Annotated in this window: 712 protein-coding genes, 17 tRNA genes, 8 other RNA genes, 19 pseudogenes and 2 other annotated features (2 of these 758 only partly in view); of the genes and pseudogenes, 301 read left to right on the plus strand and 455 right to left on the minus strand. The window is 65.2% G+C overall.

Annotation, left to right across the window (positions count from 1 at the left end):
• The 10 genes from HG421_RS07115 to HG421_RS07160 form a co-directional block, all read left to right on the plus strand.
• Positions 1-860: the 3' end of a cellulase gene (locus HG421_RS07115; RefSeq protein WP_169705819.1), read on the plus strand. It extends 1,399 nt beyond the left edge of the window; the window shows 860 of its 2,259 coding nt (coding positions 1,400-2,259); its start codon lies beyond the left edge, outside the window; it ends in the stop codon at positions 858-860.
• Positions 861-966: 106 nt separating this feature from the next.
• A complete protein-coding gene (locus tag HG421_RS07120) occupies positions 967-2,883 on the plus strand; it encodes a sialate O-acetylesterase (protein ID WP_169705820.1) in 1,917 nt (638 codons plus the stop codon).
• Between the two features lie 83 nt (positions 2,884-2,966).
• Positions 2,967-4,637, plus strand: a complete 1,671-nt coding sequence (gene galD, locus HG421_RS07125) for a GH35 family beta-galactosidase GalD (protein WP_282434636.1) — start codon at positions 2,967-2,969, stop codon at positions 4,635-4,637.
• 59 nt (positions 4,638-4,696) lie between these two features.
• Positions 4,697-4,770, plus strand: a non-coding RNA gene (locus tag HG421_RS07130) — sX9 sRNA.
• 66 nt (positions 4,771-4,836) lie between these two features.
• Positions 4,837-7,740 (plus strand): TIM-barrel domain-containing protein, encoded by a 2,904-nt coding sequence (locus tag HG421_RS07135; protein WP_169705822.1) that lies wholly within the window; start codon positions 4,837-4,839, stop codon positions 7,738-7,740.
• 91 nt (positions 7,741-7,831) lie between these two features.
• A complete protein-coding gene (locus tag HG421_RS07140; protein WP_169708113.1) occupies positions 7,832-10,204 on the plus strand; it encodes a glycoside hydrolase family 95 protein in 2,373 nt (790 codons plus the stop codon).
• On the plus strand, positions 10,201-11,694 hold the full coding sequence (xylB, locus tag HG421_RS07145) for a xylulokinase (RefSeq protein WP_169705823.1): 1,494 nt from the start codon (positions 10,201-10,203) through the stop codon (positions 11,692-11,694). Before HG421_RS07140 ends, xylB begins: the two co-directional genes overlap by 4 nt.
• A 36-nt stretch (positions 11,695-11,730) precedes the next feature.
• Positions 11,731-13,068: a xylose isomerase gene (gene xylA / locus HG421_RS07150; protein ID WP_169705824.1), complete on the plus strand. Its 1,338-nt coding sequence runs from the start codon at positions 11,731-11,733 to the stop codon at positions 13,066-13,068.
• Positions 13,069-13,153: 85 nt separating this feature from the next.
• A complete protein-coding gene (locus tag HG421_RS07155) occupies positions 13,154-14,581 on the plus strand; it encodes a sugar porter family MFS transporter (RefSeq protein WP_169705825.1) in 1,428 nt (475 codons plus the stop codon).
• Between the two features lie 390 nt (positions 14,582-14,971).
• Positions 14,972-16,519, plus strand: a complete 1,548-nt coding sequence (locus tag HG421_RS07160) for an MASE1 domain-containing protein (protein ID WP_169705826.1) — start codon at positions 14,972-14,974, stop codon at positions 16,517-16,519.
• Here the strand turns inward: HG421_RS07160 and HG421_RS07165 are convergent.
• On the minus strand, positions 16,464-17,078 hold the full coding sequence (locus HG421_RS07165) for a hypothetical protein (protein WP_228331118.1): 615 nt from the start codon (positions 17,076-17,078) through the stop codon (positions 16,464-16,466). The two genes, HG421_RS07160 and HG421_RS07165, sit on opposite strands and share 56 nt — an antisense overlap.
• 373 nt (positions 17,079-17,451) lie before the next feature.
• Positions 17,452-17,661 carry a hypothetical protein gene (locus HG421_RS07170; protein ID WP_168968104.1) on the minus strand — a complete coding sequence of 70 codons (210 nt, stop codon included), beginning with the start codon at positions 17,659-17,661 and terminating at the stop codon, positions 17,452-17,454.
• A gap of 36 nt (positions 17,662-17,697) precedes the next feature.
• On the opposite strand from HG421_RS07170, the gene folE2 reads away from it, so the two are divergent.
• The gene (gene folE2 / locus HG421_RS07175) at positions 17,698-18,621 is read left to right on the plus strand and encodes a GTP cyclohydrolase FolE2 (protein ID WP_169705827.1); all 924 of its coding nucleotides are present in this window, start codon (positions 17,698-17,700) and stop codon (positions 18,619-18,621) included.
• A 424-nt stretch (positions 18,622-19,045) separates the two neighbouring features.
• Here folE2 and HG421_RS07180 read toward each other — a convergent pair.
• A tRNA-Glu gene (locus HG421_RS07180) sits at positions 19,046-19,120 on the minus strand.
• A gap of 49 nt (positions 19,121-19,169) precedes the next feature.
• On the opposite strand from HG421_RS07180, the gene pcnB reads away from it, so the two are divergent.
• The 8 genes from pcnB (at position 19,170) to HG421_RS07220 (ending at position 26,057) form a co-directional block, all read left to right on the plus strand.
• On the plus strand, positions 19,170-20,537 hold the full coding sequence (pcnB, locus tag HG421_RS07185) for a polynucleotide adenylyltransferase PcnB (protein WP_169705828.1): 1,368 nt from the start codon (positions 19,170-19,172) through the stop codon (positions 20,535-20,537).
• 3 nt (positions 20,538-20,540) lie between these two features.
• Positions 20,541-21,026 carry a 2-amino-4-hydroxy-6-hydroxymethyldihydropteridine diphosphokinase gene (folK, locus tag HG421_RS07190; RefSeq protein ID WP_169705829.1) on the plus strand — a complete coding sequence of 162 codons (486 nt, stop codon included), beginning with the start codon at positions 20,541-20,543 and terminating at the stop codon, positions 21,024-21,026.
• 35 nt (positions 21,027-21,061) lie between these two features.
• Positions 21,062-21,877, plus strand: coding sequence for a 3-methyl-2-oxobutanoate hydroxymethyltransferase (panB, locus tag HG421_RS07195; RefSeq protein ID WP_169705830.1), 816 nt, complete (start codon positions 21,062-21,064; stop codon positions 21,875-21,877).
• Entirely contained in the window at positions 21,874-22,716 is an 843-nt protein-coding gene (gene panC / locus HG421_RS07200; protein WP_169705831.1) for a pantoate--beta-alanine ligase, read from the plus strand. The genes panB and panC overlap by 4 nt, the downstream gene beginning before the upstream one ends.
• A 181-nt stretch (positions 22,717-22,897) precedes the next feature.
• Positions 22,898-23,278 carry an aspartate 1-decarboxylase gene (gene panD, locus HG421_RS07205; protein ID WP_022559012.1) on the plus strand — a complete coding sequence of 127 codons (381 nt, stop codon included), beginning with the start codon at positions 22,898-22,900 and terminating at the stop codon, positions 23,276-23,278.
• Complete coding sequence (gene pgi / locus HG421_RS07210; protein ID WP_169705832.1) at positions 23,275-24,789, plus strand: glucose-6-phosphate isomerase; 1,515 nt, start codon at positions 23,275-23,277, stop codon at positions 24,787-24,789. Before panD ends, pgi begins: the two co-directional genes overlap by 4 nt.
• A 293-nt stretch (positions 24,790-25,082) precedes the next feature.
• Positions 25,083-25,427 (plus strand): type II toxin-antitoxin system prevent-host-death family antitoxin, encoded by a 345-nt coding sequence (locus HG421_RS07215; RefSeq protein ID WP_169705833.1) that lies wholly within the window; start codon positions 25,083-25,085, stop codon positions 25,425-25,427.
• Positions 25,428-25,430: 3 nt separating this feature from the next.
• The gene (locus HG421_RS07220; RefSeq protein ID WP_169705834.1) at positions 25,431-26,057 is read left to right on the plus strand and encodes an AAA family ATPase; all 627 of its coding nucleotides are present in this window, start codon (positions 25,431-25,433) and stop codon (positions 26,055-26,057) included.
• Positions 26,058-26,974: 917 nt separating this feature from the next.
• Here the strand turns inward: HG421_RS07220 and HG421_RS07225 are convergent.
• Positions 26,975-28,930: a PhoX family protein gene (locus HG421_RS07225; protein WP_169705835.1), complete on the minus strand. Its 1,956-nt coding sequence runs from the start codon at positions 28,928-28,930 to the stop codon at positions 26,975-26,977.
• A gap of 431 nt (positions 28,931-29,361) precedes the next feature.
• Here HG421_RS07225 and HG421_RS07230 point away from each other — a divergent pair, with 431 nt between their 5' ends.
• The 6 genes from HG421_RS07230 (at position 29,362) to HG421_RS07260 (ending at position 39,370) form a co-directional block, all read left to right on the plus strand.
• A complete protein-coding gene (locus HG421_RS07230; RefSeq protein WP_169705836.1) occupies positions 29,362-31,977 on the plus strand; it encodes a glycoside hydrolase family 3 protein in 2,616 nt (871 codons plus the stop codon).
• Between the two features lie 260 nt (positions 31,978-32,237).
• Entirely contained in the window at positions 32,238-33,800 is a 1,563-nt protein-coding gene (locus tag HG421_RS07235; RefSeq protein WP_169705837.1) for a sodium/sugar symporter, read from the plus strand.
• A 690-nt stretch (positions 33,801-34,490) separates the two neighbouring features.
• Positions 34,491-35,234 (plus strand): hypothetical protein, encoded by a 744-nt coding sequence (locus HG421_RS07240; protein ID WP_248279474.1) that lies wholly within the window; start codon positions 34,491-34,493, stop codon positions 35,232-35,234.
• Between the two features lie 21 nt (positions 35,235-35,255).
• Positions 35,256-36,851, plus strand: a complete 1,596-nt coding sequence (locus tag HG421_RS21195) for a hypothetical protein (RefSeq protein ID WP_248279475.1) — start codon at positions 35,256-35,258, stop codon at positions 36,849-36,851.
• A 21-nt stretch (positions 36,852-36,872) separates the two neighbouring features.
• A complete protein-coding gene (locus HG421_RS21200) occupies positions 36,873-38,840 on the plus strand; it encodes an XVIPCD domain-containing protein (protein WP_248279476.1) in 1,968 nt (655 codons plus the stop codon).
• A complete protein-coding gene (locus HG421_RS07260) occupies positions 38,840-39,370 on the plus strand; it encodes a hypothetical protein (protein WP_169705838.1) in 531 nt (176 codons plus the stop codon). Before HG421_RS21200 ends, HG421_RS07260 begins: the two co-directional genes overlap by 1 nt.
• A gap of 244 nt (positions 39,371-39,614) precedes the next feature.
• Here the strand turns inward: HG421_RS07260 and HG421_RS07265 are convergent, their stop codons facing one another.
• Positions 39,615-41,468: a putative bifunctional diguanylate cyclase/phosphodiesterase gene (locus HG421_RS07265; protein ID WP_169705839.1), complete on the minus strand. Its 1,854-nt coding sequence runs from the start codon at positions 41,466-41,468 to the stop codon at positions 39,615-39,617.
• A 424-nt stretch (positions 41,469-41,892) separates the two neighbouring features.
• Here HG421_RS07265 and HG421_RS07270 point away from each other — a divergent pair, with 424 nt between their 5' ends.
• Positions 41,893-42,885 carry a glycoside hydrolase family 5 protein gene (locus HG421_RS07270; RefSeq protein WP_169705840.1) on the plus strand — a complete coding sequence of 331 codons (993 nt, stop codon included), beginning with the start codon at positions 41,893-41,895 and terminating at the stop codon, positions 42,883-42,885.
• A 114-nt stretch (positions 42,886-42,999) separates the two neighbouring features.
• Here HG421_RS07270 and HG421_RS07275 read toward each other — a convergent pair whose 3' ends face one another.
• The gene (locus HG421_RS07275) at positions 43,000-43,578 is read right to left on the minus strand and encodes a response regulator transcription factor (RefSeq protein ID WP_169705841.1); all 579 of its coding nucleotides are present in this window, start codon (positions 43,576-43,578) and stop codon (positions 43,000-43,002) included.
• Entirely contained in the window at positions 43,575-44,801 is a 1,227-nt protein-coding gene (locus HG421_RS07280) for an ATP-binding protein (RefSeq protein ID WP_169705842.1), read from the minus strand. The genes HG421_RS07275 and HG421_RS07280 overlap by 4 nt, the downstream gene beginning before the upstream one ends.
• A 120-nt stretch (positions 44,802-44,921) precedes the next feature.
• Here HG421_RS07280 and ispG point away from each other — a divergent pair, with 120 nt between their 5' ends.
• Together ispG and HG421_RS07290 are read left to right on the plus strand one after the other, a co-directional pair.
• Complete coding sequence (gene ispG, locus HG421_RS07285) at positions 44,922-46,187, plus strand: flavodoxin-dependent (E)-4-hydroxy-3-methylbut-2-enyl-diphosphate synthase (RefSeq protein WP_169705843.1); 1,266 nt, start codon at positions 44,922-44,924, stop codon at positions 46,185-46,187.
• Positions 46,168-46,866 carry a phosphatase PAP2 family protein gene (locus HG421_RS07290; RefSeq protein ID WP_169705844.1) on the plus strand — a complete coding sequence of 233 codons (699 nt, stop codon included), beginning with the start codon at positions 46,168-46,170 and terminating at the stop codon, positions 46,864-46,866. The genes ispG and HG421_RS07290 overlap by 20 nt, the downstream gene beginning before the upstream one ends.
• Before the next feature lie 78 nt (positions 46,867-46,944).
• Here HG421_RS07290 and HG421_RS07295 read toward each other — a convergent pair whose 3' ends face one another.
• The 8 genes from HG421_RS07295 to amaB form a co-directional block, all read right to left on the minus strand.
• Entirely contained in the window at positions 46,945-48,243 is a 1,299-nt protein-coding gene (locus HG421_RS07295; protein ID WP_169705845.1) for an MFS transporter, read from the minus strand.
• 165 nt (positions 48,244-48,408) lie between these two features.
• On the minus strand, positions 48,409-49,113 hold the full coding sequence (locus HG421_RS07300) for an aspartate/glutamate racemase family protein (protein ID WP_169705846.1): 705 nt from the start codon (positions 49,111-49,113) through the stop codon (positions 48,409-48,411).
• A gap of 159 nt (positions 49,114-49,272) precedes the next feature.
• Positions 49,273-50,184, minus strand: coding sequence for a DMT family transporter (locus HG421_RS07305; RefSeq protein ID WP_169705847.1), 912 nt, complete (start codon positions 50,182-50,184; stop codon positions 49,273-49,275).
• Positions 50,178-51,230, minus strand: coding sequence for a UDP-N-acetylmuramate dehydrogenase (gene murB / locus HG421_RS07310; RefSeq protein ID WP_169705848.1), 1,053 nt, complete (start codon positions 51,228-51,230; stop codon positions 50,178-50,180). Before murB ends, HG421_RS07305 begins: the two co-directional genes overlap by 7 nt.
• Positions 51,227-52,282 (minus strand): quinone-dependent dihydroorotate dehydrogenase, encoded by a 1,056-nt coding sequence (locus HG421_RS07315; RefSeq protein ID WP_169705849.1) that lies wholly within the window; start codon positions 52,280-52,282, stop codon positions 51,227-51,229. The genes murB and HG421_RS07315 overlap by 4 nt, the downstream gene beginning before the upstream one ends.
• 5 nt (positions 52,283-52,287) lie before the next feature.
• Positions 52,288-53,055, minus strand: a complete 768-nt coding sequence (locus HG421_RS07320) for a class I SAM-dependent methyltransferase (RefSeq protein WP_169705850.1) — start codon at positions 53,053-53,055, stop codon at positions 52,288-52,290.
• A 2-nt stretch (positions 53,056-53,057) separates the two neighbouring features.
• Complete coding sequence (locus HG421_RS07325) at positions 53,058-53,342, minus strand: DUF4190 domain-containing protein (RefSeq protein ID WP_169705851.1); 285 nt, start codon at positions 53,340-53,342, stop codon at positions 53,058-53,060.
• A gap of 351 nt (positions 53,343-53,693) precedes the next feature.
• Positions 53,694-55,226 (minus strand): L-piperidine-6-carboxylate dehydrogenase, encoded by a 1,533-nt coding sequence (gene amaB / locus HG421_RS07330; protein ID WP_169705852.1) that lies wholly within the window; start codon positions 55,224-55,226, stop codon positions 53,694-53,696.
• Between the two features lie 134 nt (positions 55,227-55,360).
• Between amaB and HG421_RS07335 the strand changes: the two genes are divergently transcribed.
• Positions 55,361-55,437 (plus strand) — tRNA-Arg (locus tag HG421_RS07335).
• Between the two features lie 142 nt (positions 55,438-55,579).
• On the opposite strand, the gene HG421_RS21205 is transcribed toward HG421_RS07335, so the two are convergent.
• Positions 55,580-55,672: a VOC family protein gene (locus HG421_RS21205; RefSeq protein ID WP_248279477.1), complete on the minus strand. Its 93-nt coding sequence runs from the start codon at positions 55,670-55,672 to the stop codon at positions 55,580-55,582.
• 406 nt (positions 55,673-56,078) lie between these two features.
• Here HG421_RS21205 and HG421_RS07345 point away from each other — a divergent pair, with 406 nt between their 5' ends.
• The 6 genes from HG421_RS07345 (at position 56,079) to HG421_RS07370 (ending at position 79,244) form a co-directional block, all read left to right on the plus strand.
• The gene (locus HG421_RS07345) at positions 56,079-57,032 is read left to right on the plus strand and encodes an AraC family transcriptional regulator (protein ID WP_169705853.1); all 954 of its coding nucleotides are present in this window, start codon (positions 56,079-56,081) and stop codon (positions 57,030-57,032) included.
• A gap of 522 nt (positions 57,033-57,554) precedes the next feature.
• Complete coding sequence (locus tag HG421_RS07350) at positions 57,555-59,255, plus strand: ShlB/FhaC/HecB family hemolysin secretion/activation protein (protein ID WP_169705854.1); 1,701 nt, start codon at positions 57,555-57,557, stop codon at positions 59,253-59,255.
• 70 nt (positions 59,256-59,325) lie between these two features.
• Positions 59,326-73,554: a hemagglutinin repeat-containing protein gene (locus HG421_RS07355; protein WP_169705855.1), complete on the plus strand. Its 14,229-nt coding sequence runs from the start codon at positions 59,326-59,328 to the stop codon at positions 73,552-73,554.
• Positions 73,555-73,556: 2 nt separating this feature from the next.
• A complete protein-coding gene (locus tag HG421_RS07360; protein ID WP_169705856.1) occupies positions 73,557-73,994 on the plus strand; it encodes a DUF6896 domain-containing protein in 438 nt (145 codons plus the stop codon).
• Between the two features lie 226 nt (positions 73,995-74,220).
• On the plus strand, positions 74,221-78,777 hold the full coding sequence (locus HG421_RS07365; RefSeq protein WP_248279501.1) for a hemagglutinin repeat-containing protein: 4,557 nt from the start codon (positions 74,221-74,223) through the stop codon (positions 78,775-78,777).
• A complete protein-coding gene (locus HG421_RS07370) occupies positions 78,774-79,244 on the plus strand; it encodes a hypothetical protein (protein ID WP_169705858.1) in 471 nt (156 codons plus the stop codon). Before HG421_RS07365 ends, HG421_RS07370 begins: the two co-directional genes overlap by 4 nt.
• Before the next feature lie 104 nt (positions 79,245-79,348).
• Here HG421_RS07370 and HG421_RS07375 read toward each other — a convergent pair whose 3' ends face one another.
• Entirely contained in the window at positions 79,349-79,732 is a 384-nt protein-coding gene (locus tag HG421_RS07375) for a SymE family type I addiction module toxin (protein ID WP_248279478.1), read from the minus strand.
• 324 nt (positions 79,733-80,056) lie between these two features.
• On the opposite strand from HG421_RS07375, the pseudogene HG421_RS21610 reads away from it, so the two are divergent.
• The 4 genes and pseudogenes from HG421_RS21610 to HG421_RS07390 form a co-directional block, all read left to right on the plus strand.
• Positions 80,057-80,263: pseudogene (locus HG421_RS21610) on the plus strand (hypothetical protein); the annotation flags it as partial.
• Positions 80,264-80,440: 177 nt separating this feature from the next.
• Positions 80,441-80,941 carry a TspO/MBR family protein gene (locus HG421_RS07380; RefSeq protein ID WP_169705859.1) on the plus strand — a complete coding sequence of 167 codons (501 nt, stop codon included), beginning with the start codon at positions 80,441-80,443 and terminating at the stop codon, positions 80,939-80,941.
• A 683-nt stretch (positions 80,942-81,624) separates the two neighbouring features.
• Positions 81,625-84,132 (plus strand): bifunctional aspartate kinase/homoserine dehydrogenase I, encoded by a 2,508-nt coding sequence (gene thrA, locus HG421_RS07385; protein WP_169705860.1) that lies wholly within the window; start codon positions 81,625-81,627, stop codon positions 84,130-84,132.
• 32 nt (positions 84,133-84,164) lie between these two features.
• On the plus strand, positions 84,165-85,124 hold the full coding sequence (locus HG421_RS07390) for a homoserine kinase (RefSeq protein WP_169708118.1): 960 nt from the start codon (positions 84,165-84,167) through the stop codon (positions 85,122-85,124).
• A gap of 62 nt (positions 85,125-85,186) precedes the next feature.
• Here HG421_RS07390 and HG421_RS07395 read toward each other — a convergent pair whose 3' ends face one another.
• Positions 85,187-85,501 (minus strand): EthD family reductase, encoded by a 315-nt coding sequence (locus HG421_RS07395; protein ID WP_169705861.1) that lies wholly within the window; start codon positions 85,499-85,501, stop codon positions 85,187-85,189.
• A gap of 158 nt (positions 85,502-85,659) precedes the next feature.
• Between HG421_RS07395 and thrC the strand changes: the two genes are divergently transcribed.
• Complete coding sequence (gene thrC / locus HG421_RS07400; protein ID WP_169705862.1) at positions 85,660-86,964, plus strand: threonine synthase; 1,305 nt, start codon at positions 85,660-85,662, stop codon at positions 86,962-86,964.
• A gap of 100 nt (positions 86,965-87,064) precedes the next feature.
• Positions 87,065-87,805: a murein L,D-transpeptidase catalytic domain family protein gene (locus HG421_RS07405; protein WP_169705863.1), complete on the plus strand. Its 741-nt coding sequence runs from the start codon at positions 87,065-87,067 to the stop codon at positions 87,803-87,805.
• 165 nt (positions 87,806-87,970) lie between these two features.
• Here HG421_RS07405 and HG421_RS07410 read toward each other — a convergent pair whose 3' ends face one another.
• The gene (locus tag HG421_RS07410) at positions 87,971-88,594 is read right to left on the minus strand and encodes a helix-turn-helix domain-containing protein (protein ID WP_211161831.1); all 624 of its coding nucleotides are present in this window, start codon (positions 88,592-88,594) and stop codon (positions 87,971-87,973) included.
• Positions 88,595-88,842: 248 nt separating this feature from the next.
• On the opposite strand from HG421_RS07410, the gene hisS reads away from it, so the two are divergent.
• The 11 genes from hisS (at position 88,843) to HG421_RS07465 (ending at position 100,329) form a co-directional block, all read left to right on the plus strand.
• Positions 88,843-90,252, plus strand: a complete 1,410-nt coding sequence (hisS, locus tag HG421_RS07415) for a histidine--tRNA ligase (protein ID WP_169705865.1) — start codon at positions 88,843-88,845, stop codon at positions 90,250-90,252.
• Positions 90,253-91,069: 817 nt separating this feature from the next.
• Positions 91,070-91,396, plus strand: a complete 327-nt coding sequence (locus HG421_RS07420; RefSeq protein WP_169705866.1) for a YerC/YecD family TrpR-related protein — start codon at positions 91,070-91,072, stop codon at positions 91,394-91,396.
• A 9-nt stretch (positions 91,397-91,405) separates the two neighbouring features.
• On the plus strand, positions 91,406-92,320 hold the full coding sequence (gene hisG / locus HG421_RS07425; RefSeq protein ID WP_064508804.1) for an ATP phosphoribosyltransferase: 915 nt from the start codon (positions 91,406-91,408) through the stop codon (positions 92,318-92,320).
• The gene (hisD, locus tag HG421_RS07430) at positions 92,317-93,612 is read left to right on the plus strand and encodes a histidinol dehydrogenase (RefSeq protein WP_169705867.1); all 1,296 of its coding nucleotides are present in this window, start codon (positions 92,317-92,319) and stop codon (positions 93,610-93,612) included. Before hisG ends, hisD begins: the two co-directional genes overlap by 4 nt.
• Positions 93,609-94,700 (plus strand): histidinol-phosphate transaminase, encoded by a 1,092-nt coding sequence (gene hisC, locus HG421_RS07435; RefSeq protein ID WP_169705868.1) that lies wholly within the window; start codon positions 93,609-93,611, stop codon positions 94,698-94,700. Before hisD ends, hisC begins: the two co-directional genes overlap by 4 nt.
• A complete protein-coding gene (gene hisB, locus HG421_RS07440; RefSeq protein ID WP_169705869.1) occupies positions 94,697-95,824 on the plus strand; it encodes a bifunctional histidinol-phosphatase/imidazoleglycerol-phosphate dehydratase HisB in 1,128 nt (375 codons plus the stop codon). The genes hisC and hisB overlap by 4 nt, the downstream gene beginning before the upstream one ends.
• Positions 95,821-96,423 carry an imidazole glycerol phosphate synthase subunit HisH gene (gene hisH / locus HG421_RS07445; RefSeq protein WP_169705870.1) on the plus strand — a complete coding sequence of 201 codons (603 nt, stop codon included), beginning with the start codon at positions 95,821-95,823 and terminating at the stop codon, positions 96,421-96,423. The genes hisB and hisH overlap by 4 nt, the downstream gene beginning before the upstream one ends.
• A complete protein-coding gene (gene hisA, locus HG421_RS07450; protein WP_169705871.1) occupies positions 96,420-97,154 on the plus strand; it encodes a 1-(5-phosphoribosyl)-5-[(5-phosphoribosylamino)methylideneamino]imidazole-4-carboxamide isomerase in 735 nt (244 codons plus the stop codon). The genes hisH and hisA overlap by 4 nt, the downstream gene beginning before the upstream one ends.
• The gene (hisF, locus tag HG421_RS07455) at positions 97,148-97,924 is read left to right on the plus strand and encodes an imidazole glycerol phosphate synthase subunit HisF (protein ID WP_169705872.1); all 777 of its coding nucleotides are present in this window, start codon (positions 97,148-97,150) and stop codon (positions 97,922-97,924) included. The genes hisA and hisF overlap by 7 nt, the downstream gene beginning before the upstream one ends.
• Positions 97,914-98,534, plus strand: a complete 621-nt coding sequence (gene hisIE, locus HG421_RS07460) for a bifunctional phosphoribosyl-AMP cyclohydrolase/phosphoribosyl-ATP diphosphatase HisIE (protein WP_169705873.1) — start codon at positions 97,914-97,916, stop codon at positions 98,532-98,534. Before hisF ends, hisIE begins: the two co-directional genes overlap by 11 nt.
• Positions 98,535-98,742: 208 nt before the next feature.
• Positions 98,743-100,329, plus strand: a complete 1,587-nt coding sequence (locus tag HG421_RS07465; RefSeq protein WP_169705874.1) for a calcineurin-like phosphoesterase C-terminal domain-containing protein — start codon at positions 98,743-98,745, stop codon at positions 100,327-100,329.
• 187 nt (positions 100,330-100,516) lie between these two features.
• Here the strand turns inward: HG421_RS07465 and HG421_RS07470 are convergent, their stop codons facing one another.
• From HG421_RS07470 to HG421_RS07495, 6 genes are all read right to left on the minus strand, one after another.
• Entirely contained in the window at positions 100,517-101,566 is a 1,050-nt protein-coding gene (locus tag HG421_RS07470; RefSeq protein ID WP_429001914.1) for a C13 family peptidase, read from the minus strand.
• A gap of 129 nt (positions 101,567-101,695) precedes the next feature.
• Positions 101,696-102,394 (minus strand): acireductone synthase, encoded by a 699-nt coding sequence (gene mtnC / locus HG421_RS07475; protein WP_169705875.1) that lies wholly within the window; start codon positions 102,392-102,394, stop codon positions 101,696-101,698.
• A 2-nt stretch (positions 102,395-102,396) separates the two neighbouring features.
• Positions 102,397-102,963: a 1,2-dihydroxy-3-keto-5-methylthiopentene dioxygenase gene (locus HG421_RS07480; RefSeq protein WP_169705876.1), complete on the minus strand. Its 567-nt coding sequence runs from the start codon at positions 102,961-102,963 to the stop codon at positions 102,397-102,399.
• Between the two features lie 34 nt (positions 102,964-102,997).
• Complete coding sequence (locus HG421_RS07485; protein ID WP_169705877.1) at positions 102,998-103,651, minus strand: methylthioribulose 1-phosphate dehydratase; 654 nt, start codon at positions 103,649-103,651, stop codon at positions 102,998-103,000.
• A 690-nt stretch (positions 103,652-104,341) separates the two neighbouring features.
• Complete coding sequence (locus HG421_RS07490) at positions 104,342-105,772, minus strand: amino acid permease (protein ID WP_169705878.1); 1,431 nt, start codon at positions 105,770-105,772, stop codon at positions 104,342-104,344.
• Positions 105,773-105,845: 73 nt separating this feature from the next.
• Positions 105,846-107,318 carry an amino acid permease gene (locus tag HG421_RS07495; protein WP_169705879.1) on the minus strand — a complete coding sequence of 491 codons (1,473 nt, stop codon included), beginning with the start codon at positions 107,316-107,318 and terminating at the stop codon, positions 105,846-105,848.
• 141 nt (positions 107,319-107,459) lie between these two features.
• Here HG421_RS07495 and HG421_RS07500 point away from each other — a divergent pair, with 141 nt between their 5' ends.
• Together HG421_RS07500 and HG421_RS07505 are read left to right on the plus strand one after the other, a co-directional pair.
• Positions 107,460-108,044: an NUDIX hydrolase gene (locus HG421_RS07500; protein WP_169705880.1), complete on the plus strand. Its 585-nt coding sequence runs from the start codon at positions 107,460-107,462 to the stop codon at positions 108,042-108,044.
• Positions 108,045-108,189: 145 nt separating this feature from the next.
• A pseudogene (locus tag HG421_RS07505) lies at positions 108,190-108,345 on the plus strand (NUDIX hydrolase); the annotation flags it as partial.
• Positions 108,346-108,506: 161 nt separating this feature from the next.
• On the opposite strand, the gene serA reads toward HG421_RS07505, so the two are convergent.
• A complete protein-coding gene (serA, locus tag HG421_RS07510) occupies positions 108,507-109,748 on the minus strand; it encodes a phosphoglycerate dehydrogenase (RefSeq protein WP_169705881.1) in 1,242 nt (413 codons plus the stop codon).
• A 209-nt stretch (positions 109,749-109,957) separates the two neighbouring features.
• Here serA and HG421_RS07515 point away from each other — a divergent pair, with 209 nt between their 5' ends.
• From HG421_RS07515 to HG421_RS07525, 3 genes are read left to right on the plus strand one after another with little or no spacing between them, the layout of a single operon-like run.
• A complete protein-coding gene (locus HG421_RS07515; RefSeq protein ID WP_169705882.1) occupies positions 109,958-111,376 on the plus strand; it encodes an FAD-binding oxidoreductase in 1,419 nt (472 codons plus the stop codon).
• 34 nt (positions 111,377-111,410) lie between these two features.
• Positions 111,411-111,704: a DUF2388 domain-containing protein gene (locus tag HG421_RS07520; RefSeq protein WP_169705883.1), complete on the plus strand. Its 294-nt coding sequence runs from the start codon at positions 111,411-111,413 to the stop codon at positions 111,702-111,704.
• The gene (locus HG421_RS07525) at positions 111,701-113,575 is read left to right on the plus strand and encodes a DUF4105 domain-containing protein (RefSeq protein ID WP_169705884.1); all 1,875 of its coding nucleotides are present in this window, start codon (positions 111,701-111,703) and stop codon (positions 113,573-113,575) included. The genes HG421_RS07520 and HG421_RS07525 overlap by 4 nt, the downstream gene beginning before the upstream one ends.
• Positions 113,576-114,204: 629 nt before the next feature.
• On the opposite strand, the gene yeiP is transcribed toward HG421_RS07525, so the two are convergent.
• From yeiP to HG421_RS07545, 4 genes are all read right to left on the minus strand, one after another.
• Positions 114,205-114,771, minus strand: coding sequence for an elongation factor P-like protein YeiP (gene yeiP, locus HG421_RS07530; protein ID WP_169705885.1), 567 nt, complete (start codon positions 114,769-114,771; stop codon positions 114,205-114,207).
• A gap of 107 nt (positions 114,772-114,878) precedes the next feature.
• Complete coding sequence (locus HG421_RS07535) at positions 114,879-115,649, minus strand: SDR family NAD(P)-dependent oxidoreductase (RefSeq protein ID WP_169705886.1); 771 nt, start codon at positions 115,647-115,649, stop codon at positions 114,879-114,881.
• Positions 115,650-115,774: 125 nt separating this feature from the next.
• On the minus strand, positions 115,775-116,671 hold the full coding sequence (locus tag HG421_RS07540) for a hydroxymethylglutaryl-CoA lyase (protein ID WP_169705887.1): 897 nt from the start codon (positions 116,669-116,671) through the stop codon (positions 115,775-115,777).
• 55 nt (positions 116,672-116,726) lie between these two features.
• Complete coding sequence (locus HG421_RS07545; protein WP_169705888.1) at positions 116,727-117,524, minus strand: enoyl-CoA hydratase-related protein; 798 nt, start codon at positions 117,522-117,524, stop codon at positions 116,727-116,729.
• A gap of 114 nt (positions 117,525-117,638) precedes the next feature.
• On the opposite strand from HG421_RS07545, the gene HG421_RS07550 reads away from it, so the two are divergent.
• The 20 genes from HG421_RS07550 (at position 117,639) to HG421_RS07645 (ending at position 143,124) form a co-directional block, all read left to right on the plus strand.
• Positions 117,639-117,887, plus strand: a complete 249-nt coding sequence (locus tag HG421_RS07550) for a FeoA family protein (RefSeq protein ID WP_169708120.1) — start codon at positions 117,639-117,641, stop codon at positions 117,885-117,887.
• Positions 117,884-119,743, plus strand: coding sequence for a ferrous iron transporter B (gene feoB / locus HG421_RS07555; protein WP_169705889.1), 1,860 nt, complete (start codon positions 117,884-117,886; stop codon positions 119,741-119,743). Before HG421_RS07550 ends, feoB begins: the two co-directional genes overlap by 4 nt.
• Position 119,744: 1 nt before the next feature.
• The gene (locus HG421_RS07560; RefSeq protein WP_169705890.1) at positions 119,745-119,999 is read left to right on the plus strand and encodes a DUF6587 family protein; all 255 of its coding nucleotides are present in this window, start codon (positions 119,745-119,747) and stop codon (positions 119,997-119,999) included.
• Between the two features lie 60 nt (positions 120,000-120,059).
• The gene (locus HG421_RS07565) at positions 120,060-120,560 is read left to right on the plus strand and encodes a nuclear transport factor 2 family protein (protein WP_169708121.1); all 501 of its coding nucleotides are present in this window, start codon (positions 120,060-120,062) and stop codon (positions 120,558-120,560) included.
• A gap of 78 nt (positions 120,561-120,638) precedes the next feature.
• Positions 120,639-121,841: a PLP-dependent aminotransferase family protein gene (locus HG421_RS07570; protein WP_169705891.1), complete on the plus strand. Its 1,203-nt coding sequence runs from the start codon at positions 120,639-120,641 to the stop codon at positions 121,839-121,841.
• Entirely contained in the window at positions 121,838-122,566 is a 729-nt protein-coding gene (locus HG421_RS07575; RefSeq protein WP_169705892.1) for an MOSC domain-containing protein, read from the plus strand. The genes HG421_RS07570 and HG421_RS07575 overlap by 4 nt, the downstream gene beginning before the upstream one ends.
• A 261-nt stretch (positions 122,567-122,827) precedes the next feature.
• Entirely contained in the window at positions 122,828-123,544 is a 717-nt protein-coding gene (dapB, locus tag HG421_RS07580; protein WP_169705893.1) for a 4-hydroxy-tetrahydrodipicolinate reductase, read from the plus strand.
• Between the two features lie 237 nt (positions 123,545-123,781).
• On the plus strand, positions 123,782-124,939 hold the full coding sequence (gene carA, locus HG421_RS07585) for a glutamine-hydrolyzing carbamoyl-phosphate synthase small subunit (RefSeq protein ID WP_169705894.1): 1,158 nt from the start codon (positions 123,782-123,784) through the stop codon (positions 124,937-124,939).
• A 69-nt stretch (positions 124,940-125,008) separates the two neighbouring features.
• Positions 125,009-126,157 (plus strand): AAA family ATPase, encoded by a 1,149-nt coding sequence (locus tag HG421_RS21210; protein WP_248279479.1) that lies wholly within the window; start codon positions 125,009-125,011, stop codon positions 126,155-126,157.
• Entirely contained in the window at positions 126,154-126,561 is a 408-nt protein-coding gene (locus HG421_RS07595) for a PIN domain-containing protein (RefSeq protein WP_169705895.1), read from the plus strand. The genes HG421_RS21210 and HG421_RS07595 overlap by 4 nt, the downstream gene beginning before the upstream one ends.
• A gap of 8 nt (positions 126,562-126,569) precedes the next feature.
• Positions 126,570-129,812 carry a carbamoyl-phosphate synthase large subunit gene (carB, locus tag HG421_RS07600; RefSeq protein WP_169705896.1) on the plus strand — a complete coding sequence of 1,081 codons (3,243 nt, stop codon included), beginning with the start codon at positions 126,570-126,572 and terminating at the stop codon, positions 129,810-129,812.
• Between the two features lie 8 nt (positions 129,813-129,820).
• Positions 129,821-130,285, plus strand: a complete 465-nt coding sequence (gene greA / locus HG421_RS07605) for a transcription elongation factor GreA (RefSeq protein WP_211161832.1) — start codon at positions 129,821-129,823, stop codon at positions 130,283-130,285.
• 19 nt (positions 130,286-130,304) lie between these two features.
• Entirely contained in the window at positions 130,305-131,225 is a 921-nt protein-coding gene (locus HG421_RS07610; protein ID WP_169705898.1) for a phosphoglycerate mutase, read from the plus strand.
• A complete protein-coding gene (gene recJ / locus HG421_RS07615) occupies positions 131,222-132,949 on the plus strand; it encodes a single-stranded-DNA-specific exonuclease RecJ (RefSeq protein WP_169705899.1) in 1,728 nt (575 codons plus the stop codon). The genes HG421_RS07610 and recJ overlap by 4 nt, the downstream gene beginning before the upstream one ends.
• Positions 132,950-133,040: 91 nt before the next feature.
• Positions 133,041-135,923 (plus strand): AAA family ATPase, encoded by a 2,883-nt coding sequence (locus HG421_RS07620; RefSeq protein ID WP_169705900.1) that lies wholly within the window; start codon positions 133,041-133,043, stop codon positions 135,921-135,923.
• A 259-nt stretch (positions 135,924-136,182) separates the two neighbouring features.
• Positions 136,183-137,308, plus strand: a protein-coding gene (prfB, locus tag HG421_RS07625; protein ID WP_169705901.1) for a peptide chain release factor 2 whose coding sequence is annotated in 2 segments (ribosomal slippage) — positions 136,183-136,257 and positions 136,259-137,308 — 1,125 coding nt in all. Because the reading frame shifts where the segments join, the coding sequence is not laid out codon by codon here.
• Positions 137,309-137,516: 208 nt separating this feature from the next.
• Positions 137,517-139,034: a lysine--tRNA ligase gene (gene lysS / locus HG421_RS07630; protein ID WP_169705902.1), complete on the plus strand. Its 1,518-nt coding sequence runs from the start codon at positions 137,517-137,519 to the stop codon at positions 139,032-139,034.
• Positions 139,035-139,174: 140 nt separating this feature from the next.
• Complete coding sequence (locus tag HG421_RS07635) at positions 139,175-140,311, plus strand: HD-GYP domain-containing protein (RefSeq protein WP_169705903.1); 1,137 nt, start codon at positions 139,175-139,177, stop codon at positions 140,309-140,311.
• Between the two features lies 1 nt (position 140,312).
• Positions 140,313-140,936 carry an RpfH protein gene (locus HG421_RS07640; RefSeq protein WP_169705904.1) on the plus strand — a complete coding sequence of 208 codons (624 nt, stop codon included), beginning with the start codon at positions 140,313-140,315 and terminating at the stop codon, positions 140,934-140,936.
• Between the two features lie 7 nt (positions 140,937-140,943).
• Positions 140,944-143,124, plus strand: coding sequence for an ATP-binding protein (locus HG421_RS07645; RefSeq protein ID WP_169705905.1), 2,181 nt, complete (start codon positions 140,944-140,946; stop codon positions 143,122-143,124).
• Between the two features lie 12 nt (positions 143,125-143,136).
• On the opposite strand, the gene HG421_RS07650 is transcribed toward HG421_RS07645, so the two are convergent.
• The 5 genes from HG421_RS07650 to acnA form a co-directional block, all read right to left on the minus strand.
• Positions 143,137-144,006, minus strand: coding sequence for a crotonase/enoyl-CoA hydratase family protein (locus HG421_RS07650; RefSeq protein ID WP_169705906.1), 870 nt, complete (start codon positions 144,004-144,006; stop codon positions 143,137-143,139).
• A 174-nt stretch (positions 144,007-144,180) separates the two neighbouring features.
• Positions 144,181-145,863, minus strand: a complete 1,683-nt coding sequence (locus HG421_RS07655) for a long-chain fatty acid--CoA ligase (RefSeq protein ID WP_169705907.1) — start codon at positions 145,861-145,863, stop codon at positions 144,181-144,183.
• A gap of 344 nt (positions 145,864-146,207) precedes the next feature.
• Entirely contained in the window at positions 146,208-147,020 is an 813-nt protein-coding gene (locus HG421_RS21525) for a peptidoglycan-binding domain-containing protein (protein ID WP_343204234.1), read from the minus strand.
• 551 nt (positions 147,021-147,571) lie between these two features.
• Positions 147,572-148,123, minus strand: coding sequence for a hypothetical protein (locus HG421_RS07665; protein ID WP_248279480.1), 552 nt, complete (start codon positions 148,121-148,123; stop codon positions 147,572-147,574).
• A 220-nt stretch (positions 148,124-148,343) separates the two neighbouring features.
• Positions 148,344-151,112, minus strand: coding sequence for an aconitate hydratase AcnA (acnA, locus tag HG421_RS07670; RefSeq protein WP_169705910.1), 2,769 nt, complete (start codon positions 151,110-151,112; stop codon positions 148,344-148,346).
• Positions 151,113-151,260: 148 nt separating this feature from the next.
• Between acnA and HG421_RS07675 the strand changes: the two genes are divergently transcribed.
• The 4 genes from HG421_RS07675 (at position 151,261) to HG421_RS07690 (ending at position 155,609) form a co-directional block, all read left to right on the plus strand.
• A complete protein-coding gene (locus HG421_RS07675; protein ID WP_169705911.1) occupies positions 151,261-151,518 on the plus strand; it encodes an AbrB/MazE/SpoVT family DNA-binding domain-containing protein in 258 nt (85 codons plus the stop codon).
• Positions 151,515-151,922 (plus strand): type II toxin-antitoxin system VapC family toxin, encoded by a 408-nt coding sequence (locus HG421_RS07680; RefSeq protein WP_169705912.1) that lies wholly within the window; start codon positions 151,515-151,517, stop codon positions 151,920-151,922. Before HG421_RS07675 ends, HG421_RS07680 begins: the two co-directional genes overlap by 4 nt.
• 52 nt (positions 151,923-151,974) lie before the next feature.
• Complete coding sequence (acnB, locus tag HG421_RS07685) at positions 151,975-154,566, plus strand: bifunctional aconitate hydratase 2/2-methylisocitrate dehydratase (protein WP_169705913.1); 2,592 nt, start codon at positions 151,975-151,977, stop codon at positions 154,564-154,566.
• 197 nt (positions 154,567-154,763) lie between these two features.
• Positions 154,764-155,609, plus strand: coding sequence for an alpha/beta fold hydrolase (locus HG421_RS07690; RefSeq protein ID WP_169705914.1), 846 nt, complete (start codon positions 154,764-154,766; stop codon positions 155,607-155,609).
• Between the two features lie 424 nt (positions 155,610-156,033).
• Here the strand turns inward: HG421_RS07690 and HG421_RS07695 are convergent, their stop codons facing one another.
• The 26 genes and pseudogenes from HG421_RS07695 to HG421_RS07820 form a co-directional block, all read right to left on the minus strand.
• Positions 156,034-158,361: a sensor domain-containing protein gene (locus tag HG421_RS07695; RefSeq protein ID WP_425533322.1), complete on the minus strand. Its 2,328-nt coding sequence runs from the start codon at positions 158,359-158,361 to the stop codon at positions 156,034-156,036.
• An 8-nt stretch (positions 158,362-158,369) separates the two neighbouring features.
• Positions 158,370-159,446 carry a protein-glutamate methylesterase/protein-glutamine glutaminase gene (locus HG421_RS07700; RefSeq protein WP_169705915.1) on the minus strand — a complete coding sequence of 359 codons (1,077 nt, stop codon included), beginning with the start codon at positions 159,444-159,446 and terminating at the stop codon, positions 158,370-158,372.
• On the minus strand, positions 159,443-160,039 hold the full coding sequence (gene cheD / locus HG421_RS07705) for a chemoreceptor glutamine deamidase CheD (protein WP_104588586.1): 597 nt from the start codon (positions 160,037-160,039) through the stop codon (positions 159,443-159,445). The genes HG421_RS07700 and cheD overlap by 4 nt, the downstream gene beginning before the upstream one ends.
• Before the next feature lie 2 nt (positions 160,040-160,041).
• A complete protein-coding gene (locus HG421_RS07710; protein WP_169705916.1) occupies positions 160,042-160,902 on the minus strand; it encodes a CheR family methyltransferase in 861 nt (286 codons plus the stop codon).
• 243 nt (positions 160,903-161,145) lie between these two features.
• Positions 161,146-163,527, minus strand: a complete 2,382-nt coding sequence (locus HG421_RS07715; RefSeq protein ID WP_169705917.1) for a methyl-accepting chemotaxis protein — start codon at positions 163,525-163,527, stop codon at positions 161,146-161,148.
• Between the two features lie 81 nt (positions 163,528-163,608).
• The gene (locus tag HG421_RS07720; RefSeq protein ID WP_104588588.1) at positions 163,609-163,992 is read right to left on the minus strand and encodes a hypothetical protein; all 384 of its coding nucleotides are present in this window, start codon (positions 163,990-163,992) and stop codon (positions 163,609-163,611) included.
• Positions 163,993-164,299: 307 nt separating this feature from the next.
• Positions 164,300-164,785: a chemotaxis protein CheW gene (locus HG421_RS07725; protein ID WP_029219732.1), complete on the minus strand. Its 486-nt coding sequence runs from the start codon at positions 164,783-164,785 to the stop codon at positions 164,300-164,302.
• A 120-nt stretch (positions 164,786-164,905) separates the two neighbouring features.
• The gene (locus HG421_RS07730; protein ID WP_169705918.1) at positions 164,906-165,694 is read right to left on the minus strand and encodes a flagellar brake protein; all 789 of its coding nucleotides are present in this window, start codon (positions 165,692-165,694) and stop codon (positions 164,906-164,908) included.
• Positions 165,695-166,024: 330 nt separating this feature from the next.
• Complete coding sequence (locus tag HG421_RS07735) at positions 166,025-168,697, minus strand: methyl-accepting chemotaxis protein (RefSeq protein ID WP_169705919.1); 2,673 nt, start codon at positions 168,695-168,697, stop codon at positions 166,025-166,027.
• A 468-nt stretch (positions 168,698-169,165) separates the two neighbouring features.
• Positions 169,166-171,406 carry a methyl-accepting chemotaxis protein gene (locus HG421_RS07740; RefSeq protein WP_169705920.1) on the minus strand — a complete coding sequence of 747 codons (2,241 nt, stop codon included), beginning with the start codon at positions 171,404-171,406 and terminating at the stop codon, positions 169,166-169,168.
• Positions 171,407-171,966: 560 nt separating this feature from the next.
• The gene (locus tag HG421_RS07745; RefSeq protein ID WP_169705921.1) at positions 171,967-174,225 is read right to left on the minus strand and encodes a methyl-accepting chemotaxis protein; all 2,259 of its coding nucleotides are present in this window, start codon (positions 174,223-174,225) and stop codon (positions 171,967-171,969) included.
• A gap of 615 nt (positions 174,226-174,840) precedes the next feature.
• Positions 174,841-177,312: a methyl-accepting chemotaxis protein gene (locus HG421_RS07750; protein ID WP_169705922.1), complete on the minus strand. Its 2,472-nt coding sequence runs from the start codon at positions 177,310-177,312 to the stop codon at positions 174,841-174,843.
• Positions 177,313-177,420: 108 nt separating this feature from the next.
• Entirely contained in the window at positions 177,421-179,670 is a 2,250-nt protein-coding gene (locus tag HG421_RS07755; protein ID WP_169705923.1) for a methyl-accepting chemotaxis protein, read from the minus strand.
• A 450-nt stretch (positions 179,671-180,120) separates the two neighbouring features.
• Positions 180,121-182,376, minus strand: a complete 2,256-nt coding sequence (locus HG421_RS07760) for a methyl-accepting chemotaxis protein (RefSeq protein ID WP_169705924.1) — start codon at positions 182,374-182,376, stop codon at positions 180,121-180,123.
• A gap of 319 nt (positions 182,377-182,695) precedes the next feature.
• On the minus strand, positions 182,696-185,485 hold the full coding sequence (locus HG421_RS07765; RefSeq protein ID WP_169705925.1) for a methyl-accepting chemotaxis protein: 2,790 nt from the start codon (positions 185,483-185,485) through the stop codon (positions 182,696-182,698).
• A gap of 192 nt (positions 185,486-185,677) precedes the next feature.
• Positions 185,678-187,852 (minus strand): methyl-accepting chemotaxis protein, encoded by a 2,175-nt coding sequence (locus tag HG421_RS07770; protein WP_169705926.1) that lies wholly within the window; start codon positions 187,850-187,852, stop codon positions 185,678-185,680.
• A gap of 295 nt (positions 187,853-188,147) precedes the next feature.
• Positions 188,148-188,681 (minus strand): hypothetical protein, encoded by a 534-nt coding sequence (locus tag HG421_RS07775; protein WP_169705927.1) that lies wholly within the window; start codon positions 188,679-188,681, stop codon positions 188,148-188,150.
• Between the two features lie 256 nt (positions 188,682-188,937).
• Positions 188,938-191,202, minus strand: coding sequence for a methyl-accepting chemotaxis protein (locus tag HG421_RS07780; protein WP_169705928.1), 2,265 nt, complete (start codon positions 191,200-191,202; stop codon positions 188,938-188,940).
• A gap of 558 nt (positions 191,203-191,760) precedes the next feature.
• Positions 191,761-192,099, minus strand: a pseudogene (locus tag HG421_RS07785) (HAMP domain-containing protein); the annotation flags it as partial.
• A gap of 224 nt (positions 192,100-192,323) precedes the next feature.
• Entirely contained in the window at positions 192,324-194,327 is a 2,004-nt protein-coding gene (locus tag HG421_RS07790; protein ID WP_169705929.1) for a chemotaxis protein CheA, read from the minus strand.
• A gap of 33 nt (positions 194,328-194,360) precedes the next feature.
• Positions 194,361-194,726: a response regulator gene (locus HG421_RS07795; protein WP_002806565.1), complete on the minus strand. Its 366-nt coding sequence runs from the start codon at positions 194,724-194,726 to the stop codon at positions 194,361-194,363.
• Positions 194,723-195,031, minus strand: coding sequence for an STAS domain-containing protein (locus HG421_RS07800; RefSeq protein ID WP_169705930.1), 309 nt, complete (start codon positions 195,029-195,031; stop codon positions 194,723-194,725). The genes HG421_RS07795 and HG421_RS07800 overlap by 4 nt, the downstream gene beginning before the upstream one ends.
• A 114-nt stretch (positions 195,032-195,145) precedes the next feature.
• The gene (locus HG421_RS07805; protein ID WP_429001915.1) at positions 195,146-196,225 is read right to left on the minus strand and encodes a chemotaxis protein CheW; all 1,080 of its coding nucleotides are present in this window, start codon (positions 196,223-196,225) and stop codon (positions 195,146-195,148) included.
• Between the two features lie 308 nt (positions 196,226-196,533).
• Entirely contained in the window at positions 196,534-197,316 is a 783-nt protein-coding gene (locus HG421_RS07810) for a ParA family protein (protein WP_169705932.1), read from the minus strand.
• Between the two features lies 1 nt (position 197,317).
• Positions 197,318-198,292 (minus strand): flagellar motor protein MotD, encoded by a 975-nt coding sequence (gene motD / locus HG421_RS07815; protein WP_169705933.1) that lies wholly within the window; start codon positions 198,290-198,292, stop codon positions 197,318-197,320.
• A gap of 8 nt (positions 198,293-198,300) precedes the next feature.
• Positions 198,301-199,041: a flagellar motor protein gene (locus tag HG421_RS07820; protein ID WP_169705934.1), complete on the minus strand. Its 741-nt coding sequence runs from the start codon at positions 199,039-199,041 to the stop codon at positions 198,301-198,303.
• A gap of 186 nt (positions 199,042-199,227) precedes the next feature.
• On the opposite strand from HG421_RS07820, the gene HG421_RS07825 reads away from it, so the two are divergent.
• Positions 199,228-199,303, plus strand: a non-coding RNA gene (locus HG421_RS07825) — sX9 sRNA.
• Between the two features lie 192 nt (positions 199,304-199,495).
• Positions 199,496-199,571, plus strand: a non-coding RNA gene (locus HG421_RS07830) — sX9 sRNA.
• 184 nt (positions 199,572-199,755) lie between these two features.
• Here the strand turns inward: HG421_RS07830 and HG421_RS07835 are convergent.
• Entirely contained in the window at positions 199,756-200,358 is a 603-nt protein-coding gene (locus HG421_RS07835) for a hypothetical protein (RefSeq protein ID WP_169705935.1), read from the minus strand.
• 114 nt (positions 200,359-200,472) lie between these two features.
• Here HG421_RS07835 and HG421_RS07840 point away from each other — a divergent pair.
• The 3 genes and pseudogenes from HG421_RS07840 to HG421_RS07850 all read left to right on the plus strand — a co-directional run.
• A non-coding RNA gene (locus HG421_RS07840) (sX9 sRNA) lies at positions 200,473-200,548 on the plus strand.
• Positions 200,549-200,945: 397 nt separating this feature from the next.
• A pseudogene (locus tag HG421_RS07845) lies at positions 200,946-204,031 on the plus strand (TonB-dependent receptor).
• Positions 204,032-204,270: 239 nt separating this feature from the next.
• Positions 204,271-204,963, plus strand: a pseudogene (locus tag HG421_RS07850) (IS4 family transposase); the annotation flags it as partial.
• On the opposite strand, the gene HG421_RS07855 reads toward HG421_RS07850, so the two are convergent.
• Positions 204,943-206,310, minus strand: coding sequence for an IS5 family transposase (locus HG421_RS07855; RefSeq protein WP_169705936.1), 1,368 nt, complete (start codon positions 206,308-206,310; stop codon positions 204,943-204,945). The pseudogene HG421_RS07850 and the gene HG421_RS07855 sit on opposite strands and share 21 nt — an antisense overlap.
• Before the next feature lie 116 nt (positions 206,311-206,426).
• On the opposite strand from HG421_RS07855, the pseudogene HG421_RS07860 reads away from it, so the two are divergent.
• A pseudogene (locus HG421_RS07860) lies at positions 206,427-207,000 on the plus strand (transposase); the annotation flags it as partial.
• Positions 207,001-207,179: 179 nt separating this feature from the next.
• Here the strand turns inward: HG421_RS07860 and HG421_RS07865 are convergent.
• The 3 genes and pseudogenes from HG421_RS07865 to HG421_RS07880 all read right to left on the minus strand — a co-directional run.
• Positions 207,180-208,414 (minus strand): IS3 family transposase gene (locus HG421_RS07865; protein ID WP_169705937.1). Its coding sequence is split into 2 segments (ribosomal slippage): positions 207,180-208,129 and positions 208,129-208,414, totalling 1,236 coding nucleotides; the frame shifts between segments, so codons are not numbered across the junction.
• Positions 208,020-208,136, minus strand: a sequence feature (AL1L pseudoknot). It overlaps the preceding gene by 117 nt.
• A gap of 251 nt (positions 208,415-208,665) precedes the next feature.
• On the minus strand, positions 208,666-210,969 hold the full coding sequence (gene xopD, locus HG421_RS21070) for a Ulp1 family type III secretion system effector isopeptidase XopD (protein ID WP_211161834.1): 2,304 nt from the start codon (positions 210,967-210,969) through the stop codon (positions 208,666-208,668).
• Between the two features lie 251 nt (positions 210,970-211,220).
• Positions 211,221-211,682 (minus strand): annotated as a pseudogene (locus tag HG421_RS07880) (DNA-binding protein); the annotation flags it as partial.
• A 375-nt stretch (positions 211,683-212,057) separates the two neighbouring features.
• On the opposite strand from HG421_RS07880, the gene HG421_RS07885 reads away from it, so the two are divergent.
• From HG421_RS07885 to HG421_RS07915, 7 genes are all read left to right on the plus strand, one after another.
• Positions 212,058-212,330, plus strand: a complete 273-nt coding sequence (locus HG421_RS07885) for a hypothetical protein (protein ID WP_169705938.1) — start codon at positions 212,058-212,060, stop codon at positions 212,328-212,330.
• Positions 212,327-212,743, plus strand: coding sequence for a SymE family type I addiction module toxin (locus HG421_RS07890; RefSeq protein WP_169705939.1), 417 nt, complete (start codon positions 212,327-212,329; stop codon positions 212,741-212,743). Before HG421_RS07885 ends, HG421_RS07890 begins: the two co-directional genes overlap by 4 nt.
• Before the next feature lie 86 nt (positions 212,744-212,829).
• On the plus strand, positions 212,830-213,459 hold the full coding sequence (locus HG421_RS21220) for a hypothetical protein (protein ID WP_248279481.1): 630 nt from the start codon (positions 212,830-212,832) through the stop codon (positions 213,457-213,459).
• Positions 213,432-213,728, plus strand: a complete 297-nt coding sequence (locus HG421_RS07900; RefSeq protein WP_429001910.1) for a SymE family type I addiction module toxin — start codon at positions 213,432-213,434, stop codon at positions 213,726-213,728. Before HG421_RS21220 ends, HG421_RS07900 begins: the two co-directional genes overlap by 28 nt.
• 86 nt (positions 213,729-213,814) lie before the next feature.
• On the plus strand, positions 213,815-214,432 hold the full coding sequence (locus HG421_RS07905; protein WP_169705940.1) for a hypothetical protein: 618 nt from the start codon (positions 213,815-213,817) through the stop codon (positions 214,430-214,432).
• 101 nt (positions 214,433-214,533) lie between these two features.
• A complete protein-coding gene (locus HG421_RS07910) occupies positions 214,534-215,235 on the plus strand; it encodes a hypothetical protein (protein ID WP_248279482.1) in 702 nt (233 codons plus the stop codon).
• 104 nt (positions 215,236-215,339) lie between these two features.
• Positions 215,340-216,242, plus strand: a complete 903-nt coding sequence (locus tag HG421_RS07915) for an XVIPCD domain-containing protein (protein ID WP_169708128.1) — start codon at positions 215,340-215,342, stop codon at positions 216,240-216,242.
• Between the two features lie 100 nt (positions 216,243-216,342).
• On the opposite strand, the gene HG421_RS07920 is transcribed toward HG421_RS07915, so the two are convergent.
• Entirely contained in the window at positions 216,343-217,557 is a 1,215-nt protein-coding gene (locus tag HG421_RS07920; RefSeq protein ID WP_169705941.1) for an IS4 family transposase, read from the minus strand.
• Between the two features lie 262 nt (positions 217,558-217,819).
• Here HG421_RS07920 and HG421_RS07925 point away from each other — a divergent pair, with 262 nt between their 5' ends.
• Positions 217,820-218,731 carry a CPBP family intramembrane glutamic endopeptidase gene (locus HG421_RS07925; RefSeq protein WP_169705942.1) on the plus strand — a complete coding sequence of 304 codons (912 nt, stop codon included), beginning with the start codon at positions 217,820-217,822 and terminating at the stop codon, positions 218,729-218,731.
• A gap of 428 nt (positions 218,732-219,159) precedes the next feature.
• Here the strand turns inward: HG421_RS07925 and HG421_RS07930 are convergent, their stop codons facing one another.
• Positions 219,160-220,191 carry a HEPN domain-containing protein gene (locus HG421_RS07930; protein WP_169705943.1) on the minus strand — a complete coding sequence of 344 codons (1,032 nt, stop codon included), beginning with the start codon at positions 220,189-220,191 and terminating at the stop codon, positions 219,160-219,162.
• Positions 220,192-220,786: 595 nt separating this feature from the next.
• Between HG421_RS07930 and HG421_RS07935 the strand changes: the two genes are divergently transcribed.
• The 4 genes from HG421_RS07935 to HG421_RS07950 all read left to right on the plus strand — a co-directional run bounded on the left by HG421_RS07935 (position 220,787) and on the right by HG421_RS07950 (position 222,686).
• Positions 220,787-221,056, plus strand: coding sequence for a hypothetical protein (locus tag HG421_RS07935; protein ID WP_248279483.1), 270 nt, complete (start codon positions 220,787-220,789; stop codon positions 221,054-221,056).
• Positions 221,037-221,468 (plus strand): SymE family type I addiction module toxin, encoded by a 432-nt coding sequence (locus tag HG421_RS07940; protein WP_169708129.1) that lies wholly within the window; start codon positions 221,037-221,039, stop codon positions 221,466-221,468. Before HG421_RS07935 ends, HG421_RS07940 begins: the two co-directional genes overlap by 20 nt.
• Before the next feature lie 395 nt (positions 221,469-221,863).
• Positions 221,864-222,193 (plus strand): DUF1778 domain-containing protein, encoded by a 330-nt coding sequence (locus HG421_RS07945; RefSeq protein ID WP_104581804.1) that lies wholly within the window; start codon positions 221,864-221,866, stop codon positions 222,191-222,193.
• A complete protein-coding gene (locus HG421_RS07950; RefSeq protein ID WP_169705945.1) occupies positions 222,141-222,686 on the plus strand; it encodes a GNAT family N-acetyltransferase in 546 nt (181 codons plus the stop codon). The genes HG421_RS07945 and HG421_RS07950 overlap by 53 nt, the downstream gene beginning before the upstream one ends.
• 453 nt (positions 222,687-223,139) lie before the next feature.
• Here the strand turns inward: HG421_RS07950 and HG421_RS07955 are convergent, their stop codons facing one another.
• The 61 genes from HG421_RS07955 to HG421_RS08260 all read right to left on the minus strand — a co-directional run bounded on the left by HG421_RS07955 (position 223,140) and on the right by HG421_RS08260 (position 293,722).
• A complete protein-coding gene (locus HG421_RS07955) occupies positions 223,140-224,798 on the minus strand; it encodes a chemotaxis protein CheA (RefSeq protein WP_169705946.1) in 1,659 nt (552 codons plus the stop codon).
• 2 nt (positions 224,799-224,800) lie between these two features.
• Positions 224,801-225,427 (minus strand): protein phosphatase CheZ, encoded by a 627-nt coding sequence (locus HG421_RS07960; protein WP_169705947.1) that lies wholly within the window; start codon positions 225,425-225,427, stop codon positions 224,801-224,803.
• A complete protein-coding gene (cheY, locus tag HG421_RS07965; RefSeq protein WP_002813536.1) occupies positions 225,427-225,819 on the minus strand; it encodes a chemotaxis response regulator CheY in 393 nt (130 codons plus the stop codon). The genes HG421_RS07960 and cheY overlap by 1 nt, the downstream gene beginning before the upstream one ends.
• 23 nt (positions 225,820-225,842) lie before the next feature.
• Positions 225,843-226,610: an RNA polymerase sigma factor FliA gene (locus tag HG421_RS07970; RefSeq protein ID WP_104605212.1), complete on the minus strand. Its 768-nt coding sequence runs from the start codon at positions 226,608-226,610 to the stop codon at positions 225,843-225,845.
• Positions 226,607-227,491 carry a MinD/ParA family protein gene (locus tag HG421_RS07975; RefSeq protein WP_005918202.1) on the minus strand — a complete coding sequence of 295 codons (885 nt, stop codon included), beginning with the start codon at positions 227,489-227,491 and terminating at the stop codon, positions 226,607-226,609. The genes HG421_RS07970 and HG421_RS07975 overlap by 4 nt, the downstream gene beginning before the upstream one ends.
• The gene (gene flhF, locus HG421_RS07980; RefSeq protein ID WP_169705948.1) at positions 227,478-229,166 is read right to left on the minus strand and encodes a flagellar biosynthesis protein FlhF; all 1,689 of its coding nucleotides are present in this window, start codon (positions 229,164-229,166) and stop codon (positions 227,478-227,480) included. Before flhF ends, HG421_RS07975 begins: the two co-directional genes overlap by 14 nt.
• A 941-nt stretch (positions 229,167-230,107) precedes the next feature.
• On the minus strand, positions 230,108-230,419 hold the full coding sequence (locus HG421_RS07985; protein WP_169705949.1) for a hypothetical protein: 312 nt from the start codon (positions 230,417-230,419) through the stop codon (positions 230,108-230,110).
• Between the two features lie 64 nt (positions 230,420-230,483).
• A protein-coding gene (locus tag HG421_RS07990) for an IS3 family transposase (protein WP_169705950.1) occupies positions 230,484-231,718 on the minus strand; the annotation gives its coding sequence in 2 pieces (ribosomal slippage) (positions 230,484-231,433 and positions 231,433-231,718; 1,236 coding nt in all).
• Positions 231,324-231,440 (minus strand) — a sequence feature (AL1L pseudoknot). It overlaps the preceding gene by 117 nt.
• Before the next feature lie 475 nt (positions 231,719-232,193).
• Positions 232,194-232,445, minus strand: coding sequence for a hypothetical protein (locus HG421_RS07995; protein ID WP_169705951.1), 252 nt, complete (start codon positions 232,443-232,445; stop codon positions 232,194-232,196).
• Positions 232,446-232,758: 313 nt separating this feature from the next.
• Positions 232,759-234,504 carry a type IV secretory system conjugative DNA transfer family protein gene (locus HG421_RS08000; protein WP_169705952.1) on the minus strand — a complete coding sequence of 582 codons (1,746 nt, stop codon included), beginning with the start codon at positions 234,502-234,504 and terminating at the stop codon, positions 232,759-232,761.
• 278 nt (positions 234,505-234,782) lie between these two features.
• Positions 234,783-236,855, minus strand: a complete 2,073-nt coding sequence (gene flhA, locus HG421_RS08005) for a flagellar biosynthesis protein FlhA (RefSeq protein WP_211161835.1) — start codon at positions 236,853-236,855, stop codon at positions 234,783-234,785.
• A 17-nt stretch (positions 236,856-236,872) separates the two neighbouring features.
• Positions 236,873-238,003 carry a flagellar biosynthesis protein FlhB gene (gene flhB, locus HG421_RS08010; protein WP_169705954.1) on the minus strand — a complete coding sequence of 377 codons (1,131 nt, stop codon included), beginning with the start codon at positions 238,001-238,003 and terminating at the stop codon, positions 236,873-236,875.
• 135 nt (positions 238,004-238,138) lie between these two features.
• Positions 238,139-240,226 carry a putative bifunctional diguanylate cyclase/phosphodiesterase gene (locus HG421_RS08015; protein ID WP_169708130.1) on the minus strand — a complete coding sequence of 696 codons (2,088 nt, stop codon included), beginning with the start codon at positions 240,224-240,226 and terminating at the stop codon, positions 238,139-238,141.
• 94 nt (positions 240,227-240,320) lie between these two features.
• The gene (locus HG421_RS08020; protein ID WP_169705955.1) at positions 240,321-243,242 is read right to left on the minus strand and encodes a ligand-binding sensor domain-containing diguanylate cyclase; all 2,922 of its coding nucleotides are present in this window, start codon (positions 243,240-243,242) and stop codon (positions 240,321-240,323) included.
• A 287-nt stretch (positions 243,243-243,529) separates the two neighbouring features.
• The gene (locus HG421_RS08025) at positions 243,530-246,493 is read right to left on the minus strand and encodes a ligand-binding sensor domain-containing diguanylate cyclase (RefSeq protein WP_169705956.1); all 2,964 of its coding nucleotides are present in this window, start codon (positions 246,491-246,493) and stop codon (positions 243,530-243,532) included.
• Positions 246,494-246,584: 91 nt separating this feature from the next.
• Positions 246,585-247,376 (minus strand): flagellar biosynthetic protein FliR, encoded by a 792-nt coding sequence (gene fliR, locus HG421_RS08030; RefSeq protein WP_169705957.1) that lies wholly within the window; start codon positions 247,374-247,376, stop codon positions 246,585-246,587.
• A gap of 13 nt (positions 247,377-247,389) precedes the next feature.
• A complete protein-coding gene (locus HG421_RS08035; protein WP_005917968.1) occupies positions 247,390-247,659 on the minus strand; it encodes a flagellar biosynthetic protein FliQ in 270 nt (89 codons plus the stop codon).
• A 972-nt stretch (positions 247,660-248,631) separates the two neighbouring features.
• A complete protein-coding gene (gene fliP, locus HG421_RS08040; RefSeq protein WP_169705958.1) occupies positions 248,632-249,489 on the minus strand; it encodes a flagellar type III secretion system pore protein FliP in 858 nt (285 codons plus the stop codon).
• Between the two features lies 1 nt (position 249,490).
• Entirely contained in the window at positions 249,491-249,898 is a 408-nt protein-coding gene (gene fliO / locus HG421_RS08045; protein ID WP_169705959.1) for a flagellar biosynthetic protein FliO, read from the minus strand.
• Complete coding sequence (fliN, locus tag HG421_RS08050) at positions 249,895-250,233, minus strand: flagellar motor switch protein FliN (protein WP_029219789.1); 339 nt, start codon at positions 250,231-250,233, stop codon at positions 249,895-249,897. Before fliN ends, fliO begins: the two co-directional genes overlap by 4 nt.
• Positions 250,230-251,243, minus strand: a complete 1,014-nt coding sequence (gene fliM / locus HG421_RS08055; RefSeq protein ID WP_169705960.1) for a flagellar motor switch protein FliM — start codon at positions 251,241-251,243, stop codon at positions 250,230-250,232. The genes fliN and fliM overlap by 4 nt, the downstream gene beginning before the upstream one ends.
• Before the next feature lie 9 nt (positions 251,244-251,252).
• Positions 251,253-251,795 carry a flagellar basal body-associated FliL family protein gene (locus HG421_RS08060; protein ID WP_211161793.1) on the minus strand — a complete coding sequence of 181 codons (543 nt, stop codon included), beginning with the start codon at positions 251,793-251,795 and terminating at the stop codon, positions 251,253-251,255.
• A gap of 167 nt (positions 251,796-251,962) precedes the next feature.
• Complete coding sequence (locus tag HG421_RS08065; RefSeq protein ID WP_169705961.1) at positions 251,963-253,240, minus strand: flagellar hook-length control protein FliK; 1,278 nt, start codon at positions 253,238-253,240, stop codon at positions 251,963-251,965.
• Positions 253,237-253,692 (minus strand): flagellar export protein FliJ, encoded by a 456-nt coding sequence (gene fliJ, locus HG421_RS08070; protein WP_169705962.1) that lies wholly within the window; start codon positions 253,690-253,692, stop codon positions 253,237-253,239. Before fliJ ends, HG421_RS08065 begins: the two co-directional genes overlap by 4 nt.
• A 3-nt stretch (positions 253,693-253,695) precedes the next feature.
• A complete protein-coding gene (locus tag HG421_RS08075) occupies positions 253,696-255,072 on the minus strand; it encodes a FliI/YscN family ATPase (RefSeq protein WP_104541078.1) in 1,377 nt (458 codons plus the stop codon).
• Positions 255,069-255,689, minus strand: a complete 621-nt coding sequence (locus HG421_RS08080; RefSeq protein WP_169705963.1) for a FliH/SctL family protein — start codon at positions 255,687-255,689, stop codon at positions 255,069-255,071. The genes HG421_RS08075 and HG421_RS08080 overlap by 4 nt, the downstream gene beginning before the upstream one ends.
• The gene (gene fliG, locus HG421_RS08085) at positions 255,686-256,675 is read right to left on the minus strand and encodes a flagellar motor switch protein FliG (protein WP_017158030.1); all 990 of its coding nucleotides are present in this window, start codon (positions 256,673-256,675) and stop codon (positions 255,686-255,688) included. Before fliG ends, HG421_RS08080 begins: the two co-directional genes overlap by 4 nt.
• Positions 256,676-256,685: 10 nt before the next feature.
• On the minus strand, positions 256,686-258,410 hold the full coding sequence (gene fliF / locus HG421_RS08090) for a flagellar basal-body MS-ring/collar protein FliF (RefSeq protein ID WP_169705964.1): 1,725 nt from the start codon (positions 258,408-258,410) through the stop codon (positions 256,686-256,688).
• 13 nt (positions 258,411-258,423) lie between these two features.
• On the minus strand, positions 258,424-258,795 hold the full coding sequence (gene fliE / locus HG421_RS08095) for a flagellar hook-basal body complex protein FliE (RefSeq protein ID WP_010373676.1): 372 nt from the start codon (positions 258,793-258,795) through the stop codon (positions 258,424-258,426).
• A 576-nt stretch (positions 258,796-259,371) separates the two neighbouring features.
• Positions 259,372-262,896 carry a glycosyltransferase gene (locus HG421_RS08100; protein ID WP_282434632.1) on the minus strand — a complete coding sequence of 1,175 codons (3,525 nt, stop codon included), beginning with the start codon at positions 262,894-262,896 and terminating at the stop codon, positions 259,372-259,374.
• 212 nt (positions 262,897-263,108) lie between these two features.
• Entirely contained in the window at positions 263,109-264,623 is a 1,515-nt protein-coding gene (locus tag HG421_RS08105) for an FkbM family methyltransferase (protein WP_169705965.1), read from the minus strand.
• 204 nt (positions 264,624-264,827) lie between these two features.
• Positions 264,828-265,769 carry a hypothetical protein gene (locus tag HG421_RS08110; RefSeq protein ID WP_228331473.1) on the minus strand — a complete coding sequence of 314 codons (942 nt, stop codon included), beginning with the start codon at positions 265,767-265,769 and terminating at the stop codon, positions 264,828-264,830.
• A 31-nt stretch (positions 265,770-265,800) separates the two neighbouring features.
• Positions 265,801-266,424 carry a UDP-3-O-(3-hydroxymyristoyl)glucosamine N-acyltransferase gene (locus tag HG421_RS08120; RefSeq protein WP_169705966.1) on the minus strand — a complete coding sequence of 208 codons (624 nt, stop codon included), beginning with the start codon at positions 266,422-266,424 and terminating at the stop codon, positions 265,801-265,803.
• Entirely contained in the window at positions 266,414-267,559 is a 1,146-nt protein-coding gene (locus HG421_RS08125; protein WP_169705967.1) for an aromatic ring-hydroxylating oxygenase subunit alpha, read from the minus strand. The genes HG421_RS08120 and HG421_RS08125 overlap by 11 nt, the downstream gene beginning before the upstream one ends.
• Before the next feature lie 14 nt (positions 267,560-267,573).
• Complete coding sequence (locus HG421_RS08130) at positions 267,574-268,239, minus strand: NeuD/PglB/VioB family sugar acetyltransferase (protein ID WP_169705968.1); 666 nt, start codon at positions 268,237-268,239, stop codon at positions 267,574-267,576.
• Positions 268,236-268,997, minus strand: a complete 762-nt coding sequence (locus HG421_RS08135; RefSeq protein WP_169705969.1) for an SDR family NAD(P)-dependent oxidoreductase — start codon at positions 268,995-268,997, stop codon at positions 268,236-268,238. Before HG421_RS08135 ends, HG421_RS08130 begins: the two co-directional genes overlap by 4 nt.
• A 14-nt stretch (positions 268,998-269,011) precedes the next feature.
• Positions 269,012-269,770, minus strand: coding sequence for an SDR family NAD(P)-dependent oxidoreductase (locus HG421_RS08140; RefSeq protein ID WP_169705970.1), 759 nt, complete (start codon positions 269,768-269,770; stop codon positions 269,012-269,014).
• A gap of 2 nt (positions 269,771-269,772) precedes the next feature.
• The gene (locus HG421_RS08145) at positions 269,773-270,813 is read right to left on the minus strand and encodes a ketoacyl-ACP synthase III (protein ID WP_169705971.1); all 1,041 of its coding nucleotides are present in this window, start codon (positions 270,811-270,813) and stop codon (positions 269,773-269,775) included.
• Between the two features lie 5 nt (positions 270,814-270,818).
• On the minus strand, positions 270,819-271,043 hold the full coding sequence (locus HG421_RS08150) for an acyl carrier protein (protein ID WP_169705972.1): 225 nt from the start codon (positions 271,041-271,043) through the stop codon (positions 270,819-270,821).
• Positions 271,044-271,107: 64 nt separating this feature from the next.
• Positions 271,108-272,217 (minus strand): DegT/DnrJ/EryC1/StrS family aminotransferase, encoded by a 1,110-nt coding sequence (locus HG421_RS08155; protein WP_169705973.1) that lies wholly within the window; start codon positions 272,215-272,217, stop codon positions 271,108-271,110.
• 119 nt (positions 272,218-272,336) lie between these two features.
• A complete protein-coding gene (locus tag HG421_RS08160) occupies positions 272,337-273,821 on the minus strand; it encodes a sigma-54 dependent transcriptional regulator (protein WP_169705974.1) in 1,485 nt (494 codons plus the stop codon).
• The gene (locus tag HG421_RS08165) at positions 273,814-274,197 is read right to left on the minus strand and encodes a response regulator (RefSeq protein ID WP_005997154.1); all 384 of its coding nucleotides are present in this window, start codon (positions 274,195-274,197) and stop codon (positions 273,814-273,816) included. Before HG421_RS08165 ends, HG421_RS08160 begins: the two co-directional genes overlap by 8 nt.
• A gap of 8 nt (positions 274,198-274,205) precedes the next feature.
• Positions 274,206-275,609 (minus strand): RNA polymerase factor sigma-54, encoded by a 1,404-nt coding sequence (gene rpoN, locus HG421_RS08170; protein WP_169705975.1) that lies wholly within the window; start codon positions 275,607-275,609, stop codon positions 274,206-274,208.
• Positions 275,610-275,857: 248 nt separating this feature from the next.
• Entirely contained in the window at positions 275,858-276,490 is a 633-nt protein-coding gene (locus tag HG421_RS08175) for a response regulator transcription factor (protein WP_003482986.1), read from the minus strand.
• A 69-nt stretch (positions 276,491-276,559) separates the two neighbouring features.
• Positions 276,560-277,126: a PilZ domain-containing protein gene (locus tag HG421_RS08180; RefSeq protein ID WP_169705976.1), complete on the minus strand. Its 567-nt coding sequence runs from the start codon at positions 277,124-277,126 to the stop codon at positions 276,560-276,562.
• On the minus strand, positions 277,126-277,419 hold the full coding sequence (locus HG421_RS08185; RefSeq protein ID WP_169705977.1) for a hypothetical protein: 294 nt from the start codon (positions 277,417-277,419) through the stop codon (positions 277,126-277,128). The genes HG421_RS08180 and HG421_RS08185 overlap by 1 nt, the downstream gene beginning before the upstream one ends.
• Before the next feature lie 8 nt (positions 277,420-277,427).
• Complete coding sequence (gene fliS / locus HG421_RS08190; RefSeq protein ID WP_029219813.1) at positions 277,428-277,841, minus strand: flagellar export chaperone FliS; 414 nt, start codon at positions 277,839-277,841, stop codon at positions 277,428-277,430.
• A 150-nt stretch (positions 277,842-277,991) separates the two neighbouring features.
• A complete protein-coding gene (gene fliD, locus HG421_RS08195) occupies positions 277,992-279,317 on the minus strand; it encodes a flagellar filament capping protein FliD (protein WP_169705978.1) in 1,326 nt (441 codons plus the stop codon).
• Between the two features lie 269 nt (positions 279,318-279,586).
• On the minus strand, positions 279,587-280,786 hold the full coding sequence (locus HG421_RS08200) for a flagellin (RefSeq protein WP_169705979.1): 1,200 nt from the start codon (positions 280,784-280,786) through the stop codon (positions 279,587-279,589).
• 318 nt (positions 280,787-281,104) lie between these two features.
• Positions 281,105-282,310 carry a flagellar hook-associated protein FlgL gene (flgL, locus tag HG421_RS08205; protein WP_169705980.1) on the minus strand — a complete coding sequence of 402 codons (1,206 nt, stop codon included), beginning with the start codon at positions 282,308-282,310 and terminating at the stop codon, positions 281,105-281,107.
• Positions 282,310-284,184 carry a flagellar hook-associated protein FlgK gene (flgK, locus tag HG421_RS08210; protein ID WP_169705981.1) on the minus strand — a complete coding sequence of 625 codons (1,875 nt, stop codon included), beginning with the start codon at positions 284,182-284,184 and terminating at the stop codon, positions 282,310-282,312. Before flgK ends, flgL begins: the two co-directional genes overlap by 1 nt.
• Positions 284,185-284,195: 11 nt before the next feature.
• Positions 284,196-285,374 (minus strand): flagellar assembly peptidoglycan hydrolase FlgJ, encoded by a 1,179-nt coding sequence (locus HG421_RS08215; RefSeq protein WP_169705982.1) that lies wholly within the window; start codon positions 285,372-285,374, stop codon positions 284,196-284,198.
• A gap of 1 nt (position 285,375) precedes the next feature.
• Positions 285,376-286,494 (minus strand): flagellar basal body P-ring protein FlgI, encoded by a 1,119-nt coding sequence (locus tag HG421_RS08220; RefSeq protein ID WP_169705983.1) that lies wholly within the window; start codon positions 286,492-286,494, stop codon positions 285,376-285,378.
• Between the two features lie 10 nt (positions 286,495-286,504).
• Entirely contained in the window at positions 286,505-287,197 is a 693-nt protein-coding gene (gene flgH / locus HG421_RS08225; protein WP_169705984.1) for a flagellar basal body L-ring protein FlgH, read from the minus strand.
• Positions 287,198-287,235: 38 nt separating this feature from the next.
• Positions 287,236-288,021: a flagellar basal-body rod protein FlgG gene (flgG, locus tag HG421_RS08230; protein ID WP_169705985.1), complete on the minus strand. Its 786-nt coding sequence runs from the start codon at positions 288,019-288,021 to the stop codon at positions 287,236-287,238.
• Positions 288,022-288,775: 754 nt separating this feature from the next.
• Complete coding sequence (flgF, locus tag HG421_RS08235; RefSeq protein ID WP_005921307.1) at positions 288,776-289,531, minus strand: flagellar basal-body rod protein FlgF; 756 nt, start codon at positions 289,529-289,531, stop codon at positions 288,776-288,778.
• Positions 289,532-289,671: 140 nt separating this feature from the next.
• Complete coding sequence (flgE, locus tag HG421_RS08240; RefSeq protein WP_169705986.1) at positions 289,672-290,895, minus strand: flagellar hook protein FlgE; 1,224 nt, start codon at positions 290,893-290,895, stop codon at positions 289,672-289,674.
• Between the two features lie 31 nt (positions 290,896-290,926).
• On the minus strand, positions 290,927-291,592 hold the full coding sequence (locus HG421_RS08245) for a flagellar hook capping FlgD N-terminal domain-containing protein (RefSeq protein ID WP_169705987.1): 666 nt from the start codon (positions 291,590-291,592) through the stop codon (positions 290,927-290,929).
• Positions 291,593-291,627: 35 nt separating this feature from the next.
• A complete protein-coding gene (gene flgC, locus HG421_RS08250) occupies positions 291,628-292,035 on the minus strand; it encodes a flagellar basal body rod protein FlgC (RefSeq protein WP_005914451.1) in 408 nt (135 codons plus the stop codon).
• A 3-nt stretch (positions 292,036-292,038) separates the two neighbouring features.
• The gene (gene flgB, locus HG421_RS08255) at positions 292,039-292,440 is read right to left on the minus strand and encodes a flagellar basal body rod protein FlgB (protein ID WP_169705988.1); all 402 of its coding nucleotides are present in this window, start codon (positions 292,438-292,440) and stop codon (positions 292,039-292,041) included.
• 337 nt (positions 292,441-292,777) lie between these two features.
• Complete coding sequence (locus HG421_RS08260) at positions 292,778-293,722, minus strand: chemotaxis protein CheV (RefSeq protein WP_169705989.1); 945 nt, start codon at positions 293,720-293,722, stop codon at positions 292,778-292,780.
• A 300-nt stretch (positions 293,723-294,022) separates the two neighbouring features.
• On the opposite strand from HG421_RS08260, the gene flgA reads away from it, so the two are divergent.
• From flgA to HG421_RS08280, 4 genes are all read left to right on the plus strand, one after another.
• On the plus strand, positions 294,023-294,667 hold the full coding sequence (flgA, locus tag HG421_RS08265; RefSeq protein WP_169705990.1) for a flagellar basal body P-ring formation chaperone FlgA: 645 nt from the start codon (positions 294,023-294,025) through the stop codon (positions 294,665-294,667).
• 66 nt (positions 294,668-294,733) lie between these two features.
• The gene (flgM, locus tag HG421_RS08270; protein WP_064510812.1) at positions 294,734-295,045 is read left to right on the plus strand and encodes a flagellar biosynthesis anti-sigma factor FlgM; all 312 of its coding nucleotides are present in this window, start codon (positions 294,734-294,736) and stop codon (positions 295,043-295,045) included.
• Between the two features lie 14 nt (positions 295,046-295,059).
• Entirely contained in the window at positions 295,060-295,392 is a 333-nt protein-coding gene (locus HG421_RS08275) for a flagella protein (RefSeq protein ID WP_029219828.1), read from the plus strand.
• Between the two features lie 165 nt (positions 295,393-295,557).
• Positions 295,558-296,784, plus strand: coding sequence for an ATP-binding protein (locus HG421_RS08280; protein ID WP_169705991.1), 1,227 nt, complete (start codon positions 295,558-295,560; stop codon positions 296,782-296,784).
• A gap of 137 nt (positions 296,785-296,921) precedes the next feature.
• Here the strand turns inward: HG421_RS08280 and HG421_RS08285 are convergent, their stop codons facing one another.
• The gene (locus HG421_RS08285) at positions 296,922-298,643 is read right to left on the minus strand and encodes an EAL domain-containing protein (protein ID WP_169705992.1); all 1,722 of its coding nucleotides are present in this window, start codon (positions 298,641-298,643) and stop codon (positions 296,922-296,924) included.
• Between the two features lie 3 nt (positions 298,644-298,646).
• Positions 298,647-300,779 (minus strand): PAS domain S-box protein, encoded by a 2,133-nt coding sequence (locus HG421_RS08290; protein WP_169705993.1) that lies wholly within the window; start codon positions 300,777-300,779, stop codon positions 298,647-298,649.
• Positions 300,780-300,898: 119 nt separating this feature from the next.
• Here HG421_RS08290 and HG421_RS08295 point away from each other — a divergent pair, with 119 nt between their 5' ends.
• Positions 300,899-303,685, plus strand: coding sequence for a bifunctional diguanylate cyclase/phosphodiesterase (locus HG421_RS08295; protein ID WP_211161795.1), 2,787 nt, complete (start codon positions 300,899-300,901; stop codon positions 303,683-303,685).
• 766 nt (positions 303,686-304,451) lie between these two features.
• On the opposite strand, the gene HG421_RS08300 is transcribed toward HG421_RS08295, so the two are convergent.
• From HG421_RS08300 to HG421_RS08320, 5 genes are all read right to left on the minus strand, one after another.
• Positions 304,452-304,739 carry a hypothetical protein gene (locus HG421_RS08300; RefSeq protein WP_169705995.1) on the minus strand — a complete coding sequence of 96 codons (288 nt, stop codon included), beginning with the start codon at positions 304,737-304,739 and terminating at the stop codon, positions 304,452-304,454.
• Between the two features lie 86 nt (positions 304,740-304,825).
• On the minus strand, positions 304,826-306,016 hold the full coding sequence (locus HG421_RS08305; RefSeq protein WP_169705996.1) for a methyl-accepting chemotaxis protein: 1,191 nt from the start codon (positions 306,014-306,016) through the stop codon (positions 304,826-304,828).
• Between the two features lie 147 nt (positions 306,017-306,163).
• Positions 306,164-306,778 (minus strand): high frequency lysogenization protein HflD, encoded by a 615-nt coding sequence (gene hflD, locus HG421_RS08310; RefSeq protein ID WP_169705997.1) that lies wholly within the window; start codon positions 306,776-306,778, stop codon positions 306,164-306,166.
• Positions 306,778-307,914, minus strand: coding sequence for a tRNA 2-thiouridine(34) synthase MnmA (gene mnmA, locus HG421_RS08315; RefSeq protein WP_169705998.1), 1,137 nt, complete (start codon positions 307,912-307,914; stop codon positions 306,778-306,780). The genes hflD and mnmA overlap by 1 nt, the downstream gene beginning before the upstream one ends.
• On the minus strand, positions 307,911-308,369 hold the full coding sequence (locus tag HG421_RS08320) for an NUDIX hydrolase (RefSeq protein WP_169705999.1): 459 nt from the start codon (positions 308,367-308,369) through the stop codon (positions 307,911-307,913). The genes mnmA and HG421_RS08320 overlap by 4 nt, the downstream gene beginning before the upstream one ends.
• A gap of 235 nt (positions 308,370-308,604) precedes the next feature.
• Between HG421_RS08320 and clpS the strand changes: the two genes are divergently transcribed.
• Positions 308,605-308,925 (plus strand): ATP-dependent Clp protease adapter ClpS, encoded by a 321-nt coding sequence (gene clpS / locus HG421_RS08325; RefSeq protein WP_029219836.1) that lies wholly within the window; start codon positions 308,605-308,607, stop codon positions 308,923-308,925.
• 142 nt (positions 308,926-309,067) lie between these two features.
• Entirely contained in the window at positions 309,068-311,350 is a 2,283-nt protein-coding gene (clpA, locus tag HG421_RS08330) for an ATP-dependent Clp protease ATP-binding subunit ClpA (RefSeq protein WP_169706000.1), read from the plus strand.
• Positions 311,351-311,536: 186 nt separating this feature from the next.
• Here clpA and infA read toward each other — a convergent pair whose 3' ends face one another.
• From infA to trxB, 4 genes are all read right to left on the minus strand, one after another.
• Complete coding sequence (gene infA / locus HG421_RS08335) at positions 311,537-311,755, minus strand: translation initiation factor IF-1 (protein WP_002813418.1); 219 nt, start codon at positions 311,753-311,755, stop codon at positions 311,537-311,539.
• An 80-nt stretch (positions 311,756-311,835) separates the two neighbouring features.
• Positions 311,836-312,585: a leucyl/phenylalanyl-tRNA--protein transferase gene (gene aat, locus HG421_RS08340; protein ID WP_169706001.1), complete on the minus strand. Its 750-nt coding sequence runs from the start codon at positions 312,583-312,585 to the stop codon at positions 311,836-311,838.
• A gap of 225 nt (positions 312,586-312,810) precedes the next feature.
• The gene (locus HG421_RS08345; protein ID WP_169706002.1) at positions 312,811-313,929 is read right to left on the minus strand and encodes a GNAT family N-acetyltransferase; all 1,119 of its coding nucleotides are present in this window, start codon (positions 313,927-313,929) and stop codon (positions 312,811-312,813) included.
• Positions 313,930-313,986: 57 nt separating this feature from the next.
• Positions 313,987-314,955: a thioredoxin-disulfide reductase gene (gene trxB / locus HG421_RS08350; RefSeq protein WP_169706003.1), complete on the minus strand. Its 969-nt coding sequence runs from the start codon at positions 314,953-314,955 to the stop codon at positions 313,987-313,989.
• A 284-nt stretch (positions 314,956-315,239) separates the two neighbouring features.
• Between trxB and HG421_RS08355 the strand changes: the two genes are divergently transcribed.
• The 3 genes from HG421_RS08355 (at position 315,240) to lolA (ending at position 320,382) form a co-directional block, all read left to right on the plus strand.
• On the plus strand, positions 315,240-317,597 hold the full coding sequence (locus HG421_RS08355) for a DNA translocase FtsK (RefSeq protein WP_169706004.1): 2,358 nt from the start codon (positions 315,240-315,242) through the stop codon (positions 317,595-317,597).
• A gap of 126 nt (positions 317,598-317,723) precedes the next feature.
• Positions 317,724-319,646: a DUF3857 domain-containing protein gene (locus tag HG421_RS08360; protein WP_169706005.1), complete on the plus strand. Its 1,923-nt coding sequence runs from the start codon at positions 317,724-317,726 to the stop codon at positions 319,644-319,646.
• Between the two features lie 106 nt (positions 319,647-319,752).
• Positions 319,753-320,382 (plus strand): outer membrane lipoprotein chaperone LolA, encoded by a 630-nt coding sequence (gene lolA, locus HG421_RS08365; RefSeq protein WP_169706006.1) that lies wholly within the window; start codon positions 319,753-319,755, stop codon positions 320,380-320,382.
• 115 nt (positions 320,383-320,497) lie between these two features.
• Here the strand turns inward: lolA and xopZ are convergent, their stop codons facing one another.
• Entirely contained in the window at positions 320,498-324,733 is a 4,236-nt protein-coding gene (xopZ, locus tag HG421_RS08370) for a XopZ family type III secretion system effector (RefSeq protein ID WP_169706007.1), read from the minus strand.
• 161 nt (positions 324,734-324,894) lie between these two features.
• On the opposite strand from xopZ, the gene HG421_RS08375 reads away from it, so the two are divergent.
• On the plus strand, positions 324,895-326,268 hold the full coding sequence (locus HG421_RS08375) for a replication-associated recombination protein A (protein WP_169706008.1): 1,374 nt from the start codon (positions 324,895-324,897) through the stop codon (positions 326,266-326,268).
• Between the two features lie 182 nt (positions 326,269-326,450).
• Positions 326,451-326,852: a fluoride efflux transporter CrcB gene (crcB, locus tag HG421_RS08380; protein ID WP_169706009.1), complete on the plus strand. Its 402-nt coding sequence runs from the start codon at positions 326,451-326,453 to the stop codon at positions 326,850-326,852.
• Between the two features lie 185 nt (positions 326,853-327,037).
• Here crcB and HG421_RS08385 read toward each other — a convergent pair whose 3' ends face one another.
• From HG421_RS08385 to HG421_RS08395, 3 genes are all read right to left on the minus strand, one after another.
• Positions 327,038-328,243, minus strand: coding sequence for an acetyl-CoA C-acyltransferase (locus HG421_RS08385; protein WP_169706010.1), 1,206 nt, complete (start codon positions 328,241-328,243; stop codon positions 327,038-327,040).
• Positions 328,244-328,399: 156 nt separating this feature from the next.
• Positions 328,400-330,772, minus strand: a complete 2,373-nt coding sequence (locus HG421_RS08390) for a 3-hydroxyacyl-CoA dehydrogenase/enoyl-CoA hydratase family protein (protein ID WP_169706011.1) — start codon at positions 330,770-330,772, stop codon at positions 328,400-328,402.
• A 23-nt stretch (positions 330,773-330,795) separates the two neighbouring features.
• The gene (locus tag HG421_RS08395; RefSeq protein WP_064510832.1) at positions 330,796-331,428 is read right to left on the minus strand and encodes a TetR/AcrR family transcriptional regulator; all 633 of its coding nucleotides are present in this window, start codon (positions 331,426-331,428) and stop codon (positions 330,796-330,798) included.
• A gap of 215 nt (positions 331,429-331,643) precedes the next feature.
• On the opposite strand from HG421_RS08395, the gene ndk reads away from it, so the two are divergent.
• From ndk to HG421_RS08435, 8 genes are all read left to right on the plus strand, one after another.
• Complete coding sequence (gene ndk / locus HG421_RS08400) at positions 331,644-332,069, plus strand: nucleoside-diphosphate kinase (RefSeq protein WP_002812972.1); 426 nt, start codon at positions 331,644-331,646, stop codon at positions 332,067-332,069.
• Between the two features lie 18 nt (positions 332,070-332,087).
• Positions 332,088-333,293 (plus strand): 23S rRNA (adenine(2503)-C(2))-methyltransferase RlmN, encoded by a 1,206-nt coding sequence (rlmN, locus tag HG421_RS08405; protein ID WP_169706012.1) that lies wholly within the window; start codon positions 332,088-332,090, stop codon positions 333,291-333,293.
• A gap of 10 nt (positions 333,294-333,303) precedes the next feature.
• Complete coding sequence (pilW, locus tag HG421_RS08410) at positions 333,304-334,092, plus strand: type IV pilus biogenesis/stability protein PilW (RefSeq protein WP_169706013.1); 789 nt, start codon at positions 333,304-333,306, stop codon at positions 334,090-334,092.
• Positions 334,089-334,943 (plus strand): helix-turn-helix domain-containing protein, encoded by an 855-nt coding sequence (locus HG421_RS08415; RefSeq protein ID WP_169706014.1) that lies wholly within the window; start codon positions 334,089-334,091, stop codon positions 334,941-334,943. The genes pilW and HG421_RS08415 overlap by 4 nt, the downstream gene beginning before the upstream one ends.
• A 70-nt stretch (positions 334,944-335,013) precedes the next feature.
• A complete protein-coding gene (locus tag HG421_RS08420; protein ID WP_169706015.1) occupies positions 335,014-335,652 on the plus strand; it encodes a YfgM family protein in 639 nt (212 codons plus the stop codon).
• Positions 335,652-336,869, plus strand: coding sequence for an outer membrane protein assembly factor BamB (bamB, locus tag HG421_RS08425; RefSeq protein ID WP_169706016.1), 1,218 nt, complete (start codon positions 335,652-335,654; stop codon positions 336,867-336,869). Before HG421_RS08420 ends, bamB begins: the two co-directional genes overlap by 1 nt.
• 10 nt (positions 336,870-336,879) lie before the next feature.
• Complete coding sequence (gene der / locus HG421_RS08430) at positions 336,880-338,277, plus strand: ribosome biogenesis GTPase Der (RefSeq protein ID WP_169706017.1); 1,398 nt, start codon at positions 336,880-336,882, stop codon at positions 338,275-338,277.
• 151 nt (positions 338,278-338,428) lie between these two features.
• Entirely contained in the window at positions 338,429-339,649 is a 1,221-nt protein-coding gene (locus tag HG421_RS08435; RefSeq protein WP_169706018.1) for a molybdopterin molybdotransferase MoeA, read from the plus strand.
• A 104-nt stretch (positions 339,650-339,753) separates the two neighbouring features.
• Here HG421_RS08435 and moeB read toward each other — a convergent pair whose 3' ends face one another.
• Positions 339,754-340,896: a molybdopterin-synthase adenylyltransferase MoeB gene (moeB, locus tag HG421_RS08440; protein WP_169706019.1), complete on the minus strand. Its 1,143-nt coding sequence runs from the start codon at positions 340,894-340,896 to the stop codon at positions 339,754-339,756.
• Between the two features lie 462 nt (positions 340,897-341,358).
• Here moeB and HG421_RS08445 point away from each other — a divergent pair, with 462 nt between their 5' ends.
• Positions 341,359-341,574 (plus strand): hypothetical protein, encoded by a 216-nt coding sequence (locus HG421_RS08445; RefSeq protein ID WP_169706020.1) that lies wholly within the window; start codon positions 341,359-341,361, stop codon positions 341,572-341,574.
• Positions 341,575-341,959: 385 nt separating this feature from the next.
• Positions 341,960-342,535 carry a DUF4142 domain-containing protein gene (locus tag HG421_RS08450; protein ID WP_169708134.1) on the plus strand — a complete coding sequence of 192 codons (576 nt, stop codon included), beginning with the start codon at positions 341,960-341,962 and terminating at the stop codon, positions 342,533-342,535.
• A 192-nt stretch (positions 342,536-342,727) separates the two neighbouring features.
• On the opposite strand, the gene HG421_RS08455 is transcribed toward HG421_RS08450, so the two are convergent.
• Positions 342,728-343,477 (minus strand): OBAP family protein, encoded by a 750-nt coding sequence (locus tag HG421_RS08455; protein ID WP_169706021.1) that lies wholly within the window; start codon positions 343,475-343,477, stop codon positions 342,728-342,730.
• Positions 343,478-343,642: 165 nt separating this feature from the next.
• Between HG421_RS08455 and xth the strand changes: the two genes are divergently transcribed.
• Entirely contained in the window at positions 343,643-344,707 is a 1,065-nt protein-coding gene (gene xth, locus HG421_RS08460) for an exodeoxyribonuclease III (protein ID WP_248279484.1), read from the plus strand.
• 233 nt (positions 344,708-344,940) lie between these two features.
• Here xth and HG421_RS08465 read toward each other — a convergent pair whose 3' ends face one another.
• Entirely contained in the window at positions 344,941-345,216 is a 276-nt protein-coding gene (locus tag HG421_RS08465; RefSeq protein WP_169708135.1) for a hypothetical protein, read from the minus strand.
• A gap of 193 nt (positions 345,217-345,409) precedes the next feature.
• Between HG421_RS08465 and HG421_RS08470 the strand changes: the two genes are divergently transcribed.
• The 3 genes from HG421_RS08470 to HG421_RS08480 are packed head-to-tail and all read left to right on the plus strand — an operon-like array spanning position 345,410 to position 347,616.
• The gene (locus tag HG421_RS08470) at positions 345,410-346,663 is read left to right on the plus strand and encodes a molybdopterin molybdotransferase MoeA (RefSeq protein ID WP_169706022.1); all 1,254 of its coding nucleotides are present in this window, start codon (positions 345,410-345,412) and stop codon (positions 346,661-346,663) included.
• Positions 346,664-346,700: 37 nt separating this feature from the next.
• Positions 346,701-347,270, plus strand: a complete 570-nt coding sequence (locus HG421_RS08475; protein WP_169706023.1) for a molybdenum cofactor guanylyltransferase — start codon at positions 346,701-346,703, stop codon at positions 347,268-347,270.
• Positions 347,254-347,616: a hypothetical protein gene (locus tag HG421_RS08480; protein ID WP_169706024.1), complete on the plus strand. Its 363-nt coding sequence runs from the start codon at positions 347,254-347,256 to the stop codon at positions 347,614-347,616. The genes HG421_RS08475 and HG421_RS08480 overlap by 17 nt, the downstream gene beginning before the upstream one ends.
• Positions 347,617-347,744: 128 nt before the next feature.
• Here the strand turns inward: HG421_RS08480 and HG421_RS08485 are convergent, their stop codons facing one another.
• Positions 347,745-348,749, minus strand: coding sequence for an NAD(P)-dependent oxidoreductase (locus HG421_RS08485; protein WP_169706025.1), 1,005 nt, complete (start codon positions 348,747-348,749; stop codon positions 347,745-347,747).
• Positions 348,750-348,833: 84 nt separating this feature from the next.
• On the opposite strand from HG421_RS08485, the gene HG421_RS08490 reads away from it, so the two are divergent.
• From HG421_RS08490 to HG421_RS08535, 10 genes are all read left to right on the plus strand, one after another.
• Positions 348,834-349,406, plus strand: a complete 573-nt coding sequence (locus tag HG421_RS08490) for an ANTAR domain-containing response regulator (RefSeq protein WP_169706026.1) — start codon at positions 348,834-348,836, stop codon at positions 349,404-349,406.
• A 4-nt stretch (positions 349,407-349,410) separates the two neighbouring features.
• Positions 349,411-350,475 carry a CmpA/NrtA family ABC transporter substrate-binding protein gene (locus HG421_RS08495; protein WP_169706027.1) on the plus strand — a complete coding sequence of 355 codons (1,065 nt, stop codon included), beginning with the start codon at positions 349,411-349,413 and terminating at the stop codon, positions 350,473-350,475.
• 829 nt (positions 350,476-351,304) lie between these two features.
• A complete protein-coding gene (locus HG421_RS08500; RefSeq protein WP_211161837.1) occupies positions 351,305-352,474 on the plus strand; it encodes a nitrate/nitrite transporter in 1,170 nt (389 codons plus the stop codon).
• Between the two features lie 58 nt (positions 352,475-352,532).
• Positions 352,533-354,950 (plus strand): nitrite reductase large subunit NirB, encoded by a 2,418-nt coding sequence (gene nirB / locus HG421_RS08505; RefSeq protein WP_248279503.1) that lies wholly within the window; start codon positions 352,533-352,535, stop codon positions 354,948-354,950.
• Positions 354,947-355,312 (plus strand): nitrite reductase small subunit NirD, encoded by a 366-nt coding sequence (gene nirD / locus HG421_RS08510; protein WP_169706030.1) that lies wholly within the window; start codon positions 354,947-354,949, stop codon positions 355,310-355,312. Before nirB ends, nirD begins: the two co-directional genes overlap by 4 nt.
• Complete coding sequence (locus HG421_RS08515; protein ID WP_169706031.1) at positions 355,309-358,107, plus strand: nitrate reductase; 2,799 nt, start codon at positions 355,309-355,311, stop codon at positions 358,105-358,107. The genes nirD and HG421_RS08515 overlap by 4 nt, the downstream gene beginning before the upstream one ends.
• 65 nt (positions 358,108-358,172) lie before the next feature.
• Positions 358,173-358,919: a uroporphyrinogen-III C-methyltransferase gene (gene cobA / locus HG421_RS08520; RefSeq protein ID WP_211161838.1), complete on the plus strand. Its 747-nt coding sequence runs from the start codon at positions 358,173-358,175 to the stop codon at positions 358,917-358,919.
• 387 nt (positions 358,920-359,306) lie between these two features.
• Complete coding sequence (locus HG421_RS08525) at positions 359,307-359,564, plus strand: KGG domain-containing protein (protein WP_005990975.1); 258 nt, start codon at positions 359,307-359,309, stop codon at positions 359,562-359,564.
• A 175-nt stretch (positions 359,565-359,739) separates the two neighbouring features.
• Complete coding sequence (locus HG421_RS08530; RefSeq protein WP_169706033.1) at positions 359,740-360,042, plus strand: hypothetical protein; 303 nt, start codon at positions 359,740-359,742, stop codon at positions 360,040-360,042.
• A 77-nt stretch (positions 360,043-360,119) separates the two neighbouring features.
• Entirely contained in the window at positions 360,120-361,040 is a 921-nt protein-coding gene (locus HG421_RS08535) for a M14 family metallopeptidase (protein WP_169706034.1), read from the plus strand.
• A gap of 93 nt (positions 361,041-361,133) precedes the next feature.
• Here HG421_RS08535 and HG421_RS08540 read toward each other — a convergent pair whose 3' ends face one another.
• Complete coding sequence (locus HG421_RS08540; protein ID WP_169706035.1) at positions 361,134-362,918, minus strand: EAL domain-containing protein; 1,785 nt, start codon at positions 362,916-362,918, stop codon at positions 361,134-361,136.
• 738 nt (positions 362,919-363,656) lie between these two features.
• Here HG421_RS08540 and HG421_RS08545 point away from each other — a divergent pair.
• Complete coding sequence (locus HG421_RS08545) at positions 363,657-373,853, plus strand: autotransporter-associated beta strand repeat-containing protein (protein ID WP_169706036.1); 10,197 nt, start codon at positions 363,657-363,659, stop codon at positions 373,851-373,853.
• A gap of 263 nt (positions 373,854-374,116) precedes the next feature.
• Here the strand turns inward: HG421_RS08545 and HG421_RS08550 are convergent, their stop codons facing one another.
• On the minus strand, positions 374,117-376,894 hold the full coding sequence (locus HG421_RS08550) for a S8 family serine peptidase (RefSeq protein WP_169706037.1): 2,778 nt from the start codon (positions 376,892-376,894) through the stop codon (positions 374,117-374,119).
• Between the two features lie 635 nt (positions 376,895-377,529).
• A complete protein-coding gene (locus tag HG421_RS08555; protein WP_248279485.1) occupies positions 377,530-377,841 on the minus strand; it encodes a hypothetical protein in 312 nt (103 codons plus the stop codon).
• A gap of 238 nt (positions 377,842-378,079) precedes the next feature.
• Between HG421_RS08555 and HG421_RS08560 the strand changes: the two genes are divergently transcribed.
• Together HG421_RS08560 and HG421_RS08565 are read left to right on the plus strand one after the other, a co-directional pair.
• Positions 378,080-378,496: a hypothetical protein gene (locus HG421_RS08560; protein ID WP_169706038.1), complete on the plus strand. Its 417-nt coding sequence runs from the start codon at positions 378,080-378,082 to the stop codon at positions 378,494-378,496.
• Entirely contained in the window at positions 378,493-379,815 is a 1,323-nt protein-coding gene (locus tag HG421_RS08565; RefSeq protein ID WP_169706039.1) for a PQQ-dependent sugar dehydrogenase, read from the plus strand. Before HG421_RS08560 ends, HG421_RS08565 begins: the two co-directional genes overlap by 4 nt.
• Positions 379,816-380,039: 224 nt before the next feature.
• On the opposite strand, the gene HG421_RS08570 is transcribed toward HG421_RS08565, so the two are convergent.
• Positions 380,040-380,315: a hypothetical protein gene (locus HG421_RS08570; protein WP_169706040.1), complete on the minus strand. Its 276-nt coding sequence runs from the start codon at positions 380,313-380,315 to the stop codon at positions 380,040-380,042.
• A 147-nt stretch (positions 380,316-380,462) separates the two neighbouring features.
• Positions 380,463-380,888: a YqaA family protein gene (locus tag HG421_RS08575; RefSeq protein ID WP_169706041.1), complete on the minus strand. Its 426-nt coding sequence runs from the start codon at positions 380,886-380,888 to the stop codon at positions 380,463-380,465.
• Between the two features lie 1,117 nt (positions 380,889-382,005).
• Here HG421_RS08575 and HG421_RS08580 point away from each other — a divergent pair.
• The 7 genes from HG421_RS08580 to HG421_RS08610 all read left to right on the plus strand — a co-directional run bounded on the left by HG421_RS08580 (position 382,006) and on the right by HG421_RS08610 (position 388,591).
• Positions 382,006-382,524, plus strand: a complete 519-nt coding sequence (locus HG421_RS08580) for an acyl-CoA dehydrogenase family protein (RefSeq protein ID WP_169708136.1) — start codon at positions 382,006-382,008, stop codon at positions 382,522-382,524.
• On the plus strand, positions 382,512-383,270 hold the full coding sequence (locus HG421_RS08585) for a PIG-L deacetylase family protein (RefSeq protein WP_169706042.1): 759 nt from the start codon (positions 382,512-382,514) through the stop codon (positions 383,268-383,270). The genes HG421_RS08580 and HG421_RS08585 overlap by 13 nt, the downstream gene beginning before the upstream one ends.
• The gene (locus HG421_RS08590; RefSeq protein WP_169706043.1) at positions 383,267-383,869 is read left to right on the plus strand and encodes a class I SAM-dependent DNA methyltransferase; all 603 of its coding nucleotides are present in this window, start codon (positions 383,267-383,269) and stop codon (positions 383,867-383,869) included. Before HG421_RS08585 ends, HG421_RS08590 begins: the two co-directional genes overlap by 4 nt.
• Complete coding sequence (locus HG421_RS08595) at positions 383,866-384,534, plus strand: glycosyltransferase (protein ID WP_169706044.1); 669 nt, start codon at positions 383,866-383,868, stop codon at positions 384,532-384,534. The genes HG421_RS08590 and HG421_RS08595 overlap by 4 nt, the downstream gene beginning before the upstream one ends.
• A gap of 295 nt (positions 384,535-384,829) precedes the next feature.
• Positions 384,830-386,191 (plus strand): alpha/beta hydrolase, encoded by a 1,362-nt coding sequence (locus HG421_RS08600; RefSeq protein ID WP_169706045.1) that lies wholly within the window; start codon positions 384,830-384,832, stop codon positions 386,189-386,191.
• Positions 386,188-387,744, plus strand: coding sequence for a GMC family oxidoreductase (locus tag HG421_RS08605; RefSeq protein WP_248279486.1), 1,557 nt, complete (start codon positions 386,188-386,190; stop codon positions 387,742-387,744). Before HG421_RS08600 ends, HG421_RS08605 begins: the two co-directional genes overlap by 4 nt.
• Before the next feature lie 43 nt (positions 387,745-387,787).
• A complete protein-coding gene (locus HG421_RS08610) occupies positions 387,788-388,591 on the plus strand; it encodes an SDR family NAD(P)-dependent oxidoreductase (protein WP_169706046.1) in 804 nt (267 codons plus the stop codon).
• 348 nt (positions 388,592-388,939) lie between these two features.
• On the opposite strand, the pseudogene HG421_RS08615 reads toward HG421_RS08610, so the two are convergent.
• The 7 genes and pseudogenes from HG421_RS08615 to HG421_RS08650 form a co-directional block, all read right to left on the minus strand.
• A pseudogene (locus HG421_RS08615) lies at positions 388,940-389,181 on the minus strand (alpha/beta hydrolase); the annotation flags it as partial.
• An 8-nt stretch (positions 389,182-389,189) separates the two neighbouring features.
• The gene (locus tag HG421_RS21075) at positions 389,190-390,458 is read right to left on the minus strand and encodes a phosphatidylserine decarboxylase family protein (protein ID WP_211161796.1); all 1,269 of its coding nucleotides are present in this window, start codon (positions 390,456-390,458) and stop codon (positions 389,190-389,192) included.
• A gap of 32 nt (positions 390,459-390,490) precedes the next feature.
• A complete protein-coding gene (locus tag HG421_RS08630) occupies positions 390,491-391,387 on the minus strand; it encodes a DNA-binding domain-containing protein (protein ID WP_248279487.1) in 897 nt (298 codons plus the stop codon).
• The gene (gene bufB / locus HG421_RS08635) at positions 391,380-392,348 is read right to left on the minus strand and encodes an MNIO family bufferin maturase (RefSeq protein WP_169706048.1); all 969 of its coding nucleotides are present in this window, start codon (positions 392,346-392,348) and stop codon (positions 391,380-391,382) included. The genes HG421_RS08630 and bufB overlap by 8 nt, the downstream gene beginning before the upstream one ends.
• Before the next feature lie 15 nt (positions 392,349-392,363).
• Positions 392,364-394,415 carry a ferritin-like domain-containing protein gene (locus HG421_RS08640; protein ID WP_169706049.1) on the minus strand — a complete coding sequence of 684 codons (2,052 nt, stop codon included), beginning with the start codon at positions 394,413-394,415 and terminating at the stop codon, positions 392,364-392,366.
• Positions 394,416-395,551: 1,136 nt separating this feature from the next.
• Complete coding sequence (locus HG421_RS08645; RefSeq protein WP_169706050.1) at positions 395,552-396,211, minus strand: SMI1/KNR4 family protein; 660 nt, start codon at positions 396,209-396,211, stop codon at positions 395,552-395,554.
• A gap of 237 nt (positions 396,212-396,448) precedes the next feature.
• Positions 396,449-397,324 (minus strand): LysR family transcriptional regulator, encoded by an 876-nt coding sequence (locus tag HG421_RS08650; RefSeq protein ID WP_169706051.1) that lies wholly within the window; start codon positions 397,322-397,324, stop codon positions 396,449-396,451.
• A 160-nt stretch (positions 397,325-397,484) separates the two neighbouring features.
• On the opposite strand from HG421_RS08650, the gene HG421_RS08655 reads away from it, so the two are divergent.
• Positions 397,485-398,354 carry an NmrA/HSCARG family protein gene (locus HG421_RS08655; protein ID WP_169706052.1) on the plus strand — a complete coding sequence of 290 codons (870 nt, stop codon included), beginning with the start codon at positions 397,485-397,487 and terminating at the stop codon, positions 398,352-398,354.
• 145 nt (positions 398,355-398,499) lie between these two features.
• On the opposite strand, the gene HG421_RS08660 is transcribed toward HG421_RS08655, so the two are convergent.
• The 3 genes from HG421_RS08660 to HG421_RS08670 form a co-directional block, all read right to left on the minus strand.
• Positions 398,500-399,150, minus strand: a complete 651-nt coding sequence (locus tag HG421_RS08660) for a TraX family protein (RefSeq protein WP_169706053.1) — start codon at positions 399,148-399,150, stop codon at positions 398,500-398,502.
• Positions 399,151-399,272: 122 nt separating this feature from the next.
• The gene (locus HG421_RS08665) at positions 399,273-401,066 is read right to left on the minus strand and encodes a transmembrane repetitive protein (RefSeq protein ID WP_169706054.1); all 1,794 of its coding nucleotides are present in this window, start codon (positions 401,064-401,066) and stop codon (positions 399,273-399,275) included.
• A 13-nt stretch (positions 401,067-401,079) separates the two neighbouring features.
• A complete protein-coding gene (locus HG421_RS08670) occupies positions 401,080-401,679 on the minus strand; it encodes an NfuA family Fe-S biogenesis protein (protein ID WP_169706055.1) in 600 nt (199 codons plus the stop codon).
• An 88-nt stretch (positions 401,680-401,767) separates the two neighbouring features.
• On the opposite strand from HG421_RS08670, the gene HG421_RS08675 reads away from it, so the two are divergent.
• From HG421_RS08675 to HG421_RS08690, 4 genes are all read left to right on the plus strand, one after another.
• A complete protein-coding gene (locus tag HG421_RS08675) occupies positions 401,768-402,124 on the plus strand; it encodes a 4a-hydroxytetrahydrobiopterin dehydratase (protein WP_104604852.1) in 357 nt (118 codons plus the stop codon).
• Positions 402,121-402,543: an energy transducer TonB gene (locus tag HG421_RS08680; RefSeq protein ID WP_169706056.1), complete on the plus strand. Its 423-nt coding sequence runs from the start codon at positions 402,121-402,123 to the stop codon at positions 402,541-402,543. The genes HG421_RS08675 and HG421_RS08680 overlap by 4 nt, the downstream gene beginning before the upstream one ends.
• Positions 402,544-402,779: 236 nt before the next feature.
• Positions 402,780-403,598, plus strand: a complete 819-nt coding sequence (zupT, locus tag HG421_RS08685) for a zinc transporter ZupT (RefSeq protein ID WP_169706057.1) — start codon at positions 402,780-402,782, stop codon at positions 403,596-403,598.
• 521 nt (positions 403,599-404,119) lie between these two features.
• Positions 404,120-405,937, plus strand: a complete 1,818-nt coding sequence (locus HG421_RS08690; protein ID WP_169706058.1) for a DUF3300 domain-containing protein — start codon at positions 404,120-404,122, stop codon at positions 405,935-405,937.
• A 246-nt stretch (positions 405,938-406,183) separates the two neighbouring features.
• Here HG421_RS08690 and HG421_RS08695 read toward each other — a convergent pair whose 3' ends face one another.
• Entirely contained in the window at positions 406,184-407,170 is a 987-nt protein-coding gene (locus HG421_RS08695; protein ID WP_169706059.1) for an RluA family pseudouridine synthase, read from the minus strand.
• 410 nt (positions 407,171-407,580) lie between these two features.
• Here HG421_RS08695 and HG421_RS08700 point away from each other — a divergent pair, with 410 nt between their 5' ends.
• On the plus strand, positions 407,581-411,276 hold the full coding sequence (locus tag HG421_RS08700) for an Rne/Rng family ribonuclease (protein ID WP_169708139.1): 3,696 nt from the start codon (positions 407,581-407,583) through the stop codon (positions 411,274-411,276).
• Between the two features lie 285 nt (positions 411,277-411,561).
• Positions 411,562-413,241, plus strand: coding sequence for a DUF1963 domain-containing protein (locus tag HG421_RS08705; protein ID WP_169706060.1), 1,680 nt, complete (start codon positions 411,562-411,564; stop codon positions 413,239-413,241).
• Between the two features lie 103 nt (positions 413,242-413,344).
• On the opposite strand, the gene HG421_RS08710 is transcribed toward HG421_RS08705, so the two are convergent.
• The 3 genes from HG421_RS08710 to HG421_RS08720 all read right to left on the minus strand — a co-directional run bounded on the left by HG421_RS08710 (position 413,345) and on the right by HG421_RS08720 (position 415,480).
• A complete protein-coding gene (locus HG421_RS08710; RefSeq protein ID WP_169706061.1) occupies positions 413,345-413,992 on the minus strand; it encodes a response regulator in 648 nt (215 codons plus the stop codon).
• A 208-nt stretch (positions 413,993-414,200) separates the two neighbouring features.
• Positions 414,201-414,962 carry a sulfurtransferase gene (locus tag HG421_RS08715; RefSeq protein ID WP_169706062.1) on the minus strand — a complete coding sequence of 254 codons (762 nt, stop codon included), beginning with the start codon at positions 414,960-414,962 and terminating at the stop codon, positions 414,201-414,203.
• 152 nt (positions 414,963-415,114) lie between these two features.
• A complete protein-coding gene (locus tag HG421_RS08720) occupies positions 415,115-415,480 on the minus strand; it encodes a DUF6164 family protein (protein WP_169706063.1) in 366 nt (121 codons plus the stop codon).
• A 59-nt stretch (positions 415,481-415,539) separates the two neighbouring features.
• Here HG421_RS08720 and HG421_RS08725 point away from each other — a divergent pair, with 59 nt between their 5' ends.
• Both HG421_RS08725 and HG421_RS08730 read left to right on the plus strand, forming a co-directional pair.
• Positions 415,540-415,971: an FKBP-type peptidyl-prolyl cis-trans isomerase gene (locus HG421_RS08725; protein WP_169706064.1), complete on the plus strand. Its 432-nt coding sequence runs from the start codon at positions 415,540-415,542 to the stop codon at positions 415,969-415,971.
• An 11-nt stretch (positions 415,972-415,982) separates the two neighbouring features.
• A complete protein-coding gene (locus HG421_RS08730) occupies positions 415,983-417,245 on the plus strand; it encodes a TIGR03862 family flavoprotein (protein WP_169708140.1) in 1,263 nt (420 codons plus the stop codon).
• Here the strand turns inward: HG421_RS08730 and HG421_RS08735 are convergent.
• The gene (locus tag HG421_RS08735; protein WP_169706065.1) at positions 417,229-418,521 is read right to left on the minus strand and encodes a nucleotide sugar dehydrogenase; all 1,293 of its coding nucleotides are present in this window, start codon (positions 418,519-418,521) and stop codon (positions 417,229-417,231) included. The two genes, HG421_RS08730 and HG421_RS08735, sit on opposite strands and share 17 nt — an antisense overlap.
• Before the next feature lie 140 nt (positions 418,522-418,661).
• Here HG421_RS08735 and HG421_RS08740 point away from each other — a divergent pair.
• Positions 418,662-418,745: transfer RNA gene (locus HG421_RS08740), tRNA-Leu, on the plus strand.
• 394 nt (positions 418,746-419,139) lie between these two features.
• On the opposite strand, the gene HG421_RS08745 is transcribed toward HG421_RS08740, so the two are convergent.
• From HG421_RS08745 to kdsB, 8 genes are all read right to left on the minus strand, one after another.
• Positions 419,140-419,215: transfer RNA gene (locus tag HG421_RS08745), tRNA-Gly, on the minus strand.
• Positions 419,216-419,296: 81 nt separating this feature from the next.
• Positions 419,297-419,370, minus strand: a tRNA-Cys gene (locus HG421_RS08750).
• A gap of 67 nt (positions 419,371-419,437) precedes the next feature.
• Positions 419,438-419,513 (minus strand) — tRNA-Gly (locus HG421_RS08755).
• A 36-nt stretch (positions 419,514-419,549) separates the two neighbouring features.
• On the minus strand, positions 419,550-420,182 hold the full coding sequence (gene pgsA, locus HG421_RS08760; protein WP_047694836.1) for a CDP-diacylglycerol--glycerol-3-phosphate 3-phosphatidyltransferase: 633 nt from the start codon (positions 420,180-420,182) through the stop codon (positions 419,550-419,552).
• Positions 420,182-422,038 (minus strand): excinuclease ABC subunit UvrC, encoded by a 1,857-nt coding sequence (uvrC, locus tag HG421_RS08765; RefSeq protein ID WP_169706066.1) that lies wholly within the window; start codon positions 422,036-422,038, stop codon positions 420,182-420,184. Before uvrC ends, pgsA begins: the two co-directional genes overlap by 1 nt.
• Positions 422,035-423,453 (minus strand): hypothetical protein, encoded by a 1,419-nt coding sequence (locus tag HG421_RS08770; protein WP_169706067.1) that lies wholly within the window; start codon positions 423,451-423,453, stop codon positions 422,035-422,037. The genes uvrC and HG421_RS08770 overlap by 4 nt, the downstream gene beginning before the upstream one ends.
• Positions 423,454-423,476: 23 nt before the next feature.
• Complete coding sequence (locus HG421_RS08775; RefSeq protein WP_169706068.1) at positions 423,477-423,941, minus strand: low molecular weight protein-tyrosine-phosphatase; 465 nt, start codon at positions 423,939-423,941, stop codon at positions 423,477-423,479.
• The gene (kdsB, locus tag HG421_RS08780) at positions 423,938-424,699 is read right to left on the minus strand and encodes a 3-deoxy-manno-octulosonate cytidylyltransferase (RefSeq protein ID WP_169708141.1); all 762 of its coding nucleotides are present in this window, start codon (positions 424,697-424,699) and stop codon (positions 423,938-423,940) included. The genes HG421_RS08775 and kdsB overlap by 4 nt, the downstream gene beginning before the upstream one ends.
• Before the next feature lie 211 nt (positions 424,700-424,910).
• On the opposite strand from kdsB, the gene HG421_RS08785 reads away from it, so the two are divergent.
• Complete coding sequence (locus tag HG421_RS08785; protein WP_248279504.1) at positions 424,911-426,983, plus strand: TonB-dependent siderophore receptor; 2,073 nt, start codon at positions 424,911-424,913, stop codon at positions 426,981-426,983.
• 163 nt (positions 426,984-427,146) lie between these two features.
• Here the strand turns inward: HG421_RS08785 and lpxK are convergent, their stop codons facing one another.
• The 5 genes from lpxK to HG421_RS08810 are packed head-to-tail and all read right to left on the minus strand — an operon-like array spanning position 427,147 to position 433,493.
• A complete protein-coding gene (gene lpxK, locus HG421_RS08790) occupies positions 427,147-428,184 on the minus strand; it encodes a tetraacyldisaccharide 4'-kinase (RefSeq protein ID WP_169706070.1) in 1,038 nt (345 codons plus the stop codon).
• The gene (gene msbA, locus HG421_RS08795) at positions 428,181-429,950 is read right to left on the minus strand and encodes a lipid A export permease/ATP-binding protein MsbA (RefSeq protein ID WP_169706071.1); all 1,770 of its coding nucleotides are present in this window, start codon (positions 429,948-429,950) and stop codon (positions 428,181-428,183) included. Before msbA ends, lpxK begins: the two co-directional genes overlap by 4 nt.
• Positions 429,947-430,402 (minus strand): ExbD/TolR family protein, encoded by a 456-nt coding sequence (locus HG421_RS08800; protein WP_169706072.1) that lies wholly within the window; start codon positions 430,400-430,402, stop codon positions 429,947-429,949. The genes msbA and HG421_RS08800 overlap by 4 nt, the downstream gene beginning before the upstream one ends.
• Before the next feature lie 3 nt (positions 430,403-430,405).
• Positions 430,406-431,068, minus strand: a complete 663-nt coding sequence (locus HG421_RS08805) for a MotA/TolQ/ExbB proton channel family protein (protein WP_169706073.1) — start codon at positions 431,066-431,068, stop codon at positions 430,406-430,408.
• A gap of 28 nt (positions 431,069-431,096) precedes the next feature.
• On the minus strand, positions 431,097-433,493 hold the full coding sequence (locus HG421_RS08810; protein WP_169706074.1) for a DNA internalization-related competence protein ComEC/Rec2: 2,397 nt from the start codon (positions 433,491-433,493) through the stop codon (positions 431,097-431,099).
• A gap of 415 nt (positions 433,494-433,908) precedes the next feature.
• On the opposite strand from HG421_RS08810, the gene HG421_RS08815 reads away from it, so the two are divergent.
• Positions 433,909-434,973, plus strand: coding sequence for an SDR family oxidoreductase (locus tag HG421_RS08815; protein ID WP_169706075.1), 1,065 nt, complete (start codon positions 433,909-433,911; stop codon positions 434,971-434,973).
• 86 nt (positions 434,974-435,059) lie between these two features.
• Here HG421_RS08815 and lolD read toward each other — a convergent pair whose 3' ends face one another.
• From lolD to HG421_RS21530, 10 genes are all read right to left on the minus strand, one after another.
• A complete protein-coding gene (gene lolD, locus HG421_RS08820) occupies positions 435,060-435,815 on the minus strand; it encodes a lipoprotein-releasing ABC transporter ATP-binding protein LolD (protein ID WP_425533303.1) in 756 nt (251 codons plus the stop codon).
• Positions 435,808-437,049 carry a lipoprotein-releasing ABC transporter permease subunit gene (locus tag HG421_RS08825; RefSeq protein WP_169706077.1) on the minus strand — a complete coding sequence of 414 codons (1,242 nt, stop codon included), beginning with the start codon at positions 437,047-437,049 and terminating at the stop codon, positions 435,808-435,810. Before HG421_RS08825 ends, lolD begins: the two co-directional genes overlap by 8 nt.
• 23 nt (positions 437,050-437,072) lie before the next feature.
• On the minus strand, positions 437,073-437,525 hold the full coding sequence (locus HG421_RS08830) for a protein YgfX (RefSeq protein WP_169706078.1): 453 nt from the start codon (positions 437,523-437,525) through the stop codon (positions 437,073-437,075).
• Positions 437,476-437,724: a succinate dehydrogenase assembly factor 2 gene (locus tag HG421_RS08835; RefSeq protein ID WP_014507842.1), complete on the minus strand. Its 249-nt coding sequence runs from the start codon at positions 437,722-437,724 to the stop codon at positions 437,476-437,478. Before HG421_RS08835 ends, HG421_RS08830 begins: the two co-directional genes overlap by 50 nt.
• A 111-nt stretch (positions 437,725-437,835) precedes the next feature.
• The gene (locus tag HG421_RS08840; protein WP_169706079.1) at positions 437,836-438,618 is read right to left on the minus strand and encodes a succinate dehydrogenase iron-sulfur subunit; all 783 of its coding nucleotides are present in this window, start codon (positions 438,616-438,618) and stop codon (positions 437,836-437,838) included.
• 16 nt (positions 438,619-438,634) lie between these two features.
• The gene (locus tag HG421_RS08845; protein ID WP_168968106.1) at positions 438,635-438,835 is read right to left on the minus strand and encodes a hypothetical protein; all 201 of its coding nucleotides are present in this window, start codon (positions 438,833-438,835) and stop codon (positions 438,635-438,637) included.
• Between the two features lie 12 nt (positions 438,836-438,847).
• Positions 438,848-440,638 (minus strand): succinate dehydrogenase flavoprotein subunit, encoded by a 1,791-nt coding sequence (gene sdhA, locus HG421_RS08850; RefSeq protein ID WP_169706080.1) that lies wholly within the window; start codon positions 440,636-440,638, stop codon positions 438,848-438,850.
• Between the two features lie 30 nt (positions 440,639-440,668).
• Positions 440,669-441,055, minus strand: coding sequence for a succinate dehydrogenase, hydrophobic membrane anchor protein (sdhD, locus tag HG421_RS08855; RefSeq protein WP_104587051.1), 387 nt, complete (start codon positions 441,053-441,055; stop codon positions 440,669-440,671).
• Positions 441,052-441,447 carry a succinate dehydrogenase, cytochrome b556 subunit gene (gene sdhC / locus HG421_RS08860; protein WP_169706081.1) on the minus strand — a complete coding sequence of 132 codons (396 nt, stop codon included), beginning with the start codon at positions 441,445-441,447 and terminating at the stop codon, positions 441,052-441,054. Before sdhC ends, sdhD begins: the two co-directional genes overlap by 4 nt.
• A gap of 56 nt (positions 441,448-441,503) precedes the next feature.
• Entirely contained in the window at positions 441,504-441,812 is a 309-nt protein-coding gene (locus HG421_RS21530; RefSeq protein ID WP_343204227.1) for a DUF1674 domain-containing protein, read from the minus strand.
• Here HG421_RS21530 and HG421_RS08870 point away from each other — a divergent pair.
• A complete protein-coding gene (locus HG421_RS08870; RefSeq protein WP_169706082.1) occupies positions 441,714-442,586 on the plus strand; it encodes a YgfZ/GcvT domain-containing protein in 873 nt (290 codons plus the stop codon). The genes HG421_RS21530 and HG421_RS08870 overlap by 99 nt on opposite strands.
• 165 nt (positions 442,587-442,751) lie before the next feature.
• Here HG421_RS08870 and HG421_RS08875 read toward each other — a convergent pair whose 3' ends face one another.
• Positions 442,752-443,846: an ABC transporter ATP-binding protein gene (locus HG421_RS08875; RefSeq protein ID WP_169706083.1), complete on the minus strand. Its 1,095-nt coding sequence runs from the start codon at positions 443,844-443,846 to the stop codon at positions 442,752-442,754.
• Between the two features lie 420 nt (positions 443,847-444,266).
• Between HG421_RS08875 and zwf the strand changes: the two genes are divergently transcribed.
• The 5 genes from zwf (at position 444,267) to HG421_RS08900 (ending at position 450,243) form a co-directional block, all read left to right on the plus strand.
• Positions 444,267-445,697, plus strand: a complete 1,431-nt coding sequence (gene zwf / locus HG421_RS08880) for a glucose-6-phosphate dehydrogenase (protein WP_169706084.1) — start codon at positions 444,267-444,269, stop codon at positions 445,695-445,697.
• Entirely contained in the window at positions 445,694-446,701 is a 1,008-nt protein-coding gene (glk, locus tag HG421_RS08885) for a glucokinase (RefSeq protein WP_169706085.1), read from the plus strand. The genes zwf and glk overlap by 4 nt, the downstream gene beginning before the upstream one ends.
• Positions 446,698-447,417: a 6-phosphogluconolactonase gene (gene pgl, locus HG421_RS08890; protein ID WP_169706086.1), complete on the plus strand. Its 720-nt coding sequence runs from the start codon at positions 446,698-446,700 to the stop codon at positions 447,415-447,417. The genes glk and pgl overlap by 4 nt, the downstream gene beginning before the upstream one ends.
• Before the next feature lie 198 nt (positions 447,418-447,615).
• Positions 447,616-449,532 carry a phosphogluconate dehydratase gene (edd, locus tag HG421_RS08895; RefSeq protein ID WP_169706087.1) on the plus strand — a complete coding sequence of 639 codons (1,917 nt, stop codon included), beginning with the start codon at positions 447,616-447,618 and terminating at the stop codon, positions 449,530-449,532.
• 51 nt (positions 449,533-449,583) lie between these two features.
• Positions 449,584-450,243 carry a bifunctional 4-hydroxy-2-oxoglutarate aldolase/2-dehydro-3-deoxy-phosphogluconate aldolase gene (locus HG421_RS08900; RefSeq protein ID WP_169706088.1) on the plus strand — a complete coding sequence of 220 codons (660 nt, stop codon included), beginning with the start codon at positions 449,584-449,586 and terminating at the stop codon, positions 450,241-450,243.
• 564 nt (positions 450,244-450,807) lie between these two features.
• Here the strand turns inward: HG421_RS08900 and HG421_RS08905 are convergent.
• The 3 genes from HG421_RS08905 to HG421_RS08915 are packed head-to-tail and all read right to left on the minus strand — an operon-like array spanning position 450,808 to position 458,524.
• Positions 450,808-453,894, minus strand: coding sequence for an efflux RND transporter permease subunit (locus HG421_RS08905; protein WP_169706089.1), 3,087 nt, complete (start codon positions 453,892-453,894; stop codon positions 450,808-450,810).
• On the minus strand, positions 453,891-457,397 hold the full coding sequence (locus HG421_RS08910) for an efflux RND transporter permease subunit (protein WP_169706090.1): 3,507 nt from the start codon (positions 457,395-457,397) through the stop codon (positions 453,891-453,893). The genes HG421_RS08905 and HG421_RS08910 overlap by 4 nt, the downstream gene beginning before the upstream one ends.
• Positions 457,394-458,524 carry an efflux RND transporter periplasmic adaptor subunit gene (locus HG421_RS08915; protein ID WP_169706091.1) on the minus strand — a complete coding sequence of 377 codons (1,131 nt, stop codon included), beginning with the start codon at positions 458,522-458,524 and terminating at the stop codon, positions 457,394-457,396. The genes HG421_RS08910 and HG421_RS08915 overlap by 4 nt, the downstream gene beginning before the upstream one ends.
• A gap of 204 nt (positions 458,525-458,728) precedes the next feature.
• Between HG421_RS08915 and HG421_RS08920 the strand changes: the two genes are divergently transcribed.
• The 6 genes from HG421_RS08920 to HG421_RS08945 all read left to right on the plus strand — a co-directional run bounded on the left by HG421_RS08920 (position 458,729) and on the right by HG421_RS08945 (position 460,646).
• Positions 458,729-459,139 carry a c-type cytochrome gene (locus tag HG421_RS08920; protein ID WP_169706092.1) on the plus strand — a complete coding sequence of 137 codons (411 nt, stop codon included), beginning with the start codon at positions 458,729-458,731 and terminating at the stop codon, positions 459,137-459,139.
• Between the two features lie 8 nt (positions 459,140-459,147).
• Positions 459,148-459,609: a c-type cytochrome gene (locus tag HG421_RS08925; RefSeq protein ID WP_029219968.1), complete on the plus strand. Its 462-nt coding sequence runs from the start codon at positions 459,148-459,150 to the stop codon at positions 459,607-459,609.
• Positions 459,610-459,708: 99 nt separating this feature from the next.
• Positions 459,709-459,784: transfer RNA gene (locus HG421_RS08930), tRNA-Ala, on the plus strand.
• A 46-nt stretch (positions 459,785-459,830) separates the two neighbouring features.
• Positions 459,831-459,906, plus strand: a tRNA-Glu gene (locus HG421_RS08935).
• Between the two features lie 541 nt (positions 459,907-460,447).
• Positions 460,448-460,523 (plus strand) — tRNA-Ala (locus HG421_RS08940).
• Between the two features lie 47 nt (positions 460,524-460,570).
• Positions 460,571-460,646, plus strand: a tRNA-Glu gene (locus tag HG421_RS08945).
• Between the two features lie 178 nt (positions 460,647-460,824).
• Here the strand turns inward: HG421_RS08945 and HG421_RS08950 are convergent.
• Both HG421_RS08950 and HG421_RS08955 read right to left on the minus strand, forming a co-directional pair.
• Positions 460,825-461,001, minus strand: a complete 177-nt coding sequence (locus HG421_RS08950) for a hypothetical protein (RefSeq protein ID WP_104542152.1) — start codon at positions 460,999-461,001, stop codon at positions 460,825-460,827.
• Positions 461,002-461,271: 270 nt separating this feature from the next.
• A tRNA-Leu gene (locus HG421_RS08955) sits at positions 461,272-461,358 on the minus strand.
• 138 nt (positions 461,359-461,496) lie between these two features.
• Here HG421_RS08955 and HG421_RS08960 point away from each other — a divergent pair.
• A complete protein-coding gene (locus HG421_RS08960) occupies positions 461,497-461,877 on the plus strand; it encodes a response regulator (RefSeq protein ID WP_169706093.1) in 381 nt (126 codons plus the stop codon).
• 109 nt (positions 461,878-461,986) lie between these two features.
• Positions 461,987-465,745 (plus strand): PAS domain S-box protein, encoded by a 3,759-nt coding sequence (locus HG421_RS08965; RefSeq protein ID WP_169706094.1) that lies wholly within the window; start codon positions 461,987-461,989, stop codon positions 465,743-465,745.
• A gap of 563 nt (positions 465,746-466,308) precedes the next feature.
• On the opposite strand, the gene HG421_RS08970 is transcribed toward HG421_RS08965, so the two are convergent.
• From HG421_RS08970 to HG421_RS09000, 7 genes are all read right to left on the minus strand, one after another.
• Positions 466,309-468,675 carry a Tex family protein gene (locus HG421_RS08970; RefSeq protein ID WP_169706095.1) on the minus strand — a complete coding sequence of 789 codons (2,367 nt, stop codon included), beginning with the start codon at positions 468,673-468,675 and terminating at the stop codon, positions 466,309-466,311.
• 103 nt (positions 468,676-468,778) lie between these two features.
• Positions 468,779-469,006: a hypothetical protein gene (locus HG421_RS08975; RefSeq protein ID WP_029219973.1), complete on the minus strand. Its 228-nt coding sequence runs from the start codon at positions 469,004-469,006 to the stop codon at positions 468,779-468,781.
• Positions 469,007-469,333: 327 nt separating this feature from the next.
• Complete coding sequence (locus tag HG421_RS08980) at positions 469,334-469,849, minus strand: hypothetical protein (protein ID WP_169706096.1); 516 nt, start codon at positions 469,847-469,849, stop codon at positions 469,334-469,336.
• Positions 469,819-470,016 (minus strand): PspC domain-containing protein, encoded by a 198-nt coding sequence (locus HG421_RS08985; RefSeq protein WP_029219975.1) that lies wholly within the window; start codon positions 470,014-470,016, stop codon positions 469,819-469,821. Before HG421_RS08985 ends, HG421_RS08980 begins: the two co-directional genes overlap by 31 nt.
• Positions 470,017-470,118: 102 nt before the next feature.
• Positions 470,119-471,195 (minus strand): class III poly(R)-hydroxyalkanoic acid synthase subunit PhaC, encoded by a 1,077-nt coding sequence (locus HG421_RS08990; RefSeq protein ID WP_029219976.1) that lies wholly within the window; start codon positions 471,193-471,195, stop codon positions 470,119-470,121.
• A complete protein-coding gene (gene phaE / locus HG421_RS08995) occupies positions 471,192-472,328 on the minus strand; it encodes a class III poly(R)-hydroxyalkanoic acid synthase subunit PhaE (RefSeq protein WP_169706097.1) in 1,137 nt (378 codons plus the stop codon). The genes HG421_RS08990 and phaE overlap by 4 nt, the downstream gene beginning before the upstream one ends.
• Before the next feature lie 55 nt (positions 472,329-472,383).
• Positions 472,384-472,998: a CDP-alcohol phosphatidyltransferase family protein gene (locus HG421_RS09000; protein WP_169706098.1), complete on the minus strand. Its 615-nt coding sequence runs from the start codon at positions 472,996-472,998 to the stop codon at positions 472,384-472,386.
• A 140-nt stretch (positions 472,999-473,138) separates the two neighbouring features.
• Between HG421_RS09000 and HG421_RS09005 the strand changes: the two genes are divergently transcribed.
• Positions 473,139-473,897: a 3-hydroxybutyrate dehydrogenase gene (locus HG421_RS09005; protein WP_169706099.1), complete on the plus strand. Its 759-nt coding sequence runs from the start codon at positions 473,139-473,141 to the stop codon at positions 473,895-473,897.
• Positions 473,898-474,110: 213 nt separating this feature from the next.
• On the opposite strand, the gene HG421_RS09010 is transcribed toward HG421_RS09005, so the two are convergent.
• The 3 genes from HG421_RS09010 to ppsR form a co-directional block, all read right to left on the minus strand.
• Positions 474,111-474,599: an NUDIX hydrolase gene (locus HG421_RS09010; protein WP_104542140.1), complete on the minus strand. Its 489-nt coding sequence runs from the start codon at positions 474,597-474,599 to the stop codon at positions 474,111-474,113.
• Between the two features lie 212 nt (positions 474,600-474,811).
• A complete protein-coding gene (locus HG421_RS09015) occupies positions 474,812-475,321 on the minus strand; it encodes a DUF1249 domain-containing protein (protein ID WP_169706100.1) in 510 nt (169 codons plus the stop codon).
• 199 nt (positions 475,322-475,520) lie between these two features.
• Positions 475,521-476,342 (minus strand): posphoenolpyruvate synthetase regulatory kinase/phosphorylase PpsR, encoded by an 822-nt coding sequence (gene ppsR / locus HG421_RS09020; protein WP_047694908.1) that lies wholly within the window; start codon positions 476,340-476,342, stop codon positions 475,521-475,523.
• A 142-nt stretch (positions 476,343-476,484) separates the two neighbouring features.
• Here ppsR and ppsA point away from each other — a divergent pair, with 142 nt between their 5' ends.
• Positions 476,485-478,878 (plus strand): phosphoenolpyruvate synthase, encoded by a 2,394-nt coding sequence (ppsA, locus tag HG421_RS09025; RefSeq protein ID WP_169706101.1) that lies wholly within the window; start codon positions 476,485-476,487, stop codon positions 478,876-478,878.
• Positions 478,878-479,870 (plus strand): mechanosensitive ion channel family protein, encoded by a 993-nt coding sequence (locus tag HG421_RS09030; RefSeq protein WP_169706102.1) that lies wholly within the window; start codon positions 478,878-478,880, stop codon positions 479,868-479,870. The genes ppsA and HG421_RS09030 overlap by 1 nt, the downstream gene beginning before the upstream one ends.
• A 172-nt stretch (positions 479,871-480,042) precedes the next feature.
• Here the strand turns inward: HG421_RS09030 and orn are convergent, their stop codons facing one another.
• The 3 genes from orn to mntR form a co-directional block, all read right to left on the minus strand.
• Positions 480,043-480,627: an oligoribonuclease gene (gene orn / locus HG421_RS09035; protein ID WP_169706103.1), complete on the minus strand. Its 585-nt coding sequence runs from the start codon at positions 480,625-480,627 to the stop codon at positions 480,043-480,045.
• A 72-nt stretch (positions 480,628-480,699) separates the two neighbouring features.
• The gene (gene tadA / locus HG421_RS09040) at positions 480,700-481,155 is read right to left on the minus strand and encodes a tRNA adenosine(34) deaminase TadA (RefSeq protein WP_167394658.1); all 456 of its coding nucleotides are present in this window, start codon (positions 481,153-481,155) and stop codon (positions 480,700-480,702) included.
• 59 nt (positions 481,156-481,214) lie between these two features.
• Positions 481,215-481,682 (minus strand): manganese-binding transcriptional regulator MntR, encoded by a 468-nt coding sequence (mntR, locus tag HG421_RS09045; protein WP_029219987.1) that lies wholly within the window; start codon positions 481,680-481,682, stop codon positions 481,215-481,217.
• A gap of 143 nt (positions 481,683-481,825) precedes the next feature.
• Between mntR and HG421_RS09050 the strand changes: the two genes are divergently transcribed.
• Positions 481,826-483,160, plus strand: coding sequence for an Nramp family divalent metal transporter (locus tag HG421_RS09050; RefSeq protein ID WP_169706105.1), 1,335 nt, complete (start codon positions 481,826-481,828; stop codon positions 483,158-483,160).
• A gap of 501 nt (positions 483,161-483,661) precedes the next feature.
• On the plus strand, positions 483,662-484,486 hold the full coding sequence (locus tag HG421_RS09055) for an alpha/beta fold hydrolase (RefSeq protein ID WP_169706106.1): 825 nt from the start codon (positions 483,662-483,664) through the stop codon (positions 484,484-484,486).
• Positions 484,487-484,695: 209 nt separating this feature from the next.
• Here HG421_RS09055 and HG421_RS09060 read toward each other — a convergent pair whose 3' ends face one another.
• From HG421_RS09060 to HG421_RS09080, 5 genes are all read right to left on the minus strand, one after another.
• A complete protein-coding gene (locus tag HG421_RS09060; RefSeq protein WP_169706107.1) occupies positions 484,696-486,324 on the minus strand; it encodes an MFS transporter in 1,629 nt (542 codons plus the stop codon).
• 85 nt (positions 486,325-486,409) lie between these two features.
• Complete coding sequence (locus HG421_RS09065; protein ID WP_211161797.1) at positions 486,410-488,251, minus strand: amidohydrolase; 1,842 nt, start codon at positions 488,249-488,251, stop codon at positions 486,410-486,412.
• A gap of 113 nt (positions 488,252-488,364) precedes the next feature.
• Complete coding sequence (locus tag HG421_RS09070) at positions 488,365-488,802, minus strand: DoxX family protein (protein WP_169706109.1); 438 nt, start codon at positions 488,800-488,802, stop codon at positions 488,365-488,367.
• Positions 488,799-489,455 carry a hydrolase gene (locus HG421_RS09075; protein WP_169706110.1) on the minus strand — a complete coding sequence of 219 codons (657 nt, stop codon included), beginning with the start codon at positions 489,453-489,455 and terminating at the stop codon, positions 488,799-488,801. Before HG421_RS09075 ends, HG421_RS09070 begins: the two co-directional genes overlap by 4 nt.
• Positions 489,452-489,925 carry a helix-turn-helix transcriptional regulator gene (locus HG421_RS09080; protein ID WP_169708142.1) on the minus strand — a complete coding sequence of 158 codons (474 nt, stop codon included), beginning with the start codon at positions 489,923-489,925 and terminating at the stop codon, positions 489,452-489,454. Before HG421_RS09080 ends, HG421_RS09075 begins: the two co-directional genes overlap by 4 nt.
• A 468-nt stretch (positions 489,926-490,393) precedes the next feature.
• Between HG421_RS09080 and HG421_RS09085 the strand changes: the two genes are divergently transcribed.
• The 4 genes from HG421_RS09085 (at position 490,394) to HG421_RS09100 (ending at position 496,305) form a co-directional block, all read left to right on the plus strand.
• On the plus strand, positions 490,394-493,489 hold the full coding sequence (locus HG421_RS09085) for a sensor histidine kinase (protein ID WP_169706111.1): 3,096 nt from the start codon (positions 490,394-490,396) through the stop codon (positions 493,487-493,489).
• Positions 493,482-494,123 carry a response regulator gene (locus HG421_RS09090; protein WP_169706112.1) on the plus strand — a complete coding sequence of 214 codons (642 nt, stop codon included), beginning with the start codon at positions 493,482-493,484 and terminating at the stop codon, positions 494,121-494,123. Before HG421_RS09085 ends, HG421_RS09090 begins: the two co-directional genes overlap by 8 nt.
• Before the next feature lie 386 nt (positions 494,124-494,509).
• Entirely contained in the window at positions 494,510-495,637 is a 1,128-nt protein-coding gene (locus tag HG421_RS09095; RefSeq protein WP_169706113.1) for a Cache 3/Cache 2 fusion domain-containing protein, read from the plus strand.
• 44 nt (positions 495,638-495,681) lie between these two features.
• Positions 495,682-496,305 (plus strand): hypothetical protein, encoded by a 624-nt coding sequence (locus tag HG421_RS09100; protein ID WP_169706114.1) that lies wholly within the window; start codon positions 495,682-495,684, stop codon positions 496,303-496,305.
• A gap of 270 nt (positions 496,306-496,575) precedes the next feature.
• Here the strand turns inward: HG421_RS09100 and HG421_RS09105 are convergent, their stop codons facing one another.
• From HG421_RS09105 to folD, 4 genes are all read right to left on the minus strand, one after another.
• A complete protein-coding gene (locus tag HG421_RS09105; protein WP_169706115.1) occupies positions 496,576-497,352 on the minus strand; it encodes a hypothetical protein in 777 nt (258 codons plus the stop codon).
• Positions 497,353-497,471: 119 nt separating this feature from the next.
• The gene (gene guaA, locus HG421_RS09110; protein WP_169706116.1) at positions 497,472-499,037 is read right to left on the minus strand and encodes a glutamine-hydrolyzing GMP synthase; all 1,566 of its coding nucleotides are present in this window, start codon (positions 499,035-499,037) and stop codon (positions 497,472-497,474) included.
• 121 nt (positions 499,038-499,158) lie between these two features.
• The gene (guaB, locus tag HG421_RS09115) at positions 499,159-500,616 is read right to left on the minus strand and encodes an IMP dehydrogenase (protein ID WP_169706117.1); all 1,458 of its coding nucleotides are present in this window, start codon (positions 500,614-500,616) and stop codon (positions 499,159-499,161) included.
• A 178-nt stretch (positions 500,617-500,794) separates the two neighbouring features.
• Entirely contained in the window at positions 500,795-501,706 is a 912-nt protein-coding gene (folD, locus tag HG421_RS09120) for a bifunctional methylenetetrahydrofolate dehydrogenase/methenyltetrahydrofolate cyclohydrolase FolD (protein ID WP_169706118.1), read from the minus strand.
• 49 nt (positions 501,707-501,755) lie between these two features.
• Here folD and HG421_RS09125 point away from each other — a divergent pair, with 49 nt between their 5' ends.
• The gene (locus HG421_RS09125; protein WP_169706119.1) at positions 501,756-502,088 is read left to right on the plus strand and encodes a DUF1244 domain-containing protein; all 333 of its coding nucleotides are present in this window, start codon (positions 501,756-501,758) and stop codon (positions 502,086-502,088) included.
• A 244-nt stretch (positions 502,089-502,332) separates the two neighbouring features.
• On the opposite strand, the gene HG421_RS09130 is transcribed toward HG421_RS09125, so the two are convergent.
• From HG421_RS09130 to cmk, 9 genes are all read right to left on the minus strand, one after another.
• Entirely contained in the window at positions 502,333-504,192 is a 1,860-nt protein-coding gene (locus HG421_RS09130; RefSeq protein ID WP_169706120.1) for a monovalent cation:proton antiporter-2 (CPA2) family protein, read from the minus strand.
• Between the two features lie 152 nt (positions 504,193-504,344).
• The gene (gene galU / locus HG421_RS09135) at positions 504,345-505,238 is read right to left on the minus strand and encodes a UTP--glucose-1-phosphate uridylyltransferase GalU (protein WP_169706121.1); all 894 of its coding nucleotides are present in this window, start codon (positions 505,236-505,238) and stop codon (positions 504,345-504,347) included.
• A complete protein-coding gene (locus HG421_RS09140) occupies positions 505,238-507,145 on the minus strand; it encodes a polysaccharide biosynthesis protein (RefSeq protein ID WP_169706122.1) in 1,908 nt (635 codons plus the stop codon). Before HG421_RS09140 ends, galU begins: the two co-directional genes overlap by 1 nt.
• Positions 507,146-507,158: 13 nt before the next feature.
• Positions 507,159-508,133 carry an MraY family glycosyltransferase gene (locus tag HG421_RS09145; protein WP_169706123.1) on the minus strand — a complete coding sequence of 325 codons (975 nt, stop codon included), beginning with the start codon at positions 508,131-508,133 and terminating at the stop codon, positions 507,159-507,161.
• A gap of 263 nt (positions 508,134-508,396) precedes the next feature.
• Positions 508,397-509,575: a lipopolysaccharide assembly protein LapB gene (lapB, locus tag HG421_RS09150; protein ID WP_169706124.1), complete on the minus strand. Its 1,179-nt coding sequence runs from the start codon at positions 509,573-509,575 to the stop codon at positions 508,397-508,399.
• A gap of 6 nt (positions 509,576-509,581) precedes the next feature.
• Positions 509,582-509,887 (minus strand): lipopolysaccharide assembly protein LapA domain-containing protein, encoded by a 306-nt coding sequence (locus tag HG421_RS09155; protein WP_064510730.1) that lies wholly within the window; start codon positions 509,885-509,887, stop codon positions 509,582-509,584.
• Positions 509,888-509,954: 67 nt separating this feature from the next.
• A complete protein-coding gene (locus HG421_RS09160; protein ID WP_002805779.1) occupies positions 509,955-510,266 on the minus strand; it encodes an integration host factor subunit beta in 312 nt (103 codons plus the stop codon).
• 88 nt (positions 510,267-510,354) lie between these two features.
• The gene (gene rpsA / locus HG421_RS09165) at positions 510,355-512,040 is read right to left on the minus strand and encodes a 30S ribosomal protein S1 (RefSeq protein ID WP_029220061.1); all 1,686 of its coding nucleotides are present in this window, start codon (positions 512,038-512,040) and stop codon (positions 510,355-510,357) included.
• Between the two features lie 182 nt (positions 512,041-512,222).
• Positions 512,223-512,906, minus strand: coding sequence for a (d)CMP kinase (gene cmk / locus HG421_RS09170; protein ID WP_169706125.1), 684 nt, complete (start codon positions 512,904-512,906; stop codon positions 512,223-512,225).
• Between the two features lie 174 nt (positions 512,907-513,080).
• Here cmk and ykgO point away from each other — a divergent pair, with 174 nt between their 5' ends.
• The 6 genes from ykgO to HG421_RS09200 all read left to right on the plus strand — a co-directional run bounded on the left by ykgO (position 513,081) and on the right by HG421_RS09200 (position 517,790).
• Positions 513,081-513,206, plus strand: coding sequence for a type B 50S ribosomal protein L36 (gene ykgO / locus HG421_RS09175; RefSeq protein WP_005913193.1), 126 nt, complete (start codon positions 513,081-513,083; stop codon positions 513,204-513,206).
• A 219-nt stretch (positions 513,207-513,425) separates the two neighbouring features.
• Positions 513,426-513,767, plus strand: a complete 342-nt coding sequence (locus HG421_RS09180; RefSeq protein WP_169706126.1) for a hypothetical protein — start codon at positions 513,426-513,428, stop codon at positions 513,765-513,767.
• A gap of 235 nt (positions 513,768-514,002) precedes the next feature.
• Entirely contained in the window at positions 514,003-515,037 is a 1,035-nt protein-coding gene (locus HG421_RS09185) for an agmatine deiminase family protein (protein ID WP_169706127.1), read from the plus strand.
• Positions 515,038-515,148: 111 nt separating this feature from the next.
• Entirely contained in the window at positions 515,149-516,033 is an 885-nt protein-coding gene (locus HG421_RS09190) for a carbon-nitrogen hydrolase (RefSeq protein ID WP_169706128.1), read from the plus strand.
• Between the two features lie 4 nt (positions 516,034-516,037).
• Positions 516,038-516,577 (plus strand): GNAT family N-acetyltransferase, encoded by a 540-nt coding sequence (locus HG421_RS09195; RefSeq protein WP_169706129.1) that lies wholly within the window; start codon positions 516,038-516,040, stop codon positions 516,575-516,577.
• Entirely contained in the window at positions 516,558-517,790 is a 1,233-nt protein-coding gene (locus tag HG421_RS09200; protein WP_169706130.1) for a TraB/GumN family protein, read from the plus strand. The genes HG421_RS09195 and HG421_RS09200 overlap by 20 nt, the downstream gene beginning before the upstream one ends.
• Positions 517,791-517,908: 118 nt before the next feature.
• Here the strand turns inward: HG421_RS09200 and HG421_RS09205 are convergent, their stop codons facing one another.
• The 10 genes from HG421_RS09205 to HG421_RS09250 form a co-directional block, all read right to left on the minus strand.
• The gene (locus HG421_RS09205) at positions 517,909-518,802 is read right to left on the minus strand and encodes an endonuclease/exonuclease/phosphatase family protein (protein WP_169708143.1); all 894 of its coding nucleotides are present in this window, start codon (positions 518,800-518,802) and stop codon (positions 517,909-517,911) included.
• A gap of 74 nt (positions 518,803-518,876) precedes the next feature.
• Complete coding sequence (locus tag HG421_RS09210) at positions 518,877-522,014, minus strand: discoidin domain-containing protein (RefSeq protein ID WP_169706131.1); 3,138 nt, start codon at positions 522,012-522,014, stop codon at positions 518,877-518,879.
• Positions 522,015-522,040: 26 nt separating this feature from the next.
• The gene (locus HG421_RS09215) at positions 522,041-522,877 is read right to left on the minus strand and encodes a carbohydrate ABC transporter permease (protein ID WP_039412596.1); all 837 of its coding nucleotides are present in this window, start codon (positions 522,875-522,877) and stop codon (positions 522,041-522,043) included.
• Positions 522,874-523,758, minus strand: coding sequence for a carbohydrate ABC transporter permease (locus tag HG421_RS09220; protein WP_211161799.1), 885 nt, complete (start codon positions 523,756-523,758; stop codon positions 522,874-522,876). Before HG421_RS09220 ends, HG421_RS09215 begins: the two co-directional genes overlap by 4 nt.
• A complete protein-coding gene (locus tag HG421_RS09225; RefSeq protein ID WP_169706133.1) occupies positions 523,755-525,098 on the minus strand; it encodes a sugar ABC transporter substrate-binding protein in 1,344 nt (447 codons plus the stop codon). Before HG421_RS09225 ends, HG421_RS09220 begins: the two co-directional genes overlap by 4 nt.
• A gap of 3 nt (positions 525,099-525,101) precedes the next feature.
• Complete coding sequence (locus HG421_RS09230) at positions 525,102-526,739, minus strand: glucoamylase family protein (protein ID WP_169706134.1); 1,638 nt, start codon at positions 526,737-526,739, stop codon at positions 525,102-525,104.
• Between the two features lie 103 nt (positions 526,740-526,842).
• Positions 526,843-529,821, minus strand: coding sequence for a TonB-dependent receptor (locus HG421_RS09235; protein ID WP_169706135.1), 2,979 nt, complete (start codon positions 529,819-529,821; stop codon positions 526,843-526,845).
• 96 nt (positions 529,822-529,917) lie between these two features.
• The gene (locus HG421_RS09240; RefSeq protein WP_169706136.1) at positions 529,918-530,940 is read right to left on the minus strand and encodes a LacI family DNA-binding transcriptional regulator; all 1,023 of its coding nucleotides are present in this window, start codon (positions 530,938-530,940) and stop codon (positions 529,918-529,920) included.
• Between the two features lie 295 nt (positions 530,941-531,235).
• A complete protein-coding gene (locus HG421_RS09245; RefSeq protein ID WP_169706137.1) occupies positions 531,236-531,505 on the minus strand; it encodes a BolA family protein in 270 nt (89 codons plus the stop codon).
• Positions 531,502-531,801, minus strand: a complete 300-nt coding sequence (locus HG421_RS09250) for a YciI family protein (protein ID WP_064510766.1) — start codon at positions 531,799-531,801, stop codon at positions 531,502-531,504. Before HG421_RS09250 ends, HG421_RS09245 begins: the two co-directional genes overlap by 4 nt.
• 368 nt (positions 531,802-532,169) lie before the next feature.
• On the opposite strand from HG421_RS09250, the gene HG421_RS09255 reads away from it, so the two are divergent.
• The 3 genes from HG421_RS09255 to HG421_RS09265 are packed head-to-tail and all read left to right on the plus strand — an operon-like array spanning position 532,170 to position 535,861.
• The gene (locus HG421_RS09255) at positions 532,170-533,075 is read left to right on the plus strand and encodes a segregation and condensation protein A (protein ID WP_169706138.1); all 906 of its coding nucleotides are present in this window, start codon (positions 532,170-532,172) and stop codon (positions 533,073-533,075) included.
• A gap of 13 nt (positions 533,076-533,088) precedes the next feature.
• Positions 533,089-534,264 carry an SMC-Scp complex subunit ScpB gene (gene scpB, locus HG421_RS09260; RefSeq protein ID WP_169706139.1) on the plus strand — a complete coding sequence of 392 codons (1,176 nt, stop codon included), beginning with the start codon at positions 533,089-533,091 and terminating at the stop codon, positions 534,262-534,264.
• On the plus strand, positions 534,257-535,861 hold the full coding sequence (locus HG421_RS09265; protein WP_169706140.1) for a pseudouridine synthase: 1,605 nt from the start codon (positions 534,257-534,259) through the stop codon (positions 535,859-535,861). Before scpB ends, HG421_RS09265 begins: the two co-directional genes overlap by 8 nt.
• Before the next feature lie 218 nt (positions 535,862-536,079).
• Here the strand turns inward: HG421_RS09265 and HG421_RS09270 are convergent, their stop codons facing one another.
• Entirely contained in the window at positions 536,080-536,517 is a 438-nt protein-coding gene (locus HG421_RS09270; protein ID WP_169706141.1) for a hypothetical protein, read from the minus strand.
• Positions 536,518-536,682: 165 nt separating this feature from the next.
• On the opposite strand from HG421_RS09270, the gene HG421_RS09275 reads away from it, so the two are divergent.
• Positions 536,683-537,450 carry a glutaminyl-peptide cyclotransferase gene (locus HG421_RS09275; RefSeq protein WP_169706142.1) on the plus strand — a complete coding sequence of 256 codons (768 nt, stop codon included), beginning with the start codon at positions 536,683-536,685 and terminating at the stop codon, positions 537,448-537,450.
• 246 nt (positions 537,451-537,696) lie between these two features.
• On the opposite strand, the gene HG421_RS09280 is transcribed toward HG421_RS09275, so the two are convergent.
• Both HG421_RS09280 and HG421_RS09285 read right to left on the minus strand, forming a co-directional pair.
• On the minus strand, positions 537,697-538,497 hold the full coding sequence (locus HG421_RS09280; protein ID WP_169706143.1) for an amidohydrolase: 801 nt from the start codon (positions 538,495-538,497) through the stop codon (positions 537,697-537,699).
• 147 nt (positions 538,498-538,644) lie between these two features.
• Complete coding sequence (locus HG421_RS09285) at positions 538,645-539,793, minus strand: pyridoxal phosphate-dependent aminotransferase (protein ID WP_169706144.1); 1,149 nt, start codon at positions 539,791-539,793, stop codon at positions 538,645-538,647.
• A 245-nt stretch (positions 539,794-540,038) separates the two neighbouring features.
• Between HG421_RS09285 and ccmA the strand changes: the two genes are divergently transcribed.
• From ccmA to HG421_RS09345, 12 genes are all read left to right on the plus strand, one after another.
• Positions 540,039-540,683: a heme ABC exporter ATP-binding protein CcmA gene (ccmA, locus tag HG421_RS09290; RefSeq protein WP_169706145.1), complete on the plus strand. Its 645-nt coding sequence runs from the start codon at positions 540,039-540,041 to the stop codon at positions 540,681-540,683.
• A complete protein-coding gene (gene ccmB / locus HG421_RS09295) occupies positions 540,680-541,372 on the plus strand; it encodes a heme exporter protein CcmB (protein ID WP_169706146.1) in 693 nt (230 codons plus the stop codon). The genes ccmA and ccmB overlap by 4 nt, the downstream gene beginning before the upstream one ends.
• Before the next feature lie 112 nt (positions 541,373-541,484).
• The gene (locus HG421_RS09300; protein ID WP_169706147.1) at positions 541,485-542,237 is read left to right on the plus strand and encodes a heme ABC transporter permease; all 753 of its coding nucleotides are present in this window, start codon (positions 541,485-541,487) and stop codon (positions 542,235-542,237) included.
• Entirely contained in the window at positions 542,234-542,404 is a 171-nt protein-coding gene (locus HG421_RS09305) for a heme exporter protein CcmD (RefSeq protein WP_169706148.1), read from the plus strand. Before HG421_RS09300 ends, HG421_RS09305 begins: the two co-directional genes overlap by 4 nt.
• Positions 542,401-542,850 carry a cytochrome c maturation protein CcmE gene (gene ccmE, locus HG421_RS09310; RefSeq protein ID WP_169706149.1) on the plus strand — a complete coding sequence of 150 codons (450 nt, stop codon included), beginning with the start codon at positions 542,401-542,403 and terminating at the stop codon, positions 542,848-542,850. Before HG421_RS09305 ends, ccmE begins: the two co-directional genes overlap by 4 nt.
• Before the next feature lie 303 nt (positions 542,851-543,153).
• Positions 543,154-545,091: a heme lyase CcmF/NrfE family subunit gene (locus HG421_RS09315; protein WP_169706150.1), complete on the plus strand. Its 1,938-nt coding sequence runs from the start codon at positions 543,154-543,156 to the stop codon at positions 545,089-545,091.
• Positions 545,084-545,686, plus strand: coding sequence for a DsbE family thiol:disulfide interchange protein (locus HG421_RS09320; RefSeq protein WP_169706151.1), 603 nt, complete (start codon positions 545,084-545,086; stop codon positions 545,684-545,686). Before HG421_RS09315 ends, HG421_RS09320 begins: the two co-directional genes overlap by 8 nt.
• The gene (locus tag HG421_RS09325) at positions 545,683-546,117 is read left to right on the plus strand and encodes a cytochrome c-type biogenesis protein (protein WP_169706152.1); all 435 of its coding nucleotides are present in this window, start codon (positions 545,683-545,685) and stop codon (positions 546,115-546,117) included. Before HG421_RS09320 ends, HG421_RS09325 begins: the two co-directional genes overlap by 4 nt.
• Entirely contained in the window at positions 546,117-547,127 is a 1,011-nt protein-coding gene (locus tag HG421_RS09330; protein WP_169706153.1) for a tetratricopeptide repeat protein, read from the plus strand. The genes HG421_RS09325 and HG421_RS09330 overlap by 1 nt, the downstream gene beginning before the upstream one ends.
• Before the next feature lie 152 nt (positions 547,128-547,279).
• Complete coding sequence (metX, locus tag HG421_RS09335; protein ID WP_169706154.1) at positions 547,280-548,482, plus strand: homoserine O-acetyltransferase MetX; 1,203 nt, start codon at positions 547,280-547,282, stop codon at positions 548,480-548,482.
• 140 nt (positions 548,483-548,622) lie between these two features.
• Complete coding sequence (locus tag HG421_RS09340; RefSeq protein ID WP_169706155.1) at positions 548,623-548,922, plus strand: DUF1294 domain-containing protein; 300 nt, start codon at positions 548,623-548,625, stop codon at positions 548,920-548,922.
• 80 nt (positions 548,923-549,002) lie between these two features.
• Positions 549,003-549,078: non-coding RNA, sX9 sRNA (locus HG421_RS09345), on the plus strand.
• A gap of 29 nt (positions 549,079-549,107) precedes the next feature.
• On the opposite strand, the gene cydC is transcribed toward HG421_RS09345, so the two are convergent.
• Together cydC and cydD are read right to left on the minus strand one after the other, a co-directional pair.
• Positions 549,108-550,784, minus strand: a complete 1,677-nt coding sequence (gene cydC / locus HG421_RS09350; RefSeq protein ID WP_169706156.1) for a thiol reductant ABC exporter subunit CydC — start codon at positions 550,782-550,784, stop codon at positions 549,108-549,110.
• Complete coding sequence (gene cydD, locus HG421_RS09355) at positions 550,781-552,502, minus strand: thiol reductant ABC exporter subunit CydD (protein ID WP_248279489.1); 1,722 nt, start codon at positions 552,500-552,502, stop codon at positions 550,781-550,783. The genes cydC and cydD overlap by 4 nt, the downstream gene beginning before the upstream one ends.
• A gap of 177 nt (positions 552,503-552,679) precedes the next feature.
• Between cydD and HG421_RS09360 the strand changes: the two genes are divergently transcribed.
• The 5 genes from HG421_RS09360 (at position 552,680) to HG421_RS09380 (ending at position 557,125) form a co-directional block, all read left to right on the plus strand.
• Complete coding sequence (locus tag HG421_RS09360; protein ID WP_169706158.1) at positions 552,680-554,278, plus strand: cytochrome ubiquinol oxidase subunit I; 1,599 nt, start codon at positions 552,680-552,682, stop codon at positions 554,276-554,278.
• Between the two features lie 16 nt (positions 554,279-554,294).
• The gene (gene cydB / locus HG421_RS09365; protein ID WP_169706159.1) at positions 554,295-555,446 is read left to right on the plus strand and encodes a cytochrome d ubiquinol oxidase subunit II; all 1,152 of its coding nucleotides are present in this window, start codon (positions 554,295-554,297) and stop codon (positions 555,444-555,446) included.
• A gap of 79 nt (positions 555,447-555,525) precedes the next feature.
• A complete protein-coding gene (cydX, locus tag HG421_RS09370) occupies positions 555,526-555,636 on the plus strand; it encodes a cytochrome bd-I oxidase subunit CydX (protein WP_169706160.1) in 111 nt (36 codons plus the stop codon).
• Between the two features lie 61 nt (positions 555,637-555,697).
• Positions 555,698-555,774 (plus strand) — tRNA-Pro (locus HG421_RS09375).
• 85 nt (positions 555,775-555,859) lie between these two features.
• Positions 555,860-557,125: a CynX/NimT family MFS transporter gene (locus HG421_RS09380; protein ID WP_169706161.1), complete on the plus strand. Its 1,266-nt coding sequence runs from the start codon at positions 555,860-555,862 to the stop codon at positions 557,123-557,125.
• Here HG421_RS09380 and HG421_RS09385 read toward each other — a convergent pair.
• From HG421_RS09385 to HG421_RS09460, 16 genes are all read right to left on the minus strand, one after another.
• Positions 557,106-559,019: a CocE/NonD family hydrolase gene (locus HG421_RS09385; RefSeq protein ID WP_169706162.1), complete on the minus strand. Its 1,914-nt coding sequence runs from the start codon at positions 559,017-559,019 to the stop codon at positions 557,106-557,108. The two genes, HG421_RS09380 and HG421_RS09385, sit on opposite strands and share 20 nt — an antisense overlap.
• A gap of 152 nt (positions 559,020-559,171) precedes the next feature.
• Positions 559,172-560,416, minus strand: coding sequence for a glutamate-5-semialdehyde dehydrogenase (locus HG421_RS09390; RefSeq protein WP_169706163.1), 1,245 nt, complete (start codon positions 560,414-560,416; stop codon positions 559,172-559,174).
• Between the two features lie 160 nt (positions 560,417-560,576).
• The gene (gene proB, locus HG421_RS09395; RefSeq protein ID WP_169708144.1) at positions 560,577-561,734 is read right to left on the minus strand and encodes a glutamate 5-kinase; all 1,158 of its coding nucleotides are present in this window, start codon (positions 561,732-561,734) and stop codon (positions 560,577-560,579) included.
• 11 nt (positions 561,735-561,745) lie between these two features.
• On the minus strand, positions 561,746-562,006 hold the full coding sequence (locus HG421_RS09400) for a YciI family protein (protein WP_169706164.1): 261 nt from the start codon (positions 562,004-562,006) through the stop codon (positions 561,746-561,748).
• 37 nt (positions 562,007-562,043) lie between these two features.
• On the minus strand, positions 562,044-563,339 hold the full coding sequence (locus HG421_RS09405) for an argininosuccinate lyase (RefSeq protein WP_169706165.1): 1,296 nt from the start codon (positions 563,337-563,339) through the stop codon (positions 562,044-562,046).
• 109 nt (positions 563,340-563,448) lie between these two features.
• Positions 563,449-564,405, minus strand: a complete 957-nt coding sequence (argC, locus tag HG421_RS09410; protein ID WP_169706166.1) for an N-acetyl-gamma-glutamyl-phosphate reductase — start codon at positions 564,403-564,405, stop codon at positions 563,449-563,451.
• Positions 564,402-565,013, minus strand: coding sequence for a GNAT family N-acetyltransferase (locus HG421_RS09415; RefSeq protein WP_169706167.1), 612 nt, complete (start codon positions 565,011-565,013; stop codon positions 564,402-564,404). The genes argC and HG421_RS09415 overlap by 4 nt, the downstream gene beginning before the upstream one ends.
• Positions 565,014-565,018: 5 nt before the next feature.
• The gene (locus HG421_RS09420) at positions 565,019-566,362 is read right to left on the minus strand and encodes an acetylglutamate kinase (protein ID WP_169706168.1); all 1,344 of its coding nucleotides are present in this window, start codon (positions 566,360-566,362) and stop codon (positions 565,019-565,021) included.
• A 45-nt stretch (positions 566,363-566,407) separates the two neighbouring features.
• On the minus strand, positions 566,408-567,538 hold the full coding sequence (locus tag HG421_RS09425) for an acetylornithine deacetylase (protein ID WP_169706169.1): 1,131 nt from the start codon (positions 567,536-567,538) through the stop codon (positions 566,408-566,410).
• Between the two features lie 149 nt (positions 567,539-567,687).
• Complete coding sequence (locus HG421_RS09430; protein WP_169706170.1) at positions 567,688-567,846, minus strand: hypothetical protein; 159 nt, start codon at positions 567,844-567,846, stop codon at positions 567,688-567,690.
• A 139-nt stretch (positions 567,847-567,985) separates the two neighbouring features.
• A complete protein-coding gene (locus HG421_RS09435) occupies positions 567,986-568,144 on the minus strand; it encodes a hypothetical protein (protein ID WP_168968108.1) in 159 nt (52 codons plus the stop codon).
• A gap of 139 nt (positions 568,145-568,283) precedes the next feature.
• Complete coding sequence (locus HG421_RS09440; RefSeq protein ID WP_168968108.1) at positions 568,284-568,442, minus strand: hypothetical protein; 159 nt, start codon at positions 568,440-568,442, stop codon at positions 568,284-568,286.
• A 138-nt stretch (positions 568,443-568,580) separates the two neighbouring features.
• On the minus strand, positions 568,581-568,739 hold the full coding sequence (locus HG421_RS09445) for a hypothetical protein (RefSeq protein ID WP_169706171.1): 159 nt from the start codon (positions 568,737-568,739) through the stop codon (positions 568,581-568,583).
• A gap of 210 nt (positions 568,740-568,949) precedes the next feature.
• Positions 568,950-570,185: an argininosuccinate synthase gene (locus HG421_RS09450; protein WP_169706172.1), complete on the minus strand. Its 1,236-nt coding sequence runs from the start codon at positions 570,183-570,185 to the stop codon at positions 568,950-568,952.
• A gap of 53 nt (positions 570,186-570,238) precedes the next feature.
• Positions 570,239-571,270, minus strand: coding sequence for an N-acetylornithine carbamoyltransferase (locus HG421_RS09455; protein WP_169706173.1), 1,032 nt, complete (start codon positions 571,268-571,270; stop codon positions 570,239-570,241).
• Positions 571,271-571,582: 312 nt separating this feature from the next.
• Complete coding sequence (locus HG421_RS09460) at positions 571,583-572,095, minus strand: hypothetical protein (protein ID WP_169706174.1); 513 nt, start codon at positions 572,093-572,095, stop codon at positions 571,583-571,585.
• A 154-nt stretch (positions 572,096-572,249) separates the two neighbouring features.
• On the opposite strand from HG421_RS09460, the gene cysS reads away from it, so the two are divergent.
• The 3 genes from cysS to HG421_RS09475 all read left to right on the plus strand — a co-directional run bounded on the left by cysS (position 572,250) and on the right by HG421_RS09475 (position 575,800).
• Positions 572,250-573,665, plus strand: coding sequence for a cysteine--tRNA ligase (gene cysS, locus HG421_RS09465; RefSeq protein WP_169706175.1), 1,416 nt, complete (start codon positions 572,250-572,252; stop codon positions 573,663-573,665).
• A 450-nt stretch (positions 573,666-574,115) separates the two neighbouring features.
• Positions 574,116-574,553, plus strand: coding sequence for a SufE family protein (locus tag HG421_RS09470; protein WP_169706176.1), 438 nt, complete (start codon positions 574,116-574,118; stop codon positions 574,551-574,553).
• Positions 574,550-575,800: an MFS transporter gene (locus HG421_RS09475; protein WP_169706177.1), complete on the plus strand. Its 1,251-nt coding sequence runs from the start codon at positions 574,550-574,552 to the stop codon at positions 575,798-575,800. The genes HG421_RS09470 and HG421_RS09475 overlap by 4 nt, the downstream gene beginning before the upstream one ends.
• Positions 575,801-576,095: 295 nt before the next feature.
• Here the strand turns inward: HG421_RS09475 and dksA are convergent, their stop codons facing one another.
• A complete protein-coding gene (dksA, locus tag HG421_RS09480; RefSeq protein ID WP_169706178.1) occupies positions 576,096-577,124 on the minus strand; it encodes an RNA polymerase-binding protein DksA in 1,029 nt (342 codons plus the stop codon).
• Positions 577,125-577,208: 84 nt separating this feature from the next.
• Here dksA and yidD point away from each other — a divergent pair, with 84 nt between their 5' ends.
• The 6 genes from yidD (at position 577,209) to eutC (ending at position 583,668) form a co-directional block, all read left to right on the plus strand.
• On the plus strand, positions 577,209-577,508 hold the full coding sequence (gene yidD / locus HG421_RS09485; RefSeq protein WP_169706179.1) for a membrane protein insertion efficiency factor YidD: 300 nt from the start codon (positions 577,209-577,211) through the stop codon (positions 577,506-577,508).
• Positions 577,505-578,854 (plus strand): dihydroorotase, encoded by a 1,350-nt coding sequence (locus HG421_RS09490; RefSeq protein WP_169706180.1) that lies wholly within the window; start codon positions 577,505-577,507, stop codon positions 578,852-578,854. The genes yidD and HG421_RS09490 overlap by 4 nt, the downstream gene beginning before the upstream one ends.
• Positions 578,854-579,699 (plus strand): M23 family metallopeptidase, encoded by an 846-nt coding sequence (locus tag HG421_RS09495; RefSeq protein ID WP_169706181.1) that lies wholly within the window; start codon positions 578,854-578,856, stop codon positions 579,697-579,699. Before HG421_RS09490 ends, HG421_RS09495 begins: the two co-directional genes overlap by 1 nt.
• Before the next feature lie 377 nt (positions 579,700-580,076).
• Positions 580,077-581,441: an ethanolamine permease gene (eat, locus tag HG421_RS09500; RefSeq protein ID WP_169708145.1), complete on the plus strand. Its 1,365-nt coding sequence runs from the start codon at positions 580,077-580,079 to the stop codon at positions 581,439-581,441.
• Positions 581,438-582,850: an ethanolamine ammonia-lyase subunit EutB gene (locus HG421_RS09505; protein WP_169706182.1), complete on the plus strand. Its 1,413-nt coding sequence runs from the start codon at positions 581,438-581,440 to the stop codon at positions 582,848-582,850. The genes eat and HG421_RS09505 overlap by 4 nt, the downstream gene beginning before the upstream one ends.
• Positions 582,847-583,668 (plus strand): ethanolamine ammonia-lyase subunit EutC, encoded by an 822-nt coding sequence (gene eutC, locus HG421_RS09510; protein ID WP_169706183.1) that lies wholly within the window; start codon positions 582,847-582,849, stop codon positions 583,666-583,668. The genes HG421_RS09505 and eutC overlap by 4 nt, the downstream gene beginning before the upstream one ends.
• A gap of 183 nt (positions 583,669-583,851) precedes the next feature.
• On the opposite strand, the gene HG421_RS09515 is transcribed toward eutC, so the two are convergent.
• On the minus strand, positions 583,852-584,142 hold the full coding sequence (locus HG421_RS09515; protein ID WP_169706184.1) for a hypothetical protein: 291 nt from the start codon (positions 584,140-584,142) through the stop codon (positions 583,852-583,854).
• Positions 584,143-584,295: 153 nt separating this feature from the next.
• Positions 584,296-584,784 (minus strand): pyridoxamine 5'-phosphate oxidase family protein, encoded by a 489-nt coding sequence (locus HG421_RS09520; protein ID WP_169706185.1) that lies wholly within the window; start codon positions 584,782-584,784, stop codon positions 584,296-584,298.
• A 187-nt stretch (positions 584,785-584,971) separates the two neighbouring features.
• Here HG421_RS09520 and HG421_RS09525 point away from each other — a divergent pair.
• Together HG421_RS09525 and HG421_RS09530 are read left to right on the plus strand one after the other, a co-directional pair.
• Positions 584,972-585,829: pseudogene (locus HG421_RS09525) on the plus strand (pectinesterase family protein); the annotation flags it as partial.
• Positions 585,830-586,212: 383 nt separating this feature from the next.
• Entirely contained in the window at positions 586,213-587,883 is a 1,671-nt protein-coding gene (locus HG421_RS09530; RefSeq protein WP_169706186.1) for a glycoside hydrolase family 28 protein, read from the plus strand.
• A gap of 176 nt (positions 587,884-588,059) precedes the next feature.
• On the opposite strand, the gene HG421_RS09535 is transcribed toward HG421_RS09530, so the two are convergent.
• The 6 genes from HG421_RS09535 to efp form a co-directional block, all read right to left on the minus strand.
• A complete protein-coding gene (locus HG421_RS09535) occupies positions 588,060-588,749 on the minus strand; it encodes a phytoene/squalene synthase family protein (RefSeq protein WP_169706187.1) in 690 nt (229 codons plus the stop codon).
• Between the two features lie 28 nt (positions 588,750-588,777).
• Positions 588,778-589,443 (minus strand): phosphoglycolate phosphatase, encoded by a 666-nt coding sequence (locus HG421_RS09540; protein WP_169706188.1) that lies wholly within the window; start codon positions 589,441-589,443, stop codon positions 588,778-588,780.
• A 112-nt stretch (positions 589,444-589,555) separates the two neighbouring features.
• On the minus strand, positions 589,556-590,275 hold the full coding sequence (ubiG, locus tag HG421_RS09545) for a bifunctional 2-polyprenyl-6-hydroxyphenol methylase/3-demethylubiquinol 3-O-methyltransferase UbiG (RefSeq protein WP_169706189.1): 720 nt from the start codon (positions 590,273-590,275) through the stop codon (positions 589,556-589,558).
• A 29-nt stretch (positions 590,276-590,304) separates the two neighbouring features.
• Positions 590,305-591,642 carry a TRZ/ATZ family hydrolase gene (locus tag HG421_RS09550; RefSeq protein ID WP_169706190.1) on the minus strand — a complete coding sequence of 446 codons (1,338 nt, stop codon included), beginning with the start codon at positions 591,640-591,642 and terminating at the stop codon, positions 590,305-590,307.
• A 17-nt stretch (positions 591,643-591,659) separates the two neighbouring features.
• A complete protein-coding gene (locus tag HG421_RS09555; RefSeq protein ID WP_169706191.1) occupies positions 591,660-592,451 on the minus strand; it encodes a hypothetical protein in 792 nt (263 codons plus the stop codon).
• A 194-nt stretch (positions 592,452-592,645) separates the two neighbouring features.
• Entirely contained in the window at positions 592,646-593,212 is a 567-nt protein-coding gene (efp, locus tag HG421_RS09560) for an elongation factor P (RefSeq protein WP_104540272.1), read from the minus strand.
• A gap of 100 nt (positions 593,213-593,312) precedes the next feature.
• Here efp and epmB point away from each other — a divergent pair, with 100 nt between their 5' ends.
• Positions 593,313-594,341, plus strand: a complete 1,029-nt coding sequence (epmB, locus tag HG421_RS09565; RefSeq protein WP_169706192.1) for an EF-P beta-lysylation protein EpmB — start codon at positions 593,313-593,315, stop codon at positions 594,339-594,341.
• Positions 594,342-594,439: 98 nt separating this feature from the next.
• Here epmB and HG421_RS09570 read toward each other — a convergent pair whose 3' ends face one another.
• Genes HG421_RS09570 through HG421_RS09580 form a run of 3 tightly spaced genes read right to left on the minus strand, consistent with a single transcriptional unit; the run spans position 594,440 to position 598,299 of the window.
• The gene (locus HG421_RS09570; RefSeq protein ID WP_169706193.1) at positions 594,440-596,557 is read right to left on the minus strand and encodes a putative bifunctional diguanylate cyclase/phosphodiesterase; all 2,118 of its coding nucleotides are present in this window, start codon (positions 596,555-596,557) and stop codon (positions 594,440-594,442) included.
• Complete coding sequence (locus tag HG421_RS09575) at positions 596,554-597,483, minus strand: phosphate/phosphite/phosphonate ABC transporter substrate-binding protein (RefSeq protein WP_169706194.1); 930 nt, start codon at positions 597,481-597,483, stop codon at positions 596,554-596,556. The genes HG421_RS09570 and HG421_RS09575 overlap by 4 nt, the downstream gene beginning before the upstream one ends.
• Before the next feature lie 51 nt (positions 597,484-597,534).
• A complete protein-coding gene (locus HG421_RS09580; protein ID WP_169706195.1) occupies positions 597,535-598,299 on the minus strand; it encodes an RNA methyltransferase in 765 nt (254 codons plus the stop codon).
• Positions 598,300-598,415: 116 nt separating this feature from the next.
• Between HG421_RS09580 and HG421_RS09585 the strand changes: the two genes are divergently transcribed.
• Entirely contained in the window at positions 598,416-599,249 is an 834-nt protein-coding gene (locus HG421_RS09585) for an inositol monophosphatase family protein (RefSeq protein WP_005913068.1), read from the plus strand.
• A 153-nt stretch (positions 599,250-599,402) separates the two neighbouring features.
• On the opposite strand, the gene HG421_RS09590 is transcribed toward HG421_RS09585, so the two are convergent.
• The gene (locus tag HG421_RS09590) at positions 599,403-600,014 is read right to left on the minus strand and encodes a superoxide dismutase (RefSeq protein WP_169706196.1); all 612 of its coding nucleotides are present in this window, start codon (positions 600,012-600,014) and stop codon (positions 599,403-599,405) included.
• 259 nt (positions 600,015-600,273) lie between these two features.
• Between HG421_RS09590 and HG421_RS09595 the strand changes: the two genes are divergently transcribed.
• Positions 600,274-600,714 (plus strand): ribonuclease domain-containing protein, encoded by a 441-nt coding sequence (locus HG421_RS09595; RefSeq protein ID WP_169706197.1) that lies wholly within the window; start codon positions 600,274-600,276, stop codon positions 600,712-600,714.
• Positions 600,711-601,136 carry a barstar family protein gene (locus tag HG421_RS09600; RefSeq protein WP_169706198.1) on the plus strand — a complete coding sequence of 142 codons (426 nt, stop codon included), beginning with the start codon at positions 600,711-600,713 and terminating at the stop codon, positions 601,134-601,136. Before HG421_RS09595 ends, HG421_RS09600 begins: the two co-directional genes overlap by 4 nt.
• Positions 601,137-601,221: 85 nt before the next feature.
• Here HG421_RS09600 and HG421_RS09605 read toward each other — a convergent pair whose 3' ends face one another.
• Complete coding sequence (locus HG421_RS09605) at positions 601,222-603,114, minus strand: ATP-binding cassette domain-containing protein (RefSeq protein ID WP_169706199.1); 1,893 nt, start codon at positions 603,112-603,114, stop codon at positions 601,222-601,224.
• Positions 603,115-603,215: 101 nt separating this feature from the next.
• Between HG421_RS09605 and dbpA the strand changes: the two genes are divergently transcribed.
• Positions 603,216-604,592, plus strand: a complete 1,377-nt coding sequence (gene dbpA / locus HG421_RS09610) for an ATP-dependent RNA helicase DbpA (RefSeq protein ID WP_169706200.1) — start codon at positions 603,216-603,218, stop codon at positions 604,590-604,592.
• Between the two features lie 105 nt (positions 604,593-604,697).
• Here the strand turns inward: dbpA and HG421_RS09615 are convergent, their stop codons facing one another.
• Together HG421_RS09615 and HG421_RS09620 are read right to left on the minus strand one after the other, a co-directional pair.
• Positions 604,698-605,258: an adenine phosphoribosyltransferase gene (locus HG421_RS09615; protein WP_169706201.1), complete on the minus strand. Its 561-nt coding sequence runs from the start codon at positions 605,256-605,258 to the stop codon at positions 604,698-604,700.
• A gap of 93 nt (positions 605,259-605,351) precedes the next feature.
• Positions 605,352-606,908 (minus strand): protein adenylyltransferase SelO, encoded by a 1,557-nt coding sequence (locus HG421_RS09620; RefSeq protein WP_169706202.1) that lies wholly within the window; start codon positions 606,906-606,908, stop codon positions 605,352-605,354.
• A 299-nt stretch (positions 606,909-607,207) separates the two neighbouring features.
• Here HG421_RS09620 and HG421_RS09625 point away from each other — a divergent pair, with 299 nt between their 5' ends.
• Positions 607,208-608,074, plus strand: coding sequence for an alpha/beta hydrolase (locus HG421_RS09625; RefSeq protein WP_169708146.1), 867 nt, complete (start codon positions 607,208-607,210; stop codon positions 608,072-608,074).
• A 57-nt stretch (positions 608,075-608,131) separates the two neighbouring features.
• Here HG421_RS09625 and HG421_RS09630 read toward each other — a convergent pair whose 3' ends face one another.
• Positions 608,132-608,830 carry a glutathione S-transferase gene (locus HG421_RS09630; RefSeq protein ID WP_169706203.1) on the minus strand — a complete coding sequence of 233 codons (699 nt, stop codon included), beginning with the start codon at positions 608,828-608,830 and terminating at the stop codon, positions 608,132-608,134.
• Positions 608,831-609,038: 208 nt separating this feature from the next.
• Positions 609,039-609,248, minus strand: coding sequence for a cold-shock protein (locus HG421_RS09635; protein WP_169706204.1), 210 nt, complete (start codon positions 609,246-609,248; stop codon positions 609,039-609,041).
• Between the two features lie 266 nt (positions 609,249-609,514).
• Here HG421_RS09635 and HG421_RS09640 point away from each other — a divergent pair.
• The 4 genes and pseudogenes from HG421_RS09640 (at position 609,515) to HG421_RS09655 (ending at position 613,930) form a co-directional block, all read left to right on the plus strand.
• A pseudogene (locus HG421_RS09640) lies at positions 609,515-609,911 on the plus strand (DUF188 domain-containing protein).
• Positions 609,911-610,459: a YaeQ family protein gene (locus HG421_RS09645; RefSeq protein ID WP_064510651.1), complete on the plus strand. Its 549-nt coding sequence runs from the start codon at positions 609,911-609,913 to the stop codon at positions 610,457-610,459. The pseudogene HG421_RS09640 and the gene HG421_RS09645 overlap by 1 nt, the downstream one beginning before the upstream one ends.
• The gene (locus HG421_RS09650) at positions 610,456-611,637 is read left to right on the plus strand and encodes an NAD(P)/FAD-dependent oxidoreductase (protein WP_169706205.1); all 1,182 of its coding nucleotides are present in this window, start codon (positions 610,456-610,458) and stop codon (positions 611,635-611,637) included. Before HG421_RS09645 ends, HG421_RS09650 begins: the two co-directional genes overlap by 4 nt.
• A gap of 223 nt (positions 611,638-611,860) precedes the next feature.
• The gene (locus HG421_RS09655; protein ID WP_169706206.1) at positions 611,861-613,930 is read left to right on the plus strand and encodes an EAL domain-containing response regulator; all 2,070 of its coding nucleotides are present in this window, start codon (positions 611,861-611,863) and stop codon (positions 613,928-613,930) included.
• 223 nt (positions 613,931-614,153) lie between these two features.
• Here the strand turns inward: HG421_RS09655 and htpX are convergent, their stop codons facing one another.
• Positions 614,154-615,032, minus strand: coding sequence for a protease HtpX (gene htpX / locus HG421_RS09660; protein ID WP_169706207.1), 879 nt, complete (start codon positions 615,030-615,032; stop codon positions 614,154-614,156).
• 97 nt (positions 615,033-615,129) lie between these two features.
• On the opposite strand from htpX, the gene gluQRS reads away from it, so the two are divergent.
• The 3 genes from gluQRS to phaR all read left to right on the plus strand — a co-directional run bounded on the left by gluQRS (position 615,130) and on the right by phaR (position 617,581).
• On the plus strand, positions 615,130-616,029 hold the full coding sequence (gene gluQRS, locus HG421_RS09665) for a tRNA glutamyl-Q(34) synthetase GluQRS (RefSeq protein ID WP_169706208.1): 900 nt from the start codon (positions 615,130-615,132) through the stop codon (positions 616,027-616,029).
• Between the two features lie 85 nt (positions 616,030-616,114).
• Positions 616,115-616,855, plus strand: a complete 741-nt coding sequence (locus tag HG421_RS09670) for a beta-ketoacyl-ACP reductase (protein WP_169706209.1) — start codon at positions 616,115-616,117, stop codon at positions 616,853-616,855.
• A 159-nt stretch (positions 616,856-617,014) separates the two neighbouring features.
• On the plus strand, positions 617,015-617,581 hold the full coding sequence (phaR, locus tag HG421_RS09675) for a polyhydroxyalkanoate synthesis repressor PhaR (RefSeq protein WP_169708147.1): 567 nt from the start codon (positions 617,015-617,017) through the stop codon (positions 617,579-617,581).
• Positions 617,582-617,623: 42 nt separating this feature from the next.
• Here the strand turns inward: phaR and HG421_RS09680 are convergent.
• The 6 genes and pseudogenes from HG421_RS09680 to HG421_RS09705 all read right to left on the minus strand — a co-directional run bounded on the left by HG421_RS09680 (position 617,624) and on the right by HG421_RS09705 (position 625,287).
• Positions 617,624-618,586 (minus strand): annotated as a pseudogene (locus tag HG421_RS09680) (TraB/GumN family protein).
• A 33-nt stretch (positions 618,587-618,619) separates the two neighbouring features.
• A complete protein-coding gene (locus HG421_RS09685) occupies positions 618,620-619,555 on the minus strand; it encodes a DUF1684 domain-containing protein (RefSeq protein ID WP_169706210.1) in 936 nt (311 codons plus the stop codon).
• Positions 619,555-621,429, minus strand: coding sequence for a DNA mismatch repair endonuclease MutL (gene mutL / locus HG421_RS09690; RefSeq protein ID WP_169706211.1), 1,875 nt, complete (start codon positions 621,427-621,429; stop codon positions 619,555-619,557). Before mutL ends, HG421_RS09685 begins: the two co-directional genes overlap by 1 nt.
• 138 nt (positions 621,430-621,567) lie before the next feature.
• Positions 621,568-623,232, minus strand: coding sequence for an N-acetylmuramoyl-L-alanine amidase (locus tag HG421_RS09695; RefSeq protein ID WP_211161801.1), 1,665 nt, complete (start codon positions 623,230-623,232; stop codon positions 621,568-621,570).
• A 70-nt stretch (positions 623,233-623,302) separates the two neighbouring features.
• The gene (gene tsaE / locus HG421_RS09700; RefSeq protein ID WP_169706213.1) at positions 623,303-623,803 is read right to left on the minus strand and encodes a tRNA (adenosine(37)-N6)-threonylcarbamoyltransferase complex ATPase subunit type 1 TsaE; all 501 of its coding nucleotides are present in this window, start codon (positions 623,801-623,803) and stop codon (positions 623,303-623,305) included.
• The gene (locus HG421_RS09705) at positions 623,800-625,287 is read right to left on the minus strand and encodes an NAD(P)H-hydrate dehydratase (RefSeq protein ID WP_169706214.1); all 1,488 of its coding nucleotides are present in this window, start codon (positions 625,285-625,287) and stop codon (positions 623,800-623,802) included. Before HG421_RS09705 ends, tsaE begins: the two co-directional genes overlap by 4 nt.
• Before the next feature lie 24 nt (positions 625,288-625,311).
• Between HG421_RS09705 and queG the strand changes: the two genes are divergently transcribed.
• Both queG and xseA read left to right on the plus strand, forming a co-directional pair.
• On the plus strand, positions 625,312-626,379 hold the full coding sequence (gene queG / locus HG421_RS09710; protein ID WP_169706215.1) for a tRNA epoxyqueuosine(34) reductase QueG: 1,068 nt from the start codon (positions 625,312-625,314) through the stop codon (positions 626,377-626,379).
• A gap of 147 nt (positions 626,380-626,526) precedes the next feature.
• Complete coding sequence (gene xseA / locus HG421_RS09715; RefSeq protein WP_169706216.1) at positions 626,527-627,864, plus strand: exodeoxyribonuclease VII large subunit; 1,338 nt, start codon at positions 626,527-626,529, stop codon at positions 627,862-627,864.
• 28 nt (positions 627,865-627,892) lie between these two features.
• Here the strand turns inward: xseA and HG421_RS09720 are convergent, their stop codons facing one another.
• Together HG421_RS09720 and HG421_RS09725 are read right to left on the minus strand one after the other, a co-directional pair.
• Positions 627,893-629,140 (minus strand): AcvB/VirJ family lysyl-phosphatidylglycerol hydrolase, encoded by a 1,248-nt coding sequence (locus HG421_RS09720; protein WP_169706217.1) that lies wholly within the window; start codon positions 629,138-629,140, stop codon positions 627,893-627,895.
• 161 nt (positions 629,141-629,301) lie between these two features.
• The gene (locus HG421_RS09725; RefSeq protein WP_169708148.1) at positions 629,302-631,119 is read right to left on the minus strand and encodes a formylglycine-generating enzyme family protein; all 1,818 of its coding nucleotides are present in this window, start codon (positions 631,117-631,119) and stop codon (positions 629,302-629,304) included.
• A gap of 148 nt (positions 631,120-631,267) precedes the next feature.
• Between HG421_RS09725 and rnd the strand changes: the two genes are divergently transcribed.
• On the plus strand, positions 631,268-632,362 hold the full coding sequence (gene rnd / locus HG421_RS09730; protein ID WP_169706218.1) for a ribonuclease D: 1,095 nt from the start codon (positions 631,268-631,270) through the stop codon (positions 632,360-632,362).
• 71 nt (positions 632,363-632,433) lie between these two features.
• Here the strand turns inward: rnd and ligD are convergent, their stop codons facing one another.
• Entirely contained in the window at positions 632,434-635,016 is a 2,583-nt protein-coding gene (gene ligD / locus HG421_RS09735) for a DNA ligase D (protein WP_169706219.1), read from the minus strand.
• 383 nt (positions 635,017-635,399) lie between these two features.
• On the opposite strand from ligD, the gene HG421_RS09740 reads away from it, so the two are divergent.
• The 4 genes from HG421_RS09740 to HG421_RS09755 all read left to right on the plus strand — a co-directional run bounded on the left by HG421_RS09740 (position 635,400) and on the right by HG421_RS09755 (position 638,336).
• Entirely contained in the window at positions 635,400-635,801 is a 402-nt protein-coding gene (locus tag HG421_RS09740) for an H-NS family nucleoid-associated regulatory protein (RefSeq protein ID WP_003485983.1), read from the plus strand.
• A gap of 87 nt (positions 635,802-635,888) precedes the next feature.
• Positions 635,889-635,964, plus strand: a tRNA-Ala gene (locus HG421_RS09745).
• Between the two features lie 173 nt (positions 635,965-636,137).
• Entirely contained in the window at positions 636,138-637,352 is a 1,215-nt protein-coding gene (locus tag HG421_RS09750; RefSeq protein WP_169706220.1) for a tyrosine-type recombinase/integrase, read from the plus strand.
• Positions 637,353-637,364: 12 nt separating this feature from the next.
• Positions 637,365-638,336 (plus strand): hypothetical protein, encoded by a 972-nt coding sequence (locus tag HG421_RS09755; RefSeq protein WP_169706221.1) that lies wholly within the window; start codon positions 637,365-637,367, stop codon positions 638,334-638,336.
• Positions 638,337-638,622: 286 nt separating this feature from the next.
• Here HG421_RS09755 and yecR read toward each other — a convergent pair whose 3' ends face one another.
• A complete protein-coding gene (yecR, locus tag HG421_RS09760; RefSeq protein WP_065628148.1) occupies positions 638,623-638,946 on the minus strand; it encodes a YecR family lipoprotein in 324 nt (107 codons plus the stop codon).
• Positions 638,947-639,129: 183 nt separating this feature from the next.
• Here yecR and HG421_RS09765 point away from each other — a divergent pair, with 183 nt between their 5' ends.
• From HG421_RS09765 to HG421_RS09785, 5 genes are all read left to right on the plus strand, one after another.
• Positions 639,130-639,342 (plus strand): helix-turn-helix domain-containing protein, encoded by a 213-nt coding sequence (locus tag HG421_RS09765; protein WP_228507970.1) that lies wholly within the window; start codon positions 639,130-639,132, stop codon positions 639,340-639,342.
• 174 nt (positions 639,343-639,516) lie between these two features.
• The gene (locus HG421_RS09770) at positions 639,517-640,428 is read left to right on the plus strand and encodes a ParB N-terminal domain-containing protein (protein ID WP_169706222.1); all 912 of its coding nucleotides are present in this window, start codon (positions 639,517-639,519) and stop codon (positions 640,426-640,428) included.
• A gap of 207 nt (positions 640,429-640,635) precedes the next feature.
• The gene (locus HG421_RS09775; protein ID WP_230079423.1) at positions 640,636-640,869 is read left to right on the plus strand and encodes a helix-turn-helix transcriptional regulator; all 234 of its coding nucleotides are present in this window, start codon (positions 640,636-640,638) and stop codon (positions 640,867-640,869) included.
• 273 nt (positions 640,870-641,142) lie between these two features.
• Complete coding sequence (locus HG421_RS09780) at positions 641,143-641,319, plus strand: hypothetical protein (RefSeq protein WP_169706223.1); 177 nt, start codon at positions 641,143-641,145, stop codon at positions 641,317-641,319.
• Positions 641,320-641,512: 193 nt separating this feature from the next.
• Positions 641,513-642,586: a GGDEF domain-containing protein gene (locus tag HG421_RS09785; protein ID WP_169706224.1), complete on the plus strand. Its 1,074-nt coding sequence runs from the start codon at positions 641,513-641,515 to the stop codon at positions 642,584-642,586.
• A 189-nt stretch (positions 642,587-642,775) separates the two neighbouring features.
• Here the strand turns inward: HG421_RS09785 and HG421_RS09790 are convergent, their stop codons facing one another.
• Both HG421_RS09790 and HG421_RS09795 read right to left on the minus strand, forming a co-directional pair.
• Positions 642,776-643,285, minus strand: a complete 510-nt coding sequence (locus HG421_RS09790) for a chemotaxis protein CheW (RefSeq protein ID WP_169706225.1) — start codon at positions 643,283-643,285, stop codon at positions 642,776-642,778.
• A gap of 11 nt (positions 643,286-643,296) precedes the next feature.
• Positions 643,297-644,955, minus strand: coding sequence for a methyl-accepting chemotaxis protein (locus tag HG421_RS09795; RefSeq protein ID WP_169706226.1), 1,659 nt, complete (start codon positions 644,953-644,955; stop codon positions 643,297-643,299).
• A 297-nt stretch (positions 644,956-645,252) separates the two neighbouring features.
• Between HG421_RS09795 and HG421_RS09800 the strand changes: the two genes are divergently transcribed.
• Positions 645,253-645,873 (plus strand): DNA-3-methyladenine glycosylase, encoded by a 621-nt coding sequence (locus HG421_RS09800; protein WP_169706227.1) that lies wholly within the window; start codon positions 645,253-645,255, stop codon positions 645,871-645,873.
• On the opposite strand, the gene HG421_RS09805 is transcribed toward HG421_RS09800, so the two are convergent.
• Positions 645,813-650,207, minus strand: coding sequence for a DEAD/DEAH box helicase (locus tag HG421_RS09805; protein ID WP_169706228.1), 4,395 nt, complete (start codon positions 650,205-650,207; stop codon positions 645,813-645,815). The two genes, HG421_RS09800 and HG421_RS09805, sit on opposite strands and share 61 nt — an antisense overlap.
• Before the next feature lie 353 nt (positions 650,208-650,560).
• On the opposite strand from HG421_RS09805, the gene HG421_RS09810 reads away from it, so the two are divergent.
• A complete protein-coding gene (locus HG421_RS09810; protein ID WP_169706229.1) occupies positions 650,561-650,905 on the plus strand; it encodes a DUF3301 domain-containing protein in 345 nt (114 codons plus the stop codon).
• Between the two features lie 214 nt (positions 650,906-651,119).
• Here HG421_RS09810 and HG421_RS09815 read toward each other — a convergent pair whose 3' ends face one another.
• From HG421_RS09815 to HG421_RS09850, 8 genes are all read right to left on the minus strand, one after another.
• Positions 651,120-651,452: a hypothetical protein gene (locus tag HG421_RS09815; protein ID WP_169708149.1), complete on the minus strand. Its 333-nt coding sequence runs from the start codon at positions 651,450-651,452 to the stop codon at positions 651,120-651,122.
• Between the two features lie 31 nt (positions 651,453-651,483).
• Positions 651,484-651,924: a ClpXP protease specificity-enhancing factor gene (locus HG421_RS09820; RefSeq protein ID WP_169706230.1), complete on the minus strand. Its 441-nt coding sequence runs from the start codon at positions 651,922-651,924 to the stop codon at positions 651,484-651,486.
• Between the two features lie 78 nt (positions 651,925-652,002).
• Positions 652,003-652,638 (minus strand): glutathione S-transferase N-terminal domain-containing protein, encoded by a 636-nt coding sequence (locus HG421_RS09825; protein ID WP_064510627.1) that lies wholly within the window; start codon positions 652,636-652,638, stop codon positions 652,003-652,005.
• A gap of 680 nt (positions 652,639-653,318) precedes the next feature.
• Positions 653,319-654,077, minus strand: a complete 759-nt coding sequence (locus HG421_RS09830; RefSeq protein WP_169706231.1) for a cytochrome c1 — start codon at positions 654,075-654,077, stop codon at positions 653,319-653,321.
• Positions 654,070-655,329, minus strand: coding sequence for a cytochrome b (locus HG421_RS09835; RefSeq protein ID WP_169706232.1), 1,260 nt, complete (start codon positions 655,327-655,329; stop codon positions 654,070-654,072). The genes HG421_RS09830 and HG421_RS09835 overlap by 8 nt, the downstream gene beginning before the upstream one ends.
• Positions 655,329-655,973 carry a ubiquinol-cytochrome c reductase iron-sulfur subunit gene (petA, locus tag HG421_RS09840; protein ID WP_169706233.1) on the minus strand — a complete coding sequence of 215 codons (645 nt, stop codon included), beginning with the start codon at positions 655,971-655,973 and terminating at the stop codon, positions 655,329-655,331. Before petA ends, HG421_RS09835 begins: the two co-directional genes overlap by 1 nt.
• A gap of 366 nt (positions 655,974-656,339) precedes the next feature.
• Entirely contained in the window at positions 656,340-657,320 is a 981-nt protein-coding gene (locus tag HG421_RS09845) for a lytic transglycosylase domain-containing protein (RefSeq protein WP_169706234.1), read from the minus strand.
• Between the two features lie 49 nt (positions 657,321-657,369).
• The gene (locus HG421_RS09850) at positions 657,370-658,335 is read right to left on the minus strand and encodes a helix-turn-helix transcriptional regulator (protein ID WP_169706235.1); all 966 of its coding nucleotides are present in this window, start codon (positions 658,333-658,335) and stop codon (positions 657,370-657,372) included.
• Between the two features lie 104 nt (positions 658,336-658,439).
• Between HG421_RS09850 and HG421_RS09855 the strand changes: the two genes are divergently transcribed.
• The 9 genes from HG421_RS09855 to HG421_RS09895 all read left to right on the plus strand — a co-directional run bounded on the left by HG421_RS09855 (position 658,440) and on the right by HG421_RS09895 (position 666,992).
• Positions 658,440-659,081 carry a glutathione S-transferase family protein gene (locus HG421_RS09855; RefSeq protein WP_169706236.1) on the plus strand — a complete coding sequence of 214 codons (642 nt, stop codon included), beginning with the start codon at positions 658,440-658,442 and terminating at the stop codon, positions 659,079-659,081.
• A gap of 40 nt (positions 659,082-659,121) precedes the next feature.
• Positions 659,122-660,576, plus strand: coding sequence for a tRNA (N6-isopentenyl adenosine(37)-C2)-methylthiotransferase MiaB (gene miaB, locus HG421_RS09860; RefSeq protein ID WP_169706237.1), 1,455 nt, complete (start codon positions 659,122-659,124; stop codon positions 660,574-660,576).
• Positions 660,577-661,224: 648 nt separating this feature from the next.
• A complete protein-coding gene (locus HG421_RS09865) occupies positions 661,225-662,214 on the plus strand; it encodes a PhoH family protein (RefSeq protein ID WP_169706238.1) in 990 nt (329 codons plus the stop codon).
• Positions 662,211-662,702 (plus strand): hypothetical protein, encoded by a 492-nt coding sequence (locus HG421_RS09870; RefSeq protein ID WP_169706239.1) that lies wholly within the window; start codon positions 662,211-662,213, stop codon positions 662,700-662,702. Before HG421_RS09865 ends, HG421_RS09870 begins: the two co-directional genes overlap by 4 nt.
• Positions 662,703-662,727: 25 nt before the next feature.
• Positions 662,728-663,213, plus strand: a complete 486-nt coding sequence (gene ybeY / locus HG421_RS09875; protein ID WP_005989771.1) for an rRNA maturation RNase YbeY — start codon at positions 662,728-662,730, stop codon at positions 663,211-663,213.
• Positions 663,213-663,731, plus strand: a complete 519-nt coding sequence (locus tag HG421_RS09880; RefSeq protein WP_169706240.1) for a hypothetical protein — start codon at positions 663,213-663,215, stop codon at positions 663,729-663,731. The genes ybeY and HG421_RS09880 overlap by 1 nt, the downstream gene beginning before the upstream one ends.
• An 85-nt stretch (positions 663,732-663,816) precedes the next feature.
• Entirely contained in the window at positions 663,817-664,695 is an 879-nt protein-coding gene (locus tag HG421_RS09885) for an HlyC/CorC family transporter (protein WP_064510615.1), read from the plus strand.
• Positions 664,692-665,975, plus strand: coding sequence for a DUF4105 domain-containing protein (locus tag HG421_RS09890; protein ID WP_169706241.1), 1,284 nt, complete (start codon positions 664,692-664,694; stop codon positions 665,973-665,975). The genes HG421_RS09885 and HG421_RS09890 overlap by 4 nt, the downstream gene beginning before the upstream one ends.
• A gap of 15 nt (positions 665,976-665,990) precedes the next feature.
• Positions 665,991-666,992, plus strand: coding sequence for a magnesium and cobalt transport protein CorA (locus tag HG421_RS09895; RefSeq protein WP_169706242.1), 1,002 nt, complete (start codon positions 665,991-665,993; stop codon positions 666,990-666,992).
• A 376-nt stretch (positions 666,993-667,368) separates the two neighbouring features.
• Here HG421_RS09895 and HG421_RS09900 read toward each other — a convergent pair whose 3' ends face one another.
• The 12 genes from HG421_RS09900 to HG421_RS09955 all read right to left on the minus strand — a co-directional run bounded on the left by HG421_RS09900 (position 667,369) and on the right by HG421_RS09955 (position 682,257).
• The gene (locus tag HG421_RS09900; protein WP_169706243.1) at positions 667,369-668,733 is read right to left on the minus strand and encodes an NAD-dependent succinate-semialdehyde dehydrogenase; all 1,365 of its coding nucleotides are present in this window, start codon (positions 668,731-668,733) and stop codon (positions 667,369-667,371) included.
• A 196-nt stretch (positions 668,734-668,929) separates the two neighbouring features.
• Positions 668,930-669,781 carry an ABC transporter permease subunit gene (locus HG421_RS09905; protein WP_169706244.1) on the minus strand — a complete coding sequence of 284 codons (852 nt, stop codon included), beginning with the start codon at positions 669,779-669,781 and terminating at the stop codon, positions 668,930-668,932.
• Positions 669,778-670,689 (minus strand): ABC transporter permease subunit, encoded by a 912-nt coding sequence (locus HG421_RS09910; protein ID WP_169706245.1) that lies wholly within the window; start codon positions 670,687-670,689, stop codon positions 669,778-669,780. The genes HG421_RS09905 and HG421_RS09910 overlap by 4 nt, the downstream gene beginning before the upstream one ends.
• Positions 670,681-670,756: non-coding RNA, sX9 sRNA (locus HG421_RS09915), on the minus strand. The genes HG421_RS09910 and HG421_RS09915 overlap by 9 nt, the downstream gene beginning before the upstream one ends.
• A 61-nt stretch (positions 670,757-670,817) precedes the next feature.
• Positions 670,818-671,948, minus strand: coding sequence for an ABC transporter ATP-binding protein (locus HG421_RS09920; RefSeq protein ID WP_169706246.1), 1,131 nt, complete (start codon positions 671,946-671,948; stop codon positions 670,818-670,820).
• Between the two features lie 346 nt (positions 671,949-672,294).
• On the minus strand, positions 672,295-673,785 hold the full coding sequence (locus HG421_RS09925; protein ID WP_169706247.1) for an efflux transporter outer membrane subunit: 1,491 nt from the start codon (positions 673,783-673,785) through the stop codon (positions 672,295-672,297).
• 4 nt (positions 673,786-673,789) lie between these two features.
• Positions 673,790-675,376 (minus strand): MDR family MFS transporter, encoded by a 1,587-nt coding sequence (locus tag HG421_RS09930; RefSeq protein WP_169706248.1) that lies wholly within the window; start codon positions 675,374-675,376, stop codon positions 673,790-673,792.
• A complete protein-coding gene (locus HG421_RS09935) occupies positions 675,373-676,566 on the minus strand; it encodes an HlyD family secretion protein (RefSeq protein ID WP_169706249.1) in 1,194 nt (397 codons plus the stop codon). Before HG421_RS09935 ends, HG421_RS09930 begins: the two co-directional genes overlap by 4 nt.
• Before the next feature lie 444 nt (positions 676,567-677,010).
• Positions 677,011-678,126, minus strand: coding sequence for a polyamine ABC transporter substrate-binding protein (locus HG421_RS09940; RefSeq protein WP_169706250.1), 1,116 nt, complete (start codon positions 678,124-678,126; stop codon positions 677,011-677,013).
• A 263-nt stretch (positions 678,127-678,389) separates the two neighbouring features.
• Complete coding sequence (locus tag HG421_RS09945; protein WP_169706251.1) at positions 678,390-679,757, minus strand: aspartate aminotransferase family protein; 1,368 nt, start codon at positions 679,755-679,757, stop codon at positions 678,390-678,392.
• 352 nt (positions 679,758-680,109) lie between these two features.
• Positions 680,110-681,495, minus strand: a complete 1,386-nt coding sequence (locus tag HG421_RS09950; protein ID WP_169706252.1) for a glutamine synthetase family protein — start codon at positions 681,493-681,495, stop codon at positions 680,110-680,112.
• Between the two features lie 6 nt (positions 681,496-681,501).
• Positions 681,502-682,257, minus strand: coding sequence for a gamma-glutamyl-gamma-aminobutyrate hydrolase family protein (locus HG421_RS09955; protein WP_169706253.1), 756 nt, complete (start codon positions 682,255-682,257; stop codon positions 681,502-681,504).
• Between the two features lie 146 nt (positions 682,258-682,403).
• On the opposite strand from HG421_RS09955, the gene HG421_RS09960 reads away from it, so the two are divergent.
• From HG421_RS09960 to HG421_RS09970, 3 genes are all read left to right on the plus strand, one after another.
• Positions 682,404-683,783, plus strand: a complete 1,380-nt coding sequence (locus HG421_RS09960; RefSeq protein ID WP_169706254.1) for a glutamine synthetase family protein — start codon at positions 682,404-682,406, stop codon at positions 683,781-683,783.
• Positions 683,783-685,093 (plus strand): NAD(P)/FAD-dependent oxidoreductase, encoded by a 1,311-nt coding sequence (locus HG421_RS09965; RefSeq protein ID WP_169706255.1) that lies wholly within the window; start codon positions 683,783-683,785, stop codon positions 685,091-685,093. The genes HG421_RS09960 and HG421_RS09965 overlap by 1 nt, the downstream gene beginning before the upstream one ends.
• A gap of 100 nt (positions 685,094-685,193) precedes the next feature.
• Positions 685,194-686,492 (plus strand): diguanylate cyclase, encoded by a 1,299-nt coding sequence (locus HG421_RS09970; protein WP_169706256.1) that lies wholly within the window; start codon positions 685,194-685,196, stop codon positions 686,490-686,492.
• 134 nt (positions 686,493-686,626) lie between these two features.
• Here HG421_RS09970 and HG421_RS09975 read toward each other — a convergent pair whose 3' ends face one another.
• From HG421_RS09975 to HG421_RS09995, 5 genes are all read right to left on the minus strand, one after another.
• Positions 686,627-687,934, minus strand: coding sequence for an MFS transporter (locus HG421_RS09975; RefSeq protein WP_169706257.1), 1,308 nt, complete (start codon positions 687,932-687,934; stop codon positions 686,627-686,629).
• A gap of 187 nt (positions 687,935-688,121) precedes the next feature.
• Complete coding sequence (locus HG421_RS09980) at positions 688,122-688,400, minus strand: hypothetical protein (protein ID WP_169706258.1); 279 nt, start codon at positions 688,398-688,400, stop codon at positions 688,122-688,124.
• Positions 688,390-690,738: an FdhF/YdeP family oxidoreductase gene (locus HG421_RS09985; RefSeq protein ID WP_169706259.1), complete on the minus strand. Its 2,349-nt coding sequence runs from the start codon at positions 690,736-690,738 to the stop codon at positions 688,390-688,392. Before HG421_RS09985 ends, HG421_RS09980 begins: the two co-directional genes overlap by 11 nt.
• Entirely contained in the window at positions 690,735-691,580 is an 846-nt protein-coding gene (fdhD, locus tag HG421_RS09990; protein ID WP_169706260.1) for a formate dehydrogenase accessory sulfurtransferase FdhD, read from the minus strand. Before fdhD ends, HG421_RS09985 begins: the two co-directional genes overlap by 4 nt.
• A gap of 6 nt (positions 691,581-691,586) precedes the next feature.
• A complete protein-coding gene (locus tag HG421_RS09995) occupies positions 691,587-693,266 on the minus strand; it encodes an OFA family MFS transporter (protein WP_169706261.1) in 1,680 nt (559 codons plus the stop codon).
• A gap of 390 nt (positions 693,267-693,656) precedes the next feature.
• Between HG421_RS09995 and HG421_RS10000 the strand changes: the two genes are divergently transcribed.
• The 7 genes from HG421_RS10000 (at position 693,657) to HG421_RS10030 (ending at position 705,003) form a co-directional block, all read left to right on the plus strand.
• The gene (locus tag HG421_RS10000; RefSeq protein ID WP_169706262.1) at positions 693,657-695,009 is read left to right on the plus strand and encodes an aspartate aminotransferase family protein; all 1,353 of its coding nucleotides are present in this window, start codon (positions 693,657-693,659) and stop codon (positions 695,007-695,009) included.
• Positions 695,010-695,232: 223 nt separating this feature from the next.
• Positions 695,233-696,105 (plus strand): plasmid replication/partition related protein, encoded by an 873-nt coding sequence (locus HG421_RS10005; protein ID WP_169706263.1) that lies wholly within the window; start codon positions 695,233-695,235, stop codon positions 696,103-696,105.
• 187 nt (positions 696,106-696,292) lie between these two features.
• Positions 696,293-697,597, plus strand: coding sequence for a DUF445 domain-containing protein (locus tag HG421_RS10010; protein WP_169706264.1), 1,305 nt, complete (start codon positions 696,293-696,295; stop codon positions 697,595-697,597).
• Positions 697,598-697,748: 151 nt separating this feature from the next.
• Positions 697,749-701,843: a CHASE domain-containing hybrid sensor histidine kinase/response regulator gene (locus HG421_RS10015; RefSeq protein WP_169706265.1), complete on the plus strand. Its 4,095-nt coding sequence runs from the start codon at positions 697,749-697,751 to the stop codon at positions 701,841-701,843.
• Positions 701,844-701,878: 35 nt separating this feature from the next.
• Positions 701,879-702,871 (plus strand): HD-GYP domain-containing protein, encoded by a 993-nt coding sequence (locus HG421_RS10020; protein WP_169706266.1) that lies wholly within the window; start codon positions 701,879-701,881, stop codon positions 702,869-702,871.
• 460 nt (positions 702,872-703,331) lie between these two features.
• On the plus strand, positions 703,332-704,759 hold the full coding sequence (locus tag HG421_RS10025) for a DHA2 family efflux MFS transporter permease subunit (protein ID WP_169706267.1): 1,428 nt from the start codon (positions 703,332-703,334) through the stop codon (positions 704,757-704,759).
• The gene (locus tag HG421_RS10030) at positions 704,743-705,003 is read left to right on the plus strand and encodes a hypothetical protein (protein WP_169706268.1); all 261 of its coding nucleotides are present in this window, start codon (positions 704,743-704,745) and stop codon (positions 705,001-705,003) included. The genes HG421_RS10025 and HG421_RS10030 overlap by 17 nt, the downstream gene beginning before the upstream one ends.
• 124 nt (positions 705,004-705,127) lie before the next feature.
• Here HG421_RS10030 and HG421_RS10035 read toward each other — a convergent pair whose 3' ends face one another.
• The 10 genes and pseudogenes from HG421_RS10035 to HG421_RS10080 form a co-directional block, all read right to left on the minus strand.
• Complete coding sequence (locus HG421_RS10035) at positions 705,128-705,952, minus strand: IS3 family transposase (protein WP_168968454.1); 825 nt, start codon at positions 705,950-705,952, stop codon at positions 705,128-705,130.
• Complete coding sequence (locus HG421_RS10040) at positions 705,952-706,269, minus strand: DUF1153 domain-containing protein (RefSeq protein WP_169705294.1); 318 nt, start codon at positions 706,267-706,269, stop codon at positions 705,952-705,954. Before HG421_RS10040 ends, HG421_RS10035 begins: the two co-directional genes overlap by 1 nt.
• Positions 706,270-706,323: 54 nt before the next feature.
• Positions 706,324-706,854, minus strand: a pseudogene (locus tag HG421_RS10045) (hypothetical protein); the annotation flags it as partial.
• Entirely contained in the window at positions 706,817-710,434 is a 3,618-nt protein-coding gene (locus tag HG421_RS10050) for a hypothetical protein (RefSeq protein ID WP_429001917.1), read from the minus strand. The pseudogene HG421_RS10045 and the gene HG421_RS10050, both read right to left, overlap by 38 nt.
• A 345-nt stretch (positions 710,435-710,779) precedes the next feature.
• Complete coding sequence (locus tag HG421_RS10055) at positions 710,780-711,433, minus strand: DUF1629 domain-containing protein (RefSeq protein WP_248279490.1); 654 nt, start codon at positions 711,431-711,433, stop codon at positions 710,780-710,782.
• A 46-nt stretch (positions 711,434-711,479) separates the two neighbouring features.
• A pseudogene (locus HG421_RS10060) lies at positions 711,480-713,246 on the minus strand (hypothetical protein); the annotation flags it as partial.
• 322 nt (positions 713,247-713,568) lie between these two features.
• The gene (locus tag HG421_RS10065; protein ID WP_169706271.1) at positions 713,569-714,198 is read right to left on the minus strand and encodes an imm11 family protein; all 630 of its coding nucleotides are present in this window, start codon (positions 714,196-714,198) and stop codon (positions 713,569-713,571) included.
• A 246-nt stretch (positions 714,199-714,444) separates the two neighbouring features.
• Positions 714,445-714,858 (minus strand): hypothetical protein, encoded by a 414-nt coding sequence (locus HG421_RS10070; protein ID WP_169708150.1) that lies wholly within the window; start codon positions 714,856-714,858, stop codon positions 714,445-714,447.
• 228 nt (positions 714,859-715,086) lie between these two features.
• On the minus strand, positions 715,087-715,386 hold the full coding sequence (locus HG421_RS10075; protein ID WP_169708151.1) for a hypothetical protein: 300 nt from the start codon (positions 715,384-715,386) through the stop codon (positions 715,087-715,089).
• 517 nt (positions 715,387-715,903) lie between these two features.
• Positions 715,904-720,913: an NAD-glutamate dehydrogenase gene (locus HG421_RS10080; protein ID WP_169706272.1), complete on the minus strand. Its 5,010-nt coding sequence runs from the start codon at positions 720,911-720,913 to the stop codon at positions 715,904-715,906.
• Positions 720,914-721,191: 278 nt separating this feature from the next.
• Between HG421_RS10080 and HG421_RS10085 the strand changes: the two genes are divergently transcribed.
• From HG421_RS10085 to HG421_RS10095, 3 genes are read left to right on the plus strand one after another with little or no spacing between them, the layout of a single operon-like run.
• On the plus strand, positions 721,192-721,851 hold the full coding sequence (locus HG421_RS10085; RefSeq protein ID WP_169706273.1) for a TetR/AcrR family transcriptional regulator: 660 nt from the start codon (positions 721,192-721,194) through the stop codon (positions 721,849-721,851).
• A 14-nt stretch (positions 721,852-721,865) separates the two neighbouring features.
• The gene (locus tag HG421_RS10090; RefSeq protein ID WP_169706274.1) at positions 721,866-723,185 is read left to right on the plus strand and encodes an efflux RND transporter periplasmic adaptor subunit; all 1,320 of its coding nucleotides are present in this window, start codon (positions 721,866-721,868) and stop codon (positions 723,183-723,185) included.
• 12 nt (positions 723,186-723,197) lie between these two features.
• Positions 723,198-726,368 (plus strand): multidrug efflux RND transporter permease subunit, encoded by a 3,171-nt coding sequence (locus HG421_RS10095; RefSeq protein WP_169706275.1) that lies wholly within the window; start codon positions 723,198-723,200, stop codon positions 726,366-726,368.
• Between the two features lie 528 nt (positions 726,369-726,896).
• Here the strand turns inward: HG421_RS10095 and HG421_RS10100 are convergent.
• Positions 726,897-727,892: a LacI family DNA-binding transcriptional regulator gene (locus HG421_RS10100; protein ID WP_169706276.1), complete on the minus strand. Its 996-nt coding sequence runs from the start codon at positions 727,890-727,892 to the stop codon at positions 726,897-726,899.
• Between the two features lie 160 nt (positions 727,893-728,052).
• Here HG421_RS10100 and ptsP point away from each other — a divergent pair, with 160 nt between their 5' ends.
• The 4 genes from ptsP (at position 728,053) to HG421_RS10120 (ending at position 734,871) form a co-directional block, all read left to right on the plus strand.
• Positions 728,053-730,569, plus strand: a complete 2,517-nt coding sequence (gene ptsP / locus HG421_RS10105; protein WP_169706277.1) for a phosphoenolpyruvate--protein phosphotransferase — start codon at positions 728,053-728,055, stop codon at positions 730,567-730,569.
• On the plus strand, positions 730,566-731,522 hold the full coding sequence (gene pfkB / locus HG421_RS10110) for a 1-phosphofructokinase (RefSeq protein ID WP_169706278.1): 957 nt from the start codon (positions 730,566-730,568) through the stop codon (positions 731,520-731,522). Before ptsP ends, pfkB begins: the two co-directional genes overlap by 4 nt.
• 152 nt (positions 731,523-731,674) lie before the next feature.
• Complete coding sequence (locus HG421_RS10115; RefSeq protein WP_169706279.1) at positions 731,675-733,420, plus strand: PTS fructose transporter subunit IIC; 1,746 nt, start codon at positions 731,675-731,677, stop codon at positions 733,418-733,420.
• A gap of 173 nt (positions 733,421-733,593) precedes the next feature.
• Positions 733,594-734,871 carry a carbohydrate porin gene (locus HG421_RS10120; protein ID WP_169706280.1) on the plus strand — a complete coding sequence of 426 codons (1,278 nt, stop codon included), beginning with the start codon at positions 733,594-733,596 and terminating at the stop codon, positions 734,869-734,871.
• Positions 734,872-735,021: 150 nt separating this feature from the next.
• Here the strand turns inward: HG421_RS10120 and HG421_RS10125 are convergent, their stop codons facing one another.
• The 9 genes and pseudogenes from HG421_RS10125 to HG421_RS10165 all read right to left on the minus strand — a co-directional run bounded on the left by HG421_RS10125 (position 735,022) and on the right by HG421_RS10165 (position 741,624).
• A complete protein-coding gene (locus HG421_RS10125; protein WP_169706281.1) occupies positions 735,022-735,420 on the minus strand; it encodes a hypothetical protein in 399 nt (132 codons plus the stop codon).
• Positions 735,421-735,542: 122 nt separating this feature from the next.
• Entirely contained in the window at positions 735,543-736,847 is a 1,305-nt protein-coding gene (locus tag HG421_RS10130; protein ID WP_168968412.1) for an IS4 family transposase, read from the minus strand.
• Between the two features lie 154 nt (positions 736,848-737,001).
• Positions 737,002-737,382, minus strand: a pseudogene (locus HG421_RS10135) (transposase); the annotation flags it as partial.
• Positions 737,383-737,404: 22 nt separating this feature from the next.
• The gene (locus HG421_RS10140; RefSeq protein WP_168968454.1) at positions 737,405-738,229 is read right to left on the minus strand and encodes an IS3 family transposase; all 825 of its coding nucleotides are present in this window, start codon (positions 738,227-738,229) and stop codon (positions 737,405-737,407) included.
• A complete protein-coding gene (locus tag HG421_RS10145) occupies positions 738,229-738,546 on the minus strand; it encodes a DUF1153 domain-containing protein (RefSeq protein WP_169705294.1) in 318 nt (105 codons plus the stop codon). The genes HG421_RS10140 and HG421_RS10145 overlap by 1 nt, the downstream gene beginning before the upstream one ends.
• Before the next feature lie 54 nt (positions 738,547-738,600).
• Positions 738,601-739,212: pseudogene (locus tag HG421_RS10150) on the minus strand (IS5 family transposase); the annotation flags it as partial.
• A 96-nt stretch (positions 739,213-739,308) separates the two neighbouring features.
• Positions 739,309-740,580, minus strand: a complete 1,272-nt coding sequence (locus HG421_RS10155; RefSeq protein ID WP_169706282.1) for a DNA-methyltransferase — start codon at positions 740,578-740,580, stop codon at positions 739,309-739,311.
• Positions 740,577-741,206, minus strand: a complete 630-nt coding sequence (locus HG421_RS10160) for an ApaLI family restriction endonuclease (RefSeq protein WP_169706283.1) — start codon at positions 741,204-741,206, stop codon at positions 740,577-740,579. Before HG421_RS10160 ends, HG421_RS10155 begins: the two co-directional genes overlap by 4 nt.
• An 82-nt stretch (positions 741,207-741,288) precedes the next feature.
• Entirely contained in the window at positions 741,289-741,624 is a 336-nt protein-coding gene (locus tag HG421_RS10165) for a hypothetical protein (RefSeq protein ID WP_169706284.1), read from the minus strand.
• A gap of 329 nt (positions 741,625-741,953) precedes the next feature.
• On the opposite strand from HG421_RS10165, the gene HG421_RS21230 reads away from it, so the two are divergent.
• Positions 741,954-742,136, plus strand: a complete 183-nt coding sequence (locus HG421_RS21230) for a phage integrase N-terminal SAM-like domain-containing protein (protein ID WP_248279491.1) — start codon at positions 741,954-741,956, stop codon at positions 742,134-742,136.
• A 118-nt stretch (positions 742,137-742,254) separates the two neighbouring features.
• Here HG421_RS21230 and secF read toward each other — a convergent pair whose 3' ends face one another.
• From secF to HG421_RS10200, 6 genes are all read right to left on the minus strand, one after another.
• Positions 742,255-743,223 (minus strand): protein translocase subunit SecF, encoded by a 969-nt coding sequence (secF, locus tag HG421_RS10175; RefSeq protein WP_169706285.1) that lies wholly within the window; start codon positions 743,221-743,223, stop codon positions 742,255-742,257.
• Positions 743,224-743,345: 122 nt separating this feature from the next.
• The gene (secD, locus tag HG421_RS10180) at positions 743,346-745,190 is read right to left on the minus strand and encodes a protein translocase subunit SecD (RefSeq protein ID WP_169706286.1); all 1,845 of its coding nucleotides are present in this window, start codon (positions 745,188-745,190) and stop codon (positions 743,346-743,348) included.
• 335 nt (positions 745,191-745,525) lie between these two features.
• The gene (yajC, locus tag HG421_RS10185) at positions 745,526-745,879 is read right to left on the minus strand and encodes a preprotein translocase subunit YajC (RefSeq protein ID WP_169706287.1); all 354 of its coding nucleotides are present in this window, start codon (positions 745,877-745,879) and stop codon (positions 745,526-745,528) included.
• 132 nt (positions 745,880-746,011) lie between these two features.
• Complete coding sequence (tgt, locus tag HG421_RS10190; protein ID WP_169706288.1) at positions 746,012-747,157, minus strand: tRNA guanosine(34) transglycosylase Tgt; 1,146 nt, start codon at positions 747,155-747,157, stop codon at positions 746,012-746,014.
• 81 nt (positions 747,158-747,238) lie between these two features.
• Positions 747,239-748,309, minus strand: coding sequence for a tRNA preQ1(34) S-adenosylmethionine ribosyltransferase-isomerase QueA (gene queA / locus HG421_RS10195; RefSeq protein WP_169706289.1), 1,071 nt, complete (start codon positions 748,307-748,309; stop codon positions 747,239-747,241).
• Positions 748,310-748,518: 209 nt separating this feature from the next.
• On the minus strand, positions 748,519-748,950 hold the full coding sequence (locus tag HG421_RS10200) for an Lrp/AsnC family transcriptional regulator (RefSeq protein WP_104602732.1): 432 nt from the start codon (positions 748,948-748,950) through the stop codon (positions 748,519-748,521).
• Between the two features lie 121 nt (positions 748,951-749,071).
• Here HG421_RS10200 and HG421_RS10205 point away from each other — a divergent pair, with 121 nt between their 5' ends.
• Complete coding sequence (locus tag HG421_RS10205) at positions 749,072-750,568, plus strand: aminotransferase class III-fold pyridoxal phosphate-dependent enzyme (RefSeq protein WP_169706290.1); 1,497 nt, start codon at positions 749,072-749,074, stop codon at positions 750,566-750,568.
• A 343-nt stretch (positions 750,569-750,911) separates the two neighbouring features.
• Here the strand turns inward: HG421_RS10205 and HG421_RS10210 are convergent, their stop codons facing one another.
• From HG421_RS10210 to HG421_RS10225, 4 genes are all read right to left on the minus strand, one after another.
• On the minus strand, positions 750,912-751,619 hold the full coding sequence (locus tag HG421_RS10210; protein ID WP_169706291.1) for a glycosyltransferase family 32 protein: 708 nt from the start codon (positions 751,617-751,619) through the stop codon (positions 750,912-750,914).
• Between the two features lie 244 nt (positions 751,620-751,863).
• Positions 751,864-753,243, minus strand: a complete 1,380-nt coding sequence (locus tag HG421_RS10215; RefSeq protein WP_169706292.1) for a purple acid phosphatase family protein — start codon at positions 753,241-753,243, stop codon at positions 751,864-751,866.
• Positions 753,240-754,358, minus strand: coding sequence for a phytase (locus HG421_RS10220; protein WP_169706293.1), 1,119 nt, complete (start codon positions 754,356-754,358; stop codon positions 753,240-753,242). The genes HG421_RS10215 and HG421_RS10220 overlap by 4 nt, the downstream gene beginning before the upstream one ends.
• Positions 754,358-756,919: a TonB-dependent receptor gene (locus HG421_RS10225; protein ID WP_169706294.1), complete on the minus strand. Its 2,562-nt coding sequence runs from the start codon at positions 756,917-756,919 to the stop codon at positions 754,358-754,360. Before HG421_RS10225 ends, HG421_RS10220 begins: the two co-directional genes overlap by 1 nt.
• A 152-nt stretch (positions 756,920-757,071) precedes the next feature.
• Here HG421_RS10225 and upp point away from each other — a divergent pair, with 152 nt between their 5' ends.
• On the plus strand, positions 757,072-757,704 hold the full coding sequence (upp, locus tag HG421_RS10230; protein ID WP_169706295.1) for a uracil phosphoribosyltransferase: 633 nt from the start codon (positions 757,072-757,074) through the stop codon (positions 757,702-757,704).
• Between the two features lie 491 nt (positions 757,705-758,195).
• Here upp and HG421_RS10235 read toward each other — a convergent pair.
• Positions 758,196-759,848: pseudogene (locus HG421_RS10235) on the minus strand (glycoside hydrolase family 9 protein); the annotation flags it as partial.
• 430 nt (positions 759,849-760,278) lie between these two features.
• Here HG421_RS10235 and HG421_RS10240 point away from each other — a divergent pair.
• On the plus strand, positions 760,279-760,539 hold the full coding sequence (locus tag HG421_RS10240; RefSeq protein ID WP_168968110.1) for a hypothetical protein: 261 nt from the start codon (positions 760,279-760,281) through the stop codon (positions 760,537-760,539).
• 71 nt (positions 760,540-760,610) lie between these two features.
• Here the strand turns inward: HG421_RS10240 and ggt are convergent, their stop codons facing one another.
• From ggt to rsmD, 6 genes are all read right to left on the minus strand, one after another.
• The gene (gene ggt / locus HG421_RS10245) at positions 760,611-762,410 is read right to left on the minus strand and encodes a gamma-glutamyltransferase (protein WP_169706296.1); all 1,800 of its coding nucleotides are present in this window, start codon (positions 762,408-762,410) and stop codon (positions 760,611-760,613) included.
• Positions 762,407-762,691 (minus strand): YfhL family 4Fe-4S dicluster ferredoxin, encoded by a 285-nt coding sequence (locus HG421_RS10250; protein WP_169706297.1) that lies wholly within the window; start codon positions 762,689-762,691, stop codon positions 762,407-762,409. Before HG421_RS10250 ends, ggt begins: the two co-directional genes overlap by 4 nt.
• Complete coding sequence (locus HG421_RS10255; RefSeq protein ID WP_169706298.1) at positions 762,682-762,864, minus strand: hypothetical protein; 183 nt, start codon at positions 762,862-762,864, stop codon at positions 762,682-762,684. Before HG421_RS10255 ends, HG421_RS10250 begins: the two co-directional genes overlap by 10 nt.
• A 61-nt stretch (positions 762,865-762,925) precedes the next feature.
• Positions 762,926-763,423, minus strand: a complete 498-nt coding sequence (locus HG421_RS10260) for a hypothetical protein (protein ID WP_029220243.1) — start codon at positions 763,421-763,423, stop codon at positions 762,926-762,928.
• 48 nt (positions 763,424-763,471) lie between these two features.
• Positions 763,472-763,978, minus strand: a complete 507-nt coding sequence (gene coaD, locus HG421_RS10265; protein ID WP_104602741.1) for a pantetheine-phosphate adenylyltransferase — start codon at positions 763,976-763,978, stop codon at positions 763,472-763,474.
• A complete protein-coding gene (rsmD, locus tag HG421_RS10270) occupies positions 763,975-764,598 on the minus strand; it encodes a 16S rRNA (guanine(966)-N(2))-methyltransferase RsmD (protein WP_169706299.1) in 624 nt (207 codons plus the stop codon). The genes coaD and rsmD overlap by 4 nt, the downstream gene beginning before the upstream one ends.
• 237 nt (positions 764,599-764,835) lie before the next feature.
• Here rsmD and htpG point away from each other — a divergent pair, with 237 nt between their 5' ends.
• The 5 genes and pseudogenes from htpG to HG421_RS10295 all read left to right on the plus strand — a co-directional run bounded on the left by htpG (position 764,836) and on the right by HG421_RS10295 (position 773,655).
• Positions 764,836-766,740: a molecular chaperone HtpG gene (htpG, locus tag HG421_RS10275; RefSeq protein WP_169706300.1), complete on the plus strand. Its 1,905-nt coding sequence runs from the start codon at positions 764,836-764,838 to the stop codon at positions 766,738-766,740.
• A gap of 297 nt (positions 766,741-767,037) precedes the next feature.
• Complete coding sequence (locus HG421_RS10280) at positions 767,038-771,819, plus strand: RHS repeat-associated core domain-containing protein (protein WP_248279492.1); 4,782 nt, start codon at positions 767,038-767,040, stop codon at positions 771,817-771,819.
• Between the two features lies 1 nt (position 771,820).
• Positions 771,821-772,267, plus strand: coding sequence for a hypothetical protein (locus tag HG421_RS10285; RefSeq protein WP_169706301.1), 447 nt, complete (start codon positions 771,821-771,823; stop codon positions 772,265-772,267).
• A gap of 188 nt (positions 772,268-772,455) precedes the next feature.
• Positions 772,456-773,359: pseudogene (locus HG421_RS21535) on the plus strand (DUF4329 domain-containing protein); the annotation flags it as partial.
• Complete coding sequence (locus tag HG421_RS10295) at positions 773,356-773,655, plus strand: hypothetical protein (RefSeq protein ID WP_248279494.1); 300 nt, start codon at positions 773,356-773,358, stop codon at positions 773,653-773,655. The pseudogene HG421_RS21535 and the gene HG421_RS10295, both read left to right, overlap by 4 nt.
• Positions 773,656-773,751: 96 nt before the next feature.
• Here the strand turns inward: HG421_RS10295 and HG421_RS10300 are convergent, their stop codons facing one another.
• The 9 genes from HG421_RS10300 to HG421_RS10340 form a co-directional block, all read right to left on the minus strand.
• On the minus strand, positions 773,752-776,127 hold the full coding sequence (locus HG421_RS10300; protein ID WP_169706302.1) for a glycoside hydrolase family 127 protein: 2,376 nt from the start codon (positions 776,125-776,127) through the stop codon (positions 773,752-773,754).
• Between the two features lie 150 nt (positions 776,128-776,277).
• Positions 776,278-779,172 (minus strand): TonB-dependent receptor, encoded by a 2,895-nt coding sequence (locus HG421_RS10305; RefSeq protein WP_169706303.1) that lies wholly within the window; start codon positions 779,170-779,172, stop codon positions 776,278-776,280.
• A gap of 503 nt (positions 779,173-779,675) precedes the next feature.
• Positions 779,676-782,027: a S9 family peptidase gene (locus HG421_RS10310; RefSeq protein WP_169706304.1), complete on the minus strand. Its 2,352-nt coding sequence runs from the start codon at positions 782,025-782,027 to the stop codon at positions 779,676-779,678.
• A 31-nt stretch (positions 782,028-782,058) separates the two neighbouring features.
• The gene (locus HG421_RS10315; protein WP_169706305.1) at positions 782,059-783,645 is read right to left on the minus strand and encodes a family 43 glycosylhydrolase; all 1,587 of its coding nucleotides are present in this window, start codon (positions 783,643-783,645) and stop codon (positions 782,059-782,061) included.
• Positions 783,642-787,895: an Ig-like domain-containing protein gene (locus tag HG421_RS10320; RefSeq protein ID WP_169706306.1), complete on the minus strand. Its 4,254-nt coding sequence runs from the start codon at positions 787,893-787,895 to the stop codon at positions 783,642-783,644. The genes HG421_RS10315 and HG421_RS10320 overlap by 4 nt, the downstream gene beginning before the upstream one ends.
• Before the next feature lie 141 nt (positions 787,896-788,036).
• Positions 788,037-790,853: a TonB-dependent receptor plug domain-containing protein gene (locus tag HG421_RS10325; RefSeq protein ID WP_169706307.1), complete on the minus strand. Its 2,817-nt coding sequence runs from the start codon at positions 790,851-790,853 to the stop codon at positions 788,037-788,039.
• Between the two features lie 344 nt (positions 790,854-791,197).
• On the minus strand, positions 791,198-791,422 hold the full coding sequence (locus HG421_RS10330; protein WP_169706308.1) for a hypothetical protein: 225 nt from the start codon (positions 791,420-791,422) through the stop codon (positions 791,198-791,200).
• A 52-nt stretch (positions 791,423-791,474) separates the two neighbouring features.
• Positions 791,475-793,832 (minus strand): Tat pathway signal protein, encoded by a 2,358-nt coding sequence (locus tag HG421_RS10335; RefSeq protein WP_169706309.1) that lies wholly within the window; start codon positions 793,830-793,832, stop codon positions 791,475-791,477.
• Between the two features lie 256 nt (positions 793,833-794,088).
• The gene (locus HG421_RS10340; RefSeq protein WP_169706310.1) at positions 794,089-795,072 is read right to left on the minus strand and encodes an IS5 family transposase; all 984 of its coding nucleotides are present in this window, start codon (positions 795,070-795,072) and stop codon (positions 794,089-794,091) included.
• Positions 795,073-795,277: 205 nt separating this feature from the next.
• Between HG421_RS10340 and HG421_RS10345 the strand changes: the two genes are divergently transcribed.
• Positions 795,278-796,444 (plus strand): DUF5694 domain-containing protein, encoded by a 1,167-nt coding sequence (locus HG421_RS10345; RefSeq protein ID WP_343204229.1) that lies wholly within the window; start codon positions 795,278-795,280, stop codon positions 796,442-796,444.
• A 353-nt stretch (positions 796,445-796,797) separates the two neighbouring features.
• Here HG421_RS10345 and HG421_RS10350 read toward each other — a convergent pair whose 3' ends face one another.
• From HG421_RS10350 to HG421_RS10410, 13 genes are all read right to left on the minus strand, one after another.
• On the minus strand, positions 796,798-797,094 hold the full coding sequence (locus HG421_RS10350) for a hypothetical protein (protein WP_169706311.1): 297 nt from the start codon (positions 797,092-797,094) through the stop codon (positions 796,798-796,800).
• Between the two features lie 117 nt (positions 797,095-797,211).
• The gene (locus HG421_RS10355) at positions 797,212-798,849 is read right to left on the minus strand and encodes a DUF5597 domain-containing protein (protein ID WP_169706312.1); all 1,638 of its coding nucleotides are present in this window, start codon (positions 798,847-798,849) and stop codon (positions 797,212-797,214) included.
• Positions 798,849-801,191, minus strand: a complete 2,343-nt coding sequence (locus tag HG421_RS10360) for a S9 family peptidase (protein WP_169706313.1) — start codon at positions 801,189-801,191, stop codon at positions 798,849-798,851. The genes HG421_RS10355 and HG421_RS10360 overlap by 1 nt, the downstream gene beginning before the upstream one ends.
• Entirely contained in the window at positions 801,181-802,752 is a 1,572-nt protein-coding gene (locus HG421_RS10365; protein ID WP_169706314.1) for an APC family permease, read from the minus strand. The genes HG421_RS10360 and HG421_RS10365 overlap by 11 nt, the downstream gene beginning before the upstream one ends.
• 763 nt (positions 802,753-803,515) lie before the next feature.
• Positions 803,516-805,363 carry a DUF885 domain-containing protein gene (locus HG421_RS10370; RefSeq protein ID WP_169706315.1) on the minus strand — a complete coding sequence of 616 codons (1,848 nt, stop codon included), beginning with the start codon at positions 805,361-805,363 and terminating at the stop codon, positions 803,516-803,518.
• Positions 805,360-807,177 (minus strand): DUF885 domain-containing protein, encoded by a 1,818-nt coding sequence (locus HG421_RS10375; RefSeq protein WP_169706316.1) that lies wholly within the window; start codon positions 807,175-807,177, stop codon positions 805,360-805,362. Before HG421_RS10375 ends, HG421_RS10370 begins: the two co-directional genes overlap by 4 nt.
• A 96-nt stretch (positions 807,178-807,273) precedes the next feature.
• Positions 807,274-808,473, minus strand: coding sequence for a M24 family metallopeptidase (locus HG421_RS10380; RefSeq protein ID WP_169706317.1), 1,200 nt, complete (start codon positions 808,471-808,473; stop codon positions 807,274-807,276).
• Entirely contained in the window at positions 808,470-810,065 is a 1,596-nt protein-coding gene (locus HG421_RS10385) for an aldehyde dehydrogenase family protein (RefSeq protein WP_169706318.1), read from the minus strand. The genes HG421_RS10380 and HG421_RS10385 overlap by 4 nt, the downstream gene beginning before the upstream one ends.
• A gap of 192 nt (positions 810,066-810,257) precedes the next feature.
• Positions 810,258-811,166, minus strand: a complete 909-nt coding sequence (locus tag HG421_RS10390) for a dihydrodipicolinate synthase family protein (RefSeq protein WP_169706319.1) — start codon at positions 811,164-811,166, stop codon at positions 810,258-810,260.
• Positions 811,163-812,476, minus strand: a complete 1,314-nt coding sequence (locus HG421_RS10395) for an NAD(P)/FAD-dependent oxidoreductase (RefSeq protein ID WP_169706320.1) — start codon at positions 812,474-812,476, stop codon at positions 811,163-811,165. Before HG421_RS10395 ends, HG421_RS10390 begins: the two co-directional genes overlap by 4 nt.
• Complete coding sequence (locus HG421_RS10400) at positions 812,469-812,714, minus strand: 2Fe-2S iron-sulfur cluster-binding protein (RefSeq protein ID WP_169706321.1); 246 nt, start codon at positions 812,712-812,714, stop codon at positions 812,469-812,471. Before HG421_RS10400 ends, HG421_RS10395 begins: the two co-directional genes overlap by 8 nt.
• A complete protein-coding gene (locus HG421_RS10405; protein ID WP_169706322.1) occupies positions 812,711-813,949 on the minus strand; it encodes an NAD(P)/FAD-dependent oxidoreductase in 1,239 nt (412 codons plus the stop codon). Before HG421_RS10405 ends, HG421_RS10400 begins: the two co-directional genes overlap by 4 nt.
• Positions 813,949-814,887 carry a proline racemase family protein gene (locus HG421_RS10410; protein WP_169706323.1) on the minus strand — a complete coding sequence of 313 codons (939 nt, stop codon included), beginning with the start codon at positions 814,885-814,887 and terminating at the stop codon, positions 813,949-813,951. The genes HG421_RS10405 and HG421_RS10410 overlap by 1 nt, the downstream gene beginning before the upstream one ends.
• A gap of 160 nt (positions 814,888-815,047) precedes the next feature.
• On the opposite strand from HG421_RS10410, the gene HG421_RS10415 reads away from it, so the two are divergent.
• The 4 genes from HG421_RS10415 (at position 815,048) to HG421_RS10430 (ending at position 819,216) form a co-directional block, all read left to right on the plus strand.
• Positions 815,048-815,764: an AraC family transcriptional regulator gene (locus HG421_RS10415; protein ID WP_082861864.1), complete on the plus strand. Its 717-nt coding sequence runs from the start codon at positions 815,048-815,050 to the stop codon at positions 815,762-815,764.
• Positions 815,765-815,935: 171 nt separating this feature from the next.
• Positions 815,936-817,603 carry a signal recognition particle-docking protein FtsY gene (gene ftsY, locus HG421_RS10420; RefSeq protein WP_169706324.1) on the plus strand — a complete coding sequence of 556 codons (1,668 nt, stop codon included), beginning with the start codon at positions 815,936-815,938 and terminating at the stop codon, positions 817,601-817,603.
• Between the two features lie 241 nt (positions 817,604-817,844).
• Positions 817,845-818,918 (plus strand): A/G-specific adenine glycosylase, encoded by a 1,074-nt coding sequence (mutY, locus tag HG421_RS10425; RefSeq protein WP_169706325.1) that lies wholly within the window; start codon positions 817,845-817,847, stop codon positions 818,916-818,918.
• A 19-nt stretch (positions 818,919-818,937) separates the two neighbouring features.
• On the plus strand, positions 818,938-819,216 hold the full coding sequence (locus HG421_RS10430; RefSeq protein WP_104542932.1) for an oxidative damage protection protein: 279 nt from the start codon (positions 818,938-818,940) through the stop codon (positions 819,214-819,216).
• Between the two features lie 132 nt (positions 819,217-819,348).
• Here HG421_RS10430 and HG421_RS10435 read toward each other — a convergent pair whose 3' ends face one another.
• From HG421_RS10435 to HG421_RS10445, 3 genes are all read right to left on the minus strand, one after another.
• Entirely contained in the window at positions 819,349-820,974 is a 1,626-nt protein-coding gene (locus HG421_RS10435) for a hybrid sensor histidine kinase/response regulator (RefSeq protein ID WP_169706326.1), read from the minus strand.
• Between the two features lie 263 nt (positions 820,975-821,237).
• The gene (locus HG421_RS10440) at positions 821,238-821,513 is read right to left on the minus strand and encodes a hypothetical protein (RefSeq protein WP_169706327.1); all 276 of its coding nucleotides are present in this window, start codon (positions 821,511-821,513) and stop codon (positions 821,238-821,240) included.
• 261 nt (positions 821,514-821,774) lie between these two features.
• Positions 821,775-821,850, minus strand: a tRNA-Phe gene (locus HG421_RS10445).
• Between the two features lie 179 nt (positions 821,851-822,029).
• Between HG421_RS10445 and HG421_RS10450 the strand changes: the two genes are divergently transcribed.
• The 6 genes from HG421_RS10450 to dxs all read left to right on the plus strand — a co-directional run bounded on the left by HG421_RS10450 (position 822,030) and on the right by dxs (position 828,263).
• Positions 822,030-822,566, plus strand: a complete 537-nt coding sequence (locus tag HG421_RS10450) for a lipocalin family protein (protein ID WP_169706328.1) — start codon at positions 822,030-822,032, stop codon at positions 822,564-822,566.
• 100 nt (positions 822,567-822,666) lie between these two features.
• Positions 822,667-822,743, plus strand: a non-coding RNA gene (locus HG421_RS10455) — sX9 sRNA.
• A 73-nt stretch (positions 822,744-822,816) separates the two neighbouring features.
• Entirely contained in the window at positions 822,817-823,293 is a 477-nt protein-coding gene (locus tag HG421_RS10460) for an LEA type 2 family protein (RefSeq protein ID WP_169706329.1), read from the plus strand.
• A 37-nt stretch (positions 823,294-823,330) separates the two neighbouring features.
• The gene (locus HG421_RS10465; protein ID WP_169706330.1) at positions 823,331-825,124 is read left to right on the plus strand and encodes an acyl-CoA dehydrogenase C-terminal domain-containing protein; all 1,794 of its coding nucleotides are present in this window, start codon (positions 823,331-823,333) and stop codon (positions 825,122-825,124) included.
• Between the two features lie 258 nt (positions 825,125-825,382).
• Positions 825,383-826,039, plus strand: a complete 657-nt coding sequence (locus HG421_RS10470) for an HNH endonuclease (protein ID WP_169706331.1) — start codon at positions 825,383-825,385, stop codon at positions 826,037-826,039.
• A 307-nt stretch (positions 826,040-826,346) separates the two neighbouring features.
• The gene (gene dxs / locus HG421_RS10475) at positions 826,347-828,263 is read left to right on the plus strand and encodes a 1-deoxy-D-xylulose-5-phosphate synthase (protein WP_169706332.1); all 1,917 of its coding nucleotides are present in this window, start codon (positions 826,347-826,349) and stop codon (positions 828,261-828,263) included.
• A 213-nt stretch (positions 828,264-828,476) separates the two neighbouring features.
• Here dxs and HG421_RS10480 read toward each other — a convergent pair whose 3' ends face one another.
• The 29 genes from HG421_RS10480 to thrS all read right to left on the minus strand — a co-directional run bounded on the left by HG421_RS10480 (position 828,477) and on the right by thrS (position 858,506).
• Positions 828,477-829,730 carry a glycosyltransferase gene (locus HG421_RS10480; protein WP_169706333.1) on the minus strand — a complete coding sequence of 418 codons (1,254 nt, stop codon included), beginning with the start codon at positions 829,728-829,730 and terminating at the stop codon, positions 828,477-828,479.
• Complete coding sequence (locus HG421_RS10485) at positions 829,720-830,331, minus strand: hypothetical protein (RefSeq protein ID WP_169706334.1); 612 nt, start codon at positions 830,329-830,331, stop codon at positions 829,720-829,722. Before HG421_RS10485 ends, HG421_RS10480 begins: the two co-directional genes overlap by 11 nt.
• Positions 830,309-831,460, minus strand: a complete 1,152-nt coding sequence (locus tag HG421_RS10490) for a glycosyltransferase (RefSeq protein ID WP_169706335.1) — start codon at positions 831,458-831,460, stop codon at positions 830,309-830,311. The genes HG421_RS10485 and HG421_RS10490 overlap by 23 nt, the downstream gene beginning before the upstream one ends.
• Positions 831,451-832,410 carry an NAD-dependent epimerase/dehydratase family protein gene (locus HG421_RS10495; RefSeq protein ID WP_169706336.1) on the minus strand — a complete coding sequence of 320 codons (960 nt, stop codon included), beginning with the start codon at positions 832,408-832,410 and terminating at the stop codon, positions 831,451-831,453. Before HG421_RS10495 ends, HG421_RS10490 begins: the two co-directional genes overlap by 10 nt.
• Positions 832,407-833,255: an MBL fold metallo-hydrolase gene (locus HG421_RS10500; protein WP_169706337.1), complete on the minus strand. Its 849-nt coding sequence runs from the start codon at positions 833,253-833,255 to the stop codon at positions 832,407-832,409. The genes HG421_RS10495 and HG421_RS10500 overlap by 4 nt, the downstream gene beginning before the upstream one ends.
• Positions 833,255-834,253: a 3-oxoacyl-[acyl-carrier-protein] synthase III C-terminal domain-containing protein gene (locus HG421_RS10505; RefSeq protein ID WP_228331063.1), complete on the minus strand. Its 999-nt coding sequence runs from the start codon at positions 834,251-834,253 to the stop codon at positions 833,255-833,257. The genes HG421_RS10500 and HG421_RS10505 overlap by 1 nt, the downstream gene beginning before the upstream one ends.
• A gap of 253 nt (positions 834,254-834,506) precedes the next feature.
• Positions 834,507-835,520 carry a TraB/GumN family protein gene (locus tag HG421_RS10510; protein ID WP_169706339.1) on the minus strand — a complete coding sequence of 338 codons (1,014 nt, stop codon included), beginning with the start codon at positions 835,518-835,520 and terminating at the stop codon, positions 834,507-834,509.
• Between the two features lie 95 nt (positions 835,521-835,615).
• Complete coding sequence (locus HG421_RS10515; RefSeq protein WP_169706340.1) at positions 835,616-836,077, minus strand: cupin domain-containing protein; 462 nt, start codon at positions 836,075-836,077, stop codon at positions 835,616-835,618.
• Positions 836,078-836,111: 34 nt separating this feature from the next.
• A complete protein-coding gene (locus HG421_RS10520) occupies positions 836,112-836,903 on the minus strand; it encodes a WecB/TagA/CpsF family glycosyltransferase (protein WP_169706341.1) in 792 nt (263 codons plus the stop codon).
• A gap of 4 nt (positions 836,904-836,907) precedes the next feature.
• Positions 836,908-837,702, minus strand: a complete 795-nt coding sequence (locus HG421_RS10525) for a polysaccharide pyruvyl transferase family protein (RefSeq protein WP_169706342.1) — start codon at positions 837,700-837,702, stop codon at positions 836,908-836,910.
• A 49-nt stretch (positions 837,703-837,751) separates the two neighbouring features.
• The gene (locus HG421_RS10530) at positions 837,752-838,957 is read right to left on the minus strand and encodes a glycosyltransferase (RefSeq protein WP_169706343.1); all 1,206 of its coding nucleotides are present in this window, start codon (positions 838,955-838,957) and stop codon (positions 837,752-837,754) included.
• Positions 838,958-839,021: 64 nt separating this feature from the next.
• Positions 839,022-840,524 carry a lipopolysaccharide biosynthesis protein gene (locus HG421_RS10535; protein ID WP_169706344.1) on the minus strand — a complete coding sequence of 501 codons (1,503 nt, stop codon included), beginning with the start codon at positions 840,522-840,524 and terminating at the stop codon, positions 839,022-839,024.
• Positions 840,521-841,558 (minus strand): glycosyltransferase, encoded by a 1,038-nt coding sequence (locus tag HG421_RS10540; protein ID WP_169706345.1) that lies wholly within the window; start codon positions 841,556-841,558, stop codon positions 840,521-840,523. Before HG421_RS10540 ends, HG421_RS10535 begins: the two co-directional genes overlap by 4 nt.
• Complete coding sequence (locus HG421_RS10545; RefSeq protein WP_169706346.1) at positions 841,555-842,697, minus strand: glycosyltransferase family 4 protein; 1,143 nt, start codon at positions 842,695-842,697, stop codon at positions 841,555-841,557. Before HG421_RS10545 ends, HG421_RS10540 begins: the two co-directional genes overlap by 4 nt.
• A gap of 67 nt (positions 842,698-842,764) precedes the next feature.
• The gene (locus HG421_RS10550) at positions 842,765-843,802 is read right to left on the minus strand and encodes an acyltransferase family protein (RefSeq protein WP_248279364.1); all 1,038 of its coding nucleotides are present in this window, start codon (positions 843,800-843,802) and stop codon (positions 842,765-842,767) included.
• A 58-nt stretch (positions 843,803-843,860) separates the two neighbouring features.
• Complete coding sequence (locus HG421_RS10555) at positions 843,861-844,952, minus strand: acyltransferase family protein (protein ID WP_169706348.1); 1,092 nt, start codon at positions 844,950-844,952, stop codon at positions 843,861-843,863.
• Positions 844,949-846,238, minus strand: a complete 1,290-nt coding sequence (locus tag HG421_RS10560; RefSeq protein ID WP_169706349.1) for a polysaccharide biosynthesis protein GumE — start codon at positions 846,236-846,238, stop codon at positions 844,949-844,951. Before HG421_RS10560 ends, HG421_RS10555 begins: the two co-directional genes overlap by 4 nt.
• A 94-nt stretch (positions 846,239-846,332) precedes the next feature.
• The gene (locus tag HG421_RS10565) at positions 846,333-847,787 is read right to left on the minus strand and encodes an undecaprenyl-phosphate glucose phosphotransferase (RefSeq protein WP_169706350.1); all 1,455 of its coding nucleotides are present in this window, start codon (positions 847,785-847,787) and stop codon (positions 846,333-846,335) included.
• Positions 847,788-848,030: 243 nt separating this feature from the next.
• Positions 848,031-849,470 carry a GumC family protein gene (locus HG421_RS10570; RefSeq protein WP_169706351.1) on the minus strand — a complete coding sequence of 480 codons (1,440 nt, stop codon included), beginning with the start codon at positions 849,468-849,470 and terminating at the stop codon, positions 848,031-848,033.
• Positions 849,452-850,150, minus strand: a complete 699-nt coding sequence (locus HG421_RS10575) for a polysaccharide biosynthesis/export family protein (protein WP_169706352.1) — start codon at positions 850,148-850,150, stop codon at positions 849,452-849,454. Before HG421_RS10575 ends, HG421_RS10570 begins: the two co-directional genes overlap by 19 nt.
• Positions 850,151-850,620: 470 nt before the next feature.
• Positions 850,621-850,697: transfer RNA gene (locus HG421_RS10580), tRNA-Pro, on the minus strand.
• A gap of 61 nt (positions 850,698-850,758) precedes the next feature.
• Positions 850,759-851,115 carry a MerR family transcriptional regulator gene (locus HG421_RS10585; protein WP_005995911.1) on the minus strand — a complete coding sequence of 119 codons (357 nt, stop codon included), beginning with the start codon at positions 851,113-851,115 and terminating at the stop codon, positions 850,759-850,761.
• Positions 851,096-851,395 (minus strand): integration host factor subunit alpha, encoded by a 300-nt coding sequence (locus tag HG421_RS10590; RefSeq protein ID WP_002811076.1) that lies wholly within the window; start codon positions 851,393-851,395, stop codon positions 851,096-851,098. The genes HG421_RS10585 and HG421_RS10590 overlap by 20 nt, the downstream gene beginning before the upstream one ends.
• Before the next feature lie 21 nt (positions 851,396-851,416).
• Complete coding sequence (gene pheT / locus HG421_RS10595) at positions 851,417-853,795, minus strand: phenylalanine--tRNA ligase subunit beta (protein ID WP_169706353.1); 2,379 nt, start codon at positions 853,793-853,795, stop codon at positions 851,417-851,419.
• Positions 853,796-853,921: 126 nt separating this feature from the next.
• Positions 853,922-854,917 carry a phenylalanine--tRNA ligase subunit alpha gene (locus HG421_RS10600; RefSeq protein WP_169706354.1) on the minus strand — a complete coding sequence of 332 codons (996 nt, stop codon included), beginning with the start codon at positions 854,915-854,917 and terminating at the stop codon, positions 853,922-853,924.
• 286 nt (positions 854,918-855,203) lie between these two features.
• Positions 855,204-855,563 (minus strand): 50S ribosomal protein L20, encoded by a 360-nt coding sequence (rplT, locus tag HG421_RS10605; protein WP_003484828.1) that lies wholly within the window; start codon positions 855,561-855,563, stop codon positions 855,204-855,206.
• 10 nt (positions 855,564-855,573) lie between these two features.
• Positions 855,574-855,771: a 50S ribosomal protein L35 gene (rpmI, locus tag HG421_RS10610; RefSeq protein ID WP_002811096.1), complete on the minus strand. Its 198-nt coding sequence runs from the start codon at positions 855,769-855,771 to the stop codon at positions 855,574-855,576.
• A gap of 239 nt (positions 855,772-856,010) precedes the next feature.
• A complete protein-coding gene (gene infC / locus HG421_RS10615) occupies positions 856,011-856,553 on the minus strand; it encodes a translation initiation factor IF-3 (RefSeq protein WP_082861869.1) in 543 nt (180 codons plus the stop codon).
• A 48-nt stretch (positions 856,554-856,601) separates the two neighbouring features.
• Positions 856,602-858,506 carry a threonine--tRNA ligase gene (gene thrS / locus HG421_RS10620; RefSeq protein WP_169706355.1) on the minus strand — a complete coding sequence of 635 codons (1,905 nt, stop codon included), beginning with the start codon at positions 858,504-858,506 and terminating at the stop codon, positions 856,602-856,604.
• A gap of 322 nt (positions 858,507-858,828) precedes the next feature.
• Here thrS and HG421_RS10625 point away from each other — a divergent pair, with 322 nt between their 5' ends.
• Positions 858,829-859,953, plus strand: coding sequence for a LacI family DNA-binding transcriptional regulator (locus HG421_RS10625; protein ID WP_169708153.1), 1,125 nt, complete (start codon positions 858,829-858,831; stop codon positions 859,951-859,953).
• 323 nt (positions 859,954-860,276) lie between these two features.
• Here HG421_RS10625 and HG421_RS10630 read toward each other — a convergent pair whose 3' ends face one another.
• Genes HG421_RS10630 through HG421_RS10640 form a run of 3 tightly spaced genes read right to left on the minus strand, consistent with a single transcriptional unit; the run spans position 860,277 to position 865,611 of the window.
• Positions 860,277-861,950 (minus strand): alpha-amylase family glycosyl hydrolase, encoded by a 1,674-nt coding sequence (locus HG421_RS10630; RefSeq protein ID WP_169706356.1) that lies wholly within the window; start codon positions 861,948-861,950, stop codon positions 860,277-860,279.
• Positions 861,950-863,428 carry an MFS transporter gene (locus HG421_RS10635; protein ID WP_169706357.1) on the minus strand — a complete coding sequence of 493 codons (1,479 nt, stop codon included), beginning with the start codon at positions 863,426-863,428 and terminating at the stop codon, positions 861,950-861,952. The genes HG421_RS10630 and HG421_RS10635 overlap by 1 nt, the downstream gene beginning before the upstream one ends.
• Positions 863,425-865,611 carry a Six-hairpin glycosidase-like protein gene (locus HG421_RS10640; protein ID WP_169706358.1) on the minus strand — a complete coding sequence of 729 codons (2,187 nt, stop codon included), beginning with the start codon at positions 865,609-865,611 and terminating at the stop codon, positions 863,425-863,427. Before HG421_RS10640 ends, HG421_RS10635 begins: the two co-directional genes overlap by 4 nt.
• 242 nt (positions 865,612-865,853) lie before the next feature.
• Here HG421_RS10640 and HG421_RS10645 point away from each other — a divergent pair, with 242 nt between their 5' ends.
• The 3 genes from HG421_RS10645 to HG421_RS10655 all read left to right on the plus strand — a co-directional run bounded on the left by HG421_RS10645 (position 865,854) and on the right by HG421_RS10655 (position 871,447).
• The gene (locus tag HG421_RS10645; RefSeq protein ID WP_169706359.1) at positions 865,854-867,935 is read left to right on the plus strand and encodes a glycoside hydrolase family 97 protein; all 2,082 of its coding nucleotides are present in this window, start codon (positions 865,854-865,856) and stop codon (positions 867,933-867,935) included.
• Positions 867,936-868,251: 316 nt separating this feature from the next.
• A complete protein-coding gene (locus HG421_RS10650; protein WP_169706360.1) occupies positions 868,252-871,026 on the plus strand; it encodes a TonB-dependent receptor in 2,775 nt (924 codons plus the stop codon).
• Between the two features lie 345 nt (positions 871,027-871,371).
• Positions 871,372-871,447: non-coding RNA, sX9 sRNA (locus HG421_RS10655), on the plus strand.
• A gap of 356 nt (positions 871,448-871,803) precedes the next feature.
• Here HG421_RS10655 and HG421_RS10660 read toward each other — a convergent pair.
• The 26 genes and pseudogenes from HG421_RS10660 to uvrB all read right to left on the minus strand — a co-directional run bounded on the left by HG421_RS10660 (position 871,804) and on the right by uvrB (position 896,582).
• Positions 871,804-873,420 (minus strand): alpha-glucosidase, encoded by a 1,617-nt coding sequence (locus HG421_RS10660; RefSeq protein ID WP_169706361.1) that lies wholly within the window; start codon positions 873,418-873,420, stop codon positions 871,804-871,806.
• Between the two features lie 344 nt (positions 873,421-873,764).
• A pseudogene (locus HG421_RS10670) lies at positions 873,765-874,129 on the minus strand (transposase); the annotation flags it as partial.
• 154 nt (positions 874,130-874,283) lie between these two features.
• A complete protein-coding gene (locus HG421_RS21245) occupies positions 874,284-875,042 on the minus strand; it encodes a hypothetical protein (protein ID WP_248279365.1) in 759 nt (252 codons plus the stop codon).
• Positions 875,043-875,083: 41 nt separating this feature from the next.
• Entirely contained in the window at positions 875,084-875,578 is a 495-nt protein-coding gene (locus HG421_RS10680) for a DUF4189 domain-containing protein (protein WP_084624523.1), read from the minus strand.
• A gap of 24 nt (positions 875,579-875,602) precedes the next feature.
• Positions 875,603-876,018 (minus strand): annotated as a pseudogene (locus tag HG421_RS21250) (type IV secretion system protein); the annotation flags it as partial.
• Positions 876,019-876,088: 70 nt separating this feature from the next.
• Positions 876,089-877,390, minus strand: coding sequence for a peptidoglycan-binding protein (locus HG421_RS10685; protein ID WP_169706362.1), 1,302 nt, complete (start codon positions 877,388-877,390; stop codon positions 876,089-876,091).
• A gap of 103 nt (positions 877,391-877,493) precedes the next feature.
• The gene (locus HG421_RS10690) at positions 877,494-878,297 is read right to left on the minus strand and encodes an FG-GAP repeat protein (RefSeq protein ID WP_248279366.1); all 804 of its coding nucleotides are present in this window, start codon (positions 878,295-878,297) and stop codon (positions 877,494-877,496) included.
• A 108-nt stretch (positions 878,298-878,405) separates the two neighbouring features.
• On the minus strand, positions 878,406-878,894 hold the full coding sequence (locus HG421_RS10695; protein WP_101361392.1) for a DUF4189 domain-containing protein: 489 nt from the start codon (positions 878,892-878,894) through the stop codon (positions 878,406-878,408).
• 1 nt (position 878,895) lies between these two features.
• Complete coding sequence (locus tag HG421_RS10700; RefSeq protein ID WP_248279367.1) at positions 878,896-879,774, minus strand: type IV secretion system protein; 879 nt, start codon at positions 879,772-879,774, stop codon at positions 878,896-878,898.
• Positions 879,775-879,895: 121 nt separating this feature from the next.
• Entirely contained in the window at positions 879,896-881,242 is a 1,347-nt protein-coding gene (locus HG421_RS21255) for a peptidoglycan-binding domain-containing protein (RefSeq protein ID WP_169706363.1), read from the minus strand.
• A 45-nt stretch (positions 881,243-881,287) separates the two neighbouring features.
• Positions 881,288-881,878, minus strand: coding sequence for a lysozyme inhibitor LprI family protein (locus tag HG421_RS10710; RefSeq protein ID WP_211161717.1), 591 nt, complete (start codon positions 881,876-881,878; stop codon positions 881,288-881,290).
• A 25-nt stretch (positions 881,879-881,903) separates the two neighbouring features.
• Positions 881,904-882,389: a DUF4189 domain-containing protein gene (locus HG421_RS10715; protein ID WP_169706364.1), complete on the minus strand. Its 486-nt coding sequence runs from the start codon at positions 882,387-882,389 to the stop codon at positions 881,904-881,906.
• Positions 882,390-882,431: 42 nt separating this feature from the next.
• On the minus strand, positions 882,432-883,520 hold the full coding sequence (locus HG421_RS10720) for a type IV secretion system protein (RefSeq protein ID WP_169706365.1): 1,089 nt from the start codon (positions 883,518-883,520) through the stop codon (positions 882,432-882,434).
• Between the two features lie 95 nt (positions 883,521-883,615).
• Positions 883,616-884,440, minus strand: a complete 825-nt coding sequence (locus HG421_RS10725; RefSeq protein WP_248279368.1) for a hypothetical protein — start codon at positions 884,438-884,440, stop codon at positions 883,616-883,618.
• Complete coding sequence (locus HG421_RS10730) at positions 884,433-886,886, minus strand: VirB4 family type IV secretion/conjugal transfer ATPase (protein WP_169706366.1); 2,454 nt, start codon at positions 886,884-886,886, stop codon at positions 884,433-884,435. Before HG421_RS10730 ends, HG421_RS10725 begins: the two co-directional genes overlap by 8 nt.
• 100 nt (positions 886,887-886,986) lie before the next feature.
• Positions 886,987-887,298 (minus strand): type IV secretion system protein VirB3, encoded by a 312-nt coding sequence (locus HG421_RS10735; protein WP_169706367.1) that lies wholly within the window; start codon positions 887,296-887,298, stop codon positions 886,987-886,989.
• A complete protein-coding gene (locus HG421_RS10740; RefSeq protein ID WP_169706368.1) occupies positions 887,291-887,698 on the minus strand; it encodes a TrbC/VirB2 family protein in 408 nt (135 codons plus the stop codon). The genes HG421_RS10735 and HG421_RS10740 overlap by 8 nt, the downstream gene beginning before the upstream one ends.
• A 58-nt stretch (positions 887,699-887,756) precedes the next feature.
• Positions 887,757-888,587: a lytic transglycosylase domain-containing protein gene (locus HG421_RS10745; RefSeq protein ID WP_169708158.1), complete on the minus strand. Its 831-nt coding sequence runs from the start codon at positions 888,585-888,587 to the stop codon at positions 887,757-887,759.
• Positions 888,588-888,647: 60 nt separating this feature from the next.
• Positions 888,648-889,697: a P-type DNA transfer ATPase VirB11 gene (gene virB11 / locus HG421_RS10750; RefSeq protein WP_211161718.1), complete on the minus strand. Its 1,050-nt coding sequence runs from the start codon at positions 889,695-889,697 to the stop codon at positions 888,648-888,650.
• Between the two features lie 5 nt (positions 889,698-889,702).
• Entirely contained in the window at positions 889,703-890,881 is a 1,179-nt protein-coding gene (locus tag HG421_RS10755; protein WP_169706370.1) for a TrbI/VirB10 family protein, read from the minus strand.
• On the minus strand, positions 890,878-891,645 hold the full coding sequence (locus HG421_RS10760) for a TrbG/VirB9 family P-type conjugative transfer protein (protein WP_169706371.1): 768 nt from the start codon (positions 891,643-891,645) through the stop codon (positions 890,878-890,880). The genes HG421_RS10755 and HG421_RS10760 overlap by 4 nt, the downstream gene beginning before the upstream one ends.
• Positions 891,642-892,649, minus strand: a complete 1,008-nt coding sequence (locus HG421_RS10765) for a virB8 family protein (RefSeq protein ID WP_169706372.1) — start codon at positions 892,647-892,649, stop codon at positions 891,642-891,644. Before HG421_RS10765 ends, HG421_RS10760 begins: the two co-directional genes overlap by 4 nt.
• A 123-nt stretch (positions 892,650-892,772) precedes the next feature.
• Positions 892,773-893,186, minus strand: a complete 414-nt coding sequence (locus tag HG421_RS10770; protein WP_169708159.1) for a TcpQ domain-containing protein — start codon at positions 893,184-893,186, stop codon at positions 892,773-892,775.
• A gap of 505 nt (positions 893,187-893,691) precedes the next feature.
• A complete protein-coding gene (locus HG421_RS10775; RefSeq protein WP_169706373.1) occupies positions 893,692-893,934 on the minus strand; it encodes a hypothetical protein in 243 nt (80 codons plus the stop codon).
• 453 nt (positions 893,935-894,387) lie between these two features.
• Positions 894,388-894,462: transfer RNA gene (locus HG421_RS10780), tRNA-Val, on the minus strand.
• 98 nt (positions 894,463-894,560) lie between these two features.
• Entirely contained in the window at positions 894,561-896,582 is a 2,022-nt protein-coding gene (gene uvrB / locus HG421_RS10785) for an excinuclease ABC subunit UvrB (protein WP_169706374.1), read from the minus strand.
• A gap of 182 nt (positions 896,583-896,764) precedes the next feature.
• Between uvrB and HG421_RS10790 the strand changes: the two genes are divergently transcribed.
• Complete coding sequence (locus tag HG421_RS10790; protein ID WP_228331030.1) at positions 896,765-897,268, plus strand: GspH/FimT family pseudopilin; 504 nt, start codon at positions 896,765-896,767, stop codon at positions 897,266-897,268.
• Between the two features lie 47 nt (positions 897,269-897,315).
• Here HG421_RS10790 and HG421_RS10795 read toward each other — a convergent pair.
• From HG421_RS10795 to grxD, 12 genes are all read right to left on the minus strand, one after another.
• Positions 897,316-897,392, minus strand: a tRNA-Asn gene (locus tag HG421_RS10795).
• 43 nt (positions 897,393-897,435) lie between these two features.
• On the minus strand, positions 897,436-897,885 hold the full coding sequence (locus tag HG421_RS10800) for a type IV pilin protein (RefSeq protein ID WP_169706376.1): 450 nt from the start codon (positions 897,883-897,885) through the stop codon (positions 897,436-897,438).
• Between the two features lie 12 nt (positions 897,886-897,897).
• On the minus strand, positions 897,898-901,794 hold the full coding sequence (locus tag HG421_RS10805; protein ID WP_248279369.1) for a pilus assembly protein: 3,897 nt from the start codon (positions 901,792-901,794) through the stop codon (positions 897,898-897,900).
• 10 nt (positions 901,795-901,804) lie between these two features.
• Positions 901,805-902,314, minus strand: a complete 510-nt coding sequence (locus tag HG421_RS10810; RefSeq protein WP_169706378.1) for a pilus assembly PilX family protein — start codon at positions 902,312-902,314, stop codon at positions 901,805-901,807.
• A gap of 3 nt (positions 902,315-902,317) precedes the next feature.
• A complete protein-coding gene (locus HG421_RS10815; protein WP_169706379.1) occupies positions 902,318-903,484 on the minus strand; it encodes a PilW family protein in 1,167 nt (388 codons plus the stop codon).
• Positions 903,481-903,960, minus strand: a complete 480-nt coding sequence (gene pilV, locus HG421_RS10820; RefSeq protein WP_425533314.1) for a type IV pilus modification protein PilV — start codon at positions 903,958-903,960, stop codon at positions 903,481-903,483. Before pilV ends, HG421_RS10815 begins: the two co-directional genes overlap by 4 nt.
• A complete protein-coding gene (locus tag HG421_RS10825; RefSeq protein WP_169706380.1) occupies positions 903,957-904,472 on the minus strand; it encodes a GspH/FimT family pseudopilin in 516 nt (171 codons plus the stop codon). The genes pilV and HG421_RS10825 overlap by 4 nt, the downstream gene beginning before the upstream one ends.
• A 187-nt stretch (positions 904,473-904,659) precedes the next feature.
• The gene (ppnN, locus tag HG421_RS10830) at positions 904,660-906,045 is read right to left on the minus strand and encodes a nucleotide 5'-monophosphate nucleosidase PpnN (protein WP_169706381.1); all 1,386 of its coding nucleotides are present in this window, start codon (positions 906,043-906,045) and stop codon (positions 904,660-904,662) included.
• 105 nt (positions 906,046-906,150) lie between these two features.
• Positions 906,151-909,396: a TonB-dependent receptor gene (locus HG421_RS10835; RefSeq protein ID WP_169706382.1), complete on the minus strand. Its 3,246-nt coding sequence runs from the start codon at positions 909,394-909,396 to the stop codon at positions 906,151-906,153.
• A gap of 650 nt (positions 909,397-910,046) precedes the next feature.
• Positions 910,047-910,646: a YhgN family NAAT transporter gene (locus tag HG421_RS10840; protein ID WP_039407493.1), complete on the minus strand. Its 600-nt coding sequence runs from the start codon at positions 910,644-910,646 to the stop codon at positions 910,047-910,049.
• Complete coding sequence (locus HG421_RS10845) at positions 910,643-911,383, minus strand: SDR family NAD(P)-dependent oxidoreductase (protein WP_169706383.1); 741 nt, start codon at positions 911,381-911,383, stop codon at positions 910,643-910,645. Before HG421_RS10845 ends, HG421_RS10840 begins: the two co-directional genes overlap by 4 nt.
• Complete coding sequence (gene grxD / locus HG421_RS10850; protein ID WP_104542540.1) at positions 911,380-911,700, minus strand: Grx4 family monothiol glutaredoxin; 321 nt, start codon at positions 911,698-911,700, stop codon at positions 911,380-911,382. Before grxD ends, HG421_RS10845 begins: the two co-directional genes overlap by 4 nt.
• Positions 911,701-911,820: 120 nt before the next feature.
• On the opposite strand from grxD, the gene HG421_RS10855 reads away from it, so the two are divergent.
• Complete coding sequence (locus tag HG421_RS10855) at positions 911,821-912,399, plus strand: superoxide dismutase (RefSeq protein ID WP_169706384.1); 579 nt, start codon at positions 911,821-911,823, stop codon at positions 912,397-912,399.
• 145 nt (positions 912,400-912,544) lie between these two features.
• Here HG421_RS10855 and HG421_RS10860 read toward each other — a convergent pair whose 3' ends face one another.
• Positions 912,545-913,690: a 5-(carboxyamino)imidazole ribonucleotide synthase gene (locus HG421_RS10860; protein ID WP_169706385.1), complete on the minus strand. Its 1,146-nt coding sequence runs from the start codon at positions 913,688-913,690 to the stop codon at positions 912,545-912,547.
• The gene (gene purE / locus HG421_RS10865; RefSeq protein WP_169706386.1) at positions 913,687-914,190 is read right to left on the minus strand and encodes a 5-(carboxyamino)imidazole ribonucleotide mutase; all 504 of its coding nucleotides are present in this window, start codon (positions 914,188-914,190) and stop codon (positions 913,687-913,689) included. The genes HG421_RS10860 and purE overlap by 4 nt, the downstream gene beginning before the upstream one ends.
• Before the next feature lie 58 nt (positions 914,191-914,248).
• Here purE and HG421_RS10870 point away from each other — a divergent pair, with 58 nt between their 5' ends.
• The 3 genes from HG421_RS10870 to HG421_RS10880 all read left to right on the plus strand — a co-directional run bounded on the left by HG421_RS10870 (position 914,249) and on the right by HG421_RS10880 (position 916,521).
• The gene (locus HG421_RS10870; protein WP_029221568.1) at positions 914,249-914,518 is read left to right on the plus strand and encodes a Trm112 family protein; all 270 of its coding nucleotides are present in this window, start codon (positions 914,249-914,251) and stop codon (positions 914,516-914,518) included.
• Entirely contained in the window at positions 914,515-915,399 is an 885-nt protein-coding gene (gene nadC / locus HG421_RS10875) for a carboxylating nicotinate-nucleotide diphosphorylase (RefSeq protein ID WP_169706387.1), read from the plus strand. The genes HG421_RS10870 and nadC overlap by 4 nt, the downstream gene beginning before the upstream one ends.
• 63 nt (positions 915,400-915,462) lie before the next feature.
• Positions 915,463-916,521: a DUF2272 domain-containing protein gene (locus HG421_RS10880; protein WP_169706388.1), complete on the plus strand. Its 1,059-nt coding sequence runs from the start codon at positions 915,463-915,465 to the stop codon at positions 916,519-916,521.
• Between the two features lie 867 nt (positions 916,522-917,388).
• Here the strand turns inward: HG421_RS10880 and pnp are convergent.
• The 5 genes from pnp to infB form a co-directional block, all read right to left on the minus strand.
• Entirely contained in the window at positions 917,389-919,503 is a 2,115-nt protein-coding gene (pnp, locus tag HG421_RS10885; protein ID WP_169706389.1) for a polyribonucleotide nucleotidyltransferase, read from the minus strand.
• Positions 919,504-919,670: 167 nt separating this feature from the next.
• On the minus strand, positions 919,671-919,931 hold the full coding sequence (rpsO, locus tag HG421_RS10890) for a 30S ribosomal protein S15 (RefSeq protein WP_005991399.1): 261 nt from the start codon (positions 919,929-919,931) through the stop codon (positions 919,671-919,673).
• 154 nt (positions 919,932-920,085) lie between these two features.
• Positions 920,086-921,012: a tRNA pseudouridine(55) synthase TruB gene (truB, locus tag HG421_RS10895; protein WP_169706390.1), complete on the minus strand. Its 927-nt coding sequence runs from the start codon at positions 921,010-921,012 to the stop codon at positions 920,086-920,088.
• An 80-nt stretch (positions 921,013-921,092) separates the two neighbouring features.
• Entirely contained in the window at positions 921,093-921,485 is a 393-nt protein-coding gene (gene rbfA / locus HG421_RS10900) for a 30S ribosome-binding factor RbfA (RefSeq protein ID WP_005914265.1), read from the minus strand.
• 116 nt (positions 921,486-921,601) lie between these two features.
• A protein-coding gene (gene infB, locus HG421_RS10905) for a translation initiation factor IF-2 (protein ID WP_169706391.1) crosses the window boundary here: on the minus strand, positions 921,602-922,746 show its final stretch. The gene runs 1,570 nt beyond the window's last position; 1,145 of the gene's 2,715 nt are visible here — the last part of the coding sequence; its start codon lies beyond the right edge, outside the window; the stop codon is at positions 921,602-921,604.

The raw sequence follows: 922,746 nt of genomic DNA on the forward strand, positions 1-922,746 counted from the left end.
ATATCGATGGCTTTCGCCACGACGACCTGGACAGCGCGCAGCTGCAATACGTCGGCCCGCGCCTGACCAATGGCGAGAGCATCGACGCCGCGGGACAGGTTCCGATGACGGTGGTGCGCAGCGGCACCGTGCGCAATCGCCGCAACAACGAAATCCGCGCGCTGTATTCGCGCGATGGCGGTGCGCACTGGGAGGCGTTTGCCAGTGAACCGCCGGCCGGGCAGGGCGCCGGTACGATCGCCATCGGCGCCGATGCGGCGCAGGTGGTGTGGTCGCCGGCGCAGGGCGGCAACTGGCGCACCGCGGATTTCGGTACGCACTGGCAGCGCGTGCAGGGCCTGCCCGCCACCGCCGTGGTAGTGGCCGACCGTGTCGATGCGCAGCGTTGGTACGCCGCCGATCCGCTCAGCGGGCGCCTGTACGAAAGTACCGATGGGGCGGCCAGTTTCCGCGATACCGGGCAGTCGCTGGGCACACCGGCGCGCGATGAGCGCGTACGTCCACAGCTGCGGCCCGATCCCTGGCGTGCCGGCGTGGTGTATCTGGCCAGTCCCGCACGTGGCGTGATGCGCTGGCAGGACGGCCGCCTGCAGACCCTGTCGACACTGGACCAAGCACGCTCGCTCGGCATCGGCAAGCCGCTGCGCGACGGCGCGCCACCGGCGCTGTATCTGGCCGGGCGCGTGGCCGGCGTGGACGGGGTGTTCCGCTCCGACGACGAAGGTACGCACTGGCTGCGCATCAACGACGACGCGCATCGCTTCGGCAAGCCATACAGCGTCACCGGCGACCCACGACTTCCAGGCCGGGTGTATTTCGCTACCGGTGGACGTGGCATCTTCTACGGCGACCCGCGATGAGCGTGCCGTCCCTTGGCGTGTCATCGCGCTGTCCTACCGTGTCCATCTTCGTCCCCCGTTGCCTCGTTGCGCGCCGACTGGCCGCGCCGCCCCTGGAGATCACTGCATGACTGTCACCTTCGTTCGCCGCGCCTGCCTGCTGGGCCTGGCGCTGGTCAGCCCGCTCGCAGCGGCGCAGCCGACCCTGCCACTGTTGTTCAGCGATGGCGCGGTGCTGCAGCGCGACCAGCCGATGCCGGTATGGGGCTGGGCGACGCCGAATGCATCCATCAGCGTGAGCCTGGACGGCAAGCGCACCACCACCAAGGCCGACGCGCAGGGCGCATGGAAGGTCAGCCTGCCGGCGCACACTGCGGGCGGCCCCTATGTGCTGAGCGTGCAGGGCGACGGGGGCCAGCTGCAGGTGCGCGATGTGCTGGTTGGCGATGTCTGGTTGGCCAGCGGGCAATCGAACATGGAATGGCCGTTGGCGCAGGCCAGCGACGGCCCGCAGTTGGTAGCGGCGGCCAACGACCCGCAGCTGCGTCACTTCAAGGTCCCCAAGTCGTGGTCGGTGCAGCCGGAAGCACGCCTGACCGGTGGCGACTGGAAAGCCGCCACGCCGGCCAACGCCGGCGAGTTCACCGCGGTGGGCTACTTCTTCGCCAAGGAGCTGCGCGCCAGCACCGGCGTGCCGATCGGCATCATCAACAGCAGCTGGGGCGGCAGTGCGATCGAGGCATGGATGGACGCCGCCTCGCTGGGCTTGAACGCCACCCAGAACCAGGGCGCCATCGAGGCGATCAAGCAGCGCGATGCCGCGGCGCAGGCCGCCACCGGCAAGCGCATCGCGCGCTGGCCCAAGGTCGATGGCGACACGCCGCAATGGCGTGAGGCGGACTTCGACGACAGCGACTGGGACAGCATCCCGACCAGCCAGCAATGGGAGGCCAGCGGCTTCGATGGCATGGACGGCATCGCCTGGTACCGCACCACCTTCACCTTGACGGCTGCGCAAGCCAAGGCCGGCATCGCGCTGGGCGTGGGTCAGATCGACGACTCGGACATCACCTACGTCAACGGCCAGCAGGTGGGCAGCACCGACAAGCAGTGGAAGCTGCCGCGCGTCTACCAAGTGCCGGCAGCGCTGCTGAAGGCCGGCGTCAATCACATCGCGGTGCGGGTGGAAGATCTCAGCGGTGGGGGCGGCATGCATGGCCCGGACGAGCAGCGCTTCGTGCAGACCAACGATGGCACCAAGCGTGCATTGAGCGGCTGGAAGTTCCGCCCCGCGGCGGTGCGCGTCTCGTTGACCGACAACAAGAACCAGCTGCCCACGCTGCTGTACAACCAGATGATTCACCCGCTGCAGCCGTTCCCGGTCAAGGGCGTGCTCTGGTACCAGGGCGAAACCAATGCCAGTCAGAGCGGGGCGGTGAAATACCGCGAGCAGTTTGCCGCCATGATCCAGCAGTGGCGCGCCGAACGTGGCCAGAAAGCCCTGCCGTTTTTGTGGGTGCAGCTGGCCAACTTCAAGGCCGACGGCGACAAGGGCGAGCTGAGCCCGTGGGCGTTGCTGCGCGAGTCGCAATCCAAGACGCTGGCACTGCCGGCAACCGGGCAGGCGGTGATCATCGATATCGGCAAACCCACCGACATCCATCCCACCAACAAGCGCGATGTCGGGCATCGCCTGGCGCTTGCCGCACGCCACGTGGCCTATGGCGAAACACTGGTGTACAGCGCGCCGGTATTCAAGCAGGCACGCTTCGACGGCGACAAGGCTGTGCTGACGTTCGATCTGCAGGGCAGTGCGCTGCAGGTGCGCGGCGGTGGGGCGGTGCAGGGCATGCGTATTGCCGGTGCCGATCGACGCTTCCATCCGGCCACCGCCCAGATCGACGGCGACCGCATCACCGTGCACAGCGACGCGGTGAGCGCGCCGGTTGCGGTGCGCTATGGCTGGAGCGAGAACCCCGACGACGCCAACCTGATCAATCGCGAGCAGTTGCCCGTTTCCCCCTTCCGTACCGATACCTGGTGACACGGAGTCTTATGACCATGCATTCCCCCGTTACGCACGCAGCTTCCCGTTCCAATGTCCGTCACTGCCTGCGCCCGCTGCTGCTGTCCGCGCTGACGCTGGCCCTGGCGGCCTGCCACTCCGGCGAGCAGGACAGCGCTGCCAAGCCCGACGCCGCCAAACCTGCGGCGAACGCGCCCGCCACCGCGCCGGCCTCTGCGCAGGCACCGGCGACGCAGACGCCGATGCCGCAGTTCGTCAGCAAGAACGGCAAGCATGCGTTGCTGGTCGACGGTGCGCCGTTTTTGATCCTGGGCGCGCAGGTCAACAACTCCAGCAACTATCCCGGCGTGATGGACAAGGTGTGGCCGGCGATGCAGGTGCTGGGCCCCAACACCATGCAGGTGCCGATCGCCTGGGAGCAGGTGGAACCGGAAGAAGGCAAGTTCGACTTCTCCTTCGTCGATACGCTGCTCGCCCAGGCGCGCGAGCACAAGGTGCGGCTGGTGCTGCTGTGGTTTGCGACCTGGAAGAACAATGGCCCGCAATACGCGCCGCATTGGGTCAAGACCGACAACCAGCGTTTCCCGCGCGTGGTGACCCGCGAAGGCAAGTCGATCGGCTCGCTGTCGCCGCATGCACCGTCCACGCTGGAGGCCGACCGCAAGGCGTTCGTCGCCTTCATGCAGCACCTGAAGAAAGTGGACCCGCAACACACCGTGATCATGATCCAGCCGGAGAACGAGCCGGGCACCTACGGCAGCGTGCGCGACTTTTCGCCAATGGCGCAGAAGCTGTTCGATGGCCCGGTGCCGGAGGAGCTGGTCAAGCGCTTGAACAAGCAGCCCGGCACCTGGGCGCAGGTATTCGGCGCCGATGCCGATGAAGTGTTCCATGCGTGGTCGATCGGCCGCTACATCGACCAGGTCGTGGAAGCCGGCAAGGCCGAATATCCGCTGCCGATGTATGTCAACGCCGCGCTGCGCGGCCCCTTCAATCCGGGCCAGCCCGGCCAGTACGCCAGCGGCGGCCCCACCGACAACGTGCTCGATGTGTGGAAGGCGGCCGGCCCGCATATCGATCTGTTGGCGCCGGACATCTACATGCCCGAGTACCGCATGTACACCACGGTGCTGGAGCGCTACGCGCGCCCGGACAATGCCTTGTTCGTGGCCGAAACCGGCAACCGCCCGGAGTACGCACGCTACCTGTTCCCGGCACTGGGGCACGATGGCATCGGTTGGTCGGCGTTCGGCATGGATTACACGCGCTATTCCAACTACCCGTTGGGTGCCAAGCACGTCAACGAAGAAACCCTGGCGCCGTTCGCGCTGGGCTTTGACCTGGTCAAGCGCGGCATGCGCCCGTTTGCCAAGGCCGCTTCCGAAGGCAAGTTGCACGGCACCGCCGAAGAACCCGGCCAGGCCGTGCAGGAGCTCAAGCTCAACGACCGCTGGAGCGCCACCATCACCTACGGCGTGCCGCAGTTCTGGTTCAAGGGCGACCCGCCGGGCAACCCGGAACCGATCGGCGCTGCGCTGATCGCCGAGCTGGGCCCGGACGAGTTCCTGGTCACCGGCTACCACGCGCGCGTGACCCTGCACCCGGCCAGCGAAGCCACCGCCAACATGATTTACGACCGCGTCGAAGAAGGTGTCTACGAGGGCACCGACTGGAAGTTCGTGCGCAACTGGAACGGCGACCAGACCGACTACGGGGTCAATTTCTCCAGCGCGCCGCAGCTGCTCAAGATCACGCTAGCCACTTACAAATAAGCAGGAATGACAACGGCGATGCGCAGCATCCGTTGGATGCGGCCAGTACCCGCTGCAACATGGACCACGCGTCCGCTCCGGATGTTGCGCGCCGCCCGCACCACACTGACGACCGCTCGCGCCGTCGTCGGCACCTTCTGAATACCACCCATGCGCTGCCGCCCCCGCGGCAACGTTTCGCAATTCCAAGGGAGTGATCATGCAAACCACCATCCGTTCCGCCGGCCCCGCGCCTGCCAACCGACGTACACCGCTTGCCCATTGCCTGGCGTTGTCGCTGGCCCTGCTGGCCAATGCCGCGCACGCGCAGGAGGTGCGCAAGGCCGCCGATGGCGTCACCGTGGTGCCGAGCGCCAAGGGCGCCGCGCCGGTGCGACTGCAGGTGGTCGATGCCGGCATCATCCGCGTCAGCGCGGATCCGGACGGCGACTTCGCGCGCAGCCCCAGCCTGATGCGCGTGCCGGTGCAGGGCGACACCGCCTTCCAGGTGGCCGAGCAGGGCGACAACGTGCAGCTGAAGACCGGCAAGGTCACCGCCACCGTGTCCACCGTCGATGGCCATGTCAGCTTTGCCGATGCCAATGGCAAGCCGGTGCTGGCCGAAGTGGCCGGCGGGCGCAGCTTTGCGCCGTTGAAGGTCGAGGGCAAGCAGTACCTGAGCGTGCGCCAGCGCTTCCAGTCGCCCGATGACGAGGCGCTGTACGGCTTCGGCCAGCACCAGCAGGGCTGGATGAACCAGAAGGGCCGCAATGTCGAGCTGCAGCAGAACAACATCGACATGGCGGTGCCGTACCTGGTGTCCAGCCGCAACTACGGCCTGCTATGGGACAACAACTCGATCACCCGCCTGGGCGACCCGCGCGGCCTGCAGCCGCTGCCGAAGTCGCTGAAGCTGTACGACGCCAAGGGCAAGGCCGGCGCGCTGACCGCACGCTATGCGATCAACGGCAAGCAGGTGCTCGAGCGCCGCGAGAGCGAGGTGAACTATCAATACATCAGCGACCTGAGCAAGTTCCCCAAGAAGGCGATCACCAAGGACAAGGACAGCCGCATGCAGGTCAGCTGGGAGGGCGAGATCGAAGCGCTCACCGGTGGCGAGCACACCTTCTCGCTGTACTCGAGCGAGTACGCCAAGCTGTACGTGGACGGCAAGCTGGTGATCGACCGCTGGCGCCAGAACTGGAACCCGTGGAATCACGAGTTCAAGCTGGAGCTGGAACCGGGTACGCGCCACACCGTCAAGATCGAGTGGGACCTGATCGACCCCAGCTACATCGCGCTGCTGCACCGCGACCCGCTGCCTGCCGCCGAAGCGAAAGATCTGTCGCTATGGTCCGAAGCCGGCCAGATGATCGACTACTACTTCGTCTCCGCCGATTCCTACGACCAGGCCGTGGCCGGCTACCGCGAGCTCACCGGCAAGTCGGTGATGCTGCCCAAGTGGGCCTATGGCTTCTGGCAGAGCCGCGAGCGTTACAAGAGCCAGGACGAGCTGGTGGGTGCGGTGGCCGAATACCGCAAGCGCAAGCTGTCGCTGGACAACATCGTGCTCGACTGGTCGTACTGGCCGGAAGACGCCTGGGGCTCGCATGATTTCGACAAGCAGCACTTCCCGGATCCGGACGGCATGGTCAAGGCCGTGCACGACATGCACGCCCAGATCATGATTTCGATCTGGCCCAAGTTCTACCCCACCACCGCCAACTACAAGGAACTGGACGCGGCCGGTTTCATGTTCAAGCGCAACGTGGAAGTGGGCGAACTGGACTGGATCGGCAAGGGCTACAAGAACTCGTTCTACGACCCGTATTCGGAAAAGGCCCAGGCCATCTACTGGCGCCAGGTCAACGAAAAGCTCAACAGCAAGGGCTTCGATGCCTGGTGGATGGACGCCGACGAACCGGACGTGCATTCCAACCTGGACATCGGCGAGCGCAAGGCACGCACCACGCCCAATGCGCTGGGCTCGTCCACCGAATACTTCAACTCCTATCCGCTGCCGCACACCCATGGCGTGTACGTGGGCGACCGCGCGGCCGACGACAAGCGCGTGTTCATCCTTTCGCGCAAGGGCTATGCCGGCACCCAGCGCAATGCGGTGGCGGTGTGGAGCGGCGACATCGTCTCGCGTTGGGACGACATGCGCGACCAGATCTCCGCTGGCGTCAACATGGCACTGTCGGGCCTGCCCAACTGGACCTTCGACATCGGCGGCTTTGCGGTGGAGAAGCGTTACGAAAGCCAGGATCCGGCGCACCTGCCGGAGTGGCGCGAGCTCAATACGCGCTGGTTCCAGTTCGGTGCGTTCGTGCCGATCTTCCGCTCGCACGGCCAGTTCCCGTACCGCGAAATCTGGAACATCGCTCCGGAAGGCACGCCGTTCTACGAGAGCATGGCCTACTACAACCGCCTGCGTTACGCCTTGCTGCCGTACATCTACAGCCTGGCCGGCGATACCTATCAGCGCGATGGCGTGATCATGCGCGGCATGATGATGGACTTCCCGGATGACGCGAAGGCACGCGACATCAACGACCAGTACCTGTTCGGGCCGGCGTTCCTGGTCGCACCGGTCACCCGTTTCGGCGCCACCTCGCGCCAGGTATACCTGCCGGCCGGCAGCAGCTGGCTGGATTTCGCCACCGGCAAGCGCTACGAAGGCGGCCAGACCATCGAGGCGGCCGCGCCGATCGAACGCATGCCGCTGTTCGTGCGTGCCGGCTCCATCGTGCCGACCGGCCCGGTGCAGGAATACGTGGACCAGACGCCGGATGCACCGCTCACCGTGGTGGTCTACACCGGCGCCGATGGCCAGTTCTCGCTGTATGAGGATGACGGCAAGGGCTACGGCTACGAGAAGGGCGAGTTCAGCCGCATCCCGCTGGTGTGGAACCAGGCCAAGGGCGAGTTGAGCATCGGCAAGCGCGAAGGCAGCTGGACCGGCATGCAGGCCAAGCGCACCATCAATGTGCGTTTCGTCGATGGTCCACGCGCCGACGCCGGTGCGCTGGAGCCCAAGTCCGACACCAGCATCCAGTACGACGGCAAGGCGGTCAGCGTGTTGCAGCGCAAGATTGCGTCCGGCAAAGCGCGTCGTCGATGATCGCAGGCTGTCTTCAGTCGATGAGCGAGCAGATGCCGGAACGCCGCAAGGCAGTCGCGGGCGGTTCCGGTGAGGCAGCACGGCGGTGGCCGTGCTGACCCGGCGCGAACTGTGCAAGGCCACCGGGGCCGCGCTTGCGGTCCTGGGCGCCGCACCGGTAGCCGCGCAGGCTGCGCGTCCCGGCAGTGGCGCGGGCTTGCCGGCCGTAGCGCCGGCAGACGCGCTGCAGCTGTGGTATCGCGAACCGGCCAACGAATGGGTGGAGGCCTTGCCGGTCGGCAATGGCCGACTCGGCGCGATGGTGTGGGGCGGCATTGCCCACGAGCGCCTGCAACTCAACGAAGACACGCTCTACGCGGGCGGCCCCTACGATTCCACCAGCCCGGAGGGATTGGCCGCGTTGCCGCAGGTGCGCGCGCTGATCTTTGCCGGCCGCTATGCCGAGGCCGAGCAACTGGCCGACGCCAAGCTGTTGTCGCGCCCGCTCAAGCAGATGCCGTATCAACCGTTGGGCGATCTGTTGCTGGATTTCGATCGCGCCGACGGCATCAGCGAGTACCGTCGCCAGCTCGATCTGGACACCGCGGTGGCCACCACCACGTTCCGCTCCGGTGGTGCCGTGCACCGTCGCGAGGTATTCGTGTCGGCACCGTCGCAGTGCGTTGTGGTGCGCCTGTCCTGCGATCGGCCAGGCGGTATTTCGTTGCGGGTCGGCATCGACAGCCCGCAGAGCGGCGAGGTCACGGTGGAGCAGGGCGGCCTGCTGTTCAGTGGTCGCAACAGCGGCTTTGCCGGTATCGACGGCAAGTTGCGTTTTGCCTTGCGCGTCGTGCCCAAGGTCAGCGGTGGCACCGTCAGCCATGTGCGTGACCGGCTACGTATCGAGGCTGCCGATGAAGTGGTGTTGCTGCTGACGGCCGCAACCAGTTTCCAACGTTTCGACGCGGTGGATGGCGATCCGCTGGCGTTGACGGCGGCAAGCCTGCAGAAGGCCGCCAAGTCCGATTACCCCGCATTGCTGGGTGCCCACCTTGCCGATCACCGGCGCCTGTTCCGGCGCGTGGCGATCGACCTGGGCACCAGCGAGGCGGCACGCCTGCCCACCGACGAACGCATGCAACGGTTCGCAGCCGGCAACGATCCGGCCATGGCGGCGCTGTACCACCAGTACGGTCGCTATCTGCTGATCTGCAGTTCGCGGCCCGGCACCCAGCCGGCCAACCTGCAGGGCATCTGGAACGACCTGATGCAGCCGCCGTGGGAAAGCAAGTACACCATCAACGTCAACACCGAGATGAACTACTGGCCCAGCGAGGCCAACGCACTGCACGAATGCGTGGAACCGCTGGAATCCATGCTGCTCGACCTGGCCCAGACCGGGGCGCATACCGCTAAGGCGCTCTACGACGCGCCGGGTTGGGTGGTGCACAACAACACCGATCTGTGGCGCCAGGCCGGGCCGATCGACGGTGCGCAATGGAGCCTGTGGCCGATGGGCGGCGTCTGGCTGTTGCAGCAGCTGTGGGACCGCTGGGACTATGGCCGCGACCGCGCGTATCTGAGCAAGATCTACCCGTTGTTCAAGGGCGCGGCGGAGTTCTTCGTTGCCACCCTGGTGCGCGACCCGCAAACCGGCGCGATGGTCACCAACCCATCGATCTCGCCGGAAAACCAGCACCCGTTCGGCGCGGCCGTGTGCGCAGGTCCCACCATGGACGCGCAGCTGCTGCGCGACCTGTTTGCGCAATGCATCGCCATGGGCAAGCTGCTGGGCGTGGATGCGGCGCTGGCACAGCAGTTGGCGAGCCTGCGCGAGCAATTGCCGCCCAACCGCATCGGCAAGGCCGGGCAGTTGCAGGAGTGGCAACAGGATTGGGATATGGACGCGCCGGAGATCCATCACCGCCATGTCTCGCATCTGTATGCGCTGCATCCTTCCAGCCAGATCAATCTGCGCGATACGCCCGAGCTTGCCGCTGCAGCCAAACGCACGCTGGAGACGCGTGGCGACAACACCACCGGCTGGGGCATCGGCTGGCGGTTGAATCTGTGGGCGCGGTTGGCCGACGGCGAGCATGCGTATCGCATCCTGCAATTGCTGATTTCGCCCGAGCGCACCTACCCGAACCTGTTCGACGCACACCCGCCGTTTCAGATCGACGGCAACTTCGGCGGTACCGCCGGCATCACCGAAATGCTGTTGCAAAGCTGGGGCGGCAGTGTGTTTCTGCTGCCCGCATTGCCCAGCGCCTGGCCGCGCGGCAGCGTGCGTGGCCTGCGCGTGCGTGGCGGTGCCAGCATCGACCTGGAATGGGATGGCGGTCGCTTGCTGCAGGCACGCCTGCACAGCGATCGTGGCGGGCGCTATCAACTGTCCTACGCAGGGCAGACCCTGGACCTGGAACTGGGCGCGGGCCGCACCCAGCAGGTGGGACTCAACAACAACCGATTGGTGAAGCAATGAGCTTGTACGTAGGACTGGACGTGGGCACGCAGAGCGTCAAGCTGGTGGCCTACGCTCCGCAGGAGCGCGCCGTGGTCGCCACCATCGCCGCGCCGATGGAACTGATCAGCCGCGACGACGGCACCCGCGAGCAGCAGGCGCAGTGGTGGGTCGACGGCATCGTGCATTGCTTTGCGCAGCTCGATGCCGACCAGCGTGCGCAGGTGCGCGGCATCTCGGTGTCCGGCCAGCAGCACGGCTTCGTGCCGGTGGCTGCCGACGGCAGCGTCACCGCGCCGGTGAAGCTGTGGTGCGACACCAGCACCGCGCTGGAATGCGACGAGATCATGGACGCCGTGGGCGGCGCGGCGGGTAGCGTCGCGGCCGCAGGCAACCCGATCCTGGCCGGTTACACCGCATCCAAACTGCCGTGGACGCGCAAGCATCGTCCCGACGCCTATGCGGCCATGACCACGGTGATGCTGCCGCACGACTACATCAATTTCTGGCTCACCGGCGAGCGCTTTGCCGAAGTCGGCGATGCCTCCGGCACCGGCTGGCTGGATGTACGCACACGGCAGTGGTCCGAACGCATGCTCGGCGCGGTGGATGCGCAGCGCGATCTGCGCACCGCACTGCCGCCGCTGGTGGACACCGGCGCGGTCTACCCATTGTCCGATGCCGCGGCCGAGGCGCTGAACCTGCCGGCCGGCGTGCGCGTGACCACCGGCGGTGGCGACAACATGATGGCCGCCATCGGCACCGGCAACGTGGTGCCAGGCCGCCTGACCATGAGCCTGGGCACCAGCGGCACCTTGTTCGCTTACGCCGATCACCCGGTGGTGGACGACGATGCGCGCTGGGCTGCGTTCTGCTCGTCCAGCGGCGGCTGGCTGCCGCTGATCTGCACCATGAACTGCACCGTCGCCACCGAGGCGGTGATGCGCATGTTCTCGATCACCCGCGAGCAGACCGAGTCGATGATCGCCGACACCGCGCCGGGCGCCGACGGGCTGGTGTTGCTGCCGTTCTTCAATGGCGAACGCACGCCCAATCTGCCCGATGCACGCGGCTGCCTGTTCGGCATGGACCTGCACAACACCACCGCCGCGCATTTCTATCGCGCCGCGATGGAAGGGGCCACCTATAGCCTGCGCAATGGCTTCGATGCCTTCGTCGCCGCCGGCCTGCAGTTCGACACCATCCTGCTCACCGGCGGTGGCAGCAAGAGCGCGCAGTGGCGGCAAATGGTCGCCGACGTGTTCAACCTGCCGGTCGTGGTGCCGACCCAGCCCGAGGGCGCCGCCTTCGGTGCCGCCTTGCAGGCGCTATGGGCCTGCGAGCGCGACGATGGTGGCACCGATGCGTTGTCGGATGTGGTGCTGGAGCACCTGCAGGTGGACGACGCACTTGCCGCCCAGCCCGACCCGCAGCGCGTGGCCCAGTACCAGCAGCATTACCAGACCTTTCTCAAGCACCTGCACGTCGTCAGCCCGCTCTACGCTGACTGATTCACTACTCCCCCAGAACCAAGGACATCACACCCCATGAGCAACACCGTTTACATCGGCGCGAAGGAATATTTCCCCGGCATCGGCAAGATCGGCTTCGAAGGCCGCGACTCCGACAACCCGCTCGCGTTCAAGGTCTACGACGCCAACAAGACCATCGGCGACAAGACCATGGCCGAGCACCTGCGCTTTGCCGTGGCCTACTGGCACAGCTTCTGCGGCAACGGCGCCGATCCGTTCGGCCCGGGCACGCGCGCCTATCCCTGGGATGTGGGCAACACCGCACTGGCGCGCGCCGAAGCCAAGTCCGATGCCGCGTTCGAGTTCTTCACCAAGCTCGGCGTGCCGTATTACTGCTTCCACGATATCGATCTGGCACCGGATGCCGATGACATCGGCGAGTACGAACACAATCTCAAGCACATGGTGGGCATCGCCAAGCAGCGCCAGGCCGATACCGGCATCAAGCTGCTGTGGGGCACCGCCAACCTGTTCTCGCACCCGCGCTACATGAATGGTGCATCGACCAACCCGGACTTCAACGTGGTCGCGCGTGCCGCGGTGCAGGTCAAGGCCGCGATCGATGCGACCGTTGAACTCGGTGGCGAGAATTACGTGTTCTGGGGCGGCCGCGAAGGCTATGCCTGCCTGCACAACACCCAGATGAAGCGCGAGCAGGACAACATGGCGCGCTTTTTGACCCTGGCACGTGATTACGGTCGCAGCATCGGCTTCAAGGGCAACTTCCTGATCGAGCCCAAGCCCATGGAGCCGATGAAGCACCAGTACGACTTCGACAGCGCCACGGTGATCGGCTTCCTGCGTCAGCACGGCCTGGATCAGGATTTCAAGCTCAATATCGAAGCCAACCATGCCACGCTCTCGGGCCACAGCTTCGAGCACGACCTGCAGGTGGCCAGCGATGCCGGCCTGCTGGGCAGCATCGACGCCAACCGCGGCAACCCGCAGAACGGCTGGGATACCGATCAGTTCCCGACCGACCTGTACGACACCGTCGGCGCGATGCTGGTGGTGCTGCGCCAGGGCGGGCTGGCCCCGGGCGGCCTGAATTTCGACGCCAAGGTGCGCCGCGAATCGTCCGACCCGCAGGACCTGTTCCTGGCCCACATCGGCGGCATGGACGCGTTCGCACGCGGGCTGGAAGTGGCCAACGCGCTGCTGACGGCTTCGCCGCTGGAGCAATGGCGCGCCGAGCGCTACGCCAGCTTCGACAGCGGTGCCGGTGCGGCATTTGCCAACGGCACCAGCACGCTGGCCGACCTGGCCAGCTATGCCGCCGGCAATGCACCCACGCAGATCAGTGGCCGCCAGGAAGCCTACGAGAACCTGATCAACCAGTATCTGACGCGTTGATGTCCCGTGGCCGGCGGCGCACTGTGTCGCCGGCCGATGGCGCCCACCCCCGTGGCCGCTCCCTTGCATGTTCCCAGGTGAACCCATGTCCAGTGTTTCCATTGACGGCGCCCCCGATGCCGGCGAGAACACCCGTTTCATCATCCTGATCAGCTGCGTGGCCACCATCGGCGGCTTCCTGTTCGGCTTCGACAGCGGCGTGATCAATGGCACCGTCGATGGCCTGAAACAGACCTTCCAGTCCACCGCCGCCGAGACCGGTTTCGAGGTCGCCTCGATGCTGCTGGGCTGCGCCATCGGCGCCTTCTTTGCCGGCCGTCTGGCCGACCGCTGGGGTCGCCGTGCGGTGCTGATCATTTCCGCCGCGCTGTTCCTGCTCTCGGCCATCGGTGCCGGCGCCTCGCATAGCTCCGGCTTCTTCATCTTCGCCCGCGTGATGGGCGGCTTCGCCGTCGGTGCGGCCAGCGTCATCTCGCCGGCCTACATCGCCGAGGTCGCCTCCGCGCGTTACCGCGGCCGGCTGGCCACGATGCAGCAGATCGCCATCATCAGCGGGCTGTTCTGCGCGTTCCTGAGCAACTACCTGCTGGCCAACGCCGCCGGCGCCTCCACCGAGCCGCTGTGGGCCGGGCAGGCCGCGTGGCGCTGGATGTTCTGGATGCAGGCGGTCCCCTCGATCCTGTTCCTGGTGCTGCTGCTGGTCATCCCCGAGAGCCCGCGCTATCTAGTGGTCAAGGGCCGCCGCGAGCAGGCGCTGGTGGTGCTCAAGCGCCTGTACGGCAACGCGGCCGCGCAGACCAAGCTGGCGGAGATCGCCGCCTCGATGTCGGCCGACCAGCACAAGCCCAAGTTCTCCGACCTGATCAACAAGGCCACCGGCAAGATCCGCCCCATCGTCTGGATCGGTATCGGTCTGGCGGTGTTCCAGCAACTGGTCGGCATCAACGTGGTCTTCTACTACGGCGCGGTGCTGTGGCAGGCAGTGGGTTTCTCCGAGCAGGACGCCTTGCTGATCAACGTGCTCTCCGGCGGCCTGAGCATCGGCGCCTGCCTGGTCACGGTGATGCTGGTAGACAAGATCGGCCGCAAACCGCTGCTGTGGATCGGCTCGGCCGGCATGGCCGTCTCGCTCGCCTTGGTCACCTATGCATTCGCCACGGCCTCGTTGGACCCCAATGGCAAGCTCGCCATGTCCGATGCCATGGGCATGCTGGCGCTGGTGGCCGCCAACGTCTACGTGGTGTTCTTCAATGCCTCCTGGGGCCCGGTGATGTGGGTCATGCTGGGCGAGATGTTCCCCAACCAGATCCGCGGCTCGGGCCTGGCCATTGCCGGCGCCGCGCAGTGGACCTCCAACTTCGCCATCACCGTCAGCTTCCCGATCCTGCTCGGCAGCATCGGGCTAGCCGGCGCCTACGGCATCTACACCGTCGCCGCGTTCATCTCGGTGTTCTTCGTGCTCAAGTACGTCTACGAGACCAAGGGCAAGGAATTGGAGCAGATGGAGGGCTGATTTCGACGGTTATGCTGATATCGGCATGGAAGGTGAAGAAGGCCGCGCAATGCGCGGCCTTCTTCGTTGGGGTGATTCAAACGCTATGCACGCTTGCATAAGCCGCGCCAGCAAGCCAAGCCGCGCGGCAAGGTCAGGTTCGCATCATGAGCACTGCGCTTGCGTCTCTCCCGATGCGTCGTTGGATGCATCGGCTATCGCTTGCTACCGAGCCCGGCGTTCATCCATGTATGGGGCTAATGCACCAGCAAAGTGCAATGCGCGTCGTTAAACGCACACGCTACATGCCAAAAACGTATCCGCCCTTATCGCAATGTGTGCGCCATCGCTATACTCCATCGATCAGTTCCCTCCAGACTAGGAAGACTCGTGGAACCAAGGAGTGGTGGTATGGCGGTAGCTAAACAAGTCCTGAGAGGCACGCTGATCAGCGTGTGCTACTGCTTGGTATTTCTGATTCTCTGGCGCCTGTCCATTGATCAATGGTATCTGCCGGTTGGCTTGCGGGTCGTCACTTTGCTTTTTCGACCATATAGAGAATGGCCGTACCTGTTGTTAGGGGACGCTGTGGCAATGTTGGTCTTGCGTATTCCCCTAGGCGAAATGCAGGGATTCAACCCCCTATGGTCTTATCTGAGTCCGTTTCTGCATGCACCTTTAATCGCTAGCGGCATTTTTGTGCTTCGCTACCATGTTCCTCATATTATCAAAAGCCAGCATTGGCTAATTCCTGCCGCACTCGCATTGGGGCTTTGGAATGCAGTATGCAGCATGTTATTGAATGAGACGCTCGGTGGACCGCCGATATATCCCGTGATCGATCTGCTCTTGCGCTATTGGTCAGGCAGCTATCTCGGAATCCTGGTTTTGTTGCTTCCGGCGATGCTGTGGGCAAACTGGAATGACGGTCCAGTGCATTCCGGTCTTCCAAGGGATTTTGCTATTTCAGTCGTTGTCATCCTCGTTTTTTTCTTCAGTCTGGGCATATCGAAAGATCAATCGATTCGCAACATCTTGATGGTCGCAATACTTTTGCCGATGATTGTCCTGACCCTAAGGCATGGATGGAGAGGTGCTGCATTGGGGTCGCTATTGGCAAGCTTCGCGCTTGAATTTTCTCTTCCCCGGGTCTACCAGATTGGATTCTTTGATCAAAACGTTTTCAGTATCCAATTGCTCTACGCGCTCACGACGACGGTTCTCTTCGTCTTTAACGCACGCCTGCGTGATCCTGCCCGTAATAGGGCTTCCAATCGTGCGAAGGATGATCCTTTGATTTTTGCTCGTGCGAGCTACTCAAGTGCTGAACGTCTTTTGCGCAATCGTGTGCTTGAATATTCTGATATAAATGTGCAGATCAATAGAATGCGCAAAGATGTTGTAGCTGATTTGAGGGCGAAAGGACAGCATGCCATAGCTATGGAGATGACTAGGGTTGGTGTCCTTGAGTCGCAGTTGTTGCAGCAGTATGTAGCATCATTATATCCGTTGGAAATCGAGACGCATGGGTTATATCAAGCCTTGCGCTCGCCGGCGCTTGAGCGCTTCTGTCGATCTCAATTCGAGCATGTGTTACGAGGGAATTGCAGAAATCTTTCGCTAGAGTTACAGCTGAGCGCGTACCGCAGCGTGCTCAACTGTGTCGAGATATTGCCGTCAGCAAGCAGGCATTTCATCCAGGCGCGTGCTTGGACAGGCAGAGGGGCTAGGGGGGTTATGGTACGCGTCATTGCAGATTCTTCGTCAGCTGAGCTGGTTGGACGCGACTCAAATGACATTGAGGCCGAACTGGAAGCGCGATTGAAAGCGCATGGCGGCACACTCCGCCGCCGCCATGCGTTGGTTCTCACCTTTCTTGTTGCTGAGTCCGATTCCGTGGCAGTCAGGGGGAGACTATCCACTGGTCCCCAATTGCTTCCCGCCGCGTTAGTACCGTGAAGTTTTTTGTCTTATAGACGAGTCGTGCCTGACTGCGTTGGATTGCATCAAGTGTTGCCGAATCATCTGAGCCCGTGCTTGCAGAAATCTTGTTTTCTGGAGACAGCACGACGCGATCTACATCCTTCCCCATCGGTAAAGTCCAAAGTGCGTTGTCCACTCTGGCGACTACCGCACGGACCACGCCGGTGACATCATTGATCTGCAAATAGGTGACTCCATCACGATGCAGTTCATATATGGCAAGAGAGGAGTCAATGGCAAGGTTGGCGGATTTTGGGTTGCTATCGCCAAGTCCCGTCATTGCATTTGCGCCGATACCGCCGGTTCCACAGCATTGGGCCATTGCCGCGCTCGATGCAAACAGTCCGGCGATTAAGCAAAAGGCCTTAAGCCAATTTTTTACGTTTTTCATGATTTGCCTTCCCCCTGCATGGGGCAGTTTTGCCTGCGATTCAGGCCCTTGTACGTTACGTCCTGACGAAGAATTTTTGTTGCTTGTTTGTCGCAGAAAATCGTTGAGTAATACCTTGCTAGCAAAATAGCGATAAAAATCCACTTGGAACGTGTTCGTTAGGCCCTAGACCTGTCGATCTGCCCAGTCTGTATAGCGTCACGGTGGGGCCAACTGACCGGCTCAGCTCGAGTTCGTTGCTAGCGCGCGTAAACCACTCAGCCGCCCGCTGGTAGTGCACTTGTCCCCAACGGCGCGGAACTGCTGGGTGTGGTGATCGGTCGCGTCCTGGAACGCTGTGAGGCGCTGGGCGCAGTCGATCTCAATGCAGCAACGCCAGGCGTTGTAGGTCTGAGAGATGTATTAGGCCGTAGGCGGCTTTTGGACACGAAGAGATGAACGCGGGGGGCGCAGGACGACAGCGGCAAGCTTGCTTTTTCTGGATAAATGTTACTTTATAACAATTAATCTTGGCCGCTCAGTCTTGCCTTCCATGTCCTGCCTTCTTCCATGCTGCCGCTGCCGTCTCGAATCCCACCGCGCTCAATGCTGCCGTTTGCTGTGCCGGCGCCTGTGCGGCGACAACCATCAGGACGAGCTGGCGCAGACCCTGCATGCCGGCATCGACGACTACTTCGCTCTCAACGCCCAGCACATCAGCCGCTCTTAAGCATTCCCCTTCGCGCACGACGCGTATTCCCACTTTCCGATCAACGAGTTTGCGATGTCCGCCACGCTTCCCGATGTTGCCGTTTCCGAAACCCCCACGTTGAGCGCACCGCTGCGCTGGGTGGGCATGCACGACATTGCCATTCCTGTGCGCCTGGACGAGGCCGAGCCCGGCGCAACCGTGGGCGCGCGCGCCAGCGTGCAGGTGGACCTGCCGCGGCCCGAAGTGAAGGGCATCCATATGTCGCGGTTGTACCGCTTGCTGGACCGGCATCTGGAACAGCCGGTCTCGCCAGCGATGATGTCGCAGTTGCTGCAGGCCTTGATCGACAGCCATGCCGATTGCGGCAGTCGTGCCGCCCGGGTCTCGCTGGCGTTCGAGGTGATGCTGCGGACCCCGGCCCTGTTGAGCGAGGGCTGGGCAGGGTGGCGCGCGTACCCGGTGCGTCTGGAGGCCCAGTGCAGGGCAGGGCAATGCCATCTGCAGTTGCAGATCGATGTGCTGTACGCCTCCACCTGCCCATGTTCGGCCGCCTTGTCGCGGCAATTGCTGAGCGATGCCTTCCTGCAGGAACATGCTGGACGCGAGACGCTGGAGCGAGAAGACGTGGCGCAATGGCTGCGGGTCAATGGCTCGCATGCCACACCGCATAGCCAGCGCAGCATCGCGCAGGTGCGGGTGGACCTGCCTGCCCGCCAGCAGCGTCTGGAGATTCGCGAGCTGATCGGCGTGTGCGAGCGCGCACTGGCCACGCCGGTGCAGGCGGCGGTGCGGCGCATCGACGAGCAGGCCTTCGCCCGTTTGAATGGCGCCAACCTGATGTACGTCGAAGATGCCGCGCGGCGCCTGCGTCAGGCGCTTGCCGAGCGCTATACGGCATTTCATGTGGCAGTACGCCATCTCGAAAGCCTGCATGCCCACGATGCGGTCGCCGAAACCGATAGCGACGTGAGTGGCGTGCACCCGTTCGCCAAGTGAGGAGCGAGCATGTACTGCAGTGTCCGAGACCTGTTGTGTGCGCGGCGAGCAAACGCAGTCGCTGGTTCACCGCCCGGTGTAGCGGCATGCACGCGCTGCGCAGTGCAGGTTGCGTCGCTGCTACCGGTGCTTCGGCACGCATTGCTTGATGTGATTGGTGCTGCTTGCTGCACGCACCGGGTCAGGCGTGGCGCGGTGCAGGTCCGTGGGGCATTGCGCGGCAGCCAGCCTGGCAACGGCAACCGATCTCGACCGATGGGGCGGGGCAGGATTTGCCGATAAAGGGCGCAGGCATTGATTCCCTCAGTCCCGCGCGGTGGCGGGCCTATAAAGACTCACGCCCTGATCGCCTGGGAAATGCGCAGCCCATAACGCAAAAACCCCGCAATGCGGGGTCTTGGCGTACTCTGCGGTAGGACGAACGTGGTGCTCCCTAGGGGACTCGAACCCCTGTTTTAGCCTTGAGAGGGCCACGTCCTAACCATTAGACGAAGGGAGCGTTTTTGTCGCGTCTTGTGCAGCGCGCTAGTATAGTGAGGTAATAGCCGTTGGGCAATCCTGCAACACAAGACGGAAGCGCCATCATCGAACCCTCAGTTACATCCCCGTTCACGCTGCGCGTCATCCCGCGCGATCAGCACACCATCTCGCGCAAGGACATCAGCCCCAACGCGCTGCGCGTGTTGTACCGCCTGCGCGAATCGGGCTTTGGCGCCTATCTGGTGGGCGGCGCGGTCCGCGACCTGCTGGTCGGCGGCCACCCCAAGGATTTCGACGTGGCCACCAGTGCGACGCCGGAAGAGGTCAAGGCGCTGTTCCGCAATTGCCGCCTGATCGGCCGCCGGTTTCGCCTGGCGCACGTAGTGTTCGGCCGCGAGATCATCGAAGTGGCCACCTTCCGCGCCAACGTCGATGACGGCAGCGGCGACCGCGAGCTGGATAACGGTCGCCTGGTGCGCGACAACGTCTACGGCACCATCGAAGACGACGCGATCCGCCGCGACTTCACCTGCAACGCGCTGTACTACGCCATCGAGGATTTTTCGGTGCGCGATTACTGCGGCGGGTTCGAAGACGTGCAGGCGCGGTTGATGAAGCTGATCGGCGACCCGGAACTGCGCTACCAGGAAGACCCGGTGCGCATGCTGCGCGCGGTGCGGCTGGCGGCCAAGCTCAACTTCGAGATCGAGGCCGGCACCGCCGAGCCGATCCCGCGCCTGGCCGGGCTGTTGTCCGAGGCAGCGCCAGCGCGTTTGTTCGAGGAAATTCTCAAGCTGTTCCTGTCCGGACACGGCGTGGCCAGTTTCGAAGGCCTGGAGCGTTATGGCCTGCTCGGTGCGCTGTTCCCGGAAAGCGCCGCAGCCCTGAAATCCAATCGCAGCGGTGCACTGCGCGCAATGGTGCTGGAAGGCCTGCGCAATACCGATGCGCGCGTTGCCAACGACGAGCCGGTGTCGCCGGCGTTCCTGTTCGCGCTGCTGCTGTGGCCGGCGTTCTGCCGCACCCTGATGGGGTTGCAGGCGCAGGGCGTGCAGCCGGAGGATGCGCAGCGCCGTGCCGCCGACCGCGTCACCTTGCACCAGCTGGAACGGGTGGCATTGCCGCGGCGTTTTTCGCTGCCGATGCAGGAAATCTGGTTGCTGCAGACGCGCTTCTCCTCGCGCCAGCGCAAGCGCGTGTTCCGCACCTTGTCGCATCCGCGCTTCCGCGCGGCCTTCGATTTCCTGGCGCTGCGCCAGTTCGCGTCGCCCGACCATGCGGCCGATGTCGAGTTCTGGCGCGAGGCGCAGACCTCCTCCGGCCAGGAGCTGGTGGATGCCATCGAATCGGCGCAGGCCGACCACGAGGGCGAGGGCGGCGCGCCGCGCAAGCGTCGCCGTCGCCGCCGTCGCACCGGCGCACCGGCAGGCGAGTAGGGCATGCACACCGCCTTTGTCGGCCTGGGTGCCAACCTGGGCCCGGCCGAGGCCAGTGTCCGTGCGGCCATCGCCGCGCTGGAGGCCGTGCCGCAGTCCACGCTGGTAGCGGCCTCGCGCCTGTACCGCACCCCGGCCTGGGGGCGCGAAGACCAACCCGATTTCATCAACGCCGTGGCCCAGCTGCAGACCGGGCTTGCCCCGCTGGCGCTGCTGGATGCCTTGTTGGGCATCGAACGGGCCTTTGGGCGCGAACGTCTGTCCGGCGAGCGCTGGGGCCCGCGCACGCTGGACCTGGATCTGTTGCTGTACGCCGACCAGGTGCTGGATCTGCCGCGGCTGCAGGTGCCGCATCCGCACCTGCATGCGCGCGCCTTTGCGCTGCTGCCGCTGTCCGAGCTGGCGCCGGAGGCGATCATTCCGGGTCATGGAACAGTGCGGCACGCCCTGCAAACCATCGATGCCTGCGGGCTGGAGCCGATTGGGTAGATAATGGCCGGCTCATCACCCCACGTAATGACTTCATGAGCAGCCATAGCGACAGCAAGCCCTGGACCGTGCCCGCCCTGGCCGAGGCCAAGCGGGCGGGTCGAAAACTGGTCATGTTGACCGCCTACGACGCCGGCTTTGCGCGCAGCTTCGACGCCAACGGCGTGGACCTGATCCTGGTCGGCGACTCGCTGGGCATGGTGGTGCAGGGACACGATTCCACCTTGCCGGTGACCACCGCCGACATGGTCTACCACACCGCCGCAGTGGCACGCGTGCTGGAACGCGCGTTGCTGGTGGCCGACCTGTCGTTCCAGGCCGATGCCACTCCCGAGCGGGCGCTAGATGCCGCCACCCAGCTGCTGCAGGCCGGTGCGGAGATGGTCAAGATCGAAGGCGCCGGGCACAAGCTCGAGGTCATCCACTACCTGGTCGAGCGCGAGATCCCGGTGTGCTCGCACCTGGGGCTGACGCCGCAGTCGGTGTTGCGGTTTGGCGGCTACAAGGTGCAGGGCCGTGGCGAAGCCGGCGAGCAACTGCGCCGCGATGCGCAGGCGGTGGTCGACGCCGGTGCCAGCCTGGTGGTGCTGGAATGCGTGCCGACGCCGATCGCCGCGCAGATCAGCGCCGAGCTGCAGGTGCCCACCATCGGCATCGGCGCCGGCCCCGGCTGCGACGGCCAGGTGCTGGTGATGCACGACATGCTGGGCCTGGACAGCGGCCATCGCCGTCCCAAGTTCGTCAAGGATTTCCTGGCCGAGGGCGGCTCGGTGGCTGGCGCGGTGCGTGCCTATGCGCAGGCCGTGCGCGATGGCAGTTTCCCCGATGCAGAGCACGCGTACGCCGCATGATCCAGACCATTACCGATCTCTCCGCCCTGCGCGCTCTGGTTACCGGCTGGAAGCGCGAAGGCCTGCGCGTGGCGCTGGTGCCCACCATGGGCAACCTGCATGCCGGCCATTACTCGTTGGTGATGCTGGCGCGCCAGTACGCCGACCGCGTGGTGTCCAGCGTGTTCGTCAACCCGACCCAGTTCGGGCCGAACGAAGATTTCGCCCGCTACCCGCGCACGCCGGAGGCCGACCTGCGCGGCCTGGAAGATGCCGGCTGCGATGCGCTGTGGCTGCCGGACGTGGACACGATGTACCCGCTGGGTACCGCGCTGGCCACGCCGATCCATGCGCCGGGCGTCAGTGACGTGCTCGAAGGCGTGTGCCGCCCAGGCCATTTCGACGGCGTCTGCACCGTGGTGGCGCGCCTGTTCAACCAGGTGCAGCCGGACGTGGCGGCGTTCGGCAAGAAGGATTACCAGCAGCTGGCGGTGATCCGGCAGATGGTGGCCGACCTGGCGTTTCCGATCGAGATTCTGGGCGGCAGCATCGTGCGCGAGGCCGATGGCCTGGCGATGAGCTCGCGCAACCAGTATCTGTCGGCCGACGATCGCCCGGCTGCCGCGCAGATCCGCAAGGTGCTGCTGCAGATGCGCGACAGCTACGCGGCCGGCACGCCGCGTACGCAGGTCGAACAGGCCGCTACCGGCGCGCTGCAGCAGGCCGGATTTCAGGTCGATTACGCGGTGGTGCGGCTGCCGGACCTGAGCGAGCCGGGCGAAGGCACCGCCGGTGCGCGCGTGGCGCTGATCGCCGCACGGCTGGGCAGCACCCGCCTGATCGACAACCTGGAGTTCTGAGCCGGCCGAGCGTGCGCCGGCAGCCGGCGTGGTGGCCGGCATCGGTGACCGGTCCTGGGAGAGGTCAGGCCGTCGCCTTGTCGTGGGCCTGAAGCCCTCACCACCGGCGGCCGCGCCAGCCGGTGGGCGCGGGCGCTTTCCGCTAAAATGCCGGCTTTCCTTTTGTCGTTGCCTTCCGTCCATGCACCTGTCCCTGCTGAAAGCCAAGATCCACCGCGCCACCGTCACCCACTCCGAGCTCAACTACGAAGGCTCGATCGCCATCGACGGCCTGCTGCTCGAAGCGACCGGCATCCGTGAGTTCGAACAGGTCCATATCTGGGACGTGACCAACGGTGCGCGCTTCAGCACCTATGCCATCCGTGCCGAAGACGGCAGCGGCATCATGTCGCTCAACGGCGGTGCTGCACGTCACGTGCAGGTGGGCGATCTGATCATCGTGGCGGCGTTTGCCAGCATGAGCGAAGACGAAGCCAAGACCTTCAAGCCCAATCTGGTATATGTGAACGCGCAGAACGCGATTTCCCACACCAACCACAGCATCCCCACGCAGGCCGCATGACACAGACCAACGGATTCGACGCGCTTCACGCCCACGCCCAGCGCCTGCGCGGCGCTGCCATCCCCGCATTGCTTGCCGCCGAGCCGCAGCGGCCCACGCAGTACGCCAGGCAAGTCGGTCCGTTGTATTTCAATTTCGCGCGGCAGAAGTACGACCGCGCCGCGCTCGATGCCTTGTTCGCCATTGCGCGCGAACGCGATCTGGCCGGTGCGTTCCAGCGTCTGTTTCGTGGCGAGCAGGTCAATGTCACCGAACAGCGCGCTGCCCTGCACACCGCATTGCGTGGCGACCTGACCGACGCGCCGGTGGCCTCGAAGGCCTACGCCACTGCCGCAGAAGTGCGGCAGCGGATGGGCGCGTTGATCCAGCAACTCGAAGCCACCGACGTCACCGACATCGTCAGTGTCGGCATCGGTGGGTCGGACCTGGGCCCGCGCCTGGTGGCCGATGCGCTGCGCCCGGTCACCGGTGCGCGCTTCCGCGTGCATTTCGTGTCCAACGTCGACGGCGCGGCGATGCAGCGCACCTTGGCGACGCTGGACCCGGCGCGCACCGCCGGCATCCTGATTTCCAAGACCTTCGGCACCCAGGAAACGCTGCTCAATGGCGGCATCCTGCATGCCTGGCTCGGTGGCAGCGAGCGCCTGTATGCGGTGAGCGCCAACCCCGAACGCGCCGCCAAGGCGTTCGACATCGCCCCAGGCCGCGTGCTGCCGATGTGGGATTGGGTGGGCGGGCGCTACTCGTTGTGGTCGGCAGTGGGCTTTCCGATTGCGCTGGCGATCGGCTTCGAGCGTTTCGAACACTTGCTGGAGGGTGCCGCGCAGTTCGACGCGCATGCGCTCAATACGCCGCTGGAAGAAAACGTTGCAGTGCTGCATGGCCTGACCGCGGTGTGGAACCGCAATCTGCTCGGCAGTGCCACCCATGCGGTGATGACCTATGACCAGCGCCTGGCCTTGTTGCCGGCGTATCTGCAGCAGCTGGTGATGGAGAGCCTGGGCAAGCGCGTCAAGCTCGACGGCTCGGCGGTGGATAGCGACACCGTGTCGGTGTGGTGGGGCGGTGCGGGCACCGATGTGCAACACAGCTTCTTCCAGGCGTTGCACCAGGGCACCAGCGTGGTGCCGGCCGATTTCATCGGCACCGTGCACAACGACGACCCGTATGCGGAAAACCATATCGCGCTGATGGCCAACGTCCTGGCGCAGACCGAGGCCTTGGCCAATGGCCAGGACAGCAGCGACCCGCATCGCAGCTATCCGGGCGGCCGCCCGAGTACGGTGATCCTGCTCGACGCGCTGACCCCGCAGGCGTTGGGTGCGCTGATCTCGATGTACGAGCACAGTGTCTACGTGCAGTCGGTGATGTGGGGCATCAATGCGTTCGACCAGTTCGGTGTCGAACTGGGCAAGCAGTTGGCCAGTCAGCTGCTGCCGGCACTAAAGGGCGAATCTGCCGATGTCGCCGACCCGGTGACGCGCGAGCTGCTGGGCAAGTTGCGCGGCTGAGCCTGGCACAGTGCGCGTGACAAGGAACGGGGCCTGCGGGCCCCGTTTCCGTTTGGAGCAGCCCAACGAGAGGAGTGCGCTCACCCAAGCGGGCGAGGCCGATGCTTGGCGCGGCATGGACCACGCGTGCATCCGGGTCTGAGGGCCGTCTGCGCCCATCTGACAGCTGTCTGCTGCGTATCAATCAGCCGTACTTGGTTCGGCACTTTTTTCCACCCAGGCTAAAATGGACAAATTTCCCAAAATGGGTATTTTGGCGTAGCCTGAGGTTACTCACTTCGCAGGACCGCCCCATGTCCCGTCATCAGGATTTGCCCGAGCTCGAAAGAGCGCCAGCGGCCGAGATCAAGATCAAGGGCTGGCCCAGCCTGATGCGCAAGGTGCGCACCCACGGCGCGGTCGTCATCACCAATCACAATCATCCCGAAGCGGTGGTGGTGGATGCCGAGGAATACCGGCATCTGGTGCAGCAGGCCAGCGCGCTTGCCGGTGCGACCACGCGCGCGCAGTCGCTGCAGGCCTTGCAGGCCAGATTCGACGCGCATCTTGCCGCGGTGACCGATGGCGCAGTGCTGGCCCAGGTGATCGCCAAGCCCGCACGCCGTGGCCGCAGGGTCGCCTTGGGCCCGTCGCTCTGATCGATGGGAAACATCCTGGTACTGGCGGGCGTCAACGGGGCCGGCAAGAGTTCGTTGCTGGGTAGCTTGCTGCAGGAAGACGGCGCCAGCTGGTTCAACCGGGATGCGTTCACCAGAGCGCTGGTGGAGCAGGGCTGGACACTGGAAGATGCCAATGCGCAGGCCTGGCACGAGGGCGTACGACGGCTGCGCCAGGCGATGTCCGATGGCAGCGATTACGCCTTTGAAACCACATTGGGCGCGAACACCATTCCGCGCTTGCTGCGCGAGGCCTGCGCGCAGCACACGGTGGCGATCTGGTTCTGCGGTTTGTCGACGGTGGAGCTGCACATCGAACGTGTTGCAGTGCGGGTCGCCGCTGGAGGCCATGCGATCGCAGAGCACAGGATCCGCGAGCGCTTCGATGCCTCGCGCGCCAACCTGATCGCCTTGCTGCCGCATCTGTCGGTGCTGCACGTCTACGACAACAGCGCACCGGCCGATGCCGCAGGGCAGGTGGCGCCGTTGCTGGTGCTGGAACTGGACCGCAGCGGTCTGCAATACCCGCAAACCCCAGAAGAATTGGCACGGGTGCCCGATTGGGCCAAGCCCATCGTGATGGCGGCACTGGAAACGCGCGGCGTGCTTTGACGCGCATCCGGTCCTGCAAGCGGTGAGGGCGCCACGCACCGGGCGCACTCAGCTTCTGGCCGTATCCAAACACTTCTACGACTCAAATCCTTGGCTGTTTTTAATCCTGTATTTGGATGGATTGAACGTTTCGGATAGATCAAATGCTGAGCGAATGATTTGCAGCATGGCTGCAAGGACCAGTCGGGATGGTCGGTGTGCATGTTTTTCAATGAAGCAGCCAGCAAACGCTGTGGTGCGGTGCCCTTACCGCTTGCGGGACCCTGTGGCGGCATGGATGCCGCCACGGAGCCTACACGGACGTACTTGCGGCGTGTCCCGCGAGCGGTAAGGGTACCGCGCTCTCGACGCACCAGGCGTTTGACTGCATCCGAGAGGATGACGACATCCTGCGCAGCGCTGTTCAACGTGGCAGAAAATCCAGTGGATGCTTCAGTCACTTGCGACAGGGCCGCGGCTTGGCTGCAAGGCCCTTGCCCGCCCACCATCGCGGGACACGCCGTGAATCCGTCCATGGAGGCTCTTATGCGGCATCCATGCCGCATGAGGTCCCGCGACGGTGGGCGGGCAAGGACCAGTCGGGCAGGTCGGTGTGCAAAGTTTCAACACGGCAACGAGTAACCCTTGACCGCGCGACCTGATGTCCTTTGCTCTTCAAAGAACCGACAGCCAACTCTCCGGTGCGGTGTCCTTACCGATTGCGGGACCGTGTGGCGGCATGGATGCCGCCACCGAGCCTACATGGACGTACTTGTGGCGTGTCCCGCGGGCGGTGAGGGCACCGCGCACTCGACGCTGCGCGATGGCCATACATCAGCGCGCCATCATGCAAGCGCCGGTCGCGCAGTGGATACGACCGACGAAAGAAGATGCCGCTCGCAGCGCCTTGCCAGCACTGCGAGCGACGACGCCTGCGCTTATGCCTTGCTCAATTGCACTGCCACCGGGTCGCCTGTGAGATATCCCACCGCGGCGCCGAAGCGGTTCTTGTAGTTGGCGCGTACCAGCGGGTCCAGCGTCGCCTTGACGGTGTCGTGCAGCGGGCTTTCCCAGTCGCCCGGATGCTGGAAGTTGCTCATCACGTAGGTCCAGCCGTGGATCTGGTCCACCGCGTGCAGGCCGGTGGATTCGGCGCCGGCCGGCACCGAGAGCAGGCGGGTCAGCGTGCCGTTGTCCACGTGGTAGGCCCACAGGAAATTATTGACGTGCAGGCTGCTGTCCTCGCCGATGAACAGGGTGCGCAGTGATTCGGAGAACTTGAGGTTGTCCGGGTTGGCCAGCCGGTCGGGATCGGCCAGATTGCCCAGCGCGTCCGGCTGCGCCAAGTCGTGGCCGGTCAGGGCGGCGGGAGCGGCCATGTCGATCGGCACCCAGTCGCTGTGGATCGGCGCACCGCTGTTGTCGCGGCGCCCGCCGCGCAGGTTCAAGGCATACACCGCGCCCGCATCCGGACCTTCCACCTTCACATCGCCCGAGCCGTTGCGCATGCTGGTGACGATGTAGGACATGGCCATGTAGGCGATCTTGTCGCGGGCGTTGACGGTGGTGCCTTCGAGCTTGGTGAAGCCCAGGCTGCCGCCGGCCAGCGCGGCATAGCGGTGGGTTTCCAGATAGGTGGCGGCCTTTTCCATGCCCGGCTTGATGCGGATCCAGTTAAAGGTGCCGTTGAACGGGATCTTGGTAAAGCTGGCATCGCCCGGGTCGCTCAGGTGCACGTCGAGGATGTCGGCGGCGGTGAGGCGGTCGGCCAGCGCTTCGATCTCGGCGCTGGTGGCGTGGCCCAGCCTGATCCAGCTCAGCGTGGCCGCGCCCGGGCCGACGCCGGAGGTCTGGTGCCACTTGCCGACGTACAACGTGCCGGCGGAAAGGTCGGCCTTGCGGTCGGCGATGAACATGAACAGCCCGCCATTGGTGGCGTCGTCGCCCATCAGCACGGTGCGCTGGTCGGGCATCACCTGCACCAGCTCGTGCGAGATGCGGCCCAGGCAATAGTGCTTGCGCACGCTCCCCGTTCCGTCTGGATGGACGGTGATTTCCGGCAGATGGCCGTAGTGATACGGGTTGGCTTTTTCCGGGTCGCCGTACAGATGCGTGCTGTAGCTGCGGAATTGCGTGTTGCCGGCCAGCGCGGTGGCGTCGGGTTCGTACTCTTCGCTGGACAGGTGGGTATTCCACGGCGACAGGCTGGCGCCGCAGGTGGTCCACAGCCCGTGCACCGGGGCGGTGTCGACGTTGTGGTACTTCACCAGCGACAGCTTGCCGGTGGCCGGGTCCTGGTCCAGCGTCAGCACCGCGATCGGCGCGGGCAGATGACGATTGGTGTCGTTGCCGGCCTGGTCGCGGGTGGTGTATTCGAACTGCACCACCGCGAACACGTGGTTGCCCTTGACGCCCGGGACCTTGGCGTCGCGCAGGGTCAGCAGCGAGGAACCATCCGGGCAATCGGAAAAGAACGGTCGTTCGGCGCCGGGCTTGGAGCGGTCGATGATGGGGCGATGCTGGATGTCGTAGTAGCCGCCGGCCAGTACGGTGCCGCCCTTGCCGTCGGGCACCTGGTCGCCGGTGACGAAGAAGGGCTGGTAAGCCAGCGCATAGCGTTGGGTGCTGCCGTCGCTGCGGGCCACGCTCAGCGACGAGCCCACCGTGGTGGTGGCCATGGCGGCAGGGTTGGCCAGGCTGGGCGCGGGCATGCCGTGGAAGGTGGCCGAGACCAGGCGGGCGGGGGTTTCCGAAGGCCGCAGCGGGCGCGCGGCCAGTGCGGCGCTGCCTAGCTGCTGGAACGCGGCGGCGCTGGCGCTGCCGAGCGGCAACAGGGGAACGGCCGCCATCATTTGCATGAGGCGGCGACGGGAGGGATCGGGGGAGGCGGACATCGAAACTCCAGGCAAAGACGACGATCAACGATGGCCAGTGGCGCATCGGCAAGCGGTCACGCTAGGCCCGGGATATGACAGTTGTTTGACGGCGAGCTCACCCGTTGGCGTCGGTTCGGACGTCGCCTGGAAAGCAGGCGCGACCAGAGCGCCGCGAGGCGCAGCGCTGCGCAGTACGCCTCGATTCCTGTGGTGCGATGCAGCAAAGTGCGGAGTCGCGCAAGGCCAAGCAGCGCGCCGGATTCAGCGAATTTCCGTGGTTTGACAGGTGCTGCCGGTATTCCAAGCCTATAGCTCCGGCCAATAAGTTGGCCGCGATTTGGCATACGGGAGAGCGCGGTTGACAGGGTAGCTGAATCACGTGAGCGTACGCCGCCTGAAGGCCTGCGGCGCATGCATCGCGGCAGGAGACACCCCTGGAGACCCGGATCTTGGACAAGCTGCTTCGCCGTACTGCTGCGCCCGTCGCGCGCCGCGCTCTTTCTCTTGCCACCGCTGCGGCGGTGCTGATGCTGGCGGCCTGCCAAGGCAAGGACACCACCACCGCCGAGGCCGGCACGACCGCGCCGGCTGCAGCGCCTGCCGAGGCCTCCACCACCATCCATCCGGACCAGTGGCCATCGCCGAAGTGGCCGTTCGCGCAGGACGCGGCGCTGGAGCAGCGCATCACCGATGTGATGGCCAAGATGAGCGTGGAAGAGAAGGTCGCCCAGACCATCCAGGGCGATATCGCCAGCATGACCCCGGACGACGTGCGCAGGTACCGCATCGGTTCGGTGCTGGCCGGCGGCAACTCCGATCCGGGCGGCAAGTACAACGCCAGCCCGGCCGAATGGTTGAAGCTGGCCGATGCCTTCTATGAGGCGTCGATGGATACCTCCAAGGGCGGCAACGCGATTCCGATCATCTTCGGCATCGACGCGGTGCACGGCCAGAGCAACATCGTCGGCGCCACGTTGTTCCCGCACAACATTGGCCTGGGGGCCACGCGCAACCCGGAGCTGATCAAGAAGATCGGCGAAGTCACCGCCGCCGAAACCCGCGTCACCGGCATGGAGTGGACCTTCGCGCCGACCGTGGCGGTGCCGCAGGACGACCGCTGGGGCCGCAGCTACGAAGGCTATTCGGAGTCGCCCGACGTGGTGGCCAGCTTCGCCGGCAAGATGGTCGAGGGCGTGCAGGGCACACCGGGCACGCCGCAGTTCCTGGACGGCAGCCACGTGATTTCCTCGGTGAAGCATTTCGTCGGCGACGGCGGCACCACCGATGGCAAGGACCAGGGCGACACCAAGGTGTCCGAAGCCACCATGCGCGACATCCACGCGGCCGGGTATCCGCCGGCGATCGCGGCCGGTGCGCAGACGGTGATGGCCTCGTTCAACAGCTTCAACGGCGAAAAGATGCACGGCAACAAGGTCATGCTGACCGACGTGCTCAAGGGCCGCATGAACTTCGGCGGGTTCGTGGTCGGCGACTGGAATGGCCACGGCCAGGTCAAGGGCTGCAGCAACGACAACTGCCCGGCCTCGTTCATTGCCGGCGTCGACATGGCGATGGCCGCCGACAGCTGGAAGGGTATCTACGAAACCGAACTGGCCGCGGTGAAATCCGGCCAGATCTCGGCCGAGCGCCTGGACGATGCGGTGCGCCGCATCCTGCGGGTCAAGCTGCGCCTGGGCCTGTTCGACGCCGGCAAGCCGTCCAAGCGTCCGCTCGGTGGCAAGTACGAATTGCTGGGGGCGCCGGAGCACCGCGCCATCGCCCGTCAGGCGGTGCGCGAGTCGCTGGTGCTGCTGAAGAACCAGGCCGGCATCCTGCCGCTGGATCCGAAAAAGCGCGTGCTGGTGGTTGGCGATGGCGCCAACGACATGGGCAAGCAGTCCGGTGGTTGGACGCTGAACTGGCAGGGCACCGGCACCAAGCGCAGCGACTACCCCAATGGCACCACCATCTGGGAAGGCCTGGACAAGCAGATCAAGGCCGCCGGCGGCAGCGCCGAGCTGGCCGTGGACGGCGCCTACAAGACCAAGCCCGACGTGGCGGTGGTGGTGTTCGGCGAGAATCCATATGCCGAGTTCCAGGGCGACATCGCCACCCTGCTGTACAAGCCGGGCGACGAGAGCGAGCTGGCGCTGCTGAAGAAGTTCAAGGCCGACGGCATTCCGGTGGTGGCGGTGTTCCTGAGCGGGCGTCCGCTGTGGATGAACCAGTACATCAACGTGGCCGATGCCTTCGTCGCCGCGTGGCTGCCGGGTTCGGAAGGCGAGGGCATTGCCGATGTGCTGCTGCGCAAGGCCGATGGCAGCGTGCAGAACGACTTCAAGGGCAAGCTCAGCTTCTCCTGGCCCAAGACCGCGGTGCAGTTCGCCAATAACGTGGGCCAGAAGGATTACGACCCGCAGTTCAAGTTCGGCTACGGCCTGACCTACGCCGACAAGGGCGACCTGGCGGCGCTGCCGGAAGACTCGGGCGTGTCCGGCGAGCAGTCGGTGGGCGGGGTGTACTTCGTGCGCGGCAAGCCGGCGCTCGGCATTGCGATGCAGCTGTCCAACGCGGGCCAGTCCAACATGCCGGCGACCACGCTGCCGGTGGGCCTGTCCGATGGCAGCCTGAAGATGACCGCCGTCGACCACAAGGCGCAGGAAGATGCGCGCCGCCTGGTGTGGTCCGGTGCCAAGACCGCCAGCGTGCTGCTGGTCTCCGGCAAGCCGGTGGATGTATCGCGTGAGAGCAACGGCGATGTGCAGCTGCAGCTGACCGTGCGCCGCGACAGCGCAGTGAGCGCGCCGGTGTGGCTGGGCGTGGGCTGCGGCGACAAGTGCAGCGGACGCGTCGATGCGCAGAAGACCCTGGCCGCACTGCCGCAAGGCCAGTGGAAGGTGGTGGGCATTCCGCTCAAGTGCTTTGCCAAGGCCGGTGCCGACGTGACCAAGCTGACCCAGGTCGCCAGCATCGAAAGCGGCGCAGCACTGGATCTGTCGGTGTCGAAGGTGGCGCTGGGTGCGCTCAACGAAGCCGAAGTCACGGTGGATTGCCCGGTCAAGTAATCCCCCATGCCCGGAGGCACGCTTCCGGGCACGGTGCAGGTCAAGCGAATTAAGTGCGTCGCCGCGTCCGGCGACGTGTCAGAGCGGCCACCGATCGCGGTGGTGCCATCAGCCGCCGCGGGGGCGGTGTTGTCGATCGGCCGGGATGGCCTGCAGACGCGGTTCGCCGCGCTGCCGTTGCGCACCGGGTGCGCGGCGGCGGCCTTCTGCAGCCCTGCCTGATCGTCGGCGCATACCCCAGAGCCAGACAGGAGAGTGCAGTGGGTTTGGCGACGTTGGATATCGTGATCGTGCTGGTCTACCTGACCGGCATCTTCGTGCTCGCGCAGTGGGTGTCGCGCGAGAAGGCAGGCCATAGCAAGAGCGCCGAGGATTACTTCCTGGCCAGCAAGTCGCTGCCGTGGTGGGCGATCGGCGCCTCGTTGATCGCTGCGAATATTTCTGCCGAACAGATCATCGGCATGGCCGGCTCCGGCTATGCGATCGGGCTGGCGATCGCGTCCTACGAATGGATGGCGGCATTGACGCTGCTGATCGTCGGCAAGTTCTTCCTGCCGATCTTCCTGCGCAACGGCATCTACACCATGCCGCAGTTCCTGGAGCAGCGCTACGGCAAGTGGATTCGCACGCTGATGGCGGTGTTCTGGCTGTTGCTGTACGTGTTCGTCAATCTCACCTCGATCCTGTGGCTGGGGTCGATCGCGGTGAGCCAGGTCACCGGCATGGACCAGACCCTGGCGCTGGCGTTGATCGGCGTGTTCGCGCTGGTCTACCAGCTGTACGGCGGGCTGAAGGCGGTGGCGCTGACCGACATCGTGCAGGTCACGCTGCTGGTGCTGGGCGGCCTGCTGGTGGCCGGGCTGACGCTGTCGCGCATCGGCGATGGCGCCGGCGTTCTGGCGGGCTTCAAGCATCTGTGGAGCGCGCACCCCGAGCACTTCCACATGATCCTGACCAAGGACAACCCGTTCTACAAGGACCTGCCGGGCCTGAGCGTGCTGCTGGGCGGGCTGTGGGTGATGAACATCAGTTACTGGGGTTTCAACCAGTACATCATCCAGCGCGCGCTGGCGGCCAAGAACATCGGCGAAGCGCAGAAGGGCATGGTGTTTGCGGCGTTCCTGAAGCTGCTGATGCCGTTGGTGATCGTGGTGCCGGGCATTGCCGCGGTGGTGCTGGCGCCGGATCTGGCCAAGCCCGACCAGGCCTATCCGACCATGATGCAACTGCTGCCGACCGGCATCCTGGGCCTGGTGTTCGCCGCATTGGTGGCGGCGATCGTGGCCTCGCTGGCATCCAAGATCAACTCGGTGGCGACGATCTTCACCCTGGACTTCTACGCCAAGTTCCGCCCGCAGACCGAGCAGAAGCAGCTGGTGCGCGTGGGTCGTGTCGTGGCCGCGCTGTCGGTGCTGATCGGCATCCTCACCGCGCGGCCGTTGCTGGGCAACTTCGATCAGGGCTTCCAGTTCATCCAGGAATTCACCGGCTTCTTTACCCCGGGCGTGGTGGTGATCTTCATGCTCGGCCTGTTCTGGAAGCGCGCCAACGAAGCCGGCGCACTGACCGCGGCGATCGGCTCGGTGGTGCTGTCGTTCGCGCTCAAGTTCGCGTGGCCGGAACTGCCATTCATGGACCGCATCGGCGTGGTGTTCCTGGCCGCACTGGTGCTGGCGGTGGTGGTGTCGCTGATGACGGCACCCACCCAGGCACGCGATTTGATTCGTACCGACGATGTGGCCTATGGCACCACGCTGGGCTTCAAGGTGGGCGCCGCCGGTGTGATCGCAATCCTGGTCGTGCTGTACACGGTGTTCTGGTAGAAACGCACAGCGCCACTGCGCGTTCGCGCCGGTAGGCGCTCGCAACGTCTTCTGTGGCATCGCACGCAAACGCGCCGACGGGCAGCCCGAACGAGGCTTCCCGCTCGGCGGCCGATGCGCTCTTGCGCATGCGGTTTAGTGCCGGCGGACGCTTTTGGTCAACGGGCACAGACACCTCGTGGCTGAAGAAGCCGGTAGAGCGGCGCGGACCGTGCGGACAAGCTGCCTTGTGCACGTTGTGCATGAGGCTTCCGAGGCACCTCCGTTCCCGCTTGGCGGTTGCGCGCAGCTTGTGGGACGTTTTGGAGTTTCTAGCGGCGTCCCTGCTACAGTGCGCTCATGGCGGCAAGACCGTGCAGCAGGACGGCACGCCCAAGGGCATCAACTGCCGCCGCTAGGATTGCAAACCAGGACGGCTGCCAATCCTCAGGGCAGACACGATGCGCAGAACACGACCTTCCTATGGGGTCACCAGATCCAGCATGGCTTCAACGATGCGGCCAAGGATCGCGCAACGCAGGCGTTCATGCAGGGCATCGGCGCGCAGGCCTGAGGCGCGAGGGCCTGTGCACGACTACGCATGCAAATTGCGGGCTTACATCCAGCCTGGGCGTGAGGGTGAGGCCAATGCGGAGATTGCAGGCTGGAATGCGCTGTTAAGCCGAAAGAAACAGCCATCCGAGTGCTGATATGCTGATCTTGATGCTTGATACACCCAATAAGAGGGTTGACGACTTCATGGCGTTGCAATTGCCGGGTGGACCGCCCGATTTGATCGGGCGCTATGCCATGCAGGTGTCCAAGGTGAAAGCGTCAAAGGCGCGCTGGCTTGCGTTAGTGTGCATTTTGGCCATGACAGCCTGCGCGACCGCTTCGGAATCACCGCAATCTGCCAAGGAGACCACCACGATGCATCCGGTTGCGACTACCCAGAATCCGACACTCAGCGCCGAAGAAATTGGCAAGCGGTTCCTGAAGTTGATCGAGGGGCTTGGATCACGCGACGACTTGAGCGTGGAGCGGATCAAGGAGGTCACTGGAATCACGCTGTCTTATTTGCCAAAGGGTAAACGTTATTCGTATAGCGAGGCGCTTGGGGATGGCTGGTACTACATGCTTTGGTATATCCCTGAATCCGACTCCTTTAAGAAAGGTGTCAGCCTCATGTTCATCAACTCGAAGGAAGAGTTTGGTGAAATGACACCGGTGTGCGCACTTGATTTCGATCATTACCATAATGCACTGGTCGCTCTGGGGTTCCTGGCCGAGCCGAATTATGGGGAAATTGGTGAGCTGCGAAGCTGGCATTACACGAAGTTCAAGAAGAGCGATGGAATGGTGGATATGACACTGTCGATCATTCCGCAGAACGTGATTGCCGGTGAAGCCGGTCGTTTGTGCGTCAAATCCATCGGCACATTGAACGGTCGTTAATCGAATCAGGAGAGCGATGATATGGCGAATCCGAATCCGCAACTCGAAGCCGCTCTGATGCAGTTCGCTGCACAGCCCGGCACGACACCAGCGCTGGAAGCGCAACTGCGCGCTGCGGTCATTGCCGATGCCGACCGGCTCAACCGGCAGGCCGCCAGTGGCCAACTCAAGGGCTTTGCGTTGGAGGTGCCGGGTGGGGCGCCCAACCTGACCGGCAGTTACGACAAGGCCACGGGTGTGGTGACGATTCCGGCTGCGAGTTTCCAGCCCAGCGGTAGCGCAGCGAGCAGCGATCTGAAGGCGGTGGTCGGGCTGCAGGGCATGAGTGTCGATTTTGCGCACAAGACCTGGCAGGACGGGGCAGGTCAGACGCGCACCGTCGATCAGGACATGGTGAGCAATCTGCAGTCCACGTTGAATGGTTCGCCGGTGCTGGCCGCGCAGATCAAGCAGGCGGTGAGCCAGGGGCATGTGCAGCATGTCAGCCTGCTAGGCAGCAGCATGGCTGCCGGCGCCACCTATGACGGCAACACCGTGCAGCAGGACGGTACGCCCAAGGGCATCAATCTGCCACCGCTGGGATTGCAGGCCAAAACGGCTGCCAATCCCCAGGGCAGATACGATGCGCAGGACATGACCTTCGTGCTGGGCCACGAGATCCAGCATGGCTTCAACGATGCGACCAAGGATCGGGCAACGCAGGCATTCATGCAGAGTATCGGCACGCAGGCCCAGGCACCAGGACCGGTGCACGATTACACCGACGAACTGCGGGCATACATCCAGAGTGGACGCGAGGATGAGGCCAAAGCGGAGATTGCAGGCTGGAACGCGTTGCTGAGTCGAGAAAGAACAAACCTACCGGGTGCTGATGGGCCGACCATGATGCTTGATACACCCAATAAGAGGGTGGACGACTTCATGGCGTTGCAATTGCCGGGTGGACCGCCCGATTTGATCGGGCGCTATGCCATGCAGGTGTCCAAGGTGAAAGCGTCAAAGGCGCGCTGGCTTGCGTTAGTGTGCGTCTTGGTGATGACTGCCTGCGCGACCGCTTCGGAATCACCGCAATCTGCCAAGGAGACCACCACGATGCATCCGGTTGCGACTACCCAGAATCCGACACTCAGCGCCGAAGAAATTGGCAAGCGATTCCTGAAGTTGATCGAGGGGCTGAAATCTCGGCAAGACTTGGATCTAGTAAAGGTCCAAAACACTATCGGGATCACACTTGCACCGGCAGCGCATGGCGGATTCTATGGTGTGGAGGGCGACGTAGGCGATGGATGGAGGTACGTTATAAATTTTTATCCAGAGTCTAGTTCCAACAAAATCGGTGTCGAACTGCATTTTGTGCAGCCTGACGAGAGATTTGGTGATATGACGGTAGTCTGCAAGTTGGATTTCGATTATTACCACAGTGCGCTCAAAACGATGGGGTTCGTCGATAACCCGACCTACGGTGAAATCGGTCAGCTTGAGGATTGGCGATACACTAAGTTCAATGTCAGTGACGGCAGTGTTGATTTCGAGATTTCGATCATTCCGCAGAACGTGATTGCCGGTGAAGCCGGTCGTTTGTGCGTCAAATCCATCGGCACATTGAACGGTCGTTAATCGAATCAGGAGAGCGATGATATGGCGAATCCGAATCCGCAACTCGAAGCCGCTCTGATGCAGTTCGCTGCACAGCCCGGCACGACGCCAGCGCTGGAAGCGCAACTGCGCGCTGCGGTCATTGCCGATGCCGACCGGCTCAACCGGCAGGCCGCCAGTGGCCAACTCAAGGGCTTTGCGTTGGAGGTGCCGGGTGGGGCGCCCAACCTGACCGGCAGTTACGACAAGGCCACGGGTGTGGTGACGATTCCGGCTGCGAGTTTCCAGCCCAGCGGTAGCGCAGCGAGCAGCGATCTGAAGGCGGTGGTCGGGCTGCAGGGCATGAGTGTCGATTTTGCGCACAAGACCTGGCAGGACGGGGCAGGTCAGACGCGCACCGTCGATCAGGACATGGTGCGCAATCTGCAGTCCACGTTGAATGGTTCGCCGGTGTTGGCCGCGCAGATCAAGCAGGCGGTGAGCCAGGGACATGTGCAGCACATCAGCCTACTGGGCAACAGCATGGCAGCCGGCGCCACCTACGACGGCAATACCGTGCAGCAGGACGGTACGCCCAAGGGCATCAATCTGCCACCGCTGGGATTGCAGACCAAAACGGCTGCCAATCCTCAGGGCAGATACGATGCGCAGGACATGACCTTCGTGCTGGGCCACGAGATCCAGCATGGCTTCAACGATGCGACCAAGGATCGGGCAACGCAGGCGTTCATGCAGGGCATCGGCGCGCAGGCCAGGGCGCCAGGTCCATTGCATGACTACACCGATGAATTGCGGGCTTACATCCAGTCTGGGCGCGAAGATGAGGCCAAAGCGGAGATTGCGGGCTGGAATGCATTACTGAGCCGCGAGCATCAAAGTAATCCCAACATCACACTTGCTGGTATGGGGAGCATTCGAAATACTCGGATATACGACTTTGTTACACCGAATACGCCATCGTCTCCGTCTTCGCCCCTTCCCGGCCTCACCTTCAACCAAGACGGCAGCCTGTCCCAGACCCCGGCCAATATCGCCGCCATGGGGCAGCATTACTTCGACCGCCCCTCGGCGTTGCATGCCCAGCCCAATCAGCGCCCGGTGCATCTGGGCGAGCACAAGCCCAACCCCACCGCCGACTACACCAACTTTTACGGTACCTGGGCGCTGGAGCAGATCGTTGCTGCCGAGGACAAGGCCACCGTGCGGTATCAGGGCGCCAAACCGCAGATCGCCATCGACATGGCGGCGCTGGGCCTGAAGGAAGACCTGATCGAAATGGAGGGCCTGAACCTCGGTGCGAACAAGGCGCCGCGCCCGTATCTGGATACCAGCCAGACCCCGGCGGCACGCGGGCACTTCCACCACACCCAGGACGGCAGCCAAGGGCACGACCATCAGTATGTGCCGATCGCGCCGGCATCCTTGCCATCAGCCTCGGAACACGACGCGCCAGTCTCGGGCCAGACCGTGTTGCGCCACCAGGACCCGCTGGTGGAACGCTTTTACGCGGCCTTGGAGGCCGGCGACGCACAGGGCGCGCGGGCGGCGTCGATGGCCTACGCCACCCCTGAGCGCTGGCAGCAGACGCTTGCGGCGGCGGAAGAAAACGTGCTGGCGCGACAGCAGCACTTGCCCGGCCGCGACAATCCGCTGTTTGCGCAGGCCATGACCCAGCTGGAGCGGTTGGGGCCGCAGGCCGGCGGTTATCTGGACCGGGTGCAGATGGAGCAGGTTGCCGGAGTTGTGGCGTATCAGGCCAAGTTGCACCAGCTGCCCCGCATCGATGCGCTGACGCCGGGCCAGGATGGTGGTGCGCTGCTGGCGACATCGGCCAATCCGAACGTGCCTGCGTTCGTCGACCGCGCCAGTATCGATACGACCCAGGCCGCCACGCAGCCGCTGGAGCAGAGCCTGCAGCAGCTGACTGCGGAAACGCAGCGGCAGCAGGACCAAGCGATGTTCCAGGCGCAGCAACAGATGCAGACGCAGCAGCAAGGGTTCTCCTACTGATGCAAGCGCCGGAGCCTGCTGAGATGAACGAGGAAGGACGACTGATCCTCGCGCAGATGGCGCTTGGCGCCGGGCGTCTGGACGCCTTGATTGCCGACTTGCAGGACCAGGCCAAACGCGCGCAGGTGGCGATGCAAGCCGCCAGGGAGCAGGAAGAGGCCATGTTCAGGCAGGCGATGGTGGCGCTGTTCCGCGAACAGCAGGAGCGGATGGGGGAGGCGCTGCGGCCCCGCATCGCCTGGGCCTGGAAGATCATCGCCACGCTGGTGGTGTTCTTCGCGCTGCTGCTGGCGGGATTCCTGTTGTTGCTCAGGCAGGCCAACGATCGGTTGCAGGCGGCGGACGCCCGCGCGGCACAGGCAGAGGTTCGCGCGGAGGTGCTGCAGGCATCCCGGCATGTCCAGATCACCTCGTGCGGCGGCCGGCCGTGCATCAAGCTCGACAAACAGGCGCCAACCTGGAAGAGCAAGGCTGGCGAGTACATCCTGGTGGATACCTCCGCCGGGAAACAGGTGCGTACGCGCCAGTAAGCCAGGGTCTTCCGTGTGCTGTTGCCTCAGCGATGCAGCCAACTGCCACGCCACACGATCCTGTCCGGCGAACCGCTCCGACGCGCTCGTTGCAGGCAGGCGCCTCGGTGCGCATTTTTGCGGTTGTTGCAAAGTCCGCCGGGTGGCAGGAATTGGCATGTGTCGCATTGTCCGTGCCGGCGGTGGTGCGAAGTCGGCATCCCAAGCCTGCCGGTGAGCCGTTGCCGGCTTGCGCCGTCTGCGCTCAGACCCGCGCCGCCGTCATGTGTGCCGCAAGCAGCGCGACCGGTGTGGCGAACTGCGCCTGCCAGGGCGTCTGCAACCAGGCTTCCAGCGCGGCGGCCGGCATGGGTTTGGCGATCCAGTAGCCCTGGCCTTCGTCGCAGCCCCAGGCGCGCAGCTGTGCATAGGCCTCGGCCGATTCGATGCCTTCGGCCACCACGCGCTGGCCCAGGCTGTGACCGAGCTGGATCATCGCCGGCACCAGGGTGCGGTCGGTGCGGTTGTCCGGCAGCGAACGAATGAAGGATTGATCGATCTTCAACGAGCTGGCCGGCAGCTGCTTGAGGTAGCTGAAATTGCTGTAGCCGGTGCCGAAATCGTCGATGGCGATGTGCACGCCCAGCGCGGCCACTGCCGCGAGCTGTTCGGCCAACTGGTCGGGGTGGCGGATCATCGCGCTTTCGGTGAATTCGATCTCCAGCCGGCGTGGATCCAGCTTGTGGCGTTCCAGCCCACGCCGCAGAAGGCCCGCAAAGCCGGGGCGGTCCAGGTCCGCGGCCGACACGTTCAAGGCCAGATTGAAATCCAGGCCCTGTTGCTGCCAGCGCGCGGCCTGCGCGATGCCTTGGTCGATGACCCAGGCGGTGATGCGGTTGATCAGCGCGGTCTTCTCGGCCATCGGCACGAAGTCCGACGGCATCACCGGGCCGATCATCGGATGTTGCCAGCGCAGCAGCGCTTCCACCGCCACGCAGCGATGGTCGTGCAGGTCCACGCGCGGCTGGTAGTGCAGGCGCAGCTCGTTGGCGCTGTCCAGCGCGGCCGGCAGCGCGGCGAGCAGGCGGAAGGTGTTGCGCTGGGCTACATCGTGCTTGCGCTCGTACATGCTCCACGCCACGCCGCGCTCGCGCGAGACATCTACCGCGGTGGTGAGCGAGCGAATGGTGTCGGCCGCGCCATAACTGGTGTGCAGCGACACTGCGCCGATCGAGGCCACCGCCGTGTGCGGGATGCCCTGGTGATCCACCGGTTCGGTAAACGCCTTGGACAGCTTGTTGCACAGGCTGGACAGGCGCTGGTTTTCGGCCGGAGTCAGAAAGCCGAAGGTGGTCGGGTCCAGCCGGTAGAGCAGGGTGCCGGCGGGCAGGTAGGCAGTCAGGCGACGCTGCGCCAGCGCCACGTATCCATCGGCGTAGTCCCAGCCCAGGGCCTTGACCATGTCGCGGAAGTAATCGCTGCCGCAGACGTCGACGGCCACTGCGGTGGTGGCCGGTGCGCTCTCGCGCTGCGCCAGCCAGGTATCCAGGTCTTCGCCAAAGCGCGAGCGGTTGGGCAGGCCGGTGGCGCCATCGCGATAGGTGGTGCTGCGCAGGTTTTCCACCCGCAGCACGGCCAGGTCGCGCAGGCCTTCCAGTTGGGTCAGCGCCTCGGCATCCAGCCCCGCGCGCGGGCTGGTGCCGATCACGCACAGCGTGCCGATGCGGTGCCCGTCGCGCAGCGTCAAGGGCGCGCCGGCATAGAAACGGATGAAGGGCGGGCCCAGCACCAGCGGGTTGTCGCAAAAGCGCGGATCCAGTTGCGCATCCGCCACCACCATTACCTCGTCCGAGCGGATCGCGTGCGCGCAGAACGCCTGGTCGCGTGGCGTTTCCGGGGCATCCAGCCCAATGCGTGCCTTGAACCACTGGCGGTGTTCGTCCACCAGCGATACCAGCGCGATCTCCGCACCGAGGGCGCGTGCGGCCATCGCGGCGATGGCGTCGAACACCGGATCCGGCGGCGAATCCAGCAGGCAGAGGCCACGCAGGACGGCCAGACGGGCGGATTCTTCGGACATGGCGGATGGCTGGCTGACGGGGGCGGGCACGGATGGCATGTGCCGGTATCGGCCTCGGCCGTATCCACTTGATGTCGCCGCACCGGCTTATTCAGCTGCCAGCAGCGCAAATGCATGGTGCAGTGCGGGGCGGTGGCCACTGGCCGCATTGGCAGCAACCGGATCGCGCATGCGTATTTCGCGTTGCAGCACCGCGCTGCGCAACACGATGCGGCAGCCAGGCGCTGCGCTGTCAGGCTGGGCGCCGGCTCACCACACCCTGCGTGGGCGCTCGAATACACGGAAGTTAACGTTACCAGCCGCCTGGCGCGGCGGTCTGCGCACTGGGTCGGTCTCTGCGGATTTTGTCGGTTCTGTGACCTGGCCGCTGATTGCGCGGGCGTGCCATGGGCACGGTGAGCGCACGTGGGCCGGGCACGCATGCGTGCCGGAGCGCTCGCGGCACCCACCTCTGGAGCCGATCATGCAGATATTCACGTCCCGGGCGCAGCGCGCCTTGTTGTTGATTGCCGGCCTGGCGCTGGCATCGGTTGCGCACGCCGGTTTGTCCGTCTCCGGCACGCAATTGCGCGAGACCAATGGCAGCACGCTGGTCTTGCGCGGCATCAACCTGCCGCATGCCTGGTTTGCCGACCGCACCGATGCGGCACTGGCGCAGATCGCCGCCACCGGTGCCAACAGCGTGCGCGTGGTGCTCAGTTCCGGCCACCGCTGGAGCCGCACTCCGGAGGCGGAGGTGGCGCGCATCATCGCGCGCTGCAAGAGCCTGGGCCTGATCGCGGTGCTGGAAGTGCACGACACCACCGGTTACGGCGAAGACGGTGCCGCCGGGACCCTGGCTGACGCGGCCAACTACTGGACCAGCATCCGCGGCGCATTGGTGGGGCAGGAGGACTACGTCATCATCAATGTCGGCAACGAGCCGTATGGCAACCGCCTCAGTGCCAGCGAATGGGTCACCGGCCACGCGCGTGCGATCGCCACCTTGCGCAACGCCGGCCTGACCCATGCGCTGATGGTCGACGCGCCCAACTGGGGCCAGGACTGGCAGTTCTACATGCGCGACAACGCCGCTGCGCTGCTGGCGATGGATAGCCGCCGCAATCTGGTCTTCAGCGTGCACATGTACGAAGTGTTCGGCAGCGATGCGCCCGTGGACAGCTATCTGCGCGCGTTCCGCAGCAACGGGCTGGCGCTGGTGGTGGGCGAGTTCGGTGCCGACCATCGCGGCGCGCAGGTGGACGAGGCGGCGATCATGCGGCGCGCGCGCGAATACGGGGTCGGTTACATGGGCTGGTCGTGGTCGGGCAACGACAGCAGCACCCAGTCGCTGGATATCGTATTGGACTGGGATCCGACCCGCCTGAGCAGCTGGGGGCGCACCTTGATCGACGGCACCGACGGCATCCGCGCCACCTCGCGCAGGGCCAGCATCTTCAGTGCAAGGCGTCGCTAGGTCCAAGCGCGGCTAATCAACCGACCGCGCAGCCGTCAGGCGGGCGCGCGGTCGGTGTTCGAACCCGCATGTACCACGCGTAGGCTGCGGTTCCTGCGCACCGCACGGCTGCGATCAGCGGCCGGGTTCGCGCAGGGGGCCCGGGCTGGGGCGCTTGGTCAGCTTGCGCTGCAGCGAGCGGCGGTGCATGCCGAGCAGGCGTGCGGCCGCGGACACGTTGCCGCCGGTTTCGTGTAGCGCCTGCTGGATGTGTTCCCACTGCAGGCGGCTGAGCGGGGTCATCATTTCCTGCGCGGTTTCTTCTTCATCCGGTTCGGGCACCTCGTCGTCTTCTTCGCCCAGCGCCCGCATGATGGTGGGGATGTTGGCGGGCTTGGGCAGGTAATCGTCGGCGCCGAGCTTGATGGCCTCCACGGCGGTGGCGATGCTCGCGTAGCCGGTGACCAGCAGGATGCGCATGTCGGCGCGGATCTGCCGCAGCGGCTGGATCAGGCTCAGGCCGGAATCGTGGCCGAGCTTGAGATCGATCAGGGCGAAATCCGGCAATGCACTGCGCGCGGTGGACAGCGCGCTGTCCGCATCGGTGGCGGTCAGCGTTTCCACGCCACGCCGTGCCAGGCTGCGCTGCAGCGTGCGCAGGTACAAGGTGTCGTCGTCGACCAACAGGCCGGTGCGGATCGGGGTGCTTGTCATGCCAGGGCCTCGAGTTCGGAAAGCGGCAGGCGGAACCCGACGCGGGCGCCGCTGCCTTCGGCGGGCAGCATCCATAGCTCGCCCTGCAGGCGTTCGACGGTGGCATGCGACAAGGCCAGGCCCACGCCCATGCCGTCGTGTTTGCCGCTGTTGAACAAGGTGCCCGGCAGCATGGCTTGCGCAGTGTCGAAGCCGGGGCCGTAATCGCGTACCTCGCCGCTGAGGTGGTCCTCTTCCACGCGAAGCGTGAGGTCGATCTGCGGGCGGCCGGCGCGCTCGCCGGCATCGGCGGCATTGTTGAGCAGCACCATCAACAGGTGGCTGACGCCGGGCTGCAGCATCAGCCGCATCGGTGCGTCCTCGTTGCGGCGCAGCTCGATGGTGGGGCGCACCAGTCGCCATTGTTCCAGCACGTCCTTGACCGCCACCTCGCGGCTCAGGTGACCGTTGTCGGCCGGTGCGGCCAGCGCCAGCACGCGCTCATGGCACTGCACCAGCAGCTCGCGCAAGGTGTCCAGATCCTCGCGCAGCTCCATTTGGTCGCACTGGTCGGCGATGTCGTCCACCAGCAGCGTCATCGTGGCCAGCGGAGTGTTGAGTTCGTGCGCCACCGAGGCTGCATGCGTGGCCAGCGCCACGATGCCCTCGTTGCGGGCGAAGCGCTCGCGCAGGGTGGAGATTTCGCGTTCGCGTTCGCGCATGGACAACGCCAGCCGCGTGGCGAAGGCCAGCACCACCACGGTGGACAGCAGGAAGTTGGCCGCCATGCCCCACATGTGCAGGCTCAGCGGGTCGAAGCTGCCGTACGGCAGCGGCAGGCCGAATGCGGCACTGACGACGTAGCCGGCCACGCACGACGCCGCCACCGCCATCGCCCAGCCCAGCGGCAGGGCCAGCGCGGCCAGCGCGATCAGTACCAGGAACAGCGAGCCGAACGGGTTGGCGATGCCGCCGCTCCAGCCCACCATCCAAGTCAGCACGGTCACATCGACCAGGATGTGTCCGAATTCGGTGGCCGGGCTCACCGCGCCGCGATGGGCCACGCGCAGCTGCGCATACAGGTTGAACACTGCCAGCGCGGCCACGCCGGCCCACAGCGGTTGCTGCGGCAGGTGCAGGCCCATCAGGCCGGTGGCGACCAGGATGGTGGCGGCCTGGCCGGCCGTGGCCAGCCAGCGCAGGCTGCACAGGGTCCGCAGGAAGGAGGCGTCGGAATTGTTCATCACCGCAATGCTATGCGCTCGGGGGCGTGGCGGCCTGCGACAAACCGTCGCATCGGCCCGGAAGACCGCCCGCACCACGCTTCAGCTGTGAGCGGACGGAGGACAGGCTAAAATACCGCGATGCATGACGCCGTGACCCGCCCAACCCCTCCCGCCGACGCCACCGCCTGGCCGCGCCGCATCACCCAGGCCGTCAAGATCGGCAGCGTGATCGTGGGCGGAGGCCATCCGGTGGTCGTCCAGTCGATGACCAATACCGATACCGCCGACATCGCCGGCAGTGTCAAACAGGTATCCGAGCTGTGGCGCGCCGGCTCGGAGATGGTGCGCCTGACCGTCAACAACGCCGAGTCGGCCGCCGCCATCCCGCGCATCGTCGACAAGCTGCGCATGATGGGGATCGAGGTGCCGCTGATCGGCGACTTCCATTACAACGGCCATCAGCTGCTTGCCGCCGAGCCGGCCTGTGCGCAAGCGTTGGCCAAGTACCGCATCAACCCGGGCAACGTCGGCTTCGGCAAGAAGAAGGACCTGCAGTTCGGGCAGCTGATCGAATTCGCCATCGAGTACGACAAGCCGGTACGCATCGGCGCCAACTGGGGCTCGCTGGACCAATCGCTGGCCGCGCAACTGATGGACGAAAACTCGCAGCGCGAAACGCCGTGGGACGCCGGCCGCGTGCTGCGCGAGGCGTTGATCCGTTCGGCGGTGGATTCGGCCGAGCGGGCGGTGGAACTGGGCTTGCCGCGCGAGCGCATCATCCTGTCGGCCAAGGTCTCCGGCGTGCAGGAGCTGATCGCGGTCTACCGCGACATGGCTGCGCGCTGTGATTTTGCACTGCACCTGGGGCTCACCGAGGCCGGCATCGGTAGCAAGGGCATCGTGGCCTCGGCTGCGGCGCTGAGCGTGCTGTTGCAGGAAGGCATCGGCGACACCATCCGTATTTCGCTGACGCCCGAGCCGGGTCAGTCGCGCACCCAGGAAGTGGTGGTGGCGCAGGAACTGCTGCAGACCACCGGGCAACGCGCGTTCACCCCGATGGTCACCGCGTGCCCGGGCTGCGGCCGCACCACCTCCGAGTTCTTCCAGGAGCTGGCCGGCGTGGTGCAGAACCACGTGCGCGCACGCATGCCGGAATGGAAGATCTCCAACCCCGGCGCGGAGAACATGACCCTGGCGGTGATGGGCTGCGTGGTCAACGGGCCGGGCGAATCGCGTCACGCCAATATCGGCATCTCGTTGCCGGGGACGGGCGAAGCGCCGTCGGCGCCGGTGTTCGTGGATGGCGAAAAAACCGTCACCCTGCGTGGCGAGAACATCGCCCAGGAATTCATCGCGCTGATCGATCAGTACGTCGAACGCACCTATGTCCGCCGCGCCGGCTGAGTCGCCGGCCGGATTCAAGCTATGGCTGCGCCGTAACGCATGGCGCATGGGGCTGTTGTTCGTCGGCGTGCTGGTGCCGTTGGGTCTGTTCGTGAACCTGGCCGACGAAGTGCATGAGCTGGAAAATGTCTATTTCGACGAACCCTTGCTGTGGAGCCTGCGCAGCATCGCCACCCCGACGCTGGATACATTTTTCGGGGCGATCTCCAAGATCGGCTACCAGTACGGGGTGATTCCGGCCGATATCGCCATCGTGCTGGTGCTGCTGGCGCTGCGGCGCTGGCGCGAGGGCAGCTTTGCGGCGCTGGGCTTCGGCGGTTCGGCACTGCTCAACATGGGGGCCAAGCAGTTCTTCCAGCGCGACCGGCCCAGCCTGTGGGAGTCGATCGCGCCGGAAAGCACCTTCAGCTTTCCCAGCGGCCACGCGATGGGGTCGATGACGCTGGCGGCGGTGGTCATCGCGCTGGCCTGGCGCACCCGCTGGCGTTGGCCGGTGACCCTCGTGGCCAGTGCGTTCGCGTTGCTGGTCGGCGTGTCGCGCATCTACCTGGGCGTGCATTACCCCTCCGACATCCTGGGTGGCTGGTCGGCGGCGCTGGTCTGGGTGGTCGGCCTGTATCTGGTGATGTTTCGCGGCACGCGGCGGCCGCATTGGCGTCGCCATCTCACCTCGGCCTGAGGGCAGGGCCGCGCGACGTCGAACGTGGTCGGCGCAGGCGTGTGACCGGGACTGACGCAGACCGGCACGGCGTTCGACTCAGTAACGACCTACGCGCTCCCGGCGCCACAACTGCAGCCCGATCACGCTGCCGATTGCGGCCAGCAGAATCATGTAATACGCCGGGCCCATCGGGTGTTGCTTGAGCAACATCACCACCACCAGCGGAGTCAGGCCACCGAATACCGCATAGCCCAGGTTGTAGGCGAACGACACGCCGGACAGGCGCACCACCGGCGGAAACGCTTCGACCATGACGCGCGGAACCGCCCCCAGGACGCCGAGCGCCGCGCCCAGCAGGGCGTACAGCGGGAACAGCAACTGCGGATCACCGGCCAGGCGATAGAACAGCCAGGCGCTGGCGCCCAGGAACACGCTGCCGGCAAGCAGCACGCGTCCGTTGCCGTAGCGATCGGACAAGGCGCCGGCCACGATCGAGCCGACCGCCTGCAGCAGGACCGCGAGCAGGTTGGCCTGCAAGGCGACCGCTGCCGTGTAGTGGTACGCGCTCTGCAGCAGCGTCGGCGTCATCAACGACACCACCAGCACCCCGGCGGCCACCATCCAGGTCAGCCACAACGACTGCGCCACACTGCGTGGATGATCGCGCAGCACCAGTTTGAGCGGCGTTTCACGCGCGACTGCACGCATCGCCATCAGCTCGGCGAACACCGGCGTTTCATGCAGCCAGCGCCGCAGATACACGGAAAGCAGGCCGAAGAGGCCGCCGGCCAAAAACGGCAGGCGCCAGGCATAGTCGGCGATTTCCTGCGGGGTGAAAGCGCGATGGATCGCCCCGGCGCTGAGCGAACCGAGCAACACGCCGGCGGCCAGCCCGGCGGTCAGTGTTCCGCAGGCCAGTCCCCTGCGTTGCGCAGGCACGTGCTCTGCGACGAAGACCCATGCACTGGGAACTTCGCCGCCGATGGCCGCGCCCTGCAGCAACCGCATCGTCAGCAGCAGGAGCGGGGCGGCCAGGCCGATCTGCGCATAGGTCGGTAGCACGCCGATGGCCAGCGTCGGCAAGGCCATCAACCCGATGCTCAGCGCGAACATGCGCTTGCGACCGAGCAGGTCGCCGAAGTGCGCCATCACGATCCCGCCCAGCGGACGGATCAGGTAGCCGGCAGCAAAGATGCCGAAAGTCTGCAACTGCCGCATCCAGTCCGGTATGCCCGGCGGAAAGAACAGCTCTCCCAGCACCGTCGCGAAGAAGATGAAGATGATGAAGTCGTAGAATTCCAGCGCGCCGCCCAGTGCGGACAGGGCCAGCGTCTTGTAGTCGCCGCGTGTGAGCTGGCTTGTGGGTGCAGTGCCTGTTGCGGAAGGGGTCTTCAAGGCATGACATCCTGTGGCAGGTGCTCGCGCGCATGCGCGTGCTGGAGCAGTGAGGTATGAGTCATCCGTGCTATTGCTGCGGCAACGCGCAGCTTGCACGCTTGCCCGCCACGGCCAGGCACATGCGCTTCGGGAAAGGCGCGCTGGCTGCGCCTTCGGTGCCGATCAGTCGCGCACACTTGCGTGCGCCGCCGCTTCGGCATGCAGTGCGGTGGTGTCGAACAACGGCAGCTGCGCATCGCTGCTGTCCACCAGCAGCGAAATCTCGGTGCAGCCCAGGATGATCGCTTGCGCACCCTCCTGGCCGAGGTCGGCCATGACCTGGCGGAAATAGCCGCGCGACTCGGGCCGGATGATGCCCTGGCAGAGTTCGTCGTAGATCACCCGATGCAGTTGCGCGCGTGCGTCGGCCGGCGGTACCAGCACCTGCAGGCCACGCGCAGCCAGACGCTCGCGATAGAACGGCTGTTCCATGGTGAAACGCGTGCCGAGTAGCCCGACCCGGGTGACGTCCGCGGCAATCAACGCATCGGCGGTGGCATCGGCGATATGCAGCAAGGGCAGCGGTGTCGCGGAGGTGATCGCATCGGCAACGCAATGCATGGTGTTGGTGCACAGCACCAGGAAGTCGGCACCGCCGGCATGCAGCGCGCGCGCCGCTGCCGCCATTGCCTGGCCTGCGCCGTCCCAGTCGCCGGCGTGTTGCAGGCGCTCGATCTCATGGAAATTGACGCTGTACAGCAAGAGCCTGGCCGAATGCAGGCCGCCGCAGGCCAGGCGCACCCGCTGGTTGATGATGCGGTAATAGGGCAGGGTGGATTCCCAGCTCATGCCGCCGATCAGGCCGATGGTTTTGCTTGGAACCGGCATGCCGACCTCACCTTGGAAAAGTCAACGAATGTGCGTGCGCATCGCCCCTTCGATGCCCGGGGAGCGCATACCAGCGCAGTGTACGTCGGCATCGTCGCCACGCCATCTTGCAGACGGTCAGGCCGCTCGCAGACGGTCAGGCCGCTCGCAGACGCTCGATCACTCGCCCGGTTTTGCGCCTTCCACCGGCGCATGGGTGGCGGCGCGGCGCGCCAGCACCGCTTCGCGATGGGCGATGTAGACGTTGGCGCCGATGATGATGGCCGCACCGATCAGGGTATGGCGCTCGATCGCCTCGCCGAACAACCACCAGCCCAGCAGCGCCACCAGCGGCAATTGCATGAAGCTGATCGGCTGCAGCGCCGAGACCTCGCCCAGCTTGAGCGCGCGGGTCCAGAACAACTGCCCGGCGGTACCGAAGATGCCGGTGGCCACCAGCCATAGCCAGTCGATGCCCTGCGGCCAGCTCCACTGCAACAGCGCGGGAATCAGCGACATCGGCACCCAGAACACGTAGGTGTAGAACACCACCGTGTCGGAGTCGTCGCTGCGCGAGAGCTGCTTGATCTGGATCGCCACGATGGCGCTGATCACTGCGGCCAGCAGCGCCACCAGCAAGCCCGGGCTGAAGGTGGACGAGCCTGGCCGCAGGATCACCAGCACGCCGATGAAGCCCGCTGCCACCGCCAGCCAGCGCCGCATGCGCACCTGTTCCTGCAGCCACACCACCGCCAGCACGGTGACGAATAAAGGCGTGGAATAGGACAGCGAGATGGCCTGGGACAACGGCAGATGCCCGATCGCCCAGAACCCGCACAGCATCGAGGCCAGGCCGATCAAGGTGCGGGCGAAATACTGCGGCAGCTGGCGCGTGCGCGGCAGCGGCTTGCCCGGGCGCACGATCAGCGGCAGCAGCGCCAGCAAGCCGAAGGCATTACGGAAGAACGCGATCTCGGTGGTCGGCATGTGCGCGGAGGCAAACCGGATGCTGATGGCCATCAGGCCGAAGGCGAGCGTGCTGATCAGCATCCAGACCGCGGCGCGCACCGGCGCCGGCGATGCCGTCACCAATGCGCTCCGATGATGCGCGGCTCCGGCTCCAGGATCACCGAGTAGCGCTCGCGCACCGATTCGGCGATGCGCCGTGCGACGTCGAGCAGCTGCGCGCCGCTGGCGCTGCCGTAGTTGACCAGGACCAGCGCATGATCCGGCGACACGCCGGCATCGCCTTCGCGCCGGCCCTTCCAGCCGCATTGCTCGATCAGCCACGCCGCCGACAACTTGCCCTGGCCGGGCTGTTCGCCCGGGTAGACCGGCATGTCGGGGAAGGTGGCCTGCAAGGCCGCGATCTGCTCGCTTGGCAGCAGCGGGTTCTTGAAGAAACTGCCGGCATTGCCCAGCACGTCCGGGTCCGGCAGCTTGCGCCGGCGGATGTTGATCACTGCCTGCGCCACATCCGCTGCACCGGCCAGTTCGGCTCCCATGCGGGCCAGCTCCTCGCGGATGCCGGCATAGTCCAGCCGCAGTTCGTGCAACAGCGGCAGGTTGAACTCCACCGCCACGATCAGGTAACGCTCCGGCTGCTGCTTGAACACGCTGTCGCGGTAACCGAACGCGCAGTCGTCTGCCCCCAGCCGCACGAACTGCTGGCCCTGCCGGTCGAAGGCCTCCACCGCATGGATGAAGTCGCCCACCTGCGCGCCGTACGCGCCGATGTTCTGGATCGGGCTGGCACCCACCGTGCCGGGTATCAGCGCCAGGTTTTCCAGGCCCGACAGACCCTGCTGCAGCGAATACAGCACCAGCGCATGCCAGTTCACGCCAGCGCCGGCACGCACGATGGCATGGTCGGCACGGTGCGCAATGATGGCGATATCGCGGTTTTCGAAACACAGCACGCAACCCGGTGGGTCGCCGGCCAGCAGCACGTTGCTGCCGCTGCCCAGCACCAGCAGCGGTTCGCCCGCGATCTGCGGCGCCAACAGCGCCTGTGGCAAGGCCTGGGGTGTGTCGATATGCAACAGCCAGCGCGCCGTGGCCTGCACATGGAACGTGTTCAACGCATGCAGCGGCGCGTGTTCGCTCAGGCGCCAGCCCGGTTGCACGGCATCGCTCATAACGGCGACACCGCGCCGCCGCTGGGCGCCTCGCGGCGGCGGCGGATGGCATCGACGCATTCGCCGATCAGCGGCGGCCCGCGATACACCAGCCCGCTATAGCACTGCACCAGGCTCGCGCCCGCGGCCATCTTGGCCACCGCATCGGCGCCGGAGGTGATGCCGCCCACGCCGATCAACGGAATCGCTTCGGGCAGGCGTGCGCGCAGGCGGCGCAGCACCAGGGTGGATTGCCCCAGCAACGGTGCGCCCGACAGGCCGCCGGCTTCGGCAGCCAACGGATGATTGGCGACCAAGGTGCGCGTGACCGTGGTGTTGGTGGCGATCACGCCATCCACCGCCAGGTCGGCCAGCACGCGCGCGGCCGCATCGATGTCGCGGTCGTTGAGATCCGGCGCCACCTTCACCAGCATCGGCACGCGCTTGCCGTGCTGCGCGCCCAGGGCTTCCTGGGTTTCGCGCAGGTCTGCGATCAGGCGGCGCAGCGCCTGTTCTTCCTGCAGCTCGCGCAGGCCGGCGGTATTGGGCGAGGAAATGTTGACGGTGATGTAGTCGGCCAGCGGATACACCCGCTCCATGCAGTAGCGGTAATCGCTGGTGGCCTCTTCGTTGGGGGTGTCCTTGTTCTTGCCGATGTTGATGCCCAGCAGGCCGCCGCGGCGGCGCGCGCGCTGCACGTTGGCCGCCAGCGCATCCACGCCCAGGTTGTTGAAGCCCATGCGGTTGATCACCGCCTGGTACTCGGGCAGCCGGAACATGCGTGGCTTGGGATTGCCCTGCTGCGCACGCGGCGTGACCGTGCCGATCTCGACGAAGCCGAACCCCAGCGCCATCAGCGCGTCGATATGTTCGCCATTCTTGTCCAGCCCGGCGCCGAGCCCGACCGGATTGGGGAACATCAGCCCGAACGCGGGCGTTGGCAGTGGCACCGGGCGCTTGGCCAGCAGCGCCGTGGTGCCGGTGCGGTAGGCGGTATCGATGGAGCGCAATGCCAGCGCGTGGGCGCGTTCGGCATAGAGGGAAAACAGCAAGGGGCGGGCAAGCGAATACATGCGGGTCAGTTCAAACTCCCGGCGAAGATGCGGGTCTGGTAATGAAAGTCGATCACCCCGTCGTGCGCGTACGCATCGAACAGGGCGCGCAGCGCGTCCAGCATCGGCGCGTGCCGCGCATCGTGCGCCAGCGGCGCATACGACGAGGACAGCAGGCGGCCACGCAAGGCGTCGAAATCCAGCCGCTGTACATTGGGAAAGCGGGCCATCGCCCGGAATCCATCGCCGAACCAGGCCTGCATGGTCGCATCGTCCTGGTAGCGTTCTGCCACCGCCGAATAGTCGGTGCCGTAGTCCAGCAGCAGCTGTTCGTAGCCGCGCAGGAACGCGGTGGAGTCCAGTTCGCGCGAGTTCCAGTACACCACCGCCAGGCCGCCGGGCTGCAGGATACGTGCCCACTCGCGGCGCACGGCCTGGGTGTCGAACCAGTGGAAGGCCTGCGCTGCCGACACCAGGCCAACGCTGGCATCGGCCAGCCCGGTGGCCTCGGCGGTGCCGTCGGTGGCCTGGAAGCTGCCGAATTCGGCCAGCCATTGGTGCGCGGCGGCGCGCATGGCCGGGTTCGGTTCCACTGCGGTGACCGAATAGCCGGCCTCCAGGAACAGGCGGCTGGAGATGCCGGTGCCGGCACCGATATCAGCCACCGGCGTGGCGGGGGTGACGCCCAGCTCGTCGTGCAGCCAGCGCAGCAGCTGCGGCGGGTAACTCGGCCGGTAGCGCACATACGCCGCTACCCGGTCAGTGAAACGCTGGGCCGAGGAGGGCGCGGCCATGCTCAACTGTTGGCGGCCGCCAGCCACGCCATGCCGCCGAAGAAAAGAATGAACACCGCAATGCCCAGCACCCACAGCGCCACCGCCAGCCAGCCCAGGACCAGGCCGCCGATCGCCAGCCCGTCGCCATCCAGGCCCTGCGGATGACGGCGGATTTCCGCCCGCGCCAGGTGGCCGGTGATGATGGCGCAGATGCTGCCGAGGAAGGGAATCAACGTCCAGCCGAGAATGCCGGCCACCAGGCTGACGATGGCCATGGCGCTGGTCTGTCGAACGACAACGTTCATCATGAACTCCTTGAAGGGCCCGCAGCCGGCGGCTGGCGTCGCCCGATTATCCCAGAGCGGCCGGCCAAAAGGCGTGCCGGTTGAAGCGAACCGTGGCCGATGGCCGGATTCAGGCGATTTGAAGGGCTGTGGGAGCGACGGTTGCGCCGTGCGAGCGTGTGGTTTGTGGCCTGGAGCGTGGTCGGGCAGGGCGGCGACAGTCTGCCGCGGCCTGTTTCGGCGGCCCGCTCCACCATCAGCGCGACGGCCTGGTGCCCCAGCATTCCAACAGCGCGAGGCAGCAATGCGTGCCGCACGCGCCCCGCAGGCAGGCCCACGCGCCGGAGCGGTGTCCGGCGCGTGGGCCCTACATCACAGATCGAACTTGATGCCCTGAGCCAGCGGCAGCGAATCGGAGTAGTTGATGGTGTTGGTCTGGCGGCGCATGTAGACCTTCCACGCATCCGAGCCGGATTCGCGACCACCGCCAGTTTCCTTCTCGCCACCGAACGCGCCGCCGATCTCCGCACCGGAGGTGCCGATGTTGACGTTGGCGATGCCGCAATCGCTGCCCGCGGCAGACAGGAACTTCTCGGCCGCCTTGAGGTTCTGGGTGAAGATCGACGACGACAGCCCCTGCGGCACGCCGTTCTGCAGGTCGATCGCCTCGTCCAGCGTGCTGTACTTCATCACGTACAGGATCGGCGCGAACGTCTCGTGCTGCACCACCGCGTCGCTGTTCTGCAGCCCAGTGACAATGGCCGGCAGCACGAAGTTGCCCGGGCGGTCGATCGCGGTGCCGCCCACTTCCACCGTGCCGCCAGCGGCCTTGGCCTTGGCGATCGAGTCGAGGAACTGTGCAACCGCGCCCTGGCTGTTGAGCGGGCCCATCAGGTTTGCCGGGTCGGTGGGGTCGCCGATCTTGCTGTCGAGCTGCTTGTACGCCTTGACCAGCGTGGCCAGCACGTTGTCGTAGATGGAGTCGTGCACGATCAGGCGGCGCGTGGTGGTGCAGCGCTGGCCGGCGGTGCCGACCGCACCGAACACAATGCCGGGAATCGCCAGCTTCAGGTCGGCGGTCTCGTCCAGAATGATGGCGTTATTGCCACCAAGCTCCAGCAGGCAGCGGCCCAGGCGGTGGGCGACCTTTTCAGCGACCACGCGGCCGATCTGGGTGGAACCGGTGAAGCTGATCAGCGGGATGCGGGTGTCTTCGACCAGCGTCTCCGACAGGGAAGTGCCGGCATCGTTGATCAGGAAGAAGATGTCCGGGAAGCCGGCATCCTTCAGCGCCGCGTTGCAGATCTTCATGGTGGCAATCGCGGTCAGCGGCGTCTTGTTGGACGGCTTCCAGATGCAGATATCGCCGCAGATCGCCGCCAGGAACGCATTCCACGCCCACACCGCCACCGGGAAGTTGAACGCGCTGATGATGCCCACCAGGCCCAGCGGCTGGTACTGCTCGTACATGCGGTGGCCAGGGCGCTCCGAGTGCATGGTGTAGCCGTAGAGCATGCGGCTCTGGCCCACGGCGAAATCGGCGATGTCGATCATCTCCTGCACTTCGCCATCGCCTTCGGGCTTGCTCTTGCCCATTTCCAGCGCCACCAGCGAGCCCAGCGCATCCTTGTGCGCACGCAGCGCCTCGCCACACAGGCGAACGGCTTCGCCGCGGCGCGGCGCCGGCGTGGTGCGCCACACCTTGAAGGCCGCCTGGGCGCGCTGGATGATCAGTTCGTAATCGTCCGGCGTGGTCGCCTGCACCTCGGCGATGACCGCGTTGGTGGTCGGGTTGAGCGGCTGCAGCACCCCGGCACCGGTGGCCTGCGACCAGGTCGCCTCGCCGAGGTAGGTGCCGGAATTGGACGCGGCGAGGTCGAGCGCCTTGAGCAGGTCAGCGGACATGGAATCTCCTGGAAACGGTGGCGGTCGCGCGGCGGCAGGGCCGGCCCACGACACGGGTAGCCGCCAATTTTAGCAGGCTCCATCCAGCCCGGCCGGCTTGGCAAGCTGGCTGAACATGCGACAATGCCGCCCTTGGCCCCGTAGCTCAGCTGGATAGAGCGTCCCCCTCCTAAGGGGAAGGTCGCCCGTTCGAATCGGGCCGGGGTCACCAGACCGAGAGCTGCTGTTCCAGATGGCCGCATGAGCTGGCGGGACGATAGACGCCTGCCAGCTGCCGCGTTGAGACGGCAGGGCGTTGACGGCACCGCGTCAGTAGAGGCGTGCGCATCGCTTCCCAGGTCAGCGCATTGGGCTCAGGTCGGCTGCCACAACTCTGCCTTGTTGCCGTCGGGGTCGATGACCCAGGCAAACAGCCCGAATTCCGAGGTGGTGACGGTCTCAGACACCTGGCAACCGGCAGCTCTCAGCCGTTCAACCAGCGACTCCAGATCATCGACGCGGTAGTTCACGATGAAGGGGGCTGCGGTGTTTTCGAACTGGCTGCTCGCCTAATCGTGAATTGCCCATGCCAGCGGGTTCCCGGGGCTTCCCTCTCGCGATCCCGCATCGAACACGGTTCCACCCCAGCCGTGTACATCGATTCCCAGCTGCGTTGCATACCAGGTGCGTAGTGCAGCCGCGTCCCTGGATTTGATGATGATCCCGCCGATCCCGTTCACTGCGTGCATGCCCGATTCCTTTGACTGAGTGGGGTGACGACCAATAGCGGAGCCGGTCCATGCGTCCCGACTCGGCTGCCGCGCAACGACGATAAAGTAGTGCCAGTTCAGCCGCTTGCCAGATCTTGCTCGGATGACGATCAGCCAAACGCCATCGCTCACCACGGTCCAGAGCGTGAATCGTGCGCTCGACTACATCGAGGTCAATCTCGCCGGGAAGCTTTCGCTGTCCCTGATTGCTGGCGCCGCCTGTGTGTCACCTTTCCATCTTCAGCGAATCTTTCGTGCCGTCCTGGGTGAAACCCCGCGCGCGTTCGTGCTACGCAGAAGGCTGGAAAACGCCTTGGGCGATATGTCTCACCAGCCGGGCCGGCCCCTGACGGAAATAGCGCTGGCCCGCGGGTTTTCTTCGCTCTCGGATTTCTCGAGAAACTTTCGAAAGCATTTTGGATATTCGCCCGCCAGGTTGGATCTCGGCGCCTGTCTGGATGCGCGCCAAAGCGCGCTGGATGCCACCCTGGCACTGACCTCGCATGGCGATGGAGGTGGCGCCATCGACGCCGGGGAATTTTCGGTCAATCTTCGCGAGATTCCCGAACGCACCGTTCAATACGTGCGCGTGCATCGTCCATTCGAGCAGGGCGCGGTGCGGGCGGCGGCGATGCGCCTGCTGTCGTGGGCGCAAGATGCCGGCGTAGCACACCATCAGTGGCTAGGGTATCTCTGGGATCAACCGCGCCTGGCGTGCGCCGACGACTGCCGTTATGACGTCGCGGTGGAAGTGACGCATGGGCGGCCCTACGGCGATATCGGCCTCTTCCGGTTTCCGCCGATGAAGGTGGCTGAAGTGGTGATTCCCGGGGATTTGCAGCTGGAGGCGCGCGCCTTCACCTGGCTGCGCACCGTGTGGCTGCCGGCAAGCGACTACCTGCCAGCAGGCTTGCCCGCCTTCGAGGCATGGCTGGGGTTGCCGTACGCACACGGGGACGATCACTTCGAGCTTGCGTGCCAGCTTCCGATCCGTCGCCCGTCGGAGTCGGATGCGTGGGACAAGCTGCGGCACGCGGAGGACGGGCGCATCTACTGACCGGCTCGAGCCCGGTACCGATCGGATGGATTTGCTCTGGGTTAATGAGATGTTCATCGATTTGACCTGCTTGCAGTGCGAAGGACAGCCGCTTGAGGTTAGGGACGTCACTCTTGTTGCCTGCGAGATTCTGGTGATCACCACCTGATGACCGGGCGGAGGCAGGCAACAACCCGGGAGAGCCTTCATGAAAACTGTCATGCCTTAAAGAGCATTGCTCGAATTAGCTTTTTGACTGCTGTTGGCCGAACTTCACCCCCAAGGTGGTCCCGCATCAAGCCGTTACAGCAATCCTGCCGCGGCTGCATCCACCTATTTTAGTGATGTCCATCACATTAGCTTGATTGTCGGGTTTTTCTTACAGGGTGGCCCCTACAGCAAGCGTTGACGTTCCGTTAACGCTGCCGCAAAGTCCCGCAGCATTCGCCGCGCTGACGGGTTGCGTCGCCGTTTTGGCGGCCAGGCGCGGTGGTGCGAGTAACGGCATGTCACGGCATGACCGTTGCACAGGGGGCATGACAGATGTGGATGCGATCGGCGCCATTGGCGCTGGCGGCTTGCCTGTGGGCGGTCGCCGGGCTGGCGGCTGCACAACAAACGGCACCTTCCAGCCTGGATCGGCAGGAACAACTGCGCCAGGCCGAAGAGATCCAGCGCCGGCAGGAGCAGGAGCGCCAGGCGCCCTTCGCCGGCCCGCGCGAGGATGCCGAGCGCGTGGACGCACGTAGCACCGCATTGCCCAAGGAAGACCTGTGCTTTGCCATCGCGCGCGTGCGCCTGTCCGGTGCGGGCGATGCAGCGGACCGCTTTGCCTGGTTGTGGAAATCCTTGCGTCGTTATGAGGGTCGCTGCATCGGACGCGCGGGGATCGACATCATTCGCCGCCGCGCACTGGATCGCCTGGTGGCGCGTGGGTTTGTCACCACCCGCATCGGCGTGCCCGAGCAGGATCTGTCGCGTGGAGAGCTGCGTTTCGAATTGATGCCCGGACGTCTGCGTGCGGTGCGTGTGGTCTCCGAGACCGATGGCGCGCAGTGGAAAACCGCCTTGCCGTTACGCCGCGGCGATGTGCTGGACCTGCGCGCGATCGAGCAGGCGGTGGAGCAGTTCAAGCGCCTGCCATCGCAGGACGCCAAGATCGATATCGCGCCCGGACAGGCGCCAGGTGAATCGGATCTGGTGATCACGCTGCAGCACGGCCGACGCTGGCGTGGCGTTGCCAATGCAGACGATTCGGGTGTGGAGGCCACGGGCCGCGTGCAGGGTGGGCTGGATCTTTCACTGGACAATCCGCTGGGGCTCAACGATCTGCTCAGCGTGGGCTACAGCCACGATCTGGCCACGCGCGACGAAGAGCGCGGTACCCGCGGCAACAGCCTGAGCTACAGCCTGCCCTGGGGTTGGTGGACATTCGCACTGTCGGCGTCGTCGTATCGGTATCACCAACGCGTCGATGGCTTCCTGCAGACCTTCCAGTCCAGCGGCCGATCCAGCAACGCCCAGCTGGATATCCAGCGCGTGCTGCACCGTGACGGCACCAGCAAGACCTCCGCTGGCGTGACCATCGGCCGGCGCCGCGCACGCAGTTATCTGGATGGCGTGGAGATCGGGATCCAGCGGCGCGATACCAGTAGCGCGGAATTCTATTTCGCGCATCGTCGCTATCTCGGCGCCATGCAACTGGATGCGCGTATCGCCCATCGGCGCGGAACGCCCTGGTTCAACAGCCAGTGGACCGGATACGACCCACAGATCGGGTTTCCCACTTTCCGCTATGGCGTCACCACGCTGGACATCAGCACCGCGCTGCCCTTCAAGCTTGGCCCGGTGCCGATGGCCTGGGAGAGCAGCCTGCGTGCGCAGACGGCCGGCGAACTGCTGCTGGGGTCGGAATTCGTCACCATCGGCGGCCGCTACAGCGTGCGTGGCTTCGATGGTGAAGCCACGCTGGGTGCGGAGAAAGGTGCGTACTGGCGCAATACCTTGAGCGTTCCGGTACAGCGGATCGGCCTGACGCCTTACCTGGGCCTGGACGCCGGCCGCATCGATGGCACCAGTGCGAGCGGGCTGCGCGGACGCAGCCTGGTGGGTGGTGCGGTGGGCCTGCGTGGCGGGTGGTTCGGCGCCAGCATCGACGCATTCGCCGGTTGGGCCATCCACCGCCCGGATGGGTTTGGAAGTGCGCAGCCGGCCTATGGCGCGCGAGTGATCTACCAGTTCTGACATGGACCGCGCAGCCGGCCGGCTGCGCGCTAGCGGATTGATGCCGTCCACAGGCGGCCAGAGGGAAACGATGGACATCGAAGCGATGAGCGTGCGTGGTTACGTGGTCGAACAGGGCAAGCGCGCCCTGGCAGTGCTGCTGTGCTTCACCGTGACCTGGACATCGTTCCCGGCCTGGGCGCAGGTCGCGCCCACACCCAATCCCGGCGGGCAGACCCCCGGCCAGCAGGTCGCTGCCAATGGCGTGCCGGTGGTGGACATCGTTGCGCCCAATGCGCGCGGCATCTCGCACAATCGCTACAGCACTTTCAATGTCGGCCCGAACGGCCTGATCCTCAACAACAGCGCGCAGATCTCCAAGACCGAGCTGGGCGGCTATGTCGCGGGCAACAACAATCTACAGCGCAGTGGCGCGGCCTCGCTGATCCTCAACGAGGTCACCTCGGCCAGCAGCCGATTGCAGGGCTATACCGAAATCGCCGGCGCCAAGGCGCAGGTGGTCATCGCCAACCCCAACGGCATTTCCTGCGATGGCTGCGGCTTTCTCAATACCTCGCGGGTCACGCTGACCACCGGTACGCCGAACCTGGGAAGCGACGGCGCCTTGAATGGCTTCAGCATCACCGGCGGCGCGCTCAGCATCGGCAGCAACGGCCTGGACGCGTTCAACGTGGATCGTCTGGATCTGCTCTCGCGGCAACTCAGTGTCGACGGCTCGATCTGGACCAGGGAGCTGGTGGCCAGCGCAGGCACCGGGCGTGTCAATGTCGATGGGATGTTGCTGGATGTGTTGCCAGGTACCGATGGCGCAGCGCCATCGATCGGCATCGACGTGGCGCAGCTGGGCGGCATGTACGCCGAGCGGATTCGCCTGATTGCCACCGAGGCCGGCGTTGGCGTGGTCAGCCGCGGCACCCTGGCGGCACAGAGCGGCGATCTGCAGATCGACAGTGCCGGGCAGGTGAGCCTGAGCGGCACCACCGTGGCGCGCGATGGCGTGAACGTGCGTGCCGCCGGTGACCTGGACCAACGCGGCGTGCTGGGCTCGCAGCAGGGCGATGTCGACTTGCGAGGCGCGCAGCTGCGCCTGTCCGGCGATCTGGTGGCGGCCGGCGCGTTGACGGCGCAGGCCAGCGGGACCTTGCAGCATGCCGGCCGCAGCAGCGCCGGCACGATTCGCCTGTTTGGTTCGGAGTTGAATGCCGACGGCAGCCTGCATAGCACCGGTGCACTGGAACTGGGAGCCGATGGCCTGTTGCGCAGCGGCGGTGTTGCGTATGGCGGCGCAGGCGCGGACCTGCGCGCAGCAAGTATCGCGCTGTCGGGCACCTTGCAGAGCGGCGGCGCGATTGCCTTGAATGCAAACAGCATCGACGCGGTGGGTACGCTGGATGCAGCGACCGCCTTGCGGGTGATTGGGAATGGCAATGTGCGGATGGGCGGCCTGGCGCAGGCCGGGCAGGGCGTGCAGCTGCAGGCCGGTGGCCGGCTGGGGGTGCAAGGGCAATTGGTCGCTGCCGACGCGGTTGCGTTGAGTGCCGGTGCGGTCGATCTTGCGCAGCGCGCTGCAGTGTCTGCCGGCACCGATCTGGATCTGCGCAGCACCGCTGCGCTGACCAATGCGGGCAGCGTTTACGCCGGCCGCGACCTGCGGCTCCAGGCCGGCAACGTGGCCAGCGCTGGCAGCATCACTGCTGCGCGCGACGCGCAGCTTGCCGTCGCCGCAGACTTCGTCAACAGCGGCACCGTTGTGGCTGGAAACGCATTGACGGTGGACGCCGCACAGTTGGAGAGCCGTGGCGATATCGGCAGCCAGCGTGGCGACACGAGCTTGCGCGCCCGTGGTGGGATCGCACTGGGCGGCAACGCCGTGGCGGGTGGGGCGCTGGCAGTGGATGCCGGCAGCGCGGCGCAACTCTCCGGGGCAGTCAATGCCGCGCGCGTGACCTTGCGCAGCGGCGGCAATGCCGAGGTATCGGGCAGTTTGCAGACCATCCGCGGCGACGTCGCCATGCTCGCCGGCGGTGAGCTGGTCAACAGTGCACTGGTGAGTGCTGCGGGCGCGATCGACCTGCAGGCGGATGGCGCGCTGCGCCAGCGCGGCCAGCTGCGCAGCGCTAGCGCACTGCAACTGGGTGGTGGCACGGTCGAGCACGATGGGGTGATCGATGCCGGTGCCGATCTGCGCGTTGCAAGCGCCACCGATCTGGCGTTGAACGGCACCTTGCAGAGCGCAGGTGCCGCCACGCTGCAGGCGGGCAACGCGCTGGAAAATCGCGCAAACCTCGTTGCGAACGGCACGTTGCAGGTCGATGCGGCCTCGCTGCGTAATGTGCAGGGCGCGGCACTCTCCTCCAACGCCGATGCGGTTGTGAGAACCAGCGGGGTGCTGGACAACGCCGGCAGCCTTTACGGCGCTGATGCAGTGCAGCTGGCGGCTGGCACGCTGCTCCAGAGCGGCCGGATTGGCGCCGGCAATACGTTGACCGCAACGGTTGGCGATGCGTTCGACAACACCGGCAATGTGGTTGCCCGAAACGCGCTGCAGATCGATGCCGGCAGCCTGCGCAGTGACGGTCAACTCGGCAGCGAGACGGGCAGCGTCCGGCTGGCGAGCCAGGGCGACCTGCGGGTGCAGGGCGTCACGGCAGCGGCCACGTCGCTACAGGCCAGCGCTGGCGGCGATCTGCAGCAGGCGGGCGCGCTGACGGGGCAGTCGGTCGCCTTGATGGCGGGGCGGGATCTCACCACGGCCGGCACGGTGCAGGCGTCGGCGCTGGATCTGCAGGCGCAGCGTGCGCTGACGTTTGCTGCGCAAGGCCAGGTACAGGGCGATGCATCCGTGCGCGCGAGCAGCGTGGCCACGCGCCAGGACGCCGTGCTGCAAACGGGTGGCGCCTTGACGCTGGAAGGCGGCGCTGTCGACAGCCGCGGCACGCTGGATGCGGGCACCGATCTGCAGATCCGCAGCCAGGGCGATCTTGCGCTGGCGGGCGTAGCCCAGGGCGGGCGCGACGTACAGCTCACTGCTGCCAATGCGTTCAACAACGCCGCGCATGTGGTGGCCGGACGCGATCTGACCGTGCAGGCGCAGCAACTGGATAACGCTGCCGCCGGTGTCCTGGCCGGTGAGGGCGATGTGGCAGTGACCACGGTGGCGCAGCTCGCCAATGCCGGCCGCCTGCAAGCCGGCGGCGATGTACAGCTCACCTCGGCAGCGCTGGACCAAAGCGGCAGCGTCTCCGCGGGCAAGGCCTTGAATGTTGCGGTGGCTGGAACGTTGGATAACCGTGGGAGCCTGATTGCCAGGGATGGATTGCTGGTCGATGCAGCACTCCTGCGCAGCAGTGGCCAGCTTGGCAGCGAGCGTGCCGATGTCACGCTCGCTAGCCAGGCGGACATACAGTTGGGCGGCGTGGTGGCTGCCGCGACCGCATTGCGTGCCAACGCCGGTGGCGATCTTCAACAATCCGGCACGCTCACTGCGCGGTCGCTTGCACTGCAGGCCGGCCGCGATCTGGCTGTCAATGGCGCCGTCCAGTCTGCCTCCACCCTGGATCTGCAGGCGGAGCGCACGCTCACGGTGAATGGGCAGACATCGAGCACGGGCAACACCGCGCTCACAGGCGTAGCCGTCACCACCGGCAGCGCGGCCGTGGTGAAGAGCGGCGCCGACATCACGCTGGACGGCAGCGCCATCGATAGCCGCGGTGCACTCGATGCAGCCGGCGATCTGAGCGTGCGCAGCGCAGGCGATCTTGCACTGGGCGGTGTGGCCCAGGCCGGACGCGATGTCACTCTTGCGGCCGACGGTGCATTGCGCAATTGGGCGCAAGTGATTGCCGCGCGCGATCTGGACGTGCGCGCGGCCAGTGTCGACAATGCAGCCGATGCAACCCTGGGGGCGCTGCGCGATCTGCGGATCGACGTCGCTGGCACGCTGGAGAACAGCGGCACCCTGCATGGCGAGCGTGGGCTTGCGCTGTCGACAGGCGCGTTGTTGCAGCGCGGCCGCCTCTACAGCGGGGATGCGATTTCCATTGCATCGACCGGAGCGTTCGAGAATGTCGGCCAACTGGTGTCCGGCAAGGACCTGACCATCGCGGCGGGCAACATCGTCAGCAACGGCCAGCTTGGCTCGGTGACCGGCGCACTGACGCTGACCAGCCAGAACGCCATCGACCTGCGCGGCGTCGTGTCTGCTGCCACTGCGCTGCAGGCCACTGCGGCGGGCGACCTGCTGCAGGCGGGCACCCTCAGTGCGCAGACTGTCGGCTTGCAGGCAGGGCGCGACCTCACTGCCGGCGGCACGCTGCAATCGGCCTCCACGCTGGATCTGCAGGCGCAGCGCGTGCTTGCCTTGAACGGCCAGGCGCAAGCGGGCAGTGTTGCCGCCCTGCGTGGCGGCAGCATCACGACCGGTGAGGCCGCCGTGCTGAAAAGCGCTGGCCTGATCACCCTGGACGGTGCAGCCATCGACAGTCGCGGCACGCTCGATGCGGGCAGCGATCTGCGTGTGACTAGTACCGGTGGCCTCGCCTTGGCAGGGGTGGCGCAAGCCAATCGCGATGTGGTGCTCAACGCCACAGGTGGCCTGAGCAATGCCGCCCAGGTGATTGCAGGCCGCGATCTTTCCGTGCAGGCAGGCACAGTGACCAATGCCGCCTCCGGCGCGCTGGCTGCCGAAGGTGCTGTCACGCTGACCACCGGTGCGCTGCAGAACGCCGGTAGCGTGCACAGCGGTGGCGACCTTCGCATCACCGCCGCCAGCCTGGACCAAAGCGGTACGGCAAATGCCGGCAAGGCGTTGACCGCCACGGTCACCGGGGCGCTGGACAATCGCGGCAGCCTGATCGCCGCCGACGGCCTGGTCGTGGATGCAGGCACCCTGCGCAGCAGCGGCCAGCTCGGTAGCCAGACGGCCACTGTCGATCTGACCAGCCGTGGCGAGATGACGCTGCAGGGCGTGGTTGCCGCTGCGACCACGTTGCAGGCAACCGCCGCTGGCGATCTGCAGCAAGGCGGTTCGCTGAAGGCGCAGTCGGTCGCACTGCATGCCGGGCGCGACCTGGTCGCGGCAGGCACGCTGCAATCGGCCTCTACGCTCGACCTGCAGGCGCAGCGCATGCTCGCATTGAACGGGCAGGCGTCCAGCGTGGGCGATGCCACCCTGCGCGCTGCAACCGTCAGCACCGCACAAGCGGCCGTGCTTCAGGCCGGTGGCGCAATCAGTCTGGATGGCGCGGCGATCGATAGCCGCGGCGCCCTCGATGCCTCCACCGATTTGAATTTGCGCAGTACCGGCAATCTGGCCGTTGCCGGCGTTGCGCAGGCCGATCGCGCCGTGGTGCTGAGCGCGGCCGGCACGCTGACCAATGCGGCGCAGGTCGTCGCGGGCCAGAACCTGAGCGTTACCGCCGCCAGTGCAAGCAATACGGGTACGGGTGTATTGCTTGCGCAAGGCGACACCACGCTGACTACCGCAGGGTTGCTCGACAATGCCGGCGCGATCCGCGCAGGCAATCAGCTGACGCTCGGCGTGGGCGCGCTGCGCCAGACCGGGCAAGCGTACGGCCTGCAGCGTCTGGGCCTGACGGCATCGGGTGCGGTGGACAATCGCGGTGACCTGATCGGCGGCAACGGCTTGCGCGTGGAGGCCGGGCAGCTGAGCAGCAGCGGTCAACTGGGCAGCGAGCGCGGCGATGTCGCCCTGATCAGCCGCGGCAACCTGCAGCTGGACGGCAACCTGGCCGCGGCAGCGGCGTTTTCGGCGCAGGCCGACGGCAGCCTGTCGCAGAGCGGTCGCCTGAGTGCGGGCAGCAGCCTGGACCTGCACTCCAAGGGCGATCTCACTGTTGCAGGGCAGCTGTCTGGTCAACAGACCACGCTGACCAGCGATGCGGTGCTGCGTCAGCAAGGCGTCGTCAGCGGTGCAACCGTGGGCCTGCAAGGTGCACGTATCGAACATGCAGGGCAAACCACAGCAGCGGGCAACCTCAGCCTGCGTGCCGGCGACATCAGCGTGGCCGGCACCGTGGGCGCCGGGATTGCGGCCGATGGCAATCTGGGGACGGGAAGCACCCTGAGCCTGGTCGCAGATCGTCAACTGGGCGTGTCCGGCAAGCTGCTGGCAGGGGGCAATCTGCTGCTGCAGGGCGGTCAGCTGGGCCTTGCCGGTGCCAACACGCGTGCCACCGGCAATGCGGTCCTCACCACTGCCGGAAGCCTCGATCATCGTGGCGCCGATCTGCTTGCCGGTGGCAGCTTGACCGTCCAGGCCGGCGGTACCATCGATAACAGCCGGCTCAATGCGGTTGGCGGCCAGATGCAGGCCAGCCAGCTCGCCATCGACGGTGGCAGTTTGAACAATGCCGGTGGTCGCCTGGTACAGAGCGGCGCCGGTCTGACCCGTGTCAGCATCGGCGCTGCCATCGACAACACCGCCGGCACCCTTGCCAGTAATGGTCAGGATCTGACCATCACGGCGGCAAGCCTGGAGAATGCACAGGGGCGGATCGAGCATGCCGGTAGCGGCAACCTGTCGGTCACCAGCCGCGGCGCGCTGGGTAACAGCAGTGGACGCATCCTCACCCAGGGCCAGCTCACCCTGGGTGCGAGCAGCGGGTTGAACAACCAGAGCGGCACCATCGCCGCGGCCGGCGATGCAACACTGACGGCGGCCAGCCTCAACAACACTGGTGGTTCGGTCGCCGCACGCGGCCTGACCGTACAGACGGGCGGTGCCGCCGATAACCGTAACGGCCTGCTGCAGGCCAGTGGCGGCGCGTTGACCCTGCGTGCCGACAGCCTCAGCAATGCCGGCGGCCTCGTGCAGGCGGTTGCCAACGGCGGGGCAGGCGGCAGCTTGCGTGTGGAACTCAACCGTGGCCTGGATAACGGCAACGGCATCATCGGCGCCAGTGTCGATGCGGTAATCACGGCGGAGAACATCAGCAGCACCGGCGGCAGCCTGCAAGCGGCACGCGACCTCAATGTCACTGCGCGCGGCCAGCTGGACAATCACCAGGGCGGCAAGCTCAGTGCCGGGCGCGATCTCAACCTCGCCGTCGCAGGCGCGCTACTCAACAGTGGCGGCCAGCTCGATGCCGGCAATACGCTCACCGCCTCCGGCGGGCTGATCGACAACACGCAAGGCAGCATCGTCAACAACGGTGGCGGGCTGACGCGTATCACCACCGGCGGCGCCCTGACCAACAGCAGCGGCAATCTGGGCGGCCGCGGCAGCGTGGTCATCGATGCGGCCAGCATCGCCAACAATGGCGGCCAGCTTGTGGCCGGTGGCGATCTGATCGCCAACACCAATGGCTTGAACAACCAGGGCGGCAACGTCTATGCCGGCGCAAGCTTCCTGCTGCAGCGCGCCGGCGCCACGCTGGACAACCGCAACGGCAAGATCAAGGCCGAACAAGCGGTCCGCCTGAATCTGCAGAGCCTGAGCAACGCCGGTGGCCAGATCGGCGCAGGCAGCACGACAGGCGGTGCCGGCGATGTGGTGATCGATACCGTGGGCTTCGATGGCGGCGGCAGCATCCTGGCGCAGAACCTGCTGGATCTGACCCTGCGCAGCGACTACACCCATCGTGCCGGCGCAGACCTGGTCAGCAATGGCGATTTCAACCTGCGCGTGGGCGGCAACCTCGTCAACGAATCCACGCTCAAGGCCGCACGTGCGCTGGACATCACTGCCAGCAGCATCACCAACCGCGCCGGCGCCAGCATCCTGTCCAACGACACCCGCCTCAATGGCGGCAATGTCATCGACAACGCCGGCAGCATTTCCGGTAACGGTGCCTTGTCGCTGGTTGCCAACAGCGTCTACAACACCGGCAGCATCGTGGGTGGCAATGTGTCGGTGAATACCGGCACGCTGGTCAACGGCGCCGATCTCGGCGGCGCGACCGACAATGCCGCCTACGGCTCGGCCTTGCTCGGCTCCACCGGCAACATGAACCTTGTCGTGCGCGACCAGCTGCTCAACCGCGACGCGCGCATCTTCAGCCTGGGCAATATCGCGATTGGTGGCGCGCAGGATGGTGGCGGCACCCTGGTGGCGCGTACTGGGGTGGTGAATAACCTCTCGGGCAGTATCGAGGCTGATGGGAGTGTTCTGATTGCGGCCAATCAGCTGAACAATCGTCGGCGGGTGATCAATACGACCAGCGTGTCGACCGATCCTGGTAGCGACGATGTCTACTCGGGTGGCGAGCTTATCGAAAGCAAGGCGATCCGGAATATACAGGGCGCACGCGCGCCCTATCCCTACACAGGACTCGCACCCGGTATTTATCGCAACTATCAGGTGATCCAGCAGGAGCAGCTGTCATCCGCAAGCGCGGAGGGGAAGATTGCAGCGGGTGGAAACATCTTGCTGTCGGGAAGCGTTACGAATAACGCCTCGACCATCGCTGCAGCCGGCCTGTTCGCTGCCAATCAGCGAGGTCTTGGTGGGCTTTCGGATGCGATGATCAATGGCGGTGAGCAACTGCTCAACCAGGCGCTAGCGTTGAATCAGGTGGTCCGGCAAAGCGATGTGGAACACATCGTTACCGCGATCACCAATGACTGCATGCAGCCGGTTGGGCAGAAGGTCGTTTGCTACTACGAGGAAGAGGACCAGAGGCTCAGCTCTTCAACGACGAGTAACAGCTATCTCGCCCTAGGCGCCAGCATGACCGGCGGTCAAGGCGTGAGCATCAATGGCGCCAATATCAGCAATGGCGCTGTCGGTAGCGACGGGCGGGCAGTCAGTGGTGCATCGCTTGCCGCAGTCGGCGGCCAGGGTGGACTCAGCGGACGTGGCAGGCAGACTGCTGGAAGCGTCGGTGGCCAGACGGTCGTCGGTCGTGCCAACGGGGGCGCGGACAGCATCCGTGTTGCCACCGCCACCAACGGCAACGCAGGCACTCAGGTCGGCGCCAACACCCAGGACGCCGCGCTCGCCACGTCGGGCGGCATCGTCAAGATGTCGGTCGCACCGGTGATGTCCAACGACAGTGGCCTGGTGCGCAGCACGGTCGATCAGACTGATGTGCAACCCACCGCAGCTGGTAGCGGTGTCACGGCAGGTGCGAACGAAACCCGCACGCGTGTCGACCCCGCCACCATCCCCGTCACTAATATCGTGGGCGGTGGCCAGACCTCGCTGACGCAGATCGATCTGCCCATCGGCGGCTTGTATCGCCTGTCCAATGGCACGGCCACCGACCGCACGGCGATGGGCCGCGCAGCCACCGGCTTGGGCGGCATCAACGCCTGGCGCAGCAATGGCCCGGGCCGTCGCTACCTGATCGAGACCGATCCGCGCTTCGTCAACTACGACAATTTCATCAGCAGCGACTTCCTGCTGGACAAGCTGGGCGTAGACCCGGAGTGGACCCAGACCCGCCTGGGCGACGGCTTCTATGAGCAGCGCCTGGTGCTGGACCAGATCACCCAGCTCACCGGCCGTCGCTACCTGGGCAACTACGCCGATGGCGTGGCGCAATACCGTGCCTTGCTCGAGTCCGGCGTGGCCGCTGCAGGCCAGCTGCAGTTGAGCATGGGCGTGGGCCTCACCGCCGCGCAGGCGGCGGCGCTCACGCAGGACATCGTGTGGATGGTGGAGCAGGACTACCAAGGCCAGAAGGTGCTGGTGCCGGTGGTCTACCTGGCCTCCAACTCGCTGCAGTTGCGCGGCAATGGCGCCTTGATCGCCGGCGGCAACGTCGAGCTCAACGCCACCAACGCCATGAGCAACCAGGGCGTGATCGCCGGTGCCGATGTCAGCGTCACCGCCGGCAACCTGCTCAACCAGGGCCGTATCAGCGGCACCGGCACCGTGGCATTGGAAGCGCGCAACGACCTGCTCAACCAGGGCCAGATCCAGGGCCGCGATGTGGGGCTTGCGGCCGGCAACAATCTGGTTAGCGAAGCGGCCAAAGCCGTCAATGGCGTCGGCATCCTGTCGGGCATCAGTGCCAGCAACACCTTGCAACTGATGGCCGGCAATGACATGACCCTGACCGGCACCCGCGTGCAGGCGGGCGGCAGTGCGGCGCTGAGTGCAGGCAATAATCTGAGCCTCACGCCTAGTGCCTTGCGCGACGACAATGGCCTGCTGCGTGGCGGCGATGCCGTGTCACTCGTCACGGGTAAAGACCTGATCGTGTCCGCAGGCAACGACCTGCAACTGCATGGCGTCAGCATCAACGCCGGCGGCAGCGCCGCCTTGCAGGCCGGCAACAACCTCTCGCTGACCCCGCTCACCGGTCTGGATGGCAAGGCCGGTACGCGCACCAGCATCAGCACCGGTGAGAGCCTGCAGCTGACCGCTGGCAACGACCTGACCATCCGTCAGGCCGAGGTCAAGGCGGGCGGTGATCTGATTGCCGCAGCAGGCAACAACCTCAACGTCGAGTCCGTGCTCAACGACAGCGAGACCAACAGCTACAACTCGCGCAACGGCAAGACCCGCGTTACTACCACGACCACGACACAAACCATCGACCAACAGGCGCTCACCGCCGGCGGCAACCTGATCCTCAGCGCCGGCAACGACGTCAATCTGGTCGCTGCCAAGCTCGATGCAGGCAAGGGGCTGGGGGTCAGCGCCGGCAACGACATCAATGCCAGCACGCTGACCACGGTGGACACCAGGGATGTCCTGGAAACGCGCAAGCGCTTCAAGCAAACCACCAGCACCAGCGACGAAACCGTCCACGGCACAGAGTTCAGCGCGGGTGGCAACCTCGCCATGCAGGCGGGCAACGACATCACCCTGACCGCCGCATCGGCCGCCACCAAGGACGGCGGCATCACCCTGGCCGCCGGCAACGACGTCAATCTGCTCGCCGCCAGCGAGCAGCACGATGCCGTGCAGGACATGACCAAGAAGAAGAAGGGCACGTTCAGCAGCAAGACCACGACGACGCATGACGAGTGGCACGACAACGTGGCGGTCACCACCACGCTCAGTGGCGATACGGTGCAGATCGCGGCGGGTAACGATCTGCTGTCGCAGGGTGCACAGGTCGCTAGCACTGGCGATGTGGTGTTGGCCGCCGGTAACAACCTGACGCTGGACACGGTGCAGAACACCCGCAGCGAGGAGCATGAGAAGACCGTCAAGAAGTCAGGTCTATACGGCGGCGGCGGATTCAGCGTCGCCCTGGGCGTCACCAAGAAAACCGATGGTCTGGACGTTACCGAGGTCAGCAACACCGGCAGCCTGGTCGGCAGCACCGACGGCTCGGTGACGATGACTGCTGGCAACAAGGTGTCCGTCACCGGTAGCGATGTACTGAGCGCCACCAGAACCACCATCGTGGGCAAAGAGGTCTCCATTGCCGCGGCGGAAAACACCGTGGACACGGTGCAGACATCCAAGCAGCAGAGTGCGGGTCTTACGTTGGGGCTGACCGGTGCAGCGGTCGAGGCAGCCCAAGCGGCGTATATGGCGACCAAACGCGGGTCGGAAGTAGAGGATGACCGCCTCAAGGCGCTCTATGCGGCCAAGACGGCATACGCCGTCAGCGATGCGGTAAGTGCTTACCAGGCACCGCCGACCAGCGGCGGCCAGGATGCCGTCAGCTTGAAGATCGCCCTCGGTGCCAGCAGCGCGTCGAGCAAGACGACCACGCACGACGAAACTACTGGCGGCAGCCGCATCCTCAGCGACGGCAACGTGACCATCGCCGCCACCGACGGCGACCTCAATGTGATCGGAAGCCAGATCAACGGCCAGAACGTGACGTTGGCGGCGGCCAACAATCTCAACCTGCTCAGCAACAAGGAAACCAATACCAGCAAGTCGGAGAACAAGAACGGCGGCGGCGAGATCGGTGTGAGCGTCGGCACCACCACCGGCTTCTATGTGAGTGCCTACGCTGGAAAGGGCAGTGCCAAGGGCAACAGCGAGTTGCACACCGAAAGCGTCGTGACGGCCAAGGACACGCTGACCCTGGACAGCGGTAACGACACCAAGATCAAGGGCGCGCAGGTGATCGGCGACACCGTGCTGGCCAAGATCGGCGGCGACTTGCTGATCCAGAGCGAACAGGACACCGAAGACTACAAGAGCAAGCAGCAGCAGGCGGGCGTCAAGCTGGTTTATGGCGTCAGCGGCAGCAGCGCCAGCTACAGCCAGCAGAAGGTCAACAGCAGCTACACCAGCGTCAATGAGCAGAGCGGCATCCAGGCCGGCAATGGCGGTTTCGATATCACGGTGGGCGGAAACACGCACCTGATCGGCGGCGCCATCGCCAGCACGGCCGATGCAACGCTGAACCGCCTGTCCACCGGCAGCCTGACGGTGGAGGACTTGCAGAACAAGGCGGAGTACAAGGCTGGCGGATTTGGAGTCGGCACAGGCGATTGGCAATCCGTGGCAGCCGGTGCGGCGTTGAGTCTGGCGGGTAATCAGACCGGAAGTAGCAGCAGTACAACCAGGAGCGACATTGCTGCGGGCAGTGTCGAGGTGCGCAACGGGGACTCGACTGCTCTGGCTGGTCTGGATCGCAGCGCTACGGAACTGCAGCAGAGCGGGCTGAACCAGATCTTCGATGAGAAGAAGGTTGCGGAACAGCAAGAACTGGCGCAAGTCGCCGGCGAGGTCGCGTTTAGGTCGGCCAAGGAACTCATTTCCTACAAGAGGGAGCAAGCGGCTGCAGACGCAGAACAGGCCATGGCCGATCTGGAAGCGGCCAAGGGTGATCCGGACGCGACGGCAACGGCGAAGGCACGCCTGCTCGCAGCCAATGACCAACTCGCGAAATGGAACGACGCGGGAGCTGCAAAGCAGATCACCCAAGTGACTGCGGGCGCACTGGCTGCTGCTGTCTCTGGCGGCAATGTCCTGAGCGCAGCCGGTGGCGTGTTGATGAACGAAACGTTGTTGCCGAAGTTCGCTGACGCATTGCAAAAGGGCGGCATACAGCCGGGGAGTGGTGCCGAGGCCACATTGATGAGTGGCCTTGGAGCGCTACTCGGCGCTGCGGGCGGTCTCCTGGGTGGCGATGTGCAGGCTGGCGCAGCGTCGGGCAATGCGGTCCAGACCTATGGTTACTACGACTATCGCGAAGGGCGTGCGCAACGGCAGGCGATGGCTGCCGAGGCATTGAAGAATGTCGGGATCACTGATCCCAACGAAGTTGCCGGTGTCAATGCACTTCTCGATAACTGCGTGAAGCTCGGCTGCGATCCGGACAAGCTAGTCCTGTTGCTCAAATCGCCGGATGCAGCATCAACGCTGCGAGAGCTCGCGCAACCTGAGAGCGTTGCCTTCCAGCGCTATGGCAAGGGCTTCAATGAGCTAGACGAACAGCAGCGCAAAGATGTTATTAACCACATTCCAACGGGAGAAGTCAGCGTTGGTGCTATTGAAAAAAACCCGGTTGGGACCGTCACCGTTGGAGCTGTGGGAAGTGCTCATGCAGATGGCACAGCTGCTTCTAACACTGAGGGAGCTAACCATTCACAGGAAATCGCGGACTCGCAGCAATCGCAAGATGAAAATTTAAGACTGAAGGGGGCGACGGTTGTCTCCAATCTCGCCATCGCAGGTGGGAAGAAGGTAGAGCAGTTCAAGAACTGGCTGGGCGAAGACAATGCAGAGACTGCTGCGCTGGTCTTGATGGCGGCGGCAGGTGGCCCGGTGAAGACGTTGGGCAGTACACTGTGGGCGGCGACACCGATAGCGGGGTATTTTTCGGAAAAGAAAGAGGAGTATCTGGTCAATCCGTTGACACCGTTCATCGGCGCCAACGCATTTGGTGCTGTGACCGATCGTGATCAGCAAGCGGTGCAGCCTGCGAGCCATGCGACTAGCTCGATGCTTGTGGACACGCTGCTGTCGTCGCTTGGTGTACTGGGTACCAAAGCCGGTGCGATCGGCATCATTAAGAGTAGCGATGGATTTTCGGGGGCAGTGAAAGATGCTGAGGAACATATCTCTCTCCCCAGTGCACAAGAGTTAACTGCTGCAATCACCCAAGAAAGTTCGGAAATTATTACAAGGAATGTAGATCCGAAAATTTTGATTGGAAGGCAGGGCCGAGATGAGATTTCAGGATCACAAGTGAAGCGATTTACGAAAGACATGAAAGCTAATGGCTATGATGTGAATCACCCCATCGACGTGGCTAAAGTTGACGGAAAGTTGATTATTATTGATGGACACCACCGGGCACTTGCCGCTCCAAGAGCTGGTATTAAAGAGGTTCCGGTCAACGTGCATAACGTGACTAGAGAAGAGGCGGATCAGCTGATGCGAGAAGCTGCAGAAGCCCGGGGAGGACGCTAGGTATGAATATGGATAATATAAATTCAATATTTTTATTTGTTAATCTTCAATGTCGCCTAATGAGTGAATTTTCGGAACTATATCCTGGGGTGAAGGATTGGCGGTGGCTTTCCGACTTCCCTAGAAGCGGTAAGCTAATGGTTGATTTCGATCAATGGAAATTTGTGAGGCATGGCTCAGGGTTGCGGTTTGAGAGGCTGATTCGCGAGCCAAACTGGGTCGTAGACATTCATAAATTTATTGACAATCCAAAAATAGTTGATAGTTGGCGGCTACTTCAGTTTTATGAGTCTTACGGAAAAATTGTGGATGAGGTCCGAATTGTTTCGGAATTAAACGAATTTTGCTCAAAGGGCATTTTTGTTTCCAGTGGTCCTGGGCAATATACTTTAGTGGCGGAACCCCAGAGACGGAGGGAATTAACCGGGCCGCCAGCATGACCGGCAGTCATTGCGTCAGCATCAGCGGCAGCTCGCTCAACGGCACCGGCGCATAGGGTAGTTTGAGCGGTCGTACCCGGCCATGGGTCGCGCAGCAAACGGCCTCGGTGGCATCAACGCCTGGCGCAGCAATGGCCCTGGCCGTCGCTACCTGATCGAGACCGATCCGCGCTTCGTCAACTACGACAATTTCATCAGTAGCGACTTCCTGCTGGACAAGCTGGGCGTGGACCCGGAGTGGACCCAGACCCGCCTTGGCGACGGCTTCTACGAGCAGCGCCTGGTGCTGGACCAGATCACCCAGCTCACCGGTCGCCGTTACCTGGGCAACTACGCCGATGGCGTGGCGCAATACCACGCCTTGCTCGAGTCTGGCGTGGCTGCTGCAGGCCAGCTGCAATTGAGCATGGGCGTCGGCCTCACCGCTGCGCAGGCGGCTGCGCTCACGCAGGACATCGTGTGGATGGTGGAGCAGGACTACCAGGGCCAAAAGGTACTGGTGCCGGTGGTCTACCTGGCCTCCAACTCGCTGCAGCTGCGCGGCAATGGGGCCTTGATCGCCGGCGGCAACGTCGAGCTCAACGCCACCAACGCCCTGAGCAACCAAGGCGTCATCGCCGGTACCGATGTCAGCGTCACCGCCGGCAACCTGCTCAACCAGGGCCAGATCGAGGGGCGCGATGTGGGGCTTGCGGCCGGCAACAATCTGGTTAGCGAAGCGGCCAAGGCCATCAATGGCGCGGGCATCCTGTCCGGCATCAGTGCCAGCAATACATTGCAACTGTTTGCTGGCAACGACTTGACCCTGACCGGCACCCGCGTGCAGGCGGGCGCCAGTGCGGCGCTGACTGCAGGCAATAATCTCAGCCTCACGCCTAGTGCCTTGCGCGACGACAATGGCCTGCTGCGTGGCGGCGATGCCGTGTCACTCGTCACGGGTAAAGACCTGATCGTGTCCGCAGGCAACGACCTGCAACTGCATGGCGTCAGCATCAATGCGGGCGGTAGCGCGGCCTTGCTGGCGGGCAACAATCTCTCGCTGACCCCGACCACCGGTCTGGACGGCAAGGTCGCCACCCGCACCAGCATCAGCACCGGCGACAGCCTGCAGCTCACCGCCGGCAACGACCTGACCATCCGTCAGGCCGAGGTCAAGGCCGGGGGTGATCTGATCGCCGCAGCAGGCAATAACCTCACTGTCGAGTCCGTGCTCAACGACAGCGAGACCAACAGCTACAACTCGCGCAATGGCAAGACCCGCGTCACTACCACGACCACGACGCAAACCATCGACCAACAGGCGCTCACTGCCGGCGGCAACCTGATCCTCAGCGCCGGCAACGACGTCAATCTGGTCGCTGCCAAGCTCGATGCAGGCAAGGGCGTGGGGATCAGCGCCGGCAACGACATCAACGCCAGCACGCTGACCACGGTGGACACCAGCGATGTCCTGGAAACGCGCAAGCGCTTCAAGCAAACCACCAGCACCCGCGACGAAACCGTCCACGGCACCGAGTTCAGTGCCGGTGGCAACCTCGCCATGCAGGCGGGCAACGACATCAGCCTGACCGCCGCATCGGCCGCCACCAAGGAAGGCGGCATCACCCTGGCCGCTGGCAACGACGTCAATCTGCTCGCCGCCAGCGAGCAGCACGATGCCGTGCAGGACATGACCAAGAAGAAGAAGGGCACGTTCAGCAGCAAGACCACGACGACGCATGACGAGTGGCACGACAACGTGGCGGTCACCACCACGCTCAGTGGCGACACGGTGCTGATTGCAGCGGGTAACGATCTGCTGTCGCAAGGCGCGCAGATTGTCGGCACCGGCGACGTCACGCTTGCAGCAGGCAACAACCTGAGCTTGGAAACTGCTCAGAACACGCATAGCGAAGAGCATGACAAAGTCACCACCAAGTCCGGTCTGTTCGGAAGTGGCGGTATCGGGGTGACGCTCGGTAAGCAAAAGGTCACCACTGGCGCCGACATCGACCAGATCACGCATACCGGGACGACGGTCGGCAGCCTGGAGGGCGACGTCACCCTGGTGGCCGGCAACAAGTTGGCGATCACGGGCAGTGATGTCATGGCGTTGCAGGGCGACCTGACCGCGACCGGCAAGGATATCGCGATCACGGAGGTCTACAACGACAGTGATGCGGAACAGCGCAGCAAGTTTAGCCAAGGTGGTTTGTCGCTTACCTTGAGTTCGGCTGCGATCAGCCTGGCACAGGCGGCAAACGACAGCTACAAGGCCAGCAAGGCGGTCAAGGGCGACAGTCGCATGGAAGCACTTGTGCTCGGGTCGGCGGCCTACAGTGCGTATGGGGCAGGGCAGGCCCTTGCACAGGCAGGCAGTTCGCTAGGCGGCAGCGCAAAAGATGCGGCTCAGGGCGCCAATCTGAGCATTGCCATCAGCATCGGCGGCAGCAAGAGCGAGAGCAAGAGCACGCAGACGGCCAGTGTCGCGCAAGGCTCCAAGCTACAGGCAGGCGGTGACGTCAACCTGATTGCGACCGGTGGCGGCGACCAGAGCAACTTGTTGATTCGTGGGAGTGACATCAAGGCGGGCAATGATCTGCTGCTGGCAGCCGATCACAATGTACTCATCGAAGCAGCCAAGAACACCGCCGAGCAAAAAAGTACCAGTAAGAGCAGCAGCGCGTCGTTGGGTGTCGGCATCACTTACGGCCCGGATGGTGCCGCATTTGGCGTGATGATCAGTGCAGCTGGATCGCGCGGCAAGGCCAATGGCGAGGACGTGACCTACAGCAATAGTCATCTGGCTGCGGGCAACACGGCCACGGTCATCAGTGGCAATGACACCACGCTCAAGGGCGCGCAGCTGTCGGCGGACAAGGTGATCGCCGATGTCGGTGGCAATCTGAGCATCGAGAGCCTGCAGGACACCAGCACGTACGACAGCAAGGACAAGAGTGTTGGTGCGAGTGTGACCTTTGGTGCAGGGTTCAGTGCCAGCGCCAGCTATAGCAGTAACAAGGTCAGTGGCGACTTTGCCAGCGTCACCGAACAGAGCGGTATCCAGGCCGGCGATGGCGGCTTCGACATCCGCGTGGGCGGCAACACCGATCTGAAAGGCGGCGTGATCGCAAGCACCCAGGCGGCGGTGGATGCCGGCGCCAATCGCCTGCAGACCGGCACGCTGACGGTGAGCGACATCACCAACACCAGCAGCTATGAAGCCAAGGGCATCAGTCTCTCGGGTGGCTACGCTGCCGGTGGCAGCAACGGCAAGGATGGGGCCAAGACCGAGACCCAGACGCCACCGACGACCAACAACGGCAGCAATTGGTCCTGGCAAAACCAGGGCAGCGGCGCGCAAGGCGCAAGCGCCGGCTACTCCAGCAAGAGTGGCAGCGAAACCTCGCTGACCACCAGCAGCATTAGTGGTGGCACGGTGGTTATCACCGACCAGGCCGGCCAACAAGCCAAGACCGGGCAGAGCGTCAGCGATGTGCTGGCGGCACTAAACCGCGATGTGCTCACCGGTGATGGCGCCAATGGGCTGGTGAAAGGTTGGGATGGGCAGAAGCTGCAGCGGCAAGTGAGCGCCGGAGCGGAGATCACGGCGACGTTTGGGCAGCAGGCCAGCAAAGCGGTCGGGGACTACGCGTCGAAGAAAGCTTTGGTTCTCCGCGCGCAGGGAGACTCAGAAGAAGCCGCAAAATGGGATGAAGGCGGCGAATACCGCATAGCTGCGCATACCGCGATGGGACTGCTTGGTGGAGGTGTTGAGGGCGCACTTGGGTCAGCGGCGGCTGCAACGGCGGCACCAGTTGTTTCAGAACTCACCAAGAATTTGCCAAAGGGCGTGAAGGAAGCCGTTGGTGCTGGCTTGGCGGCTGGGCTGGGCGCGGCAATTGGCGGATCAGCAGGCGCGGCCACCGCGTTTAACGAAGACGCTAACAACCGGATGCTGCATCCAGACGAAGTGAAGTGGATCCGAGAAAACGCAGCTGAGTTCGCAAAAGTACAGGGAATCGGCGAGAAGGAAGCCTACAATATTCTATTGGTAGAGGCTGCTGCTTATGTGGACAAAGACATTCAGGACAAGCTTTCATTGCTTGGTGCCGGATATGAAAACGAGGCTGCGATTGCATTTCTTGCGACCAATCGTGCGGTCTATGGTAGCGTTGAGTCCTTTGATAATCGGCATCGCAACGATGCCAGCATGTTCGCAAATGAGCTAGGGCGCAGCACCGGAGATTTCGTCGATGTATTCAATGCACTGGCGGATGCGGGAGGAAGCAAAGACGATTGGCATTTGGCCCTTGCACCAGCGAATACTGCGTTCGCAAATGCATCATCTTCTCAGTGGGGGGTGTTTAAACTTCAGGTCGCCAGTGCTGGTGCGGGAGCACTTGCTGCGGCAGGTGTAATTACCTATCCCACATTGTCATGGTGGGCTCAAACCGGACTTAAAAGCGGAGTTCAGAGTGCTGCCATTTACACTCTTACTACCGCCGCCAAAGCCAACAGCGAACGGTTGGACACAGGCAAGAATTTTACAGAAACGTTTGCAAATAATTTCTCGTGGCCTAAGCTCGGTGTTGCAGCCACAGTCGGTGCGGCGGGAGGCGTGTATACCCAGCAAATGTTGACCTGGGCAGGCTTGCCGATCGGGTTCTTGCCAAGCGTTCAGAGCATAGGCGGCATAGTTATCCGAGGAAATCAAATGGCCCAAGGAACTGCTATTTCAAAAGCGGCAAACGCTGCAGTCGATCACTACAAAGATAAAGATGCGGAAGATTCCAACCCATGATTGATATAATTTTTGCGGTATCCGCCGGGATTTCAACCCCATTCATCGCGAGCAAGATTAATAAATTTGGAAAGATAAAATTGTTCTGTTTTGGCTTTGTTGTTGGACTGTTTTTTTCTTTAATTTCAGCATTTTATTATCATTTCTTCGGACTTCAAAATTTTTCGCGAGGGTTTGATTTTTATACATCACCCCAAACAATTATTCCAGGCCTAATATTTCCTTTTTCATTTGGAATTATGGCGGCTCTAATGCAACTTATGTATCCCCTGATGACGTGGAAGCAAGCGGAGAGGAAAATTTTACGGTCAGGCTTTGCAATAACAAAAATAGATAATTTAAAAAGCATTCAATATTCAAAAGGCGACTTCGATTTAATCGCGATTTTTGGTCAAGAAAAGGTTCCGACGCGCATAAAGATTTTTAGAGGAAAAAGAGAGATCGGATTGATGGAGCTTAAAAATTGAAAACCAGTGGATTCATATCCGATTTTGAATAGCTCTACGGCTTTGAGTCCAATTCCGTCCCCCGAGCAGATTTGACGTGAAGAAACATGTTCCCGAAGAGCAGATCATCGGCTCCCTGCGCGATGCCGGGGCAGTTCGTCCACTTGTTCGCACTCCTCACCAATCACCGTGATTACCAACGCACGATCATGCACTGTGACGCACAATTTTGAACCGATAGCAAAGCCCACTTGCTCCAACCAACGGCCACGCAAGCGAAGTGCGGGCACGCGCTGTTGGCTGTCAGGATAATAGCCATAACCCACGGTGCACTGCTTGGTTGGGCGCACACGTCGCGGTGGGCGTTGTGCGCGGGCAAGCTCGGCGGCGTCGAGCGCGGCGATTTGTTCCGGCGTCAGCATGGGGCTTGTCGCCGATTCGACAATCGTCCACTGCACTTTCTTTTTGCGCTTGGATGCTTGACTGCGGGAAGACGTCGATTGGCGCATGGCAAAACCTCCTCGCTCCTACGAGACCATCGCCAAGGGCGACGGGATGTCGGGAGGTTAGAAACCGCACGTAGCCGGCGGGCTTATTTCCCCGAAGGGTGTTGTATTAGCCGCCCTCCCGACGCAGGCATTGCGTCGGTTTGCACCTGCGAGCAGGCACAAAAAACCCACCGGTTTGACGGAGGTGGGCACCGCTACGTGAGGAGTTTCTACGCTCCTTGATGGAGAGATTGCTATCGGTTGAATCCGGTGTCAACCCATGCGCGGGGAGCAAAGAACGGGGTCAGGTGTAATTAGTAGGTCAATCTGACCCTGAAGTTTGCAGGTCGCTTCAATTGCAGCGCGGACAGCACCCGTGTTGCAACCGGTACTGCCGGTGACATAGGCGCTCAGGACGGAGCTAATACGCAGGACGCCCCACTCGCCACGTCGGGCGGCATCGTCAAGATGTCGGTCGCACCGGTGATGTCCAACGATAATGGGTTGGTGCGCAGAACCGTCGATCAGGCAAATGTGCAGCCCACCGCAGCTAGCGATCTCCCCCAAGGTTGAGTAGCACATCAGTTCGAGTCCCTACTCCGAGGAGATTGAATCTGGCGGCGCAACGTCATACGGCGTAGCTGAGCGCAAGCTCGTTTGTTTGTGTAGTCACGGCTTGCACAGATGCTCTGGCAAGCTGGCGAACGTTGATAACTCGCTACCACTCTCATGACGCACCGTCTGTCAAAAAAATCGCAATGGTTCGGCCTTTTCGGCTGGCTGGCGCTTTGCTATGCAATCGCCGGGGTGGGCGCGGCGGCATCGATCCAGGCCGCCAGCTTTTACGCGGAGCTACAGCGTCCCGTGTGGGCCCCGCCGGGCTGGCTATTCGGGCCGGTGTGGACCGTGTTGTACGGAATGATGGCGGTGTCAGTCTGGTTGGTGTGGCGCCGCGGCGGCTGGACTGAGGCGCGGATGGCATTGGCTCTGTTCGTGGTGCAGCTGGCACTCAATGGTCTGTGGAGCTGGCTGTTCTTTGCATGGCACATCGGAGCCTGGGCGTTTGCCGACATCGTTGCGTTGTGGCTGGCGCTGGCAGCCACGATCGCGGCGTTCGCGAAGAGACAAGCGCTGGCGGCGTGGTTGCTGGTGCCGTATCTGGCATGGGTGAGCTTTGCGGCGGCGCTTAATTTCTCGGTCTGGCAACTCAATCCTCAGGTGCTCGGCTGATCCTGCGGTGTTACACAGATGATTGGCTGTATCTGCCTTGTCTCTTGGCGCGGAACGCAGGACGACGACCACCTGTGCGGTGCGGCGACAATCCATTGTGGGAAGCGGCATGTCGGCAGCGGCAAGGGGTAGGGTGTTCAGAGGTTATGACGGCCCCTGAGCCGCCTCTCGCTTCCGCGCTGCGCGGACAGGTGCACACGCGTGGATGGGCGCCAACCGTGGATGGGCGTTAACGATGCGAGTTGAGCCTTTCCCGTCGCGCGGCGCTGCCAGGCGCTCCAAAGCTGCGCACGGCGGTCCGCCGAGGTCGCCATAAAAGTTTCCATGGCAATCAATTACTTGCGGGCGCGGCGCCTAAATCCCTGAGCGACAAGGTTTTCTGTTGCCGGTGTCGCGCACGTGCGCCTGCCCATTCACGCAACGCTTGACAGGCCTCGGCCCGCTGATGTCTTTTGCAGGCATGGGTAACGCCTCCGCTACCGTTTCGCTTCTCTGCCAGCCGCTGTTGTGGGCAGGGACGAGCGTGGCCGGCATTACCACCACCATTACCACCGTCACCATTCGCCCGGTGCGGTCCGTCGTCTTCGCGTAACTTCCGAAAACAACGGCCCCGCACCCGGATCAGGATGCGGGGGCTTCCCTCTCACCTGATGCGGACGGGGCCTCCCTAACGAGGTCTGTCGATGTCATCGCCCGCTGTTTCGCTCGACCCTGCCGCTGTCGCGGCGCCCTCCCTGCGCACCATAGTGCACAAATTCGGCGGCACGTCGGTGGCCGATGCCGAACGCTATCGGCATGTCGCGCAGCTGCTGCTTGCGCGCGATGAGACGGTGCAGGTCACCGTGGTCTCGGCGATGAAGGGCGTCACCGATGCCTTGATCGAGTTGGCCGAACTGGCGGCAAAGGATCGCCCCGAATGGCGCGAGCGCTGGCACGAGACGCGTGCGCGTCATCGCGGTGCGGCGGTGGCCTTGCTCGGTGAGCATTCCGGGCCGACGGTGGAGTGGCTGGACGAACGTTTCGAACACCTGTCGCAGATCCTTGGTGCATTGGCGGTGATCGGCGAGTTGCCGCGCGAAGTGCTCGACCGCGTGCAAGGCTTGGGCGAGGTGTATTCGGCGCAGTTGCTGGGCGATCACTTCCGCGCCATCGGCGAAGACTGCGCGGTGCTGGACGCGCGCGATGTGCTGGTGGTCAACCGCGGCGAGCTGGGCGTGGATGTGGACTGGGAGGTGAGCGCGCAGCGGCTGGCCACCTGGCGCCAGGCGCATCCACAGACGCGCGTGGTGGTGACCGGCTTTGTGGCGCGCGACCGCGCCGATCGCATCACCACGCTGGGGCGCAACGGCAGCGATTACTCCGGTGCGATCTTCGCGGCGCTGTTCAATGCCGATGAGCTGCATATCTGGACCGATGTGGATGGCGTATTGTCGGCCGACCCGCGCGTGGTGCCCGAAGCGGTGCAGCTGGAAACATTGAGCTACGACGAGGCCTGCGAGCTGGCGTACTTCGGCGCCAAGGTGGTGCACCCGCAGACGATGTCGCCGGCGATCGAGCGTGGGCTGCCGATCATCATCCGCAACACCTTTCAGCCCGAGCATCCGGGCACGCGCATCACTGCCAGCAGCGCGGTGAGCGGGCCGATCAAGGGGCTGACGCTGAGCCCGGATCTGGCGGTGCTCAATCTGGAAGGCACCGGCCTGATCGGCGTGCCGGGCACGGCCGAGCGCGTGTTCGCGGCGCTGCGTACGGCGCAGGTGTCGGTGGTGATGATCTCGCAGGGGTCGTCGGAGCATTCGATCTGTTGCGTGGTCAAGCAGCATGAGTCCGAGCGTGCTCGCAACGCCTTGCTGCAGGCGTTTGCGCATGAGCTCACGGTTGGCCAAGTGCAGCGGGTGCAGCTGACCACCGGCATCAGCGTGCTGGCGGCGGTGGGCGATGGCATGGCCGGCCAGCCCGGCGTGGCGGCGCGTTTGTTTGAATCGCTGGGGCGCGCGCAGGTCAATATCCTGGCCATTGCGCAGGGCTCGTCCGAGCGCAATATTTCGGTGGCGATCGATGCGGCGCATGCGACCAAGGCCTTGCGCGCGGCGCATGCCGGCTTCTGGCTGTCGCCGCAGACCTTCTCGGTGGGCGTGATCGGTCCGGGCAATGTGGGCGCTGCGCTGCTGGACCAGTTACGCATCGCGCAACCGCAATTGCTGGGCAAGGCCAATCTGGATCTGCGCCTGCGCGCGGTGGTCTCGCGCGGTCGCATGCTGCTGGATGAGCGCGGCCTGGTCGGCGACTGGCGAGATGCCTTCGCCGCCGCTGCCACGCCGACCGATCTGGAACGGTTCACCACGCATCTGCTGTCGGCGCATCTGCCGCATACGGTGATCATCGATTGCAGCGGCAGTGCCGAAGTGGCCGATCGCTATGCCGGCTGGCTGGCCGCAGGCATCCATGTGGTGACGCCGAACAAACAGGCCGGTTCGGGCCCATTGGAGCGCTTCGAGGCGATTCGTGCCGCCGCCGATGCCAGTGGCGCGCGCTTCCGCTACGAAGCCACCGTGGGCGCCGGCCTGCCGGTGATCACCACGCTGCGCGACCTGGTCGATACCGGCGATACGGTGACCTCGATCGAAGGCATCTTCTCCGGCACGTTGGCGTGGCTGTTCAACAAGTACGACGGCAGCGTGCCGTTCGCCGAGTTGGTGACGCAGGCGCGTGGCATGGGCTATACCGAGCCGGACCCGCGCGACGATCTCTCCGGTGTGGACGTCGCGCGCAAGCTGGTGATCCTGGCGCGCGAAGCCGGCCGCGCCATCAGCCTGGAGGACGTGCAGGTGGAAAGCCTGGTGCCGGAAGCGCTGCGCCAGGCCAGCGTGGACGACTTCATGGCGCGGCTGCCCGAAGTGGATGCGGTGTTCGCGCAGCGCCTGAGCGATGCGCGTGCGCGCGGCAACGTGCTGCGCTACGTGGCGCAGCTGCCGCCGGACCGCGCGCCCAGCGTGGGCCTGGTGGAACTGCCGGCCGATCACGCCTTCGCCAATCTGCGCCTCACCGACAACGTGGTGCAGTTCACCACGCGCCGCTACTGCGAAAACCCGCTGGTGGTGCAGGGCCCGGGTGCCGGGCCGGAAGTGACCGCCGCCGGCGTGTTCGCAGATTTGTTGCGCGTGGCGGCGGGCGAGGGGGCGCGGTTGTGAGTCAATCTGCTGTGAGCCAGTCACCGTCGTTGCTGACGGGTGAGGCAGGGCGCATCACTTCCACTGGAGTACTGCGGCAAGCGCGTGCCTTCGCGCCGGCCTCGGTGGCCAACGTGGCCGTGGGCTTCGATCTGCTCGGTTACCCGGTCCAGGGCGTTGGCGACACCGTGACCGTGCGGCGCATCGACGAGCCGCTGGTGCGCATCGCCGCCATTCGCGGCACCACCGTTGCGTTGCCGCTGGATGCCGAGCGCAATACTGCGGGTGCGGCGCTGCTGTCGCTGCGCGCGGCGTTGCAGTTGCCGTATGGCTTCGAGGTGGAGATCGACAAGGGCATTGCACTGAGCTCGGGCATGGGCGGGTCGGCGGCCTCGTGCGTGGCTGCGCTGGTGGCCGCCAATGCGCTGCTGCAAACCCCGCTCAGCAGCGCGCAGCTCTACCAGTACGCACTCGATGGCGAGGCGGTGGCCAGCGGTAGCCGGCATGGCGACAACCTGGGCCCGCTGTTCTTAGGCGGCCTGGTGCTGTGCACGCTGGAGCGGCTGGTGCCGATCGCGGTGCCGGCCGCGTGGCACAGCCTGCTGGTGCACCCGGAGGCGGTGCTGGAGACCCGGCGCGCGCGCGAGGCATTGGCAGGCACGTATCAACTGCGCGAGTTCGTTGCACAGAGCACCAACCTTGCGCTGGTGCTGGCCGGTTGCCACGTCGGCGATGCGGATCTGGTGCGCGCCGGCCTGCGCGATGTGCTGGTCGAACCACGGCGTGCGCCGCTGATCGGTGGCTTTGCCGATGCCAAGCAGGCCGCGCTCGATCACGGCGCCCTGGGCGCCAGCATTTCCGGTGCCGGCCCCAGCGTGTTCGCCTGGTTTGAAACGCACGATGCGGCGCAGGCAGCGGCGCCGGCGGTGCAGGCCGGGTTTGCCGCAGCAGGATTCGACAGCCAGTGTTGGGTCTCGCCTATCGCAAGCCCCGCAGCGCGGTTGATCGGATGACGCGGCATTTACACCCAGTGGGTGCGCTGCGTGCCGCAGACCGGCGGCACGCTGCGCACGCTTCACTCCACCACCACCTCGCTGATCTGCATGACCGGGATCAGATCGGTGTAGTTGGCCACGTCGGCAAGAATCTCCTGCGCATGCGGGCCGAAGCTCGCATTGAACGATTCCACCGAGTCGCAAAAGATATGGCACATACCGATGAAGGGCGGGCTGCTGCCGGCTTCGCCGCCGCTGAGGCCCTTGTCCACGCTGTAGCGCAGGCAGGCAGCACCCATGCGGGCGCTCACCAGCGGCATGTGCTGGTCGCGGTAATAGCCGTGGTCGAAACGGGCGCCTTCGCGGTTGGGGTACATCACGCTGACCTTGATCATCTGCCGGCTCCGCGGAACGGTGCGCGCAGCATAGCGCCGCAGCGTTCGGCGCAAGCGACCGCCGCGACACACGTGTCCACGGCCTTTGCACTTCGCGCCCACACCCCGATTGCCTTGCCGGGACATGCCCGGTCCTCTTCTTGTCTGGAGTCCTGCTGATGTTCATTTCCACCCGTGGCGGTGCGCCCGCCGCAAGCCTGAGCCAGGCCATCGCCGCCGGATTGGCGCCCGATGGCGGGCTGTACGTGCCGCAGACGCTGCCACCGGCGCGCCCCCTGGCAGCTGGCGCCGATCTGGCCGCTACTGCCACCACGCTGCTGCAGCCGTTTTTCGCGGGTGATGCGTTGGCCGATGCGTTGCCGGCCATCTGCGCCGACGCCTTCGACTTCCCGGCGCCGCTGGTGCCGCTGGCCACGCCCGGCGATTACGCGCTGGAGTTGTTTCACGGGCCGACCGCTGCGTTCAAGGATTTCGGCGCGCGCTTTCTGGCCGCCTGCCTGACCCGCCTGCGCCGGGCCGAAGACCGCCCGCTCACCATCCTGGTCGCCACCTCCGGCGATACCGGTGCGGCGGTGGCCGCCGCCTTCCATCGCCAGCCCGGGCTGCGCGTGGTGGTGCTGTATCCGGACGGCCGCGTGTCGCCCCGGCAGGCGCATCAGCTGGGCTGTTTCGGCGACAACATCCAGGCCGTGCGCGTGGCCGGTTCGTTCGACGATTGCCAGGCGATGGTCAAGCAGGCCCTGAACGATGCGCCGCTGCAGGCGCAGGTGCCGCTGAGTTCGGCCAACAGCATCAGCCTGGGCCGGCTGCTGCCGCAGATGAGCTATTACGCGCACGCAGCCCTGCAGCACCACGCCGCATCCGGCAGCGCGCTGAACCTGGTGGTGCCCACCGGCAACCTGGGCAACGGGCTGGCGGCGATCCTGGCGCGTGCGCTGGGCGTGCCGCTGGGCAGCATCGCGCTGGCCTCCAACGCCAACCACGTGCTGCCGGACTACTTTGCCGGCGACGACTATGCACCGCAGCCCAGCGTGGCGACGCTGGCCAATGCCATGGACGTCGGCGCGCCGAGCAACTTCGAACGTCTGCGCTGGTTGTACCAGGGCGACGACGCGGCGCTACGCGAGGCCTTCCGCGCCTTGTCGGTGGACGATGCGGCGATCAGCCACACCATCGGGCAGCGCCACGCGCGCTATGGCGAGGTGCACTGCCCGCACACTGCCACCGCGGTGCATGTGCTGGAACAGCTGCGTGCAGAAGGGCCGGAAGGCGTGACCGGCGATTGGGCGGTGGCCGCCACCGCGCACCCGGCCAAGTTCGAAGGGGTGGTGGAACCGCTGATCGGCGCGCCGGTGGCCGTTCCGCCTGCATTGGCGGCGCTGCTGCAGCGCCCGGCGCATGCGCAGGCACTGGCGCCGGAGTACGCCGCGCTGCGGCAGCGGCTGCTTGCCGACGCCGCCTGACCGAACGCGTTCAGCCGCCCGGGGTTGGAAAGTGGCGCGCTTGGGGCAATCCTAGACCGGTGCGGCCCCGGCGTGGCGCCGCGTTGATGTGGGTTGCTGCATGTCTTATCGAGTGATCGCCGTTGCCGCCGCCCTCTGCGGGTGGGCAACGGCCGGAGCGGCCCTGGCGGCCGATGCCATGAGCGCGTCCCCGGTATCGCCGCTGGGCGCGCCGCATGCGGGACTGATCGACGCGCTGGCGCGCCAGGCCCCGGCGCTGGATCGCCAGGTGCTGGCGCTGGCGACCGAGGCCTTGCAATGCGCGCGGCAGCGCAAGCAGGTGGGCGACGAGCGCGTGCTCAGCGTGATCGACTACAGCCGGCCGTCCACCGAGCGCCGGCTCTGGGTATTCGATCTGGCGCGGCAGCGGTTGCTGTTCAAGGAATGGGTGGCGCACGGGCGCAATACCGGCGAAAACCTGGCCGCGACGTTTTCCAACACCGATGGCAGCTTCCAGTCCAGCCTGGGCGCCTTCACCGCGCAGGAGTCCTATACCGGCCAGAACGGCTATTCGCTGCGGCTCAAGGGCCTGGAGCCGGGCTTCAACGACCATGCGCGCGAGCGCGCCATCGTCATCCACGGCGCGCCCTACGTGAGCGAGGCCATCATCCGCAGCCAGGGCCGGCTGGGTCGCAGCCTGGGCTGCCCGGCGGTGCGTCCAGCCGTTGCCAAACAACTGATCGACACCTTGCGCGACGGTGCGTTCGTGTTCGCCTACTACCCGGATCGCGCATGGCTGCGGCAGTCGCAGTTGTTGCATGGCGGCTGCGGCGCGACGGTGGCGGCGGTCGGGGGACGTTGACGCGCGTGGTTGCGGCGTGCGGCGGTTGCGGGCGTTGTCGCATCGGCAGGTGTGTGGGGTCAGGCCGAGAGGCAAGGCGCTGTTCGGCGCACGTGTGGACCACTGTTGCCCGCGGCCGTCCACCGCACCTTTTCAGGCGGCAGCGAGGTGCGGTGCGACCGGAGTTCAGACCGTTTCGCCGGCCAAGCTGCGCAATGCGGCGTAGTCGAGGATTTGTACCAGGTGCAGCTGCGGCAGCGCGATCAGCTGCTGCTGCCTGAGCTTGGTGAAGGTGCGGCTCACCGTTTCCATGGTCAGGCCGAGATGGTCGGCAATGTCGCCGCGGCTCATCGGCAGCGCCACGGTGTCGCCGCTGCTGCCGGGCTGGGTGGAGCGCGCGGCCAGCCTCAGCAGGAAATGCGCCAGCCGCTCGCTGGGTTGCAGGCGCGCCAGCAGCAGGCCGGTGTCCTGGGCGGCCGCCAGCTCCATGCTGGCGCGCTGCAGCAGCTTGCGTTCCAGATGCGGGTAGCGCTCGCGCAGCTGGCGCATCTGCGCCATCGGCGTGCGGCACACGCGGGTTTCGACGATGGCTTCGATATCGTGCCGGTGCTGCGGGGTCTCGGTCAGTCCCACATAGTCGCCGGGCAGCACGAAGCCGGTGATCTGGCGGCGGCCGTCGGCCAGCGTGCGCACTAGACGCAAGGCGCCGGAGGTGACGGTATAGACGTGGTGGCGCGGCTCGCCGGCCCGGACCAGGGTGCTGCCGGGCGCATGGACCGAGCCGCTGGTGGCCTGGTCGAGCGCGTCCATTTCCGCTGGCGACAGCGCGGCGCAGATCGCCCGGCCGCGGACCGCGCACAGCGCACAATCGGAATTGCGCGCGTCCACGCCGGCTGCCGCGCTGGGCGCCGGGCAGGTCAGGCTGGGGTCTGAAAGCTGCCGGTACATGGGTCACGCACTGCCTGGAACGCGCCCGCATGATACGCCATGCGGTCAGCACGGCCGCCCAGCCGGTAGAATTACCGGCTCGCCCCCGTCGTCCTGCAGGAGTTTCGCTCGTGATCAAGCCCCGTACGCCGCCCGGCATCATGGAATTGCTGCCACGCGAGCAGATCGCGTTCCAGCGCATGCTGGACGTCATCCGCCGCAACTACGAGCGGTTCGGGTTCCTGCCGGTCGAAACCCCGGTGTTCGAGCTGTCCGATGTGCTGCTGACCAAGTCCGGCGGCGAAACCGAGCGCCAGGTGTACTTCGTGCAGTCCACCGGTGCGCTGGCCAATGCCGCCGCTGCGGCCGACGAAGGCGGCGAGGGCGGGCTGCCCGAGCTGGCGCTGCGTTTCGACCTGACCGTGCCGCTGGCGCGGTACGTGGCCGAGCACGAGCACGACTTGAGCTTCCCGTTCCGCCGTTACCAGATGCAGCGCGTGTACCGCGGCGAGCGCGCGCAGCGTGGGCGGTTTCGCGAGTTCTATCAGTGCGACATCGACGTGATCGGCAAGGATGCGCTGAGCATCCGTTACGACGCCGAAGTGCTGGCGGTGATCCACGCGGTGTTTGCCGAGCTGGGCATCGGCGACTTCAAGGTGCAGATGAACAACCGCAAGCTGCTGCGCGGCTTCTTCGAAAGCCTGGGCGTGGCCGAGGGCGAACTGCAGCTGGCAGTGCTGCGCGAGGTCGACAAGATCGACAAGCGTGGCGCCGATTACGTGCGCGACACGCTGACGGGCGAAGGCTTCGGCATCGCTGCCGAGCAGGTCGCCAGGATCCTGGACTTCGTGGCGGTGCGCTCGAACGGGCATGCCGATGCGCTGGCGCAGTTGCAGGCGCTGGAGGCGTCGGTGGGTGCGAGTGCGACGCTGGGCGAGGGCATTGCCGAGCTGCGTGAGGTGCTGGAGCTGGTCAAGGCGCTGGGCGTGCCGGAAACGGCCTACTGCCTGAATTTCTCGATCGCGCGCGGGCTGGACTATTACACCGGCACCGTCTACGAGACCACGCTCACCGATCACCCGCAGATCGGCTCGATCTGCTCGGGTGGCCGTTACGAAAACCTGGCCAGCCATTACACCAAGTCCAGGCTGCCCGGCGTGGGCATCTCGATCGGCCTGACCCGGCTGTTCTGGCAGCTGCGCGAGGCCGGCCTGATCCAGGGCATCGCCGAGAGCAGCGTGCAGGCGATGGTGGCGCTGATGGACGAAGCGCGCCTGGACGATGCGCTGGATATCGCGCGCCGCCTGCGTATCGGTGGCATCAACACCGAAGTACAGATGGAGCCGAAGAAGATCGGCAAGCAGTTCCAGTACGCCGCGCGTGCCGGCATCCGCTTCGTGGTGCTGGCCGGCGACGACGAGCTGGCACGCGGCGTGGTGGCGGTGAAGGACCTGGTGCGCGAACAGCAGTTCGAGGTGGCCCGCGACGAGCTGGCCAGCACGCTGCAGGTGGAGCTGGAGCAGGCCAAGGTGATGCCGTAAGGCGAGGTGGTTGTTGCTGGCGTTTCGATTGCCGGCGCATGCACTTCAGCATGTGAAGCGATGGGTGGTGCTGCGCGAGGTCTCGCCCCCATCCGCCCTTCGGGCACCTTCCCCCGCAGGCGGGGGAAGGGGAGCAAGTGTTCTGCGCGCCCAAGCCGCCTTGTTTTGCTCCTTCTCCCATTGACGGGTGAGGGCAGCGGTGTCCTCCGCGCCCAGGACGCCTTGCTGTGCTCCCTTCTCCCGTCAACGGGAGAAGGTGGCGCGCAGCGCCGGATGAGGGAGCTTGGGGCTTTCCTGCAGCTCAGCTGAGAGGCGGGGGCAACGCTTCACCCAGGCGGTGTTGCTGGCTTGCGACTGGCGGGACGCGCAAACCGCAGTTGAAGCGGTGGACGGTGCCACACGAAGCCTCGCCCCCATCCGCCCTCCGGGCACCTTCCCCCGCAGGCGGGGGAAGGGTAGCAAGTGTTCTGCGCGCCCAGGCCGCCTTGCTTTGCTCCTTCTCCCGTTGACGGGTGAGGGCAGCGGTGTCCTCCGCGCCCAGGACGTCTTGCTGTGCTCCCTTCTCCCGTTGACGGGAGAAGGTGGCGCGCAGCGCCGGATGAGGGAGCTTGGGGCTTTCCGCGCAACTCAGCTGAGAGGCGCGGAATCCGCTCCACCCAGAAGGCAGCTTGTTCGGTTCTCTGTGCAACGAGGCGAGAGCATGCCAGCGCAAGCCGCATGACTAGACCCCAACCGAGCTGTCCTGGCGTTACCGCCGCAGCAGGTGACAAGCACCACCGCTTGCGTTAATGTACTAACACGCTATTACATTAACGCAATGAAACAACGACCTGCCCCCCGCGAATCCACCGATGTTGCCGCTTCGCTGCAGATGCTGTCCGAGGCCTTGGCCTGCCTGCATGCACCTGGCGCAGTCGAAGCCTTCCTGCGCGATCTGTGCACCCCGGCCGAGCTCGAAGCCATGGCCGACCGCTGGCGGGTGGTGCCGTTATTGATCAAGGGCGTGCCATACCGCGAGATCCACGAGCTGACCCAGGTCAGCGTGACCACCATCGGGCGCGTTGCGCGCACCCTGGAACACGGCGCCGGCGGTTATGCCGCGGCCCTGCGCGAGCAAGCCGCGCGCCCTGTCCAATCCCACTGAGAGAACAAGATGAGTGCTTCCACGGCAGCGCCGGCACGTGACCGGTTGCGTATTGCCATCCAGAAAAACGGCCGCCTGGCCGAGCCGGCGCGCAGCCTGCTGGCCGCCTGCGGGCTGAGCTGGCGGCAGAGCCGCGACAAATTGTTCTGCTACGGCGAATCGCTGCCGGTGGACCTGCTGCTGGTGCGCGACGACGACATCCCGGGCCTGATCGCCGATGGCGTCTGCGACTTGGGGATCGTGGGCCAGAACGAGCTGGACGAGCAGGCGTCGGCGCGTCGTCGCGCTGGCTTGCCGGCCGCGTACCACGCCGTGCGCGGGGTCGGTTTCGGCCAGTGCCGGCTGATGCTGGCGGTGCCGGAAGAATGGGACTGGCAGGGCGTGGCGCAACTGGCGGGCAAGCGCATCGCCACCAGCTACCCGGCGATCCTGGCCGACTGGCTGGAACGGCAGGGGATCGACGCGGCAGTGGTGGAGCTGTCCGGTTCGGTGGAGATTGCTCCGCGGCTGGGCACTGCGGATCTGATCTGCGATCTGGTCTCCAGCGGTGCCACCCTGGCGGCCAACCAGCTCAAGCCGGTGGAGCTGGTGATGGAAAGCGAAGCCGTGCTGGCCGGCGCGGTGCGCGAGCCGGCCGATGCACGCGCGGCGTTGCTGGCCATGCTGCTGCGGCGCATGGATGGCGTGCTCAAGCTGCGCGACAGCAAGCTGCTGATGTTCCGCGCCGAACACGGCAACGTGGACGCGCTGCGCCGCCTGCTGCCCGATGCCGAGCCGTTGGTGCAGCTGCCCGACGACGGTAACGGCGCGCTGCGCTTGCAGACCATGTGCCACGGTGCGGTGACCTGGCAACGGCTGGAAGAACTCGAACGCGCAGGTGCGCAAGGCTTGATGGTGTTGACGGTGGAGCGCTCGCTGGCATGAACATTCTCGATTGGTCCCAACTCGATAGCGGTGCACGCGCCGCTGCGCTGACCCGCCCGGCACAGACCGTGGCCACCCAGACCCGCGATGCGGTGGCGGCATTGATCGGCGATGTGCGTGGCCGTGGCGATGCGGCGCTGCGCGAGATCACCGCACGGTTCGATGGCGTGTCGCTGGACCACTTTGCAGTGAGCGCGGACGAATTCGCCGCCGCCGCCGCCGCGGTGGCGCCGGAGCTGTGCCAGGCGATGCAGGACGCCGTCGCGCGCATCGACACCTTCCACCGCGCCGGCATGAGCGATGGCTATGCGGTGGAAACCGCGCCCGGCGTGGTCTGCGAAAAGATCGTGCGGCCGATCGGCCGGGTGGGCCTGTATGTGCCGGCCGGTAGCGCACCGTTGCCGTCGACTGCGTTGATGCTCGGCGTGCCGGCGCGTCTGGCCGGTTGCCGCGAAGTGGTGCTGTGCACGCCGCCGCGCAAGGACGGCAGCGTGGACCCGGCGGTGCTGGTGGCCGCGCAGCTGACCGGCGTGCGCCGGGTGTTCAAGCTCGGCGGTGCGCAGGCGATTGCCGCGATGGCCTACGGCACCGAATCGGTGCCTAGCTGCGACAAGTTGTTTGGGCCGGGCAATAGCTATGTCACCGAAGCCAAGCAGCAAGTGGCGCAGTCGGGCGCGGCGGCGATCGACATGCCGGCCGGCCCGTCGGAGGTGCTGGTGATTGCCGATGCCGGCGCGCAGCCGGCGTTCGTGGCTGCCGACCTGTTATCGCAGGCAGAGCACGGCCCCGATTCGCAGGTGTTGCTGCTGTCAGACAGCGATGCGTTGATTGCCGCCGTGCAGGTTGCGTTGGATGCGCAACTGGCACAGCTCTCGCGTGCGGAGATCGCCCGCCAGGCGCTGGCGCAGTCGCGGCTGATCAAGGTGCAGTCGCTGGACGAGGCGTTTGCCATCAGTAACCGTTACGCACCGGAACATCTGATTCTTGCGCTGCGCGAGCCGCGCGCATGGTTGAACCAGGTGGAAGCGGCCGGCTCGGTCTTTCTCGGCGACTACACACCCGAAGCACTGGGCGATTATTGCAGCGGCACCAACCACGTCTTGCCGACCAGCGGCGCGGCGCGGGCGTACAGCGGTGTGAGCGTGGCCAGTTTCCAGAACATGCTGAGCGTGCAGGCGGCCAGCAAGGCAGGCATCGACGGCATCGGCGAATGCGCATTGATCCTGGCGCGTGCCGAAGGCCTGGACGCGCATGCCAACGCAGTAGCACTGCGGATGGGAGTGGCAGCATGAGCACACCTTCGATTCTTGAACTGGTACGCGAGGACTTGCGTGCGTTTGCCGGCTATTCGTCGGCACGTACCAGCGCCTTGCAGGGCGATGTCTGGCTCAACGCCAACGAGTCGGCCTGGGGCAATCCTGCCGATCCGCAAGGCAGCACGCGCCGCTATCCCGATCCGCAACCCGGCGCGCTGCGCAACGCCTTGGCGGCGCTGTATGGCTGCGCGCCGGAACAGCTGTTGATCGGCCGCGGCAGCGACGAAGCGATCGATCTGCTGGTGCGTGGCCTGTGCGTGCCCGAGCGCGATGCGGTGGTGGTCACCCCGCCGGTGTTCGGCATGTATGCGGTGTGCGCGCGGCTGCAGAACGCACCACTGGTCGAGGTGCCACTGGTCGATGGCAGCGACGGCTTTCATGCCGATATTCCGGCCATCGTGGAAGCCGCGCTGGCGGCGAAGGCCAAGCTGGTGTTCCTGTGCTCGCCGTCCAACCCGGCCGGCTCGGCAATCGCGCTGCGGGATGTGGAAAGCGCCCTGCAGGCGCTGCAAGGCAAGGCGCTGGTGGTGGTCGATGAAGCCTACGGCGAATTTTCCGATGTGCCATCGGCGGTCGGCCTGCTGGAGCGCTACGACAACCTGGCCGTGCTGCGCACCTTGTCCAAGGCACACGCGCTGGCGGCCGCGCGCATCGGCAGCCTGATCGCCAATGCGGAATTGATCGCGCTGCTGCGTCGTTGCCAGGCGCCGTACCCGGTGCCTACGCCGTGCGCGGCGATGGCAGTGCAGGCGCTATCCGCGCCGGCACTGGAGGTCACCCGCCGGCGCATTGCCGAAGTGCGCAGCGAGCGCGAGCGCGTTCGTCTGGCCCTGGCGCAACTGCCTGGCGTGCGCCGGGTCTATGCATCGCAGGGCAATTTCCTGCTGGTGCGCTTCGACGACGCAGAAGCCGCGTTCCAGGCGCTGCTGGAGGCCGGGGTGGTGGTGCGCGACCAACGCGCGGTGCCGCGCCTGTCCGATGCGTTGCGCATCACCCTGGGCACGGTCGAACAGAACGAGCGTGTGCTCGGTGCGCTGCGGCGTAAGCGGGAGGCTGCGGCATGACCCCGATTCTTTTCGTCGACCGCGATGGCACGCTGATCACCGAGCCGGCCGATTACCAGATCGACGCGTATGAAAAGCTGCGCTTCGTCGACAACGTCATCCCGGCGATGCTCAAGCTGCGCGATGCCGGCTACCAGTTCGTCATCGTCAGCAATCAGGATGGGCTGGGCAGCGAGAGCTATCCGCGGGCTGCGTTCGATGGCCCGAACAACCTGATGCTGCAGATCTTCGCCAGCCAGGGCATCGAGTTCCGCGAAGTGCTGATCGACTGTAGCTGGCCGGCCGACAATGCGCCCACGCGCAAGCCGGGAGTTGGTCTGATGCTGCCGTACCTGCAGGACCGCAATATCGACTGGGCGCGCTCGGCAATGGTGGGCGACCGCCTCACCGACATCCAGTTTGCGCAGAACCTCAACATCCGCGGTTTCCAACTGCGCACCGACGAATTCGGTGGCGAGTGGGACTGGCCCGGCATCGCGCACGAGCTGGCCGATGCGCCGCGCCGCGCGGTGGTTCAGCGCAACACCAAGGAAACCAGGATCCGCGTCGAGCTGGACCTGGATCGCGTGGCCGAGCCGCATACCGCCACCGGCCTGCCATTCTTCGATCACATGCTGGAACAGATCGGCAAGCACGGTGGGTTTGCGTTGGACATCCGTGCCGACGGTGATCTGCACATCGATGAGCACCACACCATCGAAGACACCGGCCTGGCGCTGGGTCAGGCGCTGCGCGAGGCGCTGGGCAACAAGCGCGGCATCGGCCGATATGGCTTCGATCCGCCGGAAAGCCCATGGCTGGCTGCAGGCGAGGGCGCACACCATGGCTTCACCCTGCCGATGGACGAAACCATCGCCAGCGCCGCACTCGATTTCAGTGGCCGGCCATATTTCGTATTCGAAGGCGACTTCAAACGCGAGCGGGTGGGCGACATGCCCACCGAACTGGTGCCGCATTTCTTTCGCTCGATCTGCGATGCGTCCGGATTGAACCTGCATCTGAGCGTGCGTGGCGACAACGACCATCACAAGGTGGAAGCCTGCTTCAAGGCGCTGGCGCGTGCGCTGCGCCAGGCGATCCGCCGCGAGGGCACCGCCTTGCCGTCCACCAAGGGCGCGCTATGACCGCCGTTGCGCTGATCGATGCCGGCGGCGCCAATCTGGGCTCGGTGCGTTATGCGCTGGAGCGGCTGGGCGTGGACGCACGGGTGGTCCGCGATGCAGCAGGGTTGCAGGGCGCGCAGCGGGTGATCCTGCCGGGCGTCGGTGCGGCGCCGGAGGCAATGTCGCGCCTGCGTGCGCAAGGCCTGGTCGAACCATTGCAGCAGCTGCAGGTGCCGGTGATCGGCATCTGCCTAGGCATGCAGTTGTTGTTCGAACACTCCGAAGAAGGCGATGTCGACTGCCTTGGGCTGCTGCCGGGCATCGTGCGCCACATGACGCCGGCGCTGGGCATCCGCGTGCCGCACATGGGCTGGAATCAGCTGTTGCCGTTGCGCGAGTCTGCGTTGCTGGCCGGCCTGCCGGAGCGCGCCAGTGCGTATTTCGTGCATGGCTACGCAGCGCCGGTGACCGCCGATACCGTGGCCGCCTGCGATCACGGCGGTCTGTTCACGGCCGTGGTGCAACAGGGGCTGCGCTGCGGCGCGCAGTTCCACCCCGAGCGTTCGGCAGACACCGGTGCACGCATCCTGCGCAATTTTCTCGAGATGAGCTTTCCATGAGGTTTACTGTCTACCCCGCGCTGGATATCCGTGATGGTCGCGTGGTGCGCCTGCTGCAGGGCGACTACGCCCGCGAAACCCGCTACGGCGACGATGTGCTGCCGCGTGCGCAGGCCTTCGCCGACGCCGGCGCGCAGTGGATGCATCTGGTCGATCTGGATGCGGCCAAGGCCGGCGGCTACACGCTGGCCACGCTGCTCGGCCAGATCACCCGGCAGACCGGCTTGCAGGTGCAGACCGGCGGCGGCGTGCGTTCGCGCGAGGACGTGGCGCGCATCCTCGACGCAGGTGCGGCGCGCGTGGTGATCGGCTCATTGGCGGTGCGCGAGGCCGACACCGTGATCGCCTGGTTGCAGGAATTTGGCGCGCAGCGGCTGACCATTGCCTTGGACACGCGCCAGGATGCCGCCGGTGTATGGCAATTGCCAGTGCATGGCTGGACCGAGGCGGCCGAGGCCACCCTGGATCAACTGGCGGTGCGTTACGCGCAGGCCGGCCTGCAACACCTGCTGTGCACCGACATCGCGCGCGACGGCATGCTGTCCGGGCCGAACATGGCGTTGTACGCGCATCTGCGTGCGCTTGCGCCGCAGGTGCAGGTGCAGGTCTCCGGCGGCGCGCGCAATCTTGCCGACGTGGCGGCGGCCAAGGCCTCCGGCTGCGCCGGCATCGTGCTGGGCAAGGCCTTGCTGGAAGGCCACCTGAATCTCGACGAGGCATTGGCATGCTGAGCCGGCGCATCATTCCGTGCCTGGACGTGCGCGATGGCCGCGTGGTCAAGGGCGTCAAGTTCCGCGACCACATCGACATGGGCGACATCGTGGAACTGGCGCTGCGTTACCGCGCGCAGGGCGCCGATGAGCTGGTGTTCTACGACATCGGCGCCAGCCCGGAAGGGCGTTCGGTCGATTACACCTGGGTGGAGCGGGTGGCGCGGCTGATCGATATTCCGTTCTGCGTGGCCGGCGGCATTCGGGATGTCGACACCGCGCGTGCGGTGCTGCATGCCGGTGCCGACAAGATTTCCATCAATTCCCCGGCGCTGGGCCGCCCGCAACTGATCTCCGAACTGGCCGATGCCTTCGGCGTGCAGTGCGTGGTGGTCGGCATCGATTCCATTCGCGAAGAAGACGGCCAGTGGCGGGTGCGTCGCTACACCGGCGACCCCAGCAAGACCCAGGCGCTGCCGATGCGCACGCTGGACTGGGTGGCCGAAGCGCAGCGCCTGGGCGCCGGCGAGATCGTGCTCAATTGCATGGACAACGATGGCGTGCGGCGCGGTTACGACATCGCGCAGCTGCGTCAGGTGCGTGCGCTATGCCGGGTGCCGTTGATCGCCTCCGGCGGTGCAGGCGAGATGCAGCACTTTGCCGATGTCTTCGACCAGGCCGACGTGGATGGCGCGCTAGCCGCCAGCGTGTTCCATAGCGGCGCGATTCCGATTCCCGAACTCAAGCAGTTCCTGCGCGCGCAACAGATCGAGGTACGTGATGGGCAGTGACACCGTGACACCCGACGACGCGCTGCAAGCGTTGGACTGGAGCAAGGGCGAGAGCCTGTTGCCGGTGGTCGTGCAGGACGCCGACAACCTGCGCGTGTTGATGCTGGGTTACATGAACGCCGAAGCCCTGGCTGTCACGCAGCAGCGCGGCGAGGTCACCTTCTTCAGCCGCAGCAAGCAGCGCCTGTGGACCAAGGGCGAGAGCTCGGGCAACGTGCTGCGCGTGGTGTCCATCGAGGCCGACTGCGACGCCGACACGCTGCTGGTGCTGGCGCGCCCGCACGGGCCCACCTGCCACCTGGGCCGCACCAGCTGTTTCCCGAGCGCGCCTGGCCAGTTCCTGGGCAGCCTGGATGCCCTGATCGCCACTCGCGAGCGGGAGCGCCCACACGGCAGCTACACCACCACATTGTTCGAGCAGGGCATTCGCCGCATCGCGCAGAAGGTGGGCGAGGAGGGCGTGGAAACCGCGCTGGCCGGCGTGGTGCAGGGCGATGCCGAGTTGCTCGGCGAGTCGGCCGACCTGCTGTACCACCTGATCGTGCTGCTGCGCGCCCGCGGCCTGGGACTGGGCGATGCGGTGGCGCTGCTGGAAGCGCGGCATAAATAATCGCATCGCAAGCACTAGCACCGTAGGAGCGCGCCCGAGCGCGACAGGCGTTACCGATAACGCTTCAGCACACGCAGGCGCACTCCTGCGTTACCTGGCCCCGACACACTGCGTTGCACATGGCGGAAAGGCTGCAACCGCCAGCCCGGCACTGCGGTAAGCCGACCCAGCCCCGCTACAATTGCCGCTGGTCATCGCAGGAACGTCCATGCCGCTTCGTCTCGCCCTCCTGGCCCTTGGCCTGCTCGCAGGCACTGTGCATGCGAGCGATGTCGTTGTCGAAGGCGTGGTATTCGAAGAGCGCGATGGCGCGCCGGGGCGGGGCCGTGACGAGCCCGGGCTTGCCGATGTGATCGTCTCCAATGGCCAGCAGCTGGTGCGCACCGACGCGCAGGGGCACTACCGGCTGCCGGTGCGCGAGGGGCAGACGGTCTTCGTGATCAAGCCGGGCGACCGCAATTTCGTTCCCAATGCCGATGGCCTGCCGGGATTCTGGCGCCATTACGCGCCCAAGGGTTCGCCCAGGCGCAAGTACCGCGGCATCGCCGCCACCGGCAGCAGCACCGGCAACTGGAATTTCGCGCTGACGCCGCGCGCCGCCGCGCAGGACGGTGGCTTCGAGATGCTGGTCTTTGCCGACAGCCAGACCGCCACGCTCACCGACGTGGACTATTACCGCCGCGATATCGTTGCGCCCATCGTCGGCAAGATACCGGCACGGCTGGGAACCACGTTGGGCGATATCGTCAGCGACGATCTGAGCCTGTATCCGGGGTTGAATGCCGTCACTACCCAACTCGGCGTGCCCTGGTTCCATGTGCCAGGCAACCACGACCTCAACCTCGACGCCGGCGACGATCTGCAATCACTGGATAGCTGGCGCGCGGTCTACGGCCCGGACACCTACGCGGTGGAACAGGCCAATGCCAGCTTCGTGTTCCTGGACGATGTGATCTACATGCCGGGCAGCAAGCCGGACTATGTCGGCGGCCTGCGCGAGGACCAGTTCGTCTTCCTGCAGGCCTATCTGGCGCAGCTGCCGCGCGCGCGGCTGGTGGTGCTGGGCATGCACATCCCGCTGTTCGATGCCGCACCCGGGCAGGAGACCTTCCGGCATGCGGATCGTCGCCGGCTGTTCGCCTTGCTCGAGGAGTTTGCGCATGTGCTGGTGCTGAGCGCGCACAGCCACACGCAACGGCAGGTGGAGCATGGCGCCGACGAGGGCTGGGCCGGTGCGCAGCCGCTGCACGAGTACAACGTGGGCGCCGCCTGCGGTGCGTTCTGGTCGGGCGTGAAGGATGCCGACGGCATTCCCGATACGACCATGAGCGACGGCACGCCCAACGGCTACGCGGTGCTGAAGGTCGCGCCCGGTGGCGACTACACGCTGGCTTACCACGCGGCGCGGGCGGCCGACGATGCACAACTGGCGTTGCATGCGCCCAAGGTGTTGCGGCAGGGCGCGTATCCGGCCTGGGGCGTCTACGCCAATGTGTTCATGGGCCAGGACGACACCACGGTGGAGATGCGTATCGACAACGGCGCATGGCAGCCAATGAAGCGGCAGGAGCGCCCCGACCCGCGCCTGCTGGCCGAGAACGTGCGCGACGATGCCGCCGACGCCTTGCGCGGTTACGACCGCTCGCCCGAGGCCACGCCATCCACCCATCTGTGGCGCGGTGCGTTGCCCACCAGGCTCGCGGTGGGGGAGCACACCGTCGAGGTGCGCGCGAGCCTGCCGACCGGTCAGTACAGCGCGCGCACCGTGTATCGCCTGCAGCGCGCCGAACCTTGAGTGGAGCGGGAAGCATCACATAATGCGCGAAACACAAACGCCTCCACGAGGGAGGCGTTTTGAGGATCCGGGCTGGCAGGCGATGGCGCGCTGGCGGGATCGGTGCTGGCTGGCGTGATGCTGGCTGGCCCGGCGAGTGTAGCGAGGCCGCGTACGTGCTGACGAAATGAGAATTAGTCTCAGCGTGTCACGGTGGATGCCTGGCAGATGAGCGGGCGCCGGGCGTTGCCGTCTTGGGCGCGTTTGGCGTGTCGTTGACGGATTCGGATTCGGATGCGGGAGTCGCATCGCGGCTGTCGTCCGCATCGGCATCGGCCGCGTTCTCTATCGGCGGATAGGGATACGCAACCGCCGGCCCCGGCGTCAGCCCCGCCCGCCATCGGGCCAGCACCGGCGCGATGCGCTTGCCGAGCGACTGCTGCGGCAACGAGGATAGCTCGCCGTCCTGCGTTTCCCGCGCCGTGATCGCGGCCTTGGCCATGCTGAAGGCGGCCAGTGGATCGTCGGTCTGGTTCATCGCATCGATCAGCCAGGCCTGGCCAAAATAGGTGGCGTTGGAGGTATTGCCGCAGCCAAACGAGGGGCGATCAGCGCGCGCCGCGGTCAGGATCAGCGTGTCCGGCGAGCGCAGCGCAGGGATGAAGCCGCCGGAATAGCAGGCCGACAACACGATGATGCGGTGGTCGATCCCGGCATCGTCCAAGGCGGTGCGCAGATCCTGCGGGCTGATGAAGTCTTCTTCGTTCTCGTCCACCTGCACATACAGGGTGTGGTCTTCGGTGCCGTGGGTGGTGACGAACAACAACAGCGCGTCTTCCTTACGATCCATGCGCTTGCCAACCGCAGCGAGCGTGTCGTAGAGATTGTCGTAGGTCGCCAGCGGCGCGTACGGTCGCTCGCCCAGATTGTCGGGGTTGTTGACCAGGGTGACCACGCGGCCGCGCGCATCGAAGCGTTGCTCGAACAACTGCTTGAGGTAGAGCGTTTCGTTGCGGAATACATCGTCGCTGGCATCGCCGGCAACGCCGACCACGTAGAGATCGGTCACCCCAGGGCGCTGCGGCTGCAACGCAGCCAGCGCCTTAGTCAGTGCGGCCCGATCGACCGGGTCGGCCTCGGCGGTTTGCTGTGCGGCCGGTGCCGGCAAGGCTGCGCCGGCATCGGGATGACAACCGCCCAAAAGAACGACCAGCGCCAGCAGTGCCGGCACCCGCCGGATCGCGCTCGCCGCGGGCAGCCAGGGGGAAAGCGATGAGAACAACGCCGAGGCCTCTCGAAAACGCGCGGCAGCAGGACTGAAATGCTGCGCTTGGACACACACCCGGCCGCCGTGCGGCAACCGGGTGTCTTCATTCACTGCGCTGGTTCAGAACACCAGCTGCGAAAAACTTTCCACGCGCTGGTGGCTGCCGACATCGTCCGCAGAACGCGGCGTGGGGTAGTCCTCGCGGCGATCCAGCAGGGCGGTCCGCATGCCGGTACGCTTGGCCGCATCCAGTTCCTCGATCACGTCCGACAGGAACAGGATCTCGGTGGCAGGCACGCCGATGCGTTCGGCGATGCGGCGGTAGCTGGCGCTCTCGCGCTTGGGGCCGACTTCGGTATCGAACCAGTCGGTGACCAGCCCGCTCAGGTCGCCTGCATCGCTATGGGCGAAGAACAGCTTCTGCGCCGGCACCGAGCCGGACGAATACACGTACAGCGGAATACCCTGCGCATGCCAGGCCTGCAGCTGGATCGCCGCATCGGCATAGATGTGCGCGGTGAAATCGGCGGTCTTGTAACCATCGCCCCAGATCAGCCCTTGCAAGGCCTTGAGCGCGGTGTGCTTGCGGTCCTCGTCGATCCAGGTCTGCAGCGTGGTGATCAACACCTCGTCCGGCACGTCCTCGCCGATCTCGTCGGCCACCTGGTTGAGCCAGTGACGCACCTGCGGGTGATTGCCGTGCTCGCGCACATAGGCGGGCATTGCACGACGTGCATACGGAAACAGCACGTCCTTGACGAACGAGATGCTGCTGGTCGTACCTTCGATATCGGTGAGGATCGCTTGCGGTCGTGTCATCGTCAGCTGGCCTTGTGAGGTTTCTCGGGGGCGTAGCGGGGGAATTGTTTGGCGATTTCGGTACCGGTGAAGTGGCCGACCCAGCCATCCGGCTCGGTGAAGAAGCGGATCGCCACGAAGTGCGGTTCCGGCCCCATATCGAACCAGTGCAGGGTGCCGTCGGGCACGGCAATCAGGTCGTCCTTGACGCACTCGATCTCGTAGACCTTGTCCTGCACGTGCAGGGTGAACAGGCCCGAGCCGGCGACGAAGAACCGTACTTCGTCTTCCTTGTGGAAGTGCTCGTCCAGAAATTTGGCGCGCATTTCCTCGCGCTTGGGGTTATCCGGCGCGATGCTGACCACGTCCACGGTCTTGAAGCCGCGCTCGGCGCTGATGCGGTCGATGTCGGCGCGGTAGGCGTCCATCACCTGCTCCGGCGTGGCGCCAGGTTCGACCGGCTGGCTGGCATGCCAGCGCTCGAAGGTCACGCCGATCTTCTTCAGTTCGGTGGCGATCGCATCGCCGTCGCGGCTGTCGAAGTCCGGAGTGGTGGGGTTGGTGTCGGCGAAGATACGCAGTCGGCTCATGGCGGTCTGGCTCACGAAGGGGGACGGGCAGAACTTAGCGCGGGCCGCGCAATTTCAGCAGTTCGAGTTCGCAGTGCAGCAGGAATTCGAATGCCTCCAGATGGCGGCGTGCCTCGGCCATGTTGCGGCCCCAGGCATACAGGCCGTGTCCTTCGATGAGATACCCCCACATGCTCTGTTTGTCCAGCAGGGCCTCCACTTGCGCGGCGAGCACCTGCATGTCCTGGGTGTTGGCGAACACCGGCACGTCCACCGCGGTTTCGTGGGTGGTATTGCCATCGAAGGCCTTGAGCAGTTCGTAGCCTTCCAGGCGGATCACGCCGCTGCCTGCATAAAGGCGGGACGCAATCGTCTGCACCGGCGAGTGGGTATGCAGCACGCAACCGATCTCCGGAAACCGGCGATACAGCTGGGTGTGCAGCAAGGTTTCGGCCGACGGGCGCAGCGGGCGGCCGACGGCCTGGCCATCGAAGTCAACCACCATGATGTCTTCTTCGACCAGGCGGCCCTTGTCGCGTCCGGACACGGTGATCGCAGCGTGCTGCTCGTCCAGGCGATGGGAAAAATTGCTGCTGGTGGCGGGCGTCCAGCCGGCCTGGGCCAGCTCGCGGATATTGCCGATCAGCAACTGCGCCAGCTCGTGCAGACGGGCGGCGCTATAGGGCAGGGGGGCAGTGGTCGCATTCATGGACCTATTCTACTGCCCCGCCAGATCACGGTCAGGTGCAGCGCAGCAGGGTGGGTTCCAGCCACGCTCGGGTCACGAGTGGCTGACAGGATGTGGCGAGCGCGCGTCCGGTAGTGAGCGCGGTGATGGTGTAACCCGCCTCTGGTTGGGTTCAGTTGGAGGCCCAGGTCAACTGCTGAGTCGGTCGGGGGCTCGGCGCCCTCACCGCTTGCGGGACACGCCGTTAACCCGTCCATGGGGGCTCGGTGGCGGCATCCATGCCGCCAACGGTCGCGCAATCGGCGAGGACACCGAGCCAGACTGTTGGTCGGTGGCTTTCTGAAAAGCATATCCGTTGATCGGCTGGCGTTAGGCGGACGCACGTGTCAGACCAGCAGGGCACCGAGCCTGCTGTTACCCAGTACACCGACCACCTCGACTGGTCCTTGCCCGCCCACCGTCGCGGGACCTTACGCGGCATGGATGCCGCGTAAGAGCTTACAAGGACGTACTTGCAGCGTGTCCCGCGATGGTGGGCGGGCAAGGGCCCTGCATTCAAGCGTCAGATCGGCGCCTTCAATCCAAAGAGTAGATCAGCGCCATCAGGCAAAGCGGCAGATCGGCCGCTCTGTCACGAAAGCCCGGATCATCCGCACTGCCATACACCGATGCGCAGTCGTTGCGTCAGCCACGGATGGCTCGCGCGTTTACTCAGCGCCCGTCGCGCAGGCGGCTGTGGCGATAGCCGTAGCCGAAATAGACCACCAGCCCGACCAGCGTCCACACCCCCATCAGCATCCAGTTGTGCAGGGTCATTGCCGACAGCAAGGCAAGGCAGCTCAGCACACCGGCGATGCAGATCGGCCAGGCGAACGGAATGCGGAACGGACGCGGCAATTCCGGATGGGTGTAACGCAGGATCATCACGCCGGCGCAGACGGCGGCGAAGGCGATCAGCGTGCCCATCGAGGTCAGCTCGCCCAGCACATCCAGCGGGAAGACGGCGGCCAGCAGTGCGATGCCCACACCGGTGATGACGGTATTGATATGCGGCGTGCGGTACTTGGGATGGATGCGGGTGAAGATCGACGGCAGCAGACCGTCGCGGGCGATGATCATGAAGATGCGCGGCTGGCCGATGATCATCACCAGCACCACCGACGACAACCCGATCAACGCGCCCACTTCCACCACCACGCGCAGCCAGGCCAGCTGCGGATGCGCGGCCACCGCCGTCACCACTGGCTCGTCGGTGCCCAGCAGGGTGTAGGGCACCAGGCCCGTCATCACCGCGGCCATGGCGATGTACAGCACGGTGCAGATCACCAGCGACAGCATCATGCCGATCGGCAGATCGCGCTGCGGCCGGTGCGATTCCTGTGCCGCCACCGAGACCGCCTCGAAGCCGATGTAGGCGAAGAACACCATCGCCGCGCCACGCAGCACACCTTCCATGCCGTACTTGCCCGGTGCTTCGTTGGCGGGGATGAAGGGATGCCAGTTGGCCGGGTCCACATACTTCCAGCCGGCCGCAATGACCAGGATGATCAGGCCGGTCTTGAGGATCACCATCGCCATGTTCATCGCCGACGATTTGCGGATGCCGACATAGCACAGCCAGGTCAGCAACAGCACGATGCCGGCGGCGGGCAGGTTGGCGATTGCACCGGTACGCTGCAGCTTGCCGTCCAGCGGCGCACTGACCAGGGCGGCAGGGAGATGGATGTTGAAATGCTCCAGCAGGCTGAGGAAATAGCCGGTCCAGCTGACCGCCACCGCAGAGGCCGAGACGCCGTATTCCAGCACCAGCATCCAGCCGATGAACCAGGCCGCCAGTTCGCCGAAGGTGGCGTAGGTATACGTATAGGCGCTGCCGGACACCGGCACCATCGCGGCGAACTCGGCGTAGGCCATCGCGCAGAACGCGCAGCAGACTGCGGCCAGCACGAACGACAGCACGATCGCCGGGCCGGCATGGTCGGCCGCGGCCTGGCCGGTGATGACGAAAATGCCGCCGCCGATCACCGCGCCGATGCCGAGTGCGGTCAGCCCCCACGGGCCGAGCGCGCGTTGCAGGCCCAGCCCGTCGGCCGCCTCATGGCTGGCGTGCGGGTGTTTGGTGGCCCAGAGTTGTTTGAGCATGGAGCGGTTCCGGCTTGGCGCTGCGCGCGATCGTTGAACGAGAAGACCGGCGCGGACGCCGGTCTTGGGAGGGTCAGGCCTTGCGGGCCAGACGGCTATGGTGGATGCCGTAGCCGAAATAAATGCACAGGCCGATCACGGTCCAGCCCACGAACACCTTCCAGTGTTCCTGGAAGGCCTGGAAGAACAGGAACAGGCAGGCCAGTGCGCCCAGCGGGCAGATCACCATTGCCAACGGCACCCGGAACGGACGTTCCAGCTCGGGCTTGGTGAAGCGCAGCACCATGACGCCGGCGCAGACGGTGGCAAAGGCGAGCAGGGTGCCCATCGAGACCAGTTCGCCCAGTACGTTCAACGGGATCATGCCGGCCAGCAGCGCGGCAACCACGCCGACGAAGAGCGTGCCGACGTAGGGCGTGTGGAACTTCGGATGCACCTTGCCGAACAGCTTGGGCATCAACCCGTCCTTGGCCATGGTGTAGAAAATGCGCGGCTGCGCCATCAGCATCACCAGCACCACCGAGGACAGGCCGGCGATCGCGCCGATCTCCACTGCAGTCTTGAGCCAGGTCAACTGCGGGTGCGCTTCCAGCGCGGTCGCCACCGGCTTGGCGGTGCCCAGCTGGGTGTAGGGCAGCAGCCCGGTCAGCACCGCACACACGATGATGTAGATCACCGTGCAGATCGCCAGCGACACCAGGATGCCGATCGGCATGTTCTTCTGCGGATCCTTGGTTTCGCCGGCCGAGGTCGAAACCGCGTCGAACCCGATGTAGGAGAAGAACACGATGGACGCCGCGCGGAACACCCCGTCCCAGCCGAACTGGCCCGGGCCGGTGTTTTCCGGGATGAAGGGGTGCCAGTTGGCCGGGTCGATATAGGCGATGCCGAAGCCGACGAACAGGCAGATCACCACCACCTTGATCGCCACCACGATCGCATTGGCGAACGCCGATTGGGTGACGCCGACATAGCACAGCATGCTCACTGCAGCGACGATCAGCACTGCCGGCAGGTTGATGAGGTTGCCTGAGCTGACGAAGCCGTGTCCGTCCCAGGCCAGCGGCGCGCCTGCCAGTTCTGCCGGGAACGGCAGCCCGAGCGTGCCGGTCAGGAAGCTGATCAGATAGGCGGACCAGCCGACCGCGACGCTGGAGCCGGCAAACAGATATTCCAGCACCAGGCACCAGCCGATGAACCAGGCGATGCCTTCGCCGAGCGTGGCGTATGAATACGAATAGGCGCTGCCGGAGACCGGCATCATCGCGGCGAATTCGGCGTAGCACAGTCCGGCGAAGGCACAGGCGATGCCGGCAAAGACGAAGGACAGCATCACCGCCGGGCCGGCATGGTTGGCCGCGGCCTGGCCGGTCAGCACGAAGATGCCGGCGCCGATCACTGCGCCGATGCCCAGCATGATCAGATGCTTGGCGGTGAGGGTCCGTTGCAGCGTGGCTTCACCCTTCAGGCTGCCTTCGACCGGTTCGCCCGCATCCACGTGGCCAGCGGGCGCAATCGGTTTGACCCTCAACAGAGACTTCAGCATTCGGTACATCCCTAAGTGGCAAAGCCAAGGCGCTGGGGCCCGGGCGAAGGTGTGCGCCGCGTCCCGAAGGGACAGGCAAGCGGCCTACCTTGCCAAAGCTACACGCTCACGACAAGCACGTACGCAGCATGAATGGCGATAATGGTCGCTTGGCCGATGGGCGACCGGGAACAACAAATGGTGGATGCAACCCTGCGGCAGCAACTGGCTGCCTACCGCACACGCTGGCCGGACGAGGCCATGGTGGCCGAGCAGTTCGCACAGCTGCTGGACGATGCCACCAATCCGTTCGTGCGCGAGCGTGTCGAAGGTCATTTCACCGGCTCGGCCTGGGTGGTCAGTGCTGACGGCACACGCACCTTGTTGACCCATCACCGCAAGCTGCAGCGCTGGCTGCAACTGGGCGGGCACGCCGATGGCGACCGCGACCTGGCCCAGGTCGCGCTCCGCGAAGCGGAAGAAGAATCCGGTTTGCCTGGCCTGAGGCTGGCGGAAGCAGACCTATTCGATCTGGACCGCCACTGGATCCCGGCACGCGGCGAGGTGGCAGGCCACTGGCACTACGACGCGCGCTACGTGGTGGTGGCCGGCGCGGACGAAGCCTTCCAGGTCAGCGAAGAATCGCTGGCCCTGGCGTGGCGCCCGATCGTCGAGTTGCTTGCAGAACCGGAGCTGGATCCGTCGCTGCGGCGCATGGCCGAGAAGTGGCTGGCCCGAGGCGTGTGATGGGGGCTGAGGGTGTGCGCCCTCATCCGCCCTGCGGGCACCTTCTCCCGCAAGCGGGAGAAGGGCAAGCGGGAGACCGATGACCTGCACTTCCTCCCTCCCGCAAGCGGGAGACCGTTCTTCTCCCGCTTGCGGGAGAAGGGGGCGCAAAACGCCGGTGGCCGGCGCGGACGAAGCCTTCGAAGTCAGCGAGGAATCGCTGGTCCTGGCGTGGCGCCCGATCGTCGAGCTGCTTGCAGACCCGGCACTGGATCCGTCGCTGCGGCGCATGGCCGAGAAGTGGCTGGCCCGAGGCGTGTGATGGGGGCTGAGGGTGTGCGCCATCATCCGCCCTGCGGGCACCTTCTCCCGCAAGCGGGAGAAGGGAGAAAGCGGGAGACCGATGACCTGCACTTTTTCTTCTCCCGCTTGCGGGAGAAGGTGGCGCAACGCGCCGGATGAGGGCGCTCGTGCAACAACAGATCAATACAAGACGCGCGTCCGCAAGGTGCCTTCGATCACCGCCAGGCCTTCCTTCAACGCGGTGGCCTGCGCTTCGCTGGCACTGACGTCGATCACCACGTAGCCGACCTTGGGGTCGGTGCGCAGGAACTGGCCGTCGATGTTGACGTTGTGGCGCGAGAACAGTTCGTTGAGCTGCGACAGCACGCCCGGCACGTTGCGGTGGATGTGCAGCAGACGCAGGCTGTCGGGGTGCTCGGGCAGCGTCACTTCGGGGAAATTCACCGCCGACAAGGTGCTGCCGTTATCGCTGTAGCGCACCAGCTTGGCGGCGACCTCGACGCCGATATTGTCCTGCGCTTCCAGCGTGCTGCCGCCCACGTGCGGGGTCAGGATCACGTTGTCGTGTGCGGTCAACTTTGATTCGAACGCATCGCCGTTGCCCTTGGGCTCGATCGGGAACACGTCCACCGCCGCGCCGCCGATCTGGCCGGAAGTGAGCGCCGCATCCAGCGCGTCGATGTCGATGACGGTGCCGCGCGAGGCGTTGATCAGGTGCGCGCCAGGCTTCATGCGGGCAAGTTCGGCCGCGCCGATCATGTCCTTGGTCGACGGGGTTTCCGGTACGTGCAAGGTGACCACGTCCGAACGCGCCAGCAGGTCGTCCAGGTCGATGGCCGCACGTGCGTTGCCCAGCGACAACTTGGTTTCGATGTCGTGGAAGATCACCTGCATGCCCAACGATTCGGCCAGCACGCCGACCTGGGTGCCGATATGCCCGTAGCCGACGATGCCCAGCACCTTGCCGCGCGTTTCGTGGCTGCCGGCGGCCGACTTGGACCAACCGCCGCGGTGGCATTCGGCATTCTTCTGCGGGATGCCGCGCAGCAACAGGATCGCTTCGGCGATGACCAGTTCGGCCACGCTGCGGGTATTGGAGTAGGGCGCGTTGAACACCGGAATGCCGGCCAGCTCGGCCGCCTCCAGGTCCACCTGATTGGTGCCGATGCAGAAGCAGCCCACCGCGATCAGGCGCTTGGCGTGCGCCAGCACCTGCGCGCTCAGCTGCGTGCGCGAGCGGATGCCGACGATATGCGCCTCGGCGATGCGGGCGATCAACTCGTCTTCCGGCAACGACTTGGCGTGCAGTTCGATCTGCGAGTAACCGGCGGCGCGGAACACATCCACCGCGGTCGGGCTGATGCCTTCCAGCAACAGCACGCGGATGTCCTGCTTGGGAAACGAGGTTTTCTTCGGCGACATGGGGGAGCGCAATGCAGCAATCGGGTCGGCAACTATGCCAGATGGGGTGCCCGATGGGGTGCTCGCAACGCACTGTTCGCCGTCCTGCAGCCCTTGTGCCGCAACGGTTTCAGCTGAATCCAACGTGCCGGTGGCGGCTGACGGTGCAGCTGGACGAGGCCGGCGCACGCTGGCAGGCTGTGCGGTTCCTATCTGCAGCGCCGCGTGCCATGACCGATCCCCGCATCCTTTCGTTGCAACAGGCCGTGCCGGCGTTGCGTTTGAAGACCGAGCCGGCCGACCTGGAACATTACGGCCGCGACTGGACGCGCCGCTGGACGCCCAATCCGCTGGCCATTGCGCTGCCCGGGTCGGTGGAGGACGTGCAGGCCGTGGTGCGCTGGGCCAATGCGCACGGTGTGGCGGTGGTGCCCTCGGGCGGCCGCACCGGTTTGTCCGGTGGTGCGGTGGCGGCCAACGGCGAGCTGGTGCTGAGCCTGGAGCGCCTGAACAAGCCGCTGGACTTCAACGCGGTGGATCGCACGCTCACCGTGCAGGCGGGCATGCCGCTGGAGGCGGTGCACAACGCCGCACGCGAGCATGGCCTGATCTATCCGGTGGATTTCGCCGCGCGTGGTTCGTGCTCGATCGGCGGCAACATCGCCACCAATGCCGGCGGGATTCGCGTGATCCGGTATGGCAACACGCGCGAGTGGGTGGCTGGCCTGAAGGTGGTGACCGGCGCCGGCGAGCTGCTGGAGCTCAACAACGCATTGGTGAAAAATTCCAGCGGCTACGACTTCCGGCACCTGATGATCGGCTCCGAGGGCACGCTGGGCATCGTGGTCGAGGCGACCTTGCGGCTGACCGATCCACCGCCGCCCAGCAATGTGATGCTGCTGGCGCTGCCCTCGTTCGATGTGCTGATGCAGGTGTTTGCCGCTTTCCGCGCGCAGCTGCGTCTGGAAGCCTTTGAGTTCTTCACCGACCGCGCACTGGAACACGTGCTGGCGCATGGCGCGCAGGCGCCCTTCGCGCAGGTGCATCCGTACTACGTCGTCACCGAATTTGCCGCCGGCGATGCGACGCAGGAAGCGGCCGCGATGGCGGCGTTCGAGACCTGCATGGAGCAGGGCTGGGTCAGCGATGGCGTGATCAGCCAGAGCGATGCGCAGGCGGCGCAGCTGTGGCGCCTGCGCGAAGGCATCACCGAGGCGCTGGCGCGCTATACGCCGTACAAGAACGACGTGTCGGTGCGGATCTCGGCAATGCCGGCATTCCTGGCCGAAACCCAGGCCTTGCTGCACGCGGCGTACCCGCATTTCGATGTGGTGTGGTTCGGCCATATCGGCGATGGCAACCTGCACATCAATGTGCTCAAGCCCGATGCCACCAGCCAGGCCGAGTTCGTGGCGGCCTGCGACCAGGTCACCAAGCTGCTGGCGCAGGCGCTGCAGCGCTTCGGCGGCAGCATCTCGGCCGAGCACGGCATCGGGTTGGTCAAGAAGCCGTATCTGTGGAGCACGCGTTCCGGTGCGGAGATCGCATTGATGCGTGGCGTCAAACATGTACTCGACCCGCATCTTTTGCTGAATCCCGGCAAGCTGTTCGAGATGGACGACGCGCCTGGCAGTACGCACGCCGGTTAGTCTTCCGGAACCTTCACATGGAAACGACGCGCCGATGATCCGCTCACTTGTGTTTTGTGCATTGACCCTGCTGCCGCTGGCGGCGTTCGCTTCCAGCTCGGCTGGCACCTCAGCCGGCGCCTCGTCGGCCGGGTCGTCCAACAGCAGCAGCTCCGGCGATGACAAGGTGGTGGCCGATGCCCGCGAGGATGCCGCCGGCTTCGTCGCCAGCAATGGCGCCATTCGTGGCGCACGTCTGGAAGCGGCGCTGCTGCAGCTGCGCACGCGCAGCGATGCCGCGCGCCTGGCCAGCGACCTGGAACTGGCGCAGTCCATCCTGGCGCAGTGAGTCCACGCCGGCGCTGCGCTTGGTGGGTGGTCGTGGCGATCGCCGCGGCCGCACAGCTTGACGCCGCCGCCGCGCCGGTCTCGCAGATCGACATCGTGTCGTCGGTAGCGGGCCCGGCCGACCGCGCGGCCAGCGATGCGCTGGTGCAGCAGGTGGTGCGGCGCCTGCCACCGCGTTGGGTCGAGCGTTTGCAGGCGCCGGTCGCCTTGCAGTGGCGAGACGATCTGCCGGCCCAGGTGCATGGCCGTGCCATCGGTCAGCGCATTCTGCTCGACCGCGCCCTGTTGCAGGCATGGCGCGCGCAGCCGGACAGTGCGCGCGGTGATGTCACAGCACCGTCCACACGCGCCGTCATGGCGGCGCTGGTGCACGAGTTGGCGCATGTCCTCGACCGCGGCAGTGGCAGCGCCTTGTCGCGCGATCCGCGGTTGCGCGACCTGGCCGGCTGGCAGGTGCGGCCCTGGCGCATCGGACGCGGTGCCAACCGTTTCAGCGACCGCAGCCCTGACGACTATGAGCGTCGCAGCCCGGCCGAGTTTATCGCGGTCAATCTGGAACATTTCGTGCTGGACCCTGACTACGCCTGCCGGCGGCCGGCACTGGCGGCGTGGTTGTCGCAGCAGCTGGGTCCGCCGCAGGATGCCGCACCGTGTACGCCGGCATTGCCGTATCTGCAGGCCGACAACGATGCCGGTGCGATGTCCTTGCTGACGCTGGACCCGGCGCGCGTCTATGCGGTGGACTACCTGCTCGCCGAGGGCAACGAACAGCCGATGAGCCGCTGGGGCCACAGCATGCTGCGGCTGGTGATCTGCGCGCCCGGCCGTGCGCCCGGGCCGGCGTGCCGGCTGGACCTGCAGTACCACCGCGTGCTGTCGTTCCGCGCCTTCGTTGGCGATGTGCAGATTTCCAGCTGGCGCGGGCTCACCGGCTCGTATCCCTCGCGCCTGTTCGTGCTGTCGTTGAACCAGGTGGTGGACGAATACACCAAGGTGGAATTGCGCGCCCTGTCGTCGGTGCCGTTGGCGTTGACACCGGCGGAGATCGCCGCGCTGCTCGCGCGTGCGGCGCAGGTGCACTGGAGTTACGACGGGCGCTATTACTTCGTCAGCAACAACTGTGCGGTGGAGACCTACAAGCTGCTGCACGACGGCGTGCCGCGTCTGGCCGCCGCCAGCCTGTCGTCGATCACGCCGCGCGGCGTGCGCCAGCGCCTGCAACGCGCGGGCATTGCCGACATGGCCGTGCTGGACGATCACGCGCAGGCCACGCGTCAGGGCTATTACTTCGAATCGGCGGCCACGCATTACCAGGCCATGTTCGATGTACTCCGGCGTGGCCTGCCGGTGCCGCAGACCAGCGTGGCGCAGTGGCTGGATGCGGCGCCGCAGGCGCGCGCGCAGTGGTTCGATCGCGGCGGCCTGCGCGAAACCGCGGCGGCCTTGTTGCTGGAACAGGCCGCGTTGCGGCGCCAGGAGTTACTGGCGCGCGATGCCATCAAGCACCTGCTGCGTCCGGGTTCGGTCGAACTGGATACAGTGCAGGCGCAGCTGCAACAGTTGTTCGCCCGCCAAGCGCAGCTCAGTCACCCGGCGGCCTTGCTGGACGGTGACGGTTACGGGCTGCCGCAACCGAACGAACACGATCGCCTGATCGCGCAAGTGAAGCGGTCCAGTGCCGGGCTCGCCGATGGCTGGAAGCAGTTGCAGCACCAGGGCCGGCAACAGTTGCCACCACTGCTGCGCGAGCGGCTGACGCAAGGCGAGGCCAATGTGCAGCAGTTGCAGGCGCGACTGCGCGTGCTTGCGCGCGGTGATGCGGCCGCCGACAACGTGCCATCGGGCATGCGCACGCCGCTGCAGGTGCAATAGCGAACCGGGCGACGGGAATGGGGCGCAGTAGGAGCCTCTCTCCGCCGTGGCGAGAAGGCGGGGCTTGCGCGCCGCTGGCACGAAGGCTTTGGCGCGCCCGCGTTGCAAGCGCGGGCAAGGGCCGGGGCGGGGGTGCGATGAGGATACGGAGCGAAGCCCACGTGTCATTCCAACTGCATGAGGCTTCGCCCTTACCCTCATCCGGCGCTACGCGCCACCTTCTCCCCGGCGGGAGAAGGGAAGCAAGCACTGCACCTGACGGTCAGCGGCGAAAAGCCCCTCTCCCGTCGGGGCGAGAAGGCACGGCTTGCGCGCCGCTGGCGCGCGTGCCTTGGAGCGCCCGCGTCGCAAGCGCGGGCCGGGGCGCGGAGCGGGGGGTGGGGTGAGGGTACGGAGGGAAGCTCTCGTGTCATTCCAACTGCATGAGGCTTCGCCCTTACCCCCATGCGACGCTACGCACCGCTTTTTCCGCATGAAGGAGAACAACGTCCCGAGAAGAGAAGGGACACCTCAGTCAGCTGGTTGCTGATCCGCTTGCGCCGCAGCCGGCGCCAACGCGGGCGTCGGTACCGGTCTGGCGGTGCAGGCAGCAAGCAGCCCCAGCGACAGGGCTGCGGGCAGGTGCCGCATCAGTCGGCGCGGCCGGCGAATTCGCCGGTGGTGGTGTTGACCAGCACGCGTTCGCCGTTGCTGATGTACTCGGGCACCATGATTTCCATTCCGGTGTTGAGCTTGGCCGGCTTCGGGCGCTTGGTGGCGGTGCCACCCTTGAGTTCGGGCGGGGTTTCCACCACTTCCAGCGTCACTGTCTGCGGCAGTTGCACCGCCACCGGCTGGTCGTCGATCACCTGCACGTAGATGCCCGCCAGGCCATCGGTGATGTACCCGGCATCGTTGCCGATCACATCCGCGTCCAGCGTGTAGGGCGTGAAATCTTCGTCGTCCATGAACACGAACGCCTCGCCATCCTTGTACGAAAACGTGGACTGACGGCGCAGCAGCTCGACGTCCGGCAGGTTGTCGTCGGCATCGAAGCTGGCGTCCAGCTTGGCGCCGCCGGGCACGCTGTACATGATGAAGCGGAAACGCACGTTGCCACCGCGCCCCTGCGGCGAGCTGCGCTCGATGTCGCGGATCTGGTAAATGCCGCCGTTGTATTCGACGACGTTGCCTTTCTTGATGTCGTTGGCTTTCATGGGAATCGGGAGTAGGGAATGGAGAATGGGGAATCGAAAAAGCCGGGGCCGGGGTGCTGAGAGTAGGGTGCCGTTGCAATTCCCTATTCCCGAATCCCGATTCCCGGCTACTTGGGTGCCAACCGCACGCCGCCGTCCAGGCGGATCACTTCGCCGTTGAGATAGCGGTTGCGCAGGATGAAGGCGACGGTGTCGGCGTATTCGTCGGGTTGGCCCAGGCGGGAGGGGAACGGGATCGCTGCGGACAGCGATTGCTGTACCGCTTCGGGCATGCCGTCGACCATGGGGGTCCAGAATACGCCAGGGGCAATCGTCATCACGCGGATGCCGAAACGCGCCAGCTCGCGTGCCATCGGCAGGGTCATGCCGACCACGCCGCCCTTGCTGGCGGCATACGCGGCTTGGCCGATCTGGCCCTCGTAGGCGGCCACCGACGCGGTGTGGATGATGACCCCGCGCTCGCCATCGTCACCGGCGGTGTTGTGCTGCATGACATCGGCCGCGGCCTTGGCGACATTGAAGCTGCCGACCAGGTTGACCAGCACCGTGGTGCGGAAGGTGGCCAGCGGCATCGGCGCCTCCTTGCCCAGCACGCGGCCAGCGCCCAGGATGCCGGCGCAGTTCACCACCAGATTCAGTCCGCCCAATGACTGCGCGGCCTGCGCGATATTGGCCGACACCTGCGCCTCATCGGTGACATCGGTGGCGAGGTAATGCGCGTTGCCGGCGCCGAGCGATGCCAGCGCCGCATCGGCCTTGTCGGCATTGACGTCGAACAGCGCGACCTTGCCGCCGTCGGCAACGATGCGCTGCGCCACGGCCAGGCCCAACCCGGAGACGCCACCGGTGATCACGGCAAGGACAGACGTTGGCTGCATGGAGGGTTCCCCTGAAGAAGCGCTGCGGGCCGACACAGGTCGGCGCGCGAGCGGGTTGGCGCGCGGCCGGCAATTCTAGCCCAAGCCCTGGCGCGATCGTGGTGGTGGTAACGGCCTTGCGGCCCTCAACCAGCCGCCGCCAGGGCCTTGCCGGTCTTGCTGCCGGTCTCGCGGCCGAGCAGTTGCGCCAGCCAGCGGCCGGTGCGGGCCAGGGCGGGCAGGTCGATGCCGGTGGACATGCCCAGGCCATGCAGCAGGTACACCACGTCTTCGCTGGCAACGTTGCCGCTGGCGCCCTTGGCGTAGGGGCAACCGCCGGCACCGGAGACGGCGGCATCGACCACGCGCACGCCTTCCTCGAGGCAGGCGGCGATATTGGCCAGCGCCTGGCCATAGGTATCGTGGAAATGCACGGCCAGTGCCTGCATCGGCACCTGCTGCGCTACCGCGGCCAGCATCTGCTGCGCCTTGCGCGGCGTGCCGACCCCGATGGTGTCGCCCAGCGAGATCTCATAGCAGCCCAGTGCGTACAGCCGTTGTGCGACATCCACCACGTCGGCGACCGGCACCTCGCCCTGGTAGGGGCAGCCGAGCACGGTGGAGACATAGCCGCGCACGCGCATGCCATCGATGGCGGCCTGCTCCAGGATCGGGCGGAACCGCTCGATCGATTCGTCGATGCCGGCATTGGTATTGGTGCGGTTGAACGTCTCCGACGCGGCCGTGAAGACCGCCACCTCGCGCGCACCGGCGGCCTGCGCACGGGTATAGCCCTGCAGGTTCGGCACCAGCACCGGGTAGGCGATGCCCGGCAGCTGGGTGATACCGGCGAACACCTCGGCGGCGTCGGCCAGTTGCGGCACCCAGCGTGGGCTGACGAAGCTGGTGGCTTCGATGGTGCGCAGGCCGGTGGCCGACAATCGATCGATCAGCGCGATCTTGTCGGCAGTGGCGATCGGTTGCGCCTCGTTCTGCAGTCCATCGCGCGGGCCAACTTCGACGATGCGGACGAAGTCGCTCATGCGCCTGCACCGCCCTGCAGGCCGCTGCAAGCCATGCCCACGCGGTCGACCGCGCTCACGCCACCCTCTCCGGCACCCAGGCGGGCGCGCGCTTGTCCAGGAACGCGCCAAGGCCTTCCTGGCCCTCGGGCGACACGCGCAGGCGGGCGATCCAGGCCGCGTTGGCGGCATCGATGGCATCGCGGTCGGCGGGCGGCATGACCGAGCGCACCAACGCCTTGGCATGGCTGGCGGCCAGCGGCGCGGCGGCCAGCAGCAGGCGAACCTGGCGTTCCACCGCCGTATCCAGTTGATCGGCCGCCACCAGCTGGTGCAACAAGCCCAGCAACTGCGCGGTGCCGGCATCGAAGATTTCGGCGGTGGCAAACCAGCGCCGCGCCTGGCGCGCACCGATGGCGGCAACGACATACGGCGAGATCACCGCCGGCAACAGCCCCAGCTTGCTTTCGGTCAGGCCGAAGCGCGCCTCGGTGCAGCCGATGGCGATATCGCAACAGGCCACCAGGCCCACGCCACCACCGAAGGCTGCGCCATTGACCCGCGCGATGGTGGGCTTGGGCAGCTCGTCCAGCGTGCGCATCAGTCGCGCCAGCGCCAGCGCATCGGCGGCATTCTCTGCTTCGCTGGCGCCGGCCATGCCGCGCATCCAGTTCAGGTCCGCGCCCGCGGAAAACGCAGCACCGGCACCGGTCACCACCACCACGCGGATCTGCGGCGCGCTGCCGGCCTGCAGCAAGGCCTCGGTGAGCGCCGCGATCAGCGTCGCATCGAAGGCGTTGTGCACCGTGGGGCGGTGCAGGCGCAAGGTGCGGACCGGTCCCTGGTCCTCGACGATCAAGCCGGTGTCCTGCATTGCGTACGTCCATGAATGGGTTGCGAACCATCATAGCGGCACGGGTCGCCGCAGCCATGACGCGGTGCGTCGATGCTAGAATTGAGAACCATTCCTATCAATCAGGCCGTCTTTGTGACGTTGTCCGACATGCCCCTGCAGTGCGCCGCCATCGTGGATTCCGTGGAGGATCGCCTCCCCAACGACACGATCGCGCGGCGCCTGCGCGAGCTCGGGTTTGTCGCGGGCGAGGAAGTCACCGTGCTGGCCACCGGGCCGGTGGGCCGCGAGCCGCTGCTGGTGCAGGTGGGCTATACGCGCTTTGCCCTGCGCCGCAGCGAGGCGGCACGGGTGCAGGTGCGGCAGGAGGGAGCATCGGCATGAACGCGGCAGTGGTTCCCTTGCGTCTGGCGTTGGTGGGCAATCCCAACAGTGGCAAGACCGCGCTGTTCAATCAGCTGACCGGCAGCCGCCAGAAGGTGGCCAACTACACCGGGGTCACCGTCGAGCGCAAGGAAGGCCACTTCCGCGCGCCGTCCGGACGCGATTTCGCGGTGCTGGATCTGCCCGGTGCCTACAGCCTGCAGCCGGCCAGCCTGGACGAGGCGATCACCCGCGACCTGTGCCGCGGCTTCTATCCCGGCGAACCGGCACCGGACGTGCTGGTGTGCGTGATGGATGCGACCAATCTGCGCCTGCACCTGCGCTTTGCGCTGGAGCTGCGCGAACTGGGCCGGCCGATGATCGTGGCATTGAACATGGTCGATGCTGCGCAGCGACGCGGCATCGTCATCGACCTGCCGGCGCTGGAACAGGCGCTGGGCGTGCCGGTGGTGGAAACCGTGGCGGTGCGGCGCGGTGGCGCCAAGGCCCTGGTGCAACGGCTCGACACGCAGGCGGCCAGCCTGGCTGCGCCGACCGCCGCGCCCCCGGCCGATGGCAATTACCACGCGCTGGTGCGGCAGATCCTGAGTGCGGCGGTGACCATGCCCACGCGCACCTCGCGCGTGGACGACGCGCTGGACCGCTGGCTGCTGCATCCGGTCTGGGGGCTGGTGACGCTGGCGGTGGTGATGTTCCTGATCTTCCAGGCGGTGTACGCCTGGGCCACCCCAGTGATGGACCTGATCGATGCCGGCACTGCGATGCTGGGCGAGTGGGTGGGCACCACCTTGCCGGAAGGCCCGCTCAACAGCCTGCTCAAGGACGGCATCATCGCCGGCCTGGGCGGGGTGATCGTGTTCCTGCCGCAGATCCTGATCCTGTTCGCCTTCATCCTGGCGCTGGAAGAATCCGGCTACCTGCCGCGTGCGGCGTTCCTGCTCGATCGCATGATGGCGGCGGCCGGCTTGTCCGGGCGCTCGTTCATTCCGTTGCTGTCGAGTTTCGCGTGTGCGGTGCCGGGCATCATGTCCACCCGCAGCATCCAGGATCCGCGCGACCGGCTGGCCACCATCATGGTCGCGCCGCTGATGACGTGTTCGGCGCGCCTGCCGGTGTACGCGTTGCTGATCGGGGCCTTCATTCCGCAGAAGACGGTCTGGGGCATCTTCAATCAGCAGGGGCTGGTGCTGTTCGCGCTGTATGCCGCGGCCATCGTCAGTGCACTGCTGGTGTCGTGGACGATGAAGAAGTGGCGCCGCGACAAGAGCGAGCACCCGCTGATGCTGGAGTTGCCGTCCTACCGCGTGCCGCAGCTGCGCGACCTGGCGCTGGGGCTGTGGGAGCGCGCCTGGATCTTCCTCAAGCGCGTGGGCGGCATCATCCTGGCGCTGACCATCCTGTTGTGGTTCCTGCTCTCGTTCCCGGCGGCGCCGGCCAATGCCACCATGCCGGCGATCGACTACAGCTTTGCCGGCCGCATCGGCCACGCAATGGCGGTGTTCTTCGCACCGCTGGGCTTCAACTGGCAGATCTGCATTGCGCTGATTCCCGGTCTGGCTGCGCGCGAAGTGGCGGTGGCCTCGCTGGCCACGGTGTACGCGCTGTCGGCCGCCGATGACGATGCCGCAGCGCAGGCCCTGTCGCCGCTGATCAGCGATGGCTGGTCGCTGGCCACCGCGCTGTCGCTGCTGGTCTGGTACATCTACGCGCCGATGTGCATCTCCACCTTGGCCACGATCAAGCGCGAAACCAATTCGTGGAAGCAGATGACCATCAGCGCGGTGTACCTGTTCGCGCTGGCCTACCTGGCCTCGCTGGTGACCTACCAGCTGGCGGTCGCGCTCGGGGCTGGCTGACATGGACCTGTCGCTCACCCTGCAATACCTGGTCATCGCCGTCGCGGTGCTGCTCAGCCTGTGGGTGGTGATGAACAAGCAGTTTCCCGGCACGGTGCGCCGCTTGCGCGGGGCGCTTGCGCTCGCTCTGCTGCGCGCCGGCCGGCCGGCCTGGATGCACGTACTCGGCCGCCGCATCGCACCGCCGGCCACGCAGGGTGGCGCATCCTGCGGCGGTTGCGACAGTTGCGGCCCGACGCAGCCACGCAAGCACTGACGCACGCAACCTCGGCTACACTTGCGCGGCCGCAGGACGCGGCATGACAGGGGGATGGGAATGCGTTTGCTGGTGTTGCTGGCGATGCTGGCCGCGGTGGCCGGGCTGTACAACTACGGCGGTAACTCGCTGGACGAAAAGCAGGTGCGCGATTTCTACGCCGCCCAGGACAAGGCGATGATGGGCCAGGATGGGCAGGCGCTGTGCAAGATGACGGCACCGGACTTCGAAATGGTGGTCCTGTACCGCATGGATTCCCACCAGAAGCGCGAGACCACCAACCGCGCCAAATACTGCAAATCCAACGGCGAGTGGGCGCAGGTGCTGAGCCAGATGCGGCATGTGGCAGAGCCGGAAGAACTGATCGACTACAAGCAGACGATCACCAAGATCGAGATTGCGCCCGACGAGCAGTCGGCGCTGGTGGAAACGCGCGCCACGCTCGGTCTGCCGGGCATGCGCATGACCTTCCGCTCGCGTGACACGCTGATCCGCAAACGCTGGAAAACGCTGATCACGCGCAGCGAGGGCACCGCCTGGGTCGGGCCGGCTTACCAATAGCCTGGTGCCCGCAATGGCGGCGCGCTTCACGCTGCAGTGCACAGCATCCACGCAACTGTCGTTGGGTATGCTTGTGCCATGACCACTTCCTTCCAGATTTCCCGACGTGCGCAGGCGCTGACCAGTTCGGCGATTCGCGAAATTCTCAAGGTGACCGAGCGCCCGGAGGTCATTTCCTTCGCTGGTGGCCTGCCATCGCCGGCCACCTTTCCGGTAGAGCGCATGCGTGCGGCCAGCGACCAGGTCTTGCGCGATGCGCCGCAGGCAGCGTTGCAATACGGCCCGACCGAAGGCTATGCGCCGCTGCGCGAGTGGGTGGCTGCGCGCCTGAGCCGCGATGGCGCCAGCATCCGGCCCAGCCAGGTGTTGATCACCACCGGCTCGCAGCAGGGCCTGGATCTGCTGGGCAAGGTGTTCATCGACGAAGGCAGCAAGGTGCTGGTGGAGACGCCGAGCTACCTCGGCGCTTTGCAGGCGTTTTCGCTGTTCCAGCCCGGCTTCGTCGGCATGCCCTCGGACGAGGAGGGTGTGGTGGTGGACGCGCTGGATCCGGCCCTGCTGGCCGATGCGCGCTTCCTGTATTGCTTGCCCAACTTCCAGAATCCCACCGGCCGCCGTCTGCCGCTGGCCCGGCGCCAGGCCCTGGTGGAGCGTGCTGCGCGCGCGGGTGTGCCGATTGTCGAAGACGATCCATATGGCGAGCTGTATTACAGCGGTGAGCCGCTGCCGAGCCTGTTGTCGATGAACCCCGAAGGCGTCATCTACATGGGCTCGTTCTCCAAGGTGCTCGCGCCGGGCTTGCGGCTCGGTTACGTGGTGGCGCCGGAGGCGGTGCTGGGCAAGCTGATCCAGGCCAAGCAGGCCGCCGATCTGCATACGCCATCGTTCACCCAGCGCGTGGTGTACCAGACCTTGCAGGACGATTTTCTCGACACCCATATCCCGCAGATTCGCGCGCTCTACGCGCGCCAATGCAGCCTGATGCTGGAAGCGCTGGACCGGCACTTCCCGGAACAGGTGCAATGGAACCGTCCCGAAGGGGGCATGTTCCTGTGGGTCAGCCTGCCGCCGGGGCTGGACGGCACGGCGCTGCTGGCGCGGGCCATCGCACGCAACGTGGCCTTTGTGCCGGGTGCGCCGTTCTTCGCCACCTTGCCGCAGGCCAACACCTTGCGCTTGTCGTTCGTGACCGTGCCGGCCGAAAAAATCGATGCCGGCATCCAGGTGCTGGGCGAGGTGTTGCGCGAGGCATTGGCCGAGCTGCCGGGGCAGGGTGCATGACGGCATCGGCGATGGCCGCGCAGACGCCATCGTCCACGCCGATCGATCGCGTGGCCATTGGCGTGGCGCGCGATTTCAGCCGCCCCGGCACGCGCAGCGCCATCGACAAGCGCGCCGTGCGCGGACCGGTGCGGGTGGGTATCGACGGGCTGGATGGCGACGAGCAGGGCGACCGCCGCGTGCATGGCGGGCCGGACAAGGCCATCCACCATTATCCGCGCGACCACTACGCCGCCTGGCGCAGCGAACTCGGTGCGCATGCCTTGCTGGAGAACGCCGGTGCCTTCGGCGAGAACCTGAGCACCGTCGGGCTGACCGAAGCCGACATTTGCCTGGGCGACCGCTTCGCGTTGGGCACGGCGGTGGTGGAGGTGTCGCAAGTGCGCCAGCCATGCTGGAAACTCTCCGACCGCTTCGGCGTGCGCGACATGGCGCGACGGGTACAGGACACCGGCCGTACCGGCTGGTACTACCGCGTGCTGCAACCCGGCGTCGTGGCTGCAGGCGACATCCTGGCCTTGCAGGCACGTCCGCATCCGCATTGGTCGCTGTCGTGCCTGCAACACCTGCTCTATGCACGCGCAGTGGACGAAACCGCCATCGCCGAGGTGCTGACGCTGCCGTTGGTGCCGTCATGGCGCATCTTGTTCGAACGCCGCCTGCAACGCAGCCAGGTCGAAAGCTGGAGCAAACGCCTGGATGGGGTAGAAGATGGGGGAAGCTGAAGACACCGTTGCGCAGCCGCGAGGCGGGCACAGCGGTGCCCGGAATCGGCATGTGCTACCCATACGCTTCGGTTGCTGCGCTCCGTGCACACCACCTGACGACCGCGCGCCATCTTCAGTAGTCCGCCACAGGCAGCTTCCGGCCGCATGCTTTCCCGATTCCCGATTCCCGATTCCCGATTCCCGATTCCCGAATCCCGAATCCCGAATCCCGAATCCCAGCACCTTGTACAACCCCCGCAGCCTCGCTAGCCTGCGCGCATGACAACGTCCCCTGTAAAAGTGTTGATCCACGGCGCCTCCGGGCGGATGGGCAAGGCCTTGCTGCGCCTGGCGGCTGAAGACGAGGCCTTGCAGGTCGTCGGTGCAGTGGTGGGGCGCTCGCCTGCGCAGCGGGTGGTGGACGGCGTGCCGTTCTTCGCCGCCAGCGAGCTGGGCGGCGCGCCGGCCTTCGATGTGGCGATCGATTTCAGCTTGCCGCAGGGCTTTGCGCCAATCCTGGCGTTGTGCGCGCAGCGCGGCAGGCCGCTGGTGTCCGGCACCACCGGGCTGGACGAGGCGCAGCGTGCGGCATTGCTGGAGGCGGCGCACCAGATTCCGCTGGTGTGGGCGTCCAACTTCAGCCTGGGCGTGGCGGTGCTCACCGAGCTGGTCGAGCGCGCCGCCGGTACCTTGCCGGGCTGGGATTGCGACATCGTCGAAGCGCATCACGTGCACAAGCAGGACGCACCGTCGGGAACTGCCCTGACCCTGGGCGAGGCCGCCACCGGCAGCGGTGCGCAGCCGCGCTTTGCCAGCCTGCGTGCCGGCGATATCGTCGGCGAGCACACGGTGCAGTTCACCGGCCTGGGCGAGCGCGTCGAGCTGGTGCATCGCGCCACCAATCGCGACATCTTCGCGCGTGGTGCGCTGCATGCTGCCAAACGCCTGATCGGCCGGTCTGCCGGCAGTTACCGGGTGCGCGACCTGGTGCTGTAGCGCAGCGCAACCGCGTGTGAATGCGCACGCGGTAGGTGCCGCGTATTCATGCGGGTGCGCCGCCGTGCAGGCGCGGGTCTCGCTCCTCAGGCTGGCAAGCCGGAGCACTTGCCATTACAATTCTCGCTTGCCCGAACCAGCGTCGGACCGGTCCTCAGCACCGCGTCCGCGCTTTGCTGCAACCGGAATTTGGCCGGAAGCGCATCGGAGTCCCAGGCAGCCAGAGCGAGACCCCACGTGACCCAACCCGCAATCCTTGTCCTCGAAGACGGCACCGTGTTCGAGGGCGAATCCGTAGGCGCCAACGGGCTTTCCGTCGGCGAAGTGGTGTTCAACACCGCCATGACCGGTTACCAGGAAGTCCTGACCGATCCCTCCTACGCCCGCCAGATGGTCACGCTGACCTATCCGCATATCGGCAACACCGGTTTTACCGATCAGGACGATGAGGCCCGCAAGATCTGGGCCGCCGGCCTGATTGTGCGCGATGTGCCGCGCCGTCCCAGCAACTGGCGCAGCCAGGCGGCCTTGCCGGAATGGCTGCAGGCCCGCGGTGTGGTCGCCATTTCCGGCATCGATACCCGCAAGCTGACCCGTCTGCTGCGCGAAAAGGGTGCCCAGAACGGCGCGCTGATGGCCGGCGAGATCGACGTGGAAAAGGCACTGGAGGCCGCGCGCAAGTTCCCCGGCCTGAAAGGCATGGATCTGGCCAAGGTGGTCTCCACCGAGACCCGCTACACCTGGCAGGAAGGCTCGCTGGATCTGAACTCCGATGCCTTCCTCGGCCTCGGCGCCCTGAATGCTGGAACGTCCGCACAGGGGCAAACTTTCAAAGTTGTCGCCTATGACTATGGCGTCAAGATCAACATCCTGCGCATGCTCGCCGAGCGCGGCTGCGATGTCACCGTGGTACCGGCGCAGACCCCGGTGGCCGAGGTGCTGGCGATGAACCCGGATGGCGTGTTCCTGTCCAATGGCCCCGGCGATCCGGAGCCCTGCGATTACGCCATCGACGCGATCAAGGAGTTGGTGGCGCACAAGGTCCCGACCTTCGGCATCTGCCTGGGCCACCAGTTGCTGGCGCTGGCCGCAGGCGCCAGGACGCTGAAGATGACCACTGGCCACCACGGCGCCAATCACCCGGTGCAGGATCTGGATGGCGGGCGGGTGATGATCACCTCGCAGAACCATGGCTTTGCGGTAGATGAGAGCACGCTGCCAGCCAACGTGCGGGTGACCCATCGCTCGTTGTTCGATGGCACCAATCAGGGCATCGCGCTGACCGACGCACCGGCGTTCTCGTTCCAGGGCCACCCGGAAGCCTCGCCGGGCCCGCGCGATGTGGGGCCGTTGTTCGACCGGTTCACGGCGCTGATGGCTAAAGCGAAAGCTTGAACACCGTCGCCGCGCCATGTGCTCGCTTTGGTGACTGCACGGCACACCCTGGATTCAGTGGAGATTCCAATGCTTGATCGCATCGACATTGAAGGTTTGAAGGGAGTCGGCAAGGTGGAGCTGCGGTTCGATGCAGCCAGCCGGGCGCGCGTGCTTTTTGGTGTCAACGGCGTTGGCAAGACAAGGTCTCTGGAAGCGATCTACCTGGCACTGCTGTTTACTAGCGAAGAGCTTCTGCATGCCAAAGGAACGCAGTACATATCGGTGCCTTGGTGGCCAAGCTCTTGCGTCGTGATCGATGGTGCGGTATTTGTTGGGAAGCAGTCTTCTGCAGATCAATACATCACATTGAGCGGAATCGCTCACGAAACAGCGCGTCACTCCAGGCCGCTGGTTTACATCGGCGCTGGTTCGCGCTCTTCCGTGGGGTCACCGACCGGATCAATTTCTGCGCTTGGGAGTTTCGAGGAGCGTAGATCCCGGCATTTTGACCTGCTGCTGCACGAGTGTAGCAGCGGCTCGCTGCGCTCCGCTGGCATGGATGCGGACATCCGCGTGTGGTTCATACAGCGTGCCCAGTCGGTTAATCCTTTTCAGGTGGAAAAGGACAACCTGCGTAATGAGATCGAGTCGGTGTTGAGGTTGTTGCATCGCATCGATCAGCGCGTGGACGCCGGGCGCCTGCAGATAGACGGCTCGCAGCGGGTTTATCTGAGTATCGAAGGTCAGATGCGTGAGCTGGGTGAGCTCAGTTCGGGGTTTGCCTCAGTCGTGAAACTGTTTCAAGCGATCATCTCGGGGTATGCCGGCTTCAGCAACTCCAAGGATCTGCAGAACCTTCCGGGCGTGGTGCTGATCGATGAGATCGAAAGTCATCTCCACGTTGGTTGGCAGGTCAACATCGTCAGACATCTGAAGGCGCTGTTTCCGAACACGCAGTTCTTCATCAGCACTCACTCGCCGCTGGTGTTGACCCAGCTTGAGCAAGGCGAGGCCTATCTGCTTGAGCGCGATGCGAAAGATGGAGTCGTCAGGTCGTCTGTGATCGACTCGCCCAATATGAAGGCATTTGCGGACGTGCTGGAAGAGACCTTTGGAGTCGATCTCAATGCACTCAAGCGCGATGCGCTGGTCAGCGAAGACCAGTCCGCCACCAAACGTGCATTGCTGGATCTGATCAAGCAGCGCCGCGATCGCCAGGGTGGGAAGCAGGCATGACCCGTCTGGTACTGCTGGATGCCAACCTGCTGATCGGCGCACTGGACGGGGAGGAGGGCAACGCGGATCACGCAGCCTCGCTGTCGACCTTCGAGGCGCTGGTCGCCGATCCGGACGTCAAGATCGCGATCTCCCCGCTGATTCGATACGAAGTGTTGCGTGGCATGGACGAGGCGGATGTCGAGGAGGTGAACGCCCTCCTCAACGACATGAAGGAGTTCGAGGTGCGGGGCCAAGAGGCAATCCGCGCTGCGGAAGTATTCCGGAAAGCTCGCCAGACCGATGTAAAGCTGGATAAGCGCAAGTTCGACGTATTCCATTGCGTCTGCGCGGAAATCAATTCCCTCGAGATGCTCAGCAAGGATGGGGACATCGAGACGATTCAAAAACTTATGAAGGCCTGAAGAAGAAAATGCCCAAGCGCAGCGATCTCAAGACCATCCTCATCATCGGCGCCGGCCCGATCGTCATCGGCCAGGCCTGCGAGTTCGACTACTCCGGCGCGCAGGCGTGCAAGGCGCTGCGCGACGAGGGTTACCGCGTGGTGCTGGTCAACAGCAACCCGGCCACCATCATGACCGACCCGAACATGGCCGACGCCGTGTACATCGAGCCGATCAACTGGCAGACGGTCGAAAAGATCATCGCCAAGGAACAGCCCGATGCGCTGCTGCCGACCATGGGCGGGCAGACTGCGCTGAACTGCGCGCTGGATCTGGCCGACCACGGCGTGCTGGAGAAGTACAACGTCGAGCTGATCGGCGCCAAGCGCCAAGCCATCCGCATGGCCGAAGACCGCGAGCTGTTCCGCGTGGCGATGGGCGAGATCGGCCTGGAATGTCCCAAGGCCGAAGTGGCGCACACGCTGGAAGAAGCGCTGGATATCCAGACCCGCGTCGGCTACCCGACCATCATCCGTCCCAGCTTCACCCTGGGCGGTAGCGGTGGCGGCATCGCCTACAACCGCGAAGAGCTGATCGAGATCGTCGGCCGCGGCCTGGAACTGTCGCCGACCACCGAAGTGCTGGTGGAAGAATCGGTGCTGGGCTGGAAGGAGTTCGAGATGGAAGTGGTCCGCGACACCGCGGACAACTGCATCATCGTCTGCTCCATCGAGAACCTGGACCCGATGGGCGTGCATACCGGCGACTCGATCACCGTGGCCCCGGCGCAGACCCTGACCGACAAGGAATACCAGCGCCTGCGCGATGCCTCGATCGCGGTGCTGCGCAAGATCGGCGTGGATACCGGCGGCTCCAACGTGCAGTTCGGCATCAGCCCGAGCACCGGTCGCGTCGTCGTCATCGAGATGAATCCGCGCGTGTCGCGTTCCTCGGCGCTGGCCTCCAAGGCCACCGGCTTCCCGATCGCCAAGGTCGCCGCCAAGCTGGCAGTGGGCTATACGCTGGACGAATTGCGCAACGAGATCACCGGCGGGCTGACCCCGGCCTCGTTCGAGCCGTCGATCGACTACGTGGTGACCAAGATTCCGCGCTTTGCGTTCGAGAAATTCCCGCAGGCCGACGCGCGCCTGACCACCCAGATGAAGTCGGTGGGCGAGGTGATGGCGATGGGCCGCACCTTCTCCGAATCGCTACAAAAAGCGCTGCGCGGGCTGGAAACCGGCAAGATCGGCCTCGATCCGACCGGCCTGGACCTGGGCAGCGAAGAAGACATGGCCGCGCTCAAGCGCGAGCTCAAGGCGCCGGGTCCTGAGCGGTTGTTCTACGTGGCCGATGCGTTCCGCGCCGGCATGACGGTGGACGAGGTGTATGCGCTGTCGTTCATCGATCCCTGGTTCCTGGACCAGATCGAAGAACTGATCAGCCACGAGCAGCAGCTGGCCGACGACGGCATGGCCGCGCTGGATGCGCCGCGCCTGCGCCTGCTCAAGCGCGCCGGTTTCTCCGATGCGCGTCTGGCGCAGCTGATCGGCAGCAACGAAGAATCGTTGCGCACGCTGCGCCGCGCGCTCAAGGTGCGCCCGGTCTACAAGCGCGTGGACTCGTGCGCGGCCGAGTTCGCCACCAGCACCGCCTATCTGTATTCGACCTACGAGGACGAGTGCGAAGCGCTGCCCACCAACCGCGACAAGATCATGATCCTGGGCGGCGGCCCCAACCGCATCGGTCAGGGCATCGAGTTCGACTATTGCTGCGTGCACGCGGCACTGGCGCTGCGCGACGATGGTTTTGAAACCATCATGGTCAACTGCAACCCGGAAACCGTCTCCACCGACTACGACACCTCCGACCGCCTGTACTTCGAGCCGCTGACGCTGGAAGACGTGCTGGAAATCGTCGAGCTGGAACAGCCCAAGGGCGTGATCGTGCAGTACGGCGGGCAGACCCCGCTGAAGCTGGCGCGTGCGCTGGAAGCCAACGGCGTGCCGGTAATCGGCACCAGTCCGGACTCGATCGATCTGGCTGAAGACCGCGAGCGTTTCCAGCAGCTGGTCGACACGCTGGGCCTGAAGCAGCCGCCGAACCGCATTGCGCGCAACCCGGAAGAAGCCCTGGTACTGGCGCGCGAGATCGGCTACCCGCTGGTGGTGCGCCCGAGCTACGTGCTGGGCGGCCGCGCGATGGAAATCGTCTACGGCGAATCGGATCTGGCGCGCTACGTGCGCGATGCGGTAAAGGTCTCCAATGATTCGCCGGTGCTGCTGGACCGCTTCCTGGACAACGCGGTGGAAGTGGACGTTGACATCATTGCCGACAAGGACGGCAAGGTGCTGATCGGCGGGGTGATGGAACATATCGAAGAGGCCGGCGTGCATTCGGGCGATTCGTCCTGCTCGCTGCCGCCGTACTCGCTCTCGCCGCAGACCCAGGCCGAACTGCGTCGCCAGGTGGTGATGCTGGCCGAAGGCTTGAACGTGGTCGGCCTGATGAACACCCAGTTCGCGGTGCAGGTCAACGAGACCGGCGATGACATCGTGTATCTGCTGGAAGTGAACCCGCGCGCCTCGCGCACCGTGCCGTTCGTGTCCAAGGCCATCGGCATGCCGCTGGCCAAGATCGCCGCCCGCTGCATGGCCGGCAAGACGCTGGCCGAGCAGGGCGCCACCCAGGAAATCGTGCCGGACTACTACTCGGTGAAGGAGGCGATCTTCCCGTTCGCCAAGTTCCAGGGCGTGGACCCGATCCTTGGGCCGGAAATGCGCTCCACCGGCGAGGTGATGGGCGTGGGTCGCAGCTTCAGCGCCGCGTTCGCGCGTGCGCAGGAAGCCGGCGGCATCAAGGCGCCGCCGGTGGGCAAGGCGTTCGTGTCGGTGCGCGATCCGGACAAGCAGCGCGTGCTGCCGGTGGCGCAGGCGCTGGTGGAGCGTGGCTTCACCCTGGTGGCCACGCGCGGCACCGGTGCCTGGCTGCAGCAGAACGGGCTGAGCTGCGAGATCGTCAACAAGGTGGCCGAAGGCCGCCCGCATATCGTCGATTCGATCAAGAACGGCGAGATCGTCTATATCGTCAACACCACTGAAGGTCGCGCCGCCATTTCGGATTCGTTCTCGATCCGGCGCGAAGCGCTGCAGCATCGCGTGACCTATTCGACCACTGTCGCCGGCGCCAAGGCGCTGGTGCAATCGCTGGAATTCCGCGGCACCGGTCCCGTCTGGTCGTTGCAGGAACTGCACAAGGAGCTACAAGCATGAGAGCACCCATCACCGCCAAAGGTGCGCAGCGGCTGCGCGAGGAACTCGACCAGCTGAAGTCGGTCAAGCGCCCGGAGGTGATCGCCGCGATCGCCGAAGCGCGTGCGCACGGCGATCTGAAGGAAAACGCCGAATATCACGCTGCACGCGAACAGCAGGGTTTCATCGAAGGCCGCATCAAGCAGCTGGAGAGCGAGCTCTCGCATGCCGAGATCATCGACATCACCAAGCTGGGCGCCGGCAGCAAGATCGTGTTCGGCGCCACGGTGACGCTGGCCGACGTCGAAACCGACGAGGAAAAGCGCTACCAGATCGTCGGCGACCTGGAAGCCGACATCAAGATGGGCCTGATCGCGATTTCCTCGCCGTTGGCACGCGCGTTGATCGGCAAGCTGGAAGGCGATGCAGTGACCATCGACGCGCCGGCCGGCCAGCGCGAATACGAAGTGGTCAGCGTCGCATACCTGGATTGATCGCAGGCACGCCTGAGCGATGACCACCGCAACGCTGCTGCTGCCGGAAAAACGCCGCCTGCCCGGAACCCTGGACAACGTGGTGGTGACGCGGGCGCTGGCGCGCGCCGACCAGCACGCCGCCGAGGCGGGCGAGGTGGCGCAGCTGCAGCGCCACTTCACCCTGACCCCATCGCACTGGCCGGTCGCCGCGTTGACGCGGCAGCTGGACGCCGGCGATGCCGCTGGCGCCACCTGGGTGCGCGCCGACCCGGCCTACGTGGTGCCGGACATGCAGGGCGCGCGGCTGATGGGTTATGGCGAGGCGCTCGGCGCTACCGCCGAAGACCTGGCGATGCTGCTGCCGATCCTCAAGCCGATGTTCGGCGATGCCGGATTCCTGCTCGATGCCCCCACGCCCTCGCGCTGGTATCTGCGGCTCTCGCCCGATGCCAGGCTGCCCGAGTTCGTGCCGCCGGATGTGGCGATCGGCGATGACCTGTTCGACCATTTGCCGGCCGGCGATCTTGGCCGGCGCTGGCGCGCGCTGCTGACCGAGGCGCAGGTGATGCTGCACCAACATCCCTGGAACGAGGGGCGCGTGGCCAGCGGTAAACCGGCGATCAATTCGCTGTGGTTCTGGGGCGGCGGCGTGTTGCCGCAGGCCGTGACATCGCCGCATCGCCAGGTGCGCAGCCGCGAATCGCTGCTGCGTGCGCTGGCCCTGGCGGCCGGTGCCGATGCGCAGGGCGAGCAGCGCGTGGATGCGCTGGTGGACCTGCGCCATCTGCGCTCGTTGCAGCAATTCGGCGACGACGCAGTGGCACCGCTGCTGGCGGCGATGGCCCGCGGCGAGCTGGATCGGCTGGTGCTGGATTTCCAGGACGGCGAGACGCTGTCGCTGGCACGCACGCAGCGCTGGCGGTTCTGGCGGTCTGCGCGGTTCCAGCTGGCGCAATGACGGGCACTCCACGGATTGTCCGGCGCCCGGCAGGGCAGGCCGGAAGCTGGCCCGATGCCATGTTGCCGCTGTTGCGCCGCATCTATGCCGCACGCGGCGTGACCGACGCGCAAGGCGCGCAGCCGCGACTGGGACAGTTGCTGTCGCCGGAGCGGCTGCACAACAGCACCGTGGCTGCGATTTTGCTGGCCGATGCGATCGCCCAGCAACGCCGCATCCTGGTGGTGGGCGATTTCGATTGCGACGGCGCTACCGCCTGCGCCGTGGGCGTGCGCGGCCTGCGCATGCTTGGCGCGCTGGATGTGCATCACGCCGTGCCCAATCGCATGGTGCATGGCTATGGCCTGTCGCCGGCGCTGGTGGATGAGCTGGCCGTGTTGCAGCCCGATGTCTTGGTCACCGTCGATCACGGCATCGCCTGCCATGCCGGCGTGGCTGCGGCCAAGGCGCGCGGCTGGACGGTGCTGGTCACCGACCACCATCTGCCGGGCGAGGTACTGCCGCCGGCCGATGCGATCGTGGACCCGAACCTGGCCGGCGACGATTTCCCCAGCAAATCCCTGGCCGGCGTGGGCGTGATCTTCTACGTGCTGCTGGCCTTGCGCGGTGTGCTGCGTGCGCGTGGCGCGTTTGCCGGCCGCAGCGAGCCGGATCTGTCGGTACTGCTGGATCTGGTGGCGGTGGGCACGGTGGCCGATCTGGTACCGCTGGATACCAATAATCGCGCGCTGGTATCGGCCGGCCTGCGCCGGCTGCGCGAGGGGCGCGGCTGCATCGGCCTGCGCGCCCTGATCGACGCCAGTGGCCGCGACGTGGCGCGATTGAGCGCCAGCGATATCGGGTTCGCGCTCGGCCCACGCTTGAACGCGGCCGGCCGTCTCGAAGACATGGCGCTGGGCATTGAACTCTTGCTTAGCGAAGACTGGAACCGCGCACGCGAGATCGCAGGCACCCTGGAAGCAATCAACGCCGAACGCCGCGCGGTGCAGCAGTTGATGACCGACGATGCCGAGCAGGCGGTGACCAAGGTGGTGCTGGACGCCGACGGCGCCTTGCCGATCGCCGCCTGCCTGTTCGATCCGGACTGGCACCCCGGGGTGATCGGTCTGGTCGCCTCCAAATTGAAGGACCGGCTGCATCGCCCGGTGATCGCCCTGGCCCCGGCCGAGCCGGGCAGCAGCCAGTTGCGCGGTTCGGCGCGCTCGATTCCGGGCCTGCATATCCGCGATGTGCTGGCAGCGGTGGATGCCCGGCATCCCGGCGTCATCCAGAAGTTCGGCGGCCATGCGATGGCGGCCGGGCTGAGCATCGAACGTGACGCGTTGCCGACCTTCGAGCAGGCGTTCGGATCGCAGGTACAGACGATGGTGGACGCTTCGTTGTTGCATGCCGAACTGCATAGCGATGGCGAACTGGCCGCGCACGAACTCGACCACGTGCATGCCGAAGCGCTGCGCGTGGCCGGCCCATGGGGGCAGGGCTTTCCCGAGCCGCTGTTCGATGGGCAGTTCGAGGTACTGCAATACCGCGTGCTCAAGGAGCGCCACCTCAAGCTGACGCTGCGCTGCGCCGGCCGTGCCGAGCCGCTCAATGCCATCCACTTCAACGGCTGGCATGGCAGCGAGCCTGGCCGCCGCGTGCACATCGTCTATCGCCTGGTCGCCGACGACTACCGCGGTGGCGAGGCGATCCAGCTGATCGTGGAGCATTGTGCACCGGCATGAGTGCAGTTATTGCCGCTCGGCAAGTGCTGGGTAAAGCGCCGAATGGATGAAATACACTCCCTTTTCGCACCTCTCATAGGTTCGCTCTACGATGCAGGTTCTCACATACGCTGGACTTGATCTGTCCGGGTTTCGGGGCAAGTTCGACAAGGTCAGCGCTGCCATCGAACGCGGCGACTTCGGTAGCATCGACCTCAAGAAGCTCGTGCCGACGCCCTACTATCGGGCCAAGCTCGACGACGCCAGCCGCCTGTTGCTGCGCTTCGTTCGGCATGGCGACCGCACTGCTTGCCTGGCGCTGGAAGTCATCGCCCATCACGCTTACCACAAGTCGCGCTTCCTGCGAGGGGCCCGGATCGACGAGGCGCTGATCGAGGCAGTCACGCCGGCCGAGCTTGGCGAGGCCGCCGAGCCGCTGCGCTATCTGAATCCGACGCGTTGCGATTTCCACTTGCTCGACAAACCGATCTGCTTCGACGACGCACAGGACGCGATCTACCGCCTGCCGCCGCCGCTGATCCTGGCCGGCTCGGCCGGCTCGGGCAAGACGGCGCTGACGCTGGCCAAGTTGCGTGAAGCCGAGGGCGAGGTGCTGTACGTCACTCAGTCGGCCTGGCTGGCGCAGAGCGCACGTGCGTTGTACGAGGCGCACGGCTACCAGAACCCGGCGCAGCACGCGCAGTTCCTGTCCTACCGCGAATTTCTGGAGACACTGCGGGTGCCGCCGGGCCGGGAAGTCACCTTCGCCGCGTTCGCTGCCTGGTTCGAGCGCCATCGCCAGCATTACCGCGACACCGCCGCGCATCCGTGCTTCGAAGAATTCCGCGGGGTCATCGGCAGTCAGCCGGAGGGCGTGCTCTCGCGCGGGGCCTACATGGCGCTGGGGCCGCGCCAGTCGATCTTCGCGCCGAAGCAACGCGAGGCGATCTACGCGTTGTTCGAGAAGTACCGTCAATGGCTGGACGACAGCGGTCTGTTCGACAGCAATCTGGTCGCCCACCAATGGCGCGCGCTGGCCGAGCCGCAATACGACTTTTTGGTCGTGGACGAAGTACAGGACCTGACCAACACCCAGCTTGCCCTGCTGCTGCGCACTCTCAAACATGCCGGCCAGTTCCTGCTATGCGGCGATTCCAACCAGATCGTGCATCCCAATTTCTTCTCCTGGAGCGCGGTCAAGAGCCTGTTCTGGCGAGATTCGGAACTTGCCGAGCGGCAGACGCTTTCGGTGCTGGCAGTCAACTATCGCAACACCCGCGCGGTCACGCGTATGGCCAACATGCTGCTCAAGATCAAGCATGCGCGGTTTGGCTCCATCGACCGCGAGAGCAACCATCTGGTGCAGCCGGCCAGCGATGCCGAGGGCGAGGTTCGCCTGATGCCTGACAAGGATGCGGTCAAGCGCGATCTGGATGCCCGCAGCCGGGCATCGACCCGGTTCGCGGTACTGGTGCTGCGCGACGAGGACAAGGCCGAGGCGCGCGCAGTGTTTCGTACGCCACTGGTGTTCTCGGTGCACGAGGCCAAGGGTCTGGAATATCCCAACGTCATTCTCTACCGCTTGGTGAGCGGCCAGCGCCAGGCCTACGCCGCAATCTGCGAGGGCGTGGACGCTGCCGACCTGGAACGCGAGGAGCTGAATTACCGGCGCGCCAAGGACAAGGCCGATCGTTCGCTGGAATTGTGGAAGTTCTACGTCAATGCGCTGTACGTGGCGATCACCCGAGCGGTCGAACGGCTGTATTTGGTCGAGAGCGACCTTGACCATCCGCTGCTGCAACTGCTCGGCCTGCGCGATAGCGGAGCGGACATCGACATGCCGGCCGCGACTTCCAGCCGCGAGGAGTGGGAACGCGAGGCGCATCGGCTCGAACAGCAGGGCAAGCAGGAGCAGGCTGATGCCATCCGTCAGAACGTACTGCGTACCCGTTCCGTGCCCTGGCCGGTATGGGACGACGCGCTGCTGCAGGCCAGCGCCGCACGCGCCTATGATGCACGCGAAGTGTCCAACAAGCCACGCCAGCAGTTGCTGGACATGGCGTTGTGGCATTACCTGGACGATCACATCCTGGCGCTGCATGAGGGCATGCGCTGGCCGGCAGCACGCCAGCTGGTCGCCAAGGCGGGCGAAGGTGCGCTGGTGCGTGCACGCCAGGGCCTGGTGGCACGCTTTGCCGGGGCCTACGAGAAGAAGAATTTCAGGGAGATCCTGCAGCAGTGCGATCAGTACGGAGTGGACCACCGCACCGTGACCGGCAGCACTGCGCTGATGCTGGCCGCGGTGGCGGGCAATGTGGCCTTGCTCGACGCCTTGATCGAGCGCGGCGCGGACATCGCCGCGCGCGACATGTTCGGGCACACTGCCCAGTTGCAGGCGCTGGCGCGCGCCGCGCGCGAGTCCGATTACGCCGCCGGTCCGTTTGAGGCCGTCTGGCAGCGCGTGGCGGCTCCGTTCATCGACTTGGAAATCGATGGTCGGTTGGTGCGCCTGCACCAGCAGCAAGGCGAATACCTGCCGCTGCAACTCATGCTCGCCGGTCTCAAGACATTGGCATCCCATGTCTTCAACATGCCTGGCGCTGACGTGCGCCGCTTGCGCGGTTTCGATGCGGCCTATCTGATGCGCAACATCGAATCGATGCCGCACGCGGTCTGGCGCGAGGACCGGCGCAAGCGCGTGTACTTCAATGCGGTGCTGGCGCGCGCCGAGGTCGACAGCGACTATCGTCCTGCGCGGCGGCTGTGGTTGCGCATGCGCAACGGCCATTACCTGCCCAATCCGGCGATGCGGCTGCGCGTGCACGATGCCAACGGCCAGCAGACATGGCAGCCGATCTATGTCGTGCTCAACCTGCCCGCGATCGAGCGCGGGAACGGCCGCGGCTGGGGCATGCTGGGCGGTGCCTACCGACAACTGCTCGAACTTGGCGGATTGCCGGTGCAGGACGAATTGCCGCGGGGGGCGGCCGACTGACGCCGAACAAGACGCAGGCGCCGGATCGGCGTGGCTTGCCGCATCGTCGGCAGCCAGTCGCTGTTGGAGGCACCATTCAGGTGGACGTCCCGGCCGGGCGGCGGTTGCGCCTTGCTGCGCGGGCTTCCATGATCGGCACCTGCCAACTGCGGACGTGGGCAATGGAACCGACCGGGCCGCGGCGCGCGCCGGCCACTGCCGCGTTCCGCCCATGCGGCCCGCTTGCTAAACTAGCCAGCTTGTTTGCCGGAAATCCGTCATGATCGAAACCAATCCGATCCGCCAGCGCATCACCGATCTCAACGATCGCGTGCTCTCGCTCAGGGGGTATCTTTGACTACGACGCCAAGAAAGAGCGTCTAGAGGAAGTCAGCCGGGAGCTCGAGAGCCCGGACGTGTGGAACGACGCCGAGCGTGCCCAGGCCCTGGGGCGTGAACGGTCCATGCTCGAAAAGACCGTCATCGGCATCGCCGATGTGCTGGCCGGCCTGGCCGATGCCGGCGATCTGCTGGAGCTGGCCGAGGGCGAGCAGGACGAAGACACCGCGGTGGCGGTGATCGCCGATCTGGACAAGTACCAGGCGCACGTGGAAAAGCTGGAATTCCAGCGCATGTTCTCCGGCCAGATGGACGGCGCCAATGCGTTCGTCGACATCCAGGCCGGCGCCGGCGGTACCGAGGCGCAGGACTGGGCCGAGATCCTGTTGCGCATGTATCTGCGCTGGGCCGAGTCGCGCGGCTGGAAGACCGAGCTGATGGAAGTCTCCGGCGGCGAAGTGGCGGGCATCAAGTCGGCCACGGTGCGCATCGAGGGCGAGTACGCCTATGGCTGGTTGAAGACCGAGATCGGCGTGCACCGGCTGGTGCGCAAGTCGCCGTTCGACTCGGACAACCGCCGGCATACCAGCTTCACCTCGGTGTTCGTGTCGCCGGAAGTGGACGACAACATCGAGATCGACATCAACCCGGCCGACCTGCGCACCGACGTGTATCGCTCGTCCGGCGCCGGTGGTCAGCACGTCAACAAGACCGAATCGGCGGTGCGTATCACGCATATCCCGTCCGGGGTGGTGGTGGCCTGCCAGACCGGTCGCAGCCAGCACCAGAACCGCGACAACGCGATGAAGATGCTGGCCGCCAAGTTGTACGAACTGGAAGTGCAGAAGCGCAATGTCGAGCGCGATGCGCTGGAAGCGACCAAGTCCGACATCGGCTGGGGCAGCCAGATCCGCAATTACGTGCTCGACCAGAGCCGCGTCAAGGACCTGCGCACCGGCATCGAACGCAGCGACACCCAGAAAGTGCTCGACGGCGACCTGGACGAATTCGTCGAGGCCAGCCTGAAAGCCGGTCTGGCAGCAGGCTCCAAACGCCTGGACGCCTGACCGCCGCGCCAGGCGGCCGTCGCATAAGACGGCATCCTGGCGCACCACTGCGGTGCCTGCATCGCAGCGGCGGCAATGCACGCAGCTCCGGGCGCAGCGTGCGTTCGTCACCCCGCCAACGTAAATCGCCGTAAAAGAGAGTGCCGGCGCTGCCGGTTGCTCACTCCCCACCGGGCACCGCCCGACCTATTGCAGACCGATTCCCGCCATGACCGAGCAGACCCCCGCGCCACAGATCCCCGCCGACGAGAACAGCCTCATCGCCGAGCGTCGCGCGAAACTGGGCGCGTTGCGCGGCCAGGGCATCGCGTATCCGAACGACTTCGTCCGCGAGCACTTCGCCGGCGACCTGCAGGCCGAATTCGCCGACGCCGACACCTGGACCGCCGATGCGCTGGAAGCCAGTGGGCGCCAGGTGCGCATGGCCGGCCGGCTGATGGCCAAGCGGGTGATGGGCAAGGCCAGCTTTGCGCAGATCCAGGACGAGTCCGGGCGCGTGCAGCTGTTCCTGCAGGGCAATGTGCTCGGCGATGCCTATACCGCGTTCAAGGGCTGGGACGTCGGCGACATCGTGGCGGTGGAGGGCGGCTTGACCCGCACCAAGACCGGCGAGCTGTCGGTCAAGGCCATTGCGCTGCGGTTGCTGACCAAGTCGCTGCGCCCGTTGCCGGACAAGTGGCACGGGCTGTCGGACGTGGAGCAGCGCTACCGCCAGCGCTACGTCGACCTGATCGTGACGCCGGAGGCGCGCGAGGTCTTCATCAAGCGCTCCAAGATCATCCGCGCCATCCGCGCCTGGCTGGATGCGCGCCGCTTCCTGGAAGTGGAAACGCCGATGATGCATTACATCCCCGGCGGCGCCACCGCCAAGCCGTTCACCACCCACCACAACGCGCTGGATCTGGATCTGTACCTGCGCGTGGCACCGGAGCTGTATCTCAAGCGTTTGGTGGTCGGCGGGTTGGAACGCGTCTACGAGATCAACCGCAACTTCCGCAACGAGGGCGTGTCGACCCGGCACAACCCCGAGTTCACCATGCTCGAGCTCTACGAGGCCTACGCCACGTACAACGAGATCATGGACCTGACCGAGCAGGTGATCCGCGACACCGCGCAGTCGGTGCTGGGCACCACGCAGGTGAACTGGGACGGCGCCGCCATCGATCTGGCGCCGGCTTTCCGGCGCTGGCGCATGGATGAGGCCGTTCGTCACCACAACCCGGAGATCAGCGCGGCCGACTGCACCGATCGCGCCGCGCTGCTGCGCCATTGCGAGCGGCTCAAGATCCGGGTCAAGCCGTCCTACGGCTGGGGCAAGCTGCTGCTGGAAATCTTCGAGGCCACCGTCGAGCCCACGCTGGTGCAACCGACCTTCATCACCGACCATCCGGTCGAGGTGTCGCCGCTGGCGCGTTCCAGCGATACCGAGCCTGGCTACACCGATCGCTTCGAACTGTTCATCAACGGCAAGGAACTGGCCAACGGCTTCTCCGAGCTCAACGACCCCGAAGACCAGGCCGCGCGCTTCCAGGCGCAGGTGCAGGCCAAGGACGGTGGCGACGACGAAGCCATGCATTACGACGCCGACTACATCCGTGCGTTGGAGTACGGCATGGCGCCGACCGGCGGCCTGGGCATCGGCATCGACCGCCTGGTGATGCTGCTGACCGGTAGCACCTCGATCCGTGACGTCCTGCTGTTTCCCTATATGCGCCCGGAAGCCTGACTTTTTTGTGCGAACCGCGTGCCGACGGCACAGATACTGCATATGCTAGGGCGGAGCCCCGGACAGCCTATCGTCCGGGGGAGTCGACACAGGGGTCGACGTCATCGCTTTTCCGTTCTCGAGATAGAGGAGCAACGGCTATGCAGGATGTTTCAGGCAGTCCGCACGGCGTGGTGTCGGCGGATACATGGGGAAGCTGGGCGGAAAAGGCGGATCTGGGATTGAACATCGTCATTGTCGATGACCAGATGTCCGCGCGGACGATGCTGCGCCATGTCATCGAGGACATCGCGCCGGAACTGAAGGTCTATGACTTCGGCGACCCGCTGGATGCGCTGGCCTGGTGCGAGGCCGGGCGCGTGGACCTGTTGCTGCTCGACTACCGCATGCCCGGCATGGACGGCCTGGAGTTCGCGCGGCGCCTGCGCCGGCTGCCCAGCCACCGCGACATCCCGATCATCCTGATCACCATCGTCGGCGACGAGCCGATCCGGCAGGCCGCGCTGGAAGCCGGGGTGATCGATTTCCTGGTCAAACCGATCCGCCCGCGCGAATTGCGCGCGCGCTGCGCCAACCTGTTGCAGCTGCGCCAGCAGAGCGAGAGCGTCAAGCAACGCGCGCTGTCGCTGGAGCAGCGGCTGCTGGCCAGCATGAACGAGGTCGAGGAGCGCGAGCGCGAAACCTTGTCGCGGCTGGCACGCGCCATCGAATACCGCGATTCGGGCACCAGCGCGTTCCTGGAGCGCATGTCGCATGTGGCCGGCCTGATCGCCGAGCAACTGGGTCTGTCCGAAGAAGAGGTGCGCATCATCGAGATGGCCGCACCGCTGCACGACATGGGCAAGATCGCCATTCCCGATGCGGTGCTGCTCAAGCCGGGCAAGCTCACCGACGACGAAATGAGCATCATGAAGCGCCATCCGCGCATCGGCTACGAGTTGCTCAGCGGCAGCCAGAACCGCTTCATCCAGGTGGGCGCGCTGATCGCGCTGCGCCATCACGAGCGCTACGACGGCACCGGCTATCCCGACGGCCTGGTTGGCGAGGCGATTCCGCTGGAGGCGCGCATCGTCGCAGTGGCGGATGTGTTCGACGCCCTGTTGTCGCCGCGTCCCTACAAGGAAGCCTGGACCATGGATGCCGCACTGGCCTATCTGTACGCGCAGCGCGGACGCCTGTTCGACCCGCGCTGCGTGGATGCGCTGATGCGTGGTCGCGCGCAGCTGGAGCAGATCTGCGGCGAGTTCTCGATCGCATCGGCCCGTCCCGGGGTGTGAGGTGAGGGCGGCGCTCGGCCAGCTGCGTGATCGACTCGCTCGGCGTCCCGACAGCGAGCATGGTCAGGCGCTGGTGCGCCTTGCGATGATTCTGTTGATCCTGGTGTATACGCTGATCTGTGCTTCCTGGTGGGACATCTCGGGGCGCCAGTTGCAGCAGCTGTTGGGCCTGATTGCGATCGCGCAGGCCACGGCGCTGCTGATCTTTTGCTGGATTGTGGCGAGTCCGCAGCGCTCCCATCTGAGGCGTACCTTCGGGATGCTCGCCGACTACGGCTTGATCGGGCTGGCAATGACCTGGATGGGCGCGCCGATGGCCTGTCTGTACGTTGTGTTGCTCTGGGTCACGATCGGCAATGGGCTGCGCTTTGGCAGCGAGGCGCTGCATACCGCTGTGGGCATGGCCACGCTCAGCTTCGGCACGACGCTTGCCAACAGCACCTATTGGCATGGCCAGCTTGGCTTGGGGATCGCGCTGCTGGGTGCGTTGATCGTGGTTCCTATGTCATTGTTGCGTACGCTGCGCGAGCGAGACCGGGCCATGACCGGGGCGATGCCCACGGGTGTCGACGCTGCATCGCAGCACGGAAGGATTCCAACCCCATCGACGCCGCCGCGCGTCTGAGGCGTCTATGAAGTCTTTATTGCCATGGTTGAAACGGCGCCTGTCTGGGCGAGCAGATTCGGAACACGCCCAGAATCTCATTCGCATCATCATCACCACGCTGTTCATCTCCTACCTGGGCTGGCGCTATCAGCACACCCAGGGCGACACCCTGATGGCCACCTGGTTGACCCTGGTCGGCGAGCTGGTGGTGTCGCTGGGCTTGATGGTGGCGATCCTGATGCGGCCGCACGTCTCGCACACCCGGCGCCTGATCGGCATGGTGCTCGACTACACCTGCACCGGCGCGATCATGGCGATCCAGGGCGAGCCGGCCTCGCCACTGTATGCGGTGTGCATGTGGGTGACCATCGGCAATGGCTTGCGGTATGGCAGCAACTACCTGCGTGCCGCCACGGCCATGGCCAGCCTGAGTTTTCTCAGCGCCATCCTGATCTCGCCCTACTGGAAGGCCAACCCCTACCTGAGCTGGGGGCTGTTGCTGGGCCTGATTGCGGTGCCGCTGTACTTCGATTCGTTGCTACGTGCGATGACCCGCGCGGTCCGCGAGGCGCGCCATGCCAATCAGGCCAAGAGCCGGTTCCTGGCCAATATGAGTCACGAGTTCCGCACCCCCCTCAACGGCCTGTCCGGCATGACCGAAGTGCTGGCCACGACACGCCTGGATGCGGAGCAGAAAGAGTGCCTGAATACCATCCAGGCATCTGCGCGCAGTCTGCTGTCGCTGGTGGAGGAAGTGCTGGATATTTCGGCGATCGAGGCCGGCAAGATCCGTATCGATCGCCGCGATTTCTCGCTGCGCGAGATGATCGGCTCGGTCAACATGATACTGCAGCCGCAGGCGCGGGGGCGTGGGCTGGACTACGGAACGCAGGTTGCCGCCGATGTGCCGGACATGCTGAAGGGCGATACCGGCCACCTGCGCCAGGTCTTGCTGAACCTGCTCGGCAATGCCGTCAAGTTCACCGAGCATGGCCACGTGCTGCTGCGGGTCACGCGCATCGCCGGCAATGGCGATGAGACGGTGCGGCTGCGTTTCGATGTCGAAGACAGCGGCATCGGCGTGCCGATGGACATGCGTCCGCGGCTGTTCGAGGCCTTCGAGCAGGCCGACGTGGGGCTGTCGCGTCGCTACGAGGGCACCGGTCTGGGCACCACGATCGCCAAGGGGCTGGTCGAGGCCATGGGCGGCAGTATCGGGTTCAAGGAAAACAGGCCGGGCGGCAGTGTGTTCTGGTTCGAGCTGCCGATGGCGATTGGTGAGCCGCTGAAGAACGCACCGACGCGCACGCCCATCGGTGCGCTGGTGGATGCGCCCGACGAGTTGGAGGTGTCCAACGTCATTGCATTCTCCAACCCGTTCCTGCGCCACCGTGCCCGCGTGCGCAGCATGCGCATGCTCGTGGCCGACGACCATGAGGCCAACCGCATGGTGTTGCAGCGCCTGCTGGAAAAGGCCGGGCACAAGGTGGTGTGCGTCAACGGTGCCGAGCAGGTGCTGGACGCGATGGCCGAAGAGGATTTCGATGCGGTGATCGTGGATCTGCACATGCCGGGCATGAATGGCCTGGACATGCTCAAGCAGCTGCGTGTGATGCAGGCCAGCGGCATGCGCTACACCCCGGTGGTGGTGCTCAGCGCCGATGTCACCCCGGAGGCCATCCGTAGTTGCGAGCAGGCCGGCGCGCGCGCGTTCCTGGCCAAGCCGGTGGTGGCAACCAAGCTGCTCGACACCCTGGCCGATCTGGCCGTCAGTACCCGTCCGCTGGCGATGCCAGCCACCGTCGTGCAGGCACCGGCCAGCTTCGAGGGCGTGCTCGACGTGAGCGTGCTGGACGAACTGGCCGCGCTGGGCATGGGCGAGGAGTTCGAACGTCAGTTCATCCGGCAATGCCTGGACGACGCGCATAACTGCGTAGGCGCGATCGAGCGCGACGGCATGCGCTCGGACTGGGAACAATTGCGCGAAAGCGCGCACGCGCTGCGTGGCGTGGCCAGCAATCTGGGGCTGGCGCAGGTGGCCACCCACGGTGGCGAGCTGATGCGCATGGCCGACTGGCAGCTGCAGGCGGAGTGGCGGCAGCGGCTGTCCGCGTTACGTGAGCACCTGCAAGCGGGAAAGGATGCACTCGGCGCACGCCTGCAAGGCGTCAAGGACGACGAGTGCTCCCCCCGTAGAAGCGAATAGACCGCCGGCGCATCAAGTCGCGTCGAGCCCTGAGCGACGCGACTGCGCGCGTACCAGGCGGTCCATGGTGCGCAGCGATTTTTCGCCCAGCTGCATGGCCGTATCCACCCAGATCTCGGTGATGCGCATCATCTCCTCCAGCGGCACGGCGGTGGTCATCTCACGCACCTGCTGCATCGCCGCCCAAGCATGCGGCGTGCGCTTGCTTTCGCGGATGACCTGTTCCACTGCGGCCACGCCCTGACCGCGCGGCACCACGCGATCGACCAGGCCCATGCCGAGCAACTCCTCGGCCGAATACAGATTGCCTTCGAGCATGATCTTCTGCGCCAGCTGCGCGCTGACGCGTTGGCACATGAAGGAGTAGGCGCCCATGCCGGGGAAAAGGTCGAACAGCACCTCGGGCAGGCCCATCATCACGCCTTCCTCGGCAATGATGGTGTGGCAGCTGAGGGCCGCTTCGAAACCGCCGCCGAGCGCATTGCCCTGGACCAGCGCGATGCTGTGTGCGCGTGCGCCAAGGCCGACATGGAAGGCGTGCACGCCACGCACGCAGCGCTGCGCGTAGTCCAGCAGGCGCGCGCGGTCGCCTTCGCGAATGAGTTGGCAGAACAGCGCCAGATCGCCGCCCAGGTTGAAGACGTCGCTGTCGGACGCCAGCACCACGTGGGGCGCCAGCACGCCGGCGTTGGTCAGGCGCTGCCCGAGGTTGGTCTGGTAGCCGGTGATGTCGTCGACCAGGCGGGTCGAGAAGCAGGCACGGCCCGGGTTGATGGCCAGGTCGGCATGCATGTGGATCCAGTACACGTCACGCTGCGGTTCTTCGATGATGCGTAGGGTCGAGCCGATGTTGGTGCGAATGAAGGGTTGAACAGCAGACATGGTGGTTCTCCGTGAAGACCGTCCGGCCGGCCGCCTTGCGGACAGAGATGATGGTGGAAGCATGAACGTGCGCCGACTGCCGATTCTATGCGTGCAAAAGCGAACGCCCGCAAGGCCTTGCGGCATTGCGGGCGTTGTCTAGGGCTGAATGATCGCGTTCGCGGCGCGCCTGGACTAGCTTTTGGGCGCGTCGCGCAATTCGCGGCGCAGGATCTTGCCGACGTTGGTCTTGGGCAATTCCTTGCGGAATTCGATCACCCGCGGCTGCTTGTAGCCGGTCAGGTTGGCACGGCAGTGCGCCTTGACGTCGTCGGCGGTCAGGGCCGGGTCCTTCTTCACGATGACCGCCTTGACGATCTCGCCGGACTTTTCATCCGGCACGCCGACCGCTGCCACTTCCAGCACGCCGGGCATGGTGGCGATCACGTCTTCGATCTCGTTCGGATAGACGTTGAAGCCGGACACCAGAATCATGTCCTTCTTGCGGTCGACGATGTAGACGAAGCCTTGCTCGTCCATGCGGGCGATGTCGCCGGTGTGCAGCCAGCCGTCGGCATCCATCACCTTGGCGGTCTCGTCGGCCTTCTTCCAGTAGCCCTTCATCACCTGCGGGCCCTTGATGCACAGCTCGCCGATCTCGCCGATCGGCAACGTGGCGCCGGCGTCGTCCTTGATGCAGGCATCGGTGGAGGGAATCGGCACGCCGATCGAGCCGTTGTAGTCCTTCAGATTCATCGGGTTGATGCAGGCCGCTGGCGAGGTTTCTGTCAGGCCATAGGCCTCGACCAGTGTCACGCCGGTGACCTTCTTCCACCGCTCGGCCACCGAACGCTGCACCGCCATGCCGCCGCCCAGGGTCATCTTGAGCGAGGAAAAATCGATCTGGTCGAAGCCGGGCGTGTTGAGCAGGCCGTTGAACAGCGTGTTGACGCCGGTGAACGCGGTGAAGCGTGTCTTCTTCAGTTCCTTGACGAAGCCGGGCATGTCGCGTGGGTTGCTGATCAGGTGATTGCAGCCGCCGATCTTCATGAAGACCAGGCCGTTGGCCGTCAATGCGAAGATGTGGTACAGCGGCAGCGCGGTGATCACCACCTCGGCGCCTTCTTCCAGCTTGCCGGTGCCGGCAAGCCACTGGTGCGCCTGCTGCATGTTGGCCACCAGGTTGCGGTGGGTCAGCATCGCGCCCTTGGCCACGCCGGTGGTGCCGCCGGTGTACTGCAGGAAGGCGATGTCGTCCGGTTCGATCTGCAGCTTGGGCACGCTGTGCTTGCGGCCCAGCGCCAGCGCCTCGCGGAAGCGGATCGCGCCGTTGATGCGGTAGTCCGGCACCAACTTTTTGACGTACTTGACGACGAAGTTGACCACGGCCGCCTTGGGAAAGCCGAGCATGTCGCCCAGGCCGGTGGTGATTACCTGCTTGACCGGCGTCTCGGCGATGACCTGCTGCACGGTGGTGCCGAAGTTATCGATGACCACCAGCACGCTGGCGCCGGAGTCGATCAGCTGGTGCTTGAGTTCGCGCGGGGTGTAGAGCGGGTTGACGTTGACCACGGTCAGCCCGGCACGCAGCACGCCGAAGGTGGCGATGGGATACTGCAGGCAGTTGGGCATCATCAGCGCAACGCGGTCGCCCTTCTTCAATTGCAGCTCGCCCAGCAGGTAGGCGGCGAATTGTTCGACCAGCTGGTCCGCCTCGCGATAGGTGATGGTCTTGCCGAAGCTGTGATACGCAGGACGATCGGCAAAGCGCGCGACGGAGGTGGCGAACACCTCGGCCACCGTGCGGAACTGCTCCAGATCGATCTCGGCAGCGACGCCGGCCGGATAACTTTGCAACCAAGGACGTACCTGATTCATCTGCCCCCCCTCCAGGGAATTCGTTCCATGACGTGGTGTGTCCCACGGCACTGCGGTAGCCTGAAGGATACCGTCATGGATGGAAAAGGCGAAGCGTGACGCGCAAAGCTTCAGAGCGCGCGGGCGCTGCGGGGCACTGCAATCTTGCGCTTCCAGCGCGCTTTCAGCCTCGGCGCCGTCAACATTGCCCCCACTGGCCTGGAAGGCGGCCTCCAACGCCACCGTGGGCGGGCAGGTCTGCGGGCTGTCCGCCGCCTGAGTGCCAACGCGGAGCGTGCCTGAAAGGCCGACCCTCCCGCGCCAAGTGCCGGGATATCACCTATGACCAAAATGCTTCAGAGACATCACACCATTCCAGGCTGAGGCGGACTTGCTTGCTGTTGATCTTGCTGCTGGGCCTGTTGCTGGGCCTGCTGTTGTTGCTGCGTTTCGTTTAGCGCCTGCAGGTGCGCAAGGGACTGATCTACCGGAAGTGCGATGGCATCGCCTGTCTTCATGTGCGCTCTCAGATGCGCAGGATCATCCAGCGCCCCCTGGACGACAAACACGTTCTCGCCTTGTCGCAAAGACGTTGTCTGCTCGCTCAACACAATGTGGTCGATCCTGGAGAGTCCGTTCGCTTTGGCCAGATAAGCGCTACTCGCCGCCAATCGGGCGCTGTTGTCGTCATAGTCCCGGCCGAGGCCCTGTTCCAGCCGGCGCACTGCATCTTCGGCTTGACGATGCAGTGGATCTTTTGTCGGCGCGACGCCTTGAATATTTCGATATGTTGGCGCGGCGTTGTGATCTTCCTGATTCAGCTCAGGCGGGAATATACGCGGAGCAATCTGCTGCAGCGTCGCAGGGTCGATGTCTCCCGTCTTGGAAAGACCATGGGCTTGCTGGTAGTTGATGACTGCGGCCTGCATCGAGAGGCGATAAACACCATCTTCCTGGAGCGGCCGATTGTCAGCTCCTCGATAGCCCTCGGCGTTCAATGTCCGCTGCACCTGCCGAACCATATCGGACGATTCGCCGATACGGATCGTCTCATCATCGACGAATGGCCTGGGTTCAATGCCGCGATCCCGCCTCTCTGGATCGATCGACAGGCGGCCACTTACCAAGTCACCTATATAGTTCTCGTAATTCTGGTAGTAGCGAGTATCAACTTCCATATGTACGTGGATTTTTGAAGTTGATTGCTTGCTTTGCACTCCCAGTGCCTGACCGTATTCGACCTGATCACCAACTTTTACGTGAAGTGGAGACATGTGCCGGACACGCAGGATGACGTCACCGCCTTGTCTGTCCCGAACCTCCACCAACCCCCCGGTCGCATCAACCGCGCTTACTAGTCCCGCAACGGGCGATGGGACATCGAGCGCTCTTGAAGCCGGCCCGGTAGGCGACCTTGAATCTTCAAGTATGAAGTCCTTCTTCAACAACACTTGGTCAGGACGAAGGCCATAGGATCTGTCCGGTTTGGCGACCTCAATTTCCTGCATCTCACCACCAATCAGACCCACCGTTCTACCTGGCTCACCACCAACAGCGCTGCCATTGACCAGATGAGCAAATCTATTGCTATTTGGGTGGTGAGTCACTAGCCCGTCGAAGTTCTCGACAGGCTCATTGGTATATCCCTTTTTAGCGTCCCATTCGAGTTGGATGACGCGATACGGGACCTGCTGGTTAGCGTCTGATGTTGCCATGTGCTAACTCCTTGTCAGTCTCTGAGGTTGATAACGCGAGTCAAATACCAGCAACCCCTGCTTCGCTTGAAGACATAAGTATCCATCTCATACTCCATGCCAAAGTCTACCCTGCGCCCGTCACCGGCTGTCGCCTCAATGGATATTGGATATCCAACCCCACTTTGTCGCTCAGGCCCCTTCGCCCCTGGAACAGTTTGATCAAAGACTTTTGCATCCTTGAAATAACGAAAAGGGAATAGTTCGAGGCGAGAAGATCCTGTTCGCTTGGAGATGTGCGTGGCAGGCGATGATGGAGTTACTTCTTCGACAGTGTAAGTCGGGACCTCATACTCCAGCGGATCATCGGTGAAACGGCGACGTACGCTATCGTCCGCAACATCGGCGTAGCGCTGAAGAAACGTATTGAAATCCTTCGAGGGACATGCCACCGACGATTGCTCGCGGCGCTGATTCGGGAGCCCCTGCTGCGAGGAGACCGCCTGCGCTGATGAAGTGCACCCCGCTATAGAAACGCAAAGCAATGCGGCGAAAACGGCAGATGTGTTCAAGTGATAGACACTCATGCTCATCATTTTCCTTGGCTGCGGGCTACTGGCGCCGTATGTCGTCGATAGGATCCATCATTTACTCATCACTGATGTCTGCCGGATATTCCACTCAGGCCAGATCAGGTCAGGTCGATTCAATTTTTCAATCGCAAAATTTCATACCTTGACTTCCACCTGGCACGCAAACAACACGCCCGCCGTACGGCGGGCGTGTTGTTTGCCTTGAAGCGCGCGATCAGCCCGCCTTGCGTGCCGCCAGCTGGCGCAGCACGTATTGCAACAGACCACCGTGCTTGAAGTACTCCACTTCCTTGGGCGTCAGCAGCAACACCTTGACCTGGAACTGCTTGACGCTGCCGTCGGACTTCTTGGCATCCACCGTGGCACGGCGGCTGGCGCCGTCCTGCAGGCCGGTGATGTCCAGCACTTCCGAACCATCCAGGCCCAGCGTCTGCGCGTTTTCGTTCTCGAGGAACTGCAGTGGCAACACGCCCATGCCGACCAGGTTGGAGCGGTGTATGCGCTCGAAGCTTTCGGCGATCACCGCCTTGACCCCGAGCAGGTTGGTGCCCTTGGCCGCCCAGTCGCGCGAGGAGCCGGTGCCGTATTCCTTGCCGGCCAGCACCACCAGCGGCACGCCATCGGCCTTGTACTTCACCGCCGCATCGTAGATCGCCAGCTTTTCCGGCTGGCCGCCATCGGCCGGGTAGTACAGCGTGTTGCCGCCTTCTTCGCCGCCGAACATCAGGTTCTTGATGCGGATATTGGCGAAGGTGCCGCGCACCATCACGTCGTCGTTGCCGCGGCGGCTGCCGTAGCTGTTGAAGTCGGCCGGCTGCACGCCGCGTTCCTGCAGGAAACGGCCTGCCGGCGAGTCCTTCTTGATGTTGCCGGCCGGGGAGATGTGGTCGGTGGTGATCGAGTCGCCGAACAGTCCCATGATGCGCGCGCCGTGTACATCGTCCACGTTGCCAACCTGCATGGTCATGCCGTCGAAGTAGGGTGGGTTCTTGATGTAGGTCGAGGCCGCGTCCCATTCGTACAGCGCGCCATCCGGCGAGGCGATCGTGTTCCAGCGGGTATCGCCCTTGAACACATCGGCGTAGTTCTGCTTGAACATCTCCGGGCCGACGGTGGCGGCGATGGTGTCGCCGATTTCCTTGTTGCTCGGCCAGATGTCGCGCAGATACACCGGCTGGCCATCGCTGCCGGTGCCCAGCGGCTCGGTGGTCAGGTCGATGTCGGTGGTGCCGGCAATCGCATAGGCCACCACCAGCGGCGGCGAGGCCAGGTAGTTCATCTTGACTTCCGGGTGCACGCGGCCTTCGAAGTTGCGGTTGCCCGACAACACCGAGGTCACCACCAGGTCGTCCTTGGCGATCGCGGCGGACACGTCTTCGGGCAGCGGGCCGGAGTTGCCGATGCAGGTGGTGCAGCCATAGCCGACCACATAGAACCCGAGTTTTTCCAGGTCGCTGAGCACGCCGGCCTTTTCGAGATAGTCGGTGACCACGCGCGAGCCCGGCCCGAGTGAGGTCTTGACCCACGGCTGTGCCTTCAAGCCCTTGGCCGCGGCATTACGCGCAAGCAGGCCGGCGCCGAGCATCACTGCCGGGTTGGAGGTGTTGGTGCACGAGGTGATTGCAGCGATGACCACCGAGCCATCGCGCAACTGCCAGCCGGCGCCACTGTCGGTGGCGTGCTCGGCGTGTGCGGCCTTGGCACCGACGGCGGTGCCGCCGCCACCTTCGTTCTTCAGCCGGTCTTCCTGCTTGAGATCGGTGAGCTTCTTGCTGCGCGCCTCGGCAAACGGCTTGAGGCTTTCGCGGTAGTTGCGCTGCATGTCTTCCAGCAGCACGCGGTCCTGCGGACGCTTGGGGCCGGCTAGCGAGGGCTTGACCTGGCCCATGTCCAGTTCCAGCGTGGCGCTGTACTGCGCTGGCGGCGTGTTGGCGTCGTGCCACAGCCCCTGCGCCTTGGCATAGGCTTCCACCAACGCGATCTGCTCCTCGCTGCGGCCGGACAGGCGCAGGTAGGTCAGCGATTCCTCGTCGACCGGGAAGATGCCGCAGGTGGCGCCGTATTCCGGTGCCATGTTGCCGATGGTGGCGCGGTCGGCCAGCGGCAGGTGCTGCAGGCCTTCGCCGAAGAACTCGACGAACTTGCCCACCACGCCGGCCTTGCGCAGCATCTGGGTCACGGTCAGCACCAGATCGGTGGCAGTGGCGCCTTCAGGCAGCTTGCCGGTGAGCTTGAAGCCCACCACCTGCGGAATCAGCATCGAGGAGGGCTGGCCCAGCATCGCGGCCTCGGCCTCGATGCCGCCCACGCCCCAGCCCAGCACGCCGATGCCATTGATCATGGTGGTGTGGCTGTCGGTGCCGAACACAGTGTCGGGATAGGCAACCAGGCTGCCGTCCTTGTCCGCGCTCATCACCACGCGGGCGAGATTTTCCAGGTTGACCTGATGGACGATGCCGGTGTTGGGTGGTACCACCTTGAAGTTTTCGAACGCCTTCTGGCCCCAGCGCAGGAAGCCGTAGCGTTCCTGGTTGCGCTGGAATTCGATCTTGCCGTTGAGGTCGAGCGCGTCGGGTTTGCCGAACACGTCCACCTGCACCGAATGGTCGATGACCAGTTCGGAGGGAATCTGCGGGTTGATCTGGTCGGCCTTGCCACCCAACTTGACCACCGCATCGCGCATCGCGGCCAGGTCCACCACGCAAGGCACGCCGGTGAAATCCTGCAGCACCACGCGCGCGGGCATGAAGGCGATTTCGATATCCGGCTCGGCGGTGGGGTCCCACTTGGCGACTGCTTCGATGTGGTCCTTGCCGACGGTCACGCCGCCGTCTTCGTGCCGGAGCAGATTCTCCAGCAGGATCTTCATCGAGTAGGGCAGGTGGGCGATATCGAAGCGCTCGCCCAGTTTTGGCAGGCTGTAATAGTCGTAGCGCTTGCCGCTGACCTCGAGCGAGGTGCGGGTGGAAAAGGAATCGCTCATGCATCACTCCTATGGCGTCTAAGGCTTTAGGTAGGCACCCATTCTGAGCGATTCAGTGTGTACGTACGGTTTGTGCCGTCGTCCGGTGGGCTTGAGTATGGAGGCCAAAGTATGTATAACTTGTACATACTTTTTCCGCGGAGCACCCATGGAAGCCACCGTTGCCGAGCGCGGCCAGATCACGCTGCCCAAGGCGGTACGCGATGCCCTGGGGTTGACCAAGGGCACCACGCTCAAGGTCGAGCTGGAAGGCGGGCGCATCATTCTGCGCAAGAGTGTTGACGATGCGATTTCACGCGCACGCGGCCGCTTCAAGCTGGATGGCTTCGAGAGCACCGACGATGCGATGCGTGCCATCCGCGGGCGTGCGCCGGGCGATCCGTTCGATCCCGACGCCGGCGCATGATTGCCATCGATTCCTCGGTGCTGGTGGACCTGCTGGCCGACAGTGAGCAGGCAGACGCGGCCGAAGCCTGTTTGCGCCAGTGCCTGAGCACCGGGCCGGTGGTGGTGTGCGACGTTGTGCTGGCCGAAGTCTGCAGTGCGCTGCGCGACGGTGCCGAGGCGCTGTCGGTGCTGGAAGACATGAGCATCCGCTTCAATGCGCTGGAGGCCAAGTCGGCCTTGCGCGCCGGCGAGATGCAGCGCCGCTTCCGTGCGCGCGGCGGCAAGCGCGAGCGGGTGGTGGCGGACTTTCTGATCGGCGCCCACGCGATGCTGCAATGCGATGGGCTGATCACCCGCGACGACGGTTTTTTCCGCGACTACTTCAAGGGCTTGAAGATCATCGTGCCCAAGCCCGCTGCCTGATCCACGTTTTACGCGTTACCACCTTACCGCTGTCTTTTCTTGGAGAACCCGCATGTTGGAAGCCTACCGCCACCACGTTGCAGAGCGCGCCGCGCTCGGTATCCCGCCGCTGCCGCTGACCGCGCAGCAGACCGCCGAGGTCATCGAGCTGTTGAAGGCACCGCCGGCGGGCGAAGAAGAATTCCTGGTCGAGCTGCTCAGCCAGCGCGTGCCGGCCGGCGTGGACGATGCCGCCAAGGTCAAGGCCTCGTACCTGGCCGCGGTGGCCTTCGGTACCGAGAAGACTGCACTGATCAGCCCGACGCGGGCCACCGAGCTGCTCGGCACCATGCTGGGCGGCTACAACATCCAGCCGCTGATCGACCTGCTGGACAACGCCGAGCTGGGCGCCACCGCTGCCGACGCGCTCAAGCACACCTTGCTGGTGTTCGACGCCTTCCATGACGTGCAGGAAAAGGCGCAAGCCGGCAATGCGCACGCCAAGGCCGTGCTGCAGAGCTGGGCCGACGCCGAGTGGTTCACCAGCAAGCCGGAAGTGCCGCAGAGCATGACCGTCACCGTGTTCAAGGTGCCGGGCGAAACCAACACCGACGATCTGTCGCCAGCGCCGGATGCGACCACGCGCCCGGACATCCCGCTGCATGCGCTGGCGATGCTGAAGAACAAGCGCGACGGCGCGGCGTTCGAGCCGGAAGAAGACGGCAAGCGCGGCCCGATCCAGGCCATTGCCGACCTCAAGGCCAAGGGCCATCTGGTGGCCTACGTAGGCGACGTGGTCGGTACCGGTTCCTCGCGCAAGTCGGCCACCAACTCGGTGCTGTGGTGGACCGGCGAAGACATTCCGTACATCCCGAACAAGCGCTTCGGCGGCGTATGCCTGGGCAGCAAGATCGCCCCGATCTTCTACAACACCATGGAAGACGCCGGCGCGCTGCCGATCGAGCTGGACGTGTCGCAGATGGAGCACGGCGACGTGGTCGAGCTGCGTCCGTACGATGGCAAGGCGCTGAAGAACGAGCAGGTGATTGCCGAGTTCGCGATGAAGTCGGACGTGCTGTTCGATGAAGTGCGCGCCGGTGGCCGCATTCCGCTGATCGTGGGCCGTGGCCTGACCGCCAAGGCGCGCGAGTTCCTGGGCCTGCCGGCCTCGGACCTGTTCCGCCTGCCGATGGACCCGCCGGACACCGGCAAGGGCTTCTCGCTGGCGCAGAAGATGGTCGGCCGCGCGTGTGGCTTGCCGGAAGGCCAGGGCATGCGCCCGGGTACCTATTGCGAACCGAAGATGACCTCGGTGGGCTCGCAGGACACCACCGGCCCGATGACCCGCGACGAGCTGAAGGACCTGGCCTGCCTGGGCTTCTCCTCGGACCTGGTGATGCAGTCGTTCTGCCACACCGCGGCCTACCCGAAGCCGGTGGACGTCAAGACCCACCACACCCTGCCGGAATTCATCTCCACCCGTGGCGGCGTGTCGCTGCGTCCGGGCGACGGCGTGATCCATAGCTGGCTCAACCGCATGCTGCTGCCCGACACCGTGGGTACCGGCGGCGACTCGCACACGCGTTTCCCGATCGGCATTTCGTTCCCGGCCGGTTCCGGCCTGGTGGCTTTCGCGGCCGCCACCGGCGTGATGCCGCTGGACATGCCCGAGAGCGTGCTGGTGCGCTTCAAGGGTGAAATGCAGCCGGGCGTGACCCTGCGCGACCTGGTCAACGCGATCCCGCTGTACGCGATCAAGCAGGGCTTGCTGACCGTGGCCAAGCAGGGCAAGAAGAACATCTTCTCCGGCCGCATCCTGGAAATCGAAGGTTTGCCGAACCTGAAGGTGGAGCAGGCGTTCGAACTCTCCGATGCTTCGGCCGAGCGTTCGGCGGCCGGTTGCACCGTGCACCTGGACAAGGCGCCGATCATCGAATACCTGACCAGCAACATCACCCTGCTGCGCTGGATGATTGCCGAGGGGTACGCCGATGCGCGCACCCTGGGCCGGCGCATCAAGAAGATGGAAGACTGGCTGGCCGACCCGCAGCTGCTGCAGCCCGATGCCGACGCCGAATACGCGGCGGTCATCGAGATCGACCTGGCCGACATCCATGAGCCGATCGTGGCGTGCCCGAACGACCCGGACGACGTCAAGACGCTATCGGAGGTTGCCGGTGCGGCGATCGACGAAGTGTTCATCGGTTCGTGCATGACCAACATCGGTCACTTCCGTGCTGCCGCCAAGCTGCTGGAAGGCAAGCGCGATATCCCGACCCGCCTGTGGGTCGCACCGCCGACCAAGATGGATGCCTCCGAGCTGACCAAGGAAGGCCATTACGGCACCTTCGGCGCGGCCGGCGCGCGCATGGAAATGCCCGGCTGCTCGCTGTGCATGGGCAACCAGGCGCAGGCACGCGAGGGCGCCACGGTGTTCTCCACCTCCACGCGTAACTTCCCCAACCGCCTGGGCCGCAATACCAATGTGTACCTGGGCTCGGCGGAACTGGCGGCAATCTGCTCGCGCCTGGGTCGCATCCCGACCAAGGACGAGTACATGGCCGATGTGGGCGTGATCAAGACCAGTGGCGAGCAGATCTACCGCTACATGAACTTCGATCAGATCCAGGAGTATCAGGGCGTGGCCGAGACGGTCGCTGCCTGATCCGGCGAGCGATTGCCGCGTACGACGAAATGCCCGGCCTTGCCGGGCATTTCGCTTTTCGGGGGATAACTTCGTTTTAACTGCAGGATCGTGGGCGTTAAAGCAACTATCAGTTAACTGGCTTGCGGCATTGCAACAAAAATCTGAGCTCGTCAGGACTAGATTCCAGCGCTTCCCCCCACTGCTTGCTCGATGCCATGCCCACTTGCACGATCGCAGGTCAAACCCTGCATTACACCCGATACGGTCAAGGCTTCCCGGTATTGCTCGGCCATGGTTACCTCTGGGAGGCGGCCATGTGGGAGCCGCAGATCCAGGCCCTGGCGCGGCATTACCAGGTCATCGTTCCCGAGCTCTGGGGGCATGGGCAGTCGGGCCCGCTGCCGCACGGCACGCAGCAGATCGGCGATCTTGCCCGGCAGATGCTGGCGCTGCTGGACGCGCTGAAGCTGCCACAGTGCGCCGTGGTCGGCTTGTCGGTGGGCGGCATGTGGGCCGCCGAACTCGCCCTGAAGGCGCCGGAACGCGTGCGCAGCCTGGTATTGATGGACACCTTCCTGGGCGCCGAGCCAGCCGCCACGCGTGCGCGCTACTTCGGCCTGCTCGATGCCATCGAGACGGCCGGGCAGGTGACGTCTGCGCTGATCGAGGCCATCGTGCCGCTGTTCTTCCGCCCCGGCATCGATCTGAGCTCGGCATTGCCTGCGGCCTTTGCGCAGCGGCTGGCGGCGATGTCGGCCGAGCAGCTGCGCGTATCCCTCGTGCCGCTGGGCCGGCTGATCTTCGGTCGTGCCGATCGGCTGGACGCCCTGGCTGCGCTGGATCCGGCCAACACCTTCCTGCTGAGCGGCGCCGAAGACATCCCGCGCCCGCCCGAAGAGGTGTGGATGATGGCCGAGGCGATCGGCTGCGATTACGAGCTGGTCCCGGACGCAGGCCATATCGCCCCACTGGAGAACCCGGCCTTCGTCAACGCGCAGTTGCTGGGGTGGCTGAAGCGGACGGTGGGAGAGACTCGGGTGGAGCTGATGCGTGCGGGATGAGGGCAATCGCCTCGCATGAGGTGAGGTGAGCGACTCCTCACTTTTTTACTGACAGGAGAGGGCTTGAAGCGCTGCAGCTGTCAGGAGGATGTTCCCTTCTCCCACGGGGAGAAGGTGCCCGCAGGGCGGATGAGGGTACGGGCGCAGCCACGTGCGATTTGGCTTGTGAGTGGCTTCGCCCCGTACCCTCACCCCGACCCCTCGCTCTGCGCCCCGGCCCGCGCCTGCGGCACAGGCGCTCCAAGGCACACGCGCCGGTGGCGCGTAAGCCGTGCCTTCTCGCCCCGCGGGGAGAGGGGCTTGAAGCGCTCTCTCGCAGGGAGGGGCTCGCGCGCTTTCGCAACCATTGGGGAAAAGGCGGCGCGTAGCGCCAGATGAGGATATGGGTGACTCGAATACCACCGGTCGCCGTGGCAGCAATCCTCTAAGACTGCGCGCCCAACCAGGCTTCCAGTGCTGCAGCCGGTAACGGGCGAGAGAACAGATAGCCTTGCAACACTTCGCAGCCCAGGTCGGCCAGGAACAGGCGCTGGGCCTCGTTCTCGACGCCTTCGGCCACCACGTGCTTGCGCAGGTGCTCGCCGATGCGCAGCACCGAGGTGGTGAGCGCGCGCGCGTCTTCGCTGTGTTCGATGTCGCGCACGAAACTCATGTCCAGCTTCAGTTCGTCGATCGGCAGGCGATGCAGATGGCTGAGGCTGGAATAGCCGGTGCCGAAGTCGTCCAGCGACAACGAAATGCCGGCCTCGCGGATGGCGTGCAGGTTTTCCAGCACGCCCGGCTGGCCGGAGAGCATCACGCTTTCGGTCAACTCCAGGGTCAGGTCGGCCGGCTGCACGCCCAGCTCGGCGATCAGCTGCAGCAGGTCGGGCAGCATGCGCGGGCTTTCGAAGCCGCTTGCCGACAGATTCACCGACACGCGCGCGACCGGCACGCCACGCCGGCGCCAGTCGGCGACCTGTTCGCAGGCACGTCGCAGCACCCAGGCATTGAGCTGCGGCATCATGCCTTGCTCTTCGGCCACCGGCAGGAACCGCGCCGGCGACACCGCGCCCAGCTGCGGGTGATTCCAACGCAGCAGCGCTTCCACGCCATACAGTGCATGCGGTGCGGCGCTGTGCATCTGCGGCTGGTAGTGCAGCTGCAATTGGTCGCGGCCGATAGCCTGGCGCAGCTCTGCTTCCAGCGCCACGCGTTCCTGCGCCATGCGGTTCATGTCGGAGCTGAAAAAGCGGAAGCGTCCGCCGCCTTCCTTCTTGGCGCGGTTCATCGCCAGGTCCGCGTGCCGCAGCAGGATGGTGATGTCGCGCCCGTCCTCGGGAAACATCGCCACGCCGATGCTGGCCGATGGATGCACCATCATGTGGCCCACGCTCAGCGGGCCGGCGATGGTGCCCAGCACGCGCTCGGCCACGGCGCTGGCGTGTTCGGCGCTGCATTGCGGCAGCGCCAGGGCGAATTCGTCGCCGGCCACGCGCGCCAGCATGGCGGTGGCGGCCAGCTGGTCGGTGATGCGCAGCGCGATGTCGCGCAGCAGGCCATCGCCGGCCGCATGTCCCTGGCTGTCGTTGATCAGCTTGAAGCGATCGATGTTGATGAACATCACCGCTGCCGGCTCGCCGGCATATTCGGCCTGGGTGAGCGCCTGCTCGGCACGCGCGCTGAACATGATGCGGTTGGGCAGGCCGGTCAATGCATCGTAGAAGGCAAGCTGATGCACGCGCTGGCGGATCTGCTCGCGCTCCAGCGCCAGCGTGCACAGCTGTTGGCACAGTTCGGTCAGCCGGACGTGCCAGGCATCGGCGCGTTGCGGCTTGCGGTAATACAGCGCGAAGGTGCCCAGCACGCGGGCGCTGTTGGAACGGATCGGCGCGCTCCAGCAGGCGCGCAGGCCCATCGGTAGCAATTTATCGCGATACTGCGCAAACAACGGGTCGGTGGCGATGTCTTCCACCATCACCGGGCGGCCGCGCCAGGCGGCGGTACCGCAGGCGCCGGCACCCGGCGCGATCTTCTGGCCGTTGACCGCATCGGCGTATTCGGGCGGCAGGCTGGGCGCGGCCAGCGAATGCAGGCAGCCTTGATTGTCCGCGCTCATTACGGTGGCAATCACATCCGGTGCGATGCGCTCCACTTCGCTGCAGATCAGCGTCATCACCTCGATCAGCGGGCGTTCCTGCACCAGGGCTTCGAGCACGCGGTGCTGCAGCACCTCGTGCATCTTGGTATCGGTGATGTCGGTCAGCACCGCCACGTAATGCGAGGGGTGATGCCGGGCGTCGTAGATCGGATTGAAATTGAGCGAGATCCACAGCGGCGAGCCGTCCTTGCGATACACCAGCAGATCGGCGCGGGTCTGCTGCAGGGCATCGGCGCGGTCGCGGATGCGGGCAACCTCGGTCTGGTCGCTCTGCGCGCGGGTCAGCACGTCGGAGGGACGCTGGCCCACCAGTTCGGCCTCGGTATAGCCGAACATGCGCTGGAAGCCATCGTTGGCATACAGCAGGCGCGATTGCAGGTCGCAGATCAGGATGGCGCTGCTGCTGCCGTCCAGGGCTTCGGCCAGCAGCCGCGAACGCCGGTCCTGTGGGCTTTCGCCCTGCATGCGCATGCCCGCCGTGAGCGGGCCGGGGACGATGGCCACGCCCTCCGCCGTGCGTCCGGCCGCGCCCGCTGCAGCGAGGAGCGGCGCTGCATCGACAGCGCCGGATGCCTCCATCGGGTCGTTCGGATGCGGGGGCAGCGCTGGCATGGGCGGTCTCAGCGTGCCTGGGCCGACAGGGCGATCAGGCGCTCGGCCACGCGATCCAGTGGCACCACTTCCTGCGCGGCGCCGAGTTTGTAGGCCGCGCCAGGCATGCCCCAGACCACGCTGCTGGCTTCGTCCTGCACCAGCGTGGGCGCGCCGGCCTGCAGCATTTCCAGCAGGCCGCGTGCGCCGTCGTCGCCCATGCCGGTGAGGATGGCGCCGACCGCATTCGGGCCGGCATTGGCGGCCACCGAACGGAACAGCACGTCCACCGCGGGCTTGTGGCGGTTGACCGGCGGGCCGTCGTCGATGCGGCAGCGCCAGCGCGCACCGTCACGAATGATGCGCAGATGCTGGCCGCCCGGCGGCAGATAGGCGTGGCCCGGCAGGATCGCCTCGCCATCGCTGGCTTCGCGTACCGACATCGCCGAATGGCGGTTGAGGCGTTCGGCGAATGCGGTGCTGAAGCTGGCCGGCAGATGCTGGGTCATCACCACGGCTGGTGCATCGGCGGGCATGTGTTCGAGCACCACGCGCAGCGCTTCGGTGCCGCCGGCGGAAGCGCCGATGGCGATCAGGCGGTCGGTGGTGCGAAAGCGCAGCGCGCTGCCCGGCACGGGCGCGGATTGCATGTCCAGGGTGACCTTGGGCGTGCTGGGGCGGTGCAGGGCGCTGACCTTGGCCTTGGCGGCCATCTTGACCTTGCTGACGATCTCTTCGGCATAGCCTTCCAGCCCGCGCGCGACGTCGATCTTGGGCTTGGACACGAAGTCCACCGCGCCCAGCGACAAGGCCTGCAAGGTGGTGTCGGCGCCGCGTTCGGTCAGCGAGGAGATCATCACCACCGGAGTGGGGCGCAGGCGCATCAGGTTCTCCAGGAACACCAGGCCGTCCATGCGCGGCATTTCCACATCCAGCGTGATCACGTCCGGATTGAGGCGCTTGATCTTCTCGCGTGCCAGCAACGGGTCGGCGGCGGAGCCGACCACTTCGACGCCGGCATCGCGCGAGAGGATCTCGGTGAGCATCTGACGCACCACCGCCGAATCGTCGACGATCAACACACGCACAGGAGTTTCCAGCGTCATTCGAACAACTCCACTCCACCGGTGACCGGTGCTTTGGATAGACGGGCGCGCACGGCCGATTCGGCAGCGGCGACTTCGGCTTCGTGTGCGTGCGGCAAACGCTGCACGACCACCCGGCCGGTCGTCGGGAAGAACCACACCTTGCGCGGATGGATGCCGCACAGATCTTCGGCAATGATGGGAATGTGTTCGGCCTGCAGGTACTGGCGCACGAACTCGGCGTTGCGGGTGCCGACCGGGTTGCTGGTGAAGCCCTTGAGTACGTTGGCGCCGCCGAACACCTTGGCTTCGATGCGTTTGCGATGCGCGCCGCGCTTGAGCATGTCGTTGATCAGCACCTCCATCGCATAACTGCCGTAGCGCGCGGGCGCGCCGTCGCCGACCTGGCCTTCCGGCAACAGGAAATGGTTCATGCCGCCGATCTTGAGCACCGGATCGCGCAAGCAGGCTGCAACGCACGATCCCAAGGTGGTCGTCAACGCGGTGTCGTCGTCCACCACCAGATACTGGGTGGGCAATAGCTTGGCGGTGATGGTCTGAAACCGCGAATCGCGGTAGCGCATGACGTCGTCGACCTGCACGGCGGTACTCATGCTCAGGCTCCTGCGCGCGGAGCGCGCCGATACAGCGTGCGCCCGCACGGCTGGATCAGATCGGCCGCGTGCAGGTAGTTCTCCGAATGCCCGGTGTAGAGCAGGCCGTCGTCACCCATGTGGCTGACCAGGCGCGACAGGATGCCGCGCTGGGTGGGCTTGTCGAAATAGATCATCACGTTGCGGCAGAACAGCGCCGCATACGGGCCGCCGACGTCGTAGCGCGGTGCCAGCAGATTCAACTGGCGATATTCGATGAGCTGGCGCAGCGCCGGGATCACCCGGCACTTGCCCTCGTTGGGGCCGCTGCCGCGCTGGAAGTATTTGCGCTTGATCGCCGCGTCCAGGGAGGCGACCCGGTCGATGGCATAGACGCCGCGCGAGGCGGTTTCCAGTACCTGGGTGTCGACGTCGGTGGCGACGATGCTCACCGGCGGGGTCAGCGTGCCGAAGGCTTCGCAGGCGGTGATGGCGATGGAGTAGGGCTCCTCGCCGGTGGACGCGGCGCACGACCAGATCTTCAACGGCGCCTGCGAGGCGCGTTTGTGCAGTTCTTCGCGCAGCTTGTCGAAGTGGTGTGGCTCGCGGAAGAACGAGGTCAGGTTGGTGGTCAGCGCGTTGGTGAACGCCTGCCATTCTTCTTCATCGTTGCCGGCTTCCAGCTGGTCCAGGTAGTCGCGGAACGAGCGCAGGCCGAGCACGCGCAGCCGACGCGACAGGCGGCCGTACACCATGTCGCGCTTGGCCGGGGCCAATGCGATGCCGACGCGCTGGTAGATCAGGTCGCAGACGCGCTTGAAGTCGCGGTCGCCGAAATCGAATTCGCGTGTGTCAGAAGCGGGAGCGGTAGTCGTCATATCCATACGCGTTGTGAGCGATAACTGGATATCGGCCACGCAGCCGCGCAACTGAAGCGCCAATGCGTGGATTGGAAGCGGTTGGGTTCGCTGGTTCGTGCAATGGGGACGGCGGCAGGCGGGGGGGCCGCTCAGAGAGCAAAGACGACCGCCAGGTGGTCGGGCATCTACCTACGGGGATCAACCCAGGTGCCTGGCCCGAATGCACAACGCCCCGGCAATGCCGGGGCGTTGGGTGACAGCGGTGAATCAGAACTCTTGCCAGTTACCGTCGGCCAGCGCGGCCTGGGATTGGGCTGGCCGCGACGCGCTTGCGGCTGCGCGTGCCACCGGCTTGGCGGCGCTTTTCACTGCAACCGGGCGCGAGGCGATCGGCCGGACGCGCGCGCTCTGCGGCGCCTGCGTCGCCGAGTCGTCCAGCTTGAACACCGACACCGCTTCGGCCAGATGCCCTGCCTGCTCTTCCATCGAGCGGGCGGCGGCAGTGGCTTCTTCCACCAGCGCGGCGTTCTGCTGGGTGGTTTCGTCCATCTGGGTGATGGTCTGGTTGACCTGCTCGATCCCGGACGACTGCTCCTGCGAAGCGGCAGAGATCTCGCCCATGATGTCGGTCACGCGCTGCACGCTGGCGACGATATCGGCCATGGTGGCGCCGGCCTTGCGCACCAGTGCCGAGCCTTCGGCCACCTTGTGCACGGAGTCGTCGATCAGGCCCTTGATCTCCTTGGCCGCACCGGCCGAGCGCTGGGCCAGCGTGCGCACCTCGGAGGCCACCACGGCGAAGCCACGGCCCTGCTCACCGGCACGTGCCGCTTCCACTGCTGCATTCAACGCCAGGATGTTGGTCTGGAACGCGATGCCGTCGATGACGCTGATGATGTCGGCGATCTTCTTGGACGAGGCTTCGATGCCGGACATGGTGGTGACCACCTGCGACACCACCTCGCCACCCTGCGAAGCCACGCCGGTGGCGCCGATGGCGAGCTGGTTGGCCTGGCGCGCGCTTTCGGCGTTCTGCCTGACGGTGGAGGTGAGCTCCTCCATCGAGGCGGCGGTTTCTTCCAGGTTGGCGGCCTGCTGCTCGGTGCGGTGCGACAGGTCGGTATTGCCGGAGGCGATTTCGCCGGCCGCGGTGTTGATCGCGGTGGACGAGGACTTGATGCGCCCGACGATGTCGGCCAGTTGCTCGGCGGTGGCATTGGCATCGTCACGCATCTGCGCGAAAACGCCGCTGAACTGCCCGTGCATGCGCACGGTCAGGTCGCCACGCGACAGCGCCGACAACAGGGTCGAAATCTGTTCCAGGCTGCCGGCATTGGCATCCAGCAAGCCGTTGAGCTGCTGCGCCAGCTGCAGGAAGAAGCCCTGCTTGCCGTCGGTTTCCACCCGGCCGCTCATGTCGCCGCTGGCGGCGGCGCGCACGATGCGGGCCACTTCTTCTTCCACCTGCACTTCGATGGTGCGGTCGCGCCATTCGCAGACTTCGCCGGTGGTTTGCCCTTCCTCGTTCTTGATGCCGGTGACGGTCTGCGCCAGCACCACTTCGCCGAAGCGCTCTTCGAAGCTGGTGACGCCATCGCGTTCCAGTGCGGCAATGGCCTTGCGCACGGTGGCTTCGGACAGGCCCAGGTAGCTGATGTGCTGGCCGATGACCTTGCTGGCATCGAACTCCGGCGATGCCAGGCGGATGCTGCTTTCGTACTGCGCCACGATCTTCTTGAAGGCATCGTTGGCGTAGATCATGACCCGCTCGGGGTCGGTGATGAAGGTGCCCGTGGAAGACTTGTCCAACGCGGTGCGGATGCGCAGGTTCTCGTCGGCGATGGTGCGATCGCGTTCGATGCGCTCCTTCAGGTCGCGCTGCATGCGCTGCATGGAGCGCATCAGTTCGCCCACTTCGTCCTGGCCCTGCACGTTGATCTGGCCATCCAGCTTGCCGCCGGCGATTTCGGTGGCGGTGGTGACTGCGCCGCGCATGCTCTTGACGATGGAGCGGGCGAACAGGAATGCCAGGCCCAGGCCGCCGGCGATGCCGATCAGCAGCACCATCACGGTCAGCGAAACGGAGGTGGCGTGGACCTTTTCGGCCTTGGTCTTGGCAGCCTGCGCGAGCACGTTGTCTTCGGCGATCAGCGCGGCCAGCGAATCCTTGGCCTTTTCGTGCAGGGTGCGCGTCTCGCCGACGAAGGTGTCGATGGCATCGTCCGGGAGATTGAGCTCGATCATTTCGTCGACGCTGGCGTAGGAGGCCGAGGCTTTCTTCCAGTCCGCCACGAATACCTCGAACAGCTTTTTCTGTTGCGGGCTTTCGATCAGGCGGGGGTAGCCCTTGATCGTTGCCTCGATGTCGCCGTGCAGCTTCTTGGCCCGGACCTTGGCTTCCTGCTTGACCGCATCGCTGGCGCGTACCAGATTTTGATAAGACGCATTCCTATATTCGCCAAGCATGCCGCGCAGATCGCCGGCTTCGCGCACGCTGGACATGGTGTTGCCGGCCAGGTCGCGGGTGACGTTGTTGAGCGATGCCAGGCCCGAATACGCGATGATTCCCTGCACCAGCATGATCAGCAGCACGATGCCGAACGCCAGCATCAGCCGCGGCATCAACTTCAGATTATTGATCCATTGCATTGACACGATTCCCCGTAGAAGTCAGTCCGCATAATCCAGCCAGCACATCGCCACGCATGGGCGTGGCGATGTGCTGTGCGATTACTTGATGGTGGCCAGCTTCAGGCTGGCCGGCGAGCTGACTTCGATTTCGGCACGCGAGCTGTCGCGCTGGATCTTGCCGAGGACGCAGACGTCCTTGCCTTCCAGGGTTTCCGGGGCAAAGCTGAACTTGCCGCGGTTGGCGCCGTCGATGCGGGCCGAGAAGGTGTGGCGCGGGAACATGCCGCCCATGTACAGGAAGGTGGGCTCGCCTTCCGAGCTCTGCGCGTACTTGGCCTTTTCGACCTTGCCGCACACCATGCCGTCCTTGCCGACGAAGCGGGTGGCCATCTCCGGCGGAATCATTTCCTGCGACTGGGCCGACAGCGTGGGAGCAACGACTACGAGAGCAGCGACGGGGAGGAGCGAGAGCAGGAACTTCATAAGGATTCTCCAGAATCGAAAGTCGAACGGTGACCCGTTTGTGTGCGCGGGCTTCCATTCAGCTATCGGCAAGCTCTTGTGCAACTTGAATGCAAAAAACGTGAATCTCATCTCACTTCGATCCGGCTGTGCGTCCCGTGTCGGGAAGCTCCTGACACCCGATGGTCGCAACTTCGTTAGCCCGGACATGGCTGCGGCCGTCGGACGGAGGGCGGGGGCGCCGGCTTGCGATGCGCAGCCGCACATCGCTCCCCGACGCACCCGCACTCCATCCGACGGCCGCGCATGCCGCGCTGCCCGCCTTGGATCAGGCGGCTTCTTCGGTCAGCTGTTGCTGGCCCAGTTCGGTGCTGTCCAGCAGGGTCTCGATGTCCAGCAGGATCAGCATGCGATCGTCCTGGGTGCCGATGCCGGAGATGAAGCGGGTGTCGACCGAGGCGCCGAACTCGGGGGTCGGGCGGATCTGGTCGTCGTTGAGCGGGATCACGTCCGAGACGCTGTCCACCACGATGCCGACCACGCGGTCTTCGACATTGAGCACGATCATCACGGTGAAGGCGTCGTAGCGCGCTTCCTTCAGGCGCAGCTTCAGGCGCAGGTCGATCACCGGCACGATGGTGCCGCGCAGGTTGATCACGCCCTTGATGTAGTCAGGAGCGTCCGGCAGCCGGGTGACCGAGTCGTAGCCGCGGATTTCCTGCACTTTCAGGATGTCCACGCCGTAGTGCTCTTCGCCCAGGGCGAAGCTGAGGAATTCACCACCGGTGCCGGTGGTCGTGCTTTTGTCGTTCATGGAAACTCCGGGCGTTGCGGCTGAGTGTCGGGTGCGGCACAAGGTTGAGAGGATTGCCATAGCAACATCGGCGCAGCGCTCGGCAACTTTAGGGGCGCGCTGGGCGTGGTGCGGGCGGGTTCAGAACACGCCGCTCTTGCGTGCGTTGCGCTGGCGGTCCACCCGGAAGATGTAGCGCTGGATGGTCTCGTCGGCGCCGCGCGGCAGATCGCTGAACTGCATGCCCACCCGAAAGCCTTCGCTGCCGTTGGGCAGGGTCTGCTTATGCTGGCTGCACACGGTGAGCGGCAGCGAGATCGGCGCGGTGTCGGGCAGTTGCAGGGTGCAGTTGCGGTAGGTGTGCTGCGGTTCCAGCAGGGGCATGCCGGCGGTGAGCGAGACGGCCAGGCCGCCGCTGCTGATGTCGATCACACGCAGCTGCAGGTTGAGATTGCCGCCCTGGGCTTCGTCCTGGCGGATGGTGCAGATGGGCGAGTCGGTGATCGGCGTTTCCAGCCGGTACGACTCGCGCCGCTGCATGTGGTACATGGCCTCGGGCAGGTCGGCGCGGAAGGCGACATGGATATCGCGCTCGATACGCTCGGCCCGTTCCAGCCGGAAGCGGACATTGACCCGCTCCAGCTGCGCATAGCACAGCAGGTATTTGGCATCTTCGATGGCGCGGTTGGAGGTGTCGTTGTGGCTGCCATCCAGGATCACGCAATCGTCGTCTTCGTCCACGTCCAGCACGGCGGTGGGCACGGCCATGTCGCGGCCGGCCACGTGCATGGTGACCACGGCGCGCTTGTCCAGCAGCTGGCGCAGCAGGCCACGGATCTGCCGCTTGTTGCGCAGCAGGTAGCGTTCGTCACCTTCGGCAAGGTGATCGTCGTGGTCCAGCGCTGACTCTGAGGTATCGCCTTGGGACATGGGCACAAGCACAGTGGAAACGGGATGACGCCCGGCGGGTTGTCCCGGCGTCGCCTTGATATCGGCGGCAAACCCAAATCTTTAAGGACTGTCGCCCAACATCGTCTGCCTGCCGGTCGTTGTGCGCAGCTGGCCTTGTGGTTTCCGCCAGTGCGCGACGGCTAGGACCCGTCGAGTTGATCGGTGCGCAAAGTTTCGGCACAACAGCCAGCAAATCGCACGACGCGGTAGTTTCGTTCTTCAGCAAAATCACCAACAAACTGTCTGGCGGGGTGAGGGCGCCGCGCCTTCGCTGCTGCGATTTCGCTGCAAGCAATCGCGGTTGCCGTCTCAGGGATAGGCGTGGCGTGCGTTGGCCAGCAAGGTGCTCAGGCGATCTTCCTGTTCGAGGCGGAACACCGCCACCGCATCGACCAGTTGTGCGGCCTGGTCTTCCATCGCGCGTGCGGCGGCAGTGGCTTCTTCCACCAGGGCGGCGTTCTGCTGGGTGGTTTCGTCCATCTGGGTCACGGTCTGGTTGACCTGGGTGATGCCTGCAGCCTGCTCGCGCGAGGCGCTGGTGATCTCGCCCATGATGTCGGTGACGCGCTGCACCGAGCACACCACCTGCTGCATGGTGCTGCCGGCCTCCGACGCCAGCGCGGCGCCATTGCCGATACGCGCGACCGAGTCCTCGATCAGCTGCTTGATCTCCTTGGCGGCGCCGGCCGAGCGCTGGGCGAGGGTGCGCACCTCGCTGGCCACCACGGCGAAGCCGCGGCCCTGTTCGCCGGCACGCGCTGCTTCCACCGCGGCGTTCAATGCCAGGATATTGGTCTGGAAGGCGATGCCGTCGATGACGCTGATGATCTCGGCGATCTTCTTGGACGAGGTGTCGATGTCGGCCATGGTGGTGACCACGCGGCCGACCACGTCGCCGCCCTGGGCGGCGACACCGGCGGCGTCGAGCACCAGGCGGTTGGCCTGGTCGGCGTTGTCGGCATTCTGCTTGACGGTGGCGGTGAGCTCTTCCATCGAGGCGGCGGTTTCTTCCAGCGCGGCGGCCTGTTGCTCGGTGCGGCGCGACAGATCGCCGTTGCCGGTGGCGATTTCGGTGGCGGCCGAATTGATCGCCAGCGAGGACTCCTTGATCCGGCGCACGATGCCGGCCAGCTGGTCGGCGGTGGCGTTGGCATCGTCGCGGATGCTGGCAAACACGCCCTGCAGGTCGCCTTCCATACGCGCGGTGAGATCGCCTTGCGACAGCGACGACAGCAGCGCCGATACGCGCGACAGGCCGTCGGCGTTGTTGTCCAGCAAGCTGTTGAGCTGCTGGGCGAGCAACAGCAGGAAGCCCTGCTTGCCGTCGAGGCTGACGCGCTCGCTCAGGTCGCCGGCGGCGGCGGCCTGCACGATGCGAGCGACCTCCTGTTCCACCTGCACTTCCTGGGTGCGGTCGGCCCACTCGACCACGAAGCCCATGCGTTCGCCGGCCGCGCCGATCACCGGGCTGACCACCAGCCGCATGGTGCGGCCACCGACGTGGATCTGTGCGGTGTGGGTACCGGTGAGCTGGTCGAGCATGCGCGCCTGGTGTTCGGGCTTGCGGTGGAACTGGTCGATGCTGGCGTTGATCAGCGCATCGGCATCGAAGTGCGGCAGGTCGCGGCGCAGCTCGTCCTGCACGCCCTTGAGCATGCGTTGCAGCGGACGGTTGACGTAGATGATGCGGCGGTCGGCATCGGCGATCATCACGTTGGTGCTGACATCGTCCAGCGCGGTGCGCACGCGCAGCGCCTCGCTGGCGATCAGGTGATCGCGCTCCAGCCGCGCGCGCAGGTCATCGCGCATGGTGCGGGCGTTGAGCAGCAGGCGGCCGAGTTCGTCGTGGCGGTCGATCTCGATGGGGTTGTCCAGGCGGCCGGCAGCCACGTCGCCAAGCACGCGTTCCACGGCCACCAGCGGACGGGTGACCATCTTGCGCGCGGCGATGAACACCACCGCGATGCACAGCGCCAGCACCACCAGCGAGAACAGCAGCATGCTGCCCATCAGCTCGTCCAGCGGGCCATCGATGGCGCTGCGCGGCTGGGTGCCGATCACCGCCCACTGCCACGGTGCATAGCGCTGGGCGGTGACCTCGAACGCCTGGCTGCTGCCCTTGGCGTCGCGCAGCTGCAGGTTGGCGCTGGGCTGCTTGCCGTCCAGCACCGATTGCAGCGTGGCCTGCTGATCGGCCGGCACCAGCGCCAAGAGCGTGGCCGGCGTGCCCGGCGGGGCGGCGATGACCTGGCCGTGATGCTCGCCCGGCGCCATGTCGACGATGACGAAATAGCCGTTCTGGCCCAGCTTGGTCGCGCTGACCTGCGCCTTGAGCGCAGCCAGGCCCTGGGTGTAGTTGCGACCGACGAACAGCGCGCCGATCACCTCGCCGGCAGCGTTGCGCAGCGGCGCGTAGTGGGTCATGTACTGCTCGCCGAACAACTGCGCCTGGCCGGTGAAGGGCTTGCCTTCGGACAGCGCGGCATAGGCCTTGCCCTTGCGGTCGAGCAGGGTGCCGATGACGCGCTCGTCCTGCTTGTTGCGCAGCGAGGTGGTGATGCGCACGAAGTCCTCGCCAGTGCGCGCGAAAATGGTCGCAACGCCGCCGGTGGCCTGCGCAAAGCGGTCCACGGCGTCGAAGTTCAGATTCAGCGCCTGCGTGCCGGCACGCAGGGTAGGCGTGTTCTGCTCGCCGATGGTGACGGTGCTGGCGCTGTCCAATGCGCGTGCGCCGCGCGGCAGCATGTCGTCGAACACGCTGCCCAAGCGCTGGGTGCTTTCGGTGAGGGTGACGTCGTACATCGCCACCGACTGCTGCATCAGCTGCGTGCTGGAGCGCAGTTCCGCCTTGACCTGCGATTCGATATCGCTTGCCGACTGCCGGTAGATGGTCAGCGCCAGCATGCCGAGCGAGATGGCGATGATGCAGGTGAGCAGGGCAGAGAGCCGTGTGCCGATGGAAAGTCGGTTGAAGAAATGCATGGGAATCGACCTTGCCCCGGTGGGGGGAGTTACGGATGCGTGAATCCGATAACGGCCGCCTATGCCTGAAATTGATCCTTTATGCTGAAAACTGCATAAAACAGTGCTTTCTATCGCAGTCCCTGCTACTGAAAGCGCTTTCAGCATGACTGGAAAGGTTTCTGCATTGTTATTTTTACGTGAAATACGATCGATGGTTCGATGTCGGACTTTCCGGTAGTCGGGTTTGAACCATTCGCTGGATGGCCGCGTCCAGCAGCAAGGGAAGTGGTCCGCGCGTTTGCCGCTGACAAATCGCTCGCTTCGCGTTGTGGGGTATTGCGCTTGCCGGTGTCGCGGCCAGCGGCTACCGGTGGCTGCGTCCCGCTGCCGATGCGTCCGGTCGTCGCGGTGCCGGTTCGGCCGGCATGGCCGCTGCGCCTTGCAAGGCAGGGCGCAGCGTGTGGGGTGTGGTCAGCGGTCAGCGGATCAGAACTCCTGCCAGCCGCCGGCAGCGGCGGTTGCAGTGGCGCTGCTGCTGCGCAGTGAGGTGGCGGCAAGGACGGGGCCAAGCGCAACGCGCGACGACGCGTGTGCAGGGCCGACCGGTGCACTGCGCGCAGCGACCGGCGGGTGGCTGGCGATCTTGAAGACCGCCACCGCGTGGGTGAGTTGCTGCGCCTGTTCTTCCATCGCGCGGGCAGCGGCGGTGGCTTCTTCCACCAGTGCGGCGTTCTGCTGGGTGGCTTCGTCCATCTGGGTCACGGTGAGATTGACCTGTTCGATGCCGGCCGATTGTTGCTGCGAAGCGGCGGAGATCTCGCTCATGATGTCGGTGACGCGCTGTACCGAGGACACGATCTCGGCCATGGTGCGGCCGGCCTGGTCCACCAGTTGCGAGCCGTCGGCCACGCGCTGCACCGAATCGCCGATCAGGTCCTTGATCTGCCTGGCGGCGGCCGACGAGCGCTGTGCCAGGGTGCGCACTTCCGAGGCCACCACCGCAAAGCCGCGCCCCTGTTCGCCGGCACGCGCGGCTTCCACCGCGGCGTTCAGGGCGAGGATATTGGTCTGGAAGGCGATGCCATCGATGACGGAGATGATGTCGGCGATCTTCTTCGACGAGGCCTGGATACCGGCCATGGTGTCGACCACCTTGCCGACCACCTCGCCGCCCTGCGAGGCCACGTTGGCCGCGCCGATGGCGAGCCGATTGGCCTGGCGTGCGCCTTCGGCGTTCTGCTTCACGGTGGAGGTCAGTTCTTCCATCGAGGCGGCGGTTTCTTCGAGATTGGCGGCCTGTTGTTCGGTGCGTTGCGACAGGTCGTTGTTGCCGGCGGCAATCTCGCTGGCGGCGGCATTGATCGATACCGCCGAGGCCTGGATGTGCCCGACGATGCCGGCCAGCTGCATTGCGGTGGCATTGGCATCGTCGCGCATCTGTGCGAACACGCCGTGGAAGTGGCCATCCATGCGTGCGGTGAGGTCGCCGGCGGCGATCGCCTGCAGCATGCCCGAGAGCGATTGCAGGCTGCCATCGGCGGTGGCCATCAACTGATTGAGGCTCTCGACCATGACGCGGAAGTCGTATTGGAAGTGCGCCGCGTCGCCGCGCGCACTGAAATCGCCATTGGCCGCGGCATTGGCCAGATGGTTGATCTGCTGGTTCATCGACGCCAGGTTGGCTTTGACCTGCGCCATGGTCGCGGTGAGGGTGGCCTTTTCGCCCGGCAGCTGGTCCATGTTCTCGCTCAGGTCGCCGATGGCGTAGCGGCCCATGATCTGCGCCAGGCGCGTGGTGACCTGGAGGTGGCTGTCGACCAGGGCATTGGTGTCGCCGGCCATGCGGCCGAAATCGCCGGGGAACACGCCGGCATCGATGCGGAAGCTGATCTGGCCGGCATCGTGGCGCTCGGCCATGTCCAGCTGCGCAGTGATCAGGTTGCGCACCTGCGACTGCATCGCCTCCATCGCCTGCAACAGGCGGCCGGTCTCGTCGTTGGCACTGCTGTGCACCGCGTTATCCAGCTTGCCCTGGGCGATGGCTTCGGCGGCGCGGGTGGCGCGGTGCAATGGGCCGGTGAGGCTGCGGGTGATCAACAGCCCGAGCGTGCCGCTCAGCAGCAGCACCAGCAGCGAACCGCCCACCAGCAGCTTGCGCGAATCGTCCATCGATTGCAGTGCTTCGGCGGCAGCCTCGGCGGCGAGTTTGTCCTGCAGCGCGATGTTCTCGCCGATCTTGTCCTGCCACTGCTGCAGTGCCGGCGCGGCCTGGGTGAGCAGCAGCGGCAGCGCTTCATCGCCGTGGCCGGACATCACCAGGTCGATCACCGTGTTGTTCAACTCCCGCGCCCGCCCGGTGAGCCGGTCGATGTCCTCACGAATGGGCTTGCCCTGCGCGGAGGAGGGCATGGCGTACAGCGCCTGCCGGGCCTTGGCATAGTCGGCGCGTGCGGTCTTGATCTTCTCGACGAAACGCAGGTTGTCCGCGTCGCTGGTCGGCAGCACCACGTTGCGCAGTTCCGCGGCGATGACGTAATTGGCATTGAGCATGTCGTTGCACAGGCGGATCTTGGTCATGTTCTGGTGCACCAGCGCATCGACCAGCGCGCGCGCCGCGCTCAGGCCGCGGTAGCCGATGAAGGCAATGAAGCCGGAGAGCAGGATCAGGACGGTAAACGCGCCGGCCAGGCGCGGGCCGACATTGAAGCGGTGCAGAAAAGGGGGCATGGGGTGGCTTGGCTCGAAATGGATGGAAAGGCGCGGATGCCCGCCCAGCACATCGACACAACGCTTGTGTCTGCTTGGCGTGCTCAGTGGTAACGGCGGCGAGCATGCCGAATTGAGCCATTTGGGTAGCACCGATCAGCGCGGTCTCAGCCAGATGAGCAGGCTGTGCGCGTGGCCGCGCCTGCGCTGCGCCAGTGTGCGGACTTGGTCGAGATTTCCGCTGGAATAGGCGTGGGTCGGAAATGGTTGGTGACCAATGGCGGGCATGGTCACGAGCGGATTCACCTGCCTTGCACGGCAAGCTGTCGGCGAGTGCTGGTCATTGCGGCGTCCGGCTTGCTCGCAGTGTGTCTGGACGCCGGTGTGAGCCGCAGTTCTCCGCTCCCCGGGTGCGGCTGCGCGGCGACGAAAAATGCCGACCTGGGACGGGTCGGCATTGGGTCGGGACGACAGCGGCATCCAGACGGGCCCGGGCAGCCGACTGCAGGCGGCCGGTCTCCAGGGCCGTCGGCTGGCCACCGCCGGCACGCGCTTGGGCGTGCACGGCGATGGCGCCACGATCAGAACTCCTGCCAGTCGCCGGCGTCGGCCGCCGCCGTGAGTGCTGCTGGCGTGTCGCGCCGCGCCGTGGCCGCAGCGGCCGAACGCGTAACCGGGCGCACTGCGGGGCGTGCATTGGCCGGCGCATCGGCAGTGGCCGACAGACGCCGTGCGACCGGTGCCGTATTGGTCACCTTGAACACTGCCACCGCAGCGGTGAGTTGCTGTGCCTGTTCTTCCATGGCGCGTGCGGCGGCGGTGGCTTCTTCCACCAGAGCCGCGTTCTGCTGGGTGGTTTCGTCCATCTGGGTGACGGTCTGGTTGACCTGTTCGATACCGGCGTACTGCTCCTGCGATGCGGCGGAGATCTCGCCCATGATGTTGGTCACGCGCTGCACGCTGGCCACGATCTCGGCCATGGTGGTGCCGGCCTGATCGACCAGGGTGGCGCCTTGCGCGACCTTTTCCACCGAATCGTCGATCAGGTGCTTGATCTCCTTGGCGGCGCCGGCCGAGCGCTGCGCCAGCGTGCGCACTTCCGAGGCCACCACGGCAAATCCACGGCCCTGTTCGCCGGCACGCGCCGCTTCCACGGCGGCGTTCAATGCCAGGATATTGGTCTGGAAGGCGATGCCATCGATCACCGAGATGATCTCGGCGATCTTCTTCGACGAGGCCTGGATGTCGGACATGGTGGTGACCACGTCGGCCACCACGTTGCCGCCTTGCGAGGCCACGGCCGCGGCGCCGATGGCGAGCTGGTTGGCCTGGCTGGCGTGGTCGGCGTTCTGCTTGACCGTGGAGGTGAGCTCCTCCATCGAGGCGGCGGTTTCTTCCAGGTTGGCGGCCTGCTGCTCGGTACGCTGCGACAGGTCCTGGTTGCCGGAGGCGATCTCGCCCGATGCCAGGCCGATCGCATCGGCAGCCTGCTGGATGCGGCCGACGATGCTGGCCAGCTGTTCTGCGGTGGCGTTGGCGTCGTCGCGCATCTGCGCAAACACGCCCTGGTACTGGCCGCTCATGCGCGCGGTGAGGTCGCCGGCGGCGATCGACTGCAACAGGCTGGAAAGCGAGGCGAGGTTGCCGTCGGCGGTGGCCATCAGGTGGTTGAGGCTTTCGACCATCAGGCGGAAGTCGTACTGGAACTGCTCGGCGTTGCCGCGTGCGGTGAAATCGCCATTGGCCGCTGCCTGCGCCAGATGCTTGATTTCGCGATTCATCGTGGACAGGTTGTGCTTGACCTGGTTCATCGCGGTGGTGATCGCGGCTTTCTCGCCCGGCAATTGCGGCATGTCTTCGCTCAGGTCGCCGATGGCGTAGCGTTCCACCAGGTGGATGGTCTGCATCTTGACCTTGATGTGGGCGGCCACCAGTTCGTTGGTGTCGCGCGCCATGCGGCCGAAATCGCCGGGAAACACGCTGGCGTCCATACGGAAACTGATCTGGCCCTCGTCATGGCGCCTGGCCATGTCCAGCTGCGCGCTGATCAGCGCGCGGACCTGGTCCTGCATCGTGTGCATGGCCTGCAACAGGCGCCCGGTTTCGTCGTTGGCCTGGGTGCGCACATCGTTGTCGAGCTGGCCGTTGGCGATGGCTTCGGCGGCGCGCGTTGCCTGGGTCAGCGGGCGCACCAGGCTGCGGGTGATGGCCCAGCCCAGCAGCGCGCTGATCAGCACCACCGCCAGACCGCCGCCGATCAACATGGCACGGCCGCGCGCCATGGCCGCGGTGGCGGTTGCATAGGCGTCGGTGGCACGCCGGCGCTGCAATGCAGAATACTCGGCCAGGGCGTTCTGCCAGTGTTCGGTGGCCGGCGCGGCTTTTTGCAACAGCAACGCCTGCGCTTCGTCGGGCCTGGCGTTCAGCCCAAGATCGGCGACCTGCGCGTTGAGCTTGGCGGCGGTGTCGCTGGCCTGGTCGATCTTCTGCCGCAGAGCGGCGGCCTCCGGCGATGCGGAAAACACGTACAGCGTGCGCCGGGTGTCTTCGTAGGCCGCGAGCTTGTCCTTGATGATGCCGGCAAAGCGCAGATTCTCCTGCGGTGAGGTGGGCAGCACGAGGTTGCGCAACTGCACGGCAATGGCGGAGCTGGCGTTGGTCATGTCCTCCAGGTGCTGCATGATCGCGATGTTGCGATTGACCACGGTGTCCATGCGCTCGCGCGCCTGGGCCACGGTGTACAGGCCGGCGGCGACCAGCGCGCAGGACAGCAGGATCAGCGTGCCGAAGGCGAAGGTCAGCCGCGTGCCGACGTTGTACCGTTGTAGAAGAGCGATCATGTTGGTCTCGAGAGCGAAGGGCGGGAAGGGGGAGCGCATCGGCGCGTTCCGTAGTCCTACGCGAACGGGCCGTGCAGGCAGGCATCCGGCCGATCCATCGCATCCACCGACCGACGGTCATGCGTGGCGCGATTGCAGGGCAGGTCTGCATGCTTGTGGTCGGTAACGGCGTTGCCGTTGACCACTGAACACCGACGCCGGGCTGCGTATGGGCGGCCGTCACCGAAGTGATGCGGGTGTGCACAAGTGCCTGGAAATGCCTTGTGGGAGCGCTATCAGCGATCCGCCATGACCCGTGGGCTTCACTGTTCGATCACGTGCCAAGGCGTGACGGCTGCGTGTGCGTCGAGGTGGAACACGGGAATGCAGCGCTACGCCGGAGCATCCGCGGTGGGCGACTGGTGATTCGCCCGGCGATCGCGGCGCCAGGGTCGGACATGGCGCGGGGATCGTGTTGCCGGATCTCTTGCCGCAATGCGCGGCGCAGCGGCAGCGCGAGCAGCGCGGTCGGCATGCCCATGGGCGATGCGCGGTATCGGCACGTGTCGCAGCGGCCATGCCGCTTTCCGCCTGCGGGCCGCGCCGCAGACGGGTTCACTCAAGACGCTCTGGCGATCAGGCGGCCTGCCCGAAGCGGACCGGTGCTGCGGCCTGCAGCTGGAACACCGAGACCGCATCGCGCAGTTGCTGGGCCTGTTCTTCCATCGCACGCGCTGCAGCGGTGGCTTCTTCCACCAGCGCGGCATTCTGCTGGGTGGCCTGGTCCATCTGCGCCACGGTCTGGCCCACCTGCTCGATGCCTTGCGATTGCTGCTGCGAGGCCTGGCTGATCTCCTGCATGATGGCAGTGACGTTCTGCACCGAATCGACGATGTCCTGCATGGTGCGTCCGGCCTGGCCGACCAGCTGGTTGCCGTGTTCGACCCGGCTGACCGAGTCGTCGATCAGCTGCTTGATCTCCTTGGCCGCACCGGCAGAGCGCTGGGCGAGGGTGCGCACTTCCGATGCCACCACCGCAAAGCCGCGCCCCTGCTCGCCGGCACGCGCCGCTTCCACCGCTGCATTCAAGGCCAGGATGTTGGTCTGGAAGGCGATGCCGTCGATCACGCCGATGATGTCGGCGATCTTGCGCGACGCGGCCTGGATGCCGGCCATGGTGCCGACCACCTGGCCCACCACGTCGCCGCCCTGCGAGGCCACGCGGGCGGCGCCCACCACCAGCTGGTTGGCGCGGCGGGCATGGTCGGCGTTGTTGCGCACGGTGGAGGTGAGCTCTTCCATCGAGGCGGCGGTTTCTTCCAGGTTGGCCGCCTGCTGTTCGGTGCGTTGCGACAGATCCTGGTTGCCGGCAGCAATCTCGCTGGCGGCATCGTTGATGGCATCGGTGGCCCGCTGGATGCGCCCGACGATATCGGCCAGCTGGGTCACGGTGGCGTTGGCGTCGTCGCGCATGCGTGCAAACACGCCATGGAACTGGCCCTGCATGCGGGTGGTGAGATCGCCCGCGGCAATCGCCTGCAACACCGTGGACAGCGCGTGCAGGTTGGCATCGGCGGTGGACATCAGCTGGTTGAGGCTGTCCACCATCGCGCGGAAATCGTACTGGAAGCGCTGCGCATCGCCACGCACGCTGAAGTCGCCGTTGGCCGCGGCCTGGGCGAGCAGTTTGATCTGGCTGTTCATCGCCGAAAGATTGGCCTTGACGGTGTCCATGGTGTCGCTGAGCACGGCTTTTTCGCCGGGCAGGCGCTGCATGTCCTGGCTCAGGTCGCCGATGGCATAGCGCGACATGATCTGCGTCAGCTGCATCTTCACCGCGATGTGCGAGCCAACCAGGGCATTGGTGTCGCGCACCATCGTCGCGTAGGCGCCCGGGAAACTCTCGGCCTGCATGCGGAAACTGATCTGGCCGGCGTCGTGGCGCTGCGCCATCTCGCTCTGTGCCGCCAGCACGCGCCGCAGCTGCTCCTGCATCTGGCGCATGTTGTCCAGCAGCTGGCCGGTTTCATCGCGGCACGGCGCTGCGATGTGTTCGTCCAGATCGCCTTGCGCGATGTTGGCGGCCGCCGCGGCGGCACGCCGCACATTGCGGGTGAGCCTGGACAAGGTGTACCAGCACAACGCGGCAATCAGCGCCGCCAGCAGCGACAGCCCGGCGATGGCCTGCCAGACCGCATTGCGTGCAGCGGCCAGGTGCCGTTCGGACTGGCGCTGCAAGGCCTGCAGCGATGTGCGGCTGAGGTCCTGCATGGCCTGGCCCAGCGTGTCGAGCGCGGCGTTCCACTGCGTGTCGGCCTGCGCGTCGCTGCCTTCCAGGGCCGTGCCCAGGGCGGCCAGTGCCGCAGCCGCACGCGTGGATTCGGTGGTGGCCGCCTCGGCAAGCGCGGGGTCGGGCTGTTCGAGCAGGCCCATCGCCTTGTCCAGCTCATGCCGGAAGCGCACGTGGTTGCGTTGCAGTTGACTGAGCTGCTCGCGCAGCATGGCGCGGCTGTCGCCGGCCTGCGAGGGGTCGTTGGCGGCATCCAGGCGGGTCAGCGACTCGGTGGCGTCGGGGCTGTAGATCAGCGTGGCCACCACCAGGTGATAGCTTTCGATATAGGGCGTATAGACCAACTGGCTGTCGTCGCGCAGTGCATCGAGCGCGGCGAATGCCTGTTCGCTCACGCCGGCATAGTCCTTGGCGGCAGCGCCGGCCACAGGGCGCTGCTGCAACGCGAGCAGCTGTTTCTGGCTGCGTTCGAAGCCGGGCAGGGCGGCGGTGGCGGCAAGCAGCTGCTGCAGGTCGCGTTCGGCACGCTGGGCCGCCTTACTGGCGGCGCTGCCGCTATCGACATGGGCCGCGTGCAGGTCGGTGATCAGGCCCAGCATTTGCCCGAGCGGCGCATAGCTGCGCAACTCGTTGCTGCTGATGGCCACGCTTTCATTGAGCTTGCCGCGGTACAGCAGCACCGGAATGACCAGCCCGATCAGGGCCAGCACACCGATGGCGCCGAGCTTCCTGGCGATGCCCAGATCGTCCCAGCGGCGGGTCCAGCGGCGCTGGGCGGGCGGAGCAGGGTGCGGCGGCAGCGCGGGCGAAAGGGTCATCGGTGCGTCTCTTGGGCGTACGCAGACTATCGGCCGATACGTGTCATGCCTTGAGCCGGTCGACATCGCTGCCGACCGGCTCCATTCAGCTTGTTGTGCCTGCTGGCCTCAGAACTCCTGCCAGCTGGTGTCGTTGCTGGAGGCAGTGACCACCGCGCGTGGCTGGGAAGCAGCGGTGCGGCCGGCTGCCACCACCTGCGCCTTGAGCGCGGGCGTCACCGCCGGCCGTGGCGCGGCGGCACGCACCGCCGGTTGCACATGGCCGGCATCGGTCTTGAACACCGCCACCGCCTCGGTCAGCCCAACCGCCTGGTCTTCCAGTGCCCGTGCCGCGGCCGTGGCTTCTTCCACCAGCGCGGCATTCTGCTGGGTGGTTTCGTCCATCTGGGTCACGGTCTGGTTGACCTGTTCGATGCCGGCCGACTGCTCCTGCGAGGCGGCGGAGATCTCGCCCATGATGTCGGTGACGCGCTGCACGCTGGCCACGATCTCGCCCATCGTCTTGCCGGCGCTGTGCACCAGCACCGAGCCGTCGGCCACGCGCTGCACCGAGTCGTCGATCAGGTCCTTGATCTCCTTGGCCGCGCCCGAGGAGCGCTGCGCCAGGGTGCGCACTTCGGACGCCACCACCGCGAAACCGCGGCCCTGCTCGCCGGCACGCGCCGCTTCCACCGCCGCATTCAAGGCCAGGATGTTGGTCTGGAAGGCGATGCCGTCGATGACCGAGATGATGTCGGCGATCCTCTTGGACGAGGCTTCGATGCCGCTCATGGTTTCGACCACCTTGCTGACGATCTCGCCGCCCTGCGAGGCCACACCGGCAGCGCCGATCGCCAGCTGGTTGGCCTGACGCGCGCTCTCGGCGTTCTGCCTGACGGTGGAGGTGAGCTCTTCCATCGAGGCGGCGGTTTCTTCCAGGTTGGCGGCCTGCTGCTCGGTGCGCTGCGACAGGTCCTGGTTGCCGGCGGCGATTTCGCTGGCGGCGCCCTTGATCGACACGGCCGACTGCTTGATGCCGGTGACGATTTGCGCCAGCTGGGTGGCGGTGGCATTGGCATCGTCGCGCATCTGCGCGAACACGCCGCGGAACTCGCCGCTCATGCGTGCAGTCAGGTCGCCGGCCGCGATCGACTGCAACAGGCCCGACAGCGACTGCAGGTTGCCATCGGCGGTGGCCATCAAGGTGTTGAGGCTGTCCACCATCACGCGGAAGTCGTACTGGAAGCGCTCGGCGTCGCCGCGCGCACTGAAGTCGCCATTGGCGGCGGCCTGCGCCAAGTGCTTGATCTCGGTGTTCATCGCGCCGAGGTTGGTTTTCACCTGTGCCATGGTGTCGGTGAACACGGCTTTCTCGCCGGGCAGCTTGCTCATGTCGTCGCTGAGGTCGCCGATGGCGTAGCGGCCCATGATGCGCGCAAGATCGGTCTGCACGGCCACATGCGAGGCCACCAGCAGGTTGGTGTCGTTGGCCATGCGGCCGTAGTCGCCCGGGAATGCAGAGGCATCGATACGGAAGCTGATCTGGCCATCATCGTGGCGCCTGGCCATGTCGGTCTGCGCGGCGATCAGGTTGCGCAGCTGGTCCTGCATCTTGCGCATTGCAGTGAGCAGGCGGCCGGCTTCGTCGTTGAACGGGGTATCGACATCGTTATCCAGCTTGCCGCCGGCGATCGATTCTGCAGCGCGTGTGGCGCGGCTGAGCGGTTGGGTCAGGCTGCGGGTGATCAGCAGGCCCAAGGCGCCGCTGAGCACCACCACCAGCACAGCGCCGGCCACCAGCATCTTGCGCGAGTCGTCCATCGACTTCAGTGCAACTGCCGCGGCATCGGCGGCCTGCTTGTCCTGCAGGGTGATGTTCTCGGCAATCTTGTCCTGCCATTGCTGCATGGCCGGGCTTGCCTTGTCGAACAGCAGCGCCATGGCTTCGTCGTTTTTCCCGGCCTTGACCAAGTCCATGACCTGATCGTTCAGGCCCTTGACCACCGCGCGGCGGCTGTCGATCTCCGCACGCAATGCCTGACCCTGCGACGAGGCCGGCATGGCGTACAGCGCTTCGCGCGCCTTGGTGTAATCGGCGCGCGCAGACTGGATCGCGCTTATGAATTCGCCGTTGCGCTCGTCGGCATAAGGCAGTGCCAGGTTGCGCAGCTGCGTGCCGATGACGAAATTGGAATTCATCATGTCGTTGGACAGGCGGATCTTGACCATGTTCTGGTGCACGATGCCGTCCGCCAGTTCACGCGCATTCGTCAAGCCGCGATAGCCGATGAAGGCGATGATGCCGGACAACACGATCAACACGGCGAATGCCGCTGCCAGGCGTGGGCCGACGTTGTAGCGTTGAAGGAGTGCGTTCATACCGATTCCCATGAGTGTGAGCGTGGGTGCTGGGTCGCGAGAGGGCCGTGGTAGTTGCCATGGCCGTGCTACTGCAGTAGCGGCAGGGGTAGCTCCGTTCTGAATACCTGTATGCTAAAAAAAGCATAACTGCAGTCACGGATGTGAGTCTGCGGGACACGCGTTGTCCGGCGATTGCGCAAAGGCGGGTCCAGCGCATGCGGCAAAGCGTAAAAACACCGAGCGAGCGCTGCCGTATCGCTTGAGTACAGGGACGATTCGGCGATGACGCGCCGATGAGCTGTGCGTGTCCTGTCGAACGGTCAGTCGACTCCAGGGCTGGCGTCGTCTCGCTACGCGCGATCTGTTGTCGTCCCTCCGATGTGCACGACATAAAAAAGCCGCGCCCTGTCCGGGCGCGGCTGGCATCACACGCTGGGCGGCGACGCTGGCAGCGTTGCCGCGGCAGGCTCAGAACTCGGCCCAATCGGACTCGCTGGACGGTGCCAGTGCCACTGCGGAAGGGCCTGCCGGGCGCGCGACAGGCCGCTTGGCGGCCGGTGTGTTCACTGCAACCGGGCGCTGGGCGGCAATGTGGCGCACCACCGGCGTGGCGCGGGTGACTGCTTCCAGCTCGGCCGACAGACGGAACAGCGCCACCGCCTCGGTGAGCTGCTGCGCCTGCTCTTCCATCGAGCGGGCCGCGGCAGTGGCTTCTTCCACCAGCGCCGCATTCTGCTGGGTGGCTTCATCCATGTGGGTCACGGTCTGGTTGACCTGCTCGATGCCGGCGGACTGTTCCTGCGAGGCCGCGGAGATTTCGCTCATGATGTCGGTGACGCGCTGCACCGAGGAGACGATCTCGCTCATGGTGCTGCCGGCCTGGTTCACCAGCGCCGAGCCTTCGGCCACCTTGCTCACCGAATCGTCGATCAGGCCCTTGATCTCCTTGGCGGCACCGGCCGAGCGCTGGGCCAGCGTGCGCACCTCCGAGGCCACCACGGCAAAGCCGCGGCCCTGCTCGCCGGCACGCGCCGCTTCCACGGCCGCATTCAAGGCCAGGATATTGGTCTGGAACGCGATGCCGTCGATGACGGAGATGATCTCGGCGATCTTCTTGGACGAGGTTTCGATGCCGGACATGGTGGTGACCACCTGGCCGACCACATCGCCGCCGTGCGAGGCCACGCTGGCCGCGCCGATGGCCAGCTGGTTGGCCTGGCGCGCGTGCTCGGCGTTCTGCCTGACGGTGGAGGTGAGCTCTTCCATCGAGGCAGCGGTTTCTTCCAGGTTGGCGGCCTGCTGCTCGGTGCGCTGCGACAGATCCTGGTTGCCGGCAGCGATTTCGCCGGCGGCGGTGTTGATGGCCAGGGTGGAATGCTTGATGCGGCTCACGATGTCGGTCAGGCGCTGCACGGTGGCATTGGCATCGTCGCGCAGCCGCGCGAACACGCCGTGGAACTGTCCGTCCATCCGTGCAGTCAGGTCGCCGTCGGCCACCGCGCCCAGCAGTTGCGAGAGCTTGCCCAGGTTGTGGTCGCTGACTTCCATCATCGAGTTCAGGTCGGCCACCATCACCGCGAAATCGTACTTGAAGCGTGCGGCATCGCCACGTGCGCTGAAGTCGCCCGCAGCGGCGGCCTGCGCCAGCTGCTTGATCTCGGTATTGATCGCCAGCAGGCTGGCCTTGGCCGCGTCCATGGCTTCGTGCAGCACCGCACGGCTCGCCGGCAGGCGGCGCGCGTCCTGAGTCAGGTCGCCCTGGGCGTATTGATTGAGGATACGCACCGAGTCGGTGATGGCATCCAGATGTTCGAAGATCATCGTGTTGATGCCGCTGGCCAGCGTGCCGTACACGCCGGGGAAATCTTCGGGCATGCGATGGGTGATGTCTTCGGCCGCGTGCAGGTGCGACATGCGCGCGGTCTCGTCGGAGAAGCGGCGCAGCAACCGGGTCATGTCGCCGGTGGCCTGCAGCATCTGGCCGATTTCGTCCTTGCTGGTGGTGCCGATCTGCGCGCCGAGATCGCCGCGCGAGACCGCCTGGATGGCGCCCAGCGCCTTGGACAGCGGCGTGGTGATGCTGCGTGCGATCAACCAGCCGAAGGTGACCGACAGCGCCGCCATCAGCAGCGTGCCGATCAACAGCACCGCGCTGGTGGCCTTGAACGAGGCGCTGCTGGCCGCAACCATGTTGGCCAGTGCGGTGGACTGCTCTGCGTACATCTTGTCGATGGTCTGGAACAGCACCTTGCGGATGTCGCCGGATTGCTTGTTCGCCGCCACCGCGGCCGCGTAGTCGGGATCCTTGTAGAGCGCGCGCAAGGTCTTGTTGGCTTCGAAGTAACTGGCGCTTTCCTTGGCGAGCTTGTCGTAGCCGGCCTTCAACGGCGAGCCGGCGCCGATCTTGGCTTCCAGCGCCTTCTGCGTTTGTGCGTACTTGCCCTGGATCTCGTCCATGCGGGTCAGGAAGTAGTCGTAGCGCTCGGGGTTCTGCAGATTGACGAACTGGCCCGATTCGTAGATGCGGAATTCACCGCCGAATGCGCGTAGCTCCGACAGCCGGCTCAGCACCGGCACCACATCTTCATTGATCAGCACCGCCTGCTGCTGCATCTGCTTCATCCGCGAGAAGCCCAGCCCGCCGAGCAGGGCAGTGAGCACCGCACTGAGGCAGAACGCAAACATCAGTTTGCGGCGGATGGGCCAGTCGTTGAACTTGTTCATCATTTACTCCAGGGGTGTCGCTGCGCGCGCGATGTTGTCCTGCACGCTAACGGCCCCGGGACTGGATACTTTAAATTTGAATAATGAACAGCGGCGCCGCCCCACACTTTCGATGTGCGGATTGCTGCGGAAAACTGCTGGCTTACCGGCAGCGGTTCGCTACGACAGCCTCTGCCGCTGCTTCGGCAAGGGCAGGTGTTTCGACCCGGTGCGCCCGTGACCAGCCGTGATGACCGGGCGCGACCATTCAGGCGTCGAGTGCACTATTGCGTGGTGCCAGTACCTGCCCGCCTGCGGGCAGGGGATCTGTTGCCGGCGTCTAGGCATCCTGCCACTGACGATCGCTGCCGGCGTCGTTCGCAGAAGGCTTGGTGGTGTGGCGGAGCGGGGCAGCCACGCGCTTGCCGCCGCCGCTTGCGCGCTTGGGCGCGGGCAGGGCACGTACCGCCGAGCTGCTGGTGATTGCGGCCTGCACCGGTGCGGCGCTCTGGCTGAGCTTGAACACCGCCACCGCATCGGTGAGCTGGCCGGCCTGTTCTTCCATCGCGCGTGCGGCGGCGGTGGCTTCTTCCACCAGGGCCGCGTTCTGCTGGGTGGCTTCATCCATCTGCGTGACGGTGAGATTGACCTGTTCGATGCCGGCCGATTGCTCCTGCGAGGCGGCGGAAATCTCGCCCATGATGTCGGTGACGCGCTGCACCGAGGACACGATCTCGGCCATGGTCTTGCCGGCCTGATCCACCAGTGCCGAGCCCTGCGCCACCTTGCCGACCGAATCGTCGATCAGGTGCTTGATCTCCTTGGCCGCAACGGCCGAACGCTGGGCCAGGGTACGCACCTCAGAGGCGACCACTGCAAAGCCACGTCCCTGTTCGCCGGCACGCGCCGCTTCCACCGCAGCGTTCAATGCAAGGATGTTGGTCTGGAAGGCGATGCCATCGATGACCGAGATGATCTCGGCGATCTTCTTCGACGAGACCTCGATGCCGGACATGGTGGTGACCACCTGCGCCACCACGCTGCCGCCATGCGAAGCGACATCGGCTGCGCCGATGGCGAGCTGGTTGGCCTGGCGCGCGTGTTCGGCGTTCTGCCTGACGGTGGAGGTGAGCTCTTCCATCGAGGCGGCGGTTTCTTCCAGGTTGGCGGCCTGTTGCTCGGTGCGCTGCGACAGGTCCTGATTGCCGGCCGCGATCTCGCTGGCGGCGGCATTGATCTGCGTGGCCGAGGTCTGGATGCCGGACACGATGCCGGTCAGCTGCGCCACCGTGGCATTGGCATCGTCGCGCATGCGCGCGAACACACCTTCGAACTGCCCATCCATGCGCACGGTGAGGTCGCCCTCGGCCAGCGCGCTGAGCAGGCTGGAAATACGCTCCAGGCCTTGCGAGGTGGTTTCCAGCAAACCATTGAGCTGGCGACCGAATTCCAGGTAGAAGCCGTGCTTGTCTTCCAGTGCCAGCCGCTGGCCAAAATCGCCCATCAAGGCGGACCGCACCAGTGCGGCCACTTCCTGCTGGGTGCCGACTTCTGCGCTGACATTGCGCCACAGCAGCATGCTGCCGCTGCGACGGCCATCGGCCGCGTACAGCGGGGTCATGGTCAGATCCAGCGTGACCGGGCCGAAGGTGTAGCGCTCCTGGCTGGTGGACTGCAGTTGCTGCAGCCGCTGGGTGCGTGCCTTGCCCTCGCTATCGGTGCCGAACACGTAGTCCAGCGGCTTGCCGACCACGGCATCGGCGCTGAAGCCGTTCTGGCCCTTGGCATGGAAGACGGGCTCACCCTGCGTGAACGAGCTGTGCAGCGCATCGGTGATGAACACCGTGGTGTGTTGTTCGTCGGCCAGCAAGATGTCCATTTCCGAGCGTTCCAGCGCGGTGCGGATGCGCAGGTTTTCGTTGGCGATGGCGGTATCGCGTTCGATGCGTGCGCGCAGGTCGTTCTGCATGCGCTGCATGGCGCCCATCAGGCGGCCCACTTCGTCCTGGCGCTGCACGGCGATGTGGTTATCGAGCTTGCCCGAGGCGATCGCGTCGGCCACGCCCACCGCCGAGTCCAGCGGACGCACCACCTGGCGGCGCAGCAGCAGGAACAAGGCGCCGCTGAGCACCACTGCCGAGCCCAGGCCCACCAGCAGGATCGTCCACAGCAAGCGGTGCGCCTGCTGCATGATGGCGGCGTACGGCACCACCACGCCCAGCGCGAAGCGCTCCTGTGCCTTGCCGATCTGCAACGGCACATACGCACTGACCGTGCCGGCAGCGTCCGGGGTGAAATCGACATAGTCCTTGCCAGCGCCGGTCGCCTGCAGCAATGCACCGTAGCTGCCTCCTTCTGCCGGCTTGCCGATCCGCGCGGCGTCGCGCGAGGCAAGGATCACGCCGGCAGGAGATATCAATTCCACATAACCGCCATCCATCGGACGTAGCGCGCTCAAGCGCTTTTGCAGCGCGGCCAACGCGAAATCGACAGACACCACACCGAGGTACTTGCCGTTCTCCATGATGGGCGTGGACAAGGTGGTCATCAGTACCGGCTTACCGCCAATCACATAGTCGTAAGGACCGGCGACGGTCTGGCGGCCCAGCGCACGCGGCTTGAGGTTCCAGTCGCCGTCGCCGGGCTTTTCGTAGCCGACCAGCGGCTCACGGATCAGCTGCTGTCCGTTGTACGCCCAGTAGGTCATGAAGCGGCCGGTGCTGTCATGGCCTTTGGCATCGACATAGACGCCGTCCTTGCCATCGAACGCCTGCGCTTCCCACAGCGTGCCCATACCCACCCATTCTGGATGGTTCTTCAATTGGTCATGCACGATGGCCGATGCGGCATCGCGGCTGATGCCGCCGTTGCCGCGTTGGGCCAGCAAGGTGCTGGCGACCGACTGGCCGATGGTAAATGCCTGGCCCAGCTCATTGGCGACCTGTTCGGCCTGGTGGCGTGCGGCGTTCTGCATCGTGCTTTGCGCCGAGATCATCAGCGCACGGCTGCTCTGCCAGTAGCTGATGGCTGCGGTCAGGCCGAAGCACAGCGACGCGATGACCGCCGTACCGAACATCAGGCGGTACGCCAGGCGTCCGCTGAAACGTGAGTGCGTGGAAGACGAGGTCATGGGCGTAGCGCCGGAAAGGAAGAAGGACCCCGCCGAAGCGGGGTAGTGCGTTCGCAACAGGTGATAGCGCGACTGGGCGGCGTCCAGGCGGGCGGCCGGTGCTCGGAACCTTCATGCACCGCTCGTACGCTGCGGATTCCGCACGCCGTCCACACCCGGCCGGCGGCGACTTGCGTGGTTGTGTTGCCGCGCTCAGTGAGCCGCCAGGGCCACGCGCTTGGGTGCGCGCGCGCCTGCAGTGGCGTGTGCTTGGGCGGCGGCCTCGATCCGGAAGATCGCCACCGCATCGTCCAGCTGGCGTGCCTGCTGCTGCATTGCGTTGGCGGCGGCGGTGGCTTCTTCCACCAGTGCGGCGTTCTGCTGGGTGCTCTCGTCCATCTGGGTGATGGTGAGGTTGACCTGCTCGATGCCGGCCGACTGCTCCTGCGAGGCGGCGGAAATCTCGCTCATGATGTCGGTGACGCGCTGCACCGAGGACACGATCTCGGCCATGGTCCTGCCGGCCTGATCCACCAGTGCCGAGCCCTGCGCCACCTTGCCGACCGAATCGTCGATCAGGTGCTTGATCTCCTTGGCCGCACCGGCCGAACGCTGGGCCAGGGTACGCACCTCAGAGGCGACCACTGCAAAGCCACGCCCCTGTTCGCCGGCACGCGCCGCTTCCACCGCAGCGTTCAATGCAAGGATGTTGGTCTGGAAGGCAATGCCATCGATGACCGAGATGATCTCGGCGATCTTCCTGGACGAGGTTTCGATGCCGGACATGGTATCCACCACCTGGCTGACCACCTGGCCGCCCTGCGATGCGACGCTGGCCGCACCGATCGCCAACTGGTTGGCCTGACGGGCGCTTTCGGCGTTCTGCTTGACGGTGGAGGTGAGCTCCTCCATCGAGGCGGCGGTTTCTTCCAGATTGGCCGCCTGCTGTTCGGTGCGCTGCGACAGATCGTTGTTGCCGGCGGCGATTTCGCTGGCCGAGCCGGTGATGGAACCGGCGGCCTGCTGGATGCGCCCGACGATGCCGGCCAGCTGCGTGGCGGTGGCGTTGGCGTCGTCGCGCATGCGCGCGAACACGCCGTGGAACTGGCCTTCCATCCGTGCGGTGAGGTCGCCTTCGGCCAGCGCGGCCAGCAGCTCGGACAGCTTGCCCAGATTGCGGTCGCTGACCTCCATCATCGCGTTGAGGTCGTTGATCATGCGTGCCGAATCGTGCTTGAAGCGCGTGGCATCGCCACGCTGGCTGAAGTCGCCTTCGGCGGCCGCCTGCGCCAGGCGCTTGATCTCGGTGTTGATCGCCAGCAGGCTGGCCTTGGCCGCGTCCATCGCTTCGTGCAGCACTGCGCGGGTGCCGGGCAGGCGCGCCGCATCGCGCGACAGATCGCCCTGCGCGTACTCGTTGAGGATGCCGATGGCATCGACGATGGCGTCCAGGTGCTCGAAGATCATGGTGTTGATGCCGCTGGCCAGCTCGCCGTAGACGCCCGGGAAATCGGTCGACATGCGGTGGGTGACGTCGTCGCCGGCATGCATGTGCACCATCACCTTGGTCTGCGCCGAGAAGCGCTCCAGGGTGTGCACCATGTCGTCGGTGGCCTTGAGCATCTGGCCGATTTCATCGTTGCCGTGGGCGGCCGTGCGCACGCTCAGATCGCCGCGCGCCACGCCCTTGATCGCCGCCAGCGCACGTGCCACCGGCTCCAGGATCGAGTTGCCGATCATCCAGCCGGCCAGCAGGTTGAGCAGCACCAGCACGCCACCGGCAAGGGTCACGATGCCGGTGAATGCCAGCGCCTGCGATTGGGTGTCGTCCAGGTAGACGCCGGTCCCGATCACCCAGCCCCACGGCTTGTACAGCGCCGCGTACGAAGTCTTCTGCACCGGGTCTTTCTGGCCCGGCTTGGCCCAGGTGTAATCGACATAACCGCCGCCGGCCTGCGCGGCGGTCACGAATGCCGGAAAGATGCGCTTGCCATCGGGGCTGAGCACATCGGTCAAGGGCTTGCCGTTGAGGTCCGGGCGGGTGGGGTGCATCAGCATCACCGGCGCCTGGTCGGTGACGTAGATATAGTCCACGCCACCGCGAGCGCGCATGGTGGACAAGGTGTGCAGCGCCGCCTTCTTGGCGGCGTCCACGTCCATCTCGCCTTTTTCTGCGCGTTCGGCGTAGCCGTTGACCACCGCGATCGCCATTTCGATCTGGCTCCTGAGGCCATCGCGCCGCGTGTCGGTGAGATCCACGTACTGCATGCGTGCGGCAACGATGGCCAGCGCGATGATGCCCAGCGCCATCAGCGCGGTCTGGGCGAGAAACTTGCGCTTGAGCGGCACGTTGGCCAACGTTTTTGCGAGCGAACTCTTGAAGGTCATGACAGGTATCCAGCAAAGGGAGTGTGACCGGGATGAGTCGAATAGCGACCTGTAGAGAGAAAGGTTGAGCATTGAGCGATGCAAGGTGTGCTAGCCCCGAGCACCGGTTGCCGAAGACGACACCGCAACCGTGGTGCCACGACGCCTGAGCCGCAGGCGTGGCCGACGCCAGGCCAGCGCGCAGGGCGGCACACGCACGACTGGCTGCAGCGCAGCGGCGCGGGAGATGGCCGGCGTGGGCTGGCAATGATTGCGGTGGTGGCCGTGCGGGCGGGTGGGTCGCGCCGGAAGATGCTTAATCGCGCAACGGCTTGCCGTTGCTGGCCACCGAGGCCTGCAGATTCTGCAGTTCCGTCCACAGCAGCTGGCGGGTATCGCCGGCATGGCCCAGCGACAAGGCCTGGGCATCGTGCAGATCGCCGGCATGCAGGGCGCGGTTGGCCTGGCGGTGTTGCGCCAGGTACTGGCCAAGCTGCTGCTGCACCACGGCGAACCGGCGGGCCTGCTCGTCGCGCGGCGCGGTGGCCTGGAAGTACCCGGCGTGGCGGGCGATGCGCTGGCGCAGGTTGCCCAGGCGTTCGTCGTAGGCCTGCACCTGCGCCGGGTCATGCGAGGCGGCGAGCTGGGCGCGCTGGTCTTCGCGCAGCTGCACCAGATCGATGGCCAGCGACTGCAATGCGGTGACCGGCACGCTGTCCAGCAGAACCGATGCCGGCGCAGCCGGCGCCGCGAACGAGGGCGGCATCGAGGCGCCGGCTGCCAGCAAGGCAACGGCAAACATGGCAGCCAGCAGTGGGCGAGCGGAGCGGATGGAATTGGCGATGTGCATGCGGACTTCCTTCAACCTGGCGCGGGCAGTGCGGCCCTCGGTGCTGGTTGTATCGGCCGCATGTGCGTGCGCTTGATCATTTTTCGACCGGCGGCAACAGCCGGGGGCGAGCCCGTTGGGGATGCAGGGGCATCGCGCGGATGGGGTTGCACTGGGCAAGATGGAAAGCGCCCCGGCTGCCCCGGGGCGCTGCTGCGGCGTACTGGGCCGACTGCGCAGATTGGTCGCTGCGCTTGGATCAGCGAGCTGCGCGGTCTCAGAATTCGCGCCAGCTCGCCTCGTTCTCGGTTGCTGCCACCGGCGTCGGCGCGGCCACCACGACAGCGCGTGGGGCGGGCTTGCGCGCGGCCGAGGCCGGGCTGCGGGCTGGGTCTGAGGTCTTGACGCTGGCCAGAGGTTGCGGCGCCGCATGCACTGCCGACGACGGCACCGTTGCGCTGGTCTGGATTTTGAAGATCGACACCGCATCGGCGAGCTGCCCGGCCTGTTCTTCCATGGCACGCGCCGCAGCGGTGGCTTCTTCCACCAAGGCAGCGTTCTGCTGGGTGGTTTCGTCCATCTGCGTCACGCTCTGGTTGACCTGTTCGATGCCGGCCGACTGCTCCTGCGAGGCAGCGGAGATCTCGCCCATGATGTCGGTGACGCGCTGCACCGAGCTGACGATGTCCTTCATGGTCCGGCCCGCCTGGTCCACCAGCGCCGAGCCTTCGGTGACACGACCGACCGATTCGTCGATCAGGCCCTTGATCTCCTTGGCGGCATTGGCCGAGCGCTGCGCCAGTGTGCGCACCTCGCTGGCCACGACCGCGAAGCCGCGGCCCTGTTCGCCGGCGCGTGCCGCTTCCACCGCCGCGTTCAAGGCCAGGATGTTGGTCTGGAAGGCGATGCCGTCGATGACGGTGATGATGTCGGCGATCTTTCTGGACGAGGCTTCGATGCCGGTCATGGTGTCCACGACCTGTCCGACCACCTGGCCGCCCTGCGAGGCCACGGTGGCGGCACCGGCGGCAAGCTGGTTGGCCTGGCGTGCGCTTTCGGCGTTCTGCCTGACGGTGGAGGTGAGCTCCTCCATCGAGGCGGCGGTTTCTTCCAGGCTGGCGGCCTGCTGCTCGGTGCGCTGCGACAGATCCTGATTGCCGGCGGCGATTTCACTGGAGGCGGCATTGATGCTGATTGCCGCGGTCTGGATGCGGCCAACGATGTCGGCCAGCTGCATAGCGGTTCCATTGGCATCGTCGCGCATGCGTGCGAACACGCCGTGGAAGTCGCCCTGCATGCGCGCAGTGAGGTCGCCGACGGCGATCGATTGCAACAGCGTGGACAGCGATTCCAGGTTGCCGTGCGCCGTGGCCATCAAGCGATTGAGGCTCTCGACCATGCCGCGGAAATCGTACTGGAAGCGTTCGGCATCGCCGCGCTGGCTGAAGTCGCCGGCAGCGGCCGCGCTCGCCAGCTGGTTGATCTCGCGGTTGATCGCGCTCAGGTTCTGCTTGACGGTTTCCATCGTCTGGGTGAGCGCAGCCTTTTCGCCCGGCAGTGCGGTCATGTCTTCGCTGAAATCGCCGATCGCATAGCGGCCCATGATCCGCATCAGGCTGTCCTGCACGGTCAGGTGCGCCGCCACCAGCGCGTTACTGTCGCGGACCATGCGGCCGTAATCGCCCGGGAAGGCGCTGCCATCCATGCGGTAGCTGATCTGGCCCGCGTCGTGACGCTTGGCCATCTCCGCCTGCGCGGCCAGCACCGCCTGCAGCTGGGTCTGCATCTTGTCCATGCTGACCAGCAGGCGGCCGGTTTCGTCTTGCGACCGGGTGTCGATGGCGTTGTCCAGCTTGCCGGATGCGATGGCGTCGGCCACGCTCATCGCCTGGCCCATGCGCTTGAGCAATTGGCGGCGAATCATCACGCCCATGCCGACAGCGACCAGGATGGCAAGCAGGCTGCCGAACACGATCGACAGCTTGCTCTTCGTACGCGCCGCCTCCAGCGCCTGCGAACGCTTGGCAAGCAGCTGCTCTTCTTCGTTCTTGAACTCGCCGACGACGCTGCGGAGCACGCCCATCGCCGCGCGGTCGCGGCCTTCACCGAAGACGCTGGCAATTTTCTCGCGGTCGTCGGTGCTTTCACGAATGGCGATGATGCCCTTCTCGGTATCAAGCAATTGGGTGTATGCGACGTCCAGTTTGTCCAGACGCGCCTGCTGCACCGGGTTATCTGCGGTCAGCTGCTTGGCATCGGCAAAGTTCTTCTGGAAGCCCTTCTGGCCGTTTTCGAACGGCTGCAGGTGTTCCTGCTTGCCGGACAGCAGGTAGCCGCGCGCACCGGTTTCGATATTCAGCGCCTGGGTCAGCATGGCATCGCCGGTGGCGATCACCTTGAACGTATGTTCGTTGATTGCGACGGCGTCCTGCAGGGTAGCCTGATTCTTCAGGCTCGTGCCGCCGACGGCCAGCATCACCAGGACAACGGCACCGAAGCCGATGATCAATTGCGCAGAGATCGAAAGATTCTTGGTTTTCATTGCGTGCGGGCCTTTCAGTGGAAGGGCGGAGCAGGTCCAAGCCACTGCACAATTGGACCTGCGGTGGACGATTGGCGTGGAGTGATTGGTCGGCAGGCGCCATCACGCGCTTGCCAGGAAGAGCAGGCCGGTTGGGCTTGCCCGGAACGTGTATCGCCTCCGATGCCGGCAGCACCGTGCGCCGGCCTTCAACTCCATTAACGGCGCCGGTCTTGTTCACTTGACGTGCACATCTCTAAATTCGGCGTGTGTTCAGCACTTCGTCAGTTTCGACACGCATGAATCCGCCAGGACTGGGTTCTTGCCGCAGGCAGCCGGCCCGCACGCGCGGATGAAGCGCGTGCCGATGCCGGGTTCTCGCGCGCAGGCTGACAGCGGGCTGCGGCCCACGCCATGCGCAAGTGGATTCCGGCCGCTGACAGTGGTGGCGTGGCAGATACGTGCGCGCACAAACGCACGGGCCCCGACATCGCAGTCGGGGCCCGTGCATGGAGGCTGTGCAACCGCAGCCGGCCAAGCCGCTTGCGTCAGAACTCGTGCCAGCTGGTGTCGCCGTCTGTTGGTGTCGTGCACCATCGTGCCGAAATCGCCGGGAAATGCCTGCGGATCCATGCGGTAGCTGATCTGGCCGGCATCATGGCGTTGCGCCATCTCCGACTGCGCAGCCAGCACGGCCTGCAACTGCTGCTGCATGCCCTGCATGCTCGCCAGCAGCTGCCCGGCTTCGTCGCGGCTATCGACCTGGATGGTGTTGTCCAGCTTGCCGCGGGCAATGGCCCCGGCCACGCGGGTCGCACGGCCCAGCGGGCCGGCGATGCTGCGGGCGAGGAACCAGCCGGCGAAGGCCGCCAACAGGACCACCAGCGCCATGGCTGCAATCATCACCTTCACCGATTGCAGAGAACGACTGGCCTCGTGGGCGCCCGTCAGTGGTTGGGCCAATGACGATGGCGGAGTCGAAAGATCCGAACAAAGGGCCAGAATCTCCGTCGGTGGTGTCGGGCCGGGCGGGTGTCACGGATGCCGGCAGTCCCCATACTGCCGGCGATCATTCCAGTGCCGATCGAATCGTCGATCGCGTCGTGGAGTTGACTGCCGCCGCGTCCGTGCCGCGTATTGCCTTACGCGGCCTGCGGCACCTTCAACGAGCGCACCAGCCCGCCGATGTCCACGATCAGCGAGACACGGCCATCGCCGAGGATGGTGGCGCCGGAGACGCCGGGGATGCGGCGGTAGTTGTTCTCGATGTTCTTGACCACCACCTGCTGCTGGCCGAGCAGTTCGTCCACTTCCAGCGCGATCTTCTGGCCGTCGCCTTCGACCACCACCACCAGCGATTCGGTGGAGGACTGTTGCCCGCCGAAGCCGTAGTACTCGGTGAGCGACAGGATCGGCAGATACTCGCCACGCACCCGCAGCACCCGGCCATCGCCCGCCATCGAGCGGACATCTTCCGGCGCCGGCTGCAGTGCTTCGAGCACGTAGGACAGCGGCAGGATCAGCGTTTCGCCGGCGACCGAGACGGTCATGCCGTCGAGGATGGCCAGGGTCAGCGGCAGACGGATCAACACGCGAGTCCCGCTGCCGGCGTTGCTTTCCAGCTGTACTTCGCCGCCCAGGCCCTGGATGTTGCGGCGGACCACGTCCATGCCCACGCCACGACCGGACAGGTCGGTGACGGCATCGGCGGTGGAGAAGCCCGGCGCGAAGATCAGGTCCCACACCTGCGCATCGGTCGGGTTGTCCGGCACGGCGATGCCGCGTTCGGCCGCCTTTTCCAGGATCTTGGCGCGATTGAGGCCACGGCCGTCGTCGCTGACTTCGATCACGATGTGGCCGCCCTGATGCGAGGCCGCCAGGGTGATCGTGCCGGTTTCTTCCTTGCCCGCGGCGCGGCGCGCATCGGGCATTTCCAGACCGTGGTCGATGGAGTTGCGTACCAGATGGACGAGCGGGTCGGCGATCTTTTCGATCAGCCCCTTGTCCAGCTCCGTGCTTTCGCCAATGGTGCGCAGGCGGACCTGCTTGCCGAGGCGGCTGGAGAGGTCGCGCACCAGGCGCGGGAAGCGGCGGAACACCGCATCCACCGGCAGCATGCGCACGCCGATGACCGCTTCCTGCAGATCGCGGGTGTTGCGCTCGAGCAGGTCCAGGCCGGCGAACAGCTGTTCGGCATGCGCCGGGTCCAGGCCGGTGGAGACCTGCTTGAGCATGGCCTGGGTAATCACCAACTCGCCGACCAGGTTGATCAGGGCATCGACCTTGTCCACGCTGACGCGGATGGAGCTTTCGGCTTCTGCGGCGGCCGCCTTGGCCGGCGTTGCGGCAGCGGCAGCGGGTTCAGCGGCTGCGGCAGCGACCGGTGCAACGGCGGCCACTGGCGCGGCGGCGTCCACCGCCAGGCTCGGCGGCGGGCCGGGCACCGCCATCGGGCGGATGTCGAGCTCGCAGTCGTCCACCACCCAGGCAAAGGTGTCTTCGATCTTGCTGCGCGGAATCTTGCCGATCAGGCCCAGGTCCCACGCCAGATAGGCTTCCAGCGGGTCGATGTTTTCAAAGCCCGGCATGCGCTCCAGGCGCGCGGCGATCTGCAGCGGGCCCAGATGCTCCAGCTCGCGGATGATGCGCAGCGGGTCGTTGCCGCTCATGAACAGCGACGGCGCCGGGGTGAAACCGATGTGCCAGGCTTCGGGTTCTTCTTCCTTGGGCTTGGCCACCACTGCGGCGGCCGGTGCTTCGCCGGCCAGCACCGCGTTCAGGCGGGTATGCACGGCCTTGACCGCGGCCGGGTCGGCCGGGGTGCCGTGTTCGGCTTCGCGCAGCAGGGCGCGCAGCACGTCGACCGAGCCCAGCATGGCATCGACAGCATTGGCTTCGAGCTGGCGCTTGTTGGAGCGCAGCTCGTCCAGCAGCGTTTCCAGCACGTGGGTCAGGCCGGCGACGGCCTCGAACCCGAAGGTGGCAGCGCCGCCCTTGATGGAGTGCGCGGCGCGGAACACCGAGTTGATGATTTCCGGGTCGCGGTTGCCCTCTTCAAGGGACAACAGCCCGGCCTCCATCGCGTCGAGCCCTTCACGGCTTTCCTCGAAAAAGGTGGCGTGGAAACGTTGCAGGTCCATGCTCATGGGCGTGAGATCCGATGGTGAAGCGAGTAAGGGTTAACCGAGAACTTTCTGCACGGTGGCGATCAGCTGTTCTGGATTGAACGGCTTGACCAGCCAGCCGGTGGCACCGGCGGCCTTGCCTTCGGACTTCTTGTCGGCCGCCGATTCGGTGGTGAGCATCAGCATCGGGGTGAACTTGTAGTCCGGCAGCTGGCGCAGCTCGCGGATCAACGAGATGCCGTCCATGTTGGGCATGTTCACGTCGGTCACCACCGCATTGAAGCGCTGGCCCTTCGCGCGGCCCAGCGCAACGGCGCCGTCTTCGGCTTCTTCGACGGCAAAGCCGGCAGAGGTGAGGGCGAAAGAGACCATCTGGCGCATCGACGCCGAATCGTCCACCACCAAGATACGTGCGCTCATGCGGCGTTCTCCACAGATTTCAGGTTGTCATTGGATGCGGGAAGTCCGAGCGCGTCGGTGACGCCGAGCAGACGGGCCGCATCCCTAAAGGTGTCGTTACAGCCATCGAATTCGGTATGCAGACCGGCCTGGCGGCGGCTCTGCACGAAGGCGCAGAGCAACTGCACGCTGGCGGTGTGGATACGCCGGACTTCGCCGGCATCAAGCACCAGGTCGCCGTCCTGGGTGAGGAATCCGGCAAGCTTCTGCTTGAGGTCGGCGCTGGACTCGATGCCGAGATCCTCACCCAATGTCACTGTGCTCATTGTTGCTCCGAACGGATGGTTCTATGCGTACTAGCGGCGGGGGGCGGGAAAGCTTTAACGGTGAATCGGCCAGACGCCAGATTGTGCAGGCCTGGGGTCGGGTTCACGCGCGTTTCAGTGCAACAGGTGCGTGGCATCGAGCAGGATCATCGGATGATGGCCCAGGCGCGCGACGCCGCGGAACAGGTTGTTGGAGATGCGGCACAGCCGGGCGTTGTCCGGCGGTTCGATCTGCTGGTCGGTGAGGCTGGTGACGTCTTCCACGGCCGACACGCGCAGGCCCATGGTTTCGCCGTTTTCTTCCAGCACCACCACCCGCGTCTGCACGTCCATGTCCACCGGCGATGCGCCCAGGTGGATGCCCAGATCGATCACCGGCACCACCTGGCCACGCAGGTTCATGATGCCCAGCATGGCGCTGGGCGTGCCGCGCAGTGGCAGCAATGGCACTGGCAGCACCACCTCCTGCACCTTGAGCAGTTCCAGCGCATAGGTCTGTTCGCCACAGCGCAGACGCAGCCAGCGGGTGCTGCGTTCGCTGGCACGGCGCTCGGCGTGGATCGTGTCGGCCTGGCCGGGAGCCAGCAGCGCCTGCAGCCCGGTCGGTGCCATCGGCGCCGGCGCGGCGCGGGCAGGTGCCGGGGCCGCGCGTGGCGGCAGCGCGGCGGGAGCGGGCGCAGCTGCCGGCACGGCGACCGCTGCGGGCTCCAGCCCGAAGGCCGGGTCGGCATCCATTTCTGCCAGCAGATCGGCAGTCAGCAGGTCCACCGAAGACGGCCCGGTTGCGAAGGCGGGGTCCGCATCCATCTCGGCCAGGAAATCGGCGGCGATGTCGGCAGCGCTTGGGCCGGCAACCACCGGCGGGCCGAAGGCCGGGTCGGCGTCCATTTCGGCCATCAGGTCGGCCGTGCTCATGAACGCGCTGGGCGTGGCTGGCGCGAACGCCGGGTCTGCATCCATCTCGGCCAGGAAATCGGCGGCGATGTCGTCGGCGCTGGGCTTGGTGACGACCGGTGCGAAGGCAGGGTCGGCATCCATTTCGGCCAGGAAGTCGGCAGCGATGTCTTCTGCGCTGGGCTTGGCGACGACCGGCGCGAAGGCAGGATCGGCATCCATTTCGGCCAGGAAGTCGGCAGCGATGTCTTCTGCGCTGGGCTTGGCGACGACCGGCGCGAACGCCGGGTCTGCATCCATCTCGGCCAGGAAATCGGCGGCGATGTCGGCAGCACTGGGTGCGGCGGCGACTGGCACAGCGAGAGCCGGCTCCGAACGCATGTCGGCCAGCAGATCGGCGGCGGCGACGTCCGGCTGTGCGGCGACCGCAACCGGCGCGTCGGCGACAGCGACGTCGCTGTCTTCGATCGTGGCGAGCGCCGCGGCCGGTTCGGCGGCCAGGGGAACAGCGACCGGAGTGCTTGCGACGGCAGCGGGAATCTCCACGCCGGCATCGTGCAGCAAGCCTTCCAGATAATCGTCCAGCTCACCGTTGGCGGTGTGGTTGCTCATGCGGCTTGCTCCATGCGCATCGCGTCATCGGCCAGCACCCATTCCAGCGCACGGCGATAGGCCGACAGGCCGCGGCCCGGATAGTCGCCGCCGACGGCGGGGACGGTGAGTGCGGCGGCGTTGCATAGACGGGTATCCATCGGAACGGCGTCTTCCCACACCACCGGACCGTAGGTGGTTTGCATTTCCTTGAGCGTTTCGTTGCCGGCGCGGGTGCGGCGGTCGAACAGGGTCGGCAGGATCGACACCGGCAGTTCGCGGCGACGCGAGCGCTGCACCATGTCGGCGGTGCGCACCATGCTGGCCAGGCCATGCAGGGCGAGCGGTTCGGCCTGGGTCGGCACCACCACGCGGTCGCAGGCGGCCAATGCGTTGATCATCAGCAGGCCCAGCGTGGGCGGGCAGTCGAGCAGGATGTAATCGTGCTGGCCGGCGTGGCGCGTCATCGCATTCTGCAGGGCCAGGCCCAGGCCGGGCTGGTTGGCGCTGCGGCGCTCCAGCGTAGCCAGGGCAGCCTGTGCGCACACGTACGACAGGCCGGGGATGGCGCTTTCGTGCGCCAGGCTGGCCAGATCGCTCGGCGGGGTGCCGAACAGGTCCAGCACCCCGCGCGGCGGCGGATCGACCGCCACGCCGAACGCGCGGGTAAGCGAGGAGTGCGGATCGAGGTCGATCAACAAGACGCGGTTGCCGAGCGCGGCCAGGCCGCGACCCAGTGCCAGGGTCGTGGTGGTCTTGCCGACGCCGCCCTTTTGGTTGGCGATTGCCCAGATACGCATGTCACTGCACTCCTTGAATTACGGCGGGGACGGAACTTGTGCCGCTTTCGGTGGTGACGGCCGTTTGGCCGCCGTCAGACTTGGGAAGCTTGGGCGCCCCGGCGGCGGTCGCATGCAACTGCGATGGCGGATCGGGTGCGAGTGAGCCAGCCGAGTCAGCGAGGATGATCAACACCACACGCCGGTTCGCATTCCGTCCCGCCTCAGTGCTGTTATCGGCACGTGCACGGAATTCTCCATAGCCCACCATCGCCAATCGTTGCGGGGCGATGCCGTCGTCGGCAAACAGGTGCACCACGCTGGCCGCACGCGCCGCGGACAGTTCCCAGTTGGAGGGGAACTGCGCGGTGGCGATGGGCTGGTTGTCGGTATAGCCCTCCACGCGCACGCCGTTGGGGGCATCGCGCAGCACCGAGGCCAGGGTGGACAGCGTGCCGCGTGCGCCACCGGCCAGGGTGGCCGAGCCGGTGCCGAACAGGATGTCGCTGTTGATCTCCACCTCGATCCACAGGTCGTTGCGGCGGATGGTGATCAGTTGTTTCTCGATCAGCGGCGACAGCGTCTTGCTCAGCTGCTGCGCCACCGCGTCCATCTGGCGCTGTGCGCGTGCCAGCTGCGCCTGGTTGCGCAGCGACACCGGCATGCGCATCTGCGCGGCCATCGACGGCAGCAGGGTGGCGTCGGTCGGCCCGGTGGTGGCGGCCATCGGCGCACCGGCCTTGATCACCGACGGGCGGTCGTAGTCGGCGCCCAGGGTCTGGGTCTTGCCGATCTGGACTGGGCTGGCGGTGTTCGACGAGCCGCCGAAGGCGCTGGTCAGCGCCTGCGCCATCACCTTGTACTTGCCTTCGTTGAGGGAGGAGATGGCATACATCACCACGAAGAACGCCAGCAGCAGCGTCATCAGGTCGGCGTACGGAATCGCCCACGCTTCGTGGTTGCCATGTTCTTCGTGATGTCTGCGACGACGGGCCATGGCACGCTCTAATGCAAGTAGCCTGCCAATTTCGATTCGATGTTGCGCGGGTTCTCGCCCTGGGCGATCGCAATCAACCCTTCGATCGCCATCTCGCGCTCGTTGGTGCTGCAGTGGATCACGCTCTTGAGCTTGGCCGCCACCGGCAAAAACAACAGGTTGGCCGAGGCGATGCCGTAAATGGTGGCGGTGAAGGCCGCCGCGATGCCGTGGCCGAGCATGGCCGGGTCGGCCAGGTTCTTCATCACCGCCATCAGGCCAAGGACCGCGCCGATGATGCCCAGCGTGGGCGCGTAGATGCCCATGCCCTCGAACACCTTGGCCGCGGCGAGATCCTGACGCTCCTGGTTGTCCACTTCGATTTCCAGCATGTGGCGCATGGCCTCCGGCTCCACGCCATCGACCAGCATCTGCAGGCCCTTGCGCAGAAACGGGTCGTCCAGGCGCGACAGCTGGTCTTCCAGGCCCAGCAGGCCCTGGCGGCGCGCGGTGTTGCTCCATTCCACGATGCGGGCGACCAGCTGCGGCCGGTCGCTGGCCGGCGGCCGGATCACCCAGCGCAGGATCTTGAAGGCGCGCCGGAAAACCGCCGGCGAGGTATGCAGCAGGATCGCCGCCACCGTGCCGACGATGACGATCACGAAGGCAGCCGGCGACCACAGCGACGAAATGCCGGCGCCCTTCAATACGCTGCCGCCGACGATCGCCACGATCGCCAGCACCAGTCCGATGATGCTCAATCTGTCCATGCAGGCGGTATCGGCCCAGGCGCGGCGGACTTGATAGGCAAGGGCGCTTGGCAGTGCCGGAAATCTGGCGGGGTCGCAGTTCGTGGGCGCACCATCAGGCAGTGCTGGCGGGCACGGCCTGCTTCAGAGCAGCTAGCAAAACGACTGCGCGGCCGCCAGGCGGGCGCGGTCGGTGCTCGGAATCGCATGTACCACTCGTACACTGCGGTTCCTCCGCGCCGTCCGCACCCACCTGACGACCGCTCGCTACGTTTTGTTGGCCGCTCTCGGTCTCGGGCAACGCTCTTCCCGGCCGCGGAGACTGCACGTTCCGGCAGTGCGCCTATCGCCCCCAGTGCCGGGAGGCGATTCGGCGCCCATGCCAACTCCGTCTTGTGGCGGTCCATGCGCGTAGAGCAGCGAACAAGACCATTGCGCTCACCGCCAGGCGGGCGCGGCCGGTGCCCGGTGCGGCATGTACCGCTCGTACACTCCGGTTCCTTCGTGCCGTCCGCACCCATCTGACGACCGCTCGCTACGCTGTGTGGGCCGTTCTTGATCTTGGCGCGCCGCCGCGCGCTTTGTCTGGTCGCATTGGGAAAAACCATCCAATTGCTGCCTGCAGCTGCGCAGGAGCGGCACGGAACAGGGCGGCCTACAGGCTGCAGTCGCACCGATCCAATCGACTGTCGCCAGACCAACGCCTCTTTCGTGCGCATCGGCAACTGGTCCCTATTAGCAGCCACCCACATTCGTAAGCGGAGCCCAGATCCTTTTCGTCTCCTCGTAGACGTAGCCTATGCAGATATTTCCGCCGGCTGGCGCGAAGGCAAAGTGCTCCAGAGCCGCGCCTGGGTAAGCGGATACCCATAAGTCGATCCGCGCATTGTCGCCACCGTAATAATAATTCCATTGGACATAACCTTGATTTCTGCCGTGTTTTTCTTGCCAGTGTTTAAGCGTCCTGCCGTCAGTGCTTTTCAGGTCTGCATAGGCCTGCCACGGGCCCGCGGGACTTGGCAATACGCGTATCGTGTAGTTGCCAATGTCCCCTTGTCCCGCAGACGCGTCTGCAACAAAAGCGCCCAGCAGGGCTAGGGAAAGCGTCAGCAACAGGGAGGGACTACGTTTTTTCGGCTGAGCCATGCGGGATCTCCTTGCGTGATGTGGATGGATTTTTTCTGTGGGGTTGAATCCGACGTCGTGCCATTGACGCCAGGATTTTGATGAAGCGCGCAGCATGCTAGCCGTACGCAACGAGCTGCGAAGGAGCGGGATACGCAGTGGTGTGACGATTTCAGAATCGTCCGGGTGAGCCACGGCTTCATGGATGACCATCCCGCATGCCTGATGCCGGCCCTGAAGACGTTGAGATGACCGATGACCATTAAGAGCAGCCAACAAAACTACTGCGCGTCCGTCAGGCGGGCGCGGCCAGTGCTCGGAATCGGCATGTACCACTCGTACACTGCGGTTCCTCCGCGCCGTCCGCACCCACCTGACGACCGCTCGCTACGTTTTGGTAGCCGCTCTGACGTGTGTTGGCGCTTCGCCAAGCCGCTTGCGTCCGGTTGCAGGCGAGGCTCTCGCTTGCAGCGATCACGCTGCTGCAGCCGGCGACGCGACGGACCGTGCCGTGCCGTGCCGCGTCCGAGCGTGGCCGGCCGGCCGCCCAGCGTGGATGCCTTACGACGCAGCTGGTCTGTTGCGCGGCAGAATGCGTTGCCGCATGGGCTGTGGTACTTAGTTCCTCACCGCATTAGAACGATCTAATTGCATCTGCGCGGAAGCGGACGCAAGAGGAGGGGGCCGGGTTGCCGCAACGGCGCCGGATATTTTTGTGTCACTTCGCGCGGCGTTGTTGTCCGATCGTCGGATCGACGCATTCCGCCGAAGCCGATCATTTTTGGGAGAGCACGATCGAAATGAACTGCACGCCATTCGCACGCCACCGCAGCACGTTGTCCGCCGGTATCGCCATCGCCTTGCTCGCGAGCGCTGCCTCTACCGCCGCTGCCCAGCAGGCCGACGGCACGCCGGCGCCCACGGGCCAGGCCGCGGTGCGGGCCACGGACCTGGACGCGGTGACGGTGACCGGCTACCGCTACGCGATCGAAAAAAGCCTGGAGCAGAAGCGCAACGCCAACGCCGTGGTCGATGTGATCACCGCCGAGGACGTGGGCAAGTTCCCCGACAAGAACGTGGCCGACGCGCTGCAGCGCGTGCCCGGCGTGGTGATCAGCCGCGACGGTGGCGAGGGCAAGAACGTCAGCGTGCGCGGCCTGTCCTCGGAGCTGGTGCTGACCGAATTGAACGGCAACTACATCGCCACCGCCGAGTCCAACGGCGACCCGACGCGCTCGTTCAACTACACGCTGCTGCCGTCCAACCTGCTGGGCAGCGCGGAGCTGTACAAGACCCCGGAAGCGCGCATCGACGAAGGCGGCATCGGCGGCACGGTGATCCTGCAGACGCGGCGCCCGCTGGAACTGGAGCCAAACTCCGGCTTCGTTTCCGCCGAGGGCACCTGGTCCGATACCAGCAAGAAGACCGACGGCCAGTTCTCCGGTTCGTACTCGTGGCACGACAAGGACAACCGCTTCGGTGTCTTCGTTGGCTACACGCAGCAAAAGCGCACCGCGCGCACGCTCGATGCCAGCACCGAGAGCTGGCAGTGGTACGGGCGCGATGAAGTCGGCCCGGCGGTCGACGTGAACGGAAATCCGTCGGACTTCAACGCCAACTGGTGGGGTGGGACCGGTTTCTGGACCCAGGACGGCGACTACTCCACCGGTTTCATGATGCCGACGGCGGTCAGCCTGGACGCCAAACGCGAGGAGCGCGAGCGCAAGGGCGGGCAGCTGACCTTGCAGTTCAAACCGACCGACGACCTGACGCTGACCGCGAACTACTTCCGCTTCGACCTGTCGCAGAATTCGCAGACCAATACCATTAAGATTCCCGAGTGGAACATCGCCCGTTACAACGGCGACGGCAACTGGCGCGGCGGCCGTCTGCTCGACCGGCTGCAGTTCGATCCCAGCGGCACGATTGTCACTGGCGCCGCCTACAGCCTGCGTCCGGGCAAGACCTACTACTGCAGCGAGGCGCAGGCCGCCGCGGCCGGCCTGCCGCCTGGCGGCTGGGGCTCGGACGACTGCACGGTGCCCACGCCGCAGATCACCGGCAGCTACAACATCGAGAAATCGCAGTCGCAGACGGTGGACCTGGGCGGCGAATGGCGTGGCGAGCAGGTGGACGTGGCGTTCAAGGCCGGCCGCACCTGGGCCAAGGGCGGGCCGGAGCTGCAGTTTTCCCTGCCGATCAAGCCGCGCCTGCAGAACGCCGACGGCAGCTGGACCAACGGCAACTTCGCCAGCGCCTGGGACCTGACCGGCACACCGAGCATGACGTTCTCGCCGGAGCTGATGCAGAACCTGCGCGACGGCATCCTGCAGGTCGACCTGGGCTCGACCGGCTCGTCCTGGACCCGCAACACCAATCAGCAGCAGTACGCGCAGATCGATACCACCTGGCATATGGATGGCAATTTCCTCGACTCGCTGCAGTTCGGCATCAAGCGTCGCGACGGCGGCATCCACCGCAGTACCGGCAACAACTACTGGGTATGCCCGGGCACCGACCCGGGCGACTACGACAACCGCTACTGGAATGGGCGCTGCAATGCCATCGCCACGCAGTTCTCGCCGGGCCTGCTGTTCGCGCAGGACAACCTGGCTGGTGGATTCAACGCCAGCGCGTTCCCGTCGATCAACTTCCCGGGCTACATCGGTTACTTGAACCAAACCTACGGCGCGATGCAGACCCGCAGCGAAGACAACTTCGTCTACAACGTCGACGAAGAGATCTATTCCAGCTACCTGCAGCTCAACTTCCACACCGAGCGGCTGCGCGGCAACGTCGGCGTGCGGGTGGCGCGCACCGGCCAGCGTGCCGAGTCCACCGACAAGGTGACCGCCTACAACGACTACTTCTTCGACGGCGCCGACGGCAATCCGCTGGCCTGCCAGCAGGGCGCCGCCGCCCCCGGCGGCGCCCCGGCCGATACCTATTGCGGCACCGAAGGCTACTGGCGTTTGGCCGACAGCGTGCAACGCACCGAGTCGTTCGTGGTCAGCGGACTGGACCGCAACTACACCGACGTGCTGCCGAGTTTCAACCTGGCCTACGACCTGTTGCTACGCGCGGCAGCGTCGAAAGTGATCGCACGCCCCAGCTACAACGACATCGCAGCGCCTGGCAGCCTGGAGTTTTACAGTCCGGAGTACGTGGCCGACCGGCGCCTGACCGGCGGTGCCAGCGAGCAGGGCTGGTACGGCTCCGGCAGCAACAAGAACCTGGAGCCGTACAAGGCCAACCAGTTCGACTGGGGCTGGAATGGTATTTCCTCCCGGGTTCGGTGGCGGGTGTGGGGCTGTTCCGCAAGAACGTGGAGAACTTCGCGGTCGACGTGATCAGCGACGTCAACATGATGGTCGACGGGCAACCGGTCACCGTGCAGAACTACAGCACCCAGGCCGGCGGCCAGGATGCGGTTTCGCAGGGTGTGGAGCTGTACGCGCAACACACGCTGCCGTTCGGACTTGGTGTGCAGTTCAACTACACCTACAACGACGCCAGCAAGGCGGCGGTGCGGCTGGAAGACGGGACCGAGGCCGGCAAGACCTCCATGCCGGGCAGCGCCAAAAACCAGACCAACCTCACCGTGTTCTACGAGACCGACAGCCTGCTGCTGCGCGCCTCGTACAACCGTCGCGGCGAGCTGGTGCAGGGCCTGATCAATGGCCTAAACGTCTTTGAGGAGCCGTACTACCAGATCGATGTCAATGCGGCCTACAACATCACCCCGGCACTCAGCCTCACCGCCTCGGTGCTGAACCTGACCAAGCAGGAGTCCCGCTCGCACCTGGGCGACGACACCCGCGCCCGCTTCTATACCGGCGGCTACGCAGGCCGGCTGGCGTATCTGGGGCTGACCTATAAGTTCTAGTTCCCAACGTGTCGCGCCCATGCCTGCCGCGTGGCGGACGGTACGGGCGCGATGGTTTGGGGATTGCCGGGCTGTAGTGGAAGTGAGCCTGGAACCGTTATTTCTGTGGAAGTGAACCTGGAACTGAGGTATCCCCACATTTCTTCCTGCGAGATCAAGCACTTGGTGCGCCAGATGTGGAAGAAGGTGCGCGCATGGGGCACGCTTCAAGGTGACTAAGCCAGAGAAGAGTGCCAACCATGCGCGCCAGCGAAGTATTGCAGAAGTGCCTGTCCAACTCACTCTCCGGGATGCATGCATTACGTCAACGCAGCTTGCTGCGCGCGGTTGAAGCGCTGGTGCATGGAGGCAGGCTGACGCTGATCGACATCGCACGCGCGTGGCCTGGGGCGACGCGCGTACGTGCGCCCCTCAAGGCATGCGACCGCCTGCTGTGCAATCGCACCTTGTATGCCGAGCGATCGGTGATCGAGCGGGACATGGCGCATTGGCTGTTGCGCGGGGCGCAGCCGGTGATCGTGATCGATTGGAGCGACCTGAAGCCGGACAAATCGTGGTGCCTGCTGCGCGCCGCCGTGCCGGTCGGTGGGCGCACGCTCACCTTGTTGGACATGGTTGTCCCGGGAAAAGAGCAAGGCTCGCCCGGGGCAGAGAAGCGTTTTTTGCAGCAACTGCGCGCACTGATTCCAGACGATGTGTGTCCGATCCTGGTCACGGACGCCGGATTCCGCACGCCATGGTTTCGCGCGGTGTCGGCGATGGGCTGGGATTGGGTCGGGCGCCTGCGCGGACATACGCAGGTCAAGCCGCAAGACGTGCCCGATGATGCAGCGCAATGGATCGATAGCCGACGCCTGCATGCGCTGGCGTCCAACCAAGCACACGAATTAGTCGTCTCTGAAAAATCCTTTTCAGACGCCAATTGCGAGCTGTGACCGATCCATGGCGCCCAGGGATAACTGCGACATGGCACGGATCCAGGCACGCAAAAGCGCGATCCAGCGCATCAACCAGCGCAGGTTGTAGCCGGCGGCGCAGCCCAGGACATGCAGTGCATCGCCTTGGGTGCCCTTTAATCTGCAGCGGCGCAGCCGGCAGTCGTCTTTCAGATGGCCGATCACCGGCTCCACGGCTTGCCGTCGCTTGATCCAGTGCCACTGCCGGCGCGTCAGCGTCTTGGCTTTCCCACGGTGCAGCACCTGTACCCCATCGACCTCGCGCCCGCGATAGCCCAGGTCCACGATCGCTACCGTCGGGGCGACAGCCACGTCTTGCAGCAATCCGCGTGTCTGCTCCAGTTGCTCGGCCAAGGTATCGCCGTCGTACGGATTGCCGGGGAAACTGCGCGCACCCACGACCAATCCCTTGCAGGCCGTCACCGCAATGCCGACCTTCACGCCAAACTCGTACGGTTGACGCGCTTTGCCCTTGCCGATGCATTCCACCTCCGGAGCATGCAACGCATACAGCTTGTGCTTGTCCTTGGGGTGCTGCGTGTACAGGCGTTGCGCACGGTCCAGCCACACAGCGATGCGCTCGCGCACGCTGTCCTCCACTGCGTCCAGCTTGCGCTGCATATCGCGCACCACGCGCCCCAACACTGTGCGTTGGCGCCGCAGCGCAGCTCGCATGCGCTTGAACTGGCGCGCATGGGCATAGCGGCCCGCCTTGCGGCTCAAGGCAGGGCCTTGCCGTGCGTAGGTTTGCCGAAGCGCAATACCGTGGCGCTTGGCCAGCAGCACCAGCTTCTTGCGTGCCACCTCCAGCAGACGGCTGTCGGTCGGATAGGCGATTGCCTTTTCCTGCACCGTGGTATCCACGATCACCCGCGACAACTCGCGTGCATCCACCGCCCTCATCGCGTGCACCGCATTGATCGTGTGCGCCAGGACCTCTTCCATCCCAGCTTCGCCCAGGCGCTGACGCCAGCGCGTCAGCGAACTGGCATCGCATGGCAGACGCGTCTGGAACACCACCTCACCGGTGAAGAACTGCCAGTACGGATTCTCCAGCCAGCGCTCGCACACCGCTTCGTCGGACAGGTCATAGGCGTGCTTGAGGTACAGCAAACCGGTCATCAAGCGCACCGGCAAGGCCGGACGCCCACCTCCGGCGGGCGTGGCCGGCAAGTGCGAGCAAAGCGCCTGCTCCAACGCGGCCCACGGCATCCGTTGACTCAACTGCGCCAGCGGATGGCGTAGATCGATCTGGTTCTCCAGGCGCGAACGAAACAACTCCTCGGCGGGGGTGTCTTCGGCAGCAGGGCGGCGTGTACGCATGGACGGAAATTGCAAGAAATCAGCCCACAGCGTAGCGAAAACTGGTAGTTCCGGCACGCCTGCGCGGCCGGTGAAGCCTTGCTGTGACTGGGATGGTGGGGATTTTCAGGGACGACGAATTACCACCGATGCAGGCCAATCGCAGCGATCCGCTCGATTGCCGCCTGGTGCTCTACGCCAAGACACCGCAAGGACGGCAGCAACGCAATCGACGCTCACCGGCCAAGGTTTCGCGCGCATCATCGAGCCTGAAAGCAGCAGCGCGTGAGCGCGAGCCATGGCTGATCGTTGCCTCCCCGCAGTTACACGCACCCAGCGCGAAGCAATTGGTCAACCTGTATGCACGACGGATGCAGATCGAGCTGGCATTTCGTGATCTGAAGTCGCATCGCTACGGCCACGCGATGGAAGACAGCCTGACCCGGCGCGGTGAGCGGCTGCAGATCCTGTTGTTGCTCCATACGCTGGCCACCTTCGCTAGCTGGCTGGCTGGCAGGACTGGGCTGCGAAGCCACCGGCATCGCCCAGTGGCTATCGCCACGCAGCAGCACACGCAAGCTCTACTCGACACTACGCATCGGCCGCGAGGCGCTGGTCAGGCGCTGGCCGATGGAGCCTGTCTCACGCTGGCTGGAACGCTTGCGCACATTGCCTGACGCAGTGCGCGCGCAGATGACGCTGGTGCTTTAAAAACGTGGGGATACCTAAGAAACTGGAACCGTTATTTGCAAGCCTTCCAGCTTGCGTGAGACCGGTTCCATCGGCCAGCGCCTGACCAACGCCTCGCGGCCGACGCGCAGTGTTGAGTAGAGCTTGGGGTCCAGCCGACATGAACCGCCCCGCTTTTCCCGGAGACTCCTTGGTTTGAGTCACGCCGACATGGCGGACTCGTTGGGTTGCTTGTGTTTGGAATAATAGTTGGCTTCGGCCTCGGCCGGTGGGATGTTGCCGATCGGCTCAAGCAAGCGGCGATTGTTGAACCAATCGACCCAGGTGAGCGTGGCCCACTCGACCTGCTCGCGCGTGCGCCAGGACGACCTGCGGTGGATCACCTCGGCCTTGTACAGGCCGTTGATGGTCTCAGCCAGTGCGTTGTCGTACGAGTCGCCCACACTGCCCACCGAGGGCTCCAGGCCGGCCTCGGCGAGCCGCTCGGTGTAGCGGATCGAGGCGTACTGCACGCCCCGGTCGCTGTGGTGGATCAAACGATCCGGTCCGACCGGCTTCCTCGCATGCAGCGCCTGCTCGAGCGCATCGAGCACCAGGTCGGTCTGCATCGACGGCGACGCCTTCCAGCCCACGATCCGGCGTGCGAACACGTCGATGACGAAGGCCACGTAGATCCAGCCTTGCCACGTCGACACATAGGTGAAGTCCGAGACCCACAACGCGTTTGGCCGATCCGAGGTGAACTGCCTGTTGACCTGATCGAGCGGGCACGGCGCCTTCGCATCGCTCACCGTCGTGCGCACCGCCTTGCCGCGGATGACCCCGCGCAGGCCCAGACGCTTCATCAGACGCTGCACGGTGCAGCGCGCAACAGCGAACTTCTCCCGCCGCATCTGCCGCCAGAGCTTACGTACGCCATAGACCTGGAAGTTCTCGTCCCACACACGCCTGATTTCAGGCATCAACGCCTCGTCCGTCTTGGCCCTTGCCGAGCGCAATTCAGGATCGGACTTTCGGGCTGCGTGCGCGTAATACGTCGACGGGGCGATCGGCAACACCTTGCAGATCGGCTCGACCCCGTGAACGTCGCGATGGTCGTCGATGAAGCGCTTCACCTCTTGAAGGGGCGGTCGAGCTCCGCCTGGGCAAAATACGCCGACGCCTTGCGCAGGATCTCGTTGGCCTGGCGCAGTTCGCGCACCTCGCGCTCAAGCAACCTGATGCGCTCCTTCTCGGCTGTCGTCACGCCCTCGCGCTTGCCGCCATCACGCTCGTACTGCCGGATCCAGCCGCGCAACGTCTCGGCCGTACAGCCCACCTTGGCCGACACCGACACAATCGCCGACCACTGCGACGCGTACTCGCCCTGGTGCTCCAGCACCATCTTCACCGATCGCTCCCGGACCTCTGGGGAAAACTTGCTTGCTCTGCTCATGGCTCCATCTTCTCAAGTAATGGAGCATCCGGGGTTCCCGGGGCGGTTCAACATGCGTGTAAAAATGACTTGCAAAATCCAATTTTTCTCGTAAAAACATGACGTTGCCAGATAAAAGGCTTCCACCGGCTCCACTACCTGAGGGTCGGCAGGATTCATGTAAAAAGCTACTCAAAAGTGAGCTAACTTGCTGTCAGACAAGAACTTTTTCACAGATTCTTGCCGACCCTCTATCGCCGATGGTCAAATTGCTAGAACTTTTTCCACCACTTGCTTTTCTTTTTCTTCTGTTCGATGGGCCGTTCGGGAGCTTGCCTGACGCTGCTTTCTGCTGGAGCTTGCTCCGCTTGGGCAAGACGATCCCTGATGAGGCCGCGGTCTGGTTCGATATCACGCAGGTCTTTGCCGCCCGCGTAGTCGAAGGTGCCGTCGATCACCCTGTGAGCCAGCGTCTCTATTCCGGTCAGCACATGATCGCCGCAGGAATAACCGTCCGGCTGTATCGCGGTGGGCATTTCCTGAGTTTGCTCATGATCAAGGCCAAGGTGGTAGGCCGCCATGTCGGCAAGGTAGCGTTGCTGGGGCTGCGTCTGTGCCATGGAATCGTAGTAGTAGGCTGCAACGGCGTCCTCGTTACGACGGTCGACGACGAGCAATGACCAGTGCGCGTTGGGCTGATTGATCGGCAGGAACACGATAGGTGGGGCTTCGTCTCCGACAAGAAGGCGCCGTGCGCGGGACTGCTGGTCTGGATCTGTGGAACTCAGCATGGCCACTACCTGTGAGTCGGCAAAGTGGAGTAAATGGGCATTGGGCTGTCCTCTCAATCGACGAGCGAGGTCGTCGGTGTAGGCGCGCAGATGTCCATCTTGCAGCCACGAAGTGGCCGTCACTGGAGGAAGCTCGGGGTCTGGGACGTCCTGGGGCGACGGCAGATTGTCCACATCGATCCTCTCGGGACTCATGGCCGAGTGCCCCACGGGAGTCTGCGTGCTGTAGTCCCAAAGCTCCTCTTCTTCCTGGGGGGTGTTGAGGTCGAATTCGCGATAACCATAGTTCTGCCTATAGTCCAAGGACTCGAGATCATCGAAGGTGGAACTCGATGCTTCGGGCTGGGCTGGCCATGCAGGATAGGAAGAACCCGCCGAAGTATCGGGATGCCACTCACCTGATGCGTTCTGCGGCCAACCGCCATAGGGGGTGGGCGGTAACTGCCAACCACCAGAGGGGGTGGGCGGCAATAGGGACGAATAGGAAGAATCCGCCGGAGTATCGGGATGCCACTCACCTGATGCGTTCTGCGGCCAACCACCAGAGGGGGTGGGCGGCAATAGGGACGAATAGGAAGAATCCGCCGGAGTATCGGGATGCCACTCACCTGATGCGTTCTGCGGCCAACCGCCATAGGGGGTGGGCGGCAACTGCCAACCACCAGAGGGGGTGGGCGGCAATAGGGACGAATAGGAAGAATCCGCCGGAGCATCGGGATGCCACGTTTCTTCTGGCCGATGGAAGGCCTGAGTGGGACTGTATGGAGGCAGGTCCGGTTGTTGATAACGAAGTCTGAAATTGGCGCGAATTGCCGCCTGGATGCCTTCGGATGCTCCTGAAATCACGGCTTCACCCAGAGGAGTCAGTTCGCCGGTTTCCTGGTCGACCATTTCTTCCAGCCTTGCTTGTGATAAATATCCGCTTCTTGCGTCTTCGATACTGTACGCTCTATTGCTGAATTTTCTTGAAATTTCAAGAAGCAAATCTGGGTCTTGATGGAGGGTCCGGAATACGCCTTTTAGAGGCTTGCTTTGAGCGGCCAAGGCCAGTTTGCGCCTCTCGCTTGCTAGAACAAATCTTTTCTTCTGATCTGGGGTGATGTATGGAAGGATGTTACGTAGCGTCTTGCCAAATGAGCCATCACCATGCAAGTAATTAGAGAATGCCACAGCCGGTGGCACTTTCCCTAATGCTTCATATATTGGTAGATATTCTATAATTTCGTTGGTCTTGCGTTGGGCCACGTCTGTGGCTTCAGCTTTGGCTTTGGCCTTGGTTTCGGCTTCGGCTTTGGCTTTGGCTTTGGCTTTGGCTTTGGCCGTGGTTTTGGCCGTGGTTTTGGCTTTGGTTTCGGCTTTGGCTTTGTCTTTGGCTTGGGCAATGCGATCCAAGGCCCATTGGCTCAGCACAATGTTTCGACTGCACTGCGACTCCAGTCGGCTCAGCGCAATTTCTCGATATTCAGCATCCGCAGAATGCTCAATTCGTCTTATTATTTGATGTATGACTTGGTCGCGTTGACCTTCATTCAATTCCTGAAGCATCTGCCTGCCACTTACATGTGACAGGCCACTGTCTGCCAAAAAGCGAGAAAAACCTGTAAATCTTCTTTGTAGCGCGCGCATGTCTTTGTTATCGCCATAGGCGCCGATTAGTTCTAATATTTCTGAGTAATCCGTATGGGTTTCGGAGGTCGACGCGGCGGCCCGCATCCGATGGACTGAGGCATCGGCATGCACTTGCGTGGAATTTCTTCGCGGGAGGGATTCAAACAGCGGATGCATGTTATAACCCGCGCCGTGGTTTTCGCTGTGTTCTTCAGGGGGCGGAGAATTGCGGCGATCATCCGCCGCTTCCGTCATTTCGCGATATTTTTTATAGTCAAAATTAAATAGTGCATCCATTATTTGAAGTGAAAAGTCCGGTGGGGATTGATACTATTGAACATTCCCGATGTAATTAAATCGCTAAAAGCGAATAGTTTTTCTCGGCAGCGATCTTCCCGTGTCGCGGTCTGGCGTGAATCGCTGGCTGATCACCCGCCTGCCGGCATTGCACCGGCTGCGATGGCGCTTTCGGGTTCTCCAACGGGGCGCGGTGGCAGCTGCTGCGCCAGAAGTTGTTCCAGCGTGCTCAGGCGCACCGTGGCCCGCAAGGTGTCCGCCTCGGCGCGTTTCCGGCGCTGACGCTCTTCGACCAGCTCGGTCCGCGCCACAGCCAGTTCGGCGCGCACGCCTTCCAGCGAGTGGACATCTTGGGTCCAGCGCGCCTGCAGGGCTTGGTGCTTGGCGGCCGTCAGGCGCAGCGCGTCGTGCTCGTGTTGCTGGGCATCCGCCCGCTGGCGTGCCTGCGCCAGTTCACGCTCCAGGCGGGTCTGGCGTTCCAGCCACTTGCCGTTCTCCCGGTTGAGCTGCATCAGGTCGTGGTTCTTGGCGGTCAGCGCCTCGTTGGCCTGCCGCAGGGCGACCTGCAACTCCTGCACTTGGTGCGCGTGCCGAAGCGACCGTGATTGGGTCAGGTGCACTTATCAGGCGACGGCGCTCGGCTTGCGTGGCCCGTATGGAACTGCGCAAGCGGCGCACACAGCCGCGCGAGACCCGCCAGCGTGTATTGACACGCCAGACCGTGTACTTGCAATCTAGTTCCAAGGAGCGTCGAAACTCCTCTAAGAGCGGTACCCACCTCCGTCAAACCGGTGGGTTTTTTGTGCCTGCATCCTGCAGGTACAAGCCGATGCGATGCCTGCGTCGGGAGGGCGGCTAATACAACACCCGCAAGGGAAATACGCCCGCCGGCTCTTAGCGGTTTCGAACCTCCCGACATCCCGTCGCCGTTGGCGGCGGTTCTTGGGTTGTTCCAGGAGGGCGTTGCCATGTCTATCGCATCATCCGTGCCGGCATCGGTGCCGGGTTATCCGTTGCCAGCTTCCGCCCACAGCTTGCTGAGCGAGGTAGGCGAAGTGCTGCACCGTCTGGCCGCACGCGCGGCCGTTGAGCAGGCCAGCGACGATCTTGCGCAGCAGTTGCTCAACCAGCCCGGCGTGTTGTCGCAGGCCCTGCATCGCCTTTCTGCACGCATCGACGTGGCGTTGCAGCAGTGCGTCGCTGCACCTAGCGCTACCCGCCGCCAATTGGAGGCGCCATGACACGCCACCGGCCACCCACCACATCTGCCAGCGCACGGCCCACCCGCACACGGACTCGCCCCGCGCCGCCCAAGCGGGTGCAGTGGGTCGTTGTGGAACCCGACCGCACCAAGCTGCCACCGATGCTGCCACCCGACCCGGACGCCTCCCCGCAAGGCCCCGGCACCCTGCGCGCACCCCGCCGTGCCCGCCGCCCGCGCCAATGCACCGTCAGCTACACCCATTACCCCGGCGCCCACGACCACGGCGGCGACCAGCACGTGCCCCATGTCCGCCTCAGCGGCCTATGGCTGGAACAACTGGGCTTTGCCATCGGCACCAAGCTGCGCATCACCGCCAGCGAAGGGCAGTTGTTGATGGAGGTGCTGCCGCCGGCGGAGGCGCCGCCCAGCGCGCGTAGCGTGCGGCGATGATGCTGCGGCTGCCAGACCCCTTGCGATTGACCTCGGTGCCGGATGCCACTAGCGTCGCAGCCACACCAGCGCACAACGGACGCTTCATGATCGCGCGCCCCCTCTACGCCTTGCTCGCCACCCTGGCTCTGGGCGCATGCGCCCACACGGCGGCCACCCCAGCCCCGGCAACCGTCACGGAGACATCTGCCATGAGTTCCTCAGCCGATCACGTACCTGCAGATCCTTCCAAAGGTGGACCACTTACCGCGCAGGAAGCATTGGAGCGGGTACTGGAGCTGATTCGCACAAGTGCCAGCATTGAATCGTTCACTGCCGACCATGTGTCTGGAGCAATGGGCCAGTCGGTACAGCATCGCGGTGATGGTTCCGGGCGGTTCGGTGCCAGCGGAGTGCTGACCCGAGACTGGAACTACGGGTTTGGTGTCAACAAAACCGAAATAAAGGGTGCATGGTTCGAGTTCCTGTTCCTGCCTAATCCGCCAGAAGCGTCTCCGTCTACGTCGGATATCTGCCAGATCGACTTCGAGGCATTTGCGGCGCACCTCGAAAAAATGGGTTTCTCGCGGCAGCGCAATCTTGTCGAGGACGGGCGATGGATGAGCGATATTTTTCAACGCCCAGGGATGCGTGTGGAGCTCTTCCCGCGTGGCGAGGCTGACGAACCTTTGGCGCGCACTACTCATCAGTGCATCGAGTGGGTTCAAATTCGCTAGTCCAAGGAGCGGACATGTTGAGTCAACGCGCACCCCGCCGCGCGCGCCGCCCGCGCCAATGCACCGTCAGCTACACGCATTACCCCGGCGCCCACGACCACGGCGGCGACCAGCACGTGCCCCACGTCCGCCTCAGCGGCCTATGGCTGGAACAACTGGGCTTTGCCATCGGCACCAAGCTGCGCATCACCGCCAGCGAAGGGCAGCTGCTGATGGAGGTGTTGCCGCCGGTGGAGGCGCCGGCCAAGGCGCGCGGCGTGCGGCGATGATGATGCGGCTGCCGGACGCCTTGCGATTGACCTCAGCGCCCGATGCCACTAGCGTCACAGCCACACCAGCGCACAACGGACGCTTCATGATCGCGCGCCCCCTCTACGCCTTGCTCGCCACCCTCGCTCTGGGCGCATGCGCCCACACGGCGGCCACCCCAGCCCCGGCAACCGTCACGGAGACATCTGCCACGCGTTCATCCTACCCTGACGCTGTGCCGCCTGGTAAGCCCACTGCGGAGAATTTGCTTGGACAGCTGCTTGCCTTGATCGAAGGCAGCCAGACCATCTCCGACTTCACTCCCGAGCGTCTGAATTCGGCGATGGGGCAGGCGGTTCAGTTCGTGAAAGACGATGAACGCCGATACCGCGCTTTTGGCCAGCTTACCAAAGAGTGGAGTTACGGCTTTGGTGTCGATGAAACCAAGCTCGATGGACGCTGTTTCGAATTCCGTTTTGATCGCAATGTGGCTGGCGCATCGCCCCCGATGACCGAGATCTGCGGCCTGGACTTCGACCGCTTTACCCAGCAGCTGGAAAGAATGGGATTCACGCGCGAGCGCAACATCGTCGAGGACGGTCGCTGGATGAGTGATTTCTTTAGCCGCCCAGGGATGCGTGTAGAGGTCTTCCCACGAGGCGAGGCTGCGGAACCACAAGCGTTGGTGTCGCACAAATGCGTCGAGTGGGTCTACATCCGATAAGCTGAGGTGGCGGACATGTCACTCAGCCCTAGAGTTGTCAGGCCTCATAAAGCAATGCGTGCATAGGGCATTGGGGGTACTTGATAGGCGTGCATGACGCGATGACATTGAAAAAATGTCAAAATTCCCCCTGCAGCACCAACACTTCTTGGAGAAAGGCAGTGCCCCTTGCAAACGATCCAATGCGCTTTGCACTCACGGCATTGATTACCTGCCTGATCGCTGGCTGCAGCCTGCAACCGCCGCCTGCAAACGTGCCTATCGCAAAGGAGCAGATAGAGATGAGAACGGTCGTCCCGTTGGTACGGAGTTTGACCCCACATGATCGTGGGCCTACAGAGCTGGAATTCGATGTGCCCGCACTGCCCGACGACGCGACTCCTCCCGTTTTCATCGGTGTGCGGATCACCGGTGTCGATCCAACTGCCGTCTCCCAAAGTGCTGACAGGCTGATTAGCGCTGGTGTTTCGGCCGAGCTCCACTTGGAGCGTATTGAACCATCCGGTCCGATCTCCGTGGAATTGCAGCGTAGTCAGCGTGTGGGAGTAGGTCAGCAGGCGTCCATTCCCTTGTCAGCTGATGGTATGGCTCCTGGTCTGTTCGCTTTTGATGCGGACGGTACGACGCTGCAAGACGCCGGTTTGTCTCCTGAACAGACCGCGTCCAGGGAGTTGGCGTTCGGCTATAGCAATGCTGTCCAGCCAGGCCGTTATCGGCTCAAACTGCGCTTTGATCGGAACGCCGAGGCGCTGGTTGCGGCTAATGCGCAACTTCTTGTCGCTTACACCTACAAAGGAAAGTGAGGGGAATGAGCATGGATGATCATGAAAAGCGCTATGCAGTCACTGTCTACGTCGCTGCCGCAGGTACGCCGTTGATGGCCGGAGGCACATCCTTCGGTGGTCATATGTACTACTCGATTGACGACGGAACGACTGTCAAAAGTTATGGGTTCTCACCCATCAAGCATGGCGAGGCTAGCGGGCCAGGAAAAGTTTCGTTCAATGACGTTGATACCTACCAAAAACCATATTACTCACGCACGATGGAGATCGATAAGGCGCAGTATGAAAAGCTGGAGGCTTTCGGCGTAGCCCCTGCAAAGCATGGGTTCAATATGGAATATCACGGTGCTAAAAATAGTTGTATCGACTTCACGTGGGATGCGCTCAACCACGCTGGACTGCACCGGAAGACAAAAGACGGAATCGATAAAGGCTTTGAGGGGGATATCAGACCCGTAGAAAACGTAGACGATATCAAGAGCATTCCTGCTCCTGTGCCTAAAAGTGAGTTGAATAAGGAGCACAACAATCCGAAGCCCAAGCAGGAACTTTGGCAGAAGGTGATTGGTGAGGCGCAGCCGCCCGGTGAGCAGGTTTCTCCACTACAGGAAGCAACACAGCTCGCGAGAGTGCTGCCAACAGATCCGCTGCATCACCAAGCAGAAGAAGCCGTTCGCCGCCTTGAGCAAGGTCTCGGCCGCGAATACGACGACAACAGCGCACGGCTGGCAGCAAGCAGCGCGTATTTAGCTAAAGAGAACGGGCTGTCGCGAATCGATCATGTTGTGCTGAGCGAGAACACCAAGTCCGTGCGACAGGGTGAGAACGTTTTCGTTGTGGAAGGCGCGTTGAACGATCCCGCTCACAAGATGGCGCATATGAAGACGAGCGATGCGATTGCGCAGCCCGTCGAGCAATCCATGGCGCAATTACAGGCCTTGGGCGAAACTCAGCGCCCACAGCAATCCCAGCAACAGGAGCAACAGCGAGAGCAGTCGATTGCGCCTCAACACCCGATGGTGTGAGGTCTAGTGAAATAACGGTTCCAGCTTCAATTCCACGGCAGCCTGGCCGTCGCCAGGCCATAGAAATAACGGTTCCAGTTTCTTAGGTATCCCCACGTTTTTAAAGCACCAGCGTCATCTGCGCGCGCACTGCGTCAGGCAATGTGCGCAAGCGTTCCAGCCAGCGTGAGACCGGTTCCATCGGCCAGCGCCTGACCAACGCCTCGCGGCCGACGCGCAGTGTCGAGTAGAGCTTGCGTGTGCTGTTGCGTGGCGATAGCCATTGGGCGATGCCCGTGGCTTCGCAGCCCAGTCCTGCCAGCCAGCTGGCGAAGGTGGCCAGCGTGTTGAGCAACAACAGGATCTGCAGCCGCTCGCCTCGACGGGTCAGGCTGTCTTCCATCGCGTGGCCGTAGCGATGCGACTTCAGATCACGAAATGCCAGTTCGATCTGCATCCGTCGTGCATACAGTTTGATCAATTGCTTCGCGCTGGGTGCGTGTAACTGCGGGGAGGCAACGATCAGCCATGGCTCGCGCTCACGCGCTGCTGCTTTCAAACTCGATGAGGCGCGCGAAACCTTGGCCGGTGAGCGTCGATTGCGTTGCTGCCGTCCCTGCGGTGTCTTGGCGTAGAGCACCAGGCGGCAATCGAGTGGATCGCTGCGATTGGCCTGCATCGGTGGCAATTCGTGTGCACGGTTGGACGCCAGTGCATGCAGGCGTCGGCTATCGATCCATTGCGTTGCATCATCGGGCACGTCTTGCGGTTTGACCTGGGTGCGACCGCGCAGACGCCCGACCCAATCCCAGCCCATCGCTGACACCGCGCGGAACCATGGCGTGCGGAATCCGGCGTCCGTGACCAGGATCGGACACACATCGTCTGGAATCAGTGCGCGCAGTTGCTGCAAAAAACGCTTCTCTGCCCCGGGCGAGCCTTGCTCTTTTCCCGAGACAACCATGTCCAGCAAGGTGAGCGTGCGCCCACCGACCGGCACGGCGGCGCGCAGCAGGCACCACGATTTGTCCGGCTTCAGGTCGCTCCAATCGATCACGATCACCGGCTGCGCCCCGCGCAACAGCCAATGCGCCATGTCCCGCTCGATCACCGATCGCTCGGCATACAAGGTGCGATTGCACAGCAGGCGGTCGCATGCCTTGAGGGGCGCACGTACGCGCGTCGCCCCAGGCCACGCGCGTGCGATGTCGATCAGCGTCAGCCGGCCTCCGTGCACCAGCGCTTCAACCGCGCGCAGCAAGGCGCGCTGGCGTAATGCATGCATCCCGGAGAGTGAGTTGGACAGGCACTTCTGCAATACTTCGCTGGCGCGCATGGTTGGCACTCTTCTCTGGCTTAGTCACCTTGAAGCGTGCCCCATGCGCGCACCTTCTTCCACATCTGGCGCACCAAGTGCTTGATCTCGCGGGAAGATATGTGGGGATGCCTCAGAACCTGGAACCGTTATTTCCAGCGCCATTTCGTCGGCGATTTCGGGTGATTCGTCGGCGGCTTCTGTGGCTTGGTCCCAAACGGGTAGCCACGCCCCCGCGCGGATGGCAACTTGCAGCGGCGATCACGTCGACCTGGAGCCCCACATGACCCCCGTTGCCCTGTATTCGCCCGATCCGGCCCGCGGCTGGCTGCCCTGGGCCTGGCTGACGCCGATCCTGATGATCCTGTTCAACGCGGTACCGGTGATCGCGCTGGACGGGTGGATGCAGTCGCAGCATTGGTCGACGCCGCGCGGCGATCCGATCGGCCTCCCTGGCTTGTATGCGCTGCTTTGGATCGGCTTCGCGCCGACGCTGGCGGCCGTGCTCGCCTGGGTACGCTTCGTCGAAGGGCGCTCGCTGGGGAGTATCGGGCTGACCGATCCGGCGCCGCTGAAAACCTTCCTGCGCGGACTGGCCGTTGGATTCGGCACGATCGCGCTGGTCGTAGTTGCGATCTGGATGGCTGGCGGCATGCAGGCGGCGGGCTTGGGGCAGGCCTGGCGGTCGCCCGTCAGTCTGCTGCACATCGGTCTGCTGCTATTGAGTTTCATGTTCCAGGCGAGCGTGGAGGAAGTCATCTTCCGCGGCTGGATGCTGTCGGTGGTGGCGCGCAAGACCAATGTCGCGGTGGCAGTGCTGCTGGTGTCGCTCGTTTTCTGCGTCCTGCATTTCAGCCCGCACCAGCCGCCCCGGGTCATGCTCGGCATGTTCCTGTTCTCGCTGTTCGCCTGCGCCTGGGCGCTGCGGACTGGCAATATCTGGGGCATAATGGGCTGGCACGCGGGGTGGAACTGGTTGCTCGCCACCGGCTTCGAACTGCCCGTCACCGGCATGGATGCGCACTTGCCGGCGCTGCTGGTAGCGCTGCGCCCGCAAGGCCTCGACGCTTTGACCGGTGGCGCGGAAGGGCCGGAAGGCAGTTACCTGTGCAGCGTCTTTTTCGTCGCCGCGATCGCGTGGATCCAGTGGCGAAAGACGCGCGGAGCTCAGAACTTCTCGCCGACCAGCAGGTAACGCCACTGCCCGGGCGGCATCGCCCCGTCCGGGCCCTTGCCGATCGGATGCTGATTCGCGCCGTACCGGCGACGACCACGCAATGGAGCGTCTGCTAGCGCTCGGTGGGCCGATCGACGCTCCGCTACGGGGCTTCTCGGTAGGGTAGGGGAACTGCTATCCAACATTAGAATTAGGGATGTTTATCGGGGGTAGGGCAGCTCCCGACCCTAAGCGGTCACTCAAAAGAACGGGCTCAGATTGGACACCCGCGCCCGCTTCTACACCGGCGGGTACGCGGGCCGGCTGGCTTACCTGGAGTTGACCTACAAGTTCTAGGTCCCAGCATGTTGCGCCCATGCCTGCCACGCGGCCGGAGGTATGGGCGCGACGGTAAAGAAGTTGACCTGGAACCGTTATTTGTTCCATCTAAAAGACCTTAATTTTCTTCAATCAGACTGAACGTCAACATAGAATTTGACTTGATCCTCAAGATTAACCAAATAGGCCATTCGGTGTTTCCAGAGTTGCAAAGTGACGTCAGCTTCTATATTGCGCATTGCATTGCCAGTAAACGGCTCGTGCAGCGCAAGCCGCAGATTGGACTCGGCCTCGTGATGTGCCTGAAACGCTTTAATCGATTCATTGAACAACTCCAGAAGATAATTACCATCCGATTTTAATGAAGCAATCTTCTCAAAAACATGCTGTTGTATCGTCTCCGCTTCTTGCACAAATCTTCCAGCTTTCGCCAATTGCTGAACTGACCCGGCCATTCCGCTTCTCGACATGCCAAGATTCAAGGTCTGCTCCACGAGTTCATAAAGTGCGTCTAGGAAGCTTCGAGCACTTGTCATGTATCTTTGCAGGTCAGTATGTGAAACAGCCTGGAAATTCGCCTCATGGGCGACTAAGTGGCGAGTCTCGAATATGGATGAGATATCACTCAACAGCCGTTCCGTGTCTTTCAATAGGAACGGTGCGAATCTTTGCGCCATCCCCACCTCGCCATTCCCAAAAACTTCTTCCTCGCTAGGCTCGACGTACTCGCGAACCTCCGAAAGAATCCTGCTGAACTCAATCCTATCGCTACCATTGGAAAACAATGTGACAAAGTGCGACGCGATATGACTCAGGTTGCTAACGGGCAGCGAATGAGAAACTAGATCTCCGAAGGTGATTTGAGTAGCACTTAGTGCCCTCGTCAGCGCGAAATCGAAACGTATGTGATCCTTGAAAATCTCCGAGCGGTCAAGAAAAGGACTACCCGAATCCACCAAGCGCTTAATCGCTTCCCGGACACCAACTTCAATGCAAGAGGCGATACCCATCACATGTAGGGCTATCAACGCTGAATCAGATTCTACGAGTCGGCGAAAGCTCGATTCCAGCTCGTAGAGCTCCAGATTCCCGTGGAGATAGCGGCCGGAAGCCCTTGCATTCTTTTGCTGAATCTCGGTGATTAGATTTCTTTTGGACATGAAATTTTAGTGCCGGGGAAGCCAAGGGTCCTACGAGTCTAATTTCTAAGTTTCAATCAAACCACTCTTTCACTGGATCGATTAAAGACGCGCAGCTTCATGTCACCTGAGTGGATCTACTGGGTTCCTTGCTTGGATACCAAAGACATCATCGAGACCATATGTTAAGTGATCTCAATTGCTCGTATGCATCCCGGTAGATCACCCGTCCCGGTTCGAGCAATGCGATACCTGAGGGTCAGGTGCACTCATCAGGCGACGGCGCTCGGCTTGCGTGGCCCGTATGGAACTGCGCAATCGGCGCACACGGCCGCGCGAGACCCGCCAGCGTGTATTGACACGCCAGACCGCGTACTTGCAATCTAGGCCTAAGGAGCGTCGAAACTCCTCTAGTAGCGGTACCCACCTCCGTCAAACCGGTGGGTTTTTTGTGCCTGCACTTCGCAGGCGCAACCGACGCGATGCCTGCGTCGGGAGGGCGGCTAATACAACACCCTTCGGGGGAATATGCCCGCCGGCTACTAGCGGTTTCGAACCTCCCGACATCCCGTCGCCGTTGGCGGCGGTTCTTGGGTTGTTCCAGGAGGGCGTTGCCATGTCTACCGCACCATCCATGCCGGTATCTGTGCCGGTTGATCTGTTGCCAGCTTCCGCTCACCGCCTGCGGTGGGATGTGGGCGAGGTGCTGTGCCGGCTCGCCGCACGCGCAGCTGTTGAGCAGGCGAACGACGATCCCGTGCATTCGCTGACTCGACAGCTCGTTGTGTTGCCGCGCCCCTCGCGTGGCCAGTTCGCACGCAGGGCTGTGCCGTTGCAGCAGTACGTCGCTGCAACCATCACCCGCCATCACCCGGAGGCGCCATGACAAGCCGCCGCCACCCCCCGCATCTGCCAGCGCACGGCCCACCCGCACACGGACTCGCCCCGCGCCGCCCAAGCGGGTGCAGTGGGTCGTTGTGGAACCCGACCGCACCAAGCTGCCACCGATGCTGCCACCCGACCCGGACGCCTCCCCGCAAGGCCCCGGCACGCTACGCGCACCCCGCCGTGCCCGCCGCCCGCGCCAATGCACCGTCAGCTACACCCATTACCCCGGGGCCCACGACCACGGCGGCGACCAGCACGTGCCCCACGTCCGCCTCAGCGGCCTATGGCTGGAACAATTGGGCTTTGCCATCGGCACCAAGCTGCGTATCACCGCCAGCGCAGGGCAGTTGTTGATGGAGGTGTTGCCGCCGGTGGAGGCGCCGGCCGCATCCCGCAGAGCGCGACGGTAGCTGGAACGAAGTCGCAGTGGCGGTGTCGTGGTTCAACAGGCCAACCTTCCCGACCGAAGGAGAACCAAGTCTCGGGCCTTACATTACCAAGGGCCTGGGCCAGGTATGCGCATATCGATTGCTTTACTTTCAGTAGCACCTCTTGGGCTTGGCTGTAGCGCCGTGCCCGCTGCGAAGACGCTTCAGCCTGCTGCGTATCCCACGTCTATTGCAATTTAATCCTAAATAGATTTTCCCCTAGTTGCCATTTTGGCACCACTAGGCTATGTTGCGTCCACCAACAGGAGGAGACATGAGATGAAGTAGGCACGATCAGACCACATAGGCAGCGAGCTCAGACCAAGCCAAGAGCTTGGCCAGCTCCGGTGAAGACGAAACACACATAGGAGTTACCTATGCATGCGACCAGTAATGACCGGGCAAGAATAACGACCCGAGTCACCGCTTACGCGCAGCAAGCAATTGAACAGGCGGCTGAGATGACGGCAACAACGACGAACCAGTTCGTCGCCCAGGCCGCGCTGCGGGAAGCTGAGAGAATCATCGAAGAACATTCGATCATTCGACTAAGCCAGAACGACATGCAGAAATTTCTGGATGCGCTCGATAACCCGAAGCCGGTCTCCGATCGTTTGGCTGTCTCCCTGAAACATCATATGGAGACGAGAAACCATGACACTGGAAGTAGAAGTAGTACCGTTCGCTGGACACCTAAGCCGCGCTGATTTCGATTGCGGCAACAAGGAATTGAACGAGTGGTTGCATACCACGGCGAGCCAGCACCAGAAGCGCGGCGTCAGCCGCACGTTCCTGGCAATTCCGATGAAGGGAAGCTTGTACGCTTGGCACCAGGAAAGATTTGAGGACATCGAGGACACCACCGTCCTCGGCTATTTCAGCCTGTCGTCAGCGCAGGTAATGAACAGCGAGCTGCCACCGGCTGGCTCAAAGCTGCCCCGCAATGTTCCTGTAGTCCGCATGGGCCGCCTGGCGGTGCATCAACGACTGAAAGGGCGCGGCTTCGGCACGATGCTCCTCATGGAGGCCATCGCGCGAGCCGCACAGGTGAGCGAAGCCATTGGCGTCACGGGACTGTTCGTGGATGCCAAGGAAGATGCCGCCCCCTTCTATCAGAAGTTCGGGTTCCAGCCTGCGGCGTCGAACCCTCTCAAGCTCTGGTTGCCTATGGCAAGCATCACTGAGCTTTTGAAAACGTAATACCTCTCCACAGCTCCGTGCGAAGAATCCTCTGACTCAGGTCGGTTCGGGGGTTCTTGCGTTTGGGTAATCGCCCTGGCGATTAGATCCACTTCGGAGCGCGCATCCAGGCGTGGAGTGCAGCGGATGCGCATCGGACGCCCCTTCTACAGCAAGAAACGGATTTTCGTCAGCCAAGTATGTAATGACCCAGCGGTCTCTGCACAGCTCATGTAGCTAAAGCATATGTGTCATCGGGTGTCTCATGCCCAGCGCGTGATGCGGGCGCCGGTGGAGGGGATTACCCCCATCGAGGTGTCTACAAGCATGAGACAAGTACACCACCGCATAGCCGCGCGTAGCGGCGTAAATCGGCAGCGAGGCTGGATGGAAACGACAACGGCCGCAGTACGTTGTCGTTAGGTCAGGCAACCAGGATCGTCTTGCCGATTCCCGATTCCCGATTCCCGAATCTCAATGATCGCTGGAACGCAATCCATCCACATCCAGGATCAGCGCCATGCGGCCGTCGCCGATCAGGGTGGCGCCGGCGTAGCCGGGCAGGCCGCGTAACGCGCGGGGCAGGGGTTTGATCACCACTTCCTCGCGGCCGCGGACCTGGTCCACCACCAGGCCGAAACGGGTTTCGCCGGCCTGCAGTAGCACCACGGTCAGCAGCGGCGGCTGTTCGGCAGGGACGCCCAGCCAGCGACGCAGGTCGATCAGGGGCAGGGTGTGCGAGCGGCGGTCGAGCACGGCGCGGCCGTCGAACCAGCCCAGCGAGGTCTGCGGGGCGTGCAGCACTTCCACCACGCGGGCCAGCGGCAAGGCATAGACCGCTTCGCCGGCCTGCACCAGCAGGGTCGGCAGGATCGCCAGGGTCAGCGGGACGCGGATCATGAAGCGGCTGCCGCGGCCCAGTTCGGACTGGATCTGGATCTGGCCGCTGAGTTCGCGGATGCGCGACTGCACCACGTCCATGCCCACGCCACGGCCGGAGATGTCGGTGACTTCCGCCTTGGTCGAAAAGCCCGGCATGAAGATCAGATGCAGGCACTCGTCGGTGCTCAGGCGTGCGGCAGCTTCGGCGTCGATCAGGCCCTTGTTGCGGGCGATCTCGCGTAGACGTTCCGGGTCGATGCCGGCGCCGTCGTCCTGGATCTCGATGCTGACATAGTCGCCTTCCTGCTGCGCGGACAGGCGCACATGGCCGCTACGCGGCTTGCCGGTGGCTTCGCGCAGGGCCGGCGATTCGATGCCGTGGTCGATGGCGTTGCGCACAAGGTGCACCAACGGGTCGGCCAGGGCTTCGACCAGATTGCGATCGAGCTCGGTTTCGGCGCCGATCAATTCCAGCTCCACTTCCTTGGACAGGGTGCGCGCAACATCGCGGGCCACCTTGGGGAAGCGCGAAAACACCTTGCTGACCGGCTGCATGCGGGTGCGCATGACCGCGGTCTGCAGGCGCGCGGTGGCGATGTCCAGCGTGCTGACAGCGCGGTCGAGTTCTTCGTCGCGCAGGCGGGTGCGCAAGGTCTTCAAACGGTTGCGCGAGAGCACCAGTTCGCCGATCAGGTTGACGATGGCATCCAGGCGCTTGGTGTCCACGCGCACGGTCTGTTCGGCTTCGGCGCCGGCCTTGGCGGCGCCTTTGCCGGCCGACTTGGGGGCCGGGGCATGCGCATCGTCGGTATGTGCGGGCGCCGCCGGTTTGGTAGCGGCTGCCTGCGGCACGGCCTTGACTGCCGGCGGGGCGCTCTTGGCGTCGAACTGCGCGATCAACGTGGCGGGTGCATGCGGCACGGCTTCGCCCGAGCCCATCGCATCCAGCATGGCCTGCAGATAATCCAGCGACTGCTGTGCGGCATCGAAGTGATGGGCCTGCAGCACCGCCTGGCCGGAGCGCGCCATGCCGAGGGTTTCCTCGGCGGCGTGGCACAGCTCGACCATGGGTTTGATCGCCAGGAAGCCGGCACCACCCTTGAGCGTGTGGAAGCCGCGGAACACCGCGTTGAGCTGGTCGGCTTCGTCTGGCGCCTGTTCCAGCGACACCAGCTGTTCGCCGAGGCGGTCCAGGATTTCCTGGGCCTCGACGATGAAATCGGCAGCAATATCGTCTGGAACGGCACTCATGGTTACAACCCCAATCCGGACAGCAAATCGTCGGCGTCGTCCTGCGACACGGCGTGACGGTCCAGGCCCTTGATCGCAGGACCGGCAAGACCGCCGTCGTCTTTCTTCGGCTCGGGATTCTTCGGCGGCAGGCCGAGCGCACCGAAGCCCTCATGCACGCGGCGCACGATGCCGGCCACGCGCCGGATGATCTGGCCGCTCAAATCCTGGTAGCTCTGCGCCAGCGACAGCTCGGTGAGGTTATGGCGCATCTTTTCCAGCAGTGCGCCCTGGTCTTCATTGAGCCCACCGCTGCGCAGCTGGTTGGCCAGCTCGCGGCATTCTTCGACCAGGTCCAATGTGCGGTGGCTGGCCTTTTCGGTCATTTCCACCACGTGGTCCAGGCGCGAGCAGGCATCGTCCAGTTCGCCGGCTTCTTCGGGCACGGTGGGCAATTCGCCCAGGGCCTGACCGAGTTCGCGGGCGAGCCGGCTCAGGCTCTGCATCATCGGGCGTGTGCGCAGGGCGGCGAGGTGATCGACCTCGCGACGCCAGGCGACCTGGTCACCGCTTTCCAATGCATCGAGCGCGTGCTGCAGGCGCTCGATCAAGGCGGCACGTTCGGCATCGGTTTCCACGGTCGCGTTCATCAGGCGGTCGCCGCCAGACGTTCGAACACCTTGCCCAGCTTCTCTTCCAGCGTCTGCGCAGTGAACGGCTTGATGATGTAGCCGTTCACGCCGCACTGTGCCGCTTCGATGATCTGCTCGCGCTTGGCTTCGGCGGTCACCATCATCACCGGCAGGTGCTTGAGCTTGGCGTCGGCGCGGATGTTGCGCAGCAGGTCGATGCCGGTCATGCCGGGCATGTTCCAGTCCGTCACCACGAAATCGAACGGGCCCGCGCGCAACGCGGCCAGTGCGCTGTTGCCGTCTTCGGCCTCTGCGGTATTGGTGAAGCCGAGATCGCCCAACAGGTTCTTGACGATACGTCGCATCGTCGAGAAGTCGTCCACGATCAGGATCCGCATGTTCTTGTTCACATCAAGCTCCTAACGCTAAAAAATCAATCGTCATTTTCGACACCGGCATCGGCCAGTTCGAATACCTTGAGGCGGCCGCGCAGACGCACCACCGCCTGGCCGTGGATCTGGCACACGCGCGATTCGCTGACGCCGAGCACGGCGCCGATTTCCTTCAGGTTCAATTCCTGCTCGTAATACAGCGACAGCACCAGCTGCTCGCGCTCGGGCAACTGGCCGATGGCCTTGCCCAGCTCGCGGCCGAATTCGCCACGCTCCATCATCTGCTGCGGATTGGGCCCACCCTTGGCGGTGGTGTCCAGCTCGCCGTGATCTTCGATGCGCGATTCCAGGCTCAGCACCTGGCCACGTGCGGCATCTTCCATCAGACGCAGGTAGTCGGGCAGCGGCATTTCCATGGCGGCGGCCACTTCGGTGGCAGCGGCGGCGCGGCCGGTGTTCTGTTCGATCTTGCGCACGGCGGCGGCGGCATCGCGGGCGCGGCGGTGCACCGAACGCGGCACCCAGTCGCCCCTGCGGATCTCGTCGATCATCGAGCCGCGGATACGGATCGAGGCATAGGTCTCGAACGATGCGCCCTGTTCGGAATCGTAGCTGCGCGAGGCTTCGATCAGGCCGATCATGCCGGCCTGGATCAGGTCGTCCACTTCCACGCTGGCCGGCAGGCGCGCCGCCAGATGGTGGGCGATGCGGCGCACCAGGTCGGCGTGCTGGGTCACCACGTCGTTGGCGTTGTTGCGCTGCACGGCGCGGTACTGCGCGCTGGCCGTGGTTGCGGTAGCGGTGCTCATGCGGCCACTCCCCGTTGGATGATGCGTTCGACAAAGAACTCGACGTTGCCGCGCGGCACGGTCGGGGCCTGCCAGCGCGAGGTACGGCGTGCGATTTCTGCGATGGCCTGCGCCGACGGACTGGCGGGATAGGCCTTGATGACGGGTTGCTGGCGCTGTACCGACAGGCGCAACCAGTCGTCCTGCGGCACGTGGCCGAGGTAGTTCAGCGACACATCGCCAAGGAACTTCTCGCACACGCGCGAGAGCTTGTCGTACAGCAGGCGGCCTTCGTTGGGGTCGCGCACCATGTTGGCGATGATCTGCAGGCGGTCCACGCCGCGTTCGCGCGAGAGCACCTTGATCAGCGCGTAGGCGTCGGTGATCGAGGCCGGCTCGTCGCAGACCACCACCACGGTGTCCTGGGCGGCCTGGCAGAAGGTCAGCACGCTGTCGGTGATGCCGGCGGCGGTGTCGATGACCATCACGTCCAGGTCGCGTTCCAGTTCGGAGAACACGTTGACCAGGCCGATGTGCTGGGCCGGGGCCAGTTCGGCCATGTGGCGGCGACCGGAGGCGGCCGGTACCACCAGCACGCCGCCGGGGCCTTCGATGATGACTTCATCGAGCGTGCAACGGCCGGCGATCAGGTCGGCCAGGGTGTACTTGGGCGCCAGGCCGAGGACCACGTCCAGGTTGGCCAGGCCAAGGTCGGCGTCCAGCAGCAGCGTGCGTTTGCCCATGTCGGCAAGCGCCACGGCCAGGTTGGCGGAGATGTTGGTCTTGCCCACGCCACCCTTGCCACCGGTCACGGCAATGGTGCGCACCGGGCCCAGGGGCTCGGGACGGGTCGCCGACAGGGGGAAGGCGTTGGTCAGCTTGGCGTATTCACGCGACTGCATGGTTGTGCTCCGGAGTACAGGGCTTATCGGCAGCGCGCCGCAAATCTTCAAGGCGAAGAACGAGACTGGCGGCATTGGCGCGGTGCAGGTCGTCGGGGACCCGCTGTCCGTCAGTCACCCAGGTGATGGGCATTTGGTGGTCGACCACCACCGACAAGGCGCTGCCGAAGCGGCCGGTCTCGTCGAGTTTGGTCAGCACCACGCCTTGGGGCTTGGCGTGGGCGAAGCGGCGCACGACCTCGTCGAGGTCGGCGAAATGGGAGTTGGCGGGCAATACCAGCAGCGAGGTGACCTGCTGGGCGGCACGCAGCCAGTTCAGCTGGGCGGCCAGGGCGCGGTCGCGCTGGCCCATGCCGGCGGTGTCGATCAGCACCAGCTTGTAGTCGCGCAGGCGGTCCAGCAGCTCGAGCAGGCTTTCGGCGCTGTCGGCCTCGTGCACCGCGATGCCGAGCTGGCGGCCGTAGCTGTGCAGCTGCTCGCGGCCGCCGACGCGCAGGGTGTCGGTGGTGACCAGGGCCACGTCGCGCGGGGCATGCTGGGCGGCGAAGCGCTGCGCCAGCTTGGCGATGGTGGTGGTCTTGCCGGCACCGGTCGGGCCGACCAGGGCGATCACGCCACCGCGTTCCAGCGGGTCGATCGGGGCCACCGGCAGACGCTTGGACAGCAGGCCCAGCATCAGGCCGCGGCCGCGGTGCAATTCGGTATCGGCCGGGATCTGCAGGGCGACATCGCGAGTCAGGCCGGCGTCGAAGCCATAGTCGTCCATCAGTTCCAGCGCCTGCGCACGCACCGGGGAGCCACGCAGGCGCTCGTCGGTGAGGCGGTTCATTTCGCGCTCGATCATCTGGCGCATCAGCGCCAGCTCGCCGCGCAGCTGCTTGAGTTCTTCGTCGTTCTGCGGGATCGGCGCGGCAGCCACCGGCACTGCGGCCAGCGCAGCGGGGGCGGGCGGGGCGACCACGATCGGCGGCAGCGCGGCCGGCGGCAGGATCTGCGGCAGCGCGTCGTCCAGATCGAAGTCGGCCTCGTCGGCGAAGGCGTCGTCGTCCTGGTCCTGGGCGGCATAGGCGGGGGCGGCAACTGGGGGGGCCACGACCGGAGTCGGCGCCTGGGCCGGGGCGGCCTGCACGGCCGGGCGCTGCACCGGGGCAGTGGTCAAAAAGTCGGCGAACAGCTGTTCCGGCACCGCCGACAGCGCGTGTTCCTGGCGCTGCACGACCGGCGCGACCAGCTCCTGCACGGCCGGCATCTGCGCGGCGCTGCGGATCGGGGTGGCGACCGGCGCCTGGCGCGGCACGCTGGCCGGCTGGCGCAGGGCCATGGCGGCAATCATGTCTTCGGCGGCGCTGGCCACGCGCTGGCGGTGGCTCATGGTCTCGGCAGCCGGCTTCAGTGGCGCGTGGACCGGCGCGGCGGGGCGGGCGGCAACCTGCGCCGGCTGGGCCGGAGCCTGCTGCACGGGAGCCTGGACCGGCGCGGTGCTGGGGGCCGGCGTCTCGCGGGCGGTTTCCAGGGCGCGCTGTACCAGCTCTTCGTCGTAGTTGCTGGCGGCGACGATCTCGATGCCTTCGGCGGTACGACGGTTGGACAGGATCACCGCATCCGGGCCGTGTTCCTCACGTACCATGCGGAATGCGGTGCGCATATCCGGGGCGACAAAGCGTTTGATCTTCATGCCACGTGCCTCCAGGAACGGGACCCGCCGGACGCCGGACGGGTGCGCGATGAATGTGGGTGTGTTGCCAGCGTCATGAGTTGCCTGTCCCGGTCGTAGTTCCAAGTCCTGCCATCCGCCCCGCAGCGGTGGTGCTGGCTGCGGTCTCGCCAGAGCTGATGCATGCGGTGTGCCAAAACCTGGAGTGGCGGGTTTCTGGCGAGCGGGCGTGGGAGCGCGCGGGAGACAGCTGGGATCAGATGCTGGGCCGGATGTGCAGCGTTAAGTGCAGGTGCCAGTTGGGATTTTCGGCAGTGCTGCTCGCCGGTTCGACGTCGCTTAGGTGCTGGGCGGCGGGGCCGATCTCGTGTCTTGGAGCCCATCGAGCCCCTGCGCGAACCGCCATCAAGCCGCGCTCGGGTTGCTTCCAGCGGTCGGCGTCATGCAATCGATTGGGGAGTTCGCCAAGTGGCGGATTTCCGACGCCTGGCTCTGGGCCGTGGCGGGCAGCCTATGGCGATTGCCGGCGGGCGAAGTTCTCGGGCTGTGCCGGAGCGCACCTGGGCGCGATGTGCTGTCCCGTCGCGCTCGGGGCACACTTATTGACGTGATGTCCACGACATTACTTCGTCGGCCGCGGTCGCATCGCAGTGTTGACTGTGTAGATCGAGAGCGAATGCGCGTGGTCTGATTGCCCACCCTCGGCTGCACTGGCGCAGGCGAACGCTATCGCCTGATCCTGCGTGTTGTTTCAGTCGTTTCAAGGGCGCATACCCTCACGGGCTTTGGCACCCTGTTCGATAAGTGACTGCTCGCCCGACTGCTCCGCGTCCTGGCCTTCCGCAGTGCCATGCGCATCGACCACGCGGTCGAGCGAGCGCCCCACCTATCGCTGCAATTCCTCAACCGCTTGCTGTTTGCGGCGTTCTTTCCAGTGCGTGAATAAGTTCATCATTCAGGAATCATCCCATGACCGGCCCTGGCTGCGTCGGCTGGTCCTGCCTGGCTTGCGCTGCCGCCTGCTGCTGCGCGGTCTCCAGCGTGTGGGCCTGCGCCTGTTGCATCGATTCCTGGATCGACGGCGTAGGCTCGGCGAGCGAGAGGTTCATCCGCTTGGTGGGGTCGGTGGCGTGTTGCGCATAGAAGGTGTCGTTGACCACATCCACGCGCCCGTGCCAGTCCGGCTTGAAGCCGCTGGTGTACATCTCTGTAGCGACCTGGTGCAGGCGATCTTCCGGCAGCGGCGTGCCCTTGGCCTCCAGGCGATCTTTCACGTCTGCATACAGGGCATGGCCGGGGTGAACCGCCCCGCTTTTCCCGGAGACTCCTTGGTTTGAGTCACGCCGACATGGCGGACTCGTTGGGTTGCTTGTGTTTGGAATAATAGTTGGCTTCGGCCTCGGCCGGTGGGATGTTGCCGATCGGCTCAAGCAAGCGGCGATTGTTGAACCAATCGACCCAGGTGAGCGTGGCCCACTCGACCTCCTCGCGCGTGCGCCAGGACGACTTGCGGTGGATCACCTCGGCCTTGTACAGGCCGTTGATGGTCTCAGCCAGTGCGTTGTCGTACGAGTCGCCCACACTGCCCACCGAGGGCTCCAGGCCGGCCTCGGCGAGCCGCTCGGTGTAGCGGATCGAGACGTACTGCACGCCCCGGTCGCTGTGGTGGATCAAACGATCCGGTCCGACCGGCTTCCTCGCATGCAGCGCCTGCTCGAGCGCATCGAGCACCAGGTCGGTCTGCATCGACGGCGACGCCTTCCAGCCCACGATCCGGCGTGCGAACACGTCGATGACGAAGGCCACGTAGATCCAGCCTTGCCACGTCGACACATAGGTGAAGTCCGAGACCCACAACGCGTTTGGCCGATCCGAGGTGAACTGCCTGTTGACCTGATCGAGCGGGCACGGCGCCTTCGCATCGCTCACCGTCGTGCGCACCGCCTTGCCGCGGATGACCCCGCGCAGGCCCAGACGCTTCATCAGACGCTGCACGGTGCAGCGCGCAACAGCGAACTTCTCCCGCCGCATCTGCCGCCAGAGCTTACGTACGCCATAGACCTGGAAGTTCTCGTCCCACACACGCCTGATTTCAGGCATCAACGCCTCGTCCGTCTTGGCCCTTGCCGAGCGCAATTCAGGATCGGACTTTCGGGCTGCGTGCGCGTAATACGTCGACGGGGCGACCGGCAACACCTTGCAGATCGGCTCGACCCCGTGAACGTCGCGATGGTCGTCGATGAAGCGCTTCACCTCTTGAAGGGGCGGTCGAGCTCCGCCTGGGCAAAATACGCCGACGCCTTGCGCAGGATCTCGTTGGCCTGGCGCAGCTCGCGCACCTGGCGCTCAAGCAACCTGATGCGCTCCTTCTCGGCTGTCGTCACGCCCTCGCGCTTGCCGCCATCACGCTCGTACTGCCGGATCCAGCCGCGCAACGTCTCGGCCGTACAGCCCACCTTGGCCGACACCGACACAATCGCCGACCACTGCGACGCGTACTCGCCCTGGTGCTCCAGCACCATCTTCACCGATCGCTCCCGGACCTCTGGGGAAAACTTGCTTGCTCTGCTCATGGCTCCATCTTCTCAAGTAATGGAGCCTCCGGGGTTCCCGGGGCGGTTCAGTGCAGGCAAGTCGTTTTCGATGGAGGGAGGCGTCGGCTTCGACATGGCACGGTCTTTCCTCTCAGCAGTGGGCACGCGCAGCGCAGTGCGTACGTCGTTATCCAGTGTAGGCGCCTGTTGCACCGGCTGCATTCATGGCGCGCGCCCAAGGGCGCCCTTGACCTGCACCAGCAGCCCATTGCGGGGTAGGGGGGGCGAGCACATGCTGCGCGCGTTCGTTGATCAGGTGCACATCGCCCAGCAATTGCGCTGCGTGCACCTCCACACTACAACGCGCAAAAGTGGCGTACCGGGATTCGGCAAGCGCTGAATCAACTCGGGGATCGTCTTTCAGTAGCTGACGCAATCTCTGCGGAACCGGCGGCGGTGATGAATTGTCGTCGGGCGGTGTAGCGGCCGGCTTCGGCACGGTGGTGCCTTGCCTTCAGGAAATGGCTGGATGAGGTGCGTCGTGCACCTCAGTATCTTGGAGCGCCGTTTGCTGCGCTGCCGCGGCCCATGGCGCAGGCTTGGGCTTGCGTTTGGTCTGTACCGGCAGTCCTTTGCGGGGAAGTGCCCCGAGCTCACGCATCACCCGGTCATTGATGGTCTGCAGGTCGCGGAGCAGCTGTGCTGCGTGCGCCGCGGGCACGAGCGGTGCCAGGGCGATGTAACGAGAGTCTGCCTTCTTGCTCATATGCATGTCCTTTTGCAGATGTGTCTTGGGATCGACGGATTTTATGGAAATGGTAGCGCATCGGTATGCCTGCAGCGGCCTGTTCGGGTGAGCGATGATCGCCCACCAACGTCGGCAGCGGCCTGCGTCCCTCCAGGTGTTTACCGATTTCATCATGCTGCCCGGGCGCAAGGGACGCGCCTGGGCAACGGGCCCAGCATACAGCGCCCCAGCCGGTGGCAGTAGCTGGGGGCACTGCGACATGGAGACGCTGCCCGCAACTACGATTCTTCCTCCATACCGGCTGTCCGGGAACGAGCGATGCAGTCGGCTGTTACGATGCGGCCTTGGTTTTTGGCTGATCCACCGCCAAAGCCGGCACTGCGACAGGATCCATGATGCGCTTCTTCAGAACCGAGTCCTTGAAGAACCAGTTCTTCTCGCAGCGGATCGGCTTGCTCCCTTCGAAGAACAGCAGTTCGTCATTGCCGGGAAGTTCCTTGATTTCCTGCGGCAGCATCAGCGCGCGGCGCTCTTCGGTGTAGTTGTACGACACGTTGCTTCCACCGCCACCCTTGCTGATGGAACGGTGCCGCTTGCGGATCGTCGTATACCCCAGCATGTCGCTATAGGCATTGGCATCTTCCTGCTCGCGAGGGGTGAACACGATGCTGGCGGCATGGTTGGTGATGAAGTTCTGCGCGTCGTCCGCGCCATAGGTGGCACGCAACTGCGACTGGCTCTGGATGATGCACAGATCGCGCACGCCATAACTGGCCGAAATGGAGATGCGCTTGGACCAGACATCGACCCGGCCCATGGCGGTGAATTCATCCATCAGCATCAGCATCTGATACTTGAGCTTGGGATCCTCATTGAGCTGCTTATCGAGGTTATTGCCGATGACCGAGCTGAAGAAGATATTCAGCAGCTTGCTGCTTTCATCCAGCTTCTGGGTGGGGATGATGACGTAGACCGTGGTGAGGCGCTTGCGGATGGCGGTGACGTCGATGTCCGTGGCATTGGTGGCCGCCGCCAGGATCGGGCTCAGGAACTGCTGCAGTGGCGCCTGCATGGTGGCCATGACCGAGGAAAACGTCTGTTCGGCGAGCCCGGCAAGGGCGCTGAACGTGGAACGCGTCTGTGGGCTGATGTATTTGTAGTTCTTGTTGGCGATCAGCTTTTTCAGCATGTCCGAGGTGCTTTCTCCATCGCTCCCACCGGTGGAAAAGCGCAGGATGCGTTCGAAGCTGGGGAATAGGTCGCTGCTGTTGGGATCTTCGACACCGGGGAATCCGGTGCTGCGCATGTCGTACCAGTTCTCGAACATGAAGGATGCAAATGCCACGAACGCCGCACGCGACTGGGTCACCCAGAAACTGTCCTTCCCGGGTTCATCGGGGTACAAGATCGCCGCCATGGTCTGTATGGCAGCGATCCGCTCCCGCGGATCCTCCGGAACCAGGGTGAGGGGGTTGAAGCGGTGGGTCTTTCCATCGGTGGCGTAGGGCGCCCAGACATAGATTTTCTGGCCTTGCGAGGCGCGGTATCCGCTGGTCGCCTTGAACAGCTCTCCCTTGAGGTCCAGCACCACCATGGATTGCTGGTAGGTCAGCAAGACCGGGATCGCAATGGAGGTGGTCTTGCCGGATCGTGTGGGTGCAACCACGATCACATGCAGCGCGCCATTGATGTAGATGTAACGGCCATTGAGTTTGCCGACCAGGATGCTTTCGGGCTTTTTCTCCAGCATGCCGGCTTTCTTGAGGTCGGCAACGGTGGCAAAGCTCGCCTCGCCGTGCAGGGATTGCTGCTTTTTTCTCAACAGGGGAATCAGCAGCAGCAACCAGATGATCAACGGCAGGCCGAAGCCGACAATGCCGCTGATCTTGATGCGCGTGACATACGGTTGGACTTGCGGAAGGTCCAGCGCCTTCCAGTATTGCAGGTAAGTGGTCGCCTTCAATGGCACCTGCAACTTCAGCAACATCAGCGTCATGTAACCGGCCAGGTACAAACCGGCGACCACTGCAAGGACCAACAGGGCCGCTGCAATGCCCACCTTTCCCTTACTACCCATGCTTCCATCTCCGTGTGTGATTTGCATCCCGCGCACGCGTTACTGGCAGCGAGCGGGAGGCGGTCTTTTTCCAGGCCCCGCTCATCATAGATGAGAGCGGCGGGAACTGGCGTCGCCAAGGCGTCAACGTGTAGCCCCATCAAAGCGGCTGACGGCACCTAGCGGTCAGATCGAGGCAGACGCCAGGATGCTGGCGGGCCTCCAGAGTGCGCGCTCGTGGCCGATGCCGGGGGGGCAGTGCAACGGAGGGACGGACGGTCCATCCCGGTCCTGTGCCCCTAGCTGATGGTGCCGATCAGCTTCAGGCGCTTGTCTTCCGGCACCTCGCTGTAGGCCAGCACCGACAGGCTCGGCACGCTGTGGCGGACCAGGCGGGCCAGCGCCGCGCGGACCTGGCCGGGCACCAGCACCACCGCCGGTTCGTTGCGGGCTTCCTGTTTACCGACGCAATCGGCCAGGCTTTGATGCAGGCGCTCGGCCAGGCCGGGCTCCAGTGCCACGCCGTTGCCGTGGGTGGATTCCTGCAGCACGCGCTCCAGCTGCGGGGCCAGGGTGAACACCGGCAGCTCGGCCGACATGCCGGCGATCTCCTGCACGATGAAGCGGCCCAGCGAGGTGCGCACCGCCGCGGTGAGGGTGGCCGGGTCCTGGCTGTGCGGGGCGTGTTCGACCAGGGCCTCGACGATCTTGCGCAGCTGGCGCACCGGAATGCGCTCGATCAGCAGGTTCTGCAGGACCCGTACCACCACCGACAGCGGCAATGCCTTGGGGGTGAGGTCTTCGACCATCTTCGGCGCGGTCTTGCCCAGCGTGGCCAGCAGCTGCTGCACTTCCTCGTGGCCGAGCAGTTCGGGTGCGTGTTCGCGGATCAGGTGCGACAGGTGGGTGGCGACCACGGTGGCCGGGTCGACCACGGTATAGCCCATCGATTCGGCGTAGGCGCGCTGGTGCGGCTGGATCCAGGTGGCGTCCAGGCCGAATGCCGGGTCCTTGCCGGGAATGCCGTCCAGCTGGCCGAGCGCACCGCCCGGGTCCAGCGCCAGTTCGCGGTCGGGATGGATCTCGGCGGTGGCGACCGGCACGCCATGCACCAGCAGGCGGTAGGCGTTGGCCGACAGCTCCAGGTTGTCGCGGATATGCACCGGCGGCACCAAAAAGCCGATGTCCTGGGTGAGCTTGCGGCGCACGCCCTTGATGCGCGCCATCAGTTCGCCGCCCTGGTGCTTGTCCACCAGCGGGATCAGCCGGTAGCCCACTTCCAGGCCCAGCGGGTCGATCGGGCGCAGTTCGTCCCAGCTCAGTTCGGCGCTGGCCTGGGCGGTGGCGGCGGTGGCAGCGGCCTGCGGATCGGCGGCGGCATCGCCGGCGGCCGGCGCGGCCAGGCTGCGCTTGTACATTTTCCAGGCGATCACGCCCAGGATCAGGCCCAGCGTCAAAAACGCGACGTTGGGCATGCCCGGCACCAGGCCGACCAGGCCCAGGATGGAGGCGGCCACGGCCAGGGCGCGGTGCTGGCCGAACACCTGGCCGATCATCGCCCCGCGCATGTCCTGCGCACGCGAGGCGCGGGTCACCAGCAGTGCGACCGAGGACGACACCAGCAATGCCGGCAGCTGCGCCACCAGGCCGTCGCCGATCGACAGCAAGGTGTAGGTGGATGCGGCATCCACGAACGACATGCCGTGCTGGAGCATGCCCACCGCCATGCCGCCGACCAGGTTGATGAACAGGATCAGGATGGCGGCGATGGCGTCGCCGCGGATGAACTTGTTGGCACCGTCCATCGCGCCGTAGAAGTCGGCTTCCTCGCGCACTTCCTCGCGGCGGGCCTTGGCCTCCTCGCGCGTCAGCAAACCGGCGTTGAGGTCGGCGTCGATGGCCATCTGCTTGCCGGGCATGGCGTCCAGGATGAAGCGGGCGGTCACCTCCGACACGCGTCCGGCACCCTTGGTGATGACCACGAAGTTGATGATGGTCAGGATCGCGAACACCACGATGCCCACGGCGTAGTTGCCGCCGATCACGAACTGGCCGAAGGCCTCGATCACCTTGCCGGCCGCGGCGTGGCCGTCCTGGCCGTTGATCAGGATCACGCGGCTGGAGGCGACGTTCAGCGCCAGCCGCAGCATCGTGGTCATCAACAGCACGATCGGGAAAATGGTGAATTCCAGCGGGCGCTGCACGTACACCACCGCCAGCAGCACCATCAGCGAGATGGCGATGTTGAAGGTGAACAGCGCATCCAGCACCGGCGCGGCCAGCGGCACCATCAGCATGGCCAGCATGGCCATCAGCGCCAGCGGGGCGCCCAGGCCGTTGCGCAGCAACTCCATCACGCGGCGGGCGTTCATCGGGGCGGGTTGGGCGCTCATGCGCTGGCTCCCTTGCCGAACTCATCCACGTCCAGCGACGGCAATTCCGGCATCGGGCCGCCGTTCCAGCCGCGTAGCTGGTAGACGTAGGACAGCACCTGGGCCACGACCGAATAGAGTCTCACGGGAATTTCCTTGCCGATTTGCGCTTCCCTATACAAGGCGCGTGCCAAAGGTGGGGCGGTGACGATCGCCACCCGGTGCTGTTCGCCTGCTTCGCGGATGCGGAAGGCCATCTCGTCCACGCCCTTGGCCACCACGATCGGGGCGCGCATCTTGCCGCCTTCGTACTTGAGCGCCACCGCGTAGTGGGTCGGGTTCATCAGCACCACGTCGGCCTTGGGCACCGCTTCCATCATCTGCCGCTGCGACATCTGCATCTGCATCTGGCGGATGCGGCCCTTCACTTCCGGGCTGCCCTCGCTTTCCTTCATCTCGCGCTTGATTTCCTCGCGCGTCATCTTCAGCTTCCGCAGCCAGTTCCACTTCTGGTACGGCGCGTCGATGGCGGCCAGCAGCACCAGCGCGCCGGCGGTGTAGAGCAGCAGGCTCTTGGTGAAGTCCAGGCCGTTGCCGACCGCCTGTTCCAGCGGCTGGTTCACCAATGCGCGCAGGCCGTGCAGGCCCTTGGAAATGCACAGCCAGGCGGCCAGGCCAACGAACAACAGGCGCAGCACCGACTTGACCAGCTCGGCCAGGCTGTTGCTGCCCCACATGCGCTTGACCCCGTTCATCGGGTTGAGCTTGTTGAGGTCGGGCATCAGCGCCTTGCCGGAGAAATGCATGCCGCTCATCAGCAGCGGCCCGGCCAGCCCGGCCAGCAGGCAGACGCCGATCAGCGGCACCATCACCCACAGCAGCTGCAGCAACAGGTCGCCGAAATGGCCGAACAGCGCCATCGGGTTCTCGCGCATGGTCGGGTCGGGGCTGAGCGCGGTCTTCATCCAGACCGCCGCGCCATCGCCAATGCCGCCGGCCAGGGCCATCAGGCCGAACACGCCGGCGCCGAACACCGCCGCAGTGGACAATTCCCGCGATTGCGGGATGTTGCCCTGCTCGCGGGCTTCGCGCAGGCGTTTTTCGGTGGGAAGCTCTGTACGCTCGCCGCCGTCTTCGGACTCGGACATGGAGATGCCGGTGGGGGATCAGCCTGGGCTGATGCAAGCGGCATTCCAGAATCGGGAATCGGGAATCGGGAATCGTAAGAGCGGGTGGCTGCGTGCCGGTTGGGTGGGCGGAGTGGGTAGCCGCTACTGTGTGATCTAGCTGGCCAGGCGTTTTGGGCCGTCGCGTTGGGTGGCGACCAGGGTGATGAAGTGCTCGGGGGGCAGCGGCCGGCCCAGCAGGTAGCCCTGCAGCTGGTCGCAGCCCAGGCGTTCGAGCGTGTTGCGCTGGGCCGGGGTTTCCACGCCTTCGGCCACCACCTGCAGGCGCATGGTGTGGGCCAGGGCCACCACCGCGGCCACGATGGCGATGTCTTCGGCGCCGTTGTCCATGGCCTGCACGAAGCTGCGGTCGATCTTGAGTTCGTGGGCGGGCAGCTTGCGCAGGTAGAGCAGGTTGGAATAGCCGGTGCCGAAGTCGTCGATGGCGATGCGCACGCCCAGCGCATTGAGCTGCCCCAGCGTGTGCAGGCAGGCTTCGGCATCGTGCATGGCCATGGTTTCGGTGATTTCCAGGGTGAGCTGGCCGGGGGCGATGGCGTAGCTGTCCAGCGTGGTCGCCACCTCGTCCAGCAGGCTGGGCGAGGCGAGCTGGGTGGCCGACAGGTTCACCGCCACGCGCCAGTCGCCGTGGCCGGCGTCGCGCCATGCGCGCATCTGCCGGCAGGCCTGTTGCAGTACCCAGCTGCCGAGCGGGCCGATCATGCCGCTGCGTTCGGCCAGCGGGATGAAGCTGTCCGGCGGCACCAGGCCGCGTTGCGGATGCTGCCAGCGAATCAGCGCCTCGGCACCGATCGGGCGGCCGTCGTCGGCGCAATACTTGGGCTGGTAATGCAGCACGAACTGGCCCGATTCCAGCGCGCGCGGCAGGTCCTGCAGCAGTTGCAGGCGCTCGCGGGTGGTGCCGGTCATCGAGCGCTCGAAGAAGCTGTAGCGATTGCGGCCGGCCTGCTTGGCGTGGCCCATCGCCGCGTCGGCATGGGTCATCAACTGATGCTCGCTGCCGGCGTCCTCGGGATACAGCGCGATCCCGATGCTGCTGCTCAGACGCAGTTCGTGGTCGCCGACCAGGAACGGCAATGCCAGTGCGCGCACCAGGTGCGCGGCGGTCGCGGCGGCGTCTTCCGGGTCGGCGATGTCGACCACCAGCACGAACTCGTCCGCGCCCAGGCGCGCCAGGCTGCCGTGTGCGCGCCGGTGCGCGCTCAGGCGCTCGGCCACCACCACCAGCAAGCGGTCGCCGAACTGGTGGCCGTAGCCGTCGTTGACCACCTTGAAGCCGTCCAGGTTGATCAGCATCACCGCAAACCGCTGCTCATCGCGCTGGGCGCGTTCGATGTTCTGCAGCACATGCTCGTGCAGCAGGATGCGGTTGGGCAGGCGGGTGAGCGGGTCGTGCAGGGCGGCCAGGGCCAGGTCGGCGTTGGCCTGCGCCAGCGATTGCGCCAGCACGTCGGTGCGCTGCTGGTGGCGGCGCGACAGCACCGAGATCACCAGCGCCAGGATCAGCAGGCCCAGCGTCACCGCGATGACCAGCGCGGCCAGCCACGACAACGGCAGGTGCGCGCCGGAGGCCGCACCGCAGATGCTGCCCGGCGCGAACTGCGCGGCGGCCATGCCGGTGTAATGCATACCCACGATGGCCACGCCCATGATCAGCGCGGCGATCAGGCGCAGGCTGTAGCGACGGCCTTCGTGGCGCAGCCGGAACGCAATCCACAGCGCGGCGGCGGAGGCGCCGATGGCGATCGCGATCGACAGGCCAAACAGCAGCGGGTCATAGGTGATGGCCGGGGCCATGCGCAGCGCGCCCATGCCCATGTAGTGCATCAGCGCGATGCCCAGCCCCATCAGCACCGCTCCCAGGCCCAGCCGCAACCAGGGCAGCTGGGGTTGCGAGGTCAGCCACAGCGCCAGCGCCGAGGCCAGTACCGCTGCCAGCATCGAGTACGCGGTCAGTGCCACGTCGTAGCCCAGCGGAATCGGCAGGCGGAAGGCGAGCATGCCGACGAAGTGCATCGACCAGATGCCGATGCCCATGGCGATGGCGCCGCCCACCAGCCAGGCAGCGGCGATCCCGCCGCGGCTGGCGGCGGTGCGTGCGGCCATGTGCAATGCCGTGTAGGAAGCCAGGACGGCCACCACCAGTGACAACAGCACCATGCCAAGGTTGTAGGTTGCCTGCACCGATCCCCAGTTCCAGCGCCGACGGACGCGCTTGCTCAAGGAGCTAGCGACCTGCCACGCGTGTTCTTGAGGTCGTCTACCGCAACGCTGTGGATCAGGCCACGGAAACTTCAGGTTCTTCCGGCTCGATGCGGTTGCGGCCATGGCGCTTGGCCCGGTACAGCGCCTCGTCCGCGCGTGCCAGCAGCGTGGCGGCGGTGTCGCCGACGCGGTACCAGGACACCCCGATCGAGCAGGTCACCTGCAGCGGACGCGCGACGCCCACGTCATAGGGGGGCAGGCTGATCGCGTCGTGGATGGCGCGCAGCCGGTGCTGGCTCTGCCGGTGCATGCCGGGCAGCAGCAACAGCAGTTCTTCGCCCCCGTAGCGGCCCACCTTGTCCGAATCGCGCAGGCAGGCGGTGAGCCGTGCGCCGACCTTGGCCAGCACTGCGTCGCCGACCAGGTGGCCGTGTTCGTCGTTGACCTGCTTGAAGTGGTCCAGGTCGATCAGCACCACCGCCAGCGGATGCTCGGGGTGCACGCAGGCCTGCAGTTCCTCGGCCATCGCCTCGAGGACGCCGGAGCGGTTGAGCAGGCCGGTCAGCGCGTCGTGGCTGGCCTTCAGGGCCAGCGCCGCGCGGGCGCTTTCCAGGTCGCGTTTCTCCCGCTCCAGCTGATAGGTGCGTTCGGCCACCAGCTCGGCCAGCATGCGTTCGCGGGCCACCAGATGGCGGTGGCGCCAGCTCCACAGCCCGATCAGCAGGCCGCCGCCGATCAGCAGGTACAGCGCAATCGCCGGCGGGCTGCGCCACCACAACGGCGCCACCGCAAACGCCAGGTCCACCACCGGCGAGGCGGTACGCCGGTAGCGGTCCAGCACCTGGACCTGCAGGCGGAAGTGCCCGGCCGGCAGCGGCGGCTGGTCGATCGACAGGTCATCGCTCTGGATCCATTCCTCGTGCAGGCCGAGCAGGCGGTAGCGCACTGTCAGCCGGCTCGGGTCGTCGTAGACCTCCATCGTCGACAGTTCGATATGCACCGGCTTGTCGCTCCAGCGCAGCAGTTGCCCGCTGCGGATCGGCTCACCGCCGCGGCTGACGCTGTCGATACGCACGCTGGGCTGGCGCTCGTCGAACAGGCGCGCCGGGTCGTGCAGATGGCTGACCCCGCGCGCGGTGCCGATCCACACCGAGCCGTCCGGGTCTTCGGCGAACGCCGCTTCGGACACGTCGTCCCAGAGCAGGCCCTGCGACTGCGACAGATGCGCCCAGCGTTCGCCGCTGTAGACCTCCACGCCGCGGGCGTGGCCGACCCAGATCCGGCCGACGCTGTCGCCGCGCAGCAGGTACACCCCGACATCGCGCAATGCCTCGTCGCTGATCGCCTGCAGGTCCACGCCATCGGCGAGCAACATGCCGTGCCACAGGCCGGGCCGATAGAACGCCAGCCACACTTCGCCGCTGTCGCTGATATGGAATTTGCCGATCCACGGGTCGGCATCGCCGCCGTTGACCTTCACCTGCACCTTGGACCAGCGCTGGCCCTGCAAGCGGAACAGGCCATTGGCGCTGGACACCCACAGCGTGCCGTCGGCGGTCTGCTGGATGTCGGTGTAGGCAATGCTGGGCATGTCCGCCACCGGCTGCGGCGCGCCGCCTTCGAGCGGCCGCTCGATCACGAACAGGCCGCCGACGGTCAGGATCCAGAGCCGGCCCTGGCGATCGCTGTACAGGCGCCGCGCGGTGCGCGGCAGCTGGGCCACCGCGGTGCTGCGGCCATCGGGCCGGTTGCGGCGCAGGAACCCGGCGGAATTGATCGTCCACAGGCTGCCGTCGGCACTGCGCGCCATGCCCACGACCTGGATCCCCGCCTCCGCCAGGGCCGGCACGAATCTCCCGTCCGGGCTGTCCTGGCGCCCGACGCCGTGTTCGTTGCCCACCAGCAGCGCATCGTGCGCATCGCGTGCGACCGACCAGGTTGGCGCAGCCGGCATGCCTTGCGAGGCGTCCCAGTTCTCGATCCATTCGTAGCCGGCCCAGCGCACCAGGCCTTCGCCGTCCACGGTCATCCAGACGTCGCCCTCGCGGTCCACCACGATTGCATCGCTGCTGCCCGGCGGCAGCCCGTTGGCGGCGCCGAAGCTGCGCCAGTGGCCGTTTTCCCAGCGCGCCAGGCCATCGTTGCGGCGGACCAGGACGCGTCCTTCGCGGTCCATCACCAAGGGCGCCTGTTGCCCGACGGTGGTGCCGTCGAGCAGCGGCAGCGGCCGCACGCTGAAGCGGCTGGCACCGGCTGCGCGATAGAGCAGGGTGCCGGCGCCGCGCACCCACAGCGCACCGTCGTGATCGCGCAGCACGCTGTACCAGCGATCCTCGGGAACGCCCTGCTCGGGTCCGTAGACCTGCACCTTGCGTTGCGCATCGATGGCGCACAGCTTGTGCGCGCAGCCTGCCCACAGCGTGTCGCCGTCCACCGACAGGCTGAGCACCTTGGACAACTCCGGCACCTTGACCCGGGTTGCGGTATCCAGCAACGGTTCGCTGTGCCAACGGCCGTTGGCGCGTTCGCTCAGCCGCTCCAGGGTGCCGCCGTTGGCCAGCACCGTGCCCCAGGACGGGCTGGCCAGCAGCATGCCTTCCTGCAGGTGTTCGGCCTCATCGCGCGCCAGTTTGCGAAAGCCGCGCTCATCGCCCACGAACAAGGCCTGGAATCCGGCCACCCACAACCGCCCGTCGGGCGCCTGGCTCATCGCGGCGATCGGTTCGTTGCGCAGGCCGTCCAGCACCACCTGCTGGAACAGGCGCCCGTTATAGCGATACAGCCCGCTTTCAGTGCACACCCACAACATGGTGTTGCGGGTCTGCAGCAGGCAGGTGCCGGCCAGCCCGAGCAGGCCCTGGTCGTGCGCATAGCGGCGGATGCTGGCGCTTTGCGCGCTGGCCGGTTCCGACAGCGACAGCAACGCCATCAGCAGCAGCGCAGCAAACGATGCACCCCGTCCCGACGACTTGCATTGGCGCTGCACAAACCCCACGAGCGTTGCTGTCTCCCACGCATCGGTGCGTGTGGTCCGCGCCCCCTGCGCGGTGTCTCACGCTTGCCATTGGCGGCCCCCATCGTAGGCCGCGATATAGCGACTAGCGGCTGTTCACGCGGTTTACTTTAACTGCATGCGGCAATCAATGACGCGGCCAATCGGCGAGCGCAACCGTTGCGCAGATTCCGCTGAAAACCGGCTGCGACCGCGCTCCCTGGTCAGGGTTGATGCCGGTTGCAGCGGGCGCAGGCACTGCACGCCAAGCGGATCTGCGACCAGGGCGCTTACCCACCGCTGTCGGCGATCACCACCGCTGGCAATTGACCATCGTCGTAATCGATGCGGTTGCGGCCGCTGCCTTTGGCGCGGTACAGCGCTGCATCGGCGCGTGCCAGGAGCTGTTCGAGCGTTTCGCCGGGCTGGAACCAGGCCACGCCGATCGAGCAGGTGACATGCAGCCAGCCACCATCGATGGGATAGTCGCCGCAGATGCCGCGATGCAGGGCGTCCAGCCGATGGGCGGCCTCGTGGGTCAAGCCGGGCAGCAGGGCCAGCAATTCTTCGCCGCCATAGCGGCCGATGCGGTCGTCGCCGCGCACCAGCGTATCCATGCGGCGGCCCACGCCGGCCAGCACCGCATCGCCGGCCAGGTGGCCATGCTGATCGTTGACCAGTTTGAAATGATCCAGGTCGATGAGCACCACCGCCAGCGGCCGGGCGGTCGCGTCGGCGTGCTGCAGCGTGTCGCGCAGGGCAGCAAGGATGCCTGCACGGTTGAGCAGGCCGGTGAGTTCGTCATGGGTGGCCTTGAGTGCCAGTTCGGCGCGTGCGGTCTCCAGCTCGCGCTTGTCCTGCTCCAGTTCGGCGGTGCGTGCGGCAACCAGGTGTTCCAGCTCGCGCTTGCGCCGCAGCAACTTGTGCGTGCGCCAGCGCAGCAACAGCACCACGGCCGCGATGCCCAGCAGCACGTAGGCAACCAGCGCCGGGGTGCCGCGCCACCACGGCGGCACCAGCACGAAAGCGAACCGGGTGACCGGACTGACGCTGCGCTGGCTGGCATCCACCGCCTGCACTTCCAGCGCATAGCGGCCAGGCGGCAACAGCGGGTAGGTCAGGTGGCTGAGCGAGGTCGTGGTCCAGCGCGCCTGGTGGCCTTCCACGCGGTAGCGGAAGCTGACGCGGTCCGGGCCGCCTTCTGCGCCGGGCGTGCTGATGTCCACGTCCAGTGGCGCCTGCGACCACGGCACGCGTGCACCGGCAGTCAGGATCTGGTCGCCCCGGCGCGCCCGCAGCACTTCCACCCGCAGCGGTGGCGCGGCGAAGATGCGCGCCGGATCGATCAGGTGGCTGAGCCCGCGGCTGCTACCGATCCAGATGCTGCCATCGGTGTCTTCGAAGAAGGCATTGGCCGACACGTCGTCCCAGAGCAGGCCCTCGGTGCGGGTGACCCGCGACCAGTGGCCCTTGTCCAGCAGGTCCAGGCCCTGGCTGCTGCCCAGCCACAGGCGGCCCTTGCTGTCGTGACGCAGGATGAACGGCATCACCCGCGAGACCAGCGCATCGTCCACCGCGCGCAGCGCAACCGTGCCATCGGCCTGTTCGCGGCCGTGCCACAGCCCGGTATCGCGCAACGACAGCCACAACTCGCCATCGGCGGCGAAATCGAGCAGGAAGAAATCATGGCTGGGCAGAGCGCCATGTATCTGCACCTGCGCCCAGCGTCCGTCCTGCTGGCGGCGATACAGGCCCTCGCGCGTACTGGCCCACAGCCGTCCCTGGCGATCCAGGTCGATGTCGCCCACGAACGCCGCCGGTATCGATGTTTCGCGGCTGGCCTGCAGCGGCAGCTGCGGCGGAATCCAATACAGGCCGCGTGGCGTGGTCGCCCATAGCACGCCCGCCGGATCGAACAGCAACTTGTTGACCGGCACGCCAAGCTCCAGCATGTCGACGGTCTTGCCGGTGTGGGGATCGCGGCGCGCCAGCGCGCCAGCAGAACGCGCCACCCAGACCGCCCCATCGGCCGGCGACACCGCCATCGAGATCGATTGCAGCAACGGCGCGCCGTTGGCCAGTGTCCACGGTTGCACGCGCCCGCTGCGTGGATCCAGCACGTTGGAGCCGGCATCCCCGCCCACCAGCAGCTCTCCGCTGGGCAGGCGCTGCATGGCCCAGGTCGGCGCCTCGGCCAGGCCCAGGCTTTCATCCCAATGTTCGATGGTGCCGTAGCCCAGCCAGCGCTGCACGCCCAGGCCGCGCGTACCGATCCACAACTGCCCGGTGCGCTGCATCATCAACGGACCCACCATGGCGCTGATCGACAGCCCCTGGTCGTGCCCGAAATAGCGCCAATGGTCGCCTTCCCAGCGCACCATGCCGCGATCGGAACGCGTCAGCAGGCGGCCGTTTGCATCCTCGGACAGCGTGGTAGCGCCGGAGAGCGTGTCGAAGCGGGTGCCGGCCGGTGGCGGGTGGTCGCGGAACATCCGCTCATCGCGGTTGCGCGACAGCACCATGCCGCCGCCGCGTAGCCACAGGGCGCCGCGGTGATCGCGAAAGATGGCGCGCCACTGGCGCTCCGGCACGCCCTCGGCATTGCCGAGCAGCGCAATCCGCCCATCGGCCTGGAGGTGGCAGACGCGCTGGCCGCAGCTGACCCATAGCGTGTCGGCATCGGCCAGCACGGCCTTGCCGGCGGGCAGGGTGGTGCCGTCGTCCAAGCGCAAGGGCCAGGGCTGCACTGCCCAGGTGCCGGCAGCGGCCGGCGCCACGCGCAGCAGCTGGTTGTCGCTGACCACCACCATGCCGTTGCGATAGGGGGCCAGCACATTGCCGCTGTCGGAACGGATCGGCTTGCCCTCGTGCAAAACCTGGCGGAAGCCTGTGCCGTCGCGGACGAACACGCCGTTGGCACTGGCGACCCAAAGCCGCCCTTGGGCATCCAGCGCCAGGGCGCGGATATAGCGCGCGTCGAGCCCGCTTTCCGCCCCGACCGGGGTGAACCGTTCGCGTTCGAAGCGATGCAGCGCCAGCTCGGTGCCGACCCATACCACCCCCTGGCGGTCTTCGAGCAGGCTGTTGACGGTCATGCCCTGCAAGCCGTCGGCTTGCGCATAGTCGCGGAAGCTATAGGTCTGTGCGCGCGCAGATAGCGGCAACAGCAGGCCGATCAGGCATAGCGCCGCCAACCGCCACAGGGCGTTGTCGCGCAAGCTGCTTGGAGCGAACGACGCAAACAGGGTGGGCATCGGTTTCCGCGGAAAGAAGTGGGCAACGGTCGGGGCTCGATCGGCTACTGCGTTGACGGCCAGCCATCCTGAAACTTGAGATGCCGGGCCGTCAGTCGGTCAGCTCTCTTGCAGCATCGAAGGCAGTATCGAACAGGCGCTGCACCGGCGGGGCGAACTCGCTGGCGAAGCTGGACAACAGGAACAACCCCAGCAACACCGTCAACGGCAAGCCAAGTTGCATCGGATTCAAGGCCGGCGCCGCCTTGGCCAGCGCACCGAAGGCCAGGTTCACCGCCAGCATCGCCACCATCATCGGCAGGGCCAGGGTCAGCCCGCCGCGCAGGATCTGCAGGAACAACGTGGGCGCCACCTCGGCGAACGCGCTGGCATCGGGGATGGCGGTGCCGATCGGCAAGGCCTTGTAGCTGTCCACCAGCAAGGCGATGACTGCCAGGTGTCCATTGGCGGCGAAGAACAACAGGCCAAAACCGATGTAGAACCACTGTGCGATCACGCCCGAGGTCACGCCACGCATCGGGTCGGACATCTGCGCAAACGACAGGCCGGTGGACTGCGACACCAGCTCGCCGGCCAGCGCGCCGGCTTCGAAGATCAGCTTGAGCATGAAGCCCATGCTGGCGCCGACCGCCAGTTCGCGCGCGATGCTGAGCACCGCGGTGGCGGTGAAGCCATCCCACTCCGGCACCGGCGGCAGGATCGGCGCCAGCGCCATCGACAAGGTGCCCGCCAGCATCACCCGCACCCGCCCGGGCACCGCCCGGGTGCCGATCAGCGGCATCGCGGTCAGCAACGCACCGGTGCGCAGCATCGTCCACATGATCGCCCCGACCATCGCGAACGCGCGCTGGCCGTCGATCACCATCTGGGTGGCAGCATCCATCCGGTCCGGCCCGCTAGCCGATCAGGTGCGGAATGCGCTGGAACAGCGCGATGGTGAACTCCACCAGATGCCCCAGCAGCATGCTGCCGGTGGCAAACAGGGTGGCCGTCAATGCGACCGCCTTGGCGACGAAGGCGATGGTGGGTTCGTTCAACTGGGTGGCGGCCTGGACCACGCCGATCACCACACCCACCACCAACACCGCCAGCAACATCGGTCCGGCAATCCACAGGACGGTGACCAGGCCACCACGCAATTCAGTCAGGGCGATTTCAGGGCTCATGGGCGGTGGTGATGCAAGTCGGGTGCCAAAGGGGCGGGGATTGGGAGATTGGGGATTCGGGATTCGAGGCTTGGCTGGCGGTTTTGCGATTGTGTCGTCGGTTGTTGTTTGTTGCTGTAGTGGTGCCGTTGATTGAGGTGCTGGATTCTGCTGCTGCTTGGATTGCGCATTGCTGTTGGCTTTCAGGGGCCCCATACCACAGCGGCAAGGCCGGCAGATACAACCCGCAGGGCGGCGCGCATGGATGCGCGACGTTTTTGTAAGGGACATGGATGTCCCTTACAAAAATTTCTGCCGGACTTGCGCACCCGCAGCGCCGAAGGCGCGGAGGGCGCGAGGACGGGGTGTGCTTTCTTTTGGTTACTTTTCTTTGCACAAGCAAAGAAAAGTGACTCGCGCCCGACAGGGCGTGAAAGCCTTTGATTTCACTGCGTGGCATTGATAAGCGAGATCAATGCCACAAGGCAACACAGGTGCAAGTGCAAGTGCAAAGCTTTCGTCCCCCTTCGGGGGGCGAGTCACTTTCTTTGCTTGTGCAAAGAAAGTAACCAAAGAAACACACCCCGTCCTCGCGCCTTCCGCGCTGCGCGCTCCAGGTCCGCAATCCGGGTAGAAATTTTTGTAAGGGACATCCATGTCCCTTACAAAAACATCGCGCATCCATGCGCGATGCCCTTCGGGTTGTATCTACCCGGCTTGCCGCTGCGGTATGGGGGCCCGTACAAGCAAAAAGCTGAAAGCGGAGGCAACAGCAACAGCAACAGCAAAGGTCGGAAAGCTAAAATCGAGAAGCGGCAGCTGAGCCATGCAGCTATGAGATCGATAAGAGCCAGGACCACCGCGCTTAGGTCCGCTGCCGCCATCTGCCTGACTCAACCAGGCGCAAACGCCACTCAAATGGGAATGTGGCTCAGCTGGATACCAATGACAGTGCCAGCCACATCGATCGCGCGCACAGCGCGCCATCCACACCTACGACGCGTTGAAGCTCGCCGCCAGCGTCCCCACCACCAGCACCCACCCATCCACCAGGATGAACAGCAGGATCTTGAACGGGGCGGAGATCAGCATCGGCGACAGCATCATCATGCCCATCGACATCAGCACGCTGGCCACCACCAGGTCGATGATCACGAACGGGATGAAGATCAGAAAGCCGATTTCGAACGCGGTCTTCAGCTCGCTGGTCACGAACGAGGCCACCAGCACCGGGAACGGCACCGCGTCCGGGCCGGCGTACTTGCCGTCGCCGGCCATGCCGGCGAAGGTCATCAGGTCGGTCTCGCGGATCTGCGCCAGCATGAAGGCGCGCAGCGGCTGGGTGGTCAGGGTCCAGGCGGTGGAGAAGTCGATCTGGTTATTGAGGTAGGGCTGCAGGCCGGCGCCCCACATCTTCTGCCACACCGGCATCATCACCAGTGCGGTCAGGAACATCGCCAGGCCCAGCAGCACCTGGTTGGACGGGGTCTGGCCGGTACCCAGTGCCTGGCGCAACAGGCCCAGCACGATGGTGATGCGGGTGAAGGCGGTCAGCACCAGCAGCATCGACGGCAGCAGGGTGATCGCCGTCATCAGCAGCAGGGTCTGCAGCGGCAGGCTGACCGGCTGGTCGCCGATGCGGCCCACGCTGACGTTCGGCAGGTTGGGCAGCTGGTTGGAGCCGGGCGGCACTGCCGCCGGGGTGGCCGCGGGCGCAGCGGCCGGTGCTGCGGCCTGCGCCATCGACGGCAGCGCGGCCGGCGTGGCGGCGGCCAGCAGCGGGCAGCTCATCGCCAGCAGGATCAACACCAGGCGGAGGCTGCGCCCCCAGCGGTTCCAACGACTGAACATGTCACGGGTCCTTGCGCAGCTTCTGGGCGAGCAGCTGGGCGAAATTGGGCAGTTGCTTGAGGTTGGGCAGGGTGGGGGCCGGGGTAGGCGGCAGCGGTTCGGGCAAGGTGTGCAAGGTGGTGATGCCGCCCGGCGTGACGCCCAGCAGCAGTTGCTGACCGTTGACTTCCACCACCACCACGCGCTCCTTGGCGCCCACCGCCAGGCTGGTGACCAGGCGCAGGCCCTCGCTGCTGCGGAAACCGCTGCCGGGCATGCGCTTGAGCAACCAGCCCAGGCCGACGATCAGCGCGAGCACCAGCAGCAATGCAAAGACTGCGCCAAACATGCTGGGCGTGGCCGGGGCCTGTGCGCCCACCTGGGTGGCCTTGGCCGCGACCGGTGCGGCAGCGGCCAGCAGGCCGATCACCGCAGCCTCCGGATCCGCTCGCTGGGGCTGACCACGTCGGTCAGGCGGATACCGAAACGGTCGTTGATGACCACCACTTCACCATGCGCGATCAAGGTGCCGTTGACGTACACGTCCAGCGGTTCGCCGGCGCCGCGCTCCAGTTCCACCACCGAGCCCTGGTTGAGCTGCAGCAGGTTGCGGATCGGGATGCGCGCGCGGCCCACTTCCAGCGACAGCGTCACCGGCACGTCCAGGATCACGTCCAGGTTGAGGTCGGAGGCATTCTGGTCGTGCTCGGCCTGCAGGCTGTCGAAGGTGGCAGGCGAGGCGTCGAGGATGTCGGAGTTGATCATGTGCTGGAGTCCTGGGAGGGAACGGCGCGTGGGGCTTGCACGCCGGGCGGGCGTACGGCGGTGATCTTGACGGCGTTGTTGCCATTGGAAACGCCGAATTCGCCGGTAAACAAGGGGATGTCTTCGACGCACAGCGGCACCTGGGCGGGCAGCTCGATCGGCAGGATGTCGCCGATCTTCAGGCCGGTGAGCTGGCGCAGGCTCATGCGCTTGCTGGCCAGCACGCTGGACAGGGTCACTTCGGCCGTGTCCAGCTGTTCGCGCAGCATCACGTTCCACGAATCGTCGCGGTCGTTGCGGTCGCTCTGGATGCCGGCATCGAGCAGTTCGCGGATCGGCTCCAGCATCGAGTACGGCAGGGTGATGTGGATCTCGCCGCCGCCGCCTTCCAGCTCCACATGGAAGCGGCACACCACCACGTACTCGCGCGGGGTGACGATATTGGCGAAGTGCGGGTTGATTTCCGAATTGATGTACTCGAAGTCCACGTCCATCACCGGCGCCCAGGCCTCCTTCAGGTCGGCGAAGGTCTGCTTGAGCATCAACTGGATCACGCGCATCTCGGTGGCGGTGAATTCGCGGCCTTCGATGCGGGTGTGGAAGCGGCCGTCGCCACCGAAGAAGTTGTCCACCACGGTGAACACCAGGGTGGGCTCGAACACGATCAGCCCGGTGCCGCGCAGCGGCTTGAAGCGGATCAGGTTGAGGTTGGTCGGCACGTACAGCGAGTGCATGTATTCGTTGAACTTGACCAGGTCGATGCCGCGCACCGACAGGTCGGCCGAGCGCCGGATCAGGTTGAACAGGCCGATGCGCCACAAGCGCGCAAAACGCTCGTTGACCATCTCCAGGGTCGGCATGCGCCCACGGATGATGCGGTCCTGGCTGGACAGGTCGTACTGGCGGGCTTCGCCGGGCAACGGCTCCGGCTCGGTATTGACCGCGCCCGAATCCACGCCATGCAGCAGGGCATCGATTTCGTCCTGGGAAAGCAGATCACTCACGCTCATGGGGCAGCCTTACTGGGTGACGAAACTGGTGAACAGCAATTCTTCGATGCATTTCTTGCCGGTTTCGCTGGCCATGACCTTCTGCGCTTCGGCCAGTGCGGATTTCTGCAGCTTCTGCTTGCCGGCCAGATCGGCCACGTCGGTGGCCTTGACCTGCGACAGCAGCATCAGCAGGTGCGCACGGATGGCGGGGGCGTTCTCGGTGATGAGCTTGAGCTCTTCCGGGTCGCGGGTGACCAGCTGCACTTCGACCTGAAGATACTGCGGGCCGTCGCCGGGATCGGCCAGGTTGACCACGATCGCCGGGTCCATCGGGAAGTACTGTGCCGGCTTGGGCACTTCGGCCACCTTGGGGGTGGCGTGCTTGCCGCCTTCGTCCTCGCCCTTGTGGCCAAGAAAGAACCAGGCGCCGCCGCCGACGGCCGCCAGCACCACCACACCGATGGCGATGAGCAGGATGGGCTTCTTGCCGCCCTTCTTCTTCTCGTCCTTCTCTTCGGTCTTCTCGGGTTTCTTTGCGGCTGCCACAGTCTGCTCCAGGGGAATGCTCACCGGATGGATGCAATCAGCGTGCCAAAACCGCGTCGGTTTCCTGGCGCGAGCGTGCAGCAACGCAACATCCCCCCGCACGCCTTGCGCTGCGGGGGGAGGGGCTCAGTGGCGATGGCCTGGGCAGGCGGGCGCTGCGGGTGCGCCGGGCGCAATCGCGGCGCTCTGGCTCAGGCGTAGGCGTCCAGCAATCCACGCTGGCGTAACACCACCGACGGGATTCCGACGGCCGGGCTGTCGTCCAGGGTAAGGCCGTTGCCCTCGCTGGCGCCGCCATTGCGATTGCCGGACTGGCTCTGCTGTTGCTGGCTCACATCGGCCTGGCCGAGCTGGAAGCCGCCCTGACCGAGCATTTCGCGCAGCCGCGGCAGGCTCTGCTCCAGCGCCTGCCGGGTGTCGGCATGGGCGGCGGTGAAGCTGGCGTTGACCTTGTCGCCTTCCAGGTGCAGCCGTACTTCGACCGGGCCCATCTCGTTGGGGGTGAGCTTGATGTGGGCGTGGCCGATCTTCTGGTCGGCCAGCCAGCTCAGGCGCGCGCCGATGGCATCGTCGAAGGTGTCGCTGCCCATTTCCGGGGTCGGCGTGGGCGAGGCGCTGAAGATCGGCGCCGGGTCCTGCAGGCGGGTGAGCGTGGGCGCGGCGGTGGGCAACACGAACGCCGGGGCATCCGGTGCGTCCACGGCGGCGGTGTCGTCGGCCGGGTCCAACGCCTTGGCGGCCATGCTCATCAGCGCGGCGGTCTGCGCGTCGCCGCTGACCGCAGTGGTCGAGGTTGGCTTGGCGCCTGCGGCGGCAGCCGGCGCCAGCCCACCCAGGGCGGGCAGGGCCGTGGTGGCGGTTGCGGCATTGCCGGCTGTGGGTGCGGTGGCGTCGGTCGGCACTGCGGTGGCGGTCGGCGTGGCGCCGGCCGCATTGGCCATGCTGGCGGCCAGCGCAGCGGCAGCGGCGGCCAGCACATCGCCGCCCGGTACCGCCTGGGCCAGCAGGCTCAGGCCAAAACCGCCCAGGCCGGCGGGCGGCCAGCCGGCCTCGGTGGGCGTGGCTGCATCGGCGGGCGCGTCCTTGCCGTCCTTGCTGGCGGTTGCGCTTTTCCCGCTCGCGGCGGCGGCACTGCTGTCCTTGGCTGCCGGTTCCTTGGCGGGCTGGGCTGGCTTGGCATCGGCATCCTGGGCGCGCGGGCGCCTGGTCGCATCGCCGGGCGCGTCATCGCCCTGTTCGTCGTCAGAGCGATTCTTGTCGGATTGGCTGGATTTGGCGGCAGGCGGCTTGGCCGGCACGCGCTCGGGCGCCTGCTGCGGGGCCTGGTTGGGCGTGTTGGCCGGAGTGAGCATGCGCGCAAACTGGTCCTGCGCCGGATCCTGCTCGGACGAGGGGTCGCTGTAGCTGGACTTCTTGCCGGTGCTGGCAAGCGCGCCAAGGCCGGCGGCAAAGGCGGACAGGGGGTTCATACGGCGTCTCCGTGAGTATCTTCGGCCCGCGCCAGGCGCGAGCGGCGTGCGCCCAGATCGTCCATTTCGCGCTGGTCGCGGCGTTCGATCACCTTGTTTTCCTGGGCGCGGTAACTGGCCGCCAGCTGCTCCAGCACCTGCTTCTCGCGGCTGGCCAGCAGCAGGCGGGTGCGTTCGGATTCGACCTTGGCGCGGTTGCTTTCCACGGTCTGGGCCTGTTGCAGCACGGCGCTGTCGAGCCGGTCCAGGAACGCGCGGCGGTTGCTCAGCGCCACGGCGCTGGTACCGGCCATGTGGCTGTTGGCGTATTCCTCGGCATAGCGGCGCAGTTCTTCCAGGCGCGACTGGTGGGTGTCCAGCACGCGCTGGCGCTCGGCCAGGTCGCGGGCCACCTTGTCTTCCTGTTCCTGCGCGCGGCGCAGCAGGGGGTCGATTCGCTTGGACTGGATCATGGATTAGTTCTCGGGTTCCACCAGCTGCTGCAGCGCGGACAGGCTGTCGCTCAGCAGCGAGGCCTTGTGCACGTCCTGGCCAAGGAATTCGACGATCTCCGGCCAACGCGCCAATGCTTCGTCGGTGGCCGGATCGCTGCCGCGCTGGTAGGCGCCGATGGCGATCAGGTCGCGGTTGGCGGTGTAGGCGGAGAGCAGGCGCTTGAGCTTGCGGATGCGCAGGCGCCAGGGTTCGTCGGCGATGTCCTGCACCACGCGGCTGACCGAGGATTCCAGGTCGATGGCCGGGTACAGGCCGCTGTCGGCTACCCGACGCGAGAGCAGGATGTGGCCGTCCAGGATGGCGCGGGCGGCGTCGGCGATCGGGTCCTGCGGATCGTCGCCTTCGGTCAGCACGGTGTAGAAGGCGGTGATCGAGCCGCGGCCCTTGGCGCCGTTGCCGGCGCGTTCCACCAGCGCCGGCAATTTGGCGAACACCGACGGCGGGTAGCCGCGGGTGGTCGGCGGCTCGCCGACCGACAGGCCGATCTCGCGCTGCGCCTGCGCAAAGCGGGTCAGCGAGTCCATCAGCAGCAGCACGTTCAAGCCCTGGTCGCGGAACCATTCGGCGATGGCGGTGGCGCGGTAGGCGCCATGCAGGCGTGCCAGCGGCGGGCGGTCGGCCGGCGCGGCCACCACCACGGCGCGGCGCAGGCCTTCTTCGCCCAGGGTGGTTTCGACGAAATCGCGCACTTCGCGGCCACGTTCGCCGATCAGCCCCACCACGATGACATCGGCCGAGGTGAAGCGGGTCATCATGCCCAGCAGCGTCGATTTGCCGACGCCGGAGCCGGCGAACAGGCCTACGCGCTGGCCGCGGCCGATCGGCAGCATGGCATTGATGGCGCGCACGCCCACGTCCAGCGAGGTGGTGATGGGTTCGCGCGCCAGCGGGTTGATCGACACACCGGCCATGCCGATGCTGCCTTCGGCGCGGATCGGGCCCTTGCCGTCCAGCGGGGTGCCGTCGCTGTCGATGACCCGGCCGAGCAGGCCTTCGCCCACTTCCACGCCGCCGCGGCGCCGCGAGGGCACCACGCGGGCATTGGGCAGCAGGCCGTGCAGTTCGGCGCTGGGCATCAGGTAGGTGCGTTCGCCGGCAAAGCCGACCACTTCCGCATCCACCCAGCCGCCGTCCACTTCCACCTTGCAGGTGGCGCCCATCGGCGCTTCGCAGCCGGTGGCTTCCAGGGTCAGGCCGACGGCGCGGCGCAGGATGCCTTCACGGATCAGGGTGCGGCCCGCGGCCGGGTCCAGGCCCAGGCCGCCCAGGCGGGTGGCCAGGCGCAGATTGCGTGCATCCAGCCAGTCGGCCGGGGTGGCTCCCAACAGGGCGCTCACAGGCCTGCTCCGGATTTACGCATGACCGTCTCCAGCGCAGCCCGCAGGCGCGCGTCCAGGGTGCCGTCCACGCGCACGCTCTCGGCGTGCACGCGCAGGTCGCCGCGGCTCAGGCTCATGTCCGGGGCCACGCGGGTGGTGCTGCTGGGCGCCAGGTGCGGCAGCAGCGCGGTGATGTCGTCCGGGTGCAGGCGCACTTCGACCTCGCGGCCGGCGCCGCCGACCGCATCCACGGCCTCGCCGACCAGGTCGGCCAGCAGCTGCGGATCGGCCTGGTAGGCACGGCCGACCAGCTGGCCGGCGATGCGCACGGCCAGCTCGCCGAGCGCGCCGACCACTTCGTTTTCCAGCCGCGCCAGCGGGCGGGTGAAGTTGTCCAGGATGCCGTCGATCTGCGCGGTGAGGCGGCGCACTTCCGACTGGCCCTGGGCAAAGCCTTCGGCATGGCCGCGGGCAAAACCCTCCTGCTGGGCGGCGTCCTGGATGGCCTGGATCTCTTCCAGGGTGGGCGGGCGCAGCACCGGCTCCAGCACGGCAGGTTCGTCGTACTCCGGCTCCGGCAGGGCCGGGGCCATGTGCAGGTCGGGGGCCAGCCAGCGGGTGACCACGTCGTTCATACCATCGCCTCCGCACCGGCGCCGCCCAGGCTGATGGCGCCTTCGTCAGCCAGGCGGCGGACGATGGTGAGGATTTCCTTCTGCGCCGCTTCCACGTCGGCCAGGCGCACCGGGCCGCGCGCTTCCATGTCCTCGAGCAGGATCTCGGCCGCGCGCTGGGACATGTTGCGGGTGATCTTCTCGCGCACCTTGACGTCGGCGCCGCGCAGGGCCAGGCCCAGGCGCTCGCCGGAGACTTCGCGCAGCAGGGTCTGCAGGCCGCGGTCGTCCAGGTCCACCAGATTGTCGAACACGAACATCAGGTCCTGGATCTTGCCGGCCAGGTCGGCATCGATCTTGCCGATCTCGCCCAGCACGCCCTGGTCGGAGCCGGTGTCCAGGAAGTTGAGGATGTTGGCCGCCACCTTGATGCCGCCCACGTTGGACGACTTCAGGTTCTGGTTGCCGGCGAACTGGCGTTCCATGATGTCGTTGAGCTCGCTCAGCGCGTTCGGCGGAATGCCGTCCAGCGTGGCGATGCGCAGCAGCACGTCGGCGCGGGTACGCTCGGGCAGCAGCTTCAGCGCCTCGGCGGCCTGGTCGCTGTCCAGATGCGCCATCACGATCGCGATGATCTGCGGGTGTTCGTTGCGCACCAGGTCGGCGACCGCGCGCGGGTCCATCCACTTAAGGGTGTCCAGGCCGGTGGTGTTGCGGCCCAGCAGGATGCGGTCGATCAGGCCGCCGGCCTTGTCGGCACCCAGCGCCTGGATCAGCACGTTGCGGATGTAGTCGTCGGCGCCCACGCCCAGCGAGGTCTTGCCGGCCAGTTCGCCGTTGAACTCGTCCATCACCTTTTCGACCTGATCGCGCGAGATGCCGGTCATGGTGGCCATGGCGATGCCGATCTTCTGCACCTCCTTGGGGTCCATGTGCTTGAGCACTTCGGCCGCATCGCTTTCCCCAAGCGACAGCAACAGCACGGCGGCGCGCTGTACGCCGGTCATCGGTGGTGTATCAGGCTTCACTGGCGACCCATCCCTTCACGACTTGAGCGACACGTTTCGAATCGGCTTTGACCGCCTCGCGAGCCACGCGCATGCGCTCTTCGTAGGCGTCCGGCAGGGCGATCGGGCTCTTCTTGTCCTGACCGATCTGCGCGGTGTCTTCTTCCAGGCGGGGCATCAGGTCGTCGTCTTCGTCGACCATCCGCACGTCGGCGCTCTGCGGAGTGCCATCGTTGCCAGCCTTGCCCTGCTTGTCCTTGACCGCGGTCACGCCGGTGAGCTGGCGCAGGGTGGGGCGTACCACGCCGAACAGCAGCGCCAGCACCACCACCGCACCGACCAGCAGGCGCAGACCGTTCTGCACGCGCGGGTCTTCCCACCACTTCGGGCCTTCCTCGCCCGCCACCGCCTCCCGCACGAACGGGGCATTCATCACCGACACCGTGTCGCCACGTGCCGCGTCGAAGCCCACTGCCTGCTTGACCAGGCCTTCGATACGGGTGAGCTCGGCAGCGGTCAGCGGCTGCTCCACCATCTTGCCCTTGGCACCGGGGCGCGGGACGTTGTCCAGCAACACCGCCACCGACACCCGCTTGATACGGCCGGCCGGCTGACGGGTGTGTTGCAAGGTTCGGTCCAATTCGTAGTTGCGGGTGGCGCTCTTGGAACTTTCGGTCGGCGTGGCCGGGGCGGCGGCCTGGCCATTGGCGGCCGCCGGGGTGCCCGGCGCGCCGGCCACGGCCGGAGCCGGCGGCTGGCCAGGGCTGTTGCTGGTGGCGCCCGGAGGGCCCTGCGGGCCGGTGGCGCTGGTGCTGGTGTCGCTGACCTGCTCGCTGCGCAGCTTGGCCGGCTCGCCGTTGTAGAGCTCGCGGGCCTCTTCCACCACCGAGAAGTCCATGTCCACGCTGGTTTCCGGATTGACCCGGCCCGGGCCGGTCATCGGCTCCAGCAGCTCGCGGATGCGCTGGTTGTAGGAGCTTTCCTGGCGGCGCACCTGTTCGAACTGGGCGGCGTGCTGGGCGGCGTCGCTGTTCGGGTCGGCGATGGAGAGCATGCGGCCGCTCTGGTCGACCACGGTCACCCGCTCGGGGGTCATGTCCGGGATGCTGGACGCCACCAGGTTGACGATGGCATCGACCTGGTTGCGCTCCAGGCCCTGGCCGCCGCGCAGTTCCAGCACCACCGAGGCACTGGCCACATCACGCTGGCGGGTGAAGGCGCTGGGCTTGGGAATGGCCAGGTGCACACGGGCTTCGCGCACCGGGCGCAGGGTGCCGATGGTGCGCGAGAGTTCGGTTTCCAGCGCGTGCTGGTAGCGGGCGTTTTCCACGAACTGGCTGACGCCGAAGCCCGGGTCCTTTTCCATCAATTCGAAGCCGCCGCCGGTTTCCTTGCCGGTCAGGCCGGAGCCGGCCAGCTTCAGGCGGGCGTCGTACAGGCGGTCCTGCGGCACCGAGATGGCGCCGGTGGCCTGGTCGATCTTGTAGGGGATCTGCGCGGTGCGCAGCAGGTCGGCCGCCTCGGCATTGCCCTTTTCATCCAGGCCGGTATATAGCGCCTGGTAGCCGGGTTGCTGCGACCAGAAGAACACCGCCAGGCCGGCTGCGACCGCCAGGGCGATCATCGCCATCATGGTCAGCTTGCGGGTGATCTGCAGGCTGCGGACACGGTCGAACCACTGACCCGCCTTCTCGGCGTTCTGGTTCACGTTTTCTCTGCTGATCGCGAGTGCCATGTGTCGTCAATCCTTACAGCGGCATGTTCATGACGTCCTGGTAAGCCTGGACGAGACGGTTACGGACTTCCACGGTGGCGCGGAAGGCCACCTGGGACTGCTGGGAGGCGACCATGACCCGGGCCAGATCGGCACTGGGGTCGCCCATTTCAAACGCCTTGGAGAGCGCACCGGCCTTCTGCTGGGCCTCATTGACGCCGCCGATGGCGCCGCGCAAGGTCTCGCTGAAGCTCGGTGCCTGGGTGGCCGGGGTCCCCTGTGCGCCGGCCAGCCCCTGGATCTGGTTGCCGCGCGCCGCATCGCCCACCGCGCCCATGGGGCCTTGGCCCATCTGCGTCTGGTAGCTGCGGATCTGCGAGAGGATGGAGGTGACGGAATCGCTCATGGGTGCGGTCAGCCAGGGAGGCAGTGACACCAATGCAAGCGGCGTGCCGAAATGGTGCCGGGATTCCGGCGCGGGGGCGTTCATGTCGCGGCTGTTGTGGTCGCGTCGCAGCGATAGTGCCCCCATCCGCCCTTCGGGCCCCTTCCCCCGCAAGCGGGGGAAGGGGGCCGGTGGATGGTCCGTCGCGGGGCAACCGACAGATCACACGCAGCCTGGCTTTCCTTCTCCCGCCCGCGGGAGAAGGTGGCGCGCAGCGCCGGATGAGGGCGCACCGTCAATTGCCACGCGGCTGCAGACATGGCAACCCGCGGCATCAGAGTGAAAACGCAGATCTCCATCAGTGTGGACGCATGCCCCCATCCGCCCTTCGGGCACCTTCCCCCGCAAGCGGGAGAAGGAAGCCGGTGATGGTCAGCTGCGGCGCAGCCGACAGATCACGCACAGCCAGGCATCCCTTCTCCCGCCGGCGGGAGAAGGTGGCGCGCAGCGCCGGATGAGGGCGCGCTGTCAATTCACATGCAGTCAGACAGTCGTTCTACTGCAAGTGAGGAAACGCTGAAGCAGCGCACCCGCGCGCTAGTCAGGCAACCACGCGGCTCGCCAGGTGTCCAGATTGCTGCCGCTCAACATCCAGTCGCGCCGCACCACCTCGCGCAAAGCCGCACCCTTGGCGCGTGCAGCCTCCAGGTCCGCCAAGTGCTCGCGGATCGCGCCGATCCAGTCGCGATACCGGTTCTTCACCAGCGTCACCGGCAGCTCGCCCTGATAACAACGTACATCGCTGGCAATCACCGGATAGCCGCAGGCACCGTACTCCAGGAGCCGCAGATTGCTCTTGCACGCGTTGAACAGGTTTTGCTCCACCGGCGCCAGCGCCAGATCCAGGTCCAGCGCCGCCAGCGCGGCGGGGTACTGATCGATCGGCACGCCCGGCTGGAACTGATGGATATGCTGGCGCAGCGCGAACGGGTACATCCCCATGAACACCCATTCCACCTCGTCGGCCAGCTCCTTCACTACGTCGGCAATCAATTCCAGGTCGCCGGTATGGCTGGCGCCGCCAGCCCAGCCGATCCGCGGCTTGCCACCCTGGCGTTCGGCCCGCTCGGGCAGATGTTCCCACCAATGCGGCGGCAGGCGGTTTTCGGCGACGCGGATATCGCTGTGCAGCCCGGCAAACGCCTCGGCCAGGGCAGGGGTGGAGACCACGAAACGGTCCACCATGCCCAGCCCGCGCCGCACCGTCTTCAGGATGTCCTTGGGCATCTGCGCCCGGTGCGCGTTCTTCAGCGGCAAATTGGGCAGGTAATCGTCCAGCTCGTAGACCTTGAACGCGCGCGACAATGCCTTCATCCGCCGCATCGCCTCCAGCCGCGCCTCGCCGACCTGGCGCTGCAGGATCACCACGTCAGGATCCTGGCGCGCCAGTTCGGCGATCTCCAGGTAGCCATTGAACAACACCCCTTCGGCCAGTCCGGCTTCGCGCAGGGCGCGCAGCGGCTGGATCACCCGGTAGTGGCCGCAGCCTTCGATGTCCGCCGGCAATGCCATCACCCGCGGCAGCGGCCGCCACGACTGCAGCGGACGCCAGCTGGCGCGCGGGTCTGCCAGCTGGAAGCCGGCGCCCGGGTCCAGCGAAAACCCCGGGTTGTAGGCCGGGTCATTGGCCATCAGCGGCAGCCAACGCGCATATATCGCTTCTTCGTCCAGCGCCGTGGCGGCGGGCGGCTCCAGCGGGTCGATCAGCAGCTGCGCGCGCGCTGCGAACACATTGAGGTAGCCGGCCTGGTGCAGGCGCAGGCACAGGTCCGCATCGCTCCACGGCGCCAGTTCCGGTTCCAGCGCAAAACCGCCAGCGTCCAGGAACAGCTGGCGCGGCAGCATCAGGCACTCGCCACTCAGCGCGGCGTAGTTCTGGTCCAGCTGCAGGCGTTGCAGGTAACCGGAGTCGTCGAAGGCACTGCCTGCGAAGGCCCGCGCCACCGGCGCCCCCAGGCCCAGCAGCAGGCCGGCATGGTGCACGGTGCCATCGCCGCGCAGCAGCTTGCCGCCCACCGCGCCCACCTCCGGCCGCAGTGCGTGGTTGAGCAACTGCTCCAGCCAGTCTGCCTTCATCACTGCCGCACCTGCGGCCAGCCATAGCAGCACGTCCCCACGCGCATGCTCGGCAGCGGCATTGCAGACTGCTTCGCGCGACGGCTCGGCGGCGAAGCGCAACACGCGGATTTGCTGCATCCCCAACCCATCGATGCCGGCCAGCCAGTCGCGCAATTCCGGCTGGCTGCTGGCGCGGTCCAGCAGCAGCACTTCGTAGTGCGGGTACGCCGTGTTGGCCAGGATGCTCTCCAGGCAGCGCTGCACCTGCGCCAGGCGGCCATCGACCAGCACCAGGATGCTGACCAAAGGCTGCTGCGCGTGCCGATACTCCAGCGCATGACGGCCAGGGCCGGCACTGTGCACCTGCGCCTCTGCATAACCGCGCGCAGCGAGATGACGCGCAATGGCCTGGTGTTCGTCGGCATCGCCGTGCCGGGTTTGGGAGGAGGACGCCAGCAGCGGCTCGGCGATATGTTGCACACCAGCCAGCCCGTGGCGTTCAACCAGACCCAACTGGTAATTCAGCTCGAAGGCCGCGCCCGGACCTGCCGGAAATCCGCCATCAGCCACCAGCGTGGTCTGGCGGAACAGCCAGTGCCGCGACAGCGTGGAAGGTGCGCTCAGCAGCGCGTCCAGGTACAGCGCCGGCCGCAGCGCCAGCCCCAGCTGGCGGTCGTCCAGCGCCACCACTTCGTCGGCGTATACCGCCTGGCAGGTGTCCGGCAGCGCGAGCAGGCCCAACGCCACCACGGTCAGCCCGCTGAGGGTGAACACGGCACCGGCGTCGACCAGCAGCACCCAGTCGATACCCTGCTGCGCGGCAATGGCCTGGTTGAGTGCCGGCACCAGGCCGTCGTTGTCGATCAACACTCCGCGTGCGGCATCGCTGACCTGCGCCGGCGAGGCGCTGAGCACCCAGGTCTGCTGGTTTGGATAGCTGTTGGGCGCCTGCAGGCTGGCCAGCGTGGCGGCCACGGCCTGGGCATCGCCAGCGCGGTCGATCAGCATCACCGCAATCCGTGGCCCGCCGGCATGCGCATGCAGGCGCGCATCGATCAACGCGCGCTGCACATCGCTGGGGTGCCGCACGCCCAGCCAGGTCGCCGGCGATACCTGCTCGGCCATGCCGGCGCTGCGCATCAACGCATTGACCAGATCCACCGACTTGAACACCCGCGCCTTGTGCGGACTGAGCGGCGCCACCCGCACCTGCCGGTTGTCACCGCTTTCGCGCCGCCAACCGAGCTGGCGGATGCCCTGGCGCAAGTCTTCATGCCCCTGATCGCCGACCCCGACCTGATCGCGCCCGGCCTGGCTGAACTGCGCGCTGGACACCCGGAAGTGCGTCAGCGGGCTGGCCAGAAACGCCAGGTTGCCGTGACGCAGCAGCTTGACGTAGATCGCCAGATCGCCCACCCAGTCGATGGCCTTGCCGTTCAACATCATCAGCGTGTCGCCCAACGCCACCAGGTCGGCGCACCGGCACAGCACGCAGCTGGGCTCGCCGATGAAGTTGATGGCGTGGTCGGACAGGAACGACACCAGTTCCGGCCCATCGATCAGCACGTCTTCATCGAACGGAAAGCTGGTGGCCAGGATGTCCGGCAACGGCGCGCCATCGTCGTCGATGCGTTGCCGACGTGAGGACGCCATCGCCGTGCCCGGGTTGCGCTCGATCGCTTCCACCAGCTGAGCAATGCAATCGGGCTCCAGCACATCGTCGTCATGCAGGAACTTGACGTATTCGCCTTGCGCCAGGCCGATGCCCTTCAGCGTGCTACCTAGCTCACCCAGCCGCGTCGGATTGCGGCGGTAGCGGATCGGGAAGGGGGCAGACGCCAGGCGAGGCGCCAGGATGGACTCGATCGCGCCATCGGCATTGTCGTCGCAGATCACCAGCTCCAACGCTGGATAGGTCTGCGCCAGTACGCTGTCCAGCGCCTGCGCGAAGTAGCGCGGCTTGTAGGTCGGCATGACGATGCTGACCAGGGCAGGAGAGCTCACGGGTGGTCGTCCGAGTTGATCATTCAAGAGTTATCCGATGTTGACGCGATGCCGGAGCAAATCGGGCCGATCACCCAGGAGGTCAGTGGGCATCGAACTGATCGAGAGTCGATGCAATATGCATGCCGCTCGGATCATGATGCGTCTCCATCGAGAGATTGGCTGCGATGGCACTGGGAGCAGGCCCTTACAAACCGTGAATGTCCCCAGGCTTACTCCGCCCAGGGCGGTGGTGCGGCACCGGCGACAGGCGATGCATACAGAACGAGGTCGTAGTAGTGGCCGGGAGAGTGCTGGCGTAGACGGAAGTGATAACCGTCGACCAATTTGTCCAGTTGTTCCACGATATCCAGTAAATCCTGGGCGTAGTGGTAGACACAAATCGCCATGCGGGGGCGCTGGCTACGGATGAGGTGAGATGCGCCTTCCAGTGCCCTGGCTTCAAATCCTTCGATGTCCAACTTCAAGAACGTCAGCTTTTCCAATTCGTCGTCTAGGCATGTGGTCGCCACGGAAATTCCACCACCCGGCGATACATGGCTGGAAACCGTGCCGGTCTCCTCGAAGCGCAGCGTCGTATGTTCATTGGAGATGGCTTTTCTGATGGTCTTGAAATTATGCGGGGGAAGAGGGATGGCGCTCGCGATGCCCTCCAGTTTCTGAAAGTTGATTCCATCGGGTTCGAAAGCGGTGATGCTTTCGTAGCGAAAGCGGGATGCTTCTAGAAACTTGCGGACGATGGGGCCCTGGAAGGCGCCGCCATCGCAGAAATGTTCGCGCTGGCCTAGCTGGAATGTGCTGCTGTCGGCGTATTCTGAGAAGTATTCATTGATCGGCGTCGCCCAGCAGTCCAACAGAAGGCTGGAATCATAAGTTAAGCGGAACAATAGGTTGCTGTAGAGCGTAAAGACGCTCAAATCGTCATCCAGTCGATCCGCAAATCGCAGAAATTCGTCCAGGCGCAGAAGCGTCCGCTGACGGTAGACCTGAGCAGGCTCGTACACGGCGACCAGCCCACAATGCGCAACGGCGAGACAGGCATCTACCCTTTCAATGCCTGCTTGCTCGCAGAGCTCACGGGTCAAGCCCAACTCTCCTGGGCTGTAAGAAAAATCGATGGCCAATGCCTGGGAATGCTGAGCCGCCTGTTCGATGAACTGGTGCGAACTCCAACGCGGCACTCCATGAACGATGTCGTCGTCGCTTGGCTGGTCATCAATGGCCGCAATGACATGGCTGGGGCGCTGAACGAGCTGTGGGCCATAAATGTTGCCAAGGCCCGAGCGCGGTTGGAGCAGAAAAAGCGGGCGCTGCTCGAAACTTGGAATCAGCGGATCAACGGAAGGCGCAACGCTCAGTTGCTCAATGCCCGCGCTAGTACAGAGGTTAGTTGCAAACGCCCGTCCGCGCTCGCTGCAAGAGAAATCGATCGCGATTGCGTCGGCGTACTGGCCCGCTCTGGCAAGAAACTCGTGACTGCTCCAGCGCGGCGCGCCGTGGATGCGGTCCAGGTGGATGCTTTGGTCATCAATTGCGGCAACAACATGGCGTAGGCCGGCAACGACTCTCAGACCATGGGCCATGCCTATATAGGACTCGGGAGCGACAAGGAATACAGGGCGGTCGGCAATCGCGGGTAGGCGCGCAATGACATCCTCAAGCGCAGGGCGCTCCTGCTCCGCGATACGTAGAATCTGTTGGCGAAGCTGCTCATTTCTGGAGTTCATGAACGTCTGTCCCGTAGGTAAGAATGGGGGTGTCATAGCGTGCGTCGAAATAGATCTTGGCAGGCACGTTCTCGCAGTAGACATGCGGCCAGCCAAGTTCAGAGCTACGTCCCACCGTGACGCCAACTCGTACAACGGCGCCGGTCTGCTGAAAGGAGAGCGTCATCTTCGCGGATCGGCACCGCCAATGGCAGCCGCGCGCGCTTAGCGTAAGTGCCGGCGTAGATCGTCCCAGTCAAGCAGGTCCGTGGCCACACCGCGTGCTGCCAGGAGGTCTGAGTACTGCTGCAAATCATAGGACAACGCTGATCGCAGCGAGTCGAACTTCGGTGCGTCGAAGTCGGGCTTCTGCTCATCGAAGGAAAGGTCGCGGCTAGTGAAGCCAAACTCTACTTCATTCGTCTCAGGTACCTCACCGATCAGCCTCGACAGGAATTTTACACGGTTCGCTTCGTCCTTCAGCTTATCGAGTGAGATAAGGATCAGGTCTTCCGGACGGTACCGATCAAGGAAGCCCCTAATGCCGGCGTAATAGAAGCTCGCCATCAGGACAGACATGAAGGGGAAGCTCCGGCGAGTCATCAGGAATGCTGTTTCGTAATCCAGCCGGCCTGCGAAGTCTCCTTGTCGGAGTCTATCGATCTCTGCATCGAAATGGCGCTCGACGTAACCAGAGGAAACCCGAGGGAACACGCGCACTTGAAGGTCCTTCTCTTCCTGGTAGGGAGTGGACGCGGTGATCTTTGGCAACAGCGTCCCACCGCGGGCCGTGGTGGTCCCAGAGGCATTCAGGTAGCTGTTGGAAAGTGCCAGCGCCTCGCTTTCCTGGAGAGCGTTGATCTTATTCATGCGGTAGGAACTCCAGGTCCGCTCGAAGGAATTGCGCAGGCATAGCACGATTCGGGTGTTATGTTCGGGCAGCCGCGAGATCGCATCGGGACTGACGGCGTAGCCGGAGCTGGCATCCAGCCACGGCAGTTGCGCCGGTGCGGGCAGTGACGGCGGCGTGCCTGGAATCAGGTAACCATGCGGTTCCTTGATATCCTCGACCAAATACTGTGCGATCCCGCTTTTGGTCAGCCAGCCGGCCAGAGTCGTGGTCCCGCATTTCGCCATACCGGCGAGGAATATGTAGTTGGTTTTCATTGTGCGACAGGCGTGGGGCCTGGCTCCTGCGTTACTGTCCGTAGACCAGGATGGGTTCGTCACAGCGGATGTCGTACACCGTGCGGCTGGGTACGTCCCGGTCATACAGCCGTGGCCAGCCCAGTTCGCAATGGCGGCCGATCCGTACTCCAGGGCCGACCACTGCTCCCATACGCAGGATGGCGTGCGCGCCGATCTCGGTGCCGTGGCCGATACTGACGCCCATGTCGCACCAACATGAGGGGCGCAGATGCACGCCTGCGCCGATCTTGACCCCGCTATGCAGCACGGTGTTGTAGTCGATACGGCTGCCCGCGCCGATCACCACGCCGTCGCCGATGAAGCAGTTGCGGCCGATCACGGCATCGGCAGCGACCATGGCTGAAGTGCTGACGAAAGACTCCAGGCTGAAGCCGCGCGCCATCGCCAGCTGCATCAGCTCCGTGCGCTTGAAGTTGCCGAAGCGTTCGTCGTAGGCGATGAACAGTCTGTCCTCGGCCGGGTCCAGGCCCTCCAGCGCATCCAGGTCGAAGCTATAGTCGGTGCGTAGCGAAACCTCGATCTTGCGTACGTCGGCCTGCGGCTCGGCCTGCTTCCAGGCATTGAAAACCTGCTCCAGGCAGATGCCGGTTCCGATGACGCATCTAGATGCCATGTTCTGTCTCCATCAGTGTTGCGTACCAACGCTCCACCAAGCGGTTGGTGAACTCGTAGACCCCTTGGGTTGGCATCGGTGCGTCCATGTGCAGCGCTGACTGCACCTGTTCCATGATCTCCACGTCCTCGCCTGTCACCAGCCGGCTGCCATGCATGTGCGTAAGCAGGTTCCAGCTGGAAAAGGCATAAGGCTTCTTCTTGCGCGTGGTGAACCAATAGATTTCCAGGTCGGTCCTGTCCGGAGCCACGGGAATGTGATGCTCCAGGGTGAAGGAATAGCCGCCGTTGGGGCAGGCGATATGCATGTTGGGAAAAGCCAGCCAGTTGAAATAGGCGTCCTGTTCGCCCCAGCGCTCGACCATGTCATGGAACGGCATACGCTTGGGCTCGGTGATCGGTGCGTCAGCGCTTGCCGAGCTGAAGCGGCGCATCTCCGCGCGTAGCCCGGTGGGGCTGGTGTCGGCCAGGGGACGGAGGCCTTCGGCCGCCAGTTCAGTATCGACGTAGGGGATGAAGTCGAATTCCCGGGCGAGGCTCTTAGGGTGGACAAAGCGTGGGTGATTGCCGTCGCGTAGGTTCTCGTACGCCAGCTTCCAGTTGAACTTGCAGTGCCAGGTGGTCACCATCACCTCGCCGTCGTACAGGTTGGAGCTGCTTTCCAGCATGGAAATGAAGTGCGCGGGGAACTGTTCCTCGATTGGCATCGGGTTACTGTCAAGGTTGACGAATAGCACGTTACCGATCGCGTGCAGTGCGAACTCCCGCAGCCGGAGCTTCTGTTGTTCGGCCCGGCTTATGCGATACAGGGCACGACATTCGGGGATGTTCTTGATCGCACCGTCCTGGTCGTAGCTCCAAGCGTGGTAGGGACATACCAGCGGGCGTCGTCCGATCGGCGCGGTCTGCAGCGGCGCGCTTCGGTGCAGGCACACGTTCTCGAATGCGCGTAACTGGCCGTTGAAATTCTGGATGACGACCGGGATGCCGGCGATCTTGCGGGTGACGAAGTTGTTGTTCTCTGTCAGCAGGGTCTTCAAACCGGCGAAAAGCCAAACCTTGCGAAAAATTTTTTCCTGTTCACGGGAAAAAATCTCTGGTGACAGGTAGTACCTGGGATGCATTCGCGAGCGCATGAGTCACTGCCTTGTCAAATGTCTTTCTGGAACACGATGCGGGCAGGGTTGCCAAACACGCTGGCGCCGGCTGGTACGTCCTTCACCACTACCGAGCCGGCGCCGACCACCGCACCGTCGCCGACGTGGATGCCGGGAATGATGGTGGCGTGCGGGTGGATCGTTACCTCGTTGCCAATCACCACGCCGCCGCCGATGAAGACGAAGCTGCCGATTTGCACGTAGTCGCCGATGTTGACTTCGTGCGCGATGATCGAGGTGGACAACACAGTGACGAATTCGCCAAGCCGGCTGCCCGAGCCAATGGAGACGCGCGAATCGAATACGCTGCCCCGACCGATGTAACCAACAGCTGCTTCGCGCGACGGAGGCGGGTGGAACACAATGAAGTCTGCGCCCTTCTCGATGAGCGCCCGAGCGTAGCGTCGCCTCGCTGCGGGGTTACCGATCGCGCAGATGAAGATGTCGCCTTCCACCGGTTGGTAGGTGGCAGGGTCGCCGACGATCGGCCAGCGCGAGGTGCCCTGCAGGTGCATACGGTCATCCAGAAAACCTTTGATGTCCCATTCGACACCATGGGCCGGGTCTTCGTGATACGCCAGCGATGCGATGTCTCGTGCGAAACCGCCGGCGCCAATGATCAGCAGGTGAGATGGTGGGTTGGGTCTATTAGCCGTCATGCGAATTCCACGCCGCCATCCATGCTGAAAGCCTGTCCAGTCACCTTGGTGCTGGCGTCGGACAGGAAGTACAGGCATGCCAGTGCCACGTCATCGGGTTGTCCGATGCCCAGCGGATAGCGCTTGCGGCTTTCCTCGAACCAGGCCTTGTCCTCGTTGATCAATGAGGTCTCGACCAGGCCGGGGCACAGCGCATTGGCGCGAATCTTCCGCCGCGCCAGTTCCAGTGCCAACGGGCGCAAGGTACCGATCAGAGCGGCTTTCGAGCCGGCATACGGGCCGACGCCGACGGTGCCGGTCAGCGCCGCAATGGACGAAATGAACAGCACCGACCCACCGGGACGCAGTGACTGCCGTGCCAGCAGATGCCGTGTCAGCATCACCGGCGCCATGTAGTTGATATCCATCACCTCGCGCAAGAACCTGTCGCTGACCAGCTTCATTGGCGAAAGCCCGCGAATGCCGGCACTGTGTACCACGCCGTCAACCGGCCCGCACTGCGCAGCCAGGTCCTGTAGCACGGACGCCTCGCTCAGGTCGCCAGCAAACAGGCGGTGCCCATCGCCCGGCAAAGCGGCCAGGGTAGTCTGCAGGCGCTCCTCGTCGCGCCCGGCAATCAGTAGCTGCGCGCCCGCGTTGGCGCAGGCCAACGCCACTGCTTCACCGATGCCTTTGGACGCACCGGTGACCAGCACGGTCTTGCCTTGCAAGCCATACAGATCGCGCAACAGGGCGGAGGTGGTGTCAGAAGCGGGCATGGCTGTGTCCAGGCTCATAGGCGGATCGGCAGGGAAATGCCGCCGTCGATGGTCAAGGTGCTGCGCGTGATCCAGCGGCTGGCGGTGGAGAGTAGGTAGGCCACGCCCTTGGCGACATCATCCGGATCGATGCGGCCCAGTGGGGTCAGCCCAATCTTGTCGTCCATGTCCGCGGCAGTGCCCAATTTTTTCAGCATGGGCGTGTCCACATACCCGGGCGCCACGCAATTGGCGCGGATGCCGTGCTTGGCCTGCTCCAGCGCCAACGTGCGCACCGCCGCCTCGAGCGCAGCCTTGGAGGCGGCGTAGCCTGCTGCTGCCTGCGGAGCAGCGCGTGCGGACAACGCGGTGACGTAGACCAGTGACGCTGAGCCAAGCAGACGCTTTTTGCCCAGCAACTGCTGGGTCAGGCTGACCGGCGCCAGATAGTTCACCGACAACATCTGCTGCAGGTGTTTCTCGGCGGCCATACGGAACGGCACCAGCGCGGCAATACCCGCACACGAGGCGAGCCCGTGGTAGCCCGGCGCCGCATTTACCAGCCGCTTGCGGGTGTCCTCCTCAGTGAGGTCGCCTGCGACCACCCTGTGATCGGTGCCGTGCAAGGTCGCGGCCACAGAATTCAAGCGCTCTTCGTCGCGTCCAGTCAGCACCACGGTCGCACCGAGCCGAGCGCACAACGCCGCGACCGCAGCGCCGATCCCCGAGGAGGCGCCAGTCACCAGAATGGTCTTGTCCTGCAGTCCGAATGCATCGGGGCTCGCCGACGTCATGTTCACGACTCGATCAGATCAGGAAACACCGCGCCATCGATCTGCACCAAGCAACTGCCCCATGACAGCCCGATGCCGAAGCCGCACAGCAACACGCGCTTGGGTCCGGATTCCAGTTCCTTGTTGATGCGCGCGGTCATGGTTACAGGCAGCGAGGCGCCGCTGGTGTTGCCGAAGTCGCGTAGCGTGGTGGGCACCTTTTCCACCGGCAAGCCGAGCTTCTTGCGAATGGTCTCGTTGATCATGCGGTTGGCCTGGTGGAAGACGAAGTAATCCACCTCGTCCTTAGACGCGCCGGTATAGTCGAGCAGTTTCTGTACCGCAGGCGGAATACGTTGGGTAGAAAAGCTCAGCACTGCCACGCCATCCAGTTGCAGGTCCACGCCACGCTTCCACGCGCCCTCCGGCTCCTCTCGATAGGGCACCAAGTGCTGGATGCCGACCGGCTCGCGATGCCCACCCACCGGCAGGATGATGGCTTTGTAGCCGCTGCCATCGCTGTTGAGGTCGAAATACATCGGTGGCGCGTCGGCACTGAATTCCAGCGCCGTGGCCGTGCCGGAATCGGAAAAGATCGGGTCTTCCAGGTTGGCGCTGCGGTCGCCGACCAGCAGCAGGCCCTTCTTGACGCCGCCAGCGGCGATCATCGAGCCGAGCAGGTTGATGCCGAACGGGTAGGCCGAGCAGCCCAGGTTGACGTCGAAGGCGACGGTGGCATGCGACAGCCCCAGTCGGTCCTGCAGGATGATGGCGGTGGCGGGGATCGGGTAATCCGGTGACTGCGTCACCACGATCAGCGCGTCGATCTCCTCGCGCTTCCACTGCAGTTTTTCCAGCAGCACCTCAGTCGCATCGAAGGCAAGGTCGGAAAAACACTGCCATTCTGACGCCATGCGCCGTGTCTCGATGCCGATGTTGCGCACCAGGCGCTCGCGTTCGGAGCGGATCTGCGGCCGGCAATCGGTGAGGTTGGACACGACCCGCTTTGGCACGCAGGTCGCCATGCCGGCAAAGCGAACATTGTGCAGCGTGGAGGTCGGCATGGTGCTTAGGCCTCGGTCAGTTTGTAGAGATCGCCCACGGTGACGGCGGCAGAGAGATCTTCGCCGGTGATGGTCTTGCTGTATTCCATGTCGAACATGACGATCACACCCAGCGCGGCCAGCGAATCCCACTCCGGCAATTCCAGCAGCACGGTGTCCAGCGTGACCTCCACCGGTTCCTGAAAGTCGGTGGCGGAGAGGAAGTTCTCGATAAATGTTGCCTGGGTCATGCGATCTCGCCTGGTTGCCTGTTGAAGGGATGGGAGTCTGGAATGCAGGTGCAGCGTGTTGCGATCACGTTGCCTGTTGACCGGCAATCAGATCGGCAATGGTATCGACCTGGTCGCCGGTCAAGCCGGGAAAAATTGGTAGGCACAATACTTGGGCCGCCACCGAGCGCGCCACCGGCAACCACGCCGGTGCCGACGAGGGCAGGGCGCGATACATCGGGAAGTCGCTGATCAATGGATAGAAGTACCGTCGTACCAGAATGCCGTGCTCGCGCATCAATTGGTATAGCGCATCGCGCGCCAGCGGGTAGTCGTCCTGCACCAGGATCGGAAAGTACGCGTAGTTGGGCGTGGCGTGATCGAGCCGCGCAACGCAATGGATGCCGCGAATGTCGCTCAATCGTTGCCGGTACTGCGCATCGATGGCGCTACGCTGCGCGATGGCCTCGTCGATGTGCTGCAGCTGCAGCAGACCAAACGCCGCGCTGATCTCGTTCATCTTGCCATTGATGCCGGGGGCCACCACGGTGGTCTCGTCGACGAAGCCGAAGTTCTTCAGATGCCCGATGCGTTGATAGGTCTTTTCGTCGGGACAAACGATCGCGCCGCCTTCGAAGGTGTTGAACACCTTGGTGGCATGAAAGCTCAGCACGCTCAGGTCGCCGTGGCGCAGGATCGAGCCGCCGTCATCGCGCACGCCGAAGGCATGCGCTGCGTCATAGATCACCTTGAGGTTGTAGATGTCGGCGATGCGCGTGATGGCAGTGGTATCGCAGGCGGTGCCATAGCAGTGCACCGGCATGATCGCGGTGGTCTGCGGGGTGATGGCCGCTTCGATCTTGGACGGATCCATGTTGAGCGTTACCGGGTCGATGTCCACGAACACCGGGGTGATGCTCTTCCACAGCAGCGAATGTGCGGTGGCCACGAACGAGTAGGGCGTGGTGATCACTTCGCCGGTGATGCGCAGCGCCTGCAGCGCGGTGATCAACGCGGTGGTGCCATTGGTCAGCAGTGCCAGATGCGGAACGCCCAGGTAATCGCACAACGCCTGCTCCAGCGCCCGGTGCATCTCGCCGCCGTTGCTGACGATGCGACTGGTCCAGATGCGTTCCAGGTAGGGCAGGAACTCTTCCAGCGGCGGCAGCAGCGGACTGGTGACGGGGATGGGCATCAATGCCTCGCTGGTGCGGGTGGATGTCGGGATTGCGCCGCAGCCGATGGCCGCGGGCGGTGTACCCGGAGGAAGCAAGCGCTATGCCAGCGAGCGGAACCTCACGTGCGTGCGCACGCTCAGTTCGCCAACTCGGTCTGTTCGCGGTCGATGCCGTACTTGCGCAGCTTTTCGACCAGGGTGGTGCGGCGCAGGCCTAACAGCTGCGCTGCGTGGGCGACCACGCCCTGAGTACGTTCCAGCGCCTCGTTGATCAGCGCCAGTTCGATGTTGGCCATGTGCCCGCGCAGGTCGATGCCGTCGTCGGGCAGGCTGGCTGCCGAGGCCGGTTCGGCATCGGTGGGCTTGGGCTGCAGCGTCACCACATTGCTGGACAGCGTGGTGGCGTCGGTGGGCGCGGCGACCAACGCCGGCTCCGGCGGCAACTCGACCGGAATGGACGAGGCGAAGTCACCGCGATAGCGCGCCGGCAGATCCTGCACGCGCACCAGTCCACCGGGATGCAGCACCGCCAAGCGCTCCACCAGGTTGGTCAGCTCGCGCACATTGCCGGGCCAGTCGTAGCTGCGCAGCGCCTGCAGGGCTTCGTCGGCAAAGCGCACCTCGCCGCGGCCGGTGCGTGCCAGTTGGCCGGCGATGGTCTGCACCAGCATGGCCAGATCGTCCACGCGCTCGCGCAGTGCGGGCATTTCGATCGGGAACACGTTGAGACGGTAGAACAGGTCCTCGCGGAACTGCCCGTCGCTGATGCGCGCTTCCAGGTTGCGGTGGGTGGCGGCGATCACACGCACATTGCAGCGGATGGTCTGGCCACCGCCCACACGCTCGAAGCTGCGCTCCTGCAGCACGCGCAGCAACTTGACCTGCATGGGCAGGCTCATGTCGCCGATCTCGTCCAGCAGCAGGGTGCCGCCTTCGGCCATTTCGAAGCGGCCCTTGCGTGCACTCAGGGCGCCGGTGAAGGCGCCTTTCTCGTGGCCGAAGAGTTCGCTTTCCAGCAGGTCCGGCGGGATCGCGCCGCAATTGATCGCCACGAATGGCCCGTCGCGGCGCGGCGAATGTTGATGGATGGCGCGCGCCACCACTTCCTTGCCGGTTCCCGATTCGCCCAGCACCAGCACCGTGGTGTCGAAGGCGGCCACCTGGTCGATCAGCCGGCGCAGACGCGTCACCGCTTCGCTGTTGCCGGTCGGGCCGGTGTCCTGCTGCACGCCGGCCTGGTGCTCGGCATCCAGCCGCTTGAGGCTGGCACGGCGCAGCAGCGCTTCCAGCTGCGCATGCCGCAACGGCGTATCCAGTGCCCAGACGTTGGCCTCGTGCAGGCCGTGGGATTGTGCAAACTCGCTCGGGCTGCCTTCCATCAGCAACACCGGTGGCGGCAGCTTGGCATCGGCCAGCCAGTCGAAGAATCTGTCGGCCTGCGCGGCGTCCTGCGCCGACCCCACCATCACCGCCATCCATTCGTCATGGCGGTGGCGGCCGGGGTTGATGTCGGCGCCGTCGGTGACCCAGCGGGGATTGAAGTCCATGAATTCGAGCAGCGAGACGGTGCGCTCGGCGCGGACGGCGTCGCTGTCGATCAACAGAATGCGGGACTCACTCATTCCTGGCTCCTTCCGTCAGGCCCTCCAGGATTGGCATGACTTCCTGGATGTAGGACAGCTTGCTGACAAAATTGTCAGCACCCGCGCGAAGAGCGTGTTCACGATGCTCGGCATCGTCGAAGTGGCTCGCAATCACGATATACGGCGGATCGTCCTGCGTCTTGATCAGACGCGTGGCCTGCAGGCCGCCCATCTCCGGCATGGCCAGGTCCATCAGCACGACATTGGGGCGCAGCGACTCAGAGCGCTCGATCGCTTCCAGTCCATTGGCGGCACTGCCCACGATGTTGAGCCACTCCACTTTGCGAAAATGACGCATCGCAGCGTTGATGAAGCCCTCGTGGTCGTCGACCAGCAGCACGGTGAGTTTGCTCATAGTAGTCCTTATCCCGCTCGCGCAAGCAGCGGTTTTGTGGTGCGACGGCGCTCGCGTGCCGGGGCGATGTCCAGTTGTTCGCGGTACTTGGCCACGGTCCGGCGCGCAATATTAACGCCCTGACGCGACAGCAGGCCGGCGATCGCTTCGTCGGCCAGCGGCCGGCCGGCCGGCTCGCTCTCGATCAGGCGACGCACCATGGCCTTGACCGCCTGGCCGGAGACGCTGGCGCCTTCCAGTCGCACGGCGAAGAAATGCTTGAGCTCGAAGGTGCCACGCGGGGTCTGCAGGTATTTGCCGGTGGTGATGCGCGAAATAGTCGATTCGTGCATGCCGATCTCGTCGGCAATTTCCTTCAGGGTCAGCGGTGCCATGGCTTCCTCGCCACGGGCCAGGAAGGCGGCCTGGCGCTCGACGATGGCGCGGGTGGCGCGCAGCAGGGTCTCGTAGCGCATCGACAGCCCACGGGTCAGCCAGCGCGCTTCCTGCAGCATGTCGCGCAGTGGCTGGGCGGCATCGCCGGCCTCGGCCAGCGCGCGTTCGTGCACCGGGTTGATGCTGACCCGGTGGGTGGTGGCAGGATTCAGCGCCACCCGCCAGCTGTCGTCGGCATGCCAGGCGAGCACATCCGGAATCACGCTGGCGTTGCTTTCCTGCAGCAGGTCGTCGCCTGGGCGCGGTTGCAGCGACAGGATCAGCCGCACCGCTTCGCGCGCATCGTCCACTTCTGCATCGTGGGCGCGCGCCAGCAGCGCATAGTCGTGGCTGGCCAGCAGGTCCAGATCGCCGGCCAGGATGCGGCCGGCCAGGTGACGGGCCGGCACGCGGCCGGGCAGGGCGGCCAATTGAGCCTGCAGGCATTCGCGCAGGTCGCAGGCGGCCAGGCCGGCCGGATCGCCGTGCAACAGGCGCTGGCGGATCGCTTCGACGGCCTCAACGCGCATTCCCAACCGCGTGGCGCCGAGCTGCTGCAGCGTGGACAGCGCATCGCTCAGATACCCGGCATCGTCGGTGTGCTCCAGCCAGAACGCGGCGGCCTCCAATGCGGCCTCGTCCAGATCCAGTGCCAGCTCGCGCAGGATGCGCACATGCGGGTCGGTGGATTCGCCCGCCGCCACACGCTGCATGCGGTCGTCGTCGCCATCGTTCCAGCTGCTGCCCTGCACGTCCCACATCGTGCTTTCCGGCAGCTCATCGAACGCGGCCACATCGGTGGCGCCATCGTCGTTGGTGGTGGCCTCGTCCCCGTTATCGGCCAGCTCTTCCAACTCCAGCAACGGATTGGTTTCCAGCGCGCGACGAATTTCCAACTCCAACTGCATGCCGTCCAGTTGCAACAGACGGATCGACTGCAGCAGCTGCGGGGTGAGGTGCAGTTGCTGGCCAAGCTGGGCGGAAATGGTCGTCTTCATCGAAGCGCTTCCGAAGGGCACTGCACGCAGCAGCGATGGAACGCATCTTGCAGGACAACACGACGGGTTTCTAATCGGGGAGTCAGGTGAGGCGACTGGTGATTTTCCTGACAGCCTGTCAGGAATCCCCCGACATTTTTGGCGGGCTCGAGCGTGCCTGACGGAATTCCGTCACTGTTTTTGGCCAACGTGGCCCGGATGCACCTTTCACCCTCCTGACAGCCGGGCAAACGGTCCTTGGAAGTTGCTCAAACCAGCTCGTTGTGGTGCTTGGCTGCCAGCAGCACCAGATCGTTCGCACGCCGGCAGCCCAGCGACTCCATCATGCGCGCGCGGTGGGTCTCCACCGTCTTGACGCTGATGCCGAGGTCGGCGGCAATTTCCTTGTTGCTCTGGCCGCGGCCGATCTCGCGCAGGATCTCGCGCTGGCGCGGCGACAGGGCAGCGATACCGACCGGTTTTTCGCGGCCCAGCATCGGGGCGATCATCTTCGAGGAAATCTGCGGGCTCAGGAACACCTGGCCGGCGGCCGCGGCGCGCAGCGCCAGTTCCAGCTCCAGCGGAGCGGCATCCTTGACCACGAAGCCGACTGCGCCGCGATCGAGCGCGTCGCGCACGTGCACCGGGTCGTCATGCATGGACATCATCACCACATGCGTGCGCGGTGCGGCGCGCAGCACATCGGTCATGGCGTCCAGTCCGCTGCGCCCGGGCAGCGACAGGTCCATCAGCACCAGATCGGGGCGATGCAGGGATGTCATGTCCAGGGCTTGTTGCGCGTTACTGGCCTCGCCGACGACATCGATGCCGGCGAAGGTTTGCAGCAGCCTGGACAGGCCTGCACGGACAAGGGTGTGATCGTCGACGATGATGACTCGCACGGCGCAGAAGGGACCTTTTTCGGTATAGGGCACCTTAGCCGACCCGGCGCCTGACGCCAACTGGCGGCGTCAGCGCTGGCGCCTGGCCTCGGCGATCTGACGGCGGTGCAAACGGAACAGATGACGTTCCAGAGCATCCTGCAACCCGGGGGCAAGCGGCGCGAAGCGCAGCCATAGCCACTGATCGTGGCCGTCGCTCGCGCTTGCCAGCACCTGTGCTGGAAGCTGTACAAGTTCAGGAAGCCAGTCGGACGGTTGCAGGCACACCACGCCCGTGGTGCCCGCCGCATGGCTGGTTGCGCAATTCAGGCGGATGCCGCGCACCGACCAGTGCACCAGGTTCTGGATCAGGCCACTGTCGCCCTGGCGTACCAGGCGGCCGATCAGCGCCAGCATCAGATCGAGCTTGGCGTCCATGCGCTGCACCAGCAGCGGCAGTTCGCCGCGGTCTTCGCTGGCTTCTTCGCTGCGCAGGTCCTCGACCTGGCCAAGACTGCGCAGCAGGGTTTCCGCGGCACTGTGTGCGCCGGCGTCGCCACCGGCGTGGAAGCCGGCCGGCAGACGCAATTGGCAGCTGAGCGTGTCGGCAAACAGCTCGGCCTCTGCGTCCGGCGCGAGTGTGCCGAGCGCGGACATTAGATCCGGCCGACCCGGGCGTAGGCGCGGCTGGCCGAGGAGGAGGTGCGCTGCGCGCGGATCAGCTCCAGCAACTTGCGCTGACGCTCGCGCATCAGCCGCATCAGGTCCTGGTGCATCGTCAGCAGCGTCTGCAGGGCATCGCGGTCCTGGTCGAGGTCCACGTGCTGCGCGTACTGGCGCAGGTGCAGGTCGTGCGCATCCAGCATCAGCGGCATGACTTCGAATTCCTCGTTCGCCATGGCGATCCGGATGTCGGCCATTTCGGCCTGAAGGCTTTGCACGCTATGCATGGTTGGACTCACGAAACGGCGGAGAGACCGCGTTGTTCGAGGGGGATGGAGTTCCACGCCGAGTCGATTTCGCTGAGCAGATCCAGCGCTTCGGTCAACGCGGTGTCGTCGTTGTGCAGATTGGCTGCGGTCAGGCGCTGCATGACGTAGTCGTACAGGGCCGACAGATTACCCGCAATCTCGCCGCCGGCTTCATGATCGAGCGAGCCGTTCAAGTGACCGACGATCGCGCAGGCTTCGCCGATGGCCTTGCCCTTGCGCGCCTGGTCGCCCTGCACCAGGCAGGCCTGGGCCAGACGGATGCGCTGGCAGGCGCCGGCGAACAGCAGCGACACCAGCTTGTGCGGGTCGGCTTCGGTCACGCTGGTGGACACGCCGACCTTGCGGTATTGCTCGGCGTACTGACGATTGGAACCGTACATGGATGACTCCTCAATGGGCTGACCTTCGCGGGTCCCGGAGCGCTGCGCTCGGGCGACGACGCTCCTGCCGACAGGCAAGGCCGAAATCACGATAGGCCCTTCTTGTATCGGCAATACCCTGACAGGACTTGAGGATCTGCATCACGTAAATCAGCTCATCAGCAGGCTGCTGAGCGAGCTGGTGCTGCTCTGCAACTTGCTGATCATGGTTTCCATCGCGGTGAACTGGGCGGTGTAGCGGTCGCTGAGTTTTTCCATGCGCGCATCGAGGTCGTCCAGCTGCGATTCGTAGCCCTTGATGGTCTTGTTCAAGCTGTCCGAGCGCAGGGTAAGGGTGCCGTTGGTGACATTGACGTTGCTGTCGAGCAGCTTGGTCAGGGTGCCGCCGAACTTGCTGTCCTTGCCGAAGACTTCTGCAGCGGCGCCACCGTCGGCGGCGATGGCGGTGTCGAACTTGGCGCCGTCGAAACTCATCACGCCATCCTTGTCGATGGTCAGGCCCAGGGCCTTGAGTTCGTTGACGTTGCCGCTGACCTGGCCCCGCAGCTGTTGCTGCAGGCTGCGTACCAGCGAGTCGCCGGTCAGTGCCGAAGCGCTCCTGGTCGTCGCGTCGTAGCTGCTGCTTTTGGCCAGAAGGGTGTTGGCGGTGTTGTAGGCGGCAGCGAAGGCGGTGAGGTTGCCCTTGAGGCCGCTGGTGTCGGCGGCCACGCCCAGATTGAACTTGGTGCCTTCGGCGGCCTTGGTGAGGGTGAGTACCACCCCTGGCACGATGTCGCTGACGGTATTGGAGCTGGATGTCCGCTCGAAGCCGTCCACACGCACCAGTGCGTCGGCTGCGGCCACGGTCTGGTTCAGTCCGCCGGTGACGCCGGGGCCATAGGTGAGGCCGCTCAGGCTCGGGTCGCTGGCACTGATGGTCAGTGCGCCCTTGGTGCCGGAATCGACCGCATTGAAGACCAGGTGCTGGCCATCGTTGGCGGTGACCACGCTGGCGGTGACGCCCTTGCCGCCGGCAGCCTTGTTGATGGCCGCCGCGATGTCGGTGAGCTTGTCGGTGCCGCTGATGTCCACGGTCACGCTGCTGTCGCCGTAGCCGATCGTCAGCGTGCCGCTGCCCACCGTGGCATCGGCAGTGAACGCACCGGAGGCCAGCTTTTGCGCGGTGGCCAACGACACCACTTCCACCGAATAGTTGCCCGGCGCTGCCGAGCTGGTGGTGGTGGCAGTGAAACCGGCATCGGTCGGCACCGTGGCCTTGTAGGCGTTGGTGTCGGCGCTGCTGATGACCTTATCCAGCGCAGACTTGAGCGTGGTCATGCTGCTCTTGATCTGGCTGATCGCCGAGAGCTGGGTGGTCGCGGCGGTGCCGGCCTTGTTGATGCGGTTCTGTTCGGGGTCTTTCTCCGCGGCCACCAGCTTGGACACCAATGTAGGGATGTCCAGTCCAGAGGTGGACGTGCTGACCAACGATGCCATGGTGCATTCCTCGTCTGGGCGTCCGAAACGCACGGACGCGTGGGATTACGTAACGGGTATCGGCTGCATCCGTGAGGACTTTAGCGGCAGCGTTGGATCACCCGCACCGGATGCAGGGATGCAAGTTCCATACCCGGATGAATTCGGCGGCCGGCGTCAAAAGCCCGTCTGGCCACTCTACAAAGGCAGCGGCCACAAAAAAGCCCCTCCGAAGAGGGGCTTTGGACTGCGCGGAGCGCTGCCGCATTGCTGCGGCAGGTAGCTGCCAGTTACTGCAGCAGGCTCAGCACGTTCTGCGGAACCGACTTGGCCTGGGCCAGCATGGCAGTACCGGCCTGCTGCAGGATCTGCGTACGGGTCAGCTCGGCGGTGGTCTTTGCATAGTCCGTATCGGCGATCCGGCTGCGCGAGGCGGTGAGATTCTCCGAGGTGGCAGCCAGATTGGCGATGGTGGAAGTGAAGCGATTCTGCACTGCGCCCATGTCCGCGCGCGAGGAATTGACCGCAGTCAGCGCCTTGTCGACGATTTCCAGGGCCTTCTGCGAGCCGGAGAACGTGGAAATGTCAAGGCTGCTCAGCGTGACGGCGGCACTGCCGGACGCGGCAGAGGCGGTGGTGAGGCCGGCGCTAGCAGTGATGCCCGCAGCGCTGGAGGTTCCGCCGGTCAGCGCAGTGAAGTCCTGGCCTGCCTTCAGCGACTCAAGCTTCAGATTGCCGCTGGTGTCGATCGAGGCATACATGCCGGTCTGATCCAGCTTTTCGTTGATCGCCGAGGCGACCTTCTTGTTGACATCGGCTGCGGTGTCGCCGGAAGCGATCTTGACGTCTCCGATGGTGACGCTCTTGGCAGCGCCGCTGGCGTCGTTGAAGGACAGTGACATGCCACTGATGGAGCCGGAGGCAGTGGCGGTACCGGTGACGCCGGCACCGCTCACCGCGGCGGCGAAGTTGGCCTTGCCCAGCGAGTCGATGTTGGCATCGACGATGTTGCTGACGCCGATGGTCTGGCCGGCATCGGCGCCGACCTGGAACAGCGCACCAGTGAACGAGCCGTCCAGCAGCTTGGTGCCGTTGAAGCTGGTCTGGTTGGCAACGCGGTCGATTTCAGCGGTCAGCTGCTTGACTTCGGAGTTCAGCGCATCGCGGTCGGTCTGCGAATTGGTGGCGTTGGACGACTGCACCGACAGCTCGCGGATACGCTGCAGGTTGTTGCCGATTTCCACCATGGCGCCTTCGGCGGTCTGGGACAGCGAGATACCGTCGTTGGCGTTGCGCGCGGCAACGTCCACGCCACGGATCTGCGTGGTGAAACGCTCGGAGATGGCGAGACCTGCGGCGTCCACCGAAGCGCTGACAATGCGCTTGCCGGAGGACAGCTGCTGGATGCTCAGCGCCATGCTTGAGCTGTTGGTGTTGAGGTTACGCTGAGCGTTCAGCGACATTACGTTGGTGTTGATTACCTGTGCCATTTTGATTTCTCCTAAGCGATTTTTCCGGCAAGGGGGACTTGCCCGGAGCCTCCGCAGGGGGGCCATCAAGTTGGCCGTTGCCGCTGCTGAGATGAATAACGGCGTTGCGTCAGGAACCTTTAGCGAAATTCAGTATTTTTTTACTGTTTTTCCGCCGCGGGACGAAAAGCGTAAGCGTTGTGTATCAAGGGGTTTGGTTTATTCGGCAGCACCCCGTAGATCTTTAGCGTTGGTATAAAGCTCGAGCAATAAACTCCGTCTGCCTGCACCGGGACTGCCGTGCAGGGGCGAAGCAAAACGCAGGTTTGCTGCGGAAAATCAGCGGATCATGTTGAACAAGGTCGAGGACTGCATCTGCTGAAAAATGGTCTGAGCAGCCTGCAGGGAGGCCTTCTCCAGTTCGTACTGCCCGATCGCGGTGGCATAGTCCAGGTCGCGGATCGACGACAAGGTGGTCTTTAGCGTGACTTCGTTGGAGGCGAGCAAGGAGTTGGCGTTGTCGATGGCCGACAACTGCGCGCCGCCGGAAGCACGCGCATCGATCATCTTCGACGAGGCCTGCGCGATGTCGCGCATCGACGACTGCAAGGTGTTGATCATCGCCGCCTTCTGCGGCGGGGTCAGGGTGTCGGAGGTGAGCGCACCGACCAGGTCGTCGATGGTGGAGAACACGTCCTTGGTGGTGGAGGCGCCGATCTGGAAGCTGTCGCCTGTCGCCGGTGCGCCGCTGATGCGCATGCGCACGCCGGCCGCGGCGATGTCCTCGCCATCCTTGTAGGTGCCGGTGCCGACCACTGCATTGGTGCTGTCGCGCACCTCATAGGTGTCGGCAGCGGTGAACTGCACGCTGTAGCTGCCGCCATTCCAGCTGCCGGTACTGGCATCGCGGCTGAAATCCAGCAGCAGGCCGGTACCGGCATTGGCGGCGTTGGCGTGCGCGTCCACGGTACCGTCGCCGGTGCGGATACGCATGAAGATCTCGCTGCCGGGCAGGGTGTCGCTGACGAAGGTGTCCGGCGCCACTTCGACCTGCTTCTGGGTCTGGTCGCCGTTGTAGACCACGCCGCCATTGCTCTTGATGAACGGTGCGCTGCCATCGGCGGTGCCGCCGAACAGATAGCGCCCGGTGCCATCGGTGCTGTTGGCAAGGCTCACCATGCTGTCGCGCAGGGCGGTCAGTTCCGAGGCGATCGCCTTGCGGTCGTCCGGGCTGAGCGTGGAGCTATTGGCCTGTATCGTCAATTCGGTGACGCGCGCCATTGTGTCGCCCGCGCGTGCCAGGACGTTTTCCTGCAGGCCCAGCCGGTTCTGCACGTTGTTGGCGTTCTCGCCGAAGCGGGCGATCGCGGCCAGCGCACGGTCCAGGCCCACCGCGGTGCCTGCGGCGACCGGATCGTCCTTGGCGGTGACCAGGCGCTGCCCGCTGGACAGTTGCGATTCGAGCTGGTTCAGCCGCGCCTGCTTGGCCCCCATCGAGGCCACCGACTGGCTATACATCATGCTGGTGGAGATACGGTCGGTCATCAGCGTACGGCGCCCAGGATGGCTTGGAAGATGGTGTCGGCGGTGGAGATCATCTGTGCAGCCGCCTGATAGGCCTGCTGCAGCTTGAGCATGTTGGCGGCTTCCTCATCGAGGTTGACGCCGGAAATCGAATCGCGGCTGGCCTGCGCCTGGTCGTCGATGACCTTCTGAGCGTCAGAGGCGTAGCTGGCCGCACGCGCGGCCGAACCCACCGAGGTGGTCAGGCCCGACAGCGCGCCGTTGAGCGTGACGGTGCCGCCGCTGAGCGCCTTGGCATCGTCGATCTTGGCCAGCAACTTGGCATTGCCGTTGTCGCTGGAGCCGGCGCCCATCGGGCCGACGCCGAAGGTGTCGCCAGCCTTGGGCGCGCCATCCAGCGCGAAGCTCCAGCCGTTGGCGCTGATGGTCTGCCCGGGGGTGTAGGCGAACGGACCGGCGCCATCGATGGTGTATTGATTGGCGTCGATGAACTCCACTGACGATGGGGTCAGCAGCGCCGGATTCTGCGCATTGGTGACCTTGACGTCGCTGATCTTTCCCGAGCCCAGGTTGGCGACAGTGGCGGTGGCCTTGACCGGCGTTGCCGCGGCAATGCGCGACGGGTCGGTGATGGCTACCGACAGGGTGCCGGCCAGCCCGGCGGTGGGCTGCAGCAGGAATTTGTCGCCGTTGGCCGGCGTGCCGCCGACCACCATGCTCACGCCATTGAGCACCAGCGGGTTGGCAGCGGTGCCAGTGCCGGTCATCGGCACGACCGCGCCGGTGCTGGCGTTGGTGGCCTTCCACACGCCGCCGTCGAAGCTGAGCGTGACGTTCTGCCCGTCCACCGCCGCCATGTTGCTGAAGCTGGCGCTCAGCGCGGCGGTGCCGGTATTGCCCGGGTTGGCGGCGGTGGTGGGCGAGCCGATGTTGAAGAAGTTGCCGCCCATCGCGCCGTACAGGTCCATCCCCTGCGCGTGGCCGGCATTGAAGGTGCTGGCCATGCCCACGGCCAGGCGGCCCAGTTCGGCCTGGGTCGGCTCCAGCACGCTGCTGCGGAATTCCAGCAGGCCGCCGATCTGGCCACCCAGCGAATTGGCGCTGAGGCTGACGTTCTGGCCCTGGGTCTGCATCGCCACCTGCAGCTTGGTGGGCTGGTACGGGTCGGCTACCGTGGTGAGCCTGGCCGCGGTGGTGCCCACCACCAGCGCTTGGCCACCGGCGGTGAAGACATTCATGAAGCCGCCGTCTTGCATCACCGCGGTGCCGCCGGTGTACCCCACCAGCTTGCTCACCAGCGCGTCGCGCTGGTCCAGCATGTCCGGCGCCGCGTTGGCCGCGCTGTTGCCGATGGTGCCGTTGATCTTGGCGATCTGCTGCGTCAAACGGTTGACTTCATCCACCGAGGACGTCAAGCCACTGTTGACTTCATTGCTCAGGCTGTCCATCTGCCCGTTGAGCTGCTTGAAGCGCGTGGCCAGCGAGTTGCCGCTATCGAGCATGCTCTGCCGCTCGGCGGTGGAGGACGCATTGGACGACACCGCGCTGGTGGAGTCGAAGAAGTTCGACCACAGCCCGGCGACGTTGGTGGCAGTGTTGGAGTAGAGCGCGTCCACGCGATTGGACAGCGAGGACAGCTGCTGCAGGCGCGCGAGTTCGCCGCCGCTGTCGAGCAGCCGCGAGATGGCCAGCTGGTCGGCCACCCGGCCCACATCGGTGATCTTGGCGCCATTGCCCACGAACGCGTAGCCCATGTCGGTGGGCGTGCGCGTTGCAAATTCCACGCGTTGGCGGCTGTAGCCTTCGGTATTGATGTTGGCGACGTTATGGCTAACGGTCGACAACGCCCGTTGGAAGGCGATCAGCGCGCTGGTCCCGGTGGACATGATGGACATGGACGTTTACCTCAGCGGCGGATGGTGCCGAGCCCGGCCGGCTCGGTGGTACTGGCATAGCGGTTGGACAGATCGGCCGCCGCGTTGCCGATGGCGGCCACCGCGCGGTCGATGGTCGGACCGTTGGCGATCGCCGCGATCTTGGCCGCATAGCCCGGATCGGTGGCGTAGCCAGCCTGTTGCAAGCCGCGTGCAAAACCGCGGATATCGGTGCCGGCCTGCAGCGCGCCCTGGTAGCGGCTGTTGTTCTTCAGCAGGCGCACATAGTCGGCGAAGCTTTCTTCGGCCGAGCCATAGGCGCGGAAATCCGCGGTTTCGGTGGTTTTGACACCGTTGACGTATTCGTGGGTACCGGTGGTGACCTTGTTCCCGCTCCAGCCGGTGGCCTTGATGCCGAACAGGTTGTTGGAATCGCCGCCGTTGCCGATGCCGCGACGGCCCCAGCCGGTTTCCAGCGCGGCCTGCGCCACCAGTGCGCGCGGGTCCACACCCAGTTCGCGCGCGGCTTTCTGTGCATGCGTCCAGATCTTGGCGACGAAGCCTTCCGGGGTGCGCTCGCCCAGGCTGGCCGCAGCATTGCTGGCCGCGCTCGCATTGACCGCCGCATTGGCGTCGGCAGCATCGCTGACAGTGACATCGCTCCAGCGATCGTTGGCCGACGGCCAGCTCAATGCAGCTGCATCATCGCTGCCGGCCTCGCCACCACCGGTGCGCCCGGCAATCAGGTCCAGCACCTGGCTCATGCCGACGCCACCCAGCGCGCCTGCGCCGAGCTTGGCCGCCGCGCCCAGGGTCGCGCCGATGCCGCTGGCTGCGCCATCGCGGACCGGCAGCGGCAACGAGGCATCGCGCTTGCCGGCAACCAGGGAGTAGGCCTTTGCCGCATCGGCGCTGCTCAGCGAGGTGTTCAATGCCGGGCCGCCGGTGTCGCCGCTCAGCTGCTTGGAGATCATCGCCGACAGGCCCAGCCCCTTGCCCTCGGTCAACGCCTTGGCCATCTGCTGGTCGTACATTTCGCGGAACATCTGGTTTTCGCCCGGAAACATCGGGTCGCCGGCGCTCGCATCGCGCATGCTCTTGACCAGCATCTGCGCGAACTGGCCTTCGAGCTGACGGGAGACCTTGTCGATCTTTGCCGGATCGGCCTTGGTGCTCGGGTTGAGATCAATGGGCGAGGCTGCGATACGCATGTCAGATCACCTCTAGCTCCGCCGTCAGCGCGCCAGCCTGCTTCAGGGCTTCCAGGATGGCGACCAGGTCGCCGGGAGCCGCGCCGACCTCGTTGACCGCGCGGACGATCTGGTCGAGCGTGGTGCCGCCTTCGAACTTGAACATGCGGCTGCCTTCGGAGGTGGCCGTGATGGTCGACTGCTGGGTCACTGCAGTGCGGCCGCCGCTGAAGGCGCCCGGCTGGCTGACATTGGTGTTCTCGCTGATGGTCACGGTGAGCGAGCCATGCGCAATGGCGGCCGGCATCACCCGCACCAGCTGGCCGATGACCACGGTGCCGGTACGCGCATTGACCACCACCTTGGCCGGTGCGTCGCCGGGCGAAAGCTCGACGTTTTCCAGCCGTGACAGCAGGCCGATGCGCGCGCCCGGGTCGGTCGGCGAGCGCACCGCCACGGTCACGCCATCGACCGCACGCGCGGTGCCGGCGCCGAAGCTGTTGTCGATCGCCGCCACCATGCGCGAGACGGTGGTGAAGTCGTTCTGGTGCAGGTTCAGGGTGATTTCACCGCTGCCGGCGAACACGTCCGGCAGCGCGCGTTCGACCGTGGCGCCATTCGGAATCCGGCCGACGCTGGGCACGTTGACCGACACCCGCGACCCGTCCTTGCCCTGCGCACCGAAGCCGCCGACCACCAGGTTGCCCTGGGCCATTGCATAGACCTGGCCGTCGGCGCCTTTCAGCGGCGCCATCAGCAGCGAGCCACCGCGCAGCGAGACCGCATTGGCGATCGAGGACACAGTGATATCGATCGGCTGGCCGGGCTTGGCGAACGGCGGCAATTCGGCGTGGATGGCCACGGCCGCGACGTTTTTCAGCTGCGGGTTGACGTTCGCCGGAACATTGACGCCCAGCTCGCCGAGCAGGTTCTTCAGGCTCTGCACGGTGAAGGGGGCCTGGCTGGTACGGTCGCCGCTGCCATCCAGGCCGACCACCAGGCCGTAGCCGACCAGCGCGTTGCCGCGCACGCCACCGACCTGGGCAAGATCCTTGATGCGTTCGGCGCTGGCCGGGGCGGCCATCGCGCACAGCGCAACGGCGGCAGCGAGCAGACGGAAGGGCAGGGAAGACAGGTTCATGGTCGCAGGCTCAGTAGGGCGACAGACGGGAATTGAAGAAGCGGCTCAGCCAGCCCATCGCGTTGGACTGGGCGATGGCGCCGCGGCCGCCGTAGGCGATGCGGGCGTCGGCCACCTTGCTGGAGGGCACCGAGTTGTCCGGGGCAATGTCGGCGGCGCGCACGATGCCTTGCACCTGCACCAACTCGTCGCCCTGGGTCAGGCGCAGCTGCTTCTGCCCCTGGATCACCAGGTTGCCGTTGGGCAGGCGCTGCATCACGGTCACGGTGACGCTGCCCTGCATGCGGTTGCTCTGCGCGGTGTTGCCCTTGCCGTCGAAGCTGCGATCGCCGCTCAACGAGTTCTGCAACACGTTCAAGCCACCGACGGTCAACGGCGCACCCAGCAGCGTCGGGGCGGCCATGGTGGTGGCGTCCTTCTTGCTGATGCTGGTGTTGGCGGTGGACGAGGCGGTGGTGTTTTCGATCAGATTCACCGTCAGCAGGTCGCCGACATCGCGGGCGCGGCGGTCGCCATACAGATTCAGGCTCGGGCCGGCGGCGTAGATCGCGCCGGCGGTGGGCTGCGCCACCGGCGCGACCACCGGCACGATCGGCGCCATCGCCGCAAACGGCCGCACATCGCCGGCGGCCACGCAGCCACCCAGCAGCGCGCTGCAGGCGATGGCCAAGCACAGAGAGGAGAGGGAAGGCAGGCGGGACATGGCGTAAGTTCCTGAGAGGGCGGTGAGCGGCGAGCCGATCAGACGTTGTTGTTCAAGTAACCGAGCATGGAGTCGGTGGTGGAGATGGCCTTGGCATTCATTTCATAGGCGCGCTGGGTTTCGATCATGCTCACCAGCTCTTCCACCGTATTGACGTTGCTGCCTTCCAGCGCGCCCTGCACGGTGGTGCCCAGGCCGTTGAGGCCGGGCGTGCCGTTCTGCGCGGGGCCCGAGGCGGTGGTTTCGACGAACAGGTTCTCGCCCTTGGCCTGCAGGCCCGAGGGGTTGATGAAGTCGGTCAGCGTCAGCGCGCCGATTTCCTGCGCGGCGGCCTGGCCGGCCAGGGTGACGCTGATGGTGCCGTCGTTGCCGATGGTCAGCGACTGCGCGCCTTCGGGGATCTGGATGCCCGGCTGCAGCGGGTAGCCGCTGTTGGTGACCAGCTCGCCCTGGGCGTTGATCTGGAAGGTGCCGTCGCGGGTGTAGGCGGAGGTACCGTCGGGCATCTGCACTTCGAAGAAGCCGCGGCCGTTGACCATCACGTCGAGCGCGCGGCCGGTCTGCTGCTGGCTGCCCTGGTCGAAGCCCTTGAACGTGGACACCACGCGCACGCCGGTACCCAGCTGCAGGCCGGTCGGCAGCTGCGTCTGCGCGGAGGTGGAACCGCCCGGCGCACGCACCTGTTGATACAGCAGGTCTTCGAACGCGGCACGGTCGCGCTTGAAGCCGGTGGTATTGGTATTGGCCAGGTTGTTGGAAATGACCGACATGCGCGTCTGCTGCGCATCCAGTCCGGTTTTGGCGACCCACAAAGCCTGATTCATGACCCGATTCCTCGTTAGACCCGGGGATGTGTTCCGGGTACGGGTGGGTATATGCACGTGGCGTGCCAAAGTGGCGTCGGATTTTTGCCGGGTGTGCGCGGGATCACATCGCCTGGTTGCGCGGGGGCCTGTGCTTCGTTATCCGCGCTTTTGTGGATGTAGCAAAAATCCAGGGCTAAAGCTGAGTCGGTCGAGGGCGCGATGCCCTCACCGCTCGCGGGACACGCCGTGAACCCGTCCATGGGGCTCCTTTGGCATCCATGCCGCCAAGGGTCCCGCAATCGGTGAGGGCACCGCGCCAGACAGTTGGCTGGTGGTCAACCGGAAGCAAGTCATCGCATGCATCGGGCAGTTTGCTGCTCAGGATTGCTTGCTTGGGCACTCGATGACATGCGATACGCGCGATGAAGGGATGAGCGAGTAGCGGTCAACCAGCACGTCGAGCACTGCTTTCGCAAAGACACCGACAATCTTCACTGGTCCTTGCCCGCTCACCCTCCCGGGACCTCACGCGGCATGGATGCCGCGTAAGAGCCTCCATGGACGGATTCACGGCGTGTCCCGCGAGGGTGAGCGGGCAGGGGCCCTCCAGCCAGGTCACGGACTAGCCGCTCCGCAGTCGTGCCGCAGATCAGTCGCCCTGTAATGAAGCCGCGGATTTTTCGGTATGCCGAACGCGGGCGCCAACCACGCCTTACGGTCGGCGGCGGCGTCAGCAGAAAATTGGCAAGTTGGCCGGCGGCCTGCGCCGCGTTTAGCCGCTCACCCGCAACAACGAGTTGGCCGATTGCGCGTTGTCGTCGCCGTTCTTGATGATCTTGACCTGCATTTCGAACTGACGCTGCAGCTGGATCATTTCCACCAGCGCGCCGGCCGCGTCCACGTTGCTGCCTTCCAGCATGCCGCTGTTGATGGTCTTGCCGGTGGCCACCGCAAACGCCTGCGCCGGGTCGGTGCTGGTGTTGCGCATCAGCCCGTCGGGGCGCCGCGTCAAACGGTCGGCGGGGGCGTCGACCACCTTCATCTTGCCGACGATGGCCATGGTCTGCGGGCCTTCGCCCTGCGGAATGATGGAAATGCTGCCGTCGCTGCCGATTTCCATCGCCTGGTGCGGCGGGATGGTCATCGGGTTACCGCCTTCATCCAGCACCGCGTGCCCGTTGGCGGTGACCAGCTGGCCATTGGCGGTGAGCGCCAGTTCGCCGTTGCGGGTGTAGGCCTCGCTGCCGTCGGGCGACTGCACCGCCAGCCAGCGGTCCTGCTGCAGCGACACGTCCAGCGGGTTGCCGGTCACCTTCTGATGGCCCTGGCTGCGGTCGAAGCCCTGATCCACGTGCAGCGCGTCGATCCGCGACGGATAGCCCTTGCCCTGGATCTTGAACGCCTCGGTATTGGCCAACGCGGCCTTGAACCCCACCGTATCGACGTTGGCAAGGTTGTGCGACACGGTGCCCTGCGCCTGCAGGGAGGCACGGGCACCGGTCATTGCGACGTAGAGGGCTTTATCCATGAGGCACCGGGAATCGGGAATGGAGAATCGGGAATCGCAAAAGCGGGATTGCGGGGCTTGGGAGTAGGGGGCAAGACCGGCATCCGCTATGCGCGACGCCGGCTCTTACGATTCCCTATTCCCGATTCCCCACTCCCGGCTTACCGAATATTGATGATCGTCTGGGTGACCTGATCCTGGGTCGAGATCATCTGCGAATTGGCCTGGAAGTTGCGCTGGGCCACGATCATGTTCACCAGCTGCTCGGTCAGGTCCACGGTGGAGGCTTCCAGCGAGCCGGATTCGATCTGGCCCAGGTCCGAGGTGTCCGGGGCGCCGACGCGGGCGGCGCCGGAGGTGTAGCTCTCGGCCCACATGTTGTTGCCCTGCGACTGCAGGCCCTGCGGGTTGACGAAGCTGGCCAGCGACACCTGGCCCAGCGGCTTGTCGGCGCCGTTGGAGTAGCGCGCGAACACCACGCCGCTGGTGTCGATGCTGATCTCGTTGAGCTTGCCGCTGGCGTAGCCGTCCTGACGGGTGTCGCGCAGGGCGAAGGCTTCGCCGTACTGGGTGGAGCCGGTCACGTCCAGGCGCATGTTCAGCACGCCGGCACCGGTGCTCGGGGTGAACGGGTCCATCGCGATGATGCCGTTGGCCGGGGTGGTCAGCGAGCCGGTGTCGGAGAACTGCAGCGTGGTCGGCGCACCGACCGCGGCGCCGTCCACGTAGTTGTGCACCTGCCATTCGTTCGGGTTGGCGGTCTTGACGAAGTAGGAGGTCTGCACATGGCTGACGCCCAGCGAGTCGTAGACGTTGATGCCGCCGGTGGAATGGCTATAGGTCTTGTCGTCGGCCGGGCTGAACGGGGTCACCACCGGCGCGGTGGCGTTGCCGGGCAGGGTGAAGGCCAGGTTCACCGTGGAGGTCGATTTGGGCGGGCTGTCGGTGGTCAGCAGCTGCAGGTCCGACAAACGGCCCACGTCGAACCCGTTGCCGCTGGGATTGGGCGCAAATACCTGCAAACGCGCGCCCTGCGGGTTGACCACATAGCCGTTGGCGTCGGTCTGGAAGTTGCCGGCGCGGGTATACATCCTGGCGCCGTTGGACGAGACAGTGAAAAAGCCCTCGCCGGAGATCGCCAGGTCCAGGCTGCGCCCGGTAGGGTCGATATTGCCCTGCGAGAACTGCTGCGCCACGTTGCTGACCCGCACGCCCGAACCCACCGCGTTACGCGACAGGCCGTAGCTGGTGCTCTGGAACATGTCGGCAAACTCGGCGCGCGACTCCTTGAACCCGGTGGTGTTGACGTTGGCGATGTTGTTGGAGGTGACGTTCAGATCGGCATTGGCTGCGTTGATGCCGGACAACGAAGTATTGAAAGCCATGGATGAGTTCCTTTAAGTGTCGGTTGCCGGCTCAGCTGACGCGGAGCACGTTGGCGAGCGGGGAGGTGCCGAGCCCCGTCAGGTTGAGATACAGGCCGTCCGAGCCGATCGTGACGCTGTCCACCGGTGCATCGACGTAGGTGGACAATTTGCTCTTGGCACCGGCGGTGTCGGTTTGCGTTGCGGTGATGCCGTACTTGCCGGCGGCCATGCGGTTGCCGTTGGCGTCGGTGCCATCCCAGGCGAACGACACCTCACCGGCAGCGCTGGCCGGCACGCTGATCTGCTTGACGAAGGCGCCGTTGGCATCGGTGATTTCGAAATTGACGAAGCCTGCCGATGTGGCCGCGACCACGCCCTTGGCCGAGCCGGTGGCATCGATGGCCACCTGCGCCGACGGCACCAGCACGTTGTGCCCGACCAGCGCGGCGCCCTTGAGCACCTGGTCGGCGTTCATCGAATCGGAGAAGTTGCCGACCTTGGTATTGAGGTCGCCAATGCCCTGCACGGTGGAGAACTGCGCCAGCTGGCCCAGGAACGCGCTGTTTTCCATCGGTTTGAGCGGGTCCTGGTGCTGCAGCTGCTCGGTCATCAACTTGAGGAAGTCGGCCTGGCCGAGCGCTTCTTCTTTCTTGGCGACGGTGCTGCCGGTGCTCAGGCCGAGAGTCTTGTAGAGATCGCTGCCGATCGTGCTCATCTGGTGTATTCCGTAGGTGTGTCAGCTAGGAAGGGTCAGCGACCCATGGTCAGGGTCGCCAGCGCCAGTTCCTTGGCGGTATTGAGCATTTCCACGCCGGCCTGGTAATTGCGCGAGGCGGAAATCATGTTGACCATCTGCGAGACCGGGTCCACGTCCGGCGAGAACACGTAACCGTCGGCATCGGCCAGCGGGTGGCCGGGCTCGTAGCGGCGGATCGGCGGCGCGTTGGTGGTGGTGATCTCCTTGACGTTCACCGAGGTCAGGCTGGGGTCCTGGCGGCTCTGCTGGGCCTGGAAGATCGGCTCGATCGGTTTGTAGGTGGCCTCGGCCGAGCCCGCCACCGAATCGGCGTTGGCCAGGTTGGAGGCGATGGTGCTCAGGCGCACCGACTGCGCGTGCAGCGCCGAGCCGGCCACGTCGAAAATGGGAAGGTTGCTCATGACTTATTGGCCCGTGATCGCGGTGAGCATCGAGCGCACCTTGGATTCGAGGAAGCTCAGCGACGCGCGGTATTCCAGCGCGGCGCGGCCGTAGGCGGCACGTTCGGCGTCCGGATCGACGGTATTGCCGTCCAGGCTGGGCTGGTCGGCTTCGCGGGTGATCTGGAACGGGTTGAGCCCGGCGCTGCCGCCGATCTCGTAGTGCTTGGCATCGGTGGTCTGCAGCAGTGTGCCGTCACGCACGCCGTCGGCCGCCTTGAGCGCGGCTTCGAAGTTCAGGTCCTTGGCCTTGTAGCCAGGGGTGTCCACGTTGCTCAGATTGCTGGTAATGAGCTTCATGCGCTGCTCGCGCAGCGGCAAGGCGTCGCCGTGGATGCCTAGAAAGGACGAGAAGGGATTGGACATGGTGCTCTCCCGCGAGGTGTTGCCAGGGAGGAAGCAATGTTTGTGCCAATCGGGGTGGTACTGGCGACGGAACGCGGAGAACGATCGGCGCTGCCGACGCACGGCAACTTGCTGTCCGGAAAACGCGATGGCCACGCCATCCGTCGCGGGATTGGCGCGGTCAAACGCGACAGACCGGAAGGTTCGACAGTCCCGAGGCGCAGTCTGGCGTTAGCAGATGTGACTTCGGCATCGCGTGGACGCGTTTGCCTCACCTTTCTGCGCTGCAGTGCGTTTTGCAGCTAGGCAGCCCCTTGTGGCTGCCATCGGCTCCGACCCGGCAGCCGCTTGGCCTTGCTCAGGCCGCTTCGGCAACCACTTTGAGACGGGCCAGCACGTAGTCGGCCAGCTCATGGGCGCTGTACTTGGCCACGAAGGCGTTGGCGCCGACCTGTTCGACCATGGCGTTGTTGAACACGCCGGACAGGGAGGTGTGCAGCAGCACGTACAGGCCCTGCAGGCCCGGGGTGCGCCGGATTTCCGTCGTCAGCGTATAGCCGTCCATCGCCGGCATTTCGATGTCGGAGATGACCATCGCGTAGCGGTCGGCCGGGTTTTCGCCGGATGCGGCCACCTGCAGCAGGTGATCCAGCGCCTGACGGCCGTCCGAGAGCAGGGTGGCCGAGACGCCCAGCTGGTCGAGCACGCTGCGGATCTGCTGGCGCGCCACGCGCGAGTCGTCCACCACCAGCACCTGGAACTGCCGGTCGTAGGCCACCAGCTGCAGCGACGGGTCCAACTGCACGTCCTTGCTGACCTTGGCGATGTCGGCCAATACGCTTTCCACGTCGATGACCTGGATCAGCTCGCCCTGGAAGCGCGTCACCGCCGTCAAATAAGTGGCTTCGGCACCGAGTTCCGGCGGCGGATGGATGTCTTCCACCGCAATATTGACGATGCGCTCCACGCCGCTGACCAGGAAGCCCTGGACTGAGCGGTTGAACTCGGCCACCACCAGGTAGCCAGGCCCGTTTTCGGCATGCGAATCGCGCTCCGGGTGGCCGATGGCCAGGCCCAGGTCCAGCACCGGCACCGAGCGCCCGCGCACGTCGGCCACGCCAGCGAACTCGGTCGGCAGGCCCGGTACCTGGAACAGTTCCGGACGGCGCAGCACTTCCTGCACCTTGAAGACGTTGACGCCAAAAAGCTGGCGTCCGCCCAGCCGGAACAGCAGCAGGGCCAGTCGATTGTGGCCAGCCAGTCGGGTGCGCTGGTCGATGCGGTTGAGCAGATCGTGGGTCATGGGGCAGATATCGACAGCGCCCTCGGGAAACTTGAGGGCTTTATGGGTGGTTGGGGGCGCTGTCGGGAATGGAGAGTCGGGAATGGGGAATCGTAAAAGCGAGGGGTGGGCTTTCCGCAGCAAGCCCGAGGCGAAGGGCAGTGACTTTGCTTGCTGATAACTTTCAACTAGTAAATCGCACGGCGGCAACGAAGGCCGACCACCTCTCAGCCACCAACCGATTCCCCATTCCCGATTCCCGATTCAAAAACAGGCACGCCGCTTGCACTGTCTGTCCCGTCTTCCTCCGGATCTGGTCCCATGCGCCTGCTCCTGCTTGTCATCTTGTTGGCTGCCGCTCCGGCCTGGGCCCAGAGCTATCAGTCTGTCGATTCCATCCGTGCTGCAGCGTTGGCCACCGTTGGCCCCGACGCCGAAGCCGAGGCCACGCTCGATCCGGGCCTGCGCATGCCGGCTTGCCCGATCGCGCTGCAGGCCCAGCCCACCGGGACCAATACAGTGGAAGTGGCCTGCCCGCAGCCGGCCGGCTGGCGCCTGTTCGTGCCGCTGAAGGTGCGCCGCAATCAGGACGTGCTGGTGCTGCGCCGCGGTATCAGCGCTGGAGAAACCATTTCGCTGGCCGATATCAGTATCGAGAAGCGTGACGCCGCCCGCATCGTCGGTGCGGTGTTGGCCGACCCGGTCGCTGCAGTGGGCAAGTCCGCCCGCCGCGTGCTGACGGCCGGCTCGCTGCTCTCGGCCAGCGATCTGGTGACGCAGCGGCTGGTCCGGCGCGGCGACACCGTCCCACTGGTGGCACGCAACGGCGGTCTGGAGGTGCGCATGAGCGGTCGCGCACTCTCCGATGCCGGGGAAAACGAGCGGGTGTCGGTGGAAAATTCCTCGTCACGGCGGGTAGTGCAGGGCATTGTTGAAGCGAGCGGAACCGTTGTGGTCTCCAGGTGAAAAATTCCTATAAAGTTTTTTTTCTGGGTGCCGTTATCCCCTACGACCTGTAGAGGAGTTCCTGACATGACCCAGAAAATCGAAGGCAATCTACCGACCGCTGCCACCCTTCGTACCGCGGCCACCAGCAGCAAGATCGCCTCGGCCGGCGAAGATCGCGCGTCCCCGGTTGCCGCCACCCCGCCCACCGACAGCGTCAAGCTGACCGGCGAGGCGACCAACCTGCAGAACCTGCAGCGCGAGCTTTCGCAGTCCTCGGCGATCGACACCGGTCGCGTCCAGGCCGTGAAAGAGGCCTTGCAGAACGGCAGCTACACCATCAATCCGGATGCCATCGCCAGCCGCATGATGGATCTGAATCAACAACTGGCGGGTTGATCCCGACGTAAAGGATGAGCGTGAACGAGTTCCTGCAACGTCTCAGCGATGCGCTGGCCGGCGAACGCCAGGCATTACTCGAGAACGACATCGATGGGTTGATGCGGCACACGCAGGACAAGCTGTCTGCGCTGCGCGGCCTGGAAGCGGCAATGCCCGAAGGCCAGGAAGAGCGCCTGCGCGAGCTGGCCGAAGCCAACCGTGCCAATGGCGCGCTGCTGGCCCGCCGTCGCCGTGAAGTGAACTGGGCGTTGCGTCACCTGGGCCGCACCGAGAGTGGGCCGTCGTACGACGCCAAGGGCCAATCCAGCGTGCTGCGCGGCGGACGTTCGTTGGCTGTGGCCTGAGTTCCACCGCGTCTTGCAGCCGTCCGGTTGGCAGATACGCACCACGCCTGCGTCATCCGGCAGGCATTGTCTGGCCTGCGACACACCGCCGGGTAACGCCAACTGGCGATACGGCGCGTCGATGGTTCGGCGTATATTGAGGCGTCCTCTACGCCGCCTGCTCCCGTGACCGCCAAGTTTTTTCTCAATCAAGCCTTACTGCCGTCCTCGGATATCCTGCGCGCCTTCGGCGACCAGATGCTGGAGGGTGTGCTGCTGTTCCGCGCAGACGGAAAGCTCATTCTGGCCAACGCCGTTGCACGCCAAAGCCTGTGCAAGGAAGACCCCACCGACGACCGCAATCTGGGCGAGCGAATCTCGCAGGTGCTGCCCTCGGACGCGCTGAACCAGGCGCGCAGCAAGGGCAGCTGGACCGGCAGCCTGCCGGTGGCCGATCGCGTGGTCATTGCGCACCTGTACTACAACGAAGCACAGGGCGTGGGCCATTTTCTGGCGCTGTTCCACAACATCGAAGGCCAGCAGGATTACGAGCGCGAGCTGCAGCAACGTCACGCCGAGCTGCGCCAGGCCTACATGCGCTTGAACGGCGCGCAGGACAAATTGCTGCAGTCGGAAAAGATGGCCTCCATCGGCCAGCTGGCCGCCGGCGTGGCGCACGAGATCAATAATCCGATCGGCTATGTGCACTCCAATCTCGGCAGCCTGCAGGAATATCTGCGCAGCCTGTTCACCCTGATCGAAGCCTACGAGCGCGCGCTGCAGGCGCCGGATCCGAAGGCGCTGATTCCCGAGATCGACGAAATCCGCAACCGCGCCGACATCGACTTCATCAGCCGCGACCTGCCGCAGCTGATGGCCGAATCGCGCGAAGGCATCGAGCGGGTGACCCGCATCGTGCGCGACCTCAAGGACTTCTCGTACTCGGACCGTTCCGAGTCGTGGAAGATGGTGGACCTGCATGCCGGGCTCGAATCCACGATCAACATCATCTGGAACGAGCTCAAGTACAAGGTGACCCTGGAGCGCAACTACGCCGAACTGCCGCTGGTGGAGTGCCTGCCGTCCGAGCTCAACCAGGTCTACATGAACATGCTGCTCAACGCCGGCCAGGCGATCGTCGAGCGCGGCACGATCACCGTCACCACCGGGCGCGACGAAGCGGAAAACGTCTGGATCCAGTTCCAGGACAGCGGCGCCGGGATTGCCCCGGATCTGCTGCAGCGCATCTTCGACCCGTTCTTCACCACCAAGCCGGTGGGCAGCGGCACCGGCCTGGGCCTGTCGATCTCCTACGGCATCATCAACAAGCACCACGGCCGCATCGACGTGGAAAGCATCCCGGGGCAGGGCGCCAGTTTCCGGATCACGCTTCCGATCCGGCAGCCGAAGTAGCGCTGGCGCGCTGGGAATCGGGAATCGGGAATCGGGAATCGGTAAAAGCGGTTGGTCGGTCGCTCGGTTTTAGCTGCGGGCCTGACAAGCAACAAGCTGGCTGGGGTCTGCTCTACCGATTCCCCATTCCCGATTCCCTACTCCCGGCCATTTCGCAGCTCGTCATGGGTGCGGAACGCCTGGCGGATGTGCTCGCGCAGTTCGTCATCGTTCCAGGGCTTGGTCAGAAAGCGGTAGATCGCGCCGCGGTTGATCGCCTCGGTGACGGTGGCCAGGTCCGTGTAGCCGGACAGCACCAGGCGCACGGTGTCGGGGTAGAGCATCTTGACCCGGCCCAGGAACTCGGTGCCGCTCATGTCGCTCATGCGCTGGTCCGAGAGAATGACCTGTACGTCGTTGGTGGCCAGCAGGTCGAAGGCGTCGCGCACGTTGCCGGCGGCCAGGATGCGATAACCATCGCGGCGGAACAGGCGCACCAGCGAGCGCAGCACGTTTTCTTCGTCGTCCAGCAGCAGCAGGGTGCGGTCCGGGCGGCTTTCGGCGAACGACTCCGGGCGCAGATAGCGCCGGCGCAATGCCATGCCGGCCGACTCGGCCGACATCGGCTCGCCGAACAGATAGCCCTGGAAGATGTCGCAATCGTTGCGGCGCAAAAAGCCCAGCTGCGCCTGCGATTCCACGCCATTGGCAATGACCGTCATGCCGAGTTGGTGGCCCATGGCGATGATGGCGCGCGCGATCGCCGCCTCGCGGCTGCCGGCCGGTGCGCTCTTGATGAAGCTGCGGTCGATCTTCAGCCGGTCCACCGGATAGCGCACCAGCGCGCTCAGGCTGGAATCGCCGGTGCCGAAGTTGTCCAGGCTCAGGCTGATGCCTTCATTGCGCAGGTTGGCCATCGTCTCGTGGACGAAGTTGACGTTGTTGGTCAACGCGCTTTCGTTGATCTCCAGGGTCACGAACTGCGCCGGCACGCCGGCGGTCTGCAGCATCGCCATCACTTCGTTGAAGAAGCCCGGGCGCAACAGCTGCAGCGTGGAGACATTGACCGCAATGCTGAAATCGTCGAAACCCTGGTCGCGCCACAGCCGCGCCTGGCGCACCGCGTTCTGCAGCACCCATTCGCCGATCTGCACGATCACGCCCAGCCGTTCGGCGGTGCGCATGAAGCGCTCCGGTACCAGCATGCCCAGGGTCGGCGACTGCCAGCGCAGCAGCGCCTCCATGCCGACGATGCGGCCGTCACGGGCGCTCACCAGCGGCTGATAGCGCAGGCGCAGCTCGCCATGCGGAATGGCATCGACGATCTGCCGCGCAATGATGCTTTCGCTATGCGCGTTGGTGGCGGAGTTGCGCGTGTACAGCCGCACCGTGTTGCCGCCTTCGCGCGCGGCCTGGTAGCTGGCTTCCTCGGCGTAATCCAGCAGCGTGGACAGCGAAGTGGAGTGCTCCGGACACAGGCTGATGCCGACCTTGCCGGTCATGAACAGCGTGTACGGCAGCACCGACAGCGGCAATTCCAGCTGCTGGCGGATCTCCTCGGCAAAATCCTCCGGCAACGGCGTGTCGTCGCGGCGCACCGCCACGATGATCATCTCGTCGCTGCCGTGGCGCCACAGCTTGCCGCGGCTGCCCAGGAACTCCTGCAGGCGGCGCGCGGCCAGGGTCAGCGCCTGGTCGCCGACCTCGCCACTCATGTTCTCGTTGATCGAGGCGAAGTGGTCGATGTCGACGTGGAAGATCATCAGCGGCAGGCCGCCGGACGCGGCCGCATCCACCAGATGCAGCAATTCGGGATTGCCTGCGCCCAGGCGTGTCGGTTTGACGATTTCCAGTCCGGGCGGGATGACAGGGCTCCACATGACTCAACGTCCACCATCTTCGTGGACGGACTCGCCGGCCGGGTGATAGGGCAGGCGCAACGTCACGCGCGTGCCTGCTCCGGGAGCCGATTCTATCGCGAGCACGCCGCCGACGGTTTGCGCACGCTCACGCATCACGATCAGCCCCAGTCCACGCGGACCCTCGGGCTCGAATCCATCGCCATCGTCGCTGACTTCCAGACTGAAGCTGGTGCTGTCGATCGAGTGCAGGCGCATGCGCACTTCGCCTGCACAGGCGTGACGCAACGCATTGGTCAGGCTTTCCTGGGCGATCCGGAAGCAGGCCTGCTCGATTTCGTTGCCGGGGCGCACGTCCAGTGGCTGTATATCCAGCTCCAGCCGCACCTGCGAGGCGCGGAACAGCATCGACGCCTGCCAGCGCAAGGCCGCTTCCAGGCCCAGCGCATCCAGTTGCGGCGGGCGCAACAGCATCGACAGATTGCGCAGCTTGGTCACGGTGGAATCGGCCAGCGACACCACTTCCAGCAAATCCTCACGGCGCGCATCCGGGTCCAGCTCGTCCAGCGCCGCATGCGCGGACAACTTCATCGCGGTGATCGCCTGGCCGATGTCGTCGTGCAGGTCGCGCGAGATGGCGCGGCGCTCGTCTTCCTGCAGCGAGAACAGCCGCTTGGCCATCGCCTGCAGCTCGGCATTGCTCTCGGCCAGCGCATCGCGCATGCGCTCGGGTTCGCTCAGGTCGCGCACCACCAGCAGCTTGCAGCTGCGCCCGCCATAGCGGATATCGCCGGCCGACAAGCCGGCGTAGAAGGTGCTGCCATCGCGGCGACGCATCGCCCGTGCGCTGGAGACCGGGTCGTTGCGGTCGCTGCCGGCGCGCAGGTACTCGCGCACCATGGGCAGGTCGGTGTCGCTGACCAGGGTTTGCAGCGGTTCGCCCAGGATGGTCTCGCCCTGGAAGCCGAACTGGGTGGAACCGGCGGCATTGGCGTACATCACGTGCTCGTCGGCCAGGATCAGCACGCCATCCGGCAGTACCCGCACCAGCTCGCGGAATTGTTCCTCGCGCTCACGCAGCAGGCGCCGCGATTGCTCGCGTTCGCTCACGTCCTGCAAGGTGCCGTGCACATGGCGGGCACCGCCGGGCAGGGTCACGCTCTCGGCGCGCAGATGCACCGTGCGTGGCTGCGAATCGCCGCCGGTGAGCGGCAGCAGCACGTCGATCTGCACCTCGCCGCCGGTGCACATGTCTTCGATCATGCGTTCGATCCGCACCTGGGTCGCGCTGTCGGAGGCGGTCAGCAGTTCTTCCAAGCGATGTTCGCGGCGGTGCATCGGCACGCTGCGCCCCAGGATGCGATAGACCGCCGACGAGTAGCGGCCGAGGCCGGTGGCCCGATCCAGCTGCCACGAGCCCAGCCGCGCGATGCCTTGCGCTTCTTCCAGGCGTTTCAGTGCCTCGTCGCGCAGTTGCTGTGCCTGCCGCTCTTCGCTGCGGTCCACCGTGACTACCAGGCGGGCAGGGCCGCTGGTCAGATGCAGCTGGTTGCTGCGGACCTCGACATGCCGCGGTCCGCTGCGCGTCATCAGATCTTCGTTGAGCACGCAGGTGGCATCGCCCTTGCCACGGATCTGGGTGATGATCTCTTCCAGCCGCTCGCCATCGGCATTGGGCCAGATCGCCTCCAGCGTCTGCTGCAGGAACTCGTCGCGCTCCCAACCGAAAAATTCCAGCGCCGCAGGATTGGCATCCAGGATGCGCATGCTTGCCAGGTCGTACATGAAAGCCGGGCTGGGCAGCGCCAGGAATTTGGCGTTCAGCAGTTCTTCGGACTGCGCCAGCTGCGCATGCTCGTCCACGATCAAGGCCACGAAGCGCCGCAGCACCAGATGGATCACGATGCTGGAAAGCAGCAAGAAGCTGGCATCGGACCAGCGCTCCGGTGTGGCGGCACCGGCCAGGTTGAGCAGGCGGTTGCCCAGCAGCAGCCACAGCACGCCGATCAGCAGGTAGAGGCCGGTCAGCGTCCACAGGCCTTGCTGCAGGCGCTCGGCCAGGCGAAGTCGGGAAACGGGAGGGGACGAGAATACGGGCGCGGCGGCAGGTTGATGCATGGGTCCGCGAACGACCTCAGGAGCTGGCGATGGGGCCATCTTAGCCGCAACTGCGCCCGGTTCGGTCGCGCCCGCAACAGGTGCCTCAACTAATCCGCCGAACGGCCGTTATCCATTGCGACTCCGAGCCAGGGGTCGATCCTTCGGAGTGTTCCAGAGTGGACTCAGGCGTCATTGCAAGCATGCTGCAGCACCCGCTGACCTCAGCGGTGGTGTTGTTGGATGCGCATGGCCAGCCCCTGGCGGCCAATCGCGTTGCGCAGTCCCTCGGGCTGCCGGCAACCCTCGGCGCATACGCCGAAGTGCTGGAAAGCAGTCGGGCCCAGGTGGCCGACAGCGGCGGCATGACCGCCTGCGTGCTGCCTGGCACCGGGGGCGGCCGGCTGGAAGGCTGGCTGCGCGCGGTCTGCGACGAGCATGGCCAGGTGATGGCCTTCACCTTGAGCATTCCCGAGCCGATGGGCGCCGATGGCACCAGCCGCTGGGAAATGGGCCTGGACAGTGCCGACCACGGTTTGTGGGACTGGGATATCCCGGCCGACGTGGTGTACCGCTCCGAACGCTGGACCCGCATGCTCGGCTATTCCGAGCAGCCGCTGCCGAACAACCTCACCGCACTTTCCGGCCTGATCCATCCCGATGATCACGCGCACGTCAGTGCCGCGGTGCAGGCGCATCTGGATGGTCGCACCGATACCTATGTGGCCGAATTCCGGCTGCGCCAGCACGATGGCCAATGGCGTTGGATCCTGGATCGCGGCCGCGTGGTGTCGCGCACCGCCGATGGCCGCCCGTTGCGCATGGTCGGCACGCATACCGATGTGCACCACCAGAAATTGCTCGAGCAGCAACTGCGCGAACAGCAGGCCCAGCTGGAGGAAGCCCAGCGCATCGCCAGCATGGGCAGCTGGAGCTGGGATTCGTTGAAGGACCAGCTCTGGATCTCCCAGGATTTCCTGCAGCAGCTCGGCATGGACCAGCTGCGTCTGCGGGGCATCCGCGACCTACTGCGGCTGCTCGCCCGGCCGTCGGTTGCGCACCTGCGCAGTGCCTGGCGCAAGATCAAGCATGAAGGCCTGCCGGTGCATTTCGAGCTGGAAGTCAACGGCCTGCTCGGCGTCAATCCGCATCACCTGCGGGTCTGGGCGCAGCCGGTCTTCGATGGCGACGGCAGCATGGTGCGTGTGCTTGGCCAGTTGCAGAACGTCACCGAACAACGCCAGACCGACGCCCTGATCCGCTGGCGCACCGAGTTGCTCAATCGCGTGTCCGCGCTGGGCAAGATCGGCGGCTGCGAGATCGAGGTCGACACCCGCCGCATGCAGTGGACCGAGGAGTGCTACCGCATCCACGGCCTGCGCAAGGAAAACATCACCCTGGAGCAGGCGCTGGCGCTGTACACCCAGGATTCGCGCGATGCGTTCGAAGCGGCGCTGCTGCGCATTTCCGACGGCGGCCTGCCCGAGCAACTGGAGCTGTGCTTCTATCGCAATTCCGGCCAGCGCATCTGGGTGCAGGTCCTTATTGAACTGGACCGACGCGAAGGCCTGCCGCCGCGCTTCGTGGCCTTGTTCCGCGACGTCACCCGCGAGCGCGAAGCCAACGAACGCATCGAACTGCTGGCGCATTACGATCGCCTGACTGGCCTGCCGAACCGCTTCCTGCTGCGCGAGCAGGCAGAAAACGCCATCCGTGAAGCGCATGAGCGTGGCCAGTTGATGGCCATGCTGCTGATCGATCTGGATGGCTTCAAGAGCATCAACGACTCGTTCGGTCATGCCACCGGCGACAACCTGCTCAAGCTCGCCTCCGCACGCCTGCACCAGCACCTGCGCAACAGCGACCTGTTCGGCCGCTTCAGCGACGACGAGTTCATCGTGCTGCTGCGCGACCTGTCCGAGCCGGAAGATGCCGGCCACGTGGCGCGCAAGCTGATCAGCGCGTTGGGCGAACCGCTGCGCAAGGACCACGTCACCCTCAAGCTCGGCGCCAGCATCGGCATCGCGCTGCAAGGGGAGGGCCTGTCGGACTTCGATAGCCTGTTGCGCGCTGCCGATGCGGCGATGTATGCGGCAAAGGAATCCGGCCGCAACACCTTCCATTACTACAGCCAGGACGTGCTGCTGCGTGCGCAGCGCCGCCTGGAGCTCGAACATGCGCTGCAGGGCGCGCTCGAGCGCGAGGAATTCACCCTGGTCTACCAGCCGCTGGTCAACACCGTGGGCGATGCCTCGCCGGCAATCGAAGCGCTGATGCGCTGGAATCGACCCGGCCATGGCCCGTGCAGCCCGGCCGAATTCATCCCGATCGCCGAAGAATGCGGCGAGATCGTGCGCCTGGGCGAATGGGTCATCGGCGAAGCCTGCCGCCAGGCGGTGGTCTGGGATCGCGCCGGGCTCAATTTCAGCCGCATCGCGGTCAATGTGTCGGCGGTGCAGTTGCGCGAGCGCGGCTTTGCCGAGCGCGTGCTGGAGATCTGCCGCGACAACAGCTGGTCGCCGTCACGGCTGGAGCTGGAACTGACCGAATCGGCCTTGATCCGCGATTCGGACTCGCTGCGCCGCTGCTTCGAACTGTTCGAACAGAATGGCGTGCTGCTGGCGGTGGACGATTTCGGCACCGGGTTCTCCAACCTGCATTACCTCAATCGCTTCCCGGTGCAGCGCCTGAAGATCGACCGCAGCTTCGTACAAGGCATGCTCGACGACGCCAACACTGCCGAGGTCACCCAGGCCATCGTGCATCTGGGTCACGCGCTGGGCATGCAGGTGGTCGCCGAAGGCGTGGAGACGGTGCAGGAGGACGCCTTGCTGCGCCAGCAGGGTTGCGACGAAATCCAGGGCTATTTCTACTCACGCCCGCTGTCGCCGCGCGACATGGCGCAGTGGCTGCGCGAGGCCGAGGCCGGCATGCGGCTGGGCGCGCGGCTGGTCATCGCCAGCTGACGCAGTGCGCAGCGTTGCGTGCACCACGCCGCGGCGCAGCGGACCATGCGCGATCCATGCGCCTTGCCCAACGATTGAAGACAGCAGCTTGCGAGTCGTTGCGGCGCTTGGTTGCGGCCAAACCCAGCACACCCAAAGGCGCCGTGACCTTATCCTTGCCGGGACCTGCCGTGACGGTAGCTACCTGTTGGCATCCCTTGCGCCGATGGTTCCGCACTCGGTGAGGACACCGCACCAGACAGTTGGCTGGCGGCTTTCTTGAAGAACGAGAACACCGCGTCACGCGGTTCGCCGGTCGCTTGTCGAAAACGTTGCGCACCGACCATCGTGACTGGTGCTTGCCCGCCCACCCTCGCGGGACGCTTGGCGGCATGGATGCCGCCAAGGAGCTTGCAAGGACGTACTTGCAGCGTGTCCCGCGAGGGTGGGCGGGCAAGGACCCTGCAACGAAGCAACAGGTGCCTGATCCCCTTGCGCCAAGTCGCCCCAATCGTGTCGTGTCGATCGACGCACCACGTTCTGTCGAAAAATCGTCGTGCAGACGTGCAGACGTGCAGACGTGCAGACGCAGAAGTGCAGAAATGCAAGGGACGAGATCACCCCGATGCCGCAATTGATCGCTACCAGGTGCGCAAAGCCACGCCTGTCGGCAAGGCTAGCGGCAAAGCCGTCTTGGATCGCAAGAGATGCCGCAAAAGCATCAACCCTCGGGCAGTGCAAACAAGCCGGCGGGGCGCCTGCCGAGGCACGCCCCGCCGGGATCGCATCAGCGTCCGGAGGCGCTGACCGCGGCGCCGTCCAGGCCCAGGTCCCAGGCCACGGTGGCGAATAGCAACTCGTCTTCGCTGCACCCGCGGCGCGGATTGATCAGCGCCTTGACTTCAGCAAGGGCGGCAAGCTCCAGCCGTTCCAGCGCAGCCGGCATCCGCACGCGTCGCAGCGCCGGCTTGGCCGCGTTGCTTTGCGCGATGCGCTCGGCTTGCGCGGCGGCCAGTGCCGCTGCCTGCAGCGCAGCGGTGGGGGCGTTGTCGATGGTCGGGGCGAGAAGCGTCATCAGCGGAACACCAGGTCATTGCGGAACGACAAATCCCCGGAAGGCCGGGGAATGTCGGAATCAGGAGATGCGGGGCGGCATCGGTCTCAGAACAGCTCGACCGTGCCGGCGCCCATGCCCTGCTGCGCCACCGGCTTGTGCGGCGGGCGTTCCCACTCCACGCGCATGTCGCGCAGGCGGTTGGACACCTTGGCCAGCGCGGCGACCAGATCGCTGTCGTACACGCCGCCATTGCGATGCAGCAGTTCCTGCAGCGCCACCGCCTCGCGGTTGATCGCGGTGAGGCGATCGAGGTGGGTGTGGATGCCGCTCAGCGTCTGGGTGGCGATGTCCTCGAACTGCAGGGCACGCACCGCTTCGGCCACGCTGCCGTCGATGGCACGGGCGCACTCGGAGATTTCGCGCATGCCATCGCCCAACGAGGCGTTGATCTGGGCGACGTTCTCCAGCATGGCGGCCGATTCGTGGCGCGCCTCGCGGGAGCGGTCCATGTGGCGCGAGGCCAGCTGCGAGACCGTTTCACGCACCTTGGCGATCGATTCCTTGGAGCTGTGGGCCAGCTTGCGGATCTGCTCGTTGAAGGTGGTGGAGCGTTCGGACAGGTTGCGCACCTCGTCGGCGACCACCGCGAAGCCGCGACCGGCTTCACCGGCACGTGCTGCTTCGATGGCGGCGTTCAAGGCCAGCAGGTTGGTCTGGTCGGCGATCGACTTGACGTCTTCCAGCAGCGCGAAGATGCCGTCCAGATGCTGGGCCATCTCATCGATGTGATGGACGGTATTGGTGCTTTGGCCGCTCACCTGTTCCAGCGCTTCCACCAACTGCTCCATGCGGGAGCTGGCGTGCTGGGCGAAGCGGGCGACGTCGACGCCGGCACTGCCGTCGTCACCGGCACGGTCGACGATACGGGCCAGCGCCTGGCTTTGCTGACGCGACTTGCGGTTCATCGCTTCGAAGCTGCCACCCAGGCCGGACACGGCCTGGCGGATCAGTTCGCGGGCACGCTCGACTTCCGAGCGCGAACCGTCGACTTCGTTGCTGACGAAGGTACGCAGTTCGTTGAGCAGTTGGTCCTGCTCGCGCAGGATGCGTGCCTGGTCCGGATTGGGCCGGAACTGGGAGTAGGTCACCCAGGCAGCAAAACCCAGCCAACTGAGGGTCATGGTCGCCAGGATCGCCCAGCGCACCGAAGCGGGCCAGTCGAATCCGACAGCGAAGGGAAACAGCAAGGTCAGAGCCAGAGGAGCGGCTAGACGGATGAGTGGACGTGAATACATGGGCGTTCTCGGCAGAGTCACGGTTGCTGTATCGGCACTGCCCCCGTGGTCTTTAGCGACGATCGCCATCTCGTCTCGCGTCTGCCGCCGTCACTGGCAGGCGCTAGCGCCCGTTGCGGGCGCCTTCATCCGGTATTTTGGCGTCGCTTACCGCAGTGCGCGATCCACCGCTTCGCTCATCGCGCGCTTGGCGAACAGGAAATCCCACAGGCTGCCGCCCATCTGCCGCCACAGCACTGCCGAGCGCACCGCTGCCAGCAACAGCGCGCGGATCTCGGCCACCACTCCGGCCTGGCCCAGGTAGTGCGGGTTGCCCTGCACCATGACCTTGGGACGCAGGTGGCTGATGGTCTGCGCATAGAGCCCGCCCAGCGAGCTCAACACATCCGGATGCGCGCTGTCGCCCAGGCTGTGTGCCTGACGCGCCGCTGCATCGATTCCGCTGGAGACCGTGGCCACGGTCGCGTCGTCGCGCACGAAGCGGCGCTCCAGTTGCAACACCGCCAGCGCCAGCCGCGGCAACACCTCGTCCTGGCCCTGGTTGCGAAAGTAGTCGTGCAGCAGGCGCAGGCCGGGCGCCAGGGCCGCCGTCGAGCCGTACACCGCCTCCGGCGAGGCCGCATCCACCCGGAACACGCTGTCGATGGCGGTGCGCACCGTGGCGGCCTCCGAATGCCCGGTTTCGGCGATCCGCCGCACCTGCTGCAGGGCCTGGGCAACGCCGGCCAGCGCCAGCACACGGTGATCCATGGAAACACTCATCAAGCCACACCCTCGGGGGAAGAAGAAGATCCTGCCAATCGACGCTCCAGCGGCGCATCGGTGGCGGCAATGACCGCGCCGCCAAGGCATTGCTCGCCGTCGTACAGCACCAGCGACTGCCCGGGCGTGACCGCCCGCTGCGGCCGCTCGAAGCGTACCTGCACGCTGCCGTCGTCCTGTACCTCCACCGTGCACGGCTCGTCCGGCTGCCGGTAACGGGTCTGCGCGGTGCAGCTGAAGCGGCGCGCCGGCGGCGCACCGGCGACCCAATGGGCCGGCTCGGACTGCAGCCAGCGCGACTGCAGCAGCGGGCTGTCGCGGTCCTGGTCCACGTACAGCACGTTGCTGGCCACATCCTTGCCCACCACGTACCACGGCGCCGCCGCGCGGCCGCGCACCCCGCCGATGTTCAGGCCTTCGCGCTGGCCCAGGGTGAAATAGAACACGCCGGGGTGCTCGGCAATGCGCTGCCCCTGCGGGTCGCGGATCTCGCCGGTGCGCGCGGGCAGGTAGCGGCCCAGGAACTCGCGGAAGTCGCGCTCGCCGATGAAGCAGATCCCGGTGGAATCCTTCTTGGCGTGGGTCGGCAGGCCGGCGTCCTGGGCGATGCGGCGCAGCGTGCTTTTCTCCAGCTCGCCGATCGGAAACAGGGTGGCGGCCAGCTGGGTCTGCCCCAGCTGGTGCAGGAAATAGCTCTGGTCCTTGCCCCGGTCGGCACCGCGCAGCAGTCGCCAGCGCCCGCCGCTGTGCGCAACCCGGGCGTAATGCCCGGTGGCGATCCGCTCGGCGCCCAGCGCCTGCGCGGCGTCCAGGAAATGCTTGAACTTGACCTCGCGGTTGCACAGTGCGTCAGGATTCGGGGTGCGCCCGGCCGCGTATTCGGCCAGGAAGTGCTCGAACACGCCGCTCCAGTATTGCCCGGAGAAATCACGGAAATGGAAGGGGATGCCGAGCATCCCGCACACCGCGACCGCGTCGCGGCGGTCGTCTTCGGCGCGGCAGTCGCCGCTGCCGTCGTCGGCCCAGTTCTGCATGAACAGCCCGGCGATCGACTCGCCCTGTTGCGCCAGCTGCCAGGCCGCCACCGACGAATCCACCCCGCCGGACACGCCAACCACGATGCGTGGCGTGCTCATGCGAGGTGCCGTACCAGCGCCAACGGGTGCCGCTGCCCGGCCAGGTAGTCGGCCACCACCTCCCACACCAGGGGGCTGCGCAAGCGCTCGCTGGCGCCACGCAATTCCTCCGGTGTCATCCACAGTGCCCGCACCACGCCGGTATCCAGGCTGCGCTCGGGGTGGTGGGTGAGCGCATCGGCCACGAAGGCGAAGCGCAGGTAACACTGGCCGGTCGGCGCCAGCCACTGATAGGTGCCGATGAAATGTGTCAGCCGCACGTCCCAGCCGGTCTCTTCCAGGGTTTCGCGCACGGCGGCGTCGCGCAGGCTTTCATCCGGCTCCAGGTGCCCGGCTGGCTGGTTCAGCAGCAGGCGGCCGCCGATGCGTTCTTCGACCTGCAGCAAGCGTCCGTCGCGCACCACCACGGTGGCCACCGTGACGTCCGGGTGCCAGCGCTGTTCCTGCACGCTCACGGGCAGACTCCGGTGCACGGCAGCGCACCGCCCGGCACTGCGGCAGGACGGCAGCCGGAAGGGCGCAGGGCGGGGCGGGGCGTGCAGCGACGCGTGTCGGCGGTCGTCGACGGCGCCAGGGCCGGCGCGGTCAGGGAATCGGTCATCAAGGGCGAGCCATGGAATCAGAGACAAATTGTGCGGGCCGCGGCGCAAATCGTCCAATGCGCGCGGCGATGAACCGTATAATGACCGGATGCCTCGGAAGACCTCCCACGAACACGATCACGGCCTCACGGTCGAAGCCAGCAAGCCTGAGGTAGCGCCACCGCCGCGCTACCAGGTATTGCTACTGAACGACGACTACACCCCGATGGACTTCGTGGTGACCGTCCTGCAGCAGTTTTTCAACCTGGACCTGGAGCGCGCCACCCAGGTCATGTTGCACGTCCACACCCGCGGGCGCGGCGTTTGCGGGGTTTACAGCCGCGAAGTCGCCGAGTCCAAGGTTGCGCAGGTCAACGAGTTTTCGCGCATGAACCAGCATCCGCTGCTGTGCACGATGGAACAGAGCTGAGGCAGTTCTCGGATCATTCCAGCAGCGCAACAGTGTGACTGCAATCGCGTGCTAACGCCGTCTGAACGTGCCTATCCGATAGGGTTGTGGAAAATCCCGACAAAAGCCGCATATTGTTGGCAACAGCCGTTCGGAGTGACCAATGTTCAGCAAAGACCTAGAGCAAACCATCGGCCAGTGCTACAAGCGAGCACGCGAGGCGCGTCATGAGTTCATGACCGTCGAGCACCTGCTGCTCTCGCTGCTGGACAACCCCTCCGCCCAGGCCGTACTCAAGGCCTGCGGTGCGGATCAGCTGCGCCTGCACAACGATTTGGAGCAGGCCATCGAGGCCTCGGTGTCGCGCCTGGCCGAGGACGACGGCCGCGACACCCAGCCGACCCTGGGCTTCCAGCGCGTGCTGCAGCGCGCGGTCTACCACGTGCAGTCCTCGGGCAAGAAGGAAGTCACCGGTGCCAACGTGCTGGTCGCCATCTTCGGCGAGAAGGACTCGCACGCGGTGTATTTCCTGAACCAGCAGGACATCACCCGGCTGGATATCGTCAACTACCTGTCCCATGGCATCGCCAAGCTGGGCGAAGACGGCGAGCAGCCCTCGGCGTCCGACGGCGAGCCCAAGAGCGAGGGTGGGGAAGGCGAAGGCAAGGGCGATGCCCTGGCCGAGTACGCCACCAACCTCAACGAGCAGGCGCGCAACGGCAAGATCGATCCGCTGGTGGGACGTGGCGACGAGATCGAACGCACCATCCAGGTGCTGTGCCGCCGCCGCAAGAACAACCCCCTGTATGTGGGCGAGGCCGGCGTGGGCAAGACCGCGATCGCCGAGGGCCTGGCCAAGCGCATCGTCGATAACGACGTGCCGGAGGTGCTGGCCGATGCGGTGATCTTCTCGCTGGACCTCGGTGCGCTGGTGGCCGGCACAAAGTACCGCGGCGACTTCGAAAAGCGCCTCAAGGGCGTACTGAGCGCGCTCAAGAAGGTGCCGAACGCGGTCCTGTTCATCGATGAGATCCACACCATCATCGGTGCCGGTTCGGCGTCCGGCGGAACCATGGATGCGTCCAACCTGATCAAGCCGGCGCTGTCGTCGGGCGAGCTGCGATGCATCGGCTCGACGACCTTCCAGGAATACCGCGGCATCTTCGAAAAGGACCGTGCGCTGGCGCGCCGCTTCCAGAAGATCGACATCGTCGAGCCGACCGTCGGCGAAACCTTCGAGATCCTGCAGGGCCTCAAGCCCAAGTACGAGGCGCACCACGGCGTGACCTATGCCGACGATGCGCTGCAGGCTGCGGTGGATCTGTCGGTCAAGCATATCGGCGACCGCCTGCTGCCCGACAAGGCCATCGACGTGATGGACGAGGCTGGCGCGCGTCAGCGTCTGCTGCCCGACGGCGTGCGCAAGGAGTTGATCGACATCGAGGAGATCGAGACCATCATTGCCAAGATGGCGCGCATTCCGGCCAAGCAGGTCAGCGCAACCGACAAGGACGTGCTGCAGCATCTGGAGCGCAATCTGAAGATGGTGATCTTCGGGCAGAACCCGGCGATCGAGACACTGGCCGGCTCCATCAAGCTCGCACGCTCCGGCCTGGCCAACCCGGAAAAGCCGATCGGCAACTTCCTGTTCGCCGGCCCGACCGGCGTGGGCAAGACCGAGGTCACCAAGCAGCTTGCGCTGCAGTTGGGGATCGAGCTGGTGCGCTTCGACATGTCTGAGTACATGGAGCCGCATTCGATCAGCCGCCTGATCGGTGCGCCTCCGGGCTACGTCGGTTTCGACCAGGGCGGCCTGCTGACCGAGAAGATCGTCAAGACCCCGCACTGCGTGCTGCTGCTGGACGAGGTGGAGAAGGCGCATCCGGACATCTTCAACATCCTGTTGCAGGTGATGGACCGCGGCATCCTCACCGACACCAACGGGCGCGAGGCAAACTTCAAGAACGTGATTCTGGTGATGACCACCAATGCCGGCGCCACCCAGGCATCGCGGCGGTCGATCGGCTTCACCAAGCAGGATCATTCCACCGATGCGATGGAGTCGATCCGCCGCGGGTTCACCCCGGAGTTCCGCAACCGCCTGGATGCCATCGTGCAGTTCCAGCCGTTGGGCTTCGACCACATCCTGCGCGTGGTGGACAAGTTCATCATCGAGCTGGAAATGCTGTTGCAGGAAAAGCATGTCTCGCTGTCGGCCACCCCGACCGCGCGCGACTGGCTGGCCCAGCATGGCTTCGACCCGTTGATGGGCGCACGCCCGATGTCGCGCGTGATCCAGGAGAAGATCAAGCGCCCGCTCGCCGACGAGTTGTTGTTCGGCAAACTGGTGGAAGGCGGCCGCGTCAATATCGACGTCAAGGATGGCGAGCTGGTGGTGGAGGCGCATCCAGAGCCGGAGCGCTTGCTGCCTGCCACGGTCGACTGATCGCAATCCTGATCAGCAAAAAGCCGCTCTTGCGAGCGGCTTTTTTTGTGCTTGCCGGTCCTGCTGATCCTGCTGACTTCCGGAGCACCGAGACCGCCAGGCCCACATCTTCCGCGTTCGAGTGCCCACTTGCAGGCACGACAAAAAGCGGCCATGGGCCGCCTCGCGTCTCAGCACCAAAACCGCTTACTTCATGCGGTAGGTAATACGGCCCTTGGTGAGGTCGTACGGGGTCATCTCGACCTTGACCCGGTCGCCGGTCAGGATGCGGATGTAGTTCTTGCGCATGCGGCCGGAGATGTGGGCGATGATCTCGTGCCCGTTTTCCAGCTTGACCCGGAACGTGGTGTTGGGGAGCGTCTCGCTGACACTGCCTTCGAATTCAATGGAGTCGTCTTTCGACATGTAATCCTGTGCAATCACGGCTGGCCCGACAGGGCCGTAAGGGACGGCATTTTACGCCCCATCTCCCCGTGGTGCAAATTTTATGTTAAGCGCGCATCACACAACTCGCGCGCCAGCCGCTGGCCGTAGCGCGCGGACCAATTGCCTGCCGGCTCCGGCTGCGCCACTTGCTGCCTTACCTGCTGCAGAAAGTCAGTCCGCGGCAGCCGTTCTGCCCCCAGGCTCAGCAGGTGCGGGTTTTCCACCTGCGCGTCGAGCAGCGGCCAGCCGCGCGCATGCAGGTCGGCAGCCAGGGCGGCCAGCGCCACCTTGGAGCCGCCGCTGCGCGCACTGAACATGCTTTCGCCGAAGAACATCCGGCCGATCGCCACCCCGTAGATGCCGCCCACCAGATGTGCGCCATCGAAGACCTCCAGCGAATGCGCATGGCCGAGGTGGTGCAATCCGATGTACGCCTGCTGCATGGGGCGGGTGATCCAGGTGCCATCCTGGCCCGCGCGCGGTATTGCGGCACAGGCTGCGATGACGTGTTCGAACGCCGTATCGGCGCGCACGGTCCAGGTGCTGGTACGCAGTTGACGCCTGAAGCGCGAGGACAGGCGCACGCCGTCGGTGCGGAACACCATGCGCGGGTCCGGGCTCCACCACAGCAGCGGCTGGCCATCGGAGAACCAGGGGAATACGCCATGCGCATAGGCATTGAGCAGGCGCGGCACCGACAGGTCGCCGCCGATCGCCAACAGGCCATCCGGCTCGCGCAATGCCTGCTCTGCAGGCGGAAACGGCGCGGTGGGATCGGCGGAAAGCAGGAAGGGAAGGGTGCGCGACATCCGGCGAGTTTAGAGCGGCGACCAGAACCTAGCGAGCCGTCATCGGGTGAGGGTGGATGGCGCGCTCAGCACCTGGGTTTGCGCCTGGTGCATGCCGAGTCCGAACATCGGCCATGCCCGCCTACTAGCCGCTGCGCCATAGTTTTGGTGGCGACTTTTACTCAGTCTTGCATCTACCTCGGGCGGATGGATCAGCGGATTGCCCGCTGAAGTCGGCGCACTGGTTCAGTCGCGGAACGGACTGTGCTCGGCCAGTTCGAGGGCATGCTGGGCAACCGCCACGCGCTCGTCCGCGCACCATTGCGCCAGCGGCTCGCGAAAGCCGGGGTCGGCGATCCAGTGGCGGCTGCGCACCAGCGTCGGCAGGAAGCCGCGCGCGATCTTGTGCTGGCCTTGCGCGCCGGGCTCGAAGCGGGTCAGGCCTTCGCGCAGGCAGTATTCCAGGCCCTGGTAGTAGCAGGTTTCGAAGTGCAGGCCGGGCAGGGTGTCGCCGCCCCAGTAACGCCCGTACAAGGTGTCGTGGCCGCGCAGGCACAGCGCGCCGGCGATCGGGCGGCCGTCGAGATCGGCCAGGAACATCACCAGCTGGCGCGGCATGGCCTTTGCCAGATGCTGCAGGAACTGCGGCGTGAGTGCGGGCGAATTGCCGTACTCGTTGAAGGTCTTCAGATAGAAGCCATACATCGCGGCCAGGTCGTCCTGGCTCGCGTCGTCACCGTGGACCACGCGCATGCGGATACCGGCGCGCTGCACCTTGGCCCGCTCCTGGCGGATGTTCTTGCGCCGCTTGTGGTCCATGGCGCCGAGGAATGTCTCGAAGTCGGTCCAGCCGGCGCTGTTGTGCCAGTGGTACTGCAGGTCGTTGCGTTCCAGCCAATCGCCGTCAAAGGCGGTGTCTTCGTCTGCCCGGTGGAAATTCACATGCGCCGACGACAGGCCACTGCGCTCGACCAGCTCGCGCATCGCTGCCAGCAGGTGTGGCCGCCACGTGGGTGCGCCCAGCAGGCGTGGGCCGGTCACCGGTGAGTAAGGCACCCCGCACAGCCACTTGGGGAAATACGCCTGCCCGTAACGCGCGTACGCGTGTGCCCAGGCATGGTCGAATACGAACTCGCCGTGGGAATTGTTCTTCAGGTAGCCCGGCGCAGCGGCGACCAGCGTGTCGCCCTCCCACAGGGTCAGATGCAGCGGATTCCAGCCCCAGTCCGGGCGCAGGCAGCCTTCGCGCTCCAGTCCTTGCAGGAACGCGTAGCCGATGAAGGGGTGCGTGCCATCGTGCAACGCGTCCCAGGCGCCGGCCGGCAATTCGTCCAGCCGACGGCACCAGCGGGCGGTGACGCTCATTCGCGCAGCCCGCAGGGCAGGCCAGTCGCAGGGCGCGACCGGCGGTCGATGGTCACCTCAGGCACCCTTGTCGAGATAACGCTCGGCATCCAGCGCCGCCATGCAGCCGAAGCCGGCCGAGGTGATCGCCTGGCGGTAGTGCTGGTCGGCCACGTCGCCGGCTGCGAATACGCCGGCCACCGAGGTCTCGGTCGCCGCACCGTTGAGGCCGGAGCGGATCTCCAGGTAGCCGTTGTTCATCGCCAGCTGGCCGTCGAACAACTGGGTGTTGGGGTGGTGGCCGATGGCCACGAAGAAGCCGTGCACATCGATGTCGCGGGTGCTGCCGTCGATAGTGGACTTGACCCGCACGCCGGTGACGCCGGCATCGTTGCCCAGCACTTCGTCCACTGCGTGGTGCCAGACGGTTTCGATCTTGCCGGCGGCGACCTTGGCGAACAGCTTGTCCTGCATGATCTTTTCCGCGCGCAGGGTGTCGCGGCGGTGCACCAGGTAGACCTTGCGGGCAATGTTGGACAGGTACAGTGCTTCTTCCACCGCGGTGTTACCGCCGCCGACCACGACCACGTCCTGGTCCTTATAGAAGAATCCGTCGCAGGTGGCGCAGGCGGAGACGCCGCGGCCCTTGAAGGTCTCTTCGGTCGGGATACCCAGGTACTTGGCGGTGGCACCGGTGGCGATGATCAGCGCGTCGCAGGTGTACTCGGCGCCGTCGCCGATCAACCGGAACGGGCGCTGCGACAGGTCGGCGGTGTGGATGTGGTCGAAGATCACCTCGGTGTCGAAGCGCTCGGCGTGCGCCTGCATGCGGTTCATCAGGTCCGGGCCCATCAGGCCGTGGGGGTCGCCCGGCCAGTTGTCCACCTCGGTGGTGGTCATCAGCTGGCCGCCCTGCTGCAGGCCGGTGATGACCACCGGCTTGAGGTTGGCGCGTGCGGCGTAGACCGCGGCGGTCCAGCCGGCCGGGCCGGAGCCCAGGATCAGCAGGCGGGAATGCTTGGCGGGACTGGCAGAAGAGGCGCTCATGTATACTCGCGATCTAGGAATTGGTGGGATGGCGCCGGCACGATGGCGTCCCCGTGGCGGCATAGAGTGGCGGTCCCCACCCGGTGAATCAAGGCGGCGCGATGGAACTGCTTGAACCGCAGATGGCATGGTCCACCCACGTTGCATGTCCGACGCCGCCTTGTGCGGCGTTTTTCGTTGACTGCCGCCCGCCGCGGCAGCCGGCGCTCGCCCGACTACTGTAACCGCAGCCGCAGTCGTTTATTATCAACCACTAACAGCATTTTTCTAAGGTCTGGCTACAGGTGGCAAAGCAGGTTCCCGAACGCAGCAGCAAGCCCGCAGAGGGCAAGGCGTCGTCGCGCAAGACGGCGGTGGCGGACAATCCGCGCCGACAGAAGCTGTGGCGCGATCTGGCATTGATCGCAGTGGCGCCGCTGCTGCTGTATCTGCTGGCCAGCCTGTTCACCTATTCGGCCACCGATCCAGGGTGGTCGCGCACCGGCAATCTGGTCGCGCCGATCCACAACATGGGCGGCCGGTTCGGTGCCATGGCGGCGGATGTGTTGCTGCAGTTATTTGGCTACGTGGCCTTCCTGTTGCCGGTAATCCTGGGTGCGGTGGCCTGGATCGCGCTGATCGGCGAGCGCGAGGAGCAGAGCCAGAGCGATCTCGGGCCAGCGCTGCGGCTGGTCGGCATGGTGGGCTTTCTGATCTCATCGACCGGATTCCTGCATCTGCGCCTGTTCCAGGGCGAGGTGGCGGAGGCTGGTGGCATTGTCGGCAAATTGGTCAGCGGCTCGCTCAGCTCCGGCTTCGGCGCGCTGGGCGCCAACCTGTTCGTGGTGGTGTTGTTGCTGGTGTCGATCACGCTGGCCACCGGGCTGTCGTGGTTCGCGGTGATGGAGCGGATCGGCAAGTGGGTGCTGGCGCTGGGACCGCTGATGCAGCGCAAGACCCACCAGGCCAGCGAGTGGCAGCAGACCCGGGTGATGCGCGAAGAGCGCGAGGAAGTGCGCAAGGTCGATGCGGTCAAGCAGGCCAAGCGTGAGCCGGTCAGGATCGAGCCGCCACCGGCGCCGGTGGTGGAAAAGAGCGAGCGCGCCAAGCGCGACACCCAGATTCCGATGTTCCAGGGCGTGAGCACCGATGGCTCGGACCTGCCGCCGCTGGCGCTGCTGGACGACCCCAAGCCGCAGGCCAAGGGCTATTCGGAAGAGACGCTGGAGACGCTGTCGCGGCAGATCGAGTTCAAGCTCAAGGATTTCCGCATCGAGGCGCAGGTGGTTGGGGCCTACCCGGGTCCGGTGATCACCCGTTTCGAGATCGAGCCGGCGCCGGGCATCAAGGTCAGCCAGATCAGTTCGCTGGACAAGGACATCGCGCGCGGGCTGTCGGTGAAGTCGGTGCGCGTGGTGGACGTGATTCCGGGCAAGTCGGTGATCGGCCTGGAAATCCCCAACGTCAGCCGCGAGATGATCTTCCTGTCCGAGCTGCTGCGCTCCAAGGAATACGACAAGTCGGCCAGCCCGCTGACGCTGGCCCTGGGCAAGGACATCGCCGGCCGCCCGACCGTGGCCGACCTGGCGCGCATGCCGCATCTGCTGGTGGCCGGTACCACTGGCTCGGGCAAGTCGGTGGCGGTCAATGCGATGGTGCTGAGCCTGCTGTTCAAGGCCTCGCACAAGGAATTGCGGATGCTGATGATCGACCCGAAGATGCTCGAGTTGAGCGTCTACCAGGGCATCCCGCATCTGCTGGCGCCGGTGGTCACCGACATGAAGGAGGCCGCCAACGGCCTGCGTTGGTGCGTGGCCGAGATGGAACGCCGCTACAAGCTGATGAGCGCGGTGGGCGTGCGCAACCTGGCCGGCTTCAACAAGAAGGTCAAGGACGCCATCGACGCCGGCCAGCCGATGATGGACCCGCTGTTCAAGCCGAACCCGGAGCTGGGCGAAGCGCCGCGGCCGCTGGAGACGCTGCCGTTCATCGTCATCTTCATCGACGAATTCGCCGACATGATGATGATCGTCGGCAAGAAGGTCGAAGAACTGATTGCACGCCTGGCGCAGAAGGCGCGTGCGGCCGGCATCCATCTGATCCTGGCCACGCAGCGGCCGTCGGTGGACGTGATCACCGGCCTGATCAAGGCCAATATCCCCACCCGCGTCGCGTTCCAGGTCAGCTCCAAGATCGACTCGCGCACCATCCTGGACCAGTCCGGTGCCGAAGCGCTGCTGGGCAACGGCGACATGCTGTACCTGCCGCCGGGCACCGCGCTGCCGGATCGCGTGCATGGCGCGTTCGTCAGCGACGAAGAAGTGCATCGGGTGGTCGAGCATCTCAAGGCCAGCGGGCCGGTGTCCTATGTCGAGGGCGTGTTGGATGAGGTGCAGACCATGGGCGATGGCACCGTGGTCGGCGCCACCGGCCTGCCGGAAAGCAGTGGCGGTGGTGGTGACGAGTCCGACCCCTTGTACGACGAGGCCTTGCGCATCGTCACCGAAACCCGGCGCGCCTCGATCTCCGGCGTGCAGCGTCGCCTGAAGATCGGCTACAACCGCGCCGCGCGCCTGATCGAGGCGATGGAAGCGGCCGGCGTGGTCAGCCCGCCCGAGCACAACGGCGACCGCAGCGTACTGGCGCCACCGCCGCCGAAGTAGCGCAGCGGTCATCGCCGCCCTGCGGGGCGTCGGTGCGGCAGAGTTGGAAGTCCATGCCTGTCATTGCCGGGCACAACCGCTACCCTGTGCAGTACGCGCCACCTTGGCCTGTCGTGATCGAGACCCATGCTGCATCGTCCCTTGCTGTTGCTCGTGCTGTTGCTCTCCGCGCCGCTGCTGGCCCATGCCCAGCAGGCCACGCCTGCTCCCGCGGCCGCTCGTGCCCAGGCCGACACCAACTACAGCTTCGTGCGCTATCGCGCCGACTACGAGGTGCGCGCCGACGCCAGCAGCGTGGAGACCGACGAGTACGAGATCCTGCTCAAGACCAAGTCGGCGGTGGAGCAGTTCAGCCAGGTGCGCCTGAGCTATAGCGAGAAGATGGAGACGCTCGAGGTGCTTCAGGCCTACACCGTCACCGCCGAGGGCCTGCGCCAGGACGTGGCCAGCGACAAGATCTATACCCAGGAAAGCTACTCCAGCGCCTCGGCGGCGATGTACGCCGACCGCAAGGTCAAGGTGGTGGTGTTCCCGAACCTGGCCCCGGGGGCGCGCATCGTCTACCGGGTGCGGCGGGCGCAAAACACCCCGTACTTCCCTGGCTATTTCAGCCTGTGGGAGACCTTCAGCGTCTTTGCGCAGTACGACGATGCGGTGGTCACGCTGGTGGCGCCGAAGTCGTTGCCGATGCATCTGTCGGTGCGTGGGCTGCAGGGCGGCACCAAACCGGTGGTGCGCGGCGATCAGGCGCGCTGGGAATGGCGGTACCAGCGCACCGCGCCGATGAAGAACCAGAACTGGAGCGCGGCGAGCTGGGAGTTCAGCCCCACCTTGATGGCCAGCACCTTCGATAGCTGGTCGCAGATGGGCCTGGCGTATCACGTCAAGGGCGGGCGCGCCGCAGCGGTCACCCCGGCGATCCAGGCACTGGCCGACCAGGTCACCAAGGGCATCGACGAGCCGCGTGCACAGGCGGCGGCCCTGTACGAATGGGTCGCGCGCAATATCCGCTACGTGGCGGTGTACCTGGGCAATGGCGGGCTGGAGCCCAACAGTGCCGACAGCATCCTGGCCAACCACTATGGCGACTGCAAGGACCACACGGTGATCCTGGAGGCATTGCTGGCGGCCAAGGGCATCGCCAGTACGCCGGTGCTGATCGGTGCCGAGGGCGGGCCGACATTGCCGGCGATCCCGGTGCTGGGGCGTTTCAATCACGCCATCACTTATATCCCTGCCTTCGATCTGTACGTCGATTCCACCAACCCGTATGCGCGCTTCGGCCAGCTGCCGGCCGGCGATCTGGGCGCGCCGGTGGTGCATACGCGCGACGGCAAGCTCACCCACACGCCGCCGAACGACCGCAAGGTCAATCGCTACGTTGCGCGGACCGAATACCGCTTCACCCCGCAAGGGGGGCTGCAGGGGTTGACCACGCTGGATAGCGGGCAGACCGGCGAAGTGGGGTTGCGCGCGATGTTCGTGCAGCTCAATGCGCAGAACCGCAACCGCATCGAGGAATCGATCATTGCCCAGTCCGGCTTCGTCGGCACCGGCGATCTGCTGATCCAGGGCGATCCGCTGGATCTGGATACGCCGTTCAACTATCGCTACAGCTTCCAGGCCAGCGACGCGGTGGACTTTTCCGTGGTCGGCGGCATGACCTTGCCTGACATGCCTGGCGCCGAATCCACGCGCGCGGTGTATACGACCACCTCGGCCGAAGACAATCTGACCCCGTTCTACTGCAACGACAGCGTGCGCGAGGAAACCTACGTGGTGACCTTGCCCGACACCGTGCCCATCATCGCCATCCCGCGCAGCAGCCGGTTCCGCAATGCGGCCGGCGAATATGCGGTGGAATGGACACGGCAGGGGCAGACCGTCACCGCCGTGCACCGGCTGCAGCGCGCTGCCGTAGGGGGGTCGCAGGCCTTGTGCCAGCCGCAGGATTACCGCGCGTTCCGCGAGTTGTACCAACAGGTGCGGCGGGGCTTTCGCGGTCAGATCGTGTATGGCGACCTGAGCAAGGTGCAGACTGCGCAGTGAGCGCGCAGCATGAGCGCGGGCCTGACATGAACGCATGGACGCGATGGCGCTCGCCCATTCATCTACGAAGCTTCAGAATTGACGTACTCCTTTCTGGAAGACCGCGATGCATCGCCAGCTCCGTTATGCCGTCCTTGCCACCGCCCTGTTCGCCAGTACCGCCTTTGCCGGTGCGCGTCAGGAGCTGGATACCTTTACCCGTGGCCTGAAAGGCCTGGACGGGCAGTTCAACCAGCAGGTCAGCGATGCCAACGGCCGGGTCAAGGAACGCTCCAGCGGACGGGTGGCATTGTCGGCGCCACGCCAGTTCCGCTGGGAATACGCCAAGCCCTACAAGCAGCTGATCGTGGCTGACGGCAAGAAGGTCTGGGTGTTCGACCCGGATCTGGAGCAGGTGACCGTACGCGCGCAGGGCAGCGAAGAGCAGAACAGCCCGCTGGTCGCCCTGATCGACCCCGCGCGCCTGGACAAGCAGTACGACGTCAGTGAAGAGGCCACACCGCGCGATGGCTTGCAGTGGCTGTCGCTGACGCCCAAGGTCGACACCGAAGCCAGCTTCCAGATGGCCGCGCTGGGATTCGGCAAGGACGGCCTGGCAAAGATGGAGGTGGTGGATGCCGTGGGGCAGCGCACGGCCATCAGCTTCAGCGGCTGGAAGCGCAACCCCGCATTCGCCGCAGACACCTTCCGCTACACGCCGGCCAAGGGGGTGGATGTGGTGGGCGACGCGCAGTAGAAGCGTCTGCGGCGCGCGAGATGAAGGCAAGGGTGCAGCGAGCGGCTGTGCCTGCGAGCGCGCATAAGTTGTCGTGACCTGACGGATGCACTCGCACAGGAGCGATGCCACCACGCTACGGGACTGGCTCGTACGGGATCCACTGACCAACCGTCCGGCTCGCCTCTGCAGCCTGGTTGGTCTGGCGTTTGATGAAGAAATCGAGGCCACGTTCGCGCTGGCGTTTGCCCTTTTCGCGCAGGATCAGGATGGTCGGTTCCCAGATACTTGGGTGGCCGATCAGCGCATCGAAAGCACGATCGGCTTCCGCCGCTTGCGCTTCGCATCCGGCGACCCGCAATAGCTGGGCCTGCGCGCGCAGTGCGTCCAGGCGTGGTGCAGCCTCTGCCTGCAACACCCAGTCCACGATCAGCGAGGCGAACTTGTTGTCTTGCATGTGAAGACGGACCCGGTCGATGAAGTCCTGCAACTGGCGCTCGGCCACCATGTAGAGCCGCTGGTCGTCGACCTTGCCCTGCAGTTTGGAGATTCCGTAGTGGGTCCATAACTGCCAGTTGCGCTTCACTTCGCGTTCGAATGAGGCGAAATTGAAGAATTCGAAGCCACGATCCGTGCGCACAGGATCGATTTCGTTGTTGAACATCCACAAGGTGGAGAACGTAGTGCTGCCGGCCGAGCGCAGTTCCTTGCTGTAACCAAGATCCAGGGTGGCCAGGGACAGCCGTGCCATCGGTGTGGGCGGCGCATTGCCGGCGCTTGGGTGCGTCCACTGCTGGGCGACGAGGCTGGCCGATGCGCGCCCTGCGATCTCTACCCTGGATTGCGCGCTCCAATCCTTCAGCACCATCGTCATGTAGCCTTCGATCGGCGTCTGCGAACGGGAGGTTTCCCGCCGTGCTTTTAGGCCGAGCGACGCGCCCAGGGTGGCGCGTCGCGGTTGGCCATCCATGTTTCCCACGCGCACGCCAGCAGCGACGCTGAGGCTGGATTCGGTGGCCGAAGTGTTGCGTTCGGCATGGCCGATCAAGCCAACGGTGATGCTGGGGTGGTGTGCCAGTAGCTCCCCCAGAAAGTCGCGCTGGCTCAACTGGCCTGCGTCGCCGCCGGATTGCTCGGCTAGTTGCAGCAAGTGTTCGAACATGGCCAGGAACTGCGCGCGCTGCTCCAGCTCCTGGCCCTTGCCCCGCCGTGGTACGCGGATTTGCACGCCATGCTCGATACCCGATTCCTTTTTCATTCGCCACTCGGCTGCGCCCGTGATGCCTACTGGTGCGCGTTCGGTGCCCGGCAGCAGCACGCCCGCGCTAATGCCGGTAGTGGCGTTGAACTGCCTCGCCTTCTGCCGCCCGATCTGCAGCGACAGCCCGGTCCGCCCCATGTAGATCTCCACCGAGCGATCGGAACTGGTCTGGCCGCCCGCGGAGAGTTTCAGTCCCAGGCCGCTGGGGATGATCGCAAGCGCGGCCGACAGCGGCGTCGTATTGAGTCCGATCACACGTTGCTCGGTGAGACGCAGCTTGTCGCGCCATTCCAGCCGTTCCATCAGGTTGCGCAAGCATTCAAATAGCGCGCGTGGCGATCTGACGCGGGAGGTGTCGCCCTCATGCAGAAAGCGACTGGCATGACCAACGGCCTGATGAAAGTGCCTGCGCGCGACCGACGCCAGTTCTTCATCCAACGGCGCTGCACCGATCGGCAGGTCGCTCGGCTGTCCGGCGTGGTCGAGCAGGCCGCGCTGGATCAGACGCAGCGTTTCGGGCAGACGCATGCGGCCTGCGCGTAATGCACCCCATGCGGACGCGATGGCCGGATGGCACGGCGCCGGCTGCAGATCGTAGGTCTCGTTCATGGAGGCAGCCACCGAGCGCTGAAGCTCCTGGGCACGCCGTTCGATCGTGCCCAGCACTTTGGCAGTGAAGGTCAGGTCGGCCGCGTTCTGCTCGTGTGGGAGCCATTGTGCGTATTCCAACAGCGCCTGCATCGCCAACTCGTCCTGCGACGGCATTCGCCCGCCCGCCAACTGGATTTGGCGGCGGGCGACGAGCCAGCTGGTCAGGTGGCCGGCCGCCTCGCGAAGAGCGTCGTTGGCACGTCGCACGGCGGTGGGAAGCGCTTCTGAGGCGCCGACCTTCATTCCCAGCTCAAGTGCGTTGAAGGGATTGAGGGCGCGCCTTCCGCGCCTTCCGCTGCCTGCTACCGCCCACTGCGCAAACATCTGCAGGCATGCGTTGACGCGCGCATAGGGTGAACCTGCCCGGGTGGTTTCGTAGCCATTGCGGAATGCGTGAAATGCGCTGCGCTGGGCATCGGTTGCAGACTGCAGGCCCTGCAGCGGCGAGTCTCCATACACGGCATGGCGCGCTCCCATCTGCGCATCGCCCAGCCATGTGCGTTCAGCCTGTTCTGCGTCCGGCGTCAGTGCAAGCCGGTGGCTTGCACGCAGATGGACCTGCGCCGCCTCCAACCATTCCCTGGCGGGAGGCGTGGGTTCTTCGCGCAGCATGTGCGAAAGAACCTGCATGCCGCGCGGAACGCTGGCCAACAGGCCGACGCAGGCGGTGACGGTGTCCATTGGCTGGACCGCCTCGGCAGCGATGGAGACCTGTGGCGGCGGAACTAGCGCACGCAAGTGCACCACGCCCAGGCGTTGCAGCACGTCGGCCGCTGCCGTGGCATCGCCCTCGCTGGCGATCGCCAAGGCATGCAGGGCGATGCGCAACGTGTCGACCGGCTGCAAGGCGTCGCTCCCGAACGCAGCGCTACGGCCATGCAGGCCGTCGGCCCAGGCGCGCAGAACCTGTCGGCTCACGGGGTCGATGGTGTCCTCACGAAAGCCGGGTAGGGCGTCGAGCAGGGCCTCCATGGTGTCGGCGGCGATATCGGCAGCGACGGGCCGGGCCTCATCGGCCGGCGGCTGTGCGGCTGCCTGTTGCACCACGCGTTGCATGTCCTCGTTCGCAGCTTCCAGCGTGCTGACCGTCTGTTCGTGCTGCCACAACTCTTCGGTGTTGATCCGCGACGAATGCCGCGCCTGCTGCAGTTTTGCGTCGACCTGGGCGAGGCGCTGCTGTAGCCGCTGCGCATGCCGCTGGCAACGCTTGGCATGCTGGCGTTGCAGGGTCAGCATGTTCGCGTCGCGCCCCAGCCGTGTGCGCAGTGCCTCGATTTCTCGCTTTCGCTCCGCAGCAAGGTGCGAGCCGAGCGTGCGAGACGCCGGCTTGTTGGCAGAGCTACTTGCTTGATCTGACTGCAACGCATCGCGTGCTTGCGCATACGTGCTTTGCAATCGATCGATCTGCGCGTTGGCTTCCGCAAGTGCTTGCTCTGCTTGTGCTGCCTGTGCCGAGCCGCGGCCGAAAAAGACCGTTTTGGCCAGCGCATCGCCGCGCGCGCGCGCCTGCTGCACTGCGTGTTCGAGCTGGGTGCAGACGCGCTGCAGCTGTGCGCGATCGACGTTCTGCGGCGCGTTTGCCGAAGATGGGACCGCGTGCGCTGCGACAGCGCGCGACGGCTGATCGTGCGGCAGAGCGTTCAATGCGGCGCGTGCGGTGAGGATGTCCGACTCGAGATCGTGGATCGCGGCGGCAACTGCGTCAGTGTGCACATCGCATCCATGCAGCTGTTGCAGCAGTTCGGCACGTTCGCGCGTCAGCGCGTTGATGCTGTCGCTGAGGTTTGCGGCGCGCCGGGCCCTCAGGGCCAACTGCTCGCGTGCAGCCTGTAGCGTTTGTGCATGCGCGTAGATCAGTTCGTCCTGGCGACGCCGGCAGATGCATGCGGCCAGGTCGTCGTTGGATTGCTCCAGGCGGGCGATCAGCGCCTCATTGAGATGCTCGGTGGCATTGGGCAGCAGCGCGGATGCTCGCAGCTCACAGGCGACGTTGGCGTTGCGATCCGCTGGGCCGGCTGGTGTGTCCCGCTCGTACTGCACCGATGAATAGCGCAGCAGGCTCGTATGTGGTTCTGGCGAACCGCTACTGAGCCCCAATCGTTCTGCGGCCTTCCTGCAGGGCCGCGGGAGGGCGTGTTTGCGTTTGGGAGCGGCCTTCAGTCCGGGGTCGACGACGCTTGGCTGTCTTGCTTGCTCAAGCAGCGTCGCGGACCAACCCAGCGGGTCTTGCTGTGCCTGGATCAGTTCCGCCTCGAACGCGCATGGGTCCGGAGTCGCCAATTTGTTGTGGGTCTGCCGCCGCGCAGAAGGCTTGGATGGATGCGCGATGGTCTCGGCCATCCCTGGAAGGCAAGCGGCGATGACGGAGGGGCGAAGCGGAATGCGGGGCATGGTGGAATCCGTGCGCTGAACCTGCCGCTTGCGCTGGCGCAGCGCGTGATTGATGCGGGATGCCTGCACGCGATTGCGGTCACTCGTTACTCAGTAACCATATTGCGCTGCGCAGTCGATGCGTTGCACGCGCGCGAAGTGGTCGCTTGGAAAGAGAACGTCGGCGTCTCAGCGATAGCCGAACACTGCGTTGTGGAACGTCCATCAGGCGCAGGCTGTAGAATGAGGGAGTGAGCAAAGCCAAACGTCCCGACTCGATCACACCCGATCTACTGCATGTCGATCGCAGCGCCATGGGACCCTTGGCAGAGCGGATGCGGCCGCGCACGCTTGACGAGATGGTGGGCCAGAAGCGATTGCTGGCTCCCGATAGCGCCTTGCGGCGCGCGGTCGAATCCGGGCGCGTGCACTCCATGATCCTGTGGGGCCCGCCGGGATGCGGCAAGACCACATTGGCCTTGTTGCTGGCGCACTATGCAGACGCCGAATTCAAGGCGATCTCGGCCGTACTCTCGGGCCTGCCGGAAGTGCGGCAGGTACTGGCAGAGGCGGCGCAGCGTTTTGCCGGTGGCCGCCGCACGGTGTTGTTCGTCGATGAGGTGCATCGCTTCAACAAGGCCCAGCAGGATGCGTTTTTGCCGCATATCGAGCGTGGCACCATCCTGTTCGTCGGCGCGACCACCGAGAATCCTTCGTTCGAATTGAACTCCGCGTTGCTGTCGCGCTGCCGCGTGCACGTGCTGGAAGCGGTGTCGCCGCAGGATATCGTCGAAGCGCTGCAACGCGCCTTGCACGATCCGGAGCGCGGATTGGGGCAGGAACGCATCGAGGTTTCGGACGCGTCCTTGCTGGAGATCGCCAGCGCCGCCGACGGCGATGTGCGCCGCGCATTGACGCTGCTGGAGATCGCCGCCGAGCTTGCCGCGGGCGAGGGTGGCCAGATCACGCCGCAAACTCTGTTGCAGGTACTGGCCGACCGTACCCGCCGTTTCGACAAGAACGGTGAGCAGTTCTATGACCAGATATCGGCCTTGCACAAGTCCGTGCGCAGCTCCAACCCGGATGCAGCGCTGTACTGGCTCACCCGTATGCTCGATGGCGGCTGCGATCCTGCGTATCTGGCGCGGCGACTGACCCGCATGGCGATCGAGGATATCGGCCTGGCCGATCCGCGTGCGCAAAGCATGGCGCTGGAAGCCTGGGACATCTATGAGCGCCTGGGCAGTCCGGAAGGCGAGCTGGCATTTGCGCAATTGGTGCTGTACCTGGCCAGCACCGCCAAGTCGAACGCCGGCTATGCCGCCTTCAACCAGGCCAAGGCCGACGTGCGCGCCACCGGTACCCAGGAAGTTCCGCTGCACTTGCGCAACGCGCCGACCAAGCTGATGAAGACGCTCGGCTACGGCCAGGATTACCAGTACGACCATGACGCCGAAGGCGGTATCGCCCTGGACCAGACCGGCTTTCCAGACGCGATGGGTGAGCAGGTCTACTACAACCCGGTGCCGCGCGGGCTGGAGATCAAGCTCAAGGAAAAGCTCGACCGCCTGCGCGCCGCGCGGGCGCAGGCGCGGGCTGACAAGGCGCACAAGCCCACCGCATAATCGGTGGGGCAAAGGTGGCCTTGCTTCTTGAGCCGCGCGCACGCGTGCGCTGTTGATGCGTGTCACTGCCACACCGTGGCGGCAGTTGCATGCCCCAGCTGCGTTTTTCGACCCAGGATGAAGATGCCGATGCTGCAGGTGACTGTTTCAAACACCCCGTCGGCTGGTTGCGGAGCGCGCGCATGAACGCCCCGGTGTGGTGGCAGCAATTGCTGCTGGCGATGGCCGGTGGCGCGCTCGGCTCCGGTCTGCGCTTTGCGATTGGTGCATCGCTGCTGCAGCGCTTCGGCGCCGGGTTTCCGTGGGGAACCTTGACCGTGAACCTGGTCGGCTCGTTCGTCGCTGGCGTGCTGCTGGTGTGGCTGGATGCGCGGGGCCCGTCGAGCTGGCCGCTGCGGGCCTTGCTGATCGTCGGCGTCATGGGCGGGCTGACCACGTTCTCGTCGTTGATGATGGAATGCCTGGTCTTTGCACGCAGCGAGCGCACCACGATGATCGGCATCTATCTGGCGGTAACGCTGGTGGCGGGGCTGGCATTGGTGTTCGCTGGTGCACGCACCGGGCAGTGGTTGGTTGCCCGCTAGGCGGCGGCCGCTGGCGTCTTGCCGGCAGTAGCGCGAGGTCACGCTGCGGGTAGCAGTGGAAGGCGAGCGTTCGTCAGTGGCCTGCAGAACGAACGAAGGCGTGCTTGCGCACGCCTTCGTCGATCGGCTGATCGGCAGGGCGAGAGCGACGCGATCGCCGTTCCCGCAATGCGCGGCCCGGTGCCTTACAACGCTTCGATGATGCCGGCCGCGCCCATGCCGGTACCGATGCACATGGTGACCATGCCGTACTTCTGCTGGCGGCGGCGCAGGCCGTGCACCAGGGTGGCGGCACGGATCGCGCCGGTGGCGCCCAGCGGGTGGCCCAGCGCAATCGCGCCGCCCAGCGGATTGACCTTGGACGGATCCAGCTCGCTGTCGCGGATCACCGCCAACGCCTGTGCGGCGAAGGCTTCGTTGAGTTCGATCCAGTCGAGCTGGTCCTTGGTCAGGCCGGCCTGCTTGAGCGCCTTGGGAATTGCGGCGATCGGGCCGATACCCATCACTTCCGGGCGCACACCGGCCACCGAGAAGCTGACAAAACGCGCCAGCGGGGAGAGGCCGTAATCCTTGATCGCCTGCTCGGAGGCCAGCAGCACGGCACCGGCGCCATCGCTCATCTGCGAGGAGTTGCCGGCAGTGACGCTGCCGCCGAACTGCCCGTTGCGAAACACCGGGCGCAGCTTGGCCAGGCCTTCCAGCGAGCTGTCCGGACGCGGGCCTTCGTCGGTGTCGACCAGGCGCTTGCGCAGGGCGATGACGTTGCCGGCCAGGTCGGGCTGGTGCGAATGGATCTCGTACGGGGTGATCTCGTCACGGAACTCGCCGGCGGCGATCGCGGCGATGGCCTTCTGGTGCGAGGCCAGCGCGAATGCATCCTGATCCTCGCGCGAGACCTTCCATTCCTCGGCCACCTTCTCGGCGGTGATGCCCATGCCATAGGCAATGGCCACGTGGTCGTCGGCGAACACGCTCGGCGACATCGCGACCTTGTTGCCCATCATCGGCACCATCGACATCGACTCGGTGCCACCAGCCAGCATCAGGTCGGCGTTGCCCAGACGGATCTGGTCGGCCGCCATCGCCACGGCCTGGATGCCGGACGAACAGAAGCGGTTGATGGTCTGGCCAGCCACGGTATTGGGCAGGCCGGCCAGCAGCACGCCGATGCGCGCCACGTTCATGCCTTGCTCGCCCTCGGGCATGGCGCAGCCGATGATGGCGTCGTCGATGCGCGAGGTATCGATGCCCGGCGCCTGCGCCACGACTGCACGCAACACGTGCGCCAGCATGTCGTCGGGACGGGTATTGCGGAACACGCCCTTGGGCGCCTTGCCGACCGGCGTACGCGTGGCGGCGACGATGTAGGCTTCTTGAATCTGCTTGCTCATTTGGCTATCTCCGATAGCCGGGAATGGGGAGTGGGGAATCGGGAATCGCAAGTGCGGATTCGCCTGAGTTCGCCATCTTCATCACCCGGCAGATAATTGGGAGAAGCGGGGAGTCGGTTGGGCTTTTACCCATTCCCGATTCCCCACTCCCGATTCTCAGTTCCTGAGTGGCTTGCCCGTCTTGAGCATGTGCCCAATCCGCGCCTGGGTCTTTTCCTGCTGGGCCAGTTCGACGAAGTGCTTGCGCTCTAGCTTGAGCAGCCATTCTTCGTCCACCAGTGCGCCGCGGTCGACTTCGCCACCGCAGACCACCGTGGCGATGCGGGTGGCGATCTCGTAGTCGTATTCGCTGATGAAGCGGCCTTCCAGCATGTTGACCAGCAGCATCTTGAAGGTGGCGATGCCGACGTCGCCGGCGACCTGGATGCGGCGTGCCGGCAGCGGGGCGCGGTAGCCACCCTCGGCAAGTGCGCGCGCTTCGGCCTTGGCGATGTGCAGGCTCTCGTAGCTGTTGAACACCACCTTGTCGGTGGCACGCAGCAGGCCCAGTTCCTTGGCATTGACCGCCGAGTTGGAGACCTTGGCCATGGCCACGGTCTCGAAGGTCTTCTTCAGCTCGGCGAAGACATCGCCGCCCGGACCTGCCGCCACCGAGGCGCGTGCAGCCATCTCCTTCAGGCCACCACCGGCCGGCAGCAGGCCGACGCCGGCTTCCACCAGGCCGATGTAGCTTTCCAGCGAGGCCACGGTCTTGGCACTGTGCATCTGGAATTCGCAACCACCGCCCAGTGCCAGGCCGCGCACTGCCGAAATCACCGGCACCTGCGAATACTTGATGCGTTGGCTGGTGGCCTGGAAATTGGCGACCAGGGCTTCGAACGCGTCCACCTTGCCGGCCTGCAGCAGGCCCAGCGCGCCAGCCAGATCGGCACCGGCGGAGAAGGGCTCCTTCTGCTGCCAAATCACCAGGCCGGCGAAATCCTTCTCCGCGCGGCCCACCACTTCCTGCAGGCCATCGAGCACGTGGTCGGAGACGGTGTTCATCTTGGTCTTGAAGCTGACCACGGCGATGTCGTCACCGTCGTGCCACATGCGCACGCCGTCGTTTTCGAACACGGTCTCGCCCGGTGAGAAGGTCTCGCCCAGCAACGGATCGGGGAAGCGCTGGCGCTTGTAGACCGGCAGGGCCGAGCGCGGCAGCTTGGCGTCGCGCGCCGGGCTGTAGGAGCCTTCGGCACCATGCACGCCATCGCGACCATCGAATACCCAGTTCGGCAGCGGCGCGCTGCTCATGCTCTTGCCGTGGGAGATATCGTCGGCAATCCACTGCGCCACCTGCTTCCAGCCGGCGGCCTGCCAGGTTTCGAACGGGCCCAGCGACCAGCCGTAGCCCCAGCGGATCGCCAGATCCACATCGCGCGCGGTCTCGGCGATGTCGGCCAGGTGATAGGCGCTGTAGTGGAACAGGTCGCGGAAGGTGGCCCACAGGAACTGCGCCTGCGGATGCTGGCTTTCACGCAGCTTGGCGAACTTTTCGGCCGGGTTCTTGATCTTGAGGATCTCGACCACTTCCGGCGCGGCAGTGCGATCAGCGGCGCGGTAATCCTGCTTCTGCAGATCCAGCACCACGATGTCCTTGCCGACCTTGCGGAAGATGCCGGCGCCGACCTTCTGGCCCAGCGCGCCCTTGGCGATCAATGCGTCCAGCCACTTGGGCGAGGTGAAATACTGGTGCCACGGGTCGTCCGGCAGGGTGTCGCCCATGGTCTTGATCACGTGCGCCATGGTGTCCAGGCCGACCACGTCCGAGGTGCGGTAGGTTGCCGACTTCGGGCGGCCGACCAGGGGGCCGGTCAGCGCATCGACTTCGTCGAAGCCCAGGCCGAATTCCTGCGTGTGGTGGATGGTGGACAGGATCGAGAACACGCCGATGCGATTGCCGATGAAATTGGGTGTGTCCTTGGCATACACCACGCCCTTGCCGAGCGTGGTCACCAGGAACGCTTCCAGCCCTTCCAGAACGGCCTTGTCGGTGCCCCTGGCCGGGATCAGCTCGGCCAGGTGCATGTAGCGCGGCGGGTTGAAGAAGTGCACGCCGCAGAAGCGATGGCGCAGCTGCTCGGGCAGCACGTCGGACAGCTTGTTGATGCCCAGGCCGGAGGTGTTGGAGGCCAGCACCGCATGCTCGGAGACGAACGGCGCGATCTTCTTGTACAGGTCCTGCTTCCAGTCCATCCGCTCGGCGATCGCTTCGATGATCAGATCGCAATCGCGCAGCTGCTCCAGGCCAGTCTCATAGTTGGCCGGGGTGATCGCTTCGGCCAGCGCCTTGCTGGCGAGCGGGGCAGGGCTGAGCTTGCCGAGGTTGGCAATGGCCTTGAGCACGACGCCGTCGGCCGGACCGTCCTTGGCAGGCAGGTCGAACAGCACGGTGTCGACACCGGCATTGGTGAGGTGCGCGGCGATCTGCGCGCCCATGACGCCGGCACCGAGCACGGCGGCGCGACGAACTAGCAACGGATTGGACATAGCAATAGCCTCTTGTGGAACGTTTACGGTGTGGAATGAGCGCGGAAACCGGGTTCCGCGAAACGAATGAGTTCGCGCGCCGCACGGGCGCGGTGGTCGGCCTCGCTGACGCCGGCCGGGCGTTTGATCAGTCCGAAATCGGCCATGGCATAGGTCAGCGCACCGGCCAGGAAGTCCAGGCGCCAGTACAGCTCCTCCTTGCTCAGCCCCGGCACGCAGGCGGCGATGGCCTTGCCGAATTCGCGCAGCACGTGCCCGTAATGGTCGGACAGGAACTTGCGCAGGTTGTCGTTTTTTTCCGCATAGGCGCGAGCGATCACGCGCACGAAGGCGCCGCCGTTCTGGCGGTCCTGCGCCATGGCCAGCGCCGGCTCGACGAACGCGGCCAGTACCGCGGTGAGTTCGCCGGGCTGCGACTTCTTCGCCGCTTCCAGCTGCTGCAGCCGCGCGGTGGTCATCTCGTCCATGCGCCGGCGGAACACCTCGTTGACCAGGTTTTCCTTGGAGCCGAAGTGGTAGTTGACCGCGGCGATGTTGACGTCGGCCTGGGTGGTGAGCTGGCGCAGCGAGGTGCCGGCAAATCCATGCTGGGCGAACAGCTCCTCGGCCGCACCGAGAATGCGGTCCTTGGTGGAGAAGTGGGCTGGCTTGGGCATGCGTCGGGTCAGGCTCAATCAAACGATTGTTTGAGTCTACGGCCAGGATCGTGCCCCGGTCATGCGGCGCTGCAGCACGATTCAGGGGGCGGTATGCAAAAAATCGCCAACGGGATAGAATTGACCATCGCAAAGAAGCCTAAGCCCGTGTTTTGACGCGGGTTTTTTTCATGATAACCTCGGGCCTTCAGTGGCCCGCCCAACGGAGAACTTCCATGGCGCTGGAGCGCACCCTGTCCATCATCAAGCCCGACGCCGTTGCCAAGAACGTCATCGGCGAAATCTACAGCCGTTTCGAGAAGGCTGGCCTGAAGGTCGTGGCCGCCAAGTACAAGCAGCTGTCGCGCCGTGAAGCCGAGGGCTTCTACGCCGTGCACCGCGAGCGGCCGTTCTTCAACGCGCTGGTCGAGTTCATGATCTCCGGCCCGGTGATGATCCAGGCGCTGGAAGGCGAGAACGCCGTTGCCGCGCACCGCGATCTGCTGGGCGCGACCAATCCCAAGGACGCTGCGCCGGGCACCATCCGCGCAGACTTCGCCGATTCGATCGATGCCAACGCCGCCCACGGCTCGGATTCGGTCGAGAACGCTGCCAACGAGGTCGCGTATTTCTTTGCCGCTACGGAAGTGGTCTCGCGCTGAGGCCGAGTGAGTCGAATCGTGAATGAGGTCGTGATCCCCTCCGTGCTGCAGGACGTTCCCGTCCCCGCAGCGCCGGTGCGCAAGCAGAACCTGCTCGACCTCGATCGCGAGGGACTGGAGCGCTTCTTCGCCGAGACTCTTGGCGAAGCGCGGTACCGTGCCCATCAGGTGATGAAGTGGATCCACCACCGCTATGTCACCGATTTCGACCAGATGACCGACCTCGGCAAGGCACTGCGTGCGAAGTTGCACCAGCATGCCGAGGTGCTGGTCCCGAATGTCGTCTTCGACAAGCCCTCCGCCGACGGTACCCACAAGTGGCTGCTGGCCATGGGCACCGACGGCAAGAATGCGATCGAGACGGTCTACATCCCCGACAAGGGCCGCGGCACGCTGTGCGTGTCCTCCCAGGTCGGTTGCGGCCTGAACTGCACGTTCTGTTCGACCGCCACTCAGGGCTTCAACCGCAACCTGACCACCGCCGAGATCATCGGGCAGGTATGGGTGGCGGCGCGCCATCTGGGCAACGTGCCGCACCAGCAGCGACGCCTGACCAACGTGGTGATGATGGGCATGGGCGAGCCGCTGATGAATTTCGACAACGTCGTGCGCGCGATGAGCGTGATGCGCGACGACCTGGGCTACGGCCTGGCCAGCAAGCGGGTCACGCTGTCGACCTCCGGCCTGGTGCCGATGATCGACCGGCTATCCGCCGAGAGCGATGTCTCGCTCGCGGTGTCGCTGCATGCTGCCAACGACACCTTGCGCGAGAGCCTGGTGCCGCTGAACAAGAAGTACCCGATCGCCGAGTTGATGGAGTCCTGCGCCCGCTACCTGCGTGGCAGCAAGAAGCGCGATTCGGTGACCTTCGAATACACCTTGATGAAGGGCATCAACGACCAGCCGGAGCATGCGCGCCAGCTGGCGCGGCTGATGCGTCAGTTCGACAATGCCGTGCAGTCCAAGGACGCCGGCAAGGTCAACCTGATCCCGTTCAACCCGTTCCCCGGCACGCGCTATGAGCGCTCCGGCGAAGCCGAGATCCGTGCATTCCAGAAGATCCTGCTCGACGCGCAGGTGCTGACGATGGTTCGCCGTACCCGCGGCGACGATATCGATGCAGCCTGCGGTCAGCTCAAGGGCCAGGTCATGGACCGCACCCGTCGCCAGGCGGAGTTCCGCCGCACATTGGAAGGGCAGGCCGATCGAGATGCGGCAGCGTGAACTCGCGTTAATGGCGGCCGTGGCGATCGCGTTGTGCGCGGTTGGCTGCGGCGGGCGCAATGCCAAGGCCGGTTCGGCCAAGCGTGTGGAAGAAGTCGCGCCGGTGTATTCGTTCCGCGACGACAAGGCCACCAAGAATCGTCTTGCCATCCAGGAGAAGCTGGGCCTGGCGCGCAATCGGCTGCAGACCGGCGATTACGCCGGTGCCGAAGAGCAGGTGCGGGCGGCGTTGAAGAAGGATTCGCAGTCGGTGGATGCCATCGGCATGCTGGCCCTGATCCAGGGCGCCAGGGGCGATGTGACCGGGTCGGGCGCATCGTACCGCCGCGCCGCCGAGCTGGCTCCCCAGCGTGGCGATGTGCTGAATAACTACGGTGCCTGGCTGTGCGCGAATGGCTCGCCTGCCGAATCGCTGCTGTGGTTCGATCGGGCACTCACCGACAGAGCCTATGCATCGCCAGCGTCTGCGCTTGGTAATGCCGGTGGTTGTGCGCTGAAGGCTGGTCAGCCCGAACGTGCGACCGGCGATCTGCGCAAGGCGCTGGAGTTGGATCCGAATAATCCCTATGCGCTGGAATCGATGGCGCGTCTGGAAGCAGGGCGCCGCAATTTTTTCGAGGCGCGCGCATTCGTCGAACGGAGGCTCGCGGCTGCACCGGCAACGGCTTCCGTGTTACAACTCGCCATTCAGATTGAGCAAGGGCTGGGCGACAAGGTAGCCGCCGGCCGTTACCAACAGCGGTTGGTCAAGGAATTTCCTGACGCAGCGACCGCTAATCCCGGGGCCAATGCATTGTGATCAGTGATTCCAATCCGAACCCTTTCGAGCAGGAAAAGGGCTGCGGACAGCATTTGCGCGAAGCGCGCGAGGCAGCAGGTCTGAGCGTGGACGAAGTGGCGGGCAAGCTGCGCATGCCGGCCCACGTGGTGCGCTCGCTGGAGCAGGAAGACTGGCAGCGCCTGGGCGCGCCGGTGTTCGTGCGCGGGCAGTTGCGCAGTTATGCGCGCCTGTTGCAGGTCGACCTGCAACCGTTGTTGCAGCAAGCCACCCTTGCGCCGGTGGAGCCGGTCAAGCTGGTGAGCCACACTCATACGCCGCGTGCGCGCCGCATTTTCGAAAGTACTGCGCGCAAGGCCATGTACGTTGTCATCACCGGCGTGTTCGCCGTGCCGGTCTGGTACGCGACCCGCTCGCACCTGGATGGCAAGGCGCCGAGCACGGTGTCGCTGGACAGCATGCCGGTGGCCAGCAAGGCCGGTGACCCGGCCGCCACCGCAGCGCAGCCTGCGGCCACGCCACGCGAACAGCCGGCGCCGTATATCGCGTCGATGACGCCGGTACCGCGCGCGACTCCGGCCAGCGAGACGCCGGCACCTGCCGCTGGCGGTGGCCTGTCGCTGAGTTTCAGTGGCGACAGCTGGGTACAGATCCTGGCGCCGGATGGCACTGCGGTGGAGAAGGCACTGATTCGCGCTGGCGAACATCGCAGCTATTCGCCGGGCCAGGTGGGTCGCATCGTGCTGGGCAATGCGTCGGCGGTAGAGGTTCAGCAAGGCGGCAGTATCGTCGATGTGAAACCGTTCCAGCGCGCTAACGTGGCACGTTTTGCGGTATCCTCCGACGGCTCCGTGGTGCCTGCTTCCGAGTGAAGCGGACTGCGGTTTTTCATTTTTCCCTTTTGATGTTCCGCGCCTCCGGGATGACGGAGCGAGAGTACGCATGGCGATCGACGATCTGCTGGACGAACACGAACAAGGCGAACGTGTTCGTTCCTGGTTGAGAAAGAATGGCGCGGGTCTGGTGGGCGGTGTCCTGCTCGGGCTGGCACTGATCCTGGGCTGGCAGTGGTGGCAAAAGCGCACCAATACCGAACTGGTTGAAGCCAACGCCCGTTACGAGGCGGTGGTGAAGTCGATCCAGGCCAAGAACCTGGACAAGGCCGCCAAGGACATCGTGGCGCTGGACGACGGCAAGGGCGGCATCTACGCCGAGCTTGCGGCACTGCGTCTGGCCAAGGCCCAGGTCGACGCCGGCAAGAATGCCGAAGCGATCAAGACCCTGCGTGACGTGCCCGCCGAAGGCGAGCTCAAGCAGATCGTGCAGCAGCGCCTGGCGCGCGTGCTGATCGAAAGCGGCAAGCCCGACGAAGCGATCAAGCTGCTGGCCGATGCGCAGGACCATGCCAGCCTGGAAATCCGCGCCGATGCACTGGTCGCGCAGGGCAAGCCCGATGAGGCGCGTGCGCTGTATACCAAGGCCCTGACCACGGTGGACGTGGCCTCGCCGCAGCGCCGCTTGCTGGAAACCAAGCTGATGGATGTGGGCGGCAAGGTGCCCGATCCGGCGGAGCAGATTTGATGAAGCAGGACACCATGTACAAGCGCATTGCGTTGATCGCCCTGATGGGCGCCTCGTTGGCCGGTTGCAGCACCGTCAAGGGCTGGTTTGCCGGTAAGGATGCGGCTGCCAAGAAGGCGCAGGAACCTGCCGAGCTGGTCAAGTTCGAGCCCTCGGTCAAGGTCGACAAGATCTGGTCCACCGGGGTGGGCAAGGGCGAAGGGCATATCGGCGTGCGCCAGCGCCCGGCCGTGGCCGATGGCAAGGTGTATGCCGCAGCGATCACCGGTGGCGTGCAGGCACTGGACCTGCAGACCGGCAAGCGCGTATGGGAATACAAGCCCAAGAAGGAAGAGCGCAACGATCGTAAGTTCAAGCAGCGCCTGTCCGGTGGTCCCGGCGTTGGCGAAGGCCTGGTGGTGATCGGTAGCCTGTCCGGCGATGTGATTGCCCTGAACCAGGCCGACGGCACTGAAAAGTGGCGCGCCAAGGTGCCGAACGAAGTGATCGCCGCACCGGCAGTCGCGCAGAATCTGGTGCTGGTGCGCAGCAACGACGGTCGTGTGACCGCATTCGATGCCGCCACCGGCGAGCGTCGCTGGTTCCATTCCGAGGAAGGCCCGACCTTGTCGGTGCGCGGCAATGCGCCGATCGTGACCGGCCCGGGCGTGGTGTTCGTGGGCAACGACAGCGGCACCTTGAGCGCGCTGGCACTGCAGGACGGTCGCCCGTTGTGGGAGCAAGCCATCGGCGTGCCGGAAGGCCGTACCGAGCTGGAGCGCATGTCCGACGTGGACGGCGCGCCGGTGCTGGATGGCACCACGCTGTATGCCACCAGCTTCAAGAACGAAACCCTTGCATTGGAAGGCCCGAGCGGCCGTCCGCTGTGGACGCGCGATCATGGCGGTCCAGGTGGCCCGGGCGTGTCGTCCGGCAATGTGGTGGTGGCCGACAATGCCGGCACCGTCTGGGGCCTGGACAAGGCCAGCGGTGCGGCGATGTGGTCGCAGGCTGCCCTGGCGCGCCGCTCGCTCACCGGTGTGGCCATCCAGGGCGACTATGCCGTCGTCGGCGATTACAAGGGCTACCTGCACTGGCTGAAGCTCAGCGACGGTGCACTGGCCGCGCGCGCTCGCGCTGGACGCGACACGCTGCTGGCGCAGCCGGTAGTCGTGGATGGCATTCTGCTGGTACAAAACACCGACGGCGATCTGTCCGCCTTCCGGTTGGCACAATAAGGACCTTGCGATGCTGCCCCTGGTCGCCCTGGTTGGACGGCCCAATGTCGGCAAGTCCACCATCTTCAATGCGCTGACGCGCACCCGTGACGCGCTGGTCCACGACCAGCCCGGCGTCACCCGCGACCGCAATTACGGTGTCTGCCGCCTCGACGAGCAGCAACCCTTCATCGTCGTCGATACCGGCGGTATCGCCGGCGAGGAAGAAGGCCTGGCCGGCGCCACCGCGCGTCAGGCGCGTGCCGCCGCCGGCGAAGCGGATCTGGTGCTGTTCGTGGTCGATGGCCGCGAAGGTGCGTCCTCGCTCGACGACGAAATCCTGGCCTGGTTGCGCAAACTGGCGCGTCCCACCGTGCTGGTGATCAACAAGATCGACGGTACCGATGAAGAAACCGTGCGCTCGGAATTCGCGCGCTACGGGTTCTCCGACGTGGTGGCGTTGTCTGCCGCGCATCGGCAGGGCATCGACGAACTGCTCGAGGAAGTCGGTGCACGGCTGCCGGAAGAAGGGGCCGGCGAGCTGCTGGACAACGACCCGGCGCGCGTGCGCATCGCCTTCGTCGGCCGGCCGAACGTGGGCAAGTCCACCTTGGTCAACCGCTTGCTGGGCGAGGAGCGCATGATCGCCTCCGAAGTGCCGGGCACCACCCGCGATTCGATCGCGGTGGATCTGGAACGCGACAACCGCCAATACCGCCTGATCGATACCGCCGGCCTGCGCCGCCGTGGCAAGGTGGAAGAGGCGGTGGAGAAGTTCAGCGCGTTCAAGACGCTGCAGGCGATCGAGCAATGCCAGGTCGCGGTGCTGATGCTCGATGCCACCGAAGGCGTGACCGACCAGGATGCAACGATTCTGGGCGCCATCCTGGATGCCGGCCGTGCGCTGGTGGTGGCGATCAACAAGTGGGACGGGCAGAGCGACTACCAGCGGGCGCAGGCCGAAGACCTGCTGTCGCGCAAGCTGGGCTTCGTGAACTGGGCCGAGGCGGTGCGGATCTCTGCACTGCATGGCTCGGGCATGCGCGAGTTGTTCCAGGCGATTCATCGCGCACATGCATCGGCCACGCATGAATTCAGCACCAGCGAAGTGAACCAGGCGCTGGAAATCGCCTACGAGACCAATCCGCCGCCGAGCATCCGTGGCCATGTCTCCAAGCTGCGTTACGTGCATCCGGGCGGTGCGAACCCGCCGACCTTCATCGTTCACGGCACGCGCCTGAAGGTGCTGCCGGAGTCGTACAAGCGCTATCTGGAGAACTTCTTCCGCAAGCGTTTCAAGCTGGTCGGCACGCCGGTGCGTTTCATCTTCCGCGAAGGCGCCAATCCGTACGAAGGCAAGAAGAACCCGCTGACCGACCGCCAGGTTGCGCGCAAGCGGCGCCTGATGCGGCACGTCAAGGGCAAGTAAGACCCGCCACCACGTCGCGCATGCGCGACGTGGTCTCGACGACGCGTGCGGCAGCGCATGGGCTGCTGCGTGTCGTGTGCCAGATGCAGCAATGTCTTCCGAGGTGGCGCTGCGCACCGGCCTTTGGCGAGGCGCTGGTATCCTTCGCGGCATGAACGACTATCCCACCCGTATTGCCTACGCGCAGGCGCTGCAGATCCTGCATGCCGTGGCGGGCGCCAATCGTCCGCCGGACGAAACCATTGCCACCGCACGTGCCGATGGGCGCATTTGTGCCGGCGATCTGATTGCTCCGCTCGCGCTGCCTCCGTTCGCCAATAGTGCGATGGACGGCTTTGCGCTGCGGCATGCCGATCTGGTGGAGGCGCAACCTCGCCTGCAGCTGGTCGGCGAGCAATTCGCCGGCGAGCGCTGGGACGGCATGCTGGGTCCAGGGCAATGCCTGCGCATCACTACCGGCGCGCCGCTGCCGGCCGGTGCCGACACCGTGGTGCCCAAGGAAGACACCGAAGAGCGCGATGGCATGGTGCTCATCCGTACTGCGCCAGGCGCGGGTGCCTCGGTGCGCCTGGCTGGCAGCGATGTGCGTGCGGGCGATCTGGTGATCCAGGCCGGGCAGGTGCTGACCCCGGCCCGCATCGGGCTGGCGGCGGCGCTGGGGGTCTCGCGGCTGACGGTGGCGCCGCGGCCCACCATCGCGGTGCTGGCCACCGGCGACGAGCTGGTGGAGCCGGGCATGCCGCTGGGCCCCGGCCAGATCTACAACAGCAATCGCGACATGCTGATGGCGCAGCTGCGGGCGCTGGGCTATGCGCCCACCGCGTGGCCGACGTTGCCGGATGATCCGCAACGCATCCGCACCATGCTGGAAGATGCAGCGGCTGCGTTCGATGTGGTGATCACCTGTGGCGGCGTGTCGGCAGGGGAAAAGGATTATCTGCCGCGGCTGATCGGCGAACTGGGCCAGATCCATTTCTGGCGTGTACGCATGCGCCCGGGCATGCCGGCGGTGCTGGGGCAGATCGGCCGCTGCGTGATCCTGGGGCTGCCAGGCAATCCGGTCTCGGTGCTGGCAACGCTGATCGCCTACGGCGTGCCGTTGCTCGATGGCCTGCAGGGCCGCAGCGAGCCACGGCCGCTGTGGAATGCCGCGCTGGCCAGCCCCTGGGAAAAGCGCCACGAGCGGCTGGAATTTCTGCGCGGGCGACTGGAGTGCGGCGCGGATGGACGCCTGAGCGCGCTGCCGCAGCCTGGTGACGCCTCGCATCTGCTGCGCGGTGCCGCCGACAGCAATGCGCTGATCGTGCTGCCGGAGCAGGCGCGTCGTTTCGAGGCTGGCGAGATCGTGCGGGTGATTCCTTACGCGCTGTAGGCGTGCCAGGAATGCATGCATTCCTGGCGCTTGCGCACTAGATGACCGGCACTACGGTGTAGCGCGGCGACTGCGCTACGCGCGCGCCAGCGCGATGGCAGGCCTCAGCCGAGGGCGCTGCCGCAGAATGCGGCGTCATCCGGGTACCCCGCAAACGGCGCGCCTGGCGCACAGACCGGGCATTGCGGATCCGGCGGCAGGCGGATTTCGCGAAACCGCATCGACAGCGCATCGAAGCTGAGCAGACGCCCGGCCAGACTGTCGCCAATGCCGAGCAGCAACTTCACCGCCTCGGTTGCCTGCAGCAGGCCAATCACACCGGGCAGTACGCCAAGCACGCCGGCTTCGGCGCAGCTGGGTGCAAATTCGGGCGGCGGTGGCTCGGGGAACAGGCAGCGGTAGCAGGGCGCATGGCCACGATTGCGGCCAGCATCGAACACGCTCACCTGGCCCTCGAACTGTTGCACCGCGCCGTAGACCAGCGGTTTGCCCAGCCTGACGCAGGCGTCGTTGAGCAGATAGCGCGCAGGAAAGTTGTCGGCGCCATCGACCACGATGTCCACGTCCTGCAGCAAGGCTTCCACATTCGCTGCGGTGACCCGTGTCTGCACCGCGTCGATCTGCACACGCGGATTGAGCGCGGCAATACGTTGCGCCGCCGAGTCGACCTTGGCGAGGCCGACACTGGCTTCGGTATGCAGGATCTGGCGCTGCAGATTGCTGCGGTCGACCACATCATCGTCGGCCAGACGCAGGTGGCCAACGCCAGCCGCCGCCAGATAGAACGCCGCCGGCGAACCAAGGCCGCCTGCGCCGATCAGCAGTACGCGCGCACGGGCCAATCGCTGCTGGCCTTCGAACCCGACCTGCGGCAGCCGCAAGTGCCGCGAATAGCGTTCCAGAAAGTCCTGCTCGTCTGCGGGCAGCGACGGGCGCACCACCGGCAAGCCGGCGCCCTGCCATGCCGTGGTACCGCCCAGCACCGAGGTGACCCGGGTGAACCCGTGCGCACGCAAGCTTGCGGCCGTCTGCGCAGAACGCTTGCCGCTCTGGCAGATCAACACGATCTCGCGCGCCTGCTCGGGCAGGTGGTGGCTGGGCTCAGCTTCCAGATCAGCTTGTGCGATGGCCGTGGCGCCTTCGGCCTGGCCGCTTGCACGCTCGTGCAGTTGCCGGATATCGATCAGCAAGGCGCCCTGCAGGGCGCGTACGCGCGCATCGGCGGGGGAGATGTCGTGGCTGCTCATGGCGCTATTGTCGCGCAAACGCGGGCGCAGCACGTGCCTTGCGCCGTCGCTCGGTGCCAAACTGCTGCACGCCCATGAAGGCCACGTCGCGGCGCAGGCATGCGCGTGGCTGAGATCAGGCTGCGTTGCCTGTGGCGCCGCCGATCGCCCCGGGCGGCACCATGCAATGCCACGGTGTCACCTGAATGGTACGCGCAGTCGCCGGAGCGGCATCCCTCAGCCGCTGACCATCGCGACAAATGCCCCCTGCAACCGCGACCCTGATAGAGGGGGGGCACTTTTTGCATGCGCCGCCTTGCCATCGGGCTCACCACTGCGGCGGTAACGTGGATACGACGGAACTGGACGGTGATGCGGCAGCTTCGCGCTTGATGCAGGGCGCATGCGCCGGCTTGCACAGCGTGGTCATTGTTCCGTCTGATGGTCGCCAGGCCTCTCGGCTTTATGAACAAGGAACCCTTCATGACCCCTGACATCGATGCGCAGTTGAAACACCTGGAAGAGCAGTTGCCCGAGATTCGCAGCCGGCACCCGGATGACTTCTGGGAAGTATTCCATGCGCATGCCGAGAAGATCACCGACGCGGCCCAATCCCAGGAGCAGGCGGCGCAGATCGTCAAGCGCATCGATGAGATTCTGGCTGCCAACCAGCTCGGACCTGCCGATCCCGGCGCGTAATGGCGCGTCGGGATCGCATCCGACACGATCGCCTGGCAGAGGCTGCAGGGTCATCAGCCGGCTCCGCCGCCGCGGGATCGGCTATTTGCGTTGCCACATCCGCCAGCCGTTCGCTCAACACGCATATGGCCACTTTTTGCGCTTTGAAACCGGGTTTCTCGTGGACCGCACGGTGGTTCGCTGCCTTGCGACGTCTGTGCCTGTGGCGTTGAACGTCGGTCTGTCACTTTCAACCGCGCGACACAGGCGTAAAGCTCCTTCAGACCATGTGAGGATGCATTGCGGCGCAGCAACATTCCTTCGCCACGTTGTGACGCGGGCGCGACGATCGGGTCACGTCGTGCGGCCCAGCATGACAGGCACCTTATCCAGCTGGAGTTTTGCCGTGAAGATGCGTCGCCCGCTTTTTGCCCTGCTGGCTCTGTGTGCCGGCATCAGTTTTTCCACACAGGCACAGAACACGGCACCAAGCACGAGGCCGTCCACGCAACAGCAGGCCGGTACCGCAGCGTCGGGTGAGAATGAACGCGACGCGCTAGGCATGTTGAGCGCAATCAATGTCGGCGAGATCAGTGCATCCAATCTCGCGCTGCAGAAACAGGTACAGGGCAGCGTGCGCGATTACGCGACACGCATGGTCAAGGAACACACCGACAACAATCAGAAGATCGCCAAGTGGCAGCCCGACATGTCGGCCATGGGTGCCAAGTCACAGATGACCAAGTCCAAGGCCGAGCTAGACAGGTTGCGCAAGCTTGAAGGCCAGGCATTTTCTTCTGCCTACGTCACAGCGATGGTCAAGGACCACACCGATGCGCTGGCCGCGCTCGACGACAAGCTCATCCCCAACGCCGCCTCGCCGCAGGTGCGGCAGCATCTGCAGACCACGCGGCATCACGTTGCCGACCACTTGGCCGACGCCAAGGCCCTGCAGGCCAATGGCGCGGGTGAGGTACGCTAAGAGCCGCTAACAAGCGACTGTGCAGCCCTGTATACCGACCCCGGGAGAGCGCTGCGCGAGGCGATGCCGGCCCGGCCGCAAGGACGACATCACGACGGTTGCATGCGTGCGGTAGCTGTTTTCAGGCTCGCGCGCACTGCGCGTGGAGCGGCCAGTCCCCCTGCTGCAGATGCAGCAGGGTCTCTGCGTGCCTCAGTGGCCGACTGCGTCGAGCACGCCCGGGATGGCTTCGGTGTTGCTGAATTTGCCTCGCAATGCGTCCACCCCGTGCTGTGGCTTTGCCAGCGGGACGAGGTCCTGGCGATTGGCGCGGCGCTCGGCGGTGGAGACCGACACCGCCCGATCGCGCTGATCCATCAACGACTGCTGCAGCTCGCCATCTCGATTGAACGACCAGGCCAGCATCGGCGCGCCAAGCGGAAGCGTGTCGCCAGGCGCGCTGCCCCTGCGCGAATGCCAGGTGTGCCAGGTCTTGCCATAGCTGTTGATCTTGCTGCGCATCAGCTCCTTTTCCGCTACCAACGGCAGGTTGGGAGCGGACAACTGGCCGGACAGGATTTCGCCGTTGTGCGGATGCCAGAACGCCCGCTCCGGTTCGGGCAGCTGCGCGAACAACGCCTCGGAGATGATGTACTCCACCCCGGTGAGATTGGCGCGGGCGGTGTTGCCGTCGTAAAGCGCACATTGCGCGAAGTCCTCATTGACTTGCTGGCAGTAGTGATGCGCCTCCATCTGCTGGTCCGGCGCGTCCTTCATCGGATGGAAGCCCACAAGGTAGATGTCGAGCTTGCCCACCGGCCCATTGGGTTGCAGTACTTTGGCACCGGCCTCCAGGACAGTGGTTTTGGCGCTTTGCGGTGCGCCCGGCGGGGTGACCGACGGTGGACTGCGCGAACAGCTGGCGCACAGAGTAAGGGCGATCAACACGGCTGAATGTCGCATGGCAATCCAATAAAGGTGAGTATGCTCAGACTAAGAGCGCGGGCGGTGGGCAAGGCGTGAGCAACGGCAGGTCGGAGCGGTGCAGCTTCACCTCGCTTGAGCATCGGCTTCATGCGCTGGTCGCCATGCTGGGTGTTCACGACTGCGAGCACCGGCCCACACGCCATGGCAACCACCATCCGCAAGATCGCCACGTTCAACGTCAACGGAATCGCCAGCCGCCTGCCGCATCTACTGGAATGGCTCAAGCGCGAGCAGCCTGACATCGTCGGCCTGCAGGAGCTGAAGGCGGTGCAGGAGGCCTTTCCGGAGCAGGCCATTCGCGACGCGGGTTACGGCGTGATCTGGCAAGGTCAGCGCGCCTGGAATGGAGTGGCGTTGCTGGCGCGCGGCGCCGACCCGGTGGAGATCCGTCGTGGCCTGCCATGGGATCCGAGCGACACGCAGAGCCGCTATCTGGAGGCGGCGATTCATGGCGTGGTGGTGGCCTGCCTGTATTTGCCGAACGGCAACCCGCAGCCCGGGCCCAAATTCGATTACAAGCTTGCCTGGTTTCAGCGACTGATTCGCCATGCGAAGACGCTGGTGGACCTACCGCATCCGGTCGCTCTGATCGGCGATTTCAACGTGGTACCCAGCGATGCCGATATCTACGACCCCAAGGGCTGGCGCAAGGATGCATTGCTGCAACCTGAGAGCCGCCAGGCCTACCAAACATTGGTGGAGCAGGGCTGGACGGACAGCCTGCTGGCCGTGCATGGCGATGCGCCGGTCTATACCTTCTGGGATTATTTTCGGCACCACTTTGCGCGCAACCGCGGTCTGCGCATCGACCATCTGTTGCTCAACCGCACACTGGCGCCTGGCCTGCAGGATGCCGGCGTGGACAAATGGATACGGGCACTGGAGAAGGCCAGCGATCATGCACCGGCCTGGATCAGCGTGCGCGTGCCGGATGCGATGATCGAAGCGGGTGCTGCGGCCGAGGTGGTACCGGCAGCAAGCACACGTGCGGCGGCGAAAAAGACTGCAGTGCGCAAGGGGGTATCGAAGAAGGCAACAACGCTTGCACCCAAGCGCGTTCCGGCGACGGCCACCACAGCCAAGGTGGCGAGGAAAGACAAGGCGGGCGGCGCGCGTGCCAGCGAAGCCACGCCACCACGCAAGGTGGCCGCACAGAAACGCGTGCGCAAGCCAGGTGCGTCGCGGCGGGTTCGCCCAACGGCATGATAGCCGTGGGACTGTGAAGTTCCCGAGCCAATCGTGCACTGCATGACGACACGGGCCCATTGACGCTGACAGCCAACGACCCGGTGGTGACGCGCCGCAATCGGCCGGTTCCGATGACGCCCAGCAACCAGCGTGTTGCTTGCGACCCTTCGAGTGATGGTCGCGGGTGACTTGCTTCAGCCTGTCGGTGCTTCACTCACGATGTCCACATTTGCTGGCCCGGGCACCATGGCTCACCTGGCAGAACCAAGCCGACGCCGCTTGATCCGGTGCAGCAGGAAACCAGTGATGCCGGTCAGCAGGATCAGCGCGTTGCTGACGATGAACACGGCGTTGCCCACCAAGTGGCTGTAGAGGATAAACAGGACCGAGGCGCTGATCTGACCAATGAACAACCAGCGCGACACGCCCTGCGCCTCATCGGAGGTCCATTGCTTGTAGATCTGGCGAATCAGGGTTGCGATGAGGACGGCGCTAGCCAGCCATCCGACGAGGTCGACGAAGTCCATACGCTGCAGTGGCGAGAAGATGCCGGCCACTGTGCGATGCGAGATGTGGGCAGCACGTGCGAGCAGCTTCAAGCGCAGCGCCTCCCAACGCGCAGCGTCCAAAGCTCCACCTTCACCTGACCAGTCCGGCTGTACCGCCCACGCTGCAGCCCGGTATCCTAGCCAGGTCATCCATCGCGCGGCAGTGTCGTTCATGATCAGCTACGCCGAAGCACTCGCCATCGTGCATCAGCAGGTCGCCACGCTCGCCAGCGAATGGGTGGACAGCGCCGATGCCGAGGGCAGGGTGCTTGCGCAGGCACTGTCGAGCCCGGCCGAGCTTCCGCCTTTCGACAACAGTGCAATGGACGGCTTTGCGATCGCCACACGCGGGCTTGGCGCGGCGGAGGGAAGCGAACACCTGATTGCAGATACAGTGCCCGCCGGTGCAGATCCAGCCGCTGCCGCCGAGGGCGCAGCATGGGAAATCATGACCGGTGCCGGCGTGCCTGCAGGTGCCGACACGGTGGTGCCGATCGAACAGGTGCACGTGCTCGCACACGACGGCGTGCGCCCCATCCGGTTTCGTCTGCGCGCGGACGTGCGGGCGGGGCAGCATATTCGTCGCCGCGGCGAGGATGTGCGCCTGGGCGATGTGGTGATCGAGGCAGGCACCGTGTTGCGTGGCGCGCATCTGATGCTGTTGGCCGGGTTGGGGTGCGCGCAGATCCAGGTTGTGCGGCGCCCGCGCGTGGCCTTGATCGCGACCGGGCGCGAATTGATCAGCGATCCCTCACGGCCATTGCAGCACGGCCAGATCCGCGATGGCACCAGCAGCTATCTGTGCAGCCAGTTGCGCGCAGCAGGTGCCCGGCTGGTGTGGCAAGGGCAGGTGGGCGATGACGATGCTGCCTTCGATGCGGCGCTGGCGCAGGCGCGCAGTGCAGGGGCCGAGGTGATTCTCAGTACCGGTGCCGTCTCGCGTGGGCGCTATGACTTCGTGCCCGACGCGTTGGCGCGGCATGGCGCAGGCGTGCTGTTTCACAAGGTCGCGGTGCGACCGGGCAAACCGGTGCTGCTGGCGCGGTTTCCCGACGGGGTGTTGTATGTGGGCCTGCCAGGCAATCCGATGGCCAGTGCCGCCGGGCTGCGTTTCTTCGTCGAGCCGGCCTTGCGCGGCTTGTTGGGCATGCCGGCCGAGCGCGGCATGCGCGTAGCTCTGGAGACGCCGATGCAGGCACGGCCGACCTGGCGCCAGCATCTGCGCGCGCGCCTGCAGTGCAGCGCCGCGGGAGTGTTGCGCGCGCAGATCCTGCCGCAGCAGGAGTCCTTCCGCGTTGCCCCGTTATTGCAGGCCAATGTGTGGGCAGTGCTGGAGCCGCAGGCCGACACTGCAGCAGCGAGCACCCAGGTGGAGGTGTTCGGCCTGGGGCATCTGCAGCCGGCGGCACCGGCGGTGCTGCCATGAGCCTGCGTGAAGTCGGCCCAGCAAGGCCATGCGCTGCATGAGCGCGGCATCGGCATGGACCGGCGTGGTGCTGGCCGGCGGCCGCTCCTCACGGATGGGGCAGGACAAGGCCTTGCTCCGCTGGCATGGGCAACCGTTGATTGCGCACATGCAGGCCTTGCTGCGCGCGGCGGGCGCCCAGGATGTGCTGGTCAGCGGCGAGCGGCCCGGGTACGCCGGCATCGCGGACAGGCAGCCCGACCTGGGGCCGATTGGCGGGCTGGCGAGCGTGCTCGATCGTGTCGCCGATGGAACCAAGCTGGTGGTGGTGCCGGTGGATATGCCCTTGCTCTCCGAGCCGCTGCTGGCACGTTTGTTGGCGCCGGTACGGCAGCGCTGCGTGAGCTTCGAAGCGCAGATGCTGCCGATGCGCCTGTGCGTGGACGCCGCCGTGCGGGATGCGGTAGCGGTGTTGATGGCAGGCGCCGCGTCGTCACGCTCGCTGCGTAGCTTGCAGCAGTCGTTGCATAGCCATCGCGTGGCTGTCACCACCAGCGAACGCGCCGCGTTCGTCAATTGCAACACGCCCGAGCAGTGGAGTCAGCTCATCCATGAGAATCCAGATTGAAGGCCAGCATGTGCGGTTCCGCATCGACGAGGACGAACTGGCCGCGCTGCTGGCCGGGCAGAGCGTCGATAATCTGAGCCGGCTCCCCAGCGGTCAGGGCGCGCGTCTGGTACGCCACAGCGTGAGCCTTACCGGTGGTCACGCGGCCTGCAACTGCGCCACCGATCACTGGCAATTGCTGGTGCCGCGCGACGCGCTGGAAGACCACGTGCGTCGCTTGCCGAGCCGCGAGGGATTGCATTTCAGCTTCGACGCAGGCGCCGGGCATGCAGAGCACATGGCGCTGCAGGTGACCTTCGATATCGATGTACGCGACAGTGCGCGCAAGCGATTGCCGAAGGAATGACCTGTTGGACCAGGTGCGTCGCTGCCTTGCACGCTGCCTGCCATTGACGCCTGCATGCCAGTTGCGCACTACTTTCTGCTGCGTCCTGAAGGGCGCGCCGTGCTCCGCAGGCGTGGCCACCTGAGCGATCACACGGCAGGTCGCTTGCGCCGCTCCTGGTAGATGCCCGGCACGCGCTCGCAGACCAGCCCCTGTGCGCGTAACGCAGATTCGATCGGTGCGGCGGCAGCGTCGTCGTAGCCGGTGCCGCTGCGCAACGCGACCACGTGCAGCCCGTCGCCGGCCAGGTCCAGCAGCAGGGACAGCTGCGCTTGGGCAGCGTGCGGCATGGGACGACGGGAGGCGTCGCGGCGCGCCAGCTCGAGCACTGCATCGGGAATGTCATCGCCGGCCACCAACACGTCGGCCAGGTTCATCGCACGCAACGCCTTCAAGGTGAGCAGGCCCGGATCGCCCGGGCCGGTGCCCACCAGCTGCACGCTGCCACGCGCCGGCACCGTGCCGGCGTCGTCCAGCGCCGCAGCGAATGCGGCTTCGGCCGCTGCCTCGTCGCCGGACTGCAGCAGCACAGGCACCTGGCCGTCGATGACGCGATCGAACCAGCGCCGGCGCCGGTTCATGTCCGGGAACTGGCTGCGGATGCGCTCGCGATGCTGCGCGAACAGGCCGGCGAAGCGGCCTACCGAAGCATCCAGCTCGCGCTCCAGCCGCTCGCGCAGGCGCCGTGCCAGCATCGGCGCGGCGCCTGCAGACGAAATGGCGATCACCAGCGGGTCGCGATCCACGATTGCGGGCACCTGATAGGTGGACAATTCGGCATCGTCCACCACGTTGACCAGGCGCTGGCGCGCGCCTGCGGCGGCGGCAACGCGTTGGTTCAAGCCGGTGTCGTCGGTGGCTGCGACCACCAGCCACACCGTGTCGATCCAGGCAGGATCGAACTCGCCCCCCAGTTGCTCGAAGCGACCGGCCTGCATCAGGTCCGCAAGCTCGGGCGAGAGCGCATGCGCGTACAGGCGAATCTGCGCGCCGGCCTTGAGCAGCGCCAGCACCTTGCGCGTGGCAACCTCGCCGCCACCGATCACCAGCACGGCGCGCCCCTGCAGATTGGCGAACAACGGGAACAACGGCATCGGCTCACTCCCAAAAGGATGACTCGCACCAACGGCATGTTGCATGGCACCATCGGATCACGTCCACACGCCTCGCTGCCGCCAATGCGTGTTTTGCTGGTCAACGATACCGAAAAGCCGATCGGGCAATTGCGCCAGGCGCTCACGCGCGCCGGCTACACGGTGCTCGACGATGTGGCCTCGGTGGGTGCCCTGCTGCATGCGGTACAGAGCCAGCAGCCGGATGTGGTGGTGATCGACGTGGATTCGCCCTCGCGCGACACCCTGGAGCAGTTGTCGATGCTGCACACGCATGCGCCGCGACCGGTGGTGATGTTTTCCGGCGATGGCGACGATGCGCTGATCCATGCCGCGGTCGGTGCGGGTGTCACCGCGTATGTGGTCGATGGCCTGGCACCGGCGCGGTTGGCGCCGATCGTGCAGGTGGCGCTGGCGCGGTTTGCGCACGAGAGCAGCATGCGCAAACGCCTGGACGAGGTCCAGCAAGCCCTGCAGGACCGCAAGCAGATCGATCGCGCCAAGGGTCTGCTGATGGAAAAACGCGGCCTCAGTGAGGCCGATGCCTATGCCGCGCTGCGCCAGCAGGCGATGAAGCAGGGCGTCAAGCTGGCCGAAGTGGCACGTCGCATCGTGGCCATGGCCGAATTGCTGGGATGAACCGATGAGCCAAGCCGACCTTCCCGTACTGCGCGTGGCCTACATGCCGCTGATCGATTGCGCGCCGCTGGTGGCTGCGCAGCGGCTGGGGCTGGACCACGCGCATGGCCTGCACCTGGATCTGCAACGGCAGGCCTCGTGGGCGGGCGTGCGCGATCGGCTGCTGGCGGGCGAGGTGGAGGCCGCCCACGCGCTGGCCAGCCTGGTATACGCCATCGACCTGGGCATTGCCGGGCCGCAATGCGCGATGGGCTTGCTGATGACGCTCAATCACAACGGCCAGGCGATCACCCTGGCGCCCGCCCTGGCGCAGGCCCTGGCAGACGGGCAGGCGTTGCCGCAGGCACTGGCCGGACTGGGGCGGCGCGCGGTCTTCGCGCAGACCTTTCCCACCGGCACGCATGCGTTGTGGCTGTATTACTGGCTGGCTGCAGGCGGGGTGGACCCGATGCGCGCTGTCGATGTGCTCAGCATTCCACCACCGCAGATGCCCGACGCGCTGGGCAGCGGGCTGGTGGATGGCTACTGCTCCGGCGAACCATGGGCGGCCGTGGCGCAGGCGAAAGGCGTGGGTGCACGGGTGATCCGCAGCGGCGAGCTGTGGGCCGGCCATCCGGAAAAGGTGCTGGCGTGCCGGCGCGAATTCGCTGCCCTGCAGCCGGAGCTGACGCAGCAGCTGACGGCCTGCGTGCTGGAGGCCTGTCGCTGGCTGGATGCTGGCCCGGACCACCGCGCACAGTGTGCGCAGTGGCTGGCCGAACCGCAGCATATCGGGGTGTCGGCAGCGCATCTTGCTGCGTGTCTGGATGCCGACACCGATGCGGCCAGCGGCGATGCGACGGCACTGGCCTTTCATCGCGACGGTGCGGTGAACATGCCGTGGCTGTCCGATGGCGAATGGTTCCTGAGCCAGTTCCAGCGGTGGGGCTGGCATGCCATCCAGGACGAGGATATTGCGCGGTTACGGGATATCCATCGTCTGGACAACTACCGTCATGCCGCAGCGCGGGTGGGTGTGGCGGTGCCGGACAGCGATCATCGCAGCAACCGCTTGTTCGATACGCCGTGAGGCGGCTGGTGGCACTTTTTGGGCGCGTTCAGGCCTGCACAGGTTTCTGAAGTTGGTTGGTGGATTGCGCTCCGAGCTTCTGCAGGCGTCCGGATTGATTCGCCTGCGCGCTTGCGATGGTCGGCTCGCGACGTTGCTGATCTGATGTGTGGCTGCAGGGCCCTTGCCCGCCCACCATCGCGGGACACGCCGTGAATCCGTCCATGGAGGCTCTTATGCGGCATCCATGCCGCATAAGGTCCCACGACGGTGAGCGGGCAAGGACCGGTCGAGAGGGTCGGTGTGCATGGGACAAGCGATCCGCTGGCGGCTCCTGCCTGGATCGCAAAGCATTGTGTGCTCGGCTAACTCGTCGATGGAAAAATCGGAGCCTGGAGCCATGGCTTGCTGGCATCGGCGTGGACACGTAGACCGTTCGCGGTGCGAGGCTTGGGCGCAAATCGATGGCGTCCCCAGCACCGCAAGACCGCGCCGCACAGGTTTGGTGCATCGCTGCACGAAAGCCGGGAATCGGGCCATGCGTTCGGCCTTGCTGCTTCTCCGGGGGGACCGGTCACATCACAATTAATCACCAATTTTTCAATGACTTGCGTCGCCGTGATGCAGGAGTGAACAAGTTGGCATGGTGATTGCGTAGCACTCACGTGCAGGTGCAACGGCGTGCCTGCAACAACATGTACACGGTGCAGCGGTTCAACGGCGATCCGCACGCATCCAGGACAACGGCGTCCTTCCGGTTTACCGGAGGGGCGCCGTTTTTTTTTTGACCATCGCATTCGAAGAGGTCTCTATGCAGCGCTCGTTCTGGCGATCCGGGCACACGCCCACCTTGTTCGCTTCCTTCCTGTATTTCGACCTGAGTTTCATGGTGTGGTATCTGCTCGGTCCGTTGCAGGTGCCGATTGCGCAATCGCTGGGCCTGGATACACAGCAGCGCGCCCTGATGGTGGCGGTGCCGATCCTGTGCGGGGCGGTGTTGCGCCTGGTGTTGGGCATGTTTGCCGATCGCATCGGCGCCAAGCGCGCCGGCATGGTCGCGCAGCTCGCAGTGATCGCTGCGCTGTTCGGTGCCTGGAAACTGGGCGTGCACAGCATGGGGCAGGTGCTGCTGCTGGGTGTGCTGCTCGGTATCGCCGGCGCTTCGTTCGCGGTGGCATTGCCGCTGGCCTCGCGCTGGTATCCACCCGAGCATCAGGGCACGGCGATGGGCATCGCCGGTGCAGGCAATTCCGGCACGGTGCTGGCGGCGTTGTTCGCCCCGATGCTGGCGGCCGCCTTCGGCTATCAGAACGTGTTCGGGCTGGCGTGCATCCCGTTGGTGCTGACGCTGATCGTGTTTGCGTCGATCGCCAAGGAGGCACCGACCCCGGTCGCACGCAAGCGGTGGTCCGACTACGGCCGCGTGCTGGTGGGCAACCGCGACGCGTGGCGCTTCATGTTCTTCTACGCGATCACCTTCGGCGGCTTTTCCGGCTTTGCCAGCGCGTTGCCGGGTTACTTCCACGACCAGTTCGATTTCGACGCGCGGACCGCGGGCTGGGCCACGGCGGCCTGCGTGCTGGCCGGCTCGGTGATGCGCCCGCTGGGTGGCGTGATTGCCGACCGTGTCGGCGGCACGCGTGCCTTGCTGGCGGTATATCTGCTGGTGGCCACGCTGGTAGGCATTGCCGGGGTCGGTGCCGGCGGCGCCACCATCACGCTGGCCTTGTTCGTGCTGACCTTGTTGTGCCTGGGCGCCGGCAATGGTGCGGTGTTCCAGCTGGTGCCGCAGCGCTTCGGCCAGGATATCGGGGTGATGACCGGCTTGATCGGCATGGCCGGCGGCATCGGTGGCTTCGCGCTTGCGGCCGGGTTGGGCGTACTCAAGCAGCACACCGGCAGCTATGCCTTGGGCATGTGGCTGTTCTCCGCATTCGCGCTTGGCGGCTGGGGTTTACTGGCAGGCGTCAAGACCCAGTGGCGCAGCGAATGGTCCACCGCCGGCGCGGCGCGCGTCTGACATGTCGACAGGAATCCAGGCAATGCAGCAACCCAGACTCGTCGTCATCGGCAATGGCATGGCCGGCATCCGCACCGTGGAAGAGCTGCTCAAGCTGATGCCGGGCATGTACCACATCACCGTGTTCGGCGCCGAGCCACACCCCAACTACAACCGCATCCTGTTGTCGCCGGTGCTGGCCGGCGAGCAGGAATTCGACGACATCGTGTTGAACCCGTTGCAGTGGTACCGCGACAACGGCATCCATCTGCATTTGAACACCGAAGTCACCCGCATCGATCGCGTGCGCCGCCGGGTGATTGCCGCCGACGGCACCGAGGCCGAGTACGACCGCCTGCTGATCGCCACCGGCTCGGTGCCGTTCGTGTTGCCGATCCCGGGCAACGAGCTGAAGGGCGTGATCGGGTATCGCGATATCCAGGACACCCGCACCATGATCGACACCGCGCGCAGCAAGCAGCATGCGGTGGTGATCGGCGGCGGCCTGCTGGGCCTGGAAGCGGCCAACGGCCTGAAAGTGCGCGGCATGGACGTGACCGTGGTGCATCTGGCCGGCTGGCTGCTGGAACGCCAGCTCGATCCGGTGGCCGGCAACCTGTTGCAGCAGGCGCTGCGCGCGCGTGGCCTGGAATTTCGCTTGAACACCGCCACCAGCGCGCTGCTCGGCAACGCGCAGGGCGAAGTGATCGGGGCCAGATTCGCCGATGGCAGCGAAATCCCGGCCGATCTGGTGGTGATGGCCGCCGGCATCCGCCCCAACACGCGCCTTGCCGAAGAAGCCGGCATCCATTGCTCGCGCGGCATCGTGGTCAACGACAGCCTGCAGAGCTTCGATCCGCGCGTGTATGCGGTGGGCGAGTGCGCAAACCATCGTGGGATCGCCTACGGCCTGGTGGCACCGTTGTTCGAGCAGGCCAAGGTATGCGCGAACCACCTGGCGCAGTTCGGCATCGGTATCTATCGCGGCTCGGTGGCGTCGACCAAGCTCAAGGTCACCGGCATCGATCTGTTCTCTGCCGGCGATTTCATGGGCGGCGACGGCTGCGAGGAGATCGTGTTGTCCGATCCGGCCGGCGGCGTCTACAAGAAGCTGGTGATCCGCGACGACGTGCTGGTAGGAGCCTGCCTGTATGGCGACACCAGCGATGGCGGCTGGTATTTCAAGCTGCTCAAGGACGGCACGCCGATCCAGGCACAACGCGATCAGTTGATCTTCGGCGAAAGCGCGTTGGGCGATTCGGGCACCGGCGGCCAGGATCGCGCCAGCGTGATGGCCGACAGCGACGAGGTCTGCGGCTGCAATGGCGTGTGCAAGGGCACCATTGTCAAGGCGATCAGCGAGCAGGGCCTGTTCACCGTCGATGAAGTGAAGAAGCACACCAAGGCGGCCAGCTCGTGCGGCTCGTGCACCGGGTTGGTGGAGCAGATCCTGATGAACTGCCTGGGCTCCAATTTCCAGGAAACCCCGAAGACCAAGGCCGTCTGCGCGTGTACCGACCTGAGTCACGGCGAGGTGCGCCGCGCCATCCGCGAGCACAGGCTGCTCACCCATGCGCAGGCCTACGCGTTCATGGAGTGGCGCACGCCCAACGGTTGCGCGACCTGCCGGCCGGCGATCAACTACTACATGCTGTCGACCTGGCCACATGAGGCCATCGACGATCCGCAATCGCGTTTCATCAACGAACGCGCGCACGCCAACATCCAGAAGGACGGCACCTTCTCGGTGATTCCGCAGATGAAGGGCGGGGTGACCAATGCCGGCGAGCTGCGCCGCATTGCCGATGTGGCCGACAAGTATGCGGTGCCGATGGTCAAGGTGACCGGCGGCCAGCGCATCGATCTGCTCGGGGTCAAGAAAGAAGATCTGGTGGATGTATGGCGCGATCTGGGCATGCCGTCGGGCCATGCCTACGGCAAGTCGATCCGTACGGTGAAGACGTGCGTGGGCAGCGAGTTCTGCCGCTTCGGCACCCAGAACAGCACGCAGATGGGGATCGACCTGGAGACCATGCTGGCCAATATGTGGAGCCCGCACAAGGTGAAGCTGGCGGTGTCCGGCTGCCCGCGCAACTGCGCCGAATCCGGCATCAAGGACGTGGGCATCATTGCGGTGGACTCGGGTTGGGAGCTGCACGTTGGCGGCAACGGCGGCATCAAGACCGAGGTGGCGCGTTTCCTGGTCAAGGTGAGCACTGCCGAGGAAGTGCGCGAGTACACCGGCGCATTCTTGCAGCTGTACCGCGAGCAGGCCTATTACCTGGACCGCACCGTGCACTACATCGCGCGCGTGGGCCTGGATTACATCCGTGCACAGGTGGTGGACGATGCGGCAAACCGGCGAGCGCTGTACGAGCGCCTGCTGTTTTCGCTGGAAGGCCTGGTCGACCCGTGGAAGGCACGCATCGCAGGCGAGCGTCGCCAGGAATATCAACCGCTGCGGATCGCGGCGCCTGCGGCCACGGTGGAGGAATGAGCATGCCCAATCACGCGTGGGTGCATGTGTGCGCCTTGCAGGAGTTGCCGGCGCTGGGTGCGCGCGTGCTGGAGGTCGACGGCCTGTCGCCGATCGCCATCTTCCGCACCGCCAGCGATCAGGTGTTTGCGCTGCGCGATCGTTGCCCGCACAAGGGTGGCCCATTGTCGCAAGGGATCGTGGCCGGCGACACGGTGACCTGCCCATTGCATGGCTGGGCGATCGGCCTGCAGAGCGGGCAGGCCTGCGCGCCGGACGTGGGCTGCGCCCCGCGGTATCCGGTGAAGGTGGAGGCCGGTGCGGTGTGGATCGTGTTGCAGCCGGTCCCCGAGCCCCAGGCCGTTGCCGAGCCGGCCGCATGAGCGAGGGCCTGTCGTCTCCATCCACGCAGACCGTTGCGCAAGCGTCGGTGGCGTCACCGATGCACCGCATCACGCGCTCGACCTGTTGCTACTGCGGTGTCGGCTGCGGCGTGTTGATCCACAGCGAGCACGATGATGCCGGCGAGCGCATCGTGGGCATCGAAGGCGACCCACAGCACCCGGCCAATCATGGCCGTCTGTGCGGTAAGGGGCTGGCGTTGCCGCAGACCACCATCAGTACGCAGGGGCGCGTGCTGGCCCCCGAATTGCGTCGGCACCGGCAGGCGCCGCGTGCGCCGGTGAGCTGGGATCAGGCCTTGCAGCACGTCACCAGCAAACTGGCGGCCATCATCCAGGCGCATGGCCCGGATGCGGTGGCGTTCTATCTCTCCGGGCAGCTGCTCACCGAGGACTATTACGTCTTCAACAAGCTGGCCAAAGGATTGATTGGCACCAATAACATCGACACCAATTCGCGGCTGTGCATGTCCAGTGCCGTCACCGGCTACAAGCTTGCGCTGGGCGCAGATGGCCCGCCCACCTGCTACGAAGACCTGGAGCTGGCGCAGACGGTGCTGTTTGCCGGCAGCAACATGGCCTACGCTCACCCGGTGCTGTTTCGCCGGCTGGAAGACGCGCGTGTGCGCAACCCGGAGATTCGCTGGATCGTGATCGATCCGCGCCGTACCGACACCGCGGCCATGGCCGACCTGCACCTGGCGATCGAACCGGGGACCGACGTTGCGCTCTTCAACGGCATGCTGCATCACCTGATCTGGGAGGGTCTGGTGGATGCGCGTTTCGTTGCGGACCATACCCAGGAATTCGATGCCCTCAAGCGGATGCTGCGCGAATACACCCCGCGCATGAGCGCCGAGATCTGCGGGATCTCGCATGAGGACCTGGTGCAGGCGGCCGAGTGGTTCGGGCGCAGCCCGGCGGCGCTGTCGCTGTATTGCATGGGTTTGAACCAGTCGGCGCACGGCACCGACAAGAACCTGGCATTGATCAATCTGCACCTGGCCACCGCGCAGATCGGCAAACCCGGTGCAGGCCCGTTTTCGTTGACCGGCCAACCCAATGCGATGGGCGGGCGCGAGGTCGGCGGCATGGCGACGATGCTGGCGGCGCACCGCGAGATCGGCAATGCCGAGCATCGCGCGGAGGTGGAAACGCTGTGGGGCGTGCCAGCCGGGCGCATCAGCCCCACGCCCGGCACGCCGGCCGTGGAATTGTTCGAACGCCTGCGTGCCGGCACGCTGAAGGCGGTGTGGATCGTGTGCACCAATCCCGTGCACTCGATGCCGGAGGTGGCCGGCATTCGCGCGGCGCTGGAGCAGGCCGAGCTGGTGATCGTGCAGGATGCGTTTTCCGGCACAGACACCGTGCCGTATGCCGATGTGCTGCTGCCTGCCGCCAGCTGGGGCGAAAAGGACGGCACCGTGACCAACTCCGAGCGTCGCATCACCCGCGTGCGCAAGGCGGTGGAGCCGCCGGGCCAGGCGCGTGCGGATTGGTGGATTGCCAACGCGGTGGCACGCCGGCTGGAGGCCAGGCTGCACCCCGGCGCCGCAGCCGGGCTGTTCGCCTTCGCCACCACCGCGCAGGTATTCGACGAACACCGCGCGTTGACGGTGGGGCGCGACCTGGATATCGGCGGCCTGGATTACGCGATGCTGGACAATGGTCCGCAGCAATGGCCGTTTCCAGCCGGCAGCACGCAGGGGCAGGCGCGCCGTTACACCGATGGCCTCTTCGCCACTGACAACGGGCGTGCGCGCTTCCATGCCACCGCGTATCGCAAGGTGGCCGAGGCGACCTCGGCGCGCTTTCCGATGCGGCTGCTGACCGGTCGCCTGCGCGACCAGTGGCATGGCATGTCGCGCACCGGACGGGTGGCGGCTGCGTTTGCGCACAGTCCCGAACCGTCGTTGCGCATGCACCCGGACGATGCAGCGCGGCGCGGACTGGTGGCCGGCGAACTGGTGCAGGTGGCCAGCAAGCGCGGCGCGCTGGTGCTGCCGCTGGAGTTATCTGATGAGCTGCGCTCGGGTACCGTGTTCGCGGCGATGCACTGGAGCGGGCAGACGCTTTCCAGCGGCGGCATCAATGAAGTGAGTACGCCGGCAGTGGACGCGCGCTCGCAGCAGCCCGAGCTCAAGCACGCGGCGGTGCGGGTGGAAAAGGCCGTGTTCGGCTGGCATCTGCTGGCCGCGCGGCGCGGCGATGCGCTGGCGCTGCAACAGGCGTTGCAGCCGCTGCTGCGCGACTGCGGCTATGCCAGCCTGCGCCTGCATGCCGAACCCTTGCCGGAGGCCGCCGGCGAATGGGCGGTGCTGCACGCCGCCTGCGCGCAGGCGCCCGAGGCGGCCTGGATCGATCGCCTGGTCGCCGCCTTGCAGCTGCCGGCCGGTGCCGATGTCCTGGAATACCGCGATCTGCGCCGTGGGCTGATGCGCCGCGTCGGTTGGCGAACGCAGGACGGGCGCAGTCATATCGACGGCCTGTTGCTCACTGCCGCGCACCCCAGCCAGGCCAATCAGGCGCTGCTGCGCACCGCATTGGCAGGCACGCCGTGGCGCGGCGCGCGGCTGGCGGTGTTCGCACCCACGCCTGCTGTGCCCAGCGATCCGATCGTCTGCACCTGCATGAATGTTGCGGCGTCGGCGATCCATGCGGCCATCGACGATGGCGCCGATGTGGCGCAACTCAAACAACGCCTGGGCTGCGGCACCGTCTGCGGCTCGTGCGTACCGCAACTGACCCGGCTGTGCCGCCAACCGCGGCTGGCCTGATGCACTTCACCCCTCCACACACTGCGAGATCTCTCATGTCCGTCACCCCTTCCTGCGCGCGTGATGTGGTGTTGTTGTCTGCCGGTCCTGGCGATCTGGAACTGCTGACCATCAAGGCAGTCAAGGCACTGTCAGTGGCGCAGGTGCTGCTGCTCGACGATCTGGCCAATCCACGGATCGTTGAGCTGGCACCGCAGGCGCGCGTGATCCGCGTCGGCAAGCGCGGCGGCTGCCGCTCCACGCCGCAGGAGTTCATCTGCCGGCTGATGCGGCGCTATGCGTTGCAGGGTCTGCGCGTGGTGCGCGTCAAGGGTGGCGATGCCTTGTTGTTCGGGCGGGCTGGCGAAGAAATCGACTTCCTGCGTCGCGCCGGTGTCGGTGTGCAGGTGATCAACGGGGTCAGTGCCGCGTTCGCCGCCGCCGCGGCGCTGGAAGTGTCGCTGACGCACCGCGACCATTGCCATGGCATCACCTTCGTCACTGCGCATACGCACGACCACGGCGAGCCGAATTGGGGTGCACTGGCCGCCAGCGGCACCACGCTGGGCATCTACATGGGCCTGCGACGTGCGGACGCGCTGGCGACGGCGCTGTTGGCGCATCTGCCGCCCGCTACGCCGGCAGCCATCGTGCAGGCGGCCACACGTCCCGAGCAGCAACGTCGCCTCACCACGCTGGGCGAACTTGGCGCCGCTGCAGCGGCGCTGCTGCCAGGTCTGCCGACCTTGCTGTTGATAGGCGATGCGCTCGCACACGCGTCGGCCGCTTGCGACGATCGTCGTACTGCGGTGCTGGAACAGGCAGTGGGATAGGGGAGCGGCGTCTTGCGTGCGCAGCGGCACCGCGCCGGAACGGCAGCGCCGTCGTTCGATCGCCGAAGGCACGTTGCAGTCTCCCCAGCCTGCGCCATTCGTATTGCCCAAGCGCTTGTGCGTTGGGACGTCATTACGCCACGTCGCCCCTGAGCGAAGTGGCGCGCACCGCAGCGACCAGGGCGCCAGTTTGGTAGCGCTACCCGTGTCGTAGCGCGCTGCAGCCGGCCATCGCCGTGAAGGTGTGCAAGATTTGCACAGCGAGCGCAGCGGTTTTTTCCTGTATGTGCCCGTTTGCCACCGTCTAGTCTGCTTTTGCGGGTTGGCACGATTGTTGCGGTAGACAGATTACCCAATGACGTACCCCATGCATCGAGAGGAGGCACAGTGGAAGACGGACAGAACAGTACTCGTAGCCGGCGCGGTTTTGCCGCATTGGACCCCGAAAAGCGTCGCGTGCTGGCCAGCAGCGGTGGCAAGGCCGCACACGCCAGCGGTAACGCGCATGAATTCACCAGCGACGAAGCACGCGAGGCGGGCCGCAAGGGTGGCCAGGCGGTCAGTCGCGACCGCGATCACATGTCGCGCATCGGCAGCAAGGGCGGCCGCTCCAAGCAGGCCAAGCCGCAGGAAGAATCCGCATAATCAAGGCGCGGCATGCGGCGCATGCCGTCATTGATTGAGGGGTGCAGGCCCTGTGTCGGGTTGGCGCAGGGCCTGCTGTTTGTTGGGGGGCATGCCGCGATTTGCACGCGCTTCAAAGAGCAATCGATTGCATCATGACGCAAGTCTGTGGATGCAGCAGGCCGGTTCACGATGCTTGATCCTCCTCGAAGGCCTGCCGCATCGCATGTTACGAACGGAGCGGAAATTTTTGCAGCCCGTTTCCACACCGCCATCGATTGCAGGGAGGATTTTCCGTCTTGCTGCGATGATTGCCGCGCTGGAGGCAAAATATGCAGCCACCGGGTTTGTGCAGGATGTAGGTCGGGGTCAATGCCCTGGCTGCAATGTCGACAGTGGCGCCCAGCCCAGCCAGTCGCTGGGCGTGTTCAGAAGATATGCGGCCTCGCGCGCCATAGTGGGCAGCGAGACCGCTGCGCTCGTAGCAGCGGCGCGGTGAACGATACCGCGAGCCCGGTTTTTCTTCTGCCGGCCCAGCGCTTACCCTTGGGCGCCTCCAATAACGCGACCTTGGTGATGACAACGCAACTCGGCTATCCGATCGGTACCCCTGGCCAGGCCTGGGGCGATGACGAACGCAGCGCGTGGCGCGCCAGGCAGCGGGTACAGCGCAGCTATGCGGCCGAAGTGGTGCAGGCCATCGATGCGCTGGGCGACGGCTATGCGCGCGTGCAGTACGGAACGATTGCTGCCGACTCCACGCAGTACCCGCTGCTGGCATTGCGCAGCGCCACGTGGGACACCGCACTGCCGTGCGCGCTGGTGACTGGCGGCGTGCACGGCTACGAAACCAGTGGCGTGCAGGGCGCACTGCAGTTCCTGCAGCACCGCGCTGCCGACTATGCGGGCAGGTTGAATCTGCTGGTGGCCCCCTGCATCAACCCCTGGGGCTATGAGCGGATCCAGCGCTGGAACGCCGCGGCGATCGATCCCAACCGCGCGTTCCGCGATCACAGCCCGGCCCCGGAGTCGGCGGCGCTGATGCAGTTGCTTGCCGACACCGCCGGCAGGATGCTGGTGCATGTCGACCTGCATGAGACCACTGACAGCGACGAAAGTGAGTTCCGTCCTGCGCTGGCGGCACGCGATGGTGTGGCGTTCGTGCCAGGCAGCATTCCGGACGGGTTCTACCTGGTCGGCGACAGCGAAGACCCGCAGCCCGCCTTTCAGCAAGCGGTGATCGCCGCGGTGGCCCGGGTCACGCATATCGCGCCGCCCGATGCGCAGGGGCAGATCATCGGCGCAGCGGTGGTGGGCCATGGCGTCATCAACTATCCGGTGCGGCAGCTGGGCCTGTGTGCCGGCATGACCGATGCGCGCTATCGCACCACCACCGAGGTGTACCCGGACAGCCCGCGCGCTACGCCTGAGCAATGCAATGCGGCACAGGTGACGGCGATCTGCGCCGCCCTGGATTACGCGCTGTCGGCAGCCTGAGCATGCGCTCTGGCAGGGAATCTTGCCCTGTCTGCATGCGTGCGGCCTGCCTGTGGGTCGAGCCGGCGTTGTCTGCGCGCCGGCATCGTCGCCTCAGGGAAGGCGTCGTCGTTCTGTGGCCTGTTGAACGTACCCAGCCACCAGATGCGCCTCCATCGGCCTGGACAACAGATACCCCTGCGCCTCGTCGCAGCCCCAGCTGCGCAGCAGGGCGATTTCGTCGGCATGTTCGATGCCTTCGGCAACGGTGCGGTAGCCCAGTGCGCTGGCCAGCCGCACCACGGCTTCTGCACGCATCTGCATGCCGGCCTTCATGGCGATACCGGTGACCAGCGAGCGGTCCAGTTTGAGCACGTTGATCGGTAACTCGGTGAGGTAGCCGAAATTGCTGTAGCCGGTGCCGAAGTCGTCGATGGACACGCTCACGCCCGCTTCGCGCAGTGCACGCAGGCGTGGAACCGCTTCGACATTGCTGCGCAGCCAGCGACCTTCGGTGATCTCCAGCTCCACCCGCTGAGTGGGGATCGCCAGCTCGCTGCAGCGATTGATCACGTCTGCAGCCAGATTGGTGTTACCGAAGTCGCGTGACGAGAGGTTGATCGAGATGGAAAAGTCCAGGCCCTGCGCGCGCCACTGCGCCAGCTGCAGCAGCGCGTGTTCGATCACCCAGTTGGTGACCGTGCACATCAGTGCAGTCTTTTCGAACAGGGGAATGAACTCGTCCGGGCCAATCGGCCCCAGGCTGGTGTGCTGCCAGCGCAGCAACGCCTCGAAGCCGGTCACCGACAGGTCTTCCAGGTTGATACGCGGCTGGAAGACCAGCCGGAAATCGCCGGCATCCAGCGCCTTTTCCGCATCCAGCGCCAAACGGTACGAGCGCTGGATGGCATCGTCCTGCGATGCGCTGTACCAGCACACCACGGCGCGGTTGTTGATCGCATCGCCCAGCGATACCAGGCCCTTGCGCATCACATCGTTGGTGTCCGGCTGCTGCGGTGCAAAGCGCACCACGCCGGCATGGAAGGTCAGCGACATCGGCACCCCGGCCGCGTCCACCGGCTTTTGCAGCATGTCGCGCAGGTCCAGCAGCAGGTCTTCCATCTCGTCGGGCGCAGAGTTCAGCAGGAAGAAGGCGAAGCGCATTGGCGCCACGTGGTAGACCGTTGCCTTGCCGCGCAGGGCGCGCGTCAACACGTAGCTGGCATGCCGGATCAATTCTTCCAGCGGTTGCATGCCCAGCGCCTGGCGCGCCTCGTTGGCCGCCTGCGTGTCGTAGACCTCGATGAAGGCGGCAATGGTGGGCACGCAGTGGCTGCCGAGGGCGAGGGCATCCAGATCCGACTGCAGCTGCCGCGCATTGAACAGCCCGCTATGCGGCTCGCGACGACCTGCACCGAACTGCAGTTCCAGTTGTGCAGCGGCCACGTTGGCGAACATGCGCAGCTGCTGATGCTCCTGGCTTGCCAGGCGGCGCTCGCGCGAATCGATCACGCACAGGGTGCCGCAAATGCCGGTCTGGGGCACGCCGACGGCGACGCAGGCGATGAACCGCGCGGGCAAGCCGGGGAAGGCCGCGTCGCCAAGTTGAATCGGTTCCAGTGCAGCGTGCTCGATCAGCTCTGCGACGCCGTTGGCCGAATCCAGTGGCGAAGGGCACAGCGCAATCGCCTGTTCGACATGGTCCGGATCGATGCCGCGCGCGGCAAGCACACGCACGCGGCCGCCTTCGGTGATGGTAAGGGCCGCCGCTGGAGCCACCAATGCGTGGCATAACAGGCGTGCAATCTGTTCCAGCGGTTCCATGCCGCCTAGGTCGATCGGTACCCCCGACCAGTCGGAGTGGCGTTCCCGCGATTTGGCTCCCGAGTCGAGCATCATGTCGTCAGATTTCCGTGTCGAAGATCACGCTGCGCAACTACTAAACGACGCTGGGTCATCGATAGGTGATGAGACGCGGCGTTTGACACCGTCAGGATAATCTCATCGCCACGTCCGGATGTGAGCAACCAGACTCGACGGCACATATTATGATTACACTTGGGTTTGTATATGGATAAGGCCTGTTGGGTTCGCGGCGGGAACCAGCTGATAAAGTGGTCTTTTCCAGTGAGAAAATGGATTTTGGGTCTAGCTCGCCGAAGACCGGCGCTGGAATCAACTCAGCGTACTGTTCGATATATTGCGATGGTTCGCCTCGCTGTCGCAATGAACTGGTCGCACCAACTCGGTATCTGTCGGTCGATGCGACCGGTGCAACCAGAAGCGTCCCCAAGTGCCGCAAATAGCGGCGATAACCAAGCATTCTCGACTATTGGCTGGGACCGGACGCGGCCATGCGCACCTTAAAGCGAGCGCAAGCGAACGCCTCGACAAAATGGCTTGAAGTTATGTAATAGTGCATGGTTAGTGATATTCGGCACGGTTTCGAGGGTGCCTGTTGAACTATTAATTTAATTCCGCCGTGTCGAATGTGCAATTGGTATTAATCAACTTCCGCCTGCAAACGGCGGGTGCGGGTAGATTTTTGCCCAACAAAGAGTCGGATCTCAATCCATCGCCGTCATCAAGCAGGCGCGTGCATAGCGTTTGACATGGACGGCCGTCAGGGGAGTCAGGATGAATCGTGCATTTGCGCTTGTCTGGAACGCGACCATCGGCAATTGGGTGGTGACGCACGAGCTGGTACACCGCCGCCGCAAGCCCGGGGCAGGGCGACGGATCGTGCCAGGATTGGTGATGGCAGCGGCAGGGGCCGCCAGCCCCATGTTGGCCTGGGGAGCCTGCACGCCTGCGATCCCGGCGGCGGGCGCAACCGTGACCTGCACCGGCCTTGCCGGCACCGGTAATGCCTTTTCCAGCAACGCAAACAATCTCACACTCAACGTGGCTGCCGGGACGCAGATGACTGCGGGCCTGCTCGGGGGCACGGCGATCGCACTCGGTGGCACCAACGCCACGCTCAACAACAGCGGCTCCATCGACCCGTCCGTGCTTGGATTGCTGTCGGTGCTGAGCACCGGCGTCACCATGGGCAATACGAGCTCGACCGCGGTGATCGCCAACAATCTTGCAAGCGGCAGCATCTACGGCACCGGTGGTGTGCTCGGCGGCAACCTGCTCAATCTCGACGGCATGGCGCTGGGCATCACCTCCGCCAGCAATGGCACGGTACAGATCAACAATGCCGGCTTGATCAGCAGCAGGCCGCTCATCAACCTGTCGGTCCTGGGCGCCGACACCCCGGTCATTGCAGTGAGCGGCGGCGGCACCGTCAACGCCGTCAATACCGGCACCATCGAAGGACGCGTCGGTTTCCAGCCGTCCGCCACCGGCAATACCTTCATCAATGCCGGCACCATCAGTGGCAGCGTGGCGATGGGTGTCAACAGCACCAACACCTTCACTGCGGTGACCGGCAGCAGCATCGGTAGCGCCGGCGGCGTCGGCCTGGAGCTGCTCGGTCCGGGCGGTCTGTTGCGCTTTGCGCGAGCCGGCGTGGTCGATGGCGGCGCAGGCGGAAACAACACGCTGGTTGCGCAGAATGCGGTCAGCGGAACCGGGAGCGGCAACACGGGCGCCGGTACGCTGAGCACGGACCAGTACATCAACTTCAACGGCCTGCGCGTCAATAGCGGTACCTGGACACTGGGCGGCGCAGGCAACTTTGGAAGCAGTGCGCTCAATGGCGGCGTGTTGCGATTTGCCACGCCGGCGCAACTCGGTACCGCCATCACGGCCAATGGCGGCACGCTCGAAGCCACTACCGGCCTGACGCTGGCGCCTGCGGGCGGCATCACGTTGGCCGCAGGTGGCTTGACCGTGCAAGGTGCCAACGCGCTGACCATCGGCAGCACGTTGAGCGGTGGAGGAGCGTTGACCAAGACCGGCTCCGGCGCGTTGAGCCTGGCCGGCACCAACACTTTCACTGGTGGCGTGAATCTGGCAGGAGGTTCCCTGGCGGCTGGCAACAGCAGTGCGGTGGGCACCGGCACCATCACCGCATCCGGCGGCAGCCTGCTGGCGGATGCTGCGCTCGACCTGCCCAATGCGGTGGTGTTGAACACCGCGCTCGGCATCGGCGGCGCAAACAACGTGCGCCTTGGCGGCGTTGTCAGCGGAAGCGGCGCATTGAACAAGACCGGGTCGGGCACGCTGACCCTGGGCGGCGTCAACAGCTATACGGGGGGGACCACGCTGAGCGCGGGTACCACGGTGCTGGAGACGGCCAGCGCACTCGGCGGCGGTACCGTCACTGCCGCAGGCGGGACGCTGGATACGGCTGCACCGTTGACGCTTGGCAACGCGTTCGCGTTGGGCAGCACATTGGGCCTGGGCGCAAGCGGCAATGCATTGACCTTGACTGGATCGCTCGCAGGAACGGGGGGCATCACCAAGAACGGCTTCGGCACGCTTACGCTCAATGGAACGAACACCTATTCGGGCACCACCACACTGGCGGCGGGTACCCTGCAGTTGGGCAACAGCTCGGCGCTGGGCACCGGGCTGCTGGATGTCATCGACAACGCCAACCTGAGCGCCAGCGCCGCATTGACGCTGGGCAACGCGGTCAATCTTGCGGGGCCGTTGACCTGGACCGGCACGCAGGCGCTCACCCTGGGCGGCGTGATCAATGGCGCTGGCAGCCTGGTCAAGAGCGGCGCTGGCGATCTCAGCCTGACCAACATCAATGGCTACACCGGCGGCACCACGCTGAGCAATGGGCGGCTGGTGGTCGGCGCCAATGCGGCGCTGGGCACCGGCACACTCACTGCCAGCGGCGGCACCCTCGATGCAGGCGCCGCGGCGACCGTGACCAACACGATATCGCTCACGGGCACGCTGGGCCTGGCCAGCAATGGAACCGCGTTGAACCTGGCCGGCACCATCAGCGGCGCGGGCGCGTTGACCAAGCTGGGCACCGGCACGCTCACCGTCAGTGGTCTGAATACCTACACCGGTGGCACCACGCTCAATGCCGGCACCTTGCAGATAGCGAACGGCAACGCGCTCGGCAGCGGTGCCCTGACAGTCACCGGCAATGCCGCGTTGCAAGGCAGCGCTCCAACCACGTTGACCAATGCGATTGCGTTGAATGCCGGGGCACTCACGCTCGATGGCGCACAGGCGCTGTCGCTCGGCGGCGGCATCAGCGGCGCCGGCAGCCTGGTCAAATCCGGAAGCGGGGACCTCACCCTGAGTGGCAACAACGCCTACAGCGGGGGCACCACGCTGGGCGCGGGCAAGCTCATCGTGGGCAGCAACACGGCGCTTGGCACCGGTGCGCTCACCGCCGCCGCCGGTACCACGCTGGAGTCCATCGCGGTCAGCACGCTTGCCAATGCCATCGCCTTGACCGGGCTGGTCAACATCGGCGGCAGCAATGCGCTGACGCTCACCGGCACCGTCAGCGGCGCCGGCGGCCTGGACAAGCTCGGCCCCGCAAGCCTGACCCTGGCAGGGAACAACACGTATGCCGGAGGCACCCAGCTGACCGCAGGCAGCCTGTTGCTGGGCAGCGATACGGCGCTGGGCAGCGGCACCCTGACCGTTTCCGGTGGCCTGCTCGATGGCACTGCGGCGCGCGCGCTTGCCAACGCTGTCGTGCTGAATGCCGACCTGTCGATCGGCGGCAGCCAGGACCTGGCACTCAATGGAGGGATCAGCGGGGCAGGTGGGCTGGTCAAGGGCGGCAACGCGGCGCTGAGCCTGGGCGGTGCCAATACCTTTGCGGGCGGCGTGGATCTCGATGCGGGTGCCCTGCTTGTTGGCAGCAGCACGGCCCTGGGCAGTGGTGTGTTGACCGCTGCCGACGGCACGCAGTTGCAGGCCACCAGTGCGGTCACGCTGGCCAACGATGTCGCATTGGATGGCGCACTGTCGCTGACCGGCACCAACAGCCTTGGGTTGACCGGTACCGTGAGCGGGGCAGGTAGCCTGGTCAAGCAGGGCATCGGTGCATTGACGCTGATCGGCAACAACCTCTACACCGGCGGCACGCTGCTGGATGCGGGTTCGCTGGTGGTCGGCAGCAATGCCGCGCTGGGGACCGGCGCGCTGACCGCCGACGAGGGCACCGCACTCAACGCCAGCACCGCGGTCACCTTGCAGAATGCCATCACGGTGAACGGCGCGCTCAGCGTCGATGGGCAGGACCTGGGCCTGGCAGGCGTCATCGACGGTGCTGGAAGCCTGGTCAAGAACGGCACGCAAACGCTCACGCTCGGCGGCAGCAATACCTGGTCGGGCGGCCTGCAGTTGCAGGCCGGCGCCGTGGTGGTCGGCAGCGACACTGCGCTGGGAACCGGTACGCTCACCGCTGCAGGCGGTACGTCGCTGGACGCCAGCAGCGCGGTGACGCTGGCGAACGCGCTGGCGTTGAATGGTGCGTTGACGCTGCCAGGCACGCAGGACATCGCCTTGGATGGCGTGATCAGCGGCACCGGCAGCCTGCAGAAGCAGGGCATCGCCAGCCTGACCCTGGGCAGTGCCAATACCTTCAGCGGCGGCGTCACCCTGGACGCCGGTCGCCTGGTGCTGGGCAATGCCGGCGCGCTGGGCGCCGGTGACCTGACTGTCGCGGGTGCGGCGGAACTGGATGCCAACACCGCGCTGGGTATCGGCAATGCCGTGCAGTTGAACAGCCAGCTCAACCTGGTCGGCAGCAACGATCTGGCGGTGAATGGCGCCATCACCGGCACCGGCAGCCTGATCAAGACTGGCGCGTCCACGTTGGCGCTGACTGCGAGCAACAGCTACAGCGGTGGCACCACGCTCGCGGCGGGCAAGATTGCGGTAGGCGCGGACACGGCGCTCGGCAGCGGCAGCCTGTCGGTCACCGGCAACTCGGTGCTGAGCAATGCGATCGCCGTGGCCCTGGGCAACGCGATCGACCTGGGCGCCGCGCTGACCATCGACAACGCGGCGGACATGCTGGCCAGCGGCACGATCGGCGGTGCAGGCGCATTGACCAAGACCGGTCTCGGCACCTTGACGCTGAGTGGCAGCAATACCTACACCGGCCCGCTGGCGATCCAGGGTGGAACGGTAGTGGCCAGCACCGCGGCATCGCTGGGCAATGCCAGCCTGGTCGACTTGGCCGCCGGCGCGACGCTGAACCTGACCAACGGCGGGCTGATCAACGCGCTCGCCGGCACGGGCAGCGTGGACACCGATGCCGGTGCGACCCTGCAGTTGGGCAGCGGCGACTTCGCCGGCAGCCTGGGCGGCGGCGGTAACCTGGACAAGGTCGGCGCGGGCACCGTGCGTTTGCTCGGCAGCAGCGCGATTGGCGGCGCGACCCAGGTCAGCGGGGGGGCCCTGGATGTGGTCGGCAGCCTCGGCACCAGTGCAGTGAACGTTGCGCTTGGCGGCACGCTGACCGGTTCCGGCAGCAACGGCACCATCTCGAGCGACACCACCATCGGCAACGGTGGCCGGCTGGCATTGACCAGCGGCTCCTCGCTCAGTGTGGGCGGCCTGACGCTGGCACCGGGCGCCATCGTGGACGTCGGGCTGGCTGCACCGAGCACCACGCGCCTGCTGGCGGTCAACGGCAATCTCACCCTGGATGGCACACTCAATGTCACCGACATCGGCGGCTTCGGCAGCGGTGTGTACCGGTTGATCGATTACACCGGTGCGCTGACCAACAACGGCATGCTGTTCGGCGCGATACCGGGCAGTGTCGACATCAGCCAGCTGGCGTTGCAGACGGCCATCGGCCAGCAGATCAACCTGGTGGTCACGGCGCCGGGCAGCATCGTGCAGTTTTGGGACGGGGTGCAGACCACTGCCAACGGCACGGTGGACGGCGGCTCGGGCGTGTGGGGGGCCGCCACCAACTGGACCGGCCAGGATGGCTCGGCCAACAGCACCTGGCAAGGCGACTTTGCCGTGTTCTCCGGCACGGCAGGTAGCGTGGGCGTGCAGGGCACGCAGGAGGTGGGTGGCCTGCAGTTCGTGAGCGATGGCTACCAGTTGACCGATGCGGGCGCCGCTGCGCTCAACGTCACCGCGCCGCTCACCGCCATTCGCGTGGACCCCGGTGCAACGGCCACGATCGATGTCGCCATCTCCGGCATCGGCGGCGTGCAGAAACTCGACACCGGCACCCTGGTGCTCGACGCAGCCAATAGCTATGCCGGCGGCACCTCGCTGAGTGGCGGCACGCTGGTGCTGGGCGATGCGCAGGCATTGGGCACCGGCGCGCTGACCGCCGCTGGCGGCACCCGCATCGACAGCAACCAGGCGCTGGCCGTGGGCAATGCAGTGGTGCTCGACGGTACAGTGACGCTGCCCGGCAGCAACGACCTGGGATTGTCCGGGCCAGTCAGCGGTGCCGGCGGATTGATCAAGGACGGCAGCAGCACACTCACCCTGGCCGGCAACAACAGCTACAGCGGCGGCAGCGTGTTGAATGCCGGCACGCTGCTCGTCGGCAGCACTACCGCCCTGGGCACGGGCAGCCTGTCGGTGCTGGGCACTTCCACCTTGAGCAATGCCATTGCACTGGCGCTGGGCAACACCGTCACGCTCGGCGCCGATCTGACCATCGCCAGCGCTGCCGATCTGGCGCTGACCGGCACGCTCAGCGGCACCGGCGCACTGACCAAGACAGGGCTCGGCACCCTGACCCTGTCCGCTGCCAACAGCTTCAGTGGCCCGGTCACCGTGCAGTCCGGCGTGCTTGCCACCTCTGCCAGCGGCACCCTGGGTAGCGCCAGCACGGTGGATGTGGCGGCGGGTGCGCAATTGGCGCTGGGCAGCAGCACCAACCTGAGCGCCGTGAGCGGGCTGGGCGAAGTCGCCATTGCCGGCGGCAGCACCTTGCAGCTGGGCGGCGACAACAGCGATCGAACCTTCGCCGGCAGCTTCAGCGACGCCGGCAATCTGGACAAGGCCGGCACCGGCACCTTGCAACTCACCGGCAGCAGCGCGCTGGGTGGCACCACCCAGGTTCTCGGCGGCACGCTGGATGTGGATGGCAGCCTGGCCAGCGCGGGCGGCGTCAGCGTGGCCAGTGGCGGCACGCTGAGCGGCAGCGGTGTGATCGATGCCGCGGTCAGCGTCAATGACGGTGGCCGCCTGGTGGTGAGCAGCGGCGCCTTGCTGACTACCGGCAGCCTGAGCATGGCCCCCACTGCCACGCTCGATGCCTTCCTGGGAATCCCCAGCCAGACCGGCGTGCTGGCGGTCAATGGCAACCTCACGCTGGACGGTACGCTCAACATCACCGACATCGGCGGCTTCGGTAGCGGCGTCTATCGTTTGATCGACTACAGCGGCGCGTTGACCGATAACGGCATGAACATCGGCACGTTGCCCGGTAGCGTGGATCCCACCCAGCTGACCTTGCAGACGGCGCTTGCCCAACAGGTCAACGTGGTGGTGCTCTCGCCCGGCAGCAACGTGCAGTTCTGGGATGGCGCGCAGACCATTGCCAACGGCGCCATCGACGGCGGCAACGGTACCTGGACCAGCACTGCCACCAACTGGACGGCCATCGACGGCCTGACCAACAGCGATTGGCAGAGCAGTTTTGCCGTCTTCGGCGGTAGCGCCGGCACCGTGGGTGTGCAGGGCACCCAGGGCATCACCGGCATGCAGTTCATCACCGATGGCTATGTGCTGAGCGATGCAGGCGCCGGCGCACTGAGCGCCAATGCCGCCACGACCATCATCCGCGTCGATCCCGGCGTCACCGGCACCATCGACGTTGCCATCGGCGGCGCTGGCGCACTGCAGAAACTCGACACCGGCACCCTGGTGCTCGACGCCGCCAACAGCTATGCCGGCGGCACATCGTTGGGGGGCGGCACGCTGGTGCTGGGCGATGCGCAGGCATTGGGCACCGGCGTGCTGACCGCCGCCGGCAGCACCCGCATCGACAGCAACCAGGCACTGGCCGTGGGCAACGCAGTGGTGCTGGACGGCGCGGTGACGCTGCTCGGCAGCAACGACCTGGCGTTGTCCGGGCCAATCAGCGGTGCCGGCGGAGTGATCAAGGACGGCACCGGCACACTCACCCTGGCCGGCAACAACAGCTACGCCGGCGGCAGCGTGCTGAATGCCGGCACGCTGCTGGTCGGCAGCAACACCGCACTGGGGAGCGGCACGCTGTCGGTGGCTGGCGATTCGGTGCTCAGCAATGCGATTGCCGCCGCGCTGGGCAACGCGATCAACCTGGGCGCTGCGCTGACTGTCGACACACCGGCCGACCTGAGCCTGGCCGGCAACATCGCCGGCAGCGGCGCGCTGATCAAGACCGGCACCGGCACGTTGACGCTGGCCGGCAGCAATACCTATACCGGGGGCACGACGCTCACTGCGGGCACCCTGGTTGGCGATAGCGCGAGCCTGCAGGGCGGGATCGTCGACAACGCCACGCTGGTGTTCAACCAGGCGGGTGATGGTGTGTTTGGCGGGTCGATCACCGGCACCGGCACCCTGATCAAGGATGGCGCCGGTGCCTTGCTGCTCAACGGCGCAAATGGCTACACCGGCGGCACCACGATTGCCGCCGGCAGCCTGATCGGCGACACCACCAGCCTGCAGGGCAATATCGCCAACAATGCGGCACTGGTGTTCAACCAGGGCAGCGGCGGCGTGTATGCCGGCGTGGTCAGCGGCACCGGCTCGCTGGAAAAGACCGGCGGCGGCGCGCTGCAGCTGACCGGCGCCAACAGCTATTCCGGCGGCACCTTGATCAGTGCGGGCAGCTTGATCGGCGATACCACCAGCCTGCAGGGCGATGTGATCGACAATGCCACCCTGGTGTTCGACCAAGCCGGCGACGGCACGTTTGCCGGCACCATCAGCGGCGTCGGCAGCGTGGTGAAGCAGGGCGCCGCTGTCCTCACGCTGGCCGGCAGCAATGCCTACAGCGGTGGCACCACCGTGGCCAGTGGCACCCTGCAAGGCAACACCACCAGCCTGCAGGGCAACATCCTCGACAATGCGGTGCTGGTCTTCGACCAGGCCGGGGACGGCACGTTCGCCGGCACCATCACCGGCAGCGGCGCGCTGATCAAGACCGGCGCCGGTGCGCTCACCCTGGATGGCAGCAACACGTATCTGGGGGGGACCACGGTCAGCGTGGGCAACCTGATCGGCAACACCGCCAGCCTGCAAGGCGACATCACCAACAATGCCACGCTGACCTTCCTGCAAACCGGCAACGGCATCTATTCGGGCCGCTTGTTCGGCGTCGGAGGCTTCATCAAGAGCGGCCTGGGCACGCTGTTGATGACCGCCAACAGCAGCAGCTACGCCGGGCCGACCGAGGTCAATGCCGGCACCCTGAGCGTGGGCAATCTCGCCAATCCAGGCGCCGCACTCGGCGGGGCGGTCACCGTGGGGCCGGGCGGTACGCTCACCGGCAGCGGCACCATCGGCAGCCTCGTGCTTTCCGGTGGCAACCTGCTCATCGGCGGCGCCAACGGCACGCTCGCTGTCAGCGGCAATGCCACGATCGGCAGCGGGTCCACCGTGCAGGTCGCGCCAGGGGCCGATGGAGGCGTGACGCCGGTGACAGTGGGCGGTGCGGCGATCGTGGCGCCGGGCAGCACCTTGCAGATGGTACGTGCCGCCGAGTGGCCACTGTTCACCGAAATTCCGGTGATCAATGCCGCCGCTGGGGTGAGCGGGCAATTCACCAACATCGTGGCCGATTACGCCTTCGTCGACCCGAACTTCAACAGCAGCGCCACCGGACTGTCGATCTTCCTGGGGCGCAACACCGTGGGGATGATCGACACGGTCACCACTCCCAACCAGCAGGCCGCGGCATCCGCCGTGGATGGCCTGCCGGTGACCAGCCCGGTGTATCAATCGGTCGTGCGGTTGCCGGACGATCCCACGGCGTTGGCCACTGCCTTCGCATCACTGTCGGGCGAAAGCCATGCCAGTACCGCCACCGCGATGCTGGATAGCCGTTTCCTGACCAGCGGCATCGGCAGCCATCTGCGTGGCGACAGCCAGGACACCCGGATCGGCGAGACCATGGTCTGGATCACCGGGCGCAGCCTGCCCAATCGTGTCGATGGCGATGCCGATACGCATGCAGTGCGCCGCGAAGACAACGGTGTGATGGCCGGTGCGGAACGTCGCGTCGGCGAGCGCAGCGTGGTCGGCGTGGCGGTGGGCAGCCAGGACATCGAGAGCTGGTCGCGCGAGTGGGGCGATCGTGCCGACATCGAGGGCACGCATGCCGGCGTATACGCGCAGGCAGCGTGGTCCGCGTTCTCGCTGCAGGGCGCGCTGGACTACGCCGACTACCGGGTGGACGCCTCGCGCCGCGTGCTGCTGCCCGATGTGCTCGAAGAACGCCTCAGCAGCGACTACGATGCCACCGCGATCACCGCATCGCTGGAAGCGTCCTGGCAACTGCGCAGCGGCAATGCGGTCTACACCCCGTTTCTTGCCGCCGATTACACCCGCCTGAAGACCGACGGCTTCAGCGAGCGCGGCGGAATTGCCGGGCTGGCGGTGGAGCGCGCCACCGACGAGTTCATCACCGGCACGCTGGGCGTGCGTGGGCAGTGGGCGCTTGGTCAGCAGGCAGCACTGCATGCGTCGCTGGGTTGGCGGCATGCGTTTGGCGACCGTGCCGTGCAGCGCTCGGCCGGCTTTATCGACACCGATGCGCAGTTTGTGGTGCAGAGCGTCACCCTTGCCAGGAACGCGGTGATCGGCGAGCTGGGAGTCGGCCTGGTCACCTCACCGAACAGCCGCATGTCGTTGTCGCTGCAAGGCCTCGAAGGCGACGGCCAGACCGCCTATGGCGGGCAGGTGAGCTGGGGCTGGAGCTTCTGATCGCCTATGTTGGATACGCCATGCGATGGACTGATCGCGCTGCACCGACAGTGGCGCATGGCTGGCGATGAACCCACCAGGCCCCGGCATGCCGGGGCCTGGTGGGTGTGCCTGTTGATGGAGGCGCCCTTGGGAAGTGAGGACGTTATCGTTGGTCGTGGCGCTTTCGGGATCCGGGATTCGAGAGTGGGGGATTCGCTCGAGCGCCGGCATCAACGCGCCTGGCCTCGGGAGCGGAGACAACCCTGCGGGCGCAGGCGTGATCAGAACTGCCAGCGCAGGCCGACATTGGCATTGATGCTGTCGGCGTCCGACCGCCCGCGTTCTGCACCCATGTTGCCGTAGACGGAAAACGCATCGTTGAACTGGTAACGCACGCCGACCGAAGCACGTGCCGCCTGCCTGGTGACCGGAGCGCCGGAGACAGTGAAGCGCGCTTCCGGCAGACCGGTGAACCACGCAGTGAAGTCGGCGTTCGGATTGCCCAGCAGCGAGCGATAGGCGAGCAACCCATCGAAGCCCCACTTGCCGCGCGTCAGATGGCCACGCACACCCGCCTCGGCATAGCCGGCACGCAGGCTGTCGCTGCCGGCGCTCAGGCCCAGGCCGGTCGCCGAGGCTTCGCTGAACGCGTCCTGGGTCTGGCTGACCACACCTGCAGCGACGAACGGCGACACCCCTGCCTGCGGCATCAGCCCGACTTCTGCACGCAGCGACCAGTTGCTGTCGTGGCGGCGATCCTGCAGGCGCTCGCCGACAGTGCCGGCCTGTACCGTGCGCTCGGAGTCCACCGTGCTCATGCCGTACGAGCCGATGCCTGACAGGTAGGCCTGGCCGATGGGCTGATAGAGATACGCGGTCATCGCATAACGGTCCGAGCGCAGACGGCTGGCCGAGGCATCGATGTGCGCGCGATCCTGGCCAGAGGTCACTGCCGCACCGACGATGGTGCCGGCATGACCCAGCGGCAGGTCCACGCCGAAGGTGGTGGCTTGCTGGGTGTAGTCGGCCGAGGCAAAACCGCTGCGGCTCAGGTCGCCATCCAGGTAGCTGCCCTGCACCCAGGTGGTCAGGGTGGTGGTATCGGCCAGGTAGGGCAGGCGATCGGCGGCAACCCGCGCATCGTTGAGGGCCGACTGGAAGCCCAGCGTACGCTCCACGCCATGCACCTGCCCGGTCAGGGTCGGCAGCGATGCGGCAACCTGTGCATCGGAGGCCGCCAGCAGCGAACCGGTGGCGCTGATCAGACCGCCCAGATGTGCGGTGTCGCCGGAGGCCACGCGCGTGTCCAGCACCTTGACCAAGGTATCGGCCTGGGTGGCGCCTGCAACCACTGCCTGCGGTGCGCCGGCGGCCTGCGCGCTGGCGGCCGAGGCATTCCGCGTCAACGTTGCGGTGACCGTGGTCGGGTCGTACGCAAGCGCCGCGGTCCAGAAAAAATTGTTGGCGTATTGCACGCGGTCGAAGCTGCCTTGCAGCGTGCCGGCCCTGAGGATGGTTTCGGTGCTGCCGACGCGATAGCCAGCGGCTTCGGGCAATAGCAGCAGATTGCCCTTGAGACTGGCCCGGCCGGTGACGGTCAAGCCCTTGCCCAGTTCGATGGCGGTGGTCCCTGTGTTGTTGACCAGGCTGTAGCCGCCGTTGATCACACCGCCGCGCGATTCGAAGGTGGCCGAGTTGGCCACCAGCAGATCCGAGCGCAGGCTGCCGGACAGCGCGAGTACGCCATCAATGATGGTGGTGCCGCCGCTGTAGCTGTTATTGCCGCTCAGGGTGAGCTTGCCGGCACCATTCTTGGTCAGGCTGCCGCTGCCGGAAATATCGTTGCTGAAGGTGCTGTCGTAGCCTGCACCCACATTGGCCGACCAGTTGCTGGCGAACTGGCCCGGTCCCTTGATCGCCTTGGCGGCATTGACCAAACCCCAGCCGTACAGTGCATCCACGCCCGGGTCGCCCAGGTCGGTGGCGGTGCTCAGCAAGGTCTGCTGCAGGTTGGACGCGCTCATCCACGGGTACACACTCAGCACCTGCGCGGCGACGCCGCTGACAGCAGCGGTGGAGAACGAGGTGCCCGCGACCTGGCCCTGCAATTCGGTACCGGCCAGTGCCGGCGCGGTGAAGCTGCCCGGCGCTACCAGGCACCACTGCGCGGCTGCGCCGCAATGGTTGGAATAACTGGTCAGGCCTGCGGGGTTACCGGAGCTATCGACATCGATCGCGCCCACGGCCAGCCAGTTGTTGCGTACGCTCGCTTCCTGCACCGGCGTGGCCGCCGGGTACGAGGCTTCCGCCGCGCCTTCGTTGCCGGTGGAGGCAACGATCAGCGCATCCGCCTGCACCAGCGGCGTCAGCGCAAACCGCCAGGCGGCCGCAGCATTCGCGCTGCTGGCGGCATCGGCGTACGACGCGCCCAGCGACAGGTTGGCGATCCGCACACCGGCCGCCGCCAGGCCTACCGCAGCGGTGCGGGCCTGCTGGGTACCGCAGGAATTCTCTGCGCAGATGCGTGCATAGAACAGGTCTGCATCCGGCGCCACACCGCCGGCAAATCCGTCCTGGGCCGAACCCAGCACCAGCGCCGAGACGATCGTGCCATGGCCGCGCAGCGCGTTGGAGGAAGACTCCGGCGTTCCCGGGCTGGCGGTGTAATCGGTGAACCCATCGACCTTGCCGGCAAGCGGTGCATAGCTTGGCACCAGGTTGTCGTCCAGCACTGCAAGCTTGACGCCCTGGCCCCGCGCACCGGCCTGCTGCGCCAGATCGGCGTTGATCGGCACCAGCAGATTGCTACCCACGCCCTGGTAGCGGGGAGGTGCAGGCGTCGGCACCGGCGCAGTCTTGGGCAGCGGGTCGGAGGTGGTGTCCGGCGTGGTTGGAGTCGTCGGAGGGGTAGGAGTCGTCGGAGTGCTCGGCGTAGGGGCCGGTGCAATCACCGTGCTCTGCGGCGGCTCGCTACGGACGTTGCCGCCACCCCCACCGCCACCGCAGGCGGTCAGGACGAGGCAGGATGCGATGGTGGTAGCGAGCAGCGAGCGATTCATGGCTTGGTCGATTCCGTTGATTGAAGGCGCGCCGCACTGCTGGATCCGACAATGGCGCAGAAGATTCCCGCGCCGATTGCTGCTGGCGCAGGCGGTGGTTTGGCACATTGGTCATTTCAGCCTTTTGCTGGTCCGCCCCCGCTGATCCGCGCAATACGGTCATCAAGGCGCATGGCTGAGAAATGTTTCGTGTGCTTGCGAGAGTGTTTAACGGCGCTAGCCAATCGCTCTAAAATCTGAATGGACAGTTGCTATTCAGACAGAATGTCTACCCATCGACGAAGGCGATTTATTCCATAGCTAAAACGAATTAGATGCCCCCTAGCAGCCCGAAATACAGAAAAACGTTGGAGCGAGCGCGACAATGAAGGATCACATTCAAAATGCGGCGTAGATCTTAAAGGGCCAGCAGGATCGAGGTAATCGGGGGATTCCGTCACGCTGTGGGTGATCCACCTACCCGCTTTGGCGGATTCTGGCGCCGCTCAGCGTCTCTAACGGACTCCAGCGTACGCACCTGGCTGATGCTTGATTAAGTTCAAACGGCGCAGCGCTAGAACAAAGAGATTCCAGCAAGGACGATTCGACTGGCGAGAAAAGAATTGCGCCTCATTCGGCGCGCTGGTCAGGGCGATTTATCGATTCGACCTGAATTCGAATTCCACGGAATAAAAAGCGATCGTCTTATTTGGGATCGGGTCGATGGCCGGCGCAAACTCGAACGGTGGCCCGCTCATCGGTGCACCTGCGAGGCGGGTTTGATTGGCGGTGCCCAGTGCGAGCAATGCCTGGCCGGTCGGCACCGGGCCCGGCGAGTCGCCGGGCGGGTCGACAATGTCACGCTGCCGTCGTGCCTCCATGACCTGCATCAACGCCGCCAATGCATTGAGGCTGCGTGGAAAGCCGGCGTCGATGCGCGTGATTCCAAGCGCTGACAGCGACAGCAATGTGCGACCGAAGGCCGCTGCGTCATGCGGCCCGACCAAAAACCACGCGAACTGCTTCGCCTTGCCGAGACGACATTGCCATGGCCAGCAGCTTGTCTCGACATGACTGTTTCATCGGTATGCGCTGTCTACGCTGGTGCTCGCCACGACGGCCAGACGTGCAGCCAATATCGTCCTGCTCATCACATGCAGGCTGGCAACATCGTCGTTACGTCTTGCCCAGCCATACGAGTCCACCATGAATGCAACCGCTGTCCCGGCCCGCTTGCGGGCCATCCATCCGTTTCACGCCGCCATCCTGGGCGGCGTGTGGCCCCTGTTCCTGGGCACGCTACTCAGCGACTACGCCTACTGGAGCTCCTACCAGATCCAGTGGAGCAACTTCGCGTCGTGGTTGCTGGTCGGGGCGATGGTGATGACCACCCTTGCAGTGCTGGCCGCGGTGATCGGGCTGGTCCGCGGCAGCGGGAATCCGGTCTACCTGCTGGCGCTGGTGGCCACCTGGGTAGTGGGTTTCTTCGATGCCCTGCATCACGCACGCGACGCCTGGGCCATCATGCCGGCGGCGCTGGTGCTGTCGGGCATTGCAACGCTGCTTGCGGTGGTTGCCGCCTGGTCGGGGCTGTCCGGTCTGCGTCTGGGAGGTGCACGATGAGCCGCCAATCCCGAGTGCTTGCGGTGTCCATCCTCGCTGCCGCGCTGGCCGCCTGCGGTCAGGCGCCCGAGTTGAACCAGCATGGCGCAACGCCCAATTTGCCGGCACCCGACCGCGGCGTGCTGCCGGACATGACCATCGCCGATCCCACCACGTGGCGCAACAGCACCCCGACCGTGCCGTCCGGGTACCGCATCACCGCCATCGCGCGCGATCTGGCCATTCCGCGGCAGACGCTGGTGCTGCCGAATGGCGACATCCTGGTGGCCGAAGGCCGCGGCGGCTCTGCGCCCAAGCTCAAGCCCAAGGACATCGTTGCCGGCCCGATCAAGGCCAAGGGCACCACCCAGGTCAAGAGCGGCAATCGCCTGACCCTGTTGCGTGACGCCGACGGAGACGGCACCTATGAATTGAAGACCGTCTTCGCCGACAAGCTCAACGCGCCGTACGGGCTCGCGCTGATCGGCAATGCGCTTTACGTCGCCAACCAGGATGCCCTGGTGCGCTTCGACTACCGCGACGGCCAGACCAAGGCCAGCGGCGCGCCAAGCAAGCTGACCGACCTGCCGTCGGCCATCAACCATCACTGGACCAAGGCGCTCACCGCCAGTGCAGACGGCCGTTACCTGTATGTGGCGATCGGCTCCAACAGCAACATCACCGAACGCGGCATGGATGTCGAAATCGATCGTGCGCAGGTCTGGCAGGTCGATGCGGCCACCGGCGCGCACAGGCCGTATGCCACCGGCCTGCGCAATCCAACCGCGCTGGCCATCCAGCCCGGCAGTGGCGCGCTGTGGGCGGTGGTCAACGAACGCGACGAGATCGGCCCGAACCTGGTGCCCGACTACCTGACCTCGGTGCGCGAAGGCGGCTTCTACGGCTGGCCCTACAGTTACTGGGGCAAGCACGTGGACACGCGGGTCATGCCGCAGGATCCGCAGAAGGTGGCCTCGGCGATCGCACCGGACTACGCCTTGGGCTCGCATGTGGCCGCACTCGGCGTTGCCTTCTCTGCGCCGGTGATGGGTGCGAAGTTCGCAGACGGCGTCTTCGTCGGCGAGCACGGTAGCTGGAACCGCAATCCGCCGGTGGGCTACAAGGTGGTGTTCGTGCCGTTCCGCGACGGCCGGCCCGCGGGCGACCCCATCGACTTCGTCTCCGGCTTCCACGGTGAGGATGGCAAGACGCGCGGCCGCCCGGTCGGCGTCACGGTCGATCCGCGCGGCGCGCTGATCGTGGCCGATGACCTGGCCAACATCATCTGGCGTGTCACTCCCGACACCGCGCCAGCATCGCCGCCGCAAGCGATGCGTTGAGCGGCGGGGGCAGGTGCCATTCGAGCGGTCGTGGCGTTGGCGCCACGACCGCTTCGCGGCGCGATCCTGTCGCAGCGATTGCATCGGCCTGGCGCTTGCGTCGGTTGCACGAGCGACGCTGCAGCGCGAACGAGGCGCTACAGGCACGAAAAAAACCCCGCAGAGCGGGGCTTCTCGATCAACGATTCAGCCACCGAGACGGCAGCGATGCTGCCGCCTGGGGCTCAGGGCAGATCGCACTTGATCTTGCCATCCACGTAATAGGGTTTGGGCACATCCGGATTGGTGCTGGTCTTTTCGAACACCACCTCGAACGAGGCCATGTCCACCTTGCCCTTGCGCGACTCGCAGGCTTCCTGCAGCTTCTTCTTGACCGCGGTGATGCCGGCCTCGCGGTTGGCGCCATCGGCGCTATTGGTCAGGTTGGCAACCTCGGCAGAGGCCAGGGGGCTGAGGCCAAGCAGGCATCCAGCGAGCAGCATGCTATGCAGCTTCTTCATACGATCTCCTTTGCGATGTCCAATGTGCAGCGTCCTGTGCGCCGCGTGAGGCCTGCGGCGCGCCGACAGCATAGGCGCGCTGCGTTAAGCGGCCGTGCGTATCGGCGGCGGCGCGGCCTCCAGGCAGCCTGCACGCTGCTTCCAGGCTCAGGGAATGAGCGCCAGCGTTCCCGCTGCAACCACCAGGTAACGTGCGGTCTTGGCGATCGCCACCAATGGCAGAAAAATGCGTAGCGGCTCGCGCATCACCCCGGCGGCCAAGGTGAGCGGGTCGCCGATGATCGGCATCCAGCTCACTAGCAGCGACCACCTGCCGTACTTCGCGTACCAGCGCTGGGCACGCTGCAGGGCGCGTGGCGTGACCGGAAACCAGCGCCGGCGCTGGAAACGCAGCGCCTCGCGCCCGATCCACCAATTGATCAACGAGCCCAGCACGTTGCCGAGGCTGGCGACGGCCACGAGCCCGGCGACCGAGCCGCCGTCCAGCAACAGCGCCGCCAATACCGCTTCCGACTGCGCGGGCAGCAGGGTGGCAGCGATCAACGACAGTGCGAACAGCGAAAGATAGGTCACGAACACTCTTGTGCAGAGGGGGCAACAGACCGCGGCCGGCGTGTGGGTGGCGAGAGTAGCGCAGCCGGCCGATCAAAGCGCGCGAGGAACAGCTGCCGCGCACCGATGATGCCAAGCAGCCAAGAAGGTGGCTGCTTGGCGGCAGTGGAGACTGCGGGAAGGAGGCGCTGTCGCCGGCCGTTGCGTCACAGCCAGCTATCCCGCATGACGCACGCGTTGCCTGGTCGTGTGTACCACTGAGCGATGGGCGGTCATGTCTTTGATTGACGCCTTGAGTGTTCGATGCGTTCCTTGCGATGGAAGCCCTGCACGACGTCCCGCCGCGCATCTGCATCCAGGTCTGTCGCGTTGCTGCGCTCAGCAGACGCTTGCCTGACGATCGGCCGCGTGTTGTGCGCCTTCTTGCGTGCCTACAAGCCATTTGAAAAGCCTGTTTGTAGATAACGCACCATCGCCTGCGCGCTAAACATGTGCTACGCCGACGCGCTGACAAGGTGGGCTGCCGCTGTCATAACTTGCTACCAGGTGGCGTGGCGAGGCGTATGGAATTGGGTCAACGCAACGTCGTATCGATGTGTTCAAGAGGTGCGTATCAGCTCACCCCAGGTTGACGAATCAGCACCTAGATTGGCGTATGTCTCAAACATCCTTCGCTCCTGATCGTCCGCCGGACTCATCTGCAATACCGCTCAATCCAGCGCTTGCGCAGCGTGTGCGAGAGTATGTGCGCGCGACACCGCAGCTTCCGCATCCCGGAGCAGGGCAGACGCGCGAGCGGTGGCAGGCACTGAGCAGGCTGGGCGCTGAAAGCCTGCCGCTAGCCAAGGTGCTGGAGGCCCATTACGACGCCCTGTCGATCTTTTCAGAAGCCGGGCAGCCAGCGCCGTCAACCGGGGAAATCTGGGCCGTATGGGCTGCCGGCGGTCCGCAGGACACCGCAACATACGAAGCAGGCTCATGCACTGTCTCCGGCATCAAGCCGTGGTGTAGTGCAGAGCTGGATGTCGTGACACATGCATTGGTGACGGTGCGCAGCGGCCAACAGCATCCGCTTGCAGCAGTGACATTGGCGAAGGGTCACTTTGCCCTCGATGCAAGCCAGTGGCATGGCCCGGGCATGGTCGGCGTGACTACCGGTAGTGGCCATTTCACGCATGCCCCTGCGGCCCTGTTGGGCGAACCGGCGTTCTATCTGCAGCGGCCGGGATTCTGGCATGGCGGGGCAGGCATTGCGGCGTGCTGGTATGGCGCCGCCACAGCCATCGCCGAGCAGGTGCGTCGTTCGCCAAGAGTGGCGAACAACCCGTTTTCTGCAGCGCACCTTGGTGCGATCGACGAACAGCTGACAGCGGCGCGGCTGATGCTGCAGGACCTGGCAGATGCGATCGACAGCGCGCCTACCGAGAGCCATCAGTTCGCGGTCGTGCGGCTGCGTAGCCTGATGGACCGCATCTGCCGGGACGTGATCGAACGTGCCGCACTGGCGTTGGGGCCTGCTTCGCTGTGCTGCGACGCCGAACATGCGCAACGATGCGCAGACCTGGCTGCCTTCATCCGCCAATCCCATGGCGAGAAGGACGAGCAATGGCTGGGCGAACAGCTGCATGCGCGCAAGGGCAACCCATGGCTGCCGTGAGAGGCGAGCATATCGAAGGGCAGGGCGTTCCCGAGGTGCGCTGGCAGGCATCGCGCCAACTGATCGAACTGCCCACCACCAGCATCGAGCAATTGCTTGGCGACACCAGCCGCGTGGTAGTGGTCTCTCCACATCCGGACGACGAAGTGCTGGGCTGTGGCGGGCTGCTTGCGATGGCGGTCGCATCGGGACGACAGGTGCTGATCGTCTCCGTCACCGACGGCGAAGCGGCCTATCCGCAGGAAGATGCGTGGCCGCCGGCACGCCTGGCCGCTGCGCGTCGCGACGAATTGCGCGATGCGCTGGCATGCCTGGGGATCGATCCCTCCCGCGTGGTCAGGCTGGACGCGGGAGATGGCCAGGTTCGCGCGGGCGTGAGTGCCCTGGGTGCGCAACTTTCCGAGCTGCTGCAACCAAGCGACGCAGTGCTGGTGACGTATGCACACGATGGCCATCCCGACCATGAAGCATGCGCCGATGCCGCGATCGATGCTGCTGCCCACTGCCAGGCGCGGCTCATCCAGTTTCCGGTGTGGGCATGGCACTGGGACAACCCGGACCACAGCCAGATGCTGGCATCGGCGACGCGGCTTGCGCTTCCGTCCGCTGCTCACGCTGCAAAGATGCAGGCGATGGCAGCGTTCAGGACGCAGACCGGTCACGTCACGCCCGCGCTGCGCAGCCCCATTCTTCCGGACTGGGCGCTGGCACGGTTTCGGCGCGACTTCGAGGTCTATCTCCCATGAATGCCCAGGCCAATGCCGAGTACTTCGACAGCATCTACCAGCAGCAAGATCCCTTTGGCTACGGGACGCGTTGGTACGAGACACGCAAACGCGACATCCTGCTGGCAACCTTGCCCCGCATGGGATTCGCCCGCGGCTGGGAACTGGGATGTTCCAACGGCGAGGCGACGCGCGGGCTGGCAGCCCGCTGTGAACGCTTGCTGGCAACCGACATGTCTGCGGCTGCCGTGGAACAAGCCAAACAGCGCGTAGGCCAGCGCAGCACTGTCGAGATCGTGCAGGCCTGCCATCCGCAGCAATGGCCGGTTGGCAACTTCGATCTGATCGTACTGAGCGAGATCGGCTACTACCTTGCCGCCGTCGAACTCGATGAGCTGATCGTGCGTCTGCAGGAGGCGCTCACACCAGACGGGCTGCTGGTGGCCTGCCACTGGAAGCATCCGTTCGAGCAGGCGCAGCAAGATGGCATCGCCGTGCATGCCTGCATCGCCCGGTTGCTCACCTTGCCCTTGAGTTACCGCTACGAAGACAGCGATTTCCTGCTGGAAGCGTGGACGGGCCAACCGTTGTCGGTTGCACAGCAGGAAGGTTTGCGGTGATTGCGGTCATCATCCCCGCACACAACGAGGCCGGCTGCATTGCCGCATGCCTGACATCGGTCTTCCGTGCTGCAGCGCATCCGGAGCTGGATGAGCCGGTGCAGGTGATCGTTGCAGTGGACCGCTGCACGGATGCCACCGCCGAGCTGGCGCTGGCCTTGGGCGCGCGCGTGGTCGACGTCCCCACGCCCGGCGGTGTGGGCATCGCGCGCGCCGCAGCCGCATCCCAGGCCATTGCGCTAGGTGCCGATTGGCTGGCCGTGACCGATGCCGACTCGCGCGTTCCCACCGATTGGCTGCTGGAACAACGCCGCGCAGGCACGGGGGTGTTCTGCGGCGTGGTGGAAGTGGAGGACTGGCTGGACTATTCCGATGAGGTGCGCCACAGGTTCGAACAGACCCAGGCAACCGGCGACGGCCATGGCCGCATTCACGGCGCCAACCTGGGCGTGAGCACCGCTCTGTATCAACAGTGCGGCGGATTTCCTGCGTTGACCTGCAGCGAAGATGTTGCCTTGGTCCGCGCACTGCAGGCGATCAAGGCGTCCATCGCCTGGTCGCCACGCGCGGTGGTGTGGACCAGTGCGCGCCGGCACGCGCGCGCGCTTGGCGGCTTCTCCGACTTCCTGAAGCAGCTGGAAGCACGGCCCGTTGTGCCCGCCTAAGAGATGATGTAACCAAGGCGTGCCGATTGTGGAAGAGCGAGATCGGCGTTAGCCCTTGCATGGAAAACCCGCCGAATGGGCGTTGGTCGCCATCGCGGTCTCATGGTCGCGGCATAGCCTTGCAAGCAACCGCGACGGGACATTCCTGTGACTTCCCGCGAGCGACTGCCCGCGATTGAACAATGGCATCACGCGCAACAACACCGACGCGCGGCGCACGGGCGTTCGACCTCATCTGCACGAGACGTGGACGAAGCGTACGCCACCATGCCGAACCCGCAGATCAAGGTGCGACATGGCCAAGCCAACGCTGTTTTTCCTGCATGCCCTCGGGGGCAGCCGGCATGAGTGGAGCGGTGTCGTCGCGCAGCTCGGTGACCAGTTCGACTGTGTTGCCCTGGACATCCCCGGCTTCGGCGATGCGGCGGCGCTGGAGCACTTCGATACGCACGCGCTGGTCGACTGGTTCAGCGCTGCAATCATCGCGCGGCAACCGGCATGCTGGTTCGCGGTCGGGCACAGCATGGGCGGAAAGATCGCCACGTTGACAGCGGCGCGCGCGCGCGATGGCGTGGCAGGCCTGGCCGGGCTGGCGGGCGTGGTGCTCGTTGCCGCATCGCCGCCGGCACCAGAACCCATGGAGGAATCGCGCCGCCGCACCATGCTGGGCTGGTTCGAATCGGGACAGCCCACGCATGCGGAGGCAGCGCAGTTCGTGGATGCCAATTGCGCCTCGACGCTACCAGACGAGCTGAGGGACACAGCGATCAACGACGTCCTGCGCACCGCGCCCAGTGCGTGGAGTGCATGGCTTGCACGCGCCAGTCGCGAAGACTGCACGGCGCAGGCCGCGTGCATCGGCGTGCCGGCGATGATCGTGGCCGGTGGTCAGGATGGCGATCTGGGCGAGGCCGCGCAGCGGCGCTTGAATGCGCCGCACTATGCGCAGGCGCAGCTGGCCGTTGTGGCCGATGCCGCGCACCTGATCCCGTACGAGCAGCCGCAGCAGCTGGCGCGGTTGATCGCGGCGCATGTGGAGCACTGCAGGCCGCACTGCCTGCCCGAGGACTTCATTGCGCTGCTGAATTCCGGGCGCGTCATGCCGCGCATGCGCAAGACGCTGCTCGCACGGCATGCGGGCCCGCCTGCCACGGCCGACGGCGTGTTGAACCAGCGCCAGCTAGAGGTGCTGGCAGCAGTGGTCGCACGCGTGCTGGATGGCGAAGGCGACGCGCGGCAGATTGCGCGGCGCATCGATGTGCAGCTGGCAGAAGGCGCAGGCGATGGCTGGCGGCATGCGGATCTGCCGGCAGATCGCCTGGCAGTACCGCTGGGATTGGAGGTGCTCGATGCGCTGGCCGGCGGCTTTGCCGAACAGGCCGTCGCTGCCCAGGAACGCTGGCTGCAGGAGATTGCGCACGCGGCGACAGGCGACACCTCGGCGCATGGTCTGGATGCCACCCAGCTGGCACACTGGTTCGAGGACGTGCGTGCCAAGGCTGTGCGCATCTGGACCAGTCTTCCCGCCACGATGGCTGCGCTGGGCTACGACGGGTTTGCGGTAGGCCGTGTCGGCACCGAAAGCCTGGGCTACGAAGAGACCGCTGCGGATCGGCACGAACCCTGGCAACTCCACGCCTGCGGGGCCGACCGATGAAGGCTGCTGGCATGCAGGCCGCTGGTACGCAGGCTGCCGGTAAGCAGGATTGTGTCGATGCAGTCGTGATCGGCAGCGGTGCTGGCGGTGGCCCCCTGGCGGCGCGGCTGGCGCAGGCCGGCGTTTCGGTGGTCGTGCTGGAGGCGGGCGCGGCGTTCACGCCGCAGTCCCACATCCCCGACGAATTGACCACCGGCATCTACTGGATGGACGAGCGCCTGAGCGGTGGACAGACACCGACCGCGTTCGGGCCAAATAATTCAGGATCCGGGCTTGGCGGCTCCACGCTGCATTGGGGCGCGTTCTGCCCACGCCCGGACCCGCGCGATCTCACGCTGTTCACCCAGACCGGCCAAGGCGCCGACTGGCCGATCCCGCACCAGGAATTGCTGTCCTACATCCGTCGCGTCGAAGCCTTTATCGGCGTCTCCGGTCCCGCGCATTATCCGTGGGATCCGGAGCGGAGCTACGCGTATCCACCGCCACAACGCAACGCGTCGGCAGTGGCCATGGAGCGCGGCTGCCGCGCACTCGGTATCAGTGCGACCGATGCGCCCGCTGCACTGGTCAGCCGCCCTCACCAACAGCCGCACTGGGGCCTGCGCGCGGCCTGTAACAATTGTGGCGCCTGTCACCAGGGCTGCAGCAACGCGGCCAAGGTCAGTGTCGATACCACCTGGCTTCCGCTCGCCAACGCGCATGGCGCGCAACTGCGCAGCGACAGCCGCGTGGTCGATCTGGAACGCGATGGCCGCGGTGCGCTGACCGCAGTGATCTATCGCCAGCACGGCCAAGAGCATCGCCAGCAATGCAGCAATGTCTTCCTGTGTGCGGGCGGGGTAGAGACGCCGCGCCTGTTGCTCAACCTGGCGTTGGCCAATTCCAGCGGGCAGGTCGGGCGGAATTTCATGGCCCATGTAGCCACCCAGGTGTGGGGCGAATTCGACGCCGACATGCGCATGAACCGGGGATACCCGTCCTCGCTGATGACCGAGGACATGCTGCGCCCGGCCGATGCCGATTTCATCGGCGGCTATCTGGTGCAGAGCCTGGGCGTGCAGCCGGTCACGCTGGCCAACACGCTGGCACGCGGCGCCGGCCTGTGGGGCAGGGAGCTGGTCGCCACCATGCAGCGCTATAACCGTCTGGCCGGTATCGGCATCAATGGCGAATGCCTGCCGCAGGATCGCAACCGGCTGACGCTGTCCGACGAGCAGGACGCATTCGGGCAGCGCAAGGCGCGTATCGATTTCAGCTACGGACCGAACGAGCAGGCCATCGATGCCCACGCGCGCGCCACGCTGCAGGGCATCTGGCGCGCCGCTGGCGCCCGCAACGTCTTCGCAGCCGCGCGCTCGGCGCACACCCTGGGCACCTGCCGGATGGGCACCGATCCCGCGCAGGCCGTGGTCGATCCCGACGGCCGCGCCTTCGATGTGCCGAACCTCTACGTGTGCGACAACTCGATCTTTCCCAGCGCATTGGCGGCCAATCCGGCGCTGACGCAAATGGCGCTCGGGCTGCGTACCGCAGAACGGTTCCTCGCGCGCTAGCGGCGTGCCCGCCGCCACATCCTTCAACCACCAGGAGCTCACCATGGATCTCGGAATCAACCAGCGCATCGCCCTCATCAGCGGCGGCGACTCCGGCATGGGCAAGGAGACCGCGCGCCAGCTGCTCGAAGCAGGCGTCCGCGTGGCGATCACCGATCTTCCCGATGGCACACTCGGCCAAGCGATCGCCGAGTTGTCCAGCCTGGGAGAGATCATCGCCCTCGAAGGCGACGTGACGCGCGAACAGGACGTCACCGCCATCTGGACGCAGGTGCGCGAACAGCTGGGCGAGCCGGACATCTACATCAATGCGGCCGGCGTCACCGGCGCCACCGGCGATTTCCTGGAGGTCAGCGATGCCGGCTGGCTCGAAACGCTGGACATCAACCTGATGGGCGCGGTGCGCATGTGCCGCCAGGCCATTCCCGCCATGCGTCGCAAACAGTGGGGGCGGATCGTGTTGTTCGCCTCCGAAGATGCGGTGCAGCCGTACGTCGATGAACTGGCCTACTGCGCTTCCAAGGCCGGCATCCTCAGCCTGGCCAAGGGGCTATCCAAGGCCTATGGCGGCGACAATGTGTTGGTCAATACGGTGTCGCCTGCCTTCATCGCAACGCCGATGACCGACAAGATGATGCAAAAACGCGCGCAGGAAAAGGGAACCAGCGTCGAAGACGCGATCTCCTCGTTCCTGGACGAGGAGCGTCCCGGCATGGTGCTCAAGCGACGTGGCCGCCCGGAAGAAGTGGCCTCGGTAGTGGCGTTTCTCTGTTCGGAGCGCGCAAGCTTCATCAACGGGGCCGGCGTGCGCGTGGATTCGGGTTCGGTGTTTACCATCGCTGGCTGAGCCGGGCGGTGCCTCCACGGTGGAGCCGCATGTCAGCACATCAACGACCGATAGTTGCAGGTGTTGTCGGCACCGATCCGTGACCACATCAAACAGCGATGCCGAGATTGAATCTTCCTGCGGACGGTAACGCGACGGCGCGGTGTCGCGGGCAGATGCCATCGAGCAGGGCGGTTAGTCGGCAACGGTTGTGGCGGGACTCACTGGCCCGGTTCCACTGTTCATCCCGCAGTGCCGCAGCATCCGCCGGATGGCAAGATCCATGTCGCCAGATCGCCAGGCTGCTCCGGCACATTGCAGCGAACGCCTGCTCGGCAGGCGATTGCTGCAGCCCCGAACCGGCGGTGCTTACTTCAGATGTTCGCGCAACCCATCGCCAGCCTGGTGGATGGCATTGCATACCGCGGGGACCTCGCGCAAGGCGTTGAGCAGGCCGTAATCATGAATCAGCCCCTTGTAGCGCGTCACGGTCACTTCCACGCCGGCTGGTCCAGCTTGCGGCCGAAGGCCTCGCCTTCGTCGCGCAGCACGTCCAGTTCGGCGGTCTGGATCAACGTTGGCGGCAGGCCGGCAAGTTGCATCGAGCTCGCGCGCGGCGTCAAACAGGCGTGTTTAATCTTGCAAGCTCTGCATTGACGTCGATGGTCTGGTTCGGTTGCAAGGTGCCGAAATTCAGTGAAACGCTTTTCTCGAACACCAGGCAAAGCGTCGAGCCACCGTAGTTGAAGTAGCCCAGCTCATCGCCCTTGCTGACGTGCTGGCCATCGGCAGCAGTCTGCGTCAGTGAGGAGATTTCCGTGATGCCGATCGGCATCACGAAGACGGTGCCCAGGCGTGCATCGTCGGCAGCAATGGAGACAATGCCTCGATTGTTGACTGCCGATCCATAGACTTGCGATGTCACACCTGCGTCCGGATCGAAGCCGCTGTCTTCGTTTTCGCTGAAAAGCAGTCCGTCGACATTCTTGTAAGTGACCACGCCATCTACCGGCGCGTGCCAGCGGTGGTAGTCCGCTCCACTCAAGAAGATCTGCACCACCGTGCCTCCTACAAAGCGCTGCAGCAGCGCTGCATCAGGGTTGCCGAGCATGTCTTGCAGGGAGTAGCTCTGTTCCTTGATCCAGAACACGGTGCTCTGTTGCACGTTGGTTGCGATGCGATACACCGTGCCGTCGTTGGGCGAGGTGATGATGCTGGCGTCGCCTTGTCCAGCCAGCGGGCGACAACTGGCCTGGATTTCGCGATGAAAAAAGTCATTGTAGGACTGAAAGCCGCCGTGTTCTGCGTCCCAATCAATCAAGAAATCGGCAAGCTTGAATTCGGCGATGGCAGCCGTGCCCAGCCAGCCGACATTGGGATCTCGGTTGAGCACCCAGCAGCTGGCCTGGCTGTCGAGATACGCCGCCCATGTCTTCAGGATCGCCCTCAGTGCTTCATTGAATGATTCGAGTCGGAACAGGGCTTTGCCTGCGGGCGTGGCCATCATGTCGACAAACAGCGCCGACATCGGGAACAGCACCCGTGCGTTCTTGTCGACGTTGTATTCGGGCGCCGTGGTGCAGATGACATCGAGCTGGGCCAGCATGTCCTGGATGGAGGAAATGTTTTTCGTAAAAGCACTGGTTTGGTCGATAGCCTCGGTGACATACATGCGCACGATGCCGTTGGCGTCGATCAGGTCGGCCAGATCCTGCACCGCCTGGTTGACGTAGCCAGGTCCGTGAGTGCTGTGCAGCCGGCCAGCTTTTTCGCGAATGAGCGCATGCCACGAGGCCAGCCCGCTGCGATCTTCCGGAAGGTATCCGGCCAGCGCGCCGAAGCTGCGGTGATAGTGCGCGTCCAACAACGGTGCGGTAACGCTGGGCATGGCGAATGTCCTTGTCGGAATGTTGAGCAGGTCTACACGTGGGTGGGTTGAGCGGCTGGGGATGGAGATATCAGTTCCAACAAGCTCGATGCCTGCGCAGTAGGCAGCCATAGCGCAAGCAGGGCGTGCAGTTCGCCCGCCGTTCGTCCGGTGCGGCGTGCCGCCGCCTGTGCGCATTCGATGAGCGTGCGCGGACGGCGCGCCGCGTGGCGCAAGGCGAAGAATTGCCAGTCGGTGAGCGATTCGATCCCGACGCGATAGCGGTGACGGCGCACGGTGAGGAAGGTTCTGCCAGCGACAGGGGATTCATTCGGGCTTTCGCCCGACAGCCACCTCCGAAAGCTCTCCAGAGTGTGCGACACGATGGCCAGCCTGGTGGTCGCAGGCAGGCGCACAACGCAGGGCACTCCCATTGCGAGCGTCGCTGCATCCATCCGTGCATCAAGGTCCGCTTCTTCCAGTCCGCGCACGCGGCTGGCCTCGGAGAGTGCCCGCTCGATCCAAGCCAGCTCGAGCGGAAAGCGTTGGCGTTGCTGCCCGGGGCGAGACCGTTGGGAGGCGCGAAGAAAGTGCGGGAGGCCTGCACCCAGCGCATGCAAGGTGGGAGAGCGGGAGGGATGTTCGCTCAAATATGCGCGTGCGAAGAACGCAAACAGTTCCCGGCCAAGCAGGCGCGATAGCGTTGGATAGTCGGATTGCAGGCATTCGATCAGCCTGAGCCAATAGCCATTGGCGTAGATGGCCAGCCTTGCGTGCGGGTCGACACCAGCAGGCGTAGCAACGAGGGCGTGGATATCCAGGCCGTGTCCGGCATGCGCGGTTCTAAGCCCTTCTTTCAGGCCCGCGGCATGTGTGGTTGCCGTCAGCATCCAGCGTTGCACCTCGACAAGCGGAGTTGCGCCCTGATCGCCTGTTGAAGAATCAAGCATCCAGACGCTCCACCTGGGGATGGTGGAGGGGCGTGGACACTGCCTGCTCGGCGGCGACCGGAAGTGCCATCGCCGGCATGCTGCCTTCCATGACCTGGCGCGCCTTGTCCAGCTCGCCCAGGAGCCCGTCGTAGTCAGGCAAGTTGGCGTCCCATTCCAGCAGTGTGGAGACGCCGCCGGTCAGTCGCTGCGCAAGTGCGTACAGCTCCCACACGCGGCCGGGCACGGGGTGGTCGTGCGTGTCGACCAGGCAGTCGCCGTATTGCGTCGGTCCTGCCAAGTGGATTTGCACCAGCTGCCGGTGCGGCAGCGAGCGAAGATACGCCTCTGGGTCGAAGCGATGGTTGTGAGCACTCACATAGACATTGTTGACGTCCAGCAGGATGCCGCAACCGGTGCTTTCGGCCAGCCGAGACAGGAACTCCCACTCCGGCATGGTCGATGTATGAAATTGGACGTAGCTGGATGGGTTTTCCAGCACCAGCGCTCTGCCGAGCACGTCCTGCACCTGCAGAACCCGGTCGCGCACATGAGCGAGCGACTCTGCATTGAAGGGCAGGGGGAGAAGGTCATGGGAGTTGTGCGAACCGAGTCCGGTCCAGCACAGATGATCGGACACCCAGACGGCGTTGATGTCTTCCGCCAGTTGTTTGAGCTTGTGCAGGTAAGCGGTGTCGAGCGGCGTTTCCGAACCGATCGACAAGCTGACGCCATGCATCACGATGGGAACCTCGGCCGCCAGTTTGCTCAACATGGCGCGCTGGTAGCCGGCGTCATCGAGATAGTTCTCGGAAATGATTTCGAACCAATCCACCCGCGCTCCCCCGGCCAGGATGGCCGGGAGATGCTGCGGACGAAGTCCTACACCGAAACCGAGGTTGGGCAAGCCCAGGCGGGGTAGGGGCGTGCGTTCTTGCACCGTGCCCTGGACATGGTGCGACTGCGTCGGACATGCGTGCATTGCCGTGTCGGCCGGTCAGGTGGAAGGCGGCAGGGCGATGCGCAGGTCCGTCGGACTGGGCTTGGTACCGGGCGGCAGTTGGCGGTTGGCCATGACCTTCTCGAATGCCTGCCAGGCGATGTCGTAGACCGAATCGCCCAGAGCGAAGGGTAGTTTCGCTATCGGCGTGGGAGTGTTGTCCGAACCGGTGAAATCGAACAGCTCCATCGTGCCGGCTTTGGGATACAACTGCGAGGCGGAGATGGGCACGGCGCATCCACCCAATCCTGCGCATTTGTTGTCTGCGGGCGCGCTGAAGAAGTCCGGCAGGCCGCAGGTGCCACCTCCCGCAGCAGCACGTGGCGCAGATTGGCCACACCCGCCGCGTCCTCCGATCGACTGCGAGCAGTTGCCACCGCCGCTCACGCCGTGAACAAAGCCGCAGCCTCCCTGGGTGGCGCAGGTGTTGGAGCCCTTGCAGCTGTGATAGATGGCCGGTGCCGCACAGGTCCCGCCGGATGCATCCAGTGCCAGGCCCTGGCAGGCATGTTGCAGGGCGCTGGTAGGCTGCGCCGCCACTCCTTGCCGCAGGGTTGGCGCGCTGCCATACACGGCCCAATACAGCCCCATCCGGTCACCCGAGCCGACCATGGAGGGAAACGGGAAGTCGACAGACAGATCGCCCCAGGATTTGGTCAGCACGGTGGTGATGCCGGCAAGCGAGCCTTGTGCGACATTGTCCAGGCCGACTGGATCGACCAGCTTCAAGTTGTTGAGAGCCGTCGCCACCTCCGATGGCTTGGGGATGTTGGTCGGCGCAGTGGCAGGGTCGAAATCGGCACTGGTGAGCAGCGCCTCGTTCCAGACATTGCCTGGCACTGCATGCCATTGGCTCCACGTTTCCACCTTGCCGACCATACCAAGCAGATGCTCGAAGCGTTCGTAATGATCTTGCCCGCCATTGCTTGATCTCGCGGCCGCATCTGCCGACGGTGCAGGCCCGCCTGTATCGGTGTAGGAAGGATAGTTGTTTGCCAACGCCGCCTCGTCTGGCTGGAACTGCACAAGCACGCTATCGAGAGTCGCCAGCTGAATTCCGGTTTCCAATGCACGCTCGTGGATCATCCCGAGAAATGCGCTGGTAATCTTCCAGTCGATTCCGCCCTCGCCCTGATCGCAGATGGCATACATCATGTAGATCGCCTGCGCGGCGGCCGCCAGCGGATGAGTCTCGGTGATCTGGGTAAGGAGTTGGGGGTATTCCTTTTGGATCTTGCTGGTGACGCCATTGAACAAATCGCGCTGACCTGTGGGGCCTGCAAACACCTTTTCCCACAAGGTCTGGCCGTCTTCGTATTTGAGCGTGATGTATTGGAAGATGCAAAAATACATCCAGCCGATGGTTCCGAATTTCGGCAGGTCCACTTCCGTATTCGTCGCAGTCCAGCCATTGAACGGCACGGTCGGGAAATAGGTTGTTTCAAGCACTGATGGCTTGATCTTGGCGCGTGCGGTGTCGTGGCTTTCCTCGATCACCTTGAAAAGCTCTACTTGCGCCTGTGTCAGTCCTGCAAGGTCGACGGTCAATCCGCTGCCCACTGTGCCGTCTTCCAGGTCTTGCAGGTCGATGATGTGCGGAATGACCGTCTGCGAGGGGCCGTAGCAGATCCAGTTGTAATTGGCGTCTTGCAGTAGCGGGCTATTGAACGTCGGCGTTACCCCGACTGCGCCGCACAGATTGGCGGCCATTTGAAGATGCAGCATCTCGTCGATAAAGACCGAGAACAGCAGGTTGTAGGCGCGTTGCGAAACGGGCGCGCCCGGTGGTGTTGGCTTGGTCGCCATACCTGGCCAGCGGCGGCCCTTATAATAAGAAATGCCATCCGCATTGATCGCGTGTGTGCCTTGGATGGATTTCATCGTGCACATGTACAGCGGTACCGTGAATAGCTCTACGTTGACAGCGGCCTGGACCAAGGCCTGTAGCGCGGCCCTGTCGGCTTCGAGATCGGCAAGCGGTTGTCCGGTGATCTGTCGGGGAGCTTCGGGAATAACTCCCAATGTGGCATGCGGTACGGTCGCGCTCATACAAACCTTCTCCATGGATGTCCTAGCATTCGGCTGGGTGGCGAGATTGCATGCGTATGAAGCGCATCCATCCGTCCTGGTGGCGACGAAAACTGCATCGGTTCGCGCAGTCCTTGCGTCTAGGCACACCTGGAGATCAAGGGCGCTCTTTTGGTTTCTCTTCAGGCCCTCTGCAGATGTAGTAGTAGGTTGCTTCGACGTATATGCCGGGCTCCGAAGCGAGTCAATTGCCCAGTGCGCCTGGAAATGGCAATGCGTGACCAGACCGACTGGGATTTCGTGACCCAGCACATCCGTGGCAACGTGAGCCCTTTGGGCAGGCCATCCTCTTCGGCGGGCACCTGTGCTTTGCCATGCTCGGCATCGGACTGGGTCTCAGCATCGTGTAACACACTACTCGCGACGAGATTCTCCGTCAGAGACAAGAACGCAATGCATCACGAAACAGCGTAGAGCAGGGCGCTCGTCCCCACATAATCTATAAAGCGTCAGCAGGGATCGCGGGGCATCTGCACCCAACCGTTCGATACCCGTGTAAAACGGCGACCTTGTAAGCAGCGCTCGCCGTCTCTCAATGGTCTTGGCGGGTTGTATTCCTCGGCTGTGGGCGCTTCTCGCGGTGCTTGCACGTTCCGTGCAAATGCGCGCTGCATCTGTTGTGTTGCCAGTTTCGATTCTCTCTCAAGTTGTGCCATCGCTTGACTGGTCTCGTACCTGCTGTACAGCCCAACGACGATGCTATGCGCTAGCAGCGCGATGAACCCGCCCACAGCAATCTGCCACCATAGGTCTGATGAGTCTGCTTCTCGATACCTGCGTTCCATGCCGCCCCCGATTCTGTGAGCCGGCATTGTAGACCCGGGGTGTAGGCGCATGGCCCCTACGGGCCCAGCCCAGGGGCGTGTGAGTTCCACGTGGTTCCTGACGACGCGGCGATGCCCGATCCTCTGCACAGCTGTTGGGCACCGGGCTCCGACAGGCCGGCGCGGCGGGCGACGGCCCATGTCGCAGGTGTCATTCATGCGGCGAGTTCCGTTTTGCTAGCGGAGCGGTTCGTTAAGCAAGTTTTTGATCTAAAGCCAGATCGAGCAAATTCGCGCCCACGCGGATCTCGGTCCTATTTCGCATAATGTATATTATGTAAAAACCGATTCGGGGCCAGGTCTGGGCCCAGACACTTCACCCAACGACCGCCCCACATACGTCCACGTCGGTGAGCTGTACCAGTTGCAGACATCGATCTCGCGTGCTGCCTGCAGCCACTGCACGCCGTCTTCCAGTGCATCGGCCGCCAGCGTGTATTTGCCGTTGGCCAGATCGCTCTCGAACTGTCGTGCAAATTCGCTCATCGATGGCGCCAGCAGCAACGCGACAGCATGCTCGCTGTCGAGAAAGACAATTTGCCCAGCAGTACCGCCAACCCCTGGAATCAGATCCACACACAGGCAGCAACGGGCAAAATCGGTCCCGATGACAATGCGCTGCCGGCCCGTCGCCATCACCGGCCGAATTCCCTTGTCTGCAAAGCGTGCTGCAACGGGCTCAGTGTTTTGATCGCGCGTCACGGCATCCAGCACTTCATCCACGCTCATCAATGAAAGTGCGCGCGCAAAGTTGGCTGTTGCATCAGGGTCCAGTCCCGCGCTTTCGCGGTACAGCGTGGCCAGGTCCGCGGGCACTGCTTGGCCAAGCGCCGACTCCAGCGCGGCAAGTTGTGCTTCGCTGGCCGGAGGCAACAGCGCGTTGGCGATGTCGGGCGCTACGCGCCGTAACTGTGCGCGAATCCCTTCAAGCATCACGGTGCACCTCGTTCCTTCAATGGCTCACGAGTGTAGCGCGCGTGTATTGGCCGCTGTGTTGGTAAGCGAAGCCGGGCTCAATCAGCGCAGTTATCGCCTTTCATCGAAGCTATTGGCACCAGCCAACCGTTTATTGATTCGGCGGACATGCGGTACACATTAATCGCGTGAATCGGCAGCGAGCGCCCGGGCAACGCTCGTTGCAACTGCCCTGCCCCATGGACGTTGCCCCACCTACGCATCCAGCACCAGTTCCGCATCCGGATATCGGGCGCACATGAAATCGACGAAGGCGCGCACCTTCGGCGCCGCCAGTCGCCTGGAGGTGTGCAGGACCCAAAGTGAAGCCTCCCTGCCCGAGATTGTTCCCCATTGCAGCAACGCGCCGCATGCAAGTTGAGCGCCTGCGATTGATTGTGGAATCAGCGCCACGCCAGCGCCGGCAACGACCGCCTCGCGCACCATCAACAGCGAGGAGAAGCGAAGCTTCGGTATCGGCTCAAGCAGCAGGCGGCCGCCGTCGAGCGACCAGGTGGTCGGCTGGAAATTCGTGGTCACCACAGCGGGCACCTGTATCACTGCGCCAGCGGACGGCATCGCGATGCTTGGTGCTGCCACGACAATCAGCCGATCCTTGGCGAAGCACCTGCCGACCAGGCGGCTATCCGGATCGGGGTTGATCCGGATGGCCGCATCGAACTGCTCTTCGACCAGGTCGACGATGCGGTCTTCGGCCACCACCTCCAGCGTGATCTCCGGATAGGCGGCACAAAACTCGGCACCAAGCCGCCCCATCGCCAGTTGCGAAAACAGGACCGGCGCCGCCACCCGCAACCTGCCGCGCGGCGCGGACAGTCCCTCGCGTGCAGCGGCCATCGCCTCGGCCACTTCGTTCAACGGTGCTTCGGTGCGATCCATCAGCAGTTGCCCGGCTTCGGTCAGCCTGAGTCCGCGTGCGCTGCGCTCCACAAGCCGCACGCCGAGTTGTTCCTCAAGCTCGGCGATATGGCGCGACAACGTCGCCTTCGACCGACCACTGGCACGGCTGGCCTTGCCCAGGCCCTGGCTTGCGGCGACCAGCGAAAAATCGATCAGTGCGTTCAGATCCATGGTGTTTCACATTTGAAACCGGGTGTCTGAATTCTGGGGTATTCGTTTCGTATTCGCAACGGCATAGAGTGTGTTCACCGCAACGCCAACGCGGCGCGCCGGCAACACCCCAGCAGCGCATCCGCGCTGTCCGTCCTTCATCCACAGCAGGAGATTCACCATGAGCATTCTCGTTATCGGTGCCACCGGCACCGTCGGTTCGTTGGTCATCGAAGGCCTGGCCACTGCAGGTGCACAGGTCAGGGCGCTGGTTCGCCAGCCGGGCAAACGCAACTTTCCCAAGGGTGTCACCGAGGTCGTCGCCGACCTGACCGATGTGGGCGCGATGCGCGCGGCACTAGCATCTGTACGCACCCTGTTCCTGTTGAACGCGGTTAGCCCCGACGAAGTGACGCAGGCGTTGATCGCCTTGAATCTGGCCCAGGAAGCCGGGATCGAGCGCATCGTGTATCTGTCGGTGATTCATGCCGACAAGTACACCAACGTGCCCCACTTCACCGGCAAGCACACCGTCGAGCGCATGATCGAAAGCCTGGATATTCCAGCCACGATCCTGCGTCCTGCCTACTTCATGCAGAACGACACCCTGATTCGGCAGACCATCCAGGACTACGGCATCTATCCGATGCCGATCGGCGCAGCAGGTGTGGCCATGATCGATGCACGCGACATCGCAGACATCGCCGTCGCCGAGTTGCTGCGACGCGACCGCGCAACCGATCCACTGCCGCGCCTCACGCTCGATCTGGTGGGCCCGCACGCCATCACGGGTGCGTCTGCGGCGCAGATCTGGAGCGCGGCTCTCGGGCGCGAGATCGTCTACCCCGGCGACGATGTGGCCGCGTTCGAAGCGCAGATGGCGGCACACAGCCCCTCATGGCTGGCCTACGACCTGCGCCTGATGCTGGCCGGCATCCAGGCCATCGGCATGCGGGCGGATGACAACGCTCCGCAGACCCTGGAAGCCATCCTGGGTCGCCCGTTGCGGACCTACGAGCACTTCGTTCGCGAAGCCGTCGCGACAGCGTGAGTGTGGTTTACGCGACACGCGCGGGCGTCCCGCGCGTGTCGCGCCGCGATGATCGCTTCGTTCGGTCCGAACGTTGGAATGCCTGTATCGACGTCGCCTGCCTGCGTTGGCTGGCTAGGTAGCCCAGAGCAGGAGTCAGCAGGTATCAAAGCACTGCGTAAGACAGCAGGCTCAATACCAGTAGATGCCCCACGTAGTAAAAATAGAACGCCCGGCGCGAGCGCGGAACCGGTATGCGCACTTTCGCAAGCAACAGCAATGGCAGCGCCAGCAATCCCCAGGGGGTGTCGTTGACCAAGCACAGCAGCGCCACCGGTAGCACGATCAGCACCAGCGCCAATACGCTCCTGGACAGGCGCCACTGCCATGGGTTGCGCCAGAACACCCAGGCGCACAGGACGATCGCCAGTCCATTCCATCGATAGTCGACCGCCGCTGGCGCCAGGAGCGCGCATAAGGCAAAGAACACCCAGCGGCCGCGCTCGATCGCCAGAATGCACACTGCCGCCAATGCAAAGGACAGCAGAACGTTCAGCGGAAACACGCGCTGAAATGCGATGGCTGCAACCGGCGTGGCGACAAGCCCCCAGACAAACAGCCGCTTCACGGACTTCTCGACATCCGCCTGGGGCTGGGCAAGGTTGTAGGCGAGCACCAGCGCAAACAGCGGAAATGCCACCCGGCCTAGTTCTGTTACGACCGGCACGTATCCAATCGCAAGAACCTTCAGGACGTGATCGCCTGTCATGAAGGAGGCAGCCAGCCACTTCAGGAATTCGCGTCCACCACTGGTCACCGTTGAATCTCGTCTTGTGGGTCGGATGCCCGCTGTTTTCTGCCGGTTGCTCCAGGGAGCAGACGCCAGTTCCCTGGGCGGCGTCGCCGGCATGGGTCACTGAGCCGCAGGATCATTCGCCATCACCGCACCGCTCCGTTGTCTTCCTGCAACTCGCGCTTGAACGGCACATCCGGCGGCGGCCTGGCGGTGGCCGGTTGGTCGTTGAGGTTGGGGTCACTGAGACCGCAGCCGCCACCAAACTGCAGCAGCGACACCACGCAGCTGATCTTTGTCGTGGTGCCCGGAATCGGAATCTCGATCTTCTTCAGTCCGCGGCGCACCCATTCCTGCAACAGCGACTGGTTCGGCATCCAGTATTTGTCCAGCGAGGTCGGCGTGTAGCCATACGGCGGTCGCTTGAGCCAGGTGCCGCCCTGGGCGATCTGGTCGCGGGTCCAGGTGTCGGTCTCGCTGCCCGGCGGCCCACGATCGCCTGCGCCGCTGCCGATATCGCCGCTGCCGGCCACCCGCACACTGCCGTCGCTGTTGAAGACGCCATCGCGTTGGCCGTTCGCACCGCTGCTGTCGCCGCGCCGGTTGCGGTCGGATTTACTCCAGTCGTCGGCATTGGCTGCGACATCCCAGCCGCCGCTACGGTCGGCCGCTTGCGGGCCGGCCTTGCTGCTGGCAGCAGGCGTGGCAGCGGAAGCGGCTGCCGCCTTGTCGGCTTGCGCAGGTGTAGCCGATTTGGCCTGCGCGGTGTGTGGTGCCGAGCTGGCTGGCGAAGGCTGCGCAGCAGGTGGGCTGGCCGTCGCCGACGAGGTCGCCGGCTTGGCCGGTGTCGGTTGCGCTGGCGGCGCTGGCGGCACCGGAGTGGGGTCTGGCACGCTGGGCAGTTCGGTGGCACGCACCGCAACCTCGGGCATGCGCACACTGGGCGCGAGCTCGCGCGGCCGGATCACTGGTGCGCTGAGCTGGGGTTGGTCGGGCACCACGATCTCGCGCTCGCGTACCGCCGGCGCCGGTGCAGCACGCACCGCCACCGTAGGCGCGGGGCGCTGCAGCTCGCGCAGTGCCGGCCGCTCGGTCACGGTCTGGATGTCGCGCTGCCGCACCTCGATCTGCGGTGCCGAAGGCGCCACCGGACGTGGCGCCACGGTGATGCTCGGCGGTGGCGGCACCACGAAGTCGGTCGTGGCAATCGGTGTTTCGGTGACCTGCAACGGCGATTCGATCGTGACCGGCGGCACCTGCACCGTCACTTGCGGCACCTCGGGCGCCACCGGTTCGCTGGCAGCAGCGACCGCTGGTTCGGATGCAGTATCCGTCGCCTGCGCCGTGCTGGCGGACTCGGTGGGTTCGGTTGCCTGCGGCGGCACCGAAGGCGGCGGCGTCGCGTCGGCCGGGTTCCCGCTTGCTGCGCTGGCGTTCTGCGCCGTGGCAGCCACGCCGGCAGCAGGCTGCGCGGCAGCGGCCGGTTCCCCTTGCCCGCCCCCCTGCTCGGCCGCGCCATCGCCGATGAACGTCATCCGCACCCGCGACTCCTCGCCTTGGGTGGTCTCCTCCGGCGCCCAGCGCACGGCGACCACCCAGATCAGCAAGGCGATAAAGCCGATGTGGATCAGCAAGCTGCCCAGCAAGGCGAGCCAGTGCTGCGTGCGCTGATCGCGCGGGCGTGGATCCCAGTGTTGCCACCACAGGCTGCGGAACGCCTGGAATGGCGTCAGCAGCCGCGCAGCGCCAGTGCCATCGGCAGCAGATGGACGCGCCAGCAGCACATCCATCACATGGTCGTCGTTGAATGGCGCCGCTGCATCGCCACGGCTACGCATCCAGATCGCCCAGCCGTATGGCAGCCCGGTGCGCCGATCCAGAATGAGCTTGGCCGGCATGCGCGCGCGCAGTGCCTGCAGCAGATCGGCAGCCGTTGTCACCTGTGGTGCGGAATCAGGCCGCGCTGTCGCGCGGAATGTACGGGGCGTCGCCGGTGGCGTGATCGGTCGCATCGCGCACCGCGGTCACCCCGGGCACGCGCCCCATCAAGGTCTTCTCGATGCCCTGCTTGAGCGTGACATCGGCCATGCCACAGCCATGGCAACCGCCGCCGAAGCGCAGCAGCACCACGCCATCGGCAGAGACTTCCTGCACGGCCACGCGGCCACCGTGCGAGGCGAGCTGCGGGTTGACCTCGTTCTCGACCACCCAGCGCACGCGCTCGACGATCGATGCCGATTCAGCCGGCGCCTCGCCCTTGATCTTGGGCGCCTTGATGGTCAGTTGCTGGTTGCCGGTGGATTGGGTGACGTAGTCGATCTCGGCACAATCCACCCACGGCACGCTGGCGGCGACCACATATAAGGTGAAGCCGTCGCAATCGATCGCCCACTCATCGCCGTTGAGATCTGCCGGCTCTGCGAACTCGAGCCTGGCATCGGCACGCGGGGTCCCCGGGTCCACCGCGCTCAGGCGTACGCCCATGCCGGGCACGCCCTCGCGTTCGATGAGCTTGCGGAAATAGGTCTGGGCTTTGTCGGATATCTGGATCATGCGGGTTATTCTAGCGCTCAATGCGCCCTCGCTCATGGAACACCGTGATCCTGGCGGGGCGCCGTCCGCCCACCCCTGCGAGACCGCCATGACCGATCTGATCCCCCTGGAGCAGGCCCACTGCCTCCCGCGCAAGGGCAGCGACCACAAACTGGGCGAAGCGCGCCTGGCCGAACTGCTGCCGCAGGTGCCCGGCTGGGAGCTGGCCGAGGCCGGTACCGCGATCACGCGGACGTTCCGGTTTGCCGACTATTACCGCACCCTGGCCTTTGTGAATGCGCTGGCCTGGATCGCCCACCGCGAAGACCACCATCCGGACCTGGGCGTGCACTACGACCGGGTCGTGGTGCGCTATTCCACCCACGACGTGGGCGGGTTGAGCGAAAACGACTTCATCTGCGCCGCGAAGGCCGCGCAACTCTACGACCAGGGAGTCACCGCATGAGTATGTCTCGCGCCGCCCTCGCCGGCCTGACCCTGGCGGCCAGCCTGACCAGCTGCGGCAAGCCCTCGCAACCGCCGGCAGCGCCCAGGGTGGCTCCCACCGAACTGGCCGCGCTGAAGACCCCGCCTCCGGAATACGCCCCCGAGCTGGCCTGCGCCGGCGTCGGCGGGACCAGCGTGCTGCGCGTGGTGATCGGAACCGAGGGCAAGCCCACCGATGTATCGGTGACCCAGAGCAGCGGCCAGCCAGTGCTGGACGAGGCAGCGTTGAAGCGCGTGCGCGAATGGCAATTCAAGCCCGCCACGCGCAATGGGCAGGCGGTACCGCAAACCATCCAGGTGCCGGTCGCCTTCAAGCCGCCGGTACCACGGCCGGACGAATGCTTCGCCATTGAAGAGCGGGCCCGGCGCGGCGGTTGAGCACGGCCGCTGCCGGGGCGGCGGGATTCCGATCTGCAAGGCGGGCCGACGTGCCCGCCATTGCATTGCGTGACGACACACACGTCGCCACTCATCGCCGCGACTATCGGCCTCATCGAGGGCCGGCGGCACCACGCGTTCGTCATTGCGGCATTGCCATCCTGCACCGCCGCTGGGCGAGTGCGTGATGCATTTGCCGCAGGACAAGGCTCCTTTCCACGAGGTCGTCCCATCGCATGCTTGAGGTGTCGTCACACAACGTCTGGATCGCGCTCTCCGTCACCCTGGCCGCAGGCCTGGCGACCGGCCTGGGCAGTCTCATGGTGGTGTTCGCCAGGAAGCCGAACCCGCGGCTGCTCGCATTCGGGCTGGCATTTGCCGGCGGCGCGATGGTGTACGTGTCGTTGTCGGAGATCCTCAACAAGTCGATCGCTGCGTTTTCCCACGCCTACAACGACACGCTGGGTTTTACCTTCGGCACGCTGACCTTTCTGGCGGGCATGGTGCTGATCATGGCGATCGACCGCCTGGTGCCCAACCCGCACCAGAGCCTGTCCACCGACGATCCGCAGTTTCGCGACGACAACCGCGCCTACATCCGGCGCGTGGGCCTGATGACCGCGATCGCGATCACTGCGCACAATTTCCCCGAAGGCCTGGCGACCTTCTTCGCCACCCTGGAAAGCCCGGCCGTCGGCATGCCGCTGGCGTTCGCCATCGCCATCCATAACATTCCCGAAGGCATTGCCATCGCGGTACCGGTGTATTTCGCCACCCGCAACAAGTTCTACGCATTCGGCGCCAGCCTGTTGAGCGGTCTGGCCGAACCGATCGGTGCCGGCATCGGCTATCTGGCGCTGGCGGACGTACTGTCCGAAGCGGTGTTCGGCACGGTATTCGGGCTGATCTCCGGGGTGATGGTGTTCCTGGCGCTGGACGAACTGCTGCCAGCCGCCAAGCGCTACGCAAAAGGTCACGAGACCGTGTATGGCCTGGTGTCGGGCATGGGCACGCTCGCCATCAGCCTGGTGTTGTTTCGCTTTGCCGCGCCTTGAGGTGCTTCACCTGACCGCTTTACGGTGATCGCTGATCCAAGCGCGACACCGCGATAGCGGATGCTGCGAGTCGGCCAGCATTGCACTGATTGCCAACCCTGATGACAACAGTCAGATGTGGGTGACGGAGGGCTCGGCGGCGTGACGATATCGATCGGGCATGGTTGGGAACATCGATGAGCGGTGCTCCACACGCTCGCGGGTGCCCCCCCACTCCCAGCACCTGCATCACCGATGACCGCATCAATCAGCGCGCTTGGGCCACAAGCGAACGCCACGGAAGCTGCCAGGTCCTCCGCACATTGCAAGCTGGTACGAGCAGCCTCCCCAGCTAATTCGAACGCACTTTCAACGCGCTTTTAATAAGCGGGCGATGCGGCGCGTCGGTTCGCCGACGATTGACCGCCTGCATGCTTAACGCGGCTGCGCGCGTATGCCACACCACCGATCCAGCAAGCTTCCAGACATTCAACGCGGCGCATGGTACGCGCGTCATCCACGCGCACTGAGCGAGGTGCCGTATGCAACGCACACAGTCCTGGGAACGCCTGGCTTGGGCGCTCGCCATCGCATCCACCGGCGCCATGGTGCTTGGCGGCTGCCAGCGTCACCCACCCTCGCAGACGGCAGCGCCGCCCTCCGATCCATCGCCTCCAGTTGCCGCAGCACCTGCGTATACGCCGCCAACTGCCGACCAGCTCTACCAGCTGGTCGCTCCAATCGCCCTGTTTCCCGACAAGCTGCTGGCGCAGACGCTGGCGGCCTCGGTGTACCCGGATCAAATCATCGCCGCACAGGACTGGTTGCGCAGTCATGGCAGCCTGAGCGCCAGCGACCGCGCGCAGGCCACCGTCTCGCAATCCTGGGACCCCAGCATCAAGGCGCTGACCGCCTTTCCGGACGTTGTGGACCAGCTTGCCGGCAATCTCGACTGGACACGGGCGCTGGGCGATGCCTACGCGCACGATCCCAATGACGTGCTCAACGCGGTGCAGATCATGCGCCAGCGCGCGCAGGCCAGTGGTCACCTGCGCAGTACGCCGCAACAGCAGGTGCAGGTGGCGCGGCATGTGGTGGTCACGCCGATCCTAGACGCGGGCCGCGTGCCGCCACCCACGCAAGTGATCACCATCGAACCGGCGCAACCGGACGTGGTCTACGTGCCGCGCTACGACCCAGGCGTGGTCTACGGCACACCGGTCTATGTGGAACGCACCTATCGCTATCACCCGGTGCGTTGGTATGACCACAGCGACGTGGTGACTACCGGCGTGGTGTCCTTCGGCGTCGGCATCCTGGTCGGCATTGCGCTGGAACACCATCATGGCTGGTTTGGTTGGGCAACCCCGGCGCCCGCATGGCATCGCTGGGGCTGGAACAGCTGGGGCGTGGACTGGAATGCGCCGCCTGCAGCGCCGCATTACGTGGTCTACCAGCAGCATGTCTACGCGCCGCGCACCACCATCATCAACAACCGCACTAGCTATATCGATGCCCGCTCTTATGTGCATCAGGACCAACGTCGCTGGTCGAACAGCGCGCTGCCGTCTGCGCCTGGTGCGGCAGTGGTGCTCGCACCAGTCCCGGGGTCGCACATGGCTGCGCCGGTCACGCTGCCGGCAATCGCGCAATCCTTGCCGGCTGCGCGACGTCCCGGCGCATTTGCATCTGCGCCAAGCGACACACATCGCACGCCCGACTACGCGCATCTGTCTGCGCCGCGCTTCAATGCACAGATGTTGCAGCCAGGCCGCCCGGTGGCCACGCATGCGCCCTCCCCGCTCCCAGCCACTCTGCCACCAGCTCAGGTGGCGCCGCACGGGCAGAATGCCCCTGCCCCGATGGTCGCTTCAGCCGATCATCCGGACACCCGACACCTGGACGCCCGGACGACTGCATTGCAGAGCACGCGGCGCCAGCGTTCGGCGATGCCTCAGCCGCCACGCTCCTCGCAGACGGCGCCCCCAAGCCTGACAGCCATCGAACCTGCGCCGCGCACTACGCTGCCACCGCGCGAGGCCTTCGCCAACCAGCAACCGCGTGGGGCCAGACAGCCGGAACCGGAGGCGTCGCAGCTGCGCAATGCCCCCGTGCGTGGACAATCAATCGCTGTGCCTCAGCAACATGCCGCGTTCGTGGAACCGCAACGTGTCGAGCATGGGCTGCAGCCATCGCGACCGGTTCAACATCAGGTGGTGCAGGCGCCACCGCAGCAGCATCCGCAGCGGGTGGCGTCGTTTACCGCACCGCACCAGGCCCCTGCCCGGCCAGCCGAAACGCATGCTCAGCGCCCGCATTCGCAACCGTCGCAGCATCACGACCATCGCCGCGACAGCTGAAGAACATCTCATGGATCGGTCAGAAGCGTACCCGCAGCGCGTGTAAGCGCAAGCACCGCGGCAGCATGACGATCGCTCCGATAGCCGAGGCACAGCGTTGAACCGAGGATCGTCAGCAGGTGGGCATGGAGCTTCTTGTTAGAAGCCCCTCGCTACGTGGCCCAGCAAGGGAGTCAAGATCCAGTGCGCAGCACCACCTTATAAGTCATCTCCGGACCCAAAGCGCGGGCGCGCGCAGCGCCCGGGTCAGCGCCCCAGCCGATCCAGCGCTTCGGCCAGCTCCGGCGCCAGCGGCGCGCTGAGCACGTAAGGGGTCTTGCCAGCGTCGAGCGCGAACTCCAGCGATGCGGCGTGCAGAAACAACCGCTTCAGGCCAAGCTGGTCGCGCAGGCGCTTGTTGACCTCGGTTTCGCCATATTTGTCGTCGCCGGCCACCGGGTGGCCCAGATGCTGGGCATGCACGCGGATCTGGTGGGTACGACCGGTCTCGATGCGGACCTCGCAATATGAATGCCCCCCGCGCCGCTCCAGCAACTTGAAGTGGCTCAGCGAGGGCTTGCCGATCGCATTCACCTGCACGTGCCGCTCGCCACCCTGGCGCAGGCCGATATGCAGGGACGCATCGACCGTCATTACCCCATCGGGCATGCGCCCGACCAGCAGGGTCAGGTAGCGCTTGGTGATGCCGCGCCCGTCGACACGGTCGTCCTCGCGCATCAGCGCCTGCAGTTCGGTCAATGCCGAGCGCTTCTTGGCCACGATCAGCAGGCCGGAGGTATCGCGATCCAGCCGGTGCACCAGCTCCAGGCTCTGGTTCGGGCGGAGCGCTCGCAAGGTTTCGATCGCGCCGAAACTGATCCCGCTGCCGCCATGGCTGGCCACACCGGAGGGCTTGTTCAGCGCCAGCAGACGGGCGTCCTCGAACACGATCGCCGCCTCCAGCCGGGCCAGGAATGCGGGCGGCGGCGCGGCCTTGGCGCCCTCCTCGCCCATGCGCACGGGTGGAATCCGGACTTCCTCGCCGCCCTCGAGCTTGCGCTCGGCCTTGGCCCGCCCGCCGTTCACGCGCACCTGGCCGCTGCGCACCAACTTGTAGATCAGGCTGCGCGGCGCGCCCTTGAGCTGGCCGAGCAGGAAATTGTCCAGCCGCTGTCCGGCACGGTCCTCCGGAACTTTGAGAATGCGCACGCCCACACGGTCGGCGGGTGGCTTGGGGGGCTGGGGGTCGGTCATCCGGCTGTTTATTCTGTTACACTCGGCGAGCGAGATAAGGGTTTGATTTCGTTGGAAGTTGATTGGCCAGAAGCCTGACTTCCGATGATTCCGGCACAGTGCGCGACCACCGCCCCCGGGGCGGCCATGTTAGCGGCTCACCGGCCTGCCCGGCCATCGCCTGCGGTCTTTGGCCGTTGCGTTGAACATGTCCCGTGCGCGGCCCCGGTATCGTCCGGACGCAGCGCCGGCCCTGAAACACCTAAAAACTTTAAAAGAAGCGCTCCCGCGGCCTGCCGTGGTGTTGCAGCGCTGGAAACCCTAGCCAGGCCTGTCCGCGCGTTGCGCGAAAGGCCGGCGACCTGTTCCAGAGGCGAAACGTCACGGCGTTCCGCGCGGTAGAGCGCGCGAGGAACGCAACAATGAAGCGAATGCTGATCAACGCAACGCAGGCCGAAGAGCTGCGCGTGGCGATTGTGGACGGCCAGACCCTGTACGACATCGACATCGAACAGCCGTCCAAGGAACAAAAGAAGTCCAACATCTACAAGGGCCGTATCACCCGGCTCGAGCCCTCCCTCGAGGCGGCGTTCGTGGACTATGGCGCCGAGCGCCATGGCTTCCTGCCGCTGAAGGAAATCTCCCGCGATTATTTCCAGGCCGGCGTCGACCACAACAAGTCGACCATTCGCGAGCTGCTGCGCGAAGGCCAGGAAATCGTCGTGCAGGTCGACAAGGAAGAGCGCGGCAACAAGGGCGCGGCCCTGACCACGTTCATCTCGCTGGCCGGCCGCTACATGGTGCTGATGCCCAATTCGCCGAGCGCCGGTGGCGTCTCGCGCCGGATCGAAGGCGAAGACCGCGCCGCGCTGAAGGAAGCGCTGGACAAGCTCGATATCCCCGACGACATGGGCGTGATCATCCGCACCGCCGGTGTCGGCCGTGACGCCGAAGAACTGCAGTGGGATCTGGATTACCTGCTGCAGACCTGGAAGGCGATCGCCGAGGCTGCACTGAGCAAGCCGGCGGCGTTCCTGATCTACCAGGAATCGCGCCTGATCATCCGCGCCCTGCGCGACTACCTGCGCGCCGACGTTGGCGAAATCCTGGTCGATACGCCGGAACTGTACGCCGACGCCCAGGAGTTCATGAAGCAGGTGATGCCGCAGAGCCTGCGCAAGCTCAAGCACTACACCGACGACATCCCGCTGTTCAACCGCTTCCAGATCGAATCGCAGATCGAAGGCGCCTATGAGCGCAACGTGCGCCTGCCCTCGGGCGGCTCGATCGTGGTGGACCAGACCGAAGCGCTGACCGCCGTCGACGTGAACTCCTCGCGCGCCACCAAGGGCAGCGATATCGAAGAAACCGCGTTCCAGACCAATCTGGAAGCGGCCGAAGAAGTCGCACGCCAGTTGCGCCTGCGCGACCTGGGTGGCCTGGTGGTCATCGACTTCATCGACATGGCCTCGTCCAAGCACCAGCGCGAAGTCGAAAACAGGCTGCAGAACGCGCTCAAGTACGACCGTGCGCGCGTGCAGCTGGGGCGCATCTCGCGCTTCGGCCTGATGGAAATGAGCCGCCAGCGACTGCGTCCGAGCCTGGGTGAATCCAGCCAGATCGTGTGCCCGCGTTGCGATGGCCATGGCCGCATGCGCAGCGTCGAATCGCTGTCGCTGTCGATCATCCGCGTGGCCGAAGAGCACGCGATGAAGGAGAACACCGGGCAGGTGCTGGTGCAGGCCCCGGTGGAAATCGCCAACTACCTGCTCAACGAAAAGCGCAGCGCACTGCGTGAGATCGAGCAGCGCCACGAATCGCCGATCATCATCGTGGCCGACGAGCAACTGCATACCCCGCACTACGAAGTCACGCGCCTGCGCGAGAACGAACTGGGCGAAGACAGCGGCAAGCCGAGCTACCAGCGCGGCACCCCGCGCAAGTTGCCGGTGCATGCGCTGACCAAGGCGCAGTTGAACATCCCGGCCGCCCCGGCGGTGACTTCGATCAAGCCTAGCCAGCCCGCTCCGGTGCGCGAAGAGGCCCCTGCCCCGGTTGCGCCTGTCGCGGCGCCGGCGCCGGTGGTGACCGTGCCCATTCCGGCACCGGTCACCGGCGTGGTGGGCTGGCTGAAGCGGATCTTCGGCGGCGTCGAGCCCGTTGCCCCGGCCCCGGAGTCGGCCCCGCGTCCGCGCCAGAACGATGCCGGCCGCAACAATCGTAACGAGCGCGGCGAGCGTGGCGGTCAACGCCGCGACGGGCGCGATGCCCGTCATGGCGGCCAGAGCCGCGGCAATGGCGGTAATGGCAACGGCAACGCTGCCAACAAGGAGCGTCGCGACGAGCGCCGCCAGCCGGCCAGCGGCCAGGGTGCGCAGAACGGCTCCCAGGCACAGCAGCAGGTGCAGGTGCCCAAGCCGCCGCGCAATGAAGCGCAGGCACCGAAGCAGCAGCAACCGCAGCAGCCCCAGCAGCAGAAGCCCAAGCCGCAGAATCAGACCCCGCGCCCGCCGCGTGCGCCTGCACAGCAGGACGGCGCGCCGTCCGAGCGTCAGCCGCGTCCGGCACGCCAGGATGAGGCGACGGCTGCAGCGCAGACCACCACCGCGACTGCCGCAACGGCAACGACGTCGAGCGTGGTGTCTGCCATCGCCGAAGCCGCTGCACCGGTCAACACCCAGAGCAATGCCAACGATGCGACCCCGGCGCATCCGGTCGAGGTCGTGGTGAGCGAAACCACTGGCGACCGCGGCACCGACGCGAATGCGGCTGCGCCGGCCCAGGAGGCCTCGGGCGACGATGCGGCCAATGGCGAAGGCGGAAGCCGTCGTCGTCGCGGCCGTCGCGGCGGACGCCGTCGTCGTCGTGGCGCCGGTGCCAATGGTGAGGGCGGCAGCAGCGTCGATGGCTTGGAAGCCGACGATCTGGACGGCGATGCCGACACCGATCTCGACGCTGATGGCGAAGGGGACGATGCCGGTTCCCAGGCTCACGCCTCGGCCGCGCCGCGTGCCGGCCAGCCGGAGTTCGACTTCGACGACGACGCGCCGGCAGCTGCCGTGCGCAAGCCCGAAGCCGCCACGCAGGCAGCTGCCAAGCCGCGCCCGGTTCCCAAGGAACGTGCAGAGCCGCAAGGCGGCAGCGAGACGGCCTCGACCACCGCGCCGGTTTCCAATGCCGTGCCGTCGTCGCAGCCCTCGGCAGCGGCGCCGGTGGCCGCAGCGGATGCCACTCGCGTCCGCCCTGCGGCGCCGGCTGTTGCCGCCGAGGCACCTGCCAAGCCTGCCGCGGCCGCGACGCCGTCGACGGCTGCTGGTGCAGACGTTGCCGCAACGCAATCGGTAGAACAGCGCCCGGCTCCGGTCGCCCCGCAGGTTTCCGCTGCGCCGGCACCGGTGACTGCTCCAGCACCTGTCGCGGCGACCGCCACCCAGGCATCCCCTGCGGTACCTGCGACGACTCCTGGGACTGCGGCCGCCGCATCGGCTCCAGCTACTGCGCCTGCGGCACCGGCACCGGCACCGACTGCTGTAATGCCGGTAGCAGCAGAGGCTGAGGCCGGCTCTCAACGCCAGCCCTCCGCATCGGCCAATGCCGCTGCGCCCGTGGCCGACAAGGCCGCTGCACCGGAAGCCGACCAGCAGGAGCACGCTGCTTCGGCAGGCGCTGCAACGCCTGTAGTGCAATCGGCGCCGGTGCAAGCCACCGCCGTGAAGCCTGTTGCCGATCTGCCTGCGGCGGCAACGCCAACGGCGCAGGCGGCAGTGGTCACGGTCAACGCGCCGCACGGTGCGCCGTCTGCTCCGCAGGCACCGTCGGCCGAGGTCGCTGTCACTTCCACTGCCGCGGTCGTGCCGACCAGCTCCACGGCAGAGGCCGCACCGGTGCGCAAGCCCTATGCTCCGGTGCAGACCACCCTGCTCGATGCGCTGAGCCCCAACGATGCTGTAAACCCCGCATCGCCGGTCAGCGAAGCGCAGACAACTCCTGCCGCAACGCAGGAGACTGCGGCAGACAAACCCAGGCCGACGGTAACCGTGTCCGAGCCAGCAAAGCCGGTTGCCCAATCGCCCGACGCCGATGAGGCGAAGGATGACGACAGCAACAAGCCGCGTGGCGATCACTGATCCTCACCTGATCGATCGGGCTGGCCTGTGCGCTAATGGCCCATTGTCAGCATGAAAACAGCGGCTTTCGGGCCGCTGTTTTTTTATGCGCGCCCAGGCGGGTGCACTGCACATGCAGCAGCGGATACCCCGATACGGTTTCAGTCGCTGCGTTCTCTGGGCAGTACGCTGACGGCAAGTTCGCGCGGGATGATGAGAGAACCGTTCGTGCGTTAGGCCGTGACAAGGGCTGAAGCTTGCTGGCGCCTTCCGGCCACTCCCGCGGCAAGACGCTTTGCACGTCGCGTGCGTGATCACGCGCATCGCCACGACTGCACATCTGCATCCGACGCGCATCGTTATCATCCGGCAGCAGACACCTCGCCCTCCAGATGTGGGGAGTCCAAACGGAGAACAGCGATGATGCGACGTCTTCAGACAGCGGAATTTTCCATCGAAGCCAATCCGATCTTCGACAACACACGCGTGTTCGGCGGCTCGATCAGTCTCAGACACGCGCAGCAGACCACGTTCTCGCCGCAGATCAGTGTGTGGACGGCCGCTGCCGAGCGCAAGCTGTCGGCAAAGACCTGGCTGACCAGATTGACGCGCGACGACGACCCGGTGATCGAGCGCAGGCCAGTGACCTTTGCCGGAATGCCCGGCGAGATCATCACCCTCAAGGGTCGCCTCGAAGATTGGGAGACGAAGGACGTGCGCGATTGGTATCGGTTGCGCGCGGTGCTGGTCGCACCCGATGGCCGCACCTGGTATCACGCCACCGCGATGACGAGTGAGAGCGATCGTGCAGCAATCGAAGCAGACTTCCTGCGCTTGCTCGGTTCCATCCAGGTGAAGCTGGAGGGCGCCGCGGCCAGCCAGGAGCAAGCCGCAAGCGACGCCGAACAGGCGGCAGTGCTGTCTGGAATCAAGCATGCAATCGACACCGCCGCGCAAGCCCAACAGGCACGCGAGAAAGCGGTGACACGCGCCGCTGATGCGACGCGGCTCCATGCGCCGGTTGCCGATGTCCAGACGCGCTTCGATGCAGCCATTGCCATGCTCGGCCTGGATGGCAAGCGCGAGATCCTGCACGGGATCGTATTGCCATCTGTGTCCCTCACCGAGCGCGGCATTGCACAGACCAACAGGATCGGTATCAGCCGGATCGGAGGCGGCCCGGATCTCGCCGCGGGGCAGGACTGGCCACGCGATGCCAGCGGTTTGTATTTGAACTTTCTGGCGCAGGTCGACCTGTCCGAATTGCCGGAGCGCGCCGAAGCCCTGCCGCAGGCCGGGCTACTGGCATTTTTCACTGGATCGGACTATTCCGATTGGCGTGTCGTGTTCACTCCACCGAGCACCGCGCTGGTGGCGCACGCCCTCCCCGACGACGCGATCGACACCACCGAAGCGGCAACGCGCATGGTCGCCTGGGACGGTGAGCAGCAGCGCTTCGTTGCCAACGGCACGAATGTGGACGGATTGTCGGTCGAAACCGACGAACACGGACGCCTGCACTTCCAGCGTGACGGTCAGGCGGTGATGGTCTTCGCCTCCGACTATGACATCAGCCGATCGGCACAGGCATTGCGGCTGGAACGATCGCTCAGTGTGCCCCTGCATTTGGCCGATAGCGGCGATCCACACATCGATGCGGATGCGGGAATGGAGGATCTATCCGATTTCGCGCTGGCGCTGGCGGAAAGCTTCCGGGTCGGTGATGGGCCACAGCATCAGATGTTCGGGGTGTGCGGCTTGCGCGAATGGCGCAGCATCCAGGCGCTGGCCGCTGAGCATGCGGCCAGGCAAGGCTGGACCGACATCGCTGCACCCGATGGTTGGTTCGTCCTGCTCAAGCTGGCCTCTGGCGGCGGCGCCGACTTCAGCTTTTCCGACCATGGCGACTACCTCTTCCTGGCCCATCGCCAGGACGCCGCGAAGGGCGATTTTTCGCGCGTCTATGCGTTGGTGGAATCCAGCTGACACCGCAGGCGGGACACGAGCGCACTGGGGAAAGAGGCACTGAGCATGCTTCAACTGATATCCCGGCGCGCTACGGGCAGCACGCGGCACGCAAGGTGTGGGCCTACAGGACCCTGGAAGGATCGGTCAGGCCGTACTGGTTCGCCAGGCGCGCCAGCGCGATGTTGTCCTGGATGCCGACCTTCTCGAACAGGCGCGCCTTGTGCGTATTGATGGTCTTGGCGCTGAGATTCAGGCGCTTGGCGATGTCTTCCTGGCGCAAGCCCTGGGTCAGCAGCAAGGCGACCTCCAGTTCGCGCGGCGACAACGCGTCGAATGGCGAGCCGCCACCTTCCAGATTGGACAGCGCCAGATTCTGCGCGATCGTATTGCCCAGATAACGCCGTCCCAACGCAACTTCGCGCACCGCACGCAGCAGCTCATGCGCGTCGCCGCCCTTGCCCACATAGCCGGACGCACCAGCTTCGAGCAGCCGCTTGGGAAGCGGGCCATCTTCCAGCACCGACACGATGATGACGCGCGTGCCGTAGTCGCCCTTGACGATGCGCTCGGTGATTTCCAGGCCGCTGACACCGGGCAGATGCAGATCGCACAACACGATATCGGGCTTGAGCTGTCGAATCTGCGGCAGCGCCGCTTCGCCGCTGTCTGCCTCGCCCACCACATCGACGTCCACTTCCTTGGACAGGATCATCTTCATGCCGGTACGCACGAGTGCATGATCGTCGATCAGAAAAACTCTGATGGTCATCCTTGTTGTCCTCGCTGTGCGGCTGGCTGATGCAGCCTAGCTCCGTGAATAATTCAGGGCAAGCTCGATGCGACGTATTACGCAAGAGTTAGAGCGATAGACGCTCGTTCTGCGGGCAGCGACACGTGTTTGCCTGCGTCGTTGCCGTGTGTTCGCATGATGCAAGCGCCGGCATGCAGGCCGTATCGGGCAACGCAGTCGCGCCCGGTCAGATTTTCACTGGCTCGGTGGTCCGCGCTTCGTCCACCAACGGGCGCAAGTCGGGATCGAGTGCGACACGCTCATCGAATACGAAGCAGCGGCCGTCGTAGCCCTCGCCGCCGACTTCTTCGAAATAGCCCAAGATCCCGCCCTCTAGTTGCAGCACGTTGTCCATGCCATCGGCCTGCATCCAGACAGCGGCCTTTTCGCAACGGATGCCACCTGTGCAGAAGCTCACCACCGTGGCGTCGGCCAATGCAGCGCGGTGCGACTCCAGCGCTGCAGGCAGGTCGGTAAACTTGTCGATCGGCAGGGTCAATGCGCCACGAAAGGTGCCGTAGGCCACTTCCTGCGCATTGCGCGTATCCAGCAGTACCAGCGGGCGCCCCCGGTCGTCCTGCCCGTTGCGCAGCCACTGCTGCAGCACCGCAGGCGTCACCGCAGGCGCGCGACCCTGCAGCGGCGAGGCATCGTCGCGGCGGAAGCTGATGATCTCCGGCTTCACCTTGACCTTGAGCCGTGCGAACGGCTGCTGCGCGCTCTGGCTGTACTTGATGCGCATCTGCGCAAAGCGCGGGTCGGCCTGCAGCCATTGATAGAACGCCTGCACCTGGTCGGCTTCGCCCGCCAGAAACAGGTTGATGCCCTCCTCCGCGATCAGCACAGACCCCTTCAGTTCCTGCTGTTGCGCCTGCGCCAGCACGCTGTCGGCCAGCAGCTGCGGGCCGTGAATGGGAACGAATCGATAAGCCGCGGTGTTGGTGATCATCCGACTATTTTAAAGCGCCTGCCCCCGGGGAGCGAGCGCTTGCCAGTCGGCTGCCCGATCAGACCTGATTGCGCCTGCTGCTGCATGCCATTGCGCACCCGCATGCGAGACGCTGCGAGTGACTCGCGCACTGACGCTACAGCTGGCGGCGGTCAGCCGCGCAGCAGCAGGAACGGCAGCAACACCAGGGATGCGACGATCAGCATGCCCAGCAACGTGGCGATCACGAACACCGGGCGCTTGCGCAACAATGCACCGAAGGTTTCTGCAGTGCCCGCGGCAATGGCTTCCTGGCGCTGTGCACGGGCAATCGCGCCGCGATGGGCCTGATAGGCATCCAGCAGCGCCTTCGCACGCGGATAGTCGGCGTCTTCACTGAGCCAGATGCCACCTGCAGAAATGCCCCAGTTGCTGGGCCGGGTTTCATAGACCTGCACGAGATGCTCGCGCAGCAACGCCCGCACCTCGTCGGCTTCGTCATCGGGAACATTGCGCAGGTTGAGCAGCAGCTTGGCCATGGGGCGATGATAACGGGAGCCAGGTGCGATAATGGCCGTCTTCCTTCGTGGACATGCCCATGCGCCTTACGCTGACGCTCTGTGCCGCCCTGCTGCTTGCCAGCTGTGCGCCCGCCCTGCCGCCCTCCGGTGGCACCATCGCCAGCTTCGAGCGGATCGACCGCACTACCGGTACCGGCGCGGAAGCTACGCCCGGTTCCCTGGTGACGGTGCATTACACCGGCTGGCTCTACGACGAAAAAGCCCCCGACAGACACGGCAAGAAGTTCGATAGCTCGCTGGATCGCGCCGAACCGTTCCAGTTCGTGCTGGGTGGCCGCCAGGTGATTCGCGGTTGGGACGATGGCGTGGCCGGTATGCGCGTAGGCGGCAAGCGCACCTTGATGATCCCGCCGGACTACGGCTACGGCGACAACGGCGCAGGCGGCGTGATTCCGCCGGGCGCTTCGCTGGTGTTCGATGTGGAATTGCTCGGCGTGCAGCCGCGCTGAGTGCGACAGTGATGATGGATGCGAGCAGACCGCGGCTGGCGGTCATTGGCGGCGGGCCTGCAGGATTGATGGCGGCCGAAGTGGCGTGCGCTGCCGGGATCGCGGTGGATCTGTACGAGGCGAAAGGCTCGGTGGGGCGTAAATTCCTGATCGCCGGCAAGGGTGGGCTCAATCTCACCCACTCCGATCCGATGCCACTGTTCGCCCAGCGCTACCGTGAGCGCACGCCAGCGGTGGCGGCGTGGCTGCAGGAGTTCGATGCCGACGCATTGCGTGCCTGGGCGCGCGAGCTGGGCGTGGAGACCTATGTCGGCAGCTCCGGGCGGGTGTTTCCGATCGATCGCAAGGCCGCGCCCTTGCTGCGCGGCTGGGTACGCCGGCTCAAGGACCAGGGCGTCACCTTTCATGTGCAGCATCGCTGGCTGGGATGGCGCGCTGACGGTGCGCTGCGATTTTCCACACCCGCCGGCACTCTCGATCGCCAGGCAGATGCAACGGTGCTGGCGCTGGGTGGCGGCAGTTGGCCGCAGCTTGGCTCCGATGGCGCCTGGCAGGCCCCGCTGCAGCAGCACGGCATCGCCGTGCGCCCTTTGGTGCCGGCCAACTGCGGCTTCGATCTCGACTGGAGTGCGCATTTCTCGCAACGGCATGCCGGCGCACCGCTCAAACCGGTGGTCGCGCATTGGCGCGACAGCACGGGCGTGCAGCACGCGCTGCAGGGCGAATGCGTGATCACTGAAACCGGGATCGAGGGCAGCCTGATCTATGCCATCGCGGCCGAGCTGCGTACGCAGATCGATGCGTATGGCGTGGCGGAACTGGCGCTGGATCTGCTGCCCGACCGTTCGCTGGAACGCGTTGACACCGAGTTGGCCAGGCCGCGCAAGGGGCGCAGTTTCAGCGAACATCTGCGCCGCCAGGTCGGTATCGAGGGCGTCAAGGCCGCGCTGGTCTACGAACTGCTGGGCAAACAGGCCGGCGACGATGCGGCGTTGGTCGCACGCACGCTCAAGCACTTGCCGCTGCGCCTGCTGCGGCCGCGCCCGCTCGCGGAGGCGATCAGCTCGGCCGGTGGCGTGGAACTGGAAGCACTGGACGCGCAGTTGATGGCGCTGGCGCGCCCTGGCGTGTTCTGTGCTGGCGAAATGCTGGACTGGGAAGCCCCGACCGGCGGCTACCTGCTCACCGCCTGCTTCGCCAGCGGGCGTCGCGCTGCGTTCGGTGCGATCGAGTGGCTAAAACAGCAACGTAATCAGATCACAGCCGATCACTGACGGCCACGCGCGGCCACACCGATTTGACGTCGTAGACCACCGCATCCGGCTTGCCCAGTGCAGCAATGCGCTGGGCGTCGTAGTCGCGGTACTGCGCATGCGCCACCGCCAGCACGACCGCGTCGTAGGCGCCCTCCTCCGGGCCTTCGCATAGCTGCACGCCGGCATGCAGCAGCGCCTCTGCCGGGTCGGCCCAGGGATCGCAGGTGTCGACCTGCACGCCGGCCGCCTGCAGCAATTGCACCAGCTCCAGCGCACGGCTGTTGCGCAGGTCCGGGCAGTTTTCCTTGAAGGTGGCGCCCAACACCAGCACCCTCGCCTGCGCGAGCGCAACGCCGCGCATCGCCAGCATGCCGCAGACCCGCTCGGCCACGTGCCGGCCCACACGATTATTGACTTGCCGCGCAGTGTGGATCAGGTCGGGGTGGTAGCCCACGCTTTCGGATTTGTGCATCAGGTAGTACGGGTCCACCCCGATGCAATGCCCGCCGACCAGGCCAGGGCGGAACGGCAGGAAATTCCATTTGGTGCCTGCCGCTTCCAGGACATCGAGCGTGTCGATGCCGAGCTTGTCGAAGATCAACGCCAGCTCGTTGACCAGCGCAATATTGACGTCGCGCTGGATGTTTTCCACCACCTTGGCCGCTTCAGCCACACGCATCGACGACGCGCGCCAGGTGCCGGCAGTGATGATGCTGGTATACAGCGCATCGACCGCATCGGCCGCCTGCGGCGTGGAGCCGGAGGTGATCTTGCGGATATCGCGTAGCCGGCGTTGCCGGTCGCCGGGATTGACCCGCTCCGGACTGTAGCCACAGAAAAAGTCGGTGTTGAACCGCAGGCCGGACACCGCTTCCAGCAACGGCACGCAGACTTCTTCGGTGGTGCCCGGATAGACGGTCGATTCGTAGATGACCAGATCGCCCGGCTTGAGCGCAGCGGCGATCAACGTGGTGGCGCTGCGCAACGGTTCCAGATCCGGCTGTTCGAAACTGTCGATCGGCGTGGGCACGGTGACGATAAAGATGCTGCATGTCGCCAGGTCTTCGGCGGCCGCGCTATAGCGCAGCTGAGTGGCTGCAGCCAGTTCGCCATCGTCCAGTTCCAGCGTGGCATCGTGCCCTTCGCGCAACTGGGCAACCCGCTGCGCATCGATGTCGAACCCCAGGGTGTCGCGCTGCTCGCCGAACGCCACGGCCAGTGGCAGGCCGACATAGCCCAGCCCGATGACGGCGATGCGTGCGTGCTGCGGTTGGACAAGCGTGGTGCCGGACATGCAATTCCTCGGGATCGCGCGATCGGTTGCCGCGCAGCTGTGCGGCGGCAGCATAACGCACGCGGGAATTGAACCGGCAGCGGGCGCGATCTTCGTCTGGAGATTCACAATCGCCGCGCAATCAGGCACGCTATCGCCATGCCCGGGTGGCGAAATTGGTAGACGCAAGGGACTTAAAATCCCTCAGCTGTGAGGCTATGCGGGTTCGACCCCCGCCCCGGGCACACTCCACCGCAGCGCACGCCTGCTGCTGCACCGGATGACGTGAGGCTACCGTCGTCCGATGGCAGGCCGAGTCGCACTTCGCAACACCTCAACGTGATGTGCTTTCACTGCATGCAGCTGTGGCTGCTCCTCTCGTAATTAGGCGTGCCACAGCGGTCATGCGCTGCGTTGGCGCCCTGTCGCTCGGCGCCCCCCTTTCGCAGTGCTCCGCTTTGCCGATGTCGGCGTCACGCTTGGTGAGTACGCATACTCCACATCAAGAAGCGCCAACTACGTCATCGCTCAAAGTGATTGCCGAAGCGTCTCAACCAAGCGCGTAGCGCGTGCATATCCAGACAAACGAATACAAATAAAAAAAACCCTGGATATCGTCCGATATCCAGGGTTCGAATTTGGAGCGGGAAACGAGACTCGAACTCGCGACCTCAACCTTGGCAAGGTTGCGCTCTACCAACTGAGCTATTCCCGCGTGGAGCGAAATTGTACAGCTTGTCACTTCGTTGCGCTAGTCCTGTCATCGTTGCCGATGCAAAAAACTGCGCATGCGATGTGGAGGCCTGGGCCGGAATTGAACCGGCGTACGCGGATTTGCAGTCCGCTGCATAACCACTCTACCACCAGGCCGAAACATCTAACCCAAGGCATCCTGCCTTGAAACAACGAGACCCCGACACGGGGCCTTGTCTAACGCTGGAGCGGGAAACGAGACTCGAACTCGCGACCTCAACCTTGGCAAGGTTGCGCTCTACCAACTGAGCTATTCCCGCTTGGGAGGCGAAATTCTACAGCGAACAGCATAGGTGTCAACTGTTGCTTTCGATTTTCTTCGGTTTGTTGCTGATCGCCGCTTTTTCGTCGGCGCGCAGGCTTGGCCACGCCGCCTGCAGGTACTGGAATCCCGACCACAGCGTCAGTAGCGCGGCGATTGCCAGCGTCCAGTAGCCCGCACGGAAGATCAGGTTGCCCAGCCAGATTTCGTGCGTCGGCATTTGCCCCGGCGTCACCGAATACAGCAGGCAGAGCAACGCCACCATTTGCGCGGTGGTCTTGACCTTGCCGATCACCGCCACGCGCACCTTGGCACGCTGCCCGATTTCGGCCATCCACTCGCGCAGCGCGGAGACGGCAATCTCGCGGCCGACGATGACTGCCGCCCAGAACGCCATCCACGGCGTTGGATGGCCCTGCACGATCAGGAACAGTGCCACGGCCACCATCAACTTGTCGGCCACCGGGTCCAGGAAGGCGCCGAACGCGGAGTACTGGTGATAGCGGCGTGCCACCCAGCCATCCAGCCAGTCGGTGATGGCGGCCAGCGCGAAGACGCCGGCGGATGCAAAATTCGTCCAGGTGTATGGCAGGTAGAACACCACGACCAACACCGGGATCATCAGGATCCTCAGCAGTGTCAGCCACGTGGGGATGGTCAACTTCATTACGGGTTCGACTCGCCTGGCGCATCGGGAAGCGCCAGCCCGTGCAGGTTAGCGTAGATTCGCGCGGCGAGTGCGGCATTGACCCCATCCACGCGGGCAATCTCGGCTTCGCCAGCGGCCTTGAGACCGACCAGGCCGCCGAAATGCTTGAGCAGGCTGGCCCGGCGCCGCGGCCCGATACCGGGAATATCCTCGAGCTTGCTGGTCATGCGCGCCTTCTGGCGGCGCCCGCGGTGGCCGGTGATCGCAAAGCGGTGCGCTTCGTCACGCACCTGCTGGATGAATTGCAGCGCCGGCGAGGCGGCGCCCGGGCGAAGCTCACGGCCGTCGGCCATGATCAGCGCCTCGTGCCCTGCCCTGCGTTCCTCGCCCTTGGCCACGCCGACCAGCAGCACGTTCTCCACGCCCAGGTCTGCAAGCGCGGCCTGCGCCTGGGCCAGCTGGCCGGCGCCGCCGTCGATCAGCAGGACGTCGGGCAGCACGCCGTTTTCTTCCACCGCGCGGCGGAAGCGCCGTTCGATCGCCTGGCGCATGGCCGCGTAATCGTCGCCCGGGGTGATGCCAGAAATATTGAAGCGCCGGTACTGCCCACGCACCGGGCCGCTGGCGTCGAACACCACGCACGAGGCCACCGTGGCTTCGCCCATGGTGTGGCTGATATCGAAGCATTCCACGCGCTTGACCGGCTCGGCCAGGCCCAGCATTTCGCGCAAGGCTTCGCTGCGCGCGTGTTGCGCGCTCTGGCTGGTGAGTTCGGTCACCAGGGTCAGCTGCGCGTTGCGCGTGGCCAACAGCAGATAGCCGGCACGCTCCCCGCGCACGTTCCACTTCAGCGCCACCTTGTGTTCGGCAGCGGCGCTGAGTGCGGCCTCGATCAGCTCGGCATCGGGAATTTCGCGGTCCAGCAGTATCTCGCGCGGTGGCGAATGTTCGGCGTAATACTGCGACACGAACGCAGCCAGGATTTCGTCGGCACTGTCTTCGCCGTTGGTCTTGGGGAAGAACGAACGCGTGCCCAGGTTGCGGCCATCGCGAAAACTCAGCAACAGTACGCAGGCCTGGCTGGATTGCGTGGCGCAGGCCAGCACGTCCAGATCGGCGGCGCGGCCGTCGACGTACTGGCGGTTCTGCATGCTGCGCAGCGACGACAACAGATCGCGCAGGCGGGCGGCACGCTCGAATTCGAGCGCTTCGCTGGCCTGCTGCATCGACTGCATGATCTCTTCGCCGAGCTGGTCGCTCTTGCCTTCGAGAAACATGGTGGCGCGTCGCACCGACTCTGCATAGTCGGGCGCGGCCACCAGGCCCACGCACGGGCCGCTGCAGCGGCCGATCTGGTACTGCAGGCAGGGCCGCGAGCGATTGCGGAACACGCTGTCTTCGCAGCTGCGCAGCTTGAACAGCTTGTGCATCAGGCTCAGCGTCTCGCGCACGCCGGTCACGCCGGTATAGGGGCCGAAATAGCGCCCCTGCACCGCACGCGGACCACGATGCAATGCAATCCGCGGCCAGTCTTCGCGCGTCAACAACACATACGGGTAGCTCTTGTCGTCGCGCAGCGACACGTTGTAGCGCGGCGACAGGGACTTGATCAGCTGGTTTTCCAGCAGCAGCGCTTCGGCTTCGCTGCGGGTCACGGTGACATCCATGCGCGCGACCTGCGACAGCATCGAGGTCAGCCGCGCATTCTTCGGCGTGCCGTTGAAATAGCTGCCCACGCGCTTGCGCAGCGCGCCGGCCTTGCCGACATACAGCAGCGTGTCGTCGGCCGCGTACATGCGGTACACGCCGGGCGCCGTACTCAGTTGCGCAGCAAACGCCTTCCCATCGAAATCGGCTTTGGGCCTTGCGTTCATTGATCTATCGCAACATCGCTCAATGCGCCGCTGGCCAGGTCGTAACGCAGGACGGCGTGGGCGTCGGTTTCGGCAATCCACACCGCACCTGCCGCAACCGCCAGCCCGGCCGGACCATGCAGCCGCCGCGGCAGCTCCACCGTGGTCAGTTCGCCGCCGCCCAGGCGCAGGCAACGCAGGCGGCCATTGCCGGTGTCGGCGATCCACAGCACCGGTGAGTCGGCGGCCAGCGCGATGGCCTGCGGGAACTGCAGCTGCGCGGTGCCGCGCGGCCCGTCCTGATCACCGAACTGCCAGATGCCCTGCCCGCCGACCAGGGTCTGCACCAGATCGCCACGCAGCTGCATGGTGCGAATCGACGAGCCCAGCCCGTCGCAGACATAGGCCACCTGCTGGACCGCCGCCAGGCCTGCCGGCTGCGCGAACGCTGCCAGATGCCCGCTGCCATCACGCAGTTCGAGTGCACCGGTACCGGCACGGGCGCTCAGCGCGGCACGCCCCAGGTCGTAGCTCCAGATGCGGTTGTCGCCGGCCATGGCGATCAACACCTGGTTGTCGGCCACCGCCAGCCCTTGCGGGTAATTGAGTGCGGAGGCGCCGGCGAAGGCCAGCGGACCTTCCACCGGGTCGCCGGCGCGACCCGTTCCGCACAAGGTATCCACCTGCCCGCTGCCCAGGTTGATACGGCGCAGCGCATGGTTGCCGGTGTCGGCCACGTATAACTGGTCGCGCTCCAGCGCCAGCCCCTGCGGGCGGCGGAACGCGGCTTCGCCGATGCGGCCATCGATGAGATCGGCATTGCCGTGCCCGAACTGCCGCAGCACGCGGCCGCTGTGGGTGCATTCGAGTACGCGATGATGCCCGGTGTCGGCAACGTACAGCCGGTCCTCGGTGGCAGCCAACCCGGTGGGAAATCGCAATGCCAGGCGCGGCTCGGGTTCGCGCTCGGGCACGCCCTGCAGGTCGGCGTCGGACGGCTGCTGCTGGCCGTCGCACAAGGCGGCCAGGGCCTTGTCCAGATCGCCGGTGATGCCGACCAGGCGCTGGCGCTCGCGGCCATGCGCGTCGAGCAGCACCAGTGTGGGCCAGGATTCGATACCGAACCGGCGCCAGGTCTCCCAGTCCTTGTCGAGCAGGATCGGCGCGCTGACGCCGTGCCCGCGCAACTGCTTGAGCGAGCGCTGCGGCAGGCGCTCGCTGTCGAAGCGAGGCACCTGCACCACGATCACCTGCAGGCGCCCGGGGCTGCGCGCCTGCCACTGCGCAAGCTCGGCCAGGCGCTCGGCGCACCACACCGAGCTGGCGTTGACGAACGCCAGCACCAGCGCACGGCCGCGATGCTCCTGCAAGGTGGAGGGCCTGGCGTTGAGCCAGGTGGGAAATTCCGGCAATTCCTGGGTGAGCTGGGCAGTCATGGCGTAATTATGCCCAAGCGTGATTAGTCGCGGGTGAGTCTGGCCACGGTCTGGCGCGCGGCGGTATCGACCAACTGCCAGACATTCTCGAATTCCTTGCTGCCGCCGGTGTACGGGTCGGGGATCTCGTCGCCAGCGTCCACACCGGCCCATGGCAACCACAGCGCGACCTTGTCGCGCTGTGGCGCCGGTGCCAGCCGCTGCAGATCGCGCAGGTTGCTGGTGTCTGCGCACAGCAGCCAATCGAAATGCTCGAAGTCTTCGTGTCGCACCTGCCGCGCACGCAAGCCCGAAATATCGACGGCGTGCCCGCGCGCGCAGCCGATGGCGCGCGGGTCTGGCGGCTCGCCGGCATGCCAGTCGCCGGTGCCGGCCGAATCGACCTGGATGCGCCGCGACAAACGGGCTTCATCCAGCCGCGCCCGCAAGGCACCCTCGCCCATCGGCGAGCGGCAGATATTGCCCAGGCAGACGATCAGCAGCTTCATGCCGACGCGACCCGCGCCTGCGCGCGTGCCAGATCGTCCGGGGTATCGATGCCGGGCGGAAACTGCTCCGGCGTCAGTGCCACCGCGATGCGATGGCCCGCTTCCATGGCGCGCAGCTGTTCCAACGATTCGATGCGCTCCAGCAAGCCCGGCGGCATCGCCGCAAAGCGCTGCAGGAACCCGGCGCGATAGGCGTAGATACCGATATGGCGCAGCCACTGGCCGCCGTCCGGCAGCTGCTCGCGCTGGTTGGCGAAGCTGTCGCGATGCCAGGGAATCGGGGCGCGACTGAAATACAGCGCATCGCCGCCAGCGGTACGGACCAGCTTCACCACATTGGGATCGAACAGCTCATGCGCGCTGTCGACCTGCGCGGCCAGCGTGGCCATGTCGGCGCCGGACTGCAGCAACAACTCGGCCACCGCGCGAATGCCGGCCGCTGGCGCGAATGGTTCGTCGCCTTGCAGGTTGACCACGCAAGTGTCCGCATCCCAGCCGGCAATGCGTGCGCATTCGGCCAGCCGGTCGGTGCCGGAGACATGCGCCTGGCCGGTCATGGCGACATGCACGCCGGGCAGCCCGTCGATTGCCTCGGCGATACGGGCATCGTCGGTGGCCACCCAGACCTGACTGGCGCCGGCCTGCAGTGCGCGTTCGGCCACGTGACGGATCATCGGGCGATCGCCGATGAGACGCAGCGGCTTGCCGGGCAACCGAGTGGAGGCGTAACGCGCAGGTACGGCCACCACGAACGGCATGGCGATGCCCGCTGCGTCCTGCGCCGCCGCGGGGCTGGAAGAGTCTGTTTGCACTTTTCGCTCTCTTTGTTGAGAATAATTCGTATTCGCTAAATCGGCCCGGCCGTTTCATTGCCTCGGTTGCCGCAGCGACCACTCCATCAGTGTAGCGATCCTCATGACTCCCGATTCCGTTTCCACACGCCGCCTCCCGGCCCTGCGTCCCTTGTCCGTGGCACTGCTCTGGGTGCTCGCATGCCCTTGCCTGGCGCTGGCCGAGGACGCTGCCGAGCGCGCGCGCACGCTCGATACCGTCGAGGTGCAGGCCGAGCGCACCGATGGCTATACCCTGCGCAAGACCGACAGCGCCACCCGGCTGGCACTCACGCCGCTGGAGACCCCGCAGTCGGTGAGCACCATCTCGCGTCAACAGATGGACGATTTCGCGCTCAACAACGCCAATGACGTGCTTGCGCTGGCCGCTGGGGTCAATGTCGAACGGGTCGAAACCGACCGCACGTATTACACCGCGCGCGGCTTCGACATCCTCAATTTCCAGGTCGATGGCTTGGGGCTGCCGTTCACCAACGGGCTGGCCGACGGCGATGTGGACACCGCGATCTATCAGCGCATCGATGTGCTACGCGGTGCCAATGGCCTGCTGTCCTCCACCGGCAATCCATCGGCGACGGTCAATTTCGTGCGCAAGCGCCCCACCGATGCGCTGGCCGGCGCGGTGACGCTCAGTGGCGGCTCCTGGTCCAACTACCGCGTGGATGCCGATGTCTCCGGCCCGCTCAACCAGTCCGGCAGCGTGCGCGGGCGTGCCGTTGGCGCCTGGCAGGAAGGCGACAGCTATCTGGACCGCTATTCGATCGACAAGAAAGTCTTCTACGGCGTGCTGGAGGCGGATCTGACCGACAGCACGCTGCTGACGGTCGGCGCCAGCTATCAGGACAATGCACCGCAGGGCGGAATGTGGGGCGCGCTGCCGCTGTATTACAGCGACGGCACCCAGGCGCGCTACGATCGCTCGACCAGCACGTCCGCCGACTGGAGCCACTGGGGCAGCACCGACAAGCGCGTTTTTCTGGAAGTGCAGCAGGCGCTCGGCGGCGACTGGTCGCTGAAGGGATCGTTGAACTATCGCCGCTTCGAGACCGAGGGCGACCTGTTCTATGTGTACGGCCAACCCGACCGCCAGACCGGGCTTGGCCTGTTCGCCTACCCTTCGTACTACGACAGCAGCGAGTCGCAGAAGTTTGCCGATGTCTATGTCTCCGGGACTTTCGCGCTCGGGGGCAGACGCCACGACCTGGTGGCTGGCGTGAACTGGGGCACGCTCGACACCGAGCAGCTGTCGCTGTACGGACGCGGCATCGGCAACGCGCTGCCGCGCCTGGAAGACTGGACCGGCAATTATCCAAAACCGCCGTTCGACGCAGGGACCGACGGCGCTGCCTTCGACATGACGCGACGCACTGCCTATGTCACTGCGCGCTGGAGTCTGGGCGACCGACTGAAGGTGATCACCGGCGTCAACCAGACCCAGGTGGAGAGCAACGGCACCAACTACGGCCTACAGCACCGCTACGACAGCAACCAGACCCTTCCCCTCGTGGGCGCGGTCTACGCCTTCGATCCGAATTACGCGCTGTATGCCAGCTATGCGGAGATCTTCAATCCGCAGACCGAACTGGATCGCACTCTGAACGTGCTCGATCCCATCACCGGCAGCAACGCCGAACTGGGCATCAAGGGGCAATGGCTGGACGGCCGCATCAACGCGGCATTCGCGCTGTTCCGCACCAAGCAGGACAACACCGCAGAGAGCGATGGCAACGTGGGAGCATTGCTGGTCTATCGGGGCATCGACGCCACCTCCACCGGCTACGAAGCCGAAGTGGCCGGGCAATTGGGCGACTCCTGGCAGGTGAGCGCCAGCTACACGCAGCTGAGTCTTGAGGGCGATGACGGCGAAAACGTGCGCACCTACGTGCCGCGGCGCATGGCCAAGCTTGCGACCACCTACCGTGTTGCAGGGCTCGACCAACTCAAGCTTGGCGCCAACGTGCGCTGGCAGGACGCCATCACGCGCGTGCAGGACAGCGGCCCTGGCATCATCCGGCAGCCGAGCTATGCGCTGGTCGGGGTGATGGCCAGCTACGACATCACGCCGCAGTTCAATGCGACGCTCAATATCAACAACCTCACCGATCGCACGTACATCAACAGCCTGTACTGGGACCAGGGCTTTGCGGGTCCGGGCCGCAATTGGTGGCTGTCGCTGAATTACCGCTACTGACCGGCCGCGAATGCTGCCATTCCAAGACTAAAAAGGCGCCTTACGGGCGCCTGCTTATTTCCTGGTCGCCTTGCAGTGTTGCGGTCGGCACCGCGCCCGTGCCAGGGTGCCGTATGCCGCGACACATGGAAGCGGCGGGGCCCGGCGTGATGCCAGGCGCCTGTCAGTCGCCACCGCGACTGGCGAGCCGGTCCAGGCGGTCCAGCAGGCTCACCCAGAACGCGGCCGGCAGCTCGGCCTTCAGCGGCACGCTGTACAGCCACTCGTCGGCGAACGGCCGGCATTTCACCGCGTCCTTTTCGGTCATCAACACCGGCAGGCGACTACCGAAACTGAAGTCCGCTGCCGTGTAGACATGGTGGTCGGGGAATGCATGCGGAACGACCCCGATGCCGCGCGCGCGCAGCATGGCGAAAAAACGTTCCGGATTGGCGATACCGGCAACCGCATGCACACGTTGCCCGGCCAGCATGCTCAACGGCTGTGCCCGCTTGCCATCCATCGGCTGTACGCTGTCGATGCTCAGCCGCATCTGCCATTCGCCGAAACCGGCATCGGCCGGCGCCTGCGGCGCGGCAGTAGCGCTGGCCTGGCCGAGATTGATCACGCGGAAGTCGCACTCCTGCGCGCGGGCAGCCGGTTCGCGCAGCGGCCCGGCAGGCAGCAGGCGGCCATTGCCGTAGCGGCGCTGGCCATCGACCACTTCGATTTCCACGTCGCGGGCCAGCCGGTAGTGCTGCAGCCCATCGTCGCACACGATGATGTCGCAACCGGCTTCGACCAGGGCGCGTGCGGCCGCCACACGGTTGCCGTCCACGCGCACGCGCGCACCGGTCTTCCAGGCAATCAACACAGGCTCATCGCCGCCCAGTGCCACCGGCGTGTCCGCATCGACCCAGCGGGCGGTGCCGGCGTCGTCGCGGCCATAGCCACGGCTGGCGACGCCGGGGGTCCAGCCGGCTTCCTGCAGCTTGGACACCAGCGCGATGGTCAGCGGCGTCTTGCCGGTGCCGCCCGCAGTGACGTTGCCAACCACGATCACCGGCACCGGTACGCCATGCCGCTTGCGCCAGCCGCGACGATACAGGCCGCGCCGTACTGCAATCGCGGCGCCGTAGATCGGCGCCAACAGGCGTGCCGGCAGCGGAATCGGAGTGGTGTCGTACCAATAGCCCGGCGTGCGGGCGCCACGCTTGCTCATGCCTGACGTTCGCGAAACTGCATGCCGTGCAGATGCGAATACAACCCGCCCTGCGCCAGCAATTCGGTGTGGGTGCCGCGCTCGACGATGCGGCCCTGGTCCATCACCAGGACCTGATCGGCGTGCTCGATGGTGGACAGGCGGTGTGCGATCACCAGCGTGGTGCGGTCGGGCATCAGCTTGTGCAGGGCGTCCTGCACCAGCCGCTCCGATTCGTTGTCCAGCGCGGCGGTGGCCTCGTCCAGGATCAGGATCGGCGCGTCCTTGAGCATCGCGCGTGCGATGGCCAGCCGCTGGCGCTGGCCGCCGGACAAGCGCCCACCCTTGGCGCCGACATGCGACTGCAGGCCCTCAGGCAACTGCGCGACGAATTCCATGGCGTTGGCACCGAGGATGGCGCGCTCCAGTTGCCCGGCATCGGCATTGCGCATTTCGCCGTAGGCGACATTGTCGGCAATGCTGCCGTCGAACAGCATCACCTGCTGGCCGACCAGCGCGATCTGGCGACGCAGGTCGGCCAGCGAATAGGCCTGCACCGGATGCCCGTCGAGCAGGATCTGCCCGGACTCGGCCTCGTAGAACCGCGGGATCAGCTTTATAAGGCTGGACTTGCCGCTGCCGGAACGGCCAACGATCGCGGTAACAGTGCCGGGCTGGGCGACGAAACTGACATCGGCCAGGGCCGGGTTCACCTGCTCCGGATAGCGCGCGGTCACGCCGCGAAATTCGATCAGGCCCTTGGCACGCGTCAACGGCAACGTGCCCTGGTCCTGCTCGTCCGGGCTGTCGAGCACCGAAAACAGCCGCTCGGCCGAGGCCAGGCCGCGCTGCACCATGTTCTGCACATTGGTGAGTTGCTTCAGGCCCGGGATGATTGTCAGCATCGAGGTCATCAACACCACGAAGTCGCCCGCGGTCAGGCGCCCGGCCAGGGCTTGCGCACCGGCCACGAACAGCAGCGCCGACAGGCCGATCGCGCCGATCATCTGCACGGTGGCGGTGGAAATGCCGCGCGTGGATTCGACCTTCATCGCCAGGCGCAGGTTGCGGTCGGCCAGCGCGCCGTAACGCTCCATCTCGGTCTGCTGGGCACCGTAGATCTTGACCTCCTGGTGACTGGACAGGGTCTGGTCGGCCGCCTGCAGCAAGTGCGCGCCGCTCTCCTGGATGTTGTGGCTGATGCGCCGATAGCGCCGCGCCACCTTGTCCATCACCCAGGCCAGCACCGGCGCCAGCACCACGATGGTGAGCGTGACCTGCCAGCTATGCCATAGCATCAGCGCCAACGCGCCGATCACCTGCAGCGACTGCTGGATCATCACCTTGACCGCGTCCACCGCCGCCTGCGCGACTTGATCCGAATCCGAGCCCAGCCGGATCAGCATCGAAGGCACCGGCTCCGAATCGAAGCGCGAACCCGGCAGACGCAGATACTTGGACATCACCTTGACGCGCAGATCGCGCGCGATGCTGCGCGCGGACTTGCCCATCGCCATATCGGTGATGTAGCCGGCAACGCCACGCACCACGAACAGCAGGATGATCTGCACCGGCAGCCAGCGACTGATTTCGGCATTCTTGTAGATGAAGGTTTCGTCGGTGATCGGCTTCATCAACGCCAGGAAACCGGTGGTGCCTGCCGCTTCGATCAACGCGGCGATCAACGCGGCGAGCAGCAGCAGCCGATACGGTTTTGCGAACGCCAACAGGCGACGGTACGTGCGCCAGGACGAGACTGGCGCCGGGCGGTCGTTGGGGGTGGTCACTGGCGGGTTCCGTTCTTGCTGGTGTTGCCGCCGCTGCCGGTCTGCGGCGCGGTGGCGATGGCGATGCGCCGGAAGCCGAGCTGGCCCAGCGCGTCCTGCGCAGTGACCACGGCCTGGTACGGCGTGCGCGCATCGGCGCGCATCAGCACCGTCTGCTCGCGGTCATCGCCGGCAAGCTGGGCGATGGTCTGCTTCAAAGACTCGACATCCGAGCGCAGCACTTCCTGATCGTTGATGAAGTAGTGCCCGTCGGCGTTGACCAACACGCTGAGCGAGCGCGGCGGCGCGCTGGTGTTCTGGTCGCTGGCGGTCGGCAACTGCAGTTGCAGCGTGGAACGTGCGTCGAAGGTCGTGGTCACCACGAAGAAGATGATGAGGACGAGGATGACGTCAATCAATGGCACCAGGTCGATATGCGGCTCGTCCTGGTTTCGGTCGCTGCCGATGCGCATCTGTCAGCCCTTTGCCGTGGCAGGCGTGGTGCCCGCCGCTGCTGGCGCTGCGGAGGGCGCAACCACGCGCCCGTCCATGATATCCAGCAACAGCGTTGCCTCCTGCTCCATCTCGATGATGTAGCCGGCGATGCGCCCCTTGAAGAACCGGTGCGCCATCAGCGCCGGCACCGCGATGATCATGCCCGTGGCGGTGCACACCAGCGCCTTGCCGATGCCGCCGGCCAGCTGATTCACATCGCCCACGCCGTGGTCGAGGATGCCCAGGAACATCTGGATCATGCCGACCACGGTGCCCAGCAGGCCCAGCAATGGTCCGGCCGAGGCGATCGTGCCCAGCGCGTTCAGATACCGCTCCATGCGATGCACCACATGGCGCCCCGTGTCCTCGATGCGTTCGCGGACCAGATCGCGTGGACGGCCGCGCACATCCAGCGCGGCCGCCAGCAAGGCGCCCAGCGGCGAATTGCGCCGCAGCGACTCGATATGGGTGGGGTCCAGCTTGCCGCGTGCGGCCCAGTTACGCACTTCCTCGCCCAGGCCCGGCGGCGTCACCTCGTTGCGGCGCAGGGTCCACAGACGTTCCAGCACGATCGCCAGCGCGATCACACCCAACAACAGCAATGGCACCATCGGCCAACCGCCCGCCTTGACCAGCTCCAACACGATTCGATTCCTCCGGCAACGCGGCCGCCTATTCGCTGGCCGATAGGATAGCAGCCGACCGCCGCCGTTCCGCAGCATCCCACAGCCGCGGCTGCCAACGCCGCCGCTCGCGCACCTGCAGACCGTCCGCTCCCAGCCAGACCCTGATCGCACCGGACTGGGCAGTATCGAGCACTTCGGCGCCACTGCCCTGCCAACGCTGCACCACCTGCGCGCGCGGGTGCCCGAACCGGTTGCCGTGCCCGGACGACACCAGCGCCAGCCGCGCGCCGCTGGCGGCAATCAAGCCGGCATGCGAGCCATCCGCGCTGCCATGGTGCGGCACGATCACCAACTCCGCCCGCAACAGCGGTGCGTGGTCGCGCAGCAGCCTCTGCTCGACCAGCGCATCGATGTCGCCCGGCAGCAGCGCGCTGGCGTAACGCGTTTCGACCCGCAGCACGCAGCTGGATTGATTGCGCAGGTACGGAAACGCCGGCCCGGGATGCAACACCCGAAAGCGCACGCCATCCCACTCCCACTGCTGACCGGAGTGACAGCGCGTGCTGACATCCAGCGGCGCGCCTGGCGGCGCGGCGGTCATCGCGACCGGCATGCCGGCACGCACCGCCGCGTAGCCGCCGGCGTGATCCGCATCGGCATGGCTGAGCACGATGGCATCCAGCCGGCGCACGCCAAGTGCGTGCAGGGCGGGCAGCACCACGCGCTCGCCGGCATCGAAGCCATCGCGCACCGCCGGGCCGGTATCCACCAATAGCGCGTGGTGCTGGGTACGCACCAGCACAGCCAGACCCTGCCCCACATCCAGCACCTGGATGTCGGCCTCGCCCGCAACGGGCAAGGCACGATCGGGCCACAGTAGCGGCAACCACAGCAGACAGGCCATGGCCTTGCCCGGGGCGCCTCGCGGCAGCAATAGCCAGAACGCGCCCAGCAACGCGCCGATCAGCGCGATGGCATCGGATTCGGGCACCCACCACAACGCCACCGTGGTCTGCCCGAGCCAGACAAAACCGGGCCAGGTCAGTTCGAAACACCAGCCTGCCAGTTGCCATGCCCAGACCCCTGCGCCGGCATGCAGGGCCTCCAGCGCCGTGCCGATCAGGCACAGCGGCACGACCACGAAGGTCCACCAGGGAATGGCAATGAGATTGGCGAGCGGACCCACCAGGGATGCCTGCCCGAACAGGCTGATGGTGAGCGGCAACAAGCCCACGGTGGCGACCGCCTGCGCAGAGAGAAAGCCGCGCACGATGGCGCGGTCGTCCGATGGCAGGCACCACACCAGCCAGGCGACACCGGCAAAACTGAGCCAGAAGCCGGCCACCAGCACGCTCAGCGGATCCCATAGCAGCACCGCCAGCAGGGCCAGCGCGAGCATCTGCGCGGTCGTGGCGCGCCGCCGCGTGACCCGCGCCAATGCCACGACCGCGATCATCAGCACGGTCCGGACGGTGGGCAGCGCCAGCCCCGCGAGCACGGCGTAGGCCGCCGCGCCGAACAATGCTGCCAGCGCGGCGGCATGAACGCGTGGAATCACCGTGCCAAGGCCGGGCCGCCATCGCCATAGGGCTGCGACCGCCAGCGCGAAGAAGCCGGCGACAAGGCCGACATGGAATCCCGAGATCGCGATCAGGTGGCTGAGCCCGGTCGCGCGCAAGGTGGCCCAGGCCGCATCGTCAATACCGCGGGTATCGCCCAATGCCAGCGCACGCAGATACGGCGCAGACGAGCCAGGTACCTGATCGGCGATACGTTGCGACATGCGATCGCGCCAGGCATCCACACCGCGTGGCGCGGCAAGCGGATGGGCGGCACCGGGTTCACGCACATAACCGGTTGCGGCGATGCGCTGCGCCAGCGCCTGGCGTTCGGCATCGAACCCTCCCGGGTTTCGCAGCCCGCGCGGCGCACGCAACTTGAGCCGCAGTTGCCACCGGGCACCGGCCCGCAATGCGGCGCGTGGCCCAACCTGCTGCGCCTCGAAGGCGTCATACCACGCCAGTTGCAGCAACTTGCCGCGCACTGCCGCCGGCTGCGCCTGATCGCGGTCGACACGCAACTGGAAGCGGGTGCGCCGCTGCTCGGCCACGGGCAGCCCGACCACCTGGCCACGGACCGTGAGATCGTGCGTTTCGTCCTCTGGAAGCAACTGCGACTGCAATGCTCGACCCGCATGCCAACCGGTCAGCGCGAAGCCCAGCACCACGGTTGCAAGCATCAGCATCCAAATCGCTGCGCGCGGACGCCGCCACAAGATCACGATGATGCTCACCAGGCCTGCGATACCAAGGGCTGCATAGATCGCCGACGACAGCACGGCCGGTGACCACGCGCAGCCAATCACGCCCAGCAGCAAGGCCGCAGCAATGGGGACGGCCGATGCAGGCGGGGCCGGTGTCACCGTAGGTGCCGAGACATCCATGCCACTCCGCCATCCTGATCGTCCTGAATCCACGCCCTCAGGCTAGACCACGCTGGCTAGCGCCCATAGCGGTGATTTGCCCGCCACATGGTAGGAAGAAGACGGGTTCGCGGTGGCGGATCTTCGTCATCCCGAGCGCTCCCACTAACCGACACAGACGCCTGGCATCTGGACACGCAAGTGGTGTCGTCGTCGAAGTGCGCCTTGATCGGCAACCGCAACACATCGGACTCCGACACGACGCTCCACCGGCTCGCCACGCTCGACGGACTGGCGATCGCACTACCGATCCGCGCAGTCCGGATGCTGCCACCGGCATCGCCGCCGCCGGCTTGAGCCAGCTCACCGACGCTATTCGCCTCGATTTCATGAGTCAGGCGCTATGGTCGCGGCTGTTATCGAGGAGTTTCCCCACATGCGTAAGGGCATTGCATTGATTGTCGGCGTGACCGGCATTTCCGGTTACAACCTCGCCAACGTGCTGGTGGCCGATGGCTGGACCGTCTACGGCCTGGCACGTCGGCCGCTGCCGCAGGACGGTGTCATCCCGGTCGCTGCCGATCTGCTGGACGCCGAAGGCACCCGCACCGCGTTGCAGGGCTTGCCGATCACCCACGTATTCTTTTGCACCTGGACGCGGCGCGACACCGAGCGCGAAAATGTCCAGGCCAATGGCGCGATGATGCGCAACCTGTGCCAGGCCCTGAGCCATGCCCCGTTGCAGCATATGGCCTTGGTCACCGGCACCAAGCACTATCTGGGTGCATTCGAAAATTACGGCAGCGGCAAGGCGGAAACGCCGTTTCGTGAAAGCGAGCCACGCCAGCCGGGCGAGAATTTCTACTACACGCTAGAGGACCTGCTGTTCGCGAACGCCGAGCGCCATGGCTTTGGGTGGAGCGTGCATCGCTCGCACACCATGATCGGCATGGCCAACGGCAGCAATGCGATGAACATGGGCGTGACGCTGGCGGTCTATGCATCGCTGTGCAAGCACACTGGTCAGCCGTTCGTGTTTCCGGGCTCGCAGGCGCAATGGAACAGCCTCACCGACCTCACCGATGCCGGCCTGCTCGGCCGACAGCTGGCCTGGGCCGGACTCAGCCCTGCAGCGCGCAATCAGGCCTTCAACACCGTCAACGGCGATGTGTTTCGCTGGCGCTGGATGTGGGAGCAGATTGCGCAGTTCTTCGAACTCGATGCAGCGCCCTGCCCCGACACGCCACAGCCATTGGAAGCACGCCTGACCGACTCCGCGCCCGCATTATGGGCCGAGCTGGCCGCCACACATGGCCTGGTGGAAGCGGACGTCAATCGGCTGGCCTCGTGGTGGCACACCGATGCGGACCTGGGCCGCGAGATCGAGTGCGTCAACGACATGACCAAGAGCCGCGAACTGGGCTTCGTGGATTTCTACGACAGCCGTGCCTCGTTCTTGGAACTGTTCACCCGGCTACGGGCGCTGCGCATCATTCCGTGATCGTGGCTTGAGTATCAGCGCGGGTCTTCAATGGCCTGCGGTTGTTTCTTGCGCCGCCATCGGAACACCGACGGCGGCGCAAGCATTCACACCGCCGAAGGCGCCAGTTCGCGCAACTTGCCCTGATGCAGCTCCAGCACGCGATCCAGGCGGCGCGCCAGACCGCGGTCGTGGGTCACCAGCACCAGGCTGGTGCGCTGGGCGCGATTGAGTTCCAGCATCAGCTCGAACACCGTGCCGGCGGTCTTGTCGTCGAGGTTGCCGGTGGGCTCATCGCCCAGCACGCAGCCGGGGCGGTTGACCAGGGCACGTGCCACCGCGCAGCGCTGACGCTCGCCACCGGACAGCTCGCTGGGCTTGTGCTCGATGCGATGGCCCAAGCCGACCGATTCAAGCAGTTGCAGCGCCTGTGTGCGCGCCACCGCCAGCTCCTGGCCCGACAGCAGTACCGGCATCATCACGTTTTCCAACGCGCTGAATTCCGGCAGCAGGTGATGGAATTGGTATACGAAGCCCAGCGCCTGGTTGCGCAGCTTGCCGCGCTGGCCGTCGGACAGTGCGGACATGCGCTGGCCTGCGACGTAGACCTCGCCGGAGGTCGGGATATCCAGCCCGCCCAGCAGATGCAGCAAGGTGCTCTTGCCCGCACCGGAAGCACCAACAATGGCCACGGTTTCGCCGGTCGCCACCGACAGATCCAGGCCGTCGAAGACCGGCGTGCGCATCTTGCCTTCGGCGTAGGTCTTGGCCAACGCCTCGGCGCGAATCACCAGATCGGATTGTTGGGGCTTTTGCATTCCCGATTCCCGATTCGCGAATCCCGATTCCCGGATCTCATTCATACCGCAGCGCCTCCGCCGGTTGGGTCCGCGAGGCACGCCACGCTGGGTACAGGGTCGCCAGGAAACTCATGACCAACGCGACCACGGTGATGATCACCACGTCCTGCGTCTGCATGTCGGTCGGCAGGCCGGTGATGTAATAGACATCTTCCGGCAGCAGTTTCACGCTGAAAACCGCTTCGATCACGCCCAGGATGCGCTCGAGATTGAGCGTCAGCACGATGCCGCCGATCACCCCCATGATGGTGCCCATGAAGCCGATCAGCGAACCCTGCACCATGAACACCTGCATCACTCCGCCGGGCGACAGGCCCAGCGTACGCAGGATGGCGATATCGGCCTGCTTGTCGGTCACCAGCATCACCTGCGAGGACACCAGGTTGAACGCGCCCATCGCCACGATCAGCGACAGCAGGATGCCCATCACGGTCTTTTCCATCTTCAGCGAGTGATAGAGGTTGGCGTTTTCCTGGGTCCAGTCGCTGACGCGATACGGGCCGTGCAACTTGAGCGCAAGGTCGCGCGCCACGTTCCAGGCCTGGTCCATGTCGTGCAGGCGCAGCCGCACGCCGGTCACGCCGTCCATGCGCAGCACGCGCCCCAGATCCTGCATGTTGACCACCGCCAGGCCGCGGTCGATCTCGTTGTAGCCAGCCTCGAAGATGCCGCTGACGGTGAAGCGCTTGAGCCGCGGCATTGCGCCCAACGGCGTGGCCTGGGTATCGCTGAGCAGCACGACGATACCGTCGCCCACGTCCACGCCCAGCCACAGCGCCAGTTCCTTGCCGATGATGATGTTGTAGGAGCCGGGCGTCAGGCTGTCGACCGACCCTTGCTGCATCTTCTTGGCCAGCACCGACACCTTGGCCTCTTCGAAAGGAATCACGCCGCGCACGATGGCCGGTTGCTTGCGCGGGCCCTGCAGCAGTGACTCGGTCTCGATGTACGGCGCGGCGCCGGCCACACGCGGGTCGGCCATGGCGACCTCGACCGCGTGCTGCCAGTCGCGCATCGGCGCACCTTCGGCACTGACCGTGGCATGTGCGGCCATCTGCAGCAGACGGTCGCGGATTTCCTTCTGGAAGCCGCTCATCACCGCCAGCGTGGTGATCAGCACGGTCACGCCCAGGGCGATGCCCAGGATCGACGCCATCGAGATGAAGGAGATGAAGCCATTGCGCCGCTTGGCACGCAGGTAGCGCAAGCCGATGGCAACCGGGATAGGTTTGAACATGCGGTTCAACCGGGAAAGGGACGCTATGGTGCCACTTGCAGCGCCCGGGACGAAATCGCGCGTGCCTGTGCGGCCAGACGCAGTTCACGTCGCTGCGCTGGCGGCAGCGTATCCGGCCAGAAATGCAGCCGGCTGCGGCGGTTACCGCTGCCCCGCCAGGACACCACCGCAATCGGCCCGCGCCAGCACACCTGCAGGTCCTCCACGCGCTGCCCGTCGACGCTGGCCGCCGCATCGCTCCATGGCACCACCAGCTGACGCAGCGGCGAGCGCAACAGCCGGCGCTGCGAATGCAGGCCCAGCAGCGCGGCATAGCCGGACAACACCAGCGCACCCCAGATCGGCACGCCGCAGCGCCACACCGCGCACTGGGCCAACAGCGCCATCAGCACCAGCGCGCAGGCAAGTGCGCGCGAAGGCCGCCATTCAAGCCGGCATGGCGCGGATATCGGCGATGAGTGCGGCGTTGTCGGCATCCGGGCAGGCCTCGTATCCCATGAACCAGCGCCACAACTTATCGTCTTCGCAATCCAGCAACTGTAGGAAAACCGCGCGCTCTGCCGCAGGCGCTTGCGCCCAGCGTCGGTCCAGATAGCGGCCGAACAATTGATCCAGCTCGCGCATGCCGCGCCGGCAACGCCAGCGCAACTTCTTCAGCAGTGTGTCTTCGTCCATCTCTTTCTCCACCCCGCCCTGCGGCAGGCCGAAAACGACAGCGGCACCTGACCAAAAGGCCGGTGCCGCTGCAAACCACATCCCGCTAGGCGGGACCACACTTCCTTGCGATCAGGCGCGACGCGCCATCATCAGCTTCTTGATCTCGGCGATGGCCAATGCCGGATTCAATCCCTTCGGGCAGGTGCGCGCGCAGTTCATGATGGTGTGGCAGCGATACAGCTTGAACGGGTCTTCCAGGTCGTCCAGGCGCGCACCGGTGTCTTCATCACGCGAGTCGATGATCCAGCGGTAGGCCTGCAACAGGATTGCCGGGCCCAGGTAACGCTCGCCGTTCCACCAGTAGCTCGGGCAGCTGGTCGAGCAGCAGGCGCACAGGATGCACTCGTACAGGCCATCGAGCTTCTTGCGGTCCTCGGGCGACTGCAGGCGCTCACGGTCCGGCGGCGGCGGGGTCTGGGTGCGGATCCACGGCTTGATCGAGGCATACTGCGCATAGAAGTGCGTCAGGTCCGGTACCAGGTCCTTGATCACATCCATGTGCGGCAGCGGATAGATCGGCACCTCGGCCTTGCCGCAGGCCGCAATGGCCTTGGTGCAGGCCAGCGTGTTGGTGCCGTCGATGTTCATCGCGCACGAGCCGCAGATGCCTTCGCGGCAGGAGCGGCGGAAGGTCAGGGTCGGGTCGATCTCGTTCTTGATCTTGATCAGCGCGTCCAACACCATCGGGCCGCACTTGTCCAGATCGATCTCGTAGCTGTCGGTACGCGGATTGGCGTCGCCATCCGGATCCCAACGGTAGATCTTGAAGGTGCGCGTGTTCTTGGCGCCTTGAGCAGGGTAATGCTTGCCCTTGCCGATCTTGGAATTCTTGGGGAGGGTGAACTCTGCCATAGCTGCTCTCGTTGGCTCAGGCGACGCGCGGTGCGAGCGAAAACCGCACCGTGCGCATGAAATTGGAAACGATGGATGCCACCACCGATACGGTGGCGCAGCCGCCGACATGCTGCCGGCGCCGCGCCTGCGTCAGCCCTGCTCCGCACCGTGCGACCGCAACGTCCGGACGCGCCAGGCGCTGGATCGTTTGGGTGATTGGGGCGGTATCAGGCATCGGCATCGACGATCAGTACACGCGCGGCTTGGGCGGAACCACATCCACGTCCTTGCTCAGCGTGTACATGTGGACCGGGCGATAGTCGAAATCGCACTTGCCCTTGTCGTCCACGGTGACCAGCGTGTGCTTCTGCCAGTTGACGTCGTCGCGCTCGGGGAAGTCCTCGTGCGCATGCGCGCCGCGGCTTTCCTTGCGCTGCTCGGCCGAGTTGATCGTCGCCACTGCGTTGAGCAGCAGGTTGTTCAACTCGTAGGTTTCGATCAGGTCCGAATTCCACACCAGCGAACGGTCCGATACCTTGACGTCTTCGAAGGTGGCGAAGATCTGCGCCATCTTGTCCACGCCTTCCTTCAGCGTCTTGCTGGTACGGAACACCGCAGCGTCCGACTGCATGGTGCGCTGCATGTTGTCGCGGATCACCGACGTCGGCGTGGAGCCGTTGGCATGGCGCAACTTGTCCAGCAGGCCCAGTGCCTTGTCGCAGGCATCGGACGGCAGCGGCTTGTGCGGCTGGTTGGTCTTGATGGTTTCCGCGCAACGGTTGGCCACCGCGCGACCGAACACCACCAGGTCCAGCAGCGAATTGGAGCCCAGGCGGTTGGCACCATGCACCGACACGCAGGCCGCTTCGCCGATGGCGTACAGGCCGGGCACCACCGCATCCGGGTTGTCGCCCTGCTTGCGCACCACTTCGCCGTGGTAGTTGGTAGGAATGCCACCCATGTTGTAGTGCACGGTCGGCAGCACCGGAATCGGCTGCTTGGCCACGTCCACGCCGGCGAAGATGTGCGCGCTCTCGGCGATGCCGGGCAGCTTGTCGTTGATCACTTCCGGGCCGAGGTGGGTCAGGTCGAGCAGGATGTGGTCCTTGTGCTCGCCGACGCCGCGGCCTTCGCGGATCTCGATGGTCATCGAACGCGACACCACGTCGCGCGAAGCCAGGTCCTTGTAGTGCGGTGCATAGCGCTCCATGAAGCGCTCGCCGTTGCTATTGCGCAGGATGCCGCCTTCGCCACGCACGCCTTCGGTGATCAGGCAGCCCGCACCGTAGATGCCGGTGGGATGGAACTGCACGAACTCCATGTCCTGCATCGGCAGGCCGGCACGCATGACCAGACCGCCGCCGTCGCCGGTGCAGGTATGCGCGGAGGTGGCGCTGAAGTAGGCGCGGCCGTAACCGCCGGTGGCCAGCACCACGCCGTGGGCGCGGAACAGGTGCAGCGAGCCTTCGGCCATGTCCAGCGCAAGCACGCCGCGGCAGACACCCTCTTCGTCGAAGATCAGGTCGAGCGCGAAATACTCGATCATGAAACGCGCGTTGTGCGCCAGCGACTGCTGGTACAGCGTATGCAGCATGGCGTGGCCGGTACGGTCGGCCGCGGCGCAGGTGCGCTGCGCCGACGGGCCCTCGCCGTACTTGGTGGTCATGCCGCCGAACGGGCGCTGGTAGATCTTGCCCTCTTCGGTGCGCGAGAACGGCACGCCGTAGTGTTCGAGTTCGATGATGGCCGGGATCGCTTCGCGGCACATGTACTCGATGGCGTCCTGGTCGCCCAACCAGTCCGACCCCTTGATGGTGTCGTAGAAGTGGTAGCGCCAGTCGTCCTCGCCCATATTGCCGAGCGCGGCGGAGATACCGCCCTGGGCGGCCACGGTGTGCGAACGGGTCGGGAAGACCTTGGTCAGGCAGACCGTCTGCAGGCCTTTCTGGGCCAGGCCGAAGGTCGCGCGCAGGCCGGCACCGCCGGCTCCCACCACGACCATGTCGTACTTGTGTTCAGTGATCTTGTAAGCGGACATCGAATTATGGATTCCTGTTGTGTCGCTGGCTCAGGCGATGCCCAGCGCGATACGCGCCACGGCAAACACACTGACGATGGCCCCGAGCACGGCAACGAAGCGCACGAGGGTCTGCGCCGCGAGGGCAAGCAGCGAGTTGTGCACGTAATCTTCCAGCACGACCTGCATACCAAGCTGGGCATGCCAGAACGAGGCGATCAGGAAACCGACCAGCAGAATCGCATTCCAGGGCTTGGCGACCGCAGCGCTGGCGGCAGCATGATCGGCGCCGATCAGACTGAGCACGAAGATCAGAAACCAGATCGACAGCGGCACCAGCGCGGTTGCGGTCAGGCGCTGAATCACGAAGTGCTCGGTGCCGGTCTTGGCTGCGCCCAGCCCACGCACGTTCTTCAACGGAGTACGGTAGCGGTTCATACGGCACCTCCAGCCAGCAGCACATAGGCCCAGATGGCAGCAGTCAGCAGCAGACTCAGGATCACCGAAAGCCAGCCCAGGGTGACGAATGCGCGTACCGCGAAGGCTTGGCCGAAGTCCTGCAGGATGTGGCGCAGGCCGCCGAACAGGTGGAATGCGAAGCACCATGTCCAGGCGAACAGAAGGACCTGGCCGTACCAGGCACCAGCATGCTCCCGGAAGCAGTTCCAGTGATCGGGGCCAAGCATCAATGTCAGCAAGGCGGCGGCAATCGCCAGAGCGCCGATGGACAGAACAATGCCGGTGGCTCGATTCAGGATCGAGGTCGCCATCTGTATCTGCCAGCGGTACACCTGGAGATGCGGGGAAAGGGGACGTTCGCGGATCGCCATTCGCTGGGCTCGTTTTCTCGGCTGGGCGGCACTAGGCCGCTGTGGCTAAAAGCTGCTCAAAAATCGATGCAGCGTCCATTTTTCTCCCAGTCGCCATAGCGCGTTGGCTCGGGGCCGTCGCGCCCACCGATCTCTTTGGGCAGTGGCTGCTTCTCGGGAATGTGCTCCTGAGAGGAAGGCTGCGTCTCGGAATCCTGCGATGGCGTGGGGGTTGGATGGCCTATCATAGTGGTCTCACAACATTGCGATTTTAGTCCTCCCCTTCCGTGGCTGACAACCTGAATCTTATTCCGCAGGGTTTTGGCTCCCTGCACGACATGCAATACGTCCGTTTGATCGGGACGGATGCAGTGGCGTTCGCGCATGCGCAATTTGCCAACGACGTACAGGCGCTGGCGATCGGGCAGTGGCAATGGAATGCGTGGTTGACGGCGAAGGGGCGCGTGATCGCCATCTTCGCACTCCTGCGTGAGGACGACACGCACCTGCTGATGCTGCTGCCCGATGGCAACGCGGCCGAGATCACTGCGCAGCTGGGGCGTTTCGTGTTCCGGCGCAAGCTGAAGATCGAAGTTGCCACGCCCGCAGCCTACGCCGGCTTCCAGGCGCCACGGCAGGCGCAAGGCGCGCAGGCGGCCATCACCGCGCAGCAGATCGAACTGGATCTCGGCAGCAGCGCCCTGCCCCGCACGCTGGTGTTGCTGACCGGCGATGCATTGGCTGCGCCTATCGATTTACCCGGCATCGACGCCCAATGGCGACGCGCCGATCTGCAATTGGGCCTGGTGCGCCTGCCGGAGGCACAGCGCGAGCAGTGGACTCCGCAGCAACTGGCGCTCGACCGCCTGCAGGCCTTCAGCGTCAAGAAGGGCTGCTACCCAGGCCAGGAAATCGTGGCGCGCACGCATTTCCTCGGCAAGGCCAAGCGCGCAGTGCAACTGCTCGACACCGACACCGCCGTCGCGCCGGGCGATGCGATCAGCCTGGACGGCGCCGAGGTGGGCACCGTGGTCAGTGCAGCCGGCACCTTGGCCCTGGCCGTGCTGCCGCTGGAACTGGCGGTCGGCGACGGCATGGCACTGAAGGCTGGGGACGCCCCCGCCCGATTGCTGCAGATGACGCCCGGCCTGACCCGCTGAGCCGAGTCGCTGTCACACCTGCTGAGCCCGGACCGCGGTTCTCTGACGGCGACAATGGCAACCGCCCCGGCCGTGCCTGGGTGGCGCAGCCGTCGCTGCCCGCGATGGTGCGAACCGGCCTCGTTCTGCCGCCGGCGCTGAGATGCCGGCAGCGTGAGGCCATTCTCAGGCAGTCGCGTTCGTCAGCCGCTCGCCAGTGGCTGGATCGAAGAAATGCAGCGCATCGCTGCGCAGCGCCAGGCGCAACGGCTCACCGACCGCCGGCAAGGCCTGCGGCGCGACGCGGATCACCAGCGGCTGCCCACCGCGATTCAGGTTGAGGAAGATCTCGTTGCCCACCGGCTCGACGACCTCGACGCGCGCCTCGAAACCCAGCACCGGATCGCTGGACGGCTGCAGATGCTCCGGGCGCACGCCGACGATCACGTCCTGGCCGAACCAGCGGCGATCCACCTGCGCAGCACCCAGCGGTACGCGCCAGCCATCGGCCATCACCAGATGCAGGCCGTCCTGATCATCCAGCCGGCCCTGCAGCACGTTCATTGCCGGGCTGCCCAGGAAACCGGCCACGAACAGGTTGGCCGGGCGGTCGTAAAGCGCCATCGGACTGTCGATCTGCTGGATCACGCCATCCTTGAGCACCACGATGCGCTGGCCCAGCGTCATCGCTTCGACCTGATCGTGGGTGACGTAGATCATCGTGGTGCCAAGCTTGCGATGCAGCTGCGCGATCTCGGTGCGCACGCTGTGGCGCAGCTTGGCGTCCAGGTTCGACAACGGCTCGTCGAGCAGGAACACCGACGATTCGCGCACCATCGCCCGCCCCAGCGCCACGCGCTGGCGCTGGCCGCCGGACATCGCCTTGGGCAGCTTGTCCAGCATCGGGGTCAGCCCGAGCAGCTCGGCAGCAGTGTCGACCCGCTCGGCGATCACCTGCTTGGGATGGCCACGCAGCTTGAGCCCGAAGGCCAGGTTCTCGGCCACGGTCATGTGCGGATACAGCGCATAGCTCTGGAACACCATGGCGATGTCGCGGTCCTTGGGCGCCACGTCGTTGACCACGCGCTCGCCGATCTTCAACGTGCCCGCACTGATGTCCTCGAGCCCGGCAATCATGCGCAGCAAGGTCGACTTGCCGCAGCCCGATGGCCCCACCAGCACCATCAACTCGCCATCGGCGACCTCGAAGCTCGCACCCTGCACTGCCACCTGGCCGTTTTCATAGACCTTGCGGACACCTTCCAACTGCACTTTCGCCATCGTTCGGCCTCAACTGTGTATGCGCCCTGCCTTCGGCCCTCCCGATGGCAATGACGACCGACCCATCTGCACGGAATGTTCCTGCAAACGAATGCATTGGTTTATTCTGACATGTAATCGTTTTCACATGGCAACATCGATCTCGGGAGGAATCATGCCGCAACCGACCCACGCTGCTGTTTCACGCGGCGTCAGCTGCCATGCGGAGCCGGTCATTCCGCCACGCGGGGGCAGCTATACCGCCGATGCGCTAACCGCTGACCGCCAGTTGCTGCAACAATCGGGGATTGGGCGTCAGCGTCCATCCCCCGCTGCGCGCACGCAAGTGCGGTGCAGGAACAGACGTACCGACCGCCGGCACCCCGGCGCCTTTCCGCCAAGCCGCTGATAACGATGTCCCCAGAATCCGAAACGCGATCCATGCACAACACCCTGATCCTGTTCGGCGCCACCGGCGATCTTGCCCAGCGCTATCTGTTTCCTTCCCTGCTGCGACTGTTCATCGATGGCCTGCTGCCGGAAGACTTCCGCGTGCGTGCGCTGGCGTTGTCGCCGCACGACACCGATGCGTTCCGCGAGGTGCTGCGCCCGCGCCTGACCGAAGCGCTGCCGATCGCCACACCCGAGCAGATCGCCGCGCTGCTGCAGCGGATCGACTACCGCTCGGTGGACCTGCGCAATGCCGAGTCGGTGGCCGATGCGGTCCGTGAGCTGGCAAGCCGCCGCATCGTCAGCTACCTGGCGATTCCGCCGGGCCTGTACATCAGCACCTGCCAGGGCCTGGCCCTGGGGGGCGCTCTGGCCGCGCCGCACCGGCTGATGCTGGAAAAGCCGATCGGCCACGACTCGGACAGCGCCCGCGAGATCCTGCAGTCGATCGGCGCCTTGATCGACGAAGACCGCGTGTTCCGCCTGGACCACTACCTGGGCAAGGCGGCGGTGCAGAACCTGGTGGCGCTGCGCTTCGGCAACACCCTGCTGGAGGCGGTCTGGAACCGCACCTATATCGAATCGGTGCAGATCCTGGTGGCCGAAAGCGAAGGCGTGGACGGGCGCGATGCCTACTACGCCCGCTCCGGTGCGCTGCGCGACATGGTGCAGAGCCATATCCTGCAGCTGCTGTGCCTGGTGGCGATGGAGCCGCCGGCCTCGCTGGAAGCCGACCGCATCCGCGACGAGAAGGTCAAGGTACTGCGTGCACTGCGCCCGATGACCGCCGAGCATGCCGCACATGACAGCGTGCGCGGCCGCTACACCGCCGGCACCATCAATGGCCAGCCCGCGCAGGCCTACCACCCGCCGGAAGGCAGCGACGTGGAAACCTTCGTCGCGGTGACCGCGCATATCGACAACTGGCGCTGGGCCGGGGTGCCGTTCCATCTGTGCACCGGCAAGCGCCTGGCCGAGCGCTCCACCCGTATCGTGGTGACGCTCAAGCCGGTGACGCATTGGCTATTCGAGCGGCCCGACCGGCAGAATGCGGTGCCCAACCGCCTCACCTTCCAGCTGCAGCCGCAGGAAAACATCGAGCTGGGCCTGATGAGCAGCCTGGCTGGCCCGGAATGGGGCGCGATCGAACTGCAGCCGCTGGAACTGGAACTGTCGGTGCCCACCGGCCTGCACCGCCGCATCGCCTATGAGCGCCTGTTCGTGGATGCCTTCAACGGCAACCCGGCGCTGTTCGTGCGCGACGACGAGGTCAAGGCCGCCTGGGCCTGGATCGACAGCGTCAGCGATGCCTGGGCCGCGGCCCAACTTCCCCTGCAGCCCTACCCGGCCGGCAGCTGGGGCCCGGACATCGCTGCCCCATTCCTGCCTCCCGCCACCGACGCACAGGGAAACAACGCATGACCGCTCCTTCCAAGCCGGTGCTGGTTGCCGATATCGGCGGAACCAATGCGCGTTTTGCGTTGGCCGACGTCGACGCCTCGGTACCGTTGCTGGACGACACCTCGCGCGAATTCGCGGTGGTGGAGTTCGCCTCGCTCGGTGAAGCGGCCCGGTACTACCTCGACCAGATCGGCGTGCAGGCCACCAAGGGCGTGTTCGCGGTGGCCGGGCGGGTGGATGGCGACGAAGCGCGCATCACCAACCATCCGTGGGTGATCTCGCGCACGCGCACCGCCAGCATGCTGGGTTTCAGCACCCTGCACCTGATCAACGACTTTGCCGCACAGGCCATGGCGATCAGCCTGCTGCGTCCGCAGGACGTGGTGCAGGTGGGCGGGGCCAGCTGGCGGCCGGCGCCGATCGAGCAACCGCGCAACTACGGCGTGATCGGCCCGGGCACCGGGCTGGGCGTGGGTGGCCTGATCATCCGCAACGGGCGCTGTTTTCCGCTGGAAACCGAGGGCGGCCACGTCAGCTTCCCACCGGGCACGCCGGAAGAAATCCGCATTCTGGAGATCCTGTCCGAGCAGTTCGGCCGGGTCTCCAACGAGCGGCTGATCTGCGGCCCGGGCCTGGTCAACATCCACCGTGCGCTGAGCGAGATTGCCGGGGTCGACCCGGGCCCGCTGCAGCCCAAGGACATCACCGCGCGCGCAGCCGCTGGCGACCCGCGCTCGTCGCGCACCATCGACCTGTTTTGCGCCATCTTCGGTGCGATCGCCGGCGACATGGTGCTGATGCAGGGCGCGTGGGACGGCGTCTTCCTCACTGGCGGGCTGGTGCCCAAGGTGCTGGATTCGCTGCAGCACTCCGGCTTTCGCCAGCGCTTCGAGCACAAGGGCCGGTTCTCCGCGATCATGTCGAAGGTGCCCTCGCTGGCCGTCATGCATCCGCATGCCGGCCTGCTGGGCGCCGCGGCCTATGCCGTGGATGCAGAGCGGCAGCATCCAGGAGAACAGCGATGAGCCTGCAGGACGACCCGCGCATCACCCTGGTGCGTTACGAGGACCCGGCCGAATGGACCGAGACGGTGGCCAGCGAAATGGCCGACCTGCTGGAACAGGAAATCTCGCGTCGCGGGCAGGCACGCATGCTGCTCTCCGGCGGGACCACGCCTGCCCCGGTCTACGAATCGCTGGCACATCGTCCGCTGGACTGGTCGCGGGTCGAAGTGGGCCTGGTGGATGAGCGCTGGCTCTCGCCGCAGGACCAGGACAGCAACGCCTGGCTGGTGAATCACAGCTTCCTGACCCACGCGCCGGCGGCGACCTTCATCCCGCTGGTTCGCCCGGGCAAGCAACTACCCGAATGCGTGCACACCGCGAACCTGCAGGCCACGCATGCCGAGCCGGCCTGCCTGGCAGTGCTGGGCATGGGCGGCGACGGCCATACCGCCTCGCTGTTCCCCGGCTCGACCGAGCTGCCGAAAGCGCTCGCCAGCCCGCAACCGTACGCGTCGCTGGATGCCACCGGTTGTCCGGGCGCCAACCAGTGGCCGCTGCGCATCACCCTGACCCCGGCCGGGCTGGCGCCGATCCCCCGCCGCCTGTTGTTGTTGCGCGGCAAGCAGAAGCTAGACGTCCTGACAGCGGCGCTGGCCGGCGATGACATCAGCCAGTACCCGATCCGCGTGGCCTTGCAGCAGCCAGGCCCCAGACTGCGTGTGCACTGGTGTGCCTGATGCGCAGCGCGCTTGCACGCGACGGCATGCACGCGATGGCGCGCTCCTGCAGCAGCCAGCACGCTTCAGGGCGCGCGCAGGAGTGTCGATAGGCGCATGCCGCTTCGGTGACCCCATGCCCGTTCCAGTCGCTGCGCAGACATGCAGAAATTCCACGTCCACGCACCACATCCCCCCGTTTCTCATAGCCGGTAGCCAATGAGCCTGCATCCGAACATCCAAGCTGTCACCGACCGCATCCGCAAGCGTAGCGCGCCTTCGCGCGCGGCCTATCTGGCCGGCATCGATGCCGCCCTGCGCGAGGGTCCGTTCCGTAGCCGATTGAGCTGCGGCAATCTCGCGCATGGCTTCGCCGCCTCCGAGCCCACCGACAAATCGCGCCTGCGCGGCGCGGCCACGCCCAACCTGGGCATCATCACCGCCTACAACGACATGCTATCGGCGCACCAGCCGTTCGAGCATTACCCGCAGCTGATCCGCGACACCGCGCGTGCGCTCGGCGCCACCGCGCAGGTGGCCGGCGGCGTGCCGGCGATGTGCGATGGCGTCACCCAGGGCCGCGCCGGCATGGAGCTGTCGCTGTTCTCGCGCGACAACATCGCCCAGGCCGCCGCGATCGGCCTGAGCCACGACATGTTCGACAGCGTGGTGTACCTGGGCGTGTGCGACAAGATCGTGCCGGGCCTGCTGATCGGCGCGCTGGCATTCGGTCACCTGCCTGCGATCTTCATGCCGGCCGGCCCGATGACGCCCGGCATCCCGAACAAGCAAAAAGCCGAAGTGCGCGAGCGCTACGCCGCGGGCGAAGCCACACGTGCCGAGCTGCTGGAAGCCGAATCGGCGTCCTACCACTCGCCCGGCACCTGCACCTTCTACGGCACCGCCAACTCCAACCAGGTGTTGCTCGAAGCGATGGGCGTGCAGCTGCCCGGCGCCTCGTTCGTCAACCCGGAACTGCCGTTGCGCGATGCGCTCACCCGCGAGGGCACCGCGCGTGCATTGGCGATCTCGGCCCTGGGCCAGGACTTCCGCCCGTTCGGCCGCCTGATCGACGAGCGCGCCATCGTCAACGCAGTGGTCGCGCTGATGGCCACCGGCGGCTCGACCAACCACACCATCCACTGGATCGCCGTGGCCCGTGCGGCCGGCATCGTGCTGACCTGGGACGACATGGACCTGATCTCGCAGACCGTGCCGCTGCTGACCCGCGTCTATCCGAACGGCGAAGCCGACGTGAACCGCTTCCAGGCTGCCGGCGGCACCGCGTTCGTGTTCCGCGAACTGATGGACGCCGGCTACATGCACGACGACCTGCCCACCGTGGTCGAAGGCGGCATGCGCGCCTACGTCAACGAGCCGCGCCTGCAGGACGGCAAGGTGGTCTATGTGCCCGGCACCGCGACCACCGCCGACGACAGCGTCGCGCGCCCGGTCAGCGATGCGTTCGAAGCGCAGGGTGGCCTGCGCCTGCTACGCGGCAATCTGGGCCGTTCGCTGATCAAGCTGTCTGCGGTCAAGCCGCAGCACCGCAGCATCGAAGCGCCCGCCGTGGTGATCGACACCCCGCAGGTGCTCAACAAGCTGCATGCGGCCGGCGTGCTGCCGCACGATTTCGTGGTGGTGCTGCGCTACCAGGGCCCGCGGGCAAACGGCATGCCGGAACTGCATTCGATGGCGCCGTTGCTGGGCCTGCTGCAAAACCAGGGCCGGCGCGTGGCGCTGGTCACCGACGGCCGCCTGTCAGGTGCGTCGGGCAAGTTCCCGGCCGCCATCCACCTGACCCCCGAAGCCGCGCGCGGCGGCCCGATCGGGCGCGTGCGCGAAGGCGACATCGTGCGCCTGGACGGCGAAGCCGGCACCCTGGAAGTGCTGGTCTCGGCCGAAGAATGGGCCTCGCGCGAGGTGGCGCCAAACACCGCGGTGGCCGGCAACGACCTGGGCCGCAACCTGTTCGGCATCAACCGCCAGGTCGTCGGCCCGGCCGACCAGGGCGCGATCTCCATTTCCTGCGGCCCGACCCATCCGGACGGCGCGCTGTGGAGTTACGACGCCGAATACGAACTGGGCGCCGACGCCGCTGCCGCCGCTGCGCCGCACGAGTCCAAGGACGCCTGATCCCTTCCCTCTGCGCGGCCGCTACGGCGGCCGCCGTTTAATGGAGTTGCAATGACGATTGCCCAGACCCAGAACACCGCCGAACAGCTGCTGCGCGACGCCGGCATCCTGCCGGTGGTCACCGTCGATACGCTGGACCAGGCACGCCGCGTCGCCGACGCATTGCTGGAAGGCGGCCTGCCCGCCATCGAGCTCACCCTGCGCACGCCGGTGGCGATCGATGCGCTGGCCATGCTCAAGCGCGAACTGCCGAATATCGTGATCGGCGCCGGCACGGTGCTGAGCGAACTGCAGCTGCGTCAGTCGGTGGATGCCGGCGCGGACTTCCTGGTGACTCCAGGCACGCCTGCCCCGCTCGCACGCCTGCTGGCCGATGCGCCGATCCCGGCGGTGCCCGGCGCCGCCACGCCAACCGAACTGCTGACCCTGATGGGACTGGGTTTCCGCGTGTGCAAGCTGTTCCCGGCCACTGCGGTGGGCGGCCTGCAGATGCTCAAGGGTCTGGCCGGCCCGCTGTCCGAGCTCAAGCTGTGCCCCACCGGCGGCATCAGCGAAGCCAACGCCGCCGAGTTCCTGTCGCAGCCGAATGTGGTCTGCATCGGCGGGTCGTGGATGGTGCCCAAGGAGTGGCTGGCCCAGGGCCAGTGGGACAAGGTCAAGGAAAGCTCGGCCAAGGCGGCGGCGATCGTACGGCAGGCGCGGGCGGGCTGATTGGCTGGGCGCTTCGGTCGGCGACCTGATGAGCTATGTGATTGGATCTGCACGTCGGAAACGACGTGTTGATTCTTTCAACAAGGGCTGTGGATCGACTGCTCATGCGTCGCAGGGGCGACTCCAACTCTCGATCGCAAGCGGACAAAGATCGTTCAAAGCATCGCTCACCACGCGACTGTTGTTGTCAGAAGCGATGGCAATGACAAACCGAGGCGGCAGCGTGGCCGGGGATTGGCGGAGAGCGGCACAGGGATGTGCCGCGACGGCGCGTCAGACAGGATGTCTGCCGCGCCGAAGAGCCGATGCCCGGCCGCGCTGCCGCCTGCTGCCGAAGTCAGTACCTAAAAGGGCTGGTGCTTATGGCAGGCGGTGCTCTGGTACTTGTGCCATTTGCTGAAACCGTACCCTCACCCCAACCCCCGCTCCGCGCCCCGGCCCGCGCTAATGGCGCGGGCGCTCCAAGGCACGCGCGCCGGTGGCGCGCAAGCTGTGCCTTTTCGCCCCGACGGGAGAGGGGCTTGATGCGCCCTGCGTTGTCTATGGCACTGCACAGTGCGTTGCTCAGGACTCCAACGCAGCGTTCGTAGGCAGCGCCTTCGGCACACCGCGCGCACGTCGCACCAGTGCCGCTGCGCCGTTGCTCATATCATCGAGGATGGCGTAGATCGTCGGCAGGAACAGCAGGCTCACCACGGTGGAGAACGCCAGGCCACCCGCAATTGCGCGGGCCATCGGGAAGTACGGCGGGCCATCGCTGAACATGGTGGTGCTGGTCAGCGAGATCGGCACCATCGCCAGGATGGCAGTACCCATGGTCATCATGATCGGCCGCAGCCGCTCGCGTGAGCCCTCCACCAGCGCCTGGGTGCGGCCCATGCCGCGGCGGCGCAGGTTGTTGATGTGCTCGATCATCACGATGCCGTTGTTCACCACCACGCCCATCAGCACCAGGATGCCGATGAAGGACATGATGCCGAACGAGGTGCCGGTGATCCAGAACAGCCAGAACACGCCGAAGATCGAAAACAGCACGCCGCTCATGATGGCTGCCGGGAACAGCAGCGATTCGAACACTGCCGCCATCACCACGTAGATCATCACCAGCGCGATCACCAGGTTGAACACCATCTGGCCCATCGCCTCGCCATCGTTCTGGTAGTCGCCGCCGTCGAAGGTATAGCTGTAACCGGCCGGGAAACTCATCGCCTTGAGCGGCTTTTCCATCGCCGCGCGCGCTTCCGGCATGGTGACTTTTTCGGCCAGATTGGCCTTGATGGTCAGCGTGGTCTGGCGATTGGTGCGCCCGATCTGAGTGGCGGCCGGGCGAATCTGCACGTCCACCAGCGATAGCAACGGCACGCTGCGGCCATCCTTGGTGCGCACGGTGAAGCCAGCCAAGTCTTCGGGCTTGCTTTGCTCGGCACCGGCAAAACGCACCCACACCGGCACTTCATTATCGCCACGGCGGAACTCGCGCAATGGCGTACCGCGCAATGCCAGGCCCACGAAACTGGCCACCTGCTCCGCACTGAAACCGAAGGCGGCAGCACGCTCCCGGTCCACGCGGATCGCCAACTCGCTGGTGCGGTCGCCGGTATCCACATGCACGTCGCGCAGTTCCTTGCGCTGCGCCAGCAATGGCACCACCTCGTCGGCCAGCGCCTTGAGCGCCTCGGTGGAGTCGCCAACCAACTGCACCTGTACGCCCTGGTTGCCGTTACCGCCATCGCCCTGATTGCCGATGCTGTAGTCGGCGCGCGCAGAGCGCGGCAGCTCCTTGCGAATTTTCTCCAGCAGCGGCGGCAGATCCTTTACCTTGCTGGCGTCGAAGGTCACCACTGTATTGCTGCCTTCCACCTCGCTGAACCACGAATAGATCTGGGTGATGTGGTACTTGGCGCGATTGGCTTCGAGGTACTGTTCCACACGGCCGATTTCTTCGCCCAGCTGCTCGCGGGTGTAGGAGCCTTTCCACTGGTACTGGATGAAGGCCTCGTTGCCTCCATCGCCGCCGAACATGTCGACCTTGGTCAGCTTCATCGGCACCAGGCTGATGGCGCTGACCAGGATGATGCCGGCCACGCTCCAGCCACGGTGCGCCAGCGTCCACGCCAGGATGCGTGCATAGCGCCGCTGCAGCTTGGCGATGACGCCGCGCTCGGACGTCACCATCGGCGGCGTCTTCATGCGCGCGGACAACATCGGGATCAGGCTGATCGCCACCAGCCACGAGGCCAACAGCGACACCGAGATGGTGATGGCGATCTGCGCCATGAAGATGGAGATGTTGTTGGTCTCGCCGAACAGGTTCGGTACGAACACGATGCAATGGCACAGGGTGCCGGCGCTGAGCGCGATCGCCACGCTGCGCGTGCCCAGCAAGGCCGCCAGCTGCGGCTGACCCGGCATGCGCTCGCGTTCCTGGTAGATGCTTTCCACCACCACCACGGCGTTGTCCACCAGCATGCCCACTGCCAGCAGCAGCCCCATCATGGTCAGGATATTGAGCGTGACCCCGACGAAGTACATGAAGCCCAACGTGATCGCAAAGCAGATCGGAATTGCCAGCGTCACCATCAGGGTCGATGGCCAATGCCGCAGGAAGAAGAACAGCACGGTGATCGACAGCAACAGGCCGACCGCGCCGGCCTCGGCCAGTTCGGCCAGCGACGAGGTCACCGCCTTGCCCTGGTTGTCGATCACCTTGATCTGCACGTCGCGCATCGCAGGTTCTGCGCGGATGTCTTCGACTTCCTTCAAGGCCAGCCGCGAGACTTCCACCAGGTTGGCGCTGCGTTCCTTGTAGATATCCAGGCCGATCGCCGGGCGCCCGTCCAGCCGGCGTCCGTAGTTCATGCGTGTGGGCTTCAGGCGTACCTGCGCGATATCGCCCAGGCGCAGGCCCTTGGCATTGAGGACGAGCTCACGCAGCTCCTGCAGATCGCGCAGCTCGCCGATCGGCTGCACGCGGATGCGCTGGCCGTTGTCGTCGATCTGCCCGGCCGATACCGAAAAATTGAGCTTGCCCAGACGCTCGCTCAGATCGTTGAGGCTGAGGTCGTGCGCGGTAAGCCGGTCCGGCGCGATCGCGATCTCCACCTCGTTCGGCGGTGCGCCGGAGATCTCCACCTTCGCCACGCCGGGGATGCGCTCGATGCGCCGCTTGAACTCGCGGTCGAGCATGTCGTAGGCACCGGTCAGGTCGGTCTGGCTGGCCAGGCGCACCTTGAGCACCGGCTCGTCGCTGCTGGACCACTTGAAGATATGGAAGCGCTGCAGATCGTCCGGCAGATCGTCGCGGATGGCGTCCAGCCGCTCACGTGCGTCCGATGCGGCGATGGCGATGTCGCGGTCCCAGTCGCTGAACTCGATGAAGATGTTGGCGCCGTCGGCGGTGGCGGTCGAGCGCATGCGCTTGATGCCGGTCATCGTGGCCAGGGCTTCTTCGGCCGGCCGCACGAGGTTGCGCTCCACCTCGTCCGGGGTGGAGCCGGTATACGGCAACTGCACGAACAGGAACGGCGCGGAGATGTCCGGCAAGGCTTCCAGCGGCAGCCGGAACGCGGCGATCAACCCCACCACCACCAGCGAGACGAAACACATGATGGTGGTGACCGGCCGGCGGATACTGAAGGCGGCAACGCTCATAGCGCCTCCAGTCCGTCGGCATGGCCGCCTTCTGGCGCCTGCCGACGCGCCATGCGCCGGCCACGTTCCAGGTAGTAGGCGTCGGCACGGCGGTCCAGCAAGTCATACACCACCGGGATCACCAGCAAGGTCAGTAGCGTGGACACCAGCAGCCCACCGATCACGGTGATCGCCATCGGCGCGCGCACTTCCGCGCCCTCGCCCATCGCCACCGCCAGCGGCAGGAAGCCGAACAAGGTACACAGCGTGGTCATGATGATCGGCCGCAGGCGCGAGCGTGCACCTTCGATCAAGGCCTCGCGCTTGGGTAAGCCCTCTTCGCGCAACTGGTTGACCTTGTCGATCAGGATGATGGCGTTCTTGGTCACCAGGCCCACCAGCAGGATCAGGCCGATGAACACCACCACCGACACCGGCTTGCCGGTCATCAGCAATGCCAGCACCGCACCCACCATCGCCAGCGGGATGGTGAACAGGATGACGAACGGATGCAGCAGCGATTCGAACTGCGAGGCCATCACCAGATAGACCAGGAAGATCGCCAGCCCGAACGCAAACAGCAACGACGTCACCGATTGCGCCAGTTCCTCGCCCTGCCCGCCGATATGCATGCCCACGCCGGCGGCCAACGGGTCCTTGCGCACCATCGTCTCCACTTCGCGCACCGCACCGCCCAGGTCGATGTCCTTCAGGCTGGCCGACACGATTGCCACCCGCGTCTGGTCGGCGCGATGGATCTCACTCGGGCCGGTGGTCGCCATCACCTCGGCCACTGCCGCCAGACGCACTGGCCGGCTGCTACCCGGGTTGACGATCAACTGACGGATCGCCTCCACGCTGGCGCGGTCGCTGTGCTGCGCACGCACCAGCACATCGATCTTGCGATCGCGGAAGCTGTAGCGCGTGGCCACATCGCCGCGCACCTTCTTGACGATCACATCGGCAATCTGTCGCGTGGTCAGCCCCAACGCACCGGCGCGCTCCTGGTCGAAGCGGATCTGGATCTCCGGGAAACCCTCTTCCACCGTCGATTTGACGTCCGCGTAGTGGCCATTGGCGCGTAGCATCGCGGCCAGCTTCTGCCCGGCACGTTCCAGCTCGCCCAGGTCCTGCCCGCGCAACTCCACTTCCAGCGGCGTCGAGAAGCTAAACAGCGCAGGCCGCGCGAAATCCACCTGCGCGCCGGGATGCCCGACCATGCTGCTGCGCAACCGCTGCGTGGCTGCTGCTTCCACGTCCGGGCTGCCGCCCCCGGCCATCACCACAGTGAGCTTGCCGATGTTTTCGCCGCTTTCGGTGGGATTGGCATCCAGCCGCGTACCGCTGCCGCTGACGCCATACAGCGAGGCCACACCCGGGTCCTTGTCGTGCGCCAGCTGCAACTCGCGCACCAGCGCATCGGTCTGCGCCAGCGGCGTGCCGGAAGGCAGCTTCACCGTCATTTCGAAGCGGTCCTGCGCCAGCTGCGGGATCAGGTCCGCGCCCAGCAGCGGCACCAGCAGCACGGTGCCAATGAATGCCGCAGCGGCCAGGCCGAGCACCAACCACGGCCGGCGCAACGCGGCCGGCAGCATCGCCAGGTAGCCACGCTCGGCGCGGCCATAGGGCGCCATCGCAAGATCGCTGGCCTTGCGCATCACCGGCCCCACCACCCTGCTCAGCCCGCGCCACAGCTTGACCACCGCCCACGCCGCGCTGAAGAAGGCGTAGCGCACACTGGCGCCGGCACCGCGGCGGCCGGCCGCCACCGGCTTGAGCCAGCGCTGCTCGGGCTGCCATTGCGGGTGGCCGGGTTCATCCGGAAACGCCATCGGCGGCGCGCCCTTGAGCGAACTCAGCATCGGAATCAGCGTCATCGACACCACCAGCGAGATCGCAATGGCGATTGCCACCGTCAGCGCCTGATCGCGGAACAGCTGCCCGGCGATGCCTTCGACGAACACCAGCGGCAGGAACACGGCGATGGTGGTCAGCGTGGACGCCATGACCGCCATGCTCACCTCGCGGGTACCGGCAATGGCCGCATCCAGCACGCTCAGGCCGCGCTCGCGCGCCTTGGCGATGCTCTCCAGCACCACGATGGAATCGTCCACCACCAGGCCGGTAGCCAACGCCAGGCCGCCCAGCGACATAACATTGAGGCTCAGCCCCAGCTGGCCCATGAAGAAGAACGTGGTGATGATCGACACCGGCAGCGACAGGCTGATCACGAACGTGCTCCAGCCATCGCGCAGGAACAGGAAGATGATCAGGATCGCCAGCACACCGCCGATCACCGCATCCTTCTTGACGTCGCTGATCGCGTATTCGATGAAGTGCGACTGATCCTCGATGGTGGTGATCTCCACATCGCCCGGCACCGTGGCCTTCAGTTGCTCCAGGCGCTTGCGCAGCGCCGCGGCAGTGGACACGGTATTGGCGTCGCCTTCCTTGTAGATCGCCAGCTCCACCGCTTCCTTGCCGCCGAGGCGGATGATGGCCTCGCGTTCCTTGTAGCCCTGGCGCACCTGCGCCACATCCTTCAGCCGCACCGGCATGCCGCCGGCGATGCTGCTGCTGGACGACGACGAGGTGCTCTGCACTTCGGCCGCCGCAGCCAGCGCCGCCTGCGAACCGGTGGACGCGGCGATGGCATACATCTGCTGCATCGCTGCATCGGCAGCGCTGCTACTGCTGCTCTGCGTGGTGACCAGCATGTTGCGGATCTCGTCCAGATCCACGAACTGGTTGACCGTGCGCACCAGGTACCGCTGCGAGCCTTCTTCCAGCCGGCCGCCGGAGATGTTGACGTTTTCTTCCTTGAGCCGGGTGATCACGTTGTCGATCGGCAGATTGAGCTGGGCGAGCTTCTGCTGATCGATATCCACCTGGATCTCGTCTTCCAGACCGCCGCCGACCTTGACCGCGGCCACGCCGGCCACCGGTTCGAGCTTCTTTTTCAGATCTTCGTCGGCATAGCGACGCAGCCCGGTGAGCTGGCGGATCGCATCGGCGTCCGAGGCCGGCGCCTGCTTGGGCGACAGCGCCAGGCGCATGATCGGCTCGGTGGACGGATTGAAGCGCAGCAGCACCGGCGGCTTGGTTTCCAGCGGCAGCGACAAGGCTTCCATCTTGTCGCGCACCTCCAGGCTGGCCTGGTCCATGTTGGTGCCCCAGGCGAATTCCAGCACCACATCGCTCTGCCCGGTGCGCGAGATCGACTTGAGCTTGCGCAGGTTCTTGACCACGCCGACGGCTTCTTCCACCGGCTCGGTCACCAGCGTCTCGATTTCCGCCGGCGCCGCACCGGTGTATTCGGTGCGCACTGTGAGCGTGGGATAGCTCAGATCAGGGAGCAGATTGACCTTGAGGCTGCGCAGCGCGATTAGGCCGAACAGCAACATGGTCACGGTGATCATCGCGATGGTCACCCGTCGCCGCGTGGCGAAGGCGACCAGACCGCCACCGGGCGATGGTGCATGCGGGTCGTGCACGGGGCCGTGCGGGTTGCCGTGGTCGCTCATGCGTGCGTCTCATCGCGCGCAGCCGCCGGAGCAGCGACGACCGGCTTGCGATCCGGTTGGCCGATCACCTGCACCGCAGTGCCATCGCGCAGCGCCACCTTGCCGGCTGTCACCACCTGGTCGCCTTCCTTCAAGCCTTGCCGCACCTCCAGCCATGGTCCTTCCGCATAACCCAGCTTCACCGGCACCCGGCTGGCCTTGCCATTGCGCACCACGAACACGGCCGGCTCGCCATCGTCCAGCAGGGCCAGGCGCGGAATCACCAGGGCGTCCTTGCGCTGGTCGTAATCGATGCGGATGCGCCCGAACATGCCCGGCTGCAGCGATTCGGCACCCTTGCCGAACGCGCACACCACCCGGAACGTGCCGCTGCCCGAATCCACCACCGGCGCAATCCGGTCCACCTTGCCCACGAACTGCTGGCCGGGCAGCGCATCGGCCAGCAAGGTCACCGGCTGGCCGGATTTGAGTGTCGCCAGTTCGCGCTCGGGCACGTTGAGCGTGGCCTCCAGCTGCGAGTCGTCGACGATGCGGAAGATCGGCGTGTTGATCTGCACGAAGTTGCCGGTCTTGATCGAGCGCGAGGCGATCACGCCGGAAATCGGCGCCTGTACCGTGGTGTAGGACAGCTCCAGCGATGCCAGACGATGCTGCGCGCGGCTGTTTTCCACGTCGAACTTGAGCTGGTCGACATCGGCGGCACTGACCAGCTGCTGGCTTACCAACTGGGTGGCGCGGCGATAGCTGTTTTCCAGCTTGCGCAACTGCGCTTCGCTCTGCGCCACCGCCAGATGCGCGCGATCCGGGTCCAGGCGCACCAGCGCCTGGCCAGCCGAGACCTTCTGGCCTTCTTCCACCATCACCGCCAGCGCCACGCCGGAGGTCTTGGCCACCACCTGCGCCTCCGCACGCGGCTCCAGTGCAGCGGTGCCGGTATAGCTGGCGGCCACCGCGCGGCGCGCGGCCTTGGCCGTTTCCACCGGCACCGCATCCACGGCCTTCTTTTCTTCCGCTGCCTTGGCCTGGCCATCGCCGGCCTTGCAACCGCCCAACAACAAACTGGTGGTGATCAACAGCGCCGCGGCGCAGGTTCCGCTGCGGCGGGGCAAGAAGAAGCGTGGCGACATCGTCGTGTCCTAGTGGATGCGTGAACAGGTGTTGTAGGCAAGTAAATCACCGGGATGCACATGTCGCCAATGCGCCAAAGGTCATGGTCTGTTCAACTTCGCGTATTCACCCCGTTTGCGCCACGCCAAATCGCAGGCATACTCGGTCCAGTTCCGTCACGCCCCCACGTGCGGACGCTCAATCAGTCTTCCGGATACGAAACCATGCGCCCGCAGCCGCTCGCCGCTTGTCTCGCTCTGGTCGTCTTCCTGCCGTTTGGGGGCGCATCAGCGACACCGTCAGTCACGCCGGCACCACCGGCCACGCCGACGCCTGCCACCACGGCAGCACCCGCCACTGCCGCAGCGGCGCCCGCCGCCCCGACCGGCAATCCAGCCAATGGCCGCCTGCTCGCCTATACCTGCCAGGGCTGCCACGGCGTGACCGGTTACAAGAACGCCTACCCCAGTTATCGCGTTCCCAAGATCGGGGGCCAGTCCAGCCAGTATCTGACCCAGGCGCTGACCGAGTACCGCCAGGGCAAGCGCAAGCATCCGACCATGCAGGCGCAGGCGCAGAGTTTCTCCGAGCAGGACATCGCCGACATCTCCGCCTTCCTGTCCACTCTCAAATAAGCGCCCACATGCCGAACGCCTTGCACGCTCCGCGTCTAGCCATCGTCCTGGTCGCTGCCCTTACGTTGGCGGCCTGCTCCCAATCCCAGGTCGAATCCCCCGATCATTCCGCCGGCGATGCCGGCCACGCCAGCGGCGAACACGGTTCCAGCTCCTCGGCCGGCTTGCCCACCGGCCGTGCAGAGGCCGGCGACAAGCTTGCGCATGCCAAGGGCAAGGCCACCGGCCAGAGTTGCGTGGACTGCCACGGCGCAGACGGCAATGCACCGATCGACCCCAGCTATCCCAAGCTCGGTGGGCAGTACGGCGACTATCTTGCGCACGCGCTGCAGGCCTATCGCAGCGGTGATCGCCAGCACCCGTTGATGACTGCGCAGGCCACTGCGCTCAGCGATCAGGATATTGCCGATCTCGCCGCCTACTTTGGTGCGCGGCAGACGCAACTGCGCGACCTGCACGGCGTCAAATGACGCGCGTGCTCGATGCATGCGCGTGCGCTGTCTCAATCGGAATGAAAAAGCGCTTGCGCGAACATTAACAGGCCGCTATCATTTCGTTCTCAGTTTCGTGGGGCCATAGCTCAGCTGGGAGAGCGCCTGCATGGCATGCAGGAGGTCGGCGGTTCGATCCCGCCTGGCTCCACCATCTCAGACATTAGGCCGTCTGAGTGACAACTCAGGTTTTGATCTGCGTCCCCATCGTCTAGAGGCCTAGGACACCACCCTTTCACGGTGGACACCGGGGTTCGAATCCCCGTGGGGACGCCAATCATCCAAAGCCCCGGCACTGCCGGGGCTTTTTTTATGCGTCGAAAAAGTTTCTTCCGCCCGCAATGAAGCGCGCGCATCAACACGTGACGACACTCCGGCTGGCTCGCCTCATCGAGGCGCAAGATCGACGCTCGCCAAGCAGTACGTCACCGACATCAATACCAAGCGTCCGACGTCCACAGCGCACCGCGCAACACGCTTGCGACGACGCCATCGATCGAAGCAGCCCTGCATTGGATCTTTCCCCTGCGTTGCGAACGAGATGGCACGCAACACCATCGCGATAGCACAGACGCAGATTGCACCGACCCGCAGCAAGGCCGACGGCGCAGCGATGACACCCCGCCACCGACGCGCAGCGTCGATGGGCTCGCATCCGACTACCATGACGATGCGATCGGCGCGGTAAGGCCAGGCGAGCTGGAAACGCACACTGAGGAGCACCGGTTGCGCCACAGCCGCCTACGCAGCAATTTTTTTCGAAGACCACTTCCCAAAGACGATTTAGGTCGCTATGATTGCCGGCTCGCAGCAACGCGGGGCCATAGCTCAGCTGGGAGAGCGCCTGCATGGCATGCAGGAGGTCGGCGGTTCGATCCCGCCTGGCTCCACCACTTCAGACATTAGGCCGTCTGGATTGGACAACGAGGTTTTGATACGCGTCCCCATCGTCTAGAGGCCTAGGACACCACCCTTTCACGGTGGACACCGGGGTTCGAATCCCCGTGGGGACGCCAATCATCTGAAAGCCCCGGCACTGCCGGGGCTTTTTTTATCCACGCACCGCAAGAATTCTGCGTGCGCGTTGCAGCTGTCGCGCAGAGCACATAGGTCGAATGCATGGTGTGTCGGTAAGCCCGATCGCAGGCAGCTGCGGTCGGGCATGCAAGCCACCCGCGCAGACGAGCGACGTCGTTACGCCTGTCCGTCATCCAGCGCCTTGCGGCCTTCGTGCGTCAGGTCGATATCGCCATCCTCGGCCTGTGCGGCATAGCCGGCGCGCACCGCCCAATTGGCCTCTTCGTCCGTCACAGGTTGGGTATCGTGGATATTGCGCAGAATGCGCAGTTGCTGCGAAGCATCGAAGTCCATGGTGAGCACCGGCTTGAAGGGAGAACATCAAGGTACGCACCGGCCGTGATGGCTGCGTGCCTGCAGCGTCATCCGCCACGCACGCGATTGGGATGCAGAAGCACTATCGGCGTGTTTGCGCTCGGCTACTCAACCGATGCGCTGGCCGCGTCACTGCGCACGCAAATAGCTGCGGGAGATCCAGCGCGTGACACGCGCAGAGCAAAGCCCACCCAAAGCAAAAAGCCCCTCCGGTGGCGCCGGAAGGGCTTTCGCTGGTACAGCTGTCTTTGGTGCCGAAGGTGGGACTCGAACCCACACGCTTTTAAGGGCGGCGGATTTTGAGTCCGCTGCGTCTACCGATTCCGCCACTTCGGCGTGGCCGCGCAGTATAGCGGCTCGCGAATGAAACGAACAGTGTTGTTACGCGCCTGACGAATTCAGGTGCAAGCGGCGTCAGCAGCGCTGCGGCTGGGCAGGCTCGATATACTGGCCGACTAAGTGAAGGAGTAAGCAATGTCGGTGTTGCGTGGAGTTCGGGTACTCGTGGTCGAAAACGATGACATGAATGCCATGCTGCTCGAGTTGCAGCTCTCCCACATTGGTGCGGCTGTGGTCGGACCGGTCGGGCAAGTCCAGGATGCACTGCAGCTGATCCAGGCCGATGCGCCGGACATCGCGGTGCTGGACTATCGCCTTGGCAACGGCGAGACCAGCGAACCTGTGGCACGCCTGCTGGCCGAGCGTGGCATCCCCTTCGTTCTGGCCACCGGTGTGGCCACTGGCAGCATCCCCGCCGGCTTCGAACGCGGCGTGATCCTGACCAAGCCGTATCTGTCCGAAGAACTGATCAACGCCTTGTCGCGCGCGCGGCAGTTGAGCGGCGCCGACAGTTGAGCTCGCGGGCGTTGACCCGGCTGCCGCCCTGGCGGGAAGTCAGCTGCGGTTGCCAGCGCACGCGTTGTCACTAGAATCAGGCATCGCAAAACCACGGGCGGGTTGCTGGATGGAGAGTGCCGTGTCGCCATTTGCCGGCCTGTTACCGGAGATGAGCGAAACTGCGAGCCTGCTGCTAGCGTCCAGCTGCGCCAACGATCCGCTGTTGCGCAGCAGTGCGGCGTTGCGCACCACGCTGTCGGTCTGCCTGCATGCACGGCATCCGATGTTGCTGACCTGGGGCGAGCACGCATGCTGTATCTACAACGACGCCTGCATTGCCGGCCTGGGCGCGCGCCATCCGGCTGCCTTCGGAAAGCCGCTCAGCGCGCTGACAACTGACGACCTGCCAGGCGCTGCGCCTGGCGGTGTGCAGCGATCGACATGGTCGAGCAGCCCGGTACTGGAGGACGGCCGGCAGGTCGGCACGCTGTATGTGGCCACCGGGTCTGTCGCCGATAGCCAACTCCCCCGCTCCACCGCTGCGGCGCCAGCAGCAGCATCGGCGCTCGACCAATCGCCGGCATTCATGGCGGTGCTGCGTGGGCCGGACTACGTCATCGAAAGCGTCAACCAACGTTTCCACGATCTTGTCGGCGAGCGGCCGTTGCTGGGCCGGGCACTGCTGGAGGCCATGCCGGAAATTGCCGACCAGGGCTATCTCGGCCTGCTCGACGAGGTGCGCCGCAGCGGGCGGCCTTTCATCGGCGAGTCGATGACCGCCTATCTGCAGCGCTCACCCGGCAGCGCGCTGGATGAAACCTTCGTCGACTTCCTCTATCAGCCGATGCGCGACAGCGATGGCCGGATCGATGCGATCCTGGTGCACGGCTTCGATGTCACCGCGCAGCGGCGCAACGAGAGCCGCGACAGCTTCCTGCTGATGCTCGAAGACGCCTTGCAGCATGTCTCGGACCCGCGCCAGATCATCGATACCAGCGTGCGCCTGTTGGGCGAGCATCTGCAGGCCAACCGCTGCGCCTTCGGGCTGGCGGCCGCTGACGGCAGCACCATGCATGTCATCAGCGACCATGTGCAGGACATGCCCAGCCTGCAAGGCGACTTCCCGCTGGAAGCGGCGCAGGGCCTGCGCGATGCGCTGCTGGACAATCGCCCGTGGTTCACCACCGATGCAAAGGCGCCTGGTGCGCCGGATTACGTGGCCGAGCAATATCGCCGCTCGGGCCTGCGCGCATCGCTGGCGATTCCGCTGCACAAGCATGGCCATCTGGTGGCGGCCATCGGCGTGCACCAGCGCGCACCGCGGCGCTGGCTGTCCACCGAGATCGAGCTGGTGCGGCTGGTGGCGGCGCGCTGCTGGGAGTCGATGCAACGGGCAAAGGCGCAACAGCAGCTGGCGGCCAGCGAAGCGCGCCTGCGGCGCCTGGCCGATACGCTGCCACAGATCATCTTCATTGCCGGGCCGGATGGCCGGCCACACTATTTCAACCGGCGCTGGTACGAATACACCGGCCTGGATCCGGCCGACAACCAGGACGCCGCCTGGCATCGTGCCCACACCAGCGCGGGCTTGCAGTTGTCGGGCGAAACCTGGGCCACGGCGTTGCAGCGTGAGCACGCCTACGAGATGGAATGCGAGCTGCTGCGTCACGACGGCCAGGCGCGCTGGCACCTGACCCGCGCGCTGCCGGTGCGTGGCGAGGATGGCGGCATTGCCGAGTGGATCGGCACCTACACCGATATCCATGATCGCCGCATGTTCGAGCAGCAACTGCGCGAGAGCGAAATCCGCTTCCGCGCGCTGTGCGAGACGGTGCCGGCGATGATCTGGATGTCCGATGCGCAAGGCGCCTGCGTGTACTGGAACCCGCGCTGGTACCACTTCACCGGCCAGGGCGAGGATCAGGCGCTGGACCAGGGCTGGTGGGACGTGATGCACCCGGACGATGCCGGGCGCGTACGGCTGGCCTTCGAACAGGCGCTGGAGCGGCGTGGCGAATTCCTGGCCGAATACCGCTTGCGCCGCCACGACGGCCAGTACCGCTGGTGCATCGATACCGCCTCGCCGCATTTCGCCAGCGATGGGCGCTTTCTCGGGCATATCGGCTCGCTCACCGACATCTCCGAACGCAAGCACATCGAAGATGCCACCGCCTCCGACCGTGCGATCCTGAGCCTGATCACCACCGGCGCACCGCTGCCGGTGGTGCTGGACGCGATTGCATTGAGCGTGGAAGCGCGCGGGGAGATTCCCCTGTGCTGCTCGGTGATGGTGCTGGATGAGGTTCGCCATACCTTAAGCTTCGGGTCGGCGCCGCATTTTCCGCTGGAGTATCACGGCCAGTTCGAGCCGGTGCCGATCACATCGGACGGCCCACCCTGCGCACGCGCCGCGCATCTCGGGCGGCAAATCATCTGCACCGACATCCAGGCCGAGCCGAGCTTCAGCCGCCATCATGCGATGTCGGCGGCACTGGGCATCGTGGCGTGCTGCGTGACGCCGATCCTGGCCAGCACTGGCCAGGTGCTGGGCACGCTCAACATCTATTACGATCGCATCCACCTGCCCTCGCTGCGCGAACAGGCGATGGCCCGCTCCGCATCGCATCTGGCCGGGATCGTGATCGAACGGACCCGCGTCGATGCCAAGCTCAAGCTATCGCTGCAGGCGGAAACCGCCGCACGCAACCAGGCCGAGCACGCCAGCCGGGTCAAGGATGAATTCCTGGCCACGCTCAGCCACGAATTGCGTACGCCGCTCAATGCCATCCTGGGTTGGTCGCGGCTGATGCAGTCGCCGACCTTCGCGCCGGACACCCTGGGCAAGGGCCTGGTCATCATCGAGCGTAGCGCGCGTGCGCAGACGCAGATCATCGACGACCTGCTGGACATGAGCGCCATCCTGTCCGGCAAGATCCGCCTGCAGGCCGAGCACTTCGACATCGCCGGCCTGGCCCGCAGCACGGTGGACCTGATGCAGCCGGCCGCGCTGGCGCGCAACATCGCGCTGGAACTGGATGCGCCCATCGGCAGCGAACTCTGGTTCTTCGGCGATGCCGGACGCCTGCAGCAGGTGCTGACCAATCTGCTCAGCAACGCACTCAAGTTCACCGCCCCGGGCGGCACGGTGCGGGTTGGTCTGGATGTGGAAGATGGACGCCTGCGGCTGTGCGTGCAGGACACCGGCATCGGTATCGCAGCGGAGTTCCTGCCGCATGTGTTCGACCGCTTCCGGCAGGCCGATGCCGGCACGACGCGCCGCGTTGGCGGCCTGGGGCTGGGCCTGTCGATCTCGCGCCAGCTGGTGGACCTGCACGGTGGCAGCCTGGGCGCTTCCAGCGCCGGCGAGGGCCGAGGGGCGCTGTTCACCATCGTGCTGCCGTTCCAGCATGGCGTCAGCGGCCTGCGCCCGGCATCGGCCGACCCGGCTCAGGTGGGCCCGCTCCCGGCCGACTGCCACGGGCGCCTGGACCGTGTGCGTGTGCTGCTGGTCGACGATGATCAGGATTCGCGCGAGGCGGTGCTGCAGTTCCTGATGCTGGCCGGTGCGCAGGTACAGGCCGCCGGCTCGGTGGATGCGGCCGAGCAGTGCCTGGCCGAGGCGCCCTTCGACGTGCTGGTCAGCGATATCGCGATGCCGGTGCGCGATGGCTACGACCTGATCCGCACCGTGCGTGCCGGTGGCGGCGAGCTGCCGCGGCATATCCCGGCGATCGCGCTGACGGCCTACGTGCGCGAGGAAGACCGCGACCGCGCAGTGGTGGCCGGCTTCGATGCGCACATGGGCAAACCGGTGGAGCCGCCCGGCCTGGTCGACCTGATCGAACGCCTGGTGGTACCGACGCGCGCGAGGCAGGGAGCGGCGTGAGATCGTCCTGCAGCGGCTGATAAAAAAGAGCGGGAAAATGCCAACGACCCGATCGCACACGCAGAATTTCTTGTAGAAGCGTGCGGTCTGGCATCCCCGCACGCGTCAATTGCCGCCGACCGCATTCCAGGCTGCATCTGCACCATGGTATTCGAGTCGTAGCGTCGCCTGCTGGATGCAGTCAAACGCTCAGGTCGTCGAGGGCGCGGCGCCCTCACCGCTTGCGGGACACGCCGTGAATCCCTCCATGGAGGCTCCGTGGCGGCATCCATGCCGCCAAGGGTCCCGCAAGCGGCGAGGACACCGCACCAGCGAGTTGGCTGGTGGTTTTATTGAAAGCTATGCGCGCCGACCGACTTGACTGGCCCTTGCCCGCTTACCGTCGCTGGATATTGAGCGACATGGATGCCGCGCTAGCGCTTACTAGGACGTAATCGCTGCGTGTCCCGCGATGGTGGGCGGGCAAGGCCCTGTAGTCACGTTGCAGATCAGCTGCTCTCCACCTGATCTGCAACGTTGCTGCCCAATCACTTCAAGCCAGTCGCCACGCAAGGCAGCATGACTCAGCTGCGCTTGGCGCGGGCGAATGCGGCAGCCAGCGCGTTATCGGCCGGGGGAGCGGTGATGCGCGGCTTGCTGTTGCCCTGCGCCGGTCCACGTCCACCACCGCCGTCGCGACGGCCCTGCCCCGGCCCGCCATTGCCACGCGTATCGCGCGAGGGCGCCGCGCCATCGGCCACTGGCGGCGTGTCGGACAGCCGCCGGGTCAATGCGATGCGCTTGCGCGCCACATCCACCTCCAGCACCTTGACCTTGACGATGTCGCCGGCCTTGACCACATCGCGCGGATCCTTGACGAAGGTGTCCGACAGCGCGGAGATGTGCACCAGGCCATCCTGATGCACCCCGATATCGACGAAGGCGCCGAACGCAGCGACGTTGCTGACCACGCCTTCCAGAATCATGCCCGGCTTGAGGTGCTTGATGTCTTCGATGCCCTCGGCAAATTGCGCGGCCTTGAACTCCGGGCGCGGGTCGCGGCCGGGCTTTTCCAGCTCCTTGAGGATGTCGCGCACGGTCGGCAGACCGAACCGTTCGTCGGTGAACAGCTCCGCCTTGAGTCCGCGCAGGAAGCTGCCATCGCCCAGCAAGGCCTTGATCGGCTTGCCGGTGCTGGCCACGATGCGCTCGACCACCGGATACGCTTCCGGGTGCACCGCCGAGACATCCAGCGGCTCGTCGCCATCGGCGATGCGCAGGAAGCCGGCGCATTGTTCGAAGGTCTTGTCGCCCAGGCGCGGCACCTTGAGCAGGTCCTTGCGGCGTTTGAACGGGCCGTTGTCGTCGCGATGGCGCACGATGTTTTCGGCCACCGTGCTGGACAGCCCGGACACGCGCGACAGCAGCGCGGCCGAAGCGGTGTTGACGTACACGCCGACCGCATTGACGCAGTCTTCCACGCGCGCTTCCAGCGCCTTGGCCAGGCGATACTGGTCCACGTCGTGCTGGTACTGGCCCACGCCGATTGCCTTGGGCTCGATCTTGACCAGTTCGGCCAGCGGGTCCTGCAGGCGCCGGGCGATCGAGACCGCGCCGCGCAGCGACACGTCCAGCTCCGGAAATTCCTTGGCGGCGAACTCGGACGCCGAATACACCGACGCGCCCGCTTCGCTGACAACGATCTTCTGCAGCTTGGCGCCTTCGCACAGCGCAATCGCTTCGCCGGCCAGCTTGTCGGTCTCGCGGCTGGCAGTGCCGTTGCCGATCGCAATCAGCTCAACGTTGTGCTGCATGCACAACTTTTTGATGGTCTGCAGCGACTGGTCCCACTGCCGCTTGGGTTCATGCGGATAAATCGTCTCGGTGGCCACCAGCTTGCCGGTGGCATCGACCACGGCGATCTTGCAGCCAGTGCGGATGCCCGGGTCCAGGCCCAGCACCACACGCGGTCCGGCCGGGGCGGCCAGCATGAGATCTTTGAGGTTGTCACCGAACACCGCGATCGCCTCGGCCTCGGCCTTTTCGCGCGCCTGATTGAACAGGTCCAGCAGCAGGTGCATGTGCAGCTTGGCGCGCCAGGTCAGCCGGCAGGCGTCCAGCAACCAGCGGTCGGCCGGACGGCCGTCGTTGGAAATACCGGCATTGCGCGCCACCCGGCCTTCGGCGTATTGGTGCCCCGCCTCGGCGTCGGTGCCCGGGTCCAGGTCCAGATGCAGGAACTCTTCGCGCCGCGCACGGAACAACGCCAGCAGGCGGTGCGAGGGGATCTTCGCCAGCGACTCGGCATGGTCGAAGTAATCGCGGTACTTGGCACCGGCCTCTTCCTTGCCTTCGGCGACGCGCGCGCGGATGACGCCGTTGTCGTTCAACCAGCTGCGCAGCTCGCCAACCAGTGCGGCGTCTTCGCCCCAGCGCTCCATCAGGATGGCGCGGGCCCCTTCCAGCGCGGCCTTGATATCGGCCACGCCCTTCTCGGCGTCGATGAAGGCTGCCGCAGCCACCTCGGGTGCCTGGGTCGGGTCGGCCAGCAACCCGTCGGCCAGCGGTTCCAGCCCGGCTTCGCGCGCGATCTGCGCGCGGGTGCGGCGCTTGGGCTTGTAAGGCAGGTAGAGGTCTTCCAGCCGCGACTTGGTGTCGGCGGCAGCAATCTCGTTGCGCAGTTCGTCGCTGAGCTTGCCCTGTTCGTCGATGCTGGACAGGATGGCCGTGCGGCGGTCTTCCAGCTCGCGCAAATAGGTCAGGCGCGTTTCCAGGTTACGCAACTGCGTGTCGTCCAGGCCGCCAGTGACTTCCTTGCGGTAGCGGGCGATGAACGGGACGCTGGCACCTTCGTCCAGCAGGGCAATGGCGGCGCGCGCCTGGGCGGGCTGGGCACCGATCTCATCGGCGATGGTGCGAGCAATCTGCTGGGCAAGCTGGCTATCGTGCATGACGGCGCGGGGTGAACCGCTTCACTGGAAAAATGCATTTTCGCAGTGCGCGCCCGCAACGGAAACCCGTTGACAGCGCCGTCGTAAACCAGTGCCGCCGCGCTCAGCTGGCGCGGTGGGCGTAATGGCTGGCGGCGCGTTCGACCAGAATGCTCTCGTGCAGCGATTCCAGCGCCATCACCCGCACCTTGCCCATGTCTTTCAGCGGCACCATGCGCTCCACATACACTTCCGGGCCGGCGTCGGTCATCGCACGCGACTTGCTGAATCCGTAAGGCACAACGCCCTTGTCGCCATCTTTGCTGCCACCGACGTACAGGACAATCGACATACCACACCTTCTTTGTCGCAGTTGCTACGTTAGGGACGCGAGCATACCCGGCGCGTCGTGAGGGGCTTTCCACGCACGTTAACGCCGGCTGTTTGCGGTTTGGTGACGGCGCTCAGGCCTGCTCTGCCTCACGACGGCTTCACTGCATCTGCTTACCAGTCGCCACCATCCCTTCTCGTTAACGCATCGAGCTGGAAGGGGCTAAACGTTCCGGCACCTTCAGGTGGGCAGGTGCATGCGGCTTGGCGCCGCAAGCGCGAACGCGCCTGCCGCTCCAACCGCAGCATGTACAGCACCAACGGTAATGCCGCTGGTAGACGCCCACAGTCATTCGTTCGTGGAGCCGTCCGGCGAGGTGGGCGTTGAGCGAGTCCACCAAGGCCACCAGCCGTGGCCGTGCAACGCATAGGCGTCGGCTGCCCGCTCCAGCGGGTTGCGCACGTGGATGCCGCCACACAGCAGATACACGGGCAAAAACAGCGGCCCAAGCAGCATGTATTGATAGACGTGAGCGCGCTCGTGATCGCCCAGGCGTACCGGCGGATGCGTGCAGCGGCCGGCCGCATGTGCGTAGGTAGCGCATTGCAGGTCCAGCGACTCGCCCTTGAGCAGGATCACGTTGCCCAATGTCATCGCCCCACCCGGCCCCCACGGCCAGGCGTCGAAGACGATGGCCAGTTCCTGCCGGGACCAGCGCGGGCGTGCGCCAAAACAGCTTCCAAGCGCACCCATCACCAGGCCAAGCGCGGTGTTGGGCAGCGTCCAAAGCGCACCCAGGGCCAGCAGCGCAGCCGGCCCATGCCGCAGCCGGGTCAGTCCGCCTGGTTGGGAATCAGCAGCCATAGGATCAGGTAGACCAGGATGCCGGGAAACGCGGCCGAGGCGATCGACACGATGACGAACAACACGCGCAGCAGCGTGGAGCTCCAACCGAAGCGACGCGCGATACCGCCGACCACGCCGGCGATCATGCGATCGTTGAGGGAACGGGAGAGTGCGGTGGTGGCCATGGGCAGGCTCCTCGAAACGTGACGGCCAGTCTAGGAAGCCAGGCGACAGCACACCGTGACGGGCGCCGGCGCGCTGCAACGCCGGGCATTGCTTCCCAGAGATCAGGCGGTGCCGTCGCGGTCCTGCAGCCAGCGATGGATCGCCACCGGGACCTCGCGCTGCGCACGCCCGGAGACATAGATCCCGATATGGCCGCCGCGAAAACTCAGCTCGCTGTAATCGGCACTGCCCACCAACCCGCGCAGGGCGCGCGAGGCATCCGGCGGAACCAGGTGATCGTGTTCGGCGTAGATATTCAGCACCGGCATGTCGACATCCTGCAGGTCGACCGCCTGCCCGCCGATGCGCACCTGCCCGGTGACCAACCCGTTGCGCTGGTAGAACAGGGTGACGAATTCGCGGAATGCCTCGCCTGCCAGGTCGGGCGAATCGAAGATCCACTTTTCCATGCGCAGGAAATCTTCCAACGCCTGCTTGTCGTCGAGGATGTCGAGCAGGCCCACATACTTCTGCAGGTTGAGGCGGAACGGCTTGAGCATCAGATAGCTGGCGTTCATCAGGTCCGCCGGCACGTTACCCATGGTGTCCACGAACAGATCCACATCGACCATGCGCGCCCAGTTGGACAGCATGTTGTCAGGGGTGTGGAAGTCCACCGGGGTGACCATGGTGATCAGGTTGCGCACCTTGTGCCGCTGCAGCGCGGCGTAGCACAGCGAGAAGGTGCCGCCCTGGCAGATGCCGAGCACGTCCACCGCGTCCACCCCGGCGTGCTCGCGCAAGTGATCCACTGCGCCGTCGATGTAGCGCAGCAGATAGTCTTCCAGGGTCAGATAGCGCTCGGAACGGTCCGGGTAGCCCCAGTCCAGCACGTAGACATCCTGGCCATGGCTCAACAAGCCCTTGACCAGCGAGCGATCGGCCTGCAAGTCGACCATGTACGGGCGATTGACCAGCGCGTACACGATCAGCAGCGGCGTCCGGGCAACCGGCGCCTGGTCGCCGACGAAGCGATACAGCACCACCTTGCCGTCGCGCCAGATTTCCTCGCGCTCGGTGACGCCGTAATCGACATCCTCCACGCCGGGCAGCAGCTTGAGGCCTTCGCGCAGCTTGCGCTGCAGCGATAGCGTCTCCTGCATCAGGTCTTCGGCACTGAATCCCAGCGGCCCTTTCATGAGGTGGCTCCACGCGGTTTACCGGCAGCGGGTTTGCCTTTGGTCTTGCCGGCACCAACGCTGGAAACCGGCTTGCCTGCTGCAGTGGTTTTGACCGGTTTTGTGGCGGCAGCCGGCTTGCGCGCCGCTCCTGCGGCAGCTGCCGCCTTGCGCCGGGGCGATGCAGCCGCCACCGGATCGGCGTCGGGCGCGTCAGGCGCCCCCGCCTTGCCCGATGCGCTGGTCGCGCTGCGCAGCATCCGCCGCACCGCCCGCTCCAGTTCGGCGATGCGGCGATGTGCAGCATCCATTTCCGAACGTGTGGGCATGCCGAAGCGTTCGCTGAGCTGCTCCACCTCTTCCTGCAGCGCGGCGCGCAGACGCATATGCGCATTGGCAAAACCGCCGTAGACCTCACGGAACTGGTCCGACAGCGCGATGTCGGCGTAGGACTCTTCGGCCGCCTCGATCCACAGATCGAACAGGGCGCGTGCGCTGGTCAACTGGCTGCCGCTGCTTTCGTGTTCGCCGAGCTTGCTGGTGAAGCGCCCGAAGGCCTGTTCGATCGCCGCCTTCAGCTGCTCGCCGTAGGCATGCGACTGGGCCTGGAACTCCTGTTGCGCACGCGCCAGCTTCTGCAGGCGCGCCTGGTGATTGCGGTTCAGCCCGAATGCGGGCATGTCCAGCCACGGCGCGTTTTCCTCGCGCCACTTGCCCAGCGTCTGCGCCGCCTCCTGCAACCAGGGATCGAAACCGCCCGGGCTGCCGCCGCGCAGCGAGCCCAGCGTCCACTGCATCAGTTGCTCGCCCTGCCCTTGCACGGCACGCCGCCAGGCATCGGAGACTTCAGTGGCCGAGGTGTCGCGCCCGGCGAACTGCGCGGCGACCTGCTGCATGGTGCCGAACCAGTCGCCGGCCTGGGTGCGGAAGCGATCGATGGCGTCCTGCGCCTGTGGCGCGGCGTGAGTGGGCAACAGCTGCGACCACCAGTCCACCGCCTTGCGCCAGTCCTGCGGGGCATCGCCACCTGCCGGCGGCGGCGGTTGCGCAGCGGCGCCGGCCTGGCCATGACGCATGGCATCTCCCCAAGCCGCCCAATACTGGCGCGCCTTGTCCTGAAAGTTGCCATTGTCCGAACCGCTGCTTGCCATCATCCCCTCACCTATGTGTCCACCCGGCCATCCTACCGCGTGTACCGGGCGTTGCCGCTCAGGGTTTGGGGATCCGCAGCGTCTTGCTGATCATCAGCGAGCCGGAGACCGCAAACAGCAGCACCAATGGATGCAACTGCCAGGGGCCCAGCTGCCACTGCCCCCACCACAGGGCCTCACCGACGCGGCCGGTGCTGGCGGCCACCGCCAGCAGGATCACCAGCACCAGGCTGGTGGGAATGGGCGTGCCTTCGAAGTACGGCACCTTGTCGGCCTCGCCGGCGATCTCTTCGGCGGTCACGTTGTAGCGCGCCAGCCGGCTCACGCCGCAGCAGACGAAATAGCTGAGCACCAGCCAGTCCCAGCCGCCGCGCATGCCGCAGGCATAACCGAGCGCAGCCGGCGCGACGCCGAACGAGATCACGTCTGCCAGCGAGTCCAGCTCGCGCCCCAGCGTGGACGAGGCCTTGCGCCAGCGTGCCACGTGCCCATCCAGCGCATCGAACACGAAGGCCAGCGGAATCAATGCCATGCCCAGCAGCAGGTCGCCACGGTGGCCTTCCTGCAGGAAGCGCATCGCCGCGAAGACCGCCCCGGTGCCGCAGAAGGCATTGGCCAGGGTGAACCAGTCAGCGAGTTGGAAATCGCGCAGCATCGAAAAATGGCGTTTCATGCGGAGCCTGAAGAGAGCGAGGCGCAAAGGGTAACGCGCGCGCGTCACGCAGGCGACCGTTGCCCCCGCACTCCGCTAGGCTGGCGATCAGCGTGGCCGCATCCGGCCGCGCACGCTCTCCCGACTTCCGAGGACACCCGATGCGCAGCATCCTGATCACTGGCGCCGGCAGCGGCATTGGCGCCGGCATCGCCACCCATCTGGCCCGCGACGGCCACCATCTGCTGGTCAGCGACCTGGACCTGGCCGCCGCCGAACGGATCGCGCAGCAGCTGCGCCAGGCGGGCGGCTCGGCCGAGGCACTGGCGCTGGACGTGAGCGATGAAGACAGCATTGTGGATGCACTGGCCAGCGCATCGCGCGCGCCGCAGGTGCTTGTGAACAACGCCGGCCTGCAGCAGGTGGCTGCGCTGGAAGAGTTTCCGATGCAGCGCTGGGCGCTGCTGGTGGATGTGATGCTCACCGGCGCCGCACGCCTGAGCCGCGCGGTGTTGCCTGGCATGCGCGCAGCCGGCTACGGGCGCATCGTCAACATCGGCAGCATCCACTCGCTCGTCGCCAGCCCCTACAAGAGCGCCTATGTTGCGGCCAAGCATGGCCTGGTCGGCCTGGCCAAGGCGATCGCATTGGAAACCGCCGACTGCGACATCACCGTCAACACGCTCTGCCCCAGCTATGTACGTACGCCGCTGGTGGAGCGCCAGATCGCCGATCAGGCACGCACACGCGGCATTGACGAAGCGGCGGTGATCGGCGATGTGATGCTCAAGCCGATGCCCAAGGGCGCCTTCATCGAGTACGACGAGCTGGCCGGCACGGTGGCGTTTCTGATGACGCCTGCAGCGCGCAACATCACCGGGCAATCCATTGCCATCGATGGCGGCTGGACTGCCCAATAATCGCGGCGGTGAAATTTTCACCAGCCGGATTGACAGCGTTGCAGCGCAAGGCCTGTCATGGGTTGTCCACAGACTTGCGCAGCGTCCATCCACAGGCGGTGTGGAAAACCGTGCGACGTGTCCCAGGCGACTCACACCCGCTGGCCGCTGCCTTGGCGGTGACGGCCGAACACGGCCAGGCTCGCGCGCAGCACGCCAGCGCCGCATCACCACTCAGACGCGCGAATAACTCCAGGACTGCATGCGCCCATCGCGGTACGGCATCACGCCATGGAACGGCCGCGGGTCGCCGTCGAATACCAGCGGCAGGAAATTGCGGTCGCCCTCCCACATCGGCACCTGATCCATCTGCGCGATGGAAACCCACTCCAGCGTGCCTTCCGGATTGGACGCCTGCGGGATGCCGTCGAAGCTACGGATCAGGAACACGAACCCCAGCCAATCCTCGCCCTGCTTGCCGAACCCGGGCCAGCTGATGGTGCCGCGCAATTGCATGTCGCCGCACTCCACACCGGCCTCTTCGCGGATCTCGCGGCGCATGCAGGCCAGCACGTCCTCCTCCGGCTCCACCTTGCCTCCTAGCCCGTTGTACTTGCCCAGGTGCTGATCGCCCGGACGCGCATTGCGGTGGATCATCAGCACCTGCGTGCCGTCCGGCGACAGCAGGTAGCCCAGGGTGGCGACAATCGGGGTATAGGGCATGGCACGGGATCTGACACGAAGCGCATCAGTATGACCGATGCCAGGGCCTGGACGCAGTGCAGGTCACTGCACGCAACCTCGTCTCGATCAGACCGCACCCTGGGCGTCGCTCGGGCGCCATCCCGCCTTGCATCGTCCAGGTCAGTGTCGCGATCAGCCGGCTGCAATGGTTGCGCCCGCTACACCATCCAGACGTAACGCAGCGATCGACCTCAGCCGGCAGCGGCCCGCGCGCCCGGCCTCGGCGGAGCGACATGGTCGGAGTCCAGCCGCAAGGTGGCCACCCCATGGCCGCGCTCGGCCAGATAGTCCAGCCACTTGCCCAGGAAGGTGTTCATGCGCATACGGTGGCTGATCAGCTCGGCCGGTGGCGGGAACATGCCCATCACATCCTGCCAGCGACGGCCCACATAGCAATGCGTGGTCTCCGCCTGCCGGGCATCGCGGTACAGGCGCACATACGCCGAGGGATCCGGCTCGCCGGTGACCGGGTCGCACAGGTCGTAGGTCAGCCGCAGCTCGACGGTGTAGCGGTGGCACTCGATCACGTCCAGGCGCAGGTCCAGGCCATCGCCGATCGACGAGAGATACGATCCCGGTGCCAGATCGCCCGGGGCGAACAGGCGGGTCAGATGCTGGAAGTTCTCTGCATACAGGCCCATCAGCCAGCCGAACCGGCTCAGGCGGGGAATTATGTCGAGTTTGCTCAATGTCTGGGCCATGCACCGATCCTACACGCTGCGCTGCCGCACGGGCAGCATTGACGAGGGCCCGACGACAGGCCTACCTTGGCGGAGCACTGCCCCGCCCGCTTTGATTCTCCGGCTTGCCAACAAACCGTACGACCAACGAGGCCGCATCCAGATTGCAAACGCGCCGCGTGCTCGCCCAATCCCGAATCCCGCCCTACCAATCCCAGCCTCAAAACATCTCGCGCTGCAGCCCCAGCGTAGAGAGCACCTTGCTGGAGATTTCCTCGATCGAGGTGTTGGTGGTACTGAGCGAGGGGATGCGCTCCATCTGGAACATGCGCTCGGCGATCGCCACCTCACGCCGACAGGTCTCGGCCGCGCTGTAGCGCGAATTGGCGCGACGCTCCTGGCGGATCTGCTGCAGACGTTCCGGATCGATGGTCAGGCCGAACAGCTTGCTGCGGTAATTGCGCAGGCGCGGCGGTAGCCGTTCGTTTTCCAGGTCTTCTTCAGTCAACGGGTAGTTGGCGGCGCGGATGCCGTAATGCAAGGCCAGGTAGATGCAGGTCGGCGTCTTGCCGGCGCGCGACACCGCCACCAGGATCACGTCGGCCTCGTCGTAATTGAGCGCAATCCCGTCGTCGTGGCTCAGCGCGAAGTTCATCGCGTTGATGCGCCGGTGATAGGTTTCGAAATCCACCATGCCATGCGCACGCCCCACGCGCGAATGCCGTGGCGCATTGAGCTCGCGCTCCAGCGGCTCGATGAAGGGTGCGAACACGTCCAGCATCAGCGCACCGCTTTCGGCCAGGATCATGCTCAATTGTGGATCCACGCACGAATTGACCACCACCGGGCGCACCTGATACCGCTCGCCGGCGGCGCGCACCCGCATCGCGGCATCGCGCGCTTTTTCTGCATCATCAATGAACGACATGCGGTCGGTAACGAAGTTGAATCCGCTGAACTGGGTGAGCAGGCTATGCCCAATCGTTTCAGCGGTGATACCGGTTCCATCGGAAACGTAGAACACCGGCCGGATTGTTGACATCAAGACCACCTCTTTGAACTGGTGTCCAAAACTTACGGGTTCATGCTTGTGCAGATTCCACTGTGCACTGCATCATAGCGGCTTCTTCCTACGGACGCGGCCATCCAGCCCGCTCGGGCGATGGCCATACGGAGCATCGCGCTTGAACGAGAATATCCTGTGGTTGCATGAGCTACGCCTGGCCGATCTGGCCCGCGTAGGCGGTAAGAATTCCTCGCTCGGCGAGATGATCGGCAACCTCGCCGGGCTGGGCGTGTCGGTTCCGGGTGGATATGCGACCACCGCCGAGGCGTTCAAGGACTTCATCGCCCACAACGACCTGTCCAAGCGCATCTTCGACAAGCTCGAAACGCTGGATGTGGAGGACGTCGATGCCCTCACCGTGGCCGGTAAGGAAATCCGCGGCTGGGTGATCGACGCCCCGCTGCACCCGGAGCTGGACCGCGACATCCGCACTGCCTACGACACGCTGTGCGCCGAAAACGGCGGTGGCGAAGTGGCCGTGGCGGTCCGCTCTTCCGCGACCGCCGAAGATCTGCCGGACGCCTCATTCGCAGGCCAGCAGGAAACCTTCCTCAACGTGACCGGCGCCGACGATGTGGTGCACAAGGTCAAGGAAGTGTTCGCCAGCCTCTATAACGACCGTGCGATTGCCTATCGCGTGCATCACGGCTTCAAGCACGAGGACGTGTTCCTGTCGGCCGGCGTGCAGTTGATGGTGCGCTCGGGCGTGGGTTCGTCGGGCGTGCTGTTCACGCTGGACACCGAGTCCGGCTTCCGCGACGTGGTGTTCGTGACCTCCAGCTTCGGCCTGGGCGAAATGGTCGTCCAGGGCGCGGTCAATCCGGACGAGTTCTATGTCTACAAGCCCACGCTCACTGCCGGCAAGCCGGCGATCCTGCGCCGCTCGCTCGGCAGCAAGGCGATCCGCATGGTGTATTCGGACGTGCCCGGCGAACGCGTGCGCATCGAAGACACCCCGGTGGAACTGCGCAGCACCTTCTCGATCAGCGATGACGACGTGCAGGAACTGTCCAAGCAGGCCCTGGTCATCGAAAAGCATTATGGCCGCCCGATGGATATCGAGTGGGCCAAGGACGGTGTCAGCGGCAAGCTGTTCATCGTGCAGGCGCGCCCGGAGACGGTGAAGTCGCGCAGCCACGCCACCCAGATCGAGCGCTTCTCGCTGGAGGCCAAGGACGCCAAGGTACTGGCGGAAGGCCGCGCGGTCGGCGCCAAGATCGGCAGCGGCGTCGCACGCGTGGTGCGCTCGCTGGAGGACATGAACCGCGTGCAGGCCGGCGACGTGCTGATCGCCGACATGACCGACCCCGATTGGGAGCCGGTGATGAAGCGCGCCTCGGCCATCGTCACCAACCGTGGCGGCCGCACCTGCCACGCGGCGATCATCGCCCGAGAGCTGGGCGTGCCGGCCGTGGTTGGTTCGGGCAATGCCACCGATGTGATCAACGATGGCCAGGAAGTGACGGTGAGCTGCGCCGAGGGCGATACCGGCTTCATCTACGACGGCCTGCTGCCGTTCGAGCGCACCACCACCGACCTGGGCAACATGCCGCCTGCCCCGCTCAAGATCATGATGAACGTGGCCAACCCGGAGCGGGCGTTCGACTTCGGCCAGTTGCCCAACGCCGGTATCGGCCTGGCGCGCCTGGAGATGATCATCGCCGCGCATATCGGCATCCATCCGAACGCGCTGCTGGAATACGACAAGCAGGACGCGGACGTGCGCAAGAAGATCGATGCCAAGATCGCCGGCTATGGCGATCCGGTGAGCTTCTACGTCAACCGCCTGGCCGAGGGCATCGCCACGCTGACCGCCTCGGTGGCCCCGAACACGGTGATCGTGCGGTTGTCGGACTTCAAGTCCAACGAGTACGCCAACCTGATCGGCGGCTCGCGCTACGAGCCGCATGAAGAGAACCCGATGATCGGCTTCCGCGGCGCCAGCCGCTACGTCGACCCGTCCTTCACCAAGGCCTTCGCGCTGGAGTGCAAGGCGGTGCTGAAGGTGCGCAACGAGATGGGCCTGGACAACCTCTGGGTGATGATCCCGTTCGTGCGCACGCTGGAGGAAGGCCGCAAGGTGATCGAGGTGCTGGAGCAGAACGGGCTCAAGCAAGGCGACGGTGCTGATGGAAAGCCGGGCTTGAAGATCATCATGATGTGCGAGCTGCCGTCCAATGCGCTGCTGGCCGACGAGTTCCTGGACATCTTCGACGGCTTCTCGATCGGCTCCAACGACCTGACCCAGCTGACCCTGGGCCTGGACCGCGATTCGTCGATCGTGGCGCACCTGTTCGACGAGCGGAATCCGGCGGTGAAGAAGCTGCTGTCGATGGCGATCAAGTCGGCGCGCGCCAAGGGCAAGTACGTGGGCATCTGCGGCCAGGGGCCGTCGGATCACCCGGAACTGGCCGAGTGGTTGATGCAGGAAGGGATCGAGTCGGTGTCGCTGAATCCTGACACCGTGGTCGATACCTGGCTGCGCCTGGCCAAGCTCAAGAGCGAGAGCTGATGGGAGTGCTGGGGGCAATGATGGCGGCCGCTGCGGGAGCAGCGGCTGCAAAGCCGGCGGCGGCGGCAGGAGCCGTAGCGGCCAAGCCGGCGGTCGTCAACGAGCCTGCGTTCAATTGGGCAGCCATTCCATGGGCGCAGTACGCGCTCAATTGGGGCGTCGCACTGCTGATCGTCGTGGTCGGCATGTGGCTGGCCAAGCAGCTCAGTCAATGGTTGCATCGTGCGCTGACGCGGGCACGCGTCGAAATCACGTTGACCAACTTCTTGCGCAACGTGATCTACGCGCTGCTGCTGGTGCTGGTCTTCGTGAGTGCCTTGAGCCAGATCGGCGTGCCGCCGACGTCGTTGATCGCGGTACTGGGCGCGGCAGGCCTGGCGGTTGGCCTGGCGTTGAAGGACTCGCTCTCCAACATCGCTGCCGGGGTCATGCTGATCGTGTTGCGGCCGATGCGCGATGGCGACCATGTGCTGATCGCAGGCCAGGAAGGCATCGTGGACGAGATCCGGATCTTCCAGACCCGGATCCGCTCGTTCGACGAACGCATGATCACCCTGCCCAACAGCACCATCACCACCGCCCCCATCATCAACTACAGCACCCTGCCCAACCGCAGGCTGGAAGTGACGGTGGGCGTGGGCTATGGCGATGACCTGAAGAAGGCGCAGCAGCTGTTGCTGCAGATCGCCAAGGACAACCCCAATATCCTGGATTCGCCCGCACCGTTCGTGCAGGTCACCAACCTGGGCGAGAGCACGGTCGATCTGATGTTGTTCGCCTACTCCACCAACGGCAACTTCGGCGCGGCCAAGAGCAGCACGCTGGAGCAGATCCGCAATCAGTTGCTGGAGAACGGGCTCAACATTCCGTATCCGCAGCGCGATCTGCACGTGTATCACCACGACGCCGACGGCAAGCCGATCTCCGATCTGCTGCTCAAGGGCATCGCCGACGATGGCGATGTCAGCAAGGGGCCACCGCTGGCGCGCTAAGCTCGATTCACTGAAAAAGCAAAGGCCGCATCGAAGGATGCGGCCTTTTTTGTTCGCCAACCGTGCTTCCGGCGCGAGTATCAGGTTGGCACGCTGCCGGGAAGTTCCGGGGCTGCGCGCGGCACACGTCCGCCTGGGATCACCCCCAGTGGTCGTCCGCCACCGTCAACGCTCAGCCTTCCACACCGGCGGCGGTATCGCCGCCCAGTGCACCCATGAACTGCCGGTAGTGACGCAGCTCGGCAATGGAGTCGCGTACATCGCTCAGCGCGGTGTGCGCCGAACTCTTGGCAAACCCATTGGCCACCGTCGGTGCCCAGCGCCGCGCCAGTTCCTTGATGGTGGACACGTCCAGGTTGCGGTAATGGAAGTAACGCTCCAGGCGCGACATCTGGCGGTGCAGGAAGCGGCGATCCTGGCAGATCGAGTTGCCGCACATCGGCGAGGCGCCGGCACGGATCCATTCGCTCAAGAACGCCACGGTCTGCGCCTCGGCCTGTGCGTGGGTGACCTGACTGTCCAGCACGCGCTGCCACAGGCCCGAACGGCGATGCTGGTTGCGGTTCCACTCATCCATCGCTTCCAGCGTTTCCAGCGGATGGGCGATGGCCAGTTCCGGTCCTTCGGCAAGCACGTTCAACTGCGCATCGGTCACGATGGTGGCGATCTCGATGATCGAATCCTGGTCGGTGTCCAGGCCGGTCATTTCCAGATCGATCCAGATCAGTCGGTCGTTGCCTGCGAGGGTGTCTGCCATATCGCCGTCCTGTGGATGGCCGTCGCCGGCCAGGTGCTGGAAAGGGCGCGCATCATACCGCGCCGATGTGGCTCACGGCAGCAGCGGCGGCTTGCCGCGCTTTGCCCGAAAGTAATTGGTCAGCCGCAGGCTCGCCTCGGCCGCAAGGACCCCGCCGGTCACCTGCACGCGGTGGTTGTGGCGCGGGTCGGCCAGCAGATCGAACACGCTGCCGCAGGCACCGGTCTTCGGGTCGCTGGCGGCAAACACCACCCGCGCGATACGCGCATGGATCATCGCCATGGCGCACATCGCGCACGGCTCCAGGGTGACGTACAGCGTGCAGCCGAGCAGGCGGTGATTGGCCAGCCGGCGCCCGGCCTCGCGCATCGCCACGATCTCGGCATGCGCGCTGGGGTCGTGGCTGGCGATGTTGAAGTTCCAGCCCTCGCCCAGCACCTGGCCCTGCGCATCGATCAGCACCGCGCCGACCGGGATCTCGTCGTAGTCGCGCTCGGCGCGTGCAGCCAGCTGCAGGGCGTGCTGCATCCACTGCCGGTCCAGCAGCAGCTGCGGCGCGTCGTCGATGCTGCAATCGGGCGACACGCTCACGCCGCGCTGCCGCCCTGGCGATCCAGGAACGCGGCGAAGGCGGCCACGGTGGCCTCGCTGACATGGTGCTCGATGCCTTCGGCATCGCGACGCGCGGTGGCTTCGTCGATGCCCAGCGCCAGCAGAAAGCGCTCGACGATTTGGTGGCGCTGGCGGCTGGAGGCAGCCAGCGCCTCGCCGGCCGGGGTCAGGAACACGCCGCGATACGGACGTTGCACCACCCAGCCATCCCGCACCAGCCGCTTGAGCATCTTGGCCACCGTGGGCTGGGCTACACCCAGACGCGCGGCGATGTCGACCTGGCGTGCCTCGCCGCCGTCGACCAGCAGATCGGAGATCAGCTCCACGTAGTCCTCGACCAGCTCGGCGCGGCGCGCTTCGCGCACCTGGCGGAAGCTTTCCATATGCACCTGCGCATCGATCAGGGACGGCGTGGCCGCCTCCAGCTTTTCGCTCTTGCCCACCCTTGCCCTCGTGATTGCGTCCGGAATCGGTGCCGGGATGCGTAGTGTGAGGCACGCGACCGATCAATACGATTGAGTTTGCCAATGCTCAACAGCATAGCAAATGCTATATCATGCGGCCAATCCCTCGTCCCCGTCCCCGCATGCCCGTCGACAAGCTCGCTGCTGCCCCTTCGCCTGCCCCTCTAACCGGCGGCCTGGGCGACCACCACGCCAGCATCGCCGTGCCCGGCAGGGGCCACTGGTGGTTCCGCCTGCTGGCGTTCCTGGGCCCGGGCTACATGGTGTCGGTTGGCTACATGGACCCGGGCAACTGGGCCACCGATCTGGCCGGTGGTTCGCAGTTCGGCTACCTGCTGCTATCGGTGATCCTGCTGTCCAACCTCATGGCGATCGTGCTGCAGAGCCTGTCGGCGCGGCTGGGCGTCGCCACCGGGCTGGACCTGGCGCAGGCCTGCCGGGCGCGCTACCCGCGTGCGCTGAACCTGGCGCTGTGGGGGCTGTGCGAGCTGGCGATCATCGCCTGCGACCTGGCCGAGGTGATCGGCACCGCGATCGCGCTGAAACTGTTGTTCGGCATTGAGCTGACGCTGGGTGCGATCATCACCGCGGTGGATGTGGTGCTGGTGCTGCTGCTGATGAACCGGGGCTTCCGTGCCCTGGAAGCCTTCGTGATGGCGTTGCTGCTGATCATCTTCGTGTGCTTCGGCATCCAGATCGCGCTGGCCGCACCGCCGATCGCAGCGGTGCTGGGTGGCTTCATCCCACGTGCGCAGGTGGTGAGCGACCCGCAGGCGTTGTATCTGGCGATCGGCATCATCGGCGCGACGGTGATGCCGCATAACCTGTATCTGCATTCGTCGATCGTGCAGACGCGTGCCTACCCGCGCACGGACACGGGGCGCCGCTCGGCCTTGCGCTGGGCGGTCACCGACAGCACGGTGGCGCTGATGTTCGCGTTGTTCATCAATGCCTCGATCCTGATCCTGGCCGCGGCGGTGTTCCATGCGCAGGGGCGCACCGACGTGCAGGAGATCGAGCAGGCGCATGCCCTGCTCGCACCGATGCTGGGCGTGGGCCTGGCCTCGACCCTGTTCGCGCTCGCCCTACTCGCCTCCGGCGTCAATTCCACCGTGACCGCGACGCTGGCCGGGCAGATCGTGATGGAAGGCTTCCTGCAATTGCGGTTGGCGCCGTGGCTGCGCCGCCTGCTCACCCGCGGCATCGCCATCGTGCCGGTGGTGGTGGTCACCTGGCTGTATGGCGAAGCCGGCACGGCGCGGCTATTGGTGCTGAGCCAGGTCGTGCTGTCGATGCAGTTGCCGTTTGCGGTGATCCCGCTGGTGCGCTTCGTCTCCGACCGGCAACTGATGGGCGCGCTGGTGGCACCGGCCTGGCTGGTACGCACCGCCTGGGTGATTGCGTTGGTGATCGTGGCGTTGAACGTCAAGCTGCTGTGGGACACCGCGCTGCACTGAAGGTTGCCAACAGTGGTCTGATCCGGGCATCGACGCATGCAGAGGCCGGCGGCTGATGGCATGCGGTCAAACGCTACGCAGCATCAGCGCCGCTCTGTACGTGGTCGATGCTGATCGATCGAATCGTCTCTGCCTGTCGTAATCGAGCTGATCCGCAGCGCGGCGATTGCGCCGAGCAGAGCGCACGCAGATGCAATCTGCGCGAGCACTGCAAGCGGTCTACTGCCGGCATGCACCGGCTGGTCCTTGGCCTGCGTCACCGCAGGTGGCGCGTGTGCGCATGACCTGCATTGCGTCATGCGACCGCCGGGCTGCATGCCCTCGCTCACAGGAGTTTCTATGGATCCTTTCGAGGCGCCTCCGACCGACACCGGACGCCGCAACTTTCTCCTCTCCAGTACCGCCGCGGTGGCAGCGTTGTCGCTGCCCGCATTTGCAACCGCCGCTGCACCTGCCGTTCCCACCACCGCGCACCCCTCGTCAACCCACGGAGTCAACCCGATGTCCAATTTCGTCAAACGTCCCGATGGCGCCAACATTTTTTACAAGGACTGGGGCAAGGGCCAGCCGGTCGTGTTCGCGCATGGCTGGCCGCTCAGCGGCGATGCCTGGGACTCGCAGATGCTGTTCATGGGCCAGCACGGCTACCGCGTCATCGCGCACGACCGCCGCAGCCACGGCCGCTCCAGCCAGACCTGGGACGGCAACAACATGGACACCTACGCCGACGATCTGGCGGCGGTGCTCGACGCGCTGGATCTGAAGGACGCGATCCTGGTCGGCCACTCCACCGGCGGTGGCGAAGTGGCGCATTACGTGGGTCGCCACGGCAGCAAGCGCGTGGCCAAGGTGGTGCTGGTGGGCGCGGTGCCGCCGCAGATGGTCAAGAGCCCGACCAATCCAGGCGGCCTGCCGATGAGCGTGTTCGACGGCATCCGCGAGGGTGTGGCCAAGGACCGTTCGCAGTTCTACAAGGACCTGACCACCCCGTTCTTCGGCGCCAACCGTGACGGCAACAAGGTTACCCAGGGCATGCGCGATGCGTTCTGGCTGCGGGGCATGCTGGGCGGCCACAAGGGCCAGTACGACTGCATCAGGGAATTCTCCGAAGTCGATTACACCCCCGACCTGAAGAAGATCGATGTGCCGGCGCTGGTGGTGCATGGCGACGACGACCAGATCGTGCCGATCGATGCCTCGGCCAAGCTGTCGTCCAAGATCATCAAGAATGCAGAACTGAAGATCTACGCCGGCGCGCCGCATGGGCTGACCATCACCCACGCCGATCAGTTCAACAAGGATCTGCTGGCGTTTGCCAAAGCCTGATCTGGTTTGAATGGATCGAAAAAGGCCGGCTCGTGAGAGCCGGCCTTTTCTATGCGTCGACGCTGGGCAAGTTGCATCCAGGCTCGGCAGGGCAGCCGGCACGCGCAGTCCCTGGAGGGTGCAGATGGCCCATTGGGATCGAGAACTGGACCGGTGCATAACCACCTGAACCAGTCGTCGATCCCCGATGCAGTTCCGATCGGCGGTCGTCAGATATCCGAATGCGCATGCGGTGGCAATGATGCACCGCCACCGCCCACGAAATGGCGTACCACCGGCGCACGTTCGCCCTGATGCAGGGCACGGATCTGTTCCTGCAAGTGGCGATCATCACCGGTGACGCGTTCGTGCTGTCGCAGATGCTCCAGCCACGAGGCAACGATGAAGTATTCGAGTTGCACGCCCGGCGTTGCGGCGTCTTCGGCAATGCCCCACACCACCGCGCCGTCGCGACGTCGCGCGTTGCCCAGCTGCGTCATCAGCTGTATGAAGGTGGCGCGCGCATCGGCGTCGATGCGGTATTCCACCGTCACCAGCACCGGGCCGCGATCATGTCCCACCGCGTCCGATTGTGCCGGTACGGGCCAATGCCCGCCGGGCGCCAGATCCAGCTGTTCGGTGCCGGCAATGCGCGCCCGCTTGACCAGCAACGCGGCGAGCACCGCGCCAGCGGCAGCGATCTGCAAGGCAACCGCGATCGAGGTGCGCTGCGCCAACGCGCCCCAGGCCAGCGAGCCGGTCGCCATGCCTGCCGAGAACACCACGATGTACAGCGACAGCGCACGTGCACGCACCCATGCTGGCACTGCGGTCTGCGCGGCGATCTGCAAGGACGACAGCACGGTGATCCAGGCCAGGCCGTTGACGATCATCACCACGCACAGCACCGCGATCTCACGCGACAGCGACAGGCCCAGCAGCGATGCCGCGCACACCAGCGTGGCGACGAACACCAGCAGGTCGCGGTCGTAGCGCGCGCGCAGGCGTGGCAGCAGCAACGCGCCACTGATCGCGCCGATACCGATGCAGCCCAACAGGATGCCGTAACTGCCCGCGCCCAGCTGCATCTCGCGGCGCACCACCAACGGCAACAATGCAGTCAGTGCACTGGCAAACAGGAAGAACCCGGCCGCCTTGATCAACACCGCCTGCAGCCTGCCGGCACGTGCGGCGTAGCGCAGGCCCGCGCGCAGGCCCGCGCCGAAACTCTCCGGCGGCAACGCCGAAGCATGCGCATCGCGGCGCCAACGCCACAGCACCAGCAACATCAGGCCGAAGGTCACCCCGTTGAGCAGGAATGCCCATGGCGGGCCGAACTGCGACACGATCAGCCCACCGATCGCCGGGCCGATCGAACGCGCGATGTTCATGCCGATCGAATTGAGCGCCACCGCCGAGGCCAGCATCGGGCGTGGCACCAGTTCGGACACGATCGCCGCCTGTGCGGGCATCGCCATCGCCGCGCCCATGCCCATGGCAAAGGTCAGTGCCACCAGCACCCAGGGGGTGAGCAGGTGCAGATGCGCCAGCAGCGCCAGCGCGCCGGCCACCAGCAGCATCCAGCCCTGGGTGAGGATCAGGTAACGGCGGCGGTCGACGATGTCGGCCAGGGTGCCGGCGGCCAATGCAAACAGCACCACCGGCAAGGTGGTGGCCGACTGCACCGCGGCCACCATCAGCGGCGACCCGGTCTGCTCGGCCATGACCCAGGATGCGGCGACATCGTTGATCCAGGTGCCGATATTGCTGCCCAGGATCGCCAGCCACAGCGCACGGAAGATCGGCTCACGCAGCGGCGCCCAGGCACCGCCATCGGCAGGTGCAGCAGAAGAAATCATTGCGGCCAAGCTCCAGTTGACGAGGCAGGACGGACGGCGCGGCGACGCGGCCCGCACCTGCAGGTGCGTGGCGGCGAGGCCGGTTTCAGAACGCGAAGCATGAACACCCCAATGCGCCCCAGAAGCCACGCAGATCGCCGCTGGGTGCGGCGTGCTGGGCGGCATGTTGGTGGGGCCCGTGCGCCTGGCAGCCGTGGCCATGCACGTGCGCGGCACTGGCCAGTCCGCTGACCCCGCCGCCCACGTGGTAGCCACCAAAGCGGTTGACCGGCGACCAGTCCGGCATCGCAGGCGGCAAGTTCGGTGCCAGCGTGGCGAAGTCGCCATCGCCATGCACCACGCGCCCGCCCAACACGGTCAGCACGCTGGTGATGTCGGCAATGGCGGCATCGTCGACTCGGAAATAGTCGTCCGACAACACGATGAAGTCCGCCAGTTGCCCGGCTACCAGGGTGCCCTTGGTGGACTCGTCGCCGGAGAACCATGCACTGCCCTGTGTCCACAGGCGCAGCGCCTGCTCGCGATCGAGCAGGTTTTCCTCGCCATACAAGGCCAGCCCGCCAACGGTACGGCCGGTGACCAGCCACGACAGCGCCACCCATGGGTTGTAGCTTGCCACCCGCGTGGCATCGGTGCCGGCGCCCACCGGGACACCCGCCGCCAGCATGCACCGCACCGGTGGCGTGTGTCGCGCCGCCTGTACGCCATAGCGTTCCACAAATGCCTCACCCTGGTAGGCCATGCGGTGTTGCACGGCGATGCCGCCATTCAAGGCGCGGATGCGGTCGATGTTGCGCGGGGTGATGGCTTCGGCGTGATCGATGAACCAGTGCAGGCCATCGAACGGGATGTCGGCATTGACCTTTTCGTACACATCGAGAATGCGCGCGATGCTTTCGTCATAGGTGGCATGGATGCGGAATGGCCAGCGTTTTTCGACCAGCAGCCGCACCACCTGCTCCAGTTCGGGTTCCAGCTCCGGCGGCAGCTCCGGCCGTGGCTCGCTGAACAGTTCGAAGTCTGCCGCAGAGAACACCAGCATTTCGCCGGCACCGTTATGACGCAACAGATCATCCCCCTTGCGCGCAGGCAGCAGCTCGGTCCAGCCGCGAAAATCCTGAACCTCCTTGCCCTTGTTCTGGGTAAACAGGTTGTAGGCAATGCGCACGCTCAACTGGTCGGCCGCATGCAGTTGTTCGATGACCTGGTAGTCCTCCGGATAATTCTGGAAGCCGCCACCGGCATCGATCACCGAGGTGATGCCCAGCCGGTTGAGTTCGCGCATGAAATGGCGGGTGGAATTGGCCTGGTATTCCACCGGCAGGCGTGGGCCTTTGGCGAGGCTTGCATACAGGATCAGTGCATTGGGCTTGGCCAACAGCAGCCCGGTAGGATTGCCCAGCTTGTCGCGTTCGATGCGCCCGCCAGGCGGGTCCTGCGTGCTCTTGTCGTAACCGCAGGCGCGCAAGGCGGCACGATTGAGCAAGGCGCGGTCGTACAGATGCAGCAGGAATACCGGCGTGTCCGGCGCAATCGCATTGATCTCGTCCAGCGTGGGCAGCCGCTTTTCGGCGAACTGATGCGAGGTGAACCCACCAACCACCCGCACCCACTGCGGCGCCGGCGTGCGATCGACCTGTGCTTTGAGCATGGCCATTGCATCGGCAAGCGAACGCACGCCGTCCCAACGCAACTCCAGGTTGTAGTTGAGCCCGCCGCGGATCAGGTGGGTATGGCTGTCGTTGAGGCCAGGCAGCAGACGCCGCCCCTGCGCATCGATGACGCGCGCCCCCTGGGCCAAGGCCATGATCTGCGCATCGTCGCCCACGGCCAGGATGCGGCCATCGCTGACGGCAAGCGCGGTGGCATTGGGCTGACGCGGATCAAGCGTGGTGATGCGGGCATTGCGAACGACCAGATCGGCCATGACAGGCGTCCTCGAAGCAAAGGAAGTGCCGGGCAGGACGCCCAGCGCAAGACCGGCCGCGGCACCCTGCATCCACAGGCGCCGCCCGGCATCGTGACCACTCGGCGCGTGACTCATCCCGCAGTACCCCGGCGCAGACCATCCAACGACCACTCGCCACCGCCGGCGGCGACCAGCGCCAGCAGCACGAGCAGCCACATCGACGGATACTCCATGCCGCCGTGCATCCAGAACCATCCCTTCGGCACCGCGACCAGCACGGTGGTGGCGATGAATGCCGCCGCCAGTGCGGCACTCGCACGGGTCCAGAGCCCGAGCAGCACCGCCAGCCCGGACAGCGTCTGCACCAAGGCCAGCAACAGCGGCAAGGGTGCGGAGGACGGAAAACCGAACTGCTGCAGCTCGCCCGCAAACCCGCTCACCCCCGGCCCACCGAACCAGCCCAGCAATTTGCCCAGCCCATGCGGCAGCAGGAAGCCGCCGCCGGCAACGCGCAGCAGCAACAGCGCCGCTGCGGTGCCGGTGTGACTGCGCCGCGCAGTTACGTTCAATGCCCGCCTTCCTGGGCGCCGAACATGCTCTTGGCGTACTGAATGCCGATGCCGTAGCCGCCGGCGTGCGCGCGGGCGATGCCGGTGGTGAGGTCGTAGGTTTCACTACGCGCCCAATCGCGCTGCAATTCCAGCAGGTACTGCACGCTGGTCATCGGCGCGGCGCCCGCCTGCACCATGCGGGTGACAGCGCGTTCGTGCGCTTCCTCGCTCACATCGCCGCAAGCGTCGGTGATGACGTAGACCTCGAAGCCCTGCTCGATGGCCGACAGGGTCGGGCCAACAATGCACACGCTGGTCCACAGCCCGGCGATGACCAGGCGCTGCTTGCCGATGGCATTGATGCGATCGATCACGCCCTGGTCTTCCCAGGCGTTCATGCTGGTGCGATCGAACACCGGCTCGCCCGGAAAGATCTCCGGCAACTCCGGAAACAGCGGGCCGGAGAACGATTTTTCCGCCACTGTGGTCAGGATCACCGGCACCTTGAAGCCCTTGGCGCCCTTGGCGATCAGCGACACGTTGTTGCGCAGTGCCGAGATGTCGATGGTGTGGGTGGCAAAGGCCATCTGCGATTGATGGTCGATCAGGATCAAGGTGTGATCGCCCGGCGACAGCAGGGAGTGACCGGGGACGGCGGTGGCGGTGGTCATGCGTAGTGCTCCAGGGAAGTAGAAAAGGGATGCGCGTTGTGCCGATGCACACGCGGTGCGGGTGCTGCGAGAGAGCGATCGACCGCAACCTGCGCAGCAAAGCGCGCAGGCGTGCAGCCGGTGGCGTTGCGAAAGCTGCGAACGAAATGGCTTTGGTCGAAGAAGCACAGATTGGTGGCGATCTGGCTGATGGTGTGGCGGCCCTCGCGCAGCATGGCCTGCGCGCATTCGAGCCGACGCCGGCGCAGATACTGCATCGGGCTGGCACCGACGGCATCGCGAAACACCCGCGCGAAATGGAAACGGCTCATGCAGGCAGCGCCGGCCAGTTGCGCGACGCCGATCGGCTCGCACAGATGCGTTTCGATGTAATGCAGCGCTCTTGCCACGGCACGTGCGCGTGAGGCATGCGACGACGTCACGGCGCCTGTCAGCAAATCGGGGCGGCCTGTGGCGATCAGACGTGCCATGCGGCGTCTCCGGCGGGGAATGACGCCATGGTGCGGTGAACCCGGGCATCGCCCCACCCCTGATGGTGAGGCCGATCGCTCACTCTTTCGGGGGGGGCATGCGGCCCTCGCACCGCAGCGACAGATTTCACCGCCGCAGCGCCGCACTTGCGCGGCGCCGGCACGACGACGCTGCTCAGGTAAGCCACGTCGTTGCCGCGCGCCGCCCAGCGATGGACATTGACGTGAACGAACGCACCCAAAGCGAACGCCACCGCAAGCGTGTTGCGATACAAGGCCGAGCCAACCGCAGATCGGCGATCGCGCGTGCATGATGCCAGTCCGCCGGCGCACGCTGCGTGGTGCATGTGTGCGACGTGCAAGCACCCCCTGCGAGGCGTCGACCCATGCATACCGGATTTGTCCGCACACGTCCCTCCCCCGAAAGAGGTGGTGGTGCTTCCCCCGATCTCGCCGGACAATGCCGCGATGCCGCATGAGCCCGTCATCCGATCTTCCCTGCTGTTTCGCCTGTGCGCAGCGGTCATCGTTGTGGTGTGCATCGGCGTGCCGTGGTGCGCCTTCGCATCGGGTCGAGGCGTCGCCGCCACGCGCGCCGGGCTACTGCAGTTCCACCACACTGCCTGGAGCACCGAGCGCGGCGCCCCGGCCGACATCTGGGACATCCAGCAGGCCGACGCCGGCCCGTTGTGGCTGGCCACCGGCTTCGGTCTGTTCCAGTTCGATGGCGAGCGCTTTGCACGGCAGGCGCCGCCGGACGGCGAAGCCTACGCATCGCATAACATGACCGCGCTGTCGCTGGCGTCAGACGACACCGCGTGGATCGGCTATTTCAACGCCGGCATCGATCGCTTCGCCGACGGCCACCTCACCCACTTCGCCCCGGGCAAGGACGTGCCCGACGGCATGGTGTTCCGCATCGAACACGATGGCAGCGGCCGCCTGTGGGCGGCCATCGATGGTGGTCTGTGCTGGTTCGATGGCCAACGCTGGCAGCGTGCCGGCGCCGATTGGGGGTACACCGCTGCGCGCGCGCATTGGCTGCTGCGCGACGTGCGCGGCGTGCTCTGGGTCAGCGATGGCGCGCAGATCCTATCGTTGCGTCCCGGTGCACGGCGCTTCGAACCCAGCGGCCAGCAGGTGGGCCTGTACGTCACCATGGCCGAGAGTCCGGACGGCGCGATCTGGGTCGCCGACCCCCACCGCGGCGTGTTCGCGTTGACCGACGCCGAGGGCCGGGTGCTGCCAGCGACTGCGCGCGCCCAGCCGCAATTTCCTGGCGTGTTCGCACGGCGTATCCGCTTCATGCGCGATGGCGCGCTGTGGGGCAGCGACTATGCGGCACACGGTTTGTTTCGCATCGCCATGCCGACCGCGCCCGCACCGGTGCTGGAACGCTTCGGACCGCTGCAAGGCCTGACCTCGGCCACCGCCGGGCCCCTGCTCGAGGATCGCGAAGGCAACCTGTGGGCCGGCACCAATCTGGGCCTCAATCGTTTTCGACATCGCGCGTTGCTGCCGCTGGCCGCGTTGCTGCCTGGCCAGCCGATGGCGATGGCCACATTCAGCATCGCGCCGGACAGCTCGCCCCGCCCGCTGCTGGCCAGCCTGAGCGACGACCGCGTGCTTGCGCTGAGCCGCGATCGCATCGAACGACTACAGCAAGGCGCACCGGCCGCCAGCACCCTGGCAGTCCCCGCAAGCGCCAACGGCTGGGTACTCAACGAGCGCGCACTGCTGCGCCTGCAGGCTGGCCGCGCGCAACCGGTGGCGTTGCCGTTCGGGTCGACGCCTGGCGCCATCCGCGCCTTTGTGGTGGACCGTGACAACCGGCCGTGGGTCTGCCCGGATGCGGGCGGCCCCTATGTGTTGGATGGCAAGGCGTGGACGCCCTTCGCCCCGCTGCAGGGCACGCCCTGCTCGGTACTGACCACGACCCCGGACGGCGGCCTGTGGGTGGGCACCGTCAAGGGCGAGGTGCGCGTGATGCAAGGACAGCAGCTCAAACGCTATGCCGCCGACGATGGGCTGTCGGTAGGGCCGATCACCGCCATCTGGCACCGTCCCACACTCACCCTGGTCGCTGGCGAAACCGGCTTGGCGGTGCTGGGCGCCGATGGCCGGTTCCAGCAGGTGGCCGACCAGACCACCCCGCTGCTGCAAGGCATCACCGGCATCGTGCAGGACCGGCACGGCATGCTCTGGTTGAACGGCAACCGTGGCGTGGTGCAGGTCAGCGAACAGGCCTTGCTAAGCAGCGTACGCGCAGGCGTCATCGGCCCGGTGTTGCGGCTGTACGACATCATGGACGGGCTACCCGGAATCGCCCAGCAGGCCACACCGGTGCCCACCGCCAGGGCTGCCGATGACGGGCTGCTGTGGTTCACCTCCAACCAGGGCCTGGCCTGGCTGGACCCCGACCAGACCTACCGCAATCCCACCGCGCCGGATGTCTTCATCACCGAGATCGTCGCCAACGACCGCCCCTACCCCCGCGAAGACGGCCTGCGCCTGCCCAGGTGGACCCACCGCCTGCGTATCGGCTACGGCGCGGTCAGCCTCACCCGTCCCGAGCGGGTACGCTTCCGTTACCGGCTGGAAGGCGTGGACGCACAATGGCAAGACGCCGGCAACCGCGACGAGGCCTTCTATACCAATCTGGGACCAGGGCGTTACCGCTTCCGCATCGCCGCCGCCAATAACGACGGCGTCTGGAACGAGCGCGGCGACACGCTGGATTTCGTCATCGAAGCGGCCTTCGTGCAGACCTGGCAATTCAAGGTCTGCGCCGCACTGGCCCTGCTGCTGACGGTTGCCGTCCTGTGGCGCATACGTACCCGCCAGGTGGCCGGGCGCCTGCGGGCCCGGCTGGAAGAGCGTTACCGCGAACGCGAGCGCATCGCCCGCGAGCTGCACGACACCTTGTTGCAGGGCACGCAGGGCTTGATCCTGCGCCTGCATGCCGCCAGCCGCTCGCTGCCCTGGAACGACCCGCGCCGGCTGGAACTGGAGCAGGCGGTGGACCTGGCCGAGAACGCCCTGATCGAGGGCCGCGACCGCGTCAATGGACTACGCGACAGTTATTCGCTGCGCAAGGACCTGGCTACCGCGCTGCAGCGCTCGCGCAACGCCACCATGCCCCCGCCTGCGGCCGAGCTGCAGGTCTCGGTGGACGGACGCCCGGTGGCGCTGCGCCCGCTGGTGGCCGACGAACTGTTCCAGCTCGGCCGCGAGGCGCTGGCCAACGCCGACCGCCATGCCGCGGCCACCCGCATCTGGCTGGAACTGCGTTACGGTTCACGTGACTTCGTGCTGCGCATCCGCGACGATGGCCGTGGCCTGGACCCGGACGTGCTGCACGGCCACGCGCGCACCGGGCACTGGGGGCTGACCGGCATGCAGGAACGCGCGCAACGCATCGGCGCCAAGATGCAGTTGTGGTCGCGTCCAGGCAGCGGCACCGAGATCCAGATCGTGCTAGCCGCCCATACCGCTTACGCCAGACCGCCGCGTTGGTGGTGGCCCTTTCGACATGCACGATCCACGGAGAGCTTCGATGGCTGAGAGGGGCAAACCAACCGACGTGCTGGTGGTGGACGACCATCCGCTGCTGCGCGATGGTCTGACCGCCATGCTCGCCGCCGAATACGACATGCGCGTGGTCGGCGAGGCCGAAGACGGCGAACAGGCCGTGGCCCGCTACACCAGCCTGCGCCCGGACGTGGTGTTGATGGACCTGCAGATGCCCGGCGTGGATGGCGTGGAAGCGATCCAGCGCATCCGCCGCGTCGACCCGACCGCCAAGGTCGTCGTACTGACCACCTACACCGGCGATGTGCGCGCGGTGCGCGCCCTGCAGGCCGGCGCCTGCGGTTACCTGCTCAAGAGCGCGCTGCGGCGCGAACTGGTGGACACCATCCGCGAGGTGCGCCGCGGCCAGCGTCGGCATGTGCCGGCGTCGGTGGCCGAGAACATCGCCGCGCACGTTCTCGACGACGCACTCTCGGCCCGCGAGACCGAAGTGCTGAACCTGGTCGCCACCGGCTGCTCCAACAAACAGATCGGCAATGCATTGATGATCTCCGAAGAAACCGTCAAGGCGCATATGAAGAACATCCTGGCCAAGCTGGGCGTGCGCGACCGCACCCACGCGGTGACCGTCGCACTGCGCCGCGGGATCCTGTCGCTGGAGACCTGAGCGGCTGGCGCAATCGCCCCGGTCTCGGCGAAGCGCCTGCTCTCACTTGGACGCATCGACGTTATCCACGAGGGCGCGGCAGTGCATCGAGGCAGCGGTGCACCACCCAGCGTCGCCCGCCAGTTCCCGAGTCGTAGGCGCGCGCCGCGCGCAGCCGGCCGGCCGGCCGGCAACTTTGCAACACGGTCGACCATTCTTGAACGCAGGGCGCACGCCCTGCTCCACCTGCACGCTCAAACCGATCAGCTTGCGCTATCGTATGCACCGCCAGCGGCGTGGGGGCCGCTTCAGCAACGCAGGCGAGCGCCGATAACGGCTACGTCCGACCGCCGCACTCGCTGCGGCGGCACTCGATACAATCACTAAACGCGTTCAGGGGAATTGCGATGCTTCGTCACTCTTTGCGGGTGCGCCTGCTGTTGCCGGTGCTGGCCTTGGTGCTGGTCGTGGTGGTGGCACTGACGGTCATTCTGGCCATTACCGAAGCGAACCGGGTCAAGTTCGAAGCCGGCGAGTCGATCGAGCGCCAGTCGGTGTCCTTGCAGACCCTGTTCACGGTCACCCGCTCGATGATGCTGGACCGCGTCAATTCCTCGATGCGCCAGCTGCGCAAGGAAGCCAACGCGCAGGGCGCACCGAGCCTGGGCAACGAGATCCGCGTGGCCGACCGCAACGCCAACGACCTGCTGCTGGGCCAGCGCTCGCAGGCTAACGTCTTCACCATGCTCGACGACGTCACCGCCATCCACGAAGGTACCGCCACGCTGTTCTCGCGCACCGGCGATGACTTCGTGCGCATCTCCACCAACGTCAAGAAAGAAGACGGCAGCCGTGCCATCGGCACCGTGCTCGATCCCAATGGCCAGGCCGCGGCCAAGCTGCGTAACGGCGAAAGCTTCTACGGCGTGGTCGACATCCTGGGCAACCCGTACGTCACCGGCTACGAGCCGATCTTCGCCGGCAGCGACAAGCGCGTGATCGGCGCCTGGTATGTGGGCTACAAGGCCGACACCCAGGCCCTGGAAAACGTGGTCAGCAGCCGTCGCGTGCTCGATTCCGGCTTCATCGCCATCTTCGACAGCAAGAACACGCTGCGCTTCCAGTCCACCACCGGCGCCACCACCGACACCGCCACCATCGAACGCATCGTCAAGGAAACGCCGGACGACTGGGTGGTGACCAAGCAGGAAGTGCCCGATTGGGGCTTCACCCTGGTCTCGGCCTACCCCAAGAGCGACGTCAATAGCGTGATCGTGCGGCAGTCGCTGTGGATCGCCGGCATCGGCCTGCTGGTGTGTGCGCTGCTGCTCGGCCTGCAGTGGGCGCTGATCTGGAACCGTGTGTTGCGCCCCATCCAGCACCTGACCACCGTGGCCGAAGAACTCAGCCTGGGCAAGTGGAATCACACCATCGAAGAGGTCAACCTCAAGGATGAAATTGGTACCCTGGCGCGCGCCATCTCCCGCCTGTCCAACAGCGTCCGGTTGGCCATGGAGCGTCTCAGCAAACGCTGAGGCGTTCCATCCGATTCCGCACCAGATGATGCAAGGAAGACGCAATGTCCAATGAATTCCGTCCGCTGATCGAGGTCCTGCGCGAGCTCAGGGCGCTGGCATTGAAGAAGGCGTCCGGCTTTCTGTTTGTCGTCACCGAAGAAAACCACTCCTGCATCGTCCGCCTCAACGCCGGGCAGATCGAAGAAGTGGTCTTCCGCATGCTGCGCAACGATGAGGCGGTGCAACGCCTCACCATGGTCAATGCGGCGAAGGCCCGCTTCCAGGCCGACCCTGGCGCCGGCCTGGGCAAACCCTCGCTGCTGAGCGAGGACTCGCGTCAGTGGCTGATGGGCGGTTTCGAACAGGACCTGGGCGGTGCGCCAGCGCCGGTCCGTGCGCCGGTTGCGCCCGCACCTGTTCCGGTGCCGACACCCGCAGCATCACCTGCCCCTGTACCGCCAGCCAATGGCGGCGCCGATGCGCCGGACGGTCGCGTTCGCGATGCACTGGAAAAAGTTGCGCTGAATTATCTCGGCCCCATCGCCGGCATGCTCTGCGACGAAGCCTGGGCAGCCTCCAGCGATATCGAACAGGTGCTCAGCCAGTTGGGCGCCAACCTGGCCACGCCACAGGAAACGCAGAAGTTCATGGCCGATGCCCGCGTGGCGTTGGCCAAGGTGCGTTGACACCAGCGTTCAACACAGCACGTGTAGCAAGCCGCGCTGTGCGCGGCTTGCTTTATGGGATCCATTTGGGCGTGTGCAATTACTCCTAGCTTGTCCTAGCCTGGCTCAAACACACATCACTCAGGTTGCGATGCAAATCAGCACGATAGACGCAACCGCTTACACACCTGATTCTCCGAAATGCAAAGTAGCAGTCTATTCAATCGGATGATCTGACTTTGCGTGCAAGAGGCCATCGCACTCATACCCAAAGTATAAGGAACTCAAAAATCATCCATGCGTAGCGGGCTCTGGATTGTCAGAATATCTATGACGTCGAAGACGATCCGCAACTGAGTTTACTGCATCCAGCATCGGCAAAGGGTCACCAATATTCGTAAGCGAGATGGTAGTACTCATTGCGAACTGAGCCGGGACTTCACCAGGCCGAACTCCTTCGGACGCTTTTTCTCTCGTAAAATTTCGAGCCTCTTGCATAGAGGCATAAAAATCCAATCTTAGCTCTTTGATACCATTCAACAAGAGCTCATATACTGAAGCGCCAAACTCAAAAGCTTCGTTTGGCGAGGGAAAATGACCGTTGTGAATTACACTATTACGGAAAGATGCTTTATCACTTGAAAGTATCTTTGGCGGATAGCCTCGCGCCGCTGTGTATAAACCAATAAACATTCCCAGTTGACGCTCAGATTGCCTGGACACAGATTTCCATACGACATCAATGGCATCCCGACTCACCGACCTCTCGATAAGAAGGGTGCGGATCGCAAATTCGTAGTAGCGCTCTAGTGACGCAGCAAAAGAACTTACTGACTCTCTAAAATAAGTATCTGAAAACGCTTCTAGTGCACTTTCAAACAAGAGTTCAAATTGCTGAAAATCTGCAATCATCACAATATTATGGCCACGACGACAAGCAACACGGTAAAGACCAACCGTCTGCACAGGGACCACCCTTGTTTCAATCAGAATCCCGCCATCTGGGATTAGCCCAACTCCAGAAAGCATCTCATCCGCGCACTCAGTGCATACCACCGGCATTAGCATATAGCTATACCTTTTGATTGGTTAACTTTGGGCTTGCCGCCCACTCTGAAATTCGTATGCCAACGCAATGCCTCATCACAACGACCTCTACACAATAAGGCAAATTCAATATTGCAGATTCATTCCCACTCGATCGTCGCAGGCGGCTTGCCGGAAATATCGTAGACCACCCGCGAGACGCCGCGCAGTTCGTTGATGATGCGGTTGCTCACGGTGCCGAGGAAGTCGTACGGCAGGTGCGCCCAGTGCGCGGTCATGAAGTCGATGGTCTCCACCGCACGCAGGGCGATCACCCATTCGTAGGCGCGTGCATCGCCGACCACGCCGACCGACTTCACCGGCAGGAACACCGCAAAGGCCTGGCTGGTGGTGTCGTACAGGTCGGCCTTGCGCAACTCGTCGATAAAGATCGCATCGGCCTTGGCCAGCAGCTCGGCGTATTCACGCTTTACCTCGCCCAGAATGCGCACGCCCAGGCCCGGGCCGGGGAACGGATGGCGATACACCATCGTACGCGGCAGGCCGAGCTCGACGCCCAGGCGCCGCACTTCGTCCTTGAACAGTTCGCGCAACGGTTCGACCAGGCCCAGCTTCATGTGCTCCGGCAGGCCACCGACGTTGTGGTGGCTCTTGATCACATGCGCCTTGCCGGTCTTGCTGCCGGCCGACTCGATCACGTCCGGGTAGATCGTGCCCTGCGCGAGCCATTTGGCATTGGCCAGTTTGCTGGATTCTTCGTCGAAGATGTCCACGAACAGGTTGCCGATGATCTTGCGCTTGGCTTCCGGGTCGCTCACGCCTTCGAGCTTGGCGAAATAACGGTCGGCCGCATCGACGCGGATCACCTTGACGCCCATGTGCTCGGCGAACATCGCCATCACCTGGTCGCCTTCCTGCCAGCGCAGCAGGCCGGTGTCGACGAACACGCAGGTCAGCTTGTCGCCGATCGCCTTGTGCAGCAGCGCGGCCACCACCGACGAATCCACGCCGCCGGACAGGCCCAAGATCACTTCGTCATCGCCCACCTGTTCGCGCACGCGCGCGATCTGGTCGTCGATGATGTTGGCTGCGGTCCACAAGGTCTGGCAGCCGCAGACATCGACCACGAAGCGGCGCAGCAAGGTCTGGCCCTGCAGCGTGTGCGTCACTTCCGGATGGAACTGCACGCCGTACCAGCGCTTGGCTTCGTTGGACATCGCCGCGACCGGAATGCGGTCGGTCGTGGCGGTAATGGTGAAGCCCGGCGGCACCTGCGAGACGTGGTCGCCGTGGCTCATCCACACGTTCAGGCGCGAGGCGCCGGCGTGGTCGGTCAGGCCGGAGAACAACGCATCGGCGGCCACCACATCGACTTCGGCATGACCGAATTCGCGCTGGTCCGCCGCCTCGGTCGCACCGCCCAACTGCGCAGCCAGGGTCTGCATGCCGTAGCAAATACCGAATACCGGCAAGCCGCTGTCGAACACTTCCTGCGGCGCGACCGGCGCACCCGGCAAGGTGGTCGACTCCGGACCACCGGACAGGATGATGCCCCTGGCGCCAAAACCGGCGATCTCCGCCGGATCATGATCCCAGGCCCAGATCTCGCAGTACACGCCGATTTCGCGAATGCGCCGCGCGATCAACTGCGTGTACTGCGCGCCGAAATCGAGAATGAGGATCTTGTCGGTATGGATGTTGGTCATTAAGAGCCGGGAATCGAGAATCGGGATTGGGGAATCGCAAAAGCAAACGCGGCACCAGCCGCTATCGGATGAGGAAGCGGCGGGCTTTTACGATTCCCGATTCGCGATTCCCCATTCCCGATCATCCAGCGCGGTAGTTCGGCGGCTCTTTGGTGATCTGCACGTCGTGGACGTGGCTCTCGCGCTGGCCGGCGCCAGTGATCTTGACGAACTTCGGCTTGGTGCGCATGTCTTCGATCGTCGCGCAGCCCACATAGCCCATGGTCGCGCGCAGGCCACCGATGAGCTGGTGGATGATGCCGCCGACCGGGCCGCGATACGGCACGCGCCCTTCGATACCTTCGGGAACCAGCTTGTCGGCATCGGAGGCGTCCTGGAAATAGCGGTCCTTGGACCCCTTCTCCATCGCACCCAGGCTGCCCATGCCGCGGTAGCTCTTGTAGCTGCGGCCCTGGAACAGTTCGACTTCGCCGGGCGCTTCTTCGGTACCGGCCAGCAGGCCCCCGACCATCACTGTTGAAGCGCCGGCCACCAGCGCCTTGCCGATGTCGCCCGAGTAGCGGATACCACCGTCGGCGATCAACGGAATGCGGTCCTGCAGCGCTTCGGCCACCATGTCCACCGCGGTGATCTGCGGCACGCCCACGCCTGCCACCACGCGCGTGGTGCAGATCGAACCCGGGCCCACGCCGACCTTGACCGCATCGGCGCCGGCATCCATCAGTGCCAGCGCTGCATCGCCGGTGACGATGTTGCCGCCGATCACCTGCAGGTGCGGATAGGTCTTCTTGACCCAGGCCACGCGGTCGATCACGCCCTGCGAATGGCCGTGCGCGGTATCGACGATGACCACGTCCACGCCGGCCGCAGCCAGCAGCTCGACACGCTGTTCGGTATCGCCGCCGACACCGACCGCTGCACCAACCAACAGACGCGTGGACGCGTCCTTGGCGGCGTTGGGGTTGTCGGTCTTCTTCTGGATGTCCTTGACCGTGATCAGGCCGCGCAGCTCGAAGCTGTCGTTGACCACCAGGATCTTTTCGATGCGGTTGCGGTGCAGCAGCTCGAGCACTTCCTCATCGCTGGCGCCTTCGCGCACAGTGATCAGGCGATCCTTCTTGGTCATGATGTGGCGGACCGGATCGTCGAGCTTCTTCTCGAAGCGCATGTCGCGGCTGGTCACGATACCGACCAGTTCGCTGCCGTCCACCACCGGCACGCCGGAGATGTTGCGCGCGCGCGTCAGCGCGATCACCTCGCCGATGGTGGTATCCGGGCTCACCGTGAACGGCTCGGTGATCACGCCAGACTCGAACTTCTTGACCTTGGCCACTTCGGCCGCCTGCTGCGCAGGGGTCAGGTTCTTGTGGATGATGCCGATGCCGCCCAGCTGGGCCATGGCAACGGCCAGGCGGTGTTCTGTCACCGTGTCCATCGCTGCCGACAGGATCGGAAGTTTCAGACGCAGGTCGCGGGTCAGCCGGGTTTCCAGGCTGACATCCTTGGGCAGGACGATCGAATGGGCGGGGACGAGCGAGACGTCGTCGTAGGTAAGAGCTTCAGCCTGGATGCGTAGCATCGGCGGACCCGAGTGTGGGGAAGCGCGATATTTTAACGCATTGGGGCCGGGATTGGGGAGTTGAGATTCGGGAGCGGCAAAGGCGCCGCCCTGTACCGCCCGCCGTTCGCCAGGAGGCCGATGGCCGGCCGATCCCGCACGCAATCCGGATCGGCCGACGCGCGCTTGGCCGCTGCGGTTAACGAATCCCCAATCCCGAATCCCCAATCCCGGCCGCATCAGCGGCCTCGATGGTGTTCTGCATCAGCGTGGCCACGGTCATCGGACCCACCCCGCCCGGCACCGGCGTGATCCAGGCAGCGCGCTGCACGGCGGCATCGAAGCCGACATCGCCAACCAGGCGACCGTCCTCGAGCCGGTTGATGCCGACATCGATCACCACCGCGCCCGGCTTGACCCATTCACCCGGAATCAGGCCCGGCCGGCCCACCGCCACCACCAGGATGTCGGCATTGCGCACGCTCGCCTCCAGCACATCGGCCGGCGTGAACTTGTGACAGCTGGTCACCGTGCAACCGGCGATCAGCAGTTCCAGGCCCATTGGCCGACCCACATGGTTGCTCACACCGACGATGGTGGCATTGCGCCCGCGCACCGGCTGGTCGGTGTGGCCCAGCAGGGTCACGATGCCGCGCGGCGTACACGGGCGCAGGCCGAATTCGCGCAGCGCCAGATGGCCCACGTTTTGCGGATGGAAGCCATCCACATCCTTGCGGGGGTCGATGCGCTGGATCAGCCGGTTGGCATCGGGGATACCCGGCAGCGGTAGCTGGATCAGGATGCCGTGGATCTTGGGATCGGCGTTGAGCTCGTCGATCAATGCCGCCAGCTCCGCTTCGCTGGTGCCCTGCGGCAGGTCGTAATCGAAGGCTTCGATACCGACCTTTTCGGCCGCGCGGCGCTTGTTGCGCACATACACCGACGAGGCCGGGTCGCCCCCCACCAGCACCACCGCCAACCCGGGCCGGCTCTTGCCTGCCGCGATCCGCGCATCCACCCGCAACTTCAATCCGTCGAGCAACTCCTCGGCGATACGCCGTCCATCGAGAAGGCGGGCCGGAGCGGAGGCAACTGGCGCGGAAGCGGTCATGGGGCGTCAGGTGTAGAGTCGAAGGCCGTCTATTGTCCCCGATTCCGCCATGACCGACACCACTTCCATCACGACGTCCAACAGCGATGCGACCACCACCGCCATCGAAGCGGCCGCATTCCGCCGACTGCTGCAGCATCTCAATCAGGACCGCACCGATGTGCAGAACATCGACCTGATGATCCTCGCCGGCTTCTGCCGCAACTGCCTGGGCGACTGGTACCGCGAAGCGGCGCAGGCGCAGGGGCAGCCGATGAGCAAGGACCAGGCGCGCGAAGCGGTCTATGGCATGCCGTTCGCACAATGGAAGCAGCAGCATCAGAAGGACGCCACTCCCGAACAACTCGAAGCCTTCGCTGCGGCCCAGCAAAAACACGGCTGAGCGTTGGTCAGGATGCGCGGCTGGCGTGTCTGCGGGCTGGCTGCAGGGCTCTTGTCCGCCTACCGGCACGGGACACGCCGTGAATCCATCCATGGAGGCTGTTATGCGGCATCCATGCCGCATAAGGTCCCGCGCCGGTAGGCGGACAAGAGCCAATCGAGATGGTTGGTGTACATGGTTGCAAGCAACGCATGTCGGTTCCTGCGCAGCCCCACCACACCCGCTTGACGATTGCGACGTGTTGTCAGTCGCTCCCGGTCTCTGCCGCAGTCTCTTCACTGGCCTGCGGCAACGCATCGCGGTTGAGCGAGCGGCTCTCCCGGCGCGGCGGCGTGAACGGCGTGGGTTTGGGCACCGTCGGCACGATATTGCCGTACATCAGCCCCGTCCCGGCACGCACACTCCCGGCCGCGATCTCCAGGTCCAGGCGCTCGGCGTCGCGGCGACGGATCTCGCGCGCGATCGTGTCGGCCTCATCCTCATCCACACCCAGTTCGACCAGCGCGGCCCGGCCGAACAGCACCGCGGACTCGAAGGTCTCGCGAATCTGGTAATCCACGCCGGCGGCGATCAGCCGCAGCGAATGCTCGCGGTCGAACGAACGCACCAGCAGGCGCGCATGCGGGAACTCGCGCGTGGCCAGCTCGACGATGCGGTTGGCTGCCTCGCGCTTGTCGATGCAGACCGCAATCGCCAGCGCGCTATGCGCACCGGAAGCATGCAACACATCCAGCCGGGTGCCATCGCCGTAATAGATCTTGAAGCCGAATTGCTCCGCGCTGCGGATCATCTCGATGTCGTTGTCGATGATGGTCACATCCACGTCGCGCGCCAGCAGCGATTGGCTGGCCACCTGTCCGAAGCGGCCGAAGCCGATGATCAACACGCTGCCGGTCTGCCTGCTGGCCGCTTCCACCCCGTCCAGCGACACCTCGGCCGGTGGTGTCAGGCGCCGCTGCAGCAGCACGAACAGCGGCGTCAGCGCCATCGACAGCACCACGATCGCGGTGAGGCTGGCATTGACCTGCGCGTCGATCACGCCGGAGGCGGCGGCCGCGGCGAACAGCACAAAGGCGAACTCGCCGCCCTGTGCCATCAACACGCCGCGATCCAGCGCCTGGCGGTGATCGCTGCGCATCAATCGCGCCACCACGTAGATGCACACGGCCTTGCCGAGCATCAGCGCCAGCACGCCGGTGACGATCAGCCGCCAATCGGCAACGACCACGCGCAGGTCCAGGCTCATGCCCACGCCAAGGAAGAACAGCCCCAGCAGAATGCCGCGAAACGGCTCGATATCCGCCTCGATCTGGTGGCGGAATGTGGATTCGGACAACAACACGCCGGCCAGGAACGCCCCCATCGCCATCGACAACCCGCCCACCTGCATCAGCAATGCCGCGCCCAGCACCACCAGCAATGCGGCCGCGGTCATCACCTCGCGCGCCTTGGACGCGGCCAGGATCCGGAATAGCGGATTGAGCAGCCAGCGGCCGGCCACCAGCAGTCCGACAATGCAGGCCAACCCGATGCCGATGTCATGCCAGCGCTGCGACGCCACCTGCGGGTCGCCGCTGGCCCCCATCCAGGCCACGATCGCCAGCAACGGGACGATCAGCAGATCCTCGAACAACAGGATCGCCACGATCTTCTGTCCCGGCGGCAAGGCGACATCGCCGCGCTCGGCAAGCAGCTGCATCACCACGGCGGTGGAGGTCAGCACGAACCCGGAGGCGGCCACGAAGGCCACTGCAGGCGCGAACCCGAGCCCGATCACGCCAATGCCGGTCAGCACCAACGCACAGACGCAGATCTGCAAGGTGCCAAGCCCGAAGATGTCCTTGCGCAGGCTCCATAGATGCGAGGGCCGCATCTCCAGCCCGATGACGAACAGGAACATCACCACGCCCAGCTCGGCTACGTGCAGGATCGCCTGCGGGTCGTCGAACAGGCCCAGCCCGAAGGGGCCGATCGCAAGGCCCGCCGCCAGGTAGCCGAGCACCGAGCCCAGACCCAGCCGTCGGAACAGCGGGATGGCGATCACCGCAGCGCCTAGCAGGGCCACCACGTTGATCAGGTCACTGGAGTGCGCAGTCTGGCTCATGCCCGGAGTCTAACGGCACCACTGCACCGCCGCCCTGCATCTGCTTGCTTGATTGCAATGGATCTGCGCATCGGGCCACCCTGCCCGATCAATGCCCAAAACGACGAACGACGCCGGCAGGCGTCGTTCGCGATACCACGATGACGGAGCGATCAGCCGTGCGCGTCGGCCTTGGCCAATGCGTCGCGGATGATTTCCTTGGCCGGGCCACCGTGCTTCTCGTGCTCGAGCGCGAAGTGCACGGTCGCCTCGATCAGGCCGATATGTGCGCCGCAGTCGAAACGCCGGCCTTCGAAACGGAAGGCATCGACCTGCTCCTTCTTCAGCAGCTCGGCAATGGCGTCGGTCAGCTGGATTTCGCCACCTGCGCCTGCGCCGGTGGACTCCAGCAATTCGAAGATCGTCGGGCTGAGCACGTACCGGCCAACCACCGCCAGGTTGCTGGGCGCCACTTCCGGCTTGGGCTTTTCGACGATGGCGTTGATGCGACCCTTGCGGCCGTCGAAGGCATCGGTGGAGACGATGCCATAGCTGGCCGTCTTGTCGTGTGGCACATCTTCCACCGCGATGACGCTGCCACCGGATGCTTCGGCCACATCGGCCATCTGGGTCAACGCGGCGTCGCCACGGTTCCACATCAGGTCGTCGGGCAGCAGCACGGCGAACGGCTCGTCACCGACCACGGCCTTGGCACACAGCACGGCGTGCCCCAGGCCCAGCGCTTCGGCCTGCGTCACGAAAATGGCGCGCACGCCGTCCGGCAACGCATGATGGACCAGTTCCAGCTGCTCCAGCTTGCCGGCGCGCTCGAGCTTCTGCTCCAGCTCGTAGGCCTTGTCGAAGTAGTCGGCAATGGAGTGCTTGTAGCGGTTGGTGACGAAGATCAGCGTATCGCAGCCAGCCTGGATGGCCTCGTCGACAGCGTATTGGATCAATGGTTTGTCGATGATTGGCAGCATTTCCTTCGGCACCGTCTTGGTGGCCGGAAGAAAGCGGGTCCCAAGACCTGCGACGGGGAATACGGCCTTGCGAATGCGCTGACTCATTACAGTCTTCTGACCTCACGTGCGGGGAATGGAACGACCGTATCAGATCGCGCGTCGACTTTCCGTCGAGCAGCCGCGAAATCTGGCATCAGACTGCCCAGCACAGTCTCCATCGCCTTGATGTCATAACGATTAACCGCTTCGCGCAGGCGAGTCACCAGCTGCAACACCTGCTCGTGCGAGAACTCGCGCACGCCGGCTTCCAGGATCTTGGGATGCGCGGTAGGCCGATAGTCCTCGTCGGAATAGAACAGCGTCTCATGCAACTTCTCGCCCGGCCGCAGGCCGGTATAGAGGATGGCCACGTCCTTGCCCGGCTGCTTGCCGGCCAGGCGGATCATCTGCTCGGCCAGCAGCCGGATCGGCACCGGCTCGCCCATGTCCAGCGTGTAGATCGCGCCATGCGAGGCGGATGCCGCGGCCTGGATCACCAGCTGGCACGCCTCGGGAATGGTCATGAAATAACGCGTCACATCCGGGTGCGTCACCGTGACCGGGCCACCCTGGCGGATCTGTTCGCGGAACAGCGGCACCACGCTGCCGGCCGAGTCCAGCACGTTGCCGAAGCGCACCGTGATGAAGCGCGTCGGTGCATCGCGTGCGTCAAGACTCTGGCAGATCATCTCCGCGTAGCGCTTGCTGGCGCCCAGCACATTGACGGGCTCGACCGCCTTGTCGGTGGAAATGAACACGAAGGTTTCGATACGCGCCCGCTGGCAGGCACGCGCCACGTTCTCGGTGGCCAGCACATTGTTGCGTACCGCCTCGCGCAACTGCTCTTCCAGCAGCGGCACCTGCTTGTAGGCCGCGGCATGGAACACCGCGTCCGGGGTCGCCGTGTTGAGCGCATGCGCCACCACGGCCGGATCGCCGCAATCGCCGAGGATGCGCACCACCTCGATATCCGGAAACAACCGGCGCAAATCCGAGTCGATGGTCAGCAATGCCAGCTCGTCGATCTCCAGCAGCACGATCCGGCGCGCACCATGTCGGGCGCACTGGCGGCAGACTTCCGAACCGATCGAACCACCGGCACCGGTCACCATCACGGTCTTGTTGGTCAGCCAGTCGCGGATCAGCCGCCAGTCGGGAGTGACAGGCTTGCGATTGAGCAGGTCCTCGATGGCGACTTCTTTCAGTTCGCCGGGCAGCGAGCGTCCTTCCAGCACGTTGATCAGCTTGGGTACCATCCGGAATGGCAGGCCCGTGCTTTCGCAGATCGCCACCACGCGCTGCATGCCGGAAGCATCCAACGACGGTATGGCGATCACCAGCAGCTTGGCGGCGGTTTCCTTGGCGATCGAGGCGGCCTGATCAAGATTCCCCAGCACGTTGAGACCCTGGATCTTTGCGCCATGCAGGTTGTTGGCATCGTCCAGGAAGCCGACCGGCACGAACGCACCGGTGCGGCGCAGATCGCGAACCAGTCCCTCGGCAGCGCGACCGGCACCCAGGATCAACACGCGCTGAGCAGCATCGCCGGAGTGCGCGATCTGGTAGTCCTTCCAGGCGCGGTACAACAGCCGCGGCGTGCCAAGCAGCGCCGACAAGGCGAATGGATAGACCATCAGGACCGATAACGGCACCCCATCCAGGCGGTCGTAGGAGAGGGCCAGCACGATCGCAACCAGGCCGAGGAAACTCGATTTGAAGATGTTCCACAGGTCGGGCACGGAGGCGAACCGCCACAGTCCCCGATACAACCCCATCTTCCAGAACACCAGTCCCTGCGCCACCAGGACCACCCCCGTGCGCCAATCCCACAGCGGCAACTCGGGCGCGTCGCGCAACATGGAGTAGCGGCCGGCATGCAGCAACTGCCAGCACACCCAGACCATCAACAGGTCGTGCACCACAACTGCCGCTTGCGGCAATGCCTTGGTCAAACGGTCACGCCAGGAAATCATAAAAATCCATTACTCAGAAATTGCGCAGTCCGGCGCGCAGAAAGTACCAACTGGCAGCAACGCCCAGGCCCCAGATGACAGCACCGGCGACCTGCAGCCAAGCCCCATCATGACGAATTAACACATACAAGCAGACGGCAATGACACTGAAAGCGAAGTAAATACCAGTTACCGGAACATGGCTGCCGACCCGGCGCGCCAGACGCTGATACACGTGCAGGGAGTGCGGCTCCCACCAGCGGTGTCCGGCAAGCATGCGAGACAATAGCGTGAAGCCGGCGTCTACAAGAAAGGCGGTCAGGGGTATCCAGCCGATCCACCAGCCCGCCGGCCCTTGCACGACGCTCAGCGCGAGCAAGGCGGCCAGCACGTAGCCCAATGCCCCACTGCCACCATCGCCAAGGAAGATGCGCGCACGCGGGAAGTTGAAGGGGAGAAACCCCAGGCATGCCGCGGCCACTGCCAGCCCGGCGAACGACCACGCAGCGGGAACCACCGCAGCGAACGCCAGTGCTGCCAACGCCGCCTGGCTGGCCGCCAACCCGTTGATGCCGTCCATGAAGTTCCAGACATTGATCAGCACCACGCAGGCGGCTGCGCTGAGAACGCCGTCCAGGACATTGCCGGTGTAATGGATGACCAGCCATCCAAGCGATGCCGATGCGGCCAGGTGGATGGCAAAGCGCAGCCTGGCCGACAACGGCCGATGATCGTCCCACCAGCCGACCCCGGCGACCAGGACCAGACCAAACGCAAACCAGCCGACCGGCAGCCGCGACGCTGGCCAGAGCATGCAGGCTGCCACGCATCCGGAAAGGATCGCCGCAACGATGGCCATGCCGCCGCCACGTGGAGTGGCAACCGAATGGCTTCGTCGCTCACCCGGGTGGTCGAGTAGACGGCGATGCAGCGCATAGCGACGCAGCAGCCAGGTTCCCAGCGCTGCAATCGTCAGATGCAATGCGCACCACAGCCAGATCGAGGGCATCACCACGCACCGCACTCCGAGCCGCTGGCGCCCTGTACAGGAGCGGTCGGAGCGGACAGGATCGCAGGACGCAACAGCCTGCTCGCTTGCGCGGCGATGCCGGCACTGCCTGGACCGCGCCACCCGATGCTGGAGTCAGCAAGCGATGCTGCGTACCGAGCCATGGGGACGGCAGTTGCCTGGCACCACTGCAGACTGCGGCGGTGGCTCAACTCGATGTCGACAAGATGCAACGCGGACTGCCCCGAAAGCTGCGACACGTCCTAGACCACCGCGTAGTTCAACAGCGGCTTGACGGTGCCCCATTCCTTGCAGCTTGGGCACTGCCAATGATGCGTCTTGGCACCGAAACCGCAGCGCGTACAGCGATAGCTGGGGTTGCGCACCAGCAGCTGGTCGGTGATGTGCTTGAGATCCTGCAGGGTTCCGACCGGATCGCTGCCCTCGGCCAGGGTCAGCTCGATCAGCGCCGACTCTCCGCGCACCGATGGACGATCCTTGAGCTGGCGGCCGAGATAGGCCAAGGCAGGCGCCACTCCGTCCTGCGCCTCCATCAACTGGGTCAGCGCCAGCACCGGCGCGATGCCGCGATAGTGCTCGGTCATCTCGGACAGGAAATTGCGCGCGCCGGCAATGTCGCCGACCCGGCGATACGCCGCCATCAACGCGGGAATGATCTCCGGCAGATATTCCGGGTCGTGCCGCGCCGCGCGCTCGAATGCCCGCACCGCCGCCTCATCATGACCACGCTCGGCCTCGATCCGCCCCTCCAGAATACCGGCCCGCACGGAGGTGCCATCGGCCTGATAGGCGCGTGCGATGGCCTGCAGGGCCTCATCGGCCTTGCCCAGCCCGCGGTAACGGTCTGCCAGTTCGCACTCGAACTGGGAAATCAGCTTGCCCATGGGCTCGCCGGTGACTTCCTCGTAGCGGGTGGCGTTATCGATCGCCTTTTCCCAATCGCGTTCGGCCTGGTAGATGCCGATCAGATGGCGCAACGCCTGCGGCGCGCGTTGATCGAGCTGCGCCAGTTCGGTGAACACCGTTTCAGCCCGGTCCAGCAGACCGGACTTCATGTAGTCCTCGCCCAAGGCAAGCAGGGCCTGCACGCGTTGTTGGTCGGTCAGGTCACCGCGCTGCACCAGTCCCTGATGCAGCCGGATGGCGCGATCGACCTCGCCGCGGCGGCGGAACAGATGACCCAGCGCAACCTGCGTCTCGAAGGTTTCCTTGTCCAGCTCGGCGATGTGCAGGAACAGCTCGATCGCCTTGTCCGGCTGCTCGTTGAGCAGATAGTTCAGGCCGCGGAAATACGTGCTCGACAGACGACTGACCTGGGTATCGCCATGGCGCTGGCCACCACGCCGACCGACGATCCAGCCACTCAGCGCCGCCAGCGGCAGGAACAGGAAAAACCAGAACCACTCGGTCAGGAAGTCCATACGTACTCAAAGTCCATCGAGGGGGCGCGGCTCGACGGCGGCAGGCGCAACAGGCCTGGCGTCGGCACGACTGACCACGACAGCCTTGTTGGCCTGGCGCAGCTTGGAATAGAGGGGAATGACCACGCTGACCAGCACCATGCCGGCACCGATCAACACACCGACCAGCAGCGCGACGATGATCGCGACCCCGGAGGTCGTATGCACACTGGAAAACAGGAAATCGAGAGTGACGTCCTGGGAATTGACCGCACCGATGATCAGGCCGACCAACAGGAATGCCAGCATCACCAGCAAGCGAAACACCTTCATCGCGAGACTCCGTCGGGAAGGGGCCTAGCTTAACCGAGCCGACATAAACGCAGCGGTAGAGCTGCCGTCAGTCTGCCGCATCGGCCAGATCGACCGGTACCACGGAGCTGACGCGCTCGCGCAATTCCTTGCCTGGCTTGAAGTGCGGAACATGCTTGCCCGGCAACGCGACCGATTCGCCGGTCTTGGGATTGCGCCCCAACCGTGGCGGGCGGTAATGCAGCGAGAAACTGCCGAACCCGCGGATTTCGATCCGATCACCATCGGACAGCGCCTGCCCCATCATCTCCAGCAGCGACTTGACTGCCAGATCCACATCGTCCGACTTCAGATGCGCTTGGCGTCGCGCCAGGATTTCAATCAATTCGGACTTGGTCATGGGAAGACTTGCTTTTTTCGACTGACACATCGGAATCGGCCCGGGCAAGCCCGGGCCGATCCATCACGCTCGCAAGAGCGCTACGCGCTTACTCGGACTTGTTGTTGTTCAACTGCGCACGCAGCAGCGCGCCCAGCTGCGTCATGCCGCCCGACGCAGCGGAGGACTGGTACTCCTCCAGCGTTTCGCGCATTTCGGCATCGTCCTTGGCCTTGATCGACAGCTGCAGGGTGCGGCCCTTGCGGTCCATGCCCACGAACTTGGCTTCGATCTTGTCGCCGACCTTCAGGTGCTGGGTCGCATCGTCCACACGCTCGTTGGCGATGTCGCGTGCAGCGACGTAGCCTTCGATGCCATCGGCCAGGTCGATCGTGGCGCCCTTGGCATCCACTTCACGCACCACGCCTTCGACCTTCGAACCCTTCGGGTTGGAGGCCATGTACTGGCCGAACGGGTCCTGCTCCAGCTGCTTGACGCCCAGGCTGATGCGCTCGCGTTCCGGGTCCACTGCCAGCACCACGGCTTCCAGCGTGTCGCCCTTCTTGTAGTTGCGCACCACATCTTCGCCGGTGGTGTTCCAGCTGATGTCGGACAGGTGCACCAGGCCGTCGATGCCGCCGTCCAGACCGATGAAGATGCCGAAGTCGGTGATCGACTTGATCTGACCGGACACCTTGTCGTTCTTCTTGTGGGTCGCAGCGAAGGTTTCCCACGGATTGGCGGCAACCTGCTTCATGCCCAGCGAGATGCGGCGACGCTCCTCGTCGACATCCAGCACCATCACTTCGACTTCGTCACCCACCTGCACGACCTTGGACGGGTTGACGTTCTTGTTGGTCCAATCCATCTCCGAGACGTGCACCAGGCCTTCGACGCCCGGCTCGATCTCGACGAATGCGCCGTAATCGGTGACGTTGGAGACCTTGCCGAACACGCGGCTGTTGGCCGGGTAACGGCGGGCGATGTTGTCCCACGGATCTTCGCCCAGCTGCTTCAGGCCGAGGCTGACGCGGTTACGCTCGCGATCGAACTTCAGCACGCGCACGTCCAGCTCGTCGCCGACGTTGACGACTTCGGACGGATGGCGCACGCGCTTCCAGGCCATGTCGGTGATGTGCAGCAGGCCGTCGATACCGCCCAGGTCCACGAATGCGCCGTAATCGGTCAGGTTCTTGACGACACCCTTCAGGATCGCGCCTTCCTGCAGCTTGTCCATCAGCTGCTCGCGCTCTTCCGAGTGCTCGCTCTCGACCACTGCACGACGCGACACCACGACGTTGTTGCGCTTGCGGTCCAGCTTGATCAGCTTGAACTCGAGCTCCTTGCCTTCCAGGTAGGCCGGGTCGCGCACCGGGCGCACATCCACCAGCGAACCAGGCAGGAACGCGCGGACATCCTTGATGTCCACGGTGAAACCACCCTTGACCTTGCCGCTGATGCGGCCGGTGATGGTTTCGTTCTTTTCCAACGCTTCTTCCAGTTCGTCCCACACCATCGCGCGCTTGGCCTTCTCGCGCGACAACACGGTCTCGCCGAAGCCGTTTTCGATGGAGTCCAGCGCAACCTTGACCTGGTCGCCCACGCCCACATCGATCTCGCCAGCGTCGTTACGGAACTGCTCGATCGGCACGATGCCTTCGGACTTCAGGCCAGCGTTGATCACCACCACGTCGCCGCGCACTTCCACGACGGTACCGGTGACGATGGAGCCCGGCTTCAGCTTCGCCAGATTGGCTTGACTGGCTTCGAACAGTTCTGCAAAAGATTCTGTCATTTGAATTTACTCAGTTGAACACACGGGCGCCGATCGTCGGATTGCGACAGAGACGGACCGCCCAGCCTGTTGGTCGACCCCAACAACGGGTCGGATTGGAAGTAGTAGAACCGCCACGCAGGATGCGCGACGGAGCTTTGGAACGCCTTACGGTCGGCGGGACAAACCCGCTTGGGAAACGCTTACGACGGCGCGCGGTCTGCTAGCAACCCGACCACACGCTGGGCGACATCCTCGATCCCGATTCCGCTGGTATCGATCAGCACGGCGTCTTCGGCCGGCCGCAATGGCGCCACCACCCGCTGCGCATCCCTGGCATCTCGGGCCATGATCTCGCGCAGCAGGTCGTCAAAGATAACCGAAACACCCTTTTCCATCAACTGTTTATGGCGACGGCCCGCACGTTCTTCGGCACTGGCGGTCAGGAACACCTTGAAGGCGGCATCGGGGAAGATCACCGTGCCCATGTCGCGACCGTCGGCAACCAGCCCGGGCGCGCGCCTGAATGCGCGCTGGCGCTCCTTCAGGGCAGTCCGGACCTCCGGGATCGCGGCAATGGCTGACGCCAGTGCGCCAGTGGTTTCCAGGCGCAATTCGCTGGTGGCATCCACCCCGTTGACCAACACCCGCAGCCCCGCCTCGCCTGCGTCATCGAATTCCACGCGCGTATCGAAGGTACAGCGCACCAGCGCGGCCGGGTCGGACACATCCAGATCGGCCCAGCTCGCCGCCACACCCACCGCGCGGTACAGTGCGCCCGAATCGAGGTAATGCCAGCCCAGGCGGGTGGCCACGATCCGGCTGACCGTGCCCTTGCCGGCACCGGACGGGCCATCGATGGTGAGAACAGGCGACAGGTCGGTCATTCAGGTTTCCGGAAGGGCATCAGGCGGTAGTGTAACGCCGCTCGCCGCCACTGCGCTGCAACCACTTGAAAGCACGACGAAAAGCCGGTTAGAATTGCCGGCTTAATTGCGAGTGCACCCTCGAACCGTGGGCACTCTTCCCATCGAACCCAACCGTTTACACCGAGGTGTGCCATGAAAGTCCTGTCCTCCCTGAAGTCTGCGAAGACCCGTCACCGCGACTGCAAGGTGGTCCGCCGCCGCGGCAAGGTCTTCGTGATCTGCAAGTCGAACCCGCGTTTCAAGGCGCGTCAGCGCTAAGCCTTTGCGGCGCGTGGAAGACCCGAGAAAGCCGCCCTCCGGGCGGTTTTTTCTTGGTCGGCGTGCGACTGCCGGACAGTCGGCCGGACCGTCAACACCCAGGCCGCTCGCCGCAGCGCCGGACTGCATCACCGGGCGCTGCGCGACCGGCATCAACGCCTGTCGCGGTTTTTTGCTGTAATCACCATCTTGAATCTTGTCGACTGGGGAGTAGATGACATGCGCAACCGTTTGTTTGTGATGCCGCCGATCATGCTGACGATCGCACTGATGGGGATCAGTGCCGTCGCGTCGGCCGACACGCTGCTGATCGATCGTGCACAGCAGACACCCGCCGCCGCCCTGCCCTTGCGTGGCGACAGCATGAGCCAGGTGGAAAGCCGTTACGGCACGCCGCAGGAAAAGCTCGACCCGCGTGGCGGCCAGAAGCGCCAGTGGCCGACGATCCATCGCTGGGTGTACCCGGCGTTCACCGTGTACTTCGAAAAGAGCAAGGTGATCGACGTGGTGGCAAACCAGGCCGATGCCAACGAGATTGGGCCGAAGCCGCCGATCAAGTAATCGCCCCCACGCTCGGCCGCCAGTACAGGCAGGCATCTGCATGCCACACCACTGGCTCAGCGGTCTGGCATGTCGGCCTGCTGCATCCGTCAGCAGCCGGACATGTGGCGCTGCGAATCTGCACCAAGGCCTGACGCGTGACTGTGCGTCAGGATCGCAAGAGCCTGCACCCGGGTGCAGGGTATCGATGAACGTCCGGGCGGTTGCCCGGACACCAAGATGAGTATTGCCAGGCATGACCGACCGTCTTCGCTTCCCCGCCGAATGGGAACCCCAATCCGCCGTGTTGATCGCGTGGCCACACGCCGGCACCGACTGGGCCGAGCGCCTGGCCGATGTGGAAGAGACCTATATCGCGTTGGTGACGGCGATCGCCCGCTTCGAGCCGGTGGTCATCTGCGTGGCCGACGACGATCTGCAGATCTATGCCGAGGCGCGGCTGCGCTCGGCGCGGCTGGACATGGCGCGCGTGCGTTTCGTGGTGGCCGCCTATAACGACACCTGGCTGCGCGATTCGGGCCCGATCACGCTGCGCCAGGATGCCGGCTTCCGGCTGATGGATTTCCGCTTCACCGGCTGGGGCGGCAAGTTCGAAGCCAGCCTGGACGACCAGTTGGTGAGTTCGCTGGATGCGGCGCAGGTGTTCGTGCCCGCCTCGGTGCAGACCGTGGATTTCGCGCTGGAAGGCGGTGCGATCGAAACCGATGGCGCCGGCACCTTGCTGACCACCTGGAAGTGCCTGCACGAGCGCCACCCGCAGCGCAGCCGCGAATCGCTGAGCAGTGATCTTGCTGCATGGCTGTCGCAGGATCGCGTGCTGTGGCTGGACCATGGCTACCTGGAAGGCGACGACACCGATGCGCACATCGACACGCTGGCGCGCTTTGCCGGCCCGGATGCGATCGTCTACCAGGGCTGTGATGTCCCCGGCGATTCGCATTACACCGAGCTGCAGGCGATGGGGGCCGAACTGGCCGCACTGCGCACCGCCGATGGCCAGCCATACCGCCTGTTCGTGCTGCCGTGGGCACAGCCGATTCTCGACCAGGGCCGCCGCCTGGCCGCGTCCTACGCCAACTTCCTGATCGTCAATGGTGCGGTGTTGATGCCGGCCTATGGCGATCCGGCCGATGCTGCCGCGCAGGCTGTGCTGGCCGACGCCTTTCCGCAGCATGAGATCGTGCCGGTGCCCTGCCGTGCGCTGATCTGGCAGAACGGCAGCCTGCACTGCCTGACCATGCAGTTGCCGGCCGGCCTGCTGGCCGCCTAGCCCTCGCATTCGTTGCGGCGATCCATGCGCCGTGTCGTTCCTGTTCCGGCCGGCAGGCCGGTGTTCCGCCATGACGCGCTACCGTAGCGCGTCTCCCAGTTGGATGTAGCCATGACCCGTCATCTCCTTTCCGTCGCGCTGATCCAGGAGCGCAACCACGGCGACGCCGAGGCCAACCTGGCCGTCATCGAATCGCGCGTGGCCGAAGCCGCCGCGCAGGGCGCCAAGCTGGTGCTGTTGCAGGAACTGCACAACGGTGCGTATTTCTGCCAGCACGAGTCGGTGGAGGAATTCGATCTGGCCGAGCCGATTCCCGGCCCGAGCACCGAGCGCCTCAGCGCGCTGGCCAGGCAACACGGCGTGGTGCTGGTCGCCTCGCTGTTCGAGCGGCGCGCGGCCGGCCTGTATCACAACACGGCGGTGGTGTTCGAAACCGACGGCCGCCTGCTCGGCAAGTACCGCAAGATGCACATCCCCGACGACCCGGGCTTCTACGAGAAGTTCTACTTCACTCCGGGCGATCTGGGCTTTACGCCGATCGACACCTCGGTGGGCCGCCTGGGCGTGCTGGTGTGCTGGGACCAATGGTATCCGGAAGCGGCGCGGTTGATGGCGCTGGCCGGTGCGGAGCTGCTGCTCTACCCCACCGCAATCGGCTGGGACCCGGACGACCAGCAACCCGAGCAGGAGCGTCAGCGCGATGCGTGGATCCTGAGCCATCGTGGGCATGCGGTCGCCAATGGCGTGCCGGTGCTGTCGTGCAACCGCGTCGGCCACGAGCCCTCGCCGCTGGGCGCATCGGGCATCCAGTTCTGGGGCAACAGCCATGTGCTGGGACCGCAGGGCGAGTTCATTGCCGAAGCCGGCCAGGAGCCGACCGTGCTGATCTGCGATGTCGATCTGCAGCGCAGCGAACACGTGCGCCGCATCTGGCCGTTCCTGCGCGACCGGCGTATCGATGCGTATGGCGACCTGCTCAAGCGCTACATCGACTGACCGCATGCGCGTCGAGTTGCGTGCTGTCCGCGCGGCGGACATCCCGGCGATCACTGCGATCTATGCGGAGCAGATCGCCGGGTGCAATACCTACGAATACAGCGCGCCATCCAGCGAGCAGATGCGCTCACGCGTGGACGCCGTGGTGGATGCGGGCTACCCCTACCTGGTCGCAGAACGCGATGGTGCGGTGGTCGGCTACGCGTATGCAGGCAGTTACCGCGCGCGTGCAGGCTACCGCTGGACCGTGGAGAACTCGATCTACGTGGCCGAAGGCCAGCAGGGCCACGGCATCGGCAGCGCCCGGCTCGGCGAACTGATCGCACTGTGCGAACAACGCGGCTACCGGCAGATGATTGCGGTGATCGGCGATGCCGACAACCAGGCCTCGCGCCGGCTGCATGAACGTTTTGGATTCCGCACGGTCGGAGTCTTCAGCGGGATCGGCCGCAAGCACGGTCGCTGGCTGGACAGTGTGCAGATGCAACGCGCACTCGGCTCCGGCGACACCACCCCTCCTTCTGATGAATACCCCCATGACTGAGCAGCTCCCCCACGTTCTGGACGATGCGCTGTCCGGCCAGCCGCATCGCATCGTCGAACGCGATGGTGTGCGCTACACCCTGCTGGGTACCGCGCATGTGTCGCTGGCCAGCGTGGCCGCGGTGCAACGGGCGATCGGCAGTGGCCGTTACGACGCGGTGGCCGTGGAACTGGATACGCAGCGGCTGCAGGCGCTCAGCGACCCGGATGCGCTAGCCCGCCTGGATCTGGTGCAGGTGATCCGCAAAGGGCGCGTGGCGCTGTTTGCGGCCAATCTTGCGCTGGCGGCGTATCAGCGCCGGCTGGCCAAACAATTGGGCATCGAGCCGGGCGCCGAATTGAAGGAGGCCGTCAATCTGGCACGCGCGCAAGGGTTGCCGGTATATCTGATCGACCGCGAAGTCGGGCTGACCTTCAAGCGCGCCTCCGGACGGCTGGGCTTCTTCGGCAAGATGAAGCTGGCCGGTGGCCTGCTCGGTGGCCTGTTCGCCGCCGACGAGGTGGGCGAGGAAGAGATCGAAAAGCTCAAGCAGGGCGACATGCTGGAGGCGAGCTTCGGCGATTTCGCCAGCGAAAGCCCCGAGCTGTACGAGACCGTGATCGCCGAGCGTGATCGTTACATGGCCACGCGCCTGCGCGAGGAAGCCGACGGCGGCCGGCGCGAGGTGCTGGCGGTCGTGGGCGCCGGCCACCTGGCCGGACTTGCGCGGCACCTGGAGCAGGACACCGATGCGCCCGGCCCGTTGCGCGAGTCGCTGGAATTCGTGCAGCAGCGCAAGCGCGTGCCCTGGATCACGCTGGGCATTCTGGCGGTGATCATTGCCGGGATCGGCATCGGCTTCTGGCGCGGCGGCCTGAGCATGGGCGCCGACTTGCTGCTGCAATGGGCGATGTATACCGGTGGCATGGCGGCACTGGGCTGCCTGCTGGCCGGCAGCCACCCGCTGAGCATCCTGACCGCGGCGGTGGTGGCACCGTTCAAACCGTTCCGGCTGAGCGTGCCGACCGGGGCATTTGCCGCGCTGGTCGAGGTCCATATGCGCAAACCGGCCTATGGCGATTTCCTGTCGCTGCGCGACGACGCGCAGACGCTGCGCGGCTGGTACCGCAATCGCGTGTCGCGCGTGGTGCTGACTTTTTTGCTGACCAATTTCGGCAGCATGGCCGGGGTGTGGCTGGCCGGCGTGCAGATCTTCAATCGCCTGCATGGGTGAGGATGGTGGCGCTGCGCCGTCGCTTGCCGCAGGAGCGCGCCCGGGCGCGATGAAGCATTACCGGTAGCGCCCCATCGCGCCCGGGTGCGCTCCAACGGCCGCTATCGCTTGCGCGCTGCTACGGCGCGGACTGCGCCAGCGGTGCCAACTGCAGGCGTACCCACACGCCATAGTGATCCGATGCCCAGCGACCTTCGGCATACGGGGTGTCGAACAGGATGCGCGCTTCGCGTGCAAGCAGACGGTTCTGCTGGAAGAACACGTGATCGATGCGCGCCGGCGTGCCGAAGACATGCAGGTTCAAGGTGCTTGCCTCGGCAGCGCCGTTGCGATGCACGCTGCCGTAGCTGTCGCCATAACCTTTGCGTAGCGCCTCCAGGTCCAGCGCATCGGCGGCGGTATTGAAATCGCCGGCGATCACCATCGGCGCCTGTGCACTGGTGGAGCCAATGAACTCCAGCAGATCGGCCACCTGGCGCGTTCGCGTGGCGGTGCCGCGCGCATCGGCGCGTTCGTTGAGATGGGTGACGTAGATATTGACCGGCTGGCCGTCGACATCCACCTGCAGATGCGCGGCAACGCGATAGTCGTCCAGCGGCTGCAGCAGGCGCTGGTGGCCGGCCAGCACCTTGCGTCGGCTCAGCAGCGCATTGCCGTAGCGCTTGGGTGCACCGATGGGATCGACCGAGGCGAACATCACCTCGTAGCCCAGCTTGCGCGCCAGCCAAGTGGCCTGGTTTTCCACGCTGCCGCGCCGCTCGATGACCTCCTGCAGTGCGATCACGTCCGGCGCCAGCTGCCTGAGCTCCTTGGCGATATGCGCGCGACGGCCCGGCCAGTCCTCACGGTCGTGGTGCAGGTTGAGCGTGACCAGGGTCACCTCGCGCGACTGCGTGGTGGAAGCAGTCGCCGACCCTGAACTCGTAACCACGGCGGCGCCGCGCTGTTGCGCTTGATCCGTCTGGAGCTGCGATTGTGCCGGCGCTGCCTGGGCAGCGGCAGCGCACGCCATCCACAGCGCCACCGCAGCCAGCATCACGCCAAAAGGGCGCCACTGCCCTGCCCGTCCCGGACAAGGCACGCGCGTCATTGCGTGGCCTTTTCGGCCCGCCGCACCGCGCTGGGCACATCGATCTGCACCGTGGCCGGCAGTTGCTGGATGCGCAGCTCGCCGTTGAGCCAGTCCACGGTTTCGCCATTGACGCTGGCCTTGCCGGGTTCGCCCTGGTACGGCCAGGCGAACACCACGCCACCCGGCGGCATCAGCAGGCCAGGCTGCAGCTGCAGCACCAGCTGTTTTTCGCTGCGCTGCAAGGTGTAGTTGAGGCGTCCGTAAGGCGTGCGCAGTTCGGCGATGCCGATCCCCTTGCCTTCGAACCAGCGCGTCGGGGTACCGGCGGCGATCACCACGCTCTGATCCGATTCGCGGGTATAGGCGAACATGTCCAGCACCGAGCGCACGAAGTCCGAGGCCACCCAGGCATGCGGCAGGTCGCCGACGAAGAACGGTTTACGCGGCGTGCGCGAGACCACTTCGGCCCACTGGTTCCACGGCTGCGGTGCGCGATCCTTGAAGAAGAACGCGGTGGCGTCCCAGGCACGCTCGCGCCAGCCCAGGCGCACGAACGCGGCGACGTTGCGCCACTCGTAGGGGGTGTAGTCCTTCCATTCGCGCTTGCTGTCGCGACGGTCGGAAAATTCCTTCCAGTAACGCTCGAAGGTGTTGCTCAACAAGTCCTGCGGCAACCGCTGTTGTTCGCCGCCCGGGGTCAGCGCGATGGTGGTGGAGGTGGCATCGAAATCGCCAAGCTCGGCCGAGCCGGGCAAAAAATCCAGGCTGTGCTGGCGTACTGCCGCACCCAGCGAGGCGATCAGGTCACCGCTGAACTCATCGCGTGCAGCGCCGAAGCGGGCGACATCGTCCGGCTTGTCGAGCGCGCCGGCCAGCATCGCCGCGTCCTTGTAGCCGCGCAGCGCCCAGAAGTTGTCCCAGTAAGAATGCACCGGCTTGGCCGAATAGCCTTCATGGCTGATCGACACCGGCATCATTCCGTAGAAGGCCGGGTTGCGCATGAAGTTGTCTTCGGTGCGTTCGCTGGCGCGCAGTTTTTCCATGTAGTCGACCGCGCCGGTGACGTGCGGCCACATCTTCTCCAGGAACGCCCTGTCGCCGGTGTAGCGGTAGTACTCGGCGATGTTGTAGATCAGCTCGCCATGGCTGTCGTTCTCCGGCACCGGGTCGCTGCCGCGGTCGTCCACGCAGCACGGCACCATGCCATCGGCGAATTGATACGGCGCGAACCAGTCCACGTAGTCGCGCACCACGTCTTCGCGGCCGAGCCGCAACAGCCCTTCGGAGATCATTGCGCCGTCGCGGATCCAGCTACGCGAGTACGAGCGCGTGCCCGGCTGCAGACGCGGGCCGATGCGCGAGATCAGCATGTGCGCCAGCGCCGTACGCAAGGTATCGACCACCGGCTTGCCTTCGGCCGGCACGCTGATGCGCACGCGATCGAGCTTGCCGCGCCACTGCTGCGCAACCTGTTGTTGCGCAGCCTCCGCATCGAAGCCGGCAGGCAACTGCGCAGTGCCGGTCTGCGGGATCACCAGCGCCACCTCGCGGCGTTGGCCCGGTTCCAGCTTCCAGCGATACAGCAGCACACCCGAGGCCAGGCCGGTTTCGTCCTTGACCTGGGTCGTGGTGGGCGGCGTGGCGGCGGTGAGATGGCTGACGTCCATGCCGCTGTCGAAGGCACTGGCGAAGCCGGCATCCGGGCGCTGCGCCGCGAACACGCGCGGCTTGCCGTTGACGCTGACCTGGGCGCCATCGACGGTGAGCTGTTCGATCCGGCTGACGCCGCCCAGGGTATTGAGGAACTGCGACGGCGGATTGACCTGGAACGGACGCACCGCCAGGGCCAGGGTGAACTCGCGTGCGTCCTTGCCGGTGTTGTGCAGCTGGTAGCGCGCGACCAGTTGCGCCTGCTCCGGGGTACCCTGCACGAATGCAGTGACGCGCAGGTTCATCAGGTCGTGGTGCCAGTCGACGCTGGGAATCGGCAGGTAGTCGTCCTGCAGGCTTTGCTCGCTGCTGACGTCGGACCAGTGCAGCAGCTTGCCGCCGGTGACCACGAACGGTTCGATGCTGAAACCGCCCTTGCCCACTTCCACCGCACCGTCTTCGCCGATCAGGCCCTGTTCGGTGCCGCCGTCCAGACCGAGAATAGTCCAGTACGGCTGTTCGCCGGAGAAGCCGCGCGGATAACTGCCGCGTGGCAATTGCGCCGCCAGCGACTTGATGAAGTCGTTGGGCGTGGCCGCGAACGCCAACGGTTGCAGCTGCACTTCCTTGATGCCGTAGCGCCAGTTCGGGCCGTCCTTGAGGTCGAAGCGCAGGTAGCGCGCTTCGGTATCGGGCAAGGCCAGCCAGTCGGTGCCCCCGGCACCGGCGGTGACGGTGCGCAGATCGCGCCAGCTACGTCCGTCGCTGGAGGAGCGCACTGCATATTGCGATGCCTGCAGGCCGGGCACCCACTGCACCACCGCGCCGCCGAATTCACGCACCTTGCCCAGGTCCAGGGTGACGGTCTGCTGCTTGACCGCGCCACTGAGCCAGAAGGTCTCCGGCTTGCCGTCGGCCAGGCGTTGTTGCAGCGCCGGCGCGGTATCGGCGATGGCCTCGGCCTTCAGCGGCGAGGTGTCCTCTGGCGGCAGCGGCGTCAACGTCAGGCGGTCGAAGCACACCGTGCCCTTGCCGCCCACCTTGTTGTAGATGGTGAATTCCACATCCGCGCTGCTGCGCAGTTGCTTGTCCGCACCCGGGCCCCAGGCTTTTTCGATGTTGCGCTTGCGGTAGTTGAACGTGGTCCAGTTCTTCGGGAAGTTGAAGCCCGGCCGGTTGACCCACCACACGTTGTCGCCGCTGGCGTCGATCAGCTTGAGCTGCAGGTCGTTGGAGGGCGACTCGCCGCGCACGGCGAACGACATCCGGTAATTGTCCGGATAGGTGATCGGCAAATTGCGACGAATGCCGACATAGCCGGACACGCCATTGAAGTTGTAGTCCATGCACAGCGCATGTCCACCCGAGGGCGTGGCGATCGGCCGCAGCGAACCACTGACCTGGTTGGACACCACCAGGCGCCAGGCGCCGACGTCGTTGAAGCCGTCGAGCACGCGCTCCTGCGCCTGCGCTGTGCCCGCAGACGTGACGAAAGCGGCCATGGCACACAGTCGCAGGAACACTGGTTTCACCCCTTCACACTCCCCAGCAGAAGACCTTGGATGTAGTAACGCTGCAGCGCCAGGAACAATAGCAGCACCGGAATCACCGTCACCACCGCACCGGCCATCATCAGCTCCACGTCCATGATGTGTTCGCGCGACAGCGCCGCCAGCGCCACCGGCAAGGTGTATTGCTCCTGGTCGGTCAGCACGATCAGCGGCCACATGAAGTCGTTCCATGAGCCCATGAAGGTGAAGATGGTCAGGGTGACCAGCACCGGCTTGAGCATCGGCAACACGATCTGGAAGAAGATGCGCATCTCGCTGGCACCGTCGATGCGCGCGGCCTCGATCAGCTCATCGGGAATGCTGCGCGCGTACTGGCGTACCAGGAAGATGCCGAACACCGTGGCCAACGCCGGCACCACCACCCCGCCGATATTGTTGACCAGATGCAGCTGCTTCATCAGCAGGAACAGCGGCAGCATCGCCACCTGCGCCGGGATCACCAGCGCCGCCATCAGGATCTTGAAGATGCGCTCGCGGCCGACGAACTGCAGCTTGGCGAACGCATAGCCGGCCATGGTGTTGATCAGCAGCGAGCCGAGCGTGATCAGCCCGGACACCAGCAGGCTGTTGGCGAAGTTGCGCGCCATGCCGGTGCGCGCGAACAGCTCGTGGTAGTTGGCCGTGGTGAACGCCGACGGCAGCATCGGTGGCGGAAACCGGCTGGCCTCGCCCGTGGGCATGAACGACACCGACAGCATCCACAGCAATGGTGCCAAGCTGATCAGGGCCAGCACCAGCAGGCCGCCGTTGATCAGCACGGCATTCCAGCGCGACTCGCCGACATCACGACTCATATCAGGTCCTTCTTGCGGCCAAAGCGCAGCATCACGGTGGTCACCGCCAGGATGATCAGGAACAACAGGAACGCCACCGCCGACGCACGGCCGAGGTTCCACCATTTGAAGCCTTCTTCGAACATGAAATACAGCACGCTGACGGTGCTCTGCAGTGGGTCGCCGCGGGTCATCACATACGGTTCGGCGAACAGCTGGAAGTAACCGGAGATGGTGATCACGCCCACCACCATCAGCACCGGGCCGAGCATCGGCAAGGTGATGTGCAGGAACTGCTTCCAGCGCGACGCGCCATCGATGCGCGCGGCTTCGTACAGGTCCTGCGGGATCGCCTGCAAGCCGGCCAGGAAGATCACCATGTTGTAGCCGAAGTTCTTCCACACCGCGAACAGCATGATGGTCGGCATGGCCCAGCGCGGATCGCCCAGCCAGTCGATCGGGGCGATGCCGAGATGGCTCAGCCCGAAGTTGACCAGGCCGTATTTGATATGGAACAGGTAACGCCAGATCACCGCCACCGCCACCAGCGTGGTGACCACCGGCGCGAACAAGGCAGTGCGGAACAGCGCCTTGAAGCGCGAGGCCTTGGCGTTGAGCAGCAAGGCCGCACCCAGCGACACGCCGATCGACATCGGCACGCCCAGCAGCACGAAGTAGGTGGTATTCCACAGCGACTTCCAGAACAGCGGCGTCTGCAGCAGCTCGATGTAGTTGCCCAGGCCGACGAAGCGCAGGTGGCTGCTGTCGGCCAGCGCGTACAGGTCGAAGTCGGTGACGCTGAGCACCAGCGCGGCGAACACCGGCACGCCGAAGAACATGCCCAGCACCATGATCGAGGGTGCGGCGAACACCCAGCCGGCGACCGAATTGCGGCGCATCATCGGGCACCTCCCTGCGCTGGCGCGGCCTGGGCTGCGGGAAGCGCGGCAGATTCACCGGCCGGGCCGACATGGCCGCCCTCCTGTTCAAAAATCCAGCGGCGCTTGGCCAGGATGTCGTCCACGCGTTGATCCAGCTCCTGCACGGCGGCCTCGTGCGATTGACCGCCGCGCACCACGCGCTCGGTCACCAGGCGCATTTCCTGCACGATGCGCTCCCACTCCAGCACCTTCGGCGTGGCCTTGACCCGCTCGAGCTGGTCGCCAAACGCATGCGCCAGTTCGTCATTGGCAAGTGACGGCAGCTTCCAGGTACTACGCCGCGGCGGCAGGTCGCCGATGATGGCATGGAAGCGCGCCTGCACCGTGGGCTGGGACAGGTATTGAATCAGCTTCCAGCTGGCGTCCTTGTGCTGCGAGGACTTGAAGATCACCAGGCTGGAACCGCCGGCGATGCCCGCGCCCAGGCCGTTGGGCCCCGGCAGTGGCGCAGTGCCCCACTTGCCTTCCATGCCCGGCGGCTGGCGCAGCTTGAACTCGCGCACGTTCCACGGGCCAGACAGATAGAACGCGTAATAGCCGTTGAAGAACTCGTACCAGACGTTGGAGACCTGGGTCTCGGACACCTTCGGTGCCCAGCCCTTCTGGTACATGCCGTCGTAGAACGCCAGCGCCTTGCGAAACCCTTCGCCGCGGAAGTTGCCGTAGTTGTCGTGGTCGCGCAGCAGGCGGTCGTCCTGCTGCAGCGCGAAGGACAGCTGCTGCTCGAACTCGTTGAGCGGCATCAGGATGGCGTAACGGTCGGGGCCGACCTTGCGCTTGATCGCTGCCATCACCTGTTCCATCTCGGCCCAGGTCTTGGGCATTTCGCTGTAGCCGGCCTCGCGCAACAGGTCCTTGCGATAGAACAGCAGCCGGGTGTCCACATACCACGGCACGCCGTACAGGGTGCCATCGACCACATTGGTGTCCCACACGCCGGGGAAATAATCGGCCGGGTCGACGATTGTCGAGCGCGCCACGTACGGCTGCATCGGCTCCAGCGTGTCCAGCAGGGCGAATTCCGGCAGCCAGGTGTTGCCGAGCTGGCACACGTCCGGCAAGCCATCGGCGGCGAAGGCGGTGAGCAGTTTTTCGTGTGCCGCGGTCATCGGGATGTTCTGCACATCGACCTGGATGTCCGGGTTCTGCTTCTCGAAGTCGGCCACCAGCTCGGCCACCACTTCGGCCTCCTTGCCCATCGCCCAGAAGCGCACGGTGGTCTTGGCGGGATCGGAGCGATCGCATCCGGCCACACCTGCACACAGGGTGGCGGCCAGCATCAACAGTTTCAAAAGGCGCACGGGTTACTCGGGTTTTGGGCGTTGCGTGGAGTTTTGGCGTTGCGAGGGATCTTGCTGCGCCTGCGCGGCGGCGGCACGCGATTCGGCCATGCCCAGCGCGCGCGCGGCGGCCTTCTGCTCGTCCTTCTGCGGCAGCGGCTGCGGCTCCCCCTCGGGGGTGAGCCAGCCACCGGTGAAGCCGGCGCGTTCCAGACCGGCGCGGATATAGGGGCTCTTCTTCATCACGTTCCAGACGAACTCGTTCTGGTAGTTGGCGATCATGGTCAGGATCGGGCCCTGGTCGATGCCGATGTAGTCGCCCGCCACCCAGCCGCGGTTCGGCACCATGCGCCCGGTCTTGAGCGGGATGTCGTAGTTGAAGCTGGGGTTGAACGAATCCAGGAAGCCATAGCTGGAGTACAGATAGTCGCCATAGCGCTTGTGCATTTCTTCGGTGGCCGGGATCACCACTTCCGGGGCGAACACGATCGAGGAGATCGCCGCGGTCGGTGCGATGGTGCCGTCGTCGAAGTTCTCGCGCAGGCCGGCGCCGCGCGAGGAGTAGTGGCGGAACTGGCGCTGCTCGCCACGGTATTCCTGGCTGGTGTTCTGCGGGCCGTCGCCGGCGGTCAGGCCCCAGACGTTCTCGCCGTAGTCCTTCCACTTCATCGGGTTATCGATGGCGTAGTCGCGCTGCGCCAGGGTGGCGCGGCGGCTGTTGAGGAAGTAGTCGATGCCGCGTTCGCGCATGTACTGGTCCTGGATATCGCGGAAGTCGATCCAGACATGGCTGTATTGGTGGCCGAACAGCGGGCCGAAGGACAGGTATTCCTGGCCCTGGTAAACGCCCCAATCGTTGTTGTAGGTGCGCGTCCAGCTGGTCCACGCCTCCGGATCCACGCCATGGGTGGGCGAGCCCAGCGCGAGGATGTACAGCATCATCGCCTCGTTGTAGCCCATCCAGTCGTGGTCGATGAAGCCGCTCTCCGGGAACCAGCCCATCGAGATCAGCGGCGCACGCTGTTGCAGCCAGCGCCAGTCCACGCGCTTGTACAGCGCATCGGCGATCTGACGGATTTCTTTCTCGCGCGGGTCTTCGCCGTCGTAGTACGACTGGGTGAACAACACGCCCATCATCAGCAGCGCGGTGTCCACGCTGGACAGCTCGACCCAGCTGTCGTAGCGATTGCCCTGCTGCATGTCCAGAAAGTGGTAGTAGAAGCCCTTGTAGCCGGCCCTACCGGTCCGCTGCGGCCCCATCGGGGCGTCGCGGAAGAATTTCAGTGTGGTCAGGGTGCGGTCGATCGCCTGATTACGGCTGATCCAGCCGTTCTCGATGCCGATCGGATACGCGGTCAGCGCAAAGCCTACCGAGGCGATGCTGGCGAACGGGCGCGACGGAAACCGGTCCGGCGACAGTCCGTTGACCTCGTTGGTGGTGTCCCAGAAGAACTGGAAGGTGCGGCGTTCGATATCCGAAAACAGTGGCGGCAGCGGCGGCTTGACCGGTTTGGGCGGCAACTGCGCCTCGATCAGGATCACTTTCACTGGCGCCTTGCGTTCGGCCACCTTGGGTTCCTCGGCCTGTTTGCAGGACGCCAGTACCAGCGCACCCAGCAAGAGTGGAATCGTCAACCAACCCGACGTGTTGCCCCTGTCCATCCGCCCCCCACTTGTGTAATCGATTACATCTCGCACGCAAACCTACCCTATCCAGGCGCCGAGTTCGACCGCCCTGGCCGTGCAGCCAGGGCGGTCGAGCACCTCACCAGTTCAGGCCAAAGGCCAGACGGAAGGTACGCATCGGCGATGCCAGCACACCGGTCGGCGTGCCGTAAGCCGTGTTCAAGTCCTGCAATGTTCCGGTATCGCCGTTGAAGGCGGCGTAATTGACCCAGTTGAACACGTTGAGGATATCCGCACGCACATTGAATGTGACACCTGCGCCGGTATCCCATTCTTTATTGGCGGCAATGCTGAATTCCTTGTAGCCCAGCGTGCCATCCGGCTTGAACTGGATGATGTCGCACTGGTCGTTGCCGGCAAGGCAGTTCTGGCCGTAGCGCGCGGTCTGGCTGGCCAGCGACAGCTTGCCGGACAGCTTGACCTGGTACGGAAGCTCGTAGATGCCGGTGACCACCAGGCGATTCTTCGGGATGCCGCCGGCTTCACGCCAGCCGTAGTCCTGGATGCGTTCGCGGTCCAGCGCGTAGTGCTCGCCGAACTGGCGGTTTTCCTTGGCATCGGAGTAGGTGTAGGCCACCGTCAGGCCCCAACCGGATTCTTCGTCGAAGGGCTTTTCGACCTGCAGCGCGAGCTGGTTGTTGCGGGTTTCCACGCCATTGGTGCCCAGCACGATGGCGCTGTAACCATCCGGCCCGTCGGTCGGCACGCCGGAGGTGGTGCCCGGCTGGAAGAACGAGCCGTCCGGCAGGCGGTTGCCGCGCACGAAGGCGAAGCCGTCGTGGCTTTCGATGCGGCTCAGGGTCACGTCGGTGAACCAGTCCTGGCCCCACAGCGGCACCATGTTGCGCATGCCGATGCTGAATTGGTCCGAATACGGGGTCTTGAGGGTGTTGTCGATCAGGTAGACCTCGCGCCCACCACCGCCGGTGCTGTTGGCGGTCAGCGTGTTCAACCCTTCCTGGCTGTTGTAGGCCGGATTCCAGGCCGTGCACGGGTCGCCCAGGCAGGCGGGGTTGTTGGCGCTGGTGAAGTAGTAACTGTAGGAATTGAAGGAGTTGTTGAGCTGCTCCAGGGCCAGGTAATCGAAGATGTTGCGGTCATACGCACGGCCGGCGCCGCCATAGATCACGTGGGCCTGGTCGCCGAACAGGTCGTAGGAGGCGCCCAGACGCGGCTGCCAGGCATCGTTGAACGCCTTGCGGTTGTTGCCGGTGCTGATGAAGTCGTTGATGTCGTAGTTGGCGTTGCGCAGGTTCGGCCAGTTCTGCAGCGCACCGGCCACATCGGACGGGGTGACGAAGTCCACGAAGGCCGGGGTTTGCTCGTAGTCGTAGCGCAGGCCCAGGTTGAGGGTCCAGTGCTCGTTGACCTCCCAGTCGTCCTGCAGGTAGATGCCGTACTGCTTGTTCTTGGACACCACCGAGCCGCCACCTTCCACCAGCGGCGCACCGAAGCGCACCCGGTACGGCGTTTGCACGTCGGTGAGAATGTTGTAGTAATACTGCGGGTTGGCCGGGTTGAACTGGGTCGAATCCAGATCGATGCTCTTGAACTTCACACCCATCTTGACGGTGTGTGCGCCGTGCCATTCCAGGCTGTTCAAGGTCAGGTCGTCCTGGAAGGTCCAGCCCTTCTGGCCCTTGCGCTGGAAGCTGCTGCCGGCGCCCGCCGCCAGGATATCGGTCTCGTTGCCACGCACCGGCGTATAGCTGAGGATGTAGCCGTTGCCGTTGTTGATCGGCGCCTGGTTCCAGAAGGCGCTCTCGTAGCTGAGGTTGGCCTCGTTGAGGAAGTTGGCGCCGCTGTACTGCCAGCGCAGGTTGGCGCGCTTTTCTTCCTGCCCGTTGATGCTGCCGTGCTCGTAGGTCGAGGTCTGGCCGACATCGTTGAGCTCGTCTTCCTTGCGGTACTTGCCGGTCAGCTCGAACAGGTTGTTGTCGCCGATGGTCCAGTCGATCTTGCCGAAGTACAGGTCTTCCTTGAACGGCGTGCTGGAGGTCACCACCAACGGCTGTAGCTGCGCCGGCAGTTGGTCGACGCGGTCCGAATAGATCGAGCCGGGAATCACCACGTTCGGCGTGCTGTACTCCTTGGCCTCATAGGCAATGAAGAAGTGCGCCTTGTCCTTGAGGATGGGGCCGCTGAAGGTCGCGCCGTACTGGGTTTCCTCGAAGTCGTCGCGCACGCCGGCCTTCTTCTCCAGCGGGCTCTCTTCGCGCCAGCCATCGTTGCTGGTGTCCCAGAAGAAGCTGCCGTGGAAATCGTTGGTGCCGGACTTGGACGAGGCCACGATGGCGGCGCCGCTGACCTGGTCGAACTCGGCCTTGTAGTTGGAGGTGATGACCTTGTATTCGCCGATCGCCGACTGCGGGAACGGGTTGCCGCGGCTGGAATCCTGGCCGCTGACGCCGCCGGTCAGCACGTAGTTCTTCTGGCTGACGCCGTCGATGTAGACATTGGTGCCTTCGGCCGAGGTGGCGCCCGAGCGCACCTTGGTGGTGCCGTTGGCCTCGCGAGTGAACTGCACGTTCGGCACGGTGTCGGCCAGTTCCAGGAAGTTGCGCGTGGCACGCGGCAGGTTCTGGATCTGCACGTTGGAAATGTAGGTGGCGTTTTCGGAGGTACGGGTTTCCACCAGCACCGGCGGCGCCTTGACCTGCACCGCATCCAGCGTGGTGGCGTTACCAGCGTCGGCCGTGGCCGGCTCGCCGCCGACGCCCAGATTCAGGGTTGCCGTCTGGCCGACCTGCACGGTGACGTTCTGCGTGCTGGTCTGGCCGTTGGCGCTGACATCGATCCGGTACGAACCCGGTGGCAGGCCACCGAGCGCATAGCCGCCGTTGCTCGCCTGCACGGTACGGGTCAGGCCGGTGGCCAGATTGGTCGCGGTGACCTGCGCCTGTGCGGCCGGTGCCGCGTCGACCGTGACCTGGCCGCGGATGGTGGCGCCGGTGCCTTGCGCGAACGCAGGCGCGGCGCCCAGCAGCAGGCAGCTGGCCAGCGCACAGCTGAGCAGCTTGCGCGCCGGACGCGCGGAATGGGGGTGGTGGTGGTGCATGGTCCCTCCAGGGATCGGTACAGATTGTTGTTGTGGTGTTGCAGGAACGACCGCTGCGGGGGAGCAGCGGGAGCGGACAGAACGTCCGCGAAAAGGTCAGGTGCCCGCCGCGCCGGCGCCGCAGGACGCGCGGATCACCAGCTCGGGCGTGAGCAGCTGGCGCATGCCGTCGTCGGCGCCCGGCGTTTCCACCAGCCGCATCAGTCGGGACATCGCCTGCTCGCCCAGGCGCGCAATGCTGACCCGCATCGTGGTCAGCGGCGGATGGACGAAACGCGCCAGCGGGATGTCGTCGAAACCGGCCAGGGCGACATCGCCGGGCACCGCGACGTCGGCCTGGGCAAATGCATACAGGCAGCCCAGCGCGGTCATGTCGTTGGCCGCGAAGACCGCATCGGGCAATGCGCCCGCTGCCAGCATCGCCAGCCCGGCGCGGTGGCCGGAGGCTTCGTCGAAGTCGCCGGCATATTCGATTCCCTGCGCCTGCGCGCCGAATCCGGCAAGCGCATCGCGGAAGCCGCGCAGGCGCTCGCGCGCATCGAAGTTGAGCGCCGGCCCGCCGATGAAGGCGATCCGCCGGTGACCTGCGCGCAGCAGGTGCTCGGTCATGGCCATGGCGCCGGCATGGTCGTCGATGCTCAGCACCGGATAGCCCGCACCGGGCAGGTGCGCATTGATCAGCACCGTCGGCAGCGCCTGCGGCAGGTTGTCGGTCAGGAAGCCCGGCTGCTCGGCGTACGGCGATAGCACCAGCAGGCCATCCACGCGCCCGCGCATCGAGCGCAGCGCCCTGCCCTGGGCTTCCGGGTCGCCGTGATAGCTGGACACCAGCAGGTGCTGCCCGGCAGCGCGGGCCGCGCCATCGATGCCGCGGATCAGCTCGGAAAAGAATTCGCCATACAGATCGGGCAGCACCACGCCCAGCGTCTGCGACCGCCGGCTGCTCAGGCTACGGGCGGCCGCATGCGGGCTATAGCGCAGGCGTTCGGCCACCGCCATGACCTGCTGACGCACAGCCCCGGCGACATTGTCATGCCCGTTGAGCGCGCGCGACACGGTGGCCACGGAAACCCGTGCTTCGCGAGCGACATCTTTGATGGTGACCGCACCCTTGGCCATGCGTGTCGCCCTCCGCGACCGACTTCCCAAAACTGGCGCGGACTGTAAGCGTTTTCATAAGCAGGCGTAAACCCCTGTCTTCACATCCGTGAAAACGCTTACAGATCAAGCATCTGCAGGTGATGAATACGTGAAATAATGTGCTGCGTCGCAACAAAGACGCACCCACGCGTCCACAGGCCGAGCACAACGCGGATCACGCTTGGCGGTTCTCTGCGCGGCGTGACGAGGGGTTATCGATACCGCTCCGAGGCGCCCGGATGCGCTCCCAAACGGCGCGGTCTGGCCCCTGCGGCTAGCCGGTTTCACCCGGCGCAATCGCCTCGATCGACAAGGCATGGATGTCGGTCTGCATCATCTCGCCCACGGCTGCGTAGACCGCCCGATGACGCGCCAGCGGCGGCTTGCCGGCAAACACGGCACTGACGAGCCGCACATTGAAATGCCCGCGCCCGTCGCGTGCGCCGGCATGGCCGGCGTGCCGAGCGCTGTCGTCCACCACCTCCAGCTCGGTCGGCGCCAGGGCTGCCTGCAGCGCCACGCGGATCCGCTCGACCCGGCTCATGGCAGCACCCGCCGGAACGGCCGGACCTCGGTGCGCACATACACGCCCGCTTCCACGTACGGATCGGCATCGGCCCAGGCGCGCGCATCTTCGAGTGCGTCGAATTCGGCAATCACCACACTGCCGCTGAAGCCGGCCGGACCCGGGTCCTCCGCATCGATGGCCGGGCATGGCCCTGCCACCAGCAGTCGCCCGGCCGCCGCCAACGCCTGCAGGCGCGCCAGATGCGCCGGTCGCGCCTGCTGCCGCGCCGCCAGTGCGTCGGCGCCGTCATACCCTTCGATTACGTACCACACGCGCCACCTCACCCGGAACTTGAAGATCACCCGGGGGATTCTAGCCGGCCCGGCGCTGGACACCGCCCCCGCGCACGCATTACCCTTGGCAGCACTGCACACGCAACCGGACGCAGCGGCCCGTCGGCCCAGGCTCAACGCTCTTCCCGACGACCGATTCGCTGCCCACCGCCGGCCCGCGTAGACGACCTCCTCGCTGTTCCGTCGCCGCATGCCACACGGCGCCTGCTTGCAGATGGATTGGCGTATGTAGATTTGTGGGATCGTGCCGGCGCAGGCACGACATTGATCGCAATAACTTCAAGGCAAAGCCCTGCAGGCGCGGCTCAAGACCGCGGCCGGCGACCGTAAGACCCGATGTCGACCTGATGAATTCCGAACTCGCGCACGCCGCGACTCCGCCAGCCACGAGCGCGCCGCCACAGCAGCAGGAAATGCCGCTGGCGGTGGTGCATGGGCAACCGGTGCTGCAGATCCCGCAGGATCTGTATATCCCGCCGGATGCGCTGGAAGTCATCCTGGATGCCTTCGAAGGTCCCTTGGACCTGCTGCTGTACCTGATCCGCCGGCAGAACCTGGACATCCTGGACATCCCCGTCGCCGAGATCACCCGGCAGTACGTGGACTACATCAATGTGATGCAGGAGCTGCGCTTCGAACTGGCGGCCGAATACCTGGTGATGGCCGCGATCCTGGCCGAGATCAAATCGCGCATGCTGTTGCCGCGCCCGCCCAGCCAGGATGGCGAAGAAGAAGATCCGCGCGCCGAACTGGTGCGCCGCCTGCAGGAATACGAGCGCTTCAAGCAGGCTGCCGAAGACCTGGACACCCTGCCCCGCATGGGCCGCGACAGTGCGCCGGTGCAGGCGCACCTGCCCGAGCGCGCCGCGGTCAAGCTGCCGCCGTCGGTGGAATTGAAAGAAATGCTGATGGCGCTGTACGACGTGCTCAAACGCGCCGAGCTGTTCACCGGGCACGCGATCAAGCGTGAGGCGCTGAGCGTGCGCCAGCGCATGGGCGATGTGCTCGGCCGCCTGGACGACGGCAAGTTCTACCGTTTCGAATCGCTGTTCACTGCCGAGGAAGGCAAGCTCGGCGTGCTGGTCACCTTCCTGGCGCTGCTCGAATTGGCCAAGGAGCAGTTGCTGGACATCGTGCAGGAAGCGCCGCTGGCGCCGATCTACGTGAAGTCGCTGGCGTTGGGAAATACCAATGCGCCGTTGCAATTCTCCAGCGAATTCGACGACAGCGATGCCGCCAACGAACCTATCTGAAGCCGATCACCGAATGGATCAAGCGCTGATCACCCGCATCATCGAAGCCGCCCTGCTGGCGAGCAGCCAGCCGCTGACGCTGGCGCAGCTGCAGGGCCTGTTTCCGGAAGAAGAACCGGCGCCGCCCGGCAGCGTCGAGCGCGCACTGGAATCGCTGCGCGAGGCCTGTACCGAGCGTGGCGTGGAACTGGTCGAAGTGGCCTCCGGCTTCCGCTTCCAGGTCAAGGCCGATGTGCATGGCTGGGTCGCCCGCCTGTGGACCGAGCGCCGCACCAAGTACACCCGCGCCACGCTGGAGACCCTGGCCCTGATCGCCTACCGCCAGCCGATCACCCGCGGCGAGATCGAGCAGGTGCGCGGTGTGGCGGTCAGCAGCAACATCATCCAGGCGCTGGAAGAGCGCGAATGGATCCGCGTGGTCGGCCACCGCGACGTGCCCGGCAAGCCGGCGCTGTTCGGCACCACCAAGGGCTTTCTGGATTACTTCGGGCTCAAGCGGCTGGACGAGCTGCCGCCATTGTCCGAGTTGAAGGACATTGCCGAGCTCGAACCACAGCTGCCGCTGGACCGCGATGGCCAGCTGGATGGCGCAGTCCCGGCATCGGCATCGATGCAGGCCGAGCAGGACGCGGCAGATCCCGACGTGGGCGACGCCGATGCGGCCGACGCTGATGCAGGCGATGACGCAACCGGCGGCGATACGGATGCAGTTGCCGATGTGGGCGACACCCCCTCAACGGCAGATGCCGGCGCCACATCGGCCGAGTCCAGCGACAACGGCGCCGCTGCGGCCGGTGAAGACAACGCTGCACCCGCCGATAACGGCAATGAGTCAGACGATGACATCGAGGATGCTGCTGCGCAGACCGGCAGCGCAGCTGATGAGGCGGCGGAGGTCGCGCAGGAGCAACGCCGCCACGACGTCGGCAGCCGCGACAACCGCGATGCCGACGCGCAGCACCCAGGCACACCGCAGCACCCCGAGCCCGCCTCGGCGCAGGACCCGAACACGCAACACCCCGATGCCGCCCGCGAGGGCGACCCCGACACCGCGCCGGGTACGCGCGCGGATGCAGTGAACGAAGACGAAGACAACGCCGTCGCGACGACGACCGTGGCTGTTGACGAAGCCGATTCCGACCCAGAGGCCGACCCGCAACGCGGCGGCCGGAGCCAGACACATGAGTGACACCCCCCGCAAGCTGTCGTTGAACAAGCTTTCCCTCAAGCGCGACAGCGCGCCCGAAGCGCCCAAGCTGGAAGAGCGCCTGCACAAGGTGCTGGCCCAGGCCGGCCTGGGTTCGCGCCGCGCGCTGGAGCAGCGCATCGCCGATGGCCTGATCAAGGTCAATGGCGCCGTCGCGCAGACCGGCATGTCGGTGCGCAGCGGCGACAAGATCGAGCTGGACGGCCGCAGCTTCGTGGCCAGCGCGCTGACCGAACCGTCGCGCGTACTGATCTACAACAAGCCCGAAGGCGAAGTGACCACCCGCGAAGATCCCGAAGGCCGCCCGACCGTGTTCGAGTCGCTGCCGGCATTGAAGGGCTCGCGCTGGATCGCCATCGGCCGGCTGGACATCAACACCACCGGCCTGCTGCTGCTGACCACCGACGGTGAGCTGGCCAACGCGATGATGCATCCCTCCTACGAGGTCGAACGCGAGTACGTGGTGCGCGTGCGCGCCCCGGAAGGCGAACAAACCGTTTCCGACGCCATCATCGAGCGCCTTTCGCGCGGCGTGCTGCTGGAAGACGGTGGCGCCAAGTTCGACGAGATCGAACGCATCGGCGGCACCGATTCGCACGACTGGTTCCGCGTGGTGGTCAAGGAAGGCCGCAACCGCGAAGTGCGCCGGCTGTGGGAATCGCAGGGCTGCCAGGTCAGCCGCCTCAAGCGCAGCCGCTACGGCAAGATCTCGCTGCCGCGCGAGCTGCTGCGCGGGCAGTCGGTGGAAGTGGCGCAGGACAAGGTCGACGCGCTGCGCGCCGAACTCAAGCTGGAAGAAGGCGCGCCTTCGGCATTGACGCTGCAGCCGGTGATCGGCCAGCGCCGCGCCGCCAAGTCCACCGTGCATGTGTCGCGCGATGGCCGCAGCAATGCCTACGTCAATGGGCAGACCTCCGGCGCCGATGAAGGCCGCGAGCTGCGCCGCTTCGACAACTTCCGCGAAGAACGCGGCGGCCGCGGTCGCGGCAAGCCCGGCGGTTTCAAGGGCGGGCTAACCGTCAGCGGCGAAGCCGCTGCCAAGCAGTCGCAGCAGCGCCCGTTCAAGCAGCGCGGCCCGGCCAAGGGCGACCGCTCGTTGCCGGACGGCAACCCGGCTGCGTTCCGCAGCTGGTATGTGCCCGATGGCGTCAGCACCGGTCCGAGCGGTCATCGCAATGCCGGCCCCGGTGGCAACGGCACCGGCCAGGCGCGCCCGTATGCCAAGAAGGGGCCGGGCGGTGCACGTCCGGGTGCCGGCGGCGGCCCGGGGCGCGGCGGTGCCGGTGGTCAGGGTCAGGGTCAGCGCAAGCATCCCTACGGTCATCCGGGCAATGCGCCGATCTTCCCGTCCGACCACGCCACTCCGGGCTTCAATCCGTATGGGGCAGCGCGTCCTGCCGGCCGCCCCAGCGGCGGCCGTCCGGGTCCGGGCGGCAACCGCGGCCCGGCATCGGCCAATCGTGGTCCCGGTGGCGCGCGTGGCCCCGGTGGTCCCGGCGGCGCTCCGCGTGGCCCGGGCGGCCGTCCGCCGGGCGGTGGCAACCGTCGCCCGCCCGGTGGCGGCAATCGCGGTCGCTAAGGCCTGGCGGCAGGCACCTGCAATAGGAAACGGCCCTGCAAGGGGCCGTTTTCATATGCGCCTGCCGGCGGCGTGGCAGCAGGTTCAGTGCCACGAGCCAGGACTGCAGCAAGGTTGCCTGCACAGGCGGATCGACGATCGTGGCCTCGCGCAACCGGCAGGTGCCACGTAATCGCCACACGCGCGCCCGCAGGCGCGCGCGGTCCCGATGGAACGGCTTACTTGCGGCGCTCGATCACGAAGTTGCCGACATTGACGCCCAGGTCCACGCCCTCGCCGGTGCCGGCCAGGGCCAGCGAGATGTCGCCCTTGGTGACCACCTGTGCGGTGCTGGACTTCACCACGCCCGCATGCGCTTCAGCCGCTGCGTAGGTGCCGAACAGATCGTTCAGGCTGTAGGCACCGGAGAAGGAGCCGCGGCCGCCGACGATCTTGGACTTGCCCACCGTCAGGCCGCCGCCCTTGCTGGAGATCTTGACCGGAATCACCGCACCGTTGTCGCACTTGATGGTGCCGGTGCCGCTGGCGGTCTTGTAGAACACCGACCAGCCGGACAGGTTGAACGAGAGCTGGCAATCGATATTGCCGGCGGCCTGCGCCTGCGGAGCCAGCGTTGCCGCGCCGAGCAGCGCGAGAAGAGACAGGGACTTGATCATGTATGCGGTGCCGGTGGTGGAAGTGGCCGCGAGACTAGCAGCGCCGATGTGGCAGCCGCGACAACGTCCACCGCCCTGCGCGACTGCCGTTCAGCCCAGCATTAGCTGGCCGCTGCGGTGTCTGCGCTGCTGCAAATCGCGCCCACGGAATGGGATCATGCCGGCATGTCACGCCCTGCCCTCCTGCTGTTTGCCGCCGCCCTGGCCTCGCCGCTCGCGCATGGCGCCGAAGCCATTCCCACCCAGGCCTATACCGTGGTGCGCAGTTATCCGCACGACACCAGCGCCTTCACCGAAGGCCTGTTCTATCGCGATGGCTATCTCTACGAAAGCACCGGCGAGCTGGGCCAGTCGCGGGTGCGCAAGGTCGAGCTGGAGACCGGCCGGGTGTTGCAGCAGGCGCAGACGCCGCTTCCCTACTACGGCGAAGGCATCGTGGCCTGGGAGGACCGGCTGATCCAGCTGACCTGGCGCAACCAGCGCGGCTTCATCTACGACCTGGCCACGCTGTCGCCACGCGCGCAGTTCAGCTATCCCGGCGAGGGGTGGGCCCTGACCAGCGATGCGCACACCCTCTACATGAGCGACGGCAGCGCGCGCATCCGCAAGCTCGATCCGCAGAGCCTGAAGCAGACCGGCAGCATCGCCGTCACCGCACGCGGCCGGCCACTGGACAATCTCAACGAACTGGAATGGGTCAAGGGCCAGCTGCTGGCCAACGTCTGGCTGACCACCCGCATCGCGCGCATCGACCCGGCCAGCGGCAAGGTCATCGCCTGGATCGACCTCAAGGCGCTGGTACCGGAGGCGGACACCCTGACCGACCCGACCAACGACGTGCTCAACGGCATCGCCTACGACGCCGAGCACGACCGCCTGTTCGTCACCGGCAAGCGGTGGCCCAAGATCTATGAGATCAAGGTGGGTGAGTAGCTGGGAATCGGGAATCGGGAATCGTAAAAGCGACATTGTCGGCGCTGATGACGTTGTCAGCGAATCGAGATTGTGCGGCCGCGTTTTATGGATGCCAGGAGCTTTCGGCCTCGTAGGCGGGAGCGCTTCTGCCAGTGCTCGAAACCCGAAGCCGCGTAAGCCCGGTATCAAAATCAGCGAAGGCTCAACACACCAGCCCACCGCTTTACCGATTCCCGATTCCCGATTCCCCAATCCCGATTCCCGCTATTCCGGGAAGACGAAGGCATCGGCATCCAGCATCGCCGGGAAACGGGCGCGGTGGTCGGCCAGGGCGGCGGCGCTGATGGTGGTGGTGACCACCTGTTCGCGTTCGCGGATTTCCACCTGCGGCTGGCCGAGGAAATCGATCACCGCGCTGTCGCCGGCGTAGTGCAACTGATTGCCGTCCACGCCGATGCGGTTGACCGCAGCGACGAAGCACAGGTTTTCGATCGCGCGCGCGCGCAACAGCGTCTTCCAGGCATAGGCGCGTGCCGATGGCCAGTTGGCCACGAACAGCTGCAGATCGAAATCCAGCTGGCCGGGCCGCTCCACATCGAAGCGGTTGCGACAGAACACCGGAAAACGCAGGTCGTAGCAAACCTGCGGATTGATCCGCCAGCCCTTCCAGTCGACGCAGAGGCGATCGCGCCCGGCCGCATAACGCAGATGCTCGTTACCGTAGCGGAACAGGTGGCGCTTGTCGTAATGCTGCAGCGCCCCGTCTGGCGTGGCCCATAACAAACGATTGAACACGCCGTGCTCGGTACGCAACTGCACGCTACCGGTTACCGCCGCCCCCAGCCGCGCGGCCTGCGCGCGCACCCAGTCCACGGTCGGCCCGTCCATGCCCTCGGCCTTGTCGATGGCATCGTTGGAAAACCCGCTGGTGAAGGTCTCCGGCAGGATCACCAGATCGGTCTGCCCGGCTAGCGGCTCCAGCAATCCAGCGTAATAGTCGCGATTGCCAGCCGGGTCATGCCAGCGGGTATCGCCTTGGATCAGGGAGATGCGAAGGTCGTGCATGGTGAGACTCGGGAATGGAGAATCGGGAATAGGGAATCGAACAGCGGTTTAATGAGGGCGTCATGTCATCGAGCCAGTGCAGATTCAGATCAAAAGCGGCCGACCGCTCTTACGATTCCCGAATCCCCATTCCCGATTCCCGGCTCGTCAGAGCCTGCGCAAACGCTCGATCGCCGCATCCAGTGTCGCATCGTTCTTGGCGAAGCACAGCCTTGCCAGGCGCTGACCCGCCGGGGCATTGTCGTAGAACGGCGACAACGGAATCGCGGCCACGCCCTTTTCGATCGTCAGCCACTTCACGAATTCGGTATCTGGCAGATCGCTGATCGCCGAGTAATCCACCAGCTGGAAATAGCCGCCGGGCACCGGCAGCGGCTTCAGGCGGGTGGTCAGCAGCTGCTCGCGGAAGCGGTCGCGCTTGGCCTGGTAGAACGCGCCCAGCTGCTCGTCGTGCTCGGGCTCGTCGCGGATCATCGCAGCAAAAGCGTGCTGGGCCGGGCCGAAGCTGGTGAAGGTGTTGTACTGGTGCACCTTGCGGAATTCGGCGGTGAGCGCCGGCGGGGCGATCGCATAGCCGATCTTCCAGCCGGTGCAGTGATAGGTCTTGCCGAAGCTGGAGATCACAAACGCGCGTTCGCGCAACTGCGGCCAGCGCAGTACCGACTCGTGGCGGCGGCCGTCGAACACGATGTGTTCGTAGACCTCGTCGGAGAGCAGGAAGATGTCGGTGCCACGCAGCAGTTCGGTCAGCGTCTGCAGGTCGGCGGCCGAGAGCATCGCGCCGGACGGGTTATGCGGCGAGTTGATCATCAGCAGGCGCGTCTTCGGCGTGATCGCCGCGCGCAGCGCCTCCCAGTCCACGGCGAAGGTCTGCGGGTGCAGCGCCACGTGCACCGCGCGCGCGCCGGCCAGCTCGATCGCCGGCTCGTAGCAGTCGTAGGCCGGGTCCAGCACGATCACCTCTTCGCCCGCGCGCACCACCGCGTGGATGGCGTTGAAGATGGCCTCGGTGGCGCCGCTGGTGACGGTGATCTCGGTATCGGCATCGACCTGCGCGCCGTAGCAGCGCTGCGCCTTGCCGGCGATGGCCTGGCGCAGTACCGCCACGCCGGTCATCGGCGGGTACTGGTTGTGGCCGGCGGCCATGGCCTTGGTCAGTTCGTCGACCAGCCGCTGCGGCACCGCGAAATCGGGAAAGCCCTGGCCCAGGTTGACCGCGCCGTGCTCGGCCGCCAGCTGCGACATGACGGTGAAGATGGTGGTGCCCACCTTGGGCAGCTTGGTCGTGAGGGGCATCGCGCCAGTCCGGTCAGCAATCGGGGGACCGCGAGTGTACGCAAAGCGGCCCGGCCGGTGCGCCAGGCGCCCTGCAAAACAGCATTCGCGGACACATCACGCCACGCGCAAGCGCCCCGGCGGCGGCCATCGTCGTTACAATGCGCGCCCTGCTTCACAGCGTGTCGCGCCGGTTGCCTGTTGGCGATGGCCCGGCACCCGCTCGCCCACCCCATGCCGTCCTGCGACGGGAGTCCGCTGCGCCGATGATCGAACCGCTGCACACCGCGCCCCCGCTGCTGGCGGCGCACGCGCTGGCCTTCAGCCGCAACGAGGAGCCGGTGTTCGGCCCGCTGGATTTCCATGTCGATGCCGGCGAAGCCTTGCTGGTGCAGGGCGACAACGGTGCCGGCAAGACCACGCTGCTGCGGGTGCTGGCCGGGCTGCTGCAGATGGAGAGCGGGCAGATCCAGATCGACGGCAAGACCGCCCGGCGCGGCGACCGCAGCCGCTTCATGGCCTATCTGGGCCACCTGCCCGGCCTGAAGGCCGACCTCAGCACGCTGGAGAACCTGCATTTCCTGTGCGGCCTGCATGGCCGACGGGCCAAGCAGATGCCCGGCAGCGCGCTGGCCATCGTGGGCCTGGCCGGTTACGAGGATGCGCTGGTGCGGCAACTGTCTGCCGGCCAGCGCAAGCGGCTGGGGCTTGCCCGGCTATGGCTGTCGCCGGCTCCGTTGTGGCTGCTGGACGAGCCCTACGCCAACCTGGACCTGGACGGCATCACCCTGGTCAACCGGATGATTTCCGCGCACCTGCGCGGCGGTGGCGCGGCACTGGTCACCACCCACGGCGCCTACGCGGCACCGCCGGTGCGCACCCGCATGCTCACCCTGGAGGCCGCGGCATGACGCCGTCATCGCAGCCGTCCTTGCTGCAAGCGGCCCGTGCGCTGCTGCGTCGCGATCTGCAATTGCTGTGGCGCCGTCGCAGCGACGCACTGCAGCCGGCGCTGTTCGCGCTGCTGATCGTGGTGCTGTTCGCACTGGGCCTGGGCGGACGCCCCGACCTGCTGGCTCAGGCCGCACCGGCGGTGCTGTGGCTGTCGGTATTGCTGGCCGGCCTGCTGTCGTTGGATGCGCTGTTCCGTAGCGACGTGGAAGACGGCTCGATGGAGCAATGGTTGCTGGCGCCGGTGCCGCTGGCCTGGTTGATCGCGGTACGCGTGCTGCTGCATTGGGCCACCAGCGCGCTGCCGTTGATTGCAGTGACGCCCTTGCTGGGCGAATTGCTGCACCTGCCGCATGACCAATTGCCGGTGCTGCTGGCATCGTTGGCGCTGGGCACGCCGCTTCTGAGCCTGCTTGGCGCAGTGGTCGCGGCACTGACGGTCACCATGAAACGCTCTGGTATTCTCGTGGCGTTGCTGGCGTTGCCGCTGTACGTGCCGGTGCTGGTGTTCGGTGCCGGCAGTGTGGCGGCCAGCGGACAAGGGCAGGATGCGGTGGGTGCGTTGTTGTTGCTGGGCGCAGGGTTGGTGATCGGCATCGCGCTGGCACCGCTGGCGGCGGCAGCGGCGATCCGCATCTCGCTCAGCTGATCGACGTTGCAGATGCGCCATTGATGGGACACCGTAGGGTGTACGGTGGTGTCGTACCGGAAGCTGCCTCCATGCAAAGAGCCATCGCCATGCCAAGAGCCATCGCCATCGCATGAACGTCGTCGTCCGCTGGTTCCACCAACTCGCCTCGCCTCCGATCTTCGACCGTTTCACCGCGCGCTGGGCCCCCTGGTGCTACGCGCTGGCTGCGCTGTTGCTGGCCGCGGGGATCTGGCAGGCGCTGTTCGCTGTACCGGCCGATTACCAGCAGGGCGACAGCTTCCGCATTCTGTATATCCACGTGCCCAGCGCGTGGATGAGCCTGTTCGTGTTCGGCCTGATGGCGCTGTACGCGGCCAGCGCGCTGATCTGGCGCATCAAGGTGTGCGAGATCCTGGCGATGGCATGCGCACCGATCGGCGCGGCGTTCACCGTGATCACCCTGCTCACCGGCAGCATCTGGGGCAAGCCGATGTGGGGCGCCTGGTGGGACTGGGACCCGCGCCTGACTACCGAATTGATCCTGCTGTTCCTGTATCTGGGCGTGATCGGCCTGTACCACGCCATCGATGACCGCCGCCAGGCGGCACGTGCGGCCGGCTTGCTGGCGATCGTGGGCGTGGTGCTGTTGCCGGTGATCCGTTATTCGGTGGTGTGGTGGAATTCGCTGCACCAGGGCCAGAGCATCCGCCTGTTCGGCCCATCGACCATCGATGCCAGCATGTTGCTGCCGCTGTGGCTGATGGTGATCGGCACCAAATTCTGGTTTGCCGGGTCGCTGCTCACCCGCGCGCGCGCCGACAACCTGCGCCGCGAGGCCGGCAAGGCCTGGATCGTGCGCGAGCCGCAGGACACTGCCGCATGAGCTATCTGCCGTATGTCATCGCCGCCTATGCCGTGTTCGTACTGGTACTGCTGTGGGACCTGATCGCCGGCCGTTGGCAGGTGCGTCGCGCATTGAAGACCGCCCAGGCGCGCCGCCTGCGCGAGCGCAAGCGCACCCTGCCCAGCGATGCGGAGCTGACCCGATGAACCCGCAACGGCGCCGCCGCCTGTGGCTGGTGCTCGCCTTGGTGCTGGCCGGCGGGCTGGCGACCACCTTGGTGGCGATGGCCTTGCAGCGCAACGTGGCGTACCTGTACACGCCGTCGGAGGTGCTGCGCGGCGATGCCGGCGACCATGCGCGCTTCCGGCTCGGCGGCATGGTGGAAAAAGGCTCGTTCAAACGCGCCTCCGGGTCGCTGGAAGCGCAGTTCCGCGTCACCGATGGCGATGCACAGCTGCCGGTGCGCTACGACCGCATCCTGCCCGACCTGTTCCGCGAAGGTCAGGCCGTGGTCGCAACCGGTCGCATGCAGCAGGGCGTATTCGTGGCCGAAGACGTGCTGGCCAAGCACGATGAAACCTACATGCCCAAGGAAGTGGCCGACAAGATGGGCAGTGCGCATCGCAAGCATCGGGTGGAGGCGCAGCAGTGAGGCGCCTCGGGACTGGGGACCCGGGACCGGGGACCGGGGACCGGACTAGGGACCGGGGACCGGGGACCCGGGAAAGGCGCGTTGCCGCGAGCACGGGCCTGCCAGCAGTCGCTTGTCGCGCGCGTGTCGGCGAGGCCACCGACCTGACTTTCCCCGGGTCCCCGATCCCCGGCCCTGGCGCTCACAAACACCACGCAGCTTTCAACAACCTCGCAACGGTTGCCCCTTGCACGCCTCTCAGACGCGCCAGGAACCTTGCTTTTCCCGGGTCCCCGGTCCCCGGTCCCCAGTCCCGCCCCCCCCATGCTTCCTGAGCTCGGCACCTTCCTGCTGGTCCTGGCCTTGCTGGTCGCGCTGGTGCAGGCCGCCTTGCCGCTGGCCGGCGCACAGCGCGGGCATGCCAGCTGGATGGCGGTGGCGCGGCCGGCGGCGCTGGTGCAGCTGGGCCTGATTGCCACCGCGTTCGCGTTGCTGACGCACGCGTTCCTGGTGCAGGACTTTTCGGTGCGCTATGTGGCCGAAAACTCCAATAGCCTGCTGCCGGTGATCTACCGCTACTCGGCGGTCTGGGGCGCGCACGAAGGCTCGCTGTTGCTGTGGACGCTGGTGCTGGCGCTGTGGACCGGCGCAGTGGCGCTGTGGTCGCGGCAATTGCCGGCGCAGGTGGTGGCGCGCGTGCTCGGGGTGATGGCGCTGATCAGCGTGGGCTTTCTGGCTTTCCTGCTGTTTACCTCCAATCCGTTTGCGCGCCTGCTACCGGTGCCGCCCGAAGGCGCCGACCTCAACCCCCTGCTGCAGGACCCAGGCCTGATCATCCACCCGCCGATGTTGTACTGCGGCTATGTCGGCTTTGCAGTGCCGTTTGCCTTCGCCATCGCCGCGCTGCTGGAGGGGCGGATGGACGCGCGCTGGCTGCGCTGGACCCGGCCCTGGACCAACGTGGCCTGGGCGATGCTCACCGTGGGCATCGCGCTGGGCAGTTGGTGGGCGTACTACGAACTGGGCTGGGGCGGCTGGTGGTTCTGGGACCCGGTGGAAAACGCCAGCTTCATGCCATGGCTGGTCGGCACCGCCCTGCTGCATTCGCAGGCAGTCACCGAAAAGCGCGGCAGCTTCGCCAGCTGGACGCTGTTGCTGGCGATCGCCGCCTTCGCGTTGTCGCTGCTGGGTACCTTCCTGGTGCGCTCGGGCGTGCTGACCAGCGTGCATTCGTTCGCCGCCGATCCGTCGCGCGGCCTCTTCATCCTGGTGTTCCTGCTGGTGGTGGTGGGCGGCTCGCTGCTGCTGTACGCGATCCGCGCGCCGCGCCTGGCGCCCGGCGATGACCCGCGCCGCGCGTTTGCCGGCAGCTCGCGCGAGACGCTGCTGCTGCTCAACAACCTGCTGCTGACCTGCGCCTGCGCGATGGTGCTGCTGGGCACGCTGTACCCACTGCTGGCCGATGCATTGGGACTGGGCAAGCTGTCGGTGGGCCCGCCCTACTTCGGTACCTTGTTCGTGGTGTTGATGGCGCCGCTGGTGGCATTGCTGCCGTTTGGCCCGCTGACGCGCTGGCAGCGCGAACAGGCCTCGCGGCCGCTGGCCCTGCTGGCGCCGTGGGCCGGCCTGGCGCTGGCTGCAGGCGTGCTGGCCTGGTTCATGGCACCGCAGGGGCAGCTGAAGGCAGCCATCGGCGTCACCGGCGCGGCGTGGGTGCTGTTGGGCACAGTGCGCTTCCTGTGGACACGGCGTGCCGCCAAGGGCCGGCGATTCACCGCCGAGATGCTGGGCATGGCGCTGGCGCACCTGGGCGTGGCGGTCTTCCTGGCCGGCGCGCTGCTGGTGGAATCGCTGAGCCTGCAGCGCGAGGTCGCGCTGGCACCCGGCCAGCAGATCGAGATCGGGGGATACGCGCTGCACTTCGAGAATCTGGAAGAACTGCGCGGGCCCAATTACCTGTCCGACCGCGCCAACCTGCAGGTGTTCGAGGACGATGTGCCGGTTGGCAGGCTGCATGCCGAAAAACGCCGCTACGCCAGCGGCGGACAGACCCTGACCGAGGCGGCGATCCGCCCTGGCCCGTTTGGCGATCTGTATGTCGCCCTTGGCGAACCGCTGGGCAACCAGGCCTGGGCGGTGCGCGTCCACCTCAAACCGTTCGTGCGCTGGATCTGGCTGGGAGCGCTGCTGATGGCGCTTGGCGGCCTGGTCACCGCGGCCGACCGGCGTTTTCGTCGTCCTGCGGAGATCCAAGATGTCTGAGTCACGTTCGCCCCGCCTGCCCACTGCGGTTCTCGTGGGCGCCATCGTGCTGCTGCTCGCCCTGGCGGCACTGCTGGTCTATGCGGTGGTGCGTTCAGGACAGGGCGATCGCGATGCCCTGCCCTCGGCGCTGATCGGCAAGCCGGCGCCGGAGTTCGCGCTGCCGTTGCTGCACGACCCCAGCATCGTGGTGCACGCGCGCGAGCTGCGCGGCGCGCCCTACATCATCAATGTATGGGGCAGCTGGTGCCCGGCCTGCCGCGAAGAACACCCGGTGCTGAGCAGGTTTGCGCTGACCAAACGGGTGCGCGTGATTGGCTACAACTGGAAGGACGAGCGCGACGACGCCCTGCGCTGGCTCGAGCAATTGGGCAACCCGTACCTGCTGGTGGTCGCCGACCTCGACGGGCGCACCGCCATCGACTTCGGCATTGCGGCGGCGCCGGAAACCTTCCTGGTCGACGGGCGCGGCGTGGTGCGCTGGAAGTACAGCGGCATGCTCACCCAGTCCATCATCGACACCCAGCTGATTCCGGCATTGAGCCGGATCGAACGCTCGCCCAGCGCCGCCCCGGACCTGCACGCCAAGCCATGAGCCGCGCCTGGCTGCTGACGCTGCTGCTGCTCCCCTGGCTGGCCGTGGCCCAGCCGGTGGGCGATCACGCGCCGCCGCATTACCGTTCCGCCGCCGAGGAGGCGCGCTTCCACGCGCTGACCGCCGAGCTGCGTTGCGTGCAATGCCAGAACCAGTCGCTGGCCGATTCCAACGCGCAGATTGCGCAGGACCTGCGCCGCGAAGTGCTGGCGCTGATGCAGCAGGGCCGCAGCGATGCGCAGATCCGGCAGTTCCTGGTCGCGCGCTATGGCGAGTTCGTGCTGTACCGGCCGCAGGTGGAATCGCGCACCTGGTTGCTGTGGTTTGGCCCGTTGCTGGTCCTGCTGGTGGGCGGCACGGCAGTGGTCATGGTGGTACGCCGCCGCAGCGCTGCCGCGCCCGCGCTGCCGCCCGACGAGCAGGAGTGGTGATGGTCGGTTTCGTGATTGCGGTGGTAGCCGTTGCACTGCTGGCCTCTGGCGTGGCGTTGCGGCCACTGTGGCGGCAGACGCGCGGGCTGGCCGCCAGCGTGGCGGCGCTGCTGCTGGCCGCCAGTGCAGCGCTGTACTGGTTGGTGGGCACGCCGGGCGCAATCGAGCTGGCCGCCAACCGCCCGGACACGCCACGCACGCTGGATGAGGCCATCGTGCAGCTGCGCGCCGCGCTGGCGCGCAATCCCGAGCAGGCCGAAGGCTGGGTGCTGCTGGGACGTTCGCTGTCCAGCCAGCAGAAATTCGTCGACGCCCGCGACGCCTTTGCGCGCGCGGTGGCGCTGCGACCGGATGAACCGGACGTGCTGGTGGCGGCCGCGCAGGCGCGCATGCTTGCCGACGACAGCGGCCGCCCGGATCCGCAGGCGATGCGCCTGCTCGAGCATGCGCTCAGCGTGCAGCCGGACCACCAGCGCGCACGCTGGTTCCTGGGCGTGGTGCAGCGCCAGGCCGGCCAGCCGGCCAAGGCCAGCGCCACCTGGGAGCCATTGCTGCAGGTGGTCGACGCCAGCACCCGCCCTGGCCTGCTCGAGCAGATCAACGCCGCACGCGGGGAAGCCGGGCTGGCAGCGTTGCCGGCAGCCGAGAGCGGCGCCGATACGGCGGCCGGCAAACGCATCAGCGTGCGCATTGCGCTGGATGCGGAATTCGCCAAACGCGCCGCGCTGCCCGGCGACACCAGCGTATTCGTGATCGCCCGCGCGGCCGACTCCCCGATGCCGGTGGCAGTGGAAAAACATGCCCTCAGCGAGTTGCCGCTGACGGTCACCCTGGACGACGGCGACAGCCCGATGCCCACCCGCGCCCTGTCGTCATTGGACAACGTGCAGGTGCTGGCGCGGCTGTCGCGCAGCGGCAACGCGATGCGCCAGGCCGACGATGTGGAAAGCACGCCGATCACCGTGCAACTGCCGGCCAACGCCCCAGTAGAGCTGGTGATCGGACGCTAGTAGGGCTGGTGATGGGACGCTAATAGTGCGTGCGTCAACCGGCCCACCACGCTGCAACACGTGGTTTCACTTGCGCTACAAGAGCACAGCCAGCCGCTCCTCCCGATTCCCGATTCCCGATTCCCGATTCCCGACTCCCAATTCCCACCCCCATGACCGAATTCATCCCCACCGGCAGCCTGTTCCACGCCCTGCCCTCGCCGTTTCCGATGAAGCGCGGCGGCGCCCTGCACCAGGCGCGCATCGCCTATGAAACCTGGGGCACGCTGGCCGCCGATCGCAGCAATGCGCTGCTGATCGTCACCGGGCTGTCGCCCAATGCGCATGCCGCCGCCAACCAGGCCAATCCGGAACCGGGCTGGTGGGAAGCGATGCTGGGGCCGGGCAAGCCGATCGATACCACGCGCTGGTTCGTGGTCTGCGTCAACTCACTGGGCAGCTGCAAGGGTTCGACCGGGCCGGCGTCGATCGATCTGGCCACCGGCGAGCGCTATCGGCTGCGCTTTCCGGACCTGTCGATCGAAGACGTGGCCGATGCCGCCGCCGATGTGGTGCGCGCGCTGGGCATCGCGCAACTGGCCTGCCTGATCGGCAACTCGATGGGCGGCATGACCGCGCTGGCGCTGCTGCTGCGCCATCCCGGCATCGCGCGTAGCCATATCAACATCTCCGGCAGCGCGCAGGCCTTGCCGTTTTCCATCGCCATCCGCTCGCTGCAGCGCGAAGCCATCCGGCTGGACCCCAACTGGAACGGCGGCCATTACGACGACACCCGCTACCCGGAATCGGGCATGCGCATGGCCCGCAAACTCGGCGTGATCACCTATCGCTCGGCGCTGGAATGGGACGGCCGCTTCGGCCGCGTGCGGCTGGATTCCGAACAGGCCGACGACGATCCGTTCGGGCTGGAATTCCAGGTGGAAAGCTATCTGGAAGGCCACGCGCGCCGCTTCGTGCGCTTCTTCGATCCCAACTGCTATCTGTACCTGAGCCGCTCGATGGACTGGTTCGATCTGGCCGACTACGCCGAGCAGGCTCCGAGCGCACAGGCGCCATTGGCTGGCGCCGGCGACGCCGGCGCGCCTGTCGGCAACGCGTCGGCACGCCAGGACTCCAGCGATGGCAAGGTGCTGGCCGGCCTGTCGCACATCCGCATCGCACGCGCGCTGTCGATCGGCGCCAACACCGACATCCTGTTCCCGGTGCAGCAACAGGAACAGATCGCCGATGGCCTGCGCGCCGGCGGCGCCGATGCCCGCTTCATCGGCCTGGATTCGCCGCAGGGCCACGACGCCTTCCTGGTGGACTTCGCACGGTTCGGCCCGGCGGTCCGCGACTTCCTGGACGCCTGCTGATTGCCAGGTCCACATCCCGATCGAGGTCGCGCTCCTCGCAGACCGCAAGCCGCAAGCTGACTGGATCCAGATCCCGATCGACGCCCACCACCAGCAGCCAGCTGCCGCGCCGGCTGCTGGCCGGCCTGTTCGCGGCCGGCATGCTCGGCCTGGTACTCGCAGATCGGCTGCCGGCTGCGATTGCGCTCTGGTACGCGGCAACCAGCATTGCCGCACTGATCGCCTATCGGCTGGACAAGAGCGCAGCCAGGCGCGGCCAGCGCCGCACCCCGGAAGCCACCCTGCATGCCATCGCATTGCTCGGCGGCTGGCCCGGCGCGCTGCTGGCGCAATCGCTGTTCCGGCACAAGACCGTCAAGACCTCGTTCCAGATCGCGTTCTGGGTCAGCGCGCTCGCAAACGCCGCGGCCCTGGCCTGGGCGGTGTATCTGACGCGCTGAAGCGCCATGCCCATGCTTATGGGGGGCTGACAAAACGCCTGCGCAGCCGCGATGCAGGCGTGGCGGCTGCTCGGTGCGGCATGTGCCACGCGTCCAACGGGTGCTGAGCGCGCCATCCACGCCCAGCTGACGACTGCGCGCTTCGGTCTGTTGGTCGCTCCAGAACCCAGCCATGGCGAGGGAGCTCATTCCAGCGACTGCAGCGTTCCTTCACGCATGCGGTAATGCCGGTGCACCACACCGGCAGGCACGCTGTCGTGGGTGATCATCACCAGGCTGCGCTCGCCGAGCGCGGCGGCAAGATCCAGCAGCAAGGCGTGGGCGGTATCCACATCCAGCCCGTCGGTGGGTTCGTCCAGCAGCAGGATGGGCGCATCGCGCAGCAAGGCGCGCGCCAGCGCCAGGCGGCGCGCCTGGCCGGCAGACAGCGTGGCACCGTTCTCGCCGACCCAGGTCTCCAGCCCGTTCTGCGCACTGGCCCAGTCGCGTAGACGCACCTGGTCGAGCACCGCCCACAGCGCAGCGTCGCTGGCGGCGGCGTCGCCGATCAGCAGGTTTTCGCGCACGCTGCCGGCAAACACCGGGGCGTTCTGCGGCAACCAGGCAATGCGCCGGTGCCAGTGCGCCTGCGCACACCGCTGCAGATCGATGCCCGCGTAGCTGACTTGCCCGGCCTGCGGATCCCATAGCCGCAGCAGCAGCGCCGACAAGGTGCTCTTGCCGCTGCCGCTATCACCGCCGATGGCGATGCGCTCGCCGGCTGCCAGGGTCAGATCGAGCCCCTGCAACACCGGACGCACGCCACCAGGCCAGGAAAACGACACTTGTTGCAGCTGCAGCGTGCCCGTGCGCGGCACCTCGGCGGGCTGCACCGGGTCGCTGACCGAGGGCGCCTGATCGACGATGGCCTGCAGCCGCCCGGCCGCCACGCGCGCGCCCTGCAGTGCCTGCAAGGCCAACCCGGCGCCGGCCGACACTTCCAGCAGGGCCATGGTGAGAAACACCAGCGCGGCCGCCAGTTCGGCGGTGATCGCTCCCTGCTCGACGGCGCGCAGTGCCAGCCACAGCATGCCGGCCAGCCCGACGCCGCCGCAGAGCGCATGCAGCAGGTTGCCGGTGATCAGGCGCCGGCGCTGCAGGCGATCGCCGTCCATCACCGCCGCGGCGGCCGCATCGACCTGCTGCAGCCAAGCGTCCTGGGCGTGGACCGCGGCCAGATCCGCCGCACCTTCCAGGCCCTCGAACGCCCGGGTCCGCAGCTGGGTGCGCTGCTGCGCGCGCAGCCGTTCGCGCTGCGCGCCGCCGCGTGCCACCTGCCACGGCACCAGCCCGCCGATCGCCACACCCAGCGCCAGCAACACCAGGGCCGCGGGTGGATGGATCAAGGCGGCGGCAACCACGCCGGCCACCCAGATGCCCAGCAGTGCCGCCAGCGGCGCCAGCGCACGCACGCTCACGCCGTCGACCTCGCCGATGTCCGACATCAGCCGCGCCAGCAGATCGCCGGTGCGCGTGGCCGACAGGCGCCCCGGTGCCAGCGGCAAGGCGCGGCGGAAGAACCACACGCGCAGATCGCGGGCGATGCGCAAGGTGGCATCGTGGCCGATCAGTTTCTCGCCGTAGCGCGACACGATGCGCGCGAACGTCAGGGCGCGGATACCGGCCGAGGGCGAGAAGAAATTGAAGCCGGCGCCCATGCCGACCACGCCGGCCAGGGCGGCAGCGGTCAGGAACCCGCCGGACAAGGCCAGCAGGCCCACCCCCGCCAGCAGGGTGGCCAGCACCAGCAGTGCCGACAGCCCCAGCCGCCAGGCATGCCGGGCGAACACATCGCGCAGACGGTCGTGGTGTGCCGCGCTCATGGCGACTCCACCGTGACGCTCGCCCCACGCAGGTCGATCACCGTATCGGCCCAGGCCATCACCGCCGCGCTATGCGTGGCCAGCACCACTGCACGGCCGCGCGCGAACACGCCCAGCGTGCGCAGCAGCGCAGCTTCCGTGTCCGGGTCGAGGAAGGCGGTGGGCTCGTCCAGCAGCAACACCTCAGGCTCGCGCAGCAGCAGCCGCGCCAGCGCGACGCGACGCGCTTCGCCACCGGAGAGCCCGAAGCCGCGCTCGCCGATCACCGTATGCAGGCCCTCCGGCAGGTGCGCGGCAAAGCGCATGACCTGCGCGGCCTCGGCCACGGCATGCAGCCGCGCGTCGCTGGCCTGCGGGTCGGCCAGGCGCAGATTGTCGGCAATGCTGCCGTGGAACAGATACGGCCGTTGCGTGGCATAGCCCACCCGCGCGCCGGGGCGCGGCACCACGCTGCCCGCCTGCGGGGTGAGCCAGCCGGCCAGGCCTTCCAGCAGCGTGCTCTTGCCGCTGCCGCTGGCGCCGATCACCGCCACCCGTTGCCCGGGCTCCAGCGCCAGCGAACACCGCTCGACCACCAGCTGCGGCGCACCAGGAGGACGCAACGCCAGTTCGCGTGCCTGCAGCAAGGGCACCTGCGCCTGCGCCGCCTGCGCCGCCTGGGCCGCAGCAGGCAGCGGCAGTGCGACAGCGATGGCGGCGCTGTCCGCAAACCCTTCCAGCAAGCGCTCGGACTCGGCCACCGCGGCCAACGCATTGGCGCGGTCGTGATAATGCGCGGCCAGCCGCCGCAATGGCGCGAAGAATTCCGGCGCCAGCAACAGGCAGAACATGCCGGCGCCCAGCGTGGGCAGACCGTGCAGATCCAGCATGCCCAGATAGCTCAGGCCAAAGTACAAGGCAATGATCGCCACGCTCACCGAGGCGAAGAACTCCAGCACCGTGGACGACAGGAAGGCGATACGCAGCACTTTCAGCGAGCGCTCGCGCACGCCGTCGGCCGCGGCGGCAATGCCGCTCAGCTCGGCCTGGTCGCGGCCATACACGCGCAGCAGGCCCAGGCCCTTGAGGCGGTCGGCGAAATGCCCGCCCATGCGGGCCAGCTCGCGCAATTGCTCGCGGCCGGCGGCCTCGGCGCCCCAGCCCACCAGCATCATGAAGAACGGAATCAGCGGCGCGGTCAGCAGCAGCACCAGGCCCACCACCCAATCGATGGAGAACACCGCGATCAGGATCAGCGGCGGCACCAGCAGCATTTCGGTTCGCGCCAGCTGATACCCGGCGAAATAGCCTTCCAGCGCATCGGTGTGCGCCAGGCTCAGTTCGCCCAGCTCGCCGCTGCGTTGCCGGCGTAGCCACACCGGCCCGTGCTGCACCAGGCGGCGCGCGATGCGCGCACGCAGCTCCCGTTTGGCGACATCGGCCACCTCGCCGGTCAACGACTGCGCCCAGGCCGTCAGCAGGGCACGGCCGAGCGCCGCCAACAGCAGGCCGGCAGCCACCTCGCGCAACTGCAGCAGTGCCAGATGCTGTACCAGCACCGCCTGCAGCAACCAGGCGATGGCGGCAGCCTGTGCCAGCAGCAAGACGCCCGACAACGCCACCGCCATGCCGGCCAGACGGCGCGGTCGCGTGGCCGATGCGGCCAGTGCGTCCAGCCATTGGCCGCGCTGACGGCGCTGGGCGGGCGTTTCGCTGGCGCGTGCGCTGGGCTGACTCACATTGCGTTCCGAAGACTGCTCACTGCGGGCGATTGTAAGGCGCCTCCTTCCCCTGACGGGACGGACAGTGTGCCGCACCGGGTGCGGGCCGCATTGATTTGGATCAACGCGCATGGCGCGGCAAGCGCAGATGATCCGCCCAACTCCTTCATCGACACCCAACCAGGCCCGCCCGCCATGATCGATTCGACAGTTGTTGAACTGTCGCGGCTGCAGTTCGCAGTCACCGCGATGTACCACTTCATCTTCCCGCCGCTGACCATGGGGCTGTCGTTCCTGCTCGGCATCATGGAAAGCGTCTACGTCATGACCGGCAAGCCGATCTGGCGGCGCATGACAATGTTCTGGGGCGTACTGTTCGGCATCAACTTCGCCATGGGTGTCGGCACCGGCATCGTGATGGAGTTCGAGTTCGGCATGAACTGGTCGTATTACAGCCATTACGTGGGCGACATCTTCGGCGCGCCGTTGGCGATCGAAGGGCTGATGGCGTTCTTCCTGGAAGCGACCTTCCTGGGCCTGTTCTTCCTGGGCTGGAATCGCCTGAGCAAGGTGCAGCACCTGATCACCACCTGGCTGGTGGCGCTGGGCAGCAATTTCTCTGCGCTATGGATCCTGATTGCCAACGGCTGGATGCAACACCCCACCGGTGCGGTGTTCAACCCGGACACCATGCGCATGGAGGTGGTGGATTTTGTCGCGGTGCTGTTCAACCCGGTGGCGCAGGCCAAGTTCGTGCACACCGTCAGCGCCGGTTACGTGCTGGGCGCGGTGTTCGTGATGTCGATCAGCGCGTTCTACCTGCTGCGCGGCAAACACCTGGACATGGCGCGCCGTTCGTTCGCGGTCGCCGCCGCATTCGGCCTGCTGTCGTCGTTGTCGGTGGTGGTGCTGGGCGATGAAAGCGGCTACGCGGCCAACGAACACCAGAAGATGAAGCTGGCGGCGATCGAAGCGATGTGGGAAACCGAAGCCGCACCGGCCGACTTCACCGCCTTCGGCATTCCCAACCAGCAGACGCATCGCAACGATTACGCGGTCAAGATTCCCTACCTGATGGGACTGATCGCCACCCGCTCGCTGGATACGCCCATCCCCGGCATCATGGAACTGGTGGAACGCGCCGAGCACCGCATCCGCGGCGGGCAGATCGCCTACGGCGCGCTGCAGCGCATCCGTGCCGACAAGGACGATGCCGACGCGCGCAAGGTGTTCAATGCGCACTGGCAGGACCTGGGCCACGGCCTGCTGCTCAAGCGCTACCGCGACGACATCGGCAACGCCACGCCCGAGCAGATCGCGCAGGCGGCCATGGACACCGTGCCGCGCGTGCTGCCGCTGTTCTGGACCTTTCGCATCATGGCCGCCATCGGCATCTATCTGATCGCCTTTTTCGCGGTGGCGTTCTGGTTCGCCTGCAAGCACAGCTTCCAGGAAAAACGCTGGTTCCTCACCTTGGCGCTATGGACCTTGCCGCTGCCGTGGATCGCGATCGAATGCGGCTGGTTCGTGGCCGAATACGGCCGCCAGCCGTGGGCGGTGGAAGGCGTGCTGCCCACCTTCTATGCAGCGTCGGGGCTGGATCTGTACGAGATCGTGCTGACCCTGGTGGGCTTCACCGCGCTGTACACCACGCTGCTGGTGATCGCGATCAAGTTGTCGTTGAAGACCATCCGCAAGGGACCGGACGCGTTGTTCCCGTCCAACCCGGCGCACGACGCACCCGCACGCACCGCACCGCTGAGCACCGGCGCTGTCGCCGGCAGCGCCCCGTAATCGCAGGAGAGACATCATGGATTTCGTTTTACTCGACTACGCCACCCTGCGCGTGATCTGGTGGGTGCTGCTGGGCATGCTGCTGTCCGGCTATGCGGTGATGGGCGGCTTCGACCTCGGCGTTGGCGCACTGCTGCCGTTCGTTGCCAGGGACGATGCGCAGCGCCGGCTGGTGATCAATACCGTCGGACCGGTCTGGGAGGGCAGCCAGGTGTGGCTGATCCTGGGCGGCGGCGCGATCTTCGCCGCATTCCCGCCGCTGTATGCGGTGAGTTTTTCCGGCTTCTACCTGGCGATGTTCGTGATCCTGTTCGCGTTGATCCTGCGCCCGGTGGGCTTCAAGTTCCGCGGCAAGCTGGCCGATCAACGGTGGCGCGACAGCTGGGACTGGGCTCTGTTCGTCGGCGGCTTCATTCCCGCGCTGATCATGGGCGTGGCAGTGGGCAACGTGCTGCTGGGCGTGCCGTTCCATTTCGACGACAGCATGCGCACGTTCTACACCGGCAATCTGTTCGGGCTGTTGACACCATTCGCACTGTTGGCCGGCCTGCTCAGCGTGGCGATGCTGCTGGCCCACGGTGCGGCGATGCTGGTGCTCAAGACCGATGGCCCGGTGGCCGACCGGGCCGCGCGCCTGGGCAGCAGCGCGGCAGTGTGTGCGGCGCTGCTGTTCGCCGCAGCCGGGGCCTGGGTGGCGCTTGGCTTGCCCGGTTATGCAGTGACATCGGTGCTGGCAACCGATGCGCAGACCAATCCGCTGGCCAAGACCGCCGCACTCACCGCCGCCGGTGGCTGGCTGCACAACTACAGCAGCATGCCGGCGACAGTGCTGGCGCCACTGCTGGGCCTGCTCGGCCTGGCAATGAGCGCGCTGTTGTTGCGCGCCCGCCGCGGCGGCCTGGCGTTCATCGCCTCCGGCAGCGCCATCGTCGGCATCATCTTCACCGTGGGCTTTGCGCTGTTCCCGTTCCTGCTGCCCTCCTCCACCGTGCCCAGCGCGAGCCTGACGCTGTGGGATGCCTCCAGCAGCCGGCTCACGCTGTGGATCATGCTGCTGGCCACTACCGTGTTCATGCCGATCATCCTGGCCTATACCGCATGGGTGTACCGCGTGCTGCGCGGCAAGGTCACTGCCGACGAACTGTCGGCCAATCCCAACGCGTACTGAGTCGCGCCGCTGCGGCACTGCGCGTGCATTGCCGCGGCGGCCCGCCATCCCGCTTTCATCGACTTCAAGGAGCACACCGATGTGGTATTTCGCCTGGATTCTCGGCACCGGCCTGGCTGCACTGGCCGCCGTGCTCAACGGCATGTGGTTCGAGGCACGCGAGCCAAAGCGCAGCCAACCGCCGCTTTGAAAAATAGTTGCAGCAGATGCTTGTCGATTCCGCATTCGCTGTGTAACATACGCGGCTCCTTCGGGGTGTAGCTCAGTCTGGTAGAGCGCTACGTTCGGGACGTAGAGGTCGCAGGTTCGAATCCTGTCTCCCCGACCAGTTTCAAAACACAAAACCGGCCTCGTGCCGGTTTTGTGCTTTCAGGCGCCGCTGCACGGATGTGTACGGTGCGGATGGTCCTTGCATGTCTGTTGTCACTGCCACCTTCTCACCGTCCGCCCAGTTGCGTGGTCGCGGCCTGGTGCTGGCTGCCATCCTGCTTTCTGCATTCAACCTGCGCACCGCGGTGACCTCGCTGACGCCGCTGCTGGAACGCATCGCCGATGAGTACGCCTTCGGTGCGCCGACCATGGGCGCGCTGGGCATGTTGCCCACTGCTGCGTTTGCCGTGACCGGCGGCGCCACGCCTGCGGTCCTGCGCCGCCTCGGACTATTGCGTACCGCGTTGCTGTCGATGGCCTTGGCCACGGCCGGGCTGGTGCTGCGCCCGCTGCTGCCGGGCACCGGTGGACTGCTGTCAGGCTCGCTGGTGGCGCTGGCCGGCATGGGCATGGGCAATGTGGTGCTGCCGCCGCTGGTGAAGCGCTATTTCGGCGAACGCGTGGGCCGGGTCAGCACGCTCTACATCACCGTGTTGCAGGTGGGCACCCTGCTGCCGGCGTTGCTGGCGGTCCCGGTGGCCGATGCGTTGGGCTGGCGCAGCTCGATGGTGGTGTGGGTGTTGCCGGCGTTGCTGGCGCTGGCCGCCTGGGCGCTGGTGCACACCCGCTCGGGGCGCCTACGTGCCACCGGCCCGGCGCCGGTCACCCCGACCCCCGAAGCCGAAGGCCGGGTCGCACGCACCGCACTGGGCTGGAGCATGGCGGTGACCTTCGGCATGACCTCGCTGGTGACCTATTCGATGTTCACCTGGCTGCCCACGCTGCTGCGCGAGGCCGGTGCCTCGCCCGCGTTCGGCGGCACCATGGTTGCGCTGTTTTCGGCCCTGGGCATGGCCGGCGCGTTGACCATGCCGGCGCTGGCGGTGCGCATGCGCAACCCGTTCCCGATCGTGCTGGCGTGCGCGGCCTGCCATCTGCTCGCATTCGCAGGTTTGTGGTGGGCACCGCTGGCGGCACCGGTGCTGTGGGTCACCCTGCTTGGGCTGGGGCCGAGTACCTTCCCGCTGGCACTGGTGCTGGTGAACCAACGCAGCCGCACCGCCGCCGGCTCGGCCGCACTGTCCGGGTTCTCGCAAGGCATGGGGTATGCGATGAGCTGCCTGGGGCCGTTCCTGTTCGGCTGGCTGCATGCGCACCGCGGCGGCTGGACGGCGCCGTTCGTGTTCCTGGTGATCTGCATCCTGATCCAGCTGGTGGCGGCCTGGGTAGCCTGCCGCCCACGGTTGCTGGAAGACAGCTGGGCGCCGCCGGCACGCGGCGCCCGTGCGGTCAGCGCACCGGCAGAGTGATGTAGCTGGGCTGCTCGGGCGTCACGTAGATGCGCTGGGTGGCCTTCTGGTAGTCGCCCGGCTTGGCGAAGAAGATGTTAGGCACGTAGGTCTGCGGGTTGCGGTCGTAGAGCGGAAACAGGCTGGATTGCACCTGCACCATCACCCGGTGGCCGGGCTGGAAGGTGTGGTTGGCGGTGGGCAGGCCGAACTCGAACGCCAGCGGTTGATTGGCCGCCAGCGGCTTGGGCGCACTGAAACTCTCGCGATACCGCCCGCGGAAGATCGCCAGCGACACCGGCAGTTCATAGCCGCCCATCTTCGGGCTGGACGCCATCTCATCCGGGTACACATCGATCAGCTTGACCACCCAGTCGCTGTCGCTGCCGCTGGTGGAGGCCTGCAGATGCACCTGCGGCGCGCCGGCAATCTGCAGCGGCGCGGTCAGCGGCTCGGTGACGAAGGTCAGCACATCCGGGCGCCCGTCCACGAACCGCTGGTCGTGCACCAGCCAGGTGGTCCACATGCTGCGGTCGCCAAAATCCACCGGGCGCGGTACGAACGGCACCGGCTTGGCCGGATCAGAAACGTATTGTTCGTAATCAGCCTTGCCAGCAGCCGGCGACTGGAACGACAGCGTGCCGCCGGCCTGCAGATACAGCGGCTTGCTCGCCGACGCACAGCCCTTGGCGCAACTGCGCGGCCAGGACTGCAGGCGATCCCAGCGGTTCTCGCCGGTGTCGTAGATGAACACCGGCGGCGTGCTCGCCTTGGGCGCGCCATCGACCAGGTATTGGTCGAAGAACGGGCGCAAGACATCGCGGCGAAACTGACGCGCGGTGTCGCCCTCGAAGTTCAACGCGCCCAGGGAGCTGCCATCGTAGTTCACCTGGCTATGCCGCCACGGGCCCATCACCAGATAGTTGAGCGTGTTGCCTTTGTCGCGCGGCTCCATCGCCGCATAGCTGTGGATCGCGCCCCACATGTCTTCCTGGTCCCACAGCCCCTGCAGCCACATCGTGGGCACCTTCAGCGGCGTGCGCGCCATCACCTTGTCCAGCGCCTGCTCCTGCCAGAACGCATCGTAGGCGGCGTGTTCGGTGAGCTTGTGCCACCACGGCAACTGCTCCAGGCCGGCGGCCTTGGCGAAGTCGCCGGCCGAGCCGGCACGCAGGAAGTTGCTGTAGTCGTCATGGCCTTGCCGCGCAATGGCGGCCCCCTTGCCACGCTTGCTGAGCTGGCCGGTGAAGTAGTCGAAGTTGACCTGGCGGAAGGCGCCGTAGTTGAACCAGTCGTCGCCCATCCAGCCATCGATCATCGGGCTTTCCGGCGCCGCCACCTTCAACGCCGGATGCGGGTTGGTCAGCGCCATCACCACGGTGAAGCCTTCGTAGGACGAGCCGATCATGCCGACTTTGCCGTTGGATTCGGCAACGTTCTTGACCAGCCAGTCGATGGTGTCCCAGGCATCGGTGGCATGGTCCACCTCGCTGGGATTGAGCGCGCCACGCAGCGGGCGGGTCATCACGTAATCGCCCTCGGAGCCGTACTTGCCGCGCACGTCCTGGAACACGCGGATGTAGCCGCCTTCAACGAAGACGTCGTCGCCGGGCGGCAGCAGGTCCTTCATATGCGGCGAGGCCAGGCGCTCGCTACGGCCACTGGCGTCGTAGGGCGTGCGCGTCAACACCATCGGTGCATGGCGTGCGCCCTTGGGCAGCACGATCACGGTATGCAGCTTCACCCCATCGCGCATCGGGATCATCACCTCGCGCTTGATGTAGTCGTTGCCCGCGTCGGGCGCCACGAAGGGCTTGCCGGTGATGTCCGGCGTCATCGCCGAGGTTTGCGCCAGCGCGTCGCCGGTGGCGGCGGCAATGGCAGTGGCGAGCAGGCAGGCGGCAAGACGGCGCATCGACAAACTCCGGATAGCACGGGGGCAACTGCCGACTGTGGCAGCGGCCGGGCTGCCGGGGGAGTGTCAAAGGTCGTGGTTGCGGCGTGCAGCGGCCTGATTGCCTTGACGCTCCGGCTGACGGCCCGGCTGCGCCGACGCCGCTGACGGCGTCAGTGCCGCACCTGCCCCTCGCCACGCACCACGAAACGCTCCACGGTGAGTGCCTCCAGGCCCATCGGCCCATACGAATGCAGGCGCGTGGTGGAAATGCCGATCTCCGCGCCCAGGCCGAGTTCACCACCATCGGAAAACCGCGAGGAGGCATTGACCATCACCACGGCCGAGCGCAGCGACTGTACGAACCGGTTGGCGTTGGCGGCGTCCTGGGTGGCGATGACTTCGGTGTGGTCCGAGCCGTGCTGGCGGATGTGCGCCAGCGCCGTGTCCAGGTCCGGCACCACGCGGATGGCCAGGATCAGGTCCAGAAATTCGGCGGCGTAATCGTCTTCGGTGGCGAGCGCAATCTCCGGCAGCACTGCGCGTGTTGCTGCATCGCCACGCAGCTCGACGTTGCGCGCGCGCAACGCGGAGGCGGCGGCAGGCAGGAAGCGCTCGGCGATCTCTGCGTGCACCAGCAGGGTTTCCAGCGCGTTGCAGGCCGACGGGCGGCTTGCCTTGCCATCGACCAGCAGGCGCACCGCCAGCTCCAGGTCGGCCGAGGCGTCCACGAACAGATGACAGACGCCCTTGTAGTGCTTGATCACCGGCACGCGCGCGTGTTCGGCAACGAAGCGGATCAGGCCCTCGCCGCCGCGCGGGATCGCCAGGTCGACGATGTCGGTCAGCTGCAGCAGCTCCAGCATGGTCTCGCGGCGCAGATCCTGCACCAGCGTCAAGGCCGCTTCGGGGACATCGGCCGCGCGCAACGCACGCTGCAAGGCCTGTGCGATCGCGGTGTTGGAATGGATCGCTTCCGAACCACCCCGCAGGATCACGCCGTTGCCGGCCTTGATGCACAGCGCCGCCGCATCGGCAGTCACATTGGGGCGCGCTTCGTAGATCATCGCGATCACGCCCAGCGGCACGCGCACCTTCTGCACGCGGATGCCGTTGGGGCGGATGTCGTCGCGGGTGACCTGGCCGACCGGATCGGGCAGTTGCGCCACCTCACGCAGCGCGGCAGCGATGCCGGCCAGGCGGGTGTCGTCCAGCGCCAGCCGATCGAGCATGGCCGAGCCGGTGCCCTTGGCGCGGGCGGCCTCGAGATCGCGCGCGTTTGCGGCAAGGATCGATGCCGCATCGGTTTCCAGCGCGGCAGCCATCGCCTCGAGCAGATCCTGCTTGGCCTGCGCGGAAAGTTGCGAAAGCACCTGTGCGGCATCACGGCATTGCAGGGCGAGGGATTTGATGGTCATTGGGGGGCCGGGATTTGGGATTCGGGAGTGGGGATTGGCAAAAGCGGACAACACCGCTCTATCACCATAACGGAATCATTGGCTGGGACACGGAGGCAATGTTCGAGAAACGCGACGCGCATGCGTTTGCAAATCCCCAATCCCCAATCCTCAATCCCGGCTACAACAGCACCAAGTCATCGCGGTGCACCACGTTCTCGCCGTAGCTATAGCCCAGAACGTTCTCAATCTCGCGCGAATGGCGGCCGGCGATGCGACGGATGTCCAGCGCCGAGTACTGGCTGACCCCGCGCGCCAGACAGCGTTCCCCGCCGGCATCGCGCAGGCGGATCTCCACCATGTCGCCGCGACGGAAATCGCCTTGCGCACCGGCCACGCCGCCCGGCAGCAGCGAGGCGCCCTTGTCGCTGAGTGCGGTGGCCGCACCCGCATCGATCAGGATCGCGCCGGCTTCCACCGGTGCGTGCCGCAGCCAGTACTTGCGTGCGGCGATGCGCGTGCGCGCGGCGTGGATGCGGGTGCCGCGCAGGCGATCCTGTGCCAGGGCGCGCACCACCTCGCCACTGCGTCCATTGAACAGATAGGTTTCGATACCGGCCGCGCCGGCCTTGGCGGCGGCCTCCAGCTTGGTGCGCATGCCGCCGGTGCCCACGCTGCTGCCACTGCCGCCGGCCATCGCCAATACCTCGGGCGTGAGGTCGGGCACTTCGTCGAGCGCGCGCGCCAGCGGGTTGCTACGCGGGTCGGCGCTGTACAGCCCATCGATGTCGGTCGCGATGAACAAGGCATCGGCATCGACCAGCGCAGCGACGATCGCGGCCAGGTTGTCGTTATCGCCCAGCTTGAGCTCGTCCACCGACACGGTGTCGTTCTCGTTGATCACCGGCAACGCGCCCAACCGCAGCAGCTCGCCCAGGGTGGCGCGCGCATTGAGGTAGCGGCGGCGGTTGCGCAGGTCGTCGTGGGTGAGCAAGACCTGCGCCACCGGGCGCTCGAAAAAACGCTGCCACAGTGCGATCAGTTGCGCCTGCCCGAGCGCGGCCAACGCCTGCCGTGCGGCGATCGGGGCACCGATCTCGGCGGCCTTCGGCAGGATGGCGCGGCCGGCGGCCACCGCGCCGGAAGACACGATCACCAGTTCGCGCCCGGCGGCCAGATTGGCCGAGACGAACTGCGCCAGCCCCAGCGCAAAGCGCGGCGACAGGCCGCCGCCATCGGCGGCGAGCAGGCTGCTGCCGACCTTGAGCACTGCACGTCGCCATGGCGGCAGCGCTTGCTCGATAAACGGGGACACAGCATCCGCAGCCGGCAGGGTCATGGGCGTGGCCTTTAGCGAATGGTCCATTCGTACACGCTCAGCTCCGAGGCCTGCAGGGTCGCCAATGGATCGCTGGCAACGATGGCTTGCGCCTGCGCCAGGCTGTCCACGTTGCACAGCACATAGGCACCGCCGCTGCCATCGGTGAACCCGCCGGTGAGATGCAGCCTGCCCTGTGCGCGCAGTGCATCGAGGAAGTCGCGATGCGGTTGGATGGCGGCATCGTCGAAGCTGGGAAGGCGCATGGCCAGGACCAGATAGAGCGTGGTCATTGCACGAATTCCTCAACGTCAGCAGCGATCCATGCGCTCATCGAAGCGCCTGCCAGCGGGCCCGCAACACATCCAGCTGCAGGTCCGCCGCCGCACCGGGCGAAACGCGCGCCGCCAGGCTACCTTCCGGCGTGCGCCCCTGCCCTGCAGTGTCCGAGGCTTCGGCGGCCGCCTTGTAGGCATCGCGGAACGGCACCCCGGCCACGGCGGCTTCCACCGCCACATCGGTGGCGTACATGCCGGAATCGATCGCTGCCTGCAGCTTGTCCGGGCGCCATTCCAGGTTTGCCAGCAGCGCCGGCAGCAGTTCCAGCGCGGCCAGGCCGCGGCCGAAACCGTGCACGATGGCGCCCTTGCTGCTCTGCAGATCGCGGTGATAACCGGACGGCAGCGACAGCAGTTGTTCGATCTCGGTACGTGCCGCCGCCACGCTGGCGTGGGTGGCGCGCATCAATTCGATGACATCGGGGTTGCGCTTGTTGGGCATGATCGAACTGCCGGTGGTGTACTGCGCCGGCAATGCAACGAAGGCGAACTCGCCGCTGGTGAACAACGAAAGGTCCCAGGCGATGCGCCGCAGATCCAGCGTTGCGCTGCCAAGCGCCTCGAGCGCGGCCAGCTCGTACTTGCCCCGCGAGAGCTGCGCATAGATCGGCGAGACCTGCAGCCGCGCGAAGCCCAACGCCGCCGTGGTGTGCGCGCGGTCTAGCGGCAGATTGACGCCGTAACCGGCCGCGGTACCGAGCGGATTGCTGTCCACCAGCTGCAAGGTGGCGTTGGCGCGCGCCGCGTTGTCGATGAAGGCCTCGGCCCAGCCGGCCCACCACATCCCCGCCGAAGACACCACCGCCCGCTGGATGTGCGTGTAACCGGGCACCGGCAACGCCGCCTCGGCCTGGGCACGGTCCAGCGCCACCTTCGCAATCTCGCCACTGAGCTCGGCCACGCGCTGCAACTTGTCCTTCAACCACAACCGCGTGGCCACCAGGATCTGGTCGTTGCGGCTGCGCCCGGTATGGATCTTGCGGCCGGCATCGCCCAGGCGCTCGGTCAGGCGTGCCTCGATGGCCGAATGGCAATCTTCGTACTGCTCGTCCAGCACGAAGGCACCGCTGCGGAAATCGTCGGCCAACACCTCCAGCTCGCGCTTTAGACCGGCCAGCTCGTCGGCGCCAAGGATGCCGATGTGCTGCAGGCCTTGCGCATGCGCCGTGCTGGCAGCGATGTCGTACAGGAAGAACTCGCGATCCAGGATCACGTCGTCGCCGGCCAGGAAGGCCTGGATCTTGGCGTCCACCGCCACACCGGGTTTTTGCCACAACAGATTGGTCATTGGGGGTCCTTTTTGCGGGACCGGGGACCCGGGACCGGGGACCCGGGAAAGCAGGAGCTTCTGCCCTTGCTCTCCCCGGTCCCCGGTCCCCGGTCCCCGGTCCCGAACATCACACTGGAATCGAGGTCAATTCGTCCCAGCCATACGCCAGGTTGAGATTCTGCATTGCCTGCGTCGCCGCGCCCTTGAGCAGGTTGTCCAGCGTCGCCACCACCACCACCCGCTTGTTGCCGGGCGCCAGGGTGATGCCACCGATCTGCACGCCGTGCCGGCCGGCGATGCGGCTGACCCAGGGCGCTTCGTCCACCAGCTCGATCAGCGGCTCATCGGCGTAGCGCTGCGCGTAGCGCGCCTGCAGCTGCTCGCGCGTCAGCGGCTGCTGCAGCCAGGCATTGACGGTCATGGTGATACCACGGAAATGCGGCGCCACATGCGGCATGAATTCCACCGGCACGCCGAGCTGCGCGGCCACTTCGCGCTCGTGCATGTGGTTGGTCAGCGCATACGGCATCAGGTTGTCGGCGAGCAGCTCGGGGTTGTTCTTGTCCGAGGGCGTGGTGCCGGCGCCGGAATACCCGGACACGCCGAAGCACTGCGGCGGGCCGGCCAGCTGATCCAGCAGCGGTGCGATCACCAACTGCATGGCAGTGGCATAGCACCCCGGGTTGCTGATGCGCCGTTGCCCGGCATACCGCGTACGGGTGAGTTCGGGCAAGCCGTAATACCAGGCCGGATCGAAGCGATAGTCGGCGGACAGATCGATCAGCAGCGTCTGCGGCCTGGCCGCATCGATCGCGGCCACGAACGGTTCGGCCTTGCCATTGGGCAGTGCCAGAATCACCACGTCGGCCGCCTTGGCGGCCACCGCGTCGGCGTCCAGACTTTCGAACCGCAGATCGCCGCGATAGCCGTCGTTGTGGTCGGCCACCGCCTGCCCGGCCAGTTCGCGCGAGGACACGAAGACCAGCTGTAGATGCGGATGCGCCGCCACCAGCGTGATCAATTCCGAACCGGTATGCCCGCGGGCGCCGACAATGCCGATGGTGGTGGTTGCTTGAACACTCATGCGTTTGCTTCCAGGCGGAACTGCAGGTGGCGTTTGACCGCGGCCCATTCCGTATCGATGATGGAGAACACCACGGTATCGCGCGGCGTGCCGTCGGCGTGGCGAGTGTGATTGCGCAGCACCCCGTCCTGCTTTGCACCAAGCCGCGCAATGGCCGCGCGCGAGGGATGGTTGAACCAGCTGGTTTCGAACACCACGCTCAGGCACTCCAGCGTTTCGAAGGCATGCTGCAGCAGCATCAGCTTGGTTTCGGTGTTGACGCCGCTGCGCTGCACACGCGGGGCGTACCAGGTGTAGCCGATCGACAGCCGCGGCACCGCCGTATCCAGCCCGTAGTAGCGGGTGCAGCCGACGATCTCGCCTGCCGCATTGCGCACCACGAAGGGCAGCATCCTGCCTTCGGCCTGCGCCGCCAACGCGGCGGCCAGGTAGTCGTCCAGCTGCGCCGGTGCCGGCACCCCGGTGTACCACAGCCGCGACAACGCACCGTCTTCCAGCGCGACACGCAGGCCGTCGACGTGCGCGGCCTGCAAGGGCTCCAGCGTCGCATGCTGCCCGCGCAGGGTGGGCAGCTCGCGCCACAGCAAGGGCAATTGGCTCCAGGTCATCGCACTCAGCCCAGCAAGGTCGGCTGACGGGTGGCGCAATGCGCCACGCAGTGCTGGATCTGCGCGAAACTCTCCAGCCCGTACCAGAACACCTTCCACTTTTCCTGCTTGATGCAGCCGTCGGATTCGGCGTAGTAGAAGATGTTGACCTGGTTGTTGTGCCGCGAGCGCCAGAACAGTTGCGGGGTTTGTTCGCGCATCACGTTCCACACCGCACGCCCCAGACCTTCGCCCTGCGCATCGTCGAGCACGGCGAACTTGTCCAGATAGGTCAGCCGGCGCTCCCCGAACTCACCTTCGTCGGTGAGGATCACCGCCGCGCGATAGTTCTCGCTGACGTAGGCACGCAGTAGCGTGGTGTTGGAAAAATAGTCCGGCACCAGGGTGCGGCCGAAGCTGGATTCGATCAGCGATCTGAGCCGCGGCAGATCCAGTTCGTCCCAGGACGTGGCGCGCAGCACGCGCTCGCCCCGCCGGACCAGCGTGCCGGAGCCCTTGTGGGTGAACAGTTCCTTGGCCAGATCCGCCGGCCGGGTGATCGACACCGACGACTCCAGCGGCAGCCGGTCGAGCAGGTCCTTGATCTGTTCGATCTTCACCCGCATGCCGCCGTTGATCCACGGCTGCTGCATCAGGTGGTCGTACTCGGTGGACAGGTTGATCGAATCGATCAGCTTGCCATCGGCATCCAGCAGCCCGCCGGTGCCGGTGAGGAAGATGATCTTGTACGGCTGCAGCTCCTGCACCAGCTCGTTGGCGGCAAAGTCTGCGTTGACGTTGAGGATCTGCCCGCTGGGCGTTTCGCCCAGGCTGGTGATCACCGGGATCGAGCCGGCCTGCAGGCTGGCTTCGATCGGTGCCAGATTCACCGCCTTGACCTCACCGACCAGGCCATAGGTGTCGCGGTCCAGGTACTGCGCTTCGAACACGCCGCCGGTGATGGAGGTGGCGCGCGCGCCGTTCTGCTGCAGCGCCTCCACCAGCTTGAGGTTGGATGCCTGGAACACCTTGCGCACGATCGCCAGCGCTTCGGGCGAGGTCACCCGCAAGCCGTTGACGGTCTGCTTTTCGATGCCGGCAGCCGACAGTTCGGCGTCCAGCTGCGGGCCCGCGCCGTGCAGCACGATCGGGGTCAGCCCCACTTCCTGCAGGAACGACAGCGACGAGGTCAGTGCCTCCAGATCGTCGCGCAACACCGCGCCGCCGACCTTGACCACCGCAAAGCGTTTGGCGTCGAGCTGCGAAAACCGCTTGAGGTACTGGCTGATTTCCTTCGCGCTGGCCATGCTCGAAAGCAGGCGCACGATGGTCTGGCGGGTCTGTTTGTGGGGCTGTGCTGGGAGGGACATTGCCGTGATCGAAAGAGGAAGGAAGCGCCAGGCGCAAGGGGTGGTTTAGCGGGAACCGTTGATGATGCGATGGACCGATTCGGTGTAACGCTGCAGCTGTTCCAGCGTCACGAACTCATCGGCGGTGTGCGCCTGGGCGATGTCGCCCGGGCCGTAGACCAGCGCCGTATAGCCGCCGGCCGAGAACAGCGAGGCCTCGGTCCAGAAATCCACGGCGTTGCCGATCGGCAGATCCAGCGCGTCGGCCACATCGCGCGCGGCCAGGCGGCGTTCTTCGGCACGCGCAATGTCGCCGGACGGCAGGCTCGGGCCGCGAAAGGTCTCTTCGAAATGCGCTGCCGCAGGATCGGCAAAACCGGCGAAGGTCGCCAGCAGGCCATCCACATCCATCGACGGCAGCGGTCGAAACCCGAAGCGCAGCTCGGCCGCCGGCGCGATCATGTTGGCCTTGATGCCGCCATCGACGCGGCCGATGTTGAAGCGCAGGCCGGTCAGGCCGCCGAAGCGTGCATGCGCCAGCGCCTGGACATGATCCAGCGCCTTGCCACCCCAGCGCATCGCCTGATGCAGCGCGCTCGCTGAAGGGTCCTGCTTGCCCGACGCATGCCCTGCGCGGCCGGCAAAACGCATCAGCACCGAGCTGATGCCGCGATGCGCCAGCACCGCCTCGCTCATGGTCGGCTCGGCCACCAGCACCGCTTCATATGCCGGGACCCGGGACCCGGGACCCGGGACCGCGGGATGGGCGGCCAGGAATGCAGCGATACAGCGCGGATCGTTGGCTTCCTCATCGGACGAAAACAGGAAGGCGGCATCGCCATCGCCGGCATTGGCTGCGGCGATCAACGCCGCAGCCGCGCCTTTGATGTCGCACACGCCCAGGCCGACCACGCGGTCGTCGAGCCGACGCATCACGTGCGGATCGGCGCTCCAATGCGGCGAATCCGGCACCGTGTCCAGGTGTACGTTGAACAGATACTTTGGAGTTCCACGGACCGCATACAGGCTCACCGCCCCGGCACCGTGGTCGATCACCTCGACCTGGAAACCAGGCAACTGCGCGCGCAGGTAATCGAAGATGCCACCTTCGGCGGCGATCGCACGCGGCGGGTTGCGGGTATCGAAGGCCACCAGCGTTTCCAGGTGGGTCAGCGTATTGTCGAGCAGTGTCGTCATTGATCGCGTCTGGTTGCGTCGGGCGGCGTGGTGGCGCCTCCCTGGATGGACATGGTGCTTCTACGTTCATGCAGTCCTTCCCCCGCCTGCGGGGGAAGGTGCCCGAAGGGCGGATGGGGGCAGCTGGGGGCAGCGCCACAGCCTCGCCCTCATCCGGCGCTACGCGCCACCTTCTCCCGCACGCGGGAGAAGAAATCTGCGCGCAGGCGTGCAGCATCAAGCCACCCCGTGGCACGCGGCCGATTGCGGGTATCGAAGGACACCAGCGTTTCCAGGTGGGTCAGCGTATTGTCGAGCAGTGTCGTCATTGATCGCGTCTGGTTGCGTCGGGCGGCGTGGTGGCGCCTCCCTGGATGGACATGGTGCTTCTACGTTCATGCAGTCCTTCTCCCGCCTGCGGGGGAAGGTGCCCGAAGGGCGGATGGGGGCAGCGCCACAGCCTCGCCCTCATCCGGCGCTACGCGCCACCTTCTCCCGCACGCGGGAGAAGAAATCTGCGCGCAGGCGTGCAGCATCAAGCCACCCCATGGCACGCGGCGGGTTGCGGGTATCGAAGGCCACCAGCGTTTCCAGGTGGGTCAGCGTATTGTCGAGCAGTGTCGTCATTGATCGCGTCTGGTTGCGTCGGGCGGCGTGGTGGCGCCTCCCTGGATGGACATGGTGCTTCTACGTTCATGCAGTCCTTCCCCCGCCTGCGGGGGAAGGTGCCCGAAGGGCGGATGGGGGCAGTAGCACAGCCTCGCCCTCATCCGGCGCTACGCGCCACCTTCTCCCGCACGCGGGAGAAGAAATCTGCGCGCAGGCGTGCAGCATCAAGCCACCCCATGGCACGCGGCGGGTTGCGGGTATCGAAGGCCACCAGCGTTTCCAGGTGGGTCAGCGTATTGTCGAGCAGTGTCGTCATTGATCGCGTCTGGTTGCGTCGAACAGCGTTTGGCGTGTCGCCCCATGGAAATAGTGCTTCTAAGTTCGTGCAGCCCTTCCCCCGCCTGCGGGGGAAGGTGCCCGAAGGGCGGATGGGGGCAGCGCCACAGCCTCGCCCTCATCGGGCGCTACGCGCCACCTTCGCCCGCACGCGGGAGAAGCAATCTGCGCGCAGGCGTGCAGCATCAAGCCACCCCGTGGCACGCGGCCGATTGCGGGTATCGAAGGACACCAGCGTTTCCAGGTGGGTCAGCGTATTGTCGAGCAGTGTCGTCATTGATCGCGTCTGGTTGCGTCGAACAGCGTTTGGCGTGTCGCCCCATGGAAATAGTGCTTCTAAGTTCGTGCAGCCCTTCCCCCGCCTGCGGGGGAAGGTGCCCGAAGGGCGGATGGGGGCAGTACCACAACCTCGCCCTCATCCGGCGCTACGCGCCACCTTCGCCCGCACGCGGGAGAAGCGATCTGCGCGCAGCACCGAATGCCGTGGTCAGCGATTCACCTGCGCGTACAGCGTGGAACTCATGCCGAACAACTTGATGAAGCCTTCGGCCTCTTCCACGCCCCAATCCGCCGACTGCGCGTAGGTCGCGCCCTTGGTGTTGAGCAGATGCGGCGAACGCACCGCCACCGCATCGACGCGGCCACCGCGCGTTTCCAGCACCACTTCGCCATTGACCTTGGACTGCGACGACTTCAGGAATGCCTCGATGTCGGTCTTGAGCGGGTCGTGGTAGAAACCTTCGTACACCAGCTCCACCCACTTGCGCGCCACGTCCGGCTTGAAGCGATTCTGCTGCTTGGTCAGCACCGCATCTTCCAGCGCACGGTGCGCGGTGAGCAGCGAAATCAGGCCCGGCGCTTCGAACACGATGCGGCCCTTCAAGCCGATCACGGTGTCGCCGGTGTACACGCCGCGGCCCACGCCGTACTGCGCGAACAAGCTGTTGAGCTTGGCCAGGATCTTGGCGCCCGGCAGCGGCTCGCCGTCCAGTTCCACCGCTTCGCCTTCGACAAACTTCAGCGTCACCGTCAGCGCTTCGGTCGGCCACGCGCTGCGCGGCGCGCACCAGCCACGCGCACCCTCGCCCGGGGCTTCCCACCGATCGATCTCGCCGCCGGACATGGTCAGTCCCAGCAGGTTCTCGTTGATGGTGTAGGCCTGCTGCTTGGCACGCACGCCGAAGCCGCGCTCTTCCAGATACTTCTGCTCGTAGGCGCGGGTCTGGGTGTGCTCCTTCTGGATTTCGCGGATCGGCGCGACGATCTGGTAGTCGCCCAGCGCCTTCACCGCCAGGTCGAAACGCACCTGGTCGTTGCCCATGCCGGTGCAGCCGTGCGCGATGATGCGCGTGCCCAGTTCTTCGGCGCGCTTGAGCGCGGCATCGACGATCAGGTAGCGGTCCGACACCAGCAACGGGTACTGGCCCTGGTAGCCCTCGCCCGCCCACACGAACGGCTTGACGAAGCCTTCCCAGATCGCCGGGCCGCCATCGACGGTGACATGGCTGGCCGCGCCCAGTTCGGCGGCGCGCTTCTCGATGAACTCACGTTCTTCGGCATCCACGCCGCCGGTATCGGCAAACACCGTGTGCACCGCGTAGCCACGTTCCTGCAGATACGGAATGCAGAAGCTGGTGTCCAGACCACCGGAGAACGCCAGGACGATGTCTTTGGTGCCGGGAGTGGAGATTGGGGATTCGGGATTGGTGGAAGCAGCGCTCATCAATGTTCCTTAGTACGTAAAGGTGGGGGCCAAGGTGTTGCTGTTGCGATTCTCTAATCCCGATTCCCGATTCCCGCTTGCGAAGCAAGCGCAGCCATGATCGCCTTCTGCACATGCAGGCGATTCTCCGCCTCATCGATGGCGATGCAGTTGGGCGAATCCATCACCGCATCGGTGGCCTTGACGTTGCGACGCAGTGGCAGGCAATGCGAGAACACGCCGTTATTGGTCAGCGCCATCTTGCGCTCGTCGACGATGAAGTGCTGGTACTGGTCGCGGATCGGCTTTTCCGGCTCCCAGTTGCCGAAGAACGGCAACGCGCCCCAGCTCTTGGCATACACCACATCGGCGCCGGCGTAGGCGCTGTCGATATCGTGGCTCACCTGCAGCGAGCCACCGCTTTCGGCCACGTTCTGCGCCGCCCAGCCCATGTAGCGCTCGTCCAGGACGTAGTCCGGCGTCGGGCACAGCAAGGTCACGTCCATGCCCATGCGCGTGGCAATGGTCAGCGCGGAATTGGCCACCGCAGTGTTGAGCGGCTTGGGGTGGTAGGTCCAGGTCAGCACGTACTTCTTGCCGCGCAGATCGCTGGTACCGAAGTGTTCCTGCAGCGCCAGCGCATGCGCCAGCTCCTGGCACGGGTGGGTGATCGTCTCCATGTTGATCACCGGCACCGGCGAATACTTGGCGAAGCTCTTGAGCACCTGGTCCTCGCGGTCCTTGGACCAGTCGACGAACTTCGGGAACGCACGCACGCCGATCAGGTCCACATAGCGCCCCAGCACGCGCGCCACTTCGGCGATGTGCTCTTCGGTATCGCCATCCATCACCGTGCCCAGGTTGAACTCGATCGGCCACGCATCCTTGCCCGGCTGCAGCACCACCGCATGCCCACCCAGCTGGAAGGCACCCAGTTCGAAGCTGGTGCGGGTGCGCATGGACGGGTTGAAGAACACCAGCGCGATCGACTTGCCCTTCAGCTCGCTTCCCAGCTTGTTGCGTTTGAACAGCGCGGCCTGGGTCAACAGCGCGTCCAGTTCGGCGCGGCTCCAGTCCTGGGTGTTCAAGAAGTGCTTCAGTGACATCGATCGATCCTTTGCTGCGTGCTTCTGCTGCGTGGTCCGTCAGGAGCGACGGGGTGCGCGACATGCGCGTTTCTTGCGGTTGAAACTTTCGTGACGCCAAAACGAAAAAACCCAGCCTGCGGGCTGGGTTTTCAACGTCGGAACAGCAAAACGCCCCGGCTCACCCAGCGAACATGTGGGATTCCGGTCGGCGGGCACGCGAGGTCATGCCGGAGGCCATCCGGGCGGCGCTGGTGTCGTGCTGAAAGGCGTTTGCTTGCATAGGGCGCGAATCCTCGCATGCATGCGGGAACGGCGCAACCGCCGCGCGGCTCAGCGCGGCGGCGCGACGATGGCGTCGGGGATGTAGGGGGTCACCGAGACGCGGATCCGCAGCCGGTTGCCCGGGTCCTCCGGCAACCGCGAGCGATATTTGGTGCCCTTGTAGACGTAGTCCACGTCGAAGGCGATCGGCCGGCGGAACTCGCGCGGCACTTCCACCACCTTGCAGTTGCGGCGCGTGCTGATCGGCGGCACCGCCGCCGGCGCGGCCGGCTCGGGGCGACGCGAGAACATTTCCTTGACCGAATCCATCATGCGGTTGATGCGCCCCTCGTCCTCGGCCGGCGCCACCGCAACCTGGGCGGCCTGCTCGGCCTCGCACTGCTCCTCGATGCGGGTGGCGCGCAAGGTCTGGTACACCGGCTCCACGTTCAATACCTGGGCGTAGTCGAGCTTGACGTTCTCGATCACGACGACCCGGTTTTTCACCTCGGGATCTGCGGCATGTGCCGGCATCACCTGCCAGGCCAGCACGCACAGCACGGAGAACGGGAGAAGTCGCATCAGGAGCAAGATGGCCAGGCCAGGCAATACGTTAGTGTATGGAGCTTGGATGGTTCCGGGCTGAACGCAGCCCATCCGGTTGCCGGGCAGCCAACCGGTTCGCCGCACTGCCGCGACCGGCTAGAATCGCGAGGTTGCCCCTTTCAAGATGCCGATGAGCCTGCGCCTGCACAACAACCTGACGCGGCGGGTCGAACCGTTCGCGCCGCTCGATCCCGCCAGCCCCACCCTGTACGTGTGCGGCCCCACCGTCTACAACTACGCGCATATCGGCAACGCACGCGGCCCGGTGGTGTTCGATGTACTGGCCGCGCTGCTGCGCCGCCGCTATGGCGCCCTGCGCTACGCGCGCAACATCACCGACGTGGACGACAAGATCAACGCCGCCGCGCAGGCGCAAGGCGTGCCGATCTCCGTCATCACCGACCGTTTCGCCGCGATCTATCGCCAGGACATGGCCGCGCTCGGTGTGGTGCCGCCGGACATCGAACCGGAAGCCACCGCGCACATCCCGCAGATCGTGGCGATGATCGAGCAGCTGATCGCGAGCGGACATGCCTACGCCGCCGAAGGCCATGTGCTGTTCGCGGTGGCCAGCTTCGATGGCTACGGCAAGCTGTCGCGGCGCGATCCGGACGAGATGCTGGCCGGCGCCCGCGTGGACGTGGCGCCGTACAAGCGCGACCCCGGCGACTTCGTGCTGTGGAAACCGTCCAGCGACGAGCTGCCCGGCTGGGAGTCGCCGTGGGGCCGTGGCCGCCCCGGCTGGCATATCGAATGCTCGGCGATGGCCGCGGCCCATCTGGGCCCCACCATCGACATCCATGCCGGCGGTGTGGACCTGCAGTTTCCGCACCACGAAAACGAAATCGCGCAGAGCGAGTGCGCCCACGGCGGCGCCACCTTCGCACGGTTCTGGCTGCACAACGGCATGCTCAATTTCAGCGGCGCCAAGATGAGCAAGTCGCTGGGCAACATCGAAACCGTGCACGACCTGATTGCCAGGCATCCGCCCGAAGCGCTGCGCTGCGCGCTGTTGAGCGCGCATTATCGGCAGCCGCTGGATTGGTCGGATGCGTTGATCGAGGATCAGATCAAGCGCCTGGATGGCTTGTACGGTACCTTGCGCCGGCTTGCTGGCGTCCGAGCGGAACCGGCAATTCCCGCGCAGATCGAAGAGGCGCTCAACGACGATCTCAATACACCGCTGGCGTTAGCGGTGCTCGCCAAGTTAGCCAGAGAGGCCAATCGCGCTTTGCTTGAGATGGCGCCGCCGGGCGGCCCCGATCCTGCGGATGCCGGCACGCGGGGCGACGCCGTACGTCGGGCCAAGGCCGAATTGCTCGGCGCCGGTCTGGCCTTGGGCCTACTCCAGCAAGACCCGGCCGCCTGGTTCTCGCGCGGCACCGACGCCGGCGACGATGCGCGCATCACTGCGCTGGTCGAAGAGCGCAGCGCCGCGAAGAAGGCCAAGGATTTCGCCCGTGCCGATGCCATCCGCAAGCAACTCGCCGACGAGGGCATCGTCCTGGAAGACACCCCGCAAGGCGTACGCTGGAAACGCGCCTGACCGTTCCTTCTCCCGCCGGGACATTGTCCCCCTTCATGGGGGAGAAGGTGGCGCGTAGCGCCGGATGAGGGTGCGGGCGAAGCCACGTGCACTAGACCACGAGGCTTCGCCCCTACCCTCACCCCAACCCCTCTCCCGGCGGGAGAGGGGCAATTCCCGAGTTCAATACTCTACTCATCCCCTGAACCGCACTTGCACACCTCCACGTCAAAAGCGCATGACATACCCTTCTCCCGTCGGGACATTGTCCCCCTTCATGGGGGAGAAGGTGGCGCGCAGCGCCGGATGAGGGTACGAGCGCAGCCACGTGCACCTTTTTGAGATGGACGAAGCCGTTCGCATCGAATTCCCGCGAGGCTTCGCCCCTACCCTCACCCCAACCCCTCTCCCGGCGGGAGAGGGGCTCTGACCGAACGCCCCTGGATTTTTGCGAACGATTCTGGAACTTTGATGACCAACTCCCCCTTCCCGCTCGAACCCACTGCCACCGAGGCGCAGGCCGCCATTGCCGAGGAGTTCTCCTTCTTCGGCGATTGGTCCGAGCGCTACCAGTACCTGATCGACCTGGGTCGCAAGCTGCCCGCCTTCCCGGAGCAGTGGAAGACCGAAGAGCATCGCCTGCACGGCTGCCAGTCGATGGTGTGGATCGTGCCCGAGGGCAGCGCCGAGCGGCTGGACTTCCACGCCGTCAGCGATTCGGCGATCGTCTCCGGGCTGATCTATCTGGCGCTGCGGGTGTATTCCGGGCGTAGCGCGCAGGAAATCCTGGCGACCGAGCCGGACTACATCGCCGGCATCGGCCTGGCCAAGCACCTGTCGCCGACCCGCAGCAATGGCGTGGCCGCGATGCTGGCCTTCATCCGCGACACCGCACGCGCGCAACAGTGAGCGCGCCCGCACCCTCGCCCGCCGATTCGCTGCGCACGCTGTTTGCGCATCCCGGCTTCGGCCTGGTCCTGCTGTATCGCGTCGCGGCGATGCTGTCCTACCAGATCGTGGCGGTCACGGTCGGCTGGCATATCTACGAAATCACCCGCAACCCGCTGTCGCTGGGCCTGATCGGGCTGGCGGAAATCCTGCCGTTCTTCTGCATCGCGCCGTTTGCCGGCTACCTGGTCGATCACCTGCCACGGCGGCGGCTCGGCATGGTGGCGGTGCTGGGCCTGGTCGGCACCGCACTGCTGTTGCTGGCGATCGCGCATGGATGGCTGCCGGCGCAGGGCGTGTGGCCGATCTATGCGGCCATCGCGCTGACCGGGGCGGCACGCTCGTTCCTGTCGCCGGTCTATAACGCCCTGTTCGCCCGTGCACTCCCGCGCGAAGCGTTCGCACGCGGCGCCAGCATCGGCAGCGTCACCTTCCAGGCCGGCATGGTGATCGGCCCTGCGCTGGGCGGGGTGCTGGTCGGCTGGGGCGGCAAGGGGCTGGCCTATGGCGTGGCCGCCAGCGTGGCACTGGTGGCGATCCTGGCGCTGGCGCTGTTGCGCGTGGAAGAACCGATCAACGACGGCGCACGTGCGCCGATCTTCCGCAGCATCGCCGAAGGCGCACAGTTCGTGCTGTCCAACCAGATCATGCTCGGCGCGATGGCGCTGGACATGTTTTCGGTGCTGCTGGGCGGCGCGGTGTCGATGCTGCCGGCCTTCATCCACGACATCCTGCACTACGGACCGGAAGGCCTGGGCATCCTGCGCGGCGCGCCGGCACTGGGCTCGATCGTGGTGGGCGTCTGGCTGGCGCGACACCCGCTGCAACGCAATGCCGGACGCGTGCTGATGCTGTCGGTGGCCGGCTTCGGGCTGTGCACCATCGCCTTTGGCCTATCGCGCCACTTCTGGCTGTCGGCGGCCATCCTGCTGGTGTACGGCATGTGCGATGGCGTCTCGGTGGTGGTGCGGCAGACCATCCTGCAACTGGCCACGCCGGATGCGATGCGCGGGCGGGTGTCGTCGATCAACGGCATCTTCATCGGCTCGTCCAACGAACTGGGTGCCTTCTACGACGGGGTGATGGCGCGCCTGGTGGGGCTGGTACCGGCCGTGGTCATCGGCGGCTGCGTCACCCTGGGCGTGGTGGCGACCACCGCCTGGAAGGCGCCGCGCCTGCGCAAGCTGGACCTGCGCGAGCTGCAGTAGGCAATGCGCACCGGCCGCGCGCCGCCGGTGCCGCCCCGGTGGCTCGATGCGAATGTGTTACGCCTGAGACGACGCGTGCGCTTTGCCCGGACGGCAGCGCGCGTGGCGCGGTTGCAGACATCGTCCCGTGCACGCGCGGCTCGAACAGGGAGCTGGCCAGGTCGGCCGCCATCGCCGGGCGCGGCCACCATGCATCGACATTGCGTCTTCGCGCACTCATACGCCAGCTGGGTGGACCCGGCGACCCACAAAAAAGCCCCGCACGTGGCGGGGCTCTGGTCAGCCGGCAGGACGATCAGTCGCCCTGCTGCTTCTGCAGATGCTCCCAACGCTCCTGGGCGTCGATGGTGCGTTCGGCGGTCAGACGCGCTTCAAGGCGATCCAGGCCGATTTCTTCGCCGGTGTCGACACAGAAGCCGTAATCGCCGGCCTCCAGACGCTTGAGCGTGCTGTCGATCTTGCCGATCAGCTTGCGATAACGGTCGCGGGTACGCAGTTCCAGCGAGTTCTCGGTTTCGCGGGTGGCACGCTCGGCTTCGTCGCCGATATCGCGCACTTCTTCGCGCAGGTTTTCGATGGTCTGCTTGGATTCTTCGACCAGGTCGTTGCGCCAGCTCTGCAGCCGCTGACGGAAGTATTCCTGCTGTAGCGTGCTCATGTACTCCTCGTCCGCCGCAGGCTTGTAGCCCTTGGGCAGGATCGGGCGACCAGTGGCCTCGTCGGTCTTGTACTCGACCACCTTGTACTTTGTCTTGGGCGCCGAGCTGGACGGCTTGGAGGTCACGGCCACGGCCACCTTGCCGACCGGACGGGTCGCGGCGGGCTTGGCGGGGGATTCGGTTTTGGTTGGCGTTTTTGCGGAGGATTTCGAAACGGGCACGGGATTCTTAGGTGACGGGGTCGCAGGCTTTGCCGGCTTCGCAGGGACGGCCTTGGGGGCCGGTGCGGGCGCGGGCTTTTCAGCCTTGACCGGGACTGACTTGGCCGGAGCCGGCTTGGCAGCCGGCTTCGGTACGGACTTGGACGCCACCGGCTTGGCGGCCGGCTTGGCGGCAGCAGGCGCTGCCTTGGTCGCCGCCGGCTTGGCAGCGGTCGTCTTGGCGACAGGTTTCACGGGCTTGGTGGCTGCGGGCTTGGCAGCCGGCGCCTTCTTGGCAACGGCCTTGGTCGCGGGTGCCTTCTTGGCAGCAGGCTGCTTGGCGACCGACGTGGCCTTCTTGGCGGCCGGTTTTGCAGCAGCGGGCGCCGCTGCCTTCTTCGCAACGGGTTTGGCGGACTTCTTGGCGGCCTGGACGGCCTTTTTTGCAGGTTTTTTAGCAGCCACGAAACGCTCTTCCTTGGTTCCCCCGGGGCCCGGGAAAGCGGACCTTTATAACGTACCCCGCGGACCCCCGGCAACCACCTATTAATGCAACTGGCATATCATTGGCAAGTGATCTCACGCCTGCTCATTGCGCTGTTGCGCTTCTACAAACTGTTCATCAGCCCGCTGCTCGGGCCGCGCTGCCGCTTTGTGCCCAGCTGCTCGGAGTATGCAATGACCGCCATCGGCCGCTTCGGCCCGCTGCGCGGATGCTGGCTGGCCGCACGCCGGCTCGGCTGCTGCCATCCATTCCATCCAGGCGGTTTCGATCCGGTGCCCGACGCGCCCCCGCCGTCTTCTTCGCCCTCGCCTTCTTCCTGCCGCTGCAAAGGACCTCATCCATGAGCCGAACCCTCATCATCAACGCCCGTCTGGTCAATGAAGGCAAGGAGTTCGACGCCGATCTCCTGATCGAGAGCGGCCGCATCGCCAGGATCGACAGCAAGATCACGCCTGCCGCCGGCGACACCGTGGTGGACGCAGCCGGGCGCTGGGTGCTGCCGGGCATGATCGACGACCAGGTGCACTTCCGTGAGCCGGGCCTGACCCACAAGGGCGACATCGCCACCGAATCCGGCGCCGCCGTGGCCGGTGGCCTGACCAGCTTCATGGACATGCCCAATACCAACCCGCCGACCCTGGACGCGGCCGCGCTGCAGTCCAAGTACGACGCGGCCGCCGGGCGCGCCTGGGCCAACTACGGCTTCTACATGGGTGCCAGCAACGACAACCTGGCCCACATCCAGTCGCTGGACCCCAAGACCGCGCCGGGCATCAAGGTGTTCATGGGCGCCTCCACCGGCAACATGCTGGTCGACAACCCCGAGACGCTGGACGCGATCTTCCGCGACGCGCCGACACCGATCATCACCCACTGCGAAGACACCCCCACCATCGACGCGACGATGGCGCAGTACAAGGACACCTACGGCGATGCGCTGACGCCGGACATGCACCCGGACATCCGCTCGCGGCAGGCCTGCCTGAAGTCCTCGCAGCTGGCGGTGTCGCTGGCACGCAAGCACAACACCCGCCTGCACGTACTGCACATCTCCACCGCCGACGAGTTGGGGTTGTTCGAGGCCGGCCCGCTGGTCGATGCCGACGGCAAGCTGCGCAAGCGCATCACCGCCGAGACCTGCATCCACTTCCTGCGCTTCGACCGCAGCGATTACGCGCGGCTGGGCAACCTGATCAAGTGCAATCCCGCGATCAAGGATCCCGAGGACCGCCTGGCGCTGATCCAGGCGCTGGCCGACGACGTGATCGACGTGCTCGCCACCGACCACGCCCCGCACACCTGGGAAGAAAAGCAGAAGCCGTACGCACAGGCGCCCTCCGGCCTGCCATTGGTGCAGTACGCGTTGGTGGCCGCACTGGAGCTGGTGCATGAAGGCAAGCTGCCGATCACCCGCATCGTGCAGAAGTTCGCGCATGCGCCAGCGCAGCTATTCGATGTAGAACAGCGCGGCTTCCTGCGCGAGGGCTACTTCGCCGATCTGGTGATGATCGACAACACGCCGTTCACCGTGAAGCGCGAGCAGGTGTTGTCCAAGTGCGGCTGGTCGCCGTTCGAGGGCACCACCTTTCGTTCGCGCATCGCCGCAACCTGGGTCAACGGGCAACAGGTGTGGGACGGCGAGCAATTGGTCGGCAGCGCCGCCGGCCAGCGCCTGACCTTCGACCGCTGATGCGTGCAGCCTTCTTTGGTGCATGGCTGGCGCTGGTGCCGGCCATGATGAGTGCAGGTGCGGTGCAGGCGCAGGCGCAGGCCACAAGCGAGGCTGGCGTGGTGTTCCCGGCCAGCGCGTCGCAGGGTGCGATGGTGATCGGCAAGGTGCCGGCCGGCAGCAAGGTGCAGTACGCCGGCCGTTACCTGCGGGTCAGCGGCTATGGCAGCGTGGTGTTCGGTATCGGCCGCGATGCCACTGGCCCGTTGCAGGTGCGCATCACCCTGCCCGACGGCAGCCAGCGCACCGCCAGTGTGGCAGTGACGCCGCGCGACTGGCCCACCGAGCGCGTCAACGGCGTACCGCCCAAGACCGTCAATCCGCCAGCGGCGATTGCCGAGCGCATCAAGCGTGAGCAGGCACAGGTGACTGCGGCGCGCGATCGCGACGATGCACGCCCGGATTTTGCGCAACCCTTCATCTGGCCGGTGCAGGGCCGCATCAGCGGCCGCTTCGGTAACGCGCGGGTCTACAACGGTCAGCCGGGCGCCGGCCATTCCGGCATGGACATTGCCGTGCCCACCGGCACACCGGTCAAGGCGCCGGCTGCCGGCGTGGTGACCTTTGCCGCACCGGATCTCTATCTGACCGGTGGCACGGTGCTGCTCGATCACGGTTTCGGCATCAGCTCCAACTTCCTGCATCTGTCGCGGATCGACGTGAAGGTCGGCGATCGCGTCGAACAAGGCCAGGTGATTGCGGCGGTGGGCGCAACCGGGCGTGCGACCGGGCCGCATCTGCATTGGGGGATGAATTGGTTCGATGTGCGGATCGATCCGCTGCTGGTACTTGAGCGCGGGAAGTAGTTTTTGGCTGTGGTTTTCTTCTCCCATCGGGACATGGTCCTCCTTCATGGGGGAGAAGGTGCCCCGAAGGGGCGGATGAGGGTACGGGCGAAGCCTCGTGCGTCTTGGGTGCAAGAGGGCTTCGCCCCGTACCCTCACCCCAACCCCTCTCCCGGAGGGAGAGGGGCTCTGGCTGCGTCCTGATCGTTGCCAGGCTTGGAACACAGCAGATACCCGCAGCCGCCACCTACCCGTTGTGCGTGTGTTCGCCAACAGGCTTTGGGGTATAACCGGAGCGACCGTCGAGCGTCGCTGTAGGCGAACGCTTGGCTGCTGACGGTCGGTCCGTCGCTTCGGCGTCGGGCGTGCTTCATCTCCCCTCCCCCAGACCGCAGGAGATGTGCGACATGCGCAACGAGCAACTCAAGCCGACCCTGGGCACCTGGCAGCTGTGGGGAATCGCCGTGGGCCTGGTGATTTCCGGCGAGTATTTCGGCTGGAGCTATGGCTGGGGCACTGCCGGCACGCTCGGCTTCCTGGTCACCACCCTGCTGGTGGCAGTGATGTACACCTGCTTCATCTTCAGTTTTACCGAGCTGACCACGGCCATTCCCAATGCCGGTGGACCGTTCGCCTACAGCCTGCGCGCATTTGGTACCCACGGCGGCATGCTCGCCGGCCTGGCCACGCTGATCGAATTCGTGTTCGCGCCACCGGCCATCGCGATGGCGATCGGTGCGTACTTGAATGTGCAATACCCCACGCTGGATCCGCGCGTGGCCGCCATTGGCGCGTATCTGGTGTTCATGAGCTTGAACATCGTCGGCGTGGCGATCGCGGCCACCTTCGAGCTGATCGTCACCCTGCTCGCAGTGATCGAACTATTGGTCTTCATGGGCGTGGTGGCACCGGGTTTCAGCGTGGCGCGCTTCGCCGCCAATGGCTGGGCCGGCAGCGACGTGTTCGGCCCGGCGGCGATTTCCGGCATCTTTGCGGCGATTCCGTTCGCGATCTGGTTCTTCCTGGCGATCGAAGGCGCGGCGATGGCCGCAGAAGAAGCCAAGGACCCCAGGCGCACCATCCCGCGCGCCTACATCGCCGGCATTGCCACCCTGGTGGTGCTCGCGCTGGGGGTGATGGTGTTTGCCGGCGGCGTGGGCGACTGGCGCCAGCTGTCCAACATCAACGACCCGCTGCCGCAGGCGATGAAGGCGGTGGTCGGCAACAGCTCGACCTGGCTGCACATGCTGGTGTGGATCGGTCTGTTCGGGCTGGTAGCCAGTTTCCACGGCATCATCCTGGGCTACTCGCGGCAATTCTTCGCACTGGCGCGCGCCGGCTTCCTGCCGCACGGGCTGGCCACGCTGTCGCGCTTCCGCACCCCGCACCGGGCGATCCTGGCCGGCGGCGTCATCGGCATCGCCGCGATCTGCAGCGACAGCGTGGTCAAGATCCAGGGCATGTCGCTGACCGCGGCAATGATCACCATGTCGGTGTTCGGCGCCATCGTGATGTATGTGATGAGCATGCTGAGCCTGTTCAAGCTACGACGCAGCGAACCGGGACTGGAGCGCAGCTTCCGCGCACCGGGGTATCCGGTGGTGCCGGCGATCGCCTTGCTGCTGGCGCTGGTGTGCCTGGTCGCCATGGTGTGGTTCAACCCGATCGTGGCGCTGATCTTCGTTGGGCTGCTGCTGTTTGGCGCAGCGTGCTGCGTGCTGAGTCTGCGCAGCCAGGCCTCCGCGGCGGCGAGCAGCAGATGAGCGGTTTTGCGTTCACGGCAGGCGGCGAGCAGTTCCGGTTTGCCGACCTCAAGACCCTGCTGGCCAAGGCCACGCCAGCGCGCTCGGGCGATCAGTTGGCCGGGCTGGCAGCCGAATCGGGGCTGCAGCGCGTGGCCGCGCAGATGGCGCTGGCCGATCTGCCGCTGCGGCATTTCCTCGACGAAGCGGTGGTGCCTTATGAATCGGACGAAGTCACCCGGCTGATCATCGACCAGCACGATGCGGCGGCGTTCGCTGCTGTGGCGCATCTCACCGTTGGCGGCTTGCGCGACTGGTTGTTGAGCGCGCAGGCCGACGAAGCCGCGCTGACGGCCCTGGCCCCAGGGCTGACGCCGGAGATGGTGGCCGCGGTATCCAAGCTGATGCGGGTGCAGGACCTGATCCTGGTGGCACAGAAAACCCGCGTGGTCACTGCCTTTCGCAATACGCTGGGACTGCGCGGGCGCCTGTCCACCCGGCTGCAGCCCAACCATCCCACCGACGATGCCACCGGCATCGCCGCCAGCGTGCTGGATGGCCTGTTGTATGGCAACGGCGATGCAGTGATCGGCATCAATCCGGCCAGCGACAGCCTGGCCGCCACCAGCGCCTTGCTGCGCATGCTCGATGCGGTGATCACCGGCTACCAGATCCCTACCCAGTCGTGCGTACTGGCGCACATCACCACCACCATCGAGGCGATCGGCCGCGGTGTGCCAGTGGATCTGGTGTTCCAGTCCATCGCCGGCACCGAAGCGGCCAATGCCAGCTTCGGTATCGATCTGGCGCTATTGCGCGAGGGCTACGAGGCGGGTCTGTCGCTGCGCCGCGGCAGCGTGGGCGACAACGTGATGTATTTCGAAACCGGCCAGGGCAGCGCGCTGTCGGCCAACGCGCATCACGGTGTGGATCAGCAGACCTGCGAAGTGCGCGCCTATGCGGTGGCCCGGCAGTTCAAGCCATTGCTCGTCAACACCGTGGTGGGCTTCATCGGCCCGGAGTATCTCTACGACGGCAAGCAGATCATTCGTGCGGGGCTGGAGGATCATTTCTGCGGCAAGTTGCTCGGTGTGCCGATGGGTTGCGATATCTGCTACACCAACCATGCCGAAGCCGACCAGGACGATATGGATGTCTTGCTGACCCTGCTCGGCACTGCCGGCATCAACTTCATCATGGGCATTCCCGGCTCGGACGATGTGATGCTGAACTACCAGACCACGTCATTTCACGATGCGCTGTATGCGCGTCAGGCGCTGGGCCTGCGGGCGGCGCCCGAATTCGAGCAATGGCTGGAACAGCAAGGCATTCTGCGGCTGCAGGACGATGGCCGTTTCGCACTCGGCAGCGATATTCCTGCGGCGTTTCGCCGTGCGCTCGCGCAACTGCCTGTGGGAACGGCGCAATGAGCAGCCCGGCGACACCTCCCAGCGATGCCTGGGCACGGCTGCGCCAGCTGACACCGGCGCGTATCGCGCTCGGCCGGGTGGGCACCAGCCTGCCCACCGCCGCCCATCTGGACTTCCAGCTGGCGCATGCCCAGGCACGCGATGCGGTGCATCTGGCGTTGGATGCGGCACCGCTGCAGGCTGCATTGCAACAGCGCGGGCGCACCAGCGTGCTCCTGCAGAGCGCTGCGCCGGATCGGCACACCTATCTGCAACGCCCGGACCTGGGACGCCGCCTGTCGGATGCCGCAGCCACGCACCTGCGCGGCCTGGCCGCCGTGCGCGACAAGGGGCGGCACGTGGCAGTGGTGGTGGCCGACGGGCTGTCCGCCCTGGCAGTGCATCGGCATGCCGCATCGATGCTCGAGCAGATCGATGCGCTGGCCGCACACGAAGGCTGGTCGCTGGCTCCGGTGGTGCTGATCGCGCAAGGGCGCGTTGCGATCGGCGACGAAGTGGGTGAATTGCTCGCCGCACACGCGGTGATCGTCCTGATTGGAGAGCGACCCGGACTGAGTTCGCCCGACAGCCTCGGCCTGTATCTGACCTATGCCCCGCGCGTCGGGCTGACCGATGCGGCGCGCAACTGCATTTCCAATATCCGCACCGAAGGCCTGAGCTATGCGGAGGCCACGCATAAGCTCGCCTACCTGCTACGCGAAGCATTTCGACGCCGCCTGTCCGGTGTGCAACTCAAGGACGAGGCCGAGCAACCGCGCCTGCCGGCAGGTAGCGCAGATGCCCAGGCACCGCGCAACTTCTTACTGCCGGATGATTGATCCCCCACTGCGCTGCCGGTCGAGGCTGGTTCGCGTCTGGAGTGGAGGCAACGCAGTGGCGACAAAAGCGGCCAGGTGCTTTGACACCGGCTGAGCCTGCGTTCTCCAACTGGCGGACGGCAAGCGTAGGCCTAGCCCAATACGTCCATCGATTGCGGCCATCCACTCACGCAGCAGACACCATCAGCGCAGTGCCCCATCGTGCCGATCGCTGGCCGCATACGTGCTGGTACGCAATTCGTTGTCGTGCGGATGACGCAAGGCCTGGCGTACTGCTTCCGGCAGTGCGTCGACATCCAGCATCACCTTGCCCGAATGCACATCGCGCACCGCCGATGCGGGCAACACGAAATCGCCGCCATTTTCGATATTGATGACAAGTTCGGCACCGTCATTGCGGATGTCGCGCACCGCGCCTACACCAACCTCACCATCGCGCAGGAAGACCATCTGGCCGATTTCGATCGTTTGCATGTTGCTTCTCCTGATAGGCGCACCCCGAAGACGCGCTGCCTCGTGCGCTCGATGATGCCGCCGCGGTCTGTTTGTTCACGGTGAAGCGCGCAAAGGCATGGGTGCGCGCGCAAGCAGGCGCACCGACAGGGCCGCGCCTGCTAGCCCACATCCTCAACGCAGCGGAACGTCCGCCACCTTGTCCTGATAATCCCTCTTGGGGTCGATACCGAGCAGCACCTTGATACCGGCCAGCAGGCTGGACCCGTTGAGCCAGATCTGGGCGTGATCGGGATCCAGGCGCAGCAGTGCCAGTTTGGGATCGTCCTTGCCGCCCTCGTACCAGGCAGCCACATACGGATTCCAAAGGCGATCGATCACCGCACGGTCGGTGTCTTCGCGCAACGAACCGCTGATGCTGGCGAACAGATCATGGCCCTTGCTGCTGAAAGCGCCGATCACCCGCCGCCCCTGCCCCAGCATTGCAAGCAATGCATTGTCCCTAGATGTGAAAAACCAGATCGGGCCACCGCTGTCGCCTTCGATCTGCGCGGTCATCGGACGTGCATGACCGTCTTCCACACCATCCAGGCCCAGCATCACGGTGCGATCGGATTTCAAGGCTTTCCAGAATTTGTCCTGCAGCTCTGTGGGATCGGTCATTTGCATTCCTGACATGCGCGTCTTACGCGGGTGATCGAGTCTGGAAGGCCGCGTGCCCACGGCATGTGATGACCAGCGCGTTGCATCGCCGCATCGATTCACGTGAGTACGCATGCGGGGGATGCACGTTGCGACCTGGTCCGGATTCCAAGCGTGACCACTCAGCACATCCTGCACATTGCTTCGCTTCAAGGCGGGCACCTATACCGAGCTCGTGTGCGTTCCCACCAATGCACCGCCATTGACGGTGTTCGGGCTTGGCGCGTCTGTCGGCGATACCGTCATCCGTTTCAACAACGCCAACCCCACGCCCAAGCCAGCCGGCACCGCGAGCCATGCCTGTGCCAGCAATGGGTCGGCCACCACAGTGGGCACCTCCAACAGCGCGACGGTGACGGTGCGCGCCGCCGACTTCCAGGCACGCCATTTGCGCATCGACAACAACTATGTCGAAGGCACTTACACCGACAACAACCCGTCGGCAGTCGCACTGGCGGTACGCGGCGACAAGGCCAGTTTCGAGGACGTGGTGATCACCGGCAACCAGGACACCTTGTTGATCAGTGCGACCAACGCAGCCAACGTGATACGTGCGTATTTCAAGAACAGCACGATCGATGGCGATGTGGACTTCATCTTCGGCTCGGGTATCGGCGTGTTCGACAAAGCCACCATCCGCTCCATCGGTGCGCGCCTGGGCAGCAGCCGTGGCGGCTACATCTTTGCGCCCAGCACGCGGCCAGACAGCACTTATGGCTTCCTGGCCATCAACAGCGGTTTTGTCGCCGTCTCCGGCTCACCCGACAACCAGACCTACCTGGGTCGTGCCTGGGATGAAGGTGTCAGCAGCCTGAGCGCGTACGTCAACGGCACATCGCCCAATGGCCAGGTCACCGTACGCGACTCCACCCTGGGCAGCCACATCCGCAAGACCGCACCCTGGAACGCTTCCACTGCAAGCCGGCCTTTCTGCGTCAGCAGTTGCAGCAACTCGCCCAACCGCTTCTACGAGTACGGCAACAGCGGAGCTGGCGCCGCCAACTGACTCGCGGCGCGCAGCGGCACGCAGTCCACCATCGCGCCGCATCAGCAGCGTCGATTGCTAGCTTGCACGAAGCGCTTGTTGGCATCCGCGCGATGCGGCGTGCGAACAGGCGCTTTTTTCACAGACATCGACTGACGCCGGCACGCAAACAGACCGCAACCAAACAAGGTTTTCTTCGGGCGTGCGGTACTGGATTCGCTCCACCGCCATCGATAGCCGCGCTCTGGCAGCACGCTGGCATCTCCTCGTGGCCGATCGCGCGACACCTTCGACACCAATGCCACAGACAGCATGTGTACCGGCTGATGGTCACGCCACTGCCATGCGCAGGTCGAGCCGTGTCGAGATCGGGCACCGCCGTTCGTCCCGTCGGAGCACTCCCCATGCACCCACCATCCACGCTTCCCTCCTTGGCACTACTGTCCCTGGCGCTGTGCGGCCTTGCCAGCTTTCCGGCATCCGCCAATCGCTCCTCTGCGCAGGCCGTGCCGGATACCGCGCACAGCATCTCGACCCGCTGGGGCGTCGTGCGGCAACCCGCACTGCCCAAGCAGATCTGCAGCACGCTCAAGGCGGCCCTGGTCCCGGTTGCTGGCTCGCTCGACGCGCTGGATGAGGATCCCGGCCAATCCAGGCGCGATACCGCGCGCCTGCAGGCGGCCATCGACGATTGCCCGGCCGGCAGTGCAGTGCATCTGGTCCCGGGCGATGCCGGCGAGTCGGGCCTGTTGACCGGCCCGCTCACCATCAAGAGCGGGGTCACACTGTGGATCGACCACGGCGTCACCGTGTTCGCCTCGCGCAATCCCAACGACTACGACAACGGCCTGGGCACCTGCGGCACCGCCAGCAGCGACAAGACCAAGTCGTGCAACCCGCTGATCCATTTTTCCGACACCACCAACAGCGCGATCGTCGGCGCCGGAAAGATCGACGGACGCGGCGGCAGCACGCTCACCGCCGGTCCCAATGCCGGCAAGGCCAGCTGGTGGGATCTTGCCTATCTCAACGTCACCAAAGGCTTGAGCCAGCATGTGCCGCGTCTGATGCAAATCGACAACAGCACCAACGTCACGCTCTACGACATCACCCTGGAGAACTCGCCCAACTTCCACGTCATCAGCGACAACGTGGTGGGCCTGACTGCCTGGGGCATCAAGATTCTGGCACCCAGCCTGGTCTACTCGCGACCGGGCTATCACTGCCCGGCGGGCAGCACGCCCGACGTCAATCCGCATGCGACCTGCTTCACCCCGGAAACCGCCAAGAACACCGATGGTTTCGACCCCGGGCAGTCGAAGAACGTGCTGCTGGCGTACTCGTACATCGGAACCGGCGACGATTGCGTGGCGATCAAGGCGCACGCCAAAGATACGCGCAGCATCCCCTCGGAGAACATGCTGTTCGCCTACAACCAGTGTTACTACACGCACGGCTTTTCGCTGGGCAGCGAAACCGATTCGGGCATGCGCAACATCGCCGTGCGCGGTTTGAGCATCGACGGCTTCAATGCCAACGATGTCGTCAGGGACCCGTATTCGGCCAATGGACTGCGCATCAAGTCCGATGCCTCGCGCGGCGGAAAGGTGGAGAACATCAGCTTCGAAGACATCTGCATGCGCGGTGTTGCCCGTCCATTGGTGTTCGATGCCAATTACGCCAGCCCGGCCACGCGCGACAAGATTCCGCAGTTCACCAATATTTCGCTGACCAATGTCCATTCGCTGGGTTCGACGACCTTTGGTGGCGGCGAACTGAGCTTCTACGGATACCGCGACGCCACGACGACCCGGCCGATCACCATCAGCCTGGACAACGTGGTGCTGGAAGGCGGCAAGATCACCTTTGCGCAGCCGCATTTCGGAGGACCTTCCAGCAACCCGGGGGCAACGCACTTCAGCTTCAAGGGCGGCCCGGTGAGTTTTTACGATCAACTGACGCCATCGGCGTCCAACGATGTGCAACTACAGGGCACGCCTGGACCTGGCACGCCGTTGCAGTGCAACGACGCCTTCATTGCCTTGCACACGGTGCTGCCGGATTCGCCGATCTGAGCGGCGTGTTCTGAGCAGCAACGAACGCGCATGCGAAGGCGATACGCGCTTGCTGCGGCCTGTTGGTCGCAGCAAGCGGTGCGTGTTGAGATGGAATCAGCGATCGCACCCTGCCCGCTGGCCGCGCCCGTTCGTCCACATCCACAGGCGCTGTGTGCGACAGGATCCGCTTGCGCTCAGTCCGCGCCGCTGGCAGCCCGCCAGCTATGCCACAACTGCTGGACCGGCGGCGGATAGGCCGGCTTGCCGGCCAGTTCGCGCTGCAGGCGCACGCGTGCCAGCCGCGACCACACCCGATGCGGGCGGGCCAGTGCCGGCTTGCGTGGCCAGGCCCGCAACAACTGCGTGCGCCAGGCCACGGCACTGACGCCACCAGGTGCTGCGCCATCGCCAGCCACGCGCTGGCGCGCGTCCAGCCACTGCACTGCCACCGCCGTGGCATCGCCAGGCTGCGCACGCGCAAACAGCACCGCTTCGGCGGCGACCACGGCCTCGGCGAAGCCATGCAATGGCTCAAGCGCCTGCGCAAGCGATGCGGGCTGCACGCGTGCGGCCTGCATCGCCGGCAAGGCATCGGCCAACTGCGCCCATGGCGCACGCACCGGCTCCAGCACGCGTCCCAGCGGATGCCGCGACCGTTGCTCGGACCAATCGCGCAGTTCCTGCTGCCACCACGCCAGCTTGGCATCGGCCGGCAGTGGATCGCCGGCGATGTTCATGATGTCTTCCCATTCCTGCAGCAAGGCGAACCAGGCGGCAGTCACGCGCCGCTGCGGTTCGGGAATGAAGGGTTCGGCGACCGACCATTCCGGCCAGCGGGTTGCCCACTTGTCGAGAAAACTGTCGAGGGCGCTGGATTGGCTCATGGCGGGTCCGGACAAAAACAAGAAAGGATCAGGTCTGCGGCCACGTCGCCGGGTTCCACAGGAGCTGCGGCGTATCGACCAGCACATCGGCCTGCCAGCGCGCCGGCACATCGTCGTGCAGGCGGTAGCCCCACAACACGGCAACCGACGGCATGGCGGCCGCGCGTGCGGCGACGATGTCGCGCTCGTCGTCGCCCACATACACGCACTGCGCCGGCGCAACGCCGATGTGCTGCGCCGCGGTCAGCAGCGGCAACGGATGCGGCTTGCGCTCGGCCAGCGTATCGCCGCCGATCAACACGGCGCAGCGCTGCTGCCAACCCAGTTGCGGCAGGATCAAGCGGGCCAGGTATTCGGGTTTGTTGGTGACGATGCCCCAGAGGCAGCCGGCGCTTTCCAGTCGCGCCAGCAGGTCTTGGACACCATCGAACAGCTGCGATTGCGTGCCGATCAAGGCTTCATAGCGGCTCAGGAATTCCGGCACCAGCGCTGCACGCGCCTGCTCATCGAGCTCGGCAAAGGCCACGCCCAGCATCGCACGCGCGCCCTTGGACACCACCGGCCGCAGCTGCTCCAACGCCACCGGCGCACGCTCGCGCGCCGCCAGCATCGCGTTGACGGTCGCCAGCATGTCCGGCGCACTGTCCAGCAAGGTGCCATCCAGGTCGAACAACACCGCCCGCGGAAATCTCACAGAGCCACCGCCATGCCAGCGCGACCGGCAAGCAGGCCAGAACCAGGAAATTTCAAAGCCCCGGCCAACCGCCGTTGCGAATCCCGACTCCCGATTCCCCACTCCCCGCCCGTCACGGCCTCACCGCATACGCCAGATAATTGACCTCGGTCCGCGACGACAGCCGCGCACGATTGCGCCACGGCTCGTACAGCATGCCGCTGACGTCCTCCAACTGCAGCTCGGCTGCGCGCAACCACGCCGCCAGCTCGGCCGGCTTGATGAAATCCTTGTAGTGATGCGTGCCCTTGGGCAATAGCCGCGCGATGTACTCGGCACCGACCACCGCCAGCGCGAACGCGGCCGGGGTGCGATTGAGGGTGGACAGGAACAGCTTGCCGCCCGGCCTGAGCAGGCTGGCACAGGCGCGAATGATCGCAGTGGGGTCCGGCACGTGCTCGAGCATCTCCATGCAGGTCACCGCATCGAAGCTGCCCGGCTGTTCGGCGGCCAACGCTTCGACCGACTGCACGCGATAATCCACCTGCACGCCCGATTCCAGGCTGTGCAGGCGTGCCACCTTGACCAGCTCCGGGGCCAGGTCGATCGCAGTCACCTGCGCGCCCAGGCGGGCCATCGACTCGCTGAGCAGGCCGCCCCCGCAGCCCACGTCGAGCACGCGCGCGCCGGCCAGCTCCTGGCGCGCGGACACGTACTGCAGGCGCACCGGATTGAGCGCATGCAGCGGCTTTTGCGGGCCGTCGGCGTCCCACCAGCGGTTGGCCAGCGCGGCGAACTTGTCCAGTTCGGTCTGACGGAAGTTGCCGGCGGTGGTGGAGGTATCGGGATTCATAGGGAACTCCGTGAGTCGATGACGCGCGCTCAGGCGCGGACGGTGCGGATGCGGTCGCGCCACTGGCGCGCATTGGCGACCAGAGCCGCGGTATCCATGTCGATGAGCTCGCGCTGCACCAGCTTTGGCTTGCCGGCGATCCACACATCGGTGACCTGGTGGCGGCCGGCGGCGTAGATCAGCTGCGACAGCACATGATGCAGCGGTTGGGTTTCCAGTGCAGACAGGTCCACGCAGACCAGGTCGGCCTGCTTGCCGACCTCGATCGAACCGATTTTGTCGCCGAAGCCCAGGGCACGCGCGCCGCCCAACGTGGCCGCACGCAAGGTGGTGGCCGCATCCAGCGCGGTCGCATCGTTGGCCACCGCCTTGGCCAGGATGGCGGCTGTGCGGTTTTCGCTGAACATGTCCAGGTCGTTGTTGCTGGCGCAGCCGTCGGTGCCGATGGCCAGGTTGACGCCAGCGCGCTGCAACGCACAGGCCGGGCAGAACCCGGATGCCAGCTTGAGATTGGATTCCGGGCAATGCACCACGCTCACGCCGCGCTCGGCGCACAGGTGGATTTCCGCATCGGTGAGCTGGGTCATGTGCACCGCGATCAGGCGGTCGTTGACCAGGCCCAGGCGGTCCAGCCGCGCCAGCGGACGCTGGCCGTACTGCTTGACCGAGTCGGCCACTTCCTGCGCGGTTTCATGCGTGTGCAGATGCACCGGCAGATCCAGTTGGTCTGCCAGCATGCGCACGCGCTCGAAGTTGGCATCGTTGACCGTGTACGGCGCATGCGGCGCGAACGCGGTGCTGATCAGCGGATCGTCGCGCCATTGGTCGTGCAGCTCGCCGGCGCGGGCGAAATACTCATCGTCCGACGACGCCCAGGCGGTGGGGAAATCGATGATCACCGCGCCCACCAGCGCACGGAAGCCGTGCTGCTTGTACACGGCGGCCTGCACATCGGCGAAGAAGTAGTTCTCGTTGACGCAGGTGGTGCCGCCGCGCAGCATCTCGGCGATGGCCAGCGTGGTGCCGTCGGCGACGAACTCCGGGCCGATCACCGCCGCTTCCACCGGCCAGATGTGCTGCTGCAGCCACACCATCAACGGCAGGTCGTCGGCCACGCCACGCAGCAGCGTCATCGGGTTGTGCGTATGCGCGTTGACCAGGCCCGGGATCAAGGCCGCGTCCGGGCGCGACACGGTCTGCTTCGGCGCAAAACGTGCGCGTGCTTCGGCAACGGGCAGCACGGCAACGATGACGCCGTTGCTGACCGCCACGGCGTGGTCTTCCAGCACCACCGCATGTGGTTCGATCGGCACGACATAGCCGGCCTCGATCAGCAGGTCGCAGGGTTCGGGCGGGGCGTTGGTCATGAGTGGATCCATTGAAGTTAGTTGCCGAACGGCCAGGAGTCGTCGGAGCGTGACACAGGCACATACCGCGTGCCGTCGTAGCGCAGCACCTGGCGCTGGCGGTGGGTGCGCTCGATGTCCTCCGCATCCTTGACGGTGGTGGAGGTCACCAGATTGGCAGTGAGTGCGATGTCGGCATAGCCTGCGTGGACCGGTGCGCCCATCGACAGGGTGAGCGTGCCGCGCTCGGTCACCACACCTGGCGCGCCCCAGTTGCACGGTTCGCCTTTCACCCGCCGCCACACCGTCAGATCCCGCTGCAGCACCGGGCGCAACCGGCGCTGTTCGCGCACCAGCAAGGTCAGCGCATCGTTGCTGTCCAAATCCGGACAACTGGGACCGCGCGCAACGCTGTGCACCACCACGCCAATTGCGCGTACGCCCTGCGCCAGGTCATAGCGTGCGGTATCCAGGCGCAGACTGTCGGCAGCAAGTTCGAAGCCGGCATCCTCGCCCATGTCCTGCGTGTACAACGCCACGATCTGGGCAGTGCGGGCAACGAGCATGGCAACGCGCAGTTCGAGGTTGCGTTCGCCCGCCTCGGTGGTGGCATCGCTGGCGAACGCAATGGCCGCCAGCCGTATCGATGGGTCGTACGGCCACGGTTTGCAGGTCTGTGCCACGGCACGATCGACCGGCAGCGCACCTGCCGCGCCGGACGTTGCGCCAGCCGCCACCGCCGCCACGCTCTGCGCGTCGCAGGCGGTGGCGCCGCCGATTTGTGCAAACACCGGGCAGGCCGCCAGCAGGCCGCTCAGCCCGGCCAGCAACGCGACGCGAACGGCCGTCGGGTGAATGCCGGAGGCCCACGGGACCCGCGGCGTACCCGTGGCACACGCAGCTTCCAGGCACCGGCCGCCCAAGCCTGGCAGCGGCGCAGTCGTCTTGTCAGCTGCTCCTGGCGCCATCAGGACACTGGCACTGCGTACCGCTCGACCGGACCGGCGTCCCAGGCGCATCTGGATTACTTGACGCGCGCCGAATATTCGCCCGAGCGGGTGTCGACCTTGATCACTTCGTCCTGGTTGACGAACAGCGGCACACGCACCACCGCGCCGGTTTCCAGCGTGGCCGGCTTGCCGCCGCCGCCGGAGGTATCGCCGCGCACGCCCGGGTCGGTCTCGGTGATCTTCAGCTCGACGAAGTTCGGCGGCTGCACCCAGATCGGCGCGCCATTCCACAGTGTCACGATGCAGTCTTCCTCGCCCTTGAGCCACTTTTCGGCGCCGCCCATGCCGGCCTTGTCGGCCTGCACCTGCTCGAAGGATTCCGGATCCATGAAGTGCCAGTACTCGCCATCGCTGTACAGGTAGCGCATGTCGGTATCGACCACGTCGGCCAGTTCCACGTCGTCGGTGGCCTTCATGGTCATTTCCACCACGCGACCGGACTTGATGAAGCGATACTTCATGCGGGTGAAGGCCTGGCCCTTGCCCGGCTTGACGTATTCGGTCTCGGTGATGACCGCCGGCTCGTTGTTGACCAGGATCTTCATGCCGTTCTTGACGTCGTTCATGCCAACAGTGGCCATGGTGCAGCTCCTCGATAAGACCACGATCCGCCACAGGAGGGCGGGTCGGATTAGAATGGGGCGCCCGCCGCAACCGGCGGGCATTGTTTTGTGACCGCACATGATAACCGCAGCCCCCCTCGCCTTACAGCCGTCACCGTCCGCCGTATTGCCCCCTTCGCGCTGGCAGCAGCAGTGGCGCGAGGCCGTGCGCGACCCGCGCGTGTTGCTGGCACTGCTGGGCCTGGATGCACAGGCCGCCGGCATCAGCGATGCGGCCGCCGCGCAGTTCCCGTTGCGGGTGCCGCACGCCTTCGTGGCGCGGATGCGGCATGGCGACCTCGACGATCCGCTGCTGCGCCAGGTGCTGCCGCTGGATGCGGAAATGCAGCCGGTACCAGGGTTCGGCCTGGACGCGGTGGGCGATGCTGCCGCCAGGACCGCGGCCGGCGTGATCCAGAAGTACCGCGGCCGCGCCCTGCTGATCGCCACCGGCAGCTGCGCGGTGCACTGCCGTTACTGCTTCCGCCGCCATTTCCCGTATGCGGAAGAAACCGCCGCGCGCGACGGCTGGCGCCAGGCCGTGGCGGCGATCGCCGCCGATCCGAGCATCGACGAGGTGCTGCTGTCCGGCGGCGACCCGCTGTCGCTGGCCACGCCCAAGCTGGTCGAACTCACCGACGCGCTGGCCGCCATTGGGCATCTCAAGCGGCTGCGTATCCACAGCCGCCTGCCGGTGGTGCTGCCGGCGCGCGTGGATGCGCCTTTGCTGGCCTGGCTGCGCAGCCTGCCATGGCCGGTGGCATTCGTGATCCATGCCAACCACGCCAACGAATTCGATGCCGAGGTGGACGCGGCGATGCAGGCGCTGCGTGGCGCTGGCGCGCAGGTGCTCAACCAGGCCGTGCTGCTGCGCGGCGTCAACGACAGCGTGGACGCGCTGGCCGCGCTGAGCGAACGCAGTTTCGCTGCCGGCGTCCTGCCCTATTACCTGCACCAGCTCGATCGTGTGGCCGGCGTGGCGCACTTCGAGGTGGACGACGCCCGCGCGCGCGCCCTGCATACGCAACTGGCCACGCGCCTGTCCGGCTACCTGGTGCCGCGACTGGTGCGCGAGATTCCCGGCGATACCGGCAAGCGGCCGTTGTAACCACCAACGCCCAACCCACCCTCTCGCAGGAGCGCACCAGGGCGCGAGGAAGCCTGGCCGCCAAGAGCCAATCGCACCCAGGCGCGCTCCTACGCCGCTTACCCTGCGGCGATCAGCTTGACCATATCCACCGGGCTCAACGGGCGGCTGAACCAGTAGCCCTGGCCCAGATCGCAGCCACGCTCGCGCAGCAGATTGAACTGCGCCTCCTGCTCGATGCCCTCGGCCACCACCGTGATGCCCAGCGAATGCGCCATGTTGATGATGGCCGTGGTCAGCGCCAGATCGTCGGGGTCGCGCTGCAGGTCGGCGATGAAGCTCTTGTCGATCTTGACCCCGTCCACCGGCACCTGGCGCAGATGGCTCAGGCCCGAGAAGCCGGTGCCGAAGTCGTCCAGCCACACCTTCACCCCGGTGCGGTGCAGCTGGTCGAGCAGGCTGGCCGCCATCATCTCGTCGCCGATCACCGCCGTTTCGGTCAGTTCCAGGTGCAGGCGCGCGGCCGGCAGCCCGGATTCGGCCAGGCATTCGGCCACGGTGTCGATCAACGCCCCGCTGCGGAGCTGGCGTGGCGAGACGTTGACCGAAACGAACAACCCCTCGCCCAGCATCGGCCATTGCGCCGCTTCCAGGCAGGCCGCGCGCAGCACCTTGGGGCCGATCACCTCGATCAGCCCGCTCTGCTCGGCGATGTCGATGAAGGTGGATGGCGCGATCGTGCCCAGCGCCGGGTGTTGCCAGCGCAGCAACACTTCCACGCCCACCAGCACACGGTCGCTGGTGCGGTAGATCGGCTGGTACACCAGCCGCAGTTCGTCGCGCTCCCAGGCGCCGCGCAACTCATGTTCCATATGCACGCGGCGCTCCACCGCATGATCGGCGGCGCGACTGTAGAACCGGTGGCAGTTCTTGCCCGCCACCTTGGCCTGGTACATCGCGATGTCGCCGTTCTTCAGCAGCGCGGTGGCGTCGTTGGCATCGTCGGGGAACAAGGTGATGCCGATCGAGGTTCCCAGGAACACCTCGCGCCCCTGTACGTTCAACGGCCGGCTGAGTTCGTGCACCAGGCGTTCGGCCAGCTGCGCGGCCAGCAGGGCGACGTCGCCGCTTTGCAGCAGGATCACGAACTCGTCGCCACCGAAGCGCGCCAGGATCGCGTCTTCCCCACCCAGCGCAGAGACCGCGCGGCTGATGCGGCTGGCGAACTGCAGCAAGGCCTCGTCGCCGGCTTCGTGACCGAGGGTGTCGTTGACCCGCTTGAAGTCGTCGATATCGGCGAACAGCAATGCCAGCTTGCTGTCGCTGCTGCGCGCGGTGTTGAGCAGGTAATCCAGCCCTTCGCGGAAGCCCAGCCGGTTGGTCAGCCCGGTCAGCGCATCGGTGTAGGCCATGTGGCGCACTTCGCGGTCGTGCCGGGCGATGCTCTCGCTCATGCGGCCGAAGGCGGAGATCAGTTCGCCGATCTCGTCATTGCGCGGGTGCGGCGGCAACTGCACCGCATAGTCGCCACGCTCGATCTGCCGCGCCGCCGCCGCCAGCAGGCGCACCGGCGCCACCAGCGTGCGTTGCACGTAGATCGCCAGCAATACCCCCAGCCCGACCAGCGCCGCCAGCAGCACCAGCAGCCAGCCCAGGTCGCGCTTGCCGATCGCATCGAGGTTTTCGACCAGTGTCACATTGGCGCCGGACTCGATCTTGCGCACGCGCTCGCGCGACATGCCCACGCGCACGCCGCCGATGCGCTGGTCGCCGATCTTGATCGGCACCGTCACGTCCAGCACCTCCGGCGAGGATTGCAGCAGCATGGTCTGCGCCGCGGCCGCCTTGGCCGCCAGCGGGTCGTTCATCGGCTGGCCGTAGCGCTGCAGGTTGGGCGTACCGTCATGTACCAGCCGCCCATGCCGATCGAACACCAGCACGTAGCTCACCACCTGCTGGCGCGAGGCATTGCGCACCAGCGCGCCCACCGCGCGCAGGTCCGAGTAATACAGCGGATTGGCCAGGCCGGAAGCCAGTTCGGTGGCCAGCGTCTCGCCGCGGGTGCGCAGGCTGCGGTCGAACAGCTCGTGCAGGATCTGCGCGCTCAAGCCGCGCACTTCGCGCTGCATGGCGCTCTGGCGCTGCAGCAGCGAGGCCAGGATCGCGCCGACCAGCAGCAGGGTCAGCGCCATGACCAACAGGAAACGTGCCTGCAACCCGAAGCGCACCTGACTCATTGCATTTCATCCTGGACCTGCTGCAAGCCGGCGCTCAATGCATCCAGGCGCCTGCGGCTCCCCGCGTCCACAGGATGAAACGCAGAGGTGCCGAAGAAACGCTTCAATGCCGGGCCGGCCTTCGGATCGGAGGCAGCCTGTAATAGCACGGTGCGCAGGCGGCGTTCCACCGCCGGGTCCAGTCCCGTGCGCACCATCTCCACCGCACGCGGCATCGGCGCACTGCGGTGCACGATGCGGAAATCGCGCTTGAACGCTGGCGGCAGATGCCGCTCGTCGTCCCAATCGAGATTGCTGAAGGCGCCGGCATCGATCAGGCGCTTGTGCACGAATGCGGCGATGTTCAATTTCGACCCGACCATCAGGTAACCGACCGCGCCCAGCACCTGGGTATCGTCCGGCGAGAGCAGCACGTCGCAGGCGATGCCATTGCGCATCAGCTCCAGCATCGGCACCAGGTAACCGCTGGTGGACGAGGCGTTGTGCAACGCCAGGGTATGCCCGCGCAGCTGCCCCAGCGACTGGATCGGGCTGTCGCGGCGCACGAAGAACACCGTATGGAAGTCGCGCACGCCGCCACGCTCGGTCATCAGCAACGGGTGTGCGCTGCCGCGCTGCTCCAGCAACATGGCCGCACCGGTGGTTTCGCTGACCCAGTCGACCCGGCCGCGACGCAGGTAGCTGGACATCTGCCGCACATCCGGCGCCATCAGGATCTCGCCGCGGCGGATGCCCACCTCGCGCATGCGCGGCACCACGTAGTCCAGCAGCGGCTTGAGTTGATCGTAATGCGTTGCCGGATCATCGCTGATCCGCCCTAGCACCAATACCGAGGAAGGCGCTGCCGCAGCCGTCACGGCCAAGCCTGCCCCGGCGATCAGCCAGCAGGCAATCAGACACCATCGTAGACCGCGCAAAACGGACACTCCCCTAGAGCCGCGGACAGCCTAGCCGAATCTTTGAAGATGTGACAGACGTCAGTTTCCGGCCCGTTTGGCTAGCATCGCCATGCGCTGTGCATCGGACAGGATGCCGCGGATCAGGCGCACCTCCTGCTCGGTCATCTCGGCGCGCAGCAGCAGCCGGCGCAGCTTGCGCATCGCCGACTCCGGCGCGCGGCCCTTGTGGAAGTCGATCTCGTCCAGGGTGTCGCCCAACTGGCCGAACATGCCTTCCAGCTGCGCGTGACTGGCCGGCCCGTCACGCAGGCCGGTGGCCGCCGCAGGCGCCGGTTCGGCCTGGCCCGCGGCCAGCTGTGCCAGCCGCACTTCGTACGCCAGCACCTGCACGGCCGCGGCCAGGTTGAGCGAGCTGAACTGCGGGTCGGAGGGGATATGCACGGCCGCATGGCAGAGCTGCAATTCGTCGTTGGTCAGGCCAGTGCGCTCGCGGCCGAACACGAACGCCACCTCGGCCGGCTCAGCGGCCTTGGCCAGGGCGCGCTGCGCGCCCTGGTCCGGCAGCAACTCCTCCAGGGCCACCCGGCGCGCGCGCGCCGTGCAGCCGATCACCAGGGTGCAGTCGGCCACCGCTTCGCCCAGGGTCTCGAATACCGGCGCATCGCCAAGCACATCTTCAGCGCCGGCCGAGCGCCGGTAGGCGTCCTCATCGAGCGCCCGTTCCGGCGCCACCAGCACCAACCGCGAGATGCCCATCGTCTTCATCGCACGCGCGGCGGCGCCGATGTTGCCTGGATGCTGGGTACCGACAAGGACGAAACGGATGCGCTGGGTGACAGACATGAACGGAGATGGGGGAGCGATTCGGTCGTAGATGGTAAACTGCGCGGCCGGCTTTGGCGCCGGAACGCTCTTTTACCTTCGTCATTGTCCATTCTGCCTTCACGGGAGCTTTCACCATGCAGAAACCCGCCGTCACCGTCATGGTCAAAGCCGCCCGCCTCGCCGGCAATGTGCTGTTGCGCGGTATCAACAAGCTCGATGCGCTCAATGTGGTGCAGAAGGGCCGCATGGACTACGCCAGCGAAGTCGATGCCGATGCCGAGAAGGTCATCATCAAGGAACTCAAGCGCGGCTACCCCGAGTACGCCGTGTTCGGCGAAGAAGGCGGCGTACAAGGTGGCAAGAGTGGGCGCTACACCTGGGTCATCGACCCGCTCGACGGCACCAGCAACTATCTGCGTGGCTTTCCGCATTACTGCGTGTCGATCGCGCTGGTGGAAAACGGCGAACCCACCGATGCGGTGATCTTCGACCCGCTGCGCAACGAGCTGTTTACCGCCAGCCGCGGTGCCGGCGCGGTGCTCAACGACCGCCGCATCCGCATTGCCGAGCGCAAGGACCTGGAAGGCGCGATGGTCCACACAGGCTTCCCGCCGCGCGAACGCGCGCGCGCCAGCGCCCAGCTCAAGTGCGTGGACGCGCTGCTGGTGCAGGCCGAAGACGTGCGCCGTACCGGCTCGGCGGCCCTGGACCTGGCCTACGTGGCCTGCGGCCGTGCCGATGCCTACTTCGAAGCCGGCGTCAAGGCCTGGGACATTGCGGCCGGCGTGCTGCTGGTGCGCGAAGCCGGTGGCCGTGTCTGCGACTACAAGGGCGCCACCCCGCCGCGCATGGACAACATGGGCCCGGAAACCCAGCAGATCGTGGCCGGCAACATCAAGATCAGCGATGCGCTGCAGAAGGTCATCGTCAATACCGGCTACGCCCGCGAGTTCGACGCCAAGTTCTGATTGCCTGCAGGCAGGCGCAGGACGCCACCCAGGCGCGAGCACGCCTTACCGGTAAAGCTCCATCGCGCCCAGGCGCGCTCCTCTACGAAAGCAGTAAACAAAGAAGGCCGGGAGAAATCCCGGCCTTCTGGCGTTACAGCGTCAGCGCACGACTCACGCAATCGCAGCGTGGTAGCGGCGCTCGACTTCGTCCCAGTTGACTGCGTTGTAGAACGCGCCGATGTATTCCGGACGGCGGTTCTGGTACTTCAGGTAGTACGCGTGTTCCCACACGTCCAGACCCAGGATCGGGGTATTGCCTTCGAACAGCGGGCTGTCCTGGTTGGCGGTGCTTTCCACCACCAGCTTCTTGTCAGCCGTCACGCTCAACCACGCCCAGCCGGAGCCGAAGCGGCTGACGGCAGCCTTGGTGAACGCTTCCTTGAACTTCTCGAAACCGCCCAGGTCCTTGTCGATCGCCTTGGCGACCTCGCCCTTGGGCTCGCCGCCGCCGTTGGGCGCCAGCACGGTCCAGAACAGCGAATGGTTGGCGTGGCCACCACCGTTGTTGCGCACCGGGCCCTGCAGGTTTTCCGGCAGGCTCTTCAGCTTGGACACCAGCTCGTCGATCGGCAGGTCCGCGTACTCGGTCCCTTCCAGCGCCGCGTTGACGTTGTTGATATAGGTCTGGTGATGCTTGGTGTGATGGATTTCCATCGTCTGCGCATCGATGTTCGGTTCCAGCGCGTCGTAAGCGTAAGGCAACTGCGGAAGGGTATAAGCCATGAGGGTCTCCTGGACTTGCCGCCCGGCGAAGACCGGGCGTTGCGGGGTAGATGGTAAGGACGGCAGCGGCGCTTACCAAGGGTGCAGGCAGGGAAACTTCATCCCGTCGCGTGCCGCGCTGTCTTGGCTGCACACCTTGCACCATGCCCCGGTTACTTGCGCGTGAACCGGACCGGCGCGGCGATGCATTCAAAGTAGACACAGTCGCGCGACGGCATACTTGCTCTGCCGCACATATCGTCGCCTCCGGATCGTGTCCATGCGCAAGCCCGCTTTGCTGATCGTCGCCATCGTGCTGCTCGTGGCCGGATTGTGGGGCATGCGTACGCTGCAGACGCCCAAGCCGCAGTTCGCCCCCTCACTCAATGCACCGATCGCCGCGCCGGTAGCTGCGCGGCAGGTGCCGCGCCTGCCGGCGTTTCTGCCGATCGAAGCGATGGCCACCATCGTGCTGATCCAGCGCGGCGGTCCATTCCCGTATCCACAGGACGGCAGCGTGTTCGGCAATCGCGAACATCGCCTGCCCGAACGCCCACGCGGCTATTACCGCGAATACACGGTGGACACCCCGGGCAGCGCTGACCGCGGCGCGCGCCGTATCGTCACCGGCGGCACGCCACCGCAGACCTGGTACTACAGCGACGACCACTACCAGAGCTTCAAACCCTTCCAGGGCCCGACCCCGGAGCAGGCCCCATGAGCGCTGGCGACTTCGCACTGGACCTGTCCGACCCGCAGCAATCGGGCGTGTACCAGGCCGAGACCGACGACCTGGACACCATGGCAGCGCTGGCCCGCGATGCCGGCCTGCGCATCCTGCGCGTGGATCTAGCCACCTGCAGCGACAAGCGCATGCTGCTGATGCGGCTGGCCACCCAGCTGGATTTTCCGCTCAGCTTCGGCCGCAACTGGGATGCGCTCAGCGATGGGCTGCGCGATCTGGCCTGGTTGCAGGCGCCGCGGGGCTATGCCCTGTTGATCGACGGCGCCAATGCCCTGGCACAGGCCGCACCGGCCGACCGCGACACCTTGCTGGATATCCTCGACGAAGCGGCCAGCAGCTGGGCCGCGCGTGGGCGTACTTTTGCGGCGTTCGTGGCGCCAGCCAGCGCCTGCGCGTAGTCGGCCTGCGCGCGTGATGCGCGCCGCGCAGGCTTCGTTTGCATGGCAGCCGGTGGATCTGCACACCGGCTTGCCGATCAACCCATCAACTATCCAGCTCGCTCCAGCGCGCGTAGGCCGCATCCAGCTGCGCCTGCGCATCGCTCAGTGCCGCGGTATGCGCCGCCATGGCCGCGGTGTCGCGCTGGTAGAAGCCCGGGTCGTTCATCGCCTCGGTCAGTGCAGCCACCTGCTGTTCCAGCGTCTCGATCAGGCCGGGCAACTGCTCCAGCTCGCGCGCGTCCTTGTAGCTCAACTTGCGCTTGGGCGCGGCCTCCACTGGCGCCGCAGCGGCCACTGGTGCAGTCGCCACCGCGGTGGCCGAGGCCTTGGCCACCGCCATCGCGCTGGTCGCCGGGCTGCGCCGCTGGCGCAGCGAATCGCTGTAGCCGCCGACGTAATCGCCGATCAGGCCATCGCCTTCCATCACCAACGTGGAGGTCACCACGTTGTCGAGGAAGTCGCGGTCATGGCTGACCAGCAGCAGCGTGCCACTGTATTCGCCGAGCAATTCTTCCAGCAATTCCAGGGTTTCCACGTCCAGATCGTTGGTCGGTTCGTCCATCACCAGCAGGTTGGACGGCTGCGCGAACAGCCGTGCCAACAGCAACCGGTTGCGCTCGCCGCCGGACAGGCGGGTGATCGGTGCGCGCGCGCGCTCGGGAGTGAACAAAAAGTCCTGCAGATACGCATGCACATGTTTGCGCTTGCCGTTGATCTCCAGGAAATCACGGCCCTCGGCCACGTTCTCGATCGCGCTCCAGTCTTCGCGCAGGGTCGAGCGGTACTGATCGAAGTAGGCAATCTGCAGGTTGGTGCCGATGCGGATTTCGCCCTGCTGCGGCTGCAAGTCGCCCAGCAACAGCTTGAGCAAGGTGGTCTTGCCGCTGCCGTTCGGGCCGATCAGGCCGATGCGGTCGCCGCGCTGGATGATGGTGGAAAAATCCTTGACCATCGTGCGCGCACCGAACGCGAAGCCGACCTGCCTGGCCTCGATCACCTTCTTGCCGGATGACTCGCCCTGCGAGACTTCCATGCGCACATTGCCGGTGAGCTCGCGCCGCTGCACGCGCTCGTTGCGCATCGATTCCAGGCGCCGCACGCGGCCTTCGTCGCGGGTGCGCCGCGCCTTGATGCCCTGACGGATCCAGACTTCTTCCTGCGCCAGCAACTTGTCGAAGCGCGCATTCTCCTGCGCCTGCGCATTGAGCCGCTCTTCGCGGCGGCGCTCGTAATTGGCCCAGTCGCCCGGCCAGCTGGTGACCTGGCCACGATCGATCTCGACGATGCGGGTGGCCAGCGCACGCAGGAAGCGGCGGTCATGGGTGACGAACAGCACGCTGCCGTTCCAGCCCTTCAGGAAGGTCTCGAGCCAGTCGATGGCTTCGATGTCCAGGTGGTTGGTCGGCTCGTCCAGCAGCAGCACGTCCGGTGACGACACCAGCGAACGCGCCAGCAGCACGCGCCGCTTCATGCCGCCGGACAGCCGCGCGAACTCGGCATCGCCATCCAGTTCCAGCTTGGTCAGCGTCTCGCTGACCCGCTGATCCAGCGCCCAGCCGTCGGCCGCGTCGATCTTGGCCTGCACCTTGCCGAACGCCTCGGCGTCGAACACCTCGGCATGGCTGAGCTGGTGGAACTCGGCCAACCAGTGACCCAACTCGCCCAGGCCATCGGCCACCACGTCGAATACGCTGCCGCCGGTGCCCTGCGGCACCTCCTGCTCCAACCGCGCGATGCGCACACCCTGCTGCACGCGTACTTCGCCATCGTCGGGCCTGAGCTCGCCGGCGATCAATTTCATCAAGGTCGATTTGCCGGCGCCGTTACGCCCGATCAGGGCGATACGCTCGCCCGGCTCGATCGTGAGGTCGGTTTTTTCCAGCAACAACGGGCCGCCGACGCTGTAGTCGACGCTTTGCAGAGTGATTAAAGGCATGGCGCGATTGTACGGGAATCGGGAATGGTGAATCGGGAATGGAAAAGCCTTCGCCGTTGCGATTCCCGATTCCCTACTCCCGATTCCCGCTAAAATGCGCCATGAACGAATTCTCCGCGCTGCCGCTGTCGCCGGCCCTGGCCCCCGGCATCGACGCCCTTGGCTACACCGCCCTGACTCCCATCCAGGCGCAGAGCCTGCCGCCGATCCTGCAGGGGCTGGACGTCATCGCCCAGGCGCCGACCGGTAGCGGCAAGACCGCCGCGTTCGGGCTGGGCCTGCTGCAAAAGCTCGACCCGTCGCTGAGCCGTGCGCAGGCGCTGGTGCTGTGCCCCACTCGCGAACTGGCCGACCAGGTCGGCAAGCAGCTGCGCAAGCTGGCCACCGGCATTCCCAACATGAAACTGGTGGTGCTGACCGGCGGCATGCCGCTCGGGCCGCAACTGGCCTCGCTGGAAGCGCATGACCCGCAGGTGGTGGTGGGCACGCCCGGCCGCATCCAGGAGCTGGCCCGCAAGCGCGCCCTGCATCTGGGCGGCGTGCGCACGCTGGTGCTGGACGAGGCCGACCGCATGCTGGACATGGGCTTCGAGGAACCCATCCGCGAGATCGCCAGCCGCTGCGACAAGCATCGTCAGAGCCTGCTGTTCTCGGCCACGTTCCCGGACAGTATCCGCACGCTGGCGCGCGAGATCCTCAAGGACCCGATTGAAATCACCGTCGAAGGCGCCGACAACGCCCCGGAAATCGACCAGCAATTCTTCGAGGTCGATCCCACCTATCGGCAGAAGGCGGTGGCCGGCCTGCTGCTGCGCTTCAATCCCGAATCCAGCGTGGTGTTCTGCAATACCCGCAAGGAAGTGGACGAGGTGGCCGGTTCGCTGCAGGAGTTCGGCTTCTCCGCGCTCGCGCTGCATGGCGATATGGAACAGCGCGACCGCGATGAGGTGCTGGTGCGTTTCGTCAACCGCAGCTGCAACGTGCTGGTGGCCAGCGATGTGGCCGCCCGCGGGCTGGACGTGGAAGACCTGTCGGCCGTGGTCAATTACGAGCTGCCCACCGATACCGAGACCTACCGCCACCGTATCGGCCGCACCGCGCGCGCCGGCAAGCATGGCCTGGCGCTGAGCCTGGTGGCACCGCGCGAAGCGGCGCGCGCGCAGGCATTGGAGGCCGAACAGGGCCAGCCGCTGAAATGGTCGCGCGCGCCGCTGGCCACCGCCCGCCCGGCGCAGCTGCCGCAGGCGGCGATGACCACCTTGCGCATCGACGGCGGCAAGACCGACAAGCTGCGTGCCGGCGACATCCTGGGTGCGCTCACCGGTGAAGCCGGGCTGTCGGGTGCGGCGATCGGCAAGATTGCCATCTACCCCACCCGCTCCTATGTCGCCATCGCGCGCGCGCAGGTCGCCAAGGCCCTGGCGCACCTGCACGCTGGCAGGATCAAGGGCCGCCGGTTCCGGGTCAGCAAGCTCTGAAGACCCTGCGGCTGGCACGTTGGCCAGCCGCAGCTCAGATCGGCTAGCAACACGACTGCACCGCCGCTGCCCGCCCTCTGGGCAGCTACGCGACGCTGTGCAGACTCAGTAGCACAGCGTCGCCAGCAACGGCACGTCGTTGGCCCACTTTTCGCGGCCCTGCAATGCGGCCAGTTCCACCAGCACCGCGGCGCCGACGACTTCAAGCTCCAGCTGTGCGGCCAGGCTCAACGCAGCACGCAACGTACCGCCGGTGGCCAGCACGTCGTCGACGATCAGCACGCGTGCACCGCGCGGCAGCGCGTCTTCGTGCATTTCGATGCGGTCGCTGCCGTATTCCAGCGCGTACTCCTGGATCAGCGTGCGCCCGGGCAGCTTGCCCGGCTTGCGGACCGGCACGAAGCCGGTGCGCAGTTCGCGCGCCAGCGCCGCACCAAGAATGAAGCCGCGCGCCTCGATCCCCAGCACCGCATCCAGCGGTGTGGTGCGCCAGGGCTGCGCCATCTCGTCCAGCGCCGAGGCGAAGTCCGGACCGTCCGACAACAGCGGGGTGATGTCCTTGAAGACGATACCCGGCTTGGGAAAGTCGGCGATGTCGCGGATCCGGCCTGCCCAGTGGTTGGGGCCGGAAGGGTGGGTGCCGGCGCAGCGGCTGCAATCAGTCATGGTGGTAGTGGCGTCACGGCCAGTGGGGACGCCCTATTCTAGTTGCTGTATGCCGTTGACGCCGCCTTGACGGCACACCTGAATCTAAGCGCGTCAGGAACTGCACGACAGCATCGAACACCCGGCACGATCGCGTGCCCACTCCGGGCGCCGTGCAGCGAATGCCTCACGGCCTGGCTGATCGTCGTAGGGCCGGCGCATGACCTCCAGCAGCTCCTGCACGCCGGCCGGATCGCCCTGCTCAGCCCGGTCGATGGCCTGCTGCGCGAGATAATTGCGCAGGACGTAGCGCGGATTGGCCTGGCGCATGCGCGCCCGCCGCTGCTCCGGGGCCAGCGGATCCTGGCGCAGCCGCGCGGCGTAACGCTGCAGCCATTCCTGCAACGGCACCAGCGCCTCCTGGCGCTGGTCCTGGTGGTAGAACGCGTCGCGCAGCAGTTCGGGATCGGGGTGCTCGGCAGACACGTCGATCAGGCCGCGGAAGGTCAGCGTCATGTCCATCTGGCCCTGCCGCATCAGCGCGCGCAACGCATCGATCAGCGCCAGATCCTCGTCGCGGCACTCGGCCAGTCCCAGTTTGGCAGCGGTATCGCGGCGGTCGCAGGCCAGATAGGTGTCGCGGAACCGGTCCAGCCCCTGCTGCAGCGGTGCGGCATCGGCAAACAGCGGGGCCAGTGCCTGGGCAAGCCGCCCCAGGTTCCAGTACGCCACCTGCGGCTGGGTACCGAAGCGATACCGACGCCCCTGCGCGTCGGTGGTATTGGGCGTCCAGTCCGGGTCGTAATCGTCGATCCAGCCGTAAGGGCCGTAATCGATGGTCAGGCCCAGGATCGACATGTTGTCGGTATTCATCACCCCATGCACAAAACCGACCCGCATCCAGTGCGCCACCATCACCGCGGTGCGCTCGCAGATCTGCGCGAACCAATCGGCATACAGCGTCTCGCCCGCCCCGGCCAGGGCAGGAAAATCCCGCGCAATGGTGAACTCCACCCATTGCCGCAACAGCGCCAGATCCCCACGCGCGCTCGGCAACTCGAAGTTGCCGAAGCGAATGAACGAGGGCGCCACCCGACACACGATCGCACCAGGCTCGCGTTGCGGACGGCCGTCGTAAAACATGTCGCGCACCACGGCATCGCCGGTGGCGACCAGGCTCAATGCACGCGTGGTCGGCACACCTAGGTGATGCATCGCCTCGCTGCACAGGAATTCGCGGATCGACGAGCGCAACACCGCGCGACCATCGGCGCCACGCGAATACGGCGTGGGGCCGGCGCCCTTGAGTTGCAACTCGTAGCGCCGGCCATCGACACCGATCGCCTCGCCCAGCGAAATCGCCCGGCCGTCGCCCAGTTGCCCGGCCCAGTGCCCGAACTGATGGCCGCCATAGTTGACCGCCCAGGGCTGCATGCCGGGGTACAGCGCATTACCGCCGAACACCTCGGCAAACTGCGCACTGCCGATCTCGGCCGCATCCAGCCCCAGCGCCTGCGCCATGTCCGACGAATACGCGATCACCCGCGGCGCAGCCACCGGCGTCGGCAATACCGACGACCAGGCTGCGGCCACCTCGCGGCGGCGTGGCCCTTGCTCCGGATCGCCGGGCAGGTCCCGGCGCAAACGATTGTCGAACTGAAGGTCTGTCATGCGCGCAGGGTAAAGCGTTACGCGCGTTTCAGCGTGATTGCGTGTTGGTCCGCCAGTGCCCACCGCGTGTAACACTGCGCACACTGGCGGCGCCATTCCACGATTCCAGCAGACTCGGTGACCATCAGGCCATGAGGCCGACATGTCGAAGGCAGGTCCGGGCTAAACGCCAGCGCACGCGCGGCATCGGCTCCTGCCAATGTTTCGTAATTTCGCCAACAACCTCGGGTCACGTCAGTGAGCACCGGCACCAGCGCTCACACTACCGCCGCCCACTCCCCTCTGGAACGCCTCTCGCCATGACCGCACACCGCCCTCGCTGGCTACGCCCGGCCCTGTTGCTACTGGGCTCGCTGGGCCTGACCGCCTGTAGCAACGTGCTATACGGCGGAATCAACGCAGCCTCCAGCCGCGACGGCGTCATCGAACATCGAAACGCACTCTTCGACCCCGCGCATGGGCTGGCACTGGATGTGTATCAACCGCGTGGTGCAGTGGACGCACCTGTCGTCGTGTTCTTTTACGGAGGCACCTGGAAACGGGGAGCACGGGCCAACTTCCGCTGGCTCGGCCGAGCGTTGGCACGCCAGGGCGTGATCACCATGGTTGCCGATTACCGCAAATTCCCACAGGTCGGGCTGGATGGCTTCATGACCGACGCAGCCGAAGCAACCGCATGGAGCTATCGGAACGCGCACCTCTACGGCGGCAGCCCGCACCGCGTGGCGGTCATGGGGCATTCGGCAGGAGCGCACCTTGCGGTCCTGCTCGGCAGCGACAGCCGCTGGCTGCAGCTGCAGGGCCTGACCCCGCGCCAGTTGTGTGGGGTCGTTGGTCTGGCAGGGCCTTATGTCTTCATGCCATTGACCGACCGGGATCTGATCGAGATTTTCGGCAGCACCGCCGCTGCCGCCGAACCCATCAGCCATGTCGATGGCGACGAACCTCCGATGCTGCTTCTGCATGGCGCCCGCGACAAGGTCGTCGCCCCCTCCAACAGCATCGCCATGCAGGCAGCCCTGCAGCGCGCAGACGGCAATGCGCAGCTCGAGCTGTACCCGGACATGGGCCATATGCGGCTGCTACTTTCACTGGATCGGCCGCCCGCCAGGTCGCAGGTCATGCGCGACACCGCGGCCTTCCTGCACCACTGCCGCGCCCCCTGACCACGCAAGATCCCGGCGCCGGCCTGGTGGAGACCAGTCTGCGGCGGCACCTGCCGGTTACTTGCCGGAAGATCCGCCCATCAGTGCGTACGGGCCGCCCTTCTTCAATGCAGCTTGATAGGCCGGTCGCGCCTCGATCCGCTCCAGGAAGGCGCGCAATTTGGGGTACGGTTCCAGGCCGCCACCGCGCGCGGCTGCGGCCTGCACCGGGAAACTCATCTGGATATCGGCAGCGGTGAAGCGCTCGCCAGCGAACCAGTGATGGGTCTGCAGCGATTGCTCCATCCAGCCCAGATGCAAGGCGACCTGCGGGCCGACAAAACCCGACATCGCCTTGTCCACGATCGCACGCGCAATGGGTTTGGCAAAAAACGGCATCGGCGCGCTGCGAATGCGGCCGAAGATCAACGTCATCAGCAGCGGCGGCATCGCCGAGCCTTCTGCGTAATGCATCCAGTAGCGGAATTGCTGGCGCTCGGGGGAATCGATCGGTCGCGCCGGGGGCGACAACGCGCATTCGGTGTCGTAACGCTCGGTCAGATAGTCGAGGATTGCGCCGGACTCGGCGATGGTCAGCCCGCCATCCACGATCACCGGTGATTTACCCAGCGGATGGATCGCACGCAGCGCCGCCGGTGCCAGCATGGTCTTGGGGTCGCGCTCGTGGTGCACGATCTGGTAAGGCAGGGCCAGCTCTTCAAGCAGCCACAGGACGCGCTGCGAACGGGAGTGATTGAGATGGTGAACAGTGATCATGGCAGCGGCCGCACACGGAAAGCTTCATCCTAACCAGCTGCACGTGGTCGCTGCGCACACACCGATCACGCACACGTCTTGAACGCGTCCCCCGGCAGATGCCCGGACACGGCTGTCAATGCCGCCACCGATGCGGATCGACGGGCAATAAAAAACGCCGGGCGCTTGCGCGACCGGCGTTTTTGGCAACCTTACGGTTGCAGACGGATTAGAGCGCCTGCACCTGGTCAGCCTGCATGCCCTTCTGGCCCTGCACGGCGACGAAGGAAACCTTCTGGCCTTCCTGCAGCGACTTGAAGCCGGTGCCCTGGATGGCACGGAAGTGCACGAACAGGTCCGGGCCGCTTTCCGGGGTGATGAAGCCGAAGCCCTTGGCATCATTGAACCACTTCACGACACCGTTCTGACGATCTGACATTTTACTAACTCCTGAACTTTTGGATGGTAAATCGCAGCAACCGAAAAACCGGTGCTGAGACTGAGTTGCAGGCGTTGGTAAAGCGGAACGATGGAGCGGGATCGAATGAGATCTAGCTACACCAGGCCACGATTCACGGTGACCCTTGCAAACACAGTGGGTGCACATTACTCGTGTTTTATGTAAAAAGCGACACCTTCAGACAAAAGTTTTGCTGTCGGGCGTGTTCCGACCGCCTGTCAGGCCTTTCCCTCCCGATTTAATGGGTGAATACGCCGAACCTGGCGAGCCTGGCGCAGATCGGGGTGGATGCCGACGCCTGCCCTGCGGTCATCCGCGCCATCCCTTTCCGCACCGCCCAGCGCACCGGCATCACGGTGACCCTGCTGGCCAATCACCACGTGCGCCCCCCACCCCTGGCGCATGTGGCGGGCCCTGCAGGTTCCGGTGGACCCGATGCGGCCGACGACGCCATTGCAGACCGCATCCAGCCAGGCAGCCTGGTGGTGACCCACGGGCGGGCCAGCGGCGCTGCATGCACGCGACCGCCAGGCCTTTGCCGCGCAGCTGCACCGCTGGCTGGCACGGCAGCCAGCCCAACGCCAGCGTCCGCGCGCCAGCCCGCGGGCGTATCATGGCCGCCCTTTGCACCTGGTTTCCTGATGGCCCTCACCGCCACCGTCCGCAGGGCGGAACTGCAGATCAGCGACATGGATCGCGGCTATTACGCCAACCATTCGCTGACCCTGGCCCAGCACCCTTCCGAAACCGATGAACGGCTGATGGTGCGGTTGCTGGCGTTCGCGCTGTTCGCCGACGACCGGCTGGAATTCGGCCGCGGCCTCAGCAACGACGACGAGCCGGACCTGTGGCGGCGCGACTACACCGGCGACCCCGACCTGTGGATCGACCTCGGCCAGCCCGACGAAAGCCGCGTGCGCAAGGCCTGCAATCGCTCGCGCGAGGTGGTGGTCATCGGCTACGGCGGCCAGGCCACCGAAACCTGGTGGAAAAAGCATGCCAACGCCATGGGCAGGCACCGCAACCTGCGCGTGATCGAGCTCGAATCGCAGGCCACCGAGGCGCTGGGCGCGTTGATCCAGCGCGGCATGCGCTTTGACGTGATCATCCAGGACGGCGAAGTGCAGATGCTGGCCGACCACGGCAGCGTCACCCTGACCCCGATGGTGCGGCAAGCGCCGGCCGAATGAACATGCGGTGCGACGTGCTGGTCATCGGCGCCGGGGCCGCCGGCCTGATGAGCGCCTTCACCGCCGGCCGCCGCGGCCGCCAGGTACTGGTGATCGACCATGCCAACAAGGTCGGCAAGAAGATCCTGATGTCCGGTGGCGGGCGCTGCAACTTCACCAATACCGGCACCACGCCGGGCAACTTCATCTCCGCCAACCGCCATTTCTGCAAATCCGCCCTGGCACGCTACAGCCCCGGCGATTTCGTGGAGCTGGTCGAACGCCATGGCATTGCGTACCACGAGAAGGAGCTGGGCCAGCTGTTCTGCGACAGCTCGTCCAAGCAGATCGTGCGCCTGCTGCTGGACGAGTGCGCGGCGGCCGGGGTGCAGATCCGTACCCAGTGCGAGGTGCACTCGGTGCAGCGCGACAGCGACGGATTCAGCGTGCAGACCAGCACCGGCCGCGTGCACGCGCAATCGCTGATCGTCGCCACCGGCGGGCTGTCGATTCCCAGCATGGGCGCCAGCGGCTTGGGCTATGCGCTGGCCCAACAGTTCGGTCACACGCTGCTGCCGACACGCGCCGGACTGGTACCGCTCACCTTGAGCGGCAAGCACCAGGAGCGCCTGCAGGACCTGTCCGGGCTGGCCTTGCCGGTGGAAGCACACTGCAACGGCGTCAGTTTCCGCAATTTCATGCTGCTGACCCATCGCGGCGTCAGCGGGCCGGCGATCCTGCAGATCTCTTCTTATTGGCAACCGGGCGAGGACCTGCACCTGGACCTGCTGCCCGGCCACGATGCAGCGGCCTGGCTGCGCAAGCAGAAGCAGCAACGTGGCGCCACCGAGCTGCGCAACGTGCTGGGCGATGTACTGCCGCGGCGCTTCGCGCAGCGGCTGTGCGAGGTCTGGCTGCCTGACAAGCCGGTGCGGCAGCTGGACCCGCCGCAGCTGCAGGGCGCGGCCGATCTGCTCGGGGCGTTTCCACTGATCGCCAGCGGAACCGAGGGCTACCGCACCGCGGAAGTGACCCTGGGCGGCGTCGATACCCACCAGGTCTCCAGTGCCACCATGGAGTCGCGGCTGACCGCCGGCCTGTACTTCGTCGGCGAGGTGCTGGACGTCACCGGCTGGCTGGGCGGGTACAACTTCCAGTGGGCGTGGGCATCCGGGCATGCCGCCGGAAGCGTGGCGTAAGCGCCACGAGGAGGCACGCCGCATCGGCGACCGAGCACGACATCGGTGCGCCTGGGACGACGACAGACACGACAATCGCCCACGCATCGCATGCCGATCACCCTGCTCGGCGCGGTCGCCGGCAGCCTAATCCTTGCGCCACGTCTCACACTGGATGCGGCATGATCCACACACATGGACGTGTCAAATCCGTGTATTAAAGCCCGTCTCTAGGGAGCCGCGCATGCAAAAAGGCAAAGATCTCACCCTCCGCCTGATGATCGTCGACGACAGCGTGGAGAGTGCCGAGACCATCGTCACCGCGCTGCGTAACGGCGGCATTGCGGTGCGTCCATCGCGGCCGCAGACCCAGGAGGAGCTGGCCAGCATGCTCTCGGGTCAGATCGATCTGGCCATCCAGGGCCAGGCCCAGCAGGTGCCGATGAGCGCGCTGCAGGCGCAGATCGCAGGCAGCGGCAAGGACATTCCGGTCATCCTGCTGGCCGAGCGGATCGAAGAGAACGCCATTGTCGAGGCGGCTTCCCATGGCGTGCGTGCCATCGCCTTGCGTCATCGTCCCGAGCATCTGCTGGCGCTGGTGCGCTCGGAGTGGGCCGACCTGCAGGCACGCCGTGGCCTGCGCCGCATCGAAGCGCAGATGCGCGAGACCGAGCGCCGCTGCGATGCCTTGATCGCGTCCTCGCGCGACCCCATCGCCTACGTGCACGAAGGCATGCATATCCGCGCCAATGAGGCGTATCTGGACATGTTCGGCTTCGAGTCGTTCGACGATGTCGAAGGCGTCTCGCTGCTGGACATGATCGCCGCGCAATACGTCGACGATTTCAAGCAGCTGCTGAAGGCGATGGCCAAGGGCGAGCCGCCGCCGGCGCAGTACAAGGTCGACGCACGTCGGCTGGAAGGCGACACCTTCCCCGCCACGATGGAATTTGCCACCGCCACCTACGAAGGCGAGCCCTGCATCCAGGTGGTGTTCCGCCGCCGCGAGGAATTCGACCCGGAACTGGCGCGCGAGGTCGAAGACCTGCGCCAGCGCGATCAGGTCACCGGCCTGCTCAACCGCCCCACCTTCATGGTGGCGCTGGAACAGGCGGTGGCACAGGCCGGCCGCAGCGAGGGCCAGTCCGGCTTCCTGCTGATCGAGCCCGACCACTACGCGCGCATCCTCCCCGAGATTGGACTGGATTCTGCCGATGCCCTGATCGCTGCGATGGCCGCACATGTGGCCGGCGTGGTGGATGAGAGCGTGGTGGCCGCGCGCTTCGGCGAGCACAGTTTCGCGCTGTTGATGCACGGCAACTACGCGCGCACCCATGCCACGGCCGAAGCCGTGCGCGATGCGTTTGCGCAACATGTCTTCAGCGTCGGCGCGCGCTCGGCCACGGTGACCGTGAGCATCGGCGGGGTACAGATCGGCGAAAAGATCGCCAGCATCGGCCAGGTGCTCAATCGCGGTACCGAGGCGGTGCGCACCACCGCCGAGCTGGGCGGCAACGCGGTCAGCATCTACGATCCGGCCGCCTCGGACCGAGCCGAGGAAGAACGCATCGCACGCTGGGTCGAGCACCTGCGCCAAGCGCTGGTGGGCGACGGCTTCGTGCTGCACTACCAACCGGTGCTCAACCTGCAGGGCGAGCCGCTGGAGCTGTACCAGGCTTTCCTGCGGCTGGAGCGCAACGGCGAGATGATGTCGCCCAACGCCTTCATGGCGATCGCAGAAGAACACGACCTGATCACCGAGATCGACCGCTGGGTAGTGGCGCGCGCGATCCGCCAGCTCGGCGAGCGGCAGCGTGCAGGCCACAAGACGCACCTGCTGGTGCGCATCGGGCCCAACTCGTTCTCCGACCCGCAGATGATCGATACCATCCGCGAGCAGTTGGCGGTATACGGCGTGCCGGGCGAACGGCTGTGGTTGCAGACCCCGGAATCGAAGGTGTTCACGCATCTGCGCAATGCCCAGCAGTTTCTGGCGGCGGTATCGGCGATGGGCTGCAAGGTCGGGCTGGAACAATTCGGCTCGGGGCTGGACTCGTTCCAGCTGCTCGCACACTTCCAGCCGGCCTTCCTCAAGCTGGACCGCGGCATCACCGGCGACGTCGCCTCGGCCCGCGAAAGCCAGGAGAAGATCCGCGAAATCACCTCGCGCGCGCAGCCGGCCGGCATCCTGACCGTGGCCGAATTCGTTGCCGATGCGCAGTCGATGAGCAGCTTCTTCAGTGCAGGCGTGGACTATGTGCAAGGCGATTTCGTTGCGCCCACCGGGCCGTTGATGAACTATGAGTTCGGCTGAGGCAACCGAACGCCGGTAACGCGGGACAACAAAAAACCCGCAACGCGCGGGTTTCTTGTTTCCTTCGAGCCGATACGCTGTCGATGGGCGCTACCAGACGATGCAGCGGGCGACGGTTGCGTCGAGCGCGGGTGGGCGCGCTCATGTGGCCGTTGCACCGACGATCGATACCGACTGCGGCGACGCCTTGCGCATCACACGGAGCGGCGATCTCGGAAGCCGCTTACAGTGCTGTGCCATTGGTCGCACGCAGCGCCGCAATGCGCTCGGTCAACGGCGGGTGGCTCAGGAACAGGCGACGCAATCCGTCGCCGACCGCGCCGGAGATACCGAAGGCCTGCACCTGCGAGGGCAAGCTGCTCTGCCCGTGATTGAGCGACAGCCGTTCCAGGGCGGAAATCATCTTGCCGCGGCCGGCCAGCTGTGCGCCACCGGCATCGGCGCGGAACTCGCGACGACGCGAGAACCACATCGCGATCATGGTGGCGAACATCCCCAGCACCATCTCCAGCGCGAACACGATGATGTAGTAAGCGAAACCCCGCCCACCCTCACGGTTGCCCGACAAGGTGCTGTCGATCACGCCGCCAACCACGCGCGCCAGCACGATCACGAAGGTGTTCAGCACGCCCTGCAGCAGGGCCATGGTCACCATGTCGCCATTGGCCACGTGGGCGATCTCGTGGCCGAGCACGGCCTCGGCTTCGTCCTGGCTCATGTTCTGCAGCAGGCCGGTCGAGACGGCGACCAGCGCGTTGTTGCGATTGGCCCCGGTGGCGAAGGCATTGATCTCCGGTGCGTCGTAGATCGCCACTTCCGGCATGCCGATGCCGGCGGCCTGGGCCTGGCGCTGGACCGTCCCGACCAGCCAGCGCTCGGTCGGTGTGCGCGGCTCGGTGATCACCTGGGCGCCGGTGCTGCGCTTGGCCATGAACTTGGACAGCAACAGCGAAATCAAGGACCCACCAAAACCGAAGATGGCGCCCATCACCAGCAGGCCGCTCATCTGCGCGGAATTGACGCCCAACACCGACATCACGACGCTGGCGAGCAGCAACACCGCCAGGTTGGTCGCAAGGAACAGGAAAATGCGGTTGAACATGACGCGCGGGCTCCACTCGGATGGGATGGACTGCCGTGGATCTGCGGACATCACCGCTTGAAATCAAGCGCGCACCTGACCGACGATTCAGCCGTCCATGCCCTCACCTTCCTACCGCGGCCGCTTCGCGCCCTCTCCGACCGGCCCGCTGCACTTCGGCTCGCTGCTGGCCGCCTTCGGCAGCTGGCTGCTCGCCCGCCATGCCGGTGGGCAGTGGTGCGTGCGCATCGAAGACATCGATCCACCACGCGCCCAAGCCGGTGCATCGGAGCGCCAGCTGCGCACCCTGGCTGCCTTTGGCCTGGTGTCGGACCTGCCGGTGATCCGGCAATCCGATCGCGACGTGCATTACATCACCGCGCTCACCACCCTGCTTGACGCCGGGCTGGCGTTCGAATGCAGCTGCAGCCGCAGCGATCTGGCCGGCATGGGCGGCATCCACCACGCCTGTGTCGCCCCGCTGGGCGCACGCCGCGCAGTACGCCTTCGGGTGCCGCTGCAGCCGCCGGTCGGCTTCGACGACGCGTTGCAGGGGCATGTGGTGCAGGACGTCCATGCGGAGGTGGGGGATGTGGTGCTGCGCCGGGCAGACGGCTACTGGGCCTACCAGCTTGCCGTGGTCGTGGACGACGCGGCGCAGGCGGTCACCGATGTGGTGCGCGGCGCCGACCTGCTCGATTCCACCCCGCGCCAGTTGGTGCTGCAGCGCGCCCTGGGCCTGCCGCAGCCGCGCTATCTGCACCTGCCGCTGATCCTGGACGCCGGGGGCCGCAAGCTGTCCAAGTCGCATGCCGCCCCCGCGCTGGACGATGCCGACCCGGTGCCGGCCCTGCGCGCCGCCTGGCAGGCGCTGGGCCAGCCGCCTGCTGTACTGGCGCGGCACGGTGGCGTGGACACGCTGCTGCGCCAGGCCATGCAGCATTTTTCGCCGGAGTTGCTGCCGGCAACGCCCACGCTCGAGATGTCCATGCGCGCATCGCCCCCGCCGCGTGACTAGAATTGCGGCCCAGCACCGGCATCCGGGCGCGGCGCCTGCGCCACGGCCCTGATCGCCTCCAGTCTTCCTGCTCATTGGAGTCGTCATGACATCTCGCGTCGCATTGGTCACCGGCGGCACCGGCGGTATCGGCACCGCCATCTGCAAGCGCCTGGCCGATCAGGGCCATCGGGTCGCCAGCAATTTCCGCAACGAGGAAAAGGCCCGCGACTGGCAACAACGCATGCAGGCGCAGGGCTACGACGTGGCCTTGTTCCGTGGCGATGTGGCCGCGTCCGAGCATGCGCGCGCCCTGGTGGAAGACGTCGAAGCGGCGCTGGGGCCGATCGAGGTCCTGGTCAACAACGCCGGCATCACCCGCGACACCACCTTCCACCGCATGACCGCCGAACAGTGGCACGACGTCATCAACACCAACCTCAATTCGGTGTTCAACGTCACCCGCCCGGTCATCGAGGGCATGCGCAAGCGCGGCTGGGGCCGGGTGATCCAGATCAGCTCCATCAACGGACTCAAGGGCCAGTACGGCCAGGCCAATTACGCCGCGGCCAAGGCCGGCATGCACGGCTTCACCATTTCGCTGGCGCGCGAGAACGCCGCCTTCGGGGTCACCGTCAACACGGTCTCGCCCGGTTACGTGGCCACCGACATGGTCATGGCAGTGCCGGAGGAAGTGCGCGCCAAGATCGTGGCCGATATCCCCACCGGCCGGCTGGGCCGCCCGGAAGAGATCGCCTACGCGGTGGCGTTTCTGGTGGCGGAAGAGGCTGCCTGGATCACCGGCTCCAATCTGGACATCAACGGCGGCCACCACATGGGCTGGTAACGTTTGCTGCAACTTTGCGGTGCAGCATGGATTTGACCTAAAAACCATGCTGCGCAACATTTTTAATGTGTCCGCTTAAGCAAATAAGGCGGTTTGGCTGTTGCAACCGCTGCTGCGCTGCGCCATCCTGCGCGCACTATCAGTGTGAGTGAACGTTCCATGGCCGGACTTCGCATCATCAAGAAGTATCCCAATCGCCGTCTCTACGACACCGAGATTTCCAGTTACATCACGATCGAAGACGTACGCCAGCTGATCATCGATGGCGAGGAGTTCGAAGTCCGCGACGCCAAGAGTGGCGAAGATTTGAGCCGCGCGGTCCTGCTGCAGATCATCGCCGACCAGGAACAGGACGGCGAACCCATGCTCTCCACCCAGCTGCTCAGCCAGATCATCCGCTTCTACGGGGATTCGCTGCAGGGTTTCATGGGCAATTACCTGGAGCGCAGCATGCAGGTGTTCCTGGACCAGCAGCAGCAGTTCCGCCAACAGATGGGCAACCTGCTCGGGCAGACCCCGTGGGCGATGATGAACCAGCTGACCGAGCGCAACCTGGAGCTGTGGCAGGAATTCCAGCGCAACTTTGGCGCCGGTTTCGGCCGTCCGGGCGGCCCTGGCACGCCGCCGAGCCCGCCTGGCGCAGGCAGCATGGGCAGTGGCCCGATGGGCACCGGCACGCATGGCGCCTCGGGCAACCACACCGGCAAGGCGCGCAACCGCGGGTGAGCGATGGGTGCGCGTGAGCCGGACGGCTCTACGCGCAAACCGTCAGCGGCCGGCCTGCGCAGCGCAGGCCGAGCAGATCCGCTCCACGTGGTAGCCGCGGGCGCGCAAGCGCTCCACCACGCCATCATTGCCCAGCAGGTGCAAGGCACCGACCACCACCAGCGTGGTTCCGCTGCCCTTGCCCAGTTGCTTCTCCAACCGCGGCACCCAACGCGCGTTGCGCTCGACGTTGATGTCCTGATACAGCGCCGGATACTGCCTGCGCATGTCCTCGGCCATCTGCGTGGTCAGCGTCTGCACGTCGCCGTTGCGCCAGGCCGCATGCAGCAGGCGCAGCTGGTCGGTGGTATCGGCTTCGTCCAGCGCTTCTTCCAGCAGCTGGTGCTGCTCGGTGGGAGTCATGCCGTCGAGCAGGGTAAGTTGTTCCTCGGCGCGTTCCAGCCCATCGGCCGGCTTGCCACGGGACTGCGCCTGCTGCATCAGGTAATGGTCCAGGCCCGCGTTCGGGTCCATGCCCTGGCGCGCCATCTCGGCCAGGCTGATCGACAGCGCCACGAACCACGGCTTGAGCGGCTGCAACGCCTCGAGCGACATGCCGTGCTTGCGCGCATAGGCAGCCAGTGCCTGCTAGGTCCTGGCATCCAGCGTGTCCTGCAACGTGCGCCCGTCGGTGCGCCGTGCCACCTGCAGCATGCGCCCGGCCAGCTCCGGCGATTGCGCATCGGCCGGCGGCAGCTCGAACAGCAGACGGTCGGCCTTGGCGAATGCCTGCATCACGTCCGGCGACAGCGGGTAGTCGCTGGGCTTGAGCACATGGAACGAGCCCAGCAGGTAGAGCGTGCCGCCCTTGCCGTCGACCTTCCACAGCAATGGTACCGGCGGGGCGGCAGGCGCAGCGGCAGTACCGCGCGCCCAGCCCGAAGCAGCCACCCCGCTCCATAGCGCCAGCACCAGCAGTGCCCCGCCCCACCAGCCAGCGAACCGCGCACGTCCACGCATCGTCATCGAACCTCCTGTCACCGCGTCCCCTTCGCCACGTCAGTGCGGCACCTTGTAGGTCTTCTCGCCCGCCGTGACCGCCAGGTCGATGCGGTTTTCCGGTGGCGGCAATGGGCAGGTGGCAAATGGCGTGAACGCGCACGGCGGGTTGTAGGCGCGATTGAAATCCACCACCACGTGCCCGGAGGCGTCAGGCACCTCCAGGTCCAGGAAGCGCCCGGCCGGATAGCTGCCGTGCCCGCTGGTGCGATCGGCGAACACCACGAAACCCGGGCGACCCGGCTCGCCGATCGTCTCCAGGCGATAGCGCTTGCCGTCGCGTTCGAACTCGATCGCCCCGGCATTGGCCTGCTCGCTGGTGATGCCGACGATGTCAACGATCGCCAAGGTCTTGCCGACATCGTTGGGCACGTAACGCGCGCTGATGCGCCAGGACGGATCCACCGGCCAATGCTCCAATCCGGTGAATGCGGTGCGCGATGGTGCATCGGCATGTTTGACCCGCAGCGCGTAGCGGTCGCCGCGATGGATCAGGCTGAGCACGCCCTTGCCGTCGTCGAACCGGATCAGGGTGGGCTGCGGATCGCGATCGGACTGGAAGCGGATCCTGCCGGTCAGCGGCTTGCCATCGACGGTGAGCGCGGCGCCGCGCTCGGGCACGAACCACACCGTCGTGCCCTCGGTCGACACCATGCCCATCTTCGGCGGCCCGACCGCGAGCCTGATGCCGCTATCGGCACTGCGGCCGATGTAATGCGCCTTCAGCGTCAGCCAGTGCAGGCCGACCAGGCTGGTCCAGCCATCGGGTGCACGCAATTCTTCCAGGCGGCTTTCGCGCCAGGCTGCGGTGTCGGCCAGAAAGGCCTTGTCCAGCACCACCGGCGCAGCCGCTGGCGGTGCATCGCGGCCGCAACCGGCCAGCGTTGCCACCGCCAGCATGACCACCCACCAGCCCCTCCCCCTGTGCACTGCCATTACCGCCCCCTGAGAAACCAACGATCGATTTCGCCCAGCGTAAACCGAGCCCAGGTGGGACGGCCATGGTTGCATTGGCCCGAGCGCTCGGTGGCCTCCATGTCGCGCAACAAGGCATTCATTTCCGGCACGGTGAGGCGGCGATTCGCGCGCACTGCGCCGTGGCAGGCCATGGTCGACAGCAGCTCGTCGCGGGCACTGGCGATGCGGCGGCTCTGGCCATGCTCGCGCAGATCGCCCAGCACGTCGCGCAGCAAGGCCTCCGGCTCGGCATTGGCCAGCAACGCGGGGATGCTGCGCACATGCAGCGATTGCGGGCCGGCACGGGTGATGTCGAAGCCCAGGCTGGCCAGGGTGTCGGCTTCGCGCTCGGCGGTATCGGCCTCGCGCTCGCCCACTGCCAGCGTCATCGGTACCAGCAGCGGCTGCGCATGCAGGCCGATGCTGTCGTGGGCGTTCTTCAGGCGTTCGTAGCCGATGCGTTCGTGCGCGGCGTGCATGTCCACCACGATCAGGCCTTCGGCGTTCTCGGCCAGGATGTAGATGCCGTGCAGCTGCGCCACGGCGTAGCCGAGCGGCGGCACACCACTGTCTGCAGCGGTGGGTGGCAGACCGGTGCCGGAGACCACCGGCACCTCGCTCGACGCCTGCGCGGCGCTGCCGGGCGGTGCGTACAGCGCACCATAGGCTGCGCGCGCCTCATCCACGCGCAGGCCGAGCGGCGTCTGCGACGGACGCCAGTTGGCATAGCCTGCCGAGCCACCGCCACTGCCCGCAGCGGGTCCATCACTGGTGCCGCCACCACCGTAGTTACCAGGCGCACCCGGCGCAGCCAGGGCCTCACCCGCCGCATCGCTGCCGATGCTGCCGGGCATGGCACCGGCGCGGGTCTGTGCCAGCGCGTCCTGCAGGGTGCGATAGACGAAATCGTGGATCAGCCGCGCCTCGCGGAAGCGCACCTCGTGCTTGGCCGGATGCACATTGACGTCCACCCGCGCCGGATCCAGTTCCAGGAACAAGACGTAGGCCGGCTGGCGCCCATGAAACAGCACATCGCCATAGGCCATTTTGACCGCATGCGCCACGCTACGGTCGCGCACCGAGCGGCCGTTGACGTAGAGATATTGCTGGTCGGTGCTGGCACGCGAGTAATGCGGCTGCGCCACCCAGCCATGCAGGCGCAGGCCGGCGCCGCTGTGATCCACCCGCAAGGCCTGGCGGGCGAAATCCTCGCCCAGCGTTTCGCCCAGGCGCGCATCCGAATACAGATCGCCCGGTTTGTAACGACGCGAAGGCTTGCCGTTGTGCGCCACGCGCAACTCCACGTCCGGCCGCGCCAGCGCCAACGAGCGCAGCCATTCTTCGATATGTCCAAGCTCGGTGCGTTCGGCGCGCAGGAACTTGCGTCGCGCCGGCACGTTGAAGAACAGCTCGCGCACTTCCACCGTGGTGCCGGGCGCGTGCGCATGCGGTGTCACCTCGCCCAGTCGCCCGCCTTCGATCTGCAGCGCCGAGCCATGGTCGGCATCGTGACGGCGCGAGATCAGGGTGAAACGGCTGACCGAGGCGATCGACGGCAGCGCTTCGCCGCGAAATCCCAGCGTGGCGACGGTTTCCAGATCGTCCAGCGAGGCGATCTTGCTGGTGGCATGCCGCGACACCGCCAGCGGCAGTTCGTCCGGGGTGATGCCGCCACCATTGTCGCGGATGCGGATCAGCCGTACGCCACCCTCTTCCAGATCGATGTCCACGCGGGTGGCGCCGGCATCGAGCGCGTTTTCGACCAGTTCCTTGACCACCGAGGCAGGCCGCTCGACGACCTCGCCGGCAGCGATCTGGTTGATCAGGATCTCGGGCAGCTGACGGATCGCCATCAGCGCGCACTCGGGCGCAGGACGCGCGGCAGGCAGAACATCGGGGGTGACACGGACAAGACAGACCTCGGCACGGCGACCCGGCGGCGCACAGGCCCCGGCATCTCGGGAATCAGTGCCGAATGATAGCCGAGCCTGTCAGCGGCTGCCGCCGGCCACGGTACCCGCGGCGGCATCGGCCTCGGCCTGCGCGCGTGCCGCAAACAAAGTGCCCGGCGGCGGCTGGCGGGTGAAGAAGGTATCGATGCCATCCAGCACGGCGGCGGCGATCTTGCGCTGGTAAGCCGGATCGATCAGGCGACGCTCTTCGTCCGGATTGGAGATGAAGGCCGTTTCCACCAGCATGGCCGGCATGTCCGAGGTACGCAGCACCGCGAAGTTGGCGCGCTCCAGCTGCGGCTTGTGGTTATTGCCGATGCGCTTGAGGCCGCCCAGCACATGGCCGGCCGCGTCTTCGGACGCTTTCATATGGCCGCTTTGCGCAAGATCCAGCAACACGTTGGCCAGGGTGCTTTCGGTCTGCTGTAGGCGCACGCCACCGACCAGATCGGCGGCATTTTCCTTGTCGGCCAGCCAGCGCGCGCGTTGCGAAGAGGCACCCTTGGTCGAAAGCACATACACCGACGAGCCGGTGGCGCTACGGTTTTCCGCCGCGTCGGCATGGATCGAGATGAAGATGTCTGCCTTGGCGGCGCGTGCTTTCTGCGCGCGCATCGGCAAGGGAATGAACACGTCGGTATCGCGCGTCAGATACGCCTTCATGCCGGGCGTGGCGTTGATCTGGCGCGCCAGCTCACGGCCCACGGCCAGGGTGACGTCCTTTTCGCGCTTGCCGGTGGGGCCCATTGCGCCCGGATCCTGGCCGCCGTGACCGGGATCGATGGCCACGATCAACGGCCGCATGCCAGGCGCCATCTTGACCCGCGACGCTTCGCTGGGCAGGACCGGACGCGGGGGCGCATCGTCATCCGCACTGGCAACGGAGGCGCCCGGCGTAGACATGCCCGCGGCTGCAGCTCCCGTCGGCGCGCTTGCACCATTGAGAATGGCGGCAGCGGTCGCGCCGCCCGTTTGACCGCCGGTGCCTGCGGCACGCGCAGGGCCAGCGGCAGATGCCACCGCAGCAGCGGTGCCTGGACGCGGCGTCGGCACACCGGTGGCAACCGTGGTGGGCACCGCAGCCGGTGTGACGGTGGGCATGGCCGATGCAGGAACGGCAACGGCGACCGGAGTAGGAGCAGCAGCTGGCGGTGGAACAGGTGTGGGCGCTGGCGGCGGAGCGGAGACCGCGCGTTGCGCCGACGCCGCCAGTGCTGCGGTGGCGCGTGCAGCTTCTTCCTGTGCATTGAGCGGGCGTGGTGGCGGCAGCGCGCTCGCAGCAACCGCAGTTGCGGCTGCCGGGGTCGGATCGCCCGGCCACTCGATCACCAGCGTCGACGCGCTGCCCAGGGTCTGCATCTGCGGCTTCAACGCGGTGACCGGGCTCGCAAGTTCGAACACCACGCGGAACGTGCCCGGCACCGGCTGACCCGTGCGCACCGACGTCACCAGGCCAGTGGCGGCCGGCAGTTTGAGGCCACGCGCCGCCGCCGAATCCGGGAAGTCCACCACCAGGCGGTTCGGGTTGGCCAGCGACAAGGTCTTGAAGCCACCGCTACCGGCCAGCTGGATCTCGGCCCGCGTGCCGGTGGCGCCGGTGGTCACGCCAACGCCCTTGATCTCGCCGGCCCAGGCAGCAAAAACCGCCAGGCTGAGGCTGGCGGTCAGGACGGAAAGACAGGCGTGGCGGATCCCCGGTGTCATGGCGCTGGATTCAATCATCCACGCATGTGAATTGCAAGGTGATTTCCCTTAATAATCCGTAACCTGGCGTTCATTCTTCCTGCTCGCCGGCAAAAAGAGGCTGCAACTCGACCTGATCGGCCAGCGCCTGCAGCCAGTCGCGCCCGGTTGCGCTGCGACCGAGCAGGCGCACCCGACGTCCGTCGCCGTCTACCGCCAGCTCCACATCAAGATCCACCGGTGGCAACGCGCCTGCACCGCGCTCGGGCCATTCGATCAACCACAGGCTGGCGCTGCCCTCGTCCAGGCCGAGAAAATCCAGTTCGCCCGCGTTGCCGATGCGGTACAGATCCAGATGCCAGGCCTCGTCGCCGGTCGCCAGCGGATAACGCTCGATCAGGGTGTAGGTAGGGCTGCGGATCGGGCCGGTGACGCCGAGTGCGCGCAGCAGGGCGCGCGCCAGGGTGGATTTGCCGGCGCCCAGGTCGCCATGCAGCTGTACCACCGCAGTGGCGGGCCGCACCGCCGCCAGTGCGCGGCCCAGGGTTTCGGTGGCGTCGGCGTCGATCAGATGGGCGTCGAGCTGGGTCATGGACGGGTTCCGGAATTGGCAAGGCGGCGCAGCGGCGGCAGCAGGTCGGTCGGCAGCAGCCCGCGCTCGCCCTCGCAGGCGGCCGCATCGCCGGCGCAGCCATGCAGCAAGGCGCCCAGGCTGGCGGCATCGAAGGGCGACCACCCCTGCCCCAGCAAGGCGGTAATCACCCCGGTCAGCAGATCGCCCATGCCGCCGACCGCCATGCCGGGATTGCCGGCGTCGATGATGCGCGGCACTGCGTGTGGCGCAGCCACCACGCTGCCGGCGCCCTTGAGCACCACCACCGCCTCGTAGCGCTGCGCCAGCGCGGCGGCCGCAGCCAGGCGGTCGTGCTGGATGTCCCGGGTCGACACCCCGAGCAGGCGCCCGGCTTCGCCAGGATGCGGGGTGAGCACGCGCGGGCCACGCGCAGGCAGCGGATTGCCGGCCAGCAGGTTCAGCGCATCGGCATCGATGACCAGCGCCGTGTCGGTCGCCAGCGCGGCCTGCCACAACGCCTGCGCCCAGCCGTCCTGGCCCAGCCCCGGCCCCAGCGCGATCGCATCGGCGGTCTCGGCGAGGGCGGCGATCTCGTCGCCAGCCTGCACCGCGCGTGCCATCGCCTCGGGGCAGCGCGCCAGCAGCGGCGCGACATGCTCGGCCCGCGTGGCCACCTGCACCAGCCCGGCACCGCTACGCAGCGCCGCCTCGGCGGTCAACATGATGGCGCCACCACTGCCGAGATTTCCGCCAATGCACAGCACCCGCCCGGACTCGCCCTTGTGGGTGTTGCGCCGACGTGGGCGCAACTGCGCCGCCAGTGCATCGCTCTGCCAGCCATGCGCGGCAGGCGCCAGCCCGTCGAATGCGGAGGGCGGCACGTCCAGCGATGCGATGCCGTTCTCGCCGCAATACTCCAGCGCATCGCCGGTATGCAGGCCGACGTGCGGCACGATGAATTGCAGGGTGGCCTCCGCACGCACGGCGGCTCCGAAGGCCACGCCGTGATCGGCATCGATGCCGCTGGGCACATCCAGCGCCAGGACCGGGCGACCGGCCGCATTGATGGCCTCGATCAACTCGCTGGTCGGCGTCTCCGGTGCCCGATTCAGGCCGATTCCGAACAGCGCATCGACGATCACGTCGGCCTGCGCCAGTGGATACGGAAACAGTTCGATGGCGCCGCCCACCGCCAGATAGTCGGTGCAGGCGCGCTGTGCCAGGACCGAGCCAGGCCCGTGTCCGGGCAGATGCACCACCCGCACCTGGCGCCCGGCCCGCTGCGCCAGCCGCGCCAGCACATAGCCATCGCCACCATTGTTGCCGGTGCCGCAGACCACCACGATGCGGCGCGCCTGCGGCCAGCGTTCCAGCAGCCACTGCCAGGCGGCCTGGCCGGCGCGTTGCATCAGCGTGTAGCCATCGCCACCGAGCAGCGTGGTGGCCCGCGCATCGAGCGTGCGCGCGGCAGAGGTATCGTAAAGAGCAAGCGGTGCGTACATGCCGGGAATTCTATACTTGTCGCCATGTCCGCCGTCCTCGCCCGCCCCGACCCTGCCGATGCTGCCGCGCGCATCCGCGTGCTTGCGCGCGAAGCGGGCTTTCAACGCTGCGGCATCACCGGTATCGAACTGGGCGAAGACGAAGCGCATCTGCGCAACTGGCTGGCAGAAGGCCTGTACGGCACCATGCACTGGATGGCCCAGCACGGCGACAAGCGCTCGCGCCCGCAGGAGCTGGTGCCGGGCACCTTGCGGGTGTTGTCGGTGGGCATGGATTACGGCCGCAAGGACGACACCGACGCCTGGAACACCTTGCATGACGGCACCCGTGCCTACGTGGCGCGTTATGCGTTGGGTCGCGATTACCACAAGCTGATGCGCAACCGGCTGCAGAAGCTGGCCGAGCGCATCCAGGGCGAGATCGGCAGCTTCGGGTACCGCGTATTCGTCGATTCCGCGCCGGTGCTGGAACGTGCGCTGGCGCGCAACGCCGGGCTGGGCTGGATCGGCAAGCACACCTGCCTGATCGATCGCAACGGCGGCTCGTGGTTCTTCCTGGGCGAGATCTACCTGGACCTGCCACTGCCGATCGACACCCCGGCCACCGCGCATTGCGGTACCTGCACGCGCTGCATCGACATCTGCCCCACCCAGGCCATCATCGCCCCATACCGCCTGGATGCGCGCCGCTGCATCGCCTATCTCACCATCGAACACGATGGTGCCATTCCCGAAGACATGCGCAAGCCGATCGGCAACCGCATCTTCGGTTGCGACGACTGCCAGCTGATCTGCCCCTGGAACAAGTTCGCCAAGCGTACCGACGAAGCCGACTTCCGCGCCCGCAACGACCTGGATGTGGCCACGCTGCCACAGCTGTTCGCCTGGAACCAGGCCGAGTTCCTGCAGCGCACCGAAGGCAGCCCGCTCCGCCGCAGTGGACACGAACGCTGGCTGCGCAATATCGCCGTAGGCCTGGGCAATGCACCGGGCACGCCGGAGGTACTGGCGTCGCTGGAAGCACGCCGGCACGACGAGTCCGAACTGGTGCGCGAACACGTGGGCTGGGCGCTGGCGCAACACGGCCTGTGATCCGCCTGCATCCGGTTGAGCGCGCTGCGCTCTAGCGCCGGTGGCGGCCACGTCCTCGCGCGCACCAGGCCATCGTTGCGGCCAGGGCGTCATGGCGTCACCTCGGCCGATCACCCAGGATCTGCGCCGCTGCGGGATAATGCGGCGATGGCCGAACGCACCCAACAGATCCTCACCCCCAGCCAGCTCAACACGCTGGCACGCGACCTGCTCGAAGGCAGCTTCCCGCTGGTCTGGGTGGAAGCCGAACTGAGCAGCGTCACCCGTCCGGCGTCGGGGCATCTGTACTTCACGCTCAAGGATGCGCGCGCGCAGATCCGCTGCGCGATGTTCAAACCCAAGAGCACCTGGCTGAAATTCCAGCCCAGAGAAGGCCTGCGCGTGCTCGCACGCGGCCGTTTGACCCTGTACGAAGCGCGCGGCGACTACCAGCTGGTGCTCGACCACATGGAAGAAGCCGGCGAGGGCGCGCTGCGCCGCGCCTTCGACGCGCTGCGTGCGCGGCTGGCTGCCGAAGGCCTGTTCGATGCCGAGCGCAAGCGCACCCTGCCCGCACACGTGCGCCGGCTGGCAGTGATCACCTCGCCCAGCGGTGCAGCAGTGCGCGACGTGCTCAGCGTGCTGGCACGGCGTTTCCCGTTGCTGGAAGTGGACCTGTTGCCGTCGCTGGTACAGGGCGAGAGCGCCGCGGCGCAGATCACTGCGCTGCTACAACGCGCCGATGCCTCGGCGCGCTACGACGTCATCCTGATCACCCGCGGCGGCGGCTCGCTGGAAGACCTGTGGGCCTTCAACGACGAAGCGCTGGCGCGTGCGATCGCCGCCGCACAGACGCCGGTGGTGTCGGCGGTGGGTCACGAAACCGACTTCAGCCTCAGCGACTTCGTCGCCGACGTGCGTGCACCCACGCCTTCCGTGGCGGCCGAATTGCTGGTGCCCGACCAGCGCGAACTGCTGGCGCGGGTCCGTCGCGCACGCACGCGTCTTGCCCAGCTGCAGCAGCATGCCTTGGGCAACGCGATGCAGCGGGCCGACCGGCTGGCCCTGCGGTTGCGTGCGCATAGCCCGCAGGCGCGCCTGCACCTGCTGCAACGCCGCCAGGAAGACGCCGCACGCCGCCTGCACGGGCGCATGACCCAGCTGCTGGAACGCCTGCAGGCCCGCCTGCAGCGAGGGCAGGCGCGGTTGCAGGCGCACACGCCGCAGCGCAATCTGGCCAGCCTGCAGCAACGGTTGCGCGCCCTGCATCCGCAGGCCGCCATGCAACGGCGTCTGCAGCACGATCACTTGAGGTTGCGCAGCGTGGTGCGCTCGCTGGAAGCGGTGAGCCCGCTGGCCACCGTGGCACGCGGCTATGCCATCGTGACGCGCCCGGCAGACGGACAGGTGATCCGCAGCGCTGCCGAGGTAGCCCCGGGCGAGCGCCTGCGTGCGCAGCTGGCCGACGGCAGCATCGATGTGCGCGTGGAGCCCGGCGGCGACTGAGCGGCTGGCAGGACGTAGCGAACCGTCGTCAGCTCCGCGCAGGCCGCTGCGCGGCATGCTGCCAGCCCTGCATCAGCAGGTTGGTCAGTACCACCGGGTCGTGATCGAAGTGATGACCACCCGGCCGCGAAACCACCTCCACGCCGCGTGCGCGCAGTTCGGGGCACAAGGTGTCCTTTTCTTCAGTGCCGTAGATGCATTGCACACGCGGCAGGTCGAACGCCTGCAGTGCGGGCTCCACATCGCGCTCGGCATCGTTGTGCCAGCCCAGCCAGCCCCCGACGCGCACCTTGAAATCGGCCTGGTGACCAAGGCCGAGCAGGCTGACGAATTGCACCGCGGCGCGCTGCTGTGGCGAAAGATCCGGGTAGGCGAACGGCAGCACGTCGGCGCCGAACGAATAGCCGACCAGCGCCACATGCTGGATATGCCAGCGCTGCCGGTAGGCGGCGATGACCCGGTCCAGATCCGCGCCGATCTGCTGTGGCGTGCGGCTGGCCCAGAAATAGCGCAGGCTGTTCCAGCCCACCACCGACACGCCCCGCTGCTGCAACTGGGCGGCAATGCCCTTGTCCAGTTCGCGCCAGCCGCCATCGCCGGACAGCATCACCACCAGGCGGTCGCTGCCGGGCGCGTGCAGTTCCACCAGCGGCAGATCGCCCAGCCCGTGTGCCTGCGCGGCCTGGAAATGGCTGCGCGTGGCAGCGGCGATCTGCATCGGGCTGGCGCCGTCGACCAGGTCGTCCAGGAACCCCTGGTTGGCATCGGGCACGTCGCGCGAGCACGCCAGCCCCGCGTCGGTGCTGCCGGCATCGGCCACCACCGCGCCGCCGAGCACATCGGGCGCGGCCGAGGCCAGCGCCTGCCGCGCCAGCACCGCACCATCGCCCTGCCCCACCAGCACCGGCGGCAGGAAGGCATCCACATGCTCGGCACGCAGCAGTTTCTTGCCCAGCCGTTCGGCGTCGTCGGCCAGCGAGCTGCAGGCGGCGTGATGCGAGCGCACGCGCTCGCGGTAGCTAGCGGTATCGACCACCGCGACCAGCGCGCCATCGTTGCTCAGCATGTCGGCCAGTTGTTGCGTTTGCTCCGGGTGGCCGCTGTTGGGCAGCACGATCACCATCGCCTTGGGCCTGCCCTCGGGGCGGATCACCTCCACCGAACGGTAGTGGCCGGCGGTATTGCCGTCCTGCAGGTGCCGCGCCACGGCGTAGCCGCTGCCGCCGATCAGCAGGATCGCCATGACCCAACGAAACAGTGTGATTGCCATGCCCATCGCGGCAGTCCTTCAGAAGCGCTGGCGCTTCGACCGCCCGGGAGCGGCGCGGTTCCAGCAGTCTCCACCGTGTGTTCACCACGGTTAAGTCTGCGGGCGCGGCGCGGACGGTCAGGCGGTCCAGACAGCGGTTGGATCGGAAGGCTTGCCGCAGCGGAGAGCTAGATCCCGCGCGCCAGCCGGAAGCCGATGCGTGCACTGGTGGTGTCCGAGTCCTGCGACTGCCGCCAGGCCGCGCGCGTCTGCTGCGGCGAGTTGGCCCAGCTGCCGCCGCGGATCATGCGCTGCCGGCAACCCGGGTTGAACCAGGCCGCGCCATCGCCCGGTGCGCGGCGATAGCTGGCGTGCCAGCAGTCGGCCACCCATTCGCTCAGGTTGCCGCCCATGTCGTGCAGGCCCCAGGCGTTGGCGCGGAAGCTGCCCACCGGCGCCGGCCCCCAGAAGCCGTCGCCATACCCGACGAAGCCGTTGTTCCAGTGCCGGCCGCTGCGTGAAACGTCGTTGCCGCCGGTGAAGTTGCCGGCATCGCGCGGCGGCGAGCCGGCATTGCCCCAGGGATACCGCCCGGTGGTGCCGGCACGCACCGCGTACTCGAATTCGGCTTCGCTGGGCACGTGGTAATGGCGGCCGGTCTGTTCCGACAGCCAGGCCGCATACGCTTCGGCGTCGCGGATGCTGACATGCATCACCGGGGTGTTTGGCGCGGCCTGCGCGCCGTTGTAGTCGGACTGCCAGTCCACGCCGCTGCGGCGGATGAAGTTGCCGCTGCGCTCGTCGTACACCACCGAATGCCCGCGTCGGGTGGCGCGCGGGCGGGCGCCGGTGGCTTCGACGAACTGGCGGAACTCGGCCACCGTCACCTCGGTGATCGACAGCGCAAAACCGCGCGCGAAACGCACGTAATGCGCCGGCCGCTCATTGTCGGACGCGCCAGGTTCGGCGTCGCCCGCGCCCATCTGGAAGGCGCCATGCGGCACCACGATCATCTGCGGACCACGCCCGCCGAGCTTGAGCCCGTCGGTGAACACCTGCCCGGGGCGGAAGCTGCCGTAGTGGGTCGCCAGCTCCAGGCGGCGGCGCAGGTCGCCGGCCATCGGGTCGCCCGGATCGGCGATGCGCAGCACCTCGGCCAGGGTTTGGCCGGCGGCCTTGAGCCCGCGCGGAGAGGTCAGGTCGTGCAGCCCGGCATCGTGCAGGGCGGCGATCTGCGCGCGGCGCAGGCGTTCGATCCGTGCGCGCGCGTCGGCAATGGTGGGCGCACGCTCGCGGACCTGCGCGGCCATCTGCAGCCAGTAGCGGGCGCCGATGAAATCGCTGGCCTCGCCCGCGCGTTCGGCGCGCTCCAGCAGCCCGCTCTCTACCGCCGCCAGCCCCTGGCGGGTGCGCGGATTGTCCGCGTCCAGCTGCGCGGCATCGCGGAAGTTCACCAGCGCGCCATTGCCGTCTTCGCCCAGCCGGCCCGCGCGCAGGTCGTCCTCGCCGGCGCGATTGAAGGCGAGCACGCGCTGGGCGGTTTCCACCTCGCGTTGCAGGGCGCGCACCTTCGGATCCTGCGGTGCCAGCGCCATGCCGACGCTGGCCAGTTCGCGCGCCTGGTCCAGCGCATCGTGCTGGCGATCGCTTTGTGCGATCAACGCATGGCCGCGCTCGATCAACCGTGCGCGTGCCCGTTCCAGACCACGCCGGCTGGCCGCATCCTTGCCGCCGGCGCGTTGTTGGATCGCCAGATACAAGGGAATCGCATCGTCTGCGTCGCGGTACAGGCGGTCGTCCTGCAGCGCCTGCTCGGCGCGCTTGCGTGCCTGCGGCAACGGCTCCTCACCCAGGTCCACCGCCGGCGGCTGCCATTGCGCGACGGTCTCGGCCGATTCTTCGCCGCCGATCGACACATTCGGCGCTGCCGGCTGCGCGGTCGCCGCCGGCGCGCGCGCAGCGGCGGGTGCAGGTGTCGGTGCGGGAGCACGCGAACAGCCGCACATGCTGAGCGCCACCAATGCCCACGCTGCGATCCGCTTGCCACACTTGCCCACCACCTGCTCCTTCCAGTGCTCTGCCGCACGACAGGCGATCGCGACGTTAGGCTATTCTGCGCGTTCTGCGCAAACCCTTGCTGTCGACGGAAATCACGTGCCCCATTGGATCACCCACCCCTCCGAGCTGAGCGAACGCCTGCAGGCATCGCGTCCTTCGCGCATCGGCCTGGATACCGAATTCATTCGCGAACGCACCTACTGGCCGCAACTGGCGCTGGTGCAGATGGCCATCGGCGAGGAGATCCTGCTGATCGATCCGCTGATCCCGGGCATGAACGAAGCGCTCAGCGTCTGGTTGACCGCGACCGACATCGTCAAGGTGATGCACAGCGCCAGCGAAGACCTGGTCACCTTCAAGTGCGCCTGCGGCGTCTTGCCGCGCCCGCTGTTCGACACCCAGATCGCCGCGGCGCTGGCTGGTGTGGGCGGTGGCATGGGCTACCAGAAGCTGGTGCAGGAAATCACCGGCACGCTGCTGACCAAGGGCGAGACGCGCTCGGACTGGATGCGGCGTCCGCTGTCGCCAGCGCAACTGGAGTACGCCGCCGACGATGTGCGTTACCTGTTTGCGATCCACGATGAACTCACGCGCCGTCTTGCCGAACAGAACCGCCTGGGCTGGCTGGACGAAGATGCGCAGCGCCTGCTCGCCACGGTCGAGCACGATGACGGCGAGCGCTGGCCGCATGTGAGCCTGCGCACCGCGCAGTTCCTGGAGCCGGCCGCGCAACGCCGGCTGCTGCGCCTGCTGCGCTGGCGCGATCTGCAGGCACGCCAGAGCGACCGCCCGCGCAGCTGGATCCTGGACAACGAGCTGGCCAGTCAGCTGGCACGCTTTCCGCCAGCCGACCTGGACGCGCTGCTGCAGCAGTTCGACAAGTTTCCCAAGGCGCCGCGCAAGCTGGCCACTGCGGTGTGGGAGGCGCTCAACACGCCGCTGCCCGACGAAGACCACGCGCCGCTGGCGCAGGCCGCCACCGATGGCAACAAGGCGCTGCTCAAGCGGCTGCAGGAAGCGGTGGCGCAACGCAGCCGCGAACTCGGCCTGCCGGACGGCCTGCTTGCCTCACGCCGGCATCTGGAAAGTTTGATCGAGCAGCACGGCTGGCCGGCCGCGCTGGGCCAGTGGCGTCGCGCGCTGCTGGAAGCGCAGTTGCTGCCGTTGCTGGACGAGCGCGCGGGCAAATGAGCCAGCCGCGCGCACATGCTCGCAGCGATGCGGGCTGCGCCATCGATCGGTCGTCCACCCGGTAACGCCTGCTACTCCTTGGCCCCCCAACGCGCAAGGTTCTGCCGGATGCGATCGATCTCCGCCCACGGGTCCTTGCGTCTGCGCCGCAATTTGTCCGGTACCTCGCGCAAGGTGAAGACATCGGCGCGGTGCAGCTTGGAAAGCTCCGACCACGCCAGCGGCATCGCCACCGGGGCGCCCGGACGGCCACGTAGCGAATACGACGCCACCGCGGTGGCGCCGCGTCCATTGCGCAGATAGTCGATGAAGATGCGCTTGTTGCGCAGGCGCTTGCTGGCAGTGGCAACGAAGCGCTCCGGCTCCGATTGCGCCAGCGCATCGGCAAAGCCCTTGGCAAAGCGCCGGGTCAGGTCCCACTCGCAGCCGGGGTTCAGGGGCACCACCACGTGCAATCCCTTGCCGCCGGATACGCGCAGGAACGCTTCAAGTTCCAGCCGCGCCAGCAGTTTGCGGATATCGGTGGCCGCGCGTTTGACCTCCGCGAACGGCACGTCCGGGCCGGGGTCCAGATCGAACACCACCCGGTCGGCAACGTCCGGACGTGCCGCGTGCGCGCCCCAGGGATGGAACTCCAGGGCATTGAATTGCACCAGCTCCAGCAAGCCCGGTGCATTCTGCACCACCAGATACTCGGCAGTGCTGCCGGTCTCCTCCTTCAGCTTCACCGTGCTGACACGTTCGAGCCCGGCGGTGTGGTGCTTCTGGAAGAAACAGGGTTTTTCTGCGCCATTGGGGCAGCGAATGATCGACAGCGGACGCCCGGCAATCTGCGGCAGCAGGTGCTCCATGACTGCCTGGTAGTACTCCCAGACCTCGCCCTTGGTGGCGCGAATGTCCGGGTAAATGAGTTTGTTCGGACTGGAGAGCGTCGCTGGCCGGATGGAAGCTGGTTTGCCCTCAGTTGCCGGCTGCGCTGCGGACGCTGCCGCCGTCCTGGCGGTGCGCCGTGAGCCACGTGCGGTGGGCGCTTGCGCATCGACCCGTGCTGCGCCGGCGGTGTCGGGATCGGTCAGATCGGCGATGCGCTTGTCTGCTCGCAAAGCCTTGAAGGACGCCTGGCGCAACAGCTGCTGCCCGCCGATACCGCGATAGACCACCTCCACCACGAACCGCGGCGCAAACCAGCTGGCGCCGCGCAAATCGGTGTCGTCGGTGGGCACATGTACGGTGGGCGTGCGGCCGCCACCTTCCAGCTGCGGCATCAGCTCGCGCATCAGCGCATCGGAAAACCCCGTCCCCACACGGCCGACATATAACCAGCCATGTACCGGATCGGGCGTGGCCAGCAGCAGCGACCCGAACCCGCGACGGCTGCCCTTGGGCGCGGTATAGCCCACCACCGCATAGTCCTGGCTCGCCAACTGCTTGGTCTTGCGCCAATCCTCGCTACGGCCGGGGTGATACGGCCGGTCTGCCCGTTTGGACACGATGCCTTCGAAATGCTGCTCGCCAGCCACGCGAAACGCCTGCTGCCCATCGCCTTCCACATGCGCGCTATAGGCCAGGTGCGTTGTCGATGCCTCCGCCAGCAGCTGCTGCAACAAGTGCTTGCGCGCGCGCAACGGCGCCTGGCTGATGTCCACTCCATCCAGATGCAGCAGGTCGAATACTGCCAGCGCCAGCGGCATCTGGCGCTCGCCCGCCAGGGTGGCCTGTAGCAGATTGAAATCCTGCTTGGTGCCACGCCCGGCGATCAGCTCGCCATCCAGCTGCGCCGAGCGCAGGCCCAGCGACTGGATCGCATCGCGGATCTCCGGCACCTTGTCGGTCCATTCCAGCGCGTTGCGCGACCACAGCCGCACCTGGCCATCGCTCACCGTCGCCAGGATGCGGTAGCCGTCCCATTTGATCTCGTGCAGCCACTGCTCACCACCGGGTGGGGCCTGGCCCAACCTGGCCAGTTGTGGCGCAAACGGCGCGTCCTGCATCTGCTCGGTGCGCGCGTTCGCCAATGCCAGGGCCTGCTTCGACCATGACGTGCGCCTGCCCCTGCGCGGCGGCGGCACGCTGGCCAGCGCCTTGCGCTGCGCCTTGCCGGCGCCGGCGCGGCGCACATCCTCGGCCGGTGCTTCGGCCACATCGGCGAGCAGATCGTCGGTCTCCAGGGTGCCGGCATACGCATCGTCGTCCTTGAACAGCAGCCACTGCGGCTGGCGTGCCGGCTTGCCGGAGCGCACCAGATGCCAACCTCCCTTGAGCTTGCTGCCGAATAGCTCGAAGCGCAGATGCCCCTTGGCCAGTTGCGCCTCGGCATCGCCATCGGTGGCCCAGACCCCGTGGTCGAACCGCGCCACATGGCCGCCACCGTATTCGCCCTTGGGAATCTCGCCCTCGAAACCGGCGTAGTCCACCGGGTGGTCCTCCACCTCCACTGCCATGCGCTTGACCTTGGGGTCGTAACTCGGCCCCTTGGGCACCGCCCAGCTCTTTAGCGCATCGCCAACCTGCAGGCGAAAGTCGTAGTGCCGGCGGCTGGCATGGTGCAGCTGCACCACGAAGATCGCGCGCTGGCCGGCCGGCAGGGCCTTGCCCGGCTCCGGCTCGCGGGTCTTGTCGAAGCGGCGCTTGCGGCGGTAGTCGCTCAGGCTCATCGGCCACGGCCAGGCGCAGCGAGCAAGCGCGGCGCGATTGCTTTCGCAGCGAGAAGCGGCCGCATCCACCTGCCCATGGCCATCGCGCAGTGCCCATGTCGCCGGCTAGCATCGACAGCGCTGCAAGCGGGATCTGCGCGCCTGGAGCCGCGCCGATCGACATCCATCGCACATTTGCGTCTATTCATGGTCGGGTTCGCCGGTGCAGGCGTGTAAGCTGGGCATGCATGCAGCGACAATGCGAAAGCGGCCGAGCAGAGCCTGTGAAGAGCTGCCATCCTGTCGTGCATCCCTTTACCGGCAGCGGCCGCCCCCGGGCCGCATGTCATAATGGCGCGCGCCCAAGGGCGGCGTCTCCACTCTTATTCCGAGGCCATACCTCTGTGAGCAATACCTCTTCGAAACTGGATTCCATCGCGCAAGCCAAGGCCAAACTGCTGGACGAGCTGCAGAAGCTGGAAGAACAGGAGAAAACCGAGCGCGCCAGCGAGGCATCCTCGGCGCATGCCACCATCGTGTCGCTGCTCGAACAGTTTGCCGGTCACTTCAATACCAAGCAGCGCAACGATATTGCCGCGTACCTGGGCACCACCGCTGCGCGCAAGGAAGTGGTCAAGAGCGGCCGCAGCGAAGTCAAGCCCAAGTACGAACTGCCGCACACCGGCGAAACCTGGTCCGGCCGCGGCCGCACCCCCAAGGCCTTTGCCGCATGGGAAGGTTCGGTGTCGTACAAGGAATGGAAGGCCAAGAACCCGGACCTCAAGTTCCCGCTGGTTCGCGAGTAATGCCTGTACGACCGTGCCGCTCGGCACGGTCGGCTGCGGTCCTTCGCTTGGCGAACCGCGCGGCATTTGGTTAGAATCCAAGCACGTGGGGCGGTAGCTCAGCTGGGAGAGCGTCGCGTTCGCATCGCGAAGGTCGAGGGTTCGATCCCCTTCCGCTCCACCATCTTTCCGTCCTAGACGGTGCAAACGAGGCCAGAAAACCCTGCAACAGAAGGCTTTCCGGCCTTTTTTGTTTCCGACGCAGTCTAGCCGAGACCACACAAATCCGGCGGTAGCTGGCGGTAATTTTGGCGGTAGCTGGGGCATCCCCTACCCTGTTACCGTCAAGGAGCTACCATGCCTCTCACCGATACCACCATCCGCAGGACGAAGTGTCTCGCAACGCCTCAGAAGCTGCGCGACGGCAACGGCCTGTATCTGCTACTACGACCCGACGGCGCACGCTGGTGGCGCTACGACTACCGCCGCCCGGTCACCGGCAAGCGCAACACTCTGTCATTCGGCACCTACCCCGAAGTGAGCCTCGCAGATGCGCGGGAGAAGCTGGCGGAAGCGCGTCGGCTGCTCGCGGCCAAGGTGGACCCCGGCGAACAGCGGAAAGCCGTCAAGGCCGCTGGGGAGGCCGCCGCAGCGAACAGCTTCGAGGTCATCGCCCGAGAGTGGTTCGCCAAGCAGCAGAAGGATTGGAGTACCCAGTACGCGGACAAGATCATCCGCCGCTTGCAGAGCGACATCTTTCCCTGGATCGGCAGCAGCCCCATCGCAGCCATTACCGCCCCGGAACTGCTGAAGCACTTGGAGCGGATCGAACAGCGAGGCGCCATCGAGACTGCTCATCGAGCCTTGCAGACCTGCGGCGCAGTCTTTCGGTACGCAGTGCGTACTGGCCGGGCCGAAGCCGATCCGACAGGTGCATTGAAAGGAGCGCTGACTCCCTGGCGATCCATGCCGTTCGCTGCTGCCACCACATCGGAGGAAGCTACGGGCGTGCTGCGGAAGATTGACATCAGCACCAGTCGGCCAGTGGTCAGGAGTGCCCTGCGACTGGCACCGTTGCTGTTCGCCAGACCCGGCGAGCTTGTCCGCATGAGGTGGGCGGAACTGGACCTCGACGCCGGACAGTGGCGCTACTTCGTGACCAAGACCAAGCGCACCCACATCGCCGCCCTTTCGACTCAGGCTGTGGAAATCCTGCGCGACCTATACCCTCTTACCGGACGCGGCGAGTTCGTTTTCCCTGGTGGGCGGGACCCTCGCAAGCACATGTCGGGAAATGCCATCCTCGTAGCCGCCCGCCGCTGCGGCATTGAGAAGGATGAAAGTACCATCCATGGCTTCAGGCACATGGCAAGTACGCTGCTAAACGAAATGGGGGGCTGGACGCCGGATGCCATTGAGTCGGCGCTAACCCATAAGATGCCAGGAGTTCGCGGCATTTATAATCAAGCGCAATATTTGGACGAGCGTCGAAAGATGATGCAAGCATGGAGTGATTACATACAGACACTCAGACTCGGAAGTGCGCCGCTCTTATTCAACGGAACCGCTTAAGGAGTTGCGAAGATGCAGCAACCGATAAACTTGAACCAATCACTCTATATGCGCTGGTATGAGGAATATAGGGAGCGCCGCTACCTTGAGGAGCAAAGCGATGAGGTAGTAGCTCAGCGTGCCCGCGACCTCATATCGAACATACTGACCCTGGAATCTAACGGAAAAATAGGTTGCGTCCAAGGCAGCGTGCAATCAGGCAATTTTCTGTGGTGCCTCTTCTCTCACCTTCTTGAAGAATCACGCCTCAGAACAGCGTCGTATCAAGGCCTATTCATTAAATGCGGAATCAAAGAGACCTTAGCCCCGAAGCCGACCGCACCTGATAGTCCCGCATCAGAGGCAATCTTGTCTCTTTTTAAAGAAAAGCCAAAGCATCGCTATCTCTTTAAGTTTGGCGAAAGGAAATGGATGCAGGAGTTGGTAGACGAAGGAAAACTCCGAGTATCCCCCGCCTCCTTTTACAACGATGATTCTTTAGCTCCAGCGATCGCAGATGACGAGCTTTCTTACGACCTGGCTGGAGATGCCTTTGATGAGGAGATACTTTCTCTTGATCCATTCAAGACTAGGCTCATTGACTCCTTTGGCCCTGTAACACCGAGGCCGCAAAAAGTCGTCATGCAGACGAATTACTATGCATGGTGCGCAAGCTTTGGCATGAGCCTACGTCTATTCGACGACTTCAATGCTGATTCGTTAGTGGTAATCCGCGATGTAGGCGAATACTCACGGAGGCTGATACAGGCCCTTCGTCCTCATCTTGGTGGCTGGCGATTCGTTCCATGCGTAGTTCATTACTTCGATCCTTTTCATCCCTCAAAAAAGACGAAGAGCGTTTTTGCCTGCAAGCATTTCAAGTACCTCTATCAGGAGGAGTTTCGCTATGTATTTATCCCTACAAGCCCAATAAAGACCCTGCCTCCAATTCACTTAAATCTTGGCCCACTAAAGGACATTGCCGAACTTATCCACAGGAGCTAGCACTCCATAGGCGCACCCGCCCACAGCCGTCATCTGTATCATTTTAAATTTCAATGCGTCGAAGAAATCCTCACGATTGCAAAGGCTATAAGTGCTGCCACGAGAAGACCCATAACCAACTGCACCACAACCAAGTGCCAGGGCTTTTTGCCCAACCTCAATGTCAGCCTACTGGAAAGGGTGCTAATTGCACCAAGTGCAAACATGATAAGTGGGAGTGCAAGCAGTGTTCCCATGATTGACCTCGAAAAATCTGGCGACCCGTGTAGGTTTCGGCGCAACAAGATTAATTACCTGGATTGCCGATGCACTGGAATTCAATCGTCACGCGCCTTGATCCGCAGTTTCCGAAGCCTCGGCGTGACAAACACTCGGCACTCTGCGATCCGAACGGCTCCGCTCCCTTATAGCCCCAGTTTTTGCACTTCTGCTCGGCAAGCTGCACGGCCTGCTGCTCGCTCATGTCGGGGCGCTGGAACTCATTGCGCTCATACGAAAGCGCTACCACGCCATCCGCGCGACTGGCTTTGGTCACAAGCCAATCTGCATGAGTAGCACACGCACTGAGAAGAAGCGCGGCCCCGGCAACGCTGCAAAACTTCAACTTCATCGTTGGTCACCTTGTTCTGGACTTGTTGCACTGAGCGGGCGCTCCGCGCTCAATCGAATGATAGGCCCATCTCGCCCTTAATGTCACTCATAGAGGGTGAACTCATAGGGCGTGGCCCGATAAAGGGCGCATCGGCATCGTTCTTCAATGCTGGAGGAAGCGATGCCCACCGATCCGCGCGCCATGTTCGGACTGCGACTAGCCGAAGTTAGAAGAGCCCGAGGACTTTCCCAAGAACGCCTCGCACTAGAGAGCGGGCTCGCACGCAGCTACCTGGGTGGCGTCGAGCGCGGGCAACGCAACATCGCGCTCCTGAACATCTACCGCCTTGCTGATGCTTTGGGCGTTCCTCCAGCCTCACTACTGGAGCCTCCATCTCAGGAAAAGTCAACCTAAGAGCCCTTGCCCAGCTCCGTTAACCACCTGATTTTTAAAGGAAGCTCATTTCGGTACCCCTATAGGACACAACGCTGTCCTAGACGCGCTTGACTTCGGCACACGGAACAGACTCATCGGCATGATGCCGACTAAGTTATGCGCGTCTCCCGCGACTCGAATAGGAGGCCAGCAATGAACTATGACGCCGCACTTGAGCGATTCAGGTGCACCCCTCAACAGCATCTACTTATCAGCTATGTTCGGCTCGCTGACGCTTTGCAGCCCAGAGTGACCCGCATAGTTCCAATTCGCGACAAGGGCCGGATCGAGCAGGGCCGCGAGCAGCACATCGCCACCCTTCGATTAGCGCTAGAAGTATCGGAACAGACACAACTTGACCCTGTGTGGATAGCGGATATCGGGCACGCAGAGTCTGTGGCCCCCGGCTTGTACCTCGTAGACGGACACCATCGCCTAACTGCCTATAGACAGGCTGGTCGAGACACAATTCCCGCGAGCATCTTGCCGATGGACTGGCATGCGGCCGTCGCCGTCTCGAAGCTGGTGAACTGCACTGGCAGATCACTCGCCCTCCACAAAGAACAATGCCGAGATGCCGCTTGGCAGCACCTTGCAATCCTGACGCAACGAGGCGCCAACGAGCTTCCAAAGGGCGAATCGTTACGCTCTATCGCAGGCCGATTCGGCATCAGCAAGAACACCGTCGGCAGCATGGTGACTTATCTGCCCCGCGTGGTCCCAACGGAGTTCAATTCACTGTCGATTGACCCCGGCACTGGCTGGCCGAGGTGGCGATACGTGCGGGAAGCCAACAGCCCATGGCAGACAAGCTTGCCCAGTACCGAGCAGCAGCAGTTAGACCGGGATGCGGAGAAGGTCGCGCGCAGTATCGTCAAGCTGGTGGATGGCTCATCCCCAGCCGTGCGCGCCAGAGCGCTTGAGATGCTGGCGAACGACGAGGTGAATGCCACAGATCAACTCGCATCGGTGGATCTTCTTGCTCACTTCAGCCCACCACCATGCCGCCCTGTCCCAATTGGGACACCCGCTGTCCCAGCGCAACCGGCACATCTGGACAACTGACAGCCCCAGCCTGATTTGACCGCTCTGCCGGCGGGAGAAGAAACAAGATTTTCGCTGCAAAATTTCGCGGTAGTCACTTCAACCATCCAAGGCCCAGCCGCCCCCATGCCGCCCCCTCCGGGGAAAGCTGCCCAACGGCAGGCGCCACACCAACCCAAAGGCTCGCTGCAACCTCATGCAGCGGGCCTTTCTCATTTCAAGGAAGCCATGACGACTCAACCACAGACGACACTGCCGTATCACTTCATGCGCTTGCCCGAGGTCATCGCGACCGTCGGCGTCAGCAAGTCCACGCTCTATGCCTGGGCCGCTGCGGGCAAGTTCCCGAAGCCCGTACAATTCCCCGGTGGCAACATTGCCGCTTGGGTCTCCACCGAAGTGGCCGCATGGATGAGTGCAGCGGTAGACGCACGCAATGGTACGCAGAGCCTAGCCGCATGAGCTTGGCGGTAACTATGGCGGTAACAGCACTCACTGCACCGGAAATACCCATTGCATTACAATCACTTGCAGGTATTATTCGGGAGCCTTCCGCCCACCGCATAAAGCAAAAAGCCTCGAACGTCCGCGTTCGGGGCTTTTTGCTGTGGCCCGAGCGGCTCTACGACGAACGTTACCGCGAGGGCCTTCACCGCGCGACCGCGCCCACGCCATGGCGCCGGGATCACATCGTGCGCGCTACCGTGGCTGCAACCATTACGCAGGACCGCAGCCATGAGCAAGCATCCACGCCAGCCCGACGACGTCGCCGACGATGCCAACGGCGTTTCCGAAAGCCGCGAATCGCGCAAGCAGGACGACACCGCCAAACAGCGCCCCGGCCAGGACGACCTGAAGGTGCACGACGAGCACAGCCGCCGCCCCAAGAGGCAACACGGTCAGGGCGAGTAACCGCCGAATTCTCTGGCCTGATTGCGGACGCGACCGCATCGGCAGCGCCCACGCTGTGGCAAGATCGGGTCAGGCGTCGGGCACAGGGGTGGCCGATGCGCAGCTTCCATCGTTCGGAACGAACGCTCCGGCGTTGCGTTGATGGATGCATCTTATTGACGGCGCCGCCGGCGCACTGCTTCGAAGGTCCTGCATGCAGATTCCAGACGCGCCTGCGCTGAACCTGGTCCACGCCAGCCTGCTGCCGGGCGACTTCGCCGCCCATCCGGGTGCGCGGCAGCCGGCCAACGAGGACGAGCGCCTGGCCGCACTGCATGAGTACCAGCTGCTGGATACTCCGCCCGAGCCGGGCTACGACGCATTCACCGCCACTGCCGCAGCCACCTGCCGCACGCCGATGGCGCTGATCTCTCTGGTGGATACACAGCGGCAATGGTTCAAGTCCCGCGTGGGCATGCAGCCGAGCGAGACGCCGCGCACGCTCTCGTTCTGCGCGCACGCAATCCTGCAGCCGGACCAGTTGATGGAGGTCACCGATACCCATCTGGACCCGCGCTTTGTCGACAATGCCTTGGTGACCGGCGAGCCGCAGATCCGCTTTTATGCCGGTGCGCCACTGCTCACCTCCGACGGCATCGCGCTGGGCACCTTGTGCGTGCTGGACCGCGCGCCGCGGCGTCTGTCCGGCGCAGAGCGCGATGCATTGCGGTCGCTGGCCCGCCAGGTGGTCGACACCATCCAATTGCGGCGTGCAGCCAAACTGGTCGAACTGGATGCGCTACGCGATGCAGGTACCGGCCTGTGGAATCACGCCGGGCTGGAGCGCGCCTTGCAGGCGATGGCACCGACGTCGGGTCAGGCAATGAGCGTGGCGCTGATCGACCTGGATGGCTTCAAACGGCAGCGTTTGCACGCCGGTGCCGCAGCTGCGGAGGCGACCCTGATCCAGGTCGCCGGCGTGATCGAGTCCCGCCTGCCGCAGGACACCATCGTCGCGCGGCTGAGTGGCGACCGGCTGTGCGCGGCGCTGCCGGTGACCCCGGCGGCTGGCGCACTTGGCGCAATCGACGGGATTCGCCAGGCCATCGAGCAGGCGCAGTGGCCTGGCGACGCGTTGACCATCAGCGCAGGGCTGGTGGAAGCGGCCCCGGACGATGCGTTAGAGACGAACGCGCTGCTGGCACGCGCACGGCATGCCTTGCAGCTGGCGATTATGGCTGGGCGCAACCGCGTGCAGCGCTTCACCGGATGGCAGCTGCACGACTGAGCAACGCGACGTGCAGGCGTGTCGTGGTGATCTGCCGTTGCGTCGAGTCACCGGTCTTGCTTCAGAGGCCGGCTCGGTTGATCGCAGCGTCGCCTTCGCCAGCGCACTCAGCGCGTGCTGACCATGCAGACGCAGCCCCTTCGCGATGGTGTTCATCGCGCACAGATCCATCGAGATGGTGAGCGGTGTTCAAGCCGCCAGCACCTCGGCGCTGCCGGCGATTTCCTCCACCTGCAGCACCTGCTCCATGTCCAGCAGCACCACGAAGCGTTCGCCCACCTTGCCCATGCCGCGCAGCAGATCGCGGCGGATATGCGTTCCGAACGCCGGCGCCGCTTCGATATCCTGGTCGGCCAGTTCGATCACCGCGTTGACGGCGTCCACCAGCACGCCGATCACCTGGGTGCCCTGGGCCTGCTCGGTGGACAGGATCACGATGCAGCTACGCTTGTTGATGGCGCTGTCGGCGCGTCCCAGCCGCGCCTGCAGGTCCACCACCGGCACCACCGCACCGCGCAGGTTGATCACCCCGCGCACGCAGGCCGGCATCGATGGCACCGGCGTCGGGGTGCGGTACTGGATGATTTCGCGAATGCCGAGAATGCTGGTGGCAAACGTTTCGCCATCGAGCTGAAAGGTCAGGTACTGGGCGGCCGCATCGGCATCGCCTGGCATTGCATCGGAAGTCTGTGCAGTCATCGATCGATCTCTCAGAAGCGAGCGAACTGGCCTTCGTCCGGGCCCTCGGACATCGCATAGGCCGGCGCCGCGCTGCTGCGCCAGCCGCGCGCAGCAGCGGCGCGTACCGGGCGTGCGGCGACCTGCTTGCCGCGCTTGGGCGGCGTGGTCGCCGGCCCCTGCCCGCCCAGGCGGAAGAACGCCATGCTCTGCTGCAGCTGCTCGGCCTGCGCGCTCATTTCCTCGGCGGTGGCAGCCAGTTCTTCGGAGGCACTGGCGTTCTGCTGGGTGGTCTGGCTCAACTGCACCACCGCCGAATTGATCTGGCTGACACCGGACGATTGTTCTTCGGAGGCGGCAGAGATTTCCTGCACCAGATCCGAGGTGCGCTTGATGCTGGGCACGATGGTGTCCAGCAGGCGTCCGGCGCGATCGGCCAGTTCCACGCTGGAGCTGGCCACCTCGCCGATCTCCTGCGCCGCGACCTGGCTGCGTTCGGCCAGCTTGCGTACTTCGGCGGCCACCACCGCAAAGCCCTTGCCATGTTCGCCGGCACGCGCCGCTTCGATGGCGGCATTGAGCGCGAGCAGATTGGTCTGATACGCGATGTCGTCGATGATGCCGATCTTCTGCGCGATCTGCTTCATCGCCTGGGTGGTGGCCACCACCGCTTCGCCGCCTTCGATGGTTTCCTTGGCGGCCTGGGTGGCCATGCCGTCGGTGATGCGTGCGTTTTCGGTGTTCTGGCTGATCGAGGCGGTCATCTGCTCCAGCGACGCGCTGGTTTCCTCCACCCCGGCCGCCTGTTCGCTGGCCGCCTGCGACAGCGACTGTGCGGTGGCGCTGACTTCTTCGGAGGCGCTGGCCAGGGTCTCGGCGCTGGTATTGACCTCGCCCACCACCTGCGACAACTTCTGCACCATGGTGCGCATCGCTTCGAGCAGCTGCGCGGTTTCGTCGCGGCCATGCACATCGATCTGCATGGTCAGGTCGCCTTCGGACAGCCCATTGGCCACCGAGACGGCGCGCCGGATCGGGCCGGTGACGCTGCGGCTGATCACCACGCCCAGGATGGCGCCGAGCAGCACGCCACTGCAGATGATGGCGATCAACAGCCTGGAGCTGCGCGCATGGATGGCGCCGGTTTCGGCGTTGGCCGAGGCCGCGCTGCGCTCGCGCAGGCCGCTCAGGTCGGTCATCAGGGTATCCACTTCGTCCGAGCTGGCGCGCACCGCACGCGAAAGCGCGGCGAGCTCGGGGTTGGCTTCGCGCAGCGCTTCGCGGTTGGCCGCTTCGATGAAACGGCCACGCTCGTCCAGGTAGGTCTGCCAGGCGCGATCGAACTGCGCCAGTTTGTTCCTGCCTTCCTCGGTCCGGAAGCTGTCGCGCGCACGCGCCATGTGGTCGACCACCTTGGCGGTGTATTTGTCGATGTTCTGCACATGCGACTGGCGCTCTTCCGCGCTGCTGGCCAGCAACAGGTTGGCGCGCGCGCGGCCGGCGTAGATCAGGTTGATGTTGGCCTCCTTGACGTTGGACAGGCCCAGCAATTCGCGCTCGTACAGCGAGGTCGACAGGTCGCTGATGCGGCCGGAGTTGGAATAGCCCACCCACCCGATGCATGCGCCGATCGCCGAAACGATCAGGAACGCCACGATCAGCCTGGTTCCGATTTTGAAGTTGCCTAACATTGGGGAGTTCTCGTGAGATTGATGCGTGGGCCACAGGCGCTGCAGTGACGACCGACGGTGCTGCGCGTGCCGGTGGCGGCGATGCGGCTGGTCTGACCGATCGCTGATAGCTATCGGCGATGGCGAAACGCGCTTGAGACGTCGCCGCCGTTAAACGGCTATTCATCCAGACGGATATGCGCTTTTGTGACAGGGCAGACGCTCCTGCAGGCCCCGATTCGGAAAACCCCTACCCCTGCGATGGCCCGTCCAGGACGGGGCGCAGGGACATCACGAGCGCCTGGCTAGGCTTGCGGCATGCCGATCACGCCCCTGCCCCGCCAGTTCTACGACCACGATGCGCGCGAGGTGGCCCCGCGCCTGCTCAACAAGGTGCTGGTCAGTGTCGATGGACGCAGGGGCCGGATCACCGAAGTGGAAGCCTATTGCGGCAGCGAGGATCCGGCGGCGCATTCGTTCCGGGGCATGACGCCGCGTACCCAGGTGATGTTCGGCGCCGCCGGTCACCTGTATGTGTATTTCATCTACGGCATGCATTGGGCGATCAACGCCGTCTGCGGCGGCGCGCCCGGGCACGCGGTCCTGATCCGCGCACTGGAGCCAGTGGACGGCCTGGACACCATGCAGGCGGCGCGTGGCGGCGTGCCCATCCAGGTGCTGACCACCGGACCCGGCAGGCTGGCGCAGGCGTTTGGCGTGAGCGCGGCCGATAACGGACTGGACCTGACCGATGCCACAGCGCGGCTATGGATCGAAGACGACGGCCTGCCGCCACCGGCTGCGCCGCTGGCAACGCCACGGATCGGCATCCGCAAGGCAATCGAGGCACCGTGGCGCTGGGTGGTGCCCGATAGCCGCTATCTGTCGCGGCCGCCTGCGCGGGCGACCGGTGCGCGCGCCACGCCACCGGGCGGCTGAGCCAACCACTGCTCCAGCGGTGTCGGTTCGGCGGCGCCGGGCCCATGCTGCAGCACCTTCAGCGCCTGCGCGCCCTGCGCGGCGTCGAGCTCCTGCAACGGCGCGAAGCGCTCGGCCACCCATACCGCCATCGGCATGCCGTCCAGGTACGCCACCCGATTGCCCGGCACCCGCGCGACCCGCTCGCCGGGCAGCAGACTGCCGAGCAGGTTGGCCGGGTCGCTTGCGCTGACGCAGACCCATTGGTGTTGCGGCGCCTGTGCGCGCACGCGGCGCAAGGCGGCAATCGCCTCCGGCAGCGCGAACTGCTCGCCAGACAGACCGGAGATGAAACGGCCACCCCGGATCTCGCCGCGCGCTTCCAGGCGTTGATACATGCGCAGCAACTCGCGCCACGGCGGCAGCCATGCGGCTTCGCGTTCCAACAGCCGCCAGCACACCACGCCATAGCGGCGCAGCAGCGTGCGGGCCACGTGTTCCAGCATGTCCTGGTGGCGCTCGCCGGCCTCCGCCAGTGGCAGCTCCGGCAACGCACGCACCGGCGCCCAGCGGCCGGCATCGCGAATGCCCAACGCGCTGGCGCGGCGGCGTTGGCGCGACAACGCCGATGGCCGCTTGGACGCCGGTACCAGCAGCGCGCGCAGCCCGGCATAGCTGTCGCAGTGCACGCGGCCACGCACGACCAGTTCGCTCAGTGCATCTTCCAGTTCGGTACCCATCAGACGCGCAGTATCGGCAATCTCATCGAAGAACAGCGCGCCCTGCTGCTGCAATACCTCTGCCACGCGCTGCGCGCGCGAACCCAGCGGTTCTTCATCGGCGGTACGCGCCAGGCCACTCCAGCGCTGCGCCTGCCGTCGCGGTAGCAGCACGATCGGGGTTGACCGCAACGCGGCGCCGCTGCGGCCGCCACCGGGGCGCAGCCGCGCCCACACGGTACGCCCGGCGGTGCACAGTTCATCCAGCCACGCCGGCTGGTAGTCGCGCACGCGTGCCGGCAGCAATTCGGTTTCCCAGAGCACCGCCGGTGCTTCGAAGCCTTCCAGCTGCCCCACCACGCCGGCCAGCGCATCGGGGCCGGCAACCCGGCCGGCGCTGTCCAGGTGCTGCCATTCGAACAGGAAACGCGCGTAGTCGCGCTGCGACACCGGCTCGATCTCGCGCCGCAGCCGCCCCAGGGTGTAGCGATGGATGCGCGCAAGCAGATGCCGTTCGCACCACTCTTGCGCCGCTGCCTGCGCGCTGAAATGCCCGGCCATGACATAGCCTTCGCGCTGCAGTGCCGCCAACGCCAGTGCAACGTCGGTCTCGGGCAGGCGCAGCGCGCGCGCCAGCGCCGGCACCTGCGCCGGGCCGACTGCCGACAGGCGCCCACGCAACAGCTCGCGCACCGCCCAATCGCGCTGCCAGTCGGCCACCTGACAGTCGAGCGGCGCCTGCAACGGCGGTTGCGCCGCTGCATCCGGGTACAACGGCATGAACCAGGCGATGCGCTCGGCGCTCACCCACAGCGCAGGCGCAGCGTCGATCGTCAGGCAACTGGCACGGCCATCGGCGACCAGCGCCGCCAGCCAGGCCTGCCACGCTGCCTCGGTGGCTTCTTCGACCGGCAGCACGCCCAGGCCCACCAGCGCCTCGTGCATTTCGTCGGCATCGCGCGGTTGCGGCCAGGCCTCTTCGCGTACCGCTGCGATCGCCTGCGGATCCAGTTGCCCCAGATCGTCGCTGCCCTGTGGCGTGTAGCGGCGGCCCTGCACGGCCTGGGTGCGGCGCTCTTCCAGCGGCGCATCGTCCAGAAACGCGTACGGGCGTGCGTTCAAGGCTTCGGCCGCCAACGGCGATGGCGCCGCCAGGTCGCGTGCCAGCAGCGTGATCGCACCGGATTCCAGACCACGCAACACCTGCAGCCAGCCTTCGCTGTCCATGGCCTGGTGCAGGCAGTCCTCCAGTGTCTGCGCCACCAGCGGGTGGTCCGGCACGGCGCGCTCGCCGACCAGGTTCTCCGCGCACGCCACCTGGTCCGGGAACACCGTGGCCAGCAGGTCCTCGGACTTCATGCGCTGCAGCTGCGGCGCCACCTTGCTACCGCCGGTGAAACGCGGCAGCGCCATCGCATTGGTGGCATTCCAGCGCCAGCGCACACCGAACAGTGGCGCATCCAGCAATGCCTGGATCAGCACATGCTCGGCAGACGACGAATGCAGGTAGCGGCCCACCTCCTCCAGCGCGAAACTGTGGCTGGTGGATAGCGACAACACGATGGCATCTTCGGTGGCGGCAGCCTGCAGTTCGAAGTTGAAGGTGCGGCAGAATCGTTTGCGCAGCGCCAGGCCCCATGCACGATTGATACGGCTGCCATAGGGCGAATGGAGTACCAGCTGGGTGCCGCCGCTGGCGTCGAAGAAACGCTCCATCACCAGGCACTGGCGGGTCGGCATGGCGCCCAGCGCCGTGCAGGCCTGCGCCAGGTAGTCCACCACCTGCTGCGCCGCTTCCGGCGCCATGCCCAGTTCATCGCACACCCAGGCGCGCGCGGCCGGATGCGGCCTCGTGTCCAGCCGGGCCGCGATCTCGCCACGCAGACGCGACACGGCCACCGACAGCTCATCGCTGCGCCCGGGTGCCTCGCCCAGCCAGAACGGAATGTTCGGCGGCGCGCCCCTGGCGTCCTCCACGCGTACGCGCCCGGCCTCCACGCGCAGGATGCGGTAGCTGGCATTGCCGAGCTGGAACACATCGCCGGTGAGGCTCTCCACCGCGAAATCCTCATTCACCGTGCCGATCTTGTCGGCCTGCGGCTCCAGCACCACGCTGTAGTCGCCGGTTTCCGGAATGGTGCCGCCTGAGGTGAGCGCGGTCATGCGCGCACCGCGCCGCGCATGCAGCCGGCGATGTACCGCATCGCGATGCAGATAGCCTGCGCGCGGGCCAAGCCGGGTACTGAAGCCATCGCACAACATGCGCACCACGCTGTCGAAGCTGGCGCGGCTCAGCTGCGCGAACGGCCATGCCCGGCGTACCAGCGCAAACAACGCATCTTCGTCCCAGTCCTCGCGAGCCGCTTCGGCCACGATCTGCTGGGCCAGCACGTCCAGCGGCGCCAGCGGAATGCGCAGGGTATCCAGTTCGCCTCGGCGCACGCTGTCCAGCAGCGCGGCGCATTCGACCAGTTCGTCGCGGGTCTGCGGAAACAGGCGCGCCTTGGGCGTGCCGCCGACCTTGTGTCCTGAGCGTCCGGCGCGTTGCAGGAAGGTGGCGATCGAGCGCGGCGAACCGAGCTGGCACACCAGATCGACATCGCCGATATCCAGCCCCAGCTCCAGCGAGGCAGTAGCCACCAGCACGGTGAGCTCGCCGGCCTTGAGCCGCTGCTCGGCCAGCAGGCGCGTCTGCCGCGACAGGCTGCCATGGTGCGCGGCCACCCGCTGCTTGCCGAGCAACTCGCCCAGATGCCGCGCGGCACGTTCGGCCATGCGCCGCGTATTGACGAACACCAGCGTGGTGCGATGCTGCTGCGCCAGCGCGGCCACCTCGGCATAGACCTGCAGCCATTGATCGTTGGACATCACCACGCTCAGCGGCGTGGGCGGCAAGGCCAACGCCAGGTCGCGCGCCCGCGCATAGCCGATGTCCACGATCTCGCACTGTGGCGCCACGCCGTCCTCGCCCACGCCGACCAGGAATTGCGCCACCGTCTCGATCGGCTTCTGCGTGGCCGACAGCCCCACCCGCACGATCGGCCGCTCGGCCAGGCGCTGCAGCCGCTCCAGCGTCAGGCTCAGATGGCTGCCGCGCTTGTCGGCGGCCACCGCATGGATCTCGTCGACGATGACGGTACGCACATGCCGCAGCGCATCGCGCCCGGACGCCGACCCCAGCAGCACGTACAGGGATTCCGGCGTGGTGACCAGGATATGCGGCGGCACCCGCCGCGCCTGTGCGCGCTCGCGCTGCGGCGTATCGCCGGTACGCACCGCCGTGCGCACCGCCACGTCCGGCAGCCCGTTGGCAGCCAACGCCGCGCGGATGCCCTGCAATGGCGCCTCCAGATTGAGATGAATATCGTTGGATAAGGCCTTCAGCGGCGAGACATAGACCACACGGGTTTGGTCCGGCAGCGCGCCACCATGGTCCAGGCCGTCGCGGATCAGGCCATCGATGGCGGCGAAGAACGCAGTCAAGGTCTTGCCCGATCCGGTGGGCGCGGCCACCAGCGTGTGCCGCCCGGCCTGGATCGCCGGCCACGCCGCACTCTGCGCCGGCGTGGGCGCAGCAAAGGTCTGCGCGAACCAGCCGGCGACCACAGGATGAAATTGCTGCAGAACAGGATGCATGGGCGATACCAGTCGCAGATGACCCGGTAAGCCGAATGGGGTCAGCGCGGAATTTACATTCAATGCGGGACGTTCCTGTGAGGTGGCGCCGCTGCGGCGCGGATGCAAGCCGGCATCTGCAGCGGTGGTGAACGGATTCACGGGCGTCTGTTGCCCTCGCTCCCTTCCCTCGCTCCCCAGGCAACCTCGAGAAAGCTGCGTCATGAAAGCGAGGCCCTGCTCCCCAACGACGCGCGTGGTGTTGCTCACGCGACGGAGCCTTCGACGCCGAACTCCCGACATCGCTGCGTCGATCAGTAGAGAGCCACGGCCTTGCGATTGTCGAGCAAGCACGGCCATGGCACATTGGCGCCATGCCTAGTCTCATCGTCTTCATGATCGTTGGCGCGGCGATCGTCGCGTTCTGGAACTCCTCGCGTGCCGCCGCCGAACGCGCCGAGGTGCTGGGCCGCAATGCCTGTCGTGCCGCCGATGTGCAGTGGCTGGATCAAAGCGTGCACTCCACCGGCATCCGCCTGTGCCGCATGCCCACCGGCTGGCTGGGGTTCGAGCGGACCTTCCGCTTCGACTATTCCTACGACGGCGTGGATCGCCACAGCGGCAAGCTGGTGCTGCGCGGCGATCAACTGATCGCCTTCACCGGCCCACAGGTGGCCAGCGTGCGGGCGTTGCACCCCGAGCAGGGACGCCTGGAATGAGGCGACGCACGCTGTAGCGCTTGGGAGCACGACCGCACACGCTGGACGCTGCTGAAGCGTTGCAGCAACGCGCGTCACTGTCATCGAGCGGTCGGATCTGACGAGCATGCCAGCACGTGCCGGGTTCGCTGCCGGTGCTCGTCCTTCATGGCCGCAGCGAGATGGCCGCAGCGAGACGATCCCGTGCCTGATGGGCACCGCACGTCCCGCTTGTTCACTTGCCAGCCGTCAACTCCTCGGGCACTGGCTCATAGCCATTGCCCCTGCCGCTCAGCCAGTGCAGTTCCCGCTTGCCTTCACCGCGCAGATGCAGTTGCGCAAACACGCACATTGGCCGCGCAAGATCGGCAGCCTTCAGCAGGCGCGATTTCCCGCCAACGTCGAGACTGAGAAAGTGCGCTTCATCGGGCGTATCGGTATAGCTGCGCGCGATCAGGCAGGCCGCACCGTCGCTGAAGCGATAGAGGTCGTACTCGTAGTAATAGTCGTATGCGCCGGACGCATCGGGCTCACTGCAATCGACATGCCGGGTGCGCTCCACTTGTATTGGAACGCTCCCGTCGCGCATGTCGGCCGAGCTACTTGACCACGCGCAGATGCGGACGCTTGCCGCCACTGGGCGGCTCGTCGGGGGTCGGCGCACTTGGCGGCGGCGCGCCGGGATCCGGCGGCTCGCTGCTGGTGCCGGGGATGTCGTCCGGCAATGCCATGCCCTGCCCGGTCTCGCGCGCATACACCGCCAGCACGGCGGCCATCGGCACCATCACCGGGTGGCTCACGCCACCGAAGCGCGCGGTGAAGCTGACGCCTTCGTTATCGACCTGCAGCCCGACCACGGCGCGCTCGGCGATATTCAAGACAACACGTCCATCCTTGACGGCGCTGGCGGGCACCTGCACGCCAGGCAGCCCTGCGTCCACCAGGACGTGCGGCGTCATGCCGTTGTCGTTGATCCATTCGACCAAGGCCCGCAGCAGGTACGGGCGATGGCTGGTCATGCGGGGGAAATCTTCGCTCATGACGTCATTTTACCCGGACACGGCCCGCAGCGGCGGCCAAGCGCTCGCAACACGGTCTGTTGGCATACAGCCGTCGCATCAGCCCGGCAGGTCGCGCAGCTTCTTTTCCTGCTCGGTGAGGCTGCGGATGAAGCCAGGGTTGCGGAAGATCCGGTTGCCGTAGTCCTCGATCGCCTTGCCGTCCTTGGGCAGGCTGATTTCCAATGCGTCCAGTCGCCAGATGATCGGCGCCATTGCGCAATCGGCCAGACTCATTTCCGGGTTGAGGAAGAACTTGCTGGCCTTGAACAGCGGCACCGATGCGGTGAGCAGTTCCTTCAGGCGCTTGCGGCCGGCTTCGGCCTGGGTCTTGTTGCCGAGCTGGATCGCCTGCACCTGCGGCACCCAGTCGTGCTCGATGCGCAGCATCGCCAGACGCAGGCGCGCACGCGAGAGCGGGTCGACCGGCATCAACGGCGGATGCGGGTAGCGCTCGTCCAGGTATTCGCTGACCACCGATGCGGCGTACAGCACCAGGTCGCGCTCGACCAGGGTCGGCACCGAGTGATAGGGATTGAGATCGATCAGATCTTCGGGGGGATTCTGCGGGTCGACCGGCACCAGGTCGTAGGTCACCCCTTTCGCCGCCAGGACCAGACGGACCCGGTGGCACAACACGTCATCGTTGGACGAAAACAAGGTCAAGGTATTGCGCATACGCACACTCGTCGCCATTCAAGGCTCTCCGACGACCGGAATCCGCCGGCCGCATCGGCGCGGCCGGCCCAACGCCGACCATCACCACGGTCTATCGAGTGTGCAATCACGTCACGCAAAAGCCAAGAGTGATAGGGCGCATTGACACCTGGGCAGCAGGTGATGTTGCGGGTCAGTCAGGGATGGAGAGCATGGCCTGACGGATCGACCCGGCGTCGGTGACGTGCGCCTCGCCCAGTGTCCACGGAGGCTGGCAGCTAGATGGGCATCGACGTCGGCGTGCCTTGCATCGATGCTGTCTGACCCTTGCACGGCGCGATCAGGACGTACGCCGTGCCAGCTAGCGTATTAATGCGGGGCCGGATCGGCTACTGCGATGGCTGGTCGACGGTTCGGGCTGCAACGACTGCAACGGCTGCACGCACGATGAGCGCGGACCCAGGCCTGGTGAAGGGGCTGCGTGCGCTGTCAAGCGCGACTTGGCGCCTGAGGCTGCGCAATCGTGTGCTGTGTTCAATGGCGTGTTTCGCGCAGCATCTCGAGGGATGCTGGCGACCGTTCGGCAGAGTGCGCTTGTTTGCGAGCACCATGCTCCACGTGCGCGCCGTACCCTCACCCCAACCCCTCTCCCGCCGGGAGAGGGGCTGCCTGGCTTTGCTGACTGGTCTTACTGCCGGATCGATGCGCGTGCGGTCCGTTCAATGCACGTCCTTCCAGTATTCCTTCTTCAGCAGGTAGGCAATGAAGGTGAGCAGCGCCAGGAACAGCACCACCCACACGCCCATGCTTTGCCGCTTCAGCGCAGCCGGCTCGCCCGCATACTCGAGAAAGTTGGCGATATCGCGCACGGTCTGGTCAAACTCCACCGGCGTCTGACGCCCCGGCTGCCCCAGCTTCAACGCCTCCACAGGCTTGTCGCCGGTAGCCTTGTCGACCGGGCCGAACTGCGCTTGTTGCAGGCCTTGCAACTCCCACAGCGGGTTGGGCATCGACGCGTTCGGGAACAGCTGGTTGTTCCAGCCCAGCGGTCGGGTCTGGTCCAGATAGAACGACTTGAGATAGGTGTAGACCCAGTCGGTACCGCGCACGCGTGCGATCAAGGTCAGGTCCGGCGGCGCCTTGCCGAACCACTTGGCGGCCGCATCGTGCGGCATGGTGCCCTCGATATGCTCGCCGACCTTGGCGCCGGTGAAGTTGAGGTTGCTCATGACCTCCGCTTCGCTCAGACCCAGATCGCTGGCCATGCGCGAATAGCGCAGGTATTTGAGCGAATGGCAGCCGGAGCAATAGTTCATGAACAACTGCGCGCCGCGTTGCAGCGATGCGCGGTCGCCCAGGTCGTTACCGGCCTGCTGCACCTTTCCACCTTCGGCCGCGATTGCTCCTGCGGCCAGGGTCAGGCCACACAGCAATGCGGCCACGCGCGACTTCCATGACGTCACGTTGGGATTAGTCATGGGTGGTCACCCGCTCCGGCACCGGCTTGGTCTTGTCCAGCCGTGTCCACACCGGCATGGTGATGAAGAAGGCGAAGTACAGGAAGGTCAACACCCGCCCGACGTAGGTCTCGTGCGCGTCGGTGCCGGGGCCGGAACCGATCACGCCCAGCCACACGAAGCACACTACCAGCACGCCCAACGCCGCCTTCGAGATCCAGCCGCGGTAACGCACCGAGCGCACCTTGGCGCGATCCAGCCACGGCACCAGGAACAGGATGGCGATCGCCGAGAACATCACCAGCACGCCACCGAGCTTGTTGGGCACCACGCGCAACATGGCGTAGTACGGCGTGTAGTACCACACCGGCTTGATGTGCTCGGGCGTCACCAAGCGGTTGGCCTCGGTGAAGTTGTCATGCTCCAGGAACAGGCCACCGAAGGCCGGCGCGAAGAAGATGATGAAGGCCGCGATCAGCAACAGGAAGCCGACGCCGACCAGATCCTTGACCGTGTAATACGGATGGAACGGAATGCCGTCGGCCGGCTTGTGCGCATCCCAGCGATTGCCCTTGGGGCCCTTCTTGATGTCCACGCCATCAGGGTTGTTAGAGCCCACTTCGTGCAGCGCGCCGATGTGCAGCACGATCAGCAGCAACAGCACCAGCGGCAGCGCGATCACATGCAGCGCGAAGAAGCGGTTGAGCGTGGCATCGCCGGGCAGGTAGTCGCCCATGATCCACTCGGTCAAGCCGTTGCCGATCACCGGAATGGCGCCGAACAGCGAGATGATGACCTTCGCGCCCCAGAACGACATCTGCCCCCAGGGCAGCACATAGCCCATGAAGGCTTCGGCCATGAGCACCAGGTAGATCAGCATGCCCAGGATCCACACCAGCTCGCGCGGCTTCTGGTAGCTGCCGTACATCAGGCCGCGGAACATGTGCAGGTACACCACGATGAAGAACAGCGAGGCGCCGGTGCTGTGCATGTAGCGGATCAGCCAGCCCCACTCCACGTCGCGCATGATGTATTCGATCGAGGCGAATGCATCGGCGGCGCTGGTCTTGTAGTGCATCGTCAGGAAGATGCCGGTGACGATCTGGTTGACCAGCACCACGATGGCCAGCGAGCCGAAGTAGTACCAGAGGTTGAAGTTCTTCGGCGCGTAGTACTCGCTGATGTGCTTGCGGTACATGGGCATCAGCCCGGGCGCACGTTCGTTGACCCACTCGAACACACCGTTGGCGGAACGGACCAGGATATTGCTCATCACGCAGCCCCCGTGCTGTTGGCCGACTTGCCGGCAGCGTCCGGATCGACGCCGATCACCAGGGTGTTGTCGTCGACATAATGGTGTGGGGGCACCAGCAGGTTGATCGGTGCGGGCACGCCATCGAAGACGCGGCCGGACATGTCGAAGCGCGACTTGTGGCAGGGGCAGAAATAGCCGCCCTTCCACTGCGGGTCGTAGGGCTCGGGACGGATCTCGGCCACCATTTCCGGCGAGCAACCCAGATGCGTGCACAGCCCGACCAGTACCGAGATATCGGATTTGATCGAGCGGTACTCGGGGTTCTTCAGCACGTACTCGGGCTGCTGATCCTTGTTCTCGGACTTGGGGTCCTTGAGCCGATCGTCCAGGGAGGGCAAGGCATCGAGCACCGCCTTGGAGCGCTTGACGATCCAGATGGGCTGACCGCGCCATTCCAGGACCAGGCGTTGTCCTTCCTGCAAGGCGCTGATGTCGGCGGTCACCGGTGCGCCGGCCAGCTTGGCCCGTGCACTGGGATTCCACGACTTCACGAACGGAACTGCAACAAATCCTGCTCCGACCGCACCGACCACGGCCGTTGTCGCGGTCAAGAACCGACGACGCCCGGTATCGGCGGGTGCGTTAACCCCATCGTTGGCCATCCGGCTCTCCGATCTTGATTAGGTAGCGTGAGGCTGCCAACGGCTGGCGGGGGGTCCAGCCGCGATGAATCGACCGCAGTGTAGCGGAACGCTTAATGCACAGACAATGCAATGTACGCAGTCCGAGCCATGCGATGCAATGGCCGCTGTGCGAGGTCGCTGTTGGTGATGCATGCGCGGCCGGAAACGTACCTGCATGGCTGTGACGCAGTGCGCGGCGCCGGCGCGTTGCGACAGCGGACATGACGCGGCGCTGCATCGCCTCCGCGCATGCCGCAGCGGCGATCGCGCGGCGCGCCATCGCAACATTAGGGAACGATCACGGCACGCCTGTCTGCAACGCGCAATGGGCGCGCAGTCGCATGCTCAGTTGGCGGTGGCGGTCTGCCCGCGATAGCGCCCGGCCAGCAGGCCGACGCGCTGCACGTAGCGCTGGGTTTCGCTGTACGGCGGCACGCCGCCGTAGCGATCCACCGCACCTTCGCCGGCGTTGTAGCCGGCCGCGGCCAGGGTCAGGTCGCCATTGAACCGCTTCAGCAACCACGACAGATATTGCACGCCGCCGCGAATATTTTGCGATGCATCATAGGCATCGCTGACCCCGAAGCGCCGTGCGGTTCCCGGCATCAACTGCATCAGCCCCTGCGCGCCGGCGCGGCTGAGCGCCAGCGGGTTATAGGCGGACTCGGCATGGATGATGGCGCGCACGATCGCTTCTTCCACGCCGAACTCGCGCGCCGCCGAGGCGATCTCCTGCTGGTAGGCAGCCGTGTTGAGCCGGATCGCACCGAAGTTGACGCCCGGCTGGGCACCGCAGGCGTAGCAGGTCTCGATGAAACTGTAGTGGATGGTGCGCAGGCCCTCGATGCTGGCGACCTGACGTGGGCGAGCGCTGGTGTAATGGCGCACGCCGTCCTTCATATAGGAGTAGACCTGCCCGCTGACCACCCGGCGCGGGTTGACCGCCACCGGCGCAGCGGCAGGCACGATGGAGTTGGCGCTGTCGGCAGCCGGTAACGTGCGCGGCAGCGACGGCGCAGCGGTCTCGGCCGTGCGCCGGGGCTGGCTGATGATGGTGGCAGGCGCGCCACTGTCGATGTTGGCGACCGGGCGCGCCGCTGCCTGCGACAGCGCCGGCGCCGGGCCCACGGGCGTGGCATGCGCTCGCCGGACCGACCGATCGGGCGTGTAGCTGCTGATGACGCTGCAGGTGGCCCCGCTCTGGCGCTTGCTCAGATAGCTGGTGATGCCGTCGCCGCTGACACACTTGTACAGCGTGCCGGCGCTGGCCGGCGCAGCCGACAACGTGACGAGCAACAGCCCCAGCAATCTTGACATCCCCTTCATGCGGCGGAGTGTCCCAGCTTGCCCGGGGCTTGCCAAGAGGCCGCGCCACTCAGGCCGACGGCCGGTCCAGTTGCGCCCGCAAACTGTCCAGGGCAGCGAGCAGCGGCGTGCGCATCCCGGGCGGGGTGATCGCCTCGAATGGAATCTCCAGCACCAGCAGGTTGGCCACCAACATCGGCATGCTCGGGGCGCCCAGTCCCAGCCAGCAATGCCCTGCCCCGTCGGCTTCCAGTGCACCCAGCCACGGCGGGATCTGCGCGGCCAGCGTTTCCAGCGATCCGGGCAGGCGGACCCGCACACGGCACGGAAACGGTGCCTCGCCGATGGCCTTGCGCAGCAGCTGGAGCGGTTCCTCGGGCAGCGCGCGCGCGGCGAACTGCGCACCGGTTGGCACTGCCTGATCGATGCGGTCCGCGCGCAGTGTCCGCCAGGCCTGGCGTTCGCAGTCCCAGGCCAGCAGGTACCAGCGCCGCCCGTAGTTGACCAGCAGCGCCGGCTCGACACAGCGGATGATGGCCTCGCCGGAGTGGCGCCGGTAGTGCAGCCGCAGGGTGGTGCGGTCGCGGCATGCGCCGGCCAGTTGCGCCAGTACCGCCGCGTCCACCAGGGTGTCGGCTTCGCCCAGCGGCATGCTGGCCATGGCGGCGTGCGCGGCACTGGCACGCTGGCCACTGCGCCGCGGCAGCAGCGGGTCGAGCTTGGCCAGTACGCGGGTGGCGGCCGCGTCCATGCCACGGATGGCCGGCGTGGCCGCGCGCAGGGCGATCGCCACGGTCAACGCTTCCTCTTCCTCGAACAACAGCGGCAAGGTGGCCGCGCCCTGCCCCAGCCGGTATCCGCCGCCGCTGCCCGGCGCCGCATGCACCGGGTAGCCCAGCGTGCGCAGGCGATCGATGTCGCGGCGCAGGCTGCGCGGGTGCACCTCCAGACGCGCGGCCAGGGTCGCGCCCGACCAGCTCCGCCCACCTTGCAGCAGGGAGAGAAGTCGCAACAGACGGGCAGCGGTGGAGGCCATGACCAAACGGTATTGCGGACAGAAACTGTCCGCAAGCACTCCGTAGCATCGTCATACCAGCCATCACTGATCCACCACCCCACGCGCCGCCCGAGGAGATCGCAATGTCAGACGACCGCCACATCACCCTGTTCCACAATCCCCGCTCACGCTCGCGCGGCGTGCTGGTGCTGCTGGAAGAACTGGGCGCCAATTACAGCCTGCAGCACATCGACCTGGAACGGGAGCAGCAGCGCACGCCGGCGTTCCTGGCACTCAATCCGATGGGCAAGATCCCTACCGTCGTCCATGGCAGCTGCGTGGTCACCGAGCAGGGAGCCATCTACCAGTATCTGGCCGAGCTGTATCCGGAAGCCGGCCTGTCGCCGGCGCCGGGCGAGACCGACCGGGGCGCCTACCTGCGCTGGCTGGCGTTCTACGGCTCGGCCTTCGAGCCGGCGATCATCGACTTGGCGCTCAAGCGCGAGGCGCCACCGCGCTCGCTTTCGCCCTATGCCGACGCCGCCACTGTACTGGCAGTGGTCGATGCGCAGCTGGCCAAGGGCGACTACCTGCTGGGTGCACGCTGTAGTGCGGCCGACGTGCTGTGGGGCGGCGCACTCGGGTGGATGGTGGAGTTCGGCCTGGTCGACCCGCCAGCACCGACCCGTGCCTACATCGCCCGGATGGCCGCGCGCCCGGCGGTGGCGCGTGCCGGGGCGGTCGACCACCCCGCCGGTGCGGACGCTGCCGGCACAAGCGGGTAAACTGCGCGGCTTCGTTCACCACCCGCCTGGAATAAGCGCCATGCCCGGGACATCCGTTTCCGACCTGTCCACGGCCACCGCCGTGGACGCTCCCGCCCTCGTGCCGTTGCCGGTCGCCCGCCCGGCAGCGCCTGCCGTGGTGCGCGGCAAGCTGTACATCAAGACCCACGGTTGCCAGATGAACGAGTACGACTCGGCCAAGATGGCCGACGTGCTCGCCGCCTCCGAGGGCCTGGAGCTGACCGACAACCCCGAAGACGCCGACGTGGTGCTGGTCAACACCTGCTCCATCCGCGAAAAGGCGCAGGAGAAGGTGTTCAGCCAGCTGGGGCGCTGGAAGGCGCTGAAAGCCGGCGGCAAGCCGGTGATCATCGGCGTGGGTGGTTGCGTGGCCTCGCAGGAAGGCGAAGCGATCGTCAAGCGCGCACCCTACGTGGACCTGGTGTTCGGCCCGCAGACCCTGCACCGGCTGCCCGAGCTGATCCGCGCCCGCCGCGAGTCGGGCAAGTCGCAGGTGGACATCAGCTTCCCGGAGATCGAGAAGTTCGACCGCCTGCCCGAGCCGCGCGCGGAGGGGCCGTCGGCCTTCGTGTCGATCATGGAAGGCTGCTCCAAATACTGCTCGTTCTGCGTGGTGCCCTACACCCGCGGCGAAGAAGTCAGCCGGCCGTTCGAGGACGTACTGGTGGAAGTGGCGCAGCTCGCGGCGCAAGGCGTGCGCGAGATCAACCTGCTGGGCCAGAACGTCAATGCGTATCGCGGCGCGTACGGCGCCGATGCGGGCGAGGCGGTGCAGTACGCCGATCTGGGTCTGCTGATCCGCACCATCGCGCAGATCGAGGGCATCGGCCGCATCCGCTTCACCACCTCGCATCCGCTGGAGTTTTCCGACTCGCTGGTGGATGCGTATCGCGACGTGCCGCAGCTGGCCAACTATCTGCACCTGCCGGTGCAGGCTGGCAGCGACCGTATCCTGTCGGCGATGAAGCGCGGCTACACCGCGCTGGAATTCAAATCCAAGATCCGCAAGTTGCGCGCGGTGCGCCCGGATATCTCGATCAGCTCGGACTTCATCGTCGGCTTCCCCGGCGAGACCGAGGCGGACTTCGAAAAGACCATGAAGCTGATCGAGGATGTGGGCTTCGACCAGAGCTTTTCGTTCGTGTATTCGCGCCGCCCCGGCACCCCGGCCGCGGATCTGCACGACGATACCCCCGAGGCGGTCAAGCAGGCACGCCTGGCAAGATTGCAGGCGCAGATCAACGCGCATGCGGCCGGCATTTCGCAATCCATGGTCGGCAGCGTGCAGCGCGTGCTGGTGGAAGGTCCGTCGCGGCGCGACCCGAACGAGCTGACCGGCAAGAGCGAGAACATGCGCCCGGTGAATTTCCCGGGCAATCCGCGGCTGATCGGCCAGTTCGTCGATGTACTGATCACCGAGGCGATGAGCAATTCGTTGCGCGGACGCATCCAGTTGAACGATGGCGCGAGCTGATACCGGTTCTTACGCTGCTTGGTCGATGCCGTGATGCGGCATCGACTGCAAGTGGCGTCGATCGATTGCACTGAATGCAGCCAGCTGACGCCGGCCCCAGCCTGCGTTGATACCGAAACTACTCTGCGTGCAGTGCGGAGCGCGCAATGCGCTCGGTTGCCTGCGCTTGCGTCACTGCAACGGTGAGTGTCGCGTTGCGCGCCATGCGCTGGTGCTGAGCTCACCCGGTTGCACGGCCATCCGCATGCCCAGACCCCTCGCACATCCATCGCAGCGGCACAGGCGCTGGAGCGATTCCGGCCACTGGTGAAAATTTCACCAGCAACCCGCCATGCCTTGTGACAGAAGGCGCGGCGGTACTTACCCACAGGCTTTGCCGGATTCGATCCACATCGGGTGTGGACAACCCATTTCATACTGGCGATTTTTTCGCCACCACCCTGCCGAACCTTGCGCCAGTAGGGCTGGCAACTTCTATCCACAGGTTAGTGAGGCGTGACTCCACAGCGATTGTGGAAAACCCGGCCGCACGGCAGGACGATTCCTTGCCGCCAGGTCGCCGACCGCCGGTGTGTTGGTGGGATCACACCCTGCGCGCTACCCTCACCTGCCGCCCTACCGACGCCGCACGCGCTGTCCGATCCGACCATGAACGCACCTGCCTATCGTGATTTCACCCTGCAGCCCGAAGACACCGAGCGCCTGGCCAACCTGGCCGGCCCCTTCGACGCGCACCTGCGCCAGATCGAACTCAAGCTCGGCGTGGAGATCGCCAACCGCGGCAACATCTTCCGCGTCACCGGCCCGGAGCCGGCGATCACCGCCGCCCAGGAGCTGCTGACCGCGCTGTACGACGAAGCGGCCTCGATCACCTTCGACAACCACGCCATCCACCTGCGCCTGAACGATGCCAATGTCGAGCACGTGGTCGAGCGCGCATACCAGCCGCAGGACGTGGCGATCAAGGTCAAGCGCGGCACCGTGCGTGGCCGCGGCGCAAACCAGGCCAAGTACCTGCATGCGATCGCCACCCACGACATCAATTTCGGCATCGGCCCGGCCGGCACCGGCAAGACCTTCCTGGCGGTGGCCAGTGCGGTGGAAGCGCTGAACGAATCGCGCGTACAGCGCCTGATCCTGGTGCGCCCGGCCGTGGAAGCCGGCGAGAAGCTCGGCTTCCTGCCCGGCGACCTCAGCCAGAAGGTGGACCCCTACCTGCGCCCGCTCTACGACGCGCTGTACGAAATGCTGGGCGTGGAAAAGGTGGTCAAGCTGCTGGAGAAGAACGTCATCGAGATCGCCCCGCTGGCCTACATGCGCGGCCGCACGCTCAACGACGCCTACGTGATCCTGGACGAGGCGCAGAACACCACCATCGAACAGATGAAGATGTTCCTGACCCGCCTGGGTTTCGGCTCCACCGCGGTGGTCACCGGCGACCTGACCCAGATCGATCTGCCCAAGCACGTCAAGTCCGGCCTGCGCGATGCGATCGAGGTGCTGCGTGACGTGGAAGGCGCCAGCTTCACCTTCTTCGAAGCGCGCGACGTGGTACGCCACCCGCTGGTGCAACGCATCGTCACTGCTTATGAGAAGCGCGACCAGCAGGAAAGCGCTGCCAAGGGCAATCCCGAGTGAGCAGGACAATTGCCGGCCTGATGCTGGCAATTGCAATGGCAACGCCGGCATCAGTCAACGCCAGCCAGACGCCGCTACCGCCAGAGATCGTCGACCGCGATGTCATTCCGGCCGTCCAGGTGAGGCCGCCTTGTCTTTCCCTGTCTACCGAAGCTGTCAGCATCAGTGTTCCCACCGCAACGCTGCAGGCGATGGTGCCCGGGTATCCCTCGGCACGCTGGTTGCTCGATCTGCCGGGAACGGTCAACGATGCACGCGGTTGCGACAGTTCACCGGTCGCGCATGCGCACCGCGCCAGCCAGTTGCTGATCGGCAAGTTGCTGGAAGACGGCATTGCGGCGGTCTGGTTGCACGATCAGCCCGGGTTCGTTTCAAGCGTGCGGGTGCGCGATTACAATCACGGTTGCGGGCGCGGCCCGCTTGGCAGCTCGAGCTACCGCGTGCCCAATGGGCCCACGGCGCTCCTGCTGATCACCTGCACCCGTTGATCTCTTTGCCCAGGAAGCGCTCGCCATGACCCGTGGACCCGTCCGCCTCGACGTCGCCGTCAGTTATGCGTTGCCACGCGCAGGCCTGCCGTCTGCGGTGAGTTTTCGCAAGTGGGTGGCTGCCGCGCTGAAGGGACGCATCCGCGAGGCCGATCTGGCGGTGCGTGTGGTCGACGAGAAGGAAGGCTGCTCGCTCAACCACCACTACCGCGGCAAGGACTACGCCACCAATGTGCTGAGCTTCCCGGCCGAGCTGCCGGAGGGTCTGCCCAAGGGCATCAAGATGCCGCTGCTGGGCGACCTGGTGATCTGCGCGCCGGTGGTGGCGCGCGAGGCCGCAGAACAGGGCAAATCACTGGCCGCGCACTACGCGCACCTGACCGTGCACGGCACCCTGCATCTACTGGGCTGGGACCACGAAGACGACAAGGAGGCCGATGCGATGGAGCAGCTGGAACGCGAGATCCTGGCCGACCTGGGGATCGAAGACCCCTACGCGGGAGAGCGTTGATGCGCGCGCTGATCGCAGTGAGCTGCCTGCTGCTGAGTCCGGCAGCGGTACTGGCGCAGGGCGCGCCGGTACGCCCCGACCTGCCGGCGTTGATCGAATGCCGCCAGCGCATCGGCGACTTCAATGCATTGGCGCCGGTGCTGGCCGACCCGCTCAAGGCAGTGGCGCTGGGCTGGACGCCGCTGGACCAGTCCAACCTGTTCATGACCGAATACACCCTCAACACGCCCATCAGCGTGTTCGGCCACAGCACCAACCACATCGCTTTTTCCGGCGCCAGCATCATGGCGATCCTGGACCTACCCGATCCGCGCCCGCTGGCCAAGCAACTGGACCTGGAACTGGGCGTGGATAACGCCGACAAGGTCATGTACGGCCGCGAGCTGGTCAGCGAAGACACCACCAACCCCAAGACCGGCGAGGCGATGATCGAATCGGTGGTGCTCAGCGTGACCAACGTCAAATCGCACCCGGGCAAGACCGTGGTGGGCTGCGGTTATAGCCTGGATCTGCCCTGAGACCGGCACCGGGCACGGCGTCCTGCCGGCTTCCTGCTAGACTGCGGCCCAATGCCTGGTTCGCCGGGTGCCGTCCCCCGTCACGATGTCCGAAGACGACAGTAGCTACAGCTCAGAAACCCCCGAAAAACGCCGCAGCTGGCTCGAACGCCTGAGCGCGGCCTTCTCCGGCGAACCCCATACCCGCGACGAACTGGTTGCATTGCTGCGTACCGCCGAACAGGACGGTCTCATCGCCGCAGACACCTTGCGCATGATGGAAGGCGCGATCTCCGTCGCCGAGCTCACCGTGGGCGATGTGATGATTTCGCGCTCGCAGATGGTCTCCCTGCCGGTGGAAGCGCGCTTCATCGACCTGATGAAGCAGGTGGTCGAATCCGGCCATTCGCGCTTCCCGGTGCACGGCGAGAACAAGGACGAAGTGCTCGGCATCCTGCTGGCCAAGGACCTGTTGCGCGGCGTGGTCGCCGACAACGGGCCCGGCAACGTGCGCGAGCTGCTGCGCCCGGCGGTGCTGATCCCCGAGTCCAAGAAGCTCAACGTGCTGCTCAAGGAATTCCGTCTGTCGCGCAACCACATGGCGATCGTGGTGGACGAGTACGGCGGCGTTGCCGGCCTGGTCACCATCGAGGATGTGCTGGAGCAGATCGTCGGCCAGATCGACGACGAGCACGACGACGCCGAGGAAGAGAATTCGCTGATCGCCATCCAGGCCGATGGCCGTTACGTGGTCGACGCGCTGACACCGATCGAGGACTTCAACGAGCGCTTCGGCGCCGAGTTCCCCGACGACGAGTACGACACCGTCGGTGGCCTGGTCACCGATGCGATCGGCCATCTGCCGGAAACCGGCGAAGAACTGACGCTGGGACGCTTCGCATTCCGCGTGGCCAAGGCCGACGCGCGCCGCGTGCACGCCTTCCACGTCACCATCCTGCCGCCCGACCCGCAGGACGACGCTTGAACCCGTTCGCCCGCAGTGCCGGCACGGCGCCGCAGCGCCGTGGCGCCCGGCGATGGCTCGCCTGCTGGGCGCTGCTGCTGATGATGTTGCTGGCAGCGCCGCTCGCCATGGCCCAGGCTGTGCAGGGCGAGGCTGCCCCGGCCATTGCTCCAGCTGCCGCACCGGCGCCGCGCATTGGCGTGGTGACCATGCAACCCGGCGAAGTGTTCTTCGAACGCTTCGGGCATGACGCCATCGTGGTGGTCGACCCACTCACCCAGCAGGCCACCTCATACAACTTCGGCTTCTTCGACCCGAGCGAGCCGGACTTCGTGCCGCGTTTCGCACGTGGCGAAATGATGTATTACCTGGTGGCGCTGCCGCTGGAAGAAGACCTGTCGCAATACCGCAACGTCGGCCGTGGCGTCAGCGTGCAGTGGCTGGATCTGCCGGCCGAGCAGGCACGCGCGCTTGCCGATGGGCTGGCTGTCCGCAGCCGACCGGAAAACGCTCGCTATCACTACGATTATTTCGAAGCCAACTGCGCCACGATGGTGCGCGATGCGCTCGATCGCGCCATGGGCGGCACGCTGAAATCGCAACTGGCCGGCCGCTCGCGCGGCAATACCTACCGCAGCGAGGCGGTGCGCCTGGCCTCCCCTGCCCCGTGGATGTGGCTGGGCTTCGACCTGGGGCTGGGGCCGTACGCCGATCGCCCGCTGTCGCGCTGGGAAGAAGCATTCGTGCCGATGCGCCTGGCCGACAGCCTGACCCAGGCGCACAACAGCGCCGGCCGGCCGTTGGTGCAATCCACCCAGGTGCTGCTGCCGCACCGCATCGCGCCCGAGCCTGCCGAACAGCAGCGACATTGGTGGCCGTGGTTGCTGGCCGGCGTACTGGTGGCCGCCGGCGTGCTGGCACTGCGTCGCCGGCACCGTCTGCTGGCCGGGCTGGCGCTGCCGTTCTGGCTGCTGTGCGCCATCGGCGGGGGCCTGCTGGCGTATCTGTGGGGTTTCACCGCACATCAATCCGCGTGGGCCAACCGCAATCTCTTGCTGGTCAATCCACTGTGTCTGCTGCTGTGGTTTGGTGGCATCCGGCTGCAGCTGGGCCATCGGCCTGGCCGCTGGTTCAATGTGCTGTCCTGGCTGGTGGCAGCCGGGGCGCTGCTGGCCTTGGTGATCCACTGGCTGTCGTTCCAGGCCCAGGACAACCTGCAGTGGGTGATGCTGCTGTTGCCGATCCACGCCGCGCTCGCGATCGCCCTGCAGTCGCGCGACGTGTCGCTCTCTCGACGCTGACCTGACGCTGCGCCCATGAACAACCACGGCCGCCATCCAGACAACCCGTCCTGCGTCATCACCTGCGCGTACTACGACGGCGACGGTGAGCGGCACGACATTAGCCTGGAGCAGATCAGCGACGTGCTGGAGCGCCCGGACGGCTTCGTCTGGGTTGGCCTGTACGAACCGCAGGAATCGGTGCTGCACAAGCTGCGGGACGAGTTCGGCCTACATGACCTGGCGATCGAAGACGCGCTCAAGGCGCACCAGCGCCCCAAGGCCGAGAGTTACGGCAACTCGCTGTTCGTGGTGGTCAATACCGCCCAGCTGGTCAACGAGCGTATCCGTTATGGCGAAACGCATGCCTTCCTGGGCAAGCGGTTTCTGCTGACCGTGCGCCACGGCGCATCGCTGTCGTACACGCCGGTGCGGCATCGGGTCGAGCGCGAGCCGGCGATGCTGCGCATGGGTGCCTCGTTCTGCCTGTATGGCGTGCTGGACTTCGTGGTCGACAACTACCTGCCGATCATGGACGAGTTCCGCGACACGCTGGAACGCCTGGAAAAGGACATCTTTGCCGACGACTACAAGCGCGAGACGGTGGTGCGTCTGTACGAGCTCAAGCGCGAACTCAACAAGATGCGGCTGGTGGTGGCGCCCTTGCAGGACGTGCTCTCGCACCTCAAGCGCAACCCCGGCTCGCTGATCCACTCGGAAGTGGGCATCTACCTGCGCGACGTGCTCGATCATGCGGTGCGCATCAACGACGCGATCGACACCTTGCGCGAAATGCTGGGTACTGCCCTCAGCGTCAACCTGTCGATGGTGACGCTGGCACAGGGCGAAACGGTCAAGCGCCTGGGCGCCTGGGCCGCCCTGCTGGCTGCGCCCACGCTGATCACCAGTTGGTACGGCATGAACTTCACCCACATGCCCGAACTCGACAAGCCCTACGCCTACCCCCTGCTGGTAGGCGGCATCGTCGCCTCCTGCCTGGTGCTGTATCGCCTGTTCAAGCGGGCGCGGTGGCTTTGAGCTGGGATTCGGGAATGGGGATTCGGGAATGGGTAGAGCCGATCTACTGAGTGCTGATTTTTCGCTTGGGGCTTGATTGAGCTACTCGTCTTTTTTACGACTACCACGTATTTCTCCGTCGCAAGTTCTAATGCCGAAGTCTTGAGCAGAGGCTTGAAACAATTGCAGAGCTTCCGCGCCTTGTCGCGGGAGTTGCCGTTGATGCAGCAAAGTAACCAAAACCTGTCGCGTGCGACCCGTACCCTCATCCGCCCTTCGGGCACCTTCTCCCGGCGGGAGAAGGAAGCGCCCTGGCCTTTGCGAATCCCGAATCCCGAATCCCGAATCCCGAATCCCGAATCCCGAATCCCGAATCCCCAATCCCCAATCCCGGACCTCAAGCCACATAGATCGTCTTGATGTTCATGAACTCATGGATGCCGTGATCGGCCAGCTCTCGGCCGAAACCTGAGCGTTTGATGCCACCGAACGGTAGCCGCACATCACTCTTGACCACCGCGTTGACGAAGGCGGCGCCGCACTGCAGTTGCTGGGCGACGCGTTCGCCGCGTTTGGCGTCCGCCGTCCACACGCTGCCGCCCAAGCCGAAGCTGGTGTCGTTGGCCACGCGCACCGCTTCTGCTTCGTCGGCCACTCGAATGATCGAGGCCACCGGGCCGAAGAATTCCTCGTCGTACGCCGGCATGCCGGGGGCGACCTGGTCAAGGATCGTGGCCGGATAGCCTGCATGCGAGCCGGATACCGGCTTGCCGCCCAGTAATATCTTGGCGCCCTTCTCCACGCTGGCCTGCACCTGCTTGTGCAATTCGTCGCGCAGGTCGGCGCGCGCCATCGGTGCGAGTGTCGTGCCTTCCTGTTGCGGGTCGCCGACCACGCGCTTGGACGCAGCGGCGACGAAGCGCTCGATGAACCGGTCGGCGATGGCATCGACCACGATGAAACGCTTGGCCGCGATGCAGGTCTGCCCGCTGTTGTCGAAGCGCGACTGCACCGCCGATTCCACCGTGTGCTCCAACTCCGCATCGTCCAGCACGATGAAGGCATCGCTGCCCCCCAGTTCCATCACGCACTTCTTCAACTGGTCGCCAGCGTTGGCAGCGAGCGAGCGCCCGGCGCGTTCACTGCCGGTCAAGGTCACTGCGGCAATCCGATCGTCGCGCACGACATCGGCGGCCTGGTCGTTGTCGATGTGCAACACATCGAACACGCCTGGCGGAATACCGGCGGCGTCCAGCACCTGCTTCATGGCATCGGCGCAGCGCGGCACATTGCTGGCGTGCTTGAGCAGCGACACGTTGCCGGCCATCAGGCCGGGCGCCAGGAATCGAAATGCCTGCCACAACGGAAAATTCCAGGGCATTACCGCAAACACGCAGCCCAGCGGCTCATAGCGCACATAGCTGGACTGCGCCTCGGTTGGAATTTGGTGCGGCGCCAAATACTCGGCCGCATGATCGGCGTAATACGCACAGGCCTGCGCGCACTTGTCGACCTCGGCCAGCGCCTCGTGGCGCAGCTTGCCCATTTCGGCGGTCATGATGCGTTGCAGGTCGTCGCGCCGCTTGGTCAGCTCTTCGCCGACGCGTCGCAGCAAGGCGCCGCGCTCGGCCAGCGGCAATGCGGCCCAGGCCGGGAATGCCTTGGCCGAAGCGGCCAGGCGCGCTTCGATGCCGGCGGCGTCCAGGGTGTGCTGGGTGTGCTCGACCTGGCCATTGGCCGGGTTGACGGTGTCGTAGGACATGGCGTTCTCCAATAGCAAGGCCGCCATGCTAGTCGCCGGAAAGTTGTAGCCGCGTCACAGCCGGCTGAAATCGGTGCAACGCTGTGTTTGCCAGCGCCGCGACGCACTGCCGCACCTCATCGTGCAACGCGCACCGTGCGGCCCCTGAAAGGGGCCTGCAGAACAATGGAACAGAAAGAGGGAGGAGAACGCGCGCTCAGGCAATCGCGTCTTGCTGCGCCAGCTGCTGATCGCGCAGGCGGCGTTTTTCGCTGCGCGCCAGCAGCCACCAGCCAATCACCACAGCAATCGAGACTGCCAGCACCATCAGCGTGGCCAGTGCATTGATCTTGGGGCTGATGCCCAGCCGCACCGACGAAAACACCTTGATCGGCAACGTGGTGGAACTGGGCCCGGCCAGGAAGCTGGCGATCACCACATCGTCCAGCGACAGCGTAAAGGCCAGCAGCCAGCCCGAGGCCAGGGCCGAGGCGATGATCGGCAAGGTGATCAGGAAGAACACCTTCAGTGGCGTGGCGCCCAGGTCCATCGCGGCTTCTTCCAGCGAGCGGTCCAGCTCCTGCAGGCGCGAGGAAATCACCACCGTCACGAACGACACGGTGAAGGTGACATGCGCCACCCAGATCGCCACCGCGCCGCGTGGCGCGATACCGAGCACCCCGCCCATCGAGACCAGCAGCAACAGGATCGACAGCCCGATGATCACTTCCGGCATCACCAGTGGCGCGGTGATCAAGGCACCGAACACGGTCTTGCCCGGGAATCTGCGCATGCGCACCATCGCCATGGCCGCCATGGTGCCGAGCACGGTCGATGCGCAAGCGGTCCAGAACGCGACCTCCAGACTGACCCAGGCCGCGTCCAGCAATTGCCGGTCGCGCAGCAATTGGCCATACCAGCGGGTGGAAAAGCCGCCCCACACCGTGGCCAGGCGCGAGGCGTTGAACGAATACACCATCAGCAACAGGATCGGCAGATACAGAAAGCCGAACCCCAGCGCGAGGATGCCACCCCCAAGTACGCGCCCACCGCGCGAGGCGCGCATCATGTCAGCCGCCCTTCCAGCTCGCGCTGCTGGTAACGGTGGAAGATCACGATCGGCACCAGCAGCACCAGCAACATGACCGTGGCCACCGCTGCAGCCACCGGCCAGTCGCGGTTGTTGAAGAATTCGCCCCACAACACGCGGCCGATCATCAAGGTATTCGGGCCGCCGAGCATTTCAGGAATGACGAACTCGCCCACCGCCGGAATCATCACCAGCATGCAGCCGGCCACGATGCCGTTGCGCGACAGCGGCAAGGTGATGCTTACAAACGCCTGCCACGGACGCGCGCCCAGGTCGTAGGCCGCTTCCAGCAGGCGCTGGTCGTGCTTGACCAGATTGGCGTACAGCGGCAACACCATGAAAGGCAGGTAGCAATAGACGATGCCGATATAGGCGGCGATCGGCGTGTACAGCAATTGCAGCGGCTGCCGGATCACACCGATCGCCAGCAACGCCTGATTGAGCAGGCCATTGCCATCGAGGATGCCGATCCAGGCATAGACGCGGATCAGGAACGAGGTCCACGACGGCAGCACCACCAGCATCATCGCCACGTTGCGCGTGGCCAGCGGCAGGCGCGCGATCACATACGCCATCGGGTAACCGATCGATAACGCCAGTGCGGTGGAAATCGCCGCGATCTTGATCGAACTCAGGTACGCGGCCACGTACTGGCTGTCGCGCAGCAGCAGCAGATAATTGCCCAGATGCAGCTTGACGCTCACCGCGCCATCGGCCGCATACGCGAACAACGGCGTATACGGCGGCATCGCGGTGGCGCGCTCGGCAAACGAGATCTTCAGCACGATCAAAAACGGGATCGCGAAGAACACCAGCAACCAGAGATATGGCGCGGCGATCACGCCCCAGCGCGCACCCGGCACCCCGCGGCGGAGAGTGGTTAGCAAAACGTAGCGAGCAGTCGCCAGGGGGGTGCGGACGGCGCGGAGGAACCGCAGTGTACGGGTGGTACATGAGGATTCCGAGCACCGGCTGCGCCCCCCTGGCGGCTGCGCAGGAGTTTTGCTGGCCGCTCTCATGCGGTGAGCACCACGCCGTCGTCCTCGCCCCAACCCACCCACACCGCATCGCCCCAGGTCAGTGCTTCGCTGGCCCAGCGCTGGCGATTGGCGAAGTTGGCCATCAGCTTGACCCCGCTGGGCAGGCGCACGTGATAGACCGAATGGCTGCCGAAATAGGCGATGTCCTCGATCACGCCCTGCGCCTTGTTGCAGGCCTGCGCCGGCTCGTCCTTGCCGATGGCGAGCTTTTCCGGGCGCAGCGCAAACGCCACCGCCTGCCCTTCGAAGCCGGTGATGCCATGGCCGATACGGATCGGGGCGTCGAAGGCAGGCGTCTTCAAGGCGACGTAGTCCGGTTGATCCTCGGCAATGACCGCATCGACCAGATTCACCGAACCGATGAACTCGGCGGCGAAACGATTGGCCGGTTGTTCGTAGATTTCGTCCGGCGTGCCGACCTGCTGGATCCAGCCCTGGTCCATCAGCGCGATGCGCGTGGCCATGGTCATCGCCTCTTCCTGATCGTGGGTGACCATCACGCAGGTGACGCCAGAGGTCTCGATGATGTTGACCAGTTCCAGCTGCATCTGCGAACGCAGCTTCTTGTCCAGCGCGCCCATCGGCTCGTCCAGCAACAGCAGCTTGGGCCGCTTGGCCAGCGAGCGCGCCAGCGCCACCCGTTGCTGCTGGCCTCCGGACAACTGATGCGGCTTGCGCCGGGCCAGCGCGCCCAGCTGCACCAGCTCCAGCATCTCGCCGACACGGGTGGTGACCGCCACCTTCGACAGCCCTTCCTGCTTCAGCCCGAAGGCGATGTTCTGCTCCACGCTCATATGCGGAAACAGCGCATACGACTGGAACATCATGTTGATCGGGCGCTCGTATGGCGGCAGCGCGTCGATGGGCTGGCCATCCAGGGTGATGCGCCCGGTGGTGGGCCGCTCGAAACCGGCCAGACAACGCAACAGCGTGGATTTGCCGCTGCCCGACCCGCCCAGCAGCGCGAAGATCTCGCCCTTGCGGATCTGCAGGCTGACATCGTCCACCGCAACGAAGCCGTCGAACTCCTTGCGCACCGCGTCGATGGACAGATAACCGGCATCGGCAGGGCTGGAAGGTGGCGACATGGCCTCGGGCAGTGACATGAATTCTCTCGATGGCGGCAGGCGCAGGCGCCATGCACGGAGTCTGCGCGTCATCATGACAAAAGCCTGTGTCCGCTGCAGGACCGGCTAGCCGGGGATGTGCGGGAAAGCGGGCCCTCCCGTGGTATTGCATGCCGCGGTGATCGGCCAACGGCGCGGTGCTAGCCGCCGGTGCGTATCGCATCACTACGCGCAGCGACAGCACAGGTGTCGTAGGTCACGCGATCATGGCTGTTGCAGCTCAGCGACCAGGACACTCACTCGTGCGGTGGGGCGACACAGACGAGATAAACCGGCGCGGGCCGCTCCAGCCCGCGCCCGCCTCACGATCACCGCAACCGTCGCCTCACCGCGTTTCCTGCGGCGCCTCGCTCCAGCCCAGCCCCAGGCTCTTCTGCAAGGCCACGTAGTTCACCAGCAGCTGCACCTGCGCCTGCGCGGCGGCGTCCTGCGCGGAGAGCTGCTGGCGCTGCACATCCAGCAGGTCGATCGACGAGGTGGCGCCGGCATCGCGGCGTTGCTGCATCAGCCCGGCCGAGCGCGTGGCCGAGGCTTCGGCCTGGCGCGCCACCACCAGCTGCTTGCGCGCCGAGCCGAAACGCGACAGCGCCGCATTGGCATCCTGCAAGGCACCCAGCACCGCCGCCTCGTAGGCCGCCTCGCGGCCGGCGTTGCCGGCGCGCGCCTGATCCACTTGCGCACGGGTCTTGCCGAAATCGAAGATCGACCAGCGCAGCATCGGCACCGCCAGCGTGGTCAACGCATCGGAATTGAAATCGCTGGGTGAGCCGGCCACCCAGCTCAGGCCGCCCAGCAGACTCACCTGCGGGAAATAACCGTTCAGCGCCTCGCCGATCTGCGCACTGGAGGCAGCCAGCTCGCGCTCGGCCTTGCGCACGTCCGGGCGACGGCGGATCAGTGCGCCGGCATCGTCCACGCGCACCTGGGTGGGCAGCATCGGCAACGGCTGGGCCGTGCTCAACTGGGCGTCCAGCGCGCCGGGCTCGCGCCCGACCATCAGCGCCAGCTGGTCCTGCGCTTCCTGCGCCTGCATCTCCAGCGGCAGGCGTTGCGCCTGCTGCTGCTGGACCTGGGTGGCGATCTGTTCGACCTGCAGGTCCGACGCGGCACCCTGGCTCCGGCGTTGCTGCACCAGCTGCAGCGATTGGCGGATCTTGTCCAGATTGGCATCGGCGATCGCCAGCCGCGCCTGCAAGCCGCGGTAGTTGAGGTACACCTGCCCGACTTCGGCGGCCAGTTGCACCTGTGCGTCGGCCAATTCGGCCTCGGACGCCTGTGCCTGGGCCAGCGCACCTTCGGCGGCACGACGCCGACGGCCGAAGACATCCAGCTCCCAGCTGGCGTCGAAGCCGGCGCTGTAGATCTCGGTCTTTTCCAGATCCAGCGCCTGGCTGCCTTGCGCGGGCGGCTGGCCCTGCTGACCGTTCTGCAGCCCGCCCAGGGTGTCCACGATGGTCTGCGGCGGCTCGGCGTACGCGTACACCGCACTGGCATTGAGCTTGGGCAGGCGCTCGGCGCGGCGCTGGCGAGCCAGGGCGCGATTGGCCTGCAGGCGTGCCTGCGCGGCGCGCAGGTTGGGGCTGTCGGCCAGCGCCTGGGTCACCAGCTGGGTCAGGGTCGGGTCGTGCAGCTCCTCCCACCAGTGGTTCAACGGTGCGGCGGCCACCACCTCGGCGCCGCTGGCGCGATGCAGCGCCGGGGCCTGCATGGCCGCATCGGCCACCGGCGGGGCCTTGGTGTAGTTGGGGCCGAGCATGCAGCCGCCGAGCACGAGGGCGCTCAACGCCGCGGCCAGCGGCATGCGGAGCAGGCGCATGGAATCAATGCATCGCAAGGTGCGTCCCCTTGGGTAACGGCTTGAGCAAAAAGGCCAGCGGGATCGTGCACACCACGATCATGCCGAAGATCCAGAACAGGTCGCTGTAGGTCATCACCAGCGCCTGCTGTTGCACCACCCGCGCGAACTGCGCTATCGAGCGCATCGCCGCCTCGCCCCCCGCGCTGCCCTGCATCTGCGCGCTCAGACCGGCCAGCGCCTCCTGCGCACGCGGGGCGTTGGCGGTGATCGAGCTGCCGATGGTTTCGGTGTGGAAGGTCATGCGCCGCTCCTGGAAGGTGGAGATCAGCGCCAGGCCGACCGAACCGCCCAGGTTGCGGCCGGCATTGAACAGGCCCGAGGCATCGCCGGCCAGTTCCGGCGGCACCGAGGAAATGGCCGCCTGGTTGAGCGACATCATCGCCAGCGCCAAGCCGCAGCCCTGCAGCAGCTGCCCGGCGACGAAATGCATGCCCACCGTGTCGGCGGTCAGCGACAGGTTGACGAAGCAGGCGGCGGCAAAGCACAGCAGGCCGGCGATCACCAGGATGCGCACGTCCACCACGTCGAGCAGCTTGGGCATCATCGGCATCAGCAGCACGGTGGGCAGCCCGGACAGCAGCAGCACATAGCCGGCCTGCTCGGTGTTGTAGCCGGAGATCACCGCCAGGAACTGCGGAATCATGTACATCACGCCGAACAGGATCATGCCCACCGCCATGATCATGATGAACACCGCGCCGAAGCTGCGATGCAGCAGCAGCGACAGGTGGATGACCGGTGCGCGCTTGCGGAACTGGCCAACGATCAACGCGATGAAACCGCTGAGGGCGATCACGCTCAGCGTGTTGATCTCGCTGGACTCGAACCAGCGCTCGCGCTGGCCTTCCTCCAGCACCACGGTGAGCCCGCCCAGCCCGGCGGTGAGGCCGTAGATGCCCAGCCAGTCGGCATCGAGCAGGCCGGCCCAGTTGCCCTTCTCATGCTCCAGCCCCAGCAGCAGCAGCGCCACCAGGCCCACGCAGATCGGCACGTTGATGAAGAAGGCGTAGTGCCAGCTGACGTTTTCGGTTAGCCAGCCGCCCAGCAGCGGGCCGATCACCGGCCCCATGATCACGGTCATGCCGAACAGCGCGGTGCCCGTGGTCTGCTGGCTGGGCGGCAGCCGGGTGGCCACGATGGTCAGCGCGGTGGGAATCAACGCGCCGCCGGCCAGGCCCTGGCCGACACGGCCGATGATCATCATCGGCAACGAGGTCGACAGGCCGCACACCACCGAGAAGGCGGTGAACATCACCGCACAGATCAGCAGGAAGTTGCGCAGGCCCAGCGTGCGCACGAACCAGCCGGTGAGCGGGATCATGATGATCTCGGCCACCAGGTAGGCGGTGGAGATCCAGGTGCCTTCGGTGCCGCTGGCGCCGACCTCGCCCTGGATGGTGGGCAGCGCGGCGTTGACGATGGAGATGTCCAGCGTGGCCATGAACGAGCCGATGGTGCCGGCCAGCACCGCCAGCCATGCGCCCGGGCTGGCCTTCTCGCGGCCTGCGCTGCCGCCGGCGCTCTGGCCGGTGGCGGCCGCTGCGCTCATCGCGCGCGCTCCTGCTCCTGCACGCGGTCGGATTCTTCTTCGGCGCGTTGCTTGGCGTCCTTGGCCGAGCGGGTATCCACGGTCACTTCCACCGACATGCCCGGCACCAGCACCTTGCGCGCCTCCTCGCCGGCCAGCACGCGGATGCGCACCGGCACGCGCTGCACCACCTTGGTGAAGTTGCCGGTGGCGTTTTCCGGCGGCAATAGCGCGAACTGCGAGCCGGTACCCGGCGACAGGCTTTCGACCTTGCCATGCAGTTTCACGCCCGACAGCGCGTCCACCTCGATCTCGGCCGGCTGGCCGGGGCGCATCAGGCCGACCTGGGTTTCCTTGAAATTGGCGACCAGGTACAGCGATTGCTGCGGCACGATGGTCATGGTGCGGGTGCCTGCGGCGAGGAACTGCCCTTCCTGCACGGTCTTGTCGCCGACCCGGCCGTGGATACGGCTGGTCAGGCGGGTGTCTTCCACCGTCACGCGTGCCTGGTCGACATCGGCAGTGGCCTGCTTCAGGCCGGCCTGGGCCTGTTCAAGCTGTGCGCGGCTGGCCTGGATCTGGCTTTGCGCCCCGATGGCCTGCGCCTGTGCGGCGTCGTACTGGGCACGGGCGCGGGCCAGTTCGTGCTGCAGGCTTTCCTGGTGCTCGTGGGTGTCGGCGCCGGAGGCCGCCAGCGGCGCAAAGCGCTTCACTTCGGCCCGGGCAAAGGCGAGGCTGGCCGCGGCCGAGGTCACCTGGGTCCGCGCCTGCACCAGCGCCGCTTCCTGGCCGGCCACATTGGCAGTGGCGGCCACGATGTCGGCCTGGCGTGCGGCAATGGCTGCCTCGGCCTGCTGCAGGGTGGCCTGGTAGGTGCGGTCATCGATCTGCAGCAGCGGCTGGCCGGCGTCCACGACCTGGTTGTCGCCCACCAGCACCTTGGTCACATAGCCGCTGACGCGCGGCGCCACTGCCACCGAATCGGCCTGCAGGTAGGCGTTATTGGTGTCCTGCATGTAGCGGCCCTTGACCAGGTAATAGGCCAGCCAGACCACCAGCAGCACCAGCACCAGCACGCCCACCAGGATCAGGGTCCACTTGACCTTGGGATTGTTCAGCGGCGACGGCTTGGGTGGCTGCTGGGCCGCATCGCCCAGGGCATCGGCGGACGAATCGCCGCCATCAGTGGACGGGTGGTCTTGGTTGCTCAAAGGAGGCGTCCTGTGTGTCGTGGGCGAGGCGCGCGATGGCATGCCGCTATAGCGGCGCCAGCATGCGCGGCGAAACCATACAATTATTTGAACCCGCCAGTACAGATTGTGTGAATGCGTCTGGTCAGGCGCCGCTGGGCGTGCACGGGCCCGTGCGCTGAGCGGTTGGCCACGCACGCCGCGCCAGCAGGCACGCGACCACGGGACGGTGCCGTACCAGCCGCATGCAGCTGCGACCAGGTCTGCAGTGTTCGCGACCAAGATGGGTTTTTATGGGAACGCGGCGGCCTGCGCCGCGTCGGTGCGTGGCGCGTAGACCTTGGAGCGGCCCGCAATCCATTGCGGGCGGTGGTCAGGCGGGTGTGGACGGCGGGCAGGAATCCGGAGTGCGGTTTCCGAGCACCGGCCTCGCCCGTTCGGAAGCCGCACAGGCGTGCGCTGCAGTCAGCGGCCGGTCTTGATCTCGGTCCACAGCCGCGTGTACAGGCGGTCCACGTCCGGCGGATTGATCGCGTAGGTAAACATCTTGGCGGTCACTTCCGGCGGCGGATAGATGGTGGGGTCGTTGCGGATCGCCGCATCCACCAACGGCGTGGCGGTACGCACCGGGTTGGCGTAGTGGATGAAGTTGGTATTGGCCGCGGCCACCTCGGGCTTCAATAGATAATTGATGAAGGCATAGGCGTTGTCCGGATGCCTGGCGTCCTTGGGAATGGCCAGCATGTCGAACCATTGCGGCGCGCCTTCCTTCGGGATCGCGTAGGCCACCTTGATATTGTTGCCGGCTTCCACCGCGCGATCGCGCGCCTGGATGATGTCGCCCGACCAGCCCACCGCCAGGCAGGTATTGCCGTTGGCCAGCGAGGTCACGTACTGGCTGGAATGGAAATTCTGCACATACGGGCGGATGGCCTTGATCAGCGCGGCAGCCTTTTCGATCTCGGCCGGCACCGTGCTGTGCGGGTCCAGGCCCAGGTAGTTCAGGGCGATCGGAATCATGTCCGAGGGCGTGTCCAGGATGGTCACGCCGCAGTCCTTGAGCTTGGAAAGATTCTCCGGCTTGAACACCAGGTCCCAGCTGTTGGCGACCTCGGTGCTGCCGAAGATCGCCTTGAGCTTGTCGACGTTGTAGCCGATGCCGGTGGTGCCGATCATGTACGGCACGCCATAGGCATTGCCCGGGTCCTGCGCGGCGATGCGGCGCATCACGTCCGGATCCAGATTGGCCAGGTTGGGGATCTTGCTCTTGTCCAGCGGCAGGAACACGCCGGCCTGGATCTGGCGGCCGAAGAAATTGAGCGTGGGCACCACCACGTCGTAATCGCTGCCACCGGCCAGCAACTTGGTTTCCACCATCTCGTCGCTGTCGAACACGTCGTAGGTGACCTTGATGCCGGTGTTCTTCTCGAATGCCGGGATGGTGTCTTCGGCGATGTAGTCGGAGTAGTTGTAGACGTTGAGTACCTTGGCCTGCGCGTCGGCTTTGCCCGGGGCGCCACCGCCGCCACAGCCGGACAACAGGGTGATGGACAACGTCAGTGCGAGCAGTCGCAGCGTCATGTGGGTCTCCAGCGCGATGGGGGCGGCCCGGCGCGGGGCCGGTCTGCCGCCAGACTACCCACCGTGCCCAGGTTTGCCCAGCGGGGCCGGCCGGGAGGTGCGCTGACCATGCACCGGGCAGCAGGCTGGCCGCCCGCAGGCGCGTTCGCAGCGACCGATGCCATGCCGCCGATCGGCAGGCCAGACCCTGCACTGCCGTGGCAGCGGACGCAGGATGCTCCTGCAGCGAGTGCTGCCGCGCCGGCGATGTGTCGCTGTCGCGCCTACCTGCCCAGCGCGTGCGCGGTGTCGTCCAGCGCGCCCCAGGCCTTGTCGAACAGCTCGTCCACCTGGGCGCGGGTGATGATCAGCGGCGGCGACAGCAGCATCGCGTCGTAGGTGGCGCGCAGGATCAGCCCGCGTTGCAGCGCGAAATCACGGCAGAGCGCACCGACCCGCCCGCGTCCGGGGAAATACCTGCCGCGCTGACGCTTGTCCGGCACCAATTCCAGCGCACCGACCAGCCCGGCGATGCGCGCCTCGCCCACCAACCGATGCTCGCCCAGCTCGGCCCAGCGCTGCGCCAGATACGGCGCGATCTGCGTGCGCGCGGTGTCCACGATGCCCTCGTCCTGCAGCAGGCGCAGATTCTCCAGCGCCACCGCCGCGCACACCGGGTGCCCGGCATAGGTACCGCCATGTGCCAGCTCGCCGCCCTGCCGCTTGAGCACCCCGGCCACGCGATCGCTGAACATCGCCGCCGCCAGCGGGATATAGCCGGAGGTGATGCCCTTGGCCAGCGTCATCACATCCGGCTGAAACCCGAAATACTCGGCTCCGAACCACGGCCCGGTGCGCCCGAACCCGCAGATCACTTCATCGGCCACCAGCAACACGTCGTAGTGCCGGCAAATGCGCTCGATCTCCGGCCAGTAGCTGCGCGGCGGGATATAGACACCGATCGCGCCCATGATGGGCTCGCCGATGAAGGCAGCCACGTTTTCCGGCCCGAGTTCGAGAATCTTCGCTTCCAGCCGGCGCGCCGCCAGCAGGCCGTAGTCCTCCGGATCCATGTCGCCGCCATCGCCGAAGTGATACGGCGGTGCGATATGCACGATGCCCGGGATCGGCAAGCATCCTTGCTTGTGCATGCCCTGCATTCCGCCCAGGCTGGCGCCGGCCATGGTGGTGCCGTGGTAGCCATCGTGGCGACCGATGAACACCTGCTTCTGCGGCTGCCCCTGCACCGCCCAGAAATGCCGCACCAGGCGCAGGATGGTGTCGTTGGCCTCCGACCCGGAGTTGGCGAAGAACGCATGGTTCAGATCGCCCGGCGTGAGTTCCGCCAGCTTGGCGGCCAACTGGATGGTGGGCTCGGTGGTGCACTGGAAGAAGCTGTTGTAGTACGCCAGTTGCTCCATCTGCCGCGCCGCGGCCCGGGCCAGCTCGCTGCGCCCGTAGCCCACATTGACGCACCACAACCCGCCAAACGCATCCAGCAACTTGTTGCCGTCGGCATCCCACACATACACGCCCTCACCGCGCGTCAGGATCCGGGTGCCCTTGTGCGCCAACGCCGCGTTGTCGTTGAACGGATGCAGATGATGCGCAGCATCGAGTTGCTGCAACGACTTGAGCACAGAAGAATCCACGACCTGCTCCACGCCTCAGGAACCAAGAGCATACCCAGACCCTGTGGCCGGACCGTGGACGGCTGTGCAAATCGCGCCGCCACGCCCTTGCACGCCCGACAGGCAGGTGGGCCGCAAGAACTTGCGCTGCCGCCGACAGCGCCCTCATCCGCCCTTCGGGCACCTTCTCCCGATGGGAGAAGGGAAATGCCCGGCAAACGTGGAAGCTCTACTTTAAATTTGAATCCCCAAAACTACGTAAGCACACAAACCACGCCACGCTTCAATACCACTCGACACCGTACCCTCAGCCGCCCTTCGGGCACCTTCTCCCGATGGGAGAAGGGACGTGCAGCAATACTCATTCGGATGCTCACACGTTCAACAACAGGAACTCCCGCTCCCACGAGCTGATCACCCGGAAAAACGTCTCATATTCTTTCCGCTTCACCGAGATATAGGCCCGCACAAACCGCGCGCCCAACATCTCCTGCAATGCCTCGCATCCCTCCAACCCATCCAGCGCCTCTCCCAACGAGCGCGGCAGATCGTAGCCCTGCTCCTTGCCATTGCTGCTGATGGGCGCGGTTGGTTCGAGCTTTTCGCGGATACCCAACAACCCGCAGGCCAAGGTCGCCGCCATCGCCAGATACGGGTTGGCGTCGGAGCCGGCGAAGCGACTTTCCACCCGCATGTTCTGCGGCGCATCGATCGGCACCCGCAGCCCGCAGGTACGGTTGTCGAAGCCCCACAGCACATTGCTTGGCGACACCTCGCCGAACATCAGCCGCCGGTACGAATTGACGTTGGGTGCCAGCAGCCCCATGGCCATTGGAATGTAGTTCTGCAGCCCGCCCAGATAATGCGCGAAGGTATCGCTGAACCCGCCTTCGCGCTTACCACTGAACACATTCTTGCCGGTGCCCGCGTGCAACAGGCTCTGGTGGATGTGCATCGCGCTGCCCGGCTCGGTTTCCATGGGTTTTGCCAGGAAGGTGGCATACACGCCGTGGCGCAATGCGGCCTCGCGCATGGTGCGTTTGAACAGGAACACCTGGTCGGCGCGCGACAAGGCATCGGCGTGGGTGAAATTGACTTCCAGCTGCGCGGCGCCCGATTCGTGGATCAAGGTGTCCACGTCCAGTTCCATTGCATCGCAGTAGTCGTACATCAGGTCCAGGATCGGGTCGAACTCGTTGACCGCATCGATGGAATACGACTGCCGCGCGGTTTCCGGGCGGCCGGAGCGGCCGGCCGGCGGCAGCAGCGGGAAATCCGGGTCGGTGTTCTTCTGCACCAGGAAGAATTCCAGCTCCGGCGCCACCACCGGCTGCAGCTTGGCCTGCGCATAGGCCTCGAGCACGCGACGCAATACGTTGCGCGGCGCCAGTTCGTGCGGCTGGCCATCCTTGGTATAGCAGTCGTGGATGACCTGCGCGGTGGGGTCGGTGGCCCACGGCACCATGCGCACGGTGGAGGCATCCGGGCGCAGATGCATGTCCGAATCCGATGGCGAGGTCAGCGCGTAGTAGTCGTCGGGAAAGTCGCCGGTGACGGTGGTGGCGAAGATGCCTTCCGGCAGTCGCGTGCCGTAGTCGTGCGAGAACTTGTCGGCCGGAATGATCTTGCCGCGCGCATTGCCGGTGATGTCCGGCACCAGGCATTCCACCTCGGTGATGTGGCGGTCCTTGAGCCAGCGGCGCAAGGCGCTCTCCGGCTGTTTGGGCGTGGCGATGCGCGAACGTTGACGAAGCGACATACAACCTCACTGGCCGCGCTGGGCGGCATGGCGGCGACAGGCCTGGCCGAAGGCCTCAAAGATGGCACGGTAGAACGGTTGCTGTGTGACACGCCATTCCGGATGCCACTGCACCGCCAGCAGGAACGCCGGCCCGGCACCGCGAAACGCTTCGATCAGGCCGTCCGGTGCGGTGGCCTCGACCAGTAACCCGTCGGCAAGCGTGGCGATGCCCTGCCCGTGCAGCGAATTGACCATGACCTCGTCGGCGCCGCGCATGCCGGCCAGCCAGCCGCCGGACTGCAACCGCACCGGATGGGCGGGGCCGTATTGCACCTCCAGCGCAGCGCTGCGGTCTTCGCGGTGATCGCGCAGGCCAGGTACGTCATGCACGCGCTGGTGCAGGCGCCCGCCCAGCGCCACGTTCACCTCCTGCAGGCCACGGCAGATCGCCAGCACCGGCAGGCCGCGCGCCAGCGCCTGTGGAATCATCGCCAGGGTGGTGGCATCGCGCGCCACATCGTGCGGGTTGCCCTCCCAACTGGATTCGTCGCTGTAGTGATGCGGCTCGATATTGCTGACCGCCCCGGTGAGCAGCAGGCCATCCAGGCGCTCCAGCCACACGGCGGCATCCAGCGTGGGCTGCAGGCTGGGCAGCAGCACCGGCATGGCCCCGGCCGCTTCCACCACCGCACGCACGTATTTTTCGCCGGCCGCCAGGAACGGATGCGGCCCCTGCGCGATGCGATCGGTCGGCAGCCCGACCAGCGGTACGACAGCCATGCAGACATCCCGATGCGGTGCATTGATCAGCAGGTGCATCCGAACTTACCGCGCCACCGCCGCCATTGCCACCGCCGCCGCCTCGCGGGCCTGCGACGGCTCACGCGCGCTTTGCTAGGCTGGCGGCGACTTTGCAGGTGCTGCCCATGGCTTCCGAGAACCCCGTCGCGTCCCTGCCCGCCGCCGATGCCGCCACGCTGGCGCGCATCCCCGGCTGTGCCTCGGTGGACCTGTTGTTGCCCGACACCAACGGCGTGCTGCGCGGCAAGCGCATCACCGCCGACACCTTGGGCAAGGTGTACCGCGATGGCGTGTGCCTGCCGATGTCGCTGATCGCCACCGACATCACCGGCAATACCGTGGAAGAAACCGGGCTGGGGTATGCCATCGGCGATGCCGACCGCATCTGCCGGCCGATCGCTGGTTCGCTGCGAGCGGTGCCGTGGGCACCACAGCCGATGGCGCAGCTGCTGTTGGCGATGCACACCCCCGAGGGCCAGCTGTTCGAGGTGGCGCCGCGCGCGGTGCTGCAGCGCGTGCTGGCCGGCTTCGCCGCGCGGGGCTTGACCCCGGTGATTGCGGTGGAACTGGAGTTCTACCTGTTCGATGCGGTGCCCGATGCGCAGGGCCGCCCGCAGACCCCGCGCGACCCGGTCACCGGCGCCCGCAGCGCCAGCACCCAGGTGTATGCGTTGCAGGACCTGGACGACCAGCGTGGCTTCACCGACGCGGTCACCGCTGCATGCCGCCAGCAAGGCATTCCCGCCGACACCGCGGTGGCCGAGTACGCGCCGGGCCAGTTCGAGATCAACCTGCAGCATCGCGCCGATGCGGTAGCGGCCTGCGACGAGGCGATCCTGCTCAAGCGCACCATCAAGGCCATTGCGCAGCAGCAAGGCACGCTCGCCAGCTTCATGGCCAAGCCCTTCCCCGACCAGGCCGGCAGCGGCCTGCATCTGCATGTGAGCCTGCTGGATCAGGAAGGCAACAACGTGCTGGCCGGCGGCGCCGACGCGCCGGCCGCCGCGTTGCGGCACGCCATCGCCGGGCTGCAGCGGCATGCCGACGCCTGTCTGCTGCTGTTCGCACCACATGCCAACAGCTACCGCCGCTTCGTCAGCAACGCGTTCGTGCCGCTGGATGCCAGCTGGGGCTTCAATAACCGGACGGTGGCACTGCGCATCCCGCATAGCGATGCGCGCAACACCCGCATCGAACACCGCATTGCTGGCGCCGATGCCAATCCGTACCTGGTGGCCGCCGCGGTGCTGGCGGCCATGCTTGACGGCTTGCAACAGCCCGGCGAGCCCACTGCGCCGATCGTGGGCAATGCCTATGCGCAATCGGTGTTCCGGCCGCGCACCTGGCAGGGCGCGGTGGATGCATTTCTGGGCAGCGATTTCATCGACGCCCGGTTCGGCAGGCAATTCCGGCAGGTGTTCGGCCAGCAGAAGCAGCGTGAGCTGTTCGACTACCAGGCGCTGGTGCCGGACCTGGATTACGCCCGGTACCTGCGCACCGTGTGATGGGCAGCCCGCCCGCAACCACCAGCGAAACGCCGGGCAACGCGTATCCAGACAGCTGGTATGCGCGCAGCACGCCAGCCCTGCCCGCCCAGCCGCGCCTGCAGGGCGCGCTGCAGGCCGATGTCTGCATCCTCGGCGCCGGCTATACCGGCCTGACGGCAGCGCTGGCGCTGGCCGAAGCCGGCTATCGGGTGGTCGTGCTGGAGGCCAGGCGCATCGGTTGGGGCGCGTCCGGGCGAAACGGCGGCCAGGCCATCGTCGGCTACGGCTGCGAGCAGGACACGCTGGAAGCGCTGGTCGGCGATGCGGATGCGCGCCTGCTGTTCGACTTCTCACGCGATGGCATGCGCCTGCTGCGCCAGCGCATCGCGCGTCACGGCATCGCCTGCGACTGGCGCGACGGGCATGCGCATGTGCCATTGAAGCCGCGACAGGTCCGTGCCCTGCAGCACGGCATCGTGCGCATGGCCGAGCGCTACGACTACCCGCTGCAATGGTGGGACCGCGCCCGCACCCGGCAGGTGCTGGACAGCCCGCTGTACCTGGGCGCGATGTTCGACGCGGCCAGCGGCCATCTGCATCCGCTGGCCTACGCCCTTGGCCTGGCGCGTGCCGCGCTGGCCGCCGGGGTGCGCATCTTCGAAGACTCGGCGGTGACCCGGCAGGACGCTGGTGCACCGGTCACGATGCACACCGCCGAGGGCAGCGTGAAAGCAGACTTCGGGGTGATTGCCGGCAACGCCTTGCTGCACGGCATCGCCCCGCAGCTGGAGCAGCGCATCATGCCGGTGGGCACCTATGTCGGCGCGACGCCGCCGCTGGGCGCGGCGCGTGCACGCGCGCTGATCGGCAACGACATGGCGGTGGCCGATACCAATTGGGCGCTGGACTATTACCGGCTCAGCGCCGATCACCGGCTGCTGTTCGGCGGGCGCGCCAGTTATTCGTCGCGCCCGCCGCCGAGCCTGCAGGGCCTGATGACCCGGCGCATGCACACCGTCTTCCCGCAGCTGCGCGACGTGCCACTGGAGAGCGTGTGGGGCGGCTACGTGGACATCACCCGCAACCGCGCCCCGCACTGGGGCCGGCTCGCGCCGAACCTGTATTTCGCGCAAGGCTTCTCCGGCCACGGCGTCGCGGCGACCGGCCTGGCCGGCCAGGTCATCGTCGAGGCCATTGCCGGCCAGAGCCGGCGCCTGGACGTGTTCGCCCGCATTGCGCACCGGCCGTTCCCGGGCGGACAACGGCTGCGTACCCCGTTGCTGGTGGCCGCCATGAGCTGGTACCGGCTGCGCGACGCGCTGTGGTGAACGCCGCCGCCGGCACCGCGCACAGGCTGCGGCGAAGCGCTCAAGTTTCGGCGGGCAGAGCCGTTAGCTGATCTGACGGTTCGATCCATACGGCCAGCCGATGTCTCCAGGTACCCTACATCGCAACAGTGAAAGTGCAGTTCTGCCGCAACGTGTGTTGCTGGTGGAGAACTCACGCACGTTCACCAGCATGCTGCGCGAAGCCATCGAGCAACGCGTGGAACTGCCGGTCACGGTCGTCTCGACCCTGGCCGAAGCGGCGCGGGTGCTCGACGAAGAAGATGGCTGGTTCCTGGTCCTGACCGGGCTGGTGCTGGTGGACGGCGACCGCGACAAGGTGGTGGAGTTCTTCCTGTCGCGCAACCTGCCCACCGTGGTGGTCAGCGGCGTGTACGACGAGGACCTGCGCCAGCGCGTGCTGCAGCAGCAGATCATCGACTACGTGCTCAAGAACGCACCGGGCAGCATCGAATACCTGGCCTGGCTGGTGCAGCGCCTGGAGCGCAACCGCCGCATCGGCGCACTGGTGGTGGACGACTCGCTGTCTGCCCGCACCTACGCGGCGGCGTTGCTGTCGATGTACGGCTACCGCGTGGTGCTGGCTGCCGACGGCGCAGCCGGCCTGGAAGCCATCGAGCGCGATCCTGGCATCCGCCTGACCATCGTCGACCAGGAAATGCCCGGCATGGAAGGGGTGGAATTCACCCGCCGGCTGCGTGCGATCCGCTCGCGCGACAAGGTGGCGGTGATCGGCATCTCCGGCAACAGCGATTCGTCGCTGATCCCGCGCTTCCTGAAGAACGGTGCCAACGACTTCCTGCGCAAGCCCTTCTCGCGCGAGGAATTCTTCTGCCGTGTCTCGCAGAACGTGGACCAGCTGGAATTGATCGGCACACTGCAGGACCTGGCCACGCGCGACTTCCTCACCGGCTTGCCGAACCGGCGCTATTTCCTGGAACAGAGCCAGCGGGTGATCCCCAAGCTGCTGTCGCAGGAGCAGACGGTGACCGCGGCGATGCTGGATATCGACCACTTCAAGCACATCAACGACACCTGGGGCCACGAAGCCGGCGACCAGGCACTGCGTGCGGTGGCCGCCTCGGTGTCCGGGCATGCACGGCCGCAGGACCTGGTGGCGCGGTTCGGCGGCGAGGAATTCTGCCTGCTGGTCCCCGGGCTCGATGCAGCCAACGCCACCAGTTACTTCGAGACCCTGCGCGAACGCATCAGCGCATTGCGCGTGCGCATCGGCGATGAAACGCTGAGCATGACGGTCAGCATTGGCGTATGCATTGCAACCGAAGGCGACCAGTCGCTGCATCACCTGTTGAACGAAGCCGACAAATATCTGTATCTGGCCAAGGCCGGCGGCCGCAACCAGGTGCGCCTGGCGAGCTGAGCGTCGCACATCCGCACCAACAAGGCAGTTGGCCTGGACGCATGTCCAAGCGCATCTTCTCCAGCACCGCAGGAGCGCACCCGGGCGCGACCAGGCGTTGGCGATCGCCCACCATCGCAGGCCAACACCCGCGCTTACGGCAATCGCGTATTGAAGAGCATCGAGCGACGCGAACGCCGCGCCACCATCAGCGCGATCAGGCTCGACACGGCGGCTGCGCCAAGGTAGTACCCCACTGCTTGCACGCCATAGCGTTCTGCCAGCTGGGTGGCCACATACGGCGCCGGTGCCGCGCCCAGGATACTGGCCAGGTTGAACGACAAGGATGCGCCGGTGTAGCGCACCTCGGTGGGATATAGCTGCGCCAGCAGGGTGCCGCAGGGGCCGTAGGTCAGGCCCATGAAGAAAAATCCCAGCGACAGGAAGCCCAGCACCTGCAATGGATGATTGGCCTGGAACAACGGCGCGAATGCCAGCCCGAACGCGATGATGGCGATGCTGGCCAGCATCATCGCCAGCGGCGCCCCATGGCGGTCGCCGAACTTGGCCGACAACGGGATTCCCAGCGCGAAAAACACGATGCCGGCCACCTGCAGCAGCAGGAACTGCTCCTTGGCGTAGCCCAGGGTCTTGGTGCCATAGCCCAGCGCAAAGACGGTCATCAGGTAGAACAGCACGAAGGTGGCGAACGCGCCCAGGGTGCCGACGATCAACGCAGGCCAATGCTGCGAGATCACCGTGCCCAGCGGCAGCCGCACGCGCGTCTTGCGATCCAGGGTTTGTTGAAAGTCCGGCGTTTCGGTGATGCTCAGGCGCACCCACAGGCCGGTGAGCACCAGCAGCGCGCTGGCCAGGAACGGCACCCGCCACCCCCACGCCAGGAAGTCGGCATCGTCCAGCAACGCCCCCATGCCCAGGAACGTGCCGGTGGACAGCAGAAAGCCCAGCGGCGCGCCCAGCTGCGGAAACATGCCGTACCACACGCGCTTGCCGGGCGGTGCGTTCTCGGTGGCCAACAGCACCGCCCCGCCCCACTCACCGCCCAGGCCCAGGCCCTGGCCGAAGCGGCAGACCGCCAGCAGCGCCGGTGCCAGCACGCCGATCTGCGCATAACCGGGCAACAGGCCGATCGCCACCGTGGACAGGCCCATCGTCAGCAACGCCGCCACCAGTGTGGCCTTGCGGCCGATGCGGTCGCCGAAGTGGCCGAACACCGCCGAGCCCACCGGCCGCGCGATGAAGGCCACCGCAAACGTGGCCAGCGATTGCAGCATCGCCGCATTGCCGTCGCCGGCCGGGAAGAACAACGTGGGGAACACCAGCACGGCCGCGGTGGCGTAGATATAGAAATCGAAGAACTCGATAGTGGTGCCGATCAGACTGGCGAACAGCACGCGCGCAGGCGAATTGGAGGGCGTGACAAGCGGCGCGGCAGCAGTCATCGGCGATCGGCATCCGGAAACAAGACGACCGATTCTGGCAGATCGTGGCAGCGCTTTGCGCGGGCGGACCGGTTGATGGGTTTACGGCGTGTCCCGCAAACGGTGCCGGCACCGCGCGCGCGCCCAACGACGCTGCGGTGCCAACCAAATTCAAAACACCGCTAGCTCATCAAAGCGGGAAGCTCGCTCAACCACCCTGCGCCGCTTGCACCGTTGCACGCTGCACGTGTTCAGCCAGACCGGCCGCAGTGATCACCGCAAATTGGCGTTGGCCACGCTCTTCTACGCGGACCCAGTCCGGACCCGATTCGCCGTCCAGGTTTGCCGTGCCCAGCCAGGCCAGCGTGCGCAGCAGCACGCTCATGCGCACGCCCAGCTGCTTGCATAGCTTTGCCAGAGACACGCCCTCGGGCGCGTCGGCCAGAGCGTGCAACAGCTGGGCGGTGAGCTGCGGATCAGCGGACAAGCACGGCCCCGATGTCGCGCGGCGCCGCATCGGCGGTTTCGGCACGATGCGGCAGCACGATCACCGGAATCGACTTGGAGGTCGGCGTGCGTGCTTCGTCGGCGAAGCTGGACAGCGGCACCAACGCGTTGGTTTCCGGGTAATACGCCGCCAGGCAGCCACGCGGGATGTTGTAGTCCACCAGCAGGAAACGCCGCGCCTCGCGGCGCACGCCGTCCTCGCACAGGCTTTCCAGGTCCACCCAGTCGCCGGCCTTCATGTTCAGTGCCGCGATGTCGGCACCATTGATGAACAGCACGCGGCGCTCGCCGAACACACCCCGGTAGCGGTCGTCCAGCCCGTAGATGGTGGTGTTGTATTGGTCGTGCGAGCGCGTGGTGGCCAGCGTAAACACCATCTGATCGCCACGCGAACGCCGCGCACGATGGATCGGGTTGTCGGTGGGCACCGCATGCGATTTGAACACCGCACGCTGCTCGGGCGTGACCCAGTTGCGGTCGCGCGCGGTATTGGAGAGGCGGAAGCCGCCTGGCGTGCGCACGCGCTCATTGAAGTCGGCAAAATCCGGGAACACCTGCGCGATGAGGTCGCGGATGCGGTCGTAGTCGCCCACCAGCCAGCGCCAGCGGATCGCGCTGCGCGCCCCCAGGGTGGCTTCGGCCATGCGTGCCACGATCGCCGGCTCGGACAACAGGTCCGGCGAGGCCGGCGGATTGATGCCGGCCGACAGGTGCACCATGCTCATCGAATCTTCCACCGTCACGCCTTGCGAGCCGGCGTCCTGGATATCGATTTCGGTGCGCCCCAGGCACGGCAGGATCAACGCATCGCGCCCATGCACCAGGTGGCTGCGATTGAGCTTGGTGGTGACGTGAACGGTGAGTTCGCAATTGCGCAGCGCGCGGTGGGTGGCATCGGTATCCGGTGTGGCCGCAGCGAAGTTGCCGCCCATCGCGAAGAACACCTTGCCGCGGCCATCCAGCATCGCCTCGATCGCACCGACGGTGTCGAAGCCGTCGGTGCGCGGTGGCGCGAAGCCGAACACCGACTGCAGCTTGTCCAGGAACGCGGCCGGCGGCTTTTCGTAGATCATCATCGTGCGGTCGCCCTGCACGTTGCTATGCCCACGCACCGGGCAAACACCTGCGCCGGGGCGGCCCAGATGGCCACGCAGCAACAGCAGGTTGGTGATCATGTGGATGGTGGCGACCGAATGCTTGTGCTGGGTGATGCCCATGCCCCAGCAGGCGATCACGCGCTCGGCCTTCAGATAGATTTCGCCGGCCTTGCGCAGCGCCGCTTCGTCCAGGCCGGATTCTTCGACGATGGTGCTCCAGCGTTCCGCATGCACGTCGGCGGCGAAGGCGTCGAAGTTGGCGGTGTGCTCGGCGATGAACTCCAGATCCAGCAACCGCGCTGTGCCATCGCGCTGTGCCTGCGCATCGCGTTCGAGCACATGCTTGATGATGCCCTTGATCGCGGCCAGGTCGCCGCCGATCTTGAGCTGGAAGTAATCCGAAGCGATGCGCGTGGAGCCGTTGTGCAGCATCTCCAGCTTGTCCTGCGGGTCGGCGAACTTTTCCAGCCCGCGCTCGCGCAGCGGATTGAACGCCGCAATCGCCGCGCCGCGCTTGGACGCCTGGCGCAACTCGCCGAGCATGCGCGGATGATTGGTGCCGGGATTCTGGCCGAAGATGAAGATGGCATCGGCCAGTTCGAAATCGTGCAGCGACACCGTGCCCTTGCCCACGCCGATCTGCGACCGCAGCGCGGTGCCGGAGGGCTCGTGGCACATGTTGGAGCAGTCGGGGAAGTTGTTGGTGCCGAACTCGCGCACGAACAGCTGGTACAGGAACGCCGCCTCGTTGCTGGTGCGCCCGGAGGTGTAGAAGATCGCCTCGTCCGGGCTCGCCAGGCCGTTGAGATGGCTGGCGATCTGCGCAAACGCATCGTCCCAGCTCACCGGCACGTAGTGGTCGGTGGCCGCGTCGTAGCGCATCGGCTGGGTCAGGCGGCCCTGCCCTTCCAGCCAGTAGTCGCTGTACTGCGACAACAGGCTGACGCTGTGCGAGGCGAACAACTCGGCGCCGGCGCGGCGCGCGGTGGATTCGGCCGCCACGGCCTTGGCGCCGTTCTCGCAGAATTCGAAGGTGGAGGTGTGATCACGGTCGGGCCAGGCGCAGCCGGGGCAGTCGAAGCCGTCCGGCTGGTTGGCATGCAGCAGCGTCTTGGCGCCCTGCACCGCGATGTCCTGTTCCATCAGGTGCTTGGCCACCGAGCGCAATGCGCCCCAGCCGCCAGCGGGATTGTCGTACTGCTTGATGGTCTTCTTGCTCATGCGGGCTCTCCCACCGCCACGCCCAGCTTCAGGCGCTGCGGATGGCTGTAAACGACACAATCGTGATCGCGGGCAAACCCGATCAGGGTCAGGCCCGCACTGTCGGCCAGGCTGATCGCCAGCGCGGTGGGTGCGGAGATCGCTGCAAGCAGCGGTATCCGGGCCTGCGCGGCTTTCATGGCCATCTCGTAACTGGCGCGGCTGGTGACCACCGCAAACCCCTGCGATGCATCGATGCGCGCGTGCGCCAATGCACCGATCAACTTGTCCAAGGCGTTATGCCGGCCGACGTCTTCGCGCACCAGCTGCACTTCACCTTCGGCATCGGCCCACCCGGCCGCATGCACCGCGCCGGTCTGCGCGGCGATCGGCTGCTGCGCGTGCAGTCCAGCCAGCGCACGCGCCAATGCGTCCGTTTCGATCCGCAGTTCGGAATGCACCACCGGCGGCACGCGCAGCACCGCCTCGATCGACTCGTTACCGCATACTCCGCAACCGCTGCGTCCATCCAGGTTGCGCCGCCGCTGGTCCAACGCGGCGGCGCGCTCGGGCGGGATCTCGATCTGCAGCGAAGCGCCTTCCAGGAAGGTCTCCACCGCGACCACCCGCAGGTCCTGCGGACGGTCGACGATGCCCTCGCTCAGCGAGAACCCCAGTGCGAAGTCTTCCAGGTCTTCCGGCGTGGCCATCATCACCGCAAACGGCACCTGGTTGTAGATCAGCGCAACCGGCATTTCGGCCGCCACCTGGTCCTGCACCGTGGCACCGCGCCCGCCGCGATGGCGGAACACCGTGCGCACCACACTGCCGGGGCGCACCGAGCGGGAAGACGGAGTGGTCATCTCACCTCAATGGAACAGCACGAAGGCTTTTTGCAGCGTGACCCAGATGCCGAACAGCATCGGGATACCCACTGCCAGCCAGGCAAACGCCACCAGTGCGGGATTGCCGCCGTGACCGATGCGCGCCATCTGCTCCGGCGGCAGCACCGCGTGCCCGCTGCGGTCGACCTTTTCGTGCGCCAGCTGCTTTTCGCGCGCCAGTTCGTCGGGCGTCATGAAATGACGCGCGGCCACCGGGCGCACCAGCAGATTGCAGATCAGGCCGAGCACGAGCATGCCGGCGAGGATGTACATGGTGGTGTTGTAGACCTGTGACGGCGGGCTGCCGTGCGCCAGCTGGTACTCGCGCATGTACCCCACGACCACCGGGCCGAGGATGCCGGCGGTGGCCCAGGCGGTCAGCAGACGGCCGTGGATGGCGCCCACCATCTGGGTCCCGAACAGGTCGGCCAGATACGCCGGAATGGTGGCGAAGCCGCCGCCGTACATCGACAGGATGATGCAGAAGATGCCCACGAACAGCGCGATACCGCCCACGCCACCGGCCGACGGCGCCGCCGCATACAGGCAGATACCCAGCACGAAGAACAGCGTGTAGGTGTTCTTGCGGCCGAGCTTGTCGGACATGCTGGCCCAGAAGAAGCGGCCACCGATGTTGAACAGGCTGAGCAGGCCGGTGAAGCCGGCCGCGATGGCCGCGATGCTGGCCAACTGGGTCGGGTCCAGGCTGCCGAAGCCGATGTCCACGCCGATCAGGCGGCCGCCGAACACTTCCTGCAGCATCGGCGAAGACATGCCGATCACGCCGATACCGGCCGAGACGTTCAGGCACAGCACGCCCCACAGCAACCAGAACTGCGGGATGCCCCAGACCTTTTTCACGTGCACGTGGTTGGCGGTGATCATCGCGTTGGTGTTGGCCACCGGGGCGGTCCAGCCGGCCGGCGTCCAGCCGCTCGGCGGCACGCGGTAGCCGAACGCGCCGGCCATCATGAAGACGAAGTACAGCGCCGCCATCACCAGGAAGGTTTCCATCACGCCCACCGAGGTAGGGGTGGCGAAGTGGCGCATCAGCGCATCGGCCAGCGGGCTGCCGATCATCGCGCCGCCACCGAAGCCCATGATGGCCATGCCGGTCGCCATGCCGCGGCGGTCGGGGAACCATTTGATCAGGGTCGACACCGGCGAGATGTAACCCAGGCCCAGACCGATACCGCCGATCACGCCCGAGCCCAGCCACAGCATCCAGATCTGGTGGAAGTGGATACCGGCTGCCGAGATCACCAGGCCGCCGCACCAGCACAGCGCCGAAACCACGCCGGCCTTGCGCGGGCCGGCACGTTCCAGCCAGCCGCCCCAGATCGCCGCCGAGCACCCCAGCAGCACGAAGAACAGCGTGTACATCCACTGCAGTTCGCTGATCTTCCAGTCGCAGGTGGTGGCCACCATGCGCGCGAACAGGCTCATGTCGGCCGGACACGCGATCGACTCGGTGATTCCCAGCGCCTTGGACAGCGGCAACCAGAACACACTGAAGCCGTAGGCCATGCCGATACACAGATGGATCGCCAGCGCTGCCGGCGGCACCAGCCAACGATTGAATCCCGGACGCGCAACGATGCGCTCCTTGGACAGCAGACCGGCGTCAGCGCCGCTGGCTGTCGCCACGGTGGACCCTTGCGTCATTCCCATTTCCCCAAATAAAAGTGCGATGAACTGCGATGAATACGATTGACGGCTGCGATGGAGTGGCGCAATGCGATCGGGCCGGCGACAACAATCAGCCCCGACAGGCGTCGGTCTGGCGCATCATCGGCGATCCTGGCGTCATTGCAATGCTCGGCATCGCCTCGCAGCGTTCCATCGCACGGCCACACCCACGCCACGCAGGCCTTCCTCGTCGTTAGCGGCCGGCCGTGCGACTAATTGACTAGTTCTTATGGAGTAGATGACACGGCTGCCAGCCGTGACTGGCGCGCTGCGATGAGCGGCCGGGCATCGGCGGGGTGACGGCCAGGGTGACGGCCAGGGCGCAGGCTGCCGTAGAGTCGGGCCATCCCCGCCACGGAGCCTGCGATGCACGACCACCCTTCGCACGAGAGCGCCCATGCGTTGCGGGCGCCGCCGCAGCTGGACGCGTTCTGGATGCCGTTCACTGCCAACCGCCAGTTCAAGGCGCGCCCTCGCCTGCTGGCCTCCGCGGCCGGCATGTATTACCGGGATGTCGACGGCCGCCAGATCCTGGACGGCACCGCCGGACTGTGGTGCTGCAATGCCGGGCATGGCCGCGAGCGCATCGTGGCGGCGATCCGCGACCAGGCCGGCACGCTGGATTTCGCGCCCACCTTCCAGATGGGCTCACCGCTGCCGTTCGTGCTGGCGCAGCGGCTGGCGGCGATCGCCCCGCCGGGGCTGGAGCATGTGTTCTTCACCAACTCCGGGTCGGAGGCGGTGGATAGCGCGATGAAGATCGTGCTGGCCTATCACCGGCTGCGTGGCCAGGGCCAGCGCACCCGCTTCATCGGCCGCGAGAAGGCCTATCACGGTGTCGGGTTCGGCGGCATGTCGATCGGCGGGCTGCCCAACAACCGCAAGTGGTTCGGCCCGCTGCTGGCCGGCACCGACCATCTGCGCCACACCCTGGACCTGCAGCGCAACGCCTATTCGCGCGGGCTGCCGGCGCATGGCGCGGAGCTGGCCGACGACCTGGAGCGGCTGATCACCCTGCACGACGCCTCCACCATTGCCGCGGTGTTCGTCGAGCCGGTGTCCGGCTCGGCCGGGGTGATCCTGCCGCCGCAAGGCTACCTGCAACGGCTGCGCGACATCTGCGACCGCCACGGCATCGTGCTGGTGTTCGACGAGGTGATCACCGGCTTCGGTCGGGTCGGCGAGGCATTTGCGGCGCAGCGCTTCGGCGTCACCCCGGACATCATCACCGCCGCCAAGGGGCTGACCAGCGGCACCGTGCCGATGGGCGCGGTGCTGGTGAGCACCGCCATCCACGATGCCTTCATGCACGGGCCGGAGGCGGCGATCGACCTGTTCCACGGCTATACCTACTCCGGGCATCCGCTGGCCTGCGCGGCGGCATTGGCCACCCTGGACACCTATGCCGAAGAAGGCCTGTTCCAGCGCGCGATCACGCTCGGCCCGCACTGGGAACAGGCGCTGCACGGCCTGCGCGGGCTGCCGCATGTGATCGACATCCGCAACATCGGCCTGATCGGCGCGATCGAGCTGGCGCCACGCAACGGTGCGCCGGGGGCACGTGGCTATGCCGCGTTCGAGCGCTGCTTCCACGAAGGCGGCCTGCTGGTGCGGGTCACCGGCGATGTCATCGCGCTGTCGCCGCCGCTGATCGTGACCGAGGAGCAGATCGGGCAGATGGTCCAGACCCTGGCCGGGATCCTGCGCACGCTGGAGTGATGCCCACAGGCCGGCCAGCAGCCCAGCGTGTGTGCGAACGCCATCTGCCTGCTGGTCCGCTCGCCTGGGCGGTGCGTGTGGCCTTGCCTGGCAGGCCTTGGCCATCCACTGGCCGGGCGCGCACCGGGCGTACGCGTGTCATGCGCGCAGGCGCCGCGTCAAGCGCGCAAAGCCGGAGCAGGCTCACTACAATGCCGGCCCCGTCTTCCCCCGCCGTTGCCGCATGAACATCGTTGTCAAAGAAGAACTCAAGGCCTATATCGACCCGCTGACGCCCGACGAGCACGAGGCGCTGGAGCGCAGCCTGCTGGCCGAAGGCTGCCGCGACGCGCTGGTGCTGTGGGGGGAGGTGCTGGTGGACGGCCACAACCGCTATGGCATCTGCCAGAAGCACGGGCTGCCGTTCCAGACCGTGCAGAACCCGCGTTTTACCTCGATGCAGGACGTGCACCTGTGGATGATCGAGCAGCACCTGGGCCGGCGCAGCGTCTCCGACTTCCAACGCGGCGTGCTGGCACTGCGCAAGCGCGAGATCCTGGCCGCACGCCAGCGGACACAGCGCGAGGCCGACGCCGCCGCCGAGGCGCCGGTGCTGGCCGATACGCAGGCACAAACCGACGGTGACGACAGCACAGTACGCGACACCCCTGCCGCGCAGGCTGGCGAGGACACCGACAGCCCACCGTGGGAAGACACCTCCACCCCGGTCAGCCGCGCCGAGCTGGCACGCGAGGCACGCCTGAGCAGCAACCAGGTGGTCATGATCGAACGCATCCACAAGCAGGCCGCCCCGGAAGTGGTGCAGGCGGTGAAAGCAGGCGAGATCTCGATCAGCGCCGCCGCTGCGGTGGCCACCCTGTCCGAAGACGAACAGCGCGCCGCCGCGCAGGCCGGCAAGGCCGAGCTCAAGCAGGCCGCCAAGCGCGTGCGCGATGCCAAGCGCAAGCCCAAGTCCGACGAGGCTGACGGTGGCGAGGCCGAACGCCGCGACCTCAAGGCCTTGCAGCGCCGCGTCACCGAACTGGAGAACGAGAACGCCGCCCTGCAGTCCAAGGTGGCCGCGCTGCAGGCGCAGCTGGAGCGTCTGCGCGGCTGAGCGCGCGACGGCCGATCCGGCGAGTCTGCCCGTGGTCGCAGCGCGCCCGGGCGCCACGAAGCATGACCGGTAACACCCTCCCGCCCGGGCGCGCGCCTAGACGAGGAATGATTGCGTCGGGACAGGTAGATCGGCACGGTGCCTGCCGTGGACATGCCATCGGCACGCGACTGGGTACACTCGCAGGATGGACCCACGCGTTAGCAGTTCCCGCCCCGTCGATCCCCGCCGCGCCCAGTTGCAGCGCATGAAATTGCTGGCCGTGGCCTTGCTGCTGGCCATGTTCGCCGGCTTCGTGGTCAGCCACCTGATGGGCGAGCACGGCATCTGGGCCTGGGTCTCGGCCTTCTGCGAAGCGGCCACGGTCGGTGCATTGGCCGACTGGTTCGCGGTGGTGGCCTTGTTCCGCCATCCGATGGGTCTGCCGATCCCGCACACGGCCATCCTGCCGCGCGGCAAGGAGCGGCTGGCCGACGGTCTGGCGGTGTTCGTGCGCGACCAGTTCCTGGCGCCGGATGCGTTGATGGACAAGCTGCGCGTCTTCGACCCGGCCAGCCGGCTCGGCGAATGGCTGGCCAAGCCCGAGCAGTCGCACATGCTGGCGCAGATGGCGCGCGGCTGGATGTTGCAGGCACTGGAGCTGCTGGACGAGGCCGCGGTGCGGCGTGCAATCCAGCGCTTCGTGGTGGACCGCCTGCGCACGTGGAATGCGGCCGCCACCGTGGGCGATGTCATGGCCTTGCTCACCACCGATGGGCGCCACCAGAAACTGCTGGACGAAGTGCTGCTGCGGCTGGGCGAGTGGCTGGACCAGGAACAGGTCAAGACCCGCGCCTCGGCGCTGATCGTGCGCTACGCCCGGCGCGAATGGCCCAAGCTGGTCGGCACGGTAAACTGGGTCAAGCCGATCGAAGAGATCGGCGACTCGCTGGCCGACCGCATGGCGCGTGCGGCGATCGAAGAATTGCAGGACATCCTCACCACCCCCGAGCATCCAATCAGGCGCGACTATGAAACCTGGTTGCAGGGTTACATCGCGCGGCTGCGCGATGAGCCGGACATGGCCGAACGCGTGGAAGCGCTTAAGCAGCGCGTGATCGACCACCCGGCATTGCAGGACTACGTGCAGGGCCTGTGGGGCGAAATCCGCACGGCACTACGCAACGACCTGGCAGGCGAAGACTCGTCGATGGCCGCGCACCTGGAGCGCTCCATGCAATCGCTCGGCAAGGCGCTGTCGCAGGACCCGTCATTGCGCGAGGCACTCAACCAGCACATGCTGCAGGCGGCGGACAAACTCACCGCGCGTCTGCGTGCATCGGTTACCGACCATATTGCCTCGACGATGAAAAGTTGGGACGAACGTCACCTCGTCGAACAATTGGAATTGGGTGTGGGACGCGATCTGCAATACATTCGCTTCAACGGCACCCTGGTTGGCGGGCTGATCGGTCTTGCCCTTCACGCATTATCGATCTGGCTATCGTTCTGATGTACTGACACGACGTTGATCGCCCACCACGAACGCATGCAGACACTGGGGAAACTGCACGCAGCCGGATGATCGTCAGGCGGTACCACGCGGTCGACCTCACTGTCGGCCAGGACACTGGGCACGCAACAGGCAAGGCGAAGGAACGAGCATGCCGAACGGCCGTTGGAATCTGCGCAGGAAATATGGGCGCCGTGCCTTTATCTGTGCAGCATTGATTCTTGTCGCCGGAGTGATCGCCGCCATCGTGTCGGGAGTCTGGCTGCAACGGCATAACGAACTGGAGCGCGACCAGCGATTCCAATACGTGGTGCGCACCCTGGCGCGCAATATCAGCGAGCGCATGTATACCTTCGAACACGGCCTGCGCGGCGCACGCGGCGCGGTGATCGGTGCCGGCAGCGAGGTCATCAGTCGGGAACGTTTCACCTTGTACAGCCGCTCGCGGGATTATTCGCGCGAGTTTCCCGGCGTGCTGGGCTACGGCTATATCCATCGCGTGGCGCCTGCCGACGAAGCGCGGTTCCTGGAAGCCGCACGTGCCGACGGTGCGCCGGACATCCATCGCCGCCCGCTGGCACCGTGGGATGGCGAGCGCTACATCGTGCTGTATTTCGAACCGGAGTCGTCCGGCAACCGGCCAATCGGCCTGGACATCGCCTCCGAACCGCGCCGACGTGCGGCGGCCCTGCAAGCCGCACGCAGCGGCGAACCCATCATGACCTCACCGGTCTCGCTGTCGGGCTACCGCGTGCCCAGCGAAAGCGGCTTTCTGGTGCTGCTGCCGGTCTATCGCGAAGGCATGCCGTTGCAGACCCCGCAACAACGCATGGCGGCGACCAATGGCTGGGTGTATGCGCCCTTCAGCGTCGAGCAGATGGTGCGCAGCGCACTGGGCGAGCGCGACGACGTGGCGCTGGACCTGTCCGATCGCAACGAGCCCACCCACAACTTCTACCGCAGCGGCACGCCCGCCAGCGACAGCGCGCGGCGGCGACCGGTGGTGCAGCTGCTGCCCATCTACGGCCGCACCTGGATCATCACTGCCCATCCCACCGCCAGCTTCGTCGCATCGCTCAACCAGACCCCGCCATGGCTGGTCGGTGGTTTGGTACTGGCGACCTCGGCGCTGCTGGCTGCATTGCTGGGGCTGTACTTCAGCAACGGCTTGCGCCGCGAGGAAGTGCTGCGCAAGCAGATGGAACTGGCAGCCCTGGTCAGCCATTCCAGCGAAGCCATCGTGGCCGAAACGCCGGATGGCCGCATCACCCACTGGAATCCGGCCGCCGAGGCGATGTTCGGCTATGCCGCGGACGAGGCGATCGGCCAGGACCTGAGCATGCTGCTGTCGCCGCAACCGTATGCGATACCGGAGATCGACCAGCCCGAGCAGGCGCATCCGGTCAACGCGTCTGCGGCGCTGAGCGTGCGCCACCGCGACGGGCATCAGGTGCACGTGCTGGCCAGCAAGGCGCCGATCATCGATGCGGACGAAACGCTCAGCGGCCACTCGCACTTCTTCCGCGACATCTCCGAGCGGGTGCGCTCGCACCAGCGCATCGTCGATCTCAACGCCTCGCTCGAACACCAGGTGGCCGAACGCACCAGCGAGCTGGTGAAGTTCTCGGTGCTGCAACGCGCGATCCTGGCGCATGCCGGCTACGCCATCATCGCCACCGATTCCAGCGGCTTCGTCACGCTGTTCAACCCCGCTGCAGAAAAAATGCTGGGCTACGCCGCCGCCGAGGTGATCGGCCGGCGCAAGGCCAGCCAGTTCGTCGAGCCGGAACAACTGCACGAACGCGCGCACCTGCTGTCCGAACAGACCGGCACGCCGGTGGCGCCGACACTGGAAGCGGTGGCCGCACTGACCAGCCTGGGCCGTAGCGATACCAGCGAGTGGACCTATGTCAGCCACGATGGTCGCCGCCTGCCGGTGCTGCTGACGCTGAGCACCCTGCGCGACGACAACGATCAGGTGATCGGCTATCTCGGCGTGGCCGTGGATCTCACCGAGCAGAAGCTGCACGAGAAGCAGCTGCGGCTGGCGATGGATGCGGCCAAGAGCGCCAACCAGTCCAAGTCCGATTTCCTGGCCAATATGAGCCATGAAATCCGCACCCCGATGAATGCCATCCTCGGCATGCTGTACCTGCTTCAACGCAGCGAGCTTCCCGGCGCCGCCCAGGACATGGTCACCAAGATCGACCGCTCGGCGCGCAGCCTGCTGGAGATCATCAACGACATCCTTGACTTCTCCAAGATCGAGGCCGGGCGCATCGACCTGGAGCGTGCGCCATTCGACCTCAACCAGCTGTTCGACAACATCGCCGACCTGATGCGCTCCTCGCTCAGCGCCAAACCGGTGGAGATGATCGTCGAGCCGTTGCCGCGCGACAGCCGCTGGCTGCTGGGCGATGCGCTGCGCATCAACCAGGTACTGGTCAACCTGGTCGGCAACGCGATCAAGTTCACCGAACAGGGCGAAGTGGTGCTGTCGGTGCGGCGCTTCCCCAGCGGCGACCCGAACAAGGTCAAGCTGCTGTTCTCGGTGCGCGACACCGGCATCGGCATTTCCAAGGAAAAGCAGAGCCTGATCTTTTCCCCGTTCCTGCAGGCCGATACCTCCACCAGCCGCCGCTACGGCGGCAGCGGCCTGGGCCTGACCATCAGCCGGCGGCTGATCGAACTGATGGGCGGCGAGCTGGAAGTGGAGAGCGTGCCCGGCCGTGGCAGCGAGTTCTATTTCGTGGTGACGCTGGAAAAAACCGACCCGCCGGCCGCGCAGAGCGATGCGCCGCTGCCGCCGCCGGAGACGATGCCGCGCGTGCTGATCGCCGACGACCACGATGCCGCACTCAACAACCTGGTGCGCATCGCCACCGAGCTTGGCTGGCGGGTGGATGCGGTGGCCAGCGGCCAGGCCGCACTGGCCGCGATCGAACAGGCCGCCGAGCCCTACGACATCTTCCTGCTCGACTGGCGCATGCCCGACATCGACGGCGTGGCCATTGCGCGCCAGATCCGCGCGCGCGCCGTCCCCGGCCCGCATCCGGTGATCGTGATGGTCACCGCCTACGAACGCCGCCTGCTGGAGCAGCATCCCGAACAGCAGGACCTGGATGCGGTGATGACCAAGCCGGTGACCAGCGTGGCACTGCATCGCCTGGTGGAACAGCTGGCCGACGCGCGCCCCGGCGCACGCCCCGCTGCGCCCACCTTCGTGGCGCGGCGACTGGAAGGCGCGAACCTGCTGCTGGTGGACGACAGCGAAATCAATTGCGAGGTGGCGCAGCGCATTCTCGAAGGCGAAGGCGCCATGGTGACCGTCGCCCACGATGGCGAGCAGGCGGTCAACGTGCTCAAGCGTGCGCCGGAGCTGTTCCAGCTGGTGCTGATGGACGTGCAGATGCCGGTGGTGGACGGTTACGAAGCCACCCGCCGGCTGCGCCAGATCCCGGCCCTGGCCAGCCTGCCAGTGATTGCCCTCACTGCCGGCGCCTTCCGCCCGCAACAGGAAAAAGCCCTGGAAGCCGGCATGAACGGTTTTATCGCCAAGCCGTTCAACGTGGAGGAGCTGGTCACCGCGATCCGGCATTTCATGCACCCGGGGATGCGCCGCATCCCGTCGCTGCCGCACGAGACCGACAGCAGCGACGGCCCGGAATGGCAGCACAGCGACCCGGAACTGCTGGACGCGGCGCGCGCGCGCAGCCTGTGGCGCGAGCGCGAGCCGTATGCACGCTATCTGCGCAAGCTGCTGCGCGAAAACCCCGACCCTGCCGGCGTGGCGGCCGAGCATCTGCGCAATAACGAGCTGTCGGCGATCGGCGCCATGGCGCACAAGCTGCGTGGCGCGGCCGGATCGCTGGCGCTACCGGCCCTGACCGGCGCCGCGGGCGATCTGGAGACACGGATCGAGGACGGCCATGACATCACCGCCGCGCTGACCGCGCTGCAGGACATCATGCAGCGCACGGCTGCTGCGATTGGCGCCTTTCTGCAGCACGACGATGCTGCGGCCGGCAGCGACGACGACGAGACCGCGCTCGACGCGGACAGCGTGCAGATCCTGGAAGCGGCCTTCGCCAGCGCCGATGCCGACAAGATCGACCATGCCCTGTTGATCTGCGCCCCTCGCCTGGCGCGCACGCTGCAGGAAGAACTGCAACGGGCGGTGGAGGATTTCGATTTCCGCCGCGCCGAAGCCACCCTGCGCGACTGGCAGGCCACCCACCCACGTTGAAGGCGATCGCCCGCGCCTGCTGCAAGGACCTCCGCATGCCGTCCCGCCCCCTGCTCTGTGTCGACGACGAGTCCAGCAACCTGGCGACGCTGCGCCAGTTGTTGCGCGACGACTTTCCGCTGGTATTCGCCAAATCCGGTGGCGAAGCGCTGGAGGCGGTGAGCCGGCATTGCCCGGCGTTGATCCTGCTGGACGTGGAATTGCCGGACATGGACGGCTATGCGGTGGCACGCACGCTCAAGCAACAGCCCTCCAGCAGCGCCATCCCCATCCTGTTCGTCACCTCGCGCAACAGCGCGCACGACGAACGCGCCGGGCTGGAGGCGGGCGCCGCCGATTACGTCAGCAAGCCCTACTCGCCCGCGCTGCTCAAGGCCCGCATCGGCACGCAGCTCAAACTGGCCGAAAGCGCGCGCCTGGCCCAGCAATACCGCGATGCCATCCATCTGCTGGGCACCGCCGGCCAGGGCCAGGACGTGGACACCGGCGCGCACATCTGGCGCATGGCCGCGTACGCCCGCGTGCTGGCCGAAGCGGCAGGCTGGTCGCCGCAGCAGGCGCAGCTGTTGCAGGACGCCGCGCCCTTGCACGACGCCGGCAAGATCGCGGTGCCCGGCAGCATCCTGCACAAGCCCGATGCGCTGGACGAGCACGAGCGCTCGGTGGTGCGGCAACACCCGCAGGCCGGCCACGACCTGCTGCGCCACGGCCGCGGGCCGGTATTCCAGCTGGCGGCCGACATCGCCCTGCATCATCACGAATGCTGGGATGGCAGCGGCTACCCCAACGGCCTGGCCGGCGACGCCATTCCCGAGGCCGCACGCCTGGTGGCGGTGGCGGATGTGTTCGACGCGCTGTGCGGGCGGCGCGCCTACAAGGCGCCGTGGACGGTGGAAGACGCCATGCGCAAGCTGGAAAGCATGTCCGGCAAGCAGCTGGAACCACGCCTGGTGCAGCATTTCCGCGAAGCGCTGCCGCAGATCCTGCAGATCAAGGACGCCTGGGACAGCCCGACGCCACAGCGCTGATTTGGGTCGCGAAGGCAACCGCCCATTCGCGATGTCGGGTTGGCTGTCTTCCGCCGCACCCTCACCCCAATCCCTCTCCCGCAGGGAGAAGGGCTTTGCATCCTTCTCCCGTCGGGACATTGTCCTCCTTTATGGAGGAGAAGGTGGCGCGTAGCGCCGGATGAGGGTACGGGCAGCTCGGGGACGACCAGCCGACGATGCATCACTTCGCGCGTCCCATATCGCCATCGCGCACTCACGTCGCCACCAGCCGCCTCAGCCGCCAACCTTTGCATCACCCCAACACCGCCACCAGACCACCGCCTCTGCATCGACAAGCACGCACTGTTATCCACGTGCGCTTGAACCCCGCCCCACACCAGCGGACAATGCCCATGTTGCGCCGCACAACACCGTGCGACGCGGGCCGATCCGGCTGCCGCTGCGGCGCCGTCCACGTGGCCCGGCAACCGAGAGTCCGATGTCCTCCAGTGTGTCCGAGGCCGGCGCCATGCCGCCGTCCTACCCCGACTACCGCATCATTTCGCTGATCCTGGCCTGCGCCATCTTCATGGAGCAGATGGACGCCACCGTGCTGGCGACCGCGCTGCCGACCCTGGCGCGCGACTTCGGCGTCGCCGCACCGGCCATGAGCATTGCCATGACCAGCTACCTGCTGGCATTGGCGGTGCTGATCCCGGCCAGCGGCGCCATCGCCGACCGCTTCGGCCTTCGCCGGGTGTTCGGCGCCTCGATCTGGGTGTTCGTCGGCGGCTCGATCCTGTGTTCGCTGGCCGACAGCCTGCCCACCATGGTGGCCGCCCGCGTATTACAAGGCGCCGGCGGCGCGATGATGGCGCCGCTGGGCCGGCTGATCCTGCTGCGCACGGTGGAGCGCCGCCACCTGGTGTCGGCGATGGCGTGGACGCTGGTGCCGGCCTTCATTGGCCCGATGCTGGGCCCGCCGCTGGGCGGGTTTTTCGTCTCGTACCTGGATTGGCGCTGGATCTTCTACATCAACGTGCCGATCGGCATCGCCGGTTTCCTGCTGATGCGCCGCTTCATCCCGGAGATTCCCAGCGAATCGATGCCGGCGCGGTTCGACCTGCGCGGCTTCGTGCTGTGCGGCACCGCGCTGGGCTGCCTGCTGTTCGGCCTGGAGATGGTCAGCCAGCACGACGGTCTTGGCGTGGCCAGCTGGCTGCTGGCGATCGGCGCCAGCTCGGCCATCGGCTATCTGTGGCATGCACGCCACCACCCCGCCCCGCTGCTGGACCTGACCCTACTGCGGATCGACTCGTTCCGGTTGTCGGTCATCGGCGGCGCGTTGATGCGTATCACCCAGGGCGCGCACCCGTTCCTGTTGCCGCTGCTGTTCCAGATCGGCTTCGGCTTCAGCGCCGCGCACAGCGGCCGGCTGATCCTGGCCACCGCGCTGGGCGCGCTGCTGATGCGCAGCATCACCCCGCAACTGCTGCGCCGCTTCGGCTACCGCAACAGCCTGATCGGCAACGGCGTGCTGGCCAGCCTGGGCTACATGGTCTGCGCGCTGTTCCGCCCCGACTGGCCACCGGCGCTGATGTTCGGCCTGCTGCTGTGCTGCGGCGCGTTCATGTCGTTCCAGTTCGCCGCCTACAACACCATCGCCTACGAAAACGTACCCACCGCGCGCATGAGCCGCGCCAGCAGCCTGTACACCACGCTGCAGCAGTTGATGCTGTCGGTCGGCGTCTGTGCTGGAGCGATGATCCTCAACCTGGCGATGCTGGCCGGCGGTCACCCCCAGCCCCGGCAAGGCGACTTCTCGCTGGCGTTCTGCGTGGTCAGCCTGATCTCGCTCAGCGCCACCTGGTGGCACGTGCGCTTCGACAAGCATGCCGGCCAGGAAATGAGTGGGCATCGGGCGTAACGGCTCGGTTCTGATCGCCGAGATCATCAGCGTCATCGACGGGATCGCCTTTCAGACCAATATCCCTGGCGTCGAACGCTGCCGTGAAAGAGAGGAGATCGAGCCCGTGTATAACCTCGCACGACGTGTCGATCTCCCCATTATTCTATCGCGCATGCTCGCAGCGTCATCGACGCACAGCGACCACGCGATACTGACCTTTATCGCCATAACGCGGCCCTTTCTTGTCGATCTCGGCGCATAGCCTGTCCTTGCCACAGGCAACAAGATTGGCACGAGCAACACGATCTAAAAAGGTGATTTCCGCCCTGAGTTGGGCGGCTTCCGCGACAGCCGCTTTTGTAATGACCCACCGGTTTCTGCACAGGTCAGGTGGTTAATGTAGCGGCATAGGCTTGGTCAGGCGTCATCATGTTCAGTGCCTGATGCGGGCGCTGCCGGTTGTAGAACCCAATCCAGTCGCTGATGACGCGCAAGGCGTGGGCCAGGCTCTCGAACCGGTGCCGATGGACGCACTGTTCCTTGAGCGTGCGTATGACGCGCTCGACCATCCCGTTCTGCTGGGGACAGTGTGGCGTGATGAACTCCTGCTTCATGCCGTAGCCAGCGACCAGGCGGGTGTAGTCGCGGCTGGTGAAGACCAGGCCATTGTCCGAGCGCAGCAGGAACGGCTCCTTGACCTTGCCCAGCGTGCCGAAGCGGGTGATCAGTGCTTGCTCCAAGGCCGCCACGGCGGTGCTGGCCCTGCCCGTGCGCGAGAGCTGCCAGCCCAGCAATTGCCGGGTATGGCAATCGATCACCAGGGCCAGGCTCAGCCAGCCGTCCTTACCGCCCCAGATCCGACACAGGTCGGTGGCCCAGCGTTGGTTCGGTGCGCTGGCCACCGAGGGCAAGGCCTCGATCCGCGGTCGCTTGCCCACGGCCCGCTTGCGCACCTGCCAGCCCTTGATCTGAAAGATCCGCTGCACCGTGTTCTTGTTCATCCGCAGTAGCCCAGCCACCGTCCGATACCCGAACGACGGCTCGGCCTCGATCATGGCCTTGATCGGTTCGGCCAGCTCTGGCTTCACCTTCGGCGCTGCCTTGCGCGGCGTGTAGTACACGCTGCGCCGTGGTACACCGAACCAGCGGCACAGCTTGACCATCGAGACGTCGAACCCGTCCTCCTTCAGGCCCTGCTGGATCGAGGCCATCAGCTCTCGTCCTTGCCCAGCAGGGCTGCCAATTTTTTTCGGGCACGCAGTTCCAGCATGGCTTCGCCGTAGGCTTCCTGCAGCTCCTTGAGCTGGCGTTCGTACTGCTCGCGCACGTCTTCGGGCTTGGCCCGCAGCGCGTTCTCCAGGCCGCGCTTACCTTCCTCGACCCAGCCTTCGATCTCATTGGGCGTCAGGTCGAACTGCCGGCTGGCCAAGGCCACCGTCGTCTTCCCCTGGATGATCTCCAGCACCAGCGCCGACTTGCGCCGGGCCGTCCAGCGCTTGATCTGTTCTTCGTCCATTACTGCACTCATCGATGTCTCCTCTGAAGGCTAACACCTGAGCAGATTTTCAGTGGGTCATTACACTTTCGTGCTGTAGAGCGCATAACCGGCGACGACCAGGCTGATGACACCCGCCACCAGCAGGGCAATCGATGCGATCCACATGCGCCGCGTTGTCGTAGTTTCCAGGGAGTGCTGTGCATGTGCATAACGCTGGGTCGCCTGCTGGACCGCCTGCTCCGCAGTTGCCATCTTCTTGTTGAATCGCTCGGTCGCCGGTTCCAGCGTCTGCGTCAGCGCCTGACTGCTCAATTGCGTTAGCCGGGCAAGTGCGCTTTCCACCACGCGATTGACGCGCTGATCGGCATTGTTGATGGCGCTCTGCAGAAGCTGCAGCTGCTCCTGGACCAGATCTTCCAGTGCGCGCTCGCGCCGCTGCAGCGTCCCGATCAGTGCCGCCATGGCCTGGATCGATTCTTTTAGCGTGCGTTCCGACGCGTTGGCATCGGGTAGTGCGGAGGTGTTCTGCATGTCCATGATGTTCTCTCGATGATTCGACTTGCTGCACGTGTCCCGGCTATCCAGCGCCGCCGCCGCCGCCACCGCCACTGCCATCTCCGCCACCACCACCGTCACCCTGCGGACCGCCTTGCATCGCCGGTCCGTTGGCGAACTGCGGCAATGTCATCACCATCACCGGGCCACGGCTGGTCTGCACCTCTGTCGAGACGTCCATGTTCAGGGCCTGGCGCATACTCGCCTGTTCCTGCGCCTCCTGCATCGCCTGGGCATCCAGATACTCATGCCCTTGTTTGGCAAGTGCCTGGCTATAGGGGCTGTTGGCGACCCGCTTCAAGGCCTGTTCGATCGCCAGTTCGTCCTTGCAGTCGATGGCGTACAGCAACTCGTCCACATCCGGATCGCCGGTGATGGCTTTACGCTGGGGCTGCGGCCGATCTTCCTGCTCGCCAGCGGCAAGAGGGTGTGGCGCGGTGTCTGCAGGCGGAGCGCGTGGTGGTCTCAGTCCAGAGGGACCATCCGGATCGTACCCTTCACGCAATTCCAACTCGGTAAATGGCCGCTCGCCACGGTCCACGCGCGCCTGCCGCGCTGCTGCGACGCGGTCTTCTGTTTCGAGCTCCTGTTCGAGTTGGATACGCAGCTCTCGCATGGATCGCGCTATTTCCTCCCAGGAGTTTGGATCGGCGGGCACAGCGGCAGGAAGGTCGTGCTGATCTGCCAGGGACGCAGAAAGCGGCTCGCGCGCATCGGCCGTGTCCTCGGGTGTGTCGGCTGCGCGGCCAGCGGTCGGCATTTCCGGCGATGCCCCTGTCGCCTGTGCGAGGTGTGCGGGCACTGGCAACGCTGCAGGGGGATCTGGTGCTTCCGGTGCTTGAGTCTGTGGCGTGCGCGCCTGTTGATCGTCGCGGTGTTCTACCGCCGCCGGGGTGGCGAGCGATGGCGCGGAAGGCGCCGTCGCCACCTGGGGCAGGTACGCATCCGCCGACTGCTGGAGCTGTTGCGCAGGTGCATCTTGCTGCGCATCCGGGGCTTGTGCAGTCATCGGCTGTTGGCCGCTGTGCAGGTCCGCAACCTGCTGCTGCTCTGCCGGTGCGGTCTGCGCGATCGCGGCGCTCTGCGCTGTCTGCTGTTGGACTTCCTGCGGACGCTGTTCTTGCGTTTGCTGGCTTTGCGTCCGCTGCTGCGCTACGTCGGATGCATGTGCTTGCGCAGGCTCTACCACCTGTTCCTGGGGCCGTTGGGCGGCGTCATCATGGGTAGACCGCTGCTCGGGCTGGCGTGGTGATGTGTCTTGCGCATGGAGCAACGACGGTTCGCGTGCGGCGGCTTCCTCTGCCAGCTCCTGCTCGCGTTGTGGAGCGGCTTGGGCATGCAGCGGCTGTTGCTCGGCACGCTGCGCATCCTGCGCCTGCAGGCGTTCCTGCTGGCTCTGCTGGGCGTCCTGAGCCTGGCGTATTTCCTGCTCGCGCTGCTGCGTCTGCTGGGCCTGCCGCTGCGCTTGTTCGCGCTGCTCGGTGTCGTGTGCCTGCCGCTGCATCTGCTCGCCCTCTTGCGCCTGTTGCCGGGCCTGCTCGCGTTGCCGGGCGTCCTGCGCCTGGCCTTCCTGCTGTTCCTCTCGCTGCAATGCTTGCTGCCGAAGTTCCTGCACTGCATGCGCCTGCAGCGCCGCAGCGGCCTTCGCCCGATCCACATGGGCTGCCTGCTCCTGCAGCGCGTGCGCGCGTGCTTGCGCCTGCTGCTGGTCTTGCGCCCGGCGTTCCTGCTGCTCGTGGTCTTGACGTGCCTGTGCGGCGCTGGCTGCCTGCATCCGCACCTGCATATCCATCACCCGTTGTGGGCCGGAGGATGCGTTGGCGCCAGAGGTGTCGCTCTCCGCCGATCCGCCGGATGCGCGTGGCGTGGAGGCCACTTGCAGTGTCGGTGAGGCCAGATGCTCCCGCGCCTGCACTTCCTGCAGCGCCTGACGGATGTCCTCGGTGCTGGTGACGGCGGCGATGCGCTCCACGCCATCGGCACCGCGCTGAAGGTGGGCGATGGGACTGTCCGCGCCAAACGTGCCGGTGGAGCCACGTTGGAGTTTCATGGCGCCATCGCCGGTAATGCCATGCTCTGCGCGCGTGCGCTGCGTCGCCAGCTCGATCGCCTCGCGCCACTCCGGCTTCAATTCGGTGCCGACGATGCGATAACGGTACAGCGTTTCCTCGCGTTGCAGCTCCTGCGGCGATGGCGGCGCCTGCTGGATAGCGGCGATCATCCGCGCCTGTTCGGCCAGTGCCGGTTGCAGCATCGCGCGCGTGGTCTCCAATTCCAGCACGCGATTGCCATCAGGTGGAGCGCCGTGGCTGGTCCACTGGCCCTCCATGTTGCGGTAATAGCGCTGGCCGTTCGAGGCGGTCAACGCATCAGGATCGGACAGCGCCTGCTGCACGGCCGGCGACATCGGCAGCCCATCGGCGGCCCAGCCGCTGCGGTGGTAGGCCAGTTCGTAGCGCGCGGCAATGGCCCCGGGGCTGTTGGCGATGTTGCGGGCAATGACGTCCCGCGCTTGCGCCTCCAGCTCGGCTGCGCGTTGCGGCGAGGCGGTTTCCTGCACGTAGCTGCCGCGATCGTTGGCGCCAGAGATCTCGGCCTTGATCAGGCGATGCCACTGGCCGTCTGCCGGGTTGCGCTTCCAGTCGGCAGGGATCAGGCTGGGACGGTCGGTGGCATTGGCCGGCAGGCGGTACGGGTCTTGTGGCGCGGGGGCGTCTTTCAACGCCAGCGCCGCAGCGGCGTTGGTCGCCTGGTAATTCAGTTCGCGGGCTTTTTGATAACTGGCGATGATGGGCGTTGCGGTGGGATTTTCCACCCCGTCATTGCTGGTGTCGGCCTTGCCCTCGCGCAACCATGCCGTGCCGTTGAATGACCAGTGCACCCCATCGCGGTCGGTCTGGTTGTAGATGGCGCGGTTGTCGAGCAGCGCGGCGGCCTTCTCGCCGGCCTTGGTCATGAAGTACGCATCGGCGGCGATCAGCACCATCGGCCCCGCGCCCGAGCTGCCCAGCGCGTAGGCCGCTGCCGTACCGCCGGCCCAGCCACCGACATTGCGCCCGGCGAAATGCGCAAGCTCCGATTGCGCGGCCAGCGGGTTGTCCTGGCCGAGCAAGTGCGTGGCGCGTTGGCCGGAAGCGAGCGCATCGGCGGCAGTGGCGAGCAGGCCGGCAGTGCGTAGCGCCTGGCCTGCGGATAGATCGCCTGCCAGCAGCTCTGCGTTGGCGAAACCGCGTTGGCCTGGCGGTATCCGCAGCGGCCGTGCTGCTTCTTCGCCGAGAACGTTTTCGACCTGCAGGATGCCTTGGTCGGAAAGCGTCAGGCGGCCATTTGCATGGGCTTGTGCGATGGCTTGTGAAAGTGAATTTCTACCGCTCTCTGGATCGCCACCTTTGGTGAGGTTTGCGCTGGATTGTGACACCTCATCTAGGGTAAAGACGATTCGTTTTTCCGAATGAACAATTGCACGCCAGCCTAGCTCTTCTCGCTGCATCGAGTCGATGGCGGCGATCTGATTGGCATGTTTGGTGATGAACTCGGGTTTTTGATCAAAGAAATTATTTACCTCGGGACGGATGGTATTTACATTCACGCCCAATGGCGCATTTATATAAACCTCACTATTCGCCAAACCAACTCTCATCACATCTTGAAATTGACTTATCCTTGCGGCGAGACGCTTCCCGGCGTTTAGATCGCCTTGCTGATAGAATGCCTGATAATCTTCAAGGGAGCGATATTCCGCCAGCTCAGCCGCCAATCCCATTTTATACTCAGAAATGTGCCTGCCGCTATGCGCAGTTATAGCAAGGCGAAACGCAAAACCAGGGTCAGTCGGCAAATACAGCAAGTTCCTTGCCGAATGCATTTCAAAAAGGCGCGCCTGGCTAAGCTCCTTGAGCAAAGGATTTGTTTTTAATAGATTCTGCTCAATGATATGATGATCACGAAAATGCGTAAATTGACTTGGCATTTCAGTCGCTCATTTTTATACATCAAGCCAATCTGCAGAGTCTAGTATCCAAAGTCCACCGGAATTTTCCGCAGAGAATATTTCGGCTCTCCGAAGCGAATCCAGCATCAATTTATCTATAAATACAAATGAGCCGGGGGCGGAAAATGGCAGTCGGAAAGCATGAAATGAAGATGCGACTTCTCTCTTAAACGCAAGGCTGACCGTTCCTCCAAAATTATACGCCTTGCCATTTATATATTCATTTCCCGTTTTGACTTTCAATTTCGATGCCGATTCATCCACTGCGTCCAGCACTCGAACAACATCACATAGAAAGTATAAGGGTCCTCGCGAGCCATCAGCTAATCGAAAATCGGTTTCTGCAAATTCAAATGCCTGCGGATCAACTTTCTCGAACACTTGTTTAAGTCGCTCGGACACTAACCAATAGCCACCGAAGCTGCCTTCCAGATCCCGAGGCATATCTCCTTCTGTAGGGACGTAGACCAAGCGAGGTGTCTCACGCAGCGGAGGAAATCCCCCCTCGGGTGGTCTTAGGCCCCGTTTCGGGGGGGTGAGCAGCTCTTTTTCATTCTTAAACACCACGCCGTGGCCTGGGCCAGGTCTACGGGAATCCAGGGTTAAGGCGAAGAACTCGCCCTTCCTCGGTTTATTCTGGGTAGACACTTTTTTCTCCAGGGCACTGTTTCGATTAAGAGTAGCAAACTGCGTGCTTGAAATGGATGGGCTTGCTATCGGCACCAAACCTGCCACCCGGGCCGCGCTGCAACTGCAGCGCGCCATCGCCGGCAAGTCCTTCTGTCTCGCGCGTGCGCTGCGTCGCCAGCTCGATCGCCTCGCGCCACTCCGGCTTCAATTCGGTGCCGACGATGCGATAACGGTACAGCGTTTCCTCGCGTTGCAGCTCCTGCGGCGATGGCGGCGCCTGCTGTATCGCGGCGATCATCCGCGTCTGCTCGGCCAGCGCCGGTTGCAGCATCGCGCGCATGGTGTCCAGTTCCAGCACACGGTTGCCATCGGGCGCGGTGCCGTTGCTGGTCCACTGACCTTCGATGTTGCGGTAGTAGCGCTGGCCGTTCGAGGCGGTCAAGGCATCCGGGTCCGGCAACGCTTGCCGGACCGCTGGCGACATCGGCAGCCCATCGGCGGCCCAGCCGCTGCGGTGGTAGGCCAGTTCGTAGCGCGCGGCAATGGCCCCGGGGCTGTTGGCGATGTTGCGGGCAATGACGTCCTGCGCTTGCGCCTCCAGCTCGGCTGCGCGTTGCGGCGAGGCGGTTTCCTGCACGTAGCTGCCGCGATCATTGGCACCAGTAATGTCGGTCTTGACCAGCCGATGCCACTGACCGTCCGCTGCATCGCGTCGCCAGTCGGCGTTGCTCAGGCTGGGACGGTCAGTGGCATTGGCCGGCTGGCGATACGGGTCAACGGGCGCGGGCGCGTCCTTGACGGCGAGCGCTGCAGCGGCATTGGTGGCCTGGTAATTGAGTTCGCGAGCTTTTGCGTAACTGGCCACGATGGGCGTGGCGGTGGGATTATCGATGCCGTCGTTGCTGGTATCGGCCTTGCCCTCGCGTGCCCACGCGGTGCCGTTGAACGACCATTGCGTGCCATCGCGGTCTGTCTGGGTGTAAATGGAGCGGTTGTCGAGCAGATCGGCGGCCTTCTCGCCGGCCTTGGTCATGAAGTACGCATCGGCGGCGATCAGCACCATCGGCCCCGCGCCCGAGCTGCCCAGCGCATAGGCGGCAGCCGTACCACCAGCCCAGCCGCCGACATTGCGGCCGGCGAAGTGCGCAAGCTCCGATTGCGCGGCGAGCGGGTTGTCTTGGCCGAGCAAGTGCGTGGCGCGTTGGCCGGAAGCGAGCGCATCGGCGGCAGTGGCGAGCAGGCCGGCGGTGCGTAGTGCCTGGCCTGCGGACAGATCGCCTGCCAGTAGCTCGGCGGTGGTGAAGCCGCGTTGCGACACTGGTGTGTACTGCGGATGCGGTGTAGCGCCTGCGCCTTGGCGGATGCTGCGCGTAGCACCGCCGATGGTTGTCGGCGTGTCATCCAAGACCTGCCGGACCATGGCCGCGTTGGACTCGGATAACGTCACGCGCCCGGCCTCTTCGGCGTGCGCGATGGCCATGCGAAATTCTTCGCGGCCGGCGATCTCGCGGATGACGGTATCGCGTTCACCAGGGACAGCGACCAGATTTTTGCCGGTCGTGCGTGCGGCGTCGGTCACCTGTGTGATCCGCTGCTCGGAGTGCGTGATCGCGGCCCATTCGGATTCGACATTGCTCATGGAGCGCAGCGTCTTCAGTTGATCGGCATGGGCGGTGCGGTATTGCTCGTATTCGGAGAGCGTGCTGCGGTTTTGCGCGTTGGTCTCGGCCTTGGTCAAGTGATCCGGGGTCGTTGCGAACATGTCGCCATTGATCAGCGCGACTTTGAGGGTGTCTTGCAGATCGTGGACCTGGGCGGCGACGCGCTTCAAGGCGGCAGCATCGTTGCGCATGGCGGCACGGCCATCTGGCGATTTCCCTAGATCGTCAAGATAATCCACAACTCCCTTCGTGTAGGAACTGCGCGTGCGTCCTCGGTGGGGGGATGTTTCGAGCGCGTCGGCGAGCGTGCCATCCACCGGCAGATACAGACGATTGGTCAATACGTCCTTGTCGATCAAGCCATGCTCCGCCAACTTTTTGAGCAAATCATGCTTGCGAAAGGTAGTATTCTCAATGACATGATGACTTTCAAGGATGACGTTACCGGACGACATCCACTCTTACTCCATCAAACGGTCAAAGGCTCATCACTCAGCAGCCGCAAGTGTCTATCAGCCAGACGCCGCGCGTCCTGGGTGATTTGCCAAATCCCTGCGCGATCAAGGTGTCGCGCAAGAACCGGTCGCAAAAGGCATTTGCCGTATATGGTGTCATGAAGACGTGCGCGGGCCCGACCACGTCTTTCCTGAATGCCAACTCGGCGCCCCCCATAACACTGTAGTATTTGCCATTTGGATACCCGGTAAGCACCTTGACGGTGGATGCTTCCTCGTCGATGGCATCGATAATCCGCACCACTTCACAAAGATAGTGCGGTGCTCCGGGCGTCCCGTCTTCCAATCGGAAGTCGCATAACGCGAAGGCAAAGCCCTCGGGGTCCACAGCTTCGAGTAGCTGCTTTAGCGGTTCGGAGACTAGCCAGTAGCCTTTGAATCCACTATCAAGGTCATCGGGCATATCGCCGATGCGGCTGTCGTAGCGCAGGCGCGGGGTTTCCTTCAGTGCGGCCAAGCCCGCGTCCTCTCCAGGCAGGCTGTCAACAATGGAAAACGGCACCGCATCTTCGTTCTCGAACTCCACGCCATGCCCGCGACCACCGCCTCGCACGTCGGACCTGAGGATGTAGAACTCGCCTTTCCTCGGTTTATTCTGAGTAGACACGTATTTCTCCAAGACGCTGTATCGATAAAGCGTAGCAAACTGTTTGCTTGCATCAGCGAACGGGACTACCTACAACACGCGCAATCGTCGCCCCGCGACGCCTGCGGTTTTGGTACCCCGGCTTCCCTGCAGCACTGTGGGCTAATTCCGCGCATGCCGTTGCTCGGGCTGGGTTCTGCGCGCTCTTCGCTACTTGCCACTCCCAGCGCCGTACGTCCGGTTGCACCAAGCACTCATACCGCCCCATTAAGCAAGTATCAGATCGCCGTTGATCAAAGCCACCTTGATCGTCGCCTGCAGGTATCCCACGGCTTCAACCACACGTCGGCAAGCCAGTGGGTCGCCCTGCATGGCTGCCTGCCCATCGGCCGATACTTCGATCCGTTGCAATTCCCCGAGCATGCCTTCCACATAGGATGGATGCGGATCACTGCAGTAGCAGGCGCAGCCCAGCTCTTTCGCGAAGGCCTGATCATTGGGAAGATAGAGCCCATTGTCCGGCGCATCGATCGTAAACACGCCCTGCCCTTCAAGATAAACCAGCAATCGGCTCCGATCGCGTATCACGCAGTCGATGATGCGCTGCAGGGAAAACAAGGCGTGGTCTTGCGCTTCCGACACGGTCACTCCTCCCGAGCTGTCCGTGGATCCACTTTGCAGGTCGGCAACATGACGCGGCACCGACGGATTCGATGATCGCCAAGCTGCAACGTCCGCCGATACCAGCGATACTATCACCACCACACCCTGCCGAGTCGGCCGCAGCGGCAACGATACTGCACTAAAATTGATGCGAGCTATGCGGTTTTTGACCGCTACCCGGCAGCACCCATCCTGTTCCGTCACGCTCGCCGCTGGCTGCACACCAGTGCTGGACGGCTGCTTACTTCACGATGGCGTCGCCGCAAGCTGCGCTTGCAAGGCATACAACGTTTCCGTTCCCGACTCAGCCAGTGCACGCGACGCGTAGAGCAAGCGATCGGTGAGTGCGCCACCCAAACCAGATTGGCCGGCCTCGCGTGCCGCCTCACTGGCATGCAGCATCTCCAATACGCCCTGCAGTCCCAGCAGGCAGTGATCGATATGTGCGCATTTGAGTGCCAGGCCATATTGCATCGGCAGAGCGGACCAATGGATGCCGTTGGTGGCTTCCGCACCACCTGACTCGGACAGTCGGCGAAAGAACACGTCTTCGCGCTCATCAATGTGATCAGTCACGGTGTGGGCGGTTTGCCGAGAGGCAGTGGCGGCAGTCGCCGAATGGGCAGGATTGGTACGCGGCATGAGGAATCTCCTTGATTAATGGAGAGCACCGCCATGGTTGACCGGCGCTCGTGCGCCTTGGATTCCGAGCTTCCACACCCGGCTGCAGGATTCACTGCAGCCAGGGGATACTCATCGGACTCTTCGATAGTGTCAAGAAGCCCGGATTGTTCACCTAGTCGCATGCTTCGTCTGACATGCCTCTCGCATCCAGACACGCTTACAGAACGGCAGCGCGGGTGTCGTAGCTGACCGCATTGAAACCTCGCGATTGGGCGATACTTGGATGACGCCTTGGGCTCGCAGATTTACCAAGCAATTTCACATATAAACAAGGTGGCCCTCGGGCCGCCTTGTGCATGGGCAGACAACTAAGCAACTGCATCAGCTCAAGCAAGGTGATGGCGAGTTACTCGCTCCGCCATCACTTCGCCTCACCTGCTTATACCCCGTGCGCAGCCAGCTGCCCCAGCCGCTGCACCGCTACCGACACAGTGGGGTAATCCAGGGTCTTCTGCTCGGCCACGTCGGCCAGCATGGCCAGGGTGAAGCGCAGGCTGGAATCGTCGCGCGCCAGCCAGTTGGCCACCTTGTCCTCGGCCGTGCTGCCGGGCATGCCCAGCACCTGGCCCACCAGCGCACGCTGATGCGCCGCCAGTTCATCGCGCAGCACGCCGCGTGCCACTGCGTGCCAGCGGCCGTTGACCTCCAATGCATCGATCTGTTCGAACAGCCACGGCAGGCGCAGCGCGTCGCCCAGGCGGAAATGCACCTTGGACACTTCCACCGGCTTGAGCTTGCGGGTACGTGCGGTTTCGATGATGTCGAAGGCCGGTTCCAGGTAGCGCAACTCGGACAGCTGCTGCGCCAGTGCCGGCGGCAGGCCCTTGTCCTGCCATTCCTGCACGCTGGCTTCGTACAGCGGCCGCTGGGTGTCGGCCAGCACGCCCGAGGCAACGCGGATATCGTTGAACGGGCCGTGGTAACGCTCCACCGCCGCGGTGATGCCCGGCATCTGGCCAGGACGCAGCAACAGCCAGCGTACGAAGGAACGTTGCAGGCGCCAGATCACTTCCAGCGCATCGATCTGCACCGACTCGGGCACCTTGCCGTCCAGCGCATCGATCTGCGTCCACAGCGCGCGCGCATCCAGCGTCTCGCGGCTGATGGTGTAGGCCTTGGCCACTTCGCCGATGGTGCGGCCGGTGTCTTCCTGCATGCGCATCAGGAAGGTAGCGCCCATGCGGTTGATGGTGGTGTTGGTGACCGCGGTGGCGATGATCTCGCGCTTGAGGCGATGACGTTCCATCGCATCGGCGTACTTCTTCTGCAGCGGCTGCGGGAAGTAGCGCTGCAATTCCTTGGACAGATACGGGTCTTCGGGAATATCCGATTCCAGCAGCTGCTGGAACGCCACCAGCTTGGAATACGACAGCAGCACCGACAGCTCCGGCCGGGTCAGCCCCTGCCCGCGCGCCTTGCGTGCGGAGAGTTCGGCATCGGACGGCAGGAACTCGATCTGGCGATCGAGCAGGCCCTGCAATTCCAGCGTGCGAATGAAGTGCTGCTTGGAGCCCAGGCGCTTGACGCTCATGCGCTCCATCAAGCTGATGGCCTGGTTCTGGCGGTAGTTGTCCCACAGCACCAGGTCGGCCACTTCGTCGGTCATCGACGCCAGCAGCGTGTTGCGCGCGTCATAGGTGAGCTTCTTGGCCTGCACCATGTCGTTGAGCAGGATCTTGATGTTCACCTCATGGTCGGAGGTGTCCACACCGGCCGAGTTGTCGATGAAGTCGGTATTGAGCAGCACACCGGCCTGTGCGGCCTCGATGCGGCCCAACTGGGTCAGGCCCAGGTTGCCGCCCTCGCCCACCACCTTGCAGCGCAGCTCGCCACCGTTGACGCGCAGGCCGTTGTTGGCGCGGTCGCCCACGTCGGCATGCGATTCGCTGGCAGCCTTGACGTAGGTACCGATGCCGCCGTTCCAGAACAGATCCACCGGCGCCTTGAGGATGGCGTTCATCAGCTCGTTCGGCGAGAGCTGCTTGACGTTGGCCTCCAGGCCCAGCGCCTCGCGCACCGGTGCGCTGATATCGATGGATTTGAGCGTGCGCGGGTAGATGCCGCCACCGGCGCTGATCAGCTTGGCGTCGTAATCGGCCCAGCTGGAGCGCGGCAGCTTGAACAGGCGATCGCGCTCGGCGAAGGAGACCGCCGCATCCGGGTTCGGGTCCAGGAAGATGTGGCGGTGGTCGAACGCGGCCAGCAGGCGGATATGCCGTGAGAGCAGCATGCCGTTGCCGAACACGTCGCCGGACATGTCGCCGATGCCGACCACGCTGAAATCCTGGCTCTGGCAATCGCGATCCATCGCACGGAAGTGGCGCTTGACCGATTCCCATGCGCCGCGCGCGGTGATGCCCATGCCCTTGTGGTCGTAGCCCACCGAGCCGCCAGAGGCGAACGCATCGCCCAGCCAGAAACCGTGTTCCAGCGCCAGGCCATTGGCAATATCGGAGAAGGTGGCGGTGCCCTTGTCGGCCGCGACCACCAGGTACGGGTCGTCCTGGTCATGACGCACCACCTGCGGCGGCGGCACGATCTTGCCGCCGACGATGTTGTCGGTAATGTCGAGCAGGCCCTGGATGAACAGCTTGTAGCAGGCGATGCCTTCGGCCTGGATCGCATCGCGGTCGCCACCCACCGGCGAACGCTTGACGTAGAAACCGCCCTTGGCGCCGACCGGCACGATGACGGTGTTCTTGACCATCTGCGCCTTGACCAGGCCCAGCACCTCGGTGCGGAAATCCTCGCGGCGGTCCGACCAGCGCAGGCCGCCACGCGCCACCGCGCCAAAGCGCAGGTGCACGCCTTCCACGCGTGGGCCATACACGAAGATTTCGCGGTACGGGCGCGGCTTTGGCAGGTCCGGCACCAGCGCCGAATCCAGCTTGAAGCTGATGCAATGGCCGTGCTTGCCCTGTTTATCGGTCTGGTAATAGTTGGTGCGCAAGGTCGCATCGATCACGTCGATGAAGCTGCGCAGGATGCGGTCTTCGTCCAGGCTGGAGACGCGGTCCATCAACTTCAACAGCGTGGCACGGGTGGCTTCCTGCTGCGCGGCGCGGTCGCCGCCGCGCGCCTCCAGCACCGGCTCCAGTGCCTTGAGCGTAGCCTCATCGCCGCCTGCCAGCGCGGAGAGCTCTTCGCGCAGACGTTCCTGCCCGGCAAAGATCTGCGCTTTTGTTTCGCTACCGGTAGACGGGTCGAAGCGCGCTTCGAACAGCTCCACCAGCAAACGTGCCAGCAACGGGTAACGGGTGAAGGTCGCTTCGACGTAGGCCTGCGAGAACGGCACCGCGGTCTGCAGCAGATACTTGCAGTAACCGCGCAGCAGCGCGACCTGACGCCAGTGCAGGCCGGCGGCCAGGATCAGGCGGTTGAAGCCGTCGTTTTCGGCATCGCCGTTCCAGATGCGCTCGAAGGCTTCGCCGAAGCTGGCATCGGCGCTGGCTGCATTGATCCTGCCGGCGGTGGATTCGACCTCGAAATCCTGGATATAGACCGGCGTTTCGCCCACCTGCAGCCGATACGGCCGCTCGGAGATCACGCGCAGGCCCATGTTTTCCATCATCGGCATCGCATCGGACAACGGAATGTCGTCGAGCTGGCGATACAGCTTCAAACGCAAACCTTCGCCGGCATCCAGGCGCATGCCATCGTCGCGACGGATCTCCTGCAGGCTCAGATGCAGATCGTCCGGGCCATCCAGCGTGGCCAGGTGTTCGACGTCGGACACCGCCGATTCGATCGAGGACTCTTCGATATAGCCGGCCGGCAGCGCACGGCCGAAGTTGGCCGCCATGCGCAGGCCATTGGCCTCGCCGTGCCGTGCCACCAGCGCTTCGCGCAGCGCATCGCGCCAGTTGCGCAACAGATGCGCCAGCCGCGATTCGAGTTCGGTGGTATTGAATTCCAGCGCTTCGCCGCTCTTGGGCCGCACGATCAGATGCAGCTGCGCCAGCGGCGATTCGCCCAGCACCACCGACGAGTCGATGTACTCGCCATGCAAGGCGTCCTTCAACAAGGCTTCGATGCGCAGGCGCACATCGGTGTTGAAGCGCTCGCGCGGGATGTACACCAGCGCCGAGATGAAGCGGCTGTACTTGTCGCGGCGCAGGAACATGCGGCTGCGCACGCGCTCCTGCAGGCCCAGGATGCCGATCGCGGTGCGGTACAGCTCTTCTTCGTTGGACTGGAACAGCTCCTCGCGCGGCAGCGTTTCCAGAATGTGGCGCAAGGCCTTGCCGCTATGGCTGCTCGGGGTCAGCCCGGACTTGCTCATCACGTATTCGTGGCGCTGGCGCACCAGCGGGATTTCCCACGGGCGGCGGTTGTAGGCGCTTGAGGTGAACAGGCCCAGGAAGCGCTGCTCGCCGACGATGCGGCCCTTGGCATCGAATTCCAGGATGCCGATGTAATCCATGTAACCAACCCGGTGCACGCGCGACCGTGCATTGGTCTTGGTCAGGATCAACGCGTCCTTGAGCTTGGCCGAGGCATTCAGGCCATGCGCCGCCAGCGTGGTGACCGGGCGTGCCGGCGAGGTGTCGTGGCCGCGCATCAGGCCCAGCCCGGACTCTTCCACCGGTGCCAGCACATCCTGCCCGTCCTGCTTCTCCACGCGGTATTCGCGGTAGCCGAAGAAGGTGAAATGGTCGGCGGCGGCCCAGCGCAGGAATTCCTGCGCCTCGTGGCGGCTGATGTCGTCGATCGGCAGGCGGCGGGTGGCCAGGTCGTCAGCCAGCATCACCATCTTTTCGCGCATCGATGCCCAGTCGTGCACGATGGCGCGCACTTCGCCCAGCACCTTGCGTACCGCTGCTTCCACCTTGGGCATGTCATCGGCCGGCTGGCGGTCGATCTCCAGCACCATCAGCGACTCGCTCTTGCCCTCGCCCACCGCAGTCAGCTTGCCGGCCTTGTCGCGCGCAATGCGCAGCACCGGGTGGCCGAGCACGTGCACGCCGATGCCCAGGTCCGACAGGGTCATGCTGACCGAGTCCACCAGGAACGGCATGTCGTCGTTGACGATCTGCAGCAGCGTATGCGGCGACTCGTAGCCGTGGCTCTTCAAGGTGGGGTTGAACACCCGCACATTGACCGTGCCGGCCTTGCGGCTGCGCGCGAACTCCAGCATGTCCGACGCCAGCGCTGCCCACTGCTCGGGCGGGTGGTTCGGGAATTCGTCTTCCTCCATGCGCCGGTAGAAGTCGGCGGCGAACGCCTGGACCTCCGCCTGGCGGGCGGCCGGGTAGCGCTTGCGCAACGCGGCAAACACCGGCTCGAGGGTGACCGCCTGCGGTTCGGTGGCAAGCACGGGGACGGCACGTTCGGCGACCGGTTTGACCGACGTCGTGGACGATTTCGAAGCGGCTTTCTTGGCTGTCATGAGTAGAGCTGGAATGCTCGGTGGAAAACCTGAATTGTACCGATGCCCCGTGATAACGCCTTGCTGCATAGCGCAAATGCACCGCGCCCAGCGAGCGCGGCAATGGCGTCAAAACACTATGGCTCTGTCGTTTTGCCGCACAACGCGCGCCTGCCGGGCGCTGGATCGCCAGATCCGGCAAAGTCCGGCGCAAGGATTGGCATACAAGGCGTTGTGCAGAGCAAACTGCGACAGTCAAGTCTGTTTAAAAACTAAACTGGACGGTATAGTCCACCGCCATGACACCTCGCTCCCCCCGTGCTGCCCGGCGTTCGGACTGCGACCGCCGCATCCATGCTGCCGTGCATACCTTGCTTGCCGAGCGCGGAATGCGGCTGAGCATGGACGCGGTGGCCGAGCGCGCCGGATGCTCCAAGCAGACGCTCTACAGCTATTACGGATGTAAAGAAAACCTGCTGCGCGACGTGCTGCAGGACCATGTGCAGCTGGCCACGGTCCCGCTGGGCACCGCCTCGGGCGACCTGCGCGAGGATCTGCTGGCGTTTGCGCTGGCCCATCTTGACCGTCTCAACCGCCCGGATGTGTTACAGACCTGCCGTTTGGTGGAAGCCGAGTCGCACCGGTTCCCCGATCAATCCCGGCAGATCTTCCACGAGGGCGTGGTCGGCATGCAGCAGCGCCTGGCGCATCGCTTCGAGCAGGCGATGACCGCCGGGCAGCTGCGCCATGACGATCCGCACTTCATGGCCGAGCTGTTGCTGAGCATGATCGTGGGGCTGGATTTCGATCGCCAACGCTTCCAGGTTCCCCATCGCGCCGGCCTTGCCGCCAGGCAGCAATGGGCGCAGTTCGCCGTCGACACCTTCTTGCGGGCGTTTGCCGCGGCCAGCGCCGCGCCCGCGCTGGCCCCGCTCACCCTTCTCACTTCAAGACCCTAACGGAGTTCCTCCTGATGATTGCCCCGCTCCGCACCTTCGGCCTGGCCCTGGCCATCACCGTGGCGCTTGCTGCCTGCAGCAAGCCCGAACAACAGCAGGCGCCGCCGCCGCCGGAAGTGTCGGTGCTGGAAATGAAGCCGCAGACGCTGCCGCTGGAACGCGACCTGGTGGGCCGCCTGTCGGCATTCCGCTCGGCCGACGTGCGCGCCCGCGTCGACGGCGTGGTGCTCAAGCGCCTGTACACCGAAGGCACCGACGTCAAGGAAGGCCAGCCGCTGTTCCAGATCGACCCGGAACCGCTGAAGGCCACGCTGCTGCAGGCCCAAGGCCAGCTGGCGGCCGCCGAGGCCACCTATGCCAACGCGCAGATCGCCGCCAAGCGCGCGCGCAGCCTGGCGCCACAGCAATACGTCTCGCGCGCCGATATCGACAACGCCGAAGCCACCGAGCGCTCTTCCGGCGCCAGCGTGCAGCAGGCGCGCGGTGCGGTCCAGGCCGCCAGGATCCAGCTCGGCTTCGCCAGCGTCACCTCGCCGATCACCGGTCGCGCCGGGATCCAGCGCGTCACCGAGGGCGCCCTGGTCGGTGCCGGTGAGGCCACCTTGCTGACCACCGTGGACCAGATCGACCCGCTGTACGTGAACTTCGCGATGAGCAGCGAAGAGCTGGCCGCGCTGCGTCAGGCGCAGAGCAGCGGCAACGTGCAGCTCAGCGGCGACGGCAAGTCCACCATCGATGTGGAACTGGGCGACGGCACGCAGTACCCGCACCCCGGCACGCTGGACGTGTCGGCGGTGACGGTGGACCCGAGCACCGGCGCGGTGTCGCTGCGCGCCACCCTGCCCAACCCCGAGCTGGCGTTGCTGCCGGGTGCGTTCGTGACCTTCAAGGCCAGCCTGGGCCAGCGCAACAATGCCTATCTGGTGCCGCAGCAGGCGCTGCAGCGCGATGCCACCGGCGCCTATGCACTGGTGCTGGGCAAGGACGGCAAGGTGGTGCGCAAGAACCTCACCGTGGACGGCCAGCAGAAGGGCCAGTGGATCGTGACCGGCGGCGTGGCGCCGGGCGACCAGGTCATCGTCGACGGCGTGCAGAAAGCCAAGGAAGGTGAGCCGGCCAAGGGCGTGCAGTGGGATCCGAACAAGCCGGCCGCCGGCGCGCAGCCCGGTGCACCGGGCGCTGCCCCGGGTGCGGCACCGGCCGCAGGCCAGGCCGGCGATGGCAAGGCCGCACCGGCCGCCAACGCGGCCGATGCCGCTGCCCCGGCCGCGCAGAACCAGCCCAAGCAGGACGCGGCCGCGCAGCCGGCCGACTCCCAGTCCAAGCAGCAGTGACGGAACCCGGACATGCCTAAGTTTTTTATCGAACACCCGATCTTTGCCTGGGTGGTGGCGATCCTGATCTCGCTTGCCGGCGTGATCTCGATCCTGAATCTGGGTATCGAGTCGTACCCGACGATCGCCCCGCCGCAGGTCACCGTCACCGCCAACTTCCCCGGCGCCAGCGCCGACACTGCCGAAAAGGCGGTGACCCAGGTCATCGAACAGCAGCTCACCGGTATCGACCACCTGCTGTACTTCAACTCGTCGTCGGCCTCCAACGGCCGGGTGACCATCACGCTGACCTTCGAAACCGGCACCGACGCGGATATCGCGCAGGTGCAGGTGCAGAACAAGGTGTCGCTGGCCACGCCGCGCCTGCCCTCGGAAGTCAACCAGCAGGGTGTGGTGGTGGCCAAGGCCAACGCCGGCTTCCTGATGGTGGCGGCGCTGCGCTCGGACAACCCGTCGATCGACCGCGACGCGCTCAACGACATCGTCGGTTCGCGCGTGCTCGAGCAGATCTCGCGCGTTCCCGGCGTCGGCAGCACCAACCAGTTCGGCGCCGAGTACGCGATGAATATCTGGTTGAACCCGGAGAAGCTGCAGGGCTACAACCTGTCGGCCACCCAGGTGCTGACCGCCGTGCGCAACCAGAACGTGCAGTTCGCTGCCGGTTCGGTGGGCGCCGACCCCACGCCCGACGGCATCAGCTTCACCGCCACCGTGTCGGCCGAAGGTCGCTTCAGCTCGCCGCAGGAATTTGAAGACATCATCCTGCGCACCGACAACAACGGCGCCACGGTGCGCCTGAAGGACGTGGCGCGCGTCACCGTGGGCCCGAGCACCTACGGCTTCGACACCCAGTACAACGGCAAGCCCACCGGTGCCTTCGGCATCCAGTTGCTGCCGGGCGCCAACGCACTGAACGTGTCCGAGGCCGTGGGCGCCAAGCTCGACGAACTGCAGCCCACCTTCCCGCAGGGCGTGACCTGGTTTGCGCCGTACGAGTCCACCACCTTCGTGCGCATCTCCATCGAGGAAGTGATCCACACGCTGGTGGAAGCCATCGTGCTGGTGTTCCTGGTGATGCTGCTGTTCCTGCAGAACTTCCGCGCCACGGTCATCCCCACCCTGGTGATTCCGGTGGCGCTGCTGGGCACCTTCTTCGGCATGTACGCCATCGGCTTCACCATCAACCAGCTGACGCTGTTTGCGATGGTGCTGGCGATCGGCATCGTGGTGGACGATGCGATCGTGGTGATCGAGAACGTCGAACGCATCATGAGCGAGGAGCATCTGGAGCCCAAGGCAGCCACGCAGAAGGCGATGACCCAGATCACCGGCGCGGTGGTGGCCATCACCGTGGTGCTGGCGGCGGTGTTCATCCCCTCCTCGCTGCAGCCCGGCGCCTCCGGTGCGATCTACAAGCAGTTCGCGCTGACCATCGCCATGTCGATGGGCTTCTCCGCGTTCCTGGCGCTGACCTTCACGCCGGCGCTGTGCGCCAGCTTCCTCAAGGCCACCCATTCGGACAAGAAGAACTGGGTCTACCGCACCTTCGACAAGTACTACGACAAGCTGGCGCATCGCTATGTCGGCGTGGTCGGCCACACCTTGAAGCGCTCGCCGCCGTGGATGATCGTGTTCGTGGTGCTGGTGGTGCTGTGCGGTTTCCTGTTCACCCGCATGCCGGGCAGCTTCCTGCCGGAAGAAGACCAGGGCTTTGCGCTGGCCATCGTGCAGTTGCCGCCGGGCGCCACCAAGATCCGTACCAATGAGACCTTCACGCAGATGCGTGCGGTGCTGGAGAAGCAGCCGGCCGTGGAAGGCATGCTGCAGATCGCCGGCTTCAGCTTCCTGGGCTCGGGCGAAAACGTCGGCATGGGCTTCATCCGGCTCAAGCCGTGGGAAGAGCGCGACGTCACTGCGGAAGAGTTGATCAAGCAGCTCAATGGCGCCTTCTACGGCATCAAGGGCGCGCAGATCTTCGTGGTCAACCTGCCCACCGTGCAGGGGTTGGGCCAGTTCGGCGGCTTCGACATGTGGCTGCAGGACCGCGCCGGTGCAGGCCAGGAGGCACTGACCCAGGCGCGCAACATCGTGCTGGGCAAGGCGGCGGAAAAGGCCGACACCATGGTGGGCGTGCGCCCGAACGGCCTGGAAAACTCGCCGCAGCTGCAGTTGCACGTGGACCGCGTGCAGGCGCAGTCGATGGGCGTGGAAGTCAGCGACATCTACAGCTCCATCCAGCTGATGCTGGCGCCGGTGTACGTCAACGACTACTTCTCCGAAGGCCGCATCAAGCGCGTCAACATCCGTGCCGACGACCAGTTCCGCACCGGGCCGGAATCGCTGCGTAACTTCTTCACCCCCAGCAGCACCGCCACCGGCGCCGATGGCCAGCCCGGCATGATTCCGCTGAGCAATGTGGTCAAGGCCGAGTGGACCTACGCCTCGCCGGCGCTGAACCGCTACAACGGCTATTCGGCGGTGAACATCGTCGGCAACCCCGCTCCGGGCGGCAGCTCCGGCCAGGCGATGAACGCGATGGAAGAGATCGTCAACAACGATCTGCCACCGGGCTTCGGTTTCGACTGGAGCGGCATGTCCTACCAGGAAATCATCGCCGGCAACGCGGCCACCCTGCTGCTTGCGCTGTCGGTGGTGGTGGTGTTCCTGTGCCTGGCTGCACTCTACGAGAGCTGGTCGATTCCGGTGGCGGTGCTGATGGTGGTGCCGATCGGCGTGCTGGGCGCGATCACCTTCTCGATGCTGCGCGGCCTGCCGAACGATTTGTACTTCAAGATCGGCATGATCACCGTCATTGGTCTGGCGGCGAAGAACGCGATCCTGATCGTGGAATTCGCGGTGGAGCAGCGGGCAGCGGGCAAGACCCTGCGCGAGGCGACACTGGAAGCGGCGCACCTGCGCTTCCGCCCGATCCTGATGACCTCGTTCGCCTTCATCCTGGGTGTGTTGCCGCTGGCGATCTCCACCGGTGCTGGCGCCAACTCGCGCCACTCCATTGGTACCGGCGTGATCGGCGGCATGGTGTTCGCCACCGTGCTGGGCGTGATCTTCATCCCGCTGTTCTTCGTGGTGGTGCGACGCATGCTGGGCGACAAGCTGGATGAGCAGTCCAAGGAATACCTGGTCGCACAGAACGACTCGGGCACGCACCGCCCGGATCGTTGAGTCAGGCGTTTATTGCAAACCAAGAGCCCCGGCAGTGCCGGGGCTTTTTTGTGCTTGGCTTGAAGGTTTTGACTGCATCCAGACCAAGCGACGACTCGAAGCGGTTTTCTCGAATGGCACGCGGATGGAACAGTAGGAGAGCCCCTAATCGGTGGCGTTGTTGCAGGGCCCTTGCCCGCCTACCGTCGCGGGACACGCTGCAAGTACGTCCCTGTAAGCTCTTACGCGGCATCCATGCCGCGTAAGGTCCCGCGACGGTAGGCGGGCAAGGACCAATCACGATGGCCGGTGCGCAGAGCTTTCACTAAAACAGCCAGCAAACTCCCTGGCGCGGTGCCCTCGCCGCTTGCGGGACCGTTGGCGGCACGGATGCCGCCATCGAGCCCCCAGGGACGGGTTCACGGCGTGTCCCGCAAGCGGTGAGGGCGCCGCGCACTCGACGAGCCAGGCGTTTGACTTCGAGTGGTAGAACACGCAGCTAGAGCGACGGGCCAAGCTTTTGCGCGGACGCTGGGCGCCCCGGCAAATTTAGCTGCCGGGTGTGCGTACGCCAGTCGACCCACGCACCACGCAACGCCCGGTCATGACCATGCGGCGGATCGGCAGCTGCGGGTTGCCCAGGCGTTCCAGCAGCAGCGACATCGCCGCACGGCCCATGTCTTCCACCGGCTGTTCGACCACGGTGATGCCCGGCTCGACCAGATCGGTCCAGCGTTCGTTGTCGAAGCCGGCCAGCGCCAGGTCCTGCGGCAGGCGCAGGCCGGCGGTACGTGCGGCCTTCAATGCGCCCATCAGCAGCAGGCTATTACTGGTGACAATGGCTTCCGGGCGATCGTCGCTGGCCAGCCATGCACCCAACTCGGCAATCGCCGCCTCGGCAGTCGGCGCCACTTCGCGGTAATCCGGCTGCAGCCCCTGCGCACGCATTGCGGCCAGGTAGCCGTCGCGGCGCTCGGCCGCGGTGGTGCTGGTGCTACCGAAGAGCCCGCCGATGCGCCGATAGCCCTGGCCCTGCAGATGTGCCACCAGTTCGGCCATCGCCGCCGCGTTGTCCAGCACCACGCTGTCGTAGCGGCTGCCGGGGCCTGCACGGTCCACCAGCACAGTGGGGTAATCCAGCGACAGCGCATGCATGCGCCCTACGGTCACGCGGGTCGGCGCGAAGATCAGCCCGGTGATGCGCTCTTCCTGCATCAGCTCCAGGTAGAGCGCCTCGCGCTCGGGATCTTCATCGGTATTGCACAGGGTCACGCGCATACCTGCCTTGTAGGCGACCTCTTCCACGGCCCGGATCAGTGCGGTGAAGTACGGATTGCGGATGTCGGCCACGATCACCCCGAGGATGCCGGACTGCTGCGAGCGCAGCCGCCGCGCCATCAGATTGGGCCGGTAACCGGTCTGGCGCACCGCTGCCTCCACCTTGGCACGCACCTCCTCGCTCACCGGGCCGCTGCCCAGCGCCCGCGAGACCGTGGACTTGGACACTCCCGCCACCCGGGCCACGTCATTGATGCTGATACTCACTGGGACCGTTCCCGCTCGATATGCCGCGCCTGACTGCAGGCGCCTGGTGACCCCGATCCTAACCTGAAAGCATTACTTGGGTTTTGTGCACCGCACATTGACCTGGATCGTGGGAACGTTCCCACTATACTTCCCAGCCCGATCCCACCCGGAGCCCGCCTTGTCCTCTCCGCCGCTTGCCCCCGTGACCCCCGAGCTCGTCCGCCTGCGAGCGCACGCCCGCGACAAGGACGACGCCATCGCCCAGGCGGCGCAGCTGCTGGTTGCCGCCGGCTGCGTGGCGCCGGGCTACGACGCCAGCATGCGGCGCCGCGAAGGCCTGGCGAACACCTTCCTGGGCCATGGCCTGGCGATCCCGCATGGCGTGGGCGAAGACCGCCACCTGGTGCGCCGCGACGGCATCGCGGTGCTGCAGCTACCCGAAGGCGTGGAATGGAATCCGGGCCAGACCACCCGCCTGGTGGTGGGCATCGCCGCGCAGTCCGACACCCATATCACCCTGCTGCGCCGGCTGACCCGGCTGATCCAGGACCCGGCGCAGCTGGAGGCGTTGTTCACCACCGACGACCCCGGCGTGATCGTGGCCGCCCTCACCGGCGACCGCGCCCCGGACACCAGTGCCGCGCCGGCCACCGACCTGGCCGAACGCTTCGAGTGGACCATCGCCTACCCCAGTGGCCTGCATGCGCGCCCGGCCACCCGCTGGGCCGAGACCGCGCGTGGCTTCAGCGCCCGCGCCCAGGTCCGCGCCGGCGACCAGGTCGCCGATGCCAAGAGCCTGGTCGGCCTGCTGCAGCTGGGCCTGCGTGCCGGCGACAGCATCACCGTCTCGGCCGAAGGCAGCGATGCCGCGGCCCTGCTCAAGCGCCTGCGTGCGGTGATGGACAGCCTCACCGCACAAGAAAAGGCCGATGCCGAACGCGCCGCACAACGCCGCGCCGCCCCGGTGGTCGGCTGGACCCCGCCGCAGGCGCAGCCGGCCATCGTCGGCATCGGCGCCAGCCCCGGCGTGGCGATCGGCATCGTGCACCGGCTGCGCGCGGCGCAGACCGAGGTGGCCGATCAACCGGTCGGCCTGGGCGATGGCGGCGCGCAGCTGCACGATGCCTTGACGCGTACCCGCCAGCAGCTGGCGGCGATCCAGGACGACACCCAGCGCCGTCTCGGTGCCTCGGATGCGGCCATTTTCAAGGCCCAGGCCGAGCTGCTCAACGACACCGACCTGATCACCCGCACCTGCCAGCTGATGGTCGAAGGCCATGGCGTGGCGTGGTCGTGGCATCAGGCGGTGGAACAGATCGCCTCCGGTCTGGCGGCGCTGGGCAACCCGGTGCTGGCCGGCCGTGCGGCCGATCTGCGCGATGTCGGCCGCCGCGTGCTGGCACAGCTGGACCCGGCTGCGGCGGGCGCCGGCCTCACCGACCTGCCCGACCAGCCCTGCATCCTGCTGGCCAGCGACCTGTCGCCGTCGGACACCGCCAACCTGGACACCGCGCGCGTGTTCGGCCTGGCCACCGCACAAGGCGGCCCGACCTCGCACACCGCCATCCTGTCGCGCACCCTGGGCCTGCCGGCGCTGGTCGCAGCCGGGGGCCAGTTGCTGGATATCGAAGATGGCGTCACCGCGATCATCGACGGCAGCAGCGGCCGGCTCTATCTCAATCCGTCCGAGCAGGATCTGGATGCGGCACGCACCCACATCGCCGAGCAGCAGGCCATCCGCGAGCGCGAAGCCGCGCAGCGCGCCCTGCCCGCCGAGACCACCGACGGTCACCACATCGACATCGGCGCCAACGTCAACCTGCCCGACCAGGTGGCGATGGCACTGACCCAGGGTGCCGAAGGCGTGGGTCTGATGCGCACCGAGTTCCTGTTCCTGGAAAGCGGCCGCACGCCCAGCGAAGACGAACAACACGCCACCTACCTGGCGATGGCGCAGGCGCTGGATGGCCGCCCGCTGATCGTGCGCGCGCTGGATATCGGCGGCGACAAGCAGGTGGCGCACCTGGAACTGCCGCACGAAGAAAACCCGTTCCTGGGCGTGCGCGGCGCACGCCTGCTGCTGCGTCGCCCCGACCTGCTGGAGCCGCAACTGCGTGCGCTGTACCGCGCCGCCAGGGACGGCGCGCGGCTATCGATCATGTTCCCGATGATCACCTCGGTGCCGGAGCTGATCGCCTTGCGCGATATCTGCGCGCGCATCCGCGCCGAACTGGACGCCCCCGAAGTGCCGATCGGCATCATGATCGAAGTGCCGGCCGCCGCCGCGCAGGCCGACATGCTGGCGCGCCACGCGGACTTCTTCTCGATCGGCACCAACGACCTCACCCAGTACGTGCTGGCGATCGACCGCCAGAACCCCGAACTGGCCGCCGAGGCGGACAGCCTGCACCCGGCGGTGCTGCGCATGATCCGCAGCACCATTGAAGGCGCACGCAAACACGGCCGCTGGGTCGGCGTGTGCGGCGGCCTGGCCGGCGATGCGTTCGGCGCCAGCCTGTTGGCCGGCCTGGGCGTGCAGGAACTGTCGATGACGCCCAACGACATCCCGGCGGTGAAGGCACGTCTGCGTGGCACTGCGCTCAGCACGCTGCAGCAGCTGGCCGAGCAGGCGTTGAACTGCGAAACCGCCGAGCAAGTGCGCGCACTCGAAGCGCAGCGCGAGGACAAGGCATGAGCCTGCAGGCCATCACCGTCACGCTGAACCCGGCGATCGACCAGACCATCCAGCTCGACAGCCTGCAGCCCGGCGCCGTGCATCGCGCCAGCAGCGTGCGTAACGATGCCGGCGGCAAGGGCATCAACGTGGCGGCATGCCTGGCCGATTGGGGCAGCGATGTCGCCGCGCTCGGCGTGCTCGGCGGCGGCAATGCCGGCGTGTTCGAAGCGCTGTTCCGCGAACGCGGCATCGTCGACCACTGCCAGCGCGTGGCCGGCGAAACCCGCACCAATCTCAAGCTGGTGGAAGCGCGCAGCAACGCCACCACCGACATCAACCTGCCCGGCCTGCAACTGACCAGCGCGCATCTGCAAGGCGTGGCCGATCAACTCGCGCCGCTGCTGCGCCCCGGCCTGCCGGTGGTGCTGTCCGGCAGCCTGCCGGCCGGCCTGCCCGACGACAGCTGGGCGCAGTTGCAGGCGCAGGCCAGCGCGGCGGGCGCACGCGTGCTGCTGGATACCAGCGGCGCGCCGCTGGTGGCGGCATTGGGCGCCGCCCGCGATGCGCTGCCGTACGCGGTCAAGCCGAACCGTCATGAACTGGAAGCCTGGACCGGCCGCCCGCTCACCGATCGGGCCGCACTCAGCGCCGCTGCGCACGAACTGATCGCACGCGGCATCCAGCTGGTGGTGATTTCGATGGGCACCGACGGTGCGTTGTTCGTGCAGCGCGACCGGCGACTGATCGCGCGTCCGCCGCGGCTGGCGCAGGGCAGCAGCGTGGGCGCAGGCGATGCCATGGTGGCCGGCCTGGCTGCCGCACTGCTGGAGGCGGCCACCGATCTGGAGCAATGCGCGCGGCTGGCCACGGCGTTTTCGGTGTGCCGGCTGGAAAGCGGCGACGCGCGCCGGATCACGGCCGATGGCGTGCGCCGCGCCGCAAGCCAGGTCGTGATCGAGCTGCTGTCGTGAGCCCCTGTTTGCCGCCGCTGCGCTCCAATGGACGCATGTCCACGCCTGATGCCATGCGTCTGCGCAACTCCGGCCTGCGCCACCCGCGCGCGTAAGCCTTGCCTCTCCCCCCGCCGGCCACCCGGCGACCGCAATACAGCAGGAGTTTTCCCATGTCCTCTTCCATCGTGGTCATCGCCGCCGGCGAACGCAGCACCGAGGCCGTCCTGGCGGCCGAAGCGCTGCGCCGTGCGGCCACCGCCGCCGGCCATAGCGTGACGATCGAAATCCGCAGCGACCAGGGCGTGCTTGGCGCATTGCCGACCGAGCTGACCAACGGCGCTGCGCAAGTGCTGATCGTCGGCGATGCCGATGCCGACACCGGCCGCTTCGGCGACGCGCAACTGCTGCATCTGAGCCTGGGCGCGGTGCTGGACGACCCGGCCGCCGCCGTCGGCCAGCTCGCTGCCACTACCGCACCCGCCAGCGCATCGGCAGCGACCGATGCGTCCGGCGCAGGCGGCAAGCGCATCGTCGCGATCACCTCCTGCCCCACCGGCATCGCCCACACCTTCATGGCCGCCGAAGGCCTGCAGCAGGCCGCGAAAAAACTCGGCCACCAGATGCGCGTGGAAACCCAGGGCTCGGTGGGCGCGCAGGACGCACTGACCGACGCCGAAATCCGCGCGGCCGATGTAGTCATCATCGCCGCCGACCGCGAAGTGGACCTGGCCCGTTTCGCCGGCAAGCGCGTGCTCAAGAGTGGAACCAAGCCGGCCATCAACGACGGCCCGGCCCTGATCAACAAGGCACTGGCCGAGGCCAGCGTGCACGGTGGCACGACACCGGCCACCGGTACCGCCGCCAGTACGACCGCAAGCAAGGGCAACGGCCGCACCGATGCCTACAAGCATCTGATGACCGGCGTGTCGTTCATGCTGCCGTTCGTCACTGCCGGCGGCCTGTTGATCGCGCTGGCCTTCGCGCTCGGCGGCATCTACGCCGGCGACGATGCGCACCAGGGCACGCTGGCCTGGTCGCTATTCCAGATCGGCGCCAAGGCCGGTTTCACCTTGATGGTGCCCGCGCTGGCCGGCTATATCGCCTACTCCATCGCCGACCGCCCCGGCATCGCGCCCGGCATGATCGGCGGGCTGGTCGCGGCCAATCTCAATGCCGGCTTCCTCGGCGGGATCATTGCCGGCTTCATCGCCGGCTACGGCGTGGCCGCGCTCAATCGCACCATCAAACTGCCGCGCACCCTGGAAGGGCTCAAGCCGGTGCTGATCCTGCCGGTGCTGGGCACCCTGTTGGTGGGCCTGGCGATGATGTATGTGTTCGGCCAACCGGTCGCCGACCTGCTGGCCTGGCTCACCGCGTGGTTGCGCGGCATGCAGGGCAGCAGCGCGCTGCTGCTGGGCCTGTTGCTCGGCGGCATGATGGCCTTCGACATGGGCGGGCCGGTCAACAAGGCCGCCTATGCATTCTCCACCGGCCTGATCGCCAGCCAGGTCTACACCCCGATGGCCGCCGCCATGGTGGCCGGCATGACCCCGCCGCTGGGCATCGCGCTGGCGACCTGGGTGTTCCGCAACCGCTTCACCGTGGAAGAACGCGGCACGGCCACCGCCGCCGGCGTGCTCGGGCTGGCCTTCGTCACCGAAGGCGCGATCCCGTATGCCGCGCGCGATCCGTTGCGCACCATCCCGGCGCTGGTGATCGGCTCGGCGGTGGCCGGCGCGATCTCGATGTCGGTCGGCGCCGAACTGAAGGCCCCGCATGGCGGCATCTTCGTGCTGCTGATCCCCAATGCCGTGACCCACCTGGCGATGTATGTGCTGGCGCTGCTGGCCGGCGTGGTGGTCACCGCGATTGCCTTGCGCGTGCTCAAGAAACCGGTGGCCGACGTCGTCGCCTGAGCCAACCCGCGGCGGCAGGCATCTGCCGCCGCATCCGGCGCGCCGGACGCGCGTCGCACCTGATTGCCGTTACCGCCGCGGCGCGCAGTGACCGCGCGCCGCCAACGGCTTGCCCATCCTCTTGCTGTTGCGTCCGCCACCTCGGCCACGCCCTCTTTGTTCGGAGTCCTGCCATGTCCGCCCTGCTCTCCCACCGCGCCTCCCATCGTCTGCTGTGCCTGTCGCTTGCCATGGCGCTGGCCCCACTCGCCCAGGCGCAAGACGCCGCCGATGCCTTCAAACTCAAGCTGGGTTACACCGGCGAAGCCGCCTCGATGATCGACGGCGGCCGCAAGAGCGGCGACGCCTACGCCGGCCAGCTGATGGTCGGCACCGACGTAGACATGGACCGCCTGTTCGGCTGGGGCGGCGCCACGGTCAAGCTGCAAGTCTCCAACCGCCACGGCACCAACCTGTCCAACAGCAGCATCGGCAACAGCACCTCGGTGCAGGAAATCTACGGCGGCCAGGGCACGCGCCTGGCCAACTTCACCCTGCTGCAAAAACTCTTCAACGACCGCCTGGAACTGGAAGCCGGCCGCAGCGTGGCCAACATCCACTTCCTCGGCTCGGACCTGTGCCAGTACTTCCAGGGCAACTCCGCCTGCGGCAACCCCACCTTCGTGTTCCGCACCAGCAACTTCACCTACTGGCCGGTCTCCAGCTGGGCCGCACACGCCACCGCCTGGGTCACGCCCAAGGTCTATGTGCACGTGGGCGCGTATGAAGTGAACCCGGTGCAGGCACAGGACGGCCAGCACGGTTTGAAGTGGAGCACCGACGACACCACCGGCGTGGTGGTGCCCTACGCCATCGGCTACAAGAACAAGGGCGGCGACGGCACGCTGGCGGCGATGTACGAACTCGGCGGCTGGCAGGACAACTCCGACTACACCGACCCGCTGCGCGACCGCAACGGCAACCCCGCCGTCCTCAGCGGCCTGGGCTATGAAAACAAGCAGGGCCGCTCGGGCCTGTTCGGCCGCTTCGAACAACAGGTCACCAACCCCGACCCATCCGGCAACCAGGGGCTGACGGTCTTCGCCGCCATCCTCAAGAGCACCAGCGGCCAGGCGATCGAGGACCACTTCGTGCAACTGGGCCTGGTGCAGAAAGGCACCTTCGCCAGCCGCCCGCAGGACAACATTGCGTTTGTGATCACCCAGCAGAAGTACAGCGACGAAGCCATCGAAAACCTGCGCCTGGCCCGCGCCTCGGCCGGCGGCACCGGCACCCCCGCCGACAACCAGATCATGATGGAGCTCAGCTACGGCATCCAGGTCACCAAGCGCCTGCGCATCGCCCCGAACCTGCATTACGTGATCAACCCCGACCAGTTCAACGAACCCACCCGCACCACCGATCTGAAGAACGCGCTGATCGCGGGCATGCGGATCGACTGGAATCTGTGAGCCGCAGAGAAGCTGCGCGCGTTGCGCGCATGCTTGGCGGGCACCACCATCTGAAGTGAGTGGCGGGTGCGTTGCACTTGTGTAATGACCCACCACTGCTAACGCCTGAATTAAGCCGAGCCGCGAAGCGGCGTCGGCTTAAATGAATTGTTAGCCCCTCCCGGCGAGTCGGACGAGGTGCTTCATGAAGGATGACGTGATCTCAAGGATGAACTCGATCTCCTCCTCAATCACAGCGTCATCGTGCTTCACGTAACTGTTGTTGTACTTGGCGTAGTAGTCGATCAGCTTCACGAACATGTTGGACAACTCGGCGGAGCCGCCCTTGCTCTTGATGTGTTGCCCTACTTGCGGGATCTGATTCTCTAGTGACTTGGCATTGCCGAAGATGTCGTGGAGAAGCTTTTCCAGAGACAATCTCAAGTCATCGAGGAGGTTGCGATGGAATGCCTCGTGTGAGTACTTGTCTAGCGCCTGGGAATAGAGCGAGAGGGAATCTGGGTGCTCAGACAGCCAGTGCCGCGTTTCCTCAACGAGGGTCTCGTTCACCTCCGACGGGTGTCTTTTGGAGCAAGGTGGCTGTACTTGGTGATGAGTTTGACCTTTAGGGAAACTCTGATCAACACCGCCAGCAGACATGAAAAGCCGTCCAGGGCCGCAATGCCAGTCAGTTAACGCTGATTGGCATTTTTCGTAGGAAACTTCGAAGTGCGGTTCTTGACGACTCTGGGGAAGCTTCGTTCGGTGCGGCGTGGTGGCAGCACGAAGTGCCTGGACTGTGCCAACAAGGCCGTCAGTTGCCTGGGCAGGGTGCCCGCCGAATCCAGGCTCGGGACCGCCAGCAGGTTGACGATGGCATAGCTGGCTGTGTGGAAGCTGATGCGCTGGGGCTCCACCTTGGCGTGAGCGGCCATCTCTCGCATCCAGCGCCGCAGCAGTGTGTAGGCGATCAGCACGCCCCACAGTTCCTGGCGCACCAGCGCGGGCTGCTTGCTGCGCAGTACCGGTTCGCCCTCCTGCAGCGACTGCTTGATCTCGCGGAATCCCAACTCGATCTCCCAGCGCTGGCGATAGAGCTCGGCCAAGGCATGGGCTGGATGCGTGTGGGGACACGGCAACGAGGTGATGAAGCGCCGTAGCCGCCCACCTACGCTGACCTCGATCAGGCGCGCCTGCCAGTGGCTGGGCAATTCCGGACGTGCCTTGCGCGCTTGTGGCGAGACCGGCATGCGGATGCGTGCATCGCCGGGCGCGAGTTGTTCGACGATCTCATGGCGCAGGTTGTCCCGGGCCCGCATCAGCCAGTGACGCTGCGTGCCCGCAGCCTGCCAGTCCAGCAGGAACGCGGCCGAGAAGTACGCTCGGTCAAATAGCGTCACCGAGTGGTCCTGGCCCTGCAGCTGCGCCGCCAGGCTCAGTTCACCGCAGTCCATGCCGCCGAGCTTGGCGTCGAGCAGCTCGTGGCTGTGGGTATCCATCAGGCAGGTGGCGCGAATCTGCGGCCAGGACAAGGGACCATGCTGGTTGCTGCAGCTGCCGAGGTCGGCTCGATTCTCCGCAGTGTCCGGTGCTGCCCAGACCACGCCGTCCACCGCCAGCACGCGCAGTGGCCGCTGCGTATCCACCGGTGTGCGGCTCCAGGCCCGGGTCAATAGACCGAACAGTTCGGCCAGGGGTTCTTCTCCCAGGCGCTGGCGGGCCTGCACGCTGGCACTCGGCGCGGGCAGCGCTTGTGCGTCCAGGCTCAGATCGAGCTGCTGCACCACCTGCCACAGTGGTCGGTCACGAAACAGCGCCAGTCCGATCACCAGCCACACGGCATGTTCGGCCGGCAGCTTGCGCCGCCGGATCGACGCCTTGCCGCTAGTCGCCAGCGCCTGCTCGATCCAGGCCGGCTCTATCAATGTGCTGAGTTGGTCGAGTCGATCAGGGACTCGCGGTAACGTCTCGCGCAGAGCGCTCGCAAACAGGCTCATCAAGCAAAAAAGGGAACGTGTTGAACACGTTCCCTTTTTACTGGATCAGCTCCCCTCGGGGCTTAACTGACTGGCATTGGTCCAGGGCCGCGTATTTTGCGTTCAAACCCTCGATTTTTGCCGTTTTCGGCGCATTTGCTGCCGGTTTCCCAAACTACAGGCGCACGTCGACCACGGCAGGTAATAAATGCTTACGCTTCAGCCACAGATTCGACAGCGCAAACAGCGTCAGCACCTGCGCGGTGTTCTTCGCCAAACCGCGATAGCGCACCTTGACATAGCCGAACTGGCGTTTGATCACCCGAAACGGATGCTCCACCTTCGCCCGCAGGCTGGCCTTGGTGTACTCCCTACGCTTGGCTCGCTTCGATTCACGTTTGTTCTTGATCTGCTTCAGCTTCGAGCGTTTCTCCGCGATCAGGTAGCGCAGCTTGCGCTTGCCCTTCATCTCATCGCGCTTCTCAAGCCCGGTGTAGCCGCTGTCCCCGCACACCGTGCCTTCCTTGCCGTGCAGCAGCTTGTGCGCTTGTGTAATGACCCACCGGTTTCTGCACAGGTCAGGTGGTTAATGTAGCGGCATAGGCTTGGTCAGGCGTCATCATGTTCAGTGCCTGATGCGGGCGCTGCCGGTTGTAGAACCCAATCCAGTCGCTGATGACGCGCAAGGCGTGGGCCAGGCTCTCGAACCGGTGCCGATGGACGCACTGTTCCTTGAGCGTGCGTATGACGCGCTCGACCATCCCGTTCTGCTGGGGACAGTGTGGCGTGATGAACTCCTGCTTCATGCCGTAGCCAGCGACCAGGCGGGTGTAGTCGCGGCTGGTGAAGACCAGGCCATTGTCCGAGCGCAGCAGGAACGGCTCCTTGACCTTGCCCAGCGTGCCGAAGCGGGTGATCAGTGCTTGCTCCAAGGCCGCCACGGCGGTGCTGGCCCTGCCCGTGCGCGAGAGCTGCCAGCCCAGCAATTGCCGGGTATGGCAATCGATCACCAGGGCCAGGCTCAGCCAGCCGTCCTTACCGCCCCAGATCCGACACAGGTCGGTGGCCCAGCGTTGGTTCGGTGCGCTGGCCACCGAGGGCAAGGCCTCGATCCGCGGTCGCTTGCCCACGGCCCGCTTGCGCACCTGCCAGCCCTTGATCTGAAAGATCCGCTGCACCGTGTTCTTGTTCATCCGCAGTAGCCCAGCCACCGTCCGATACCCGAACGACGGCTCGGCCTCGATCATGGCCTTGATCGGTTCGGCCAGCTCTGGCTTCACCTTCGGCGCTGCCTTGCGCGGCGTGTAGTACACGCTGCGCCGTGGTACACCGAACCAGCGGCACAGCTTGACCATCGAGACGTCGAACCCGTCCTCCTTCAGGCCCTGCTGGATCGAGGCCATCAGCTCTCGTCCTTGCCCAGCAGGGCTGCCAATTTTTTTCGGGCACGCAGTTCCAGCATGGCTTCGCCGTAGGCTTCCTGCAGCTCCTTGAGCTGGCGTTCGTACTGCTCGCGCACGTCTTCGGGCTTGGCCCGCAGCGCGTTCTCCAGGCCGCGCTTACCTTCCTCGACCCAGCCTTCGATCTCATTGGGCGTCAGGTCGAACTGCCGGCTGGCCAAGGCCACCGTCGTCTTCCCCTGGATGATCTCCAGCACCAGCGCCGACTTGCGCCGGGCCGTCCAGCGCTTGATCTGTTCTTCGTCCATTACTGCACTCATCGATGTCTCCTCTGAAGGCTAACACCTGAGCAGATTTTCAGTGGGTCATTACACTTGCGTGATATCGGCCACGTTGGCCGCCGTGCATTCCACGTGGTGCACCAGCCCAGAGTCGTCGTCCACTCCGATGTGCGCCTTCATCCCGAAGTAATACTGGTTGCCCTTCTTGGTCTGATGCATCTCCGGATCGCGCTCGCCCTGCTTGTTCTTGGTCGAGCTGGGCGCAGCGATGATCGTGGCGTCTACGATCGTCCCGCCGCGCAAGCTTTGCCCCTTGCGCGACAGGTGCGCGTTGACCCGATCGAACAGCTTGCGCGCCAGATCGTGCTGCTCCAACAGATGGCGGAAGTTGAGAATCGTCGTCTCGTCCGGCACCTCATCCAGCCCGCCGATCTTGGCGAAACGGCGCATCGACACCGTGTCGTACAGGGCTTCTTCCGCTGATGGATCGCTCAGCGCATACCACTGCTGCAAAAAATGGATGCGCAGCATCGTTTCCAACCGATACGGCTGGCGCCCCGGCTGCCCGGACTTCGGGTAGTGCGGCTCGATCAGCGCCAGTAGGCCCTTCCACGGCACGACCTGGTCCACCTCGGCCAAGAACACCTCGCGCCGCGTCCGCTTGCGCTTGCCGTTGTACTCCGCGTCACCGAAGGTCAGTTGCATCGTCGTCGTCCCGTTGCGTCTATGTGATTGTCGCAGGAACAGGGGGAGTTGTTCAGAGTTTCCCTAGATCCTTTCGCGTGATGGCTAACGCCTGAACTAAGCCGAGCCGCGAAGCGGCTTCGGCTTGAATGAATTGTTAGCAGCGCTCTTGGTCTCGCCGGCTATGAGTGATGCATCAAGGGATGACTTGATCCGCAAAGCTGTGGATTCGATTAAGTGCATGAAGGGCGGTAACGCATCTGTAGAAAATAAACCAGTTTCCTCATTAGTACGCACAAGAATTGCGTTTTTAGCTTTCTTTGAAATAGCTGCCCGCGCAAGCGAAGCAGCGGCGTCAGAAATCGACTCTCCATTTCGTTGGACACGCACAGGCACAAGAGGTTCTCCCTCAGGGGACCTTAGGAAAGCATCGATTCCTGAATTGCGATGGACCGGGACAAAGTCCAAACCTTCAAGAACTGCAAGCGCTTTCAAGTTCGCGGTGGCATATGCCAAGCGCCCCTTCTTAAGCAGCGCGGAATCCGTCCTGACGGGCTCTTCAATTCTCCGATTTGCGAGCGCCACTGCCTCTCGCGATGTATCTATGCCGAAGGCTCTGCGCCCCAGAATCGCAGCGGCGACTAGAGTTGTGCCGCTTCCGCAGAATGGATCAACGATAAAATCTCCGGGGTCTGTGGAAATTTCGATGATGCGCTCGAGCAACAAGATAGGCTTTTGAGTGGGGTAGCCCGTCCGCTCTTTTGCCTTAGGGTTTAGAAAAGGGATAGCCCAAACATCATTGAGAGGAACGCCATTCTTCTCTGTGCCGTAAATAGTATTTCCAAGCTTATCAGTTGCATATTTTGAAACCCCGTCAGCGTCTCGCTGGCGCAGTTGCAGTATTTGATCGACGTTTGTTGTCTCCGAGTAGGAGCCGTGCAGCACGTTAAACTTATATGCGTCGCTCTTTGAGTAAAAGAGGATTGTCTGGTGCGCCGGAAGCAGGTTTCGCGCAGAGTTTGACCAGCGCTTATAGCTCCAAATTATTTCGGATCGAAATTGACTCGCACCAAAAATATTATTGAGCAGCGTCCTTAGTAAGAAATTTGCGCTGGTATCACAATGTACAAAGATTGATCCAGAGTGCTTGAGCACGCGATGAGCTTCCCTGAGTCGCTGCTCCATAAAATCAGCGTATTCACCGAGATCACCCCATGCATCGTCAAAACTAAAGGCGTTTATTCGATCTCGCGAAATGGAAGAGTGCCGCCGATTCGTAAAAAAAGGAGGGTCCAAATAGACAAGATCGGCCTCGCATTCCTCTAGGCGCGCAAGCTCGACGAGGCAGTCGCCTTGTACAGCACGGGCTTGAGTAGTGGCGTTTTTCATGCAGCTTCGTTAGTCCGAGAATCAGCAATTTGTTCCAGTGCTACTTTGAGGTTTACAGAGGTGCGTTGCAAGACGTAGTCCCAGGCTGCTTCGCCGTAGTGATACTCACCATGAACTCCATTGTACAGGGTCTCAAGAGTTTCTTGTATCCGAATTGCCTGCGTTCTATGGGGGTAGTAGAACATTATTCGAATAGGCTTGTAGCCGGCGTCTGAAATGACTTTGATACGAGTGTGCTCTTTTGTTATATGGTCGCCATCAGTCGTGGCATCTTTCCACTTAATTTCCAAAGCGTCGTTGCCTACAAGGCAATCGATCTCGACTGTTCGCGGGCGTTGACCCTGCGTGTTCGGTAACCTTAGCGATGCGGAATCCGGAAAAGCCTCTTTGAAGCAGAGCTTTGTTGCGGCCTCCAAGAATGATCCCGCATATTTGTAGAGGAATCGGCCCTTGTTTTGATAGACGTCAATCAAGCGACCTTCTTCTTGTGCGACTCCGAGAACACGGTAGATCAGGTAGTGGGACACGTCATCACCTTGCATCTCTAAAACGCGCCCATCAATAGCAAGCTTTAAGCGATCCGCGTACCCATCTGCCAGCAATTTGATCTTTTCTAAGGTTGTCATAAATTCTCGATGAAGATGGGATTTTGGCGGCCAACACCTGAGTTAAGCCGCGCCGCGAAGCGGCGTCGGCTTGAATGAATTGTTAGGCATCTGGGGCATTGTGCTCATCAAGATCCCTCTGCAATACAGCAACATCTTTTGCAAAAAGTTTGATTAGGTGGTCATATCCGAGGCTGTCCTTCGATATAGTAGTCTCTGTTCCCTTGTGCGTGACCCTAAACTCAACTCCGTCGAGGTGTTCATTTGCTTCCACGGCAACCGGGAGCCATCCAGCATGTCTGGTCTCGACGTGCTTTACGGTCCTTGGAAATTTAAGCTTTTGAGATAGATCAGCTTCGCTCTGTGCCGGAAACAAAGTAGGGTGATCTCCATGGCCATCACGATAAGTGACCTCATAGAATCTTGATTTCTTTGACATGCGTGTACCGTAAAATTTGATGCCTAACTACTATTGGACCGCCGAAATGCGGTGGTGCGCTGAGTATCTTCGATCGCTGGTGCTTTGTGAACGGGGGAAATCCTGGCCGGGGTCACGGGATTGCACGACGGCAAGCGGCCGCGACCATGCGGGTGCTTGCCGTGTTATCCAGCAAGGAGGCAGGCGTATGAGATACACCCCAAAAACATTCGCGTAACAGCGCTTCTACCGCTCCGGCTAGTCGATTAGGTGCGCGACCGCCTGCGGGTACGGCACACGACAGCCTGCGCCCAGAGCAGGCCTATCTGAGTTGGAGACGAAGCTTCATCTTGGCCAGCGGCAAGCGCCATCCGACGCAGATGGGCCAAGCGGAGGTCGAGGCGTTCCTCACCCGCTTGGCGACCGATGCGCAGGTGACTGCGGGCACACAGACCCAGGCGTTTGGCGGCGCTGTTTCTCTACCGCAACGTGTTGCGTATCGATCGGCATCACGTATGCGACGAAATCCATAATGTCCACGATCTTGAGTAGTGGCGTCACAGTGCACAACGGCACACTCACGACGTCCACCGCCAGAAACGAAAAAACCGCGCAATGCGCGGTTCTTTCGTCACACCTTCTGCCAACCGATCAAGGACGACGCGCCAGCGCCTCCACGTCCTTGGCCTTGGGCAGCAGATCCTGCTTGGTTACCGCAAACGGCCCGATGCTCAGCATCGGCACGGCAACGATCACCGAGGAGATCACCACGATCACCGCTCCGATCATGTGGGTCTCGGCCAGGCCTTCCATCGACTCGCCGCCGTAGATGTACAACGCCATCGCCGACAGGAAGAACATCACCGCGGTGATCACCGTGCGCGACAGCGTCTGGTTGATCGAACGGTTGAGCACCTCCAGCGGCTCCACGCGCAGCGCGCGGAAGTTTTCGCGCACACGGTCGAACACCACGATGATGTCGTTGATCGCAAAGCCCATTACCGACAGCAGGCCCGCCAGCACGGTCAGGTCGAACTCGCGGCCGGTCAGCGACACGTAGGCCACCGTCACCAGCAGGTCGAACAGCGCGGTCAGGCTGGCAACCACCGCGAACTTCCATTCGAAGCGGAAGGCGATGTAGATCAAAAAGCCCACCAGCATGAATACCGTGGCGTAGACGCCGTTCAGGGCCAGGTCCTTGCCCACCTGCGGGCCGACGAATTCGCCAGGCTGCACAGTAGCCGGATTCTCGTCGCTGGTCACCGCCTTGCGCACATCCTCGGCCACGGTGCGCGCGGCGTCGTCGCGGTTGTTGTGCTGGCCGTGCGGCTGCAGGCGGATCATGACTTCGTTGCCGCCACGTGCGTTCTGGACCTGGGCGTTTTCAAACCCGGCCTTGGCCAGCTGCTCACGCACCTTGTCCACGTCCACGGTCTTCTGGAACGAGGTCTGCACCAGCGTACCGCCGGTGAACTCCAGCGCGTAATTGAAACCTCTGCCGACGATGACGCCGATCGAGGCGACAGCGATCACCAGCATCAACACCAGCACCGGCTTGCGCAGGCGCATGAAATCGATCTTGGTGTCGTTGGGAATCAGGTGAAGCGGAAAAATTTTCATTGGAAGATCTTCCTAAAAAGTCCGCACATGGATGTGCGGGCTCTTGCGAGGGACTCGCACTATATGCGGGCTGTTGCGAGGGACTCGCACTTCTTCGTGCGGGCTCTTGCGAGGGACTCGCATCAGATGGCGACGGTCTTCAGCTTCTTGCGGCTGCCGTAGATCAGCACCGCCAGCGCACGCGACACGGTGATCGCGGTGAACATCGAGGCGAAAATACCGATCATCATGGTCAGCGCAAAGCCGCGCAGCGGGCCGGTGCCGAAGGCATACAAGGCCACTGCCACGATCAGGCCGGTGAGGTTGGCATCGAGGATGGTGCCGCCGGCCTTTTCGTAACCGGCCGCGATCGCCGACTTGGCCGGCACGCCCAGCCGCAGCTCTTCGCGGATACGCTCGTTGATCAGCACGTTGGCGTCCACCGACAGACCCACCGACAGGGCAAGGCCGGCAAAGCCCGGCAGCGTCATGGTGGCGCCGAACAGCGACATCACTGCCACCACGATCAGCAGGTTGAACAGCAGCGCCACCGAGGTGATCGCACCGAACACGCGGTAGTAGATGGTGAAGAACACCAGCGTGAACAGGAACGAGTAGATCACCGCGGTCACACCGCGCTGCACGTTCTCCGCGCCCAGGCTCGGGCCGATCACGTATTCCTCGACGAAGTCCATCGGCGCGGCCAGCGAGCCGGACTTCAGCAGCTTGGCCAGGTTCTCGGCCTCGGTCTTCTCCAGGCCGGTGGTCTGGAAATTCTTGCCGAACACGCCGGCGATGCGGGTCGGCGACAGGGCTTCTTCCTTGACCCGCACGCTGCGCACTTCCTTGCCGTCGACCATGGTCACGGTGGGAATGCGCTCGATATAGACCACCGACATCAGCTTGCCGACATTGGCGCTGGTGTAGTCGAACATGCGCTGGCCGGCGACGTTATTGAGCGTCACCGCAACCGCGGGCATGCCGTTCTGGTCGGTGCTGACCGACGCGCTGACCATCTGGTCGCCGGTCACCAGTGCGCGCTTGTTGAGCAGCACCGGCGCGCCGGTATCGCGCACGCGGTAGACCTTGGCCTCCGGCGGAATGGTGCCGCTGCGCACGGCATCTTCAGCGTTGCCTTCGACCACGGCGCGGAATTCCAGCGAGGCGGTGGCACCGATCAGGCGCTTGGCTTCGGCGGTGTCCTGCACGCCCGGCAGTTCGACCACGATGCGGTCCTCGCCCTGGCGCTGGATGGTCGGCTCGGCCACGCCCAGTGCATTGACGCGATTGCGCAAGGTGGTGAGGTTCTGCTCGATCGCGCCACTGGCGATCTGCTTGAGCTCGGCCTCGGGCACCTTGACCGCGATGTTCTGGCCGCTGACGTCGTAGGTCAGGGTCGGCTGCGCCTTGGCCAGCGCCACACGCGCGGCATCGGCATCGGCGCCCTCGCCCAGGCTGACCTGGATGCTGTTGTCGCCGCGGCGCTCCACCGAACGGTAGGCGATGCGGGCGTCGCGCAAGGTGGTGCGGATATCTTCGGCAAAGCCGTCCAGCCGCTTTTCCAGCGCGGCCTTCTGATCGACCTGCATGGCGAAGTGCACGCCGCCGACCAGGTCCAGACCCAGCACCATCGGCCGGCCGCCCAGCTTGGCCAGCCAGTCCGGCACGGTGGAGGCCAGGTTCAGCGCCACCGTGTAGTTCTCGCCCAGCTGCTGACGCAGCACGTCGTTGGCGCGGGTCTGCGCCTGCAGCGAGGGCAAGCGCACCATCAGGCTGTCGCCCTCCTTGGTGATCGCCTTGGGCGTGATGCCGGCGCTCTTGAGCTCGCCGTCGATGCGGCTGCGCAATGCGTCGTCGAGCTGCGCACCGCGGCTGGCGGTGATCTGCACGGACGGGTCCTTCTGGTAGACGTTGGGCAGCGCATACAGCGCGCTGACGGCCAGTACCAGCAGGATCAGGAAGTACTTCCAGCGAGGAAATTCGAGCATTGCGACAGTCCCGCGCGGCACCATCCCGGCGCCGCGCCTAGCAGTGAGAACGACTTCAGGCGACCGACACGAGGTCGCCAGCGGCCATCCGGTGGATGCGAGCAGTACGCGGAACCACCGCACACAATGTGCGATGCGGCTCCTTGCACCGACTGCGCCCGCCTGACGGTGCGCGCAGCAGTGATGTTGCGGATCTTGCGAAGCGAACAACGGTGCGGGCAACCGGCCGGTCAAGCGTCGGTGGCGCAGCAATCACGGAGTGTACGAGTGGTTCCTGCCGTTTTCGAGCGCCGGCCACGCCAGCCGGGCGGTGCGCGCAGTGCCGGGCGCGATGCTCAGCTGGCCGACTTCAGCGTGCCCTTGGGCAGCACATGACCCACGGCGCTGCGCTGCACGCGGATACGGACGTTGTCGGCCACTTCCACGGTGATGAAGTTGTCGCCGATATCGGTGATCACGCCCGCCACGCCGCCAGAGGTGATGACTTCATCGCCACGGGCCAGCTTGTCAAGCAGTGCCTTGTGCTCCTTCTGACGCTTCATCTGCGGGCGGATCATCAGGAAGTACATGACCGCAATCAGGATGATGGGCAGCGCGAAGGTGGACAGGCCGCCCACCGAGCCGGGTGCCGCTGCGCCGCCGGCAGCCTGTGCCTGGGCAGCGGGGATCAGGAAATCGAGCAAATTCATTCAGTGCATCCTAGTTTGGTGCCAGCGCGCCCACGGGCACGCTCGCTATTCAGGTACCGCCAAGGCGGAACAGCCGGGAATTATGCCATGCGGGTTCCACCCCGTCCGCGCCAGGGGCACGGACGGCAGGGCTCAGCTGGTTTCCCCCGGCAACGGCGGCGTGGTGGCGCCGCGTGCCGCATAGAAAGACCGCCGGAACTGCACAAAGGTTCCCGCCGCGATCGCCGCGCGCATGTCGGCCATCAGTTTTTCGTAGTACCAGAGGTTGTGCAGGGTGCCCAGCATCGGCGCCAGCATTTCGTTACAGCGGTCCAGGTGGCGCAGATACGAGCGTGTATAGCCGCTGCTGCAGGCATGGCAACCGCAGCCGGGCTCGATGGTATCCAGGTCGCGTTCGTACTTGGCGTTGCGGATGCGCACGGTGCCGAACGAGGTGAAGTAGTGGCCATTGCGCGCGTTACGGGTGGGCATGACGCAGTCGAACATGTCCACCCCGCGCGCCACGCCTTCGACCAGGTCTTCCGGCCGGCCCACGCCCATCAGGTAACGCGGGCGGTCGGCCGGTAGCCGCGGATGCAGGTGTTCCAGCATCGCATTGCGCTCGTGCTCGGGCTCGCCCACGGCCAGCCCGCCGATGGCGTAGCCGTCGAAGCCGATACCTTGCAGGCCCTCCAGCGAGCGGGTGCGCAGGTCCGGATGCACCCCGCCCTGCACGATGCCGAACAGCGCTGCATCGTTGCCCAGCCCGTCGTGCGCATCGCGCGAGCGCTGCGCCCAGCGCAGGCTCAGCTCCATCGAGCGCCGCGCCACCTCCTCGGTGGCCGGGTACGGCGTGCACTCGTCGAAGATCATCACGATGTCCGAATCGAGCACCTTCTGGATCTGCATGCTCTCTTCCGGCCCCAGGAACACCCGCGCGCCATCGGTGGGCGAGGAAAAGGTCACGCCCTGCTCGGTGATCTTGCGGCGGTGCGCCAGCGAAAACACCTGGAACCCACCGGAATCGGTGAGGATCGGCCCGTCCCAGCGCGCAAACCCGTGCAACCCGCCGTGGTCGCCGATGACATCCAGACCCGGACGCAGGTACAGGTGGAAGGTATTGCCCAGGATGATCTCCGCCCCCAGCGCGCGGATCTGCTCCGGCAGGATGCCCTTGACCGAGCCATAAGTACCCACCGGCATGAACGCCGGCGTCTCCACCGTCCCGCGCGGAAAGGTCAGGCGGCCACGGCGGGCGTGGCCATCGGTGGTCTGGAGCTGGAACTGGAGTCGGGACATTGAGGGGCCGGGAATGGGGAATCGGGAATGGAGAATCGGAAAAGCGGTTGGCAGGTGGCTGATCGTTTGGCGGATACCGCCTTACGATTCTCCATTCCCGATTCCCGATTCCCTGCCCCACAACAACATCGCATCGCCGTACGAAAAGAAGCGATAGCGCTGGGCAATGGCGTGGGCGTAGGCGGCGAAGATGCGCTCGCGGCCGGCGAAGGCCGAGACCATCATCAGCAAGGTACTTTCGGGCAGGTGGAAGTTGGTGACCATCGCGTCGACGCTGCGGATGCGGTAGCCGGGCAGGATGAAGATCTGGGTTTCGCCGGCGAACGGCTGCAGTTCGCCCTCGGGCGCGGCGTCGGTGGTGCGCCAGGCGCTTTCCAGCGAGCGTACGACCGTGGTGCCCACCGCGATCACGCGGCCGCCGCGCGCACGGGTGCGGCGCACCTGCTCCACCAGTGCCGCGCCCACGTTGAGCCATTCGGTGTGCATCACGTGCTGGTCCAGCCTGTCCACGCGCACCGGCTGGAAGGTGCCGGCGCCCACATGCAGGGTAACGTGCCCGAACTCCACCCCGCGCTCGCGCAGGCGCGCCAGCAGGGCCTGGTCGAAATGCAGGCCGGCGGTGGGCGCGGCGACCGCGCCGACTTCACGGGCGAACACGGTCTGGTAGCGCTCGCGATCCTCCACCCCCGGCTCGCGGCGGATATACGGCGGCAGCGGCAGGCGACCGGCCTCGGGCAACCACTGCTGCAACGGCGCCGGAATGTCGAACCGCAGCAGGTAGAACTCGCCATCGCGGCCTAGCACCTCGGCCTGGCCGCCGGCATCCAGCGCGATCAGGCTGCCGGCCTTGGGCGACTTGCTGGCGCCGATCTGCACCCGCGCCTCGCGTTCGCCCAGCAGCCGCTCGATCAGGATTTCCACCCGCCCGCCACTGGCCTTCTGTCCGAACAACCGCGCCGGAATGACCCGGGTGTCGTTGAAGATCAGCAGGTCACCGGGCTGCAGCAGCTCCGGCAGATCGCGCACCTGGCGGTCGCTGAAGGCCGCCGGCTCCGGCGGCACCACCAGCAGCCGGCTGGCCGCCCGCTCGGCCAGCGGCGCCTGGGCGATCAGTTCGTCGGGCAGGTTGTAATGGAAATCGGACTTCTTCAAGGCGGGGCGGTACAGCGGTTTGGGGGCACTAGTTTAGCGGGACATGCTGAGGACATCCTTCTCCCATCGGGAGAAGGTGGCGCGCAGCGCCGGATGAGGGTGCGGGCGAAGCACTATTGGCGTTCGAGCACACGTGGGCTTCGCCCCGTACCCTCACCCCAACCCCTCTCCCAGGGGGAGAGGGGCTTTGCTAGCTCCCGATTCCCGATTCACCGCTCGAACTTGGTGGACAAAATGATCGAACTGGTCGTGCGCTCCACGCCGTCGATGGCGCCGATGGCGTCGGTGAGCACGTCCATCTCGTTGACGCCGCCCACCACGCCCAGGGCGATCAGGTCGTAGGCGCCGCTGACCGAATGCAGCAGGCGTACCTCGGGAATGTCGCGCAGCGCCTTGACCACCGCCGGCATCTTCTTCGGCAGGACGGTGATCAGGATATGCGCGCGGATGCGGCCCTGGTCGTAGGCGTCGTGGGTGCGCACGGTGTAGCCGCTGATCACGCCGTCGCGCTCGAGTTTTTCGATGCGGCTCTGCACGGTGGTGCGTGAGAGGCCGAGCCGGCGCGCGATCTGTGCGGTGGAGGCGCGGGCGTCCTCGCGCAGCAGCGACAACAGGCGCTCGTCGGAAGGGGTGACTTTCACTTTTGTCCAGGCGTTTCGGCGAATCGACGAAAATAGCGCACATCTCGTCGGAATTCACGCTGCCAACTGCCGATCTCCTGCCGATAATAGAGAGACACCGCCACCTTGCTGGAGATGCGCCATGTCTGTCCTTGCCCCGCTCGCCCCGCTGCGTGCCCATGCCGGCCGCCGCCTGACCGATGGCCTGGACGATGCCGCCATCACGCGCCTGGCCGGCAGCCACCCGGAGCTGGCACAGGCCATCGCCGCTGCCGCTGCCGAGTACGCCCAGGTGCGTGACGAGGCTGGCGACCTGCTCGACCTGGACGAACAGGCGCAGATCGCTGCCGTGCAGGACGGTTTCATCAACTTCTACGCCGACGATGCGGTCACGCCCTACGTGGCACTGGCCGCGCGCGGGCCGTGGGTGGTCACGCTCAAGGGCGCGGTGCTGTACGACGCCGGCGGCTACGGCATGCTGGGCTTCGGCCACACGCCGGCGCCGGTGCTGGAGGCCATGGCGCGCCCGCAGGTGATGGCCAATGTGATGACGCCCAGCCTGGCGCAGCGACGGCTCGACCGCGCCCTGCGCGCCGAGATCGGCCATACCCGTGGCGGCTGCCCGTTCGCACGCTTCATGTGCCTCAACTCCGGGTCCGAGGCCGTGGGCCTGGCCGCGCGTATCGTCGATACCAACGCCAAGCTGCATACCGACCCGGGTGCACGCCATGCCGGCGCCAGCATCAAGCGGCTGGTGGTCAAGGGCAGCTTCCACGGCCGTACCGACCGCCCCGGGCTGTATTCCGATTCCAGCCGCAAGACCTACACCAAGTACCTGGCCAGCTATCGCGACGAGGATTCGGTCATTGCGATTGCCCCGTACGATGTGGCCGCCCTGCAGCGCGCCTTCGACGAGGCCGCACGCAATCACTGGTTCATCGAGGCGGTCTTCCTGGAGCCGGTGATGGGCGAAGGCGACCCTGGCCGTGCACTGCCGGCCGAGTTCTATGCCGCCGCGCGGGCGCTGACCCGCACCCATGGCAGCCTGTTGCTGGTGGACTCCATCCAGGCCGGGTTGCGCGCGCATGGCGTGCTGTCGGTCGTGGACTACCCCGGCTTCGAACAGCTGGACCCACCGGACCTGGAGACCTATTCCAAGGCGCTCAACGCGGCGCAATATCCGCTGTCGGTACTGGCCGTCACCGAGCATGCCGCGCAGGTGTACCGCAAGGGCACCTACGGCAACACCATGACCACCAACCCGCGCGCGCTCGATGTGGCCTGCGCCACCCTGGCGTTGTTCACCCCGGAGGTGCGCAACAACATCCGCGTGCGCGGCGCGCAGGCGATCGCCAAGCTGGAAGCGCTGCGCGCGGAACTGGGCGGGCCGATCACCAAGGTGCAGGGCACCGGCTTGCTGTTCTCCTGCGAGCTGGCCCCGCAGTTCAAATGCTACGGCGCCGGCTCCACCGAGGAGTGGCTGCGCAAGCGTGGCGTCAATGTGATCCACGGCGGCGAAAATTCGCTGCGCTTCACCCCGCACTTTGCGATGGACGAAGACGAGCTGGACCTGCTGGTCGGCCTGATCGCACGCGCTCTGAAGGAAGGCCCGCGCCAGGCACAGGCCGAGGCGGCCTGAGCCGTCACTCACGTCTCGACTGCCTAAGTGCAGTCGGGGCGTCTGCCCGACGCGCGTCCGAAGCAAGGCGGCCCGAGCGCAGGGCATGGTCTGCCTACCGTTGGCAGCCTGCAGGACGCCAAGGTCTTTGAGCGCGGCGCACTCCTGCAACGTCAAGCAGCAAAGCGAAGCTGAAACGGCTCGATCAAGCTGGTCTGCATGAATCGCAGCTGGTCGGCATGCACTTGGCAGCCCGGCGAGCAACGTCGATGGCGCGGGCCGGCAAGCAACCACGCTGCCGGCCGGCCGAAACATTCGGCAGGCTCGGCAAACCGCACCCGCATCCTGGCCTCCTATCCGCCGATCAGATCGGTACAGCGCTCAACTTGCGCCGCAGGTAGTTGGTCATCGCACGACGCGGCGACTTGCCGCGCCAGGACGCCCAGCACAGGTGCGAGCCCACCGCGAGCGCACCGCCGCGATGGCCCAGTCCAAGCCAGGTGCGGTCCGGATGAAACGCATCGCGCGGTGGAAAGGCAATGCCGGCAAACTGCTGCTGGTGCGCGTTGTAGAAACGCGTCAGCCCGCGCGGGCCGGAGATCATCGGGATCTGCCGGTGGTCTTCCAGCGTCTCGGGCGCATGCAGCGCGAAGATATGCTCGATGAAGGCACGCCAGAACGGGTGGCCGGCCTCGGAACCGAACACGGCATTGCCGATCTTGAACTCCTCGGTGCCTGGCGCGCCCTCTTCCACCGGCAAGACGCAGTGCTGCATCAGCAGATCGTTGCCCAGCGCGCGCAGCAGCTTGTAGTCGGTATCGAAGTAAAAGCCGCCATGCGCGTGCATGTAGGCGCAACGCGCGATGTCGGCCTTCATGACGCCGAAGCGGATCTGCTCGTAGCGCTGCGCAAGCTCTGGAAACGCACGGCGCATCAATTCGGAATTATCGGCATCGTCCCAGACGTAACAGGTCCAGTCGGGCAGCAGACGTTGCAGTCGGGCACACACCCTGCGCTCTTCCCACAACAGCTGTTTGGTGGGTGCGGTCAGATGAAACACATGGGGAATCATGGGAATACGGCTCAGTGGTCGGGGAGGCACCAGAACCCCAGCCGCAGCAGCCGCATCGAACACGCAACCCGCTTGAGGCTCTGGCTAAACGCACCGTAGCCTCGCCATCAATGTGACATAACACACGGTTTTGAATGAGGAACCCATGCCCCATCAACAAAAACGATGCATGGCAGAAGTTGGCACATGTGGCACACATTGCACGGCGCCTGTCATCGCCGTGCCTTCGCCGTGACATCAGGCATCACTCCCAACAGCGATCCGCACGCCCCTTGAGCGTGGCATTGCGCGGACAATCGCGCGGCGCGATGCGCCCCTGTTCGTGTTCGATCAGTCGCTTGGTGCCAGTGGCATCGCGCCGCAGTTCGAAGGCGTCGTACAGGCGGCCGGTGGCGGTACGCGATTCGTAGCCCAGGTGCTGGTCGTCGATGCGCAATACCTGATACAGCTGGGTGTCTTCGCCCACCGGGCGCATGGTCTCGCGGGCCATGTCCGAGAGCCGGTATTGCTTGGGCCCGGCGACCGACACCACGAACACCGGCGTGGCCTGCCCGGCCTGGTCGCCGCGCCGACCATAGGTGTGGTCGTGCCCTTGCAGCACCAGATCCACCTTATGGCGACGGATCACCGGCAACACCTGCTCCACCAGCTTTTCGTTCTCGCGGTCGGCGCGCGGCGAAAAGAATGGCTGGTGGATCAGCACGATCGACCACGGGTGCGGATTGTCGGCCAGCACCTTGTCCAGCCATTGCGCCTGCGCCGGGCCGGTGCCCAGGTCCAGCGCCGAGGTGCCGTCCAGCACGGCGATGCGCACGCCCTGGTAGTCGAACCAATAACTGGTGCGCGCGGTGGCCGACGGCCCGTTGCGTGGCAGTGCGAACGTCACCGGCCAATGGCTGCCCAGCGTGCGGGTGGCCTGCGGGGTGTCTTCGCCTTCTTCGTGATACTCGTGATTGCCCGGTGCCGGCGCCACTGCGGTGCCTTCCAGCAGCCAGCGCCCGGCTTCGAACCACTCCGCCCATTCGTTGTCGTCCTGGCCGTCCTTGCCGCTGACCAGATCGCCCGCAAACAGCGCAAGACGCGCATCCGGCGCCGAGCGCCAGGCCTGGCGGATCACCCGCGAGACCAGGCTCAGATTCTTGTTCTGGGTGTCGCCGAAATACAGCAGCGTCAGCGGTGCCTGCGCCGTGGCGGCGGTGCGAAAGTGATTCCATGCGCCCCAGGTGTCGTGCCCCTGCACGCGGTAGGCGTACACGGTGTCGGGCTGCAAGCCGTCGATATCGGCACGATGGTGATGCGAGCTGCCGTTTTCGCTGCTCAGCGTGGCGGTGCTGGCGCGGATGCGCCGCGGCGTACCAACATCGGGCGAATCGCCGGCGATCACCAGCTCCAGCCACGGCTGATCGACGCTGGTATCGGTGCGCCAGGCCACCGCAAAACCGGTGGCCGCGTCCTGTGCGGGCGTGGCGACGATCCGGTCCGGGAAGCCATCGGCCACATAGTGGGTGGAACCGGCCGGCACCTGGGTATTGGGTTCGGCGGTGCGCTCGGCGGCCAGTGCCGGGGCAGCGGCCAGTGCACATGCGCAGAGTGCCGCGTACAGCGCGGTGCGGACGGCGGTCACTGCGCGCACTCCTTCAAGCGCAGGGTGCGTGCGATGTCGCGCCAGTCGAACGCGGCCACGGCCTGGTCGTCGTGCAGCGCATAGAACACGCCGCCGGGGAAGCGCGCATCGCCGCGCTGGTCCAGCCACACGCCATCGGTATTGGCGGTGACGCGGCCAGCGAAGGCGCCCACATGCATCAGTGTCTTGCGATCGAACACCTGGAACACGCTGCGGTCCTTGAACTGGTCGGTGGCGATCCAGTAGCCGCTGCCATCGGCGCACTGCAGCAGGGTCAAGCCCTCGGCCTGCGCCTTGAACAGCCCGGTGCCGACGTCGCGCCCGCGGTAGCGCCCGTCCATGCCGTACTCGCGCAACTGCGTGCCCACCGCTACATCTTCTTCGGCGATCAGCAGCCGCGCATTGGCCTCGTCGCCGAAGACCGACTCGGCGATGCGCACCGCACCTGCTTCGGTGGTGTCGCCAAAGCTCTGCGTCAGCCGCGCCTGCCAGCCCTGCCCTGCCGCATCCAACTGATAACGACGGAAGCGCTGGCCCAGCTCGGCCAGCGGCGGCGGCTGGTCCTTGTTGGCCGGCGACATGTAGTTGTCGCTGACCACCACCTCGTAGCCGCCAGCATGCTTGCGCACCCACAGGCCATACGGTTCGCGCAAGTCGTCCTGGCCGAACGCGGTCAGCGGCTTGAACTCCGGCAGCGAGAACACCTGCACGCGGCGGTTGTCGCGCTCCACCACGAACAGCAGGTCATCGACCACCGAAATCCCGTTGGGGCGATCCAGCTTGCCCAGTGCCTTGCCCTTGCCGCCGACCACCCGCAGGCGCTTGCCGCTGTCGCCATCGAACACCACCAGCGCGTGCGTGGCCTTGGCGGTGGCGATCACCCAGCGGCTGCCATCGGGCGCGGCCCAGCTGGCCGGCGAATCCAGGTTGTCCGCCGGCGTCAGCGCGGTGACGAAGGCTTCCGGCACGATTTCATGCGCCACCTTCGCCTCGCTGAGCAGCGGGTCCTGCAGCAGTGCTTCGTCGGCCTCGCGATCGACGCGGTTGCTGGCGCAACTGGTCAATGCCAACGCAGCGGCCAGCAGCGAGGTGTATCGCATCACGTGCGCGCCCATCACAGCGCCACCTTCAGGCCCAGCGCATAGGTGCGGCCGTATTCCTCGTTCTGCAGCGTGCGCGAAGGCACGCCCTGGTACAGCTCCAATGGCTCATCCAGCAGGTTCTGCGCCTCCAGGTACAGGCTGATGTGGCGGTTGAACTGGTAACTCATGCTGAAGTCCATCTGGGTGTGCGGGGCGACATAGATATCGTAAGCGCGGCTCTGGCCGATGGTGTCCAGGTACTCGCTGCGGTACACCGCCGCCACGCGCGCACTGAAACCGTATTTCTCATAGCCCAGGTGGCCGCTGTAGATGCGCTTGGACGAGCGCGGCAGCATGAAGTCGTCGCCGGCGCGATTGCCCAGGCCCGGGTCGAAGTCGCTGTCCAGCGCCGTGGCGCTGGCGCCGACCAGCAAGCCGTTCCAGCCTTCGGGCAGGAAATCCAGCGTCTGCTGCCAGTTGAATTCGGCACCGCGCACCTTGGCGGTGTCGCCGTTGATCGAGCGGGTGACCTGCAGACCCGGGAATTCGGCATCGGTGGTGCTGATGGTCTGCACGATGTAGTCGTCGATCGACTTGTGGAACACGCCCAGCGAGATCAGGCCGGTGCTGCCGATGTATTTCTCGAACGACAGGTCCAGGTTGGTGGAGCGGTACGGATCGAGATCGGGGTTGCCGATGCTCACCACCTCATCGCCACGGTTGATGCTGACGCGCGGCGACACATCGCCGAACGACGGGCGCGACAGCGTCTTGTTCGCTGCAAAGCGCAGCACCCAGTCGTTGCCACTGTCGTAGCGCAGGTGCAGGCCGGGCAGCACATTGGTGTAACTGCTGGACGCCTCGCGCGGGGTCACCGTGGCGGTACGGCCGTCTTCGGCCACGTCCACCTGGTTGCCGGTGGCGTTGAACTGGGTGTTTTCCACGCGCACGCCGGCAATCATGCGCAGCGCGCCGATATCCCAGGTGCCCATCGCATAGGTCGCGAAGACATCTTCCGTGGCTTTGTAATCGTCTTGCAGCGAGGTCTGCAGATTGCCGCCCACATCCTGCGGGCGTGCGCTGTACAGATTGCCCGAGGTGTTCCAGTAACGGCGCATGGCGGCGGAGCTGATGCTCTCGCCCAGCGTGCCGCCACGGTGCTCCGGTGCGGCGGTGGTCCAGCCGCTCAGGTCGATGGCCGGGCCACGCCGCAGCTCGCTTTCGTCCACGTCGACATCGCGCTCGCGCCAGCGGCCGAGCACGCCCATCTTCAGGCTGGAATGCTCGCCATCGAAGCGCACGTTGATCTGCGCGCTGTGCTCGCTGTCGTCCACCTGCTTGGGCGCCACCACGAAGCGGTCGAACACGAAGTCCTGGTTGCTCTGCCAGCCGTTATCGGAGAACCCCAGGCGCGGAATGCCCCTGCGCTGATCCACCGTGGCTGCCAGGTCGTCGCCGTCGTAGTCGAAGTAGGCCTCCTTCTCGTCGTTCACGCGCTCGGTGGTCTTGGTGTAGCCCACCTTGTAATCGATGGTGGCACTGCTCAGGCGGTTCTCGCCGCCAAAACTGATCGCGGTGTTGTCTTCCTTCTTGGTGCGGTAGCGCACCCGCTTGGAGATCGCGTCGGCTGGCAGGTCGGCCACGTCATAGGTGCCATCGCCGTTGGCGCTGACCTGACCATCGCTCAGGCCGAAGATGGTGCGCTGGCGCGTTTCGGCATCGTCGAATCGGCTGTACAGCGAGCGCAGGTAGTAGCGGTTGTCCGCATCCGGGCGCCAGTCCAGATTGAGGTTGGCACCCATGCGGGTACGCTCGATGAAGTATTTGCGGCGCTGTACCTGCCCTGCGAACAGATCGTCCTCGGCGCCGCCATCGAAGGCGTCGTAGGCCACTTCGGTATTGTCCGACTCGAACTCGCGGTCCTGGTAGTTCACCCCCACCGCCACGCCAACCGTGCCGCCGAAGATGTCGCTGTAGTTGAACGCGCCCTTGGGGCTGGTCTTGCCGGACAGCGACTGGTGGCTGCCTTCGATCGAACCGCGCAGGGTGCGCCCGTCGCGGTCGAATGCAGAGGTGGATTCCACCTGGATCGCGCCGCCGATCGAATCGCCCGGCATGTCCGGGGTCGGCGACTTCACCACCTTCAACCGCTCGGTGGAGTCGGAGGGAATCACGTCCAGCGGCGTGGAGCGCGTGCCGTCTTCGGGCGTGCCCATGTTCATGCCGTCGATGGTGACGCTGTTGAGCGAGGAATCCAGGCCGCGGATCACCACGAAGCGCCCCTCGCCCTGATCGCGGGTGACGCTGACGCCGGGCAGGCGCTGCAACGATTCTGCAACATTCTTGTCGGGGTAGCGGCCCATCGCATCGGAGGCGACCGCATCCTGGATGGCATCGGAGCCGCGTTTCAGATCCACGGCGCGCTCCTGCGCTTCCAGCTGCGGGCGCACTTCCAGGCGCTCCAGATCGATGGCCGCTGCGCTGCTGGCAGCGCCGGACGGGGCAGCCGCCTCTGCCGCATGTGCCTGCTGGCTCCAGCCGGCAGTGGCCAGCGTCAGCGTGATCGCCAGGCAGAGCGGAGTCTTGTTCACCACGAGTGCGTCCCCAATCGGTTAAGAATGGGTGTGCACACTATGTCTGCGACGTTTCACCGACATGACATGTGCGGGTGCGATCACATGTCATGTGTGGCAGCGCGAGGTGTCGCTACGGCACACTGTGCGCCTCTCCCGCGTTGTCGCTGCCCATGAAGATCGTCGAAGTCCGCCACCCTCTCGTCCAGCACAAGATCGGCCTGCTGCGCGATGCCGCCTTGAGCACCAAGGGCTTTCGCGAATTGGTCACCGAGCTGGGCACCTTGCTGGCCTACGAGGCCACGGCGAACCTGGACACCGAAACGCATGTACAACAGGGCTGGGCCGGCCCGGTGAACGTGCAGCGCATCGCCGGCGCCAAGATCACCCTGGTGCCGATCCTGCGCGCCGGTCTTGGCATGCTGCCCGGCGTGCTGGCGCTGATCCCGGCTGCCCGCGTCAGCGTGGTAGGCCTGCAGCGCGATGAAGAAACCCTGCAACCAGTGCCCTACTTCGAGCGCCTCACCGGCCGCCTGGAAGAACGCGACGCCTTGATCCTGGACCCGATGCTGGCCACCGGCGGCACCCTGATCGCCACCATCGACATGCTCAAGCGCGCCGGCGCGCGCCGCATCAAGGGCATCTTCCTGGTCGCCGCGCCTGAAGGCCTGAAGGCGCTGGAAGCGGTGCACCCGGACGTGGAGGTCTACACCGCCGCCATCGACGGCCATCTCAACGACAAGGGCTACATCCTGCCCGGCCTGGGCGATGCAGGCGACCGCATCTTCGGCACGCGGGTGGAGTGAGCTGTGGCGGCTTCTCGCCCTTCTCTTTCCGGGGCGAAAAGGCAGCGCTTGCGAGTCATTGGCGTGCACGCCTCGGCGCGCCCGCCCGGCAAGCGCGGGCCGGGGGGCGCAGCTGGGTTGGGGTGGCGGCTTAAGCCCCTCTCCCGCGGGAGAGGGGTTGGGGTGAGGGTACGGCCTGCCAGTATTCTTGCCGACGCCGCACCCTCATCCGGCGCTCCGCGCCACCTTCTCCCCCATGAAGGAGGACAATGTCCCGGTGGGAGAAGGAACAGCTGCAGCGCGTCCGTGTTTCCTGTGTTGCCAGCATCACCAGCATAGCGTGAGCTACAGCGGCCTTAGCCCCTCTCCTGCGGGAGAGGGGTTGGGGTGAGGGTACGGCGTGCCAGTATTCTTGCCGACGCCGCACCCTCATCCGGCGCTTCGCGCCACCTTCTCCCCCATGAAGGAGGACAATGTCCCGCCGCGAGAAGGAAAACGCGCTGAAGCCCGCCTCAGCGGGTCAAATCCTGGATCGCCGCACTGACATACACCAACGGCGCGTTCCAGTTGATCGCCACCTCGTTGGTCGCGTAGCTGCAGGTATCGTCCAGGTACGACAACGCCGGCAATTTGGAGGGATATGCCACCTTGCAGTCCTTGGCATCCTGCTGGCCCGGCTGCGGGCCGCCCGCCAACCAGCCGGGCACCGGCGCATCGATGCCATCGGCCTCCGAGGGGCGGTGGTGGATATGCATCGGTGTGCGCTGCCCCACCCCGGTGACGAACGACAGCCCCAACGGATTGCGGCCCAGGATGTAGTCCAGCTGCGACTGCGCCGCATCCAGGTAACGGCGCTGCTGCGTCACGCGATAGCCCTGCAACAGCATCATCGCCTGATTGAGGACGACCGCATTGCTGCCCCAGACGAAATCGGCCTCGGTCATCGCCAACCGCCACGGCGATGCCTGCCACTGGTCGGCCAGGCGCTGTGCAAGACCAATGACCTCCTGGGTGATGCGTGCACGGTCCGCATGCGGCGTCAGCGTGTCGCGATGCGCAGCCAGCGACATCCAGGCCAGCCCGCCCACACTGCTCCAGCCCGGCACGCTGGCCGGCACATTGCGCGCCAGCATGGCGTCGTAGAACCCATCTTCGCCGGTGGTGACATACAGCTCTGCCGCGGCCCAGGCGAACTCATCGGCCACCTGTGCATCGTCGTAACCGCCGGTGCGCACATCGTCGGGTTGGCGATAGATGACGTCCGGATGCTGTTGCGCCCAGGCCCACGCCGCCCGTGATGCCTTCAACATGCGTGCCGACATGCCCGGATACTGTTTGTCGAAGGGTGCATACACCCGGCTGGCCGCGGCCATCACCGCGGCAAAGTCCAGCGTGGCCGCAGTGGCCTTCATCACCACGTAGCGTTGCTGCCTGGCCTGCTCCGGCATCACCAACCCATCGAACTGCTTGTCGGTGAGCTTGTGGTACACGCCACCATCGGACGGGTCCTGCATGGCCAGCATCCATTCCAGGTTCCACCAGGTTTCCTGCAGGATGCCGGGCACGCCGGGCGCGTCGTTGGGGATGGTCAACGCCTGCGCCTTGAACAGCGCCGGGTAGTGCTCGTAGGCCGCCAGCAAGGTGTAGGTACTGATGCCGGAATTGACGATGTACTTGTTGTAGTCGCCGGCGTCGTACCAGCCCTTGGGCGCGCTGATCACGCTGTCGGCCGGACGCGTGGCAGACGCCGCCGTTGGATGGATGCGCACATCGGTGTCCGGATGCCCGGCCGCGCGCGCATAACGCCCGGCGAACTGCGCCGGCAACGCAGTGCTGGCGCGGTTGAAATAGAACGCCTTGAGCGAGGCATCGACTACCGGCTGGTAGGCGCCCGCATCGATCGCAAACGTATCGGACGCCGGCATCCCATCGATCTTCAACCGGTAGGTTCCCGGTGCACGCACGCTGGAGAAATCCGCCACCCGCGCCTGCTGCCCAGCCGGCGCCCAGAGCGCTGCCGGTTGCAGCGTGCCCTGCAGTACCTGGCGGCCCTGCGCATCTTCCAGCGTGAACCGGTCCGCGCCTGGTGCCGCATCCTGCGGCAGCCCGACCACCGCCAGCTTGGCCGAGCCCGGCAGATAGCCGAGCTGGTTGACGTGGATCAGGCCACCGGAACGAGGGGCGCCGGACTCAGCAGCGAGGACACCCAAGGAAAACAGCAGAACCACGGCAGTCGAGATGAGGACAGGATTTTTCATGTGCCAATGGTGGCCGCACCACAGCGCCGCCACAAGCCCGGTACTCGCGACGTGGCTGCCGTCGCGCCGTTGGGACCACTGGAATGATTCGAGAATGACAGTCGAATGATGGCCGTGTCGCATTCTTTGGGCGATTAGACCGGATTGGATTGCCTCGCTGTGCGAACGCTGCGCTTGCACGAAAGCAGGATTCGACTCCCGTCGAAACGCCCGGGGTTTACCTCGTTTACGCCAATCCCCGCCTTCGACTGCCAGCTAACTTGGTTTGGCGTCCTAGCGCTGCATACACCGCTCTCACGACAGGCGCATCGCCACTTCATCCCCAGGAGAACATCCGATGAACTTCATCGACAGCAACAAGAAACCCATTCCACCCAGCACCCTGGACCCCGACCAGCACCAAGCCAAACAACGTGGAATGCCGCGCTGGAAGCCATTCCTCGGAGGCAATACGAATCCGGACGTCTACGTGCTGGAAGGCAAGCTCGTCGTTCGCTTGGTCGACGCCGCCGTGAACAGCAAGAAGGACGACCCCGACTACGAGACCTACACCGTCTATGAGGCCAAGGATGGCCACTTCTACGGGCTATTGAACTGATCCTGGATCAACTGCGGGAGGACACGCGCGCAGACAGGCGGCAGGCACTGGCCCTGCCACCTGTCTTCGAATCATCGAGAGCTGGTCGAGTCGACGCCAGTATCGGGATCCAACTGCACCTGCGCCTTGCCCACCGGATTACGCGGGTCGCTGCCGCCACTGAGCACATTGCTGCGCTTGTCCCACTCCACCGTCTGCAGGTTGCCCCACACGTGGCTGGAACCGCGCCCGCCTTCGGCGGTATCGCCAGGCTGTTTCAGCGCGTGCCCCATCGCCTCCAGACCCTTGGCGGTCTGCGGCGAGAACGCGTTGCTTTCGGCGTCGATGACGTCCGGCAACCACTGGTGGTGGTAGCGCGGCAATGCGCTGACCGCCTGCGCATCCAGGCCGGCGTCATAGCCCAGGATGCCCAGCAGCACCATGGTGATGATGCGGCTGCCGCCCGGCGTGCCCAGCACGATCGCCTTGTCGGCCGACTCCATGAAGGTCGGTGTCATCGAGCTGAGCATGCGCTTGCCCGGCTTGGGTGCGTTGGCGTCGTAGCCCATCACGCCAAAGGCATTGGGCGTGCCCGGCTTGAGCGCGAAGTCGTCCATCTCGTCGTTGAGCAGCACGCCGGTGCCCTTGGGAATCAGCCCCGAGCCGTACAGCAGGTTCACCGTCTGGGTGGCGCCGACGCGGTTGCCTTCGCCATCGATGATGGAAAAGTGCGTGGTCTCCTCGTCTTCCAGCGGCGTGGGGTTACCCGAGAGCAGGTCGCTGGGCGTGGCCTTGTCCGGATTGATGGTGGCACGCAGGCCTTGCGCGTAATCCTTGCTGGTCAGCACGCGCTGCGGCACATCGACAAAATCCGGGTCGCCCAGGAAGAAGGTACGGTCGCGGTAGGCGCGTCGCATCGATTCCACCACCAGATGCGTGCGGTGCACGTCATCGAGCTTGTTCAGGTCCCAGCCCTCCAGAATCTGCAGCATCGCCGCCAGCGCAATGCCGCCGGAGGACGGCGGCGGCGCGGTGGTGATGGTCCAGCCGCGATAATCGAACTGGATCGGCGTGCGCTCCTTCACCGAGTAACCGGCCAGTTCTGCGGCGGTCCAGTGGCCGCCGGCCTGCTTGACGCCGGCGATCAGCTTCCTGGCGGTTTCGCCCTTGTAGAACCCATCGAAGCCCTTGTCGCCAAGCAGCGTCAAGGTGTGCGCCAGCTCGGGCTGCTTGAAGAGATCGCCTTCGGCGATGGGTTTTCCGCCGCGCAAGTACACCTGCCGCGTGCCGGGATAGCGCTCCATCACCTCGCGCCGCGAGGCGTAGCCCTTGGCCATGCGCGCGTACACCGGGAAGCCCTCGGTGGCGATGCGGATCGACGGTGCCAGCGATTGCCTGAGCGGCAGCCGGCCATGCTTGGCCGCCAGCTCCACCAGCGCAGCCGGCAGGCCGGGAATGCCGGCCGACCACGGGCCGTTGACCGAGCGGTCGCGGTCCAGCTCGCCCTGCTTGTCGAGGAATTTCTCCGGCGTAGCCGATTCGGGCGCGTATTCGCGCGCATCCAGCATCACGTCCTTGCCGGTCTTGGCGTCGTGCAGCAGGAAGAACCCGCCGCCGCCCAGACCGGAGCTGATCGGCTCGACCACCGCCAGCGTGGACGACACCGCAATCGCCGCATCGAAGGCGTTGCCGCCCTCGCGCAGGATCTGCAGCCCGGCATCGGTGGCCAGCGCATGGCCGCTGGCCACGGCGGCGCCGGGCGGATGCGCAGCGACCGCCGCGCGCGCACCGGCGGCAGGCATGGTGCCGTCGGCGGACCAGGCGGGCGGTGCCAGCACGAACGCCAGCAACAGCAGGCCACGTGTCGAAAAATGTCGGAAGAAGGTGCTCACGGGGCGGGAGGCTCCTGTTCGTACAGTTCGGGATGATCGCGCTGCAGCTGCATGAGCTTGGCCAGCAATTGCTCGTGGGTTTCCGGGATGTCCGGGTCCGGGTCGATGCATTCGACCGGGCACACCACCACGCATTGCGCTTCGTCGAAATGGCCCACGCACTCGGTGCAACGCGCCGGGTCGATCACGTAGATGGTTTCGCCCATCGAGATCGCCTGATTCGGGCAGGCCGGCTCGCAGACATCGCAGTTGACGCAGAGCTCGTTGATTTTCAGCGACATATCGGCACCACCATGCGATGCGAGGCAGCGCAATTCAACTGCAGGCGCTGAAACGCAACGTACTGCTGCAGGCAGGCGCACACGGCGCGGACGATCAGCGAATGGACAGCGCCGTGGGCGCTGTCGGACACCGGCCCGACACAACCGGCTCCGGCGATGTGCGGAGTCAGCATGCTGCTGGCTCCGCACATGGCGGCCGGCTGCGCCCTCCCGCGCATCCGGCCTGGTGCTGCATTACTTGGCTTCAACGAAGGTGTATTCCGCGCCCTTGGGCTGGACGATGGTCTGCACGCGCGCATTCTCGGCGGCATCGCCAATGAACAGCACGCGCACACCCTTCATCGAATCCGGCTGCACGTCCTTGAACGCGGCCTCGATCAGGTCGGCCATCTTGGTGGAGGCCGAGGAACCGAAGGCCAGCATGTTGCCTGGCTGCACGCCACGGGCCAGCGCGGTCTTGACGCTTTCCAGCTGACGCTCGTAGCTGCCGGCGAATTCGGCATCGGACTCCGGCGGCAAGTAGTACAGGAACGGGCTGTTGGTGGTGGCGCCCAGGTTCTGGCCGACCACTTCCTGCAGGTACTTCTTCCAGCCGGCGTTGTCGTCCTTGGCCGGCGCCTTCAGCGGCGCGGGGGCCGCGGCGGCGGTCGGAGCCGGCTCTTCCTTCTTGCAGGCGGTGACTGCCAGCGCGGCGATCGAAGCGAGCGCCAGAGCGCGCATGGTGTGTTTCATGAAACTCCTCCCTTTGAACTGCGTGTGGTGATGTAACGAAAGATCGGATCAGGCCTGGGCGCGGGATGCGCGCACCTGGCGCAGCGCCTCGACCACCGAGGCCGGAACGAAGCCGGAGACATCGCCGCCCAGCCGCGCGATCTCGCGCACCAGCGACGACGAAATGAAGCTGTATTGCTCGGCCGGGGTGAGGAACAGGGTTTCCACCTCCGGGATCAGATGGCGGTTCATGCTGGCCATCTGGAATTCGTATTCGAAGTCGGACACCGCGCGCAGGCCGCGCAGCAGCACCCCGGCGTTCATGTCGCGCACGAAGTGCGCCAGCAGCGTGTCGAAGCCGCGCACTTCCACATTGGTGTGCGCCGCCAGGGCTTCCTGCGCCAGCGCCACGCGCTTTTCCAGCGGCAGTGCCGGGCCTTTGGACGGGCTGTACGCCACGCCCACCACCACGCGCTCGAACAGCGGCGCGGCACGGTTCACCAGGTCGATATGGCCGTTGGTGATCGGGTCGAAGGTACCGGGATAGACGGCGGTGCGGCTATTGGCCACGCTCATACGGAAACTACCGGGGTCGGATCGCTGTTCAGTGTAGCAGCGGCCCGGCGATACAGCGCATAGCGCACCTGCCGGGTGCCGCCCTCGCGGTGCAGGTACCAGCCGGCCGGCAGCTGGGGCACCGCATCGGCCGGCGCTTCCAGGTAGAGCCAGGCCTCGGCGGCCAGATGCGCGGGCAGGCGTTCGAGCACGCCGGCCCACAGGCCGTCCGCGAACGGCGGGTCGACGAATACGATATCGGCCGCGGCCGCAGGCGCGCGTTCCAGCCAGCGCAGCGCGTCCTCCTGCAGCACCTGCACCTGCCCGGCCGCGCCCAGCCTGGCCACGTGCTCGCGCAGGCGCTGCGCCAGCCCGGGGTCGCGCTCGATCAGGGTGGCATGCGCCGCGCCGCGCGAGACCGACTCCAGGCCCAGCGCGCCGGAGCCGGCGAACAGGTCCAGCACGCGCGCACCGGGCAGGCGCGGCATCAGCCAGTTGAACACCGTCTCGCGGACGCGGTCGCTGCTTGGGCGCAGGCCGGGCGCGTCGGGCACCGCCAGCCGCGTATTGCGCCAGCGCCCGCCCACGATGCGTACCTGCCCCTCCGCGCCACGCGGCGCCGGCCGTGCCGGGCGGCTCATCGCGGCCTGCCGTTGACGGGCCGGCGGAGATCGACGAGGACAGGAACGCGTGGTGGCATGGCTCGGAGCGCGGCAAGGGGTGCCCATGATACCGCCGTCGCCGCCGGCCCCGCCCTACCCACCCCGGCACGGCTGCACGACACATTCGCGCCCCCGCCTTGAAAAAATCCGTCCATGGCCGCATCCCCCAGGCCATCGGCCGCAGTGCGGCCAGGACCACCATGGAGCACGACCCCAATGACCGTTGAGACCGACAAGCAGACGCTGGGCTTCCAGACCGAAGTCAAGCAGTTGCTGCAGCTGATGATCCATTCGCTGTATTCGAACAAGGAAATCTTCCTGCGCGAGCTGGTGTCCAACGCCGCCGACGCCGCCGACAAGCTGCGGTTCGAGGCGCTGGTGAAGCCCGAGCTGCTGGAAGGCGGCGGCGAGCTGCGTATCCGCGTCGACTACGACAAGGACGCGCGCACCGTCACCATCGACGACAACGGCATCGGCATGAGCCGCGAGGACGCGGTGTCGCACCTGGGCACCATCGCCAAATCCGGCACCGCCGATTTCCTCAAGCACCTGAGCGGCGACCAGAAGAAGGACGCCAACCTGATCGGCCAGTTCGGCGTGGGCTTCTACAGCGCCTTCATCGTGGCCGACCAGGTGGACGTGTACTCGCGCCGCGCCGGCCTGCCCGCCAACGAAGCCGTGCACTGGTCCTCGCGCGGCGAAGGCGAATTCGAAATCGCCAGCATCGACAAGCCCGAGCGCGGCACCCGCATCGTGCTGCACCTGAAGGAAGGCGAAGATTCCTTTGCCGACGGCTGGACCCTGCGCAACATCCTCAAGAAGTATTCCGACCATATCGGCCTGCCGATCGAGATGCGCAAGGAGCATTACGGCGAAGAAGCCGACAAGCCGGCCGAGCCGGAGTGGGAAGTGGTCAACCGCGCCAGCGCGCTGTGGACGCGCCCCAAGTCCGACATCAAGGACGAGGAGTACCAGGAGTTCTACAAGCACATCGCCCATGACGCCGGCAACCCGCTGGCGTGGAGCCACAACAAGGTCGAAGGCAAGCTCGAATACACCTCGCTGCTGTTCGTGCCCGGCCGCGCCCCGTTCGACCTGTACCACCGCGATTCGGCCAAGGGCCTGAAGCTGTACGTGCAGCGCGTTTTCATCATGGACCAGGCCGAGCAGTTCCTACCGCTGTACCTGCGTTTCATCAAGGGCGTGGTGGATTCATCGGACCTCTCGCTCAACGTCTCGCGCGAAATCCTGCAGTCCGGCCCGGTGGTGGACTCGATGAAGTCCGCGCTGACCAAGCGCTCGCTGGACATGCTGGAGAAGCTGGCCAAGGACAAGCCGGACGACTACGCCACGTTCTGGCGCAACTTCGGCCAGGCGCTGAAGGAAGGCCCGGCCGAGGACTATGCCAACCGCGAAAAGATTGCCGGCCTGCTGCGCTTCTCGTCCACGCACGACACTACTGGCGCGCAAAGCGTAGGTCTGGCGGACTACGTCGGTCGGTTGGCCGAGGGCCAGGACAAGCTGTACTACCTTACCGGCGAGAGCTACGCGCAGATCAAGGACAGCCCGCATCTTGAGGTGTTCCGCAAGAAGGGCATCGAAGTGCTGCTGCTCACCGACCGCATCGACGAATGGCTGATGAGCTACCTCACCGAATTCGACGGCAAGTCGTTCGTGGACGTGGCCCGCGGCGACCTGGACCTGGGCAAGCTGGATTCGGAAGAAGACAAGAAAGCGCAGGAAGACCTCGCCAAGTCCAAGGAAGGCCTGGCCTCGCGCATCAAGGCCGCCCTCGGCGACGACGTGGCCGAAGTGCGCGTCTCGCACCGCCTGACCGATTCCCCGGCAATTTTGGCCATCGGCCAGGGCGATCTGGGCCTGCAGATGCGCCAGCTGTTGGAAGCCAGCGGCCAGGCCGTGCCGGAAAGCAAGCCGGTGTTCGAATTCAACCCGACCCACCCGCTGATCGAGAAACTCGATGCGGAGCAGGATATGGATCGCTTCGGTGACCTGAGCAGGGTGTTGTTCGATCAGGCGGCATTGGCGGCCGGCGATAGCCTGAAGGATCCGGCTGGGTATGTGCGGCGGTTGAACAAGTTGTTGTTGGAGTTGTCTGCGTAGGCTATCAAGCAACGGTGAGTTGCTCGCAAAGACCGGCCCGATGGCCGGTCTTTGCGTTTGCGCATCTGTGTCGACGCTGGAAGCTATGTGTGTCGTCCATCACTCAAGGACTCAATCTCGCAGCGGACTGGCCTCGTCCTGAAAAATTGTTGCCGTTCCCTTGGCTTCGGCACTGGACGCTAGGATATTGAAAGCGTAGGCTCAGGCGCGACCGCATGGATCGTTGCGTCGAACAGGAAGTACTCCCGCCGGCTAGGCCGGCAGGAGATTCAAGAGCTCATATCAAAGGAAGATTGCATGGACAGGGGTTCCCCAGGGACCAACTTCGCATTGCGTTCGTCGCGGTTCTGCCTCGCGAGGACAACTACGGTATTGGCAAGAGTCCTAGTCTGTTCGATTGCCTATATTGCATCGGCTCCAATCGAGCCAGTTTTCGCACAGGCCTTGCCACCCGCCGAATTCTGCATCTCGGGAGGATGCTATCCGACCCACGCTGAGGCACTGGCGGCATTAGCTGCCAGCCAGCAATACACCGGCGTTGGACAGTATCTCCAGCACACATTCACCTCCGTAACCAACCCGCTCACCGGGCAGCTTTCGCTGCGTTACGACGTTTTGGATCGGCCAGCGAAACAAATTGCCGATCCGATCTACACGGTTGACATGGGTGTTCACGGGCAAGGCAATCCAGGCTGCGCAGCGCCTCAAGATCCAAACTACTCGACGTATTGCACCAACGAGGGCGAGCTGATTACCGCCGCGTTAGCGCATCTTCGCACGCGCATCAAAGCTGGATGCAGCCTCGACCTCGGCAAAATAACCCGCGACTACAACACCACAAACCTTGGCTTGAGCGGAAATGCCATCCGCTACGGTCAAAAGGACTTCAGCAGCGAGACTACCTGCACTGCATCTAACGGCACGGTCACGAAGGGAAAGCTCAATTGGTCGACCTACAAGCGACGCCTGATATCTTGTGAGCCTGGTCTTTCGCCTAATTTCGGCGGCGGCTGGACCGATAGCGAGCTTCCACAGGCGCTGATGTGCGGATCGAGTGCAGATTTTTCGTTCATGTCCGCCAGAGCAAGCCAGATATCGAGCTGCTCCACCGCCAACCCTTGCCACCCCACCACTGGCGACAAGACGCGAACAGAAACCGACTTCATATTTGCGGGGAGACCCTTTTCCAGGCACTACCATTCGCTTGCTCAATTCCGAGACCGCGAGAATCCTTTCGCGGTCGGCTGGTCGCATAGTTACAGCGACTATCTCGTTTCAACAGACACATATTCGCCCGTCCTGATCGACGCGGAAGGCAATTATGAGAATTTCGTCAAAGTAGATGGGAATATCTATCGTGGCGCAAACTCAAATCGGACGATGTTCTACCTGAACACGCCCGATGTGCAGTATCGTCTAATGGAGTCCTCTGGCGAGATGCGCGACTTCAATCGTGACGGTGCGCTGCTATCCATACGAAACCCGGCAAATCCTTCGAACGACGTAAAACTTTCTTATAGTGAAGAAGAATTGGCCTCAGTAACAGATGCGTCCGGCAGACAGATCAAATTCAACTACGCATTCGATCTCCTTCGGTCGATCACACTTCCCGACGGAGAAATAATAAATTATGAGCACGATAGGGATTTAAATCTTACCGCAGTAGACTATGGCGATGGCAGCGTAAAGCGCTATCACTATCACGAACAAGGCCTTGCCGAACCCAGCTTGACACATCACCTCACCGGCATCACCTCGGAGGATGGGCGTCGCTATGGCACGTTCAAATACGAGCCCCACGGCCGCGTGACCCGTAGTGCGCTGGAATCCGGAAGCGAGCAGGTGGACGCCGTTTCGCTGAGCTACGATAGCCCGACGACAACCAGCGTGACCTATGCGCTTGGCGAGAAAAAAACCTTCACTGCTGGATCAGGTTTGTATCGATCGCTGGAGAACCTTTCCAGCGAAAGCGGTAGTGACAAACTTACTTACTTCGCCGATGGCCGTCTGCAATCGAAAACTGATCGTGCTGGAACCGTCACGAAGTACGAATACCAGGCGACGTATCTATCCGCAATCATTCAGGCTGCGGGTACGGCGCAACAGCAGCGCGAGGAATTCGTCCGCGATGTCGCCAGCAATGCACTGCTCGAACACAGGATCTACGACCCTAAAGGCAAGTTACGCCAGTCCAACGTCTTTACCTACAATGCGCGTGGCCAGCGAATCGCCAGGACACAAACAGATGCGGTCAGCGGTGTAGCGAGAACCTCACGCAATGAGTACTGCGAACAAGCGGCTTTCGATGCGGGTAGCTGCCCTATCCTAGGGCTGATCACACTATCTGATGGGGCACGCACGGATGTGCCGGATACGACTACCTACACGTACTATGGGAATGACGATAGCTCCTGTGCGGGATCACCAGCGACGTGTCCGCACCGCAAAGGTGACCTTTGGAAAGTCACCAATGCATTAGGGCAGGTAATTGAGTATCTTGCCTATGATGGTGCGGGCCGCCCGCTTTCTATTAAAGATGTAGACGGCAACATCACCGACTACAGCTACCACCGTCGTGGCTGGTTGACCGCAACCAAAGTGCGCGGAGCCGATCCAGCAAGCGACCTGGACGACCGAATTACCCGGATCGGCTACTGGCCCACCGGCTTGATCAAGCAAGTCGCCCAACCTGACGGCGGATTCACGACTTTCGGGTATGACGGTGCGCATCGCCTTACCGATGTTACCGACAATGCCGGGAACACCTTGCATTACACATTGGATAGCGCTGGCAACCGGATCAAAGAAGATACCCGGGATGTCGCCGGAACACTGAAGCGGACGTTATCCCGCGTTTACAATCAGCTCGGACAACTCAAGACCCAGGCGACGGCCGCAAGCGATCCGACCGACTTTGCTTACGACGCGAAAGGCAACACCGTCGCAGTGAACGACGCTTTGGGCACCGCCACCCTGAGCGATTATGACGCGCTGGATAGGCTTGCACGCACCTTGCAGGATGCCAACGGCATCAAGGCCGAAACCAAGTTTGCCTATGATTACCGGGGCAACTTGGCGAAGGTTACCGATCCAAAAGGGTTGGGTACCACTTACGAGTACAATGGATTCGGCGACCTGACAAAACTGGTCAGTCCAGACACTGGCATCACCGCTTACACCTACGACAGCGCCGGCAACCGTGCCAGTCAGACCGATGCGCGAGGGGTTATCACGACTTACAGCTATGACGCGCTCAATCGCCTGACCAAGCTGACCTATCCAAAGCCGACCGACGGCCTGGATATCAGTTACACCTATGATACCTTGCCTAATATCTGCGTGCCTGGCGAAGCATCGTTCATTGGGCGCCTTGCTCGCATGAGCGATGGCAGTGGGAGTACCGAATATTGTTACAACGCGTTTGGCGATGTAACCCGCAAGGTGCAGACCAGCAATGCCACAGCGCTGGTATTGCGTTACGACTACACCGTAGGCGGCCGGTTGCGCCGCGTGACCTATCCCGATGGCGCGGTGGTGGATTACGTACGCAACGCTCAGGGCCAGAGCACAGAAGTCGGCGTGACCCCGGCCGGCGGCAGCCGACAAGTGCTGCTGGGCAGCGCCAGTTATTACCCGTTCGGTCCGGCCGCCGGCTGGACCTACGGCAATGGCCGCACCCTCACCCGCCTCTATGATCTGGACTATCGCCCGCAGGCGATTCAGGACACACGCCCGGGCGGGTTGGAAGTGGGCTTCGGCTTCGACCCGGTCGGCAACCTCACCGCGCTGACGCCCGCTGGCAATGCGGTGCCGGAAATCAGCCTGGATTACGACACGCTCGGCCGCCTCACGGCCCTTACCGATGGTGTCACTGGAACCGTCATCGACGGCTACAGCTACGATGCCACCGGCAATCGCCTCAGCGCCAAGGTCGGTACCGTCACACAGGCTTACACTTATCCAACGACTAATCATCGCTTGAGTGCAGTCGCTGGCGTGGCGCGCACTTACGACAAGACGGGAAATACGCTGACGATCGGCGGCAAATCGAGGGAGTTCTCCTACGACGCATCCGGTCGTATGAGCATGGCCAAGCGTGCAGGCGCGCTGGTGATGAACTACCGCTACAACGGTCGTGGCGAGCAGGTGCGCCGCTTCCTCGGCACTACCAATACCTACACGCTCTACGATGAAGCCGGCCATTGGCTGGGCGACTACGACAGCAACGGCGCGCCCAAGCAGCAGGCGATCTGGCTGGACGATCTCCCGGTTGGCCTGCTCGCGAACGCCAACACGCTGCACTACATCGAACCCGATCACCTGGGCAGCCCACGCGTAATGGTCGATCCCACCCGCGATGTAGCGGTGTGGACATGGAGCCTGAAGGGCGAAGCTTTCGGCAACACCGCACCGAATCAGGATCCTGACGGAGATGGTGCGGCGCTGGTGTTGGATATGCGCTTCCCGGGGCAGCGGTTTGATGTCGCGAGTGGGTTGAATCAGAACTACTTCCGGGACTACGACGCTGCAACCGGGCGTTATGGACAGAGTGATCCAATTGGTTTATCCGGTGGCAGCGCAACTTTTTCCTACGTCAGCTCCGATCCGTATAAATTCTCGGATTCTCTCGGACTAATAAATGACAACCAGCTACCAAGTCAATCTCAAATACAAAAAGATTATCAAGACCAACGGCGGAAACAAATTTCAATGTCTCAGCTGACGCAAACGTATCAGGAAATGCTTAAGAAGAATGTAAGAGGGACAGATCAATTCTTCCATTGCTTAGCGGCGTGCAAAGCCACCAAGGCTTCGGGCGATTCGCAAATGGTTCTGGATCAAATGCAAAATAAGGAAATTCGTGATTTCGCACTCAATCTTGTCGGGAAGTACGGAGACCGCGAACTCTCAATCGATGAAATGCTTAGCGACAACGCCGCAGACATGGCCGTAAACAAAATTGGGGCCACCTGCCCAGCAGGCGTCGACTGCAGCTCCAGATGTTCCCCATTGCTGGATAATCTGCCATTAGCACGCAGAAAATTTATGCTCGAATACCGCCCTGACTGGGGAAAATAAGTTGAAACTCATTTACCTAGCCATCGCCATGTTAATCGCTTTAAGCGCTTGTGAGAAAGGGGCCAATTTCAAGAATTATCCTACATATAAAGATGCCTTAGAGGATGGAGCTATCGAAAAGGGCTGGATACCAGAATTCTTACCAAAGAGCTCTACAAATATTTATGAGAAGCATGATGTAGACGCAAATCAGATTGCCGTAATGTTTTCATCACAAGACACTACATTCCTATCAAAGCTAAAAATAATAGAAAAAGGAATGCATGAAGACACCCTTTTACTTATTCGCTCAGCAAAATTTCCGGAAGCAAAGAAAAAAAAACCATATTTTTATTATCTTAGGTGCACTCAAGAAGGGCCAGGAATATTAGCAACAGATGGCGATGGATTATTTTATTATATTGAACCAGCCCGAGGGCCCTTTGCTTCAAAATGCACGTCCAATTAAATCTATCGACGTTAGCTTCTAAGGAATGCAAAAACCATATATTAGCATTATGGCACACCGACCAGCACCCACAAAAATCATAAGACCAAGCCGCAGATGTCGTCATGACCAAGGCCAGTAGCGCCCCCTTGCGTCTTGCTGAGCAACACACGTTACTGCCCGCCGTTGGACCTACCACCAACACCTAAACGCTCTACGACGAAGCCGGTCACTGGCTGGGCGATTACGACAACAACGGCGCACCCAAGCAGCAGGCGATCTGGCTGGACGATCTACCGGTCGGCTTGTTGGCCAATGCCAACAAGCTGCACTACATCGAATCCGATCACCTGGGCAGCCCCCGCGTGGTGATCGATCCCACGCGCGATGTGGCGGTATGGACATGGAGCTTGAAGGGCGAAGCCTTCGGCAACACCGCACCGAATCAGGATCCTGATGGGGATGGTGTGGCGGTGGTGCTGGATATGCGCTTCCCGGGGCAGCGGTTCGATGCGGCGAGTGGGTTGAATCAGAACTACTTCCGGGATTATGAGGCGGCTACCGGGCGGTATGGGCAGAGTGATCCGATTGGATTCGCGGAGGGATCGGCACCTACATATATGGCCGTTCAAGCCCATTCCGTTGGTCGGACAAACTTGGCCTGCCTCCGGGTGATTGTTACAGGACAGAAAATTTGGCGGCAGCTCAGGCGCTTAAAGACATCCTACCGACGTCGATAAAGGAAGACTTGGAATACGGCGGCTGGGTATATCAAAAATCGAACAAGTACTACAGTTACACAGCGCCACGTCGCGGGCTGACTCTTCAGTGAATCCTAGCCCGCGGCCAGATGGAGCAACTGGCGCGTACCACACGCACGGAGATGTAACTCCCGGCTATGTGGGGGAAGCGTTCTCAAAGGCTGACACAAGAATATCCTATGGGGATGCCGCCTACTTAGGAACACCCTCGGGCAAGTTATTGAGATTTTCCACTTCAGGCTCGCCTTACAGTGATCTCCCTGACGCGATTTCGAGCTCCGGCTGTGGATGTGACAGCAACAACAACAAGCTCCTGGAATTTCTCAGCAATGCATTCGGATGGCAATTATGAAATTCAAATTCTTCATGCTATTTTTATCTTTAGTCTTAGCCGGCGTTTCTGGCGCCGAACCCAATGATGCAGAAACCATTAAAGCGATTGAAGCGGCAAGCAAAGATTTTCAAGATCGAATCATAGCCATGTATCCGCCCAGCGGCGAGTACTCAACATTGAGAGAGCTTGACTCATACGCCATGGGAATTCCCCAAACACCCTCAAAAATAGTAGTCGTCTTTTTAGTGGACAGGCGTTTAGGAATCATAGGCGGCGGCGAATACACGCTAAGTAAAAAGACGCGAAAATTCTAAGCTTCAAGGGGTACGAATAAATTCCCCCCCCTCTTCCTGCTTTCCGATGTCTCGTAGCAGCTCGTCAATATGAATAACATGCGCTGGCTGCAACACTCAAACCGACTCCAATACCCAACACCCAAAGGCAGGCCCGGCTGAATAACCGGTCTCCGGTTCAATACGAATTTGCAAGGTAGCGTGGCCGGCGACCGCCACTGGCAGTGCGTAATCCACATCGACGAAATCCAGGCCGCGGTTGCCATCGAGGCGCTCGTTGGCGATGAGCTCGCCGTCGGCGAGGAGGCGGAATCGACGGCGGGTTTCGTCGCCCCAATAGCGCAGGCGCAGGATGCGGGCCTGGGCGGTATTGCGCACGGTGAAGGCGATGAAGCCGCCGGTGCGGGCGTCGCGGCCGGCGCGCCGGCGATAGCTGAGGGCGTAGGAGCTGGCGCTAGTCAGGGCATGGGCTTTCTCGGAGGCTTCGTCGCCCAGCGCCACGTAGTCGAGTGCGCTGGCGTCCAATGTCTTTTGTCGTTGCGCACGGGCGGCCTGTTCGGTCTGGCGTTGCTGCCAGGCAGCGGCATCGCGATGTTCCAGATAGACCGCGCTGCGGCGGTCGAACTGGGCGTAGAACGGCGACAGGCGCCACTGTTGCGCGCCGTCGGTGTACTGGTAATGGCCGTGCGTCGGTAGTGGCTGCAGGCGTTGCAGTACGTCGTCGCCGCCAATCAGCGCGGGCGTTGCGTTGTTCCAGGGTTTTGCGGCGTCGCCAAGATCGGCGGCCAACACCAGCGGGCCACGCATGACCGCCACCCAGGCAGGGTCGTCGGGGGCGGGTTCCAGGCGCAGCGGCATCTCCAGTTGCAGGGACACGGTGTCGCCGGCCTTCCAGACCCGTTCAATGCGCAGGTAGCCATCCATCGGCTGCAGTGTTTGCAGCTGACCGTTGACCTGCAATGCGTGCGCACCGGCCCAACCCGGCACGCGCAAGGCCAGCGTGCGTACCTCCGCTGGCGCAGCGTCGATGCGCAGTGTGACCTGGCCCTGCTCGGGCAGCGTGCTTCGCAAGCTCAGCGCAAACCCGCCCGCATCGCGCACCGTGGAGGGCACATACAGATTGACGTAGACGCCCTGCCCGTCTTCCCAATAGATCGAATCGCCGAACTGGGCGTGCGCTTCCATGCCGCTGCCGACGCAGCACCAGAAATCGTCGAACGGCGAGGACCAGCCGCGCGCTTCGCCGGCCAGCAGCGGTGTCATGTAGGTGAACATGCCGGTACGCGGATGCTGCTGCGCCATCACATGATTGAGCAAGGTGCGCTCGTAGTAGTCGAAGAACGCTGCCTGCGGCCCCCACTGATACAGGTGGCGAGTGAGCTTGAGCATGTTGTAGCTGGCGCAATGCTCGCAGGTCTGCTCGGTGAGAAACTTCGAAATACTGTCCGGTTGCTGGAAATATTCGCGGTCGCCGTTACCGCCGATCACATAGGTGTGGTGGTCGGTGACGGTGTGCCAGAAGAAACGGGCGGCGGCGCCGGATGCGGCATCGCCGGTCACCTCGTATTCGCGCGCCAGGCCGATCAGCTTGGGGATGTTGGTATTGGAATGTTGGTGGACCAGCTCATCGCGCTGGGCGACCAGCGGGTCGAGCACGGCGTGATGATGCAGCCGCTGCGCCAGTGCCAACCATTGCGCGTCACCGGTTTGCACATGCAGTTCGACGAACGATTCGTTGAGGCCGCCGAATTCGCACGACAATACTTTCTGCAATTGCGAGTCGTCGAGCGCGGAGAAGATGCCTTGCAGATACCCGGCCAAACCGACTGCCACCTGCAGCGCCTGCGCATTGCCGCAGTGCGCATGGACATCGAGCAGGCCGGCGAACAATTTGTGCCAAGTGTATAGCGGTGCCCAGCTGCCATTGAGATAGAACGGCGCAGGATCGATCTTGCCGCGCTTGAGTTCGTCAAAGACGGCGCGACCGCTTTCGATCTGCCCTGCTGCGTTCTTGCGGGTGAAGCCGGCCACATAGCCATCGCCGGCATGCGCCTGGCAGCGGGCCAGTTCGCTGACGATATAGGCCGCGCGCGTGCGGCATTGCGCATCGCCGGTCTGCGCATGCATCAGCGCCAGTGCGCTGAGATAGTGGCCGAGCGTGTGCCCGGCGATGGTGTCCGCTTCCCAGCCGCCATAGGCCGGCGCCTTGGGGTCGAGGCCGGCGTACAGCGCGAAGTTGTGCAGCAGGCGGTCCGGCTCCAGCCGCATCAGATAACGGCGATTGGTGTTAAGTGCATCCAGGAACAACGAAGGCGTGAGCCTGACCTGGGCCAGCGGCACCGCGCGCACACTCCCCGGTTGCGCAGCGCTGGCTTGGGCCGGGAACCGGAGGAAACCCGCCGCCACCGCCAGGCTGCTCCAGGCCAGAAAACGCCGCCGCGACAGACTCAGTGCGTGGGTGTCGGTCGATTCGCTCGCATGCATCTCTGTCATGGCCTCAGCTTAGCTCCTGTCGGCACGTACGGACTGCGCGCACCATTGCAACGAAGGACTGTGCAGCGATGACTACTGGCGACTGCACAACCGTGGCGCGCACGACCAACCCGCTCCGGCCACGCCCCACAGCGACGACACGGCCGCACCTCAGAACTTCACCGTGGCGCGTGCCCAATAGAACCGCCCCAGCAGATCGTAAGTGGCGACGTCGGTGTTGGCGTTGCCGACATTGTTGGAGTAATACAGCGGCGGCTGCTTGTCGGCGATATTGTCCACGCCTATCTCCAAGCGCGTATGCCAGGGCTGCACCTCGTAGCCCAGCTGCAGATTGTTGTAGACATAGGCGCCGATCTTGCGCACCACGCCGGGAATACCCGCATCGGCGGACAGGCTCTGGTCCAGATCGGCATTGCCGATGTCGGTCTTGCCGACGTAGCGAATACGCCAGGTAGCGCTCCAGTCGCCCAATGCCCAGTTCACCGTGCCCAGGGCTCGCCAGCGCGGGAAGTTGCCATAGGCCTGGGTATAGCGACCCACGTTGTGGATGGTGACCGAGCTGGGGTCGGTGGTATCGGGCAGCACGTCGTAGCGGGTGAGGTAGGTCCCGTTGAGACCGGCGTTGACCCGGCCCCAGGCGGTCTCCGGCAGGCGGTAGGTCAGATTGAAATCGATGCCCTTGGCCCAGAGCTTGCCCAGGTTGACGGTGGGCTCGGCGATGTAATTGATGGTGCCGTTGCCGTTGCGATGGATCAGCGCGCAGAACGCGCTGGCCGAGTTGGCGTAGCACTGGTTGAGCACCGTCTGCGCGGAGACCGTGGTGATGGTGTCTTCCAGATCGATGCGCCACCAGTCGGCGCTGAGCGACAGGCCGTCGATCCACTGCGGATCGTACACCAGCCCCACGTCGTACGACTTGCCGGTCTCCGGCTTGAGTTGGTAGCCGGCCACTGCGGCGCCGGACACCTTGCCCGCCACCTGCCCGTCCGATTGCTGATAACTGCCATTGGTCGGCACGTTCGCGCAGGCAACGTTGTTGCCACCGGTGTAACCATTGCACGGGTCGTTGACCGTGGCGGAATCGCCGGCGACACCGGCGTACAGCTCGTTGATGTTCGGCGCGCGAAACACCTGCGAGACGGTGCCACGCACCAGCAGATTCTCGATCGGGCGATATTCCAGCGACAGCTTGCTATTGGTCTTGCTACCGACCGAGCTGTAGTCGGAAAAGCGCGTACCCACCGTGATGTTCAACGCGTCGATGCCCGGCAGGTCCTTGAGCAGCGGGAACAAGGCCTCTGCGTAGGCTTCCTTCACATCAAAACTGCCACTGAGGGTGGACGCGCAGAATTCGATCACCCCGCACAGGCCGTCCTCATCGCCCGTCCACAACGCGTCCGATGCGGTGGTGGAGCGTTCCTTACGGTACGAGAGACCGGCGGCAAGGCTGGCTTCACCGGCAGGCAATGCGAACAGTGAGCCGTTGGCATTGGCCTCGAACTGCTTGACGGTATAGACGCTGGTCACGATCGGGTTGACCACCATGCCCTGCAGCGTATCCAGGTTGGCGCTGTCGTTGAGATTGAAGAAGTTCAATGGCGTGCAGCCGGCGATCGCCGCGCCCGCGGCCCCGCACTTCACCACACCATCGCCGTCCAGGAACGACGGGCCGATCGCCTGATTGAACGTTGCATAGTCGAGAAACCCGTTGTTGATGGACTTCTGCTTGACCTTGCCGTAGTTGAAGGTGGCGTCCCACTGCCAGGAGCTGTCGCCGAAACGGCCACGCAGACCGGGGCTGATCTGGAAGTTGTAGGTGTTGTATTGATAACTGCGATTGCCCAGCACGGTGGCACGCGTGTTGAGGTCATTGTAGGAGGTGCCGGTGGTGCGGTCGGTGCCGAAGTTGACCCCGAACGGGTTGAAGTAACTCTGCGACGACACCAGGATGTTGTCGCCATTGGAGAAGATCGGAATCGGCGCGATGATCGATGCCGACTCGGTCTTACTGAACCAGGTGTTGACGTAGCCCTCCACGCTGTCGCTGAAGCGCAACGTCCCCAGCAGGAAGGCATTGGTGCGCTTTTGCGGGGTCTGCAGCAGATTGAAGGGCTGGTAGTTGTACGAATCTGCGCTGGCGTCGTAACAATGGAAATCGCCCGGGCCGGCACGCCCACTGACGCCACTGTTGAGCGTAACGCGGCCGCAGCCATTGGCCTGGGTGAGTTGCGCTGATTGATCGGAACCATCGTTGAAGCTGACCGTGCCGGTCGGTGTGGCGGAGGAACCCTGCTTGACCGGCTGGCCATCCATCAAGGCCAGCGCATCCCTGGAGTAGGCACGCGCGCCGGCCGATACCGGGTCGATGCTGTGATACGACAGCCCGCCGATCAGGCTGCCGCGCTCCCAGGTCTTGCCGGTGGTGAGCGCGAAGTTGCGACGGTTGCCATCACGCTCGCTGCTGGTGCCGAAGTCGCTGCTGAACTGCACGCCGTCAAAGCGCGTGCGCAGGATGAAGTTGACCACGCCGCCGATCGCATCGGAGCCATACACCGCAGATGCGCCATCGCTAAGCACTTCGATCCGCTCGATCATGCTGGATGGAATCGCGTTGACATCGTTGTAGGCCAGGCGGATGCCGTTGACCAGCACCAGCGTGCGCTTGTCGCCCAGGCCGCGTAGCGAGACCGCCGATGCGCCGGTGCCGCCACCGTTATTGGTGTACGGGTTGGTGGCATTGCCGGCAATCGATGGCAATTCCTGCAAGAGATCGCCCACCGTGGCCTTGCCGGTGGCAGCGATCTGTTCCTGGCTCACCGTGACCACCGGGTTGGCGGTTTCGGTATCCACACGACGCAACCGCGAGCCGGTGACGACTACGCTGTCCAGGGTCTGGGTTGCATCGCCGCCGGTTGCCTGTTGTGCCTGCGCCGGTAACGCCGCACCTGCAAACAGCACCACCGACAATGCGCTGCCGAGCACGTGCTGGATCGGGCGGGTGGCGGCAGCGCGGCCTGGAGATTGCGGCAACAGCGACATCGGCATGCGGAACTCCTGGGAGAACATGGGCAAACGATCGGCAACGCCGGTCCGTGCCGGCATGTGCCAGCGCGGGTCAGGACAGGGAGCAGCGCACCGCCGCACACCGTGTGCGACGCGCGTGCTGCGGGCACGCTCGACACCTGTCAGGCGCACGCCCGTTTTCGGCTGTGCGCAATGCGCGGTGTCGGATGGATGTTGGTACGCAGCGGTGTCGCCCAATGCGATCCGCTTTCATCAGCTGGTCACAATGTGCCTGTGCGCACCCGCGGCGTCTTGTCGCATTTGGCGACAGCGCATGCGGAAAACAGCATGGTCGGCGCGCGCATGCGCGGGCACTGCAGCGCTGGTGCGGTTGTGTCTGATCGCTCCACCGTCATCCGCGTAGCCATGCCCCCGTGGCCATCGGCATGCGCTGTGATGACAGCTGCATGCCTGGTCCGACGCGTCTGCGCGATGGCGGCAACCAGCCTGGCCGGATCACGCGCACCACGGCGCCGGGCCGTGCATCATGGTGCGGCGGGCACCGCTGCCTGCGGTGCAGTGCCTGCCGGGCTGCGGTTCCAGTCCGGCGTTGGGGCGCGCTGCATCCAGCGCACGAAGAAATCCAGCAGGCGCCGCCTGCCGTAATCGCCGCCGGCGCCGTGATCGCCGCCCGGCACCACCAGCAGGTCGAAATCCTTGTTGGCCTTGATCAAGCGATCGGCTACCTGGAATGTGCTGGCCGGATCGACGTTCATGTCCATGTCGCCGGTGATCAGCAGCAGATGGCCCTGCAGGCGTGCGGCGTTTTCCACGTTGGAGGATTCCGCATACCACGGCCCGACCGGCCAGCCCATCCATTGCTCGTTCCACCAGATCTTGTCCATGCGGTTGTCGTGGCAACCGGAATTGGCCACGCCGGCCACATAGAACTCCGGATGGAACAGCAATGCTGCCAACGCGTTCTGCCCACCGGCTGAAGTGCCGAACACGCCGATGCCGCCGGCGATGTCGTACCACGGATACTGCGCGGCAGCGGCCTTATGCCAGGCGATGCGGTCGGGCAAACCGGCATCCTTGAGGTTGCGCCAGGCCACATCGTGAAAGGCGCGCGAGCGGTTGTTGGTACCCATGCCATCGATCTGCGCCACCGTGAATCCCATCCCGGTCAGGGGAAACACGCGGGCACTGAACGTCTTGGGCACGAACGATCCCTGCGGGCCGGCATAGATGTACTCGACCGTGCGATACCGCTGCTGCGGGTCGAACTGCTGCGGGCGATGGATCACCCCCCATATTTCGGTCTTGCCATCGCGCCCGAGGCTATGGAACGGCAACGGCGGCTGCCAGCCGCTGGCGAGCAGCCGGCTCAGATCGGTGCGCTCCACCGTCTGTGCCAATCCGCCATCGGCACTGCGCCGCAGCTCCAGCACCGGGCCAAGGTCCACGCGCGAGTAAAGATCCACGAACCACTTGCCGTCCGGCGAGTAGCTCACCTGGTGATCGGCGGCCTGCGGCGTCAGCGCCGTCAGGCCCGTGCCATCCAGGCCAATGCGGTAGGCGTACCGGTAATACGGGTCTTGCCCGGGCTGCATGCCCGAGGCGGTGAAGTACAGCTGGCCCGCCGCCTCGTCGATGTAGTCGAGCTTGCGCACCACCCAGTCGCCACGTGTCACCTGGCGGATCACCTCGCCGCGATGGCCATCGTACAGATACACATGCTCCCAGCCATCGCGCTCGGACGCCCACAGGATCTGCGCACCGTCGGCCAGATCCTTGCGCGCGTGCTTGCCGCCGTCTTCGTGGCTGCCGCTGAGTTCGGAGTATTCGATGAAGGTGGGCGAGGTTTCTTCGATCAGCGTGCGCGCGGCCGCCGTGCGCGCATCCACCTCGATCACGCGATAGAGCTGGTGGCCCCGCGCGTTGTACTCGAAGGTGAAGCCGCGGCTGTCCTTCCACCACTGCAGACTGTTCAGCGTGAAGGCATTGGGCAACAACGTCATCGCAACCGGGTGGGCCGCACCGGTGGCGATATCGAACAGCACCGGCTGCATCACCGGCAACGCATCGCCCGGCTTTGGATAGATCTGCTGATGCAGCCTGGGCTGCACGCGATCGGCCGGCGCCGATTCGATGTAGTACACCAGGTGCGGCGGCGGCGCCTTGACCCGGTAGGCGGCCAGGTGCTGCGAGTCCGGCGACCATTCCACGCTGTCGATGGCGTAATAGTCTGTGCTGCTGCCATCGTGGCTGAGAACCCGGCGGTCGCCGCCGTCCTTCGACGCGATCACCAGGTTGCCCTGCTCCACCCATGCGCGCCATCGCCCGTCCGGCGATGCCTTGGCGGTGCGCTCGCCTTGCTCGAGCGGCAGCGCCATGTCCATCGTTTCGGCTGGCTCATCGCTATCGGGCTGACGCGCACAGCGATACCGCGCCAGATCGCATTGCCAGCCCAACCGCGCCAGTTGAAAGCCCAGGCGCTGCTGCGCAAGCGTTGGCTGCTTCAGCGCCAGTGCGGCCGCGTCGACATCCTTCGCGCCGGCCTGGCGCAAGGCTGCTGCCAGTCGTGCATGATCGAAGGCCAGCGTATTGCGGCCGGTGGCCGCATCCACCAGGCGGTATTCGGTGGCCGGCACCCGATTGGCACGCGCAACACCGCCCCGGTACAGGAAGCGCCCCGCATCGACCCACACCGGCTCGGCAGGTTCGTGATCGACCAGCGACAGGTAACGATCGGACAGCTCCATCGCCTGGGTGTACTGCGCGGCGGTGGGCGCGGTGGCGGCCTGTGCCAGACCCGACCACAGTGCGGCGCCCAGGCAACAACTGACAATGGTGCGAAGACGCTTCGGCAATCTGGAATGCACGTGGGTTCTCATGAAAAGGAATGGCAAGACGCTGCGATCTCGCTCATGGCAGATCGCAGCGTACGGCGTCGGCTTCGCTCGCTGCCGGCACCTGGTGCGGTTGCGGAGCCAGGACTTCCCATTCCTGTACGCCAAGCCCCGCGTATTGCGTTCCGCTGCCGGACGCTTGCAGCACCACCCGCATGCAGCGCGTGGTCACTGGCGCGAATGACAGCCTCTGGTCGCGATGGCCGTGGGTGCGCTGAGACGCGATGGGCTGCACCGGTTGCCAGCGCCCATCCCGGCGGTATTCCAGATGCCAGCGTACCGGCAGCGCCACGCCGACGGAGGCACCGGCGCGCTGGTCTGCCCAGAACACCAGACGGCTGCGCGCCAGCGTCACCGGTTGTGCCCAGCTGTATTGAATCCACTGCTGTGGCGGATTGTTGGGCGTCCAGCTCCCCCACATCTGCGGCGGCAGCGGGTTGGCCTTGACGACGCCGTCGTTGAGCGCACGCATCCAGAACTGCACGGGAAGCTGCGCATCATTGGAGGCGCTGGCCCAGGCGAACGGCGCCTGATTGCGTTGCAACGGCCGTGGCGGCACGGGGCGCCGGGTTGGCGCGACCGTGCGGATACGCGCCGGTTGCGTGCTGTCGTCCCACTCCAGCCGATCGATCGCCACACTGCGACGGAAGTGCCCACCGCCGCGCGCATCGGCGGTGTGGTAGACCAGATACCACTGCCCGCGGAAGGCGACGATGCCTGGATGCGAGGTGGTCGATGACACCGGCGGCAGCACGATGCCGCGGTAGGTCCAGGGCCCCAGCGGCGTGGGCGCGCTGGCATAGGCAATGCACGCGTGATACAGCGTGGGCGTACACGCCGAGCCGCGGCCGGCGTCGTTGGCGGCGTACGCCAGGTAGTAGCTGCCATGGCGCTTGAACAGCCACGGCGCCTCGAAAAACCCCGCAGGCGTGTCCACCCGCGCCGGCATGCCCTTGAAGGTGACCATGTCGTGCTGCAACTCCACTGCGTACAAGGCACCGAACGTGCCCCAGTACAGGTACGCACGCCGGTCGTCGTCGACCAGCACGGTGGGGTCGATGTTCTGGATGGTGTTTGCCACAGGCACCGACTGCGACACCACCGGCCCTTGCGGGTGCGCATCGGTCCACGGCCCGAGCGGACTGTCCGAGACCGCCACGCCGATGGCGAACGGATCGGCATCGTGGGTGGCGCGCTGCTGCACCGGCGCATACAGGTAATAGCGTCGATCCGGGCCCTGCACGATCTGCGCCGCATAGGCATGCTGCTTGCCGGCCCAGGCAAAGACCTGATGTGGCCGCAGCAGATCGCGGTAATGCAGCCACTGCCCGCGATCGGGGTCGCGGCTGACCAATAGCTGCCACCCCGGCATCACGAACGCATTGCGGTCGGGTGCGGCGGCGTCGCGTCCGGCCAGGATGTAGAGCTTGCCGTCGGCCACCAGTGGCGCCGGATCTGCCGAATACACACTGCCGTCGGCAACGATCGGGTTGCCGTCTGCCTGCAGGTGCGTGGCGCGCGCCGGCGCGGTAGTACACGCTGGCAGACTGGACAGCGACACCGCGCACAGCAACGCGCCCATCCGCGCGATGGTGCCGGTCACGGCGTGGCCGCCTGGATCCGAAGCAGCAACGGAACCTGGACCTGCCCGGCGGGCGCACGCCCCTGCGCGCTGCCGGTCACGTGGAGCTCGCCCGGCTGCGCAGACTGCGCCGGTTGCAACGCCGGCCACCGTACCGGCAGCCGTTCGCGCGAACCGTCGTTGTACTGCACCGTGACGAACCCCGGCAGCATGGGTGCCTGCCCCGCCAGCGTGCTCACCGGCGGCAACGCCTGCACGGTGTTGATCTGCCCGGGCGGCGTTGCACGCACCCAGATGGTGGCCTTGACCGGGATGACGCCCTCGGCCAGCCCCTGCAGTTCGACTGCACCCTCGCCGCCGAGCCGGCTCACCGGCAGCTCGGGCCACTGCACCGGTACCGGCAGGACGCTGCCGTCTGCGAAGAAGGCGGTGACGGTGTGCGGCAACGCGGGGAGCTGGCCAGGCGCGCTGCGCACATCGATATCTTCCAGCCGGCTGGGGCGCTCGGCGTACACCTGCCACTCGTCCACGCCAAGCGCAGCGTGCCCTTTCGGTGTGGGCTGGGCGGTAAGCACGGCACGCAGGCCGGTGGTGACGACCGGGGCGAAGGTGGCGAGGCTGGCCGTGCCAGGGTCGGCGATCGGATAACCACCGATGCTCGACAGGTCCTGCCAGTGCCCATCGCGCAACACCTGCAGCCTCCAGCTGCGTGGTGGCGCAACCGCGCCGTCGGGTTGGTCGTTCCACAGAGACAGTGCGCTGGAGGAGAGCCGGACCGGCAGCGGCCAGCGGTACTGCAGCCACACCGACGCCGGCTGCACCCGCGCGTAATTGCCCCAGCGCCGCGCATTGTTCGGGGTGCTTCCCGGTGCCGGAATCACGCCATCGTTGAGCGCCTCCACGCGATGGTGCGCGCTGGTGGCTTCCGCGCTGGCGGTGGCCAGGCCCTGCAGGGCAATACGCGGCGCGTCGGGCATGGCCGGTGCATCCACCCGGACATCGGCCTGCCCCGTCCGGATGCCATCGCTGGCGGTCAGCCGCAGCGTGTAGCGCCCGGCACGGGTGAAGCGCACGGCGGTCTGCAGCGCTGCCGCGTCGGCGAACAGCGCATCGCCGCCGTGTGGCGCCTGCACGACGTGCCAACGCAGTTGCAGCGGCGTGGTGGAGATCGCGCCGGCAGCCACACGGCCGCTCACCACCACGTCCGCGGCCGCGACGGCATCGTCCAGTTGCCATGCGTCCACCTGCGGCGCTGCAAGACCGCCGCTTGCCGGCGGTGCACTGCCGGTGTGGAACAGCTGGATTTCCTTGAGGCCGGTGCGCGCGCCGCCCGCATGTGCCACCAGCACGCGCACAAAGCGCGCACGCACGGCCGGGAAGCGCACGCGGTTGCGGTTGCCTTGCGCAAACGGCGTATCGCGCACCTGCCCGGACACCGTTGTCCAGGCAGTGTCGTGCAGATACTGCAAGGTGTAGCTCCAGGGCGCGGCATAGCCTGCGCGCGTGCCGGAGGCAGCGCCGTGCTGGCTGCCCTGCGGCGCCGAGCTGCGGTAGACATACAGCACCAGCTGATCCAGGTCCTGCTCGCGGCCCAGATCCAGTGCGATCCAGTCGCTGGCCGACGGCGAGCCCAGCGTGCCCCAGAACGGGCTGCTGGCGGTACTGCCATCCACTGCGGCGGCCGCCGGGTAGCCGGCTGCGGCGAAACTGGCGCTCACCGTTGCGCCCTCGGCCAGATTGCCGCTGTGGTCCGGCGGCAAGGCGACATCCATGCCGGCCTTGGCCAGCACGTCTGCCAACCGTGAGCCGCGGGCCACCGGCACCTGCGTCATCGACGCCAGCTGCATGGGGCGGGATTGCAGCACCTGCGCCGGCCCCTGACGATTGACCGCATCCGGCGCGGCCCGCACCTGCCCACTAGCCGGGTCGTAGATCACATGCGCCAGGCGGTCCACCCGAAACGCCAGCCGGCCGTCCAGGTACACGCTATATCCCTGCCCCACCTTGCCACCGTAGTGCGTGCCGTCGCGGTCCCAGACGATACCCAGATCGCGGTTGCGGTAACGCAGGTTGTCGGCGGCAAAATGGTCCCAGCCGATATCGATCGGATACAGCTCGATCCTGTCGTCGCTACGCGGGCGCAAGCCCATCGCATCTTCGATCATGGTGAAGTTGGTGGCGCCCAGCTGGGTGTGATGGATCCACGAGCGGTAGCCGATGGTTCCGCCGTCGCTGGCGCTGCCCTTGGCCCAGAATTCGTTCTGGTCCGGGTAGCGGTTGTCGCCGTCGATGTAGGGCGCCCACGCATTCCAGTACAGCAGCGTGCGGTAGTCGTGCGCGCTCAGGTACGGGCTGGGATAGTCGCGCAAGGCCGCGCCGAACAGGCGCAACGCCACGGTCGCATTGATGGTGGAAAAGTTGTTGCTGCCCGCCTCTGCGCCACTGCCACGCGCCTGCAGATCGACCTGGTTGGCGGTGTAGAACGGAAACACCGGATACTGCGCCGCATCGGCGAACAGGCGCAGGGCGCGCACATACTTGGGATCGTGATCGGCATCGCCCTGCCTGGGCATCAGGCCGACGCTGAAGGGGTAATAGTTGTTGGTCTCCTTCCAATCCACCGCCAGGCGCGGCCCGGTTGCCTGCCGCTGCTTGAGCAGATCGCCATACAGGCCCACCGAATCGGCGCTGTCGCTGCGGTCCTGCCACAACACATCGAGCACGGCCTTGCGAATGCGCTGCGCGGTGGCCTGCATGCGCTGCGCGGTGGCGGTATCGCCGGCCAGTGATGCAGCCTGGGCGGCGGCCTGTGCATTGGCGTACACATAGGCGCTTTCGCTGCGGTCCATGCGGATCTCGCCGTGCCGTTTCGCCCAATCGAAGGACACTGCATCGGCATCGTTGCCGGTCATCGCCGCCCAGTCGTATTCGATCAAGCCGTTGCCATTGAGATCGTAGGCGGCCAAGACGCCGTCCACATCGCCGCTCCCATAGCGCGCCAACTTGCCTGCCAATGCCGCCGGGCCACCATGCACCTGCATCGCGCGCCATGCCGCGGCAGTGATGTACTGCGCGTAGGAATTGGACCAGTTCTCCGGCGAGCCAGGGTTGTCGGTGTATTTGCCGCCACCTGCGGTTTCGCCGGCGCTGAGCCAGCTGCCATAGGCATACAACGGGTCGCGCAGGTACTTCAGATCATCCACGAACATGCCGCTGGTCAGCACGATGGCGTTGTTGTAACCGAGCACGCCTTCGATGGCGACCGGAAACTGATAGTCGTTGCCCGGCACGTCGGCATCGAGAAAGTTGAAGCGCAACAACCACCAGCGGTAGAACAGGCTCTTGGTGATGCTCTCGTTGGGCGTGTCCAGATACGGCAGGTTGTCCACCCACCAGCGGTTGTAGCTGGCCACGTGCTGCTGGTAGGCCTGCTGCGGCGTCTGCGCGGCGATACGCAGGTACTCGGCACGCGCCTCGGGCAGTTCGCGGGTCAGCAGGCCCAGTTGCACCTTCAGCGCGGCGCTCTGGCCACTGGCGGGAATGTCGACCACGCGCACCAGCTGCTGGCCATCGACCTGGAAGCCGTCGCCAGACAGGCGCGCAAACACCGTGGTGATGGCGTTATAGGCCTCGAATGCGCCTATCAGTTCGTCAGCGTCGGCGTGCTGCGCCACCGGGGACACCGCCTGTATCGAGAGCGTATGTGCGGCGCCATCCAGGCTGGACAGCACGATGCTGGCCACTGCCACGTTCTGCTCGGTGATGTATTTGACCAGGCGCATGCGCACGCCAGCAGCAGCATCTTCGAACACGCTGCTGAAATAGCTGGGCGTCTGCCGCCGCTGCGACGCGCGCTCGGTCCACTGCACCGCACGCGCGCCCTGTGTGGACTGGATGCGGAACAGCGCGTCGTAGTCGGTGGCATGCCAGTACGCCAGCTGGCCGACGAATCCCGGCTGCCCGGGCACATGGCGCGACAGGAACACTGCGCGCCCGCGCGTGAACAGCCAGTCGTTATGATCGTCGAAGCCTCCGGCGGTGCCGTCACGGGCCAGCATGCGGTCGATCCAGAAGTCGGTACCTGGCACCTGCCCCGCCCCTTGCGCCACATCGGCCGCATAGACGCGGGCCAGGTACCCGCCAGGCGCAAACGGCACCGTGCTATCGGGCAGCGGGTGCTGCAGACCATGGAACCGCGGCTCGCCGATCAGTGCATTGGGCCGTGCCCCCGGCCGTTCCTGTGCGACGAGCTGCCCCGCAAACCCCGTCATCACCCATAACGTCGCCCAGGTACAGACCAGCGCAGCGGCGTGCAAGCACCGACCTGCGTGTTGCCCGCGCCACTTGCGTATGCGCCGGACCAGGCCACTGCAGCGCAACCGGCCTGCGCAACCGCTGCGACTCACGCTCACCTAGAACTCCACCCGCAGCCGGCTCCAGAAATAGCGGCCCAGGGTGTCGTAGGTGGTCGCATCGGTATTGGCGGCGTTGGAGTAGCTGTAGAAGCGTGGTGGCGCGCGGTTGGCCAGATTGTCCACGCCCAGCGCCAGGGTGCCATGCAGGGCTGCGATTTTTCGGCTCAGCGAGGCATCGTGGTAGATCACCGAGCCGATCGGAAAATAGCGGCAACTTCCGTCCGCATTGGTGTCTGCACAGAAATCCTCGTACTGGCTGCCGTTGACGGTGCGGCCCAGATAGCGGGTGTTCCAGCTCGCGTGCCAGGGGCCCCTGTCCCAGGCGATATTGGCCACTGCACGCCAGCGCGGCATATTGCCCCAGCTGGAATTTTCACCCACGTAATTGTGCGAATCGCCGGCGAAGCTGAAGTTGGAAAAGAATGTTGCATCCAGCCCGGCAGTCAGCGCGCCCCAGCCTGTGTCGGTCAACGTGTAATGCACGCCGGCATCATAGCCGCGGATGTCGACCTTGCCGCTGTTGTAGGCAAACGGCACCGACACGCGCGTCAGCTGCCCCGATGCGTCGCGCTGGATCAGCGGGCAGAAGGCGGCATCGCGCCCCTGGAAGCAGTCGTTGACGACTTGCTGCGCGCTACTGCCGGTCAGCATGCCGTCCAGCACCACGCGCCAGCTGTCCACGTTGAGCGACAGCCCACGGACCTGCTCCGGGTCGTAGACGATGCCCAGGTTGTAGGAGCGGCCACGCTCGGGCTTGAGCCGGAAGCCGAGATTGTTGGCCCCGGATGTCAGCACATTGAACTGTGCGGCATTACGGAAACTTCCATCGTTGGGAACGTTGGCGCAGGCGGGATTGCCAGCGCCGGCATACCCATCGCAGGGGTCCTGGAAATCGCCGGTATTGTCGATCACTCCATTGAACGGTGAGCCGTAGAGATCACCCAGCGCCGGAGCGCGAAACACCTGCGAGCCGGTGGCACGCACCAGCAGGTTGGCGATCGGCCGCCATTCGATCGCCAGCTTGCTGTTGGTGGTGTTGCCCCAGGCGTCGTACTTGGAATACCGCGAGCCGAGATTCAGGTTCAGGCTGCTGGCGAAGGGGAGGTCCTTGAGCAAGGGCACCAGCAATTCCGCATACGCCTCGCGGATCGATTCGTCGCGCCCCTGGCGCAGGATGCAGCCATCGTCGTAATCGCAGTTGCCGTCGGCATCGGCGGCCGCCACGGCGCTGCTGGTGCCCTGCGCGAACTTGTTGGTGCGGTAGACCAGCCCCACGGCCGCCTGCACGGCGCCAGCGGGCAGCGTGAACAGGTCGCCATTGGCACTGATGTCGACGAACCGCATCTGGCTTTCGTCGATCAGGTCCACCGCGCGTTGGGTGCCGCGCAACGCAGCGATGGTGGCCGCGTCGTTGGGGTTGAAGATATTGATCGGCGTGCAGCCGGCAATCACCTCACCTGGTGTGCCGCACTTGACCTGCCCGTCGCTGTCCAGGAACGAGGCGCCCACCGCGTTGTTCAATGCCGACGTCACCGAGAACCCGGTGCGCACCAGCGTGTCCTTGTAGCGCGCGTAGCCGGCGGCGGCGTCCCATTGCCAACTGCTGCCGGCCACGCGCCCGCGCAGACCGGCCACCAGATTGGTCTGGAACATCGTGGCGGTATAGACACGCGTATTGGCCTGCGGGGAGCGCAGCAAGTAGCGGTCGAGCTGGTCGCCGAACGGGTTGTAGTAGTTGTCCACCGCATCCGGCATTTCCATGCCGAAGGCATCCAGGCGCGAGGTGGTCTTGCTGCGCGTCCAGAACACATCCATATAGCCCTGCACGGCCGGGGTGAAATCGAAACTGCCATGCAGCGAGGCGTTGGTACGCTCGATCGGTGTGATCAGATACTGCGCGTCGTAAACGTTGTAGCTATCGATGTCGCGTTGGTAGGGGCGAAACGCGTCTTCGCCCACTGGCCCCGGGGCCACACCGTCTGCCGGCGTCAGCACGCGTCCATCATTCAGGAAGGCACGCGTGTTGCCGCCGCGAATCTCGCTGACCTGGCCGTTGAAAAATTCCACTGCCTTGGCTGCATAACTGCGATCGCGGTTGAATACCGGGTTCATCGAATTGCGGCTGAGCCCCAGGATCAGCCCGCCACGCTCCCAGGTCTTGCCCCATTCCACGCCGAGCGTGCGGCTGTTGGCATCGCCGTGGGTGCTCTGCGCGTAGTCCACGGTGGCGGCAACGCCGTCGTACTTGTCCTTGAGGATGATGTTGACCACGCCACCGATGGCATCGGAGCCATACACCGACGATGCGCCGTCGGTCAGCACTTCCACCCGCTCCACCATGGCGGCGGGGATCGCATTGACGTCCACGCCCGGCGCCGAGGCGACGCTGCTCGCAGGGCCGGCCATGCGATGCCCGTTGACCAGCACCAGGGTGCGTTCCGGGCCCAGATTGCGCAGCGATACCAGCGCGCGGCCATGGCTGAAGCCGGAGTTGAGTGCCGGGCCGGGCATGAAGCCTGCCATCGCCGGCATTTGCTGCAGCAGCTGGCCGAGCGTGCTCTGCCCGCTGTCTTCGATGCGCTGGCGGTCGATCACGATCACCGGGCTGGCCGTTTCGGCATCCACGCGCCGCAGATGCGTTCCTGTGACATTGATCTGCTCCAGCGTCTGGGTCGCCTCGTCGGGTGCATCGGCCAGCTGCTGTGCGGCAGCCGGCAACGTGGCAAGCGACAACGCCAGCCAGATGGCCTGGCGCAGGGGCGCTGCATGCAAACGCGGACGATGCGGGGGGATAACCAACCGGCTCGGCGACATCGGAACTCCTCGGTGCATTCACAGGGGGGCGGGTCGCGCACGCACGGCCAAGCCGCACCGCAACGGCGCCAGGCAAGAGAAAGATCACGAAGAACACGTCACTGCGCTGCCGGACATCGGCAGGTCGTTACTGCGATGAGGACTCGCTCCCCCCTGAGAGCACGTGCCCGGCAATCGACGGACAACGCGAAAAAAGCTTGCGACAGTTGCGTGACAATCGTCTTGACGAATTTAGTCGGCCCGCGTGCGGAAGTTCGCGTGCTTGGCGTCAGTCTTGTGCGTGCCAGCCTGCCTCTGACACGCGGCGCAGCTGTCGCATGGCTGCGTGCTGGCACAGTGCCGCATCATCGCGCGGCGACCATACTCGACAACGCCCAGGTGCCCTGCGCGAAACGCGCCATCACTTCGCGCACAGTGAAACAGCCGTCACACGATGTGGCGTGGAAGACAGCGGCAACTGTTTGATCGCCGATCAGGACACGCATGACCAAGACGGCGCGCACCGCCATCGCTGTGACCATCGCTTCGACCATCACATCCAACATGTACGTCGTGACCGAGCCGGGCATCATCTTCTCACCCGTCGACGTGGCGGCAGCGCACGATCAAGACGGCGGGTGCTCAGCCAAACCAGGCCTGCACCTTCAGCACGGCCGCGGCCGTGGGCAACGCCACACGGTCGGCATGCGGACCCTGCAGACGCGCTGGCTTGCCGTCGACCAGTACGCGCTGCAACCGCGCGCCCGCCGGGACGCGCAGGCTCAACCAGGTGCGCTGGGGCCTGCGCTCGGGCAATTCCACCTCGCCCTCGATGCAGCGCTGTCGAAGATCGGTGCGCAGGCGCAGCGTGAGCGTGCCCCAGCGCGTGGGTGCGGCAGTGATGCCAACCGGTGCGCCGCTGCCCAGCCATGCACGCGGCAGCGCGCGCGCCAGGAACAGCTGCTCGCCTGCACTGTCCTCGCTGACCAGCATCCAGCGCAACAGCAAGGGAATGCTCATCTGGGCGGGCATGCAGAACAGCGGCATGCCGCCGGTGATACCGCTGACCTCGCCGGCCGTCCAGCTGCCGCGCGTATGCACCTGGTAGCGATGCGCATAGACGAACAGCAGATATTCCTCGATGCGGTCCAGCCGCAGCAATTGCTGCGCATAGCCATAGGAAATGAAGCCGAGCAGGTCGCGGCTGCCCGGCTCCGGCGGCGCGATATTGGCCACCACGCCGATGCTGGTGCCGCCATGGCCGCGCAGGCAGTCGATGACCAGATGGGCCAGATCGTCGGGCAGCACATCGGCCTGCAGCAGTTCGGCGTACGCGCGATGCGGCCATTGCTGTTCGCTGGGTTTTTCCTGCAGCAACGATTGGCGGAAGGTCAGTGTGGTACCCGGCAGCGGGCCTACGTATGGCGGCGACAGATCGTGGCGCACGTTCGCCCGCAGGCTGCTTTCCAGGCGCGTGCGCAACTGTCTGGCGCGGCGCTGCCACTGCCTTGCCAGCGTTGCCTCGCCACCGATCGCAGCCCACACCTGCGCGATGTCTTCCCAGCCGCGGATGGTCAGCGCGCTATTGGCGTAATACGGTTTCCACCATAGCGACGGATCGGGAAACAGGCAGGCATCGGATTCGTTCCAGCCATGCAGCAGGCCGTACCCCTGCGCCGTGCGCGGCAGCGCCAGCGCCTGGTCGTGCAACCCGCACAGCAGCTGCGCAGTGGCCGCGATCTTGGGCAGCAATCGACGCAGGCGCGCTGCATCGCCGGTGTAGCGCAGATAGCGCGCCAGCAGCGACAGGGTCAGCCCGAACTGCCCGACTTCCGGCCCGCGCATGTTCGGCAGGCCATCGTCCTGTACGAACGCATCGAAATAATTGTCGATCACCGCCGCCGCCTGCGCAAAGCGGCCCCATTCCAGATTGGCGTACAACGAGCTGGTAAAGGTGTCCTGAAAGCCGTCGTACTCGTTGCCGTAATAGTCGCGCTCCACCGCGCCGTACTTGGGGTAGTCGCCGCCCGGCCGCACCACCAGCTCGCGTGCGAAGGCGAACTGCGCCATGTCGTTCCAGCTGGCGTCCGGCAGCTGCGCCTGCACGGTGCCGGCCAGCGCCTGTTGCCAGTACGCGGCGAAATCGATCAGTGCTGCGTAGAACTGCTCGTCAGTGGCCGCCGTACGCGCCGTGCCGAAGGCCGGATAGCTGTGCGTGTAGTGCACCGCCACGACCTGCCCGCCGCGCACCTGCATGGTGCGGTGCCAGGTCTGCACCACGAAGCGATCAGTGGCGCGCACATCGGCGAACACCAGCACGTCGTACCAGGCATCGGGCTCGCCGTCGCGGCGCATCACCTTGCGTACCGCCGGCATCCAGCCTCCCAGCACGCCTTCTTCGCGGCGCTTGATCAGCGCCTCCTCGCCAAGCTCGGCGAAGGCGTGTTCCGGGCGCGCGGTGCGGCTGCGCCCGTTGGGCAGGATCGGCATGGTGTCCAGCGCTTCGCGGGTACCGACAAAGGTAGTCCAGGGCCAGCGCCCACCGTTGTCCTTGGGGTCGAGCAAGGAGGCCGGCGGTGGCGCGACATCGCGCACCTGCGCCTCGTCCGGGTCGCCGTCGCGCAAAAGGCGGTCGGCCAGCAAGTCGGCCTCGGCCATCGCCACCTCGGCCAGCGGCATGCCGAAGTAGGGCTTGCCCTCTGCCGGATAGGCCGGCTCGGTGCGTTTGTCCAGGCGCAGCATGCCGCTGTCGGTCCACAACGTCAGCTGACCCTGCGGATCGTCGAGGTGCTCGTAGACGGTCCAGTCCTGCTGCAGGTGCCGAAAGCGGCAAAGCGCGATACCGACATGCGCGGCCGACGGCAGCGCTTCAAGACGCGGCAGCGCCGGTGGCGGCAACGTCGCCGGGGTGTGCGGCGTGCCGGGCAGCGCGAGCGCGGCACCCGCGCCCACCGCCGCGGTTGCCGCCATGCCCTGACGCAAAAAGCTCCTGCGGTCCATCGTCGCGCCCTCGCTTGATCTCATCCACATCGTGCGCGACGGCGCGGCTTGCGTCTTGTGGCACGTGTCTGGCACGTATGCGGAAATCCGCACAGACGCAGCTGTTGCTGCGCTGCCATCGCAGCAACGGCGCAGCGCCTAGGGAAACTCTGATCAACACCACCAGCAGACATGAAAAGCCGTCCAGGGCCGCGTATTTTGCGTTCAAACCCTCGATTTTTGCCGTTTTCGGCGCATTTGCTGCCAGTTTCCCAAACTACGGGCGCACGTCGACCACGGCAGGTAATAAATGCTTACGCTTCAGCCACAGGTTCGACAGCGCAAACAGCGTCAGCACCTGCGCGGTGTTCTTCGCCAAACCGCGATAGCGCACCTTGACGTAGCCGAACTGGCGTTTGATCACCCGAAACGGATGCTCCACCTTCGCCCGCAGGCTGGCCTTGGTGTACTCCCTACGCTTGGCTCGCTTCGATTCACGTTTGTTCTTGATCTGCCTCAGCTTCGAGCGCTTCTCCGCGATCAGGTAGCGCAGCTTGCGCTTGCCCTTCATCTCATCGCGCTTCTCAAGCCCGGTGTAGCCGCTGTCCCCGCACACCGTGCCTTCCTTGCCGTGCAGCAGCTTGTGCGCTTGCGTGATATCGGCCACGTTGGCCGCCGTGCATTCGACGTGGTGCACCAGCCCGGAGTCGTCGTCCACCCCGATGTGCGCCTTCATCCCGAAGTAATACTGGTTGCCTTTCTTGGTCTGATGCATCTCCGGATCGCGCTCGCCCTGCTTGTTCTTGGTCGAGCTGGGCGCAGCGATGATCGTGGCATCCACGATCGTCCCGCCGCGCAAGCTCTGCCCCTTGCGCGACAGATGCGCGTTCACCCGATCGAACAGCTTGCGCGCCAGATCGTGCTGCTCCAACAAATGGCGGAAGTTGAGAATCGTGGTCTCGTCCGGCACCTCATCCAGCCCGCCGATCTTGGCGAAACGGCGCATCGACACCGTGTCGTACAGGGCTTCTTCCGCTGATGGATCGCTCAGCGCATACCACTGCTGCAAAAAATGGATGCGCAGCATCGTTTCCAACCGATACGGCTGGCGCCCCGGCTGCCCGGACCTCGGGTAGTGCGGCTCGATCAGCGCCAGCAAGGCCTTCCACGGCACCACTTGATCCATCTCGGCCAAGAACACCTCGCGCCGTGTGCGCTTGCGCTTGCCGTTGTACTCCGCATCGCCGAAGGTCAGTTGCATCGAAATCGTCTACTCGGGTCGTTGATCGATCGTGGCAGATCAGGATGGATTGTTCAGAGTTTCCCTAGTTGCCGCCCCCTGCCGTTTAGCCACGTGACTTTCTGGCCACGCCGGCAGCTGCGGTGGCAGCCACACTGACCACACGGACGCAGGCAGCACTGTCGCCAGACCGCCGCGCAACCCAAGCCCACCCACAAGGAACGTCATGCAGCCATCCCCACCGCGCATTCCGCACGCTGCCCGCGCCGCAGTGCGGTTTTTCGATGTCGGCAGCGCGTCCGCCAGGCGGTTGCAACGTCCGGCGCATTGCTGGCTATGGCTGGCCTTGATCGTACCCTGCATCGCGCAGGCGCAGGTGGATCTGTCGCAACTGGATGCCGAGATGGCCGCGCCACGCACCCAGATGCTGGTGCTCGGCAGCGTGCACCTGTCGCAGTTGCCCAAGGACAGCGACATCAGTGCCGCGCGCCTGCAACCGCTGATGGACCGGCTGGCCGCGTACGCGCCGACCATCATCACCACGGAGGACCTGTCGGGCGAAAGCTGCGACCTGATGCGGCGCCATCCTGCCGTCTATCTGCCCGAGGACACCACGACCTATTGCCCCGACACCGGCGAGGCGGCGCGTGCCACCGGGCTGGATGTTCCCACCGCTCTCGGCCGGGTCCGTGCAGCGCTCCGCAGCTTGCCCAGCGCGCCCACACCGGCACAGCGTCGGCACCTGGCTGCGCTGTTTCTGGCCGCGGGCGAGCCGCCTTCTGCGCTGGTGCAATGGCTGCAGCTTGCGCCGGCAGAACAGCGCAGCGGCGATGGCCTGGATGCGGCGCTGGTCGCGCGACTGCACAGCATGGAACAGCGTCCCAACGAGAGTTACCAGATCGCCGCGCGACTGGCTGCACGCCTTGGCCTGCAGCGCGTCCACCCGGCCGACGATCACACCGGCGACAACGTGGACCTGGGCGACCCGGCGGCGTACGGCAAGGCGATCCAGGCCGCCTGGGACAAGGCCGCGCCGCGGGCGCGCGCCATGCGTGAGCGCGAGGACCAGTTGGCTAGTCAAGGCAAGCTGTTGGGGCTCTACCGCGCAATCAACCTTCCGGCCAACCAGCAGTTGTCGATCGAGGTGGATTTTCGCGCTGCGTTGAGCGAGACCTCGCCGCACCGCTACGGCTATCGCTACGTGTCCGGATGGGAAATCCGCAACCTGCGCATGGTGTCGAATATACGCGCCAGTTTTGCCGAGCAACCCGGTGCACGCGTGCTGGCAGTGGTCGGCGCCATGCATAAGCCCTGGTTCGACAACTGGCTGGGACAGCTGCAGGGCGTGGATATCGTGGATGCGGCGCAGGTGTTGGGTAATGACGGAAAGTGAGTGCAACGACTTCAGCGTGACGCTCTAACGCAAAAGCCTGATTGGCCGAGGGCGCGGTGCCCTCGCCGCTCGCGGGACACGCCGTGAACCCATCCCTGGGGGCTCGGTGGCGGCATCCATGCCGCCAACGGTTCCGCAAGCGGCGAGGACACCGCACCAGAGAGTTTGATGGTGGTTTTATTGAAGAACGGAAACACCGGCGCGCTGGTTGCTTCTCAACCTCTGCGCACCGACCAATTCGCACGGTCCTTGCAGCCAAGCGGCAGACAGATGTCACCTGGCGCGGACATCAAACGAATCGCCGCGTACTCCGTGCAGCAGATCGACAACAGCCGTCGTCCACCCCGAAGGTCTTAGGTCAAGACATCCAACAAGCTACCCAACATCTCGTCGGAGCGCCGCAATACATTGGCATTGGCCTGGAAATCGTTGCGCGCCGACAGACCTTCGACCAGATCGGTGACCGGAGCCGCCGGATCGGACGCGGCATCGACCACGCTGGCCGCCACGCCGCCAGTGGCCTGCGTGCTGGCCGCCACCGCCTGACGCGGGCTGCCGTCTACCGGTTGGCGGGCGACATTGCTGGCTGCCACCTGCTGACGCAGCGCGGCGACCTGCATTCCGGAATTGGCGATACTGCTGATGCTCATGGTGGCTCCGTGACGCAAGTGACTGAGGTGACGCGGGATGCAATGGCGTGCGGCGATACGGACGTCGAGGTAGTGCTGGCAACCCTGCGCACGCAGTCGCCGTAGCGCCTGCATCCGTCAATAGGTTCCGACCCGCACCCGCAGCACCACCGGTTCGGGACTGGTGGGGCCACCGCGGCCGAAGTTGAGCCCGTAGTCGGTCTGGTCGCCGTTGAGCTGCCTTTCTACCTGCCAGCGCCCGTCGACATACCGCCCCTGCTCCACCCGCAACAGTTGCCCATGACGGGTATCGGCCGCCTCGCGGAAAAATTCAATGCGCGCGGCCATGCCCGTGACCAGAAACTCCTCCGGCCCCAGCTGCGCCACCAGCAGCCGCCCGCCGTGGTCGTCGTTGCCCCGCAGGATCGCCGGCGCATCGCCCCACATCGGCGCGCCAAACGACACCTTGGCCTGCCACTCGCCAAAGCGCAGCGTGCGCTGCGGCATGCCGGGCTGCTCGGCCACGCCTTGCAGGCGGCCATCGAAAGCGGCCTGCGCCAGCACCCGCTGCAGCGGTGCCAGCAACTGGAAATTGGCCGAATGCGCGGCGATGGCGGCGCGATTGGCCTCGCTATCCGGGTTGCCGTCCATGCCGAAGATCGAGAAGCCTACCCCGCCCTGCCCCAGCACATGGAACAGGTACGGCGCCGTGGCCGCTTCGAAGCCGGTCTCCGACACCCAGGCCGGGTTGTCCGGCCGCGCGTACTGGCCGATGACCTTGGTGTATTCGTTGTAGTCGCTGGTGTAGATGTCGGTGCCGATGAAATCGATCGACGGCGTGGCCGCGCGCCATAGCGCGAACACATTCGCCGTGGCGCCGCCGGACGGATAATCCATGCCCGGATAGCGCTTGCCCTTGTAGCGCAGCCAGGTGTTGACGTAGAGCGGCAGCGGATACGCACGCTTGCCGGCGGCAGCCACCTGCTCGATGTATGCCGCCGTGGCATGCGCGTTGAAGGCCTCGGCCGCCTCCGCGCCGAACAGCTGTTGCCAGCTGCCGGCGGGCTTGCCGAGTGCCGCAGCGATGGCCGCCGGCACCGGCTGCGCGAACGCCGCCTCGCCGGCCGGGCCGTGGTCGCGCACCGTACCGATGGCACCGGGCTCGTTTTCCACCTGCACCAGGATCACCGTGTGGCGCTCGCCATCGACCTTGCGCAGGTGCTGCATCAACGCGGTGAACGCACGCGCATCGGCCTGCACATTGGCGGCCACATGCGGCGACAGCACATCCACCGGCTCGCCATTGGCATCGCGCATGCGCGGGTAGGTGGCATCGTCGCGCTTGATCCATTCCGGCACGTAATGCATCTGGCCGTTCTTCCAGCTGCCGAACCACAGCAGCGCCACGCGCAGCCCGCGCTTGCGTGCGCCGGCGATCAAGGCATCCACGTTGGTGGTGTCGAAGCGGCCCTGCACCGGCTCGAACTGCTCCCAATACACCGGCGCCTCCACGGTATTGGCATGCAGGGCGACCACTTCGTCCAGCGCCTTGGGCAACACCGCCGGCCAGGCGCTGGAGTTGTGCAGCTGTGCGGCCAGGATGGTGTATGGCGCTCCGTCGACGAAGACCGCATGACGGCCGTCCTGGCTGACGAAGCGTGGCATTTCTTCGGCGTACGCTGCCGGCGTCATCGCGATGGCCAACAGCGACACCACACACAGGCAGACAACCGCACGACCGCGCTGGCGAAGGGCAGATAAACGGGCAAACAGCATCAGCGAGCCTCCGGGGCGGATGAATTCCAGTGTGGCGTGGGCTGCCCGAGCAGGTGGCGCACGAAGAAGTCGTACTGCCGGCGTTGTACATAGTCGATCGGCCCGCTGGAGCGGCCCACCGAATGTTCGCCACCGGGCACGTTGAGCAGGTCGAAGTCCTTGCCGGCCTTGATCAGGGCATCCACCACCTGCGCGGTGGAGGCCGGGTCCACATTGCGGTCCTGCTCGCCGACGATCAGCAGCAGGTCGCCCTGCAATTTGCTTGCATTGACCACGCCCGAGGCAGCGGCATAGCTGGCATCCACCGGCCAGCCCATCCACTGCTCGTTCCAGCTGATCTTGTCCATGCGGTTGTCGTAGCAGCCGGCAAACGCCACGCCCACCTTGTAGAACTCCGGGTGGCGTTCCAGCGCGCCCAGCGTGCTTTGTCCCCCTGCCGATGCGCCGTAGATGCCGACGCGGCTGATGTCGTAGGACCGGTCCTTTGCAGCGAGCGCGCGATGCCAGGCGATACGGTCGGGGAAGCCGGAATCGCCCAGGTTCTTCCACGCCACGTCGTGAAAGGCCTTGGACCGGTTGGCGGTGCCCATGCCGTCGATCATCACCACGATGAAGCCCAGGTCCGCCTGCGCCTGCATGCCGATCTGCTTGTCGCCGCCGGAGTGATAGCCGAACGGCCAGAACGTCTTGGGCACGAAGGAATCGTGCGGGCCGGCGTAGATGTTTTCGATCACAGGATACCGCTTGCGCGGGTCGTAATCGCGCGGGCGCACCACCATGCCCCAGATGTCGGTGCGACCGTCGCGGCCCTTGGCGACGAAGGTCTCCGGCGCGCGCCAGCCTGCGGCAAGCAACCGGTCGATATTGCCCTGCTCCACCTGCTGCAACAGCCGCCCATCGATGGCATGCAACTCCATCACCGGCGGCAGGTCCGGGCGCGAGTAGACATCGACGTAATGCCGGCCATCGTCTGCAATGGCCACCTCGTGATCGGCATCGGCGGTGGTCAGTCGGTGAAGGTTTCGCCCATCGTAATCCACGCTGTAGAGCTGCCGGTAATACGGGTCCTTGCCCGCGTCCATGCCGCTGGCAGTGAACCAGATGCGGCGCTGCGCATCGTCGACCTTCAGGACATCGCGCACCACCCATGGCCCGCGGGTGAGTTGGCGCGTGGGCTTGCCGCTGCGGCCATCGAACAGATACAGGTGCCGCCAGCCATCGCGCTCGGAGATCCACAAAATCCCGTCGCCATGCGCGTCCACCTCATGACGAAAGCTGCGGTCGGCGTAGACGAAGGTGCGTGCGTCTTCGGACACCGCCACATGCGCGCGCCCGCTGCTGGCGTCCACCGCAATCACGCGCATGTGCTGAAAGCCGCGTTGCACGTACTCAAAGCTCACACTGCGCCCATCCGCCCGCCATTGCAGCGGCGACAAGGAATACGGCGTGGCAAACAGCGCGTTGTCCACCACGCGCCGTGTGCCGTCCACCGCCAGCAGCACCGGCCGTTCCACATCCACCGCGTCGCCCGGCTTGGGATACAGCTGGGTATGCACCACCGGCTCGAGGCGTCCGGGCGGCGCGGCCTCCACACGGGTCACCCGGCGCGCAGTGCCCGGCCGCACCCGATACACCGCCAGCCGCTGCGAATCCGGCGACCAGGCAATGCTCTCCGGATCGAAATAGTCTTCCGCACGGCCATCGTCGGTGCGCTGGACCAGCTGGCCGTCGGCCACCCGGCGCACGATCAGGTTCCAGCCGTCGGCCAGCGCCTCCCACTGCCCGTCTGGCGAGCGGCGCGGGGTGGTGTCGGCCGCCACGTCCGGGTCGCGCACCACGCCAAAGCCGCGTGGCCGCTGTTGCGGCTGCCGGCCTGGGGCATCGGGCGCGCACTGATACGTGGTCAACGTACAGCGCCATGCAGCGTCCTCGATGGCGAACACGATCGCGCCGTCCTCGCGTCCACCTTCCTGCGAGTAAGCAAACTGCTCGAACGGCAACGCCAACTCTGCATACGCGATGCCGGTGGCGGCCTGCAGCGCCTGCGCCACGCGCGCCTGGTCAAAAGCCGGTTGCTTGTGCAGCGTGGCCACATCCACGCGGACGAAGGCGAAGCCGCCAGGCACGGTCTCGCGGTAATGGAACGTGCCGTCGTCCTGCCATTGCGCCGGCCAGGCGACGTTTTCGGTGAGCGTGCTCCAGTAAGCGCGCAGGCCGAGCGAGCGTTGGTAGTCGGCCACCGTTGGCGCCGCTTGCGCATTGGCCGCAAGCCACAGCATGCATCCGGCCACGACGCGCGCCGCCTGCATCACCCGTGCAGCACGCCGCGCGTCATTGCCCATCGTCTTCTTCCAATGCCAGTTCGTTGCTACGCAGGCCGCTGCGTGCGCCCCAGTGATAGATGAAGAACGCAATCACCGCCACGCTCAGCGTATCGAACGGGTGCGCGATCCAGCCGTGACCGCCGAAGGTGCCGGCCCACGACACCGCCATCACCAGCACGAAGAACACGATCAACCACAGCGATGCGCGCACCTGCCGCAACAGCCGCGCACGCCCGTCGCGCGAGGGCAGCCGATACAGCACGTACAGCGCGAACGCGAGCACCTGCAACCCGAGCAACCACGACAGGGTCGGCCAGGTGGACCAGTACACGATCAACGCCGCCACCATGAACGACAGCGGCCCCAGCACACTCAGCCCGCGCACGAAGAACGGCCGTGGCAAGTCCGGCGCACTGCGGCGCAGTGCGGCCACCGTCACTGGCGCCACCGCATAGCTCAGCACCAGGGCCGCCGACACCACGCCGATCAGGGTCTCCCACGAGGGAAACGGCAGCGTCCAGAAGATCGACAGGCCCAGGCTCAGCCACAAGGCCGGACGCGGAATCCCCGATGCCGGGTCCACCCGCGTCAGCACCGGCAAAAACCCACCGCTACGCGCCCAGCCATACACCACGCGCGGCGTGGCATTCATGTAGATATTGCCGGTGCCGCTGGGCGAGACCATCGCATCGCAGATCACCAGTGCGGCCAGCCACGCCATGCCCAGGGCAAGCGCGATGTCGTGGTACGGCAACGAAAATGCCTTGTCGATGCCGCTCCAGCCCTGCGCCAGTTGCGCGACCGGAATGCTGCCCAGAAAGGCCAGCTGCAGCAGCACATAGATCACCGTGGACAGTGCCACCGACAGGATCAGCGCGATGGGAATATTGCGCTGCGGGTCGCGCACCTCGCTGGCGACCGACACGATCGGCGTCAGCCCCAGGTACGCAAAGATGATGCCGCCGGCAGAGATGGCCGCTTCCACTCCGGCCATGCCCGATGGCGCGAACCCATGCACGCTCAGGTTGTCGGCGTTGAAGTGCTTCATCAGCAGCACGATCACCAGGATCGGCACCAGGAACTTGAAGATGCTGACGATGTTGTTGGCCAGCGCGAAGGTCTTGACGCTGAAGTAGTTGAGCAGGAAGAACAACACCAGCAAGGCCAGCTGCACCAGCCAGCCCCAGATGCTGGGATGGGTGCTGCCGGGTTGGCTCAACCACGGAAACCATGCCGCTGCATATTGCCGCGCGGCTTCCACCTCGATCGCAATCAGGCTGGAAAACGCGATCAAGGTGATGAAGCCGGTCAACGAGCCCAGCAGCGCACCATGCGAATACTCGGGGTAGCGCACCACTCCGCCGGCACGTGGCAATGCCGCGCCCAGTTCGCAATACACCAGACCCAGCAGCAGCACCGCAATGCCGCCGAGGATCCACGACACGATGCCGGCCGGCCCGGCAATCGAGGACACGTGGCTGGCCGAGAACAACCACCCGGAACCGAAAATCGAGCCCAACCCGATGAAGGTGAGGTCGGTCAGGCTCAGCCGCTTGTGGAACTTGCCTTGTGTGGCCATGGTGCCCCTCATTGAAAAGGTTGTAGCCGATTCCTAACGACTGCAGCTGTTTCCTTCTCCCTGCGACTGCAGCTGTTTCCTTCTCCCTGCGGGAGAAGGTGCCCCGAAGGGGCGGATGAGGGTACGGGCGCAGCCTCGTGTCCTTTCGACACTGCGCAGCTTCGCCCCGTACCCTCACCCCAACCCCCGCGCCCCAGCCCGCGCTTGCGGCGCGGGCGCTCCAAGGCACGCGCGCCAATGGCGCGCAAACCGTGCCTTCTCGCCCCAAGGGGAGAGGGGCTCGAATGACACCCCTTCTCCCACCGGGAGAAGGTGCCACGAAGGGGCGGATGAGGGTACGGGCGCAGCCTCGTGTCCTTTCGATCCTGCGCGGCTTCGCCCCGTACCCTCACCCCGACCCCCGCTCCGCGCCCCGGCCCGCGCTTGCGGCGCGGGCGCTCCAAGGCACGCGCGCCAGTGGCGCGCAAACTGTGCCTTCTCGCCCCAAGGGGAGAGGGGCTCGAATGACACCCCTTCTCCCACCGGGAGAAGGTGCCACGAAGGGGCGGATGAGGGTACGGGCGCAGCCTCGTGTCCTTTCGATCCTGCGCAGCTTCGCCCGTACCCTCACCCCGACCCCCGCTCCGCGCCCCGGCCCGCGCTTGCGGCGCGGGCGCTCCAAGGCACGCGCGCCAGTGGCGCGCAAACTGTGCCTTCTCGCCCCAAGGGGAGAGGGGCTCGAACGACTCACCTTCTCTCAGGGGAGAGGGGCTTCACAGCATTGCTATTGCTCCGACACCTCCTGTGCCCAAGGCGACGTCCCGCCCTCGGCGATGAAACGGGCGATGCGTTGCTCCAGCACCGGGAGCGGCACCGAGCCGGTTTCCAGGATCGCGTCGTGGAAGGCGCGGAGGTCGAACGTCTCGCCGAGCGCGGCTTCGGCCTTGTGCCGCAACTCGATGATCTTCAACTCGCCCAGGTAGTACGACAGCGCCTGCCCAGGCCAGGCGATATAACGATCGACCTCGGTAGTCACTTCGTGCTCGCTCAGCGCGGTGTTGTCGCGCAGGTAGGCTTGCGCCTGATCGCGCGTCCAGCCCTTGTGGTGAATGCCGGTGTCGATCACCAGGCGGCAGGCGCGCCACATCTGGTAGGTGAGATAGCCGAAGCGATCGTAGGGCGTGTCGTACATGCCCATTTCCTGGCCCAGATACTCCGAGTACAACGCCCAGCCTTCGCCATAGGCCGAGATATAGCCATAGCGGCGAAATGCCGGCAGGCCCTGCGCTTCTGCCGCCAGCGGCATCTGCAGCGCATGGCCGGGCGAGGATTCGTGCAGGGTCAGTGCAGTCAGGTTGTACAGCGGCCGCGATGGCAGGTTGTAGGTGTTGACCAGATAGATGCCCGGACCGCCGCGACCGCCGGTGTAGAACGGCGCCAGCTCCGGCGGCACCGGCTCGATGGCGAAGCGGCGACGCGGCAGGCGGCCGATGTAATCGCCCACCTTGGCATCCACGCGCTTGGCGATCCACGCCGCCTGCTTGAGCAACTCCTCCGGCGTCTTGGCATAGAACTGCGGGTCGGTGCGCAGGAATTGCAGGAATGCCGGGAACACGGCCTGCCCGGCCGGCGGCTTGAAGCCGCTCTCGGCGATGGTGGCGTCCATCTGCTTGCGCAGCTTGGCGACCTCCTGCAGGCCGATCTGGTGGATCTGCTCGGGGCTCAACTCCAGCGTGGTGAATTCGCGGATCTGCGCGCGGTAATAGGCCTTGCCATCGGGCAGCGCCTCGCCGGCCAGCGTGCTGCGCGCGCGCGGCTGGTACTCGCTGCGGATGAAGTCCAGCAAGCGGGCGTACGCCGGCACCACTTGGGTGTCGATGGTCTGTACCGCCTGCTGCCGCAGCTGCGCCTGCACGTGCGCCGTCAGCGTGGCGGGCAGTTGTTTGAACGGCGCGTAGAACGGGTTGGCTTCGCCCCTGGCCTGCGCCACATCGGCGATGGATTGATCGCGCCCGGTCAGCGTGACCCTGGGCTGGCTGAAGCCCCGCGCCAGACCGGCACGCATGTTGTCGGTGTGCTCGGCGAAATAGCGCGGAATATCGGCCAGCATTTTCAGATAGCGCTGGTAGTCCTCGCGCGTGCGCAACCTGGCTTCGGCACTGAAGCCAAGATCGCTCCAGAACGCCGAGTCGCTATTGAACGGCATTTCCCAGGCGCGGAAGTGCTGCTGATCCAGCAACACCACCAACTGCTGGCGGTACACCTGGTAACTCACCTGATCTTCGGCAGACAACTGCACCTGCGGGATGGCATCCAGTTCCTTCAACGCTTGTTGCCAGTACGCCGTGCGCTGGTTCTGCGTGGCCACATCCACATTGGGCAGATGGTCGGCTTGTTGTTCCTGCGTGGCCTGGTTGTCCTCATCCACCGCGCCGGACAACTGTGCCTGCCGCCAACGCCATTCCCGCGTGTACAAGGCCTTGAAGCGGGCCGCGGCCGTGTCCTGGCGACTCTGCGCAGTCGGCGCAGGCTCGGCTGCGTGCACCTGTAGCGGTGTCCCCACCACGGTGGCGGCGATCAGCAGGCTCAGCGCGCCGAGCCGCACCACGCTGCTGTCCGGCGACGCGCTCACTTGGCCACTCCCGGTGCGGTCTTGGCCTGGGCAATCCACTGCCGCACGCGCTGCTGCAGCATCGCCAACGGCATTGCGCCGCCGCCCAGCACCGCATCATGGAAGGCGCGCACATCGAAGCGATCGCCCAGCTCTTTTTCCGCTTCCGCGCGCAACGCCAGGATCTGCAGCTGGCCGAGCTTGTAGCCCAGTGCCTGGCCCGGCCAGACGATGTAGCGATCGGTTTCGGATTGAATGCTGGGTTCGTCGTCGGACGGATGGGCGTGGAAAAAATCCACCATCTGCTGCCGGTTCCAGCGCTTGTAGTGCACGCCGGTATCCAGCACCAGGCGGTTGGCACGCAGCAGCTCGCCGGACAGCCGGCCGTAGTCGTTGTACGGGTCCTTGAAGAAGCCGATCTCCTTGCCCAGGCGCTCGGCATACAGCGCCCAGCCTTCGATGTAGGCGTTGTAGCCGGCCTGCTGGCGGAACGGCGGCAACGGCAGCGTCTGCGCAAGCGAAATCTGCAGGTGATGGCCGGGCACGCCCTCGTGATAGGCGGTGGTTTCGATGTTGACCAGCGTGCGGCTGGCGAAGTCGCTGGTGTTGACCTTCACGATGGCCGGCTTGGTGCCTTCCGGGTTGCTTTGCCAGTATTCGGCGCCGGGGGCGCTACGCCGGAATGCGGGCATCGCCTGCACCTCCAGCGGCGTCTTGGGCAGGTGCCCGAACAGCTTGGGCAACTCCGGTTCCATTGCGGCGATGTACTGGCGGTACTGCTGCAGGATCTGCTCGCCGGACGTGGCGAAGTGGCGTTTGTCGGTGTCCACGGCCTTGCGGAAGCTGGCCAGGTCGGCAAAGCCCTGCGCCTTGGCGATCACCGTCATCTCGCCTTCGATCCGCGCCACTTCCTGCAGGCCGATCTGGTGGATCTGCTCCGGCGCCATGTCGGTGGTGGTCTGGGTATGGATGGCGTAGCGGTAGCGGCGCTCGCCATCGGGCAGCGACCAGATGCCTTCGGAACTGCGGCCCTGCGCGGCGTATTCGTCGCGCACGAAGGCCGACAGCTTGCCGTAGGCCGGGCGGACCTGCTCATCGATTGCGGCCAGCAACTGCTTGCGTAGTGCAGCGCGCTGCTCGGCCGGCACCGCCGCATCGAGTTTTTTCAATGGCGAGGCGAACGGGCTCTGCTCGCCGGTGAGCGCTGCGATCTTGTCGATCTGCTCGGGCAGGCGCTCCAGCAGGTAACGCGGCTGCACCAACCCGTCCTTGGCCCCCTGGCGCGACACCTCGATGACCTGCGCGATCACGCTAGGAATGGCCTGCAGCCGCGCGATGTAGTCCTGGTAATCCTTGGCGTTTTCGAACGGAAACGCATCGCCATACCCGGCCAACGCCAGCTGGATGCCACCGATCGGCTCCAGCGGCATCGCATAGGTCTTCAGGTCGATGCCCTCCAGCTTGTCGCGCAACTGGCCCACCATCATCTGCAGGCTGAGCTGGCGTTGCGCGTCCAGCGCCTTGGCGTCCACTGCTTCGAACTGCTCAAGCAGGTCGGCGGTCGCGGCGCGCTCTGCGTGCACGGCCGCAAGCGAATAATCGCTCCAGCGATCGTTGTAGCGCTTGTCGCCGATGATGCTGGCGAACTCCGGGTTGTGCTGCAGCTGGTATTGCCACTGCTTGTCCAGCAACGCATCGAACGCCTGGGCGGCCTGTTCGCCGGTCGGCGCGGCAGTGGCTGCAGCTGCCGTTTCCGGTGCCGGTGGCGCCGGCTTGCAGGCAGTGAACAAGGCGGCGGCCAGCAGGCCGATGGCGACAGGACGCAGGTGCTTCATGCAGTGACTCCAGGATGCGAGGACGGCGGAATGGCTTCAGCGGGAGCGCCCGCCGCACCCGGGTGCGCTCCGACATGTGCGTGAGCCCGTACAGGCTTACGCAAACGGTTGATCGATCGCTGGCGACGGCGGCGTGAACCACTGCGCGCCGGCGTCGGTGACATGGAAATGGTCCTCCAGGCGCACGCCGAACTGCCCGGGTACCACGATCATCGGTTCGTTGCTGGCGCACATGCCCGGCTGCAGCGGCAGTGCGTTGCCGCGCACCAGGTACGGCGCCTCATGAATCGCCAGCCCGCAGCCATGGCCGGTACGATGCGGCAAGCCGGGCAGACGATACTCCGGGCCCAACCCTGCCGCTTCCAGCACCGCGCGCGCGGCCTGGTCCACCGCCTCGCAGGCCACACCTGGGCGGATCGCCGCAAATGCCGCGGCCTGCGCGGCCTGCTCCAGGTCCCAGATGCGCCGTTGCGCATCGCTGGGCGTGCCGTAACTCCAGGTGCGGGTGATGTCGGAGTGGTAGCCCTGCACGGTGCAGCCGGTGTCGATCAGTACCAGCTCGCCTTCGCGCAAGTGCTGCACGCCGGGAATGCCGTGCGGAAACGCCGTGGCATGCCCGAACTGCACGATGCAGAAGGTCGAGCCGTTGTCCGCGCCCAGCGCGCGATGCGCCTGGTCGATGAAGCGCACCAGCTGGTCGGTAGCGATGCCTTCGTGCGCGATGCCGGCGGCCAGGCGCTGCACCAGCAAGGTCATGTCGCAGGCCTGCTGCATCAATGCCAGCTCGGCGGCCGACTTGCACATGCGGCAGCCGTCGATGATGCCGCCCGCGTCGCGGATGGCGGTGCCCAGATGCGCGCGCAGGCCGGTGTGCACGGCAAACGCGATCCCTGGATCCAGCGCCAGCGCATGTGCATGGCGATCGTCCATGACCTGCACCACCAGCGCATACGGATCCTCGTGTTCTTCCCACAGGAATTTGGCCACCGGAATCTGCAGCACCGCGTCCAGCGAGCCTTCCTCGAAGGCCGGGCAGATCAGCGCCGGGTCGCCATCGATGGTGAGCAGCATTGCCACCAGCCGTTCGCTTGCCCCCCACGGCACGCCGGTGAAGTAGCGCAGCGAGGTGCCGGCGCCGATCAACAGCGCATCCACGCCGTGCGCACGCATCGACCCGCGCGCACGCTCGATGCGCTGCGCATACTCATCGGGGCCGATCGGTGCGGCGCGCCGCGTCCAGGGCGCCAGTTGCGCCTGCGCCTGATCCAGCGACAGACCGCCAATCTGGGCGCTCATGCGCCCGCTCCCAGGTCGGCGCTGCTCCACTGCCCGTCCACCAGGCGCGCCACGCCGCCGGGATTGCGCTGGCGCAGTTCCACCGGCAGTAGCGCATCCGGTACTGCATCAAAGCTGTGCAACGCGGCAAAGCGACGGATTGCGCCGGGCATGCCGACCGCAGTGAAGCCCGGATGCCCGGTGCTCGGGAATGGGCCGCCATGATTCTGCGCCGCGCTCACTGCCACACCGGTCGGCATCTTGCTGTTGATCAGGCGCCCCACCCGCGCACGCAGCACCGGCGCGATCGCCTGCCAGGCGGCATCGTCGCTGCCATCGCCTGCGCGGTACAGGGTGCCGGTGAGGTTGCCTTCGAACGCGGCCGCCAGCTGCGCCATCTGCGCGGTATCGCGTGCGCGCACCAGCAGGCTCACCGGCCCGAAGGCCTCGGTCTGCAGCGCCTGCGGATTGGCCAGGAATGCCTGCGCATCCACACTCAGCAAGGTAGGCGCGTAGCGGAAACCGTCTTCGCCGGTATGTCCGCCCGCCAGCAGCGCCGCGCCAGCCGCACGCAGACTCGCCACGCCGCGTTGCACGCCCTCCACCCCGGAGGCCGAGAACAGCACCATCGGCAATGCGGCATCGAAATGCGCCTTGGTAGCGGCGACGAAGGCATCGCCGGCCGCGCCGTGCGGCACCACCACCACGCCGGGATTGGTGCAGAACTGGCCGCTGCCCATGGTGCACGAGGCAAAGAATTCCTGCGCCAGCGCATCGCCGCGCTCGGCCAGCGCGCCGGGCAACAGGAACACCGGGTTGACGCTGGACAGCTCGGCGTAGAACGGCACGCCTGCTGCGTCGGCCGCTACCTTCAGCGCAAGCCCGCCTGCACGGCTGCCGGTAAAGCCAATCGCGCCCAGCCGCGCATCACCGGCCAGCCGCACGCCGATGGCGTTGTCGAAGTGATACAGCAGCTGCACCGCCGCCGCCGGCAGGCCTGCGGCCAGCAGCGCCTGATGCGCCAGCTGCGCCATGCGCTGGCTGGTGGCCGGATGCAACGGGTGCGCCTTGGCGATCACCGGATTGCGCGCGGCAATGGCCGAGGCGAAATCGCTGCCGGCAATCGCATTGAACGCGAACGGGAAATTATTGGGGCCGAACACCAATACCGGCTTGCCCAGTGGCGCCAGATGCGCGCGCAGATCGGCGGCGGTGTCGATGATGGGGTTGGTCCAGCTGTAGCTGCGCACCGCATTTGCGGCCTGACGCAACTGGCCGCTGGTGCGCGGCAGCTCGTTGCCGCGCAAACGCGTGGGCGCCGGCAATGCGGTTTCTGCGTGCGCGAGCGCCACCAGGGTGTCGGCGTCGGCATCCAGCGCATCGGCGTAGCCCTCCAGAAAGGCGGCGATGCGCTCGGCCGGTGCGGCAGCCAGTTCGGCGGCCACCGCCTGCGCGGCGCGCAGCGCGGTCTCGATGTCCTGGGCATCGCTGACCGGAAACAGCGGGCCGATCGGCTCGCCGGTGCTGGGATCGGCAGCGCGGAAGCTGCCGCTCGCCGCATGGCTGGGCTGCCATTGGCCGGCGAGCAGGACGGGTTGGAGCATGTCGTTCATTGCGGCACCTTCGATTGCATGGAATGGGCCACTGCGCGATGTGCCGCAGCGGCTACCCAGGGAGGCGATGCGCAGGTCGCACTGCGTGCGGCCCGCACATCGATCGGCACACGCCCGCCACAGCGGCGGTGGCGTGCCGACGCGACACGCTGCCAGAATGTCGTGGCGCGCAGCGTCATGGTGCCTGCGCAATCACGGCAGTTTGGGCGCGTGCGCGATGGCGTGGTCGATCACCTTCAGCGCCGCCTCGCGCTCTGCACCGGCCACCACCAGCCGCGGCGCACGCACCTGCTCGCTGCCCATGCCCACCTTTGCCTGGACCAGTTTGATCAGCTGCACGAAGGTGGGCACGGTATCCAGGCGCAGCAGCGGCAGGAACCAGTTGTACAGCTCCTTGGCCGCCGGGTAGCCGCCATCGCGCGCCAGCTCGAACAGGCGTACCGATTCTTTTGGATACGCATTGACCAGGCCGGCGATCCAGCCCTTGGCGCCCATGCTCAGGCCTTCGACGATGGCATCGTCCATGCCCACCAGCAGCGCCAGGCGGTCGCCCAGCAATTCCTGCAATGCGGCAAAGCGGCGCACATCGCCGGAGGATTCCTTCACTGCCTGCAGATTCGGGAATTCGGCGGCCAGCTCGGCGATCTGCGCCGGGCCGAAATCGGTCTTGTAGGCCACCGGGTTGTTGTACAGGATCACCGGCAGATCGGTCGCGCCGATCACCGCGCGCACATGCGCGCCCATCTCGCGCCAATCGGTGGAATACACGTACGGCGGCAACACCATCAGCCCGCCGCAGCCGATCTCCTTGGCCGCCTTGGCCAGCGCCACTGCCTCGCCGGTCGCCAGGCTGGCGATGCCCGGCACCACCGGCACGCGGCCGTTGAGGGCAGTGACCAGGGTGCGCAGGATCGCCAGCTTGTCGTCCACGCTCAAGGTGGCCGCTTCGCCCAACGAGCCCAGCGGCACGATCGCGGTGCAGCCGGCGTCCACCAGCTGGTTGGCGTGCTTGCCGAGGAAGTCGTGGTCGATCTCGCCGTTGGCGGTGAACGGGGTGGTGATGGCCGGCAACACGCCGTGCCAGAACGCAGCAATGCTCATGGAGGATTCCCTTGCGAGTCGGAAGTGAACGGATCGGCCAGCGCCGCGAGGCGGACCGGGAACAACGGCGGCCGGCGGCCGGCGTCGGTGGAAAGATCGGGCAGGCAGCGGCCCAGTTCGGCCAGCGCGGTGCCGCAGATGCGGCCCTGGCAGGCGCCCATGCCGCAGCGCGAGGCCAGCTTGGCGTCGCGTGCATCGTGAAAGCTGTCCAGCGCACCCAGCGGCACGTCTTCGCAGCGGCAGACCAGGGTGTCCGGCCGCGCCAGGACGTGGATGCGCCGGTCCAGCGCGAACTGCTGCTGCAACAGCGTGGCGAACGCGCGCGCCGTACCCCGGCGCGGCTGCAGCCGCAACGCGTCGTCCGGCGCGCCGGCCGCCATATGTCCGGCCATCGCGCCTTCGACCAGCGCGCAATCGCGTCCGCCGATGCCGCAGGCTTCGCCGGCCGCGAACACCTGGGTGACGCTGGTGCGCAGCAAGGCATCCACCTGCACCTGCCGATGCGCGCCGCAGGGCTCCAGCTGGCAGCCCAGCAATTGCGCCAGCTCGGTGTTGGGCACCAGGCCGTAGCCCACCGCAAGCTGATCGCAGGCAATCCGGGTGCGCCCACCCGGGCCATCGATCTCCACCTCGCGCAGCTGCGTATCCCCATACGCGGCCACCACCACGCTGCCGGCGCGATAGGCAACACGATGCAATTGCAGCCGCAGCGCCACTGCCTGCGCGGCCTTGCCCGGCCAGCGCCACAGCTGCGCGGCAAACGTGCGCAGTGCCGCCGCCGACGCCTGTTCGTGGATGCCCAGCACCGTGGCGCCCTGCCGCTGCAAGGTCGCAGCGCTGGCCAACAGCAACGGCCCGCTGCCGGCCACCAGCACACGCTTGCCGGCCAGCGGCCAGCCCTGCTTGGCCAGCGCCTGCGCCGCGCCTGCGCCGGTGACGCCGGGCAGCGTCCAGCCCGGAAACGGCAGCAACAGCTCGCGCGCGCCGGTGGCCAGCACCAGCGCGGCGTAATGCAGCTGCAGCGTGCCGTCCGGGCCATCGGCCAGCAGCCAACCCGGTTGCGCCAGCACGATTTGCGTGCGCGTCAGCAGCGTGATCGCAGCGGTATCGCCCACCTGCTGCAGCAACGCGCGTGCATCGGCCGGCGCGCCGTGCCGCACATCACTGCGCCACACCTGCCCACCCGCGCGCGGCTGCATGTCCACCACGCCCACGCGCACGCCGTGACCGGCCGCTGCCTGCGCGGCCGCCAACCCGGCCGGGCCGGCACCGATCACCAGCACATCGAAATGCAGGACGCGCTCAGCCATCGGTGCCTACCTGCATGCCGTCGCGTGCCTCCACCAGGCAGGCGCGTTGCTGGCCGATCCCGTCGATGCGCACCCGGCATTCAAAACACACGCCCATGCCGCACAGCGGCGCACGCGGCTGCCCGCTGCTCGATTGCCGGAACTGCAGCGTGGCCTGCGCCACCGCGGCCGCCACGCTGGCACCGGCAGGCACCTCCACCGGCTGCGCATCCACCTGCAGGCGCACCGTCGCGCTCATGCGGCATGCCCCTGCACGGCGCGCGCCGGTGCATACGGCGCCGGGTCGATGGCTGGCGTGCGCCCGAGCAGGCTGTCCACGATCACCCGTGCGCTCCCCAGCGCCGTGGTGACACCCAGCCCCTCATGCCCTGCCGCTACCCAGACATCGCGCCGGCCGGGCACCGCCCCAAGATACGGCCGCCCGTCCGGCGTGGTCGGACGCAGGCCCGTCCATACGCGGATCGCCTGCAGCTCACGCAGCACCGGCAAATACGCGAATGCGCGCTGCAGCATGCGCTGCAGCACCGGCATCGACAGCGCGCGATCGTGCTCGCCGAACTGCCGCGACGAACCGATGAGCAATTGCCCGGTGGGCCGCGGCTGCACATTGAAGGCCACGCTGGTGTCGTCGGCACCATGCGCCGAATCGGCATAGCCCAGTTCCAGCAACTGATGCCGGATCAGCCCGGGATGGCGGTCGGTGATGACCAGGTGGCCCTTGCGCGGGCGCAGGGCCAGCTCCGGCAGCAGCTGCGGCAGCGCCACGCCGCTGGCCACCAGCACCGGTCCGGCCAGCTGCTGCCCATCGTCCAGGCGCACGCCCTGCTCCAGCAACTGCGCCACCCGGCGGCCAGCGAACAAGTGCGCGCCCGCCGTACAGGCCAGCGCCACCAGATGCCGGGCCACGCGCGGCGGGTACACCACCGCTTCGTCGGGCACCCGCATGCCGCCGGCCAGGCCCGGCACCAACTGCGGCTCCAGGGCATACAGCTGCTGCGCATCGACGGCCTCGGCGTGCAGTCCGGCCGCTGCCAGCCGCGCGATCTTGGCCGGCACCGCCGCCAGTTCGCGTGCATCGCGGGCCACCCACACCGTACCGCAACGGCTGAATTCGGCCTCGCTCAACGTGGCGAAACGCTCCCACAGGCGCAGCGAATAGGCCGACAGCGCCAGCTCGGTCGGGTCGTCATCCATCGCCACCAGATGGCCCATTGCCGCTGCCGTGGAGCCGCCACCGATCGGCCCCGGCTCCACGATCGCCACACGCAGGCCCTCGCCCGCCGCGGCCTCGGCGCAGGCGGCTCCCACGATGCCGGCACCGATCACGATCAGGTCGTAGCTGCGCCGAGTGGAGGCGGCAGCGCTGCCGGACCCGGCGCGGGTTGCGCCCACCGCAGGCGTGCTCGGCGCCGCTGCAGGACCACGCGACGACGCGGCCACTGCAGGCGCAGGCGCGGGCCGCGAGGCGTGCATCAGGCCACGATGCCCCAGGCAAACGGATCGGCCGGATCGATGATCAGCTGCGAGCGCGCAGTGATGTACGCATGCCCGCTGATGCGCGGCGCAATGCCACGCCCGCTCAGCCGATAACTGCCCTCGAAGGCGCTGCCCAGGATGCCTTGCTGCACCCAGCGCTCGCCTTCGCCCAGCTTGCCGTCGGCGGCCAGGCAGGCCAGCTTGGCGCTGGTGCCGGTGCCGCAGGGCGAACGGTCGTAGGCCAGCCCCGGGCACAGCACGAAATTGCGCGCCACGCCGCTGCCGTCGGGCGCGGCGCCGTTGACTTCGATGTGATCGATTTCGCCACCCGCCTCCCCCGTGATCCCGGCCGCTTCCAGCGCCAGCCGGATCGCCTCGGTGTACGCGGTGAGCTCGCGCTGATGCGCCAGGTCCAATACGCACGGCGCCTGTTCGGTGATGAAGAACCAGTTACCGCCCCAGGCCACATCGCCGCGCACGCGCCCGTAGCCCGGCACGTCCACCTCCACGCCGGCGGCGGCGCGATAACTCTCGACGTTGTCCACCCACACCGTGCCGTTGGCGGCCAGCTCCACCCCCACGGTGCCGACCGGGGTTTCGATGCGGTGCTGCCCTGGCCCGATCCGCCCCAGTTCCGCCAGCGTGCGCACCACCCCGATGGTGCCGTGGCCGCACATCCCCAGATAGCCCACGTTGTTGAAGAAGATCACCCCGGTGCAGGCGCCCGGGTCCCGCGGCGGCAGCAACAGCGCGCCCACCATGGTGTCCGAGCCGCGCGGTTCGCAGGCAATGGCGCTGCGCCAGCGATCGAAGTCGCGGCCAAAGCGCTCGCGACACTGCGCCAGGTCGCCCTCGCCCAGGTCGGGGAAGCCGGAGAGCACCACCCGGGTAGGTTCGCCGGCGGTGTGGGAGTCGATGACGTCGATGGTGTGCATGGCCCATGCTCCCATCGCCGGCACGCGAACGACTAGCGTGCAATGCGAAGTGAAAATGCGGAAATCCGCACAATCGCCAAGCTGCTTCAGGCCACGCGTTTGCGCTAGGATCAGGGACGGGCTGCACCTGTCGTACAGCCGTTCAACCGTGACTGCCACCATGACCCTGATGGACCTCAACCTTCCCGCGCTGGAGATGCAGACGCTGTTCGATGCGCTGCCGGACGTGGTGTTCTTCATCAAGGATGGCGAAGGCCGCTACACCCATTGCAATCTCACCCTGGTGCGCCGGCTCGGGCGCAAGCTGCGCAGCGAGATCATCGGGCGTTCGCCACTGGAAGTGTTCCCGCTGCCGCTAGGCGGCAGTTACATGATGCAGGACCGTCGCGTGCTGCTCGGCGAACTCATCGACAACCAGCTGGAAGTGCACCTGTATCCCAACCGGTTGCCCGGCTGGTGCCTGACCTTCAAGCGCCCGCTGTGCGAGGCCAACGAGGTGATCGGCGTGGTCGGCATCTCGCGCGACCTGGGCCAGCCGGACAGCCGTCACTCGGCCTACGAACGGCTCAGCCAGGTGATGGATCACATGCAGGCCAACTTCGGCGACAACCTGCGCGTGCAGGCGCTGGCCGACCTGGCCGGGCTGTCGGTGGCGCAGCTGGAGCGGCACTTCCGCCGCGTGTTCCAGGTTACCCCGCAGCAGCTGCTGACCAAGCTGCGCATCGAATCGGCGATGCGGCTGCTCTACGGCGACGACAGTATCGCCAGCATCGGCCAGCGCTGCGGCTTCGCCGACCAGAGCGCGTTCGCGCGCCAGTTCAAGGCCACCGTCGGCATGACGCCGCGCGATTACCGTGCCCTCAAGGGACAGTTGTAGGTGCGCATCGACGCGCTGACACAGCGCTGGCACAAATGCCGAATTCGGCAGCATGGCAGGGCTCGCTGAGGCCAGGGCCGGCACCGGTCCGACAGCGCAGCACTGAAGGGCGCGTCAAGGTGCGCCGGGACCCGGATGGTAGACTTCCCGGTTTCCCCTACTGCGTTGCCAATGGCCAGCTTTTTCCGCCGCAACAAGCCCACCACGCCCGACAGCTCGCGTACTTCGCGCTACAGCCTGGAAGAACTGGCAGCCGCATTCCCCACCGCACCGGCTGCCGCCACGCCCGCCTCGCCGCTCGAGGCCGTGACGCCTGCGCAGACCGGCACAGCGCCGGCCACCGAAACGCCAGTCACGCCCGCGCCAGCCGCAACGCCTGCACCGGCGGTGGAGACCCCGAAGCCGGCTGTTACCCCGGCCGACGAGCTTGCGCGCGACATCGCTGCACGCACCGGCCAGGCGCAGAGCATCGCTGCGGTGCCGACCGCGCCGACGCCGCCTGCCGCAACCGCCCCCTCCGCCCTGCAGGCCCTGCCGGACCCGGCACCGAGCGCTGCGCCAACCCTGCCGACTCCGGTGGTGGTGGTTCCGCCAGTGGTCGTGCAGCCGCAGGACGCCCCGAATGCACCTGCTGCCGCGCCCTCCCCCGCGGCAGCCCCCCCGACGCAGCCGGCACCGGCCACCACACCATCGGGCGCAGCACCTGCTGCTGCCGTCCCAGCGGCCATCCCGCCGGTCGCCGCTGCGCCGGCCATCGTACCGCCGGCAGCACCCTCGACGGCTTCCCCAGCCCCTGCCGCCGTTCCCGCAAGCGCCATCCCACTGGTCACCGCACCCGCCATCGTCAGCAGCCCGGCGCCGGCCACGCAGGACAGCGACAGCATCGTCGGCCAGCACGATGCCCTGCCCGCTGCCCCGGCCGGCAAACCCGGCTGGCGTGAGCGGCTGCGCAACAGCAGCTTCGCGCGCAGCTTCGGCGGCCTGTTCTCGCGCAATCCCAAGCTCGACGACGACCTGCTCGACGAGATCGAAACCGCGCTGATCACCGCCGACGTTGGCATCGGCGCCACCACCGCGTTGGTGGAAGGCTTGCGCAAGCGCATGAAGTCGCGCGAATTCGCCGACGCACAGGCCATGTTCAAGGCCTTGCGCGCCGACCTCATCGCGCTGCTGCAGCCGGTCTCCAAGCCACTGGTGATCGACCGCTCGCTCAAGCCGTTCGTGGTGCTCACCGTTGGCGTCAACGGCGTCGGCAAGACCACCACCATCGGCAAGCTCGCCAAGCGCTTCAAGGACGAAGGCCATAGCCTGATGCTGGCCGCCGGCGACACCTTCCGCGCAGCTGCGGTGGCGCAGCTGCAGGCCTGGGGCGACCGCAATGGCGTGGCGGTGATTGCGCAGGGGCAGAACGCCGATGCCGCATCGGTGGCCTTCGATGCGCTGCAGGCCGCCAAGGCGCGCGGGACGGATGTACTGATCGCCGACACCGCCGGCCGCCTGCACACCCAGACCGGCCTGATGAACGAGCTGGGCAAGATCCGCCGCGTGCTCGGCAAGATCGACGCCGCTGCCCCGCACGAAGTGCTGATGGTCATCGACGGCACCACCGGCCAGAACGCCATTTCGCAGCTGCGCCAGTTCCATGCGGCGGTCGGCGTCACCGGCCTGGTGGTGACCAAGCTCGATGGCACCGCCAAGGGCGGCGTGGTGTTCGCGCTGGCGCGCGAGTTCAACATCCCGATCCGTTTCGCCGGCATCGGCGAACGCCCGGAAGACCTGCGCGTGTTCGACCCGGTGGCGTTCGTGGATGCCTTGCTGCCGGAGGCGCTGGGCGGCTGAGTGAGAGCCGGGACTCGGGACCGGGGACCGGGGACCCGGGACGTAGTCACGGCGGACCGTCTGCACCTGATCACTGCTCGCTACGTCGCATTGGCCGCTCCAGGCCTCGCAGATCGCCAGGCGACGGCGACGGCCCCGCACGCTGCACCATCGCCGGCCGGCCACGATGGCCGGCAGGCTATGTCATGGTCCGGCGGTTCAAACATGCCCCCAGCCTCTCTCTTTCCAGCCAGCAGACCTCATGCCCGCCGATCCCGCCGCTTCTTCTCCCGACAGCTTCGTCGCCCCGTTGCTGCGCTGGTTCGACGGCCATGGCCGCCACGATCTGCCCTGGCAGCATCCGCGTGCGCCGTACCGGGTCTGGCTATCGGAAATCATGCTGCAGCAGACCCAGGTTGCGGTGGTCATCCCCTACTTCCAGAAGTTCGTTGCCCGCTTTCCAACCCTGCCCGATCTGGCCGCCGCCGATAACGACAGCGTCATGGCGCACTGGGCCGGGCTGGGATACTACGCCCGCGCGCGCAACCTGCATGCCGCCGCCAAGCAATGCGTCGCCCTGCACGATGGCGAGCTGCCGCGCGATGTCGATGCACTGCTCGCGCTGCCCGGCATCGGCCGCAGCACCGCCGGCGCCATCCTCAGCCAGGCCTGGAACGCGCGCTTCCCGATCATGGACGGCAACGTCAAGCGCGTATTGACGCGCTTCCACGGCATTGCCGGCTACCCCGGGCTGCCGGTGGTGGAAAAGCAGCTATGGCAGCTGGCGACCATGCACGTTGCACAGGTGCCCGAGGGCCGCCTGGCCGACTACACCCAGGCGCAGATGGATTTCGGCGCCACCTTGTGCACGCGCGCCAGGCCGGCCTGCATCGTGTGCCCACTGCAGCAGGCCTGCGTCGCGCGCTGCGAAGGGCTGGTGGATGCGTTGCCCACGCCCAAACCGGGGAAGGTGTTGCCCGAGCGCGAAGCCACTGCACTGCTGCTGGAAAACACGCAGGGCCAGATCCTGCTGCAGCGGCGTCCGCCCACCGGCATCTGGGCCTCGCTATGGACGCTGCCACAGGCCGAGACCGACAGTGGCATGCGCGCCTGGTTCGCCGACCATGTCGACGGCGACTACGAGCGCGCCGACGCGCTGCCGCTGCTGGTGCACACCTTCAGCCATTACCGCCTGCATCTGCAGCCGCTGCGCCTGCGCAAGGTCGCGCTGCGCGCGGCGGTGCGCGACAATGACGCCCTGCGTTGGGTGGCCCGCGCAGATCTCGCATCGCTGGGCCTGCCCGCACCGATCCGCAAGTTGCTTGAGTCGCTCTAATCGCTTCGAAGGAAATCGCATGTCCCGCACCGTGTTCTGCCAGTACCAGCAATGCGATACCGAAGGCCTGGATTTCGTGCCCTACCCCGGCGAACTCGGCCAGCGCGTGTTCGCGCAGATCGGCAAGACCGCCTGGCAGGCGTGGCTGGCGCACCAGACCATGCTGATCAACGAAAACCGGCTGTCGCCGCGCGACCCCAAGCACCGCGCCTTTCTCGAAACCGAGCTGCAAAAGTTCCTGTTCGAGCGCAATGCCGACAAGCCGGAAGGCTATGTGGCGCCGCTGGGCGAGGAATAGTCGGGTTGGGATTCGGGATTCGGGATTCGGGATTGGGGATTGAAGGCATCGGCCGCGATGGGTCGGAACCGAATGAAGCGAACCTCCTGCTGAAACGATCTACCTCAGTCGGTCGCGTGGACTGCTGCAGACTCAGCCCACCCCGGTTGGCCCATCCAGCAGCATGCGGATTCGCTTGAGCAATTCCTTCTGCGTGTACGGCTTGTTGACCACATCGAACTCCGCTCCGCCCACATCGGTGCGCTGGATGCTGGCATCGGCATAGCCGGTGGTCAGCAGTACCTTGATCCTGGGCAGCATGCGGCGCGCTTCACGCGCCAGCACCACCCCGTTCATGCCACCGGGCATGATCAGGTCGGTGAACAAGGCATCCACCTCCGGGTGCTGCTCCAGCAACCCCACTGCCTCGCGTCCGCTGGATGCGGAGAGGATGCGGTAGCCGGCGTTCTCCAGGAACATCCTGGCCACCACTGCCACATCCTGCTTGTCTTCCACCACCAGGATGGTCTCGTTGCCACCCTTGTCGATCGCACGGCTCTTGGCGGCCTGCAGATCGTTCTCGAACTCGCTGGACGCCGGGAAATACAGGCGCACCGTGGTGCCCTCGCCCACTTCGCTGTAGATGCGCACGGTGCCCCCGGACTGCTTGACGAACCCGTACACCATCGACAGCCCAAGGCCAGTGCCCTGGCCTTCTTCCTTGGTGGTGAAGAACGGCTCCATCACCCGGCTGGCCACTTCCGGCGGCATGCCCGAACCGGTGTCGCTGACCGCAATGCTGACGTAACGGCCGGGAGCCAGCTGGTGGTGCATCGCCAGATCGTGGTTGGTGATCTCCACGTTCTGCGTCTGCACGGTGACCTCCTTGCGTTCGGACTGCGCCATCGCATCGCGCGCATTGATCAACACGTTCAACAACGCCACTTCGGCCTGCGTGGTATCGATCTGGCAGTTCCACAGCCCCTCTTCCAGCGACTGCCGCATGCTGATACCGCCGCCCAGCGCGCGCTCGGCCATGTTGTTCATGCCCGACACCAGGCCATTGAGGTTCACTACCCGCCCGCGCAGTTTCTGCTTGCGCGAAAACGCCAGCAATTGCTGGGTGAGCGTGGCGGCCTTGGCTGCGGCGGTTGCAGCATGCTCGGCACTGAAGGCAATGCGCTCGGCATTCCTGGCGGCATCGCCGGAGGCCATCATCTGGATCACTTCCAGATGCCCGGACATCACCTGCAGCAGATTATTGAAATCGTGCGCGATGCCGCCGGTCAGCTGCCCCAGCGCCTCCATTTTCTGCGCCTGACGCAGTGCATCTTCGGCGTCGCGGCGACGGCTCACGTCCAGCTGCGAGCCGAAGAAATACACCAGGTTGCCCTGATCGTCGAACACCGGCGAAATGAACAGCGCATTCCAGAACGAGGAGCCGTCCTTGCGGTAGTTCAGCACTTCGGTGGCGAATTCGCGGCGATTCTCGATCGACTCGCGTACGTCCTGCACACTGGCCGGATCGGTCTCCGGGCCCTGCAGGAAACGGCAGTTGTTACCGATGATTTCCTCGGCCGAATACCCGGTCATTTCCAGGAACGCGCGGTTGGCGAACACGATCGGGTTGTCCGGCAGATGCGGGTCGGTCACCGTCATCGGCATGCGCGTGGTTTCCACCGCAGCAAAGAAGATATCCGAGCGGTGCTTCTCGACAGGCAGGCTGCGAGATTCGCTGATCAGGGGCGCTCGCAGCTCTTCGTGACGGGAATCGTTCAAGTGGTGTTCTCCGCGGGGCCATTCCCGTGCCCCCAGTCTAGTTGGCGTCGGTGAGTTGCTCCCTCACATCGATGAGCCTTTCCCTTACGACGAGGGGCGCTCATGCAACCGAATTGCCCACTGCCTGACACGGCCGGTTCGCTGCATCGACTACACGCCACGCTCATGCGCGCCGACGCGCGTGCCTGGTCAATCGCGCCCGGATACGCTGTGAGTGGAAAAAAATTGCCGATGACCCCGCCTGCGACCATCCCACCGCGCGACTACTCGCCTGCGGTTTCGCCAGTGCGGTATTCCTTCGGATCCAGAAACTCCGCCAGGCACGATCCCACCCGCAACGCCTGCTCGCGCGCGTCGCCGCGATACTCGCCCTCTCCGGCGCCTTCGATCGTGGCGATCGGCGCGCTACGGTCGCGGTGATAGACAAACGCAGTCGAGAACCACCGTGTCTGGCCGGGGGCCTGACTTTCCATCGTCTCCACGCGGAATTCGCCGCAGTAGCCGTGGATCAATGTGCGTCGGAGGGTGTTGTGCGTCATGCGCGAAGTATCGCCACGCCGGGTTGAAGATCGCGTGGAAAATCACGCCGTTACATCACGACTACGGTGCCCTGACGCAAGCACTGCCCGAAGCCGGCAGTCAGCCGCGTGATGCCACCAGAGCACTGCCTGGCAAAGCCCGATTGCGCCACACACTCAGATTTGCACCGCCGCAAAAAGCGATCGGATCAAGTGCAACGCGAGGAGAGACAACGACCCGGTGATGACCGGAAAGCCTTGCGAACGAAGGCCTGCAGAAAATGGTGGCCGAGGACGGAATCGAACCGCCGACACGGGGATTTTCAATCCCCTGCTCTACCAACTGAGCTACTCGGCCACTTACCTGCAACACGATGCCTGCGTTGCGAGGACGCGCATCATAGCGAGCAGGCGCAGTTTGGGCAAGCGTTGTGACGAACTTTGTCGCAGGTTGCCTCGGCAGCCGGTTCCTTGCGCCGGTTCACGCCGCGCGGCGGGGTGCATGGCCTAGCCTGCGCGCGTGAACCGGAGATCGCCATGCGCCTGCCCCGCCTGTTGTTGTCATGCATTGCCCTGCTGCCGCTGACGGCGCTTGCGCAGCAACCGGTGCGTGCGGTGCCGCAGCTGGATCTCTCGCGCTACGCCGGGCAGTGGCATGAGATCGCGCACCTGCCGGTGTCGTTCCAGAAGAAGTGCCGCGGCGACATCACCGCCAGCTACACGCTGCGCGACGATGGCCTGATCGGGGTGCGCAATGGCTGCCGCACGGCCAACGGCGAGCTGGTCCAGGCCGACGGCGTGGCGCGCCCGGTCGAGGGCCAACCCGGCCAGTTGCAGGTGCGCTTCGCCCCGGAATGGCTGGGCTGGTTGCCGCTGGTGTGGGCGGACTATTGGGTGATCGCACTGGACCCGGACTATCAATGGGCAGTGGTCGGCGAGCCGGACCGCAACTACCTGTGGATCCTGTCGCGCTCGCCACAGATGCCGCGCGCGCAGTTCGAGCAGCTCAAGGCGCAGGCCACCCGGATGGGCTACGACCTGTCGCCGCTGATCGTGGCCGCGCCACTGCTGTAAATCGGGCTGCCTGACGATCGGCCAGAGCGACGTCGCCTTGGATCAGCCAACACAACCACTGCGCAACCGCCGGGCAGGCGCGGCCGGTACCCGGTGCGGCATGGTCCACTCGTCCATTCCGGCTTCTTGCACGCCCTCCACACCCAGCGGACGACTGCCGGCGATATTCGGTGAGCCGCTCCAGGCCGCGAGGCGCTGCCCGTACTGCGTAGTATTCTTGGCGCCGCCTCATCGCCAAGGACCCACCTACATGCGTCGTGCCTATCGCCTCCTGATCGTGTTGCTGGCCTGCGGCCTGCTGTTGAGCGGCTGTGGCGGCGCGGTGCGCCGTGTATCCGAGCCGGCAGCCAGCATCCAGCAACTCACCGTGCGTGCCGACGGCGCGTGGTCGGTGGACCTGCGCCTGCAGAACTACAGCAGCATCCCGATGCAGTTCGAGCGCGTGTCGCTGGAGATCTCCGCCGACGATCAGGTGGCCGGCAAGCTCGACCAGGCCGTGGGCATCTCGATCGGCCCGGAAACCGCCGATGTGGTCACCGTCAGCCTGCAACCCACCTCGCTGGGCCGGATCACCGTGGCCGACGTGCTCGCTGGCGGCCGCTCGCTGCCTTACACCCTCAAGGGCACCGTCTGGGCGACCCCGCAGGACAAGAAACAACGCGAGTTCGCGGTGGAATCGCGCAACACGCTCAGCCCGGCCCCCGGCCTCAACGGCGTGCTGCGCTGACGCGCACGCGTTTCGTACCGTCTTCGAAGGATCCCGCATGAGCAGCTATACCGCACCACTGGCCGACTTCCGTTTCGCCCTGCACGACGTCCTGGGCGCCGAAGCCCTGTTCGCCCGGCTCGGCTACACCGAGGCCAGTGCCGACATCATCGATGCCGTGCTCGAAGAGGCCGGCCGCTTCACCAGTCAGGTGCTGGCGCCGCTGAACAGCGTGGGCGATGAAATCGGCTGCGCGTTCGACAAGAGCACCCACGCGGTGACCACGCCGCCGGGGTTCCGCGCTGCCTACGATCAGTTCGTGGAAGGCGGCTGGAACGGGCTGACCGCCGAACCGGAATTCGGCGGGCAAGGCATGCCGCATTTGCTGGGCGTGCCGCTCAACGAAATGATCAATTCCGCCAACCTGGCCTGGGGCAATTTCCCGCTGCTCTCGCATGGCGCCACCGAGGCGCTGCGCCAGCATGGCGAGGCCTGGCAGCAGGAGGTCTTCCTCAAGCCGCTGATCGACGGCCGCTGGACCGGCACCATGTGCCTGACCGAACCGCACTGCGGCACCGACCTCGGCCTGCTCAAGACCCGCGCCGAGCCCAATGCCGACGGCAGCTACGCCATCACCGGCACCAAGATCTTCATCACCGCCGGCGAGCACGATCTCACCGACAACATCGTGCATCTGGTGCTGGCCAAGCTGCCCGATGCCCCGGCCGGCGCCAAGGGCATCTCGCTGTTCGTCACCCCCAAGTTCAAGGTGGACCGCGATGGCAGCGTGGGCGAGCGCAATGCGCTGCACTGCGGCTCGATCGAGCACAAGATGGGCATCAAGGGCTCGGTGACCTGCGTGATGAACTTCGAAGGCGCCCAGGGCTATCTGGTCGGCCAGCCGCACAAGGGACTGCAGGCAATGTTTACCATGATGAACACTGCGCGCCTGAGCGTGGGCCTGCAAGGCATCGGCCTGTCCGAGCGCGCCTACCAGAACGCCCTGCGCTACACCCGCGAGCGGTTGCAGTCGCGCGCGCTCAGCGGCGCCAAGGCACCCGACAAACCGGCCGACCCGATCATCGTGCACCCGGACGTGCGCCGCATGCTGCTGACCATCAAGTCGCTGACCGAAGGCAGCCGCCTGCTGGCGCTGCACGCAGCCAGCCTGGTCGACCTGGCCCACCGCGGCGCCAGCGAGCAGGAGCGCAATGATGCCGAGACCCTGGTGAGCTTCCTCACTCCGATCTGCAAGGCCTGCCAGACCGAATGGTCGATCGAAAACACCTACCATGCGCTGCAGTGCTTCGGCGGCCACGGTTACATCCGCGAATACGGCATGGAGCAGCTGGCCCGCGACGCCCGCATCACCACCATCTATGAAGGCACCACCGGCATCCAGGCGCTGGACCTGATCGGCCGCAAGACCGCCGCCAGCCAGGCCGCCGGGCTCAAGCTGTTCCTGGCAGACGTGGAAACCTTCGCCAAGGCACAGGAAGGCAATGCGGCACTGGCCGAGTTCATCAAACCGCTGCGCGACAAGGCCAGCGAATGGGCCATGCTGACCCGCGACGTGCTCGACCGCGCCGCGCGCAACCCGGACGAACTGGGTGCGGCCAGCTACGACTACCTGTTCTATTCCGGCTACGTGGTGCTGGCGTATTGGTGGGCGCGCAGCGTGGCGGCCGCCGATGCCTCCGCGCAGGGCGAGGACTTCAAGCGCGCCAAGCGCGAGACGGCACGCTTCTATTTCGCCCGTCTCCTGCCGCGCACGCTGACCCACGCCGCCACCATCCGCAGCGGCGCCGCCCCGCTGATGTCATTGGAAGCGGAGTTGTTCGGCGAGGCCTGAGCGACATCGTCGCCCGGGTCTGCCGCCGTCGTAGGAGCGGACCTGGCCGCGACGAGGTGGAATCGATCGGCAAGGCCTCGTGCCCAGCTGCGCGCGTCCGATCCACCAACGCCATCAACGCGCCCAACGATCGATCCGGCAGCATGGCGGTATCGCGGCCAGCTCCGTCCGTGCCAAGCCATTAGCTGCAAGACACGCGCCAACACTGCTAGCTGCGATACACAAACTGTCAACGATCGGGTATAAGCTGTTGTCCCGATGGAGACAGACACGCACGTAGGTGATGTGATCTTCCCCGGAGGCACCACTGCCCCGGTCGCGGGCAGCGCTGTCGCTGCAATCCAGCAGCTGCCTACCCTGCGCCTGCTTTCGCTGGATGCGCATGGCCGGGTCCTGGACTGGATCAACTGGCAGGATGCGGCCTGCCTGTATGCACGCGACGCCGTGTCCTGGACCCTGGGCGAACCCTGCATGCAGATCCACGGCGGCATCTCGCGGCTCACCGGCGAGCGCAGCACGCTGGAGCTGCACCCCATCATCGCCGCCCGTGGCCATGCCCGCTCGCGCGCGCTGGACCCCACGCCCACACTCAGCAATACCGCCCTGTTCGCGCGCGACGCGCAGCTGTGCATGTATTGCGGCCAGCATTTCAGCCGCCCACACCTGACCCGCGACCACGTGATGCCGGTCTCCAAGGGCGGGCGCGACACCTGGGAGAACGTGGTCACCGCCTGCTTCCAGTGCAATTCGCGCAAGGCCAACCGCACGCCGCAGCAGGCGCACATGCCGCTGCTGGCGGTGCCGTACCGGCCGAGCTGGATCGAGCACCTGATCCTGTCCAACCGCAACATCCTCTCCGACCAGATGGCGTTCCTGCGCGCCCAGTTGCCGAAGCGTTCGAAGTTGTCGCTGTAGGGCGCACCGGCTGGCCGTTGAGAGCCCATCGCAACCGCGCGTGGCTGCAGCGCAGCGATGCAACGGCTCTCGTCGACCTGTCAAGCCTGCCGCGCGTAAAGCCCGCGCAATCGCCGGACATCGCCCACCAGCATCGATCCTGACGCACCGCGCAGGGTGCGGCAGATTGCCGCAGGCGGCTGCGCACAGCGTGCAGACCAGCAACACCGGGCCGCGCCACCCTCACCGCCCGCTGACAGCTGAACCGGTTTGCTTGCCGGGCCTTCGCATGGGGAGGACAATATGGTTTCAGCACATTGACACGATGATGATCGACTCCACCCGCTATCCGCGCCTGTCGCGCATCCAGACCCCCGACGACCTGCGCCGCTTCGACGAGGCCGAGCTTGCGGCCATCGCCGACGAGTTGCGCGCCTACCTCATCGAATCGGTGGGCAAGAGCGGCGGGCACTTCGCGGCCGGGCTGGGCGTGATCGAACTCACCGTGGCCCTGCATTATCTCTACCAGACCCCGGTCGATCAGCTGGTGTGGGACGTCGGGCATCAGACCTACCCGCACAAGATCCTCACCGGCCGGCGCGACCAGATCCACACGGTCAAGCAGAAGGACGGCGTGGCGCCGTTCCCCAAGCGCGAAGAGAGCGTCTACGACACCTTTGGCGTTGGCCATTCCTCCACCTCGATCTCGGCCGCGCTCGGCATGGCGATCGCCGCGCAGCGCAATGGCGACGACCGCAAGGTGGTGGCGGTGATCGGCGACGGTGCGATGACCGCCGGCATGGTCTACGAGGCGCTCAACCATGCCGGCGGCATGGATCCGGAGCCGAACCTGCTGGTGATCCTCAACGACAACCGCATGTCGATCTCCGAAGCGGTGGGCGGGTTGACCAAGATGCTGGGCCGGGCAAGCGGCAGCCGCACCCTCAACGCCATCCGCGAGGGCGGCAAGAAGATTCTCGGCGACAAGAAGAACAACCCCACCGCGCGCTTCGTGCGGCGCTGGGAAGAACACTGGAAGGGCATGTTCGTGCCGTCCACGCTGTTCGAGGAAATGGGGTTCCACTACACCGGCCCGATCGATGGCCATGACCTGCCTGGCCTGGTCGGCGCGCTGAAGACGCTCAAGACCCTCAAGGGCCCGCAGCTGCTGCACGTCATCACTACCAAGGGCAAGGGCTACGAGCTGGCCGAAGGCGACCAGATCGGCTATCACGCGGTCGGCCCGTTCGACCCGAGCAAGGGCCTGGTCGCCAAGACCGGCGCCAAGAAGGCCACCTATACCGATGTCTTCAGCGACTGGGTCTGCGACATGGCCGCCGCCGAGCCCAGGTTGCTGGTGATCACCCCGGCAATGCGCGAAGGCTCGGGGCTGGTGCGCTTCAGCAAGCAATACCCGCAGCGCTACTTCGATGTGGCCATTGCCGAGCAGCATGCGGTGACGCTGGCAGCGGGCATGGCGACCCAGGGCGCCAAGCCGGTGGTGGCGATCTACTCCACCTTCCTGCAGCGCGGCTACGACCAGCTGGTGCACGACGTGGCGGTGCAAAAGCTCGACGTGCTGTTTGCGATCGACCGCGGTGGCGTGGTCGGCCCGGACGGCGCCACCCATGCCGGCAACCTGGACCTGAGCTTCCTGCGCTGCGTGCCGCACATGGTGGTGATGGCGCCGGCCGACGAAGCCGAATGCCGCCAGATGCTGAGCACCGGCGTGCACTACGCAGGCCCGGCCGCGGTGCGCTACCCGCGCGGTACCGGCCCGGGCGTGGCACTGGATGCATCGCTGACCGCCCTGCCGATCGGCAAGGCGCAGCTGCGCCACAGCGGCACGCGTCTCGCCCTGCTGGGCTTCGGCGCGTGCGTGGACGCCGCCGAGGCAGTGGGCCGCGAACTTGGCCTCACCGTGGTCAACATGCGCTTCGTCAAACCGCTGGACAAGGCGATGCTGCTGGAGCTTGCGCGGACCCACGACGGCTTCGTCACCATCGAAGACAATGTGGTGGCCGGCGGCGCGGGCTCGGGCGTGTCCGAGTTGCTCAACGCCGAAGGCGTGCTGATGGCGATGCTGCACCTGGGCCTGCCGGACAGCTTCCAGCACCACGCCAGCCGCGAAGACCTGCTGGCCGAAGCCGGCATCGACCAGGCTGGCATCCGCGCCGCCGTGCTCAAGCGCTGGCCGCACTTGATGACCACCAGCGCGCCGACGCTGAACGCCGCGGCGGGCTGATCCCGCCACGCTGCCACATCGCCACCAGCGGCAATCGCAAACGAACCGGCATGTACCGCGTGTACATGCCGGTTTTTTCGTTGCCGGATCCGTTCGGTGCTTGCCGGACCGGGCCATGTGCGCAATGACCTGTCGCATCCCCGCCCATCTCTGCTGCGGTCATCGCAGGCACGCGCCGACATCGGGCTGACGCTGCACAGCTGCGCGCAAGATCTACGCCGGCACCGCGCCGGTACGCTGAAATCCGTCCACCAGCTCCACGATGCGGCCACGCGCCTGCATGTCGTGCAGCTCCCTTTGCAGCCGACGCACAGCCGGATCCGGCTCGGAAGACGCCAGCGCCTTGCGCAATAGCGCCGGCAGCCCATCCAGTTCCCGCAGCCACCATGCCGCACCGGCGGCCTGCAACCGCGCGGCGTGGTCGAACTGGTCGTAGTCCAGTGGGTACACGATGGACGGCAGCCCGGCGGCCAGGCAGGCGTACAGGATGCCGGCACCGCCGTGGTGAACCACCAAGGCGTAGCGATGTAGGTGCTGCGCATAGTCCACGTAGGGCAGACGCCGGTAGTTGCCGCATGCCGGCTGCGGCGGCGCGGCGGTATCGCCATCGCTGAAGTGGAACACCACCTCGGGAAACTGCGGCGCCAGCGCGCGCAGCACCGCATCCATGCGCTGTTTGACCCATTGCAGGTGCGTGCCCAGGGTCACCAGCACATGCCGCCGCCCGGCGAGAAACTGCGGTGCCTGCACGGCTGACGGCGGCGTGCACAACTGCGGCCCGACAAAGCGCAGCGCGGCGGGCCAGCGCTGCGCGAATTCGAACGAGGGCACGCCCAAGGCCAGGATGCACTGCGGCGAATACACCGCCTCGCTGCCATCGTTGCGATACAGCGCCGGCAATCCGCAGGCGCGCATTTGCCGCCGGTAGCAGGCATGCAGGGTGCGCTTGAAGCCGCGGGTGAGCCGCCGGGCGATCGCATGCCAGGCACGCTGGCGCAGCGTGGTCGCAGGCAGCAGACCGCCGAAGTAAGCCGGCGGCCCGTCGCCGGTTTCGATCACGCAGGGCGAGGGCATGCTGGTCCACCAGGCGATGCCCATCGCCTGCGCCGCCAGCCCGGCACTGGGCAGGGTGAAATCGGCGATCACCAGGTCCGGCCTCCGCGTGCGCCAACGCGCCTGCAGCGCATCGCCCACCTGCGCCATCAACCCCAGCGCGTTGTGCAGCTGCCGGCGCAAACGCACGGGGTGATGGCCGACAGCATGCGGCGGGTTGGCGATCTCCAGCAACACGCGGTCGGCCTGTGCATCCAGGACGCCTGCACCGCGCAAGCCACATGCCTGGATACGCGCCTGCGCAGCCGGCGTGCTGATCACGTGCACGTCGTGATGCGGCGCCAGCTGCCGGGCGATGGCCAGAATCGGATGCAGATGCCCACTGTACGGCGGGGCGACCAGATCAATGCGCATGTCCCCTGCCCCGCAGCGTCTGCTGGACCGTGGCGACGAAGGCCTGGCACTCCGACAGCACGTCCGCAGTGGTCAGGTAATCCATGTGCCCGCAGGCCGGCGCCAGCTGCACCGGCCCGCGAAACAGCGCACGCGAAATCCAGTCGCCGCGCCCCTGCACGCTATGCAACTGCGCGAACGTGGCCGGGTTGCGGCACACCGGGCCGTAGGCGAACACGGCCAGACGCGCGCGCAGCTCCTGCGGCAGCTGCAGCGCGGTGAGCACCTGCAACCCGCAACTGCCGGCCAGCAGCACCGTCATCGGCGCCTGCGCGAGCAAGGCCTGCACGCTCATGCGATCGCTGTGCGCCACGCGCGCAGCACGCGCGGCCAGGTAGTGGCGTGCGTTGGAGACGCTGGCGCGCCACAGCGCAACGCGACGGTGCGGCGCCATGTCGCTGCGGTATGGGTAATTGCACGCGATCAACTGCCGGCCATCGCCGTGCAGCTGCTGCAGAAAATCGCGTTGCTGTGCGCTCAATGCACAGCTCGCCGGGTCGCTCTGCCCGGTGAGGAAGGCGATCTGCATTGGCGACGCGTCACTGCGCACGGAAGCGACCATCTGCCAGCACGCGGTAACGCCGCGTGCGCCAGGCGATGCTGCGTACGCAGGCCGCGTGCAGCAGGTGCAGCGGCTGCAGGCATTCGGCCAGGAGAGACAGCAGCGGCCGATGGCGTACCGCCCCGGTACTGCGCCACTGCACCAGACACAGCAGCAGCGCGCGCAGCAGCAAGAGCGCCGCCCCGCATGCGATGGACCAGCCACCCGGCTGCACGCAGATGCCGAGCAACAGGGCCACCAATACCACCGGCGGCAATCCCTGCAGCACCGAGATGGCACCGGCAATACCGATGCGCTGACGGCGCAGCAGGATCAAGGCGAACAGCATCCAGCGATGCATCTGACGGGCATAGCTGGGCAGATCCGGCATGGCGGTGCGCATCGCCACCGGGGCGATGGATTGCCGGATGCGGCCACCACGTTCGCGCACCAGGGCGGCCACGGCCAGATCGTCGGTGAGCTGGTCCAGCACGCCGCCAAGACCGCCCCAGGCACGCAGGCGCTCGGTACGCGCGGCGTAGCACATGCCGTTGATGGTCAGCGGCGCGGCGAACGGCAGCCAGCCCAGATAGGTGAGCGCGGCATTGTTGTTGACGAACTGCGCCAGCAGCCGCCCGGCCAGGGTGTCGCTGTCGCGGTAATGCGGCAACGCGGTGACCAGGTCGGCGTGCTGCAGATCGCGCAGCAACTGCGCCAGCGCCGCTGCGCCCAACTGCGCATCGTCATCCAGCACCAGGCTGATCGGCGCCTGCACCTGCGCAAGCGCCGCCTGCAGCTTCCATGCCTTCGGATTGAGATCCGGCGGCGCGGCGGGCACCTGCATGCGGGTAATGCGCACCTGCGGATACAGCGCCACCAGCGCATCGGCCACCGTGTTGCCGGCGCGGTCGTCCGCATCCAGCAGCCACAGGAAGTGCGCCTGCGGCAGCGCCTGCAGGTTGGCGGCCAGCACCTGCTGCAACTGCGCGTCGCCCCCCAGGATGGGCTGCAGGATCGCCACATCCGCCTGGCTGGCTGCAGCGTCGTGCGATGGCGCCATGCGTGCGCGGCGTATCACCCACAGCGCCGCGACGGTCTTGACGATGAGCAAGACCAGATAGAGCGCAGCCAGGGCCGACACTAGGCCCATTGCGTCGCCTGCCAGCGGACGAACGCTTCCACGCCCTCGTCCAGACCGACACTGGGCGGCCCCAGATCGGCCAGCGTGCGCTGCGGATTGAAGGTCTTGGAATACGCGAACACGCCCACGCCGAAGCGCGTGATCGGCGGCTCGCTGCGCAATCGCAGCAAGCGATACGCGACCTCCACCACGCTGGCCATGCGCAGCGCCGTGCCGATGCGCACCTCGCGCTGCGGCAGCGGCACGTGCAGGCGTGCCAGCACATCCAGCAACAGCTGCTGCACGTCCACCGGCTGCGCATTGGTGAGGTTGTAGGCGCGCTGCAGCTGCGGTGCGGTGGCAGCGCGGTAGAGGTAATCGCACAGCGCATCGATATAGATCAGGTCGCCGATCACCGGCTGGGTCTGGCCGACGAAACGCGGCAGCGCGCCCTTGCGGGCCGCCGCGATCACGCGCGGAAACAGCACCGTATCGCCCGGCCCGAACACCGCACGCGGGCGCAATACCGACCATTGGCCCGGATAGGTCTCGAGCAGCGTTTCACCCAGGTACTTGGTCTGCGCATAGGTGTTGACGAAGGCCGGGCCGATCGGGCTGTCCTCATCCAGGTCGTACTGATGTTCCTCGCGATAGAACACCGAACTGGACGAGACATACAACAGGCGCGGGCAACCATGCCGCGTGCAGAAGTCGATGACGTTGGCGGTGGCCTGCACGTTGTGCCGGTGGAACTGCGCGCGCGTTGCCCACGGCGAGGCCAGCGCGCCCGCATGGATCACCACATCCGGCTGCCAGTCCAGCGCGAACGGCTGGCTCAGATCGATGCGGTGATAGTCGGGCAGCGCGCTCGCGCGCCGACCGATGCCATGGATCTCCACACCGGGCCGCCCCTGGAAACGCCGCAGGAATGCGCCACCGACAAAACCGGATGCACCGGTCACGAGAATGCGCAGGCTCATCGCCACTCCGGTTGATAACGGTCAAGACTGGGCTGGCAGTGCGAAGGCAGGATGACCAGCTCCGGATGCGCCTGCGACAGGCCGTGCAGCTGTCGCACGGTGCGCTGGAAGGCAGGCCAGTCGTGCATCACCAGGCGGGTGGGCCAGGCCGGCCATTGCAGTGTCTTCCAGGTTGCCCACGACCACACCGCATCTGCACACAGCAACACCTCGCGGTCCTGTTGATCGCGCAGCCACAGCCCCATCTGCCCCGGCACATGGCCAGGCAGCGGCACAGCGAGCACGCTGCCGTCTTCGAACAGATCGTAGGCAATGCCCAGGCCTTGCCAGGCACCGGTCAATGCACGCTGCGGCGCCTGTTCGGCGAACTGCATGCGCTGATCGAAATCGGCCGGCAGCAGCTGCGGCAACAGCGCGCGGCGCAACCCGCCCAACCGCGAACAGCTGCGCATCTGCGCATAGTCCGCGCGCAGACAGATGAAACGCGCGTTCGGCAGATCGCGCAGGCCACCGATATGGTCGGCGTGGAAGTGCGACACCAGGCACCAGGCGATCTCGTCCAGCTGCACGTCACGACGCGCCAGTTGCGCGCCCAGGGTTTCGTGCGCCGGCAGCATCACCGGCGTGGTCCAGCGGTACAGGCGTTCCGGCCACGGATCGGTGGCGCGGAAAAAATGCTCCGCATAGCCGGTATCGTAGAGCAGCGCGCCGCGCTGCGGATGCCGGATCAGCACGCTCAAGGCCGGAAACTCGACCGCATGCCAATGCCCATCGGCGCGCACCATGCGTTCGCAATGCCGGCAATGGCCGATGCGCAGCAGGTCGAGGGAAACGCGCGGCGCCATCAGTAGCGCAACACCATGCCGCCGATCGCCAGGCCGGCGCCGGTGCCGAGCAAGGCGACCAGCTCGCCGCGCTGCAGTTGCCGATCCACCACGGCATGATGCAGGGCATGCGGCAACGAGGCGGCCACCTGGTTGCCGGTGGTCGGCAGGATGCGCACCACCTGCTCGGCATGCAGCCCCAGCGCCTGCACCACATGATCCAGGCCGCCACCGGAGGCCTGGTGCGGCACCAGCCAGCGCAACGCAGTGGCCGCAACCCCCGCCTCGTCCAGCAACTGCGTCCAGAACGCCGGCAGGTGACGCGCGGCAAAGCGGTACGCGCCGCGGCCATCCATCCAGAACAGGCGCGAGGCCGCGGGTGCGCTTGCGTCTCCGTGCGGCGCACGGGTGCCGCCGCCGCCGATGCGGCACAGGTCCGCGCCGTTGCCATAACTGGCAAGGCGGCTGGACAGCAACGCCGAGTCCTGGTCTGCACTGCTGCGCCCGACCACGACCGCGGCAGCGCCATCGCCGAACAATCCCGCAGTGCCGGGGGTGGCCTCGTCCAGCCCGGCCGAGGCCACTTCGCTGGAGACGATCAATACGCGCCGGTAGCGGCCCAGGGCCAGCGCATTGGCGGCCATGTCCAGCGCCACCAGGAAGCTCAGGCAGGTGGCATTGACATCGAATGCGGGAATGCCCGAATCGCCCAAGCCCAATGCGCGCTGGATCAGCACCGCCTGACAGGGAATCGGTTGCTCCATGACCGCACAGGCCGAGATCAGGCAATCGATCTGGCTGCCGTCGATGCCGGCAGTGTCCAACGCCTGCTGCGCCGCGGCCGCTCCCATCGACGATGCCGTTTCGCCCGCGCCCACGTAGTGGCGGGTGACAACCCCCAGGCGTGCGGCCGTGGTTCCGGCCGGCAACAGCCAGCGCGCGTCCAACTCGCCCGAGCTGACTTCGCGCGCCGGGACATGGCGCCCGGTGCCCAGGATGCGCAGCGGCAATGCGTTCAACACGAAAGCTCTCGGCAAAGAAGGCGCGCAGCATACCGTGGCAGCAACGGCCGGCCTAACCCCGCACGGCCAGTCGCCCTGCGCGATCGCAATGCCATCCGGACGGCGCGCGACACGGCTGCGGCGACCGGGCGCGGCACGCACCGCTCCAAACGGCTGCAGGCACTGCACACCCCACATCGTGGGCGCACCGCAGCAGGCACTCACGCGTGCACACGTGCCGGGAGCGCGCGCCGCCCTGCGCGTCAGGCGATCAAGGCGCCTCCACCGCGTAGCCGAGCGCCTGCAAGCGGGCCAGATAGCCGTCGGGCGCGGTCAGGCGACTGATCGGCAACACCGCGAAGGTGCTGCGATTGCGCTGCAATGCGGCGCTGGCGATGCCGAGCCAATGCTCGCGCATGCGCCGTTCCAGATCGTCGATACCACGCTTCCTGGCCGCTTCGGAACTGGCCATCGCACTCATGCACGCCGCCTGCGGATCTTCGCGCGGCAACTGGCGCAACGCTTCGATGTCGCCCACCGACCAGGCATTGGCGCGTTCGACCATGGTGGGGAGATCGCGCTCCACCGTCACCAGGATGCTGCGAAAACAGGCGGTGTCGTCCATGCCGCCGGCGCGAAACTCCTTCAGCGCCTGCCGCGGGTCGGCGATCTTGTAGTCCAGCGCAGTCGGTGTCGGCTTGATGCCCGCGCGCTTGGCGGCACGCTCCACCACCGACCAGATCACCGGCGAGCGGGCCAGACCCGACCGTTTCAGCGCCGCCTGGTACAACTCGCCAGCGGCCAGCATCGGGCGCTTGCGCTCCACGCCGCGATCGTTGCCGATGTAGCGGGCCTTGGCCACGCTCCAGCGGGCGTAGAGATCGGGCGGCAGCACCTGTCGCAGTTCGCGGCCATCGGCGTTCTTCATTGCCTTCATCGCCGACGGCAGCAAGGTGAGTTTGCCGAAGAACCCCATGTCCGCATCGAGCTGCACGGTCGGCGCCATCAGCACCTGTTGCGACTGGCCGATGATGGTTTCCACTTCACTCGACTGCCACTGCAGGCGCTTGGGCAACGGCGACTGCGTGCCCAGGATCCACAACACGTGGTCGCCCTTGCTGACCTTCCACAAGCCGGGCCCGGGCTGCACACCGCGGACCACCATCGCTTCCAGATCCACCACCGGTGGTGGTGCCGGCGCCGTCTTCGGCGACGTATCGCTGGCCGCCGCCAGCAGCGACACCAGCATCAAGCCCACTCCCCATCCCGCTGCCCTGTATCGCATCGCGCATTGCCCCCTGTGTGAGGCGGACATTACGTGAAGCCGGCACCTGCCGCGTTAGGGAAGCGTTGCACCAGGCCAGCAGCGCATGACTGACATCAGCGTGGGGCCAGCGTTGCCAGATGCGCTGCCAACGGCGACGCGGCATCGAGCAGCGCAAACCCTTCCCAGACGAAGCCCGGCGAGACCGTGCATCCCACCAGGGTGAAGTCGCCCAGCGAGCGTGCCGCCTGCCACTGCCCCGCGGGAACCACCTGCATCGGCTCGCCGCGTTCGGCCGCGTCCAGGGTCCGCCGCTGCAGTTGTCCGCTGGCTTCGTCGTAGAGCAGCAACTCCAGGGCATCGCCCTGCTGCCACTGCCAGGTTTCCTCGGCATCGACGCGGTGCCAGGCGCTGCATTCGCCTGCAGCCAGCAGAAACCGGATGGCCGTCAGCGCCGGGCGGGCGCGTCCGTCGTCGATCACCTGACGGGCAGAGGCGTAGATGCGACGGAAATGCCCGCCTTCCGGGTGCGGGGCCAGGTCGAGCGAGCGGATCAGGGCAGCGGCAGTGGGATGCATGCCCGCATGCTAGGGCAGCAGCCGTCGCCGTGCATCAAGGCAGATGCTTGCCTGCGCGCAGGCAGGTGCGGAAGAACACCAGCAAGTCCCAGCTATAACGCTTGAGCAGGCGACGCGGCTCGTTGAGCAACCGGTACATCCACTCCATGTGCAGCCGGCGCACCCAGTTCGGCGCGCGCCGGGCAGTGCCGGACAGGAAGTCGAGCAGCGCGCCGACGCCGAACACCAACGGGACACGCAGCGCGTGGCTGTGGTCCAGGATCCAGCGCTCCTGCAAGGGGTTGCCGAAGGCCACCAGCAGCACATCGGCGCCGGACCGATTGATGCGTTCGGCCAGGCCTTCGCCGGCGGCGGCAAACTCGCCATAGCCATCGCACATGCCGACCAGCTGCTGCCCCAACGTTCCGGTCAAGGTTGCCGCCGCCGTTGCGCCGACACCCGGACGCCCGCCCAGCAGGAAGAACTTCAACGGCTGCGCGCTTTGCCGGCACAGGTAGGGGATCAGGTCGGTGCCATTGAGGTTGCCGGCAAAGCGTCGGCCATGAATCAACCGTGCCGCCAGATCCATGCCAATTCCATCGTTGACGATGCGCACACTGGGTTCGCGCATGCGCATCCGCAACGCCTGGCACTGCACGACGAAATTGGTATTGGCAAAGAACACCCGGCGCGGTTGCTGCGCCGCCAACGCATGGAACAGGTCCAGCGCGAAGGCTTCCTGGGTCGTGGACAGCACCGGAAAGCCGCCCAGTGGAATCACCACGCCCGGCGGCGCCGAGGTGGCGGCGGAAGTTGTGTCCACATCCATGCGCTGGCCCTGCATCATCGAATCACCAAAGGTCGTAAGGGAAGGCAGCCAGCAAGCCGGCCTGCAGCGTTTCCACGTCGAAGCTGCCATTGCCGCCCAGCGCCAGGCACTCTTCCACGGTGTTGCCCGAATGCCACTGGGTGCGCCCGGTGCCGTAGTAGTAGTCGTCGTACTTGAAGCGATCTTCGCCATTGCCCCAGTCCAGATACACCGCCGGGATGCCGTAGGCCTCGGCCAGGATCAGGCCATGCAACGAACTGCTGACCACCAGCTCAGCGCCCAGCAGGCGGCTCATGAAGGTCGCCGGCTTGACGTTGGGGAACACCAGGTGATCTGCGTAGGCGCTGTATTTTTCCACCGGCTCGTTGAAATGCGGAACGATGGCGAACGGCCGCTTTTCCACCGGGCCCAACGCCTCGGCCGGGAAGAACATCGGGGTCAACAGGCCGGGGTCGCCATAGACTTCCGGCACCGCGATGCCGCGATCCAGCAGGAATTGACGGGTCTTGGGCCCGCGCACCGCGCGCACGTCCAGCGTGCTGAAGGTATTGCGCTCGGCGGGAATCTTGCCGTTGATGCCGCTGCCCCAGACGGTGTCGCCGTCCTTGGCGAAATGCAGCACCGACCCGATCGCGATCAGCTTCTTGCTGAGATCGCGTTTTTCGATCAGCGTCTTGTCCTGCAACGACAGCACACAGGACACGATCACCTTGGAGAGGTGATCGCCCATGTTGACGCCAGCGTTTTTCGGCTGCCACCAGAACAATGCGCGACGTTCTGCGTGTTCTATCCACTTCTGCAGCAAAGCGTTGGCCATTGCCAAGGGTCTCCTGTGTCCTAAAAACGTGCGAGGTGCGCCGCATCGGTCAATGCGAGAGCGCGGCCTCCGAAGAAGCACGCGCGGCAGTGCCGGCGTGCTGCGGATACAAACGGGTTTCCGGATACGCGGCCGGATCCAGCACGCGGTCGGTGGTGTCCGACCAGTTCAGGCACTGGCGGTAACGCACGTGTGGCGCATCCAGCGCCAGACCGATCGCAGCAACGATCGACTCCGCATGACCGGGGGTATAGCCAAAACGGGACTGCTGGTACGGCCCGACAACCGCATTCGGGCAAACCGCAGGCAAACCGAAGAAATCGTACTGCAGCAACTTCATCGAGCTATCGGCCAGGTAGACCGGCACCTGTTCCGATGCATACGGCGCAATACCGAAGCGCGCGTGCTTGATGTAGCCGATGGTCTCGGCGTGCTTCATTTCACCATAGACCACGACGTTATCGCCATAGCCCGGGTGCCTGCCCATGCCTGAGCCGATCACGTGGAAGGTGACCTGCGGAAACGCCTTGCTGGCAACCACGAAAAATTCCGGATCGAACAACATCGACCCCACCGCTACGGCATGGATTCCCTCGCCATACGGCGACGGGTCTCCCAGTTGATCCAGGTTGTGATCCACGCCATGGCCGACGTGGTAGACATTGTCGCGGCTGGCGATCTCGTCTGCCATGGCCGGCGAGACCAGCGCAATCACGTCCAGCGTGGGCGCCACCCGATCGAACTCACGTTCGATATAGGACGCTACATTGATCGTGCTCAGGCCGTCGGAGGCGCGGTACACCAGCTTTGCCGCGGGATTGGTGCGCTTGGCGAGCTCGATGAACGCCACCGCGATACCGCTTTCGAACACGATCACGTCGGCGTCGCGCATCCAGTCGAGCAACTGGCGCGGTGGATGCGCCGCATACCAGCGGAACATCGCATTCTCCACCGACTGTAGCCAACTCCGGCGCGTATTGAAGGGGTGCACCGTGGTGCGCCACAGATAGCAATCCACACCCTTGTGCGAGACCACGGTGTTGGCGGTCTCATCCAGCGGCAAGCGCATGTCGCCCTTCATCCGCGACAGGCGGCTGTAGCGCAGCGAGAAGAACCGCGTGGTACCACGCTGCGCGAGCTGATCGGTGATGAAGTGGATGTTGGCGCGGCGCGGCGTGCGGTAATCGTGTGCGGACAAGACCAGATAGCAAGGCCGGCGAATGCCGGAAGCAGCGGCGGCGGGTGTATCGCTCATGGGCCGTGTCCTATGAATGAGTGAGAGAAAGCATGCCCGACGACAGGCGAAGACGATGTCGATCTCATCGGCGCGCCTTGGCCTGCGTCAGCAACTTGCGGATAGTGATGATGGAGACCACGTCGCGGCGGAATGCCGGCCAGATGCCCAGCATCAACAGGAAGACCGCGCCCATCACCGCAGCGCCAACGCCCAGCTGCTGCCACAACGGGCCGCCTACGGTAACCGATGCGTAGTACGCGCAGCCGCCGGCTAGCCCATAGGCCGCCATCGCACGCAGTGCATTGACGAAGAGCGCGCCGACCGGTGTGTCGGAAATCTTGCCGACCCAGATCAACGACAGCGGCCAGGTCACCAGCAGACCGAACGAATACCCGATCGCCACACCCATGGCGCCCCAGCGCGAACCGACGAAGATGCAGACGATCAGCACGATACGGCTCACCAGCGAATACACCAGCTGCTGCCGCATCAAACCCCTGGCCAGGAACACCCAATAAGTGGCATAAGCGGCGGTCTGGAAGATACCGCCCAGGGTAAGCACCTGGAACAGTGGCACCGCCTCGCGCCACTGTTCTCCAAGTACCAGCACGATCAACGGCATCGCCAGCGCGCAGGCGAACGAGAACAATGCCACGATCAGGTGCACCATCACCGTCTGCCCACGCAGCAGGAAGGCGCTGAAACGCTCGCGGTCGTCCTGCAGCTGCGACAGCACCGGCAGCGCCACGCTGGTGGCCGGTGCGTTGATCTGGTTCAACGGCATCATCAGCAGCTGGAATGCGCGGTTGTACAGGCCCAGCGCATCCGGACCGGTGCGCCAGCCGATGATCACCTGCCCCACGTTGCGGCTGGCATACCCGAGCAACTGTGCCGCCATCAGGTTCCAGCCGAAGCTCATGAAGTCGCGCATCGGGGCCGCGCGTTGGTAGCCGCCCGGCAACCAGCGTGCGCAACCTGCAGCGATCACCAGGTTGACCACCGCCTGCACCACCTGCTGCACCACCAGCGCCCAGTAACCCCACCCCAGCAACGCGGCAGCCACTGCCGCGCCCAGGCCCAGCACCTGCGAACCCACGTCGCTCAGCGCTACCTGCCCGAAGCGCAGCCCGCGGCTCAGATGCGCGCGGTACTGCGTGGTCATGCCATTGAGCAGGAAGGTCACCGCCAGCGCCTGGGAGATCGTGACCAGCGCCGGCTCTTTGTAGAAATTGGCGATCAGATGCGCCGACGCGAACACCAGCACCGACAGCCCCAGACCGATGCCGCTATTGATCCAGAACAGGTTGTCGCGCTGTTCGCGGCTGACGTGCTTGGCCTGGACCGCAGCGGCCGACAGGCCGAAATCGCGCAGGATTTCCGCGGCGCCGACGATGGCGGTAACCATGGCCATCAAACCGTAATCGTAAGGCGTCAGCAATCGCGCCAACAGGATGATGCCACCGAACTGCACCACCATCTTGACCGACTGGCCCAGCATGGTCACTGCGGCACCGCCGGCGGCACGCGAACCGAGACTGCGCTGCGGCGAGGCGGGGGGCGGCGGTGTAGGCGTTTGAGCGGTCACAGCGCAGCGTCTCCATCCTTGCCCAGCGCTTCCAGATAGGTGCGGTAGTGCAGCTGCCCGATACGCGGCCAGTCGCGCTGCGACAGATCCGGTGCCGGTCCGCGCGGTGCCGCGCGCACCTTGTCCAGCATGCCGGTCAGCAGCGCTGCATCGAAGTCGCCCTCATACAGGAACACCCAGCCCGGCCCCACTTCGTCGGCGATCGCCGCATTGGATTCGCTCCACGGCGCCAGCACCGGCCGCGCCAGCGACAACGCCAGCAGCAAGGTACCGGAGTTGTGCATCTGCCGGTACGGCAACACCACCAGTTCGGCCTCGCTGACTTCGCGCGCCAGCACCGGCTCTTCCACGTAGGCCAGCAGTGCGCTGATGCGCGGATCCTGCACGCATGCATCTTCCACCAGGGTCCGCATCTGCGGTGTCGCCGGGTTGCCGACGATCCGTAGATTCAGGCGCGCATCGCTCACCTGCTGCATCACGTCCAGCAAGGTTTCCACGCCCTTGTACGGGCGGATCAGGCCAAAGTGCAGCAGCCGCCCGGGAACAGTGCTGCCCTGGGGCATGGACGCGAACCAGTCGCGGTAATGTCCGTGCAGGATGGTGTCGGTGAACGGTGGACGCGGCGGCGTGGTCGCATTGATCCGGATCCAGCGACAGGTGAGCCGATCGATCCAGCGCAACAGGCTGCGTTCGCGCCAACCGCGATCTTCGTGTGGCGCCAGGTTGTGCAGGGTCCGCACGACCGGCGTGCCGGTCACCTGCAACCTGAGCAGCAACAAGGTCGCACATACCTGCTTGGCCAGCGTTCCCGCGGCGCTGGGATGGCGCAGCAGGTATTCGGGCCAATGCAGGTGTAGCACGTCGTAGTGCGAGAGCAACGCCGCGCGCATCGAGAAGTAGCGCGGTTGCACCGCGTCCGGGAGCGCGTCATACAGCTGGGTCAGATACGGGTTGGTGTTGGCGTTGGGCTGCTCGGTCGAGAACAGCACCGTGAGCTGCGGCTTCGCCGCCGCTGTGGCTGCGGGCGCGCTCATCGCCGCGTCTCCTGCGGGCGCGGCGCGCCCAATGCGATGTGGTACTCGTCGACATAGCGCCCGACCACGTGCTTCCAGTCGTACCGGCTCACATAAGCCATGGTGGCCGCGCGACGGCTTGCAAAGTCCGCGTCTGCCGTCAGCGCCAGTGCCTGCACCTGGTCGGCCGCCGCCTCGATACGGTCGCGGTTGACGATCACGCCCTGCCCCGACTCGGTGGCCAGCCGCACGAACGGCGGGATGTCGCTGAGGATGGGGATCAATCCTGCGCTCATCGCCTCCACCGCGGCAATGCCAAACCCTTCATGGCGCGACAGGCAAACGAAGAACTGCGCCTGCTGCATCAGCGCGCGCAACTGTTCCTGCGACGGCGACATGCTCAGCTGCACCTTGTCCTGCAACCCGCGCTCGGCAATGGCCTTGCGCAGGTCGGCCTCATTCAGATCGTATTCGCGGCCGGCAATGATCAGACGCCATTGTGGGTCGCGCTTGAGCGCAGCCTGCAGCAACTCCAGGGTTTCGATCAGGCCCTTGTTGACCGACCAGCGGCCGAAATACAGCATCGCCCGGCCAGGCGAGGCTGCGCCCTGCCCCGCGTATTTCTCCACATCCACACCGTTTTCGATCACGCGCAACCGCGCCGGCGAGACCACCTTCGCAAACAGGTCGCCGTCGTTTTCGCTGGTTGCAATAACCCGCGCATATGCCAGTGCCGAAGTACGCGTCAAGGTCTGGAACCACAGCTGCTTCATGCGCGAGGCGTAAGCGGTATGGAAGAAACCACCATGCGTGGACACCACCATCGGCTTGCGATGCAAGGGCTTGGTCAGCGCCAGATAGTCGTAGAAAAAATCGATGCCATGCAGATGCACCAGGTCCGCAGAGCGGATCGCACTCAGCACCGAGGGCGCCAGCGGATAGCGCGACGAGCCGCTATAGCCAATCCGCCGGATCGGCAGACCCTGGTAGGTTTCCTGCGGCGCCAGCTGTGCAGCGGGGTCGGTGAACACGCGATCGAGCGTGACCACCTCCACCGTATCGGCACTGGTAGCCTGATGCTGGCGGGCCACATTGAGAACGACTTCCTCCATCCCCCCGATCGACGGGTGGAATTGGCGGACGACATGCACCACTTTCATTTACGCCGATCTCCTGTGCCAGCGACGCGCACGCATGTACTGCGACGACTGATGATTCTGCAATTGGTCATTGACCCTTCAACCCCAACATCCATGGCGCCAGACGCACCAGCACCGCGCGCATCGGCACCGCGCATGCAATCGCGAACACGCTCAGGCCCATCGCCCAGATCGGCGACCCAATGAGCCCGCGATCCACCACCCCGGTGCGCGCAACCATGCTGGTCGCCACCAGGAACACCAGCGTGTGCGTGCAGAGAATCAGCAAGGTGTTGGTGCCGATCCACTGCCCCCACTGCCAGTTGCGAAGGAAATAGGCCACGCACAAGGTCATTGCCGTGCCAAGCAGGCTGACCAGCAGAAACAGCGCCGGCCAATGCCCGAACTGCAGGTTGTTGACATCCACCTGCCCGTTCCAGGCAGCCAGCACGCCCCATGCAGCCGCAACGACCGGCAAGGCCAGTGCCCATGCCAGTGCCGAGACCGAGCGCAGCGCATCGGCAAACCGCGACAGCGCACCGCCCACGGCGATGAAGAACAACGCAACCGGCAACACATCCAGCGCAAGCGGCAGGCGCATCTGCAGCGGCGGAAACCCGCTTGCCCAGGCCAATGCGAGCGGCAAGCCGAGCGCGGCCACCAAGGTGGCACTCAGGCGTGCGCGCAATGCAATGTAGCTCAGCGTCGTGACAAACAAGGCAGGCAGAAACCACAACGCCGGAAGCACATACAAACGTGTTCCGTTGGCCCACACCAAACCGGCCAATGGGTGCCACCACGGACGCGCGCCCGGTTGCTGAAATGCATGGTTGAGCACGGCCATCAACAGCCACACTCCGTACGCGAGCAGAAAAAAGCCCAGGTACGGGATCAGCAGCGTCCGCGCCAGCTTCTTGACCGTGGCCACGTTCAATGCGCGGTGCCCGAAGCGCTCGCCTACCCAGCCGGAGAGCACGAAGAACAGCGGCACGTGGAAGCTGTAGGCAAACAGCTTGTAGGCCGGCGGCATCCCGCTCGCATGCCCAAGCACCACCAGCACGATCGCCAGCGCCTTCGCAGCATCGATCTGCCAATCGCGCGTGGCTGCGGCCGCTGGCCGGGCCATCGTCCTGGCTGGCTCCGCAGCGGGAGAATACGCCCCCGTTCTCATGCCGCAGCGCCGGTCATGCCGTCACCGTGCGCGCACCCAAGGTCCACGGAGCAAAGCGCATCAGGAACCAGCGCATGGGCACACACGCGGCCAGCGCGAACACCGTGACGAAGATCGCCCAGCCCAGGCCCGGGCGCGCCGAGCCGAAGCCACCGGCAACTGCCGCAACACCGGACAGCACAAAGAACACCAGCATATGCGTGCACAGGATCAGCAGGGTGTTGCGACCGATCCACCGGATCCATGCCCAGCCCTGCACCAGCCGCGCCGCGCAGATCACCATCAGCGAGCCCAGCACCGCGCTGAGCAGGAACACCGCATGGCTGCGTCCGAACTGCAGCATGTTCACGTCGATACGCCCGTTGATCTGCGCCAGCCAGGCAACCGCAAACGCCAACACCACGGTCACCACCGCGCTGACCGGCAGCGATGTCGGCAGGCGTGGCGAGACATGGATCAGCAGTGCGCCGAGCGCGTAGAAACACAACGACACCGGTAGCACGTCCAGTCCGAAAAAAAGCCGGACCCCCTGCGCAGGGAACCAGTTCATCCAGACCCACGCCGCCACCAGCGCTACGGCAGCGATTGCCAGCGGCGGTAGCACGCGACGCAGCAGCATGTAGCCGATCACCGTCACCAGCATCACCGGCAGGAACCACAGCGGGGGCTGCACGTACAAATCCGGGCCGATGCCGGTCAGCAGCGACACGATGGGCTCCCACCACGGATGACTGCCCCAGCGCGCTGCCTTCTCACCGATATTGCGGGTCAGCAACCAGTACGCATAGCCCAGCAGATAGAAGGTGACATACGGCAGCAGCAGACTGCGCACCTGCTTGGTCATCGTCTGCGCCAGGCTGGTGGTGCGTGAGGCATAGCCTGCCGCCAGCCATCCCGACACCAGGAAGAACAACGGCACATGGAAGCTGTAGGCGAACAGGGTCATGCCATGCGGCACGCCCTTGGCATGGCAGAACACCACCAGCAGGATCGCAATCGCCTTGGCGGCATCGATCCGCGGATCGCGCGCGCGCGCGCCGGCCGCAACGCGCACGCCAGCGTCATGCACCTCGGACGGTGCCGGGCGGCTTTCCACCGCGCTCACCTCGATGCTCCCGCGGGCAACGCCAGCCGCGTGTTCTCATCGACTGGATCGCGCTCGACCGCAACCTCCGCGCTCGTTGCTGCAGACCAGGTCGGACGCATGTGCCACAGGCACCCACACACGAACCACCACAGCGCCGAGGTCTTGATCGAAAAGTAGCCGTTGGAGACCAGCAGGCTCAGCGCGAAGGCGAAGATGGCCAGGTTCTTGAACAGCTGGCCTTCCTTGCTTGGCATCAACAGCAGGAACGAGTACGACAACAGGAACGCCAGCACGCCGACGATCGACTGCGATGCAATGAAGTAGGAGATGCCGCTATCGAAGTAGCGGTAGGCCTGGGCGAAATCCAGCCCCATCCAGGACTCGAAGGAGAGATTGTTCATCGAGTGCACGGTGAAGAACACCCGACCCATCGTCGTGTCCTGGTAGGCGGTGATCCCGGTGACCCACACCAGCAACCATGCGCTCATGATCACCAGCAAGAACACCAGAAACGCCAGGCGCTGATCCAGGCGTTTCAACAGCGGCGTCAGCAACACCATCAACACGCAGGTGCCCGCCGCCAGTCGTCCATCCGAGGCCACGATCATGAAACCGATCAATCCCACCGACAGGATCAATGCAGCCGGACGCATCCAGCGCCAGAACACCAGCACGATGGCGGTGAAGAAACAGATGTAGTTGCCCATCGTCACCGGCTCGATGAACCACGACGAGGCACGCGGCAGATTGGACCCAGGCAGGAAGTTACGCTCGCCCGGACGCGTGGCGCTGACGAACAGATTGCTGTCTTCGTTCCAGAACCCTTCGGCGCTCATGCCGCGGGCGTTGACGAAGAAGCTCTTCGGGTTGACCAGGTCGCCGTACGCGGTCGGCATTGCCAATTCGAAGGCCGCCACCAACGAGACGATGATGGTCATGCGGATGAACAACTTGGGTAGCGAGCCGGTATACGCCGAGCCCAGCACCACGAACGCGAACACCACCAAGGCGTCGCGGAAGAACTTCGGATCGATCTGCCAGTTCACCAGAAACCGTACGAACATCAGCAGGACGATCAACCCCAGCCCACTGATGACCAACGCAAGCCGCTTGCGGCTCAGCGCACCGAGGCCCAACAGGAAGCAGGCCGCATAGACCATGAACTCGACCGCATAGGTGATCACCGGCCGGACGGTGAACACGTTCGCATTGATCAAGGCCAACACCAGGTTGTAGCCCACCCCGACCATCAAGGTCAGCTCGATGAGCCGGTTGTGCCAGCGAACGCGGGTCTCTTCGCTCATTCGGATCAGCATGCAGGCGCCTGCCTGAAAGGGGCGGCTGCAATGCAGCCGCCCGCGGCGCCGGACGCGCCAGGTCGCACGCTTCCCACCATCATCAGTATGCGGTCTTCTGTCCGAGCACGCGCACCGCAGTCAGCACGATGATGCGGATATCCAGCCACAGCGACCAGCGACGGATGTAGTCGAGGTCGTACTGGATGCGCTTCTTCATCGTCCGCAGCTCTGGGGTCTCACCGCGGAAACCGTTGACCTGCGCCCAACCGGTGATGCCCGGCTTGACGTAGTGGCGCTGCATGTAATGGTTGATCAGCTTTTCGTAGTGCGTGTTGTGCTGCGCCGCATGCGGACGCGGGCCCACGATCGACATGCTGCCACCGAGCACATTGAAGATCTGCGGCAGCTCATCCAGGCTGCTACGACGCAGGAACGCGCCAAACCGGGTGATACGCGTATCGTTCCTGGTCGCCTGCTGGATGGTGGTGCCATGATCGTCATGCACGCGCATCGAGCGGAACTTGAACATGTAGAACTCGCGGCCGCCCAAGCCATGACGGCGCTGGCGGAAGAACACCGGGCCCGGCGAGCTCAGCTTGACACCCACGGCAATCGCAGCCATCAGCGGCCACAGGCCCATCAGCGCAATCACGGCCAGGATCTTGTCCTGCAACGCCTTGGCCACCACGAAATAATTGTCGCGGTCCACGCCACCCTGGCGCAGGTTGATCACCGGGGTGTTGCCGATCTGCTCACCGGACTGGTTCAACAGACCGAAGTCGAACAGGTCGGGCACCAGCTTCACATTGATCGGATAGCGATCCAGGCGCTGCAACAGCTGCTTGATATGGTCGCGCTCGCCCAGCGGCAGCGAGATCCACACCTGCTCGACCTGGTTTTCCTTCAGGTAGTCGACCAGCGCATCCGGCTCGCCCAGGCACGGCAGCGACTGGCGCTGCTCGGTCACCGCGATGTCGTATGGAGTGCGGAAGTAACCGACCAGGTTCATGCCCACCCACGGGTTGCGGCTCAGGTAATGGTTGATCTTCATCACCGGGTGACGCAGGCCGACCACCACCACGCGCTGCACGTCCACGCCCTGGGCACGCAGATGGTTCAGGAAGCCGCGCAGCAAGGTGCGGGCCGCCACCAGCGATGCCAGGCCGCCAACGAACCAGAGACCGATCCAGCCGCGCGAGACCTGCTCGCCCACCTGCACGATCAGCGCATGCACTGCGAACAAGGCGAACACGCCGCCGAAGGCACCACCGAGCACCATCAACTCGCTCAGCAATCCGCGACCACGCCAGCTGCGATACAGCGGAAACAGCGCGAAGCAGATCACCGAGTACAACAGCGTGGTGGCGATGGCGACCCGGTATGGCGCCGCCGGCACCCAGGAGCCGAACACGATGCGATAGGCGACCAGGCCGGAAACGACCACCATGGTCAGGTCGAAAACGCGCAGTACCAGATCGGCTGCAGCCGAATACTTGGACAACAATCGTGGCGAGGATGTGGTGTAAGTCGCGCTACTCAAGTCTGCCAAAAGCATGGGGATGTCCTCCAAACTCGATACGGCGCATGCGGGGGAACATACGAATCGCACGCGAGCTTTCAATCATCTCCGCCGCATGATCACCGCGGTAATACCTACCGACCCCAGATCAAGCGACAGCCCTTTGTTTCAACAGAGACAAACTTTCAAACGAAGGAGCCCGAAACATACGGGATCCGACCTTTTCCACACTGAATCAGTTGTCACTTTAATTAACCACCGTTTTGCAACACCACGATGTCAGTTCAATCGTGTTTCCGGCCCATTGCTCCGCAGGAAGTAGCGCACGAGCGCCACCGCCAGACCAAGGAATACGCCAAAGATGAAACCCAAAGCGAGGTTCAATTTGAGTTTCGGCGAAGTCTTAGACGTAGGCACATCTGCAGTGTCGACGATGGTCACGTTGTTGGCGCCGACGTTGCTCGCGACACCGATCTCCTTGTAACGCTGCAGGAGCGCATCGTAGAGCTGGCGGTTGGTATCCACGTCGCGCTTCAGCATGTTGTAGCGGATGCTGCGGCTCTGCAGATCGAGTTCGCTGTTGCGCAGGCCGGCAATGCGTTCGTTGAGCAACTGCTCCTGATGCACGGACGCGTCGTAGGTCGCCTTGAGCGACTGGCGAACGTTGACGATCTCGCCATTGATCTGCCGGCGCGACTCTTCGATCTGCGCCTTCAGGCGCTGCATTTCCGGGTAATCCGGCTTGAAGGTCGACAGCTTCTGCTGGTACTCGCTGGTCAGGCGTACCTGCTCGCCGCGCAGCGTCTGGATCAACGGGCTGCTCAGCACCTGCGGCAGCGACATCGCGTCGCCGCTCGCAGCCTGACGCCAGGCGGCCTCGGCCTTGATGCGCGCATCCTGCGCCGAAGCCAGCAGTGCGTTGAGGTCGGTCAGGTTCTGCGCAGGCAATGAAGGCTTGTCGTCGCCCACCGACACGATCTGCTCATCGGTCGAATACGCCACCAGCGACTTCTCCGAGTCCTCGACCTTGGAACGCAGTTGCTCCAGACGCTCGGCGAGGAACTTGGTCGCAAACGAAGACGCCTTCATGCGGCGCTCCTGCGTGCTGACGATGAACACCTTCGCATATGTGTTGGCGATCTTTGCCGCCAGCACCGGGTCCGGCGAATCGTAGTTGACGTAGACCAGGCGCGAATTGAGGATCGGCTCGACCACCAGACCTGCCAGCAGGGTATTGGTCAGGCTGCGCTCGATGATCGCCTGACGCGAATCGAGCGACTTGCCGGCCTCCGGATTCTTGGCCGCAGCCTTTTCCAGCGCCTCTTCCACCTGCTCCTTGAACGCAGGCTCCTGGTCGAGCTTGGCTTCGCGAATCACCGCACGCGCCAGCGACCGGCTTTGCAACAGCTGGTACTGGGTCTGGTAGAAGTCGCGATCCTGCGGCGACTCCACCGGCATCAGGTTGTCGACATTCACCACGTTGAGCGAGTCGCGCTCGATCTGCAGCGTACTGGTGGCGCGATACTTTTCCGGCATCAGGAAGGTGATCACCAGCGCCAGCAGGGTCGCGCCGATGGTGATCAGGATGATCAGCCAGCGCTGCGACACCAGCGCGCGCCAGTAGTCGAGCAAGCTCACATCTGCCAGTTCAAGATGCCCATGGCGCTGCGACGGCGAGGAACGATTGTCGGAATTCATACTCATCGGTAAGCGCGCCACACCATCACCAAGGGGGTCAGTTCCAGCATGGTGCGCAGCCAGACGCGCGCATCCGAGCGATACACCACAACGATGTCGCCACCGTAGATCTCAGGGTCCGGATTGGCGCCCTTCTCGATCTCGGTCAGGTCGAAACGCGCGATCATCTTCTGCCCGTTGACCATGCGAAACACGATCACGTTGCCGCGGCTCGCCACGGTACTGACGCCCTTGGCCTGCGCAACAGCCTGCTGCAGGGTCAGGTTGGCGCCGATGACCGGATAGATGCCGGGTTCGGTGACGGCGCCGGTGACGGTGACGCGGCGGCCATTGGATTCCTGCACGAACACCGACACCTGGGGATTTTGCAGGTACCCGTTGCGGTAGCGCTCGGCCACCATCTTCTCCAGCTCGCCGACACCCATGCCGGCGGCATTGACGTCGCCGATCAACGGCAGCGAGATATGACCGTTCTGATCGATACGGACCTGCCGCTCCAGATCGTCGATCTGGAAGACCTTGACCAACAACAGATCGCCCGGGGAGAGTCGATACTCGGGTTGCACTGCGGACATTGCGAGCGGATCGGGAAGCGGCAACGATGTCGCCATGTCCTTCCCGGTGCTGCAGGCACCCAGTGTCATCGAGCAGATCAACGCCAGGCTCAGGGCTTGGCAAAATCGTCCGATCAGTTTCTTCATGCGTGTGGCTGGCTGCCTCGGTTGGGTGGGACAGGAGCTCGCGCAGCATTCAACCGGCCAAACACGCCAGCACGAACGTACGACAGAGGGTTCATCCCGGAGCACCGGGATCACGACGGGTGTGGCGTGTTGCACTGCACTATGGCACAGAAAGATCGCACCGCAAGACGCCGCACGCCATTTTTTTGACGGCGTTGGCCTATTGATTCAAGTTCGTCGATAGCGCGTTAAAAAACCGTGATCCACGTTCTAGTTCGCACCCAAGGATTTGGAGCATTTTCGGACACTTAGCATCATTGCGTGATCCAGGTCCATAGCGAACCGGACCGCAAAAAACCGGGCGCTAGCGCGCCATTCATGCTGCGCTGCGATATGCCGATCTGCATATCTACCGGGCCGCGTGGAGACATGAAATGCAATGTTGCATCGCAACAAAAAAGCCCATGTCATGACGACATGGGCTTGTTGTTTGGTCGGGGTAGCCGGATTCGAACCGACGACCACTAGTCCCCCAGACTAGTGCGCTACCAGGCTGCGCTATACCCCGGAGATGTTGCGTCCCGCCGCGAGGGCGGCCTGCGATTATAGCGGCTTTGTGAAACGTTTTCCTAGCGGCGCAGCAATTGCAGCACTTCTTCCAGCTCCATCCGTACCTGCTTGATGATCTGGTTGCTCAATGCCGACTCGCTCTTGGCGCCATCGCCCTCCAGACGCAGGCGCGCACCGCCGATGGTATAGCCCTGCTCGTAGAGCAGGCCGCGGATCTGCCGCACCATCAATACGTCGTGGCGCTGGTAGTAGCGCCGATTGCCGCGCCGCTTGACCGGCTCCAGGCTCGGAAACTCCGTCTCCCAGTAGCGCAGCACGTGCGGCTTGACGTCACATAGCTCGCTCACTTCACCGATGGTGAAGTAGCGCTTGGCCGGAATCGGCGGTAGCTCGCGATTACTGCCCGGATCCAGCATAAGCCTCCACCCGTTCCTTGAGTTTCTGGCCCGGGCGGAAGGTCACCACCGTGCGGGCCGAGATCGGAATTTCCTCACCGGTCTTGGGATTGCGACCGGGCCGTTGGTTCTTGCGCCGCAGATCGAAGTTGCCGAAACCGGACAGCTTCACCTGACGGCCCTGCTCCAGCGCATCGCGCAGCACGTCGAAGAACGCATCGACAAATTCCTTTGCCTCACGCTTGTTCAGACCAACCTCGTCGAACAGACGCTCGGCCATCTCCGCTTTCGTCAATGCCATGCCAATCCCCTGGTTACCGCCTCAACTCCGGATCCGGGCGCGGTGCTCGCGCTCGACCACCGCCACCACATCGGTCACGACCGCATCCACGTCCCGGTCGGTGAGAGTGCGCGAGTTATCCTGCAAAATCAAGCCCATAGCCAGACTCTTGAAACCTGGCTCGACCCCCTGCCCGACATAGCGGTCGAACAACTGCACCTCGCGCAGCAACGGACCGACCGCCGTCTGCACGCTGGCCGACAGCGACGCCCAACTCACCTGCTCCGGCACCAGGAAGGCCAGGTCGCGGCGCACCGAGGGGAAGCGCGACAGCTCGCCGGCACGCGGCAAGGCGCGCTGCACCAGCGGTGCAAGCTCCAACTCGAACGCCACCACGTCCACGTCGATGTCCATCGCCTTGGCCAGGCGCGGATGCACCTGCCCGATCCAGCCGATACACACCCCGTCGCGATGGATGTCAGCCGAACGGCCCGGATGCCCGAACGGCTGTGCCGACGGACGGAACTCCAGCACCGCACCACTGGCCGCGGCCAGCGCCAGCAGGTCGCCCTTCACATCATGGAAGTCCACCTTGCGTGCCGGCTCGCCCCATTGCAGCGCCAGCGCATCGCCGCACACTGCAGCGGCAACGTGCTGGGCTTCGCGCGGCGCCATGCCCGCATCGGCGGCAGCGGCAAACACCTTGCCCAGCTCGAACAGGCGGACGCGCCCGGCCTGGCGCGCCGCGTTGCGGCCCAGGGTCGCCACCAGGCCCGGCAGCAGGCGCGGACGCATGATGGCCAGCTCCGCGCTGAGCGGGTTGGCCAGCGGCACCAATCCTTCGCTGAGCTGCCACCGCTGCAGCAGGTCGGCATCGACGAAGGCGTAATTGATGGTCTCCTGCAGTTCGCGCGCCACCAGCTGGCGGCGCACGGTGAGCTCGTCCAGCTGGGTCTCGCTCGGCATCGCGATCCGGCTGGCACCGCCGGGCAGCGTGGTCGGCACCCGGTCATAGCCATGGATGCGCGCCAGCTCTTCGATCAGATCTTCCTCGATGGCGATGTCGAAGCGACGGCTCGGCGCCATCACCTGCCAGCCCTCGGCCACGGCCTCGAGCTGCATGCCGAGCGCGCTCAGGATGCGCACCACCTCCGCATCGTCGATCTGGATACCGAGCACGCGTGCGATCCGCGCGCGGCGCAATACGATCGGTGTGGCCTGCGGCAGATGCTGCGGCAACTGGGCATGCACCACCGGGCCCGGCGTACCGCCGGCCAGATCCAGCACCAGGCGCGTGGCCACTTCGATGGCCTGCGGCGCCAGCGCCGGGTCCACCCCACGCTCGAAGCGATGGCCGGCATCGGTGTGCAGGCCGAGCTTGCGACCACGTCCCATGATCGCGGCCGGATCGAAATACGCCGATTCCAGGAACACGTTGCGGGTGGTCTCGGTGACCCGCGTGTCCAGCCCGCCCATCAACCCGGCCAGCGCCACCGGACGGCCGGCATCGGTGATGGTCAGAAAAGAATCGTCCAACGTGACCTGACGCCCATCCAGCAGCGCCAGCTGCTCGCCGGCGCGCGAACGGCGCACGCCGATCGGCCCCTGCAAGGTGTCCAGGTCGAAGGCGTGCATCGGCTGGCCCAGTTCCAGCATCACGTACTGGGTGATGTCCACCAGCAACGACACCGGGCGCACACCACTGCGACGCAGGCGCTCGGCCAGCCAGACCGGCGTGGTCGCAGCCGGATCGATGCCTTCGATCACGCGCCCGCAATAGCGCGGGGCCTCGTTGCCGGCGTCCAATTCCACCGCCAGCGTCCGCGTGGACACTGGCGCAACGGCAGCCGCGTCGAAGGCCACCACTTCGCTGGCGCAAGCAGCCGCCACATCGAAGGCAATGCCGCGCACGCTGAAGCAATCGGCGCGATTGGGAGTGAGCTTGATCTCGATGCTGGCGTCGGGCAGGCCGAGATACTCGGCCAGCGCCTGACCCACCGGCGCATCGTCCGGTAGTTCGAACAGGCCGGAGGCATCGTTGTCCAGGCCCAGTTCCCTGGCCGAGCACAACATGCCGTTGGAGGGCACGCCACGCAGCTTGGCCGCGGCGATGGTCAGCTCGCCGATCTGCGCACCGACCAGCGCCAACGGCGCCACCAGGCCTGCACGCGCATTGGGTGCGCCGCACACGATCTGCAGCAACTCGCCCTGCCCGGCATCGACACTGCAGACCTGCAGGCGGTCAGCCTCCGGATGCCGCACCGCTTCGACGATTCGTGCCACCACCACCTGGCCCAGCGACTCGCCCAACGGCGTCACCTCTTCCACCTCCAGACCGATCGCCGTCAGCGTCGCAGCCAACTCCTCGCGGCTGGCCTGGATAGGAACGTGGCTACGCAGCCAATTTTCTGAGAATTTCATGGAGAACCGGGAATCGGGAATGGGGAGTGGGGAATCGCAAAAGCGGGGTTACCAGGCGTCCGGAAAGGAATCGACAGAGCGTACGGCTCTTACGATTCCCGATTCCCGAATCCCGATTCCCTGCCGTCAGGCAAACTGCCTGAGAAAACGCACATCGTTTTCGAAGAAGGCGCGCAGGTCGTTGACGCCGTAGCGCAGCATCGCAAAGCGCTCCACGCCCAGGCCGAAGGCGAAGCCGGTGTAGCGCTCCGGGTCGATGCCGACGCTGCGCAGCACGTTCGGGTGCACCATGCCGCAGCCCAGCACTTCCAGCCAGCGTGTGCTGCCATCGGGCTGCTGCCAGGCGATGTCCACTTCCGCACCCGGCTCCACGAACGGGAAATAGCTGGGACGGAAACGCATTTCGAAATCGCGCTCGAAGAAGGCGCGCACGAACTCGGACAAGGTGCCCTTGAGATCGGCGAAGGTGGAATGTTCGTCCACCAGCAGCCCCTCCACCTGATGGAACATCGGCGAGTGGGTCTGGTCCGAATCGGAGCGATACACCTTGCCGGCGGCGATCATGCGCAGCGGCGGCGTGTGTGCGTCCATGTAGCGCACCTGCACACCGGAGGTGTGGGTCCGCAACAGGCGGCCGTCGCCGAAATAGAACGTGTCGTGCATCGCGCGCGCCGGATGGTGCGGCGGGAAGTTCAGCGCTTCGAAGTTGTGCCAGTCGTCCTCGATTTCCGGGCCGTCGGACAACTCATAGCCCAAGCGCGCAAAGATCTCGACGATGCGCTCGAGCGTGCGCGTAACCGGGTGCAATCCACCGCGTTCGCTGCGACGCCCCGGCAAGGTGACATCGATCCGCTCCCCGGCCAGACGTGCGTCCAGCGCGGCGTTTTCCAGCGTGTGCTTGCGCTCGGACAACGCCGCGGTCAGCGCATCGCGCGACAGGTTGATCGCTTCGCCAGCGGCCTTTCGCTGATCGGCCGGCAGCGTGCCGAGCTGCTTGAGCTGGGCGGTGATGCTGCCGCTCTTGCCCAGCAAGGCGACCCGCAATGCTTCCAGTTGGTCCGGCGTCTGCGCGGCGGCGACATCGGCCAGCGCGCGCTCGGTCAGGGATTGAATCTCACTCATTGCACTTGCGCCTCAACTGCTAGCCGAACGGTGTTTCCGGATGCACCGGAACGCATTGTCACTGGACCAACCTGCCATCACCCACTTGGTGGCTCCGCAAAAACGCAAAAGGGGAAGGACTCGCGCCCTTCCCCCTGCATCTCTGCGTCTCATCTCACCGAAGGCATGCACACCAAGTGTGACTACATCCGATGACCCGCTTTCTAAGCAGTCCGCACATGGATGTGCGGGCTCCTGCGAGGGACTCGCACATACGGCGTGCGGGCTCTTGCAGAGGGACCTGCATTTACGCCGCCAGCGCGCCCTTTGCCTTCTCGGCCAGCGCGGCAAAGCCGGCGGCGTCGTGCACGGCGATATCAGCCAGCACCTTGCGGTCCAGGGTGATGCCAGCCTTGAGCAGGCCGTTCATGAAACGGCTGTAGCTCAAGCCGTTGATGCGGGCAGCCGCATTGATGCGGGTGATCCACAGCGAACGGAAATTACGCTTCTTCTGCTTGCGGCCAATGTAGGCGTACTGCTGTGCCTTGATGACTGCCTGCTTGGCAACGCGGAAGACCTTGCGGCGAGCGTTGTAGTAACCCTTCGCCAGGGTCAGGATTTTCTTGTGGCGGCGACGCGCCTGTACGCCACGCTTTACTCGTGCCATGGGTCAGTCCTCAGAGGTAGGGAAGCATACGATCGAGACGGCCAGCGTCCTCGGCACGGACGTGGTTCGTCTGCCGCAGGTTGCGCTTGCGCTTGGTCGCTTTCTTCGTGAGGATGTGGCTACGGTTTGCGTGGCCGCACTTGTACTTGCCGGAGGCGGTCTTGCGGAAACGCTTGGCCGCCGCCCGGTTGGTCTTGATCTTGGGCATTGCAATGTCCTTGATGGTGTTTTGTCACTGACACGGGCGGCAGTCCTGCGACCACGCTTTCCATCCTTGCCCTTGCCTGCTTGTAAGTCCTTGATCGAACACGATCCGGACAGGTCCTGGTGCCGCTTGCGCGGCGCCCCGGCAAAACCGGGCCGCGCAGTCTACCCGTTGCCGGGAATTCTTGCAAATCGAGCCATGCTCGCCGCGGCCGGCCCGGTCGGGGCCGCCGCGGCAGCGGGTCAGATCTTCTTCTTCGGCGCGATCATCATGACCATCTGACGCCCTTCCAGGCGCGGACGGGATTCGATGACGATGTCGTCGCCCAGATCGGCCTCGATCCGGGCCGCCATCTCGCGGCCCAGCTCCTGGTGGCTCATTTCACGGCCACGGAAGCGGATGTTGACCTTGACCTTGTCGCCCTCTTCCAGAAAACGGCGCATGTTGCGCAGCTTGATCTGGTAGTCGCCCTCGTCGGTCACCGGGCGGAACTTGAGTTCCTTGATCTCGACCTGCTTGGTCTTCTTCTTGGCCTCGTTGGCCTTCTTCTGCTGCTCGAACTTGAACTTGCCGAAGTCCATGATCTTGCAGACCGGCGGATCGGCCTGCGGCTGGATTTCGACAAGATCCAGGCCTTCTTCCTCGGCCTTGGCGAGCGCTTCGTCGCGCGACAACACGCCGACCATCTCTCCGTCGCTGCCGATCACGCGGACGCGCGGCACACGGATTTCTTGGTTCTTGCGGTTCTGTTTGTTGTCAGGGGTACTGATATTGCAATCTCCCAGGGGAATCGAACCGGCGCATCCGGATCATCCAGACCGGCCGGGGTTGGCTCACGCTGCCTGCTCTGCCTGCAGACGCTCGATGAAGGCCGAAACCGTCATGGTTCCAAGGTCCTCTCCCGATCGCGTCCGCACGGCAACCGCGCCATTTTCCTTCTCGCGGTCGCCGACCACCAGCAGATAGGGCACGCGTTGCAGCGTATGCTCGCGAATCTTATAACCGATCTTCTCGTTACGCAAATCGGCGCTGACACGGAAGCCTTGATTTGCAAGGGTTTTCCGAACCGAGTCGACATATTCGGCCTGAGCGTCGGTGATGTTGGCGACAACGACCTGGACCGGAGCCAGCCAGGACGGGAAGGCGCCGGCATGGTGCTCGATCAGGATACCGATGAAACGCTCCATCGAACCGACGATGGCCCGGTGCAGCATCACCGGATGCTTCTTCTGGCTGTTTTCGTCCACGTACTCGGCGCCCAGGCGACCGGGCATCATGAAGTCGACCTGCATGGTGCCCAGCTGCCAGGTACGGCCGATGGCGTCCTTGAGGTGGTACTCGATCTTGGGGCCATAGAAGGCGCCCTCGCCCGGCAGCTCCTGCCACTGCACCCCGCACACGCCCAGCGCGCTGCGCAGCGCAGCTTCGGCCTTGTCCCAGGTGGCATCGTCGCCCAAGCGCTTTTCCGGGCGCAGCGCGATCTTGATCTGGATGTCGTCGAAGCCGAACGCGGTGTACACCGCCAGCGCCTGCTGGTGGAAGGCGGTGACTTCGGACTCGATCTGCGATTCCAGGCAGAACACGTGCCCGTCGTCCTGGGTGAAGCCGCGCACGCGCAGGATGCCGTGCAGCGCGCCCGAGGGCTCGTTGCGGTGGCAGGCGCCGAACTCGCCGTAGCGAATCGGCAGGTCGCGGTAGCTGTGCAGGCCCTGGTTGAACACCTGCACGTGGCCGGGGCAGTTCATCGGCTTGACCGCGTAGGTGCGCTTTTCCGACTCGGTGAAGAACATCGCGTCCTGGTAGTTGTCCCAGTGGCCGGATTTCTGCCACAGTGACACGTCCAGGATCTGCGGGCAGCGCACTTCGCCGTAGCCGCTGTCGCGGTAGACCTTGCGCATGTACTGCTCGACCACCTGCCACAGCGACCAGCCCTTGGGGTGCCAGAACACCAGGCCGGGCGCTTCTTCCTGCAGGTGGAACAGGTCCTGCGCCTTGCCGATGCGGCGGTGGTCGCGCTTGTCGGCTTCTTCCATGCGCAGGATGTAGGCATCGAGCTGTTTCTTGTCGGCCCAGGCGGTGCCGTAGATACGCTGCAACTGCTCGTTCTTGGCATCGCCGCGCCAGTAGGCGCCGGAGATGCGGGTCAGCTTGAACGCCTTGAGGAAGCGCGTGTTCGGTACATGCGGGCCCCGGCACATGTCCACGTATTCCTGGTGGTAGTACAGGCCCATCGCGGTGATGTCCTCGGACATGTCCTCGATCAGGCGCAGCTTGTACTCCTCACCGCGCTGGGCGAACACCTCGATCACCTCGGCGCGCGGGGTGACCTTCTTGATCACGTCGTAGTCCTGCGCGATCAGTTCCTGCATGCGCTGCTCGATCGCGGCCATGTCTTCGGGCGTGAACGGGCGCTCGCTGTAGATGTCGTAATAGAAGCCTTCGGCGATGACCGGGCCGATCACCATCTTGACTTCGGGATACAGCTGCTTGACCGCGTGGCCGACCAGGTGGGCGCAGGAGTGGCGGATGATTTCCACGCCTTCGGCATCCTTGGCGGTGATGATGCGCAGGCTGGCGTCGTGGTCGATGACGTCGCTGGCGTCGACCAGCTGGCCATCGACCTGGCCGGCGATGGTGGCCTTGGCCAGGCCGGCGCCGATCGACTGGGCGACCTGCATCACCGAGACGGGGGATTCGAATTCGCGGCGGCTGCCGTCGGGGAGCGTGATGTTGATCATGGGCAAGAATGAGGTCTGGTCTGGCTGCAGCCGGCGGCTGCCATTGAAGGCCTGACCATTGCTGGGCAGGCTCGGGGAGAAGCGGGAAAGGTCATGCGCAAGACCGCGTCGCGGGCGCCAGGGACACGGGCGCCGGTCGGGATCAGCGGTGGGCGGTGGTAGTGCTCATGTCGCACGCTCGGCCGGCGCTAAGGCGCGGGCCACCTTCTCGCAAGGGGTCTTGGGCGTGAATGGTAAACCAATCAGGCGGCCTCCGGGCGGGCCGGCACGGGGCCGGCGGGCGCATGGCATGATGCCGGCCACTGTCCTGCCGCTGCCGACCATGACCATCAAGGGTAAAGCCACCTCGCTGGATATCGCCTACCTGGCCGGCGTGTCGCAGCCGACCGTGTCGCGCGCCTTGCGCGGCAGCCCGATGGTCAACGAGGAAACCCGCAAGCGCATCCTGCGCATCGCCCGCGAGTTGAATTACAAGGTCGACAAGAACGCCTCCTCGTTGCGGCTGCGCAATGCCGGCACGCTGGCGCTGCTGTTCTTCGAAGACCCCACCGCGGACGATTCGCTGATCAACCCGTTCTTCCACGCGATGCTGGGCTCGATCACCCGCGCCTGCGCGCTGCAGGGCTACGACCTGCTGGTGTCGTTCCAGCAGCTGTCCAAGGATTGGCAGGCCGACTACGAAGACAGCAACAAGGCCGACGGCATCATCCTGCTGGGCTACGGCGATTACCAGCAGTCGCGCCAGCGGCTGCAGCTGCTGGTGGAACAAGGCACGCATTTCGTGCGCTGGGGCGCGGCGCTGCCGGGCCAGCCGGGCATCTCCATCGGCAGCGACAACTACCAGGGCGGGCTGGACATCACCGAGCACCTGTTGGCGCAGGGCTGCAGACGCATCGCCTTCCTGGGACATGCCTCCAATCATTACCCCGAATTCGAGGAACGTTACCGCGGCCACGTCGCCGCGCTGGCGCAACAGGATCTGGTTGCCGACGCGGCGCTGCAGTTCGATGCGATCACCACCGAGTCGTCCGGTCACGCTGCATGCCTGGCGCTGCTGGACAGCGGCAAGGCATTCGATGCGGTGTGCGCGGCCAGCGACCTGATCGCCATCGGCGCGATGCGCGCCCTGCGCGAGCGCGGCCTGCGCGTGCCGCAGGACGTGGCAGTCAGCGGCTTCGACGATATCGCACTGGCCGCCTCGGTGGCGCCGGCCTTGTCCACGGTGCAGCAGGACACCAAGCAGGCCGGCACGCTGCTGGTGGAAAGCCTGGTGGCGCTGATCCGCGGCGAAGCGGCGCAGAGCCGCACGATTCCGGTGCGCCTGGCATTGCGCGATTCCTCGCGCAGCAGCGGGCTGCAGCCGCCGCTGGGCTGGACGCCGTCGCCGGCAACGGAGTCCGGTGACGCGATCTGCGGACAGGCGGCCAGCGGAGTTGCTGGGCGCTGAGAATCGGAAATCGGAAATCGGAAATCGGAAATCGGAAATCGTTAGAGCATGCATGGCCGGCTGCAGGATCGATCGCGATCTGCCGAACCCGTTGTAGGAGCGCGCTGGCGCGCGATGAAGCACTACTGGTGACGCCCCATCGCGCGCCAGCGCGCTCCTACCGGTTGCGAGGGTCGCGCGCAGCTTGCTCGGTGATCGGCGTATCCAAAGAAGATACGCCAATGCATGCGTGGCGGGCTGCAAATCTCGTCGCGGCCATTGAATGCTTCGTAGGCGCGCACCCGGGCGCGACGGGGCGTTCCCGGGAACGCCCGGGTGCGCGCCTACCTATTGCGTGCGTCGCGGGCGGCTTGTTCGGCCATCTGCGCGTCGAGTTGCCTGCGCAATGCGGGATCGGTAACCGGCGCGTCCGAGAGCAGCACGCGCACGCCATGCGCCGGGACCTGCGCGAGCAGCCGCCCCTGCGCCTGCAGGTGTTCGCCACTGACCGCATCGCGCCAGAGGCCGGGTTGCAGGAAGCGATCGACCTCGATACTGGTGGCTGCATCGCCCTTGTTGAGCAGCACCAGGGCGGTCTGGGTCGTACCGGCATGCTGATACACGCGCAAAAACGCGGCCTGCCGACCGCGCAGGCTGATATCGACCTGCACGCCGCGCTGCAAGGCCGGGGTCTCGCGGCGCAGGCGTGCAATGCGCTGCAACGGCGCAAAGATCGGGCTTTGCGGCGCCGTACGGATACGCTCCTCACCGAAATAATTGCGATTGCCGGCGTGTTCGGCGCGCCCACGCATGAAGCCGGTTTCCGAGCCGTAATAGATCACCGGAATGCCGCGCGCGGTGAATAGCCAGTTGTGCGCGTCGATAAAGCCGGTGTCGCTGGCATCCAGCCGCGCCATGTCGTGATTGTCGTAGAAGCTCATCAGCTCGTAGGGATTCGCATACGGCCCCTGGCGCAGGAACAATGGCTTGGCGAGTTTTTCAAAGCCCGCCTGTTCACGACCGAAGACTGCTGACAGCTGCTGCTTCAACGGAAAATCCAGCACGCTGACACCGGCGTTGCGCGCCCAGGTATGTCCGGCGATCTTGTCGGCGTCGTAATCGAAGGCTTCGCCGAACATGAAAAATCCCGGGCGTTTTTCGCGAATGCGCGCCACGAAGGCATGCCAGAAGCGATCCGGCATCCAGCCGATGGTGTCGATGCGGAAGGCATCGGCGCCCTGCTCCATCCATTGCAGATACGCACCGGCCAGGTAGTCGAGCACGGCCGGATTGTTCTCGTTGAGATCGGACAGTTCCGCCAGCCCGCCGCCGGTGTTGTAGAAGGCATGCAATGGGTTGTGCTGTGGATCCAGCTGCGCAGGCGGAAGATTCTGGTGGTCGGCGACCAGGTGCCCCTGGGCATCGTAGAGTTTGCCGAAGCCGGGTTGCGCTTCCGGCATGGTATAGGCCGGCGAACCGTGGTTGCCCACGATATCCAGCACCACTTTCAGGTGGTTGGCGTGCATGGCGCGGGTAAAACCAGCGAAATCCAGGCCCGGGCTGGGCAGGTGTTCGTCCAACTTGTAGAAGTTGACGCCCCAGTAGCCGTGGTAGCCGGTCTTGCCGTGATCACTGAGCGTGCTGCCGCAGGTGATCGGCTTGCCGCCGGTGAACGCCTGATCGGGGTTGTCGACAATGGGCGTGATCCACACCGCGCCAAACCCCAGGTCGCGAATGTAGTCGGCATGATCGACGATGCCCTTGAAGTCGCCACCCAGGTAGCCGATGTTGTCGTCGCTGCCATCGGCGCAGGGCGTGGGTACATTGAAGCTGCGATGCGCACCGCCCTGCTCGCGCTGGTCGTTGCCGGTATCGCCATTGACGAAGCGGTCGGTGACCACGAAGTACACCGCATCGGCGGCGAATGGCTCCAGGGTGCCGTAGTATTCCTTCGCCGCAGGTGCCGCGAACGTCACGCCTGCGTACATCGTCAACGCCACACACATCGCACGACGCATCACTGCCCTCCCGAGGCGACTGGAACCCGCACCACGCAGACGCCGGCGACCAACAGGCTGAGCCCGCCGATGGCCAATGCATGGATCGGCTGGCCGCCCAGCCACGCACGGAGCACGAAGCCCAGCGCACTGGCAGCGACCAGCTGCGGAATCACGATGAAAAAATTGAAAATGCCCATGTACACGCCCATCTTGGCGGCAGGCACGCTGTCGGACAGCAAGGCGTACGGCAGCGACAGGATCGAGGCCCAGGCAAAGCCGACGCCGAGCATCGACAGCAGCAACCAGTGCGGGTCGCGGATCACCACCATCGACAACAGGCCGGCTGCGCCCAGCCACAGGTTGCACAGATGGCTCCAGCGCAGCCCGATCGCGCGGACCAGCAGGGGGATGACCAGGGCCGCCAGCGCCGCGAAACCGTTGTAGGCACCGAACAGCACGCCCACCCAGTTGGCCCCGTCGTTATAGGCCGCCGATGCGGTATCGGTGGTGCCGAAATGCACCTGGGTCACCGCGGCAGTGGTGTAGATCCACATTGCGAACAGGGCGAACCAGGAGAAGAACTGCACCCAGGCCAGCCGCCGCATGGTGATCGGCATGCTGCGCACATCCTGCACGATCGCCACCAGCATGCTGCCCGCCGGCAGTACCCGCGCCAGCGCCAGCAGTGCGCCGTAGGCGATGCACAGACCTGCCAGCACGTAGAGCATGCGGTCGCCCTGGTGCCAGGCGATGGCGATAGCCAGCAGCGCACCCGCGCCGCACCACACTGCACTGGCAGCGGGCGGCGGCAACAGGCCGGCCATCGCTGCGGTCGCAGCAGGTGGATGCGCGTCGTCGAAGGCAGCCAGCTGGCGCGGGCTGTATTCGCGTGTGCGCAGCACTGTCCAGCCGATCGACAGGAACAGCACCGCCGCGCCCAGATAGAACGCATACCGCACGCTGTCGGGCAGCTGCCCCGCGGGCGCAGTATTGGCCACGCCCCATTGAGCCAGCAGCCAGGGCAGGAAGCTGGCGACGATCGCGCCGATGCCGATGAAAAAGCTCTGCATCGCGTAGCCGGTGGGCCGCTGCGCCGGCGGTAGCTGGTCGCCGACCAGGGCACGGAACGGCTCCATCGAAATATTGATCGAGGCATCCAGCACCCATAGCGTGCCGGCAGCGATCCACAGCAGCGGTGCGTTGGGCATCACCAGCAACGCCAACGTGGTGAACACCGCGCCCACCATGAAATACGGGCGCCGACGGCCCCAGGAGGTCCAGGTGCGGTCTGACAGATAGCCGATGATGGGCTGCACGATCAGCCCGGTCAGCGGCGCGGCGATCCACAGCCCCGGCACGTCGTCCACCTGCGCGCCCAGGGTCTGGAAGATGCGGCTGGCATTGGCGTTCTGCAGCGCAAACCCGAACTGGATGCCGAGAAAGCCGAAGCACATGTTCCAGATCTGCCAGAAACTCAGGCGTGGCTTTGCGGTCATGGCGCGGCCTCCGTGTCGCCTGCCGGCCCGATCATCAATGCACTCACCTGCGCCGCGTTGACCACACCGTCCCGACCGCCACGGCCACCGGTGTACTGGGCAAAATGCGCCAGGGCGCTCATGTTGAAGCCGTCTTCCAAACGGAAAACGCAGGCCTGCCCTGCCACGGCATCGAAGCCCACCTGTGTGGACAACTGCTCGCCCACGCTATGCGGCATCACGATCACCCGCGATTGCGGCGGCCTGCCCGGGCAATCCAGCACCAGCCGCTTCACCGCAGCAGTGACGCCGGTATTGATCGGGCCATTGGCGTTGCGATATCGCAGCGACACGCGATGCCGCCCCGTGGATGCGGCTTGCCATGCCCAGGTCTGGCTGCCGGGCAAGGTCTGCGATGGGCCGAGCGTCAGCGACGCACTGTGCAGTGACTCCAGGCCATCCACGCGCCGGGTGAGGCTGACCACATGCTGCAGCCCATCGTCGGGCAATGCGTAATGCTCGGCGGCATCCAGCGCCCGGCCGTCCATGTACAGCGTCGTGCCGGCCGGAATCGCAACCCGATACCGATTGGCATGCTCCTGCACCTCGGGCGGCGTCGGCGTTGCCGGCGCAAACACCTGCGCCGGTTGCGGTGGCGCCGTCATGTCGGCCTTGCGCCCGACCAGCTGCACCTGTGTGGTCTGGCCCTGTTGCTCGACACGCCCAGCCACCAGCAACTCGCCCTGGTCGTCGGCAGGACGCTGCAGCACGTACCGCCGCGCGCCCTGCTCCAGCACGATCTGTTGGCGTGCACCGAACAACAGCAGCACCAGGCTGCGTGGCAACTTTGGGGTGACGCTGCCATCGGCGGACAGGCCGAACACGCCTTCCAGCACCGCCGACAGATACCCCGCCACCGACCACAGCTGACGCGGGGAATTCACCACCGGGCCGCTGCGCGCGCCCTCTTCCACGTGCACCGCCAGGCGCTGCATGTCGTAGTTCTCCATGTTGGAGCCGGCCAGCGCGCTGCCGCGCATCAACGACTGCAACTCCAGCGCGATGCGCGGCGCATCGTCCAGCGCACGCGATGCGCGCAAGGCATAGGCGCTGACGAACGGCCAGATGGCGCGGTTGTGGTAGATCGGTTGCGCGGCCTCCTGTGGCCACACCACCGGGCTGCCACCGGCCACGACCGGGTAATTGCGCAGCGCCACGCGAGCGCGTTCGGCCGGAAACACCTCGGCCAGCACGCCCAGCGACAAACCAAGCAGGTCGACCTTGGCATAGCGCACCGGATGCGCGGCATTGCCCAGGTAGCTCACATACTGCTGGCGGGGCGCATCCCAGAAGCGCGCATCGATCGCCTGCCGCAACGCATCGGCCCATTGCGCATACTGGGCGGCACGCGCATCGCCGCGCTGGCGCGCCATCTGTTCGGCCAGGCGCAGCGCCTGGTAATGCAACACGTTGGTCGACAGCGCAAGCGACTCGGCGATGAAGCGCACGTCCTCGCGCGTCCAATCCGGATAGGTCTGCTCGCGCCAGTCCAGAAACGATGTTTCGCCGCGGTAGAGGCCGATCTGCGCATCGAACACCGCATCGCGATCCTGCGCGAGCGTGGACTGCAGCGCCTGCCACACCTCGTCGGCAAACGGCTTGTCGTCCAGCAGACCGCGCGCGGCCAGGAACCACACCACCCGGTCGCTGCTGATCGGCCAGCTGCCACCGGAGCCGGTGTCCTGCGCCACGAACAAGCCGGGCGTGCGGCCATCGCGCGCGGTGGAGAGCTTGAAGCGCAGGGAATTACGTGTGCGCTGCGGCTCCAGCCGCGCCAGCGCCAGATCGGCGGCGAAACTGACATCGCGCGTCCACACGTATGGCCAGCGCTCGCCGGTCTCGAAGCAGGTGCACGGCACTGGCTTGCCGGCATTGAAGGCCGGATCGCGGATCGCATCCACGCGGTCGTCGGCCATCTCCTGCTGCGCCAGCGCGAACAAGGCATCGAACATCGGGCTGGCGGTGTGCGTACGCATCGGCTGCGCCGCAATGCGGCGCTCGCCCTGCGGCCATCGCAACACGAAACCGCCATCGGCCAGCGCCTGCGCCTGTGCGCGGCGCCCCTGAAATTCCAGCTCATCGGCCACTGCCGGCGAGCTTGCCGCAACGCCCAGCGTTGCAGCCATGCAGATCATCTTCAGCATCGAAGCGGCGAAACGGCTTGCGCCGTCGGCCTTCCTCCCTCGTTGCACGCGTTGTGGTGCGTGGCAGAACTGCGCCACGGTCGCGGACCCTCCCAGGTGCCGTGGCGCCATGGTAGACGCGCACCTTGCCGTTCCGCACTCCTGCATACGTATTCATGGCCGACACCGGTACGCAGCATGGTCCGGTGCCGGCGTCGCGCTGCATAGTCGTCGCTTACGCAACGGCCACCTTGGGAGGGGATATGCCGCTGTCTTCATGTCGAGCACGCTCGACGCTGGGCGCGCGCTGGATCGCGCGCCTGCTGTTGCTCGCCTGCATCGCGAGCGTGGCGCCAATGCTGCATGCCGAGGTCACCACGATCGATGTCGCCTCGCCCGGCAAGATCCTGCAAGTGAGCCTAGAGCTGGATGGCGGCACCCCGTACTACCGCGTGCAACGCCTGGGTCAGCCGGTGCTGCAGCGTTCACGGCTGGGTTTCACTCTGCGCGATGGGCGCCTGGACCGCGGACTGGTGGTGCTGTCGCAAGCACGCCAGAGCCATGACGACACCTGGGAGCAGCCGTGGGGCGAAACCCGCCTGGTCCGCAATCACTACAACGAATTGCGTGTTCGCCTGGGCGAGCGTGACGGTGCGCAGCGCAGCTTCGAGGTCGTCTTTCGCGTCTACGACGACGGGCTTGGCCTGCGCTATCACTTTCCCGAACAAGCCGGCCTGCGCGAAGCGATCATCGACGACGAACTCACCGAATTCGCCATTGCCCAGCACGCCGATGCATGGTGGATTCCGGCGGGCGAACCGATCCATTACGAGTATCTCTACAACCGCACGCCCCTGAATCAACTCACCCTGGCGCACACACCGCTCACGCTACGTACCGACAGCGGGTTGCATATCGCGTTGCACGAAGCGGCGCTGGTGGATTACGCCGGCATGTGGCTGCGCCGCACCGATGACCAGCGCCTGCGCGCGCAATTGTCGCCGGCGGCCGAAGGCTGGAAGGTGCGTCGTACCCTGCCCTTCGATACACCGTGGCGCACGCTGCAGATTGCGGATCAGGCCACCGGCCTGGTGGAATCGAACCTGATCCTCAACCTCAACGCGCCCAATGCGCTGGGCAATGTGGACTGGGTCAAGCCGTCCAAGTATGTCGGGGTGTGGTGGTCGATGCATCTCAACCAGCAGACCTGGGCCACCGGCCCCAAGCACGCGGCAACCACGGCCACGACCCGGCGCTACATCGATTTCGCCGCAGCGCACGGCTTTCGCGGCGTGCTGGTGGAAGGCTGGAATCCGGGTTGGAACGGAGAATGGTTCGGCAATGGCGGCAGCTTCGACTTCACCCAACCCACGCCGGATTTCGATCTGCCCGCATTGAGCAAGTACGCTGCCGGCAAGGGCGTGCATCTGATCGGCCATCATGAAACGGGGTGCGCAGTGGACCATTACGAAGACCAGATCGCCGAAGCGATGGACCTCTATGCACGTTTCGGCGTGGATTCGGTCAAGACCGGCTATGTCTGCGACGACGGCCAGGTGGAGCGACGCAATCCGGCCGGCGGCGCGCCGCTGCGCGAGTGGCACGACGGCCAGTGGATGGCACGCCATCACCTGCGCGTGGTGCGCGAAGCAGCGGAGCGGCATATCGCCGTCAACGCACATGAGCCGATCAAGGACACCGGCCTGCGCCGCACCTATCCCAACTGGATTTCGCGCGAAGGCGCGCGCGGCATGGAATACAACGCCTGGGGCCAGCCACCCAACCCACCCGAACACGAGGTCAACCTGGTGTTTACGCGACTATTGGCCGGGCCGATGGATTACACGCCGGGCATCGTGAGCCTGAAAGGCCGCAACGGCCAGGCAATTCCCAGCACGCTCGCCCGCCAGCTCGCGCTGTACGTAACGCTGTACAGCCCGATCCAGATGGCGGCCGACCTGCCCGAGCACTATCTGCAGCACCGCGATGCGTTCCGCTTCATCGAGGATGTGGCGGTGGATTGGGACCAGACCCGCGCATTGAATGGCGAGGTGGGCGACTACGTCACCATCGCGCGCAAGGACCGGCACAGCCGCGAGTGGTTCCTGGGCAGCATCACCGACGTACACGGTCGTCTGCTGCAGGTGCCGCTGGGCTTTCTCGAGCCGGGCGTGCGCTATACCGCGCAGATCTATCGCGACGGCGATGGCGCTGATTACCTGAGCAACCCGTTCGCCTTCGTGCGCGAAGAGCGCCAGGTCAGCAGCAGCGACACCCTGGAGCTGCGGTTGGCACCGGGCGGCGGGCAGGCGATCCGCTTCGTGCCGGTGGGTGGCGCACGTTGAGCGACACCATTGCGACGGCCCGCATGCAGGGCCGCCGCCAACGATTGCATGCCATCGCGGCACCGCGCCGCTGCGGACGAAGCATTTCAGTCGCCCGGCCACCCGCAGCAAGCCACACGGCGTGACCGAAAGCCGCGCATGGAATCGATTTCATCGCCATCGTGGCGGTTGAATACGTATGCAGCGGCCGTTTGCACGCAGGCGCGATGTCTACCATACGTTGCAGTCGCGACGCCTTGCATGACGCACGACGCAGCATATCCAGGCATCTGCCGGATCAAAATTCAAAAGAACAACATGTACCTGGGAGGGGAAAATGTTGAAGCACAAGCGCTCCGCGCTGAGTATCGCCCTGGCCGTTGCCATGGCACCGACGTTGGCAGCCGCGCAATCGGCAACGCCTGCGCAAACCACCACCACCGCACAGACCGCGTCCGAGCCGGCCGCCGGCGAGGTCACCGAGTTGGACAAGGTCCAGGTCACCGGCCTGCGCCGCGCGATCGAAGGCGCCATTTCGGTCAAGCGTGATTCCACCTCGATCGTGGAAGCCATTTCCGCCGAAGACATCGGCCGCCTGCCGGACGTGAGCATCGCCGAATCGCTGGCGCGCCTGCCCGGCCTGGCTGCCCAGCGCGTAGCCGGCCGCGCGCAGGTGATCAGCGTGCGCGGACTGTCGCCAGACTTCTCCACCACCCTGCTCAATGGCCGCGAAGTGGTCAGCACCGGCGACAACCGCAGCGTGGAATTCGACCAATATCCGTCCGAACTGGTCAGCAGCGTCACCGTCTACAAGACGCCCGATGCCGGCCTGGTCGGACAGGGCCTGTCGGGCACGGTGGACATGCAGACCGCACGCCCGCTCAGCTACAACGAGCGCGTGATCGCCATCGGCGGCCGCTACCAGCGCAATTCGCTGGGCAAGGCGGCCAATGTCGACCCCTACGGCAACCGCTTCAACGTCAGCTACATCGACCAGTTCGCCGACCGCACCATCGGCCTGACCATCGGCTACGCGCATACCGACATGCCGATCCAGGAAAACCAGGTGGGTTTGTACGAACCCTGGCAGGCGGTCAACGCACAGCGCCAGCGCCCCGGCGTTGCCGATGGCGTGTACTTCTCCGATGGCATCAAGGCCTTGCGCCGCACCGGCAACCAGAAGCGCGACGGTGTCATGGCCACGCTGCAGTACCGCCCGTCCAACGCCTGGACCAGCACGCTCGATGCCTTCCACACCGAAGCCGAGCAGATCGATACCGCCAACCAGTTCGAGCTCAACCTGAGCAACTACAACGGTGGCTACACGCCGGGCCTGAACATCACCGATGTGCGGGTCAACGACAACGGCAGCTTCATCGGCGGAACCGCCAGTGGTGTCTATCCGCTGGTGCGCGGCATGTACAACAAGCGCGAAGACAAGATCGACGCCTTCGGCTGGAACAACGAAATCTCGGCCGGCGCCGTCAAGATCATCGCCGACCTGAACTACTCCAAGGCAACCCGTGACGAGTTGAACCTGGAGAACAATCTCCAGCGCGCTCCCATGCCGCAGCTGGACACGGTGGGCGTGTCGGTCGTCGGCAATGGCTTTTCGCAGATTACGCCGGGCATGAATTATTCCAATCCGGACGAGCTGTTCCTCACCAACACCATCTACGGCTCCGGCTATGGCAAAGTGCCGCGCGTGGAAGACGTGCTGAAGGGCGCGCGCCTGCAGGCCAGCTTTCCCATGCCCGAGGCATTGAGCTGGTTTTCCGATCTGGACGTGGGCGTCAACTACGCCAATCGCGAAAAGCAGAAGACCCAGCCGGAAGGCAACATCACGCTGGGCGCGCAGGGCGAAGCCACGGTGGCGGCGGACCTGCAATACGCTCCGGTCAATCTCGGCTTTGCCGGCCTCGGCTCCCTGCCCGCCTGGAATGTGCCGGCCACCGTCTTGCGCTACATGCTGTTCAATCCCAGCGACGACGCCTCGTTCCTGGTCTCCAAGGCCTGGACGGTCGAAGAAAAGATCACCACCGCCTGGCTGCGCGCCAACATCAATACCGAATGGGGCGAAGTGGGCGTGCGCGGCAACATCGGCGTGCAGCTGCAGAGCGCCGACCAGTCCTCGCAGGCCAATTACTGGGATGCCTCGCAGCCGGCCGGCAGCGAAGTGCGTCCCATCGACGATGGCAGGAAATATCGCGACTGGCTGCCCAGCCTGAATTTGGCGTTCCAGTTCCCGTACGAGCAGACGCTGCGGTTTGCGATGGCCAAGCAGGTGGCGCGCCCGCGTGTGGATCAGCTCCGCGCCTCGCTGGAGTTCGGCGTGGACACCTCCACCGGCCGCCCAGGCGCCAGTGGCGGCAATCCCATGCTCGACCCGTGGCGTGCCAACGCCCTGGACATCTCCTATGAGAAGTACTTCGCCGATCGCGCCTACGTGGCGGCAGCGTTCTTCTACAAGGACCTCAAGAGCTATATCTACACCCAGAGCCGCGACAACTACGATTTCTCGGCGTTGGTCGCCGGCTACGTGCCGCCGCCGGGCTCCGCACCGGTCCTGACCACCGGCACCTTCAGCGCACCGTTCAACGGCAAGGGCGGCACGCTGCGCGGCGTTGAACTCACCGCCTCGTTACCGCTGGACCTGCTGTTCGCCCCGTTGGAAGGCTTCGGCATCCAGGCCAGTGCCACCTTCAACGACAGCGACGTCAAGATTCGCGACCCAGAAAGCGCCTCCAGCGTGGGCGATGGCGAAATCAGCCTGCCCGGCCTGTCCGAACGCGTCTACAACCTCACTGCCTACTACGAGCACAAGGGCTTCGAGGCACGCGTGAGCCAACGCCGCCGCTCGGACTTCATCGGCGAGATCGGCAACTTCAACGGCAACCGCACCTTGCGCTACGTGGTCGGCGAAAACATCACCGACGCGCAGATCAGCTACAACTTCAGCGAAGGAAGCAGCCTGTCCGGCCTGACCCTGCTGCTGCAGGCCAGCAACCTCAGCAACTCGCCGTATCGCACCTATGCAGAGTCCAAGGATCGCCCGCTCGAATACATCGAATGGGGCCGCACCTTCGTGCTGGGTGTGAACTACAAGTTCTGATCTGCTGCAGCAACAAAGAGCGGCCCTATAGCCCCTCTCCCCCCGGGAGAGGGGTTGGGGTGAGGGTACGGGGTTCAGGGAAACACCATCAGCTCCAAGTGTATTGCTTTCGTAATTCCCTAGATTTTTAGAGGGGCTGCTCTCCAATCCGCGCAATGCGACCCAAAGCGCCCTGCTCCAGAATCTCAAGATGTTGCCTACTCGGAAGCCGCCGGTTAAACACCCGGCGGCTTTTCTTTTTTGAATAAGCACCACCGCCATTTGGGTAAACACGATCACCACAAGAGCAGCTAGCAACACGACCGCGCAGCGGCCAGGCGGGCGATACCGGAGCTCGAAAGGGACATGTGCCGCTCGTGCACTCCAATTCAGAGTGTCCCATTCATACCAATTGACGACTGCTCGCTACGTTCTGTCAGCCACTTTCAATCGAGGGGACCGGGCGATGAGAGCCACATACCCACCTGACTTTTCGACGCTCCCATTCGCATCAGATGCCGTGACACGCGAGCCAGAGCGTCGATTGACGACGTCGCGATCGCACTCAGCTTCATCAGGCAATCGGCTCCTCCAGCTGGATCGGGCCGGCGCACATGCATTGCCGTTTCCTGCAACAGCGCCAAGCATGTGACACATATTGAGTCGCTTGCCGGGCACAGCGACTGGGGTAAGCACTGATTGGTAACTGACACCGCATACAAAAAAAGCGAGGCACCCCAATGGAATGCCTCGCCTGTCTCACTCGATCACGGAATACCCGCCCGTAAAGCGGTGCTATCAGCCCTCGCTCATAGCGCACACCACCGCGTGCCCAGGCAAGCTCACGCGTCCATCCTCGATCACGCCCCGCTCCACCCCCGGAAGATCGATCTGTCCCCACGCGCCTTCAGGCAGCACAAGCTCGGCAACATCGGACGACAAATTGAAGGCCAACAGCATCATCTGGCCTGCATGCTCACGCCGGAACATCAGCACCGGCTCGGCGGTGTCGTAAAACGTGATCGTTCCTTCGCACAAGGCCGGCATGCGCTTGCGCCAGGCAAGAAACGCACGCACCGCGTTCAACACCGACTGCGCATCGCTCTGCTGCACACTTACTGCCGCCAGGCGATGCGGCTCGGCCAACGGCAGCCACGGCTTGCCACTGGTGAACCCCGCCGACGGCGCATCGGTCCACGGCATCGGCGTGCGGCACCCGTCGCGCCCCTTGAAGGTTGGCCAGAACGTGATGCCATATGGATCCTGCAGATCCTCGAAGGCCACATCCGCCTCGCCCAGCCCAAGCTCCTCGCCCTGATACAGGCAGACCGAACCACGCAGCGAACACAGCAGCGCCACCACCATCCGTGCAAATGCGGGCGACGCATCTTCGCCACCCCAACGCGTCACCGCACGCACCACATCGTGATTGGAAATCGCCCAGCACGGCCAGCCTTCCAGCATGGTCGCCTCAAGCCGGCTGACCGTCTCACGGATGTAGGCAGCGCTGTAATCCTGCACCAACAGCTCGAAGCTGTAGCCCATGTGCAGACGGCCCTTTGCGGTGTACTCGGCCGTGGTCGCCAACGAATCTTCCGAAGAAATCTCGCCCAGGCTCACCGCATTCGGGTAGCGATCGAGCAACGCGCGCAGGCGCTCCAGGAACGGCAGATTCTCCGGCTGCGTGTTGTTGAAGTAGTGGTACTGGTACGCGTACGGATTGTCCGCACTGAAGCCACGCCCCACCCGCTTGTCCGCCGGCTTGGCCGGGTTGTCGCGCAGCTGCGCATCGTGGAAGCAGAAGTTGATCGCATCCAGGCGGAAGCCATCCACCCCGCGGTCCAGCCAGAACCGCACATTGTCCAGGGTCGCCTGCTGCACATCGGCGTTGTGGAAATTGAGATCCGGCTGGTCCACCAAAAAGTTATGCAGGTAGTACTGCTCGCGCCGCGGCTCCCACTGCCACGCCACCCCACCGAAGAGCGACAGCCAATTATTGGGCGGCGTGCCGTCCTCGCGCGGGTCGGCCCAGACGTACCAGTCCGCCTTCGCGTTGGTCTTGTCCTGCCGGCTTTCCTGGAACCACGCATGTTCGATCGAGGTATGGCTCAGCACCTGGTCGATCATCACCTTCAGCCCGAGCGCGTGCGCCTTGTCGAGCAGGCGATCGAAATCCTCCAGCGTGCCGAACAGCGGATCCACCGCCCGATAGTCCGCGATGTCATAGCCGAAATCGGCCATCGGCGACTTGAAGAACGGCGAGATCCAGATCGCATCCACACCTAACCCGGCAATGTAGTCGAGCTTGGCGATGATGCCGGGCAGATCGCCCACCCCATCGCCATTGGAATCCAGAAAACTCCGCGGATAGATCTGATAGATGACGGCCCCGCGCCACCATGGTGTCTGCAACATGCACGCCCCTCCCGAGCCACTGCGGGCGTCCAACACGGCCGCCAGCCAAGGGCGTTAGCCTAGCCGCGCAACGCGCATCGGGCGCGCGCGTGCATACGTATTCATCGCTAAGCGTGCTATCGAGCAAGCCACGCGAACTACCGAACAGGCCCAGCGCCCGCGCCAACCATGCTGCTCGATCAGCCTGGCAAGAAGCGGCGCTTACGCCCCAGGTCTACAGCTTTTTGCAATGACATATTTCAGGGCATGAGTCTCCACGCAAGTTCGGCTTATCCGCGTTTGAGGTTGCTGTGCTCGGCGTCCAGATCATGAAGGCGTTGCACATCAGCGGCTTCCATGCCTCCGCACTTGGACTTCCAGACGTATACGCTGCCTCCGTGCCGGATGCTCATTGTTTTGTTCGCCACGGCCCATCGGGCGATCTCCCTGCGTTGAGATGGCCTCACCATTTTTTTGCCAGCGCCTCACGAAGGACTTCGGCAGTCATTTGCGATTCGGCGTACATCTTTTTCAGGCGCCGGTTCTCGTCCTGCAACTCCTTGAGCTGGGACATCAGCGACGCATCCAAGCCGCCAAACTTGCTGCGCCACCTATAGAACGTTGCTGAGCTAATGCCGTGTTCCCGGCATAGCTCCGGCACCGACGTGCCGGCCTCGGCCTGGTTGAGGACGGCGATGATCTGACTGTCGGTGAAACGGGATGTCTTCATGGAACCTCCTCAGAAAAGCGTACGAGAAAATTCCACTTCTGGCTTCGGCTAAACTGTGGGGGGAGTACCCTCGTCTATCAGCCATGATGCATGTCCTCTGGATATGACGGTTTGGTAAAGCACCACCCTTCTAGTGGCGCCGGATGTTGCGCATTTAGAACACCTTACATTGCAACTCTTTTATTCTCTTATCGGGCTTTGCCTTGGTAAAAAGAAAAGTTGTGTAGCCAGGTCCACGTGAGCCCTCGCCGTCGTCAACGTACGCCTCCAGGAAAAGCTGACGGCCCTCGAGCTCTACCACGTAAAACTTCGTCTGAGTGTCGGGACCACCCCCCATGTCTTGAGCACAGTCACCAGCAAAGAGACGTACCGAGGCTGTATCAGGGAGCTGACGTTTCACTACATCAGCATATTCGGGGCTGATATAAAACTTCTTTACCGCAATCGAGTGCACATTCTGTGCATCCCCCGTGAGGGTAAGGCCCGACTCACCTTCATTGGCCTTCTTCACTCCTGCATCAGCCCCTTGATTCCCGTCAGGTACGTCAACCATACCAAAGCCATCGAGAACAAGTGTTCCGCTACGGGACTTTGAGTTTTCGGGACCAGTGCTGTCAGGATTACGCTGCGGAGAAGACTCCCGCCACTGCACGCCTGGAATGCCGTCGAAGCTTGACCAAGAAGCGCCATCGTTGACAACAAGTAGAGAGACGACTTGAGAAAGCGACGTCATTCGGGCCACTCCGTCCGAATTTTCAGGCTGAGGCGATGATTCAGAGCTGTCTTCTGGCATATCTCTGCGCTCTTCCTTGATGCCTTCATTCTCTTTCGCGGAAGTAGCGTCCTGCCGGCAAGCGCCCAGCGTGAAGAATCCCAAAGCCAAAAAAAATACCCATATATTTTTCGGCAACATGAAAAATCCCATTTATAAAAAAACATACGTGCAACAATAAATTAATATCTTCTAAAAATGGGATCAGTACAATCTGAATACATCACCTTACAAGAACCGGTTTCACCCATTTCGCAGTTCTTCTTTGCTAACTGGACCGCCACCTCCTTACTCTCGGCCGCTTGAAAATAAGTATCAGAATGAGAGGTTGCGAACGCAGCACACTGATTCCTATAAACCAAGTGGACTTTGCAGTCAGATGCACCGCCCAATGCACACTGATTTATGGCAGATTTTCTAGCATCGCCCTCAGTGAGCTTAGCAATTGACGTTCCAGCTTCACCTGTCGATTGAGACGTAGCAATGGCCCCCCATGTCTTAATCCATTCCCCTGTCGGCCTAGGAGGAGGCATCGGCATATCTCCCCTAGACGTACCGGAATCAGGCCCGCACTGTGGACTTCCAGGAGCGACCCCAACAGGGCAGGCCGTTTGAGCGAAAGCGGGACTCGCCGCCATTAGTGAAAAAAACAAAGAAACTGTATAGATCGCTTTCATAGGCTCACTCCTTTGCGTTCACAATCATCGCTGTGCGAGACCTCGGTTTCCGGATTCTTGGGGCGTGGAAGACTCAGAGCGCCCCCCCACATCCGAACGAACTATGTTGTCAGTCCCTCCCCTTGCGTGAGTGTCAGAGCGGCCAGCATCCCTAGCCGGCGCCCCCCCCGGCTCATAAGGCCGCCCAGCTGCCGGCGACTGACCTGCCGATCCAACTGCCCCAGCGCCGAGTACGCCGGGAACTGGCCCAGCGTGCCCTGGAAAAAGGCCGCGGCCATGGGTGGTGCGGTGATGATCAACGTCGTTAGCACCAGTCCTAGTCCTCCCTGCTGCAGCGCCATGCTGCTGATGCCTTCGCCCGTAAACCCATTCAATGCCCACTTTGCAACGAAGGCTGCGCCCACCGCGCCGACAACCTTGGCGCCCAAGCTCACCATGAAAAAAGAGGGCCGAGATTACCGGAATAACCTCGGCCCTCATCATCAGGTCAGACCAAAACGAAAGACACTGCTACATCGACATCTCAGGAGACGCTGCTTGCTGCGCCTGCCCCTGAACTTGCGTTACCTGCTGTTGGCTTTCCTCGGCCACCTGTCGGCTACTGTGTTCGAGTGATTGCCCCTGCGCTTGGTTGCGGTCGATGAAGACACGGCGCATCGACGGATCACCAAGCTCACCTTGGACTGCAAAAAAGCCGTCGCCGCTCTTGTTGGGAAGGATGTGGTCAATGCGTTGCAGACCACCGACCTTGGCTTCAAACACCGCCTGCCCTGCGGCCTGCTCCAACTCCTTGCGATCGGCAAATCCACCACGTTCGCCAAGAGCTTCCAATTTGCTTACCGCTCCCACGAACATTGGGTTGTCGGCATGACGTGGGTCGGACAGCAAGGGACTGGATGCTGCCTGTGCCGGCGCAGCAGGCGCGCTGCTCTGCTCGGCTTGCTGGACCTTTTGTTGCGACAGCGCGCGGGCCAAGGCCGCTTGCGTTTGACTGCCCACCACACCATCGACCTGCAAGCCATGCCCGCGCTGGAATTGCTCGACCGCATATTTGGTGTTGCCGCCGAAGTCGCCGTCCGCCTGTAGCGGCTTGCCGTCGCGGCCGGTGGCACCTAGCTGGGCAAGTTGGCCTTGCAGCTGTTTCACTTGCTCCCCGCGCTCGCCTTGTTCGAGTTTGCCATCATGAGAATTCGAGGGCTGATGGGAAGTTGAACCGGGGGTCACGCTATGTTTCAGATCGACACCATCGCGCTTGACGCTTTCGATCAAATCGGGAACCCGACGCTCCCAATTATTCGCGTACTCCTCGCATTCCTTTGCGGCCTTTACACTCCAGGGTTTGCTAGGAGTGACTCCGTTGACCACACGCCGGGCGTTGTAGACGTCATGGCTGTCACCATCGATATAGCGATCAAGAGGCTTCCCTGTAAACAAGCCGTCACGCATACCGACAACTAGAACCTTCGCAGCAATTTCTGGCTGCTTGGCCATGTCCGGATTGCGGACCATCTCGCCGTTAAGGCCTAGCAACTTGTCGAACTTCGCATAGTTGTAATCGTGGGTAAGATGCACGTAACCACGACCATAAAATTCTTCGCCGCCGCTATATCCAAGTTTGCGCGCCTGGCTGCGCCCAAAATCTTCCTCAGGTGCCTGGAAGTTACGCGTCTCATGCTGAGCCGTCGCCAGCATGTACGATATTTGCTTTGGATCGGTCACACCGTTCTCAAGAGCGGTTTTGACGATCAACCTAACGGAAGATTCCCGATCTACCCCGAAGCCTTCGGTACTCCGGCCACGTCCATCACTCATAGTATTCTCCGTACGTGCATGTCATTAGAATTTTTTATTGCGTCATCGGCATTACAGCCCCCGAGATGCGTTGCATGTACTCACCAAAACCACTAATCACCTCCTAGTTAGCCACCTCCTTCATTTCACCGTTTTTTAGCCACTCTATTTTTTTCTTCGGGTTAGCCGGATCATTCGTGTCTTCGGTTACCCGCTCTATCAACACCGGCTCGTTCTTCTTGATTTCGTAGGTATCGAAAACATGGATACAGCATCCATCCCCCGAACTGGAAGTCAGCAAACTCCCTTTCACGGAGAAAAGACCATTAGCCATTATTGTGATATCGGACAGCGACTGATTGAAAACGAGACGCTCTTGGGTGGCGTCAAAAAGATAGACGCTGTAAGAGGGGCCGCCATAATTACCCTCTTTACCAGACCAAAGCACTAAATCCTCATGCCCATCGCCATTGATGTCGGTCAGAATGATTGAGTGACGATTCTTCTTGTAAGTGTCGTCTAGCGGACCATGATAGAACGTGGAATCACTATCCACGTACAATGCCTCAGGCTCCAATGCAATCTGCTTGGCTCCGGGGAATGTCACCTCCACGACTGGCGAACGGTTACATAGCATGATCCCTGGACTATCTTCGCTACAGCCCTGCGACTTGATTGAAATAGCAATACCACCGATATCTGCATTTACCTCGCCTTGGTCGTTGAGCTTGGCACTGACAGCAGATGGCATTTTCAAGTCCTTTTGCGGAGAGGATTCAGGCTTTTTGCCAGTTTGATCTTGGGCGGATAATTTCGCCCCGTCAGCCTCTGCGGACGGAGTATTGCCTGGACTGCACGCTGTGATCGAGATGACGCAAGCTAAATACAGCGCCGCCACGACCGCTCTTACTAGTGTACGTTCCACCATAGAAAATCCTTCCAATTCAAATCAATATTTCTTAAATACCGGCTCCGAACAAATTGTACCCGCCTCTCGGTTCGCGACACTTTGCTAGCGGCATTTATGACAGAAAAATCAGAACTTCCTAAAGATGGGATCGCTGCAAGTTGACATTGCAATTTTACAATCCCCTCCCGAATTCTTCTCGCAAGTTTTCGTTGCTCTGGATTCCACATCATTCAAGGATGGGCCTCCAGTTATCGCCCCCTTACCACGACTAGAAGCAGGCGACGCGATGGCAGCACACTGATTATGAAAAGTCAACGCGATAGTACATTGCATGCCAGCCAATTTTTGGCAGTTTTGCAGGGCGGCATCTTCAGCCTCTTTGCTAGTGAGACGCCCCTTAGTGTAACCAGCATCACCATTGTCGGCGATGGCAATGGCACCCCATGTTTTTATCCACTCACCCGTAGGCCGCGGTGGCGGAGCAGGAATGTCTCCTCTTGACGTCCCAGAATCAGGCCCGCATTGTGGACTGCCAGGCGCAACACCAACTGGACACGCCGTTTGCGCAAACGCGAATACAGGAATAACCGCCAATAATAAAATAATTTTACGCATTTTAGCCCCGCTGCCTGTCGACGTTATTAGCGTTTCCCATTTTACCGCTTGCGGTCTGGCTAGAGTTGGACTCATCGCCCGAAACTCGTCCACTCACTTGAGGGACAGGAGTAATTTCAGAACGTTGATTATCCCTAGCCGGCGCCCCAGGCTCATAAGGCCGCCCAGCCCCCGGCGACTGGCCCGCACGATCCAACTGCCCAAGCGCCGAGTATGCCGTGAACTGGCCGAGCGTGCCCTGGAAGAAGGCGGCAGCCATGGGTGGTGCGGTGATGATCAAGGTCGTTAACACCAGTCCTAACCCTCCCTGCTGTAGCGCCATGCTGCTAATGCCTTCGCCGGTGAACCCATTCATCGCCCACTTCGCGACGAACGCCGCGTCCAATGCGCCGACCACCTTGGTCGCCAAACCCACCGTGAAGGTCAAAACAGACAACGAAAACACATTACCCAGCCCGTATAGGAGCCATTTGCTGAACAACGACTTCGTCGCCTGGAACAGCAGACACAGGATGAACAGTGGCCCAAAGCCCACCACCAGCGCCATTGCCAGTTTGTTCAGCGGCAGCATGGAGCCTGCGACTACACCTGGCCCTGCCATGCCGATGCCGGTGAACCAACGGGCCCTGTCTTTTTCATCCTTGCCTTCTTCATCGCCACCCGTCTTGATCTGATCCAATGCGGACATCGCGACCTGCATCAGCATCAGATTCTTGTCGATTGCCTCGTAGGGGCTCTTTGAACTGCCCGTCACTGTCCGGATGATCGCCGAGCTGATCCCGTCTGTTAGCGTCCAATACAGCCGCGGCGAGCCTTGTGCCATGCTGGTTGCCAACCCGATGATCAGCGCCGCCCGCAGCGCCGTCACCACCAGACCCATCGCCGCTTCTCGCGACTGGCCGGTCACGATGCGGTAGCCTGGATGAAGTTCGAAGAAGCCGAGATTGCCTCAGTAACCTCGGCTTCTCATCAATCGGGTCAAACCAAGACACGAGACGCTGCTACATCAACATCGTAGGAGAAGTCGTTTGCTGTACCTGCCCCTGGACTTGCGTTGCCTGACGCTGGCTTTCCTCAGCCAGCTGTCGGCTACTGTGTTCGAGCGACTGTCCTTGCGCCTGCTCGCGGTCAATAAAGACGCGACGCATTGAAGGGTCACTCAGTTCGCCCTGGACTGCAAAAAAACCGTCGCCGCTCTTGTTGGGAAGGATATGGTCGATGCGTTGCAGACCACTGACTTTGGACTCGAACACGATCTGTCCAGCTGCTTGCTCAAGTTCCTTGCGGTTAGAAAAACCACCGCGATCGCCCAAGGCCTCCAACTTACCGACTGCGCCGGTATACATCGCATTGTCTGGATGACGAGGGTCGGATAGCAAGGGGCTGGATGCTGCTGCTGCCTGTGCCGGCGCAGCAGGCGCGGCGCTCTGCTCGGCTTGCTTCGCCGTTTGCTGCGACAGCGCCTGAGCCAACGCCGCCTGCGTCTGGTAACCCACCACACCATCGACCTGCAAGCCATGCCCGCGCTGAAATTGTTCAACCGCGTATTTGGTGTTGCAGCCGAAGTCACCATCGGCTTGTAGCGGTGTGCCGTCGCGGCCGGCGGCACCTAGCTGGGCAAGTTGACCTTGCAGCTGCTTCACCGATTCACCGCGCTCGCCCTGTTCTAGCTTGCCGTCGTGAGATGATGGAGACCGTTGGGGTCCAGACGACTTACCCTGCGCAGGTAGGCGACCTTCAGTTAAGCCAATTAGATCGTGTTTCTCCTCAAGCGCTCGATCACGCAGCGAATCCCATTGAGTAGGAGAACTTTTGAACAACGTTTTGGTATGAGAGTACTTGTAGTCTTGCAATGCCTCAATAACCTGCTTATCTGACAAATCAGACAATTGATAACTGCCGCCGAACTTTTCCTCCAGTCCTTTTCGAAACAATGATGGCGTCAAGGTGCGATACTGCACCGACGTGCTCCAAATAGCGTCCTGGACAGCAGCTCCACGATCACTTAGATCTAGCCCGCCAGCTTTTAAAGCCGCAACTTGCTTATCGTAATGTGTGCTCTTGATAAAATCATGCTGATCACGGCCGAACGCAGCATCAGTGCGCGCAAGCTGAATCCACTTCGCATCAAAAGCATCCGTCGCAGGAGATAGTCCTGCAAACTCATCTGCATAGCGTGATTGATTCAAATATTCTCGCAGTGTGCCTGATTTAGAGGAAAGCTGATAAGCCCCATAAGAAACACCACCATGGTCTCCTTTACCTGTAGAAATGGTTTCAACACCGCGCCGACCACTTTCATGTCGCGCAGATGTCATACCCAAATGCCATCCATCCATAGTTGCCATCATCAAACCTCGCAGTTGACCAGCTTATTATAAAAATCCGAGTAACTAGCGCTCCTCCAGTTCTTCGGCGCGCTGCGCGGTTGCATTCAATTCACAAGAGCTGTCTTCCAACTCTTCCGCCTGCCCACCACCAAGTGCACCATTTGATTTGCAAAGCGTATAACGCCACTTTATCCAATCGCGCTCCTCCTGCTTAAGCCCATCCTTCTTTTCTGCCGGCCAGTTTTTCAGCAAGCGCTTATAAGCTGCATTCAGCCGAGCGTCCTGATAGGCATATTCCTGACCATTGCAATCAATCAACGCCGGCATGACGGCATCTGCACGTTTAACGCACTGGATGTATGAAGATCGCAATTTTATATTTTTAGCCAGGTCGCCACGTTGCTTTTGCTGATCGCTATTGAGCACCTGCTCCAATAGCTGATCTTGCTCACGGGCAATACGCTTTTGCTCGTCCGTGGTGCTATCAGCGCCTTGAGCATTATTTGCGGATGCATCTAAATTTTGCTCCAGCTTTTGAGGGGGGCTGGAAATTTCCTCAGCCACTTCCGAGATCGACTTTTGCTTGCAAGCCGCCAAGAGTAAAAAAACAGCTCCAGCGAAGACTAGACTTATATTTTTAAGAAAAATCGGCATCAGAACCCCGACAAGTTAGGTCAAGCTAATACTTTTTAAAGAAAGGATCTGAACAATCAGTACCTCTAACCACGCATTTGGCACCAGACGCTTCCGCGCATTTCTGCAATGCAGAACGTTGAGCCATTTCCTTAGTGGCTGCACTAATAATTTTCCCGCCAGTCCGCCCTTTAGCAGCTTGCACTACCGCGACACATTGATTTTTGTAGGTAAAGTTAACTTCACAATCAGAGTTTCCAAAATCCTTACAAATTTTAATCGCCTCTGCCTTTGCATCTTCTTCAGAAAACTTCCCTGTACTACTTCCAATATCACCGTTATTGGAGCTAGCAATTGCACCCCACGTTTTAATCCATTCCCCAGTGGGTTGGGATGGAGCATTTTGAGGCTTCATCTCCGGCGTGTCGGGGATGCACTGAATACTACCCATCTGGGTACCGACCGGGCATCTAGTCTGACCTAAGACAACGAAAGGAAAGGCCAGCACAATGACTGCCATATATATCTTCATAACTAACCAACTCCAGCTATACAAATCAAAGCGCTAGGAGGACTATGAATTTGCCTTACCAAATCTACCTGTTGAGACAGGGCCAGAATCATTATTTGCATAGTGAGGCTGCCTTGAACCCTGTGTTGACGAAGGGTTGTATTGGCCTTCAGATTCCCGATTATCACGAGCCGGCGGATGCATCTGTGCATTCGGCCCTTGCCTATTAGCGTTAGACGCCGCATCCGACGAGCCCAACGAGCCAACCGCCGAGTACGGGACGAACTGGCCGAGTGTACCCTGGAAGAACGCCGCCGCCATCGGTGGTGCGGTAAGGATCAATGTCGTCAACACCAAGCCCACTCCTCCCTGCTGCAGCGCCATGCTGCTAATGCCTTCGCCATTACCACCGTTAAGGGCCCATTGCGCGAGAAACGCAACACCTACCGCACCCACGACCTTGGTTGCCAAGCTAACCGTAAACGTCAGCACCGACAACGAGAACATGGTGCCCAACCCGTATAGCAGCCACTTGCTGAACAATGACTTCGTAGCCTGGAACAGCAAGCACAAGATGAACAACGGCCCGAAACCGACCACCAGCGCCATCGCCAACTTGTTCAATAGCAGCATTGAGCCCGCAACGACTCCAGGTCCGGCCATGCCGATGCCCGTGAACCAACGCGCACGGTTCTTGGCGTCTTCGCTTTCTTTATCACCGCCAGTCTTGATCTGATCAAGCCCAGCCAGCGCCATCTGCATCAGCATCAAGTTTTGATCGATCGCCTTGTAGGGGCTGTCCGAGTCCCCGGTGACTGTCTTGGTGATCGCCGAGCTAATCCCGTCGGTCAGGGTCCAATACAGTTGCGGCGAGCCCTTGGCCATACTCGTCGCCAACCCGATGATCAGCGCCGCCCGCAGCGCCGTCACCACCAGACCCATTGCTGCCTCGCGCGATTGTCCTGTGACGACACGGTAGCCCTGGATGAAAATCCACAGCGTCAACACCGTTAGTGCCACCATGCCGACCCAAGCCGTCGTCCGCTGCAGCAATTCCCACTGAAAAATGGAGATTTCGTCGCGAAGGTAGTCATTGATGAGACGAAAAAATTCGTAGTTGGCAATATTCGTCAGTAAGTCACTGATATTCATAAGTCATCACATCCACTGAGACGGCTGCGCCGTAGGGCAACTACTGCCCGAGTTGAGTCCATTGCAATACACGCGTCCACCACAGTGAGTGCGCCTTAATCCTTATCGATCATCAGTGGCTTGTATCCATCAGGCTCCTTGCTCCTGATGGCCTCAAACGCGCCCTTCATCGCCAGACCAGCAACGGCCGTCTTGCCAAGGCTCATCAAGTCGCCGGTAATCTGGGACCACCAAGAGGACTCACCGTCGGGTTCGGGCGGCTTGGTGCCGCTCATCGCCGCTAATGCCGCTCCCGTCTGCTTGTCGGTGAGATATGCGAGGCGCTTGTCGTAAGCGAACATGGCCGACTCCATTTGCTGACGGTCGATATCCATCATCGCCTTCAGCGCCAGCAGTTTGTTGGTGTTGCTCTCAAGCTCGCCGATCTTCTGGTCGCCGATCTTCTTGCGCTCTTCTTCGATCGTACGCAGGCGTTCCAGGCGTTTGGTGGTGATCTCGTTCATCGCCACCATGTAGTTGTACTGGGCGTTGCGTGTGCGTTGGGTCATCTCGCAGACCTGCTTCTGCACACTGGACACCGGCGTACCGGACGTGGACGCCGAGCACGCGCTCACACCGAAGTCGTCGGGGATCTTCTTCAGCGCCTCCTTTGGCTTCTCAACTTCCTTACCGCTGGATTCCTTACCATCGCCATTCTTGATGGTCTGGTTCTTGCGGATCTGCTCGACTTTCTCGTTGAGATCCTTGTCCACCACCTCCCACTGCGCACTGGCCGCTCCCGCCATGCTGAGCAGCACCAGTCCCATGAAGAGCTGGGAAAAATGTCTGAACGTGATTGCCATGGTGTTCTTCGCCTCCTGTGACACAGATGAAGTTGGTGCGGAATGAAACGACTGCGGATGAGTGGATTGCCTATGCATCTTCAACTTCCTTGTCCTTGACCGACTTGCGCTTGCCCGAGCCCTTGCGGTTGGCATAAAAATCGGACAACCACTGCTCGGGCGTCAGCTGGTCGACGGTGACGCCCAGCTTGCTGGCCTTGCCGGCCAGGATCTGATGCATGATCTCGATGTTGTCGGTCGAGGACGAAATCACCGACAAGGCATCGTCCATGCCGCGCAGATTGAGTTGGCACACCGCCGAGGCGTGGCCTTGCTTGACCAGGAAGCAGCGCGAGCGCTCGTCCAGCGAGACCACTACCTGGTACTCGGCATCGGTGAGCTTGAGGCCGTCGATGTAGTCATCGCGGCTGGCATTGGGGTTGGGCAGCAACACCATCGTGGCGGTCTGCTCGATCAAGGCCGCAGCGATGTCGCTGGCCAGCGCGTCTTCCGGGCTCTGCGTGGCGAAGATGCCCAGACCGTTCTGCTTACGGATGGTCTTCTGCTTGTTCTTGGCAAATTCCTTCAAGCCGCCCTTGCCGTCCAGAATCTTCCAGAACTCGTCCATGACGTAGATCAGCGGGCGGCCGTCGATCAAGGCCTCCAGGCGGTGCAGCAGGTAGTTGATCACCGGCACGCGCACTTCGGCGTTGTCGATCACATCCGTATAGTCGAAGCCGATGATGGACGCACGCGTCAGGTCGATGGTATCGACCGGGTTGTCGAACACCCAGCCCAGCGAATTGCCCGCCGTCCAACGGCGCAGGCGCGCGTACAGGCCGTCGTCGCCCATATTGGGCAGGCTCTTGCGGAAGTTGCTCATGCTGCGCAGGTGCATGGGCGTGTCCAGCATGCCCTCCACCGCACGATAGATGTCCTCCTCCTCGCGTGCGCTGTATTCGGCCTTGCCACCCAGCACCTTGATCAATTCGGCAAGGAACTTCGTATTGGCTTCATTGCGCTCGCACTGGAACGGGTTGAAGCCGGTCGGCACACCGTTTTCCAACGCCAGATAATTGCCGCCGCAGGCGCGCACGAAAATCTCCGCGCCGCGGTCCTTGTCGAAGAAGAAGATGGTCGGGATCGGATCGAACTTCTGCACCTGGCTCAGCAGAAAGTTGATCAGCGCGGTCTTACCCGTACCGGACTTACCGATCACCATGGTATTGCCGATCGCCTTCTCACCCAGCGAATTCTCCGCGGGGTGCGTGGCGTGGAAATTGAAGTAGTACGGCTGGCCGTTGGTCGTCTGCAGCGTGGTGACGCAATCGCCCCAGGGATTGTTGTGCTGCTTGCCCTGGGCGAAATTGTGCAGCGGCGACAAACCGAGGAAGTTGAGCGAGCTCAGGTTGGCGATGCGCGTGCGGAAGCGCCAGTTGCCCGGCAGCTGTGCATAGAACGACGACGCAATGGCCAGATCTTCCTTGGCCGAGACGAAACCCGCGTTGGACAGTTCCGCGCGGGTGGTGGCGATCTGCCTGGCCAGCTTCTCCTGGCTATCGGCGTAGACCGCCAGGGTGAAGTGATATTCGCCCAGCACAAAGTTGCCGGAGGCCACGTCATCCATCGCCAGGTCCAGATCGCGGATCTGGCTCGACGATTTGTCGCCCGACGAGATCATCATGCCCTTGGTTCGTTCCAGCACCTTCAGCGCATCGTGACGACCGACCGGGCTGAAGGAGTGGGTGATGACATACTCAAAATCCAGATACTTCAGGCCATTGAGAATGCCGGGATAGGTTCCGTCGGCATATTCCTTGACGTTGAGGATTGCACCGAAATGATTGATGCCGTCCGGCGTACGGATGACGAAATCGCCCGTCTTGTTGGCAAACATGTGCTTGCTGACGGGCAGATACGCAGGCACCGGCGCCTGCAGCACCGGGACAGGTTCATCGATGCGGTTGAGCAGATAGCCGAGAAACTCCAGCGTCTCGGAGAAAACCACGCCGTTCTTGGCTTCGTACATTCCAAGACGGTAGGGCGAATAATCCTTCAGCACCGCCTCGACGTTGGTCGCGAGTTCGACGAGCTTGGCGGCGGCCTGCTCCTCCTCGGCCCGAATCTTGTCTGGGTTGGCGGATTTTTCGACCAACCGGCGACCAGTGACAACCGGCCGATAGATCATGCTGAGATACAGTTCATTCTGCATGATCTTCTGCGAAGACAGCGCAGCGTAGTATTCGTCGGACAGGGACTGATTGAACGATTGCTTGAAGCGCCCACCGGTTCCAATCCTTCGCCGGCGGCGAACATCGTGCGTCCAGAACGCCACATTGGCGAAGTCCGGGGCGCGCAGGGTCTGCAGCAACCGGTTGAACGTATTGTGCCGCTGCTCCAACTCGAATTCGTCGCGCCCAACGAACGGCAAGCCAGCCAGATGCCAGATCAACAGATAGTCGCCCCCTGTCGTCTTGACGACGGAGGGCGCGACGTGTGTCGAAACGGAAACGAATTCGCTGATCGGACTGTCTGGGCTGAACATGGTCTTACCAAGTTAAGAAGGAAGCATCACACCAAGGACCATCGAAAACACCAACCCCACGCGGATTTCGCGCGTGGGGTTGGTTGAACGGTTCACGTGCCTATCGCGGTTTGCCCGGGGGAGTCTTGCGATATTCGTTGGGACTGAACACCCACATTCCGGAATACCGCTGGAGGTTTCGAGCACGCATCCGGAACAGCCAGCGCAATCCGAGCAACCTGAAAATCATCTCGTCACGCTTGGCCATCTGTTGCATGACAAAGATGATGACGGGAATGGTGAACAGGTACCAAAGGTTGATGTACATCCCCAACAGCAGGCCACCGCCGGCGCCGATGAAGAAGGGGATGTAAGGCACCCCCAAAAACATCGCTGGGCGGGTGCAGCCGCGGAAGAGGACATCTTTATGCATAGTATTGAACGATCTGCATCAATGCGCCGACTCCCTCGCAACTGTTCGCGTCACCACCCTCGTTGTTCTTAAGAATCATGTTGGCGATCTGGCCAGCTGCGCCAATCAGAACACCGCCGATAAGAATGGGGGAAACCTCGGAGATGCGCTTGTGCGCGAAGGCAATCTGGTAGCCTGCGACGATGACGGCGATGGTGACCACGGCGATCGAGCCCATGTTAAGCAGCTTGGTCACGTTGTTAAGGAATCCGCAGACGCGGGTATCCGTTCCGCCGAGGGTATCCGTCGCACCAGCGCCGCCAGCCACCAGCAACAACGAGGTGAACAACAGTGCCTTCAGTGCCTGCGTGCCGACCATCTTGGCATCAGCAACTGTCTTCTTGTCGATTTCAAACTTCATGTCTAACTCCTTGGGAACAGAGGGGGTCCAGCAGCCATATCCTTGGCGATGTTTCATCCTAAAAAACAAATGCACTATCGACTTGCGGGGCCGTCTGCGGCGCGCGCTGCGCGGCGACGGGTGCAGCAGGTTGGTCAGGCGTTGTAGCCGCCGACGGGGCAGCAGCGGGCAAGGCTACGCCGCGCCCCTGACCCGTCGGCTTTACAACGTACAGCTCGCTCTCCTCCGCAGGGGCCACGGGTGAGATGCGGCTCGGCAGAGAATAAGGTGCTGCAGGTGGCGCTAGCATAGGCGCTGACGGTGAAGCCGTCGTGTGGCCGACACCCGAAAAATCCTGAATGCGACGCGCGACGATCGCATCCGCCAATTCGGCAGCCGCCTGCCGCAACGGATTGGCAGGCCGTAACCGCACCTGACGCGTGGGCACCACTGCAATTGCCTCCGCCCCGGAGCCCGCAGACGCTACCGACTGGCGAATGGAGGCATAGATCTTCTGCACGTAGCCGTGCTTGAAGCCGGTTTCAAAGTTTCCGGAGTAGTAACAGCTGAACGATTTACCCCAGTTAGCGCCGGAGCGGGAATGGCATTCGGCCAGGATGCGCGAAGCAGCGACAAGATTCGGGCATTTCTCGAACGCCATCTCGTAGCTGGTCAGGCCGTACTTTTGCAGGTTGTACCGATTGACCTGGCCGAGCCCGAGGGAGAAGTTGTAGCCCTTCTGTTCCAGCATCTTGGCGGTGGCAACCGCCTCGGCCAGGCCGCGCGGCTCACGCACCAGCCTCCCGCCCACCACGCCAATGGCGTAGGGATTACGCGAGGACTCGACACGGACAACGTGCTGCATCACCTCGCCGGGAACGGCCAGTCCAGTGCACCCCATCAGTTCCATGCCAGGCAACATGTCATTTCTCCTCCAAGATCAAATCACTTCCATTGCAGAACGGGTGCCTCATCCCCCACGCAACGTTCTCAGGGGGTCGAAATCGATGCCGGTGATGAAGCGTCGCCCGGCGTGCGCCTTGATGTGAACCACGATGTCGATGGTCATCCTCAACAACCGCTTGATCACCTCGAACTCCAGGCCCGAGCCCTCATTGGAGGCCTTGACCATCAACGCCAACTGGTCCCATGTCTGCTCGACACTTCCGGCGTGGCAGCTGGTAATGGAGCCCGGGTGTCCCGATGCGCAGTTACGAATGAAGTAGAAGGACTCATCGCCACGCAGCTCGGCCAGGATGATGCGGTCCGGCTTCATGCGCAGACAGGCTTCCATGCAGCTTTTGGCAGTGACGTTACTGGTGCTCTGCCCACCTTTGGAATACAGCAGATGCACGGCATTGGGCTGGCTGATAAACAGCTCGCGTGCGTCCTCGATGGTCACCAGCCGTTCTTCGCTCGGGATGTGATTGACCAACGCCTTCATGAAGGTGGTTTTGCCGCTACCCGTGGCTCCGGCGACGACCACGTTTTTCTTGTACAGCACACTTTTCTTGAAGAATTCGGCGTAATCGCGCTTGCGACGCAGCTCCAGCAGCTCCTGATCGTGGTCGCTGACGTCGGCCGACTGCTCCAGCACCTCGTCGAAGAACCCGTCGTGCTTGTACTGCTCCAGCGACTTTGTGTGCTTGGAAGGAAGCCGGATCGTAATGGACACTTTGCCCGCATCGCAGGCAGGAGGCATCACGAATTGCGCGCGCTGGCCGGTCGGGAAAGTCAACGACACCACCGGATCCGCATCGGTGATGCGCTGCCCGGTATTGCTCTCATTGACGACCGCAGTACAGAACTGCCGCGCGCGGTCGTACGTGAGAGATGGCACGTCGACACGCTGCCAGCCATGGATGGTTTCGAGGTACAACTCGCCAGGACGGTTGATGCATATTTCAGTGACCTCCGGAGAGTTCAAATAATCCAGGATGCCCAGCACCGCGTACTGGTAATCCAGGAAGTCATTTGAAATTCGTGCGGTCGGGGAATCGTCGATCGTCATGGCAGCCATTTCATTCACTTCGGCAGGACAGCCGAGAAATCGACGTCCTTGGCGACATAGACATTCAGTACCGTGCCCTGGTTGATCGTCAGGGTGGCGGGACGACGTCCGGACTTCTCGACCGCCTGTTCGGCAAGCTGCTGCATGCTACGTGCGGTATTACTTTCAAAAGGCTGCTGCGTGATGACTCCACTGCCAACGCCGATCGTCGTCGTCTCCGGACCGTACTCCGCAGCTGCATACTTGAACGCATCGCTCAACAGGCTGATGAACAGCGCTGACGCAATCTTGTTACCCCAATGAGCGTTGTAGCTGCCCGGATGACCGGCACTGCCTAATGTATCGATGCCAGGCCCTTGCAGGGTGACATCCAGCCCGGTCGGCGTAGTGACGCGATCCCACACGACCTGCAGACGTCGAGTCGTCGGCTCGCCGGCGCCGTATTGCCCGAGCATCTTGGAGCCCTTGGGCAGCAGCAGGTTATGTCCGTTGATGGAATACACCGGCTCGGTAACGATGCACGAGGTGTAGCCGCCAAAATCGGAAATGATCCGGGTTTCCAGGATGCAGCGGATATAGGTACCACGCACCAGCAGACCGTCAGGATTGCTGATCGGCTTGGCCAACGTGATCTGGCTATCTTCCGGGCTCTGTGGAGGTTGCGCTCCCGGCTGGCCGGGCAAGCCAGTGCCGTTGGTGGAGGACTCGGCGAGAATGCGCCGCTCCAGCAAGGTTGGACCGCGCTGACGCTCCGGGGCCGAGCTGACCTCATCGGTCTCATCGGTCTCATCGGTCGGCATCGGTGGCAGCGGCGGCAAGCTCGGCTGTTGCGCAAGCGGAACCGGCGCCTCCTCGACGGGTGCAGTCATGTTTTGCGGCAACGCCGGTGCAACGACCGTCTCTGTTCGCTGCTTCGGCGGAGCGGAATCTTCACCGCTTCCAGATGCAAGCCAGAAGATTGCAAGAATCAACAGCGCCGCAATGGCAGCCAGGAATACCAGCGCCTTTCGATTCAGCCGCTTGATGTCGCTGGAGCGCAACACCGGTTCATTGGCGTCCAGATCCGGCTCTGCACCCGCCTGCTGGCGCGCAAAGTAAGGATTGCTGCGCTCGTTGTATTCACCGTTGCGCTGCTCCTCCCCACCATTGTTCGGGGAGCGCTCATCAGGACCGTTTGGAGTATTCGAGTTCACTTTTGCTTGTTCCTTCGCAGACCGACGACGTTATCGCCATGGCGAACCACCAGGAAAGGGTAAGTCCCGTGCACGATCAGGGTGTTGCCTTCCACGGTCGTGTTGACGAGAAAATCCTCGGCATGTTCCTTTTCCCGGGCGAACACCGCAGGAAAGTTCCCGGTTGGGAAGCGCGTCAAATCCATGTTGATGTAAGTAAACTTGCCGTCGTCATAGACCCGGCTTGGAATCAGCCAGGACTTCTTGGTCCGTGTTGCATAGTCGTAGTCATAGTAATAACGCCGATCCTTGAGGATCTTGGCATTCAGCAACGGGCCCTTCTTCGAGGTGTCAGCGTCCTCGACGTTGTTGAAACTGGTGTCCTTCGGATAAGTGAAGACCACCTTGTACTGAACACCTGCCTGCTTCGCCTGTTCCAGGCGCTGCCAATCGGTCGCAACCACCTTGAGCTCAAGAATGTAAGAATGCGTTGCCGTACGAATCATCATGTTCGTATCGACGTCGACATTCTTCGGCTTGAGATAGAAGACATTCTCACGCCGTGTGAGCTCCCAGCCGCCAGTGAAACCGGTGCTGTAGTCCAGGATCTTTTCGTTCGGGCTCAGCTCGACCTGAGTAGTGATCCCCAGACCCGTACGCACCTGGTAGATACGATCCGGCGCATATTCATACTCCTGCACCACTTGAGCAGCCGCCGAGAATGCGCATAGTGCAAGTGGCAGTGCTGAAAATAACGCAGCCCTGTACCGATTAAAAAGTTTCATCGACCGCTTGCTCCATTGACATTATTCGGCGTCCTCTGGGGTTGTACCGCAGGCTGACCTGCCGGCTGCATTTGATCCGGGAATGCGGGCTGCGTCTGCTGCTCGGGTACCCCGCCCTGCGGCGCCACTCCCTGCTGCAGTGGCACAGCGCCTTGCGGTACCGCACCCGAAATATTCGCTGCATTGGGGTCCACCACAGCAGGCGCCACTTGCTGTACCGCGGCCTGCGGCTGCGCATTGATCACAGCGCCAGCGGCAGGGGCAACCGGCAACGAGGAATAATCGTTATCCACCCGATAGTCGGTCACCCGAAAGCCCAGGGGATTTTCAACCCGCAAACTGTCACTCATTTCCAGGTTGTCCTGGTACACGAATGCCATGGTTGCAATCTTGTTGTCGAGCAAGGTGGAGACAGTGGAATTTTTGTCATACACCGTTCGCTGGAAGCGCACGGTCGCCCCTTTGTAGGGCTGCCCCTGTCCGCCGATCAAGGTAATGCTCAAGATGTTGACGCGAATCGCCCGGAGCTTGCCATAGGTATTCAAGGGCCGCGACGGATTGTTGGACGAATGCAGTGCGCGATACTCGCTGACCACATTCGTGGCTCCCATCGCCGAGACCGTATTCCAGTCGCGCTGCCCGATGATGGAAAGGTCGAACGATTCACGCGCGATAATGAAACGCGCAATATTGCTGCGCGCCAGCGCCTCGCTGGTGCTGATGGTGCGCCCGCCGAAATTCTTTTCAAGCTTGGCGATGGTGCTGGTACCGGAGTACGCATCTGCCATGACCAAATACGGCACTTTCTCCTTGAGCGGCAGCATGTAGTAATAGCCGCCCGCCGTCATGACCGTGATCACCATGGACACAACGGCCACCATCCACGCACGTTTTTCACTGCGGCGCGCGAGATCAGCGATGCTCACCTCGTAGTTCACCGCTTTCTGGACAGCCGCACCTACCTGTGCGGATTCATCCTTTTCACTGATCTTCTTACGCAACATGTCGAGATCCATCACCGGGAGGCCTTGACAGGCCTAAAACTATTGCCGCGACAACACGCGGATGCTGGGGAGACGTGCACTGTCTGCTGGACGCGCGCGCGCTGGCGCCCGACCGGCGATCAGTCATTGCAGCTTGGCTCCGGATGCAACAGGTACCGGCTGCACCAACAACTTGTTGGCAGATACGGTTACCGAAACGCCTTGTGCCGCGTACGCAGCGCTCAACTCGGTGGCGGCCTGCTGGACGCTGGTCGTGCTGATGTTGGAGACCGGCGCGATGAGGGTGTAATCAGACGGCAGGTTGTAAGACAGCTGCATGTTCGAATCGGCTGCCCATCGCTCGAGCATGGTCTTCAACGTCCCGTCCATGGGCGTGGCCTGGTACGTATAGGAGGTATAGAGCGGAATCTCGGTCGGAGCCTCGTCGAAATGATTGACGTGCTTCCACCTTCCACCAAAGTCAGGAGCAGGCTTGGTCGCGCAGGCACCGATCAACCCTACAACCACGAAGACCAGCGACAGCTTGGACGCGTACATCGGATTCACTCTGACTCTCCAACTCGTAAATTTCGGGCCTGAAAACGCAAAAAGCCTCGACCCCACACACTCGGAAGCGGCGGAAGCAAGGCAGTCTCTTAAAAATTATCCAGCCACTCGCCGACAGACAGGCGGACGCGCAAGCGCGGTACGGCCTTGGACGAGGGCACACCGGGAAAAAATGAAAATGAATACGCTTGAGAACCATCCATAGTGTCGCTCCTGTACGGCCCTTCCGGCGCCGCGCCCCTTAACCAAGCTCTACCAACCGTAAATTCTTGATAACTCTGCCCTTAACTGCAAGGCGAGTCAACAATCGACGCATATGTTCACACGACTTACGTGACTTGAAGCACACTTCTTGAAAACGTTATCACATTCACCACGAAGCAGCCTTGTCCGGCTAACCACACCGAGACTGTGCTCATCAAGCCCCACGTCGCTTTTGAACCATCTACTCGATCTTGCCTACCGATCGATGCCTACTCGAGAACACAACCGATAGCTATCGTCCCAGAGCTGATCGCTTCCCCGGCACATCAGGTCCACGTGCATCCCTGTCACTTTCCACCAGCGAATTAATCCAGAGTGACGCTTGATCATAGGAAAGATCTGGAGTCAATCGCGTCCCCGCATCCGTGACAACTGCATATCCGAGCACGGCATCGGCCATGTAGACCCTTTCAGGGGAAATCGCCACGACACGGTATCCCCCTCTGGCGAGCACCGTATGCTGATACTCATCCATCTCTATGCGCTCCATGCCTGACCTCACGAAATGCTAACGCAGCGCATGTGAAGAAGGAGCGACGTACCAGACGCCCTTGCCGCTACGCCTCCGCAGCCGGCGCTGCATCGCGAGCTGCATCAACTGCACGTCCCGCCCTGTTCACCCCAGACAGCCCGCGCTGCGCGCGACCGGGCGTGGTCAAGTGCGCCATCCACGAACCACGGGATTGCATCAGGATACAGAACGAGGCATGCGTGGTGCTCACGCCGCATAGCGTCCACGATGATCATGTTGGCGCCAAGGCCGCACGTCCCAGCGCTAAATGCTGTTGAGAGGCACTCAACATAGACAGAAGCTCCGACAGTAACTACCCGACTCCACGCTCGGAGCCTGCACTTTCTGCCAGAAATCAGGATGCAGCGAACCTGCATCCGTAATCCACCCAAGTCGCCATGCCATCTGGACTTGGAGTGGTGGGCGGTACAGGGTTCGAACCTGTGACCCCTACCATGTCAAGGTAGTGCTCTACCGCTGAGCTAACCGCCCGAATCCTGCGTCAGCATTGCGCTGTGCAGGGCGCGCATTCTAGCGCAGGGTTTTACCGACCACAAGCCCTATTGCGCCTGCAGGGTGAGCCATCTGCCCTACCCCAGGCTGGCAGCCTTCAACTTCTGGATCTGGTCGCGAATCTGGCCGGCCGCCTCGAATTCGAGATCCTTGGCGTGCTGGTACATCTGCTGCTCCAGACTCTTGAGCTTGCCGGCGATCTCCGCAGGCTTCATCGCACGATAGTCCGGGGCCTCTTCGGCAATCTGACGCGACTTCGAGCGCCCCTTGCCGGCCTTCTTCTCGGCCGCCTCCTCACGCGCGCCTTCCATGATGTCTTCGATCGGGCGCGCCACTGACTTGGGCGTGATGCCGTGCTCGAGGTTGTACTCGACCTGCTTCTCGCGGCGGCGATCGGTCTCGTCGATCGCCGCCTGCATCGAGCGCGTGATCTTGTCGGCATACAGGATCGCCTTGCCGCGCAGATTGCGAGCGGCGCGGCCGATGGTCTGGATCAGCGAGCCGGTCGAGCGCAGGAAGCCCTCCTTGTCGGCATCCAGAATCGCCACCAGCGACACCTCCGGCATGTCCAGACCTTCGCGCAGCAGGTTGATGCCGACCAGCACGTCGAACTTGCCCAGGCGCAGGTCGCGGATGATCTCCACGCGCTCCACGGTGTCGATGTCCGAGTGCAGGTAGCGCACGCGAATGCCGTGCTCGCCCAGGTATTCGGTGAGATTTTCGGCCATGCGCTTGGTCAGCGTGGTGACCAGCACGCGATCGCCGAGCTTGATGCGCTCATGCACTTCGGACATCAGGTCGTCGACCTGGGTACCGACCGGGCGAATCTCGACCACCGGATCGATCAGACCGGTTGGCCGCACCACCAGCTCGGTGATCTCGCCGGCGGATTCGCGCAGCTCATACGGACCAGGCGTTGCCGACACGTAGATGCTGCGCGGCGAACGTGCCTCCCACTCTTCGAAACGCAGCGGCCGGTTGTCCAGCGCCGACGGCAGCCGGAAGCCGAATTCCACCAGCGTTTCCTTGCGCGAGCGGTCGCCCTTGTACATCGCGCCGATCTGCGGAATGGTGACGTGGGATTCGTCGATGACCAGCAATGCGTCCGGCGGCAGGTAGTCGAACAGGGTCGGCGGCGGCTCGCCCGGCGCCTTGCCGGTGAGGTGCCGCGAGTAGTTCTCGATGCCGTTGCAGAAGCCCACTTCGGCCATCATCTCCAGATCGAACTGGGTGCGCTGCGCCAGGCGCTGCGCTTCCACCAGCTTGTTCTGGGAATACAGCTGCTCCAGCCGCTCCTTCAACTCTTCCTTGATGGTGTCGACGGCGCTGAGCGTGCGCTCGCGCGTGGTGGCGTAGTGCGTCTTTGGGTACACGGTGTAGCGCTGCAGCTTGCGCAGGGTTTCGCCGGTCAACGGGTCGAACAGGGTCAGCTGCTCGACGTCGCCATCGAACAGCTCGATCCGCAAGGCCTCGGTATCCGACTCGGCCGGAAACACGTCCACCACCTCCCCGCGCACGCGGAACGCGCCGCGGGTGAGCTCGAATTCGTTGCGGGTGTACTGCAGGTCGGTGAGATGCCGGATCAACTGCCGCTGATCGATATGCTCACCGATCGACAGGATCAGGCGTAGGGACAGGTAATCTTCGGGCGCGCCCAGGCCGTAGATCGCCGACACCGTCGCAACCACCAGCGAATCGCGACGCGACAGCAAGGTCTTGGTCGCCGACAGGCGCATCTGCTCGATGTGCTCGTTGATCGAACTGTCCTTCTCGATGAAGGTATCCGACGACGGCACGTAGGCCTCGGGCTGGTAATAGTCGTAGTAGCTGACGAAGTACTCGACCGCATTGTTCGGGAAGAACGACTTGAATTCGCCGTACAACTGCGCCGCCAGCGTCTTGTTGGGCGCCATCACCAGGGTCGGCTTTTGCACCTGCTGCACGACATTAGCGATGGTGTAGGTTTTGCCCGAGCCGGTCACCCCCAACAGGGTCTGCTTGGCCAGGCCAGCCTCGAAGTTGGCCACCAGCTTCTCGATGGCAGCGGGCTGGTCGCCGGCCGGAGAGTACGGGGAGACGAGTTCAAAGCGGTCGGTCATGGAGCGGATCTCGGGGGAGGACGGTACGAAATCTCGTAGGTCGATGCCGGTAAAAGTCTGACGTTCACTTGAGTGAAGCAAGCGTTTCCCGGCATGCGGCCAACACAGAGACTGCTCGCTCGACCTCAAGGAGAAGCGCGATGGGAGCAGTGACTCGTTCGAGCGCGAGAGGGTACACCGCAGTGCAGTTGTTGGTCGTGATGGCAGTCATCGCCATCACGTCAGCCATCGGCCTGCCGAGCTTCCAGGGCGTTCTGGAGTGGCATCGGGCGACGACGCGCGTGCATCTGTTGACGACCTATCTTGCGATGGCACGAAGCATGGCCGTCGCGCAGCGCATGCCCGTGAGCGTGTGCCCGTCGGCCGATGGCACGAATTGCCGAACGGATGGCGACTGGAGCTACGGCTGGATAGTGTTCAAGGACGCGGGCCGCAACGGGCAGCCAGTGGATGCGTCCTCGATCCTCAGGGTCGAACACTATCCGCTGACCAATGACATCGAAGCAACGGCCACGCTTGGCAGACCTATCGTGCGATTCCTGCCCAGCGGCCTAAACAGCGGCACCAACATCACCATCAGCCTCTGCAGCAACGCCCGGCGGCTGGCCGACGTCATCGTAAACAACACGGGACGCACGCGAACAGTCCGCTACACCACGCCCTCAAGCTGCCGACCACGACGCTGACGCACAAAACGAAAAAGCCGCGACACGTCGCGGCTTTTTCAACATCTTGGCGCCCGAAGTTGGACTCGAACCAACGACCCCCTGATTAACAGTCAAGTGCTCTAACCGGCTGAGCTATTCGGGCGAGGAGGCGCATTGTAGACGTAACTTTACGTCAGTGCAACACCCTACCAGCAGCCAGCAGTAGTTGAAGCGCTCGGTGTCTTCACCCCGGCCTGGTTCAGCGAGATCGTGCCACACGCATCTTTGGTTTGGTTACCCTGCGGCACTGCAGTGATCGTGAAGGCGGACTGATTACCGACGAACGTTATGGTGTATTGCGCAGTACCACCCTCACGCGGCGACTGGATAGTTGTTGAACCATTCCCAAAACGAAAACTTGCATAAGTATTGTTCGTCGTATGGGAGCGCTCGGCCATCTGAGCATACTCGACTAGATCTGCCTTCGCCTGTGCTCGCCGCGACTTGCGAACATGCTCAGCATAGGACGGATAAGCAACTGCAGCCAGAATTCCCACGATAGCGACGACCACCATCAACTCGATCAGGGTGAAGCCATTGACTCCGGCTCGCTGTGGTAGCCGACGAGAAAGCGCACGGGACAAGCGTAGCGACATTGACGACCTCCGTCACTGAATCTGGCGCCAGGATTGGCGGCCACAAGGATAAGGAACATACATGGGCGTGGCACCCGCCACGTTGACGACCATCCAGCAACCTGAACCTGGCGGAACTGCTGGGGCGGCTGAGCCATCCTTTGGATTGACCTTGGGCTCAAGCCTGGGTACGACCGATACCCCCACATCCTTCACAGGGGCGTTTCCGCCTGTATTGAGTGAAATACCGGCAGAACCGCTGGCTAGCGTGGAACCACTGATCCCGCCCATTCGAACACCAGACAACGCGCCCACGCCGGTACGCGGATTCAGGCCAAATAGCCAGTTCACGCCATCGGTGCTGCAGCCGCTACTTGCAGCGAGCGGCGCATATGTAGGCATAAAGAGAATTCCCGAGACAAGCTCCGGATAACCTACGAATCGCTCGCCGGCGGGCAAATCCACATACCACCCAAGCGCTGTTGTCGGAGCAGTACCTACTTGCAAGCTGCGCGTCGCGCCGCCCGTAGCAGTCGTGACCGAATAGGGGGTCAGATTCGCCCTACTTAGGGTCGTGGCGATCACGCCATCCACCTGATCCGTAAAGCCGTACAGGCTTTGTATGTGTTGCGCGGAACTTGGCCGGCTGTCGTGCTCGAACGCAAAACTACCAGTACCAAACAGCACCAGGACCCCGCCATTTTCGCCAGAAGCGGCCTGCAGTCCACCTGTAATAGGCTGCCGGTAGGTAAGCCCACTTTCGGCATATGTTCCCGTAGTGAATGCAGGAACGGTTACCGAAGCTGCCGTCGACGTAAGATCGAACTTCCAGATCGCACCACGAAGATCGGCGGCATAAACCGTGTCTGCATAGCCATCCCGCGTACGAGCCGGCACACCGGACGGGTCGACTGTCAAATTGTCCACGCGATCCAGGACAATGATATTGCCCAGCCCGTTCCGGCCACTGATCGCGCTCCCCGGCTCCGTCGCCTCGATCATACGGACGACCGGGGTCGAAGACGTTCCGATATCCACTACGAACAAGACAGCTTTGCCGCTGGCGCTGTCATAGCCGTTACCGAAGATCGCTTTCCAGCTCACCGAGCCATTTGCAGCACGTACCGGGACAATGACCGGCTTGCCGAGCACATGCCCGATATTGGAACGCACCGCGGCATCACCGCTAAGATCGTTGATTTCCCAAAGTCGACTCCCGCTACCGAACGTACCCGGATTAGTGACATCCAGCGCAAACGCTCCGCGGCCACCGGCCCCGGTCGTACCAACCAGCGTCGTCTTCCAACTGTTGCTGTAGTAGGTATCTCCCACTGCCAACGGGCCATCGACGAAATAGCGATGATCGAACGAGGGGATAGTTCCCTTGACTGCCTGGTACGGCAGCAATAAATCGCCCATATGCCCATAGGATGTTGCAGGGATATAAGCAAAGCGTTCGCGGCCGCCAGTACCTGTCACCGTACCACTGCTATTAATTCCTCCATCGAAAGCATGTAACATTCCATCATTTGCACCGGCATATACCATGTACCCCCGACTAGCACGCTTGCTTTCCAAGTAAGTAGTGTAGGTCGCACCCAACGTTCCACTTAGAGCCCTGTATCCGTAATCGTCGGTAGGAGCACTGATCAGCGGCGCAGAGTTGATTATATCACCGAGCACGGTGCTGCGATCACGAAACCTGCCTTTCTGCTGAACTTCCCCACTTTGATCACCCAATAGATAGCTCGCCGCAGTCGCAGCGGTTGCCCCGAGATCGGTTAGGTGCTGTGCTGAACAGAGCGTTTGGCCGCGATAAAGCGTCTGAGAGAGCCCACAAAGGCCGTCGAGACTAATGGCCGTTCCTTCGAACTTTCGTACATTGCTGCCATCGTTAAAAAAAACATTGCGGGCATTAGGCGCGGGAATCTGCCCGGAAGCCTCCCACAGCTGAGTGAAGCGGGCTTCCCGTGTAGCGGGATCGACCGAGGCCTGGCTTGCTTTAAGCTTACTTGACCAATCGGTCCCGTTGTTCCTTATCTGATACTCAGGCGCGACCGACAAGGAACCCGTGCCGATTCGTGCCCCCGTCAGCGCCAATGTTCCGGAAGGCGAGCTGGGCGAACCAGCCGCGGACAGAACACGCTGCATTGCGGCCGTTACTTCTGCCGGACTTTTTGCATTGATGAATTGCCCTCGACCATTCACGGTGGCATGCCAAAGCTCATCAATTACCCGACCGTCGTCACCATCGTTTGGATCACCATTTGCATTCCAGTCGGGCGCGTTCGTATAGGGGTCGGCGGTAGCGGCCTGGTTGACTTCATAGATATTGCCTTGCGCACCAAGCGTGATTGCATAAAAATTCATATGCAAATCTTTCTGGCAGTCCAGCCGCTTCCAGTCTGGCGATTCCTTTGAGAGTGTTGCGCATTTTTCATCCACTGGCACCAAACCCGCTTGAAACCCCTGCCCGGATACCAACGGTGTCGACGCGCCCGAATAGTATGACGCCGCAATGTCGGCTATAGTGTTTGAGTAATTATCAGCAAAAGGCACGGAAGGAAAATTCATGGTGCCAACCGAATCCGCATTATCATACCCCGCAACTGCATCTGTACTATTCGTATAACCATCGGTAAACAACATGCCGCCGTTTTTTTGACATGCGCGCAACACCGGAGCACCATCCCCGACGCGCAAGAACTGCTTACCTAAGTAATCCACAGCCGTGCGATTCGGCGTTCCTCCAGAGGGCTTCAACTTATAAATCTTATCATATAGTGCGGCAATTTCGGAATCGACACCTACATCATACATGGTAACATTAGTGCGATTATTGATCGTAAAATAACCCACGCGCATTTTTTCAACAGTCGATAAAGCGCGCGTCTCCGATCCAATGACAGCAAGAATACGATTTCGATGGTATTGGAACCAGTTTGCGAAGTTCGTACTTGCTGCGTTATAGGCATTCACGTTGTTGTTATAATTACGCAAAGTAATTTGATAACGCCTCATATTGCAGCCGGGACCGCAGGCGTTTTGAATTACAGGCCGATTAGTATCATTGGCTAGATAATTCGCAGGAGCTGGAGCAGCTTCGGGCAAGTAGAAGGTAGCAGGCACATAGCCGATTTGCACTTGACAGTTCGCTGCAACAGTGACGGTCGAAGCCAATGTAGTCCAATTGCCGTTACTACTTGGCAGTCCATCATTATTCGCAAAACCTGAATTATTGAATGTATTGCACGATCGAGCAGACGATCGGTAACGGGTGCCTGCCGGTATCCTCATCCCAGTAAGAAACTGAAAGAATTCGTTATTAGCCTCACGATATGCAAGGTCGTACGTAGTGGAGTAACCAGTGGAGAAGTCATTGCCGTAGATAGAGGGGTCACGGGGATCGACCCGGGCCTCATTAAAATTAGCATTTGCCCAAAGAGTTGGGCCGCTTTGCCCTAATTTAGGGGGAAGTACCCAAGGATTGTAGACAACATCTGGATTGTAATAGCTCGCATTGTAGGTTGGCGATCGCGCAAACCCGAAGATGTCAAGCGGAGGAATCGCATCTCCCGGAGTATAAGCAGCGTTATAGCCACTATGCGGATATAAGTAGAGATAGCAATCCGCCGAGTTACTCGCGCATCCCTGAGCGGTATCAAAAAAAGTTCCGGCCGCACTGAAGAAACTGGTGCCATTCCAACGTAAACGACCGTCCCCCCCTCTAAAGATTCGTTCAAACGTCATCGAATTCGAGTCATCCACAGCCATAATAAAAGCAGGAGGAATCGAGTTCACATTATTTAGCGGGGCCTGCGCCAAAGCACCTTGACCTTGCGCGGCAATCAGGCTGTAGACGAAGTAGCCACCAGCTGCGGCAAGCACGATCGCGGAGACGACAGCGGTTCGGAAAATGCGAGGGGACATGCCGGCAGCCTCAGAGCTTGAAGATGGTGTCGATCGATGCCGATGACGAGGCATCCGTCGCGGCATCGTTGGAGAATGTAGTGATTTGGTACACAGGCGTCACAGGGTCAAGTGGGTCACCCATCGCAAGCGATCCTCCGCCGATGATGCACGAGTCGATGCGACGTACATTGACTGCCTCATTTACCGTCGTCGCCTTGCTGCGTCCCCATGCAACTGGGTCAAATGCAGCATCACAGTTTTGCTGAATATCGGTATCGACCAAAGGGGCGCCTGTTGGTGCACTCGTACGATTGGCAATGGCCTCGATGGCACGCTCGCTCCGACGCGTCACTCCCTCGGCATTCTGAAAGGCGATATTGGTCGCAAGGTAATTGGATGCCATTTTTTCCTGCATCCCTGCCACTTGCATCCCGGCGATGCCAATCAAGGCCAACAGGATCAGCATGATCAGGGCGACGTAGAGCACCGCGCCACGAGGGCGAGCGGACAAAGGTCGCATGCGGGCGTATGCATTCATGGGTCAGTTTCCGAACAGTCGGTTACGCAAGGCGATCGTGGACTCGTACGTCATCCTGTATCGCCCGTCAGTTTGAGCTGCTGGCGCAAAAGACACTCCTAATGCGCTTGGATAGCGCACCGCAGTCGTCGGTTTCTCAGCTGTGGAAGGTGAAGGACTACGGGCGAGAATGCCGACCTGGACCTGCCCCACTCGCCTCCATTGCCCAGCTGCAGCAGCATCTGCGCCAATGGAAACATCGCTTGCGATGGCTTGGGTGTTGATGTTGCCCAATGGTGGAGAGGTTGTGGACAGATTGGCGGTCTGATCGAGACCAAACAGCAACTGCATATTTTCGATACCTTCGACCAGCTCCTCTGGTGCTACGTAATCGTCAAGACCGTTCGAGCGCGCACGCATGAGCGCCGGCTCGCCCGTTGTTGCAGAGGTACCTACGTAGTACACAAGTGATTCGGCTCGGTAAATCAAAGCCTGGCCAGTCGGCCTTGCTGAGTAATTCGACAAATTGGTTCCGTTGGCAGTGACTTTGCCACTGGCATAGACACCCTTGAACACCGTTGCATGTGCGCAATCAGCGATTCCAAATACAGTGGGAGCGGCCTGGCCGCCCTCGGTCAAGCGTAGGCCACTAGTAGCATTGAAGTTGACCACGCTGTTACTACCCGACGTCAGCCCAGTGATCGGCACGCTCTCTGGCGCCAGGTAGCGCAACACAAGGATGTCGCTACCTCCGCGCGGGTTGAGCTTGGAAATCGATGCTGGCAGATTGGTTGGTACCGCCCAGTTGGCTCCGATCGTCAGGACACCGGTCGGTTTGGTATTGGGCGCTTCGTAGCCCTGCACGCTAACACTGAAATCCAGCGGATGGCCTGAGCCACTAGCAGCCCCGGTAGTTACTACCGGATCCCCCTCACCACGCACAAAGTGCGCTTGGTCATTGACGCAGCCAAAGTGCCCTGCCATGCGGATGTCGCGCTGTAGGAATTCCAACGCAAATCGCCCGTTCTCCTGCGCACGCGCACTTCCTTCTGCAAGCATCGATGCGGTACGGGATGCCGAGAAGACCTGAATCACTCCTAGCATCAACACCAGGCCGATCACCATGGCGATCATCATTTCGATCAAGCTGATACCGGCACTTGCAGCCTTGGACGGGGAGCGGGGAGTCATAGCTGAGACACCAAGGTGAAGGTTGTGAGCGCATTCGGGTTGCTTGCATCCCAGCGCTGATCCCCCCAGCTGATGCCCACGGTGACTTGGCCGTTGGTATTCAGCACTGTCGCACTGGCGCCCTCTCCCAATGCCTGTACTACCTGACACTTCCAGCGTGCGATGTTGGTTGTGATCGTGAGATCGGTTCCAAGCGGTCGGCTGCAACTGGCAACTGTGACAGTATTCGCGGAAAAGGTAGCCTCGGTATACCAGGCCGATTGGAAGCGATTGCTGCGCATCTGGTCCAGCAAGTCGTAAGCAAGGTTGGTGGCCTGAGTACGATAGTTGGCACTCTGCACGAACCGCACGTTAGCGGTCTGCAATAGTGCAAACCCAAGCAGACCAAACGCAAGAACGACGATGGCGATCAGCACTTCGAGCAAGCTGAAGCCATCGGACCGGGAGCGCGATACGAAGGATCGGGGAAGCATCATTGGCAGGCGCCTTTCTGGGAGGTGATCTGACCGGCGCCGTTGACGACCAACGTGCGGCGCAATGCCTGCCCATCACACATGGTTGGCTGCAACGTGATCTGCTGGTTGGTGGAAGCAAGCCTACGCCCCCTCCCATCGAACGCAATCGCAGTGCCGGACGGACCGGAATTGCTCAGCGACCGGTCTATCGAAACGAAACGCAGGACAGTGTCGCCACTCTTGAAAGCGCCATCTCCATCGGTATCCGCCCAAGCCAGCATTCCGCTCGCCCAATTATTGTCGCAGGCCGTTCCCGACGCGCTGCCGCAACCCCCCCCACCTCGGCGATTGCGTATCGCTTCGCTGCGGGCAAGAGACAGTAGCCCGATGGTCTCATTGGCACTGCTCGCGACGCGGTTGGAGCGAATCACTCCACGAAAGCTTGGAAACGCGATGGTAAGCAAAATCGCCAATACGGCGATCGCAATCATCAATTCGACAAGTGTGAAGCCGGTAAATCGGCGATGAGACATTGGACGCTCCCCAGCGTGACCTCCTTACCATGCATTGACCGACATCCCGGAAACAAGTGCCAAGGGGATGAACGGTCGTTCTGAGGGCGCCGACGTACCAACTAGGCGGTGCAACGTCCGCGACCCGCACCCAGCGCAGGGGTTTGCGCCGGCCTTTGCAGAGAGGGATCGCGGTACCGGGCAGCCTTCAGGTCACCACCCGATAACAAGGCCGGTAATCCCCCGAGATCTTCATCCGGCGCTGTTCGACGAAGCCACGCAGCAGCTCGTCCAGGGCCTGCATGATGTCCGGGTCGCCGTGGATCTCAAACGCGCCGAACTCCTCGATGCGGCGCATGCCATCTTCCTTGACGTTGCCGGCGACGATGCCGGAGAAGGCGCGGCGCAGGTCGGCCGCCAGGGCGGGCGCCGGGCGGCCGTGATGCAGGTCCAGGGCAGCCATGGCTCCGTGGCTGGGCACGAACGGCTGCTGGTACTCCAGCGGGATGTGCACCGACCAGTTGAAGTAATAGGAGTCCTTCTGGTCCTTGCGGTGCGCGCGCACCTCTTGGATGCCTTCGGCCATGCGGCGTGCCACGGCAACCGGGTCGCCGACGATGATCTCGTAACGGGAGGCAGCCGCATCGCCCAGGGTCAGGCGGATGAAGCGGTCGATCTGCTCGAAGTACGGTGCGGCGATGGTCGGGCCGGTCAGGATCAGCGGGAACGGCAGGCTGGCATTTTCCTCACGCAGCAGGATGCCGAGCAGGTACAGGATCTCTTCGGCCGTGCCGACGCCGCCTGGGAACACCAGGATGCCGTGACCGATGCGGACAAACGCCTCCAGGCGCTTTTCGATGTCCGGCATGATCACCAGATGATTGACGATCGGGTTTGGCGACTCCGCCGCGATGATGCCGGGCTCGGTCACGCCGATGTAGCGCGTGTGGTGCTTGCGCTGCTTGGCATGCGCAATGGTGGCGCCCTTCATCGGACCCTTCATCGCACCCGGGCCGCAGCCGGTGCAGATGTCCAGGCCACGCAGGCCGAGCTCGTAGCCGACCTGCTTGGTGTACAGATATTCGTCGCGCGAAATGGAATGCCCACCCCAGCACACGACCAGATTCGGGTCTGACGGCTGCAGGATGCGCGCGTTGCGCAGCTGGCCGAAGACGGCGTTGGTGATGCCTTCGCTGGTATCCAGATCGCCGCGCTGCGCTTCCAGTTCGATGGCCATGTAAGCCAGGTCGCGTACCACGGCGAACAGTAGCTCGGCCACGCCGCGAATGATCTCGCCATCCACGAATGCCATCGCCGGCGCGTTGATCAGATCGATGCGGATGCCGCGGTCCTGCTGGTTCACCTGGATGTCGAAATCCGGGTACAGATCGCGCGCAGCACGCGGGTCGTCCGAAGCACTACCGCTGGTGAGCACGGCCAGCGCGCAACGTCGCAACAGCTCGTGCATGCCGCCACTGGAGGCATCACGTAGCCGGGCCACTTCCGCCTTGGACAGCACGTCCAGGCCACCACGCGGGTAGATCCGCGCATCCACCACCGGCAGCGCCCGTGCTGCCGTACTGCTGAGTTCCATAACTTGCTCCTGTCGTCTGCGCAGGACTTTAGCGCACTCACCCGCCCAAAAGAAAACGGCCGGGAGAACCCGGCCGTTTTTGCAAGCTTCAACGCGCTAGCCAGCTTAGAACTGGTAGCGGAAGCCCAGCTGCAGCGCCCAGCGGGAGATGCCGCGATCGTCATAGACCGTGGATTGGTCCGGCGTATTGAAGCGGTACACGTACTTGCCAGTGGCCGCATCGACACCGCCGTATTCCACCACGCCACGCATGCCCGGGAAGCCATACTCCTCGACACGGCCCCACTTCTTGTTGAGCAGGTTGCCCACGTTCATGACGTCAAGCCAGAGGGAGGCCTTGTTGTCCTTGAAGAAACCCGGAATTTCCTGCTCGATATGCAGGTCGAACTGGTTGATCCAGGAGTTGCGCGCGCCATTACGCTCGGCCACCTGACCACGACGGGCGGCCAGATACTCGTTGCCTTCGATGTAGTTCCAGAACGCCTGTTCCTCTCGAGCGGTACCGAACAGCACATCGCCGCGGCCGGCCGGGATATACAACAGGTCGTTCAAGCGACCATCGCCATTGGCGTCGTTGTCGAACGCATAGCTATACGGGCGACCATTGCGACCTTGGTAGATCAGGCCCAACTTGGTTTCGTAGTCGCCGAAGAACGCATGCTTCCAGTTCAAGGTGCCGAGGATGCTGTTCTTCACTTCGTACGCGGCGGTCGAGGCGACGTTTTCGTTGGCCTGGAAAACTGCGTTGTTACCGAGCTGCGAGCCCGAGGTCGAACTGGTCAGGCCGCTGACTTCGTCGGCGTCGGTGTAGGTGTAGTACAGGCCCCACGACCAGTCGCCGCCATTGAAGGGCTTGTTCAGGCCGATGGTGAAGCTCTCGCTGCCGCCCTTATCGGTGGGGCGCGCAATGATGGCATCGTTGAAGCGCGGATCGCGCGAGCCGCGTGCATCGACTACGGATGCAGTGCCACGCACACAAGCAGCCGGGGCGCCTGCACCGGTCGGGTTACGGCCATCATCCAGCCAGCAGGCCGGGTTCAAGCCTGCAGCATTCCAGTACAGGTTACGACCATCCTGGCCCACGCGGCTGGTATTGCCCAGATTGAGCTGCTGGTAGTAGATCGCCTCGTTGACCTTGGTCACCACCGCCTCGGCAGATGCCACGATGCCGTACCAGGGCAGTTCGGTATCGAATGCCAGGTTGGCCTTCCACACCGACGGTTGACCCAGCTTGCTGTCGACGAAATCGACGGACTGCGTAGCGCCATTCAACGAACCATTACCGATCGGTTGGTTGTTGATGTCAGGCGTGAAACGAATGCCGTTGGTGTTCACCAGCGTCTGGCTGGAGAAGTTGTAATCGGTATACGCCAGGCCGGTGTTGGAGTACGGGTTCGAAAGCCACACGGTAGCCGCAGCACCCTGGAACAAGCCCACGCCGCCGCGCAGTTGGGTGGGGCGATCGCTGTCGAAGGTGTAGTTGAAACCGAAGCGCGGCTCGAACAATCCATTCCCGTCAATGGTCTGGTCGTTGCGGAAGCCGAACAGCGTCGATGCGGTTGCATTGTAGGCCGGGCTGTTCTTGACCATCGGCTCGTCATAACGCACACCGAACGTCAGCGTCAGGTTGTTGTTGACGGCCCAGGTGTCCTGCAGGAACACGCCGACATTGCGCATGCCCCAGTTGGCCGCGATGTCGTCGATGTTGCCGCTGTTGGAGCGCGAATAACGATAGTTCAGCGGGCGATTGGCGGCGTAGTCGGCAATCGAGTTGAACGTATAGGAACCGAAGACGCGCTGGCCGAACAGGTTGAACAGATCGTTGTCTTCGTAGTCGAAGCCGAACTTGACGGTGTGGTCGTTCAAGAACAACGTGCCCGCGAAGAAGGCATTCCAGGTTTCGGTACGCAGTTCGTTGGCCTGGGTGCTCTGCTCAGTCCCCAGGTTGACGGTGTTGTTACCGATCCGCACGGCAATGGCCGGCAGCTGCGAGGCAGCAGTACGCACAGCAGAGTAGTCGCGGTACGACACCTTGGCTTCGGTGGAGAACGTGTCGGTCCAATCGCTGAACAACTGCGCCGTGTAGGTCTTGAGGCTGAAATCGCGAACGTAGTGATACGAATTCAGCGACAATGCCTGATTGCCGAAGCCGTTGAGGTTGGCCGTGCTCTGTTCGCTCTCGCCGTATCGCACCGAGGCGCGGTGTTTATCAGAGATATTCCAGTCGAGCTTGAAGCCCTTCTCTTCCGAATCCGAATCCAGGGCCGGCAGCGCCAACGTTCCCGGATCGAACCCGTAGGTGTTGCGTGAGATGTCGATGATCTGATCGACCTGCGCCTGCTGGATCTGAACGATATTGCTCTCGCCCGAACCGATCGGACCGTAGCCGGAAGCGCCAGTGAAGACGCCCTTGCCCTTGTACTTCTCGTAGTTGGCGAAGAAGAAGAGCTTGTCCTTGATGACCGGGCCGCCCAGGGTCAGGCCGTAGGTGGTTTCGTTATCGAACAGCTGCGGACGAATGTCGTTCTGGTTCTTGCCCGACCAATCGTTCTCGCGGTAGGTGCCATACACAGAACCGTGAAATTCGTTGGTACCGGACTTGGTGACCGCATTGATCACGCCGCCGGTCGCACCGGTGATGGTGACGTCGTAGTTGGCAACGTCCACCGAGATCTCGTCGATGACGTCCATCGAGAACGGCTGACGCGGCGTCGGCAACCCATTGGATTCCAGGCCGAACGCATCGTTGGTGCTGATGCCGTCCACGCGGATCAGGTTGAAGCGCGGGTTCTGGCCGCCCACCGAGATCTCGTTACGTGCTTTGTCGGTCTGCGCCACGCGCGGATCCAAACGCACGTAGTCCTGCAGGTTACGGTTGATCGACGGCAGCGATTCGATCTGCTCGCGGGTCACGTTGGTGCCGGTGCCCATCTTGTTGGCGCTGAACAGCGCCGAGCCGTAATCGCCGCCGATGGCCTGCACCGCGCCCAGCGTGGTCACATCGCCGCCCAGGGAAGCATCGACGCTGTTGACCTGGTTGAGGTTCAGGTAAACCCCTTCTTCAGTCTTCGTGCCTTCACCCGACTTGGTGATGGTAATGGTGTACGGCCCACCCACACGCAGGCCGCGCGCGTTGTAACGTCCGCTGGCATCGCTGGTGGCGCGGCTGACCGTTCCGGACTCCACGTGGGTGATCGTGACTTCGGCATTCGGCACCGGCTGGCCGCCGCTGCTGGTGACCAAGCCAGCGACGCCGGCGGAGGTGCTCTGTGCGAACACGGGGGCGGCGGCGAGTGCGGCGACAAGACCAAGCGTGAGCTTGGACATGCGGAGACAACGGGGGTGGGTCATTTCGGTGGCCTCGATACAGGTTGGGCAGTGACAAAAGCGCAGTCAGCCCAACCGTTCCCGGGGTTGGGCTGCCGATGATCTGGGGTCCCTCGCCGCGCGGCTGGTTGCTGCCGCAACGGTTAACAACAGATTAACACGCTAAAGCCTGTTTGTGACGGCGGCGTGACAAAGTTCGCGCAGTGCAACATGAACTGCATATGCGGTTCCACAGACGCCAGATTGCGCAAGGTCGCAGCAAGAGCGCGATGCAGGTCTCGACTTCCGGCCGTTTTACCGGGCAGACGCGGGAAAGGGCCTCTCATGCGTCACGGTGCGCGCACACCTGGTAGCCAGGAAGTCGTCCCGATTGTGACAAGCCACCTGGACTTGGCTTGGCACCCTTCCGCGTGCGTGGAGCCCGCACTGCTCGACAAAGTCTGGAGGAACGCATTGTCGAGCGCGAACCCTTTAACGCCCCGCCCCGCCCCGCCATGGCCGGGAGGGCTGGGGCGCGCGCTATTGCGGCCTCCAGATTGGCTCGTCATCTGGACGCTCGCGGCAAACAAAGCAAGGCAACCGACTGCGCCCAGATGCGTCGCGCCTCCCGCAGCGCATCCGCATCCCCGGAGCGCCCACATCAAGACGTGCGACGCCCCTGCTCCATCAGCGCTTTAGATCGACACCGGCAACTTGAAATACGTCCCCAGGCCATCCAGGAACATCTGCACCGAGATCGCCACCAGCAACATGCCCATCAGGCGTTCGACCGCAGTCAGTGCCCGATGACCCAGCAGCTTGTAAAGCAGCGGTGCGGAGGCCAGGATCGACGAGGCGCCGATCCAGGCGATCATCAGCGCCAGGCTCCAGTCCCAGAGCCGGGTGGGCTCGTTGCTGCCCATCAGCATCACCGCCGCCATGCCCGAGGGGCCGGCCACCAGCGGGATGGCCAGCGGCACGATGAAGGGCTCGCCGTCGGGAATCTCGCCCATCAGCCCCTCCGGGCGCGGGAAGATCATGCGGATACCGATCAGGAACAGCACGATGCCACCTGCGATCGCCACCGACTCCTGGCGCAGGTGCATCAGCTCCAATGCGTATTTGCCGCCCCACAGGAAGGCCATCAGCACGCACAGGGCGATCAGCAGTTCGCGCGCCAGCACGAAGCGTTGCCGCTTGGGCGGCAACGGCTTGAGCACGCTGAGGAACACCGGGATGTTGCCCAGCGGGTCGAGAATCAAGAACAGCAGCAGGGCTGCCGACAGAATGGTCATGCCGAGGGGCTCCAGATCGCACCGCGGTGCGGAGCACCTGCCAGAGACAACAGGGTGACGCAGGCAGCGGCATAGCGCGTGGGGTCGGCTGCGTCGGCGTCTTCCTGATGGGTGAAGGCGCGCGCGCGCAGGGCGGTGCGCATCGGGCCGGGCTGCAAGCCGTGGAGACGCACCGGGCCAGCGGCGGTTTCGTAATGCAGGCTGGCGAGCAGGCCGCGCTGCGCATGCTGGGCAGCGCCATAGGCACCCCAGTAGGCCTGGCCGACGCGCGCCGGGTCGTCGACGACGAAGACCACCGCCGCGTCGTCCTGCTGGCGCAGCAGCGGCAGGCAAGCCTGCGTGAGCCAGGCGCGCGCGGTGAGGTTGACATGGATGGTGCGCGCAAAGGCATCGGGCGCTGCCAGCTCGGCCGGCGTCAGCCCGGCGAAGTCTGCCGCGCAGTGCAGCACGCCGGAGACGCCCCCCAGCTCGGACTGCAGGCGCTGCGCGAGCGCGGCATAGTCGTCCGGGGTGGCGCCGGCCAGGTCCAGCGGATACAGCAACGGCTCGGCGCCCAGTGCCGCAACGGTGTCGTACACGCGTTCGAGCGGGCGCAACTTGCGCCCCAACAGCACCACGGTGGCACCGGCCTGCGCGCACGCCCGCGCTGCGGCGCTGCCCAAGCCACCAGCCGCGCCGGTGATCAGCACCACACGCCCGGTCAGGCCGGCCGACGCGGCGGACTGCGCTGCACTCACGGCTGGTAGGCCTCGCTGACGATGCGCTTGAGTTCGCCGGCCTCGAACAGCTCCAGTGTGATGTCGCAGCCGCCGATCAGCTCGCCATGGATGAACAGCTGCGGGAACGTGGGCCAATTCGAGTAACGCGGCAGGTTGGCGCGTATTTCCGGTTCTTCCAGCACGTTGACGGTGCGCAGCTGGTCGGCGCCGGCGGCCACCAGGGCCTGCACTGCGCGACTGGAAAAGCCGCACATCGGGTATTGCGGGGTGCCTTTCATGAACAGCACGATCGGGTGCTGCTCGACTTCGGCCTGGATCCGTTCCATCACCGGCATTGAACTCTCCTGACTGGGAGCGGCAGGCCCGACCGCCGGGTCGGATAGACTTCCGCAAAGGCGCGCATTGTAAGCCTTCACGCGACCTGCCGCCGGACTCCCTTCGCTGCCCTGCACACCATGCCGATCGAACACCTTGCCCTGCCCTACTCCCGCGCGGCCCTGGAGCCGCATCTATCGGCCGCGACACTGCAAGCCCACCATGATGTGCGCCACCGCAGCGAAGTCGAGCAACTCAACGCCTGCATCGAAGGCAGCGAGTTCGCAGAACTGACCCTGGACGAGATCATCGGGCAGGCGCAGGGCAGCGTGTTCCATCTTGCAGCGCAAGTGTGGAACCACAATTTCTATTGGCAGTGCCTGCGCCCTCGCGGCGGCGGCGAACCGCTGGGCAGGCTGGCCGACAGCATCGGCAAAGCGTTCGGCGATTTCGCGCATTTCAAGCAGGAATTCAATCGCGTGGCCTTGCGCACCTTCGGCTCGGGCTGGGTCTGGCTGGTGCAACGCCCGGACGGCACCGTGGCCATCGTTGCCACGCCCAACGCCTCCACCCCGCTCACCGGACCGGACACGCCGTTGCTGGCCTGCGACATCTGGGAGCACGCGTATTACCTGGATTACCAGCAGGACCGCGCGCACTACCTGGACGCGTTCTGGAAACTGATCAACTGGGATTTCGTGGCCAGCCGATTGAGCTGACCTGAGCTGGCCATCGAAGCGGTAGCCGAACCGGTTACCGCTTGTGGCACAGCCCACGCTGCAACAGCGCCCGCTCGTCCTTGCGGGGCATCCGGCACTGCCGGACCGAGGGCGCCGCCACGCAAGCAACCAGTAACGCGCTGACTCAGCCTTCCTGCAGACGCCCGACAACCGGCGCGACCTGCGCCTCGCGCTGCAATGCCTTGCCCGCCTGCACCAGCGCAGTCGCCAGCGCCTGCGGCGTATCGGCACGCACGGTGGCATGTCCTACCTTGCGCCCTTCGCGTGCCTGCTTGCCGTAATCGTGCCAGTGCCCACCTGGCACAGCCAGGAACGCGCCCGCATCGGGCATGCTGCCCAGCCAGTTCAACATGCACGCATGCCCCCGCATCGCGGTGCTGCCCAATGGCAGGCCGAGGACCGCACGCAGATGATTTTCGAACTGCGAGGTCTCGCCGCCTTCGATGGTCCAGTGGCCGGAGTTGTGCACGCGCGGGGCGATCTCGTTGGCAAGCAGTTCGCCATCGCGCACGAACAGCTCCAGCGCGAATACGCCCACGTAGTCCAGCCGGTCGGCAATCGCACGTGCATGCGCTTCGGCAGCCGTCTGCAACGCCTCGTCGACCCGGGCGGGCGCAAGACTGGCCGACAGCACACCGTCCACATGCCAGTTTTCGGTCGGCGGCCAGGCACGGAATTCACCGTCGCGGCCACGCACGGCGACCACGCTGACTTCGCGTTGAAACGGCACGAACGCCTCGAGGATCAGCCCCACCGTGGCCGCCTGCGCCCCCAGCGCGTCCCAGGCGGCATCAGCGTCTGCAAGCGTCTTGATCCGGAACTGGCCCTTGCCGTCGTAGCCGAAGCGGCGGGTCTTGAGCACGCACGGCGCGCCGACGCGCGCCAGCGCGGCATCCAGGCCGGCGCGGTCATCGATTGCGGCAAACTCCGGCACCGGGATGCCTAGTTCCCGAAACAGGGTCTTTTCGCTGAGCCGATCCTGCGCCACCGCCAAGGCAGCCGGGCCTGGGAACACCGGTACCTGCGCGGCAAGGTGCTGCGCGGCGGCGGCCGGCACGTTCTCGAAATCGAAGGTGATCACATCTACTTGCGCAGCGAATGCGGCCAGCGCCGCCGTATCGTCGAATGCGCCAACCTGCAGCGGTGCCATCTGGCCCGCGCAGGCATCGGCTGCCGGGTCGAACACGGCAAAGCGCAAGCCCAGTGGAGCGCCCGCCAGGACCAGCATGCGCGCCAGCTGGCCGCCGCCGAGAATGCCGACCGTGCTCATTGGCGCGGGTCGTCGCTGGCCATGACATCGTCGGTCTGCTTGGCGCGGAACTGTGCCAGCGCCTGACCGATCTGCGCCTGCCCGGGCGCCAGCATGGCCGCCGCAAACAACGCTGCATTGGCCGCACCCGCATTGCCGATCGCAAACGTTGCCACGGGAATGCCGGCCGGCATCTGCACGATCGACAGCAGCGAATCCATGCCGTTGAGCGCCTTGGACTGCACCGGCACGCCCAGCACCGGCACCGCGGTCTTGGCGGCCAGCATGCCCGGCAGGTGCGCCGCGCCGCCAGCGCCGGCAATGATCGCGCGCAGGCCGCGCTCGCCCGCTTGCTCGGCGTAGGTGAACAACACATCCGGGGTGCGGTGCGCCGAGACCACCTTGACTTCGTACGGCACGCCCAGCGCATCGAGCTTCTGAGCCGCGTGTTGCATGGTTTCCCAATCCGAACGGGAGCCCATCACGATGCCGACCAGCGGCGCGGAGTGGTTGAAGGTCATGGCCCTGCCCTGCGGTAAAGACGTATTCTAGCCAATCTCCACGCAAGACAAGACTTCGATGGATCGCAAACTGCTCGACCTGCTGTGCTCGCCCGACACCCGTCAGCCGCTTTCGCTGCTGGATGGCAAGGGTCTGGAAGCACTCAACACCGCCATTGCCGGCGGAACCCTGCAGCGCGCCGACGGCAGCGTACAGGCGCAGCCGCTGCGCGAGGCGTTGATCACCCGCGACCGCAAGCAGATCTTCCGCGTCGACGACGGCATTCCGGTGTTGCTGGCCGAAGAGGCCATCGCCACCGCGCAGATCGCCGATTTTCCCGAAAAGTGAGCTCGTCCGTGCGTACCAGCGTGCCGGAGGCGCCTCCGGCGGCCATGGTCGAAGCCGACGTGGCGCGCGCGCTGGCCGAGGATATCGGCAGCGGCGACGTCACCGCCGCGCTATTGCCCGACCAGGCCGACGGCGCCTACCTGCTGTGCAAGCAGGATGCGGTGATCGCCGGCCGTCCCTGGTTCGATGCCGCCCACCGCGCACTCGATCCACAGGTGCGCATCGACTGGCACGTCCACGAAGGCCAGCACGTGAGCGCCGGCACCGTGCTGGCCCTGCTGCAGGGTCGCAGCCGCAGCCTGGTCAGCGCCGAGCGCACCTCGCTGAATTTCATGCAGACGCTTTCGGCCACTGCCACCACCACCGCAGCCTATGTCGCCGCCGTCGCTGGCACCGGCACGCGCATCCTGGACACGCGCAAGACGCTGCCAGGCCTGCGCGCGGCGCAGAAATACGCGGTGCGTTGCGGCGGCGGCGATAACCACCGCATCGGCCTGTTCGATACGGTGATGCTGAAGGAAAACCACATCCGCGCCGCCGGCTCGCTGAGCGCGGCGGTGCATGCCGCACGCGCGCAGCAGCCGCAGTTGCCGCTGGTGGTGGAAGTAGAAACATTGGAGCAACTGGGCGAAGCCTTGCAGGTGGGTTGCACGCGCATTCTTATCGACGACTTCGACCCGGCCATGCGGCGCGAGGCCGTGCGTATCGTTGCCGCCTTACCAAGCGAACAGCGCATTCCGCTGGAAGTCTCCGGCAGCGTGGATCTGGCCGGCATCCGCGCCATCGCCGAAGACGGCGTGGACTGCATTTCCATCGGCGGGCTGACCAAGCACGTGCAGGCAGTGGACCTGTCGCTCAAGCTCGGACCGCCACCGCGTTGATTTCACGCATGCACGCAGGCGGCTCTGGCAGCCTGCGACGATTGATTGCATGCGGAATATTCAATGAATGCAAGACCCTGGTCGTGGATCTGCCTGTTGCTTGCCGGATGGGGAGGCAGCGCCGCCGCCGCCGAAGTGTGCGATGTCCCACCGCGCTTTGGCACCAGCCCGGCAGCCATTGCCATCGTGCGCAGCGCCTGTAACGAACACCGCCTGTGGCAACGCCCGTTTATCGATGCCAAGGGCCGGCTGGCCAGCCTGGGCGTGACCGAGGCCGAATCCGGTTACCTGGCCGACCACGGCCTGGTGGCCTGGCAGCGCGTTGCAGGTTACTGGCGCGCCAGCGGTACGCTCGACTCGATGGGCGGGCGTCCGGGTGCTTCCAGTTGCGCCGCACTGGACGGCACGCGCTACACCGCCAGCGACTGCCGCGCGTTCCTGATCGACAACCCATGGTCGGCCGCCTTCATCTCCTGGGTGATGACGCAAGCCGGGCTGAGCGGTTTCCATCGCTCGGCGCGCCATCTCGATTACATCCGCAGCGCCTACAACGACGGCGCCACCGGGCCCTACCAGTTCACCGACCCGGCAGTGGAGAAGCCTGCTCCCGGCGACATGCTGTGCCTGCTGCGTGGGCGCAGCGTGGCGCTCGGCTACGCGGGACTGAAAGCTGCGCTTGGCGGCAGTGCACCGATGCCGTGGCAATCGCATTGCGATGTGGTGGTCGCTGCCAACGTCGGCGGTGATCGCACGCTGTACCTGATTGGCGGCAACGTGTTCAACACGGTGATGATGCGCAAGATGCCGCTGGACCGCGCTGGCCGCGTCGTCCTGCCGACGCCGCAGTCGGACATCAACCAGGATCAGAACGAGGACAGCCTGGGTATTGCCAGCGAATGCACGCCGGCCAGGGAAGAACTCTGCGACTTCAACCGACGCGACTGGGCAGTGCTGTTGAAATTGCGTGCTGATGCGACAGTGGTCAGCCCGCCACCGACGGCGCCGCTGCCGACACCTGGCACCGCCCCCGCAGAGCAAACGATGCCGCCAGGCTTTCCACGCGTCGTGCCGCCGCGCCCGGAAACGCAGCCGGCGCAGAGGCAACAACAGCAACTTGAGTAAGGACGGATTCAAAGCCCCTTTCCTGCGGGGCGAGAAGGCACGGCTTGCGCGCCAACGGCGTGCGTGCCTTGCAGCGCCCGCGCCGCGAGCGCGGGCCGGGGCGCGGAGTGGGGGTTGGGGTGAGGGTACGGTGCGAAGCCCTTGTTCGCTCCCAGCCCCAGCGGCCTTGCACGCACCCTCATCCGGCGCTGCGCGCCACCTTCTCCCCCATAGAGGAGGACAATGTCCCGGAGGGAGAAGGAATCAAAGCCCCTCTCCTGCGGGAGAGGGATTGGGGTGAGGTACGGTGCGAAGCCCCCTTATATTCTGAACAGCACGAGGCCTTGCACGTACCCTCATCCGCCCCCTTGGGGCACCTTCTCCCGAGGGGAGAAGGAATCAAAGCCCCTCTCCTGCGGGAGAGGGGTTGGGGTGAGGGTACGGGCGAAGTCCCCTCATATTCTGAACAGCACGAGGCCTTGCACGCACCCTCATCCGCCCCCTTGGGGCACCTTCTCCCGAGGGGAGAAGGAATCAAGGCCCCTCTCCTGCGGGAGAGAGGTTGGTGTGAGGGTACGGGCGAAGTCCCCTCATATTCTGAACAGCACGAGGCCTTGCACGCACCCTCATCCGGCGCTGCGCGCCACCTTCTCCCCCATAGAGGAGGACAATGTCCCGGCGCGAGAAGGAATCAAGGCCCCTCTCCTGCGGGAGAGGGGTTGGGGTGAGGGTACGGGCGAAGCCCTTGTGCGCTCCCGGCCCCAGCGGCTTTGCACGCACCCTCATCCGGCGCTGCGCGCCACCTTCTCCCGGCGGGAGAAGGGATCAAGCGCACAACAAAAAAGCGGGCCGAAGCCCGCTTCTTCGTGACACGTCAGCCAGTGGCGATTACTCGGCCGAAGCCGGCACGCCCTCGCCTTCTTCCACTGCCTTGATCGACAGGCGGATACGGCCCTGCTTGTCCACTTCCAGCACCTTGACGCGGACAAGATCGCCTTCCTTCAACTTGTCGCCGACCTTCTCCACGCGCTCGCTGGAGATCTGCGAGACGTGCACCAGGCCGTCCTTGCCCGGCAGGATGGTGACGAACGCGCCGAAGTCCATGATCTTGGCGACCTTGCCTTCGTAGATGCGGCCCGGCTCCACGTCCGAGGTGATCTGCTCGATGCGCGACTTGGCAGCCTGCGCGGCAATCGCGTTGACCGAGGCGATGATGATGGTGCCGTCGTCCTGGATGTCGATCTGCGTACCGGTTTCCTTGGTGATCGCCTGGATGGTCGAGCCGCCCTTGCCGATCACTTCACGGATCTTGTCCGGGTGGATCTTGATGGTCAGCAGACGCGGCGCGTAGTCGCTCAGTTCCTGACGCGGGGTGGTCAGCGCATGCGCCATCTCGCCCAGGATGTGCAGACGGCCAGCCTTGGCCTGCTGCAATGCCTGCTTCATGATCTCTTCGGTGATGCCTTCGATCTTGATGTCCATCTGCAGCGCGGACACGCCTTCGGCAGTACCGGCCACCTTGAAGTCCATATCGCCGAGGTGATCTTCGTCACCCAGGATGTCGGAGAGCACGACGAAGTCGTTGCCTTCCTTCACCAGACCCATCGCGATACCTGCGACCGGCGCCTTGATCGGCACACCGGCATCCATCAGCGCCAGCGAGCTGCCGCAGACCGACGCCATCGAGGACGAACCGTTGGACTCGGTGATTTCCGAGACCACGCGAATGGTGTACGGGAATTCTTCCAGGCTCGGCATCACCGCCAGCACGCCGCGCTTGGCCAGGCGGCCGTGGCCGATTTCGCGACGCTTCGGCGCACCGAAACGACCGCACTCGCCCACCGAATACGGAGGGAAGTTGTAATGGAACAGGAAGTTTTCCTTGTACTCGCCCGACACTGCGTCGATGACCTGACCATCGCGCGCGGTGCCCAGCGTGGTGATCACGATCGCCTGTGTCTCGCCGCGGGTAAACAGCGCCGAGCCATGGGTACGCGGCAACACGCCGGCCTTGGCGCTGATCGGACGCACGGTGTCCAGTGCACGGCCGTCGATGCGCACCTTGCTGCTCAACACCGAACCACGCATGGTCTGGTATTCCAGCTCGCCGAATTCCTTGGCCAGATCACCGGCAGCCCAGCCTTCGATGGTCGCGCGCGGCGCCAGGGCGCCCAGCACGTCCTTCTTGATCGCGGAAATCGCATCGCGGCGCTGCAGCTTGTCGCGCACCTGGAATGCCGACGCGAGCTGATCGCCCACCGCTTCCTTCAGCGCGGCGATCATGCCGTCGTTCTTGGCCGGGGCCACCCAGTCGGACGGCTTGGTGCCGGCTTCGACGGTCAGCTCGTTGATGACGTTGATGACCTTCTGCATCTCGCGATGACCGAACGTCACAGCGCCCAGCATCACGTCTTCCGACAGCAGCTCGGCTTCGGACTCGACCATCAGCACCGCGTTGGCGGTACCGGCCACGACCAGCTCCAGCTGCGAATCCTTCAGCTCGGTCACGGTCGGGTTGAGGATGTATTCGCCATTCTTGTAGCCGACCTTGGCGGCGCCGATCGGGCCCTTGAAGGGGGTGCCGGCCAGCGACAGTGCAGCCGAGGCGCCGATCAGCGCGGCGATGTCGCCGTCGATGTCCGGATTCATCGACATCACGGTGGCGATGATCTGCACTTCGTTCTTGTAGTCCTCCGGGAACAGCGGACGGATCGGACGATCGATCAGGCGCGAGATCAACGTTTCCTTCTCGGTCGCACGTCCTTCGCGCTTGAAGAAGCCGCCCGGGATGCGGCCGCCGGCGTAGAACTTCTCCTGATAATCGACCGTCAGGGGAAAGAAGTCCTGCCCTTCGCGCGCGCTCTTGGCGGCGACGGCGGTGACCAGCAGTACGGTGTCGTCGAACTTGACGATGACGGCGCCACCTGCCTGGCGAGCGATTTCGCCCGTCTCAAGGGTGACGGTGTGCTTGCCGTACTGGAAGGTTTTGGTGATTTTTGCCACGGAGGTTTTTCCTTAGGTGTAACTGTCTTCGTTGGACCGTCGTCGACCCATGCCGAGAACGGGCGGCCGGGAGGCTCCGGCCCATGAACTGGGTGATGCGATGACGCGTTTGCGAAGGACCAAAACAAAACCGCGGCGCATCGCTGCGCCGCGGCGGTAGGACTCGATCAGCGGCGCAGGCCGAGCTTCTCGATCAGCGACTTGTAGCGGTCGTTGTCCTTCTTCTTCAGGTAGTCGAGCAGGCTGCGGCGACGGTTGACCATCTGCAGCAGACCGCGACGGCTGTGGTGATCCTTCTTGTGGGTCTTGAAGTGACCGGTCAGCAGCTCGATACGTGCGGTCAGCAGAGCGACCTGCACTTCCGGCGAACCGGTGTCCTGGGCGCTGCGCTTGTTGTCTTCAATAACTTTCTGGGTGTCGACAGACATGAGGTGTTCTCGATAGATGCGTGGTCGACAGGAACGTGCGTGACGCACCGTCGGACTCGCCGTTTGCTAGGAATATGCGCTTGGCGCTGAGGTGCCCCGATCGGGGCCGCGAAATTGTACCGTTGCATGACGCCAGGAACAAGTTGACTAAACCTTAACAACCCGCAGGCTCGTTCAGTCCATTGAACAGGCGCTGCGGCGACAGGCGACCGTCGACGTCAACAAGGCCAAGGCCTGAGGGGCTTCCATCCGGACCGAAAACGGCCACCTGACCGACCGGAAACGCCGGGTCGCGCAACCGTTGCCCCATCCGGAAGCGGGTCGCATGGGCCTGGTCGAGCGTGATCTGCGCAAAATCGGCCAGCCCGGCCTGGATCGGCAGCAGCAGATCTTCCGCCCGCGCGCCCGATTCCAATGCCGCGCTCAGCGCCTCAAGAGTCAGCATCTGTGGCGACCGGAACGGCTCGACCCAGAGCCGGCGCAGCGAGGCGATATGCGCGCCGCAGCCGAGCACTTCGCCCAGATCGCGCGCCAGGCTGCGGATGTAGGTGCCGGAGCCGCAGGTCACCCGCAACTGCAGGCGGGGCGCCTGGTAGCCGATCAACTCGATTGCATGCACGTCGACCTCGCGTACCGGGGCCTCGATCGCCTCGCCGCGGCGTGCCTTGGCATAAAGCGGCTCACCGCCCTGCTTGAGCGCGGAGTAGATGGGAGCCTGCTGCTGGATGCGCCCGATGAATGGAGCCAAGGCCGCACGAAATGCGTCGTCGCTCAACGCCGGCACTGCACGCTTGCGCAGCGGCTCGCCGTCGGCATCGTCGGTATCGGTGGTGACGCCCAATACCACCTCGGCGTCGTAGGCTTTGGCCGAACCCAGCAGCAAGCCGGCAATCTTGGTGGCTTCGCCCAGGCACAACGGCAGCAAGCCGGTGGCCAGCGGGTCCAGGCTGCCGGTATGGCCACCTTTGTCTGCGCGCAACAAGCGGCGCGCGGCCTGCAAGGCATTATTGGAGCTGAGCCCGGCCGGTTTATCCAGCAACAGGATGCCGTGCAGCGGGCGATAGACGATGCGGGGTTTCAAAAGATCGGTGCTCGAGTCGGACGCCGTGCGCGTCCGCGGGAATCCAGGGGCGCAGCAATCTCGCCCAGCCAACGCAGCGCTCAGCGCTGCTCGGCGTCTTCATCGCTGGATGTGGCCTCGGGACCAACGTCGTCCAGGTCACGCAGCAGATTGTCGATGCGTTCGCCGCGATCGACCGAATCGTCGTAATGGAAGTGCAGCTCCGGCACGTGGCGCAATTTCATGGCGCGCGCCAGCTGCGTGCGCAGCTGCCCGGCGATTTCCTTGAGCCCCTTGACCGCTTCGGCCGACCGCTCCTGCTGCAGCGCGGTGACGAACACCTTGGCGTGCGCCAGGTCACGGCTGATCTCGACATCGGAAACGCTGACCGACGGCAAGCCGTGGTCGCGCACGGCCGCGTGCACGATCGTGCCGAGGTCGCGACGCACCTGCGCCGAAACGCGGTCGGTGCGATGGAATGATTTGGTTGGCATGGTCTGGAACCTTTTGGTTCGGGACCGGGGACCGGGGACCGGGGACCGGGGAAAAGCGCAAGCCAAGGCTCTTGCCGTCCCGGGTCCCGGGTCCCGGGTCCCCGGTCCCGTCTGCATTACAGCGTACGCGCCACTTCGATACGCTCGAAGCACTCGATCTGGTCGCCGGCCTTGACGTCGTTGTACGCCTTCACGCCGATACCGCACTCGGTGCCGTTGCGCACTTCGTCGACGTTTTCCTTGAAACGGCGCAGCGATTCCAGCTCGCCTTCGAACACCACGACGCTGTCGCGGAGTACGCGGATCGGCTTGCTGCGCTTGACCACGCCTTCGACGACCATGCAGCCAGCGACCGCACCGAACTTCGAGCTGCGGAACACATCGCGCACCTGCGCGATACCGATGATCTCTTCGCGGATTTCCACGCCGAGCAGACCGGAGGCCACCTGCTTCACCTGATCGATCACGTCATAGATGATCGAGAAGTAACGCAGATCGATGCCGTTGGACTCGACGATCTTGCGCGCCGAGGCATCCGCACGCACGTTGAAGCCGATGATCGTGGCCTTGGAAGCAGCCGCCGAATTCGCATCGGACTCGGTGATGCCGCCCACGCCTGAGTGGATCACGTTGATGCGGATGTCCTCGTTGGACAACGCCACCAGCGACTGCTTGAGCGCTTCCACCGAGCCCTGCACGTCGGCCTTGATCACCAGGTTCAGCACCTGCTGGCCTTCGCCCTTGCCCATCTGGGCCAGGATGTCTTCCATGCGGTTGGTGGCCGAGGCGACCAGACGCGACTCGCGGCGCTTGGTTTCGCGCTGCTGTGCCACGTCCTTGGCCAGACGCTCGTCGTCGACGACCACGAAGTCGTCGCCGGCTTCCGGCACGCCGGACAGGCCGAGCACCTGCACCGGAATCGACGGGCCCGCCGAGGCCGGCTGGTGGCCGGTTTCGTCGAACAGCGCACGCACACGGCCGTACTGGATGCCGCACACCAGGTAGTCGCCACGCTTCAGCGCACCCTGCTGCACCAGCACCGTCGCGACCGGGCCGCGCCCCTTGTCCAGCGACGATTCGATCACGGTACCGCTGGCGCGGCCTTCGGCCACTGCCTTGAGTTCCAGCACTTCGGCCTGCAGCGAAATCGCATCCAGCAGCGTGTCCACGCCAGTACCGACCTTGGCCGAGACTTCGATGAACTGGGTATCGCCACCGAACTCTTCGGCCACCACGTTTTCGGCCAGCAGCTCGTTCTTGA

The organism is Xanthomonas campestris pv. badrii (genome assembly GCF_012848175.1).
Taxonomy (GTDB): domain Bacteria; phylum Pseudomonadota; class Gammaproteobacteria; order Xanthomonadales; family Xanthomonadaceae; genus Xanthomonas; species Xanthomonas campestris_C.

Excerpts from the sequence above, each read along its gene's own strand:
- miaB (WP_169706237.1), top strand. The coding sequence starts at position 659,122 with ATGCCCGGGACATCCGTTTCCGACCTGTCCACGGCCACCGCCGTGGAC.
- secF (WP_169706285.1), bottom strand. The coding sequence starts at position 743,223 with ATGAAAATTTTTCCGCTTCACCTGATTCCCAACGACACCAAGATCGAT.
- HG421_RS08990 (WP_029219976.1), bottom strand. The coding sequence starts at position 471,195 with ATGAAAGGGCCGCTGGGATTCAGTGCCGAAGACCTGATGCAGGAGACG.
- HG421_RS07325 (WP_169705851.1), bottom strand. The coding sequence starts at position 53,342 with ATGAACGTTGTCGTTCGACAGACCAGCGCCATGGCCATCGTCAGCCTG.
- HG421_RS07280 (WP_169705842.1), bottom strand. The coding sequence starts at position 44,801 with ATGAACAATTCCGACGCCTCCTTCCTGCGGACCCTGTGCAGCCTGCGC.
- galU (WP_169706121.1), bottom strand. The coding sequence starts at position 505,238 with ATGAGTCAGCGCATTCGCAAGGCCGTATTCCCCGTCGCAGGTCTTGGG.
- tgt (WP_169706288.1), bottom strand. The coding sequence starts at position 747,157 with ATGTCCCGACTCCAGTTCCAGCTCCAGACCACCGATGGCCACGCCCGC.
- grxD (WP_104542540.1), bottom strand. The coding sequence starts at position 911,700 with ATGCCGGTGATGGAACGGATCCAGGCCGAAGTCGAGCAGCACCCGATC.
- HG421_RS07780 (WP_169705928.1), bottom strand. The coding sequence starts at position 191,202 with ATGAAAACCAAGAATCTTTCGATCTCTGCGCAATTGATCATCGGCTTC.
- HG421_RS09315 (WP_169706150.1), top strand. The coding sequence starts at position 543,154 with ATGCTTCCTGAGCTCGGCACCTTCCTGCTGGTCCTGGCCTTGCTGGTC.
- HG421_RS09390 (WP_169706163.1), bottom strand. The coding sequence starts at position 560,416 with ATGACCATCAAATCCCTCGCCCTGCAATGCCGTGATGCCGCACAGGTG.
- flgL (WP_169705980.1), bottom strand. The coding sequence starts at position 282,310 with ATGACCGACCGTATCTCCACCAGCATGATGTATAGCCAGTCGGTGGCC.
- HG421_RS08455 (WP_169706021.1), bottom strand. The coding sequence starts at position 343,477 with ATGCGACATTCAGCCGTGTTGATCGCCCTTACTCTGTGCGCCAGCTGT.
- HG421_RS10565 (WP_169706350.1), bottom strand. The coding sequence starts at position 847,787 with ATGCTTTTGGCAGACTTGAGTAGCGCGACTTACACCACATCCTCGCCA.
- HG421_RS10350 (WP_169706311.1), bottom strand. The coding sequence starts at position 797,094 with ATGAGCATCAGCAGTATCGCCAATTCCGGAATGCAGGTCGCCGCGCTG.
- HG421_RS10140 (WP_168968454.1), bottom strand. The coding sequence starts at position 738,229 with ATGGCCTCGATCCAGCAGGGCCTGAAGGAGGACGGGTTCGACGTCTCG.
- HG421_RS07215 (WP_169705833.1), top strand. The coding sequence starts at position 25,083 with ATGTCCCGTCATCAGGATTTGCCCGAGCTCGAAAGAGCGCCAGCGGCC.
- hisC (WP_169705868.1), top strand. The coding sequence starts at position 93,609 with ATGAGCACACCTTCGATTCTTGAACTGGTACGCGAGGACTTGCGTGCG.
- HG421_RS08810 (WP_169706074.1), bottom strand. The coding sequence starts at position 433,493 with ATGGATGTCTCGGCACCTACGGTGACACCGGCCCCGCCTGCATCGGCC.
- HG421_RS08715 (WP_169706062.1), bottom strand. The coding sequence starts at position 414,962 with ATGATCACCAACACCGCGGCTTATCGATTCGTTCCCATTCACGGCCCG.
- HG421_RS09360 (WP_169706158.1), top strand. The coding sequence starts at position 552,680 with ATGATCGATTCGACAGTTGTTGAACTGTCGCGGCTGCAGTTCGCAGTC.
- HG421_RS08905 (WP_169706089.1), bottom strand. The coding sequence starts at position 453,894 with ATGAGCGTTGCCGCCTTCAGTATCCGCCGGCCGGTCACCACCATCATG.
- HG421_RS10730 (WP_169706366.1), bottom strand. The coding sequence starts at position 886,886 with ATGTTCAGCCCAGACAGTCCGATCAGCGAATTCGTTTCCGTTTCGACA.
- flgG (WP_169705985.1), bottom strand. The coding sequence starts at position 288,021 with ATGAATCAGGCTTTGTGGGTCGCCAAAACCGGACTGGATGCGCAGCAG.
- HG421_RS10205 (WP_169706290.1), top strand. The coding sequence starts at position 749,072 with ATGTCTGTCCTTGCCCCGCTCGCCCCGCTGCGTGCCCATGCCGGCCGC.
- HG421_RS21195 (WP_248279475.1), top strand. The coding sequence starts at position 35,256 with ATGGCGAATCCGAATCCGCAACTCGAAGCCGCTCTGATGCAGTTCGCT.
- feoB (WP_169705889.1), top strand. The coding sequence starts at position 117,884 with ATGAACGCGGCAGTGGTTCCCTTGCGTCTGGCGTTGGTGGGCAATCCC.
- HG421_RS10740 (WP_169706368.1), bottom strand. The coding sequence starts at position 887,698 with ATGAAGTTTGAAATCGACAAGAAGACAGTTGCTGATGCCAAGATGGTC.
- mnmA (WP_169705998.1), bottom strand. The coding sequence starts at position 307,914 with ATGAGCACGCCACGCATCGTGGTTGGCGTGTCCGGCGGGGTGGATTCG.
- bufB (WP_169706048.1), bottom strand. The coding sequence starts at position 392,348 with ATGCACGCATGTCCGACGCAGTCGCACCATGTCCAGGGCACGGTGCAA.
- HG421_RS09930 (WP_169706248.1), bottom strand. The coding sequence starts at position 675,376 with ATGAGCGCAGCGGCCGCCACCGGCCAGAGCGCCGGCGGCAGCGCAGGC.
- HG421_RS10800 (WP_169706376.1), bottom strand. The coding sequence starts at position 897,885 with ATGTCGCTACGCTTGTCCCGTGCGCTTTCTCGTCGGCTACCACAGCGA.
- HG421_RS10120 (WP_169706280.1), top strand. The coding sequence starts at position 733,594 with ATGTCCGCCCTGCTCTCCCACCGCGCCTCCCATCGTCTGCTGTGCCTG.
- HG421_RS10465 (WP_169706330.1), top strand. The coding sequence starts at position 823,331 with ATGAGCAGCTATACCGCACCACTGGCCGACTTCCGTTTCGCCCTGCAC.
- HG421_RS10720 (WP_169706365.1), bottom strand. The coding sequence starts at position 883,520 with ATGAATATCAGTGACTTACTGACGAATATTGCCAACTACGAATTTTTT.
- HG421_RS07835 (WP_169705935.1), bottom strand. The coding sequence starts at position 200,358 with ATGGTCATCCATGAAGCCGTGGCTCACCCGGACGATTCTGAAATCGTC.
- yidD (WP_169706179.1), top strand. The coding sequence starts at position 577,209 with ATGCAACTGGCATATCATTGGCAAGTGATCTCACGCCTGCTCATTGCG.
- HG421_RS08570 (WP_169706040.1), bottom strand. The coding sequence starts at position 380,315 with ATGAAGAAGCTGCATAGCATGCTGCTCGCTGGATGCCTGCTTGGCCTC.
- HG421_RS07120 (WP_169705820.1), top strand. The coding sequence starts at position 967 with ATGACTGTCACCTTCGTTCGCCGCGCCTGCCTGCTGGGCCTGGCGCTG.
- HG421_RS09285 (WP_169706144.1), bottom strand. The coding sequence starts at position 539,793 with ATGCCCCTCACGACCAAGCTGCCCAAGGTGGGCACCACCATCTTCACC.
- xylA (WP_169705824.1), top strand. The coding sequence starts at position 11,731 with ATGAGCAACACCGTTTACATCGGCGCGAAGGAATATTTCCCCGGCATC.
- HG421_RS10585 (WP_005995911.1), bottom strand. The coding sequence starts at position 851,115 with ATGCTGGATCCGGGCAGTAATCGCGAGCTACCGCCGATTCCGGCCAAG.
- HG421_RS09985 (WP_169706259.1), bottom strand. The coding sequence starts at position 690,738 with ATGAGCAAGAAGACCATCAAGCAGTACGACAATCCCGCTGGCGGCTGG.
- crcB (WP_169706009.1), top strand. The coding sequence starts at position 326,451 with ATGAACGCCCCGGTGTGGTGGCAGCAATTGCTGCTGGCGATGGCCGGT.
- HG421_RS10805 (WP_248279369.1), bottom strand. The coding sequence starts at position 901,794 with ATGTCCCCTCGCATTTTCCGAACCGCTGTCGTCTCCGCGATCGTGCTT.
- HG421_RS07820 (WP_169705934.1), bottom strand. The coding sequence starts at position 199,041 with ATGGACAGATTGAGCATCATCGGACTGGTGCTGGCGATCGTGGCGATC.
- gluQRS (WP_169706208.1), top strand. The coding sequence starts at position 615,130 with ATGCCCTCACCTTCCTACCGCGGCCGCTTCGCGCCCTCTCCGACCGGC.
- HG421_RS10095 (WP_169706275.1), top strand. The coding sequence starts at position 723,198 with ATGCCTAAGTTTTTTATCGAACACCCGATCTTTGCCTGGGTGGTGGCG.
- pgsA (WP_047694836.1), bottom strand. The coding sequence starts at position 420,182 with ATGAAGTTGACCATCCCCACGTGGCTGACACTGCTGAGGATCCTGATG.
- fliE (WP_010373676.1), bottom strand. The coding sequence starts at position 258,795 with ATGAGCGATTCCGTCACCTCCATCCTCTCGCAGATCCGCAGCTACCAG.
- HG421_RS07395 (WP_169705861.1), bottom strand. The coding sequence starts at position 85,501 with ATGATCAAGGTCAGCGTGATGTACCCCAACCGCGAAGGCGCCCGTTTC.
- recJ (WP_169705899.1), top strand. The coding sequence starts at position 131,222 with ATGACGGGCACTCCACGGATTGTCCGGCGCCCGGCAGGGCAGGCCGGA.
- HG421_RS07160 (WP_169705826.1), top strand. The coding sequence starts at position 14,972 with ATGGCGGTAGCTAAACAAGTCCTGAGAGGCACGCTGATCAGCGTGTGC.
- HG421_RS10500 (WP_169706337.1), bottom strand. The coding sequence starts at position 833,255 with ATGGCGCCGCGCGTTTCCCTCGACCTGCTGCGCATCGGCCATTGCCGG.
- HG421_RS09720 (WP_169706217.1), bottom strand. The coding sequence starts at position 629,140 with ATGGGCATGGCAATCACACTGTTTCGTTGGGTCATGGCGATCCTGCTG.
- HG421_RS07405 (WP_169705863.1), top strand. The coding sequence starts at position 87,065 with ATGTCTTATCGAGTGATCGCCGTTGCCGCCGCCCTCTGCGGGTGGGCA.
- mutL (WP_169706211.1), bottom strand. The coding sequence starts at position 621,429 with ATGGCGATCCGTCAGCTGCCCGAGATCCTGATCAACCAGATCGCTGCC.
- HG421_RS10715 (WP_169706364.1), bottom strand. The coding sequence starts at position 882,389 with ATGAAGATATATATGGCAGTCATTGTGCTGGCCTTTCCTTTCGTTGTC.
- flgK (WP_169705981.1), bottom strand. The coding sequence starts at position 284,184 with ATGTCCATCATGTCCACCGGGACCAGCGCGCTGATCGCCTTCCAACGG.
- HG421_RS09970 (WP_169706256.1), top strand. The coding sequence starts at position 685,194 with ATGTCTCCAGGTACCCTACATCGCAACAGTGAAAGTGCAGTTCTGCCG.
- upp (WP_169706295.1), top strand. The coding sequence starts at position 757,072 with ATGAAGATCGTCGAAGTCCGCCACCCTCTCGTCCAGCACAAGATCGGC.
- HG421_RS21530 (WP_343204227.1), bottom strand. The coding sequence starts at position 441,812 with ATGCGCGAACGCCACTGCATCCGTCCCGATCAAACGGACGTATTGCAT.
- HG421_RS09820 (WP_169706230.1), bottom strand. The coding sequence starts at position 651,924 with ATGAGCGAAGATTTCCCCCGCATGACCAGCCATCGCCCGTACCTGCTG.
- HG421_RS10395 (WP_169706320.1), bottom strand. The coding sequence starts at position 812,476 with ATGGCTGAGCGCGTCCTGCATTTCGATGTGCTGGTGATCGGTGCCGGC.
- HG421_RS09600 (WP_169706198.1), top strand. The coding sequence starts at position 600,711 with ATGAGCGCTGGCGACTTCGCACTGGACCTGTCCGACCCGCAGCAATCG.
- HG421_RS08110 (WP_228331473.1), bottom strand. The coding sequence starts at position 265,769 with ATGAAAACCAACTACATATTCCTCGCCGGTATGGCGAAATGCGGGACC.
- HG421_RS09445 (WP_169706171.1), bottom strand. The coding sequence starts at position 568,739 with ATGACGACACTGCTCGACAATACGCTGACCCACCTGGAAACGCTGGTG.
- HG421_RS08580 (WP_169708136.1), top strand. The coding sequence starts at position 382,006 with ATGGTCGGCGTGACTACCGGTAGTGGCCATTTCACGCATGCCCCTGCG.
- zupT (WP_169706057.1), top strand. The coding sequence starts at position 402,780 with ATGCTTGAGGTGTCGTCACACAACGTCTGGATCGCGCTCTCCGTCACC.
- HG421_RS09385 (WP_169706162.1), bottom strand. The coding sequence starts at position 559,019 with ATGCGCCGTCTTGCCGCCTGCCTGCTCGCCACTGCCATTGCCGCCGCC.
- HG421_RS09245 (WP_169706137.1), bottom strand. The coding sequence starts at position 531,505 with ATGAGCCGGGTCGAGCGGATCCGCGTGGCGCTGCAGGCAGCCCTGGCG.
- cydC (WP_169706156.1), bottom strand. The coding sequence starts at position 550,784 with ATGAGCGCGGCACACCACGACCGTCTGCGCGATGTGTTCGCCCGGCAT.
- HG421_RS07800 (WP_169705930.1), bottom strand. The coding sequence starts at position 195,031 with ATGAGCACAGTGACATTGGGTGAGGATCTCGGCATCGAGTCCAGCGCC.
- HG421_RS10450 (WP_169706328.1), top strand. The coding sequence starts at position 822,030 with ATGCGCCTGCCCCGCCTGTTGTTGTCATGCATTGCCCTGCTGCCGCTG.
- HG421_RS10485 (WP_169706334.1), bottom strand. The coding sequence starts at position 830,331 with ATGGTCGCTTCCGTGCGCAGTGACGCGTCGCCAATGCAGATCGCCTTC.
- HG421_RS10005 (WP_169706263.1), top strand. The coding sequence starts at position 695,233 with ATGAACATCGTTGTCAAAGAAGAACTCAAGGCCTATATCGACCCGCTG.
- HG421_RS09195 (WP_169706129.1), top strand. The coding sequence starts at position 516,038 with ATGCGCGTCGAGTTGCGTGCTGTCCGCGCGGCGGACATCCCGGCGATC.
- HG421_RS10460 (WP_169706329.1), top strand. The coding sequence starts at position 822,817 with ATGCGTCGTGCCTATCGCCTCCTGATCGTGTTGCTGGCCTGCGGCCTG.
- HG421_RS10880 (WP_169706388.1), top strand. The coding sequence starts at position 915,463 with ATGAATGCAAGACCCTGGTCGTGGATCTGCCTGTTGCTTGCCGGATGG.
- fliJ (WP_169705962.1), bottom strand. The coding sequence starts at position 253,692 with ATGATCCAGTCCAAGCGAATCGACCCCCTGCTGCGCCGCGCGCAGGAA.
- HG421_RS09585 (WP_005913068.1), top strand. The coding sequence starts at position 598,416 with ATGCAGAAACCCGCCGTCACCGTCATGGTCAAAGCCGCCCGCCTCGCC.
- HG421_RS08920 (WP_169706092.1), top strand. The coding sequence starts at position 458,729 with ATGCGCCCGCAGCCGCTCGCCGCTTGTCTCGCTCTGGTCGTCTTCCTG.
- HG421_RS09125 (WP_169706119.1), top strand. The coding sequence starts at position 501,756 with ATGACCGACACCACTTCCATCACGACGTCCAACAGCGATGCGACCACC.
- HG421_RS10560 (WP_169706349.1), bottom strand. The coding sequence starts at position 846,238 with ATGAGCGAAGAGACCCGCGTTCGCTGGCACAACCGGCTCATCGAGCTG.
- HG421_RS10430 (WP_104542932.1), top strand. The coding sequence starts at position 818,938 with ATGTCCCGCACCGTGTTCTGCCAGTACCAGCAATGCGATACCGAAGGC.
- fliN (WP_029219789.1), bottom strand. The coding sequence starts at position 250,233 with ATGATCAACTCCGACATCCTCGACGCCTCGCCTGCCACCTTCGACAGC.
- fliM (WP_169705960.1), bottom strand. The coding sequence starts at position 251,243 with ATGAGCGTGAGTGATCTGCTTTCCCAGGACGAAATCGATGCCCTGCTG.
- HG421_RS10130 (WP_168968412.1), bottom strand. The coding sequence starts at position 736,847 with ATGAGCCTGTTTGCGAGCGCTCTGCGCGAGACGTTACCGCGAGTCCCT.
- moeB (WP_169706019.1), bottom strand. The coding sequence starts at position 340,896 with ATGAGCAGCCACGACATCTCCCCCGCCGATGCGCGCGTACGCGCCCTG.
- hisB (WP_169705869.1), top strand. The coding sequence starts at position 94,697 with ATGACCCCGATTCTTTTCGTCGACCGCGATGGCACGCTGATCACCGAG.
- HG421_RS07770 (WP_169705926.1), bottom strand. The coding sequence starts at position 187,852 with ATGACCTTCAAGAGTTCGCTCGCAAAAACGTTGGCCAACGTGCCGCTC.
- HG421_RS07655 (WP_169705907.1), bottom strand. The coding sequence starts at position 145,863 with ATGAATCAGGTACGTCCTTGGTTGCAAAGTTATCCGGCCGGCGTCGCT.
- ppsR (WP_047694908.1), bottom strand. The coding sequence starts at position 476,342 with ATGTCAACAATCCGGCCGGTGTTCTACGTTTCCGATGGAACCGGTATC.
- der (WP_169706017.1), top strand. The coding sequence starts at position 336,880 with ATGCTGCCCCTGGTCGCCCTGGTTGGACGGCCCAATGTCGGCAAGTCC.
- HG421_RS09775 (WP_230079423.1), top strand. The coding sequence starts at position 640,636 with ATGACGACTCAACCACAGACGACACTGCCGTATCACTTCATGCGCTTG.
- HG421_RS09670 (WP_169706209.1), top strand. The coding sequence starts at position 616,115 with ATGACATCTCGCGTCGCATTGGTCACCGGCGGCACCGGCGGTATCGGC.
- HG421_RS09155 (WP_064510730.1), bottom strand. The coding sequence starts at position 509,887 with ATGAAGGTGTTTCGCTTGCTGGTGATGCTGGCATTCCTGTTGGTCGGC.
- HG421_RS10295 (WP_248279494.1), top strand. The coding sequence starts at position 773,356 with ATGAAATTCAAATTCTTCATGCTATTTTTATCTTTAGTCTTAGCCGGC.
- HG421_RS08650 (WP_169706051.1), bottom strand. The coding sequence starts at position 397,324 with ATGGATCTGAACGCACTGATCGATTTTTCGCTGGTCGCCGCAAGCCAG.
- HG421_RS09160 (WP_002805779.1), bottom strand. The coding sequence starts at position 510,266 with ATGACCAAGTCCGAATTGATTGAAATCCTGGCGCGACGCCAAGCGCAT.
- pilV (WP_425533314.1), bottom strand. The coding sequence starts at position 903,960 with ATGATGCTTCCCCGATCCTTCGTATCGCGCTCCCGGTCCGATGGCTTC.
- rplT (WP_003484828.1), bottom strand. The coding sequence starts at position 855,563 with ATGGCACGAGTAAAGCGTGGCGTACAGGCGCGTCGCCGCCACAAGAAA.
- cydB (WP_169706159.1), top strand. The coding sequence starts at position 554,295 with ATGGATTTCGTTTTACTCGACTACGCCACCCTGCGCGTGATCTGGTGG.
- HG421_RS08080 (WP_169705963.1), bottom strand. The coding sequence starts at position 255,689 with ATGAACGACGTGGTCACCCGCTGGCTGGCCCCCGACCTGCACATGGCC.
- folK (WP_169705829.1), top strand. The coding sequence starts at position 20,541 with ATGCACACCGCCTTTGTCGGCCTGGGTGCCAACCTGGGCCCGGCCGAG.
- HG421_RS10835 (WP_169706382.1), bottom strand. The coding sequence starts at position 909,396 with ATGACCCACCCCCGTTGTCTCCGCATGTCCAAGCTCACGCTTGGTCTT.
- HG421_RS10735 (WP_169706367.1), bottom strand. The coding sequence starts at position 887,298 with ATGCATAAAGATGTCCTCTTCCGCGGCTGCACCCGCCCAGCGATGTTT.
- HG421_RS09145 (WP_169706123.1), bottom strand. The coding sequence starts at position 508,133 with ATGCCCTCGATCTGGCTGTGGTGCGCATTGCATCTGACGATTGCAGCG.
- HG421_RS09060 (WP_169706107.1), bottom strand. The coding sequence starts at position 486,324 with ATGATTTCTTCTGCTGCACCTGCCGATGGCGGTGCCTGGGCGCCGCTG.
- HG421_RS08690 (WP_169706058.1), top strand. The coding sequence starts at position 404,120 with ATGCAACGCACACAGTCCTGGGAACGCCTGGCTTGGGCGCTCGCCATC.
- HG421_RS07920 (WP_169705941.1), bottom strand. The coding sequence starts at position 217,557 with ATGCGCGCCAGCGAAGTATTGCAGAAGTGCCTGTCCAACTCACTCTCC.
- HG421_RS21200 (WP_248279476.1), top strand. The coding sequence starts at position 36,873 with ATGGCGAATCCGAATCCGCAACTCGAAGCCGCTCTGATGCAGTTCGCT.
- HG421_RS08730 (WP_169708140.1), top strand. The coding sequence starts at position 415,983 with ATGATGGATGCGAGCAGACCGCGGCTGGCGGTCATTGGCGGCGGGCCT.
- flhA (WP_211161835.1), bottom strand. The coding sequence starts at position 236,855 with ATGAACGCCCGCCGCGTGATGGAGTTGCTGCGCAACGGCCTGGGCGCC.
- HG421_RS10825 (WP_169706380.1), bottom strand. The coding sequence starts at position 904,472 with ATGTCTCATCGCCGATTTACCGGCTTCACACTTGTCGAATTGATGATT.
- ppnN (WP_169706381.1), bottom strand. The coding sequence starts at position 906,045 with ATGGAACTCAGCAGTACGGCAGCACGGGCGCTGCCGGTGGTGGATGCG.
- HG421_RS10025 (WP_169706267.1), top strand. The coding sequence starts at position 703,332 with ATGTCCTCCAGTGTGTCCGAGGCCGGCGCCATGCCGCCGTCCTACCCC.
- HG421_RS07790 (WP_169705929.1), bottom strand. The coding sequence starts at position 194,327 with ATGAGCATGGACCTGCAACGTTTCCACGCCACCTTTTTCGAGGAAAGC.
- HG421_RS10760 (WP_169706371.1), bottom strand. The coding sequence starts at position 891,645 with ATGAAACTTTTTAATCGGTACAGGGCTGCGTTATTTTCAGCACTGCCA.
- HG421_RS10375 (WP_169706316.1), bottom strand. The coding sequence starts at position 807,177 with ATGAAGCACCTGCGTCCTGTCGCCATCGGCCTGCTGGCCGCCGCCTTG.
- motD (WP_169705933.1), bottom strand. The coding sequence starts at position 198,292 with ATGGCCCGTCGTCGCAGACATCACGAAGAACATGGCAACCACGAAGCG.
- HG421_RS09320 (WP_169706151.1), top strand. The coding sequence starts at position 545,084 with ATGTCTGAGTCACGTTCGCCCCGCCTGCCCACTGCGGTTCTCGTGGGC.
- HG421_RS09805 (WP_169706228.1), bottom strand. The coding sequence starts at position 650,207 with ATGCATCCTGTTCTGCAGCAATTTCATCCTGTGGTCGCCGGCTGGTTC.
- yecR (WP_065628148.1), bottom strand. The coding sequence starts at position 638,946 with ATGAAGTTGAAGTTTTGCAGCGTTGCCGGGGCCGCGCTTCTTCTCAGT.
- HG421_RS07730 (WP_169705918.1), bottom strand. The coding sequence starts at position 165,694 with ATGTCCCAAGGCGATACCTCAGAGTCAGCGCTGGACCACGACGATCAC.
- HG421_RS09630 (WP_169706203.1), bottom strand. The coding sequence starts at position 608,830 with ATGATCACTGTTCACCATCTCAATCACTCCCGTTCGCAGCGCGTCCTG.
- HG421_RS08470 (WP_169706022.1), top strand. The coding sequence starts at position 345,410 with ATGATCAGCTACGCCGAAGCACTCGCCATCGTGCATCAGCAGGTCGCC.
- amaB (WP_169705852.1), bottom strand. The coding sequence starts at position 55,226 with ATGTCCGCTGACCTGCTCAAGGCGCTCGACCTCGCCGCGTCCAATTCC.
- HG421_RS08735 (WP_169706065.1), bottom strand. The coding sequence starts at position 418,521 with ATGTCCGGCACCACGCTTGTCCAACCGCAGCACGCACGCATCGCCGTC.
- HG421_RS08970 (WP_169706095.1), bottom strand. The coding sequence starts at position 468,675 with ATGCACGATAGCCAGCTTGCCCAGCAGATTGCTCGCACCATCGCCGAT.
- HG421_RS10530 (WP_169706343.1), bottom strand. The coding sequence starts at position 838,957 with ATGAGCGATACACCCGCCGCCGCTGCTTCCGGCATTCGCCGGCCTTGC.
- folD (WP_169706118.1), bottom strand. The coding sequence starts at position 501,706 with ATGACCGCTTCCGCGCCAGTTGCCTCCGCTCCGGCCCGCCTTCTCGAT.
- rpoN (WP_169705975.1), bottom strand. The coding sequence starts at position 275,609 with ATGAAGACGACCATTTCCGCCCAGCTTGGCCAGCAACTGCACCTCACC.
- HG421_RS10040 (WP_169705294.1), bottom strand. The coding sequence starts at position 706,269 with ATGAGTGCAGTAATGGACGAAGAACAGATCAAGCGCTGGACGGCCCGG.
- HG421_RS08585 (WP_169706042.1), top strand. The coding sequence starts at position 382,512 with ATGGCTGCCGTGAGAGGCGAGCATATCGAAGGGCAGGGCGTTCCCGAG.
- HG421_RS10410 (WP_169706323.1), bottom strand. The coding sequence starts at position 814,887 with ATGCACACCATCGACGTCATCGACTCCCACACCGCCGGCGAACCTACC.
- HG421_RS09230 (WP_169706134.1), bottom strand. The coding sequence starts at position 526,739 with ATGGACAGGGGCAACACGTCGGGTTGGTTGACGATTCCACTCTTGCTG.
- HG421_RS10810 (WP_169706378.1), bottom strand. The coding sequence starts at position 902,314 with ATGAATGCATACGCCCGCATGCGACCTTTGTCCGCTCGCCCTCGTGGC.
- HG421_RS09100 (WP_169706114.1), top strand. The coding sequence starts at position 495,682 with ATGTCCAATGAATTCCGTCCGCTGATCGAGGTCCTGCGCGAGCTCAGG.
- sdhD (WP_104587051.1), bottom strand. The coding sequence starts at position 441,055 with ATGAACCGCTACCGTACTCCGTTGAAGAACGTGCGTGGGCTGGGCGCA.
- rpsO (WP_005991399.1), bottom strand. The coding sequence starts at position 919,931 with ATGTCTGTCGACACCCAGAAAGTTATTGAAGACAACAAGCGCAGCGCC.
- HG421_RS08000 (WP_169705952.1), bottom strand. The coding sequence starts at position 234,504 with ATGGGTAGTAAGGGAAAGGTGGGCATTGCAGCGGCCCTGTTGGTCCTT.
- HG421_RS08985 (WP_029219975.1), bottom strand. The coding sequence starts at position 470,016 with ATGGCCACCACCGCACTCTCCCGTTCCCTCAACGATCGCATGATCGCC.
- HG421_RS10870 (WP_029221568.1), top strand. The coding sequence starts at position 914,249 with ATGGATCGCAAACTGCTCGACCTGCTGTGCTCGCCCGACACCCGTCAG.
- HG421_RS10470 (WP_169706331.1), top strand. The coding sequence starts at position 825,383 with ATGGAGACAGACACGCACGTAGGTGATGTGATCTTCCCCGGAGGCACC.
- HG421_RS07620 (WP_169705900.1), top strand. The coding sequence starts at position 133,041 with ATGCAGGTTCTCACATACGCTGGACTTGATCTGTCCGGGTTTCGGGGC.
- HG421_RS10635 (WP_169706357.1), bottom strand. The coding sequence starts at position 863,428 with ATGACCGCAAAGCCACGCCTGAGTTTCTGGCAGATCTGGAACATGTGC.
- HG421_RS08465 (WP_169708135.1), bottom strand. The coding sequence starts at position 345,216 with ATGGACTTCGTCGACCTCGTCGGATGGCTGGCTAGCGCCGTCCTCATC.
- HG421_RS09105 (WP_169706115.1), bottom strand. The coding sequence starts at position 497,352 with ATGCTAATGCCGGTGGTATGCACTGAGTGCGCGGATGAGATGCTTTCT.
- HG421_RS09455 (WP_169706173.1), bottom strand. The coding sequence starts at position 571,270 with ATGTCACTGAAGCACTTCTTGAACACCCAGGACTGGAGCCGCGCCGAA.
- HG421_RS10600 (WP_169706354.1), bottom strand. The coding sequence starts at position 854,917 with ATGAGTGAGATTCAATCCCTGACCGAGCGCGCGCTGGCCGATGTCGCC.
- HG421_RS21525 (WP_343204234.1), bottom strand. The coding sequence starts at position 147,020 with ATGGAAGTTGATACTCGCTACTACCAGAATTACGAGAACTATATAGGT.
- virB11 (WP_211161718.1), bottom strand. The coding sequence starts at position 889,697 with ATGGCTGCCATGACGATCGACGATTCCCCGACCGCACGAATTTCAAAT.
- HG421_RS08680 (WP_169706056.1), top strand. The coding sequence starts at position 402,121 with ATGAGTATGTCTCGCGCCGCCCTCGCCGGCCTGACCCTGGCGGCCAGC.
- HG421_RS08305 (WP_169705996.1), bottom strand. The coding sequence starts at position 306,016 with ATGTATTCACGTCCACTCATCCGTCTAGCCGCTCCTCTGGCTCTGACC.
- murB (WP_169705848.1), bottom strand. The coding sequence starts at position 51,230 with ATGAGCGATGCCGTGCAACCGGGCTGGCGCCTGAGCGAACACGCGCCG.
- ccmA (WP_169706145.1), top strand. The coding sequence starts at position 540,039 with ATGATCGAACCGCTGCACACCGCGCCCCCGCTGCTGGCGGCGCACGCG.
- phaR (WP_169708147.1), top strand. The coding sequence starts at position 617,015 with ATGGCCGGACTTCGCATCATCAAGAAGTATCCCAATCGCCGTCTCTAC.
- HG421_RS09825 (WP_064510627.1), bottom strand. The coding sequence starts at position 652,638 with ATGGCGACGAGTGTGCGTATGCGCAATACCTTGACCTTGTTTTCGTCC.
- HG421_RS08540 (WP_169706035.1), bottom strand. The coding sequence starts at position 362,918 with ATGATGCTCGACTCGGGAGCCAAATCGCGGGAACGCCACTCCGACTGG.
- HG421_RS08420 (WP_169706015.1), top strand. The coding sequence starts at position 335,014 with ATGGCGATCGACGATCTGCTGGACGAACACGAACAAGGCGAACGTGTT.
- ftsY (WP_169706324.1), top strand. The coding sequence starts at position 815,936 with ATGGCCAGCTTTTTCCGCCGCAACAAGCCCACCACGCCCGACAGCTCG.
- HG421_RS10080 (WP_169706272.1), bottom strand. The coding sequence starts at position 720,913 with ATGACAGCCAAGAAAGCCGCTTCGAAATCGTCCACGACGTCGGTCAAA.
- HG421_RS09725 (WP_169708148.1), bottom strand. The coding sequence starts at position 631,119 with ATGTGCGGCTGTTCGCGTGCTCCCGCACCGACACCTGCACCCGCCGCT.
- HG421_RS09515 (WP_169706184.1), bottom strand. The coding sequence starts at position 584,142 with ATGCAAACGATCGAAATCGGCCAGATGGTCTTCCTGCGCGATGGTGAG.
- HG421_RS09755 (WP_169706221.1), top strand. The coding sequence starts at position 637,365 with ATGCAGCAACCGATAAACTTGAACCAATCACTCTATATGCGCTGGTAT.
- ispG (WP_169705843.1), top strand. The coding sequence starts at position 44,922 with ATGCATGACGCCGTGACCCGCCCAACCCCTCCCGCCGACGCCACCGCC.
- HG421_RS07955 (WP_169705946.1), bottom strand. The coding sequence starts at position 224,798 with ATGAGTGCCGTTCCAGACGATATTGCTGCCGATTTCATCGTCGAGGCC.
- rsmD (WP_169706299.1), bottom strand. The coding sequence starts at position 764,598 with ATGAGCCGCCCGGCACGGCCGGCGCCGCGTGGCGCGGAGGGGCAGGTA.
- HG421_RS08910 (WP_169706090.1), bottom strand. The coding sequence starts at position 457,397 with ATGAGCGACCACGGCAACCCGCACGGCCCCGTGCACGACCCGCATGCA.
- HG421_RS10415 (WP_082861864.1), top strand. The coding sequence starts at position 815,048 with ATGACCCTGATGGACCTCAACCTTCCCGCGCTGGAGATGCAGACGCTG.
- HG421_RS10480 (WP_169706333.1), bottom strand. The coding sequence starts at position 829,730 with ATGCGCATTGATCTGGTCGCCCCGCCGTACAGTGGGCATCTGCATCCG.
- HG421_RS09495 (WP_169706181.1), top strand. The coding sequence starts at position 578,854 with ATGCGTGCAGCCTTCTTTGGTGCATGGCTGGCGCTGGTGCCGGCCATG.
- HG421_RS09950 (WP_169706252.1), bottom strand. The coding sequence starts at position 681,495 with ATGTCGCTTCGTCAACGTTCGCGCATCGCCACGCCCAAACAGCCGGAG.
- clpS (WP_029219836.1), top strand. The coding sequence starts at position 308,605 with ATGCCTCGGAAGACCTCCCACGAACACGATCACGGCCTCACGGTCGAA.
- HG421_RS21210 (WP_248279479.1), top strand. The coding sequence starts at position 125,009 with ATGCTTGATCGCATCGACATTGAAGGTTTGAAGGGAGTCGGCAAGGTG.
- ykgO (WP_005913193.1), top strand. The coding sequence starts at position 513,081 with ATGAAAGTCCTGTCCTCCCTGAAGTCTGCGAAGACCCGTCACCGCGAC.
- HG421_RS07515 (WP_169705882.1), top strand. The coding sequence starts at position 109,958 with ATGACCGATCCCCGCATCCTTTCGTTGCAACAGGCCGTGCCGGCGTTG.
- HG421_RS08145 (WP_169705971.1), bottom strand. The coding sequence starts at position 270,813 with ATGCCGACCTCCACGCTGCACAATGTTCGCTTTGCCGGCATGGCGACC.
- flgA (WP_169705990.1), top strand. The coding sequence starts at position 294,023 with ATGCGCCTGCTCCTGCTTGTCATCTTGTTGGCTGCCGCTCCGGCCTGG.
- HG421_RS08925 (WP_029219968.1), top strand. The coding sequence starts at position 459,148 with ATGCCGAACGCCTTGCACGCTCCGCGTCTAGCCATCGTCCTGGTCGCT.
- dxs (WP_169706332.1), top strand. The coding sequence starts at position 826,347 with ATGATCGACTCCACCCGCTATCCGCGCCTGTCGCGCATCCAGACCCCC.
- mutY (WP_169706325.1), top strand. The coding sequence starts at position 817,845 with ATGCCCGCCGATCCCGCCGCTTCTTCTCCCGACAGCTTCGTCGCCCCG.
- queG (WP_169706215.1), top strand. The coding sequence starts at position 625,312 with ATGTCCGCCGTCCTCGCCCGCCCCGACCCTGCCGATGCTGCCGCGCGC.
- efp (WP_104540272.1), bottom strand. The coding sequence starts at position 593,212 with ATGGCCACTGTTGGCATGAACGACGTCAAGAACGGCATGAAGATCCTG.
- HG421_RS10085 (WP_169706273.1), top strand. The coding sequence starts at position 721,192 with ATGACACCTCGCTCCCCCCGTGCTGCCCGGCGTTCGGACTGCGACCGC.
- HG421_RS09770 (WP_169706222.1), top strand. The coding sequence starts at position 639,517 with ATGAACTATGACGCCGCACTTGAGCGATTCAGGTGCACCCCTCAACAG.
- HG421_RS08800 (WP_169706072.1), bottom strand. The coding sequence starts at position 430,402 with ATGCGCATCGGCAGCGACCGAAACCAGGACGAGCCGCATATCGACCTG.
- HG421_RS09580 (WP_169706195.1), bottom strand. The coding sequence starts at position 598,299 with ATGTCTGTCACCCAGCGCATCCGTTTCGTCCTTGTCGGTACCCAGCAT.
- HG421_RS07500 (WP_169705880.1), top strand. The coding sequence starts at position 107,460 with ATGGTCGCTTGGCCGATGGGCGACCGGGAACAACAAATGGTGGATGCA.
- HG421_RS07750 (WP_169705922.1), bottom strand. The coding sequence starts at position 177,312 with ATGACCCTTTCGCCCGCGCTGCCGCCGCACCCTGCTCCGCCCGCCCAG.
- HG421_RS09205 (WP_169708143.1), bottom strand. The coding sequence starts at position 518,802 with ATGGCGTGCGCTGCCGCTGCCCAGGCAGCGCCGGCACAATCGCAGCTC.
- cydX (WP_169706160.1), top strand. The coding sequence starts at position 555,526 with ATGTGGTATTTCGCCTGGATTCTCGGCACCGGCCTGGCTGCACTGGCC.
- HG421_RS07765 (WP_169705925.1), bottom strand. The coding sequence starts at position 185,485 with ATGACCTCGTCTTCCACGCACTCACGTTTCAGCGGACGCCTGGCGTAC.
- HG421_RS09845 (WP_169706234.1), bottom strand. The coding sequence starts at position 657,320 with ATGAAGGGGATGTCAAGATTGCTGGGGCTGTTGCTCGTCACGTTGTCG.
- HG421_RS07560 (WP_169705890.1), top strand. The coding sequence starts at position 119,745 with ATGGACCTGTCGCTCACCCTGCAATACCTGGTCATCGCCGTCGCGGTG.
- HG421_RS07360 (WP_169705856.1), top strand. The coding sequence starts at position 73,557 with ATGAATATGGATAATATAAATTCAATATTTTTATTTGTTAATCTTCAA.
- HG421_RS08630 (WP_248279487.1), bottom strand. The coding sequence starts at position 391,387 with ATGCTTGATTCTTCAACAGGCGATCAGGGCGCAACTCCGCTTGTCGAG.
- HG421_RS09430 (WP_169706170.1), bottom strand. The coding sequence starts at position 567,846 with ATGACGACACTGCTCGACAATACGCTGACCCACCTGGAAACGCTGGTG.
- HG421_RS10000 (WP_169706262.1), top strand. The coding sequence starts at position 693,657 with ATGCACGACCACCCTTCGCACGAGAGCGCCCATGCGTTGCGGGCGCCG.
- HG421_RS10340 (WP_169706310.1), bottom strand. The coding sequence starts at position 795,072 with ATGCAACTGACCTTCGGCGATGCGGAGTACAACGGCAAGCGCAAGCGC.
- HG421_RS08025 (WP_169705956.1), bottom strand. The coding sequence starts at position 246,493 with ATGCCCACCCTGTTTGCGTCGTTCGCTCCAAGCAGCTTGCGCGACAAC.
- HG421_RS09405 (WP_169706165.1), bottom strand. The coding sequence starts at position 563,339 with ATGACCAATCTGTTGTGGCAAAAACCCGGTGTGGCGGTGGACGCCAAG.
- HG421_RS08160 (WP_169705974.1), bottom strand. The coding sequence starts at position 273,821 with ATGAGTGAGTCCCGCATTCTGTTGATCGACAGCGACGCCGTCCGCGCC.
- lysS (WP_169705902.1), top strand. The coding sequence starts at position 137,517 with ATGACCGAGCAGACCCCCGCGCCACAGATCCCCGCCGACGAGAACAGC.
- HG421_RS08700 (WP_169708139.1), top strand. The coding sequence starts at position 407,581 with ATGCTGATCAACGCAACGCAGGCCGAAGAGCTGCGCGTGGCGATTGTG.
- HG421_RS09590 (WP_169706196.1), bottom strand. The coding sequence starts at position 600,014 with ATGGCTTATACCCTTCCGCAGTTGCCTTACGCTTACGACGCGCTGGAA.
- HG421_RS09785 (WP_169706224.1), top strand. The coding sequence starts at position 641,513 with ATGCAGATTCCAGACGCGCCTGCGCTGAACCTGGTCCACGCCAGCCTG.
- HG421_RS10325 (WP_169706307.1), bottom strand. The coding sequence starts at position 790,853 with ATGTCGCCGAGCCGGTTGGTTATCCCCCCGCATCGTCCGCGTTTGCAT.
- ndk (WP_002812972.1), top strand. The coding sequence starts at position 331,644 with ATGGCGCTGGAGCGCACCCTGTCCATCATCAAGCCCGACGCCGTTGCC.
- HG421_RS08395 (WP_064510832.1), bottom strand. The coding sequence starts at position 331,428 with ATGCCCAAGCCAGCCCACTTCTCCACCAAGGACCGCATTCTCGGTGCG.
- HG421_RS10305 (WP_169706303.1), bottom strand. The coding sequence starts at position 779,172 with ATGCCGATGTCGCTGTTGCCGCAATCTCCAGGCCGCGCTGCCGCCACC.
- HG421_RS09180 (WP_169706126.1), top strand. The coding sequence starts at position 513,426 with ATGCGCAACCGTTTGTTTGTGATGCCGCCGATCATGCTGACGATCGCA.
- HG421_RS09795 (WP_169706226.1), bottom strand. The coding sequence starts at position 644,955 with ATGTTAGGCAACTTCAAAATCGGAACCAGGCTGATCGTGGCGTTCCTG.
- HG421_RS10210 (WP_169706291.1), bottom strand. The coding sequence starts at position 751,619 with ATGATTCCCCATGTGTTTCATCTGACCGCACCCACCAAACAGCTGTTG.
- HG421_RS08105 (WP_169705965.1), bottom strand. The coding sequence starts at position 264,623 with ATGAACTCCAGAAATGAGCAGCTTCGCCAACAGATTCTACGTATCGCG.
- HG421_RS10625 (WP_169708153.1), top strand. The coding sequence starts at position 858,829 with ATGACCATCAAGGGTAAAGCCACCTCGCTGGATATCGCCTACCTGGCC.
- yeiP (WP_169705885.1), bottom strand. The coding sequence starts at position 114,771 with ATGAAAGCCAACGACATCAAGAAAGGCAACGTCGTCGAATACAACGGC.
- HG421_RS09265 (WP_169706140.1), top strand. The coding sequence starts at position 534,257 with ATGAGTGACACCCCCCGCAAGCTGTCGTTGAACAAGCTTTCCCTCAAG.
- HG421_RS09605 (WP_169706199.1), bottom strand. The coding sequence starts at position 603,114 with ATGCCTTTAATCACTCTGCAAAGCGTCGACTACAGCGTCGGCGGCCCG.
- guaA (WP_169706116.1), bottom strand. The coding sequence starts at position 499,037 with ATGACCAACATCCATACCGACAAGATCCTCATTCTCGATTTCGGCGCG.
- HG421_RS10400 (WP_169706321.1), bottom strand. The coding sequence starts at position 812,714 with ATGAGCGCGACGGTGCGCCTGCAGGTGGATGCGCAGCCGGTGGAGGTG.
- HG421_RS07290 (WP_169705844.1), top strand. The coding sequence starts at position 46,168 with ATGTCCGCCGCGCCGGCTGAGTCGCCGGCCGGATTCAAGCTATGGCTG.
- HG421_RS10365 (WP_169706314.1), bottom strand. The coding sequence starts at position 802,752 with ATGGCCACACAAGGCAAGTTCCACAAGCGGCTGAGCCTGACCGACCTC.
- HG421_RS07735 (WP_169705919.1), bottom strand. The coding sequence starts at position 168,697 with ATGCATTTCTTCAACCGACTTTCCATCGGCACACGGCTCTCTGCCCTG.
- aat (WP_169706001.1), bottom strand. The coding sequence starts at position 312,585 with ATGTCGCGCACCCTTCCCTTCCTGCTTTCCGCCGATCCCACCGCGCCG.
- HG421_RS10765 (WP_169706372.1), bottom strand. The coding sequence starts at position 892,649 with ATGTTGCGTAAGAAGATCAGTGAAAAGGATGAATCCGCACAGGTAGGT.
- pgl (WP_169706086.1), top strand. The coding sequence starts at position 446,698 with ATGAGCCTGCAGGACGACCCGCGCATCACCCTGGTGCGTTACGAGGAC.
- HG421_RS08345 (WP_169706002.1), bottom strand. The coding sequence starts at position 313,929 with ATGAGCGTCACCGCCCGCTGGTGCCGTCGGCTGGACGAATTGCCGGCC.
- HG421_RS10330 (WP_169706308.1), bottom strand. The coding sequence starts at position 791,422 with ATGCCCGGCTCGGTCACGACGTACATGTTGGATGTGATGGTCGAAGCG.
- edd (WP_169706087.1), top strand. The coding sequence starts at position 447,616 with ATGAGCCTGCATCCGAACATCCAAGCTGTCACCGACCGCATCCGCAAG.
- panB (WP_169705830.1), top strand. The coding sequence starts at position 21,062 with ATGAGCAGCCATAGCGACAGCAAGCCCTGGACCGTGCCCGCCCTGGCC.
- HG421_RS09415 (WP_169706167.1), bottom strand. The coding sequence starts at position 565,013 with ATGACCTGGAGCCAATTGCCCTTGCTGTGGCGCGAGCTGCCCACCCTG.
- HG421_RS08035 (WP_005917968.1), bottom strand. The coding sequence starts at position 247,659 with ATGAGCCCTGAAATCGCCCTGACTGAATTGCGTGGTGGCCTGGTCACC.
- HG421_RS09490 (WP_169706180.1), top strand. The coding sequence starts at position 577,505 with ATGAGCCGAACCCTCATCATCAACGCCCGTCTGGTCAATGAAGGCAAG.
- HG421_RS09750 (WP_169706220.1), top strand. The coding sequence starts at position 636,138 with ATGCCTCTCACCGATACCACCATCCGCAGGACGAAGTGTCTCGCAACG.
- HG421_RS08215 (WP_169705982.1), bottom strand. The coding sequence starts at position 285,374 with ATGCGTATCGCAGCCTCGCCCATTGATCTCAACCCGAGCACCAAGGCC.
- HG421_RS09975 (WP_169706257.1), bottom strand. The coding sequence starts at position 687,934 with ATGACTGCTGCCGCGCCGCTTGTCACGCCCTCCAATTCGCCTGCGCGC.
- HG421_RS08830 (WP_169706078.1), bottom strand. The coding sequence starts at position 437,525 with ATGCCGACAACGCCGCACTCATCGCCGATATCCGCGCCATGCCGGCTT.
- lpxK (WP_169706070.1), bottom strand. The coding sequence starts at position 428,184 with ATGAGCAAGCGTGGCGCCCGCACGCCGGGCTATTGGTACGACACCACT.
- HG421_RS09920 (WP_169706246.1), bottom strand. The coding sequence starts at position 671,948 with ATGTCACTGCCCGAGGCCATGTCGCCACCTTCCAGCCCTGCCGATGCC.
- HG421_RS08600 (WP_169706045.1), top strand. The coding sequence starts at position 384,830 with ATGGCCAAGCCAACGCTGTTTTTCCTGCATGCCCTCGGGGGCAGCCGG.
- HG421_RS07225 (WP_169705835.1), bottom strand. The coding sequence starts at position 28,930 with ATGTCCGCCTCCCCCGATCCCTCCCGTCGCCGCCTCATGCAAATGATG.
- HG421_RS09780 (WP_169706223.1), top strand. The coding sequence starts at position 641,143 with ATGAGCAAGCATCCACGCCAGCCCGACGACGTCGCCGACGATGCCAAC.
- pilW (WP_169706013.1), top strand. The coding sequence starts at position 333,304 with ATGGCGGCCGTGGCGATCGCGTTGTGCGCGGTTGGCTGCGGCGGGCGC.
- hflD (WP_169705997.1), bottom strand. The coding sequence starts at position 306,778 with ATGAGTGTTTCCATGGATCACCGTGTGCTGGCGCTGGCCGGCGTTGCC.
- yajC (WP_169706287.1), bottom strand. The coding sequence starts at position 745,879 with ATGAATTTGCTCGATTTCCTGATCCCCGCTGCCCAGGCACAGGCTGCC.
- bamB (WP_169706016.1), top strand. The coding sequence starts at position 335,652 with ATGAAGCAGGACACCATGTACAAGCGCATTGCGTTGATCGCCCTGATG.
- HG421_RS08965 (WP_169706094.1), top strand. The coding sequence starts at position 461,987 with ATGGAGAGTGCCGTGTCGCCATTTGCCGGCCTGTTACCGGAGATGAGC.
- HG421_RS10385 (WP_169706318.1), bottom strand. The coding sequence starts at position 810,065 with ATGAACGACATGCTCCAACCCGTCCTGCTCGCCGGCCAATGGCAGCCC.
- HG421_RS09140 (WP_169706122.1), bottom strand. The coding sequence starts at position 507,145 with ATGATTTCCTGGCGTGACCGTTTGACCAAGGCATTGCCGCAAGCGGCA.
- HG421_RS10575 (WP_169706352.1), bottom strand. The coding sequence starts at position 850,150 with ATGAAGAAACTGATCGGACGATTTTGCCAAGCCCTGAGCCTGGCGTTG.
- flgE (WP_169705986.1), bottom strand. The coding sequence starts at position 290,895 with ATGGCTTTCAATACTTCGTTGTCCGGCATCAACGCAGCCAATGCCGAT.
- HG421_RS10155 (WP_169706282.1), bottom strand. The coding sequence starts at position 740,580 with ATGAAAAACGCCACTACTCAAGCCCGTGCTGTACAAGGCGACTGCCTC.
- folE2 (WP_169705827.1), top strand. The coding sequence starts at position 17,698 with ATGTCCGCCACGCTTCCCGATGTTGCCGTTTCCGAAACCCCCACGTTG.
- HG421_RS08775 (WP_169706068.1), bottom strand. The coding sequence starts at position 423,941 with ATGAAGCTGCTGATCGTCTGCCTGGGCAATATCTGCCGCTCGCCGATG.
- HG421_RS10495 (WP_169706336.1), bottom strand. The coding sequence starts at position 832,410 with ATGAGCCTGCGCATTCTCGTGACCGGTGCATCCGGTTTTGTCGGTGGC.
- HG421_RS10770 (WP_169708159.1), bottom strand. The coding sequence starts at position 893,186 with ATGTACGCGTCCAAGCTGTCGCTGGTCTTCGTGGTTGTAGGGTTGATC.
- HG421_RS08495 (WP_169706027.1), top strand. The coding sequence starts at position 349,411 with ATGAGCCAAGCCGACCTTCCCGTACTGCGCGTGGCCTACATGCCGCTG.
- dapB (WP_169705893.1), top strand. The coding sequence starts at position 122,828 with ATGACAACGTCCCCTGTAAAAGTGTTGATCCACGGCGCCTCCGGGCGG.
- HG421_RS08300 (WP_169705995.1), bottom strand. The coding sequence starts at position 304,739 with ATGACGCTTCTCGCCCCGACCATCGACAACGCCCCCACCGCTGCGCTG.
- HG421_RS09305 (WP_169706148.1), top strand. The coding sequence starts at position 542,234 with ATGAGCTATCTGCCGTATGTCATCGCCGCCTATGCCGTGTTCGTACTG.
- HG421_RS10520 (WP_169706341.1), bottom strand. The coding sequence starts at position 836,903 with ATGATGCAGGGCCAGCGCATGGATGTGGACACAACTTCCGCCGCCACC.
- hisA (WP_169705871.1), top strand. The coding sequence starts at position 96,420 with ATGAGGTTTACTGTCTACCCCGCGCTGGATATCCGTGATGGTCGCGTG.
- HG421_RS07495 (WP_169705879.1), bottom strand. The coding sequence starts at position 107,318 with ATGCTGAAGTCTCTGTTGAGGGTCAAACCGATTGCGCCCGCTGGCCAC.
- HG421_RS10745 (WP_169708158.1), bottom strand. The coding sequence starts at position 888,587 with ATGGAACTGATGGGGTGCACTGGACTGGCCGTTCCCGGCGAGGTGATG.
- fliF (WP_169705964.1), bottom strand. The coding sequence starts at position 258,410 with ATGGCACTCGCGATCAGCAGAGAAAACGTGAACCAGAACGCCGAGAAG.
- HG421_RS09420 (WP_169706168.1), bottom strand. The coding sequence starts at position 566,362 with ATGTCCCTCCCAGCACAGCCCCACAAACAGACCCGCCAGACCATCGTG.
- HG421_RS07700 (WP_169705915.1), bottom strand. The coding sequence starts at position 159,446 with ATGACGCTGGAAACTCCTGTGCGTGTGTTGATCGTCGACGATTCGGCG.
- HG421_RS07350 (WP_169705854.1), top strand. The coding sequence starts at position 57,555 with ATGTGGATGCGATCGGCGCCATTGGCGCTGGCGGCTTGCCTGTGGGCG.
- HG421_RS09830 (WP_169706231.1), bottom strand. The coding sequence starts at position 654,077 with ATGACTAATCCCAACGTGACGTCATGGAAGTCGCGCGTGGCCGCATTG.
- HG421_RS07760 (WP_169705924.1), bottom strand. The coding sequence starts at position 182,376 with ATGAACAAGTTCAACGACTGGCCCATCCGCCGCAAACTGATGTTTGCG.
- HG421_RS07890 (WP_169705939.1), top strand. The coding sequence starts at position 212,327 with ATGACACGCCACCGGCCACCCACCACATCTGCCAGCGCACGGCCCACC.
- zwf (WP_169706084.1), top strand. The coding sequence starts at position 444,267 with ATGCACAACACCCTGATCCTGTTCGGCGCCACCGGCGATCTTGCCCAG.
- HG421_RS08640 (WP_169706049.1), bottom strand. The coding sequence starts at position 394,415 with ATGAGCGCGACCGTACCGCATGCCACATTGGGAGTTATTCCCGAAGCT.
- HG421_RS08285 (WP_169705992.1), bottom strand. The coding sequence starts at position 298,643 with ATGTGGAGCCCTGTCATCCCGCCCGGACTGGAAATCGTCAAACCGACA.
- HG421_RS08720 (WP_169706063.1), bottom strand. The coding sequence starts at position 415,480 with ATGGCCAAGCTGCTGCTCAACCTGCGCAATGTTCCCGATGACGAAGCC.
- HG421_RS07485 (WP_169705877.1), bottom strand. The coding sequence starts at position 103,651 with ATGAATGCGACCACTGCCCCCCTGCCCTATAGCGCCGCCCGTCTGCAC.
- HG421_RS07675 (WP_169705911.1), top strand. The coding sequence starts at position 151,261 with ATGGAAGCCACCGTTGCCGAGCGCGGCCAGATCACGCTGCCCAAGGCG.
- HG421_RS09955 (WP_169706253.1), bottom strand. The coding sequence starts at position 682,257 with ATGGCTGTCGTACCGCTGGTCGGGCTGCCGACCGATCGCATCGCGCAG.
- HG421_RS09080 (WP_169708142.1), bottom strand. The coding sequence starts at position 489,925 with ATGGCACGTCTGATCGCCACAGGCCGCCCCGATTTGCTGACAGGCGCC.
- HG421_RS09185 (WP_169706127.1), top strand. The coding sequence starts at position 514,003 with ATGACCGACCGTCTTCGCTTCCCCGCCGAATGGGAACCCCAATCCGCC.
- HG421_RS07540 (WP_169705887.1), bottom strand. The coding sequence starts at position 116,671 with ATGAGCGACTTCGTCCGCATCGTCGAAGTTGGCCCGCGCGATGGACTG.
- HG421_RS08120 (WP_169705966.1), bottom strand. The coding sequence starts at position 266,424 with ATGGCATCTAGATGCGTCATCGGAACCGGCATCTGCCTGGAGCAGGTT.
- HG421_RS08155 (WP_169705973.1), bottom strand. The coding sequence starts at position 272,217 with ATGCCCATCCCCGTCACCAGTCCGCTGCTGCCGCCGCTGGAAGAGTTC.
- HG421_RS09625 (WP_169708146.1), top strand. The coding sequence starts at position 607,208 with ATGACCGCACACCGCCCTCGCTGGCTACGCCCGGCCCTGTTGCTACTG.
- HG421_RS09215 (WP_039412596.1), bottom strand. The coding sequence starts at position 522,877 with ATGAGTCGTGATGTCGGCGAGTCGCGCTGGAATGCCGTGCTGATCAAC.
- purE (WP_169706386.1), bottom strand. The coding sequence starts at position 914,190 with ATGACCTTCAACCACTCCGCGCCGCTGGTCGGCATCGTGATGGGCTCC.
- HG421_RS09075 (WP_169706110.1), bottom strand. The coding sequence starts at position 489,455 with ATGACCACCGCCACCGCCGTCCCCGGTCACTCCCTGCTGTCGCCGGGC.
- petA (WP_169706233.1), bottom strand. The coding sequence starts at position 655,973 with ATGGCCAACGATGGGGTTAACGCACCCGCCGATACCGGGCGTCGTCGG.
- fliD (WP_169705978.1), bottom strand. The coding sequence starts at position 279,317 with ATGGCATCGTTGGTCAGCACGTCCACCTCTGGACTGGACATCCCTACA.
- HG421_RS07805 (WP_429001915.1), bottom strand. The coding sequence starts at position 196,225 with ATGGATGCAGACCCGGCGTTCGCGCCGGTCGTCGCCAAGCCCAGCGCA.
- HG421_RS10035 (WP_168968454.1), bottom strand. The coding sequence starts at position 705,952 with ATGGCCTCGATCCAGCAGGGCCTGAAGGAGGACGGGTTCGACGTCTCG.
- HG421_RS07680 (WP_169705912.1), top strand. The coding sequence starts at position 151,515 with ATGATTGCCATCGATTCCTCGGTGCTGGTGGACCTGCTGGCCGACAGT.
- HG421_RS09340 (WP_169706155.1), top strand. The coding sequence starts at position 548,623 with ATGCTCGGCCTGGTACTCGCAGATCGGCTGCCGGCTGCGATTGCGCTC.
- rpsA (WP_029220061.1), bottom strand. The coding sequence starts at position 512,040 with ATGACAGAATCTTTTGCAGAACTGTTCGAAGCCAGTCAAGCCAATCTG.
- HG421_RS07975 (WP_005918202.1), bottom strand. The coding sequence starts at position 227,491 with ATGCAGTCGCGTGAATACGCCAAGCTGACCAACGCCTTCCCCCTGTCG.
- HG421_RS08535 (WP_169706034.1), top strand. The coding sequence starts at position 360,120 with ATGACAACGCAACTCGGCTATCCGATCGGTACCCCTGGCCAGGCCTGG.
- trxB (WP_169706003.1), bottom strand. The coding sequence starts at position 314,955 with ATGAGCGCCTCTTCTGCCAGTCCCGCCAAGCATTCCCGCCTGCTGATC.
- xylB (WP_169705823.1), top strand. The coding sequence starts at position 10,201 with ATGAGCTTGTACGTAGGACTGGACGTGGGCACGCAGAGCGTCAAGCTG.
- flgH (WP_169705984.1), bottom strand. The coding sequence starts at position 287,197 with ATGTCCCGCCTGCCTTCCCTCTCCTCTCTGTGCTTGGCCATCGCCTGC.
- ccmE (WP_169706149.1), top strand. The coding sequence starts at position 542,401 with ATGAACCCGCAACGGCGCCGCCGCCTGTGGCTGGTGCTCGCCTTGGTG.
- xseA (WP_169706216.1), top strand. The coding sequence starts at position 626,527 with ATGGCCGAACGCACCCAACAGATCCTCACCCCCAGCCAGCTCAACACG.
- guaB (WP_169706117.1), bottom strand. The coding sequence starts at position 500,616 with ATGCTACGCATCCAGGCTGAAGCTCTTACCTACGACGACGTCTCGCTC.
- HG421_RS10050 (WP_429001917.1), bottom strand. The coding sequence starts at position 710,434 with ATGAGAGTTGGTTTGGCGAATAGTGAGGTTTATATAAATGCGCCATTG.
- HG421_RS09030 (WP_169706102.1), top strand. The coding sequence starts at position 478,878 with ATGGGAGTGCTGGGGGCAATGATGGCGGCCGCTGCGGGAGCAGCGGCT.
- scpB (WP_169706139.1), top strand. The coding sequence starts at position 533,089 with ATGGATCAAGCGCTGATCACCCGCATCATCGAAGCCGCCCTGCTGGCG.
- HG421_RS08550 (WP_169706037.1), bottom strand. The coding sequence starts at position 376,894 with ATGAATCGCTCGCTGCTCGCTACCACCATCGCATCCTGCCTCGTCCTG.
- HG421_RS07950 (WP_169705945.1), top strand. The coding sequence starts at position 222,141 with ATGACACTGGAAGTAGAAGTAGTACCGTTCGCTGGACACCTAAGCCGC.
- HG421_RS07610 (WP_169705898.1), top strand. The coding sequence starts at position 130,305 with ATGACCACCGCAACGCTGCTGCTGCCGGAAAAACGCCGCCTGCCCGGA.
- HG421_RS07960 (WP_169705947.1), bottom strand. The coding sequence starts at position 225,427 with ATGAACGCGACCGTGGAAACCGATGCCGAACGTGCCGCCTTGATCGAG.
- HG421_RS08135 (WP_169705969.1), bottom strand. The coding sequence starts at position 268,997 with ATGCCCGCTTCTGACACCACCTCCGCCCTGTTGCGCGATCTGTATGGC.
- HG421_RS10650 (WP_169706360.1), top strand. The coding sequence starts at position 868,252 with ATGTTGAAGCACAAGCGCTCCGCGCTGAGTATCGCCCTGGCCGTTGCC.
- flgM (WP_064510812.1), top strand. The coding sequence starts at position 294,734 with ATGACCCAGAAAATCGAAGGCAATCTACCGACCGCTGCCACCCTTCGT.
- rpmI (WP_002811096.1), bottom strand. The coding sequence starts at position 855,771 with ATGCCCAAGATCAAGACCAACCGGGCGGCGGCCAAGCGTTTCCGCAAG.
- rbfA (WP_005914265.1), bottom strand. The coding sequence starts at position 921,485 with ATGCCAACCAAATCATTCCATCGCACCGACCGCGTTTCGGCGCAGGTG.
- ybeY (WP_005989771.1), top strand. The coding sequence starts at position 662,728 with ATGACCCGTGGACCCGTCCGCCTCGACGTCGCCGTCAGTTATGCGTTG.
- HG421_RS10525 (WP_169706342.1), bottom strand. The coding sequence starts at position 837,702 with ATGGCCAACGCTTTGCTGCAGAAGTGGATAGAACACGCAGAACGTCGC.
- HG421_RS07270 (WP_169705840.1), top strand. The coding sequence starts at position 41,893 with ATGCAGATATTCACGTCCCGGGCGCAGCGCGCCTTGTTGTTGATTGCC.
- thrA (WP_169705860.1), top strand. The coding sequence starts at position 81,625 with ATGTCATCGCCCGCTGTTTCGCTCGACCCTGCCGCTGTCGCGGCGCCC.
- HG421_RS09995 (WP_169706261.1), bottom strand. The coding sequence starts at position 693,266 with ATGACGCAAGGGTCCACCGTGGCGACAGCCAGCGGCGCTGACGCCGGT.
- HG421_RS09470 (WP_169706176.1), top strand. The coding sequence starts at position 574,116 with ATGACCAACTCCCCCTTCCCGCTCGAACCCACTGCCACCGAGGCGCAG.
- HG421_RS08770 (WP_169706067.1), bottom strand. The coding sequence starts at position 423,453 with ATGACTGCCCAGCTCACCCAGGAATTGCCGGAATTTCCCACCTGGCTC.
- HG421_RS08515 (WP_169706031.1), top strand. The coding sequence starts at position 355,309 with ATGAGCGAGGGCCTGTCGTCTCCATCCACGCAGACCGTTGCGCAAGCG.
- HG421_RS09130 (WP_169706120.1), bottom strand. The coding sequence starts at position 504,192 with ATGAGCCAGACTGCGCACTCCAGTGACCTGATCAACGTGGTGGCCCTG.
- HG421_RS09095 (WP_169706113.1), top strand. The coding sequence starts at position 494,510 with ATGCTTCGTCACTCTTTGCGGGTGCGCCTGCTGTTGCCGGTGCTGGCC.
- HG421_RS08490 (WP_169706026.1), top strand. The coding sequence starts at position 348,834 with ATGCGTGTTTTGCTGGTCAACGATACCGAAAAGCCGATCGGGCAATTG.
- ccmB (WP_169706146.1), top strand. The coding sequence starts at position 540,680 with ATGACGCCGTCATCGCAGCCGTCCTTGCTGCAAGCGGCCCGTGCGCTG.
- HG421_RS09925 (WP_169706247.1), bottom strand. The coding sequence starts at position 673,785 with ATGCGCCTGCTCCGCATGCCGCTGGCCGCGGCGTTGAGCGCCCTCGTG.
- HG421_RS10510 (WP_169706339.1), bottom strand. The coding sequence starts at position 835,520 with ATGCGATACAGGGCAGCGGGATGGGGAGTGGGCTTGATGCTGGTGTCG.
- kdsB (WP_169708141.1), bottom strand. The coding sequence starts at position 424,699 with ATGCCGTTCGTGGTGGCCGTACCTGCGCGTTACGCCTCCACTCGGTTG.
- pheT (WP_169706353.1), bottom strand. The coding sequence starts at position 853,795 with ATGAAATTCTCAGAAAATTGGCTGCGTAGCCACGTTCCTATCCAGGCC.
- infA (WP_002813418.1), bottom strand. The coding sequence starts at position 311,755 with ATGTCGAAAGACGACTCCATTGAATTCGAAGGCAGTGTCAGCGAGACG.
- HG421_RS07575 (WP_169705892.1), top strand. The coding sequence starts at position 121,838 with ATGACGGCATCGGCGATGGCCGCGCAGACGCCATCGTCCACGCCGATC.
- HG421_RS08545 (WP_169706036.1), top strand. The coding sequence starts at position 363,657 with ATGAATCGTGCATTTGCGCTTGTCTGGAACGCGACCATCGGCAATTGG.
- HG421_RS10250 (WP_169706297.1), bottom strand. The coding sequence starts at position 762,691 with ATGTCGCTGAAAATCAACGAGCTCTGCGTCAACTGCGATGTCTGCGAG.
- HG421_RS09190 (WP_169706128.1), top strand. The coding sequence starts at position 515,149 with ATGACCCGTCATCTCCTTTCCGTCGCGCTGATCCAGGAGCGCAACCAC.
- flgC (WP_005914451.1), bottom strand. The coding sequence starts at position 292,035 with ATGAGCAACCTTCCCATTTTCGACGTGGCCGGCTCGGCGCTGCACGCG.
- HG421_RS08180 (WP_169705976.1), bottom strand. The coding sequence starts at position 277,126 with ATGTCCGCGCTCGGCACACTCGCGCCGGACGCAGAGGCCGAGCTGTTT.
- HG421_RS08875 (WP_169706083.1), bottom strand. The coding sequence starts at position 443,846 with ATGGCGAAAGTGCAGTTGGAAGGTGTCCGCAAGGTCTATGAAAACGGC.
- HG421_RS07345 (WP_169705853.1), top strand. The coding sequence starts at position 56,079 with ATGACGATCAGCCAAACGCCATCGCTCACCACGGTCCAGAGCGTGAAT.
- glk (WP_169706085.1), top strand. The coding sequence starts at position 445,694 with ATGACCGCTCCTTCCAAGCCGGTGCTGGTTGCCGATATCGGCGGAACC.
- HG421_RS08845 (WP_168968106.1), bottom strand. The coding sequence starts at position 438,835 with ATGCCTGATACCGCCCCAATCACCCAAACGATCCAGCGCCTGGCGCGT.
- HG421_RS07570 (WP_169705891.1), top strand. The coding sequence starts at position 120,639 with ATGACCACTTCCTTCCAGATTTCCCGACGTGCGCAGGCGCTGACCAGT.
- HG421_RS07725 (WP_029219732.1), bottom strand. The coding sequence starts at position 164,785 with ATGAACGACAAAAGCACGACCACCGGCACCGGTGGTGAATTCCTCAGC.
- HG421_RS08960 (WP_169706093.1), top strand. The coding sequence starts at position 461,497 with ATGTCGGTGTTGCGTGGAGTTCGGGTACTCGTGGTCGAAAACGATGAC.
- HG421_RS07240 (WP_248279474.1), top strand. The coding sequence starts at position 34,491 with ATGCTGATCTTGATGCTTGATACACCCAATAAGAGGGTTGACGACTTC.
- HG421_RS09905 (WP_169706244.1), bottom strand. The coding sequence starts at position 669,781 with ATGATGCGCGCCTCGCGCGGTGGGCGCGTACTTGGGGGTGGCATCCTC.
- HG421_RS08165 (WP_005997154.1), bottom strand. The coding sequence starts at position 274,197 with ATGAGCAAACTCACCGTGCTGCTGGTCGACGACCACGAGGGCTTCATC.
- HG421_RS10115 (WP_169706279.1), top strand. The coding sequence starts at position 731,675 with ATGTCCTCTTCCATCGTGGTCATCGCCGCCGGCGAACGCAGCACCGAG.
- HG421_RS08140 (WP_169705970.1), bottom strand. The coding sequence starts at position 269,770 with ATGACGTCGGCGAGCCCCGATGCATTCGGACTGCAGGACAAGACCATT.
- argC (WP_169706166.1), bottom strand. The coding sequence starts at position 564,405 with ATGAGTGTTCAAGCAACCACCACCATCGGCATTGTCGGCGCCCGCGGG.
- HG421_RS07690 (WP_169705914.1), top strand. The coding sequence starts at position 154,764 with ATGCCCACTTGCACGATCGCAGGTCAAACCCTGCATTACACCCGATAC.
- HG421_RS10015 (WP_169706265.1), top strand. The coding sequence starts at position 697,749 with ATGCCGAACGGCCGTTGGAATCTGCGCAGGAAATATGGGCGCCGTGCC.
- HG421_RS08475 (WP_169706023.1), top strand. The coding sequence starts at position 346,701 with ATGAGCGCGGCATCGGCATGGACCGGCGTGGTGCTGGCCGGCGGCCGC.
- pfkB (WP_169706278.1), top strand. The coding sequence starts at position 730,566 with ATGAGCCTGCAGGCCATCACCGTCACGCTGAACCCGGCGATCGACCAG.
- HG421_RS07925 (WP_169705942.1), top strand. The coding sequence starts at position 217,820 with ATGACCCCCGTTGCCCTGTATTCGCCCGATCCGGCCCGCGGCTGGCTG.
- HG421_RS08560 (WP_169706038.1), top strand. The coding sequence starts at position 378,080 with ATGAATGCAACCGCTGTCCCGGCCCGCTTGCGGGCCATCCATCCGTTT.
- uvrC (WP_169706066.1), bottom strand. The coding sequence starts at position 422,038 with ATGAACGCAAGGCCCAAAGCCGATTTCGATGGGAAGGCGTTTGCTGCG.
- lolA (WP_169706006.1), top strand. The coding sequence starts at position 319,753 with ATGCATCGCCAGCTCCGTTATGCCGTCCTTGCCACCGCCCTGTTCGCC.
- fdhD (WP_169706260.1), bottom strand. The coding sequence starts at position 691,580 with ATGACCACTCCGTCTTCCCGCTCGGTGCGCCCCGGCAGTGTGGTGCGC.
- HG421_RS07970 (WP_104605212.1), bottom strand. The coding sequence starts at position 226,610 with ATGAGCACCGCTACCGCAACCACGGCCAGCGCGCAGTACCGCGCCGTG.
- HG421_RS10405 (WP_169706322.1), bottom strand. The coding sequence starts at position 813,949 with ATGCACGCCTCGCGGCCCGCGCCTGCGCCTGCAGTGGCCGCGTCGTCG.
- HG421_RS07260 (WP_169705838.1), top strand. The coding sequence starts at position 38,840 with ATGCAAGCGCCGGAGCCTGCTGAGATGAACGAGGAAGGACGACTGATC.
- HG421_RS10690 (WP_248279366.1), bottom strand. The coding sequence starts at position 878,297 with ATGGTGGAACGTACACTAGTAAGAGCGGTCGTGGCGGCGCTGTATTTA.
- hisH (WP_169705870.1), top strand. The coding sequence starts at position 95,821 with ATGACCGCCGTTGCGCTGATCGATGCCGGCGGCGCCAATCTGGGCTCG.
- HG421_RS10310 (WP_169706304.1), bottom strand. The coding sequence starts at position 782,027 with ATGAGAACCCACGTGCATTCCAGATTGCCGAAGCGTCTTCGCACCATT.
- acnA (WP_169705910.1), bottom strand. The coding sequence starts at position 151,112 with ATGAGCGATTCCTTTTCCACCCGCACCTCGCTCGAGGTCAGCGGCAAG.
- HG421_RS09220 (WP_211161799.1), bottom strand. The coding sequence starts at position 523,758 with ATGATGCGCCGCAATTCGGTCGCCGGCTGGGTGTTCGCCGCACCCTCG.
- HG421_RS07645 (WP_169705905.1), top strand. The coding sequence starts at position 140,944 with ATGAAGTCTTTATTGCCATGGTTGAAACGGCGCCTGTCTGGGCGAGCA.
- HG421_RS08150 (WP_169705972.1), bottom strand. The coding sequence starts at position 271,043 with ATGACCCAGGCAACATTTATCGAGAACTTCCTCTCCGCCACCGACTTT.
- HG421_RS08900 (WP_169706088.1), top strand. The coding sequence starts at position 449,584 with ATGACGATTGCCCAGACCCAGAACACCGCCGAACAGCTGCTGCGCGAC.
- eat (WP_169708145.1), top strand. The coding sequence starts at position 580,077 with ATGTGCGACATGCGCAACGAGCAACTCAAGCCGACCCTGGGCACCTGG.
- HG421_RS09275 (WP_169706142.1), top strand. The coding sequence starts at position 536,683 with ATGTCACGCCCTGCCCTCCTGCTGTTTGCCGCCGCCCTGGCCTCGCCG.
- HG421_RS08290 (WP_169705993.1), bottom strand. The coding sequence starts at position 300,779 with ATGGCCCCATCGCCAGCTCCTGAGGTCGTTCGCGGACCCATGCATCAA.
- HG421_RS09550 (WP_169706190.1), bottom strand. The coding sequence starts at position 591,642 with ATGACCAACGCCCCGCCCGAACCCTGCGACCTGCTGATCGAGGCCGGC.
- HG421_RS07915 (WP_169708128.1), top strand. The coding sequence starts at position 215,340 with ATGTACTACTCGATTGACGACGGAACGACTGTCAAAAGTTATGGGTTC.
- HG421_RS08245 (WP_169705987.1), bottom strand. The coding sequence starts at position 291,592 with ATGAGCACGATCGGCAGCGATCTCTACAAGACTCTCGGCCTGAGCACC.
- HG421_RS21255 (WP_169706363.1), bottom strand. The coding sequence starts at position 881,242 with ATGGCAACTATGGATGGATGGCATTTGGGTATGACATCTGCGCGACAT.
- HG421_RS10090 (WP_169706274.1), top strand. The coding sequence starts at position 721,866 with ATGATTGCCCCGCTCCGCACCTTCGGCCTGGCCCTGGCCATCACCGTG.
- HG421_RS07380 (WP_169705859.1), top strand. The coding sequence starts at position 80,441 with ATGACGCACCGTCTGTCAAAAAAATCGCAATGGTTCGGCCTTTTCGGC.
- HG421_RS10855 (WP_169706384.1), top strand. The coding sequence starts at position 911,821 with ATGCCGATCGAACACCTTGCCCTGCCCTACTCCCGCGCGGCCCTGGAG.
- fliG (WP_017158030.1), bottom strand. The coding sequence starts at position 256,675 with ATGACCGGCGTACAGCGCGCCGCCGTGCTGTTGCTGTCGCTTGGGGAA.
- HG421_RS07135 (WP_169705822.1), top strand. The coding sequence starts at position 4,837 with ATGCAAACCACCATCCGTTCCGCCGGCCCCGCGCCTGCCAACCGACGT.
- HG421_RS09765 (WP_228507970.1), top strand. The coding sequence starts at position 639,130 with ATGTTCGGACTGCGACTAGCCGAAGTTAGAAGAGCCCGAGGACTTTCC.
- HG421_RS10345 (WP_343204229.1), top strand. The coding sequence starts at position 795,278 with ATGCAGCCATCCCCACCGCGCATTCCGCACGCTGCCCGCGCCGCAGTG.
- epmB (WP_169706192.1), top strand. The coding sequence starts at position 593,313 with ATGATAACCGCAGCCCCCCTCGCCTTACAGCCGTCACCGTCCGCCGTA.
- HG421_RS07520 (WP_169705883.1), top strand. The coding sequence starts at position 111,411 with ATGATCCGCTCACTTGTGTTTTGTGCATTGACCCTGCTGCCGCTGGCG.
- HG421_RS07545 (WP_169705888.1), bottom strand. The coding sequence starts at position 117,524 with ATGCAGGACACCGGCTTGATCGTCGAGGACCAGGGACCGGTCCGCACC.
- HG421_RS08065 (WP_169705961.1), bottom strand. The coding sequence starts at position 253,240 with ATGAACCCCCTGTCCGCCTTTGCCGCCGGCCTTGGCGCGCTTGCCAGC.
- HG421_RS08480 (WP_169706024.1), top strand. The coding sequence starts at position 347,254 with ATGAGAATCCAGATTGAAGGCCAGCATGTGCGGTTCCGCATCGACGAG.
- HG421_RS10680 (WP_084624523.1), bottom strand. The coding sequence starts at position 875,578 with ATGAAAGCGATCTATACAGTTTCTTTGTTTTTTTCACTAATGGCGGCG.
- HG421_RS07945 (WP_104581804.1), top strand. The coding sequence starts at position 221,864 with ATGCATGCGACCAGTAATGACCGGGCAAGAATAACGACCCGAGTCACC.
- sdhC (WP_169706081.1), bottom strand. The coding sequence starts at position 441,447 with ATGGCGATCCGCGAACGTCCCCTTTCCCCGCATCTCCAGGTGTACCGC.
- HG421_RS08275 (WP_029219828.1), top strand. The coding sequence starts at position 295,060 with ATGAGCGTGAACGAGTTCCTGCAACGTCTCAGCGATGCGCTGGCCGGC.
- HG421_RS08725 (WP_169706064.1), top strand. The coding sequence starts at position 415,540 with ATGCGCCTTACGCTGACGCTCTGTGCCGCCCTGCTGCTTGCCAGCTGT.
- HG421_RS09200 (WP_169706130.1), top strand. The coding sequence starts at position 516,558 with ATGAATACCCCCATGACTGAGCAGCTCCCCCACGTTCTGGACGATGCG.
- cheD (WP_104588586.1), bottom strand. The coding sequence starts at position 160,039 with ATGAGTACCGCCGTGCAGGTCGACGACGTCATGCGCTACCGCGATTCG.
- pgi (WP_169705832.1), top strand. The coding sequence starts at position 23,275 with ATGACACAGACCAACGGATTCGACGCGCTTCACGCCCACGCCCAGCGC.
- HG421_RS07810 (WP_169705932.1), bottom strand. The coding sequence starts at position 197,316 with ATGCGTATCTGGGCAATCGCCAACCAAAAGGGCGGCGTCGGCAAGACC.
- HG421_RS10545 (WP_169706346.1), bottom strand. The coding sequence starts at position 842,697 with ATGAAAGTGGTGCATGTCGTCCGCCAATTCCACCCGTCGATCGGGGGG.
- HG421_RS07855 (WP_169705936.1), bottom strand. The coding sequence starts at position 206,310 with ATGCGTACACGCCGCCCTGCTGCCGAAGACACCCCCGCCGAGGAGTTG.
- HG421_RS08445 (WP_169706020.1), top strand. The coding sequence starts at position 341,359 with ATGACCCCTGACATCGATGCGCAGTTGAAACACCTGGAAGAGCAGTTG.
- HG421_RS10725 (WP_248279368.1), bottom strand. The coding sequence starts at position 884,440 with ATGCATAGGCAATCCACTCATCCGCAGTCGTTTCATTCCGCACCAACT.
- HG421_RS09255 (WP_169706138.1), top strand. The coding sequence starts at position 532,170 with ATGAATTCCGAACTCGCGCACGCCGCGACTCCGCCAGCCACGAGCGCG.
- HG421_RS09535 (WP_169706187.1), bottom strand. The coding sequence starts at position 588,749 with ATGAGCCAATCCAGCGCCCTCGACAGTTTTCTCGACAAGTGGGCAACC.
- HG421_RS07595 (WP_169705895.1), top strand. The coding sequence starts at position 126,154 with ATGACCCGTCTGGTACTGCTGGATGCCAACCTGCTGATCGGCGCACTG.
- HG421_RS09595 (WP_169706197.1), top strand. The coding sequence starts at position 600,274 with ATGCGCAAGCCCGCTTTGCTGATCGTCGCCATCGTGCTGCTCGTGGCC.
- HG421_RS09330 (WP_169706153.1), top strand. The coding sequence starts at position 546,117 with ATGGTCGGTTTCGTGATTGCGGTGGTAGCCGTTGCACTGCTGGCCTCT.
- HG421_RS09695 (WP_211161801.1), bottom strand. The coding sequence starts at position 623,232 with ATGACACCGGGGATCCGCCACGCCTGTCTTTCCGTCCTGACCGCCAGC.
- HG421_RS09965 (WP_169706255.1), top strand. The coding sequence starts at position 683,783 with ATGGGCAGCCCGCCCGCAACCACCAGCGAAACGCCGGGCAACGCGTAT.
- HG421_RS10515 (WP_169706340.1), bottom strand. The coding sequence starts at position 836,077 with ATGCATCCCACTGCCGCTGCCCTGATCCGCTCGCTCGACCTGGCCCCG.
- nirB (WP_248279503.1), top strand. The coding sequence starts at position 352,533 with ATGGCCGGCATCCGCACCGTGGAAGAGCTGCTCAAGCTGATGCCGGGC.
- tsaE (WP_169706213.1), bottom strand. The coding sequence starts at position 623,803 with ATGACCCAGCTCGACGCCCATCTGATCGACGCCGACGCCACCGAAACC.
- HG421_RS09880 (WP_169706240.1), top strand. The coding sequence starts at position 663,213 with ATGCGCGCGCTGATCGCAGTGAGCTGCCTGCTGCTGAGTCCGGCAGCG.
- HG421_RS10300 (WP_169706302.1), bottom strand. The coding sequence starts at position 776,127 with ATGACAGAGATGCATGCGAGCGAATCGACCGACACCCACGCACTGAGT.
- HG421_RS09865 (WP_169706238.1), top strand. The coding sequence starts at position 661,225 with ATGAACGCACCTGCCTATCGTGATTTCACCCTGCAGCCCGAAGACACC.
- HG421_RS09065 (WP_211161797.1), bottom strand. The coding sequence starts at position 488,251 with ATGGCCGATCTGGTCGTTCGCAATGCCCGCATCACCACGCTTGATCCG.
- HG421_RS09050 (WP_169706105.1), top strand. The coding sequence starts at position 481,826 with ATGCCCGTCGACAAGCTCGCTGCTGCCCCTTCGCCTGCCCCTCTAACC.
- HG421_RS08670 (WP_169706055.1), bottom strand. The coding sequence starts at position 401,679 with ATGATCCAGATATCCGACAAAGCCCAGACCTATTTCCGCAAGCTCATC.
- HG421_RS07565 (WP_169708121.1), top strand. The coding sequence starts at position 120,060 with ATGCGTTTGCTGGTGTTGCTGGCGATGCTGGCCGCGGTGGCCGGGCTG.
- HG421_RS07795 (WP_002806565.1), bottom strand. The coding sequence starts at position 194,726 with ATGAGCGCACGTATCTTGGTGGTGGACGATTCGGCGTCGATGCGCCAG.
- panC (WP_169705831.1), top strand. The coding sequence starts at position 21,874 with ATGATCCAGACCATTACCGATCTCTCCGCCCTGCGCGCTCTGGTTACC.
- HG421_RS10685 (WP_169706362.1), bottom strand. The coding sequence starts at position 877,390 with ATGAGTGATGGACGTGGCCGGAGTACCGAAGGCTTCGGGGTAGATCGG.
- HG421_RS09810 (WP_169706229.1), top strand. The coding sequence starts at position 650,561 with ATGCCTAGTCTCATCGTCTTCATGATCGTTGGCGCGGCGATCGTCGCG.
- HG421_RS10320 (WP_169706306.1), bottom strand. The coding sequence starts at position 787,895 with ATGACGGGGTTTGCGGGGCAGCTCGTCGCACAGGAACGGCCGGGGGCA.
- ligD (WP_169706219.1), bottom strand. The coding sequence starts at position 635,016 with ATGAGCCTGAGCGACTACCGCCGCAAGCGCCGCTTCGACAAGACCCGC.
- HG421_RS09960 (WP_169706254.1), top strand. The coding sequence starts at position 682,404 with ATGGCTTCCGAGAACCCCGTCGCGTCCCTGCCCGCCGCCGATGCCGCC.
- HG421_RS10640 (WP_169706358.1), bottom strand. The coding sequence starts at position 865,611 with ATGCTGAAGATGATCTGCATGGCTGCAACGCTGGGCGTTGCGGCAAGC.
- HG421_RS08980 (WP_169706096.1), bottom strand. The coding sequence starts at position 469,849 with ATGGCTGCTGATTCCCAACCAGGCGGACTGACCCGGCTGCGGCATGGG.
- HG421_RS07715 (WP_169705917.1), bottom strand. The coding sequence starts at position 163,527 with ATGCAATGGATCAATAATCTGAAGTTGATGCCGCGGCTGATGCTGGCG.
- HG421_RS08385 (WP_169706010.1), bottom strand. The coding sequence starts at position 328,243 with ATGAGCAAGCAGATTCAAGAAGCCTACATCGTCGCCGCCACGCGTACG.
- HG421_RS07480 (WP_169705876.1), bottom strand. The coding sequence starts at position 102,963 with ATGAGCCGACTGCGTATCTTCGCCGACACCAACCCCACCACTCCGGAC.
- HG421_RS10255 (WP_169706298.1), bottom strand. The coding sequence starts at position 762,864 with ATGCTGACTCCGCACATCGCCGGAGCCGGTTGTGTCGGGCCGGTGTCC.
- HG421_RS09085 (WP_169706111.1), top strand. The coding sequence starts at position 490,394 with ATGCCGCATGAGCCCGTCATCCGATCTTCCCTGCTGTTTCGCCTGTGC.
- HG421_RS09520 (WP_169706185.1), bottom strand. The coding sequence starts at position 584,784 with ATGACCGATCCCACAGAGCTGCAGGACAAATTCTGGAAAGCCTTGAAA.
- HG421_RS09895 (WP_169706242.1), top strand. The coding sequence starts at position 665,991 with ATGAACAACCACGGCCGCCATCCAGACAACCCGTCCTGCGTCATCACC.
- HG421_RS07370 (WP_169705858.1), top strand. The coding sequence starts at position 78,774 with ATGATTGATATAATTTTTGCGGTATCCGCCGGGATTTCAACCCCATTC.
- HG421_RS09435 (WP_168968108.1), bottom strand. The coding sequence starts at position 568,144 with ATGACGACACTGCTCGACAATACGCTGACCCACCTGGAAACGCTGGTG.
- fliP (WP_169705958.1), bottom strand. The coding sequence starts at position 249,489 with ATGTTCAGTCGTTGGAACCGCTGGGGGCGCAGCCTCCGCCTGGTGTTG.
- clpA (WP_169706000.1), top strand. The coding sequence starts at position 309,068 with ATGTTCAGCAAAGACCTAGAGCAAACCATCGGCCAGTGCTACAAGCGA.
- HG421_RS08835 (WP_014507842.1), bottom strand. The coding sequence starts at position 437,724 with ATGGACGAAGACACACTGCTGAAGAAGTTGCGCTGGCGTTGCCGGCGC.
- HG421_RS08915 (WP_169706091.1), bottom strand. The coding sequence starts at position 458,524 with ATGTCGCCACGCTTCTTCTTGCCCCGCCGCAGCGGAACCTGCGCCGCG.
- HG421_RS09570 (WP_169706193.1), bottom strand. The coding sequence starts at position 596,557 with ATGAGTCAGGTGCGCTTCGGGTTGCAGGCACGTTTCCTGTTGGTCATG.
- HG421_RS08485 (WP_169706025.1), bottom strand. The coding sequence starts at position 348,749 with ATGCCGTTGTTCCCGTTGTTCGCCAATCTGCAGGGGCGCGCCGTGCTG.
- HG421_RS10645 (WP_169706359.1), top strand. The coding sequence starts at position 865,854 with ATGCCGCTGTCTTCATGTCGAGCACGCTCGACGCTGGGCGCGCGCTGG.
- HG421_RS09855 (WP_169706236.1), top strand. The coding sequence starts at position 658,440 with ATGTCAGACGACCGCCACATCACCCTGTTCCACAATCCCCGCTCACGC.
- thrS (WP_169706355.1), bottom strand. The coding sequence starts at position 858,506 with ATGATCAACATCACGCTCCCCGACGGCAGCCGCCGCGAATTCGAATCC.
- HG421_RS09450 (WP_169706172.1), bottom strand. The coding sequence starts at position 570,185 with ATGAGCGCTGCTTCCACCAATCCCGAATCCCCAATCTCCACTCCCGGC.
- tadA (WP_167394658.1), bottom strand. The coding sequence starts at position 481,155 with ATGCAGCACGCCCTGCAGCTGGCTGCACGCGCCGAGCGCGACTACGAC.
- HG421_RS09705 (WP_169706214.1), bottom strand. The coding sequence starts at position 625,287 with ATGTACGCACCGCTTGCTCTTTACGATACCTCTGCCGCGCGCACGCTC.
- HG421_RS08435 (WP_169706018.1), top strand. The coding sequence starts at position 338,429 with ATGAACGACTATCCCACCCGTATTGCCTACGCGCAGGCGCTGCAGATC.
- HG421_RS07720 (WP_104588588.1), bottom strand. The coding sequence starts at position 163,992 with ATGAAGTTCCTGCTCTCGCTCCTCCCCGTCGCTGCTCTCGTAGTCGTT.
- HG421_RS07905 (WP_169705940.1), top strand. The coding sequence starts at position 213,815 with ATGATCGCGCGCCCCCTCTACGCCTTGCTCGCCACCCTCGCTCTGGGC.
- HG421_RS08590 (WP_169706043.1), top strand. The coding sequence starts at position 383,267 with ATGAATGCCCAGGCCAATGCCGAGTACTTCGACAGCATCTACCAGCAG.
- HG421_RS09325 (WP_169706152.1), top strand. The coding sequence starts at position 545,683 with ATGAGCCGCGCCTGGCTGCTGACGCTGCTGCTGCTCCCCTGGCTGGCC.
- HG421_RS07315 (WP_169705849.1), bottom strand. The coding sequence starts at position 52,282 with ATGTATTCGCTTGCCCGCCCCTTGCTGTTTTCCCTCTATGCCGAACGC.
- HG421_RS07320 (WP_169705850.1), bottom strand. The coding sequence starts at position 53,055 with ATGGCCGCGCCCTCCTCGGCCCAGCGTTTCACTGACCGGGTAGCGGCG.
- HG421_RS10490 (WP_169706335.1), bottom strand. The coding sequence starts at position 831,460 with ATGGGCCTAGTGTCGGCCCTGGCTGCGCTCTATCTGGTCTTGCTCATC.
- cmk (WP_169706125.1), bottom strand. The coding sequence starts at position 512,906 with ATGACCGACCTGTCGCCTGTTCTCACCATCGATGGCCCGTCCGGTGCC.
- secD (WP_169706286.1), bottom strand. The coding sequence starts at position 745,190 with ATGCTCGAATTTCCTCGCTGGAAGTACTTCCTGATCCTGCTGGTACTG.
- HG421_RS07155 (WP_169705825.1), top strand. The coding sequence starts at position 13,154 with ATGTCCAGTGTTTCCATTGACGGCGCCCCCGATGCCGGCGAGAACACC.
- HG421_RS09620 (WP_169706202.1), bottom strand. The coding sequence starts at position 606,908 with ATGACAGACCTTCAGTTCGACAATCGTTTGCGCCGGGACCTGCCCGGC.
- HG421_RS07930 (WP_169705943.1), bottom strand. The coding sequence starts at position 220,191 with ATGTCCAAAAGAAATCTAATCACCGAGATTCAGCAAAAGAATGCAAGG.
- htpG (WP_169706300.1), top strand. The coding sequence starts at position 764,836 with ATGACCGTTGAGACCGACAAGCAGACGCTGGGCTTCCAGACCGAAGTC.
- HG421_RS07420 (WP_169705866.1), top strand. The coding sequence starts at position 91,070 with ATGAAACAACGACCTGCCCCCCGCGAATCCACCGATGTTGCCGCTTCG.
- HG421_RS21245 (WP_248279365.1), bottom strand. The coding sequence starts at position 875,042 with ATGTTGCCGAAAAATATATGGGTATTTTTTTTGGCTTTGGGATTCTTC.
- HG421_RS10220 (WP_169706293.1), bottom strand. The coding sequence starts at position 754,358 with ATGGGCGCGCACGTGATGCGATACACCTCGCTGCTGGCCGCTGCGTTG.
- HG421_RS08710 (WP_169706061.1), bottom strand. The coding sequence starts at position 413,992 with ATGACCATCAGAGTTTTTCTGATCGACGATCATGCACTCGTGCGTACC.
- HG421_RS10700 (WP_248279367.1), bottom strand. The coding sequence starts at position 879,774 with ATGGGTCTGGTGGTGACGGCGCTGCGGGCGGCGCTGATCATCGGGTTG.
- HG421_RS09650 (WP_169706205.1), top strand. The coding sequence starts at position 610,456 with ATGAACATGCGGTGCGACGTGCTGGTCATCGGCGCCGGGGCCGCCGGC.
- HG421_RS21075 (WP_211161796.1), bottom strand. The coding sequence starts at position 390,458 with ATGCCCAGCGTTACCGCACCGTTGTTGGACGCGCACTATCACCGCAGC.
- HG421_RS08185 (WP_169705977.1), bottom strand. The coding sequence starts at position 277,419 with ATGCATAGCGTGCAAAGCCTTCAGGCCGAAATGGCCGACATCCGGATC.
- xopD (WP_211161834.1), bottom strand. The coding sequence starts at position 210,969 with ATGCATCCGCTGTTTGAATCCCTCCCGCGAAGAAATTCCACGCAAGTG.
- HG421_RS08220 (WP_169705983.1), bottom strand. The coding sequence starts at position 286,494 with ATGAACCTGTCTTCCCTGCCCTTCCGTCTGCTCGCTGCCGCCGTTGCG.
- lolD (WP_425533303.1), bottom strand. The coding sequence starts at position 435,815 with ATGAATGAGATCCGGGAATCGGGATTCGCGAATCGGGAATCGGGAATG.
- HG421_RS09010 (WP_104542140.1), bottom strand. The coding sequence starts at position 474,599 with ATGCCCTATACCCCGATTGTCGCCACCCTGGGCTACCTGCTGTCGCCG.
- HG421_RS07355 (WP_169705855.1), top strand. The coding sequence starts at position 59,326 with ATGGACATCGAAGCGATGAGCGTGCGTGGTTACGTGGTCGAACAGGGC.
- HG421_RS09790 (WP_169706225.1), bottom strand. The coding sequence starts at position 643,285 with ATGACTGCACAGACTTCCGATGCAATGCCAGGCGATGCCGATGCGGCC.
- phaE (WP_169706097.1), bottom strand. The coding sequence starts at position 472,328 with ATGATGGCAAGCAGCGGTTCGGACAATGGCAACTTTCAGGACAAGGCG.
- hisG (WP_064508804.1), top strand. The coding sequence starts at position 91,406 with ATGAGTGCTTCCACGGCAGCGCCGGCACGTGACCGGTTGCGTATTGCC.
- HG421_RS09240 (WP_169706136.1), bottom strand. The coding sequence starts at position 530,940 with ATGGCCAAGGGTGCGGTCACCATCAAAGATGTCGCTCGCGAAGCACGG.
- metX (WP_169706154.1), top strand. The coding sequence starts at position 547,280 with ATGACCGAATTCATCCCCACCGGCAGCCTGTTCCACGCCCTGCCCTCG.
- ubiG (WP_169706189.1), bottom strand. The coding sequence starts at position 590,275 with ATGAATCCCGATACCTCCACCACCGCCGGCAACTTCCGTCAGACCGAA.
- HG421_RS09400 (WP_169706164.1), bottom strand. The coding sequence starts at position 562,006 with ATGACCACGCTCTATCTGGTCCTGGCCATGCGCCTTCCCAGCTTCGAC.
- HG421_RS08605 (WP_248279486.1), top strand. The coding sequence starts at position 386,188 with ATGAAGGCTGCTGGCATGCAGGCCGCTGGTACGCAGGCTGCCGGTAAG.
- HG421_RS07410 (WP_211161831.1), bottom strand. The coding sequence starts at position 88,594 with ATGGACGCGCTCGACCAGGCCACCAGCGGCTCGGTCCATGCGCCCGGC.
- carB (WP_169705896.1), top strand. The coding sequence starts at position 126,570 with ATGCCCAAGCGCAGCGATCTCAAGACCATCCTCATCATCGGCGCCGGC.
- HG421_RS08825 (WP_169706077.1), bottom strand. The coding sequence starts at position 437,049 with ATGTTCAAACCTATCCCGGTTGCCATCGGCTTGCGCTACCTGCGTGCC.
- HG421_RS10390 (WP_169706319.1), bottom strand. The coding sequence starts at position 811,166 with ATGAGCATTGCTGCGTTCTGGCACGGCGTGTTGCCGGCCATCACCACC.
- HG421_RS09800 (WP_169706227.1), top strand. The coding sequence starts at position 645,253 with ATGCCGATCACGCCCCTGCCCCGCCAGTTCTACGACCACGATGCGCGC.
- hisF (WP_169705872.1), top strand. The coding sequence starts at position 97,148 with ATGCTGAGCCGGCGCATCATTCCGTGCCTGGACGTGCGCGATGGCCGC.
- HG421_RS07695 (WP_425533322.1), bottom strand. The coding sequence starts at position 158,361 with ATGCCAGCGCTGCCCCCGCATCCGAACGACCCGATGGAGGCATCCGGC.
- flhB (WP_169705954.1), bottom strand. The coding sequence starts at position 238,003 with ATGTCCGAGTCCGAAGACGGCGGCGAGCGTACAGAGCTTCCCACCGAA.
- coaD (WP_104602741.1), bottom strand. The coding sequence starts at position 763,978 with ATGAGCGTGGCCAATAGCCGCACCGCCGTCTATCCCGGTACCTTCGAC.
- HG421_RS21220 (WP_248279481.1), top strand. The coding sequence starts at position 212,830 with ATGATCGCGCGCCCCCTCTACGCCTTGCTCGCCACCCTGGCTCTGGGC.
- HG421_RS09380 (WP_169706161.1), top strand. The coding sequence starts at position 555,860 with ATGTCTGTTGTCACTGCCACCTTCTCACCGTCCGCCCAGTTGCGTGGT.
- HG421_RS09685 (WP_169706210.1), bottom strand. The coding sequence starts at position 619,555 with ATGGCAGTGCACAGGGGGAGGGGCTGGTGGGTGGTCATGCTGGCGGTG.
- HG421_RS09460 (WP_169706174.1), bottom strand. The coding sequence starts at position 572,095 with ATGCGACTTCTCCCGTTCTCCGTGCTGTGCGTGCTGGCCTGGCAGGTG.
- HG421_RS07935 (WP_248279483.1), top strand. The coding sequence starts at position 220,787 with ATGTCTACCGCACCATCCATGCCGGTATCTGTGCCGGTTGATCTGTTG.
- HG421_RS07745 (WP_169705921.1), bottom strand. The coding sequence starts at position 174,225 with ATGATCGCTCTTCTACAACGGTACAACGTCGGCACGCGGCTGACCTTC.
- HG421_RS08695 (WP_169706059.1), bottom strand. The coding sequence starts at position 407,170 with ATGACCGACCCCCAGCCCCCCAAGCCACCCGCCGACCGTGTGGGCGTG.
- HG421_RS10695 (WP_101361392.1), bottom strand. The coding sequence starts at position 878,894 with ATGCGTAAAATTATTTTATTATTGGCGGTTATTCCTGTATTCGCGTTT.
- HG421_RS07220 (WP_169705834.1), top strand. The coding sequence starts at position 25,431 with ATGGGAAACATCCTGGTACTGGCGGGCGTCAACGGGGCCGGCAAGAGT.
- HG421_RS07665 (WP_248279480.1), bottom strand. The coding sequence starts at position 148,123 with ATGAGTGTCTATCACTTGAACACATCTGCCGTTTTCGCCGCATTGCTT.
- HG421_RS08950 (WP_104542152.1), bottom strand. The coding sequence starts at position 461,001 with ATGGACTTCGATGCTTCGCAGCAACTGCGCATTCTGCGCAATATCCAC.
- HG421_RS08655 (WP_169706052.1), top strand. The coding sequence starts at position 397,485 with ATGAGCATTCTCGTTATCGGTGCCACCGGCACCGTCGGTTCGTTGGTC.
- HG421_RS08200 (WP_169705979.1), bottom strand. The coding sequence starts at position 280,786 with ATGGCACAGGTAATCAACACCAACGTAATGTCGCTGAACGCTCAGCGT.
- HG421_RS07910 (WP_248279482.1), top strand. The coding sequence starts at position 214,534 with ATGACATTGAAAAAATGTCAAAATTCCCCCTGCAGCACCAACACTTCT.
- HG421_RS07275 (WP_169705841.1), bottom strand. The coding sequence starts at position 43,578 with ATGACAAGCACCCCGATCCGCACCGGCCTGTTGGTCGACGACGACACC.
- eutC (WP_169706183.1), top strand. The coding sequence starts at position 582,847 with ATGAGCAGCCCGGCGACACCTCCCAGCGATGCCTGGGCACGGCTGCGC.
- HG421_RS07775 (WP_169705927.1), bottom strand. The coding sequence starts at position 188,681 with ATGCACATCGCCAATTCCATCCGCTCCGCTCGCCCACTGCTGGCTGCC.
- HG421_RS09835 (WP_169706232.1), bottom strand. The coding sequence starts at position 655,329 with ATGAGCAATATCCTGGTCCGTTCCGCCAACGGTGTGTTCGAGTGGGTC.
- HG421_RS09655 (WP_169706206.1), top strand. The coding sequence starts at position 611,861 with ATGCAAAAAGGCAAAGATCTCACCCTCCGCCTGATGATCGTCGACGAC.
- HG421_RS08815 (WP_169706075.1), top strand. The coding sequence starts at position 433,909 with ATGCGTAAGGGCATTGCATTGATTGTCGGCGTGACCGGCATTTCCGGT.
- HG421_RS07885 (WP_169705938.1), top strand. The coding sequence starts at position 212,058 with ATGTCTATCGCATCATCCGTGCCGGCATCGGTGCCGGGTTATCCGTTG.
- hisIE (WP_169705873.1), top strand. The coding sequence starts at position 97,914 with ATGGGCAGTGACACCGTGACACCCGACGACGCGCTGCAAGCGTTGGAC.
- HG421_RS10010 (WP_169706264.1), top strand. The coding sequence starts at position 696,293 with ATGGACCCACGCGTTAGCAGTTCCCGCCCCGTCGATCCCCGCCGCGCC.
- HG421_RS10020 (WP_169706266.1), top strand. The coding sequence starts at position 701,879 with ATGCCGTCCCGCCCCCTGCTCTGTGTCGACGACGAGTCCAGCAACCTG.
- HG421_RS08125 (WP_169705967.1), bottom strand. The coding sequence starts at position 267,559 with ATGCGCTCGCGAATGCATCCCAGGTACTACCTGTCACCAGAGATTTTT.
- HG421_RS07755 (WP_169705923.1), bottom strand. The coding sequence starts at position 179,670 with ATGAACGCACTCCTTCAACGCTACAACGTCGGCCCACGCCTGGCAGCG.
- HG421_RS10550 (WP_248279364.1), bottom strand. The coding sequence starts at position 843,802 with ATGGCCCGGCCAGCGGCCGCAGCCACGCGCGATTGGCAGATCGATGCT.
- HG421_RS08610 (WP_169706046.1), top strand. The coding sequence starts at position 387,788 with ATGGATCTCGGAATCAACCAGCGCATCGCCCTCATCAGCGGCGGCGAC.
- HG421_RS10380 (WP_169706317.1), bottom strand. The coding sequence starts at position 808,473 with ATGAGCGCCCAGATTGGCGGTCTGTCGCTGGATCAGGCGCAGGCGCAA.
- HG421_RS10860 (WP_169706385.1), bottom strand. The coding sequence starts at position 913,690 with ATGAGCACGGTCGGCATTCTCGGCGGCGGCCAGCTGGCGCGCATGCTG.
- HG421_RS08360 (WP_169706005.1), top strand. The coding sequence starts at position 317,724 with ATGCTGCATCGTCCCTTGCTGTTGCTCGTGCTGTTGCTCTCCGCGCCG.
- HG421_RS07740 (WP_169705920.1), bottom strand. The coding sequence starts at position 171,406 with ATGCCCCCTTTTCTGCACCGCTTCAATGTCGGCCCGCGCCTGGCCGGC.
- HG421_RS09850 (WP_169706235.1), bottom strand. The coding sequence starts at position 658,335 with ATGGCCTCCACCGCTGCCCGTCTGTTGCGACTTCTCTCCCTGCTGCAA.
- fliR (WP_169705957.1), bottom strand. The coding sequence starts at position 247,376 with ATGGATGCTGCCACCCAGATGGTGATCGACGGCCAGCGCGCGTTCGCG.
- HG421_RS08130 (WP_169705968.1), bottom strand. The coding sequence starts at position 268,239 with ATGACGGCTAATAGACCCAACCCACCATCTCACCTGCTGATCATTGGC.
- HG421_RS07650 (WP_169705906.1), bottom strand. The coding sequence starts at position 144,006 with ATGTCTGCTGTTCAACCCTTCATTCGCACCAACATCGGCTCGACCCTA.
- cysS (WP_169706175.1), top strand. The coding sequence starts at position 572,250 with ATGAGCCTGCGCCTGCACAACAACCTGACGCGGCGGGTCGAACCGTTC.
- HG421_RS10145 (WP_169705294.1), bottom strand. The coding sequence starts at position 738,546 with ATGAGTGCAGTAATGGACGAAGAACAGATCAAGCGCTGGACGGCCCGG.
- HG421_RS09530 (WP_169706186.1), top strand. The coding sequence starts at position 586,213 with ATGCACCCACCATCCACGCTTCCCTCCTTGGCACTACTGTCCCTGGCG.
- HG421_RS09090 (WP_169706112.1), top strand. The coding sequence starts at position 493,482 with ATGGCTGAGAGGGGCAAACCAACCGACGTGCTGGTGGTGGACGACCAT.
- HG421_RS09940 (WP_169706250.1), bottom strand. The coding sequence starts at position 678,126 with ATGACGCTGCGACTGCTCGCACTGACGTTGTCCATCACCCTGTTGTCC.
- HG421_RS10355 (WP_169706312.1), bottom strand. The coding sequence starts at position 798,849 with ATGCTGTTTGCCCGTTTATCTGCCCTTCGCCAGCGCGGTCGTGCGGTT.
- HG421_RS07635 (WP_169705903.1), top strand. The coding sequence starts at position 139,175 with ATGCAGGATGTTTCAGGCAGTCCGCACGGCGTGGTGTCGGCGGATACA.
- mtnC (WP_169705875.1), bottom strand. The coding sequence starts at position 102,394 with ATGACACGACCGCAAGCGATCCTCACCGATATCGAAGGTACGACCAGC.
- HG421_RS08565 (WP_169706039.1), top strand. The coding sequence starts at position 378,493 with ATGAGCCGCCAATCCCGAGTGCTTGCGGTGTCCATCCTCGCTGCCGCG.
- HG421_RS09270 (WP_169706141.1), bottom strand. The coding sequence starts at position 536,517 with ATGATCAAGTCCCTGTCTCTTCTCGCGCTGCTCGGCGCGGCAACGCTG.
- proB (WP_169708144.1), bottom strand. The coding sequence starts at position 561,734 with ATGACCCTGCCGGCTGCGGATGCTGTGTCCCCGTTTATCGAGCAAGCG.
- HG421_RS10630 (WP_169706356.1), bottom strand. The coding sequence starts at position 861,950 with ATGCGTCGTGCGATGTGTGTGGCGTTGACGATGTACGCAGGCGTGACG.
- HG421_RS09425 (WP_169706169.1), bottom strand. The coding sequence starts at position 567,538 with ATGACGACACTGCTCGACAATACGCTGACCCACCTGGAAACGCTGGTG.
- HG421_RS10440 (WP_169706327.1), bottom strand. The coding sequence starts at position 821,513 with ATGACGCACAACACCCTCCGACGCACATTGATCCACGGCTACTGCGGC.
- panD (WP_022559012.1), top strand. The coding sequence starts at position 22,898 with ATGCACCTGTCCCTGCTGAAAGCCAAGATCCACCGCGCCACCGTCACC.
- HG421_RS07375 (WP_248279478.1), bottom strand. The coding sequence starts at position 79,732 with ATGCGCCAATCGACGTCTTCCCGCAGTCAAGCATCCAAGCGCAAAAAG.
- HG421_RS10840 (WP_039407493.1), bottom strand. The coding sequence starts at position 910,646 with ATGACCATTCTGTCGGCAGCCCTGCTGCTGTTCTTGATTCTCGACCCG.
- HG421_RS09440 (WP_168968108.1), bottom strand. The coding sequence starts at position 568,442 with ATGACGACACTGCTCGACAATACGCTGACCCACCTGGAAACGCTGGTG.
- HG421_RS09210 (WP_169706131.1), bottom strand. The coding sequence starts at position 522,014 with ATGGCCGCTTTCGTCACGTCTGCGGGCACAGCGCAGGCGCAGGAGCGC.
- HG421_RS08390 (WP_169706011.1), bottom strand. The coding sequence starts at position 330,772 with ATGTCCAATCCGTTGCTAGTTCGTCGCGCCGCCGTGCTCGGTGCCGGC.
- HG421_RS09300 (WP_169706147.1), top strand. The coding sequence starts at position 541,485 with ATGAACGTCGTCGTCCGCTGGTTCCACCAACTCGCCTCGCCTCCGATC.
- HG421_RS09615 (WP_169706201.1), bottom strand. The coding sequence starts at position 605,258 with ATGACTGATTGCAGCCGCTGCGCCGGCACCCACCCTTCCGGCCCCAAC.
- HG421_RS10260 (WP_029220243.1), bottom strand. The coding sequence starts at position 763,423 with ATGAAACACACCATGCGCGCTCTGGCGCTCGCTTCGATCGCCGCGCTG.
- serA (WP_169705881.1), bottom strand. The coding sequence starts at position 109,748 with ATGTCGCCGAAGAAAACCTCGTTTCCCAAGCAGGACATCCGCGTGCTG.
- HG421_RS10360 (WP_169706313.1), bottom strand. The coding sequence starts at position 801,191 with ATGGGCAATGACGCGCGGCGTGCTGCACGGGTGATGCAGGCGGCGCGC.
- HG421_RS09885 (WP_064510615.1), top strand. The coding sequence starts at position 663,817 with ATGTCCGAAGACGACAGTAGCTACAGCTCAGAAACCCCCGAAAAACGC.
- sdhA (WP_169706080.1), bottom strand. The coding sequence starts at position 440,638 with ATGTCCGCTTACAAGATCACTGAACACAAGTACGACATGGTCGTGGTG.
- xth (WP_248279484.1), top strand. The coding sequence starts at position 343,643 with ATGGCAACCACCATCCGCAAGATCGCCACGTTCAACGTCAACGGAATC.
- HG421_RS08675 (WP_104604852.1), top strand. The coding sequence starts at position 401,768 with ATGACCGATCTGATCCCCCTGGAGCAGGCCCACTGCCTCCCGCGCAAG.
- HG421_RS08975 (WP_029219973.1), bottom strand. The coding sequence starts at position 469,006 with ATGTCGATTGTCCTGTACGTCGGTGGCAGCAAAGATGGCGACAAGGGC.
- HG421_RS10160 (WP_169706283.1), bottom strand. The coding sequence starts at position 741,206 with ATGACAACCTTAGAAAAGATCAAATTGCTGGCAGATGGGTACGCGGAT.
- flhF (WP_169705948.1), bottom strand. The coding sequence starts at position 229,166 with ATGAAGATCAAACGCTTTGTCGCCCCGGATATGCGCACCGCATTCCGC.
- HG421_RS10165 (WP_169706284.1), bottom strand. The coding sequence starts at position 741,624 with ATGTCAAAGAAATCAAGATTCTATGAGGTCACTTATCGTGATGGCCAT.
- lapB (WP_169706124.1), bottom strand. The coding sequence starts at position 509,575 with ATGGACTTCCTGACCGAGTGGTTCTGGTTTTTCCTGTTCCTGCCGCTG.
- HG421_RS10660 (WP_169706361.1), bottom strand. The coding sequence starts at position 873,420 with ATGTTGCAGACACCATGGTGGCGCGGGGCCGTCATCTATCAGATCTAT.
- HG421_RS07710 (WP_169705916.1), bottom strand. The coding sequence starts at position 160,902 with ATGGATATGACGACTACCGCTCCCGCTTCTGACACACGCGAATTCGAT.
- HG421_RS09055 (WP_169706106.1), top strand. The coding sequence starts at position 483,662 with ATGTCCAATTTCGTCAAACGTCCCGATGGCGCCAACATTTTTTACAAG.
- HG421_RS09000 (WP_169706098.1), bottom strand. The coding sequence starts at position 472,998 with ATGAAACGCCATTTTTCGATGCTGCGCGATTTCCAACTCGCTGACTGG.
- hisD (WP_169705867.1), top strand. The coding sequence starts at position 92,317 with ATGAACATTCTCGATTGGTCCCAACTCGATAGCGGTGCACGCGCCGCT.
- nirD (WP_169706030.1), top strand. The coding sequence starts at position 354,947 with ATGAGCATGCCCAATCACGCGTGGGTGCATGTGTGCGCCTTGCAGGAG.
- HG421_RS10775 (WP_169706373.1), bottom strand. The coding sequence starts at position 893,934 with ATGGATGAGTATCAGCATACGGTGCTCGCCAGAGGGGGATACCGTGTC.
- HG421_RS10335 (WP_169706309.1), bottom strand. The coding sequence starts at position 793,832 with ATGGACCGCAGGAGCTTTTTGCGTCAGGGCATGGCGGCAACCGCGGCG.
- orn (WP_169706103.1), bottom strand. The coding sequence starts at position 480,627 with ATGGCAGACACCCTCGCAGGCAACGACCGACTGATCTGGATCGATCTG.
- HG421_RS07265 (WP_169705839.1), bottom strand. The coding sequence starts at position 41,468 with ATGCCATCCGTGCCCGCCCCCGTCAGCCAGCCATCCGCCATGTCCGAA.
- thrC (WP_169705862.1), top strand. The coding sequence starts at position 85,660 with ATGTTCATTTCCACCCGTGGCGGTGCGCCCGCCGCAAGCCTGAGCCAG.
- fliS (WP_029219813.1), bottom strand. The coding sequence starts at position 277,841 with ATGTACGGTTCCAATCGTCAGTACGCCGAGCAATACCGCAAGGTCGGC.
- HG421_RS07995 (WP_169705951.1), bottom strand. The coding sequence starts at position 232,445 with ATGAGCAAGAAGGCAGACTCTCGTTACATCGCCCTGGCACCGCTCGTG.
- HG421_RS07465 (WP_169705874.1), top strand. The coding sequence starts at position 98,743 with ATGCCGCTTCGTCTCGCCCTCCTGGCCCTTGGCCTGCTCGCAGGCACT.
- HG421_RS10240 (WP_168968110.1), top strand. The coding sequence starts at position 760,279 with ATGAACTTCATCGACAGCAACAAGAAACCCATTCCACCCAGCACCCTG.
- HG421_RS10815 (WP_169706379.1), bottom strand. The coding sequence starts at position 903,484 with ATGACTCCCCGCTCCCCGTCCAAGGCTGCAAGTGCCGGTATCAGCTTG.
- acnB (WP_169705913.1), top strand. The coding sequence starts at position 151,975 with ATGTTGGAAGCCTACCGCCACCACGTTGCAGAGCGCGCCGCGCTCGGT.
- HG421_RS09005 (WP_169706099.1), top strand. The coding sequence starts at position 473,139 with ATGCGCAGCATCCTGATCACTGGCGCCGGCAGCGGCATTGGCGCCGGC.
- HG421_RS09015 (WP_169706100.1), bottom strand. The coding sequence starts at position 475,321 with ATGGCCCAGACATTGAGCAAACTCGACATAATTCCCCGCCTGAGCCGG.
- HG421_RS09635 (WP_169706204.1), bottom strand. The coding sequence starts at position 609,248 with ATGTCAGATCGTCAGAACGGTGTCGTGAAGTGGTTCAATGATGCCAAG.
- HG421_RS10590 (WP_002811076.1), bottom strand. The coding sequence starts at position 851,395 with ATGGCATTGACGAAAGCGGAGATGGCCGAGCGTCTGTTCGACGAGGTT.
- HG421_RS09900 (WP_169706243.1), bottom strand. The coding sequence starts at position 668,733 with ATGTCCTACGACACCGTCAACCCGGCCAATGGCCAGGTCGAGCACACC.
- htpX (WP_169706207.1), bottom strand. The coding sequence starts at position 615,032 with ATGTTCAACCGCATTTTCCTGTTCCTTGCGACCAACCTGGCGGTGTTG.
- HG421_RS09505 (WP_169706182.1), top strand. The coding sequence starts at position 581,438 with ATGAGCGGTTTTGCGTTCACGGCAGGCGGCGAGCAGTTCCGGTTTGCC.
- HG421_RS07490 (WP_169705878.1), bottom strand. The coding sequence starts at position 105,772 with ATGCTCAAACAACTCTGGGCCACCAAACACCCGCACGCCAGCCATGAG.
- HG421_RS08260 (WP_169705989.1), bottom strand. The coding sequence starts at position 293,722 with ATGACCCACGATCTGCTCAACCGCATCGACCAGCGCACCCGACTGGCT.
- HG421_RS08645 (WP_169706050.1), bottom strand. The coding sequence starts at position 396,211 with ATGCTTGAAGGGATTCGCGCACAGTTACGGCGCGTAGCGCCCGACATC.
- HG421_RS09280 (WP_169706143.1), bottom strand. The coding sequence starts at position 538,497 with ATGCACGACCTTCGCATCTCCCTGATCCAAGGCGATACCCGCTGGCAT.
- HG421_RS09235 (WP_169706135.1), bottom strand. The coding sequence starts at position 529,821 with ATGCACCACCACCACCCCCATTCCGCGCGTCCGGCGCGCAAGCTGCTC.
- HG421_RS10540 (WP_169706345.1), bottom strand. The coding sequence starts at position 841,558 with ATGAGCGCGCCCGCAGCCACAGCGGCGGCGAAGCCGCAGCTCACGGTG.
- HG421_RS07535 (WP_169705886.1), bottom strand. The coding sequence starts at position 115,649 with ATGCAGCCAACGTCTGTCCTTGCCGTGATCACCGGTGGCGTCTCCGGG.
- HG421_RS10710 (WP_211161717.1), bottom strand. The coding sequence starts at position 881,878 with ATGCCGATTTTTCTTAAAAATATAAGTCTAGTCTTCGCTGGAGCTGTT.
- dbpA (WP_169706200.1), top strand. The coding sequence starts at position 603,216 with ATGAACGAATTCTCCGCGCTGCCGCTGTCGCCGGCCCTGGCCCCCGGC.
- HG421_RS09645 (WP_064510651.1), top strand. The coding sequence starts at position 609,911 with ATGGCCCTCACCGCCACCGTCCGCAGGGCGGAACTGCAGATCAGCGAC.
- flgF (WP_005921307.1), bottom strand. The coding sequence starts at position 289,531 with ATGGATAAAGCCCTCTACGTCGCAATGACCGGTGCCCGTGCCTCCCTG.
- HG421_RS10280 (WP_248279492.1), top strand. The coding sequence starts at position 767,038 with ATGGACAGGGGTTCCCCAGGGACCAACTTCGCATTGCGTTCGTCGCGG.
- flgB (WP_169705988.1), bottom strand. The coding sequence starts at position 292,440 with ATGTCCAATCCCTTCTCGTCCTTTCTAGGCATCCACGGCGACGCCTTG.
- HG421_RS07300 (WP_169705846.1), bottom strand. The coding sequence starts at position 49,113 with ATGCCGGTTCCAAGCAAAACCATCGGCCTGATCGGCGGCATGAGCTGG.
- HG421_RS08840 (WP_169706079.1), bottom strand. The coding sequence starts at position 438,618 with ATGGCAGAGTTCACCCTCCCCAAGAATTCCAAGATCGGCAAGGGCAAG.
- uvrB (WP_169706374.1), bottom strand. The coding sequence starts at position 896,582 with ATGACCGACCGCTTTGAACTCGTCTCCCCGTACTCTCCGGCCGGCGAC.